General features: G+C 41.3%; 733 protein-coding genes, 23 tRNA genes, 9 rRNA genes, 12 pseudogenes and 2 riboswitches (2 of these 779 only partly in view). Of the genes and pseudogenes, 475 read left to right on the forward strand and 302 right to left on the reverse strand.

Features of this window, described 5'->3' with window-relative positions; all coding sequences use genetic code 11:
* Positions 1–770, forward strand: the 3' portion of a protein-coding gene (locus tag ACKPCE_RS03940) for a hypothetical protein (RefSeq protein WP_319504269.1). It extends 1,396 nt beyond the left edge of the window; the window shows 770 of its 2,166 coding nt (coding positions 1,397–2,166); the start codon falls outside the window, past its left edge; the stop codon is at positions 768–770.
* Between the two features lie 130 nt (positions 771–900).
* On the forward strand, positions 901–3,492 hold the full coding sequence (xyl3A, locus tag ACKPCE_RS03945; RefSeq protein WP_407654950.1) for a xylan 1,4-beta-xylosidase: 2,592 nt from the start codon (positions 901–903) through the stop codon (positions 3,490–3,492).
* Positions 3,493–3,541: 49 nt separating this feature from the next.
* Here the strand turns inward: xyl3A and ACKPCE_RS03950 are convergent, their stop codons facing one another.
* Together ACKPCE_RS03950 and ACKPCE_RS03955 are read right to left on the reverse strand one after the other, a co-directional pair.
* A complete protein-coding gene (locus ACKPCE_RS03950) occupies positions 3,542–7,897 on the reverse strand; it encodes a two-component regulator propeller domain-containing protein (RefSeq protein WP_319504270.1) in 4,356 nt (1,451 codons plus the stop codon).
* A 117-nt stretch (positions 7,898–8,014) separates the two neighbouring features.
* The gene (locus ACKPCE_RS03955; protein WP_407654951.1) at positions 8,015–8,545 is read right to left on the reverse strand and encodes an outer membrane beta-barrel protein; all 531 of its coding nucleotides are present in this window, start codon (positions 8,543–8,545) and stop codon (positions 8,015–8,017) included.
* A 408-nt stretch (positions 8,546–8,953) separates the two neighbouring features.
* On the opposite strand from ACKPCE_RS03955, the gene ACKPCE_RS03960 reads away from it, so the two are divergent.
* Together ACKPCE_RS03960 and ACKPCE_RS03965 are read left to right on the forward strand one after the other, a co-directional pair.
* Positions 8,954–10,030, forward strand: coding sequence for a tyrosine-protein phosphatase (locus tag ACKPCE_RS03960; protein WP_319504272.1), 1,077 nt, complete (start codon positions 8,954–8,956; stop codon positions 10,028–10,030).
* 125 nt (positions 10,031–10,155) lie between these two features.
* Positions 10,156–12,006, forward strand: a complete 1,851-nt coding sequence (locus ACKPCE_RS03965) for a DEAD/DEAH box helicase (RefSeq protein WP_319504273.1) — start codon at positions 10,156–10,158, stop codon at positions 12,004–12,006.
* Between the two features lie 88 nt (positions 12,007–12,094).
* Here ACKPCE_RS03965 and sucD read toward each other — a convergent pair whose 3' ends face one another.
* The 6 genes from sucD to ruvB form a co-directional block, all read right to left on the reverse strand.
* The gene (sucD, locus tag ACKPCE_RS03970; protein ID WP_319504274.1) at positions 12,095–12,970 is read right to left on the reverse strand and encodes a succinate--CoA ligase subunit alpha; all 876 of its coding nucleotides are present in this window, start codon (positions 12,968–12,970) and stop codon (positions 12,095–12,097) included.
* Positions 12,971–12,982: 12 nt separating this feature from the next.
* On the reverse strand, positions 12,983–14,125 hold the full coding sequence (sucC, locus tag ACKPCE_RS03975) for an ADP-forming succinate--CoA ligase subunit beta (protein ID WP_319504275.1): 1,143 nt from the start codon (positions 14,123–14,125) through the stop codon (positions 12,983–12,985).
* An 86-nt stretch (positions 14,126–14,211) separates the two neighbouring features.
* Positions 14,212–16,281 (reverse strand): S46 family peptidase, encoded by a 2,070-nt coding sequence (locus tag ACKPCE_RS03980; RefSeq protein ID WP_407655026.1) that lies wholly within the window; start codon positions 16,279–16,281, stop codon positions 14,212–14,214.
* A gap of 112 nt (positions 16,282–16,393) precedes the next feature.
* Positions 16,394–17,755, reverse strand: coding sequence for a TIGR00341 family protein (locus tag ACKPCE_RS03985; RefSeq protein ID WP_319504277.1), 1,362 nt, complete (start codon positions 17,753–17,755; stop codon positions 16,394–16,396).
* A 6-nt stretch (positions 17,756–17,761) separates the two neighbouring features.
* Complete coding sequence (locus tag ACKPCE_RS03990; RefSeq protein WP_319504278.1) at positions 17,762–19,252, reverse strand: oligosaccharide flippase family protein; 1,491 nt, start codon at positions 19,250–19,252, stop codon at positions 17,762–17,764.
* Between the two features lie 14 nt (positions 19,253–19,266).
* The gene (gene ruvB / locus ACKPCE_RS03995) at positions 19,267–20,295 is read right to left on the reverse strand and encodes a Holliday junction branch migration DNA helicase RuvB (RefSeq protein ID WP_277639830.1); all 1,029 of its coding nucleotides are present in this window, start codon (positions 20,293–20,295) and stop codon (positions 19,267–19,269) included.
* A 94-nt stretch (positions 20,296–20,389) separates the two neighbouring features.
* On the opposite strand from ruvB, the gene ACKPCE_RS04000 reads away from it, so the two are divergent.
* Positions 20,390–21,622 carry a spore maturation protein gene (locus ACKPCE_RS04000; protein WP_319504279.1) on the forward strand — a complete coding sequence of 411 codons (1,233 nt, stop codon included), beginning with the start codon at positions 20,390–20,392 and terminating at the stop codon, positions 21,620–21,622.
* Between the two features lie 17 nt (positions 21,623–21,639).
* A complete protein-coding gene (gene ybeY / locus ACKPCE_RS04005) occupies positions 21,640–22,077 on the forward strand; it encodes an rRNA maturation RNase YbeY (protein ID WP_319504280.1) in 438 nt (145 codons plus the stop codon).
* Positions 22,078–22,405: 328 nt separating this feature from the next.
* On the opposite strand, the gene ACKPCE_RS04010 is transcribed toward ybeY, so the two are convergent.
* On the reverse strand, positions 22,406–24,082 hold the full coding sequence (locus ACKPCE_RS04010; RefSeq protein WP_319504281.1) for a hypothetical protein: 1,677 nt from the start codon (positions 24,080–24,082) through the stop codon (positions 22,406–22,408).
* Positions 24,083–24,375: 293 nt separating this feature from the next.
* On the opposite strand from ACKPCE_RS04010, the gene mnmG reads away from it, so the two are divergent.
* From mnmG to deoC, 6 genes are all read left to right on the forward strand, one after another.
* Positions 24,376–26,253 carry a tRNA uridine-5-carboxymethylaminomethyl(34) synthesis enzyme MnmG gene (gene mnmG, locus ACKPCE_RS04015; protein ID WP_319504282.1) on the forward strand — a complete coding sequence of 626 codons (1,878 nt, stop codon included), beginning with the start codon at positions 24,376–24,378 and terminating at the stop codon, positions 26,251–26,253.
* Between the two features lie 55 nt (positions 26,254–26,308).
* Positions 26,309–26,833, forward strand: a complete 525-nt coding sequence (locus ACKPCE_RS04020; protein ID WP_277639827.1) for an adenine phosphoribosyltransferase — start codon at positions 26,309–26,311, stop codon at positions 26,831–26,833.
* Positions 26,834–26,899: 66 nt separating this feature from the next.
* Positions 26,900–28,720, forward strand: coding sequence for an excinuclease ABC subunit UvrC (uvrC, locus tag ACKPCE_RS04025; protein WP_319504283.1), 1,821 nt, complete (start codon positions 26,900–26,902; stop codon positions 28,718–28,720).
* An 87-nt stretch (positions 28,721–28,807) separates the two neighbouring features.
* Positions 28,808–29,260, forward strand: a complete 453-nt coding sequence (gene dtd / locus ACKPCE_RS04030) for a D-aminoacyl-tRNA deacylase (protein WP_319504284.1) — start codon at positions 28,808–28,810, stop codon at positions 29,258–29,260.
* Positions 29,260–29,601 carry a nucleotide pyrophosphohydrolase gene (locus tag ACKPCE_RS04035; RefSeq protein WP_319504285.1) on the forward strand — a complete coding sequence of 114 codons (342 nt, stop codon included), beginning with the start codon at positions 29,260–29,262 and terminating at the stop codon, positions 29,599–29,601. The genes dtd and ACKPCE_RS04035 overlap by 1 nt, the downstream gene beginning before the upstream one ends.
* The gene (deoC, locus tag ACKPCE_RS04040) at positions 29,591–30,481 is read left to right on the forward strand and encodes a deoxyribose-phosphate aldolase (protein WP_277639824.1); all 891 of its coding nucleotides are present in this window, start codon (positions 29,591–29,593) and stop codon (positions 30,479–30,481) included. The genes ACKPCE_RS04035 and deoC overlap by 11 nt, the downstream gene beginning before the upstream one ends.
* A 59-nt stretch (positions 30,482–30,540) precedes the next feature.
* Here deoC and ACKPCE_RS04045 read toward each other — a convergent pair whose 3' ends face one another.
* Entirely contained in the window at positions 30,541–31,515 is a 975-nt protein-coding gene (locus ACKPCE_RS04045; protein ID WP_308764811.1) for a polyprenyl synthetase family protein, read from the reverse strand.
* Between the two features lie 85 nt (positions 31,516–31,600).
* Here ACKPCE_RS04045 and polA point away from each other — a divergent pair, with 85 nt between their 5' ends.
* From polA to lgt, 6 genes are all read left to right on the forward strand, one after another.
* On the forward strand, positions 31,601–34,420 hold the full coding sequence (gene polA, locus ACKPCE_RS04050; protein ID WP_319504286.1) for a DNA polymerase I: 2,820 nt from the start codon (positions 31,601–31,603) through the stop codon (positions 34,418–34,420).
* A 358-nt stretch (positions 34,421–34,778) separates the two neighbouring features.
* Positions 34,779–35,171 (forward strand): DUF3836 domain-containing protein, encoded by a 393-nt coding sequence (locus tag ACKPCE_RS04055; protein WP_319504287.1) that lies wholly within the window; start codon positions 34,779–34,781, stop codon positions 35,169–35,171.
* Between the two features lie 309 nt (positions 35,172–35,480).
* Complete coding sequence (ychF, locus tag ACKPCE_RS04060) at positions 35,481–36,584, forward strand: redox-regulated ATPase YchF (RefSeq protein WP_319504288.1); 1,104 nt, start codon at positions 35,481–35,483, stop codon at positions 36,582–36,584.
* Positions 36,585–36,732: 148 nt separating this feature from the next.
* Entirely contained in the window at positions 36,733–37,698 is a 966-nt protein-coding gene (locus tag ACKPCE_RS04065) for a ketopantoate reductase family protein (RefSeq protein WP_319504289.1), read from the forward strand.
* Between the two features lie 10 nt (positions 37,699–37,708).
* Entirely contained in the window at positions 37,709–38,284 is a 576-nt protein-coding gene (locus ACKPCE_RS04070; RefSeq protein ID WP_319504290.1) for a sugar O-acetyltransferase, read from the forward strand.
* Between the two features lie 2 nt (positions 38,285–38,286).
* Positions 38,287–39,141 (forward strand): prolipoprotein diacylglyceryl transferase, encoded by an 855-nt coding sequence (gene lgt, locus ACKPCE_RS04075; RefSeq protein ID WP_308764807.1) that lies wholly within the window; start codon positions 38,287–38,289, stop codon positions 39,139–39,141.
* Positions 39,142–39,184: 43 nt separating this feature from the next.
* On the opposite strand, the gene mutS is transcribed toward lgt, so the two are convergent.
* Positions 39,185–41,773: a DNA mismatch repair protein MutS gene (gene mutS / locus ACKPCE_RS04080; protein WP_407654952.1), complete on the reverse strand. Its 2,589-nt coding sequence runs from the start codon at positions 41,771–41,773 to the stop codon at positions 39,185–39,187.
* A 228-nt stretch (positions 41,774–42,001) separates the two neighbouring features.
* On the opposite strand from mutS, the gene leuS reads away from it, so the two are divergent.
* The 14 genes from leuS to ACKPCE_RS04150 all read left to right on the forward strand — a co-directional run bounded on the left by leuS (position 42,002) and on the right by ACKPCE_RS04150 (position 68,057).
* On the forward strand, positions 42,002–44,833 hold the full coding sequence (leuS, locus tag ACKPCE_RS04085; protein ID WP_319504292.1) for a leucine--tRNA ligase: 2,832 nt from the start codon (positions 42,002–42,004) through the stop codon (positions 44,831–44,833).
* A gap of 23 nt (positions 44,834–44,856) precedes the next feature.
* Positions 44,857–45,738, forward strand: coding sequence for a YitT family protein (locus ACKPCE_RS04090; RefSeq protein WP_024995494.1), 882 nt, complete (start codon positions 44,857–44,859; stop codon positions 45,736–45,738).
* Positions 45,739–45,740: 2 nt separating this feature from the next.
* Positions 45,741–46,337, forward strand: coding sequence for a non-canonical purine NTP diphosphatase (locus tag ACKPCE_RS04095; RefSeq protein WP_319504293.1), 597 nt, complete (start codon positions 45,741–45,743; stop codon positions 46,335–46,337).
* A gap of 336 nt (positions 46,338–46,673) precedes the next feature.
* Positions 46,674–47,267, forward strand: coding sequence for a hypothetical protein (locus ACKPCE_RS04100; protein WP_319504294.1), 594 nt, complete (start codon positions 46,674–46,676; stop codon positions 47,265–47,267).
* A gap of 139 nt (positions 47,268–47,406) precedes the next feature.
* Entirely contained in the window at positions 47,407–49,572 is a 2,166-nt protein-coding gene (locus ACKPCE_RS04105) for an alpha-N-acetylglucosaminidase (protein WP_319504295.1), read from the forward strand.
* An 18-nt stretch (positions 49,573–49,590) separates the two neighbouring features.
* Positions 49,591–50,688, forward strand: a complete 1,098-nt coding sequence (locus tag ACKPCE_RS04110; protein WP_319504296.1) for an acyltransferase family protein — start codon at positions 49,591–49,593, stop codon at positions 50,686–50,688.
* A gap of 18 nt (positions 50,689–50,706) precedes the next feature.
* Positions 50,707–52,986, forward strand: a complete 2,280-nt coding sequence (locus tag ACKPCE_RS04115; protein WP_319504297.1) for a GH92 family glycosyl hydrolase — start codon at positions 50,707–50,709, stop codon at positions 52,984–52,986.
* A 7-nt stretch (positions 52,987–52,993) separates the two neighbouring features.
* The gene (locus tag ACKPCE_RS04120) at positions 52,994–53,536 is read left to right on the forward strand and encodes a hypothetical protein (protein WP_319504298.1); all 543 of its coding nucleotides are present in this window, start codon (positions 52,994–52,996) and stop codon (positions 53,534–53,536) included.
* A gap of 111 nt (positions 53,537–53,647) precedes the next feature.
* A complete protein-coding gene (locus ACKPCE_RS04125; RefSeq protein WP_319504299.1) occupies positions 53,648–57,910 on the forward strand; it encodes a hybrid sensor histidine kinase/response regulator transcription factor in 4,263 nt (1,420 codons plus the stop codon).
* 188 nt (positions 57,911–58,098) lie between these two features.
* Positions 58,099–61,080, forward strand: a complete 2,982-nt coding sequence (locus tag ACKPCE_RS04130) for a SusC/RagA family TonB-linked outer membrane protein (protein ID WP_319504300.1) — start codon at positions 58,099–58,101, stop codon at positions 61,078–61,080.
* A gap of 21 nt (positions 61,081–61,101) precedes the next feature.
* Positions 61,102–62,739, forward strand: a complete 1,638-nt coding sequence (locus tag ACKPCE_RS04135) for a RagB/SusD family nutrient uptake outer membrane protein (RefSeq protein WP_319504301.1) — start codon at positions 61,102–61,104, stop codon at positions 62,737–62,739.
* A gap of 114 nt (positions 62,740–62,853) precedes the next feature.
* On the forward strand, positions 62,854–65,157 hold the full coding sequence (locus ACKPCE_RS04140; protein WP_319504302.1) for a GH92 family glycosyl hydrolase: 2,304 nt from the start codon (positions 62,854–62,856) through the stop codon (positions 65,155–65,157).
* Positions 65,157–66,641 (forward strand): glycoside hydrolase family 28 protein, encoded by a 1,485-nt coding sequence (locus ACKPCE_RS04145; RefSeq protein ID WP_319504303.1) that lies wholly within the window; start codon positions 65,157–65,159, stop codon positions 66,639–66,641. Before ACKPCE_RS04140 ends, ACKPCE_RS04145 begins: the two co-directional genes overlap by 1 nt.
* Before the next feature lie 12 nt (positions 66,642–66,653).
* Positions 66,654–68,057: a glycoside hydrolase family 28 protein gene (locus tag ACKPCE_RS04150; protein ID WP_277639805.1), complete on the forward strand. Its 1,404-nt coding sequence runs from the start codon at positions 66,654–66,656 to the stop codon at positions 68,055–68,057.
* A gap of 28 nt (positions 68,058–68,085) precedes the next feature.
* Here ACKPCE_RS04150 and nadA read toward each other — a convergent pair whose 3' ends face one another.
* On the reverse strand, positions 68,086–69,078 hold the full coding sequence (nadA, locus tag ACKPCE_RS04155) for a quinolinate synthase NadA (protein WP_319504304.1): 993 nt from the start codon (positions 69,076–69,078) through the stop codon (positions 68,086–68,088).
* A gap of 487 nt (positions 69,079–69,565) precedes the next feature.
* On the opposite strand from nadA, the gene ACKPCE_RS04160 reads away from it, so the two are divergent.
* Positions 69,566–70,099, forward strand: a complete 534-nt coding sequence (locus ACKPCE_RS04160) for an RNA methyltransferase (protein WP_319504305.1) — start codon at positions 69,566–69,568, stop codon at positions 70,097–70,099.
* A gap of 21 nt (positions 70,100–70,120) precedes the next feature.
* Here the strand turns inward: ACKPCE_RS04160 and ACKPCE_RS04165 are convergent, their stop codons facing one another.
* A complete protein-coding gene (locus ACKPCE_RS04165; RefSeq protein WP_024995503.1) occupies positions 70,121–70,723 on the reverse strand; it encodes a DUF4294 domain-containing protein in 603 nt (200 codons plus the stop codon).
* Positions 70,724–70,823: 100 nt separating this feature from the next.
* Between ACKPCE_RS04165 and ACKPCE_RS04170 the strand changes: the two genes are divergently transcribed.
* Together ACKPCE_RS04170 and ACKPCE_RS04175 are read left to right on the forward strand one after the other, a co-directional pair.
* The gene (locus ACKPCE_RS04170) at positions 70,824–72,848 is read left to right on the forward strand and encodes a helix-hairpin-helix domain-containing protein (RefSeq protein WP_319504306.1); all 2,025 of its coding nucleotides are present in this window, start codon (positions 70,824–70,826) and stop codon (positions 72,846–72,848) included.
* Positions 72,849–72,904: 56 nt separating this feature from the next.
* Complete coding sequence (locus ACKPCE_RS04175; protein WP_319504307.1) at positions 72,905–73,681, forward strand: radical SAM protein; 777 nt, start codon at positions 72,905–72,907, stop codon at positions 73,679–73,681.
* Between the two features lie 53 nt (positions 73,682–73,734).
* Here ACKPCE_RS04175 and ACKPCE_RS04180 read toward each other — a convergent pair whose 3' ends face one another.
* Positions 73,735–75,417, reverse strand: coding sequence for a SulP family inorganic anion transporter (locus ACKPCE_RS04180; RefSeq protein WP_319504308.1), 1,683 nt, complete (start codon positions 75,415–75,417; stop codon positions 73,735–73,737).
* 250 nt (positions 75,418–75,667) lie between these two features.
* On the opposite strand from ACKPCE_RS04180, the gene rbr reads away from it, so the two are divergent.
* The 7 genes from rbr to ACKPCE_RS04215 all read left to right on the forward strand — a co-directional run bounded on the left by rbr (position 75,668) and on the right by ACKPCE_RS04215 (position 86,950).
* On the forward strand, positions 75,668–76,246 hold the full coding sequence (gene rbr, locus ACKPCE_RS04185; protein ID WP_024995507.1) for a rubrerythrin: 579 nt from the start codon (positions 75,668–75,670) through the stop codon (positions 76,244–76,246).
* Positions 76,247–76,513: 267 nt separating this feature from the next.
* On the forward strand, positions 76,514–79,684 hold the full coding sequence (locus tag ACKPCE_RS04190; protein ID WP_319504309.1) for a SusC/RagA family TonB-linked outer membrane protein: 3,171 nt from the start codon (positions 76,514–76,516) through the stop codon (positions 79,682–79,684).
* 25 nt (positions 79,685–79,709) lie between these two features.
* Entirely contained in the window at positions 79,710–81,341 is a 1,632-nt protein-coding gene (locus ACKPCE_RS04195; RefSeq protein ID WP_319504310.1) for a RagB/SusD family nutrient uptake outer membrane protein, read from the forward strand.
* 20 nt (positions 81,342–81,361) lie between these two features.
* Positions 81,362–83,386 carry a hypothetical protein gene (locus ACKPCE_RS04200; protein ID WP_319504311.1) on the forward strand — a complete coding sequence of 675 codons (2,025 nt, stop codon included), beginning with the start codon at positions 81,362–81,364 and terminating at the stop codon, positions 83,384–83,386.
* 16 nt (positions 83,387–83,402) lie between these two features.
* Positions 83,403–83,852 carry a hypothetical protein gene (locus tag ACKPCE_RS04205; RefSeq protein ID WP_319504312.1) on the forward strand — a complete coding sequence of 150 codons (450 nt, stop codon included), beginning with the start codon at positions 83,403–83,405 and terminating at the stop codon, positions 83,850–83,852.
* A 14-nt stretch (positions 83,853–83,866) separates the two neighbouring features.
* Complete coding sequence (locus tag ACKPCE_RS04210) at positions 83,867–85,588, forward strand: cellulase family glycosylhydrolase (RefSeq protein WP_319504313.1); 1,722 nt, start codon at positions 83,867–83,869, stop codon at positions 85,586–85,588.
* 186 nt (positions 85,589–85,774) lie between these two features.
* A complete protein-coding gene (locus tag ACKPCE_RS04215; protein ID WP_319504314.1) occupies positions 85,775–86,950 on the forward strand; it encodes a dicarboxylate/amino acid:cation symporter in 1,176 nt (391 codons plus the stop codon).
* A gap of 39 nt (positions 86,951–86,989) precedes the next feature.
* Here the strand turns inward: ACKPCE_RS04215 and ACKPCE_RS04220 are convergent, their stop codons facing one another.
* From ACKPCE_RS04220 to ACKPCE_RS04235, 4 genes are all read right to left on the reverse strand, one after another.
* Positions 86,990–88,120 (reverse strand): TlpA family protein disulfide reductase, encoded by a 1,131-nt coding sequence (locus ACKPCE_RS04220; RefSeq protein ID WP_319504315.1) that lies wholly within the window; start codon positions 88,118–88,120, stop codon positions 86,990–86,992.
* Positions 88,121–88,293: 173 nt separating this feature from the next.
* The gene (locus ACKPCE_RS04225) at positions 88,294–88,737 is read right to left on the reverse strand and encodes an N-acetylmuramoyl-L-alanine amidase (protein WP_319504316.1); all 444 of its coding nucleotides are present in this window, start codon (positions 88,735–88,737) and stop codon (positions 88,294–88,296) included.
* 5 nt (positions 88,738–88,742) lie between these two features.
* Entirely contained in the window at positions 88,743–89,015 is a 273-nt protein-coding gene (locus tag ACKPCE_RS04230) for a hypothetical protein (RefSeq protein WP_034783392.1), read from the reverse strand.
* A gap of 98 nt (positions 89,016–89,113) precedes the next feature.
* Positions 89,114–89,602, reverse strand: coding sequence for an HU family DNA-binding protein (locus ACKPCE_RS04235; RefSeq protein ID WP_319504317.1), 489 nt, complete (start codon positions 89,600–89,602; stop codon positions 89,114–89,116).
* Between the two features lie 241 nt (positions 89,603–89,843).
* Here ACKPCE_RS04235 and ACKPCE_RS04240 point away from each other — a divergent pair, with 241 nt between their 5' ends.
* On the forward strand, positions 89,844–90,071 hold the full coding sequence (locus ACKPCE_RS04240) for a DUF4248 domain-containing protein (protein ID WP_027317654.1): 228 nt from the start codon (positions 89,844–89,846) through the stop codon (positions 90,069–90,071).
* Positions 90,072–90,152: 81 nt separating this feature from the next.
* On the opposite strand, the gene dnaB (ACKPCE_RS04245) is transcribed toward ACKPCE_RS04240, so the two are convergent.
* Positions 90,153–91,535, reverse strand: coding sequence for a replicative DNA helicase (dnaB, locus tag ACKPCE_RS04245; protein ID WP_319504318.1), 1,383 nt, complete (start codon positions 91,533–91,535; stop codon positions 90,153–90,155).
* 66 nt (positions 91,536–91,601) lie between these two features.
* A complete protein-coding gene (locus ACKPCE_RS04250) occupies positions 91,602–92,204 on the reverse strand; it encodes an LvrA C-terminal domain-related protein (RefSeq protein ID WP_319504319.1) in 603 nt (200 codons plus the stop codon).
* A 1,325-nt stretch (positions 92,205–93,529) separates the two neighbouring features.
* On the opposite strand from ACKPCE_RS04250, the gene ACKPCE_RS04255 reads away from it, so the two are divergent.
* From ACKPCE_RS04255 to ACKPCE_RS04275, 5 genes are all read left to right on the forward strand, one after another.
* Positions 93,530–94,999, forward strand: coding sequence for a radical SAM/SPASM domain-containing protein (locus ACKPCE_RS04255; RefSeq protein ID WP_319504320.1), 1,470 nt, complete (start codon positions 93,530–93,532; stop codon positions 94,997–94,999).
* Positions 95,000–95,201: 202 nt separating this feature from the next.
* Positions 95,202–95,456 (forward strand): hypothetical protein, encoded by a 255-nt coding sequence (locus ACKPCE_RS04260; RefSeq protein ID WP_319504321.1) that lies wholly within the window; start codon positions 95,202–95,204, stop codon positions 95,454–95,456.
* Positions 95,457–95,848: 392 nt separating this feature from the next.
* Positions 95,849–96,211 (forward strand): hypothetical protein, encoded by a 363-nt coding sequence (locus ACKPCE_RS04265; RefSeq protein WP_319504322.1) that lies wholly within the window; start codon positions 95,849–95,851, stop codon positions 96,209–96,211.
* Positions 96,212–96,442: 231 nt separating this feature from the next.
* On the forward strand, positions 96,443–97,729 hold the full coding sequence (locus ACKPCE_RS04270; protein WP_319504323.1) for an AAA family ATPase: 1,287 nt from the start codon (positions 96,443–96,445) through the stop codon (positions 97,727–97,729).
* Positions 97,730–97,741: 12 nt separating this feature from the next.
* Positions 97,742–98,347: an RloB domain-containing protein gene (locus tag ACKPCE_RS04275; RefSeq protein WP_319504324.1), complete on the forward strand. Its 606-nt coding sequence runs from the start codon at positions 97,742–97,744 to the stop codon at positions 98,345–98,347.
* A 125-nt stretch (positions 98,348–98,472) separates the two neighbouring features.
* On the opposite strand, the gene nadB is transcribed toward ACKPCE_RS04275, so the two are convergent.
* The gene (gene nadB, locus ACKPCE_RS04280; RefSeq protein ID WP_276991489.1) at positions 98,473–100,044 is read right to left on the reverse strand and encodes an L-aspartate oxidase; all 1,572 of its coding nucleotides are present in this window, start codon (positions 100,042–100,044) and stop codon (positions 98,473–98,475) included.
* Positions 100,045–100,229: 185 nt separating this feature from the next.
* Here nadB and ACKPCE_RS04285 point away from each other — a divergent pair, with 185 nt between their 5' ends.
* Genes ACKPCE_RS04285 through dacB form a run of 3 tightly spaced genes read left to right on the forward strand, consistent with a single transcriptional unit; the run spans position 100,230 to position 103,416 of the window.
* The gene (locus ACKPCE_RS04285) at positions 100,230–100,628 is read left to right on the forward strand and encodes a PH domain-containing protein (RefSeq protein WP_027317652.1); all 399 of its coding nucleotides are present in this window, start codon (positions 100,230–100,232) and stop codon (positions 100,626–100,628) included.
* Positions 100,629–100,640: 12 nt separating this feature from the next.
* Entirely contained in the window at positions 100,641–101,984 is a 1,344-nt protein-coding gene (gene lpdA / locus ACKPCE_RS04290) for a dihydrolipoyl dehydrogenase (protein ID WP_319504325.1), read from the forward strand.
* A gap of 25 nt (positions 101,985–102,009) precedes the next feature.
* A complete protein-coding gene (gene dacB / locus ACKPCE_RS04295; protein ID WP_319504326.1) occupies positions 102,010–103,416 on the forward strand; it encodes a D-alanyl-D-alanine carboxypeptidase/D-alanyl-D-alanine endopeptidase in 1,407 nt (468 codons plus the stop codon).
* Positions 103,417–103,486: 70 nt separating this feature from the next.
* Here dacB and ACKPCE_RS04300 read toward each other — a convergent pair whose 3' ends face one another.
* Together ACKPCE_RS04300 and ACKPCE_RS04305 are read right to left on the reverse strand one after the other, a co-directional pair.
* Positions 103,487–104,983 (reverse strand): butyryl-CoA:acetate CoA transferase, encoded by a 1,497-nt coding sequence (locus ACKPCE_RS04300; RefSeq protein ID WP_024995957.1) that lies wholly within the window; start codon positions 104,981–104,983, stop codon positions 103,487–103,489.
* Positions 104,984–105,018: 35 nt separating this feature from the next.
* Positions 105,019–105,432 (reverse strand): hypothetical protein, encoded by a 414-nt coding sequence (locus ACKPCE_RS04305; RefSeq protein WP_319504327.1) that lies wholly within the window; start codon positions 105,430–105,432, stop codon positions 105,019–105,021.
* Positions 105,433–105,787: 355 nt separating this feature from the next.
* Between ACKPCE_RS04305 and miaB the strand changes: the two genes are divergently transcribed.
* Positions 105,788–107,158, forward strand: coding sequence for a tRNA (N6-isopentenyl adenosine(37)-C2)-methylthiotransferase MiaB (gene miaB, locus ACKPCE_RS04310; RefSeq protein ID WP_319504328.1), 1,371 nt, complete (start codon positions 105,788–105,790; stop codon positions 107,156–107,158).
* A gap of 70 nt (positions 107,159–107,228) precedes the next feature.
* Here the strand turns inward: miaB and ACKPCE_RS04315 are convergent, their stop codons facing one another.
* Complete coding sequence (locus ACKPCE_RS04315) at positions 107,229–107,420, reverse strand: PspC domain-containing protein (RefSeq protein WP_034781116.1); 192 nt, start codon at positions 107,418–107,420, stop codon at positions 107,229–107,231.
* A gap of 188 nt (positions 107,421–107,608) precedes the next feature.
* Here ACKPCE_RS04315 and ACKPCE_RS04320 point away from each other — a divergent pair, with 188 nt between their 5' ends.
* The 19 genes from ACKPCE_RS04320 to ACKPCE_RS04410 all read left to right on the forward strand — a co-directional run bounded on the left by ACKPCE_RS04320 (position 107,609) and on the right by ACKPCE_RS04410 (position 122,767).
* On the forward strand, positions 107,609–108,508 hold the full coding sequence (locus ACKPCE_RS04320) for a class I SAM-dependent methyltransferase (protein WP_308764773.1): 900 nt from the start codon (positions 107,609–107,611) through the stop codon (positions 108,506–108,508).
* Positions 108,508–109,389 (forward strand): cell division protein FtsX, encoded by an 882-nt coding sequence (locus ACKPCE_RS04325; protein WP_024995962.1) that lies wholly within the window; start codon positions 108,508–108,510, stop codon positions 109,387–109,389. Before ACKPCE_RS04320 ends, ACKPCE_RS04325 begins: the two co-directional genes overlap by 1 nt.
* 15 nt (positions 109,390–109,404) lie before the next feature.
* Positions 109,405–109,638: a DUF3098 domain-containing protein gene (locus ACKPCE_RS04330; protein ID WP_024995963.1), complete on the forward strand. Its 234-nt coding sequence runs from the start codon at positions 109,405–109,407 to the stop codon at positions 109,636–109,638.
* Between the two features lie 3 nt (positions 109,639–109,641).
* Positions 109,642–110,532, forward strand: coding sequence for an undecaprenyl-diphosphate phosphatase (locus ACKPCE_RS04335; protein ID WP_319504329.1), 891 nt, complete (start codon positions 109,642–109,644; stop codon positions 110,530–110,532).
* Positions 110,532–111,242, forward strand: coding sequence for a tRNA pseudouridine(55) synthase TruB (truB, locus tag ACKPCE_RS04340; RefSeq protein ID WP_276991505.1), 711 nt, complete (start codon positions 110,532–110,534; stop codon positions 111,240–111,242). Before ACKPCE_RS04335 ends, truB begins: the two co-directional genes overlap by 1 nt.
* 11 nt (positions 111,243–111,253) lie before the next feature.
* On the forward strand, positions 111,254–112,309 hold the full coding sequence (gene queA, locus ACKPCE_RS04345) for a tRNA preQ1(34) S-adenosylmethionine ribosyltransferase-isomerase QueA (protein WP_276991508.1): 1,056 nt from the start codon (positions 111,254–111,256) through the stop codon (positions 112,307–112,309).
* Between the two features lie 12 nt (positions 112,310–112,321).
* Positions 112,322–112,786: a 2-amino-4-hydroxy-6-hydroxymethyldihydropteridine diphosphokinase gene (gene folK, locus ACKPCE_RS04350; protein WP_319504330.1), complete on the forward strand. Its 465-nt coding sequence runs from the start codon at positions 112,322–112,324 to the stop codon at positions 112,784–112,786.
* Positions 112,787–113,011: 225 nt separating this feature from the next.
* Positions 113,012–114,304 (forward strand): methionine adenosyltransferase, encoded by a 1,293-nt coding sequence (gene metK / locus ACKPCE_RS04355; protein ID WP_276963908.1) that lies wholly within the window; start codon positions 113,012–113,014, stop codon positions 114,302–114,304.
* Positions 114,305–114,453: 149 nt separating this feature from the next.
* On the forward strand, positions 114,454–115,041 hold the full coding sequence (locus tag ACKPCE_RS04360; protein ID WP_319504331.1) for an LOG family protein: 588 nt from the start codon (positions 114,454–114,456) through the stop codon (positions 115,039–115,041).
* Positions 115,038–115,946 carry a DUF4271 domain-containing protein gene (locus tag ACKPCE_RS04365; protein ID WP_319504332.1) on the forward strand — a complete coding sequence of 303 codons (909 nt, stop codon included), beginning with the start codon at positions 115,038–115,040 and terminating at the stop codon, positions 115,944–115,946. Before ACKPCE_RS04360 ends, ACKPCE_RS04365 begins: the two co-directional genes overlap by 4 nt.
* Positions 115,947–115,950: 4 nt before the next feature.
* A complete protein-coding gene (locus tag ACKPCE_RS04370; protein ID WP_027317649.1) occupies positions 115,951–116,703 on the forward strand; it encodes a uroporphyrinogen-III synthase in 753 nt (250 codons plus the stop codon).
* Positions 116,704–116,805: 102 nt separating this feature from the next.
* Complete coding sequence (rnpA, locus tag ACKPCE_RS04375) at positions 116,806–117,195, forward strand: ribonuclease P protein component (RefSeq protein ID WP_276963916.1); 390 nt, start codon at positions 116,806–116,808, stop codon at positions 117,193–117,195.
* Positions 117,192–117,413 (forward strand): membrane protein insertion efficiency factor YidD, encoded by a 222-nt coding sequence (yidD, locus tag ACKPCE_RS04380; RefSeq protein ID WP_081698245.1) that lies wholly within the window; start codon positions 117,192–117,194, stop codon positions 117,411–117,413. Before rnpA ends, yidD begins: the two co-directional genes overlap by 4 nt.
* 11 nt (positions 117,414–117,424) lie before the next feature.
* The gene (locus ACKPCE_RS04385) at positions 117,425–118,060 is read left to right on the forward strand and encodes a TatD family hydrolase (RefSeq protein ID WP_319504333.1); all 636 of its coding nucleotides are present in this window, start codon (positions 117,425–117,427) and stop codon (positions 118,058–118,060) included.
* A 105-nt stretch (positions 118,061–118,165) separates the two neighbouring features.
* Positions 118,166–119,458: a tyrosine--tRNA ligase gene (gene tyrS, locus ACKPCE_RS04390; RefSeq protein ID WP_319504334.1), complete on the forward strand. Its 1,293-nt coding sequence runs from the start codon at positions 118,166–118,168 to the stop codon at positions 119,456–119,458.
* Positions 119,459–119,536: 78 nt separating this feature from the next.
* Positions 119,537–119,610 (forward strand) — tRNA-Gln (locus ACKPCE_RS04395).
* Positions 119,611–119,839: 229 nt separating this feature from the next.
* A complete protein-coding gene (kduI, locus tag ACKPCE_RS04400) occupies positions 119,840–120,682 on the forward strand; it encodes a 5-dehydro-4-deoxy-D-glucuronate isomerase (protein ID WP_024995975.1) in 843 nt (280 codons plus the stop codon).
* A 35-nt stretch (positions 120,683–120,717) separates the two neighbouring features.
* Positions 120,718–121,512 carry a gluconate 5-dehydrogenase gene (locus tag ACKPCE_RS04405; RefSeq protein WP_027317648.1) on the forward strand — a complete coding sequence of 265 codons (795 nt, stop codon included), beginning with the start codon at positions 120,718–120,720 and terminating at the stop codon, positions 121,510–121,512.
* A 16-nt stretch (positions 121,513–121,528) separates the two neighbouring features.
* Positions 121,529–122,767 carry a BT3233 family polysaccharide utilization protein gene (locus tag ACKPCE_RS04410; RefSeq protein ID WP_276991521.1) on the forward strand — a complete coding sequence of 413 codons (1,239 nt, stop codon included), beginning with the start codon at positions 121,529–121,531 and terminating at the stop codon, positions 122,765–122,767.
* A gap of 98 nt (positions 122,768–122,865) precedes the next feature.
* On the opposite strand, the gene ACKPCE_RS04415 is transcribed toward ACKPCE_RS04410, so the two are convergent.
* The 15 genes from ACKPCE_RS04415 to epsC form a co-directional block, all read right to left on the reverse strand.
* Positions 122,866–125,343, reverse strand: coding sequence for a glycoside hydrolase family 95 protein (locus tag ACKPCE_RS04415; RefSeq protein WP_319504335.1), 2,478 nt, complete (start codon positions 125,341–125,343; stop codon positions 122,866–122,868).
* Positions 125,344–125,512: 169 nt separating this feature from the next.
* On the reverse strand, positions 125,513–126,112 hold the full coding sequence (locus ACKPCE_RS04420; protein ID WP_319504336.1) for a thioredoxin family protein: 600 nt from the start codon (positions 126,110–126,112) through the stop codon (positions 125,513–125,515).
* On the reverse strand, positions 126,109–126,636 hold the full coding sequence (locus ACKPCE_RS04425) for a TlpA disulfide reductase family protein (protein ID WP_319504337.1): 528 nt from the start codon (positions 126,634–126,636) through the stop codon (positions 126,109–126,111). The genes ACKPCE_RS04420 and ACKPCE_RS04425 overlap by 4 nt, the downstream gene beginning before the upstream one ends.
* 87 nt (positions 126,637–126,723) lie before the next feature.
* Positions 126,724–127,716: a tRNA epoxyqueuosine(34) reductase QueG gene (gene queG, locus ACKPCE_RS04430; RefSeq protein ID WP_319504338.1), complete on the reverse strand. Its 993-nt coding sequence runs from the start codon at positions 127,714–127,716 to the stop codon at positions 126,724–126,726.
* Positions 127,713–128,321, reverse strand: coding sequence for a polysaccharide deacetylase family protein (locus ACKPCE_RS04435; RefSeq protein WP_319504339.1), 609 nt, complete (start codon positions 128,319–128,321; stop codon positions 127,713–127,715). The genes queG and ACKPCE_RS04435 overlap by 4 nt, the downstream gene beginning before the upstream one ends.
* 1 nt (position 128,322) lies before the next feature.
* Positions 128,323–131,664 (reverse strand): glycosyltransferase family 117 protein, encoded by a 3,342-nt coding sequence (locus tag ACKPCE_RS04440; RefSeq protein WP_319504340.1) that lies wholly within the window; start codon positions 131,662–131,664, stop codon positions 128,323–128,325.
* 123 nt (positions 131,665–131,787) lie between these two features.
* Positions 131,788–132,558, reverse strand: a complete 771-nt coding sequence (locus tag ACKPCE_RS04445) for a metal ABC transporter ATP-binding protein (RefSeq protein ID WP_319504341.1) — start codon at positions 132,556–132,558, stop codon at positions 131,788–131,790.
* Positions 132,555–133,430 (reverse strand): metal ABC transporter solute-binding protein, Zn/Mn family, encoded by an 876-nt coding sequence (locus ACKPCE_RS04450; protein WP_319504342.1) that lies wholly within the window; start codon positions 133,428–133,430, stop codon positions 132,555–132,557. The genes ACKPCE_RS04445 and ACKPCE_RS04450 overlap by 4 nt, the downstream gene beginning before the upstream one ends.
* A gap of 28 nt (positions 133,431–133,458) precedes the next feature.
* A complete protein-coding gene (gene mnmC2 / locus ACKPCE_RS04455; RefSeq protein ID WP_319504343.1) occupies positions 133,459–134,064 on the reverse strand; it encodes a tRNA (5-methylaminomethyl-2-thiouridine)(34)-methyltransferase MnmC2 in 606 nt (201 codons plus the stop codon).
* 92 nt (positions 134,065–134,156) lie between these two features.
* Entirely contained in the window at positions 134,157–134,633 is a 477-nt protein-coding gene (locus ACKPCE_RS04460; RefSeq protein WP_319504344.1) for a YqaA family protein, read from the reverse strand.
* A complete protein-coding gene (locus tag ACKPCE_RS04465) occupies positions 134,618–135,616 on the reverse strand; it encodes a hypothetical protein (RefSeq protein ID WP_319504345.1) in 999 nt (332 codons plus the stop codon). Before ACKPCE_RS04465 ends, ACKPCE_RS04460 begins: the two co-directional genes overlap by 16 nt.
* On the reverse strand, positions 135,616–136,890 hold the full coding sequence (purD, locus tag ACKPCE_RS04470; protein ID WP_319504346.1) for a phosphoribosylamine--glycine ligase: 1,275 nt from the start codon (positions 136,888–136,890) through the stop codon (positions 135,616–135,618). Before purD ends, ACKPCE_RS04465 begins: the two co-directional genes overlap by 1 nt.
* Before the next feature lie 26 nt (positions 136,891–136,916).
* Entirely contained in the window at positions 136,917–139,100 is a 2,184-nt protein-coding gene (locus ACKPCE_RS04475; protein ID WP_319504347.1) for a S9 family peptidase, read from the reverse strand.
* Positions 139,101–139,106: 6 nt separating this feature from the next.
* Positions 139,107–140,309, reverse strand: coding sequence for a THUMP domain-containing class I SAM-dependent RNA methyltransferase (locus tag ACKPCE_RS04480; protein WP_081698244.1), 1,203 nt, complete (start codon positions 140,307–140,309; stop codon positions 139,107–139,109).
* Positions 140,310–140,368: 59 nt separating this feature from the next.
* Positions 140,369–141,268, reverse strand: coding sequence for a serine O-acetyltransferase EpsC (gene epsC, locus ACKPCE_RS04485; RefSeq protein WP_319504348.1), 900 nt, complete (start codon positions 141,266–141,268; stop codon positions 140,369–140,371).
* A 204-nt stretch (positions 141,269–141,472) separates the two neighbouring features.
* On the opposite strand from epsC, the gene cysK reads away from it, so the two are divergent.
* Positions 141,473–142,420, forward strand: a complete 948-nt coding sequence (gene cysK / locus ACKPCE_RS04490) for a cysteine synthase A (protein WP_276991548.1) — start codon at positions 141,473–141,475, stop codon at positions 142,418–142,420.
* Between the two features lie 685 nt (positions 142,421–143,105).
* Here the strand turns inward: cysK and ACKPCE_RS04495 are convergent.
* Genes ACKPCE_RS04495 through rnr form a run of 4 tightly spaced genes read right to left on the reverse strand, consistent with a single transcriptional unit; the run spans position 143,106 to position 147,063 of the window.
* Positions 143,106–143,984, reverse strand: coding sequence for an IS3 family transposase (locus ACKPCE_RS04495; protein ID WP_319503937.1), 879 nt, complete (start codon positions 143,982–143,984; stop codon positions 143,106–143,108).
* Positions 143,985–144,016: 32 nt separating this feature from the next.
* Positions 144,017–144,382, reverse strand: coding sequence for a transposase (locus tag ACKPCE_RS04500; RefSeq protein ID WP_319503938.1), 366 nt, complete (start codon positions 144,380–144,382; stop codon positions 144,017–144,019).
* A gap of 51 nt (positions 144,383–144,433) precedes the next feature.
* On the reverse strand, positions 144,434–144,910 hold the full coding sequence (locus tag ACKPCE_RS04505; RefSeq protein WP_319504349.1) for a pyridoxamine 5'-phosphate oxidase family protein: 477 nt from the start codon (positions 144,908–144,910) through the stop codon (positions 144,434–144,436).
* Positions 144,910–147,063: a ribonuclease R gene (gene rnr / locus ACKPCE_RS04510; protein WP_319504350.1), complete on the reverse strand. Its 2,154-nt coding sequence runs from the start codon at positions 147,061–147,063 to the stop codon at positions 144,910–144,912. Before rnr ends, ACKPCE_RS04505 begins: the two co-directional genes overlap by 1 nt.
* Positions 147,064–147,230: 167 nt before the next feature.
* Between rnr and ACKPCE_RS04515 the strand changes: the two genes are divergently transcribed.
* Both ACKPCE_RS04515 and ACKPCE_RS04520 read left to right on the forward strand, forming a co-directional pair.
* Entirely contained in the window at positions 147,231–148,238 is a 1,008-nt protein-coding gene (locus tag ACKPCE_RS04515) for an NAD-dependent epimerase/dehydratase family protein (RefSeq protein WP_319504351.1), read from the forward strand.
* Positions 148,229–149,227, forward strand: coding sequence for a phosphatase PAP2 family protein (locus ACKPCE_RS04520; protein WP_319504352.1), 999 nt, complete (start codon positions 148,229–148,231; stop codon positions 149,225–149,227). Before ACKPCE_RS04515 ends, ACKPCE_RS04520 begins: the two co-directional genes overlap by 10 nt.
* Before the next feature lie 75 nt (positions 149,228–149,302).
* Here the strand turns inward: ACKPCE_RS04520 and dusB are convergent, their stop codons facing one another.
* Positions 149,303–150,289, reverse strand: a complete 987-nt coding sequence (gene dusB, locus ACKPCE_RS04525; protein ID WP_276991561.1) for a tRNA dihydrouridine synthase DusB — start codon at positions 150,287–150,289, stop codon at positions 149,303–149,305.
* 158 nt (positions 150,290–150,447) lie between these two features.
* Between dusB and ACKPCE_RS04530 the strand changes: the two genes are divergently transcribed.
* From ACKPCE_RS04530 to dprA, 3 genes are read left to right on the forward strand one after another with little or no spacing between them, the layout of a single operon-like run.
* Positions 150,448–151,719, forward strand: coding sequence for a peptidase U32 family protein (locus ACKPCE_RS04530; RefSeq protein WP_319504353.1), 1,272 nt, complete (start codon positions 150,448–150,450; stop codon positions 151,717–151,719).
* Positions 151,720–151,745: 26 nt separating this feature from the next.
* Complete coding sequence (locus tag ACKPCE_RS04535) at positions 151,746–152,159, forward strand: acyl-CoA thioesterase (RefSeq protein ID WP_319504354.1); 414 nt, start codon at positions 151,746–151,748, stop codon at positions 152,157–152,159.
* Positions 152,152–153,267, forward strand: a complete 1,116-nt coding sequence (gene dprA / locus ACKPCE_RS04540; protein WP_319504355.1) for a DNA-processing protein DprA — start codon at positions 152,152–152,154, stop codon at positions 153,265–153,267. The genes ACKPCE_RS04535 and dprA overlap by 8 nt, the downstream gene beginning before the upstream one ends.
* Positions 153,268–153,336: 69 nt before the next feature.
* Here dprA and ACKPCE_RS04545 read toward each other — a convergent pair whose 3' ends face one another.
* From ACKPCE_RS04545 to ACKPCE_RS04560, 4 genes are all read right to left on the reverse strand, one after another.
* Positions 153,337–154,092 carry a succinate dehydrogenase/fumarate reductase iron-sulfur subunit gene (locus ACKPCE_RS04545; RefSeq protein WP_024995995.1) on the reverse strand — a complete coding sequence of 252 codons (756 nt, stop codon included), beginning with the start codon at positions 154,090–154,092 and terminating at the stop codon, positions 153,337–153,339.
* A 6-nt stretch (positions 154,093–154,098) separates the two neighbouring features.
* Complete coding sequence (locus ACKPCE_RS04550) at positions 154,099–156,042, reverse strand: fumarate reductase/succinate dehydrogenase flavoprotein subunit (RefSeq protein ID WP_319504356.1); 1,944 nt, start codon at positions 156,040–156,042, stop codon at positions 154,099–154,101.
* A 37-nt stretch (positions 156,043–156,079) separates the two neighbouring features.
* Entirely contained in the window at positions 156,080–156,760 is a 681-nt protein-coding gene (locus tag ACKPCE_RS04555) for a fumarate reductase (RefSeq protein WP_024995996.1), read from the reverse strand.
* Positions 156,761–156,896: 136 nt separating this feature from the next.
* Complete coding sequence (locus ACKPCE_RS04560) at positions 156,897–157,763, reverse strand: helix-turn-helix transcriptional regulator (RefSeq protein ID WP_024995997.1); 867 nt, start codon at positions 157,761–157,763, stop codon at positions 156,897–156,899.
* A 106-nt stretch (positions 157,764–157,869) separates the two neighbouring features.
* On the opposite strand from ACKPCE_RS04560, the gene ACKPCE_RS04565 reads away from it, so the two are divergent.
* Complete coding sequence (locus tag ACKPCE_RS04565) at positions 157,870–158,496, forward strand: phosphatase PAP2 family protein (RefSeq protein ID WP_319504357.1); 627 nt, start codon at positions 157,870–157,872, stop codon at positions 158,494–158,496.
* Positions 158,497–158,517: 21 nt separating this feature from the next.
* Here the strand turns inward: ACKPCE_RS04565 and ACKPCE_RS04570 are convergent, their stop codons facing one another.
* From ACKPCE_RS04570 to ACKPCE_RS04610, 9 genes are all read right to left on the reverse strand, one after another.
* The gene (locus tag ACKPCE_RS04570; RefSeq protein WP_319505920.1) at positions 158,518–160,116 is read right to left on the reverse strand and encodes a S41 family peptidase; all 1,599 of its coding nucleotides are present in this window, start codon (positions 160,114–160,116) and stop codon (positions 158,518–158,520) included.
* A 73-nt stretch (positions 160,117–160,189) separates the two neighbouring features.
* Positions 160,190–160,642 carry a pantetheine-phosphate adenylyltransferase gene (gene coaD, locus ACKPCE_RS04575; RefSeq protein ID WP_276991572.1) on the reverse strand — a complete coding sequence of 151 codons (453 nt, stop codon included), beginning with the start codon at positions 160,640–160,642 and terminating at the stop codon, positions 160,190–160,192.
* 2 nt (positions 160,643–160,644) lie between these two features.
* On the reverse strand, positions 160,645–162,507 hold the full coding sequence (locus ACKPCE_RS04580) for a DNA topoisomerase IV subunit B (RefSeq protein ID WP_319504358.1): 1,863 nt from the start codon (positions 162,505–162,507) through the stop codon (positions 160,645–160,647).
* Between the two features lie 8 nt (positions 162,508–162,515).
* A complete protein-coding gene (locus ACKPCE_RS04585; RefSeq protein ID WP_319504359.1) occupies positions 162,516–163,652 on the reverse strand; it encodes an N-acetyltransferase in 1,137 nt (378 codons plus the stop codon).
* 46 nt (positions 163,653–163,698) lie between these two features.
* Complete coding sequence (locus tag ACKPCE_RS04590; protein WP_024996003.1) at positions 163,699–164,661, reverse strand: calcium/sodium antiporter; 963 nt, start codon at positions 164,659–164,661, stop codon at positions 163,699–163,701.
* A gap of 136 nt (positions 164,662–164,797) precedes the next feature.
* Positions 164,798–165,730 carry a metallophosphoesterase gene (locus tag ACKPCE_RS04595; protein ID WP_319504360.1) on the reverse strand — a complete coding sequence of 311 codons (933 nt, stop codon included), beginning with the start codon at positions 165,728–165,730 and terminating at the stop codon, positions 164,798–164,800.
* Positions 165,731–165,744: 14 nt separating this feature from the next.
* Positions 165,745–168,522 carry a TonB-dependent receptor gene (locus ACKPCE_RS04600; RefSeq protein WP_319504361.1) on the reverse strand — a complete coding sequence of 926 codons (2,778 nt, stop codon included), beginning with the start codon at positions 168,520–168,522 and terminating at the stop codon, positions 165,745–165,747.
* A 109-nt stretch (positions 168,523–168,631) separates the two neighbouring features.
* On the reverse strand, positions 168,632–169,813 hold the full coding sequence (locus ACKPCE_RS04605) for a THUMP-like domain-containing protein (protein WP_319504362.1): 1,182 nt from the start codon (positions 169,811–169,813) through the stop codon (positions 168,632–168,634).
* A gap of 4 nt (positions 169,814–169,817) precedes the next feature.
* Positions 169,818–170,528, reverse strand: coding sequence for a M15 family metallopeptidase (locus tag ACKPCE_RS04610; RefSeq protein ID WP_407654953.1), 711 nt, complete (start codon positions 170,526–170,528; stop codon positions 169,818–169,820).
* Positions 170,529–171,552: 1,024 nt separating this feature from the next.
* Between ACKPCE_RS04610 and ACKPCE_RS04615 the strand changes: the two genes are divergently transcribed.
* The 3 genes from ACKPCE_RS04615 to istB all read left to right on the forward strand — a co-directional run bounded on the left by ACKPCE_RS04615 (position 171,553) and on the right by istB (position 175,658).
* Complete coding sequence (locus ACKPCE_RS04615) at positions 171,553–172,998, forward strand: S41 family peptidase (protein ID WP_319504363.1); 1,446 nt, start codon at positions 171,553–171,555, stop codon at positions 172,996–172,998.
* A 365-nt stretch (positions 172,999–173,363) separates the two neighbouring features.
* Positions 173,364–174,923, forward strand: coding sequence for an IS21 family transposase (gene istA / locus ACKPCE_RS04620; protein ID WP_319503750.1), 1,560 nt, complete (start codon positions 173,364–173,366; stop codon positions 174,921–174,923).
* A gap of 18 nt (positions 174,924–174,941) precedes the next feature.
* Positions 174,942–175,658, forward strand: coding sequence for an IS21-like element helper ATPase IstB (istB, locus tag ACKPCE_RS04625; protein ID WP_319504364.1), 717 nt, complete (start codon positions 174,942–174,944; stop codon positions 175,656–175,658).
* 451 nt (positions 175,659–176,109) lie between these two features.
* On the opposite strand, the gene ACKPCE_RS04630 is transcribed toward istB, so the two are convergent.
* Positions 176,110–176,682: a DUF4738 domain-containing protein gene (locus ACKPCE_RS04630; RefSeq protein WP_319504365.1), complete on the reverse strand. Its 573-nt coding sequence runs from the start codon at positions 176,680–176,682 to the stop codon at positions 176,110–176,112.
* Between the two features lie 111 nt (positions 176,683–176,793).
* Here ACKPCE_RS04630 and ACKPCE_RS04635 point away from each other — a divergent pair, with 111 nt between their 5' ends.
* Together ACKPCE_RS04635 and ACKPCE_RS04640 are read left to right on the forward strand one after the other, a co-directional pair.
* The gene (locus tag ACKPCE_RS04635; RefSeq protein ID WP_319504366.1) at positions 176,794–176,988 is read left to right on the forward strand and encodes a hypothetical protein; all 195 of its coding nucleotides are present in this window, start codon (positions 176,794–176,796) and stop codon (positions 176,986–176,988) included.
* Positions 176,989–177,697: 709 nt separating this feature from the next.
* The gene (locus tag ACKPCE_RS04640; protein ID WP_319504367.1) at positions 177,698–178,150 is read left to right on the forward strand and encodes a hypothetical protein; all 453 of its coding nucleotides are present in this window, start codon (positions 177,698–177,700) and stop codon (positions 178,148–178,150) included.
* Positions 178,151–178,365: 215 nt separating this feature from the next.
* Here the strand turns inward: ACKPCE_RS04640 and ACKPCE_RS04645 are convergent.
* The 5 genes from ACKPCE_RS04645 to ACKPCE_RS04665 all read right to left on the reverse strand — a co-directional run bounded on the left by ACKPCE_RS04645 (position 178,366) and on the right by ACKPCE_RS04665 (position 180,980).
* Positions 178,366–178,439: transfer RNA gene (locus ACKPCE_RS04645), tRNA-Ile, on the reverse strand.
* Positions 178,440–178,530: 91 nt separating this feature from the next.
* Complete coding sequence (locus ACKPCE_RS04650) at positions 178,531–178,842, reverse strand: DUF4491 family protein (protein WP_276966182.1); 312 nt, start codon at positions 178,840–178,842, stop codon at positions 178,531–178,533.
* Between the two features lie 6 nt (positions 178,843–178,848).
* Positions 178,849–179,313, reverse strand: a complete 465-nt coding sequence (locus ACKPCE_RS04655; RefSeq protein WP_024996014.1) for an Lrp/AsnC family transcriptional regulator — start codon at positions 179,311–179,313, stop codon at positions 178,849–178,851.
* 199 nt (positions 179,314–179,512) lie between these two features.
* The gene (locus tag ACKPCE_RS04660) at positions 179,513–180,379 is read right to left on the reverse strand and encodes a BamJ family beta-barrel-assembly machinery protein (RefSeq protein ID WP_319504368.1); all 867 of its coding nucleotides are present in this window, start codon (positions 180,377–180,379) and stop codon (positions 179,513–179,515) included.
* Positions 180,380–180,395: 16 nt separating this feature from the next.
* Positions 180,396–180,980 carry a BamJ family beta-barrel-assembly machinery protein gene (locus tag ACKPCE_RS04665; protein ID WP_024996016.1) on the reverse strand — a complete coding sequence of 195 codons (585 nt, stop codon included), beginning with the start codon at positions 180,978–180,980 and terminating at the stop codon, positions 180,396–180,398.
* A gap of 216 nt (positions 180,981–181,196) precedes the next feature.
* On the opposite strand from ACKPCE_RS04665, the gene ACKPCE_RS04670 reads away from it, so the two are divergent.
* Positions 181,197–181,901, forward strand: a complete 705-nt coding sequence (locus tag ACKPCE_RS04670) for an SIR2 family NAD-dependent protein deacylase (protein ID WP_276966176.1) — start codon at positions 181,197–181,199, stop codon at positions 181,899–181,901.
* Here the strand turns inward: ACKPCE_RS04670 and ACKPCE_RS04675 are convergent.
* Both ACKPCE_RS04675 and ACKPCE_RS04680 read right to left on the reverse strand, forming a co-directional pair.
* A complete protein-coding gene (locus ACKPCE_RS04675) occupies positions 181,872–182,627 on the reverse strand; it encodes a glycosyltransferase family 2 protein (RefSeq protein WP_319504369.1) in 756 nt (251 codons plus the stop codon). The two genes, ACKPCE_RS04670 and ACKPCE_RS04675, sit on opposite strands and share 30 nt — an antisense overlap.
* Positions 182,620–183,888, reverse strand: a complete 1,269-nt coding sequence (locus ACKPCE_RS04680; RefSeq protein ID WP_319504370.1) for a glycosyltransferase family 4 protein — start codon at positions 183,886–183,888, stop codon at positions 182,620–182,622. The genes ACKPCE_RS04675 and ACKPCE_RS04680 overlap by 8 nt, the downstream gene beginning before the upstream one ends.
* A gap of 118 nt (positions 183,889–184,006) precedes the next feature.
* Between ACKPCE_RS04680 and ACKPCE_RS04685 the strand changes: the two genes are divergently transcribed.
* The 4 genes from ACKPCE_RS04685 to ACKPCE_RS04700 are packed head-to-tail and all read left to right on the forward strand — an operon-like array spanning position 184,007 to position 187,160.
* Positions 184,007–184,858: a hypothetical protein gene (locus ACKPCE_RS04685; protein ID WP_319504371.1), complete on the forward strand. Its 852-nt coding sequence runs from the start codon at positions 184,007–184,009 to the stop codon at positions 184,856–184,858.
* A complete protein-coding gene (locus ACKPCE_RS04690; protein ID WP_319504372.1) occupies positions 184,855–185,607 on the forward strand; it encodes a cytidylyltransferase domain-containing protein in 753 nt (250 codons plus the stop codon). The genes ACKPCE_RS04685 and ACKPCE_RS04690 overlap by 4 nt, the downstream gene beginning before the upstream one ends.
* Positions 185,608–185,613: 6 nt before the next feature.
* Entirely contained in the window at positions 185,614–186,654 is a 1,041-nt protein-coding gene (locus tag ACKPCE_RS04695) for an N-acetylneuraminate synthase family protein (protein ID WP_319504373.1), read from the forward strand.
* A gap of 5 nt (positions 186,655–186,659) precedes the next feature.
* Positions 186,660–187,160: a 3-deoxy-D-glycero-D-galacto-nonulopyranosonate 9-phosphatase gene (locus ACKPCE_RS04700; RefSeq protein WP_024996022.1), complete on the forward strand. Its 501-nt coding sequence runs from the start codon at positions 186,660–186,662 to the stop codon at positions 187,158–187,160.
* A 3-nt stretch (positions 187,161–187,163) separates the two neighbouring features.
* Here ACKPCE_RS04700 and ACKPCE_RS04705 read toward each other — a convergent pair whose 3' ends face one another.
* The 9 genes from ACKPCE_RS04705 to ACKPCE_RS04745 all read right to left on the reverse strand — a co-directional run bounded on the left by ACKPCE_RS04705 (position 187,164) and on the right by ACKPCE_RS04745 (position 200,406).
* Positions 187,164–188,162 (reverse strand): glycosyltransferase, encoded by a 999-nt coding sequence (locus ACKPCE_RS04705; protein ID WP_319504374.1) that lies wholly within the window; start codon positions 188,160–188,162, stop codon positions 187,164–187,166.
* Position 188,163: 1 nt separating this feature from the next.
* Positions 188,164–189,609 carry a lipopolysaccharide biosynthesis protein gene (locus tag ACKPCE_RS04710; protein WP_319504375.1) on the reverse strand — a complete coding sequence of 482 codons (1,446 nt, stop codon included), beginning with the start codon at positions 189,607–189,609 and terminating at the stop codon, positions 188,164–188,166.
* Positions 189,610–189,635: 26 nt separating this feature from the next.
* Positions 189,636–191,675 (reverse strand): methionine--tRNA ligase, encoded by a 2,040-nt coding sequence (gene metG / locus ACKPCE_RS04715; RefSeq protein WP_319504376.1) that lies wholly within the window; start codon positions 191,673–191,675, stop codon positions 189,636–189,638.
* Positions 191,676–191,770: 95 nt separating this feature from the next.
* Positions 191,771–193,159 (reverse strand): rhamnogalacturonidase, encoded by a 1,389-nt coding sequence (locus tag ACKPCE_RS04720; RefSeq protein ID WP_319504377.1) that lies wholly within the window; start codon positions 193,157–193,159, stop codon positions 191,771–191,773.
* Positions 193,156–193,986, reverse strand: coding sequence for a hypothetical protein (locus tag ACKPCE_RS04725; protein WP_319504378.1), 831 nt, complete (start codon positions 193,984–193,986; stop codon positions 193,156–193,158). Before ACKPCE_RS04725 ends, ACKPCE_RS04720 begins: the two co-directional genes overlap by 4 nt.
* An 8-nt stretch (positions 193,987–193,994) precedes the next feature.
* Positions 193,995–194,726, reverse strand: a complete 732-nt coding sequence (locus ACKPCE_RS04730; RefSeq protein ID WP_319504379.1) for a DUF4450 domain-containing protein — start codon at positions 194,724–194,726, stop codon at positions 193,995–193,997.
* Complete coding sequence (locus ACKPCE_RS04735) at positions 194,719–196,203, reverse strand: glycoside hydrolase family 28 protein (protein WP_276991620.1); 1,485 nt, start codon at positions 196,201–196,203, stop codon at positions 194,719–194,721. The genes ACKPCE_RS04730 and ACKPCE_RS04735 overlap by 8 nt, the downstream gene beginning before the upstream one ends.
* 28 nt (positions 196,204–196,231) lie before the next feature.
* Positions 196,232–197,506: a rhamnogalacturonan acetylesterase gene (locus tag ACKPCE_RS04740; RefSeq protein ID WP_319504380.1), complete on the reverse strand. Its 1,275-nt coding sequence runs from the start codon at positions 197,504–197,506 to the stop codon at positions 196,232–196,234.
* Between the two features lie 14 nt (positions 197,507–197,520).
* Entirely contained in the window at positions 197,521–200,406 is a 2,886-nt protein-coding gene (locus ACKPCE_RS04745) for an exo-beta-1,4-galactosidase (protein WP_319504381.1), read from the reverse strand.
* A gap of 291 nt (positions 200,407–200,697) precedes the next feature.
* On the opposite strand from ACKPCE_RS04745, the pseudogene ACKPCE_RS04750 reads away from it, so the two are divergent.
* Together ACKPCE_RS04750 and ACKPCE_RS04755 are read left to right on the forward strand one after the other, a co-directional pair.
* Positions 200,698–201,573: pseudogene (locus ACKPCE_RS04750) on the forward strand (glycoside hydrolase family 43 protein); the annotation flags it as partial.
* A gap of 42 nt (positions 201,574–201,615) precedes the next feature.
* Positions 201,616–203,709: a beta-galactosidase gene (locus ACKPCE_RS04755; protein WP_319504382.1), complete on the forward strand. Its 2,094-nt coding sequence runs from the start codon at positions 201,616–201,618 to the stop codon at positions 203,707–203,709.
* Positions 203,710–203,780: 71 nt separating this feature from the next.
* On the opposite strand, the gene ACKPCE_RS04760 is transcribed toward ACKPCE_RS04755, so the two are convergent.
* Positions 203,781–204,869: a glycoside hydrolase family 88/105 protein gene (locus tag ACKPCE_RS04760; RefSeq protein ID WP_407655028.1), complete on the reverse strand. Its 1,089-nt coding sequence runs from the start codon at positions 204,867–204,869 to the stop codon at positions 203,781–203,783.
* Between the two features lie 1,018 nt (positions 204,870–205,887).
* Here ACKPCE_RS04760 and ACKPCE_RS04765 point away from each other — a divergent pair.
* From ACKPCE_RS04765 to ACKPCE_RS04800, 8 genes are all read left to right on the forward strand, one after another.
* Entirely contained in the window at positions 205,888–209,082 is a 3,195-nt protein-coding gene (locus tag ACKPCE_RS04765) for a SusC/RagA family TonB-linked outer membrane protein (RefSeq protein WP_319504384.1), read from the forward strand.
* 20 nt (positions 209,083–209,102) lie between these two features.
* Entirely contained in the window at positions 209,103–211,403 is a 2,301-nt protein-coding gene (locus ACKPCE_RS04770; RefSeq protein ID WP_319504385.1) for a RagB/SusD family nutrient uptake outer membrane protein, read from the forward strand.
* Positions 211,404–211,811: 408 nt separating this feature from the next.
* A complete protein-coding gene (locus ACKPCE_RS04775) occupies positions 211,812–215,003 on the forward strand; it encodes a SusC/RagA family TonB-linked outer membrane protein (RefSeq protein ID WP_319504386.1) in 3,192 nt (1,063 codons plus the stop codon).
* Between the two features lie 17 nt (positions 215,004–215,020).
* Complete coding sequence (locus ACKPCE_RS04780) at positions 215,021–216,991, forward strand: RagB/SusD family nutrient uptake outer membrane protein (protein ID WP_319504387.1); 1,971 nt, start codon at positions 215,021–215,023, stop codon at positions 216,989–216,991.
* 38 nt (positions 216,992–217,029) lie between these two features.
* Positions 217,030–219,885, forward strand: coding sequence for a SusC/RagA family TonB-linked outer membrane protein (locus tag ACKPCE_RS04785; RefSeq protein ID WP_319504388.1), 2,856 nt, complete (start codon positions 217,030–217,032; stop codon positions 219,883–219,885).
* A gap of 29 nt (positions 219,886–219,914) precedes the next feature.
* Positions 219,915–221,621 (forward strand): RagB/SusD family nutrient uptake outer membrane protein, encoded by a 1,707-nt coding sequence (locus ACKPCE_RS04790; RefSeq protein ID WP_319504389.1) that lies wholly within the window; start codon positions 219,915–219,917, stop codon positions 221,619–221,621.
* A 78-nt stretch (positions 221,622–221,699) separates the two neighbouring features.
* Complete coding sequence (locus tag ACKPCE_RS04795) at positions 221,700–223,094, forward strand: sulfatase-like hydrolase/transferase (protein WP_319504390.1); 1,395 nt, start codon at positions 221,700–221,702, stop codon at positions 223,092–223,094.
* An 84-nt stretch (positions 223,095–223,178) separates the two neighbouring features.
* On the forward strand, positions 223,179–224,507 hold the full coding sequence (locus ACKPCE_RS04800) for a GDSL-type esterase/lipase family protein (protein ID WP_319504391.1): 1,329 nt from the start codon (positions 223,179–223,181) through the stop codon (positions 224,505–224,507).
* Positions 224,508–224,580: 73 nt separating this feature from the next.
* Here ACKPCE_RS04800 and ACKPCE_RS04805 read toward each other — a convergent pair whose 3' ends face one another.
* Positions 224,581–225,879 (reverse strand): rhamnogalacturonidase, encoded by a 1,299-nt coding sequence (locus ACKPCE_RS04805; RefSeq protein WP_319504392.1) that lies wholly within the window; start codon positions 225,877–225,879, stop codon positions 224,581–224,583.
* A 200-nt stretch (positions 225,880–226,079) separates the two neighbouring features.
* Here ACKPCE_RS04805 and ACKPCE_RS04810 point away from each other — a divergent pair.
* The 8 genes and pseudogenes from ACKPCE_RS04810 to ACKPCE_RS04845 form a co-directional block, all read left to right on the forward strand.
* Positions 226,080–227,933 (forward strand): annotated as a pseudogene (locus tag ACKPCE_RS04810) (rhamnogalacturonan lyase); the annotation flags it as partial.
* Positions 227,925–229,256, forward strand: a pseudogene (locus tag ACKPCE_RS04815) (glycoside hydrolase family 88/105 protein); the annotation flags it as partial. The pseudogenes ACKPCE_RS04810 and ACKPCE_RS04815, both read left to right, overlap by 9 nt.
* Positions 229,257–229,310: 54 nt before the next feature.
* Positions 229,311–229,625: an L-rhamnose mutarotase gene (rhaM, locus tag ACKPCE_RS04820; protein ID WP_024996038.1), complete on the forward strand. Its 315-nt coding sequence runs from the start codon at positions 229,311–229,313 to the stop codon at positions 229,623–229,625.
* 106 nt (positions 229,626–229,731) lie between these two features.
* Positions 229,732–233,988, forward strand: a complete 4,257-nt coding sequence (locus ACKPCE_RS04825; protein WP_319504393.1) for a hybrid sensor histidine kinase/response regulator — start codon at positions 229,732–229,734, stop codon at positions 233,986–233,988.
* A gap of 17 nt (positions 233,989–234,005) precedes the next feature.
* Entirely contained in the window at positions 234,006–236,066 is a 2,061-nt protein-coding gene (locus ACKPCE_RS04830) for an acetate--CoA ligase family protein (RefSeq protein ID WP_319504394.1), read from the forward strand.
* A 71-nt stretch (positions 236,067–236,137) separates the two neighbouring features.
* Positions 236,138–236,617, forward strand: a complete 480-nt coding sequence (locus ACKPCE_RS04835; RefSeq protein ID WP_319504395.1) for a radical SAM-associated putative lipoprotein — start codon at positions 236,138–236,140, stop codon at positions 236,615–236,617.
* 27 nt (positions 236,618–236,644) lie between these two features.
* A complete protein-coding gene (locus ACKPCE_RS04840; protein WP_319504396.1) occupies positions 236,645–237,106 on the forward strand; it encodes a radical SAM-associated putative lipoprotein in 462 nt (153 codons plus the stop codon).
* Positions 237,103–238,179, forward strand: a complete 1,077-nt coding sequence (locus ACKPCE_RS04845) for a TIGR04133 family radical SAM/SPASM protein (protein ID WP_319504397.1) — start codon at positions 237,103–237,105, stop codon at positions 238,177–238,179. The genes ACKPCE_RS04840 and ACKPCE_RS04845 overlap by 4 nt, the downstream gene beginning before the upstream one ends.
* Before the next feature lie 410 nt (positions 238,180–238,589).
* On the opposite strand, the gene ACKPCE_RS04850 is transcribed toward ACKPCE_RS04845, so the two are convergent.
* The 8 genes from ACKPCE_RS04850 to xerD all read right to left on the reverse strand — a co-directional run bounded on the left by ACKPCE_RS04850 (position 238,590) and on the right by xerD (position 249,076).
* Positions 238,590–239,678, reverse strand: coding sequence for a triose-phosphate isomerase (locus tag ACKPCE_RS04850; RefSeq protein ID WP_319504398.1), 1,089 nt, complete (start codon positions 239,676–239,678; stop codon positions 238,590–238,592).
* Between the two features lie 13 nt (positions 239,679–239,691).
* Positions 239,692–240,747, reverse strand: a complete 1,056-nt coding sequence (locus ACKPCE_RS04855) for a DNA adenine methylase (protein ID WP_319504399.1) — start codon at positions 240,745–240,747, stop codon at positions 239,692–239,694.
* Between the two features lie 1,224 nt (positions 240,748–241,971).
* Positions 241,972–242,574, reverse strand: a complete 603-nt coding sequence (locus ACKPCE_RS04860) for an HU family DNA-binding protein (RefSeq protein ID WP_024996042.1) — start codon at positions 242,572–242,574, stop codon at positions 241,972–241,974.
* A gap of 3 nt (positions 242,575–242,577) precedes the next feature.
* Complete coding sequence (locus ACKPCE_RS04865; protein ID WP_319504400.1) at positions 242,578–243,288, reverse strand: DUF5687 family protein; 711 nt, start codon at positions 243,286–243,288, stop codon at positions 242,578–242,580.
* A 240-nt stretch (positions 243,289–243,528) separates the two neighbouring features.
* The gene (locus ACKPCE_RS04870; RefSeq protein ID WP_319504401.1) at positions 243,529–245,067 is read right to left on the reverse strand and encodes a YifB family Mg chelatase-like AAA ATPase; all 1,539 of its coding nucleotides are present in this window, start codon (positions 245,065–245,067) and stop codon (positions 243,529–243,531) included.
* 43 nt (positions 245,068–245,110) lie between these two features.
* On the reverse strand, positions 245,111–246,121 hold the full coding sequence (locus tag ACKPCE_RS04875) for a redoxin domain-containing protein (protein WP_319504402.1): 1,011 nt from the start codon (positions 246,119–246,121) through the stop codon (positions 245,111–245,113).
* Positions 246,122–246,222: 101 nt separating this feature from the next.
* On the reverse strand, positions 246,223–247,920 hold the full coding sequence (locus ACKPCE_RS04880; protein WP_276962831.1) for a tetratricopeptide repeat protein: 1,698 nt from the start codon (positions 247,918–247,920) through the stop codon (positions 246,223–246,225).
* A gap of 205 nt (positions 247,921–248,125) precedes the next feature.
* Complete coding sequence (xerD, locus tag ACKPCE_RS04885; RefSeq protein ID WP_319504403.1) at positions 248,126–249,076, reverse strand: site-specific tyrosine recombinase XerD; 951 nt, start codon at positions 249,074–249,076, stop codon at positions 248,126–248,128.
* A 74-nt stretch (positions 249,077–249,150) separates the two neighbouring features.
* Between xerD and aroQ the strand changes: the two genes are divergently transcribed.
* The 6 genes from aroQ (at position 249,151) to ACKPCE_RS04915 (ending at position 253,893) form a co-directional block, all read left to right on the forward strand.
* Entirely contained in the window at positions 249,151–249,570 is a 420-nt protein-coding gene (aroQ, locus tag ACKPCE_RS04890) for a type II 3-dehydroquinate dehydratase (protein ID WP_024996046.1), read from the forward strand.
* Between the two features lie 27 nt (positions 249,571–249,597).
* A complete protein-coding gene (gene pyk / locus ACKPCE_RS04895; RefSeq protein ID WP_276994928.1) occupies positions 249,598–251,052 on the forward strand; it encodes a pyruvate kinase in 1,455 nt (484 codons plus the stop codon).
* Positions 251,052–251,696 (forward strand): O-methyltransferase, encoded by a 645-nt coding sequence (locus ACKPCE_RS04900; RefSeq protein ID WP_276994930.1) that lies wholly within the window; start codon positions 251,052–251,054, stop codon positions 251,694–251,696. Before pyk ends, ACKPCE_RS04900 begins: the two co-directional genes overlap by 1 nt.
* A 25-nt stretch (positions 251,697–251,721) precedes the next feature.
* Complete coding sequence (rbfA, locus tag ACKPCE_RS04905) at positions 251,722–252,054, forward strand: 30S ribosome-binding factor RbfA (protein ID WP_024996048.1); 333 nt, start codon at positions 251,722–251,724, stop codon at positions 252,052–252,054.
* Positions 252,051–253,283, forward strand: a complete 1,233-nt coding sequence (locus ACKPCE_RS04910; RefSeq protein WP_024996049.1) for an FtsX-like permease family protein — start codon at positions 252,051–252,053, stop codon at positions 253,281–253,283. The genes rbfA and ACKPCE_RS04910 overlap by 4 nt, the downstream gene beginning before the upstream one ends.
* Before the next feature lie 94 nt (positions 253,284–253,377).
* The gene (locus ACKPCE_RS04915; RefSeq protein ID WP_319504404.1) at positions 253,378–253,893 is read left to right on the forward strand and encodes a DUF4890 domain-containing protein; all 516 of its coding nucleotides are present in this window, start codon (positions 253,378–253,380) and stop codon (positions 253,891–253,893) included.
* A gap of 147 nt (positions 253,894–254,040) precedes the next feature.
* On the opposite strand, the gene ACKPCE_RS04920 is transcribed toward ACKPCE_RS04915, so the two are convergent.
* Together ACKPCE_RS04920 and ahcY are read right to left on the reverse strand one after the other, a co-directional pair.
* Positions 254,041–256,539: a YfhO family protein gene (locus tag ACKPCE_RS04920; RefSeq protein ID WP_319504405.1), complete on the reverse strand. Its 2,499-nt coding sequence runs from the start codon at positions 256,537–256,539 to the stop codon at positions 254,041–254,043.
* A 69-nt stretch (positions 256,540–256,608) separates the two neighbouring features.
* Complete coding sequence (gene ahcY / locus ACKPCE_RS04925) at positions 256,609–258,027, reverse strand: adenosylhomocysteinase (protein ID WP_276962843.1); 1,419 nt, start codon at positions 258,025–258,027, stop codon at positions 256,609–256,611.
* Positions 258,028–258,213: 186 nt separating this feature from the next.
* Here ahcY and ACKPCE_RS04930 point away from each other — a divergent pair, with 186 nt between their 5' ends.
* Complete coding sequence (locus tag ACKPCE_RS04930) at positions 258,214–259,464, forward strand: PAS domain-containing sensor histidine kinase (RefSeq protein WP_319504406.1); 1,251 nt, start codon at positions 258,214–258,216, stop codon at positions 259,462–259,464.
* Positions 259,465–259,507: 43 nt separating this feature from the next.
* Here ACKPCE_RS04930 and ACKPCE_RS04935 read toward each other — a convergent pair whose 3' ends face one another.
* Positions 259,508–261,157 carry an AMP-binding protein gene (locus tag ACKPCE_RS04935; protein ID WP_319504407.1) on the reverse strand — a complete coding sequence of 550 codons (1,650 nt, stop codon included), beginning with the start codon at positions 261,155–261,157 and terminating at the stop codon, positions 259,508–259,510.
* Positions 261,158–261,173: 16 nt separating this feature from the next.
* Positions 261,174–261,749, reverse strand: coding sequence for a helix-turn-helix domain-containing protein (locus ACKPCE_RS04940; RefSeq protein ID WP_024996053.1), 576 nt, complete (start codon positions 261,747–261,749; stop codon positions 261,174–261,176).
* A 245-nt stretch (positions 261,750–261,994) separates the two neighbouring features.
* Between ACKPCE_RS04940 and ACKPCE_RS04945 the strand changes: the two genes are divergently transcribed.
* The 14 genes from ACKPCE_RS04945 (at position 261,995) to ACKPCE_RS05010 (ending at position 271,605) form a co-directional block, all read left to right on the forward strand.
* Complete coding sequence (locus tag ACKPCE_RS04945; RefSeq protein ID WP_051260416.1) at positions 261,995–262,516, forward strand: DUF134 domain-containing protein; 522 nt, start codon at positions 261,995–261,997, stop codon at positions 262,514–262,516.
* Between the two features lie 13 nt (positions 262,517–262,529).
* Positions 262,530–262,850 carry a NifB/NifX family molybdenum-iron cluster-binding protein gene (locus tag ACKPCE_RS04950; RefSeq protein WP_002562099.1) on the forward strand — a complete coding sequence of 107 codons (321 nt, stop codon included), beginning with the start codon at positions 262,530–262,532 and terminating at the stop codon, positions 262,848–262,850.
* Between the two features lie 25 nt (positions 262,851–262,875).
* Complete coding sequence (locus ACKPCE_RS04955; RefSeq protein ID WP_002562098.1) at positions 262,876–263,220, forward strand: NifB/NifX family molybdenum-iron cluster-binding protein; 345 nt, start codon at positions 262,876–262,878, stop codon at positions 263,218–263,220.
* On the forward strand, positions 263,220–264,089 hold the full coding sequence (locus ACKPCE_RS04960) for a nucleotide-binding protein (protein WP_319504408.1): 870 nt from the start codon (positions 263,220–263,222) through the stop codon (positions 264,087–264,089). Before ACKPCE_RS04955 ends, ACKPCE_RS04960 begins: the two co-directional genes overlap by 1 nt.
* Positions 264,070–264,930 carry an ATP-binding protein gene (locus ACKPCE_RS04965; RefSeq protein WP_319504409.1) on the forward strand — a complete coding sequence of 287 codons (861 nt, stop codon included), beginning with the start codon at positions 264,070–264,072 and terminating at the stop codon, positions 264,928–264,930. Before ACKPCE_RS04960 ends, ACKPCE_RS04965 begins: the two co-directional genes overlap by 20 nt.
* A 109-nt stretch (positions 264,931–265,039) precedes the next feature.
* On the forward strand, positions 265,040–265,786 hold the full coding sequence (locus tag ACKPCE_RS04970; RefSeq protein WP_319504410.1) for an acyl-[acyl-carrier-protein] thioesterase: 747 nt from the start codon (positions 265,040–265,042) through the stop codon (positions 265,784–265,786).
* A 19-nt stretch (positions 265,787–265,805) separates the two neighbouring features.
* Positions 265,806–267,242 carry a Fe-S cluster assembly protein SufB gene (gene sufB, locus ACKPCE_RS04975; protein WP_319504411.1) on the forward strand — a complete coding sequence of 479 codons (1,437 nt, stop codon included), beginning with the start codon at positions 265,806–265,808 and terminating at the stop codon, positions 267,240–267,242.
* Between the two features lie 23 nt (positions 267,243–267,265).
* Entirely contained in the window at positions 267,266–267,685 is a 420-nt protein-coding gene (locus ACKPCE_RS04980; RefSeq protein WP_034781085.1) for a 4Fe-4S binding protein, read from the forward strand.
* Positions 267,686–267,705: 20 nt separating this feature from the next.
* A complete protein-coding gene (locus ACKPCE_RS04985) occupies positions 267,706–268,515 on the forward strand; it encodes an Mrp/NBP35 family ATP-binding protein (protein ID WP_024996057.1) in 810 nt (269 codons plus the stop codon).
* A 12-nt stretch (positions 268,516–268,527) separates the two neighbouring features.
* Positions 268,528–268,818, forward strand: coding sequence for a hypothetical protein (locus ACKPCE_RS04990; protein ID WP_024996058.1), 291 nt, complete (start codon positions 268,528–268,530; stop codon positions 268,816–268,818).
* A 26-nt stretch (positions 268,819–268,844) separates the two neighbouring features.
* A complete protein-coding gene (locus tag ACKPCE_RS04995; RefSeq protein ID WP_319504412.1) occupies positions 268,845–269,312 on the forward strand; it encodes a C-GCAxxG-C-C family protein in 468 nt (155 codons plus the stop codon).
* Positions 269,305–270,144 (forward strand): MBL fold metallo-hydrolase, encoded by an 840-nt coding sequence (locus tag ACKPCE_RS05000; RefSeq protein ID WP_319504413.1) that lies wholly within the window; start codon positions 269,305–269,307, stop codon positions 270,142–270,144. Before ACKPCE_RS04995 ends, ACKPCE_RS05000 begins: the two co-directional genes overlap by 8 nt.
* 130 nt (positions 270,145–270,274) lie before the next feature.
* Positions 270,275–270,979 carry a peroxiredoxin gene (locus ACKPCE_RS05005; RefSeq protein ID WP_034541458.1) on the forward strand — a complete coding sequence of 235 codons (705 nt, stop codon included), beginning with the start codon at positions 270,275–270,277 and terminating at the stop codon, positions 270,977–270,979.
* Positions 270,980–271,128: 149 nt separating this feature from the next.
* Positions 271,129–271,605: a Dps family protein gene (locus ACKPCE_RS05010; protein WP_024996061.1), complete on the forward strand. Its 477-nt coding sequence runs from the start codon at positions 271,129–271,131 to the stop codon at positions 271,603–271,605.
* A 70-nt stretch (positions 271,606–271,675) separates the two neighbouring features.
* Here ACKPCE_RS05010 and rpsO read toward each other — a convergent pair whose 3' ends face one another.
* Entirely contained in the window at positions 271,676–271,945 is a 270-nt protein-coding gene (gene rpsO, locus ACKPCE_RS05015; protein ID WP_319504414.1) for a 30S ribosomal protein S15, read from the reverse strand.
* A 122-nt stretch (positions 271,946–272,067) separates the two neighbouring features.
* On the opposite strand from rpsO, the gene typA reads away from it, so the two are divergent.
* Positions 272,068–273,867 carry a translational GTPase TypA gene (gene typA / locus ACKPCE_RS05020; protein WP_319504415.1) on the forward strand — a complete coding sequence of 600 codons (1,800 nt, stop codon included), beginning with the start codon at positions 272,068–272,070 and terminating at the stop codon, positions 273,865–273,867.
* 149 nt (positions 273,868–274,016) lie between these two features.
* On the opposite strand, the gene pckA is transcribed toward typA, so the two are convergent.
* Positions 274,017–275,624 (reverse strand): phosphoenolpyruvate carboxykinase (ATP), encoded by a 1,608-nt coding sequence (gene pckA, locus ACKPCE_RS05025; RefSeq protein ID WP_319504416.1) that lies wholly within the window; start codon positions 275,622–275,624, stop codon positions 274,017–274,019.
* A gap of 266 nt (positions 275,625–275,890) precedes the next feature.
* On the opposite strand from pckA, the gene upp reads away from it, so the two are divergent.
* Positions 275,891–276,544 (forward strand): uracil phosphoribosyltransferase, encoded by a 654-nt coding sequence (gene upp, locus ACKPCE_RS05030; protein WP_276992956.1) that lies wholly within the window; start codon positions 275,891–275,893, stop codon positions 276,542–276,544.
* A 489-nt stretch (positions 276,545–277,033) separates the two neighbouring features.
* Here upp and ACKPCE_RS05035 read toward each other — a convergent pair whose 3' ends face one another.
* Both ACKPCE_RS05035 and ACKPCE_RS05040 read right to left on the reverse strand, forming a co-directional pair.
* Positions 277,034–278,047: a 2-oxoacid:ferredoxin oxidoreductase subunit beta gene (locus ACKPCE_RS05035; RefSeq protein ID WP_319504417.1), complete on the reverse strand. Its 1,014-nt coding sequence runs from the start codon at positions 278,045–278,047 to the stop codon at positions 277,034–277,036.
* Position 278,048: 1 nt separating this feature from the next.
* Positions 278,049–279,905, reverse strand: coding sequence for a 2-oxoacid:acceptor oxidoreductase subunit alpha (locus ACKPCE_RS05040; RefSeq protein WP_319504418.1), 1,857 nt, complete (start codon positions 279,903–279,905; stop codon positions 278,049–278,051).
* 321 nt (positions 279,906–280,226) lie between these two features.
* Here ACKPCE_RS05040 and ACKPCE_RS05045 point away from each other — a divergent pair.
* Positions 280,227–280,298 (forward strand) — tRNA-Arg (locus ACKPCE_RS05045).
* Positions 280,299–280,415: 117 nt separating this feature from the next.
* Here the strand turns inward: ACKPCE_RS05045 and secDF are convergent.
* The 5 genes from secDF to ACKPCE_RS05070 all read right to left on the reverse strand — a co-directional run bounded on the left by secDF (position 280,416) and on the right by ACKPCE_RS05070 (position 288,458).
* Positions 280,416–283,439: a protein translocase subunit SecDF gene (gene secDF / locus ACKPCE_RS05050; protein WP_319504419.1), complete on the reverse strand. Its 3,024-nt coding sequence runs from the start codon at positions 283,437–283,439 to the stop codon at positions 280,416–280,418.
* Positions 283,440–283,720: 281 nt separating this feature from the next.
* The gene (locus ACKPCE_RS05055) at positions 283,721–285,808 is read right to left on the reverse strand and encodes a M3 family metallopeptidase (RefSeq protein WP_319504420.1); all 2,088 of its coding nucleotides are present in this window, start codon (positions 285,806–285,808) and stop codon (positions 283,721–283,723) included.
* Positions 285,809–285,826: 18 nt separating this feature from the next.
* Positions 285,827–286,918 carry an endonuclease/exonuclease/phosphatase family protein gene (locus ACKPCE_RS05060; protein WP_308764700.1) on the reverse strand — a complete coding sequence of 364 codons (1,092 nt, stop codon included), beginning with the start codon at positions 286,916–286,918 and terminating at the stop codon, positions 285,827–285,829.
* A 3-nt stretch (positions 286,919–286,921) separates the two neighbouring features.
* A complete protein-coding gene (locus ACKPCE_RS05065) occupies positions 286,922–287,806 on the reverse strand; it encodes a rhomboid family intramembrane serine protease (RefSeq protein ID WP_024996070.1) in 885 nt (294 codons plus the stop codon).
* The gene (locus ACKPCE_RS05070; protein WP_308764838.1) at positions 287,787–288,458 is read right to left on the reverse strand and encodes a rhomboid family intramembrane serine protease; all 672 of its coding nucleotides are present in this window, start codon (positions 288,456–288,458) and stop codon (positions 287,787–287,789) included. The genes ACKPCE_RS05065 and ACKPCE_RS05070 overlap by 20 nt, the downstream gene beginning before the upstream one ends.
* Before the next feature lie 220 nt (positions 288,459–288,678).
* Here ACKPCE_RS05070 and ACKPCE_RS05075 point away from each other — a divergent pair, with 220 nt between their 5' ends.
* Both ACKPCE_RS05075 and argS read left to right on the forward strand, forming a co-directional pair.
* A complete protein-coding gene (locus ACKPCE_RS05075) occupies positions 288,679–288,951 on the forward strand; it encodes an HU family DNA-binding protein (protein ID WP_024996072.1) in 273 nt (90 codons plus the stop codon).
* An 80-nt stretch (positions 288,952–289,031) separates the two neighbouring features.
* A complete protein-coding gene (gene argS / locus ACKPCE_RS05080) occupies positions 289,032–290,825 on the forward strand; it encodes an arginine--tRNA ligase (protein ID WP_319504421.1) in 1,794 nt (597 codons plus the stop codon).
* A 335-nt stretch (positions 290,826–291,160) separates the two neighbouring features.
* Here argS and topA read toward each other — a convergent pair.
* The 4 genes and pseudogenes from topA to ACKPCE_RS05100 form a co-directional block, all read right to left on the reverse strand.
* A pseudogene (gene topA, locus ACKPCE_RS05085) lies at positions 291,161–293,473 on the reverse strand (type I DNA topoisomerase); the annotation flags it as partial.
* A gap of 134 nt (positions 293,474–293,607) precedes the next feature.
* On the reverse strand, positions 293,608–295,287 hold the full coding sequence (locus ACKPCE_RS05090) for a TonB-dependent receptor (RefSeq protein WP_319504422.1): 1,680 nt from the start codon (positions 295,285–295,287) through the stop codon (positions 293,608–293,610).
* Between the two features lie 10 nt (positions 295,288–295,297).
* Positions 295,298–298,300, reverse strand: a complete 3,003-nt coding sequence (locus tag ACKPCE_RS05095; RefSeq protein WP_319504423.1) for a tetratricopeptide repeat protein — start codon at positions 298,298–298,300, stop codon at positions 295,298–295,300.
* 89 nt (positions 298,301–298,389) lie between these two features.
* Positions 298,390–298,944: an NUDIX hydrolase gene (locus ACKPCE_RS05100; protein ID WP_319504424.1), complete on the reverse strand. Its 555-nt coding sequence runs from the start codon at positions 298,942–298,944 to the stop codon at positions 298,390–298,392.
* Positions 298,945–299,042: 98 nt separating this feature from the next.
* On the opposite strand from ACKPCE_RS05100, the gene ACKPCE_RS05105 reads away from it, so the two are divergent.
* Complete coding sequence (locus tag ACKPCE_RS05105; protein WP_319504425.1) at positions 299,043–299,732, forward strand: ComF family protein; 690 nt, start codon at positions 299,043–299,045, stop codon at positions 299,730–299,732.
* A gap of 241 nt (positions 299,733–299,973) precedes the next feature.
* On the opposite strand, the gene ACKPCE_RS05110 is transcribed toward ACKPCE_RS05105, so the two are convergent.
* Positions 299,974–300,047: transfer RNA gene (locus ACKPCE_RS05110), tRNA-Asn, on the reverse strand.
* 23 nt (positions 300,048–300,070) lie between these two features.
* Positions 300,071–300,144, reverse strand: a tRNA-Asn gene (locus ACKPCE_RS05115).
* Between the two features lie 76 nt (positions 300,145–300,220).
* Between ACKPCE_RS05115 and ACKPCE_RS05120 the strand changes: the two genes are divergently transcribed.
* On the forward strand, positions 300,221–301,198 hold the full coding sequence (locus ACKPCE_RS05120) for an adenosine kinase (RefSeq protein ID WP_319504426.1): 978 nt from the start codon (positions 300,221–300,223) through the stop codon (positions 301,196–301,198).
* A gap of 63 nt (positions 301,199–301,261) precedes the next feature.
* A complete protein-coding gene (locus ACKPCE_RS05125; protein ID WP_027317616.1) occupies positions 301,262–302,938 on the forward strand; it encodes a S41 family peptidase in 1,677 nt (558 codons plus the stop codon).
* A 95-nt stretch (positions 302,939–303,033) separates the two neighbouring features.
* Here ACKPCE_RS05125 and ACKPCE_RS05130 read toward each other — a convergent pair whose 3' ends face one another.
* From ACKPCE_RS05130 to rpoN, 5 genes are read right to left on the reverse strand one after another with little or no spacing between them, the layout of a single operon-like run.
* Complete coding sequence (locus tag ACKPCE_RS05130; RefSeq protein ID WP_319504427.1) at positions 303,034–304,905, reverse strand: 4-hydroxy-3-methylbut-2-en-1-yl diphosphate synthase; 1,872 nt, start codon at positions 304,903–304,905, stop codon at positions 303,034–303,036.
* Positions 304,906–305,412, reverse strand: coding sequence for a 5-(carboxyamino)imidazole ribonucleotide mutase (gene purE / locus ACKPCE_RS05135; RefSeq protein ID WP_276962897.1), 507 nt, complete (start codon positions 305,410–305,412; stop codon positions 304,906–304,908).
* Between the two features lie 9 nt (positions 305,413–305,421).
* Positions 305,422–305,802, reverse strand: coding sequence for a glycine cleavage system protein GcvH (gene gcvH / locus ACKPCE_RS05140; RefSeq protein WP_276991843.1), 381 nt, complete (start codon positions 305,800–305,802; stop codon positions 305,422–305,424).
* A gap of 24 nt (positions 305,803–305,826) precedes the next feature.
* On the reverse strand, positions 305,827–306,489 hold the full coding sequence (locus tag ACKPCE_RS05145; RefSeq protein WP_024996947.1) for a membrane protein: 663 nt from the start codon (positions 306,487–306,489) through the stop codon (positions 305,827–305,829).
* A gap of 12 nt (positions 306,490–306,501) precedes the next feature.
* On the reverse strand, positions 306,502–307,959 hold the full coding sequence (gene rpoN / locus ACKPCE_RS05150; protein WP_277639462.1) for an RNA polymerase factor sigma-54: 1,458 nt from the start codon (positions 307,957–307,959) through the stop codon (positions 306,502–306,504).
* A 129-nt stretch (positions 307,960–308,088) separates the two neighbouring features.
* Between rpoN and ACKPCE_RS05155 the strand changes: the two genes are divergently transcribed.
* The gene (locus ACKPCE_RS05155) at positions 308,089–309,462 is read left to right on the forward strand and encodes an aminopeptidase P family protein (protein ID WP_319504428.1); all 1,374 of its coding nucleotides are present in this window, start codon (positions 308,089–308,091) and stop codon (positions 309,460–309,462) included.
* A gap of 3 nt (positions 309,463–309,465) precedes the next feature.
* Complete coding sequence (locus ACKPCE_RS05160; RefSeq protein ID WP_319504429.1) at positions 309,466–310,356, forward strand: DMT family transporter; 891 nt, start codon at positions 309,466–309,468, stop codon at positions 310,354–310,356.
* A gap of 63 nt (positions 310,357–310,419) precedes the next feature.
* On the opposite strand, the gene ACKPCE_RS05165 is transcribed toward ACKPCE_RS05160, so the two are convergent.
* Positions 310,420–312,093, reverse strand: a complete 1,674-nt coding sequence (locus ACKPCE_RS05165; RefSeq protein ID WP_319504430.1) for a nucleoside kinase — start codon at positions 312,091–312,093, stop codon at positions 310,420–310,422.
* Positions 312,094–312,179: 86 nt separating this feature from the next.
* Between ACKPCE_RS05165 and ACKPCE_RS05170 the strand changes: the two genes are divergently transcribed.
* On the forward strand, positions 312,180–313,874 hold the full coding sequence (locus ACKPCE_RS05170) for a Na/Pi cotransporter family protein (protein WP_024996942.1): 1,695 nt from the start codon (positions 312,180–312,182) through the stop codon (positions 313,872–313,874).
* 49 nt (positions 313,875–313,923) lie between these two features.
* On the opposite strand, the gene rd is transcribed toward ACKPCE_RS05170, so the two are convergent.
* On the reverse strand, positions 313,924–314,085 hold the full coding sequence (gene rd / locus ACKPCE_RS05175; protein ID WP_024996941.1) for a rubredoxin: 162 nt from the start codon (positions 314,083–314,085) through the stop codon (positions 313,924–313,926).
* A 149-nt stretch (positions 314,086–314,234) separates the two neighbouring features.
* Between rd and ACKPCE_RS05180 the strand changes: the two genes are divergently transcribed.
* The 6 genes from ACKPCE_RS05180 to ACKPCE_RS05205 all read left to right on the forward strand — a co-directional run bounded on the left by ACKPCE_RS05180 (position 314,235) and on the right by ACKPCE_RS05205 (position 320,509).
* Entirely contained in the window at positions 314,235–316,919 is a 2,685-nt protein-coding gene (locus ACKPCE_RS05180; protein ID WP_319504431.1) for a calcium-translocating P-type ATPase, PMCA-type, read from the forward strand.
* A 6-nt stretch (positions 316,920–316,925) separates the two neighbouring features.
* Positions 316,926–317,543, forward strand: coding sequence for an HAD family hydrolase (locus ACKPCE_RS05185; RefSeq protein ID WP_319504432.1), 618 nt, complete (start codon positions 316,926–316,928; stop codon positions 317,541–317,543).
* 12 nt (positions 317,544–317,555) lie between these two features.
* On the forward strand, positions 317,556–318,482 hold the full coding sequence (locus ACKPCE_RS05190; protein WP_277639469.1) for a bifunctional riboflavin kinase/FAD synthetase: 927 nt from the start codon (positions 317,556–317,558) through the stop codon (positions 318,480–318,482).
* A 337-nt stretch (positions 318,483–318,819) separates the two neighbouring features.
* Complete coding sequence (locus ACKPCE_RS05195; RefSeq protein WP_319504433.1) at positions 318,820–319,608, forward strand: CPBP family intramembrane glutamic endopeptidase; 789 nt, start codon at positions 318,820–318,822, stop codon at positions 319,606–319,608.
* A 12-nt stretch (positions 319,609–319,620) separates the two neighbouring features.
* Positions 319,621–320,277 (forward strand): DUF2975 domain-containing protein, encoded by a 657-nt coding sequence (locus ACKPCE_RS05200; protein WP_319504434.1) that lies wholly within the window; start codon positions 319,621–319,623, stop codon positions 320,275–320,277.
* A gap of 16 nt (positions 320,278–320,293) precedes the next feature.
* Positions 320,294–320,509 (forward strand): helix-turn-helix domain-containing protein, encoded by a 216-nt coding sequence (locus tag ACKPCE_RS05205; RefSeq protein ID WP_024996936.1) that lies wholly within the window; start codon positions 320,294–320,296, stop codon positions 320,507–320,509.
* A 38-nt stretch (positions 320,510–320,547) separates the two neighbouring features.
* On the opposite strand, the gene ACKPCE_RS05210 is transcribed toward ACKPCE_RS05205, so the two are convergent.
* From ACKPCE_RS05210 to ACKPCE_RS05220, 3 genes are all read right to left on the reverse strand, one after another.
* A complete protein-coding gene (locus ACKPCE_RS05210; protein WP_024996935.1) occupies positions 320,548–320,976 on the reverse strand; it encodes a SufE family protein in 429 nt (142 codons plus the stop codon).
* A gap of 7 nt (positions 320,977–320,983) precedes the next feature.
* Entirely contained in the window at positions 320,984–321,982 is a 999-nt protein-coding gene (locus ACKPCE_RS05215) for a M20 family metallopeptidase (RefSeq protein WP_319504435.1), read from the reverse strand.
* A gap of 62 nt (positions 321,983–322,044) precedes the next feature.
* Positions 322,045–322,950, reverse strand: coding sequence for a S66 peptidase family protein (locus ACKPCE_RS05220; RefSeq protein WP_319504436.1), 906 nt, complete (start codon positions 322,948–322,950; stop codon positions 322,045–322,047).
* A gap of 185 nt (positions 322,951–323,135) precedes the next feature.
* Here ACKPCE_RS05220 and ACKPCE_RS05225 point away from each other — a divergent pair, with 185 nt between their 5' ends.
* Positions 323,136–324,050: a phosphate acyltransferase gene (locus tag ACKPCE_RS05225; RefSeq protein WP_319504437.1), complete on the forward strand. Its 915-nt coding sequence runs from the start codon at positions 323,136–323,138 to the stop codon at positions 324,048–324,050.
* A gap of 2 nt (positions 324,051–324,052) precedes the next feature.
* On the forward strand, positions 324,053–325,114 hold the full coding sequence (gene buk, locus ACKPCE_RS05230; protein WP_319504438.1) for a butyrate kinase: 1,062 nt from the start codon (positions 324,053–324,055) through the stop codon (positions 325,112–325,114).
* A 307-nt stretch (positions 325,115–325,421) separates the two neighbouring features.
* Here buk and pnp read toward each other — a convergent pair whose 3' ends face one another.
* The gene (pnp, locus tag ACKPCE_RS05235) at positions 325,422–327,548 is read right to left on the reverse strand and encodes a polyribonucleotide nucleotidyltransferase (protein ID WP_319504439.1); all 2,127 of its coding nucleotides are present in this window, start codon (positions 327,546–327,548) and stop codon (positions 325,422–325,424) included.
* A gap of 192 nt (positions 327,549–327,740) precedes the next feature.
* On the opposite strand from pnp, the gene ACKPCE_RS05240 reads away from it, so the two are divergent.
* From ACKPCE_RS05240 to ACKPCE_RS05250, 3 genes are all read left to right on the forward strand, one after another.
* A complete protein-coding gene (locus tag ACKPCE_RS05240) occupies positions 327,741–328,892 on the forward strand; it encodes a thioredoxin-like domain-containing protein (RefSeq protein ID WP_319504440.1) in 1,152 nt (383 codons plus the stop codon).
* Positions 328,893–329,077: 185 nt separating this feature from the next.
* A complete protein-coding gene (gene greA / locus ACKPCE_RS05245) occupies positions 329,078–329,542 on the forward strand; it encodes a transcription elongation factor GreA (RefSeq protein ID WP_319504441.1) in 465 nt (154 codons plus the stop codon).
* 84 nt (positions 329,543–329,626) lie between these two features.
* Complete coding sequence (locus ACKPCE_RS05250) at positions 329,627–330,025, forward strand: HIT family protein (protein WP_276991885.1); 399 nt, start codon at positions 329,627–329,629, stop codon at positions 330,023–330,025.
* A gap of 55 nt (positions 330,026–330,080) precedes the next feature.
* Here the strand turns inward: ACKPCE_RS05250 and ACKPCE_RS05255 are convergent, their stop codons facing one another.
* Positions 330,081–331,163 (reverse strand): mannose-1-phosphate guanylyltransferase, encoded by a 1,083-nt coding sequence (locus ACKPCE_RS05255; protein ID WP_319504442.1) that lies wholly within the window; start codon positions 331,161–331,163, stop codon positions 330,081–330,083.
* Between the two features lie 147 nt (positions 331,164–331,310).
* Between ACKPCE_RS05255 and ACKPCE_RS05260 the strand changes: the two genes are divergently transcribed.
* Positions 331,311–331,397 (forward strand) — tRNA-Leu (locus ACKPCE_RS05260).
* 138 nt (positions 331,398–331,535) lie between these two features.
* A complete protein-coding gene (locus ACKPCE_RS05265; RefSeq protein WP_319504443.1) occupies positions 331,536–332,345 on the forward strand; it encodes a Fic family protein in 810 nt (269 codons plus the stop codon).
* Positions 332,346–332,509: 164 nt separating this feature from the next.
* Here ACKPCE_RS05265 and ACKPCE_RS05270 read toward each other — a convergent pair whose 3' ends face one another.
* The 3 genes and pseudogenes from ACKPCE_RS05270 to ACKPCE_RS05280 all read right to left on the reverse strand — a co-directional run bounded on the left by ACKPCE_RS05270 (position 332,510) and on the right by ACKPCE_RS05280 (position 334,993).
* Positions 332,510–333,769, reverse strand: a complete 1,260-nt coding sequence (locus ACKPCE_RS05270) for a hypothetical protein (RefSeq protein WP_319504444.1) — start codon at positions 333,767–333,769, stop codon at positions 332,510–332,512.
* A gap of 20 nt (positions 333,770–333,789) precedes the next feature.
* Positions 333,790–333,900, reverse strand: a pseudogene (locus tag ACKPCE_RS05275) (cytochrome C biogenesis protein CycH); the annotation flags it as partial.
* Positions 333,901–333,916: 16 nt separating this feature from the next.
* Positions 333,917–334,993 carry a GNAT family N-acetyltransferase gene (locus tag ACKPCE_RS05280; protein WP_319504445.1) on the reverse strand — a complete coding sequence of 359 codons (1,077 nt, stop codon included), beginning with the start codon at positions 334,991–334,993 and terminating at the stop codon, positions 333,917–333,919.
* Positions 334,994–335,217: 224 nt separating this feature from the next.
* On the opposite strand from ACKPCE_RS05280, the gene ACKPCE_RS05285 reads away from it, so the two are divergent.
* The 7 genes from ACKPCE_RS05285 to ACKPCE_RS05315 all read left to right on the forward strand — a co-directional run bounded on the left by ACKPCE_RS05285 (position 335,218) and on the right by ACKPCE_RS05315 (position 342,024).
* The gene (locus ACKPCE_RS05285) at positions 335,218–335,895 is read left to right on the forward strand and encodes a hypothetical protein (RefSeq protein WP_319504446.1); all 678 of its coding nucleotides are present in this window, start codon (positions 335,218–335,220) and stop codon (positions 335,893–335,895) included.
* A gap of 750 nt (positions 335,896–336,645) precedes the next feature.
* Positions 336,646–337,275, forward strand: a complete 630-nt coding sequence (locus ACKPCE_RS05290) for a hypothetical protein (RefSeq protein WP_319504447.1) — start codon at positions 336,646–336,648, stop codon at positions 337,273–337,275.
* Positions 337,276–337,314: 39 nt separating this feature from the next.
* Positions 337,315–337,878: a cob(I)yrinic acid a,c-diamide adenosyltransferase gene (locus ACKPCE_RS05295; protein WP_024996921.1), complete on the forward strand. Its 564-nt coding sequence runs from the start codon at positions 337,315–337,317 to the stop codon at positions 337,876–337,878.
* Between the two features lie 73 nt (positions 337,879–337,951).
* A complete protein-coding gene (locus tag ACKPCE_RS05300; protein WP_002558131.1) occupies positions 337,952–338,173 on the forward strand; it encodes a DUF2795 domain-containing protein in 222 nt (73 codons plus the stop codon).
* Between the two features lie 144 nt (positions 338,174–338,317).
* Entirely contained in the window at positions 338,318–338,965 is a 648-nt protein-coding gene (locus ACKPCE_RS05305; protein WP_319504448.1) for a porin family protein, read from the forward strand.
* Between the two features lie 111 nt (positions 338,966–339,076).
* A complete protein-coding gene (gene priA / locus ACKPCE_RS05310) occupies positions 339,077–341,536 on the forward strand; it encodes a replication restart helicase PriA (RefSeq protein WP_319504449.1) in 2,460 nt (819 codons plus the stop codon).
* Positions 341,537–341,550: 14 nt separating this feature from the next.
* Positions 341,551–342,024 carry a low molecular weight protein-tyrosine-phosphatase gene (locus tag ACKPCE_RS05315; protein WP_319504450.1) on the forward strand — a complete coding sequence of 158 codons (474 nt, stop codon included), beginning with the start codon at positions 341,551–341,553 and terminating at the stop codon, positions 342,022–342,024.
* Here the strand turns inward: ACKPCE_RS05315 and ACKPCE_RS05320 are convergent.
* Positions 341,999–344,059, reverse strand: a complete 2,061-nt coding sequence (locus tag ACKPCE_RS05320; protein ID WP_319504451.1) for an HD family phosphohydrolase — start codon at positions 344,057–344,059, stop codon at positions 341,999–342,001. The two genes, ACKPCE_RS05315 and ACKPCE_RS05320, sit on opposite strands and share 26 nt — an antisense overlap.
* A gap of 94 nt (positions 344,060–344,153) precedes the next feature.
* Here ACKPCE_RS05320 and gltX point away from each other — a divergent pair, with 94 nt between their 5' ends.
* Positions 344,154–345,671 carry a glutamate--tRNA ligase gene (gene gltX, locus ACKPCE_RS05325; RefSeq protein ID WP_319504452.1) on the forward strand — a complete coding sequence of 506 codons (1,518 nt, stop codon included), beginning with the start codon at positions 344,154–344,156 and terminating at the stop codon, positions 345,669–345,671.
* Positions 345,672–345,676: 5 nt separating this feature from the next.
* On the forward strand, positions 345,677–346,897 hold the full coding sequence (locus ACKPCE_RS05330; RefSeq protein WP_276966462.1) for a 3-deoxy-D-manno-octulosonic acid transferase: 1,221 nt from the start codon (positions 345,677–345,679) through the stop codon (positions 346,895–346,897).
* Between the two features lie 81 nt (positions 346,898–346,978).
* Here the strand turns inward: ACKPCE_RS05330 and ACKPCE_RS05335 are convergent, their stop codons facing one another.
* The gene (locus tag ACKPCE_RS05335; RefSeq protein ID WP_277639488.1) at positions 346,979–347,491 is read right to left on the reverse strand and encodes a gamma carbonic anhydrase family protein; all 513 of its coding nucleotides are present in this window, start codon (positions 347,489–347,491) and stop codon (positions 346,979–346,981) included.
* 10 nt (positions 347,492–347,501) lie between these two features.
* The gene (locus tag ACKPCE_RS05340) at positions 347,502–349,277 is read right to left on the reverse strand and encodes an aminopeptidase P family protein (RefSeq protein WP_319504453.1); all 1,776 of its coding nucleotides are present in this window, start codon (positions 349,275–349,277) and stop codon (positions 347,502–347,504) included.
* Between the two features lie 229 nt (positions 349,278–349,506).
* On the opposite strand from ACKPCE_RS05340, the gene rpsU reads away from it, so the two are divergent.
* From rpsU to rrf (ACKPCE_RS05660), 64 genes are all read left to right on the forward strand, one after another.
* Positions 349,507–349,698, forward strand: coding sequence for a 30S ribosomal protein S21 (rpsU, locus tag ACKPCE_RS05345; RefSeq protein WP_024996914.1), 192 nt, complete (start codon positions 349,507–349,509; stop codon positions 349,696–349,698).
* 70 nt (positions 349,699–349,768) lie between these two features.
* A complete protein-coding gene (locus ACKPCE_RS05350; protein WP_319504454.1) occupies positions 349,769–350,653 on the forward strand; it encodes a tyrosine-type recombinase/integrase in 885 nt (294 codons plus the stop codon).
* A gap of 15 nt (positions 350,654–350,668) precedes the next feature.
* Positions 350,669–350,968: a ribosome hibernation-promoting factor, HPF/YfiA family gene (gene hpf, locus ACKPCE_RS05355; protein ID WP_276966473.1), complete on the forward strand. Its 300-nt coding sequence runs from the start codon at positions 350,669–350,671 to the stop codon at positions 350,966–350,968.
* Positions 350,969–351,061: 93 nt separating this feature from the next.
* Positions 351,062–351,135, forward strand: a tRNA-Thr gene (locus tag ACKPCE_RS05360).
* Positions 351,136–351,143: 8 nt separating this feature from the next.
* Positions 351,144–351,226: transfer RNA gene (locus ACKPCE_RS05365), tRNA-Tyr, on the forward strand.
* Positions 351,227–351,258: 32 nt separating this feature from the next.
* Positions 351,259–351,331: transfer RNA gene (locus ACKPCE_RS05370), tRNA-Gly, on the forward strand.
* Positions 351,332–351,341: 10 nt separating this feature from the next.
* Positions 351,342–351,413, forward strand: a tRNA-Thr gene (locus ACKPCE_RS05375).
* A 50-nt stretch (positions 351,414–351,463) separates the two neighbouring features.
* Positions 351,464–352,648 (forward strand): elongation factor Tu, encoded by a 1,185-nt coding sequence (tuf, locus tag ACKPCE_RS05380; RefSeq protein WP_319504455.1) that lies wholly within the window; start codon positions 351,464–351,466, stop codon positions 352,646–352,648.
* 53 nt (positions 352,649–352,701) lie between these two features.
* Positions 352,702–352,774, forward strand: a tRNA-Trp gene (locus ACKPCE_RS05385).
* Positions 352,775–352,788: 14 nt separating this feature from the next.
* Entirely contained in the window at positions 352,789–352,980 is a 192-nt protein-coding gene (secE, locus tag ACKPCE_RS05390) for a preprotein translocase subunit SecE (protein WP_024996912.1), read from the forward strand.
* Between the two features lie 13 nt (positions 352,981–352,993).
* Positions 352,994–353,536 (forward strand): transcription termination/antitermination protein NusG, encoded by a 543-nt coding sequence (gene nusG, locus ACKPCE_RS05395; RefSeq protein WP_024996911.1) that lies wholly within the window; start codon positions 352,994–352,996, stop codon positions 353,534–353,536.
* 57 nt (positions 353,537–353,593) lie between these two features.
* On the forward strand, positions 353,594–354,037 hold the full coding sequence (rplK, locus tag ACKPCE_RS05400; protein WP_024996910.1) for a 50S ribosomal protein L11: 444 nt from the start codon (positions 353,594–353,596) through the stop codon (positions 354,035–354,037).
* 15 nt (positions 354,038–354,052) lie between these two features.
* Positions 354,053–354,751 carry a 50S ribosomal protein L1 gene (gene rplA, locus ACKPCE_RS05405; protein WP_024996909.1) on the forward strand — a complete coding sequence of 233 codons (699 nt, stop codon included), beginning with the start codon at positions 354,053–354,055 and terminating at the stop codon, positions 354,749–354,751.
* A gap of 14 nt (positions 354,752–354,765) precedes the next feature.
* On the forward strand, positions 354,766–355,278 hold the full coding sequence (gene rplJ, locus ACKPCE_RS05410) for a 50S ribosomal protein L10 (RefSeq protein ID WP_024996908.1): 513 nt from the start codon (positions 354,766–354,768) through the stop codon (positions 355,276–355,278).
* Between the two features lie 41 nt (positions 355,279–355,319).
* Entirely contained in the window at positions 355,320–355,694 is a 375-nt protein-coding gene (rplL, locus tag ACKPCE_RS05415) for a 50S ribosomal protein L7/L12 (RefSeq protein ID WP_024996907.1), read from the forward strand.
* 104 nt (positions 355,695–355,798) lie between these two features.
* Positions 355,799–359,611 (forward strand): DNA-directed RNA polymerase subunit beta, encoded by a 3,813-nt coding sequence (rpoB, locus tag ACKPCE_RS05420; RefSeq protein ID WP_027318091.1) that lies wholly within the window; start codon positions 355,799–355,801, stop codon positions 359,609–359,611.
* Positions 359,612–359,644: 33 nt separating this feature from the next.
* Entirely contained in the window at positions 359,645–363,925 is a 4,281-nt protein-coding gene (gene rpoC / locus ACKPCE_RS05425; protein ID WP_319504456.1) for a DNA-directed RNA polymerase subunit beta', read from the forward strand.
* 313 nt (positions 363,926–364,238) lie between these two features.
* Positions 364,239–364,643 carry a 30S ribosomal protein S12 gene (rpsL, locus tag ACKPCE_RS05430; RefSeq protein WP_319504457.1) on the forward strand — a complete coding sequence of 135 codons (405 nt, stop codon included), beginning with the start codon at positions 364,239–364,241 and terminating at the stop codon, positions 364,641–364,643.
* A 113-nt stretch (positions 364,644–364,756) separates the two neighbouring features.
* A complete protein-coding gene (rpsG, locus tag ACKPCE_RS05435) occupies positions 364,757–365,233 on the forward strand; it encodes a 30S ribosomal protein S7 (RefSeq protein WP_024997602.1) in 477 nt (158 codons plus the stop codon).
* 20 nt (positions 365,234–365,253) lie between these two features.
* Complete coding sequence (gene fusA, locus ACKPCE_RS05440) at positions 365,254–367,371, forward strand: elongation factor G (protein ID WP_024997601.1); 2,118 nt, start codon at positions 365,254–365,256, stop codon at positions 367,369–367,371.
* Positions 367,372–367,443: 72 nt separating this feature from the next.
* Positions 367,444–367,749: a 30S ribosomal protein S10 gene (rpsJ, locus tag ACKPCE_RS05445; RefSeq protein ID WP_024997600.1), complete on the forward strand. Its 306-nt coding sequence runs from the start codon at positions 367,444–367,446 to the stop codon at positions 367,747–367,749.
* A gap of 20 nt (positions 367,750–367,769) precedes the next feature.
* Positions 367,770–368,387: a 50S ribosomal protein L3 gene (rplC, locus tag ACKPCE_RS05450; protein WP_024997599.1), complete on the forward strand. Its 618-nt coding sequence runs from the start codon at positions 367,770–367,772 to the stop codon at positions 368,385–368,387.
* Positions 368,387–369,013, forward strand: coding sequence for a 50S ribosomal protein L4 (gene rplD / locus ACKPCE_RS05455; protein WP_024997598.1), 627 nt, complete (start codon positions 368,387–368,389; stop codon positions 369,011–369,013). Before rplC ends, rplD begins: the two co-directional genes overlap by 1 nt.
* 12 nt (positions 369,014–369,025) lie before the next feature.
* Positions 369,026–369,316: a 50S ribosomal protein L23 gene (gene rplW, locus ACKPCE_RS05460; RefSeq protein WP_024997597.1), complete on the forward strand. Its 291-nt coding sequence runs from the start codon at positions 369,026–369,028 to the stop codon at positions 369,314–369,316.
* Between the two features lies 1 nt (position 369,317).
* On the forward strand, positions 369,318–370,142 hold the full coding sequence (gene rplB / locus ACKPCE_RS05465; protein ID WP_024997596.1) for a 50S ribosomal protein L2: 825 nt from the start codon (positions 369,318–369,320) through the stop codon (positions 370,140–370,142).
* A gap of 19 nt (positions 370,143–370,161) precedes the next feature.
* The gene (gene rpsS / locus ACKPCE_RS05470) at positions 370,162–370,431 is read left to right on the forward strand and encodes a 30S ribosomal protein S19 (RefSeq protein ID WP_024997595.1); all 270 of its coding nucleotides are present in this window, start codon (positions 370,162–370,164) and stop codon (positions 370,429–370,431) included.
* Positions 370,432–370,457: 26 nt separating this feature from the next.
* Positions 370,458–370,862: a 50S ribosomal protein L22 gene (rplV, locus tag ACKPCE_RS05475; protein WP_024997594.1), complete on the forward strand. Its 405-nt coding sequence runs from the start codon at positions 370,458–370,460 to the stop codon at positions 370,860–370,862.
* 11 nt (positions 370,863–370,873) lie between these two features.
* Positions 370,874–371,599, forward strand: a complete 726-nt coding sequence (gene rpsC, locus ACKPCE_RS05480; RefSeq protein WP_024997593.1) for a 30S ribosomal protein S3 — start codon at positions 370,874–370,876, stop codon at positions 371,597–371,599.
* A gap of 22 nt (positions 371,600–371,621) precedes the next feature.
* On the forward strand, positions 371,622–372,056 hold the full coding sequence (rplP, locus tag ACKPCE_RS05485) for a 50S ribosomal protein L16 (protein WP_024997592.1): 435 nt from the start codon (positions 371,622–371,624) through the stop codon (positions 372,054–372,056).
* A 5-nt stretch (positions 372,057–372,061) separates the two neighbouring features.
* Positions 372,062–372,256, forward strand: a complete 195-nt coding sequence (rpmC, locus tag ACKPCE_RS05490; protein WP_034782149.1) for a 50S ribosomal protein L29 — start codon at positions 372,062–372,064, stop codon at positions 372,254–372,256.
* Positions 372,257–372,269: 13 nt separating this feature from the next.
* Positions 372,270–372,527, forward strand: coding sequence for a 30S ribosomal protein S17 (gene rpsQ / locus ACKPCE_RS05495; RefSeq protein WP_024997591.1), 258 nt, complete (start codon positions 372,270–372,272; stop codon positions 372,525–372,527).
* Positions 372,528–372,529: 2 nt separating this feature from the next.
* Entirely contained in the window at positions 372,530–372,895 is a 366-nt protein-coding gene (gene rplN, locus ACKPCE_RS05500) for a 50S ribosomal protein L14 (protein ID WP_024997590.1), read from the forward strand.
* A 19-nt stretch (positions 372,896–372,914) separates the two neighbouring features.
* Positions 372,915–373,232, forward strand: a complete 318-nt coding sequence (gene rplX / locus ACKPCE_RS05505; protein ID WP_024997589.1) for a 50S ribosomal protein L24 — start codon at positions 372,915–372,917, stop codon at positions 373,230–373,232.
* Positions 373,233–373,234: 2 nt separating this feature from the next.
* Positions 373,235–373,792 (forward strand): 50S ribosomal protein L5, encoded by a 558-nt coding sequence (gene rplE, locus ACKPCE_RS05510; protein WP_024997588.1) that lies wholly within the window; start codon positions 373,235–373,237, stop codon positions 373,790–373,792.
* 4 nt (positions 373,793–373,796) lie between these two features.
* Positions 373,797–374,066 carry a 30S ribosomal protein S14 gene (gene rpsN, locus ACKPCE_RS05515; protein ID WP_276991943.1) on the forward strand — a complete coding sequence of 90 codons (270 nt, stop codon included), beginning with the start codon at positions 373,797–373,799 and terminating at the stop codon, positions 374,064–374,066.
* Positions 374,067–374,118: 52 nt separating this feature from the next.
* Positions 374,119–374,514, forward strand: coding sequence for a 30S ribosomal protein S8 (rpsH, locus tag ACKPCE_RS05520; RefSeq protein WP_024997586.1), 396 nt, complete (start codon positions 374,119–374,121; stop codon positions 374,512–374,514).
* A 17-nt stretch (positions 374,515–374,531) separates the two neighbouring features.
* Positions 374,532–375,086: a 50S ribosomal protein L6 gene (gene rplF / locus ACKPCE_RS05525; protein WP_024997585.1), complete on the forward strand. Its 555-nt coding sequence runs from the start codon at positions 374,532–374,534 to the stop codon at positions 375,084–375,086.
* 22 nt (positions 375,087–375,108) lie between these two features.
* On the forward strand, positions 375,109–375,453 hold the full coding sequence (gene rplR, locus ACKPCE_RS05530) for a 50S ribosomal protein L18 (protein WP_319504458.1): 345 nt from the start codon (positions 375,109–375,111) through the stop codon (positions 375,451–375,453).
* A 5-nt stretch (positions 375,454–375,458) separates the two neighbouring features.
* Positions 375,459–375,974 (forward strand): 30S ribosomal protein S5, encoded by a 516-nt coding sequence (rpsE, locus tag ACKPCE_RS05535; protein WP_024997583.1) that lies wholly within the window; start codon positions 375,459–375,461, stop codon positions 375,972–375,974.
* 11 nt (positions 375,975–375,985) lie between these two features.
* Positions 375,986–376,162, forward strand: a complete 177-nt coding sequence (gene rpmD / locus ACKPCE_RS05540; RefSeq protein WP_024997582.1) for a 50S ribosomal protein L30 — start codon at positions 375,986–375,988, stop codon at positions 376,160–376,162.
* 27 nt (positions 376,163–376,189) lie between these two features.
* Positions 376,190–376,636, forward strand: a complete 447-nt coding sequence (rplO, locus tag ACKPCE_RS05545) for a 50S ribosomal protein L15 (RefSeq protein WP_024997581.1) — start codon at positions 376,190–376,192, stop codon at positions 376,634–376,636.
* 4 nt (positions 376,637–376,640) lie between these two features.
* Positions 376,641–377,990, forward strand: coding sequence for a preprotein translocase subunit SecY (gene secY / locus ACKPCE_RS05550; protein ID WP_319504459.1), 1,350 nt, complete (start codon positions 376,641–376,643; stop codon positions 377,988–377,990).
* A gap of 8 nt (positions 377,991–377,998) precedes the next feature.
* Positions 377,999–378,790: a type I methionyl aminopeptidase gene (gene map / locus ACKPCE_RS05555; protein ID WP_319504460.1), complete on the forward strand. Its 792-nt coding sequence runs from the start codon at positions 377,999–378,001 to the stop codon at positions 378,788–378,790.
* A 14-nt stretch (positions 378,791–378,804) separates the two neighbouring features.
* The gene (gene infA / locus ACKPCE_RS05560) at positions 378,805–379,023 is read left to right on the forward strand and encodes a translation initiation factor IF-1 (RefSeq protein ID WP_024997578.1); all 219 of its coding nucleotides are present in this window, start codon (positions 378,805–378,807) and stop codon (positions 379,021–379,023) included.
* Between the two features lie 8 nt (positions 379,024–379,031).
* A complete protein-coding gene (gene ykgO, locus ACKPCE_RS05565; protein ID WP_081698298.1) occupies positions 379,032–379,148 on the forward strand; it encodes a type B 50S ribosomal protein L36 in 117 nt (38 codons plus the stop codon).
* Between the two features lie 33 nt (positions 379,149–379,181).
* Positions 379,182–379,562: a 30S ribosomal protein S13 gene (rpsM, locus tag ACKPCE_RS05570; protein ID WP_024997577.1), complete on the forward strand. Its 381-nt coding sequence runs from the start codon at positions 379,182–379,184 to the stop codon at positions 379,560–379,562.
* 11 nt (positions 379,563–379,573) lie between these two features.
* The gene (rpsK, locus tag ACKPCE_RS05575) at positions 379,574–379,963 is read left to right on the forward strand and encodes a 30S ribosomal protein S11 (protein ID WP_007212088.1); all 390 of its coding nucleotides are present in this window, start codon (positions 379,574–379,576) and stop codon (positions 379,961–379,963) included.
* 107 nt (positions 379,964–380,070) lie between these two features.
* A complete protein-coding gene (gene rpsD / locus ACKPCE_RS05580; RefSeq protein ID WP_319504461.1) occupies positions 380,071–380,676 on the forward strand; it encodes a 30S ribosomal protein S4 in 606 nt (201 codons plus the stop codon).
* An 11-nt stretch (positions 380,677–380,687) separates the two neighbouring features.
* On the forward strand, positions 380,688–381,680 hold the full coding sequence (locus ACKPCE_RS05585) for a DNA-directed RNA polymerase subunit alpha (RefSeq protein ID WP_319504462.1): 993 nt from the start codon (positions 380,688–380,690) through the stop codon (positions 381,678–381,680).
* A 3-nt stretch (positions 381,681–381,683) separates the two neighbouring features.
* Positions 381,684–382,175, forward strand: a complete 492-nt coding sequence (gene rplQ, locus ACKPCE_RS05590; RefSeq protein ID WP_024997574.1) for a 50S ribosomal protein L17 — start codon at positions 381,684–381,686, stop codon at positions 382,173–382,175.
* 534 nt (positions 382,176–382,709) lie between these two features.
* Positions 382,710–383,336 (forward strand): DUF6563 family protein, encoded by a 627-nt coding sequence (locus tag ACKPCE_RS05595; protein WP_319504463.1) that lies wholly within the window; start codon positions 382,710–382,712, stop codon positions 383,334–383,336.
* Between the two features lie 122 nt (positions 383,337–383,458).
* A complete protein-coding gene (locus ACKPCE_RS05600; protein ID WP_319505923.1) occupies positions 383,459–384,097 on the forward strand; it encodes a TetR/AcrR family transcriptional regulator in 639 nt (212 codons plus the stop codon).
* Between the two features lie 19 nt (positions 384,098–384,116).
* A complete protein-coding gene (locus ACKPCE_RS05605) occupies positions 384,117–385,469 on the forward strand; it encodes a TolC family protein (RefSeq protein WP_319504464.1) in 1,353 nt (450 codons plus the stop codon).
* Positions 385,470–385,503: 34 nt separating this feature from the next.
* Positions 385,504–386,520: an efflux RND transporter periplasmic adaptor subunit gene (locus tag ACKPCE_RS05610; protein ID WP_319504465.1), complete on the forward strand. Its 1,017-nt coding sequence runs from the start codon at positions 385,504–385,506 to the stop codon at positions 386,518–386,520.
* 12 nt (positions 386,521–386,532) lie between these two features.
* Positions 386,533–389,691 carry an efflux RND transporter permease subunit gene (locus ACKPCE_RS05615; RefSeq protein WP_319504466.1) on the forward strand — a complete coding sequence of 1,053 codons (3,159 nt, stop codon included), beginning with the start codon at positions 386,533–386,535 and terminating at the stop codon, positions 389,689–389,691.
* Positions 389,688–389,981: a PG0541 family transporter-associated protein gene (locus tag ACKPCE_RS05620; protein ID WP_024997569.1), complete on the forward strand. Its 294-nt coding sequence runs from the start codon at positions 389,688–389,690 to the stop codon at positions 389,979–389,981. The genes ACKPCE_RS05615 and ACKPCE_RS05620 overlap by 4 nt, the downstream gene beginning before the upstream one ends.
* Before the next feature lie 64 nt (positions 389,982–390,045).
* Positions 390,046–391,419 carry an SGNH/GDSL hydrolase family protein gene (locus ACKPCE_RS05625; RefSeq protein ID WP_319504467.1) on the forward strand — a complete coding sequence of 458 codons (1,374 nt, stop codon included), beginning with the start codon at positions 390,046–390,048 and terminating at the stop codon, positions 391,417–391,419.
* The gene (locus ACKPCE_RS05630) at positions 391,376–392,311 is read left to right on the forward strand and encodes an SGNH/GDSL hydrolase family protein (protein ID WP_319504468.1); all 936 of its coding nucleotides are present in this window, start codon (positions 391,376–391,378) and stop codon (positions 392,309–392,311) included. Before ACKPCE_RS05625 ends, ACKPCE_RS05630 begins: the two co-directional genes overlap by 44 nt.
* The gene (locus tag ACKPCE_RS05635) at positions 392,286–393,767 is read left to right on the forward strand and encodes an MBOAT family O-acyltransferase (RefSeq protein ID WP_319505924.1); all 1,482 of its coding nucleotides are present in this window, start codon (positions 392,286–392,288) and stop codon (positions 393,765–393,767) included. Before ACKPCE_RS05630 ends, ACKPCE_RS05635 begins: the two co-directional genes overlap by 26 nt.
* A gap of 1,235 nt (positions 393,768–395,002) precedes the next feature.
* Positions 395,003–396,527 (forward strand): 16S ribosomal RNA (locus ACKPCE_RS05640).
* 159 nt (positions 396,528–396,686) lie between these two features.
* A tRNA-Ile gene (locus tag ACKPCE_RS05645) sits at positions 396,687–396,760 on the forward strand.
* 15 nt (positions 396,761–396,775) lie between these two features.
* Positions 396,776–396,849, forward strand: a tRNA-Ala gene (locus ACKPCE_RS05650).
* A 141-nt stretch (positions 396,850–396,990) separates the two neighbouring features.
* Positions 396,991–399,874, forward strand: a 23S ribosomal RNA gene (locus ACKPCE_RS05655).
* A 72-nt stretch (positions 399,875–399,946) separates the two neighbouring features.
* Positions 399,947–400,057 (forward strand): 5S ribosomal RNA (rrf, locus tag ACKPCE_RS05660).
* The 16S, 23S and 5S rRNA genes sit together here with 2 tRNA genes alongside, the layout of an rRNA operon.
* Positions 400,058–400,267: 210 nt before the next feature.
* Here rrf (ACKPCE_RS05660) and ACKPCE_RS15715 read toward each other — a convergent pair.
* Both ACKPCE_RS15715 and ACKPCE_RS05670 read right to left on the reverse strand, forming a co-directional pair.
* Positions 400,268–400,383: pseudogene (locus tag ACKPCE_RS15715) on the reverse strand (ISAon1 family transposase); the annotation flags it as partial.
* A 164-nt stretch (positions 400,384–400,547) separates the two neighbouring features.
* Entirely contained in the window at positions 400,548–400,715 is a 168-nt protein-coding gene (locus ACKPCE_RS05670) for a hypothetical protein (RefSeq protein ID WP_319504469.1), read from the reverse strand.
* A gap of 126 nt (positions 400,716–400,841) precedes the next feature.
* Here ACKPCE_RS05670 and ACKPCE_RS05675 point away from each other — a divergent pair, with 126 nt between their 5' ends.
* A complete protein-coding gene (locus ACKPCE_RS05675) occupies positions 400,842–401,021 on the forward strand; it encodes a hypothetical protein (RefSeq protein ID WP_319504470.1) in 180 nt (59 codons plus the stop codon).
* A gap of 185 nt (positions 401,022–401,206) precedes the next feature.
* Positions 401,207–401,635 (forward strand): transposase, encoded by a 429-nt coding sequence (locus tag ACKPCE_RS05680; RefSeq protein WP_319504471.1) that lies wholly within the window; start codon positions 401,207–401,209, stop codon positions 401,633–401,635.
* An 87-nt stretch (positions 401,636–401,722) separates the two neighbouring features.
* Here ACKPCE_RS05680 and ACKPCE_RS05685 read toward each other — a convergent pair.
* Positions 401,723–401,795: transfer RNA gene (locus tag ACKPCE_RS05685), tRNA-Met, on the reverse strand.
* Positions 401,796–402,060: 265 nt separating this feature from the next.
* On the opposite strand from ACKPCE_RS05685, the gene ACKPCE_RS05690 reads away from it, so the two are divergent.
* Genes ACKPCE_RS05690 through ACKPCE_RS05700 form a run of 3 tightly spaced genes read left to right on the forward strand, consistent with a single transcriptional unit; the run spans position 402,061 to position 404,088 of the window.
* A complete protein-coding gene (locus tag ACKPCE_RS05690; RefSeq protein ID WP_027318162.1) occupies positions 402,061–402,657 on the forward strand; it encodes a TetR/AcrR family transcriptional regulator in 597 nt (198 codons plus the stop codon).
* Between the two features lie 9 nt (positions 402,658–402,666).
* Entirely contained in the window at positions 402,667–403,413 is a 747-nt protein-coding gene (gene fabG / locus ACKPCE_RS05695) for a 3-oxoacyl-[acyl-carrier-protein] reductase (RefSeq protein WP_024997304.1), read from the forward strand.
* Between the two features lie 3 nt (positions 403,414–403,416).
* On the forward strand, positions 403,417–404,088 hold the full coding sequence (locus ACKPCE_RS05700; RefSeq protein WP_024997303.1) for an RluA family pseudouridine synthase: 672 nt from the start codon (positions 403,417–403,419) through the stop codon (positions 404,086–404,088).
* Positions 404,089–404,168: 80 nt separating this feature from the next.
* Here ACKPCE_RS05700 and ACKPCE_RS05705 read toward each other — a convergent pair whose 3' ends face one another.
* Together ACKPCE_RS05705 and ACKPCE_RS05710 are read right to left on the reverse strand one after the other, a co-directional pair.
* On the reverse strand, positions 404,169–404,405 hold the full coding sequence (locus ACKPCE_RS05705) for a hypothetical protein (RefSeq protein WP_024997302.1): 237 nt from the start codon (positions 404,403–404,405) through the stop codon (positions 404,169–404,171).
* 278 nt (positions 404,406–404,683) lie between these two features.
* Positions 404,684–406,030, reverse strand: coding sequence for a sigma-54-dependent transcriptional regulator (locus tag ACKPCE_RS05710; RefSeq protein ID WP_319504472.1), 1,347 nt, complete (start codon positions 406,028–406,030; stop codon positions 404,684–404,686).
* Between the two features lie 146 nt (positions 406,031–406,176).
* On the opposite strand from ACKPCE_RS05710, the gene ACKPCE_RS05715 reads away from it, so the two are divergent.
* From ACKPCE_RS05715 to rodA, 15 genes are all read left to right on the forward strand, one after another.
* Positions 406,177–407,022, forward strand: a complete 846-nt coding sequence (locus ACKPCE_RS05715; protein ID WP_319504473.1) for a peptidylprolyl isomerase — start codon at positions 406,177–406,179, stop codon at positions 407,020–407,022.
* A gap of 3 nt (positions 407,023–407,025) precedes the next feature.
* Complete coding sequence (locus ACKPCE_RS05720; RefSeq protein ID WP_319504474.1) at positions 407,026–408,267, forward strand: M16 family metallopeptidase; 1,242 nt, start codon at positions 407,026–407,028, stop codon at positions 408,265–408,267.
* A gap of 5 nt (positions 408,268–408,272) precedes the next feature.
* The gene (locus tag ACKPCE_RS05725; RefSeq protein WP_319505925.1) at positions 408,273–409,622 is read left to right on the forward strand and encodes an MATE family efflux transporter; all 1,350 of its coding nucleotides are present in this window, start codon (positions 408,273–408,275) and stop codon (positions 409,620–409,622) included.
* Positions 409,603–411,921: an ATP-binding response regulator gene (locus ACKPCE_RS05730; RefSeq protein ID WP_319504475.1), complete on the forward strand. Its 2,319-nt coding sequence runs from the start codon at positions 409,603–409,605 to the stop codon at positions 411,919–411,921. The genes ACKPCE_RS05725 and ACKPCE_RS05730 overlap by 20 nt, the downstream gene beginning before the upstream one ends.
* Before the next feature lie 382 nt (positions 411,922–412,303).
* A complete protein-coding gene (locus ACKPCE_RS05735) occupies positions 412,304–416,761 on the forward strand; it encodes a translocation/assembly module TamB domain-containing protein (RefSeq protein WP_319504476.1) in 4,458 nt (1,485 codons plus the stop codon).
* Between the two features lie 4 nt (positions 416,762–416,765).
* Complete coding sequence (gene tamL, locus ACKPCE_RS05740; protein ID WP_319505926.1) at positions 416,766–419,114, forward strand: translocation and assembly module lipoprotein TamL; 2,349 nt, start codon at positions 416,766–416,768, stop codon at positions 419,112–419,114.
* A 116-nt stretch (positions 419,115–419,230) separates the two neighbouring features.
* Positions 419,231–420,133, forward strand: coding sequence for a glycosyltransferase family protein (locus ACKPCE_RS05745; protein WP_319504477.1), 903 nt, complete (start codon positions 419,231–419,233; stop codon positions 420,131–420,133).
* A gap of 190 nt (positions 420,134–420,323) precedes the next feature.
* A complete protein-coding gene (gene abc-f, locus ACKPCE_RS05750) occupies positions 420,324–422,276 on the forward strand; it encodes a ribosomal protection-like ABC-F family protein (RefSeq protein ID WP_319504478.1) in 1,953 nt (650 codons plus the stop codon).
* A gap of 101 nt (positions 422,277–422,377) precedes the next feature.
* Positions 422,378–424,411, forward strand: coding sequence for a M13 family metallopeptidase (locus ACKPCE_RS05755; RefSeq protein WP_319505927.1), 2,034 nt, complete (start codon positions 422,378–422,380; stop codon positions 424,409–424,411).
* Positions 424,412–424,558: 147 nt separating this feature from the next.
* Positions 424,559–426,082: a bifunctional phosphoribosylaminoimidazolecarboxamide formyltransferase/IMP cyclohydrolase gene (gene purH / locus ACKPCE_RS05760; protein ID WP_319504479.1), complete on the forward strand. Its 1,524-nt coding sequence runs from the start codon at positions 424,559–424,561 to the stop codon at positions 426,080–426,082.
* 14 nt (positions 426,083–426,096) lie between these two features.
* A complete protein-coding gene (locus ACKPCE_RS05765) occupies positions 426,097–427,119 on the forward strand; it encodes a rod shape-determining protein (RefSeq protein ID WP_024997294.1) in 1,023 nt (340 codons plus the stop codon).
* 90 nt (positions 427,120–427,209) lie between these two features.
* Entirely contained in the window at positions 427,210–428,055 is an 846-nt protein-coding gene (gene mreC, locus ACKPCE_RS05770; RefSeq protein ID WP_276993593.1) for a rod shape-determining protein MreC, read from the forward strand.
* Positions 428,052–428,549, forward strand: a complete 498-nt coding sequence (gene mreD / locus ACKPCE_RS05775; RefSeq protein WP_024997292.1) for a rod shape-determining protein MreD — start codon at positions 428,052–428,054, stop codon at positions 428,547–428,549. Before mreC ends, mreD begins: the two co-directional genes overlap by 4 nt.
* 2 nt (positions 428,550–428,551) lie before the next feature.
* On the forward strand, positions 428,552–430,417 hold the full coding sequence (mrdA, locus tag ACKPCE_RS05780; RefSeq protein ID WP_319504480.1) for a penicillin-binding protein 2: 1,866 nt from the start codon (positions 428,552–428,554) through the stop codon (positions 430,415–430,417).
* Positions 430,398–431,852: a rod shape-determining protein RodA gene (rodA, locus tag ACKPCE_RS05785; protein WP_024997291.1), complete on the forward strand. Its 1,455-nt coding sequence runs from the start codon at positions 430,398–430,400 to the stop codon at positions 431,850–431,852. Before mrdA ends, rodA begins: the two co-directional genes overlap by 20 nt.
* Positions 431,853–431,860: 8 nt before the next feature.
* Here the strand turns inward: rodA and ACKPCE_RS05790 are convergent, their stop codons facing one another.
* From ACKPCE_RS05790 to metF, 4 genes are read right to left on the reverse strand one after another with little or no spacing between them, the layout of a single operon-like run.
* On the reverse strand, positions 431,861–432,325 hold the full coding sequence (locus ACKPCE_RS05790) for a gliding motility lipoprotein GldH (protein WP_319504481.1): 465 nt from the start codon (positions 432,323–432,325) through the stop codon (positions 431,861–431,863).
* On the reverse strand, positions 432,303–433,622 hold the full coding sequence (locus ACKPCE_RS05795) for a PSP1 domain-containing protein (RefSeq protein ID WP_319504482.1): 1,320 nt from the start codon (positions 433,620–433,622) through the stop codon (positions 432,303–432,305). Before ACKPCE_RS05795 ends, ACKPCE_RS05790 begins: the two co-directional genes overlap by 23 nt.
* A 49-nt stretch (positions 433,623–433,671) precedes the next feature.
* Positions 433,672–434,796 carry a DNA polymerase III subunit gene (locus ACKPCE_RS05800; RefSeq protein WP_027318170.1) on the reverse strand — a complete coding sequence of 375 codons (1,125 nt, stop codon included), beginning with the start codon at positions 434,794–434,796 and terminating at the stop codon, positions 433,672–433,674.
* Positions 434,797–434,798: 2 nt separating this feature from the next.
* Complete coding sequence (gene metF / locus ACKPCE_RS05805) at positions 434,799–435,752, reverse strand: methylenetetrahydrofolate reductase [NAD(P)H] (RefSeq protein ID WP_319504483.1); 954 nt, start codon at positions 435,750–435,752, stop codon at positions 434,799–434,801.
* A gap of 1,240 nt (positions 435,753–436,992) precedes the next feature.
* Between metF and ACKPCE_RS05810 the strand changes: the two genes are divergently transcribed.
* The 10 genes from ACKPCE_RS05810 (at position 436,993) to der (ending at position 446,548) form a co-directional block, all read left to right on the forward strand.
* Positions 436,993–438,517 (forward strand): 16S ribosomal RNA (locus ACKPCE_RS05810).
* A gap of 159 nt (positions 438,518–438,676) precedes the next feature.
* Positions 438,677–438,750 (forward strand) — tRNA-Ile (locus ACKPCE_RS05815).
* Positions 438,751–438,765: 15 nt separating this feature from the next.
* Positions 438,766–438,839 (forward strand) — tRNA-Ala (locus ACKPCE_RS05820).
* A 141-nt stretch (positions 438,840–438,980) separates the two neighbouring features.
* A 23S ribosomal RNA gene (locus ACKPCE_RS05825) occupies positions 438,981–441,864 on the forward strand.
* Between the two features lie 72 nt (positions 441,865–441,936).
* Positions 441,937–442,047, forward strand: a 5S ribosomal RNA gene (gene rrf, locus ACKPCE_RS05830).
* A gap of 293 nt (positions 442,048–442,340) precedes the next feature.
* Positions 442,341–442,922, forward strand: coding sequence for a YceD family protein (locus ACKPCE_RS05835; RefSeq protein ID WP_308765209.1), 582 nt, complete (start codon positions 442,341–442,343; stop codon positions 442,920–442,922).
* Between the two features lie 11 nt (positions 442,923–442,933).
* On the forward strand, positions 442,934–443,119 hold the full coding sequence (gene rpmF / locus ACKPCE_RS05840) for a 50S ribosomal protein L32 (protein WP_081698296.1): 186 nt from the start codon (positions 442,934–442,936) through the stop codon (positions 443,117–443,119).
* A gap of 99 nt (positions 443,120–443,218) precedes the next feature.
* Complete coding sequence (locus ACKPCE_RS05845) at positions 443,219–444,223, forward strand: beta-ketoacyl-ACP synthase III (RefSeq protein WP_024997564.1); 1,005 nt, start codon at positions 443,219–443,221, stop codon at positions 444,221–444,223.
* Between the two features lie 82 nt (positions 444,224–444,305).
* Positions 444,306–445,187 (forward strand): GTPase Era, encoded by an 882-nt coding sequence (gene era / locus ACKPCE_RS05850; protein WP_024997563.1) that lies wholly within the window; start codon positions 444,306–444,308, stop codon positions 445,185–445,187.
* 47 nt (positions 445,188–445,234) lie between these two features.
* Entirely contained in the window at positions 445,235–446,548 is a 1,314-nt protein-coding gene (der, locus tag ACKPCE_RS05855; RefSeq protein ID WP_277639684.1) for a ribosome biogenesis GTPase Der, read from the forward strand.
* Between the two features lie 46 nt (positions 446,549–446,594).
* Here der and ACKPCE_RS05860 read toward each other — a convergent pair whose 3' ends face one another.
* Both ACKPCE_RS05860 and ACKPCE_RS05865 read right to left on the reverse strand, forming a co-directional pair.
* Positions 446,595–447,365 carry an ABC transporter ATP-binding protein gene (locus ACKPCE_RS05860; protein WP_024997561.1) on the reverse strand — a complete coding sequence of 257 codons (771 nt, stop codon included), beginning with the start codon at positions 447,363–447,365 and terminating at the stop codon, positions 446,595–446,597.
* Positions 447,362–448,105, reverse strand: a complete 744-nt coding sequence (locus ACKPCE_RS05865; protein WP_024997560.1) for an MlaE family ABC transporter permease — start codon at positions 448,103–448,105, stop codon at positions 447,362–447,364. Before ACKPCE_RS05865 ends, ACKPCE_RS05860 begins: the two co-directional genes overlap by 4 nt.
* A 75-nt stretch (positions 448,106–448,180) precedes the next feature.
* Between ACKPCE_RS05865 and lptB the strand changes: the two genes are divergently transcribed.
* From lptB to ACKPCE_RS05960, 19 genes are all read left to right on the forward strand, one after another.
* The gene (lptB, locus tag ACKPCE_RS05870; protein WP_024997559.1) at positions 448,181–448,942 is read left to right on the forward strand and encodes an LPS export ABC transporter ATP-binding protein; all 762 of its coding nucleotides are present in this window, start codon (positions 448,181–448,183) and stop codon (positions 448,940–448,942) included.
* 207 nt (positions 448,943–449,149) lie between these two features.
* On the forward strand, positions 449,150–450,469 hold the full coding sequence (locus tag ACKPCE_RS05875; protein WP_319504484.1) for a TolC family protein: 1,320 nt from the start codon (positions 449,150–449,152) through the stop codon (positions 450,467–450,469).
* 12 nt (positions 450,470–450,481) lie between these two features.
* Complete coding sequence (locus ACKPCE_RS05880; protein WP_319504485.1) at positions 450,482–451,576, forward strand: efflux RND transporter periplasmic adaptor subunit; 1,095 nt, start codon at positions 450,482–450,484, stop codon at positions 451,574–451,576.
* Between the two features lie 8 nt (positions 451,577–451,584).
* Entirely contained in the window at positions 451,585–454,803 is a 3,219-nt protein-coding gene (locus ACKPCE_RS05885; protein WP_319504486.1) for an efflux RND transporter permease subunit, read from the forward strand.
* Positions 454,804–454,807: 4 nt separating this feature from the next.
* The gene (locus ACKPCE_RS05890) at positions 454,808–455,116 is read left to right on the forward strand and encodes a hypothetical protein (protein WP_226992586.1); all 309 of its coding nucleotides are present in this window, start codon (positions 454,808–454,810) and stop codon (positions 455,114–455,116) included.
* 19 nt (positions 455,117–455,135) lie between these two features.
* Complete coding sequence (locus tag ACKPCE_RS05895; RefSeq protein ID WP_319504487.1) at positions 455,136–455,333, forward strand: YgaP family membrane protein; 198 nt, start codon at positions 455,136–455,138, stop codon at positions 455,331–455,333.
* A gap of 172 nt (positions 455,334–455,505) precedes the next feature.
* On the forward strand, positions 455,506–456,201 hold the full coding sequence (locus ACKPCE_RS05900) for a Crp/Fnr family transcriptional regulator (protein WP_158332570.1): 696 nt from the start codon (positions 455,506–455,508) through the stop codon (positions 456,199–456,201).
* Between the two features lie 109 nt (positions 456,202–456,310).
* Entirely contained in the window at positions 456,311–457,666 is a 1,356-nt protein-coding gene (gene tig, locus ACKPCE_RS05905) for a trigger factor (RefSeq protein WP_319504488.1), read from the forward strand.
* Between the two features lie 144 nt (positions 457,667–457,810).
* The gene (gene clpP / locus ACKPCE_RS05910) at positions 457,811–458,485 is read left to right on the forward strand and encodes an ATP-dependent Clp endopeptidase proteolytic subunit ClpP (protein ID WP_024997551.1); all 675 of its coding nucleotides are present in this window, start codon (positions 457,811–457,813) and stop codon (positions 458,483–458,485) included.
* A gap of 2 nt (positions 458,486–458,487) precedes the next feature.
* Positions 458,488–459,741, forward strand: coding sequence for an ATP-dependent Clp protease ATP-binding subunit ClpX (clpX, locus tag ACKPCE_RS05915; protein WP_319504489.1), 1,254 nt, complete (start codon positions 458,488–458,490; stop codon positions 459,739–459,741).
* Positions 459,742–459,910: 169 nt separating this feature from the next.
* Positions 459,911–462,091: a DNA helicase RecQ gene (gene recQ, locus ACKPCE_RS05920; RefSeq protein WP_319504490.1), complete on the forward strand. Its 2,181-nt coding sequence runs from the start codon at positions 459,911–459,913 to the stop codon at positions 462,089–462,091.
* 172 nt (positions 462,092–462,263) lie between these two features.
* Complete coding sequence (gene guaB / locus ACKPCE_RS05925) at positions 462,264–463,739, forward strand: IMP dehydrogenase (protein WP_027318080.1); 1,476 nt, start codon at positions 462,264–462,266, stop codon at positions 463,737–463,739.
* Between the two features lie 124 nt (positions 463,740–463,863).
* The gene (locus tag ACKPCE_RS05930) at positions 463,864–465,414 is read left to right on the forward strand and encodes a peptidylprolyl isomerase (protein ID WP_319504491.1); all 1,551 of its coding nucleotides are present in this window, start codon (positions 463,864–463,866) and stop codon (positions 465,412–465,414) included.
* 55 nt (positions 465,415–465,469) lie between these two features.
* Positions 465,470–466,294 carry a peptidyl-prolyl cis-trans isomerase gene (locus ACKPCE_RS05935; protein ID WP_319504492.1) on the forward strand — a complete coding sequence of 275 codons (825 nt, stop codon included), beginning with the start codon at positions 465,470–465,472 and terminating at the stop codon, positions 466,292–466,294.
* 9 nt (positions 466,295–466,303) lie between these two features.
* Positions 466,304–467,671, forward strand: a complete 1,368-nt coding sequence (locus tag ACKPCE_RS05940; protein WP_319504493.1) for a peptidylprolyl isomerase — start codon at positions 466,304–466,306, stop codon at positions 467,669–467,671.
* Between the two features lie 27 nt (positions 467,672–467,698).
* Positions 467,699–469,420, forward strand: coding sequence for an OstA-like protein (locus tag ACKPCE_RS05945; protein WP_407654954.1), 1,722 nt, complete (start codon positions 467,699–467,701; stop codon positions 469,418–469,420).
* A 1-nt stretch (position 469,421) separates the two neighbouring features.
* A complete protein-coding gene (locus tag ACKPCE_RS05950) occupies positions 469,422–469,718 on the forward strand; it encodes a hypothetical protein (RefSeq protein ID WP_276965771.1) in 297 nt (98 codons plus the stop codon).
* A 64-nt stretch (positions 469,719–469,782) separates the two neighbouring features.
* Complete coding sequence (gene mutL / locus ACKPCE_RS05955; RefSeq protein WP_319504495.1) at positions 469,783–471,636, forward strand: DNA mismatch repair endonuclease MutL; 1,854 nt, start codon at positions 469,783–469,785, stop codon at positions 471,634–471,636.
* 111 nt (positions 471,637–471,747) lie between these two features.
* A complete protein-coding gene (locus ACKPCE_RS05960; RefSeq protein WP_319504496.1) occupies positions 471,748–472,926 on the forward strand; it encodes a transposase in 1,179 nt (392 codons plus the stop codon).
* A 551-nt stretch (positions 472,927–473,477) separates the two neighbouring features.
* Here the strand turns inward: ACKPCE_RS05960 and trpS are convergent.
* Positions 473,478–474,464, reverse strand: coding sequence for a tryptophan--tRNA ligase (gene trpS, locus ACKPCE_RS05965; protein ID WP_319504497.1), 987 nt, complete (start codon positions 474,462–474,464; stop codon positions 473,478–473,480).
* Between the two features lie 1,107 nt (positions 474,465–475,571).
* Between trpS and yaaA the strand changes: the two genes are divergently transcribed.
* The 3 genes from yaaA to ACKPCE_RS05980 all read left to right on the forward strand — a co-directional run bounded on the left by yaaA (position 475,572) and on the right by ACKPCE_RS05980 (position 476,666).
* Complete coding sequence (gene yaaA, locus ACKPCE_RS05970) at positions 475,572–476,342, forward strand: peroxide stress protein YaaA (protein ID WP_319504498.1); 771 nt, start codon at positions 475,572–475,574, stop codon at positions 476,340–476,342.
* Positions 476,343–476,487: 145 nt separating this feature from the next.
* A tRNA-Val gene (locus tag ACKPCE_RS05975) sits at positions 476,488–476,562 on the forward strand.
* 29 nt (positions 476,563–476,591) lie between these two features.
* Positions 476,592–476,666: transfer RNA gene (locus tag ACKPCE_RS05980), tRNA-Val, on the forward strand.
* Positions 476,667–476,779: 113 nt separating this feature from the next.
* Here the strand turns inward: ACKPCE_RS05980 and ACKPCE_RS05985 are convergent.
* The gene (locus tag ACKPCE_RS05985; protein ID WP_319504499.1) at positions 476,780–477,169 is read right to left on the reverse strand and encodes a winged helix-turn-helix transcriptional regulator; all 390 of its coding nucleotides are present in this window, start codon (positions 477,167–477,169) and stop codon (positions 476,780–476,782) included.
* 108 nt (positions 477,170–477,277) lie between these two features.
* Here ACKPCE_RS05985 and ACKPCE_RS05990 point away from each other — a divergent pair, with 108 nt between their 5' ends.
* From ACKPCE_RS05990 to tsf, 9 genes are all read left to right on the forward strand, one after another.
* The gene (locus ACKPCE_RS05990; RefSeq protein ID WP_319504500.1) at positions 477,278–478,072 is read left to right on the forward strand and encodes an SDR family oxidoreductase; all 795 of its coding nucleotides are present in this window, start codon (positions 477,278–477,280) and stop codon (positions 478,070–478,072) included.
* Between the two features lie 19 nt (positions 478,073–478,091).
* The gene (locus ACKPCE_RS05995; RefSeq protein ID WP_319504501.1) at positions 478,092–478,433 is read left to right on the forward strand and encodes a nuclear transport factor 2 family protein; all 342 of its coding nucleotides are present in this window, start codon (positions 478,092–478,094) and stop codon (positions 478,431–478,433) included.
* A gap of 250 nt (positions 478,434–478,683) precedes the next feature.
* Entirely contained in the window at positions 478,684–480,030 is a 1,347-nt protein-coding gene (gene purB / locus ACKPCE_RS06000; protein WP_319504502.1) for an adenylosuccinate lyase, read from the forward strand.
* A gap of 81 nt (positions 480,031–480,111) precedes the next feature.
* Positions 480,112–481,566 carry a pseudouridine synthase gene (locus ACKPCE_RS06005; protein ID WP_319504503.1) on the forward strand — a complete coding sequence of 485 codons (1,455 nt, stop codon included), beginning with the start codon at positions 480,112–480,114 and terminating at the stop codon, positions 481,564–481,566.
* Between the two features lie 72 nt (positions 481,567–481,638).
* On the forward strand, positions 481,639–483,042 hold the full coding sequence (gene asnS, locus ACKPCE_RS06010) for an asparagine--tRNA ligase (protein WP_319504504.1): 1,404 nt from the start codon (positions 481,639–481,641) through the stop codon (positions 483,040–483,042).
* A gap of 352 nt (positions 483,043–483,394) precedes the next feature.
* The gene (rplM, locus tag ACKPCE_RS06015; RefSeq protein WP_277639700.1) at positions 483,395–483,856 is read left to right on the forward strand and encodes a 50S ribosomal protein L13; all 462 of its coding nucleotides are present in this window, start codon (positions 483,395–483,397) and stop codon (positions 483,854–483,856) included.
* 6 nt (positions 483,857–483,862) lie between these two features.
* On the forward strand, positions 483,863–484,249 hold the full coding sequence (gene rpsI, locus ACKPCE_RS06020; RefSeq protein ID WP_319504505.1) for a 30S ribosomal protein S9: 387 nt from the start codon (positions 483,863–483,865) through the stop codon (positions 484,247–484,249).
* A 118-nt stretch (positions 484,250–484,367) separates the two neighbouring features.
* Positions 484,368–485,204 (forward strand): 30S ribosomal protein S2, encoded by an 837-nt coding sequence (rpsB, locus tag ACKPCE_RS06025; protein WP_024997144.1) that lies wholly within the window; start codon positions 484,368–484,370, stop codon positions 485,202–485,204.
* A gap of 87 nt (positions 485,205–485,291) precedes the next feature.
* On the forward strand, positions 485,292–486,116 hold the full coding sequence (gene tsf / locus ACKPCE_RS06030) for a translation elongation factor Ts (protein WP_319504506.1): 825 nt from the start codon (positions 485,292–485,294) through the stop codon (positions 486,114–486,116).
* Positions 486,117–486,173: 57 nt separating this feature from the next.
* On the opposite strand, the gene ACKPCE_RS06035 is transcribed toward tsf, so the two are convergent.
* Positions 486,174–486,521 (reverse strand): translation initiation factor, encoded by a 348-nt coding sequence (locus ACKPCE_RS06035; RefSeq protein WP_319504507.1) that lies wholly within the window; start codon positions 486,519–486,521, stop codon positions 486,174–486,176.
* 116 nt (positions 486,522–486,637) lie between these two features.
* Here ACKPCE_RS06035 and ACKPCE_RS06040 point away from each other — a divergent pair, with 116 nt between their 5' ends.
* The 4 genes from ACKPCE_RS06040 (at position 486,638) to ispF (ending at position 491,165) form a co-directional block, all read left to right on the forward strand.
* Positions 486,638–489,271: a DUF5686 and carboxypeptidase regulatory-like domain-containing protein gene (locus tag ACKPCE_RS06040; protein WP_319504508.1), complete on the forward strand. Its 2,634-nt coding sequence runs from the start codon at positions 486,638–486,640 to the stop codon at positions 489,269–489,271.
* A 123-nt stretch (positions 489,272–489,394) separates the two neighbouring features.
* A complete protein-coding gene (locus ACKPCE_RS06045; RefSeq protein ID WP_319505928.1) occupies positions 489,395–490,048 on the forward strand; it encodes a redox-sensing transcriptional repressor Rex in 654 nt (217 codons plus the stop codon).
* A gap of 2 nt (positions 490,049–490,050) precedes the next feature.
* The gene (locus tag ACKPCE_RS06050) at positions 490,051–490,665 is read left to right on the forward strand and encodes a fumarylacetoacetate hydrolase family protein (protein ID WP_276966384.1); all 615 of its coding nucleotides are present in this window, start codon (positions 490,051–490,053) and stop codon (positions 490,663–490,665) included.
* 23 nt (positions 490,666–490,688) lie between these two features.
* On the forward strand, positions 490,689–491,165 hold the full coding sequence (gene ispF, locus ACKPCE_RS06055; RefSeq protein WP_024997149.1) for a 2-C-methyl-D-erythritol 2,4-cyclodiphosphate synthase: 477 nt from the start codon (positions 490,689–490,691) through the stop codon (positions 491,163–491,165).
* A gap of 33 nt (positions 491,166–491,198) precedes the next feature.
* Here ispF and ACKPCE_RS06060 read toward each other — a convergent pair whose 3' ends face one another.
* Positions 491,199–495,251 (reverse strand): two-component regulator propeller domain-containing protein, encoded by a 4,053-nt coding sequence (locus ACKPCE_RS06060; protein WP_319504509.1) that lies wholly within the window; start codon positions 495,249–495,251, stop codon positions 491,199–491,201.
* A 223-nt stretch (positions 495,252–495,474) separates the two neighbouring features.
* Between ACKPCE_RS06060 and ACKPCE_RS06065 the strand changes: the two genes are divergently transcribed.
* From ACKPCE_RS06065 to ACKPCE_RS06100, 8 genes are all read left to right on the forward strand, one after another.
* Positions 495,475–497,124 (forward strand): carboxylesterase/lipase family protein, encoded by a 1,650-nt coding sequence (locus tag ACKPCE_RS06065; RefSeq protein WP_319504510.1) that lies wholly within the window; start codon positions 495,475–495,477, stop codon positions 497,122–497,124.
* 56 nt (positions 497,125–497,180) lie between these two features.
* On the forward strand, positions 497,181–500,261 hold the full coding sequence (locus tag ACKPCE_RS06070) for a SusC/RagA family TonB-linked outer membrane protein (protein ID WP_319504511.1): 3,081 nt from the start codon (positions 497,181–497,183) through the stop codon (positions 500,259–500,261).
* A 23-nt stretch (positions 500,262–500,284) separates the two neighbouring features.
* Positions 500,285–501,850 (forward strand): RagB/SusD family nutrient uptake outer membrane protein, encoded by a 1,566-nt coding sequence (locus ACKPCE_RS06075; RefSeq protein WP_319504512.1) that lies wholly within the window; start codon positions 500,285–500,287, stop codon positions 501,848–501,850.
* A gap of 35 nt (positions 501,851–501,885) precedes the next feature.
* A complete protein-coding gene (locus tag ACKPCE_RS06080) occupies positions 501,886–503,076 on the forward strand; it encodes an esterase (protein ID WP_319504513.1) in 1,191 nt (396 codons plus the stop codon).
* A 14-nt stretch (positions 503,077–503,090) separates the two neighbouring features.
* Positions 503,091–505,427, forward strand: coding sequence for a glycoside hydrolase family 3 C-terminal domain-containing protein (locus ACKPCE_RS06085; RefSeq protein ID WP_319504514.1), 2,337 nt, complete (start codon positions 503,091–503,093; stop codon positions 505,425–505,427).
* An 88-nt stretch (positions 505,428–505,515) separates the two neighbouring features.
* Positions 505,516–508,005: a glycoside hydrolase family 3 N-terminal domain-containing protein gene (locus tag ACKPCE_RS06090; RefSeq protein ID WP_319504515.1), complete on the forward strand. Its 2,490-nt coding sequence runs from the start codon at positions 505,516–505,518 to the stop codon at positions 508,003–508,005.
* Positions 508,006–508,089: 84 nt separating this feature from the next.
* Positions 508,090–509,781, forward strand: coding sequence for a S41 family peptidase (locus tag ACKPCE_RS06095; protein WP_319504516.1), 1,692 nt, complete (start codon positions 508,090–508,092; stop codon positions 509,779–509,781).
* A gap of 102 nt (positions 509,782–509,883) precedes the next feature.
* Complete coding sequence (locus tag ACKPCE_RS06100) at positions 509,884–510,369, forward strand: hypothetical protein (RefSeq protein ID WP_319504517.1); 486 nt, start codon at positions 509,884–509,886, stop codon at positions 510,367–510,369.
* 125 nt (positions 510,370–510,494) lie between these two features.
* Here the strand turns inward: ACKPCE_RS06100 and ACKPCE_RS06105 are convergent, their stop codons facing one another.
* The gene (locus ACKPCE_RS06105; RefSeq protein ID WP_319504518.1) at positions 510,495–511,121 is read right to left on the reverse strand and encodes a tetratricopeptide repeat protein; all 627 of its coding nucleotides are present in this window, start codon (positions 511,119–511,121) and stop codon (positions 510,495–510,497) included.
* Between the two features lie 511 nt (positions 511,122–511,632).
* Between ACKPCE_RS06105 and mnmA the strand changes: the two genes are divergently transcribed.
* The 8 genes from mnmA to ACKPCE_RS06145 all read left to right on the forward strand — a co-directional run bounded on the left by mnmA (position 511,633) and on the right by ACKPCE_RS06145 (position 519,436).
* On the forward strand, positions 511,633–512,727 hold the full coding sequence (gene mnmA, locus ACKPCE_RS06110; RefSeq protein ID WP_319504519.1) for a tRNA 2-thiouridine(34) synthase MnmA: 1,095 nt from the start codon (positions 511,633–511,635) through the stop codon (positions 512,725–512,727).
* Between the two features lie 25 nt (positions 512,728–512,752).
* Entirely contained in the window at positions 512,753–514,117 is a 1,365-nt protein-coding gene (locus ACKPCE_RS06115; protein ID WP_319504520.1) for a S8 family peptidase, read from the forward strand.
* Positions 514,118–515,359 (forward strand): exodeoxyribonuclease VII large subunit, encoded by a 1,242-nt coding sequence (gene xseA, locus ACKPCE_RS06120; protein WP_319504521.1) that lies wholly within the window; start codon positions 514,118–514,120, stop codon positions 515,357–515,359.
* Positions 515,360–515,369: 10 nt separating this feature from the next.
* Positions 515,370–515,576, forward strand: coding sequence for an exodeoxyribonuclease VII small subunit (gene xseB / locus ACKPCE_RS06125; protein WP_024996671.1), 207 nt, complete (start codon positions 515,370–515,372; stop codon positions 515,574–515,576).
* Positions 515,577–515,626: 50 nt separating this feature from the next.
* Positions 515,627–516,646, forward strand: a complete 1,020-nt coding sequence (locus tag ACKPCE_RS06130; RefSeq protein ID WP_319504522.1) for a branched-chain amino acid aminotransferase — start codon at positions 515,627–515,629, stop codon at positions 516,644–516,646.
* Between the two features lie 10 nt (positions 516,647–516,656).
* Complete coding sequence (locus ACKPCE_RS06135; protein ID WP_319504523.1) at positions 516,657–517,463, forward strand: MBL fold metallo-hydrolase; 807 nt, start codon at positions 516,657–516,659, stop codon at positions 517,461–517,463.
* Positions 517,464–517,474: 11 nt separating this feature from the next.
* Positions 517,475–518,233, forward strand: coding sequence for a tRNA (guanosine(46)-N7)-methyltransferase TrmB (gene trmB, locus ACKPCE_RS06140; RefSeq protein WP_319504524.1), 759 nt, complete (start codon positions 517,475–517,477; stop codon positions 518,231–518,233).
* A 96-nt stretch (positions 518,234–518,329) separates the two neighbouring features.
* Positions 518,330–519,436 (forward strand): Mrp/NBP35 family ATP-binding protein, encoded by a 1,107-nt coding sequence (locus ACKPCE_RS06145; protein ID WP_024996667.1) that lies wholly within the window; start codon positions 518,330–518,332, stop codon positions 519,434–519,436.
* An 82-nt stretch (positions 519,437–519,518) separates the two neighbouring features.
* Here the strand turns inward: ACKPCE_RS06145 and ACKPCE_RS06150 are convergent, their stop codons facing one another.
* From ACKPCE_RS06150 to ACKPCE_RS06175, 6 genes are all read right to left on the reverse strand, one after another.
* Positions 519,519–521,351 (reverse strand): ABC transporter ATP-binding protein, encoded by a 1,833-nt coding sequence (locus tag ACKPCE_RS06150; RefSeq protein ID WP_319504525.1) that lies wholly within the window; start codon positions 521,349–521,351, stop codon positions 519,519–519,521.
* 99 nt (positions 521,352–521,450) lie between these two features.
* Complete coding sequence (locus ACKPCE_RS06155) at positions 521,451–522,698, reverse strand: ABC transporter permease (RefSeq protein WP_319504526.1); 1,248 nt, start codon at positions 522,696–522,698, stop codon at positions 521,451–521,453.
* On the reverse strand, positions 522,698–523,864 hold the full coding sequence (locus ACKPCE_RS06160; protein WP_319504527.1) for an ABC transporter permease: 1,167 nt from the start codon (positions 523,862–523,864) through the stop codon (positions 522,698–522,700). Before ACKPCE_RS06160 ends, ACKPCE_RS06155 begins: the two co-directional genes overlap by 1 nt.
* Positions 523,861–524,856 (reverse strand): HlyD family secretion protein, encoded by a 996-nt coding sequence (locus ACKPCE_RS06165; RefSeq protein ID WP_276965848.1) that lies wholly within the window; start codon positions 524,854–524,856, stop codon positions 523,861–523,863. The genes ACKPCE_RS06160 and ACKPCE_RS06165 overlap by 4 nt, the downstream gene beginning before the upstream one ends.
* Positions 524,857–524,898: 42 nt before the next feature.
* A complete protein-coding gene (locus ACKPCE_RS06170) occupies positions 524,899–526,359 on the reverse strand; it encodes a TolC family protein (RefSeq protein ID WP_319504528.1) in 1,461 nt (486 codons plus the stop codon).
* Positions 526,360–526,664: 305 nt separating this feature from the next.
* Positions 526,665–527,540, reverse strand: a complete 876-nt coding sequence (locus ACKPCE_RS06175; protein ID WP_319504529.1) for a DUF8429 coiled-coil domain-containing protein — start codon at positions 527,538–527,540, stop codon at positions 526,665–526,667.
* A 164-nt stretch (positions 527,541–527,704) separates the two neighbouring features.
* On the opposite strand from ACKPCE_RS06175, the gene mdh reads away from it, so the two are divergent.
* Positions 527,705–528,646: a malate dehydrogenase gene (mdh, locus tag ACKPCE_RS06180; RefSeq protein WP_319504530.1), complete on the forward strand. Its 942-nt coding sequence runs from the start codon at positions 527,705–527,707 to the stop codon at positions 528,644–528,646.
* Between the two features lie 106 nt (positions 528,647–528,752).
* Here the strand turns inward: mdh and ACKPCE_RS06185 are convergent, their stop codons facing one another.
* Complete coding sequence (locus tag ACKPCE_RS06185; RefSeq protein ID WP_277639724.1) at positions 528,753–529,625, reverse strand: NAD kinase; 873 nt, start codon at positions 529,623–529,625, stop codon at positions 528,753–528,755.
* A gap of 209 nt (positions 529,626–529,834) precedes the next feature.
* Here ACKPCE_RS06185 and ACKPCE_RS06190 point away from each other — a divergent pair, with 209 nt between their 5' ends.
* The 13 genes from ACKPCE_RS06190 to folE all read left to right on the forward strand — a co-directional run bounded on the left by ACKPCE_RS06190 (position 529,835) and on the right by folE (position 541,305).
* A complete protein-coding gene (locus ACKPCE_RS06190) occupies positions 529,835–530,548 on the forward strand; it encodes a pyridoxine 5'-phosphate synthase (RefSeq protein ID WP_276965838.1) in 714 nt (237 codons plus the stop codon).
* The gene (locus ACKPCE_RS06195; protein WP_276992401.1) at positions 530,548–531,267 is read left to right on the forward strand and encodes a MotA/TolQ/ExbB proton channel family protein; all 720 of its coding nucleotides are present in this window, start codon (positions 530,548–530,550) and stop codon (positions 531,265–531,267) included. Before ACKPCE_RS06190 ends, ACKPCE_RS06195 begins: the two co-directional genes overlap by 1 nt.
* Before the next feature lie 17 nt (positions 531,268–531,284).
* On the forward strand, positions 531,285–531,698 hold the full coding sequence (locus ACKPCE_RS06200; protein WP_276965833.1) for an ExbD/TolR family protein: 414 nt from the start codon (positions 531,285–531,287) through the stop codon (positions 531,696–531,698).
* Between the two features lie 5 nt (positions 531,699–531,703).
* Complete coding sequence (locus ACKPCE_RS06205) at positions 531,704–532,537, forward strand: TonB family protein (RefSeq protein ID WP_319504531.1); 834 nt, start codon at positions 531,704–531,706, stop codon at positions 532,535–532,537.
* Between the two features lie 20 nt (positions 532,538–532,557).
* Complete coding sequence (locus ACKPCE_RS06210) at positions 532,558–533,109, forward strand: DJ-1 family glyoxalase III (protein WP_319504532.1); 552 nt, start codon at positions 532,558–532,560, stop codon at positions 533,107–533,109.
* Positions 533,110–533,112: 3 nt separating this feature from the next.
* Positions 533,113–533,772 carry a 2-C-methyl-D-erythritol 4-phosphate cytidylyltransferase gene (locus tag ACKPCE_RS06215; protein ID WP_319504533.1) on the forward strand — a complete coding sequence of 220 codons (660 nt, stop codon included), beginning with the start codon at positions 533,113–533,115 and terminating at the stop codon, positions 533,770–533,772.
* A complete protein-coding gene (gene recG / locus ACKPCE_RS06220; protein WP_319504534.1) occupies positions 533,772–535,868 on the forward strand; it encodes an ATP-dependent DNA helicase RecG in 2,097 nt (698 codons plus the stop codon). Before ACKPCE_RS06215 ends, recG begins: the two co-directional genes overlap by 1 nt.
* A 223-nt stretch (positions 535,869–536,091) precedes the next feature.
* Positions 536,092–536,556 (forward strand): nucleoside-diphosphate kinase, encoded by a 465-nt coding sequence (ndk, locus tag ACKPCE_RS06225; protein ID WP_024996656.1) that lies wholly within the window; start codon positions 536,092–536,094, stop codon positions 536,554–536,556.
* 16 nt (positions 536,557–536,572) lie between these two features.
* Positions 536,573–537,448, forward strand: coding sequence for a peptidoglycan DD-metalloendopeptidase family protein (locus ACKPCE_RS06230; RefSeq protein WP_276965880.1), 876 nt, complete (start codon positions 536,573–536,575; stop codon positions 537,446–537,448).
* A gap of 108 nt (positions 537,449–537,556) precedes the next feature.
* Complete coding sequence (locus tag ACKPCE_RS06235; protein ID WP_024996654.1) at positions 537,557–538,099, forward strand: DUF1599 domain-containing protein; 543 nt, start codon at positions 537,557–537,559, stop codon at positions 538,097–538,099.
* Positions 538,089–540,173: a BT_3928 family protein gene (locus tag ACKPCE_RS06240; RefSeq protein WP_319504535.1), complete on the forward strand. Its 2,085-nt coding sequence runs from the start codon at positions 538,089–538,091 to the stop codon at positions 540,171–540,173. The genes ACKPCE_RS06235 and ACKPCE_RS06240 overlap by 11 nt, the downstream gene beginning before the upstream one ends.
* A gap of 71 nt (positions 540,174–540,244) precedes the next feature.
* Positions 540,245–540,715, forward strand: coding sequence for an SPOR domain-containing protein (locus ACKPCE_RS06245; RefSeq protein WP_319505929.1), 471 nt, complete (start codon positions 540,245–540,247; stop codon positions 540,713–540,715).
* A gap of 5 nt (positions 540,716–540,720) precedes the next feature.
* Entirely contained in the window at positions 540,721–541,305 is a 585-nt protein-coding gene (gene folE / locus ACKPCE_RS06250; RefSeq protein WP_319504536.1) for a GTP cyclohydrolase I FolE, read from the forward strand.
* A 1-nt stretch (position 541,306) separates the two neighbouring features.
* Here folE and dnaG read toward each other — a convergent pair whose 3' ends face one another.
* The 6 genes from dnaG to ACKPCE_RS06280 all read right to left on the reverse strand — a co-directional run bounded on the left by dnaG (position 541,307) and on the right by ACKPCE_RS06280 (position 547,840).
* Positions 541,307–543,304 (reverse strand): DNA primase, encoded by a 1,998-nt coding sequence (gene dnaG, locus ACKPCE_RS06255; RefSeq protein ID WP_319504537.1) that lies wholly within the window; start codon positions 543,302–543,304, stop codon positions 541,307–541,309.
* A gap of 195 nt (positions 543,305–543,499) precedes the next feature.
* Positions 543,500–543,634 (reverse strand): hypothetical protein, encoded by a 135-nt coding sequence (locus ACKPCE_RS06260; protein WP_319504538.1) that lies wholly within the window; start codon positions 543,632–543,634, stop codon positions 543,500–543,502.
* A 323-nt stretch (positions 543,635–543,957) separates the two neighbouring features.
* The gene (locus tag ACKPCE_RS06265; protein ID WP_319504539.1) at positions 543,958–544,731 is read right to left on the reverse strand and encodes a prephenate dehydrogenase/arogenate dehydrogenase family protein; all 774 of its coding nucleotides are present in this window, start codon (positions 544,729–544,731) and stop codon (positions 543,958–543,960) included.
* Positions 544,732–544,750: 19 nt separating this feature from the next.
* Complete coding sequence (locus tag ACKPCE_RS06270) at positions 544,751–545,812, reverse strand: chorismate mutase (RefSeq protein WP_319504540.1); 1,062 nt, start codon at positions 545,810–545,812, stop codon at positions 544,751–544,753.
* A gap of 17 nt (positions 545,813–545,829) precedes the next feature.
* A complete protein-coding gene (locus tag ACKPCE_RS06275; protein ID WP_276966756.1) occupies positions 545,830–547,020 on the reverse strand; it encodes a pyridoxal phosphate-dependent aminotransferase in 1,191 nt (396 codons plus the stop codon).
* Positions 546,995–547,840 (reverse strand): prephenate dehydratase, encoded by an 846-nt coding sequence (locus tag ACKPCE_RS06280; RefSeq protein WP_319504541.1) that lies wholly within the window; start codon positions 547,838–547,840, stop codon positions 546,995–546,997. Before ACKPCE_RS06280 ends, ACKPCE_RS06275 begins: the two co-directional genes overlap by 26 nt.
* A 354-nt stretch (positions 547,841–548,194) precedes the next feature.
* Here ACKPCE_RS06280 and ACKPCE_RS06285 point away from each other — a divergent pair, with 354 nt between their 5' ends.
* Positions 548,195–549,004, forward strand: a complete 810-nt coding sequence (locus ACKPCE_RS06285) for an alpha/beta hydrolase (RefSeq protein ID WP_319504542.1) — start codon at positions 548,195–548,197, stop codon at positions 549,002–549,004.
* On the opposite strand, the gene ACKPCE_RS06290 is transcribed toward ACKPCE_RS06285, so the two are convergent.
* The 6 genes from ACKPCE_RS06290 to ACKPCE_RS06315 all read right to left on the reverse strand — a co-directional run bounded on the left by ACKPCE_RS06290 (position 549,001) and on the right by ACKPCE_RS06315 (position 557,390).
* Positions 549,001–549,765: a LytR/AlgR family response regulator transcription factor gene (locus ACKPCE_RS06290; RefSeq protein WP_319504543.1), complete on the reverse strand. Its 765-nt coding sequence runs from the start codon at positions 549,763–549,765 to the stop codon at positions 549,001–549,003. The two genes, ACKPCE_RS06285 and ACKPCE_RS06290, sit on opposite strands and share 4 nt — an antisense overlap.
* Positions 549,762–551,747 (reverse strand): tetratricopeptide repeat-containing sensor histidine kinase, encoded by a 1,986-nt coding sequence (locus tag ACKPCE_RS06295; protein WP_319504544.1) that lies wholly within the window; start codon positions 551,745–551,747, stop codon positions 549,762–549,764. The genes ACKPCE_RS06290 and ACKPCE_RS06295 overlap by 4 nt, the downstream gene beginning before the upstream one ends.
* Positions 551,748–552,227: 480 nt before the next feature.
* Positions 552,228–553,193: a tetratricopeptide repeat protein gene (locus tag ACKPCE_RS06300; RefSeq protein ID WP_319504545.1), complete on the reverse strand. Its 966-nt coding sequence runs from the start codon at positions 553,191–553,193 to the stop codon at positions 552,228–552,230.
* Between the two features lie 13 nt (positions 553,194–553,206).
* Positions 553,207–555,129 carry a RecQ family ATP-dependent DNA helicase gene (locus tag ACKPCE_RS06305; protein WP_319504546.1) on the reverse strand — a complete coding sequence of 641 codons (1,923 nt, stop codon included), beginning with the start codon at positions 555,127–555,129 and terminating at the stop codon, positions 553,207–553,209.
* Positions 555,126–556,844: a single-stranded-DNA-specific exonuclease RecJ gene (gene recJ / locus ACKPCE_RS06310; protein WP_319504547.1), complete on the reverse strand. Its 1,719-nt coding sequence runs from the start codon at positions 556,842–556,844 to the stop codon at positions 555,126–555,128. The genes ACKPCE_RS06305 and recJ overlap by 4 nt, the downstream gene beginning before the upstream one ends.
* Positions 556,845–556,958: 114 nt before the next feature.
* Positions 556,959–557,390, reverse strand: coding sequence for an acyl-CoA thioesterase (locus tag ACKPCE_RS06315; RefSeq protein ID WP_276966626.1), 432 nt, complete (start codon positions 557,388–557,390; stop codon positions 556,959–556,961).
* A 78-nt stretch (positions 557,391–557,468) separates the two neighbouring features.
* On the opposite strand from ACKPCE_RS06315, the gene ACKPCE_RS06320 reads away from it, so the two are divergent.
* From ACKPCE_RS06320 to glmM, 8 genes are all read left to right on the forward strand, one after another.
* Complete coding sequence (locus tag ACKPCE_RS06320) at positions 557,469–558,032, forward strand: L-threonylcarbamoyladenylate synthase (RefSeq protein WP_276966625.1); 564 nt, start codon at positions 557,469–557,471, stop codon at positions 558,030–558,032.
* Between the two features lie 35 nt (positions 558,033–558,067).
* A complete protein-coding gene (locus ACKPCE_RS06325; RefSeq protein ID WP_319504548.1) occupies positions 558,068–559,858 on the forward strand; it encodes a chloride channel protein in 1,791 nt (596 codons plus the stop codon).
* A gap of 22 nt (positions 559,859–559,880) precedes the next feature.
* Complete coding sequence (gene fmt / locus ACKPCE_RS06330; protein ID WP_319505930.1) at positions 559,881–560,855, forward strand: methionyl-tRNA formyltransferase; 975 nt, start codon at positions 559,881–559,883, stop codon at positions 560,853–560,855.
* A gap of 943 nt (positions 560,856–561,798) precedes the next feature.
* Positions 561,799–562,449 (forward strand): ribulose-phosphate 3-epimerase, encoded by a 651-nt coding sequence (rpe, locus tag ACKPCE_RS06335; protein WP_319504549.1) that lies wholly within the window; start codon positions 561,799–561,801, stop codon positions 562,447–562,449.
* A gap of 84 nt (positions 562,450–562,533) precedes the next feature.
* Positions 562,534–564,534 carry a ComEC/Rec2 family competence protein gene (locus ACKPCE_RS06340; RefSeq protein ID WP_319504550.1) on the forward strand — a complete coding sequence of 667 codons (2,001 nt, stop codon included), beginning with the start codon at positions 562,534–562,536 and terminating at the stop codon, positions 564,532–564,534.
* A gap of 46 nt (positions 564,535–564,580) precedes the next feature.
* Entirely contained in the window at positions 564,581–565,612 is a 1,032-nt protein-coding gene (locus tag ACKPCE_RS06345; RefSeq protein WP_024996634.1) for a DHH family phosphoesterase, read from the forward strand.
* A 127-nt stretch (positions 565,613–565,739) separates the two neighbouring features.
* Positions 565,740–566,333 carry a BamK family beta-barrel-assembly machinery protein gene (locus ACKPCE_RS06350; protein ID WP_319504551.1) on the forward strand — a complete coding sequence of 198 codons (594 nt, stop codon included), beginning with the start codon at positions 565,740–565,742 and terminating at the stop codon, positions 566,331–566,333.
* 27 nt (positions 566,334–566,360) lie between these two features.
* Positions 566,361–567,749 (forward strand): phosphoglucosamine mutase, encoded by a 1,389-nt coding sequence (glmM, locus tag ACKPCE_RS06355; protein WP_319504552.1) that lies wholly within the window; start codon positions 566,361–566,363, stop codon positions 567,747–567,749.
* Positions 567,750–567,807: 58 nt separating this feature from the next.
* Here glmM and ACKPCE_RS06360 read toward each other — a convergent pair whose 3' ends face one another.
* Genes ACKPCE_RS06360 through ACKPCE_RS06375 form a run of 4 tightly spaced genes read right to left on the reverse strand, consistent with a single transcriptional unit; the run spans position 567,808 to position 571,150 of the window.
* The gene (locus ACKPCE_RS06360) at positions 567,808–568,431 is read right to left on the reverse strand and encodes an aminotransferase class IV family protein (protein ID WP_319504553.1); all 624 of its coding nucleotides are present in this window, start codon (positions 568,429–568,431) and stop codon (positions 567,808–567,810) included.
* Positions 568,415–569,401: an aminodeoxychorismate synthase component I gene (locus ACKPCE_RS06365; RefSeq protein ID WP_319504554.1), complete on the reverse strand. Its 987-nt coding sequence runs from the start codon at positions 569,399–569,401 to the stop codon at positions 568,415–568,417. The genes ACKPCE_RS06360 and ACKPCE_RS06365 overlap by 17 nt, the downstream gene beginning before the upstream one ends.
* Positions 569,402–569,412: 11 nt before the next feature.
* A complete protein-coding gene (locus tag ACKPCE_RS06370) occupies positions 569,413–569,916 on the reverse strand; it encodes an NUDIX hydrolase (protein WP_319504555.1) in 504 nt (167 codons plus the stop codon).
* A 7-nt stretch (positions 569,917–569,923) separates the two neighbouring features.
* Positions 569,924–571,150: an S-adenosylmethionine:tRNA ribosyltransferase-isomerase gene (locus ACKPCE_RS06375; RefSeq protein ID WP_319504556.1), complete on the reverse strand. Its 1,227-nt coding sequence runs from the start codon at positions 571,148–571,150 to the stop codon at positions 569,924–569,926.
* 69 nt (positions 571,151–571,219) lie between these two features.
* Here ACKPCE_RS06375 and ACKPCE_RS06380 point away from each other — a divergent pair, with 69 nt between their 5' ends.
* Positions 571,220–572,263, forward strand: coding sequence for a DUF2027 domain-containing protein (locus ACKPCE_RS06380; protein ID WP_276994093.1), 1,044 nt, complete (start codon positions 571,220–571,222; stop codon positions 572,261–572,263).
* Positions 572,264–572,332: 69 nt separating this feature from the next.
* Here ACKPCE_RS06380 and ACKPCE_RS06385 read toward each other — a convergent pair whose 3' ends face one another.
* The 4 genes from ACKPCE_RS06385 to hemW form a co-directional block, all read right to left on the reverse strand.
* Entirely contained in the window at positions 572,333–572,686 is a 354-nt protein-coding gene (locus ACKPCE_RS06385; protein WP_024996627.1) for a hypothetical protein, read from the reverse strand.
* 351 nt (positions 572,687–573,037) lie between these two features.
* Complete coding sequence (locus ACKPCE_RS06390) at positions 573,038–573,391, reverse strand: hypothetical protein (RefSeq protein WP_276964553.1); 354 nt, start codon at positions 573,389–573,391, stop codon at positions 573,038–573,040.
* Positions 573,392–573,728: 337 nt separating this feature from the next.
* On the reverse strand, positions 573,729–574,499 hold the full coding sequence (locus tag ACKPCE_RS06395) for a hypothetical protein (protein ID WP_319504557.1): 771 nt from the start codon (positions 574,497–574,499) through the stop codon (positions 573,729–573,731).
* Positions 574,500–574,538: 39 nt separating this feature from the next.
* Positions 574,539–575,672: a radical SAM family heme chaperone HemW gene (gene hemW, locus ACKPCE_RS06400; protein WP_319504558.1), complete on the reverse strand. Its 1,134-nt coding sequence runs from the start codon at positions 575,670–575,672 to the stop codon at positions 574,539–574,541.
* A 224-nt stretch (positions 575,673–575,896) separates the two neighbouring features.
* Here hemW and ACKPCE_RS06405 point away from each other — a divergent pair, with 224 nt between their 5' ends.
* The 3 genes from ACKPCE_RS06405 (at position 575,897) to rprY (ending at position 580,565) form a co-directional block, all read left to right on the forward strand.
* Positions 575,897–578,053 carry an elongation factor G2 gene (locus ACKPCE_RS06405; protein WP_319504559.1) on the forward strand — a complete coding sequence of 719 codons (2,157 nt, stop codon included), beginning with the start codon at positions 575,897–575,899 and terminating at the stop codon, positions 578,051–578,053.
* Positions 578,054–578,305: 252 nt separating this feature from the next.
* A complete protein-coding gene (locus ACKPCE_RS06410) occupies positions 578,306–579,862 on the forward strand; it encodes a sensor histidine kinase (RefSeq protein ID WP_024996622.1) in 1,557 nt (518 codons plus the stop codon).
* A 1-nt stretch (position 579,863) separates the two neighbouring features.
* Entirely contained in the window at positions 579,864–580,565 is a 702-nt protein-coding gene (rprY, locus tag ACKPCE_RS06415) for a response regulator transcription factor RprY (RefSeq protein ID WP_024996621.1), read from the forward strand.
* A gap of 385 nt (positions 580,566–580,950) precedes the next feature.
* On the opposite strand, the gene ACKPCE_RS06420 is transcribed toward rprY, so the two are convergent.
* Positions 580,951–581,397, reverse strand: coding sequence for a MarR family winged helix-turn-helix transcriptional regulator (locus ACKPCE_RS06420; protein ID WP_277640013.1), 447 nt, complete (start codon positions 581,395–581,397; stop codon positions 580,951–580,953).
* 159 nt (positions 581,398–581,556) lie between these two features.
* Here ACKPCE_RS06420 and rpsF point away from each other — a divergent pair, with 159 nt between their 5' ends.
* Genes rpsF through rplI form a run of 3 tightly spaced genes read left to right on the forward strand, consistent with a single transcriptional unit; the run spans position 581,557 to position 582,640 of the window.
* Complete coding sequence (gene rpsF / locus ACKPCE_RS06425) at positions 581,557–581,904, forward strand: 30S ribosomal protein S6 (protein WP_024996618.1); 348 nt, start codon at positions 581,557–581,559, stop codon at positions 581,902–581,904.
* Positions 581,905–581,906: 2 nt separating this feature from the next.
* Positions 581,907–582,179 carry a 30S ribosomal protein S18 gene (gene rpsR / locus ACKPCE_RS06430; RefSeq protein ID WP_024996617.1) on the forward strand — a complete coding sequence of 91 codons (273 nt, stop codon included), beginning with the start codon at positions 581,907–581,909 and terminating at the stop codon, positions 582,177–582,179.
* Between the two features lie 17 nt (positions 582,180–582,196).
* Positions 582,197–582,640 (forward strand): 50S ribosomal protein L9, encoded by a 444-nt coding sequence (rplI, locus tag ACKPCE_RS06435; protein ID WP_024996616.1) that lies wholly within the window; start codon positions 582,197–582,199, stop codon positions 582,638–582,640.
* A gap of 179 nt (positions 582,641–582,819) precedes the next feature.
* Here rplI and ACKPCE_RS06440 read toward each other — a convergent pair whose 3' ends face one another.
* On the reverse strand, positions 582,820–583,026 hold the full coding sequence (locus ACKPCE_RS06440; protein WP_024996615.1) for a hypothetical protein: 207 nt from the start codon (positions 583,024–583,026) through the stop codon (positions 582,820–582,822).
* A 163-nt stretch (positions 583,027–583,189) separates the two neighbouring features.
* Complete coding sequence (locus tag ACKPCE_RS06445) at positions 583,190–584,860, reverse strand: long-chain fatty acid--CoA ligase (protein WP_319504560.1); 1,671 nt, start codon at positions 584,858–584,860, stop codon at positions 583,190–583,192.
* 141 nt (positions 584,861–585,001) lie between these two features.
* Here ACKPCE_RS06445 and mtaB point away from each other — a divergent pair, with 141 nt between their 5' ends.
* The 5 genes from mtaB to ACKPCE_RS06470 all read left to right on the forward strand — a co-directional run bounded on the left by mtaB (position 585,002) and on the right by ACKPCE_RS06470 (position 589,306).
* Positions 585,002–586,324 (forward strand): tRNA (N(6)-L-threonylcarbamoyladenosine(37)-C(2))-methylthiotransferase MtaB, encoded by a 1,323-nt coding sequence (gene mtaB, locus ACKPCE_RS06450; protein WP_319504561.1) that lies wholly within the window; start codon positions 585,002–585,004, stop codon positions 586,322–586,324.
* Between the two features lie 5 nt (positions 586,325–586,329).
* Positions 586,330–587,214, forward strand: a complete 885-nt coding sequence (locus ACKPCE_RS06455) for a lysophospholipid acyltransferase family protein (protein WP_319504562.1) — start codon at positions 586,330–586,332, stop codon at positions 587,212–587,214.
* Positions 587,215–587,218: 4 nt separating this feature from the next.
* On the forward strand, positions 587,219–588,244 hold the full coding sequence (locus ACKPCE_RS06460; protein WP_319504563.1) for a glycosyltransferase family 2 protein: 1,026 nt from the start codon (positions 587,219–587,221) through the stop codon (positions 588,242–588,244).
* Positions 588,245–588,291: 47 nt separating this feature from the next.
* Positions 588,292–588,813, forward strand: coding sequence for a methylglyoxal synthase (locus ACKPCE_RS06465; RefSeq protein WP_024996610.1), 522 nt, complete (start codon positions 588,292–588,294; stop codon positions 588,811–588,813).
* Between the two features lie 112 nt (positions 588,814–588,925).
* Complete coding sequence (locus tag ACKPCE_RS06470; RefSeq protein WP_319504564.1) at positions 588,926–589,306, forward strand: hypothetical protein; 381 nt, start codon at positions 588,926–588,928, stop codon at positions 589,304–589,306.
* Positions 589,307–589,418: 112 nt separating this feature from the next.
* Here the strand turns inward: ACKPCE_RS06470 and folB are convergent, their stop codons facing one another.
* The 3 genes from folB to ACKPCE_RS06485 form a co-directional block, all read right to left on the reverse strand.
* Entirely contained in the window at positions 589,419–589,784 is a 366-nt protein-coding gene (gene folB / locus ACKPCE_RS06475; RefSeq protein WP_319504565.1) for a dihydroneopterin aldolase, read from the reverse strand.
* A 90-nt stretch (positions 589,785–589,874) separates the two neighbouring features.
* A complete protein-coding gene (locus tag ACKPCE_RS06480) occupies positions 589,875–592,586 on the reverse strand; it encodes a 4-alpha-glucanotransferase (RefSeq protein WP_319504566.1) in 2,712 nt (903 codons plus the stop codon).
* Positions 592,587–592,763: 177 nt separating this feature from the next.
* Positions 592,764–595,307: an adenosylcobalamin-dependent ribonucleoside-diphosphate reductase gene (locus ACKPCE_RS06485; protein ID WP_319504567.1), complete on the reverse strand. Its 2,544-nt coding sequence runs from the start codon at positions 595,305–595,307 to the stop codon at positions 592,764–592,766.
* A 328-nt stretch (positions 595,308–595,635) separates the two neighbouring features.
* Between ACKPCE_RS06485 and ACKPCE_RS06490 the strand changes: the two genes are divergently transcribed.
* On the forward strand, positions 595,636–596,376 hold the full coding sequence (locus tag ACKPCE_RS06490; protein ID WP_319504568.1) for an NADPH-dependent oxidoreductase: 741 nt from the start codon (positions 595,636–595,638) through the stop codon (positions 596,374–596,376).
* A gap of 65 nt (positions 596,377–596,441) precedes the next feature.
* Here ACKPCE_RS06490 and dnaA read toward each other — a convergent pair whose 3' ends face one another.
* The 4 genes from dnaA to ACKPCE_RS06510 form a co-directional block, all read right to left on the reverse strand.
* The gene (gene dnaA, locus ACKPCE_RS06495) at positions 596,442–597,854 is read right to left on the reverse strand and encodes a chromosomal replication initiator protein DnaA (RefSeq protein ID WP_319504569.1); all 1,413 of its coding nucleotides are present in this window, start codon (positions 597,852–597,854) and stop codon (positions 596,442–596,444) included.
* Positions 597,855–598,191: 337 nt separating this feature from the next.
* Positions 598,192–599,091: an MlaD family protein gene (locus ACKPCE_RS06500; protein ID WP_319504570.1), complete on the reverse strand. Its 900-nt coding sequence runs from the start codon at positions 599,089–599,091 to the stop codon at positions 598,192–598,194.
* A gap of 14 nt (positions 599,092–599,105) precedes the next feature.
* Positions 599,106–600,350, reverse strand: a complete 1,245-nt coding sequence (locus tag ACKPCE_RS06505) for an N-acetylmuramoyl-L-alanine amidase family protein (RefSeq protein WP_319504571.1) — start codon at positions 600,348–600,350, stop codon at positions 599,106–599,108.
* 166 nt (positions 600,351–600,516) lie between these two features.
* Positions 600,517–602,562 carry a TonB-dependent receptor plug domain-containing protein gene (locus ACKPCE_RS06510; RefSeq protein ID WP_319504572.1) on the reverse strand — a complete coding sequence of 682 codons (2,046 nt, stop codon included), beginning with the start codon at positions 602,560–602,562 and terminating at the stop codon, positions 600,517–600,519.
* A 93-nt stretch (positions 602,563–602,655) separates the two neighbouring features.
* On the opposite strand from ACKPCE_RS06510, the gene ACKPCE_RS06515 reads away from it, so the two are divergent.
* Positions 602,656–603,552: a bile acid:sodium symporter family protein gene (locus tag ACKPCE_RS06515; protein ID WP_319504573.1), complete on the forward strand. Its 897-nt coding sequence runs from the start codon at positions 602,656–602,658 to the stop codon at positions 603,550–603,552.
* Between the two features lie 414 nt (positions 603,553–603,966).
* Here ACKPCE_RS06515 and ACKPCE_RS06520 read toward each other — a convergent pair whose 3' ends face one another.
* The gene (locus ACKPCE_RS06520; protein WP_051260471.1) at positions 603,967–604,851 is read right to left on the reverse strand and encodes a mechanosensitive ion channel family protein; all 885 of its coding nucleotides are present in this window, start codon (positions 604,849–604,851) and stop codon (positions 603,967–603,969) included.
* A 79-nt stretch (positions 604,852–604,930) separates the two neighbouring features.
* Between ACKPCE_RS06520 and ACKPCE_RS06525 the strand changes: the two genes are divergently transcribed.
* Positions 604,931–605,467: an HD domain-containing protein gene (locus ACKPCE_RS06525; protein ID WP_319505931.1), complete on the forward strand. Its 537-nt coding sequence runs from the start codon at positions 604,931–604,933 to the stop codon at positions 605,465–605,467.
* A 91-nt stretch (positions 605,468–605,558) separates the two neighbouring features.
* On the forward strand, positions 605,559–608,270 hold the full coding sequence (locus tag ACKPCE_RS06530; protein ID WP_319504574.1) for a putative LPS assembly protein LptD: 2,712 nt from the start codon (positions 605,559–605,561) through the stop codon (positions 608,268–608,270).
* A gap of 89 nt (positions 608,271–608,359) precedes the next feature.
* On the opposite strand, the gene ACKPCE_RS06535 is transcribed toward ACKPCE_RS06530, so the two are convergent.
* The gene (locus ACKPCE_RS06535) at positions 608,360–609,022 is read right to left on the reverse strand and encodes a uracil-DNA glycosylase (RefSeq protein WP_024996597.1); all 663 of its coding nucleotides are present in this window, start codon (positions 609,020–609,022) and stop codon (positions 608,360–608,362) included.
* Positions 609,023–609,033: 11 nt separating this feature from the next.
* Positions 609,034–610,071, reverse strand: a complete 1,038-nt coding sequence (gene asnA / locus ACKPCE_RS06540) for an aspartate--ammonia ligase (protein WP_319504575.1) — start codon at positions 610,069–610,071, stop codon at positions 609,034–609,036.
* A gap of 212 nt (positions 610,072–610,283) precedes the next feature.
* Between asnA and ACKPCE_RS06545 the strand changes: the two genes are divergently transcribed.
* Positions 610,284–610,356 (forward strand) — tRNA-Arg (locus tag ACKPCE_RS06545).
* A 61-nt stretch (positions 610,357–610,417) separates the two neighbouring features.
* Here the strand turns inward: ACKPCE_RS06545 and ACKPCE_RS06550 are convergent.
* The 4 genes from ACKPCE_RS06550 to lysS form a co-directional block, all read right to left on the reverse strand.
* A complete protein-coding gene (locus ACKPCE_RS06550; RefSeq protein ID WP_319504576.1) occupies positions 610,418–611,158 on the reverse strand; it encodes an inorganic diphosphatase in 741 nt (246 codons plus the stop codon).
* Between the two features lie 126 nt (positions 611,159–611,284).
* Positions 611,285–612,622, reverse strand: coding sequence for a glucose-6-phosphate isomerase (locus ACKPCE_RS06555; protein ID WP_319504577.1), 1,338 nt, complete (start codon positions 612,620–612,622; stop codon positions 611,285–611,287).
* A gap of 82 nt (positions 612,623–612,704) precedes the next feature.
* Positions 612,705–613,700: an NAD(P)H-dependent glycerol-3-phosphate dehydrogenase gene (locus tag ACKPCE_RS06560; protein WP_024996593.1), complete on the reverse strand. Its 996-nt coding sequence runs from the start codon at positions 613,698–613,700 to the stop codon at positions 612,705–612,707.
* Positions 613,701–613,705: 5 nt separating this feature from the next.
* Entirely contained in the window at positions 613,706–615,442 is a 1,737-nt protein-coding gene (gene lysS, locus ACKPCE_RS06565) for a lysine--tRNA ligase (protein WP_276991792.1), read from the reverse strand.
* Positions 615,443–615,638: 196 nt separating this feature from the next.
* On the opposite strand from lysS, the gene ACKPCE_RS06570 reads away from it, so the two are divergent.
* Positions 615,639–616,988: an MATE family efflux transporter gene (locus ACKPCE_RS06570; RefSeq protein WP_319504578.1), complete on the forward strand. Its 1,350-nt coding sequence runs from the start codon at positions 615,639–615,641 to the stop codon at positions 616,986–616,988.
* A 5-nt stretch (positions 616,989–616,993) separates the two neighbouring features.
* On the opposite strand, the gene ACKPCE_RS06575 is transcribed toward ACKPCE_RS06570, so the two are convergent.
* From ACKPCE_RS06575 to accC, 3 genes are read right to left on the reverse strand one after another with little or no spacing between them, the layout of a single operon-like run.
* Entirely contained in the window at positions 616,994–618,523 is a 1,530-nt protein-coding gene (locus ACKPCE_RS06575) for an acyl-CoA carboxylase subunit beta (RefSeq protein ID WP_319504579.1), read from the reverse strand.
* Between the two features lie 4 nt (positions 618,524–618,527).
* A complete protein-coding gene (locus ACKPCE_RS06580) occupies positions 618,528–619,040 on the reverse strand; it encodes an acyl-CoA carboxylase biotin carboxyl carrier protein subunit (protein ID WP_024996589.1) in 513 nt (170 codons plus the stop codon).
* Between the two features lie 10 nt (positions 619,041–619,050).
* Entirely contained in the window at positions 619,051–620,562 is a 1,512-nt protein-coding gene (gene accC, locus ACKPCE_RS06585; protein WP_319504580.1) for an acetyl-CoA carboxylase biotin carboxylase subunit, read from the reverse strand.
* 165 nt (positions 620,563–620,727) lie between these two features.
* Positions 620,728–620,905: riboswitch (cobalamin riboswitch) on the reverse strand.
* An 80-nt stretch (positions 620,906–620,985) separates the two neighbouring features.
* On the opposite strand from accC, the gene ACKPCE_RS06590 reads away from it, so the two are divergent.
* Positions 620,986–621,615: a cytidylate kinase-like family protein gene (locus tag ACKPCE_RS06590; RefSeq protein ID WP_319504581.1), complete on the forward strand. Its 630-nt coding sequence runs from the start codon at positions 620,986–620,988 to the stop codon at positions 621,613–621,615.
* Between the two features lie 463 nt (positions 621,616–622,078).
* On the opposite strand, the gene ACKPCE_RS06595 is transcribed toward ACKPCE_RS06590, so the two are convergent.
* Positions 622,079–622,252, reverse strand: coding sequence for a hypothetical protein (locus ACKPCE_RS06595; RefSeq protein WP_319504582.1), 174 nt, complete (start codon positions 622,250–622,252; stop codon positions 622,079–622,081).
* A 501-nt stretch (positions 622,253–622,753) separates the two neighbouring features.
* Between ACKPCE_RS06595 and mutA the strand changes: the two genes are divergently transcribed.
* The 3 genes from mutA (at position 622,754) to ACKPCE_RS06610 (ending at position 629,198) form a co-directional block, all read left to right on the forward strand.
* A complete protein-coding gene (gene mutA / locus ACKPCE_RS06600; RefSeq protein WP_319504583.1) occupies positions 622,754–624,640 on the forward strand; it encodes a methylmalonyl-CoA mutase small subunit in 1,887 nt (628 codons plus the stop codon).
* 15 nt (positions 624,641–624,655) lie between these two features.
* Positions 624,656–626,800 (forward strand): methylmalonyl-CoA mutase, encoded by a 2,145-nt coding sequence (gene scpA / locus ACKPCE_RS06605; protein WP_276966647.1) that lies wholly within the window; start codon positions 624,656–624,658, stop codon positions 626,798–626,800.
* A gap of 301 nt (positions 626,801–627,101) precedes the next feature.
* A complete protein-coding gene (locus tag ACKPCE_RS06610) occupies positions 627,102–629,198 on the forward strand; it encodes a DNA topoisomerase 3 (protein WP_319504584.1) in 2,097 nt (698 codons plus the stop codon).
* A gap of 91 nt (positions 629,199–629,289) precedes the next feature.
* On the opposite strand, the gene ACKPCE_RS06615 is transcribed toward ACKPCE_RS06610, so the two are convergent.
* Entirely contained in the window at positions 629,290–629,646 is a 357-nt protein-coding gene (locus ACKPCE_RS06615; RefSeq protein WP_319504585.1) for a winged helix-turn-helix transcriptional regulator, read from the reverse strand.
* Between the two features lie 103 nt (positions 629,647–629,749).
* Between ACKPCE_RS06615 and ACKPCE_RS06620 the strand changes: the two genes are divergently transcribed.
* On the forward strand, positions 629,750–630,382 hold the full coding sequence (locus ACKPCE_RS06620; RefSeq protein WP_319504586.1) for a flavodoxin family protein: 633 nt from the start codon (positions 629,750–629,752) through the stop codon (positions 630,380–630,382).
* A gap of 49 nt (positions 630,383–630,431) precedes the next feature.
* On the opposite strand, the gene ACKPCE_RS06625 is transcribed toward ACKPCE_RS06620, so the two are convergent.
* Positions 630,432–631,259 (reverse strand): hypothetical protein, encoded by an 828-nt coding sequence (locus tag ACKPCE_RS06625; protein ID WP_319504587.1) that lies wholly within the window; start codon positions 631,257–631,259, stop codon positions 630,432–630,434.
* A 55-nt stretch (positions 631,260–631,314) separates the two neighbouring features.
* Positions 631,315–631,713, reverse strand: coding sequence for a hypothetical protein (locus tag ACKPCE_RS06630; RefSeq protein ID WP_319504588.1), 399 nt, complete (start codon positions 631,711–631,713; stop codon positions 631,315–631,317).
* 385 nt (positions 631,714–632,098) lie between these two features.
* Between ACKPCE_RS06630 and ACKPCE_RS06635 the strand changes: the two genes are divergently transcribed.
* From ACKPCE_RS06635 to ACKPCE_RS06655, 5 genes are all read left to right on the forward strand, one after another.
* On the forward strand, positions 632,099–633,067 hold the full coding sequence (locus ACKPCE_RS06635; protein WP_319504589.1) for a thiamine pyrophosphate-dependent dehydrogenase E1 component subunit alpha: 969 nt from the start codon (positions 632,099–632,101) through the stop codon (positions 633,065–633,067).
* 59 nt (positions 633,068–633,126) lie between these two features.
* Positions 633,127–634,128, forward strand: coding sequence for an alpha-ketoacid dehydrogenase subunit beta (locus ACKPCE_RS06640; RefSeq protein WP_319504590.1), 1,002 nt, complete (start codon positions 633,127–633,129; stop codon positions 634,126–634,128).
* A 12-nt stretch (positions 634,129–634,140) separates the two neighbouring features.
* Complete coding sequence (locus tag ACKPCE_RS06645) at positions 634,141–635,241, forward strand: dihydrolipoamide acetyltransferase (RefSeq protein WP_319504591.1); 1,101 nt, start codon at positions 634,141–634,143, stop codon at positions 635,239–635,241.
* A gap of 40 nt (positions 635,242–635,281) precedes the next feature.
* Positions 635,282–636,985 carry a dihydrolipoyl dehydrogenase gene (gene lpdA, locus ACKPCE_RS06650; protein WP_319504592.1) on the forward strand — a complete coding sequence of 568 codons (1,704 nt, stop codon included), beginning with the start codon at positions 635,282–635,284 and terminating at the stop codon, positions 636,983–636,985.
* 90 nt (positions 636,986–637,075) lie between these two features.
* Positions 637,076–638,068 (forward strand): lipoate--protein ligase, encoded by a 993-nt coding sequence (locus tag ACKPCE_RS06655; protein ID WP_319504593.1) that lies wholly within the window; start codon positions 637,076–637,078, stop codon positions 638,066–638,068.
* A 12-nt stretch (positions 638,069–638,080) separates the two neighbouring features.
* On the opposite strand, the gene ACKPCE_RS06660 is transcribed toward ACKPCE_RS06655, so the two are convergent.
* Genes ACKPCE_RS06660 through aroC form a run of 3 tightly spaced genes read right to left on the reverse strand, consistent with a single transcriptional unit; the run spans position 638,081 to position 641,631 of the window.
* Positions 638,081–639,151, reverse strand: a complete 1,071-nt coding sequence (locus ACKPCE_RS06660) for an anhydro-N-acetylmuramic acid kinase (protein WP_319504594.1) — start codon at positions 639,149–639,151, stop codon at positions 638,081–638,083.
* 15 nt (positions 639,152–639,166) lie between these two features.
* Positions 639,167–640,528, reverse strand: coding sequence for a dipeptidase (locus tag ACKPCE_RS06665; protein ID WP_319504595.1), 1,362 nt, complete (start codon positions 640,526–640,528; stop codon positions 639,167–639,169).
* Positions 640,529–640,554: 26 nt separating this feature from the next.
* Positions 640,555–641,631, reverse strand: coding sequence for a chorismate synthase (gene aroC, locus ACKPCE_RS06670; RefSeq protein WP_319504596.1), 1,077 nt, complete (start codon positions 641,629–641,631; stop codon positions 640,555–640,557).
* A 156-nt stretch (positions 641,632–641,787) separates the two neighbouring features.
* On the opposite strand from aroC, the gene ACKPCE_RS06675 reads away from it, so the two are divergent.
* Together ACKPCE_RS06675 and ACKPCE_RS06680 are read left to right on the forward strand one after the other, a co-directional pair.
* Complete coding sequence (locus ACKPCE_RS06675; RefSeq protein ID WP_319504597.1) at positions 641,788–644,175, forward strand: glycoside hydrolase family 31 protein; 2,388 nt, start codon at positions 641,788–641,790, stop codon at positions 644,173–644,175.
* Between the two features lie 359 nt (positions 644,176–644,534).
* Positions 644,535–645,614, forward strand: coding sequence for an L-cysteine desulfidase family protein (locus ACKPCE_RS06680; RefSeq protein ID WP_407655029.1), 1,080 nt, complete (start codon positions 644,535–644,537; stop codon positions 645,612–645,614).
* A 91-nt stretch (positions 645,615–645,705) separates the two neighbouring features.
* Here the strand turns inward: ACKPCE_RS06680 and ACKPCE_RS06685 are convergent, their stop codons facing one another.
* On the reverse strand, positions 645,706–646,332 hold the full coding sequence (locus tag ACKPCE_RS06685) for an FKBP-type peptidyl-prolyl cis-trans isomerase (protein WP_319504599.1): 627 nt from the start codon (positions 646,330–646,332) through the stop codon (positions 645,706–645,708).
* 476 nt (positions 646,333–646,808) lie between these two features.
* On the opposite strand from ACKPCE_RS06685, the gene ilvD reads away from it, so the two are divergent.
* From ilvD to ilvC, 5 genes are all read left to right on the forward strand, one after another.
* Positions 646,809–648,611 (forward strand): dihydroxy-acid dehydratase, encoded by a 1,803-nt coding sequence (gene ilvD / locus ACKPCE_RS06690; protein WP_319504600.1) that lies wholly within the window; start codon positions 646,809–646,811, stop codon positions 648,609–648,611.
* A 34-nt stretch (positions 648,612–648,645) separates the two neighbouring features.
* Entirely contained in the window at positions 648,646–650,340 is a 1,695-nt protein-coding gene (gene ilvB, locus ACKPCE_RS06695; protein ID WP_319504601.1) for a biosynthetic-type acetolactate synthase large subunit, read from the forward strand.
* A 13-nt stretch (positions 650,341–650,353) separates the two neighbouring features.
* Positions 650,354–650,914 (forward strand): acetolactate synthase small subunit, encoded by a 561-nt coding sequence (ilvN, locus tag ACKPCE_RS06700; RefSeq protein WP_024997473.1) that lies wholly within the window; start codon positions 650,354–650,356, stop codon positions 650,912–650,914.
* Positions 650,911–651,660 (forward strand): acyl-[acyl-carrier-protein] thioesterase, encoded by a 750-nt coding sequence (locus tag ACKPCE_RS06705; protein ID WP_276964721.1) that lies wholly within the window; start codon positions 650,911–650,913, stop codon positions 651,658–651,660. The genes ilvN and ACKPCE_RS06705 overlap by 4 nt, the downstream gene beginning before the upstream one ends.
* A gap of 88 nt (positions 651,661–651,748) precedes the next feature.
* Positions 651,749–652,795, forward strand: a complete 1,047-nt coding sequence (ilvC, locus tag ACKPCE_RS06710; protein ID WP_276991736.1) for a ketol-acid reductoisomerase — start codon at positions 651,749–651,751, stop codon at positions 652,793–652,795.
* Positions 652,796–653,358: 563 nt separating this feature from the next.
* On the opposite strand, the gene ACKPCE_RS06715 is transcribed toward ilvC, so the two are convergent.
* Positions 653,359–655,224: an AAA domain-containing protein gene (locus ACKPCE_RS06715; protein WP_319505932.1), complete on the reverse strand. Its 1,866-nt coding sequence runs from the start codon at positions 655,222–655,224 to the stop codon at positions 653,359–653,361.
* A gap of 123 nt (positions 655,225–655,347) precedes the next feature.
* On the opposite strand from ACKPCE_RS06715, the gene ACKPCE_RS06720 reads away from it, so the two are divergent.
* Genes ACKPCE_RS06720 through ACKPCE_RS06730 form a run of 3 tightly spaced genes read left to right on the forward strand, consistent with a single transcriptional unit; the run spans position 655,348 to position 660,152 of the window.
* Positions 655,348–657,591 (forward strand): aconitate hydratase, encoded by a 2,244-nt coding sequence (locus ACKPCE_RS06720; protein WP_319504602.1) that lies wholly within the window; start codon positions 655,348–655,350, stop codon positions 657,589–657,591.
* A gap of 1 nt (position 657,592) precedes the next feature.
* A complete protein-coding gene (gene icd / locus ACKPCE_RS06725) occupies positions 657,593–658,786 on the forward strand; it encodes an NADP-dependent isocitrate dehydrogenase (RefSeq protein WP_319504603.1) in 1,194 nt (397 codons plus the stop codon).
* 22 nt (positions 658,787–658,808) lie between these two features.
* A complete protein-coding gene (locus ACKPCE_RS06730) occupies positions 658,809–660,152 on the forward strand; it encodes a citrate/2-methylcitrate synthase (RefSeq protein WP_024997469.1) in 1,344 nt (447 codons plus the stop codon).
* Between the two features lie 60 nt (positions 660,153–660,212).
* Here the strand turns inward: ACKPCE_RS06730 and pfkA are convergent, their stop codons facing one another.
* The 3 genes from pfkA to cmk all read right to left on the reverse strand — a co-directional run bounded on the left by pfkA (position 660,213) and on the right by cmk (position 662,916).
* Complete coding sequence (gene pfkA, locus ACKPCE_RS06735; protein ID WP_276964734.1) at positions 660,213–661,193, reverse strand: 6-phosphofructokinase; 981 nt, start codon at positions 661,191–661,193, stop codon at positions 660,213–660,215.
* 100 nt (positions 661,194–661,293) lie between these two features.
* Complete coding sequence (locus tag ACKPCE_RS06740) at positions 661,294–662,196, reverse strand: 4-hydroxy-3-methylbut-2-enyl diphosphate reductase (protein ID WP_276964736.1); 903 nt, start codon at positions 662,194–662,196, stop codon at positions 661,294–661,296.
* Positions 662,197–662,226: 30 nt separating this feature from the next.
* Positions 662,227–662,916 (reverse strand): (d)CMP kinase, encoded by a 690-nt coding sequence (gene cmk / locus ACKPCE_RS06745; RefSeq protein WP_308765344.1) that lies wholly within the window; start codon positions 662,914–662,916, stop codon positions 662,227–662,229.
* Between the two features lie 216 nt (positions 662,917–663,132).
* On the opposite strand from cmk, the gene ACKPCE_RS06750 reads away from it, so the two are divergent.
* The 9 genes from ACKPCE_RS06750 to ACKPCE_RS06790 all read left to right on the forward strand — a co-directional run bounded on the left by ACKPCE_RS06750 (position 663,133) and on the right by ACKPCE_RS06790 (position 669,084).
* Entirely contained in the window at positions 663,133–663,816 is a 684-nt protein-coding gene (locus ACKPCE_RS06750; protein ID WP_319504604.1) for an energy transducer TonB, read from the forward strand.
* Positions 663,817–663,898: 82 nt separating this feature from the next.
* Positions 663,899–664,873: a polyprenyl synthetase family protein gene (locus tag ACKPCE_RS06755; protein WP_319505933.1), complete on the forward strand. Its 975-nt coding sequence runs from the start codon at positions 663,899–663,901 to the stop codon at positions 664,871–664,873.
* 17 nt (positions 664,874–664,890) lie between these two features.
* Positions 664,891–665,589, forward strand: a complete 699-nt coding sequence (locus tag ACKPCE_RS06760) for a hypothetical protein (protein WP_319504605.1) — start codon at positions 664,891–664,893, stop codon at positions 665,587–665,589.
* Positions 665,589–666,368, forward strand: a complete 780-nt coding sequence (locus ACKPCE_RS06765) for a TatD family hydrolase (protein ID WP_319504606.1) — start codon at positions 665,589–665,591, stop codon at positions 666,366–666,368. Before ACKPCE_RS06760 ends, ACKPCE_RS06765 begins: the two co-directional genes overlap by 1 nt.
* Positions 666,369–666,531: 163 nt before the next feature.
* Positions 666,532–666,619, forward strand: a tRNA-Ser gene (locus tag ACKPCE_RS06770).
* Between the two features lie 76 nt (positions 666,620–666,695).
* Positions 666,696–667,526: a MotA/TolQ/ExbB proton channel family protein gene (locus ACKPCE_RS06775; protein WP_024997619.1), complete on the forward strand. Its 831-nt coding sequence runs from the start codon at positions 666,696–666,698 to the stop codon at positions 667,524–667,526.
* Between the two features lie 12 nt (positions 667,527–667,538).
* Positions 667,539–668,009, forward strand: a complete 471-nt coding sequence (locus tag ACKPCE_RS06780; RefSeq protein ID WP_319504607.1) for a hypothetical protein — start codon at positions 667,539–667,541, stop codon at positions 668,007–668,009.
* Positions 668,010–668,026: 17 nt separating this feature from the next.
* On the forward strand, positions 668,027–668,620 hold the full coding sequence (locus ACKPCE_RS06785) for an ExbD/TolR family protein (protein WP_319504608.1): 594 nt from the start codon (positions 668,027–668,029) through the stop codon (positions 668,618–668,620).
* Complete coding sequence (locus ACKPCE_RS06790; protein ID WP_024997616.1) at positions 668,620–669,084, forward strand: ExbD/TolR family protein; 465 nt, start codon at positions 668,620–668,622, stop codon at positions 669,082–669,084. The genes ACKPCE_RS06785 and ACKPCE_RS06790 overlap by 1 nt, the downstream gene beginning before the upstream one ends.
* Positions 669,085–669,150: 66 nt before the next feature.
* Here the strand turns inward: ACKPCE_RS06790 and ACKPCE_RS06795 are convergent, their stop codons facing one another.
* On the reverse strand, positions 669,151–669,681 hold the full coding sequence (locus tag ACKPCE_RS06795) for a GNAT family N-acetyltransferase (protein ID WP_319504609.1): 531 nt from the start codon (positions 669,679–669,681) through the stop codon (positions 669,151–669,153).
* 1 nt (position 669,682) lies between these two features.
* Positions 669,683–670,960: an IgA Peptidase M64 gene (locus ACKPCE_RS06800; protein WP_319504610.1), complete on the reverse strand. Its 1,278-nt coding sequence runs from the start codon at positions 670,958–670,960 to the stop codon at positions 669,683–669,685.
* Between the two features lie 207 nt (positions 670,961–671,167).
* Here ACKPCE_RS06800 and ACKPCE_RS06805 point away from each other — a divergent pair, with 207 nt between their 5' ends.
* Positions 671,168–671,644, forward strand: a complete 477-nt coding sequence (locus ACKPCE_RS06805; protein ID WP_027317952.1) for an Lrp/AsnC family transcriptional regulator — start codon at positions 671,168–671,170, stop codon at positions 671,642–671,644.
* Here the strand turns inward: ACKPCE_RS06805 and ACKPCE_RS06810 are convergent.
* From ACKPCE_RS06810 to ACKPCE_RS06835, 6 genes are all read right to left on the reverse strand, one after another.
* On the reverse strand, positions 671,641–672,135 hold the full coding sequence (locus ACKPCE_RS06810; RefSeq protein ID WP_319504611.1) for a dihydrofolate reductase: 495 nt from the start codon (positions 672,133–672,135) through the stop codon (positions 671,641–671,643). The genes ACKPCE_RS06805 and ACKPCE_RS06810 overlap by 4 nt on opposite strands.
* A gap of 4 nt (positions 672,136–672,139) precedes the next feature.
* Positions 672,140–672,934: a thymidylate synthase gene (locus ACKPCE_RS06815; RefSeq protein ID WP_024997612.1), complete on the reverse strand. Its 795-nt coding sequence runs from the start codon at positions 672,932–672,934 to the stop codon at positions 672,140–672,142.
* A gap of 65 nt (positions 672,935–672,999) precedes the next feature.
* Positions 673,000–674,232, reverse strand: a complete 1,233-nt coding sequence (gene cls / locus ACKPCE_RS06820; RefSeq protein ID WP_407654956.1) for a cardiolipin synthase — start codon at positions 674,230–674,232, stop codon at positions 673,000–673,002.
* A gap of 84 nt (positions 674,233–674,316) precedes the next feature.
* Positions 674,317–674,643 (reverse strand): DUF5056 domain-containing protein, encoded by a 327-nt coding sequence (locus ACKPCE_RS06825; protein ID WP_024997610.1) that lies wholly within the window; start codon positions 674,641–674,643, stop codon positions 674,317–674,319.
* Positions 674,630–675,175, reverse strand: a complete 546-nt coding sequence (locus ACKPCE_RS06830; protein ID WP_024997609.1) for an RNA polymerase sigma factor — start codon at positions 675,173–675,175, stop codon at positions 674,630–674,632. The genes ACKPCE_RS06825 and ACKPCE_RS06830 overlap by 14 nt, the downstream gene beginning before the upstream one ends.
* A complete protein-coding gene (locus tag ACKPCE_RS06835; protein ID WP_308765339.1) occupies positions 675,172–675,864 on the reverse strand; it encodes a DUF6249 domain-containing protein in 693 nt (230 codons plus the stop codon). Before ACKPCE_RS06835 ends, ACKPCE_RS06830 begins: the two co-directional genes overlap by 4 nt.
* 115 nt (positions 675,865–675,979) lie before the next feature.
* On the opposite strand from ACKPCE_RS06835, the gene ACKPCE_RS06840 reads away from it, so the two are divergent.
* Positions 675,980–677,404, forward strand: a complete 1,425-nt coding sequence (locus ACKPCE_RS06840; RefSeq protein WP_319504612.1) for a methyltransferase RsmF C-terminal domain-like protein — start codon at positions 675,980–675,982, stop codon at positions 677,402–677,404.
* Here ACKPCE_RS06840 and ACKPCE_RS06845 read toward each other — a convergent pair.
* From ACKPCE_RS06845 to ACKPCE_RS06870, 6 genes are all read right to left on the reverse strand, one after another.
* Entirely contained in the window at positions 677,399–678,598 is a 1,200-nt protein-coding gene (locus ACKPCE_RS06845) for a TolC family protein (protein ID WP_319504613.1), read from the reverse strand. The genes ACKPCE_RS06840 and ACKPCE_RS06845 overlap by 6 nt on opposite strands.
* Before the next feature lie 12 nt (positions 678,599–678,610).
* Positions 678,611–681,706 (reverse strand): efflux RND transporter permease subunit, encoded by a 3,096-nt coding sequence (locus tag ACKPCE_RS06850; RefSeq protein ID WP_319504614.1) that lies wholly within the window; start codon positions 681,704–681,706, stop codon positions 678,611–678,613.
* A 12-nt stretch (positions 681,707–681,718) separates the two neighbouring features.
* Positions 681,719–682,870 (reverse strand): efflux RND transporter periplasmic adaptor subunit, encoded by a 1,152-nt coding sequence (locus ACKPCE_RS06855; RefSeq protein WP_319504615.1) that lies wholly within the window; start codon positions 682,868–682,870, stop codon positions 681,719–681,721.
* Positions 682,871–682,957: 87 nt separating this feature from the next.
* A complete protein-coding gene (locus ACKPCE_RS06860; RefSeq protein ID WP_319504616.1) occupies positions 682,958–683,362 on the reverse strand; it encodes a DUF6769 family protein in 405 nt (134 codons plus the stop codon).
* A 149-nt stretch (positions 683,363–683,511) separates the two neighbouring features.
* Complete coding sequence (locus ACKPCE_RS06865) at positions 683,512–683,742, reverse strand: hypothetical protein (RefSeq protein ID WP_034782185.1); 231 nt, start codon at positions 683,740–683,742, stop codon at positions 683,512–683,514.
* Positions 683,743–683,858: 116 nt separating this feature from the next.
* Positions 683,859–685,493, reverse strand: a complete 1,635-nt coding sequence (locus ACKPCE_RS06870) for an ABC-F family ATP-binding cassette domain-containing protein (RefSeq protein ID WP_319504617.1) — start codon at positions 685,491–685,493, stop codon at positions 683,859–683,861.
* A 929-nt stretch (positions 685,494–686,422) separates the two neighbouring features.
* Here ACKPCE_RS06870 and ACKPCE_RS06875 point away from each other — a divergent pair.
* The gene (locus tag ACKPCE_RS06875) at positions 686,423–686,821 is read left to right on the forward strand and encodes a response regulator (RefSeq protein WP_024996809.1); all 399 of its coding nucleotides are present in this window, start codon (positions 686,423–686,425) and stop codon (positions 686,819–686,821) included.
* A 69-nt stretch (positions 686,822–686,890) separates the two neighbouring features.
* Here ACKPCE_RS06875 and ACKPCE_RS06880 read toward each other — a convergent pair whose 3' ends face one another.
* The gene (locus ACKPCE_RS06880; RefSeq protein WP_319504618.1) at positions 686,891–689,140 is read right to left on the reverse strand and encodes an inorganic phosphate transporter; all 2,250 of its coding nucleotides are present in this window, start codon (positions 689,138–689,140) and stop codon (positions 686,891–686,893) included.
* Between the two features lie 67 nt (positions 689,141–689,207).
* Positions 689,208–691,280, reverse strand: coding sequence for an RNA degradosome polyphosphate kinase (locus ACKPCE_RS06885; RefSeq protein ID WP_319504619.1), 2,073 nt, complete (start codon positions 691,278–691,280; stop codon positions 689,208–689,210).
* Positions 691,281–691,332: 52 nt separating this feature from the next.
* On the opposite strand from ACKPCE_RS06885, the gene ACKPCE_RS06890 reads away from it, so the two are divergent.
* The 3 genes from ACKPCE_RS06890 (at position 691,333) to rfbB (ending at position 694,055) form a co-directional block, all read left to right on the forward strand.
* The gene (locus tag ACKPCE_RS06890) at positions 691,333–691,824 is read left to right on the forward strand and encodes a metallophosphoesterase family protein (RefSeq protein ID WP_024996812.1); all 492 of its coding nucleotides are present in this window, start codon (positions 691,333–691,335) and stop codon (positions 691,822–691,824) included.
* A 186-nt stretch (positions 691,825–692,010) separates the two neighbouring features.
* Positions 692,011–692,886 carry a glucose-1-phosphate thymidylyltransferase RfbA gene (gene rfbA, locus ACKPCE_RS06895; protein WP_319504620.1) on the forward strand — a complete coding sequence of 292 codons (876 nt, stop codon included), beginning with the start codon at positions 692,011–692,013 and terminating at the stop codon, positions 692,884–692,886.
* A gap of 29 nt (positions 692,887–692,915) precedes the next feature.
* Positions 692,916–694,055 (forward strand): dTDP-glucose 4,6-dehydratase, encoded by a 1,140-nt coding sequence (gene rfbB / locus ACKPCE_RS06900; RefSeq protein ID WP_308765628.1) that lies wholly within the window; start codon positions 692,916–692,918, stop codon positions 694,053–694,055.
* Here rfbB and ACKPCE_RS06905 read toward each other — a convergent pair.
* Positions 694,047–694,943 carry a 1,4-dihydroxy-2-naphthoate polyprenyltransferase gene (locus ACKPCE_RS06905; RefSeq protein ID WP_319504621.1) on the reverse strand — a complete coding sequence of 299 codons (897 nt, stop codon included), beginning with the start codon at positions 694,941–694,943 and terminating at the stop codon, positions 694,047–694,049. The genes rfbB and ACKPCE_RS06905 overlap by 9 nt on opposite strands.
* 88 nt (positions 694,944–695,031) lie before the next feature.
* Here ACKPCE_RS06905 and ACKPCE_RS06910 point away from each other — a divergent pair, with 88 nt between their 5' ends.
* From ACKPCE_RS06910 to ACKPCE_RS06925, 4 genes are all read left to right on the forward strand, one after another.
* Complete coding sequence (locus ACKPCE_RS06910; RefSeq protein WP_319504622.1) at positions 695,032–695,853, forward strand: metallophosphoesterase; 822 nt, start codon at positions 695,032–695,034, stop codon at positions 695,851–695,853.
* A gap of 85 nt (positions 695,854–695,938) precedes the next feature.
* A complete protein-coding gene (locus tag ACKPCE_RS06915) occupies positions 695,939–696,808 on the forward strand; it encodes an ATP-binding protein (protein ID WP_319504623.1) in 870 nt (289 codons plus the stop codon).
* A 27-nt stretch (positions 696,809–696,835) separates the two neighbouring features.
* On the forward strand, positions 696,836–698,068 hold the full coding sequence (locus tag ACKPCE_RS06920; RefSeq protein WP_319504624.1) for a DUF438 domain-containing protein: 1,233 nt from the start codon (positions 696,836–696,838) through the stop codon (positions 698,066–698,068).
* Between the two features lie 4 nt (positions 698,069–698,072).
* The gene (locus ACKPCE_RS06925; protein WP_319504625.1) at positions 698,073–698,585 is read left to right on the forward strand and encodes a DUF1858 domain-containing protein; all 513 of its coding nucleotides are present in this window, start codon (positions 698,073–698,075) and stop codon (positions 698,583–698,585) included.
* A 41-nt stretch (positions 698,586–698,626) separates the two neighbouring features.
* Here ACKPCE_RS06925 and nadD read toward each other — a convergent pair whose 3' ends face one another.
* Genes nadD through ACKPCE_RS06940 form a run of 3 tightly spaced genes read right to left on the reverse strand, consistent with a single transcriptional unit; the run spans position 698,627 to position 700,661 of the window.
* The gene (gene nadD / locus ACKPCE_RS06930; RefSeq protein WP_276964129.1) at positions 698,627–699,208 is read right to left on the reverse strand and encodes a nicotinate (nicotinamide) nucleotide adenylyltransferase; all 582 of its coding nucleotides are present in this window, start codon (positions 699,206–699,208) and stop codon (positions 698,627–698,629) included.
* 1 nt (position 699,209) lies between these two features.
* Positions 699,210–699,776: a guanylate kinase gene (gmk, locus tag ACKPCE_RS06935; RefSeq protein WP_319505935.1), complete on the reverse strand. Its 567-nt coding sequence runs from the start codon at positions 699,774–699,776 to the stop codon at positions 699,210–699,212.
* Positions 699,777–699,782: 6 nt separating this feature from the next.
* On the reverse strand, positions 699,783–700,661 hold the full coding sequence (locus ACKPCE_RS06940; RefSeq protein ID WP_024996821.1) for a YicC/YloC family endoribonuclease: 879 nt from the start codon (positions 700,659–700,661) through the stop codon (positions 699,783–699,785).
* Between the two features lie 77 nt (positions 700,662–700,738).
* Between ACKPCE_RS06940 and tsaB the strand changes: the two genes are divergently transcribed.
* From tsaB to rseP, 7 genes are all read left to right on the forward strand, one after another.
* Positions 700,739–701,428, forward strand: a complete 690-nt coding sequence (gene tsaB, locus ACKPCE_RS06945; RefSeq protein WP_319504626.1) for a tRNA (adenosine(37)-N6)-threonylcarbamoyltransferase complex dimerization subunit type 1 TsaB — start codon at positions 700,739–700,741, stop codon at positions 701,426–701,428.
* A 12-nt stretch (positions 701,429–701,440) separates the two neighbouring features.
* Positions 701,441–702,046, forward strand: a complete 606-nt coding sequence (locus ACKPCE_RS06950) for a DUF4290 domain-containing protein (RefSeq protein WP_319504627.1) — start codon at positions 701,441–701,443, stop codon at positions 702,044–702,046.
* Between the two features lie 50 nt (positions 702,047–702,096).
* A complete protein-coding gene (murA, locus tag ACKPCE_RS06955) occupies positions 702,097–703,401 on the forward strand; it encodes a UDP-N-acetylglucosamine 1-carboxyvinyltransferase (RefSeq protein ID WP_319504628.1) in 1,305 nt (434 codons plus the stop codon).
* 9 nt (positions 703,402–703,410) lie between these two features.
* Positions 703,411–703,959 (forward strand): ribosome maturation factor RimM, encoded by a 549-nt coding sequence (gene rimM, locus ACKPCE_RS06960; RefSeq protein WP_276964116.1) that lies wholly within the window; start codon positions 703,411–703,413, stop codon positions 703,957–703,959.
* Positions 703,960–704,042: 83 nt separating this feature from the next.
* Positions 704,043–704,903, forward strand: coding sequence for a murein hydrolase activator EnvC family protein (locus tag ACKPCE_RS06965; protein WP_027318103.1), 861 nt, complete (start codon positions 704,043–704,045; stop codon positions 704,901–704,903).
* A gap of 18 nt (positions 704,904–704,921) precedes the next feature.
* Positions 704,922–706,085, forward strand: coding sequence for a 1-deoxy-D-xylulose-5-phosphate reductoisomerase (locus tag ACKPCE_RS06970; RefSeq protein WP_319504629.1), 1,164 nt, complete (start codon positions 704,922–704,924; stop codon positions 706,083–706,085).
* A gap of 92 nt (positions 706,086–706,177) precedes the next feature.
* A complete protein-coding gene (gene rseP / locus ACKPCE_RS06975; RefSeq protein ID WP_276964109.1) occupies positions 706,178–707,533 on the forward strand; it encodes an RIP metalloprotease RseP in 1,356 nt (451 codons plus the stop codon).
* Positions 707,534–707,600: 67 nt separating this feature from the next.
* Here the strand turns inward: rseP and nrdG are convergent, their stop codons facing one another.
* The 11 genes and pseudogenes from nrdG to ACKPCE_RS07030 all read right to left on the reverse strand — a co-directional run bounded on the left by nrdG (position 707,601) and on the right by ACKPCE_RS07030 (position 722,731).
* Complete coding sequence (nrdG, locus tag ACKPCE_RS06980; RefSeq protein WP_276964175.1) at positions 707,601–708,059, reverse strand: anaerobic ribonucleoside-triphosphate reductase activating protein; 459 nt, start codon at positions 708,057–708,059, stop codon at positions 707,601–707,603.
* A 17-nt stretch (positions 708,060–708,076) separates the two neighbouring features.
* On the reverse strand, positions 708,077–710,464 hold the full coding sequence (locus tag ACKPCE_RS06985) for an anaerobic ribonucleoside triphosphate reductase (RefSeq protein WP_319504630.1): 2,388 nt from the start codon (positions 710,462–710,464) through the stop codon (positions 708,077–708,079).
* Positions 710,465–710,654: 190 nt separating this feature from the next.
* A riboswitch (cobalamin riboswitch) is annotated at positions 710,655–710,842 on the reverse strand.
* 121 nt (positions 710,843–710,963) lie between these two features.
* Positions 710,964–711,614, reverse strand: coding sequence for a PAQR family membrane homeostasis protein TrhA (gene trhA, locus ACKPCE_RS06990; RefSeq protein WP_024996829.1), 651 nt, complete (start codon positions 711,612–711,614; stop codon positions 710,964–710,966).
* Positions 711,615–711,632: 18 nt separating this feature from the next.
* Complete coding sequence (locus tag ACKPCE_RS06995; RefSeq protein WP_319504631.1) at positions 711,633–713,516, reverse strand: DUF3858 domain-containing protein; 1,884 nt, start codon at positions 713,514–713,516, stop codon at positions 711,633–711,635.
* Positions 713,517–714,902: 1,386 nt separating this feature from the next.
* Positions 714,903–715,541 (reverse strand): annotated as a pseudogene (locus ACKPCE_RS07000) (DUF3857 domain-containing protein); the annotation flags it as partial.
* A 198-nt stretch (positions 715,542–715,739) separates the two neighbouring features.
* The gene (locus ACKPCE_RS07005; RefSeq protein ID WP_319504633.1) at positions 715,740–717,887 is read right to left on the reverse strand and encodes a DUF4906 domain-containing protein; all 2,148 of its coding nucleotides are present in this window, start codon (positions 717,885–717,887) and stop codon (positions 715,740–715,742) included.
* Between the two features lie 81 nt (positions 717,888–717,968).
* The gene (locus ACKPCE_RS07010; protein ID WP_319504634.1) at positions 717,969–718,889 is read right to left on the reverse strand and encodes a FimB/Mfa2 family fimbrial subunit; all 921 of its coding nucleotides are present in this window, start codon (positions 718,887–718,889) and stop codon (positions 717,969–717,971) included.
* Positions 718,890–718,949: 60 nt separating this feature from the next.
* Complete coding sequence (locus ACKPCE_RS07015) at positions 718,950–720,137, reverse strand: fimbrial protein (protein ID WP_319504635.1); 1,188 nt, start codon at positions 720,135–720,137, stop codon at positions 718,950–718,952.
* 62 nt (positions 720,138–720,199) lie between these two features.
* On the reverse strand, positions 720,200–721,675 hold the full coding sequence (locus tag ACKPCE_RS07020; protein ID WP_319504636.1) for a DUF3868 domain-containing protein: 1,476 nt from the start codon (positions 721,673–721,675) through the stop codon (positions 720,200–720,202).
* 52 nt (positions 721,676–721,727) lie between these two features.
* Entirely contained in the window at positions 721,728–722,303 is a 576-nt protein-coding gene (locus tag ACKPCE_RS07025) for a DUF3575 domain-containing protein (protein ID WP_319504637.1), read from the reverse strand.
* A gap of 8 nt (positions 722,304–722,311) precedes the next feature.
* The gene (locus ACKPCE_RS07030) at positions 722,312–722,731 is read right to left on the reverse strand and encodes a hypothetical protein (protein ID WP_319504638.1); all 420 of its coding nucleotides are present in this window, start codon (positions 722,729–722,731) and stop codon (positions 722,312–722,314) included.
* A 247-nt stretch (positions 722,732–722,978) separates the two neighbouring features.
* On the opposite strand from ACKPCE_RS07030, the gene ACKPCE_RS07035 reads away from it, so the two are divergent.
* Positions 722,979–723,119 (forward strand): hypothetical protein, encoded by a 141-nt coding sequence (locus ACKPCE_RS07035; RefSeq protein ID WP_319504639.1) that lies wholly within the window; start codon positions 722,979–722,981, stop codon positions 723,117–723,119.
* Positions 723,120–723,411: 292 nt separating this feature from the next.
* Here ACKPCE_RS07035 and ACKPCE_RS07040 read toward each other — a convergent pair whose 3' ends face one another.
* Positions 723,412–724,431, reverse strand: a complete 1,020-nt coding sequence (locus tag ACKPCE_RS07040; RefSeq protein ID WP_319504640.1) for a tyrosine-type recombinase/integrase — start codon at positions 724,429–724,431, stop codon at positions 723,412–723,414.
* 1,102 nt (positions 724,432–725,533) lie between these two features.
* Positions 725,534–726,433, reverse strand: coding sequence for a diaminopimelate dehydrogenase (locus tag ACKPCE_RS07045; protein WP_308765649.1), 900 nt, complete (start codon positions 726,431–726,433; stop codon positions 725,534–725,536).
* A 119-nt stretch (positions 726,434–726,552) separates the two neighbouring features.
* Between ACKPCE_RS07045 and ruvA the strand changes: the two genes are divergently transcribed.
* Positions 726,553–727,143, forward strand: coding sequence for a Holliday junction branch migration protein RuvA (gene ruvA, locus ACKPCE_RS07050; protein WP_276964095.1), 591 nt, complete (start codon positions 726,553–726,555; stop codon positions 727,141–727,143).
* Here ruvA and ACKPCE_RS07055 read toward each other — a convergent pair whose 3' ends face one another.
* Positions 727,144–727,977 (reverse strand): hypothetical protein, encoded by an 834-nt coding sequence (locus tag ACKPCE_RS07055; RefSeq protein WP_319504641.1) that lies wholly within the window; start codon positions 727,975–727,977, stop codon positions 727,144–727,146.
* 83 nt (positions 727,978–728,060) lie between these two features.
* On the opposite strand from ACKPCE_RS07055, the gene ACKPCE_RS07060 reads away from it, so the two are divergent.
* Positions 728,061–729,497 carry a CCA tRNA nucleotidyltransferase gene (locus ACKPCE_RS07060; RefSeq protein WP_319504642.1) on the forward strand — a complete coding sequence of 479 codons (1,437 nt, stop codon included), beginning with the start codon at positions 728,061–728,063 and terminating at the stop codon, positions 729,495–729,497.
* A 99-nt stretch (positions 729,498–729,596) separates the two neighbouring features.
* On the opposite strand, the gene ACKPCE_RS07065 is transcribed toward ACKPCE_RS07060, so the two are convergent.
* The 4 genes from ACKPCE_RS07065 to ACKPCE_RS07080 all read right to left on the reverse strand — a co-directional run bounded on the left by ACKPCE_RS07065 (position 729,597) and on the right by ACKPCE_RS07080 (position 734,843).
* Positions 729,597–730,757 carry a M24 family metallopeptidase gene (locus ACKPCE_RS07065; protein WP_319504643.1) on the reverse strand — a complete coding sequence of 387 codons (1,161 nt, stop codon included), beginning with the start codon at positions 730,755–730,757 and terminating at the stop codon, positions 729,597–729,599.
* Positions 730,758–730,829: 72 nt separating this feature from the next.
* On the reverse strand, positions 730,830–731,276 hold the full coding sequence (locus ACKPCE_RS07070) for a septal ring lytic transglycosylase RlpA family protein (protein ID WP_277639557.1): 447 nt from the start codon (positions 731,274–731,276) through the stop codon (positions 730,830–730,832).
* Positions 731,273–732,610 carry an NADP-specific glutamate dehydrogenase gene (gene gdhA, locus ACKPCE_RS07075; protein ID WP_319504644.1) on the reverse strand — a complete coding sequence of 446 codons (1,338 nt, stop codon included), beginning with the start codon at positions 732,608–732,610 and terminating at the stop codon, positions 731,273–731,275. The genes ACKPCE_RS07070 and gdhA overlap by 4 nt, the downstream gene beginning before the upstream one ends.
* Positions 732,611–732,734: 124 nt before the next feature.
* Positions 732,735–734,843, reverse strand: coding sequence for a prolyl oligopeptidase family serine peptidase (locus ACKPCE_RS07080; protein WP_024996837.1), 2,109 nt, complete (start codon positions 734,841–734,843; stop codon positions 732,735–732,737).
* Positions 734,844–735,061: 218 nt separating this feature from the next.
* Between ACKPCE_RS07080 and ACKPCE_RS07085 the strand changes: the two genes are divergently transcribed.
* The gene (locus ACKPCE_RS07085; RefSeq protein WP_319504645.1) at positions 735,062–738,022 is read left to right on the forward strand and encodes a PEP/pyruvate-binding domain-containing protein; all 2,961 of its coding nucleotides are present in this window, start codon (positions 735,062–735,064) and stop codon (positions 738,020–738,022) included.
* Positions 738,023–738,107: 85 nt separating this feature from the next.
* Here ACKPCE_RS07085 and ACKPCE_RS07090 read toward each other — a convergent pair whose 3' ends face one another.
* From ACKPCE_RS07090 to ACKPCE_RS07105, 4 genes are all read right to left on the reverse strand, one after another.
* A complete protein-coding gene (locus ACKPCE_RS07090) occupies positions 738,108–739,442 on the reverse strand; it encodes an NADP-specific glutamate dehydrogenase (RefSeq protein WP_277639561.1) in 1,335 nt (444 codons plus the stop codon).
* A 151-nt stretch (positions 739,443–739,593) separates the two neighbouring features.
* Positions 739,594–739,767, reverse strand: coding sequence for a hypothetical protein (locus ACKPCE_RS07095; protein WP_148297737.1), 174 nt, complete (start codon positions 739,765–739,767; stop codon positions 739,594–739,596).
* Positions 739,764–742,052 carry an NADP-dependent malic enzyme gene (locus ACKPCE_RS07100; RefSeq protein WP_319504646.1) on the reverse strand — a complete coding sequence of 763 codons (2,289 nt, stop codon included), beginning with the start codon at positions 742,050–742,052 and terminating at the stop codon, positions 739,764–739,766. The genes ACKPCE_RS07095 and ACKPCE_RS07100 overlap by 4 nt, the downstream gene beginning before the upstream one ends.
* A gap of 169 nt (positions 742,053–742,221) precedes the next feature.
* Positions 742,222–743,505: an O-acetylhomoserine aminocarboxypropyltransferase/cysteine synthase family protein gene (locus tag ACKPCE_RS07105; protein ID WP_276964065.1), complete on the reverse strand. Its 1,284-nt coding sequence runs from the start codon at positions 743,503–743,505 to the stop codon at positions 742,222–742,224.
* Positions 743,506–743,674: 169 nt separating this feature from the next.
* Here ACKPCE_RS07105 and ACKPCE_RS07110 point away from each other — a divergent pair, with 169 nt between their 5' ends.
* Positions 743,675–744,172: a glutathione peroxidase gene (locus ACKPCE_RS07110; protein ID WP_319504647.1), complete on the forward strand. Its 498-nt coding sequence runs from the start codon at positions 743,675–743,677 to the stop codon at positions 744,170–744,172.
* An 8-nt stretch (positions 744,173–744,180) separates the two neighbouring features.
* Positions 744,181–744,624 (forward strand): MarR family winged helix-turn-helix transcriptional regulator, encoded by a 444-nt coding sequence (locus ACKPCE_RS07115; protein WP_276964059.1) that lies wholly within the window; start codon positions 744,181–744,183, stop codon positions 744,622–744,624.
* On the opposite strand, the gene ACKPCE_RS07120 is transcribed toward ACKPCE_RS07115, so the two are convergent.
* From ACKPCE_RS07120 to ACKPCE_RS07150, 7 genes are all read right to left on the reverse strand, one after another.
* Positions 744,606–745,409 carry a tRNA threonylcarbamoyladenosine dehydratase gene (locus ACKPCE_RS07120; protein ID WP_276994524.1) on the reverse strand — a complete coding sequence of 268 codons (804 nt, stop codon included), beginning with the start codon at positions 745,407–745,409 and terminating at the stop codon, positions 744,606–744,608. The genes ACKPCE_RS07115 and ACKPCE_RS07120 overlap by 19 nt on opposite strands.
* Before the next feature lie 136 nt (positions 745,410–745,545).
* On the reverse strand, positions 745,546–746,319 hold the full coding sequence (gene lpxA / locus ACKPCE_RS07125; RefSeq protein WP_319504648.1) for an acyl-ACP--UDP-N-acetylglucosamine O-acyltransferase: 774 nt from the start codon (positions 746,317–746,319) through the stop codon (positions 745,546–745,548).
* 28 nt (positions 746,320–746,347) lie between these two features.
* Entirely contained in the window at positions 746,348–747,727 is a 1,380-nt protein-coding gene (locus ACKPCE_RS07130) for an efflux transporter outer membrane subunit (protein WP_319504649.1), read from the reverse strand.
* Positions 747,724–750,918 (reverse strand): efflux RND transporter permease subunit, encoded by a 3,195-nt coding sequence (locus ACKPCE_RS07135; RefSeq protein ID WP_308765639.1) that lies wholly within the window; start codon positions 750,916–750,918, stop codon positions 747,724–747,726. Before ACKPCE_RS07135 ends, ACKPCE_RS07130 begins: the two co-directional genes overlap by 4 nt.
* Positions 750,919–750,963: 45 nt before the next feature.
* Positions 750,964–752,163, reverse strand: coding sequence for an efflux RND transporter periplasmic adaptor subunit (locus ACKPCE_RS07140; protein WP_319504650.1), 1,200 nt, complete (start codon positions 752,161–752,163; stop codon positions 750,964–750,966).
* 354 nt (positions 752,164–752,517) lie between these two features.
* Positions 752,518–752,883, reverse strand: a complete 366-nt coding sequence (locus ACKPCE_RS07145) for a VOC family protein (protein WP_319504651.1) — start codon at positions 752,881–752,883, stop codon at positions 752,518–752,520.
* Between the two features lie 98 nt (positions 752,884–752,981).
* Entirely contained in the window at positions 752,982–753,791 is an 810-nt protein-coding gene (locus ACKPCE_RS07150) for an AraC family transcriptional regulator (RefSeq protein ID WP_319504652.1), read from the reverse strand.
* 744 nt (positions 753,792–754,535) lie between these two features.
* Between ACKPCE_RS07150 and ACKPCE_RS07155 the strand changes: the two genes are divergently transcribed.
* Positions 754,536–756,617: a BT4734/BF3469 family protein gene (locus tag ACKPCE_RS07155; RefSeq protein WP_319504653.1), complete on the forward strand. Its 2,082-nt coding sequence runs from the start codon at positions 754,536–754,538 to the stop codon at positions 756,615–756,617.
* Between the two features lie 78 nt (positions 756,618–756,695).
* Here the strand turns inward: ACKPCE_RS07155 and ACKPCE_RS07160 are convergent, their stop codons facing one another.
* The 5 genes from ACKPCE_RS07160 to ACKPCE_RS07180 all read right to left on the reverse strand — a co-directional run bounded on the left by ACKPCE_RS07160 (position 756,696) and on the right by ACKPCE_RS07180 (position 762,062).
* Positions 756,696–757,757, reverse strand: a complete 1,062-nt coding sequence (locus ACKPCE_RS07160; RefSeq protein ID WP_319505936.1) for an NAD(P)H-dependent flavin oxidoreductase — start codon at positions 757,755–757,757, stop codon at positions 756,696–756,698.
* 23 nt (positions 757,758–757,780) lie between these two features.
* Positions 757,781–759,967, reverse strand: coding sequence for a glycosyltransferase (locus tag ACKPCE_RS07165; protein WP_319504654.1), 2,187 nt, complete (start codon positions 759,965–759,967; stop codon positions 757,781–757,783).
* A complete protein-coding gene (locus tag ACKPCE_RS07170; RefSeq protein ID WP_319504655.1) occupies positions 759,964–760,995 on the reverse strand; it encodes a glycoside hydrolase family 130 protein in 1,032 nt (343 codons plus the stop codon). The genes ACKPCE_RS07165 and ACKPCE_RS07170 overlap by 4 nt, the downstream gene beginning before the upstream one ends.
* Positions 760,992–761,117 (reverse strand): hypothetical protein, encoded by a 126-nt coding sequence (locus ACKPCE_RS07175; protein ID WP_276964825.1) that lies wholly within the window; start codon positions 761,115–761,117, stop codon positions 760,992–760,994. Before ACKPCE_RS07175 ends, ACKPCE_RS07170 begins: the two co-directional genes overlap by 4 nt.
* Before the next feature lie 144 nt (positions 761,118–761,261).
* Positions 761,262–762,062 (reverse strand): AraC family transcriptional regulator, encoded by an 801-nt coding sequence (locus tag ACKPCE_RS07180; protein ID WP_319504656.1) that lies wholly within the window; start codon positions 762,060–762,062, stop codon positions 761,262–761,264.
* Between the two features lie 190 nt (positions 762,063–762,252).
* Between ACKPCE_RS07180 and ACKPCE_RS07185 the strand changes: the two genes are divergently transcribed.
* A complete protein-coding gene (locus ACKPCE_RS07185) occupies positions 762,253–762,636 on the forward strand; it encodes a DUF2147 domain-containing protein (RefSeq protein WP_319504657.1) in 384 nt (127 codons plus the stop codon).
* 584 nt (positions 762,637–763,220) lie between these two features.
* Here the strand turns inward: ACKPCE_RS07185 and ACKPCE_RS07190 are convergent.
* From ACKPCE_RS07190 to ACKPCE_RS07215, 6 genes are all read right to left on the reverse strand, one after another.
* Positions 763,221–764,192 (reverse strand): hypothetical protein, encoded by a 972-nt coding sequence (locus ACKPCE_RS07190; protein ID WP_319504658.1) that lies wholly within the window; start codon positions 764,190–764,192, stop codon positions 763,221–763,223.
* Positions 764,185–767,283, reverse strand: coding sequence for an efflux RND transporter permease subunit (locus ACKPCE_RS07195; RefSeq protein ID WP_319504659.1), 3,099 nt, complete (start codon positions 767,281–767,283; stop codon positions 764,185–764,187). The genes ACKPCE_RS07190 and ACKPCE_RS07195 overlap by 8 nt, the downstream gene beginning before the upstream one ends.
* Positions 767,284–767,296: 13 nt before the next feature.
* Positions 767,297–768,358, reverse strand: a complete 1,062-nt coding sequence (locus ACKPCE_RS07200; protein ID WP_319504660.1) for an efflux RND transporter periplasmic adaptor subunit — start codon at positions 768,356–768,358, stop codon at positions 767,297–767,299.
* 15 nt (positions 768,359–768,373) lie between these two features.
* The gene (locus tag ACKPCE_RS07205; protein ID WP_319504661.1) at positions 768,374–769,708 is read right to left on the reverse strand and encodes a TolC family protein; all 1,335 of its coding nucleotides are present in this window, start codon (positions 769,706–769,708) and stop codon (positions 768,374–768,376) included.
* A 123-nt stretch (positions 769,709–769,831) separates the two neighbouring features.
* Entirely contained in the window at positions 769,832–770,596 is a 765-nt protein-coding gene (locus ACKPCE_RS07210; protein WP_319504662.1) for a LytR/AlgR family response regulator transcription factor, read from the reverse strand.
* Positions 770,593–771,612, reverse strand: coding sequence for a sensor histidine kinase (locus ACKPCE_RS07215; RefSeq protein ID WP_319504663.1), 1,020 nt, complete (start codon positions 771,610–771,612; stop codon positions 770,593–770,595). Before ACKPCE_RS07215 ends, ACKPCE_RS07210 begins: the two co-directional genes overlap by 4 nt.
* Positions 771,613–771,722: 110 nt before the next feature.
* Here ACKPCE_RS07215 and bla point away from each other — a divergent pair, with 110 nt between their 5' ends.
* The 4 genes from bla (at position 771,723) to ACKPCE_RS07235 (ending at position 780,971) form a co-directional block, all read left to right on the forward strand.
* Entirely contained in the window at positions 771,723–772,490 is a 768-nt protein-coding gene (gene bla / locus ACKPCE_RS07220) for a subclass B1 metallo-beta-lactamase (protein WP_407654957.1), read from the forward strand.
* Positions 772,491–772,818: 328 nt separating this feature from the next.
* Positions 772,819–775,848, forward strand: a complete 3,030-nt coding sequence (locus ACKPCE_RS07225) for a SusC/RagA family TonB-linked outer membrane protein (RefSeq protein WP_319505937.1) — start codon at positions 772,819–772,821, stop codon at positions 775,846–775,848.
* A gap of 23 nt (positions 775,849–775,871) precedes the next feature.
* A complete protein-coding gene (locus tag ACKPCE_RS07230; protein ID WP_319504664.1) occupies positions 775,872–777,827 on the forward strand; it encodes a RagB/SusD family nutrient uptake outer membrane protein in 1,956 nt (651 codons plus the stop codon).
* A 153-nt stretch (positions 777,828–777,980) separates the two neighbouring features.
* Positions 777,981–780,971, forward strand: a complete 2,991-nt coding sequence (locus ACKPCE_RS07235) for a DUF4982 domain-containing protein (RefSeq protein WP_319504665.1) — start codon at positions 777,981–777,983, stop codon at positions 780,969–780,971.
* 2 nt (positions 780,972–780,973) lie between these two features.
* Here ACKPCE_RS07235 and thiD read toward each other — a convergent pair whose 3' ends face one another.
* The gene (gene thiD, locus ACKPCE_RS07240; RefSeq protein ID WP_319504666.1) at positions 780,974–781,783 is read right to left on the reverse strand and encodes a bifunctional hydroxymethylpyrimidine kinase/phosphomethylpyrimidine kinase; all 810 of its coding nucleotides are present in this window, start codon (positions 781,781–781,783) and stop codon (positions 780,974–780,976) included.
* Between the two features lie 71 nt (positions 781,784–781,854).
* Between thiD and ACKPCE_RS07245 the strand changes: the two genes are divergently transcribed.
* The 4 genes from ACKPCE_RS07245 to ACKPCE_RS07260 all read left to right on the forward strand — a co-directional run bounded on the left by ACKPCE_RS07245 (position 781,855) and on the right by ACKPCE_RS07260 (position 785,484).
* Positions 781,855–783,144 carry a uracil-xanthine permease family protein gene (locus ACKPCE_RS07245; protein ID WP_319504667.1) on the forward strand — a complete coding sequence of 430 codons (1,290 nt, stop codon included), beginning with the start codon at positions 781,855–781,857 and terminating at the stop codon, positions 783,142–783,144.
* A 20-nt stretch (positions 783,145–783,164) separates the two neighbouring features.
* A complete protein-coding gene (locus ACKPCE_RS07250; protein WP_319504668.1) occupies positions 783,165–783,650 on the forward strand; it encodes a GNAT family N-acetyltransferase in 486 nt (161 codons plus the stop codon).
* Between the two features lie 66 nt (positions 783,651–783,716).
* On the forward strand, positions 783,717–785,114 hold the full coding sequence (locus ACKPCE_RS07255) for an MFS transporter (RefSeq protein WP_319504669.1): 1,398 nt from the start codon (positions 783,717–783,719) through the stop codon (positions 785,112–785,114).
* Between the two features lie 25 nt (positions 785,115–785,139).
* Entirely contained in the window at positions 785,140–785,484 is a 345-nt protein-coding gene (locus tag ACKPCE_RS07260; protein WP_276964844.1) for a DUF3795 domain-containing protein, read from the forward strand.
* 117 nt (positions 785,485–785,601) lie between these two features.
* Here the strand turns inward: ACKPCE_RS07260 and ACKPCE_RS07265 are convergent, their stop codons facing one another.
* Together ACKPCE_RS07265 and ACKPCE_RS07270 are read right to left on the reverse strand one after the other, a co-directional pair.
* Complete coding sequence (locus tag ACKPCE_RS07265) at positions 785,602–786,135, reverse strand: nitroreductase family protein (protein WP_319504670.1); 534 nt, start codon at positions 786,133–786,135, stop codon at positions 785,602–785,604.
* Positions 786,136–786,259: 124 nt separating this feature from the next.
* Positions 786,260–787,072 (reverse strand): DUF6597 domain-containing transcriptional factor, encoded by an 813-nt coding sequence (locus ACKPCE_RS07270; RefSeq protein WP_319504671.1) that lies wholly within the window; start codon positions 787,070–787,072, stop codon positions 786,260–786,262.
* A gap of 265 nt (positions 787,073–787,337) precedes the next feature.
* On the opposite strand from ACKPCE_RS07270, the gene ACKPCE_RS07275 reads away from it, so the two are divergent.
* The 3 genes and pseudogenes from ACKPCE_RS07275 to ACKPCE_RS07285 all read left to right on the forward strand — a co-directional run.
* Positions 787,338–787,556 (forward strand): helix-turn-helix domain-containing protein, encoded by a 219-nt coding sequence (locus tag ACKPCE_RS07275; RefSeq protein WP_276964847.1) that lies wholly within the window; start codon positions 787,338–787,340, stop codon positions 787,554–787,556.
* A gap of 2 nt (positions 787,557–787,558) precedes the next feature.
* Entirely contained in the window at positions 787,559–787,870 is a 312-nt protein-coding gene (locus ACKPCE_RS07280) for a HipA N-terminal domain-containing protein (RefSeq protein ID WP_319504672.1), read from the forward strand.
* Positions 787,855–788,571 (forward strand): annotated as a pseudogene (locus tag ACKPCE_RS07285) (HipA domain-containing protein); the annotation flags it as partial. The gene ACKPCE_RS07280 and the pseudogene ACKPCE_RS07285, both read left to right, overlap by 16 nt.
* A 118-nt stretch (positions 788,572–788,689) precedes the next feature.
* Here the strand turns inward: ACKPCE_RS07285 and ACKPCE_RS07290 are convergent.
* The 11 genes and pseudogenes from ACKPCE_RS07290 to sppA all read right to left on the reverse strand — a co-directional run bounded on the left by ACKPCE_RS07290 (position 788,690) and on the right by sppA (position 800,630).
* Positions 788,690–789,361, reverse strand: coding sequence for a carbonic anhydrase family protein (locus tag ACKPCE_RS07290; RefSeq protein WP_319504673.1), 672 nt, complete (start codon positions 789,359–789,361; stop codon positions 788,690–788,692).
* Between the two features lie 523 nt (positions 789,362–789,884).
* Positions 789,885–790,850 carry a hypothetical protein gene (locus ACKPCE_RS07295; RefSeq protein WP_319504674.1) on the reverse strand — a complete coding sequence of 322 codons (966 nt, stop codon included), beginning with the start codon at positions 790,848–790,850 and terminating at the stop codon, positions 789,885–789,887.
* Positions 790,851–790,865: 15 nt separating this feature from the next.
* Positions 790,866–792,641 carry an ORC-CDC6 family AAA ATPase gene (locus tag ACKPCE_RS07300; protein ID WP_319504675.1) on the reverse strand — a complete coding sequence of 592 codons (1,776 nt, stop codon included), beginning with the start codon at positions 792,639–792,641 and terminating at the stop codon, positions 790,866–790,868.
* Positions 792,638–793,678 (reverse strand): HD domain-containing protein, encoded by a 1,041-nt coding sequence (locus ACKPCE_RS07305; RefSeq protein ID WP_319504676.1) that lies wholly within the window; start codon positions 793,676–793,678, stop codon positions 792,638–792,640. The genes ACKPCE_RS07300 and ACKPCE_RS07305 overlap by 4 nt, the downstream gene beginning before the upstream one ends.
* Before the next feature lie 7 nt (positions 793,679–793,685).
* A complete protein-coding gene (locus tag ACKPCE_RS07310; protein ID WP_319504677.1) occupies positions 793,686–794,753 on the reverse strand; it encodes a DNA cytosine methyltransferase in 1,068 nt (355 codons plus the stop codon).
* A 108-nt stretch (positions 794,754–794,861) separates the two neighbouring features.
* Positions 794,862–795,602, reverse strand: a pseudogene (locus tag ACKPCE_RS07315) (DUF5712 family protein); the annotation flags it as partial.
* A 138-nt stretch (positions 795,603–795,740) separates the two neighbouring features.
* Positions 795,741–795,813, reverse strand: a tRNA-Phe gene (locus ACKPCE_RS07320).
* 121 nt (positions 795,814–795,934) lie between these two features.
* The gene (gene thiL / locus ACKPCE_RS07325) at positions 795,935–796,975 is read right to left on the reverse strand and encodes a thiamine-phosphate kinase (RefSeq protein WP_319504678.1); all 1,041 of its coding nucleotides are present in this window, start codon (positions 796,973–796,975) and stop codon (positions 795,935–795,937) included.
* Complete coding sequence (locus ACKPCE_RS07330) at positions 796,976–797,782, reverse strand: purine-nucleoside phosphorylase (RefSeq protein WP_319504679.1); 807 nt, start codon at positions 797,780–797,782, stop codon at positions 796,976–796,978.
* Positions 797,754–798,848, reverse strand: a complete 1,095-nt coding sequence (gene lpxK / locus ACKPCE_RS07335) for a tetraacyldisaccharide 4'-kinase (protein ID WP_319504680.1) — start codon at positions 798,846–798,848, stop codon at positions 797,754–797,756. The genes ACKPCE_RS07330 and lpxK overlap by 29 nt, the downstream gene beginning before the upstream one ends.
* Positions 798,849–798,863: 15 nt before the next feature.
* Entirely contained in the window at positions 798,864–800,630 is a 1,767-nt protein-coding gene (sppA, locus tag ACKPCE_RS07340) for a signal peptide peptidase SppA (RefSeq protein WP_319504681.1), read from the reverse strand.
* Positions 800,631–802,485: 1,855 nt separating this feature from the next.
* On the opposite strand from sppA, the gene ACKPCE_RS07345 reads away from it, so the two are divergent.
* The 13 genes and pseudogenes from ACKPCE_RS07345 to ACKPCE_RS07405 all read left to right on the forward strand — a co-directional run bounded on the left by ACKPCE_RS07345 (position 802,486) and on the right by ACKPCE_RS07405 (position 815,428).
* Positions 802,486–804,010, forward strand: a 16S ribosomal RNA gene (locus ACKPCE_RS07345).
* 159 nt (positions 804,011–804,169) lie between these two features.
* Positions 804,170–804,243: transfer RNA gene (locus ACKPCE_RS07350), tRNA-Ile, on the forward strand.
* A gap of 15 nt (positions 804,244–804,258) precedes the next feature.
* Positions 804,259–804,332, forward strand: a tRNA-Ala gene (locus ACKPCE_RS07355).
* 141 nt (positions 804,333–804,473) lie between these two features.
* Positions 804,474–807,357, forward strand: a 23S ribosomal RNA gene (locus ACKPCE_RS07360).
* A gap of 72 nt (positions 807,358–807,429) precedes the next feature.
* Positions 807,430–807,540 (forward strand): 5S ribosomal RNA (gene rrf, locus ACKPCE_RS07365).
* Between the two features lie 431 nt (positions 807,541–807,971).
* Positions 807,972–809,471, forward strand: a complete 1,500-nt coding sequence (locus ACKPCE_RS07370; protein WP_024997254.1) for a 2-isopropylmalate synthase — start codon at positions 807,972–807,974, stop codon at positions 809,469–809,471.
* 46 nt (positions 809,472–809,517) lie between these two features.
* A complete protein-coding gene (leuC, locus tag ACKPCE_RS07375) occupies positions 809,518–810,912 on the forward strand; it encodes a 3-isopropylmalate dehydratase large subunit (protein WP_319504682.1) in 1,395 nt (464 codons plus the stop codon).
* Between the two features lie 31 nt (positions 810,913–810,943).
* Positions 810,944–811,528, forward strand: coding sequence for a 3-isopropylmalate dehydratase small subunit (gene leuD / locus ACKPCE_RS07380; protein ID WP_276964301.1), 585 nt, complete (start codon positions 810,944–810,946; stop codon positions 811,526–811,528).
* Positions 811,513–813,042 carry a hydroxymethylglutaryl-CoA lyase-like TIM-barrel protein gene (locus tag ACKPCE_RS07385; protein WP_319504683.1) on the forward strand — a complete coding sequence of 510 codons (1,530 nt, stop codon included), beginning with the start codon at positions 811,513–811,515 and terminating at the stop codon, positions 813,040–813,042. The genes leuD and ACKPCE_RS07385 overlap by 16 nt, the downstream gene beginning before the upstream one ends.
* A 31-nt stretch (positions 813,043–813,073) precedes the next feature.
* A complete protein-coding gene (gene leuB, locus ACKPCE_RS07390; RefSeq protein ID WP_024997251.1) occupies positions 813,074–814,147 on the forward strand; it encodes a 3-isopropylmalate dehydrogenase in 1,074 nt (357 codons plus the stop codon).
* Between the two features lie 116 nt (positions 814,148–814,263).
* A pseudogene (locus tag ACKPCE_RS07395) lies at positions 814,264–814,416 on the forward strand (pyridoxal-phosphate dependent enzyme); the annotation flags it as partial.
* Positions 814,417–814,596: pseudogene (locus tag ACKPCE_RS07400) on the forward strand (cysteine synthase A); the annotation flags it as partial.
* 10 nt (positions 814,597–814,606) lie between these two features.
* A complete protein-coding gene (locus ACKPCE_RS07405; RefSeq protein ID WP_319504685.1) occupies positions 814,607–815,428 on the forward strand; it encodes a tetratricopeptide repeat protein in 822 nt (273 codons plus the stop codon).
* A 3-nt stretch (positions 815,429–815,431) separates the two neighbouring features.
* Here the strand turns inward: ACKPCE_RS07405 and recQ (ACKPCE_RS07410) are convergent, their stop codons facing one another.
* Entirely contained in the window at positions 815,432–817,237 is a 1,806-nt protein-coding gene (gene recQ / locus ACKPCE_RS07410) for a DNA helicase RecQ (protein ID WP_319504686.1), read from the reverse strand.
* Positions 817,238–817,512: 275 nt separating this feature from the next.
* On the opposite strand from recQ (ACKPCE_RS07410), the gene ACKPCE_RS07415 reads away from it, so the two are divergent.
* From ACKPCE_RS07415 to ACKPCE_RS07475, 13 genes are all read left to right on the forward strand, one after another.
* Positions 817,513–817,977 (forward strand): helix-turn-helix domain-containing protein, encoded by a 465-nt coding sequence (locus ACKPCE_RS07415; RefSeq protein ID WP_024997248.1) that lies wholly within the window; start codon positions 817,513–817,515, stop codon positions 817,975–817,977.
* Positions 817,978–818,072: 95 nt separating this feature from the next.
* Entirely contained in the window at positions 818,073–820,118 is a 2,046-nt protein-coding gene (locus ACKPCE_RS07420; protein ID WP_319504687.1) for a dipeptidyl-peptidase 3 family protein, read from the forward strand.
* Between the two features lie 4 nt (positions 820,119–820,122).
* Complete coding sequence (locus tag ACKPCE_RS07425; RefSeq protein WP_319504688.1) at positions 820,123–820,788, forward strand: DNA alkylation repair protein; 666 nt, start codon at positions 820,123–820,125, stop codon at positions 820,786–820,788.
* Between the two features lie 72 nt (positions 820,789–820,860).
* Positions 820,861–821,346, forward strand: a complete 486-nt coding sequence (locus ACKPCE_RS07430; protein ID WP_024997245.1) for a Fur family transcriptional regulator — start codon at positions 820,861–820,863, stop codon at positions 821,344–821,346.
* Complete coding sequence (locus tag ACKPCE_RS07435; protein ID WP_024997244.1) at positions 821,343–822,614, forward strand: adenylosuccinate synthase; 1,272 nt, start codon at positions 821,343–821,345, stop codon at positions 822,612–822,614. The genes ACKPCE_RS07430 and ACKPCE_RS07435 overlap by 4 nt, the downstream gene beginning before the upstream one ends.
* Positions 822,615–822,735: 121 nt before the next feature.
* Positions 822,736–823,419, forward strand: a complete 684-nt coding sequence (locus ACKPCE_RS07440) for a zinc metallopeptidase (protein ID WP_277639135.1) — start codon at positions 822,736–822,738, stop codon at positions 823,417–823,419.
* 130 nt (positions 823,420–823,549) lie between these two features.
* Positions 823,550–824,944 carry a histidine--tRNA ligase gene (gene hisS, locus ACKPCE_RS07445; protein WP_024997243.1) on the forward strand — a complete coding sequence of 465 codons (1,395 nt, stop codon included), beginning with the start codon at positions 823,550–823,552 and terminating at the stop codon, positions 824,942–824,944.
* 86 nt (positions 824,945–825,030) lie between these two features.
* A complete protein-coding gene (locus ACKPCE_RS07450) occupies positions 825,031–826,224 on the forward strand; it encodes a glycosyltransferase (RefSeq protein ID WP_319504689.1) in 1,194 nt (397 codons plus the stop codon).
* Positions 826,211–827,227, forward strand: a complete 1,017-nt coding sequence (locus ACKPCE_RS07455) for a lysylphosphatidylglycerol synthase transmembrane domain-containing protein (RefSeq protein ID WP_276964323.1) — start codon at positions 826,211–826,213, stop codon at positions 827,225–827,227. The genes ACKPCE_RS07450 and ACKPCE_RS07455 overlap by 14 nt, the downstream gene beginning before the upstream one ends.
* A 215-nt stretch (positions 827,228–827,442) precedes the next feature.
* A complete protein-coding gene (locus ACKPCE_RS07460) occupies positions 827,443–827,715 on the forward strand; it encodes a co-chaperone GroES (RefSeq protein ID WP_024997240.1) in 273 nt (90 codons plus the stop codon).
* Positions 827,716–827,752: 37 nt separating this feature from the next.
* A complete protein-coding gene (gene groL / locus ACKPCE_RS07465) occupies positions 827,753–829,390 on the forward strand; it encodes a chaperonin GroEL (protein WP_319504690.1) in 1,638 nt (545 codons plus the stop codon).
* Between the two features lie 196 nt (positions 829,391–829,586).
* Positions 829,587–829,805 carry a winged helix-turn-helix domain-containing protein gene (locus tag ACKPCE_RS07470; RefSeq protein ID WP_319504691.1) on the forward strand — a complete coding sequence of 73 codons (219 nt, stop codon included), beginning with the start codon at positions 829,587–829,589 and terminating at the stop codon, positions 829,803–829,805.
* Positions 829,806–829,861: 56 nt separating this feature from the next.
* Positions 829,862–830,875, forward strand: coding sequence for a threonine aldolase family protein (locus ACKPCE_RS07475; RefSeq protein ID WP_319504692.1), 1,014 nt, complete (start codon positions 829,862–829,864; stop codon positions 830,873–830,875).
* 124 nt (positions 830,876–830,999) lie between these two features.
* Here ACKPCE_RS07475 and ACKPCE_RS07480 read toward each other — a convergent pair whose 3' ends face one another.
* The 4 genes from ACKPCE_RS07480 to ACKPCE_RS07495 all read right to left on the reverse strand — a co-directional run bounded on the left by ACKPCE_RS07480 (position 831,000) and on the right by ACKPCE_RS07495 (position 837,302).
* Entirely contained in the window at positions 831,000–833,492 is a 2,493-nt protein-coding gene (locus tag ACKPCE_RS07480; RefSeq protein WP_319504693.1) for a bifunctional glycoside hydrolase family 9 protein/polysaccharide deacetylase, read from the reverse strand.
* Between the two features lie 191 nt (positions 833,493–833,683).
* The gene (locus ACKPCE_RS07485) at positions 833,684–835,387 is read right to left on the reverse strand and encodes an acyl-CoA dehydrogenase family protein (protein ID WP_319504694.1); all 1,704 of its coding nucleotides are present in this window, start codon (positions 835,385–835,387) and stop codon (positions 833,684–833,686) included.
* A gap of 2 nt (positions 835,388–835,389) precedes the next feature.
* Positions 835,390–836,409, reverse strand: a complete 1,020-nt coding sequence (locus tag ACKPCE_RS07490; protein WP_276964331.1) for an electron transfer flavoprotein subunit alpha/FixB family protein — start codon at positions 836,407–836,409, stop codon at positions 835,390–835,392.
* A gap of 20 nt (positions 836,410–836,429) precedes the next feature.
* Positions 836,430–837,302, reverse strand: a complete 873-nt coding sequence (locus tag ACKPCE_RS07495; RefSeq protein WP_319504695.1) for an electron transfer flavoprotein subunit beta/FixA family protein — start codon at positions 837,300–837,302, stop codon at positions 836,430–836,432.
* Between the two features lie 253 nt (positions 837,303–837,555).
* Here ACKPCE_RS07495 and ACKPCE_RS07500 point away from each other — a divergent pair, with 253 nt between their 5' ends.
* The 6 genes from ACKPCE_RS07500 to ACKPCE_RS07525 all read left to right on the forward strand — a co-directional run bounded on the left by ACKPCE_RS07500 (position 837,556) and on the right by ACKPCE_RS07525 (position 843,240).
* Positions 837,556–838,326: a polyphosphate polymerase domain-containing protein gene (locus tag ACKPCE_RS07500; protein WP_319504696.1), complete on the forward strand. Its 771-nt coding sequence runs from the start codon at positions 837,556–837,558 to the stop codon at positions 838,324–838,326.
* 3 nt (positions 838,327–838,329) lie between these two features.
* Positions 838,330–839,001: a DUF4956 domain-containing protein gene (locus ACKPCE_RS07505; protein ID WP_024997232.1), complete on the forward strand. Its 672-nt coding sequence runs from the start codon at positions 838,330–838,332 to the stop codon at positions 838,999–839,001.
* Positions 838,994–839,668 carry a DUF2490 domain-containing protein gene (locus ACKPCE_RS07510; protein ID WP_319504697.1) on the forward strand — a complete coding sequence of 225 codons (675 nt, stop codon included), beginning with the start codon at positions 838,994–838,996 and terminating at the stop codon, positions 839,666–839,668. The genes ACKPCE_RS07505 and ACKPCE_RS07510 overlap by 8 nt, the downstream gene beginning before the upstream one ends.
* Before the next feature lie 8 nt (positions 839,669–839,676).
* Positions 839,677–841,179 (forward strand): carbohydrate-binding domain-containing protein, encoded by a 1,503-nt coding sequence (locus ACKPCE_RS07515; RefSeq protein WP_319504698.1) that lies wholly within the window; start codon positions 839,677–839,679, stop codon positions 841,177–841,179.
* Positions 841,180–841,420: 241 nt separating this feature from the next.
* Complete coding sequence (locus ACKPCE_RS07520) at positions 841,421–842,506, forward strand: sensor histidine kinase (RefSeq protein WP_407654958.1); 1,086 nt, start codon at positions 841,421–841,423, stop codon at positions 842,504–842,506.
* Complete coding sequence (locus ACKPCE_RS07525) at positions 842,503–843,240, forward strand: LytR/AlgR family response regulator transcription factor (protein ID WP_319504700.1); 738 nt, start codon at positions 842,503–842,505, stop codon at positions 843,238–843,240. The genes ACKPCE_RS07520 and ACKPCE_RS07525 overlap by 4 nt, the downstream gene beginning before the upstream one ends.
* An 82-nt stretch (positions 843,241–843,322) precedes the next feature.
* Here the strand turns inward: ACKPCE_RS07525 and ACKPCE_RS07530 are convergent, their stop codons facing one another.
* The 3 genes from ACKPCE_RS07530 to ACKPCE_RS07540 form a co-directional block, all read right to left on the reverse strand.
* Positions 843,323–844,504 (reverse strand): C1 family peptidase, encoded by a 1,182-nt coding sequence (locus tag ACKPCE_RS07530; RefSeq protein WP_319504701.1) that lies wholly within the window; start codon positions 844,502–844,504, stop codon positions 843,323–843,325.
* Positions 844,505–844,602: 98 nt separating this feature from the next.
* The gene (locus ACKPCE_RS07535) at positions 844,603–845,802 is read right to left on the reverse strand and encodes a BamG family beta-barrel-assembly machinery protein (protein ID WP_319504702.1); all 1,200 of its coding nucleotides are present in this window, start codon (positions 845,800–845,802) and stop codon (positions 844,603–844,605) included.
* Positions 845,802–847,121: a DUF4270 family protein gene (locus tag ACKPCE_RS07540; RefSeq protein ID WP_319504703.1), complete on the reverse strand. Its 1,320-nt coding sequence runs from the start codon at positions 847,119–847,121 to the stop codon at positions 845,802–845,804. Before ACKPCE_RS07540 ends, ACKPCE_RS07535 begins: the two co-directional genes overlap by 1 nt.
* 201 nt (positions 847,122–847,322) lie before the next feature.
* On the opposite strand from ACKPCE_RS07540, the gene ACKPCE_RS07545 reads away from it, so the two are divergent.
* The 4 genes from ACKPCE_RS07545 to ACKPCE_RS07560 all read left to right on the forward strand — a co-directional run bounded on the left by ACKPCE_RS07545 (position 847,323) and on the right by ACKPCE_RS07560 (position 851,938).
* Positions 847,323–848,411, forward strand: coding sequence for a Kelch repeat-containing protein (locus ACKPCE_RS07545; RefSeq protein WP_319504704.1), 1,089 nt, complete (start codon positions 847,323–847,325; stop codon positions 848,409–848,411).
* The gene (locus ACKPCE_RS07550; RefSeq protein ID WP_319504705.1) at positions 848,392–848,739 is read left to right on the forward strand and encodes a DUF4907 domain-containing protein; all 348 of its coding nucleotides are present in this window, start codon (positions 848,392–848,394) and stop codon (positions 848,737–848,739) included. The genes ACKPCE_RS07545 and ACKPCE_RS07550 overlap by 20 nt, the downstream gene beginning before the upstream one ends.
* 168 nt (positions 848,740–848,907) lie before the next feature.
* On the forward strand, positions 848,908–851,091 hold the full coding sequence (locus ACKPCE_RS07555; RefSeq protein WP_319504706.1) for a cation:proton antiporter: 2,184 nt from the start codon (positions 848,908–848,910) through the stop codon (positions 851,089–851,091).
* A gap of 4 nt (positions 851,092–851,095) precedes the next feature.
* Complete coding sequence (locus tag ACKPCE_RS07560; protein ID WP_319504707.1) at positions 851,096–851,938, forward strand: patatin-like phospholipase family protein; 843 nt, start codon at positions 851,096–851,098, stop codon at positions 851,936–851,938.
* A gap of 25 nt (positions 851,939–851,963) precedes the next feature.
* Here the strand turns inward: ACKPCE_RS07560 and ACKPCE_RS07565 are convergent, their stop codons facing one another.
* Genes ACKPCE_RS07565 through ACKPCE_RS07575 form a run of 3 tightly spaced genes read right to left on the reverse strand, consistent with a single transcriptional unit; the run spans position 851,964 to position 853,614 of the window.
* On the reverse strand, positions 851,964–852,446 hold the full coding sequence (locus ACKPCE_RS07565) for a DUF7689 domain-containing protein (protein ID WP_319504708.1): 483 nt from the start codon (positions 852,444–852,446) through the stop codon (positions 851,964–851,966).
* Positions 852,419–852,877, reverse strand: coding sequence for a hypothetical protein (locus ACKPCE_RS07570; protein ID WP_319504709.1), 459 nt, complete (start codon positions 852,875–852,877; stop codon positions 852,419–852,421). Before ACKPCE_RS07570 ends, ACKPCE_RS07565 begins: the two co-directional genes overlap by 28 nt.
* The gene (locus tag ACKPCE_RS07575; protein WP_319504710.1) at positions 852,868–853,614 is read right to left on the reverse strand and encodes a TIGR04255 family protein; all 747 of its coding nucleotides are present in this window, start codon (positions 853,612–853,614) and stop codon (positions 852,868–852,870) included. Before ACKPCE_RS07575 ends, ACKPCE_RS07570 begins: the two co-directional genes overlap by 10 nt.
* 258 nt (positions 853,615–853,872) lie before the next feature.
* On the opposite strand from ACKPCE_RS07575, the gene ACKPCE_RS07580 reads away from it, so the two are divergent.
* The gene (locus tag ACKPCE_RS07580; protein ID WP_319504711.1) at positions 853,873–854,100 is read left to right on the forward strand and encodes a DUF4248 domain-containing protein; all 228 of its coding nucleotides are present in this window, start codon (positions 853,873–853,875) and stop codon (positions 854,098–854,100) included.
* A gap of 18 nt (positions 854,101–854,118) precedes the next feature.
* Here ACKPCE_RS07580 and dnaB (ACKPCE_RS07585) read toward each other — a convergent pair whose 3' ends face one another.
* Positions 854,119–855,480, reverse strand: coding sequence for a replicative DNA helicase (dnaB, locus tag ACKPCE_RS07585; protein ID WP_319505938.1), 1,362 nt, complete (start codon positions 855,478–855,480; stop codon positions 854,119–854,121).
* 39 nt (positions 855,481–855,519) lie between these two features.
* Entirely contained in the window at positions 855,520–856,134 is a 615-nt protein-coding gene (locus tag ACKPCE_RS07590; RefSeq protein ID WP_319504712.1) for an LvrA C-terminal domain-related protein, read from the reverse strand.
* A 503-nt stretch (positions 856,135–856,637) separates the two neighbouring features.
* On the opposite strand from ACKPCE_RS07590, the gene ACKPCE_RS07595 reads away from it, so the two are divergent.
* The 9 genes from ACKPCE_RS07595 to ACKPCE_RS07635 all read left to right on the forward strand — a co-directional run bounded on the left by ACKPCE_RS07595 (position 856,638) and on the right by ACKPCE_RS07635 (position 868,517).
* A complete protein-coding gene (locus ACKPCE_RS07595) occupies positions 856,638–857,648 on the forward strand; it encodes a tyrosine-type recombinase/integrase (RefSeq protein ID WP_319504713.1) in 1,011 nt (336 codons plus the stop codon).
* A gap of 573 nt (positions 857,649–858,221) precedes the next feature.
* On the forward strand, positions 858,222–859,775 hold the full coding sequence (locus ACKPCE_RS07600) for a DUF3575 domain-containing protein (protein ID WP_319504714.1): 1,554 nt from the start codon (positions 858,222–858,224) through the stop codon (positions 859,773–859,775).
* Between the two features lie 11 nt (positions 859,776–859,786).
* Complete coding sequence (locus tag ACKPCE_RS07605; RefSeq protein WP_319504715.1) at positions 859,787–860,713, forward strand: DUF5119 domain-containing protein; 927 nt, start codon at positions 859,787–859,789, stop codon at positions 860,711–860,713.
* Entirely contained in the window at positions 860,713–861,768 is a 1,056-nt protein-coding gene (locus tag ACKPCE_RS07610; protein WP_319504716.1) for a fimbrillin family protein, read from the forward strand. Before ACKPCE_RS07605 ends, ACKPCE_RS07610 begins: the two co-directional genes overlap by 1 nt.
* Positions 861,769–861,865: 97 nt before the next feature.
* Entirely contained in the window at positions 861,866–862,918 is a 1,053-nt protein-coding gene (locus ACKPCE_RS07615) for a fimbrillin family protein (protein ID WP_319504717.1), read from the forward strand.
* A 33-nt stretch (positions 862,919–862,951) separates the two neighbouring features.
* Positions 862,952–863,932: a fimbrillin family protein gene (locus ACKPCE_RS07620; RefSeq protein ID WP_319504718.1), complete on the forward strand. Its 981-nt coding sequence runs from the start codon at positions 862,952–862,954 to the stop codon at positions 863,930–863,932.
* Positions 863,933–863,963: 31 nt separating this feature from the next.
* Complete coding sequence (locus ACKPCE_RS07625) at positions 863,964–865,106, forward strand: fimbrillin family protein (protein ID WP_319504719.1); 1,143 nt, start codon at positions 863,964–863,966, stop codon at positions 865,104–865,106.
* 28 nt (positions 865,107–865,134) lie between these two features.
* Positions 865,135–867,360, forward strand: coding sequence for a DUF4906 domain-containing protein (locus ACKPCE_RS07630; RefSeq protein WP_319504720.1), 2,226 nt, complete (start codon positions 865,135–865,137; stop codon positions 867,358–867,360).
* Between the two features lie 380 nt (positions 867,361–867,740).
* The gene (locus ACKPCE_RS07635) at positions 867,741–868,517 is read left to right on the forward strand and encodes a hypothetical protein (RefSeq protein WP_319504721.1); all 777 of its coding nucleotides are present in this window, start codon (positions 867,741–867,743) and stop codon (positions 868,515–868,517) included.
* A 61-nt stretch (positions 868,518–868,578) separates the two neighbouring features.
* On the opposite strand, the gene nifJ is transcribed toward ACKPCE_RS07635, so the two are convergent.
* Complete coding sequence (nifJ, locus tag ACKPCE_RS07640) at positions 868,579–872,124, reverse strand: pyruvate:ferredoxin (flavodoxin) oxidoreductase (RefSeq protein ID WP_319504722.1); 3,546 nt, start codon at positions 872,122–872,124, stop codon at positions 868,579–868,581.
* Positions 872,125–872,155: 31 nt separating this feature from the next.
* On the reverse strand, positions 872,156–873,334 hold the full coding sequence (locus ACKPCE_RS07645) for an ATP-binding protein (protein WP_024997108.1): 1,179 nt from the start codon (positions 873,332–873,334) through the stop codon (positions 872,156–872,158).
* Between the two features lie 368 nt (positions 873,335–873,702).
* On the opposite strand from ACKPCE_RS07645, the gene ACKPCE_RS07650 reads away from it, so the two are divergent.
* On the forward strand, positions 873,703–874,896 hold the full coding sequence (locus ACKPCE_RS07650; RefSeq protein WP_319504723.1) for a hypothetical protein: 1,194 nt from the start codon (positions 873,703–873,705) through the stop codon (positions 874,894–874,896).
* A gap of 27 nt (positions 874,897–874,923) precedes the next feature.
* On the opposite strand, the gene ACKPCE_RS07655 is transcribed toward ACKPCE_RS07650, so the two are convergent.
* Positions 874,924–876,384 (reverse strand): glycoside hydrolase family 10-like protein, encoded by a 1,461-nt coding sequence (locus ACKPCE_RS07655; RefSeq protein WP_319504724.1) that lies wholly within the window; start codon positions 876,382–876,384, stop codon positions 874,924–874,926.
* Positions 876,385–876,489: 105 nt separating this feature from the next.
* Here ACKPCE_RS07655 and ACKPCE_RS07660 point away from each other — a divergent pair, with 105 nt between their 5' ends.
* From ACKPCE_RS07660 to ACKPCE_RS07670, 3 genes are read left to right on the forward strand one after another with little or no spacing between them, the layout of a single operon-like run.
* Complete coding sequence (locus ACKPCE_RS07660; RefSeq protein ID WP_319504725.1) at positions 876,490–877,917, forward strand: carbon starvation CstA family protein; 1,428 nt, start codon at positions 876,490–876,492, stop codon at positions 877,915–877,917.
* Position 877,918: 1 nt separating this feature from the next.
* Positions 877,919–878,149, forward strand: a complete 231-nt coding sequence (locus ACKPCE_RS07665; protein WP_276964364.1) for a hypothetical protein — start codon at positions 877,919–877,921, stop codon at positions 878,147–878,149.
* Positions 878,150–878,153: 4 nt separating this feature from the next.
* Entirely contained in the window at positions 878,154–878,639 is a 486-nt protein-coding gene (locus ACKPCE_RS07670; protein WP_319504726.1) for a hypothetical protein, read from the forward strand.
* An 85-nt stretch (positions 878,640–878,724) separates the two neighbouring features.
* On the opposite strand, the gene uvrA is transcribed toward ACKPCE_RS07670, so the two are convergent.
* Positions 878,725–881,505, reverse strand: coding sequence for an excinuclease ABC subunit UvrA (gene uvrA, locus ACKPCE_RS07675; protein WP_319504727.1), 2,781 nt, complete (start codon positions 881,503–881,505; stop codon positions 878,725–878,727).
* An 86-nt stretch (positions 881,506–881,591) separates the two neighbouring features.
* Here uvrA and ACKPCE_RS07680 point away from each other — a divergent pair, with 86 nt between their 5' ends.
* Positions 881,592–883,139: a glycoside hydrolase family 10-like protein gene (locus ACKPCE_RS07680; RefSeq protein ID WP_319504728.1), complete on the forward strand. Its 1,548-nt coding sequence runs from the start codon at positions 881,592–881,594 to the stop codon at positions 883,137–883,139.
* An 18-nt stretch (positions 883,140–883,157) separates the two neighbouring features.
* On the opposite strand, the gene ACKPCE_RS07685 is transcribed toward ACKPCE_RS07680, so the two are convergent.
* The 5 genes and pseudogenes from ACKPCE_RS07685 to ACKPCE_RS07705 form a co-directional block, all read right to left on the reverse strand.
* Positions 883,158–883,706: a chromate transporter gene (locus ACKPCE_RS07685; RefSeq protein ID WP_319504729.1), complete on the reverse strand. Its 549-nt coding sequence runs from the start codon at positions 883,704–883,706 to the stop codon at positions 883,158–883,160.
* A gap of 4 nt (positions 883,707–883,710) precedes the next feature.
* Positions 883,711–884,253, reverse strand: a complete 543-nt coding sequence (locus ACKPCE_RS07690) for a chromate transporter (RefSeq protein ID WP_319504730.1) — start codon at positions 884,251–884,253, stop codon at positions 883,711–883,713.
* Between the two features lie 18 nt (positions 884,254–884,271).
* Positions 884,272–885,027: pseudogene (locus ACKPCE_RS07695) on the reverse strand (helix-turn-helix domain-containing protein); the annotation flags it as partial.
* Between the two features lie 619 nt (positions 885,028–885,646).
* Entirely contained in the window at positions 885,647–889,351 is a 3,705-nt protein-coding gene (gene purL / locus ACKPCE_RS07700; RefSeq protein ID WP_319504731.1) for a phosphoribosylformylglycinamidine synthase, read from the reverse strand.
* A gap of 82 nt (positions 889,352–889,433) precedes the next feature.
* Positions 889,434–889,928, reverse strand: coding sequence for an energy transducer TonB (locus ACKPCE_RS07705; RefSeq protein WP_276964376.1), 495 nt, complete (start codon positions 889,926–889,928; stop codon positions 889,434–889,436).
* Positions 889,929–890,580: 652 nt separating this feature from the next.
* Here ACKPCE_RS07705 and ACKPCE_RS07710 point away from each other — a divergent pair.
* The 4 genes from ACKPCE_RS07710 to ACKPCE_RS07725 are packed head-to-tail and all read left to right on the forward strand — an operon-like array spanning position 890,581 to position 894,254.
* Positions 890,581–891,237 carry a LysE family translocator gene (locus ACKPCE_RS07710; RefSeq protein WP_319504732.1) on the forward strand — a complete coding sequence of 219 codons (657 nt, stop codon included), beginning with the start codon at positions 890,581–890,583 and terminating at the stop codon, positions 891,235–891,237.
* Positions 891,238–891,241: 4 nt separating this feature from the next.
* A complete protein-coding gene (locus ACKPCE_RS07715; protein ID WP_024997100.1) occupies positions 891,242–891,787 on the forward strand; it encodes a DUF4924 family protein in 546 nt (181 codons plus the stop codon).
* A gap of 1 nt (position 891,788) precedes the next feature.
* The gene (gene rfbD / locus ACKPCE_RS07720) at positions 891,789–892,655 is read left to right on the forward strand and encodes a dTDP-4-dehydrorhamnose reductase (RefSeq protein ID WP_319504733.1); all 867 of its coding nucleotides are present in this window, start codon (positions 891,789–891,791) and stop codon (positions 892,653–892,655) included.
* A gap of 33 nt (positions 892,656–892,688) precedes the next feature.
* Positions 892,689–894,254 (forward strand): peptide chain release factor 3, encoded by a 1,566-nt coding sequence (locus tag ACKPCE_RS07725; RefSeq protein ID WP_319504734.1) that lies wholly within the window; start codon positions 892,689–892,691, stop codon positions 894,252–894,254.
* Positions 894,255–894,513: 259 nt separating this feature from the next.
* Here ACKPCE_RS07725 and ACKPCE_RS07730 read toward each other — a convergent pair whose 3' ends face one another.
* Positions 894,514–896,103 carry a tetratricopeptide repeat protein gene (locus ACKPCE_RS07730; RefSeq protein WP_319504735.1) on the reverse strand — a complete coding sequence of 530 codons (1,590 nt, stop codon included), beginning with the start codon at positions 896,101–896,103 and terminating at the stop codon, positions 894,514–894,516.
* A gap of 231 nt (positions 896,104–896,334) precedes the next feature.
* On the opposite strand from ACKPCE_RS07730, the gene ACKPCE_RS07735 reads away from it, so the two are divergent.
* The 4 genes from ACKPCE_RS07735 (at position 896,335) to ACKPCE_RS07750 (ending at position 900,043) form a co-directional block, all read left to right on the forward strand.
* Positions 896,335–896,586: a hypothetical protein gene (locus ACKPCE_RS07735; RefSeq protein ID WP_319504736.1), complete on the forward strand. Its 252-nt coding sequence runs from the start codon at positions 896,335–896,337 to the stop codon at positions 896,584–896,586.
* A 109-nt stretch (positions 896,587–896,695) separates the two neighbouring features.
* Positions 896,696–896,959, forward strand: coding sequence for an OadG family protein (locus ACKPCE_RS07740; RefSeq protein ID WP_024997096.1), 264 nt, complete (start codon positions 896,696–896,698; stop codon positions 896,957–896,959).
* 16 nt (positions 896,960–896,975) lie between these two features.
* Positions 896,976–898,808: a biotin/lipoyl-containing protein gene (locus ACKPCE_RS07745; RefSeq protein WP_319504737.1), complete on the forward strand. Its 1,833-nt coding sequence runs from the start codon at positions 896,976–896,978 to the stop codon at positions 898,806–898,808.
* Positions 898,808–900,043 (forward strand): sodium ion-translocating decarboxylase subunit beta, encoded by a 1,236-nt coding sequence (locus ACKPCE_RS07750; protein ID WP_276962943.1) that lies wholly within the window; start codon positions 898,808–898,810, stop codon positions 900,041–900,043. Before ACKPCE_RS07745 ends, ACKPCE_RS07750 begins: the two co-directional genes overlap by 1 nt.
* A 65-nt stretch (positions 900,044–900,108) precedes the next feature.
* Here the strand turns inward: ACKPCE_RS07750 and ACKPCE_RS07755 are convergent, their stop codons facing one another.
* The 4 genes from ACKPCE_RS07755 to ACKPCE_RS07770 form a co-directional block, all read right to left on the reverse strand.
* The gene (locus tag ACKPCE_RS07755) at positions 900,109–901,617 is read right to left on the reverse strand and encodes a sensor histidine kinase (RefSeq protein ID WP_319504738.1); all 1,509 of its coding nucleotides are present in this window, start codon (positions 901,615–901,617) and stop codon (positions 900,109–900,111) included.
* 3 nt (positions 901,618–901,620) lie between these two features.
* On the reverse strand, positions 901,621–903,942 hold the full coding sequence (locus ACKPCE_RS07760) for a family 65 glycosyl hydrolase domain-containing protein (protein ID WP_319504739.1): 2,322 nt from the start codon (positions 903,940–903,942) through the stop codon (positions 901,621–901,623).
* Positions 903,943–904,040: 98 nt separating this feature from the next.
* On the reverse strand, positions 904,041–905,360 hold the full coding sequence (locus ACKPCE_RS07765; protein ID WP_319504740.1) for an MFS transporter: 1,320 nt from the start codon (positions 905,358–905,360) through the stop codon (positions 904,041–904,043).
* Between the two features lie 21 nt (positions 905,361–905,381).
* Positions 905,382–906,395, reverse strand: coding sequence for a LacI family DNA-binding transcriptional regulator (locus ACKPCE_RS07770; RefSeq protein ID WP_024997091.1), 1,014 nt, complete (start codon positions 906,393–906,395; stop codon positions 905,382–905,384).
* Positions 906,396–906,704: 309 nt separating this feature from the next.
* Between ACKPCE_RS07770 and ACKPCE_RS07775 the strand changes: the two genes are divergently transcribed.
* The 5 genes from ACKPCE_RS07775 (at position 906,705) to ACKPCE_RS07795 (ending at position 916,296) form a co-directional block, all read left to right on the forward strand.
* Positions 906,705–909,740, forward strand: coding sequence for a SusC/RagA family TonB-linked outer membrane protein (locus ACKPCE_RS07775; RefSeq protein ID WP_319504741.1), 3,036 nt, complete (start codon positions 906,705–906,707; stop codon positions 909,738–909,740).
* A gap of 26 nt (positions 909,741–909,766) precedes the next feature.
* Positions 909,767–911,341, forward strand: a complete 1,575-nt coding sequence (locus ACKPCE_RS07780; RefSeq protein ID WP_319504742.1) for a RagB/SusD family nutrient uptake outer membrane protein — start codon at positions 909,767–909,769, stop codon at positions 911,339–911,341.
* Positions 911,342–911,384: 43 nt separating this feature from the next.
* A complete protein-coding gene (locus ACKPCE_RS07785; protein ID WP_319504743.1) occupies positions 911,385–912,506 on the forward strand; it encodes a SusF/SusE family carbohydrate-binding protein in 1,122 nt (373 codons plus the stop codon).
* A gap of 23 nt (positions 912,507–912,529) precedes the next feature.
* Complete coding sequence (locus ACKPCE_RS07790; RefSeq protein WP_319504744.1) at positions 912,530–913,912, forward strand: Outer membrane protein SusF domain-containing protein; 1,383 nt, start codon at positions 912,530–912,532, stop codon at positions 913,910–913,912.
* Between the two features lie 77 nt (positions 913,913–913,989).
* Complete coding sequence (locus tag ACKPCE_RS07795) at positions 913,990–916,296, forward strand: alpha-amylase family glycosyl hydrolase (RefSeq protein ID WP_319504745.1); 2,307 nt, start codon at positions 913,990–913,992, stop codon at positions 916,294–916,296.
* A gap of 124 nt (positions 916,297–916,420) precedes the next feature.
* On the opposite strand, the gene ACKPCE_RS07800 is transcribed toward ACKPCE_RS07795, so the two are convergent.
* From ACKPCE_RS07800 to ACKPCE_RS07820, 5 genes are all read right to left on the reverse strand, one after another.
* Positions 916,421–916,840: an META domain-containing protein gene (locus tag ACKPCE_RS07800; protein WP_319504746.1), complete on the reverse strand. Its 420-nt coding sequence runs from the start codon at positions 916,838–916,840 to the stop codon at positions 916,421–916,423.
* Between the two features lie 164 nt (positions 916,841–917,004).
* Positions 917,005–917,619, reverse strand: a complete 615-nt coding sequence (locus ACKPCE_RS07805; RefSeq protein WP_319504747.1) for a porin family protein — start codon at positions 917,617–917,619, stop codon at positions 917,005–917,007.
* A gap of 76 nt (positions 917,620–917,695) precedes the next feature.
* On the reverse strand, positions 917,696–918,859 hold the full coding sequence (locus ACKPCE_RS07810) for a PepSY-associated TM helix domain-containing protein (protein ID WP_319504748.1): 1,164 nt from the start codon (positions 918,857–918,859) through the stop codon (positions 917,696–917,698).
* 13 nt (positions 918,860–918,872) lie between these two features.
* Positions 918,873–921,242, reverse strand: coding sequence for a TonB-dependent siderophore receptor (locus ACKPCE_RS07815; RefSeq protein ID WP_319504749.1), 2,370 nt, complete (start codon positions 921,240–921,242; stop codon positions 918,873–918,875).
* Between the two features lie 235 nt (positions 921,243–921,477).
* Positions 921,478–922,746, reverse strand: the 3' portion of a protein-coding gene (locus ACKPCE_RS07820) for a transglycosylase domain-containing protein (protein ID WP_319505939.1). It continues 1,140 nt past the right edge of the window; the window shows 1,269 of its 2,409 coding nt (coding positions 1,141–2,409); its start codon lies off the right edge, out of view; its stop codon occupies positions 921,478–921,480.

Genomic DNA, 922,746 nt, shown 5'->3' on the forward strand with positions numbered 1-922,746 from the left:
TTGAGAAATTTATCGTAGAAAACTGCTTGTTCTACAATTGCGGTTACTATGATAATAACGGACGCGGTTATGCATGGATTGCCGGTGACGGTACCCCAGGTACAGGTAAGTCTAACATTTACGCTAATATGATATTCCGTAACAATACATTCTATGACTCACCCCGTACTTGCTTCTTCACAGACAATGGTAAAAATTTGCCGTGGCCAAGTAATATCCAATATAATATTACATTAGAGAACAATACGTTTGTCAATTACAGTACCCGTTCATCCGGCCGTAAGATATTTGACCTACGATACTTACCAGGTGGAAGTAAGATTACGGTGAAGAAAAACCTCTTTATCCTGACAAAGAAAGATGGAGATGCCCGTAATTTATACATGGAAGGTATGGATATTCGTCAAGTTAATGGCTCTGGTGAAATCACATTTGATGTGGCACAGAATTATTCAACCAATACAAATCTGACCAGCGGAAACATATTCTCTGCATCAGCATTTAGCGCTAGTAAAAATAGTGCAGGATTCTGGTCAGACTATAACCTCTCCGGTAAGGCAGAACTGGAAGTTCATTTAGGCCAGAATGGAATTTCGCCAACAGACCTGATGACAAATCCTAACCCACCTTATGCAAGTCCGGATGCGAATATGCACGAAGTAGATAACCTTGATGGTCTTTACTACAAGAACACCGATGCAGTTCGTAACCACGAAATTTACAAATTGGGTATCGGTGACCCGAGATGGGCTAAAACCGTCATGCCTTAAAAGATAAGGCAATAGGAAGTCGGGAGACTTCATCAGACATTTTTTGCAAAAGGGTGTATTGTACACAAATACGATACACCCTTTTTATTTCAGAATTACATTAATGACTATCATACAAACTAAAGGAACCATGATTAAACAGAAATTAATCTACTTGCTGCCTCTTTTTCTATTGTCAAGTTGCAACCATCAAACTTACAAGAGCACATCTCTATCTCCTGATGAAAGAGCTAAGCTTTTGTTGCAGGAACTAACATTGGAGGAAAAAGTAATGTTAATGATGGATAGTTCAAAACCCATAGAACGATTAGGCATCAAACCTTACAACTGGTGGAATGAAGCTTTACACGGAGTAGCCCGTGCCGGTTTAGCTACAGTGTTTCCTCAACCCATAGGTATGGCAGCTTCGTTTGCACCTAACGATGTGTTTGAAGTATTCACCGCAGTATCCGACGAAGCTCGTGCCAAAAATACATATTACACATCAAAAGGAAGTTATGAGCGATATCAAGGACTAACCATGTGGACACCAACAGTTAACATCTATCGGGATCCTCGTTGGGGCAGAGGGATTGAAACATATGGAGAAGATCCCTATCTTACCAGTCAAATGGGTGTTATGGTAGTTAAGGGACTGCAAGGTGAAAGCAATGGAAAATATGACAAACTCCACGCTTGCGCCAAACATTTCGCTGTTCACTCCGGACCAGAATGGAATCGGCACGATTTTAATGCAGACAACATCAAACCACGCGATTTATATGAAACCTACCTGCCTCCTTTCGAGGCATTGGTGAAAGAAGCAAAAGTAAAAGAAGTAATGTGTGCTTATAATCGTTTCGAAGGAGAACCATGCTGTGGCAGTGATCGTCTACTCATGCAGATACTGCGCAAAGAATGGGGATACAAAGGTATTGTCCTTTCTGACTGCGGTGCAATAGCAGATTTTTACAACGATCGCGGCCATAAAACCCATTCGGATGCCGAGTCGGCTTCAGCCTCAGCAGTACTTAGTGGAACAGATTTAGAATGTGGTTCCAGCTACCAAGCACTAGTCAACGCCGTTAAGCAAGGAAAGATTAACGAAAGTGCCATTGATGAAGCCGTTCAACGTTTGTTGGCCGCCCGTTTTTCCTTAGGCGAGATGGACAATCCAGAAAATGTATCGTGGACAAAAATCCCTCTTTCAGTGGTTGCCTCTGCTAAGCATGATTCCTTGTCACTTGACATTGCTCTCAAGTCAATGACCTTACTTTTGAATAAAAATAATATACTACCATTAAAACGTGGCGAACTTACCCTTGCCGTTATGGGACCTAACGCCAATGATTCTGTTATGCAATGGGGAAATTATAACGGTATGCCTTCACAAACAGTTACCATATTGGAGGGCATACGGAGAACGTTAGGACATACGGACAAACTAATTTATGAACAAGGTTGTGGGCTAGTAGAGCGAACACTGATACACAGCGCCTTTAACCTATGCAAATCTTCAACCGGAAACGGATTTAGCGCCCGTTATTGGAACAATACCACCCGCAAAGGAGAACCTGTTACACGTAATCAGGTTACTACCCCCTTTCAATTCTGCACATCGGGTGCAACAGTATTTGCCCCCGGAGTTAATCTGACCGATTTTTCGGCAACCTACAACAGTATATTTACTCCAAAGCAATCCGGCGAAGTACTATTTGAAATTTACGCCTATGGCTCAGGACGTTTGCGTATAAACCAAGAAGAAGTAAAAAGCTTCTCCAACAAACATGGTGCACGAAAAGCAACTTACGCACTACAAGTACAGGCAGGAAAACCTTACCATATTGAACTTGATTTTGAATATCTTAGAAGCGATGCACAACTCAATTTTGATCTGGGATTCAAAAAAGAAGTTGATATAATGCAATCAGTAGACAAAGTGAAAGATGCGGATATTGTTGTTTTTGCAGGTGGCATCTCACCCAGTCTTGAAGGAGAAGAGATGGGAATAAACTTGCCCGGATTCAAAAAGGGTGATCGTACCGACATAGAACTACCTGCCGTTCAGAGAGAACTCATTGCGGCATTACATAAAGCTGGTAAAAAAGTTATTCTAGTAAACTGTTCCGGATCGCCAATTGGTTTAGAACCCGAAACAAAAGAGTGTGAAGCCATATTACAAGCATGGTACCCCGGTCAATCGGGCGGAACTGCTGTAGCCCAAGTCTTGTTCGGCGATTATAACCCCGCAGGCAGATTGCCGGTAACCTTTTATAAAAGCGTCTCACAGTTGCCCGATTTTGAAGATTACAATATGACAGGGAGAACCTATCGTTACATGAAGCAGACTCCCCTCTTCCATTTCGGTTACGGATTAAGCTATACCACTTTTGAATACGGTCAAATGGCTTTGGACAAAAGTAAAATTAAAGCAGGAGAATCATTAAATTTCTCCGTACCGATAACCAATACAGGCAAAGTTAACGGAGAAGAAGTTGTTCAGGTATATTTGAGAAAGCACCATGATTCGGAAGGGCCAAACAAAACATTGCGCGCTTTTAAACGTGTAAATATACCTACTGGAAAAACCATAAATGTTGATTTTAGTTTAACCGATAAGCAATTGGAATGGTGGGACACAGGCTCCAACACCATGAAAGTTTGCACCGGCAACTACGACATCATGATAGGTAGCAGCTCACAAACAGAAGACCTGCTACAACACTCTTTTACCATCGAATAAATTAGCTTTTTATCATACGGAAATCAAATGATTTCCGTATGATAAAAAGCTAATCATTTTGCTTTCTCTCTTTTCCATATTCGGATGGAGACATTCCAAACTGTTTTTTAAAGCACTTACTAAAGTATTTAGGATCATTAAAACCAGTCATATAGGCTACTGAAGAAACATTATATTCGCCACTTTCCATCAATTGCTTGGCCCGTTTAATGCGCATCTCGCGAATAAAGTCAACTGGCGAAAGACCTATAATTGCTTTCAGCTTTTGATAAAAAACAGTTCGCCCCATAGCCAGCTCTTGCGCAAACCGATCTACTGTCAGCTCCGAATTATCCATTTGCTTTTCCATCACCTCCATAACCTGTTGCATAAATAGCTCATCGAAACAAACAATTTCCGGTTGAGGAGGTTCAATAGGTACAACCGGTATCGAATGCCCCAGTTTCCTTTCCGACCATTGTTTTAAATAAAGTTCCTGCAACTGCTTACGTTGATTTAGTAATGACTTAATACGAGCCTTCAAATAAGTAGAGCTAAAGGGTTTAGTCACATAATCATCAATACCTTGCTCTAATCCACTGATACGATCATCCAGAGAAGACTTTGCAGAAAGCAAAATAATGGGAATATGACATATATCGCGATTGCATTTTATCGCTTTAACCATGTCGAGACCATCCATCATAGGCATCATTACGTCACTGATGATAAAATCGGGCATATACTGTACGGCCTGTTGTAACCCCTCTTGCCCATTGGTAGCTTCAATAACTTTATAAGTTTCCGATAAGATATCATAAAGAAAAGTTCTTAATTCAGAGTTGTCTTCCACAATTAATACAGACACGAGCTCTTTTTCCTGATCATCAACTTCTGTACACGTATCGGGACAAGCTTCAGCTGCTTCCTGTTGCTCAGTTGACAGAGAGTCATTAACAATAAATTCCGTATTCTCCTTCCCCTCATAAGCCCTATGACTCAATGGTAGAGTAACAAGGAATTCACTACCAACGTCCGGTTGGCTGTTCACTTCAATACTCCCTTGATGCAACTCAACCAATTCCCTCACAAGAGATAAACCAATGCCCGATGAAGGCTGTAGAATATTATAACGTACCAATGTTTCAAACCGCTGGAATAAACTCTGTTGTTTCTTAAGATCGATACCAATACCCTCATCTTTAACCGAAAGTACCAACGTCTCATCCTTTACGCTGACCCAAACTGCAATCGATTTATGATCGGGCGTATATTTAAATGCATTCGATATCAGGTTAAACATCACCTTTTCAAACTTATCCTGATCAATCCATCCTGAGATATTATCCGTTTGAGAATGCAAACGAAAATCAATATGCTTCTCTTCGGCTATCAGTCGAAAGTTATCCATAACTCGTTCCAATAGAATAATAACATCCGTTCTCTCCAGTAATAGCTTCATCTTTCGGTTTTCAATTTTGCGGAAATCTAGAATCTGATTAACAAGGCGCAGCATTCGCTCTGTGTTTTTGTGTACCAATGTAAGATGCTTACGCGCTGTTGGTGAAAGAGATTCATGCTCCAGCACCTCAGTCACCGGACTACTTATAAGAGTAAGTGGTGTACGAAGTTCATGTGATATATCCGTAAAAAATCTTAGTTTAATGTTTGAAAGCTGATGTTCAAGATTAATTTGATTGTGTAATCTATAAATATAAAGAATGGTATATACAATAGTTGTTGTAAACAAGATAAACAAAAAAACATACAATGCCCATGCCCAATAAGTTTCCCAAAAGGTAGGAAGAACAACTACCGAAAGCGTACGCATATTATCCGTCCACACTCCATCACTATTTGTTGACCGTATTTGTAATTCATACTCCCCGGGAGGGAGATTTATGTAGTTGGCAGAACGATTATTATCAACCTCATTCCATTGTTCTTCTAACCCTTTAAGCCTGTATGCATACTGAATGGTACTAGGATCAATGTAATCCAGAGCTGCAAACTGAAATGTCACATTACGCTGAGAAGGCTGTAACTCCAACTCTTTGAGATCATCAATATCCAGCGATTCCTGAACACCCTGTATTTTCAAACCAGTAAAAGCTATTCGAGGAATATACTTACTTTTGCTCAATAAGGCAGGATTCATCTCCATTACCCCTCCTTCAGTTCCCAACATTAAATGACCGTGCCACACAACCGGTATAGCCTCACTAAAATAAACCTCCTTTTGCAAATATCGCTTATCATAATTATCAAAGGTTCCATTCGCAGCATTAAACTTTGAGAGAGCATCCTCGGAAATAACCCATAAGTTTCTTTGAGGATCTTCAACCATAGACAACACCAAATCCGAGAACAAACCATTTTGCCTGGTATATGTTTTAAATTGAATATTATTGGTCAATAAATTTCGAGACACAATCTGATTAACTCCGCCGGTAAAAGTCAAAACAAACGTCTGACCTCTGCTATCAGTATATATGGAAGTAACATCATTACTACAAAGGCTAGAAGTTATATTCTGCCGGCGAATATTCTGATAAAAATTAATCTTTTGAGCATCTTTGAATTCAGTGCACATACTGAGTAATCCTTCTGTTGTGCCTACTAGTAGAGCCTTATCAACCTCTTTAATAATCCGCACTTTAGTATATTTGTTTTGAGGATAGTTTTTCAATAAATTGCCGCTATGTATAAATCTCACCTCACCATCTTTGTTTTCCTCCAACAAATTGAGTCCTCCACCATACGTTCCAATCCAAATACGCTGATTGCTATCTTGGAATATGGAATAAACACTATTATTACTTAAGCTAAACGGGTTATCGGCCTTGTGTGAAAACTGTTGTACTATAAATCGATTATTTCCTGTTTTTTTGAGTCTAAAAACACCATCCCATTTGGTTCCCATCCAGATTCCTCCTTGTTTATCCTCCATGAAGCAATAAATATTCCTGGCAAAAGAGACCGTTTGTTCAGTGATGCTACCAGATGGAGTCAAATATCCCTTAAAACTCCCATCTTCATTAAAGATTCGTATAAACCCCTTTTTATTGGCCATCCAAAAATTATTATTGCTATCTTTCAGGAAAGCTCGTGTTTCATATCCCGAATCTAAAGGTCTTACAACACAAGCACTGGGAAAGAAAGAAATCTTGCCCATTTCATAATTATTAGTATACCAGAAATTCTTCTGATTGTCTAATAAATACCTCAATACAATGGGAGTAAATTTAGATTTCGGATCATTATAATCAGTATAATAAGGTTTTAATTGTTTGCTTTTTCGGTCATAATAGCTCAAACAACCCATTTGAGGAATTACCCATAATCTGCCTTGAGCGTCCTCAAATACACTTTCATTGCTTTGTCGTTCAGCATTTGGCATATCCTCAGCAGGAGTTTGGTAATATTCAATTTCGCCGGTACGAAGATTATATCGGTTAACACCAGCTGCATCCGAAAATATCCACAATTCTCCATGACTGTCTCTAAATATGTTTTGTACGTTGGAGTTTTCTGCTGCAAAGTGAACAGCTACATACTTAAAATTCTTCTTCCTTACATCAAATAAAATAATGCCATTCTCGGCCCCTAGTCCGATAGTATCTTTTCCCAGATTCTGTATGCAATTTAAGCGGATATCATCATAAGGTATTTTCAAAAACTTCAATTGTTCAGTACGCAAATCATAAACAGCCAACCGGTTATTGGCAGACAACAAATACATATTATTGCCATTTTCGCAAGCGTTTTTAAACGAAGTGTTACCCGGCATCGTTTTCTTTCCAACTATCTGAATGCCTTTATCAGTAAAAATCCATTCATCACCATCTTTATCCTGAAGCACTCTCACAACATCCTTTCCGGGTAAATTTCCGGCTTTGCTACTGTAAAGTATAACACCTTTACTTTCGCCTTTTTTATACTCCCCTTCGTTTACCCGAAAAGCTCCGTGATCGAACACAATCCAAGTCACACCTTTAGCTAAAGCATAGATTTGACGAATACTATAGTTTACATTATTTTGAGTTTCAAATGGTTTTAAAACATCAATAAACTTCTCGCGCCGGCTATCGAATAAATAGATACGACTATCATAAGTTTGGCACCAAATATCACCATGTTGATTGGCGGTAATAGAATACAATCGATTAGAAGTAAGGGTACATCCATCTCCCGGATAGGCCTTGTAGTTTTTGAATGAATAGCCATCAAACTTGCTTAATCCGTTCCATGTAGAAAGCCAGATAAACCCTTTACCATCTTGCACAATATTAACCACAGTACGTTGAGGCAATCCGCTATAGGTTGAATAATGCTGTATTTGACATACTGGTTGCGCCTGAGCTATCTCAGATAAAAAAAAGAAGATACAAGCATAAAATAAGGTGTACTTGAAAAGTGTTTTCATGGCATCAGACTTTTATTCTGCAAACTTACATAAAAAATGCACTTTTCAAGCAAGAAAGTACAATAAGAATACAATATTCAAAAGAAGCTTTACATATAAGTTGCCAAATGATCACCCCTAATTACCACCTTCCATTCGGGCACCTTTCACAGTTTCTTCTTCAATGCCTTTATGAACAGATTTTGTTGATGCCGATTTTCCAAAAGAATATGAGAGAGACAAGCCTATATTCATAGCACGGCAGTGCAGATCCGTCTTCCTTCTATAAAACTTATTTTTTTCGCGAAGCTTATACTTTTTATAGTCCCAAAAAGCATTATCTAGATTCAAAGAAACAGCCAAGTTATCATCTAAAAAGCTTTTGCTGAGCCTCATCTTGCACGAATAAAAATTGAACGATTCCCCTTGCAAGGTTATATCGGGCAACTTATACAAACCGGCAACAGATAAGGAGAAATTACAAGGCAAATTAATAAAAAGGTTAGAAGAAATATTACCAGCCACCCCATCGTTTGCTTCTTCACTGGATCTTAAAGCCGAATAACTTCCCGATGCATTCAATACCAAACGGGCAAAAGAAGCCAAGGGAAGCTTCATATAGCTGGTTGCAAAACTTTTTGTAGACCCGGGTGTAGGGCATTTGTACACCCGGATCTACAGACCGTGTACATGGGGGTGTACAAACTGTGTACATCCGGGTGGATACGAAAATTGCTCACCTGCAAAATAAATCGCAGAAGCATGCTGATTATAAAGCTTATATATAAGAGTTAAATAGAGACATGTTCGTAAGGAATCACTACCAAAAAAGTTGGTGACACTTGGTGATACTTGGTGAGGCTTTTTTTTAGCAAAGTATCACACATAAGAATCTGATAATCAGAGCATTGAAAGGTTGGTGATACTTGGTGATACTTTTTTTCATGCATTTTATGAGGAGCGGGGTGGCATTTCGTTAAAAGAATAATACTTTGGCTAATTTTCGCTAAGTTATTATGTCGAATAAGCAGATTATTTATCTTTGCACTAAAGCAAACTCTCAAAAGTTCATTTTTAATGGTTCAAAGCAAGTATACATATCTGTTAGGTTGGCTAAATTTTATATTGGTCTGCACCTCCTGTTCAGACAATTCACCCAGCATATCTGTTGTCTGCGAAGAAAACAGCGTGGGAAATTGCATCATCAAATGGGAAACAGCACCTGTTATGGAAGGGAAAGTGAAAATATACTCTTCAACCAATCCCGACTCCATTGCCGAAAACTTACCGATAGCCATGGCCGACATATCGGCTCAAAGAATAACGATAGTAACCGATAACCCCAAGAAGCGATATTATTATATGATGGTCTTTAACGATCGCTACCGGGTGAAGGTTGCCACACGGAACATTAACGTTCCGGGCATTCAGAATTTCCGTGATTTAGGCGGCTACAAAGTAGCGCAGGGAAAGAGCGTACGTTGGGGAATGATTTATCGATCGGCTGAAATCGACAGTCTCGAGAAGTGCTCTTGCAAGGAGTTGCAAAACATCGGTGTGAAAACAATCATCGACCTGAGAACTGCACAGGAAAAAGGAGGATCGTGTTCTCTGAAAAACAACTTCAACGTGATTAACATCCCCATTGCCACCGGCAATATGGAGGGCGTGCTCAAGGCACTGCAAAAAAATGAAATCAAAACAGATACGATTTACCGCATGGTTGAACAAATGAATCGGGACCTGATTATCAAAAACCGGGTAGAATTCAAACTGTTATTTCATGCATTGCTGAACAAAGAAAACTACCCGGTGGTGATTCACTGTTCCTCGGGCAAAGGACGAACCGGTATTTCTGTAGCCTTGATATTAACGGCTTTAGGGGTCAATTCAGATGATATTATGCAAGACTATCGTTTGAGCAACGTGTACTTCAATATTCCCAAAGCAACAAGGTATGCTTATAAATTACCGGTGCAATCGCAAGAGGCCATTACAACGCTTTTCTCGGCTCAGGAAGGTTTCTTAAATGCTGCGTTCAACGAAATTGAACGAAATTACGGTGATGCAAAGACCTATCTGAAGCAAGGTGTGGGACTTTCAAAGGAAGACATGCAGCAGCTAAAGAACATTTTGCTGGAACCCGGAAATTAATTCGATGCTAACCTGCTTTATATCAAATATTTAGGGCTTCACATTCTTTATTATATACTTTGAGTGTAAAAACCAATAATTATAATTAACTTTGCGCCCGAATATAAAGATATACTAAAGAATTAATGAAGAATTTTGAAGAGTTAGGCGTTTCCCCGGAAATACTTAAAGCAATTAAAGAAATGGGATATGAGAATCCCATGCCCGTTCAGGAAGAAGTAATACCGTATTTGTTGGGAGAAGGCAATGATGTAGTAGCTCTTGCACAGACAGGCACAGGAAAGACCGCTGCTTTCGGTCTGCCAATCATACAAAAAATTGACGTTAACAAACGTGTTCCACAATCGCTGGTTCTATGCCCTACCCGCGAACTCTGCCTCCAGATTGCAGGAGATTTAAATGATTATTCTAAATACATTGACGGACTTAAGGTACTGCCGGTTTATGGCGGTTCGTCCATCGACAGCCAAATAAGAAGCTTAAAGAAGGGCGTGCACATTATTGTAGCCACTCCGGGACGTTTGCTGGACCTCATGGAACGCAAAACGGTATCGCTTGCCACCATTGGCAATGTGATTATGGATGAAGCTGACGAGATGCTGAATATGGGTTTCACCGATAGCATCAACGCCATTCTGGCCGATGTTCCTGAAGAAAGAAACACGCTGCTGTTCTCGGCTACCATGTCGCCCGAAATTGCAAGAATATCCAAAAACTATCTTCGCAATGCCAAGGAAATAACCATCGGACGCAAGAACGAAAGTAACAACAACGTAAAGCATGTGGTGTATACCGTACATGCCAAAGATAAATATGCTGCGCTTAAACGCGTCGTTGACTATAACCCGCAAATATACGGTATCATTTTCTGCCGCACACGTAAAGAAACACAGGAGATTGCCGATAAACTGATGCAAGAGGGTTACAACGCCGATTCTCTGCACGGTGAGTTGTCTCAGGTGCAACGCGATACGGTCATGCAAAAGTTCCGCATCAGAAACATACAGATTCTGGTAGCTACCGATGTGGCTGCTCGCGGATTGGATGTAGATGACCTGACTCACGTAATTAACTATGGTTTGCCCGATGACACGGAAAGCTATACGCACCGTAGCGGAAGAACTGGTCGTGCCGGAAAAACAGGTACTTCCATCGCCATCATTAACATGCGCGAAAAAGGTAAACTACGTGAAATAGAGCGTATCATTGCCAAAAAATTCGTTGCCGGTGAAATGCCTACCGGAAAGCAAATCTGCGAGAAGCAGCTCATCAAGGTTATTGATGACATCGAGAAGATAAAGGTTAACGAGGAAGAGATTGAGGACTTTATGCCCGCTATTTACCGTAAACTGGAATGGTTGAGCAAGGAAGATGTCATTAAACGCATGGTTTCCATTGAGTTTAATCGCTTCCTGGAGTATTACCGTGACAGAGAGGAAATTGAAGCACCTACTACCGATGGCAGGGATACCGACAGAAGAGAAGGCGGCAGAAGCCGTACCGCTACTTCGGGCTATACTCGTCTGTTCATCAATTTGGGTAAAACAGATAATTTCTTTGCCGGTCAATTGATTGAATTGGTTAACAAGAATACGCACAAAAGAGTTGAGATAGGACGAATTGACTTGATGAAGAACTTTTCTTTCTTCGAGGTTGAGAATAGTTTGGCAGAATCGGTTATCGGCTCTCTGAATAAATCAACTTACAACGGACGCAAGGTATCTGTAGAAATCGCAGGTGATGAAAAACCGGCCGGTAACACTGGCGGTGGCGGAGGATACGCTAAGAAGAAGTATGGCAATTCGTCAAACTATTCCGGTGCTCCCAGAGATCAGAAGAAGAGCGCTAAAAGTCGTGAAGAAAGAGGTTATGCTACTGCTCGTGGTCCTAAAAAGAAAGACGATTGGCAGCAGCTTATCACAGGCGACTCAAACGACGAGGGATGGGCACGCAGAAAAGGCAAAAAAAGTAAATAAGCAGATCATTCTGCCTTAAACGCATAAAAAGCCATGCAGTTTTCAGGATTATTCCTGTAACTGCATGGCTTTATTTATTTTGTTCGCCTTACTGCTTGAAGAATTGCTCCTTTAAAATTAAAGGTACTTCAGAAGGTTCTTGCGCCACCCTAACTCCGGCAGATATAAGTGCCTGCACCTTTTCCTGGGCAGTTCCGGAACCGCTGGATATAATGGCACCGGCATGCCCCATTTGCTTGCCCGGAGGAGCCGATTGTCCGGCGATGAATGCTATCACCGGTTTGGTAATGTGCTTACTGATGTGTAGGGCCGCGAGTTCTTCGGCATTGCCTCCTATCTCACCAATCATCACAATGGCATCTGTTTGCGGATCGTTTTGGAACATGTCCAGCAAGTCAATGTAGTAAAGTCCCACAACAGGATCGCCACCCATACCCACAGCGGTGGACTGGCCGAATCCGGCAGTCGTAAGCTGGTACACAATTTCGTAGGTTAAGGTGCCGCTCCGACTAATGACGCCTATGTTACCCGGACGGAAAATACTTCCGGGAAGTATGCCCACCAATGATTCCTCAGGGGTAATCAACCCGGGGCAATTGGGACCTATCAACCGGGCACCCTTGAGTTTAGCATAATGGTAGGCTTTGATAACATCTTGGGTAGGAATGCCTTCGGTTATGCAAATAATAAGAGAAATGCCTGCATCGGCAGCCTCCATGATACAGTCGGCCGCAAAACGAGCCGGAACGAAAATGATGGAGGTATTCGCCTTTGTCTGCTGAACAGCTTTGTGCACGGTATTGAAAACCGGAACACCCTGAACGTTCGTGCCTCCTTTACCGGGAGAAACGCCTCCCACAACCTGAGTGCCGTAAGCAATCATCTTACGGGTATGAAATTCACCGTCTCTACCGGTTATACCTTGTACAATGACCCGGGTAGTTTTATCTATCAATATACTCATAGTCTGCTGATTTTAATAAGATTTTGAAGCAATATCCACGGCTTTACGAGTGGCTTCGCACATGGTTTGCGCAACCAGAAAACGACTGCCTTTCAACAGTTCTCGCCCTTCATTTTCATTGGTTCCGGTTAGTCTTACAATCACAGGAATATCGGATTCTATCTCGTTGAATGCAGCCAATAATCCGGTAGCCACGTCATCACATCGGGTAATTCCGCCGAAGATATTAATCAGTACAACCTTTACGCGGGAATCACTAAGCAGCAGTTTCATCGCTTCTATCACTTTCCGCGGATTGGAGCTACCGCCTATATCGAGGAAGTTAGCAGGGGTACCCCCTTGGAGCTTAATCATATCCATAGTAGCCATTGCTAGTCCTGCCCCATTGACCATGCAGCCTATTTCACCGTTTAAGGAGACGTAACTGAATCCTTTTGCCTTAGCCGAGGTTTCTACCTGTTCTTCTTCCGAAAGTTCCGCCAAGGACTCTATTTCCGGTTGCCTAAACATAGCGTTGTCATCGAATGTCATTTTAGCATCAATAGCCACCAATTTTCCGGTCGGTGTAAGTACCAACGGGTTTACTTCAACCAGAGAAGCATCTTTTTCGACAAAGAGTTTATAGAGTTTTTGGAGAATGACAGCCAACTGATTGGCTTCATCAATCTGCGAGAAGAGACAGAAGGCGTACCGGCGGGCAAGAAAATCGGGTAAACCGATTAAAGGGTCGATGGAATGGCGGTGTATCTTCTCTGGGGCTTCCCAAGCAACAGACTCAATTTCCACTCCTCCTTCGGTACTCATGATAAGCACAACGGATTTTTGATTGCGGTCAACGACAAAGCTGACATAAAATTCGGCAGAAATATCTTCCGCTTCACAAAGCAAAATCTTTTGAACGGGATAATCTTTGATAGTCATGCCCAAAATTTGTCGTGCTTTGTTTTCTACTTCTTCAGCTGTATTGGCAAGCTTGATTCCACCTGCCTTTCCGCGGCCTCCGGTAAGCACCTGCGCCTTTAGAACTACTTCTTCGGCACCCATGCTACGATAGGCTTCTACGGCTTCATGAGCAGTTTGGCAGAGTCTGTGGCTCTTCACGGGTATGCCATAAGCTGCAAAAAGTTCTTTTGCCTGATATTCATGAACTTTCATAGATAGCATTATTAAAGGATTAAACATCATTATAACAACCGAAATGAACTTTCAATTGTTGCAACAAAGGGCATGTTTTTAATCACTTATTTTAGGGAAGGCTGCAATTCCTGAATCAAATTGGATGCATTAGCGTATTTGTCGATAACAAAAAGGATATATCTGATATCTACTCCCACACAGCGTTGTAGCTTGGGTTCGAACAGAATATCACCACTCATGGCTTCCCAGTTTCCATCAAAAGCCAATCCCAACAGTTCTCCTTTAGCATTGAACATAGCACTGCCCGAGCTACCACCAGTAATATCGTTATCGGAGATGAAGCAGACTTTCATTTCTCCCTTTTCATCGGCATATTTACCGTAGTTTTGTTCTTTGAGCAACGAAATCAAATTAGCTCCTAATGCAAAGTCAGGATCGGGATGGTGTGTGCGTGCCTTTTCAAGTATGCCTTTGGCTGTGGTATAATAGGAATAATCAACCCCATCCATGGGTGAATAGCCTTTCACGGTACCAAAGCTTAAACGCATGGTTGAATTGGCATCCGGATAGAAGTTGCGATCAGCATACATGCGCCTGATAGCAGCATTGTACAGCCGTTCGCCTTTCTCTATGTTCTGTGAGGCTTCGTTTATGGATTGATTCATCTCAAAATACTTCACGATAAGATCTATTCCCAAGGAGATGGCTGGATCTTCCATCAGGTTATAAGTGGTATCTCGCTCGAAAAATCGCTGCAGGCCACGTGGAGAGGTAATTTCAGAGCGGGCATAAAGTGAATCAACGTATACTTTATAATCACCACCGTACTCTTTGGCAATGGTGTTATACATTTCGGGCAAATAAACGGAGTCAACGTGTTGAGGGTATTCCCGAAGCATGGCAGTAAAGACTTCTTTATCAATATCCAAATCCAGATTGGCATATTTCTCCATGATGTCTTTAATCTTGGATACAACCACTTTTTCTTCGGCTTCAAAATCAAAATTCAAGATTTCAAGAGCTAGTTGTACCAGCTCGGGACCGTTCATAAACGATTCTCCCAAATAGGCCATAGCCCGGTTGGTTTGTTTCCTGTTTTTATAGTTTAACTCAAGCGTTGAAAGCAATTGAATGGACAGTGAATCTACGCTGGATACCTGCTGAATCCATTGCTTCAGACTGCTTTCCATGTCTCGCTTCTTTTCAAGCACTTTAAGGTCCTTTATCGCTTTGTTCGTACCAATACTGTTTTTCCAATAATTAGTGCTTTCATCGTATTTGGAAGCGTACTTAATACGAATATCTTGTCTCTTATTCATTTCTCGTTTCCAAATGGCTTGCTTCACTCCTCTTACATCAATCATGGCTTGATTCATGCCTTCCACCATTTCCTGTACTCCAAACGAGGAAAGGTATCTTTCGGTACTTCCGGGGTAGCCTAATGTCATGCAAAAGGAGCCTTCCTGATATCCCTGCGTGGAAATAGGCGCCACATATTGAGGTTTGTAAGGCACATTATCGGGCGAATAATCGGCCGGTTGGTTGTTTTTATCAGCATAAATGCGAAAGACTGAAAAGTCTCCCGTGTGCCTGGGCCACATCCAGTTATCTGTATCCCAACCAAATTTTCCGATGAAGGATGGAGGTGAGAAAACCAGGCGTACGTCATTAAAATCTCTGTAAACAGACAGCCAAAACTCGTTTCCACCGTAATAGGCATCAACTGCACCCACTACTGAAGAATCTTTGGTATGTACCTCTTCTTGTATAGCTAACATCACAGAATCAATCACCGAACGCCTGTCGGCCTCCGACATATTCGGTGAAACGGAGCCTAAAACGCGCTGGGTTACATCTTCCGTGCGAATAAGAAAGCGTACATATAATTCAGGGTTGGGCAATTCCTCTTCTTTGGAACGAGCCACAAAGCCATCCTTTAAATAGTCTTTCTGCACAGTACTATGCTGTTGTATTGCCCCAAAACCACAATGATGGTTCGTAAACACTAGCCCATCCGTTGAAACAACCACTCCCGAACAGAATCCGCCAAAACTGACCACGGCATCTTTTAACGTGGCTTTGTTGGGATGATAGAGTTTATCTGCCGGTAGTTTGAGTCCCAGTTCTTTCATGGATTGAGTTGTTTGCTTATTTAAGCGACCTAACATCCACATACCCTCATGAGCACAAACGGTTAGATTGACACTTAACAGCAACAAAATGGCTAATTGTTTTCTTATTTTTTTTAGGCTCATGGTATTGTGATTTTATCAGTTAAGGAGGTTATTATTCTACAATCAATCGAAGTTCTTTTGCTTTAATACGGGCCTTAAGCCATTGTCGTATCTTGTTCTGTTCTGCACTACCGGGCTTAGGCGAAAACTTGGCTACAGCAAAGGTTACGGTGTCTGAACGCAGCGAATCTACACGCGTCTCAACCGCTCTGTTTAATGACAGTGTTTGAATAGAAGGATAAAGCACCTTCAATTCTTGAACTATATTTCGGCCCGTTTCATCGAATGTTTTATAGGAAGTTAATGCTTTTTCCAGCTGAACAATCTTTTTTTGTTGCTCTTTAATTTGTTCTTCGCTGCTTTTATAAAAATCTTCCATAACCATGGCGCGGATGGAGGTTACATCCACTCCAGAATTATTCATTCCTTGCACAACCGTTAAGCGGGTGTTATTCAGTTTATAATCTTTTAGCTTGCGCTGCGCTATTTCCAAAGAAGCAACCGGAACATCTTCTCCAATCAGAACCACTCTAATTTCCGTGCTGTCTCCTTTGTGAATAACCTTTTTATCGAGTATCTGAGTTTTATCAAAGCTGAGTTCTTCAGTTACGAAACGGTTTACTGTTCTTTCATAGAAACTATCTTTAATAATATGATAAGTCAGATAAATAGCCGGACACATGGTAGCTACGACCAAAAACACAATTGTTCTGCGAACAGTTCTCTCTCGAGCAACATCAACAAACTCTTTTTTATGAAAGTGCATTACTCGTACACCAATAAATGTGGCCACACTAATAAAAACGGAGTTAATAAAATACAGGTAAAATGCTCCTAGAAAGTAAACCAGATTACCTGTAGCCAATCCAAACCCGGCCGTGCACAGGGGTGGCATCAGTGCTGTAGCAATAGCAACACCCGGTATAACGTTCCCTTTTTCTTTGGTAGAGAACGCTACAACGCCCGCTAAACCACCGAACAAGGCAATCAGTACATCATAGATAGTTGGCGAAGTACGTGCCAGCAGTTCCGATTGGGCTTCGTCAATAGGCGATATCAAAAAGAAAAAGGTGGAAGTTGCTACGCTGAATGCTGTAGTAATAAGAAAGCTCTTAAAAGAACGTTTCATCAATTCAAAATCATTCAAACCGACCGATAAACCAATGCCCATAATAGGACCCATGAGAGGTGATATCAACATAGCACCGATAATAACGGCGGTAGAATTGACATTGAGTCCCAAAGAAGCCATGAAAATAGCGAAAATAAGAATCCATAAATTGGCTCCTTTGAACTCTACTCCTTTTCGGATGGACTCAACGGTTGCCAGTTCGTTGTCTTTGTCTTTTCTCAAATCAAGGTATTCCTTTAGAAATTCCTTGAAAGCAAATAGATTTCGGTTCGGTGTTTTCATGATCGTTTATTTTATAAAATGATTTAGCAACGGAATTTGTTTTAATGGCAGGTCTTTTTTCACAATAAATGCAATAAAAACAAATAACAAGCCCGTGCGGAACAACAAACGGAACACCACATTCTCGGGTACAATGAATACGGATGCAACATACAGAACTGCTGCTAATAACACGTACAGCCCTATTCTCTTGAGATCATAATTAATAGGGTATTTCTTTTGGCCCACGAAATATGAAAGAAGGGTTACCGTGAAGTAACCGGCTAAACCGGCCCACGCACAAGCTATATAACCATATATAGGAACGAAAATAATATTTAGAAGCACAATAATAACGCAACCTATCAAAGAAAAATAGGCTCCCCAACGGGTTTCATCAATCAACTTGTACCAAAATGAAAGGTTGAAATAAACTCCCATTAACATTTCGGCAGCCATAACAATAGGTACTACCTTTAAACCCGGCCAGTAATCGGGGGTAATGATGTAACGCAGTATATCCATATAAAACATCACCGCCAGAAAGGCTAGCAATGTAAAGATAACAAAGAATTTCATAGCCGATGCGTAAGTCTGCCGGCTGTCTCCATCCTTTTCTTTTCCGAAGACAAAGGGTTCATACGCATACCTGAAGGCCTGCGTAAACATTGCCATAACCATGGCGATCTTACTGGCTGCTCCGTATATGCCTAATTGTACGCGTGCCTCATTAGCATTATCAAGTAAGAAAGGAAAGATAATCTTATCTACCGTTTGATTCAGAATACCTGCCAAACCCAATATAAGAATAGGAAATGAATAGGAAAACATCCGTTTAATCAGGGCTTTATCGAGTACATATTGAAAACCTCTCAATTCATTCACGAAGAAAAGCATTTGCAAGGAAGTGCAGATTAAATTGGCCAGAAAGACGTAACCGACTCCGTAACCAGGGTCATAGAACCAAGAAATAGTTTCAGGTGAATGCGCATTTAACCAAGGACAAAGAACCAAGAAGAAAAGGTTTAATAGAATGTTGGAGACTACAAACAACATCTTTATTCCAGCAAACTTAATGGGTCTTTTGCGGTATCTCAAATAAGCAAAAGGAATGCACTGGAAAGCATCTAAAGCCACAACTATAGCCATCATGGCAATATATTCCGGATGGTCTGCATATCCAAGGAAGCCAGCTATGGGTTCTATGAATACTAGACAAAAGAGAACGAATAAAACAGAGGAACCTCCAACTGTAATGAGCGTACTCGAATAGACTTTGAGCGGATCTTCATCTTTTTTATTGGCAAACCTGAAGAAGCCTGTTTCCATTCCATAAGTCAGAACGACCAAAAGAAGGGCTGTCATGGCATATATGTTCGTAACAACCCCATAACCACCCGATGCCGCAGACAATTTAATTGTGTACAGGGGTACAAGCAAATAATTCAAGAAACGGCCTATTATACTACTCAATCCATATATTGCAGTATCTTTTGCCAACGATTTTAATCCAGCCATATGTTGTATGTCAATTAATCAAATAATGTTTTACTCTTACCCCCATAAAGGCTTCGACCTAAATGTTTGTAAGCTAATTCTGTGACTTCACGTCCTCGTGGTGTCCGCTTTAAAAAGCCTTCTTTTATGAGGAAAGGCTCATATACCTCCTCAATGGTGCCCGCATCTTCACCCAAAGCAGTTGCTATTGTTGTAATACCAACGGGGCCTCCATTAAACTTATCAATGATGGTGCAAAGTATCTTGTTGTCAATTTCATCAAGACCATACTTATCAATATTAAGTGCTTCGAGTGCAAAATTGGCTATTTCTGTATCTATTTGCCCCGAACCTTTTACTTGAGCAAAATCACGAACACGGCGTAGTAAGGCATTCGCAATACGAGGTGTGCCTCGACTTCTGGATGCAATCTCTCCTGAAGCCGGAAAAGAACATGGCACATCCAAAATACCGGCTGAACGCCTAATTATATTGGAAAGAATATCATCATCATAGTACTCCAAATGAAGGTTGATGCCAAAGCGAGCACGTAAAGGAGCAGTCAACAATCCACTTCGGGTAGTTGCTCCCACCAAAGTAAATGGGCTCAAATCAATCTGAATGCTTCTGGCCGATGGTCCTTTATCAATCATGATATCAATTCGGTAATCTTCCATAGCCGAATAAAGATACTCCTCCACAACTGGAGATAAGCGATGAATTTCATCAATGAAAAGCACATCATTGGGTTCGAGGCTGGTAAGCACACCTGCCAAATCTCCAGGCTTGTCGAGCACCGGCCCTGATGTGACTTTAAACCCCACTCCCAGCTCATTAGCAATAATATTCGACAAGGTGGTTTTACCCAATCCGGGAGGGCCATGCAACAAAACATGGTCCAATGCTTCACCCCTTAAACGGGCGGCCTTTACAAATATTCGTAAATTATCTACGACCTTGTCTTGTCCGCTAAAATCATTAAAGCTAAGTGGTCTGAGCGCATTTTCATACTCACGTTCTTTATTCGTAAGCTGATTGTCGCGTATATCAAAATCTTCTTCCATATTCCTATTCATGAATGGAAAGCAAAAATACATGTTTATTTTCAGATAAATGAAAACATATTCCTACTTTTGTGCAATTTTGAATAAGCTAGCTATGGTTTTAAATTACATTTGGGTTGCTTTCTTTGTAATCGCTTTTATTGTTGCTTTAGGTAAACTGTTTTTTTTAGGAGACACGGAGATTTTTACGGAAATTATTAACTCCACTTTTGACTCTTCCAAAACAGCTTTTGAGATATCTTTGGGACTCACTGGCATTCTGTCTTTGTGGCTGGGGATTATGAAGATTGGAGAAAATAGTGGCCTAATCAATGCCTTATCGCGCTTTTTGAGTCCCGTGTTTTGCAAATTGTTTCCTGAAATACCCAAAGGACATCCTGTTATGGGTTCCATCTTCATGAATTTATCCGCTAACATGCTGGGACTTGATAATGCTGCCACTCCCATGGGGCTAAAGGCTATGAAAGAGCTTCAAGATCTAAATCCACGAAAAGACACTGCCACCAACTCCATGATCATGTTTCTTGTACTTAATACTTCTGGATTAATGCTTATTCCAATCAGTATTATGGTTTACAGAGCACAAATGGGAGCCAGCCAGCCAACTGATATTTTTATCCCCATCCTGCTTAGCACCTTTATATCTACATTAACCGGAGTTATAGTAGTAAGTATCTCACAACGCATTAACTTGATAAACAAAGCGATGCTAATTTTCTTGGGAGGATTAAGTTGTATATTCGGCCTTATTATCTACAGTTTTGCAACTTTAACTCGAGATGACATGGGTACTTATTCTACTTTAACAGCTAATATAATTCTTTTTGGAGTGATTGTATTATTTATTGCCAACGGAATAAGAAAGAAGATTAATGTATACGATTCTTTTGTAGAAGGAGCAAAAGAAGGATTCAATACGGCCGTTAGAATAATACCCTATCTAGTAGCCTTTCTAGTAGGAATCGCCGTTTTTCGAACCTCGGGAGCAATGGATATTCTAGTTGATAGCATTGGATATATATTCAATGCTGCGGGAGTGGATACAAGTTTTGTAGGTGCTTTACCAACAGCATTAATGAAATCTCTAAGTGGTAGTGGGGCCAATGGATTAATGATTGACACCATGAAGCAATTCGGTGCTGACTCATTTGTTGCCAGAACCAGCTGTGTAGTACGCGGAGCTTCGGATACCACATTTTATATCTTAGCGGTTTATTTTGGTAGCGTAGGCATTAGCAAAACAAGAAATGCTGTTACTTGTGGCTTGATCGCTGACTTCGCGGGTATTATTGCCGCCATTTTATTTAGCTACTTATTCTTTTTTTAATTTAAATACATATTTTTATGAGCATAACATATCATACAGAGGGCGTTAACATGCCTAATATTAAGAGACAAGCTACTTCACAGTGGATTAAATCAGTTGCTTCTTCATATGGAAAAAGAGTCGGTGAAATCGCTTATATTTTCTGTTCTGACGAAAAAATACTTGAAGTTAACCGACAATATCTAGAACATGATTATTATACGGATATTATTACCTTTGATTATACAGAGGAGAATAAAATAGCCGGGGATATATTTATTAGCCTAGATACAGTAAAAACTAATTCTGATCAATTTAATACCAATTATATCGAAGAGTTACATCGAACCATTATACATGGCATTCTTCATCTATGTGGAATCAATGACAAAGGTCCGGGCGAACGTGAAATAATGGAAGCCGCCGAAAACAAAGCTTTGAGCTGTATTAAAATTGATGAGTCACAAAAAGAATAAAGGAACTGACTTTTAGACAGCTCCTTTATCTAGCAAATAGTATTATCATAGAGATTTATGAAGGTCAGAAGGTATGCTAAGAGTCTAGGTCAGTAATAAAACAAACATAACCAAATGCAATTCAATGATATACAAAGATATATATTATCCATGTAAGCAAGAAAATTTTCTGATAACAATAAGAATGAAATAATGACTGATTATCAGCACTTTACAACATAACACAATAACATCTGCAGTTTTGCTTGTGAATTTAGAAGGGAATTTATATCGCTTGAAGAATACATCTGATTATGTATTTCTAGAAGTAGAAAGACTTATAGTTGGGCTATTCCTCAATAATCATTTTGGCCTTTAGTCTATATCGACGTTGATTAACAATCTGTTTACTGGCATTTCCAAAACAAAGTGCAATAGCAAAAGTATCAAGCCCTGTCTGCTCCAAACAAGAATAAAGCAAGTCATCCTCGGTTAGTTTCGGAAACCTCTCCTGTAATTCTGCTACCGATTCTTCATATATCTGAAATATTATTTCCCTTAATTCAATCTGCTCCGCCTGCGTTAGTACCTTTATTGATTTGTTATCTGACCTATCCTGTTTGGATAGTTTCTGAATTTTATTGTAAGACGAAGTCTGCTGAAATAGAGCATTTCGTAACTTGTTTTTTTGTTTTGCTAATTCTTGAACTTCACGCATCTTTTCCTCAATTTTAGAATCCCAATCCAATTGCTCCTTTTCTAAACATTGAATTTGAAGATTGTTCTGATTAATACGTGTTTGTAAACTGGCTATCTCCATTAACATTCTCTCACTGTGCTGTTTATATAACAATTTAGCAATGGTCTTCTTCTTATTTAGACGTTGCAAAACCAAAAGCAACATAAGAACAATTATAATTGAAACAAAAACAACTGCAATAATGGTTAGCCTCATGGAAGCCTTATGGCTAGCGACCTTCGCCTCTATTTCATATTTATAGCCCATTTGTTCTATCTGCGAAGACTTATCAACCATATAGAGAGAATCTATTACCTCTGAAAAAACAGTTAAGTGTTCAAAAGCTTCTTGGAAATTTCCTTGGCTCTTTTCCAAATCAGACAAATAACCGTGAGTTAAGGCATGGTCCTTCACTGTTCCATCCTCAAAACTTTTATTTAAATAATATCTAGCTGAATCAATCTCACTATTCAACAGTTTCAAGTTACCTATAGATAAATAAATAGGAGATTTCTTGACCTTAAATGGTCGATAAGATAGAGCTAAAAAGGCATAGTGTAAAGCAGAATCAATTTTATTTAAAGACTCATAAGTCATACTGTAATTATTACAAGTATTACTTATCACAAGGGAGTCTTTTGTTTCAAAAGCAAGCTTAATTGCTTGACTCATCACTCTTATTTCATCTTTATTTTTGTTTTGAATAGCATATACCCGACTGATAAAGCCCAGAGCATTAACGATCGCTTTTTTATCATTTATAGACATGTAATCATTACATGCCAAATTAAACTTATCCAATGCTTCATTATAAAGCGATTGGCTATAGTATACCCTGCCTAAATCTTCATAAATCATACCTCTAATCCTTATTTCGGATTTACCGTTCTTTAACTCGGGTAATGCTTTATAGAAAAAGTCAATTGCCTCTCTTTCCATGCCCATTTCAACTAACAATCTGCCTTTATAAAGATATGATTTTCCTTTGTTTAGACCGCTATAAAAATATTCTGTACAAACATTAATAAGAGAATCGCAAGGTAGTAATGAGAGGTAATTTTTATCTGTAGCCTGCACCAATAAAAGGCTGTAATATGCCTTTTCATAATTTGAATGAAGCTTAGATATATCAATCTGCTTGAGCTTTTGAAGTGCTTTTTCCGGTGAAATAGTCAATAAAGAATCAGCTTCGACCAATAATGGCGAAGACGTACTCTCCTGACAACATGAAAGTATCACCAAACAAGATATATAGACGAAGGCTAAAAAGGTCTTCCTTAATCTCATACTAAACTAATTAGTTCGATGCAAATATAGCATTTACAAAATTAATTATTGCATTAAAAACCATTTTGAAGAATTTTAAAGAATAGAGCCTATATATTTAGAGTGTAAAAAATGCAAAAATCCTATCGAAATCAGATTAAGCCATCGTCAACAGAGAATGAATGTCAAAAGGATAGCATAAAATTCGTGAAAAACAAACAATTAGATTTAGAGAATTGTTTCGTTTTTACTTTTCGTTATAGTTATACTAAAATAAACATGTAAATTTGCACCTATAAATAAATTTTAAATTGATGGAATTTAAATATGACGTAATAGTGATTGGCGCAGGCCATGCTGGCTGTGAAGCTGCTGCTGCCGCTGCAAACATGGGTTCAAAAACCTGTCTGATCACAATGGATATGAATAAAGTAGCTCAAATGAGTTGCAATCCGGCCGTTGGAGGTATCGCCAAAGGTCAAATAGTTCGAGAGATAGACGCTCTAGGAGGATACATGGGGCTTGTTACAGATAAAACTGCAATTCAGTTTCGAATTCTAAATCGTTCTAAAGGACCAGCCATGTGGAGTCCTAGAGCACAGTGTGACCGAAATAAGTTTATTTGGACGTGGAGAGAAATTTTAGAAAACATTCCGAATCTAAGTATTTGGCAAGATACTGTCAAAGAAATAATCGTTGAAAACGGAGAAATTACAGGATTAAAAACATTTTGGGATGTTACCTTTCATGCGAAGTGTGTTGTTATAACTGCCGGTACATTTCTTAACGGAATGATGCATGTAGGAAAAACACAACTAGCAGGAGGAAGAATGGCTGAACCACCTTCACTACAATTAACCGAATCAATTACTAAATTCGGCATACGATCCGGTAGAATGAAAACAGGGACTCCGGTGAGAATTGACGGTAGAAGCGTTAATTTTCAACTTATGGCAACACAAGATGGAGAAAATGATCATCATAAATTTTCATTTATGAATACCAGCCTTAGACATTTGAAACAGCTTCAATGCTGGACATGCTATACAAACGAAGAGGTACATCGTGTTTTGAGAGAAGGTCTAAATGAATCGCCATTATATAATGGTCAGATCCAAAGTATTGGACCTCGCTATTGTCCTAGTATTGAAACTAAAATAGTAACATTCCCCGATAAAAACCAGCATCAATTATTCTTAGAGCCTGAAGGAGAAACGACTCAAGAGCTATATTTAAATGGATTTTCATCTTCTTTACCTATGGACATTCAGATACAAGCACTAAGAAAAATTCCGGCTTTTAGTAATATAGAGATATATCGTCCCGGATATGCCATTGAGTATGATTATTTTGACCCAACACAATTAAAACATTCTCTAGAGTCGAAAATAATTAAAAATCTATTTTTTGCAGGACAAGTAAACGGTACTACCGGATATGAAGAAGCAGGAGGGCAAGGCCTAATAGCTGGAATCAATGCGCACATTAATTGTCATGGCGGAGAGCCATTTACTCTTGCTAGAGATGAAGCATATATTGGCGTTTTAATCGATGATTTAGTAACGAAGGGAGTTGATGAACCCTATCGTATGTTCACATCTAGAGCAGAATATAGAATATTACTCAGAATGGATGACGCGGATATGCGACTAACTGAAAAAGGTTGGAAGTTAGGTTTAGTGAAAGCCGATCGCTATGAGTTATATAGAAATAAAAAGAATATCGTTAATGAAATCATTAATTTCACCCGAACTTATTCAATCAAGCCATCATTAATTAATGAAACGCTTGAGTCCTATAACACCGCACCTCTTAAACATGGTTGCAAATTAATTGATTTAATCAACAGACCTCAAATAACAATTGAGAACATAACATTGCATATTCCTTCATTCAAGAGAGTATTGGATGAAATAAAAGATTCAAGAAAAGAAGAAATTATTGAGGCTGCAGAAATCCAAATAAAATATGAAGGATATATTGCAAGAGAAAGAATGATAGCAGCCAAACTTTCTAGGCTTGAAAGTATTAAAATCAAAGGTAAATTTAATTATACCGATATTCAGTCACTTTCAACAGAAGCAAGACAGAAGTTGATTAAGATTGATCCAGAGACAATTGCCCAAGCAAGTAGAATACCAGGTGTTTCACCAAGCGATATCAACGTTCTTCTGGTTCTATCAGGGCGTTAGACACTCCGTTTCACGTGAAACAAAACATTTAAATAAAAAAGATAAAAGATTGATTATGAGGAGAGAAAAGCTAATCAGCAACATTAGAAATGTACCAGACTTCCCAATTCCAGGGATTCAATTCAAAGATGTGACCACTCTATTTAAGGACCCTGAGTGCTTACAAATTCTTTCAGATATCATGTATGAAATGTACAAAGATAAAGGAATAACAAAAGTAGTAGGAATAGAATCGAGAGGTTTTATTATGGGGCCAATATTAGCAACTCGTTTGAATGCAGGATTTATACCAATAAGAAAGCCAGGAAAATTACCCGCCGAGACAATTGAGGAGACTTACGACAAAGAATATGGTACGGACACAGTTCAAATCCACAAAGATGCACTAGATGCCAACGATATAATCCTCCTTCATGATGATCTTTTGGCTACTGGTGGAACCATGAAAGCCGCATGCGATTTAGTGAAGAGGCTTCACCCAAAAGCAATCTATGTTAATTTCATAATTGAGCTAAAAGATTTAAATGGGAAAGACATATTCGATCCGAACATTGAAATACAATCAGTACTGAGTCTTTAAGGCTATCTGCTCTTTGCTTGTTCAAAGAGCAGATTTTTTGGGGACTTCTAAATTAATTAAAGATATATGGATAATTCTGATTTGAACGCAAATGAATACCTCAGAGGTATTGTTTTGAATTTACCAGAGAAGCCCGGTATCTATCAATATCTAAACTCTGAAGGAACAATTATATATGTTGGCAAAGCAAAAAACTTAAAGAAGAGAGTTTATTCTTATTTCAATAAAAACCATGAACCAGGAAAAACAAGAGTGCTTGTCAGCAAAATTGTCGATATAAGATATATTGTGGTTAATTCAGAAGAAGATGCTTTACTCCTTGAAAATAATCTAATCAAGAAATACAAACCCCGGTATAACGTTCTATTAAAAGACGACAAGACATACCCCTCCATCTGTGTTCAAAACGAATATTTTCCTAGGGTATTTAAAACTAGAAAAATAATTCGAAATGGCTCCTCATATTATGGTCCGTATAGCCATTTACCATCAATGTACGCATTGCTTGACCTGATAAAACACCTATATCCTATTCGAACATGTAGCCTTAATCTTAGCCCTGAAAACATTAAAGCAGGAAAATATAATGTTTGTTTGGAATACCATATAAAAAATTGTGCAGGACCTTGTATTGAACTACAAACGCATGATGAATATATGAGAAACATAGCAGAAATAAAAGAAATACTAAAAGGAAATACAAGTGAGATCAGCAAAGCAATCTTTCAGAAAATGAATGAGCTAGCAACTGAACTTAAATTTGAAGAAGCTCAAATTCTCAAAAGGAAATATGATTTAATTGAGAATTACCGATCCAAATCAGAAGTTGTAAGCTCAACATTACACAATGTTGATGTATTTTCTATTGAAGAAGATGGAGAGCGAGCTGCATTCATGAATTATCTACACATTACAAACGGTGCTATAAATCAGGCATTTACTTTTGAATACAAGAAAAGGTTAGGAGAAACAAAAGAAGAACTTTTAGAGCTTGGAATTGTAGAAATGAGAGAAAGATACAAAAGTTTGTCTCCGGAAATAATAATACCATTCAAGATTGACATGAATTTAAATAATGTACTTTTCACCATACCGCAACGTGGAGATAAGAAAAAACTATTGGACTTATCAATTTTAAACGTAAAACAATACAAAGTAGATAGGATGAAGCAGGCTGAAAAATTAAATCCAGAACAAAGAAGCTTGAAACTTATGAAAGAAATTCAGTTATTACTTAAATTAGACAGGCCTCCTCTTCATATCGAGTGCTTTGACAACTCAAACATCCAAGGTTCAGACGCAGTTGCGGCATGTGTTGTATTTAAGAGAATTAAGCCATCAAAAAAGGAATATAGAAAATATATAATTAAAACAGTTGAGGGAGCAGATGATTATGCATCAATGAAAGAGGTTGTGAAAAGAAGATACGAACGCCTCAGAGAAGAAAACGCTTCACTACCTGACCTCATAATCACTGATGGAGGGAAAGGACAAATGGAGGCTGTGAGGAAGGCTCTAGAAGAAATAAATATTATGATACCTATTGCAGGATTAGCAAAAGATAAAAAACACAGAACATCAGAATTTTTATATGGATTTCCAGCGCAAACTATAGGATTAAAACAAGGCACTCCATTATTTAAATTATTTGAACAAATTCAAGATGAAGTACATAGGTTTGCGATTACTTTTCATCGTCAAAAACGTAGTAAAAGACAGTTGGCATCTACCCTTGACGATATAAAGGGAATAGGACAGAAAACAAAACAACTTTTACTTGTGAATTTAAAAAGTGTTAAACGAATAAAAGATTCAACACTAGAAGAATTAATACCCATTATAGGTAAAGCAAAAGCTGAAATAGTATTCAACTACTTTAATCAATAAACTCTAGCGAATAAATAATTATAAACTTTAGCAAATTCAATCTATATTATTTCGTAAATTTGTCTTTTGAGTTAATATAATATTAAAATGAGGGTAATAATACAACGCGTCTTGAGTGCTTCAGTAACTGCAAATGGCAACTATAAATCAATTATAGAAAAAGGTTTGCTTATATTAGTAGGGATTGAAAATCTTGATGACAAGCAAGATGTAGAATGGCTATGTAATAAAATACTAAATTTGCGCATATTTGATGATGAAAAAGGAATTATGAACAAGTCAGTCCTAGATATTGAAGGAAATATAATGGTTGTAAGTCAATTTACTTTGCATGCATCAACAAAAAAAGGAAATAGGCCATCTTATATCAAAGCGGCCAAACATGAAGTCGCTATACCACTCTATCATTGTTTCTGCGAGAAGTTAAGTCAATTATTAGGTAAATCAGTAGCCACAGGTGAATTTGGAGCAGATATGAAAGTGCAACTAATAAATGACGGACCTGTTACTATATATATGGATACGAAAAACAAAGAATAATGACAATAGAAGAAGCTCAAAAAGAAGTAGACCAGTGGATTAACGCATATGGAGTTCGTTATTTTAGCGAACTAACAAATATGACCATACTAACTGAGGAGGTAGGTGAGTTAGCACGTGTAATGGCTAGAAAATATGGTGACCAATCTTTCAAGGAGGGCGAGAAAGATAATATTGCTGACGAATTGACTGATATATTATGGGTGTTACTTTGTATAGCAAATCAAACAGGGGTTGATTTAACGAAATCTTTTAAGGACAATCTAGTAAAGAAGACCCAAAGAGACAATAAAAGACATATTAATAACCACAAATTAAATAGTAATAAAGATGAGCAATAGTAGTAAATACAAATCGGCATTAGAGAAGTACAATATCAATCTTGATGACGCTGAAATAAAGAAAGAAGTTGATTTACTAATAAAAACAAAGTTAGTAGAAAATGACACAACAGACGTTAAAAAGGCTCTTTTTAATTTCATCGATTTAACGACTTTAAATAGTACCGATAACGATGAAAGTGTGATGAAATTCACTGAAAAAGTAAATAGATTCGACTCTGAATTTGCAGATTTGAAAAATGTTGCTGCTATTTGTGTATATCCAAACTTCGCACAAGTAGTTAAAGATACTTTAGAAGTAGAAAGTGTAAATATAGCCTGTGTATCAGGTGGATTTCCTTCATCACAAACTTTTATAGAAGTTAAGATTGCTGAAACTGCTATGGCTATTATGGAAGGAGCTGATGAGATTGACATTGTCATTTCAGTTGGTCAGTTCTTGAATGAAAATTATGAAGAAATGTGTGATGAGATAGAAGAACTCAAAAATACATGCAAGGACAAACACTTGAAAGTAATACTAGAAACAGGTGCTTTACAGACTTCTTCAAACATAAAGAAAGCCTCCATCCTATCCATGTATTCAGGAGCTGATTTTATTAAAACATCAACAGGGAAACAGCAACCCGCAGCTACTCCTGAAGCAGCATTGGTAATGTGTCAAGCAATAAAAGAATACTATGATATAACAGGTAATAAAATTGGATTCAAGCCAGCAGGCGGAATCAACACTGTAAATGACGCACTTATATACTATACGATTGTAAAAGAAATATTAGGAGAAGAATGGTTAACTAACAAATTATTCCGTATTGGGACAAGTAGACTAGCCAACCTATTATTATCAGAAATAAGAGGAGAAGAAGTTAAGTTCTTCTAGATATGTTATACTACAATTTAATATCGTGCTCTTTGGAAAACAACGCCATTAGCACGATATTATTTATGCCTATCAACAACATAATCTAAATATAACCTCAAGGACTCTTTTACTTCAGAGTCAGGCATTAATGACAATAAGCCTAATGCTTTTTGTTTATATTTAGTCATTTCTTTCTGGGCATAAAGAATACCACCGTTATCTTTAGTAAATGAAACAAGGTCTGATATCTCCTGATGCGAAGCCAACCTTTGTTTTACTTTAATTGCAAGCCGCTTAATCTCCTCTCCGGCTCCATTATTTAGAACAAAAAGAACAGGAAGAGTTAATTTGCCTTCAAACATATCATTGCCTGTTGGTTTCCCTATATCTGCATTATCAAAATAGTCAAATATATCATCTTTTATCTGAAAACAAATGCCGATATATTCACCAAAAAGTCTTGCAAGTTCTACCTTTTCATTATCTACTTGAGCCGACAAAGCAGCAGCTTTAGTGCAGGAAGCAAACAATGCCGCTGTTTTTTTATTAATAACATCAAAATATACAGACTCAGAAAATTCAGTATTATTAATATTAGATAATTGAAGCAGTTCACCTTCAGCTAAATCCTGCCCTAACTTAGATACAACATCAATTATACCATGATTTTTAGTTTTAGAAGCCTGTACCAAGCAAGTTGCCAATAAAAAATCTCCTGTAAGCACTGCAACCTTATTATTAAAAATAGCATTGACAGAAAGTTGCCCACGCCGTTCGGCACTCTCATCGACTACATCATCGTGAACTAAACTAGCAGTATGTAGTAATTCGAGAGAAACAGCAGCATGTAGCGTTTGCGTGCTTACTTTGCCGTATAATTTAGCTATTAACAAGACAAGAATCGGACGCATCATCTTGCCATTCCTTTGCTGTAAATGCCCAATTACATCGGTAAGTAAAGGATTAGAGCTGGAAAGGGAGTGATCAAAAAGATTTTTGAAATCTTCCAGTTCATCAATTATGGGAGACTTTATAAGAGATAAAACATCCATATGAACATGATTTGTCTACAAAAGTAATAATAAAACGATTAATACCGTATTTTTTTGTATTTTTACCATTAAAAAAATAATAAAAATGGAACCAAATAATAAATTGATCCTTCTTGACGCATACGCACTCATATACAGAGCATACTATGCATTCATTAAGAATCCCAGAATTAACTCAAAAGGATTTAATACATCTGCAATATTAGGCTTTGTAAATACATTGGAGGAAGTCCTCAAAAATCAAGCACCAACACACATCGGTATAGCATTTGATCCGGCCGGACCAACATTCAGACATGAAATATATGAAAAGTATAAAGCACAAAGAGAAGAAACCCCTGAAGCCATACGTTTATCAATACCCATAATAAAGGAAATTATTTGCGCCTACAATATTCCGATTTTAGAAGTCGCGGGATATGAGGCAGATGATGTTATTGGAACATTAGCAACAAAAGCATCTCTAAAGAGTATTGAAACCTATATGATGACTCCTGATAAAGATTATGGGCAATTAGTAAATGATAATGTGTTCATTTACAAACCTAAATACGGAGATAAGGAGTTTGAGATAATGGGTATTGAAGCTGTCAAAGCAAAATTCAATATTGAATCGCCAACTCAAGTTATTGACATATTAGGCTTAATGGGAGACGCTTCGGATAACATTCCCGGCTGTCCGGGTGTAGGAGAGAAAACTGCCCAAAAACTTATTTCAGAATTTGGTAGTATAGAAAACCTTTTGGAAAATACTGAAAAATTAAAAGGAGCAGTCAAAACTAAGATTGAAGCCAATAAAGAACTAATCGTCTTTTCTAAGTTTTTAGCAACCATAAAAACAGATGTTCCCATTGAACTCGATATGGATTCTTTAAAAAGACAAGAACCGGACGAGAATAAATTACGAACTATTTTTGAAGAGATGGAATTCAGGACACTGATTGAAAGAATCTTCAAAAGCGATAAAACAAAAAATGATAGCAAGAAGGAAGCTTTAAACTTACCCTTTGAAGAAAAGAGAAGTCCAATCCAAGGCGATCTCTTTGCAGAATTTACGACCACAACATCAGGCACAGAATTTAAAACGAATCTAACGCGTTTAGATATTTCAATTCAGTGTTACCAACTAACTGATAATCAAGACAAAAGAGGTGCATTAATTCAAAAATTAATTACATCAGAAGCAATCTCAATAGATACGGAGACAACAGGTACTGATCCAATAGAGGCAGAAATAGTAGGAATGAGCTTTTCAATCAAAGAGAATGAAGCCTATTATGTTCCCGTACCGGCAGAAAAAATCGAAGCGTTAAAAATACTAAATGAGTTCAAATATATATTTGAAAGCGAAGAAATCATCAAGATCGGGCAAAATATCAAGTATGACATGCTCATACTAAAAAAATACGGAATCAATGTCAAAGGAAAGATATTCGATACAATGGTGGCACACTATGTACTACAGCCCGAACTAAGACATGGCATGGATTATTTAGCCGAGATCTATTTAAACTATCAAACCATTCATATAGATGAGCTGATTGGCCCAAAAGGAAAAAGCCAGAAAAGTATGAGAGAGCTACCCCCCGAAGACGTGTATCTTTATGCGTGCGAGGATGCAGATATAACTCTAAAACTCAAAAACATTCTCGAGAAAAAATTGAAAGAGAATGACGCTGAAAAACTTTTTTATGAAATAGAAATGCCTCTTATTCCTGTATTAGTTGAGATTGAGAGTAATGGAGTGCGCCTTGATACAAATGCCTTAAAACAATCGTCATTGCAATTTACCGAACAATTAATAGCTATTGAAAAGGAAATATATGAATTAGCTGAAGGAATAGAATTTAATATTGCATCCCCTAAACAAGTGGGAGAGATTTTATTTGATAAACTAAAAATCATACAGAAAGCTAAGAAAACCAAGACTGGGCAATATGTGACCTCTGAAGATGTTTTGGAGAGTCTGCGTCATAAACATCAGATTGTCGAGAAAATATTAGAGTACAGAGGCTTGAAGAAACTGCTCAATACTTATATAGATGCATTGCCATTATTAATAAATCCGCAAACCGGAAAGGTTCATACGTCCTTTAATCAAACTATAACTGCCACAGGAAGATTGAGTTCCAGCAATCCCAATTTGCAAAACATCCCCATACGGGATGAAAATGGCAAAGAGATTAGAAAAGCATTTATCCCTGATGATGGTTGCCTTTTCTTCTCGGCAGACTACTCGCAAATCGAGTTAAGAATAATGGCTCATTTGAGCGAAGACAAAAATATGATTGATGCTTTCTTAAGCGGACATGACATTCATGCTGCAACTGCTGCCAAAATTTATAAAGTAGATATTAACGAAGTTGACAGCAACATGCGCAGAAAAGCAAAAACCGCTAATTTTGGAATTATATATGGGATATCTGTATTTGGGCTAGCAGAAAGATTGAGTATAGACCGTAAAGAGGCAAAAGAACTTATTGATGGGTATTTTGAAACATATCCACAGGTGAAAATATATATGGAAAAGAGCATAGAATCTGCTAGAGAAAAAGGCTATGTAGAAACGATTTTTAATCGAAAAAGATTTCTACCAGATATTAATTCCAGAAATGCTGTGGTAAGAGGATACGCAGAAAGGAATGCCATTAACGCACCCATACAAGGTAGTGCTGCCGATATAATAAAAGTAGCCATGGCACGGATTTACAACCGATTTGAAAAAGAAAAAATCAGTGCTAAAATGATTCTTCAAGTACACGATGAATTAAATTTCAGCGTACCTAGGGAGGAAAAAGAAATTGTTCAGCAAATAGTAATTGAGGAGATGGAAAATGCTTATAAGATGCATGTTCCCCTTAAAGCTGACTGTGGCTGGGGGAACAATTGGTTAGAAGCACACTAAGTACTACAAACTGAACTTTACCTGATCAAGAATGAGCCAATGCATATATAATATATGCTTTGGCTCATTCTTTTTTATTCCCCACATTCATATAACTATATTTAACTATAATTCAATTTGATACAAAAGAAAAGAAACAAATTAATAAGTGTTGTTTTAAAGTCCAATAAACTCCAAATTTGAATATAAAATGCATTAATATTATCAATTTGAATAAGGGGCAAAAAAGGTTCAATTATCATATAGATATTTTTTATATTTGAAAAAGGAATAATGTCAGATATATCTCTATATTTGCAGTGTATTTCAATATAAATAATAGAAATATGATATTATCAACCTTAACAGCAAGAACATCATGAAAACAAAATTATTTTTTAAAACCATTGCATTGTTTGTATTTGCATTTATTGGAACAATGAACATAAATGCTAAGAGTGACAACAATTTAGTATATAATTATGAGCAAAAAGACGGTATGATGGTAGCACAAACCGTGTATAAGCAAGAAGGAGGCAGTTTATCGAACTACCTTAAGTACAATTACAAGTACGACGACCAGAAAAGAATGGTTGAAAGCGAAACTGTGAAATGGAATAGCATAAAAAACAGATGGGATAATGATATGTGCATTCGCTATACATACGAAGGCAAAACAGTCACCACTGAATATTATAAATGGAATGGCAAAAAAGCACAATATGTTTTAGTTCCCGAAATGACTGTAACAGTTGATGCACCTGTCATGTAACAACATTACCTACAAATAAATTCTCTCTAATATCTAACAAACAAATCTCAATCATAGCTCTGGGGGAGCAGCGACTGCTCCCCTATCCTATTGCAGAAAACTTTAGCATAAGGCTGTCTTTTAAAAAGATAGCCTTATTTTATATAAACCCGTATTCTTTTCTGAAAGAAAGAGAATACTATTTTCTATCTTTTTGCTGTCTCACGTGGAACAATCAACAATGAAGTTATCCACATTCTTTGTAATGCAGTGAATAATTAGTACTTTTGCCCAATTAATTGCTTAATACAAAAGAATAATAATAGAATAATGGCTTTACAATGTGGTATAGTTGGGCTTCCTAATGTAGGTAAGTCAACACTTTTCAATTGTTTGTCGAATGCCAAAGCGCAGGCAGCAAACTTTCCTTTTTGCACTATTGAACCTAATGTAGGAGTAATTACAGTTCCTGATGAACGTTTAAACAAGCTCTCAGAATTGGTTAATCCGCAGCGAATAGTGCCTACTACCGTTGAGATTGTTGATATAGCCGGCCTGGTAAAAGGAGCAAGCAAAGGTGAAGGTCTTGGAAATAAGTTCTTGGCAAATATTCGTGAAACAGATGCAATTCTTCATGTTCTTCGTTGCTTTGATGATGAAAACGTTACCCATGTTGACGGTAGTGTAAATCCTGTAAGAGACAAAGAGATAATTGATTACGAATTGCAATTAAAGGATTTAGAGACAATTGAGAGCAGGATACAAAAGGTACAGAAGCAAGCCCAGACAGGGGGCGACAAACTGGCTAAAATGACATACGACATATTGCTTAAATATAAAGATGCATTGGAGCAAGGCAAATCTGCGCGTTCAGTTCAGTTTGAGACCAAAGATGAGCAGAAGATAGCCAAAGAATTATTCCTGCTTACCAGCAAACCCGTTCTTTATGTATGTAATGTTGACGAGAAGAGTGCAGTAAAGGGCAATAAATATGTAGAAATGGTTCGCGAAGCTGTTAAAGATGAGAGTGCAGATATACTTATTGTAGCAGCTAAAATTGAATCGGAAATAGCAGAATTTGAAACCTACGAAGAACGTCAGATGTTTTTGAATGAGATAGGCTTAACAGAATCGGGTGTGGCCCGTCTTATAAAATCGGCCTACCAATTGCTTAATCTGGAAACTTATTTCACAGCAGGTGTACAAGAAGTACGCGCCTGGACTTACCTGAAAGGAAGTAAAGCGCCTCAATGTGCCGGTGTTATTCACACTGATTTTGAGAAAGGCTTCATCCGTGCCGAGGTTATAAAATATGCTGATTTTATTAAATACGGTTCAGAAGCCGCAGTACGCGATGCCGGGAAACTAAATGTTGAAGGAAAAGAGTACATTGCTGAAGACGGTGATATAATGCATTTCCGTTTCAATGTATAAAATGCAATGCTAAGAAACATCTCCTGCCGATAATTTTCATTCAATTTTATCCTTTACTATTTGTTATGCAGATTAATAATCCATAGATTTGTAACACTTGCAATAAAATGCAAGCGAATGATAGTAACGACAAAATAAAAAAGGAAAAATGGAAAAGGCGAATAATAATAAACCTTGTTCAGAATGTGGAAGCACACAAAAACAAGGATTAGAATATCTCGTAGTAGGTACAGGAGGTGTAGGTGGAAATATAGCAGCTTTTCTATGGCTAGCCGACAAGAAAGTTACTTGTATTGCCAGAGGGGAACATCTAAATGCCATAATCAATGAAGGGTTAAAATTAAAGTCAACCTTGAAAGGGCAACATAATATCCCCATCCATGCTTGTAATGCAGAAGATTATTCAGGGAAAGCCGATGTCATTTTTGTGTGCGTAAAAGGGTACTCCATTGATTCTATTACTGAATTAATAAAGAAAGCCGCACACAAAAACACCATCGTTATTCCCATTTTGAACGTGTACGGGACAGGTCCAAAATTACAAAAAATGATTCCTGACGTAACCGTACTTGACGGATGCATTTACATCGTAGGGTTTGTTTCCGACTTAGGCGAAATAACCCAAATGGGTAAAATCTTCCGTTTGGTATTCGGGACTCATCAGGGTACGGAGGTTTCACAAGAACTTTTGGCAAACGTACAAACCGATTTATTGGAAAGCGGCATCAAAGCCGATCTATCTGATGACATCAATCGGGATACCTTCATAAAATGGTCATTCATCTCTGCAATGGCGTGTACAGGAGCCTACTACAATGTCCCAATGGGTGAAGTACAAAAAGCCGGTCCAATCAGAAATACATTTATAGGTTTATCGCAAGAAACGGCCGAACTCGGTAAGAAACTCGGCATCATATTTAAAGAAGATTTAGTGCAATATAACCTCAAAGTGCTTGATAAACTAGCACCAGAAAGTACCGCATCTTTGCAAAAAGATTTGGAAAAAGGACACAACTCCGAAGTCCAGGGATTGCTTTTCGATGTAATTCAATTAGGAGAAGAAAAGGGCATCGATATGCAAACATACCAAACCGTCGCTGCCAAATTTAAATAATTCAATGCAGATGAATAAAGTAGAAACAGAGAAAGAAAGGATGTTTGCCGGAAAGCCATACAACGCTCATTCCGATGAGATGGTTGCCATTCGCATCCGTACCAAACGAATATTACACAAGCTTAACGTAACAGAGTATTATACAGATAAATTTCAAGATGTTATTCGTGAACTCTGTCCAAACGCTGCAAAAAACTTCCATGTAGAACCTCCTTTCCATTGTGACTACGGCGACCACATCTATGCTGGAGATAACGTTTTCATTAATTTCGGAGCTGTTATCCTCGATGGAGCCAAAGTAACCATCGGTGCTCATACCATGATTGCACCGGGCGTACATATATACACCGCTCAACATCCGCTTGATGCTGATGAAAGAGACAAATGGGAAGACTGCAAACCAGTCACCATCGGCGAACGATGCTGGATAGGCGGTCATGCAACGATCTGTCCGGGAGTAACCATAGGCGACCGAACAGTTATTGGAGCCGGTTCGGTAGTTACCAAAGATATCCCGGCCGATTGCCTTGCTGTAGGAAATCCGGCTCGAGTTATCAGAAAACTAAATCAACAGAAAGAGAAATAATTATGAATCATCTTCTCGCAACCATTCACTGGAACCCCAATCCAGAGCTATTTAATTTATTGGGCATATCCATAAGATATTACGGATTGCTTTGGGCAGTAGGCATTTTATTTGCATACCTTGTGGTACATTATCAGTACCGTGATAAGAAAATTGGTGAAGACAAATTTGAGCCTCTTTTCTTTTACTGTTTTTTTGGTATTGTGCTAGGAGCACGACTGGGGCATTGCTTGTTCTACCAGCCGGAGTACTACCTCACTCGTCCGGTTGAGATGTTGCTTCCCATCAAAATGCTTCCGGGCGGCGGATGGAAATTTACAGGTTACGAAGGTTTGGCAAGCCACGGAGGAACCTTAGGACTTATGATCGCCCTGTGGCTCTATGTCCGCAAAACAAAGCTCAATTACATTGACGTAGTCGACATGATAGCTGTAGCAACCCCCATCACAGCCTGCTTTATCCGTTTGGCCAACCTGATGAATTCCGAAATCATAGGTAAAGTGACTGATGTGCCTTGGGCATTTGTATTTGAACGTGAAGACATGCAGCCCCGACATCCGGCTCAGCTGTACGAAGCCATAGCTTATTTTATATTCTTCCTTATACACATTTATCTGTATAAGAAATATAGCAAAACGCTTCACCGAGGCTTCTTCTTCGGTCTCTGCCTGACGTTGATATTCACTTTCCGCTTCTTTATTGAATTCCTGAAAGAGAATCAGGTGAGCTTTGAAGACGGTATGTCATTGAATATGGGACAATGGTTAAGCATACCATTTGTCATCATAGGACTTGCCGTTATCTTCAACGGAAAGAAGCTGGATCAGATAGGTAAAAGCTATACTTTAAAGAAATAAAGCTCTTCTTTCTGCTTATAATATTCAAATCGTAAGAGGTAAATCACTTACCTCTTACGATTTTTTTAATGTCACTCAACTTATTCAACGCCTCAAGTGGAGTGAGGTTGTTGACGTCGATATTCAGTATTTCATCTCGTATCTGACACAGCACCGGATCATCAAGCTGGAAGAAATTAAGCTGCACCCCTTCCCTTTTCTCACTGACCTCAGCCAACGGCTTGCCCGAAATACCCTGTTTACGGTTATCGCTCTCCAGCTGATGCAAAATATCATCGGCCCGCTTCACAATACTCTTGGGCATTCCGGCCATTTTGGCCACGTGGATACCAAAAGAGTGCTCACTCCCACCCCGCTCCAGCTTGCGCAGAAAAATCACTCTGTTATCAACTTCCTTCACGGAAACATTGTAATTCTTAATTCGTTTGAATGATTTTTCCATCTCATTCAATTCGTGATAATGGGTGGCAAAAAGCGTGCGAGCCTTAGCCTTAGGGTGTTCATGAATATACTCCACAATAGCCCAGGCAATGGAAATACCGTCGTAGGTAGAAGTTCCCCTACCCAACTCATCAAATAAAACCAAACTGCGTGACGACACATTATTCAATATATCGGCCGCTTCATTCATTTCAACCATGAACGTAGACTCTCCCACCGAGATATTATCGCTAGCCCCCACACGCGTGAATATTTTATCAACCAGACCAATGTGAGCACTTTCCGCCGGAACAAAAGAACCTATCTGAGCCAACAACGTAATCAGCGCCGTCTGCCTCAGTAAGGCCGATTTACCAGCCATGTTAGGACCGGTGATAATAATGATCTGCTGCGATTGCGAATCAAGCATCACATCATTGGCTATGTATTTCTCACCCAGAGGAAGCTGCTTTTCAATAACGGGATGCCTTCCTTGGTGTATGTCAAGCACATCATTGTCTTCAATCACCGGACGAATATAGTTATTCATCTTCGCCACATTAGCAAATGAGAGCAAACAATCCAGCCGCGCAATCTGATTGGCATTGATTTGTATAGCCGGAATAAACTCCGCCAAAGCCAAAACCAGTTCATTGTACAACTTAGTTTCCAATACAAGAATCTTGTCTTCGGCACCCAATATCTTCTCTTCGTACTCTTTCAACTCTTGCGTGATGTAGCGTTCAGCATTAACCAAGGTTTGCTTTCTGATCCACTCCTGTGGCACCTTATCTTTGTGAATGTTACGTACCTCAATGTAGTAACCAAATACACTATTAAAGGCTATCTTCAAGCTAGGTATGCCCGTCAGCTCACTCTCACGCTGCTGAATTTGCAGCAGGTAATCCTTGCCCGAATAAGCTATTTTACGCAGCTCATCCAGTTGAGGGTCAACACCTTCTTTCACCACACCACCTTTATTGATTAACAAAGGAGGATCATTATTTATTTCCTTATCAATTCTGCTACGAATAGACAAACACAAATTCAGTTGCTCGCCAATGCTGTTCAAGCTGGCATTGTCGGCTTCCAGACAAGCCTTTTTAATGGGTTCAATGGCCTGAAGAGCAATTTTTAACTGCACTACTTCACGAGGAGAAACACGCCCCACGGCCACTTTAGAAATAATACGTTCCAAATCGCCCACCAAGTGAAGCTGCTCCTCAACCAATTCTTTGAATTCCGGCTGCCGGAAGAAATATTCAACCACATTCAGACGGTCGTTTATGGGCTTCTCGTCTTTTAAAGGAAAAACCAACCACCGTTTCAGCAAGCGCGCTCCCATGGGACTGATTGTTTTATCAATCACATGAAGCAAACTGCTTCCGCCGTCGTTCATACTTGAAATAAGCTCCAGGCTACGCACCGTGAACTTATCCAAGCGAACATATTTATCTTCTTCAATTCTGGCAAGCGAAGTGATGTGCCCTATTTGCGTATGCTGCGTCATCTCCAGATACTGCAAAATAGCACCTGCGGCTATAATGCCGTTCTTGAGATGTTCCACACCAAAACCTTTCAGATTCTTGGTTTCGAAATGCTTTAAAAGCTTTTCACGCGCGGCAGTATCTGTAAACACCCAGTCGTCTAGCTCAAACGTAAAAAACCGGCTACCGAAATTACCTTCAAACATCGGTCGTTTGCCTCGTTCAAATAGAATTTCCTTGGGTCCGAAGTTATTCAATAATTTATCAATGTAATCAAACGGACCTTCTGCCGTCAGAAATTCGCCGGTCGATATATCCAAGAAAGCCACTCCGCAAGAAGGTTTTCCGAAATGCACAGCCGCCAAGAAGTTATTCTCTTTGTAATTCAGTATGTTATCATTGATGGAAACACCGGGAGTCACCAGCTCTGTGATACCTCTTTTCACCAACTTCTTGGTCGTCTTAGGATCTTCCAGCTGATCGCAAATTGCCACCCTCTTCCCTGCCCTGATCAACTTAGGCAAATAAGTATCCAGCGCATGATGGGGGAAGCCTGCCATTTCAATGGTTTTGCCTTTTCCGTTGGCACGTTTTGTCAGGGTAATGCCCAGAATATCAGATGCAATAACCGCATCTGTCGAATAAGTTTCATAAAAGTCACCGCACCTGAATAACATCACAGCATCCGGATGTTTGGCTTTTAAATCCAGAAACTGTTTCATCATGGGGGTCAATTCAATATCTTGATTCACAATTGTCCTCCTTTACGTAATTAGTAATCACTAACAAAGTTAGGTATTTATCTTTGTATTCTTTCAACCTCTTATCATCTTTTAAAAAAAAACTAAATAAGCGAGCAACCTTGTTATCTGAAAATAAACGTGTAAATTTGCCACCTACAATAAGAAACATTGAAAATATAAATCAATATCACACTATAAAGTTAGATAGCTATGGACTATAATTTCAGGGAGATTGAAAAGAAGTGGCAGAAAAGATGGGTAGAACAAAAAACCTATCAAGTAACAGAAGATGAATCGAAGAAGAAATTTTATGTATTGAACATGTTCCCCTACCCTTCCGGTGCAGGATTACATGTGGGACACCCGCTGGGGTACATTGCTTCGGATATTTACGCTCGTTACAAACGACTGCAGGGCTTCAACGTTCTCAATCCCATGGGATACGATGCTTACGGTTTGCCCGCCGAACAATACGCCATACAAACCGGTCAGCATCCGGCTATCACAACCGTCAACAACATCAACCGATACAGAGAACAGCTTGATAAAATAGGATTCTCGTTCGATTGGAACCGTGAAATACGCACCTGTGACCCTGAATATTACCAGTGGACGCAATGGGCTTTTATTCGTATGTTCAACAGTTTCTATTGCAACGACGAGAAGAAAGCCATGCCCATAGGGGAACTGGTGAAAGCTTTTGAAGCAAACGGAAGCCAAGGCTTAAACGTGGCTTGCAGCGAAGAGCTCCACTTTACCGCCGATGAATGGAAACAGATGGGCGAAAAAGAGCAGCAAGAAGTACTCATGAACTACCGCATTGCTTACCTGGGCAATACCATGGTTAACTGGTGCCCGGCATTGGGAACCGTATTGGCCAATGACGAGGTGGTTGATGGCGTTTCGGAACGTGGCGGACACCCTGTTATTCAGAAGGTTATGCGTCAATGGTGTTTGCGCGTATCTGCCTATGCGCAACGGTTACTCGACGGACTGGACGGCATTGACTGGACCGACTCGCTCAAAGAGACTCAGCGTAACTGGATAGGTCGCTCTGAAGGTGCTGAGATGCGCTTCAAGGTGAAAGACAGCGAGCTTGAATTTACCATATTCACTACCCGTGCCGACACCGTGTTTGGTGTCACCTTCATGGTACTTGCTCCCGAAAGCGAGTTAGTAGCTCAACTCACTACGCCAGAGCAAAAGGCTGAAGTAGATGCATACTTGGAACGTACCAAAAAACGTACGGAACGCGAGCGCATTGCCGACCGCAGCGTTAGCGGTGTCTTCTCGGGAAGTTATGCCATTAATCCGTTAACAAACGAAGCCATCCCCGTATGGATCAGTGATTATGTATTGGCCGGTTACGGTACGGGAGCCATCATGGCGGTACCTGCGCATGATAGCCGCGACTACGCCTTTGCCAAACATTTCAATTTAGAAATTCGCCCGCTTATTGAGGGCTGTGATATCAGCGAAGAGAGCTTTGATGCCAAGGAAGGAATCATGATCAATTCACCGAAAGAAGGCGCTGCGGCAGGCGGACTCGTTTTAAACGGGCTCACGGTGAAAGAGGCTATTGCCAAGACCAAAGAATATATCCGGTCAACCGGCTTGGGAAGAGTCAAGGTAAACTTCCGCTTACGCGATGCCATCTTCTCTCGTCAACGCTATTGGGGCGAGCCTTTCCCTGTTTACTACAAGAACAACATGCCTTACATGATCGATGAAAGTAAACTGCCGTTGGAATTACCCGAGGTATCTAAGTTCCTCCCTACCGAAACAGGTGAACCACCGTTGGGTAACGCTACTCAATGGGCTTGGGATGAGGTTAACCAGACTGTAGTCGGAGTTGACAAGATAGATCACATCACCATTTTCCCGCTGGAGTTAAATACCATGCCGGGCTTTGCCGGATCATCGGCATACTATTTGCGTTACATGGATCCGCGCAACCATTCTTGTTTGGTCGATCCTCAGGTAAATGGTTATTGGCAGAATGTAGACTTATACGTGGGCGGAACGGAACATGCCACCGGGCACCTCATCTACTCTCGTTTCTGGAATAAGTTCTTGTTCGACTTGGGCGTAACGGTAAAGGAAGAGCCTTTCCAAAAGCTGGTTAACCAAGGTATGATACAAGGCCGCAGCAACTTTGTGTATCGCATTAAAGACACCAATACGTTTGTTTCATTGAATTTGAAGAACCAGTATGACACCACTCCTATTCACGTTGATGTGAATATTGTGTCGAATGACGTACTTGATCTGGAAGCATTCAAAGCCTGGCGTCCGGAATTTGCCACAGCCGAGTTTATTCTTGAAGACGGCAAATACGTTTGCGGATGGGCGGTTGAAAAGATGAGTAAATCAATGTTCAACGTGGTAAACCCTGACATGATTGTGGAGAAATACGGTGCCGATACGCTTCGTATGTACGAAATGTTCCTCGGTCCGGTTGAACAGTCAAAGCCATGGGATACAAACGGTATTGACGGTGTTTACCGTTTCCTGAAGAAGTTCTGGACATTATTCTACAACAGAGACGGTGAATTTATTGTGAACCAGGAAGCAGCAACCAAAGAAGAACTTAAATCGTTGCACAAGCTCATCAAGAAAGTGACATCGGATATAGAGCAATTCTCTTATAATACTTCCGTTAGTGCTTTCATGATCTGCATCAATGAACTATATACTTTAAAATGCAACAAAAAAGAGGTGCTTTCTCCCCTACTCGTTGTTCTGGCTCCCTTCGCACCACACGTTTGCGAAGAGCTATGGGAAGCCGTAGGCAACCAAAGTTCTGTTTGTGATGCACAATGGCCTTCATGGAACGAAGATTACCTGAAAGAAGACGTCGTTAATTACACCATTTCTTTCAATGGTAAAGCACGTTTCAATATGGAATTTGCTGCTGACGCTACCAGTGAATCCATTCAGGAAGCTGTATTGGCCGATGAACGCTCTTTGAAGTGGACGGAAGGAAAAACGCCTAAAAAGGTGATTGTTGTTCCGAAGAAAATAGTTAATATTGTTGTTTAATATCATCTTTAATAATTTATAGAATGATCAAGCTCTCCAAATCAGACGTACTGATAGAGTTAAGAGATTATTTTCTTATTACCATCGGGCTTATTTGCTACGCATTCGGGTGGTCGGCCTTCTTACTCCCCTATCAAATAACCACAGGTGGAGTAACCGGTGTATCGGCCATCATCTACTATGCCAGCGGTGTGCCCATTCAGTATAGCTATTTCATTATAAATGCTATACTGATGACTGCCGCCATTAAGATTCTGGGTCCCAAGTTCAGCATTAAAACGACATACGCCATCTTTATGCTGACTTTCTTGCTGTGGTTTTTCCAACAATTAATTGGGAATACACAAATCATAGGAGTGGGACAAGATTTTATGGCCTGCATTATCGGCGCAACCATGTGCGGTGCCGGACTAGGCATTGTCTTTATCAATAACGGAAGCACGGGTGGCACCGACATCATTGCCGCAGTGGTAAACAAATACCGTGATGTAACGTTTGGCCGCATGATACTGTATTGCGACATCGTTATTATATCATCCTGCTATTTTGTATTCAACGACTGGCGAAGAGTGGTATTCGGGTTCGTAACACTGGTTGTCATCAGCTATGTGCTCGATTTGATAGTGAATAGTGCCCGTCAGTCGGTTCAATTCCTTATCTTTTCGAAAGAATACCAGCAAATAGCCGATCGCATCATTGCCGATACGCATCGTGGAGTAACCGTTTTAAATGGTACCGGATGGTACAGCAAAAATGATGTAAAAGTACTCGTTGTACTGGCTAAGAAAAGTCAGTCGATAGAAATATTCCGTTTGGTGAAAGACATTGATCCCAATGCCTTTATTTCGCAAAGCTCCGTTATTGGTGTATATGGTGAAGGCTTTGATCGTATTAAAGTAAAGTAAACATGAAGAGAAAACTGGTTTTTGCAACCAACAACGCACATAAACTCGAAGAAGTATCACACATACTAAGTCATAAAATAGAGCTTCTAAGCCTGAAAGACATAGCGTGTGACACAGATATACCCGAGACAGCCGATACGCTCGAAGGCAACGCTCATTTAAAGTCTGAGTACATTTACAACCATTACCACATGGATTGTTTTGCCGATGATACCGGACTTGAAATAGCTGCTCTTAACAATGAACCGGGTGTATACTCGGCTCGTTACGCAGGAGAAGATAAGAATTCGCAGGCCAATATGGAAAAAGTACTTCGCCTGATGAAAGACAAGGAAGATCGTAGTGCACAATTTCGTACTGCCATATCGCTTATTTTAGACGGTAAGAAATACCTCTTTGAAGGAATCATCCGCGGCCAAATAACGACCGAGAAGAGGGGAGAAGCAGGCTTCGGCTACGATCCTATCTTTATGCCCGAAGGTTACCACCAAACCTTCGCAGAATTGGGCAGCGAAGTGAAAAACAAAATAAGCCACCGTGCTCTGGCGGTCGACAAGCTTTGTGAATTCTTGGCTAGCCTAACCGATACCAACGTCTAAAATAGTAATCACATACTTTATTACCCTTTACTCTCTACGTTATAGCTGTATATTCTTATAGCTACAACGTAGTGTGCTTTTTAGCGTCCAACCATGGTCAGCCGACTTGCTAACCATGGTTATTCAACTTACCAACCTTGGTTGGCCGATCGGCTAACCAAGGTTAGCCGCCTTTTTTTCTTAAACAGAAATGTAATGCCTCCACGTCGTTATGCCTCATTAAGCAGTATGGATTCAATGTGCAGCAACTAAATCACATCTTTCCCTCAACAAATATTATTTTTCATGGCATTGTTTACATTGAAATAAATATATTTGCAAAAAACTTTTTAAATTATGAATACTAGAAAAACTGCAACAGCAATCTTATTGCTATTCGTCACAATCGCTCTCTCTGCTCAAGAAGCAAAGTATGAAATGAAATCGGCTATCATTAAAAAGAAGACCGACTTTTCCGGACAAGTACTTGAATCGACTACTTTCATTGATGATTACGGTAAGAAGGAAGCAACGGAAATTATTTTTAAAAACGGTATGGGCCCCGGTGTCGATAAGTCTATGATGACCATCATGGATAGCACTTCTGTTATTACGGTCGATATGGATACCAAAGTGGCTAACCGTGTCAAACTACCCACAAAACCGATTAATTATCTTCAGATTAGTGACGAAATACGAGATCAATATAAATTAAAAGAGGCCGGAGAAGAGGCGATAGGAGATAAGACCTGTAAAATTTACACGCTCGAAATATCACAAATGGGACAAACCTTGCAATTAAAGGTCTGGGTGTGGAAAGGAATTGCTTTGAAGTCGGAAACATCGGCTGGTGGCACGCTACTTGCCACAGAAACAACCACAGATATACAAGAAAATGCGGCCGTGCTGCAAGACAAATTCAGCCTTCCTGCGGGAGTTACTATTCAATAAATAATTGATTCGCACATTATAATTCTTACGGGGTGGGTACTTTAATACCCGCCCCGTAATCGTTTTTCCTCCTTTATTTTTCGTTTTTCACCCCCTGTCAACAAGGAAAGCCTTATATTTGGCCTCAAATGTTAACACTATGAAGAAGTTACTAAGTATATGTATGATGTGCTGGCTTACAGGTCAGCTACTTGCTAATCCTGTAGCAGGAATGTTGGAACGAATCGACAAAGGAGCTTCCAAGAAATTTTCCATTGAAATAAAAAGTATAGGCAACGAAGATTATTTCGAACTCGATCAGAAAGGTAATCGGGTAGTGGTTCGTGCCAACAATTACGCAAGCGCCGCTTCGGGAGTAAACTGGTATCTTAAATATTATGCGGGAGTGCATTTGTCGTGGAATGGCATGACGGCCAAACTACCGGATGTTTTGCCTCAAGTAACAAAGAAGGAGCGTCATCAAACCACTCTGAAACTCCGTTATAACTTCAATTATTGTACATTCTCTTACTCCATGGCTTTCTGGGACTGGAAACGTTGGGAACAAGAGATTGACTGGATGGCATTGCATGGCATTAATTTGCCGCTGGCTGTGGTAGGCGAGGAGTGTGTATGGTTTAATATGCTCAAAAAGCTGGGCTACTCCAAAGAAGAAATAAATAAGTTCATATCCGGACCGGCTTTCATGGCCTGGTGGGAAATGAATAACCTGGAAGGTTGGGGAGGCCCGAATCCTGATTCATGGTATGAGCAGCAAACTGCATTGCAGAAAAAAATTCTGAAACGCATGAGGGAATATGGCATTGAGCCGGTATTTCCGGGTTACTCGGGAATGGTACCTCATGATGCCAAAGAGAAACTGGGTTTGAACGTAACTGAACCCGAATTGTGGAACGGATATCTTCGCCCTGCATTTTTACAACCAACCGACAGTCGCTTCAAAGAAATTGCTGCTTTGTACTACAAGGAGCAGGAAGCTCTTTTCGGCAAAGCCAATTACTATTCCATGGATCCTTTCCACGAAGCCAAAGGCATTGAGAAGGTAGACTTGGATGCTGCCGGAAAAGCGGTAATGGATGCCATGAAAAAAGTAAATCCGAAAGCTGTATGGGTGGTTCAGGGATGGACAGAAAACCCGCGGGAAGATATGATCAAAAACATGAAGAACGGAGATTTGCTTGTACTCGATCTATTCAGCGAATGCCGCCCCATGTGGGGAATGCAGCCATCTCTGTGGTACAGGGAAGGCGGATACAAGCAACACGACTGGCTCTTCTGCCTGCTCCAGAATTTCGGTGGAAATGTGGGACTGCACGGCCGTTTGGATCAGTTGCTGCATAACTTCTACGAAACAAGGAATAACCCGCTGGCGAAGCATCTCAAAGGCATCGGACTTACCATGGAAGGCATTGAAAATAATCCGATGATGTTTGAACTGATGACAGAATTGCCATGGCGCTCTGAAAAGGTTAGTAAGGAGGAATGGGTGAAAGAGTATCTCACAGCCAGATATGGCACCCAAGACAATGCCATAGAAGAAGCATGGACTATATTGGCTAACGGCATACTGAATTGTCCGCAAGGAAACAATCAACAAGGCGCCCATGAATCTATTTTCTGCGGACGTCCGTCGTTGAATAATTTTCAGGTATCGAGCTGGTCAAAGATGGAGAATTATTACGATCCCACCTCAACAGAAGAGGCTGCCCGCCTGATGGTGCAGGTGGCAGATAAGTACAGAGGAAATAACAATTTTGAATATGATTTGGTGGATGTGGTACGCCAGTCTTTGGCCGACCGCGGACGCATCGTGTATAACCGCGCCGTAGCCGACTTCAAAAGCTTCGATAAAAAAGCGTTCAAGAAGCATTCCGAAGAGTTTCTTCACTTATTGCTCTTGCAAGATAAATTATTGGGCACACGCAGCGAGTTCCGTGTAGGTACGTGGATTGAGAAAGCGCGTAACCTAGGCAATAATGATGAAGAAAAGAACCTTTATGAATGGAATGCACGTGTACAAATTACCACTTGGGGCAATCGTTATTCGGCCAATGAGGGTGGCTTGCGCGACTATGCCCACAAGGAATGGAATGGCATTCTGAAAGATTTCTATTACAAGCGTTGGGAGGCTTACTGGAAAACTTTGTGTGATGTACTCGATGGAAAACCCTTGGTGGAATTGGATTATTATTCCATGGAAGAGCCTTGGACAAAAGCGACTAATCCGTATACTTCTGCTCCTGAAAATGATTGCGTCACTGTAGCAAAAGAAGTCTTTGCCAAAGCTTTTGGTGGAAACAATTAAAGAATAAAACGCTGAAGCATGGAAAATACACCCAACAATATACCCTCCAAACAACGTTTGCTTTCGCTCGACGTATTGCGCGGTCTTACCGTTGCAGGCATGATCCTGGTGAATAACGGAGGAGGAAAGGTTTCATACGAACCTTTGCGGCATTCTGCCTGGAATGGCTTATCGCTGGCTGATCTGGTATTTCCTTTCTTTCTATTTATGGTAGGAGTGTCAACCTATATATCTCTGCGAAAATTTGAGTTTAAGTGGTCAAATGCATTGGCTCTGAAAATAGTGAAACGCACCTGCCTTATCTTGTTAATCGGGTGGGCTATTTATTGGTTTGAAGGCTGTTGTAAAGGCGACTTTCTGCCTTTCGACCACATGCGTATACCGGGAGTATTGCAGCGCATTGCATTGTGTTACGGCGTGGTTTCGCTACTGGCTGTAACGGTTAGTCACCGATGGCTTCCGTGGTTGGCTGGTTTACTATTGGCAGGATATGCCTTTTTGCTGCTACTGGCCAACGGATATGTATGTGATGAAACAAACGTTTTGTGTATGGTAGATCGTGCAGTGTTTGGAACGGCACATCTGTATCACAAGAGCCCCATTGATCCCGAAGGGCTGCTTGGCGTTATCCCGTCTATAGCACACACCATTCTGGGTTTCTGGGGAGGTAAAATTCTAATGGAACATGCTGAACTGAGAAATAAAATGCTTCACCTGTTCATCTTTGGCTTTGTATTGATGGGCGTAGGTTTACTTTTTGCGTACGGGCTACCTATCAACAAGCGTATATGGTCGCCCACGCTCGTATTGTTTACTTGCGGACTAGCCACCAGCTTGCTGGCTTGGTTTCTTTATGTTATCGATTACAAAGGCAATAAAAGTTGGACTCCTTTCTTTGTTTCGTTTGGAGTCAATCCGCTTTTTATATACGTTGTCAGTGAACTGATGAATATTGCTTTTGCAGAATTCGGAGTCAGCCAAACGTTGTTTGCCGGCATCTATTCTGTAGTTCCCGATGCGTATGTAGCTTCGCTGGTTTATGCCATTGTTTTTGTATTGCTAAATTGGGCTATAGGTTATCCGCTTTACAAGAAGAAGATATACATCAAAATTTAAAAGAAGATGCATTCAGCCATGAATAAACGTACATTAATAAAGGTTTCTCTTTCCGTATGGTGTCTATGCATAACATTCACAGCATACGCTCAATATGGTAAGTATGTTGATCCTAAAATCGGCTCAGAAGGTTTAGGACGGGTATTCATTGGGCCGTCGGCACCATTTGGAATGGTGAAACCCGGTCCGGATTGCACCTGTAAACCCAACAGCGGCTGGTTGCCTATGCCCGAAGTAGTTACCGGTTTTGCTCAGGTACACGTAAGTGGTACGGGCGGCGGACCGAAATATGGCAATATTCTGGTACAGCCTTATGCCGGAGAACCCGATATGGAAAGCCATGAAGCAAAGCGGGAATCAGAACAGATCGAATTAGGATATTACCGTACACGCTTTCAGGAAAATAGCATTCAAACAGAGCTGACTACTTCGGACCGATGTTCCTTTTATCAATTCACTTATCCCAAAGAAAGCAAGCGCTCACTGCGAGTAGATGCCGGCTTCTTTTTGGGAGAGAATGCAATTCCCGATGCCCGCGAAGCACAACAGTTTGTGGGCTCGGAAATAGAGATAATATCGGATACCGAAATTCGCGGTTATAGCCGCATCCGCGGAGGGTGGAACAACGGACGGGCCTATACGGTTTACTTCTATGCAGTAGCCGACAAGCCTTTTACAAAGACACTTACCTGGAAAGATAAACAGTTCTCTTTCAGTGAAAAGGCACAGTTTGACGAAGGAAAGAAAACCGGTGCAGCTGTTTCATGGGGAGAAGAAAATAAAGAGAGCACCATTAAATTTAAAATAGGCATTTCTTTTCTGAGCTCACTGAAGGCACAGGAAAATGTGCGCAGGGACATTCCGCATTGGGATTTCAGTCAGCAACTGCAGAAAGTACGCTCGCAATGGGAAAGGATATTGGAACGCATAGAGTTAGGAAAAAGTGCTACCGAAGCACAAAAACGAATGTTTTACACGGCTCTTTATCACACATGTCTCATGCCTGTAGACCGTACCGGAGAGAATCCTCTGTGGACGGATAATGCGCCTTATTACGATGACTTTTATGCAATATGGGACACTTATCGCACCTCTAGCCCCCTGATTACCATTCTCTCACCCGAAAGAGAAATTGATATAGTGAATGCCCTCATTAATATTTATCAGCGAGATGGCTATATGCCCGACGCTCGTAGCGGCAATGCTAATGGTCGTACTCAAGGTGGTTCAAATGCCGAGGTTGTCATTGCCGATGCATTGGTAAAAGGACTGAAAGGCATTGATTATGAATTAGCTTTGAAGGCGATGCTGAAAGATGCCACTGTGCCTCCCGGAGGTAATGAAGAGCAAGAGGGGCGTGGCGGGTTAGTAGAATATAACAGACTGGGTTACGTACCCTTCGGCATTGATCGGGCAGGGAATCGTACGGTTGAATATGCTTATAACGATTATAATATAGCTACCGTTGCCAAGATACTGGGAAAAGAAGATATTTACGAAGAATACATTCGCAAGGCTGATAACTGGAAAAACTTATGGCGTGATGATTATGAGCACGACGGGGTCAAAGGGTTTATCATGCCTCGTTCCGCTTCCGGAGAATGGCTGGATGATGTGCCTTTCGGGCATTCCAAAATACAACATCCTACCTTTCGTTATACGCCCGTAACCAACGAATCTCCGTGGTATACGCCTTGGTGGGGAGCTTTCTTCTATGAAGGTATTTCATGGGAGTATTCGCTCAGCATACCTCACGATGTGCCCGCTCTGATTGAAAAAAGCGGTGGGAAAGAAGCGTTCCGTGGTAGACTCGATACTTTCTTTGATAAAGGATATTATAACGTAAACAATGAACCGTCTTTTTTGACTCCATGTCTCTATCATTGGATTGGGCGTCCTGATTTAAGTAGTGCAAGAATCAAACAGATTATTACGCACAATTATAATGATACACCCGGCGGCTTACCCGGAAACGATGATTCGGGAGCCATGTCTTCCTGGCTAGCTTTTCACATGATGGGTCTTTATCCTAATGCCGGACAACCATATTATTTAATGAATGCGCCTTTGTTAAGTGAATATACCATCCGTTTAGCCAATGGTAAAACGTTGCATGTTTGTGCCAAAAAGCTATCAGAGAAGAATGGCATTATTCAACGTGTTATCTTCAACGGAAAAGAACTTCAGCGTGCATGGATTAATCATGATGAATTGTTGCAAGGCGGCGAGCTGGTGATAGAGATGGGAAATAAACTTTCTGACTGGGGCACAGAGGAATTGCCTCCTCTTAAAATGTAGGAATGCGATGATGAAGAGAATAATCAGTTTAGGATTGTTGGCTGTATTACTTACCTTAGTTGCCAACGCACAGATAAACGAAAAGTATAAGTTCGTTTATAAATTGCATGGACAAACTCGTAATTATGAGGTCTGCATCACTGAACAACAAGATACAATCCGTTTTGAATGGAGCATATTACGCAACTTCAAGTGGCAAAAGGGATGTTATAAAATGGGGAAACAGAATGTGGAAAATGGCAATAGCCTGAGCTGGCTGCAACCTGTTGACGGATGCGAAGTGGCATTACCTGCCAATGAAACGTTTGGTTTTATTTCGCGCAAAGCATGGAAATCGTTGAAGGAAAATGGTTGGTTTATCTATAATGGAACAACTTACCGGAAAGTGGTTGAAGAGCCAACAGAGAAACAAGAATGTAACGGGAAAAAAGTGATTCATGTATCAGCCGATGTGGACCTGACGAACATGTGGATCATTGATAATGAGGACTTACCACTTATTTGCAAAACAAGTAATAACCCTTTGGAGATAGATTGGACGGTGGAATAGAAGTTGCTTAGCTGAAGCAATTTATGCCCGATTAGTTGTTTCTCAAAGAAAAGAAATCTATTTTTGTTCTTTGAACCTGAAATGCATTGAGAAACCAGTACTGGTCCCTAAATGAAAAGAAAAGCAAATAGAACCATTAATAGAAGTATAAACTACTGGCTGCTGGCTTGTTTTTTAGCTATTGCAATTCCGTGCCGGGCACAAGTATCTCTTCGCAAAATTCTGGATCAGTATAACTTTTCAGCTATTACCATTAACGATGGGTTACCACACAATTTTATAGACGATATTTATAAAGATAGCCAGGGCTTTTTGTGGCTTTCTACGCATAACGGACTCGCACGTTATGACGGATATTCTTTTGTAAACTACAATATTACGTCTACTACCGTACGCCTACGCTCTAACTTCGTTAACCAAGTGTGCGAAGACGGTTTCAACCGCTTGTGGGTTGCTTCCGAAGCAGGACTCGATTTATTGAATTTGAAGACTAACAAACTGGAACCTATTGATTTTTCGTTTTTTAAAAGCGAAGATCTCTCAAAAGAACCGGTTTACTTTATTGTTTGTGATAGAGATAAATCAATGTGGTTAGCCACTCAAACAAATCTTTATCACCTCTTTTTTACTCCGGAAGGTAAGATTGAACGTTGTGTGGCGTTAACTTCAAAATATGAGCGGCACTCAGCATCTACAACGGCTTTAAGCTTGGTTAATGGAGAAATATGGATTGGTTATGGGCCCAATGTATTTAAAGTAACGTCCTCAAAAGATGGCCCAATGAAATTAGTAAAGCTCATGCCCTCTTTTTCTTTTGATCAGCAAACCATGATTCATTGCTTCTGCCTATACCGAGGGGATATCTGGGTGGGCACAGATAGAGGACTCTTTCGCTATGATATACGAAGCAAAAAGTGTAAACTGTATTCTTCTCAAGACGGGAATATCAATTCACTAACTCAAAATTACATCACGGACTTAGCAATAACACAAAATCAGGAACTGGTTGTTGCCACGCTTAAAGGATTAAACTTTTACAATCCTGCTACGGATGATTTTGTGCGATTGGAGAAATCTGTCTATACCTCTGAATACCCCAATAGATCTAGCTTTATTAACTGCCTTTTGGTTGATGGCCCCATACTGTGGATTGGGACTGAAATTAGTGGTATGGATAAAATGGAAAGTCGTAATTTGAAACTTCGTTTATACACCAACAACAGATATGATCCTAATAGCTTGGCTGAAAATCCGGTTAATAGTATTTTCGAAGATTCTTATGGTAACCTATGGGTAGGTAATGTGGAACAGGGACTCGGTTTGCGTAAAAAAGACACAGACGAATTTATACATTACCGTCACCAGTCGGGAAATGCCAATAGCCTGAGCCATAATTCGGTATGCGATATTGCAGAAGATAATCGTAATCAGCTTTGGATAGCTACATCAGGAGGCGGCGTGAACCGAACCGGCCTGAATAATTTGCCCAACCTTTCTTTCACCAACTTTAATACCAACAATACGCCTCTTCGAAGCAACTTTGTAGGATCACTTTGTTTTGATAAGTTGAATAATGGCATGTGGATTGGTACTGCCGAGGGATTGTCTTTCTACGATCAGGACAAGGATCAATTTACGAATGTTGTATTACCAACTGACCGTCTGCCGAAAAACTCGTTGGTTACTATGCTCATTGACCGAAAACAAAGATTATGGGTAGGTACTCATCATGGTTTGATAATCATTGATTTATACTCTTTTGCCAAGAACCGGAAGAATGTTCATTTTTATTATATGGAATATAAACTGGATAATCCTCAAAGTAAACTGATAGAAAAAATTTGTTGTATTTTTGAAGCATCAGACGGCACTATTTGGTTAGGCAGCAACGGTTATGGGGTATACCGCTTAGAAGACAGCAAGGAGTATCCTTATAAGTTTTCTAATTACACGACCAAAAACGGCTTATGTGATAACACCATTTTTGGCATTTTAGAAGACGATCAGCATCGTCTTTGGTTTAGCACGAATGATGGTCTTTCATGTTATACACCTCAAACAGGAAACTTTGCAAACTATTATCAAAAGGACGGACTACTTTCGGGCCAATTTTATTGGAACGCCTATTGCCGTGCCAGTGATGGAACTCTTTACTTTGGAGGAATTGACGGCATGATAGGGCTGAACGGAGTAGGGGTTAATCATAGCAAGAAGCATGTGCAAAAAGTTATTTTTACCCGCCTCACCGTCCTGGATAACGATATAACACAAGGAGGGAACAATTATCTGAAAAAAAGCATCTCATGGGCCAATGAAGTACATTTGCACGAACGCGACAAATCATTTTCGTTGGAATTCTCAGCCTTAGATTATGAAAATGCCGGAAAGCTGAAGTATTATTATCGCTTGAAAGGTTTCGATAATAAATGGATTGAATGTGATCCGAAAAGACATTATGCAAGCTACACCAACTTAAAATCGGGTGATTATGTATTCCAAGTAAAAGTACAGAACCCCCTGAACATGAGCGATAGCCAAATAACGGAACTTGCCATAACTGTTTCGCCTTTCTTTTATAAAACCTGGTGGTTTTTCATCCTGATAATATTTATTGCAGCAATAATTGTATTTTATTGGTATCAGTGGCGAATATCTGCTTATAAAGAACAAAGGAAGATCTTGACGGAAAAAGTAAAAGAACGCACACTGGAACTCGAAGAAAAAATGAATGTTCTTTCGAACCAGAATGATTTGTTGATACAACAAAAGAAACAATTAATAGAATTATCCAAACGAATACAAGAAATTACTGCTGATAAAATTTCATTTTTCACCAATATAACACATGAATTCAGAACACCCATCTCTTTAATTCTGGGACCGATAGATCGTGCATTAAAGATAAGTAGCAGTCCGGAGGTAAGGGAACAGTTAAACCTGGCACAACGAAATTCAAAGTCGTTGCTCTCTTTAGTCAATCAGCTGTTGGATTTCCGTAAGGTGGAATCCGGCCGAATTATGATAACCAAGAAACAAAATAACCTGCCGGCTTTTATTTTCAATACCATCATACCGTTTGAAGCCTTTGCAAAAGACAGGCAGATTGAAGTTCGCTGCATGGTTCGTACAAAGGATACTTTTTATCTATACGATGAAGAGTGGATGCGGAAAGTATTGGTGAACTTACTATCCAACGCCATTAAGTTTACCCCCAATGGAGGAAAAGTGAATCTTTATGTGTATTCATATTTGAATGAAAAAGGACAAAGTAGAATGTATATATCCATCACTGATAGCGGTGTTGGGGTTCTGCAAGAAGACATGGATAAGATTTTCGATCGTTTCTATCAATCTCGGAAGAATGTGAAATTTCAGATGTATGGGCAGAGTGGCACAGGTATAGGTTTGTATCTGTGTAAACGAATTATAAATGAACACGGCGGACGAATCTATGCACGGAATAATAAAAAAGCGGGATTGGGCATCCGAATTTTAATGCCTATGGATGTTAGTGCAGATCAGACCGAACTACAGAAAGTTCCGGAAAATATAAGTGAAGAACAAGATGAAATGGAAAACGAATATCCGGTAGGAGAGAGCGTTGCCACCATAAAAGAGAAGACCATTTTAATTGTTGATGACAATTTGGATATGAGAGTCTATGTTCGTTCTATTCTGCAATCACAATACAAGGTATTGGAAGCTGAAGACGGTGAGCATGCTTTGGAAGTACTTCATAAGGAAAATATAGATTTTATTGTCAGTGACTTGATGATGCCTGTTATGGATGGGCTCGAATTGTCTCGGAGAGTTAAGGAAGATTTATCCATATCGCACATACCTATTTTAATACTTACGGCAAAAGTTTCGGATGAAGCCCGTCTCGACAGTTTTAGGATTGGGGTAGATGAATACCTGCAAAAACCTTTTAGTGAAGAACTGCTTTTGGTTCGTATTCAGAACATTTTCAATGTTCGCAGGCAGAGCCAGCAACAGTTTGATCAACAAATGACACCTTCTTCCCTGAATATAGACAAGGATTCACGCGATAGCAAATTTCTGAATAGTGTAATGGAAGTTATTGAATGCAATTACGGTAATCCTGATTTTGACGTAGAAAGTTTTGCTACTGCCATGAATATGAGTAAAACCTTACTGAATCAAAAGTTACAGAGTTTAGTGGGACAATCCATTGCCAAGTTCGTTAGTAACTATCGTTTAAAAAAGGCTCAAGCACTCATTCAGGTAAACAAGAATAGCAAGAATATGAATGTTTCCGAAATTGCTTATGAAGTAGGTTTCAATGACCCGAAATATTTCAGTCGTTGCTATCTAAAGAAATACGGAGTATTGCCAAGTACTTCTTTGGAATGATTAAAGTGCTCTTTTCAAGAGATTCACATTGTTTATATATGAATAACGTGGAGGAAAAATGGCCTAATCGTTAAAAAGGGATTGGACGTTCAAATTTCATCCTTTATTTTTCAAAATTCACCCTCGAGAGGTTAGGTATTACGCTACATTTGGACAAAATGATTTTTATTAACCTAAGTTATCAAGTTATGCGTAAAACACATTTAGTATGTTTTTTCATCTTTTTGATGAGCAGCATTTCGGTTTTTGCTCAAAAAAGTATAACCGGAAAAGTGGTTGATGCCAGTGGCGAACCGCTGATTGGTGTCAACGTTCTAGTAAAGGGCACTACTGTAGGTACTATTACTGATGTTGACGGTCAGTACCAGATCCAGACCTCTAACGGTAATTCATTAACATTTACTTATATTGGTTATGTTAGTCAGGAGGTAAAGGTTACCAACCAAAATGTTATTAACCTAACAATGAAGGAAGATGCTAAAACTCTGGACGAAGTAGTAGTTGTAGGTTATGGTAGTATGACCCGTAAGGATGTAACCAGTTCTATCACTACAGTGAAAGCTGACAAACTGAATACCGGTGTATATACCGACCCAGGTCAGTTGTTGCAAGGCAAAGTTCCCGGATTAACGATTGTTCAAAGCAGTGATCCTACATCAGGAACAACTTCTATCTCTCTTCGTGGTGCATCTTCTCTGCGTTCAGGTAAAGCAATGGAACCTTATTATGTTGTTGACGGTATTCCTGGTATGTCTTTGAACCTTATAGCTCCGGAGGACATTGAGTCAATTGATGTACTTCGCGACGCCTCTGCAACTGCTATTTACGGTTCTAAAGCGGCCAATGGCGTGATTGTTATCACCACAAAAAAAGGAAGCAAAACAGATCGTTCATATGTTTCTTATAGTGGTTATGTAGGATTTGATAACATAGCCAAACGCCTTGATATGATGTCGGCCAGTGATTTACGGTCTTATGCATCAGCCAACAACATAACACTTCCTAATGATAAAGGCTACAATACGAATTGGAATGATGAAGTGCTTCGTACGGCAGTAAGCCACAGTCACAATGTTTCTATTAACGGAGGCAGCGAACGTTCCAGCTACAATGCCAGCCTGAGTTATCTGAATAAGGAAGGTATTGTGCTCGGTACTGAATTTGAACGTATTTCGGGTCGTGCTTATGCACAGACAAAATGTTTAAATGATCGTTTGACTTTGGCTTTAAATGTTAATGCTGCACAAAGTAAAGGTAAGAGTGTTTCATCAAACAAAGACGGTCAAAGTGTATTTGATGCCATGAACTATTATTCACCCTTACTTCCTACAAAAAATGAAGACGGTACCTGGTATAATTACACATCAGTAAATCAATACCATAATCCGCTATCTATGATCTATGAAGATTCTTACGAAACGATTAAGAAAGTTCTTCAGGGAACGGGCAAGGCTTCTTTGCAAATCACCAAGGATTTAGTTTGGAACTTAAACCTTTCTTATGAAAATGAACAAATAAATTATAATAATTACAATACCACAGAATCTCAGATTGTTACTGCCAACGGACAGGCTTTTCGTGGAACTCTTGAGAATAAAAAGAAAGTACTGGAAACCTATTTCAATTATGACCATACATTTGCCGATGTTCATAAATTAGGTTTAATGACGGGTTATTCTTATGAGCAAACCGACAATAACGATGGCTTTGGTCTGACCGTTTACGATTTCTATAGCGATGCTACTTCATACTACAACCTTGGTTTTGCAAATAAAATGGATATGACTGGCATAACAGCTTATCCATTGGAAACTCTTCGTATGATTTCTTTCTATGGTCGTTTAAACTATTCATACAATAGTAAATACATGTTTCAGGCCACTATCCGTCGTGATGGTTCATCGGCTTTCGGTAAAAATAATCGTTGGGGAACATTCCCATCCGCATCTCTTGCATGGCGCATGAGCGAAGAGAAATTCATCAAGGACTTGAATCTATTTGATGATTTAAAATTCCGTGTTGGTTACGGTGTAAGCGGTAACTCTTTGGGCTTTGGGGCTTTCCAAGCCATTCAGACGTACGGTCCTTCCGGATGGTTTACCTATACAGATGCCAACGGAAATTCCAGTCTTTATCGTACAATAGCTGCTCAATCAAATGCAAATCCTGATTTAAAATGGGAACGCACCGCAATGCTTAATGTAGGTCTTGATTTTAGTTTCTTTGGAGGTCGTTTAGGTGGTACAATTGAATACTATGATAAACGCACAAGCGATTTGATTTATTCGTATAATGTATCTACTAACCGCTATCCTTATGGTACGATGTATGCTAATGTGGGTGATATTACCAATAGAGGTATTGAATTTACAATCAATGCAACGCCTATCAGCATGAAAGACTTCACTTGGGATACAAGCTTAAACCTTTCACACAATAAGAATAACGTAAAAAGCATTTCGAACAGTGATTATTCGGTAGACTATATTGCAACTGGTGATCCGGAAATTGCCGGTTACTCTTCAAACGCACAAGTAGAGCGTATTATGGAAGGTCATCCACTTGGAACATTCTATACTTATGAATGGGCAGGTTATAACGCAGAAGGTATATCAGTGTTCTACAAACATGATCCTGAAACTGGCGAACGTACTGGTGAAACGACTAAAGACCCTGTTGATACAGACCGCACCATTACAGGCTCTGCACAACCTAAGCTGAATTTGGGTTGGACAAACAATTTCAAATATAAGAATTGGAGTTTAGATCTCTTCTTTACGGGAGTTTTTGGCAATAAGATTTATAACGCTACTAAAGAACAATATAGCAATGTAGCTTTCGTTACCGAAGGTAGAAATGTATTGAAATCAGTAGCAACAGAACAAAAGGCAACAGATGTTCAGTCACAAGCTCCTTCGGATCGTTGGTTGGAAAATGGTGATTATTTCCGTTTGTCAACTCTTTCTTTAGGTTATTCATTTGGTAAGTTGGGTAATTGGGTTAATTCACTCAAGGTATATGCAACCTGCAATAACTTGTTTACTATTACCGGCTATTCCGGACGTGATCCTGAAATTAATCTGGGAGGCTTGGAACCGGGAATAGACAGACGTACTAATTATTATCCTCGTACTCGTACATTTATGCTGGGTGTAAATGTTAATTTCTAATCATCTAAAATTGAACTTACAATGAAAAGCTATATTAAAAATACCTTATTTACAGGTTTACTGTTATCATCAGTAACAGCCTGTACCGATTTGGATGTAGATATCAAGTCTACCTATACTTCTTATCCGACTACCGAAATTGCAACAGAGGCAAAGATGGCGGATTTATACTATGGATTCCGTGGCCCATTGGGACGTCGTTACACGGAGGCAGCTTGGTTGTCTTCCGATGAATTTTCTGCAGTTACTTTTGGTGGTAACTGGTATGACGGCGGTAATTATGTTCACGCCACACTTCACACGAGTAATCCGGACGATGCTCACATTGATTGGCTTGGTGATATTACCGGAACCATTACCAAATGTAATCAGGCTATTGTGGACCTCGGAGGCGACAAGGCAACCGACGAATCAATTGCAAAGGCCTTAACAATGCGTGCTTTCTATCATTTCATTTTTATGGATATGTTTGGAGATACGCCCATTTTAGATCATGTTATTGGGGCTGATGAAGCAGTTGTCCGTTCTCCGCGTGCTGAGGTAGCAGCTTTTATAGAAAGTGACTTACTTCGTGCCATTAATTCCGGCGGCTTATCCGAAAATGTGAATGCATCGACGTATGGAAAACCTACTAAATGGATGGCTGAAGCTCTTCTTGTAAAACTGTATCTTAATTGGGCTGTTTATACTAGCAGTGATGTTGCTAATTATGAGCCCACTTTAACAAACGCCAAACTGAATGATGCAGTGGCCTACTGTGATGAGATTATTAAAAGCGGTAAGTTTGATCTGAGCGATAGTTATCGCAAGAAATTCATGCCGGATAATGGTTATCAGATTAAAGATTTCATCTATGCAATGCCTTATGATAATGCAACCGCACAAGGTATGACATACGCCCGATTCCAATACTGGCCTAAATTCAATAATAACGGATCAGGTGGTGCCGGTTTATTCGGTGTAACACTTTCAAAAAATGCCGGTGGAATTTTCACCATCACGCCCGAAGCGGCCGATCGCTTCTCTCTGGCAGGGGACGAACGTAATGAAATCATTTTAAAGGATGAGCTTTTTACTTATAATATATCAACCTTTGCTAAAACAACAACACCTTACCTGTATAATGGGCAACGTGTAGTGCTTACCAAAAATATTACTTTATTGACACCAGGCGATGCCTCTATGAATGTAGGTGATAATTTTAATGGTTGGAATCAGGGTTATCGTTGTATCAAATGGGGTCTTCAGGCAGCTGATTATGATACTTATAACCGTAACCAAAGTAATGACGTACCTATCTTCCGTTACGCAGATATTTTGCTGATGAAAGCTGAAGCTATTCTTCGGGGTGCAACAGCTACCAATGGTGATACTCCTATGAGTTTATTCAATCAGATTCGCAGTTATGTTAAAGCTCCTACGTTAACAACAGCTCCTACGTTACAAGATATTCTTGATGAACGCGGACGTGAGTTCTTTAGTGAGATGTGGCGTCGCAATGACTTGATTCGTTTTGGTCAATTTGAAAATGATTGGGGATTGAAACATGTTATAAACTCGGCTGCCAAAACTCAGAAATGGCGTCGTATATTCCCAATTCCTACCAATGTTATGAACTCCAATACTAACTGGACTCAAAACACCGGATACAACAAGTAAAAACCATAGGGTTAATCTTATGGGGAGAAGGCATACAATAAATTTCTTATTGGGTTATTATTTAAAGATATGATGTCTTCTCCCCTTTTTTATTTCTTTTACCTTTAATCAACTATGAGGAGTATATACATTCTTTTACTGTGTTTTTTATGTAGTTTCAGCGTAGCCGAAGCTCAAATTCTGCTGCAACAATATATAGATACACGTGTGGGTACTGCCGCTAATACAACAGCATCTGCCGGAACCTTCGGAAAACATACCGAAGAATACGGGCAAACCTTACCTGCTGTACTCATGCCACACGGAATGAACTTTTGGACCCCGCAAACACAGGACACAGAAAATAAATGCATTGCTCCTTATTATTATAAAGATTCAAAGATACAAGGTTTTCGAAACTCACATTGGATTGTTGGTGGCTGTACACAAGATTATGGTTCAATGACACTGATGACTGTGACCGGAAACCTCAAAACGCAACCCGAACAAAGGGCTAGTATTTTCTCTCATACAAACGAAATGGCTACCCCTTCCTATTATTCCGTATATCTTGACGATTATCAAGCTCGAGCAGAGATGACTGCTCAATCACGTTCAGCCATATTCCGCTTTACGTATGATAAAGAAGGAATGGCGTATCTGATTGTTAATCCCAACAGTGATTACGGACAAGGATCTATAGAAATAGATTTAGCAAAAAAAGAGATAAGAGGTTATAATCCGGTACATCGCATCTATCAAGGATGGGGAGAGCCGGCAGGTTTTAACGGGTATTTCATTATTCGTTATGAAATGAACCCTGAAACATACGGTGTTTATCAAGATTCATTGGTATTTTCCGGTAATACATCCATTGGAAAATCAAATAAAATAGGAGCTTACATAGGGTTTAAAGTAAAAAACAGAGAAGCAATTTTGGTGAAAGCTGCTTCTTCCTTCGTTAGTTTAGAAGGAGCTGAAAAGAATTTGAACGCTGAAATTCCGGATTGGAATTTTGACGGTGTAAAAAACAGATTAGAACAAAGTTGGGAAAAGCATTTGGCTAAAATAGAAGTACAAGGTAATCACAAAGAGAAGGAAAAATTCTACGGAGCTTTGTATAGAACTTCCTTCCTTCCTCGTGTATTTAACGATGTAGATGGTGCTTATCCTGCTTTTTCAAAAGGAACTCCTATTTGTTATACTCAGAAAGGTGATTACTATGAAGATTTCAGCATATGGGATACGTATCGGGCCCTTCATCCCTTGCTTACAATTATTGATACTCAACGTGAGGCGGATATGGTTCGGTCGCTTATTGATAAATATAGTCAGGGAGGTTGGCTACCTATATTCCCATGTTGGAACAGTTATACAGCAGCAATGATAGGAGATCACTGTATTTCGGTCATAGGTGATGCAATCAGGAAGGATATTAAAGGATTTGATGTTCAAAAGGCCTATGCAGCTATGAGAAAAAATGCATTCCATGAACCTGAATCATTTGAAGAATACAAGAATGGAAAAGGTCGAAGGGCTTTGAATTCATATCTGAAGTATGGTTATATTCCATTGGAAGATTCGGTAAAGGAAGCCTTTCATACTTGCGAACAAGTCTCCAGAACTCTCGAATATGCTTATGATGACTATGTTTTGGCACAAGTAGCCGATAAATTAAATAAAAAAGAGGATTACAACATACTTATGAAACGGGCGATGAACTATAGAAATGTGATTGATCCTCGAACAGGATATGCTCAGGGAAGACACGCCGACGGTTCATTTCTAAAAGATGATAATGCATTCCGTTTTGTCCGATTCATTACGGAAGGTGTACCCGCCCATTATACTTGGTATGTGCCTCAAGATGTGAGAGGTTTGATAAATTTGATGGGAGGAAAGGATAAATTTATTTCCAAACTAGATTCCATGTTTAGTGAACATCGTTACTGGCACGGCAATGAACCTTGTCATCAAGTTCCATATCTTTTTAATTACGCCGCACAACCTTGGAAAACACAACGACAGGTAAGTTATATCCGCCATACAGAATATGATAATACACCCGGAGGACTATCGGGCAATGATGACGCAGGTCAAATGTCTGCTTGGTATGTGTTTTCAGCAATGGGTTTCTATCCGGTATGTCCAGGAGATCCATATTACGTAATTGGTTCTCCGGCTTTTGAAAAAATGACTATCCACCTTGAAAATGGGAAAGATTTTATAGTAAAAGCTCACGGCGTTTCAGAAGACAACATTTATATCCAGTCAGCTACGCTTGACGGAAGAAAATTTGAAAATAGTTATATAACACATAAACAGATTCTCGAAGGAGGCATTCTAGAATTTGTAATGGGAAATATTCCAAATAAAAACTGGGCAACAAAAAAAGAAAATTGTCCTCCATCAATTTTAAAACAAACAGTATATAACTAATGAAGAAATCTATAAGCATAATCATATCTTTGTTACTTGCCATCCCTATATGGTCCCGAGATTACAACATAGTAACTCAGGGAAAAGCCATTGATGATGGTAAAACACTGAATACAAAAATTATTCAGTCGGCCATCGACCAACTGAGTAAAGAAGGAGGAGGAAGGATCATTTTTCCAAAAGGTTCTTATCTCACTGGTTGCATACAAATCAAATCGGGTATTGAATTATATTTGGAGAAAGAAGCAGTGATATTGGGTAGTACCAATCCTGATGATTATTATCCATTAAATAAATTAGACAATACTACAGCGGAAAGTGATAATTCAAAACTTGCTTTAATTCTTGGATACAAGGCAAAAAACATTGCTTTAAGTGGTGAAGGCACAATAGATGGTCAAGGATTGGCTTTGGCTTTGAATATAGACAGTTTACATCATGCCGGATTACGTATAGACCCGAATTACAATGTTCGAAGAATGCGCCCTAATGAAACAGCTCGTCCAAAATTGTTTTTTCTGTCAGAATGCACAAATATATCAATCACAGGACTACATCTCATGAATAGTGCTTGTTGGGGTGTTACGTTTGATCTTTGTTCCGGTTTATCAATAGATCAAGTTTCCATGACCAATAGAGCCTATTGGAATAATGATGGTTTTGATATAATTGATTGTCATAATGTAAAGATTACCCGATGTAATATCAATTCTGCAGACGATGGCATTTGCTTGAAGTCTTATCATCCCGATGCCTATAACGATAGCATTTACATTGCTGACTGCGAAGTACGTAGTAGTGCAAGCGCTATAAAATTCGGAACTGCTTCATGGGGAGGCTTTAAAAATATAACGATTGATGATATTCGTGTATTTGATACTTTTCGTTCGGCCATAGCCATTGAATCTGTTGATGGAGGCCATATTGAAAATATCAATATAAATAACATTATAGCAAAAAATACAGGTAATGCCCTATTTATTCGTTTGGGACACAGAGCAGGTGAACACCCGGGAACAATAAAAAATATATCCATAAGAAACATGACCGTAGAAATTCCGTTTGAAAGGCCAGATATTAACTATGATTTAAGAGGACCGGAAGTCGATTTTTTCCATAATCCGTTTCCTTCATCTATAACAGGTATACCGGGATATTATATAGAAGATATTCATCTTGAAAATATAGAAATAACCTATCCGGGAAGAGCAACCAAAGGAATGGCTTATATACCTTTCAATCGTTTAAACCAAGTACAGGAACAGATTGATAAATATCCAGAATTCAGTATGTTTGGTGAACTGCCCTCGTGGGGATTTTATATTCGTCACGCTAAGAATATAAAATTGAAAAATGTAAAATTGAAGTTGACAGAACCAGACTATCGTCCGGCAATTATAATGGACGATGTGAAAGGAGAATCACTTGAACAACTGTTTTTTCCATTAGATAAAAGAGAACAAATTATAATAGTTAATAACTAATAAGAGAATATGATGAGACTAAAATTTTTATTAGCCCTTCTTGGATTAGGATTTATGATGTCCTGCCATACAAAAAAAACAGATTTTGATATCCGTGATTATGGAGCAAAAGGAGACAGTGTTACCGATAATGCCAAAGCCATTCAGGAAGCCATTGATGATTGCAACAAAGCAGGAGGAGGACGAGTTATTATTCCGGGAGACGGAGTGTATATGACCGGTCCCTTTACAGTAGCATCTTACGTAGACCTGCACCTGGAAGCAAATGCTAAGTTATTGGCTAATCCGGATGAGAAGGTGTATAATAAAAGTGCTTTTCGCGATAATAAAGGTGAAGGTATGATGTGGATTAGTGGTACTAACATTGTGCAATTTTCCATTAGTGGAAAAGGTAAAATTGATGGCAATGGCGTTTCGTTTATGGGTAAAGAATTAGAAGATTCTTATGAATTAAAACCTGTACACGAATTTGATCCCCGTCCGCATGTACTTACTTTAATTAATGGTAAAGAAATCCGTATCAAAGATGTTATTATAGGCAATTCGGCTTACTGGACAGTACACCTCGTAGGTTGTAATGATGTTGTTATTGATGGAATAAGTATTCTAAATAACCTGAAAATTCGTAATGGAGACGGTATCGATGTGGATCATTCAAAAAATGTGCGTATCAGCAACTGTTTCATTGAATCAGGAGACGATTGTATCTGTTTGAAAAATCGTCGTGAATATCAAGATTTAGGACCCTGTGAAAACATTCTGGTAACTAATTGTACCATGACTTCTCGTTCATGCGCTATTAAAATAGGTTCCGAAAATATGGACCGTATCAGTCACGTCGTTGTAAACAACTGTATTATCAGAGACAGTAACCGCGGCATTGGTATTCAAAACCGTGACGAAGGCACAGTAGAAAATATTATCTTTTCTAACATTGTAATTGATTGTAAGTTCTTCTCTAACGTTTGGTGGGGAAAAGCCGAACCTATTTATGTAACAGCCTACACCCGTAAAGCAGGTGATCATAAAGATGCAGGCTGGCGCTTTCCAAAAGGAATGGCCGATTATGAAGTTGGAACAGTTACTGATATCAGTTTCAATAACATAAAGTGCGAAAGTGAAAATGGAGTATTCCTCAGTGCAGAATCAAAAGACAAAATTCAAAATATATATTTTGATGAAGTAGATCTGATGATTTGTAAACGCACCAATTACGAAGGCGGTATATATGATAAACGTCCAAGTAAAGGTGATGATTTTGTTAAAGGGAAAACATACGGATTTTATCTTGATAATGCATCAAATGTAAATATCCGAAATTCTACCGTACGTTGGGGAGATACCCGTCCGTCTTATTTTGCCGACACCATGTTTAGTCAGAACATTGACGGGTTACAAACGTTTAATCTAAAATAATTTAGCATAGAAAGAAAAAGCTAGGGTTTTATAACCCTAACTTTTCTGATATATCAAGCATTCGTTTAATGGGAAGAACTGCTTTCTTAGCTACTTCACTATCAACTTCAATCTCCGGAAACTCATACTTCAAACAGTTATAGAGCTTCTCCATTGTATTTAAACGCATAAAGCTACACTCATTACATGCACAGGTGCTATCATTGGGTGGAGCGGGAATAAATGTCTTCTGTGGGCATTTTTTTTGCATCTCATGTAAGATACCCGATTCTGTTGCCACAATAAAACGTTGCGCATCACTTTGAACCGCATGTTTCAGCAAGGCTGCTGTTGAACCTACAAAATCAGCCAGTTTTAAAACCACACTTTTACATTCAGGATGTGCCAACACCACTGCATCAGGGTATTGTGCTTTTAACTCCACAATCTTTTCAACAGAGAATTGTTCATGAACATGACATGCACCATCCCAAAGCAACATATTGCGATTGGTAATTGAATTAATGTAATTACCCAGATTCCTATCGGGACCGAAGATGATCTTTTCATCTTTAGGGAAGCTTTCAACAATCTGTTTGGCATTGGTTGAAGTAACCACTACATCAGTAACAGCTTTCACAGCAGCAGTAGTGTTTACGTAAGATATAACCGTGTAACCAGGATGCTCATTGACAAAACGTGCAAAGTCATCGGCCGGACAACTGTCGGCCAGCGAACAACCGGCATTCAAATCGGGTACCAATACTTTCTTATCAGGACAAAGAATCTTGGCTGTTTCACCCATGAAATGAACTCCACACAACACAATGATGTCGGCTGTTATTTTAGCAGCCCATTGAGCGAGTGCCAGACTATCGCCTACAAAGTCGGCTATATCCTGTATCTCACCCTGCTGATAGTAGTGTCCCAATATCACAGCATTCTTTTCTTTCTTAAGTTTGTTGATTGCTTTTTTAAGATCAATGCTTTTATCCACAGGTTCATCAGCAAAACCCTTTATTAACCATTTCTCTTTATTCATTATAATCTAATTATTTAATCTCTAATCTTTTAAAAATATATGTTAGTGATAATAGGTTGTTAATAGTGTTAGCAAATAGTTTACTTTCTATTTGGATAATAAGTTATTAGTCTTTGACCTTGACTTATTACATCCTTATTAACAACTAAAACAGGCTTTAAGTCTTGATAATAAGTGATATATATATTTAATTAACAACCTGTTGAAAGGTTGCAAAGTTAAAAACTAAAAGAGAAAAATTGAAGAAACACGGTTTAAAAATGTGTTTATGTAAGCTTTGAAAGTTTTTATTAACTTATTTGGATTGTTTATTTATGGGTATTCATATATGTTTTAATGAATAAAGCAACTTATTTTTTGAAAAAGTATTTATGAGGTATTGACAACTTATAAACGAGTATTAACCGATTAGTTAACTGATAAATGGGAGCATAAAATAGAAATGATTAATTTTGCAGCATTATATTTAGAAGAGATCATTATGAGCATGAGAAAGTTAAAAATCACCGAGTTAAATAGAATCAGTACGGAAGAATTCAAAGAAGCGAAGAAATTGCCTTTGGTGGTAGTACTTGATGATATACGTAGTTTGCACAACATAGGTTCTGTGTTCAGAACTTCGGATGCTTTCCGTATTGAGCATATTTATCTGTGTGGTATCACGGCTGTCCCTCCACATGCTGAAATACATAAAACGGCTTTAGGTGCTGAGTTTTCAGTAGAGTGGACGTATGTTCATAACGCTGTTGAAGCTGTTGATAACTTAAAAAGCAATGGGTATATAGTCTATTCTATTGAGCAGGCTGAAGGAAGTATTATGCTTGATGACCTTCAACTGGACAAGCAGCAGAAATATGCCGTAGTACTGGGTAATGAAGTAAAAGGAGTAGGGCAGGAGGTAATAAACTATTCTCACGGTTGCATAGAGATTCCGCAATACGGAACGAAACATTCACTCAATGTATCGGTTACAGCAGGTATAGTGATCTGGGATCTCTTTAAAAAACTCACTGCATTTTGAAGTTAATAACTTGCTGATAACTTATAACTGACCGTTTTGTACTTGTAGAACAATTCGTTCAATCATTCTATCTTCGCCTTCGGGATCATATTGTTTTTTAAGACTGGCACCGAATAAACCGGCAAATGTTTGGTATAAACCGGCTTTAAAAGGTCCCATAAAAGCTTTAACCAGCTCATAAGAAGTCTGGTTTGACTGCCTGTCAACCAGCTTAATTAACAGCTTGCCTTGGGCAAAAGAAAGTTTTTTCATGCGTGCGGTATATTGTTCTTTCAACCCTTTTTCTACTCTCTTAATGTGTTTCTGTCGGATTTTCTCATTAGGTAGTGTTTCTAGATACTCGTATGTTTCTATAATGGTTCGGTTAATTTCCTGTGAAATAGGAAAGGTTTTTTTTACGTTATAAACCAACCGATAATACTCTTTCCTCTCTTTGTCATTCCTGAACTTTAGCGGTTTGAATATGTACACATCCGGAAGTGTTATTGAAGGAATCGTATCTCCTTTGTAAATACATACAGGCACAAGATATCCTCCGGCTGACTTATTTTCTTGCGCATTGCTTTGTATGGCAATCAAAGAAAGCAGCAAGAACCCGGTTAATATATTGAACCTTTTTTTCATGCAGCAAAAATACTATTATTTCCGGTTAATGTGTTGCTGTTTATCTAATTTAAATTATCTTCGCAAACCGATAATTATTTATACTTAATCTGAAATCTCAATGAACAAACACACAGCTATTCTATTCGTTCTTTTTATGCTCTTTTTTAATGTGACTGTTTTTTCTCAAGATCCCATAGTGAATGAATGGGAAAGTGTCATGGAACAAATTGCCGTTACCGACGAATATACTGATGTTAATTGGGATCATGAACTGGAAGAATTAACTAACCGCCTCGATCAACCCCTTAATTTAAATGAAGTAACTAAAGAAAAACTGCTTATCTTTCCTTTCCTCACTGAATTGCAAATTGAAGATTTATTGGCTTACCTTTACATCAACGGTCCCATGCAGTCTGTTTATGAGTTACAATTGGTTGAATCAATGGACAAGCAGAGCATTGAATTGTTAATACCTTATGTTTGTGTTAAACCGGTTGAGAAGTCGCCAACATTTCCTTCTCTAAAGAACGTCTTGACCAAGGGAAGACACGAGTTAATAACCCGTATTGATATTCCGTTTTATAAAAGAAAAGGATACGAAGATTCGTATTTGGGTCCTCCTGTTTATCACTCAACCAGGTATGGTTTTCGATACAAAGACCATGTTTACGCCGGTATCACTGCCGAAAAAGATGCCGGTGAACCTTTTCTGGCATTACATAATACAAAAGGGTATGATCATTATTCATTTTATTTTTTGCTTAAAGACATTCGTCGCATTAAAACATTGGCATTAGGAAATTATCGTCTTAGTTTTGGACAAGGACTGGTTATGAGCAATGATTTTATTATGGGGAAAAGCACATCGCTTTATACGCTCGGAAACCGTGCCGAAGGAATTAAAAAACACGCTTCCACAGATGAATTTAATTACCAACAAGGGGCAGCGGTTGCTGTTAATTGGAAAAAGATATGTTTATCGGCCTTTTACTCACACCGGTCGCTTGATGGTATTGTCAAAGAAGAACAAATAACTTCTATTAATAAGAGCGGACTGCATCGTACTCAAAAGGAGGCGGAACGAAGTAATTTGTTTGCCTTACAACTCATGGGAGGTAATGTGGCTTATACAACCAATCGTTTAAAAATGGGCGTTACAGGTATTTATTATTTTTTCGACAAACCTTATGAACCTGCACTCAGAGAGTACGCTAAATATAACATCAGAGGCAATCATTTTTATAATTTGGGTGTTGACTATAAATACAGATGGAATCGTTTCTTGCTCTCGGGGGAGGCAGCCATTGGCAAGTCGGGTGGCTATGCTTTGTTGAATACTCTCTCTTATTCCAAGGCCAATAATTATACGGTTTCGTTGGTCCACAGATTGTATACCCATAATTATTGGGCCATGTATGCCAGTTCCTTTTCTGAAGGCGGACATGTTCAGAATGAAAACGGATGGTATTTGGCTGTTGAGGCGAATCCGTTTCGGTATTGGAAATATTTTGTTTCTCTTGATTTCTTTTCATTTCCATGGTTAAAGTACGGTATCGACAGAGCTTCATCGGGCGTAGATGTGCAGTTTCAATCAACCTATACGCCTTCTTCCCGGCTTTCCATGTTTATGAGATACAGATACAAAAAGAAAGATAAAAATTACACGAATGAAGAGAAAATAAAGTCGGTACTTCCTTTGCATCAACATCGATTGAAATACCAGTTCAACTACAAAGCAAATGCGTTTTTGGCCTTTAAATCCGTTGCAGATTACACACATCTTCATCAACCCGGTGTTCAAGGGAGTGAAGGCTATCAATTGGCACAAGTTTGCACGTATGCTTTTCGCAAATGGCCTTTGAAATGTGAGTTGCAAGGTTCGTGGTTTCATACTGACGATTACTTTTCAAGAGTGTATTCGTATGAAAAGGGTATGATGTATTCTTTTTCCGTGCCTTCATATTACGGTATTGGAACGCGAATCGCTTTCCACATGAAATATGATGTGTCTCAAAAATTGATGATTATGGCTAAAGTGGGTCAGACACGCTACCATGACCGTGATGAAATAGGATCCGGACTTGATTTGATAAGAGGGAATAAAAAGGCAGACGCTCAATTGCAAGTAAGGTATAAGTTATAACCTATTCATCTTTTATGTAACTTTGCGAACCAAAACGGAAAATAAATAAAAAAGAAATGTCGACTATACTCTATCCATCACCTATATTTGGTCCGGTTCATTCTCGCAGACTGGGAGTCTCTTTGGGTATTAACCTTCTGCCTGCCGACGGAAAAGTTTGTTCTTTTGATTGTGTTTATTGTGAATGCGGACTGAATGCCGATTATAGAGCCAAAACCCCGATGCCTACTTATGAAAAGGTAATCAAAGCTCTTGAGAATAAATTGATTGATATGAAAGCCAACGGGCCGCAACCCGATGTGCTTACTTTTGCCGGTAACGGTGAGCCTACTTGTCATCCTGATTTTGCCCGGATTATTCATGATACGCTGCTTCTTCGCAATCGTTATTTCCCCCATGCCAAGGTTAGCGTACTGAGTAATTCTACCTTTATTAAACGCCCCGATGTATTCGAAGCACTGAAGAAGGTCGACAATAACATTATGAAACTGGATACGGTTGATGAAGCGTATATCCGCATGCTTGACCGTCCTGTGGGGAATTATTCGGTTGCCGATATTGTCGATACGCTGAAAGAGTTTAAGGGCGACTGCATTATTCAAACCATGTTCCTTAAAGGCAGTTACAAAGGGAAAAGCATGGACAATACCACCGATGAGTATGTTCTGCCGTGGATTGAAGCTGTGAAAAGCATTGCACCCCGACAGGTCATGATCTATACGATCGACAGAGATACACCGGGACACGAATTGCAGAAAGCTACACCCGATGAACTTGACCGGATTGTTGACTTGCTATCTAAAGAGCATATTTTCGCAACAGCATCTTACTAACTAATAAGGTTCGGGAATTTCCCGAACCTTATTAGTTAGATATGTGGTGGCATTTATTTCTGTATAATCTGATTAGCCCTGTCAATTGCTACATTGATATTCTCACAAATATTCTCTTCGCCCAGTAATTCGTAAAAGCCCGATTTCTCCAACACATGATGTACTTTTTCGTTCACTCCGGAAAGCACAATGGTAATGCGTTCTTTTTTAGACATCTTACACAAGTTGGTCAGGTTATGAATACCGGTTGAATCAATGAAAGGAACTTTTCTCATGCGTATGATACGCACTTTGGGACGGTCGCCCAGCTGTACCATCTGCTCTTCAAATTTGTTGGCAATACCAAAGAAATACGGACCGTTAATTTCATAAACTTCCACCCCTTTGGGAACCATCAAACTTTCTTCATTAACAGCTATGTCAAGCTCTTCGTTGGGGTTTATCTCATCAGTGATAACAGATATTTCTGTTGTCTCGGCTACCCGTCGCATAAAAAGCAGACAAGCAATAACCAGTCCTACTTCAATGGCTACGGTTAAATCAAAAATAACGGTGAGGAAGAAGGTTATCAGCAGCACGGTAATATCCGATTTCGGATTCCTGAGTAAGGCACGGAACGTTCTCCATTCACTCATGTTATAAGACACAACGACCAATACACCGGCCAAGCAAGCCATGGGGATGTATTGTGCCAGCGGCATTAGAAACAAAAGAATCAGAAACAATACCACGGCATGAATGAGCCCGGCTACCGGAGTCTTTCCCCCGTTATTGATGTTGGTCATTGTACGTGCTATAGCTCCCGTTGCCGGAATACCTCCGAACAGCGGCGTAATGATATTAGCCGTTCCCTGTGCAATCAATTCCGTGTTTGAATCGTGTTTGTCGCCTATCACACCATCGGCAACAGTGGCAGATAAAAGAGATTCTATTGCACCCAGTACGGCAATGGTAATAGCGGCAGGCAGCAAACCTTTCATTGCTTCCCAATTCAGTGTGGGCACCTCTGCACCCGGCAATTGCGCTTTTATACTGAAACGATCACCAATAGTATCAATGGAGTCAACCCCTACATACGTTTTAAGCACATACACCAATAAGGTGATGGCGATGATTGCTATAAGTGATCCCGGAATCTTTTTGGAGAACTTAGGAGTCATTGCAATGATAATGATACTGGCAATGCTGATTATCGTATTCCACCAGTTAATGGTATCAAAATGATTGAAATACATGATCCATTTGCCGATAAAGTCGCCCGGAATTTTTTCTCCTCCAAAAGAAAGTCCGAATATGTCGGCAATCTGCGTGGTGAATATCGTAACGGCAATACCACTGGTAAATCCTACGATGATAGGGTAGGGAATAAATTTAATGATAGCACCCAATTTGAATACCCCTAATAAGATAAGCAATACACCGGCCATGAGAGTGGCAACGATGAGTCCGGCTTCACCGTATTGTTGTATAATTCCATATACGATAACGATAAAAGCACCTGTAGGCCCTCCAATTTGTACTTTACTACCTCCCATCATTGAAATGATGAATCCTGCTATGATAGCTGTAATAATACCTTTCTCCGGAGAAACACCCGAAGCAATACCAAATGCAATGGCCAGTGGTAAAGCAACGATACCCACAATGATACCGGCCATCAAATCGGCCATGAACAATTCTTTTGAATAATTCTTCAAAGCAAGGAACAGCTTTGGCTTGAATTCAAATGCTTTCATTTAATCTTACTTTTTGAGTTGATTATATAATAAATATTTTATAGTAGTCTGTTACAGACTGCAAAATTACATAAAATAATGGTTGAAACATGTTATAGAACACATTATTTATATTTGCGTGGCATTTCCTAGTATATTTCACTTTCAAAAAGACACTTTCTATTCTTTATTAATCCATATTTTTATTATTTTTGTGCAGAATCAATGTGCCGTAATTTATAATTTACTCAATTAAAATATAAGTAATATGATGACTAAAAGTATTAAAGGTACGCAAACCGAAAAGAATTTAATGCATTCATTTGCCGGCGAATCTCAAGCCAGAATGCGTTATACTTATTTTGCCAGTGCGGCTAAAAAAGAAGGTTATGAACAAATTGCGGCTATTTTTACCGAAACAGCCGATCAGGAAAAAGAGCATGCGAAAAGAATGTTCAAGTATCTGGAAGGCGGAATGGTTGAAATTACAGCCAGTTTCCCGGCCGGCGTAATTGGTACAACTTTAGAAAATCTTCAGGCAGCCGCAGCCGGCGAACATGAAGAATGGTCGTTAGATTATCCTCATTTTGCCGATGTTGCAGAACAAGAAGGCTTCCGTGAAATAGCTAATATGTATCGCAACATTGCTAAGGCTGAAAAAGCACACGAAGAAAGATACCTAGCCTTCGTTAAAAACATCGAATCTGCTTCGGTATTCGCTAAAGAAGGAGAGGTTCTTTGGCAATGTCGTAATTGCGGATTTATTCACTCAGGCAAGAATGCTCCTAAGTCTTGTCCTGCTTGCTTGCATCCTCAGTCATACTTCGAGGTGATGAAGCAGAATTATTAAATTCGGCAAATTCATAGAAAAGGCTCTTTACTCTCATTTTGTTGAGGAGTAAAGAGCTTTTTTTATGTCGTTTAACATAAGGAAACATTCCATACTCTTTCAGATAACATTCTTACCCCTTTGGTTAACGTTCTATCCCTATAGCATTAACATCCTTGTGTACATTGGTAGGTGGTAAAAACTAATTTTGTATTGATTCACTATGCTCTATAAATATGAGGAAGGTGAGTCAACATCAATATATAATTAACCATTAAACAATGTACCATGAGAAAACCATTTTATGAAAAATGCGTATCCGTGCATTTATTCAGTATTCTGCTGGCTCTTTTACTCATCTTGCCGGCAACTAACAGCCTCAGGGCTAATCCCAATCAGGATCGATCCCTATCGGGAATGGTCACCTCCGCTTCGGACGGAGAGCCGCTCATCGGAGTAAGTGTTATCGTTAAGGGCACTACCAATGGTACCGTGACTGATTTCGATGGAAAGTATTCGTTGAAAGTAAATCAGGGTCAGACTCTTATTTTCTCTTACATAGGTTATGTAAGTCAGGAAATAAAATATGCCGGACAGGCCACTATTAATATCGTATTAAAAGAAGACACAGAACTTCTTGATGAGGTAGTGGTGATTGGTTACGGCGTTCAGAAAAAGAAGCTGGTTACGGGTGCGACGGTTCAGGTGAAGGGTGACAATCTTCAGAAGATGAACACCACGAATGCACTGCAGGCACTTCAGGGACAAACGCCCGGTGTTAGTATTGCTTCTACTTCCGGACAGCCCGGCGCTGAAATGAAAGTTACCGTTCGTGGTTTAGGAACGGTAGGTAAATCGGGTCCGCTCTATATCATTGACGGTGTTGAAGGAGATATTACTGCGGTAAGTCCATCCGATATCGAATCAATTGACGTGTTGAAAGATGCGGCATCTGCTGCAATTTACGGAGCTCAATCGGCCAACGGTGTGGTTCTTGTCACTACTAAATCAGGAAAAGAAGGAAAAGCGCAGGTTACTTTTGATGGTTATTACGGCATTCAGAATGTAGCCAGAAAAGCCGATATGCTTAATGCCCAGGAATATATGTCAATCATGAATGAGCAGGCATTGAATTCGGGCTCTTCTGCATATGACTTCTCCAAAACAGCCCGCCCCGGTATTTATAATGCAGACGGAACCGTTATTGACACCGACTGGATAGACCAAATGTTCAAAGACAATGCCAAAACACAGAGTTACAGTTTAGGTATCAACGGAGGTTCTGCTACTTCAAACTACTCTATTTCTTTGGGTTATCTTTCACAGGAAGGTATTGTAGGCGGAAAGGACGTGTCGAACTATGAGCGCTATAATTTCAGAATAAACACTGAACATAAGTTATATAAAGACGTCCTTAAAGTAGGTCAGCATGCCAGCTTTGTGTATGTTAAGAATACAGGAATAGGTGTTGGAAACCAATATAACAACACCCTTCGCGGGGCTTTTTCCACTTCTCCGTTGTCACCGGTTTACAGCGATAACAACCTGTATGATAGTCCTTATAACGACACCACAAACTCTGACTGGTTTAATGTGGACAGTAACCCTTACGGCGTTATGATGACAAACAACAATAACTTAAGTGACAATCAGAAATGGATTGCAGATGTGTATGCTGAGTTTCAACCCATTAAAAACTTAAAAATCAAGTCTGTTTTTGGTTTTAACTATTATGCGTCAGAGTATAGAAGCTACACTCCGTTGTATCGTTTCTCTGTTTACTCGTATAACGAAGCCCACACTGCCGTTTCTCAAAACATGAGTAAAGGACATACCATGACGTGGACCAATACAGCAAGTTACGATTTTAATATTAATCAACATGCCATTAGTGCCATGATTGGTATGGAAGCAGTCCGCTTTCAGGGAACTTACCTCAGTGCAGGCAACTGGGATTTAAAATCCGTATTCAATGATTGGCAACATGCTTATATTGATAATACGGAAAACACCGACTCAGACGGTAAAACACTGTCGGGTAAGCCGGAAGACAATTACCGAAGAGTGTCTTACTTCGGTCGTGTGGGATACAATTATAAAGAAAAATACTTGTTTAATGCTACTTTGCGTGCCGATGCTTCATCGAAATTTTCAAAAGGTAATCGTTGGGGATATTTCCCATCGGTATCTGCCGGATGGCTTGTTTCGGGTGAAGATTTTATGAAGCCCGTAGCTAATGTAATGGATTATTTGAAGGTACGTGCCAGCTGGGGTCAAGTGGGTAACCAGAATATTGATAACTTCCAGTATGCTGCACCTATACAGACCTCCACAACCAATTATATCTTTGGTAACGAAGGACTGGGAGCCGATTACAACCAATGGGGAGCGTATCCGAGCCGTTTGGCAAATGCCAACGTTAAATGGGAAACATCAGAACAGGTTAATATCGGTTTCGATGCCCGTTTCTTCAGTAAGCTGAATGCCAACTTTGATTTTTACGTTAAAACGACCAAAGATTGGTTGGTGAAAGCTCCTATATTGGGAACAGCCGGTACAGGTGCTCCTTTTATTAATGGTGGTGATGTGAAAAATACCGGTGTGGAATTGGCTCTTACCTGGAATGATCGCATTGGCAAACTGAATTACAACATCGGTATCAACGGTGCTTATAATAAAAATAAAGTAGGTGCCATACCCAATGCGGATGGAATAATTCATGGCTTGACCAATATGCTTTATGATAACTCTGAAGAGTTTTACAGAGCAGAGAACGGTCATGCTATCGGATACTTCTGGGGTTACGAAACAGCAGGCTTGTTCCAAAACACTCAGGAAATAGCCGATTGGAAAGCAACAAAGGATGGTATCTTGCAGACCAACGTGAAACCCGGTGATGTGAGGTATGTTGATCAGGATCACAACGGTGTGATTGATGAAAACGATAAAGTTGACCTCGGCAACGGTATGCCCGACTTTACTTTTGGCTTTAATCTGGGATTCGATTATAAGGGATTTGATTTTTCAGTGAATGCCAACGGAATGGCAGGAAATAAGATCGTTCAATCTTATCGAAATAACGGTGGAAATTCTAAATCCAATTATACAACTGCTATACTTGCCCGTTGGACAGGTGAAGGAACTTCCAACCACATTCCTCGTGTTACGGAAACAAATATAAATTGGCAATTTTCCGATTTATACGTTCACGATGGCGATTTCCTCAGAATCAGCAACATTACTTTGGGATATGATTTCTCTAAATTGATCAATTGGAAATACATCAGCCAGTTGAGAATCTATGCTCAGGTTCAAAATGCTTTCACCTTTACCAAATATAATGGAATGGATCCTGAAATTGGTTATGGTACTGAAGCTGATGGTTGGGTATCAGGAATTGATTTGGGTTATTATCCACGACCCAGAACTTTCTTGGTAGGTGCTAACATTAAATTTTAAACTCACCCGCAAATAATAAGAATCTATGAATAAGTTAAAACTAAATATATTATCTCTCGGACTGTTATGTTTCGGAATAACGGGATGTTCGGAGAGCTATCTGGACGTAGAATCTACGACCAATGTGACCACCGAAAATTATTATAAAACAATTGATGATGCCGATAGAGCACTTATCGGTTGCTATGACGGTTGGCAATGCACTACCTCGAATGGAAGTCTTAGCATATACGTGGCTTCGCAAGTCATGTCCGACGAATGTTTTGGAGGAACCGGAAATACCGATGGTAAAGGCTATCAGGCTATCGACCGCTTTGATATATCAATTTCTTCTTCCGATGCTAATTTATTTAATGGCACCTGGAATGATTATTATGCAGGCATTTTCCGCTGCAATACACTGCTGCAGAAGCTCGACCAGATTGACTGGAAAGGTGATGATGAGATTCGTAAAAGGGTAGAAGGTGAAACACGTGCGCTACGTGCCATCATGTACTTTGACCTGGCTCGTCTGTTTGGTTCCGTTCCTCTTTTGACCGGTCCTACTGCCGAGAATCTGCCACAGGCAGAACCCGCTGAGATATACAAACTCATTGCGGAAGATTTAAAGTTCGCTGCAGATAATATACCGACAAATGCTTATCCTAAAGCCAATGCTTCAACAAATGACGGCCGCATAACCTGCTACGCTGCCAAAGCATTATTGGCAAGGGTCTATCTGTTTTACACAGGTTACTATGGCGCTTCTGACTTGGTTGGTGTTGTTACAAAAGAACAGGCCTTGGCAGGGTTGGAAGATGTTATTTCCAGCAAAGAATACGATTTGGTGCCCGAGTTCAAGAATCTGTGGCCGGCAGCTTCCTCAACACCGGTTCAGGGTAAGTTTGAGTTCGTCTCTACTTACGCCGGCGACGGAAACATCGAAACCGTGCTCTCCATGAAGTTTAATACGACTCAAGATTACAACGGTAATCAGGACGGTAATCGCTGGTTGGTGATGATGGGTATGCGTAGTACCAATTGGTCGCCCTACGGCAAAGGTTGGGGAGCTTGTACCGTACATCCTAAAGTGTGGAACGCTTTCGAATCGGGTGATAAACGTAAAACAGCTTCTATTATTGATCTGGTAGGCGAAGGCATTGAATCGTCATTCGACCTCAAAGACCAGCGTGAATATACCGGCTACACGGTTAAAAAATACACTCCGATGGCTTTCTATGACGGAACTTCTGCTTCGAAAGCCGACGGTTCGGGCGATTTCCAAACATCTCAGCACCAAGACTTTGTTGTAGTGAGATACGCAGACGTGCTGTTGATGGCAGCTGAACTGGGCAGCAGCAACGCACAACTCTATTTCGATAAAGTTAGAAGTCGTGCCGGTTTAACCACCAAAGAACCCTCACAAGAAAATATCATGAAAGAACGTTTTGTTGAATTCGCTTTTGAAGGACAACGCTACTGGGATTTGCTTCGCCAAGGCATAGATGTTGCTTCATCGACCATTGCCGAAAGCGGCATTGAGCTTAAAAGCGGTGGCAATCCTGATGTGATAACCATAACAGCCGATAAAATCAAAACAACAAAGGGGTTCTGTCAGATTCCTTCTACGCAGATTACATTATCAGACAATGTACTTAAACAAAATGCAGGATGGTAAAAACTATTAATTTGATTATTATGAATTATTTAAATAAAATATTTTTGTTTTTATTCATCGGAACAATGATGTTGCTTGCTTCTTGTTCACCGGATGAATATGGTCTGGGTAATACGGATGTAAAACCGGCTGATCTAGTTGAAGGCATCGCTTATAAGATTGAGCACGATGCTGCGAATCCTAATATTGTTTACCTGAAGAGTTTAATGGGTAGCAAATATACCCCGTTGTGGAGTCACCCGCAAGGAAGAAGCCAGGAGCAAACCGTGACGTTAAAGATGCCTTTTGCCGGTACTTATAACGTTGTTTTCGGAGTTGAAACCCGTGGCGGTGTTGTGTATGGCGATACGGCAACGTTCAAGATTGATGACATGTATGCCGAATTTGTGAGCGATCCGATGTGGATCAAGGTAGCCGGTGGAGCCGGTAAATCAAAGACTTGGTACCTTGACCTCGACGCCGATGCCACCAGTCGTTATTTCCTCGGTCCTATTTACTTCTTCACCAATACCTATACCTGGGATAACCTTCACAATGCAGCCGGTGACAACTACCTGGATGCTGATGCCTGGGATGCCACAAAAGCCATTACTCCCAACTTGTCTGAGACAGGAACTGCTACCTGGTACTGGCTGGCCGATTATCCGGGTAACTCATGGATGTGTGATGCGGCCGACTTTGGAAGCATGACCTTTGATCTAATCGGAGGAGCCAACATAACCGTAGATCAGGAGGCTTATGGCTTAGGTAAAAGTACCGGTTCGTATATGCTCGATGTAGACAAACATACAATCACCTTCTCTGATGCTTATCCGGTGCATGATAGCAACCGGGATGCCGAAATGAAAGCAGCAACCGAGTTCCGCATTCTGTATCTGACCGATGATGCCATGCAAATCATGGTAGTACCTTCCGGTGCATGTTATAACTTCATTTCTAAAGAGTATAAAGACAACTGGGTACCGGGCGAAGTTGCCGATCCGGAACCTGCTTTACCAGACGGTTGGCAAGATGACATTTCACAAACGGTGAACAAATCGATCACATGGAAGCTTTCGGAAACTAATCCGCTCGACTGGTGCAACCTGGATGGTTCACGTATGAACGGATGGAGTTCGCCGGCTGATTATCCTAGCTGGTTGGGTACTTTGGATGCTTCGGTTTACAAAAACTTCAGCATGACGCTGAATTCAGATGATTTGACTGCTAATTTTGTGGCTCCCGATGGAACCAAAACCGCTTGTACCTATACGCTGGATGAAAAAGGTATCTATACATTCAGTACTGAAATTCCTTCTTTCGCTGTAATTGGTTGGGCTAATTTCAGTGCCGATAGTAACAAACAGCTCCGAATCATGAGCATTGAAAAAGATGCAAGCGGAGCGGTTACGGGAATGTGGCTCGGAGCCAAAGATGCTGTTAAACCCGAATATACGGGTTATCATTTAGTACCTTCCGCAAGCGGCAGTGCCACTGCAGACCCGCTGAAAGCGTGGAAAACGGCTCTGATAGGTAAAACATTCACCCCGGATACGGGCTGGTTTATTGATTGGTTGAACTTTGATTTAACCGGCGGATGGACAAGCGCATCGACCTTTGGTACTGATTTCACCTCTAATAGCTGGGTTTGGGATGAAGCAACAAGTAACATCGCTAAAAGCGCCACCTTGAAGTTTGAGGCCGACGGAGACGACATTAAGGTGACGTTGATTCAGAACCTCACCGATGCCGAAGGTAACGTAACCAATGGCTATACCGTAACGGGTAAAGTAACGATCAATCCGGATGCACCATCCATGAAGTTTGAGTTCCCTCTTGTTAACTATACCGGAGGTGCCGGCGCATGGTTAAACTCTGCAAACCCCAAAGGGGCACATTGGACAACGGCTTTGTCTGAATACGAATGGATTTTCATCTCACACGGAGGATCTAACCTGAGCAATATCAACACCAATGGATTCTGGTTGGGAGCTGTAGTAAATGCAACAGCTGCGGGTGATGCAAAAGATGAGGTGCTTGCTTTCCATTATGTACTGAAGCAATAAGCCAACAGCGTCATTTATGAGAGTACCTATTTATTGCATCGTATTCTTTTCGTGCTTACTTTGGGCTTGTAACAGTCCTTCTTCCAAGGAAGAAGGACTGAAAAAGGAGTGCGAAGAAGCTTACGATGCCATGGATCGTATTCAGGAGAAAGCATTGGAAGACAGTGATTTTATGCACAGTGATCAATATAGAAAAGAGATGGAGCGGGCTGCTATTGAGGCTTCTAAAAGAACAAACGGCCTGCGCGCAAATGAAAAATTACTCTTAGAATATGAAACTGCCGTCAAATTACTAAAAGAATATGCAGAAAAAGCAGCAAAGGACGCATCGCTTTACCAAGATGCGTCCTTCTCCGAAAAACTGAAAGTGCGGTCCGACCGAGTACGAGAGATATATGTAAAACTGAAAAAAGCAAATCTTAATCCGTTGGAAAAACGTAAATTTGATTTGTTATCTAAAAACTGATTATAAATGTTGATATGATGAATAACCTGAGATTATTATCTATTGTTGTATGCTTTCTCGGCATCAGTCTTTTTTCCTGTTCCAGTGATGATAGTAAAGTGGAGGCCGAACTCGTTGTTGCCAAAGAATCTATGTCATTTGGAAACGGAGCCGAGATGCAGAAGCTGGCCATTAAATCGAATGTCGATTGGCAGATGTCCTCTTCTGAATCCTGGTGCGTTCTTTCTGCCTCTTCGGGAAAATCGGGTACTCATCAGATAGAAGTGAATGTAACAGCCAATGCGACCAATGATACCCGGCAGGCTGTTGTGACTATCCTGGCAGGGAGCATAACCAAAGCAATAACGGTAACGCAGGCAAAAACGCCGTTGCTTATCGTCAAACAAAGCGCTTACAATGTGACTGCTCAAGGCGGACAGATCACGGTTGAGATGCAAGTCACCGACCCGCACACGGTCAAAATCAATAACGATTGGATTACCCAAGTCTCTTCTCGTGCCGTTTCCAGCGTCAGCGAAGTGTTTACCATACAATCCAATGCGGGGATACTTAGCCGCACGGGCACCATCACCTTTACGATGAATGGTCTTACCGAAACGGTAACTATTGTTCAGGAAGCAGCCGATGCGCATATTCCGGCCGACCAAACCGGCATGTCGAGTGACGCCAAGACGTTGGCTGCCAAAATGAAATTAGGATGGAACCTGGGCAACACCCTGGAAGTGCCTTTCACCAGTGGCGGTGAAACCGGTTGGGGAAATGAGAAAACCACCGAGGCGTTGATTAAAGCGGTGAAAGCTGCCGGTTTCAATGCCATTCGCATACCTTGTGCGTGGGACAGTTACATTGAAGATCCATCTAACTATACCATCAAAGCCTCTTGGCTGGCTCGTGTCAAAGAGGTGGTTGATTATTGTGTATCGAATGATGTGTACGCTATTCTGAACATCCATTGGGACGGTGGCTGGCTTGAAACCAATCCGACTTATGCTAAGCAGGAAGAGGTAAACAAGAAGCAGGCTGCTCTCTGGACACAAATAGCGGTACAGTTCCGCAATTACGACGAACATCTGTTGTTTGCCGGAACCAATGAAGTTCACGTGGAGAATGTCTATACTGAACCAACTACCGAGAACAATACGGTGCAACAGTCCTACAACCAGACATTTGTTGATGCGGTACGTGCCACGGGCGGTAAAAATGCCTATCGAAACCTGATTGTTCAAACGTACAACACCAATATCGGTTACGGTGTGAAATTCATGAAGATGCCAACCGATAACGTGTCCAACCGGATGTTTGTTGAAGTGCATTATTATGATCCGTATGATTTTACACTCAAAGAAGAAGGCGGACTCAATTATTGGGGCGAACCGTATAAGCAGTATGGTGCAGTGGGCAGTTGGGGACAAGAAGCCGATTTGGACGCAGCATTCGCATCGGTAAAGACCAATTTTGTTGATAAAGGCTACCCCGCTATCTTAGGCGAGTTTGGTGCCATAAAACGTGCTACCCTCACAGGTGATGCCTTAACGCATCATTTGGAGTCACGCGCTTATTATGTCAAACAAGTAGTTTCTACTGCCAAGAAATATGGTGTAGTACCTTTCTATTGGGACAATGGGCCGAGTGGAAATAACGCCATGGGCATCTTTAACCGTGCTACGGGCGCTGTTTCCGATCAACAGATACTCAATGGCCTTGTTGAAGGTTCGGCGGTGAACTACCCGTTTTAGTTGCAGACTTCTTTTTAATAGGTTGATATTATAGGTTTGAAAAGAGAGAAGGCTGTCTCCGTGTGGAGACGGCCTTCTCTTCTTTATGCATTCACACATTTGTGGTATGCAAATCACTTAAACGTGTCATGTTGAGGTTCATTCAAAAAGATTACTTTTGTACCCACATATTACACCATAAAACTTATGATAAAGAAAATACTTTCCAGCCTTATTTTTCAACTGCTATTGGCAGTTGTGGCGGGTCTCGTCATCGGTTCATTTGCCGATGTATCGGTTATGAAGATTGCTTTGGCCGTGAAGCAAGTGGGCGGACAAGTCATATTCTTCCTTGTACCCCTTATTATATTCGGTTTTGTGTCACTCTCCATTGCCCGTTTAAACAGCAATGCCTCCAAAGTACTGCTGTTTACCTTCGCGCTGGCCTACATCTCCTCCATCGGAGCGGCATTCTTTGGTATGGCGGTAGGGTACGAGTTTCTGCCCCAGTTGAGCATAACCTCCCAACTTCAAAACCTGCGTGAACTACCCGAGCTTCCGTTTACCTTGAAGATTCCCCCTGTGATGGACGTGATGACTGCCCTGGTCTTGTCAATCTTTGTGGGCTTGTCGGCCGCTTGGGTTAAAAGCAAGGAAATTGTCAACCTGCTCGACTCCTTTCAGCAGATGGTTATTTTGTTGGTACAACGCATTCTGTTGCCCGTTCTTCCATTCTTCATTGCCGCCAACTTCAGCGTATTGAGCTACGAGGGAGCAATTACCACTCAGTTGCCCGTATTCGCAGCCGTTATTCTCATTGCGATAGTCTGTCACTACGTGTGGCTCTTTGTTCTGTACACCGCCGCCTCCCTATACGCCCGTAAAAATGGTTGGGACGTGTTGAAACACTACGGTCCGGCATACGTAACGGCACTGGGAACCATGTCATCGGCTGCTACATTGGGCGTTGCCCTTCAGTGCGTGCGTAAAAACTCCATTGTCAGGAAAGAAATCAGCGACTTCTCCATTCCGTTGTTTGCCAACATACACCTGTGCGGTTCCGTGCTCACCGAAGTTTTTCTGGTGATGACCGTTTCCCAGATCCTTTACGGCACGCTACCCGATCTTTCGAGTATGATTCTGTTTATTTTGCTTTTGGGCATCTTTGCCATAGGAGCGCCCGGTGTACCCGGAGGCACGGTGCTGGCCTCATTGGGCATTGTTATTTCCGTTCTGGGATTCGATGAAGCGGGCACCGCCTTGCTGATAACCATTTTTGCTTTGCAAGATAGCTTTGGTACCGCCTGCAACGTAACCGGTGATGGCGCATTGGCACTCATTGTCAACCGGTTTGTAAAGGGAGAGGCTCCTGAAACTCCGTAATGTTGTCATGCTGGAGAGAGTCTCTTTTTCGCAATCGGATTATTTTGCAAGAACTGTTTGAATAAGCGCAGCCCGTTCTTTGGCATTTTGCAAGTGTACTTCTTTAAAGCTACCGCTTTTAGACACATGATAGGCCAATGGTATTCCTTGTATTGTATATGTTTTCATGACTTCGTCTAATTTGTCGGATGCAGTCAGGCACCGCCAGGCAATTTGGTTTTCTTGTATGACTTTAGGCCAATTTTTCACGGTTTTGGAATCGTCTATTGATATATACGTAAATACTAGTTTATCTTTTAGCTCAGCATAAAGCTCCTTTAATACCGGAATAAGCTTATGACAAGGCTGGCACCAAGAAGCCGTGAAGATGATCAAGTTCTCTTTTTCTTTATTGATTATGATAGGCTCCATACGATCTTCGCCCAATACTTTTAGTTGCATGTTCGGAAATACTTCAGGATATAAATAAGCTTGAATTAATTTCCCATAATAAGAACTTTTCTGTGCAATCGAAAAGTGAGAAAATATATTTTCAACATCATTTTTAGATTTGTATCTGTTAAGCGTTAGGTATAGCCCACTTATCAACGAATGAGAATCCGTATATTTCTTTACTAGTGTAATATATTTCTTCAAGTTCTCTTCATAAGAAGAAGTCTTACTGAAAAAGCCAAATAAATTTTGTAATTTTAATATGCTTGATTCAAACTCAAAATCATTTGCCGATACATAAAAATAATCATAGATTCCATCTTTCTTATTGAGGTAAGGAACGTTTTCTTTTCTCTCGCTTTTTTGGTATGTAAGAACTAACTCAGCAACCCCTTTTTTTGTGAAAAACTGCATTGTTTCTATCGTATCATTTGCCGCCATAGCATGAGATAAAACGAGTTGATGCATAATTGTGTCATTATTAGTGGGTACCACTATTGACATATTTATGCTACTGTCGTAGATGCTATCAGGTATTTGAAACTTCCAGATGTCAACAGAACATTTTTTTCCTTTCAGATATGTAGAATTTGCATAATTCCTAGTCATCTTGAGTTCTAATTGTTCGTACTGCTTGCCTTTAATGGTTAGTTGTAAAACATTATCTCCAAAAGATGAATTGGATATGGATAGCAAGATTAAAAACAGAATGAATTTATTCACAATAACATATCTCATACTAATTAAGTATTAGGGCTTGTTTAATAATGATTGAAATTAAAACAGTGGAAATGTATGGATAAAATCTAACTCATGCAAGTTCCTGAGGAAATATTGTGTAGTGCTGTGTGAAGCTGGAAAACGAATGTAGGAGGAAGACAATTAGTTTGTTTTCCTCCTACTCGATTATCTTAGACCATCACCTCGCTCCCCTCAAAACAAGGGCATTGCTTCACCCACTCCTCCGGTTCAACTTCACCGTTGTGGTTTAGGTCCGGACTTAAATCCCGATGCCCGCATACCCGGCTGAGCGGATAATCAATCAACAACGTGCGCACCAACACCCGCAGCGAATGCTTCTGGTGACAGGTTCGCGTGTCTTTGGGCATGCCTCGGCTGTCGAGCCCGCCCTCGTAACAGATGCCGATGCTGTTGGCGTTGTAGCCCCGCGCATGCGCACCAACCTGCTCCAGCGGACGAGTGGTGACTATCTTACCGTCCTTGCGAACGTAAAAGTGATAACCCGCACCCTTGAAACCCCGGCGACGGTGATCCGTATCCAAATCATGCTCGGAATAGGTGCGGTCTTCCCGCGTGGCCGAACAGTGAATCACAATCAGGTCAATGTGTCTCATACCGCCTACATTCTGGATGAACACTCCTTGGCCGCACACTGCTGCGCCAGCGCTGCCGCCAGCTGCGTTTTCAAGGCAAATAGCTCGGTGTGCATCTCACGAACCTTTTCACTGGTCTCAAAGTAATCTTTGAGCACCTTCTCCAGCTGAGCCACCAGGAACTCGTACTGTCCCTTGATGAGGTCGCTAAACTCTTTGCTGTCCTTTTTATTCGTTTTTACGAAAAATGGAAGAATCACCTTGGCAAACTCCAAAACTTTCAAAACAATGGTTTTCATATTCAATTATCCTTATAGATTAAACAAAATACATATATTCTTAAATACAGATAAGTAAGTAACGGACGTTTGCATATCCGTTACTACTAGTTAACAGATTATCCATTAGGATCATCTTCATCCCCCGTATTGCCTCCGGTGCTCCCTCCGGTATTGCCACCCGTATTCTCACCCGGCAACTCATTCTCGGCTACCACCTTGCCCACTGTCTTCTTCTTGAAGGTCAGCGTCTTGATCATCTCCGTGAGGTCAATGCCCGGGCGGAAAATGATGTGTGCGCCCTTCACCTGATTGGCACTGAAATCATCCTTCTTTTCCACTCCCGTGCTGCTTACCCCTACCTGGAAGCTGCCGAAATCGCCGAAACGCACAATCTCCCCTTTGGCCAGACTCTTCATCATGCTATCGATCAGCGCATAGAGCACCGCCGCGATATCGGAACGCATCACTGTGCAGCCTTCAGAGGCATCTTTGCACAAACTGCGGAAATTCATTTCGCCCGCCGCCTGGGCCATGGCATAAAACTTTTCGGGCTCGTTCTGCTTGGCAGGATTTTTTCGCGCCACTACTGTAACTGGTACACTCATGTTGTAATAAATTAAATGATTAATACACTTTTCCGAAATGCGGATCCGGGCTGCTCACCAACCCTGTTTCCCGCTCCGGTACAACAAAGATACAACCTGATAAAAAGCCTTTGTACCGTACTTTACCACCGCATCCGTGCATTGTTTTTATTTCATTAAACGCCCTTGTTTTTCCTTAAAAAACTTGCTTTTATACTCGTAAATATGTAAATTTACAAGAGTAAACAAATAAGATAAACTGATGAAAGAAGACGAACCGTTCAGGGTGCGAGCCTACCACAAAGGCATCTTGGCCCACTTGTACAATCCGGGGTTGCCCGTGGAGTCGGCCATGCGCAAACTGCGTAACTGGATACGCAAAAACGAAGACTTGTATGATGCGCTTTACAGCGGCAGAGAAGGGAAAAACGACCACTATTTCACCCGTCGCCAGGTGGAGCTGATTGTGGAACATTTAGGGGAACCGTAAACGGCTCCCCTTTTTTGCGATGCAATACATCCCTTTTCTTTAAACGCTCGCTAAAGCTATTTTAAGTCCCGCTGCGCTACTTTACTCCTTTTTCGCGATCTGCTTACTGTTTCTCTGCATCCATTCAATAGGCGGCACGTAATCACCGATACACGTCATGCTGGGGTTGTGACCGAAATATACGTTGCCCGTTTGCCCGTTACGGTGCTTGGCAACGATGACAATGCCCAACCCGTCGGACGGATAACCGCTCTCTTTATCGGTTGGTAACTGCGCCATAGCCGGGCGAAACAACAACATCACCAAATCCGCATCCTGTTCAATGGCACCACTCTCCCGAAGATCCGATAACATCGGCTTGCGCCCCGGGCGATTCTCCGATTCCCGGTTTAGCTGACTGAGCAAAACCACCGGAATGTTCAACTCACGCGCTAGCATCTTGGCCTTGTGAGCCGCCTGCGCCACCTCCTGTTCACGGTTGCGGGTGTACTTGTCGGCCTTCATCTGGCACAACTGCAAATAATCGATGAACACAATGTCGCACAAGCCCTTGCTGTGCAGCATGCGCGCACTGGCCCGGATGTAATCCATGCCCGCCGAACCGGTATCGTCCACCCGCATGGGTAACTGTGATAGGTTGCTGACCGCCGCTTGCGCCACACCCAGTTCCTGCTCGTTGAGCTGTCCCGTTTTCCACTGGTCGGCCCCGATCTGCGCATGCGAGAGAATCAATCGGTCGCCCAATCGTTCGCCTGCCATCTCGATGCTGTACACCACCGTTTGCGAACCCGAAAGCGCTGCCGCCTTGGCCATGTGCAGGGCAACGGCTGTTTTTCCTACCGACGGACGGGCAGCTATGATGTTCAGATCACCCTTTTGCCACCCGGCAGTTATCTTGTCGAGCTCCGACAAGCCGGTGGGGATTCCCGTAATGCCGTTCCGGTTGTTGCTGATACGCCCTTGCGCCTCCCGCATGGTGTCGGACATCAGTACATCTATCTCTCTCAAATGCGACTTGCATCCGAACTCACTCTCGATGCTGTCGAGCAGTTCATGCGCTTCCCGCATGGTTTCGTCCAGATCCATCGTGTCGTCGGCCGCCAGGGCAAAGAGCTTGTTGAAGCCCAGAATCATCTGCCGCCTCACAAACTTCTCGTGCACCACGTTGACGTGGTAGCTCAAGTGAGCTGAACTGGCCACGTGCGAACTGAGCTGCACCACGAAGTATGCGCCGCCTATTTCGTCAATCTGCCCCCTTTTGCGAAGCTCTTCGGTTACGGTGAGAATGTCTATGGCCGTGCCGGCGGCGTACATGTGCTGCAATGCCTCGAACACCTTCTGGTGCTTGGGATCGTAGAACATCTCTGCACGTAGTTTGTTACTGACCATCGACATAGCCGTGGTTTCAATGAGGCATGCGCTTAGCACAGCCTCTTCCATTTCAATGGATTGAGGTTGATTCATGATACTAAATTTTAGATTGAAAATGAATATTGATTCAGAGGAAGTCATCGGGTCTTGCCCGTTTGTTTAGTCTTCGTCTAAAAACGTTTTGTCTTTGAGATAATTGACCGCCTGCTTGCAATAGCGGGTGTCGGTGAGGTAGTAGAAGTACGTGTCGATCTCCTCCACTGCCAGCTCCTTCTCCTGCGGGGTGAGCAACGCCCATTCCCGCTTTGCCCGTGCCACATTGGTCTTGCGCATCTGCGTGGTTTCGTGGTACTTGTCCCAGAACTCCTGAAACTGCGCATCGTCTTGTTCGGCACTTATCCCCGCGGGCTTGTTCCACTGGGGATAATACAGCAGGCGGATGTGAAACAGGTTGCGATGGGGCACAATGGCAATTAACTGCAATTCTTCCAACTTCTTGAAGAAGTAGCGGGTTTTGCCCAGAGGCCAGTTGAATACTTTGGCCCAACTGCTTTTGCTCAGGACCGATTCGCCCCTTCTGCAGAGCACCTTTTGACGATTGATCTCGAGGATCTCGTCTTTGTAGTTGGCCTTGAAAAACATGACGAAGGAGGCCTCCCGCTCGGTGAGCGGTTTGTCGCTGAGCTTTCTAAGCACTTCGAGCAACTCTTTTTGAAAAAGCAGGTAGCCCTTGGCGGGCTCTTTGCTGTCGATAGAATCCATAGATAGAGATTTTAAATGTGTTAAGGGCTGAATCAGGCTGTACAAGCGGGTTTCCGCACGTCTGGTTTTGTTGAGATAAATAACCAAAAATTATTCACCTTACTTTTCACCCCTAGAAATATGCTTTTAACTAATTGAAAATCAGCCGATTACAGATGTAACGAAAAATCGTTTTCACCTTACTTTTCACCCCAATATATTAATATTATATTAAAAATATAGATAAGAAGATTCGGGTTGAGTTTTGGTTGAGTCGACAAATCACGCTGTAATGATTTCTCTTACGAATCAATGTACCGCCAATCGCTGATGGCAATCAGGGTGTTTTTGAGATATAGGTGAGATGCTTTTTGAAGCTTAACAGATGGACGGTCTGAAATAGTTTTAGAGTCCGTTTTTCTTAGAGTCATGCACAGTATTTTAAGAGATTAACAATAACGCTTTTCATTTGTTAATGCAAATGTAGATATAATAATTGACATAAATGCTATAAATGCAATTTATTTTAGCAAGAAAAATATTACTATACTGATATTTTATCAAAAAACGATGATTTTACACATTATATATGCAACGTGTTATTTATGTGTTATATAATTACCATAAATATTTTATTGTTCGCCTACGATTTTTATTTCTACGCCTAGAATTTTAAAAAGTTGGCGTAGGATTTTTAATTGTTGGGGAGGAAATTTAGCCTTTAGAATAAGGTAAATGACTCTTTTGTTTATTTCGTGGAAACAAGTCTACTATATAGTTTGAGTTAACTTAACGCTTAATTATTGGCTCGTCGAATCGTCAGTAATGAAGCATGCATTATAATTGTCATTTATACCTTATCATTTGTGTTTAGTATCAAATGAAAATTAGAATAGAGTTAATAGTATTGCTTAAAAAAGAAGAAGGATCTAGGCTTAAATGGTAAATGATATTTTTAATCATAACGATTGATAGTAATGTAGAGGATCATTATTATCTAAACATAAAATTGAATCTTCTTGTTTGTATTTGAAAAATATAAATTTATATATAATCTGCAAATAAATTATATGACAAAATTTTGAGAAGTAATATTGATTCTGTATTTTTGTGTTGAGTTAAATAGTGAAAGTAATAATCTTAAAAAAAAAGGAGGTTCTATGAACTACAAAAAACCAAAAGTTTTGGCAGAGAGTACTACTCAGATGGCAGAGTGTCGTCCTAATAGTAAGCCTAGTGGAAGACCCTGTAATCCGCCAAAACCAGGTGGACGTTAATTTTCAATTTAATCAGGCGGCAATGTTGTTCTTTTATATTTGTCGCCTGATTAATAAAAAGAAGATATTATGTATTTCAAACAAAAATCAAATGTTATATTCAGAAACTATGGCTCCTTTGGATACATAACTGATAATAGAAATTTTGGATATAAATTAACGAATAGCAATGAAGATTATATAGGAGATAAAATCTTATCTGAAACTGGATCTGCTTTTTTTTCAGTTTTAGATAGAAACCCACAACCTTTTGATGAACTAGTAACTAAGATAAATAAAATATTCACGGAAGTAGACATTTCTACAATCCAAAATGATGCTAGAGAGTTTTATTTGGCACTTGAAAAAGATGGATTTATTGTATCTGGAGAAACGTCTAGAGAATGCGAAAATAATGATACTAGATTTTTATATAATAATTTGGTAAATAACACAGTAAAAAAAAGTTTAAATAAGGTTGTGAAAAGCTCGGAAAGAGATACACAGGACTTTTTTGAAGAATATTTCAAAGGTAAACCTCAGCTTACAAATTTACACATGGAGATCACGAGTAAGTGCAATGAAAGATGTTTGCACTGTTATATTCCGCATGAAAAAAAGGTTAATGCTATGGAGCCCTCCTTATTCTATAATATATTAGAGCAATGTAAAGAAATGAATGTTCTTCATTTGACATTAAGCGGTGGTGAACCAATGCTACATAAAGATTTATGTGATTTTTTGCAAAAATGTAGAGAGTATAACTTTTCGGTAAATATTCTTACTAATTTGACATTACTTGATAATAAAATTCTCCAAGAAATGAAAGCTAATCCTCTTTTGGGCATTCAGGTCTCATTATACTCTATGGATTCAAATATACATGACGGCATAACTCAAGTGAAGGGAAGTTTTGAAAAAACAAAAAATGGAATTTTAAGATTGATTGAAAACGATATTCCTTTGCAAATAAGTTGTCCGATAATGAAGCAAAATAAAGATTGTTATGATGACGTTGTGAAATGGGCGGAAAAGTATAAAATTCATGTTGCAGATGATTTTGTAATTATAGCAAGATACAATAATACCACTCAAAATTTAGATTGCCGTTTATCACTAGATGAAGTTAAAAATATAATTAAGAATAAATCCTTGAATGATATTAACTATTTAGATGCAATAAAGATTGCTGCAGAAAAGAAAAGGTATACTACTCCAAATGATTATGTTTGCAGTGTTTGTCATTCTTCTATTTGTATTGCAGAAAATGGTAATGTATATCCATGTGCTGGTTGGCAAGGTTATATTGTTGGTAATGTGAAAGAGAATTTACTCAATGATATATGGAACAATTCTGGAAAAGTGAATTACTTAAGAGAACTCCGTAATCATGATTTTCCTAAATGCATCCAATGTAAAGATAAAAATTTTTGCACCATGTGCATGGTTCGAAATGCAAATGAAAGTCCTACGGGAGATCCTTTAGCTGTTAATAAGTATTTTTGTGATATTGGAAAGTTTAATAAAAAAGCTGTTCTTAAGTTCAAAGAAAAGGCTTAATAAATAATTAATAGTTGACAATAGCTAATTTAGGATTTCCGAAGGTAACTTTATGAACGACCTTTATGAAGGTGATGTCTTTTTCAATCTTATACAATATACTTCTAAAGGTTGTGCCAAAGATCAAGTTTTTCACCTAAACATTTTATTAGGATCTTTGTTAATATATCTAAATGTGAGAACCTGAATATGTGGCGGTTTTATGGAAAAGCATGTTGATCATGAGAGTAAGCGAGATCTGTTGTACGTAATCGTAATCATCGTATTAGCAATTATGTATGCATTGCTATTTACGCTGGATCCGCTAGAGAAAAATTATAGCCAGGTTATGGTAATGGCTATATTAACCGGGCTATTGATTATCGGTCAATTGCCATTTATCAAACGAAGAATAAAGCGTGCTTTGTACTTGTCATTGATTCTTGCCATACAGATTGTAATATACCTTATCATTTGAATGGAACGATCATGTTTCCAAATCAAACTTGTCTCTTTGGGGTCTATAGTTGAATATAATCCGGTTTTGCATCATATTGCATGGCCTTGTATTCAAATTGTTATCGGGCAAAAACTTAGTCTCTTGATAGTCAATGTTTTGTAGAATCTACCTGTTATCGCAAAAAAACAGCTAATTCTTTTTTTTACTTTATTTTTGTAGCAGAAAAAAGAAATGTAGAATGATATTCATTTATTAAATTGACACAACGTTATGGAACAAAACTCAAAAGAACAATTAGAGAAGAAGATTAAGAGCCAAAAGAAAACCATTATTATTCTTTCAATTTATGTGATTATGTCACTCATAATCCAATTGTATAATACTTTAGCATAAAACAGCATAGGTTACTTATGAATAAGAAAATTTATCGCGTTTTAATTGGATTGCTATTCCTTTTCATTCTCTTTGTTTTAAACCATACCTATCGCCCGTATATTTATATGCATGGCATTAATGATTTCCATGTAGCTGATACTTTGGGAAGCCTTTTGGCTGTTCCGGCTCTATTGTTTATTCTATCAGGAATAAGGCGTGAAAATGTTAAAACAATAGAGATGATTCCAGTTGCTGTACTTGCATTGGTTATTATGGAATCTTCAGATAGATTCTCTCTGTTTAATAAAACTTATGACCTTAACGATATAATCGCTTCAATAATAAGTGGGTTGATAACTTACGTTGTGTTGCGCTGCCTGTCAATTAAAGAACTTTGAGTATACGCGCTGTTGGCGACCTTATTTTTTAGCATGAGGATAGTCGATGGTGTTGTGCAATCCCCTGCTTTCTTTGTGTACAATGGTCTGTCTCATAATCAGATAGCCTACAATGATAACGTTTTATAGTTTATTAAGGCTCCCATTATGCATTTTACAAATAAAATAATTGTTTTATGATTTTTATTTGCTTATTTTGTAGGATAGTTACGAATTTAATCTTAGAAATGTATGATAAGAGAATTTGGAGTCGAAAATTTCATGTCTATCAGTGATCGGCAAACCATATCTTTTGAATCGACAAAAGATGATACGGCAATAGAATTACTAACTCGTGAAGTAAAAAGCAATTTGAGGTTAAATAAGTTTGTGATTCTATATGGAGCTAATGCATCCGGTAAAACCAATTTGTTATATGCTATAAATACAATTTGGCTAAGGTTATTTCAACCCGCATTTGAGAGAAAAGAAAAGATACCATTCTATCCTTTTGCATTAAGCAAAGACAAGCCAACAGAATTATATATTTCGTTTTATGTAGGTGGAATCAGATATGATTATTCCATAAAGTATGATCAACAACGAATTCTTGCTGAGAAATTAGAATATGCTCCTAATGGTGTTTTATCTTTGTTTTATAACCGTACTTATGTTGGAGAAGAGGTAAAGCCTAACATTGAATTTGGAAGAACGCTTGGGCTTCTTGCAAAAACAAAAAACACATTTTCTTCAAATACATTAAACAACCATTCAGTATTATCTACTTACGCCAAAGTTTCTGTTGACGAAGATGCGCTTCAAATAGGGCTGTTATACAATTGGATAAAGGAACATGTACACAATGTTAATGGTGATGGAGATGATTTCATGGACATAACCAAACTTGTGCTGAAAGAAGAAAAGAGACATAAGTTTATTATGCAGTCTTTAAAAGATGCCGATTTCAATATTGCTAAAATATCTATTGAAGAAATTAATAACGAGATTCCCGAAAATATCAGGAAACAATTAGCTACGGATAATGATTTACCTGATGTTGTTAAAAAGAAACTATTGGCCGAAAAGAAAGAGGAGGTTGTTTTTACGCATCAATCTTCAGCTGGGAATTTTTCTTTGGACAAAAGAGCTCAATCTGCGGGCACATTGCAGTATTTTGAATTGTTAAACTATCTGTATGATATGGTTTCCGATGATCATATTTATATGTTTGATGAAATAGAAAGAGGGTTGCATTATGACTTGCTGCTGCATCTGCTAACAGTATTCATCATGAATACCAACAAGTCACAGATTATTATTACAACACAAGATCAGCAATTGTTGAATGAAGATTTTATACGTAGAGATATGATTTGGTTCGCAGAGAAGGTTAAAGAGACCGCTGCAACGATTGTCAACAGGGCTTCTGATTTTGGCATACATAAAAATGCGTCACTATACAATGCATATAGGACCGGAAAATTAGGAGCCAAACCCGAGCTCGGGAATGTTTTTATCAATGACTCTTGTTGCGATTAATTCTATATCGATATGACAAAACTAAAGAAAACCATAGCTGTTATAGGAGAGGGTATAACAGAAAAATATTATCTAAAATCTCTTCAAGGTATTATCAAAGCTGATATCAAACCAATTATTCCTAATCATGCAACAAGCATGTTCGATTTGGAAAAGCAAATTAAAAAAGCCATTGAAGAAGGATATAATAATATTTTCTGTTTAATTGATATGGACAATAAAAAACAAGGAAGAAACAGAGATAATTATTTAAAACTAAAAAAAAGTTATCACGATAAAAGAATTTATAGGCCCAAGAAAGGTTTAGATACTTACATTCACTTCTTTGAAAATGAACGGTGCTTGGAGATCTGGTTTTATTTCTATTTTAAAATTACTACCAAAGAATATTTATCGTCCGATGAATTATGCAAAGAGCTGGAGGTTTATGGATATAAAAAAACGGAAGATTTTTTTAAATCATGCCAAGGCCTGCATCGCTTTCTTGAATCTCAAGGTGGCAACCTAGATTTTGCTATCAAGAATGCCGAAGATTCCATCAAATTAAAAGATAGAGATGGACGTGATTACACCTATAGTGAAATGGCTGATTTTTTTAAATCTATTGAAAGAAAATAACGCTGTACTTTATATGATTCTTGCTATAGGGATTATAATATATCTTATCATTTGAATAGAATAAGGTATTGAAGCCGTGATCAGTCGTCACGGCTTCAATATGCTTGTGGTTGATGGGTTAACCCTTATTTTTTAGCATGAGGATAATCGATGGTGTAGTGCAATCCCCTGCTTTCCTTGCGTTCAATGGCCTGTCTCATAATCAGATAGCCTACATTGATTACATTTCTTAGCTCGCAAATTTCTTTAGATACCAAGCTGCGTTTAAAAAGGCTTTCGGTTTCCTCGTAAATAATATCCAGTCGGTCCCATGCTCGTTTTAAACGTAAATCAGACCGCACAATGCCCACGTAGGCGCTCATTATTTGATTCACCTCTTTCATGCTTTGGGTGATCAGCACCATCTCTTCGGGCGAACGGGTACCTTCGTCGTTCCATTCGGGAATCCGGGTGTTGTAGGTGTATTCGTCTATCGTGTCTAGGCTATGCTGTGCTGCTGCATCTGCATAGACTACGGCTTCAATCAGTGAGTTGGATGCCAAACGATTGCCTCCGTGCAGGCCGGTGCAGGCGCATTCGCCTACGGCATAAAGTCTCTCGATGGATGACTGGCTGTTGAGGTCTACCTGAATACCTCCGCAAAGGTAATGGGCGGCAGGGGCTACGGGAATAAATTCTTTCGTTATATCGATGCCCAGGCTCATGCACTTTTCATAGATGTTGGGGAAGTGCTTCCGGGTTTCTTCTGCATCCTTGTGTGTCACGTCCAGATACACGTGATCGTCTCCCCGGTTCTTCATCTCATTGTCTATGGCGCGGGCCACAATGTCGCGAGGAGCCAACGATAAACGAGAGTCGTACTTCTGCATGAATTCTTTGCCGTCTTTGGTACGTAGTATGCCTCCGTAACCGCGCATGGCTTCTGTAATCAGGAACGACGGACGGTCGCCCGGGTGGAAGAGGGCGGTAGGGTGGAACTGTACGAATTCCATGTCTTTAACGGTACCTTTGGCGCGATACACCATGGCAATTCCGTCTCCCGTGGCAACAAGCGGGTTGGTGGTTGTTTGGTAAACAGCTCCCACGCCTCCGGTGGCCATGAGGGTTATTTTGGATAAATAGGTATCTACTTTGCCGCTCTTCAAATCGAGTATGTAGGCACCGTAGCATTTAATATCGGGTGTTTGCCGGGTTACTTCAATGCCCAGATGGTGCTGGGTTAATATTTCAATGGCGAAATGATTTTCAAACACCGTGATGTTGGGATGGTTTTTAATGGCATTGATCAAACTATCTTGTATCTCGGCACCGGTATTGTCTTTGTGATGGAGTATTCTGAATTCGGAGTGGCCGCCTTCTCGGTGTAAGTCGAACTCTCCTTTATCATTTTTATCAAAGTTAACGCCCCAGTTTATGAGCTCGTTGATTTGAGCAGGCGCTTCACGAACTACTTTCTCAACGGCGGCACGATCACTGATCCAGTCGCCCGCGATCATCGTGTCTTCAATATGTTTCTCAAAATTATCTACTAACGTATTGGTAACCGAAGCGACTCCTCCTTGAGCGTAGTACGTGTTAGCTTCTTCCAGCTCGGTTTTGCAAATAAGCGCTACTTTACCCTTATGCGCCACTTTCAGCGCAAAACTCATACCGGCAATTCCGGAACCGATTACCAGAAAATCGAATTTCTTAATCATGATCTTACAAGTTGTTGGTTGAAGGTTATTGTATCAGAAGCAGACAGACGGAGCATCTGCCTTTGCCCGGCATTAGCCATCAACAATTGTTTATTGTGTTGCAAAACTACTAAAATAGTCTATTCATTGTGCTTTTCGTTGGCATTAATTCATAATTTGGTTAACTTGCCGGCAAAAATAAGCTTATGAATCGTGTTTTTCATGCCCGCATTACCTGGTATCATCTGCTTTTTCTGGTTTTGGTATCTGTTTGTACGGTTTATCTGGTTTGGCATAAACAGGCGCTTGGGGCGTTGCTCTTTTCGCTTGTGCTGCTGGTATTGATTGAATGTGTGATACACACTACTTATACCGTTACGGCGGAGGGGCTGTTGGTGATAGCAAAGGGGCGGTTCTACAAAAAAAGAACCATTCCTATCGAGGAGATTCTTTCCATAGAGCGCAAACGTTCCATGACTGTGTTCAACTGTTCGGTGACTCATTTTGTGCTCATTCGTTGGGGGTATGATAAGTATGTGGCGCTGATTCCGGTGAAGGAGAAGGAGTTTATTCAACTGATACGCGAACGAATTGTTCAATCATAAATCTTATAATCTATGAAGTATGATGTGATTATTATAGGCGGCGGACCGGCAGGGTATACTGCCGCGGAGAAACTGGCTGCGGGTGGTTTGCAGGTTCTTTTATTTGAGAAGCGTAATTTGGGCGGGGTATGCTTGAATGAGGGGTGTATTCCGACGAAAACATTGTTATATTCGGCAAAGCTGTATGACTCGGGGCGACAGGCGTCCAAGTATGGAGTGGAGTTCGGCACGGCTTCTTTTGATTTAGGGAAGATGGTGGCGCGTAAGTCGAAAGTGGTTCGTAAATTGGTGCTGGGCATCAAGTCGAGGTTGGCACAGGCGGGTGTTGAGGTGATAAACGGTGAGGCATTCATTATTGATAAAAACAGGGTGCGGTGCGGGGAAGTGGTGTACGAATCGGAGCATCTGCTTGTTTGCACGGGGTCCGAAACGTTTGTTCCTCCCATTCCGGGTGTCGACCGGGTTCCTTACTGGACGCATAAGGAGGCGCTGGAGGTGAAAGAGTTACCCCGCTCGCTGACTATTTTAGGCGGTGGGGTCATTGGCGTGGAGTTTGCTTCTTATTTCAACTCGCTGGGCGTGAAGGTTACCGTGGTTGAAATGATGGATGAAATATTGGGCGGCATGGATCGCGAACTGGCGGCTTTGTTGAGGGAAGAGTACTCCAAGAAAGGGGTTTCTTTCTTGCTGAACCGTAAAGTTGCAGCGGTGAAAGAGGCCGACGGGGAAGTGGTGGTTGAGTTCGAAGAGGACGGTGTTCAGCCGGTTGCTTCGGAAAAGCTGTTGCTGAGCGTGGGCAGGCGGCCTGTTGTTAAGGGGTTCGGTTTGGAGAATCTGAATCTGGAGGTGACGAAGCAAGGGTATCCGCTGGTGAATCCTTGCATGCAGACGAGCATTCCTTCTGTGTATGTTTGTGGCGACTTAACCGGCTTTTCTCTTTTGGCGCATACGGCTGTTTGCGAAGCGGAGGTGGCTGCTCATACCCTATTGGGGAAGTCGCACAGCATGTCGTACCGGGCCATACCGGGAGTGGTGTATTCGAATCCTGAATTTGCGGGTGTGGGTTACACGGAAGAGGCTGCCATGAAAGCGGGGATTGATTATGTGGTCAGGAAGATGCCCATGACGTATTCCGGCCGGTTTGTTGCTGAGAACGAGGCGGTAAGTGGTTTGTGTAAACTGATTCTGTCCTCCGACGGTAGTGTGTTGGGAGCGCACTTGTTGGGAAACCCTGCTTCGGAGCTGATTACGTTGGCTGCAATGGCTATTCAAATGGGGTTGAAAGCCGATGAATGGAAGAGGGTGGTGTTTCCTCACCCTACGGTGAGTGAAATTTTTAAGGAGGTTTTAATGTAGGTATTGTTTGGTTGATTGATAGGGAATGAAAAGAAAAAGGTCTTTTTTGGTGTTTGTTTTCTGGCTATGCCTTTCTTCGTTGGGTGCGCAGCAAACGCTGACCGCGCAGATGGAGCAGTTGCTCCAAGATGATTTGTTGAAGGTATCTGATGTTGGAATTGCGGTGTTTGATTTGACTGACAGTGTGTCGCTCTACACGTATAGGGAACAGAAAACGGCTCGTCCGGCTTCCACGCTGAAGCTGATTACGTCCATCACGCACCTGGCACGCATGAATACGTCTGCCCGCTTTGCCACGTCTGTCTACGGACAGGGGGAGCTTGATGACGATGGTGTTTTACACGGCAATATGTTTGTGAAGGGGCGCTTTGATTCTGAATTCATGGATGCGGATATGGATGAGCTGGTTGCATCGCTCAAAGCCAAGGGATTGAGAAAGGTGAAGGGGAAACTCTATGGGGATGTTTCTTTCTCGGACTCGTTGTTCTATGGTGAGGGTTGGTGCTGGGACGATGCTCCTTATGACTTTCAGCCGATGCTTTCTCCGATTATGTTTCACAAGGGATGTGTGGATGTGTCTGTTGTTCCTTATAAGAAAGGTGTGAATCATGTTACTGTGGTTCCTCGTTCTTCTTTCTACACGGTGGAGAACCTGACAACTAATTCGGGGACCGGCAAGTTCTCTGTCGGCCGCGATTGGATGAATGGAAAAAATGACTTGGTCATACAGGGGGGCTCGCTGAATGCTTTGAACGAGAGAATGACGATATCTCGCCCGGCCGACTTTTTTATGCACACGTTTCGTGAGCGGGCTCATGATCAGGATATAACTATAAAGCGGTTGGGTGGCTTTAGAGTGACTCCACCGGATGCTTTTTTGCTGGTTGAGAAAGCACATGCTACCACTGATGTGCTGCACCGGGCTCTCAAGGAGAGTGACAACTTAGCGGCTGAGGCTTTGTTTTATCATCTGGGTGCTTGGCAGAAGGGGTGTGACACGTGCCGTACCACGGCGAAAGAGTCGGTGCAGGTTATCCGTGATTTGATCAGGGAATTGGGGTATCGGCCCGAACAATATGAAATTCACGATGGATCGGGTGTGTCTTTGTATAATTATGTGAGCCCTGAGTTAATGCTGGCGTTTTTGAAATATACTCATTCCAAACCGGAGATATATAAGGAGATCTTTGATGCGCTGCCCATTGCCGGGGTGGATGGCACGCTGAAATACAGAATGAAAGGTGGGAAGGCTTACGGTAATGTTCATGCTAAAACGGGAACGGTGTCGGGCGTAAGTACGCTGGCCGGCTATTTGAAAGCTGATAACGGTCATGAAATAGCTTTCGTGATTATGAATCAGCAGGTTTTGGATGGAAAGGCTGCGCGGAGCTTCCAGGATAAGCTGTGTGAGCTGCTCTGTTCGTTCAAATAAATTCGGGCGGCTCTTACTTTGCAGAAACAAAGCAAGGAGCCGCCCGAAGTGTGTGTGCTTAACTTTTTATTTATTTGGCAAAGTCTGCCCAATTTACATTTTTCATATCGCCCGTGCGATTGAGTGCTGCATGCATGCCCAAAGCGGCTTGTACGCAGTGAGGAGTTTGTCCTTTGCCCGATAGCTTCATGTAATCCCAAAGAATTTCTTTGTAATCGGGGTGAGCACAGTTCTCAATGATGGCTTGAGCTCTTTCAACAGGGCTCTTACCGCGGAGGTCGGCAACTCCTTGTTCGGTAATTAAGATGTTTACCGAGTGCTCGCTGTGGTCTTGGTGAGAAACCATAGGAACAATGGAGCTGATCTTTCCGTCTTTTGCAACAGAAGGGCATGTGAAGATGGAAATGAAGGCGTTACGAGTGAAATCGCCCGAACCGCCAATTCCGTTCATCATCTTGGTTCCACCGATGTGGGTAGAATTGATATTGCCATATATGTCGGCTTCGATAGCTGTGTTGATTGAGATAAGTCCCAAACGTCTTACGACTTCCGGATTGTTTGATATTTCAGACGGACGAAGAATCAGTTTGTCGCGGAAGAAGTCGATATCATCATAAATGCCTTGCAGACAATCATTGGTTACTGTCAATGAGCAGGTACTTCCAAATTTGATGCGGCCTTCTCTCATCAGTGCGATCACTGAATCTTGAATAACTTCTGTGTACATTTCGAATGCAGGGATGGTTTTGTCTCTTCCCAATGCACCTAAAACAGCGTTTGCGATGTTGCCTACACCCGACTGTAAAGGAAGGAATGTAGAAGGGATTACTCCGCGTTTCATGTCGGCTGCCAGGAAGTCGGCTACATTCTGGCCGATTTTGTCCGTCAAAGGATCGGCTGCCGCGAATGATCTGGCTTCGTCGGGTTTGTTCACTTCAACCACGCCGATAATCTTTTTCGGATCAACCTGAATGTATGGCAGTCCGATTCGATCGCTGGGTTTATAAATAGGGATTTCACGACGGTAAGGAGGATCAAGTGGCTCGTAAACGTCGTGCATGCCCATCATGTTTTTGCTGTGGGCGCTGTTTAATTCAACAATAATTTGATCGGCCAGGCGACAAACTGTAGGAGCAATACCTCCGGCAGCTGTAAGGTAGATCTTTCCGTCGGCAGTCACTTCGCAAGCTTCAATGATAGCCACGTTGACTTTTCCCATGAAGCCGTAACGTACTTCTTGTGCCATCTGCGACAAGTGAATGTCGTTGTAGGCTATCTCACCGTTGTTGACCGCAGTTCTAAAATCTTTATTTGTTGTGTAAGGGGCACGGTAACGAATTGCCTTAACTCGAGAAAGTACTCCGTCACAAGAATCACCGGTAGATGCTCCTGTGAAAATCCCAATCTGAAAGGGATTGCCTTTTGCGTGTTCCTCTTCTGCTATTTTTGCTATTTCTGCCGTAACGGCTTTGGGCGTACCAGCGGGAGTAAATCCGCTTAGCCCGATATTGTAGCCATGTTTTACAAGGCTTGCAGCTTCAGCTGCGCTAATAAAGTTAAATGACATAAATAATAGTATATTTTCTTTGTTTAAATTATTTTTTAATATTTCCTTCGAAGTATTTCTGACCAGATAATAGCTTTTCTCGCATCTTCTGCGGAATTAAGGCTAAAATCATTCTCCCTTATTTCTTCTTGCCGGGAGACTTCTTGAATTTCATCAATTCTTTTTTCAGGAGGTGGTGAAGTGGATTGCTTAAAAGTTTTTTGCTTTTTCATTTTGCTCACTTTTATTTCTGATGATTCTGTTCTGTGAGCAGGAAATGTTTGCGTGGGGAACCACTGTTCTCCATTAGTGGGGAATATAGGACGAGTTTCCATTGTCTCTTTTTCTTGGCCCGAAGGGATACGTGGAGTCGCATCAGGTTGTTTGCCAGCCTTGTTTTTGTTGGCCTGCCTGATGATTCCAATAACGATAACGCCTATGATCACTAGAAATTGTAGGAAATCTTCCATAATGATTTTTCTAAATACGCGCCAAAGGTAGGCATTTAATCTGATTATTACCAATGTTTTAGCATGAAAAAAGGGCAGCTTCACAGCTCCCCTTAGTTTTTTTAACCTAAACCTTAACTATGAAAAAATCTAATGTTTCTTTCATCTCACAAAAATGTAAATTTGAATTATAAAAAGCAAGTATTTTAATGAAAAGATAGTATTTGATTAACATTAATTATAATCTGTAACAAGAAATAGGGCTTTTACTATTCGTTAGACAAATAGATCATGCGAATTTTTGTAGGCTTGCGCATGTCTGTTTCGTTCAAAAAATATGTTATCTTTGCAGCCTCACATTAAAATACATAAAATTATGAACGAATTGACGGGAGCAGACTTTAAATCTGCAACTGTAGAAGACAACAAAAAGTTGTTTATTGAGACTTATGGCTGTCAAATGAATGTGGCCGATAGCGAGGTGATTGCTTCTGTAATGCAGATGGCGGGTTATTCGGTTGCCGAATCGCTCGATGAGGCCGATGCGGTGTTTATGAACACGTGCTCGATTCGCGATAATGCAGAGCAGAAAATTTTAAATCGCCTGGAACACTTCTATGCTTTGAAAAAGAAAAAAAAGCACTTGATAGTAGGTGTTTTGGGTTGTATGGCGGAACGTGTGAAGGATGAACTGATTGAAAAACATCATGTTGATTTGGTGGTGGGTCCTGATGCGTATTTAACCCTGCCCGATTTAGTGGCTGCTGTTGAAACGGGTGAGAAGGCTATCAATGTTGAGCTTTCTACTACGGAGACTTATCGGGAGGTTATTCCTTCGCGTATTTGTGGTAATCACATCTCCGGTTTTGTTTCTATTATGAGGGGCTGCAATAATTTTTGTACGTATTGCATTGTTCCTTACACAAGAGGTCGCGAACGAAGCAGGGACGTTTCCAGTATCTTGAATGAGGTTCGGGATTTAATAACAAAAGGGTATAAAGAAATTACACTGCTGGGCCAGAATGTGAATTCTTATCAGTTTGAGGACGGTGAGCGCACCGTGACATTCCCCATGTTATTACGTATCGTAGCAGAAGCTGCTCCCGGTGCGCGCATTCGCTTCACGACTTCGCATCCCAAAGATATGAGTGACGAAACGTTACAGGTGATAGCCGAAGTACCCAACGTATGCAAGCACATTCATTTGCCTGTGCAAAGCGGTAGTTCACGCATCCTGAAACTGATGAATCGTAAATATACGCGCGAGTGGTACATGGAACGTGTTCAGGCCATTAAAAGAATCATTCCGGATTGCGGACTGACTACCGATATTTTCTCCGGTTTCCATTCTGAAACGGATGAAGATCACCAGCTTTCTCTTTCACTGATGGAAGAATGCGGGTACGATTCTGCTTTCATGTTTAAATATTCCGAACGACCCGGAACGTATGCTTCGAAGAAGTTGGTCGATGATGTACCTGAGGAAATCAAGGTGGCCCGGTTGAATGAGATCATTGCTCTGCAAAACCGTTTGTCGCTCGAAGCCAATCAAAAGTGCGTAGGCAAAACGTATGAAGTACTGGTTGAAGGGGTTTCAAAGCGTTCGCGCGAACAGTTGTTTGGCCGTACGGAACAAAACAAGGTGGTTGTGTTCGACAGAGCCAATTATAAAATAGGCGATTTTGTTCAAGTCGTTATAACAGAAGCCAGTTCAGCCACGCTCAAAGGTAAGCCTTTGGCTGTGTAATACTCGGTTGGATAACATAAAACGGGGCTATCTCATTTGTTGTAAGTGAGATAGCCCTCGTTGTAATGTCTTATTTCCGGTAATTTTCAGGCATTATAATCCACAAGATGATGTAAATAATTCCTCCTGCAAAGGCTGTAAAAATAGTAAGCAGAGCATAGATGAGCCGTGTCACGGTATAATCCATTCCAAAATATTCAGCTAATCCTCCGCACACGCCGGCAATAACCTTGTTGCTCGATTTTGTTAGTGACTTGTTCATGATATATTTGTATGTTAGGTGATGTTAATTTCCAAATGTATAGATAAAATGTCTTTTTTAAAGGCTTTATAATATTAAAAGACCTTAACGAATGCCGATAAGGTCATATTTTATTTGTTTATTTGCACCAAATTAGGGTGTATTGTAGCTTATAGTCAAGGCTTACTTTCAAATTTGATATAAAACTAATGAATAAAGTCAGAATAAATGCTTGTCCGCTGTGCGGAAGCACAAACATAAATCACTTCAAGAATTGTACTGATTTTTATGCCTCTTCTGAATCGTTCGATTTAGGCAGGTGTGAACAGTGCGGTTTTATTTTTACTCATGAATTTCCCGATGAGAAAGAGATTGGGAGATATTATGAAGCTCCGGATTATATTTCGCATACAGATACCCGAAAAGGATTTATGAATCGTATATATCATTATGTACGTTCTTATATGCTTTCTAAGAAAGCGCAACTGGTGATGAAAGAATCGCACCGACGCTCGGGACGAATCTTAGATATCGGTACGGGTACCGGTTATTTTGCCAATGCCATGTATCTGCGTGGCTGGCAAGTGGAAGCCGTTGAAAAAAGTCCGTCGGCTCGTTCATTTGCCAAAGAGCATTTTAATCTGGATGTAAAAAGCGAAGAGGCTTTACTCGATTTTCCGGATGCGAGTTTTGATGTGATTACACTTTGGCACGTCATGGAGCATTTGCAGAATTTACAAAATACGTGGGAGCGCTTGTCTGATTTGCTTTCTGAGCGTGGCATACTTGTGGTCGCGGTTCCCAATTGTGATTCTTATGATGCGAAGAAGTATGGCGAACATTGGGCGGCGTATGATGTTCCGCGTCATTTATGGCATTTTACACCAGCCACTATGCAGCAATGGGGTGCGAAAAACGGCTTTATTCTGGCTGCCCGCCACCCGATGCCTTTCGATGCTTTCTATGTGTCCATGCTTAGTGAAAAGAACAAAGGCAATTCGATGCCTTTTGTAAGAGGATTGCTGACGGGTACCATGGCTTGGTTTAGTTCGTTGGCGAAAAAAGAGAGAAGTAGTTCCATGATATATATTTTCAGGAAGAAAAGATAATGAAGAGTAAAAGCAAAAATAATTCGATTCCATTTTTCGATATGCAGTTTGTAACATCCAGCATCAGTACTATGTTGGTGTTGTTATTGTTAGGGTTAGTTGTTTTCTTTGTACTGGCTGCCAATAATTTATCGGTTTATGTTCGTGAAAACATAAACTTTTCTGTGTTGGTAAGCGATGAGATGAAGGAGTCGGATATATTGAAACTGCAGAAGCGTTTGAATGAGGAGCCTTTTGTGAAGGAGTCTGTTTATATATCAAAGAAGCAGGCTTTGAAGGAGCAGTCCGAAGCGATGGGAACCAATCCGGAAGAGTTTCTGGGCTATAATCCTTTTACTGCTTCTATCGAGATTAAGTTGCACTCGGATTATGCCAATTCCGACAGTATTGCAAAGATTGAAAAGGTGATAAAGAAAAATACGAATATTCAGGAAGTGCTTTACCAGAAAGATCTGATAGATGCGGTGAATGAAAACATCAAAAACATAAGTCTGGTTCTTCTTGCGTTGGCTGTTGTGCTTACCTTTATATCTTTTGCATTAATCAATAACACCATACGTCTGGCTATCTATTCCAAACGATTCCTTATTCACACGATGAAGCTGGTAGGAGCAAGCTGGGCATTTATACGTAAACCCTTTTTGCTTCGAAACATTTGGAGCGGGATACTTGCGGCAATCATTGCCGATTCTATTTTAATGGGAACAGCGTATTGGTTAGTTTCTTATGAGCCCGAATTGATACGGGTTATAACTCCCAATGTGATGGTATTGGTGGCTCTTTCTGTGTTGGTTTTTGGGGTGCTTATCACTTTCTTTTGTGCTTATTTGTCTATTAATAAGTACCTTAGAATGAAAGCCGGTTCATTGTACTACATTTAATAAAACGATAATAAAATGGCGGATAAACAAAAATTTGCTTTCGACAAAACCAATTTCATTCTGTTGGCTGTCGGCATGGTGGTTGTTATTCTTGGATTTCTGTTGATGACAGGTCCTTCTTCCACAGAATCGGCTTTTGAGCCTGATATTTTTAGTGTTAGAAGAATTAAGGTAGCACCCGTTGTCTGCTTCCTGGGTTTTATTTTTATGATCTACGCTGTGCTGCGTAAGCCTAAAATAAAAGAATAAGGAATGGGTGATTTGACTATTCTACAGACTATTATTATAGCTATTGTAGAAGGATTGACTGAATTTTTGCCGGTTTCGTCGACCGGTCACATGATTATAGCCCAAAATATGCTGGGGGTACAAAGCACTGAATTTGTGAAGGCATTTACTGTAATTATTCAGTTTGGTGCTATTTTATCAGTGGTGTGTCTTTATTGGAAGCGTTTTTTCAAACTGAATACATGTACTGTCTTCGGTAATGAGGGAGTAAGCGGACTGTCGACAACGCAAAAAATGCTGGTTTACGGAAAGCGCATATTGTATAAATTTGATTTCTACTGGAAGCTGCTGGTTGCTTTTCTTCCTGCTGCCTTTTTCGGCTTGCTTTTCAGTGATAAGATTGACGAGATGTTGGAGAGTGTGGCTGTTGTTGCGGTAATGCTTGTCCTGGGTGGAATATTCATGCTTTTCTGTGATCAAATTTTTGTGAATCAGGAAGAGCAGACAGAACTAACAGAGAAACGAGCTTTCAAAATCGGTTTGTTTCAATGTGTTGCCATGATACCGGGAGTGTCTCGTTCCATGGCTACCATAGTGGGAGGGATGACACAAAAAATGACGCGCAAAGCGGCAGCAGAGTTCTCTTTCTTTCTGGCCGTTCCTACGATGTTTGCCGCCACTGCTTACAAGGTCTATAAGTTATTTACTACAGGAGGTATGCAGATTCTGGCTGATAATATGGGAGCATTGATTATTGGGAACATCGTGGCATTTGTTGTGGCATTGTTGGCCATCAAGTTTTTTATCAGCTTTGTAACCAAATATGGATTCAAAGCTTTTGGCTACTATCGTATTATAGTGGGAGGAATTATTTTAGTGATGTTGATGTTTGGTTATAATTTAGAAATTGTTTGATGAATTTTACAGAAGGAGAAGTACTTTATTTTAATAAGCCATTAAGGTGGACGTCATTCAATCTGGTTGCGAGAGTACGCACTCAGTTGAGTAGAAAAATAAAAGTGAAGAAATTAAAAGTGGGGCACGCCGGTACTCTTGATCCGTTGGCAACGGGTGTGATGATTATCTGTACCGGGAAGGCGACCAAAAGAATAGAGGAGTTTCAATATCAGACTAAAGAGTATATTGCAACGATATGCTTGGGAGCAACAACGCCTTCGTATGATTTAGAGAAAGAAATTGATGCTACTTACCCAACGGAACACATAACTCCGGAGATGGTTGCAGAAACTCTTTCTCGGTTTTTGGGTGAGATTCAACAGATACCACCGGCCTTCTCGGCTTGTAAAGTTGATGGGACCAGAGCTTACGAACTGGCGCGAAAAGGGAAGGAAGTGGAGCTCAAGCCCAAAACATTGGTTATTGATGAAATAGAGTTGCTGGAGTGTAATTTGCCCGAAATTAAAATCAGGGTTGTATGTAGCAAAGGTACTTACATTCGTGCTTTGGCCAGGGATATAGGAGAAGCGCTTCAAAGCGGTGCGCATCTTACCGGTCTTATTCGTACCCGGGTAGGTGAGGTCACGCTAGAACATTGTTTGGACCCTGAGTGTTTTGTAGAATGGCTTGAGCAACAGAGTATTGATGAAGAAAATAAAAATGACTAAAAAGCGTATATATGAAACTGTCACAATTTAAATTTAAGCTGCCTGAGGAGAAGATTGCTTTGTATCCTGCAAAGTATAGAGATGAGTCACGCCTGATGGTGTTACATAAAACTACAGGTGAGATTGAGCACAAAGTGTTTAAAGATATTTTGGGCTATTTTGATGATAAAGATGTGTTCATCTTTAATGATACCAAAGTGTTCCCGGCCCGGTTGTACGGAAACAAGGAGAAGACGGGAGCTCGCATTGAAGTGTTCTTATTGCGTGAACTAAACGAAGAGCTTAGATTGTGGGATGTATTGGTTGATCCGGCACGTAAAATACGCATCGGTAACAAACTTTATTTCGGTGAAGATGATTCAATGGTAGCTGAGGTGATAGATAATACAACGTCACGCGGACGTACGCTTCGCTTTTTGTATGACGGTCCTCACGAGGAGTTCAAAAAGGCGCTTTATGCATTAGGAGAAACTCCGCTTCCGCACACCATTATCAAACGTCCCGTTGAAGAAGAAGATGCGGAACGTTTTCAGTCTATATTTGCACGTAAAGAAGGGGCCGTGACTGCTCCAACCGCTAACTTGCACTTTAGTCGTGAGTTGATGAAACGTCTTGAAATCAAGGGGATTGATTTTGCATTCGTTACGATGCATGCCGGACTGGGTAACTTCCGTGACATTGACGTGGAAGATCTTACCAAGCATAAGATGGATTCTGAACAGATGCAGGTTGGCGAGGATGCCGTTAGCCGGGTGAATCGTGCTAAAGATGAAGGTCGAAGAGTTTGTGCTGTCGGTACTACTGTGATGCGTGCAGTTGAAAGTGCTGTTAGTACGGATGGACACTTGAAGGCTTTTGAAGGCTGGACCAATAAATTCATCTTCCCTCCTTATGATTTTACTGTGGCCAATAGTATGGTCTCTAATTTTCATATGCCGCTTTCTACTTTGCTGATGATTGTAGCTGCATTTGGAGGTTATGATCAGGTAATGGAGGCTTATCACGTAGCATTGAAAGAAGATTATCGTTTTGGTACGTATGGAGATGCCATGCTTATCATTGATTGATATGAGCATATTATGGCGAAAGTATATTTGGGCTTGGGCACTAATTTAGGCGACAAAGAACAAAATCTTCATTCCGCCATACTGTACATTGAAAAGCAGATAGGGACCGTTGTGTCCTTGTCTGCTTTTTATAATTCTGAACCTTGGGGGTTTGAGTCGGCCAATAGTTTCCTGAATGCGGTGTTGTGTGTGGAGACTGATTTGCAGCCACTCGATTTACTTCACCAAACTAAACAGATTGAGGTATGTATGGGGCGAACTGCTAAGTCTTCAGACGGCATATACAGTGATCGTATTATGGATATTGATTTATTGCTCTATGACGCTTTAATAATGGAAACCCCTCAGCTTGTACTTCCGCATCCACTTATGAATCAGCGTGTTTTTGTAATGGAACCTTTGGCTCAAATTGCTCCCGACTTGAAGCATCCTGTTCTGCATACTACCATGGCGGAATTACTCAAACAGATATCCTGACGCCTATCTCTCTGTTATTTATTCTTCTTTTTTGGATTTATTATAAATAAGATATATGATTGTTTAGTTATAATCTTTATCTTTGCAAACTGAAATGAAATGTGGAAAGATTTGAGTAGCTTGCAACCACAGAAAAAAATGCTAAACAACATTCCTCTGCTTTTGCACTTCTACTCTTCCTTGTCGCCATTTCAAAGATTATCATTATCAATTCATAAATTTGTTATGGGATATTTATTCACATCCGAATCGGTGTCTGAAGGGCACCCCGACAAAGTGGCCGATCAAATATCGGACGCTGTACTTGATGAGCTGTTGGCTTATGACGCCAGTTCAAAAGTAGCTTGCGAAACCTTGGTTACTACCGGACAGGTAGTGCTGGCGGGAGAAGTGAAATCTGAAGCATATGTGGATCTGCAGGAAGTGGCCAGAAATGTGATCAATCGCATTGGTTACACCAAAGGAGAATATATGTTTGAAGGAAACTCATGTGGTGTATTCTCTGCTATTCATGAGCAGAGCGCAGATATAAATCGTGGCGTAGAACGCGAAGACCCAATGAATCAGGGGGCGGGTGACCAAGGAATGATGTTTGGTTACGCAACAAACGAAACTGAGAATTACATGCCTTTGTCGCTTGATTTGGCTCATCGCATACTTCAAGTATTGGCTGAGGTACGTCGTGAGGGTAAGGAAATGACTTATCTTCGTCCGGATTCTAAGAGCCAGGTTACGATTGAATATAATGACAACGGACAACCTGTTAGGATTGATACCATTGTTGTTTCAACTCAGCATGACGACTTTGTACAGCCTGCTGATGCTTCTGCTGAAGCTCAGTTGAAAGCTGATGAAGAGATGCTTGCTGTGATACGTAAAGATGTGATTGAGGTGCTGATGCCTCGTGTTATTGCTTCTATCAACAACGAAAAGATATTAGCCTTATTCAATGAGGATATTACGTATCATGTGAACCCTACCGGTAAATTTGTTATTGGTGGCCCTCACGGTGATACGGGATTGACAGGTAGAAAAATCATCGTTGATACGTATGGTGGTAAAGGTGCTCATGGTGGTGGTGCTTTTTCTGGTAAAGACCCTAGTAAGGTGGATCGCAGTGCTGCTTATGCTGCCCGTCACATTGCTAAGAATCTAGTGGCTGCCGGTGTTTCCGATGAGGTACTTGTTCAGGTTTCTTATGCCATTGGTGTGGCTCGCCCAATCAATATCTATGTCAATACATACGGACGCAGTAATGTAAAAATGACCGATGGTGATATCGCTAGAAAAGTTGACGAGTTATTTGACCTCCGTCCTAAGGCTATTGAAGATCGTTTGAAACTTCGTAACCCTATCTACAGTGAAACTGCTGCTTATGGGCACATGGGACGCGAACCGCAAATGGTTACCAAACATTTCCATTCCCGCTATCTGTCAGATAAAGTAATGGAAGTTGAATTGTTTACGTGGGAGAAACTCGATTACGTAGATAAAATCAAAGCCGCTTTCGGATTGTAATCAGCGTAGCTTTACAGCTATTTATTTATAGGAAGGTTGTTCAACCTGTTGTTTTATATAACAGTGTGGATGACCTTCCGTCTTTTTAATGATGGAAATAAATAAAGTTTCTCTATTTTTGTAGTCGATTTAGCTTAATATCTCTTTTGATGAATAAGATACATTCCGTTTGTGTGTATAGCGCCTCAAGTACTCAGATTGATCCTGTTTACTTTGAAGCGGCTCAAGAACTTGGTCGCTTATTGGCCAAGGAAGAAATCCGTTTGGTTAATGGTGCAGGAAGCATTGGACTGATGCGCTCGGTAGCCGATGCGGTGCTTTCGGCCGGAGGGGCTGTAACGGGTGTTATCCCTAATTTTATGGTTGAGCAGGGGTGGCATCACACCGGACTCACAGAGTTGATCAAGGTTGATAGCATGCATGAACGTAAACAGTTGATGGCGGACTTAAGTGATGCTGTTATAGCTTTACCCGGAGGATGCGGAACGCTGGAGGAGCTCCTTGAGATTATTACTTGGAAACAGCTGGGGCTTTACTTAAATCCGATTGTTATATTGAATATAAATGGCTTTTATGACCCGTTGTTGACAATGCTGCAAAAAGCCATTGAAGAGCGATTTATGCGTTCTCGTCATGGTGATATATGGACTATGGTCAATACGCCTCAGATGGCGCTGGAAAAGATACATAGTGTGCCTGTTTGGGATTCTTCTATTCGGAAATTTGCGGCCATATGAACGTGAGGGATACAATAACGACCCCATTGCCGGTTGATACTGTTCATGCGGAGAAGGCTCTGCCGTGTTTTGTGTTGAAACCAGATACGGCTCGTATTTCGGAGGCTGAAAAGGCGGATACATTAACTCTTTATTATCAAGAACAATTTGTATCGGCCGACTCAACGTGTCTTACCACCTATCATTCGGAGCGTGAATTTGCCAGTGGCATTGAAGGAGAACGTGTTTCTTATAACACCCGTTCCGACGATGTAATTGTTGGGGTTATATTGGCTTGTTTCTTTGCTTCTGCTTATGTGCTCTCAAGGAGTAAGAAGTTTCTGATACAACAGCTAAAAGAGTTTATGGCTCACAGGGATCGTTCTAGTCTTTTTGATACTTCAACGGCTGCAGATGTACGCCATCTGGTGATGCTGGGCATACAAACCTGTGTGTTGTCTGGGGTGTGTTTGTTCGATTATTTTAGTGCGGATATACCATTGCTCACGGAAAAAATAAATCCTCATTTGTTACTTGCCGGATATGTAGGATTATGTGTGTCATATCTGATTTTTAAATGGATGATTTATGCTTTTATAGGTTGGGTGTTCTTTGATAAAAAAAAGACAAGCATTTGGCTGGAGTCGTATTTTACCATTATATATTATGCCGGATTTACACTTTTCCTTTATGCTCTTTTCTTTATTTATTTCGATCTTAGCCTGGTTTACATGACAGCAATAAGTTTACTTTTGATAATTTCAGCTAAAATATTGATATTGTATAAGTGGATAAAGCTTTTTTTTAATAATGTTTATGGTCTTCTGCTTTTAATTTTGTACTTTTGTGCGCTCGAAATTCTCCCCTGTTTTATTGCTTATGAGGGGTTGGTTCAGATTAATAACTTATTGCTAATAAAATTTTAGGACGTTGAAAATAAAAAAAGTACTTGTGTCGCAGCCGAAACCTGCTTCAGAGAAATCTCCTTATTACGATATTGCAGAGAAGTATGGAGTGAAAATAGACTTCCGCCCGTTCATTAAAGTAGAAAGCCTTTCTGCCAAGGAATTCAGGCTACAAAAAGTGTCTATATTAGATCATACTGCTGTGATTTTTACCTCTCGTCATGCAATAGACCATTTCTTCGGACTTTGCACTGAGATGCGTATTGCAATTCCTGAAACAATGAAATATTTCTGTGTTACCGAAGCAGTAGCTCTTTATATACAGAAATATATTCAATATCGTAAAAGAAAGATTTTCTTTGGTAATACGGGAAAAATAGAAGACTTGGTGCCTTCTATTGTGAAGCATAATAGTGAGAAATACTTCGTTCCGATGTCTGACGTGCATACTGACGAAATCAAAAATCTGCTTGATAAAAATAAAATTACTCATACTGAGGCGGTTATGTATCGTACAGTGAGCAATGATTTTCAAGAAGGAGAGGCTTTTGATTACGATATGCTTTTGTTCTTTAGTCCGGCAGGAGTTTCTTCATTGAAGAAAAACTTTCCTAACTTTGATCAGAAAGAGATCAAGATAGGAACTTTTGGTTCAACAACAGCACAGGCCGTTCGTGATGCCGGCCTGCGTCTTGATTTGGAAGCTCCCACTGTGCAGGCGCCTTCTATGACTGCTGCATTGGAGATGTTTATCAAAGAGACGAATAAGGGAAAATAAAAACAAAAAATTGCGGTCGGCAGATTGGTTGCCTGAGAGTTGTTGCCCTGTTGGCAGAGTTTCACTCTCCGGAAGTCAATTGTCGACCGTTTATTGTATACAATGGGTACACATACATTCTCAAAACCGGAGCGATTAAGTAGTAAAATTGCAATTGATGAGTTGTTTGCAGGAGGTGCCAAATCCTTTTCTGCATTTCCGCTTCGTGTGGTTTATTTGCCTATTGCAAAGCGTGAGGGAATGGCTGCTGTGTCTTTGCTTATTAGCGTTCCCAAAAAAAGATTTAAACGGGCGGTTAAGCGCAATCGGGTGAAGAGGCAAATACGCGAAGCCTATCGCAAGCACAAAGAGCTTTTGTTGAACGTGTACCAAAATGAAGAACAAAATTTAATGCTCGCTGTTATCTATTTGTCGGATCGCTTGGTTGACTCCTCTGAAATAGAAGAGAAACTTGCCTCGCTGTTGGTTCGTATATTAGATAACAAAGAATGAAACGACTGTTGTCATACATATTACTTATCCCTATTTACTTCTATCGGGCGTGTATCTCTCCGCTAAAACCTCCTTCATGCAGGTTTACTCCTACTTGCTCTCAATATGCTATTGAGGCCATCAAGAAGCATGGACCATTTTATGGTTTGTATCTGTCTGTTCGTCGCATATTGCGTTGTCACCCATGGGGTGGATCTGGTTATGATCCTGTTCCTTGATATTTTATCTGATGGAATTGCTCGATGTACATACGCATCATTTGTCCACGTATCCCGGTCGGAGTATTCTTAATCTTATGCCAGGTGATTTGTGTCCGACAGGAGAAGTGTATTGTTCTGTGGGTATTCATCCATGGCAGGTTGACGAGTATGAAGAAGATGTGATATGGGAGCAACTCTTACTGTCTTTGAAAGATCCCTGTGTTATAGCTATAGGTGAGGCTGGCATTGATAAATTGATTTCAGTTTCTCTTGTCAAACAGCTTGCTGTTTTTGAAAAGCAGATAGTACTTTCTGAAGAAAAACAGCTTCCGCTTATTATACATTGCGTTCACGCTGTGAATGAAATTATTCAGCTTAAAAAGAAATATGCTCCGCGTATGCCTTGGGTGATGCATGGCTTTCGGGGAAAGAAAGAGTTGGCTTTGCAATGTGTTAATCACCATATATTTCTCTCTTTTGGTGAGAAATATAACGAAGAAGCATTAAAAGGTATTCCATTATCTTCTATCCTGATGGAGACAGATGAAAGTAAGGCAGATATCACTTGTTTATACGATAAGGCAGCTAAGCTACTTTCCCTATCTGCAGATGATCTCAAGCTACAGATACAACAAAATATAAACCGTGTTTTTTTCGATCACTAATCCTTCCGTTTACTTCTGGAAGGCTCTTTTTTAGATAAGAAGAGTTGTTTCTTCAAATAAAGAGTCGTACTTTTGTAGGCATAATCATTAACATACTATCATTCGATGAATTTTGTAGAAGAATTAAAATGGCGTGGAATGGTGCACGATATGATGCCCGGCACGGAAGAGTTATTGGCTAAAGAGCAGGTTACTGCGTACTTGGGAATTGACCCAACAGCCGATTCGTTACACATTGGACACTTATGCGGCGTGATGATGTTACGACACTTCCAACGTTGCGGTCATAAGCCGTTAGCTCTCATTGGAGGCGCAACCGGGATGATTGGTGATCCATCGGGTAAATCGGCAGAAAGAAATTTGCTGGATGAAGAGACCTTGCGTCACAATCAGGCATGCATTAAAAAGCAGTTGGCTAAGTTTCTCGATTTTGAGTCGGATGCTACCAATAAAGCCGAGTTGGTGAATAACTACGATTGGATGAAAGATTTTACATTTCTTGATTTTGCCAGAGAAGTAGGTAAGCATATTACGGTAAACTACATGATGGCTAAAGATTCTGTTAAGAAAAGACTAAACGGTGAATCAAGAGACGGACTTTCATTCACTGAATTTACTTATCAACTGTTGCAAGGGTATGATTTTCTTCATTTGAATGAAACCAAAGGTTGTAAGTTGCAGATGGGTGGCTCTGATCAATGGGGTAACATTACTACGGGGACTGAATTGATTCGTCGTACAAATGGTGGTGAGGCTTATGCGCTGACCTGTCCGCTTATAACTAAAGCAGATGGAGGAAAGTTTGGTAAAACAGAATTGGGTAATGTGTGGCTCGATGCACGATATACATCTCCTTATAAATTTTATCAGTTCTGGCTCAATGTAAGTGATGATGATGCGGCGCGGTACATCAAGATTTTCACTTCGCTTAGTAAAGATGAAATAGACCAATTGATTACTGAACATGCTGAAGCTCCCCATTTACGTACATTGCAAAAACGCTTGGCTAAAGAAGTAACCATCATGGTTCATTCTGAAGAAGACTACAATGCAGCCGTGGAAGCTTCGGATATTTTATTTGGCAATGCAACCTCAGTTGCTTTGAAGAAACTTGATGAGGATACTTTATTGGCTGTGTTTGAAGGTGTACCCCGTTTTGAAGTTGCCAAATCAGTATTAGACGAAGGTGTTAAAGCGGTTGACCTTTTTGTTGACAATGCAGCCGTGTTTGCGTCGAAAGGAGAAATGAGAAAGCTGGTGCAAGGTGGTGGAGTATCTTTGAATAAAGAAAAACTGTCAGCTTTCGATCAGGTAATTACTTCTGCAGACCTGTTGGATAGCAAATACTTACTAGTGCAACGTGGTAAGAAAAACTATTTCCTTATCATAGCAAAATAAAAAAATGCGGCTGAATATTTGCATATTTAGCCGCATTGTCTTATCTTTGCATCGCTTTTTGAAAGAAAGCCCATTGCTTGTCCTATGGTGTAATGGTAGCACAACAGTTTTTGGTTCTGTTTGTCTAAGTTCGAATCTTGGTAGGACAACCAAATAAGCCTTGAAAGAGAAATCTTTCGAGGCTTATTTGGTTTTAGTTAGTTTCTTAATGTCTCGGAACTTGCGATTCCTTATCATGAGTTTGTTAAACAAATCAAATCCTACCCCATTACAGTCAAAAAAGACACATAATAGGAATTAGATTATTCTTTTTTGATGGTTCCTTTTGTTATCTTTGCATTGTGTGCGCAAACGATATAACAATTAATAATATAAAGTAGTATGAAAACGAACTATGAGATCCGTTATGCCGCGCATCCAGAGGATGCAAAAAGCTATGACACCAAGAGAATTCGCAGAGACTTTCTCATTGAAACAGTCTTTTCAGTTAATGAAGTAAATATGGTTTATTCCATGTACGACCGTATGGTAGTAGGTGGTGCTATGCCCGTTGGAGAAGTGCTGATGCTTGAAGCTATTGATCCTTTGAAAGCTCCGTTTTTTCTTACTCGCCGTGAAATCGGTATATTTAATGTCGGAGGCCCCGGTGTAGTAAAAGTGGGAGACGCGGTTTTTGAACTTGATTATAAAGAAGCACTTTACATTGGATCGGGTAATAGAGAGGTTACTTTTGAAAGTAAAAACGCACAAAATCCAGCTAAATTTTACTTCAACTCAACAACTGCACATAGAAATTACCCAGATAAGAAAGTCACTAAAAAAGATGCAGTAGTAGCTGAAATGGGTTCATTAGAGGGCTCTAATCATCGCAATATCAATAAAATGTTGGTGAATCAGGTATTGCCTACCTGCCAGTTACAGATGGGAATGACCGAACTGGCTCCCGGTAGCGTGTGGAATACAATGCCAGCCCATGTACATTCTCGCAGAATGGAAGCCTATTTTTATTTTGAAGTGCCTGCTGACCACTCCGTTTGTCACTTCATGGGAGAAGTTGATGAAACTCGTCACCTATGGATGAAAGGTGATCAGGCGGTACTATCACCAGAATGGTCAATCCACTCTGCTGCAGCAACTCATAACTATACTTTCATTTGGGGTATGGGCGGTGAGAATCTCGATTACGGTGATCAGGACTTCTCTTTGATTACTGATTTGAAATAACATTGGGTCTTAAATAAGTAAACAGATAAAACGAAATGGTAAATTTTTCATTAGAAGGTAAGATCGCACTTGTAACAGGTGCTTCTTACGGCATTGGTTTTTCTATTGCAACCGGATTTGCTAAAGCAGGGGCAACAATTGTGTTTAATGATATTAAACAAGAATTGGTAGACAAAGGTGTTGCGGCTTATGCGGCAGAAGGAATCAAAGCACACGGTTACGTTTGTGACGTAACTGATGAAGCCGGAGTTAACACCATGGTAGCTCAAATTGAGAAGGAAGTTGGTGTTATTGATATCTTAGTTAATAACGCAGGTATTATCAAACGTATTCCAATGATTGAAATGAGTGCGGCCGATTTCCGTCAGGTAATTGATATTGATCTTAATGGTCCTTTCATCGTATCAAAAGCAGTACTTCCTTCAATGATCAAAAAAGGCCATGGCAAGATTATCAATATTTGCTCAATGATGAGTGAACTTGGTCGTGAAACTGTTTCTGCCTATGCTGCGGCTAAAGGTGGTTTGAAAATGTTAACACGTAATATTGCGTCAGAATATGGTGAATATAATATTCAGTGTAACGGTATTGGCCCGGGTTATATTGCTACACCACAAACGGCTCCTTTGAGGGAGGTACAGGCTGATGGTTCTCGTCATCCGTTCGATTCGTTTATTATTGCCAAAACGCCGGCTGCCCGTTGGGGTACTCCTGAAGATTTGATGGGACCAGCTGTGTTCCTTGCATCAGACGCTTCAAACTTTGTAAACGGTCATGTGCTCTATGTTGACGGTGGTATTTTAGCTTATATTGGTAAACAGCCTAAATAATCACAACAAGTTGAGCATGAAAAAACTTATATATTTACTAGTTGCAGGATTTCTTATTGCATCGTGTGCCGAGAGTAAAACGGTAACGGTGACGGTAACAAATTCAACTTCTTCCGATCGCATGAACGAGATGGTTGAAGTAGCTATGAATGAGGTAGCAAGTAAGTTGAAACTGGCAGATACGGCTCAAATTGTAGTACTTGATGCGGATGGACAACAAGTACCGTATCAAATTACTTATGATGAGAAAATTATTTTTCAAGTCAGCGTAAAGGGCAATGGGACGGCTGCCTACACCATACAATCTGGTACTCCCGATGTGTTTAATGTTAAGGCTTGCGGTAAATATTATCCTGAACGTTTGGATGATGTAGCTTGGGAAAATGATTTAGTGGCGTTTCGTACTTATGGACCCGCACTGCAAGCGAAAGGTGAACAAGCATTTGGCTATGATGTGTGGACTAAACGCGATACAACTGATCCGGTTGTAGAAGCTCGTTATGCTATGGAGTTAAATCCGGAGACTCTTGCAAAGATTGATAGCCTTACCAAAACGAATCCTGAAGCTGCTAAGGAGCTTCGTGCTGCGACTTCTTATCACGTAGATCATGGTAACGGTCTTGATTGTTATAAAGTAGGTCCTACTTTAGGTGGTGGAACTGCCGCTTTAATGGTAGGAGATACTATTATTTACCCGTATTGCTATAGAACACAAGAAATCCTTGACAATGGCCCCTTGCGTTTTGCTGTGAAATTAGTTTATAATCCGCTTACAGTAAAAGGTGATGCATCTGTTGTTGAAACGCGTGTTATTACTTTGGATTCAGGTTCTCATATGAATAAAACAGTTGTTTCTTATTCAAATCTGAAAGAATCAATTTCGGTAGCAGTAGGTATCGTGTTGCACGAACCAAATGGTGAAGTGTTAGCTAATGCACAAAAAGGATACATCACTTATGTTGATCCTACTGATAATATAAATAATAACAACGGTAAGATATTTGTGGGTGCTGCTTTTCCTGCTAATGTAAAAGAAGCTAAATCAGTTCTTTTTTCTGCTAAAGAAAAAGAGCAGAGAGGCGGAGCCGATGGTCATGTACTTGCTATTAGTGATTACATCCCTGGTTCAGATTATACTTACTACTGGGGAGCTGCATGGAGTAAGGCAAACATCAAAGATGCTGCTCAATGGAATGAATATGTAGCAAACTTTACTGTAAAAATACGTAATCCGTTAACTGTTACTATTAAATAATTTTGAATGTAATTAGAATCTACATTTATATGGTAATGCAGGCACATTTCTTTTATGGAAAGTGCCTGCATTTTTTATGCCTTATTCTGACTAGATGATTATTTAGCTGTAAAAAAGTACCTTTCTCCTGCTTTTGTTTCTATATCGTAAACGTATAGCTTTTTAGTTTCTGGCCGACCTATACAATTTTCTTTGTTTGCAAGAGGCTCTTTTATTGTTTGTGGCTTAAGCAAGATATTCTCCGATGTAGTATGGGTTACTTGATTTAGCTCCCTTCCATTCAATAATAAGGGTACTGCAGTTCTTAAATGGAGTATGCCTCCTATGGAAGAATATATTTCTGCTTTGTGCAGACTACCATTTTTCCAATTCAGCTCGTTCAAAATAAACCCTCCTCTGCATCGTAACCCTTTGACTATCCCTTTGTCCCAAGCATCGGGTAAAGCAGGTAATAAGTGTACAGCACCAGCATGACTTTGTACCAACATTTCAGCTATACCTGCTGTACATCCAAAATTACCGTCAATTTGAAAGGGTGGGTGTGCATCGAAAAGATTGGGATAAGTACCACCGTTTTGACCCGATTCCTCTGTTGTTTGATGTAATTGTTCGGTAATCAATTTATAGGCGTGATTACCATCTTCCAATCGTGCCCAGAAACATACTTTCCATCCCATAGACCATCCTGTTGAATGATCTCCACGGGCCTTTAGCGTCTCTTTAGCTGCATTAATCAACTCTGGATACTGATAATAAGTGATTTGTCTGCCTGGATATAATCCCCATAAATGTGACGTATGCCGATGTTTGTCGGATGGGCTATCCCAATCGTCCATCCATTCTTGTAATTGTCCCCAGCGTCCAATTTGCATGGGAGCAAGATTAGTTAGTATGTTTTTTAGACTATCTGTAAAAGTTGTTGTTTCTTTGAGTAAGTTGGCGGCTTCTAGTGTGTTACTGAATAGGTCATGTATCATTTGATTGTCCATAGTAGCCCCTGCTACAATAACGAAATCCCTTTTCCCATTTACAGTAGGTTTGTTTTCGGGTGAATATGAAGGCGCTACTACAAGCCAATTATTTCGTGGTTCTCTGATAAGAAAATCGAGGAAAAATTCACATGCTCCTTTCATTATGGGATATGCTTCTTTGAGGTAGTCGCTATCTCCTGAGAATAAATATCGGTCCCATAGATGCTGGCAAAACCAAGCATTACAGGTTGGCCATATTCCGTATGCTGGACCATCGACAGCCCCTGTTGAACGCCAGATATCAGTGTTATGATGTAATGTCCATCCTCTACAGCCATACATGGCTGCACTCTCTTTTCCTTTATCAGCTGTTTCTTTGATTAGCTTTATAAATGGCTCATGCATTTCTGATAAATTGGTTACCTCAGCTGGCCAATAGTTCATTTCAACATTGATATCAGTAGTGTATTTTCCATCCCATGGTGCTCTGAGTTTATAGTTCCAAATTCCTTGTAAATTAGCAGCTTGCCCTCCTAGTTGTGAGCTGCAAATCAGCAGATAACGTCCAAATTGGAAATACAGTGCGCTCATTTGAGGATCAAATTGAGTACTGAACTCTTTCACTCTCACATCGGTGGGCTTCAATGCTTGTTCATTTTTCCCTAAATCAAAAGATACTCTGTTGAACAAATTAGAGTAAAAGCGAGTATGTTCTTTTTTCGCTTTTTCAAATGGCTTGTACGAATTTTGCATATATTTTCGGGCGGAAATAAGTGAATTACCCGATACATCTTTGTAATTAACAAAGTTTGTTCCGATTGAAACATATAAGATTACGCTATTAGCATTTTTGATGGTAACTAACGAATCTCCAACCATTGTTTTCTTTCCTCCATCGTGTTCTATTCGAGTGAGAGCAGTGAATCGCACTTTACCTTCTATGCCTTCGTGGTCATTTGCTTTTCCGTCAAGTTGTAACTCTTGATTTGATGAAATACTTTTCTTTATGTCCATTGGTTTATATGGACTTGTATATCGTGCCGAAAAAGAGATTTTTCCTTTTTGAGAGGCGTTTAACTTGATGACAAGCAGTTGATCAGTGAAAGAAGTAAAAGCTTCGCGGGTATATGTCACATGATTTACTGTGAAGCGAGTAGTAGCTATTGCCTGTTCAATATCAATATCGCGGTAATAATTTGTAGCGTTTTCCATGCCTTCAAAGTCTAAGTGTAATGACCCTACTGTTTGATAAGGCATTCCGTTAGCTGATTGGGAACAAATGGTTGGTCCACACAATTCTTGGGCTTCTTTATTCTTTCCTTCAAATATAAGTTGACGTATTTTTGGCAAAGCCTCTTTGGCTTTTGGATTCGTATTGTTGTGTGGTGATCCTCCCCAAATTGTTTCTTCGTTTAGTTGAAATTCTTCCCTTGAAGGATCTCCAAATACCATGGCACCTAGGCGACCATTACCTAGTGGTAATGCCTCTACCCAACGGGTAGCGGGCTGATTATACCATAATTTCCATTCGTTCTCATTTTTTTGTGCTTGTATGAATGTACATACTAGCAGTAGTAATCCTGCGAAATTCCATTTTTTATTCATATTCTTTTTGTGGTATTGATTTAAAGTGCAAGGTACACTTTTTAATTTTACCAAAGAATACCATCCTGTTACAGACAAAAAAATGCCACTATTTCTAATAAATAATCCTCCTTTTAGCTATAGTATTATATCCAAAAGGAGGAATGATGCTGCGTCGGTAAATCTGATTTTATTTAACTTTGATGCTACAGCCAATGGCCTTGGTGAAATCAACAGGTACTTTTTGCCCTGATAGCAAAGCCTCAACAACATTAGCGACATAATGGGTTTTAACAGCTGAAGAATCCTCGTAGTTGTCATCAATAGCACCTATGTATTTAACAATGTTGCCTTTTGCTGTTTTTTGAAGGACATAAACGTGAGGTGTGCGTGTCGCTCCATAAAGTGGGTATATTTTCTGTCCCTCGTCAAGTAAATATGGGAAAGTAAAGCCGGCTTCTTGGGCACGCTTTTGCATCTCTTCGAAGCCATCAGCAGGAACTGCAACTGGATCATTGGGATTAATTGCTATAACTGGGTAGCCTTTGGTTTTATACTTTTTGTCAAGTGCAACTAACCTTTCCTCATAGGCTTTCGCATAAGGGCAATGATTGCAGGTAAACACAATGATAAATCCTTTTGCATTTGAAAAATCAGATAAAGATACATATTTGTTATCTACATTCTTTAGTTTGAAATCAGTGGCAGAATCACCAACCTTATATCCTTGTGCCTGCAAACCTGCTAAAGTACACAATATGAATACGATAAAAAGAATATTACGTTTCATGGGGTTAAAAATTTAGTTGTTAATAATTCAAGTTCATTGTAAGTAAATGTTTTTTCGTTGAATTCCCTTTTATTGCCCTTAACAATAAGTGTAGCCGGCAAGGAGCCGCTCCATTGAGGATTTATTTTGTTTATCCAGCTATTTGCATCAGGGTCGCTTAGTAGAATGACTGATGATTTTAACTGATGTTTTTTTATGAATGGTACAACTTGTGTGGCTATTTTCGATTTAAAGTCCATGCTGATAAGTATCACTTTTACTTTTTGATCAGCAAAATCTTTCCCAATTTGTTCAAAGTGGGGGAGTTCCTTAATACAGGGTACGCAGTATGTAGCCCAAAAATTAAAAATGTAAGTTGTATCATTTGACTCTGCAGGATGAAGCATTGGCTCTAGCTGAGTATAGTTGTAAACGGGAATGCTTATATCATCGTGATGAACAACCTGCTGAGCTTGTGCTGATATAGGAATTAAGAAGATACAGTATATTAATACCCTCAAATAAAAAGTAATGCATTTATTCATATTTCTATCTGCTAGTTATTACTAATAACAAAGTAGATCATTGAAATTGTTGTGCTATACTACTTAAAAGAAATTAATTTTTCTAGATTAATCAGGATTAGCTCCTGAATTATTAGGATATCCAACTGCTTCAATATTCCTAACTAGTCCACTATATTTGGCTCTTTTAACTGCACTTCCTTTGAATAATTTGCGGTATGTTTCTTCACTTAGGTTGTGCCATTTTTCTCTAGTCATTTGCATGAACTCTAGTGCTGGTTGTAATTCGGTTGTTTGACAAGGAATTGCGAAACGTGTCCATGGACAAACACGCTGACATTCATCGCAACCATAGATTCGATTTCCCATCTTTTTACGGAATTCAATAGGGATGTCTTCTCGACTTTCAATAGTAACATAGGAAAGACATTTTCTTGCATCTAGTTTATGAGGAGCTATAAAAGCCTGAGTCGGACAAGCTTGTTGGCAGCGGTTGCAGTTTCCGCAACGATCTTTCTGAGGAGTATCATATGCCAATTCAATATCGATGAAAAGTTCTCCCAAAAAAAATGATGATCCGGCTTTAGGAATAATAAGTTGAGTATTCTTTCCGATCCATCCTAGTCCGGCGCGCCATGCCCAGTAGCGGTCTAAAACCGGCGCAGTGTCACAGAATACTCTTCCGTTGACAATGGCTATTTCTCGGTTAATGTACTCCATTAATTCATTCATCTTTTTACGCATGATATCGTGGTAGTCTTTACCGTAGGCATACCATGCAAACTGATACTGAGAGTCAGCAAGTAGTTGTTGCGGATAATAATTCAGTGCTACCGAAACAATGCTTTTTGTACCTTCAACGAGTAAGTTAGGATCACTGCGCTTTTCAAGGTTATTAGCCATATAATCCATACTACCTTGATAACCGTTAACTAGCCATTCTTTGAGGAACATTTTGTTTTCTGCATTGATTTCTTCAGCGGGGGCAATGCCGCAAGCAGAAAAGCCGAGGCGCAAGGCTTCGGCTTTTATCATGTTGCTGTAACTGATCTTTGCTTCTACAGAAAATGATTGTTTTTGATTGAAATTATCATGCGTCATAAAAGCTTGAATTCATAGCCTTCTTCTAACAAAAACTCTATAGACTTGGGTAATGCATACTGTATGTTTTCCCAAGACTTAATTGAATCGTGGAATGTAATAATGGAGCCATTACGTGCGTATCGCATTACATTAGCTAGTACTTGCGGACCGCGTAATTTCTTACTATAATCACGTGTAACCAAATCCCACATTACTATTTTATAACGATGCTTCAGAGCCATGTATTGCATCCAGCGCATGTGACCATGAGGAGGACGAAACAAATCTGTCTTCAATAATTCGTTTGCTTTCTCAGCATTAGCCATATAATTTGGAGTCAGAAATTCGAATCCACGGATATGGTTAAATGTGTGATTTCCAATACGATGGCCTCTTTCAACTACCAGTTTATATTCTTCCGGATGTTTTCGTACGTTATCGCCCACCATAAAAAAGGTTGCTTTTATCTGGTATTTATCCAGCAAGTCTAGTACCCAAGGAGTTATTCCGGGAATGGGCCCGTCGTCGAAGGTCAGATATACAGCCTTCTCGTTTGGGTCCATTCGCCATAATGCCTGAGGATACAATGCCCGGATAAATCGGGGTGGTTGTTCTATAAACATTTTATTGTTGTGCTTTTGTTCTGGAAGCGTACATACTATACAGCTCTTCAAGCTTGCCAGCGTAGTGAGACGCTTGTTTTGACTTATATTTCTCCATTATCTTAATTTCCTCATCAAGCAAATAAATATGATACATAAACTCTTGACCTGATATAGTCAGTTGCTGATTACTCATACTTAGATACCATATGAGATATTCCATTGACTTATTTGCCAATGCATCCATAATCTTATCTCCTTTTGCTTTTTGCCCCAACAAATAATAGGCTTCAGCCATGCTTTGAGCACTGTTTTGGTAATCATAAGGAACATTAGATGCAGGAATCATTTTTTCGCAATATTCTAATGCTTTGAGTGCTTTGTCTTTTTTACCTTCTTTCAGCAATTGTGTTATTAACTGAGTAAAGATACGACGGTGTGTGTAACACATACGCATGGTGTTCTCATCAATATAAATACCTGCTTTGTTTATTCCACCGAATTTAAACTTATTCATTAGGTTGTCGTACATCTTTTCACTGTTAATAGTTGCTCCCAATGCTTGTGCATCAAAGGGGGTGAAACGATATGCCAAACCTTCTTGAACAAAATGATTATCCATATTCAAGCGATTTTCTCCTCCAACAGTGATAGCCATATATATAGGACGTTCCCAATTGGCGTTGGCAAGCATTTCAAGCATCATTAATTCACTTTTATAAAGTGCGCGTTTACCTTTTAAAGAGATGTGCATGTATTCGGGTATTGAATCTCCCAATGCTTCAGGTATTTTCATTCCTGAACGTTTTACTGCTTCTTTGTCAATTTTAACAACAATACTATCAGTTGGTATAACACGCAGTCCTTCTTTATCAGAACGCACCCAATATTTAAGGATGTTTTTTAGTTCGTAAGGGTTGTCACCAAACTCTTTGCGGACGTCTATTTTTGATTCAGGATTACTGCTGGAATCAGCTTGAGCGTACAATGCGTCAATCTGATTTTTTATTTCCGGACGAATAGAAATGTATTCGTTGGTTCCTTCTACATATTCAACTCGATCCCAGGTAATTGGTAAAGACGGAGAATCATAAGCGGGTCGTTTCATTTGGTCAATATACCAATCTGTTTGCAAGTAACTCAAATTACATGTTCGTGCATCTGTACGGAATCCTTCCGTTTCTTGATTGTACCATAACGGGAATGTATCGTTATCTCCATTGGTAAATATGATAGGATTACCGCTTTCCTGTAATGACATCAAATAGTTTTGCCCAAAATCGCGACAAACGTATCTGTCTGACCGATCGTGATCATCCCATGTTTGTCCTGCCATCTGAATGGGAACCATTAAACATGCAACAGAAGTTATAATGGCTGCCGGAAGCTCCTTCATCTTTCCATATTCTTGTAGTAGACGCACTATACCGGCAACTCCCATACCTACCCAAATAGCGAAGGCATAGAAGGAGGCGGCATATGCATAGTCGCGTTCACGAGGCTGACTGGGCGTTTGGTTCAGGTAAAGAACAATAGCAATACCTGTCATAAAGAATAAGAAAAATACAACCCAGAATTGCTGAACGCCTCTCTGGCCGCGATACGCCTGCCACAAAAGACCAATGATACCTAGTAGAAGAGGAAGACAATAAAATACATTGTGCCCTTTGTTATTTTTCAAATCTTGTGGCATTAAGTCCTGGTTGCCAACAAGCAAGTTGTCTATAAATTTAAAACCTGTAATCCAGTTACCATGCTCAATCTCGCCACTTCCCTGAATGTCATTTTGTCTACCGGCAAAATTCCACATGAAATAGCGCCAATACATGAAATTAAGTTGATAGGAGAAGAAGAACTTTATATTTTCCCACTGATTGGGCATATTGACCATCACCATTTCGCCACATTGATCATAGGCTACATCATAACCCTTGATATCCATCCATTGTTTGTACTGGTTGGCGTGTTGGCTGCTATACATACGTGGAAATATCATGTTCTGTGCATACTCATATTCCACGCGGCCGGGAATCTCAACGTACGAGTCTTTTTCTTCAGCAGATTTCTTTTCTTTTCGTACATATTTGGTTGTGCTTTCAGCTTCGCGGGGAACACAATAACCATCCTCTTTGTCAAGAGCTACGCGTGAAGAGAAAGCTGGTCCGTAAAATAATGGCCGGGTACCGTATTGCTCACGTCCCAGGTATTCTCCTAATGTAAAAATGTCTTCAGGAGAATTCTGATCCATCGGCGTGTTGGCTGTAGAACGTATAACAATCAGTGCATACGATGAATATCCAATCATGATCATCATGATACTTAGCAAAGCGGTATTCATGGTTCGTGAGCTAATCTGATATTTTGTATTGAGTTTGCCGGCAAACAAATAGGCTGCCAATGCTGCAAGAACTACCAATCCAATGAGAATACTACTGATTCCATGTCCGTAAAAAGGCATACCAAGCAGAGCCACAGTTAGGAGAAAAGAAAGATTCATGCGTTTACGGTTTCTCTCAGTGTAGCTTTCGTAAACACCCCATATAATGGCTGCGGCAAGAATTATGATATAGAAAATAACGCCTGTGTTAAATGGCATTCCCATGCTATTGACAAACAGCAATTCAAACCATCCACTCACTTTTACCACTCCAGGTACAATTCCATAAAGAACAGCAGCTACCAATATGCCAGATCCGAGTAATGCTAAAAGGCTTCCTTTGGCATCGGCCTGAGGATTCTTTTTGTAGTAATATACCAGAACAATGGCAGGTAAGCAAAGTAAATTAAGTAAGTGTACACCGATGCTTAAACCGGTGAGATAAGCTATTAATATAATCCAACGATCAGAATGAGGTTGGTCGGCCACATCTTCCCATTTCAAAATAAGCCAGAAGACCAGGGCTGTGAATAGAGATGAAAAAGCATACACTTCACCTTCTACGGCACTAAACCAAAACGTGTCGCTGAATGTGTATACCAATGCTCCTACTAACCCTGAACCTATGATTGTTATTAATTGGCTGGTAGTAATATTTTCTTCGTCTTTAACTACTAGTTTACGAACCAGATGGGTAATACTCCAAAAAAGGAAAAGTATACAGGCAGCGCTCATAAGAGCACTCATGTAATTAACCATCTTGGCTACTTGGGCAGGATCACTGACAAACTGAGTGAATAAGTTGGCTGTGAGCATGAAAAAGGGGGCGCCGGGCGGGTGTCCCACTTCAAGCTTGTAGCCTGTAGTAATAAACTCGGGACAATCCCAAAAACTTGCAGTTGGCTCTATTGTTAGGCAATAGACAGTTGCAGCGATCAAGAATGTAATCCATCCCGCTAGGTTATTGACGGTTTTGTACTGTTTCATTAAACTGAAGATGTTTGTTAATTAACATGTTACAAGTGGCAAAGATAGTGATTTAAGTGAACAATGAACAATGATGCGTAAAGAATTAGGTGTTTCATTGTCTAATTAAGAAACTCTAACTTCTCAGTGTTCGTGTTTTCCAAGCACTCGGTGCGGTAATGTGCCATGTCCCACAATCTCTATCGGACAATGAAAATTACGTTCCAGCCACTCGGTTGTAATTCCGGTATCGGGATGATAATCTACTGTTTCATTCACACAAGCAATAGACTTTACATTCTGAAGAACGGTACCAATATCATGGCTTACCAGAATGATAGCACATTCTTGATTAATTTCATTGAGCAATTCATATAGACGGGCTTCAAACTGTTTATCAATATATGTACTGGGCTCATCTAAGATAACTAACTGGGGATCTGAGACAATGGCTCTGCCTAATAATGCACGTTGCAATTGTCCACCACTTAATTGACCGATGGCTCTTTTTTCAAGACCTTGTAATCCCATTCGTCTAACAACAGTGTGTACTTTGGCGTGGTGTTCACGGCTAAATTTACCGATAAGTGCTTTTTTCCCACTTAAACCTGATAATATAACCTCTTCTACGGAAATGGGGAACTTTCGGTCAATGCTGTTATACTGAGGCAGATATCCCATGGTAATTGATTCTGCAGGCTGGTCATTTCTGTAAAACTGTATATTTCCCATAACAGGTTTGATCAGTCCCAATATGGTTTTTATTAAAGTTGTTTTACCGCCACCATTGGGGCCAATGATACCCAAAAAATCTTTCTCGTAGATTGATAGATTGACATTGCGTAATACTGTCCGATTCTCGTAAGCAGCAGACAACGACTCAATCTGAATCATGATTGGCTGATTTTCGTTCATTTGCATAATGAATTAGCAATGTGAATCATTTCTTTTTCCCAATTGTAGGACAAAGGATTAACATCTACGATGTTGGTATTTGTCTGTTTGGCTATTATTTCAGCATTGCGACGGTCAAACTCTGGCTGTACAAATATAATTCGCACCTCTTCTTCCTTGCAGATTTCTATTAAATCACTCAGGTGTGCAGGTGAGGGTTCTTTACCTTCTTCTTCGATGCAGATTTGATGTAGCCCGTAGTCACGTGCAAAGTAGGAAAGAGCCGGATGATAAATCATGAAAGCGTGATCGGCTTTACTTGTTTGGAAGGTGTTATTAATAACACTGTCAATATGGTTGATTACTTTGCATAATGAGTCATAACGATGCAAGTAGTAATTTTCATTTGTCTTATCGAGTGTTATTAGCGCTTGAAAAGTATTCTTTGCAATAATGCGGGCATTTGAAATAGAATTCCAAATATGAGGATCTACTCCTCCTGCATGGAAATGATCACCGTGATTATGACCTTCTCCATGAATCAGTTCTACTCCTTTCGAAGTATCAAAAATTTGCATGTGTGGCGCATTGTCGGTAAGTCTATCCATCCACGATTGCTCGAATCCGATATGCCCTATCCTTAGGTAAGCTTCACTTTTACTCAACCGGGTAAGCTGCTGTGGAGTAGGGTCGTAAGTTTCCGGGCTACTTCCTTTGGGCACCATACTCTCTACTAGAAATTTATCTCCGGCTATGGCTTCTGTGAAGTAACGTTGAGGCTCCATTGTTACCATGATTAAACGTTTATTTTCTTCTTTTTGTGAAGACTTACCGTTGCATGCCGATAAAATAACCAGCAACAATACATAAAGAAGTGTTAGATATCTTTTCATCACTTTAGTTGTTATTATTCTGAAGCTACTAAAATTTTGTAGCTCTTAATATTTCTCGTTTTCCCCCGGGGGGGCCAGGCAGACGCTCAACTATAAAACCAACCGACTGTAACATACGACGCACCATCCCTTTTGCACAATACGTAGTTAGAACTCCCCCTTTGTTCATATTAACATATAAAAGCTTGAATAGTTGATCGTTCCACATTTCAGGTTGTTTTTCGGGAGCAAATGCATCAAAATAAATTAAGTCGAACGGACCCTTTTCTTCAAGTCCAATAACGAAATCTTCCTTGGTAAAATCAACCTCCCATTTATATAAGTGGAATTTTTCTTTGATAGCAATTTGTTTGTTCCACTCACAGATATGCAAAGCTCGAAAATCGGCCTCTTCGCTGTAATTAAGTGCTTTTACCGTTTCCCACGAAAGAGGGTAAAACTCAATGCTATAATAGTTTACCTTTTTTTGTTTTTCTTCAGCCGTACGCAGTGTAAGGTAAGCATTCAATCCTGTGCCAAATCCTATTTCCAAGACTTTAATAGTATCTTGTTTGCATTGATTGAATCCCATTTCAAGGAAAATGTGCCGGGATTCAGTCTCCGCACCTTTGATGGAGTGATAATGTTCATCCATCTCGGGTATATATAAAGTGTTACTTCCGTCGGCAGTAACTTCGGTTTTTCTTTGATATGTTATTTGATCTTTGCACATTACTGTTCACCAAGCTAACTAAGCATTTCGTATGCACTATTCAGGATATATAATATAACGAGGTAACGTACAAGTTTTCCAATAAACATTGAAATAACAGTCAGCCATACATTGCTTCGCATATAGCCCAACGCAATTGATATAACTTCTCCGAAAAAGGGTAAAAAGGCAAAGAATGCCATCAGTGCACCTTTTCCATGAAGGAATTGCTGCATCTTGTCAATCTTTTCTTTTTTAACTTTCATATATTTCTCTATCCATTCAATTTTACCTAAATGGCCTAACAGATAACACGTCATTCCACCGACTGTATTTCCTGTTGTTGCGGCAATGATACAGCCTATAGGGTTAAGACCAGCGTGAATTACTGCAAAAAGAACAAGCTCAGAACTGAATGGTAAAACACTACCGGCTAACAGAGCAGATATAAATAAGCCGCTGTACCCCCAATCGATAAGTATTTGTGTAACACTGTCTATAATAGCATCCATGTATTCAAAATGTATAGTGCAACCATTGCTATTGATGTAAAGATGAAAAACAGATTTGAAAGTCTGTTGTTTGTCAATGCGAACAAATGTCCGGCTAATATGCTAGACCCCGTAAGTAACAAGGACAATAGGCACAAGAAATGCGATGGCTGGAGAAGAATAAATATGAAAATAAAAAAATTCAGAAGAATAAAGAAACGCAAATATGATCGGGTGCGTATTTTATCTTGGTAACTAGTGACAAAACTATTAATGGAACTTACCACATAAAGCAGAAACATAAAACCTGTAACAATCACGTTGGTAAGTGGAACTTCTTTATAATTTACCGACTGAAAAGTAATCATGTCATGAAATGGTTTGTAAAACAGGCTCATTTCATTATGGTAGTAAGCATGCCCTAATAGAAACCAGAAAGGAAGACTCCAGCCAATGATAGCGGCAAAAAAACTTCTTATATTCAAAGACTGAAAGTTGTATGCACTAATGAACCAAACGGGAATAAAGAATGTGAGTTGCGGGAAAGCAAGACTTCCTATTCCAAGAAATGCGAATGAATGAAAGAGTTGTGCCGATGAATAGTGATTCTGGTAGCTCTTAAACAAAAAATAAATAGAAATGAGTGTTGCAAGAGCTGCTATATCGCCGGCATGAAATTGATGTAAGCCGGGTATAACCGCTGTAAATAAGAAATAAAATGAAGTTTGCACAGAGGCCCGCATGCGTATAATACCAAATGTATTATTAAGAATAATCAGCGAATATCCTATAAATGCAAAAATAAATAAGCTTAAAGCCAAAGCTATGTTCTCAGAAAGGTGGTTGACCTTCAGATAACTTAATAAGGAATATTCAGCTTCTGGTTTTGGCAAATCAGGCAACAGAATAGATGTCATTGTCCAGCAGACAATGGATATAATAATGGCGACGGGTAAGGTGAACTTTCCCGCCGTCACTCTTTTTTGTAGATAGTTTTTTCTCACTATAAATCGAATCCGATGTCGCGTCGGTAGTTTTTCTTTTCAAAACTAATCATATCAGCTACTCTGTAGCATTTTTCCAGAGCTTCTTCTTTTGAGTCACCATAAGAAGAAATAGCGATAACACGACCACCATCGGTTACTATGCGTCCCTCTTTTACAGTTGTTCCGGCATGGAAGAGTATGCTATCGGTTGTTTCGGCCAAGTTGAATCCAGTTATCGGGTATTCTTTGCGATATTCTTCAGGATATCCACCACTTACCAGCATAACACAAGCCGCTGTGCGAGGGTCAATAATCAGTTCTTTCGTATCAAGATTTACTCGGTACACGCCTTCGAACAAGTCAATGATGTCACTTTGTATTCTTAACATGACACTCTCTGTTTCAGGGTCACCCATACGAACATTATATTCTATCACCATGGGTTCACCTTCCACGTTGATCAGACCGATAAAGATGAAGCCTTTATAAAGAATGCCTTCTTCCCTCAGACCATCAATAGTAGGTTCGATGATGCGTTCGCGAACTTTCTCCATGAAGACTTCATCGGCAAATGGTACAGGAGAAACACTGCCCATGCCTCCGGTATTAAGGCCTTTGTCTCCTTCGCCAATTCGTTTATAGTCTTTAGCTACGGGTAATATTTTATAATGTTCACTATCAGTAAGAACAAATACAGAACACTCGATGCCACTTAAAAATTCCTCAATAACAACGGTATTGCTTGCTTGTCCAAACATGCCACTTAACATGTTTTGTAGTTCATTTTTGGCTTCCTCCAGTGTTGGCAGGATAAGTACCCCCTTGCCGGCGCAAAGTCCGTCTGCTTTGAGTACATAAGGAGCAGTCAATGTTTCCAGAAACTCGAATCCTTCTTCAAGCGTTTCTGTAGTAATACTTTTATAACGGGCCGTAGGGATGTTATGACGTTCCATGAATCCTTTGGCAAACTCTTTGCTACCTTCTAGTTGTGCTCCCTTCATAGAAGGACCTATTATCGCAATGTGTTGCAAGGCTATGTCTCCTTTAAAGAAATCAAATATTCCTTGTACCAACGGATCTTCAGGACCCACTACAATCATATTGACCTCCCTTTCAAGGGCAAAAACCTTCAATGCTTCGAAGTCGGTTGCTTTAATGTTAACGTTTTCTCCAACCGTTGCTGTTCCGGCGTTTCCGGGTGCAATGTAGAGCTTCTTCACTCTGGGGCTTTGGGCTATTTTCCATGCCATCGCATGTTCCCTACCTCCTGAACCTAATAATAACACTTTCATAATTAGCTGTTTATTTGTTGTTAATTTTACAGGTTGTCTTCAAAATATCGCGTAATTTTCTCATGTAAATGAACGCGATCTCTACCGGCAACATTATGTTTGTGGCCGGGATAAATAAACAAATCCGGATAAGTACGTGCGTCGATGCATGCTTTCATGAATGAAAGGGTATGCTGCGGCACGCAAGTATCATCATGGTCATCGTGTATAATCAATAAATGTCCTTTCAGATTGCCTGCCAGATTCTTCAAATTGCAAGCTTGGTAACCCTCAGGATTGCTGTCGGGCGTATCCATATATCTTTCACCGTACATTACTTCGTAATACGACCAATCAATAACGGGACCACCGGCCACGCCTGTTTTGAATATGTCTGGGTAACGAAGGAGTAGAGCAGTAGTCATATGTCCTCCGAAACTCCATCCATGCACTCCAACGCGGTTGCTGTCTATATAGGGCAGGCTTTTCAAGAATTGAACTCCTTTCACCTGATCTTTTCCCTCTTCAATGCTTAAGTGGCGGAATGTACAATTTTCAAATTCCAGTCCCCGGTTATCACTGCCTCGGTTATCAAGCGTGAACACAATGTAGCCTTTGTTTGCCATATAAATATCCCACCCCCTGGCACTGTTTTGCCAAGCATTAGTGATCATTTGCGCATGCGGCCCTCCGTACACATATACTATTACCGGATATTTTAACGACGGGTCAAAATTACTTGGTTTGACCATGCGGTAATACAAATCAGTCTGCTCGTCAGCTGCTTTAATAGTACCGACTTCAATGGTTGGCATCACAAATCCTTCGAATGGATTGGCCGCTGTAAGCAGGTTGATGCTTTTATTGGTTTTGATATCGATCAGGTTGATACTTCTTGGAACCGATGTTGATGAATAGCGGTCAATCAAGTACTTGCCCGAGCGACTGAGTATGGCAGCATGCACTCCTTCTTTATTGCCAATAAGTATGCGCTTTCCGCTTTTGACGTCCAAACGATAAATATTTTCTTGTAGCGGAGACAGTTCAGTACTGGTGAAGAATACGTATTTATTTTTTTCATCAAATCCTATCAGTTCTTTAACCAGCCATTTACCGGAAGTGAGTTGTTTTAGCTGTTTCCCTTGTCTGTTGTACAAATACAAGTGGTTAAAGCCATCTTTTTGACTTTGATAAATAAACTCGTTGCTATTCCAAGGCAGAAAAACAATGGGATGCTGAGGCTCAACGTACTTAGGATGTCTCTCTTCGAAAAGCGTTTGAATGAGCGCGCCCGTTTGTGCGTTGTACTCGCAAAGTTTGGCGTGGTTTTGATCCCGGTTAAGCTCAATTAAATAAAGACTTTTTTCGTCGGGCGACCAACTGATGTTTGTGAAATATCGATTAGTAGGGTCGCCTGTCTGGAGGTAAATACTTTTATCCGTTTGAGGATTGTAAATACCAACGGTTACCTGATGACTGGTCATTCCTGCCATGGGATAACGTACGTTGTTGACTGTACCCACTCGTGCAGTAATGTCAACCAGCGGATACTCTGTCACCATGCGTTCATTCATGCGGTAAAATGCCAGCAGACTACCTTTAGGACTCCAAAACGTTCCTTTGCTGATGCCAAACTCATTGCGGTGTACAGACTGTCCGCAAACTATTCCTTTTTCTTCTTTAGTCACAGCTCTGGTGCTGCCATCGGCAGTAGTAACGTACAGATTGTTGTCTAAAGTATAGGCAAGTGACCTGCTTTGTTTCTCCCAATCCTCGTTGCTTGCATTTTCCTTTCGTGGCTGGCTCCATTTAATTTCCTTGCTATTTATGTCTACTAAAACACGATAACCGGAGGTTGTAACCAGCATATAGGAACTCAACTCTTTATGATCGGAATAAGGAAATTCAATGTTATAAAAATGTTGAATCTTTCCCAACTGCATTGATTCAAGCAGTTGGTTGACTTCTGTTTTAGTAGCAATTACAACTTCCTTTCCGTTATTGGGTGAAACCACTTTCAGGTTTTCAATATCCGGTAGAACACAAAGATCACCCTTCCATTGCACACCGTAAATATTTTCCGGATAGCGGTAAGTTGCTCCTCCCGGAATTAAATCCTCTAAAGTAGGTTTCGGATTATTTTGTGCCGTCATGAAAGAAGTAAAAAATAAAGTTTGCAAAACCAGTAGTAACCTTACATACGTACCGGCATTTTTCAATAAACAGGCCATATAATCTTATCTTTCTTTGTTTCTACGGAAAGTATGCGAGCCTTGTTTCTCATTGCTTTCCTTCTTGAACTCCTTGTATTTACCTCCAAATATCTGGTATTTTCTGAATTCGCATTCTAATGCTCCATTGAAAAGAGGCACTTTACGACTGGGTTTTAACCCGATTTGGTCGAAACACTCTTCACGGTAACTTAATATCCATGCATCGTTGTCACAGAAAGCATGTTTCAGACGTTCGCCAATCATTTGATACAACCCTAATAAATCCTTGGTTGAGATACGTTCACCATAAGGAGGGTTCATTATGATCATCGACTTCTCTTTCGGTTGCTCAAACTGCTGAAAAGGCTGTAGCTTTAATACCACGTCTTTCGAAACTCCCGCAGCTTTTACATTGTGTATCGCTATGTCATGAGCATTCGGATTGTTATCATATCCATATATCTTATGGTTGAACTCACGCTCCTGACTGTCATCGTTGTATATTGAGTCAAACAAATCCTGATCGAAATCCACCCATTTTTCAAAGGCAAATTCTTTTCTAAAAACGCCCGGTGCAATGTTACGGGCTATTAGTGCAGCTTCAATGGGAATGGTGCCCGAGCCGCACATAGGGTCTATTAAATCGCATTCCCCTTTCCAACCACTCATCAATACCATTCCGGCAGCCAACACCTCATTCAACGGAGCTTCAACAGCCTCTTGGCGGTATCCTCTTCTGTGAAGCGATTCGCCCGATGAGTCAAGAGAAAGCGTGCAATGTGATTGTGCAATATGAATGTTAATCAATACGTCGGGTTTGTTAATACGTACAGAAGGTCTCTTTCCGTTTAAGTCACGGAAATAATCTACTATTGCATCTTTTACCTTATAGGAAACGAATTTAGAATGGCGAAACTCGTCGCTGAAGACTACTGCATCAACAGCAAAGGTTTTGTTTTCATCTAAAATATCTTTCCAAGGGAAGCCCTTAACCTGTTCGTACACCTCGTCTGCATTCTTGGCGGTGAAGCTTTTGATAGGTTTTAAAATTCGGATGGCTGTACGTAAGCAAAAATTAGCTTTATAAAGCATTTCTTTGTTACCGCTGAAGGACACCATACGTCGTCCGATTGCTACGTCGTTTGCTCCCAGTGCTGTTAACTCTTCTGCCAGTACCTCTTCCAGACCCTGGAAAGTTTTAGCAATCATTTCAAAGGATTCGCTCATTAGTGATATTTACGTTGTTACTAAAATTATAAATATAAGAACTGTTCGTCAGCGAACAATTACTTTTTTGCTTTTGTTTGTACGATTCTTGATCCGGGAGGTACATCTTCCGTTACCCATATATTTCCTCCCACGGTAGCATCACGTCCCACGGTAATACGCCCTAATATTGTTGCGTTGGAATAAACAATAACATTGTCTTCCAGAATCGGATGGCGGGGGATTCCTTTGATGGGCTTTCCCTCTTCATCCAGCGGAAAGCTTTTGGCACCTAAAGTCACCCCTTGGTATAGTTTTACATTGTTTCCGATGATACTGGTTGCCCCTATCACAACACCGGTACCGTGATCTATGGCAAAATGGTCACCAATTTCGGCAGCCGGATGAATATCTATTCCGGTTTCACTATGAGCCATTTCAGTTATGATTCGGGGAATTAAAGGAACCCCTAAAAGCAACAGTTCATGAGCAATGCGGTAATTGCTGATTGCTTTAATGGCCGGATAGCAGAAAATAACTTCACCAAAACTATGAGCAGCAGGGTCGCCGTTGTACGCCGCTTCAACATCCGTTGCCAGTTTCTTCCTCAAGTAAGGTAGTCTGCTTATGAATTTGGCCGCCATGCGCGATGCGTCTTCACGTTGTTTAGTTGTGCATCCATGACAATCATCTCCTCCCTCAAAGCATAATCCAGCCAGAATTTGCTCCGATAGAAGATCAAAAAGCTTTTCTGTGTTTACCCCGATGTGGTACTTTAAAGTGCGGCTATTTACTGTAGAATTTCCATAATAACCCGGAAAAAGGATGGAACGGGCCAATTCAATGATATCACACAATACGCGTGCTGAAGGCAATGGCTCGCCGTCCTTGTGCTGGTGAAACAGTCCTTGGTATGATTCGCTTTCCGAAAGCTCATCGACTGCCTGTGTCAGGATGTGGGTGAAGTTTAATGGACTCATTATGATATCCTCGGTTAATGTTATCGGCAAAGGTAAGAATTATTGGGGATATTACAATTAAACTATGTGCATATATTTATAGCGAGCTGTTTCTTATCGCATTTTTATAGTATAAATTTACCATACTTGTGGTATTTATGATGTATTAAATAACTCATATCTTTGTATCAACATTAAAAGATAAAAATTTAAATAATGATAGATATGGGAAAGATTGCGAAAAAATTGACTGACTTAGTAGGAAATACTCCTTTGTTAGAGATTGGAAATTACAGTGCCAGTAAAGGTCTGAAGGCCAAATTGGTAGTGAAACTCGAGAGCTTCAATCCGGTAGGCTGTGTGAAAGAACGTATTGCTTTGGCCATGATTGAAGATGCTGAAGCCAAAGGTATTTTAAAACCCGGCGTGACAATCATTGAACCTACCAGTGGCAATACCGGAATCGGACTGGCTTTTGCATCGGCTGCAAAAGGATACAAGCTTATCTTGACGATGCCCGATACCATGAGCGTAGAGCGACGTAATCTTCTAAAAGCATTTGGCGCCCATTTAGTGCTCACGCCCGGTGCCAATGGTATGAAAGGTGCTATTGCCAGAGCAGAAGAACTTCGTGAGGAAACTCCCGATTCAATTATTCTGCAACAGTTTGAGAACCCTGCCAACCCTGCCATTCATGAAAAAACAACCGGTGAAGAGATATGGAATGATACCGACGGTCTGGTTGATGTGTTTGTGGCTGGTGTAGGTACAGGAGGTACTGTTAGCGGGGTAGGAGCAGCTTTGAAACGACACAACCCGGCTGTGCAGATTGTTGCTGTTGAACCGGCCGACTCTCCTGTGCTTTCAGGAGGAAATCCCGGACCGCATAAAATACAGGGAATAGGTGCGGGATTTATTCCCAAGACTTATAACCCGGCAGTGGTTGATTTAATCAAACAAGTTCAGAATGATGATGCCATTCGTACCAGTCGCGAGCTAGCTGCAAAAGAAGGATTGTTAGTTGGAATCTCTTCCGGAGCTGCCGTATGGGCGGCAGCCGAGTTGGCTAAACTGCCTGAATATGAAGGTAAAACGATTGTTGCTTTATTGCCTGATACTGGCGAACGTTACTTATCAACTATTCTTTACGCATTCGAGGAATATCCATTATAGTATTTAGTTCTTTTTTCCTCTTTATTTGTTTGTTGGTTTTACGAGCCCCTCTGTTTGAAGAGAGGCTCGTATTTTAATTTGAGCGGGGTACGTCTACATAAAATGCATGAAAAAAAGTATCACCAAGTATCACCAACGCCTTAACTGGTTGATATACAACTCTTTCTGTGTGATACTTGCCTAAAAAAAAGCCTCACCAAGTATCACCAAGTATCACCAACTTTTTTGCAGTGATTCCTTTTAGTACAACACTAATTAAATCTTTCACATAAAGGATTTCAACCAGCCTGCTTATGCGATTTATTTTGCTGGTGAGCAAATTTCGTCTCCACCCGGGTGTACACACTTTGTACACCCCCATGTACAGATACTATACACCCGGGTGTACAACATCTGTACACCCGGGTGTATATGAAGTTTTGCAACGAGCAAAATAAAGCCTGTAATAACCTAATATAGGTTGACTAAACGTCTCTTATCCCTATCTGAAGTTGACAGGTTATAATTTAAATCTCTAACTCAGGTTGACTAGCTTCTTTCTAGTCCCTAACTTGGATTGACAGCTCTCTTCTAGGCTTAAAATATTTAAACGTGAGGAGCTGTTTGCATCCATCCGGGTTTGTTTCATTCAAGTGCTAAACAGAACCCGGTTCACTCTTTTGAAAGCAAAGATAGTTTTTTCTTCTTATTGCGGGCAAGGATCTCTGTATTTATCCTTATAACTTCTCCACCGCTTCTTGATGAGCCCCGTCTTACCATAAGCTTGTTCAGGAGTCAGCATATCCAAACTTCTATGAGGTCGTTTAGTATTGTAGAATGTGACAGCTTCCTGTACCGCTTGCCTGACTTGCTCTATCGTTTGAAAGGAATATTGATTAAGGAATTCCTTTTTGAGAATGCCATTTACCCTTTCTGCTATGGCATTCTCTTTAGGATCTCCATTCTGGGTCATACTAATCCTTATTCCTTTTTGCCTCAATTCATTTATATACCCAAAGCTTGCGTACTGCACCCCTCGATCTGAGTGATGAATCAATGAATCTCCCTGTTGTATACTTCTGTTTTTATAAGATTGCTTAAGAGCCTCTATGGTGTGAATAGCAGCCAGCGTAGGGCCTACGTAAGCACCTACAATCTCATGGTCGTAGGCATCTGTTATAAGGGAGAGAAAACAAAATTCATCTTCCCGTAAACGAATATAGGTTATGTCGCTCACCCAGACTTGATTGGACCTGTTGATAGTCAGATCCTTGATTAGGTTAGGGTAAGTCGGTAAACCGTGAGTCGAATCGGTGGTACGGCAACTTCTCTTGGGCGCTTTGAGCATCAGGTTGTGTTGCTTGAGTACTTTCAAAAAAACATCACGGCCGATGCTGTAATCTTTACCGAAGTATTGGTTGTACATCACCCAGAGTTTCTCACCACCTATGGCAGCGGCTTTTCCCCGAATATCTTGAGCGAACTCAATAATGAAACGGCAGAGGGCAAGAGATTTGATGTTATCATCTACGTGTTGGTAATAAGCTTGCTTAGAAGCACCAAACAGTCCGCAAAGAGCTCCCACATGATAAGAGGGATTCTTTGCGTGAAGCTGTTTTACCGTTTGGTGCCAGCTTTTTTTCGAATAGGAAGCTGAAACTTTTCTTCGGCTACATTAATCATTTCATCTAAGAAATCAGCACGCATCTTTTCACGCTTCAAGCACAATTCTTTTTCTTGAAGAAGACGACGCAAGGCTAAGATTTCTTCGTTCTCACTCTGAGGTTTCTTTGGCATGGGCGTATCATGTAGTTCATTATCCGGAGCAAAGATACGAATCCAACTCCGTAATGTACTTGTACTGGGAATGGAATATTTATTACACAAAGAACGTTTGCTATGTGTACCCTGAAGAAACTCTGCAACTACCGACATTTTAAATGCGGTATCAAAAACACGACGACTCTTAGATATATCACTCATCTTTTAAGGAATTTCAGAGTCAACTTTTTCTAGGGTAAGACAGCCGGTTTGTTATTGTTTATAATGCGGAACCGCATATTCTTTAGCACTGACCCGATCAATAGGAATCTCCCATATTTTGACGTTTTTAACGGCAGGATCGGAGTAGATGAACTCACGGTCTATGTAATGCTTCATGATGATATCCAACGCCTGTCGCTTTTCATCTAGGTCTTCAATAAAGCCCACCTTTCCTCTGCATATCACACTCTTTGCTTTCATCCGGTAGCTACAAGCTACTTGCGGATGTTGAAATACCAATTCGTGATCAATGCTGAAAGTAATACATACCTTATTATTTTTGTTGAGCATATCAATGGAGCTGCCGGTAGGCCCCGAATGGAGATAGATAACCCCATCCTGATACCCGAAATTCATCGGGATAACGTACGGATCACCTTCCAGGTCGGTAATACCCACATAGCAAATGTCACAGCGTGAAATAATCTCTTCAACTCTTTCTTTGTCTTCAATAATAATTGTCTTCATTATCTCTTTTCTTCTACCAATGCAAAATCCAACTGCTTTTTCTCCAAATTGGCACGGGCAACTTTCACTGTTATGGCATCGCCCAAACTGTACATACGGTTCTTCCTTCTTCCTCGCAGACAGTAGTTCTTTTCATCAAACTCATAGTAATCATCGTCCAGATCGCGCATAGGGATCATTCCTTCGCATTTGTTTTCGTTGAGTTCCACGTAGAGTCCCCATTCGGTAACTCCCGAAATAACTCCGTCGAAGATTTGTCCCAAACGCTCACTCATGAACTCTACTTGTTTGTATTTAATAGATGCTCGTTCGGCATTGGCAGCAATTTGTTCCATGTTTGAACTATGTTCACACAAATCTTCGTATTTGCTTTCTAATACGCTTCTTCCACCTTCTGCATATTTCGTTAACAGGCGGTGCACCATCATATCCGGAAAACGACGGATGGGAGAGGTGAAATGAGTATAGTATTCAAATGCCAGTCCGTAATGCCCAATGTTATGGGTAGAATAGCGAGCCTTCTGCATCGCTCTGATAGAAACTGTCTCTATTAAGTTCTCCTCCTTTTTTCCTTGAATGTCATCCAACAGATGATTAATTGATTTCGACACATCGCTTTTGGTTCCTGATGTGCGTAGTTTGTAGCCAAAACGGGCGATGAACTGTGCTAGGTTGTCCAACTTTTCAGGGTCGGGAAGATCATGAATTCGATAGGGAAAGACTTTTGCTTTTTTATTTCTGGGTACTTTTCCTATTTCTTCTGCTACGGTTTTGTTGGCAAGCAACATGAATTCCTCAACCAGTTTATTGGCATCTTTTGACTCTTTGAAGTAAACGCTTACCGGTTTTCCTTTATCATCTATTTCGAATTTAACCTCATAACGGTCAAAATTAATAGCTCCCGATGAGAATCGTTTATCCCTCAGCGCTTTGGCAATCTTGTCGAGCATCAGCACTTCTTCTTTAAAATCGCCCTCTTTGGTTTCGATAATTTGCTGTGCCTCTTCGTACGTAAAGCGGCGGTCAGAGTTAATAACGGTGTGAACGATTCTGGAGTTCTTCACCTCGCCTTTTTCGGTGATATCGAATATAACAGAATACGATAACTTTTCTTCGTTAGGTCTCAACGAGCAGATGAAGTTACAAAGACGCTCCGGTAACATGGGAATTGTGCGGTCAACCAAATACACCGAAGTGGCTCTTTTTTCTGCTTCTTTGTCGATGATGCTTCCTTCTTGCACATAATGGCTTACGTCGGCAATGTGCACTCCCACTTCCCATAATCCCTCTTTGATGGAACGTATGGATAGCGCATCGTCAAAGTCTTTGGCGTCTTTGGGGTCTATGGTGAAGGTCGTTACCTTTCTGAAATCTTCTCTTCGGGCAATTTCTTCTTCCGAGATTTCGGCAGGAATTTTGTCTGCTGCTTTTTCAACAGCCTCCGGATATACGTATGGCAGTCCGAATTCAGCTAAGATGGCGTGCATCTCGGTGGTATTATCACCGGCTTTTCCCAGGATGTCAATGACTTGTCCTATGGGGTTCTTGGCCTTATCGGGCCACTCTACTATCTTAACAACAGCTTTGTCGCCGGTCTTTCCGCCTTTCAACTTTTCTTTCGGAATGAAAATATCGTTGGCTAATGTGCGGTTTTCGGTAACAAGGAATGCATAAGAGTTGGCAACCTCCAATGTTCCTACAAATGTATCGTTGGCACGTTCGAGTATTTCAACCACCTCACCCTCTGCATCATGGTTTTTGCGCTTTGCATAAAAAACGATTCTTACTTTGTCTTTATTCATCGCATGGGCCGAATTTCGTTCGGCAATGAATATCGGATCGCCTCCTTCATCGGGAATGAACGAGTTCTTACCATTGCTTTTGCGTTGAAAAGTACCGGTCAGTTCTTTGCCGTGGTCATTTAGCCGGAATTTGTTTTTATCAACTTCGGTTATGTAGTCGCCGTCTTTCAGCTCGTTTAATATATCAATGCAGAGCATTTTAAGGGGATGAGTAGTCATTCTAAGCTCTGAGAAAATAAATTTCAGACTCAGTGCTTCCGTCGGTTTGCTATGAAAAAAGTTCATCAGTATGTTCACCAGATCTTTTTTCTTCATTCGTTTACCGGCTTTTTTCTCTTTATTTTTTGCCATGTGTAAATCTTTTAAATAACTTGCTTGTACAAAGTAAACAAAATATTGTTTTCGATGGTTCTGAATTGAACTAAAACTTGCCGTTTTCTCTCAAAATAGAGGGAAAACGGCTCAATAATTTGATTAATGTTTATCTTTGTAAGCGTTTTTATTAAAAAAATCGGTTGATGAAGAATATTTTGATTACAGGAGCGAGCGGTTTCATCGGTAGTTTTATTGTGGAAGAAGCTCTGAAAAAAGGCTTGTCTGTATGGGCAGGTGTGAGACCCACAAGCAGTAAGGCCTATTTGAAACAGGAGGAATTGCATTTTATCTCGTTTGATTTTGATGATTCTGACAAGCTCAGAGAACAGCTTCTTTTGTTTAAGCAACAGGAAGGCGGATTTGATTATATTGTTCATTGTGCCGGTGTAACCAAATGTGTTCATCAGTCTGACTTTGACCGGGTGAATTATTGGCAAACCAAGCGGTTTGTTGATTTGCTTTGTGAGCTGCAAATGGTTCCTACACAGTTTATACATATCAGTACGCTGAGTGTATTTGGCCCTATTCACGAAGAAACGTACCAGCCTATTGTGGAACAAGATAAGCCCCAACCCAATACGGCTTACGGAATCAGTAAGCTGAAGGCGGAACAACATTTGCAGCAATTACCCGATTTTCCTTACGTCATTTTACGCCCAACGGGTGTGTACGGTCCGCGTGAGAGAGATTATTTCATGATGGCCCAATCCATTAAAAAACATCTTGACTTTTCAGTGGGCTATAAGAAGCAGGATCTGACTTTTATATATGTGAAAGACATAGTGCAGGCTGTTTTTCTGGCTATTGAGAAGGGTGTTAAGCAACGAAGCTATTTTTTATCGGACGGCAAGGTGTACAGTAGTCGCACTTTTTCCGAATTAATTCAGAAAGAATTATGTATTTCTTTTGTAATACGTATTAAATGTCCATTAATAATTTTAAAAGTTATATCTTTGCTCGCTGAATTTTTTGCAGGCATCTCTGGCAAGAGTAGTACGCTTAATTCGGACAAATTTAAAATAATGAAACAAAGGAACTGGCAATGTGATATTACTCCGCTGGTTAATGAACTGGGTTACAAACCTGAGTTCGATTTACAGAAAGGTGTCAAAGAGACAATTGCTTGGTATAAGAAAGAAGGATGGCTTTAAACTTATTTACTAGGGTAGACTCCCGCAAAGGGTTGTTTGCTGTTGAGAAGGTTACACTGATCTATAATCTGCTAACCTCCGTTTTGATACTTTTCATCTTCCAAAGAATGGACCACCCGCTTGTTATGTTAGCCGAAAGAGCTGTCATAGCGGGAGTCACCTTTTTGCTGATGTATCTTTACAGGCTGGCTCCTTGTAAGATGACAGCTTTCATCCGAATGGCTGTACAAATGGGCTTGCTGTCTTATTGGTATCCTGATACCTTTGAGTTCAACAGGGTGTTTCCTAACCTAGATCACCTGTTTGCCTCTGCAGAGCAGTGGTTGTTTGGTTGTCAGCCGGCTGTGATGTTTAATTATTACCTGCCCCAGATGTGGGTGAGCGAACCTTTTAATATGGGATACTTTGCTTATTATCCCATGATTTTAATTGTAGCGATGTACTATTTTGTTTTTCGTTTTGAGTTATTCGAAAAGCTTTCGTTTGTTCTGGTGACATCGTTTTTTGTCTATTACCTTATTTATATATTTGTGCCGGTGGCCGGTCCGCAATTTTATTTCCCGGCTATTGGTGCCGACAATGTAGCTAAAGGCATTTTTCCTTCCATTGGCGACTATTTTAATCATCACGTAGAGTTGCTTCCGGGACCGGGCTATGAACACGGCTTTTTCTATAATCTGGTTGAAGCTTCTCAGCAAGTAGGCGAGCGTCCAACAGCGGCCTTTCCCAGTTCGCATGTGGGAATTTCTACCATCCTGATGATTATGTCCTGGCGTGCCAGCAAGAAACTATTTGGCTTCCTGTTGCCTTTCTATGTATTACTTTGCGGAGCTACGGTGTATATTCAGGCTCATTATCTCATCGATTCTATAGCAGGCTTCGTTTCTGCCTTTATGCTATATATATTGGTAACCAAGATGTTTAAGAAGTGGTTTGCCGTTCCAATGTTCAAGTATCAGCCGCGCCACATAGCACCTGAACTCAAATAACAATATATGTAAAGCCCCATAACCTATATTCTATCTTGCATAAGAATATAGGTTATGGGGACTTCAATACATCGTTTACTCGCTTACTTCGGCGGGTTTTATCGTTTCAAAGATCTCGAAAAGTTCTTTTACCGATTCGGTGCGTAGCATGGCAATGCGTGTTTCCCTGAAGTTGGGTATGCCTTTAAATAAAGGAGTCGCTGCCAGGTGTCGGCGAATGTGAACAATGCCTCTTCTTTCATCCAAACGTTCCACGCTGTTTAATACTTCTTCACGCAAAACCTGCATTTTCCATTCGAAAGATAAAGACGTGAGCTCTTCGCCGGTCTCCAGGTAATGCTTTATTTCCTTGAATATCCACGGACGGCCAATGCTGCCACGACCAATCATGACGGCATCTACTCCATATTTATCGAAGCATTCCTTGGCACGTTGCGGCGTGGTTACGTCACCATTTCCTATAATGGGAATGTGCATACGAGGGTTGTTCTTCACGTCACCTATCAAGGTCCAGTCGGCCTCACCCGTATACATCTGTGCCCGCGTGCGTCCGTGAATGGTTAAGGCTGCAATGCCACAATCTTGAAGTCTTTCGGCAAGGTCAACAATGATCTTACTGTTGGCATCCCATCCCAAACGCGTTTTTACGGTAACAGGAACCTTAACGGCTTCGACTACAGCGCGGGTTATTTCCAACATTTTAGGTACGTTTTGCAACATACCCGATCCGGCTCCCTTTCCGGCTACTTTTTTGACCGGACAGCCAAAGTTAATATCCAGAATATCGGGACAAGCCGCTTCGGCAATTTGGGCTGCGCCAACCATTGCGTCCGTTTCTCTACCGTATATTTGTATAGCCACCGGTCTTTCTTCATCACAAATGGAGAGCTTTTGAGTGGTTTTGTTGACTAATCGTATCAATGCATCGCTTGATATGAACTCGGTATACACCATATCTGCACCAAATTTTTTGCACATCAAACGGAAGGCCGGATCGGTAACATCTTCCATCGGAGCAAGAAATATGGGACGGTTGCCTAGTTCTATGTTTCCAATTTTCATAATCTACTATTGTTTAGGCTGCAAAAATAAGGAAAAAAAGGCTACCTTTGTGCCCTTAACCTTTAAGTTTTATATGAGTGAGGGGCTGTTTAACTACCTCTAACAAGCTGCAAACGGCTTAATAGGACTTGGGTGCATAGTAATTTAATGATATTAAAATGATAAAAGACTTCGAAATAATGGCTCCTGTAGGATCACGGGAGTCTCTTGCCGCTGCCATTCAGGCAGGAGCAGATTCTATTTACTTTGGTATAGAGAACCTGAATATGCGTTCGCGCTCGGCCAGCGCTTTTACGATTGATGATTTGCGTGAAATAGCCGGTGTGTGCAACGATCATGGCATGAAGAGTTACCTGACGGTGAACGTGATTATTTATGATAATGATATGGAGCAGATGCGCATCATTGTGCGGGCGGCCAAAGAAGCAGGCATTTCTGCTGTCATTGCCAGTGATGTATCTGTCATGAACTTTGCCAGAAGCATCGGTCAGGAGGTGCATTTATCTACTCAGCTTAACATTACGAATATTGAGTCGCTGAAATTCTATGCTTTATTTGCAGATGTTGTTGTCTTGGCTCGTGAGTTGAATCTGGATCAGGTTGCCGAAATTTATCGTCAGATAAAGGAGGAGAATATATGTGGTCCCAACGGGGAGTTGATTCGTATTGAAATGTTCTGTCACGGTGCTTTGTGCATGGCAGTGTCTGGTAAATGTTATCTTTCTTTGCATGAGATGAATAGCTCTGCCAATCGGGGTGCTTGCATGCAGGTGTGTCGCAGAGGCTACACGGTGCGCGACAAAGATACTGATGTAGAGCTGGAAATAGATAACGAATACATCATGTCGCCCAAAGATCTTAAAACGATTCATTTCATGAACAAGATGATGGACGCGGGGGTGAAGGTGTTTAAAATTGAAGGCAGAGCGCGCGGTCCCGAATACGTTAAAACGGTAGTTGAATGTTATAAAGAGGCCATTCAGGCATGTGTTGACGGGCAATTTACCGACGAGAAAATCGCGGCTTGGGACGAACGTTTACGCACAGTGTTTAACCGTGGGTTCTGGGACGGATACTACTTGGGGCAACGGTTAGGCGAATGGAGCAAAAATTATGGTTCCGAAGCTACCGAGAAGAAAGTCTACGTAGGTAAGGGCATTAAATATTTTAGTAACATAGGCGTTGCTGAGTTTCAGGTTGAAGCTGCCGAACTGAAAGTGGGAGATAAAATCTTGATTACCGGTCCAACAACCGGTGCGGTTTATGCTACGCTTGATGAGGCCAGAGTGGATTTGAAACCTGTTGATACGGTGAAGCAGGGCGAGCGTTTCTCATTTAAGATTGCCGATAAAATAAGACCGAGTGATAAGCTTTTCAAATTAATTCCGACGGAGGAGCTGAAGGCTGCTAAGAAAAGAAAGGAACAATAATTCTCATCAATCAGAATCTCAATACTATGAATAAATACATTTATGAACTGATTTTGAAGGTGCGTGATTACGAGTGCGATTTACAAGGTATTGTGAATAATGCAAATTATCAGCATTACTTAGAGCATACCCGTCATGAGTTTCTCTTGTCGGCTGGTGTGTCATTTGCCGATTTGCATACTCAAGGCATCGATCCGGTTGTAGCGCGCATTACGATTTCTTTTAAAACTCCATTGAAGAGTGGCGATCAGTTTGTTTCTAAACTCTATCTGAAGAAAGAAGGAATCAAATACGTCTTTTATCAGGATATATTTCGAAAAGAAGATAACAAAATAGTCGTAAAAGCCGTAGTCGATACGGTTTGTGTGGTGAATGGTCGTCTCACACAGAGTGAGGTGTTCGATAAGTTATTTGCTCCTTATTTGAGGAACGATGACTGATCAGGAACGAATCTGTAGCATCGCTTTGACTCAGATAGCAGGCATCGGACCTGTTTGGGCGCGTAACCTGATTCAGGCAATGGGAAGTGCGGTTGATGTTTTTGACCGTCGCAAAGAGGTTCCCGAAGTCATGAAAGGGGTTGCAGGTGCCCGGGTGGTTGAAGCCTTGAATTGTCCGCAAGCGCTGACTAGGGCTGAAGCGGAATATGAGTTCGTGGTGAAAAATCACTTGAAATGTATAACAATGGGTGAAGAAGAGTATCCGTCTCGCTTGCGTGAGTGCGATGATGCTCCTATTGTGCTTTATTACAAAGGAAATGCCTCGTTGAATCCGCCACATGCTGTTAGCTTGGTTGGTACCCGGCATGCAACAGATTATGGTAAAAATTTATGTTTGCGTTTCATGCGTGATTTGGTGGAGATGGTTCCCGATGTACTGATTGTAAGCGGATTGGCTTATGGCATTGATATTCATGCTCACCGGGCAGCGCTGGAATACAACTTGTCTACCATTGGGGTCTTGGCTCACGGATTAGATCGTATCTATCCGTCGGTGCACCGCAAAACAGCTGTCGATATGATTGCTCGTGGCGGACTGCTCACTGAGTTTATGAGTGGAACGACTCCCGACAGATATAATTTTGTTAGTCGCAACCGAATTGTTGCAGGGCTTTGTGATGCAACCATCGTGGTTGAGTCGGCTGCAAAAGGTGGTTCGTTGATTACGGCAGACATAGCCGAGAGTTATCACCGTGATTGTTTTGCTTTTCCGGGAAGAAGTGAAGATGAATATTCAAAAGGTTGTAATCAACTGATTCGCGATAATAAGGCTACTTTGATACAATCTGCCGAGGACTTTGTACGTGCCATGTGTTGGGATGTGAAAGCCACTCCCAGTCCGGAAGCTATTCAGCGTACTTTGTTTCCCGATCTTTCCGATGATGAATGTGCTGTTGTGTCTAAGCTTGAAGAGGGAAGCCAGCAAATCAACTCGCTTGTTGTAGCCACTGATATTCCGGTTAACCGAATGAATTCTCTTTTATTTGAAATGGAAATGAAAGGGATTATCTCGCTCCAGGCCGGTGGAATATATAAACTGCTCACATGATTATAAAAAAATAGGAAGAGAACATTCAAGCTCTCTTCCTATTATCATTTATGATTTCGCTACTAGAGCTTAATCCTTAAGTTTGGCAGAAATAAATTCACGATTCAAGCGTGCAATATTACTGATAGAGATGTTTTTTGGACATTCAGCTTCACAAGCACGTGTGTTTGTGCAGTTACCAAATCCTAATTCATCCATTTTAGAAACCATGGCTTTTGCACGGCGAGCTGCTTCTACTTTTCCTTGAGGAAGTAAAGCCAGCTGACTTACCTTAGCCGAAAGGAACAGCATAGCCGAACCGTTCTTACAAGCAGCAACGCAAGCACCACAACCTATACATGAAGCAGAATCCATCGCTTCGTCGGCTATTTCCTTTGATATAAGTATAGCATTGGCATCTTGAGGAGCACCGGTATTGATATTCACATATCCTCCGGCTTGCATAATTTTGTCGAACGCTGTGCGGTCAACCATCAAATCACGGATAACAGGGAATCCTGCAGAACGCCAAGGTTCAACAGTGATTGTGTCACCGTCTTCGAAACGACGCATGTACATCTGACAAGTGGTAGCACCGGTTGCAGGACCGTGAGGATGTCCGTTGATGTATAAAGAACACATACCGCAAATTCCTTCGCGACAGTCGTGATCAAATACAATCGGTTCTTTTCCCTCGTTAATCAGGTCTTCATTTAAGATATCTAGCATTTCAAGAAATGAAGTATCTCCCGGGATATCTTTCATTTGATATGTTTCAAAAGCACCTTTTGCTTTAGGGCCTTTCTGACGCCATACCTTGAGCGTAAATGATATATTTTTTTCCATTGTATGTTATGCTTTATAGTTACGGGTTTGTACCTTCACAAACTGATAGTTAAGATCTTCCTTGATTAATTCAGGAGCAGAATCTTCGCCGGTGTATTTCCAGCAAGATACATAAGAGAAGTTTGCGTCATCACGAAGAGCCTCACCTTCGGGTGTTTGGAATTCTTCACGGAAGTGACCACCGCAAGATTCTTCACGATTCAAGGCGTCTGTAGCCATCAGCATTCCAACTTCTATAAAGTCTGACAGGCGGAGAGCTTTTTCAAGTTCAATGTTTAACTCATTTACATCTCCGGGTATGCGTACGTTAGCCCAGAAGTCTTTTTTAACCTCTTTGATTCCGTCCAATGCTTTCTGCAAAGATTCTTTTGTACGAGCCATACCTACGAAATCCCACATAATGTGACCTAGTTTCTTGTGGATTGAGTCAACAGAATGCTTGCCGTTAACAGCTTTAATCTTATTGATTTTCTCAACAACAGCTTTTTCTGTTTCAACAAACTCAGGAAGATCAGTAGAGAAACGTGGAACCTGAATCTGATCTGCCAAATAGTTCTGTATAGTATATGGAAGTACAAAATAACCATCAGCCAAACCTTGCATTAATGCAGAAGCTCCCAAACGGTTTGCACCGTGATCTGAGAAGTTACATTCACCGATAGCGAAAAGTCCGGGAATAGAAGTCATTAATTCGTAATCAACCCAGATACCACCCATTGTATAGTGAATAGCAGGGAAAATCATCATCGGAGTTTTGTATGGGTTCTCGTCAGTGATTTCTTCATACATATCGAAAAGGTTACCATAACGGGCACGAACTACGTCTTCACCCAAACGGTCAATAGCATACTTGAAGTCAAGGTATACAGCCAGGCCTGTATTGTTTACACCGAAACCAGCGTCACAACGTTCTTTGGCAGCACGAGAAGCTACGTCACGCGGAACCAAGTTTCCGAATGCGGGATAACGACGTTCCAAATAGAAATCGCGGTCTTCGTCAGGAATATCTGTTGCTTTTTTGGTTCCAGCCTGAAGAGCTTTGGCATCTTCCAGCTTTTTGGGAACCCAGATACGTCCGTCGTTACGAAGTGATTCTGACATTAACGTCAACTTTGATTGTTTGTCGCCGTGTACGGGGATACAAGTAGGGTGAATCTGTGCGTAACAAGGGTTAGCAAAGTAAGCGCCCTTTTTGTAGCACTGAATAACAACCGAACCGTTAGATCCCATCGCATTTGTTGAAAGGAAGAAAGCGTTTCCATACCCCCCGGTGCCTATAACAACAGCGTGAGCAGAGAATCTCTCAATCTCTCCCGTAACCAAGTTACGAGCTATGATTCCGCGGGCACGACCCTCGATAACTACCAAATCAAGCATTTCATAGCGGGTGAAAAGCTTCACGTTGCCTTTGTGTACCTGACGGCTTAATGCAGAATAAGCACCTAACAACAACTGTTGTCCGGTCTGACCTTTTGCATAAAACGTACGTGAAACCTGAGCTCCACCGAAAGAGCGGTTGTCGAGTGTGCCACCGTAATCACGTGCAAAGGGAACTCCTTGAGCCACACATTGGTCAATGATGGCATTCGAAACCTCTGCCAGACGGTAAACGTTAGCTTCGCGAGCGCGGTAATCACCTCCTTTTATCGTATCGTAAAATAAACGGTAAACAGAGTCACCGTCGTTCTGATAATTCTTAGCAGCATTGATACCACCTTGCGCTGCAATTGAGTGAGCACGACGTGGTGAATCTTGAATGCAAAAGTTGAAAACCTTGAATCCCATTTCGCCCAAAGAAGCTGCTGCCGATGCACCTGCAAGTCCTGTACCAACAACGATAATGTCCAGACGACGCTTGTTAGCCGGGTTTACAAGTTTTTGATGAGCTTTATAGTTACTCCATTTCTCAGCCAATTGGCCTTCAGGAATTTTTGAATCTATCTTAGTCATAATGCTTTAACAATTTAATGATTTACAATTTGTATTACTAACAAGCTCCGCACATCAGCGATTTCAAGAAAAACACCACAACAACAAGTGCGAATCCGCCAACAATGATAGTTGAATAGATGTTTGAAACAAGCTTCCAGCGTTCAAACCAAACTTTGTTGTTCCAACCCATTGTTTGAAGTGAGCTCCAGAAACCATGAGTCAGATGGAACCACAATGCGCCTAACCACAACAAATAAAGAACTACAAACACAGGAGAACTGAATGTCTCTTTGATAAGCGCAGCTCCGTCGTGAGGATCAACTCCGGGTAGTACACCTGTGATTTCATTAAATTGCATTTTGTACCAGAAGTTAGCCAAGTGAAGTGCTAAGCCCAAAATGACAATAATACCCAGAACAAGCATGTTTTGAGAAGCCCATTCTACTGATTTTGGCTTTTCAACAACAGCATAGCGTTCACTTCCACGTGCATTGCGATTCTGAATGGTTAACCAGAATGCATAGACAATGTGGATTACGAAAAGAGCAGCCAGTCCCATAGTAGCTACTAATGCGTACCAATTAGCTCCCAGGAACTTACAAACCACGTTGTAAGCATCACCACTGATGATTGCAACGAGATTCATCGCCATGTGAAATGTCAGAAACAGGATAAGGGCGAGCCCAGTGATACTCATCACCACTTTCCTTCCTACAGATGAATTACTTAACCACATAAATGATTGATTTTAAATTATTTAATTGTTAGAACTATATATTCATAATTACCTGTCTGTTTGAACCGCAAAAGTACGTGAAATACCTTGATTTAGCAAGCAATTAAAGAAATAATTCCTTAATAATGAGGGCTTGTTACCTGATTTGTATCTTTTCTCCCTGAGCCGTACGGGTTCTTAGTTCGCGAGGTGAATAACCAAAGGAAGATTTACAGAAATGAGCGAAATGCGACAAGCTATCGAAACCGTAGTTTTTGCTTACTTCGCCAACCTTTTGATTGGTGTTCTGTAGTTCATCTAAAATGGCTTTTTTCTTTTGGTTCAGTATCCATTCATAAACCGGTTCGCCGTACATATTCTTAAATAATCGTCTGAACGTGGTAGTAGAATATCCACCCAAATGTGCAAATTCTTCCACGGTTTTAACTTTGTGGTAGTTTTGCATGACGAAAACATGAAAATGCTCAATGTATTTGCTGATGGGGTAGAAAAAAGCTTTCAATTGATGAATAGGGTAGTAGCAAGTAATGACAAATACCAGTTCCTGACTTTTCAAATTGATAATCTGATCGCAGGGATTGTGTTCTTCCAAGTACTCGGTTATTTGGGTCAACAAACGAGTTAACTTGTCGTTAATCTTTAATGCAGAATATGTTATGGGTGCTTCAGAATTGGTTATTATTTCATGGTAACGCTCTTCGCAAACTACCGGAAGTTTATTGAACCAGAAAACAATATATTCAACATCAGTGAGCGCTAATAATTCTATTTTTGAGTTGATGGCCTGAAGTATAAAGTCTCCCTTTTTAAGATTTGTTCCCGGATACTCGTCGCTGTTGACAAGTAGTTCGCCTTTTAAAATGAAAATCATACAATTCTGAACGCACTTCTCTGCAGGGAAATGTTTTCCTCTGATAAAGCTCCGATGAACAAGTATATCATTGGTTGCCTTTTTACACGCAGAGCAATTAGATAATCGTGCGCAGATCGAATTTGTCGGCATAAATCGCTGATGTTTCTTTTACTTTCTAAACAAAGATACATTTTTTGCGTGGTTCAATTCATAATTTTAGCATATCTTTGCCAAAAACGTATATTATAGAATAAAAATGAAAGCTTTTTTTGTATTTCTATTCTGCTTTGTATGTGTAGAAAACAGTTATTCTCAGAACTGGGATATCAACACTTTACATAAGATAAATAGCTTGGATAGCAAATTTATCCGTCATTCATCAAAATTTATTGCCGGTTCAACTCCTTATATTGTGGTTGGATTACCCACTTGTATGGCTATATATGCGGGTCTTAACAAAGATTGCGGTCTGTTTGAAGATGCCGTGTATATCGGGACAAGTGTTATAGAGGCTTTCGCTGTTTCTTATGGCAGTAAAATATTAATTAACAGGATGCGTCCGTTTGAAAAATATCCTGATAGGGTGGATGAACAAGAACGCCCGGGTGATCCTTCATTTCCTTCCATACATACAGCTTCGGCTTTCTCACTGGCCACCTCGTTGAGTATAAAATACCCGAAATGGTACGTTATTGCACCTTCTGCCTTATGGGCTTGTTCTGTGGGTTTTTCCCGGATGAATCAAGGAGTACATTATCCGTCGGACGTATTAGCGGGGGCAGTATTGGGTACGGGTTGCGCTTTTGCAAATGTGTATATCAATAAGTGGCTAAAAAAATGGTTACTTCCGTCGGTGAAGAAGGAAATAACCATTTGTTATTAAAGCCGCAGATGACTAAGGAAATCAGAGTCTCTTTCCGGATTTTAATATATTCTCATATTCTGTTGAGCTCAGAATTTCCAGCGCACGCTGAACACTTGGGTTGCTTTTGTTGATGACCCTGAAATACTCAGTCATATCCCATAAGTCACGGGCAATAAGTGCTTTGAGCTGTGCCTTGATTAATGGGAGTGATTGCTGATATTGTTTCTCATCAAATGTTATCTTCTCTTTATCGGCCATTTCCCTCATTTCCTTCAGCATATCCTCACTGATTGTGAAATCCTTCTCATAGGTTTCAAATTTGTTGTATTTAGCTAAAAGAGATTTCCTATTGTTCTCAATGAATTTCATTGTTGTCTTAAGGATCACCCCTTTCGCTGCTATGTTTTGATGATACACCGTGTACTGAGTGGTATCAACAGGTACAAAGTAATCGGGCATGATTCCGCCGCCTGCGTAAACTACTCTTTTCAGTTTCTTAGTCAGGCACTTCAATGAATCGGGGAAATGAATGCTATCTGCACTAGTCATTTCTCCATTGTTATACCGATGGATCAGGTCTTGGTTGTAAGACGTGAAACTTCCGTCTTCACTTTCTTTCTCACCGGCTTTGTATGGCTTTTGAATACAACGTCCGGCCGGAGTGTAATACCGTGCAACGGTCAGGCGTATCATCGAACCATCGGGTAAGTCAATGGGGCGTTGCACCAATCCTTTTCCGAATGACCTGCGTCCCACCACAACACCACGATCCCAATCTTGGATTGCCCCGGTTACAATCTCACTGGCTGAGGCTGAGAACTCATCAACTAGGACAATCAGTTTTCCTTTCTTGAAATCTCCGGTACCTTTAGCAAAGAACTCACTCCGTTGGGAGTTACGCCCTTCAGTATACACTATTAATTCTTTTTGTTCCAAGAATTCATTAGCTAAATCAATGGCTGCGTTCAGATAACCACCGCCATTACCTTGTAAATCAAGAATCAAATCTTTCATCCCTTTCTTCTGAAGTTCTTTGAGCGATTTATTGAATTCTTCCGTTGTAGTAGCTCCAAAACGATTGATGCGTATATAACCTGTTTTAGGTTGTATCATGTAACTTGCATCCAAACTGTAAATAGGAATTTTATCTCGTACTACCTTGAAATGCAAGGGATCTTTGATGCCTCTTCTAACAATGGTCAGGTTTACTTTGGAATCTTTAGGACCACGCAAACGACTCATAATATCCTCCGTACTCATTTTAACTCCTGCTATAGCCGTATCATTTACAGCAACAATACGGTCTCCGGCTAAGATACCGACTTTCTCGGACGGTCCATTACTCACCGGTTGAATGACGAATAACGTATCTTCTACCATGTTAAACTGAACGCCTATTCCTTCAAAGTTACCAATGAGCGGTTCGTTCATTTTCTTCACCTCTTGCGCGTCGGAATAGGTTGAATGCGGATCTAGTTGCGCCAGCATTTTAATAATTGCCTCTTCAACCAGCTTGTTTTCATCAACTTTATCTACATAAAGATTGGTGATGGCAAATTGCGCCATTTGCAATTTGCGCGATGCATCCGTCCCAAAGTTCTGGCCACTGGCCGTTTGAGCAGAGATAACTCCCCCCATGATAGCAATAAAAAAAAGAGCCTTATCAAGCGCAAGGCTCTTTATGATGTTTTTCTGTTTCATGTCCTACAATTTACAATTCCAGTCCTTCGGGAATGAAGGCGCTTATATCTTTGTCAAAACTTAATAATTCGCGTACAATAGTTGAGCTTATACAGGTCAGTTCCGGTTCGGTAAATAATAAGATCGTTTCAATGCCCGCCAGTTTTCTGTTGATGTCGGCTATGGTCTCTTCGTATTCGAAATCCTTTACCGTTCGTATCCCTCTCACAATAAATTTAGCTTCCACCTTTTGGGCGAAGTCAATGGTCAGACAGTCGTATGTCATTACTTTGATTCGAGGTTCTGCTTTATAGAATTTCTGAATCATGTCTAACCTTTTTTGTATGGGGAAATAAGTGTTTTTATTTTCATTGATACCAATGCCAATAACCACTTCATCCATAAAAGTAAGCGCTCTTCTCACAACGGAATAATGTCCGATAGTAAAGGGATCAAATGTTCCCGGAAATATGGCTCTGTTCATTCTTATGCTATATCTTCTTCAATAACCAGATTATCGATGATAAAGTTTTGCCTTTCCATCGTATTCTTACCCATATAAAACTCCAGCAGTTCTTTTACCAGGTCATTTTTACGCAACGAAACCTGCTCCAAACGAATGTCTTTGCCGATAAAATGCTGAAACTCGTCGGGCGAAATTTCACCAAGTCCCTTAAAACGAGTAATTTCAGGATTGGGACCTAATTCATTGACCGCATTCAGTCGTTCTTCTTCGTTGTAGCAATAAATGGTTTTCTTCTTGTTTCTTACTCTGAACAAAGGAGTTTGCAGAATGTACACATGTCCCTTTTTAATTAAATCAGGGAAGAACTGCAAAAAGAAAGTGATGAGTAATAAGCGGATATGCATGCCATCCACATCGGCATCGGTGGCAACAATTACTTTGTTGTAACGGAGTCCTTCTATACCATCCTCTATGTTTAGTGCTGCCTGAAGCAGGTTGAACTCTTCGTTCTCGTATACAATTTTTTTAGTCAATCCGTAAGAGTTAAGCGGCTTGCCGCGTAAACTGAATACCGCTTGCGTATTTACATCCCGACTTTTGGTGATAGACCCGCTGGCAGAATCACCCTCGGTAATGAAAATGCTCGATTCTTCCAGGTCTTTTCCTTTGGTATCGTTTAAATGCACTCTGCAATCGCGCAGTTTACGGTTATGCAGATTGGCTTTTTTGGCTCTTTCTCGTGCCAGTTTGGTTACTCCGGCTATTGCCTTGCGTTCTTTCTCGGAATCCTGAATCTTTTGAAGCATGATTTCGGAAGTTTCGTGATTGATGTGCAGGAAGTTATCCAGCTCCTTTTTCACAAAATCGCCGATGAATTTACTAACAGAAGGACCATCCGGACCCATGTCTTTGGAGCCTAGCTTGGTCTTTGTTTGTGATTCGAAAACAGGTTCTTCAACTTTTATGCTGATCGCTCCAATCATTCCGCTTCTTATATCGGCATAGTCAAAGTTCTTGTTATAATACTCCTTGATGGTTCTTCCCAGCGCTTCACGAAAAGCAGTGAGGTGCGTACCCCCCTGAGTGGTATGCTGACCGTTTACAAAAGAATAATACTCTTCGCCGTATTGGTTACTATGCGTAATAACTACTTCAATATCCTCCCCTTTGAGATGAATGATGGGGTAAAGAGGATCCGTAGTCATGTTTTCATTCAGCAAATCAACCAGTCCGTTGCGAGAATGAAACTTCTTTCCGTTGAATACAATGATAAGTCCTGAGTTAAGGAACACGTAGTTCTTTAACAAAGGTTCTATATGTTCTTTAAGATATTGATAGTCCTTGAAAATGCTTTTATCCGGAATGAACTCGGTCAACGTACCATTATCCTCATTTGTTTTTGTAATGGGACAATCAACTACGATATTGCCTTGTTCAAACTCGGCACATTTCATCTCTCCATCACGGAAACTGCATACTTTAAAGTAACTGGATAGAGCGTTGACAGCTTTAATACCCACACCGTTTAAGCCCACTGACTTTTTAAACGCTTTGGAATCATATTTTCCGCCGGTGTTCATTTTAGAAGAAACATCCACTACTTTTCCTAACGGAATACCTCGTCCGTGGTCTCGTACAGATACTTTTCCGTCAACAACAGTAACCTCTATGGTTTTGCCGTATCCCATCATGTATTCATCGATGGAGTTATCCATCGCTTCTTTCAGGAGAACATAAATACCATCATCGGAATGCGAACCGTCACCCAACTTACCAATGTACATACCGGGACGGCGACGGATGTGTTCTTTCCAGTCGAGCGTTCTGATATTGTCCTCGGTATAAGAAATTTCTTGTTGCTTTTCTTCGTAGATTTCTTCCATATTCAAAATTAATCAATCTTTTTCACGAACGCGCGTCGGCGTTTGTGTTGTTCTGTTTTGAAGTATTCCCATTGAGCCTGTACCTTTCCGTTCATCTCAAGTTCGGGGTTGCTTTCTGCAAATATAAAACCTAATTTCTGATAAATGGGAATTAAATCAGAAAATAACAAGGCGTTAACACCTTTATTTTGATATTCAGGTTTCACGGCTACCAGCAACAGATCGAGCATTTTGGCACGTCTCTTCATGAAAAGAGCCTTCAGCAAATAGTACCATCCAAAGGGGAGCATTCTTCCTTTTGCTTTTTGCAAAGCCTCTGATAATGAGGGCATAGAAATACCTACGGCAATCAACTTATCGTCGGCATCTGTAATCAATGTCACCATTCTTAAATCAACAATGGGCAAATACATTTTTACGTATTGGTCAATCTGTCCTTGCGACAAAGGTGAGTAACCGTATAACTGACTGTAAGCCTCGTTCATCAATTCAAAAATAGCCTGTCCGTAATCTCGTGCTATTTTCTTGGCAGACGTATATTTCTTAACCTTCAGATTGTATTTGCGCTGTATCAGTTCCGAAATACGTTGATGCTTCTCGGGAATGGCATCGGGTATGTATATCTTGAATTCAACCCAGTCGGCATCCTTCCCAAAACCTAACCGCTCCATGTGTTCTGGATAATACGGATAGTTGTAAGTGGTAGCCATGGTACTAAGCTGATCAAAGCCTTCAACCAACATCCCTTCCGCATCGAAATCAGTAAACCCCAGCGGTCCCTGAATATATTCCATGCCTCTTTCTTTTCCCCACTCTTCTACAGCCTTTATTAAAGCGCCAGAAACCTCCTGATCGTCAATAAAGTCAATCCATCCGAAACGCACCTCCTTCTTGTTCCACACACTGTTCGCTTTGTGGTTGATGATGGCGGCTACTCTGCCAACCAGTTCGTTGTCTTTGTACGCAAGGAAATAATCGGCATCACAGAACTCGAATGCTGCATTTTTCTTCTTGTTGAAGGTATTCAACATATCGTCATACAGGTCGGGTACGGAGTATGGGTTGTTTTTATAAAGCTCGTAATTTAAACGGATGAATTTCTTTAATTCACTTTTATTCGTTACTTTCTTGATTGTTATTGCCATAATTGTATTCTATTGTAGTAGGGGCGCAAAGTTACGCTTTTTTTGTTTACGCCATGTAAATGAGTACCGACGTGTATGCGATGTAGCATAAAATAAGTATGCTTCCCTCGATACGTGTTATGGTTCGTTTGGCAAAGAACAAGCCAAAAAGCCAAAGCAATATTCCCGAGGCAACCATTACTGCCAGGTCAAAGTTCGTGATTCCACTCATGCGTAAAGGCGTAATGCTTGCACTACAACCCAATACGAAGAATATGTTGAAGAGATTGCTGCCTATTACATTTCCGATGGCTATTTCGGGATTTTTTTTCAATGCCGCAACAACAGAAGTCGCTAACTCGGGCAACGAAGTTCCGCCTGCCACCAAAGTCAATCCGATAATTGATTCGCTTACGCCCAGATTTCGTGCTATGCCACTGGCACCTTCAACAAACCACTGTCCGCCGAATATGAGTCCGCACAATCCGCCAACAATGTATAACACCGATTTCCATACCGGTAATGTTTTAATCTCTTCTGTTTCCTCACTGTTTTCTCCGCTTTTGTTGGAAGCAATGGCAAACGTATAGCCCAAGAAAATAACAAAGAAGCAGAGTAATAACAAACCATCGGTTATGCTTAGCGTATTTGCGTCTGCTTTATCAAACAACATATCATTGGCACAAATAAATAGTGCTACAGATGCCAAAACACACAATGGTATTTCCTTTCTCAGTGTATTTCGGGTGATTACTATCGGAGCAAACAAGGCAGTGCAGCCTACTATCATCAGCGTGTTGAATATGTTGCTACCCACCACATTACCGATTGATATATCGGCACTTCCCTTTAAAGCCGAAGAAACGCTGACGGTAAGTTCGGGTGTTGAAGTCCCGAAAGCCACTATTGTGAGCCCGATAACAATTGAGGGAATGTTAAACCGTTTGGCAATTGACGAAGCACCATCCGTTAATCCGTTGGCACCCAATAAAATGAGTACCAGTCCTCCAATAAGAAGTAGTATGTTCATAGTTTCTTTATTTTGTGTGCAAATATAATGATTCTTAAAAACAAAAGCGGCAAATTACAATTTGTTTTAAAAAGACAAGGGCACCCCTTCCGTCTCGAAGAGATGCCCCTTTATTGAGTTAAATTCAAGAGTTGAGTTATTTTTGTCGGCTTACCGTGTGAAGTATGTTGCCTTTTTTATCAATCATTCGAAGATCCAATGTGTTTTTGGTTGCAGTGCATACGGCAAAACCCGGTTCCGGACTGCAGAAAAGCGTACCTTCCACAGGTTTAACTTTGCGGGCCAGAGAACCGGCCGAATTCACCACATAATCGATGTTGCTTCCATTCATTCGTATGTGCTGAAAGTTATGGATGTGTCCGCATACATACATGTCAACTTTATGTTTCCTGAGAATCGGGTCCAAACGGTTTTGCAGGTCACTCCGCTCCGAATCATCTTTGGATGTTTCAGCGTAGATGGGATGATGCCCCACAACAATAACCCAATCCTCTTTCGCTTTAGTCAGCACGTCATCTATCCAGGCCAGTTGCTTCTTCATGTCTTGTTTGCAAGCATCCGGATACGTTTGCGTGTCGTTACGGTACTTGTCGATGAGCGGAGCCGTATCTATCCACACAATACGTACCGTAACTCCTTCTTCGTTGAAGCTTTTGGTGTAGTATTGCGCCGGCATACTCCAGCGTCGGCTCACGTTTGTATAATCTAACACAGCTTGTGTATTACCGCGGTATTCGTGGTTACCCAGAATAGGATACCAGTCAATCATTAATTCGGGGTGACTATAAATTAATTCATAGTTTGTCATCCACAAAGGGTCGTTCACGCTGCGTACACCCTCAAAATGATGGATGTCACCGGCTGCAACCACAAACTCCGGTCCTATTTCTTCACCCATCTTCCCCATTAACTCTGCTATGGGCTTTTGGTCGTAATAACCGTTTCGCCCCAAATCATTGGCAATGTAGAAGTTGAATTTATCTTCAAATATGGAATAGTCTGTAATCTGCGCTCTTGCGCTAGAGAGCGCCAGTGTCAGAAACAGCAGTAGAAAATTTATCTTTCTCATTTGTACTTACTTTGTTAGAAGTTTATTTTAAATCCGGCGTTCATCTTAACCCCGTAGTATTCAACCTGGGCAGTCAAGTCCTTGGAACCCTGATAATAGCGTAACGGCTGATTCAATAAATTGTTTGCTTCAACATAGAAAGTATAATGCTTGGCAAACGTATAGCTCGCATTCAGGTCGAGGTAATTAACAGCATCATAGTAACGATCTTCAAACTTTGTTTTACCCATTTCATCAATAAAGGCAGAAGCATAATTGTAAGACAACCTCACGTTTAGTCCGCTACGTTCATAATAAAGAGAAGCGTTGGCCGTATTTTTAGGCGAGCCGGGCAGTCTGAGGCCGCTTTCGTTTTCGCGTCCTTCAAAATTGAAATCACTTACGCGAGTGTACGTATAAGTATAGTTACCATAAAAACCAAAGTGCTTAAGAGCCGGAGCAATAAACCCAAAATCACGTTGATAGCCTAACTCTACGCCTAACAAGTCGGCGTTACCCGCATTTTTAGGCTGTGTGAATTTCTGGTACGTTTCACCGTTGTATACATAATCGCTGATGCGCTGGTCAACAATAAAATCATTGATTCTTTTGTAAAACACACCTGCACTTACTAAACCGATGCTTTTGAAGTAATAATCAGCGCTTAAGTCGAGGTTGTAAGAGATGGTAGCATCCAGGTCGGGGTTACCCATTGAAATTTCATCGTCTTTGGTGATGTTCACATTGGGAATCAATGCCGAGTATTTAGGACGTGAAATGGTATTGGTGAAAGAAGCACGAACTTTCAATTCATCGTTGGCATCATACTTAACGAGTAAAGAAGGAAGCACATTCAGGTATGACTTCTTTGATTCTGCCGTGTGAGTCAGCTCATCTTTATTGGCATCATAATTCATTCCCGAATACTTAATGTGCGTGTTTTCCAAACGAACACCCGCCATCATCTTCCATTTCTTGCCCAAGTTTTGATCAAAACGCAAGTATCCCGCTGTTACTGTTTCTTTGGCGTTGAAGCTGACGGCTATTTCCTCTAAGGTCTGCGTCTTCTTAAATAGCGAACTATTGTTCAGATCTAAGTTTCCTAAATAATCCTTGCTGATGAAACTACCCGCTTTGTACTTATCGCCGGGCATGAACCCATCACGGTTCTGGCTCACAATATTCGTAAAAGAACTGATGTCAAAACCGTCTTCATTAAGCGGTTCGTATTCGTAGTAGTCTTTGTCTTTATCTTTGCTTTTGGCCACTAATTTTCCGCCAAACTTCAATTTGTTGCCGAATTCTCCTTTTCTGAGCGGAAGTTCCAAATTCAAGTTCAGTTTGAAATCCTTCTCTTGAATGTCCTCTTGTTCCTCAGTTACTTCTTTGAGGCTGAAGGTGTTGTCAAGCGTCATGCTGTATCCGCTTTGAGGCGAATAATAAGGCTTGCGTAAGTCGCTCAAATCAGGGGTAAACTTTTGTTTCTTCAAAACATAGTCAATGTAGCGTTCGTTGGGTCTTTCCTCGCTGGCTTTGGCATAAGAAACATTCCAGTCGACCGACACTCTTCCCAAAAGATGCTCACCACCTAAGGTAAAGTCCATGGTACGCTGTTGTTCCAAACGCGCATTCTTGTTGTCGGGCGTACCTCCTTTGGTTTGTATGCGCACGTCGGCCGTGTTATTAACAGATTCTTCATTCAAATCCTTTAAAGTTGTGCGGTACCTGTTTTCCCAGTCGTTGCGGTTATTAAATATGCCTTTGAAAAATAACTTATGGTTAGAAGTAATATCCCAGTTCAGTGCCGCTGAATAACTCTGTCGTTCGCGAGTTACGTAGTACTGCCTTATTTCGTAATTCTTAAGATACAGCTCGCCTGCATCCGTTTGTCCCCATTCAAATTCCGTGTTATCAGAACCCGAAGGCGCATATTGATAAGAAGCAGAGACAATCAGTCCCAGCTTGTCGTTGAAAAACTTGTCGCCATACGTAAAGCCTAGGTTTGTTTGTGCCTTTTCGCTGACCTTGTTCCAACCCGAACCTGCCGTGGCCGATATGATGCGTTTGTAAGGAGAGTTTTTGGTTACTAAATTGATGGAACCGCCTATGGCATCGGCATCCATATCAGGAGTGATTACCTTGTTGACCTCAATGGTTTGAACCATATCGGCCGGAATCAAATCGAGCTGCACATTACGCGTATCTCCTTCCGCTGAAGGTACACGGTTCCCGTTGATGGTTACCGAACTCAAATCGGCCGAAGTACCACGCACCTGTCCGAAACGCGCTTCACCCTGATCGTATTGTACGTTAATGCCCGATATGCGTTTCAACGCATCACCTATGTTTGAATCGGGAAATTTACCTACCTGATCGGCAGAGACAATGTTGGTAATTCCCAGATTACTCTTTTGTGCATTGATAGCGCGGTTTTGTCCTTGCAAAGCGCCACCTATAACAACCTCCTGCAACTCAACCCCCTCTTTCATGACAACGTCTTTTTCCAACGTTTTCCCTTCGGGAATGGTGATGTTAATCAGAACCGGATCATAGCCCACATAACTTACTTTCAGCGTATATGTGCCCGGATCCAGATTGGGTAATGTATAGAACCCGTTAATGTCACTGGTCACCCCGGTGTGCAACTTGTCAATGTAGATAGAAGCTCCGGGAAGAATCTGTTTGGAGCCGTCGACTATACGTCCGCGAACGGTTCCTTGTTTGTTGATAACCACTTTTTGTTCGGCCAAGATGCTGCCTGTGGCACTTGAAAATAAAAGGATAAATGACACCAGTCTGATTACTCGTTTCATATTTTTTATCTTGCGTTAATAATAATTGCAAAAGTAGACACGCTTCGTTGCGGTCACTTTACAATTGTTTTAACGTTGAATGACAAATATGATACGATTCTGTTACGGCTTACACTTTGTAACACTCCAGCAGAACCTTATCGCCCGAGTTTAGTGTGGTGGCAAACAGGTACACATCGCCCCCGTCTTTTAGTTTGGTACGTTTCCTTAACTCATCAACCGTCGACGGGAAATTGCGTATGCTGATGTTGGCCTTGCTTATGTTGCCGAGCAAGTCCTTCATCTCCTTCTTGTTAAAGGAGTAAGACTTTTCGATGCGGAACACCCGTCCGGGGAAATCAGCTACCAGCTCGTCCGACGTGTACAGGTGACTATTGGGGTGCAACTTCTTCATGCAGTAGGCAGCAGAAAGCACTTTAAACCCGCCGGCTTTTAAGATGGAAGCATTGGGTTCATACAAATACAACGCTGTGTCATCGGCGTAGGTACATGTAGCCTCCTGCTCTTGTGAACGGGTAAAGGAGAAACATTGTTTCCCGTTATGGGTAAGGTTCACGCAATGAATTTCAGGTTCCGCAATTTGTACCCCTGCGGCAAGAATGAGTAGCAACTCCTTGCATTCGTTGTTGACAGACACAATATGCACTTCACAAGTACTGTGCATGGTTTGCAAAGTGAGCGCCAAGTCGAGCATGGGCGACAGCTTAATCATTACACGCTGAGCTTTGTGGGTCAATAAACACTGCAAAGCCCCTACGTCCGGTGTGCAGTCGGCAATAGCAACCGTCTTACCGCCGTGTTCATTACGCCTGGCAGGATCCATGAAAATACAATCAACCGGCTCCATCTTTTCCAGATAAGCAACCCCGTCTTCATTGACCACCTTAATGTGATTCAACCCCAGCACCCGATAATTGTTTGCCGCCAGTTCACACAACGAAGACTGTTGTTCCACGTATGTAACCTGCTTGAAACCGGCCGAGAGAAAAGCACAGTCTACACCAAACCCACCGGTCAAGTCGCACAACGTGTCTCCACTCACTAATTCCGCCTTGTAGCGAGCGGTTACCTCCGATGAACACTGCTCCATAGACAAATGTTGCGGATAGAGAATCTCCTTGACCAACTGCCACGACGGTATCTTGACGGCTGCTATTTGTCTGCCTGCAATTTGCGTCAGAGCCGCCGTAAGATCAACTTGCGGCAACTTTCCGGCTTTTAAAGCAAGTGCTCGTACATCATCATGCAGATGTTCTTCTATAAATGCGATGGTTTCCTTGTTGAGTTGCATACGCCTATTTAATCAATTTATATTTTTGTTTGGCCACTTGTCGGCTGCAGAAATTGAAGTGCCACCATTCAGTGGGCAAGGTTCTGAATCCCGCATGCTTCATCACGGTGCGCAGCAATACCCTGTTGGCTCTCTGCTGAGCTGTTATCACCCCTTTTTGAATCAAAGCATCTTCGCCATTGATGTGTGCGGCATAACCCAGATGGTCAACCTCAGTTCCCATCGGCAAAGGCTTTCCGGTAGGATCAACCAGACTGACATCGACTGCCAGACCGTAATTGTGCAGTCCGCCGCCACGTGCCGGATTAGAAACATAGATGTTCTTGGCTGTACCCTTCACCACGTCCCACATTTTTTGCTGAACCGACATCGGTCTTGCTGCATCGTAAACGATGAGGCTATAGCCCGGCTTTCTTTTCCGTAACTCCTTCTGTGCCGCAGCCAGCGCTTTAGCCGCATCCGGATGCAGATAGCCCTCTTTGAGATTATCGTATAATACCCGACCCGTAAAGTTGTGAGGCGAGGCATACATTAAATCTACCTGTATGGTAGAGTCAACATCCGCAATATTAGTCAGCCCCAACGAATCGAAGTACATGGCCGTGGCGCTCTTAGCCGGAAGAGTATCAATCTGCAATACCGGCAGAGAGCGAGTAGGAGGCTCTGTGAGACTTGGCAAAAGAAATACGTATATTAAAAACAACTTGTACATCATATATCCATTTAGCGTTTACAAATATAGTCCATTAGACTTGTATTTTGGTTGTTCCTCACTCTCCCAGAGAAAAAAAAGTGTGGTTTACCATCACTTACCCTCACTAACTTGTTAAAACCATTTGCTGAAAGGCGTTTCGGGGTAGTGATGGTAAAAGATGTCTACCACTAAAACGACTGTTTTACCCTCACTATCTATCACTTTTAACTAAGACTATAGATTCATTAACTCCAATTTAACTAAAAAGAAGACGACGTTTAGGCTATTTTGAGTGCTTTTTGATGAAAAACGGCAAAAAACCGTTCGGTCTCTGTTGGTTTGAATAGCATGGATTGTATAACAGATAATTGTGTGATTGTTACAAACAAATAATAGGTCGAATTACTTGGAGCTGACAGTATAATGTATTATCTTTGTACCTATAATCTTATAGTATATTCAAATTATTATAGGCGCAAAGGCAGGAGCTCAAACTCCTGCCTTTTTTCGTTATGTGCCGTTCATTTTTTCGCTGAGACGGTTGCTTATTGCCATTTGCACGGTAGCAAAAGGTCCGCGACAAACCGTCTTACGGCCAAGAGACGGTTTGTCATGACCCAAAAGACGGTTTATCTTTTCAAATTGCTCGTTATCTTTTTAAAATCGGCGGTTATGTTTTTCAAAAAGTTGGTTATGTTTTGCCCAAGTCTTGCTGATGATTGTTGCTCCCTGCTTTATTGGTTAATAATGCATAAATCTGCTCTTGACAAGATTTGGCTAATTAAAGAGGTAAAGGGTGTAATTTGTAAAGTTAGTTCTGCTATATGGTTAACTGTAATAACCTAATATAGGTTCACTAAACGCTTTACTCAATTGATCGTTTCCTATCACAAAAATGTAAAGCGTTATGGTGAATGACCGATTGTTTTAATTGTTTCGTTTTTACATCATACTCTTATAATCGTTATTCTAATTTGTGCTTTTAGGAAAATATATTATATTTGTAAATGTAAATATGTAATTACAATGAATTAACTTGTTGACGATGATGATGCGAAAATTTATATTATTGTTTGTTCATATAGTAGCTTTTAATGTATTGCCATCTAATGCTCAGATGGCACAAAAATATGAAAATAGTGCCATCATGAATTCAAGTGATTATCAAGATGGCAACAACTATCAAAAAGATTTTCTTTTAATGACTGAACTGTTAAGAGAGGTGCATCCGGTTTTCTCGTCTGGCCTACCAGCTCCGTTTAATATGGATAGTTTAAGGACAGTAGGATATAGAGAAATGCGAACGTGTACCTCAATTACAGCGTTTAGAAGTTATTTACAGGCCATTTTAAGTCGATTAAATGATGGGCATACAGCGCTGTTGCCCGTTGTAAATGAATCCTTGATCTACCCATTCATGCTTTATATAGATACTGATAAAGTGTACTTGAGAGGCATTAATAAAGAATACGAAGGAGCTTTGGGCAATGAAATCTTAGAAATAAATAATCAACCAGCATTTAAAGTTATTGATAGTTTTAAAGCGTCTATCAGTTCAGATAATGAAATCTATTTTTACGATAAGGTGGGTGGCTTTATGCAATTATATTCTGTTTGGGAAAATAATGTGTACTGCTTGCCCGATTCAATGCTGAAGTTTAAGTTTTCTGACGGAACAGCCATTTCTCTTCGTCCTACTTCTAAACAAAAAATCAATATGGCTTTTATGCCTTATAACCTTACAACTAATTCAGTCAGGAAAAACAGTAAGTCTCCTTTTCTTTATAAGATATTGCCTGAAAAAAGTATTTGTTATCTTCAATTTAATACTTGTGTTGATCAATGTTCTTTGCGTTCTCAATACGACATGACGAAATCTAGTGCTGGATTATCTCCTGAATCGTTGGAGAAGCGACTGTCTCAGATTCCAAGATTTGATGAGTTTTTAGAACTAATGTTTCAAGAAATGAGAAATGCCAAGATACAGACGCTAGTTGTTGATGTTAGGAATAATTCAGGAGGAAATAGTAGGCTTTGCGATGTCTTACTTTCTTGGATAAAGCCATATCAACAGATTAAAAGATATAGCTCTGCTATTCGTTTTTCAAAATTGTGGGAAGCTACTTATCCCTTATTGGCAGATAAATATAAGCAGGCCTTTTTAGACAACCATCAATCGTTTGAATGGGGGAAACTATATCAAAGCTCCTCTCTGCCTTCATTAAATAAAAGAACTCAGAGGGATGAAAAAACGAAAGGGTATTTCCGGTTAAACAAAGATGCCGCTTTGGTCTTTAATGGCAACTTGATTGTTATTCAAAACGCGAAGACCTACAGTAGCGCCGGACTATTGGTCTCGACTATTGTTGATAATAACTTGGGCATTGTTATAGGAGGAAAAAGTTCGTATAAGCCTTGTCACTACTGCATAATTCGGAGCATTGCCACCCAGTATTTCTCCCCAAATAGCTTGCTTACAACTCGTAACTAGTTGTTTTTTGAAAGCCATTTTTGAGTCATATTTACCTTGTTTATGAATAAACTGGGATAAAAATGATAAAAAACAGTAATCATACGCCTTTATTTTGGAGCAAATGTTTCCATTTGTGGGTATGCTCCAAGGGCATTTCGGAGCATTACCCCCCACTTAGATGGTTCTGTTCAAAAATGTCCTCTTTTTCGGAGCATTGCCACCCAAAATTACGATGTATTAGTCTGTTTATCTTCATGTTTCGGAGCATTACCACCCACTATGCACCTTCGTTTGCATTTCGGAGCATTGCCACCCAGTCATATTCACATCTGTTTTACTTTTGTGCTCTAGTTTTAATTGATAATAAATTAATGCACAATTATATGGCGGGTAAAATAACAGAAATGAGTAAACTAAAACAAGTACTTCAATTACACCATAGTGGAGTTTCCAACCGATCTATCGCTTCACAACTTGGACTCTACAAAGAAACGGTAAATAAATACATCCGTCAGTTTAAAGGCTTGTCCATTGATCTTCAAGAGGTATTGCAAAAAGATAATCCTGAGTTGGAGCATCTATTTAACGGTGGTTCTCCTGCTTATGTGGACAAGCGGTTTGAAGATTTTTCTAAGCGATTACCTTATTTGGAGAAAGAGCTTACCCGTAAACACGTAACCCGTTTACGGCTTTGGGAGGAGTATATCACTGAGTATCCCTGCGGTTACGGGTACACCCAATTCTGTTTCCACCTGAACCAACACGCTGCTATCCAAACACCTTCCACTGTCTTAGTGAATACTTATATGGCTGGGGAGAAGTGCTACATTGATTTTGCCGGTGATCCAATGCAATATACAGATATGGATACGGGGGAAATCATTAAAGTGCAGACCTTTGTGGGCTGCTTGCCTTATACGGATTATGCATTTGCCCTTTGCGTGCCTTCACAAAAGAGTGAAGATTTTATTTATGCCATTACCCAGATGTTCTGCTTCTTTGGCGGAGTAACTAAGATTGTCGTTCCGGACAACCTAAAGTCAGCTGTTACCAAAAGTGACCGCTACGAGCCTGAGATAAATCGTTTGATGGAGCATTTGGGTAACCATTATGGTTTTGTGGTTTTGCCTGCAAGACCAGGCAAGCCTAAAGACAAATGCTTAGTTGAGAATCAAGTTAAACTGTTATATCAACGGGTGTACGCTCCTTTGCGTAATCGTATGTTTTTCTCTTTGGAAGACCTTAATAAAGCTGTGTTCGAGCAGACACGGTTACATAACCGCAAACGGATGCAACAACGTCCCTATAGTCGTGAGGAGCACTTTATCAGTGATGAAAAGAGAACTCTTAAGCCACTGCCTGAATCCCGCTTTGAAGTGCAATATGATACTGAGCTGACCGTTAGCGCTAATTGTTGTATATACCTAGGACGAGACAAGCATTATTACTCGGTTCCTTATCAATACATCGGGCAGAAAGTCAAAGTAATCTATACTCGTACGCTGGTCAAGGTGTATCTCAAAGGTAAGCGTATTGCTACTCACCCACGCGTGGAAGGCTTTGGTTACAGCATGTTGGAAGAACATACTGCTTCACATTCTAATGCATACAACAAACGCTCTGTAGCCTACTATACAGAGAGAGCAGGAGAAAAGTCTGCTGTATTAAGAGAGTTCTTCACCTTAATGTTCGCTTCCCAAAATGTGCCACCGGAGTTCTTTTACAATCGCTGTGACGGCTTACTGCGTCTTCAAAGAATAACCCCCGCAGCGGAAATGGAAAAAGCCTGCCGGATAGCCATGGAACATAAACAATACACCTACAAGTTTGTGGAACGTGTACTGCGCAACATACAGGCTTTTATCGAAGAGGAAAATGCAATTAAAAAGAATCCCGAACCGGATAATCATGAGAATATCCGGGGAGCGGCTTATTATCAATAATTTATAAAATAATGTATCATGGAAGAAATTATTAAAGAACTTCACTCGCTCAAGCTATCAGGCATGGCTCGCCTATGGGCTTCACTTGGCGAAACCAAACGTTTAGATAAGCTTACTCTTGTTGACGGAATCATGCTACTTTTGCAGGCAGAGAGAGATACCCGTACAACGAATCGGAATAACCGCCTTGTAAAAGAGGCAGACTTCCGTTACAGTGCAACCTTGGAACAACTTCAAGCCGGTAGTCATCGTGGGGTAGATTCAAACATGTTGGCAGCGTTGGGTACCGGAAGTTATATAGATAAAGGAGAGGCGATCCTGATAACTGGTGCTGCAGGAGTAGGCAAGAGTTATCTGGCTACCGCACTAGGAAACAAAGCTTGTCATCAAGGTTATAAAGTGTGTTACTTCAATATGCAGAAATTGCTCGGTAAACTCAAGTTGGCAAGGGTAGATGGAACAATCATCAAGTTGGTTGCCAAGATATCCAGAGTGGATTTACTCATTATCGATGACTTTGGAATGAAAGCATTAGAGGGGCAACAACAAAACGATTTTATGGAAATCATAGAGGACAGACATGGGAGAAAGGCTACAATTATTGCAAGTCAGCTGCCGGTTAGTAAATGGTATGATGTGATAGGCAATGAGGTTATTGCTGATGCGATACTGGATAGAATTGTACATTCGTCACATCGTTTTGATATTAAAGGAGAGAGTTTGAGAAAGAAATAATAAATTTGCAAAAGAAAGCCATGTATCAGTAAAAACACTGGGTGGATATGACCGAAATCGCTGGGTGGGTATCACCGAAATATGCATCACTACGGTGATTTGTTATACTGGATGTTGCCTAATACCAATGTAAAAGGCTGCATTAGTCATAAAATATTTATTCGCCCGGATGCTGCTAAATGTGGGGAAACGACTTTACTCCCTACTGTACAGTTAGAGTCAACTTGGAAGGATGTAGTAAGCGGTGCAGATATTTGTTGGGAGTGGGTTTTGTCTCATTATTGAAAATAATGGATAATTTCTCTTGTGCGCAGAATATGAGAGGCAACCTAAATAGAGCTTATCTATACATCTTTAAAAGCTATTATATTTATACTAGTTGCCTGTCTTTAAAATCATTGAAAAGATACTTGCTGTCAAAGAAACAAATATTTTTCTGTTTATTACGTGGTCACATATCGCTTTCTTGTTCTATTATTTCATTGATTTTTATGCTGCCATTATCTGATACAACTAATTCAAACGGATAATATATATCTGTGTCAGGAATACAAAAACTAATATCAAAGGTTATTTCATTATCTCTCACTTCTCTTATTGAAAAATTGGATAAACTATACTTCGCAATCTCTTTTTCAGGTATAAAAGCCCTAAAATCATCTCGTTGTATTTTTCTATTTAAAAGAATGTCTTTTCCATCTTTATTTATGGTTAATATTACATCCCCACAGGCATAGTATACAGTATCCTGCCCTTTTCCATCTGTAATTGGATAGGTAGTAACAACTTGCCCATTATCTTGTGTTTTGTATAAAACATGATAGCTACCGATAATAGAATCTACATTTTCAGTTTCAAAAGGTATAACCCTAAGTTCTTTTCCTACTTGGGCCGGTTTGATAGATAGATCTACACCCATTGAGTCTCTTGTATTTTCATCATTGATTTTATTTTTTGTCCCACTGCATGATGATACTAAATATACTACTACGAATATTGATGTTAATAAGAATTTTCTATTCATGTCTTTTAGTATTAGTTTGGTATTTCGGCAAATTTAAATAATTATACTGAATGGCGGTTATGCTTTTATTTAAATATTCGGAGGATGGCTCTAAAGACATATTAACCAATTATGAATCTGGTAGGACTTTTCTTATTAGGTGTCTATTTACTTCAAGAAAGCTGGAGCACATACATTAGCATTGCTGTATGCTTCCACTTACTACGATGGAAGTTAAATATTTCTTTTATTGTGCGAAAAGCGGTAGTACCTCGAAATGAAATACTTTCTAAAATATGGGGAACAAAAGAAGGCGATGATTCTTAAGTATCAAGATTTTATTGCAAAGTTTAGAAAGAAAATGTCTATAGACAGCAGTATTGTAATTAAAACAATTTAAAAAGTATCGTTTTTAATTACGATTATTTTATAGCAATAAAAAAAATAACAATCCGTTCTGGCCTGTTCGTATGCCTATAATATCCGTTCTTGGATAAAGTCCGTTGCTTCCCCTCTTTTTAGTCGAACTCTTTACTATAATGATACTTGTGCTGGCAATCAACTGGTGAAGATAGAAGACGCAGCTTCCGGGGTTACTCTCTCTCAATCGATGGATTTTAAGAACAATGCCAATCTTGCAACAGAATATCTTTATGATAAAAATGGCAACCTGACAAAATATTATAATAAAGGTATAATCGAAATCTCATATAATGTCTTAAATTTGCCGCAGACGCTTAAGATTTTTTCTGCCACGGATACATACACCTATGCGGCCGACGGACGGAAATTGAGAATAGTGTCATTGGTCGATTGAGTTGAGACATACTGGTGGATTGCTGTATCTGGTAGACTAAGAGAATGTAAATAATTTAATGACGCAAGCAGTTGAAGTTAATAAACAGGGTGGAGATTATAGCAAATCTACTCAGCTTAACCAAACCCAGGCAATGTCAATAAAAGACAACTATATAAACAATAAATTGAACTTTAATAATCCGATACGTAGTGGCTGGTTTAGAAAATGTGTAGTAAAATGAAAAGACTATTATTTATATTGATAGGAAGTTCTCTCTTATTATTATTATCTTGTTCTAAGAAAGAGGGAGAATCAAATAAGAATTCTTTTTTTATACTTGTGAATTTATCTGACAATAGTCGGAGTGGCAAAGATTATGTAAAATTATGGGTTAATGATAGTTTATTGTTTAGTGGTTCTTATTTTACTGATTTTTCCGAAGTGAATGTTGATGATATTTGGGGGATGAAAGTAGCTTCGTTTAATAAGCAAGATAAAGATAGTATTAAAATTAAATTGCGTTTAATTTCCTTAGATACTGTTCTTTTTTCGCAAAGAAAAATAGTAGATACCACTTTTTACTATAAAATAATTGATATTCCAGGAATATCAATTACTGACCCTCGAGAAACCGGCCACTTTTCTGTTTTTGACACACTCAATGCACCTACATATTGGAGGATAGAATGAATTGCAAGTTTGTTTTTTGGTCTTCCAAAAACTCTTGAATAATAAAATCCCGTAGGATTCATTTATCATCACTCCACGCATGCTGATGTGGCATTCTTCTTATTTAGATTATCTAAAATTTATGCTTAACATGACAATCCCTCAGGATTTCAGTATGATCCGCTAAAAAAAAAGTAGGAGAAAGCCATTACGGTTTTCTCCTACTTTCATTGCGGTGGGCCATCTAGGGCTTGAACCTAGGACCTCCAGATTATGAGTCTGTTGCTCTAACCAACTGAGCTAAAAGCCCGCACTAGTACAATTCTCTTGAATTGTGGGGCAAAATTAATGCATTTTGCCGATATATGCAAGAGTTACACGAAGTAAGTTTATCGGGAACCTTAAAATTTGTAAGTACGCTTGGGGTTTTTAGGGAACCAACCCTTCTTCACCCGATCTTCCTGCTCGAATACTTCTTTGATTGTCCAGAACGAAGAAAAGGCAAATACCCCCAATAAAGAAGATATAAGAATGTTCTCTACGTATAATGAGGCAATAGTGCCTGCAATTCCCAGCACTAGAAATATCCACCAGGATTTGGTACCCCAATAATATTCTGCCTTTACTACCACCGGATGAAACAAGCCGATGATAAGAAAGGTACAGATACCTATAAAAAGTCCCGCAAGATGATATTCATTTAGAAACTCCATATTTCATTATTTATCTATGCGGATAGGAATCTCTTTCTTGATGCTTTGTTCCAGAGAAATCAAAGTTTCGGTAGCAGTTACTCCCGGAATTTCCTGCATTCTGTTATTGAGCAATTCCATTAAATGTTCATTGTCACAAGCATATACTTTGGTTAACATGGTATACGGACCGGTGGTAAAGTGACATTCCACTATTTCAGGGATCTTTTGAAGTTCGGCCACTACGGTTTTATACATTGAACCTCTTTCCAGTTTAATACCGACATAGGTGCATGTTCTGTAACCTAAGCTTTTAGGGTTTACATGATAGCCCGAGCCTACAATTACTCCCATATCAATGAGTCTTTGCACACGCTGATGAATGGCTGCTCTTGAAACACCACATTGGGCGGCAACGTCTTTGAATGGAATACGCGCATTCTGCGAAATGATCTCCAGAATCTGCTTGTCTAAATTGTCGATTTTCTCCATAATTATGAGTTATTAATTCCACTTCTTATCAAAAAGTAAGCAAATATAGAGAATTATTTTTATTTCAATGGAAAAAAGGATGTAAAATCATTCATTTAGTGTACTTTTTGCTCTTCGTTTCTGTATATACAAATAAAAAGAGAGGTGAAATATTATATTTCACCTCTCTTTTTATTATACATTGAGAAAAAGTAATTCTTTATTTTTCAATGCCAAGAAGTTCAACCTCGAAAATCAATGTTGAGTAAGGTTTGATTTGTCCGGCTTCTCTTGCACCGTAAGCAAGTTCTTGAGGAACATAGATTTCCCATTTTGAACCTACAGGCATCATAGTAAGAGCTTCTGTCCAACCTTTAATTACTTGGTTAGCGCGGAAAGTAGTAGGCTCGTTACGTTTGTATGAGCTATCAAACTCTGTTCCGTCAATCAAAGTACCTTTGTAGTTAACCTTCACGCTGCTTGTATCAGCAGGAATAGCACCGGTTCCTTTAGTGATAACTTTGTATTGCAATCCGCTAGGAGTAGTAACTACACCTGCTTTTTTCTTGTTTTCTTCAAGGAATTTAACTCCGGCAGCTTTGTTTTCAGCGAATTTAGATTCCATCAATTTAGCTTTGATAGCTTCCATTCTGGTTTGAGTAAATTGCTGTGCTTGCTCCATAGTCATCACACCGCCTTTTTGAAGAGTTCCTGAAACGAAACCTGCTAAGAAGTTTTCTTTGCTGATGGTTTTAGTTGAGTCTTCACCGAAAAGTTCCTTGTTGATGCCCTTCACCATTTGGTTGCTGATTTGCTGACCAATCTGAAGACCTGCTAAGTAAGCGATATCTTTTTTGCTGGTTTTAGTTGCACCTTCGTTCAAACCTTTGATGAATTCATCCATGTATGCAGTATCAACATCCATTCTTCCTACTAAATAGTCTTTCAAACCTTGAGTTTGAGCCATACCGATAGAGTATGATAAAGAATCGATGTCTGTTTTAAGATCTGCCTTTGGGCTTTGTGCTGTACAAGAAGCAAGGCTGGTTGCGGCTGCAATAGCCATAAATAAACTAACTTTTTTCATTTTACTTTGTTTTTTGTTATAGTACTTGAATTAATTCAACTTCAAAGATAAGAGCGCTGTGAGGAGGAATCAGTTCTCCTGCTCCTTGTGCACCGTATGCCAAGTCAGAAGGAATATATAGTTTCCATTTGGCTCCTTCGGACATTAGCTGAAGCGCTTCTACCCATCCCGGAATAACTTGGTTTACACCGAAAACGGCGGGCTGTCCGCGCTTAACAGAGCTGTCAAAAAGCGTTCCGTCAATCAATGTGCCTTCGTAGTGACATTTAACTTGATCCGTAGCCTGTGCTTTCTTGCCTGTACCTTCGGTTATTACTTCATATTGTAGTCCGCTAGGAAGAGTGATAACTCCTTCTTTCTTCTTATTCTCTTCCAAAAAGCTATTTCCTTGTTCTATGCTGGCAGCGTTCATTTTAGCCTCTAATTCAGCAAAATAGGTATTCACTATATCGCGTGCTTCATTGTGACTAATTGCTGTTTCGTTACCTTCGAGCACGTCTTTGATGGCTTGTGCGAAATCTTCTACTGAGATGCTTTTGGCACCCATTCCCAATAAGTTTTGACCAATTCCCAGGCCAATTGCATAGCTAAATTTATCCATAATTTTTTTGTTGTTAGCCGTCAGTGTCTTTTCTTTATAACATCTTTGGGCTGTTAAGCAAATAATGGAGGCAAAAGTACGTGTTTTATTTGAATCATTATGTTTTTGAGTATTTAATTTTTCTTATTCTTATATCTTTATGATTAATTATTTAGCCAATTGTTGCTACCTTTGTTAGATCATTGACAGATTTAAACAAATATCGGGAGATTACTTATGAAGAAATTGGTTGTATTGTCGGGTGCGGGAATGAGTGCCGAAAGTGGCTTAAGCACTTTTCGTGATGCCGGTGGTTTATGGGATAAATACCCGGTTGAACAAGTCGCTACACCGGAGGGTTATCGCGAAAATCCGGCTCTGGTGACTCAATTCTACAATGAAAGAAGAAAGCAACTGCTAACTGTAGCGCCCAACAGGGGGCATGAGTTATTGGCAGAAATGGAGAAAGAGTTTGATGTGACAATCGTTACACAGAATGTGGATAACTTGCACGAACGGGCAGGTAGCAATCGGGTTATTCATCTGCACGGTGAGCTTACAAAGGTTTGTTCCAGTTATGCGCCTTACGATTTACGTTATGTGAAAGAGCTCCAACCGGATGAGTACGAAGTTAAACTGGGTGACTTGGCAGGCGACGGCTCGCAATTACGCCCCTTTATCGTTTGGTTTGGTGAAGCGGTTCCTCAAATTGAAACAGCGGTAACATTTGTGGAACAGGCTGATGTGTTTGTGATTATAGGCACTTCGATGAATGTCTATCCGGCGGCGGGCTTGCTCAACTATGTGCCGAAACAGGCTGCTGTTTACCTGATTGACCCTCATGAGGTACAGGTTAATTCGTACAGACACATTGAAGTGATCCGAAAAGGCGCTTCTGAAGGGGTTGTCGAATTATTGTCCCGGCTTAAGCAAAAGGCGTAGAACAAACCATATATGATGAAGAACGGTGCTTATGTATCCGTAATGTTTGGCCATAATCCGGAAACGTTCTTTTAAGGATGCTTTCCGGTTTTTAGTTGTCATGCCTTCATCCAGATAATCAATCAGGGTGAGGCGTGTGTTGTGCAGGAGAGATGCTTTTTTCATTACCCGAATGCACCAGTCGAAGTCTGCCGAAAACCGATAATTCAAGTCGTAAGTTTCGGTAAGGGCGCGTTTGGCAATAAACGCCTGATGGCACACCAGCATTCCTTGACGGAAACTTTTCCAGTTTAATGTATCGGGTGTCTGCAGGCGGCGCATCCGAACAAAGTGTCTTTGTACATCGACCAATGCGGTTTCACCATATATGACATCGGGCAGTACGTTGCTTTTGTTCAGCTGATGAACAATGAGCTGCAGGGTATCATCTTCGTGAAAAGTGTCGCCGGCATTGAGAAAACATACATACTCTCCTTTTGCCATTTTTAATCCTTTGTTCATGGCATCGTATAACCCTTTGTCGGGCTCACTCACTACTGCTTGAATTTTATCTCTGTATTTGTTCACAATAGAAAGAGTGCGATCTTTGGATGCTCCGTCAACAATAATATATTCTAGGTTGTGGTAGGTTTGCGACACAACACTCAATATCGTTTCTTCCAACACGCTTTCTGCATGGTAGGTAACGGTTATTATTGAAAACAAAGGGGTGATATGGCTATGCATTTTTTCCTGTTATCTTGTTATATAAATCAATGTATTTCTTGGCAATAATACTTTCTGAGTAATTAGCAACAACTTTTCGGCAAGCTTCTTCCGATAATCTGTGATATTCCGCCGGATCGCTCAGCACCCAATGGATACCGTTGGCAAAATCGGCCGACGATTTATATTGTGCCACATAACCATTGTGTAAATGATCTATCATTTCGGGTATTCCACCCACGTGAAAGCCTACACAGGGTGTTCCGCAAGCCATGGCTTCCATGATGGTGTTGGGCAGATTTTCTTCTAAGGAAGGGGTCACAAATAAATCAACTGCATTGTATATATCTACTAAGCGATGTTCATCTCTGACATAATTGAGCGGATATACTTTAAAAGGCAACAGGTTTTCAAGGTGGCCCGACTGGTTACCAAATACGACCACGCCCAGCTTGTCAACATAATCAGGATGTTTTTCGGCAAGTATTTTGCATGCTTCAATCAGGTAGTCAATGCCTTTTCTTTTATCGGTTATTTTAACCGAACCGAATAGAATCAACTGTTTGTCTTGCGGTAGCATGCACCGTTCTCTTGCTTCTTCCTTATCAGCGGGTTTGAATAGATTGGTGTTAATGGGGTTGGGTATGCTTAAAATCTTTTTGCCTGTCAACAAGTTGCTTTTTCGTGCTCTTTCTTCCAGCCAATGGCTGCAAGTCACAAATGCCATGGAATGGTCTTTGTATATCTTTTGTTTTTTGCGATAGGTGCGGTACGAAAGGTCTTTCTTGCTTCCACCTCCGTAGATGAACGGACAATCGTGGCAACCTTCTTCATAATTGGTGCATTCACGTGCGTGGTGGCAAATGCCAGTGCATGGCCACATGTCATGCATAGTCCACACAACCGGTTTGCCTGATCTTAGAATTTTATCAATTCCTTTTAATGAAAGCATTCCTTGATTGATCCAATGCAGGTGAATGACATCTGCTTCATTGAATTCGGGCAGTGAAGTAATGTCTGTCCCGGTGTTGGCTATGTCGACCGCGAACAGATTGTGTTTCTTAAAATGATTGGCTCGCCAAATGGTGATGCGCTCCCGTACAAATTTCCAAATATGCAGCCAGGAACGTTCCAGCCCTACCACACTGATTTGTTCGGTTTGCTTATCGCGTACCAATAGTTTGGCTTTTATGCCGTTATTCTTCAATGATTCCATGAGGCGGCTTGCGGCAACGGCGGCCCCGCCAATTCGTTCGGAAGTGTTGATTAATAGTACTCTCATAAGCTGAATGTTTTGACAAAAGTAGTGCTTTTACCGCTTTCTATCTATAAATTCGTTTATTTTTTAGTGTAAAAAACGGTAAAGTATCTATCTTTGCCGGATATAAGCAAAATAGTATATGGGAGATAAATGGATGAAACGGATGGAACAAGGTTGGCAAAGCTTGTTAAGCGTAGTGAAAATAGTACTTCAGTCGCGCTTAAACACTACGTTGCCTACCTCTTTCCGTAATGCAGATGAGTTACTGATTCTGGCTAACGGACCTTCACTTAACAAAACGGTGCAAGAAGCGGCAGGGTTTATAAAAGGAAAAACATTGTTGGCAGTGAACTTTTGTGTCTCTTCTCCTATGTTTGAGGAATTGAAACCGGAGTTGTATCTGATTGCAGATCCTCTTTTCTGGATAGTGCCCGAGAAACGTGTTCAACTTTTTGAAACAATGGCTCGGAAAACAGTGTGGCCCATGTGTCTCTTTATTCCTGTAAGGGCTTACAAAAACAAAGATTGGCAACCCATGCTTGCTGCAAATCCCCATATTAAAGTGTATGCATATAACACAACGCCGATAGAGGGATTTCAGAATATATGTGACTTTATTTTTGATAGGGGATGGGGAGTGCCGCGTCCTCACAATGTATTGATTCCTTCTATTGCAGTGGGGTTGCGACTTCCTTTTAAGAAGATATATCTGGCGGGAGCCGATCATTCGTGGTTGCCCGAGATTACGGTGACCGATGACAATGAAGTATTAATGCATCAAAAGCATTTTTATGATGAGAATCAGTCTCAGGCGGCCAAAGTACAGAAAGAAGATTTGAACTCGGCTCATCTTTATACGATTCTGTATCACATGTATGTGGCTTTCAAGTCTTATTTTGTATTGGATGCTTATGCTCGTAAAAAAGGGAAGGAAGTGATTAACGTCACGCCCGGATCATACATTGATGCTTTCAGGAGGATGAAAATATGAAAGATGGAATAGTTATTCAGGCTCGTACGGGCTCTACTCGGTTGCATAACAAGATTTTGCTGCCGTTTGATGGAGAAAGGTGCATTCTCGATATTTTGATAGGAAATATAAAGGCGGCTTTCCCGGAAATGTGTATTGTACTGGCTACTACGGTAAGAAAGCAGGATGATGTGCTGGAAGAGACTGCCCGTAAACTGGGCATTCATTGTTTTCGTGGCGATGAGGATAATGTGTTAGATCGCTTTATTAAAGCGGGAGAAGCTTTTGGACTGGACAGAATGGTGCGTGTGTGTTCGGATAATCCGTTTCTGCAGCCGGACAGCTTTAAAACATTGCTAAATGCGCATGATGAATTGCCGGCTGATTACGTGGCGTTTGGCTTTGAAGACGGAAGGCCTACCATTAAATCGCATCTGGGATTGTTTGCGGAAGTCACTACGCTGGATGCCTTGAAACGAATAGTAAAGGTTACGCAGGAGAAACTCTATGTGGAGCATGTCACAATTTACATGTACACTCATCCCGAAGAGTTTTCCGTTCGTTTGTTGCCGTTACCCGATTATCTGGAAGGAAGGTTTGACCTGCGTTTCACGCTCGATACAATGGACGATTTTACGTTGCTCCAGAGTTTGTATGCTGATTTTAAGGCTATCAATGGAGGCGGAGTGAGTGAATTGCTACAGTTAGTAAAGCAGCATCCGGACTATCGTGCGAAGATGCTGGAGAATATTGCAAAAAATGAAAAATAATAGGTGATGAAGAGTACTTATATAATAGGTGAAATAGGACAGAATCATAATGGATCGGTTGACATCGCTAAACTTATTGTTGATTTAGTATCACGTCCTGTAAAGGAGGAGGTCTTTGGTTTGGACTTGTGTCCTATGGATGCGGTGAAAATGACTAAACGTGATTTGAATGAGGAACTTACTGATTCTCAGATGAATAGGTTGTATGACTCTCCGCATTCTTTTGGACGGACTTATGGAGAGCACCGTGCTTTCTTAGAGCTTACCGATGAAGAACACTTTGAAGTATATAAACACGCTAAGTCTTTAGGACTTGATTTTGTGGAGACTCTTTGTTCAAGAGGTTGCATGTCTTTGCTCAAACTGTTTACTCCTGATTTCTTAAAGGTGGCGAGCCGTGACTTGACGAACCTGCCTTTGTTGGAAATTATGGCGGAAACGAAAATACCCATCATCTTGTCAACGGGTATGGCGGGTAAAAAAGAGTTGGATGAGGCACTGGCTGTGATCACGAGATATCATTCTGAGATATCCATTTTGCACTGTGTTTCTCAATATCCTACTTATCCGGATAACCTGAATCTGAAAACCATTACTTATCTGAAAAAGCATTACGGACAATATCGTATTGGTTTCTCGGATCATACCATTGGCATTTCTGCGCCGGTGGTCGCTGTAGGTATGGGTGCTGAAATCATTGAAAAGCACATCACGATTGATCGGCACATGAAAGGAACCGATCAATTGGGTTCTTTAGGGCCTGAGGGTGTAAACCGCATGATCAGAGATATACGAATAGCCGAGAGGTGGTTAGGCGAAGAGGAACTTTATATTGATGAGAGTGTGGCAGGTTCCAAAGTAAAGCTTGAACGCTCAATAGCTACCAGGCAGGAATTGTTGCCCGGTCATGTTATCACGGAAGATGATATTCATTTGTTAAGTCCGGGTGATGGCTACAAATGGGTGGACAGAGATAGCGTTGTCGGTAAAAAAGTGAAGGCAACCATTAAACGTAACGAAATAATTTATCCCAAAGATATAGAATAGAAGATATGGCTTTACCCAAATTGGTGATTACAGATATTGATGGTGTGTGGACAGACGGTGGCATGTATTATACGGCCGATGGTGATGTCATGAAACGTTTTTCGGTGAAAGATGGCTGGGGTGTACTTTTCCTCCGTGAATTTGGTATTCCGGTTGCCATTATGACCGGTGAGAATACGCAGATTGTACAGAAACGTGCGGCTAAATTGAAGATAGAGCGTTGCTATCTGGGAGTTAATGATAAATTGGCTAAGGCGCGTGAATTATGCGAGGAAATGGGTATTACTCTCGCCGATGTGGCTTTTATTGGTGATGATATCAATGACATCCGTCTTCTCAGAGAGGTTGGCTTTAGTGCCTCTCCGGCTAATACTCCAGTTTATATCAAAAAGGAAGTTCATTATGTCACGTCTGCTCACGGTGGCTTTGGTGCCTTTAGGGAATTTGTAGAGAAGATATTGGTCAATAATGGCATGCTGGAAGAGGCCTTACGTCGTGTCATGTAGCTTTTATCGAACTCCGGGCAGAGGCATTAATCGTGATACCAAAACTCTGCCCTGTTTCATGCAGTGCATAACCGACTGTCGCAAGCGTTGTTTCAGAGTTAATGAGGTATCTGCGGCTTCTTTTTGCAGTTGTTGTCTCTCTATTCCAGGGTTGTATGTGAGAATTCTGTCTTCTACAACTGTTACCATGTTGGTATCTCCTTTCTGCATATAATACCTGATCAGGTTTAATGAGATGGATTTATGGGACTGTCTGAGCCCTTGAAGAACTTCTGCTTGATCTTTGAAGTAATCCATTAAGAGCTCTCTGACATGCAACGTGATGGCTAGCTTTTTATCGGTATCTCTCTCGCTCCATATTCCTTTGCTGTGTTTGCGGTATACTGCCATGGGACGTTTGAAATAGTATATCTTTCCATGTTGTGCGTTCAGCATGTGCATGGCATAATCGCATAGGTTAATCTGACCAAACCATTCGGGCACTTGTGGGTAGTAACTCCGTCTGAAAAGTGAAGATGAGTTGGTTATGTAATTCCCTCTGGCAAGGTCTCTGATATCTGTAATTTGTTTCTGCCCACCGTTTGATAAACTTTTACTTCCGTCTTCTTCGTAGTAATTAATGACACGATGGAAACAGATGGCGAAATCAGGATGTTTGTCCATGAAATCGGTCATGCGTTGTAGTTTCTTCCGGTCTATCCAATAATCATCTCCATCACAAATTGCGATGTATTCACCGGTGCAATGTTCGTGTGCCGACATGAAATTCCGTTGTAATCCCCTGTTTTTTTCGTGTGCTACCAATGTAATTATATCAGGATACAATTCTTTGTAACGGGTACATATTTCCAATGTGTTGTCTGTGCTGCAATCTTCGGCAATTACGAGTTGTATCTGGTAATTGGTTTTTTGTTGGATAACTCCTTTTATGGCAGTTTCAATATACCGACCTATGTTGTATGCCAACATAATGATACTTACTTTTACTGATGGAGAATTCATGTTATTTGGATTTTTGTTTAAAGAGTATTTCAACGGCTTCCCGAAGTATTTGTGATCCTAAGTACTTATTGGTTATGTAATAGAAAAGGATGCCAATCGTCATTTTAGTCAGAAGCAACGCGTAATAGGAACCTATGTAATATTCAGGTATCACTAGCAGTCCCCACATCAAAACTGAAATCACTGTATAGGGAAGTATGTCCTTGAGTTGTTTCGTCCATGAATATTCAATAGAGTGGCCAATATAGATTATGCTGATCAGGTAGATAATTGCCTGAATGAGTGTTTGAATGCCAATCATGACTAAGGCGCTTTCTTTTAATGAAACCAAGAGGCCAAGAATAATAAGAACGGTACGGACTATTTCTAATTTGAATATAACGTCAGACCGGCCATATACTTTAATGAAATTTTGGTTGATGGATGTTAGTATGGTAAAGATACCGGCTATACAAGTGAGCTGAAAGAAGGGTATACAGCCTGCCCATTCCTTTTTCAGAAGAATAGAAATCAACGGTTCGGCTATGGAAACAAGTCCAATCATTAACGGAAAGGTAAGGAATGCAGTAAAACGTATGGTTTTTCTGTAAGACCGGATGCTTCTTTCTTTGTCGTCTTGAATGCTCGAAAAAATAGGATATGTGGCAGCTTGCAGACTGGAATAGATGGAACTGATAACCATCAGGCTGATCTTGTTACCCTGAGAATAATAGCCCAGATCTTTGGTAGGATACAACTTACCGATGGCTACTGAATAGATGTTTGTAAAAATAGAATTGATGAGGCTGGCAAGCAACAGAGATGAAGCAAAACCAAACAAACTCTGGATGTTAGAGAGTTTAAAGATCAGCTTCGGTCGCCATTTGTTTGACATCCAAAGCAGGGCAGATTTGCTAAACGACAAGATAACCGGCTGCCATGCCAATGTCCATACACCCAGTCCGTTATAGGCCATAGCCAGTGAGCAGCCACCCGATATCAACAAGGATATAAAGTTTATCTTTGCAAGCCTTTTGAACTCTATCTTCTTGTTCAGAAGAGTGTTTTGTATTAAGCTTAGCGAGTTGAACGGCAGGCTTAGAAAGATGATCCGGGTAAGACCTGTCAATAACGGTTGATTATAGAACTGAGCAATGTAAGGAGCGGCAAAGAAAAGGATGACATATAGTACTACGCTAATAGAAAGATTGAAGTAAAAAACGGAACTATAATCTTCTTCGGTAGCGTCTTGCTTCCGAATTAAAGCGGAGCTAAAACCACTGTCGAGTACAATATTGGCAATAGCGGTAAAGATAGCAAGCATCCCCACCAATGCGTAATCCTCTACGGAGAGGATGTTGGCAACGATGATGCCTACAATAAACAACAGAACTTGTTGTCCCATACGGTCCAACAAGTTCCAGAGCAGAGCTCCGACTGTTTTTTGTTTTAGCGATTGCTCTTTCATTATGCTAATAGCTTAAAAAAAAGCGTCTATTTAACTTCGCTTCCCGGCTTAACCTCTTTTTGGGGCATGATAACAGCCAAGCTTCCATCATTGTTTTCCGCAGAAAGAATCATTCCTTCACTAACAATCCCTTTGAGCTTACGTGGAGCTAAGTTGGCTATGAAGCAAACTTGTTTCCCTACCAATTCTTCGGGTTGGTAATGCTGGGCGATGCCCGATACAATGGTTCTTTGTTCCAAGCCGTCGTCAATACGGAATTGCAGCAGTTTATCTGCTTTGGGTACTTTCTGGCATTCCAAAACAGTACCAACGCGTATGTCGAGCTTCATGAAATCGTCGAATTCAATATTAGCACGAATGGGGTTGGCCTTGTAGTTGGCTTCTTCGTTTGCTTTTTTGGTATCGAGTAATTTTTGCACCTGAGCTTCAATGGTGCTGTCTTCAATCTTCTCGAATAGTAATTCGGGCGTATTGAGTGTATGACCGGCTTGTAATAGGTCTGTTTGTCCCAGGTTGGCCCAGTCAAAACTCTCCATGTTGAGCATTCTACGTAACTTTTCAGAACTGAACGGCAAGAAAGGCTCAAAGGCTATAGCTAAGTTGGCCACTAACTGCAAGCTGATGTTCAGGATGGTAGCGACTCTGTCCATATTAGTTTTAGCCAGTTTCCATGGCTCAGTGTCGGCCAGGTATTTGTTTCCGATACGTGCCAGATTCATTGCTTCTTTTTGTGCATCGCGGAATTTGAATACATTGAGTAGTTTTTCAACTTCCGTTTTAACATCAGCAAATTCCTTCAATGTTTCTTTGTCGTATTCAGTCAGTTCGCCTGCTTGCGGAACCTTTCCTTCAAAATACTTTTGAGTAAGTACCAGAGCACGGTTAACAAAATTGCCGTAAACAGCTACTAATTCATTGTTATTGCGCGCCTGAAAATCTTTCCATGTGAAATCATTGTCTTTCGTTTCCGGAGCATTGGCGGTCAACACATAGCGAAGAACGTCTTGTTTTCCGGGGAATTCTTCCAGATATTCATGCAACCATACTGCCCAGTTGCGCGAAGTTGATATTTTATCACCTTCCAAATTCAGGAATTCATTACTGGGTACATTATCGGGCAATATATAGCTTCCTTCTGCTTTCAACATAGCAGGGAATACGATGCAATGGAATACAATGTTGTCTTTTCCGATGAAGTGTACCAAACGGGTTTCTTCATCCTTCCACCAGGTTTCCCACGTATCAGGCAGTAGCTCTTTGGTATTTGAAATATATCCGATGGGTGCATCGAACCATACATAAAGTACTTTTCCTTCCGCACCTTCAACCGGTACAGGGATTCCCCAATCAAGGTCACGGCTCACCGCGCGAGGCTGTAAGCCCATGTCGAGCCAGCTTTTACACTGTCCGTACACATTGGGACGCCACTCTTTATGATCCTCCAGAATCCATTGGCGCAACCACCCTTCATGCTTGTCCAAAGGCAAGTACCAATGCTTTGTCTCTTTCATCACGGGTTTGCTTCCGCTGATAGCGCTTTTGGGGTTAATCAGATCAGTGGGAGAAAGTGAGGTTCCGCACTTTTCACATTGATCGCCGTAAGCTCCTTCGGAGTGGCAATGCGGACATTCACCGGTAATGTAACGGTCGGCCAGAAACTGATGTGCCGTTTCGTCGTAATATTGTTCGGACGTTTTTTCTACAAACTCTCCTTTGTCGTACAAGGTACGGAAAAAGTCTGAAGCCAGTTTGTGGTGTGTCTCAGATGATGTACGCGAATAAATATCAAATGAAATACCAAAGTCTTCAAATGATTTTTTAATGATTGAGTGATAACGATCAACTACGTCTTGAGGGGTGATTCCTTCTTTTTTAGCACGGATGGTAATGGGTACTCCGTGTTCATCAGATCCACCGATAAACAAAACGTCTTGTTTTTTCAATCTTAAATAGCGCACGTAAATATCTGCGGGTACATAAACACCTGCCAAGTGGCCAATATGAACCGGACCATTTGCGTAAGGAAGTGCTGAGGTCACGGTTGTTCTTTTGAACTTTTTATCCATATCTTGAGTTTTTATTATCTTTTTGCAACGTGCAAAGATAATGGTTTTATACCGTTATTTTATTGCAAAAAGACAATAAAAACATCTGTGTGGACTTATTTTCTGGTTATCTCGGCATCATCGGTTACATAAAGGGGTCTGCCGTCGGGCTTTTCAAAATGGAAGTTGACATTCTCAAAATGAATGTTCCTAGCGTGTCTAACGTAAAAACCTGAAGCGGGAATCGTGCCAAACATCCAAGGCTCCGGATACGCTTTTTCCTGTTCGGGCGGCGTTTTCTTGGCGTCTTCTTCTGCATAACCTCCTTGAAAATAGATATGAATGTCTTGAAAAGAGACATCCTCTATCCGTGCGCCTGGAATGCCGCTTATGATACACGAGTACCTCGAATCGGCATTAAATACATTCACATGGCTTATCCGTATGCGCTTCATCGTTCCTATAGCCGTTCCTTCCGGACTACGCATACGGGCTCCTAATCTTAAGAAAATAGGGGCATTCACTATATCGCGCATGGTAATGTTGGATATTACAACATCTTCCAGATGACCACCGTCAACGGTCTCCAATGCCAGTCCCCTACAACGTTCAAAAATACAATTACTGATGGCTATATTCTTAAAGCCTCCACTTGATTCGGTTCCCAACTTAATTCTTCCGGTTACAAATCCATGGTCGGGTGCCTGCGGATGCAGCCGTTCGTATGTACCCGATAACATGGTGCCTTTATCAAATCCGGATACGTAACAACCGTTAATGGTAACGTTCTCGGTGTCACGAAAGAAGCCTAATGCGTACGATGCTTTGAGCACGATGGCATCGTCCCAGGGAGAGTTCACACTACAATCGGATATTCGTACGTTCCGACAGCAATCAATATCAAATCCGTCGCGATTGGTATCTACTTTAAGATTATGAATGGTCAGATTATCTACACCGGTAGCCAACAAAGCGAAATGCCCGCAGTGTAACATGGAGAAATCTTTTAGAATAACATTCTTACATAATTTGAGACTGATGGCTTTATTGCCCACACCGGGTAATCTGCTTTCTTCACGGGTTAATCCTTTCCCGTTGATAAGCCCCGGTCCACAGATGGTGACGTCTTCCAGACCGATGCCCCACATCAGTGAATTCTTCCAATGACTATGTCCGAAATCCTGATATAGGTTATGAGGGTTCTCCTCTGCTTCGTCATAACCGGCTGTCTGCGTAGGGAATGCTGCTATAATTTCAGCACCTGCTTCCAGATAAATGGTCAGGTGGCTTTTTAACCGAATGGAGTAGCAAGCGTATTTTCCTGTTGGAATATAGACGGTGCCTCCGCCGTTTTGAGCTGCTGCTTCAATAGCAGCATTTATGGCCGGAGAATCGATGTGCTTGCCATCTCCTATAGCGCCATATTCTTTGATATTGTGTGTGGCTGCAGCAAGATCGACAGTTGTCAGGCTAAGAAAAAACAGCAAACAGAGGATGTGTTTCATGGCTTTTTATTTTTAATGAGAGGCATTAAACGCATTTTCAAAAGATAATCGGCATTGCCATACATGGTATGCTCCGACGAGAGGTTCCAGAACCCGTCTTTATTTTGCCGATCGGCATCATAATCAATGACGGCCCAGCACAAACCTACGTGTTTGTTCTCTTGTAGAATCGCGGGCTTTGACTTTTGCGGACCGGCAGCATCTGCATGATCAAAGGGGGTAAGGTAAAACTCCAGTGTCAACTTTCCCGGTTTGCCCTCTTTGAAATGATATTTATATGCGTAATCTGCGTAAGGTTTTTCTTTGAGCCAAACTTGTGGTCCCCACAACATACACCAGTCTTCTTTGTGCGGTGGGGTGAAAATGTGGTAGTTTTGTGCATGACAACCGTGAAAATTAAACCAACTTTGCCATACGTCAGTCTTTTTGCCGGGAAAGAATCGGTCTATAAAAGGGCCGCCTGAGCAGTTGCCATCTACTACCACCTCAAATATGTCAGTATTTAAACTGTTCTCGCTAAATCGCCAATAATTATCATAGGCTTCGTAAAGAAAATACAACCGATTGATTCCGGCGCACCAAGCCACCTTGACCCGAATATCTAAAGTTGATTTCTTGGCGCTGGTGTATCTCCCTTCATCTTCTTTCATCCGATCAATGCTAATCACGAATGAGTCGGGAACCGCTTCCCAATCTGTTGCGTTGCCGTCTATTTTAGGCAATTGTTCGGGGGTAAACTGCCATATCTTATATTCTTGAGCCATGCTGTTAACCGGCATAGCCAGAATCAGAATGAACAACCACCATTTTTTTAAATAAGCCTTCATTGGTATTGCTATTTATTGTATTCGTATTCAAAGAGATCTCGCAGCATGTAATAATTATAATCGGCTTGCTTGTTCTGTTTGTAAATACAGAGATAAAGTTTCTCTCCGTTTTTCAGAGGCGTGCGTCCCGATAAGGCCGGCGCACCTTGCCGGTATGTCTCTGATAGCTTTAGTTCAGAACTGAGAGGAGTTATTCCCTGAATAACTCGTAGCTTCATGCTTTCTCCGTAGTAGCAGGTAAATGCATTCCCTTCTATGCTGAACACATTGTCTTTGCAATACGAGGGTTTTAAATGACTGTCTGTTTTATCGGCCAGTTCTATGCCGTAACACCCTCCAAAAGACCAAGTTAAATATGTTTCCGCAGGTAAGTTAACAATTTCCGCTTCTAATATAATTCCATCTGTGTAAGATAAGTTTGTGACACGAATAATCAGTTCTGCCTTTGCTATAAACTCATCTTTGATCTTATAAATAATCTTCTGCTTGCTCTCTTTCGTCTTTATTTGAGTAAAATCTTTCAGCCATTTATTTTTACCTTGGTTTTCTATGCCGAAATGAAGATTTCCGGCCATTTCAGGTAAGTGAAATGAAAACTCAGGATGATCACAAGCTAAAATTCTGGGGCTCTTAACATCACCACCTATTACTCTTTGAAAATCCTTCTTGTCTTGAGCAAAAACCGATACGGAAATTAAGAATACGCCCAGTAAATAACTGATAGTAAGCAATTTACTCATAACGAATGTTCTTTTTTAGCTGACTGTTCTTGTTAAATTCAATTTGGCTATTGTCGCTAATCTTTAGCTTGATATCTGTTAACCTGAATTTCTTTGTATGAGCTACGATACCGGCCTTTTCTGCCTCAACATCGAGGTTGTATAACGTAAAATCATTCAACGTGAGTGAATCATTCCATCCCGATGCAGAAATAAACTGTTTGGCATTGGTGGCTTTTACATTGGCCAAATATACATGATTAAAATGAGGATACCCTTTTTCAACGGGCTCAACTTTTTGCAGCATTACATTCCAATGCTCAGGTACTTCCTTTCCTTCATATTCTGCCGGCAGTTCGGAGTAACTGTAGCTGGGGTTCCAGTTCAAATCAGCAGCCAGTACATTTTGTACGCCATCGGCAATCACGTCGGTCATGTATATGTATTCAACAGTTCCTCCCCGATTCAAAGCCGATTTTAGCCTGAGTGTAGAAGAAGTACCGTATGCCTGAAGATTATACCCCAATACATACCTGATATCTCCGGATGTTTCGCTTCCGCAAGTAATCAGTCCGGCTCCTTTTCGTGCAATGCAATTACGAACCACTACATATTCGGTGGGGCGGTTAACCCGTAATCCGTCGGCATCCCTTCCTGCCTTCAGACAGATGTTATCGTCATTACAGTCAATGTCACAACCATCAATAAGCACGTAAGTAGAAGAATCGATATCAATACCGTCGGTACTGGGCCCGTGCCCGCCAATGTTGTTGTTTACAGTAAGTTTGTGCAATGTGCAATGGTTGGAGTACAATATTTGTATTCCCCAAAAACCTGTTCGCATCAGTGTGAAATCCTTTAACGTAATATCAGAACATCCTGAAACAAGAATGCCCCGAACCCGTTTGCAGTCATAGTCAACAATCCACCTAAGACCTTTTTGGACGTACTCTTTCCGCATCTCCCAATACTTGTCCCAAAATACTTTACCTCTGCAGTCAATTGTACCTGCTCCCGTTATACCAGCATGCTGCGTATCAATGATATTGATTACAGCCGATGGCCATACCATTTCGATACCTGCAATTCTAGACCTGAATTCGGGATACTGATTGATGTCTGTGCTTGCCAGTAGAGTGGTTCCGGCGCCAATGTGTAAGTAAACACCTTTTTTGACGAACAAAGCTCCGGTCTGATAATATCCCGGCTCAAAAAGCACTTTACCTCCTCCTGCATTGCTACAGGCATCAATTGCTTTCTGTATAGCCTGCGTACTCAGGTAATTGCTGTCGTTCTGTGCTCCGAAATCTTTTACCTTAAATGTGTTTGTACTTTGGTTATCCTCTACTCTGCTACCCACTTCCGCTGCCCACGACAGATCTATTTGTTTGCCCGTGGTTCCCCATTGAAATGTGGGTACTTCACCTCTTTTCTGGGCATGTGTGTGTAGGCTTATTGTGACAAAGATCGCAAGAGTATTTATAATAATTTTCCTCATAAATTTAATCGTTATGCTTTATATTTACTTAGTTGCCGTCAGGTTTCTCTATTTCAGCAAAAGGACTCAGGTTCCAGTGAAATAAATGGATGTCGTCGGGATGATGAGGGTCGTACCTTTTAAAATCCTTTCTTATGTATTTCTGCAAAGGCATTTTCTGATCAATTATACCCTGCAAGATGCATTGTGCGATTTGATATGCTCCGTAAGGATTAAAGTGTGTATTGTCTTCCAATGCTTTTGTTTGCCCCGGATACGTATTGGCAGGATAATGAACGAATGCTTTCTTGGAATTTTCAACACCCATTGCTTCATAAAGTACACGGGTCATTGAATTGAGATCAATGAGAGGCACGTTTTCTTTGTGTGCCAGCCACTTCATGGCTTCGGGATAATCTTCGTGTGTATCTTTAATCTTTCCTCTCTCATCGAAACTTCTCCTTTGGGTTGGGGTTACCAGAATGGGGTGTGCACCACGTGCTCTAGCTTCGTCAATAAAGGTTTTCAGACTGGTCATAAAGGAATAGTACGCACCTTTTCCGGGCCCTTTTTGTTTTTGATCATTGTGTCCGAATTCCATAAAAAGGTAATCACCTGCTTTCATTTGGCTGAGTGCTTTCTTCAATCGTCCGGCAGCAATAAATGTATTGGCCGATTCACCCGATTCGGCGTAATTGGCAACACAAACCTGGTCGTCAAAGAAACGAGTGATCATTTGTCCCCAGCTAGCCCAAGGCTCGTTGTCCTGATCTACTACAGTAGAGTTGCCACACAAAAAGATAGTGGGTACATCACTGACTCTCTCAATGGTAAGAGCGGAAAGCAGGGGAGCATCTCCGTTGAACTCCAGCGTTAGTTTATTATCCCAATTCAACTTGCTCTTTTCGCGAATTTTTATTTTCACGTATTCACCCGGAGCAATTTCTGTATTGTGTTTATTGACTACAAATGACTGTTGCACGAATTCGCCTTTTCGTGTAGGCAGATTTTCAATGAATAACCTGCGTGATTCTGCTCGCACTGTGGTTACTCCGGCCGACTTCTTTGAACCTAACGTAACTGTTACACGGTAATTGCCATCGGGAACCGCCACGGAAAAATAAAAAGGCTTGTTTGCTTTCAAATCAGGTGCCGACTGTAAGTCGTATCCGTATCCCGTTTGTTCACTAAACACTTGTTGTTTAGTAATTTGCAATGCCTTTTCATCTTTCTTGTTTCCATCAAAACAAAATGAAAAACTTGTTTGCTGGGCGTAGCCGGTAACACTAAGCCATAATGCAGCCAGTAATGTGTATCTGTTCATAATTAGTAGATTATTTATATGCCTTTGTTGCCTTTCACCGGTTTCAACTCATCGGGTGAATCTTTTGTAAAAGAGTCAATTTTAGGCGCTTTTTTTATGAATAAATTCCGAATGATTTCGATGTCGACTTGTTCTGCCGGACGGAAACTATCTGAGTTCATGTAATCCAGAATAGACTTGTACATCTGTCGGGCAACCACTCTTTGGTCAAGTTGACTGGTCAGATCCATACTTGTCATTATCAACTTCCCTTTCAGAACGTTAGCTTCGAACAACATTCCTATTTTTCGGCTCACAAACCAGGTGTCAATGCTTTGTATCAATGGCTGGAAATGATCCGGAAATTCTGTAAACTGCATTACCTGAGCTTTATTGAGTAATTCCCACCATTGTAAGTTGCTGTGAAACTCAGTGGGGAAGTTCCTGAATAACGGATGTTTGTCGTTTACCAATATACCGGTGGTATGCGGAGGACGCATCTTAAACCAAGAAGTATTCCAGAACACAGGAGTGAAGTATTGAACCACCTCTTTACCGTATGAAATTTTTCCCGCTGCTGTTATCAATACATTGCCGCCCTGTTCGAGTATCTGTTGTGCTTTACTATCTAGAGAGTCGGTTACATAAACCTCTCCCTGGTTCATTTCTACCTTCTCGGGGTATACCCAGAAGTCCCAGTCATTAACAGCATCTGTACCTTCTATCCTTACCTCCAGATTTAGTTGTACAGGCTCAGTAATGTCTTTTAAATCGCAGCTAACTAGTCCCAGTTCAAAGCAATTCCCAACTGGGATGTCTTTGGTACATACGGTTCCGTTGCTAAATAATTTGCCCCACTTATCTTTGATTGTATACGTAACCAGCGCATTTTTGAGGGGATTCTTATGAAAATGAGCCACTTCTATGTTAGCCTTGAAAATTTCATTGTTGGTGTAAACGAATTTATCGATTCGAGCCAATGGAACAGTGGAACTGCAAAAACGACGAACCTCTTCGGATGTTACGTAGCCCTTCTCTTCAAAGAAAACATCCAGTAGTCCTACCAAAGCAGTACCTTGTCCGGAATAATCATTCAGGGCTAATAACTGAAAACCGGCATAATCGGGTGTACGGAGCGTCTTTTCAATCTCGTGTTTATAACACAACGCTTGCAACTTTCCGGATGCCATCATAAAGTCATGTGCTTTATCACCCATTTTGCCGTCATTCAACAGATCACGAAATATTTCAAAGTTTTTGGCTTTGTTGACTCCCGTATATTTCTTTATTTCATTGAAATTGGGGAAAGCACACCACTGCCCCGTTTCATGAGAAACATAAGGCTGTTTCACGGAGTCAATTCGCTGCCTGTAATCCGAATTCGATTCAGGCATGGAAGCCACCCAGCTTAACCCCCTGGCTCCTGCTTTTACATGGTATTCGTTACGCGGTTGCCATTGCCAGCTTCCGCCTACAGAAGCACCTGTATAAACTCTTCTTGAATCTGCTTTTTTCCAGTAATCAACAAAGTTACTAACCCAGGCTACCCATCTTCCCGAAGGTTCGTTTCCACATGCCAGCATGCAATATGAGGCATAATTACCGTATTCTTTGGTGAGTCTGATCGTCTCTTCCATCAGATATTTATCAATGGGTTGTCCTAGTCCCAGCTTCGGACCGTGATTGGGCCAGCTAGGTCCTTCCGGTTGTAGGTAAAACCCTACCAGATCGGCAGCAATGAATGCTGCTTCCGGAGGACAGAATGAGTGGAATCTCATGTGGTTTAAACCGTATTTGCGACAGATCCTGAATACCCGTTCCCATTCTTTGATACTCATTGGTGCGTAGCCGGTTAGTGGGAAATCACAGTTTTCTACAGTGCCCCGAAGCATTGTTTTATTACCGTTTACATAAAACCATTTACCTTCAATCTTAAACTCACGCATACCAAACTGTACTGTTTTACTCTCTTTTCCGTGCTTGCTGATCAATTCGGCCTGTAATTTATATAACGCCGGATCGAACTCATCCCAAGTTAGCATATTCTCGCCCATGGGCAGATCCATCTGGCATTCAAGAACTCCTTCTTTGATGATGAAATCCTTTGATACGGACGGAACAACATGCTGTTTTCCTGTATTGAAACTTTTAGCCGAGAGCCTTATTTGAACGTTATCCTGATTAAATCTAGTTACCAGTTTTATCTTTACGTTTGCTTTTTTGTTTTGGAGGTCGGGGTATATTTGAATATCATCAAAGTGAGTCACTGGGGTAGCTTGTAGCTCCATTCTCCCCACAATTCCATTCCAGTTGCCTTGTGTCTGGTCAGTTATACTGTGAGAATCCGGTCCCACATTGATTTCTTTAATGCGGTTGTCAATCCTGATGGAAACGCGACATTTCTTTTTAGACACCCATTGGGTGATGTCATAAACATGAGGCACGCAAAGACTGTTTTGTGTGCCCACTTCCTTATTATTGATCCATAAGGTGGTTTCAATATGCGGACGCTCCAAGAACAAGAGTATTCGTTTGTTTTTCCAGTTTGAAGGAATGGTCACTTCTTTCTGATACCAAGCTACGCCCACATAGTGCTTATCGGGCGTTAGAAAGAAAGGCAGCTTTACGTTTCCTTCAACACGGTATTTTTCCATGTAAGGGTTGTAGTAGTATGAGCTATCATACAAACTACCTGTCCACTTGGTGTGAACGGTCACATCGTCTCCTTTTAATTTTTCGGGCATAGAGCCGGGCAGGTTGATTTCATCCTGCAACGTTTTTGCAAACCACTTTTCTCTTATCCCCATATCATTTCTGTCTATTTGGAACTTCCATTTGCCACTAATATCGGTGGCATTTTGGGCAACGATGTTTGTTATGATTGCGAAAAACAATAAAGCTGTAAAAAAGATTTTTTGCATAATAAGCGCATTTGAAATTAACGGAATGCTAAAATATGCAGTTTTACTCTTTGCGCTAATAGAAAGATGTACATAATGATAGAAATTCGTATGAAAAGGGATGTTATTATATTCATTTGTACGATATTACAGTATTTTCAATCAATATGAATGGCTTTTAAGGAGTTCGTATTTTTGCTTTCTAACAGATTAAACTATATTTGTATGGTTGATGTATGTATAAATTTTAATGATCATATTATGAAAAGGAAGAGTGTTTTATTGTGTTTTTTGTTTTTATGCGGGATCTCTATGTGGGGACAGAAGAATGCTTATTTGTTTTCCTATTTTATTAATGATAGTAAAGATGGACTGCATTTGGCTTATAGCAATGACGGGTTGAAGTGGACAGCCTTGAATAACGGGAAGTCTTTTTTGACACCTCAGGTGGGAAAAGATAAACTGATGAGAGACCCGAGTATCTGTGAAGCACCCGATGGAACCTTCCACATGGTTTGGACTTCGAGCTGGACAGATCGTATCATTGGATATGCTTCTTCCAAAGACCTGATACATTGGTCTGAACAGCGAGCAATACCCGTTATGATGCATGAGCCGGATGCTCACAATTGCTGGGCTCCCGAACTGTTTTACGATAAGCCTTCCAAAACCTTTTATATATTCTGGGCAACCACCTTGCCGAGAAGACACAAGGAAATACCTACCAGTGAAAGTGAGAAGGGACTGAATCACCGTATCTATTATGTTACAACGAAAGACTTCAGGGAGTTTTCCGAAACCAAAATGTTTTTCAATCCCGATTTCAGTGTTATTGATGCTGCTATTCTTAAAGATAAGAACGGTGAACTACTTATGGTTGTGAAGAATGAAAACTCCAATCCTCCGGAAAAGAATTTGCGTATTACTACTTGTAGTAAAATAGAAGATGGTTTCCCAATAGAAGTGTCCGCACCCATTACTGGTAAATACTGGGCTGAAGGTCCGGCTCCTCTACTTGTTGGCAACGATGTGTATGTGTATTTTGATAAGTACCGTGATCATAAGTATGGAGCGGTACGCTCAAAAGACCGTCAAAATTGGGAAGACATTTCAGACTTGGTTACCTTTCCCAAAGGTACCCGACACGGAACAGCTTTCAAGGTAAAGAAGAGCGTTTTAAAGAAATTGAAGAGCTACCAAAGTGAATAAATAATCTCAAAAATAATACGTATGAAACATTTTTTATTGTCATCCTTCGTAGCGCTACTCGTTGGCACTTCCCTGTGCCAAGCAGCGAGGCAGGCAGGGGATAAATGGTTCAAAGAGAAAGATCTTACTTTGACCGGCGTGTATTATTACCCGGAGCATTGGAACCCGGAACAATGGGAACGTGACTTCAAACAAATGCACGAACTGGGGTTTGAATTTACTCATTTTGCTGAATTTGCTTGGGCCCAGTTAGAACCTGAAGAAGGTAAGTATGACTTTGCCTGGTTGGATAAAGCTGTGGCTTTGGCAGCCAAATATGACTTGAAGGTTATTATGTGTACCTCAACCGCTACTCCTCCGGTATGGCTGAGCCGTAAGTACCCGGAAATTCTGTTAAAGCAGGAAAACGGAACGATACTCGATCATGGTGCTCGTCAACACGCCTCTTTTGCTTCTCCCATATACAGAGAGTTAGCCTATAAAATGATTGAGCAATTGGCTAAGCATTACGGAAACGACTCTCGGATAGTAGGTTGGCAACTCGATAACGAGCCTGCGGTGCAGTTTGATTATAACCTGAAAGCTGAAATTGCTTTTCGTGATTTCCTTCGACAAAAGTATCAGAACTCCGTCCGAAGACTGAACGAGGCCTGGGGTACTTCATTCTGGAGTCAGAATTATAAATCTTTTGATGAAATAACACTGCCTAAAATGAGCCAAATGTTTATGAATCACCATCAGATTTTGGATTACAGACGTTTTGCAGCTTTCCAAACCAACGATTTCCTTAATCAACAATGTCGGTTGATTAAGAAATATGCTCAAAACCAGTGGGTAACCACCAACTACATTCCCAATTACGATGAAGGGCATATTGGCGGCAGCAAAGATCTGGATTTTGTTTCATACACCCGATACATGGTTTATGGAGATAATGAAGGCATCGGCCGCAGAGGCTATCGGGTGGGTAATCCGTTGAGAATAGCTTGGGCAAATGACTTTTTCCGTCCGCTTAATGGTACCTATGGAGTAATGGAACTTCAACCCGGACAAGTGAACTGGGGAAGTATTAACCCGCAACCTCTACCCGGAGCTGTGCGGCTTTGGTTGTGGAGTGTTTTTGCCGGTGGCAGTGACTTTGTGTGCACCTATCGTTACCGTCAGCCGTTGTATGGAACGGAGCAATATCATTATGGCATAGTAGGTACAGATGGGGTAACGGTGACTCCCGGTGGAAGAGAATACGAGCAATTTATCAATGAAATCAGGTTGCTTCGTAAAGAAGCTACAGCGTACAATAATAAACCGTCGGATTATGTGGCACGTAGCACAGCTATCTTGTTCAATCACGAAAATGCATGGAGTATTGAAAGGCAAAAGCAGAACGCCACATGGAATACCATGGCTCACATTGAAAAGTACTACCGTACATTGAAATCGTTTGGTGCACCGGTTGATTTTATAACAGAAGAGAAAGACTTTAACCGCTATCCGGTCATGATTGTACCGGCCTATCAGTTGGCCGACGAGCCACTCGTTAGTCGCTGGGTAGACTATGTTCGTAAGGGCGGAAATTTAGTGGTGACATGTCGCACAGCCCAGAAAGACCGCTACGGTCGTTTGCCGGAAGCTGCGTTTGGCTCTTTGATTAATGGTCTGACGGGAAACAAGATGGACTTTTATGATTTGCTGCTTCCCGGTGACCCCGGTCTGGTAAAGATGGACGGTAAAGAATACCAATGGAATACATGGGGTGAGATACTCATTCCCGGAGAAACATCAGAAGTATGGGCTACCTACCAGAAAGAATTCTACGATGGCAAACCGGCTGTAACACACTATAAATTAGGAAAAGGTTCAGTCACCTATGTAGGGGTCGATTCTTTTGATGGTAAATTGGAAGCCGAGATACTTAAGAAATTATACGCCCGTTTGGGAATTGGCGTTCAGAGTTTACCTTACGGAGTAACGATGGAATATAGAAATGGCTTGGGGATAGTGCTTAATTATTCAGACCAGCCTTATCAGTTTACTCTGCCTAAAGGGGCCAAAGTCTTGATTGGCAATACCTTGATATCAACCGCAGGTGTTTTGGTTTTTAAACTAAACAATTAAAAAAGTACGCAGGTGAACTGATGGACCAATGCCATAGCTCACCTGCGTTTCTTTAACCAGTTAAAACATAACTATTTGAGCTTGTATATCTCTGTTCCTGCCAGCAGGAAACAACCTATACCGTAATCTTCAAAATCGGGAATGTTTGTATAGGTAACAGGCTGGCCGTCTTTAGGCTCCTTTCCTGTTCCTTGAACGTATCCCAAAAAGCCGTTTTCGTGAACTGCTTCTTTCACCATCGCATCCCATGCCTTTAGTGCGATCGGCAGATATTCTGCCTTATTTAATATACCGTTGTTGATGCCCCAAGCCATTCCATACACAAACAAGGCCGTTCCGCTTGTCTCTTTCCCTCCAAAGTTGGAAGGATCGTGCAAACTAACGTTCCAGAAACCATCTGAGCGCTGGCAAGCTTTTAATGCTTTGCTCATGGTAATGAAATCCTTGATGTAATCTGCCCGGTGCTTTTCATTCTTTGGAATCTCATTTACTACCCTGACTAAAGCAGCATATACCCAACCGTTTCCTCTTGACCAATAACAATCTTCACCGTTTGGCTCTTTGTAAGGTGCCACAAAATCGGCATCCCTCCACCACAAACCATCTTTCAGGTTAAAAAGTCCGCCTCCGTGTGTATTACGACTGTAGGCGTACATATCCCACATCTTGTCGAAATAGGCTGTATTACCGGTTAGCTTTCCTAGTTTGGCAAGTACAGGCATTCCCATCTGTATGGCATCAATCCATGTCCAGTCATCTACCTGAGGTGTATTTACCAGCATATCCATACAAGCCTTGATGTCTTTCAACATAGCAGGTGAAGTTGGGCAAATGTTATAAAGATCAATATACGTTTGTCCGCAACATTGGTCATCTGCATTGCGGGTTGTAGTTCCGTTGCGCATGCCCCATTTATGAAAATCAGACCATCCGTAGGCATACTGGTAGTACTCCTCTTTGGGGAATATTTTATATAGTTCCATCAATCCTTCGTAATACACTCCTCTGGTCCATATATTACTGGGGCGTACTCTGTCTGTTTTAGAAGGCAAGGTGTAATCAGCGTATTTCTTCATAAAATAGCCATTTACAAGCGTGAGCGTTTTTAAAGTCTCCTGTTTGCCTGGCAATACCTGAGCCATTGCGCTCGATACAGCCATGCCTGCCAATACGATGAATGAAAATAGAATTTTGTTCTTCATGATTTTATTGTTTACTAGTTACATTTTGAGGCTTTATTCGTTTATCAATGTCCTTGAGGGCAAAGATAATGTTTTGCGGGCGATAGGGAGAATGGAAAATCATACGTTTGCATTCAATTTGGTTCAAATAGAGCTGTAGGTCCTTCATAAAAAGTATGAAAAAAAGTATCACCAAGTATCACCAACGCCTTAATCGGTTGATATACAGTATCTTCTGTGTGATACTTGCCTCAAAAAAAGCCTCACCAAGTATCACCAAGTATCACCAACTTTTTTGCAGTGATTCCTTACAAGTTTATAGCTGTTTATTACTTATATATGGGGATTCTCATCAGTACCCTTATGCGATTTATTTTGCAGGTGAACAAATTTCATCTCCACCCGGATGTACACAGTTTGTACACCCACATGTACACGACCTGTAGATCCGGGTGTACGAATACCCTACACCCGGGTCTACGAAAAGTTTCGCAACCAGCAATTCACATAGGTTATGTATACCTAATGTATGTTTAGTTACCCACGCAAGAAAAAATAAAAACTTCATGATTTAGTTTTTTATGAAACAAACAAGATATGCTCTTCGAGATAATGTAAAGCTCAATTACATCTATTGATACGCCAATATGAATAAAGGTAATGCCTCATAACATGTATTGTCATTTACCGCTTACTTATGTGATGGATCCTCAATACACCTTTGCTGTTTTTAACATAAAATCATATTAATTAGTCTACCATCAAATTCAGCAGTAAAATTTGGCTTTTGAATCGGAAATTCTAGGTGTTCGTACATTTTTCCATTTGCTTTTATTTAGAAAAGAGTGAAATTTGTATTGGTTGATTGAATGAAAACAAAAGATATTGAATGTAACCTAAGCTGATGAATTCATTTAAAAACCACATCTCCGGGCTCGTCTCATGATGTAAAACTTATAGCTGTAATTATTTATTTTATATTGTTAAACTTAGTCTTATGGAAAACAAGGAAAAGAAGGAAAAATCCTTAAAACTATCTAATTTCTTTCCTAGATTTTTGTTGGTTGCTTTATTTTTGATTGGAGCAACAATGGCATTTGCTCAAGGCAAATCAATCAAAGGAGTTGTTCTTGATCAGAACTCGGAGCCTATTATTGGAGCCAATGTTTTAGTCGAAGGAACAACCAATGGTGCTATAACTGACCTTGATGGGAATTTCTCATTGACGAATGTAGCTTCGACTGCAAAATTGAGAGTAAGCTATATCGGTTACATTACTCAAGTAGTTCCTGTAGCCGGTAATTCTACCTTTAAAATTCAACTTAAAGAAGACGCAAAAGCTTTAGATGAAGTGGTAGTAGTAGGTTATGGTGTTCAGAAAAAGAGTGATGTGACAGGAGCCATAACTTCTGTAAACGAAAAAACGCTTAAAGAACGTCCAGTTCAGAATGCCATTTCAGCGATGCAAGGTAAGGCTGCCGGAGTAGATATTCAGTCGAATGTTCGTCCGGGTGAAACTTCAGCCGTTGTGATTCGTGGTAATCGTTCAATTAAGGCCTCTAACGCTCCACTTTATGTAGTAGATGGCGTAGTGCTAATGGGAGATGTAAACGACATAAACCCCGGCGACATTGAATCAATTGAAATCTTGAAAGATGCTTCGTCAACAGCTATTTATGGTTCTCGCGGAGCTAATGGTGTAGTACTTGTTACTACAAAGAGTGGTAAATCTGGTAAGGTTCAGGTTGATTACAACATGACAATCTCTGCTGATGTTGCTAATTCTATTACTGATTGGGCATCTGCAGGCGAAATGCTAGACCGTATTCGTACTGCTGAAATTAACGGAGGTACTTATAAGTTAGGAACTACCGTGTTGACTGAACCCAATTTAGAAGCTGATATTTCTAAATTTGGTCATGGTGATGCTGCAAGTATTGCGGCACTTCAAAAAGCTTATGAGGGTGGTACCTATGATTCTTCTAAAATACCAACAACTGACTGGATTGGGATGATGACACGTACAGGAATTACCCAAAACCATCAATTATCTATCTCTGCAGGTAATGAGAAGAGCAAGTTATTTACTTCATTAGGCTATTATAATGCAAAGGGCGTTCAGCTTAATCAAGGATTTTACAGATATACAGCACGTATCAACGGTGAAATAAAAGTTACCAATTGGTTGAACGTAGGTACATCTATCAGCGCTTCTTACAGTGAACAGGAATACGGAACAATGAACTATTCAGGCTCGGCTACTGGCGCCAGAGACTTGTACGGACGCGCTTTATCACAGTATTTGATAGCAAAACCTTATGACGAAGATGGCAACTTGGTTGACTATCCGGGTGGTAATGCTTCGGCTCCTGTTTGGAACCCGTATATTGACATTGATAATACGTCAGACAATACACGTCGTGTAAACTTACAAGCAAATGCTTTTGCAGAAATAACATTTACCCCTTGGCTTAAGTATCGTTTCAACTTAGGAACAAACTACAATAACGTTAAAGAAGGCTCTTGGGTAGGTTCTCAATCTACTATTAACCGTAAAGGAAATCCGGCTTATTCAAGTGCTTCAAATGAATCTAAGGATCGTAAGAACTGGTTGATAGAAAACATTCTTTATTTCAATAAAGAAGTAGGTATTCATTCTTTTGGAGCTACCCTTGTACAATCGGCTCAAAAAAGTATGTACGAAAACCTATCAGCTTCTGCAAATAAGATTCTTTATGATTCATCTAAATGGTGGAATCTGGCATCTAACTTAAACGGTAAACCTTCTTCATACGGTTCGGGCTTTTCAGAAAACTCATTAATGTCATACATGGGTCGTGTAAATTATGGTTTGATGAACCGTTATTTAGTTACTGCTTCCTTACGTTATGACGGTGCTTCTGTACTTGCAACAGGTAATAAGTGGGACTACTTCCCATCGGTAGCTTTAGCATGGAAAATGCAGGAAGAAAAATTCATTAAATCGATTCAATGGATTGATGAGTTAAAACTTCGTTTAGGCTATGGTGTAACTGGCAACTCTGCTGTAAGTGCATACACAACTTCAGGTCCTTTGTCGCAATATAATTATGTATACGGCACGACACCTGCTATTGGTATGATTCCCAAAGATATGGCTAACAAAAAGCTAGGATGGGAAAAAACTCGTCAGATCAATATCGGACTCGACTTTGCTGTCCTTAACAGACGGTTAAGTGGTACACTTGAATGGTACCAATCTAATACATTTGATTTGTTGATGGACCGTTCTATCCCGGGCATTACCGGATTCTCAAATGTTCTCGATAACATTGGAGAAATGAAAAACTCCGGAATTGAATTATCTTTATCCTCTGTGAATATCGACAAAAGAGATTTTACATGGAGAACTGATTTGAATATTTCACATAACAAAGAAGAAATTGTCTCTTTGGTAAACGGTAAACAAGATATGCCTAGCAATGGCTGGTTTATAGGGCAACCTTTAAGCGTGTACCGTTATTATATTGTTGACGGGTTATGGCAAAATACTCCTGAAGATTTAGCAGAAATAGCTGAATGGAAAAAGAACGGTTATAACTTTGCACCGGGTCAATATAAACCTAAAGAAGTGAATAAAAACTATAAACTTGAAGATGACGACAAGCAAATTGTTGGTAACAGAAGCCCTAAAGTAGTAATTGGTTTGACAAATACATTCAACTATAAAAACTGGGAACTGAGCTTCTTCCTTTATGGACGATTGGGCCAAAAATACTATTACAATATAGATCCTAACGCCTCCGGTGATTATGTGGTTTATGGTCGCAAAGCTAGTCTGAATGATTTCTGGAGTGAAGAAAATCCCAATGCTAAATATCCTAAATTGACTTCTGCATCAAATGTATCGGACGCAAACGTTAACCGTTCTGCCAATGTACATAATGGCTCTTTTGTCTCTGTAAGAAATATCTCTTTGGGTTATACCTTTAAAGACAAGTTGTTATCGAAATATAGCATCCGTAGCTTGAATGTATTTGCTCAGGTTATCAATCCTTTCTTGTTTGGTGGTGAGGTTGTAAAAGCAGGTGTCAATCCTGAAGATACTAATAACTTGAATTCATTTAACTCTGTAGGCGATTTACAAGGTGCCACAAATAATAATACAATGATGACAACCAGCTTTGTCTTTGGTTTACGTCTCGGATTTTAACTCTTAAATTATAGTATAATATGAATAAATATATAAGCCTCTTAGTATGTGCCGGCGCATTGACTTTTGCCGGTTGTCAGGATTTCCTTGAAGAAAAGCAGGTTACTACTTTAACTCAGGACTTTTATAAAAGTGCCGAAGGATTAGAGACTCTGGTAAAAGGAACATATCAAATATTACGTTACAAGCCAGATTATAATCCGGGTAATTATGTGTTTGGTATCAACTCGGACGTTGAAGTCTTTGCATGGTCTGATGCCAACCGTGTAGCCAACGGTGGATATGCGCCCGGAGCTTGGAATGCACAAGCCGGTACCAGCACTAACATGAATTCTCAGTTGATGGCACTTATCGGACAAGTTTCCGGTGGTGTATCCGAAGGTTGTTACCCTGTGATTAATCGTTGTAATATTTTCTTGGAGAACTACGCAACTTTGAGTGATGCCGATAAGAAAAAAATGGAAGGACGTAGAGGTGAGATATTATTCCTGCGTACCTATGCTTACTTTATCTTGTCAAACACGTTTGGTGCAGTACCTATCATGACAAAGAGCGTATCGGGCATGCCGGAAAATTTCTACTACCCCAAAGGAACGCTTGAAGAGCTTTATTCCATGTTAATCAATGATATGAAAGAAGCGGTTGAAATACTTCCTGCAACTACAGGTGACTTAGGACGTATCACAAAACCGGCTGCCGCAACTTTCCTAGCAAAGTTATTTTTGGTAAGGGCTCAAGGTGCTGAATTTCAAAATAGCTCCGAACCCACGTTGAAAGCACTTTATAAAGGTACTGATTCGGAAGATCTGGATAATGCTATTAAATACGCAACTGTAGCTATTAGCCAAAAACAGAATGAAACTGCTTATGGTGGACTAGCTCCTGATTTTGGTAGCTTGTGGACAAACATAAAAGGATCTGATCCTTATGCTCGTGATAAAGTTTCTGAGCTTTTGCTGACTGCTCAGTATGAGTCAACTCAAACCTATAACGGACGTTATGGTAGCAATACCTCTTTTATTCATTTGTATAACAGTAACCACACTAATTTCCGTGCTTCTGTAGGACGTACTATGGAATACGGAAGACCTTTTGCCACAGCAGGATCTTCGGATTGGGGATATGATATGTATACTGATCGTGCCAACGATTCTCGATATTACAAAACATACCTGACTGATTATGTAACGACTCAGATGGGTAATGGTGGGTACAAAGATTGGACTGCGACTACAGCCTATGTCTACAATAACTTTATAAAAGGCGCTAATGATGCTACAGTAAAAGCCGGAGAACATTTAATGAAATCACTTGGTCAACGTGCTATTGTGTATATAGAGAATTCAAAAGACGAACCACTAGATTCTTTATGGGTGGCAAGTCAGCCATTTATTATGAATGTGCGTTGGACTGTAGGTGCACCTAATGGTAATTACGGTACAGCGGGATCTTACTCTTCAGAAGTGGAAGAAGGGCTCAGGAATCCGGTTGTTAAAAACAAAGGAACTCGTAAACTGTATTACAGGGTTGATGGCGACAAAGGTGATAACTATGGCTTAGACTATGGTTTGACACAGGCAGGTCATTACATGGGTCCTCGTAAGTGGTTGGATATTAACCGTGGATTAGGAACCAGTGCCAATGGCGGTCAGGCAATCGATATTTGTATCTTCCGTTTGGCAGAAACTTATTTGATACGCGCTGAGGCTTATGGTCGCAAGGGTGATATGGCTAATGCAATTGCTGATTTGAATGTATTACGTAAAAGAGCTGCATACCATTCCGGAGAAACTCGTAATGAAGTACTGGTGAAATATGAGCCTTCAGTATTAACCGGTAAATTAGATGTTCCTTCTGCCGAAAAACAATCTCCTTATAAAGTCACTGCAGATTCTTATGAGAAGATTAAGGTTACAGGAGAGGAATGGACAGCAGGAACCGATAAATTTAAAAAAGAAAATTATCCGGATAACGTAAATAACTATTTTGTTCAGTTTATCTATAACGAACGTGCTCGCGAGCTGATATTTGAGTTGAACATTCGTGAGGATTTACATAATGCGGGTATCCTTTATGAACGTGTTGTAGCTCGCGACCAATTAGGCGCACCTGCTACATCAAAAGGTACTCAGAATTTCCCATTTCCTAAAGATGATGTATCTACCGGGTCAAAAGGGGCCACAGGAGTTGGAAAAGGAGTATTTGAAAGAAAGCATACCTTCTTCCCATGGCCACAAGCATTCTTGGATTTGTTGACAGATGAAAAGGGTAATGCATTAGATGATGCAGCTAAGAAAGCTTATCAGAATTATGGATATTAATTTGAATTCTTATTTAATAAATAAAGTAAGTTAATTCTCAATAGGTTAAGCTAATAGTTTGAATCGGTATGGATCTGATAATATGAAGATCCGTACCGATTGTTTTTTTATCAGACTTAGATTTTTTTTGAATGACTTATTGTATTAAGTAATATGGTTGATTATCCGGACTATTGTATCTGATTCAATCAAATTAAACAGTGCTCAGTCAAATTGAATAGTATTATTTGATGTGCAAATAGGAATTTCTATGCATCTGTACATTTCTCCATTTGCTTTTCTTTAGAAATAAGAGACTTTTGCAACACTATTTAATATGGCGTTACATACAAGGATGTGTGAACAAACCGACAAATAAATATTTGCATAAATCATATTAAAAACATTGTTTAACTTAATAACTATGGTATGAAAGACAGAAGAAAACTAAGTCTGTTGTGTTACCCCGGGATGCCTCGGTGGCTATTAAAAGGAATGCATAAATTTCCAGCTTCCTTATTCTGCTTTATTCTTTTCTTTTCGCTGTTTGGGTTTCCTCAAGTGGTGAAGGCTTCAGTAGATGCTGTTCAGCAACAAAGAAATATTAGCATTAGTGGTGTTGTTGAGGACTCAAAAGGAGAGCCTATCATCGGAGCTAACGTAAAGGTGAGCGGTGGAACCATTGGTACGATAACTGATTTGGATGGAGTCTTTAAACTAACAGTTCCTGCCGGAAGCAAATTAGTAATCTCTTTTATCGGTTACGACACAAAGACGGTTGAGGCAAAGAACAACATGAAAGTTATTCTGGAAGAAAGTGCTCTAGCATTAGGCGAAGTAGAAATCGTTGCTTACGGTGCTCAGAAAAAGGTTACTGTAACGGGAGCCATTTCCAGTGTAAAAGGAGGCGAACTAACAAAGACACCTACCGGCTCCGTATCAAATATGCTGTCGGGTCAGTTGACTGGGCTTACTACAGTACAGTACTCTGGTGAACCGGGTAAAGATGCTGCTACTATTTTTGTACGTGGGCAAGCAACATGGAGAGATTCAGGGCCTTTAATTCAGGTTGACGGAGTGGAAAGAAGCTTTAATGAAATTGACCCTAATGAAATTGAGAGTATCACTGTATTGAAAGATGCCTCGGCTACAGCCGTTTTTGGTGTACGTGGAGCTAATGGGGTTGTTTTAATTACAACCAAACGCGGTCAGGAAGGGAAAGCAAAAATATCAATTACAACTTCAGCTAGTATTATAACTCCTACCGAGACTATTGATAAAGCAAATGCTTATGATTATGCGTTATTCTACAATAAAATGCAGAAGAATGATGATCCCAATGCAGCTCCTATGTTTTCTGATGAGGTGATTCAGAAATTCAAAGATCATTCGGACCCGATTCGTTTCCCTGATACTGATTGGGTAGAATACTGTTTGAAAGATGCTGCTATTCAAACACAACACAATATTAATATAACTGGTGGAACACAGTCTGTGCGTTATTTTATCTCGGCTGGCGCATACACTCAGAATGGTTTGTTTAAGCAATTTGATCTGCCATACGACTTAAGTTACCAGTATAATAGGTTTAACTACCGTTCAAACTTAGATATTGATGTTACTAAGTCGACTACTATCTCTTTGAACTTAGGAGGTAGTGTTGATAACTCTTATAAACCTTATACCGGACAAGGTTCCGAAGGTATGCTGAAAAATATGTATTGGGCTACTCCTTTCTCTAGTCCGGGGTTAGTGGACGGAAAGATGGTTTATACTACTACAGAATATGGTTTGCCTTTCGTAGGAGGATCGGGTATGACTTATTACGGTGGCGGCTTTATGAGTACAAGCGTAAACAAGTTGACTTCGGATATTATTCTGAACCAAAAACTTGATTTTGTAACCAAAGGCCTTTCATTTAAAGTGAAAGGCTCTTATAACGGTAGCTTTACAAATTATAAAAATGGTGTAGCAAGTATTGCTACTTATACTCCTGTTTTGAGAAGTGACGGCTCTATTGCTTATAAAAAAAGTGGAGAAAACTCTCAGGTTAGTTACAAAGAAGAGGAGAGTGGCAAAGCCCGTAACTGGTACATGGAAACCGGATTTAATTACGATCGTACGTTTGGTGAACACCATGTTTCCGGGCTTGTACTGTATAACCAATCAAAAATATATTATCCTAGTACATACTCAGATATTCCCGCAGGATATGTAGGTTTAGTAGGCCGTGCTACCTATGATTGGAAAAGCCGTTATATGGTTGAATTCAACATTGGATATAACGGATCTGAAAATTTTGCACCCGATAAACGTTTTGGTACGTTCCCCGCTGGCTCTATTGGATGGGTTATCAGTGAAGAAGATTTTTGGAAACCAATAAAACCCATTATTAACTATATGAAGTTCCGTGTATCAATGGGACTTGTTGGTAATGATAAAATAGGTGGTTCTCGATTTATGTATCAACCGGATCCCTATGGTATAAACAATGAAACAGCTCCTAACCGATTGGGATATGGCTATTTCTTTGGTATTAATAACGGAACTATTAGCAAAGGTGCCTATGAACAAGCAAGAAACAATGCCGATGTTACCTGGGAGAAAGCCTTCAAGCAGAACTATGGTGTTGATTTTAGCCTTTTGAATGACCGCCTAAAAACAGGATTCGATTATTATAAAGAACATCGTAAAGACATCTTGTTGTCAGATGGTACAGCTCCAAGCGTATTAGGATTCACTTTACCTCCTGCAAATCTTGGTATTGTTGACAGTTGGGGATGGGAAGTGTCTTTGAAATGGAACGATAATATAGGGAAAGATTTTAGATATTATTTGGGATTAAACCTTTCTTATAACCAAAACGAAATTGTGGAACAAAAAGAGGCTCCACTGAATAACGCATATCAATATGCAAAAGGACATCGCATCGGCGCGCGTTCGTTGTATAAATTCTTTGAGTATTATAATGAGAATACGCCTCAGCGTTATAAAGAGGTCTTTGGACAAGAATTCCCAACTCAGCTGCAAACATTGCAAAATGGAGATTGCGTGTATGTGGATCTTGATAACAACGGAAAGATTGATACGAATGATATGTCAAGAGAGTTTGGTTATACCGATGACCCTGAATATCTTGCCGGTATCAATATGGGATTCAGCTGGAAGAACTTTGATGTATCACTTCAATGGACGGGTGCATGGAATGTATCTCGAGTGATTGATGATTTGTTCCGTCGTCCGTTTGTAAGTGGCAGCACAAATAACCAAGGAGGTTTGTTGCAGTATCATGTGGACAATACGTGGAATGCTGAGAATCCTTCTCAAAGTGCAGCTTATCCTAGGGCAACTTGGGTTAATGCCACAAACAATTATGCAGCATCAACTTTATATGAAAAAGATGCTAGTTATCTTCGCTTGAAGAGCTTGCAAGTTGCCTATAACTTCAACTTCCCTTTCATGAAGAAAATGAAACTAAATACTTGCCAGTTGGCACTTAGTGGTTATAATCTTCTTACTATCTCAGATTATATGTGGGGCGATCCGGAGTCGAGAGCTACAGGCTCACCTACTTATCCGTTGACCAAGACCTATTCTTTAAGTCTGAAGCTTGGTTTTTAATTTAAAATGCTATGACGATGAAAATAAGAAATAAATCGATACTCGTAATGGCTACCTGCATGTCAATAAGCGCTTTGTTTTCATGCGTGGATGATGTGAAATTTGGTGATGCTTTCCTTGAGAAAGCTCCCGGAGGTAGCGTAACAAAAGATACTGTGTTCAATAATGCAGAATATACTCGTCAATTCTTAACGAGTTTGTATTCTTACCAATATTATGGACTACCATATTATAATGGTTCGGGAGATTTTCCGGAAGCAAATAACCCTTATGTGGGAAAATGTGAAATTTTATCTGATTGTTGGCATGCCAATTGGTCGGGTTCAGCTATGTATAACCGTTATTATTCAGGTTCTCACACAGCAGGTTATGGTCGTCTTGCCGACAAATGGCATTATATAACCAATAGGGTTTGGCAGGCAGTTCGTGCAGGATGGTTATTGATAGAGAACGTTGACGGGGTTCCCGGATTAAGCGACGAAGAAAAGCTATCAATTAAAGCTGAAGCGAAATGCATTATTGCAGCCCGCTATTTTGATACGTTCAGGCATTACGGTGGAATACCTATTATTAAAGCTTCTTTCAGTGGGACAGATGCTTCTTACGCTATGCCGCGAGGAAGCGTGGAGGAAACTGTTAATTTTATGGTAGGTTTACTTGATGAAGCAGCAGCTTCTTTACCTTGGAATGTAGATGAGAGTGAAGCATCTAATGAAGAAGGTCACTGGACCAAGGCAGCAGCAATGGCTCTGAAATGTAGAATATTACTGTTTGCTGCTTCTCCACTTTTTAATGATACAGAACCCTATCATACAGATGGAACCAATAATTCGGCAGTGTGGTATGGTGCTTATAAGCCTGAGCTTTGGACGCGCTGTAAGGATGCGTGTGCCGAGTTCTTTACTGAACTGAACAAGAATGGACGCTATGAGTTAGTTCAGGCTACGGGAGTTCGTCCGCAAGATTACAGATTGGCATATCGTAAAGGGTATGCGACTATGGGTAGTAGCGAGATTTTATTGAGAGTTAGTGTCACAACTACTGATGCTTTCAAATCGGGTTATTATAGCTGGCACCAATGGAGTGATCCTTTGATGAGTGTACAGCGAACTTCTTATTGTCCAACTCAGGAATACGTTGAAATGTTCCCGTGGGCTGATGGTACTCCTTTTGATTGGGATAAAACGGCAGCTGATGGCAAATTGGACCAAATGTTTCTTACTGGTACCGTTGCAAAAGGAAACATAACACTTACTCGCGACCCTCGTTTGTATGAAGAAGCCATTGTTAATGGACAACAGAAAACACTCGATTGGACAACTGGTAACATGAGTGGTCAAAGTTTTGAAATGTGGGTTGGCGGTACAGATGCTCAGTTGAGACCTGAAACTCAATCGGGAGCTTATGGAACAGGTTATGCACCTATTAAGTTCCTGATGGGAGATGATATGCTCCGTCAATATACGGAATGGCCTTATTTGAGACTCTCGGAAATGTATCTTACTTATGCTGAAGCTCTTTTGCAGACTGGTGATTTGGCTGGTGCAATCAAACAAGTAGATGTTGTACGTTCGCGTGTTGGCTTAGGCGGGCTTGCAGAATGCAACCCTACCAAGAATCTGAAGTCAGATAAGAGTGCATTACTTCAGGAAATACTTCGGGAGCGTGTTTGTGAATTAGGCATGGAGGACTGTCGTTTCTTTGATATGATTCGCTATAAAATGAAGGATCGTTTTGAAAAGCAATTGCATGGACTTCGCATTTACCGTTTGGATGCATCTGGCAACAGAGTTAAAACAGCTTGGTATAATGGAGATAGGAAAAATGGTGCTGAAATGCCTACTACGTTTGAATACGAAAGATTTGAAATTTCAGCTCCAACACGTTATTGGTGGACCAACGGATTTGATCCGAAGTGGTATCTGTCACCATTCCCTCAGACAGAAGTAAATAAAGGATACGGGTTGATACAAAATCCCGGATGGTGATGAGAAAACTGTATTCAATTTGTAAATTGAAAGTTATTATGAAAAAAAAGAATATAATTATTCCAGCATTTCTTGCTGTTGTTAGTTTGCAAGGATTTGCACAGGAGGCTAATGATAGTATTTTGGGGAAATCAACATCTTTTTCCAATCAACCTGTTCACGTTGGTTATAATAGTACCCAAAGATTAGAAGAATCAACTTCATCTGCTTCCATCATTTATGGAGATCAGATTAATAAAAGAGGGGCCAAAAACGTGACCACTTCTCTGTATGGCCAAGGCTTGGGGCTTACTGCTTTGCAAGAGTCGGGTTCATACACCAAGCAAAGTTCGGCATTGTATATTAGAGGCCTTCAAAGCTTGTCGGGTAGCAATCCTCTTATTTTGGTTGATGGTATTGAACGTGACCTTGATTTTATTACCCCTGAGGAGGTTGAATCAGTTACTATATTGAAAGATGCGGCAGCAGTTGCTCTGTATGGTTACAAAGGTATCAATGGTGTTTTGCATGTAGTTACAAAACGTGGAAAATACAATTCAAAAGAAATAAATGTTTCTTATGATCATGTAATCAACTGGCAAGCCAGACGCCCCAAATTTGCTGACGCATACACGTATGGGAATGCAATAAATGAGGCTTTGAAGAATGATGGACAGGCTATTCGTTATTCTGATGATGAATTAAACGCCTTTCGTTCAGGTAAATATCCTTATCTGTATCCTAATGTTGATTGGGTAAAGGAGACTTTTAAAGATACCGGCGCTTCTAACATCTACAATGTAAGCTTTCGTGGGGGAGGTAGTAAATTCCGTTACTATGCTTTGGCAAATCTCACTAATAACAGCGGTTTTATTGCTAATCCTAATATGAATGATGGATACTCTACCCAAGATATGTACTCAAAAGCTAATTTGAGAACAAATTTGGATATTGATTTGACCCCTAAAACGAAGCTGATTGTTAATCTGTTGGGTACTTTAAGCGAATCAAGAGTTCCTGGGCATAACGAGGATAGCGATTCGAAAAAAAATACAGACTTATGGAATATGATCTATTCCTTACCTTCAGCGGCAATACCTGCTAGATTGGAAGATGGAACATGGGGCGGTAGCTCTATCTGGCCTGGAACTAGTAATCCGGTAGCGATGTCGCAAGCTGCTGCTTACTCAAAAGGGCATAACTATTCTTTGTTTGCTGATATGAAACTGTCTCAAGATTTATCTTCTATTACTCCAGGCTTGAGAGCACATGTTCTTATGGCTTATGATAATATTTCCAATTATTGGGAAAATCATTCAAAAACTTTTGTCTATGGCAGTAATGCGGTAACAGGTTGGGCGAACGGTGAACCCACTACTACTCAATACTATAAAGGTGGAGCAGATACGGGTATGGGAACAGAATCTAACATCATTGGATGGAATAGAGCTCTTAATTTGGCCGGTAGCGTGGATTACACAAATAATTTTGGTGATCACAGTCTTTACTCTCAACTGAAATGGGATTACGAATATAGAAACACCAAAGGATTAAATCACACTTGGTATCGTCAGAATGCATCTTTGTATGCCCATTATGGATACAAAGCTCGTTATTATGCTGACGTGACTTTGGTTGCTTCGCAGTCCAACAAATTGGCTCCGGGACATAAATGGGCTTACTCTCCCACCATATCTGCGGCATGGGTAATGAGCAAGGAAGATTTTATGAAGGATATTTCTTTCATTGATTTCTTGAAAGTTAGGGCATCATTTGGAATTATCAATGTTGACAAACTTCCTATTAGCGATGATACAGAACAGGAAGGTTATTGGGAACAAGTTTATACAGGAGGATCATACTACCCCTTTGATACCGGTTATTCTGTAGGAACAAGCAGTTGGACTCTAGGCCGTTTAGCCTCATTAAATTCTACGCATGAAAAGGCCTATAAATATAACTTTGGTGTTGATGCTAGCCTCTTTAATGGATTAAATCTGATGATTGATGGTTATTACCAACGTCGTAGTGATATTTGGGTATCTTCAAGTGGACAATATTCTTCTGTATTAGGGTTTACTGCTCCTTTTGAAAATGGAGGAATTGTTGATAGCTGGGGAGTTGAAGTGGGTGCCGATTATACTAAAAATATTGGTGAAGTAGCTTTTAATATAGGTGCAAATTTTACATATAACAAAAACAAGGTAATAGAAATGATGGAGGAACCTCGTCTGTATTCAAACTTGAAGCAAACGGGTAACGCTCTAAATCAAATTTATGGATTGAAAGCTATTGGTTTCTTTAAAGATCAGGCCGATATTGATGCCAGTCCGGTTCAACAGTTTGGAACGGTTAAACCCGGAGATATTAAATACCAAGATATTAATGGAGACCAAAAGATTGATGAAAATGATAAATGTGATTTAGCTTACAGTAATGTGGTTCCTGAAATTTATTATTCATTCCGATTGGGCGCTGAGTGGAAAGGTGTTGGCTTTAACGCTTTGTTCCAAGGAACAGGTAATTATTCTGCTATCCTGAACACAAAAAGTGTCTATTGGCCCTTGATTAATAATACAACTATTTCTCAGCATTATTATGATAACAGATGGACGGAGAATAATATGAACGCAAAATATCCTCGTCTGACATCTCAGAGCAACGAGAATAACTACCAAAATAACAGTGTTTGGGTAGAAGATCGTTCTTTTCTGAAACTACGTACGGTTGAACTTTATTATAAATTGCCAGCGTCATTGTTGAGTAAGACAAAGATTATGAAAGGTGCAAAAGTATATGTGAGAGGTACTGATTTACTTTGCTTTGATCACATAAAAATTGCCGATCCTGAATCTTATGGAGCTACTAGCCCTTTAACAAGAAGTGTGTTGGCTGGACTGGCCGTGGAGTTTTAATTTGTAGAACAAATTAATTTGAATGAATTATGAAATTTAAAACGATAATTAGCTGTGCCGTTTGTGTGTTAACAGTAGCCTCTTGTGATAAAATGGATTATCGCGAATACACAAATTATGGCAAAGATTATATGGAACTTTCCTATGATAATGTTAGTGGGCTGATAACGAACATTTATACCAAATTAGATTATGATTTTGGCCAAAGCTACTCAGGAGGAATGCTAGCATCTGCTTGTGATGAGGCCGAATACGCATACAATTCAAATGCAGTGTGTGATTTTTACAATGGTTCATGGAGTCCTGCAAATGCCAAAGAAAGCACTTGGACAAACAGTTATGCCGCCATTCAAATGTGTAATCATTATCTTGATGGATTCCAAGGGCTGACTTTCCCTGAGTTGGAATTGAATCAAGATTATGATGCTAAAATGAATAGCTATAATAACTATGCTCATGAAGCAAGGTTTTTAAGAGCCTATTTCTATTTTAATCTGGTACGTCAATATGGAGGTGTTCCTCTGGTTACTCATGTACCGACTACTCAGGAAGTGAATAAACTAACTCGTGCTTCTTCTGAAGATATTTTTAAATTTATTGAATCGGAATGTGATGATATAACAAATAAAATTATTGCTGACTATACGGCATTGGGATCATTGGCATTGAGTACTCCTGAAACAGCCAGAGCAAATCGATTAACCGTTTTAGCATTGAAAGCTCGTGCAGCTCTTTATGCTGCCAGCCCCCTATTTAATACAACTGATTCTAAAGAACTATGGAAAAAAGCTGCGTTGGCAAATAAAGCAGTCTTGGACTCTGCCGTAGTTTATAAAAAATATCTTGTTAAATATTCAGAGCTGTGGGGTGAAACAAACTGGACAAAAGATGAAATGATCTTTATGCGTAGAATGTATCCGGATGCAACAAATACATTGGAAGGATATAACTTTCCAATTGGTGTTGAAGGAGGAAAATCAGGAAATTGCCCTACTCAAACTTTAGTTGACGCTTATGAAATGAAAGCGACAGGCAAATTGTGGAACGAAACAGGTAGCGGTTATGATCCCACCAAACCATACGTAGGGCGTGATCCTCGTTTTGAATTGACTATTGCTAAAAATGGTGATACCAAATGGCCTACTTATAATACACTGGCACTACAAACTTACTATGGAGGATCCAATGGTGAGCCTATTACTGGAGCAACTCCTACAGGATATTACTTGAAGAAATATTGTGATGCTTCTGTTAACTTAACAGCTGGTAAAACTAATACCAAACGTCACACTTGGATCACTTATCGTTTAGGAGAATTTTATTTAAATTATGCGGAGGCTGTATTCAAATATTTGGGTTCGGCAGATGCTACATCTCCAGAGTTTCCTCTGTCTGCCCGTGAGGCGGTAAATATGATTCGTAATCGTGCTGATGTGAAAATGCCGTTACTATCAGCAGGTCTTAGTAGTGAGGACTTTTGGAAAAAATATGAAAATGAACGCATGGTAGAGCTTGCATTCGAAGGACATCGCTTTTGGGATATTAGAAGATGGAAAGAAGGTGATAAGCTGAAGAGTATCGTTCAAATGAAGATTACAAAGAACGATGATGGGACGTTTACTTATACTCGTAAAATTGTAAACAGGAGCTGGGATGATAAGATGTACTTATTCCCAATTCCACAATCAGAGAGAATGAAGAATCCCAATTTAACTCAAAACCCTGGCTGGGAGTAGTTAGATTTATTTAAATGAATAAAAGGAGTTAAAATGAATCTGTTTTAACTCCTTTTTATATAAACACTAAGTAATAATATGAAACATAGTTATATATGGAGCGCTTTTTCATTTACATTATTAGGCTCTGCCTCTGTAAATGCTGAGGCACATGATGCAAATGAGAAGAAAGAAGCTGAGCGTCCTAATATTATTTTTATTTTGGCAGACGACATGGGTTATGGGGATTTATCATGCTATGGCAATAAAGACATTAAAACGCCCCATATTGACAAGTTGGCTCAGACAGGAACTCGTTTTACACAGTGCTATGCCGGTTCAGCTATTAGCTCTCCTTCCCGATGTGCATTGATGACCGGTAAGAATACGGGTAATACAACTATCCGTGATAATTTTTGTGAAGCAGGCGGCATAGAAGGTTTAAAGGGACAAAATATGATTCGCAGAATGCATCTGTTGCCCAATGACACTACCATCGCTACCGTGCTTAGCGCGGCAGGATATAAAACCTGTTTAGTGAACAAATGGCATCTGGATGGCTTTAACCCCGAAGCGACTCCTCTAAACAGAGGCTTTCAAGAGTTTTACGGGTGGTTGATAAGTACACCTTACTCGAACGATCCTTATTATTATCCTTATTGGCGCTTCAATAATTCGCAATTGGAGAATATTGAGGAAAATAAAAATGATCAGCATATTAAGCACAATACTGATATATCTACAGAAGATGCTATTCATTTTATTCGCCGGAATAAAGAAAACCCTTTCTTTCTGTATCTTGCCTATGATGCACCTCACGAACCTTATGTGATTGATGAGACAAGCTGGTATGATGACAAAGCATGGGAAGGCAATACCAAACGTTACGCTTCACTTATTACACACATGGATAGAGCCATTGGCAGGTTAATTAATGAACTGGAGCAATTGGGAATACGCGATAATACGCTAATTGTTTTTGCATCCGACAATGGCGCAGCTGTACAAGCTCCTCTGGCAGAACTCAAATGCAACGGTTCATTAAGAGGAAGAAAAGGACAGCTGTACGAGGGAGGCATTAGAGTTCCCTTTATTGTGAATCAACCCGGTAAGGTAAAAGTGCAGGAACTTAATAACCTGATTTATTTTCCGGATGTGATGCCTACATTGGCTAATTTAGCCCGGGCAACGGATAAGCTTCCTCAAAGAATAAATGGAATGAACATACTTCCTTTATTTTATGGGCATCAGGTTGAAACTAATAATAGGTTGTTGTATTGGGAGTTTACCGGAAAGCAACGGGCGGCAAGAAGAGGTGACTGGAAGGTTGTCTCCGTCAAGAAAGACGCACCTTTGGAGCTTTATCATATAAGCAAGGATATGACAGAATCAATGAATTTAGCTCAGGATCATCCTGAAATAGTAAAGGAGTTTGAACAAGAAATGAATAAAATGCGTACTCCTTCACCAAACTGGCCTCTGCCGAATGAATAGTACGCTGAATTAAAATATTTAATAATGAGGTAAAGCTAATCTGCTTCTTTTGTATTTTTGCAAAATCACTAAAGTTATTATACTATGAAAAAGGTTTTATCGCTTTTATTATTTTTATTGTTTGTCCTAACGAGGCTATCGGCGCAGGAAACGAAGATTAAAGTTGCTTGTATAGGCAATAGCATTACTTTCGGGGCTGGTATTAAAGATCGGGCCAACCATAGTTATCCCAGTATTTTAGGAAGAATGTTGGGCAAGGATTATGAAATACAAAATTTTGGTGTCAGCGCTCGAACGCTTTTAAACAAGGGTGACCATCCCTATATGAAAGAAGTGCAGTTTCAAGATGCCCTGAATTATCAACCCGATATAGTGGTCATAAAACTGGGAACGAATGACACCAAACCTCAGAATTGGAAATATAAAAATGAGTATCAATCTGATATGGAGCAGATGGTAAACGCTTTCCACTCTCTTCCTTCTCATCCGCGAGTGTATCTGTGTTACCCGGCCACTGCTTATTCAATTAAATGGGGTATAAATGACAGTATAATAGTGCATGATGTGATACCTATGATTGATGCTGTAGCTCGCAAATTAAGTCTGGAAGTGATTGATTTGCATTCGCCTACGGCTAATAAAAAAGAGTTATTTCCTGATGATATACATCCTAATCCCGAAGGTGCAGCTATCTTGGCCAATGAAGTTTATAAGACTATCACAAAGAAAAAAAGTGGTAGTCGTATCCTCTTTATAGGTGACTCTATTACTGACGGGAATTGGGGTGGTGGCGGAGCAAAACCTTCGTCAGAACGTAATCATTGGGATCAGAACCATATTTTTGGAAGTGGTTACATGTATCTCTGTGCAGCGCATTATCAGGGACTATATCCCGAAAGAGAGTATCGCTTTTTGAATCGTGGTATTAGTGGGCATAAGCTGGAAGACCTGAAGGGACGTTGGGAAGTAGATGTTTTGAAAGAATCGCCCGATGTGTTATCTGTTCTAATTGGGACGAATGATATTGATCAGTTTATGAGGAGTAAGGAGAAAACTTTTGATTTTGAACGCTGGGGGAACAATTACAAGGCGTTGATTGATGCCTCACTGAAGCAGAACCCACATTTAAAATTGATTCTTTGTTCTCCTTTTGTTGTTAACTCGGGCGGCATGAAGTCAAAGGCCGATTTTGCACTACGTGATAGTTTGATACGGGAGGCAGGTCAGGTGGTTGAAAAAATAGCGGCTGATTGCGGAGCGGTATTTATTAATTATCAGCAGTTATTTGATGAACTTTATTATAAATATCCTGCATTGCCGAACACGTATTGGTTGTGGGATGGTATTCATCCGACTCCTGCAGGTCATCAAAAAATGGCTGAACGTTGGGTTGAGCAGGCTGGTGATTTTTAATTACCACAAAGTTTAGTATAGCTTTAAAGAAAAGAGCTGTCTGTACTTTCGCTATCAGACAGCTCTTTTTTTGTTATTTGTTTATCTTCACATTCTTACATGTAAAAGGCTTGATAAAGTGGGCGTCATAGTTGCCTTTTCGGGCTTTGATCGTTAAGTTTTCAAAAGTGAAGTTTGTAAGCACATATTGATCGGATGGACTGACATTAAAGAATGTTTCGCATTCAAAATCAATGTTACGCATAGTTAGGTGATCAGAATATGAAAGAGGAATATCCTTACGATCCTTCAAGTCGAAGAATTGTGTCCAAGGCTTGATGTATAAGAAATGGTTGGCATTGCCGGTAATGTCTTCCACTAAAATGTATTCATATTTTTGTGGCGTATCAGGACGCATCTTAAGCCAGAGCAAACGATTCGCTTCGTTCACTTTGCAACGACGAAGAATAATGTTACGGTCGTATATTGATTCGCTACCAAATGTTAGTGCACTGTGACAGAAACCATAATTGCAATCTTCGATGATGATGTTATAATTGCCTCCGTTGCTTTCATCTTTATCCGCCCAAGGTCCTTTGCCACCTTTTAATGCTACAGCGTCATCATTTACTGAGATGTAACAGTTCTTAATGAGCACATTGGCGCATACGTCGATGTCAACGCCGTCTGTGCTAGGAGCCTTTACCGGTGCTTCGGGTGAAGTGATTCGCAGGTTTAGTAATTTTACATGATTGCTTTTATATAAATGCGTTGTCCAAAATGGAGAATTCATTAAGTGTACCCCTTCAATTTGTACATTGTCGCAATTGGAAATGTAAACCAGTCGGGGGCGCAGTTCATCCATATTGGTACATTTTGGGTTTACAGCCCGGCGTAACCAGAATGATTTCCAATAACGTAAACCGTTACCGTTGATTGTACCTTTGCCCGATATGGTAAATCCCTTCAAGTTATCAGCATTGATTAATGCAGTGAAATATTTCAATGTCTGACCCTCCATCCGGGTCATTTGAATTGGGAAATTGTTTATGTCATCACTTCCTTTAAGAACTCCTCCTTCTTCCAGGTAAAGGTGTGTTTGAGGTTTAAAGAAGAGTGCTCCGCTTAGAAAGGTACCTTTGGGAACCACTACCACTCCGCCGCCATTTTGATGAGCCAGATCGATAACTGCTTGGATTCTCTCAGTTTGAAGCAAGGTACTGTCGTTCAATACACGATAATCGGTAAGAACATACTTTTTTCCTAATGCATCTATTCTGACTGTTTCATTTTTACGAAACCATTCCGGTATCGGTGTTCCGTCGGGGAATTTTTCTTGGCCGAAGAGTTGAACGCATAGAAGCGCAGTGAGCAATAACGTAAAGATTCTCATGGTTTAATGATATTAGTATATAAATAATTGTTTTTCACTGAATGGTACGTTGACCAAAAGTAGATAAAATTAATCTTTAAGCCAACTTGTAACCCTTCTCTTGCACGTTTTTACATGCAATTGTACAGACGTATAGGTAGAAGTACAACTGAAAAGGCTAATTTTGTTGAGCAAATTAATCTTACTGATAATATATAAGAATGAAAAAACTAATAGGAACTACTTTGGCTTTGTTTGTTTGCTGGCTTGGATTTGCACAGCCGGCTTACGACTTCAGTAAAATGCAACGTGAAAAATTGGGTAGAGGCGTAGTGGCGCTTCGACAAGATGCTAAAACGGTTTTTATAAGCTGGCGTTATCTGTCGGCCGATCCGCTCGATGTTTCTTTTAATGTTTATCGCAACGGCAAGAAAATTAATCAAAAACCGGTGACTGAAAGCACTTGCTTTTATGATCATCGAGAAGAAACTACAGAGGCTGTTTACACGATTAAAGCTGTTTCTCAAAGTACTAAAACGGCATTGCCCGAAGGACGTTACAAGTTGCCCACCAATGCACCGGCAGGCTACCTGAATATTCCTCTGAATCGTCCTCAAGGCGGGGTTACTCCTTTCGGAGAAACCTATACGTATATACCTAATGATGCAAGCATAGGTGACGTTGATGGCGATGGCGAATACGAAATTATTTTGAAGTGGGACCCTTCCAATGCACATGATAATGCTCACAACGGCTATACAGGTCCGGTATTGTTCGACTGTTATCGTTTGGACGGCAAACATTTGTGGCGTATAAACCTGGGACGAAACATACGGGCGGGAGCACATTACACACAATTTATGGTATTTGACTTCGACGGTGATCATCGTGCTGAAGTAGTAATGAAAACATCAGACGGTACCGTTGATGGAAAAGGAAAGGTTATTGGAGATGCTGCGGCCGATTATCGGGCAGAAAGCGGTAGAATATTAACGGGTAATGAGTATCTTACTGTGTTCAGTGGGGCGACTGGCGAGGCGCTTTATACCACAAACTATGTTCCTGAAAGAGGCGATTTGATGGGTTGGGGCGATGATCATGCCAACCGAAGCGATCGTTATCTGGCTTGTGTGGCTTACCTAGATGGTGTTCATCCCAGTGTTGTAATGTGCAGAGGATACTACACCAGAACGGTGCTGGCTGCATTCGACTGGAATGGAAAGGAACTTAAGCAACGATGGGTGTTCGACAGCAATCAACCCGAATGGAGTAACTACGCGGGCCAAGGAAACCACAATTTGCGTGTGGGCGATGTGGATGGAGATGGTTGTGATGAAATTATGTATGGCTCGTGTGCCATTGACCATAACGGTAAAGGGCTTTATTCTACAGGCATGGGACACGGCGACGCTATGCACCTTACTCAGTTTGATCCGTCCAATCCTAAATTACAGGTGTGGGATTGTCACGAGAACAAACGGGATGGGTCTTCTTTCCGTGACGCAGCTACTGGAAAAGTTTTGTGGCAAGTGAAGAGTTCTATTGATGTGGGACGTGCCATGGCAGCCGATATTGATCCAACCAATCCGGGAGTGGAGATGTGGTCTCTTGCTTCGGGCGGTATCCGTAACTTGAAAGGTGAGGTCATAAATCCCGATATTCGTACGCTTCCGGTTAATATGGCTGTGTGGTGGGACGGTGATTTACTTCGTGAGATGCTGAATAAAAATGTAGTGAGTAAGTATGATTGGAAAACTAAAAAGTGTTCTCCTTTGGTTGTTTTCGAGGGAGCGATGTCAAACAACGGAACCAAATCGACCCCTTGTCTTCAAGGCGACTTGGTGGGCGACTGGCGTGAGGAGGTATTACTCAGAACAGAAGATAATTCGGCGTTACGCCTCTACGTGTCAACCTTGCCAACCGATTACCGGTTCCATACTTTCCTCGAAGATCCTGTTTACCGCATCAGCATAGCGACACAGAATGTGGCTTACAACCAGCCCACACAACCCGGATTTTATTTCGGTCCCGACATAAAGAAAGGGCTGTTTCGCGGGTATCAGTTTAAAGAGAAAGAAGCAGCCAATGACATGAACTCTCCGTTGCATTTATTAGCACCTGAATACAAAGTGCCTTACGGAGAACTCTCTATTCAGGAGGTTAAGTCTGATATGGATCGCGTATTGCAGTTTTTAGAAGAGTCAACACCGGCCAAAGTCATTAACAAACAAACGGGTAAGCAGATAACCGATTACAAAGAAATGGATGGTGATGCTACCTTGGAAAGAGGACTGTTCCGACTGGCCAGCTATGAATGGGGAGTAACCTATGCAGCGATGTTGGCTGCCGGTGATGCAACGGGAGATGCCCGTTACAAAGCCTATACATTGAGCCGTTTTCGTTTCTTTACTGAAATTGTGCCCCAATTCAAACGGTTGATGAGTAACTACGGAGTGATTGATGCACAAATGAAACAGATGCTAACTCCACATGCGTTGGACGATGCGGGTGCCATGTGTGCAGCTATGATTAAGGCAGAACTTACCGATGAAAAGTTGAATCTTCGTCCCATGATTGATAATTACATGGACTATATCATGAATAAGGAATACCGCCTTTCCGATGGAACTTTTGCAAGAAACCGTCCACAACATAACACACTTTGGCTCGACGACATGTTTATGTCTGTTCCCGCTATTGCCCAAATGGGGAAGTTAACGGGAGACAGTAAGTATTACGATGAGGCTGTTCGCCAAATTCTTCAATTCTCTAAAAGAATGTTTGCACCCGAAAAGGGTCTCTATCGCCACGGCTGGGTTGAAGGGATGAGTGATCATCCTGCCTTTCACTGGGGTAGAGCCAATGGCTGGGCGATACTCACCATGACGGAAGTATTGGATGTATTGCCCCTTAACCACCCCGGTTATGAACAAGTGATGAATCAATACAAGGCACACATACGCGGACTGGCGGCCTGCCAGGGCGGTGATGGTTTTTGGCATCAGCTGCTCGATCGCAATGACTCTTATGAAGAGACATCGGCTACCGCTATTTATGTTTACTGTCTGGCACACGCCATCAACAAAGGTTGGATTGATGCGTTGGCGTATGGCCCGGTTGTACAGCTAGGCTGGCATGCTGTTTCTACAAAGATCAACACCAAAGGAGAAGTAGAAGGTACTTGTGTGGGAACAGGCATGGGATTCGATCCGGCTTTCTATTATTACCGTCCGGTGAATGTGTACGCTGCGCACGGTTATGGTCCGGTACTCTGGGCAGGCGCCGAAATGATAAACTTATTAAGAACGCAGCATCCTAAAATGAACGATAGTGCCGTTCAATATTATCATACGGAGCAAACCACGAACGAACCGATTTTCAGTGTGCCGGTTGAATAGGATCCAGATTATATTATCAAGTTAAATAAATTACTTAACAAAAAGAAAAACACAATGAAAAGAGAAGCATTTAAAATGTTCTTGAAACCGGGTTGTGAAGCCGAATACGAAAAAAGGCACAACGCCATCTGGCCGGAACTGAAAAAACTTTTGTCGGAAAATGGAGTTTGCGATTATTCCATCTATTGGGATAAAGACACTAATATCTTATTTGCCAGTCAAAAGGTACAAGGTGAAGAGTCCTCGCAAGATATGGGAAGTAACCCCATCGTGCAAAAATGGTGGGCTTACATGGCAGACATCATGGAGACAAATCCCGATAATTCCCCCGTCTCAATTCCGCTAAAAGAAGTTTTTAGGATGGAGTAGACTGTTTTTAGGGCTTGTTTACGGAAAAATTCCCCTTACGAGGCAAGAATAAGCATACTTTCTGCTATTTTTGCCTCGTAATTGTAATCTGTAAACCCTGGAGAACATGAGAAAAAGTCTGATAACTCTTCTCTTCTTATCACTTTTCGCGGCTACTATTTCCGCATCTATTGAAATTCGATCTAAGCAATTGACTATTGCCGATGGATTACCTAATAATTCCGTTCGATATTTATTACAAGATAGCAAGGGCTTTATGTGGTTGGGCACACTCAACGGACTAAGTCGTTACGACGGAAATTCTTTTCTTTCTTTTTATCCTTCCTCCTCTTTCAATACGGTCTCTTTATTAGACAGGCGGGTTTTCGATATGGCTGAAGATAATAAAGGCTTTCTTTGGATTTCTTTTTCCTCGGAGCAGTTTAGTTGCTACGACTTGAAAAGAGCTTGTTTCGTAGACTTTACCGGAAACGGGGAATATAAACAGCAGTACTCCAAAAGAATGTTTGCAAGCAATGGTGATGTGTGGCTGTGGCATGAAGGTAACGGCTGCAGGCATATTACCTACAACAATGGTTTTTCTTCCGTGACTTTTACGAAGGCAAACGGCAAATTACCCGATGATGATGTTCAATTTGTAAATGAAGCAGAGCCGGGAACTTTATGGATAGGTAGCAAGAAAGGGCTGACGCGTGTAACGGGTAATCGTGCTACAATCGTGAATAGGGATATTGCTTTTTATCAAATGATTTATGCGGGTGGACAACCTTACTTCCTGACTTCGGATAATAAGGTGTATACTGTTCAGAAAAATGGCGCAGGGCTTAAACTTCTGGCTAATGGAACGATTCCCGGTATAGTTATTTCGGGCACCTTCCAACTCAATAACCAATGGATCATCCTGACTTCGGCCGGTTGTTTCTCGTTCCATTTCCAAAACAAAAAGATGGAGTCGGCGGCTGCACTTTTCGGTGAAGACATTCAGTCAGGTAATGTGCTACTCGATAATAAAAACAACTTTTGGGTTTACAACCACAGTGGCCGGGTTTGGTATATCCGGGCAGAAAACGGGGCAATAAAAGAGTTCCGTCTTATTCCAGCCGAGAAGATGGGATACATCGACTTTGAAAGATATCACGTGGTGCATGACTCCCGTAACATTATTTGGATTTCAACTTACGGCAACGGACTGTACGCTTATGACACGACCAAAGATGAGTTGAATCATTTCACGGCAGGTATGGGTGGGCTTAGCCACATTGCTTCTGACTATCTGCTTAATATTACCGAAGATCGTTCGGGCGAGGTTTGGGTGAGTTCCGAGTTTTCGGGCATATCGCGTATATCGGTTATCAATGAAGGCTCTTACCGTTATTTCCCCGAAGACAAGTCGTTACTCGATCGCTCTAATACGATCCGCATGGTTTCGCGGCTCGACGATGGGACTATTTGGATGGGTACCCGTAAAGGTGGACTCTATTTATACGATGAAAACTTTCAGTTGAAATACGTGAAGAAAGATTTTCACTCAAACATTTACGCCATGCGCAAAGATGCCGAAGGTAAGATATGGATGGGAACCCGCGGCGACGGACTGATGATTGACAATGTGTGGTACAAACATCAGGATGGTGATGCTTCTTCTTTGGCTAATGACAATATATTCTGTATCTACAGGGACAAAAAAGACCGTATGTGGATAGGAACTTTCGGCGGCGGACTTGATTTGGCTATCAAAACAGATAAGGGTTATCGGTTTAAACACTTCTTAAACGGTTCGTACGGACAGCGGCAGATACGTGTGATTTGCGAAGATAAGAACGGAATGATGTGGGTGGGCACCAGTGAGGGTGTGTATGTGTTTAACCCCGATTCATTAATCCAAAATCCAGGAAAATATTATTTGTATAATTACGTAAACGGAAAGCTGAAGAGTAACGAAGTAAGGTGTATCCTTCCGGGTTCAAAAGGTCGTATGTGGATCGGTACAGCCGGTGCCGGTTTCAGCATGTGTGAGGTCAAAGGTGATTATCGTTCGTTAAACTTTAAGTGCTACTCAACACATGACGGACTGTCGAACGACATGGTACAGTCCATGGCAGAAGATAAAAAAGGAAATATATGGTTGGCTACGGAGTATGGAGTATCTAAGTTTGTAACAGAATCGGGCACATTCGAAAATTATTTCTTCTCTGCTTATTCGCAGGGAAACGTGTATACGGAGAATTCAAGTTGTGTGTGTCGCAACGGGAACATACTCTTTGGGTCTAATCACGGCTTTGTTATTATTGATCCCAACGTGGTGAAACGCAATAATGCCTCGTTCCCTCCGGTGTTTACCAACCTGAGTGTGAATGGTATTAACATGATGCCTAGTGATAAAGACTCTCCGTTGACTGTTTCCATGCCTTATTCTAAGGAGATAAGACTGAGTCACAGCCAGAATTCCTTTGTCGTTGAATTTTCATCTTTCAACTATTCGGATGCCGGACAAACCAAATATTCCTATCGCTTGGTGAATTATGATAAAGATTGGAGCGCACCCTCTTCACTGAATTTTGCTGCTTATAAACAACTGCCTTACGGCGAGTACGAACTTCAGGTGAGAGCGTGCAACAGTTCGGGTATCTGGGATGAAGATATAGCTACTTTGCACATAGTGGTTGATCCGCCTTTTTATCTTTCCGCATGGGCTTTTCTTATTTATGCCATTTTGCTGATTACCATTGCCTACTTTGCTTTCCGCATTGCTCGTAACTTCAACCGTTTGCACAATAAAATAGAAATTGAAAAACAGCTGACTGAATACAAGCTGGTGTTTTTTACCAATATTTCGCATGAGTTTCGTACCCCGCTTACGCTTATTCAGGGTGCGTTGGAGCGTGTTCAACGGCTGGATGTGAATACCAAAGAGTTGGCGCATCCGTTGCAAACCATGCAAAAAAGTACCAACCGCTTGTTGAGGCTTATTGACCAACTACTTGAATTCAGGAAGATGCAGAATGATAAGTTGGCACTTTCGTTGGAAGAGACAGATGTGGTTGCCATGATTTATGAGATATTTCTGAGCTTTGGAGATATGGCAGAGTCGAAGAACATGGACTTTCAATTTGCGCCCTCGGTGAGCCGATACAAAATGTTTGTCGACAAAGGAAAACTGGATAAGATGGTGTACAACCTCTTGTCGAATGCATTTAAATATACTCCTCAAGGGGGCAAGGTTACGTTGCATGTGATGGCTGACGAAGAGAGCGGACTACTTCGTATTAAAGTAAGTGATACGGGCGTCGGCATTCCGAAAGAGAAGCGGAATCAGCTGTTTAACCGGTTTATGCAAAGCAACTTCTCGGGAGACAGTGTGGGCATAGGGCTTCATCTGACTCATGAATTGGTACAAGTGCACAAGGGTAGCATTTTGTATGAAGAGAATGAAGGAGGTGGTTCGGTGTTTGTGATCAGTCTGCCCCTGAAGACGGATTCTTACGAGGGGAAAGACTTCTTGATTCCCAATAATGCTCTGATGCGTGAACAGCACACGGCTGTTTTACCCGACGATGGTGAGCAGGCAGTTGCCGAAGCCGTTGCATCGACTACGTTGCCATTGAACCAACAAAAAATATTGGTGATTGAAGACGATGTGGATGTGCGCAAATACCTGAAAGAGGAGCTGGGCGCTTATTTCCAAGTTGTAACGGCCGACAACGGAGTGACGGGATTTGAGATGGCGAGCAGCGAAGATCCTTGCCTGATAGTGTGCGACGTACTGATGCCCGGCATGAACGGCTTTGAAGTAACCCGCAAATTGAAGTCTGAGTTTGACACGAGTCACATTCCGGTGATTTTGCTTACAGCGCTTACGCTTCCCGAAAATCATTTAGAAGGAATTGAGAGCGGAGCAGATGCGTATCTGTCCAAACCATTCAGCATTAAACTGCTGCTGGCTCGTATTATTAAATTGCTGGAGCAGCGTGAGAAGTTGAAAGCCAAGTTCTCAGAAGAACCGGGAATTGTCCGCTCAGCTATTTATGCGTCGGAGCGCGACAAGGAGTTTGTGGACGAACTTCACCGCGTGCTTGAAGACAATCTGTGTCACGCTCGCTTTTCGGTCGATGATTTTGCCGCACAGATGAATGTAGGCCGCACTGTTTTTTATAAAAAGGTGAAAGGAGTTACGGGCTACTCTCCCAATGAATATATACGTATTATGCGCATGAAAAAGGCAGCCGAGTTACTATTAGGTGGTAAATTCACTGTGGCCGAAGTGTCATATAAAGTGGGGATTGATGATCCTTTTTACTTCAGTAAGTGTTTTAAATCACAGTTTGGCGTTGCACCTTCCGTTTACCAGAAAGGCAAAGCCTAAGACCAAAAAGTTGAAGTATGATAACAAAACAATTGATCTGTCCGAAGAGTATCGTAGTTGTCGGTGCGTCGAACAATGTACATAAACCGGGTGGGGCTATTCTGCGCAACCTCATTGAAGGAGGTTTCAAAGGAGAATTACGTGCAGTGAACCCCAAAGAAAAAGAAGTATTGGGCGTTGCTTGTTTCGCATCAGTAGCCGATGTCCCGCCAACCGACCTGGCTGTTCTGGCCATCCCGGCCAATTTATGTCCCGAAGCGGTTGAGATATTGGCTTCTCAGAAAGAAACCCGTGCATTCATCATTCTTTCTGCAGGTTTTGGTGAGGAAACACACGAAGGCGCTTTACTCGAAAATAAAATATTAGAAACAGTGAATCAATACGGTGCTTCACTGATTGGGCCTAACTGCATCGGCTTGCTCAACACTTGTCACCACAGTGTTTTCACTCAACCTATTCCGAATTTGAATCCCCAAGGAGTAGACCTTATTTCTAGTTCGGGAGCTACGGCGGTCTTCATCATGGAGTCTGCCTTGGTAAAAGGGTTGCAGTTCAACTCGGCTTGGTCGGTAGGTAATGCCAAACAGATAGGGGTAGAAGATGTGTTGCAATATATGGATGAGAACTTTGATCCGGACAGAGATTCCTGCATCAAGCTCCTTTACATGGAAAGCATCAAGGACCCCGATCGTTTGTTGCTTCATGCTTCTTCGTTAATAGAAAAGGGGTGCCGCATTGCCGCCATTAAAGCAGGAAGTTCCGAGAGCGGCAGTCGCGCTGCCTCTTCGCATACAGGAGCCATGGCCAGTCCCGATTCCGCTGTCGAAGCTCTTTTTAGAAAAGCAGGCATCGTGCGATGTTATTCCCGTGAAGAGCTCACCACAGTAGGTTGTGTCTTTACGCTTCCCGAACTGAAAGGACGTAATTTCGCCATTGTAACCCATGCCGGCGGTCCCGGAGTTATGTTGACAGATGCTCTTTGTAAAGGCGGATTGAATGTCCCGAAACTGGAAGGTCCGAAGTTGGATGAGTTGAAAGAAAAGCTACTTCCCGGCGCTTCTGTTGCCAATCCTATTGATGTATTGGCCACCGGCACACCGGAGCACTTGGATATTGCCATTGATTATTGCGAAAAAGAATTTGAAAACATTGATGCTATTATGGCTATTTTCGGAACACCCGGACTGGTTACCATGTTCGATATGTACGAAATGCTGCATCAAAAGATAAAACATTGCCGTAAACCCCTGTTCCCTGTGTTACCTTCCATACATACCGCAGGAAAAGAAGTGGAACAGTTCCTGGCGAAAGGTCACGTAAACTTCTCCGATGAAGTAACGCTGGGAACGGCTCTTTCACGGATCATGAATGCTCCCCGTCCCGCGGGCAATAAGGTGGAACTTTATGGGGTCGACGTACCGGCTATCCGCCGGATTATTGATTCCATTCCCCACGATGGTTACATTGCACCTCACTTTGTGCAAGCACTTTTGCATGCGGCAGGCATTTCTGTGGTCGACGAATTTGTGTCCGGCAATAAAGAGGAAGTTCTTGCATTTGCACGCCGAACAAGTTTTCCGGTGGTGGCCAAAGTAGTGGGACCGGTGCATAAGTCGGATGTAGGCGGTGTTACGCTTAACATCAAAGGAGAACAACACCTGGCTTTGGAATTTGAACGAATGATGCGCCTTCCCGATGCGACAGCCGTGATGGTGCAGCCCATGTTGAAAGGTACTGAACTTTTTATCGGAGCCAAATACGAAGAGAAATTCGGCCATGTGGTGCTTTGCGGACTGGGCGGTATCTTTGTGGAAGTGTTGAAGGATGTGTCGTCCGGACTGGCGCCGTTATCTTACGAAGAGGCATACTCTATGATTCATTCGCTTCGGGCATATAGAATTATACAAGGCACACGCGGACAAAAAGGAGTGAACGAAGACAAGTTTGCTGAAATCATTGTCCGTCTTTCTACCTTGTTACGTTTCGCTACCGAGATTAAAGAAATGGACATCAACCCTTTGTTGGCCACGGAAAAGTCGGTTATTGCAGTTGATGCCCGTATACGGATAAAAAAATAAATAAAAACGTGCAATATTCTGAGGGATGTTGTATTTATTAAAGTATATAACTGAACTCTAATCTTTTTAGTATGAAAAAAGTGAAAAATGTATGGCTTCGTTGTTCGGCTTGGCTGCTGAATTCTATCCTTTTGTTGCTGGGGTTTTCTTCTTGTGATGGTGATGACAATGGCAACGTAGGCGAGCAGTTGTTGATGTACGGCATGCCTTACGCTACTTACAGCCTGAAAGGAAAGGTGGTTGATGCACAAAAACAACCTATTCCCGATATAGAAGTGAAAATAAAGATAGGTAACGGTGGCGTTTACTATAGTCCAATTGCCCCATTGAAAACCAATTCTTCAGGAGAGTTTGTTTTTAAAGAGAACCTTACCGCTGAAGGAAAGTTCAGACTAGTAGCCCGTGATGCAGACGGTGCCGCAAATGGTTCTTTCAAATCAGACTCGATAGATATAACAATGGACAAGCCGTCGGGTGGAGACGGATGGTTTCGAGGTACCACTTCGAAAGAAGATATTGTAATCACTCTTCAAAAAGATGAGGCTAAATGAGTAACTGACGTCTAGATATCTTTTAGTATGAAAAAAATAAATAATTTTTGGTTTCGCTCTTCAGCTTGGTTGCTGAATTCTATCCTTTTGTTGCTGGGCTTTTCTTCTTGTGATAGCAATGGATCGGAGATGTACGGCACGCCTTATGCTACTTACAGCCTGAAAGGAAAGGTGGTTGATGCACAAAAACAACCTATTCCCGATATAGAAGTGAAAATAAAGATTGGATATGGTGGCGATTATCACAGTCCAATTGCCCCATTGAAAACCAATGCTTCAGGAGAGTTTGCTTTTAAAGAAAACCTTACTATTGACGGAAAGTTCAGATTGGTAGCCCGTGATGTGGACGGCACTGCAAATGGTTCTTTTAAATCAGATTCGATAGATATAACAATGGACAAGCCATCGGGTGGAGATGGAAGTTGGTTTCAAGGTTCCGCTTCGAAAGAAGACATTGTAATCACTCTTCAAAAGGATGAGGCTAAATGAGTGGGGTTTCTATATCACTAAGAAAACGCATCGGGCTGGAACTCGCCCGAAAGATCAGAGAAAATCGTAAGAAACAGCATGCATTGCGACAATTGTTCTGGGAGTGTACGCACCGTTGCAATTTGTCGTGCAAGCATTGCGGAAGCGACTGCAAACAAAGTGCTGTTCACAAAGATATGCCGGCGGAAGATTTCCTTGCTGTCATTGATTCCATCGCTCCGTTTGTAGAGAAGCACAAAGTCAGTATCATTATTACCGGCGGCGAACCATTGGTTCGTCAAGATTTGGAGACTGTGGGGATGGAACTTTACAAACGTGAGTTCCCGTGGGGCATTGTGTCTAACGGACTACTTCTCACTCGCCGTCGGCTAGACTCTCTGTTGGCTGCGGGCATGCACGCCATCACGATTAGTTTGGACGGCTTTGAAGAGGCGCACAATTGGCTTCGCGGACATCCGCAAAGTTTCACTCGCGCCAGTGAAGCCATCCGTATGTTGTCCGGAGAAAAGGAATTGCGTTGGGATGTGGTGACTTGTGTGAACGGGCGTAACTTCAAAGACTTGCCTCGCTTTAAAGAATACCTCATAGAGTTGGGCGTGAAAGAATGGCGAATATTCACCATATTCCCTGTTGGACGGGCGGCCGAGCACCCGGAACTTCAATTGAGCGATGCCGACTTTACAGCTTTGCTGGAATTTATAAAACAAACACGTCAGGAGAAAACCATTCGACTGAACTTTGCCTGCGAAGGATTTCTGGGCGGTTACGAAGCCGAAGTACGCGATTCTTTTTATAGCTGCAATGCCGGTATTAGCGTGGCCTCGGTATTGGTTGACGGCTCTATCAGCGCTTGTCCCAGTATTCGCAGTAACTTTTCGCAAGGAAACATCTACAAAGATAATTTCATGGATGTATGGGAAAACGGTTATCAGACGTTTAGAAAACGTGAGTGGCTGCGTTCGGGACAGTGCGCGCAATGCTCTCTCTTCCGTTATTGTGAGGGCAACGGCATGCATCTGCACGATGAAACAGGCAAGTTACTGGTTTGCCATTATCAGCGGATAGTGAAATAGAATTAGACCGAAAAGAGATTGTTACTTTACTCAATATCGGTATATGGAGTTGGATTGTATAATAATTGAGATTATCCCATAGAGTTTATACCAAGCAATCTGATAGAAAGTCTTGATGATTACCAACAGAATATTATTAATGGTAACGAACAATCATTATTTAGAATCAGATGATAAATGTTAATTTTATAATGCAAAATTTGGAAGAGATTCAAGTATCCTATGGCTTGTAGAGAAAAGATTATGTGCAAAAATTGAAAATATTTATGTGGAAATCGCTCTACAAGTTGAGAAGAGTGGAAGTACACTTGTGAACAATCCGAGAAATCACAGCAATAAATTATGGCGTGTTGCCAATGACTATTGATGGCCAATTAACTAAAACAAGTATTCACATATTTAATACATTTTCACTCTTTAACCACAAATATCACATCGGCGAGACTCTTATAATTGTTTCCTTTAAATGTAAAATTAATCTCTTTCAAAGAGTCTGCTTTAAAATCATCTAAATAAAGTTTTACTTTAGGTTCTATCAAAGAAAATGCACGTTTCATTTTCCATGACTGGCTCATATCAGCCGTATCTACAAGAATTACAAAGATTCTATTTTCTGCACCAAAACGCATTTCACCTTGATTGGAGTATAACCATGTCATCAGTTCCATTGTATTTGTTTGAGCCTCGGTTATAACTTCTTTGCGCTTTTCGTTCAATTCATTAATAATTTCGGAGTGTCCTATCTCTGACAGCTTTTCTGAAAGTGTATACATTTGTTGAGATTCCGTTTGTGTCGTATCAGCCGTGACATTGAACTTCTTTGCTTTTTGTTTCAACCATGTAAGTTCTCTGCTCCCTAGTTTTGCTTTTAACTTGTCATTCATGTATTGCTGCGGAAAGAATGTAACCTTCAAATCAATAGGATTATTATCTAGAAAGAAATCAACGCTTTTTATTTCACCCACAGCAGAAATTACCTTTTTATGATTTTTAAATAATGATTCAATAAGGTATGACGTCCAGTTGTTGTACCAGCTTGTTTGTACATACTTCCATGCGTTATCAGCAATTTCACTTTGTTTGCTCACTAACTCATCATAATTGCTAATCACTTTTACATACCTGCTTACTAAATGCTTGTCTAATGAATTGTTTTGATCGCCGCCCCAAACATAATGTTGCACTTTATATAAATCTTCTTTCAGTCTATCTTCATTAACACCTATTGCATCATACCATTCATGGCTTTTTTTGTTTAAATAATTATCAAGTTGTTGCATTGCATCAGGTATACTCTCGAGTTTCTTAAACAACTCTACATTTTGGTCTGCAATTTTAGTCGTAGTGAGTGTTATCGTATTCTCTTCAAGGAATTGTTGAATCTGTTTGCATCTACACACAGCACGCACTTTGAGCCATAATAATCCGTTCTCATTATGATTAAATGCATTTAGATTTTGAGCTCTAAATTCCTTATCCCATTTATCAAAGTTATTCATAGTATATTAATATTTATTTTCTTGTACATACTAAAAGAATCTCGCTACTACCTGCAACGCTACCTTTGCCTCCGCGTCCGGCTCTATATGTTTTTCTTTCTATTCTGACATTACGGTAAGGCTCAATCATGCCTACCATAGTTTCAATATCAGGATAACTGCGATTATTGTAGCTTACGAGCCAAGTAGGGATATGGTTGGCGCGATCAAACATCAGTTGGAGATTTGTAAGTGCTTCGCTATTTTTGTCAAATCCGCTATACTTTTTAGGTTCATAACGCTTGGTTCCGTTTACAAATTGTTTGTCTTTCCAGTATTCAACATATGTTTCTAACAAATGATAGAAAGACTGATAATCGGCATGGCTATTACAATATGGAGGATCAAAATATACCAAGTCTATGTTATTCAGTTGAACTAATAAATCTAGAATATTTTTATTATAACTTTCATTTTCTTTTTGGTTGTCGAATACAGCAGCATTATATTCTGGAAGTAAATCCATAAATAAGTCTTTCAATGGACGTATCAAGCTACGGTTGCGTTTGATACGAGTTGGATCAGCAGCATACACCAATGCTTGTGTGTGAGCAAAATGTCCCATTGTTACTTTTCGGGTCATGCTTCGACACATTACAGCTAGAGCCAGAGCCTCTTTATAAGGGTTGTTCAAGAATCTCACATTACTTCGAAAGCTATCTGCAAAAGCAGCCTCTTTGGGTAGGAAAAACAAATCTGTATACAATTTCTCCATTAAATTAAATTCTTTTGGGTTGCTATTATCAGAGAAAAGTATATCTATATCATGCTTTTCGAGGATGTATCCTGGATTTTCAATCAATGCCTTTCCGATCAAATTATTAAAATTTAGAAAATCGTTTGTTACTACTTTCTTGCCTAATTGTTTGAGCATATATGCTATAGATTGAGAGCCAGAGAATGCATCCAAGACTGTATTCGTATCATCAGGGATGAATTGAGCAATCCATCCTCTGTGAATATACTTTGCTCCTAAGTACTGCGGCTCAGGAAATTTATAACCCAAATATTTTGTATTGTCAAAAAGCATGCCTTTTTAAGTTTAGGTGCAAAATTACTTGTTTTTTGCTAAATCAGAGAATGATTCTTCAAGTTTATTTTCTTCTCTCAAATTTCTTCCGATTTACCAAGAGGATTGTTAAGCCTCTCTTATAGTTAACTATGTAGGTTCTCCATTATGCCGATTGGTCTACTTATATAATTGAATAGTGCAATTTATCTATTATTGATGGAGTAACTCTTTATGCTGTTGTCATTAGGTCTATTTATGCATTTTTTGACCTTAAAGTCCTTTAAGATTACACTTTAGATATAAGATTCTGATTGTTGCTTTTGAGGTTCTTCTTCATTCAAATTACAACCGGATTAGACAATCTTTGCGCGAACTGCAGTAAAAGTAATCATTGATGGAGCTTGTTCTTCTTTAGTTTGTTAAGCTTGAGATTAAATAAGATTCAGAAAATAGTCAAATAATCATAGTGATAAGAAATGAAATAACTATGACATAGTAACAATATTCGGTTTCAACTAGTTCTTCTGTATTTCTTCATTAATACTATTCTTGAACTCTGAATTTCTCTGCTATTCTTTATTGATTTTAGGTTGTAAATAGTGTTACCTAATGTTCACTATAGCAGTTCTCTGTTGTTGATACTATTGATAAATCCAGATACGGTTGCTTTTTTTATTGTCATAATATTTGTCTATTAGTTTCGCTATATTGAAATAAAGGTAGTATAGTGTTTTTATAAAATGACTTTTTATGCAGATATGCTTGGTAGTAATAAATATAGTTTGGCCATTGCCATCCGATTCAAATTCACCTGTCCAATGTCCCGTGAATAGCTCTTCTTCTATATTGAACGAGTAAAAAGAAAATGGACGTTGATATCGGATACTTGTTTATCTTTACTGACTTCATCCCAAACATTTGCATCGTCTCTATTATGGATAACGAAATCATTTAAATTCAGACGGTACTTCCAATTGTTATTATTGGTTACTGCTTTATATTAAGTATCGGGCAAAACGTTGTAATGCACTTTTCTTCTTGCGACTCTTTTTTGGGGTAGTAGCAACCCGATAATGAAAATGAGAATAGCAGCGATGACTATTCCCGCAATTACATAGATGATTACTTTATTTATGTATAGTGATTTTCGATTTCCTGCTTTATATGTGTAAAAATATAATCTTCAAAATGATGTATCTATTTCTTGATGAGATATTAGGAGGTTCTTATCAGAAACTCTTCTTATAAAGAAGAGTTTCTGATAAACACAAGCCGGTTACCGGTTCCTTTTATTTCCAGCAAGCCATCGGTTACAAACTTACGCAACTCTGCCAATGCTCTATTTTTTAATAAGCCGGTGAGATGTGTGTATTGCACTCGGGTAATGAAGAAGTTGGCTTCCAGATAATGAAGTAAGCGGCGAAGACGTTCTTCTTCACCTACTTGTGCCGACTGCCGGAAGCCGTTGGTGCTGCGTTGCAGGTCTCCCCGCAGGTTTCTCCTCAACTTCTTGTTGGCACGGAAGTTGACGCTTTTAAAAGTAATAGACGTAGAACGAATGTCTTTCTTGTTTTTAACTCCTCGTCCCTTGATGGAAGGTGAGAAATATCCTATTTCTCCCAGCTCAACCGTATAACCGTCTTTCAGGTATTCGGTCAACGAATGAGTAAACTCCTGCAAAGCCCCTTTCAGGTCGCCCGGCGTGAATGTGGACGATTGCGATATGCGTTCAATAAGTGTTTCTGTGTCGATGGTTCCGCTCGACACGATGCGGGGGTAAAGTAACTCTTCTTTTTCTTCATTGCTCCCTGTAGGAACTTTTACTAGATCGTACTGTGCTGACATAATTTATATATTGGTTTCTTGATTTATATTCGTGTCATCTATTAGATGGTACTTGTTCTTCATGTAATAGTCGGCTAGTTGAGGCAACCATAGTCGGTGAGTGATAACAAAAGCAAGCGAGAAAAGCAGCACGCAAAGGTGCAGCTCGTCTGATTCAAGAAAGAAACTTGCTGCTAACACTAGCAGTATAAATAAGGTGTAGTAAGCCAAACCTATCAGGAGTTGCTTTGTATTGTTCATTCCGTTATCTGGGAAAAACCCCTCGTTCAAATTCATTCTTTTATTATCCCATCGTGACATTTGGAAAGATAGGAAGAGAACCGGACCGATGCCGGTGAAGTAATATGTTACGAGGTCAAAAAGACTCACCCCTCTTGCTAATATGGGCAGTAATAGTACCATCACGATGAGTGATAAAAAGCAATACAAATAGTACTTTTTATTTATAATGGTACGTAACGACAAAGAATTATTTCCCTGCCGACTGATGTATTGGGCATGAATACGTGAAATGTATTGAATGCATGCGCCTCCGGGTGCAGCAATTAATAAGGGGAAATAGATTATTCTACACATGTCCGAGTGAATGATGACTCCCCGAATAATTATATAGCTGAGCAAAATTTGATAGGCACAGAAGATCATTGTCTGTCTCAGCTTTTTAGCTTTAAAAAGGAGAGTCAGTTCGAATTTGAAATAATTATTTTTATCCATATATAAGAGAGAGATTAAGGGTTTTACTTGTACTTTCTAAAACGTTTTATGCTACAAACTAAGCCATTTCTTCTTTAATTACAGTTCGTCCCGGGTAGCGGTGACGAATGGCCCCGCATGCTGTGCCATCAGTCTCCGCATGCGGGGACGAATGGCATCGTATGCTGTGACGAACTGTTTCTGCTTACAAAAGTGCTTAGTCTCCATTGGTAAATGAGTTAATGAGTGCGCTACGTGCAATTAGCCTGCCCAGTTCTCTCTGTCGAGGTTACGGTAACCGATGGCTTCGGCCAGGTGAGGCGACTGTATGGTTGGGCTTCCTTCCAAATCGGCAATGGTACGGGCTACTTTGAGTATGCGGTCGTAGGCGCGGGCCGACAGGTTCAGCCGGTGCATGGCGTGCTTGAGTAATTCCAATCCTTTGTCGTCGGGACGGGCGTATCGGGCTAGTAGCCGACTGTTCATCTGGGCATTGCAATGCACGCCCGGGTGTTCTTTGAACCGATCTTCCTGAATTTTGCGGGCGCTTTTTACGCGCTGGCGAATAACGTGGCTGGGCTCGGCTGCCTGACTGCTTGATATTTTATCAAAAGGTACGGGGACTATTTCTATTTGAATGTCAATGCGATCGAGCAACGGGCCGGAAATGCGGTTCAAGTACTTTTGTACTTGTCCGGGATTACAGACGCACGCTTTCGTGGGGTGGTTATAGTAGCCGCAAGGGCAGGGGTTCATCGAGGCAATCAGCATGAAACTTGCCGGATATTCTACACTCCATTTGATGCGTGAGATGCTGATCTTCCTGTCTTCCAGCGGTTGTCGGAGTACCTCAAGTGCGTTCCTGCTGAATTCAGGAAGCTCGTCGAGGAACAAAATTCCGTGGTGCGCCAAGCTGATTTCTCCCGGTTGTGGGGTGCTTCCACCGCCTACGAGGGCTACCTGCGAAATGGTGTGGTGAGGCGCACGAAACGGTCTGCACGAAATGAGCGACGAGTTTTTGCTTAACTTCCCGGCTACCGAATGTATTTTGGTTGTTTCTAAACTTTCTTTTAGCGTGAGGGCGGGCAGTATGGATGGCAAACATTTGGCCATCATGGACTTGCCACTGCCCGGCGCACCGATCATAATAGCATTGTGACCGCCCGCCGATGCTACTTCGAGGGCGCGTTTTACGTTCTCTTGTCCTTTCACATCGGCAAAATCGGCTTCGTAAATCTCCTGCTGGTTGTAGAACTCGGTGCGGGTATCTACCACGGTAGGCGTGAGTTCTCGTTTTCCGCTGAAGAATTCAATGACTTCTTTGATATGCGTTACGCCGTACACGTTGAGGTTGTTCACCACTGCCGCTTCGCGGGCGTTTTGTGCCGGAACAATAAGTCCTTCGAAAGATTCCTCGCGTGCTTTGATGGCAATGGGCAATGCTCCTTTCATGGGCTGGATGCTTCCGTCCAGACTGAGCTCGCCCATGATGAGAAAACGAGAAAGTTTCTCGTCCGAAATGGTTTCACTAGCTGCAAGCATGCCCACGGCCAAGGGCAAATCGTAAGCAGAACCCTCCTTGCGGATGTCGGCCGGTGCCATGTTGATAACAATATTGCTGGTGGGCATTTTGTAACCACTTACCTGCAAAGCGGAGATGATGCGCTGGTGACTCTCCTTCACTGCCGAGTCGGGCAGTCCCACTAAATAGAACATGCAGCCTCGGCTACTGTTCACTTCGATGGTTATGATGGTGGCATCTATCCCTTGAACAGCGGCCCCGAATAGTTTTACTAGCATGATTTGTCGTTTTTGATGATTAGATTCAAGTGTTTTGAAATAATTACTTGGTAAGTAGCTCTTTCAGTTTGGCCTCTACCGCACTGCTTTTGTTGCTTTGCAGCACAATCTTGCCATCGGGAGCAAGGAGGTAGTAAGTGGGTAGTGCCCGTACCATGAATTGTTTAACCGTGGGCGACTCCCATCCGCCCAAGTCGCACAGTTGTTGCCAATTGAGCGTGTCGGCTTTCACGGCCATTTTCCAGGTTTCTTTATCTACATCGACTGAGATTCCTATTTGTGTAAAGTTGCTTTTGGAGCCGTATGTTTTGTGCAGCTTTCTGAGAGAAGCATATTCTTTGCGGCTGTGAGCACTCCACGATGCCCAGAAATTAAGCAGAATGTATTTGTCCTTAATGTCCGATCTCGCTACTCTTTTTCCGTTTACATCGGGCAGACTGAAGTAAGGTGCCACGTTGCCTACGGCCAGCTGACTTTGTTTGTCGATCTGTTCGGACAATGAATAGATGTACGGATCGTCTCTCATTGGACCGGTCAGTACGTTAATCAGCTCTTTTATCTTTTTGTAATCAGGATTTTCTGCTTTTAAGAAATAATTTTTGATGATATAAACACATACTTTGGAGTCGGTGTTGGAACGAATGAAGGCTTCGGCCTGCTTTAACTGTTCACTTTGCGGTGCCGAACCGTAACGGATGGATTGCAGGAAAGCTGTGAGCTGTTCGTTTGGAACATTTCCCTGAATGACAGGATGCTCCAAATCGCCCGACAGGGTAACCTTGTCGCCTTTATTGAAATAGAAAGGAATCTTTTTATTACTTTTCGTGAAAAGAAGTACCCCCGAAGCAAGCGTATCTGTTTCCAGTGAGTGCGAAAACTCATTGTTGGTTACGTAAACCGTATCCATCAGGTTGGTTAGCTCATCGGTTCCATAAAGGTAGATGGTGTCGTTACCTGCGTTTGTCAGCTCGCCGCTGATTTTTGCTTTGCCCGATTTGGATTGGCAGCCCCACAATGCAGCAAGTAATATAATAAGTAAAGATAGCTTGTTCATTCTTTTTTTTGCGAATGTAAGCCTTTTACGGGAAATAAAAAAGAGTTGCCCGCATTTAATGTAGCAGGCAACTCTTATCTATGTTAGAAAAGAATCTCTTCTTATTTGATAATGCTTAAGAAATCAGCATTAGTTACATATTTAGCGAATTCAAGATCCTTAGCTGCTTTCTTAGCTAAAGAGCTATCTTTTTGAATTGCGCTCTTCAAGCTGCTTGTAAGCATAGATACATTGTTGGTTCTGGCGCCCAGAATAGCCATCAAATAATCTGTGTAAGCATCGGGTTTAGCAACGTTAGCCAATGTGCTCTTTGCTTTGTTGTAATCCTTAGCAAGGATTTGTGCCAAAGCAGCACTGTTTGTTTTGCTGTCGCCAAAAGCATTTACAGCTCTGTCATACTGACCTTGAGCTACATACAAGTTACCAAGTGTTTCATTGATTTGTTTTGCACCGGCAGCTTTGCCCAAGTAAGTTTCAGCAGCAGTCTTGTCGCCTTTTGCCAAAGCAAGAAGACCTTGGTTCATGCTCACTTCAGGAGCAGCTTTCAAGCTGGCAGCTTTGCTCAGGAATGATTCAGCTTTAGTAACATCACCGGCTTGGAATGCTAATGCACCAAGGTTGTTGTATGCACGGTAATCGTTAGGGAATTGTTGAGTAGCTTTCGTATAGATAGCTGCTTTCTTAGCGTTGTCATTTGTCAATGTTGCAGCGTAAAGAATCTCTTCAATATTCAATTTGCTTGCATCAGCGTCAGCCAATTTAGCGATCTCTTCATCAGATTTTCCGATGATTTCGTAGTTCAAAGTCAAACGTGAACGTCTCAACTGAGGAAGGATATCGTCAGCCAGGTTCTTGTAAACTGAAGAGATGTTTTTGATTTCTCTTTCTCTTTGTTCAGGATCTTGGTACATTGAAAGTACGCGAAGAATCAACTCTTTATCTTGGATGTTTGATTTAGAAACCAATTCTTGGAAACCTTCCCAGTCTTCAGCAGTGTATTTTGCATCAACAACTGCATCAACTTTGGCTTTCTTCAATTCTTTGCTAAGGTATTTGTTGGTGTTAGCTTCACGCTTTTCAGCCAAACCGGTATTCAAATCTGTAGCTCCATCAGGAGAAGCGTAAGCTGAGATTTCGATGTTGCTGATCTTTTTGTTTTCAGCAGCGTTCACTTCTGCCACTTGATTGTGGAAATCCTTCATGCCAGCTGACTTCAATTCGCTTGCACGAAGATTAGCTTGTTGGATAAGGAACATGATGTTAGCTTGGTGAGCGTCTTTGATGATGCGTTGGAAAGCATCTTCTCCCAATGCAGTGTTTGCATTGTTCAATGTGTTGTTGATCAGTTCTGAAGTAGAAATAACACCATCGGCAATCTTCACAGCAGGAATAGCTACTGTTTTGTCACCAATCTTAGCGTTGAATTCCAGGTAAAGTTCAGACTTAGCCATTTCAGGAACATAGTCAAAAGAAGTTTTCATTGTGTAGTTACCACCCATCTTATAAGAAATGGTCTGGTCGTTGCCTTCTACTTTTTCGCCCTGGAACACAGCAGGCTGACCTTTTACTTGTCCGCCATCCCATTTCAGAACCGGAGTAACTTCTACTACAGCCTTCTTATTAAAATACTTTTCTGGGAACTTTCCGTTAATAGTAACAGGAACTTTACCTCCTACGGCTTCAAGAACCTGAGGAGTCGTTGTGAAATAGTCCGATGACAATTCACCCATCTTTTTGCTGCACGATGACAGTGCAACAATCATAGCCATTAATAACGGCAAATACAACTTCTTAATCATTTTAGGTATAAATTAAATGTTTGTAATTGAAATTTCGTCTATTCGTTTGCTCTCAATGAAACAGTTATGAAAGCTACGCAAAGATATTAAAATATGTCTATTTTGGCAATTACCATTTTGTTTTTATCAAAATTTAATATAATAAATGCTTGATTGATTCGCATAGTGGTTAACTACTAATAAACGTCTTACTGCTTCTGTTTGTTTATATGTTCTCTTTTTTCTCTCTTGCTTTGATGTTTCTGGGGTGATGTTCTATGATTTCACTCCTCAAACGACTGCGATCTATGTGTGTGTAAATTTCGGTTGTCGTTATGGATTCGTGTCCCAGCATCATTTGAATGGCACGAAGATTGGCGCCGCCTTCAAGCAAGTGTGTGGCAAAAGAATGCCTGAAAGTGTGCGGACTGATTATTTTTATAATACCAACCTCATCTGCAAGCTCTTTAATAATATGAAAGATCATGATGCGTGATAGGTGTGTGCCTCTTCTGCTGAGGAACAGAAAATCTTCGTGTCCTTTCTTGGCGGTAACCAAATGACGGTCTGCCATATAAAACTGAATTTCCTTGATTGCTTTTTTTGAAATAGGAACTAGTCTTTGTTTCTGTCCTTTTCCTTCTACCCGAATAAATTCATCATCTAAATACAAGTCCGATAATTTCAGTGTGATCAGTTCCGACACCCGCAATCCGCAGCTATAAAGGGTTTCGAGCAGAGCCCGATTACGTTGTCCTTCTTTCTTGCTGAGGTCAACAGCGGCAATAATGCTGTCAATTTCTTGAATGCTCAGGACTTCGGGTATTTTAAAACCTATTTTCGGATTGTCAATCAACTCGGACGGATCTTTTTCTATGATCTTTTCTAACATCAGAAAGCCGAAAAGCGATTTAATTCCCGACATGATGCGAGCTTGGGAACGAGCTGTAATCCCGATGTCATGTAGTCCGGCGATAAATTGTTCCAGATCTTCGGGCGTAGTGTTCAGAAGCTCTATGTTTTCACCCTCTAAAAACGCCAGTAATTTGGTTATATCGGCGTTGTAAGCCTCCAACGTGTTAAGCGAAAGACCCTTTTCGAGTTTCAGGTATTGGTTATACTTCTTAATTATATCTACCCGACTCTGCTTATTGCCTGTTTTTTCATTTAATATCATTTCTTTTTCGTATCTTTGCACCTTGAAATATTGTTCTTGAACAACAAAGGTATTAAAAACATTATGATTGTGTTATGAGGATACAAATTATTAACGGGCCTAATATCAATCTGCTTGGAAAACGTGAACCTTCTATCTACGGAAGCGTTACTTTTGAGGACTTTTTGATAGAACTCCGGGCCAATTATCCGGATGTGGAGATCTCTTATTATCAATCTAACACAGAGGGTGAGCTGATTGATAAGATACAGGAGACAGGTTTTGATGTGGACGGCATCATTCTGAATGCCGGCGCTTATACTCATACTTCTATTGCATTGCAAGATGCCATACGGGCAGTAACATCTCCGGTGGTGGAAGTACACATATCTAATGTTCATGCAAGGGAATCTTTCAGACACAAGTCCATGATTGCAGCGGCCTGCAAAGGTGTAATCTGTGGTTTCGGACTTAAATCTTATCAATTAGCATTAGAAGCACTAACGGGAAAATAATATTAACTATTACATTTTTTTGAATTTATGAAAAAGCATACTAAAATAGTTGCGTCTATTTCAGATCGTCGCTGCGACGTTGATTTTATAGCCAAGCTGTATGAAGCCGGCATGAATGTGGTTCGTATGAACACAGCTCATGCCGACAAAGAAGGCTCGGAACGTATTATCAATAACGTGCGTACCGTATCTAATAAGATAGCGATTCTTATGGATACCAAAGGTCCTGAGGTTAGAACTACAGCATGCGCAGAACCCATCCCTTATTCAATCGGCGATAAAGTGAAAGTGGTAGGAAATCCGGATCAGGAAACTACTCGCGATTGCATCTCTGTTTCTTATACGGGTTTTGTAAATGATGTGCGCGTAGGCGGTGATGTTCTGATAGACGATGGAGACCTTGCCTTGAAAGTAATAGATAAAACTGATTGCGAACTTTTATGTGAAGTGCAAAACGAAGCTACACTGGGAAGTCGCAAGAGCGTGAATGTTCCGGGGGTTCGTATAAACTTGCCTTCGCTGACTGAAAAAGACAGAAACAACATTCTGTTCGCTATTGAAAAGGATATAGATTTCATTGCTCACTCTTTTGTTCGTAACAAACAGGATGTTCTTGATATTCAGGAGATTCTTGATGCGCACAACAGTGAGATTAAGATTATTGCCAAAATAGAAAACCAGGAAGGTGTTGATAACATCGACGAAATTCTGGAAGTAGCTTACGGAGTGATGGTAGCTCGTGGCGACTTGGGTATTGAGGTGGCACAGGAAAAGATTCCGGGAATTCAGCGCATGATTATTCGTAAATGTGTATTGGCTAAGAAACCGGTAATCGTTGCTACGCAAATGTTGCACACCATGATTAATAATCCGCGCCCTACTCGTGCCGAAGTGACGGATATTGCCAATGCAATTTATTATCGTACGGATGCTTTGATGCTCAGCGGTGAAACGGCTTACGGTAAATATCCTGTTGAAGCTGTGCAAACAATGGCTAAAATTGCAGAGCAGGCCGAAAAGGATAAGATAGAAGAAAATGATATTCGCATTCCTTTGAGTTCAGATAATATCGACGTAACGGCTTTCTTGGCAAAACAAGCAGTGAAGGCTACTTCAAAGATGCATATCCGCGCTATCATTACAGATAGTTATACCGGACGCACTGCTCGTTATCTGGCTGCTTTCAGAGGTAAATATCCTGTTTTAGCTATGTGCTACAAGGAGAAAACGATGAGACTTCTTGCTCTTTCTTACGGTGTATTGCCTATTTACCTGGAAGAAAAAGACAACGCTCAGGCTTATTTCTTTTCAGCACTCGATTTGTTGTTGAAAGAGGGTCGCTTGGTGGAAGAAGATATGGTAGCTTACCTCAGTGGTAGCTTCGGAGAAGGTGGCGGAACATCTTTCTTGGAAATTAATAAGGTGAGAACAATTCTTTTGAAAGCGAAAGATTATCTGTTGCCTACATTTATTGAAAGATAATGCTGAATTCGGACGTATTGGAGGAGTATATTCTCAGGCATATTGATGAGGAAGACGACTATTTAAAGGCTCTTTATCGAGATACGCATGTGAAATTGTTACGTCCGCGGATGGCTTCGGGACATCTGCAAGGGCGGATGCTCAAAATGTTTGTCCGCATGATACGTCCGAAACAGATTCTTGAGATAGGAACATACAGTGGCTATTCGGCCCTTTGTATGGCGGAAGGCCTGGATGAAGGATCTCTTTTGCATACTTTTGAAATAAATGATGAACAGGAAGATTTTACCCGCCCTTGGTTGGAACAATCACCTTATGCGGATAAAATAAAGTTCTATATTGGTGATGCCCTGGAGCGCGTGCCGCAATTGGGCATTACTTTTGATTTGGTCTTCGTTGACGGAGACAAAAGAAAGTATATGGAATACTACGAGATGTCTTTGGCACATCTGTCGCCGGGAGGCTACATTATTGCTGATAACACGTTGTGGGACGGGCATGTTACTGAAACTCCCAATCCCAATGATGCGCAGACAATCGGTATTCAGGCTTTTAATGAATTCGTGGCAAAAGATAACAGGGTTGAGAAAGTTATTCTTCCGTTGAGAGACGGATTAACGATTATTCGAAAGAAGAATGAATAAGCAAGAACAATTAAAATAGTAGAAAATGGAAACGACCAGACAAAATAAGATTTCACGCCTGTTACAAAAGGAATTAAGTGAAATTTTCCTGCTGCAGACGAAGGCAATGCAAGGAACATTGGTATCGGTGAGTGTAGTAAGGATCAGCCCTGATATGAGTATTGCCAGAGTTTATCTGAGTATCTTCCCTTCGGAAAAAGGAGAGGAGTTGGTGAAGAACATCAATGAGAATATGAAATCGATTCGTTTTGAACTAGGTACGCGCGTAAGACATCAGTTGCGCATCATACCGGAGTTGAAGTTCTTTATTGATGATTCACTAGATTATCTTCAAAAGATAGATTCGTTGTTGAAGTGAACTTTCCCTTTTACATAGCAAAACGTTACCTTTTCTCGAAAAAGAAGCATAACGCTATCAATATCATCTCGGGTGTATCGGTGTGTGGAGTTGCCTTGGCTACTTTAGCGCTGGTTTGTACCCTGTCGGTCTTCAACGGTTTTCAGGATATGGTAGCCAGCTTTTTTACGGCATTCGATCCCGAACTGAAGATTACTGTTACCGAAGGAAAGGTCTTCGATTCAAAAAACAAAAACATACAGCAACTTCGTGCGATGCCTGAAGTTGCTGTTTTTACAGAAACCCTCGAAGAGAGCGCTATGGTGCAGTACAAGGATCGTCAGGTCATGGCTGTTATCAAAGGGGTGCAGGATAATTTCGAGGAACTTACCTCGATAGACAGTATTTTGTATGGTACGGGTGAGTTTGTGCTGCATGACTCGATTGTTGATTATGGTGTGATGGGAGTGGAACTTGTGTCGAACTTGGGCACGGGCATTCAGTTTGTGGACCCGCTTCAGGTGTATGCACCCAAACGCAACATGAAAGTGAACATGGCCAACCCGGCTTCTTCTTTTAACATGGAGTATCTTTATTCACCGGGAGCGGTGTTTGTTGTTAATCAACAGAAGTACGACGGGCATTATATTCTTACCTCACTGGCCTTTGCCAGAAAATTGTTTGATTATGACTCGGAGGTTTCTGCCATTGAGTTGAAGCTAAAACCGGGTGTTGATGTTTCTTCTGCAAAAAAGAAAATAGAAAGACTGTTGGGAGAACGCTTCCGTGTGCAGGACAGATATGAACAACAAGCCGATGTGTTTCGAATCATGGAGATTGAAAAGTTAATCTCTTATCTGTTTCTTACCTTTATTTTAATGATTGCCTGTTTCAATGTAATAGGCTCTCTTTCTATGCTGATTCTCGATAAAAAGGAGGATGTGCAAACGTTGCGTTCTCTTGGGGCAGATGATCAGTTAATTGGTCGTATCTTTCTTTTTGAAGGGCGTCTTATATCAGCTTTTGGAGCTTTCGTTGGCATTATTCTGGGCTTGGGTCTCTGCTACATACAGCAACGATTCGGACTCATTTCCCTGGGTGGGGCGAGTGGCAGTTTTGTAATTGATGCTTATCCGGTGAGCGTTCATGCTACCGATGTGATTCTTATTTTCTTTACTGTTATTACGGTAGGTTTCCTTTCTGTGTGGTACCCCGTCCGCTATCTGAGCAAACGTTTGTTGAAAAAGTAGCAATTTGTAGAGACAAAAAGTCTTTTTGTCGATTCCTTTTTTTTATCTCGTTCAAAGCCGGCATATTTGAATTGTTTTTAAATAAATATGCCTTATGAATAGATTGCTTAAAACAAGTTTGATTCTTTTGTTTTCATGCTTTGCATGGAATGTTTCGGTGATGGCTCAACAAAAAACAGACGCCAAATTGCCGCGTGAAGTTCCTTCTCCTGAGAAGATTGCTAAAAAGATGTGTGACGAACTGCAAAGTGAGTTGCAACTGACTGACAAACAGTATAAGAAGGTCTATAAACTTTATCTGAAAGAACAAAAAGCGCGCTTCTCCAGCCAGCAAGCTGATGGAGCATCTGGAATGCGTCCTCCGATGAAGGAGGGTAATGCCGACTTTGAAGGAGGTGATGGTTTTCCCCCGGCTATGGGAGGTGAAAGACCTGATTTTGGACAACGACCTGGTAACGGTAACGTTTCTAAAGAAGAGATGATGGCTGCTCAGAAAAAGAAGGAGCAGAGTATGAAGAAAATCTTAAATCCGGAACAGTATGAGAAATGGCTGAAGCTGGATAAGAAAAAGGATAAACCCAAAAATGGTAAAATAAAGGCCAATCAATAAATAATGCTTAGATAGTGAGTTTTTTTATAGACGACAAGATTACTTGCAGTTTATCTGTATTCTGATTTGATTTAAACGACCGAACGGGAAGTGGCTTTAGTGGCCGACTTCCCGTTCGTGTATAGTTACTGTTTTAGTCTATTCTTTCTACTTTTTACTACTAGTCGGTAAGGACTTGCGGCAGTTGTACAACAAGATTATAATTCCTAAAAGTAATACGATTAGTCCACCATAAGCAATCCGTTCCGTGATATGTAAACTTTCAGGGTCGAAAGTCATTGTTATGGTGTGTTTCCCGGCAGGAACACTGATGGCTCTCAATATGTAATTGGCACGGGCAATCTCTACCGGCTGACCGTCAATGGTGGCTTTCCATCCCGGGTAATAGACTTCAGAAAATACGACGATTCCAGCTTGTGGCGATTGACTTTGATACACCAGCTTGTTAGGTGCATAACTGGTAAGCATAATGCTTGATGTTGAATCTTTAAATGCTGTTTGAACGCCATTTAAAGATTGTTTAAATCGTGAATCAACTACGGCTGTCTGCGTAGGTTGTATGGAATCCAAAGCGTTCATTTCTTCGTTGGCGTTAGCTACATACCGTATTTCGTTTACAAACCAGGCATTGCCATAGGCGTAAGGATTCAGCAACGGTGCTGTCTTGCCTTGTGAAACGGGGAATATGAAATATTTAGTATTGAGCATGTTCAACACACGGAATGCATTGGCATTTACGCTATCCATATTTCCTTGTGCATTGGCTATCGCACTGTAAGTGGCTTGCATCTCTTTGCCAATGTGATGATCAATCATTTCTTGGTAGCGTCTCAGTTTGGCTGCATGGTACCCGCCAACACTCTTATGCCAATAAGCTGTATTATTCTCGTTGAATGTGTTGGTTGCAAAATTAAGTACACGATAATTCAAGGCACTATCTTGCAGAATGATTTTGTCTGTTTCTGTCTGCTGGAAACTTTCTGTTTGCTGACTGGCGGGAACAAACTGTTCGTCGTTCAGGTAACGCTTGTTCACAATCCACATATCTCCCAAGCAGAGAACCGCTATTGCCAATATAGTCATAGTGGGTTTGAGCTTTTTGGCATTGTATGCCAAGAGTAAAGCCGTACCTATTATAATGATGAAGAAACTTCTCCATGCGTCGGATGTCAGTAAGTAAACGCGTATTTCTTCCAAGTTTGCTAGGATGGGTGAAAGCTGATCTCCGGGAATGCCTTGTTTCAGGGCTTCCATTTCCTGTGTCGGGATAAAGTTGCTGAAGAACAATCGGGGAGCCAGAGCGAACAGCAGGCTGAACCCGGCTGTGATACCAAAGCTGATATATAGGTATTTGATTTTTTCTTTTAGTAACTCAGGCTTATCAAATAGTTGCTTTAAAGCCAAGATGGCTAGTAAAGGAATGGTGAATTCGGCAATAACCAGAGCGGAAGAAACAGCTCTGAATTTGCTGTACATAGGCACATAGTCAATAAAGAAGTCTGTAAAGCCCATGAAATTATGTCCCCACGAGAGTAAAATTGATAAAAGAGTAGCACCTCCCAATGCCCATTTAAGCGGACCGTCAACGATAAATAGTCCTAGAATAAATAAGAGCACAACAAAGGAGCCTACGTAAACCGGACCGGCAGTCATGGGCTGATCGCCAAAATATTGAGTAAGCTGTGAGTAAATGCTGCCATACATCGGATTAGCCTTTTCCATTGCTTTTTCATTTTGAGCAATGGGAACAGACGCTCCTCCTTTAATATTGGGAATCATTAATGAAAAAGTCTCTCCAATTCCGTAGCTCCATTGTGTGATGTAATTACGGTCTAATCCACTACTGGTTTGTTGGGCACTGTTTGTTTCGCTCTTTAGTTCACTTTTTCCACGCATGGTCTCCTTACTATACTCATAAGTATGGTATAAATTAGAGAGATTGACAGAGATGCCCACAATTGCAGCTACAATGAGAATGCCGCTGGCCTTGAAGAAATGAGGAAGTTCTTTGTTCCTCCAAGCATCTTCAAAAAAGGCACCGGCTATGAGCAATATGACAAACAGGAAGTAATAGCTCATCTGCACATGGTTTGAAAGGACCTGAAGAGCTAGGAATAAAGCTGTAAGTACTCCTCCCAGTAGATATTTCTTTCTGTATGTAAGTACGATTCCTGCAATTGTTGGCGGAATGTATGCCAAAGTGATAAACTTCCAGATATGTCCGGCCGATATCAGTATAAAGAAATAGGAAGAAAAAGCCCAGATAATGCCTCCTAATGCCGAAAGCCATGCCGAAACACCCATGCATCTAAGCAGAATGTAGAATCCCAGCATCATAATAAAGGTAAGCCATACGTAGCTCGGCAAGAATAAATGGTATGCTTTTTCGGCTACTTTCAGTGTGTCTGTTGAGTCGTAACTGGGAGCCATCTGATAGGTTGGCATGCCACCGAATATAGAGTTTGTCCAACGAGTACGCTCACCGGTACGTTCGTAATACTCTTTGGCTTCCTGTCCGGCTCCGGCTCCGGCGGCAGTATCATGTTGAAACAAGATACGATCTTCCGTTACTGCCGGGAAGAAGTAAACAAACGAAATGACTACAAAAGCTAAGATGGCGATTAAATCAGGGAGGAACTTTTTCATTTGTGTTCAGTATTATAAAGAGCGGTTTGTTACCTCTGCAAAGGCAACAAACCGCTCTTCGGTTTCAGATTAATATCTGTAATGATCGGCTTTGAAAGGTCCTTCGGCCGATACTCCGATGTAAGCAGCTTGCTCTGGTGTAAGCTTAGTTAGCTTCACTCCAATCTTTTCAAGGTGTAAACGAGCTACTTCCTCATCCAGATGTTTTGGCAATCTGTATACATCAATGGCATATTCTTTATTGAATAACTCGATTTGGGCCAAAGTTTGGTTAGTGAAAGAGTTGCTCATTACGAATGAGGGGTGTCCGGTGGCACAACCTAAGTTTACCAAACGGCCATCGGCCAGCAGAATAATGCTGTGTCCGTCGGGGAAGAAGTAACGGTCAACTTGAGGTTTGATGTTTACCTGTTTGATGCCGTTGTACTTTTTCAAGGCGTCAACCTGAATTTCGTTATCGAAATGTCCAATGTTACAAACGATTGACTGATCTTTCATCTGCTCCATGTGGTCAATACGTATAATGTCAATATTACCGGTTGTGGTCACAAAAATATTGCCTTCTTTGCATGCCTCTTCCATGGTTACCACTTCAAAACCTTCCATTGCAGCCTGTAAAGCACAAATCGGATCTATCTCTGTTACAAGAACACGAGCACCGTATGAACGCATAGAGTGTGCGCAGCCTTTTCCTACGTCACCATATCCGCAAACCACCACTACTTTACCGGCAATCATTACGTCTGTTGCCCGTTTAATACCGTCGGCCAATGATTCACGACAACCATAGAGATTATCGAATTTTGATTTGGTAACCGAATCATTTACGTTGAAAGCAGGGAAAAGCAATTTGCCTTCCTCTTTCATCTGATATAGGCGGTGAACTCCGGTCGTGGTTTCTTCTGAAACGCCTTTAACCTCTTTTGCTACGCGATGCCAGCGATCGTTGTCCTGAGCCAATACTTGCTTTAAGATGGCATTCAGTTCAATTTCATCCTCGGCATGAACTTCTTTGTCAAGAATGGCAGCATTGCTTTCAGCTTCGTATCCCACATGAATCATCATGGTTGCGTCGCCTCCATCGTCAACAATTGCATTGGGCCCCTTGCCACCTTCGAAGCTCAAAGCCTGAAGTGTGCACCACCAATAGTCGGCTAGTGTTTCACCTTTCCAAGCGAAAACAGGAACTCCGGCAGCAGCTATGGCAGCCGCAGCGTGGTCTTGTGTAGAATATATATTACATGAACACCAACGTACCTCTGCTCCTAATGATACTAATGTTTCGATGAGCACAGCCGTTTGTATGGTCATGTGAAGTGATCCCATAATACGGGCACCTTTTAATGGTTTTGATTCTCCATACTTTTCGCGAAGAGCCATCAGGCCGGGCATTTCCTTTTCTGCCAAATCGATTTCCTTGCGACCGAAGTCAGCAAGCGTTATGTCTGCCACTTTGTAGGGCAGGGTAGAGAATAATTCTAAAGACATAATTAAAAATTGTTTTAATAATAACTGGTACAAAGATAGAACATTCTAGTCGTCTCAACAAAAAGCCACAATACTTTTTATAATTTATAACTTCCGGAGATAGTTGATAAATCTGTATGAAAGTTGTATATTTGTGATGGTGTGATTGAATTAGTTCACTTGTAACAAAGAAAAAAATAAATAGGAATGGAAGTGTGCCCCGATGTCAGGGAGAAAGAACTTGTTGATAAAGTTACATTTCTTCAAAATAAGGTAGAAAGCCTGAACGAGGAACTGTCTCATCTCAAGAAGAAGCTGTTATGCTCTCATTTTCAGTGCCAGTTTCATGCAAATGATGTCTTTTCGACTTCTGTTGAAACCGTGGTTGAGCAAAATAAAACGATGTTTAGTTTGCTCAATAATATTCCCTTTAGCTGTTTCGTTAAGGATCCGGCAAATAATTTCAAATATATATATTGCAACGAAGCTTTTAGTGTACTGGCAAAAGTTAAGGTTAATGATATTATTGGTAAAAATGACTATGAAATATTCCTTGGTAAAACGGATATAGACCGATTTCGCGAAGATGACTATTATGTTTTGCAACACAATCTGCTGGAGTATCAGGAAGAATGTAAAATGCCCGACGGTTCCATAAAACTGATCAAAACATTAAAAAAAACACTACCATCGGGTACTGGTAGTGTTTTAATAATGGGTATGAGTTGGGATGTTACTGATGCGTATAAAACACAAAAAGAGTTGGAGGAGGCACGATGCAAGGCTCAGGTTGCCGACAAATTGAAGAATTCTTTTTTAGCAAATATGAATCATGAAATTCGTACGCCACTGAATGCGATTGTTGGCTTTTCCAAATTGATTGCCGATGCTTCGGAGAAGTCCGACCGAGATGAGTATGCACGTATCATTGAATTTAATTCGGGGTTATTGCTTTCTATGTTTGATGAGGTGCTCGACTTATCAGCACTTGAATCCGGAACGCTTACCTTGCAATGCCAGGCGGTTAAGCTCAGTGACTTATGCCGGCATTTATTTGAAAAGTATGTATTGATGACTAATTCCGGTGTGAAGCTTGTGCTAGATAACGTTGATGAGTCATTGATTGTGATGAATGATTGGAGTCGTATATCTCAGGTTTTAGCCAGTTTGTTAAACAATGCTGTTAAATTTACCTCTGCCGGATCTATTCATTTTGGTTTCACGACGCATCACAATATCATTAAGTTTTATGTGAAAGACACCGGAATTGGTATTCCTACTCATTTGGTGGCTACCATTTTTAAAAGTTTTGGGAAAGTGGATCCTTTTATTCAAGGCTCCGGACTTGGTTTAACTCTTTGTAGATTGTTAGTCGAAAAGATGGGAGGACAGATATGGGTACGTTCCAAAGAGAACGAAGGTTCTATCTTCTATTTTACTTTGCCTGTTACTGAATAGATAAAAAATGGGGCTCATTCTTTACGATAGCCCCATTTGCACGTTATATAATCTCAATGCCTTGCTTTTTACAAAGTTCCACGCCTAACTCTTTTAGTTTGAACTTTTGTATTTTTCCACTACCCGTCATCGGGAAGCTGTTTACAAAGAAGATGTATTTAGGGATTTTATATCTCGAAATTTTGTTTCTGCAAAAATCGCGAACGTCGGCATCTGTAATCTGAGCCCCTTCTTGCAGAATGATGAATGCCCCAACGGCTTCACCGTATTTGGGTGAAGGAATGCCGGCTACCTGAACATCCTTTATGCCTTTCAACTTATAAAGGAATTCCTCAATTTCTCTTGGATAGATGTTTTCTCCTCCTCGAATAATCATGTCTTTGATTCTTCCCGTGATGCGGAAATTTCCGTTTTCATCTTTTGTTCCAAGGTCTCCGGAATGCAGAAAGCCGTTCTTGTCGATAACCGAAGCTGTAGCTTCCGGGTTTTTATAATAACCTTTCATATTGTTATATCCGCGGTTGCACATTTCACCTTGTACGCCTACAGGACATTCTTGGCCTGTTTCGGGATCTAGCACTTTGACCTCAGTGAATTCAAAGTCGCGACCTACCGTGTGGCATCTGACTTCAAAGTCATCATCAATACGTGTTGCCGTCATTCCCGGCGAAGTTTCTGTGAGTCCATAAACGCTGGTTACTCTCATAAACATCTTTTCCTGCACCTGTTTCATTAATTCAACTGGGCAAAGAGACCCGGCCATGATTCCAGTTCGCAGACTTGATAAGTCGAATAAGTCAAACATGGGGTGGTGTAGCTCGGCTATAAACATGGTAGGTACGCCATAGACTGCGGTACACCTTTCTTTGTGAATAGAAGCTAGTACCAAGAGCGGATCGAATCGTTCCACCATAACCTGTGTGCACCCGTGTGTGAGGCAGTTCATGGTGGCCAATACCACTCCGAAACAATGGAAAAGAGGAACACAGCAGCAGAGCTTGTCTTCAGAAGTGAACTCCATGTGCTCTCCTGTAAGATAGCCGTTGTTTGCAATGTTATGGTGCGATAACATAACCCCTTTAGGAAAACCTGTGGTACCCGACGTGTACTGCATATTGACCACATCGTGACAGTCGACCTGTTCTTTGAGCTTGGTTAGTTCGCTGTTGTCGACCATGCTGCCCAACAATAATAATTCCGGCGTGTTGTACATGCCTCTGTGTTTTTCCTGCCCAATGAATACAACGTTTTTCATGAAAGGAAAACGGCTGCTGCTGAGATGTCCTCTTTCGCAGGTTTTCAGTTCGGGCAACATCTGATAGGTCATTTGCACGAAATCACTGTCTTTTTCTCCGTTTACAATACAAAGCGTGTGCATATCCGAGTTCTCGCACAGATATTCCAGCTCGGCTTGCTTGTAGTTGGTGTTAACAGTAACATAAACCGCACCGATTTTGGCGCATGCATATAATAAGGTGAGCCAGTCGGGCACATTAGCCGCCCATATGCCTACGTGACTATTTCGTTCCACTCCAATGGCTATGAGTCCTTTGGCCATATCATCTACACGCTTGTTAAACTCTCGCCACGTAAAGCGTAAGTTTCTGTCAGAGTACACGACGTACTCTTTGTCAGGGGTCGTTTCTGCCCAATGTTCCAGCCATTGCCCCAAAGTTCTATTTGATAATTGCATACTAGCTTTCTGTTTTTTATACCGGGGTATAGATGACTGCGAGGATTCGGGCTGCCTGGCCTTCAAAGGCATGAACGTGGTGAGGTACGATGGAGTCGTAGTAGATGCTGTCACCTTCCTCGAGTATATACGTATATTTTCCGTAACTTATTTCCAGAGTGCCTTCCATGACCATGATGAACTCCTCACCTTCGTGTGAGGAAAGAATAAAATCGCTGTCTTTTGTCGGCGCAATATCTATCATGAAAGGTTCCATGTGTCTATCCGCTTTTGATTTTGACAACGAACGGTACTCCATGTGTCTGCGCGAATGTATGGCGTTGTTTGAAAAGCTAATGGTTTCTTTCGCTTCTTTCTTCCGGCAGATAACAGGACCCGTTTCGTCCTGATCATCCAGGAAAGTACCTAGTCGCACTCCTAACACGCGGGCCAATTTGATAAGGGGAGCCAATGAAGGAATATCTACATTATTTTCAATACGTTCTATTTGTTCCACTGCCAGTCCGGAACGTTCGGCCAGTTCTTCCATGCTGATTGAAAGACTTTCACGAAGAGTTCTGATTTTTTCTCCTACAATTTTCGTTGTATCCATGTTGACTGTATTTTCCATGTCTTGATTCCTTCCTTATTATAATTGATTTGCGGCAAAAATAACTAATTATTTATTGCACCGCAATTTTTGATGAATAAAATGCATTTTGATGCGCGTTTTACTTTCTAACTGTTACTTCATGTATATGCCTCACTTTTCTCTTTATAAATGTTAAAGATGATATTTTGCTTTTAGTTATGAACTATAGTTCATTATATTTGCTGAAAATTCTTAATTAAATAAATATGCCAAGACCAAAGTCGGTTAGGAAGATTGCAGGTGTACCTACCATTTCGGGTTTTAAACCCTACGGGCTATCAGGCTCAGTGAAAAGGAGTGAAGCTGTCTTTTTGTTGTATGAAGAGTATGAAGCATTGCGACTTTGTGATTACGAAAAATATAATCAGCAAGATGCTGCACTTTTTATGGGAGTTTCAAGACCTACATTAACTCGTATCTGCATGTCGGCTCGTGAGAAGATTGCGATGGCGATGGTCGAAGGGAGAAAGATTATCATTGAGGGGGGGAAAGTTGAACTAGATAATGAATGGATGTACTGCTCTTCTTGTGGTTGTTATTTTGTGCGTAATGAAGGTACTGAAACGATATTGGGTTGCGCGTTATGCGGATCACCAAATATAAAGCCGTTCTCGAGTGAAGAGATGACTCTACAGGTAGAAGGCGGAACAAGGCATTTGTATTGTGGAAGAGGTAAATGCAGAGGGAGAAGACGACAGAGATGTGGTGGTAATGAAGATATTTTTTAAATAATATATAATTATGAAAGTAGCTATAACTAGTACAGGTGATTCATTAGACAGTGCGATGGATCCTCGCTTTGGAAGATGTGCTTTTTTTGCATTGTATGATACGGAGACTAAGAAAGTGGAGTTTATATTGAACACGGCCAAGACGGCAGAAGAAGGAGCTGGTCCGGCTGCCGTGCAAATAGTAGCTCCTCACCAAGTCGTGAAGATTATATCGGGTGATTTTGGAGTTAAGATTAAGTCGCTCTTGACTGATCTTAAGATTCAGATGATAGTGATGAAGCAGGAAAAAACGATTAAAGAGATTATTGATTTGCTGAATCAACAAGTATAGTACTGATATATAATTGAATAGAAAAATGAATAAAAAAATTGCGATCCCCACAGAAGGGGGGAAATTATGTGCTCACTTTGGTCATTGTGAATCATTTTATATGGCAACCATTCAAGAAGGTTTAATTGTTGAAGAAACAATGGTTACACCACCGGCGCATGAACCCGGATTGTATCCGGCATGGGTTGGTCAACAGGGCGTTGGAACTGTAATAGCAGGAGGTATGGGTGAAAAAGCTAAAGAACTGTTTCGTCAAGAGAATATTCAGGTTTTTGTAGGTGCAGATGCTAAAACTCCTAGGGAATTGGTTGAAGACTTTTTAAAGAATTCGCTAGTTACGGGAGAGAATAGCTGTAATCACGATCATTAATGAAGATTGCAGTTGCTAGTGGTAAGGGTGGAACAGGAAAAACGTTTGTTGCGGTTAACTTGTTTCATTCTTTAAAAAATAAAGGTAAGTGTGTAGCGTTGGCTGACTGTGATGTTGAGGTCCCTAATGCTTTGGCTTTCTTTGAAGCTGATTTGTGTAATGAAATAGAAGTTACTGAATTCAGGCCTATTATTCATAACGATCAATGTGTCTTTTGTGGAAAATGTGTGGAATATTGTGAATATCATGCTATTTTTTATATGCCTTCTTCTCGCTACATCAGGTTGCTCAATGATTTATGTCATGGATGTGCTGCGTGCAGCGCTGCTTGTGAGTCGGGTGCAATTGAAAATTCAAGTACTGTAGTCGGGACAGTTTCTTCTTATAAGTATCAGAATAGTGTTTGTTTAGCAGAAGGAAGAATGACAACCGGGCATCCTTCACCGGTTCCGCTCATTAAAGCAACCATGAAGAATGCATTTCAAGATCAATCTGAATATGAACTTTATGATTCGCCTCCCGGTACATCTTGTCCTTTTATTCAAACGGTTGCAAAATCTGATTTTGTTATTTTGGTAACAGAACCAACTCCTTTTGGACTGAGCGATTTGAAACAAGCTATTGATACTCTTCTGACAATGGGTAAAGCCTTTGGAGTTGTTATTAATCGAGCTGGTTTGGGCGATAGGGAGGTTTATGATTATTTAGAAAGGAATGGTTATACTTTGTTGGCTGAGATTCCTTTTGAGGAAGAGATAGCCCGTTTGTATTCCGAAGGAAAAGTTGTATCTGAACATCACGAAGGTGCTAATAGAGTATTTCACAGTCTTGCCGATAAATTGATAGCATATGGAAATAGCAGTAATTAGTGGAAAAGGAGGGACCGGAAAGTCAAGTATAAGTGCAGCATTTATGTCATTGGTGTCAAATGTGATGGCGGTGGATTGTGATGTTGATGCCTCAAACTTGTATTTACTGTTTCATCCTTTTCATGATAAGGAACTTGTGTTTGTTTCCGGTAAGCATGCAAAAGTCGATAATGAAGTCTGCATTGGCTGTGGGCGATGTGAAGAGTTATGTCGTTTTGATGCTATAGAAATGACACAGGGTAAAGCCGTTATTGATGAAATTAGTTGTGATGGTTGTGCGTTATGTTACCGGATTTGCCCCGTAGACGCGATAACTATGATTCCTGTTGATAAAAGCCGAATGTATATAGGTACTTTTCGTCATGGAAATATGGTATACGGTCGTTTGGCTCCCGGCGAGGAAAATTCCGGTAAAATGGTGAATCAAATTCGGGAGATCAGTAAGAATATAGCGAAGGAGAAACTTTGTCCCGTAACAATACTAGATGGACCTCCAGGAATTGGTTGCCCTGTTCTGTCAACAATAACAGGAGTTGATAAGGTTGTTATTGTAACCGAACCCACTTTGTCGGGATTCTCAGACTTAAAGCGCGCGGTAGAGTTAGTTCGGCAGTATTCACTTCCTACGTATGTGATTATTAATAAGTGTACTCTGAATCAAACAGTTGCACGACAAGTGGAAGATTGGTGTGCACAAAAAAATGTACCGGTAGTTGCACTATTGCCTTTTTCCCCTGAAATGGTTGAGGCTTTGGTTGAGGGAAAAACAATTGTGGAGTATCGTCCTCAGTCTGATATGACAAACTTGCTTAAGAAGGCTCTTTCGGAGATACTTTTTTAAAATATAATTTGTGTTTTAGTGTTTTTTGCTTGTTTCTTTTGAATATCCTCCAGACTGAAAAATGATTTTTTTCGTCTGGAGGATTTATCTCCAGTATTGATTAATATTTATGAATGAGAATATAAAAATAGGTAGCTATCCTTTTATTGTAGAGGATTTTCACGCGGATTATACGGGCAAGCTGTCTTTTAGTGTGTTAGGTAATCACCTTCTGAACTGCTCTAATTTGCATGCCCGACAGTTTGGATTCGGCATGGGGCACTACAATCAGGAGGCATATACATGGGTTATTTCAAGATTAGTGATTCAATTAGAGGAACCCCTTTATAAAAACGAGCCTTTTACTTTGCACACATGGGTTAGTAAGGTTTACCATTATTTTATTAATAGGGAGTATACTTTGATTAATAGCGATAACCGATTGGTTGGAAAAGCCCATGCCGTTTGGGCTTTAATTCATGAAGCCGATCGTACTCCGGTTAATCTGAATCGTTTTTTTGATCGAATTATTATTGATTCTGTTTGCGATGAAACCCATGCGCTTTCTACATCGAAAGAACGTTTTAAATTAAAAGAAACGATTCCTTGTTTTGAACATAAAGTGACCTATGGCGACTTAGACATCAATGGTCATGTTAATAGCATAAAGTATATAGAATGTATACTTAACTCTTTTTCGTTGGATGTTTATAATCACGGCGGATTATATAAGCTGGAAATTGCTTACGTTGAAGAAACTTCTTATGGAGATCGTCTTCTCTTATATAAGGAAGACATGGGCTGTAATTCTTTTTATGTTGAAATAAGGAAAGATACAGATGAAATAGTTTGCCGGTGCAAGCTATTCTTTAAATGATTCTGTTTTATAGTTTATCATGTTTGATAATTTATTTAAGAAAAATAGATCTCAGGAATATAAATACGGATTTCAAACGGATGTAGACACTTCTGTTTTAAAGGAGGGTTTGAGCGAAGAAACCCTATATTATATCTCTTCACGCAAGCAGGAGCCTTCGTGGATGCTTGAATTTAGACTGGAAGCATATCGATATTGGAAAACGTTGTCAATGCCTCAATGGGGAAATTTGCACATTCCTGATATTGATTTTCAGTCAATAAGCTATTATGCAGAACCTTGCCCTTCATCCGCTAATGATAACCAGAGTGCTTTTGATGCTCAACTGATTGATACATTTGATAAATTGGGTGTACCGCTTTCTGCCGGCCAATCTACCGGAGTGGCAGTGGAAGCAATTATGGATTCTGTATCAGTGAAAACCACTTTTAGTGAAGTCTTAAAAAGTAAAGGAATTCTTTTTTGCTCCATTAGCGAAGCGGTGAAGCTTTATCCTGAGCTGGTGAGGCAATACCTTGGAAGTGTGATTTCTTATAAAGATCATTTTTTTGCTGCGCTTAATACTGCCGTTTTTACTGAAGGATCTTTTGTTTTTATTCCTCGTGGAGTGAGGTGTCCGATGGAGCTTTCTGCTTATTTCCGTATCAACAGCGGTGAAACCGGACAGTTCTCAAGGACCTTGATCATAGCAGAAGATGATAGTTATCTTTCTTATTTGGAAGGATGTACTGCACCCGTACGAACCAAGTGCCAACTGAATGCCGCTGTAGTTGAAGTTGTGGTGATGAATCGTGCAGAGGTAAAATTCAGTACCATTCAGAATTGGTATCCCGGTGATAAAAATGGAATAGGCGGGATATATAATCTGGTGACTAAAAGAGGTCTTTGCTTGGGTGAGCATAGTCGTTTGTCATGGACTCAGGTGGAAACTGGCTCTGCTATTACTTCGAAATACCCTTCTTGCTTGCTAATGGGCGATTATTCTTCGGCTGAGTTTTATTCAGTAGCAGTGACGAATAATCATCAGCAGGCTGATACCGGAGCTAAAATGTTGCACTATGGTAAACATACCAGTAGCCGTGTAGTCAGTAAGGGTATCTCATCAGGTGAGAGTCAGAATACATATCGCGGATTAATTTATGTCGACGCAAAGGCCGATTACTCGCGTAACTATAGTCAGTGTGACAGCTTGCTAATTGGCTCTTCTTGTGGAGCACATACTTTTCCTTGTATTGAGAATAGAAATGACTCTTCAACCGTTGAACATGAAGCTACTACTTCAAAAATCAGTGAGGAGCAGATTTTTTATTGTAATCAACGAAGCATACCTACAGAGACGGCTGTTGGACTTATTGTGAACGGGTATGTGCGTGACGTAATAGAAAAACTACCTCTGGAATATGCGGTTGAGGCTCAAAAGCTTTTGGAATTATCTTTAGACAGTAGTGTTGGATGAAAAAACAATAAATTTTAAATAGGATGTTTGGAAGAAGATTACGTATGTTTAGAAATTTGGGTGCCGGTCGTGGCCGTAACCAAATGAATCATGTTCAATCATGTGTTTGTCCGGTATGTGGTTATAGTGTTCAACATGAAAGAGGAGTTCCTTGTCGTTCGCTATTATGCCCAAAATGCAATGTGCCTTTAGTGCCTGATGATTTAGTGGAAGCTACCATTTTAGGTTCGGGTTATAGCAAAGATTCTTCTGTTTTACCGCGTAGAGGGGTGTCGGCTTTTCCGGTTGTGAACAAAGATTTGTGCACGGGTTGTGGCACTTGTGTAGATATTTGTCCCAAAGGTGCTATTGATATAATTGATGGAGTTGCAGTTATTGATAACAGTAAGTGCAAGAAATGCAGACTATGTATTCAGGCTTGTCCCATGGATGCAATTTCATAACTAGGTAATTTATATTATATATGAAAGTTTTTGATAAAACCCCTTTAGAAGGGGTGAAACATACAATTGTTGTTGCTTCCGGTAAAGGAGGCGTAGGAAAATCTACTGTTTCTGCTAATTTGGCAATGACTTTGGCCGATAAAGGCTATAAAGTCGCTTTGGTTGATGCTGATATCTATGGACCGTCTATTCCCAAAATCTTTGATGTAGAGAACGAACGTCCTTGTTTATCTGTCAAAGCAGATAAAGATGGGATGATGGACCCCATACAAAAATATGGAGTGAAGATTAATTCTTTAGGTTTTTTTGCTGATAAGGGAAAATCAATTGTCTGGCGAGGTCCTATGGCCTCTAATGCAATTACTCAGTTGTTTACTCAGACCTATTGGGACGATATTGATTATATGATTATCGATTTTCCTCCGGGTACGGGTGATATTCAGATTACTGCTGTGCAAAAATTTGAAATTGATGGTGCTATAGTGGTAACTACCCCTCAGGAGTTATCGTTAAATGACGCACGTAAAGGAACCGAGATGTTAACTAACGAAAATATCCATATTCCACTGATAGGAGTTGTTGAGAATATGTCTTGGTTTACCCCGTTACAACATCCTGATGAGAAGTATTTTATTTTTGGAAAGAACGGTGGGCAAACTTTAGCTGATGAATTCAGTGTTCCTTTGTTGGCCCAGATTCCTTTAATAAAAGAAGTTGGAGAGTTGGCTGAACAAGGGAAGGCTTTTTCTGCTCTTGATAATAAAGATTTAAAACTTGTTTTTGAACAATTGGCTGAGGTGGTAGTAGCTTTTTGTGAGGAGAAAAAATAATATAGGAAGGTTATGATGAAACGAATTATAATTGGTGTATTGTTTTTAGGGGCGGTAGGACTTGCTTATTCTTTGGCCCGGAATGATAACAATAATATTGAAAATACGACGATTAGAAAAAGAGGTTGTTTCTTTGATTCTAATCATAATGGTATTTGTGATAATTACGAAAAACGCACTTGCAGGAAAGCTGATTTTAATGAAAAAGATCCTAAAAGGAAAGCTGATCGTTGCGATGGTTCAGGCTATTCTTTAAATCAAAAGAGGCAGCTTAGAAGAGACAAAAGTTCTAATAATGATTAAAGGAATAGTTTTTTAGGATAGTTTTTATGGAAGAAAGAATTGATAGGGCTGTTGAATTGTTTAAAAGCGGATACAACTGTTCGCAGTCTGTTGTAACAGCTTTTGCTGACTTATATGATTTGACAGAAGAGCAAGCATTGCGAATTTCAGCTTCTTTTGGTGCCGGAATTGGGCGTATGCGTGAAACATGCGGTGCAGCCTGCGGAATGTTTATACTGGCGGGTTTGCAAACGGGAAGTGTAGTCCCCGATGCAAAAGCGAAAGGAGCCAATTATAAACTAGTGCAGGACCTGGCGCAAGTTTTTGTAGCGAGAAATGGCTCCTTGAATTGTGGTGAATTATTGGGCCTGAAGAAAAATCACCCCATATCTTTAATGCCTGAAGAACGTACTGCAACGTATTATAAAAAAAGACCTTGTGTCAAAATGGTTGAGGAGGCAGCTCGTATTTGGGTGGAATATTTAGAAGAACAAAAATTAATTGATCATGCTTGATCTTACGGTTTTGATTGATAATAATGCAGCCTTTCTTGATAAAGAATTGCTGACGGAACATGGACTGTCTTTTTATTTTAAAGTTGACGGTTTAGCCTGTTTATATGATTTGGGGGCTTCTGACAAATGGCTCAATAATGCTAATAAATTGGGTATTCATGCCGAAGAGGTTGATCACCTGATTTTATCTCACGGACATAAAGATCATACTGGTGGATTAAGCACTTTCTTGCAAGTAAATAAATCTGCAAAGATTTTTGTCTCTGATAAGGCCTTTAAGTATAAGTATCTGACTTACAGGCATGAGAAGCCCAGAGATATTAGCTCGGACAGTTCTTTATTTGCAAAATATGCCGATCGCTTTGTACTGCTAACAGAAGATTGTCTTTTGTCGCCCCACGTTTATTTAATACATAATCGTGTTTTTGAACATCGCTTGCCTGTTGGCAATCAATTCCTGAGAATTGTAGCCGATGGACAGGAAAAGCCTTATATACCTAATGATGAAGTAGCTTTAGTTATCCGTATAGATGATGGTATCGTAATACTTTCTGCATGTTCGCACAGCGATGTGCTGAATATTATTCAGTCGAGTGTTGAAATAACCGGTTGTTCTAAGGTTCTGGCATTTGTTGGCGGTACTCATTTAGTAGATACTGATATGGAGGAGAAAGATGATGTTGCATCCATCGCCCGTGTCTTGGCGGATAAATATCCCGAAATGTGCCTTTATACAGGTCATTGCACCGGAAGTGCTGCTGTTGATGTTTTTTCAGAGGTCTTGCAGAACCGTTTTGCTTTGTTTCACAGCGGAATGCAGTTGAAGTTTTAAGTAATTGATAACTGCTTAATGACTATATATAAATAAAATCTATTTAGTGATAGATTTTATCTGTTTGACAACCAACCTTTTAAGCGTAGATTTGTTCCGATTTTATAACCAACTAATAATAAAGAAATAAATGATGGAAGAAATGAATGTCATGCCAAGAATTGGCGAACAAGCTCCCTCTTTTGAGGCAGTAACTACACAGGGTAAAATTAATTTCCCGGTAGATTATAGAGGTAAATGGGTCATTTTATTTAGTCATCCGGCGGATTTTACACCGGTTTGCACCACAGAGTTTATGACTTTTGGTAAAATGGCAGCTGAGTATGAAGCTTTGAATTGCCAGCTTGTGGGTTTATCTATTGATGGTTTATATAGCCACATTGCATGGCTAAGAACAATCAAAGATAAAATAGATTATAAGGGAATGAAAGATATTGAAATTAAATTTCCTTTGATTGAAGATGTTTCCATGCATGTGGCTAAACTATATGGAATGGTTCAGCCGGGCGAAAGTGAAACGCAAGCCGTACGTGCTGTTTTCTTTATTGACCCTAAAGGAATTATTAGAACTATTTTGTACTATCCGCTTTCATTGGGTCGTAACTTTGATGAGATAAAGCGTGTATTGATGGGATTGCAAACAGCAGACAACTTTGGAGTAGCGTTGCCGGCTGACTGGCGTCCGGGCGATGACGTGATTGTACCTACTGCCGGTTCTTGTGGTGTTGCCAAAGAGAGGATGGATAACAAAACCGGTGAGTTGACTTGTTATGACTGGTTCTTCTGTACTCGTAAACTTTCTAAAGAAGAGGTTGAAAGTAAATTAGGCAAGTAGTCTTTAGTTAGTGATTTTCAGTTGAAGTACTGATAGATGCTGTCTATGGCCAGATAGAAATTTTGAGTTGGTAACTACCTTTTGAAGCTCTATCTTTGTAGCACAGAAAAGAAATAAAAACAGTATAACAATATAAAAAACAAAAGATTATGAAGACTTTAAATTACATCAAATTAAACGAGAAAGAAGTAAGTAGTGTAGTTGCTTCATTGCAACAGTTGTTGGCCGATTTCCAGGTGTATTATACTAACCTGAGAGGATTCCACTGGAATATCAAAGGACATGGATTCTTTGTACTTCACAGCAAGTTCGAAGAGCTGTATAACGATGCTGCCGAAAAGGTTGACGAGCTGGCCGAACGCGTGTTGATGTTGGGTGGTACTCCTGCCAATAAATTTAGCGAATATCTTAAAGTAGCCAAGGTAAAAGAGGTTGATGGAGTAAGCAATGCAGATGACGCTTTGAATAACATTTTGGAAACTTATTCTTACCTGATTGCTGAAGAAAGAAAACTGCTTTCTCTGGCTTCTGAAGTGAATGATGAGGTAACAGTTGCGTTGATGAGCGATTACCTCAAAGAACAAGAAAAGATGGTTTGGATGCTTGTTGCTTACAACAGCAAATAAGTATTGAACCCCCTGAAATAGAAAAGGCTGCCCGAAAAGGCAGCCTTTCATTTTTTTGCAGAAGCAAAAATTACTTTCTCAAACCGAGAGTTTTGATGATGGCACGATATCTTTCGATCTCTTTATCCATCAGGTAGTTAAGAAGTCTACGACGTTTACCTACCAACATTGTCAAAGCTCTTTCAGTGCTATAATCTTTTCTGTTGAGCTTAAGGTGCTCAGTCAGGTGAGAAATACGGTATGAAAACAAAGCTATCTGCGCCTCAGCTGAGCCAGTATCAGAGTTAGACTTTCCGTACTTTTCAAAGATTTCCTTTTTTTTAGCGGGATCTAAATACATAATTTTTTAGATTTTTGATATATAAATTATTCTTTGAGGCTGCAAAGATAGATATTATTTTTTATATCACAATGTTTTATAATTCAAATTTCGTAACTTTGCACCCAAATAATAGGTATTATATGCAAAATATTAGAAACATTGCAATTATTGCCCATGTCGATCATGGGAAAACAACGCTCGTTGACAAAATGCTTTTGGCCGGACACCTGTTCCGCGATAACCAAGCAAGCGGCGAATTAATTCTGGATAACAATGACCTGGAACGTGAAAGAGGTATTACGATTCTTTCTAAAAACGTTTCTATCAACTACAATGGGACAAAAATTAATATTATCGATACTCCGGGGCACAGCGATTTTGGTGGCGAAGTAGAGCGTGTGTTAAATATGGCCGATGGTTGCATTCTACTGGTTGACGCTTTTGAAGGTCCTATGCCTCAAACGCGTTTCGTACTCCAAAAAGCTTTGCAAATAGGGTTGAAACCAATTGTTGTTATTAATAAGGTGGACAAACCCAATTGTCGTCCCGACGAAGTACATGAAATGGTGTTCGACCTCATGTTTAGCCTTGACGCTACTGAAGAACAGCTTGATTTTCCTACCATATACGGTTCTGCTAAGAATGGCTGGATGAGCACCGACTGGAACCAACCTACCGAAACAATTGTTCCTCTTCTTGATTGTATTATTGAAAACATACCGGCTCCGGTTCAATTGGAGGGAACTCCTCAAATGCTTATTACTTCTTTGGATTACTCTTCTTATACCGGTCGTATTGCGGTTGGACGTGTGCACAGAGGTGTGCTGAAAGAGGGTATGAATGTATCTTTGGCAAAAAGAAATGGAAGTTTCGTTAAGTCGAAGATCAAAGAGGTTCATGTGTTCGAAGGTTTGGGCCGTGTGAAGACTACGGAAGTTCATTCGGGTGATATCTGTGCATTGATTGGTATTGAAGGATTCGACATTGGTGATACCATTTGTGATTTTGAAAATCCCGAAGCTTTGCCACCAATTGCAATTGATGAACCAACCATGAGTATGTTGTTCAGTATCAATGATTCTCCTTTCTTCGGTAAAGACGGTAAGTTTGTTACTTCACGTCACATTAACGACCGTTTGGAAAAAGAGTTGGATAAGAACTTGGCATTGCGTGTAACCAAGAGTGAGGAAGATGGAAAATGGGTCGTTTTTGGTCGTGGTGTACTTCACTTGTCGGTATTGATAGAAACCATGCGTCGTGAAGGTTACGAATTGCAAGTAGGACAGCCTCAGGTGCTTTATAAAACCATTGATGGCAAAAAGTGCGAACCTATTGAGGAGCTGACTATCAATGTACCCGAAGAGTATTCGAGCAAGATTATCGACATGGTTACCCGCCGTAAAGGTGAGATGGTATCTATGGAAAATACAGGTGAGCGAATTAACTTGGAATTCAATATGCCTTCAAGAGGTATCATCGGTCTTCGTACCAATGTATTGACTGCTTCTGCCGGTGAGGCTATTATGGCGCACCGCTTCAAAGAATATCAACCTTATAAAGGGGAAATTGAAAGACGTCTTAACGGTTCTATTGTTTCTATGGAAGCAGGAACAGCGTTTGCGTATGCTCTTGATAAATTGCAGGATCGCGGTCGTTTCTTTATTTTCCCGCAGGATGATGTGTATGCTGGACAGGTAGTGGGTGAGCATGCCAAAGATAATGACTTGGTAGTTAATGTAACTAAGTCAAAGAAGCTGACTAACATGCGTGCGTCGGGTTCTGATGATAAAGCTCGTATTATTCCTCCCGTGCAGTTCTCTTTAGAGGAAGCTTTGGAATATATCAAGGAAGATGAATATGTAGAGGTTACTCCGAAATCAATGCGTATGCGTAAAATCATTTTGGACGAAAATGAACGTAAGCGTTCTAATAAATCTTAGTATTTGTTTTTTGTTTTAGTATAGAAGTCCGGCAGGGTGAAAGCTTTGCCGGACTTTTTTGTGTTCAATTCCCAGCAACGCGCGGTTACGTGCAATAAAAAAAGCGGCCCCCGAAGGAACCGCTTTTGTATATGAATCTAATAAGAATATTAGAGTTGAGGACCAGCAGCAACTAATGCTTTACCAGCATCGTTTCCTGTGAACTTAGCAAAGTTCTTGATGAAACGTCCTGCCAAGTCTTTTGCTTTTTCTTCCCATTGAGCTGCGTCAGCATACGTGTCGCGAGGATCAAGGATTTCAGTGTGAACACCAGGAAGTTCTGTTGGAACAACAAAGCTGAAGTAAGGCAGAGTCTTAGTAGGAGCTTTGTCAATAGAACCATCAAGGATAGCGTCAATGATACCACGTGTATCTTTGATAGAAATACGTTTTCCGCTACCGTTCCATCCTGTGTTAACCAAGTATGCGTGAGCACCTGATTTTTCCATCTTCTTCACTAACTCTTCAGCATATTTAGTTGGGTGCAATGATAAGAATGCAGCACCGAAGCAAGCAGAGAATGTAGGAGTTGGTTCAGTAATACCACGTTCTGTTCCAGCCAATTTAGCTGTGAAACCAGAAAGGAAGTAATACTTAGTTTGCTCTGCGCTCAAAATTGAAACCGGAGGCAATACACCGAATGCGTCAGCAGAAAGGAAGATCACTTTCTTAGCAGCAGGAGCTTTAGAAACCGGTTTAACAATGTTAGTGATGTGGTTAATTGGGTAAGAAACACGAGTGTTTTCTGTTGCGCTCTTATCGTTGAAGTCAATTTTGCCTTCAGCGTCAACAATTACGTTTTCAAGAAGAGCATCACGCTTGATAGCAGCGTAAATATCTGGTTCAGCTTCTTGGCTCAAGTTGATAACCTTAGCGTAGCAACCACCTTCGAAGTTGAATACACCTTCGTCATCCCATCCGTGCTCGTCGTCACCGATCAATAAACGTTTTGGGTCTGTTGACAAGGTTGTTTTACCTGTTCCTGACAAACCAAAGAAGATAGCAGTGTTTTCACCGTTAAGGTCAGTGTTTGCAGAGCAGTGCATAGAAGCCATACCTTGTAATGGAAGCAAGTAGTTCATGTAAGAGAACATACCTTTCTTCATTTCACCACCGTACCAAGTGTTCAGGATTACCTGAATCTTCTCAGTTAAGTTGAATACAACAGCAGTTTCTGAGTTCAAGCCCAGTTCTTTGTAGTTTTCAACTTTTGTTTTAGAAGCGTTCATGATAATGAAGTCGGGTTCACCAAAGTTTGCTAATTCCTCAGCAGTAGGGCGTATGAACATGTTGGTTACGAAATGTGCTTGCCATGCTACTTCCATGATGAAGCGAAGTTTCAGGCGAGAGTTTTCGTTTGCGCCACAGAATGCGTCAACAACGAAAAGTCTTTTGTCAGAAAGTTGCTTAACAGCTAAATCCTTAACAACCGACCAGCATTTTGCATCTACAGGTTTGTTATCGTTTTTGTATTCCTCTGAAGTCCACCAAACAGTATTTTCACTGGTTTCGTCTTTCACAAAGAATTTATCTTTAGGAGAACGACCTGTGTAAACGCCAGTCATAACGTTTACTGCACCCAGTTCGGTTACTTGTCCTTTTTCGTAACCCTGAAGACTTTCTTTGGTTTCTTCAGCGAATAATGTTTCGTAAGACGGGTTGTGCACGATTTCAACTGCACCTGTAATACCGTACTTGCTTAAATCTAAATTTGCCATTTTCTTTTGAATTAGTTAAATTGGTATTTTAATTATTGTCTCTTTTTACCTTTGCCTTACAAAAAGAAACGAATTCCGTCTCTTCCTTGTTAACCGACTACAAAAGTAATACTTTATTTGGAATAAAATAACTTATTAAAGAAATTTTTCTTTAATTGTTCTAGTTTTATATATCGATAACAAAATATGCTAACTGAATGTTGCAGTTTGAAAATATATCAGTTACTTTGCACCGTATAAATACCGAATAAATAAAGCGAGGATATATGAAGATTATTAATTTTAATGAGTCAAATTCAATTTTAAACCAATATGTGGCAGAGATTCGCAATGTGGAAGTACAGAACGATCGCTTGCGTTTTCGCCGGAACATTCAGCGCATAGGCGAAATAATGGCCTATGAAATAAGCAAAACGTTTTCTTATTCGGTGAAAGATATAAAGACTCCATTGGGAATTGCTCCGGTTAGTACGCCCGATAATCAATTGGTGATTAGTACCATATTACGTGCAGGTTTGCCTTTTCACCAGGGCTTTCTGAGCTATTTTGACGATGCCGAGAATGCATTTGTATCGGCATACAGAAAGTACAAGGATACACTTAAGTTTGATATTCACATTGAGTACATTGCTTCTCCGCGTATTGATGGCAAAACGTTGATCATAACAGATCCGATGTTGGCTACGGGCGGGTCCATGGAATTGAGCTATCAGGCCATGTTGACTAAGGGGCATCCGGCAGAGATTCATGTGGCTTCGGTTATTGCCAGCCAAAAAGCGGTTGATTATATTGCTAGTGTGTTCCCCGAAGATAAAACAACGATATGGTGTGCAGCTATTGATCCTGAACTCAACGACCATTCTTATATTGTACCCGGCCTGGGCGATGCGGGCGACTTAGCTTATGGTGAGAAGGAGTAGTCGTTGAACTTCTCATTTCTTATTCTTTTGTATTCAGCATTGCCTGTTTCTATTTTATAAGCGAAACTACCTTACACCTGCTGCATAATCTCCGATTTTTGTCAAGAGCAGGTTTATATATTATTAACTGTTAGAAAGGTTTTGCGAATTGCCGTGAACGGTTTGGTAAAACATAACCAGCTTTATGAAAAAGATAACGGCCGATTTGAAAAAGATAACGAGCAATTTTAAATCATAAACCGTCTTTTGGTTCGGGAGAAACCGTCTCTTCGCCATCAGACGGTTTCTTATTGACCATTTGCTACCGTGCAAACCGGCGTAAGCAACCGTCTCTTCCTAAAAATGAACCCAGATAAAACAAAAAAGGCAGAAGTTTGAGCTTCTGCCTTTACGCCTATATTAAATGGAATGTACTATAGGATTATGTTGACAAAGATAATACATTATATTGCCAAAGTCAAGCATTTCACCTATTTATTTCGGACTTTCTTATTTAACTTCCCAGATTTCGCCTTTCATCAAAAGCTCTTCCAGTGTGCGATCCTTTTTCTTTGATTTTACTTCTTCTATTTGTGCGTGAACGCATGCATCGTAGCTGGGTGCTTCCACATCACGAATAACGCCCAATGCTATCGGGAAATCGGGACCTTCCATCAAGGCTAGTTTCAGGTGCAGGGTGTTATCTTGGCAATGTGCGTCGTGCACCAAGATATCTTTCTCTGTTATTCCGTTCTCGCCAAGTTTCACAACTTTCAGTCCGAAACCTTCTTGTATGAGTCCCAATTCGTTGTTCTCTCCGAAAATCATCGGCTGACCGTGTTTTAAATAGATTGCATTTTTAGCACGATCGGCTTTTGTGGCTACCAATGATTGTGAACCGTCATTGAAAATAACGCAGTTTTGCAGCACTTCAACAACCGATGCGCCTTGGTGCTTGGCCGAGGCTACGAGTACTTCTACCGAAGCCGAGCTGTCAACATCTACACAACGGCCGAAAAAGCGTCCGCGTGCTCCGAATGTTAGTTCGGCCGGACAGAAAGGATCTTCTACCGTTCCGTAGGGTGATGATTTAGAAACAAAACCACGCGGTGAAGTAGGGGAGTATTGTCCTTTGGTAAGTCCGTAAATCTGGTTATTGAGCAATACGATGTTAACGTTTACGTTACGACGAATGGCGTGAATGAAGTGGTTACCACCAATGGCCAATGCATCACCATCGCCCGATATTTGCCATACGCTCAGGTTAGGGTTTCCTACTTTTACGCCGGTAGCAATTGCTGCTGCACGTCCGTGAATGGTGTGAAACCCGTACGTATTCATATAATAAGGTAGGCGAGAGGAGCAACCGATGCCCGAAATCACTGCCACATTATGGGGAGTAATATTCAGTTCTGCCATTGCTTTGTGAAGTGAGTTCAGTAAGGCGTGGTCTCCACATCCGGGGCACCAACGTACGTACTGGTCACTTTTAAAATCTTTGGGAGTAAATGTTTGGTCACTCATATTATTTTTCCTCCATAATTTTAGTGAATTCTTCTACTAGTCTTAATACATTGAAAGGCTGACCTTTCACCCGGTTGAATTGATAAACATTCAGTCCGGGAACTTTAGCGCGCAGCAGTGTGGCAAACTGTCCCATGTTTTGTTCGGCCACAACCACTTTCTTGTATTTCTTAAGAATCTCTACTGTGTTCTTGGGCAGCGGATTGATGTACTGGAAGTGTGCCAAAGCAACTTTTTTGCCTTGTTTCTGCATGGTTTCCAAAGCAGAGTAAAGGTGTCCGTACGTACCTCCCCATCCTACAATGAGCAGTTCGGCATCATCTTTATCGCCTAGCACCTCTTGTTCGGGAATGCAATTGGCAATGTAGTCAATCTTTGCCTGACGGGTTAAGGTCATTTTCTGGTGATTGCTTGCATCAGTCGATATGGCGCTGGTGTCGTAATCCTTTTCCAGTCCGCCCAAACGATGCTGGAATCCTTCTGTTCCCGGTATGGCCCAAGAGCGTACCATGGTTTCCAAGTCACGTTGGTAAGGTTTCCATCCTTCCTGCATTTCAGGAGTAACGTATGGAGGGTTGATTGCCGGATAGTCTTTTAAGGAAGGAATCTTCCAAGCTGCCGAACCGTTAGCAATAAAACCGTCGGTCAGCAAAATAACGGGCGTCATGTGTTCCAACGCTATTTTTGAGGCCATGTAGGCTGAGTCAAAACAGTTTGTAGGCGAAGTAGCTGCTATAACAACCAGCGGACTTTCTCCGTTTCTTCCGTAAACAGCTTGCATCAAGTCGGTCTGCTCGCTCTTGGTTGGCAGTCCGGTTGAAGGGCCTCCGCGTTGCACATTCACAACAACAAGCGGAAGTTCTGCAATAACGGCCAGGTTAATGGCTTCACTCTTGAGACAAACGCCCGGACCCGATGTGCTTGTGGCGGCAAGGCAACCTGCAAATGAGGCACCAATGGCACTGCAACAGCCCGAAATTTCGTCTTCGCATTGTACCGTGATCACACCCAGCTCTTTTAATTTTGAAAGATTGTGCAGAATATCGGTAGCGGGCGTAATGGGGTATGAACCCAAGAAAAGTGGTAAACCAGCTTTTTCGGCTGCTGCTACCAATCCGTATGATGTGGCAAGGTTTCCGTTTACGTCCGTGTAGAATCCTTTGGCCTTATTCTCTTTGGGTTCCACTCGGTAGGTTGATACGGATGCATGCGTGTTATGCCCGTAATTATAACCGTCGGTCAGTACCTTTATATTGGCTTCTGCAATACTTGGCTTCTTGGAGAATTTATTTTGAAGCATGTGCATGGCATGTTCCAGTGGTCTGTTGAAGAGCCAGCATACCAAACCTAGGGCAAACATGTTCTTGCAGCGAAGAGCAGCTTTGTTATCAAGTCCGCTGTCTTTCAGACTCTCTTTGCAGATAGATGAAATGGGAGCTTCAATAACCTGATTGTGAATATTGAGTTCGGCAAAGGGATTTTCAGTTGTATATTGAGCTTTTTCCAAATCCTTCTTTGCGAACGTATCGGTGTCAATGATAATAACTGATTGCGGGGTTAGGAATTTCACATTGGTTTTAAGCGCTGCGGGATTCATTGCGACTAATACATCACATTTATCACCCGGGGTGAATACCTTTTTTGCGCCAATGTGTACCTGGAAGCCTGAGACTCCGCTTAAAGTCCCTTGCGGGGCACGAATTTCCGCCGGGAAATCAGGAAACGTGGAGATGTCATTTCCCAAAACGGCTGATAGATTAGAGAAAATGCTACCTGCTAACTGCATTCCGTCGCCGGAGTCACCGGAGAAACGAACTACAACTCTCTCTAAGTCCTTGATCGTCATTTCGTCTGCCATAATTATATAATTAGTTTTAGGGTTGTTTCTTGTTACCTTTGTGAAGTTATGTAGTAACAACAAGCTTATTTCTTTCCGCAAAGTTCGGAAAGTTATGTGACTTAACAAAATCTTTTGCTTTGAAACTGATATTTCGTGTTAAATAGCAGTGCTTTTCTTATAATTTTGTCTTTATAGGGTGCCAATTAAGGGTAGATTGTTTTAGAAATCTTTTCTTAAGCCTACATATTGATAGGTAAAAGGGCGACTTTATCGCATACAATTACGTGGTCATGTTTGGCTAAATCAGTAAATAAGCTTATCTTTGCAGCCGATTATTGGGGCCTTGTAGTTCAACGGATAGAATAGAAGTTTCCTAAACTTTAGATAGGGGTTCGATTCCCCTCGAGGCTACATTCGTTTTTGTGTTTATCAGGTAGGGTTTTAACCTTACCTTTTTTTGTACCCAAACAAATAAAGAAGGCGTCCTTTTGAGGACGCCTTCTTTATATATAGGACAATAGTCAGTTCTTATTCAACTGTTTTATCAGCCTTCTTGTTCATCATCATATAAGCAATTGGCGAAGCAATGAATAATGACGAAAGAGTACCGATCACAACTCCCAGAATCATTGCGAACGCAAAGCTTCTGATAGAATCGCCACCCAGAACAAAGATACATACCAATACAATCAAAGTAGTTAATGATGTATTGATGGTACGAGCCAGCGTAGTGTTCAATGAGTCGTTAAACAAAACTGTTTTATTTCGTTTGGGGTACAGACCGAAGAACTCGCGCACACGGTCAAAGATTACCACCTTATCATTGATTGAGTAACCAATTGCAGTAAGGATTGCACCGATAAAGGTCTGGTCAATTTCCAGAGAGAACGGAACAATGCCCCACAATAACGAGTAGGCTCCGATAATCATAATGGTATCACTCGTCAAAGCAACAACAGAACCCACACTGTAGGCAATGTTACGGAAACGCAGCAAGATGTACAGACCGATTGCTACAAGTGATAATAATACAGACCAGAAGGCTGATGTCTTGATGTCGTCAGCAATACTTGGACCTACTTTCTGAGAACTTACGATACTTCCACCTGTGTGGTTATCACGGTCGATGAATGTTTCAAGCGTAATGTTCTGGGTAAGTACCGGCTTCAATGCTTCATACAAGTAAGCTTCGATTTCAGTATCTACAGAATTTGAATCATCATCAATGCGGTAGTTGGTACTGATACGCACTGTTTTCTTATCTGTTCCAATGGCAATGACACTTACAGTTGCATCTCCAAATTTCTGTGAAATCAAACTACGAATCTGTTCGGGTTCTACTTGTTTTTCGAACTGAACTTTAAAGTTTCGTCCACCCGTGAAGTCAATACTCTGGCTCAATCCTCTGATAGCGAACGAACCGATACAGATAAGAAGAATTACGCCTGTGATGGTTAATGACTTCTTATTGTTACCCATGAAGTTGAAGCGGGTAGCCACCAACAACTTCTTAGAAATATTGGATGTAAAGGTAAGGTTCAACAGTTTGTCTTTGTTCATGTAGTGTTCGTAAACTATGCGAGTCATGAACACAGCTGTAAAGAATGAAACCAAGATACCTATAATTAAGGTAGTAGCAAAACCACGAATAGGTCCGGTACCGAAATTAAACAGGATTACACCGGTAATAATAGATGTTAGGTTTGAGTCGAAGATAGCAGAGAACGCATTTGAATATCCATCGGCCAACGCTTTTTTCACTCCCTTGCCGTTCTTTAATTCTTCTTTTGTTCTTTCATAAATAAGCACGTTCGCATCAACCGCCATACCTAGTGAGAGTACCATACCCGCAATTCCTGACATGGTAAGTGCAGCCTGGAAGGACGAGAGTATACCCAGTGTAAAGAAGAAGTTTAGAATCAGTGCTCCGTTGGCAATCATTCCGGGAATGAATCCATAAATAATGCACATGAAGACCATCAGCAATACAAGTGCTACTGCAAATGAGAAGATACCTGCATTGATAGACTCTTGTCCCAATGACGGACCGATAATGTCTTCTTGTACAATGTGTGCGGGTGCCGGCATCTTACCAGACTTCAACACGTTAGCAAGGTCTTTTGCTTGTTCAGGAGTGAAGTGACCGGTAATTTGTGAACGTCCGCCAGTGATTTCAGAGTTAACGTTTGGAGCAGAATATACGTATCCGTCAAGAACAATGGCAATTGATTTACCAATGTTTTGTTTAGTCAACAAAGCCCATCTTCTGGCACCGTCTGTATTCATTTCCATGCTTACAGCAGGTTTTCCCCATTGGTCATATTCATCTTTAGCATCATTCACAACATCACCTTCCAAAGGTGCTTTGCCGTTTCTTTCAGTTGACTTGATTGCATATAACTCAAAAGTCTGTGCTTTAGGATCAAACTCAGCGGCAGACACACCCCATTTCAAGCGTAGCTCTTTAGGGAAGTCGTTAAGCACGGCTTGCATAGCAAAATATTTGTTGATTTCGGCTGTATCTTTGTAGTGTGCATAACCAACAATCGGGCCTTGGCCTGAAGTATTAAACTGAAGAATAGCTGCTAACGGATGTTCTTTCTTAATTTGCTCTAGGTTCGCATTAGCCGTTGCATCTGTTGCTTTGTCGGTTCCTTTCAGGGCTGCGGCTAAACTGTCGGCAGCACTTTTGGTTTTTTGTGCAGCTACAGCCTCTACTTTAGGAGCTTGTTCTGTAATTGCAGAATCTGTTGCAAGCGTATCATTGGGCATAGGTTCGTTAGAAAGTATGCTTTTGATTTTGGCATCGGCAGTTTGCAAATAAGGAATGATTTCTTTGGCATCATACGTTTCCCAGAACTCCAGGTTGGCAGAACCTTGAAGAAGTTTTCTCACACGTTCGGGCTCTTTAATACCGGGAAGCTCAACCATGATGCGTCCCATCTTGTCTTCCAGACTCTGGATGTTAGGCTGAACAACACCAAAACGGTCAATACGGGTACGAAGTACGTTGTATGAGTTATCAACTGCGGCTTTAACTTCTTCTCTTAATACTTTTTCAACTTCAGCATCAGAAGATTTTTGGTTAACCTTGTCTTTTAATTGCTGTGTAGCAAATAATTCTGCGAGTTTTGCGTTTGGTGCCAGTTTGCGATACTCCTTAACAAACGAAGTAATGAAGTCATCTTGACTGGTTGCCTGTAACTTTGTAGCTGATGCCAACGCTTTGTTGAAAGCTTCGTCTTGTTTGTTATCAGCCAACGCTTTAACTACATCGGCTACAGAAACTTCCAATATCACGTTCATACCACCTTTCAAGTCAAGCCCTAAGCTGATCTCCATTTCACGACACTGTTTCAGCGTGTAGTTTTTCAACCATACTTTCTCATTTGATAGCGAGTCAAGGTAGTTTTGCTCCAGCTTCACGTCTCCTTTCGCATACTCCTTTGCCTTATTGGTGTAGTAGCGGGTAACGAAGGAGAAAGAGAGATAGAACACACATACCAATGTGAGTAAAATCGCAAAAACCTTAACAAATCCTTTGTTTTGCATTGTACTTTTAATTTATAGATTACTTTTTATATTAATTTCCATTGTATATAAGGCTGCAAATATAGCTTTTTTTTCACATTAAGGTATATCTGGGGGTAAATATTTGGTCTAGGAAGGCTAATTTACCGCTTTTTTTTCTTCTTCTGATAGCGTTCTGATTGTCTTTATCACTTATTTTAAATAGAAAATTGTGTCGGTTTAATAGTTGGCTGGTATATAAAATAAGCCTCCGGAATGCAATTGATTCCGGAGGCTTAATCTCTTAATGATATATTCTTTGATTATTTCATTCCGCGGTTTTTCAGCATCGCATCGAGCTTAGGCTCTGCTCCTCTGAAGTTTTTATAAAGAGTCATTGGGTCTTCGCTATTGCCTTTTTCCAGTACGTTACTTCTGAATAAGGAAGCCGTCTTCTGATCGAATATGCCGTGTTCTTTAAAAGCTTCAAAGGCATCTGAATCTAATACATTTGCCCATAGGTAGCTATAATATCCGGCTGCATATCCTCCTATTATATGATTGAAATAGGTAGTGCGGTAGCGGGGAGCAATTTCGGTAATTAAACCTAACTTGTTCATTGCTTCTTTTTCATAAGCCACTACGTCGAGTCCTTTTACATCCTTTAGGTTATGCAGGTTCATGTCTAGAATAGCCGCCGCTAAAAGCTCGGTGGTCATGAAACCTTGGTTAAATGTTTTTTGCTTTAAAAGTTTGTTGATCAAAGAATCGGGCATGCTTTCGCCTGTTTTATAATGCTTAGCATACATCTTCAACACTTCGGGTTCTGTAGCCCAATGTTCCATGATTTGGGAAGGAAGCTCAACGAAGTCTCTTACAACATTAGTTCCTGATATCCCGGCATAGTTACATTTGGTGAGAAGACCGTGTAGACCGTGTCCAAATTCATGGAAAAGGGTTTCCACTTCGTCAAGTGTTAGCAAAGAGGGCGTATCACCTACCGGTTTGGTAAAGCTACCTACGTTGCATACCAGCGGGCGGATGTTGCCGTGTTGTTCTCTGTAGTTGCTCATCCATGCACCCCCACTCTTGCCTGGGCGTGGGAAATAATCAACGTAAAATACACCCAAGTGTGAACCGTCAGCGTCTTTTACCTCAAATACTTCCACATCGGGGTGGTATACAGGGATGTTTTTCAACGGTGTTAACGTGATGCCATAAAGTTTATGGGCTACATCGAAGGCACCTTGACGAACATTTTCCAGTTTAAAATAAGGTTTGGTTTCTTCTTCATCCAGGTTGTATTTCTCTTTACGCAGTTTCTCTGTGTAGTACCACCAATCCCATGCTTCCAGTTTTTCATTCTTTCCTTCTTTGTCCATCAGCTTTTGCAGCTCGGCTGCTTCTTCTTTTGCTTTAGGAAGTGAATATTGCCACAAATTATTCAGGAAAGCCATTACTGTTTCTGAGTTTTTGGCCATGGTATTGTCGAGCACAAAGTTTGAATAGCAGTCGAAACCAAGCAATTGTGCTTTCTCCAAACGCAGACTTACAATTTGAGTGATAATCTTTTTGTTATCGTTTTTGTCATTGTTATTTCCTCTGTTTATATAAGCTTTATACATCTTCTCACGCAAAGCTCTGTTTTCCGCGTATTGTAAGAAAGGCAGGCGACTGGCGTTATGTAAAGTGAAAAGCCATTTTCCTTCTTTGCCATCTGCTTTAGCCTCTTGAGCAGCACTTTCACAAAACCAATCGGGCAAACCAGCCAGATCTTCTTTCTTATCGACAACGAGTTTGAATGAGTTGTTTTCGTTCAAAATATTATTGCTGAAAGTAATGCCAAGGGTTGATAGTTCTTTGTTTATCTCTCTTAAGCGTGCCTGTTTCTGGTTGTCGAGGTTAGCTCCGGATCTCACGAAACTTTTGTATGTTTCATCCAGAAGTCGACTTTGCTCTGTAGTGAGTTTAGCAGTTTCTTTTTTCTGATATACTGCATTTACTTTCTTGAAGAGAGCCTGATTCAGGTAAATATTGTCATTGTGATCAGAAAGAACAGGTGCAATCTTTATGGATAATTGAGTTAGTTCATCAGTGGTTTCTGCATCGGTCATGTTGAAGAAGATGGCACTGACTCTCGATAGGATCGGATCGCTGTTATCGAGTGCTACAATTGTATTCTCAAAATCGGGCTCTTGCTTGTTATCAATAATAGCCTGAATGTTTTGGTTTTGTTCTTCAATACCTTTTTTGAAGGCAGGTTCATAGTGCTCAATCTTTATTTTGTCAAAAGGCGGAGCACCAAACTCGGTTTTGAATTCCGAGAAGAAAGGATTGCTATCTGTTGAGGTAGCGCATGAGTACATCATAAAACATGTTGTTAAAATGAATACTGTTTTCTTAATTGTCATAGTTATTGCTTTTTATAGTTATTCTTTAGATATATAGCACCAAATGGGGTAGTGATCGGATTCTTTTATGGACCGATCTACAGTACAATTATATGCTTTCAAATTCTTACTTAGCAATATGTTGTCAATGCGAAAAAAGAATTTGTTTTGGTTGTAAGACACACCGAAGCCTCTTCCCGACTCAGTAAAGGCATCGTTTAAATTACGCGCAATGATTCTGTGGACGTAAGAAATAGGAGTGTCATTGAAGTCACCACAAACAATAACATATTTATGCTGCGAACTGTTTATCTCCTCTTCAATGGCTCTTGCCTGCGGAGCACGTATAGCAGATGCTTCTGCTAATTTCTTGATTAATTGTCGCAGTCCGTTTTTTACTTTGTCTGCTTCGGGTGATTTAATCATCTCTTCGTAGATAACTTTGTCTTCTTTGGTCAGCTTATTTGACTCCAGATGGTTGTTGATCAGTGTGACTGTGTCTTGGTCTATTTTTATCTCATAGTTTACCGACCCGTTGTATGAGCTTTCGTAATGAAGGACTCTTGAACTCAATATAGGATATTTCGAATAACAGGCTATTTTGTTGGAGCTGCTTTTTTCTCCGACGTTTAGTATATTCTTATATTTATATTCTTTCAGTGCTCTATCAATCATTCGTTGCGTAAGCAAACTCCGATCTGTTGTTGCGTTATACTCCTGCAAACAAATAATGTCGGCCTCGCTGTCTTTTAAGTAATTGAGTATCTTGTTTTCTCCTTCTTCCAGTCTCAATCCGTTGAACCCCATGACATTATAAGATAACAGTTTAATGCTTTTAGGAGGGATGGAGTCCGACTGAAAATTAATAGGCATGTAGGTTCTTATTTGGGGGTAACAGAATAGAAAGCCCACTAAAGGAAGAATTGCAAATTTGTATTTCACAATAAGCCAAAAGAATAAGAAGCAACAGTTCACTAAGATGAATATGGGGAAAGTAAGTCCTAAACAAGATTCAATAGGATGTACATCGGGCGTAATATGCGGACTATATGCCGAGAGCCATAAAAGAGCAATGAAGAGCAAGTTTATGGCTAGAATAAGATAGGATACGTATTTTCCTATGTGCTTCATCCTTTATCTTTTACTGGCATCAAATAATTTTTTCTTTTCTTCCGTAGTCAGACTATCGTAGCCCGACTTTTTGAGCTTATCCAAAATCTGATCTACTTCATCTGATTGTGCTTTCTTATTTGCGTTGTAATCGTAATCTTGTTTACGTCCGTAATGCACTTTCATTTTAGGTTTTCGTTTACTTGCACTGAAAGGCTGCTGAATTTTGTCGATAAGAAAGTTGATCCAGAAAGAAATATCTGTCCCTCTTTTTAAGGAAGCTGCAAACCATATACCGGCCAATGCTCCTCCTAAATGTGCGAGATGTCCCCCTCCATTATCAGATGTAATAAAGAGAAGGTCTGTCAATACAACAAATAAAGCGATGTATTTTAAGCGGACGGTTCCAATAAAAAGTAAGTTTATCGGGTAGTTGGGCTCTCTGTAAGCGGTAGCAAGAACAATGGCTAATACAGAAGCCGATGCTCCTACCATGTTTGAAAAAGGTATCAGTTCACGAAAATAGGGGAAGATGTTGTATGATGCGATATAAAAAAGTCCTCCCAGAAGCCCTCCCAATATATAAAGTCCTCTTAAGTGCTTGGATGAAAAGAAAATCAGAAAGAGTTTGCCAAACCAGTAAAGCCATAACATGTTGAACAAAATGTGAAAAAAATCAGCATGCATGAACATATAAGTAAGTATAGACCATGGTTTTACCAGCAGATTATCCAAAGAAGCCGGCAGAGCTAAAGCGTCAAATATACCACTAATCTCAACCTTGAATAAACGGAAAACGACAGTCAAGAGCGTTATTGCTACAAATAATGCAACATTAATAAAGATAAGTTTGGCAGTAACGTCTCCTCTTTTATAGAAATCTTTTATTTCAGAAATAAGTTGTCCCATTGCGATCTTTTTTCTTCCAGTACAAAATAAATAATAATCCAAACAACATTCCTCCCAAATGAGCAAAATGTGCTACATTATCATTGGGGTTGTTTGCAAATCCTGAATATAGCTCAATTAACGCATATCCTGCAACAAAGAATTTTGCTTTAATGGGGAAGGGCAATGGAAAAATAAACAAAGACTGATTGGGATAGGTCATTCCAAATGCCAGCAAAATAGCGTATACGGCACCAGAGGCTCCTACCGTTCTCATCAAATTCAAGTATTGATCCATCGGGATAATAGCCGTGCCAATGTTAACACTGTTGTAGGCAGAGAGTGTCATTTCATATTCTATGAATTGAACCACTTCTTGAATAAGTCCGGCACCAACACCGCATGCTATATAGTAAAAAAGAAATCTTTTAGGTCCCCAGGTCTCTTCAAGTATTCGTCCGAACATCCAGACTGCAAACATGTTAAAGAAAAGATGGCTGAAGCCTCCGTGGAGAAACATATAACTGAATAGTTGTACCACGTTAAAGTGATCGGCCATAAAGAAATGCAGTCCCAGGTAGTCACTCAAATCTATTCCATAACTTTCGGCAACAATTCCTCCAAAGAAGAATAACAGGTTGATTATTATAATGTTTTTGGTTATTGTAGGCATCATTTAGCTCTTTAAATAGGGTTCTTACTATTACATTCGGCAACAAAAATACGAATTAATTCTGTTCTATAGCAGTTTTTTAAAATCCTATTCACTATTTTTCAATCTTTTCTGCGTTTTTTCTAAGTTTTTATTTGATAATTTAATTTGTTACTCTATATTTGTGAGGTATTTACGGATATCTTTTGTGTAATATATATTAATTAATCATTTACGTATTATGAATAAGGCTGAACTTATTAGCGCTATTGCTGCAGAATCTGGGTTAAGTAAAGCAGATTCTAAGAAAGCTCTCGAGGCTTTCGTTTCTTGTGTGTCTCAATCTTTGAAAGACGGTGACAAAGTTTCATTGATTGGTTTTGGAACTTTTTCTGTAAGTGAAAGAAGCGAAAGAACCGGAATTAACCCTTCTACTAAGGCTACAATTACTATCCCGGCAAAGAAAGTTGCTAAATTTAAAGCAGGAGCTGAATTGTCAGACGCCATTAAATAAATAGCGTGTAGGAAGAAATGGAAGGAGGCGCATATTACGTCTCCTTTTTTTTGTATCTTTGTGCCAGAAATAAAATGGATATGAATATAGAGAATAAACTTTTAACAGCTGTAGTGCACGGTATAAAGGCTTTATATGGTCAGGAAGTGCCTCCCTCACAAGTACAATTGCAAAAAACAAAAAAGGAGTTTCAGGGCCACTTAACTTTAGTCGTTTTTCCGTTCCTGAAACTTTCAAAGAAAGGACCGGAACAGACGGCGACTGAAATAGGTGAGTATTTGAAGACAAACGAACCTGCAATTGCTTCTTATAATGTTATTAAAGGATTCTTAAATTTAACGATTGAGTCGGCTGAATGGATTGCTTTGTTGAATGCCATTCATGCGGAACCAGCATACGGTATTGTTGAACCGACTTCGGATTCGCCCCTTGTGATGATTGAATATTCATCTCCAAACACAAATAAACCCCTGCATTTAGGACACGTACGTAATAATTTGTTAGGTAACGCTTTAGCTAATGTAATGCAAGCCAATGGGAATCGGGTCGTTAAAACAAATATAGTAAACGACAGAGGTATCCATATCTGTAAGTCCATGCTTGCCTGGCAAAAATACGGCAACGGTGAAACTCCCGAAAGCTCAGGGAAAAAAGGTGATCACCTAGTGGGTGATTATTACGTGGCTTTTGATAAACATTATAAGCAGGAAGTTGCTACTTTAATGGAACAAGGTATGTCCAAAGAAGAAGCTGAAGCGGCATCTCCACTCATGAATGAAGCGCGTGAAATGCTTGTGAAATGGGAAGCAGGTGACCGCGAAGTGCGTGACTTGTGGACTCGGATGAATCAGTGGGTGTACGAAGGATTCGATGAAACGTATAAGAAACTGGGCGTTTCATTTGATAAAATATATTATGAGTCAGAAACTTATCTGGAAGGAAAAGATAAAGTACTGGAAGGTTTGGAGAAGGGCTTTTTCTACCGAAAGGAAGATGGTTCTGTTTGGGCTGACTTAACGGCTGAAGGACTCGACCACAAGTTGCTGCTCAGATCCGACGGTACTTCTGTTTATATGACTCAGGACATTGGAACGGCTAAATTACGTTTTGCTGATTATCCTATCAATAAGATGATTTATGTAGTTGGCAATGAACAGAATTACCATTTTCAGGTCCTTTCTATTCTGCTTGATAAACTAGGTTTTGAATGGGGTAAGGATCTTGTTCACTTCTCATACGGAATGGTAGAATTACCTGAAGGTAAGATGAAATCACGCGAAGGAACAGTTGTTGATGCCGATGATTTGGTTCAAGAAATGGTTCTCACTGCCAAAGAAACTTCGCTTGAATTGGGTAAACTAGAAGGTTGTACTGAAGAAGAAGCCAATAATATTGCTCGCATTGTAGGAATGGGTGCATTGAAGTACTTTATACTTAAAGTTGATGCGCGCAAAAATATGACCTTTAATCCGAAAGAGTCTATAGACTTCAACGGTAATACAGGACCTTTTATTCAATATACTTACGCTCGCATTCAATCAGTGCTTCGTAAAGCGAATGAAGCAGGTATTGTTTTACCGGCCAACTTCACGGCTTCTATCTCTTTGTCGGAAAAAGAAGAGGGACTTGTTCAGATGGTGGCCGACTTTGCCAGTGTGGTAAAAGAGGCGGGTAATGATTATAGCCCTTCAATCATAGCGAACTATACGTATGATCTGGTCAAAGAGTACAATCAGTTCTACCATGATTATAGCATTCTTAGAGAAGAAAATGCAGACGTTAAACTGTTTAGACTTGTACTTTCTGCCAATGTGGCTAAAGTAATACGTCTGGGTATGGGATTGCTTGGTATTGATGTTCCTAACAGAATGTAATTTTACCTGATACAATAAGAAAGCCCGGCTCAAACCATAAGTGAGCCGGGCTTTTATTATATAATAGTATACTGCCGTTATTTCTTTTTAGAGGCAACAGCTTTTTGGGTTGCAGTCTTTTTGGTCGCTACTTTCTTAGTTGCTGCTTTTTTCTTAGCGGCCTCTTTCTTAGCAGCTTCCTTCTTCTTGGCAGCTTCCTCAGCCTTTTTCTTTTTAGCTTCTGCTTTCTTCTTATCAGCTAGTGCTTTTTTAGCTAGCTTTTCCTCTTCTTTGGCTTTCCTAGCCGCTTCAGCTTTGCTCGCTTTGGTTTCTTTTTCAGTGCCGGCCAATTCGGTTTTTGATATCTGTAACTGAATGATATCCAAACAAGTCTGGTAGTTCAGGTCCTTTGGTTCTACACCTTTAGGGATTTTGTAATTGTTTCCTTTCTGTGCAATATAGGGTCCGTAACGTCCGTTTAATACTTCCAACACAATTTCATCGCTTCCATCTTCTTTGAATTGCTTGATGATTCTTTCTGCCTCGGCCTTGCGCTTTTTCTCAACCAAATCAATTGCTTCCTCTAAGGTCAGTTCCATAGGGTCTATTGTCTTCGGAATAGATACGAATTTGCCATCGTGTTTAACGTAAGGACCAAATCGTCCTTCGCCAACAACAAGTGTTTTTTCTTCGTATTCCCCTAGCGTTTTGGGCAATTTGAATAACTCAAGGGCTTCTGCCAATGTGATGGTTTCAATGGACATGCCCTTTTTAAGTTGTGCAAACTTAGGTTTATCATCAGATTCAGTCGCTCCAATTTGAACAATAGGACCGAAACGACCTATTTTTACGGCTACCGGAAGACCTGTACCCGGTTCTTCTCCCAAGATGCGTTCACCAATTCTGTATTCAGTTTTGGCAGCCAATGTTGACTCAACTGATGTGTGGAAACCTTTATAAAAGTTCTTCATAATGTCTGTCCACTTCTTTTCTCCTTCTGCCACTTCGTCGAATTCTTTTTCGACAGTAGCGGTAAAGTTGAAGTCCATGATTTCAGGGAAGAATTCCGTAAGGAAGTCGTTAACCACAATGCCTATATCGGTGGGGAATAGCTTGTTCTTTTCGGTACCTGTTACCTCTTTTTCTTTTCTTTCAGCGACTTTACCGTCTTTCAATGTAAGAATGTTATATATTCTATCCTCACCCTGACGGTCTGTTTTTTCCACGTACCCTCTTTGCTGTATGGTAGAGATAGTAGGTGCGTAAGTTGATGGTCGGCCAATACCCAATTCCTCTAGCTTCCTGACCAAACTGGCTTCGGTGTATCTGGGAGGACGTTGAGTGAAACGTTCCGTAGCAAGTATTTCTTGAGATTGCAAGGTTTGTCCTACGGTTAATGGAGGCAGCAAACCGCTTTCGTCTTCTCCCTCGTTCTCATCATCACGAGATTCTTTGTAGATTCGTAAGAAACCATCGAACTTAATGATCTCACCTGTGGCGATGAATGATTCGGATGAGTTGCTTATGCTAATGCTAGCCGTTGTTTTTTCCACTTCGGCATCGGCCATCTGTGAAGCGAGCGTACGCTTCCAGATCAAGGCATATAGTTTTTTCTCCTGAGCTGTTCCGTCTACCTTTTGGTTTTCCATGTAGGTGGGACGAATGGCCTCGTGGGCTTCCTGCGCTCCTTTACTCTTGGTGGTGAAGTGTCTCGTTTTGACATAACGTTCGCCCATCATTTGCGTAATGGCAGCTTTACTACCCTCAATGGCATATTCAGATAGATTTACCGAGTCGGTACGCATGTAGGTTATCTTACCCGATTCGTACAGCTTCTGTGCCACACTCATGGTTTGCTTTACCGAGAATCCCAACTTTCTGGCTGCTTCTTGTTGCAGAGTAGAGGTGGTGAACGGTGCCGCCGGACTTTTTCTTAAAGGTCGCGTATTGATGTCGTCAATTGAAAAAGATGCATTCTGGCATTCCTGCAAGAATTTGCGTGCTTCCTCTTTCGTTTTGAGTCTTTTACTTAGTTCCGCTTTCATTTCAACCAGTTTCCCATCGGCATCGGGCACTAGGAAAGTGCCCACTATGCGGTAAGACGCTTCTGCATTGAAATTTTGTATCTCACGTTCACGTTCCACAACCAATCGCACGGTAACCGATTGTACTCTACCGGCAGAAAGACTTGGTTTTACTTTTCTCCATAAGATAGGAGAAAGTTCAAAACCCACTATTCTGTCGAGCACCCTGCGCGCCTGCTGTGCATTCACCAAGTCAATATTGATGTCGCGCGGGTTCTGAATAGCATTTAAAATGGCTGTTTTAGTAATCTCATGAAATACAATTCGTTTGGCTTTTTGTGGCGTTAGTTTAAGTACTTCATACAAATGCCATGAGATGGCTTCCCCCTCACGGTCCTCATCGGATGCCAACCATACAATCTCTGCATTTTTGGCTTCTTCTTTCAATTCATTGACGAGTTCTTTCTTCTCGGCAGGTATTTCATAATTAGGTTCGAAGTCTTTTTTGATGTCTACACCAAAGTGCTTTTTCTTTAGATCTCTGATGTGTCCATAACTAGAAAGGACTTTATAATCTTTTCCTAGAAATTTTTCTATCGTCTTCGCTTTGGCCGGTGACTCAACTATGACAAGGTTTTTCTGCATGCTACTTTTCTTTAAGAGTGGACTAACGTCTTGGTATTTGCCCGCAAAAGTAGAAAAAACATCTTTGTTTCACCTTATAATAAGGTGATAATCTGATTTTTTTTGCAAAAAAAGACTTTTTTTACCGTTCGTAACTAGAATTTGAAATTAAATCCGCCTATAAAGCTGAATGTCTCGGCCGGGTAGCAACAGTAATACTGGTTATCTGAATTCAAGATGTTATCAAACTGCGCATACAAAGAAATCCCTTTATATAAGTTATATGCAACACCCGCGTGCAGGTTGCTGATGTTTGGCATACTATACTCTAAGCTATTGATGGATGCAGTTGCTCTGTGCATATAATGATAGCCGGCGTTCAGACTGAGTTTTTTAGTGACCTTCACACTACCATCTGCCGAGAATTGGAATCTTGGCTTCTGGTTGATAAACTCTTTGCTGCTATCGCTCCACTTATAGAATTCTGCAAGGGTACTAAAGCTAAAGATGTCTTTGTAGTCGTATGTCAATGCAGCACCTACTGTCATTGCTTTGGTTTCTCCCTGAGCAAATGTGATGGTGCTATCGGGCTGGCAAATGGGTGAGATGTCATTCGCTACAATGTTATACCCTCCAAATAAGTTGAACCATAAACCTTCCGTGGGGCTTGCTTTGAAACCCACTTTGGCGTTTAACAAGTTGTATGAGTCGAACACGCGGGCAACATTCTCCGGAGTCGAATAAAGATGAATCTTTTCAGTAGTACGGAAATCATTTAAAGTCTTACCACCTTTGGCTTGCGCATAGAGTATATACGAATCCGTAATCAGATAATTAACCTCTAAGTCGGGTGACATGCGCACTCCTTTATCGAATCCGAAAGAAAGATCTACGTTTGCACCAACTCTTAACTTCCAGCTATCGTTGGCATATTCATAGAAAGGATTCATCTGCAAGGAAGTATAATCTTCGGCTTGGCTGTTATAGAAAAAGTTATCCATTTGCATGGCTATGCTGATGCTCTGAAGATCATCTATTTGTCCTTTTACCATTGCTTTAGTACGTGCAATGGTTTCTTTTACGGCTTCTCCGTTCACACTGTATTTCTTTCCGAAGGTGAGCAGATTGGTTTCTGCAGCGAAACTGAACGGCCACGTTTCATCCGTTGATTTCACTCCGATGTGAAGTTCACCTGCTGTGTGCTTCTGTTTATCGGTCGACAAGTTATTCATCAGCGGGTACAGGTAGTTAAAGTTTGCCTGCTGCAAGCGTCCCGATAAATCAAAATCAACCTTATTGAATTGATGCAGGTAATCAAAACCTCCTCCGGCACGGTAATAGCGTGCCTTCCAGTCACCGTCTTCTGCCCGGTAGAGATTGGCGGGGCGGGTGAGTGTTTCTTCGAATCCGTCCATACCGCCATGCACAGTGAGTCGGTCCTTGGGCGACAGATAAAAAAGATAATTCACCTGTGCATCCACTTTATTGTTATTGCCTAATCCTAACCGTGCATAACCTTGCGAAGGCTTTTCTTTTTCCTCTTTACCGACATAAATGCCCATGCTGGGTTTAGGAATGGCCGGATTGCTCACTGCCGACTTATCATATTGAATCTGCTTTTTGGTAACCGTAGGTTCCTCAATGGCAGGTAAGATATTTATTTTAATGGCATCGTTGATGTCGGGGTTATACTCTTGCTCCACCACAACAGTTCTGTTTAGGGTCGTGTCTTTCTTTGCAACATTCTGAGCAGTTGCCACGCTTGCCATCCAAACGAGTGAGCCGGCTATACCAACCTTAATGAGCGCTCTTGATACACATATATTATTAGTCATATTTCCAGTATTATTTTAGTTTGTTCAAACGAGATTCAATCATCCCCTTAATGTCATCATTTGCTTGATAGTTCTGTTGAAGGCTCAACAGATACTGACGGGCATCCAGCTTTTTGTTTGTAGCCATGTAGATGTCCGAGAGCAACACAAAACCTCTTGCCAGCCAATAGGTGTGCGGAGTGCTTTGGTCAATGAAGTCGAGTATCTCCTTTTCGGCAGCTGCATAGTCTTTTTGGTCGAACAAGATCTGTCCTACCAGGTATTTGGCTTCAGCTCCGTAAACGTTACGCGTATCTTTTGCCAGCGTTTTCAAATCATTCATTGCATTACCGTCGGCCTTTTGATTCAAATATGCCTTGGCTCTGTAGTAAGTCACCTCGTTCTTCACCTCGGGTGTTATCTTTTCTTCAACAAGTAACGAAGTGGCGGCATGAATTACGTCGGCATCGTTCTTTGTCTTATACGCCGAGCGGATGATTCCGATCTGTGCCGTGAGGCGATGGCCTGCTGAGCCTGCATGCGCTTTCAGCTGCTTGTACAATGGCAATGCTTCGGCATACTGTTGACGTTTGTATAGCAATTCGGCACGCATAACAAGAGCCTCTTCCGTAAAACGGCTACCGTTCAGCTCCAAGATGCGAGCTGTATGTGTCAACACCGCCTCTTCATCATTTTGTTCTTGTCCGATTTGGGCCAAGTAATAATGAGCATACTCCCGGTAAGCTCCTGCGGGGAATGATTGAAGGTACTTCGTGAAACTCTCTTTGGCCTGAGGAATTTGTTTCCTAGTGAAAATCCTTTCGGCGGCAATGTAAGTCAGTGAATCTTGCTCGTTCACATCAAAGTGAATGTCGCCGGGCAGGGAAGATACCACTGCTGCAAACTCATCTACTTTGTTAATGTCCGTATAGATAGACTTCAAATCACGCAAGGCTAGTTTTGCTTCTTCACTGCCCGGATATTGAGTTGCCACCAGCTTGTAAGCCTCAATGGCCTGACTGTATTCCTCGTTTTGATAATGAAGGAGTCCTATTTCGGCAGCAGCTTTTCGGCTCAGCGCATTTTCGGGGAACTTGTTGGTCAGTTCACGGAATGCATTGATGGCTTGCTTGTTGTTGCCCAATTGAACATAAGAACGCCCTTTCTCATACAACCCGTTAATGACGTATGGTGACTCGGGGTATTGTTCCGTTAATTGGTTGAGCAATGTAATTTTGCCATTGTAATCCTTTTGCAGTCCGGATACCAGTGCCAGTTGGTAATAAGAATAGTCGGCCGAAGCGCCACCCATGCTTCTGGCCTTGGCGTAATATTGTTTGGCCGCATTGAAGTTACGAACATGAAAGTTGCAGTCGCCCAAGCGGTTGTTGGCGTCGGCCAATGTGCTTCTGTTCGTTGCCTTCTCCAGTTGCATATACTTGGTGAACCAGCTCTCGGCTTGCTGATAGTTTTTCAGATTAAAAGCAATGTACCCCAGATTATAATGAGCCAGCGTGTACATTTCACTTTGTCGGTTGGCAGTTAAGTCAAGGAAACTACGGAAATTGTCCGATGCACTCTGGTAACGTTGCGTGCGGTAATCAATTTCGCCTTTCCAATACAAAGCCTCCGCTTTTGTTTGCGCGTTATACTGTCCTATTTGAATAGACCTGTTGAGGTAAGCCGAAGCCTCATCGTACTGAGAATTGGCAAAAGCCTGCGTACCCAGCTGGAACAAGATTCTTTGTTTGGCTTCCATGATTCGTCCGCCGGGTGCACTGATTCGTTCTATGGATTTCAGCGCAGCTTCATAGCTTCGGGTACTCATGTACACATCAATGAGGTACTCGCTGACCTTCTCGGCATAAGTTGATTGAGGGAACTGATTCAGGAAATTTTCAAAAGCGGTAACCGATTCGCCGAATCCCGAGAAAGATGTTTCATGAATGGTTAAGGCATAGTTGTAAGCAGCTTGCTCCTTCGTTTTCAGGTCGGCATTAGAACGCGCCGCTTGTTCAAAAGCCATGCGCGCCTTGTTCTTATCGGCCAGTTGCAGATAAGCAAAGCCCATGTGCAGGTAAGCGTTCTGAGTCAGGGCATCATCGGCAGTGGTTACCTCGCCCAAAGTAGAAGCCGCTTTGGAATACACATTGGTGTGGAAATAAGAGAGCCCCAGCATGTACAAGGCATCCCTGCGAGGTGCACTGACGCTGCCGGTGTATTTCTCGAATGCCTGAATGGCCCGATGATAATCGCCCGTTTGATAGTATGTCTCTCCCAAAATGCGCTGCATCTCCTCACTGTAACGGCTGGTTGGATAGCTGCTCAGGTAATTCAGTGCTATCTCCTGCGCCGATGCATATTGTTTTTGCAACAAATAAATTTCGGCAGTATAATAAGGAGCAAGCTCTTTGTACTTCAGGTTGTTGCGAAGCGAAAGGAATCCTTCGAGTGCCTCGTCATATCTTTGTTGTGTATACCTTATATAAGATATATAATAGGTGCAGTCGGCCTCATACTTGCTGCTTGTTTCTTTGAGCGTTGCAAACCAGATGGCTGCCTCTTTACTGTTTCCTGTTTTCATGTAAGCAATTGCCATGCGGTACAGCATGTCGGCCCTTTCCGTATCGGCCAGCTTCTCCAGATTTGATGAGTTATAGAGTGCAAGCGCTTCATCATACTTTTCTTCAAAGAAGTAGTTCGATGCAATCAGCGCGTAAACTCTGTATGCGTATGGTGAATCGGGATTACTTTCCAGGTAATTTCTCAAGATAGCCGTACTGTTTTTGTCTTTCAGTTCGTAGGCCGAGCAGGCAATCATATATTCAACTTCCGGAGTAAAGGTTGATTCGGGATACAACCGGAGGCAGTCTTTTAAAGGAATCATGGCAGCGGCATAATTACCTTCGGAATAGAGGTATTTGCCTTCTTTGTATGGTGGTGAAAACGTAATACTTTCGTTACTTTGACCCATTACAGTTACGGGAACCGTACAAGCCACCAGAGATATAATCTTGATAATATTCTTTTTCATAATCAGGTATTTGTACAAATATACTTTTTTCTGCCAACTTACGGGACTAAGTGACTTTGTTTTGCAGTCTTTTAACTAGTTTTTAAATGTTATTTTATACTTGGAGAAGGAATTCCCTTTGCGTACTTATCCATGAAGAAGGTCAGTCCTTGCCTAACAGAGTTCAATCCGAAATCGGCAGGATTAAGCTTATCCATGGGAATAAAGAATGACTCCTCCACATCATCCATGGCCAGGTAGTGACTCATATCGCTTACCCGGCAGTAGTAAAAAGCATCGAGTGTGTGTACCTCAAAGCCCGAATACAAATAGATATTGGGTAATGAGAATAAATAGGTAGCCTCTTTCACGATGAGGCCGGTTTCTTCTTTCACCTCTCTGATAACGCCTTCTTCTCCGCTCTCGAACATATCGACGAATCCGCCCGGCAAATCGAGCGTTCCTTTGGCCGGCTCTTTGGCTCTTCTGCAAACAAGTAGCTCGTTTCGTTCATTGACTATGAACGCAACAGTTGCCGACGATGGATTAAAATAATAGGTGAAACCACACTGCCCGCATTTTTTTGACTTGGAGTTGTTGACTCTGAACTCACTTGACCCGCACTTAGGGCAATAGTTGAATAGAGAAAGAGGATGCTTATTCATGTTGTTTTTATGTTCTGATTTTGAGCAAAGTTATTAATTATTATTTGTTTGCTCCTAATTTATATCTGTATATTCGCAACTTTAATAACTTGTTTGCTATGAAAAAATGGATTGTCTCCTTCTGGTCTCTTTTCTTTCCCCCGTGCTGTGTGGTTTGCGGGCGCGTACTGCTTGACGGCGAAGTGCATCTCTGCACAAGTTGTAACATGGATATGCCCCGCACTTATTTTCATTTACAAGAAAGCAATGTGGCCGAGCAACTGTTTTGGGGGCGCATTCCCATTGTGCGGGCGGCTTCTTATTTCTTTTATACCAAAGGAAGCCGTTTTAAGAATCTGCTGTACGATTTAAAATATCACGATAACAAGGAACTGGGTTATTTCATGGGCCGTAACATGGCTAAAGAGCTGCAACCTACTGCTTTCTTTGAGGGGATTGATGTGATTCTGCCCGTTCCTCTTCATCCTGCCCGCAAACGAAAGCGGGGTTACAACCAGAGTGAGCTGATTGCCCGTGGCATTTCTCATGTGTCCGGGGTGCCGGTTGATGTGTTGTCGCTCTATCGTGAAGTGAACTCTTCTACGCAGACGCGGAAATCTACTTTCGAACGCTGGGAGAATGTTGAAAAAGTCTTTGCGCTTCATCCATCCTGTGACTTTTCAAACAAACACATCCTGCTTGTGGATGATGTGCTGACTACCGGTTCTACGCTTGTGGCGTGTGCATCGTTGTTTGCTTCATATCAGAATGTGCGCATCAGCGTGCTGACACTGGCTATGGCCGCATAGGCTCTTGGTGGTTTATCTGCTTGTTCTCTGTGATTTTTGTGGTTTTGTTTTTATCGGCTAACCATGGTTAGCCGACTTGTTGACCTTGGTTGGCCGACTTGCTGACCATGGTTAGCCGACTTCCCAACCATGGTTGGACGCTAAACGTATAACGAGGACTTTAGGAAAATTCCGGTGAAAGGGTAGGGGTATAAAACAAGAAAACCGCGTAGGAAGCAATGCTTCTAACGCGGTTTCTCTGCTCTTCGAGTAGGACTTGAACCTACGACCCTCTGATTAACAGTCAGATGCTCTAACCGACTGAGCTATCGAAGAATGTTGCAATTGAGAAGGTTTTGCTCTTCGAGTAGGACTTGAACCTACGACCCTCTGATTAACAGTCAGATGCTCTAACCGACTGAGCTATCGAAGAATGTTTTTCTCAATTGCGATGCAAAAGTAATAGGATATTTTGAAATATGCAATATCTTTGCAAAAAAAAGATTGAAATGGATAAAATAATAGGTTTAGGCAATGCTCTTGTAGACGTGCTTGCCACTCTAAATGATGATAGCATACTCACCGAAATGGAATTGCCCAAGGGTAGCATGCAGTTGATAGATAACGCTAAGCTTCAGGTTATTAACCAACATTTTAGTCGCATGAAAACTCACCTTGCAACCGGTGGATCAACCGGAAATGCCATACTTGGACTGGCTTGCCTGGGAGCACGCACTGGTTTTATCGGAAAAGTGGGCGATGATGAATATGGGAGCTTTTACAGAGAGAATTTAATTAAAAATGGCATCGACGAGAAGTTACTGATCTGTGACTTGCCTTCGGGAGTTGCCTCTACATTTATATCTCCGGACGGAGAACGGACTTTTGGAACTTACCTGGGAGCTGCTTCGACTTTGAAAGCGGAAGACCTGACTCTCGCCATGTTTCAAGGCTATACGTATTTCTTGGTTGAAGGTTATCTGGTGCAGGATCATGATATGATTCTTCGGGCCATTGAACTGGCTAAGCAGGCCGGATTGCAAATCTGCATTGACCTGGCAAGCTATAACATTGTGGAGAATGACTTGGAGTTCTTTACCATGCTGGTTCGCGATTATGTAGATATTGTTTTTGCTAACGAAGAAGAGGCACGTGCCTTTACAGGAAAAGATGCCGCTGAGGCTTTGAAACAAATTGGCCAAATGTGTAGCATTGCCATTGTAAAAGTGGGTGCTCGCGGATCGCATATTCTGAAAGGAGAAGATGACATCATGGTGTCTGCTTTGCCCGTAAGTCGTGTGGTTGACACAACCGGTGCGGGAGATTATTTTGCGGCCGGTTTCTTATACGGACTAACTTGTGGTTATTCACTCGAGAAATGCGGAAAGATAGGTTCCATGCTATCGGCAAATGTCATTCAAGTGGTGGGTACCACACTTCCTCAGCATAAATGGAATGAAATAAAGTTAAATATCAACACATTGTAATCAGCGCTTTATTCTATTTTGTTATCTTGCGCCGATGTTATCAATCGTTATTATACACAGATTATGAAAAAGTTCTTCAATAGACGTGCAGTTATTCTGTTGACTGCTATCCTTGCAGTGGTGGCGTTTTTTAGTTTTAAAAGCAGTGATAGCCGCACTTTTCAGTTAGCTAAGAATATGGAGATATTTAATGCCATCGTGAAGGAGTTGGATATGTTCTATGTAGATACGATTGATCCTAATAAAACTTTGCGCGAGGGCATTGATGCCATGCTGATGTCTCTTGATCCGTATACTAATTATTTTCCCGAGGAAGATCAGAGTGAACTGGAACAAATGATTAAAGGGTCGTACGGTGGTATCGGTTCTATGATTACGTATGATGTAAAACGGAAACGTTCGGTTATTGCCGAGCCTTATGAAGGCATGCCGGCTGCCCAGGTAGGACTGCGGGCGGGCGATATTCTGTTGACACTCGACGGTAAAGATCTGGAAGGGAAAACCAATGCCGAAGTGAGTGAAATGCTCAGAGGACAGGTGGGTACTACTTTCTCTTTGCGGGTTGAAAGACCGGGGGTAAGTAAACCCATTGATTTTAAAATTGTGCGCAAGTCTATACAGTTGCCTACTGTTCCTTATGCCGGGGTTGTGAGCGGTAAAACCGGATACATCAACCTGAACAGTTTCTCGGGCAACCCTTCGAAAGAGTTTAAGCAGGCCTTTTTAGACCTGAAATCAAAAGGAATCACTTCACTGGTTATTGATTTAAGAGGAAACGGTGGAGGATTACTCGATGAGGCTGTAGAAATTGTGAATTTCTTTGTACCTAGAGGCAAAACCATTGTGGTGACAAAGGGTAAAACCAAACAAGCTGCCAGTGTGTATAAAACGCTGCGCGAACCCATTGATACCGAGATACCGCTTGTGGTACTGGTCAACAGCGGCACGGCTTCTTCGTCTGAAATATTGGCAGGTGCTTTGCAAGATCTCGACAGGGCTGTTATTGTGGGTAACCGTACTTTTGGAAAGGGACTGGTTCAGATACCTCGTTCACTTCCTTATGGCGGGACGCTGAAAGTTACCACCTCAAAATATTACATACCCAGTGGACGATGTGTGCAGGCCATCGACTATAAACATAGAAACGAAGATGGCAGCGTAGGACGCATACCCGATAGTTTGACGAATGTATTCCACACAGCTGCCGGTCGCATAGTACGTGATGGCGGAGGTGTAACGCCCGATATTGTGGTGGAGCAAGAGAAATTGCCCAACATCCTGTTTTATCTGGCTAACGATAACCTCATCTTTAACTACGCAACAAACTATTGTCGTAAGCATGCAACTATTGCACCTGCCGAGCAGTTTAAGCTGACTGATGCTGATTATGCTGATTTCAAGGCCATGGTGAAAGCGGCCGACTTTAAATATGATCAACAAAGCGAGAAGATACTAAAGACCTTAAAAGAGGCTGCTGAGTTTGAAGGTTATATGGATGGGGCTTCTGCCGAGTTTAAAGCATTGGAAAGTAAACTGGCTCACAATCTGGATAAGGACTTGAATCATTTTTCTAAGGATATCAAGAACATGATTTCCATTGAAATAATTAAGCGTTATTACTATCAGCGTGGTGCTATTATAGAGCAGTTGAAAGATGACAATGGTTTGCAGGAGGCTGTGAAGGTACTGGCTAATCAAGGCAAATATAAGGAGATGCTTACTGTTGCTGCGAAGAAATAAAAAAGCTATATAACTAAAACGAGCCGGAAGAAAACTTTCGGCTCGTTTTAGTTTATAATAAGATGTACTGTTTGGCGTGTACTGCTTATCGCAGTTTACTTTTCTTCTTCGTGGTAGTCTCCGTTGGCTTTGATCAATGCAATCAATTTGTCGACCGCTTCTTCTTCGGGAATGTTCTTCTCAATGCATTCTTTTTGCTTGTAGAGACTTATTTTCCCTCTTCCGGCGCCCACATATCCGTAATCAGCGTCGGCCATTTCTCCCGGTCCGTTAACGATGCATCCCATGATGCCTATCTTCAGTCCTTTGAGGTGAGAGGTAGCGGCTTTGACCCTGGCTATGGTACTTTGCAAGCTGAAAAGCGTTCGTCCGCATCCCGGACAAGAGATGTATTCGGTTTTGCTGGTTCTGACACGACCGGCCTGCAAGATGCCAAATGCAGTTGCATCTACTTGCGCATGGGTTAATGTTCCTTGGTTGTAGAGGAAAATACCGTCGCACAATCCGTCGAGTATCAAAGCACCCATATCAATAGCCGATTTAACCTGCAAGTTTTCCACATCGTTTTCGCTGTAATGCTGGAAGAATATCACCGGATTCTTTAAACCTTCATTCATTAACTGATGAACCAGCGCACGGTGTTCCCCGATGCGGTTGGGGTGATTGCTCTGAGACAAAATAACGATTTCCGGATGTGCTTTGAGGCAGGCTACTGCTTCATCGGTCAGAGCCATAAACGGGATAAACAAAAACTTAAGTTCCGCTTGGCAAGCCCCTACTGCATATAGCTGGTTGTGACTGAATGCAGGCCAGCATTTCTTTCCGGCTGCTTCAAACTTCTCCTTTTCTTCTGCCCACACATCGGCATCCACAATATAGTCGGGACCGTTTTCCAGTGTGGCGGGAATACTTTTGGCAGCATAGATGTAATCGGGCATGAATTGATCATTCGTCTCAAACTTCCCGTCAAGCCTTTCGGCTACTACCACCGGCACGTTGTCGCCACCGATGTTGCGTATGGAAGTTGTTTCCCTTTTTACGGGCGACAAGAAATTAAACGAATCGTTGGCTACTCCCGGAATATACGGATGGTCAGCGCGCTGAGCAATGTAATCAACAATTTTGCGGGCAACCGGTATCTCTAACTCCGGCTCTTCACTTAACGATACACGAATGGTATCTCCGTATCCGTCGGCCAGCAGAGTTCCTGTTCCCAAAGCCGACTTGATGCGGCCGTCCTCACCGTCACCTGCTTCGGTTACGCCCAGATGAATGGGAAATTTCATTCCTTCCTTCTCCATCACATCGACCAGCAACCGTACAGTGCGCACCATGATGACTGTGTTCGATGCCTTTATCGAAATAACGACATCAGAAAAGTCTTGCGCTACGCACACACGAAGAAACTCCATGCAAGATTCAACCATCCCTTCGGGCGTATCGCCGTAGCGGGTCATGATGCGGTCTGACAAGGAACCGTGGTTTACACCGATACGAATGGCCGTGTGGTTTTCCTTGCAAATAGCTAAGAACTCGACCAAACGTTCACGTATCTTTTGTAATTCAACGGCATACTCTTCGTCAGTATAATCAACTTGCTTGAATGTTCGCGGAGCATCCAGGTAATTACCCGGATTGATGCGCACCTTCTCGGCATACAAAGCAGCCACATCGGCCACCTTAGGCGTGAAGTGCACATCGGCCACCAGCGGATTCAGGTACCCTTGTTTTCTGAGTTCAGCGTTGATGTTCCTGAGGTTTTCGGCCTCCTTGACTCCTTGCGTGGTAAGCCGCACATAGTCGGCTCCCGCATCAATAATTCTTTTTGCTTGTTCTACACAGGCTTCTGTGTCCTGCGTAGCTGTATTGGTCATTGACTGAACGCGAACGGGGTTACTTCCCCCTACTTCTACGTTTCCCACATGAACCACAGACGTTTCCCTACGGGAATAGTTGAATAAATCCATTTAATTAGTTTTAAACTCAAACTTAACCTCTTTCAGCTCCTCGTTGGCCTTAACGATCTTCCTTTTAAGTCCTTCTTTGTAAGCAATGAATTTGGCTTCTAATTCTTTGTTTTCCAGAGATAACATCTGGACCGCAAGAATTGCCGCATTGAGTGCACCGTTTATTCCTACCGTAGCCACGGGAATGCCCGGAGGCATTTGTACAATGGCCAATAAGGCATCCATGCCATCGAGGGATGATTTTATAGGAACGCCAATAACTGGCAGTGGTGTCGATGCTGCGATTACTCCCGGCAAATGAGCAGCCATCCCGGCAGCTGCAATGATAACCTTTATACCTCTGAGATGTGCATTCTTGGCAAACTCTTCTACAGCTTCCGGTGTGCGGTGAGCCGAAAGAGCATTCATTTCAAACGGTACATGCAAATCATTGAGTAATTGCGCCGCCTTTTCCATTACGGGAAGATCAGACGTACTGCCCATGATAATACTAACAATTGGTGTCATACGATTGGTTTATTCATTAATGGTTTTTTTATATTCTTTAGCGTCAAGTAAAACACTGAAGTCGGCATCAGCCGATGGCTCGATCTTAATAAGCCATCCGGCACCGTAGGGATCCTGATTAACCAGTTCAGGTTTGTCCTCAAGCGCTTCATTCTGTTCCAAGATGGTTCCGCTTACCGGCATGAACAAGTCGGATATGGTTTTCACTACTTCAATGGTTCCGAAAACGTCACCGGCGTTCAGTTCTTCACCTACCGTTGGTATATCTACAAACACAATATCGCCCAATTGGTTCTGTGCATGTTCTGTTATACCAATGTAAGCAACTTCACCTTCCACACGAATCCATTCGTGCTCAGAGGTATACTTTAGTTCTTCCGGAAAATTCATAATACTTAGTTTTAGGGTTTATAATTATAATAAGAAAATTCGAAATAAGATATTGGCAATGGGGTGCAACACGAGCAGTGAACAGATAAATCCTACCACAAAACCGGTTAGTACCTCGCTCAGTGTGTGGTGTTGCAATATGATTCTGGCTGTGCCCAGCACTCCTGCAATAAGTATAAACAGGGATAACCACCACACCGGGTTGTATCCGAAAAGGGCGCTGAAAGAAACGACCCCTCCCACAATGCCACCCATGCCCAGCATGTGTTCACTCAGTTTCCATTTCAAGTTCAGTATAATAGAGATAAGCATCATCAGTAAAGCAGTCAGTATGATGCCCGACATGTACCAGGGTATATTCAGCTTTCTCATCATCAGCATACAGAACACGTAAGAGATGATGGTAAGCAGATAGGGTACATAGCGCTTTTTCCTGTCGGTAAGATCTTTCGCCTCAAAACCATTGATCTTCCGGAAAAGGAAAATGGTTAGCGTGGGCATTAAGATGGTGAAGCAATACACCACGCCCAGTACGATGAGCTTATATGCCAAAGGCATAATGTTTAGGTACGAGAACAGAAATAAAATAAGGAAAGCAACAAACGGGATTGAAAACGGCGTGAAAACGGCCGAAACAATCCGCGCTGTTTTAATCAATGTTCTGTCTGCAATAATATGTTCTTCCATAAGTTGAATTGTTTATTTTCTTAGCCGGGCTACCGGTATGTTTAATTGCTGACGATATTTGGCTACTGTTCGGCGGGCTATAGGATAGCCCTTCTCCTTCAATATATCGGCCAATTCATCATCGGTCAATGGTTTCTTCTTGTTTTCGTTGTCAATGCATTCTTTCAGGATGCGACGTATCTCACGTACCGACATTTCTTCTCCGTCTTCTGTGGTATAACCGTCACTAAAGAAATATTTCAGCGAGTAAATACCAAAATTGGTTTGTACATACTTGCTGTTGCTAACACGTGAAATGGTGGAGATGTCGAGCCCTGTCCGTTCTGCCACGTCTTTCAGAATCATGGGGCGAAGCAGCGATTCATCTCCTTCCTGAAAAAAAGGACGTTGTAAGTCTATAATTGCCTCCATGGTAGTTTGCAACGTGTTTTGTCTTTGCTTGATGGCATCAATAAAACCTTGAGCGGCATCCATTTTCTGCTTCAAAAAGAGCATGGCTTCTTTGGATTCTTTTGTCTGGTTGGCCTTATTATAAGTATGTTCCTGAAGCATATCGTTGAATTCACGACTCATGCGGAGTTCGGGCATGTTTTTATTATTCAGGCTAAGCACTATGCTTCCGTCATCGAACGTTTCAACAATGAAGTCAGGTACAATTTGTTGCATATTACGGCCAATCACCTCTCCAAGAGAACTTCCCGGTCTGGGGTTTAGCTTGGTGATTTCATTGATGGCGGCTTCAAACTCTTCTTCGCTGAGGTTGAGCCGCTGAATGATCTTATCCCAATGCTTACGGGTAAACTCCTCATAACATTTCTCGATGATGTTTAATTCCGTTTGCTGTAAGGATGACGGTTCCTTGCGCTTTATCTGGATAAGCAAGCACTCTTGCAAACTTCGTGCTCCCAATCCGGGAGGATCGAAATCTTGTATGATGCTTAACACCTCTTCCAATTCCTGCTCTTTGGCATCAACACCTGCATAAATGGCTAACTCATCGCTAATGCTATCTAATGTTTTGCGCAACAGTCCGTCATCATCAAGGGAGCCGATAAGATATTCGGCCAACGCTTGCTGATGCTCGGTGAGGTTTCGTTCACGGAGTTGTTCTTGCAGTGTTTCGTAAAAAGAAGTAGTGTCCGAGAAAGGTATTTCCTCGGCCTGCTCTCCTTTTGATTTATTTCTTTCCTGTAATTTATAATCGGGAATATCGTCTTCGGTAAGGTAATCGCCTAATGAATCATATTCATTGTCCGACTGATCATTGTCTGCATTTTCAGAGAGATCGTCGACAGCTGTTTCCTCTTTCCCTTCTTCAAGAGCGGGGTTTTCCAGAAGCTCGGCACGCACACGATCTTCTAGTTCCACAGCCGGAAGCTCGAGCAGCTTCACTACTAAGATTTGCTGTGGCGAAAGAGTTTGAACCTGTTGTTGTACTTGCGATTGTACCTGACGGGAACCTTGTGCCATAATGTTACTTTTTCAATCTTTGATCTTGCTACAAAAGTAATTAATTTAATTGAGAATCGTCAAGGGGTAATTATCTAATTTTGATTTAAAACGGTTATCTTTGTTGCACTAACTTAAAAACGGAACATTATGTTTTCTAAAGAGACGTATGTGCAACGCAGAGCGTTGCTCAAGAAGAGTTTAGGCTCTGGAATACTTTTATTTCTAGGTAACGATGATATGGGCTTGAATTATGAAGATAACACTTTCCGTTATCGTCAGGACTCCAGCTTTCTCTATTACTTCGGTCTTTCTTTTGCCGGTTTATCTGCTGTGATTGATATTGATAATGATAAAGATATTGTTTTTGGAGATGAACTGACCATTGACCATATTGTATGGATGGGCACTCAGCCTACGTTGAAGGAAAAAAGCGAGCGGGTGGGCATAACATGTACTTTGCCTTCTGATTCTTTAACCGAATATTTGCATAAAGCTGTTCAGAAGGGTCAGACAATTCATTACCTCCCTCCTTACAGAACAGAACATAAATTGAAACTTCAGGAATGGCTGGGCATTCCGCTGGGTCGTCAGGAAGGATCGGTCGATTTTATTCGTGCCATTGTGAAACAAAGAAGCTACAAGTCTGAAGAAGAAATTGCAGAAATAGAAAGAGCTTGTAATATAACGGCCGACATGCACATCGCTGCCATGAAAATGCTTCGCCCGGGAATGAAAGAGTATGAAGTAGCATCGGCCATACAAGCAGTTGCCTTTGCGGCAGGAGGTGATTTATCTTTTCCTACCATTGCAACGGTTAACGGACAGACACTCCACAATCATTACCATGGCAATACGGTTCAAAGCGGCGATCTGTTTCTAATTGATGCCGGAGCAGAAACCGCTATGGGATATGCCGGTGATATGTCGTCCACGATTCCTGCTGATAAGAAATTTACTACGCGTCAGCGCGAGATATATGATTTGCAGGTTGCGATGCATCTGGAATCAGTGAAAGCGCTAAGACCGGGAATTCCTTTTGTTGACGTCTATGATCTTTCTGCGCGTGTGATGGTAGAAGGTTTGAAACAGTTGGGACTCATGAAGGGAAATGCCGATGATGCTGTTCGTGAAGGAGCGCATGCTTTGTTCTATCCTCACGGATTGGGACACATGATGGGACTCGACGTGCATGATATGGAAAACTTAGGTGAAACTTGGGTAGGTTATGACGGAAAGCCAAAGAGCACTTTGTTCGGTCGCAAATCCCTTCGTCTGGCAAGAGAACTAGAATGTGGTTTTGTTCATACCATTGAACCGGGAATCTATTTTATTCCTGAACTTATTGACCTTTGGAAAGGACAGAAGAAATTTAATGATTTCATTCATTACGATGCAGTAGAAGCTTATAAAGACTTTGGAGGTATTCGTAATGAAGAAGATTATTTGATTACAGAAACAGGAGCTCGCAGGTTAGGTAAGAAGATTCCGTTGACAGCCGATGAGGTGGAAGAATTAAGATAATATATGACTCAAGATAATAAGGCAATCGTTTATGCAGCAATAGCAGTTCTCAGCTGGTCAACGGTTGCCTCTGCTTTTAAAATAGCTTTAAGGTACTTAAGCTCGTTTGAACTTTTATTGGTAGCTTCTTGTACTGCTTTCCTTATTTTTTTATTTACCTTGCTTGCCCGAAAGAAATGGAAAGAGGTAAAGAACCTGTCAGCTTCGCAGTGGAGATGGTTTGCTCTGCTGGGCCTCCTTAATCCCGTGACCTATTACTTGGTGCTGTTTCGTGCCTATGATTTACTTCCGGCACAGGTGGCGCAACCTGTCAATTATTCATGGCCCATATTGCTGTTAATCTTGCTTTCATTATTTGGGGGGCAATCCATTCCCAAAATTAAGTATGTGGGGATGCTGCTTTCTTTGGGAGGTGTAGTCCTTATCTCAGCCGGCACGGGCTTATCTGATAAACTAGAGTTCTCTGTTACAGGTTTTCTTTTGGCTTTTTTAAGTGCATTCTTGTGGGCCGGTTATTGGATGGTTTCCAATAAAAGAAAAGAGGTAGATGCTATTATCGCTTTGACGGCTACTTTCTTTTTTGGCAGTGCATATCTTCTTATTGCCTCACTATGGATGGAACCGGTTGTATTACCTGTTCAAGCGTTGCTGTCGGGTATGTATGTCGGTGCTTTCGAAATCGGTATTCCTTTTGTGTGTTTTGGAATGGCTATTCAGTTGACCTCCAATGCCACATTGGTAAACCAGATGTGCTATTTATCCCCTTTCTTGTCTTTGTTTCTTATTCATCTCGTTCTTGGAGAACAGATCGTGTGGACTACTTATGCAGGGTTGTTGCTGATTGTCGTGGGCATTATTTTCAACCAGTACCTGGCTCCCAGATTGAAACACTAAGGTGTGTTGTTTGTATTCCGAAGTGACTATTGACCTCAGAATACAAACAATCTTCATTACTAGTTAATATTTAAAGCTACTTCCTCCGAGGAATTCCCTTAATAATGAAGTAGGAGGAATTTCTTTGTCTTGTACAGTGGCGAAGTATTTGATAAATTTAAGCAAGCGATAGGCTTCACAATATTCTTCGCTATTGCGCGGAACATTCATTAATATAGGTTCAGCGTAACTTCTTAGTACTGCAAATTCAAACAACAAAGCCGAGTTAAACATGACATCGGCATTTTCCTGAAACGGAAAGATCCATTTATCTTCACCTGCTCTTACACTGGGCCATCGGGATATAGTCTCTTGTGCTGAATACCCTCTGTAATTGAAATCACGTATGATGCGGCGCAGCAAGCGATTGTCAGTTGTTGGAATCCAATTATGATCGTCAAGTGATATGGTCGTTAATGCCGAAACATATATTTTAAACTTCTTTGCATCCGGAATATGCGATGTGAGTTCAGGATTTAATGCATGTATGCCTTCCAATATAAGAATGGTATTGTTATCTATTTTAAGTTTATCACCGGGATATTCTTTCTTTCCTAACGAAAAGTTGAAACGTGGCAAGTCAACCTCTTCACCCTTCAATAAGGCTTCCAGTTGATTATTGAAAAGATCGAGATCGAGTGCATATAGAGACTCATAATCATAATTACCATGCTCATCACGAGGAGTTTGTTCACGGTCCACAAAGTAATTATCCAGGGAGATGGGGTACGGACGAAGTCCATTGGTCATCAGCTGGATGGATAATCTCTTACTAAAAGTGGTTTTCCCTGAAGAGGAAGGCCCTGCAATCAGAACCAGGCGCACTCTGTTGCCGTTTTCTCCTTTATGAAAAATGGTATCGGCTATCTGGGCTATTTTCTTTTCTTGAAGAGCTTCGGCGACATTAATCATGTCTGTTGCGTATCCTTTCTCGCATGCAAGATTAAAATCACCGGCATTGTTCATGTCCATGATTTTGCTCCATTGAAGGTACTCCTTGAATACATCGAGCATTTTTTCCTGCTTGATTACCTTCTCCAGTTCATTGGGATTGTCTTTGTTGGGGATACGCAGCAATAATCCGTCGTAATATTCTACTAAATCGAAAAGCTGTATATAACTGGTTCTTGGAACTAAATTACCGTAATAATAATCAACTGTATCTCCCAAGGTATAGTAATAAGTATAAATAGAGTCGGATGTTTCAAGTAACCTCACCTTATCATCCATACCCTTCTCATTGAATATTTTTACGGCTTCTGTGGTATGACATTCTGTGCGTTTGAAAGGAATATCTGCTTTTATTATTTCACGCATTTTATCCTTGATGCGTTCAACATCATCGGGAAGGATATCACGTCCTAATTTCAGATTGCAAAAATATCCTTTCGACACAGGGTGCTCCATGTATACCTTTGCATGGGGATATAACTCGCTTACTGCCTTAAATAGGATGAAACAAAGGGAACGTACGTACGTGCGCATACCCGACGGGTCGGTTATGTCAAGGAATTCGATGTCTTTATTATTGTATACTCTAAAGTTTAATCCTTCGGATCGGTTGTTGACTTTGGCACTTACAACAGGGTAGGGTAATCTGAAATCCAGACTATTGTATATCTCTAAAAGTGAGCTTCCTATAGGTACTTCTTTAGTAATTTTGTTATTTTTGCAATGTATTTGTATTTTCTGTTTCATGCTTATTACATTTTAATGAGTAAATTAGACGGATAAATATATTGCGAAATTGTTTATAAGGCAAATAACCATCAATCGAATTAAAGATGCAATATTCTTTTTATGATTTTTTAATGCTCATAGGCTCTTTGGGTCTGTTCCTATACGGAATGAAAATTATGAGCGAAGGATTACAAAAAGTAGCCGGTGACAGGTTGCGTAGTATATTAACGGCGATGACAACGAATCGTGTTACCGGGGTACTTACCGGATTGATGATTACGGCACTGATACAGTCATCCTCTGCCACAACGGTCATGGTAGTAAGCTTTGTGAATGCAGGTTTGCTTACGCTGACGCAATCCATCAGTGTGATAATGGGGGCAAACATCGGGACAACCGTTACGGCGTGGATTATTTCATTGTTTGGTTTTAAAGTCGATGTTTCATCTTTTGCACTTCCTTTATTAGGCATAGCTATTCCGCTTATTTTCTCGAGCAAGAGTACCCGAAAATCTCTGGGTGAGTTTATCTTTGGGTTCTCTTTTTTGTTTATGGGGCTTGCTTATCTGAAAGACAATGTACCGAACTTAGCAGAAAATCCCGAAATGCTTGCTTTCATACAGAATTATACGGGCATGGGGTATCTGTCGATCTTATTATTCCTCTTGCTGGGTAGTATACTAACCATAGTCGTTCAGTCGTCTAGTGCTACTATGGCAATTACTTTAGTGATGTGCTCCATGAACTGGATTCCTTTCGAACTGGCAGCAGCATTAGTTTTGGGAGAAAATATAGGAACTACCATTACAGCTAATCTAGCTGCATTAACGGCTAATACTTCTGCCCGGCGAGCTGCGTTGGCTCATTTCATGTTTAATGTGTTTGGTGTTCTGTGGATGCTGGTTCTTTTCTATCCGTTTACCGGAATGATATCTTATTTTGTAGATACTTACATGGCAAGTGATCCTCAAGTGGCAGTTTCATTTAAACTTTCTGCATTTCATACGGCATTCAATATTTGTAATGTGTGCATCATGATTTGGTTTGTTAAGCTGATAGAGAAGACGGTGTGCCTGATCATACGCAAAAAGGAAGACGATGAAGAATACCGACTGCGATTTATTTCGAGTGGCATGTTGTCGACTGCCGAACTTTCTATCTTGCAGGCACGCAAAGAGATTCATCTGTATTCAGAGCGTACTTTCCGTATGTTCCGTATGGTGCAAGACTTGCTTCACACAGAAAAGGATGATGATTTCAATAAGCTTTTTAGTCGTATAGAGAAATACGAGAATATAAGTGATAACATGGAACTGGAAATTGCGAATTATTTAAATCAGGTGTCTGAGGGGCGCTTAAGCTCTGAAAGTAAGCTGCAGATTCGTTCCATGCTACGTGAAGTTACTGAAATTGAAAGCATTGGCGACAGCTGTTACAACTTGGCCAGAACAATTAACCGCAAGCGTCAAACGAATCAAGACTTCACAGAAAAGCAATATGAGCACATTCATTTTATGATGAATATGACGGCTGAGGCTCTTTCGCAAATGATATTGGTTATTGAAAAGCCCGAACAACACAGCATTGATGTGAATAAGTCATTTAACATTGAGAATGAGATAAATAATTATCGAAATCAGTTGAAGAATCAGAACATCCTTGATGTGAATAATAAAGAGTATGATTACCAGATGGGAGTTTACTATATGGATATCATTGGCGAGTGCGAAAAACTGGGCGACTATGTTGTGAATGTGGTTGAGGCTAGTAGCGATATGAAAGAAAAGAAAGCTTCCTAAATAGAGTATTTCCCCTATGCAAAATAACTAGCATAGGGGAAATCATTCTTTACTCGTCTAAAGGCTCAAAATCTTCTTTTCCTACCCCACAAAGCGGACAAACCCAATCTTCAGGTATGTCTTCGAATGGAGTACCCGGTTCAATTCCACTGTCCGGATCGCCTAGTTCCGAATCATAAACGTAGTCACAAGCTGTACAAAGGTATTTCATAATTTTATCGTTTGGTTTATCAGTTAAACAGATAATAGCTGGTTTTGTTTAATGGTAATCGGCCTCTTTCTGATTTTATAAAAAGCATTAATCTGCACGAATTACCGATTTTATGTTGTATTTTTGTGCTTTTAATTATGTGATCTGGTATGACTACAACAAATGAAACTTATTATCATTCAGGCCTAAGCGAGGATGAAGTTCAAATAAACAGAGCAAAGTATGGTGATAATTTGCTAACACCTCCCAAAAGACCCTCTTTGTGGAAGCTTTATCTTGAGAAGTTCCAAGATCCGGTTGTGAAAGTACTTCTTGTTGCAGCTATCTTCTCTTTAATCATCTCTTTTATTGAACAGGAATTTGCAGAAACGATTGGTATCATCTTTGCGATATTGCTTGCTACCGGTATCGGATTCTTTTTTGAATATGATGCAAATAAAAAGTTCGATTTGCTTAATGCTGTTAACGAAGAAACGCTTGTTAAAGTAATCCGTGCAGGAAAAGTACGCGAGATTCCCCGCAAAGATGTTGTGGTTGGCGATATCATTATTCTTGAGACAGGAGAAGAGATTCCGGCAGACGGAGAACTGATTGAGGCATTATCCTTGCAAGTCAATGAGTCAAACCTAACAGGAGAGCCTGTTGTAGAAAAAACAACGAATGAAGCCGAGTTTGATCTTGAAGCAACCTATTCATCAAACTTGGTTATGAGAGGAACGACAGTTGTTGATGGTCACGGCATGATGAAAGTGATTAAAGTGGGTGATGCAACTGAAATAGGTAAGGTTGCACGTCAGAGTACGGAACAAAGCACTGAACCCACTCCTTTGAATATACAATTAACCAAGTTGGCTAATCTGATTGGTAAAGTTGGTTTTACTATTGCTATTGCTACTTTCCTGATTTTTGTAACCAAAGATTTATATCATTACATAGGCGCAAACGAAATTAACGGATGGCACTCTTATGTTGATATCGCCCAAATCGTACTTAAGTATTTTATGATGGCGGTTACCTTAATCGTTGTAGCGGTACCCGAAGGCTTACCAATGAGTGTCACTTTGAGCCTTGCATTAAATATGCGACGTATGTTGGCTACGAATAATTTAGTTCGTAAAATGCATGCTTGCGAAACAATGGGAGCTATTACAGTTATCTGTACTGATAAGACGGGAACGCTTACCCAGAATCTGATGCAAGTTCACGAACCCAAATTTTATGCTTTAAAAGAAGCCAAAGTATTGGGAGATGATTTTACAAGCAAACTTGTATCAGAAGGTATTAGTGTAAACTCAACGGCTTTTTTGGAGGATTCTGAAGAACAAGGAAAACTAAAAGGAGTAGGTAATCCTACTGAAGTAGCCTTACTTCTGTGGTTGAATAGCTTAGGAAGAGACTATCTTGCTATAAGAGAAAAATCCAAAGTGATTGATCAGCTAACTTTCTCAACGGAAAGAAAATACATGGCCACTTTAGTGCACTCCGGTCAGACTGGCAAAAAAGTGCTTTATATAAAAGGTGCTCCGGAAATTGTGTTGAGTAAATGCAAGGAAGTTGTGTTGTCGGATGGACAAGCCAGTGCGCAGGACTATAAAAAGACCATTGATGAGCAACTTATGACTTATCAAAACATGGCAATGCGTACGCTGGGCTTTGCCTATAAAATAGTTGACGACAATGAAGACGCTGATTGTGTTGCCTTAGTTTCAGCCAATGATTTAAATTTTCTTGGAGTTGTAGCTATCTCTGACCCTATTCGTGAGGATGTGCCTGCTGCGGTTGCTAAATGCCAGTCGGCCGGTATCGGGATTAAAATTGTAACAGGCGATACTCCCGGAACAGCTACAGAGATTGCTCGTCAAATTGGCTTGTGGACCGCTGAAGATACAGAACGGAATAGAATTACGGGAGTTGCTTTCGCTGAGCTGACTGATGAGGAAGCGCTGGAAAGAGTAAGAGATTTGAAGATCATGTCTCGTGCACGTCCAACTGATAAGCAAAGACTTGTGCAATTGCTTCAGCAGAAGGGCGAAGTGGTGGCCGTGACAGGTGACGGAACAAATGACGCACCGGCGTTGAATCACGCACAAGTGGGACTTTCTATGGGTACAGGAACCTCTGTTGCCAAAGAAGCGAGCGATATCACATTGCTTGATGATTCTTTTAATAGTATTGGCACCGCTGTGATGTGGGGACGTTCGCTCTATAAAAATATCCAGCGTTTTATTGTGTTTCAGTTAACCATCAATTTTGTGGCCCTCCTGATTGTTTTGATTGGTGCCTTTATGGGAACCGAACTGCCACTTACTGTGACGCAAATGCTATGGGTTAATTTAATAATGGATACTTTTGCAGCCCTTGCTCTGGCTTCTATACCGCCTAGTGAAAAAGTGATGAATGATAAACCACGCAAAAGTGATGACTTTATCATCACTAAACCAATGCGATATAACATTATTGGAGTAGGAACTATCTTCTTGGCTGTTTTAATGGGGTTAATCTTCTATTTTACAGATGCTGCAGGTGCAATGTCTGTTCACGACCTAACCATCTTCTTTACGTTTTTTGTTATGTTGCAGTTTTGGAACCTGTTTAATGCTCGTGTGTTTGGAACAACTGATTCTGCATTCAAGGGATTGAGCAAATCGTATGGAATGGAATTGGTTGTACTTGCTATATTAGGAGGACAGTTCTGTATTGTTCAGTTTGGTGGTGATATATTCCGCACAGAACCGTTGAACTTCCATACATGGGTTGTTATTATAGCAACCTCTTCTTTAGTACTTTGGATTGGTGAAATAATCCGACTGGTTAGACGTTTGATATATAAATAAAAACAGATGAAAAGAAAAGGCATTAAAAACCTTATAATTGATTTTGGTGGTGTATTGATAGATCTGGATAGAGATCGTTGTATCAGGAACTTCGAACAATTGGGCGTAGCGGACTTTGGAGATTTGATTGACCCGTATCGCCAACAAGGTTTTTTTATGGAGTTGGAGAAAGGTTTGATTACTGCTTCGGAATTCAGAAATATAATTCGCGAACGTTCAAATAAGCTTTTTACCGATAAGCAAATCGATGCTGCCTGGAACAGTTTTTTGGTTGGCATCCCTACTTATAAGCTCGATTTGTTACTGAAACTTCGTGAACACTATGTGGTTTACTTGTTAAGTAACACCAATATAATTCATTGGAAATGGTCATGTGCCAATACCTTCCCGCATAAGGGATTTCGTGTGGAAGACTATTTTGAGAAGATGTTTCTTTCGTTTGAATTACATCAAGCAAAACCTGAAAAGGATATGTTCGAGACTCTACTTGCTGAGACAGGTATAGTTCCTGAAGAAACTTTCTTTATTGATGATGCCCCCGCAAACTGTCAGACAGCCCAATCTCTAGGAATATCTACTTATACTCCTGAGGCAGGCGAGGATTGGGGACACTTGTTTAAATAAGACTAAAATAACATGCAGATTATCGATAATATTCCAGATCTTCCTTTGGAACCATGTGTTGCTACCATCGGTTTTTTTGATGGCGTGCATCTGGGACACCGCTTTCTTATAGAGCAGGTGAAAGAACTTGCAAAGGATCAGGGGTTACGTTCTGCATTAATCACTTTTCCGGTCCATCCACGCCAAGTGATGAAGTCTGATTACCGTCCGGAGTTGCTTACTACCCCTGAAGAGAAGATAGAACTGCTGAAAGCTCAAGGTGTTGATTATTGTATTATGCTTGACTTCACGGTTGAATTATCTCAATTATCAGCTCTCTCTTTCATGAAAGATATACTTCAACAAAGGTACAATGTAAGCACCTTGATTATAGGATATGATCACCGTTTTGGGCATAATAGAAGTGAAGGCTTTGAGGACTACGTACGCTATGGCCAACAGATAGGAATGAATGTGTATAGAGCCCAAGCCTGCATGATTGATGATTTGAATATCAGCTCATCTTTGGTCAGAACACATCTGCTAGAAGGCAAAATTGATTTGTCAACTCGTTATCTCGGGTATAATTATTCAATTGAAGGTGTTGTTGTGGGGGGGTATCGCGTTGGGCGAACTATTGGATTCCCCACGGCAAACCTAGATCTACGTGAATCCAATAAGTTGATTCCCTCAGATGGTGTTTACGCAGTACGTGTGGAGGTTAAGGGGTGTTTATATGCTGGTATGCTTAATATCGGTTACCGGCCAACTCTCGATAACGGGTCGAAAAAAAGTATTGAGGTTCACATCCTTCGTTTTGACGAAGATATTTATGATGAAAAGATACGCCTTTATTTCGTAAGCCGTATTCGTTCTGAGATGAAGTTCTCCGGACTTGATGAACTGATAGCACAATTGAAACGTGATGCTGCATTCGTTGATTCGGTTCTACCCCGTTGATTCCCTTTCTATTTATTGCTGTTTCACATTACTTTCCATTCTTCCTTTTTTAAGGCTTATTTTCGTATAAAAGACTTTTTGTTATTGAAATACATATTTTTTTTATTGTTTTTCAATAAAATATTTGCGTATGTGATAAATACTGTTTTTCTTTGCATATCGAAAAACAATATATTATTATTGAATAACAAATTTACGTCTTATGAAAAGTTCATTACTAAGCATTACTATGTTGATTGTATCCATCTCGGTTATGGTCATGTTTATTTGCGGTACAGCCGCTTGTGCATAATCAATTTAAAATAAAAGTTTATCTTTGCATCCTGAATAACGAAAAATGAAAGAAGCTATCAAATTAGTATTGGTGTATTTCGCCTGCCAGATTGTTGGGGCTATATTGGCTATGATACCTTGCGCCATTATTGCTCTTGTGTTGTACAAGGACTTTTCCTTGGTACAAGACATGATGTTAGCCCCATCTATGCTAGTCGGGTTTGGCTTAATGACATTTTATCTCTTTCGGAAAAAGTACATTCCCTTTGACCTGCAATCGTGGAGTGCTATCTCTGCTTCTTATCTGTCTTCGGTTATTCTGCTTACATTTTCCGTCATGTTTTTGATTGATTGGCTGATGTCACATCTTACCTTTCTTCCCAATTGGTTAGATGCTTCGTTTGATGTGCTATCTTCCAATTGGCTGGGGATTCTTTGCGTAAGCGTGCTTGGTCCCATTTTGGAAGAGCTTCTTTTTCGGGGTGCTATCACAAAAATCCTATTGAAGAAATACAAACCGGCAAAAGCGATTATTCTTTCCGGATTGATTTTCGGGATTTTTCACTTAAACCCTGTTCAGGTTGTAGGTGCTGCTCTGGTCGGTTTTGTTTTTGCTTGGATGTACTACAAAACCAAAAGCCTCCTGCCAGGAATTGTTATGCATATAGTGAATAACAGTACTTCTGTTTATCTTGCAGCCAAATACCCTGATGTTGACTATCTCAATGAACTCTCGGGCGATAAATATACCTTATATTTGGGAATAGCAATGGCTTTGATGATTTTGCTTGTTCTTTATATGGAGAAATTAATGGCACACAAGAAACGGGAAAACGCAAACATTATAAATTAATAATATAACCGAATGAAAAGACGATTGAATTTACTTTGTTTATTTGTTATGCTTGTTCTGAGCTACTCTGTGTTTTCGACTTTGTATGATTTTGGCCGTGGAGTGAGCGCCGGGCTTAAGATGGCTAAAAACATTAAAGCAGATAAGGCTGCAAAGAATGACAATCCTGCTTTGCATTTAAAATTGGCTGCTTTTACTCCGGATAATTTTACATGTTTTACTGATTCCGTATATAATGAAAAAACATCCTCTTATGTACCCGCCATGTATAGTCAGTTAATAGTTAGTGTAAAGACCAACCCGAGTATGTGTACTCTGCTGATTTCAGGAATTTTGTCTTTGCTTGAATTTATATCAATCGCTCTCTCTGTAGTCTTCTTTATACGTATTATCATCTCTATTAATAAATCGGATATTTTTAATTGGAAAAACGTATCCCGGTTGAGGTGGCTTGGAGGTGCATTGACATTTAGTTTCACGTGCTCGCTTGTTGCTTTGATTATTAGTAATTATGAATTGGCGGATGCCTTTGCGTTAAAAGGTTATTCGATGCATTTGTCTGAACTGTTGTCAATTACAACCTTGGTTCTTGGTATTATATCATTTATCATTGCGGAAGTATTTGCAATTGGTTTACGTTTGCAGGAAGAACAAGAACTTACTATTTAAAAAGGAAGGAAAGAATATGTCTATTATAGTAAATCTGGATATAATGATGGCCCGCAGGAAGATTTCTTTGGGAGAGTTGGCTGAGAAAGTTGATATTACTCCTGCCAATCTTTCCATTCTTAAAACCGGTAAGGCCAGAGCCATTCGTTTTTCTACTTTAGAGGCAATATGTAAAATACTTGATTGTCAACCGGGAGATATATTAGAATTCCGCGATGATGGCAAAGAATAGCTTCTTATCTGCACATGAATATAAAAAAGAAAGGAAGCTTAAAGCTTCCTTTCTTTGGCTTTGTAGGCCAAGGCATACATTCTTATTTGTTTGACCATCGACAGCAGACCGTTACTTCGTGTTGGTGACAGATGCTCTTTCAAACCTATCTTTTCAATAAAATAAAGATCAGAACTTAGTATCTCATCGGGAGTATGTCCTGAAACAACTTTGATGAGCAGTGCTATGATTCCTTTCACGATGAGGGCATCGCTTTCTGCTTTGAAAATAAGCTTTCCATCCACTTCATCAGCTTGCAACCAGACCCTGCTTTGGCAGCCTTCAATCAAATTCTGTTCCGTTTTATATTTTTCTTCGAGCGGTTCTTGTTCATTTCCTAAATCAATAAGTAGTTGATAGCGATCCATCCAATCGCTAAAGTCATTGAACTCAGCAACAACTTCGTCTTGTAATTCGTTGATAGACATTCTTTTTTTATTTTTCGTTATATATTACTTCCAATACAGTTTGCCCCACAGCCTTAAGAGTTGATCTGTCAATAATATCCATGTTGTCATTGACTGTATGCCAGAAAGAGCCAAAGCCTGATAACTCGCTTCCTTCGTCGGTTGGAATGATATCAATGCTGGGTATTCCGGCCAATCTATTTATAAATAAGTGGTCATCTGTAACCGGACCTCCTTCTTTATTGATAAAGAAACGTCCGTATCCCATCTCGTTAGCCTTCTTCCATACCTTATCATTTACATCTTTGGCATACTTTTCAGAATAACCTTCTTTATAGAAAGTGGCATTCTTGCCTCCTACCATATCGAGTAAAATGCCAAATCTAGCATTGTAGCCCTGCACGTGCGGATTCCTCGCCCAATACTGTGTGCCAAGACACCAATACTCTTCTTTGTGTTCGCCATTATAAAATTGAGGGGCACCGTAATCTTCAGCGTCAAAGAAGATAATATCCACACCTAACTCCGGTTGTTGTTGTCCTAGCAGACGCGCAATTTCCAGCAATACACCTACACCGCTTGCACCATCGTTTGCTCCTAAAATAGGAGTGTGGTGGTTCTGTTCATTGGGGTCATTATCCGCCCAGGGACGAGTATCCCAATGCGCAAATAGCAATACGCGTTTTTTATTTTCAGGCTTATACGAACCAATAATATTTCGAGCTTTTAGTATCACTCCATCGTAACGAAGCAGATCGGCATATTGATTGGTAACCTTAGCACCAAACTTCTCTAGTTTCGCTGCCAGATAATTACCGCAAGCAACATGTTGGGGAGTATTTAGCACTCGCGGTCCGAATGCAACTTGCGCATTGACATATTGATATGCGCTGTCCGCATCAAAGTCAGGCGCCTTGACAGTTTGTATATTCTCAGTAACAGTCGTGCTTTTTTTTGAATTAGCTCCACACGAGGTTGCTATAATCAATGATAAAGCACAAGCTAAATACATAAGTTTGATTTTCATTTAAAGAGTTATTTTAGATTTTCAAAAATACAAATATATTATTTTAGTTCACTATCCGATAGTCAGAATTTGAGTTCAACGACCTTGGATGCTACCGTTAATTCAACCGGCGCGCCGTTCACAATAGCCATGTTTTGAGCCACATGCCCCACCGGAAAATCAAAACAAACAGGGTATTTATACTCCTTAACAATATCTGCTATAGCCTCGTATAGAGGTTTACCAAGAGATAAATCTTCGTCATATTCTGTGAACTGCCCTATGATTAATCCCGACAAACGTTCCAGTATACCACCTAATTTCAAATTATACATCATTCGTTCAATGGCATGCGGCCTTTCGCCAACATCTTCTATGTATAGAATGGTGTTTTCCGGAATAATATCATACTTTGTTCCCCTTAATCCATAAAAAACGGCTAAATTTCCGCCTTTTATGATACCTTTTGCCTCTCCTGTTTTGTTTAATTTGTGAGGAGCACAGTTGTAAGTCGGTAGCTGGCCTAAAAGAATGTTTCTTAAACTCAGTGTGCCGGCGTTATCTTCAGGTTCAACACTGAGGTGACGGGCCATAGGAGCATGTATGGAGGCAAAACCATGATATTGGAAAAGATTGTGAAGAGCTGTAATATCACTGAAGCCAATCAACCATTTGGGCGATTTACAAAACTGTTCAAACCGAAGTTGCTCTATGATGTGAACAGCCCCATAGCCACCCCGACTGCAAAAGATTGCTTTTACATCCGGTGCGTCCATTGCATGTTGAAAATCATCAAGCCTCTGGTTTATGCTTCCGGCATATTTACCCGATGCAGCAGCGGCATGTTTGCCCAATATTGATTGGAGCCCCCAAGAAGCTAAACGTTCTTGTGAACCTTTTAAAAGATTCTTGTCTATTTTGCCTGAAGGAGACACGATTGCCACCTTATCTCCCTCTTGCAAATAAGATGGAAATATGAAGTTGTCCATATTTATTGCTTTGATGATTGAATGCCACAAAAGTACATAAAAAAATATGATTATCTTATTAGTTAGAGTTATGTGTAGTGAAACAATTATAATATGTCAAAAGGATAGTAGTCATTCCTACTTTTTTGTTGTTTAATGGTGTATGGTTCACTCTTTTTTCTCATATTTGCTAAAAATCGAACTTTATGAAACCGATTACCACTTTTAGTCAGCTTACGGAACATCTCACAACCCTTTGCAAGCGAAAACGTGTTGTGGCAGTTTGCCCTAACGATGCTCATTCCGAGTATGCCATAAAACGTGCTGTTGAGGAAGGCTTTGCTAGTTTTCTTTTAGTGGGAGACGCCCGTTTGCTGCATTCATATACCGAATTAAGTATCTACTCTGATAACATAGAGATTATTGATATTCCCGATTCCAATGAGGCAGCACGCGAAGCAGTCCGCTTAGTCAGATCGGGTAAAGCCGATATACTCATGAAGGGGATTATCAATACAGATAATTTGCTCCGCGCCATACTCGATAAAGAGCACGGTTTGTTGCCGGCAGGTAAAGTGTTAACCCATTTGGCTGTTATGCAAATCCCTACTTACCATAAATTGTTGTTTTTCTCGGATGCGGCTGTCATTCCCAGACCAACGTTACAGCAACGCATTGAAATGATATGGTACGCTATTCGTACTTGTCATCATTTTGGGATTGAACAACCCCGCATCTCTTTAATACATTGTACGGAGAAGGTTAGCTCTAAATTTCCTCATTCACTTGATTATGTGAATATCGTTGAATTGGCTGAAGCCGGAGAGTTTGGCAATGTGATCATAGATGGTCCGCTGGATGTGCTTACCTCCTGCGAACGTGAAAGCGGAAACATAAAAGGCATTGCCTCACCCATTAACGGAGATGCTGATGTGCTTATTTTCCCTAATATAGAATCTGGGAATACCTTCTATAAATCGGTTAGCTTGTTTGCCCAGGCAGAGATGGCAGGTGTTTTGCAGGGACCAATTTGTCCGGTTGTGCTAACTTCAAGAAGCGACTCCGGTTTATCAAAATATTATAGTTTGGCAATGGCCTGTTTATCCTCTAATGATATTTAATTATGAAAATTCTGGTCGTCAATCCCGGTTCAACTTCCACGAAAGTTGCTGTTTATCTAAATAAAACCGCTTTGTTTGTAACAAACTTACGCCATTCAGTCGAAGAACTATCGGCATTTCCTACTATAATGGATCAGTTTGATTTTCGCAAACAGCTCGTTCTGAATGAATTGAACCGCAATGGAATTGCACTGCAATTTGATGTTGTGATCGGTCGCGGCGGACTTGTAAAGCCTATTCCCGGGGGCGTCTATGAAGTTAACGAAGCCATGAAGAGAGATACACTAAACGCTATGCGAACCCATGCCTGTAATTTGGGAGGTTTAATTGCTCGTGATCTGGCCTCCTCTATTCCCGGTTGCCATGCATTGATTGCCGATCCCGGAGTTGTTGACGAGCTCGATGATGTGGCCAGAGTTACAGGTTCTCCTCTCTTGCCGCGTATTTCAATCTTTCATGCCCTCAACCATAAGGCCGTTGGCCGGCGATATGCCGCCGATTGCGATACAAATTACAAAGATTTGAATCTGATTATTTGTCATTTAGGCGGAGGAATCTCCGTGGCTGCACATAGAAAAGGAAGAGCGGTTGATGTGAATAACGCATTAGATGGCGAAGGTCCCTTCTCGCCTGAGCGTGCGGGTACATTGCCCGCCGGTTCCTTAATTGACCTTTGTTACAGCGGTCGTTTTAGCCGTGAAGAATTGAAAAACAGGATTTCCGGACAAGCCGGTTTAGCAGCTCACCTGGGAACTACAGATGTCCCTGAGGTGATTTCCATGATTGAAGCGGGTGATAAACATGCCGAACTGGTGTTGAATGCCATGGTTTATAACGTTATTAAATCCATTGGTGCTCAAAGCGCAGTGTTGAAGGGTCAAGTTGATGCGATCATCCTGACAGGCGGTATTGCGCATGCCGATTATGTAGTGTCAAGAATCAAGGAATCGGTATCTTATATAGCTCCCGTTATCGTTTATCCCGGTGAAGATGAAATGGAAGCTTTAGCCATGAGCGCCTATGAAGCACTAAACGGAATACTGCCTATTAATGATTACAAATAAGCTCCTGCAAAGCTTTATCATTTATTTTTAAAAAGAACCGAATGTTACTTTTTTCAGCTCCAGATTACTTCTTTAATGTTAAATAGTAAATTTTTGGAGCATAAAATTCATTGGAAAGAAATTTTCTTTTATCTTTGCGCTTGTGTTAAGTTAATAAATTGATTAAGGTCGATTTTTGACTGTTTCGAATCGGAAAGTATGGGGGTACTTTCCGATTCTCTTTTTTAGTACCAGTTTGATTTATGGATATAAAAAAGCCCGGTCACATGTTTGCAACCGGGCCATATTATTTAGTCAAAAAGACTGCTTACTTTTTCTCGGGACGAGGGAATAAAACCTTTCTGGAAAGTTTGAATTTACCAGTTTTCTGATCCACATCGATCAATTTAACTTCAATCTCGTCGCCCTCTTTGATACCAGTTTCCTCCACTGTTTCAAGACGTTTCCAGTCCATCTCAGAGATGTGCAACAAACCGTCTTTTCCAGGTAAGAATTCAATGAAAGCGCCATAAGGCATGATAGAACGTACTTTTCCTTTGTAAACCTCGCCTACTTCAGGAACGGCTACAATACCTTTGATGATACGCATAGCGCTATCGATAGATTGCTTGTTGGTTCCGGCAATTTCAATTCTGCCCACGCCATCAACTTCTTCGATAGTAATGGTAGCACCTGTTTCCTCTTGCATTCCCTGAATGATTTTTCCACCAGGGCCAATGATTGCACCAATAAATTCTTTAGGAATAGTCAGTGTTTCAATACGAGGAGCATGATCCTTCAAGTCGGCACGAGGCTCTTGAATAGTCTCGGTGATTTTACCCAGAATATGCATACGTCCTTCTTTTGCTTGGTTCAAAGCACGTTCCAGAATTTCGAATGATAAACCGTCAACCTTGATATCCATCTGAGTGGCAGTAATACCATCTTTCGTTCCGGTTACCTTGAAGTCCATATCACCCAAGTGATCTTCGTCGCCTAAGATATCAGAAAGTACGGCATATTTTTCTTCGCCGGCATTTTTGATCAATCCCATAGCGATACCCGAAACCGGTTTTTTGATTTTCACACCGGCATCCATCAACGCAAGTGTTCCGGCACAAACAGTTGCCATTGACGACGAACCGTTTGATTCAAGAATATCAGAAACTACACGTATTACATAAGGATAGTTTGCAGGAATCATTTTCTTCAAAGCTCTGTGAGCCAAGTTTCCGTGACCAATCTCACGGCGACCTACGCCACGTTGAGCCTTCGCTTCACCGGTTGAGAAAGGAGGGAAGTTGTAGTGAAGAAGGAAACGTTCTTTTCCATGCACCAATACATCATCAATCATCTTCTCATCGAGTTTGGTTCCCAATGTAACAGAAGTCAAAGACTGCGTTTCACCACGAGTGAAGACTGCTGATCCGTGAGGTCCGGGCAAATAACTAATTTCGCTCCAGATAGGACGAATCTCAGTTGTTTGACGACCATCGAGACGCTTGCCTTCGTCAAGAATGCAACGACGCATAGCCTCTTTTTCAACATCGTGATAATATTTATTAATTAAACCAACCTTTGCAGCCAGTTCTTCTTCGCTGAAAGTTGCTTTGAATTCCTCGCGAATAGCATCGAAAGCATCCTGACGTTCGTGCTTGTTCTTATTGCCCGATGCTGCAACAGCATAAGCTTTTTCGTAGCAAGCATTGTGAACAGCCTGGCGAAGCTCCTCATCATTAACCTCGTGGCAATATTCACGTTTCACAGTTTTGCCAACCGCTTCGGTCAATTCCATTTGAGCTTTGCAATGAACCTTGATTGCTTCGTGAGCCACTTTCATTGCTTCGAGCAGTTCAGCTTCAGAAACTTCGTTCATTTCACCTTCAACCATCATGATGTTCTCATACGTTGCTGCAACCATGATATCCATGTCTGCTTGCTCCAGTTGGTCAAAAGTAGGGTTGATTATATATTTTCCGTCGATACGTGCAACACGCACTTCGGAGATAGGTCCGTTAAAAGGAATGTCCGATACGGCTAGGGCTGCAGAAGCAGCAAGTCCGGCTAATGCATCGGGCATGTCTACACCATCTGCAGAGAACAGAATAATGTTAACATAAACTTCAGCATGATAGTTGTCAGGAAACAAAGGACGTAGAGCGCGGTCTACTAGTCGGCAAGTAAGGATTTCATAATCAGAAGCTCTTCCTTCTCTCTTGGTGAAACCGCCAGGGAATCGACCGTAAGCGGCGAATTTTTCTTTATACTCTACCTGAAGAGGCATGAAATCTGTTCCGGGAACTGCATCTTTAGCGGCACAAACAGTAGCTAGTAACATGGTGTTTCCCATGCGTAGCATGACAGAACCATCTGCCTGTTTTGCCAATTTTCCCGTTTCGAGTGTGATGGCTCTTCCATCACCCAGCTCGATCGTCTTAACAATTGGGTTAATCATAAAAATTGTTTTATCTATATCTTCTTTCAAAATTCGTGCAAAGATATACAATTATCGTGCTAATATTGTGTAAATGAGATAAAAAGTTATTCCATCACTGTTTTTTTTCGTTCAAAAAGCGAAGATGAGCGCAAAATGTTTTGACTAATCTTTAAAAGAACTATATTTGCAAGCAAAAACATAATCATTATTATGAAGAAAATATCACTCATGGCACTTACTGTGCTAGTACTTAGTTCGTGTAACTCTGACCCGAAATTTAATATCAAAGGAGAAGTTTCCGATGCCGATGGCAAAATGCTTTATTTTGAATCATCCGGTCTGGAAGGTGTTGTGGCGATTGATTCAGTAGAACTGGGTAAAAACGGTTCATTTAGTTTTAAACAGTTGAGGCCGGAGTCTCCGGAGTTTTACAGGCTAAGAATTGAGGATAAAGTCGTTAATCTTTCGGTCGATTCTACTGAAACCATAGAAGTGAAAGCCCCATACGCAAAGTTCTCGACCGATTATGACGTTGTGGGCAGTGAAAACTGCGTGAAAATTAAAGAGCTTACTTTAAAACAGATTAAACTTCAATCGGATGTAGATGCCCTGTTTAAATCATTACAAGACAATGTAATCACTCACGATGTTTTTGAAGACAGTTTATCGGCTGTGATAACCAAATACAAAGATGATGTGAAAGTCAATTATATATTCTCGGCACCCAATAAGGCAGCAGCCTATTTTGCCTTGTTCCAGAAATTGAATAATTACATGATTTTTGATCCGTTGAACAACAAAGATGATGTGAAATGTTTTGGTGCTGTGGCTACAAGTCTGAATAATGATTATCCTCATGCAATCAGATCCAAGAACCTATATAATATTGTTATAAAGGGAATGAAGAATACCCGTACTCCGGTGCAAAAGACGGTAGAAATACCTCGTGAAAAGATTACTGAAGCAGGAGTTATTGATATTGCTTTAAGAGACATAAAAGGAAATGTGCGCAAGCTCACCGAGCTGAAAGGTAAAGTCGTATTACTAGATTTTACGATCTATCAAAGTGCAGTATCTGCCCCACATAATTTTACGTTGCGTGATTTGTATAATAAATATGCAGCTCAGGGACTCGAAATCTATCAGGTATCACTGGATGCAGATGAGCATTTCTGGAAAACAGCAGTTGACAATTTGCCTTGGGTATGCGTGAGAGATGCCAATGGAATTTACTCACAAATTGCAGCTATATATAATGTAAAACAAGTACCTGCCTACTTCCTGGTTAACAAAAATAATGAGCTTAGCAAGCGTGGAGAAGACATTAAAGACCTGGATGCAGCTATTAAAGCCTTATTGTAATTTGGCAAATTACGTTTTATTTTGTGTAAACATGTTACAAAGCATCCGTTTTCGCTTGACACGTATTGTTTAAAGCCTTATCTTTGTAGCAGAAAAATAGAGGGAGGGTTCCAGCATGGCTCATGTTGGAATTCTTTTTTGTTTATATGACCATTTGAAAACTAAAAAATATAGGAGAAAAAAACATGGCTTATATGTCTGAAGAAGGCTACAAGAAACTTGTAGAAGAGCTTAGGGTATTGGAAACTGTGAACCGCCCTGAGATATCGCGTCAAATTGCTGAGGCTAGAGATAAAGGAGATTTATCAGAGAATGCCGAGTATGATGCCGCAAAAGAAGCACAAGGCATGCTGGAAATGAAGATAAACAAGCTAAAAGCTATTATCGTTGATGCCAAAATCATTGATGAATCAAAACTGAAAACCGATTCGGTGCAGATTTTGAATAAAGTAGAGCTTAAGAACGTAAAGAATGGCATGAAGATGACTTATACCATTGTTTCTGAAAGCGAAGCTAACCTGAAAGAAGGCAAAATCTCTGTAAGTACACCTATTGCACAAGGTTTGTTGGGCAAGAAGGTAGGTGATGTTGCAGACATCCAGGTACCTCAGGGCAAAATCAGTTTAGAGATCATGAACATTTCGTTTTAAAGTATTAAAAGGTTGAAATAGTATATATTTCAGCCTTTCTTTCTATTAACCCAATCGTATTTAAAAAAAAGAAAGGAGCCCCTTATGGCAAGTATTTTTAGTAAGATTATTGCTGGCGACATTCCTTGTTACAAAGTAGCTGAGGATGAACACTTTTTTGCTTTTCTTGATATCAATCCTTTGGTGAAAGGACATACGTTGGTTGTTCCCAAAAGAGAGGTCGATTATATTTTCGATCTGCAAGATGAAGAGCTGGCTGCGTTTCATGTGTTTGCAAAGAGCGTAGCTCGTGCCATTGAACAAGCCATTCCTTGTAAGCGGGTAGGAGTTGCCGTCATGGGACTTGAAGTTCCTCATGCGCATATTCATTTAATTCCCATCAATAAAGAGTCTGATATGATTATTTCCAATCCTAAAATGAAATTGTCGGATTCTGAATTTGCTTTGATAGCAGAATCAATCAGAAAGGCCTGGGAAAAATAAAACAGATATATAAGCTATGTTTTCAAATGAAAAAGGGAGCGAAAGCTCCCTTTTTTTATACATAATCTTCTCCGAGTTTTATTTGCGCATCATTCACGTATTTTCTGATGGCATGCTCCTCGTCTTTCTTGCAAATGAGCAGCACATTGTCTGATTCCGCAATGAGATAACCTTCTAATCCTTCAATTACAGCCAACTTATCGGGCGGCAATGCAATAATATTGTCTTTGCTGTCATACAAAAGCGACTGGCATTTCAAAACAACATTCTTGTTGATATCCTTTGGTGAAAGATCGTACAGAGAGCCCCATGTGCCCAAGTCGGACCAACCGAAATCGCCCAAAGCCACATGCACATTGTCGGCTTTCTCCATGATACCAATATCAATAGATACGTTGGGGCAAGTTGGGAAATTCGTATTTATATAAGCTTTCTCTTGTGGTGTGCCATAAATTTCGGCACCGGCACCTAAGTTTGCTGCAACTTCCGGCAAGAAATCTTCTATTGCTTTAATGATGGTGCTGGCACTCCACAAGAAAATACCTGAATTCCAATAAAACTCGCCACTGTCAACAAACACCTTAGCCAGTTCCAGTTCCGGTTTTTCTGTGAATGTTTTCACTTTATAGAAATTATCTGCTTCCTTTTCGGCAACTTGAATGTATCCGTAACCTGTTTCTGGCCTGTTGGGCTTAATTCCCAAGGTCAGTAAACGTCCAAATTCACCAACAAACTCCAAACCTTTATTTATGGCTTCGAGAAATTCGCCCTCTTTCAGAATGAGGTGATCGGACGGTGCCACCACAATTTTTGCATTTGCGTTGATTGCTTTTATATGATAGGCGGCCCATGCTATGCAAGGAGCCGTGTTCCTTCTGGTTGGTTCCAGTAAAATTTGCTTCGGGTTTAGGCTTGGCAGCTGTTCCTTTACTAAATCAGCATATATATCATTCGTTACAATAAAGATGTTTTCAGTGGGAATCACCTTGCTGAATCTATCGAATGTTTGCTGTAGCAGAGAGCGTCCTGTGCCGAAGAAATCAAGAAATTGTTTGGGAAGTGTTTTGCGGCTGAAAGGCCAGAACCGGCTTCCGATTCCTCCTCCCATTATCACACAATAGTTATCCTTATTCGTCATGATATTGACTGTTTTTAAAGTTTCCGCTAATGTAGGATTTATTTCGTTAAAAGGAATGCTTTGTTAGTTATTTATTGTTTTTCTGCGGATTTTTAAGGGAAACTCTTGCAGGTTTAGAAAAAAGCCGTATCTTTGCACCGCAATTAAGCCCAGATGGCGGAATCGGTAGACGCGCTGGTCTCAAACACCAGTGGATTCACTTCCATCCCGGTTCGACCCCGGGTCTGGGTACCACTAAGAAAGCTAAGTATTGATTATTCAGTACTTAGCTTTTTTGCTTTAATATAAGACACAGAAGTGTCAACTTTGTTTGGTGAAACAAAATAAAAACAGTACTTTTGAAAATAGATACAGTCACTTAAGTAGCAATTCATGGAACAAGGAATTTGGCAAGAGATTGAAGCACTGCAGCGTAAGTTCGTAAAACTAGGTATCAGTGAAGCGGTGGACTATGAGAAGTACTACCTCTATTCGCTCATTGCCCATTCTACTGCCATCGAAGGCTCTACCCTGACTGAATCAGAAGCGCAACTGCTTTTTGACGAAGGTGTTGTAGCCGGTGGTAAACCTCTTCTTCATCACTTGATGAACGGGGACTTGAAGAACGCCTACGAGTTGGCGATAAGAGAAGCCAAAGAGAAAACACCTATTACTTCTGCATTCCTACAAACCCTCAATGCTACATTGATGCATTCCACAGGAGGCATTCACAGCGTAATGGGTGGCTCTTTTGATTCTTCGAAAGGTGAGTACCGTCTCTGTGGAGTTACAGCTGGCATCGGTGGTCGCTCCTATATGAACTATCAGAAAGTCCCTTCAATGGTTACTGAACTGTGTAACTATCTGCAAAAGCGTATCGCCAAAGCATCCACTATTCAAGAACAATACGAGCTCAGTTTTAATGCTCATCTAAATCTGGTAACCATTCATCCGTGGGTAGATGGAAACGGACGCGCTTCTCGTCTGTTGATGAACTATATCCAATTCCTCTATAACCTTTTTCCAACGAAACTCTTCAAAGAAGATAGAGATGAATATATTCTTGCCTTGCGCCAGTCGCAAGATGAAGACAGTAACCAATCTTTCTTGGCATTTATGGCAGGGCAATTAAGAAAGTCCCTTTCCTTAGAAATTGAGCGTTTTGATGCTTCGCAGAAGAAAGGATTCAGTTTTATGTTTTGAGTACGGAGTAGATTGAGGATGTTATTGGTGAAATGCAGTACCTGAAGTATTTTGATTATCTGTTCTTTGTTTATGCCAAATGGTTTTTGTGATTCTCACGAATATTTATAAAATTTTATACATTGTTCAAAAGGTTGTTTATTATCAAAGTTTTGTTATAACAATTACAACCAGATACTTGCTCCAATCCTGAACCCGATGTAGCGTTTCAGGTTCATCTCTTCAGGTAGAAAGCCTTCGGTCTTAGCAGTCATTCCTAAATTTAGAGATAATCTTTTAACTCCTTTTGTTCCTGAATAGACCCTGTATTTACCTGTTAAATCAATGGCAGTTCCAAGTTTCCCCGAGTTTTCAGCAAAAGCCAATGCTCTAGGTTGTATCCAGCCGTGCAAAGCAGCATCAATAGCGATGTTTTGTGCTACTGATATATTGTATAAATCAGCTCCCAATGCGGGAAACCATGTATTTTTGTTTTCATATTGTCTCAAATAAAAATGGGCATTGACGGACTTTGTTGTCAGCCAGAAATGTTCGTCAATGTAATCTCCAAAGGGAACCATGCCATAGCCCAAAGCGAAATTCCCGTTGCATTTGCTATTCAACTTAAAGCCGGTTTTTCCAAGAAGTAGTGGGTCTACTAAATTTAAAAGCGAACGCCAGCCTACTCTTTTTACGAATCTCTTCTCTTTATTTGTTAAATCGTTGTAGTCTGTATATCGTTTAAATTCCATGTTCGGACGATGTAGGTGCCGTATTGCTCCATAGACATCATGGCCCACGATATCTCGCTTCAATTCATCATTCTCTTCTTCTATACCTGCGTCTATTTTCAGTAACCCCATAGCATAATAAGTTACTAATGAAACTTTGCGTATAAAATATTCAGTCCACAGAATGCTCATGCTCTCCTGTCCCCAATTCATTTGTGAGGATTCGCGTAGCAACATGGCGTAATCTGACTCTAATCCTGCTGTGTGTAAACGTATATAATTCGGTAAATCAGTATCTCGTAACGTTTTCAAGTCTATGTCTTTTACACCTGTCACATAAACTGCTCCGTCTTTATTAATAAATGGTTGTGAAATACTTCCTATTCCTTTGTAGGTAAGTATGGAACGATGCCCTTCTTCATGCGTTAAAGGAATAAATATCAAGGAGGCTACCGATTGCAAAAGTAGATTGCTGAGGTAAATAGGCTTGTTTTTGAAGATTACAATTTTATTTAATTGACGCATGCTTAGTCTATACAGACTTAAACAATTTTCGTTGGCCTGGCGCATGGTAAAGAGCTTGGCAGGAGAGCCGATTAGAAGAAAAGAATACTCTTTCACTGCCAATGAATCTTTACTTCTGTTTTGTGAAGCAGCATTCACTACTAAAACACAAAATAGAAGTAATGTAATATATGATCTTTTTTTAATCATGAGCAATTTCGAATCTAAAGTTAGTCATGGTTCTTATTGTTTATGAGGTTTACTACCACTTTTACCATGGTGTCTTTCTCTTCAGTACGGCTTTCAGCAATCATTAGAGTCGGGGCAACTAGTGCTCCGTCCTACCCATCACTTGCCTTATGTATTAAATGTTCCAACACTCCCCGTTTGCTCTGATCTAAACTTATCCTTGTCATACTCTTCTTTCAGCATTGAATAATACAATCGATCAACATATTTACCATCTGTATAAAAGAAATCACGTAGAGTTCCTTCATACGTAAAATTACATTTTCTTATAACGCCCTGCGAAGCTATATTCCCTTCTTTGTGGCAGACTTGTACTTTGTGGAAATTGACATGGTTAAAACAAAAATCCAGAATGGCCTTTACCGCTTCTGTTGCATAGCCCTTGCGATGAAATTTGCTTCCTAAAGCATATTCTATCTCACAAAAATGGTTTTTGTTGTCGATAAGAAAAATGGCAACTTGTCCGATGCATATACCGGACTCCTTTTGAATAATTGCCCAACGATAGTAATCTGGGTTTTTGTATGAGTTAATGTATTTATCTAATAGTGCTCTGACTTCTTCTTTTGTTACGTATACCGGTTCGCTGTACAAGGACTGAATTTTTGGATCGCTAATCCAGTAGGCCAGCATATCGTTATCGTCTGCGTACTGAAAGGGTCTTAGTGTAAGCCTCTCTGTATTGATGACTTTTGTTCCGCAGTGTTTTAGTGTATCATCCAAAGTATAATAGTTCGCTTTCGGGTCAAAAATAAAACCGTTACCTAGTAATGCTTTGCAAGAAGCGATGTTGTCACTATCCGGCTGAACTATGATCTTAGCATGTGGATATTGTGTTTTTATGCGTTCAACCAGCAATCTGATTATTTGCTTGCCATAGCCTTTTCGCAGATAATCTTCTTCCCCGATAAAGTAGTCGATGCTGAATAATTCATGTGGCCGGTCTACAGTGTACCAATCTTCCTTAGCGGCAAAGCAGTCGTAGTATTGTCCAAAACCAATAGGGTGGTTTCCTTCTTGTGCAATGAAATGGTTGAGAAAGCTAAAGTAGCCTTTTCTTTCTTTGATCTCATTTAGCCATTCATCGGCATCGTTATACCACTTCAACACGTGTTCTTTGTTTAACCAGCAGGTTAGTTGCCGGATGTGGCTATCTTGAACGGGAACTAATTTTAATTTTTCCATATCGATATTGTTTTATTCTGAATATGAGCTGTTTACAAATGTAGTAATTTGATTTCACTTAAAGATCATTCCTTTCAATATACTTGTATGGTAAAATATATTTTGTACCTTTACCTCATAATTAATCAGTTGATGGCTAACCAATGAATTCAGTTCAACTTTCTAGTAATCAAATTCAGAGAATAGAGTCTTTCCTACGGAGAAAAGGGATTGAGGTAACTAATATGGAGAGTTTTACTTTTATGACCAGATATGATTTGAGCACGTCGATAAAGTGTAAACCTCAATTCCGAAATCTGGCCGGACCGGGAGTCTTTACTTTCAGGCTAAAGTCGGGTACTCTTCGTGCTTTTAAATTATATCCGTATCGTTTACGCTACAGCTACCTGATTCAGTATCTTATAGAAAAAAAGATTCCGTTTATAAACTATGTTCCTCAAGAAAAAAGGGATATGGATTTCTGTTACCTAGAGTTTCCCGGTTTTTCTATGCGATTAGCTTATTTTACTGTATTGGCTTTAATTTTGACTTTTTCTTCTATTTTTCTTTTCCTGCACCAACCGCTCTCTGTAGCGATATTTGGTGTTGCATATTTGTTGTTGGGTGTTTGCCTATTATACCATGGCGTTTTGAAGCAACATTCACTTGTTTTTGATGCTCATAATCTCATTTTGCGTAATTATTTTCAAAAGAAAGTAATACCGTATCATGAGCTGAAGAAAGTAAACTTCGGTGGTAGAAGCCATTATAAAAATGTTCATCCGTTTTTCATGGAGATACTTGATGCTCAAAACAACTATCATGTATTTTTTCTGGGTAACGTTAATAAAAAAAATATGATAAGTGCGGTTGAATGTCTCAAAGCGCATGGTATTGATGCTACTTCAGAAGCTATTATATAAACAAAAATTATCTGCTACTTACAAAACCTTGTGCACACCCGGGTGTACAACTATCATACACCCGGGTGTACGGGACTTGTACATGGGGGTGTACAAACTGTGTACATCCGGGTGGAGACGAAAATTGCTAACCTGCAAAATAAATTGCAGAAGCATGCTAACTAAAGATTCTATATATAAACAATAAGTGACTATAAACTTGTAAGAAATTAGTGCCAAAAAAGTTGGTGATACTTGGTGATACTTGGTGAGGCTTTTTTTAAGGCAAGTATCACACACAATAGTTTGGTTATCAACTAGTTATGGCGTTGGTGATACTTGGTGATACTTTTTTTCATACTTTTTATGTAGCAAAGTGTCTTGCGGAACAAAGCACTGCTATTCTTTAAAAGAAGTCAAACTTTTATTTTTAATATTAATTCATATTTACATAGTTTGCATATCATTTATTTTATTCGTATCTTTATTCCGTTGAATTACAGAGGGTAACATGATGTTGATTACATTAATATATATGCGTTTATCATGCATTTATTAAGACTTAGTTTACGACGTTTATCCTATATGTATCGACAAAAAGCTTAATTTGGCGGTTTTTATTGTTTTCAATAACAATCGATATGTTCTCTCTTAAAGTTTGTTTTAGATGGATATTAGTTTCAGGTCTCGCAGTTGCGGGACCTGTTTTTTTATATCCGCTCCTCGTTATTACTTAAAAATAGTATCTTTGTGCTCCTATTTTTTATGTATATGAGTATCATACGTAAATTGAAGCATCCGTTTATCTGGCTTTCGCGTTTCCGTAACCGTTGTGGTTATGGAGTGCACTCGCCTTTTGCCTTTAACTTTATTACGAATGTAATTTATGAAAGGCTTCCTTATTATGCATACCGCACATTGCCCATGCAAGAAAGGGAGCTGGCTCGTCATAACAAAGGGAAAATGTTTTTCCGGGAAAGCCGAAAGGTGAGCCGGCTTTTGTTTCGATTGGTTAACATGGCTCAGCCCCATGTGATCGTGCATGTGGGGAGGCGGTCATCGGCTGCTGTGTATTTGCAAGCTGCCAAAACGACTGCTACTTATTTATATGCCGAATCGTTTTCGGAAGTTTCTTTGAATGATGGAATGCCTATTGATTTTTTGTTTGTCGATGCCGAGGCTGCTTTGCTTACTCCTCAGGTTCTTGACAATCTGCTGAATCGTCATTCTTCTCAATCAATCTATGTTTTTCGGGGCATTGGTTACGGCAAGGAGATAAAGGCTTGCTGGAAAAAATTGCAGGATGATGAGCGGACGGGCATTACGTTTGATCTTTATGACCTGGGTATTGTTTTCTTTGATAAAAAGAAGATAAAACAACACTATACGGTCAACTTTTAGTAGGTGGCTGCTGTTAATCTTTTACTAATAAGCAATGATATGAAGAAAAGTTTAGTATATACGAAGACGGGTGACAAAGGACGTACCGGACTGATTGGGGGTACGCGGGTGTTGAAAACGGATGCACGGCTCGAGGCTTATGGCACGGTAGATGAGCTCAATGCTCATTTAGGGGTGCTCATTACTTATCTGACTGAAGAGGGTGATGCCGAATTTCTGCGCGTGGTGCAGGACAAGCTTTTTGGTGTGGGGTCTTATCTGGCAACGGATCAGGAGAAGACCGACTTGCATGCCGTAAGTATCATCAAGCCCGAGGATGTGGAAAAAATAGAACTGGCTATTGATGAAGCCGATAACGGATTGCCGGCTATTAATAATTTTGTACTTCCCGGTGGTGCAAGGGCTTCGGCTTTCTGCCATGTGTGCCGAACGGTTTGCCGCCGTGCCGAAAGGCGTATCTTGGCTTTGACGGATCATTTGACTATTGATCAGAATTTATTGGCTTATATCAACCGTCTGTCCGATTATCTTTTCGTTTTATCACGTAGGATTAATTTTCTGGAGAAAAAAGACGAAATATTTTGGAATAATCGTTGCAAATGAAGTATTTTATTATACTTTTGCCGAAAATATAAAAAAAGAGGAATAATATTCACATTTTAAATACTGTAAAACTATGTATTGGACGTTGGAATTAGCATCAAAATTGGAAGATGCACCTTGGCCTGCTACCAAGGATGAGCTTATCGATTATGCAATGCGGTCGGGAGCCCCTCTTGAAGTAATTGAAAACCTTCAGGAAATGGAGGATGAGGGTGAAATCTATGAAAGCATTGAAGATATTTGGCCCGATTATCCGAGTAAAGAAGATTTCTTTTTTAACGAAGAGGAGTATTAAAACTACAATAGATAGAAAGAATACGAAGCCTGGTGATTTGTTACCGGGCTTTTTTTGTGTTTCACATTGTAAACAAAAGGGGCTCGCAGGGCGTTCCTTAAAAAGAATTTCTTACTTTTGCAGAAATATTAAACTTTATGACTTATGAAAAAATGGATTACTCTTTTTACTGTGACTGTTTGTTTGGCTATGGCTATGCCGGCTAAAGCACAAATTAAGTTTGGTGTGAAAGGCGGTTTGAATTTGGCTTCGGCTTCACTTTCTGATGCATGGGATGCTAAAGGCAATGCAGATAATTATACCGGCTTTTTTATTGGCCCGATGGTAGACATTACAATACCTATTATAGGATTAGGTGTTGATGGTGCTTTGATGTATGCTCAAAAAGGAACGAAGTTCTCTTATGAGGAAGGTAATATTTCAAAAGAAAAGACTTTCAAACAACAGGGTGTTGAGATTCCTATCAATCTGAAGTATTCTATTGGATTAGGTAGTCTGGCCAGTCTTTATTTCGCTGCCGGTCCCAGTTTCTTTTTTAATATGAACTCTGACGATGACTTGACTTTTGATTCGGTGAAAGGTTCGCTGGATTATGATAAGTCCGAAGTGTCACTAAACCTGGGTGCCGGTGTGAAGTTACTCAAACATCTTCAGTTGGGTGTTAACTACAACATGGGGTTAACTGATTCGGCAAAGGCGAAGATTGATAGTCCTTCTAGTGCATGGGATGCCATTAATGGTGAATCTTATAAATCGAAGATGTGGCAGGTTTCTGTGGCTTACTTGTTCTAGAATTCTTAGAATTTACAAATATGCGAAGATAGAGGGGTTTAGGCTCCTCTATTTTTTTGCGCTGACGCTACCCTGCTTTACATAAGAACTTTTTTGTACCTTTGCTCTACGATGAAAAAATATGTAGATGTTATATTGCCTTTGCCACTGAACGGAACTTATACGTATGCCGTTCCCGATGACTTGTCTCTGTCTGTTGAGGCGGGCTGCCGGGTGGTGGTTCCTTTTGGGAGAAAGAAGTATTACACGGCAATTATCAGCAATGTGCATTATTGTCCGCCTTCGGAGTATGAAGTAAAGGAGTTGTTTGCTGTGCTGGATGATTCGCCTGTGTTGTTGCCTCTTCAATATCGGTTCTGGCAATGGCTTTCGGGATATTATTTGTGTCCCCTGGGTGATGTCTATAAGGCAGCCATGCCTTCGGGACTGAAGCTCGAAAGTGAAACGATGGTGGAATATAATCCCGATTTTGAATCGTTGCAGCCTTTGTCGGCCAAGGAGCAATTGGTTCTCGATTTGCTGTCTGCCGAACATGAGCAGTGCGTAAGCAAACTGGAGAAAGACAGCGGAATAAAAAATATACTGACCGTCATTAAATCTTTGCTCGATAAAGGGGCGCTTTTTGTGAAGGAGGAGTTACGCCGAAACTATAAACCACGCACGGAAGTGCGGGTTCGCCTGTGCAGCGAAGTGGCTCACGAGGAGAAGTTGCAGGCTCTGTTTACTGAGCTGGGAAGGGCGCCTAAGCAATTGGCCTTGCTGATGAAATACCTTGAACTGTCTGCCTTTATGGGAACGGGAACGTTGAAAGAGGTTTCCAAGAAGGAGCTTTTAAAGCAAGCCGATGTTTCGGCCAATGTGTTTGCTGCATTGGTTGACAAGCGGTTGTTTGAGGTGTATGATTTTGAGGTGGGACGCTTAACAAATGCTTTGGCCAATGTGTTGCCTTTAAATCCGCTGAATGAGTTTCAACGCAAAGGGTATGCCGAGGTGGTGGAGTCTTTCAAACAAAAGAATGTTTGTTTGCTGCACGGGGTTACGTCAAGCGGTAAAACGGAAATTTACATTCACTTAATTGCCGATGCACTGGCGCAGGGAAAGCAGGTGTTGTACTTGCTTCCCGAAATAGCGTTGACGACTCAGATCACAGAGCGCTTGCAGCGTGTGTTTGGCTCCAAACTGGGTGTGTATCATTCTAAATTTCCCGATGCCGAGCGGGTGGAGATTTGGCAGAAGCAGTTGAGCAATGAGCCGTATGATGTGATTCTGGGTGTGCGCTCGTCGGTCTTTTTGCCGTTCAGCAGGTTGGGACTGGTCATTGTCGACGAGGAGCATGAAAATACGTATAAACAGCAGGATCCGGCTCCGCGTTATCATGCACGCAACGCAGCCATTGTATTGGCTTCTATGTGTGGTGCCAAAACGCTGCTAGGCACGGCAACGCCGTCTATCGAGAGTTATTTCAACGCGCAAACGGGTAAGTATGGTTTGGTGGAGATAAAAGAGAGGTTTCAGGAGATTCAGCTTCCCGAAATTGTGCCGGTTGACATCAAGGAGTTGTACCGAAAGAAGCGAATGACGGGTCCGTTTTCTCCGCTTTTGCTCAAGGAGATTACCGATGCATTGGAACGGAGTGAACAGGTTATTCTGTTTCAAAACCGACGCGGATTTGCTCCGATGATTGAGTGCCGCACGTGCGGATGGGTACCCAAGTGCAAGAATTGTGATGTGAGTTTAACGTATCACAAGGGTATGAATCAGCTGACTTGTCACTATTGCGGATACACGTATCAAGTGCCCACGGTTTGTCCGGCATGCGGGGGTGTGGAGTTGTTGCATAGGGGTTTTGGCACGGAGAAAATTGAGGATGACATCAAGTTGTTGTTCCCCGATGTTGCTGTGGCGAGAATGGACTTGGACACTACACGCACGCGAACGGCTTACGAAAAGATTATTGCTGATTTTACGGAAGGAAGAACGCGCATTCTTATTGGTACGCAGATGGTGTCTAAAGGTCTCGACTTTGACCGGGTGAGTGTGGTGGGAATACTCAATGCGGATACGATGTTGAATTATCCTGATTTTCGTTCTTACGAACGGGCTTTTCAGTTAATGGCGCAGGTGGCGGGCCGGGCCGGGAGAAAGCATAAAAGGGGAAAGGTTATTTTGCAGACGAAGAGCATGGATCATGAGGTGATTGCTCAGGTCATTGATAACCGGTACGAGGAGATGGCGCAAGGGCAGTTGGCCGAGAGGCAGATGTTTCAGTATCCTCCTTTCTTTAGGCTTATTTATGTGTATATGAAACACAAAAATAGTGAGTTGCTCGATAAGATGGCGGATGAGATGGCAGGTAAGTTAAAAACGGTTTTGGGTACCAGGGTGCTTGGTCCGGATAAACCGCCGGTGGCAAGGATACAGACTTTGTACATCAAGAAGCTGGTGGTGAAGATTGAGAATGATGTTTCCATGAATAAGGTACGGGAGATTTTGTATGATGCGCGACTGGCGATGTTGCAAAATGAACTTTTTAAATCGGCTATCATTTATTATGATGTGGATCCGATGTAATATAGTAAATGTGTATGAAGAAAAAGATATTGTTTGTCTGCTTGGGTAATATTTGCCGCTCTCCGGCAGCAGAGGGGGTGATGCGTCACTTAATAGAGGAGAGGGAGTTGAATGATTTGTTCGAGATTGATTCGGCCGGTATATTGAGTTATCATCAGGGGGAATTGCCCGATTCCCGAATGCGTGCGCATGCCGCTCGCCGGGGGTATAACCTGATACATCGGTCTCGCCCGGTGAAAACGGACGACTTTGAGGTGTTCGATCTCATCATCGGCATGGATGATCGCAACATTGATGATTTGCGTGAACGGGCTTCTTCTCTGGAGGCTTGTGACAAAATACACCGGATGACCGACTTCTGCACTCGTATGCAAGCCGATCATGTTCCCGATCCGTATTATGGCGGTACGCAGGGTTTTGAGTATGTGCTCGACATACTGGAGGATGCTTGCGACGGCTTACTTACTTTTTTAACTCCGGATAACTGATGCGGGTGTGGTAGATGGTTTTGAGCTTTTCTTTGAACACTCCTTTGATGATGGCTATGTCTTTGAATGTAATGGGGCATTCTTTGAAATAGCCTTCTTCTACCTGCGAATCGATTATCTTTTCAACCAGGTTGCCAATGCTTTCTTCGGTGTACTCGGGCAGACTGCGTGAAGCGGCTTCTACTCCGTCGGCCATCATCAGGATGGCGGTTTCACGGGTGAAGGGGTTGGGACCGGGGTAGGTGAAGAGTTTTTCATCGGGTTCTTCGTCGGGGTGCTCGTTTTTCCATGAAATGTAGAAGAACTTGGTTTTTCCCTTGCCATGGTGGGTGGTGATGAAGTCTTTAATGACTTTGGGCAGGTTGTGTTTCTCGGCCAGCTTAACGCCATCGGTTACGTGGCTGATTACAATTTGTGCACTCTGTTCGTAACTGAGTTTTTCGTGCGGGTTGATGCCGCCCGATTGGTTCTCGGTAAAGAAAACGGGGTTCTCCATCTTTCCGATATCGTGGTAGAGGGCTCCGGTACGTACCAACTGGCTTTTGGCACCGATGCGTATGGCTGCTTCTGCCGCAAGATTGGCTACTTGCAGTGAATGTTGGAAGGTTCCCGGTACTGTTTCGGACAGTTGTCTGAGTAGGTTGTTGTTGATGTTTGAGAGTTCTACCAAGGTTACGTTGGAGGTAAAGCTGAATATCTTTTCGAGCAGGAACAACAAGGGGTAGGTGAACAGTAGCAATATGCCGTTGATCACGAAATAGATGTACATGCTGCGGTTTAACTTAGACAGGTCGTTCTCTGTTATCAGTTCGAATGAGAAGTAGAGTACGATGTAAGTCACGATAACTAGTATGGCTGTACGGAAGAGTTGTGAGCGTTGTGACAGTTCTCGCAGACTGTATATGGCTACCAACCCGGCTGTGAGTTGAAGCAGTATAAACTCGTGTGGATAACGAAGTGTAATGGAGCATGCCAGTATGGTGATAACGTGCGTAATGAAGGCTGTTCGTGAATCAAGAAATATACGCGTGATAATGGGCAGCATGGCATAGGGTATGATGTAGATGCTAAAGAGGTTGTTGCTGATCATAAGCGCCGTAACGATGCAATAGAACATGATGAGGGAGAACAATAAGGGCATACTGCCTTTTCGCTCATAATAGTCTTTGCGGAACAGTTCCATGTAGAGCATGAAACAAAGCATCAGGATTCCGATGAAGAGTATTTGTCCTCCCAGAATTAATTGCTTTTGTCCGATGGACTCACTTCGTTTGATGGATTCTTTTTTCAGTGATTCCAGAATGTTATATGTACGTTGATCTATGATTTCTCCGCGATCAATAATTTTCTGCCCGCTTTGTACCACTCCGTTTGCCCAGGAGTAGTTATCTAAAAGTTCTTTTTTGGCTGCCTCAGTTTTCTCACTGTCATAAGTCAGATTGGGCAGAACGTATTCGTTCAGAGAACCACGACGAAGAATTTCTTTCTTATAATGAATGGTGTCGGCAGACAAAAGGTATTCGTAGGCTTCCTTTACGCTGTACACATTGTCTGCCAGTTGTTGGTTGGCCAGTTTGTCTTCCACCACCATGATGAAGGTGACGCTGTCTTTTTTTATTTGACTGATGTCTTCCGTTGATGCGATACCTTTGGCATAGATTTCTTTCAATGTTTTTTCTAGGTGATGCAGGTATCCCACAGAGGGAATAATTTGATTGAGGTGTTTCTTGTAATTCTCTTTCAACTTTCTTACAGCGTCCTTCTCAACTGTTTTGTTTAAACGATAGTAGGGCTGGAAGGAAGCCAATAGGCTGTCTTGCTCTTTTTTCACTACGGCTTCGTCTTTGTAAATAGGGAAGTCGAAGGTTGCCATCAGTTGGCCGTATTTCCAGGGCTTATTAAGGTCGAACTGATAACTGAACTTCCCTTCACGAGGAAGAAAATAGACAATAAGTGCTACTGTGCCTGCAAAGACAAGTACTTTATATAGTAAATCTCTGTATGAAAAGCTTTTCTTTATCTTCAAATAACTCATATTCGTTGAAATTTTTGCGAAAAGTACAAAAAAAAACATTAGTATCGGAAAAAAAGGCTTAATTTTGCCGCGATTTACCTATACAAAAGCAATTATGTCAGAAAGAAAAGTAAGAGTTCGTTTTGCTCCCAGCCCCACAGGGGCATTGCACATTGGTGGTGTGCGTACTGCATTGTATAATTATCTTTTTGCCCGTCAACAGGGTGGTGATTTGATTTTCCGTATAGAAGATACGGACTCAAACCGCTTTGTACCAGGGGCTGAAGAATACATTTTGGAATCATTTGCCTGGCTGGGAATTCAATTTGACGAAGGGGTAAGCTTTGGAGGAAATCACGGTCCGTATCGTCAGTCGGAGCGTCGGGATATATACAAGAAGTATGTACAAATCTTGTTGGATAACGGCAAAGCGTACATTGCTTTCGATACACCCGAAGAACTCGAAGCTAAAAGAAATGAAGTGTCTAATTTCCAATATGACGCGTCTACACGTTTGTCAATGACAAATTCGCTGACTTTGTCGGCCGATCGCGTGCAGGAGCTCATTAGTGAAGGAAAACAATATGTTGTTCGTTTTAAGATTGAGCCGAACGAGGATGTATGTGTACACGATTTGATTCGTGGTGATGTGGTGATCAATTCTTCCATTCTTGATGATAAGGTGTTGTACAAATCAGCGGATGAATTGCCTACTTATCACTTGGCTAATATTGTGGACGATCATTTGATGGAAGTGTCTCACGTGATTCGTGGTGAGGAATGGTTGCCGTCGGCTCCGTTGCATGTATTGTTATACCGTGCCTTCGGATGGGAAGATACCATGCCGGAGTTTGCGCATTTGCCGCTGTTGCTTAAACCGGAAGGAAATGGAAAGTTGAGCAAAAGAGACGGTGATCGTCTGGGCTTTCCTGTGTTCCCGCTGGAATGGAAAGATCCTAAAACGGGTGATGTATCTTCGGGATATCGGGAAGCAGGCTATCTGCCCGAAGCTTTAATCAATTTCTTGGCTTTGTTGGGATGGAATCCTGGCAACGATCAGGAACTGATGTCGATGCAGGAGCTGGTTGAGTTGTTTGACCTCAACAGATGCAGCAAGGCGGGAGCTAAGTTCGATTATAAAAAGGGCATCTGGTTTAATCATCAATATATTCAGAAGAAGAGCAACGAGGATGTTGCTGCACTTTTCCTTCCTGTATTGAAAGCACACGGGGTTGAGGCTCCTTTTGAAAAAGTTGCAACGATTGTGGGAATGATGAAAGAACGTGTGAGTTTTGTCAGTGAACTGTGGGATGTGTGCGATTTCTTTTTTGTGGCTCCGACAGAATATGACGAGAAAACGGTCAAAAAGCGTTGGAAAGAGGATTCGGCTAAATGTATGCTCGAGCTGGCCGATGTGCTGGAAGCTATCGAGGATTTTAGCATCGAGGGACAGGAGAAGGTTGTTATGGACTGGATTGCTGCCAAAGGGTATCACACGGGAAACATTATGAATGCGTTCCGACTAACTTTAGTAGGAGAGGGCAAAGGCCCTCACATGTTTGATATATCTTGGGTTTTAGGCAAGGAAGAAACTCTTTCTCGTATGAAACGGGCTGTTGAAATTTTGAAATAAGATCTATGTTATATAATCTTGCAATTGGCATTTACGACCTGATTGTTCATATCATGGCTCCCTTTAGCCGGAAGCCTCGCAAAATGATGAAGGGACATTGGGTTGTTTATGAATTGCTTCGCCAACAAATAGAAAAGGATGCCCGTTATATCTGGTTTCATGCTGCTTCGTTAGGGGAGTTTGAGCAGGGACGGCCGCTAATTGAGAAAATCAGAGCAAAATATCCTGATTATAAGATATTGCTTACCTTTTTTTCGCCTTCGGGTTATGAGGTGCGTAAGAATTACAGGGGAGCGGATGTGGTTTGTTATCTGCCTTTTGATAAACCGCGTAACGTGAAGAAGTTCTTAGATATTTCAAATCCGGTAATGGCTTTTTTTATTAAGTATGAGTTCTGGAAGAATTATCTGGATGAACTCAATAAAAGAAGAATTCCGGTGTATAGTGTATCGTCTATTTTTCGTAAGGATCAGATTTTCTTTAAGTGGTATGGCGGTACTTACCGGAATGTGCTGAAGAATTTTGATTATTTGTTTGTGCAAAACGAAGCTTCTAGGCGTTTCTTGTCTAAGATCGGCATTAACAAGGTAACGGTCGTGGGTGATACTCGCTTTGACCGGGTTTTGCAGATTAGGGAGGAGGCAAAGGAATTGCCTTTGGTTGAGAAGTTCAAAGGTGATTCGTTTACTCTGGTTGCCGGTAGTTCGTGGGGACCCGATGAGGATTTGTTTTTGGAGTATTTCAATACGCATCCTGAAATGAAACTGATCATTGCACCGCACGTTATTGATGAAAATCATCTGGTGGAGATTATTTCAAAACTTAAACGTCCTTATGTAAGGTATACGAGAGCTGACGAACGGAATGTTCAGAAGGCCGACTGTTTGATCATTGATTGCTTTGGCTTATTGTCTTCTATATATAGGTATGGTGAAGTGGCTTACATTGGTGGTGGCTTTGGCGTTGGCATTCATAATACTCTGGAAGCTGCGGTTTATGGCATACCGGTTGTATTTGGACCGAAATACCATAAATTTATGGAGGCTAAGCAGTTGATAGAGGCGCAGGGGGCTTTTTCTATTAGTAACTATGAAGAGCTCGGTTCTTTATTTGATCGGTTTCTGACAGATGAACATTTTCACAGAGAAACCGGTTCTAATGCGGGTTTTTATGTAACAAACAATGCCGGAGCAACGGATAAGGTGTTGTCGATGATTAATTTCTAAAGATAGCTAAATACAGAATTAAATAGCCTCCAAGTTATGTGCTGAACTTGGAGGCTATTCTTTTTATTTGGCTGTGATCAGTTATTTGTACCAGTCCGAATACATTAAATAATTGTGGGCTATCTTTTCATTTAGCTCTTTGGATTGTTCGGGGTCGACTTTCTTAATGAATTTGGCGGGCACGCCTCCCCAAATGCTTCCCGGTTCAATTACGGTGTTGCTGAGTACCAAGGAGCCGGCCGCTACTATGGCTCCTTCGCCAACAACAACATGGTCGAGAACGGTTGATCCCATACCAATTAGTGCGTAATCTTTGATCTTGGCTCCATGTATGGTTACGTTGTGTCCTACCGATACATAGTTGCCAATTTCAATCGTTGATTTTTGGTACAAGGTATGCAGTACACTTCCATCTTGAATGTTTACGCCATTTCCTATGCTGATTGAATTTACATCTCCTCTGATAACGGTGCTAAACCAGAAACTGCAATCTTTTCCGGTTTTTACATCTCCTATAATCACAGCGTTATCGGCCAGAAAACAATTCTCTCCAAATTCAGGGGTAAACCCTCTTACTGATTTTATTATTGCCATATCTTTAATTTTAAATCTCGTGAGTTTTATCTTTTAACCACAATACTTCTTTTTCATCGAGGTAGGGTGATAGGGTGGAATATACGGTTTGATGGTATTGGTTGAGCCATATTATCTCTTCTCTTGTAAGTAGTTCTTTGATAATTCCTTGGGTGCATATTGGGCACAAGGTGAGGGTTTCAAATTTTAAATAGGTTCCAAAAAGACCTTCAGCGTCTTCAACTACTAGCATTAAGTTTTCCGTGCGAATGCCGTGACTGTCCTTTTTATATACTCCGGGTTCATTTGACAGAATCATTCCAGGAAGTAGAACGACCGGGTTTTCATTCATTCTGATGCTTTGCGGACCTTCGTGTACACTTAGGAAGTGTCCTACGCCATGCCCAGTTCCGTGCAAAAAGTTCATGTTGTTTTGCCACAAAGGCATTCTGGCAAGTACATCGAGTTGTGCTCCTCTTGTTCCTGAGGGGAACTTGGCCAATGACAGTGCAATATGTCCTTTGAGTACTAGGGTATAGTCTCTTTTTTCTTCGTCGGTGAGTTCTCCTAGAGCAATCGTTCGGGTTATATCTGTGGTTCCATCAAAATACTGTGCTCCCGAATCAAGTAATAGAAATCCTTTGGATTGCAATAATGTGTCGCTCTCCTGGGTAGCCGAGTAGTGCACAATGGCGGCATTTTCTTTGTACCCGGCTATCGTATCAAAACTTCTGTCTATAAACAATTCTTGGCTGGCTCTGTATTCGTATAGCTTCTGATCAATGCTGACCTCTGTCTCTTTGCCCGTTGGAACAGCTTGTTCCAGCCAATGAAGAAACTTAACTAGTGCAATGCCATCTTTAATCATGGCGTGGTGTATGCCTTTGATCTCTTCCGTATTGCGAACAGCTTTCAACAATGCAATTGGACTTTCTTTCTCATTGGTTTGGCACGATGATGGCAAATGAGAATAAAGATTGTAGTTGGTTTTTGAAGGATCAAATTGTAAATTGTCAGCCTGAAGGGTGTTCAGGAAGTTGTGAATGGAGTCGTAATCATGTATATGAATCTGGCTCTCTATTAAATAATCATCCACTTCTTTCGATCTTTTGGCCAGGTCAATGAAAAGGTGGCCGCTTTGTTGTGTGATGATAAGGTTGCAAATGAACACAGGTGTGTGTTTTACATCGCTTCCTCGTAAATTTAATGTCCAGCATATCTCATCCAATGCGCTGGTTAACAAAGCATCCACCTCATTTCTCCTAAGCTCTTCTCGTATGAGTAGAAGCTTCTCGGAACAGCTTTTACCTGCATATTTCGTGGGGTAAATATAGGCTTTGTTGGTTGGCGCGCCCGGACGATCCTTCCATATTTCTTTAAATGGATCGTGGTTGGTTTGAAGCTTAATACCATACTTGCTCAGGGCTGTTTGCATGGATCTGACTGCATTCACTGAAAACAAGGAACCATCTATGCCTGCTATTTCATTTGGTTGAAGTTCTCTGATAAGATACTCTGGTATAGTAGGTGTTGCAGGGAGCCCTTCTTTGTGCAATTCAATTCCGGAACCTTGGATCTGCTTTTCAGCTTGTATATAATACCTGGAGTCAGTCCATAAGCCTGCTTTATGGCTTGTTATTACAATGGTACCTGCAGATCCTGTAAAACCGGAAAGCCATTCGCGGCTTTTCCAATGAGGAGCTACATATTCACTTAAGTGAGGATCGCTGCTTGGGATAATAAATGCTGCCAGATTCAGACGTTTCATCTGTTCCCTAAGTCTGGCTATTTTTTCTATTGTAATCATACTGCGTAATACTGTATAATTTAGGTAATTACATGTTTTGCAAAGATAAGAATTTAATTAATCCCATATAATATATGGATTATAGACTGCCAATATTCTATCTATATACATAATATTCTGTTAGTTAGAAAGAAATATTTGCAGAAAGTTTTGTGAATAAGGAAAGTATGTGTAATTTTGCCCCGCAATTTAACAGCGAATTATAAACCATAACATTAATAATATTAAAATGATTGTAGTACCTGTAAAAGAAGGCGAAAACATTGAAAAAGCGCTGAAGAAATTTAAAAGAAAATTTGAGAAAACTGGAATAGTTAAAGAATTAAGAAGCAGACAGCAGTTTGATAAACCCTCTGTGGTTAAAAGACTTAAGAAAGAACATGCTGTTTACGTACAGAAACTTCAGCAGGTTGAAGATTAATATTTCAGGTTTCCTTTTGAATTATTGATTTTCTTTCTTATATTCGTTGCGTAATTATAGATGCAATGATATGGAATTGATTAATCTTTTTCTTGACTACCTCAGACTGGAAAAATGTTACTCTGATAAGACGATTCAAAGTTATCAATGTGATATTCTTCAGTTTGGAGTTTTTGTCGAGGAAAAGGGGACTTCTTTTAGTCCTTGTTTGGTTGATTCTTTGCTGATCAGGGAATGGATTGTTGTTCTGATGGACAAAGGATATTCTGCTGCCTCTGTGAAAAGGAAGCTGAGTTCTTTGAGATCTTTTTATAAGTATCTTCTTCGTCTGAAGAAAATAGATCGAAATCCTCTTAGTGGTTTGAACTCTCCCAAATTGGAGAAAAAACTACCGATGTTTCTGAAGCCAGTTGATGTGGACCGACTTTTAGATGAAGTGGATTTTGGTGACGGTTTTGCGCCTGTGAGAGATCGTTTGATTATTGAGGTGTTTTATTGCACCGGAATCAGAAGATCTGAATTGATAAATTTGAATCTGAGAGATGTTGATTTGGGTTTGTCTCTTCTTAAGGTGACCGGTAAGAGGAATAAGCAACGTCTTGTTCCTTTTGCGGGAGAACTGAAAAAAGACATAGAAGAGTATCTCTTAAAAAGAAGTCAGTTGGATGATTTACAAACTGATGCTTTCTTTGTAACTGTCGATGGAAAGCGTATGTATGCTACTTTGGTCTATAATATAGTTAAAAGAGCTCTTTCTAAAGTGGTTTGCATGAAGAAAAGAAGTCCCCATGTCTTGCGGCATACTTTTGCAACTTCGATGCTAAATAATGAAGCAGAACTTAATGTTGTTAAAGAATTGCTTGGACATGCAAGTCTGGCGGCGACTGAAGTTTACACGCATTCTACTTTTGAGGAACTAAAAAAGGTGTATAAACAGGCCCATCCGAGGTCATAAAAAAAGGAGGTTATTATGGAAGTAAGAATTCAATCAATTCATTTTGATGCTTCGGAACAATTGCAGTCATTTATTCAGAAGAAGGCGTTGAAATTGGAACGGTTTCATGATGATATAAAAGTAGTTGAAGTTCAACTAAAGGTTGTTAAGCCTGAATCCGCAGAAAACAAAGAAGCTGGAATTAAAATGATAGTTCCTAATGGCGAATTTTATGCAAGTAAAGTATGTGATTCTTTTGAACAATCTGTTGACGAAGCGCTTGAGGCTTTGGAGAAGCAATTGGTTAAGCACAAGGAAAAGCTTAGAAATAAATAAAAACTCCGCAAATGTTTTGCGATAAAGAAATAAATATCTAAATTTGCAGCCGTTTCGCTCGCAATAGAACGTAACGGTTGCTTTTTAGTGTATGCCTCTTTAGCTCAGTTGGCCAGAGCACGTGATTTGTAATCTCGGGGTCGTTGGTTCGAATCCGACAAGAGGCTCAAATGTAGGGCAAATACCAGAGTGGCCAAATGGGGCAGACTGTAAATCTGCTGGCTTACGCCTACGGTGGTTCGAATCCATCTTTGCCCACATTGCGATGAGTGTAATCTCTGGCAAGAATTGCGGAAGTAGCTCAGTTGATAGAGCATTAGCCTTCCAAGCTGAGGGTCGCGGGTTTGAGCCCCGTCTTCCGCTCTTATTTCTTGCTGTTATAGCTCAGTGGTAGAGCACTTCCTTGGTAAGGAAGAGGTCCCGGGTTCAAGTCCCGGTAACAGCTCAGTAAAATGTAAGTGCTGATTATTAATCAAATAAATAACAAGTAAAGCTATGGCTAAAGAGAAATTTGAACGTACCAAACCGCACGTTAACATTGGTACTATTGGTCACGTAGACCACGGTAAGACCACATTGACCGCTGCTATTACTACTGTATTAGCAAAAAAAGGTCTTTCAGAAGTTAAGTCTTTCGATCAGATCGATAACGCTCCTGAAGAAAAAGAAAGAGGTATTACTATTAATACTTCACATGTTGAGTATCAAACAGCTAACCGTCACTACGCTCACGTAGACTGTCCGGGTCACGCTGACTACGTTAAGAACATGGTTACTGGTGCTGCTCAGATGGACGGTGCTATCATTGTAGTTGCTGCTACTGATGGTCCTATGCCTCAGACTCGCGAACATATCCTTTTGGCTCGTCAGGTAAACGTTCCTAAATTGGTCGTTTTCATGAACAAATGTGATATGGTTGATGATGAAGAAATGTTGGAACTTGTTGAAATGGAAATGAGAGAATTGCTTTCTTTCTATAATTTCGATGGTGACAATACTCCTGTTGTCCGTGGTTCTGCACTTGGTGCATTGAATGGCGTTGAAAAATGGGAAGAGAAGGTTATGGAGTTGATGGATGCTGTTGACACATGGATCCCACTTCCTCCTCGTGATGTTGATAAACCATTCTTGATGCCTGTTGAGGATGTATTCTCAATCACAGGTCGTGGAACAGTTGCTACTGGTCGTATCGAAGCTGGTATCGTTAAAGTAGGAGACGAAATTCAGATTATCGGTTTGGGGTCAGAAAACAAAAAATCAGTTGTTACTGGTGTGGAAATGTTCCGTAAACTTCTTGATCAAGGTGAAGCTGGTGATAACGTTGGTCTTTTGCTTCGTGGCGTTGACAAAAACGAAATCAGACGTGGTATGGTAATGTGCCACCCGGGCAAAATTACTCCTCATACTTCTTTCAAAGCTGAGGTTTATATCTTGAAGAAAGAAGAAGGTGGTCGTCACACTCCATTCCATAACAAATATCGTCCTCAATTCTACTTGCGTACTATGGACTGTACTGGCGAAATCACTTTGCCAGAAGGAACTGAAATGGTAATGCCAGGTGATAACGTAACTATCACTGTAGAATTGATCTATCCAGTTGCTCTTAACATCGGTTTGCGTTTCGCTATCCGCGAAGGTGGACGTACAGTTGGTGCAGGTCAGATTACTGAAATTCTGTAATTAATATATGGATCAGTTCTTGAGCTAATAAGCTTGAGAACTGATTTTTATCCACGGGAGTAGCTCAGTTGGTAGAGCACCGGTCTCCAAAACCGGGTGTCGGGAGTTCGAGCCTCTCCTCCCGTGCTAATATTTTTGAAATGAAAAAAGTAGTTGCTTATATTAAAGAGTCTTACGACGAACTTGTTCATAAAGTATCGTGGCCGACGTATTCTGAATTAACTAGCAGTGCAGTAGTTGTTTTATATGCTTCCCTACTTATTGCATTGGTAGTTTTTGCGATGGACTCCTGTTTCCAGACTTTAATGGAAAAACTTATTTACCCACATTAAAAATTAGAATTAAATGTCTGAGATTGAAAAGAAATGGTACGTATTACGTGCCATAAGCGGAAAAGAAGCTAAGGTTAAAGAGTATCTTGAAGCTGATATTAAAAACAGCGACCTTGGTGAGTATGTGTCTCAGGTATTGATTCCTACTGAAAAAGTATATCAGGTTCGTAATGGAAAAAAAATAGTGAAAGAAAGAAGCTATTTGCCTGGTTATGTTTTAGTGGAGGCTGCTTTGGTTGGTGAGGTTTCTCATCACTTAAGAAATACTCCTAATGTGATCGGTTTTTTAGGAGGGTCGGAGAAACCTGTCCCTTTGAGACAATCAGAAGTGAATCGTATACTTGGTACAGTTGATGAACTACAAGATTCAAATGAGGAATTAAATATTCCTTATGTTGTAGGGGAAACTGTAAAAGTAACTTTTGGACCTTTTAGCGGATTTAGTGGTATCATTGAGGAAGTTAATAGTGAAAAGAAGAAACTTAAGGTCATGGTTAAGATCTTTGGACGTAAAACTCCATTGGAATTAGGCTTTATGCAAGTTGAAAAAGAATAGTACAGGTGTTACGCTGTATTTGTTCTTAATTAATAAATATATAAATTCAATAAAGAAATGGCTAAAGAAGTTGCTGGACTAATCAAATTACAGATTAAAGGAGGCGCGGCAAATCCATCTCCCCCTGTTGGACCTGCTTTGGGTTCTAAGGGTATTAACATAATGGAATTTTGCAAGCAATTCAACGCCAGAACCCAAGATAAAGCAGGTAAGATTTTACCTGTTATTATCACTTACTACGCAGACAAGTCTTTTGATTTTGTAATCAAAACTCCTCCTGTAGCAATTCAATTGCTTGAAGTTGCTAAAGTTAAGAGTGGTTCTGCTGAGCCTAATCGTAAAAAAGTTGCTGAATTAACTTGGGAACAGATTCGTACGATTGCTCAAGACAAAATGGTTGACTTGAATTGCTTTACCATTGAAGCGGCTATGAAGATGGTTGCTGGTACTGCTAGAAGTATGGGTATCGCAGTAAAAGGAGATTTCCCTAATAATAACTAATTAACTTCAATTCGAATGGGTAAACTTACAAAAAATCAAAAGTTGGCTGCAGAAAAAATTGAAGCAGGGAAAGCATATTCACTGAAAGAGGCTGCATCTTTGGTAAAAGAGATTACTTTTACTAAATTTGATGCATCTTTAGATATTGATGTGCGGTTAGGTGTTGATCCTCGCAAGGCAAACCAAATGGTGAGAGGTGTTGTTTCACTTCCTCATGGAACAGGTAAAGAAGTACGTGTTTTGGTATTGTGTACACCTGATGCTGAAGCTGCTGCAAAAGAAGCTGGTGCTGACTATGTTGGTCTTGATGAATATATTGAGAAGATCAAAGGAGGATGGACTGATATTGATGTTATCATTACTATGCCTTCTATTATGGGAAAAATTGGTGCTCTTGGTCGTGTTTTAGGACCTCGTGGCTTAATGCCAAATCCCAAAAGTGGTACTGTAACTATGGATGTTGCTAAAGCTGTTAAAGAAGTTAAGCAAGGTAAAATTGATTTTAAGGTTGATAAGAGCGGTATTGTTCATACTTCAATTGGAAAAGTTTCATTTGAAGTTGATAAGATCCGCGATAATGCCAAAGAATTTATTGCTACTTTAAATAAGCTTAAACCTACTGCAGCCAAAGGTACATATATTAAGAGTATTTATCTTTCAAGTACTATGAGTGCTGGAATTAAGATAGATCCGAAGTCAATTGAGGAAATCTAATTAATGGAGGAACAATGAGAAAGGAAGATAAAAATACAATTATTGAGCAGTTAACTGCTACTATTAGCGAGTATGGTCATTTCTATTTAGTTGATATGACTGCTATGAATGCTGCATCTACAAGTGCACTCAGAAGAGCTTGTTATAAAGCAGATATTAAGCTTGTTGTAGTAAAGAATACCTTGTTGCATAAAGCTCTTGAGTCTTTGGATTTGGATTATTCTCCATTGTACAACTCTTTGAAAGGTGCTACGTCTGTGATGTTTTGCAATACTGCAAACGCTCCGGCAAAACTTTTAAAAGAGGTTGCTAAAGATGGAATACCTGGATTAAAGGCTGCTTATGCTGAAGAAGGTTTCTATATCGGTGCAGATCAATTAGATGCATTGATTAGTATCAAGAGCAAGAATGAAGTTATTGCAGACGTTATTGCTTTGTTGCAATCACCTGCGAAAAGCGTTATTTCCGCTCTTCAATCTGGTGGAAACACCATTCACGGGGTACTCAAAACTCTTGGTGATAGATAATTCATAACAAAATCGTATTTAAACATTAAAATCATACAAAAATGGCAGATTTGAAAGCTTTTGCAGAACAATTAGTTAACTTGACAGTAAAGGAAGTTAATGAACTTGCAACTATCCTTAAAGAAGAATATGGTATTGAACCAGCTGCTGCAGCTGTTGCAGTTGCTGCTGGCCCAGCTGCTGCTGGTCCTGCCGTAGAAGAAAAGACTTCTTTTGACGTAGTATTAAAGAGCGCTGGTGCAGCTAAACTTCAAGTAGTTAAAGCTGTTAAAGAAACTTGTGGACTTGGTTTGAAAGAAGCTAAGGATATGGTTGACGGAGCTCCTAGCGTAGTTAAAGAGGGTTTGGCTAAAGACGAAGCAGAATCATTGAAGAAAGCATTGGAAGAAGCTGGAGCTGAGGTTGAACTTAAATAACATTTGCCTGTTTATCAGGTAGTTCGGTTAAGAATCCTTTACAAGAGGATTCTTAACCTTTTTGTGTATATATTTAAAATTAAGTTCTACAAATTCATTGACAGATGTCTTCAAATACAGTAAATCAACGAGTTAATTTTGCTTCCATAAAGAATCCTTTAGAATATCCGGATTTCTTAGAGGTGCAATTGAAGTCATTCAAAGACTTTTTACAGTTAGATACTCCTCCCGAAAAACGTAAGAATGAGGGATTATATAAGGTGTTTGCTGAGAATTTCCCTATAGCTGACACAAGGAATAACTTTGTTCTTGAGTTCTTGGATTACTATATTGATCCGCCGCGTTATACAATTGATGATTGTATAGAGCGAGGGCTTACATATAGCGTGCCATTAAAAGCTAAGCTTAAATTATACTGTACAGATCCTGATCATGAGGATTTTGATACTGTTATTCAAGATGTGTTTTTAGGTCCAATACCTTACATGACTGATAAAGCTACATTTGTTATAAATGGAGCTGAGCGTGTTGTTGTCTCTCAATTGCATAGATCTCCTGGAGTGTTTTTCGGTCAAAGTGTGCATGCAAATGGTACCAAGCTATATTCAGCACGTATCATTCCTTTTAAAGGATCATGGATTGAATTCGCAACTGACATTAATAATGTTATGTATGCTTATATCGATCGTAAGAAGAAGCTTCCAGTTACGACTCTTTTACGTGCTATAGGATTTGAAAATGATAAAGATATTCTAGAAATCTTTAATCTTGCTGAAGATGTAAAGGTTAATAAGTCTAACTTAAAGAAAGTCATTGGACGAAAGTTGGCCGCTAGGGTGTTGAAGACTTGGATTGAAGATTTTGTAGATGAGGACACCGGTGAGGTAGTTTCTATTGAGCGTAACGAAGTTATCATTGATCGCGAAACGATTTTGTCAGCTGAACATGTAGACGAAATTATAGAATCAGGCGTGCAGAATATCCTTTTACATAAGGATGAGCCCAATCAATCTGATTATTCTATTATATATAATACACTCCAAAAAGATCCTAGTAACTCTGAGAAAGAGGCTGTTTTGTATATCTATCGGCAGTTGCGTAATGCAGATCCAGCTGATGATGCAAGTGCTAGAGAAGTTATTAATAATTTATTCTTCTCAGAAAAAAGATATGATCTTGGCGATGTTGGAAGATATAGGATCAACAAAAAGTTGAATCTTTCAACTGCTATGGACGTCAAAGTGTTGACGAAAGAAGATATTATTGAAATAATAAAATATCTGATAGAATTGATTAACTCTAAGGCTGATGTTGATGACATTGACCATTTGAGTAATCGCCGTGTAAGGACTGTTGGGGAGCAGTTGTCTAATCAATTTGCTGTAGGTCTTGCGAGAATGTCTAGAACTATTCGTGAACGTATGAATGTTAGAGATAATGAGGTGTTTACGCCTATAGATCTAATTAATGCGAAGACGATTTCTTCTGTTATAAATTCGTTTTTCGGGACAAATGCTTTGTCTCAATTTATGGACCAAACGAATCCTCTTGCTGAAATTACTCATAAGAGACGTATGTCAGCTTTAGGCCCTGGTGGTTTGTCTAGAGAGAGGGCCGGATTTGAGGTTCGTGACGTGCATTATACCCATTATGGTCGTCTCTGCCCTATCGAGACTCCTGAAGGCCCGAATATTGGTTTGATATCATCTTTGTGTGTTTACGCAAAGATCAACGAACTTGGTTTTATTGAAACACCGTATCGTAAAGTCAAGGATAGTAAGGTAGATATCTCACCTGAAGGAATTATTTATCTAACTGCTGAAGAAGAGGAAGCCAAAATTATTGCTCAAGGAAATGCTCCACTAAACGATGAAGGTGCTTTTATTCGTAATAGAGTCAAATCAAGACAAGATGCTGATTATCCTGTTGTTGATCCTTCTGAAGTAGAACTAATGGATGTTGCACCACAACAAATAGCATCAATTGCTGCATCTCTAATTCCTTTCTTGGAACATGATGATGCTAACCGAGCTTTGATGGGCTCTAATATGATGCGACAGGCTGTTCCGCTTCTTAAAAGTGAAGCGCCTATTGTGGGTACTGGTATTGAAAAGCAATTAGTTAAGGATTCGAGAACTCAAATAGCTGCTGAAGGTGATGGTATGGTTGAATTTGTTGATGCTACAACAATAAGTATATTATATGATAGAACACCCGAGGCGGAATTTGTAAGTTTTGAGCCAGCTCTGAAGGAATACAAAATTCCTAAATTTAGGAAAACTAACCAGAACATGACTATAGACCTTAGACCTATTTGTGAGAAAGGTCAAAGAGTAACTAAAGGTCAAATCCTAACGGAAGGATATTCTACAGAAAAGGGAGAATTAGCTCTTGGAAAGAATCTATTAGTGGCCTATATGCCTTGGAAAGGATACAACTACGAGGATGCTATTGTTCTAAACGAACGTGTTGTGCGTGAAGACCTTTTGACTTCTGTCCATGTAGAGGAATATTCTCTTGAAGTAAGGGAAACGAAAAGAGGTATGGAAGAATTAACTTCTGATATACCTAATGTTAGTGAGGAAGCAACTAAAGACCTAGATGAAAATGGTATAGTTCGTGTTGGTGCAAATATACAACCTGGTGATATTCTTATCGGTAAAATTACTCCTAAAGGAGAATCAGATCCTTCGCCTGAGGAAAAACTGTTACGTGCCATTTTTGGTGATAAGGCTGGTGATGTTAAAGATGCATCGCTGAAAGCTTCTCCTTCTTTGAAGGGAGTTGTTATTGATAAGAAATTATTCTCACGCGTAATTAAGAGTAGAAGCTCTAAACTTGCTGATAAAGCTCTATTACCCAAAATAGATGATGAGTTTGAATCAAAGGTGGCAAATCTTAAGACTATATTGGTAAAGAAACTATCAACTCTGACAGAAGGTAAAGTGTCACTTGGTGTTAAGGATTATTTGGGAGCTGAAGTTATTGCTAAAGGTTCTAAGTTTAGTCCTATTGATTTCGAAACACTAGACTTTAATTCGATCCAATTAAGCAACTGGACTTCGGATTTGCATACAAATGAATTAATTAGAGATTTAGTTCTAAATTATTTGAAAAAATATAAAGAATTAGATGCTGATTTAAAACGTAAGAAATTTAGTATAACAATTGGTGATGAATTACCAGCTGGTATAATTCAGATGGCTAAAGTATATGTTGCTAAAAAGCGCAAAATTGGTGTTGGTGATAAGATGGCTGGTCGTCACGGGAATAAAGGTATTGTCTCTCGTGTAGTTCGCCAAGAAGATATGCCATTCTTATCAGATGGTACTCCTGTAGATATTGTGCTTAATCCGCTTGGTGTGCCTTCGCGTATGAACTTAGGACAGATTTTTGAAGCTGTCTTAGGCTCTGCAGGTAAAAAACTAGGTATTAAATTTGCTACTCCTATTTTTGATGGTGCTTCTCTAGAAGATATAACACAGTGGACAGATAAAGCCGGTTTACCTCGTTTTGGTAAAACATATCTTTGTGATGGAGGTACTGGAGAGATGTTTGATCAGCCTGCTACAGTTGGTGTGACTTACATGTTGAAGTTAGGACACATGGTAGAAGATAAAATGCATGCTCGTTCTATTGGTCCTTATTCTCTAATTACTCAGCAGCCTCTCGGTGGTAAAGCACAATTTGGTGGTCAACGTTTTGGAGAAATGGAAGTGTGGGCTCTTGAAGCATTTGGTGCATCTCATATTTTACAGGAAATTCTAACGATTAAATCGGATGATGTTGTTGGCCGTTCTAAAGCGTACGAAGCTATTGTAAAAGGCGAACCAATGCCTCAGCCTGGGATACCAGAGTCTTTAAATGTGTTGTTGCATGAATTAAGGGGTCTAGGGTTAAGTATTAATTTAGAATAGTGAATCTTTAGCACATTTTAAAATAAATGTTATATGGCTTTTAGAAAAGAAAATAAGATAAAGAGTAATTTCTCGAAGATTTCAATTGGTTTGGCTTCCCCTGAAGAAATTCTTGAAAATTCGAGTGGTGAGGTTTTAAAACCTGAAACTATAAATTACCGTACATATAAGCCTGAACGCGATGGACTGTTCTGCGAAAGAATCTTTGGACCAATCAAAGATTACGAGTGTCATTGCGGAAAATATAAGCGTATTCGTTACAAAGGTATCGTTTGTGATCGTTGTGGCGTTGAAGTTACGGAAAAGAAAGTAAGACGTGAACGAATGGGACACATACAATTGGTCGTGCCCGTTGCTCATATATGGTATTTCCGTTCTTTACCTAATAAAATAGGTTATTTGTTAGGCTTGCCAACCAAAAAACTTGATTCAATAATTTATTATGAAAGATACGTAGTTATACAGCCTGGTGTGAAATCAGAAGACGGTATTGCTGCATATGATTTGCTTTCAGAAGAAGAATATTTGGATATTCTAGACACTCTTCCTAAAGAAAATCAGTATTTGGAAGATAATGATCCGAATAAGTTTATTGCTAAGATGGGTGCGGATGCTATCTATGACTTACTTTCTCGTCTTGACTTAGATGCTTTATCATATGAGTTGAGACATCGCGCGGGGAATGACGCCTCTCAGCAACGTAAGAATGAAGCATTAAAACGTTTACAAGTTGTTGAATCATTCCGTATTTCAAGAGGGCGTAATAAACCTGAATGGATGGTTGTGAGGATTGTTCCTGTTATTCCTCCTGAATTACGTCCATTAGTTCCTCTTGATGGGGGAAGGTTTGCTACTTCTGACTTGAATGATCTTTATAGAAGAGTTATAATTAGAAATAATCGTCTTAAGAGACTTATTGAGATAAAGGCTCCTGAAGTAATTTTGCGTAATGAAAAACGTATGTTACAAGAATCAGTTGATTCCTTATTTGATAATTCTCGCAAATCAAGTGCCGTAAAGACGGATGCAAATAGACCATTAAAATCTTTGTCAGATAGCCTTAAGGGTAAACAAGGGCGTTTTCGTCAGAACTTGCTTGGTAAGCGTGTTGATTATTCTGCCCGTTCTGTTATTGTAGTGGGACCAGAATTAAAAATGCACGAGTGTGGAATCCCTAAATTAATGGCAGCAGAACTTTATAAACCTTTTGTTATTAGAAAGCTAATAGAAAGAGGTATTGTTAAAACAGTAAAGTCTGCGAAGAAAATTGTTGATCGCAAAGAACCTGTTATTTGGGATATTTTGGAACATGTTATGAAAGGACATCCAGTGCTGTTAAACCGTGCACCAACTTTGCATAGACTGGGTATTCAGGCATTTCAACCTAAGATGATTGAAGGCAAAGCAATTCAGTTGCATCCGCTCGCTTGTACTGCTTTTAATGCAGACTTTGATGGTGACCAGATGGCTGTTCATTTACCTTTAAGTAATGAAGCCATATTGGAAGCGCAGATGTTGATGCTTGCTTCACATAATATCTTAAATCCCGCCAATGGAGCTCCAATTACTGTTCCTTCTCAAGACATGGTTCTTGGATTATACTATATCACTAAACTTCGTAAAGGGGCAAAAGGTGAAGGACTCATCTTTTATGGACCTGAAGAGGCGATGATTGCTTACAATGAAGGGAAAGTCGATATTCATTCTCCAATCAAAGTTATTGTAAAGGACTTAGACGAGAATGGCAACATTGTGGATGTTTTGCGTGAAACGTCTGTTGGACGTGTTATTGTTAATGAAATTGTACCTGCAGAGGTTGGTTATATCAATACCATTATTTCTAAAAAATCCTTAAGAGAAATCATTGGTGATGTTATAAAAAAATGCGGAGTTGCAAAAACTGCAGATTTTCTAGATGGTATAAAAGATTTAGGGTATCGAATGGCATTTAAGGGTGGCCTTTCATTTAACTTAGATGATATTATTATTCCTGAGGAAAAGGAAACACTTGTACAAAGAGGGTATGATGAAGTTGAGCAAGTAATTAGTAACTATAATATGGGGTTCATTACAAATAACGAACGTTATAATCAGGTTATTGATATATGGACACACGTGAACTCTGAACTTTCAAATATACTAATGAAAACGATCTCATCTGATGATCAAGGTTTTAATTCAGTGTATATGATGCTTGATTCTGGTGCTCGTGGATCAAAAGAGCAGATTAGACAGCTTTCTGGTATGCGTGGTCTTATGGCTAAGCCTCAGAAAGCAGGTGCCGAGGGCGGACAGATTATTGAAAATCCTATCTTGTCAAACTTTAAAGAGGGATTATCTGTATTGGAGTATTTTATTTCTACTCACGGTGCCCGTAAAGGTCTTGCTGATACAGCTCTCAAAACAGCGGATGCAGGGTATCTAACTCGTCGTTTAGTTGACGTTTCGCACGATGTTATTATTAATGAAGAAGACTGTGGCACACTTCGTGGTCTTGTATGCATGGACTTGAAGAATAATGATGATATTATTGCTACTTTGTATGAACGTATTTTAGGAAGAGTATCTGTACATGATATTATTCATCCTACTACTGGAGAGTTGTTAGTTGCTGGTGGAGAAGAAATTACAGAAGATATCGCGAAAAAAATTCAAGAATCTCCAATAGAGAGTGTCGAAATACGTTCGGTATTAACTTGTGAATCTAAAAAGGGAGTTTGCGCCAAATGTTACGGAAGAAATTTAGCGGCTAACCGTATGGTTCAGAAAGGTGAGGCGGTTGGTGTTATTGCCGCACAATCAATTGGTGAGCCGGGTACACAGTTAACATTGAGAACTTTCCACGCTGGAGGAACTGCAGCTAATATAGCTGCAAATGCAAGTATAGTGGCTAAGAATGATTCGCGCCTAGAGTTTGAAGAACTTAGAACGGTTGATGTTGTTGATGAGAGTGGTGAGGCTGCTAAAGTCGTTGTTGGACGTTTAGCTGAGGTTCGCTTCATAGATGTAAATACGAATATTGTTTTATCAACTCATAATGTTCCTTATGGTTCAAAACTTTACGCCGCAGACGGTGATATAGTAAATAAAGGTAAGGTTATTGCTAAATGGGATCCTTTTAATGCTGTTATCATTACTGAAGCTACAGGTAGAATTGATTTTGAAGGGGTGATTGAGAATATTACTTATAAAGTTGAATCAGACGAAGCAACTGGTCTTAGAGAAATAATCATAATTGAATCTAAAGATAAAACTAAAGTCCCATCTGCTCATGTAATATCTGAGAGTGGTGATTTGATTAGAACATATAATCTTCCTGTGGGTGGACACGTTGTTATTGAAAATGGACAAAAGGTCAAGGCAGGTGAGGTAATAGTTAAGATCCCTCGCGCTGTAGGTAAGGCTGGTGATATTACTGGAGGATTGCCCCGTGTAACAGAGCTCTTTGAAGCCCGTAATCCATCAAATCCGGCAGTGGTCTCAGAAATTGACGGAGAGATTAGTATGGGGAAAATTAAAAGAGGAAATCGTGAAATTATTGTCACCTCAAAAACTGGAGAGGTTAAGAAATATTTAGTTGCTCTTTCTAAACAAATTCTAGTTCAGGAAAATGATTATGTTCGGGCAGGAACTCCATTATCTGATGGTGCCACAACTCCATCTGATATTTTGGCTATTAAGGGCCCTACTGCAGTTCAAGAATACATAGTTAACGAGGTTCAGGATGTATACAGGCTTCAGGGTGTGAAAATTAACGACAAGCATTTTGAGATAATTGTGCGTCAGATGATGCGAAAAGTACAGATTGATGAATCTGGTGATACTCGCTTCTTGGAACAACAAGTGGTTGATAAGCTTGACTTTATGGAAGAAAACGACCGAATTTGGGGTAAAAAGGTTGTAGTTGAATCTGGTGATTCTCAAACTTTACAAGCTGGACAAATTGTTACTGCACGTAAGTTGAGAGATGAAAACAGTATGTTAAAACGTCGTGACTTGAAACTTGTCGAAGTTCGTGATGCTATACCAGCAACATCTACCCAAATATTACAAGGTATCACTCGTGCTGCTTTACAAACATCTAGCTTTATGTCGGCAGCATCATTCCAAGAGACAACTAAAGTCTTAAATGAAGCTGCGATAAATGGTAAAGTTGATCGTTTAGAGGGTATGAAAGAAAATGTAATATGTGGTCATTTAATTCCTGCAGGAACTGGGCAACGTGAATTTGAAAAAATCATTGTTGGCTCTAAAGAGGAATACGATAGGGCTTTGGCTAATAAGAGGACGGTAATTGATTATACGGAATCATAGTTCCTTTCATGGAATGATCGCCTGTTAAATATTATTATGAACACCTGAGTTGATATCTAATATTATATATTAATATCATCTTGGGTGTTCTTGTATTTTTTATCATTTTAATGGTTTGCAATATATAATCTTTGTTTAAATCAATCTTACTGAATTATTATATCTTTAATTCCTTGATTTGCCCCACAAATAGAGAACAAAAAATAAAAAAAGATATTGGTTTGATATATTGGATTATTATTTGTATTTTTGCAGCCCGAATTATACTGTATTGAAATTAATAATAAATAATATATAATTAAAAACAATTAAAATGCCTACAATTCAACAATTAGTAAGAAAAGGGCGCTCAGTGTTGGTAGAGAAAAGTAAATCTCCTGCGCTGGATTCTTGCCCTCAAAGACGCGGCGTTTGTGTTAGGGTGTATACAACAACACCTAAAAAGCCGAATTCAGCAATGCGTAAAGTGGCACGTGTTCGCCTTACAAATCAAAAAGAGGTAAACTCTTATATACCAGGTGAAGGACACAACCTTCAGGAACACTCCATCGTTTTAGTTCGTGGTGGACGTGTGAAAGACCTTCCTGGTGTTCGCTATCACATTGTACGTGGTACCTTGGATACAGCAGGAGTAGCTGGTCGTACTCAAAGAAGATCTAAGTATGGTGCAAAAAGACCAAAGCCAGGTCAACCAGCAGTTCCTGCAAAGAAAAAATAATTAACAAATTATAACTCGTTTTCGTTATTGGAAAAGTATAAGGTTGAGTAAATGTCCTAGTGAGGGTGTTGAAGACAAAATGCAACCAAAAACAAAACATTATTTATTGTAAAATGAGAAAAGCTAAACCCAAAAAACGTGTGATCTTACCAGATCCGGTGTTTAATGATCAAAAAGTATCGAAATTTGTGAATCATCTCATGTATGATGGCAAAAAAAACACTTCGTATGAAATTTTTTATGCAGCATTAGAGGTTGTTAAGAATAAGCTTCCTAATGAAGAAAAAAGTGCTTTGGAGGTGTGGAAGAAGGCTCTAGATAATATTACGCCTTTAGTGGAAGTGAAATCTAGACGTGTAGGTGGCGCGACTTTCCAGGTTCCGACTGAAATCAGACCCGATCGTAAAGAATCAATTTCGATGAAGAATCTAATTTTATATGCTCGTAAGAGAGGCGGAAAGTCTATGGCTGATAAACTTGCTGCTGAGATTATAGATGCTTTCAACGAACAAGGAGGGTCATTTAAACGTAAAGAGGATATGCATAGAATGGCTGAAGCTAATCGTGCTTTTGCGCATTTTAGATTCTAAATATATAAAAGTACTAGAAGATGGCAAAACATGATTTACATTTAACTCGTAATATCGGTATCATGGCTCATATTGATGCTGGTAAGACTACAACTTCGGAGCGTATCTTGTTTTATACCGGATTGACACACAAAATTGGTGAGGTTCATGATGGAGCAGCTACAATGGACTGGATGGAACAAGAGCAGGAGCGTGGAATTACTATTACATCTGCTGCTACTACTACGAGGTGGAAATATGCAAACGAAACCTATAAAATAAATTTAATAGATACACCTGGACACGTTGACTTTACAGCGGAAGTGGAACGTTCTCTTCGTGTTTTGGATGGGGCAGTTGCTACTTACTGTGCTGTGGGTGGTGTCGAGCCTCAGTCCGAAACTGTATGGCGTCAAGCTGATAAGTATAATGTTCCCAGAATTGGTTACGTAAATAAAATGGACCGATCAGGCGCTGACTTTTTTGAAGTAGTCCGTCAGATGAAAGATATTTTAGGAGCAAATCCGTGTCCTGTTGTTGTTCCCATTGGTGCGGAAGAAACTTTTAAGGGACTTGTGGACTTGATTAAGATGAAGGCTATTTATTGGCATGATGAGACAATGGGTGCTGACTATACTGTTGACGAGATTCCTGCTGATTTAGTTGATGAGAGCAATGAATGGAGAGATAAGATGCTTGAAAAAGTTGCTGAGTATGATGATGCATTAATGGAGAAATATTTTGATGATCCATCTACTATCACAGAAGAAGAAGTTTTGAGAGCGTTGCGTAATGCCACTGTTCAAATGGCTATTGTTCCTATGCTTTGTGGTTCTTCTTTTAAAAATAAGGGCGTACAGACATTATTGGATTACGTATGTGCTTTTTTACCATCTCCTTTAGATACAGAAAATGTTGTTGGTACAAATCCCAATACAGGGATTGAAGAAGATCGTAAGCCTGATGAGGAAGACAAAACTGCTGCTTTAGCCTTCAAAATTGCGACAGACCCCTATGTAGGTCGTCTAACTTTTTTCCGTGTTTATTCAGGTAAAGTTGATGCAGGTTCTTATGTTTACAATTCTCGCTCAGGGAAGAAGGAGCGTATTTCTCGTTTATTTCAGATGCACTCAAATAAACAAAATCCAGTTGAGGTTATCGGTGCTGGGGATATTGGTGCTGCTGTTGGTTTAAAGGATATTCGTACAGGCGATACATTATGTGATGAATCGGCTCCTATTGTATTGGAATCTATGGATTTTCCTGAACCAGTTATCGGTGTTGCAATTGAACCTAAAACTCAAAAGGATATGGATAAGTTGTCTAACGGCTTAGCTAAGTTGGCAGAAGAAGATCCTACTTTTACAGTGAAGACTGATGAGCAAACCGGACAAACTGTTATTTCTGGAATGGGTGAATTGCACTTGGAAATTATTATTGATCGTCTTAAACGAGAATTTAAAGTTGAATGTAACCAAGGTCGTCCCCAAGTTAATTACAAAGAGGCAATCACGAAGACTGTCAATTTAAGAGAAGTATATAAAAAACAATCTGGAGGTCGTGGTAAGTTTGCTGATATTATTGTCAATATTGGTCCTGTTGATGCGGATTTCGTACAAGGAGGTCTACAGTTTATTGATGAAGTAAAGGGAGGTAATATTCCTAAAGAGTTTATTCCATCTGTTCAAAAAGGCTTTCAGTCGGCAATGAAGAATGGTGTTCTTGCTGGTTATCCTCTTGATTCTTTGAAGGTTACATTGGTTGACGGTTCATTTCACCCTGTTGATTCGGATCAATTATCTTTTGAAATTTGTGCAATACAAGCATACAAAAATGCATGTGCGAAAGCTGGCCCTGTTTTAATGGAACCTATGATGAAACTTGAGGTTGTTACCCCTGAAGAAAATATGGGTGATGTAATTGGTGACTTGAATAAGCGTCGCGGTCAAGTAGAAGGAATGGAGTCCAGTCGATCTGGCGCGAGAATTGTTAAAGCTACTGTGCCTCTTGCTGAAATGTTTGGCTATGTTACTTCACTCAGAACAATTACTTCTGGACGTGCAACTTCTTCTATGACGTATTCACATCATTCTCAGGTTTCTACGTCTATTGCTAAGACTGTGCTTGATGAAGTGAAAGGAAGGACAGATTTATTATAATCAATTAATGTAGTGACTTAGTGAATGACTCTTAAGTCACTACTATTTATTAATATTTAATTAAAACTGAAGATGAGTCAAAAAATTAGAATTAAATTAAAATCATACGATCATAATTTGGTTGATAAGTCGGCTGAAAAGATTGTAAAAACTGTAAAAAGTACTGGCGCTATTGTTAGTGGGCCTATACCGTTGCCCACTCATAAACGTATTTTTACGGTAAATAGATCTACTTTTGTAAACAAGAAGTCTAGGGAGCAATTTGAACTTTCTTCGTACAAAAGGTTGATAGATATTTATAGTTCGACTGCTAAAACAGTTGATGCATTAATGAAGCTTGAGTTGCCAAGTGGAGTTGAGGTTGAAATTAAAGTTTGATAATTTAATAAGTTAGTGAAATGCCAGGATTATTAGGAAAGAAAATCGGAATGACATCCGTTTTCAGTGCCGATGGTAAAAATGTACCATGCACTGTTATCGAAGCAGGTCCTTGTGTAGTTACTCAGGTGAAAACGTCTAAAGTAGATGGTTATGAAGCTTTGCAGTTAGGTTTTCAAGAAAAAAAAGAGAAACATACTACGAAGCCCTTGATGGGCCATTTTAAGAGAGCTGGAGTTACGCCCAAGAGACACTTGGCTGAGTTTAAGGATTTCGATCAGGTCTTTAATTTAGGAGACACGATTAATGTTTCCTTATTTAGTGATGAGGATTTTGTAGATGTAATTGGAACATCTAAAGGTAAAGGTTTTCAAGGTGTTGTAAAGCGCCATGGTTTTGGAGGTGTTGGGCAATCGACACATGGACAGCATAATCGTGCTCGTAAACCGGGTTCTATTGGCGCTTGCTCGTATCCTGCAAAGGTTTTTAAAGGAATGCGAATGGGAGGCCAACTTGGAGGAGACAGAGTTACAGTGCAAAATCTTAAAGTTTTAAAAGTGATTGAGGAACACAATCTTTTGTTGATTAAAGGTTCTGTCCCTGGTTGTAAAGGTTCAATCGTAATAATTGAAAAGTAATGGAAGTTAACGTATATAATATAAATGGTGAAGCCACTGGAAGAAAGGTTACGTTAAACGAATCTATCTTCGGTATTGAACCCAATGATCATGCTATTTATCTGGACGTAAAGCAATTTATGGCAAATCAGCGTCAAGGTACACATAAATCTAAGGAAAGAAGTGAAATTAGCGGTTCTACCCGCAAAATTGGTCGTCAAAAGGGCGGTGGGGGAGCTCGACGAGGCGATATGAATTCTCCTGTTTTAGTTGGTGGTGGTAGAGTTTTCGGTCCAAGACCTCGCGACTATTTCTTTAAGCTCAATAAAAAAGTGAAAGCGTTGGCTCGTAAATCAGCCCTTTCTTATAAGGCTAAGTATGATGCGATCATAGTGCTTGAAGATTTCACTTTTGAGGTTCCTAAGACTAGAGAATTTGTAAGTTTGACAAAAAAACTTAATATTTCCAATAAAAAGCTGTTAATGATTCTATTGGAAACGAATAAAAACGTATATTTGTCGGCTCGTAACATTGCTGGTGCTTCTGTGCAAACTACATCTGGGCTCAATACTTATAGAGTGTTGAATTCTGATGTTGTTGTGTTTACTGAAAGTTCGCTATCATATTTTGATAAAGTTTCAATTTAAAGGAGTAGTATAATGGGAATTATAATTAAACCATTGGTGACGGAGAAAATGACTGCAATAACTGATAAACTTAATCGTTTCGGTTTTATTGTACGTCCTGAAGCTAATAAATTAGAAATAAAGAGAGAAGTTGAAATGCATTACAATGTTACTGTTGTGGATGTTAATACAACAAGATATGCTGGCAAAACTAAAAGTCGTTACACGCGCGCTGGTATTATCAAAGGTCGTACTAATGCTTTTAAGAAAGCAATAGTAACTTTAAAAGATGGTGATTCTATAGATTTTTATAGCAATATTTAAAATGGCAGTACGTAAATTTAAGCCCACAACACCAGGGCAAAGACATAAGATTATTGGTACTTTTGATGATATAACTGCTCAAGTACCAGAAAAATCTCTTGTATATGGTAAGAAGTCTTCTGGAGGCCGTAATAATGTCGGTAAAATGACAATGCGTTACATTGGAGGCGGTCATAAGAAGGTTATTCGTGTTGTTGACTTCAAGAGAAATAAGGATGGTGTTCCTGCGGTAGTTAAGACAATTGAGTATGACCCAAATCGTTCAGCTCGCATTGCGTTGTTGTACTATGCTGATGGTGAGAAACGTTATATCATTGCGCCTAATGGTTTGCAAGTAGGTGTTACATTATTGTCAGGTGCGGATGCTGCACCTGAAATAGGGAATACTTTACCTCTTCAAAATATTCCTGTTGGTACTGTGATTCATAATATAGAGTTACGCCCCGGTCAAGGAGCAGCTTTTGTTCGTTCTGCTGGTAATTTTGCCCAATTAACATCAAGAGAAGGCAAGTATTGCGTTATTAAATTGCCTTCTGGGGAAGTTAGGCAGATTTTGAGTACTTGTAAAGCGACTATAGGTAGTGTTGGTAATTCAGATCATGCACTTGAGAGTTCTGGTAAAGCAGGCCGATCAAGATGGATGGGACGCCGTCCTCGAAATCGTGGAGTTGTAATGAACCCTGTTGATCACCCAATGGGTGGTGGTGAAGGACGTGCTTCTGGAGGTCACCCAAGATCTCGTAAAGGTCTATATGCAAAAGGACTTAAAACGAGAGCTCCTAAAAAGCAATCTTCTAAGTATATTATTGAGAGAAGGAAAAAGTAATCTGATTAATTAGTAAGTTATGAGTCGTTCATTAAAAAAAGGTCCCTATATTAATGTTAAGCTTGAAGGAAAAGTTCTTGCAATGAATGAATCTGGGAAAAAGGCTGTTGTTAAAACATGGGCTAGGGCTTCAATGATATCGCCAGACTTTGTTGGCCACACTGTTGCAGTACATAATGGGAATAAATTTATACCTGTATATGTTACCGAGAATATGGTAGGTCATAAACTTGGAGAATTTGCCCCAACACGTACCTTCAGAGGACATGCAGGTAATAAGAAAAAGTAATGATTATAAGGAAAAATTAAGTTATAATGGGAACAAGAAAAAAAATATCGGCAGATAAAAGAAAAGAAGCCCTTAAAGCTACATATTTTGCAAAGCTGCAAAATGTTCCTACTTCTCCTCGGAAAATGCGTCTTGTTGTTGACATGATTCGTGGAATGGAAGTAAATAAAGCACTTGGTGTGTTACGATTTTCATCTAAGGAAGCATCTTCGAGAGTAGAGAAACTATTACGCTCAGCGATTGCCAATTGGGAACAGAAAAACGAACGTAAAGCTGAAGGTGGAGAACTGTTTGTTACAAAAGTTTTTGTTGATTGTGGTTCAACATTAAAGAGAATGAGACCAGCTCCTCAAGGGAGAGGTTACAGAATTCGCAAACGTTCAAATCACGTAACTTTGTTCGTTGATGCTAAGAGTAATAATGAAGATTAAATAAATGCTACATGGGACAAAAAGTTAATCCAATTAGTAATCGTTTGGGAATCATTAGAGGTTGGGATTCTAACTGGTATGGTGGAAATGATTATGGTGATTCTTTGCTTGAAGATAGCAAGATTCGTAAATATTTAAATGCTAGGTTAGCAAAAGCGAGCATATCTCGTATTATAATTGAAAGGACGCTAAAATTGGTTACTATTACAGTATGCACAGCTCGTCCTGGTATTATTATTGGTAAGGGAGGACAAGAGGTTGATAAACTTAAGGAAGAGCTTAAGAAAATAACCGACAAAGATGTTCAAATCAATATTTTTGAGGTTAAAAGGCCTGAGTTAGATGCTGTTATTGTTGCGAATAATATCGCAAGACAGGTTGAAGGTAAAATAGCCTATAGGCGTGCTATTAAGATGGCAATAGCAAATACGATGCGAATGGGAGCTGAAGGAATAAAAGTGCAAATTTCAGGACGTCTTAATGGTGCTGAAATGGCTCGTTCCGAGATGTATAAAGAAGGAAGGACTCCGTTACACACTTTTAGAGCTGATATAGATTATTGTCATGCTGAGGCTTTGACAAAAGTTGGGCTGCTTGGAATTAAGGTCTGGATTTGTAGAGGAGAAGTATTTGGAAAAAGAGATTTGGCTCCAAATTTTACTCAAACTAAAGAAAGTGCACGTTCTACAAATAACAGTGGCGGAAAAAACTTCAAAAGAAAGAAAAATAATCGCTAAACGAATTTGAATTTTAGGAATTATGTTACAACCGAAAAAGACAAAATTCAGAAGACAACAAAAGGGACGCATGAAGGGCAATGCCCAGCGCGGCAATCAGCTTGCTTTTGGATCTTTTGGAATTAAAGCACTCCAGAATAAATGGATTACTGGTAGGCAAATAGAAGCTGCGCGTATTGCTGTGACTAGATATATGCAACGTCAAGGACAAATCTGGATAAGAATTTTCCCTGATAAGCCTATTACTAAGAAACCTGCAGAAGTACGTATGGGTAAAGGAAAAGGTTCTCCAGAAGGTTTTGTTGCGCCTATTACTCCTGGTAGAATTATAATTGAAGTTGAAGGAGTTTCATATGAGATTGCAAAAGAAGCTTTAAGGTTAGCTGCTCAGAAACTTCCTGTTACTACAAAATTTATTGTTAGGCGTGATTATGATGTTCAAAATCAAAATGCGTAAGACATATGAAGAATTCTGAAATAAAAGAGTTGTCTACAGTTGACCTAGTAGAAAGGATCGAAGCTGAGAAAATTAGTTATAGCCAATTGGTTTTGAATCATTCAATCTCTCCTTTAGATAATCCAGCAAAAATTAAAGTTTTGCGTAGAACGATTGCTAGGATGAAAACTGAGCTTCGTGACAGAAAATTAAATAAATAAATGATTGCCTTAAATGGAAGCAAGAAATTTAAGAAAAGAAAGAACTGGGATTGTGCTAGGTAACAAGATGGATAAGACCATTACTGTGGCCGCTAAGTTTAAAGAGAAACATCCCATATATGGTAAGTTTGTTAGTAAGACAAAAAAATACCATGCACATGATGAAAAGAATGAATGCAATGTTGGTGATACAGTTTGCATTATGGAGACTCGTCCCTTAAGTAAAACTAAGAGATGGAGATTAGTAGAAATAATCGAAAGAGCTAAGTAGTTATGATACAGGCAGAATCTAGATTAGTAGTGTGTGATAATAGTGGAGCTAGGGAGGCTTTGTGTATCCGCGTTCTTGGCGGTACAGGTCGTCGTTATGCTTCGGTTGGGGATATTATTGTTGTTTCAGTAAAAAATGTTATCCCCTCTAGTGATGTAAAAAAAGGTGCAGTTTCTAAGGCTTTAATTGTTAGGACAAAGAAAGAAATTCGTCGTGCTGATGGTTCTTATATACGCTTTGATGACAATGCATGTGTGCTGTTGAATAATGCTGGGGAGATACGTGGAAGCCGTATTTTTGGTCCAGTTGCTAGAGAACTACGTTCTACAAATATGAAAGTTGTTTCGCTTGCACCTGAAGTTTTATAATTTAGAAAAGACTTTAGTCATGAATAAGTTACATATAAAAAAAGGTGATACTGTTTATGTCAATTCAGGTGATGATAAAGGCAAAACAGGTAAGGTTTTAAAAGTTTTAGTTAAAGAGGGGCGAGCAATCGTTGATGGCATTAACTTAGTTTCCAAAAGTGCTAAGCCTAGTGCAAAGTATCCTCAAGGTGGTATAATTAAGCAAGAGGCGTCTGTACACATCTCTAACTTAAATGTTGTTGATGCTAAGACAAACAAGCCTACTCGTATTGGTAGAAGAAAGAGTTCTGAAGGGACTTTAGTACGTTATTCTAAAAAAAGTGGAGAGGAGATTTAATAATGAGTAATACTGCTAGTTTAAAAAAAGAATATGTTGAGCGTATAGCTCCTGAATTGAAGTCTCAATTTCAATATTCTTCTACCATGCAAATACCTATGTTAAAAAAGATTGTCATTAATCAAGGATTAGGTATGGCTGTGGCTGATAAAAAAATTATTGAGGTTGCAATTAATGAAATGACTACTATTACAGGTCAAAAGGCTGTTGCAACAATTTCTCGTAAAGATATTGCCAATTTCAAATTGAGAAAGAAAATGCCAATTGGTGTTATGGTTACTTTACGCAGAGAGAGGATGTACGAATTTCTTGAGCGCTTAGTGAAAGTTGCTTTACCTCGTATTAGAGACTTTAAAGGGATTGAAAGTAAATTTGATGGTAAGGGAAACTATACTTTAGGCATTCAAGAACAAATTATTTTTCCTGAAATAAATATTGATAGTATAACAAGAATTTTAGGGATGAATATAACTTTTGTAACAACGGCTAAGACTGATGAAGAAGGTTATGCACTCCTGAAGGAATTTGGATTACCTTTTAAAAACGCTAAAAAGGATTGATATTATGGCAAAAGAATCAATGAAAGCTCGTGAGGTAAAACGTGCTAAGTTAGTGGAAAAGTATGCAGAAAAACGTGCATTATTGAAGAAAGAAGGTAATTTTGAAGCTTTACAAGCTTTGCCTAAAAATTCTTCACCTGTTCGTTTGCATAATCGTTGCAAACTTACAGGGCGTCCCAAAGGTTATATACGTCAGTTTGGTGTATCAAGAATCCAGTTTAGAGAAATGGCTTCTAATGGGCTTATCCCTGGCGTAAAGAAAGCAAGCTGGTAATTATTGTTAAATTTTAAATATTGTCAGGATAGACCTGATTAATTTATTTCATATGACAGATCCGATAGCTGATTATTTGACGAGGCTAAGAAATGCGATTAGTGCAAATCATAGAACAGTAGAAGTTCCAGCCTCTAATTTGAAAAAAGAGATTACTAAAATACTCTTTGAAAAAGGTTACATTCTTAATTATAAGTTTGTAAGTGATGGACCTCAAGGTACAATTAAGATTGCCTTGAAGTATGATTCTGTTAATAAAGTTAACGCAATCAAGAAACTTATTAGGGTATCTTCCCCTGGTATGAGGAAGTACACAGGTTATAAAGATATGCCTAGAGTAATTAATGGTTTAGGTATTGCTATAATATCTACTTCTAGGGGAGTGATGACAAACAAAGAAGCTTCTGACCTGAAAGTTGGTGGTGAGGTATTGTGTTATGTATATTAATAAGGGAGGATTAAGCAATGTCTAGAATTGGAAAATTACCTATTACTGTGCCAGCAGGTGTTACATTAGAGTTTAAAGATAATGTTATTACTGTTAAGGGTCCTAAAGGAGAGTTACGTCAGTATGTAAATCCAGTTATATCTGTTAACTTAGATAATAATGAGATTACTCTTACTCGTTCGACTGATGACAAACAAGAACGTGCATATCATGGATTGTATCGTTCCTTGATAAACAATATGATTATTGGAGTTTCTGTTGGCTACAAAAAGGAACTTGAACTTGTGGGTGTCGGTTATAGAGCTTCAAATAATGGTAATATAATTGATTTATCTTTAGGTTATACGCATAATATATTTATTCAGTTGCCACCTGAGATAAAAGTTGAAACTAAATCTGAAAGGAATAAAAATCCGCTTATTATTTTGGAATCTTGCGATAAACAACTTTTAGGGCAGGTTTGTTCTAAAATTCGTTCTTTCCGTAAGCCTGAGCCTTACAAAGGTAAAGGTATTAAATTTGTGGGAGAAATTATTCGTAGAAAATCAGGAAAATCAGCTGGTGCTAAATAAGTTTTAAATAATAGATAATATTATGACAACAAAAGTAGAAAGACGTACCAAAATCAAATATAGAGTCCGTAGTAAAATATCTGGAACAGCGGATTGCCCTCGTATGAGTGTGTTTAGAAGTAATAAACAAATCTATGTACAGATAATTGATGATCTATCGGGAAAGACTTTAGCTTCTGCTTCTTCTTTATCTTTTGATGAAAAAGTAACTAAGAAAGAACAGGCTGCGAAAGTTGGTGAGGTTATTGCTAAAAGAGCTCAAGAAGCAGGAATTATGACCGTTGTTTTTGATCGCAATGGTTATTTGTATCACGGACGTATTAAAGAGGTTGCTGATGCAGCACGTAATGGTGGACTTAATTTTTAATGATTATGGCAGGAATTAATAAAGTTAAAGTTACTAACGATTTAGAACTAAAAGATAGATTAGTTGCCATTAATCGTGTAACAAAGGTGACTAAAGGTGGTAGAACTTTTAGTTTTTCAGCGATAGTAGTTGTTGGTAATGAAGAAGGTGTAATTGGCTGGGGACTTGGTAAAGCAGGTGAAGTTACTGCAGCAATTGCTAAAGGCGTAGAAGCTGCAAAAAAGAATCTTACTAAGGTGCCTCTTTTAAAAGGAACAGTTCCTCACGAGCAAGTTGCAAAATTTGGTGGTGCCGAAGTTTTTATTAAACCTGCGTCGCATGGTACCGGAGTAGTTGCTGGTGGTGCTATGCGTGCTGTTTTAGAAAGTGTTGGAATTACCGACGTTTTAGCAAAATCTAAGGGATCTTCGAATCCTCATAATTTGGTTAAGGCTACAATCTTAGCGTTATCGGAGATGAGAGATGCGCGTATGGTTGCACAGAACAGAGGTATTAGTGTTGAAAAAGTTTTCAGAGGTTAGGAGGATATAATATGTCAACTATAAAGATTAAACAAATAAAAAGTAGAATTGGTGCTCCAATTGACCAAAAGCGTACCTTAGATGCTCTTGGTCTCCGAAAACTAAATAGAGTGGTAGAACATGAGTCTACACCTTCTATCTTAGGAATGGTGAGTAAGGTAAAGCACTTGGTTGCTATTGTTAAATAAACATTGTGAAATTTAAAATTTTACCATATGGATTTAAGTAATTTAAAACCAGCTTTTGGCTCAACCAAAACAAGGAAAAGAGTAGGACGTGGTTCTGGTTCTGGTTTAGGTGGTACTTCGACTAGAGGACATAAAGGTGCTAAGTCAAGATCTGGATATTCAAAAAAAATAGGTTTTGAAGGAGGTCAGATGCCTCTTCAACGTAGAGTGCCTAAATTTGGATTTAAAAATATTAGCCGAGTAGAGTACAAAGCTATTAATATTGATGTCGTACAAAAACTTGCTGAAAAGAAAAATTTAACGGTTGTCGGTTTTTCTGATTTAGTTGATGCGGGATTTGTTTCGGCTAATCAATTAGTTAAGATTTTGGGTAACGGTACCATCTCTATTAAATTGGAGGTACAAGCTCATGCTTTTTCCAAATCTGCAATTAGTGCCATTGAAGCGTTGGACGGAAATGTTGTAAAACTCTAGATCAATGAGAAAAGCTATTGAAACATTAAAGAATATATGGAAAATTGAGGATCTTAGACAAAGGATCCTCATAACCATATTGTTTGTTGCGATATATCGCTTTGGATCATATGTTGTTTTACCAGGAATTAATCCTGGTATGTTAACTCAACTGCATCAGCAAACTAGTGAGGGTCTTCTTGCGCTGTTAAATATGTTTTCTGGCGGTGCGTTTTCAAATGCATCAATTTTTGCTTTGGGAATTATGCCATATATTTCAGCATCGATTGTAATTCAATTATTGGGTATTGCTGTCCCCTATTTTCAGAAAATGCAGCGTGAAGGTGAGAGTGGTAGAAGGAAAATGAATCAATATACTCGTTATTTGACGATTTTAATACTTTTAGTACAAGCACCTTCCTATTTACTTAATTTGAAAATGCAAGCAGGTCCTTCTTTAAATGCTTCATTAGATTGGACCTTGTTCATGTTTACCTCTACGATTATATTGGCTGCAGGAAGCATGTTTATACTTTGGTTAGGTGAGAGAATTACTGATAAAGGTATTGGCAATGGTATTTCTTTTATTATATTAGTGGGAATTATCGCAAGGCTGCCGCAATCTTTATTTCAGGAGTTAATTTCTCGTATGAGTGATAAGACTGGTGGCTTGATTATGTTTTTAATAGAAATTGTTTTCCTACTGTTGGTTATTGCTGCTGCTATTTTATTGGTTCAAGGAACAAGAAAAATTCCTGTTCAGTATGCTAAGAAAATTGTTGGTAATAAGCAATATGGAGGTGCACGTCAATATATTCCATTAAAAGTTAATGCTGCCGGTGTTATGCCAATCATATTTGCTCAGGCAATTATGTTCATACCTATAACTTTCATCGGTTTTTCAAATGCTAACACTTCTAATAGTGTTATTCAGGCTTTTACAGATCATACGAGTCTTTGGTATAATTTAGTTTTTGCTGTGATGATTATTTTGTTTACTTATTTTTATACAGCAATAACTATTAATCCGACTCAAATGGCTGAAGATATGAAAAGGAATAATGGTTTCATTCCAGGTATTAAACCGGGTAAGAGTACTGCGGAGTATATAGATGATATTATGTCACGCATTACCTTTCCAGGCTCTTTCTTTCTGGCAATTGTGGCTATCATGCCAGCTTTTGCTGGCTTATTGGGGGTTAAAGCTGAATTTGCTCAATTTTTTGGTGGTACATCGCTTTTAATCTTAGTTGGTGTCGTTTTAGATACTTTACAGCAGATTGAAAGCCATTTGTTAATGAGGCATTATGATGGATTGTTGAAGTCTGGTCGTATTAAAGGTCGGAGTGCTAGCTCAACCGTTAATGCTTATTGATTGTTAAAATGATTTTTCTTAAAACTGAAGAAGAAATTGAGTTTCTTAGGGAGAGTAATCTATTGGTTAGTAAAACTTTAGGTTATGTTGCTTCACTTATTAAACCTGGTGTAACTACTTTAGAGTTAGATAAATCAGCAGAAACGTATATAAGAGATCACGGAGGAGTACCAACTTTTAAAGGTTATCCAAATAATTTTGGTACTCCTTTTCCAGCAACACTTTGTACATCTATTAATGACCAAATAGTTCACGGTATTCCAAGTGGTGCTGTAACTTTAAAAGAAGGTGATATTATTTCTGTTGATTGTGGAGTTCGCCTCAATGGTTTCTGTGGCGATTCTGCATATACGTTTGGTGTGGGTGAAATTAACAGCAATGTGAAACATTTGCTGAAAGTTACAAAACAAGCGTTGCTAGAAGGTATAGATAATGCTGTCGTAGGTAAACGCATTGGTGATATTGGTTTCGCAATACAGAGTTTGTGTGAAAATAGTGGGTACGGAGTTGTTCGTGAGTTTGTAGGTCATGGTATTGGTCGAAATATGCACGAAGATCCTCAGGTTCCAAATTATGGGAGAAAAGGTTATGGACCTTTACTAAAAACAGGAATGTGCATCGCAATTGAACCCATGATAACTTTAGGCAGTAGACTTATTATTATGGAGCGTGATGGTTGGACTGTGAGAACCAAAGATTGTTCCTATTCTGCACATTTTGAACATACTGTAGCTATAACGAACAAAGAAGCTGATGTTTTATCTACTTTTGATTACATTGATGAGGTTTTAAGAATTTGAGTATTTTAATATTTATGGCAAAGCAATCTGCAATAGAACAAGATGGAATAATAGTTGAGGCGTTGTCTAATGCAATGTTTCGAGTTGAGTTAGATAATGGACATGAGATTACGGCTCATATTTCAGGTAAGATGAGAATGCATTATATAAAGATTTTACCTGGAGATAAAGTTAGAGTTGAAATGTCTCCCTATGATTTATCCAAAGGAAGAATAGTGTTTAGATATAAATAAATTTAGATATGAAAGTAAGAGCATCATTAAAAAAACGCACGTCAGAATGTAAAATTGTTAGACGTAACGGTCGTTTGTATGTTATTAACAAGAAAAATCCTAAGTTTAAACAACGTCAAGGATAATTTCTTATTTTTGCAAGATAAATATTTTATTTTATGGCTATAAGAATAGTTGGTGTAGATTTACCTCAAAATAAGAGAGGAGAAATAGCGTTAACCTATGTATATGGTATAGGACGCAGTAGTTCAGCTAAAATTCTAGAGAAAGCTGGTGTAGATAAAAACCTTAAAGTCAAAGATTGGTCAGATGATCAAGCGGCATCAATTCGTGAGATTATTGGTGCAGAATTTAAGGTTGAAGGTGATCTTCGTTCTGAAGTTCAATTAAATATTAAAAGATTAATGGACATTGGTTGCTATCGTGGTGTCCGTCATCGTATTGGCTTACCTGTTCGTGGTCAAAGTACTAAGAATAATGCACGAACTCGTAAAGGGAGAAAGAAAACCGTTGCTAATAAGAAAAAAGCTACTAAATAATAATTCTTGATATGGCAAAAAAAACTGTTGCAGCAAAAAAAAGGAATGTTAAAGTTGATGCTAATGGACAATTACATGTTCATTCCTCATTCAATAACATAATTGTTTCACTTGCTAATAGTGAAGGGCAGATAATTTCGTGGTCTTCTGCTGGAAAAATGGGCTTCAGAGGCTCTAAAAAGAACACCCCTTACGCAGCTCAAATGGCTGCACAAGATTGTGCAAAAATTGCTTTTGATCTTGGACTTAGAAAAGTCAAGGCATATGTTAAAGGACCCGGTAATGGTAGAGAGTCAGCAATTCGTACTATTCATGGTGCTGGTATTGAGGTTACAGAGATTGTCGATGTAACTCCATTGCCACATAATGGATGTCGTCCTCCTAAAAGACGTAGAGTTTAATTAATAAAATGAGACTTAATTTTGTTTATGGATTGCACTCTTTCTTCTCTGTAATCGCGGCTGCAACAAATTAAGTTGATGATTACTATAATTTAATAAAAATAATAATGGCTAGATATACAGGACCAAAATCTAGAATTGCGCGTAAATTTGGTGAAGGCATTTTTGGGGCCGATAAGGTGTTGTCAAAGAAAAACTATCCTCCAGGACAACATGGTAATTCTAGAAAAAGAAAAACTTCTGAATACGGAATCCAACTTCGTGAGAAGCAAAAGGCAAAATATACTTATGGCGTTTTGGAAAAACAATTTCGTAATTTGTTTGAAAAGGCTGAGACCGCTAAAGGTATTACAGGTGAGATCTTGCTTCAATTACTAGAAGGGCGTTTGGATAATGTAGTGTTCCGTCTTGGAATTGCTCCATCGCGTGCCGCAGCTCGTCAGTTAGTAAGTCATAAACACATAACTGTTGACGGTAGTGTTGTTAATATTCCTTCATATGCGGTGAAACCTGGGCAAGTTATTGGTGTAAGAGAGCGTTCAAAGTCTTTAGAAGTAATTGGTAATTCTCTTGCAGGTTTTAATCATAGTAAATATCCATGGTTAGAATGGGATGACAATGCTAAAGTAGGTAAATTGCTTCATATTCCTGAGCGTACAGATATTCCTGAGAATATTAAAGAGCATTTGATTGTTGAGTTGTATTCTAAATAATAATTAGTTCCATGGCGATATTAGCATTTCAAAAACCTGATAAAGTATTAATGTTGGAGTCGGATCCGAAATTTGGAAAATTCGAATTTCGTCCCTTAGAGCCGGGTTTTGGTATTACAGTAGGTAATGCATTGCGCCGAATTCTTCTTTCTTCGTTGGAAGGTTTTGCTATAACAACAATTAGGATTGAAGGTGTAGAGCATGAATTTTCTAGTGTTCCTGGTGTCAAGGAAGATGTTACCAACATAATCTTAAATCTTAAACAAGTAAGATTTAAGCAAGTAGTTGAAGAGTTCGAAACAGAAAAGGTAACTATTACAGTTGAAAACTCTAGTGAATTTAAGGCTGGTGACATAGGTAAGTATTTGACTGGATTTGAAGTGTTAAATCCTGAATTGGTTATTTGTCATTTAGATTCTAAGGCAACTATGCAAATTGATATAACAATTAATAAAGGTAGAGGTTATGTCCCTGCTGATGAAAACAGGGAGTTCTGTACAGATGTTAATGTTATACCAATTGATTCAATTTATACTCCTATTCGTAATGTCAAGTATTTAGTAGAAAATTTCCGTGTTGAGCAAAAAACTGACTATGAGAAATTAATACTTGAGATTACTACAGATGGTTCCATTAATCCAAAAGATGCTTTAAAAGAAGCTGCCAAAATTCTAATTTATCATTTTATGCTTTTTTCTGATGAAAAGATTACGTTGGAAAATACAGATATAGATGGTAATGAGGAATTTGATGAGGAAGTTTTGCACATGAGACAATTGCTTAAGACTAAGTTAGTTGATATGGATTTGTCTGTTCGTGCCCTTAACTGCTTAAAAGCAGCTGATGTTGAAACTTTAGGAGATCTTGTACAATTTAATAAGACTGATTTACTGAAGTTTAGAAATTTTGGAAAGAAATCGCTTACCGAGCTTGATGATTTGCTGGAAAGTCTGAATCTAACATTTGGGACTGACATCTCGAAATACAAATTAGAAAAAGAATAAAAAATGAGACATAATAAAAAATTCAATCATTTAGGCCGTACTGCTTCTCATAGAGCTGCTATGTTATCTAATATGGCATCTTCTTTGATAAAGCACAAAAGAATCACTACGACCGTTGCTAAGGCTAAAGCATTAAAGAAATTTGTTGAACCATTGATAACTAAATCAAAAAATGATACAACAAATTCTCGTCGTGTAGTTTTTAGCAATTTACAAGATAAAATTGCAGTTACTGAATTATTTAAAGAAATTGCGACTAAAATTGCAGATCGACCAGGTGGCTATACGAGAATTATTAAGACAGGGAATCGATTGGGTGATAATGCTGAAATGTGTTTTATAGAATTGGTTGATTATAACGATAACATGTCGAAAGATATTGTTGCTAAAAAATCACCTCGAACACGCCGTTCAAAGAAAGTAGTTAATGCTGATTCTACAGATTTAGCCCAAGACGCTCAATCTACAGAGGAAAATAATGCTTCCGTTGAATAGTAGAGATTTTCTTATAAGGGTCACATGAGATATGTTGACCATGCTAAAAAAATAACTCGAGTTTGTGACTCGAGTTATTTTTTTATTAATGACTAATGTTTAGGGTTGACTATGCTTGTAATTTTAGTATTAGCCTACAAATCTTTTAGATGAAATGTTTTATATCGATTGATTCGATATCCTAGATGCGGCGGTTAATGTATTTTTTTGATTCACTAGTTGTTAGACTTATATTGATCTTGATTGCCAGCCAAAATTAGATGATTATTATTTTATTATAGCAAAAATTGCTTCATCAAAATAGATTTCTCTGTTTAAAAATCAACTAGATAATGCTTTTCTTGAATGGATTTATAATACTCACCTTCCTATTTCAGAATCTAAAGTTGTTTTTTCCTTTAAGTGTATGTTAGCTCTAATTTATGCCTGAACATCATATTTAATATACACCTTGATTTATTATATTCATTTATTGTCATTTCACCTTTAATTCGTATCTTTCCAAAGTTTTTAATATGCTGATTGTTTATGTCTATGAAAAGGGTTTTAATATTATTGGGATTTGCACTTTTTTCAGTGCTTATATTTGCTCAAAATAAGTTTTATTTGAGTGTTAAAGATGTCTACATACATCGTGGTGATTCTCTCTCCAAAGTTGTTTTAGAGAAAAGAATAAAGAATCAGCTTATGCTTACACCTGGCGGGGATTATAAAATTAGTGCCTCTTCTCCTTCAACTTGCAAGAGAATCAAAGGACGGTATTTTGCGATTGAGATAGATGGAAATTTATATTTGAATTGCAGAAAATTGCGCTTTAACCGTTTTAGGTTTGGTACTTGTTATGCCCCTGCTATGTGGGTGAAAGATAAAATTTATTTCTCGGCTTTGCCGATAGGACCTGCAGCAGTTAGTATAACATCAGCGACAAATTATAATATGGGAGATGTTGGAAGGGCAATTGCTTCTTCCTCGCTACTAACTGAACGTGTCTACTATTTTATTGATCCTATAACTTATAAGGTTGAATTTGTTAGTCGTGATATTATGAGCGAATTATTGATTGATCAACCTGATTTGCTAGCAGAATATTTATCTTCCAATTCAGAATTAGCTAATGTGACAGGTAAGTATCTTAAAATATTAGCAGGAGTTGATCAATAATCATTCTTCAATTAATACTTTCCTATTTTTAAATAATATCTTTATACTACATATTTTAGTGTGTTACTCATGCGATTTTTTAATTTAGAAATCAGATATAACTATATAAAAATAAACAGTATATAATTATGTATGAAAAAGAAAACAACAGAACAGAGTTGAAGCATAAAACCGTCACTTTAGCGATGAACGCTTTTGCGACTAAAGGTATAAAAGGAGTGACAATGGATGACATTGCTATGGGGTTGGGTATATCAAAAAGAACTTTATATGAAATGTTCGAAGATAAAGAGGAGCTCTTGATAGCATGTATGCTGGAGCATCAAAGAGAAAAAAATGTATTTGTTAATGAAGTGATATCTAGTTCAGTGAATGTGCTAGAGGTTATTCTAAAATGCTATAAAAAGAGTGTTGAGGAGTACCATAAAATGAATATACGTTTTTTAGAGGAAATAAAGAAATATCCAAGAGTTTGTGAGCTGATGGATGACCATAAAAAGAAAAATAGTAACTATGCTATTTCATTTTTCAGGAAAGGCGTTGAGCAGGGACTTTTTAGAGCAGATATTAAGTTTGATATTGTTCATGATTTGTTGCATGAGCAGATTGATATGTTAATTCACAGTGAGACTTTTAAAAAATATTCTTTTCTAGAGGTTTATGAATCAATAGTTTTGATATTCGTACGAGGCATATCAACTGATAAGGGAATTGAAATACTGGAAAACTTCTTGATAGAATATAATGCTAAATCTGTATAATGCAATATCCTATGAGTATATGATGATTAAGAAAATGGTTTTGAATAAAATTTTATTATTGATTTTCTTGCTAGCTTTATTTACTAATTCAGTGGAAGCGCAAGATTCGAGTCTTTCACAAGATAAGGATACATTGGTTTTAACTCTCGAATCTGCTATGAAAATTGCACTTTCTGAAAATCCTATCGTAAAGATGTCCGAGAAAGAAGTTGTTTTGAAGAAAGAAATTAACAAAGAAGCATGCGCTGCCTTATTTCCTGATATAAACTTGAGTGGTACTTATTCAAGAACAATCAAAAAACAAACAATGGCAATGCAATTCGGTGAGGAAACTACAACTATACAAGTTGGACGTGACAATACTTATAATGGTGGTATGATAATTAGTTTACCAATTTTTGCTCCCGCATTATACAAAACTATTAATCTTACGAAAACAGATATTAATCTTGCTACTGAGAAAGCTCGATTCTCAAAATTGGATCTTATAAATCAAATTAAAAAAGCATTTTATCAGTTGCTTCTAGCTCAGGACAGTTATAACGTTTTGACTAGAAGCTACCGTCAGGCTGAGGCTAATTTTAACATTGTTAATGCAAAGTTTAATCATGGCGCTGTTAGTGAGTTTGATAAAATTCGTGCAGAAGTCCAGATGCGCAATTTAAAACCTTCTGTTGTGTCAGCTCATAATGGAGTTAATTTAGCAAAACTGCAACTCAAAGTTTTAATGGGGATTGATGCAAATTATGAACTAGTTATCAATGGAGGTCTAAAAGAATACGAAATGGAGATGTTCATAACTAAACAGAATAATGTCTACTATAACCTTAGTAATAATTCAGACCTAAAGCAATTAGACCTTAGTAATAAGTTGCTTCAGAATACTCTTAAACTACAACAAACTAATTTTATGCCTACCTTATCGGCTTCTTTCAATTATTTATATATGTCGATGAATGATAATTTCAGAATATCTAGTTACGATTGGTATCCATACTCTACGTTTGGATTAAGTCTGACTATACCGTTATATAAAGCTAGCAATTTTAATAAACTGAAGCAAACAAAAATTCAAATCCAGCAACTGGCGCTGAATAGACTCAATTTGGAACGTCAGCTGAATATGAAAATTAGTAGTTATTTAGATAATATGAATGCTAGTTCCGAGCAAGTAATGAGTAACAAAGAAAGTGTGGCTCAGGCGGAAAAAGGTCGTCAAATTGCATCAAAGCGATATGATGTTGGTAAAGGAACTATTTTAGAATTAAATGATTCTGAATTGGCTTTAACGCAAGCTCAATTGGTATATAACCAATCTATATATGATTTCTTAGTTGCCAAAGCCGATTTAGAGCTAGTGCTAGGTGAATAACAACAGATAGAGTAATTTCAATTAAAAGTATTATATGAGAAAGTATATTCAGTTAGTATCCTTCATGTTTATTTTGCTAATGAGTGCGTGCACAGAAAGCAAAGATAAGAAAGGAGTAGATGTAATTAGTGAAAAGCCGAGGGTAAAACTTGCAACTGTTACAGCCCGACAAGTTGATCAAATTTTGGAATATACAGCAACTGTACAGGCAGAAGTAAAAAATAATATTGCTCCTGCTTCTCCTGTTAGAATTGATCATATCTATGTTGAAGTAGGAGACAAGGTCAGTAAAGGTCAAAAACTTGTTCAAATGGATGCAGCAAGTTTAAAACAATTAAAACTTCAGTTGGATAACCAAGAGATAGAATTTAAACGCCTTGATGAATTATATAAGGTTGGAGGAGTCTCGAAGTCAGAATGGGACGCTTCGAAAATGTCTTTAGACGTAAAAAAGACTTCCTATCGGAATTTATTGGAAAATACATCTTTACTTAGTCCCATAAGCGGAATAATAACGGCTCGTAATTATGATAATGGAGATATGTATAATGGTAATACTCCTGTTTTAGTAGTAGAACAAATTGTTCCTGTAAAGCTACTAATTAATATATCAGAAAACTATTTTTCTAAAATAAAGAAAGGATCTCCAGTTAAAGTTAAGTTTGATGTTTTTGAAGGAGAAGTCTTTAATGGCAAAATTAGTTTAATCTATCCAACCATTAACGCAGCAACACGCACTTTTCCTGTTGAGCTTGTGCTAGATAATAAAGATATGAAAGTGCGCCCCGGTATGTTTGCGCGTGTTGAAGTAAATTTCGGTTCGGAAAATCATGTGGTAGTTCCTGATCTAGCAGTTGTTAAACAAGCTGGCTCTGGCGACCGTTATGTATTTGTCTATGAGAAGGGAAAGGTTCGTTACCAAAAGGTAGAATTGGGTAGCAGAATGGGAAGTGAGTATGAGTTGATCTCAGGAGTAGACAACAACTCTCAGGTGGTTGTTGCCGGACATGCACGTTTGGTTAATGGTACTGAAGTAATTATTGAAAAATAATAAAACCCAGTTATGAGTTTATATGAAGGAGCTGTAAAAAAGCCAATTATGACCTCGCTCTGCTTCTTGGCAGTAGTGATTTTTGGTCTGTTTTCATTGTCTAAATTACCTGTCGATTTGTATCCTGATATTGATACAAATACTATAATGGTAATGACAACGTACCAAGGAGCCAGTGCTTCTGATATTGAGAACAATGTTACACGTCCTCTTGAAAATGTTCTTAATTCAGTTAGTAACTTAAAGCATATAACGTCAAAATCATCAGAGAACATTTCAGTCATCACACTAGAATTTGAGTATGGTTATGATATTGATGTCTTAACTAATGATGTGCGTGACAAGCTAGATATGGTTAGTTCTGCTTTGCCGGAAGAAGTTGAGACACCAATCATATTTAAATTTAGCACCGATATGATTCCTATTGTACTGCTTTCAGTACAGGCTGAAGAAAGCCAATCTGCTTTGTATAAAATATTAGATGATAATGTTGTTAATCCTTTAGCCCGAATCCCAGGTGTTGGAACTGTATCAATTAGTGGTGCTCCTAAGAGAGAAATACAGGTTTATTGTGACCCCAATAAACTGGAAGCGTATAATCTCAGTATTGAAACTATTAGCTCTATAATAGGGGCAGAAAACAAAAATATCCCCGGAGGCAATTTTGATATTGGAAATGAAACCTATGCTTTACGTGTTGAAGGAGAGTTTAATGATACCAAACAGTTAGAGAATATTGTAGTTGGCACGCGTAATGAAGCGAATATTTTTCTTCGTGATGTAGCAAAAGTGGTTGACACTGTTGAAGAGCGAGCTCAAGAGACGTATAATAATGGGCAAAAAGGTGCTATGATTATTGTACAAAAGCAATCTGGAGCAAATTCAGTCAATATATCAAAAGAAGTACTTAAAGCTTTACCCAAACTACAGAAATCACTGCCGAGTGACGTGAAACTTGGTATCATTGTTAATACGTCCGATAACATATTAAATACGATAGACAGTTTAACAGAAACGGTGGCATATGCGTTATTATTTGTAGTAGTTGTTGTATTTCTCTTTTTAGGAAGATGGAGGGCAACACTTATTATATCAATTACGATTCCCCTTTCACTGATTGCATCATTTATATATCTTGCTATTACTAATAATACAATTAACATTATATCGTTATCTTCTTTATCCATTGCAATTGGTATGGTTGTTGATGATGCGATTGTTGTCCTTGAGAATGTCACTACCCACATCGAAAGAGGTTCTGCCCCTAAGCAAGCAGCTGTTCATGGTACTAATGAAGTTGCCATATCAGTAATTGCTTCTACACTAACCATGATTGCTGTGTTTTTTCCGCTTACAATGATTACTGGTATGACAGGAGTTATGTTTAGGCAACTTGGTTGGATGATGTGTACAATCATGTTTATATCAACTGTTGCAGCGCTTTCATTGACGCCAATGCTTTGTTCGCAGTTACTGAAATTAGAGAAGAAGCAGACCAAATCTTTTCAGAAATTCTATGCTCCGATTGAACGCATTCTTAATGGTTTTGACAATTGGTATGCGCATGTTTTAAACAAAGCTGTGCGCCATAGAATGTTGGTTCTCATTTCTTGTATCGGCTTATTTTTATTGAGCCTTCTTTGCGCAAATGGTATAAGTACGGAATTCTTTCCGACACAAGACAATGCACGCATATCCGTTGCACTAGAGTTGCCTATCGGATCTCGAAAAGAGTTAGCGCAAAATTTGGCAGATCGATTAACTAAGCAGTGGCAATCAAAATATAAGGATGAAATATTGGTGTGTAATTATACGGTTGGCCAAGCCGATACAGATAATGCGTGGGCAGTAATGCAGAATAATGGTTCGCATATTATTTCATTTAATATCCGATTATCAGATCCGGGAGATAGAAAGAAGACGTTGGAACAGGTTTGCGATGACATGCGTCAAGACTTAAAGTCTTATCCCGAATTAAGTAAAGCTCAAGTGATATTAGGTGGCAGTAATACAGGCTTAACCGGCCAATCTACTGCTGACTTTGAAATTTACGGTTATGATATGTCTGTCACAGATAGTGTTGCCGCTAATCTGAAACGTCAGCTTTACCAGATAAAAGGTGTTTCAGAGGTTAATATTAGTAGGAGTGATTATCAACCAGAATATCAGGTTGATTTTGACCGAGAAAAGCTAGCCATGCATGGGCTAAATCTATCTACCGCAGGAACTTATTTAAGGAATAGAGTTAATGGCGCAATTGCATCGCAGTATCGTGAAGATGGTGATGAATATGATATTAAGGTGCGTTATGCCCCTGAATTTAGGACTAGTTTGGAAAGCCTTGAGAACATTATCATATATAATAGTAAAGGTGAGGCAGTGCGAGTTAAAGAACTTGGTAAAGTCGTTGAGCGATTTACGCCGCCAACAATCGAGCGAAAAGACAGGGAGCGTATAATAACAGTCTCTGCCGTGATTTCAGGAGAGGCTTTGGGAGATGTTGTTGCAGCTGGCAATGACGTTATTGACAATATGGATATTCCTGCGGGGGTAACAGTACAAGTTGCTGGTTCTTTTGAAGATCAACAAGAGTCGTTCCAAGATTTAGGAGTGCTGGGGGTGCTTATTGTTATTCTTGTTTTTATTGTGATGGCTGCCCAATTTGAATCGCTTACCTATCCGTTTATCATCATGTTTTCATTGCCATTTGCATTTAGTGGTGTATTGATTGCTTTGTTTACCAGCCAAAACACGCTGAATGTGATGAGTATGTTGGGAGGCATTATGCTTATTGGTATCGTTGTTAAGAATGGTATTGTATTGATTGATTATATTAGTTTATGTCGAGAAAGGGGGCAGGCGGTAATAAATTCTGTTGTTACGGCAGGCCGTAGCCGTCTTCGCCCGGTTATAATGACAACGGCTACAACCGTGTTAGGTATGGTACCTATGGCAATCTCAACGGGGCAAGGTTCAGAAATGTGGCGACCAATGGCTATTGCTGTTATCGGTGGATTAAGTATCTCTACTATTCTTACTTTGATATTAATCCCAGTTCTCTACTGTGTGTTTGCAGGTACAGGAATTAAGAGGCAACGTAAAGTGATGAAGCGCAGGCGTGCTCTATCTGATTATTTTCAAGAACATAAAAGTGAAATTGTTAAAAAATGAAGTCTGTATTTATAACCTTTGACCAAGCCTATTATGAACAGATAATAGGAACCCTAGATCGTTTGAATTGTCGTGGGTTTAGCTATTTTGAACAAGTAAAAGGGCGTGGGAGCAAAACCGGCGAACCGCATTTCGGGAGTCATGCATGGCCTTCTATGTGTTCGGCCATTATAACAATGGTAGATGATAATAAAGTTGATCCATTGCTTGATGCGTTGCATAAGTTGGATACGAGAACTGAAAAATTAGGTCTGCGTGCGTTCGTTTGGAATATTGAAAAAACGATTTGATTGTAAATCGATCTTTCTCTTCCTTTTATATATCTTTGCAGCCTTAAAATCGTAACATGGCTGTATGAATCATATTAAAGATACGTTTTGGCTGACAGTAATTGTTCTGTCAGCACTTCTTTTGCTACATTATTTGCCTTCTACAATAATCTGTGGTCACACTTTACGGAAGGTTGATATGTTGAGTGATATACGTAGTAGCAAAACGGATCCGTCTGTACCTGACACGCTACCTCTTGTTGCTCCCAAATCAAAGATTTTAGTAGATACATGTAAGAGCGGCATCACTTGTGTTGAAGATTTCACTGATTCTATAGGACAGGGAATGGCACTGTTTTATCATGCGTTGTCGAAGCTTGATGCCGGAGAAAAACGTATAGTGAGAATTGCTGTTTTTGGAGATTCTTTTATAGAGGGAGATATATTCACTGCCGATTTAAGAGAAATGCTTCAACGAAAATTTGGAGGATGCGGAGTGGGCTTTATTCCTATAACCTCTATGACCAGTGGCTATCGGCCTACGGTGAAACATTCGTATGGAGGCTGGAATAGTCATGCTGCAACTGATACTACTTATTTTAATAAAAAGAAACAGGGGATATCCGGCCATTATTTTATTGCCGATTCAGCAGCATTTGTAGAACTCAGGGGGCAGGCTCAATATGCCTCTTTACTAGATTCTTGTACATGTGCTTACCTTTTGTTTGCAAATAAGGCTCCCGTCAAAGTGGGGGTCAGACTTAATCGGGAAATAGAAAAACTTGTTGATGTTCCATCTTCTCCCTCAAATGGATCATTGCGACAGATTACTCTAAAGGGACACATCGGCTCTGTGAGGTGGAACATTTATAAGGCAGATTCTACCGTGTTTTATGGAGCGGCGTTAGAAGGGGCAAAGGGTATTGTCCTTGATAATTTTTCTTTGAGAGGCAGTTCGGGGGTATCGCTGCGATATATACCGGAGCAAACATTGAAAGCTTTTAGTTCTAAGAGACCTTATGATTTAATAATTCTGCAATACGGACTAAATGTTGCTACCGAAAAAGGACGTAACTATGACTACTACCGCATAGGTATGAACAAAAGCATTGCTCATTTAAAAAAATGCTTTCCCGAAGCGGCTATTCTAATGTTGGGCGTGGGTGATAGAAGCTATAAGACAGAGGAAGGGGAGTTGAAAACTATGCCGGGTGTAAAGAACCTCATTCAATATCAAAAGGTGATAGCCTCAGAGTCTTCGGTTGCTTTTTGGAATATGTTTCAGGCCATGGGTGGGGAAGGTGCTATGGTCAAAATGGTACATGCTAAACCTTCTTTGGCCAATTATGATTATACGCACATCAATTTTCGAGGCGGCAAATATTTGGCAGGTTTACTATATGAATCCTTAATGTATGGATACGAGCAACATAAACGGAGGGAAGATTATGCTAAGTAACTTTAGACTGAAGAGCCTCCTTTGTCTGCTGCTCTATGCATCGGGCATGTCGTCTCAAGATAGACTGCCGCAGAAAGCGGCACGGAATTTAATAAGTAGAATACCCAAACCTGCGCTGAAAGTAAAATGGCCGGCTGATACGATTCCGTATACTCAATTACTGCCTGAAATTTTTAGGAACGTTAAGTCGAATGAAATTGTAGATTCTACAGATGTATTGGAGCCTGTCATGAAACAGCTGCAAGAGATGAGGCTGGACATGGGAGTCGATACATTCCGAATTCTTCATATCGGTGATAGTCACGTTCGTGGCCATATTTATCCTCAATCGGCAGGTTTAGTACTTACTCAAGAATTTCATTCTCTTCTTTATTATGACATGGGAGTCAACGGAGCTACCTGTCTTACTTTTACGCATCCGGCGCGAATATCGGCTATTGTTGAAGCTAAGCCGTCGTTGTTAATCTTATCGTTTGGTACCAATGAGAGCCATGGAAAAGGTTATAAAACAAATGTGCACTATAATCAGATGCATGAGTTAATAGAGTTGTTGAAGGATAGTTTACCGGGTGTTCCCATGTTGCTTACTTCTCCTCCGGGGTCATTTGAAAGACGTCGGTTAAGTCGCAGGCGCAGCACTTATTCTCCTAATCCGCGTACTATTATGGCAGCAAAGACAATCAGAGAATATGCATCTCGTAATGGACTTGCGTTTTGGGATCTATATGCTGTGGTAGGAGGAGAGCAATGGGCTTGTAAAAACTGGGCTGGGGCAAAACTTATGCGTCCCGACCATGTGCATTATTTGCCTGAAGGATATACTTTGCAAGGAAAACTTTTGGCTCAAGCCATTATAAAAGCTTATAATAATTATGTTGTCAATAGACATTAGTCGACTAATAGGGGTGTTTAGCTATGATTCGCAGGCACCGATGATTTTTAGTAGCGGTTTTTTTCTCTGGCTATTTACCGCATTTATCTCTGTATACGTTTTACTAACACAGAAGAATACAGCCAGAATTTTGTTCGTAACTGCATTTTCTTATTTCTTCTATTATAAAAGTAGTGGCGTTTATTTTCTGCTTTTGGCGTTGGTAACCGTTAGTGATTTCTTTTTGGCTCGAAGAATGAATATTACTGCATCTGCTGTTCAAAGAAAGCTTTTGGTGTTTTTTAGCTTGTTAATAAACCTAGGACTTCTTTGCTATTTTAAATATAGTAACTTCTTTGGAACCATTTTGGCTGATATTACGGGAGGATCTTTTAGTCCGATTGACGTGTTTCTACCGGTTGGGATTTCTTTTTTTACGTTTCAATCCTTAAGCTATACCATAGATGTTTATCGCAAACAGATAGAACCTTTAAATCATTTGATGGATTATGCTTTCTACGTGTCTTTTTTCCCGCAGTTAGTAGCTGGCCCTATTGTACGCGCGCGCGATTTTATTCCGCAGATAAGAAAGCCTTTGATGGTGACTTCTGAAATGTTTGGCAGAGGCGTGTTCCTTATTCTTTGCGGACTATTTAAGAAATCAGTCATCTCAGATTATATAAGCGTGAATTTTGTAGAACGTGTGTTTGATGCTCCTTCGCTTTATTCCGGTGTTGAAAATTTAATTGCTGTATATGGATATGCACTTCAAATTTATTGTGATTTCTCGGGTTATAGCGACATGGCTATAGGTATAGCTCTTTTGTTGGGGTTTCATTTTAATCTCAATTTTGATTCACCCTATAAATCATTGTCTATTACAGAGTTCTGGCGCCGCTGGCACATATCGCTTTCAAGTTGGTTGAAAGATTATTTATACATATCGTTGGGAGGTAACCGCAAGGGCAAATTACGTCAATATGTAAACTTGATTGTTACCATGTTTCTTGGTGGCTTATGGCATGGTGCTTCTTGGAACTTTGTTTTGTGGGGAGTGCTACATGGCCTGGCCTTAGCGGTTCACAAAATATGGTTGGAGCTATTGGTCGTTTCTCGACTTAGTATTAAGATTCCAAATTTTGTTGGAGCCTTTTTCACTTTCCACTTTGTGTGCTTCTGCTGGATATTTTTTAGAAATACCAGCTTTGAAAATTCGCTTAACATGATTCGACAGATATTTGTGAACTTTCATGTAGATGTGTTACCTCAAATGATAATTGGCTATTGGCCCGTTTTTGTGTTAATGGTGATTGGGTTCTTATTGCATTTTGCACCTGATAATTGGGAAAAAGCTTGTTGCTCATTTATTACACGAATACCCTTATGGGCTAAGGCCCTCATTATTATTCTAGTCGTATTCGTTATTATTCAGGTTAAGAGTGCAGATATTCAGCCCTTTATTTATTTTCAATTCTGACACTTAAACATCAAAGATGATCTTTTTACTTTAGGCGAATCAACAGATTCGCCTAGCTGTTTATGTGCTTTGTTATTAAACAATGGTTCTCCAAAATCTAGAATCTTTCGTATTTCCCTATCTATTTTTGCGCTTCATCTGCTTTCTCTTCTCTCTTTTCTTCTCTTTTCTTTCGAGTATCTTCCTTTTGCATTTGCCGGCTCACCATGGTTGTTAAGTCGTCCAACCAAGGTTAGCCAGTCGACCAACGATGGTTAGCCAGTCGTCCAACCAAGGTTAGCCGCTCTTTTTTCTTTGGGTTCTTTTCGCTTGAGCTATTGAATAGTCTATCCTGTCCTTCCTTCTTCTTTCTTCTTCGCTAATGTCTGCCTTTCGCCTTTCAACTACCACCTTCCTACTTTGTTTTCTTGATACCCCCACTTTGTTTCGAGTCTTTTTCTTCCATCCTTGCCTTCCTTCTTACTATTGCAATAACCCTTTTTTTTCTCTGATTACATTTCCCCCTATATAGTATAAGGTATCCCCATTCTTCGTATTTCTCCGGTTCCCCCTTTCTTTGTATTTATTTTCATGGTGTTACCTCCTGATGTCTAGCGCTTTAAGCCTTTTCGCTCCTTTCTTCTTAAAAAAAAGAGTATGATCTTCTTGTTTTGTATGGCAAAAGCTTCTACTTTTGCACCCGCTTTGCAAGAGAGACAAAGTGTTTTCTTGAAATGTTGATAAAGCGCCTGTAGGGTTTGACTCATGCGGTTTTACTTTTAAAAAAAAACTTCTCTGAAAGTTTGGAAGTGAAGCTAAAAAGTCTTTATCTTTGCAGTCCGGTTCGCAAAAAAGGATCTTTTTTTGTTTAGGCCTTCGCTCTTGCTAAAAGAGTTTTAGAAGGTAGCTTAACGAAAAAAAACTTTTAAAAAAAACTTCCGAAAACATTTGGTTGTTACTTTTAAACTCCTTACCTTTGCACCCGCTTTAGAAAACAAAGCAAAAATAAAAGAAGCGTTCTTTGATAGAATTACATAAACAATACAAGTAGTACAATAGCAAAATGCTTTTCTTCTTGTTTGGTTTCTTCGGAAACAGATCATTTAAGAGAAGTAATTTTGGGTAAAATTTAGAACCGTCAATATCCTGCTTTTAGCAGGGTGTGAACTTAAATAAATTTACGAAATCCTGAACAGAGCTAAAAACTGCTTATGATTGATACTTTCGGGTATTTTTCATAGGTACACAATACTTTTACAATGAAGAGTTTGATCCTGGCTCAGGATGAACGCTAGCTACAGGCTTAACACATGCAAGTCGAGGGGCAGCATTGGAGTAGCAATACTTCAGATGGCGACCGGCGCACGGGTGAGTAACACGTATCCAACCTGCCGCTTACTCGGGGATAGCCTTTCGAAAGAAAGATTAATACCCGATGGTATAAAGAGTTCGCATGTTCTCTTTATTAAAGAATTTCGGTAAGCGATGGGGATGCGTTCCATTAGATAGTTGGCGGGGTAACGGCCCACCAAGTCTACGATGGATAGGGGTTCTGAGAGGAAGGTCCCCCACATTGGAACTGAGACACGGTCCAAACTCCTACGGGAGGCAGCAGTGAGGAATATTGGTCAATGGACGAGAGTCTGAACCAGCCAAGTAGCGTGAAGGATGACTGCCCTATGGGTTGTAAACTTCTTTTATAAGGGAATAAAGTGAGGGACGTGTCCCTTTTTGTATGTACCTTATGAATAAGGATCGGCTAACTCCGTGCCAGCAGCCGCGGTAATACGGAGGATCCAAGCGTTATCCGGATTTATTGGGTTTAAAGGGAGCGTAGGTTGACATATAAGTCAGCTGTGAAAGTTTACGGCTCAACCGTGAAATTGCAGTTGATACTGTATGTCTTGAGTGTACAAGAGGTGGGCGGAATTCGTGGTGTAGCGGTGAAATGCTTAGATATCACGAAGAACTCCAATTGCGAAGGCAGCTCACTGGGGTACAACTGACACTGAGGCTCGAAAGTGTGGGTATCAAACAGGATTAGATACCCTGGTAGTCCACACAGTAAACGATGAATACTCGCTGTTTGCGATATACAGTAAGCGGCCAAGCGAAAGCATTAAGTATTCCACCTGGGGAGTACGCCGGCAACGGTGAAACTCAAAGGAATTGACGGGGGCCCGCACAAGCGGAGGAACATGTGGTTTAATTCGATGATACGCGAGGAACCTTACCCGGGCTTGAATTGCAGAGGAATATAGTTGAAAGATTATCGCCGCAAGGTCTCTGTGAAGGTGCTGCATGGTTGTCGTCAGCTCGTGCCGTGAGGTGTCGGCTTAAGTGCCATAACGAGCGCAACCCTTATCATTAGTTACTAACAGGTCATGCTGAGGACTCTAGTGAGACTGCCGTCGTAAGATGTGAGGAAGGTGGGGATGACGTCAAATCAGCACGGCCCTTACGTCCGGGGCTACACACGTGTTACAATGGGGGGTACAGAGGGCAGCTACCGGGCGACCGGATGCCAATCCCAAAAACCTCTCTCAGTTCGGATCGAAGTCTGCAACCCGACTTCGTGAAGCTGGATTCGCTAGTAATCGCGCATCAGCCACGGCGCGGTGAATACGTTCCCGGGCCTTGTACACACCGCCCGTCAAGCCATGGGAGCCGGGGGTACCTGAAGTACGTAACCGCAAGGAGCGTCCTAGGGTAAAACTGGTGACTGGGGCTAAGTCGTAACAAGGTAGCCGTACCGGAAGGTGCGGCTGGAACACCTCCTTTCTGGAGTGATTTCGTAAAAGGTTTTATGATTATTACTTTAAGTCTGATTAAGGTTAGATTTATCTGTTGTACTACTGGTACTTGTTTATTTAATATATAGTTGTTAGATAACACAAGAGAAAAAAAAGAAGCCGAGCCGAAAGGCAAGGGTTTGAACACAGTCCTATAGCTCAGTTGGTTAGAGCGCTACACTGATAATGTAGAGGTCGGCAGTTCAACTCTGCCTGGGACTACGAATCTCTTGATTCGGGGGATTAGCTCAGCTGGCTAGAGCATCTGCCTTGCACGCAGAGGGTCAACGGTTCGAATCCGTTATTCTCCACTTCAGGTTCTTTAGAACCGACAACGATCTTTGACATAATGTACAAAAGCAAAAAGTAAATTTTTTAGTAAGAGCTAAAAGTATATATCAACCATACGTTTTGATTCGATATTTATATTGGATTAAGAAGTGTTTGATAAGAAGAAAGTAAGCAAGGGCACATGGTGGATGCCTTGGCTCTCAGAGGCGATGAAGGACGTGATAAGCTGCGATAAGCTTCGGGTAGGTGCAAATGACCTTTGATCCGAAGATTTCCGAATGGGACAACCCAGTATCTTGAAGAGATATTATACTGCTATGCAGTAGGCTAACGCAGGGAACTGAAACATCTTAGTACCTGCAGGAAAAGAAAATAATAATGATTCCGCTAGTAGTGGCGAGCGAACGCGGAATAGCCCAAACCATATATGTTACGGCATATATGGGGTTGTAGGACCACGATGTGGGATCTCAACAGTAGAGAAGAAGTAACTGGAAAGTTATGCCATAGCGGGTGATAGCCCCTTATTCGAATACTGTTTGACCCTAGTGGTATCCTGAGTAGCGCGGAACACGTGAAATTCTGTGTGAATCTGCCGGGACCATCCGGTAAGGCTAAATACTCCTGAGAGACCGATAGTGAACCAGTACTGTGAAGGAAAGGTGAAAAGCACTTCGAATAGAAGAGTGAAATAGTTCCTGAAACCATGTGCCTACAAGCGGTCGGAGCAGCCTTGTGCTGTGACGGCGTGCCTTTTGCATAATGAACCTACGAGTTACTTTTTCCGGCAAGGTTAAGGGTCTTGAGACCTGCAGCCGAAGCGAAAGCGAGTCTTAACAGGGCGATTTAGTCGGAAGGAGTAGACGCGAAACCAAGTGATCTACCCTTGGCCAGGTTGAAGGTTAGGTAACACTAACTGGAGGACCGAACCGATAAGCGTTGAAAAGCTTCCGGATGAGTTGAGGGTAGGGGTGAAAGGCTAATCAAACTTGGAGATAGCTCGTACTCCCCGAAATGCATTTAGGTGCAGCCTTGTTTATTACTAATGTGAGGTAGAGCGACTGATAAGATGCGAGGGCTTCACCGCCTATCAAGTCTTGATAAACTCCGAATGCGCATTAGTTTGAGAACAGGAGTGAGGGCGCGGGTGCTAAGGTCCGCGTCCGAGAGGAGAAGAATCCAGACCATCAGCTAAGGTCCCCAAATAACCGCTGAGTTGAACTAACGAAGTCAGATTGCTAAGACAGCTAGGATGTTGGCTTGGAAGCAGCCATTCATTTAAAGAGTGCGTAACAGCTCACTAGTCGAGGAATTTGGCGTGGATAATAATCGGGCATAAGCGGTTTACCGAAGCTATGGAACCATATAATGGTTGGTAGGGGAGCATTCCACTCTGCGTTGAAGGCGAAGCGTGAGCTTCTCTGGAGCGTGTGGAAACGCAAATGTAGGTATAAGTAACGATAAAGGGGGTGAGAAACCCCCTCGCCGAAAGACTAAGGTTTCCTGATCAACGCTAATCGGATCAGGGTTAGTCGGGTCCTAAGGCTCCGCCGAAAGGCAATGCCGATGGCTGAAATGGTTAATATTCCATTACTACCTTTAAGAGTGATGTGGGGACGGAGTAGTGATAGTGCCGCGAACTGACGGAATAGTTCGTTAAAGGGTGTAGAAGTTGAGGAATGCAGGCAAATCCACATTCCGATTCGAACCTGATAGTATGGAGCGTCTTCGGACAATCCAATAGTGCATGTAAGCAGACTTCCAAGAAAATCCGCTAAACTTAATCTTATAGGTACCCGTACCGTAAACGGACACACGTAGTCGGGTTGAATATACTAAGGCGCTTGAGTGAATCACGGTTAAGGAACTAGGCAAATTGACCCTGTAACTTCGGGATAAAGGGTCCCTCCTCGCAAGAGAGGGCGCAGAGAATAGGTCCAGGCAACTGTTTAACAAAAACACAGGGCTGTGCAAAATCGAAAGATTCCGTATACAGCCTGACACCTGCCCGGTGCTGGAAGGTTAAGAGGAGATGTTATCGCAAGAGACGCATTGAATTGAAGCCCCAGTAAACGGCGGCCGTAACTATAACGGTCCTAAGGTAGCGAAATTCCTTGTCGGGTAAGTTCCGACCTGCACGAATGGTGTAATGATCTGGACACTGTCTCAACCGTGAGCTCAGTGAAATTGTAGTATCGGTGAAGATGCCGATTACCCGCGATGGGACGAAAAGACCCCGTGAACCTTTACTATAGCTTAACATTGAATTTGGGCCATTGATGTGTAGGATAGGTCGGAGACTATGAAGCGGGTACGCTAGTATTCGTGGAGTCGCTGTTGAAATACGACCCTTTGATTGTTTGAATTCTAACCCGTTTGTAATGGGGACACTGTTTGGTGGGTAGTTTGACTGGGGTGGTCGCCTCCAAAAGTGTAACGGAGGCTTCTAAAGGTACCCTCAGGACGATTGGTAACCGTCCGTAGAGTGTAATGGCATAAGGGTGCTTGACTGGGAGACCGACAAGTCGATCAGGTAGGAAACTAGAGCATAGTGATCCGGTGTTTCTGTATGGAAAGGACATCGCTCAAAGGATAAAAGGTACTCCGGGGATAACAGGCTGATCCCTCCCAAGAGCTCATATCGACGGAGGGGTTTGGCACCTCGATGTCGGCTCGTCACATCCTGGGGCTGGAGAAGGTCCCAAGGGTTGGGCTGTTCGCCCATTAAAGTGGCACGCGAGCTGGGTTCAGAACGTCGTGAGACAGTTCGGTCTCTATCTATCGTGGGCGTATGAAATTTGCGTGGCTCTGACACTAGTACGAGAGGACCGTGTTGGACTGACCTCTGGTTTACCGGTTGTGCCGCCAGGTGCATCGCCGGGTATCTAAGTCGGGATTGGATAAGTGCTGAAAGCATCTAAGTACGAAGCCAGCCACAAGATTAGATTTCTTAGGGTCGTCAAAGACGATGACGTTGATAGGTTGCAGGTGTATAGATAGAAATATCACAGCCGAGCAATACTAATTGCCCGTTCACTTTCTTCTTGTCAGTATGGTTTTTATATACGTTTAGCTGATTGATTGATTTATTTTTTGTGTACATTATGTCTACCTTATTAAGGTGACTATAGCACAAGGGTTCCACCTCTTCCCATTCCGAACAGAGAAGTTAAGCCTTGTCACGCCGATGGTACTGCGTAACAGTGGGAGAGTAGGTAGTCGCCGTTTTTTAGAGAAGTCCTGCAGCTATACAAAGCTGTGGGACTTCTTGCGTTTAGGAAGGCTATAAGAAGTGTTATAGCTCATCCTTTATGTAGACTTGTTAGCGGATTAGATGAGTATGACTTGGTTGGTGTTTACTCTCGTATGTTTGCTAAAGCAGAGGCCTTGTCAAGTAGGATGAATGGGATGATACCGAAATCCTGAGGAATTACCATGTTAAGCATACATTTTAGATAATCTGAATAAGAAGAATGCCACATCCCTGACTCCTCTGAGCTGTGCCCTAGACTGCTTGATTTTTGCATAAAAGATTCGTTGGCCGCATTAGTTACATGTTTCTTGAGTAAAGCCACGATTCTTAGGTAATCCTTTTTGATATCTGGGTATTCTCTAAACAAAATAGCTGCACGCTTCCTTCATTCAGCACTACATGAGCAGATGATTCTTATACTGTGATTTAAGTTGCTTGGTCTCAAACTAGTGATCGGCTAATGAACTAGAGTCCTTCATTCTCAAGCTTATCCTGCTGATATTCTTCAGGAGGATTATTTTTCTCCTCAAAATAGATTTCAACTTTGTCGGAAAGCTCATTAAAACGAGCCATGTCGTAGTAATCAAACATGCTATCGAGAAAGATAAAATGAAGGAAACTATCGTAATTCATAAGTTTTTAGGGCAAAGAGAAAGATTATCAATCAAACCCCCTTAGGATTTAGGGGGCAGTCCGTAAAGTTGGGAATTTAACATTTTGTCTTTTTCTACTTAATCTATAAAATATTACTTTTGCTTCATGGAAAAGAAACCAATCGATTATAAAGCTATATTGTCCATGTTCCTTCCCAAAGGGATGCTTGACTATTTTGATTTTATCGACTATTCAGATATGGGTGAGTATTATATATTCTCTTCTTCCACTAGTTTCAAAAGGTTTCTATCCAGAGATAACTGTTACAGATTTCCCTGTTCGTGACCGCACCGTATATTAAAATGTTAAACGGCGCAGATGGGAAGATAAGCAAACTGGAAAGACATACAGCAGGAACTGGCAGTTGGTTGCAGACGGAACTATGATAACAGCCGAGTTCGGTTCCTTTTTAAAAGAGTTATCTTGATAATCATGAAGTTAGCATAAAGATCGTAGCCGACTTCTGTCATATGAAGTCGAAGACACTTAACGATTACTACAAGGAACATCTAAGCAGCTATCGTTCCTGGAACCAGCTCTCACAAGCTGACGATGTATGCAGATACCTGATGAAGTTACCAGAGGGAAAACGTAGGATGGTCAAGAACGTGACACTTGATATGGCCGGCAGTATGAGACAGATAGCCAAAAGATGTTTTCCTTACGCCACACAGATCATAGACCGCTTTCATGTGCAAATGCAGATGCAAGAAGCACTGCAGGAACTACGTGTACAATATCGCTGGCAGGCTATAGAGCAGGAGAATTCAGATGTAAAAAGAGCAAGAGCAGAAAGAAGAAAATATATACCTCAATGTTTTGAGAACGGAGATACTTTGAGACAGCTTCTTGTACGTAGTAGATCTCTACTATTCAAGAGTCCTGATGTTTATGCGTAATTGTTAAATCCCCAAGAATAATGACTGAGCCGATTCTTTTGAGAATAGTATAAATAAAAAAAGGCACCCGAAAAAGGGTGCCTTAAGTTGCGGAGGCCTGACTCGAACAGACGACCTTTGGGTTATGAGCCCAACGAGCTACCAACTGCTCCACTCCGCGATATTTTGATGATGCAAAGGTACTACAATCTATTTAAATAGCAAACTTTTCTATGGATATTTTTTGCATTTATTTTATAAATCATCTCAATGGTCTGATTCCTAGGCGTATATGGATTCGTTTGATAATTATTTATTTTATATAAAATCTATGTATATTGATTTGAATCGTGTTTTAAAGCGAATAAATACTTTATTTCTTGTAAGATTTAACTAAAAGGAGTATTTTTGCTCACATTATTCAGCAATGTGCAATTTATCAATCTATGACAGTATCAAAAACCAAAGCTAAGTTGGTTGACGTAGCTCGTCAACTGTTTGCTAAAATGGGAGTGGAGAATACGACCATGAATGATATTGCTGTGGCCTCTAAGAAAGGTAGAAGAACTCTTTATACTTATTTTAAAAGTAAAGATGAGATCTATTTAGCCGTAGTAGAATCAGAATTGGATATTCTTTCTGATGTGATGAAGCGTGTTGCCGAAAAGAATATATCGCCCGACGAAAAGATAATAGAAATGATTTATACCCGCTTGGATGCTGTAAAGGAAGTCGTTTTCCGTAATGGTACGCTTCGGGCAAATTTCTTTCGCGACATTTGGAAAGTGGAGAAAGTGCGTAAGCGCTTTGATGCAAAAGAAATCCAGCTATTCAGAGCTGTGTTACAGGAAGGAAAAGATAAAGGAGTCTTTCTTATTGACAATGTTGAAATGACTGCTTTATTGGTTCATTATTGTGTGAAGGGCATTGAGGTACCATATATCCGTGGACAGATTGGTGCCAATCTTGATGTGGCTACGCGAAAAAAATATGTTTCCAACATTGTGTTTGGAGCACTACATAAAACTGAAATTAATAAATAATAAATTAGTATGGGATTATTAAGTGGAAAAACAGCCATTGTGACTGGTGCTGCAAGAGGTATTGGTAAGGCTATCGCTTTAAAGTTTGCGTCTGAAGGTGCTAATGTTGCATTCACCGATTTGGTTATTGACGAAAACGCTCAAAATACTGAAAAAGAACTTGCAGCCTTAGGTGTTAAAGTAAAAGGATATGCTTCTAATGCAGCCAATTTTGAAGATACTGCAAAAGTTGTTGCCGAGATACACAAAGATTTCGGAAGCATTGATATTTTGGTTAATAATGCCGGAATTACTCGTGATGGCTTGATGATGCGTATGACTGAACAACAGTGGGATATGGTTATCAACGTGAACTTGAAATCTGCTTTTAACTTTATTCATGCATGTACACCTATAATGATGCGTCAAAAAACTGGTAGTATCATTAATATGGCTTCTGTGGTTGGCGTATCGGGAAATGCCGGTCAAAGCAATTATTCAGCATCAAAAGCTGGTATGATAGGTTTGGCAAAATCTGTTGCTAAAGAATTAGGTTCACGTGGTGTACGCGCCAATGCTATTGCTCCAGGTTTCATTATTACTGAGATGACAGCTGTTCTTTCAGAAGAGGTGAAGGCTGAATGGGCAAAACAAATTCCTTTGCGTCGTGGAGGAACTCCTGAAGATGTAGCAAATGTGGCTACATTCTTAGCTTCTGATCTTTCTTCTTATGTAACCGGTCAGGTTATTCACTGTTGTGGTGGAATGAATATGTAGTAAATGACTGTTGTTTACGAAGATAATCATATTATAGTAGTTAATAAGACCAGCTCCGAGATTGTGCAGGGTGACAAGACCGGTGATATACCTCTTTCTGAAACGGTAAAGCAGTATCTGAAGGAAAAGTATCAGAAGCCCGGTAATGTTTTTGTTGGGGTTACCCATCGCTTGGATCGTCCGGTGAGTGGTCTTGTTGTTTTTGCTAAAACCAGCAAAGCTCTTTCACGTTTGAATGAAATGTTCAAGAACAGTGAGGTGAAGAAAACCTATTGGGCCATTGTGAAAGAGTGCCCGCGAGAGCTGGAAGGTGAGTTGGTGCATTATTTGGTGCGTAATGAAAAGCAGAATAAGAGTTACGCATACGATAAAGAAGTGCCTGACTCGAAGAAAGCCATTTTGCATTATCGTTTGATTGCCCGTTCACAGAATTATAACTTGTTAGAGGTTGACCTGAAGACAGGCAGACATCATCAAATACGATGCCAGTTGGCAAAAATGGGATGTCCTATTAAAGGGGATTTAAAGTATGGTTTTGCCCGTTCTAATCCCGATGGAAGTATTTGCTTGCATGCTCGTAGAATATCTTTTATTCATCCGGTATCAAAAGAGCAGATAGACCTTGAAGCTCCGGTTCCGCCCGGTAGTCTTTGGAATGGATTCAGCTTTCTATAAAGTGAATAAGTAACACATAAAAAAACCGTCCCCTGAATAGACAAAGTAGGGACGGTTTTTTTATATAAGTATGCTTACTGTTATTCGGCAGACTGAGCAGGAGTTTCACCTGTTGCAGGAGCGTCTTTAGCAGGCTCTTCTGACTTAGGTTCCTCTTTTACAGTATCTTCCTGAGCAGGCTCTTCAGTTACTGTACTGTCAGTTTTGTTCTCGTTTTGCTCTGTTACCGGTTGGTTCTTCTTTACCGGATCTTGTGCAAGAGCAAAGATGGAAGTTCCACATAGGAACATGGCCACCAATAATACTAACTTTTTCATAATCATTTGCTTTAAAAATTGTTTATACTTAATTTACATTCTGTTTATCGAATAACTTCTGTAAAAGTATAACCAAATGCTGTGCCATAAATAAGCGTGCAGCTTTAAATGCTTGAAAACCAGCCTGTAATAGGCTTCGTGGTGACATTTAGGAGAGTGTGGCACTCTGTAGAATCCTGTGGAAGTTGAGGAGTATTTGTGGAATAGTTCCACAAATAGAGGCGCATCGCTAACATTGTTGGCTGTTTGCTGAGCGTTGAGTTTAATGATCCATCTTATTAAAGACCTATTTCGTATAGTTTGAGCTTATTATATAATGTCTTTCTATCAATGCCCAAAAGCTGTGCAGCCTTGCTTTTGTTATTTGCAGTTTGTCTTAAAGCTTCGAGTATTTGTTGTTTCTCAGTATCTTCATTCTTAAGTGCTAGCGTAGGAGCAGCAGGAGTCAGCAACTCAGTTCCCAGTTCAGTTAATGAAATATACTCTTGTTCCGCCAGCAAGGTAGCTCTTTTAATGATGTTTTTCATCTGACGCAGATTGCCGGGCCAGTGATACCCTTGCAAAGCAGCCGAAGCTTTCATATCAAATCCGGTAACATGTTTCCCCAGTTCCCTGTTTGCCTGATCTAAGAAAAAGTTGGCAAAGAGCAAAATGTCTTCTTTTCGTTCTTTTAATTCCGGAATAGGCAGCATAAATTCATTGATGCGATGAAACAAATCTTCTCTGAAGTTCCCTTTTTCAATGGCCTCTTCCAAGTTCTCGTTTGTGGCTGCTACGAGACGAATGTCAACCGGTATCTCTTCGTTAGATCCAACAGGCCGCACTCTTCTTTCCTGCAAAGCCCTCAGCAACTGTACTTGTACCTCATAACTCAGGTTTCCAATCTCATCAAGAAAAAGAGTTCCGCCATTGGCCGAAACAAAAGCGCCGGTTTTATCTGTCAACGCTCCGGTAAAGGCTCCTTTTTTGTGCCCGAAAAATTCGGAGGCAGCCAGCTCTTTAGGCATGGCGCCACAATCTATTGCCATAAAAGGCGCATCATTGCGATGACTTAACTGATGAATGAGATGTGCGATGTGTTCTTTCCCTGTTCCACTGGCACCAATCAGCAAAACAGACATGTTGGTAGGTGCTACCAGTTCCACATAACGATATAATTGTTTGGCGGCGTCACTTTCTCCTTTTAGATAACCCGCTGCAAGTTCCGCTTTCACTGTGCCGGTTGATGAGGACGCTGGCTGGTTTAGCGTTGCTTTCACTTCAACCGGTTCAAGAGCCTCTTTCATTTTCTTCAATAACTCATCCGGATTAACAGGCTTGGCTACGTAATCTTTCGCACCTAGTTTAATGGCTTGCACGGCCGATTGAATGTCAGCGTAGCCGGTCATTATAATCAGCGGAACCGGCGTTGCTTTAGCTGTGAGCCATTTGAGCAGATCAATCCCGTCGCGGTCGGGCAGCCGTAGGTCAGACAAAATCAGATCAACTTTTTCCGCAGCAATTACTTTTTGTGCATTGGCTACGCTACTAGCAGAAAAAACAAGGAACCCCTTCTTGGTTAACCAGGTTTTCAACATCATTCCGAAGGTGATGTCATCTTCAACTATGAGTACCGACTTTGTCATTTTGTTGTTTTTAGTGCATTAAACGAACTACAAAGTTAAAAAGTTTTAGTCTAACTTCTATATCACATAGGTATTATTAAGAAGTTTTGTTGGAAGTGAACGTACTAAAGTAGTACTTTTGCAGTAATTTTTAATCTTGAAACAGTATGAAAAAGAATACTATACTTTTATTAATCATTCTGGCGGGCGGGCTTATGGCGTGTCAGTCGGGCAATAAGAAACAAACCAATATGGATCAAAACAAAGAAACGCTGTTGAAAATAGAGACAAGCATGGGAGATGTTACGGTGAAGTTATATAACGAGACACCCCGTCATCGCGACAACTTCATTAAGCTGGCCGAAGAAGGTACTTATGAAGGAACCCTTTTCCATCGTGTTATTAAAGATTTTATGATTCAAGCCGGCGATCCCGAATCTAAAAACGCTCCCAAAGGAAAGATGCTGGGCTCAGGAGATGTTGGTTACACTCTTCCGGCCGAGTTTGTGTATCCTAAATATTTTCATAAGAAAGGCGTATTGAGTGCTGCCCGTCAGGGAGATAATGTAAACCCGGAAAAAGCTTCATCGGGCTGTCAGTTTTATATTGTTACCGGTCAAGTATACAGCGACTCCACTTTGTTGAGCATGGAGCAAAAGCTGAACGAAAACAAACTGGCTACAGTCTTTAATGCGTTGGCCCAGAAGCACATGAAAGATATATATAAGATGCGTAAGGCAAACGACGAGGAAGGTTTGTATGACTTGCAAGAAAAACTCTACGCTCAGGCAGAAGCTGAAGTAGCCAAACAGCCACAGTTCCACTTTACTCCGGAACAAGTGAAGGCATATACAACGGTAGGCGGAACCCCCCATCTAGATAATGAATATACCGTCTTTGGAGAAGTTGTTGAAGGAATGGACGTGGTAGATAAAATTCAGCAGGTAAAAACAGATCGCAGCGACCGTCCTCAAGAAGATGTGAAGATCATTAAAGTATCTGTAATTGATTAATTGATGTTGCAGATAAACAAACATACTTTGGCTAACGGTCTGAAGCTCGTTCACAATCGAGACGTGAGCACGCAGATGGTGGCACTAAACGTACTTTATCAGGTAGGTGCAAGAGATGAGCATCCGGATCATACCGGGTTTGCTCATCTCTTTGAGCATCTTATGTTTGGCGGTTCGCAAAACATTCCCGATTATGATACGCCTCTGCAACTGGCCGGTGGAGAAAACAATGCCTGGACTAACAATGACATCACCAACTATTACCTTACAGTACCTAAACAAAATGTAGAAATAGGCTTTTGGCTTGAGTCCGACAGGATGCTTTGCCTTGACTTTAGCTCTAAAAGTCTGGAGGTGCAGCGTGGCGTAGTGATGGAAGAGTTCAAGCAGCGATGCCTCAACCGCCCTTACGGTGATACAGGCCACCTGCTTCGTCCGCTCGTTTACAAGGAACATCCTTACCAATGGCCTACTATTGGCAAAGAACTGAACCACATTGCGCAAGCAACGCTCCAAGAAGTTGAAGATTTCTTCTTTAGCTTTTATGCGCCCAACAATGCCATACTTGCCGTGACCGGCAACATCACTTTTGAAGAAGCTGTGCGGTTAGCGGAGAAATGGTTCGGCCCTATTCCCCGAAGAGAGCTGAAAAAGCGCAACCTTCCTGCTGAACCTCAGCAGACAGAAGAAAGGCGTCTGACGGTAGAGCGTAACGTGCCCATTGAATCTCTGTACATGGCTTTTCGGATGTGTGACCGTATGCACCCGGATTACTATGCTTACGATATTTTATCGGACATACTCAGTAACGGAAGATCAAGCCGACTCATTCAGCATTTGGTGCACGACCGGCAGATCTTCTCCAGCATTGACGCCCACATCTCCGGTAGTATTGACGCTGGTTTGTTTCATATCACCGGCAAGCCCGCCGACGGAGTTAGCCTGGAAGATGCCGAGAAAGCTGTTTGGGAAGAACTACAGATAATAAGTAACGAGCTGATTGACGAGGAAGAACTCGAGAAGGTGAAAAACAAATTTGAGTCCACACAAATATTCGGCAACCTCAACTACCTTAACGTGGCTACTAATTTAGCTTGGTTTGAGATGTTGAGTCGTGCGGAAGACATGGATAAAGAAGTGGAAAATTACCGTGCCGTGACCTCACAGCAACTGATGGATGTAGCCCGTAAGGCTTTTACACGAACTAATTATTCCGTACTTATATATAAAAAAATAGAGTCGTAATGACAATGAACCAACCAAAGAACATGATTTCGAACGCCGGACATTACAAAGCGCTTATTTATCTGGGATGGCCTATCATCATCGGACAGGTAGGTGTTATCGTATTAAGCTTTGCCGATACCCTAATGATAGGGCATCACAGCACAGCCGAACTGGGAGCCGCGTCGTTTGTAAATAACATGTTTAACTTGGGAATCATTTTCTGCACCGGTTTCTCGTACGGATTAACACCGGTAATCGGAGAATTCTATGGCAGCAAGAAGTTTCACGAAGCAGGTGCGGCATTGAAATCAAGCCTGCTGGCCAACACACTGGTTGGTTTATTGCTTACTTTATTCTTTTATATTCTTTATCTCAACGTGGGGAACCTGGGGCAACCGGCGGAACTCATTCCACTCATTAAGCCCTATTACCTCACCTTGTTGGCCTCGCTGGTATTCATTATGCTGTTTAACGGTTTCAAACAGTTTGCCGACGGCATAACCGATACCAAAACAGCCATGTGGATTTTGCTGGCGGGCAATACCATGAACATCATCGGCAATTACCTGCTCATCTACGGAAAGTTCGGATTCCCCGAGATGGGTTTGCTGGGTGCCGGCATCAGTACCCTGTTTTCGCGCATAGCCATGCTGGCTGCTTTCGTGTGGATCTTTTTTCTAAGCAAACGTTACACCCGTTACAAAATAGGTTTCTTCCGTTCCGTTCGGCTATCGGGAACGTTTCGCCGACTCAATGCCCTTGGCTGGCCCATCGGTTTACAAATGGGCATGGAAACAGCCTCGTTTAACCTGAGTGCCGTGATGATTGGCTGGCTGGGAACGTTTCCGCTGGCGGCGCACCAAATTATGTGCACCATCTCCACCGTGGCATTCTTGGTGTACTATGGCATGGGAGCGGCTGTAGCAGTTAGGGTGAGCCACTTTAGCGGGCAGAACGATTGGGCGAATGTGCGTCGGGTGGCTTATTCCGGTTTGCGAATCATCCTTGTGTTGGCCGTCTCCATCTCGTCCGTGCTCTTCCTTTTGCGTAATGTCATGGGCGGTTGGTTTACAGAAAGCACAGAAGTCTCCGCGCTGGTGGCAACCCTGATGATACCGATGCTGCTGTTTCAGTTTGGCGATGGCCTGCAGATTACCTTTGCCAATGCTCTTCGCGGGGTGGCCGATGTGAAACCGATGATGTTTATTGCCTTTATTTCTTATTTTATTATATCTTTGCCTCTGGGGTATTTCTTCGGTTTTGTGCTTCACTGGGGCACCGTGGGCGTGTGGATGGCACTTCCGTTCGGCTTAACTAGTGCAGGCGTCATGTTCTGGTTACGATTTAGAAAGCATGCAAAAGGTAAAGAATGACATAGTTACTAAAATGAAAGTTGCAGCCGGTTATTTGTTTTTGCTGGCCGCACTGTTCTTTTCTTTGTTGTTTATCTATAACGAAATGCAGAGTCTGGTTGCTTCGGATACGGAAGAAAGCTCAAAAACCGACAGTCTGCTGCTCCTCTTGCGCAAGAAAGACAACAATACCATTGCCATGCTGCAAGAACTGAGTAATGCCAACAGTTCCTTATTGTCTACACAAGATTTAGAGCGCATCATCTCCGAGCAAGACAGAGACATCAATCGGCAGCGCGTGCAGCATCGTGTAATCACCAAGCGCGACTCGGTGATAAGACCCGTTAAGAAGAAAGGATTCTTTAAGCGCCTGGCCGAAGCGTTTGTGCCTTCCAAAGATACTGCCGTTGTGCTTAATACCTCCCTCGAATTCAGAACAGATACGGTGCTGCAACCTTATAATGCGGCCGATTCTTTGCACCAGAAAATACGTCGCATCAGTCAGATAAAACAAAAGGCGCGCAAGGCACAAGCCGCCAATAACTCACTGCTCCAACAAACAGACAGCATACTGAGCATGCGGATAGACAGCCTGATCAAAGGACTGGAACAGGAAGTCAGCGAACGAAGTCTGCAACAGGCACAGCTGGGGCGCGAGGTGCGGCAACGCTCCATACAAACCATCGGTTTTATAGCGCTGGGAGCCGTATTGTTGTCGGTCATCTTCCTCACACTCATTTGGCGCGACATTACCCGCAGTAACCGTTACCGAAAAGAGTTGGAGAAAGCCAATAAACGGGCGGGCGAACTGCTCGAAGCGCGCGAGAAGATGATGCTGACCATTACACATGATTTCAAAGCACCGTTGGGTTCCATTATGGGATACACCGATTTGCTTGCCCGACTTGTTGCCGACGATCGGCAGGCGTTCTATTTGGAAAACATGAAAAGCTCGTCGGAACACCTGCTAAAGCTGGTGACAGATTTGCTCGATTTCCACCGTCTGGACCTCAACAAGACCGAGGTGAATAACATCACGTTTAATCCCGCTCACCTGTTTGACGAAATTAAAGTCAGCTTCACACCACTTGCCCGCGCTAAACAGCTGCAACTGATTTGTGAGACAGACCCTGCACTCAACGGTTATTTTAAAGGCGACCCGTTGCGCATACGGCAAATAGCCAACAACCTTCTGTCCAACGCGGTAAAGTTTACCGCCAGCGGCAGTGTTACTCTGCATACGGATTACCACGACGGCTGCTTGCACCTCACCGTAACCGATACGGGTAAAGGCATGGAAGAAGCCGATAAACAGCGCATCTTTCAAGAATTCACCCGCCTACCCGGTGCGCAGGGAGAAGAAGGTTTCGGCCTGGGACTTTCCATCGTGCACAAGCTGGTGCATCTGCTCAAAGGGAACATCGAAGTGGAATCGCAGCTCGGGCAGGGAAGTTCGTTTCGCGTTACGCTGCCACTCCCAACGGTGGATAAGGGCGACAAAGAAGATGCACTTTCCGAAGGATCACGTGAACCGCAGTGGGCAACCCCCACCGTTCCCTGTATGAACCTCCGCGTTCTGCTGATTGACGATGACAAAATACAACTCAACCTCACGGCTTCCATGCTGGAAGCCTACGGCATATCGGCTACCTGTTGCGAGCAGCTGGAAGAACTTACGAACCAATTGCGCGAAAACACATTCGATGTGTTGCTGACCGACGTACAGATGCCCGCCATCAACGGATTCGATTTGCTAAAACTCCTTCGTGCATCGAATATTGCTCAGGCAAAGAACATACCCATGGTGGCGGTCACCGCCCGAAGTGATATGAGTGAAGAATCTTTCCGCGAGCACGGTTTCGCGGGCCGTCTGCATAAACCTTTCACCGTACAGGAACTGCTTGAAGTATTGAAGTGCACCAGTCGGGAAGTGCCTGCATTTGTTACACCCGCTGAGGCTGTAGAAAACCGTGGCGGGCGGTTTGACTTTGACGCTTTGCTGGCCTTCTCGGCCGATGATGCCGAGGCAGCGCTGAGCATCATAGACAGCTTTATTACTGAAACCCGTAAGAATCAGGCGTTGCTGACCGAAGCCGGGCAGACTGCCGATGCCGACAAGGTAGCTGCCTTGGCACACAAAATGCTTCCGTTGTTCACCCTGTTGCGAGCCGCTGAGGCCGCTGCTTTGCTTGCTTGGCTGGAACAACAAAGAGGAACCGCTTATTGCGAGGAAATAAACACCAAGATTGCTGCTGCGTTGCGTGCCACTGAAGAGGTGGTTGAACAGGCATTACTCATCAAAAGTCAATATACGCTGTAACCGGAGGTGTAACAACCCGCACGAAACACAGGCAGCCGTTTTTTGAAATGCCGGTTGCAATGATCCGATTTGCTCGTTTACAATTTCTTTCTACACCCGGGTGTACAGCAGCTGTACACCCCCATGTACAGACCTTGTACACCCGGGTCTACAAAGGTTGTACACCCGGGTGTATACGCAATTTGTTCACCGGCAATTCAAGTGGGGTGTGCTTTGTCATTCAATGATTCCTTCTTTCAACAAAAAGTTTCCCGGTTCACCACAATAAAACGGCTTGTTTGGCAGGTTAGCATACTTTATTTTGTTTTTTATTGTAGGAAGTTTTTCTTTTCTGATTTTAATTATTTAATTTGTGTAGTAAACGATACCAATATAGATTCTTATGAAACGGAAATGGATTAAAAGAACGGCTATCATCATCTTGGCACCGATACTGTTGTTTGTTGTGCTGATGCTGTCACTCTACATTCCGCCTGTACAGAATTTATTACGCAAGGAACTCACCCGGTACGCTTCTCAAGCCACAGGAATGCAAATAAGCATGAGGCGCATCGATCTTCGCTTTCCGTTTAATTTGCAGCTGAGTGACGTGGGTGTTATTCAGCACAAAGACACTCTGTTGTCCATGGGCAGTTTAAATGTTCGCATACAGGTGTTGCCGTTGTTTCGCGGTGAAGTGGAGGTGGACGACTTAACGTTGCGCAGCACCAGCTTTAATTCGGCGCATCTCATAAAAGGCATGCAGTTGCAAGGTGTTCTTGGTACGTTTTCTCTTCGAAGCCACGGAGTAGACCTGTCGCACGAGACGGCTATTGTCAACGCCCTCGAACTGAGCGACACGCACGTTCGACTGAAAATGTTGAAGGACACGGTTCCTGAACCCAAAGATACTACTGCCGCCAAGATTCCCTGGAAGATTATTTTGCAGCAAATGGAGGTGAAAAATGTATCTTTCTCTATGCAGCTCGACGATGATTCGACGCAAATCGGCGCGCACTTGGGCAGGGCAAACTTGCAGAAGCTCCATGTGGATCTTCACAAAGAAGCCTATGCGTTGAGGCAGTTGGCTGTCAATGGCTCGTCGGTTCGTTATTTAGTTGGGCAAAGAAAAGCACACCCGGGCTTCGACCCCTCACACATTCAGTTGCGTGATGTCAACTTCCGGTTGGATTCTTTATCGGCACAGGGGCACAACATTCAGGCGGTTATTCGCTCGTTCTCCATGAATGAGAGGTCGGGGCTGAATGTTCAGTCGCTCAGCGGTCGGCTTCTTGCCAACCAAAAAACCATTCGTTTGCCGCAGTTAGCCCTGAAAACACCCCACTCGCAATTGGAATTAACGGCAAATACCACGTGGAGTTTTGTGGAAAACCCCGATAAGGGCGATGTAGACATGCTGTTCGATGCCCGCATTGGCAAGCAAGATGTGTTGCTTTTTGCCGGAGCTTTGCCCGAGGCTTTTAGAAAAGAATACCCGTTTCGCCCGCTGATGGTGCGAGCGGCACTGAAAGGAAATTTGTCGGGCATGCAATTGTCGCAGTTGAAGGCTGAATTGCCAGGGGCATTTTCTGCCAGCGGCGGCGGAGAATTGATTAACTTCTCGGACTCTGTGAAGCGATACGCTCAGTTCCATCTGCAAATGCTGGGACAGAACCTAGACTTCCTTACCACGCTGGCTTCGTCGGCCAAAGGTCGTTTCGCCATACCCGCCAACATGACATTCATTACCCGTGCCGAACTGCGGGGCGACCGTCTGACTGCACTTCTGCGGGCAAAAGACGGTGAAAGCTCGCTTTCGCTTACGGGTTCATATCATACGGTGACGGAAGCTTATTCCGCGCAACTGATGGCAGAAGGTGTGCAGGTGAAACACTTCTTGTCTCGCGACTCCATTTATTCTTTGTCGGCCCGGGCCGAAGCAAGCGGTAAGGGCATTGATTTTATGTCGCCCAAAGCTGTTGCCCGCTTTGACTTTCATTTGCAAGAGTTGGTTTACAGCAGGTTTCACATAGCCGATGTGGCATTGAAAGGTGCGCTGAAAAACACACTGCTTACGGCGAACCTCACGAGTAACAACGAGTTGGTGAAACTGACCGCAGATGCCGGTTATCATTTCAGGCGCTCTTATACGGATGCCTCGTTGCTGCTCAATGTGGAAGAGATTAACTGGTACAAACTGGGCTATTTCCCCAGACCGATGAAAAAGCCGTTCGCCTTTCAGCTGGAGGGTCAAACGCGTAAAGACTCTGTGCGAATGACATTGCAGTCGGGCGACTTGAAACTTAACTTCCGCAGTCGCACCACGCTCGAGAAGTTGATGAAGCAATCGGTACTTTTCTCCGAAGTATTAATGAAGCAGGTGGGCAACAAACGGTTGGATCACGCAGCGCTTCGCAAAGTATTGCCTTCGGCCGGACTGCGTCTGACGGCAGGTCCCGACAATCCTTTCAGTCGGTACCTGGCCATGAAAGACATTACGTATAATCAAGTGAATGTTCTTTTTGGGACAACGCCCGCCCGAGGCATCAACGGAAGAGCTACGGTTAGCGGACTTTCGGTCGACTCCACCCGGCTCGACACGGTGTTTCTGAATATTCGCCAAGACACGACACGCCTCAATATTCGGGGTGGCGTTATTAACATGCCCGGTAATCCGCAGTTTGTCTTCAAGGCATTCCTGACCGGTGAGATCAGAAACGAAGATGCTGAGCTGATGGTTGAATACCTTAATGAGAAAGGAGAAACCGGTGTTTTGCTGGGCGTCAATGCTCGTCCCAAAGACAGAGGAATTTTGCTGAAGTTTATTCCCGAAGAGCCTATTGTTGCGTTCAGAAAGTTTCGTTTCAATGAAGACAACGGGGTGTATCTCCGTCACGATAAGCATGTATTGGCTAATGTAGAGATGCTCGATAAAGACGGCATGGGAGTGCGTATTCATTCGTTGCCCGACACTACGTTTCTGCAAAACATGGATATAGAGTTGCGCCGCATTCGTTTGGCGGAAATAAGTGAGGCATTGCCTTATCTTCCCCAGTTTGCCGGGGTGTTATCGGCTGAGGCTCATTTGGTGCAGACGGCCACCTCCTTACAGATTTCGACAGAATCGGTTATTGATGAACTGGTTTATGAACATCAACGTGTAGGCGATGTGGGGTTGGGCGCAACTTGGCTGCCCGGCCGCGACGGAATGCATTATGTGAACAGCTACCTTACGCACGAGGGCAAGGAGGTGATGACGCTTAACGGCAATTACTTCTCCCGGAACGACAGTCTGGACGTGGAGTCGGCACTGGAACATTTCCCGCTTCAGATTGCCAATGTGTTTATTCCTGACCAGGTCGTTACCCTCTCGGGCGATCTCGACGGGAGTCTTCAGCTGAGAGGTTCAACCTCTAAACCTTTGGCCAACGGAGAGTTGATGCTCGATAGCGTGTCGGTGTATGCCAGTCAGGCCGGCGCCCGCTATTGGTTTGATAACCGTCCGGTAAAGATTGAGAATAGCCGCATGTTGTTTAACCAATTTTCTATCTATACTACCAGCAAGAATCCGTTTGCGATAAACGGTCTGGTAGACTTCCGCAACTTGTCGCGCCCTACTGCCGATTTAACGTTGAAGGCTTCCAACTATACGCTGCTTGATGCTCCCCGCACCAAAGAAAGCCTGGTTTACGGAAAAGTGTTTGTCGATATGAATACCACTGTGCGCGGACCGCTTGATGCGCTGGTGATGCGCGGAAATATGAATGTATTGGGCAATACGGACGTTACGTATGTGTTGAAAGACTCTCCGCTTACCGTGCAGGATCGTTTGGGCGATTTGGTTACTTTCACTTCGTTTGCCGATACGCTGTCGCAGAAAAAACAAGATGAACGGGTTGTCTCTTTGGGAGGACTGGATATGTTGATGACGGTACACATTGATCCTGCTGTGCGACTGAAAGCTGATTTGAGTCCCGACAGGAACAGTCGCGTGGAACTGGAGGGCGGCGGTGATCTCTCGCTGCAATATTCTCCCCGTGGTGATTTAAGACTTTCGGGAAGATACACCTTATCGGGAGGCATTTTAAAGTATGCGCTTCCGGTTATTCCGCTTAAAGAGTTTGAGATTAACGACGGTAGTTATGTGGAGTGGAGTGGCAATCCCATGGATCCTTCGCTGAACTTTAAGGCTACCGAAAGGGTGCGTGCTTCTGTTTCTCAGGAGGGAGGATCGCCACGCATGGTTAACTTTGATGTCAGTGTGGGGGTTAAAAACCGCATGGAAAACCTGGAACTTCTGTTTAACCTGGAAGCTCCCGAAGACATGAGCGTACAGAATGAACTGGCGGCTATGTCGGTCGAAGAGCGCAGCAAGCAAGCCATCGCTTTGTTGGCCACAGGTGTTTACATGGCAGGCGCAGGAAACAAAAGCGGCGGACTGGATATGGGTGCTGCATTGAACTCCGTATTGCAGAAGCAGATTGCTAATGTGGCGGGTTCGGCACTGAAGACAGTCAACATTTCCTTCGGAATGGAAAATTATGATGGAGCTGATGCGGGTGGGAAACGTACGGATTACAATTTCCGTTATGCCCAGCGGTTCTTCAATAACCGTGTGCAGGTTGTGATCGGAGGAACGATCTCAACCGGAAATGAAACGCAGCAAGACGAATCGTTCATTGATAATGTGTCGCTTGAGTATCGGTTGGATAATTCGGGCACACGCTATGTCAGACTGTTCCACAACAAGGACAACGAAAGTATTTTGGAAGGAGAGATTACCGAGACCGGAGTGGGTATTGTGCTCCGCAAGAAAATGAGCCGGTTAAGCGAACTCTTTATCTTTAAACGGAAGAAGTAACATGATGAAAAAGAATAGAATCACCATTCAACAGTTGCAGGTAAGAAATACTCTTTATCTGGCTGCGATAACCACCTGTTTCCTGCTTTTGCTTGCCGGTTGCTCTACTACGCGCAACCTGCCCGAAGGCGAAGTTTTGTATACGGGACAGAAAAAGATGGTGGTCAGGAACGAGGCGAAAGACAGAGCAGGGGCAGAGACTATGACCGAGCTGACGGCCGCATTGGCTACGGCTCCCAACAATTCTATTTTAGGAAGTTCGGTGCATCGGTTTCCGTTTCCTTATGGGCTGTGGATTTATAATAGCTTTGTCAACAGACAAAAGGGACTGGGGAAGTTCATTTTCAATAAACTGGCGGCCAAGCCTGTACTTATTTCTACTGTCAATCCTGATATTCGTGCCAAGGTAGGTACCAACTTGCTTCATGATTATGGTTTCTTTAACGGAACAGTGGGGTATCAGATCATACCCGATGAAAAGAATCCACGGAAGGCAAAGGTGCAATATTTGGTAGATATGAAGAACCCGTATCTGATAGACACGGTAACATACGAACGGTTTACTCCCGATTTATTGAATACTTTGCAAGCCGGACAGCAGAGAACGTTGTTGCACGTTGGGAAACAATTTAATGTTATCACCCTCGACGAAGAACGTACCCGGCTGAGTAGTTTGCTGCGTAATCGCGGGTATTATTATTATCGGCCCGATTATTTTTCTTTTCTGGCCGATACGACTTTGGTTCCCGGTAAAATTTCAATGAAGATAGTGCCCAAGGCGGGCGTGCCTAAAGAGGCGCTGAGAAAATGGAATGTGGGCGATATGGCCGTGCACTTGAACGGTGTGTATGGCGAAGCGCCCAATGATTCGATGATGTACAAGGACTTGAAGATTTATTATTACGACAAGCTGAAGGTGCGACCGGATGTTTTGTACAAGCAGTTGCGTTTCCATCCGAGCCAGACTTATTCTTATTTTAGAGATACGCGTACGCAAGAGCGTATCACGCAGTTGGGTATGTTCCGCTATGTGGAGATGAATTACACGCCACGCGACTCGACGGATGCTTGCAATGTGCTGAACGTGAATATCCGCACGGCGTATGACTTGCCTCTCGACGGTGAACTCGATCTCAACATTACAACAAAAAGTAATGACCAAACAGGTCCGGGAGCTTCTTTCAGTGTGACAAGAAAGAATCTGTTTGGAGGTGGAGAGAATCTGACTCTTGGACTGAAGGGTTCGTATGAATGGCAAACAGGAGCGCAGAACACCGATAATGGTTCGTTAATGAACTCTTATGAATACGGGGTGTCGGCTTCCTTGTTTATTCCCCGGGTTCTCTTTCCCCGACTGGGCAAAAAAGATTATGATTTCCCGGCAAGTACTACTTTTAATCTGTATGCCGACCAATTGAACCGGGCTCGCTTCTTCAAGATATTGGCTTTTGGGGGCGATGCAACGTATGTGTTTAACCCTACGCGTACGAGCAAGCATACTATCATTCCGTTTAAACTGAAATTCAATGTACTGCAAAGTACCACGCATTTGTTTGATTCCATAGCCAATGAGAACAAATCGCTCTACTTGAGCTTGAATAATCAGTTTATTCCTTCCATGAGTTATACGTACACGTATGATACCAGCGGAAGAAGAAATGCGCGAAATCGGTTGTGGTGGGAAACAACCCTGACTTCGGCCGGTAATATTACTTCGTGTATTTATAGGGCTTTCGGGAAGAGTTTCAGCGAGCAGAAAGACTTGCTGGGTGCGCCTTTTGCACAATTCCTGAAGATAAATTCGGAGCTGCGCTACACGTGGAATATTGATAAGAATCAATCGCTTGCAACGCGGGTGGCAGGCGGACTCATTTATTCTTATGGAAACTCGGATGTAGCTCCGTATAGTGAGCAGTTTTATGTAGGTGGAGCCAATAGTATACGTGCTTTTACAATACGTAGCTTAGGACCGGGAAGTTATCACCCGGCAGCGGATAATAAATATGCGTACATTGATCAGACAGGTGACATTCGTTTGGAAGCGAACATGGAATATCGTTTTCGTATTATACAAGATTTGCATGGAGCGGTGTTTATGGATGCAGGTAATGTATGGCTTTTGCGAGACGACACAACACGACCCGGTGGTAAGTTTCAATGGAAAGGGCTGGCCGATGAAATTGCAGTTGGAACCGGTGCCGGACTCCGTTACGATCTTTCTTTCCTTGTAATAAGGGTGGATTGCGGAGTGGCTTTGCACTTGCCTTATACTACATCACGTAAAGGGTATTATAACATTCCGAAGTTCAAAGACGGACTGGGCTGGCACTTGGCTATAGGCTATCCGTTTTAATTAAATACGTTATATTAGAAAGAAATGAATCATAATTTGACCCGCGTAGAAGGTAAATTTTGTATTTTTGCAAGCAGTTACAAATCGTACTATTAATCTTTAATATTCAGGTACATATGAAACCAACTTTATTTGTGTTGGCTGCTGGTATGGGCAGCCGTTATGGGGGACTCAAACAGCTTGACGGACTAGGTCCTAATGGTGAAACCATTATGGATTATTCTATTTTCGACGCTATTCGCGGCGGATTTGGTAAAGTCGTTTTTGTTATTCGTAAAGACTTTGAACAAGATTTTAGAGATAAGATCTTAAGCAAATATGAAAATCACATCCCGGTAGAATTGGTGTTTCAATCACTCGATTCATTGCCGGCAGGCTTCACTTGCCCGGCCGACCGTGTGAAACCTTGGGGTACCAATCATGCCGTACTGATGGGTAAAGAGGTTATTAATGAGCCGTTTGCCGTTATCAATGCCGACGACTTTTATGGTCGCGACAGTTTTGCTGTATTGGGAAAAGAATTATCAGCAATGGCCGGTAAGAAGAATGATTACTGCATGGTGGGCTATCGTGTAGGTAATACATTGTCGGAAAGTGGTTCTGTGGCACGTGGGGTATGCGAAACAAACGCGGAAGGCTACCTTACAACGGTTGTTGAACGTACTGCTATTGAGCGTATCGATGGAAAAGTTTCTTTTACTGATGAGAATGGTCAATTGGTGTCGATTGCAGACAACACACCGGTCTCTATGAATATGTGGGGATTTACTCCTGATTATTTTCAGTATTCGGAAGATTATTTCGTTGAATTCCTCAAAGAGAACATGGGTAACCTGAAAGCTGAATACTTCATTCCGCTGATGGTCAACAAGCTGATTAATGAAAATACAGCCCGCGTGAAAGTGTTGGATACTACATCTAAATGGTTCGGCGTGACTTATGCTGAAGATCGCCAGGGAGTAGTTGATAAGATACAGGCTTTGGTTGATGCGGGTGAATACCCTGCCAAGCTGTTCTAAATAGGCACATCGATTTCACAAAGGATTAGTTGAGGCTGCTTCGCATAGAGGCAGCCTCTTTCTATATAATAAGGTGTGTTGCTTTGAAATTTGTTTTTTGATTGGTGACTCAGGCTTTATAGATGCTTGATAGTTAAATAAATATTCAAGAATTCATTATCTTTGCCGTTCGTACAAAAAGGATAAATGAATGATTTCAGTTGAAGGTTTAAAAGTAGAATTTAACGCCACTCCGCTATTTGAAGACGTTACCTATGTTATAAATAAGAAAGATAGAATTGCATTGGTCGGCAAGAATGGTGCCGGTAAGTCGACTATGCTTAAAATATTGGCAGGTTTGCAACAACCTACTTCCGGTGTTGTAGCTTTACCTAAAGACACGACCATTGGATACTTGCCCCAGGTCATGGTACTTGCCGATAAAAATACGGTGATGCAAGAAGCTGAGAAAGCTTTCGAACATATTTTTGATATGCAGAAAGAGCTGGAGCGCATGAATCAGGAGCTGGCTGAACGTACCGACTATGAATCAGAAGATTACCATAAACTCATTGACCGGTTTACACATGAGAATGAACGCTTCTTGATGATGGGCGGCACCAATTTCCATGCAGAAATAGAACGGACTCTAGTGGGCTTGGGATTTAAAAGAGAAGACTTTGATCGTCCCACTTCCGAATTTAGTGGCGGTTGGCGTATGCGTATTGAATTAGCTAAATTATTGCTTCGTCAGCCCGACGTTTTGTTATTGGATGAACCGACCAACCATTTGGATATAGAATCAATTCAGTGGTTGGAGACATTTCTTTCTACCCGTGCCAATGCGGTTGTGCTGGTGAGTCACGACCGGGCCTTTATTAATAATGTGACGACTCGTACCATTGAGATTTCGTGCGGACACATTTATGATTATAAGGTGTCTTATGATCAATATGTTATTCTACGTAAGGAGCGTCGCGAGCAACAACTGCGTGCGTACGAAAACCAACAAAAACAAATACAGGATACGGAAGATTTCATTGAGCGCTTCCGTTATAAGGCTACGAAGGCTGTGCAGGTGCAAAGCCGCATCAAGCAACTGGAGAAGATAGAGCGAATTGAAGTGGATGAAGAAGATAATTCGGCTCTGCGTCTCAAATTCCCTCCTGCTTCGCGTTCAGGAAGCTATCCGATTATCTGCGAAGATGTACAGAAGAAGTATGGCAATCATGTTGTTTTCCACGATGTCAATCTTACCATCAATAGGGGCGATAAGGTGGCCTTTGTCGGTAAAAATGGTGAAGGAAAATCGACCTTGGTAAAGTGCATTATGAATGAAATTGATTTCGATGGTAAATTAGTCATCGGACACAATGTCCAAATAGGCTACTTTGCCCAAAATCAGGCACAAATGCTTGAAGGTGAACTTACTGTGTTCGATACGATAGACCGTGTCGCTGTGGGTGATATTCGTAATAAAATTCGCGATATACTCGGTGCTTTCATGTTTGGAGGTGAAGCCTCTGATAAGAAAGTAAAGGTATTGTCGGGTGGCGAACGTAGCCGATTAGCTATGATTAAGTTACTTTTACAGCCGGTGAATCTGTTGATACTTGACGAGCCGACCAACCATTTGGATATGCGTTCCAAGGATGTATTGAAAGAAGCAATTCGTGAATTTGAGGGGACGGTAATTTTAGTTAGCCATGACCGTGACTTTTTAGATGGACTGGCGACTAAAGTATATGAGTTCGGTAGCGGATTGGTAAAAGAACATCTGGGAGGAATCTATGAATTCCTGCAAAGGAAAAAATTGGAAGACTTGAATGAACTTCAGAAAAGTATTCCTTCCGGAGGTAGTGCAACTTCAACAATTGCAGATTCACAAGGTGCTGTTTCCGATAACAAACTTTCTTATGAGGCACAAAAAGAACTGAATAAGAAGATAAAGAAAATGGAGAAGCAAGTTGCTGATTGCGAGAAAGCAATTGAAGAACTGGAATCAGCTATAGCGATTGTTGAAACTAAAATGGGCACTGTAGAAGGAGCATCGGATATGTCTCTTTATGAGCAGCATCAAAAACTGAAAATGCAACTTGATAGAACCGTTGAGGAGTGGGAACAATCTTCAATCGAACTGGATGAAATAAAAACAAATGGATGATTAAAAACGTTTTTTTGATTATCTATAGATATAAACCCCTATTTATTAACTAAACAGATTTGAGTCTCTTGAAGGCTCGGTATGTATATTGTTATTTTATGATGAAAGTGAGAAATTATTTACCAATTTTGGCGCTGTGCCTGATGGGCACAAGCTGTGGTAGCAATAAAGATGCTACACTATCCTCGGGTATTGATGTGGCAAACTTGGATACAACTGCTGTTCCCGGAACAAGTTTCTATCAGTTTGCTAATGGTGGTTGGATGCAGAAACATCCTCTAACAAATGAGTATTCACGCTTTGGCTCTTTCGATATGTTGGCCGAAAACAATCGTAAGCAGTTACGTGAATTAATAGAAGAACTGGCAGCTGCAAAGCATGAAAACGGTAGCGTAGCGCAAAAAGTAGGTGATTTATATAATATAGCACTAGATAGTGTGAAATTAAATAAGGAGGGAGCAGCACCTATTAAGGCTGAGTTAGATAAAATTGCGTCGCTCAAAGACAAAGCTCAAATTGTCTCAATGATAGCAGAGATGCAACAAAAAGGTATGTTCCCTTATTTTGTCTTGTATGTCAGTGCCGATGATATGAATAGTACAGTTAATCTGGTACAAACATATCAAGGTGGTATCGGTATGGGTGAACGTGATTATTATCTGGAGAATGATGATAAAACAAAAGAAATACGCGAAAAGTATAAAGAACATGTTGCAAAGATGTTCCGCTTGGCAGGACGCGATGAAGCATCGGCTCAGAAAGCGGTTGAATCAGTAATGAATATTGAAACACGTTTGGCGAAAGCTGCACGTTCCAGAGTGGAACTTCGTAATCCGCGAGCAAATTACAATAAGAAAAGCATAGAGGTGCTGAACAAGGAATATCCGGTACTCGGGTGGAATAGTCTTTTAAAATCTGTAGGACTCTCGGCTGTTAAGGAAATTAATGTAGGACAGCCAAATGCAATGAAAGAGGTGAATGACGTGATCAATTCAGTATCAATGGATCAACAGATTGACTACTTGCAATGGAATGTGATCAATTCAGCTGCTTCTTATTTGAGTGATGATTTTGAACAACAGAACTTCGATTTTTTCGAGAAGACGATGTCTGGCAAACAAGAGCAGCAACCTCGTTGGAAACGTGCCGTAAGTACGGTAAACGGTTCGCTGGGAGAAGCTGTTGGACAAATGTATGTAGAAAAGTATTTTCCTGCCGCAGCCAAAGAGCGCATGGTGACTTTGGTGAAAAATTTGCAAACTTCTTTGGGCGAACGTATTAAGGGTCTTGAATGGATGAGTGAGGCTACCAAGGAAAAGGCTTTGGAAAAACTAGCTACTTTTCATGTGAAGATTGGCTATCCTGACAAATGGAAAGATTATTCTTCTTTAGAAGTGAAGAACGACTCTTATTGGGCAAATATAGAACGTGCCAGTGCATGGCAATATGCCGAAATGGTTGCAAAGGCAGGCAAACCTGTCGATAAGGATGAATGGCTGATGACTCCTCAAACTGTAAATGCCTATTATAACCCTACTACAAACGAAATATGTTTCCCTGCTGGTATATTGCAATATCCTTTCTTTGATATGAATGCAGATGATGCATTTAACTATGGAGCCATTGGGGTTGTGATTGGTCACGAAATGACACACGGCTTTGATGATCAGGGACGCCAGTACGATAAGGATGGAAACCTGAAGGATTGGTGGACTGCCGAAGATGCCAAGAATTTTGAAAAAAGAGCTGCGGTTATGATTAACCATTTTGATAGTATAGAAGTAGCACCAGGAGTACATGCTAATGGTCAGTTTACCTTAGGTGAGAATATTGCCGATCATGGTGGTTTGCAGGTTTCTTTTCAAGCTTTTAAAAAGGCAACATCAGATAAGCCGCTGAATACCGTACAAGGCTTTACTCCTGAACAAAGATTCTTCTTAGCATATGCTAATGTTTGGGCTGGGAATATCCGTCCGGAAGAGATTCTGCGACTGACGAAAATTGATCCGCACTCGTTAGGGAAATGGCGTGTTGACGGAGCTCTTCCTCATATTGCTGCTTGGTATGATGCCTTTGGCGTAACCGAAAAAGATAAGTTGTTTTTGCCTGCTGAGCAACGAGCATCTATCTGGTAAGAATTTGCTTTTTCCACACAAATAGATTAAGCTCCGCTCCTCACACTGAGGAGCGGAGCTTTTTTAGTATTAATTTACACCTTATTTATAACGTTTGATGGAACATATTTTGTAACTTTGCACATCAATTACATAACTCTTAGTAAAATGTCTGGATTGAAGAAAATAAAAACCGCTCTTGTTTCAGTCTATCATAAAGAAGGATTAGACGAAATCATTACAAAACTCCATGAAGACGGAGTTGAATTCCTCTCTACCGGAGGTACACGACAGTTTATTGAATCATTGGGTTACCCTTGTAAAGCTGTGGAAGACCTGACTTCTTATCCTTCAATCTTGGGGGGAAGAGTGAAAACACTTCATCCGAAAGTTTTCGGCGGAATTTTATGTCGTCGTGAACTGGAACAAGACAGACAACAAATAGAGGAATATGAAATCCCCGAAATAGATTTGGTTATTGTTGATTTGTATCCGTTTGAAGCAACAGTGGCTTCGGGGGCTGATGAGGCTACCGTCATAGAAAAGATTGATATCGGCGGGATTTCTTTGATTCGAGCTGCTGCTAAGAATTACAATGATGTGGTGATTGTTGCTTCACAATTGCAATATAAGCCCTTGTTGGATATGTTGATGGAGCATGGTGCAACATCTTCGTTGGAAGAGCGTCGCTGGATGGCGAAAGAGGCTTTTGCTGTTTCTTCACATTACGATTCTGCTATTTTTAATTATTTTGATGGAGCAGAAAATTCAGCATTTCGTTGTTCTGCAAATGATCAAAAGGCTCTTCGCTATGGAGAAAATCCTCATCAGAAAGGCTTCTTCTACGGTAATCTAGATGCTATCTTTGATCAGATTCACGGAAAAGAAATTTCTTACAATAACTTGTTGGATATCAATGCAGCTGTTGAGTTGATTGATGAATTTGAAGATCTGACTTTTGCTGTATTGAAGCATAATAATGCATGTGGTTTAGCTTCTCGACCCACTGTATTGGAGGCTTGGAAAGATGCGTTGGCAGGTGATCCAGTGTCGGCTTATGGTGGCGTATTGATTACCAATGCTGTTATTGATAGGGAAGCTGCGGCAGAAATAGATAAAATTTTCTTTGAAGTAATTATTGCGCCCGATTATGATGTCGATGCGCTTGAAATATTGGGTCAGAAAAAAAATAGAATTATTTTAGTCCGTAAAGAACAAAAATTGCCTAAGACTCAATTCCGTTCTTTGTTGAACGGGGTCTTGGTACAAGAAAGAGACTTAAATATAGAAACAACTGCCGATTTAAAGACAGTAACAAATACTATCCCTACAGAACAAGAAATTTCAGACATGCTTTTTGCCAATAAGATTGTAAAAAACAGTAAGTCGAATGCGATTGTTTTAGCAAAGGGAAAGCAATTGTTAGCTAGCGGAGTTGGACAAACTTCGCGTGTTGACGCATTGAAGCAGGCGATAGAGAAAGCGAAAGCTTTTGGATTTGAACTTGAAGGTGCTGTTATGGCATCTGATGCGTTTTTCCCTTTCCCCGATTGTGTTGAAATTGCACACAAGGAAGGTGTAAAGGCGGTAATTCAACCTGGTGGTTCAGTGAGAGACCAACAGACTTTTGATTATTGTAATGAACATGGTGTTGCAATGGTTACCACCGGTATTCGTCATTTTAAACACTAACAAAGAAAATAAAAATGGGATTATTCTCTTTTACTCAGGAAATAGCAATGGACCTTGGGACAGCCAATACAATTATTATCTCAAATGGTAAGATTGTAGTGGATGAACCTTCTGTTGTGGCTTTAGATCGCAGAACCGATAAAATGATTGCGGTTGGCGACAAAGCAAAGATGATGCATGAAAAAACCCACGAGAATATAAAAACAATCCGTCCTTTAAGAGATGGAGTTATTGCAGATTTTTATGCTTGTGAGCAAATGATGCGTGGATTAATAAAAATGGTTAATACCCGTAATCATCTATTTTCTCCTTCATTACGAATGGTGATAGGGGTTCCTTCGGGAAGTACTGAAGTTGAATTGCGTGCTGTACGTGATTCTGCTGAACATGCTGGTGGACGAGATGTGTATTTGCTTTTTGAACCCATGGCGGCAGCTATAGGAATTGGTATTGATGTGGAAGCGCCTGAAGGAAATATGATTGTTGATATAGGTGGTGGATCTACTGAAATTGCAGTTATTTCCTTGGGGGGTATTGTTTCTAATAACTCAATTCGCATAGCAGGTGATGACTTGACTGCGGATATCCAGGAATACATGAGCAGACAGCATAATGTGAAGGTTAGTGAGAGAATGGCCGAACGTATAAAAATAAATGTTGGAGCTGCTTTAACTGAGTTGGGTGATGACGCCCCAGAGGACTATATTGTACATGGGCCTAACCGTATTACGGCTTTGCCTATGGAGGTACCTGTATGTTATCAAGAGGTTGCTCATTGTCTTGAGAAATCTATTTCAAAAATAGAAACGGCCATTTTGAGTGCATTGGAGAAGACTCCGCCAGAACTTTATGCGGATATTGTTCATAACGGTATCTATTTAGCCGGTGGAGGCGCATTGTTAAGAGGTCTTGACAAACGATTAACTGATAAAATCAACATTCCTTTTCATATTGCAGAGGATCCTTTGCATGCAGTAGCAAAAGGAACAGGTGTTGCTTTAAAAAATGTGGATCGTTTTTCATTCTTGATGAGATAAATAAGGCTATTGATAGTGAAAATATGAACGTGCCAATGTATTACGGATGAATGTATCTGTTAATACATTGGCTCTTGACGTCTTAGTGTTATGCGGAATTTACTGAATTTTCTCATTAAATATAACTACTGGTTTGTGTTTCTTTTATTGGAGATAGCTAGTCTGGTTATGTTGTTTCGCTTTAATAATTATCAGCAAAGTGTCTATTTCACCTCTGCGAATGCGATATCAGGCAAGGTATATGCGATCTCGGGAGGGATTACGTCTTATTTTTACTTGAAATCGGCAAATGAAACTCTTCTTGAACGTAATACGATTCTAGAACGTCAACTCACTTTTCTGCGTAATGCATTGAAAGATAGAAATGTAGATTCTCTTGAAATTAATCGTTTAGCAGAACTAAGCAGTAATCAATATAAAACAATTCCGGCGCATGTTATTAACAATAGTTTGAATTTGGTTAATAACTATTTGACACTCGATAAAGGGAAATCAGATGGAATTTTACCTGAGATGGGGGTGATAGGAGAAGAAGGGGTTGTAGGTATTGTTTATATGGCGTCAGAACATTATTCGGTTGTGATTTCTGTGCTCAATAGTAAATCAAACATTAGTTGTAAGATAAAGAACAGCGACTATTTTGGCTATTTGAAGTGGGAGCATGGTGATTCTAGATACGCTTATCTGAAAGATCTTCCTCGACATGCAGAATTTAATTTGGGGGATACAATCATAACGAGTGGATATTCCACTGTCTTTCCCGAAGGGGTGATGGTAGGCACAGTTGATGATATGGCCGATTCTAATGATGGACTTTCTTATTTATTAAAAGTGAAGTTAGCCACTAATTTTGGTAAAATCAGTAATGTGAGGGTTATAACAGATGTTCAGAGGATAGAGCAGGAAGAACTTGAATTAAAAACAAAGGCGCAATGATAATAAATTACATATATCGTATATTATGGTTTGTGGGGTTGGTGCTTTTGCAGGTGCTCATTCTCAATAACATTCATCTCGCAGGATACGCAACCCCTTTTCTTTATACTTACTTTATTTTGAAGTTCCCGTCTTCTGTTTCTCGTAATGAATTATTGTTATGGGCATTCTTTTTAGGCTTAATAATTGATGTCTTTTCAAATACGCCAGGTATTAATGCATCGGCTACTGTCTTGATGGCTTTTGTCAGGCCTCCTTTATTAACTCTGTTTACACCACGTGATAGCTTTGATAATATAGTTCCATCATTTAAAACGATAGGAAATTTCTCTTTTATAAAGTATTTATTAATTTGTTTGTTGATTCACCATGGAGCCTTGTTGACAATTGAATTCTTTTCTTTTGCAGATATAGGATCTCTAATATTGCGAATTGCGTCTAGTACGTTGCTAACGTTGAGTTGTATTTTGGCTTTTGAAGGGGTGAAGAAATAAAAATGGCAAAAGATTATCTTTTAGAAAAACGTAAGTTTGTAATTGGTGGCATAGCTGTATTTATTGTGCTAACCTATATTCTGCGACTTCTTGTTTTGCAGGTAATGACTGATGATTACAAGAAAAATGCAGATAGCAATGCGTTTCTTAAAAAGACTCAATATCCATCTAGAGGAGCTATCTACGACCGAAACGGTAAATTGTTGGTTTTTAACCAGCCAGCATATGATATAACTATTGTTCCTAACGAAATAACGCAGCTGGATACAACTGATTTGTGTAAGACTCTGAACATAACATCTGCATTTTTCTTGAAAAGGATGCTTGATATTCGTGATAGGAAGCAGAACCCAGGTTATTCTAAATATACACATCAGGTTTTTATGACTCAGCTATCGGCAGCGGAGTGTGGTGTGTTTCAAGAAAAACTATTTCGTTTTCCGGGATTTTATATACAGCGTAGAACCATTCGTCAATATGCATATAATGTTGCTGCACATGCTTTGGGAGATATTGGTGAGGTCTCAATGAGAGATATTGAAGAAGATGACTATTATGTGAGGGGGGATTATATAGGAAAACAAGGTGTTGAAAAATCATATGAAAAGTATTTAAGAGGAGAAAAAGGGGTTGAAATTCTTTTAAGAGACGCCCATGGTCGTATTCAAGGGCATTATAAAAACGGCATTTACGATAAAGTACCTATTCCAGGAAAGGATATAACACTAAGTTTAGATGTGGAGCTGCAAACGTTAGGGGAGAAGCTGATGCATGGTAAAATGGGAAGTATAGTGGCTATTGAACCTGAAACGGGCGAGATTCTCTGTTTTGTATCTGCGCCTTCTTATGATCCTATGGTTATGGTAGGACGCCAACGAGGAAAAAATCATCTGGAGTTAGAGAAAGATCCTTTGAAACCATTGTTTAATCGGCCACTTATGGCTGCATACCCCCCCGGATCAACTTTTAAGACTGCTCAAGGAATGATTTTTTTGCAGGAGGGAATTGTAAATGAAAACACCACATTCCCATGTTATCATGGCTTTGTTGTACCTGGCTTGCGTGTTGGCTGTCATGCACATCCTTCGCCTATTCCTTTTATGCCAGCTCTATCTACTTCCTGTAATTCTTATTTTTGTTGGGGATTATATCGAATGATAGATAATAAAAAATACGGTTCTTCTGCTAAAGCGTTAACCGTTTGGAAAGATCATATGGTTTCTATGGGATTTGGATATAAGCTTGGGGTTGACTTACCTGGTGAGAAGCGCGGCTTAATCCCTAATGCACAATTCTATGATAAAATATATGGTAAAGGGAGATGGGGAGGACTTAGAATCATTCATACCTCTATCGGCCAAGGTGAGATATTGCTTACGCCTGTCCAAATGGCAAATTTGGCTGCAACAATAGCGAATAGGGGACATTTTATAACTCCTCATATTGTGAAAAAGATACAGCATGATCAATTAGACAGTTTGTATCGCTTCCCAAGATATACAACAATCTCGCCTCAATACTACGATTTAGTAGTAAAAGGAATGCGCGGAGCGGTTGTAGGAACGGCATATGGCGCAACATGTCGTGGAGCCAATTTACCTGACATTGAGGTGTGCGGCAAAACAGGAACAGCACAAAATAAAGGTAAGGACCACTCTATATTTATGGGATTTGCTCCGATGAATAAACCTAAAATAGCCATTGCCGTTTATGTGGAGAATGCTGGCTTTGGGGCTACGTGGGCCGTTCCTATTGCTTCAGTGTTAATGGAGAAATATTTAAAAGGAACTCTTTCACCCGAACGTATGAAAACTGTTGATGAAATCAGTAACACTAATTTAATTCAGTATGGCTTCAAGGAGTATTAGTCTATGGAAATCAATTGATTGGGTTGCCATTATCATTTATCTTTTGTTGATTACTTGTGGATGGTTTAGTGTTTGTGGTGCGAGTTATGATTACGGCAATCCTGACTTCCTTGATTTTTCAACTCGTGCAGGTAAGCAACTTGTTTGGATTGTATGTTCTTTTGGAATAGGCTTTGTTTTGCTTATGCTTGAAGACAAGTTGTTTGATATGTTTTCTTATTTTATATATATAGGAATGCTGTTACTATTACTGGTAACTATATTCATTGCTCCAGATGTGAAAGGCTCCCGCTCGTGGTTGCAATTAGGACCAGTTAGTTTGCAACCGGCTGAGTTCGCTAAGTTTGCAACTGCGCTTGCCTTGGCAAAATATATGAACTCATATTCGTTTAGTATAAATAAATTGAGGCATTTTGTAGGCTTGCTCGCTATCATTATGGTACCAATGATACTTATCATCATGCAGAGAGAAACAGGCTCAGCTTTGGTTTATTTGGCTTTCTTTCTTGTATTATATAGAGAAGGCATGTCTGGTACGGTCCTTTTTTTAGGACTTTGTGCTGTTTTATATTTTATCATTGGTATTCGCTTTAGCGAATTGTTTATTGCAGAAACGCCTACACCGCTGGGCGAGTTCGTTGTGTTGTGCCTTATTCTTCTGTTTACGGCGAGCATGTTATGGGTTTATCAAAGAAAATGGTTATTGGTAAGAAATATCTTAGGAGTAAGTGTTTTAACTTTGGGATTGTCTTTTTTAGTTTCTGAATACGTTTACGAATTTAATCTGGTTTGGATACTGTGGGCGTTGTGTATTGGTGCAGCGTGTTACTTGTTTTATTTGTACCTAAGCCAACGCTTTCTTTCTTATGCACTTATTGGTTTGTTTACAATTACGTCTATCGGTTTCTTATATTCATGCGATTATGTTTTCAATAAAGTATTGGAACCTCATCAACAAATAAGAATTAAGGTTGTATTAGGCATGGAGGAAGATTTATCAGGAGCCGGTTATAACGTAAATCAATCCAAAATAGCCATTGGCTCTGGAGGATTAACAGGCAAGGGTTTTCTGAATGGAACTCAGACAAAACTGAAGTATGTACCCGAACAAGATACCGATTTTATTTTTTGTACGGTAGGGGAGGAACAGGGTTTTGTTGGCGCTTCAATTGTTCTTCTCCTGTTTTTGATCCTTATTTTAAGATTGATTGCACTCTCTGAAAGGCAACATGGAACCTTCGGGCGTGTGTATGGCTATTCGGTAGTAAGTATATTCCTCTTTCACTTGTTTATTAATATAGGTATGGTATTAGGTCTTACACCCGTAATTGGTATACCTTTACCTTTTTTTAGCTATGGAGGTTCTTCACTTTGGGGATTTAGCATTTTACTGTTCATCTTTTTAAGAATTGATGCGGGTAGAAGTCGCCGTTAGATAAGCCCTTATTCTACTTTAATCCCCACATCATTAATCCCTTTCAGGTAATTATCCTTCATTTCATGAGAAATCTTTATCGTATATTTGCCTGGTTTTACTAGTATATTTTCTCTATATGGAACTGATAGCTCATATAAATCTCCCCATCCTTTACCAATAATTTCTCCTTCTTTATTAATCAGTTGAAACTTAATAGTATCAGTTTGCCAGATGGTAGAATCAGGAATATTGCTTTTTATGCACAAATATAAATCCTGATATGCATACGAGCTCAAATTTCTTATTTGTGCTCGTATGTTATATCGGTAAGCAGTTTCTTTTAGCCCAATTTCAAACGAAAGAGTATCATGTTTGCTCCATCCTTTCGGATTAACATGCTTAAAGCTATGATACACAGAGCCATTTTCACAACTGAATAAAAACAGTGTAGAAAGAGTAATTATAATACTATTCCTTAACTTGCTGATCATCTTTTTTGTTTCTCTCTTGAGGACGAGGAAAATTTCTTCTTCCGTTACGGTCTCTGTTATTTCTATTGGGTTTATTGTGCGAACCTTGTTCTTCTTTTACTTGTTGAGCGTCATTGGGCGCTTGGGCCTGGACTCTAGAATTTTCTTTTTCGTTACGCATTTGCGCCTGCTGAGGCCTGTTATTACTTTTTTTCTTTTTTCTGTTTTGGGAATTATTTGATGTGTTATCACCACTTCCATGACGTTTATCAAAGCGGGTAAGGCTTTCCTGTTCCAGTAAATCGATTGGTTTTTTAGGCTCAGGTTTGCGTTCAGATTCGATTAATGTATCTGGCTTAACCCCTTTTCGATTCATACTTATAATTTCAAAAGCTCTTCTACCACTAATAGTTATCAGATTAGCTGGGAAATTTTTATCTGTTGAATAGCTTATCTGATTTGCCATAATATCTGCCTTGAAGAAATAATAGGTGCCATCTTTAGTTTCTAATTCAATTTCTCTAGATGGCAGTTTCTTTTGGGCTTCGACGTAACTGTCGACTTCATAATTCATGCAACATTTTAATTTGGCGCACTGACCAGCCAACTTCTGTGGATTAAGAGATATGTCCTGGAATCTAGCTGCGCTGGTTGATACAGAGACAAAACTTGTCATCCAGGTTGCGCAACAGAGTTCTCTGCCACAAGGCCCAATACCTCCTATACGGCCAGCTTCCTGACGTGCCCCTATCTGCTTCATCTCGATGCGCACTCTAAATGCTTCGGCAAGTACCTTGATTAATTGACGAAAGTCAACACGCTCATCAGCGATATAGTAAAAAATAGCTTTATTACCGTCGCCTTGATATTCAACATCTCCTATTTTCATGTTAAGATTGAGATTGGCTGCAATCTGTCTAGCCTTAATCATGGTTGCATGTTCTTTGGCTTTGGCTTCATTATATTTTTCCATATCTACAGGCTTTGCTTTGCGGTAGATACGTTTTATTTCAGCATCAGGGCGGTTATTCGCCTTTTTCATTTGCAAAGGTACTAGCTTACCTGTAAGTGTTACTACCCCGATGTCGTGCCCGGGCGTAGCTTCAACGGCGACTGTATCACCTTTCTCAAGCTTTATTTTATTGCTATTTTTATAATACCCCTTACGAGTATTTTTAAATTGAACTTCAACCATATCTGATTCTTCGGCATTATTGGGGACATCTGCCAACCAATCATAAGTATTAAGTTTCTTATCTTGTCGGGAACAACCTTTGCAACAAAGTTTTCCGCTACCGTTATTTAATTTATAATCCATATTGTTTCTTATATTTATAGGGCCTTAGTTTTGATTTTACAATGATACATTATTGTTTTAATAACACAATCATTTTCAAGGAAAAATCAAAAAAAACCATTTTGGCATTTACATTTTGTTCTATATCTCTTTGAGCTTGGCTCAATTCATTCATAATTCCTATAACATTCTTCTCATTAACGAAAGGAGAAAAGCGTTTGGCAAAATTTTCTTCATCGATTGTTAAGTAAGTAAGATCTTTTTGCTTCAGATTAAAGATGAAATTTTCTCGAATCATTTGCTGGCAATAATCAAGCATGTTTTTTTGTTTCTCTCTTCCCATAGCGGCTACGCTTTCGCTCCATATTTTCATTTCCTTTATCTTCCGTTGGTAAGAAAGACGCATTAGGCTAACAAATAAATCAAAAAAAAGCCTTTTTTCTTCATTTAAATGGATGGCATCAAGAGCCTTAACAAAACTTCCATTAGCTGTGTGAGCAATGTTTTGCGCATCTGCTGAAGCAATTGCATATTTGGTCTGTAGTGTATTGGCAATACAACTCTCTTCTATTCGAGGAATATTTAAACGTTGTGTTCTGCTCAATATGGTAGGTAAAATCATCTCTGGATTTTCGGAAACAAGGATGAATATTGTTTTCTGGGGTGGTTCTTCCAGAAGTTTAAGCAATTTATTTGCGCACACTACATGCATCCTTTCAGGTAACCAGATAATTGAAACCTTATGTCCTCCTTCACTTGATTTAAGGCTAAGCTTTCTTATGATCTCATCGCTCTCCCTAGCATAAATTATGGCTTGTGAGTTTTCTGCCTGAAGTTCATTCAGCCAATTGTTTATGCTCATATAGGGCATCTTTTCTAAAAAATGGCGCCAATCGGAAATGTAATCATCGCAAATTTCTTTTTTTGCTTTTGCATTTTTCACGATGGGAAACATGAAATGCAAATCGGGATGTATTAGTTTCTTGAACTTGATGCACGACGGACAAGTTCCGCATGAGTCGGTTGATTGCTTGTTAGTGCAGCAAATGTATTGTGCGTAAGCTATCGCCAATGGAAGTTTTCCAACCCCTTCATTACCACATAAAAGTAGCGCATGAGGAATGCGACCTTCATTTACTTCCTCAATAAGTTTTTGCTTAATGTGGTCTTGTCCTATGACATCTCCGAATTGCATATCTAATATATTTTTTGAGCTACCTCTCTAATGCTGTCCACAGCTGAGATTGTGTAGAAGTGTAAGCTAGGTACTCCGTATTCAATGAGTTCTTTGCATTGAGCAATGCACCATTCAATTCCCACTTGTTGAGCTTCGTTGTCATTCTTACATTTAAGAATCTCTTTAGTCAAATCTTCGGGAAGATCAACTTTAAAAGTTTTTGGAATCATTGTTAACTGTGACAGTTTTTTAAAAGGCTTGATGCCCGGAATAATGGGAACAGTGATTCCTGCTTGACGTGCTCTATCTACGAAATCAAAATATTTCTTGTTATCATAAAATAGCTGTGTGACCGCATATTCAGCTCCGGTTTCAACCTTTTTCTTTAACCAGTAAATATCGTCTTCTATATTTGGTGATTCTTCATGTTTCTCAGGATAGCAAGCCACTCCATAAGAAAAAGGCTGTTCCATGTTTTGCATTGAAGTGCCATCGACAAAGATTCCTTTATTGAAGTTATTGATTTGTTTTTGCAACTGTATGGCGTGGTAATAACCATCTCCTTCAGGTGTAAATACGGATTCATGCTTTGCTTTGTCTCCACGAAGAACCAGTAAATCTGTAACTCCTAAGAATTGCAGATCAATAAGAACATATTCTGTTTCTTCTCTAGTGAACCCGCTACATAAAATGTGGGGAACTGTTTTGATGTTATATTTATTTTGAATAGCGGCTGCAACAGCAACAGTGCCTGGTCTTCGACGCTGCCTGTCTCGTTTATATAATCCTTCACCCAAGTCCTTATAAATATATTCGCTTCTGTGAGTCGTTATATTGATGTATTTGGGATCAAATTCTTTTAATGTATCAATTGTAGTATACAGTTTTTCGATACCCGTACCTTTTAGTGGGGGTAAAATTTCGAATGAAAAAGCTGTTTTTTCGTTGGAGTTTATTAAATCAATGATCTTCATTTTTTCTATGTAATTTTTGTAGTCGACTGTATCTTGTGACAAAAGTATAAAAAAAAGCCGATATTCTTTTTATGTAGCATCTTTTTATAGTAACTAAGTATACTGTTTATACTTATATATAATTACGCATTAGCGGTGTCTAGTAATCTTGTCTTCTCTCTTTTCTTCTCTTTTCTTTCGAGTATCTTCCTTTTGCATTTGCCGGCTCACCATGGTTGTTAAGTCGTCCAACCAAGGTTAGCCAGTCGACCAACGATGGTTAGCCAGTCGTCCAACCAAGGTTAGCCGCTCTTTTTTCTTTGGGTTCTTTTCGCTTGAGCTATTGAATAGTCTATCCTGTCCTTCCTTCTTCTTTCTTCTTCGCTAATGTCTGCCTTTCGCCTTTCAACTACCACCTTCCTACTTTGTTTTCTTGATACCCCCACTTTGTTTCGAGTCTTTTTCTTCCATCCTTGCCTTCCTTCTTACTATTGCAATAACCCTTTTTTTTCTCTGATTACATTTCCCCCTATATAATATAAGGTATCCCCATTCTTCGTATTTCTCCGGTTCCCCCTTTCTTTGTATTTATTTTCATGGTGTTACCTCCTGATGTCTAGCGCTTTAAGCCTTTTCGCTCCTTTCTTCTTAAAAAAAAGAGTATGATCTTCTTGTTTTGTATGGCAAAAGCTTCTACTTTTGCACCCGCTTTGCAAGAGAGACAAAGTGTTTTCTTGAAATGTTGATAAAGCGCCTGTAGGGTTTGACTCATGCGGTTTTACTTTTAAAAAAAAACTTCTCTGAAAGTTTGGAAGTGAAGCTAAAAAGTCTTTATCTTTGCAGTCCGGTTCGCAAAAAAGGATCTTTTTTTGTTTAGGCCTTCGCTCTTGCTAAAAGAGTTTTAGAAGGTAGCTTAACGAAAAAAAAACTTTTAAAAAAACTTCCGAAAACATTTGGTTGTTACTTTTAAACTCCTTACCTTTGCACCCGCTTTAGAAAACAAAGCGAAAATAAAAGAAGCGTTCTTTGATAGAATTACATAAACAATACAAGTAGTACAATAGCAAAATGCTTTTCTTCTTGTTTGGTTTCTTCGGAAACGGATCATTTAAGAGAAGTTATTTTGGGTAAAATTTAGAACCGTCAATATCCTGCTTTCAGCAGGGTGTGAACTTAAATAAATTTACGAAATCCTGAACAGAGCTAAAAACTGCTTATGAGAGATACTTTCGGGTATTTTTTATAAGTACACAATACTTTTACAATGAAGAGTTTGATCCTGGCTCAGGATGAACGCTAGCTACAGGCTTAACACATGCAAGTCGAGGGGCAGCATTGGGGTAGCAATACTTCAGATGGCGACCGGCGCACGGGTGAGTAACACGTATCCAACCTGCCGCTTACTCGGGGATAGCCTTTCGAAAGAAAGATTAATACCCGATGGTATAAAGAGTTCGCATGTTCTCTTTATTAAAGAATTTCGGTAAGCGATGGGGATGCGTTCCATTAGATAGTTGGCGGGGTAACGGCCCACCAAGTCTACGATGGATAGGGGTTCTGAGAGGAAGGTCCCCCACATTGGAACTGAGACACGGTCCAAACTCCTACGGGAGGCAGCAGTGAGGAATATTGGTCAATGGACGAGAGTCTGAACCAGCCAAGTAGCGTGAAGGATGACTGCCCTATGGGTTGTAAACTTCTTTTATAAGGGAATAAAGTGAGGGACGTGTCCCTTTTTGTATGTACCTTATGAATAAGGATCGGCTAACTCCGTGCCAGCAGCCGCGGTAATACGGAGGATCCAAGCGTTATCCGGATTTATTGGGTTTAAAGGGAGCGTAGGTTGACATATAAGTCAGCTGTGAAAGTTTACGGCTCAACCGTGAAATTGCAGTTGATACTGTATGTCTTGAGTGTACAAGAGGTGGGCGGAATTCGTGGTGTAGCGGTGAAATGCTTAGATATCACGAAGAACTCCAATTGCGAAGGCAGCTCACTGGGGTACAACTGACACTGAGGCTCGAAAGTGTGGGTATCAAACAGGATTAGATACCCTGGTAGTCCACACAGTAAACGATGAATACTCGCTGTTTGCGATATACAGTAAGCGGCCAAGCGAAAGCATTAAGTATTCCACCTGGGGAGTACGCCGGCAACGGTGAAACTCAAAGGAATTGACGGGGGCCCGCACAAGCGGAGGAACATGTGGTTTAATTCGATGATACGCGAGGAACCTTACCCGGGCTTGAATTGCAGAGGAATATAGTTGAAAGATTATCGCCGCAAGGTCTCTGTGAAGGTGCTGCATGGTTGTCGTCAGCTCGTGCCGTGAGGTGTCGGCTTAAGTGCCATAACGAGCGCAACCCTTATCATTAGTTACTAACAGGTCATGCTGAGGACTCTAGTGAGACTGCCGTCGTAAGATGTGAGGAAGGTGGGGATGACGTCAAATCAGCACGGCCCTTACGTCCGGGGCTACACACGTGTTACAATGGGGGGTACAGAGGGCAGCTACCGGGCGACCGGATGCCAATCCCAAAAACCTCTCTCAGTTCGGATCGAAGTCTGCAACCCGACTTCGTGAAGCTGGATTCGCTAGTAATCGCGCATCAGCCACGGCGCGGTGAATACGTTCCCGGGCCTTGTACACACCGCCCGTCAAGCCATGGGAGCCGGGGGTACCTGAAGTACGTAACCGCAAGGAGCGTCCTAGGGTAAAACTGGTGACTGGGGCTAAGTCGTAACAAGGTAGCCGTACCGGAAGGTGCGGCTGGAACACCTCCTTTCTGGAGTGATTTCGTAAAAGGTTTTATGATTATTACTTTAAGTCTGATTAAGGTTAGATTTATCTGTTGTACTACTGGTACTTGTTTATTTAATATATAGTTGTTAGATAACACAAGAGAAAAAAAAGAAGCCGAGCCGAAAGGCAAGGGTTTGAACACAGTCCTATAGCTCAGTTGGTTAGAGCGCTACACTGATAATGTAGAGGTCGGCAGTTCAACTCTGCCTGGGACTACGAATCTCTTGATTCGGGGGATTAGCTCAGCTGGCTAGAGCATCTGCCTTGCACGCAGAGGGTCAACGGTTCGAATCCGTTATTCTCCACTTCAGGTTCTTTAGAACCGACAACGATCTTTGACATAATGTACAAAAGCAAAAAGTAAATTTTTTAGTAAGAGCTAAAAGTATATATCAACCATACGTTTTGATTCGATATTTATATTGGATTAAGAAGTGTTTGATAAGAAGAAAGTAAGCAAGGGCACATGGTGGATGCCTTGGCTCTCAGAGGCGATGAAGGACGTGATAAGCTGCGATAAGCTTCGGGTAGGTGCAAATGACCTTTGATCCGAAGATTTCCGAATGGGACAACCCAGTATCTTGAAGAGATATTATACTGCTATGCAGTAGGCTAACGCAGGGAACTGAAACATCTTAGTACCTGCAGGAAAAGAAAATAATAATGATTCCGCTAGTAGTGGCGAGCGAACGCGGAATAGCCCAAACCATATATGTTACGGCATATATGGGGTTGTAGGACCACGATGTGGGATCTCAACAGTAGAGAAGAAGTAACTGGAAAGTTATGCCATAGCGGGTGATAGCCCCTTATTCGAATACTGTTTGACCCTAGTGGTATCCTGAGTAGCGCGGAACACGTGAAATTCTGTGTGAATCTGCCGGGACCATCCGGTAAGGCTAAATACTCCTGAGAGACCGATAGTGAACCAGTACTGTGAAGGAAAGGTGAAAAGCACTTCGAATAGAAGAGTGAAATAGTTCCTGAAACCATGTGCCTACAAGCGGTCGGAGCAGCCTTGTGCTGTGACGGCGTGCCTTTTGCATAATGAACCTACGAGTTACTTTTTCCGGCAAGGTTAAGGGTCTTGAGACCTGCAGCCGAAGCGAAAGCGAGTCTTAACAGGGCGATTTAGTCGGAAGGAGTAGACGCGAAACCAAGTGATCTACCCTTGGCCAGGTTGAAGGTTAGGTAACACTAACTGGAGGACCGAACCGATAAGCGTTGAAAAGCTTCCGGATGAGTTGAGGGTAGGGGTGAAAGGCTAATCAAACTTGGAGATAGCTCGTACTCCCCGAAATGCATTTAGGTGCAGCCTTGTTTATTACTAATGTGAGGTAGAGCGACTGATAAGATGCGAGGGCTTCACCGCCTATCAAGTCTTGATAAACTCCGAATGCGCATTAGTTTGAGAACAGGAGTGAGGGCGCGGGTGCTAAGGTCCGCGTCCGAGAGGAGAAGAATCCAGACCATCAGCTAAGGTCCCCAAATAACCGCTGAGTTGAACTAACGAAGTCAGATTGCTAAGACAGCTAGGATGTTGGCTTGGAAGCAGCCATTCATTTAAAGAGTGCGTAACAGCTCACTAGTCGAGGAATTTGGCGTGGATAATAATCGGGCATAAGCGGTTTACCGAAGCTATGGAACCATATAATGGTTGGTAGGGGAGCATTCCACTCTGCGTTGAAGGCGAAGCGTGAGCTTCTCTGGAGCGTGTGGAAACGCAAATGTAGGTATAAGTAACGATAAAGGGGGTGAGAAACCCCCTCGCCGAAAGACTAAGGTTTCCTGATCAACGCTAATCGGATCAGGGTTAGTCGGGTCCTAAGGCTCCGCCGAAAGGCAATGCCGATGGCTGAAATGGTTAATATTCCATTACTACCTTTAAGAGTGATGTGGGGACGGAGTAGTGATAGTGCCGCGAACTGACGGAATAGTTCGTTAAAGGGTGTAGAAGTTGAGGAATGCAGGCAAATCCACATTCCGATTCGAACCTGATAGTATGGAGCGTCTTCGGACAATCCAATAGTGCATGTAAGCAGACTTCCAAGAAAATCCGCTAAACTTAATCTTATAGGTACCCGTACCGTAAACGGACACACGTAGTCGGGTTGAATATACTAAGGCGCTTGAGTGAATCACGGTTAAGGAACTAGGCAAATTGACCCTGTAACTTCGGGATAAAGGGTCCCTCCTCGCAAGAGAGGGCGCAGAGAATAGGTCCAGGCAACTGTTTAACAAAAACACAGGGCTGTGCAAAATCGAAAGATTCCGTATACAGCCTGACACCTGCCCGGTGCTGGAAGGTTAAGAGGAGATGTTATCGCAAGAGACGCATTGAATTGAAGCCCCAGTAAACGGCGGCCGTAACTATAACGGTCCTAAGGTAGCGAAATTCCTTGTCGGGTAAGTTCCGACCTGCACGAATGGTGTAATGATCTGGACACTGTCTCAACCGTGAGCTCAGTGAAATTGTAGTATCGGTGAAGATGCCGATTACCCGCGATGGGACGAAAAGACCCCGTGAACCTTTACTATAGCTTAACATTGAATTTGGGCCATTGATGTGTAGGATAGGTCGGAGACTATGAAGCGGGTACGCTAGTATTCGTGGAGTCGCTGTTGAAATACGACCCTTTGATTGTTTGAATTCTAACCCGTTTGTAATGGGGACACTGTTTGGTGGGTAGTTTGACTGGGGTGGTCGCCTCCAAAAGTGTAACGGAGGCTTCTAAAGGTACCCTCAGGACGATTGGTAACCGTCCGTAGAGTGTAATGGCATAAGGGTGCTTGACTGGGAGACCGACAAGTCGATCAGGTAGGAAACTAGAGCATAGTGATCCGGTGTTTCTGTATGGAAAGGACATCGCTCAAAGGATAAAAGGTACTCCGGGGATAACAGGCTGATCCCTCCCAAGAGCTCATATCGACGGAGGGGTTTGGCACCTCGATGTCGGCTCGTCACATCCTGGGGCTGGAGAAGGTCCCAAGGGTTGGGCTGTTCGCCCATTAAAGTGGCACGCGAGCTGGGTTCAGAACGTCGTGAGACAGTTCGGTCTCTATCTATCGTGGGCGTATGAAATTTGCGTGGCTCTGACACTAGTACGAGAGGACCGTGTTGGACTGACCTCTGGTTTACCGGTTGTGCCGCCAGGTGCATCGCCGGGTATCTAAGTCGGGATTGGATAAGTGCTGAAAGCATCTAAGTACGAAGCCAGCCACAAGATTAGATTTCTTAGGGTCGTCAAAGACGATGACGTTGATAGGTTGCAGGTGTATAGATAGAAATATCACAGCCGAGCAATACTAATTGCCCGTTCACTTTCTTCTTGTCAGTATGGTTTTTATATACGTTTAGCTGATTGATTGATTTATTTTTTGTGTACATTATGTCTACCTTATTAAGGTGACTATAGCACAAGGGTTCCACCTCTTCCCATTCCGAACAGAGAAGTTAAGCCTTGTCACGCCGATGGTACTGCGTAACAGTGGGAGAGTAGGTAGTCGCCGTTTTTAGAGAAGTCCTGCAGCTCAACGCTGTGGGACTTTTTGCGTTTAGCGAGGATATAAGATGTGCTATAGCTCATACTTTATATAGCCTTAAGTCATAAATGGAGCAGCGGTCAATTTGTTAATTGGACTTTATTCATAAAGTTTTAACGCAATTACTACGTTTTGACTATTATTATTTGTATCTTTGTCGCCCGAATTCATTTCTTCGTTTGAGCAAAATGCCAAAACAAACGGATTGATCTTGAGTTTCAGGCTTTTTTTATAACTTTGTATTGATTATAAAAGTAAGGGCTTTGGGAAAGTTTGATAAATATAAAATTGATTTAAAGGGAATGCAGGCGGAATCATCTAGTTATGAATTCTTGCTTGATAATGTTTTCTTTGCTAACATTGACGGACCTGATATTCAGAAAGGTAAAGTCAATGCAATTGTTAAGGTAAAACGGCTTTCTCACGCTTTCGAGTTTAATTTTGATTGCGAAGGTGTGGTGTGGATTCCTTGCGATAGATGCTTGGATGATATGGAGCAGTCTGTTTCAACAACCAATAGGCTGTTTGTGAAGTTTGGAACTGAGTACGCAGAGGAGGGAGATGACTTGATTGTTATCCCTGAAAATGAAGGCGAAATAAATATAGCTTGGTTTCTTTATGAATTTATTGAATTATCTATTCCAATGAAGCATGTGCATGCACCTGGAAAATGCAATAAGGCTATGACTAGCAAATTGAGTAAGCATTTAAGAGGTAGTGCTAATGATGAGTCAGATGATAATGATGTAGAAGGATTTGAGGGACCTGTTATTGATAACGTAGAGGAAGAAGAAAATATAGATCCTCGTTGGAATGAATTAAAAAAAATATTAGATAATAATTAAAGTTTAGAAAAATGGCACATCCTAAGAGAAGACAATCAAAAACAAGAACTGCGAAGAGAAGAACTCATGATAAAGCAGTAGCTCCTACATTGGCTGTATGCCCTAATTGTGGTGAGTGGCATGTTTACCATACTGTATGTGGCGCTTGCGGATACTACAGAGGCAAACTTGCTATTGTTAAAGAAGCAGCTGTATAATATACAGTTTAGTTGATGTATACTTAAGAATTAGCAGCCGGGGTTTAAAACTTACGGCTGTATTTTAAGTATATCATTTTGCAAATTCAAAGTAGGATAATGGAAAAAATTAACGCTGTAATCACAGGAGTTGGTGGATATGTTCCCGATTATGTATTGACAAATGAGGAGATATCCAAGATGGTTGATACCAACGACGAATGGATTATGACTCGAATAGGAGTCAAAGAAAGAAGAATTTTGAATGAAGAAGGCCTTGGGACTTCTTACATGGCTAGAAAAGCCGCCAAGCAATTAATGCAACGTACGGGAGCAAATCCTGATGATATTGATTTGGTAATTGTTGCTACAAGCACAGCCGACTATCACTTTCCCTCAACAGCATCAATCTTATGCGATAAATTAGGCTTGAAAAATGCATTTGCATTTGACCTTCAAGCTGCTTGCAGTGGCTTTCTTTACCTTATGGAAACCGCTGCTTCTTTTATTCGCTCTGGCAGATATAAAAAAGTCATAATAGTAGGAGCTGATAAAATGTCTTCAGTGACAGATTATACGGACCGTTCTACTTGTCCAATATTTGGTGATGGTGCAGCTGCTTTTATGGTGGAACCCACAACGGAAGATTATGGTATTATGGATTCGCTGTTGAAAACAGATGGTAAAGGACTTCCTTTCTTGCACATGAAAGCGGGCGGTTCAGTTTGTCCTTCTTCTTATTTCACCATTGATAATCACATGCACTATGTTTACCAAGAAGGTAGAACTGTTTTTAAGTATGCAGTTTCTAACATGTCCGATGCAACAGCTGCTGTTGCTGAGAGAAATTCTTTGGATAAAGATAACATAGCTTGGGTTATTCCTCATCAGGCTAATATGCGTATTATTGATGCAGTGGCACATAGAATGGAATTGCCAATTGAAAAGGTGATGGTTAACATTCATCGTTACGGTAATACAAGTGCTGCTACATTACCTCTTTGCATTTGGGATTTTGAAGAAAAACTAAAGAAAGGTGACAATTTAATTTTCACAGCTTTTGGAGCAGGATTTACCTGGGGAGCTGTTTATGTTAAATGGGGTTATGACGGAAGTAAAAAGTAACCGATAGTTGCTGATATATATAAAAACGCATCCTATTTTTTATTCGATGCGTTTTTTTTTCTAATTTATAATAAGTGATAATATGCATAAAGCTGGTTTTGTTAATATTGTAGGTAATCCTAACGTTGGAAAATCTACTTTGATGAATGCTTTGGTCGGAGAGAGAATTTCAATCGCTACTTTCAAAGCACAAACTACCCGTCATCGTATCATGGGAATATATAATACGGAAGAAATGCAGATTGTATTTTCTGATACTCCGGGTGTTGTTAAACCAGCTTATAAGCTTCAAGAGTCAATGCTTAATTTCTCTACTTCAGCCTTAATAGATGCTGATGTTCTGCTTTATGTAACTGATACTATAGAATCTCCTGATAAGAACAGTGATTTTCTTGCTAAAGTGAGTAAGCTGGAGTTGCCTGTTTTATTGTTGATTAATAAGATTGATCAAACTAATCAAGAGAAATTAATAGAATTGGTTGAGACTTGGAAAGAACTTATTCCTAAAGCTGAGATTATACCTATTTCAGCATTATCGAAGTTTAATGTTGATTATGTATTGAAGCGAATAAAAGAATTATTGCCTGATTCTCCTCCTTATTTTGATAAGGATCAATTAACAGACAAACCCGCTCGATTCTTTGTGAATGAAATTATTCGCGAGAAGATTTTGCTGTATTATGATAAAGAAATTCCTTATTCTGTTGAAGTAGTTGTTGAACAATTCAAAGAAGAGGCTAAACTAATAAGAATACATGCTGTTATTTATGTAGAACGTGATTCTCAAAAGGGAATTATTATCGGGAAGCAAGGCAAAGCATTGAAGAAAATATCGACTGAAGCACGTCGTGATCTTGAGAGATTTTTTGGAAAATCTATTTATTTGGAGACCTTTGTTAAGGTTGATAAAGATTGGCGTAGTTCGGATAAGGAGCTACGGAATTTTGGTTATCAACTTGATTAAGTTTAGATTTATAAGACTGTGAGAGTCGAAAATAGACAGTTATAATTATGGGAAATTTGGTAGCAATAGTAGGTCGTCCTAATGTGGGAAAATCTACTCTTTTTAATCGTTTGACGAAGACTCGTCAGGCAATAGTAAATGAGGAAGCGGGTACTACCCGTGACAGACAATATGGCAAATCTGAATGGTTAGGACGCGAATTTTCCGTCGTTGATACAGGTGGATGGGTCGTTAATTCAGATGATATTTTTGAAGAAGAGATACGTAAGCAGGTACTATTGGCAGTTGAAGAAGCTGATGTGATTCTGTTTGTAGTTGATGTTATTAACGGATTGACTGACTTGGATTTGCAAGTAGCTTCTATTTTGAGAAGAGCTGATAGCCCGGTCATAGTTGTGGCAAATAAAACGGATAATCATGAATTACAATATAATGCGCCGGAATTCTATTCACTAGGATTAGGTGATCCCTATTGTATTTCAGCCATGACAGGTAGTGGAACGGGTGATTTAATGGATTTGATTGTTAGTAAGTTTAAGAAAGAAACATCTGAAATCCTAGATGATGAGATTCCTCGTTTTGCAGTTGTTGGACGTCCTAATGCCGGAAAATCATCTATTGTTAATGCTTTCATCGGTGAAGAACGTAACATCGTAACAGAGATTGCGGGAACTACTCGTGATTCTATCTATACACGTTATAACAAGTTTGGATTTGACTTTTATTTGGTAGACACTGCTGGAATCAGAAAGAAGAATAAGGTCAATGAAGATTTAGAATATTATTCAGTCATTCGCTCCATTCGTTCTATTGAAGGAGCTGATGTTTGTGTTTTAATGGTGGACGCAACGAGGGGTATTGAAAGTCAGGACTTGAATATCTTCTCTTTAATACAAAAGAACTCAAAAGGGCTTGTTGTTGTTGTTAATAAATGGGATTTAGTAGAAGATAAGACCGTGAAGGTAATGAAGGAGTTTGAAAACGCTATTCGTTCTCGTTTTGCTCCTTTTGTGGACTTTCCTATCGTATTTGCCTCAGCGTTAACCAAACAACGTATTTTGAAAGTGCTGGAAGAAGCTCGTGATGTTTATGAGAATAGAAAGGTGAAAATTTCTACGGCTCGTCTTAACGAAGAGTTGTTGCCTTTGATTGAAGCATATCCGCCTCCATCAAATAAAGGTAAATACATTAAGATCAAGTACATTACTCAATTACCTAATACTCAAATACCCTCTTTTGTGTTTTTTGCAAACTTGCCTCAATACGTAAAAGAGCCATATCGTCGTTTCTTGGAAAATAAGATTCGCGAGAAGTGGAATTTGAAAGGAACCCCTATTAATGTATATATTCGTCAGAAGTAAGTAATACAATAATAAAAAAGCCAATCGTTTGCGATTGGCTTTTTTATTATCCTTCAAGATTCTGAACTTCCGCTTCTTTGACCTTTTGAAATAAATCCGATGCGAAAACAAAATTGTTTAGCTTGGAATTGGGAGAAGTGAATATATCATCCTTACTACCTTCCCATTCTTTATGTCCTTCATATATAAAAATAATTTTCTCTCCTATACCCATAACAGAATTCATATCGTGGGTATTAATGATAGTGGTCATATTATATTCTCTTGTAATATCCTGAATTAGTTCATCGATTACCAGAGACGTTTTAGGATCTAGTCCGGAGTTGGGTTCGTCACAAAATAAATACTGCGGTTGTAGTGCTATTGCCCTTGCTATTGCAACACGCTTTTGCATTCCTCCACTAATTTCACCGGGAAATTTATTGCTTGCATCCGATAATTTTACTCTATCCAGACAAAACAAAGCTCTTCTCTGACGATCCCGAAGAGTGTCTTTGCTGAACATATTTAGTGGAAACATTACGTTTTCGAGTACACTCATGGAGTCAAACAAAGCAGCACTTTGAAAAATCATTCCCATTTCACGCCGAAGAAGCTTCTTCTCGTTCTTGCCCATATTCAGGAAATTGCGTTCATCATATAATATTTCCCCTTTTGTAGGCTGCAATAACCCTACAATACATTTCATGAATACGGTTTTTCCAGAACCGCTTTGCCCGATTATTAAATTTGTTTTTCCGTTTTCAAATGTGGCATTAATACCTTTGAGTACTTCTTTATCATCAAAGGATTTATATAGATTCTTAATTTCAATCATCCCATTAATAGTTGAGTTAATATAAGATCAGCGAAAAGGATCAGTACACTACTTGACACAACCGCGTCAGTAGAGGCTTTACCTACTTCGATAGAACCGCCTTCAACACTATAACCGAAAAAGGCAGATACGCTTGCAATGATAAAAGCGAAAAATAAAGATTTGATTATACCGCACCACACAAACCATTCAACAAAGGTGAACTGCAAACCGTATTCTAAATCGGTGGCCGTCATAATGCCGCCAAACCAACAGGTGGCAAAGGCCCCAATTATTCCGGCAAATATACTAAACGTTACTAGAACAGGAATTGCAGTTACTAGCGCTGTGATTTTAGGCAATATAAGATAGTTTGCAGAATTAACGCCCATGATTTCTAAAGCGTCAATTTGTTGAGTAACTCTCATGGTGCCCAGTTCTGAGGCAATGTTAGAACCAACTTTTCCAGCCAGAATTAAACACATGATTGAAGATGAGAACTCTAAAAGTAAGATTTCACGAGTTACATATCCTACAGTCCACCGGGGCATCCAGGGACTTTCAATGTTAAGCTTGATTTGTATGGTAATAACTGCGCCGATAAAGAAAGATATCAGGAGTACAATACCAATCGAATTTATGCCTAATTGCTCTATTTCTTTGATGTATTGTTTGAAGAACATGTGCATTCTTTCAGGGCGGGCAAACGCTCTTTTCATAAGAACCACATAACAACCAACAGTTCGGAGTGCTTTTATCATATCTTGTATATTTGTTTGCAAATGTACATTTTTTCAGCTTATTTTTACTACATTTGCCGCTAAATAACAATGGATATGGAAGATAACAGAATGGTTCTTCGTACCGAGGATTTAGTGAAGAAATACGGTAAACGTACGGTAGTTAGTCATGTTTCTATTGATGTTAAGCAGGGCGAAATTGTTGGCTTACTTGGTCCCAATGGTGCCGGTAAGACGACTTCTTTCTATATGACGGTAGGACTAATCACTCCCAACGAAGGACGTATTTTTCTGGATGATTTGGAAATAACTAATTATCCGGTTTATAAGCGTGCCCAAACCGGTATCGGTTATTTGGCTCAAGAGGCTTCTGTTTTTCGGCAGATGACTGTGGAAGACAACATCGCTTCAGTTTTGGAAATGACCAACAAACCCAAAGAATATCAAAAGGAGAAACTAGAAAGTCTGATTGCAGAGTTTCGTTTGCAAAAAGTTCGCAAAAATCTTGGAAATCAGCTTTCGGGAGGAGAACGTAGAAGAACAGAGATTGCACGTTGCTTGGCCATTGACCCTAAGTTTATTATGCTAGATGAGCCTTTTGCCGGGGTTGACCCCATTGCGGTGGAAGATATACAGCAGATTGTCTGGAAGTTAAAAGACAAAAACATCGGTATTTTGATAACAGACCATAATGTACAAGAAACCTTAAGCATAACAGACCGCGCATATCTTCTTTTTGAAGGCAAAATATTATTTCAGGGTACCCCTGAAGAATTGGCTGAGAATAAGATTGTACGTGAAAAATATTTGAGTAACAGCTTTGTTTTACGGAGAAAAGATTTTCAATTAAAAGACTGATATAGTATATCATATATGTTTAAAGCCTTCTTGCATGTTTTGTAAGAAGGCTTTTCTGTAGAATAACGTGTCATTATTACTCAATGTAAAAAGAATCTGTTATTTAATACTCCTGTTGCACAACAGTTTATCCCCTGATGCATAGCAGGTTAAAACTAAACTAAATGATTCTCTTACTTGTTATCTTTGCAGAAAAAAGAACAAGATATGAGAAAGACAAAAAACATTCGTTTACAGATCCTTTTACTGCTTTTAATACCTTTGACAGTAAAAGCACAGATTGATGAGGTACACATCTCTTTGACGCAAGCCATTGATTCTGCTATTTTACATAACGAATCATTGAAGCAGGCTACCTATTCGGCCAGGATTGCAAAAGAAAACAGTCGCGGTGCCGATGCTGTTTTCATGCCTCAGGTAGGGTTGTCTTATACCGGCTATTTTACTAATAATCCATTAAATGCTTTCGGGTTTAAGTTACAACAACAGAGTGTGGAAGCTACAGATTTTGATCCTGCCAGATTGAATAACCCCGGGTTTAATAAGGATTTTGTGGGACAAATAGAAGTAACTCAGCCCATCTTTAATTTAGATGCTATTTATCAGCGGAGTGCAGCCCGAAACTACTCTCAAATGCAGGAGTGGTCCAAGAGAAGGCAAGAGGAGTTCTTGCTCTTTCAAGTGAAAAAGGCTTATCTTGAAATTCAATTGTCTTATAAGAACAAAGAGGTGCTTGCCAGTGCCTTGAAAACGGCCGATGCTTTTGTGACACGTGCTGAAGATATGTATGAACACGGCTTAATACAGAAAGCCGACCTTTTGGAAGCCAAAGTCTTTCAGAATAAAATGCAAACAGATTATCAGACTGCACTAAGCAATATAATGAACGCTTCTGATCAACTGGGTTTCCTGATGGGGAAAAAGCCCGGACTGATGTACCACGTTGATGCTGTGCAATTTGATGAGACACGCGTTCAGCCTTTATCTGTGAATTTGCGTTCTGATGTCGCGGCGTATGAAGCCGGTTTATCGGCCGCAACAAATCAATTGAAATCAGACAAAATGTCCCTCATACCTAGAATTAATGCATTTGGAAATTATCAGTTCAATGACGTGAAACCCTTCCGTTTCAACTCTGACAGCTATTTTGCCGGCATACGGTTGTCGTGGAAAATCTTCTCAGGAACGCAAGACTGGCATAAAATAAAAGCTTCCAAGCTGGAACAGCAAAAAATGATTAGTCGTTTGAACGAAACCAAGTCGCAGGCCGAAGTTGAATACCAAAAAACAAGGAGACAATTGGCCGACCTTACTTTTGAAGTAGAACAAGCCGAGTCTATGGTGAAACAGGCCGAAGAAGCCTTGTTTATTCAAACAGACAGATATTCCCAAGGGTTATCAACAACCCCTGATTTATTAAGGATTCAAACTCAGCTGGCCCAATCGGGCTTAATGAGAGAGATGGTGCATTTCAAAAAGAATCTGACTATTGCCTATTTGGCATTCCTAACATCTACAAACGAATAAAAAAATACAAATATGAAAAAGATTACATTCATAACTTTTGCTGTGCTTACGCTTACTGCCACTCTTTTTGTTGCATGTTCGGGCAATAAAGATAACAATGAAGCTCAAGGTGCACCCGTCAAAGTAGCCATTGTATATCCTATATATCAGAGTCAGACAGGTGTTGTTGGCAACGGACAAGTTCAGTCTAAAGAAATTGCTCGTTTAGGTACTCGTATGATGGGTACAGTTACCTCCATCAAGGTGAAGAAAGGTGATACCGTGTCGAAAGGCCAGTTATTGTTAACGATTTCCGACGAAGAATTAGGAGCCAAAAAGGCTCAAGCTGAAGCGATGATTCGCGAGGCTCAGGCGGCTTATGATTTAGCCAAAAAAGATGAAGAAAGATTTGCGGCTATGCTGTCTCGCAAAACAGTTTCTACTAAAGAATATGAGAATGTGCATTTGCAAATGCAATCAATGAAATCCAAACTGGATATGGCCAGACAGATGAAAAAAGAAGTACAGGCCAACCAGGCTTATACTCAGATTACTGCACCATTTAGTGGGGTGATTTCGCAAATCAATATTGATTTGGGCGCATTAGCTAACCCCGGAATGCCCTTAATTGTGGTTGAAAAAGGAAGCGATTGGGTAGTAGAAAGTTCCATAACGGAATCGGATATCGCTAAGATAAAGAAAGGTATGAAAGCCATAGTGCGTGTGAAATCTGTCGATGTATCATTTGAAGCACCCATTACGGAGATAAGTCGCTCTTCAGTTGAAACCGGTGGTCAATATAAACTGACTGTTGAAGTCCCCGCAGAGCAAAAGGTCAAACTCTATTCGGGTATGTATGCTAATATTTTGGTTCCGATAGAAACAAGCCAGTCGGCTGTTCAGCAGCATAACTTATTAATTCCTTCCCAAACTGTTATTGATAAGGATGGCTTAACTGGTGTTTATGTGGTTTCTTCTTCAGAAACAGCCTTATTAAGGTGGGTGCGTTTAGGACAGACGGTAGGCGATCAGACAGAAGTTCTTTCGGGTTTAAAGAAAGACGATCGGGTTATTCTACCGGAGGGCAAACGACTTGAGAATGGAATGAAAGTGCAAACCAGCAAATGAAATAGAACATGAAAGAAGGAATTGCCGGAAAAATTGCAGGAGGCTTCTTACAAAGTAAGTTGTCGCTACTATTGATGGTAGCCTTTGTCCTGGTTGGGGCGTATAGCGTATACCTTATTCCCCGAGAAGAAGAACCTCAGATAAACTTACCCGTGGCCGATATCTTTATTGGCATGCCGGGTGCTACGCCCACTGAAATGGAAACGAAAGTGGTAGCTCCTTTGGAGAAAACCCTTTCCAATATAAACGGTGTAGAACATGTTGTTTCTACCTCAATGGCAGATCAGGCCATGCTTACCGTACAGTTCTATGTCGGACAGGATTTTGAAAAATCGCTGGTCAACCTCTACAACGAGTTGATGAAGAACATGGATAAAATGCCCCAGGGTGTGAGCATGCCGTTAATAAAAACACGCTCTATTAACGATGTGCCGGTTCTGGCGTTAACGTTGTGGAGTAAAGACAACAGCGACTATACCTTGCGCCAGCAAGCCGAACTGATTCGTAACGAAGTAAAGAAGATACAATATGTTACCAATGTTGATATAATAGGTGGACGTTCTCGTCAGGTTACGGTAAAAATAGATAAGGAGAAACTGGCCGGTGTCAATCTGGATATGGCTTCCATAGGGCAATATATGCAGGCAGCCAATTTTCAGATGCAGGCGGGTAATATTTATTCAGGTAATGAAACTTTCGCTGTGACTTCGGGCAACTTTCTTCAAACACGTGAAGATGTTGAGAAGCTGGTAGTGGGCATGAACAAAGGCTACCCGGTTTACTTGTCTTCTATTGCTACAATCACCGAAGGACCTGCTACTTCTCCCACTCAATACGTATCGTTTGCTTATGGAAAGGAAGCAGATAATGAACTGAAAAAGGCCAGCCCGTCAGACTATCCGGCGGTTACTTTAGCTATTTCCAAACAAGAAGGCACAGATGCCATGCATTTGTCTGAGAAGATATTGAGTAAAGTGGAACACCTGAAAAAAGAATCCATCTCACCGGACATACAGATCACGGTGACACGTAACTATGGAGAATCGGCTTCTGAAAAGGTGTCCGAACTACTAATCCACTTGGTTGGAGCCATTGTTGCCGTTACTCTTTTTGTGATGCTGGCTATGGGCTGGCGAGGTGGTTTGGTTGTGTTCCTCTCGGTTCCTATCACATTTGCCCTGACCCTGTTTGCGTATTATTTCATGGATTATACGCTGAACCGCATTACGCTGTTTGCCTTGGTTTTTGTGACCGGTATCGTGGTCGACGATTCCATTATCATAGCCGAAAACATGCACCGGCATTTTAAAATGAAGTATTTGTCATTCCGCCAAGCAGCGCTTTATGCCATTAATGAAGTGGGTAACCCAACCATTCTTGCCACATTCACCGTCGTAGCGTCAGTGCTGCCTATGGCTTTTGTCTCCGGTCTTATGGGACCTTACATGAGCCCGATGCCTATTGGTGCTTCCATTGCCATGATGTTTTCACTCATCGTTGCCTTGACACTGACCCCTTATTTGGGATACATATTCCTCAAGCATAAGGATGATAAACAACAGGAAAGCAAGAAGGAAACAGAACCGGAAGATTACGATATCACCCAAACCCGTCTGTATAAGTTTTATTCATGGAGCATGCGCCCAATGCTTGCTTCACGCAGAAAGCGCTGGGTGTTTATGCTGACAACCTTGGTTTTGCTTATTGCATCGGTTTCTTTATTCTTTCTCAAGGTAGTGCCAGTGAAAATGTTACCTTTTGATAACAAGAATGAGTTTCAGGTGGTTATTGACATGCCCGAAACGGCTACACTGGAAGAAACGGCTGCTGTCACAAAAGAGATTGCTGCTTTTGTGAGCACACAAGACGAAGTACTTAACTGTCAGACTTATGTGGGCACGTCGGCCCCGATTAGTTTTAACGGCCTCATGCGTCATTATGATTTGAGAAAAGGCGAGAATGTGGCCGATATACAGGTGAACTTAACTGACAAAGGCGATAGAAGTGCTCAAAGCCATGATATTGCAAAAAAAATGCGGCAGCCGATTCAGGAAATTGCCAAACGCTGGGGAGCCAATGCTAAAGTAGTTGAAGTGCCCCCCGGACCTCCGGTGCTTTCAACCATCGTGGCCGAGGTTTACGGTCCCGATTATCAGGAACAAATTCATGTGGCTCGCCAAATAAAAGCCATATTTGATCAGACAGAAGGCATGGTTGACACCGATGTGTTCATTGAAGACGATCAGACAGAAATTCGTTTTGATGTGGATAAAGAAAAGGCCATGCTACGTGGAGTAGCCCCTGCGAAAATTACAGAAAACCTTAGAGCGGCTGTCTCCGGCAAAAACGTGGGCGTATTGCACAAGGAAAATACGTTATCGCCCATACCTATTCAATTGGAATTGAACAATGCCGATAAATTCTCCGTGGAAGCGTTAAAGAGTCTTCCGGTGCAGAACATGCAAGGCCAAGTTGTTTCCTTGGGTGATGTCACTCAGGTGAAAGAAGTTATTAAGGAAAAAAGCATTTGGAGAAAAGACCAGAAAAGAGTCGTTATGGTAGCAGCCGACTTAGCTGGTTCACTGGAGAGTCCTATTTATGCCATGATGGATGTCAATAAGAAGTTGGAAGAGATCAAACTTCCTTCGGGCTATGATCTCACTGTGCTTAATAGTTCGCAACCCGAGACCGAAGATAATTATTCCATGAAATGGGATGGTGAGTGGCAAATTACGTATGAAGTCTTTCGTGACTTAGGTATTGCGTTTGCGGTAGCTCTAATCATAATTTACCTCTTAATAGTAGGGTGGTTCCAAAGTTTTATGGTGCCTGTTGTGATGCTCACTGCTATTCCTCTTTCATTAATTGGTATTGTTGTGGGGCATTGGGTCATGGGAGCGTATTTCAGTGCCACATCAATGATCGGGTTTATTGCCTTGGCGGGAGTGATGGTGCGTAATTCAGTTCTGCTGATTGACTTTATTGATATCAGACTCAAAGAGGGTATACCACTGACCGAAGCTGTTATTGAAGCCGGTGCAGTGCGTACACTTCCCATTGTTCTAACGGCAGGAACCGTTGTACTGGGTGCAATTGTTATTTTGTTCGACCCGCTATTTCAAGGTCTGGCCATCTCTTTAATGGGAGGTACAATTACATCTACCGTGCTTACCTTGGTCGTTGTGCCTTTGCTCTATTATAAAATGTTGAGAAATAAAATTAAATAAGCGTATGATGAAGTTATTGGTTGTTTTAAGTATCCGCGAAATTCAAGATAAAGTAGCCAAGATGCTGGAGAAAGCCGGTGTGGAGATATTCAGCGTAGGTGATATTACCGGATACAAAAAAAGAGGATACAATGTAGGTTGGTTTGGATCTGATAACGGAAAGACCAATTCCATTGTCATGTTCAGCTTTACGAGTGCCGAATCGGCACACCGTGCTATCGAGATTATTGAGGAATGTAACGAATGCAATCAGTCGCGCTTCCCGGTGCGTGCATACATTCTCAATGTGGATGAGTTTTTGAAAGTTGAGTAACGATAAATATTGAAGAAAGATGAAAGAACGAATAGTACGTTTCGTAGCAGGAACAATGATTCTTGTTAGTGTGGCGCTGGCCTATTTTGTCGCTTTGAAATGGCTGTTTCTGACCTTGTTTGTCGGAGCCAACTTACTACAGTCGTCCATTACAAAGTTTTGCCCCCTGGAGCTGATCATTGACTATTTTACATCACGCTCACAGCGCGCCAAATAAACGCTTAATAGTTTGCCTTAAAACCTCTTTATGTTTTTAAAAAACGCCTTTATCTTTTTAAAAAACATAAAGAGGTTTTTTGCATAGCATCTCGTTGCTGTTTCGGGCAGATTTTTATATTTTTGTGCGACCAGTGCATTTTTGCCTGGATAATGAGTTAATGCATGAAAATATGAATAAAGTTGAGTTGGCAGCCAGATTTCCCGTTATCAAGTTAGGAGCAAGCTGTTTTGCTAATCTTTCCGAGGAAAGGTTGAAGGACCTGGAAGCTCACAAACGACAAATCACTTTTCAGAAAGGAGACATCATCAGTAAGCAAGGGACATTTGCTCCTTCGGTGATGTTTGTGCTCGATGGTTTCATTAAAGAATACATAGAAGGCAACGGCGGGAAGAATACGAATTTAAGACTGGTAGGTAAAGGCGATTTTGTGGCCCTGTCGGGACTGTTTAATAACAAAGTCAGCAATTATTCCGTAATGGCCCTTAGTCAGGTAACCCTTTGCCTGTTCGACCGCGAATATCTGTTGCAAGTCATACAAGAAAACCCCGATATGAGTTTTCAACTGATTCATCGCTATAGTGAACTTGAAAATAGTTTCTTTTCAATGCTTCACAGCCATTTGTATAAGCAAATGCATGGCAAGATGGCCCGGACTCTTCTCTACCTAAACTCATTCAATACCGCCGATTGCAATGTTTTTGAATTTATGAATAGAAAAGACATTGCCGAGTTTGCATCCGTAAGCACGGAGAACGCTATTCGGGTTTTGAAGAGTTTCGAAACCGACGGTTTAATTGAAATCAGAGACAAAGAGATTCATATTTTAAATGAAAATGCCCTTGAGAATATCTTCCAAAGGGGTTGATACACAAATAATTCATAAATGTTATTTGATAATTGAAAGATTAGCACTAATTTTGCACGCTCTTTATAAGATATAGAATAAAGTATAAATCAAATAAATAATTGTCGGAATGAACGTTTCATTACAAAACATTGACAAAGTAAGTGCATTACTTACAATCAAGCTTGAGAAAGCAGACTTTCAGGAACAAGTTGAGAAATCGCTTAAGAACATTCGTCAGAAAGCGCAAGTTCCGGGCTTCCGTCAAGGAATGGTCCCTATGAGCCTTGTAAAGAAGATGTACGCTAAATCCGTTATGGCAGAAGAAGTAAACAAATTACTTTCTGAAAGAGTATACGGTTATATTAAAGAAAACAACTTGAATATTCTGGGCGAACCACTTCCTAATGTAGACAAACAACCCCAAATTGATTTCGATACAATGGAAGAATTCGATTTCTTGTTTGATATTGCATTGGCTCCTGAATTTAAAGCAGAAGTTGCTGCTACCGATAAGGTTGATTACTATACTGTCGATGTAACGGATGAAATGGTTAATAACCAAATTAAATCTTATACTCAACGTAACGGCAAGTATGACCAGGTAGACGCTTACCAGGAAAATGATATGTTGAAAGGTCTTTTGGCTGAACTCGATGAGGCCGGAAACACCAAAGAAGGTGGAATTCAGGTTGAAGGAGCTGTTATGATGCCTTCTTATATGAAGAACGAAGCACAGAAAGCCATTTTTGCAGCAGCAAAAGTGAATGATGTCTTGACTTTCAATCCCAACGAAGCTTATGAAGGCCACGATGCTGAAATGGCTTCTTTGCTGAAAATAGATAAAGAAGCAGCAGCCGAAGTTAAATCGAACTTCAGTTTCCAGGTAGAAGAAATTACCCGCTTCGTTGAGGGTGACCTGAATCAGGAATTGTTTGATTTGGTTTTCGGAAAAGATGTTGTTACAACAGAAGAAGAATTCCGTGCTAAAGTAAAAGAAAGCATTGCTTCGCAGTTTGTTGCCGACAGCGATTACAAATTCCTCTTAGACGCACGTAAGGTGATAGAAGCTAAAGTTGGTAAGTTAGAGTATCCGGATGCTTTGCTTAAAAGAATCATGTTACTGAACAATACCGATAAAGGCGAAGAGTTTGTGAACGAAAACTACGATAAAAGTGTTGAAGAATTAACTTGGCACCTTATTAAAGAACAGTTGGTTCAGCAAGCTGAAATCAAAGTGGAACAAGAAGATGTTCTCAACATGGCTAAAGATGCTACAAGAGCTCAGTTCGCTCAATATGGCATGCTAAGCGTACCCGAAGACATTCTTGAAAACTATGCCAAAGAAATGTTGAAGAAGAAAGAAAGCATTGATGGTTTGGTGAACCGCGTGGTTGAAGCTAAACTAGCTGCAGTATTGAAGGGAAAAGTGACACTTGAAAACAAAGTGGTCTCTGTAGAAGAATTCAACGCTTTATTTAAATAAAATTAGATATTACGAAGGATAAAGAACACAGAGGTACAAGGCTGCAGAGATTTCCTATGAAATTTTACTCTGTGCTTTTGTGTCTCTGTGTTCTTTTTTGTTTCTTTGCTCTCTGATCAATAACTATTATATAAAAGAAGAACTATGGATGATTTTAGAAAATATGCGACCAAACATTTAGGAATAAATAGTATGGTTTTAGATGGTGTGATACAGTCACAGGCCAATTATTTGAATCCCTATATTCTTGAAGAGAGACAGCTTAATGTGACGCAACTGGATGTATTCTCACGTTTGATGATGGATCGTATCATCTTTTTGGGAACTCAGATTGATGATTATACAGCCAATACATTACAGGCGCAGCTGCTTTACCTGGATTCGGTAGATCCCGGTAAAGATATCTCAATCTATATTAATTCACCCGGTGGCTCGGTGTATGCCGGCTTAGGTATTTATGATACAATGCAGTTTATTTCAAGTGATGTTGCTACCATTTGCACCGGTATGGCTGCTTCTATGGCTGCCGTATTGCTTGTGGCAGGAGCAGAGAAAAAACGTTCGGCCCTTACTCACTCCAGGGTGATGATTCACCAACCTATGGGTGGCGCACAGGGACAAGCGTCTGACATTGAAATCACAGCACGGGAAATCATGAAGATGAAGAAAGAACTTTATACCATCATATCAGAACATGCACATACTGACTTTGATAAAGTATGGGCCGACTCTGACCGTGATTACTGGATGACAGCCGTTGAGGCCAAAGAATATGGAATGATAGACGAGGTGTTGTCTAGAAAACCATCAAAAGAGTAAACATGAGTAATTCCAAATCAAACAAAACAGTGAAACAGAAGTGTAGTTTTTGTGGTCGAGATGAAAGTCAGGTAGGTTTCCTTATAACCGGAATCAACGGGTGCATTTGTGATTTGTGTACGCAACAAGCATACGATATCACCAAAGAAGCCATGTCGGGTAAAAATAAAGGTGAAGCTACGGAACTCAACCTCAAAGAACTTCCTAAACCTACAGATATCAAAGCCTTCCTTGATCAATACGTAATTGGTCAGTACGAGGCTAAAAGATCGCTTTCGGTAGCGGTTTATAATCACTACAAGCGTTTGTTGCAGGAAACCACCAATGATGATGTTGAAATTGAAAAATCAAATATCATTATGGTTGGAACCACAGGAACGGGCAAAACTCTTCTGGCCAGAACCATTGCCAAACTACTGCATGTGCCTTTTACTATTGTTGACGCTACGGTGTTGACAGAGGCAGGCTATGTGGGTGAGGACATTGAAAGCATTTTGACCAGACTGCTTCAAGTGGCCGATTATAACGTAGCAGAAGCCGAAAAGGGTATCGTGTTTATTGATGAGATTGATAAAATTGCCCGTAAAAGTGACAATCCTTCCATCACGCGTGACGTAAGCGGCGAGGGTGTACAACAGGGACTCTTGAAACTTTTGGAAGGTTCGGTAGTGAATGTTCCTCCTCAGGGAGGCAGAAAGCACCCGGATCAAAAGATGATTGCTGTTAATACCAAAAATATATTGTTTATTTGTGGTGGCGCTTTTGACGGGATAGAGAAAAAAATCGCTCAGCGTCTCAATACGCACGTGGTAGGTTATGGGGCAACTCAGAAAAACACGTTGATAGACAAGAGCAACCTGATGCAATACATCGCGCCTCAAGACTTGAAATCATTTGGACTTATTCCCGAAATCATAGGGCGTTTACCCATACTGACATCGCTTCAGCCGCTTGACCGTGAGGCATTACGGGCCATCCTGACTGAACCCAAAAATTCTATCATCAAGCAATACGTGAAATTGTTTGAGATGGATAAGGTGAAGCTTACTTTTCAAGATGAAGTATTGGAGTACATTGTTGACAAGGCTGTGGAGTATAAACTGGGTGCACGCGGGTTACGCTCTATCGTTGAAGCTATAATGATCGATGCAATGTTTGAATTGCCTTCGCAAAACAAAAAGAAATATGAAGTGACTCTGGAGTACGCTAAGGCTCAGCTGGAAAAAGCCAATATGGCTCGCTTGCAAACAGCCTGATGTTTACAAATCCGTTACAACAAAAAAATCAATGTTTAAAAGCGGAAGCTCTGAAATATTAATTGCGATTTGCTTGATTTTTAATAAGTAGTTTATAACTTTGTTAGCCTTCCCTTTTAAGGAAGGCGGGCAATAGTTAACGTAGGAATTGAACAAATAACCTTATGCAATGGCTGAAAAGATTAATTTAACGGAACAACTGAAACAGTATTTCGGATTTGACAAATTCAAAGGGAACCAAGAGGAAATTATGATTAATTTGCTTGATGGTAACGACACCTTTGTACTGATGCCAACCGGCGGTGGCAAATCGTTGTGTTATCAGTTACCTTCATTAATAATGGAGGGCACGGCAATTGTTATCTCTCCGTTAATCGCGTTAATGAAGAATCAGGTTGATGCGATGCGTAACTTCAGTGAAGAAGACGGCATTGCTCATTTTATTAATTCTTCCTTAAATAAAGCAGCTATTGATCAAGTCAAATCAGATATCTTATCGGGAAAAACGAAGTTGTTGTATGTAGCACCGGAATCGTTGACTAAAGATGAATACGTCGATTTTCTACGTTCAGTAAAGATTTCATTCTATGCCGTGGACGAAGCGCATTGTATTTCGGAATGGGGGCACGACTTCCGGCCCGAGTACCGTCGTATTCGTCCCATTATAAACGAAATAGGCAAGGCTCCGGTAATCGCATTAACGGCAACGGCCACCCCCAAAGTTCAACACGACATTCAGAAGAACCTGGGAATGGTTAATGCAAAGGTCTATAAATCATCATTTAACCGGCCCAATCTATATTACGAAGTACGTTCCAAAACAGTCAATGTTGATAAGGAAATTATCAAATTTATCAAAAATAATCAGGAAAAGTCGGGCATCATTTACTGCCTTAGTCGCAAAAAGGTAGAAGAGCTGGCCGAGATCCTTCAGGCAAACGGCATCAATGCAAGAGCTTATCATGCCGGAATGGACTCTGCAACAAGAACGCAGAATCAGGATGATTTTTTGATGGAGAAGATTGATGTAATCGTTGCAACGATTGCTTTTGGAATGGGTATTGACAAACCCGATGTTCGCTATGTGATTCATTATGACATTCCGAAAAGTCTGGAAGGTTATTACCAGGAAACCGGTCGCGCCGGACGAGATGGTGGTGAAGGACAGTGCATAACTTTTTATACAAACAAAGACCTGCAGAAACTGGAAAAGTTTATGCAAGGAAAGCCTGTTGCAGAGCAGGAAATAGGCAAGCAGCTTCTGCTCGAAACCGCTGCATACGCCGAATCATCTGTATGTAGAAGAAAATCACTATTACATTATTTTGGTGAAGAATATACAGAAGAGAATTGTGGAAATTGTGACAACTGTTTAAACCCTAAAAAGCAAGTGGAGGCTCAAGATTCGTTGTGTGCTGTGATTGAAACGATCATAGCGGTAAAAGAAAATTTTAAAGCAGATTATATTATTGACATATTGCAAGGTCGTGAAACTTCTGAAGTGCAGGCTCACCTGCATGAAGACCTTGAGGTTTTCGGCTCAGGAATGGGTGAAGACGACAAACTGTGGAATGCTGTAATCAGACAAGCGTTGATCGCTGGTTATTTAAGTAAGGATGTAGAGAACTATGGTACTTTGAAGGTAACTGATGAAGGACACAAATTCTTGAAACATCCTAAATCTTTCAAGATAACCGAAGATAACGATTTTGAAGAAGTTGAAGATGAAGCACCGGCAAGAGGAGGAGGTTCATGTGCTGTGGATCCGGCTTTATATTCTATGTTGAAAGACTTGAGGAAGAAACTTTCTAAGAAATTGAATGTACCTCCTTATGTTATCTTTCAAGATCCTTCTTTGGAGGCGATGGCTACTATCTATCCTGTTACGCTGGATGAATTGCAAAATATTCCGGGTGTGGGTGCGGGTAAAGCCAAACGTTATGGCGAAGAATTCTGTGTGCTTATTAAAAAGCATTGCGAAGAAAATGAAATTGAAAGACCTGAGGACCTTAGGGTACGTACGGTTGCTAACAAATCCAAACTAAAGGTTTCAATCATTCAGGCGATTGATCGTAAAGTGGCTTTGGATGATATTGCGTTGTCTAAAGGTATTGAATTTAGTGACCTTCTCGATGAGGTTGAGGCTATTGTTTATTCGGGTACGAAATTAAATATAGACTACTTCCTCGATGAAATTATGGACGAAGATCACTTGCTTGACATTTACGATTACTTTAAAGAATCGACAACCGATGGTGTGGAGGATGCCTTGGCAGAACTAGGTGACGAGTTTACGGAAGAAGAAGTCCGTTTGGTTCGTATCAAGTTCTTCTCTGAAATGGCGAATTAATAGTTTAATAAAGTGGGCGGTGCTCAATCTGATCAGGATTTAAAAAATCATACTGAAAAGATTGAGCACCGTTTATTTTTGTCTTTTTAATAAAAAAAAGTACGGTCGTAGTCTATAAGGCTGGAATAAAAAGCGTATATTTGCACGCAATAAATTTTAAACGCATACTTTTATGTCATTTATTGCTGATAAGATTGTTATGGACGGATTAACCTTTGACGATGTCTTGTTAATCCCCGCTTATTCTGAAGTTTTACCGCGCACTGTCGATTTAACGACAAAGTTTTCCAAAAACATTGAACTCAAAATTCCCTTTGTAACAGCTGCAATGGACACTGTTACCGAGGCCAAAATGGCTATTGCCATTGCCCGCGAGGGAGGAATTGGTGTAATCCATAAAAACATGTCGATAAAGGACCAGGCGAAGCAAGTTGCTATCGTGAAGCGCGCTGAGAATGGCATGATTTATGATCCTGTTACCATCATGCAAGGCTCTACCGTTTATGACGCGTTGGCGTTGATGGCGGAATATAAAATCGGTGGAATTCCGGTTGTGGATAATGATAAGAAACTGGTGGGAATTGTTACTAATCGTGACCTTCGTTTCGAACGCAATATGGACAAACGTATCGACGAGGTTATGACGAAGGAGAACCTGGTGACTACCAATCAATCTACCGACTTGGAATCGGCTGCTCAAATACTACAACAATACAAAATTGAGAAACTTCCTGTAGTCGATAAAGACGGAAAGCTTATCGGACTGGTTACCTATAAAGATATTACCAAAGCAAAAGACAAGCCCATGGCTTGCAAAGACTCGAAAGGACGTTTGAGAGTTGCGGCAGGCGTTGGCGTAACGGCCGATACGTTTGAGCGCATGCATGCTTTAGTGACAGCAGGTGCCGATGCCATTGTTATCGATACGGCTCATGGACACTCCAAAGGAGTTATTGACGTATTAAAAGAGGCGAAACAAAAATACCCCGAAATAGATATTGTGGTGGGTAACATTGCAACGGGTGATGCCGCCAGGATGTTGGTGGAAGCTGGTGCGGACGGTGTGAAAGTTGGTATTGGCCCGGGTTCTATTTGTACCACTCGTGTTGTGGCAGGAGTAGGGGTACCTCAACTTTCGGCTGTATATGAAGTTTCCAAAGCATTGCAGGGAACCGGCGTACCGTTAATTGCCGATGGTGGTTTGCGCTACTCGGGTGATGTGGTGAAGGCATTGGCTGCCGGTGGTAACTGTGTGATGATAGGATCATTGGTTGCCGGAACAGAAGAAAGTCCGGGCGAAACGATTATCTTTAACGGAAGAAAATTCAAATCATACAGAGGCATGGGCTCTTTGGAAGCAATGGAAAACGGATCAAAAGACCGTTATTTCCAAAGTGGAGAGACTGATGTTAAAAAGCTGGTACCCGAAGGTATTGCGGCTCGTGTTCCTTACAAAGGTTCGCTTTTTGAAGTTATTTATCAGCTTACCGGTGGACTCCGTGCAGGGATGGGATATTGCGGTGCTCAAGATATTCATAAATTGCATGATGCCAAGTTTACACGCATTACCAATGCAGGAGTAATGGAAAGTCATCCTCATGACGTTACCATTACGAGTGAATCTCCTAACTATAGCCGTCCGGAGTAAGGTATAACTATCTTTAAAAATATAAAAGAGCACAAAGACGCAGGTCGCTTACGGACTAATGTGTTTTTGTGCTTTTTGTCTGATATATACATCGTTTTAATGTTTAGAGAAAATCTTCTATAATATGAAAAAGCTTGTTTTGTTGTTTCTGGTATGGCTTGGCTGCGGTGTGAATGCTTTCTCTCAATCGGATCCTGTTCTTCTGCGGGTGAATGGTGAAGTCGTAACACGTTCTGAGTTTGAGTATAGCTTTCATAAAAACAATAGCATGGCTATGCTTGAGAAAAAAACACCGGAAGAGTTTTTAGATCTTTATATCGATTACAAATTGAAAGTCAGTGCGGCCAGGTCTGCCGGCATGGACACCACTCAATCATTTAAAGAAGAACTGGCAAGTTACAGAAGATTTCTGGCAAAGTCCTATTTGAAAGATACTGCTGCCGAAGAAGAGCAAGCCCGTAAACTATACGATGACATGAAAAACAGCGTGTCGGTGAGTCAGGTTCAGGTGATGCACATTTTTAAATACCTTCCACAAAATGCATCGGCTACCGCAATCAGAAATGCTTCAAGTAAAATGGACTCTATATACAGACTGTTGAGGAATCATTCCACTGCCGACTTCAGTCAATATGTTGCTCAGTATTCCGACGATAAAAATAAGTTTTGGGTTAGTTGGCTGCAAATGCCCGAAGAATTTGAAAAGGTAGCTTTTGCCTTGAATAAAAATGAATTTTCAGAGCCCTTCTTTTCTCCCCAAGGAATTCACATCGTGAAAGTGCTTGATTCCAAATCAATCCCCCCTTTCAGAGAAATGCGCGGTGAGTTGATCCGCCGTCTTACTAACCGATATAAAACGGCCTCCATTAGTGACCCGGTTGTAGTGAAGCTAAAGAAAGAATATCAATTTGTGTCATACGAAGAAAATGTAAGCGAATTGATTCGCCAGGGGCAGACTGATCGTGTTCTTTTTAAAATTGGAGAGAAAAGTTACTCCGGTCAGGACTTCCTGTTATTTTCAAAGAATCATCCGCGTGAATTGAATTTGCAATACCATGATTTCGTTGTTAAGTCCTTGCTCGATTATGAGGATGAGCGTTTAGAACAAAAATACCCCGACTTTAAATACCTGATGACGGAATACCGAGACGGTATTTTAATCTCTGAAATATCCAATCGCGAAGTTTGGGGCGATCATCTTGATGACGAGGCAGAACTGGAAGAGTTCTTCCGGACGCATAAGAAAGATTACTATTGGCCCACACCTAAATTCCGGGGCATTGTGGTAATGTCTCAACAAAAGAAACCGCTCAAACTAATCAAGAAAGCGATTAAGAAAAGAGACTTTGACGAATGGGAAACGTCGCTCAAGGAAAAGCTGACTCCCGAGCAGCTGTTAAATGTACAATATGAACTCGGTCTTTTTGCTGCCGAAGAAAATAAATATGTTGACTATTTTATTTTTAAGAAAGAAAAAGATGTACCTTTGGGCCCATTCCCCTATGTGAACGTATGGGGCGAAAAGATCAAAGGACCCGAGAAATATGAGGATATGCGCGGACCTGTAATGTTTGATTATCAATTGTTTTTAGAGCAGGAATGGGTAAAGAAACTACGTTCCAAAGGCAAAGTTGAAATAAACCAAGAGGTTTTAAAAACAGTTAATAATCACTGATATAAATATTATTGCGTTATCTTCGTATATTGAAATTTGACAAACGGCAGTTGCAATGAGATTTTTTTTATTTGCGATCATTCTCTTTTCTTTTTTTTCCTGCTCAGAGAAGCAGGAACATAAAGGAAAAACCCCTTTGGTAGAAGTCAACGGCATGTTCTTATATAAGGAAGATGTTGTGAAATCTACTCCTGTTGGTTTGAGTGCAGCTGATAGTTTGCGTTTCGTGAAAGATTATATCCGAAAGTGGTCGGAGTCTGTTTTGTTATATGAAAAAGCGAAGAATAACATACCGGACAACGAAGAAATAGAACGAATGGTCAATAACTATAAACGAGACCTGATTGTGAACGCTTACCAGTCTGAATTGCTGAATCAGAAACTGAATGCAGATACCACCAATCAGGCTTTGGTTGACTATTACGAAATCAATAAAGGACTATTTGTTCTTGAAGAACCTGTGCTGAAGGGACTTTTTATCAAAGTACCGTTGCACGCTCCTCAATTGGTCAAGGTCCGCCAATGGTACCAGAAGGATACACCCGAGACGGTTGACCATTTGGAAAAGTATAGCTTACAGAACGCTGTCAGTTACGAGTATTTTTATGATAAATGGGTCTCGGCTTCAGAGGTTTTGGAGAAATTGCCGCAGCATATCTCTTTGACCGGTAAACGCAAAATGGAGTTGAAGGATACGGCTTACCATTATTTTTTAAATGTAATTGACTTTTTGGATAAAGGAGAATTGGCTCCGTTTGACTTTGTGCAAGTAAAGGTGAAAGAGATGTTGATGAATCACAGCAAACAAACTTTTATCAAAGAGTTGAAAGAGAACCTTTATCAGAAGGCTGTTGATAACGGTGAAATAATAAATTATTAAATACACAGAATGAAGAAGTTGGTTAACTTTAAGTTTGTCGTTTTATTTGCCCTGTTAATGCTGACAGGATCAGTAATGTATGGGCAAGATCATGTTATAGATGAGGTTGTTTGGGTTGTTGGCGACGAAGCAATCCTGAAATCGGATGTTGAAGAGGCAAGAATGAATGCGCAGTACGAAGGGCGTAAGTTTGAGGGCGATCCTTATTGTGTTATTCCCGAAGAACTGGCCATACAGAAATTGTATTTGCATCAGGCGGTGCTCGATAGTATTGAAGTGTCGGAAAGTGAAGTTCTTCAGCGCGTGGAAATGATGACCAATCAGTACATTCAAATGATTGGTTCCAAAGAAAAGATGGAGGAATATTTTAATAAAACTGCTACGCAAATCAGAGAAGCGATGCGTGAGAATGTCAAGAACGGATTGACAGTTCAGAAGATGCAGCAGAAACTGATCGGTGATATTAAGATTACTCCGGCTGAGGTTCGCCGTTATTTCAAAGACCTTCCGCAAGATAGTGTGCCGTATATACCTACCCAGGTTGAAGTTCAAATTATTACTTCGCAACCTAAAATTCCATTGGACGAAATAGAAGATGTGAAGAGACGATTAAGAGAATATACCGATCGTGTAAACAAAGGTGAGATGGATTTCTCAACTCTTGCTCTTTTATATTCTGAAGACAAAGGTTCTGCCATGCGCGGTGGTGAAATCGGGTTCAAAGGTCGCGGAGAACTTGTTCCTGAATACGCCAATGTGGCATTTAACTTACAAGACCCCAAAAAAGTATCGAAGATCGTTGAGTCGGAGTTTGGCTTTCACATCATTCAGTTGATTGAAAAAAGAGGTGACCGTATCAATACCCGTCACATCCTTTTGAAACCGAAAGTGAATGAGAAAGATTTAACGTCGGCCAGAGTTCGTCTGGATTCTATTGCCGATGACATCAGAAAGAATAAGTTCAGTTTTGATGAAGCGGCTTCTATTATTTCGCATGACAAAGATACCCGTAATAACCACGGATTGATGCCTAACCCTCAGACCAACACTTCTAAATTCGAGATGCAACAGTTGCCTCAGGAAATTGCAAAAGTAGTTGACGGCATGAACGTAGGTGAGATATCTAAGGCTTTCACGATGGTGAATGAGAAAGATGGTAAAGAAGTATGTGCCATTGTGAAACTGAAAAGCAGAATCAACGGACACAAGGCTACTATTACGGATGATTATCAGAATCTAAAAGAAATAGTGATGGATAAACGCCGTGAGGAGATGCTCGAAAAGTGGATCGTTGAAAAACAAAAACATACGTACGTTCGTATCAATGATAATTGGAAGAATTGCTCGTTTAAGTATCCGGGTTGGATAAAAGACTAAATATGAGATGTAAGCAATCTTTTTAGTATGCTAATGAATAAAAAAAAATCTTTTATAATCAGGCATAGATTTCTCTTGGTGAGTCTTCTATGCCTGTTTGGCGTAAGTGTCGTGGCACAAGTGAAACCGGCTGCCGGTCAGCAGAAAAAGGTGGAGAAGAAAAGCGACGATTCTGCCAAGAACAAGAAGGGAACTGCCAAAAAGAAGCCTGTCGACAAAAGGAAACGGGTGGACTTGCTTCATGCCGATGAGGCGCAGGCCGATAAGTTGCTGCGACCGGATGTTCAGGTGCTCATCGGTTCGGTGAAGTTGCGCCACGACAGTATGTATATGTATTGCGACAGTGCCCTCATTTACGAAAAAACAAATTCGGTGGAAGCGTTTAGCAATGTCCGCATGGAACAGGGTGACACGCTGTTTATATACGGAGACTATTTGAATTATAATGGCGAAACTCAGTTGGCCATGCTCCGCGAAAATGTGAAGTTGATCAACAGAAAGACTATCCTCACCACGGACAGTTTGAATTACGACCGTTTGTACAACCTGGGCTACTACTTTGAAGGAGGAACGCTGACGGATGAAGAGAATATTCTGACATCCGACTGGGGGGAATACAGTCCGGCAAGCAAAATAGCGGTTTTCAATCACGAGGTAAAGCTCGCCAATCCAAGATTCACCTTGTACTCAGATACGTTGAAGTATAGTACGGATAGCAAAATAGCTACTATATTGGGTCCGTCGAACATCGTAAATGAAAAGAATCACATCTATTCCGAAAGAGGTTTTTATAATACGGCTAAAGACCAGGCACAACTCCTAGATCGTTCCGTGCTGACCAATGAAGGGAAAAAGCTGGTGGCCGATAGCTTGTTTTATGATCGCAAAACAGGATACGGTGAAGCCTTTTACAATGTAGTGATGAACGATACCATCAACAAAAACATGTTGACGGGCGACTATTGCTTTTACAATGAACTCACCGAATCGGCTCTGGCTACCCAAAAAGCAGTGGCTATTGACTATTCGCAAGGCGATAGCCTGTTTATGCACGCCGATACACTCAAAATGAATTCTTATTTTGTGAAAACAGACTCGGCTTATCGTGAAATGAAAGCTTACCACAAAGTCAGAATTTTCCGAAAAGACATTCAGGGCGTGTGCGACTCTTTGTTGTTCAGCTCCAAGGACTCTTGCCTGAGAATGTATCACGATCCGATTATCTGGAACGAGAAACAGCAACTGCTGGGCGAAGAGATAAACGTTTACATGAACGACAGTACAATCGATTGGGCACATATCATCAACCAGGCGTTGACGGTTGAACAGAAAGATTCGATACATTATAATCAGATATCCGGCAAGGAAATAAAGGCTTACTTCCAAGGTGGAGAAGCCCGGAAGATTGACGTGATAGGGAATGTACTGGTGATTTATTATCCGGAAGAAAAAGACAGTACCATGATTGGAATGAATACATCGGAAACCAGCTTGCTCAATTTGCACCTGATGAATCGTAAGATGGAGAAGATGGTGATGAGTCCCAAGTCGAACGGAACGCTTTATCCGATGGATCAAATTCCGGTAGATAAAATGAAACTGCCCACTTTTGTGTGGTTTGATTACATCCGGCCGCAAAATAAAGAAGATATATTTAACTGGAGAGGCAAAAAAAGTGGGGAAACGTTACGAAAAACAACTCGAAAACCTGTAACTTCACCCAAGAGAGAACTAAATAAATTGAATTGATATGGGAATGTTCGGCATTAGGAAACCGCGTGGTTTCAATCATCAGTATATATATGTTGATGAACGCAAAGAGAAACTGACTAAAATGGAGGAGGATGCGAAGCGTGATTTAGGAATGTTGCCCGAAAAAGAATTCTCGCCAGAAGACATCAAAGGTAAGTTTGTTGAGGCCACTACTCATTTAAAACGTAGAAAGCAGAGTGGGCGCAAACCCATTCATGTAGGTATTGTTGTAATCATCATCGCCTTGTTGATTTATCTTTGGCATTATTTGATGACAGGGAGCTGGAGTTTCTAATTCCCCGATGTTGGCTTTTATTGATCCACTTTTCATTTCAAACAAATAGAAGGAATTTTAGCATATGAGTGACGTAATTCGTCTTTTGCCGGATTCTGTAGCCAATCAGATCGCAGCAGGAGAAGTTATTCAACGTCCCGCATCCATTGTGAAGGAGCTGGTCGAAAATGCAATTGATGCGGAGGCAAGTAATATATATGTGTTGGTAACCGATGCAGGGAAAACCTGCATTCAGGTTATTGATGATGGGAAAGGTATGTCGGAAACCGATGCCCGCCTTTCTTTTGAGCGCCATGCAACTTCTAAGATTCGGGAAGCATCGGATCTTTTTGCTTTGCGTACCATGGGCTTCCGCGGGGAGGCATTAGCCTCTATTGCTGCCGTTGCACAGGTGGAGCTCAAAACCCGTCCCGCATCCGAGGAAGTTGGAACTAAAATAGTCATTGCAGGCTCCAAGTTCGAGAGTCAGGAAGTTGTTTCTTGTCCCAAAGGGAGTAACTTCTCAGTGAAAAACCTCTTCTTCAACATCCCGGCACGGCGTAAGTTTTTAAAGGCAAACTCTACGGAGTTAAGCAATATACTGGCCGAGTTTGAACGCATTGCGCTGGTCAATCCCGACGTGTCTTTGTCGTTGTACAGCAATGATGCAGAAGTATTCAATCTGCCTGCCTCTTCGTTGCGCCAACGAATATTGTCTGTTTTCGGGAAGAAATTGAACCAGCAATTGCTGACGGTCGACGTAGATACTACGATGATAAAAGTTTCCGGTTTCGTTGCGAAGCCCGAGACTTCACGCAAGAAAGGAATGCATCAATATTTCTTTGTGAACGGACGCTACATGCGGCATCCTTATTTTCACAAAGCCGTAATGGATGCCTATGAACAGTTGATACCCGCGGGCGATCAGATTACTTATTTCTTATATTTTGAGGTTGATCCCGCTAATATTGATGTGAACATACACCCCACGAAAACAGAAATAAAGTTCGAGAATGAGCAAGCCATCTGGCAGATTCTAGCTGCAGCGGTTAAAGAGTCATTGGGAAAGTTCAGTGCGGTTCCTTCCATTGACTTTGATACGGTCGACATGCCCGATATTCCGGCTTTCGAACAAGCGGCACCTGTTGAATCTCCCAAGGTACATTACAATTCAGATTATAATCCGTTTAAGTCGTCGGTTTCATATTCTCGTCCCAGCGTGAATTGGGAAAACCTTTATGGCGGACTTCAGAAGGCGGACACGCATATAGAGCCCGATACGACCGATCATTTTTCCGATGTTGCACACACCGAAAGTGCAGAAACAGGCTCCGTGTTCTCGTCGGCCTTTAACAATACAGACCATGCGGTTGAGAAAGCCAATCAGCACTTGCAGATTAAAGGGCGCTACATTCTAACATCGGTGAAGTCGGGCCTGATGATCATTGATCAGCACAGAGCCCACGTGCGTATTCTTTTTGATCGTTACATTACACAGATCACCAACCGGCAAGGTGAAGGACAGCGGGTGTTGTTCCCGGAAATCATTCAGTTGCCGGCATCCGAAGTCGTCGTTTTGGAAGGCATCATGGACGATTTGTCGGCTGTAGGTTTCGAACTGACCAATCTGGGGGGAGGAAGTTTTGCGGTCAACAGCATCCCGTCGGGTGTAGAAGGTCTCGATCCTGTGCAGCTGGTTCGTAACATGGTTCACACTGCCATGGAAAAAGGCAACGACGTGAAAGAAGAAATACAAAACGTATTGGCACTGACTTTGGCCAAAGCCGCCGCTATAGTCTACGGCCAAGTGCTGACACCCGATGAGATTACCGGTTTGGTGGATAATTTGTTTGCGTGCGAAACCCCTAATTATACGCCGGATGGCAGCGTGGTTATTTCAACCATCAAAGACGATGATATAAACAAGCTCTTTAAATAGTCGTCCCTTAAAAAGTCATTTATATACTGATTACCAGTAATATAATATCATCATTCCTTTTATAAATCTGCAAGTTTTTGTATCTTTAGAGGCATGAACTTGCAGATTTATATGATAAATACAACTCCATCCTCCCCATCTCTGTTCTCATCTTTGGGTGATTTACTGAACCGGCAGTACCCTTTGCATAAACTCTCGCACAAGATTAACTGGTCAGTGTTTGAAGAATCATTCATTTCTCTTTATTGCCCGGATAATGGTCGTCCAGCTAAACCAATCCGTCTGATGTGCGGGTTACTGATTCTCAAACATCTGCGCAATCTCTCTGATGAGTCTGTGGTCGAACAATGGAGTGAGAATGCTTACTTTCAATATTTCTGTGGTATGCATGAATTTGTGCCTTCTTTTCCCTTTAATTCATCCGAACAAAACAATATAACTTATCCCACAGATGCAAAACTGCACAAAAAGATAGTTGGTAAGGTGTTTAAAATTGTAAAAGAGTTGAATCTGCCCATACGTCAGTCATACACGTTTGTTTTGAAAAGTATTTATCGGGATCAACGTTTTCGTAATCATCCCAAGAATCGGACGAAAGCCCTAAAAGCCGATAAGCGTTTACGCACAATTGCCGGGCGTCCGGTCAGAGAACTCAAACGTAATTTAGGGGATAATAGCCCATATGATGAATTGCTATCCATCTTTGAAAAGATACTTTTACAACGTCGTAATTCTTCCCATAAGATTTATTCGATCCATGAACCTGATGTTCAATGTATCAGTAAAGGTAAAGAGCACAAAAAGTACGAATTTGGTAACAAAGTCTCTATTATACGCTCTGCCACAAGTGTCATTCTTGGCGCCAGCTCTTTCCGAAATGAATACGATGGGCATACCATTGAGAAGAACTTGGAACAGGTGCATCGGCTGAGGGGAAAAAGTATCAGGCGATTAGCAGGTGATAGAGGATATCGTGGCAGGAAAGAGATAAACGGGACACAAATACTCATTCCTGATGCACCAAAAACCAAAGATACCTACTATCAACGCAAGAAGAAACATAAGCTATTTTGCAAGCGTGCAGGAATAGAACCAACCATCGGACATCTGAAGACTGATTATCGTTTAGGGCGAAACTTTTATAAAGGAGTATTAGGGGATGCTATCAACCTCATGTTAGCCGCAGCTGCATATAACTTCAAAAGAGCCATGAGGGTTCTTTGGTTACTCCTAAAAAAGATCAGCGAAACACTGGTCATAAGAAATGTTTCGCTGAAATATATTTTTTAAGGGACGACTAATTAGTAATTCATACAAAACCTAATCCATAGCTAGTCGCCTGCTATTAGTCTATTTCATTTATATTCTCTCTAATGTCAGATGTCTACGATTAGTAAATTTTATATGTTTGCGTAGTAGCTATGCTGGCTGCTGTTCACACGATAGTGACTCTTAAGTGATTTTATTTCTATAAAATCACTTAAGAGTCGATTTGTTAATTCATCGCTCTGATCAAGAGTCGCAGGGGATATCTTAATTGCAGTCTAAAGGATTAAAGGTTAGTATAATCCAAAATGAGAGTCTGAAGAAGATGCCATAACTGAATAAGCTTCGTCCTATTTATAAAACATAGGTCTCTCAATCAATCCTCTTTCTATTTATTACTGATATAGTAATCCTAACTGCTTAAGAGTGGCATAATATCCTTTAGACACACCTTTATATGGTTGTTTGGAGGACGGTGTACTGCTCGACTATGAATTGAAAAATCCCCTTATTTTAGCTCTGTTTCAGGAATTGAAAAGAGAAAAATAAGGGGATTTCCTTGTATGTAGCGACGATTAAATTCTGAATCCAATCGTCTTCCTAACCTCTTCTAATGTTTTCGAAGCACTTTCTCCGGCTTTCTCGGCACCAATCTTTGCTACCCGATCCAAGAACTCAATGTCCTGAGAATATTCATTGATCCGTTCGCGTATCGGAGCATTGAATTTGGCAATGTCTTCCGCCAATTGCTTTTTCAGATCACCATACCTGATAGAACAATCGTTCCATTTCTCGTCAAAGTATTGATAAGTATCTTTGGTCGACACAATATCAAGAAAGGTGAAAAGGTTTTTAATAACCTCGGGCTTTTCGCTGTTGGGCGTAGTAGGACCCGAATCGGTCACCGCTTTCATTACCTTTTTGCGAATAGTCTCCGCATCATCCATCAGATAAATGCAATTACCTTCCGATTTTCCCATTTTGCCGGAACCATCAAGACCCGGTATCTTCACCGCCTGACTGGCAAGAGAGAACGATTGAGGTTCGGGAAACAATTCCGTTTCATACATGGTGTTGAAGCGGCGGGCAAATTTGCGAGCCATTTCCATGTTCTGCTCCTGATCCTTACCAACGGGCACCTTAACAGCTTTGTGTATCAAAATGTCGGCAGCCATTAACGTCGGATACGTTAATAATCCGGCATTCACATTATCGGGTTGCTTCCTTGCTTTCTCTTTGAACGTGGTACACCTTTCCATCTCACCCAGGTAAGCATTCATGTTGAGGTAAAGATATAATTCAAGTACCTCCTTCACGTCACTTTGCACATATATAGTCGCTTTTTCCAGGTCGATGCCACATGCCAAATATTCAGCCAGAATGGTTCTCGAACTTTTAATGATATCTTCGGGTCTGGGGCGAGTGGTTAACGAGTGCCAATCTGCTATAAAGAAAAAACAATTATATTCATTCTGCATTTGCAGAAAACTCTTCACTGCTCCAAAATAGTTACCCAAATGTAGATTACCGGTAGGGCGAATTCCGCTAACAACTGTTTCCATAAATATCTTTAATTCAAATTTGACTGCAAAATTACACAAAAAGATTGAGATGAGGGCTCATTTTAGTGAAATTGCGCAAGTATTTGCGGCTAAACTGTTCGCTCTTGCGCATGCTAAAGCGGTGCCCCCACGGTGCTATGTTGTGAGGTAAACCGGTTGCTCCTTTAATTTTTGGTATTAATAGTTGACTTTGGTGATTGTGATAGTCTTTATATTTTAATAAATGGTTGTTGGCGTTGGTAAGTGTAGTGAGAAAGAACCACAATCGGGTGATGCTTCTTGTATTATTGATTTATTCGGTCAAATGGCTGTAGATTGCTCTTTTGGTTGACATGTTTTGAAGAGAATTTATCGGTAGCAAATTGTTAGTTTCGTCGTTAGAAACTCTGAGTTTCCTACAGATGAAACTTGGGGTTTTCCACGATGAAACTCAGAGTTTTTACCAATAAAACTCTGATTGCAAGCCATTTGTGATGATAAACATACTGTGTGCAATTAATCAGGCAATGATAAGGACAAAAAGAAAGCCAATACTTTCATCGTTCATAAAACGAGAGTAGTAAAATAAATGGTCTTTTATTGTTTAAGGCAAGTCGCTTTCACCTAAAAACAACCACCCAGTATTGAAGCACAAAAAGGGACTTATCAATGCGCAATGAGTGTTTTTTGATGATTTACTAAGCCGTTTTTTTGCTGTTTTGCATCCAAAAGCATTCAAAACAGCTCAAACGTCGGCTCTTTTTGGGTTAATTGTAGTTAATGAATCTATATAACTAGCTAAAAGTGATAGATAGTGATAGTGAAATAGCTGTTTTAGTGGTAGACATCTTTTACTATCACTCTTCTGTATACCCTATAAAAAGGGCATTTTGGATAAGTTAGTGAGGGTAAGTGATGGTAAACCGCGCTTTTTATTTGCTGGGAAGAGAGTCGTGAAAACAAGCCAAGGAAAAATGTACGGTTTTTAAAATGCTTTTGATGGTCAATATTTTGTATTTATTCTAAAAAGTAATGCATGATGAACGAAACATCTGTTGAGGGCTCTTTGTTTTTTATGCAGGAAAAAGTTTATATTTGCTTTTATAACCCCTAAACGATACCATAGTTATGCTGATACTTCTATCTTGTGCCAAAACGATGACGGCTGTTTCCAAAACAAAAGTTCCTTTTTGTACCACGCCGTTGTTTCAGTTGAATGCAACTGAGATTGCTTTGCAGATGACTCAGTATTCTGTAGAAGAACTGGAAGCGTTGCTCCGTGTGAACGGAAAAATCGCATTGGAAAATTACAAGCGATATCGGGTTTTTCACGATCATGAAGAAACAGCTTTGCCGGCTATACTAGCATATACGGGAATTGTTTTTAAACGGCTTAATCCCGCAGGCTTCGACCTGGATGATTTTGCCTATGCACAAAAAGCATTACGGTTTACCTCGTTTTGTTACGGTTTGCTGCGTCCGCTCGATCAGATTAAGAATTATCGGTTGGAGGGAGATGTGAAATTGCCGGTGGCGGCCGACCGCACGCTCTTTTCATATTGGAAAGACTTGCTGACCGATCTGTTTATTGACCAGATCAGGCAAAATGGCGGAACGCTTGCCTATTTGGCCAGTGATGAAATGCGCGGACTGTTTCATTGGGATAAAGTGTTGAGTGCCGTAAAAGTCATCACCCCCGAATTTCATATCTGGAAAGGAGGGAAGCTTTCTACTGTGGTGGTGTACACCAAAATGGCTAGGGGAGAGATGGCTCGTTATATTATAAAGAACCGAATGACGGATCCTGAAACTTTAAAAGCCTTTTCGTGGGAAGGTTTTGAGTACAACGTCTCTTTATCCGATGATAAGAAGTTGGTGTTTACCTTAGGCGTTGGTTGAACCCTAAAAAATAGAATCTATATTTGTCTGATAATCAGCCTATTTTTCGTTGGAAGAGAAATAAGTTATAAAAATAATGGGATTATATTTTGGAGTTTTCAGCAAAAGCTATATCTTTGCATCGCTTTTGAAACGAGAATGTATCGGGCGTTTAGCTCAGCTGGTTCAGAGCATCTGCCTTACAAGCAGAGGGTCGGCGGTTCGAACCCGTCAACGCCCACACTGATTTCTCGTTTTTAAATACAAAAAGGGCGTTTAGCTCAGCTGGTTCAGAGCATCTGCCTTACAAGCAGAGGGTCGGCGGTTCGAACCCGTCAACGCCCACGGAATGGTAAGATCCGAATAAAACGGGAGAAGCCAATAAAAAACAAAAAAGGTCTGTTAGTCAGTAGATTAACAGACCTTTTTTTATTCTAACCTCAGATAATCAAAGCCCCTCAGGATTTAGGTATGATCCCTAATTGTTTTAATATTAAATGCCGTAGGCGTTCCTGATGTTCATCTCCCCATTGTCCTAATGCAGAAATAACGGGAATTAATGTTTCTCCAAATTCAGTTAAACTGTATTCAACTTTTGGTGGAACTACCGGATAAATCTTTTTTGAAATTAATTCGTGTCCTTCTAACTCATTCAACTGTATATTTAGAACTCTACGGGAAGCATTCGGGATTTTCTTCTGTAATTCGCTTGGACGTTTATATCCCTCATGGATAAACCATAATAAACGGATTTTCCATTTTCCATAAAGGACTTCGCCTATCAGGTCGAGCCCGCAATTTAATCTTAATGGTATCTTTCTTTCGTACATAGATGCAAATATACTCATATATTTAAATTGCACAATAGGGGAATAATTTATCCGTATCTGAATCGTTATTCCGTACTTGTATAAACTTGGTGTATAGCTTAACTTTGCATCAAAAAAGATTGGGATATGAAAGAAGAATTTGGTTTTGATAATGAGCTATCAGGTAAAATAGCATTAGTTACAGGTGGAACAAGAGGTGTCGGAAAAGCCGTTGCAGTGCGACTGCTAAAAGCGGGGGCTACTGTTGTTATTACGGCGAGAAATGAACCGGAAGATAAAAATTTAAATCTGCATTTTATTTCGGCTGATTTAAGTGAAGAGGAAGGTACTCAAAAAGTAGTAGATGAGATATTAAAGAAATTTGGCAAGCTAGATATTTTAGTAAATAATCTTGGTGCATCCGATACTCCTGGAGGAGGATTTGCAGTACTGACGGATCAAGATTGGGAAACGACAATTAGAACCAATTTACTTGCACCCATCCGTTTGGATAGAGGGTTTTTACCGCAAATGATAGAGCGGGGAAATGGTGTGATCATTCATGTTGCTTCTATTCAGGCTAAATTGCCTTTGTTTGATTCAACCTTGCCTTATGCAGCAGCTAAAGCGGGGTTGATTAATTATAGCAAAGGGTTGTCTAAGGAGGTTTCCCCCAAAGGGGTTCGCGTGTTGGCTGTTTCACCCGGCTGGATTATGACTGATTCCGCTACCCGGATGATGCAAAGAATTGCTGAAAGTTCAAATGCTACGATAGAGCAAGCCACACAAAGCGTGATGAATGCATTGGGTGGAATTCCTATCGGAAGACCTGCCCAACCAGAAGAGGTTGCGGAACTTATAGGTTTCTTAGTCTCGCCACGAGCCGGATACTTGACGGGAACAGAATATGTAATTGATGGCGGGACTATTCCCACTGTATAACAACTTAAAAATGAAAACAATGGATTTAAAATTACCGAAAGTCGTTCTAGACTTGTTAACTGCGCAGAGAAATTATGATAGTGAGTCCTATGCTAACTGTTTTTCTGACACAGCGTTTGTTATCGACGAACAAAAAGAGTATAAGGGTAAAAGGGCAATAAAAGATTGGATTGAAGATGCTAACCGGCAATTCAAAATAACAATGGAGGCAACTAAATATTCAGAAACTGGTGCAAATGCAATTCTTACTGCTATCGTGTCAGGCGATTTTGATGGAAGTCCTGTTGCGTTGGATTACCAAATGGAAATGAAAGATAGTAAGATTACTCGCTTAGAAATTACTCTTAGCAATGCTGAATAGATTAATTCGAGTGTAATCGTTACTTATACTTTACAAGGTCTGATTTTTATGAGGCCTTGTTTTTTTATAGGCGCCACACATGTCGCTTCTCAATATATTGTGCTTTATATTTACTACATAATTTAAGAATAGCATGGCTTAGCATAAGATTACTTCTTTATTTTCACATATTCACAAACTTTCTGATTACTTTTTTTATAATACTCCGAAAAAGAACTATTTTTGCAGTCTGATAATTATCTGGAAATTTATGAAACTTGATTTGCTTACGGCTATCTCTCCTATTGATGGTCGCTACAGGGGTAAAGCTGAGGCTTTAGCTGATTTTTTCTCGGAATATGCGTTGATAAAGTATAGGGTTCAGGTTGAAGTGGAATATTTTATAGCACTTTGTGAATTGCCTCTCCCGCAACTCAAAGGGATTGATCCTGTTGTATTTGATTCTTTGCGCAGCATCTACCTTGATTTCTCAGAACAAGATGCTCAACGTATTAAAGATATAGAGAGTGTTACAAATCACGATGTGAAGGCTGTAGAGTATTTCATTAAAGAGAAATTTGACCAGCTGGGCGGATTGGAAGCGTATAAGGAATTTATCCATTTCGGACTGACTTCACAAGATATTAATAATACATCGATTCCTTTATCAATTAAAGAGTCGCTAGAACAAATCTATTTTCCACTTGTTGAAGAGTTGATAGCACAGCTGAAAACGTATGCCGATGAGTGGGCAGCTATTCCGATGTTGGCTAAAACTCACGGACAGCCGGCTTCTCCTACGCGTTTAGGAAAGGAGATAATGGTGTTTGTGTATCGCTTGGAACGTCAGCTGAGCACCCTGAAGGCATGCAGCATAACTGCTAAATTTGGTGGTGCTACAGGTAATTATAATGCACATTGTGTTGCATATCCTTCTTATGACTGGAAGGCTTTCGGTAACAAGTTTGTTGCCGAGAAACTAGGTTTGGAACGAGAAGAATATACCACTCAAATTTCAAATTATGATAATTTGGCTGCTGTATTCGATGCCATGAAGAGAATGAATACAATCATGATTGATATGAATCGTGATTTCTGGCAATACATATCGATGGAGTACTTCAAGCAGAAGATCAAAGCCGGTGAAGTGGGCTCAAGTGCCATGCCACACAAGGTGAACCCCATTGATTTTGAAAATGCTGAAGGAAACCTAGGTATGGCAAATGCTATCTTGGAACATCTGGCTGTTAAGTTGCCTATCTCACGTTTGCAAAGAGATTTGACCGACTCAACGGTATTGCGTAATGTGGGCGTGCCTTTTGGACATACGGTCATTGCTATACAGAGTTCCTTGAAAGGTCTTCGTAAGTTGTTACTTAATGAGAAGGCATTATATAATGATTTAGATAACTGTTGGAGCGTAGTTGCCGAAGCAATACAAACCATATTAAGAAGGGAAGCTTACCCTAATCCGTACGAAGCATTAAAGGCTTTGACCAGAACAAATCAAGCAATTACTGAAAGCTCAATTAAAACTTTTATTGAAGAGTTAGAGGTCAGTGAAGTCATAAAAGAAGAATTAAGAAAAATAACTCCTCATACATATACGGGGATTTAATTATTAATAACCAAAGAACAATAAGTGTTAGAGATTAGGCCGTGATGGCCAGTAAAAGTTTAATTTTATTTTGAAGAGAAAATGAGCACAGAAAATGAAAATTGGCGTGATGATTCTTACGCAGAGGGTAACAATACCGGCCGGGATGGTGAAAACACGTATGAGAGAGACGGATATAACCGTCGGGATGACAATCGTTCATCTTTTAATAGAGTAGGATACAATAACAATCGTGACGGCCAACCAAATCGTCCTTATCGTCCATCTTACAATCGTGATAACTCGGATCGCCCTGCGCGCCCTTCATATGGTGATGATCGTCCTTATCGTCCGTCATACAATCGTGATAGTTCGGACCGTCCTTATCGTCCATCTTACAATCGTGATAACTCGGATCGCCCTGCGCGCCCGTCTTACAACCGCGAAGATGGTGGTGATCGTCCTTATCGTCCGTCGTACAATCGTGAAGAAGGCGGTGATCGTCCTTACCGTCCACGCATTAATCGTGAGGGAGGTGATCGTCCGGCGTATAATCGTCCGCAACGTCCTTATAATAATAATAGAGAGGAAGGTTCTTGGAGAGGAGGAGACTCTGAGTCTCGCAGACCTTGGCAGGGAAATCGTCCCTCTTACGGGCAATCGTCTTATGGAGATGATGACCGTCAACGTCGCCCCCGAATTTCTTCAGGAGGTTCTTCATACGGACGTCCGCAAGGAGGAATGAACAGGCCCATTCGTCGTTCGGCCGATTACGATCCCAATGCTAAGTATAGCCATAAAAAACAAATTGAATACAGAGATCAGTTTGTTGATCCCAACGAACCGATTCGTTTGAATAAGTTTCTGGCTAATGCGGGGGTTTGCTCTCGTCGTGAAGCCGATGAATTCATCACAGCAGGTGTTGTTTCTGTAAACGGAGAAGTGGTAACTGAATTGGGAACAAAAGTAAAACGCAACGACCTCGTGAAATTTCACGAAGAGCCGGTTAACATTGAACGTAAAGTTTATGTTTTGCTGAATAAGCCTAAAGATTTTGTAACGACAGTAGATGATCCTCAGGCTAGAAGAACTGTTATGGATTTGGTAAAGAATGCATGTAACGAACGCATTTATCCGGTTGGTCGTCTGGACCGCAATACTACCGGCGTTCTGTTGTTTACCAATGACGGTGATTTGGCTTCCAAGCTAACTCATCCTAAGTTCCTGAAGAAAAAGATCTATTATGTACAGACAGATAAGAATGTTACCAAAAGCGATATGGATCAGATAGCTTCAGGTATTCAGTTGGAAGATGGTGAAATTCACGCAGATTCAATTGAATATACAGATGAAGTAAGAAGAAACCTGATTGGTATTGAAATTCATTCGGGTAAGAATCGCATCGTTCGCCGTATATTTGAGTCTTTAGGCTATAAGGTGATTAAGCTGGATAGAGTACTCTTTGCCGGACTGACCAAGAAGGGACTTCGCCGTGGTGAATGGCGTTACCTCACTGAGCAGGAGGTTTCGTTCCTTAGAATGGGATCATTCGAATAAAAATAAATAGATAATGAAGAGTGAGTCAAATCACTCTTCATTGTTATATAATAATGAATTATAAGATCGTTTATGGAGAAGATTAGTAGAACAAAGATTGTTGATTTGCTCAAAAGAACAGATTTTGGAGCGACTGTCAACGTGAAAGGATGGGTTCGCACCCGCAGAGGAAGCAAACAGGTTAATTTCATTGCGTTAAATGACGGTTCTACGATTAATAATGTTCAGATAGTTGTCGACTTGGCTAACTTCGACGAAGAGATGCTCAAGCTGATTACTACGGGAGCTTGTCTGAGCGTTAATGGAAACTTGGCCGAATCTGTAGGTTCCGGGCAGGCTGTTGAGGTTTTGGCAACGGGTATTGAAGTTCTTGGAGCGTGTGACAATACGTATCCTTTACAGAAAAAAGGGCATTCGTTGGAGTTCTTGCGTGAGGTGGCTCATTTGCGTCCGCGTACCAATACTTTTGGAGCAGTGTTCCGCATCCGCCATCACATGGCGATTGCCATTCACCAGTTCTTTCACGACAGAGGATTTTTCTATTTCCATACTCCCATAATTACGGCTTCGGACTGTGAAGGAGCCGGACAGATGTTTCAGGTCACTACTATGAATCTGTATGATCTGAAGAAAGATGAAAACGGAACCATCGATTATGATAATGATTTCTTTGGAAAACAGGCTAGTTTGACTGTATCCGGTCAGCTGGAAGGTGAGCTTGCTGCCATGTCTTTAGGCTCTATCTATACCTTCGGACCTACTTTCCGTGCAGAAAATTCAAATACTCCTCGTCACTTAGCAGAATTCTGGATGATTGAACCCGAAGTGGCCTTCAATGAAATTGAAGATAATATGCAGCTGGCGGAAGATTTCATCAAATACTGCATTCAATGGGCGTTGGACAATTGCATGGATGACATTAAATTCCTGAACGATATGTTTGATAAGGAATTGATTGAAAGACTTAAGTTCGTTTTGTCTAATGGTTTCGTCAGACTTCCTTATACTGAAGGCGTAAATATACTTGAGGAGGCTGTAGCCAACGGTCGTAAGTTCGAATTCCCTGTTTACTGGGGTGCCGACCTTGCTTCCGAACATGAACGCTATTTGGTTGAAGAACATTTCAAATCTCCTGTTATATTGACTGACTATCCCAAAGAGATCAAGTCTTTCTATATGAAACAGAACGAAGACGGTAAAACGGTGAGAGCGATGGATGTTCTCTTCCCCAAAATCGGAGAAATTATTGGAGGTTCACAGCGCGAGGAAGATTACGAGAAGCTGACTCGTCGTGCCAAAGAGATGGGAGTACCTGAAAAAGATATTTGGTGGTATTTGGATACGCGCAGGTTTGGTACGGCACCGCACGCTGGTTTCGGACTTGGCTTTGAACGTCTTTTGCTCTTTGTAACGGGTATGTCGAACATCCGTGACGTAATTCCGTTCCCCAGAACTCCGCGAAATGCTGATTTCTAGGTCGCTGATAAGATATTAAAAGAATGTCCGGTTGGTACTGCTGCTATGTTGCAGATGCCGGCCGGACGTTCTTTTTTGCCTTCGATTCTGAAAAATATTGTCTTATGATTGCTTCTTCTGTTCTTTATTGCTTTATTATAGCTTGTTAAGGGCTTGTCTGGCAAGGGCTTAAAAACCAAAAAATAACAGAAATAGTTTGCCAATTAAAAGAAAAGCAGTAATTTTGCAAGCCGATTATTATCACAAAAAGGATAAGAGATTCATTTAGAGCGGGTTAGCCATCCTTTGTCCGGGGAAAACTACCGCGCAATGAATATTTTTTTAGTAGTAACAATTAAAAAACAAATTAAGAGTGGATACTTTAAGTTACAAGACCATTTCTGCAAACAAAGCAACAGTAACTAAAGAATGGGTTATTGTTGATGCTACAGATCAGTCTCTTGGACGTCTGGGAGCGAAAGTTGCGAAACTGTTGAGAGGTAAGTATAAACCAAACTTTACTCCTCACGTAGACTGCGGTGATAACGTTATCATCATCAATGCAGACAAAGTTAATTTAACCGGAAATAAATGGAATGACAGAATCTATTTGTCATATACTGGCTATCCCGGTGGTCAGAGAGAAATTACTCCTGCCCGTTTGAAAGCAAGACCTAATGGCGATGACAAATTGCTTAGAAAAGTCGTAAAAGGAATGCTTCCTAAGAATAAACTAGGTGCTAAACTACTTGGAAATATGTATGTTTACTCTGGTAGTGAGCACAAACATGCGGCACAGAGCCCCAAATTAATTGATATAAACTCACTTAAATAATAGATAATGGAAGTAGTAAATGCATTAGGCAGACGTAAGCGCGCAATTGCACGTATATTCGTAAGCGAAGGTACAGGAAAGATTACTATTAACAAGAGAGACCTTGCACAGTACTTTCCATCAACTATTCTTCAGTACGTTGTGAAACAGCCGTTGAACAAACTAGGTGCTGCTGAAAAATATGATATTAAAGTTAATCTTGGCGGTGGCGGTTTCACTGGTCAATCTCAAGCTTTGCGTTTGGCTATCGCTCGCGCATTGGTGAAGATTAATCCGGAAGATAAATCAGCTCTTCGCGCAGAAGGCTTTATGACTCGTGATCCTCGTTCTGTTGAACGTAAGAAACCGGGTCGTCCTAAAGCTCGTAAAAGATTCCAGTTCAGTAAACGTTAATGGAATCTGTCGGGTTATAATCCGTTTAGTATCTAAACTACCGGGACTCTTTTTGACTACCCGGCGGTTGGTTTAGAAAAAAACAAAAAAGAAAGTAAACGATTTAAAGAATAAAACAATGTCAAGAACAAATTTTGATACATTATTGGAAGCTGGTTGCCACTTCGGACACCTTAAAAGAAAGTGGAATCCATCAATGGCTCCTTATATTTTCATGGAACGCAATGGTATTCATATCATTGACCTCCACAAAACCGTTGCAAAGGTTGACGAAGCTGCTGAAGCTTTGAAGCAAATTGCAAAATCAGGCAAGAAAATCCTTTTTGTTGCTACTAAAAAACAAGCTAAACAGGTTGTTGCTGAGAAAGCATTATCTGTTAATATGCCATACGTTATCGAACGCTGGCCGGGTGGTATGCTTACTAACTTCCCTACAATCCGTAAGGCAGTTAAGAAGATGGCTACTATCGATAAGCTAACTAACGATGGTACTTATTCAAACCTTTCTAAAAGAGAAATTCTTCAGATTTCACGTCAACGTGCTAAACTTGACAAGACTTTAGGTTCAATCGCTGACCTGACTCGTCTTCCTTCAGCACTTTTCATTGTTGATGTGATGAAAGAAAACATTGCAGTACGTGAGGCTAACCGTTTGGGTATTCCTGTATTTGCTATTGTTGATACAAACTCTGATCCTTCTGACATCGATTTCGTTATTCCTGCAAATGATGATGCAACAAAATCTGTAGAAATAATTATTGATGCGTGTTGCGCTGCAATTCAGGAAGGTCTTGAAGAAAGAAAAGCTGAGAAAGTTGACATGGAAGCTGCGGGTGAAACTGCTGCTGCTAAAGGCAAGAAGAGAACAGCTAAAGCAAGACTAGATAAGTCTGATGAAGAAGCAATCAACGCTGCTAAAGCTGCTGCTTTCCTTAAAGAAGACGAAGAAGCTTAATATAATCAGAACTTAGTAAGTACCCTTCGATGGTTTTACTAAGTTCTGTTTTTCAATTCAAACTACTAACTACCAAAATTTAATAGTATGGCTGTAACAATGGCAGATATTACCCACCTTCGTAAAATGACAGGTGCCGGTATGATGGATTGCAAGAATGCTTTGACTGAGGCTGAAAACGATTTCGACAAAGCAGTAGAGATTATTCGTAAGAAAGGACAAGCAGTTGCTGCAAAACGTTCTGATCGCGATGCATCTGAAGGTTGTGTATTAGCAAAATCAGCAGGTGACTACGCAGTGATGATCGCTTTGAAATGCGAAACTGACTTCGTTGCTAAAAATGCTGATTTCGTAGCTCTTACAACTCAGATTCTTGATTTAGCAATTGCAAACAAGTGTGCAGATGTTGAGGCTGTTAAAGCTCTTCCTATGGGTAACGGAACAGTAGCTGATGCTATTGTTGACCGTAGCGGTATTACCGGTGAAAAGATGGAACTTGATGGTTATGGCATCGTTAGCGGAGCTGCAACTTCAGTTTACATTCACCCGGGAAATAAACTAGCTACTATTGTTGCTTTCAACCAAGCTGGTTTCGATGCACAGGTTGCTCACGAAGTAGCTATGCAGATCGCTGCAATGAACCCGATCTCAGTTGATGCTGACAGCGTACCTGCTGACGTTCTTCAACGTGAAAAAGATATCGCTGCTGACAAAGCTCGTGAAGAAGGTAAACCTGAGAACATGATTGAGAGGATCGCTGCAGGTCGTATCGGCAAGTTCTACAAAGAAGTATGTTTACTAGAACAAGAGTTTATAAAAGATCCTAAGCTTACTATCGCTCAATTCCTTGATGGTGCAAGCAAAGGTCTTACAGTGACTGAATTCAAACGCTTTACATTAAACGCTGATTAAATCAATCAATTAGTCGCTTATATAAAAAGCTGCATAGGTTCGCTATGCAGCTTTTTTTTATCCTACGGGTTTGGTTTTGGTATAACCCTCTTTCTTCAATAGTTCGAGCACTTTTTGTTTAAAATCGCCTTGTACAATAATCTCCCCATCTTTGGCAGAGCCTCCTACACCGCATTTTGTTTTCAGGAGTTTACCCAGTTCTTTCAACTCATCTTCCGTACCGATAAATCCGGTGACGAGTGTCACAACTTTACCGCCCCGGTTTTTCTTGTCTAACTGCACTCTCAGATTCTGTTTGGCTGGTTCTACTGTCTCAGTATGCTCATCATCATCTGTTTCGTACCTATAATCGGGGTTGGTTGAATAGACTACATTCAACCGCTCTTTCCAGTCATTACTTTTCATATTGCTGCAATTACATTTATGCATCAAAAATAATATTTAGTTCGGTAGCTTGCAATTTTTTGCTCTTATTATCGTCTAATGGTATATATGTTTTAAATTTAATGATTCTTTGTAATATGATATATTCTAAACTAGTATGGCTATTTGCCTATTTTTGTATACTGCCTGCATTCTTATTCGGCCAGTCGTTGAAAGGTAGAGTGACTGATGAGGCGGGTTCTCCCATTCCCTACGCTTCTCTTTACTTGGTAGAATTGCAAACAGGCGTAACAACAGATGATAATGGTCATTTCCAAACCACACTTAAAAAAGGACGCTACACGTTGGAGGTTTCATCTATCGGTTATTCAAAAGAGAGGTTACAAGTCGATGTGGTTGGTGATGTGCAAGAACGAAATATTGTGTTGCATGAACGTATCTACCAATTGGGGGAAGTGGTGATTGGACGTAACACAGAAGACCCGGCTTATTCCATTATGCGGCAAGTAATAGCCAAAGCTCCTTTTTATAGAAATCAGCTGGTTAGTTTTCATGCCGGTACTTACCTGAAAGGAACCGGTAAATTAAAATCGATTCCCGCTATTCTTAAACTATCCAAAGAAGTACGCAAGCAATCGAAAGAAATGTTGGGTAAACTCTTTGTGCTCGAAGAGCAGCGGGAGGTGACGTATGCCGCACCCAATAAATGGACTAGTCGGGTAAAAGCCTTTGCCAATTCATTTCCCGAAAATATGAGAGTTGATATTGGAATAACCACGGTCAACTTATACACTCCCAATCTATTCGATAAGGTATCTCCTTTATCTGCCGGTGCTTTTTCGTACTATCGCTTTAAATTAGAGGGTAGTTATACCGAGGGAGATCATGTTGTAGATAAGATTCGCATTATTCCGCGCAATAAGAATCCTCGCCTTTTGTCGGGTTATCTGTATGTGGTGGATGATCTTTCGTGCCTTTCTTCTGCTGAATTGGTGGTTGAAGAAGGTGGCTTGAAAGCAAACATCAGGGTGGTGTGTAGTGAAGTAAGTGCAGGTGCCTTTCTTCCCACCTCTACCAGTATGGCTTGTGTGATCGATGTGATGGGTATAGAGGCTGAAGCGTCGTATCTGTGTGCAACGCATTATGCCCGTGTTCAGGCGAAGAAGCTTCCTGCAAATGGACAAGTTTTTCCTGTAGAAACAAATCATTCTCAACTCACTGTTTCAAAGACGCAAGTCAGGAAGCAGCGTAAGATTGAAGAGCAGATCAGGAAGCTGACCGATAAGCCTGATCTGACTAATGCAGAGGCCTATAAGTTGTATAAGTTGACTGCTAAATCCATTGAGCTGGCAGATACGCTCAAATCACCGCGTAAGTATGAAAGACCCAATCGGGAATTGCAGAATGATGTAAAGACCGACTCATTGGCCGGTAAGAAAGATTCTTTGTATTGGGCCGATGTGCGCAGTGTACCTCTTCGTCCCGATGAATTAGAAAGTTATGCGCGGAAACAGCAGAAGCTTATGCAAAAAGATTCTCTGAATAAGAGTGGGGATTCGCTTCATGCTAAGAAAAAAACGATAGCCGGCAAGATTTTAAATACTTGGCTGACAGGCCAAACGTTTATTACGAAGGACAAAGATGCCTGGCTTAAACTTTATGATTTGACTGCTTATGTGCCCGAGTATAATTTTGTTGACGGCCTTTGGGTAGGTGCCAAGCTTACCGGAGGGTTGAAGCTTTCCGAAAAGGCGGATTTGAACTTTACTCCCCGCTTGTATTATGCTACAGCGCGTAAGAAACTGATCTCTGATTTTTCACTGGCGCTGAATTATGCTCCTCGAAGAGCCGGAAACCTGTGGTTGAAGGGTGGCCGACTAACCGATGATTACAACGGTGAAAGTGGTGAGTCGCGTCTCTATAACTCAGCAACAACTTTTCTTTTCTCGAGGAGTGATGTGAAGTTCTATGAGAAAAGCTATTTGGCCCTTGGTAATCGCATTGAAATAGCCAATGGCTTGCAGTTTTCTGCTTCGCTAGAGTGGCAGAGACGAAACTCTTTGCAAAACTATGTGAGCAAAGCACCACTGGGTGGGCATGTAGAACCCAATGTTCCCGAGAATGCCAACTATCAGTTTATGCCGGTCAATAATCTATTGAAATCATCCTTTGAACTAAACTATACTCCGGCGCAATATTACCGCATTGTTAAAGGTCGCAAGTTTTATGAAGATCCGCTTTTTCCTACGTTTAGCCTGCGGTACGAAAGAGCTTTTCCAATGAGTAGTGAAAAATATGTAACTTCTTACCACCGACTGGAGTTTGCTGCCCGGCAGACTGTTGACTTCGGCATGTTCAATAGCTTTTTGTGGAATGTTAATGTGGGTATGTTCCGAAATGCAAAGCAACTCCAATTCTCCGACTTAAAACATTTTGCAAGTACGCGCATGCCTTTAACGGAAAGGAATTTCGATACCGGCTTTTTCTTGATTGATAATTACCGTTACGCCACGGCTGATCGTTGGGCGCAGGCACACATGAGCTGGCACATGCCGTATTTATTAGTTAAACAATTGCCTTTCCTGCGTAAAAAGTCATTCGATGAGGCTTTACACTTGCATACGTTGGTAACCTACAAAAACAGCCCCTACTCAGAACTGGGCTATTCCGTCGGATTTCGTAACGTGGCCCGTGTGGGAGTTTTTGCTGGTTTCGACAGGTTGAAATATTCTACAACAGGCGTTTCGGTGAGTTTGCCCTTTCCCAAATGAAACACTGTGCTTTGTTCATTAGCTAATATTTAGAAATAATGTTAAGCTTTTGTCGGATTGAATTTGCATTATCGAAAAAAAATGTACTTTTGTATTTCCATAATGATAAAGCAAGAAGTAACTATGAGCAATCAGCCACAGAAAAAAGATATCGCTAAAGTGCCGGAACCTACATTACGCAGGCTTCCGTGGTATCTTTCTAATGTCAAATTGCTAAAGCAGAAAGGAGAACAATACGTTTCGTCTACACAAATATCCAAAGAGATAAATGTTGATGCTTCGCAAATTGCGAAAGATTTGTCGTATGTCAATATCTCGGGTCGTACCCGTGTGGGCTACGAAGTGGACGCGTTAATTGAGGTTCTCGAAGATTTTCTGGGCTTTACCGACATGCATAAAGCTTTTCTTTTTGGGGTGGGTAGCTTGGGAGGAGCGCTATTACGCGACTCAGGTTTGAAACATTTCGGCTTGGAAATTGTGGCAGCATTTGATGTCAACCCCAATCTGATTGGAACCCATATTAACGGTATTCCCATCTTTCACTCTTCCGAGTTTGTGAATAAGATGAAAGAGTATGATGTTCATATCGGTGTACTGACTGTTCCCATTGAAATTGCTCAGCAGATAACAGATACCATGATTGCCGGAGGTATTAAGGCTGTGTGGAACTTCACACCCTTTCGTATCCGCGTGCCCGAAGATATTGTGGTACAAAACACCTCACTTTATGCACATTTGGCAGTTATGTTCAACCGATTGAATTTTAATGAACACTAAGCATGAAGATTATAGCTATTGGAATGAATTATGCCGCTCATAATGAAGAGATGCGGCATACACGCGTTAATACGGACCCTGTTATCTTCATGAAACCAGACTCGGCTATACTAAAAGACGGTAAGCCTTTTTTTATACCCGATTTTTCAGAAGAGATACATTATGAAACCGAAGTGGTTGTACGCATCAACCGTTTGGGTAAAAACATTGCTCCTCGTTTCGCTCATCGTTATTATGATGCGCTAACAGTGGGAATCGACTTTACCGCACGTGATTTGCAGCGAAAGTTTCGCGAAGCAGGTAATCCGTGGGAGCTCTGCAAAGGTTTTGATAATTCGGCTGCTATCGGTACTTTTGTTCCGGTAACACAGTTTGCCGATGTGCAACAACTCCAATTCAGTTTGCAAATTGACGGTCAGACTGTTCAACAGGGCTGTACGGCCAACATGCTTTTCGGGATTGATGAAATCATTGCCTACGTAAGCAAATTTGTTACCCTGAAGATAGGCGACCTGCTGTTTACCGGTACTCCTTCGGGCGTTGGTCCGGTTAGCGTTGGTCAGCACCTTCAAGGTTTTCTGGAAGGAGAGAAGTTGCTCGATTTCCACATTCGGTAAGCAATCAATAAACATTCGTTATCATGAAAATAAGAGTAGGATTTGGCTTTGACGTTCACCAACTGGTTGCCGGACGGGATCTGTGGCTGGGAGGCATACGCCTGGAACATGAAAAAGGATTGTTGGGCCATTCGGATGCCGACGTGCTGGTTCACGCCATTTGCGATGCTTTACTAGGGGCGGCAAATATGCGCGATATCGGTTATCATTTCCCTGATACAGCCGGAGAATACAAGGACGTTGACAGCAAATTACTTCTTGCCCAAACCATTGAAATTATTGCCACTAAAGGATATAAGGTAGGCAATATTGATGCCACGATCTGTGCTGAGCGTCCCAAGCTTAAAGCACATATTCCGGCTATGCAGGAAACGTTGGCTCGTGTCATGGGTATTGATACGGATGATGTTTCGATCAAAGCCACTACAACTGAAAAACTAGGATTCACCGGCCGTGAAGAAGGTATTTCGGCTTATGTCACAGTACTTATTACGGATTGATAATTGGCTTTTTCTCTTTCAAAGATAAAGTATCTAGGTTTTGTTGTACTCGCTAGGGGTTACTCCAAATTGTTTCTTGAAGCTTTTGGAGAAATGTGAAAGTGTGCTGAATCCTGTAAGATCAGCAATTTCAGAAACCGTATATTTCCCTTCTACTAATAGCTCAGCTGCACGGTTTAATTTATAAGTTTTAAAGAAGAAACTCGGATTCTCACCGGTAAGTCCTTTAACCTTATAATAAAATTTGGTTCGTGAAATCTTGAGCATTTCCGTCATTCGGGCAACATCCAGTTCCGGATTCGACAATTCGTTTTCCATTAATTGATAAAGGTTGGTCATAAAAGACTTATCTTGAGGAGAAAGAATGTTATCATCAAGTTTGTCTGTTTGTGTAGCTCTACCTAGTAAGTTGCGTACTTTTTCTCGGTTTCTGAGCAAAGAACTGATCAGAGCCAACAAGTAACTGGGGTCAAACGGTTTGGTTACGTATGCATCGGCTCCTGTATTTAGCCCTTCTATCTGGTTCTGTACCGTAGCTTTTGCGGTGACCAGAATTACCGGAATGTGGCAAAGTTGCAAGTCTTCTTTGATCTCCCTGCAAAATTCATATCCATTTTTGCCTGGCATTACTACATCACTTAAAATTAAATCAGGTGCATCCTCTTTCAATGCCTGCAGTGCGCTGTTGGCATCAAATCGGTAGATAATCTTGTAATAAGGAGATAATAGCGTTTTTAAATAATGAACCACTTCCGTGTCGTCATCAATGACTAATATGCTATTTTGTTTTTCAGTATTTTCGCTATCTTCATTCTTCATATAAACAGTTTTTTCCTGAATCAACGGAAAAGCATCCGTTTGAGATTTTTGTCTCTTGCTTCGTTCGTTTTCTTCATAAGATATGTCATTGATAGGAAGTATAAAAGTGAATACGACTCCTTGTCCATTATCAGATTTTCCGGCTTTTATATATCCGTGATGGATTTGAGTGAGGCTACGGGCATAGTATAAACCAATGCCGGTTCCCCAATTGTATGTACCTTCATTCTGATTAGTCATTTGGTAGTACCGTTCAAAGATTTTATCTAGTTTGTCGTCAGGTATTGTTTGACCGGTGTTGCTTACCGAGATTTGAATGAATTGCACATCCTTATCTTTTTCTGTTAGTGCAAAACAAAGACCGGCTTCTTCTCTGTTTACGAGATCCAAATGCACTTCAATGCATCCTCCTATAGGAGTAAACTTGAGTGCATTCGACATTAAGTTACCAAATATTTTATCCATTTTATCTTCATCCACCCATGCTAATAAAGAATCCTCCAGTCCGAATGTGTTCAGAGTGATACCTTTTTCTTTTGCGTTTGTTCGGTATACGTCAACTAATTGTTGCAAGAAAGAGATAATGTCAATTTTGCTAACTTTCAGTTTGATCGTATCATTTTCCAGTTTGTGGAAATCCATCAGTTGATTTACGAGTCTGAGCATGCGTTCTACGCTGCGTTGTACGATGAAGAGTAATGCTTTGTTATCGCCTGTAATCTCGGGATTATTACACAGTTGGGTAACAGGACCGGCTATCATTGTCAGCGGAGTACGAAATTCGTGAGAAACATTAGCAAAGAAACTCATATTCATCTTATTGACGCGTTGCTCTTGCTCTTTTTCCTGTTCCGCTTTTTGTGCGAGTTTTTTTTCAGAGCGAATGCGTAAATAAATGCTAATAAATGAACCGATGATGCCTGCAGCAATTATAAAGTAGATGGAATATGCCCACCAAGTTGCCCATGGGGCCGGTTTCACCGTTACTTGAATAGCATCTTCGGCTTCAATAATACTCTTATCGTTGTTTGTGATTTTAACCTTGAAAGAATATTTCCCTGATGGCAGATTAGCATAATAGGCTTCGTGATTATTTCCGGCGTCAATCCAGTCTTTGTCAAAGTTTTCTAGCATGTAATGGTAGTGCACACGCCCATGCTCGCAATAATCGGGTGCTGCAAATGAAATGCTGAAACTGTTTTGATAATGTTTTAGCTGTATGTTTGGTTTATAAGATAAATGTTTGTCGATACATTCTCCTTTAGCAGGACGTATTAGGAGGTTATCAATTTTAAGGTCTTGAAACAAAATCGGAATATTTCGTTTGATGGGAATATCCGCCGGATTGAAGAATGTAAGTCCGTGAGTTCCCCCAAATAATAAGGTTCCGTCCGGTAAAGGGCACGACGAACGGTCATAGAACTGATTGCCGCCAATTCCATCAGCAGCATAATAATTTGAGAATTTATCAGCTATTCTGTCATATTTACTCAACCCATATTGAGTGCTTACCCATAAAAGGCCTTGTTTGTCTTCCTCAATGCCCGAGATATCTAGACATGCAGTGCCCGGCACCGGTCTTATTTTACCTGTTTGAGGAGAATAACATAACAAGCCGTTACTTACAGTTCCTATCCATATTTCACCCTGCGTGTCTTCATAAATGGCTGTTGGAATAAATACGGATCGACGGATGCTTGTTTTCATATCTTGAGGGGATACAGCCAGCTCTTTTATCTGCAAACTTTTTGAATCAATTAATTTCATCGGCTGATTGAATGCTGCTATTAGTACACTTCCGCTTTTTAACGGAAGTAAACTGGGAATAAAAGTAAACCGCGTATCATACATTTTAATAGGACGAAATTCAGTATCACCTTGTTTCAATGCATAAAGATACACGCTGGCCGTTCCTATCCACATGGTTCCGTAATGGTCTTGTGTAATTGACATGGGATAAAAAACGTTATATTGAGCCTTTATTTTTAAGTTTCCATTGATATAGCTACATTTTAAAACGGTGCTATTGGTTGCGGTCATCCAAATATCGTTTGCGTTATCTACAAAAATCTGATTTACATAAATAGCTCTTTGTTTTTCCTGAGGAAATAGTTTTTCAATAGCTATATTCTCCATTTTTTGATTCTGAATGTCATATACATATAATCCGTTCATTAGTGTGGAGATCCATATATTGTGATTCTTTTCAGCCGCTATAGAGACAACTGATTTATTTTCTAAAGCAGAGCGTAAGTAGTTGTTGTTGTTAAAGCGCTCTTTATAGTAATAAGAGACACTAATTCCTTGGTCGAGCGAACCAAACCAAAGGTTCTTTTGTGAATCCGTAAACATCTTACTAATTTTAAAATGAGGAACCTCAAATGGGAATCCGTCCTCTTCCTGATGTGTTACTGTATTATCAATGAAATTATAATAAAACATTCCGTGCTTGGAGGTATTTATCAGTAAGCTATTATCGCCATACGGGTGTATGTATTCTATATTTGCATTTGAAAGTAACGGATGCTGCTTAATCACCGGAGGCAGTTCCTTGAATTGATGAGTCTGTGTGTCAAAGATTGCAATTGTATGATTACCTGTAAGCCACAACTCCTTTTTATTGTGCATAAAAGAATAAGAAGGAGTCCCTTTTAATGAAATAGAATCTTTTAATACCAAGGTTGATGAATCATAACACACCAATGCACGGGGACTTACAACCCATAGTTTATCATTATCATCTACATAACACCTAACGTTAAAAGTGTGGTTTGGGTCCAGATTGGGAATTACACAATCAATGCTTTTTGTTAGCGGATTATAAGCATAAAGTTGTAATACAGCGTTGAAAAACATTCGCCCTTCTTTGTTTTCGATCAGTTGAACCATGTTTTTATTGCTCGCATTTATCGGAATATGCACAAAATTATCTTGGTCGGTATATTGGCATACACCGTTTACCGTAGCTATCCATAATTGTTTTTTTGAGTCGAGCAAGATGTCTTGAATCTGATTGTCTGGTAATCCGAGTGAGTCATCTGCGCAAAAATACTGGTGATACTCATTTGCATTGAATTTGTTCAGCCCCCGAAATGTTCCTATCCATATATGGCCTTGCGCATCTTCGGCAATGGATTTTATCTGTTGATTTGAAAGGTCACCTGCAATAACCAAACTCTGTAGTTCGGATTCTTGTTCTTTGCTCTTATCAACAGCGTGACAAGATACCAATATATATAATAACAGAATGAACCAAGGTGCTTTCATGCCAAAAGAGTATAAAGTGTTTTTCTTGTTTTCGGTGCTAAAATAAAAAGAAAAATTGTCTTTTATACTATCATTAAAGGCGATTTGAACTTATAGACAAACATTTGAACATACAGAACAGCCTCTTTGAACCAATAGACAAATCTTTCGGATAAATGAAGAAATGCTTCAACTAAAAGAAGACTAATATTGTAGCCGAGTTAATTATAAAACTAATACGTTTATGAAAAACCTATTTTTATCAGTTGTACTGATTATTTCTTTTTGTGTATTCCTGCACGCTGCAGCGGCTGCTCCCGAAAAGAAAAGTCCTCAGTCGGGAGAAATTATAGCTTCTTCAGACAGAGCCGTAGCGCAGACCGAATTCGGTCAAGTGGCCGGATATGTAAAAGACGGCGTGTATATATACAAGGGAATTCCTTATGCTAAAGCCGAACGTTTTATGCCGCCCACTGCTCCCGACAAATGGGAGGGAATTCGTAGTTCGCGTGCCTATGGTCCTACCTGTCCACAAGGAAAACGCACGGGTTGGTATAGTGACGAACATGCATTTGCTTTTCATTGGGACGACGGTTTTCCTGACGAAAATTGTTTGAGAGTGAACATTTGGACTTGCGGTGTGAATGACGGTCGCAAACGGCCGGTAATGGTCTGGTTACACGGTGGTGGATATTCGGCCGGTTCGGGGCAGGAGTTGCCTTCTTATGATGGAACGAATTTAGCTCAAAAAGGTGATGTAGTTGTTGTTACACTGAATCATCGTTTGAATGTACTGGGTTTTCTGGATCTTTCTTCTTTTGGAGATAAGTATGCACAATCCGGCAATGCCGGTTTGCTTGATATCGTAGCAGCACTTCAATGGATTCATAAAAATATCGCAGCTTTTGGAGGAGACGCGTCTAATGTAACAATCTTTGGTCAATCGGGTGGCGGAGGAAAGGTTTCTACACTTCTGGCAACCCCATCGGCAAAGGGTTTGTTTCATAAAGCCATTGTGCAAAGCGGCTCCATGTTGCGTACAATGGAGTCCCGATACTCTCGTCGCATAGCTCAAATCACAGTTGAAGAGTTGGGCTTAACCGCTTCTCAGGTTGACGAGCTAAAAAATATTCCTTATGAGCGACTGCTTGCAGCGGGAGAAAAAGCAATTGTGAAAGCCCGTGCTGAGGCTGATAAAGACGGAGTGCCTTCCTTTATATTTGGCTGGGCACCAACTGTAGATGGCCATGTTCTGCCTGCCCAACCTTTTGAGCCCTCTTCTCTTGAGCTATCAAAAGATATACCCTTAATTATAGGAACAACTTTGCATGAATTCACAATGAGTACGTATGTACCGGCTTTTCGTTCGGCCACAAAAGAAATGGCTGTCGATTTCGTACGAAATAAATATGGCAACCGTACGGATGAATTTTTAAAGGCTTTTGAGAAAGCTTATCCCGGTTATCAACCTAACGATTTGGTTGATGTTGACTTTACTTTTCGTCCGGGTGCCATAGAACAGGCCAAATTAAAATCCCTTCAAAAAGGAGCCCCTGTATACATGTATTTGTTTGCTTGGGAATCTCCGGTTTTAGATGGAATGTTACGCAGTACACATTGCATGGAAATTCCTTTTGTTTTTAACAACGTAACACGTCATGCCAGTATGACCGGCGGCGGAACAGCTGCTTGCCAACTGGGTGAAAAGATGAGCGATGCATGGCTAAACTTTGCTAAAACGGGAAATCCAAATGCGAAAAACCTGCCCCAATGGAATCCTTATACGGTAGATCAGGGCGCTACCATGTTGTTTAAAGATAATTCAGAGATAAAATACAATCACGATAAAGAACTGATAGAACTGGTGAAAACCTTTCCAACTCGGGGTTTTTAAGCAAAAGCACAATTTATATTATACCTTAAGTTATACATATTAATCTAGTAAAAAGAATGAAAAAAGTTATGAAGCACAATTCATTGAGAAGACTAACATCATTAGTCCTTTTCACCATTCTGACTATGCATTTCGCATTGGCACAGAATCTGGTTAAGATTTCCGGAAAAGTAGTTGACGAGCTTAATGAACCGATCATTGGCGTTAGCGTATTCGAAAAAGGAACCTCAAACGGTACCATCACCGATCTTGACGGTAGCTATGCATTATCCGTTAAAGAAGGAACCGTTATTGTTTATTCATATATTGGCTACGTTACTCAGGAGAAAAAAGCAGTAACGCCTGTAATGAATATTAGCTTGAAAGAAGATTCCAAAACGTTGGAAGAAGTAGTGGTAGTAGGTTATGGCGTTCAAAAGAAAAGCTCAGTAACCGGTGCTATCTCCCAAGTGAAAGCAGAAGACATGCAGAATCGTACCATCAGTAACGCTCCGGCAGCTTTGCAGGGAAAAACAGCAGGTGTTCAAGTTATTCAAACCTCAGCTGCACCGGGAGCATCACCTACGGTTCGTGTGCGCGGTTATTCATCTAACGTTTCTTCTGACCCTTTATATGTAGTCGATGGTATTCGTTTGTCTGATATCAGTGGTTTAGATCCTAATGACATCGCTTCGATGGAAGTATTGAAGGATGCGGCATCTGCTGCTATTTATGGTGCCGAAGCAGGAAATGGCGTCATATTGATTACTACAAAGAAAGGAAAAGCCGGCCAGGGAAAGATTACTTATGATTTTCAATGGTCCACGCAGTCTTTAGCGCGTGTTCCTAAAATGCTGAACGCTGAGCAGTACATCGATTATATGGTTGAATCGAACACGTTCACGGAAAGCTATTTGCTCAATAATTGGGATGGAGTGACTAATACGTCTTGGACAGATGTAGCATTTGAGAACAGTCAGATGCAGAAACACAATGTTTCGTTTACCAATGGCGGTGACAAAGGAAACTATTATCTCTCTCTTACTTACCTTGATAATGACGGTATTGTAAAAGGCGATGCGGATGTTTATAAGCGACTAACTGCCACCATTAATTCCGAATACGACATTAAATCGTGGCTGAAAGTGGGAACAACCAACCAAATAGAAAAATACAACGTACGTAATGTATCCACCAACAACGAATATGGTAGCTTATTGACTTCTATCCTTCAGCTCGATCCGCTTACCCCGGATACATATACGTATGAAGACCTTCCTTCACACATGTTGAACGCTCTCAACAGCGGTAAGCATTTGTTGCAAGATGAAAACGGCAACTACTATGCTGTGTCCAAGTTTTATTCGGGTGAACAATATCACCCCATGATTATGCGCGACAATAATATATCTAAAAACAGTGGCTTCAATGTGACCGGATCGGTTTATGCCGATTTCAAACCGTTTAAAGGTCTTACTTTTACTTCCCGTCTGGGTTACCGCTTGTCAGGTACCCGTAGTTCTACTACTTCTCTTCCTTTTTACGGCAATTCCGTGCAAAGCAGGGATTATGTGAGTCAGAGTTCTACATCTTCTACCAGCATTTATTATCAGTGGGAAAATTTTGCCAACTACATGAAAAGTTTTGGCCAGCATACGGTAACCGGTATGGTAGGTCTGTCTTATCAGGAATCGACTTATGATTACGTTACGGGCGGACTCTCTGCCAATGAAGAAGATGCTTTGCAGAAAAATGATCCGTTGTTTTATTATTTGAATTATGCCTCGGCATCAGCGATTAAAAGTGTTGAAGGGGAAAAAACGCGTAAAGCTAAGCTGTCATATTTTGCCCGTGCAGGTTATGAATTTGCAGGCAGGTATATGCTTCAGGCTTCTCTTCGTGCAGATGCAGCTGACCTTTCACAACTTCCTTCAACTAACAGATGGGGATACTTCCCTGCTGCTTCTGTAGGATGGACCATGTCTGAAGAACCATTCTTTACTCCCTTGAAAAGTTATGTGAACAACCTGAAAGTTCGTCTCAGTTGGGGGCAAAATGGTAGTTTGGCTGCGTTAAGCGGGTATCCCTACAGTACGGATATGGCGTCCGGCTCCATATATCCTTTTGTATTAGGCAATACGTATGTGAGAGGAGCTGCACCTTCAACCATGGGAAATGATGACTTAAAATGGGAAACCTCAGAACAAATAAACATAGGTTTTGATGCCCGCTTTCTGAAAGACCGGTTGACATTCAGCTTGGACTACTTTGATAAAAAGACCAAAGACTTATTGGTTTCCGGAACTACTCCTTCTTTAATTATTGGTGGTACAACTTCTCCTATGAATGCTGGAGATGTAAGTAATAAAGGATGGGAATTAGAGTTGGGATGGAGAGATCGGATCGGCGATTTTAGTTACGGAATTCGTGGTAACTTAGCCACTCTGAAAAATAAAGTGACCTACATAGATCCTTCTATCACCCGCCTCTCGGGAGTTAATTTCCATACGAGTACCATCACTTATTTTGAAGAAGGCTATCCGGTGTATTACTTCAGAGGATATAAGTTCAAAGGAGTTGACCCCGAAACGGGTAATCCTACATTCTATGACCTGGACGAAAGTGGTGACTTGAATGATGGTGATTTGGATTATATAGGCGATGCGATTCCTGATTTTACCTATGGTATTACCTTAACTGCTGCATGGAAAGGCTTTGATCTTACCATTTTCGGAACCGGTTCACAGGGAAATGACATTTTCAATTGTATTAACCGACCGGATTATGCAGCCTCTAACAAACTAAAAGAAGTATTCTATGATAACAGATGGACGGCAGATAATAAGACCGGAACTGTACCTCGTGCCGGTGCCGAAAATATGGATAAATACCAAATATCGGATGCCTTAGTGTACGACGGTTCATTCTTTAAAATCAAGCAAATTCAATTAGGCTATACATTCCCTAAAAATTGGATGAAGAAAGCTTTCATGAACAATTTCCGCATTTATGCTTCTCTCGATGACTTCTTCACTTTTACCAAATATCCTGGATTTGATCCTGAAGCGGCAGCGAATTCTACTTCAGGCATGGGTATCGACAAAGGTTCTTATCCAAGTTCCAAAAAAGTAGTATTGGGCTTTAATATTGAATTTTAATTAATATAAAAAAGATACAGATAATGAAAACAAAATATATTTCCCTGTTGGTAGCAGGTTTCTTGTCGCTATTTAATACGGCATGTGAAGATCGCTTGGATATTGCGAAACACGGTAATTTGGGAGGTCAGGACGAGTTTTATAAAACAGATGAAGATGCTTCTCAGGCTCTGGCTTCGTTGTATACTAGTTGGGGTAGTAACTATTTTAATTGGTTTTATACGAAAAACCTGTTAGCCGATGATGTTTGGTGCGGAGGTGGATCACGCGGTGATAATTCAAGTATGGAACAGCTTAACGAATATACTTTTGATACGGATCATGGAATGGTTCAAAGCTTATATTCGGGTATGTACGGTGTTATTTACAAAGCCAATCTTATCATTGATTTACTGGATTCAGATACCGATGCAAAGAAACGAGCTATCGCAGAAGCTCGATTTTTCAGAGCATGGTCACATTTTGAATTGGTAACACTCTATGGAACAGCTCCTATCGTTGACCATTTGCTCCAGCCCAGTGAATACCGTTTGGCTAATAGTAGTCCCGAAGATACCTGGACTTTTATTGAAAAAGATTTAAATGATGCCATCAATTCCGGAGCATTGCCTTCAAAAGCCAATGTGAATGATAGTGAGACGGGCATTCGCGTTACCAAAGAAGTTGCGCAAGCTATGCTCGGTAAGGCTTATCTCTTCCAAGGCAAATATAGTGAGGCGGTTGCTATACTCGATAAAGTAATCGAATCGGGAAAATATGCACTTTACAGTGGCGAATACGATATGTTACTCCATGTTGCAGCCAATGGATGCAGCGAATCAATGCTGGAGGTGCAGAAACGAAATGATACAGAACAGGCCTGGAATCAGATGACAATGACTTTTCTTATGCAAGGTTGGCGTACCGATAAACTGACAATGAGCGCACCTGCTTCCACTTACATTGCAACAGGAACTTATGGATTTATGAATCCCCGCGCATCTTTGTATAATGCCTTTGTTGAGGAAGAAGGCACGGATGGTTATCGCTTGAAAGGAACGATGCGTACGTCTCAACAGATGAAGGAGATTGGCGTATCAGTGCAGTCGGGTGCTTACATGGTGGGACACGAAGGCTACTTTATGTGGAAGAATCGTGCGTTAAAAGAAGATTGCATATACGATGCCTCTTATTTTCAGGCGTTGCAATACATCAATCTGCGTGTGATGCGTTATGCGGAGGTACTCTTGCTGGCAGCAGAAGCACATGTTATGGGCGGCAGTATGGATAAAGCTTTGAAATATATTAATGAAGTGCGTACTCGTGCCCGTTTGCAGGGTTTGTCTTCTGTAACATTGGATGATGTGAAGAAAGAAAAACGTTTGGAACTTTGTCTGGAAAGCGTTCGTTATCAGGATCTTGTTCGCTGGGGAGATGCTGAAACCATAATGAAAGATCAGGGAAAAGAGATTCCGACTTTCTCTAACTCAGGCGTTGAATTCCAGTTTAAAAACTCAACGTATGGTTTCAAGACTAAACATAAATTATTACCCATTCCGCGTAAAGAGATTGAGCTGAATCCCAATATGGTTCAGAATGAAAATTGGTAATTCTATTGTATATTATATTAATAAATTAAAGTTGTATGAAAAGATCTTTTGGCTTAGCATTTGCCTTGTTTGTGTGTACTTTTACTTTTGCACAACAAGCTCTCTGGGGAGGAACATCCATTGTTTCACCCGAAATTCATGAAAATAATACGGTTACCTTTCGATTAAAAGCGCCTAAGGCCGTCAAAGTTCAAGTTACGGGTGATTTCTTGCCTACGCAAAAAATAAAGACTCCCTTTGGTGATTTCGACGGGCCCGGAGCAGCCGACCTGATTGAAAAGGATGGCACATGGGAATATACTACCCCACAACCGTTGAAACCTGAACTATATAGTTATACTTTCTTGGTAGACGGCTTAAAAATGAATGATCCGAATAATGTGTATATGATTCGTGACGTAGTGAGTGTGACCAACGTTTTTATCATTGGTGGCGGACGGGCCGATTTGTATAAAGTGAACAAAGTTCCTCACGGTACGGTAAGCAGGGTATGGTATAACAGTCCCACGTTGGGAATGGATCGCCGTCTCACGGTTTACACTCCTGCCGGTTATGAAACAAGTGGAAAGAATTACCCCGTTTTTTATCTGTTGCACGGCATGGGTGGAGATGAAGAAGCCTGGATTGCATTGGGACGTACCGCTCAGATTCTCGATAATTTAATTGCCCAAGGTAAAGCAAAACCCATGATTGTGGTAATGACGAACGGAAACGCTTCTCAGGAAGCGGCTCCCGGGGAATCTTCTTTAGGGTTTGTTTCCCCCAATATGCAATTACCCAAGACGATGGAAGGCTCTTTTGAAATGGCTTTCCCCGATGTTGTGAAGTTTATAGACAAGAACTATCGTACCATTAGAAGAAAACAGGCACGTGCCATTGCAGGTTTGTCAATGGGAGGCTTTCACTCCATGCACATATCCAAGCAATTTCCCGATATGTTTAACTACGTAGGTCTTTTTTCTGCTGCCATTATGCCCGATAATAATGTGAAGTCTCCTGTGTACGCAGATCTTGAAGGTAAACTTAAGGCTCAATTTGCTCAAAAGCCCGCTCTCTATTGGATTGCTATCGGAAAGACTGACTTCTTATATAAAGCCAATGAAGATTTTCGTAAGTTGATGGACGATAAAGGCTATAAATACACGTACTATGAGACAGATGAAGGACATATTTGGAAAAATTGGCGGATTTATCTGACCGAATTCTCTCCTTTATTGTTTAAATAAATAAAGAGTATACCATGAAAAAACAGTATCTACCAGTCTGCCTGCTATCATTGATGATTGTTTCCTGTGCTCCTCGCGAGCCAAAACTCGGTAAATCATCATTGAAAGATGTAATAGCGGCCATGACTTTAGAGGAAAAAGCGCATTTAGTGATAGGAACCGGCATGGCCGGTTTCACGGGCGATAGTGCCGTAATCGGTGAGACAAAAGCCTTGGTTCCGGGAGCAGCAGGGACTACATATCCCATTGAACGTCTCGGTATTCCGGCAGTCGTTTTGGCGGACGGTCCGGCCGGATTGCGTATTAATCCCAAACGTGAGGGAGATTCTGCAACCTACTATTGCACACATTTTCCCATCGGAACGCTGCTGGCTTCAACTTGGAATCAGGAGTTGGTTGAAAGCGTAGGCAAAGCTATCGGAAATGAAGTGTTAGAATATGGTGCGGACGTGCTGTTGGCACCTGCTCTGAACACGCATCGAAACCCGCTTTGTGGTCGAAACTTTGAGTATTATTCAGAAGATCCTGTTGTAAGTGGCAAAATTGCAGCCGCCTACGTGAATGGAGTGCAGAGTAATGGAGTGGGAACTTCTATCAAGCATTTTGCTGTTAATAATCAGGAAACAAATCGCATGGCAAATGATGCCCGCGTTTCTCCTCGTGCATTAAGAGAAATCTATTTGAAAGGGTTCGAAATAGCAGTCAAAGAATCACAACCGTGGACGGTTATGTCTTCCTATAATTACTTAAATGGAACTTATACGTCTGAAAGCAAAGAACTGCTCAGCACTCTTTTGCGTGACGAATGGGGCTTCAAGGGAATGGTTATGACCGACTGGTTTGGCGGCAAGGATGCTGTGGCACAGATGATTGCGGGAAATGACATGCTACAACCGGGGCAAGACAAGCAATACGAGGCTATTGTGAAAGGTGTGAAAGAAGGCAAACTAGATGAAGCTGTTTTAAACAGAAATGTGAAGCGCATTCTTGAGATGATTTTACGTACTCCCCGATTTAAAGGATACGAATTTTCAAATAAACCCGATTTGAAAGCCCATGCAGCCATAACCCGCCAGTCGGCTACAGAAGGAATGGTTTTACTCAAGAATGAGAAAGAAGCTTTGCCTTTTACTTCCCAGGTAAAGAACATTGCCCTGTTTGGTTGTACTTCGTATGATTTTATTGCCGGCGGAACAGGCTCCGGTAACGTGAATCGTGCCTATACTGTTTCTTTATTAGACGGGCTTACCCGTGCAGGCTATCAGGTAAATGAAAATTTGAAGAGTCAGTACGAACAGCACATCATTTCTGAAAATAAGAGGAATGAACCAAAAGAAAAAAATCAGATGAGTGCTTTCCTTCCTAAACCTCGTCCCACTGAAATGGTTCCTTCAAAAGCTTTGTTGAAAGAAATGGCGGCCGGATCAGATGTAGCCCTGATTACAATAGGACGCACTTCCGGTGAATTCTTGGATCGCACCGTGGCGGACTTTAATTTAACAAAAGAAGAATCCTCTTTGATACAAAGCATAACCAACGAGTTTCACTCAGCTGGGAAAAAGGTTGTCGTGGTGCTCAACATTGGCGGAGTTATTGAAACTTCTACCTGGAAAAATCTGCCGGATGCCATTTTATGCGCCTGGCAGGCAGGTCAGGAAGGTGGTAACAGCGTGGTAGATGTGCTGAGCGGCAAGGTTTCTCCAAGTGGTAAATTAACCATGACTTTCCCGGTAAAGTTTGAAGATGCTGCGTCATCCAAAAACTTCCCCACAGAAGGTGCCATGGGAGATATGGACTTTATGAACCCTAAAAAGAAAACCAATAAACCATTGTGGGACTATACCAATTACGAAGAAGACATCTATGTGGGTTACCGTTATTTTGATACTTTTGGAAAGCAGGTGTCGTATCCGTTTGGTTACGGACTTTCGTATACCTCTTTTTCTTATGAAAATCCACGTATCAAAGAAGATAAAGACAAATATGTTATTACTGTTACTGTTAAAAACACAGGAAAGTATTCGGGGAAAGAAGTTGTTCAACTGTATGCTTCAGCTCCCGACCGCGTGAATGCCAATAAACCCGAGAAAGAATTGAAGGCTTTTATGAAAACCAAGAATCTGAAACCGGGTGAATCTGCTACGGTGGTTTTAACTGTCGGCACTTCCGAATTGGCCTCTTTCGATGAGCAATCATCGTCTTGGATAGTAACTCCAGGGGTGTATCAATTTCAAATAGCCTCTTCATCTCGTGACATCAAGATGGTACTTGACGCAAATGTTACTTCAACTTCGGCAAAGGCAACTGATATTTTAAAGCTAAAAGAGCCGATTGATCTCTTGAAGAGATAATTATTTATTTTAAAATACATCTTGTTATATTTTGCAGATATAGCAAGATGTATTTATCTTTATATCCGAATAAATTAAAATGAATACTATGAACAAGAAGTTGTTATTATTTCTGGCCTTGTCTGGTACCTTGTGTACGGCAATGGCGCAAAAATCTGCTAAACCAGCTATCCCCAGAGACGAGAAGATAGAGCAGCAGGTGGAAGCGCTGCTTGGCAAAATGAGTCTTGATGAGAAAGTGGGGCAGATGTGCGAGCTTTCTATTGACGTGATCAGCAAGCGGGTCAACCCTTTCGGCAACATCAACCCCGCTGAGTTTACCGTAAAAGATTTACGTAAAATCCTCCAAAAATATAAACTCGAAAAAGAATACGACCTTTCAAAAGGCATGCCTTCGCAGGATGTAATCATGCAAATATACATGCGCATTCAGGATATTGAAGGGAAAAAAGGTTTCCAGATTGACGAGGCCAAGTTGGATAGTGCCATTACGAAATATAAAGTAGGCTCTATCTTGAATGTGCCCGGGGGAGTGGCACAAAGCACCGCTAAATGGCAAGAAATCATCAAGCGTATTCAGGACAAATCCATGAAAGAGATAGGTATTCCTTGTATTTACGGGGTTGACCAAATACATGGAACAACTTATACGGCAGGCGGAACCTTCTTCCCACAAGGTATTAACATGGGAGCAGCGTTCAACCGTCAGCTTACTCGTGAGGGCTCTCGCATATCGGCCTATGAAACAAAGGCAGGTAGTATTCCGTGGACTTACGCGCCGGTGGTTGACTTGGGGCGCGACCCTCGTTGGGCTCGCCAGTGGGAGAACTACGGTGAAGATGCCTACCTGAATGCCGAAATGGGACGCGAGTCTGTTCTTGGTTTCCAAGGTGAAAACCCTAACCAGATTGGTTCTAACCATGTAGCAGCTTGTCTGAAACATTACATGGGATACGGCGTGCCGGTGAGCGGCAAAGACCGTACTCCTTCGTCCATTACAGTGCAGGATATGCGCGAGAAGCATTTTGCTCCATTTCTTGAAGCGGTAAAAGCGGGTGCGCTTTCGGTTATGGTAAACTCTGCCATGAACAATGGGCTGCCTTTCCATGCAAACTATGAATTACTTACTAAATGGCTGAAAGAAGACCTGAACTGGGATGGAATGATTGTGACCGACTGGGCGGATATTAATAACCTATACAGTCGCGACCACATTGCAGTCAACAAAAAAGAGGCGATAAAACTTGCTATCAATGCAGGCATCGATATGTCGATGGACCCGTACGACTGGCATTTTTGCACACTTTTAAAAGAGCTTGTTCAGGAAGGTGAAGTTCCCATGAGTCGTATTGATGACGCCGTGCGCCGAGTTCTGCGTCTGAAGTATCGTCTGGGATTGTTTGATAAACCCTACTATGACTTAAAAGATTATCCACTTTTCGGCAGCAAAGAGCATGCTGCAGCTGCCTTACAAGCAGCGGAAGAATCGTTGGTGCTTTTGAAGAATACCAATAACTTGCTTCCTTTGAGTAAGGGTAAGAAAATCTTATTGACGGGCCCCAACGCAAACTCCATGCGTACCCTTAACGGAGGCTGGTCATACACTTGGCAAGGTAGCAATGCTGAGGCCTTGTCCGACAGTTACAACACTATTTTAGAAGCCTTTACAAATAAATTTGGTCAAGAGAATGTTGTTTACGAGCCGGGAGTTACTTATAATGACAAAGGCAACTGGTGGGAAGAAAACCAGCCCGAAATAGAGAAGGCCGTAGCCGCTGCTGCCGGTGTGGATTATATTGTTGCTTGTATTGGTGAAAATTCATACTGCGAAACACCGGGTAACCTTACTAATTTATTCCTTACTGAGAATCAGCGAAATCTGGTTAAGGCCCTAGCGAAGACAGCTAAACCCGTTGTGTTGATTCTGAACGAAGGTCGCCCCCGCTTGATTGCCGATATCGAACCCCTTTCGGGAGCAGTGGTAAACATCATGTTGCCGGGAAATTATGGCGGTGACGCATTGGCTAATCTGGTTGCCGGTGATGCCAACTTTAGCGGAAAGTTACCTTATACATATCCTAAAGAGATCAATTCATTGGTTACCTATGATTACAAACCCAGCGAACATATAGGGAAACAAATGGAGGGTGCCTACAACTATGATGCCGTGGTTAACGTGCAGTGGGCGTTTGGATACGGATTGAGTTACACTACGTTTGCATACAGTAACTTCCGCGTTGACAAGTCTCAGTTTACTGCCGATGACGTGCTTACTTTTACGGTTGATGTAAAGAACACAGGCAGCAAGATAGGAAAAGAAAGTGTTTTGTTATTCAGCAGTGACCTGGTGGCTTCACTGACTCCCGACAATAGACGTTTGCGCGCTTTCGAGAAAGTAGAGTTACAACCCGGTGAAACGAAAACCGTTACGCTCAAGGTGAAGGCTTCTGACCTTGCTTTCGTGGGTTACGATGGCAAATGGGTATTGGAGAAAGGAGATTTCCGTGTTCAAGCCGGTAACCAGTTGGTTAACATTACTTGTTCGGAAACCAAAAAATGGGAGACTCCTAACAGATAACGGATTGTTATAGTATTTATAGAGACAACCTCTCAAGCCCGACATGTATGGTGGTGTGGTTTGAGAGGTTTTTATAATTTACGTATGAAAATAAAATCAATATTGTGTGTTTTCCTTTTTTCTATCATAACACTCTCTTGTAAGGGAGTATTGATAAATAATAAACTTACATCACAGGTTGAAGTTAACTCTCTGAATGTTAAATATCTTTCTGTTATCTGTAAGACATGGGGGCTGATGAAATATTATCATCCTAATGTGATATCTGGAGAATATGATTGGGACAAAGAACTATTCAATGCCATAAACAAAATCTCAGAAAGTAAATCAGATTGTGAATTCAAAGCCAATTTGTTAAGTTGGATAAAATCTTATGGTCCAATTCAAATAGATGAAAAGGTAAATAGAAAAGACAATCTACCAGCTACCAAAGTAAAAATGACTAACGACTTTGATTGGATTGAATCTGCATTAATTCCGGAAGAAGCCCGATTAATACTAAAATCTATCGTTTCTCATCAAAATGACGGAATTTCATTCTACGTGAAAAAGACAGTAGCCGGTGAGGCGCAGTTTACAAATGAAAATGTATATAATGATTTGACTAATCCAGACTTAGGTTTTCGATTGTTGACACTATTTAGATATTGGAATTATATAGAGTATTTCTACCCATATAAATATTTGGCTTCGGATTGGAATTTAGTTTTGGAAGACTTTATTCCCATGATGTATAAATCGTATGATGAGATTGAATATAGAAAGATACTGTGGGAATTATTTTCTAAAATAAACGATTCACATGCAAATCTAATCACTGATTCTATCTGGAGCGACTTTAAAGGTGTCAATAATCTGCCGATTAAACTTTCTAGAATCAATAATAAATTTATTATTGTAGACAGTTACAGTGAAAATCAAATGCCAGATGAATGTTTTTTGCCTGGCGATGAATTGATTATGATAGATGGAATAGCTGTAGATTCGTTATTCCATCTATCGTCAGATTATATTCCATCTTCAAATCTAAAAACAAAATATAGAGATTTTTTGCTAGATCTACCAAGGAGTAATAAGAAAAGATTGGAGATTACGTTTATTAGAGATGGAATATTACATTCAAAGAAATGTATATTGCGAAAAAACAACGAAAGCTACTTTTTTGATCGCCTTCCTGTTCCTAAGATCAGTTTTATGGATTTTGATTCGATTGCTTATGTTAACTTGTGCGCTAGTCAGCAGGTGGATTTAATAAACCTTATCGATAAAAAAATCATAATTGCGGATTTAAGAGGTTCTATATCTAATGATGTCGAAAATTTCTTAGAGATATCAGATCTCATTCCGTATTATACCAAATTTGCTATATCCTCAGAGATAGATAATTATAAACCTGGAAGATTTATAATTAATGAAAATGCTGCAACTCTTTCTACAGGTAAAGACCGTCGATTCAAGGGTGAACTGATTCTTCTTGTGAATGAATTTACGCAAAGTAATTCGGAATTTATGGCTATGCTTTATCAATCCTTACCAAATACCTTAACCGTAGGGAGCCAGACTGCTGGGACCGATGGTAATATGACTTTTGTTGATTTGCCTGGAGGAATTAAAACCGCATTTACAGGAGTTGGCATTTATTATCCCGATGGAAGTGAAACACAAAAAGTAGGCATAAAAATCAATAAATATGTAGAGCAATCGCTTGAGGATGTTATCAAAGGTCGAGATACACAACTAGAAACCGTATTTCAAATGTTAAATATTAAGATGTGATTATATATGACCCATTATAACAAAGAATCGACTGCCTGCACCAGCACATTACGAGGTTGGATTCGTATCTTTGCTTCGTAGTATGAATTAAATGTTGCTTTGATGAAAAGATTAATGTTGTTAGTAGGGATTGTCTTACTCTCTATTGGAGTAAATGCTCAGCAAGATTCGCTGTTTGTAATTAAGAATATGGGTAACAGAGTGTTGTTAACTCCTAAAAGTGTTCAAAATCCATTCATTGGCATGAAACGAAGTGTCTATACTCCAAAGTCTGAATGGTTAACCATAGGAATAAATAAAATAGTAAGGTCTTGCTTCGATGCAAAACATCGAAAATCATTATTGGATGCGAGAATATTTGTTAATGTGTATGGCGATTGGTCAGGAGAGATAAAATATGTGGATTTTTTAGTGTCTAAAAGCGAAGCAGCCAAGGTTTCATTTGAAGATTTAAATAACCTTCAGCAAAGAGTAAAACTTCTAAAAATCCCGCAAAGTGAGAACTTATCCGTTCATAAAATGACAGCAGACTATTTTAAATTAACCTATTTGCTTAGATGTGAATCTGAATATTCCCCTGATAAATAACAGTCATTACGGAGCTGATTTTAATGTTCATTGTCTATTGAAATAGATGTAATTTTCAAATATACCACACATTATATTTCTATGAGAATTAATATTAGTAAGATAGCTCCTTTATATTCTTTTTTCTATAATTTTATATCATCAAAAAAAATATTTGAAATTTCGTAATATTGGTCAAGATCTTCTTTGAAGGTTTTCAAAACGATGTTTTTAGGGCTTTTTACTAATGCCTGATTTATTATTCTTAATGCCTCTTTCTTTTTTTTCTGATACATATATATTTCTGCTTTTTTGATTATTACATCAATATTGAGAGTGTCTTCTAATAATTTATCGCATTGTATTAATGCAGCGTTAAAATATATTTCAGATGAATCCATCCGCCCTATTAACCTGTTTTTTTGTCCATAATATATCAATCTGTCAACATTGAATTTATCCTTACTCAGTGTTCTCTCTTTTAGCAAGAAAGCCTCTTTTTTCTTATTTAGTAATGCTAATATCTGAGCTCTAACGTTTAAATTGTATAACAAATTGCTATTACTGGAATCTAAAGCCATTGCTTTATTATTTAAGACTAAAGCATGATTTAGGAGTATAGAGTCTTGGTTACTCTGGAAAGTTAAAATTAATTCAATAACAGAGTCGTTCAGAATCTTTAAATCCTTATTGTTCTCATGTTTTTTATCAATACCTGATTGATTACATGCACATATTAATATTGCAATGTAACATAATATTGTATTCTTCATCGTTTGTACCTTTTACTTTATACATATTCTCATAAAGTCAAATCTATCTATACCGCTCAAATATTGCAATGAACTCACTATCTGCAAAGATATAAGTTATTTTGTCTTTTTAATCTTATCATTGCAAAACTTTTCATACACCCGGGTGTACAGATGTTATACACCCGGATCTACAGACCATGTACATGGGGGTGTACAAACTGTGTACACCGAGGTGTAGACGAAAATTGCTAACCTGCAAAATAAATCGCAGAAGCATGCTAACTAAAAATCTTATATAGAAAGAATAAATAGCAGCAAACATGTAAGGAATTACTGCCAAAAAAGTTGGTGATACTTGGTGATACTTGGTGAGGCTTTTTTTAAGGCAAGTATCACACGCAACAGTTTGGTTATCAGCTGGCTATGGCGTTGGTGACACTTGGTGATACTTTTTTTTATGCATTTTATGTAGCGAAGCTGGTAATCTCCTCAAAATCATGTAAATTTGCAGTATCCATTTATTTGTTGCATGAAAGAAGGGAAAAAGAAAGTTTTAGTTGGGATGAGCGGTGGGATAGACAGTTCGGCTACCTGCTTGATGCTACAGGAACAAGGATACGAGGTGGTAGGACTTACCATGCGCGTTTGGGAGAAAGATGATTTTATTGCCGATGCCAAGGAACTGGCGCAAAAAATAGGGGTGGAGCATTATGTGGTCGATGAACGTGTGCCCTTCAAGGAAGTCGTCGTGAAAAACTTCATGGATGAATACAGGCACGGTCGTACGCCTAACCCTTGTGTGTTATGCAATCCGCTGTTTAAATTTCGCATATTGCTGGAGTGGGCTGATAAATTAGGATGTCAGTACATTGCAACCGGGCACTATTCTAAATTGGAGGAACGGAACGGGCAGATGTACATCGTGCGCGGCGAGGATGAAGGTAAAGATCAGTCGTACTTCTTGTGGAGACTGGGACAGGCGGTGTTGAGGCGTTGTCTTTTTCCGTTAGGGGGTTACAATAAATTGCAAGTTCGCGAATATCTCAATAGCAAAGGCTTTGTTGCAAAATCACGTGAGGGTGAAAGCATGGAGGTGTGTTTCATTGAGGGTGATTATCGCGATTTTCTCCGGAAGTATGACCCTCAGATTGATGAGGAGATTGGCGAAGGATGGTTTGTTAGTCACGATGGGGTGAAGTTGGGACGCCATAAAGGGTTTCCTTATTACACGGTTGGGCAGCGAAAAGGACTGGAAATTGCTTTGGGAAAGCCCATGTATGTGCTCAAACTCAACCCGGAAAAGAATACAGTGATGTTGGGTGAGGCCGAACAACTGAAAACGGAGTATATGTTGCTTGAACAGGCGCAGATAACGGATGAGACTGAATTGCTTTCGTGCAGCAATCTGGCAGTACGCATTCGTTACCGGAGTCAGGCTATTCCCTGCCGGGTATTGAACGTGGGCGACGGGCGGTGGCTAGTTCGCTTTCTGGCGGTAGCGTCGGCGGTAACACCCGGACAATCGGCTGTCTTTTACGACGGAAACCGGGTTTTAGGAGGAGCATACATCGCTTCGCAAAGAGGAATCAACTTAATTATTAATGATAAGAAAGATGGCTGGTAATGCTGGCCGGCCAACAAGAGTTTTTATGAGAATATTTGCTATGGCACTGCTTGCGTTTGTATCGATTACAGTCGCAGCACAGAAAGATACATTAAAATTTAGGGTGAGTTTAACCGATAAGGCAGCAACGACTTACTCGCTCAGCAAGCCGCAGGAGTTTTTATCGGCAAAGGCATTGGCACGTCGTGCCCGCCAGCAGTTATCGGTAGACTCGACCGACTTGCCTGTATGCGCCAAGTATGTTGAGGCTATTCGGAAACAAGGGGTGAGGATTGTAGTAACCGGTAAATGGGATAATTTTGTGACGGTTTCTTGCAACGACAGTTCGCGCATGGCCCGTATCAGTAGGCTGCCTTTTGTTCGATCGGTGGAGAAGGTGTGGCAACAGCCTACCCGCAAGAACAAAGACAAGGCGTTGAAAAGAGATTCTATAACGGATAAGGTGGTGCGTGTTGACAGCCTTTACTATGGGAAATCTTATCGTCAGATACAAATGAGTAAGGCCGATAAGTTGCATGAGGCCGGGTTCAGGGGCAAGGGAATGACCATTGCAGTCATTGATGCGGGCTTTCATAATGCCGATCGTATCAAGGCGATGCAGAATATACATATTGTAGGTGTGAAGGATTTTGTAAACTCTTCGTGCGATATTTATGCTGAGAGCAGCCACGGCATGAAGGTGCTTTCGTGCATGGGCATGAATCAGCCTTATGTAATGGTGGGTACGGCTCCCGAAGCTGATTACTGGTTGCTTCGGAGCGAAGACGAATATTCTGAAAATCTGGTGGAACAAGATTATTGGGCAGCGGCTATTGAATTTGCCGATAGTGTTGGCGTTGATTTGGTCAATACGTCGCTGGGGTATTATGCTTTCGATGATCAATCAAAGAATTACGAATACCGCAACCTCAACGGGCAATATGCCTTGATGTCTCGTCAGGCTTCCAAATCGGCCGATAAGGGTATGGTGGTTGTGTGTAGTGCCGGAAATTCGGGAAGTGGTTCTTGGAAAAAGATAACTCCTCCGGGTGACGCTGAACATGTTATTACGGTGGGGGCTATTGCTAAAACGGGCATTCTGGCTCCGTTCTCTTCCATAGGCAATACGGCCGATAATCGCATTAAGCCCGATGTGGTGGCGGTAGGTATGGCTGCCGATGTAATGGGAACCGACGGTGTTGCGGGAAATGCAAACGGTACTTCGTTTGCCTCACCCATCATGTGCGGCATGGTGGCTTGCCTGTGGCAGGCTTGTCCGCAACTTACGGCTCATCAGTTGATCGATTTGGTGAGGACTTCGGGCGACAGGGCATCTTTCCCGGATAATATTTACGGTTACGGTGTGCCTGATCTTTGGAAGGCGTATCAATGGACCAATAAACAAAAATAAATGGAAAGTCTCTCTCTTTTTGAGCTGAACGCATTGGTAAAACGCAGTTTGTCGCAATGCCTGCCCGACGAATATTGGGTGCAGGCAGAGTTGAGTGATGTGCGCTCAAACAGCACGGGGCATTGTTACCTGGAGTTTATTCAGAAAGATCCGCGTAGCAATAATCTGGTGGCCAAAGCGCGAGGTACTATTTGGGCAACCATTTATCGCATACTGAGACCTTATTTTGAAGAGGCTACCGGTCAGGCATTTACATCGGGCATCAAGGTGCTGGTAAAGGTATCGGTAGAGTTTCATGAGTTATACGGATACAGCCTTACTGTGCATGATATTGATCCCACGTATACGTTGGGCGATATGGCGCGGCGCCGTCGTGAGATACTCAAACAACTGGAGGAGGAGGGTGTGCTAACGCTCAACAAGGAGTTAGACATGCCTTTGTTACCTCAATGCATTGCTGTAATCTCGTCGCCCACCGCTGCCGGTTACGGTGATTTTTGTCACCAATTACAGAGTAACTCTTTCGGCTTTTATTTTTATACGGAGCTGTTTCCGGCCCTGATGCAGGGCAATCAGGTTGAAGATTCTGTTTTACAGGCGCTCGATAAGATACATGCCCGGATAGATGAGTTCGATGTGGTGGTTATTATTCGGGGAGGTGGAGCCACATCCGATTTGTCGGGCTTTGATACGTATCTTCTGGCGGCTTCTTGTGCTCAGTTTCCGTTGCCTGTGATAACGGGTATCGGTCATGAAAGAGACGATACCGTACTCGATTCTGTGGCGCATACCCGTGTGAAAACGCCTACGGCAGCAGCGGAATATTTGGTGGCGCGGATGAGTGATGCTGCGGCGCAACTTCTTCATTGGGCCGAACAGCTCAGGGATGTGGCTTTGAACCGGATGGAAGAGGAAAAGCAAAGATTGATGTACTTGCAACGGCGCATTCCTTCGGCAGTGGTTTCCCGTTTGTCGGCTGCAAAAATGCAACTGCTTACCGCACGCAAGGATATGCATCGTGCCGTGCAGGTGTTGCTTACCGCGCAGAAACATCGGCTGGAGCTGGTGGCGCAACGGGTAGAAGGTGCTTCGCCGGAGCGTTTGTTGCAACGGGGCTACAGCTTAACGCTCAAAGAGGGTAAGGTGGTTACAGATGCAACGAGCTTGCGTGAGGGCGACCGGCTGACTACGCGTCTGGCAAAAGGGGAGGTAGATTCTGTCATTAGTAAAGTTAACAGTTAAATAAAAGAATATGGCTGCAAAAAAGGAAACGTATACGGAGGCAATGGCCCGTTTGGAGGAGATAGTGAGACAAATTGATGCCAACGAACTGGAGCTGGATGTTTTGGCTGATAAAATAAAGGAAGCAAACAAAATTATAGCTTTTTGTTCCGACAAGCTAACGAAAGCGGATGCGGAAATAGAAAAATTACTGCAAGAAAAGCGGCAATCTGAATAATAAAGGTTATTTTTGTTCGTTGAAAGGAAAATGACTAATTACTGAATAAAATGAAAGAAATAGACTGGTCGAATTTGTCTTTTGGTTACATGAAGACAGATTACAATGTGAGAATCAATTTTCGTGAAGGAGCCTGGGGCGAGCTGGAGGTAAGCAGCAGCGAGTACATTAACATGCACATGGCAGCTACTTGTTTACATTATGGTCAGGAGGCTTTCGAAGGGTTAAAGGCTTTTCGTGGTAAGGATGGTAAGATTCGTGTGTTTCGTTTGGAAGATAATGCAGCACGTATGCAGGATACTTGTCGCGGTATCTTGATGGCCGAACTTCCTACGGATCGTTTTCGTGAGGCTGTTCTTAAAGTGATTAAGCTGAACGAACGTTTTGTGCCTCCTTATGAAAGTGGAGCATCGCTTTACATTCGTCCGCTGTTAATTGGGACGGGTGCGCAGGTTGGTGTTCATCCGGCCGATGAATATTTGTTTCTGGTATTGGTCACTCCGGTTGGTCCTTATTTTAAAGGTGGTTTCTCTACTAATCCATATGTAATTTTCCGTCAGTTTGATCGTTCGGCACCGTTGGGTACCGGTATTTACAAAGTGGGCGGTAATTATGCAGCCAGCTTACGTGCCAATAAAATGGCGCACGATTTGGGTTATACCAGTGAGTTTTATCTCGATGCGAAAGAGAAAAAATACATTGATGAATGTGGCGCCGCCAATTTCTTTGGTATCAAAGACAATACATATATTACTCCTTTGTCAACTTCTATTTTGCCTTCTATCACCAACAAGAGCTTAATGCAATTGGCCGAGGATATGGGCATGAAAGTAGAAAGACGCCCTGTTCCTGAAGAGGAACTAAGCACGTTTGAGGAGGCAGGTGCTTGCGGTACGGCAGCAGTTATCAGTCCGATACAACGCATTGATGACGTTGAAAATAATAAATCGTATGTCTTTTCTAAAGACGGAAAACCGGGTCCGGTGTGCACCAAATTGTACAATAAGCTTAGAGCTATTCAGTACGGCGACGAACCGGATGCGCACGGTTGGGTAACTATTGTTGAATAATAAATTCAGAATGAATTATAAAATAACGACTCTTGCCGAGAACTGTGTTTATGGTAAGGGGCTACAGGGAGAGCATGGGCTTTCCCTGCTTGTTGAAACAGCGGAGCATAAGGTTCTTTTTGATACCGGTGCTTCGGATCTATTTATTCGTAATGCCCGTTTGATGGGAATTGATTTGGCTGAAGTCGACTTGGTGGTGCTGTCTCACGGGCATCGCGACCACACAGGCGGACTCCATCATTTCCTTAAGTTGAATAGCCGGGCGCGGATTGTGTGCAAAAAGGATATTTTTGCACCAAAATACAAGGAGGAAAGAGAAAACGGTATGATGCATGCCGATGTACATGATGACAAACGCTTTTGGTTTGTTGATACATGCACGGAAATCGTACCGGGTGTTTTTGTGTTTCCGGAAATTAAAATAACCGATAAGGTAGATACTCATTTTGAACGTTTCTTTGTGGAAGTGGATGGTGAGAAGGTGGATGATTCTTTTAACGATGAACTGGCTTTGGTTCTGAAGGAGGAGAAGTCTGTTTCTTTATTAAGTGCTTGTTCGCACAGAGGAATTACTAACATGATGCGAACAGTTCAGGAAGTTTTTCCGGGCATGTCTTTTAAACTGGTGCTGGGAGGTTTCCACATTCATAATGCTGAGAACGATAAGTTCAATGCTATTTCTGCTTTTCTAGGTGTGAATTTGCCTAAACGATTGGGTGTTTGTCATTGCACCGGGGTAGATAAATATGCTTTGTTCCGTCAACAATTCAATGACCGTGTATTCTATAATTACACCGGTTGGGTAGAAACTATTTAAAAGGAATCCCGATGGGAAAAAATAAACTACAGAAGTTTGCCGACATGGCAGCTTATCCGCACGTATTCGAATATCCTTATTCTGTAGCGGAAAATGTTCCTTTTGAGATGAAAGGAAAATGGCACGAGAGTTTCTTTAAGAACAATAACCCCATTGTGCTGGAGCTGGGATGTGGCCGGGGAGAGTATACCGTTGGACTGGGACGCATGTTTCCCGATAAGAACTTCATTGCTGTTGATATTAAAGGAGCACGCATGTGGAGCGGTGCTACGGAATCTATCAGTGAGGGGCTTACGAATGTGGCTTTTCTGCGCACGAACATTGAAATCATTGAGCGTTTCTTCGCTGAAGGTGAGGTGAGCGAAATATGGCTTACGTTCTCGGATCCGCAGATGAAGAAGGCTACCAAGCGACTTACTTCTACATATTTCATGAATCGTTACCGACAGTTCCTGAAGCCGGATGGTATCATTCACGTGAAGACCGACAGTCATTTCATGTTCACGTATACCCGATACATGATTGAAGAAAATAAATTGCCGGTTTTGTTTATTACCGAGGATCTGTATCACTCGAATTTGGTTGATGATATTTTGGGAATTAAGACTTACTATGAACAACAATGGTTGGATCGTGGTTTAAGTATTAAATATATTAAGTTTGCATTGCCGCAGGATGGTGTTTTAAAAGAGCCCGATGTGGAAATCGAACTGGACTCGTATCGCAGCTACAACCGCAGCAAGCGTAGTGGTCTGCAATCAAGCAAGTAGTACCTCTCTCCCGTTCTCCTCCCGGAGAGGGAGAGGTTATTATTCATTTAAATCATTCTTCTTTGTGGGAGGCGAAGAGGATAAATCAATAAAAGGATGACACTATATCCGAAACTAATATTGGATGCACTGACCAATGTGCGTTATCCCGGTACCGGTAAAAACCTTGTGGAGGCCGGTATGGTAGAGGATAACATTCGTATTGAGGGAATGAAGGTTTCTTTTTCACTGGTTTTTGAGAAGCCTACTGATCCGTTTATGAAATCGGTTGTCAAAGCGGCCGAAACTGCTATATTGACTTATGTAAGCAGGGATGTTGAGATTCAGGGGAATATCAGTGTGAAGACTATGCAAACTCCTCGTCCCGAAGTCACTCAGCTATTGCCTCAGGTGAAGAACATCGTTGGTATTTCGTCGGGAAAAGGCGGTGTAGGGAAGTCGACTGTTTCTGCTAACCTGGCCGTTGCTTTGGCTAAACTGGGTTATAAGGTGGGCTTGCTGGATGCTGATGTGTTCGGACCGTCTATGCCTAAGATGTTTCAGGTAGAGGATGCCCGTCCTTATGCAGAGAAGGTTGATGGCCGTGAAATGATTGTTCCGGTTGAGAAATATGGTGTGAAGTTGTTGTCAATCGGCTTTTTTGTTGACCCCGATCAGGCTACTTTATGGCGTGGTGGTATGGCCAGCAATGCGTTGAAACAACTCATAGGTGATGCGTTATGGGGAGAGCTGGATTATTTCTTGATTGATTTGCCTCCCGGAACAAGTGATATTCATCTTACCGTGGTGCAAACATTGGCAATGACGGGTGCGGTTGTGGTAAGTACGCCGCAAGATGTGGCATTGGCTGATGCACGCAAAGGTATCAATATGTTCACCAACGAAAAGGTCAATGTGCCTATTCTGGGGTTAGTTGAAAACATGGCGTGGTTTACGCCTGCCGAATTGCCCGAAAATAAATATTATATCTTCGGAAAAGAGGGTGCCAAGAGATTGGCTGAGGAAATGAATGTGCCGCTTTTGGGACAGATTCCTATTGTTCAAAGTATCAGGGAAGGTGGTGATAATGGTCGTCCGGTGGCTCTCGATGAGGATTCTATTACCGGTCGTGCATTTTTATCATTAGCAGCTAGTTTGGTACGCCAGGTCGATAAGCGCAATGTGGAAATGGCGCCTACTCAAATAGTGGAAATGCATAAGTAATTGAAAGATCACTTTATATAAGAAGCAGGCTGTTAAAAACGGGTGATTCCGTCCTAACAGCCTGCTTGTTTTTTGTTTGTTCTTAGAAGCTTTGCATGTCGCACAAGCGTTTGTAGTATCCGTTTAGCGCAAATAGTTCTTCATGTTTACCTCTTTCAACAATTTCTCCTTCGTGAAGAACGCAGATTTCGTCGGCATTGCGTATGGTCGACAGTCTGTGGGCAATAGCAATGGTGGTGCGGTTCTTCATCAAGTTTTCGAGGGCTTCTTGTACCATACGTTCCGATTCGGTATCGAGTGCGGAAGTCGCTTCGTCCAGAATCAGTATGGGTGGATTCTTTAATATGGCACGAGCAATGCTGATACGTTGACGCTGTCCGCCCGATAGTTTTCCGCCGCGGTCGCCGATATTGGTGTCATATCCTTGCTCGCTGGCCATGATAAAGTCATGTGCATTCGCTATCTTGGCAGCTTCAATAACCTGTTCTTTCGTTGCTCCCTTCACACCAAAAGCGATGTTGTTGAAGAAGGTGTCGTTAAAGAGTATGGCTTCTTGGTTGACATTACCCATGATGCTGCGCAGGTCAGTCAGTGTGCTGTCTTTCACATTGATTCCGTCAATTAAAACTTCTCCTTCGGTTGCTTCGTAAAAACGAGGTAACAAGTCGACTAATGTAGATTTCCCTGAGCCCGATTGGCCTACTAACGCTACTGTTTTCCCTTTGGGGATGACCAGATTGATATGTTTCAACACGGGAGTTGCTTCGTATTGGAAAGAAACATCACGAAACTCTATCTGTTCTTTTAATTCGTGAATGGGAACCGGCTTTTCGCTAATCTTCATGGTGTTTTCGGCCAGCAATATTTTGTCAACACGTTCCATGGAAGCGAGTCCTTTGGGGATGGCATAACTTGCTTTTGAAAATTCTTTTAGCGGATTGATAAGGCTGTAAAGCATTACCAGATAGAAGATGAACGAAGGAGCATCAATGGTTGAGTTGTGGTTTAAGATGAGGGTGCCGCCAAACCATAATACAATGACAATCAGTATGGTTCCCAGGAATTCGCTCAGTGGATGCGCCAGTTGTTGACGTGTGTTAACCCGGCTGATGGTATCTCGGTAATCATCATTGGCCTGAGTAAAACGCTTATCCATTTTGATTTCTGCATTGAATGCTTTCACAATGCGCAAACCTCCTAATGTCTCTTCTACCTGAGACATCAGATCACTCCATTGCCCTTGGGCTACCAATGACTTTCTCTTCAACTTTTTTCCTACGCTTCCCATGGCCCATCCCATAATAGGTAATACGACCAGCGTAAATAAAGTCAGTTTCCAGCTAATAGCGATTAAGGTTCCGAAATAAACCAAAATCAATATGGGATTTTTGAAAAGCATATCGAGCGAACTCATGATGGACGTTTCTATTTCTTGTACATCACCACTCATACGGGCAATGATATCGCCTTTCCTTTCCTCGGAAAAGAAGCCGAGTGGTAAGGACAGAATCTTGCGGTACAACTTATTGCGTATGTCGCGCACTATACCGGTCCGGATGGGTATCATTGTGGCCGACGAAAGAAAGTAGCAACCTGTTTTCAGAAATGTCATTATTGCCAGGAAGATTCCCAGAATGAGCAACGTGGTACTTTGTCCGTATTGATTTATTAGATCGGTTATGTAATAGTAAAAGTTATTAATCGCAATATCTTTCAAGCCAACGGCCGGGTCGGTCCAGGCAATATAGCTATAGTGAGCTTCCGTCATTTTGAAAAGTATCTGAAGGATAGGGATAATCAGCGTGAAGGAGAAAACATTCAATATGGCCGACAGGATATTGAATAAGATACTAAGGAATAAGAATTTCTTGTAAGGGGGGACAAAACGTCTGAGTACTTGAATAAATTCTTTCATTGGATTTTCTAAATTATTTTAAGCTACAAATGTACATGATAATCTGTTAATAACCACATGGCCATTAAAAAAACTGCTTTTAAGATCAATTCTTGTGGATTATAGAACAGTTGTTCGCTTGGCTTTCAACTCTTTGTACTTTTCAATGACATGTTTCCTGCTTGTAATGATTTGCCAACGGTATACCCAGCAAGTCGTCAGGAAATAAACACCGGCTTGTATCCAAAGTGCTTTATATTCGAAAGCTACATCGCTCAATGTGGCTCCCATATTGTTAATCCGTATAAAACCGTTTATGCCAAAGGTAGAAGGGAATAAGTACGAAAAATACTTCCAAAAGGCAGGAACCGCAGTTCCCGGCCATGATACTCCCGATATGAAGAGCAACGGAACAGAAGTAAATACAAAAATCAACATACAAGTTTCCCGATTGCGGATGGCTATAGATGCGGTCATGGCAAAGAAGATGCAAGCTGCCAGATAAGGCAGTATAAATGGAATCAAGTCGTCAGCATGTCCTATTTGGTTGAGGCTGAATAAGCGGGGGACTACAAACAATACGTAGGTGGACATAAAAGCGTAAACCATGAAGTAGCTGAGTCCTTTCCCTAGTACGATACGTAATGTGCCGTTGTAGTGTTTGTTGATAGGAACCAGGTCTCTGAAACGGTTGTGTTCGCGCGCTGTACCCGCTGCCAAACCGATACCTAGCAACAAGGTTTGCTGTATTAAAAGCACCAGTACGGCAGGGATAAGAAATGCTGCAAAGCCGTTGGTGGGGTTAAACATGGCAACATCTCTATATTCAATGGGATAGGCCGTAATCTCATCTTGGCGTTGCGTGGTGTTTCCGGCCCGGGCTACTTTGATGTTTTTATTCATATCCAGTGATACCGCCGTGTTAGCCATCAGCAAACCTTTGTAATAGAGTAGTCCGCTCATGTCACAGTAAAGGCTTACTTTGCTTTGCATGCCTTTGGCTATGTTGTCGCTAAATTCCGACGGGATATAGATGATGCCGTAAGCTTCTCTCTCTTTTAATTTTTGTTTGGCTTCTTCGAGATTACTGCAACAGGATACTATTTTCACGTCGGGTGTTGCATCTACTTTTCGCAAATACTCTCTGCTTAGCGAGGTGTGCGAATGATCTACTGCTAATGCAGGTATCTCACGTACCACTTCATTCGTGTAAATGAATCCGTATAGGAGCGGATAGAGTATGGGTACTAATATAAAGAATATCAATACCCCCTGATCACGAAAAGTGGTTTTAAACTCTTGTTTCCAAATATAAAACAAGTCGTCTGTTCCTTCGGATAAGATGTTTTTAAGTTTTATATTTTTCATCAGGGCATGTATTTATAGTAAATTAAAGCTTTCTTCAACCGATGGATAACCAGGAAAGGCAACATCATGAAGATAAGCAAAGCCATGTAATTGATCCAGGAGTAAGCCATGCTATAACCATTCAGCGCCTGATCAACGTAAATAAGGAAATAGTGCCTCAATGGGAAGAGGTTGCTTAACGCTTGTAAAACCGGGTGCATAGCCATCACGGGAAATGTAAATCCGGAAATGGAGAACGAGATGACTCCCCATAGTGAGGCAAAACTTAATCCCAATCGTAGAGATGGGAAGGTACCTATCATAACTACCCCTAATGATTGCGAAGCCAGCACCAAGAAAAGCGTTGCAAAAATCATGGAGAATATGCCACTGTTACATGGAAAATGAAGATATCCATACAGGTATACATTATAGAATATTCCCATTATGGTAAAAATAACAGTGTGCGGTAGTAATTTGCCTACTAATGAAATATAAATGGAGTTATTTCCTGTACGAAGCCATTCACGAGCTGTACGGTCTTTGATTTCCACGCCTATGGAATAAACTGTAATCATGAATATCATCAGCATCAATATTCCGGGTAACAGTGTGTTGCATAGATAAACGGAGTAGTTTAGCCACGGGTTATTGAGCGGATGGGTGTCAATAACGATAGGTTGCAAAAAGGCCATGGCTTGTGATTCTGTAGCTCCTTTGGCATAAAGAACAGAGCGTGCCGCAGAGCCTGATGCTAATTCGCCCATCATTTTCATGTCTTTAAATAAAAGTGACCCGGCAATGAGGTATGAATTGTTGGTGTAGAAGGACAAGGTAGGCTGGCGCTGACTCTGGGCTTCAGCCGATAAGTGAGCGGGTATGTAGAAGAAACCGTAAATCTTGCCTTGTTGCATGGCATGGCGTGCTTCGTTTACACTATTGTACTGTTCTACAATTCCTGTCTGGCTAAAAGCGTCCAGGTTTCTAAGAAGTTTCCTTGATGTGTTACTATTGTCTAAGTCGACTGCCCCTACCGGCAGGTCAGTTGGTAGTCCGGATGCCATTAGTGTGGTAAAGAATACATAGCAAAAAAGCGGCGCTATTACCATGCAAAACAGGTAAAGCGGTCTTGACACCAAACGGTGGCACTCTCTTTTGGCTACGTGATATAAGGCAGTGTATTTCATTTCTTTTTAAGAATAACAGTCATTCCCGGACGAAGATTTTCTATTGTTTCAAGTGGAGTTGCTTTTACTTCAAATGTTTTCAAATCGAACTGTCCGGTTGTTTTAGTTGCTTTCCAAGCTGCATAAGTACCTACGTCTTTGAGATAATACACTTTGAGTTTGACGGTTTTGTTGTTTAATGCAGGAATGCTTGCTTCAAATTCACTGCCCATGGTAAGTCCTTGCAATAAATCTTCCCTTACGTTGAAAGTAACCCAAAGGTTATCGAGCATGGCTATGTTCATAATCGGAGCACCTGTACCAACCAGTTCACCTACTTTAGGAAATATCTCTGAAACTTCTCCCTTACTTTGAGCAATCAGATAAGTCTCTTTTACGTATGATTCCACTTCGGCAACAGCACCTTTAGCGCGGTTTACCAGAGCGGCAGCAGCCATTTTATCTTCTCTTTCTGCACCGTTCTTAGCCATTGTATATTGAGCTTTCGCAGCTTTTTCAGTTGCAATTGCTGCATTCCTTTGCGCACTGATTTCATCTAACTTCTGTGCAGGCATAACTCCTTGTTCAAAAAGGTTTTTGACGCGCTTGTATGACTTTTCCGCAATCTCTACTCCGGCACGCGCTTTTTGCCACATCTCGTATGCTGTTTGAATTTGCTCTTGGCGTGCTCCTTTTATGGCTTTTTCATTTTGAGCCTGAGCCGCCTCTTCAGCAGCTTGTGCCTGAGCCATCTTAGCCTGAACTTCCGGAGCTTCAAGAATGGCCAATGTATCGCCTGCATTTACAGATTGTCCTTCCTTTACTCTGAATTCCAGAATGCGTCCGGGAACTTTACTCGAAACCCTATATTCATCGACCTCAGCCTGCCCTTGAATTATTTCCGGACCTTTTCTTAACATGAAAAAACCGGCGATTGCTACAACAACGATGATTCCTGTCATCGTTAAAAATGCAAGCAGCATGTTACTGTTTTGTGATTTTATAGAAGCCATATTTTTATTTTTTTGTTTTAGTGAATGGTTTATGTATCCTTATTATTTTAATGTACCTAAAGATTTTTGCAGATAGATTTCCGTTAGTTTAATATCAATCTGTGCATCGATTTTCTCCGATTGTGCAGATAGCCAGGCTGTATGTGCTTCGAGTACATTTGACGGTGCAATGACACCTTCTTCAAAGCCAAGGGTTGCATATCGTAAATTCTCGTTGGCCTTTTCCAGATTCTTGCTGGCCATTATCAGTTTCTTTTTTGCTTCAGTAACTTTGAAAGCGGCTTGATTTACTTGTAGTTCTACTTTCTCACGAGCATCTTGTAACTGGAATTTGGCTATTTGCGCCTCTGCTTTAGCCGCTTTAGTTTTGTATACGCCTTCTCCCCAGTTCCAGATAGGAACCTGTACCATAACACCGACGTTCCACATCCCTTTGAATTTATTTTCGAAACCATTGTATACAGATGGGTTGGAGACCAGGTAGTTACCCAATAACGCCACAGTGGGGAGATGTTCAGCGCGAGTTACGTTAACTTTCTGTTTATATATTAAAGAGGCTAGCTCCAGACTTTTTAATTCGGGTCGGCTGGCATATGCTGTTTCCATATTGATTTCGCTATTTTCCTTTAAGAGTATAGGAAGATCGTTCATGTTCTCATCGGCAAGTACGACATTGGTACTCAAATCAAGTCCGCATAGTTGACAAAGCAACATCTTCGACAGACTTAATCCATCTTCTACTTTGGTGAGAGTCATTTCAGCTTCATTCACCTTGACTTTCACTGAAAGTCCGTCGGCTTTGGTTGCAACTCCTTCGGCAATCATGTGATCAACATCACTTTCAAGTTTTTGCAGCAATTTCAAGTATCCTTCGGCCAGTTTCTTCTTATTCACCAAAGAAATAACCTGCCAATATGCTTGGTCCGTACTGAGTATTACTTCCTGCATTCCTGTGTGGTGTTGCTGGCGGGCCAGTTCTTCGGCATATTGTGTTATTTTGTTGTATGCTCTGATTTTACCGCCCATGTATAGTGGTTGGGTAAGTGTTATGACTCCGGCATACATGTTTCGGGTATCTGTTCGGAAAGCATCTACAATTGAATTACCTGCAGCATTCAGCGGAGTTGCTATGTCGAAGTTACCCAATGAAGCAATTAAGGGAGCCAGTTCCGGATGGGCAACAGCAAGTTGTTGAGCAAAACCTTTCACTTGTGTACCCACTGTTGTTCCCAGTTGGCTAAGCCCTGCCTTTTGTTCGTCGTTAAGGATAGAAATCTCTTTTTGATTACGGATGTAAGTACCTGTTGCTGATAATTTAGGTAAATAGTTGGTGAATGCTGCTTTATTTTGATAATGAGCAGCCTTAATTTTCTCTTGACCGATGAGTAACTCCTTATTATTTTCCATAGCCAGCGCCCTACAACTGTCGAGTGTTAAGGCTATTTGTGCCTGAAGTGAAAAAGTAATGCCGGCAAAAAGCGTGATGCTTACTAATCTTTTCATTGTATTCACTGCATTAATATAATTAAGGTCGTATATAGTTTAGCCAACAACCTTGGTTTGTACATTGTTCATCTTAACAAGCTGATATGCAATTAAAAAGCCTTTATTTATAATTGCATAAACAACGAGGCAAAAGTAGCGACTTTGGGTGATAAGGCAAAATGTTTTAATATTTTTTTAAAGCTTTGGTCTTTTCAAGAAAGAGTAGTCTGTTTTACTATAAAAAAATCAGTGGTTTATAACCGTAATCCCGTTATAAACCACTGATTTTCTTAAAACAGCGAAACTACTTTTTATATCATTTCTTATTCAAGTGCGAATCTTTGTGACCCAATCAATGTACCATCAGCAAAGATGTCAACTCTGTAGTTACCTGCATACAGGAATTCTTCTACATTCCAATAAACCACGATTTGCTGTTCTTCTCCGTTGTATTCTATGTATTTTTTGATCGAATAATTCAGCGTACGGTTCTCGTACGTAAATGTGTTTGAGGAACTTTTTGTAAGGACATCATTATCTGGTTTGGTGATACGTATATATAAGGTACGTTCGCCAGCTTCAGCAGTGATATTTTTAACGACTGTAAATCCAATATTAAATTTAACCACATCTTTTACTTTCTTTGCTCGTTTGTCGCGTTTGTTTTTCGGCTCAACCCAAATGTTGGTTGCATCAAGTTGTGCAGCGAGTGTTACTTTTTTGTTTAGCTGACTTTTCTCCTCAGATAAATTAGATATCTGACGAGATGCATCGTTGTATTTCTGAGTAACCTCGGCAATAACCTGCTTCTGTTGGGCTGTTAAGCGGTTGAGCGAATCAATTTGATTGATGTAGCTAATCATTACTTTACGGAGAGAGGCCAATTCATTTTTTAACCTGCGTATCTCTGTTGCGTTACTGCTTTTTACGGTACGTAGTTCATCCAGTAAACGCTGCACCTTCACTTGTTCCTGATCAAGCAGTCCGGCTAGTGAATCGTTGGAGACAGTTAGTTTTAATTCATCGTATTGCGTGGCAAAACGTGTATATTCATTTTCAAGATCTTCCTTCTCAAGGCTAAACTCTTGAACAAGCTCTTTATTGGTTTGTTTCTCTGTGTATAATAGGTATGCTACAGATAATATAGCTACTACCAATACGCCAAAAGCGACAATGATCCCGATAGATTTTTTATTCATAATTAAAGTAAAGTTATTAACTGCTGCAAAAATAATGTTTTCAGATGGATTGAGCAGAACTCTTTAACTAAAATTATTATGGAAATATTTCTTTAATTGTTATTTAGGTTGTATTTTTGTGCTCGTTATAACGATATTCATTATCAATTTAAAAATATAGTAATATGTCAAAAGTAACCGTAGTAGGCGCAGGTAACGTAGGTGCTACATGTGCAAATGTACTTGCTTTTAATGAAGTAGCCGATGAGGTAGTAATGCTGGACGTTAAAGAAGGCGTTTCAGAAGGTAAGGCAATGGATATGATGCAAACAGCTCAGTTGTTAGGCTTTGATACCACACTGGTTGGTTGCACAAACGATTATGCCCAGACTGCTGATTCTGACGTAGTAGTTATTACTTCTGGAATTCCTCGTAAACCGGGTATGACTCGTGAAGAATTAATCGGTGTGAACGCCGGCATCGTTAAATCTGTAGCTGAGAATCTTTTGAAGTATTCTCCCAATGCAATTATTGTGGTTATCTCTAACCCTATGGATACAATGACTTATTTGGCATTGAAATCTTTGGGATTGCCTAAAAACCGTATCATTGGTATGGGTGGCGCACTTGATAGCTCACGCTTTAAATACTTCTTGTCTCAGGCTTTGGGTTGCAATGCCAATGAAGTTGAGGGCATGGTAATTGGCGGACACGGCGATACAACTATGATTCCTTTAACTCGTTTTGCTACATACAAGGGACTTCCTGTAAGCAACTTCCTTTCTGCTGAGAAAATAGAAGAAGTGGCTAAGTCTACCATGGTAGGTGGTGCTACTCTGACTGGCTTGCTAGGTACTTCTGCTTGGTATGCACCCGGAGCTGCCGGAGCATTTGTTGTTGAAGCTATTCTTCATAACCAAATGAAGTTGGTGCCTTCTTCTGTTTCTTTGGAAGGTGAATATGGTGAAACTGATATTTGCTGTGGAGTACCTGTAATCTTAGGTAAGAACGGTATTGAGAAGATCGTGGAACTTCCTTTGAACGAGGCTGAAAAAGCTGCTTTCAAAGCTAGTGCAGATGCAGTTCGTAAAGTGAACGGTGCATTAAAAGAAGTTGGTGCTCTTTAATTGAGTAAACTTAATTTTTAAATATATATCCTTTAGAGTAAAGAAGATCGGTTCGTTTGAACCGGTCTTTTTTTTATTCTATCTCCAGAGTCGAAATTCTTGTTTGTTATTTACGGCTGTCTATTCCCCACATCATTTTGCTTCTTAATGTATCGAAAAATACGTGATTAAGACGTTTTACTACCTTTATTGTATAATCTGCACGATTAATCGTAATACGATCATTTTCTGTGAATGACTCACTGCTGCCATCTATGGAAACAAGGAAGTTGTGACTTCGGCTTTCAACATCAAGTGTAATTTTCCAGTCGTCGCGGATAACAATGGGACGGATATTCAGGCTATGGGGGGCTACCGGTGTTATGGCTATTGTATTGGAATGAGGCACAATGATAGGCCCTCCTACACTTAATGAATAAGCAGTAGAACCTGTTGGAGTAGCAATGATTAATCCGTCGGCTTGGTAAGTAGCCAGATATGCATCGTTTATAGAAGTATGAATGGTAATCATGGAAGAACTGTCACGTTTCAATATGGCAATATCATTGAGTGCATAGGGGAGTATTTCCATCTTCTTTTTGTTACTGCTAAGCTGCAATACACTTCTTTCTTCCACGTTGTACTGACCTTTATGTATTTCATTGAAAGTCTCTTCCATTTCTTCCGGGGATACATCTGCCAGAAAGCCCAGTCGCCCGGTATTGATGCCCAAAATGGGAATGTTTTTCCTTCCTACTCTGCCAGCTGCTTTTAGGAAGGTGCCGTCGCCACCGATACTGATAATCATGTCGGCTTCGAAATGATCTCCATCAAAAAGGGTGGCATCTTTTATTTCCAATTTTAAATCATTGGTTAGAAAATGGTAAAAGTCTCGACATATATAAAGCTCTGCCCGGTGTTTTTCTAGTAACCTGAACAACTCTTTGGCATGCGATGATTTTTTTGCCTGATATGTATTTCCGAAGATAGCAAATTTCATAATTAATACGAATTAGTCTGTTCCTGCAACTCTTTTTAGGAATCTTTTATGTGCAAAAGTCGGCTGTTTACTTAATAAATATTACATTTGCACAATAGATACCTTTGCAAAAATGGGATTTTTTTCTCAGATCACTATTATTTTTTTCTTATTATTTTATTTATTGAGTTAACGACTGCGGTATCTTATTCCGCAATAATTATAGAAATATGACTAAATTGAGTGTGAACATAAATAAGGTCGCTACACTGCGCAATGCGCGGGGTGGCAATGTTCCGGATGTTGTTAAAGTGGCTTTGGATTGTGAGAAGTTTGGTGCTGAAGGTATTACTGTTCATCCCCGGCCGGATGAACGGCACATCACAAGAGCAGATGTATATGCCCTGAGACCTTTATTGAAAACAGAGTTTAATATGGAAGGCTATCCTTCGCCTGATTTTATAGATTTGGTTTTGCGGGTAAAGCCACATCAGGTGACTTTGGTACCTGATAGTCCTGATCAGATAACCTCCAATTCAGGTTGGGATACTAAAACGAATTTTGATTTCCTCTCGGAAGTGCTTGATGAATTTAACAATGCAGGTATTCGCACTTCTGTTTTTGTTTCAGCAGATATTGAGATGGTTGAATATGCAGCTAAAGCAGGGGCCGACAGAGTTGAATTATACACTGAACCGTATGCTACGGAATACATACACAACCCCGAAAAGGCCGTATTGCCATTTGTAGAAGCAGCCAAGGTAGCTCGTAGTATGGGCATGGGACTCAATGCCGGTCATGACTTGAGTTTAGTAAATCTTAACTTCCTTTATAAAAACATTCCTTGGATGGACGAAGTTTCTATAGGACATGCACTTATTAGTGATGCATTATATCTGGGACTAGAAAAAACGATTCATGAATATAAAAACTGTCTTCGCTGATGGATACAATGAATTTACTGGCACAAGCGGCCACCAATCTTACAGACTCACTTGCCACGTCAAATCCGGTATTAACTCCTGTTGCAGCACCGGCCGAGATGAACATGCTGGATATGGCTATCAAGGGAGGTTGGATCATGATTATATTGGGAATATTTTCTGTTGTTTGTTTTTATATCCTGTTTGAAAGGATGTATGCTATTCGTAAAGCAGGCAAAGAAGACCCTATGTTTATGGAGAAAATCAAAGACTACATTCTGAGTGGCGAGATAAAATCGGCACTGAGTTATTGTCGTTCTATGAATACGCCTTCGGCCCGAATGATTGAAAAAGGAATCAGTCGCTTGGGACGCCCGGTTAACGATGTACAAGTTGCGATCGAAAACGTGGGTAATCTGGAAGTGGCCAAATTGGAGAAAGGACTTACTATTATGGCAACCATATCAGGAGGTGCTCCCATGCTTGGATTCTTAGGAACGGTTACCGGTATGGTACGAGCTTTTTATGAAATGGCCAATGCCGGCAATAATATTGATATCACCTTGTTGTCGGGTGGTATTTATGAAGCAATGATTACCACAGTAGGTGGTTTGATTGTGGGTATCATAGCCATGTTTGCTTACAATTATTTAGTTACGTTGGTAGATGGAGTAGTGAATAAGATGGAATCCCGTACAATGGAATTCATGGATTTGCTAAACGAACCCGCAAAGAAATAATCTAATAATAGAACGGCATGTTAAAGCGTAGAGCAAAAATATCACCTAATTTTAGTATGGCTTCCATGACGGACCTTATTTTCTTGTTGCTTATCTTTTTTATGATAACTTCAACCGTTGTGTCGCCCAATGCAATCAAAGTGCTGTTACCGCAAGGGAAACAGCAAACTTCTGCCAAACCGCTTACCCGGGTCATTATTGATAAAGACTTAAACTTTTATGCCGGTTTTGGAAACGAAAAGGAGCAACCTTTACAGTTGGCAGAACTAACATCCTTTTTACAGGCTTGTGCTGATAAGGAACCCGAGATGTATGTGGCGCTTTATGCAGATGAATCAGTTCCTTACCGTGAAATTGTAAGAATATTAAATATTGCCAATGAAAACCATTTTAAGATGGTGTTGGCTACACGCCCCCCTGAGGAGAAGTGATTGGAATGAATAAAGAGGAAAAAGGAAAATACATAGCTGCACTTGGTGCTTTTCTGGTTCATCTGGTTCTTATCATTCTGTTGGTATTGCTAGGCATCTCAGTGCCTGTTCCCACAGAAGAGAGCGGTGTACCGGTTATGCTGGGTGAAATGGCTGATGCTCAAGGTGAATTCGACCCGTCAACTTTGGTTGATGTCGACATTATGCCGGAGGAAGTAGCAGCGCCTTCTAAACCAGCCGAATCAGCAGATGTACCGGATTTGATAACCCAAGCCGACGAGCAGACCGTGGCAGTAGAGCGCAAAACAGAAAGTAAGAAAAAAGAAGTGAAGCGCACTGAAAAAACTGCGGCTGAAAAAGCGGCAGAGGCTCGCAAACTTGCTGAAGCAGAAGCTGAACGCGAACGAAAGGCTGCAGCAGAGTTAGCAAGTAAACGTGTGGCCGGTGCATTTGGTAAAGGGGTTGGCATGGGTAGCCGGGGAACTACATCAGGCGAAGGAACACAGGGAAGTAAATCCGGTAACTCTTCTACCGGAGCTCTTACCGGAACAGGAGGTTATGGAGTCGTTGATTTGGGCGGACGCTCTATTGGTGCAGGTGGACTTCCACGTCCTCAATACAATGTGCAAGATGATGGAAAGGTGAGTGTTAACATTACTGTAAACCCTGCCGGTGTTGTGATTAATACGAGTATTAACCTTAACAAAAATATGACCAATACGATTAATCCGGTTTTGAGAAAAGCGGCCGAAGATGCTGCAAAGAAAGCCCGCTTCAACGCCGTTGACGGGGTTAATAATCAAACCGGCACCATTACCTATTACTTCAATTTGAGATAAATCACTATTAATGATAGATTATGGAAACTGTTTATGTTTTTTTTGCCAATGGATTTGAAGAAATCGAAGCGCTGACGCCGGTAGATGTATTGAGACGTGCCGGACTGAAAGTGGAGATGGTAAGCATTACATCGGAAGATGTTGTAATTGGTGCTCACGGAGTTTCATTGACCTGTGACAGTTTGTTTGAAGATTGTGATTTTAGTGATGCGTTGCTTTTACTGTTGCCCGGAGGCATGCCCGGTGCAGACAATTTGTCCAAACACGAAGGTTTGAATGAATTGTTGTTGAAGCAAGATGCTAATAAGAAAAAAATAGCAGCAATTTGTGCTGCCCCTATGGTCTTAGGGAAATTGGGTTTACTCAAAGGTCGAAAAGCCACTTGTTACCCCGGCTTTGAAAGCTTTTTGGCGGGTGCTCAGCTGGTGAATGCACCGGTTGTTGAAGATGCTCACATTACTACCGGTAATGGGCCGGGAGCAGCAATGGCATTCTCGCTTGCATTAGTTCATGAGCTGGTCGGCGAAGCCAAAATGCAAGAATTAATTAAAGGAATGGGAGTGAAACTCTAGTTGATGAAGAAGTACGTTTTGATTGTTGCCGGTGGCAAAGGGTTGCGTATGGGTGGAGAACAACCCAAACAATTTCTGCCTTTGAAAGGTAGGCCGGTCTTGATGCACACCCTTGAACAGTTTTATCGCAGTGATGTTGCGATGGAAATTATTCTTGTGCTGCCGCACGAACAACAAAACTATTGGAAGCAGCTGTGTGAAGAATACCATTTTACTATCAAACATCGTGTTGCCGATGGAGGTGAAAGCCGTTTTCATTCAGTGAAAAACGGTCTGAGCTTAATTGAAACCCCTTCCATCGTAGGCGTTCACGATGGCGTACGTCCTTTTGTCTCTGTTGATGTGATAAGCCGTTGCTATGAGTTGGCATTAACAAAAGAAGCCGTTGTTCCGGTTGTGGATGTGGTTGACACAGTGCGTCATATAACTAAGAACGGTAGTGAAACGGTCGATCGGTCTGCTTATAAATTAGTGCAAACGCCCCAGGTCTTCAACGCCGATTTATTGCTCAAAGGATATGAACAACCTTATTCTTCAGCGTTTACAGATGACGCTTCCGTAGTCGAAGCAATGGGTGTGAAAGTGGCGCTGACGCCTGGGAACCGTGAAAATATAAAACTAACTACTCCTTTCGATTTGAAGGTAGCCGAAGCATTGTTGTAATGTACGATTTAACCACACGTGATATTAAGTATTTAGCGGGCGTAGGGCCGCAACGTGCCTCGTTGATGAACAAGGAACTGAATATCTTTTCGCTTCAAGACCTCCTATATTACTTTCCTTATAAATACGTTGACCGTAGTAAAGTTTACCAGATACGCGAAATTGATGGGAACATGCCTTACATTCAGTTGAAGGGCCGTATCCTGAGCTTTGAAACAATTGGCGAAGGGCGTCAAAGGCGCCTTATTGCTCACTTTTCAGATGGAACGGGAGTGGTTGATCTGGTTTGGTTTCAAGGTATTAAGTTTATCGTCGGAAAGTATAAAGTCCAGCAAGAATATATCGTTTTTGGGAAACCAACCGTTTTCAATGGACGAATCAACTTGGCTCATCCCGATGTTGATCCCGTTTCGGAATTAGTAATTTCTTCCATGGGCATGCAGCCTTATTATAATACAACGGAGAAAATGAAACGTGGGTTCTTAAATTCACGTGCTATTGAGAAGATGATGGCTACCGTGATGCAGCAATTGCAAGAACCGTTAGCCGAAACATTATCACCCGGCATTGTTTCTGCCTACCACCTGATGTCACTGACGGAGGCTTTGAGAAACATCCATTTTCCACAAAGTCCCGAGTTACTTCGCAAAGCCCAATATCGCCTTAAGTTTGAGGAACTTTTCTACGTTCAGCTCAATATATTGAGGTATTCAAAAGACAGGCAGCGGAAATATCGCGGCTACGTGTTTGAGAATGTGGGTACGGTGTTTCATACGTTTTATGAAAAGAACCTACCCTTTGAACTGACCGGTGCCCAGAAGAGAGTGTTGAAAGAAATCAGACAAGACGTAGGCTGCGGCAAACAAATGAACCGATTGTTGCAGGGTGATGTGGGAAGCGGTAAAACACTGGTGGCCCTTATGAGCATGTTATTGGCTCTTGACAATGGTTATCAGGCATGCATGATGGCACCGACGGAGATTTTGGCCAATCAGCATTTTGAAACCATCAAAGAGATGCTGTACGGAATGAACCTCCGCGTGGAACTTCTTACCGGAAGAGTGAAAGGGAAAAAACGGGAAGAGATTTTGTCGGCTTTGCTAACGGGCGACATTCATATTCTGATAGGAACGCATGCTGTGATTGAAGACTCCGTTCGCTTTTCTTCACTGGGGTTGGTTGTTATCGACGAGCAGCACCGGTTTGGAGTAGCCCAGCGCGCCCGTTTGTGGACAAAGAACGAACGCCCTCCGCACATATTGGTGATGACGGCCACACCTATTCCACGAACACTTGCCATGACTCTTTACGGAGACTTGGATGTTTCCGTGATTGATGAGTTGCCACCGGGCAGAAAACCCATTTCAACAATTCATCAATTTGATAATCGTAGAGAAAGTCTATACAAATTCATCGGTAAGCAGATTGAAGAGGGTAGACAGATCTACATCGTTTACCCACTGATTGAGGAAAGTGAAAAGATTGACCTGAAAAACCTGGAAGAAGGATTTATGCACATACGCGAAGAGTTTCCTCAATACCAAGTATGTAAGGTGCACGGTAAAATGAAAGCTGCTGAAAAGGATGCGCAAATGCAACTTTTTGTATCGGGACAGGCACAGATCATGGTTGCTACCACTGTCATTGAAGTAGGTGTTAATGTGCCTAATGCTTCGGTAATGGTGATTGAGAATGCCGAACGATTCGGGTTGTCGCAGCTGCATCAGTTGCGAGGAAGGGTAGGGCGTGGCGCCGATCAGTCATACTGTGTTTTGGTTACGGGTTATAAACTGGCCGAAGATACGCGCAAGCGTCTTGAAATCATGGTGCGTACCAATGACGGATTTGAGATTGCAGAGGCCGACTTAAAACTCCGGGGCCCCGGCGATCTGGAAGGTACGCAACAAAGTGGTATGGCATTCGATTTAAAAATAGCCGATTTGGCGCGCGACGGACAATTGTTGCAGTACGTTCGCGAAATAGCAACTTCTATTGTTGATAGCGACCCGAATGCCAATTTACCGGAAAACGAAGTTCTCTGGAAACAACTCAAAGCGCTACGCAAAACAAACGTTAACTGGGCTTCTATAAGCTAAAAATCGGTTAAACATGCAGTTTGTTTGCAGAAATATGCTCAAAAACATATTTTGCCGCTATCTTCCCTATTTATAGTGGTTTAGGGCGCAAAAAGTCTCATCTATAACCAACTTTGTACGAAAAAAAGTTAAGCAGGTGGTTGGTTTTTAAATCGTAAATACTATCTTTGGGAGAATTTTGAAAGAAATGATTGCTTAAAACCTTTGAAACCGTACTATTTTTATGATCGAAAAAACGTTAGTCATATTAAAACCCTGCACTTTGCAAAGGGGACTTGTTGGCGAGATAATAAATCGTTTTGAACGTAAGGGTTTACACCTTACAGGAATGAAAATGGTACAGTTGACGGATGAAATTTTAAGCGAGCATTATTCGCATTTAAGCAGCAAGCCGTTTTTTCAGCGCGTGAAAAATTCAATGATGGCGGCTCCCGTTATCGTTTGCTGTTTGGAAGGTGTCGATGCAATTCAGGTTGTACATGCTTTGGCTGGTCCTACAAACGGACGTGCAGCAACGCCCGGTACAATACGTGGAGACTACAGTATGAGTTATCAGGAAAACATAGTTCATACATCGGATTCTCCTGAAACTGCTGCCACCGAATTAAATAGATTTTTTAAACCAGAAGAAATATTCGAATATAAGCAGGCTTCTTTTGATTTTATTTATGCCTGTGATGAGTATTAACGAATTGACGAAACGAATGAATTTTAATTGTATTAAAACAGTATTGATTGCCGCAACTGCTATGATCAGCCTGAATTCTTTTTCTCAGGACCTGATTGCGCGCCAAGCCCCAATTGATCGAAAACTTAAAAGCGTAGATTCGCTGGCCCTTCAAAAGCAGATTCGTGCAGAGCAAGCTGCATATCCTGCATTGAGCCTTTATCCTAATTGGGATAACCGATACGTACACGCTTATGGCAAAGACGCCATTGTTCCGGAATCTTTCACTATTGATCTGACCGGTTTCCGCATGCCGACTACTAACACACGTATTACCTCACCTTTTGGTCCTCGTTGGAGAAGAATGCACAACGGACTTGATATCAAGGTTAACATTGGAGACACAATTGTATCTGCCTTCGACGGCAAAGTGCGCATTGTTAATTTTGAACGCCGTGGTTATGGTAAGTATGTTGTTATTCGTCACGCAAACGGTTTGGAAACAGTATACGGCCATTTGTCCAAACAACTGGTTGATGAAAACCAAACGGTAAAAGCCGGTGAACCTATTGGTTTGGGTGGAAATACAGGACGCTCTACCGGTTCGCACCTACACTTCGAAACCCGTTTATTAGGAATCGCTATCAATCCTGCTTACATGTTTGACTTTCCCAAGCAAGACGTAGTAGCCGATACGTATACATTCAGAAAGATCAGAGGGCATGAAAGCGTTGGTTCTTCGAACAGCGAACTGGCCAGCGAAGGTGCTATCAGATACCACAAGGTTAAAAGAGGAGATACATTGTCGAGGATTGCTGCTAAAAGAGGCGTGTCAATCGACAGACTTTGCAAGCTGAACAGAATAAGCAGAAGAACGGTACTCAGACCGGGACAGGTTCTTCGTTGTTCTTAAAGAATATACAAACAATTTGCTTGGAGAGGGCACTTTAAATATAATTTAGAGTGCCCTCTTTTCTTTTTTCTTTATTTATTGCTACCTTTGCGATCTATTCGTAAACAAATGAAAGATACTAAGCAACAATTTGAACATGTCATAGCCTTGTGCCGCGACTTGTTCGCCAAAAAGTTACATGACTACGGTGCTGCATGGCGTATTCTTCGTCCGGCTTCGGTTACCGATCAGATATTCATTAAAGCCAATCGCATCAGGAGCATTGAAACCAAAGGAGTTACTTTGGTGGATGAAGGCATACGCTCTGAGTTTATTGCGATTGTTAATTACGGAATCATCGGTTTAATTCAGCTGGAGCTGGGTTATTCGGAGTCGACAGATATTACCAACGAACAAGCTTTGGCTTTGTATGACAAGTATGCCACCGAGGCACTTGAACTGATGCAGGCAAAGAATCATGATTACGATGAGGCTTGGCGAAGCATGCGCGTAACTTCGTATACGGATTTGATTTTGATGAAGATACATCGTACCAAGCAGATAGAGAGTTTATCGGGACAAACACTCGTTTCCGAAGGAATTGATGCCAATTACATGGATATGATTAATTATTCTGTATTCGGATTAATTAAACTTGAGTTTGAAAAATAACAGAATACATATTGCAAAGCACATTTGGGTAAATCTGTGCAGGTTTCTGCTGGCCGGGCTCTTTATATTCTCCGGTTTTGTGAAAGCTGTTGACCCGCTTGGCACCCAATATAAGATTGAAGACTACCTGAGCGCGTTCGGCATGACCGACTGGTTTCCGGCATTCTTCCCCTTATTATTTTCCGTCATTCTTTCCACTCTTGAGTTTTCTGTTGGCGTACTTCTACTTTTCGGTGTGCGCAAAAGGGCTTCTACTACGCTGGCATTTCTGATGATGCTGGTTATGACTCCCCTTACCCTTTACCTTGCAGTTACAAACCCTGTGAGCGATTGCGGCTGTTTTGGCGATGCTTGGGTGCTGACCAACTGGCAAACATTTTGGAAGAATGTGGTTTTACTCGTGGCTGCCGCTTCCGTTTTTGCAGGACGAGCCCGTATTATCAGGTTTGTGACCGCTCAGACCGAATGGCTGGTCTCTCTTTATACGGTTCTGTATATATTGGTATTTTCGTCCTATTGCATCAGAAACCTTCCGGTTATTGACTTCCGTCCGTATAAGATCGGGAAGAGCATTACCGAGGGAATGAGTATTCCTCCCGGAGCGAAGCCCAGTGTTTTTGAAACTCGTTTTATACTTGAGAAGAACGGAGAACGAAAGGAATTTACGTTGGAAAACTATCCGGATAGTACCTGGACGTTCATTGACTCGCGCAGCATACTCAAAGAGAAAGGATACGAGCCTGCCATTCATGATTTCTCCATGCAAGAAATACAAAGCGGAAATGACATTACCGATGAGGTATTGCAAGATTCCGGTTACACCTTCTTATTGGTGGCGCATCGCATGGAGGAAGCCGACGACAGCAACATTGATCTGATCAACGAACTATATGACTACTCCAAAGAGTATGGCTATAGGTTTTATTGCCTCACCTCATCCGAAGAGAAACAGATTGACGTGTGGCGCGATCAGACAGGAGCGGAATATCCGTTCTGCCTGATGGACAACATAACACTCAAAACCATGATTCGCTCCAATCCCGGGGTGATCTTGATTAAAAACGGAGTGATACTGAATAAATGGAGCGATAATAATTTGCCCGACGAATATGAACTAACCGGATCGTTGGACACGTTGGAGCTGGGCAAGCAGAAGGTGGAAAATGACAACCGAACCATGCAGCTTACTTTCGGGTGGTACATACTGCCTTTGTTGCTGGTGCTGGGCCTCGACATCTTGATTATCCGCCGTAGTGAACGTAAAAGAAAGAATCGAAATAAAAATTTAATTAACCCTTTAACAAATAACAAAATGAGAAAAAACATTGTTGCAGGAAACTGGAAGATGAACAAAACCCTTCAGGAGGGTATTGCTTTGGCTAAAGAATTAAACGAAGCTTTGGCTGCTGAAAAACAAAACTGTGATGTAGTTATCTGCACACCGTTTATTCACTTGGCATCGGTTACTCCGATTGTTGACGCTGCTAAGATTGGTGTTGGTGCAGAAAACTGTGCCGATAAAGAATCGGGTGCTTACACCGGTGAAGTTTCAGCTTCTATGGTAGCATCAACAGGTGCTCAATACGTAATCTTGGGTCACTCTGAACGTCGTGCTTACTACGGTGAAACACCTGCTATCTTGAAAGATAAAGTACAATTGGCTTTGGCTAACGGATTGACTCCTATCTTCTGCATCGGCGAAGTGTTGGAAGAACGTGAAGCTAACAAGCAAAACGAAGTAGTTTACGCTCAGTTGGCCGGCTCATTGTTCGACCTTTCTGCTGAAGACTTTTCGAAGATCGTCTTGGCTTACGAACCAGTTTGGGCTATCGGTACAGGTAAGACTGCTACTGCTGAGCAAGCTCAGGAAATTCATGCTTACATCCGTTCAACAATCGTTGAAAAATACGGAAAAGAAGTGGCCGACAATACGTCTATCCTTTACGGAGGAAGCTGTAAACCGTCGAATGCTAAAGAACTGTTCGCCAACCCTGACGTTGACGGTGGTTTGATTGGTGGTGCTGCTTTGAGCGTTGCCGATTTCAAAGGTATTATCGATGCATTTAATGCATAATAAAAACATGCTGATTTGTGAACCGGTTACCCCCGGTTCGCAAATCTTTTTTTATTTATCAACCTGTGCGTATGAAGACTTATTCGTTTTACTTTAGTTTGTTACTTCTGTTGTTTGCCGTCACTACGGCGAATGCTCAAAGCATTGTCAAGAGCCTGGAGCGCGATGTGCCCGGCCAAGGTAAGGTAACCATTCATCAGGACGAACGATTGGATGCAGCTATCGGAAAAGAAAAACTACCCGCCTCGGCAGGGATGCCCGATGAACAGCAATTCATTAAAGTAGCCGGTTACAGGGTTCAGGTATATGCCGGAAACAATTCGCGCGCTGCCCGCACCGAAGCACAGAACATTGGCTACAAGGTAAAAGAATACTTTCCCGATTTGAAGGTTTACACCACCTTTACTTCACCCCGATGGTTGTGCCGTGTAGGTGATTTCCGCACTATCGAAGAAGCCGATGCTACCATGCGTCAGCTGAGATCAACAGGTGTTTTCAAAGAAGTTTCCATTGTCAAAGAACAAGTTAATATTCCATTATAAAGATCATGTTAGAAAAAGAAGAAGTAAACTCACCTCATCTGGAGGAGTTAATGGGCCACTACCGCAGTATTATCAGTCTGCTGGGCGAAGATGTGCAACGTGAAGGATTATTGAAGACGCCCGAGCGTGTTGCCAAAGCCATGCTTACCTTAACAAAAGGTTACACCATGGACCCGCACGAAGTACTGCGCTCTGCCAAGTTCAAAGAAGAATACAGCCAGATGGTGATTGTGAAAGACATAGACTTCTTCTCGCTTTGCGAACACCACATGTTGCCTTTCTACGGCAAAGTGCATGTGGCTTATATTCCTAACGGATACATTACGGGATTGAGCAAGATTGCCCGTGTGGTCGACATCTTTTCTCACCGTTTGCAGGTGCAGGAACGCATGACTCTTCAAATCAAAGAATGTATTCAGCAAACACTAAACCCGCTAGGAGTGATGGTCGTTGTTGAAGCCAAGCACATGTGCATGCAGATGCGCGGTGTTGAGAAACAAAATGCCATCACAACCACTTCAGATTTTACAGGAGCATTCAATCAGGCTAAAACGCGTGAGGAGTTTATGAACCTCATCATGCACAAATAAGTCAGCGCACCAGCACCACGCGGTCGCCCAGACGTTTAGCCATGACGCTCTGAATTTGTTTCATATCCTTGTAGCGCTCCATCAACTCGTTGCACTTGTCAACGTTGTTGGCATTTTCGGGGTTCTGCAGGGCAAACATAATGTGCTTCAATTCCTCTTCAACAATGGCATTCTTGAAGTTAATCATTAAATTAGGCACCACCTCAAGCAACCGTTCTTCCTCGGTAGGCAGCTTCTGTCCCTTGGTGTGGTATTTGCTCAGCTGGTAGCGATTGTTGAGCAACTCGGCCGATAACCTGCTGATTTCCTGATCGGGATGCGCCAGGAAATAACGACGGCTCTTGAAATCTTTATCGTGCATGTGCGCAGCAGCTTCCGACAAAATGCGGCGGTGTAGCGGGTTGTGAAACGATAGATCATCTTCTTTCAAATCGCCCACAATATACTCAATAACACTTACCGGCACAGGATTCTCATTCTCATCGGCCACCTCACACAAAATTTGTTCCCCGTAGCGGATAACAGTTCGTATGATGAGCCGTTCGAGCTGGTAAAATTCCTGTCCCTCTTTGCCCTCCTGCGGAATGAGCGATTCATACGGAGGAGGTATTTCGCCGGGAAGCGGTATGCCGTTCTCGGCCGGAGGCGGTGTGGAGGCGTTATAACTTCCGGACTTGCCATCCTTTTCGGCCATCTTTTCCTTCAGCTTCGCCACTTCGGCCACCAATAACTTTTCTTCCACTTTGAGCAGCTGACTGCATTCCTTCATGTACACCGAGCGCACAATGGCCTCGGGAATAACCGAAATGCTTCGCACAATGTCACCAATGAGTCCGGCGCGCTTGATGGGATCCTTGCCCGCATCGTCGAGAAGCAGATTGGTCTTGAACCGAATGAAGTCCACCTCATGAGCCGAAATATACGCCTGAAAGTCGGTTGCATTGTGTTTGCGGGCAAACGAGTCGGGGTCGTCGCCATCGGGCAACAGCACCACCTTGATGTTCATACCCTCTTCGAGCAACATGTCGATACCGCGGATGGAAGCCTTGATGCCCGCCATATCACCGTCATACAGTACCGTAATGTTGTTGGTGAAACGATGAATGAGACGAATTTGTCCCGGCGTAAGAGAAGTTCCCGACGAAGAAACTACGTTTTCAATGCCCGACTGGTGCATGGAAATCACGTCGGTGTAACCTTCCACCAAGAAACAACGGTCCTGTTTAACAATGGCTTGTTTGGCAAAGTAAATGCCGTACAGCTCACTGCTCTTGTGGTAAATTTCAGATTCGGGCGAGTTTACGTACTTGGCCAGCTTTTTGTTTTCGGTGCTCATCACACGTCCGCCGAAAGCCACCACCTTGCCCGAGAGCGAGTGCACCGGGAACATCACACGTCCCCAAAAGCGGTCGCGCACCTTTCCCTCGTCGGTTTCGTAGCACAAGCCCGTTTTTACCAGAAACTCCTTCTGGTATCCTTTTCGCACGGCCTCTTGTGCCAGCGCATCGTGCTGCTCCAAGCTGAAACCCAGTTGAAACTTCTCGATCGTATCATCACGAAAACCACGCTGACGGAAGTAAGCCATACCAATGCTTCGGCCGTCGATGTGGTTTTTCAGTATGTTCTGAAAATAGTCGCGCGCAAAACCGTTGACGATAAACATACTTTCGCGCGCACTCTGAGCCTCTTTCTCTTCGTTGCTCAGCTCGCGCTCCTTCACTTCAATGCTATACTTGCGTGCCAGGAACTTGAGCGCTTCGTAATAAGACATCTGCTCGTGCTCCATGATAAAGTGCACTGCGTTGCCTCCCTTGCCGCAACTGAAACATTTGCAAAGACCTTTGGAGGGCGACACGCTGAAAGAAGGCGTTTTCTCGTTATGAAAGGGACACAGCCCCACATAGTTTACCCCGCGTTTGCGCAGCGTAACAAAGTCCGATACCACATCAACAATCTGTGCTGCATCGAGTATTCTGTCTATGGTTGCCTGATCTATCATGTACGAATGGTTTTAAGCATCACAAATGTACACCTAATTTGTTATTCCACAAAGCGAGCCCCGGGTTGTTTGCAAGCGGCAGGTGAATAGAGCCTTTCTGCCTGAATATCATTTGATTGCCTGCCTTTTGCCTGAATATAACGGACAAAAAACGACCATTCAACCCGTTTTTGTCAAGTGCTGATTTATATATTATTAACGCTTGCGGGCGGTGCCCCACTTACCACCAGTTTTTGAGGGAGCAACGACCACGTTTTTGGAAAGCCGGGCCGACTTTTCCGAATAGCTGCCCAACGATTTAAAATCCCTGCCCAACTTTTTGAAAAACATAAAGAGGAATTTTAAAAAGTCCTTGATGTTTTTTGAAAAGATAACGAGCTTTTTCGCCAAAGCCACGAGCAATTGGGGGAATTGCCACGACCAATGGAGGTGATTGCCACGAGCAATGGGGTGCATTGCAGGTAGCAATTGGCAAAAATGAAAGAAACAAAGAGTCGGAACAAGGCATTTGGGGGAAGAGCAGACGGGCGCGGAAACAAAAAAAGGAGAAGCGCCGGCTTCTCCTTTTACGTGCAGTATAAATAGAATATAGTTTAACTTTACGCTTACAAATATACAACATTACAAACACAAAGTCAAGCTTTTATTCGTTTTTATTTGATGTTTTCCCTGATTTTGGTCAGGTACTTTTTCATGGCCTCGGCATCTTTATTGCTAATGATTTCCAGAACATTCTTCAGCTCACGGCGAATGTTTTCCACTTGTGCCGGGGTGCGCGGATTGAATAGTATTTCCTGCAAGAGGTAATCATCTTCACTCATCAAACCCTTGGCAATGGCCATGTGCTTTTTAAAGGTAGTTCCCGGTGCTTCCTGGTGTTTCATGACCGCCGCAAAAACGAAGGTCGACACAAACGGAATAGACAACGAGTAGGCCACCGTTTCATCGTGCTCGTCGAACGTATATTCAAAAATGTTTAGGTTGAGGCTGTTGTACAAGTCTTTAAAGAACACCTTTCCCAAATGATCACTTTCACTGATAATAATGGCGCTTTCGCTGCTCAGGTTGCTGAGGCTGGCAAAGGTAGGGCCAAACATCGGATGAGTGGACACATAGCGGAAACCGCTTTCATCGTAAAACTTCTTCAGTCCGGTTTTCACCGAAGCAATGTCGCTGATGATGCAATCTTTAGGCAAGGCGGGAAGCACTTGCTTGAAGGCATCGAGCGTGTACTTCACCGTTGCTGCGTTAATCACCAGCTCCGGCTCGAAGTCTTTAATCTCCTCGAGCGTGGTGAAACGATACGTGTTATACACAAAACGCAATTGATGCGGGTTGACATCGTACACAGCCGTTTCGTGCTGAAAGCTCAATATATCCGTAAAGAAGGAGCCCATTTTACCGGCTCCAAGAATTAATATCCTCATGATTTACCGTCCTGTCCTTTTATTTGTTGATGATTTCCATCTGCTGGCGAACACTCTCTTCGTGAATCGCTTCGAATATCTTCATGACAAACTCCGCATCGAGTCCGCACAAAGCACCCTGTGATCCTCTTTTCTCCAAAATTTCGCTGTAACGGCTGGTTTGAAGAATGGGCATGTCGTGCTCCTTTTTATACGTACCAATTTCGCGGGCAATACGCATACGTTTGGAAAGTTCCTCCATCAGGTTATTATCGCACTCGTCAATTTGGCGGCGCAATGCAGCAAGGTTTTCGGTAGTCTGCGTTTCCTTGCGGATAACCAGCAGGTTGAGGATGTAATCCAACACGTCGGGTGTAACCTGTTGTGAGGCATCGCTCCATGCACAATCGGGGTTGCAGTGACTTTCCACAATGAGTCCGTCGAAATTGAGGTCCATCGCTTGCTGACAAAGCGGTGCAATCAGCTCGCGTTTGCCGCCGATGTGACTCGGATCACAGAAGATGGGCAAGTTAGGAATGCGGCGGTGCAGCTCAATAGGAATGTGCCATTGCGGCAAGTTGCGGTAAATCTTCTTATCGTAACTGCTGAACCCGCGGTGAATAACTCCCAGACGTTTCAGCCCCGAGTTGTTGATACGCTCCAAGGCGCCAATCCACAAATCAAGATCCGGATTCACAGGATTCTTCACCAAAACAGGAATGTCGACCCCTTTCAGCGCATCGGCAATCTCCTGAACGGCAAACGGATTGGCGGTTGTTCGCGCGCCTACCCATAAAATATCTATTCCGGCTTTCAATGATTCGTACACATGTTTGGCAGTAGCCACTTCGGTCGAAACATACATGCCCGTTTCCTTCTTAACCTCTTTCAACCATGAAAGACCTTCAACACCAACACCTTCGAAGCCGCCCGGCTTGGTACGCGGTTTCCAAATGCCTGCGCGGAATATTTTGATGCCTCGCTCGGACAGTTGCTTGGCCGTGCTCATTACTTGTTCTTCTGTTTCGGCACTGCAAGGACCGGCAATAACGATGGGTCTTTTTGCCTCAACACCCGGTAATAAAATTGATTCTAGTTCCATAATTTCAATATGTATTTTTATTTGTTTTTATTCATTTCTTTAATTCTTTCCAGCGCTTCGGCCAGTTTCTCGTCTTTGCAGCAAAGAGAGATGCGTATGTAGCGCGCACCGTTGCTGCCGAAAATAAATCCGGGCGTGATGAACACGCGTGCCTGGTGCAACACCTTTTCGGTGAGTTCCTCCACGTCCGTGCACGAGGCCGGTATTTTCCCCCAGAGGAACATGCCCACCTGATGATCGTCGTACGTGCATTGCAAAGCCTCCATAATCTCTCCGGCCAGCTGGCGGCGGTTACGATAGTTTTGGTTGTTGCTTGCGTACCAGTCCTCACCGGCTTCCAGCGCTTTGGCTGCCGCCAGTTGCATGGCGCGGAACATGCCGCTGTCGATGTTGCTTTTCACTTTCAAAATCCACTGCACAAAGTCGGCATTCGATGCCAGCATGCCGATGCGCCATCCGGGCATGTTGTGGCTTTTGCTCATGGAGTTAAACTCGATGCAGCACTCCTTGGCACCCGGAACGGAGAGAATGCTCAGCGGTTTATCGTTCAATATAAAGCTGTACGGGTTGTCATTGACAATGATAATGCCCTTCCTGCGGGCAAAGTCGACCAGCTTTTCATATAGTTCCGGTGTTGCATTGGCACCCGTGGGCATGTTGGGGTAGTTCGTCCACATCAACTTCACGCGGGTTAAATCCATAGCTTCGAGCTCCTCAAAGTCGGGCATCCATCCGTTTTCCTCTTTCAGATTATACGTCACCACCTCCGCACCGAGAATGTTGCTCAGCGACGTGTAAGTGGGGTAGCCCGGATTGGGAACCAAAACCTGTTCGCCCGGGTTGACAAACGCCAGCGTTACGTGCAGAATTCCTTCTTTCGACCCGATAAGCGGTTGTATTTCCGTATTCGGATTCAGCTCCACGTTATACCATTGCTTGTACCATCCGGCAAACGCCTTGCGAAGTTCCGGAATACCTACGTAAGGTTGGTATCCGTGTCCGTCGGCATTTTGCGCTTCCTGGCACAGCGTGCTCACCGTCTGCTCCGAAGGAGGCATATCCGGACTGCCTATTCCCAAGCTGATCACGTTCTTTCCCTCGGCATTCATTTGCGCTACCTCTTTCAGCTTCTTTGAAAAGTAGTATTCGCTTACGCCGGTCAGCCGGTTGGCCGGAGCATATTTAGATGCTTGATTTTCCTTCTGCATATTCACCTAATGTTTTGAGTTCTTTGGTTAATGGAGTGATGGCTGCAACAGCCTGTTTGTATCTCAGGTAATCGCCAAAAGCCACGTCAACGTAAAACCGGTATTCCCATTCACGGCCTATGATGGGGAGCGATTGTATTTTGGTTAGATTGATGTTGTAGAACGAAAGAATAGATAGAACTTGAGAAAGACTGCCTTCGGTGTGGGGGAGAGTGAAAACCATGCTTGCTTTGTTGATTTCGGCTTGTTGCTGCTGTAGTTCGTCGGCTTTCCAGGGATCGGTTACTACAAGGAAACGGGTGAAGTTGTGTTTGTTTGTCTCGATGCCTTCTTGCAGCACCTTCAATCCGTAGCGTTCGGCAGCAGCTTTGGAGCAGATGGCGGCCCTTCCTTTTAGGTTTTGGGTTTGAATCATCTCCGCGCTCAATGCCGTATCTTCCGTTTCCACTACTTTTATTTGCGGGTGGTGATTGAGGAAATCGCGGCACTGCATCAGCGCAATGGGGTGGGAGTTTACCTCGTTAATATCTGCCCAGTCCTCATCGGGCAGGCAGGCGAAACTATGCGAGATGCGCAACTTGTATTCACCGATGATGCGCGCACCGCTCTGACGAAGCAGTTCGTTGTTTTGTAACAAACTACCCGCAATGGTATTTTCAATGGCCAGCATGGCAATGGTATCACTGTCTTTTTTAACGGCTGCAAAAACATCTTCGAAAGTGGCGCAGCAGATTAGTTGAATCTCTTCTCCTTCGAAGTACTTGTGAGCGGCTATGTCGTGATACGAGCCTAATGTTCCTTGAATTGCTATCTTTCTCATATTCTTTTATTGTCTGATACAAAAAAATCCCGCCTCCATGTGGGAGCGGGATTCTTGTTATTTATTCGTCTTAATGTCTTCGCTTTATCATTACTTGACACATACAAATTCCCGCTCTACTTTCTGGCTAAAGTAAAAGTAAAAAAAGAAGGAAAATGTATAAGTAAATGATTTCATATAATCGTTCTTTGTTTTTTGATTACGGGGCAAAAGTAATACATTTCTCTTAAATGCAAACGAAAAATGATATTTTTTTTGTTTTTAGTCACCAAATAATATGATTTTAGTGTAATTTGCACTCCGTTATTTCAATCAGGTAACGAAATTACGCTTACGCTTATTTATATATAGACAATGAGAAAATACTATTTACTTTTGCTTTTATTGCATGCGGCACTGGTTTTGCATGCTCAGGTTTCTTATAAAACAGTGACTGATGTGTCTTATGTGTCGCCCGATGAGAGTGATGCTTACCGTCGTGAACGCTGCAAACTCGATGTGTATTACCCCGAGGGAGCAACGAATTGCCCTACCATTGTTTGGTTGCATGGTGGCGGACTGGAAGGGGGACATAAATATATTCCTCAGGAGTTTAAGGAAAAAGGTTTTGCGGTGGTGGCGGTTAATTACCGTTTAAGTCCGCGCGCCAAGAATCCGTCGTACACGGAAGATGCAGCGGCTGCAGTGGCATGGGTGTTTCAGCACATTGAAAAGTATGGTGGCAACAAAGAACGCATCTTTGTTTCGGGTCATTCGGCCGGTGGATACCTGACGTTGATGCTGGCTCTGGATAAAAAGTATCTCAGTTCTTATGGGGTCGATGCCGATAAAGTAGCGGCTTATCTTCCCGTGAGCGGGCAAACGGTGACGCATTTTACTATTCGAAAGGAGCGGGGCTTGCCTGCGGGTATTCCCGTGGTCGACGAGTTTGCTCCCGTTAACAAGGCGCGCAAAGATACGGCTCCTATTGCTCTCATCACGGGCGACCGCCAATTGGAAATGGCCGACAGATACGAGGAGAATGCTTTGCTGGCATCTGTCTTAAAAAATACCGGTAACAAACGAATCACGCTGTACGAGCTGCAAGGATTTGATCATGGTGAGGTAGCAGCTCCCGCTTGCTATTTAATTGCGAACTATATTAAGAAATCTTTGCCGCGTTAAAGCATAAAGAAACGGTCTTGTACCGAATTGAAAAAGTTGCGTGATATCAACAGACTTTCAGTTTCGTCAAAGGGAGGAAGCATCAGGCACTTCTTCCCTTCAATGGCTCGTAAATAGGATATGTTGATAATCTGCTGCTGGTTTATCTGTACGAAAGAGGCGGCAAGTCTCACAATGTCATCGGCCGTTGTGTTTCGTTTCAGCTGAATGCGTTGTTTCTCAAGTATCACGCACCAGTGCTTGCTCTCCTTTGCATATTCAAAATAACCTATTTCGTCAAAGCGGAGTGATTGATATCCCCTTACGGTGGTGATCAGTACGTGTGAATTGTCTTTGCCGTTCAACGTTGAAAGTGATTCTTGCAGAGAGTTTTTCTTCTTTTCGGAACGCATGTAGGTTAAAAGCCGGTTAATAACAAGTAGAAATTCTGTTTCGGTGTATGGCTTCAACAGATAGTCGAACGCCGATTCACGCAAGGCTTCCAGCAAATATTTATCATAAGCCGTATAAAAAACCACTTGCATAGGCCAGTTAACGGCATCTTTTATCTCTCGCAACAGCTCCAGTCCGCTAGTTTCTGGCATCTCAACGTCCAGAAACAGCACATCGGGTTTGTGCTTTAAGATCAGTTCTTTTCCTTTTGCTGCGTTTGGTGCAGTCTGCACCAACTCCATTTCGTTGATTCCTTGCAATGAAGTCTGCAAATTGGAAATACCACACGGTTCGTCGTCAATAACAATGGCTGTATATTTGTCTTTCATTTGTATTCGTATTTATAATGGTGAGGAATGAATATTTCGACTTTGGTACCCGTCTCTCCTTGCGTTCCGATGTTTTGTATGAGGAAAACGGCCTTTTGGCGGTTTTGGGCATTTAATAGTTGTAGAGTCTGGTTCAAGACCCTGAGTCCGGTGCCTGTACTTGTTGGTGAAGATACTCCGTTGGGGTGATATCCTTTGCCGTTGTCTGTTACGAAGATGCGGATGCCTTCCTCTTCACGAAGTATTTTTATAGAAAGTTTTTTCTCACCTTCCACGCTGGGGAAACCGTGTTTCAACGCATTCTCAATAGGTATTTGTAACATCATGGGGATGATGCGGGCATTGTTCAGATCGACATGCTCACTAATGTCCCAGCTGACAGTCAGATTATCGCCTACTTTTTGTTTGTTCAACTCAATATAAGCCTTGGCAAAATCAATTTCATCTATGAGCATGATGCTGGTTTCTTCAGTCATCTCCAGACTCTTTCGTAATAAATGTATCAGGGTGAACAACCGTTGCTTCTTTTCTTCATCCACACCTTGCATTTCGTTGTTTAGCACGTTAAACATAAAATGAGGCGATATGCGGTTGCGGATGTTACCAATTCTGAGGTTACTTATCTGTTCAATGAATTTCATCCGTTGCATGTTATTCCTCTTTTTGATGATATAATAACCGAAAATGGCCGATATTAAACCGACTAAAGAGATGAGTATCCAAAGATAAGTGCTCAATTTGAAGGTTTGTGCTTCTGCGCTTTTCTTTTGTATGATTAAATCCTTCTTCATCAACGTGCTATCTTGCTTGTATTGCATGTCCAAATCAGCAATTCGTTGCTGCGTTGCATCGTCGCGTAGCGAGTCGTTCACGGTCATTCTCTTTTTCAAATACTGATAAGCACTTTTGTAATCGTTGGTTTTCAGTGCTAGTTTTTCCAGATATTCCGTGCGGACGGATAAGATATTGGGCTCAATTCCCTTATCGCTCTTAATCTCTTGTTGCAGTTTACGTGCCAAAGCAAAATTGTTTTCAGCAACGGCGACTCCTATTTTTGTTGCGTTAATATAATAAAGAGCTGTTTTGCTATCAATACCTTTAAAATAAGGTTCGGCTTTCTCATAATAATACTTAGAAGAGTCAGGTTGGTTAAGATTTAGATATACATCTGCCAGATTAGTGTATATTAGATTTCTAAAAAAAACAAATTCAGTATTTTCTAAATCTTTCTTTGCCCGTTTAAAATAGGTAAGAGCTTTCTTGTATTCTTTTTTGTAGTAATAGTAATTGCCCCGATTATTGCAAAAGATAATTTTTTCGTCAAACCTTCTGTTCTTATAATCTTTTTCTGCACGCAGGTAATATTCATCTGCACGTTTGAAATCTCTAAGAGCTAAGTATATGTCTGCTAAACCTTGATAAATAGGGAATTTAAACTTGTCAAGGTGTAAAGAGTCGCTTACAGATAAGCCCAGTCTCAAATAATAAGTTGCTGTTGGAAGATCTCCCTTGAACTTGTATTGGTCAGATAGGTTGATATAAATATCAGGTTTGCTCTCAGCCTTCGGCGGACATTGAAGAGCTCGGGTTATATAAATAATGGCAGAGTCGGGTTTGTTCATTTGGGCGTAATAGACTCCAAATGAATTGTATACGGAGGCCAATAGCTCTTTTTTTCTTGCGCTTTCAGGCTGTTGCTTAAACGCAGTGATTATTTGGCGTTTTATAATAAGTCCCGAATCATACTTGTTCTCTAAGAAATATAAAGTAGCGTATGCCTCGAAAGCATCGTAGTACTTCATGCTGTCTTTGGTGCATTTCATTGCCTCAGTCAGATCCTTTCTTGAGGTAGGAATGTCTGTGAAGAGTTTTTTTCTTCCTGCGTTGAGTAGAGAATCTGCCCGTTGCTCTTGCTTGTATTCAAGCGAATTCTTATCAGTGCATGAACCTAATACAAGGAGTATTAGTGAGATTAATGTCATGCAAAAAGAATATATGAAGTTTCTTTTGAAGCATCTTATTCGCATTGTTTGTCTTTCCATGATTAATTAAATGCTTTTTATTATCAGGTGAGCTTTTGCAAAAGTATAATATTTTTTAGATTATAATGAACTAATATGATTTTTTTTATATTACAAATTATTATTTCTTCATAAATAATTATTTCCGTATTGGGATGCAAAGGAAACACCCTTGAAGTATTTCTTCAAAGGTGTTGCAAAAGAGAGAACAAACTGTATGATAGAACTCAAACCTATCTTGATAATTGAGGCGTATATTGAATCTTAATTGTGGGGGAAATCTAGAAATTTATCAATCCTTCTTAAAGGATTGAGCAGCCTCGCATCAAAGGTATGAATTGATTTTTATAGAAAAAAACACAAGTTATGCAGAAAGCGGTTATCTGGCAGAAAAGCTGGTTATTGGGTAAATATTAGGATGTAAACTGCAATTTTATTTGCTCAATGCACAAAACCCAGTATGTTGTCGAATTTTTCTCCTTGGTTATCGAATTGACCGCTTAGGGCAGCCTCTTCGCGAGGGTTAAGTTCCAATGACTTTTTCATATCTTCTACAGAACCTTCTTTATCTCCATTTAATAATTTGGCGCGACCACGTTCGTGATACGCTGCGGCAAAGTTGGGGTTTAGTTCTATGGCTTCATCGAATGTGGCTATAGCTTCCACCAGCTTTTTCTGCGAAATGTATAGTTTGCCTAGGAGAAGGTACGCTTGTTCATTGAATGGGTTTAATTCCGAAACCTGTTTATAGCTTTCTTCTGCCGCTGCAACCTGATGGGTTGCCTCAGCCCATCTTCCTTTTAAAAGTAAAGCGGCTTCATCATCGGGTGATTGTTGCAATATCGTTTCTATATCCTCGGACGCTTCTTTATATACTTGCATGGATAGCAGTTCTTCTGCCCGCAGAAGCAAAGCCTCGGTATAATCTTCTTTTAAAGTAATGGCTTGGGTGAGATGGGCAATCGTGTTCATTTGATCCTTCAATCCGTGCTCCGCTTTGGCTAGCCATAAGTAGGCGGTCGCATTTTCTTTCTCCAGCTCAACGGCTTTCTGTGCATTCGTTTTCATGGCAGCGTAATCTTCCTGCATGTAACATACATGAGTCAGCTGAAAGAAGGTACTGATGATTTCAGGTTCCATTTGAGCCATTTCCTCGAGTATTTCGCGTGCTTTTTCTAATTCGGAAAGTTGCGTATACAGTTGGGCAAGATAACTCATGGTCTCAAACTCTTTTTCAATGGCTAATGCCTGCGTGAAGCATGACAATGCATAATCGATGCGTCCCATACGTTGAGCACGTAGTCCGTCAAACTTTAATATATCGAAGTTTTTCTTCTCGTTTTTTGCTTTAGCTTCCTCGGGAGTCTCTGTCTTTCCCAAAAAGAATGATTTAAAGAAACTGGCCATGTTTGATTATTTTTTAGTTATTTGCAAAAGTAGTATTTTTTGTTTGAAGCATACCATCCTCCATTTGAATTTCTCCTTTGTCAAGCAGAAAGCGAATAACGGCGGCAATCTCTTCTTTATCGGCCTCAATGAGTCGGGCTAGATCGGCAGGTGTGCGTTGTTGCACACTGAGCATTTCCAGAATCTGCCTGCGTAACGCATTATAGGACGAATCGGTCACCCCATTGTTTTTCTTTCGATTGATGCAAGTGTCGCATTGCTCGCAGTTGTGTTCGTTCTTCTCTCCGAAGTAATGCAGCAACATCCTGCTGCGGCAAGCCGTTTCTGATGTTACATATTCCAGCATGGCTTTGATACGGGCTTCGTAACGCTCTTTGCGTTCTTCGTATACGGTTTGGCTGATTTGAAGATGCCGCAATTCTACTCGCTCTCTTTTATATATAATATAAGGTGTCTTTTTGTGTGGAACATAATCGAGGATTCTTCGTTTGGCCAATACGATGAGTAAATCGTATATCTGTTGGCGGGTAAGACCTGTGCGTATAGCCAACGAATCTTCGTGTATATAAGCATAATCGGTAAACACGCCTGTGTATGAACGAAGGATGGTTTGTATCAATAAGTCTGCCTGTTCACCCATTTCACGAAGTTTATAAAGTTCTTCGCGGCGTATGGTGAAGAGTAGTCGTGACGCATTGTCTTGTTCGTCGGTGTATTCAATGTAACCAGCCTGGGTCAGGATCTTTAGGGCGCTGTCGGCAGGCACAGGGAAGTGTTTGTATTTTCGGCAGAAGTCCTCGAGGTTAAAATCGAACATACACCCCAATCCGTCGCCCATTGCCATTTGGTAATAGTAATTCAGTTGCTCGTAAACCTGCTTTATATAGTCTTTTTCGGGAAAGGTATCTGATATTCGTTTTTTAAGAGCGGCCTTATCCGAATTAGCATACAAGATAATGGCGTATGCCTTTTCACCATCTCTTCCTGCTCTTCCCGCTTCTTGAAAGTAGGCTTCGGGAGAGTCGGGCAAATCTAAGTGAATAACGGTCCTTACATCGGGTTTGTCTATTCCCATACCAAAGGCATTGGTGGCAACCATCACCCGGCATTCACCGGATTGCCATCGTTTCTGGCGAAGGTCTTTCACGTCATTGTTCAGGCCGGCATGATAGAAGTCGGCTGTGATACCTTCACGTTGAAGGAAAAGTGTGGTTTCTTTGGTTCGTTTTCTATTTCGTACGTAGATGATGGAACTTCCGGGCATTCGGTTCAATATGTGCAGAATTTCGCCGGTCTTATTGTCAGTGTTGCGCACAATATAAGCCAGATTCTTGCGCTCAAAACTCATTCGAAATACATTCTCCTTTTTGAAATGAAGACGTTGTTGAATGTCTTTCACAACTTCGGGAGTAGCTGTTGCTGTGAGTGCAAGTACCGGAATGTCTGGTAGAAGTTCTCTGATTTCGGCAATCTTCAGGTAAGCCGGTCTAAAGTCATAACCCCATTGCGAGATGCAATGACTTTCGTCAACGGTAATCATGCTGATGTTCATGGAGCGGAGCTTGACACGGAATATTTCCGTGTCAAGTCGTTCCGGTGAGATGTATAAGAATTTATAGTTTCCGAAGATGCAGTTTTCCAATGCAACTATAATTTCTTGACGGGTCATGCCCGAATAAATGGCTATGGCCTTTATGTCCCTGCTCTTTAGGTTTTCTACCTGATCTTTCATCAATGCAATGAGCGGGGTAATAACGAGGCACATTCCTTCCTTTGCCAATGCCGGTACCTGAAAGGTGATAGACTTTCCTCCACCGGTAGGCATTAGCCCGAGGGTATCTTTTCCTTCTCCAATGCTGGTGATAATTTCTTCCTGCAAATCGCGAAAAGCGTCATACCCCCAATAGCGTTTGAGTATTTCGTGATAAAGGCTCACTCTGCGGGTTTGATATCTTCAATTTGTAATTGCACTTCGCCCTTTCTATGGGAGTTCTCTTCAATGGAGTAGCAGATATCAAAAGAACGTTTGGTTTTGATATAGCGTACATGAGAACTTTGTCCGAATGCAATGCCGTTCATAACGTTATTCGATTTATTGTCGACCAGCTCCAGCTTGATGTGTTCTTGATCGCGCCCTACCACTTTACTAGTACCATAATCATAAACGTGATGCGTACAAAATATGGGTTTGTTATTTCCTGGTCCAAAAGGGTTGAACTTCTTCAGATCACTGGAGAACTTGGCGTTGATGTCTTTGAAGTCAATTTCAGCATCAATATCAATCACCGCAAAGGTCTGTTCGGGCAGAATATGTTTCGATACGAATTCTTCAAATCGTCTGGTAAACTCGGGTACTTGTTCAATTTTCATTGATAGGCCGGCAGCATACGTATGGCCGCCAAAGCTGGTAAGCAAGTCGCGACAATGTTCAATGGCTTTATATACATCGAATCCGGAAACAGAACGAGCCGATCCTGTTGCCATGTCATCAGTACGTGTAAGTACTACGGCGGGACGGTAATAAACTTCGGTCAGTCGTGAGGCCACAATTCCGATAACTCCTTTGTGCCAGTCTTCGTTGTAGAGTACAATGGAGCGACGGTCCGCCAGTCCTTTAAGCTCTGTTACGATGTGATTGGCTTCTTCTGTCATTGTTTTATCCAGGTCCTTTCGGGTTTCATTGTACTGGTTGATTTGGTTACCCTTTTCTAAGGCGGCTAACAAATCCTTCTCTGTCAGCAGGTCAACCGCCTCTTTCCCGTTTTGTATGCGTCCCGATGCATTGATGCGCGGTCCGATTTTGAAAACAATATCACTGACGGTAATTTCCTTCTCAGTTAGTCCGCATACATCGATAATGGCTTTCAATCCTACACTGGGGTTACTGTTTATTTGCCTAAGTCCATGGTAGGTCAGAATGCGGTTTTCGCCCATAATCGGAACGATGTCCGACGCGACACTCACGGCAACTAAATCGAGTAACGGAATCAGGTGGTGAAATTCTATACCGTTGTTGAGGGCAAATGCTTGCATGAATTTAAATCCTACGCCGCATCCCGAAAGATGTGTGTAAGGATAAGTGTTGTCGGCTCGTTTGGCATTAAGGATGGCTACGGCGGGTGGCAGTATGTCGTCGGGCACATGGTGATCACAGACAATGAAATCGATCCCTTTCTCTTTTGCATAAGTGATTTCATTGACAGCTTTGATACCGCAATCGAGTACGATGATTAATCCTACGCCGGTTTCTGCAGCATAATCAATCCCCCGGTAAGAAACTCCGTAGCCTTCATTGTACCGGTCGGGTACGTAGTAATCAATGTTAGAATAGAATTGTTGGATGAACTTGTAAACAAGAGCCACGGCTGTGGTTCCGTCAACATCGTAATCTCCGTAAATCAGTATACGTTCTTTCTTTCCCATCGCCTTGTTCAGGCGTTCCACTGCAATATCCATATCGTTCATCAAGAATGGATCGTGCAAATCAAGCAGTTGCGGACGGAAAAAACTCTTAGCTTCAATTGCTGTTGTTATTCCCCGTTGTATTAATAGACGACCCAGGATAGGACTGATTCCCAGTTCCCGGGCCAATTGCTCACTCGCTTGTTCTTCTTCTGGTGTTATGGGTCGATAATTCCATTTGTGATTCATTTTATATATTGTTTTTTTTCTTTCTTTGCTTCAAAGGAATGGCGGCTTGTTGTGCTTCGCCATTGATTGGTAAAAGTACGAAAAAAAACGAAAGCCCACGTAGAAATTTAACGATTATTTTTTTCGCAGGTCACGACCTTCGAACTGACAGATGGCATCTTTCCATTCTTCTTCCAGTTCTTTAGATTCGTTCTTCTCGAGATCAAAAGCTACCATAACCGATTTACAGATGCATTTTACTTCGTCCGTATCAACGTCGACCACACGTTGAATAAGATGGAAACTTTTTTTGCCGATTTCATATACGGCAGTCTGCACAGCCACATTATCAGATGAAAATACGGGCGAGAGGAAATTGGCTTCGATGTTGACAACTACAATTCCATCTTTACTCCAGTCGACATGCGGACATACAAAGGCGAAGTATTCTGTCTTTCCCAAATCATAAAAGGTAAAATAAACAGCATTGTTCACATGCCCAAACTTGTCTACATCGTTGAAACGAAGCTGTATGGGCAGTGTGTGGTGAAATTCAATTTCTTCCATTATGTTCTCTCTTAAACTTTTTATTGTCGGGCAAAAGTACTATTTTTGCGTGTTATTCATTATACAATAGGCAAAGAAATGATTGAAGATATTAAAAAAGCCTGCCAGGTAATGGCCGAAGGCGGTGTTATTCTTTATCCTACTGATACCATTTGGGGACTTGGTTGCGATGCCACAAACCCTGATGCGGTACGTAAAGTTTATGAAATCAAACAACGGGCTGATAGTAAAGCGATGCTCGTATTAGTTGATTCTGCAGTGAAAGTTGATTTCTATGTGGATGAAGTCCCATCTGTAGCGTGGGATTTAATAGAATTGGCAGATAAACCGATGACTATTATTTATTCAGGTGCTCGGAACTTGGCTCAAAACTTATTGGCGGAAGACGGTAGTGTAGGTATACGTGTTACTTCCGAAGATTTTTCGCGTCAGTTGTGTCAACGCTTTCGCAAAGCTATTGTGTCAACTTCAGCTAATATAAGCGGACAGCCTTCGCCGGCTAACTTCAGTGAAATCAGTGAAGAAATTAAATCGTTGGTGGATTATGTGGTTACGTATCGTCAAAATGAGATGAGTCGCCCCAAACCTTCGAGTATTATTAAACTTGACAAGGGTGGCGTAATTAAAATTATTAGAGAATAGATTCCGAACCAAGGGCTTGGGAATAAACAGTTATCATGGAAAAAATAAACATAGGTATCATTCAGCGTTTTATCATTTGGCGGGAAAACGAAATTCAGGAGAAGCATTTTATCTTGATGTTAAGTTTTCTGGTAGGCTTGTTTACAGCTTTTGCTGCTTTAATATTAAAGTATCTTATTCATTTTATTCAGAACTTCCTTACCGACAATTTCGATTCAACTGAAGCTAACTATTTGTATTTGGTTTATCCGGTAGTGGGAATCTTTTTGGCTGGTTTGTTTGTCCGTAATATTGTGAAAGATGACATTAGTCATGGAGTTACAAAGATTCTTTATGCCATCTCGCGTAGGCAGGGACGCATCAAACGACATAATATCTGGTCGTCAACAATTGCCAGTGCTATTACTATTGGTTTTGGTGGTTCAGTAGGAGCGGAGGCACCTATTGTTTTGACGGGGTCTGCTATAGGTTCTAACTTGGGAAGTCTTTTTAAAATGGAGCAACGCACGTTGATGTTGCTTGTGGGATGCGGTGCTGCCGGAGCGATATCGGGCATCTTCAAGGCACCAATCGCGGGACTCGTTTTCACCATCGAGGTATTGATGATTGATCTAACCATGAGTTCTTTGCTGCCATTGCTTATTACCTCGGTTACTGCTGCGACGGTTTCTTATGTTGTTACCGGACAAGAGGCTATGTTCAAGTTCCACATGGATCAACCGTTTTTATTGGAACGTATTCCGTATGTTATTTTGTTAGGCATTTTTTGCGGACTGGTTTCTTTGTATTTCACCCGAGCCATGAATGTGGTCGAGAATTTCTATGCCCGTTTCAAGGGGGTGTACAGCAAATTAGTTTTGGGAGGTGTCATGCTGAGTATACTAATCTTCCTTTTTCCTCCGCTTTACGGTGAAGGTTATGATACCATAGAATTATTGCTCAACGGGATAAGCAATATGGAATGGGATACCGTTATGAATAATTCTCTGTTTTACGGATACGGTAACTTACTCCTTGTTTACTTGTTGCTTATTGTCCTTTTTAAGGTATTCGCATCGGCTGCTACAAATGGAGGCGGGGGATGCGGAGGTATTTTTGCCCCTTCACTTTTTCTGGGCTGTATTGCTGGCTTTATATTTTCTCACTTCAGTAACGAACTAGGCATTTTTCCCGGATTGCCCGAGAAAAACTTTGCTCTTATGGGAATGGCAGGCGTAATGAGTGGGGTGATGCATGCACCGTTGACGGGTGTGTTTCTGATTGCTGAACTGACCGGAGGATATGATTTATTCCTTCCATTGATGATTGTGGCCGTAAGTTCTTATCTTACCATCATTGTGTTTGAGCCTCATAGTATTTACTCCATGCGTTTAGCCAAAAAAGGAGAACTACTTACCCATCATAAAGATAAAGCAGTGCTCACGTTGATGAAAATGGAAAATGTGGTAGAGAAAGATTTTGTGACGGTTCATCCTGAAATGGATTTGGGTGAACTGGTTAAAGCCATTTCAACCTCTCACCGCAATGTATTTCCTGTAACTGATAAGAATGGAGTGTTGTTGGGTATTGTATTGTTAGATGACATCCGTAATATTATGTTTCGTCAAGAATTGTATCACCGGTTTACGGTTAATAAGCTGATGACTTCTGTGCCAGCCCGTTTATTTGACACAGATAGCATGGAGCAGGTGATGAAAACTTTCGATGACACAAAGGCGTGGAACTTACCGGTTGTGGATAGAGATAGTCGGTACTTAGGGTTTGTTTCGAAATCGAAAATATTTAATTCGTATCGACAGGTATTGGTTCATTTCTCGGAAGATTAATCTTTTTAGTTAAGTTAGTATGATGGATAAAAAGGATTTAAGAATAGTATATATGGGCACTCCGGAGTTTGCTGTTGAGCCTCTGCGTTGCCTGATTAAAGGAGGGTACAACGTAGTAGGGGTGATTACCATGCCCGATAAACCCGCAGGAAGAGGGCACAAAATACAGTATTCTCCTGTCAAAGAGTTTGCTCTGGAGAATAATTTACCTTTATTACAACCCGAAAAACTGAAGGAGGAGACATTTATTGAAGCTTTGCGCGAATGGAAAGCTGATTTGCAAATAGTGGTTGCATTTCGTATGTTGCCTGAGGTGGTGTGGAATATGCCTCGTTTGGGCACGTTTAATTTGCATGCTTCTTTGCTGCCTCAATATCGTGGAGCAGCTCCTATTAACTGGGCGGTGATAAATGGAGATACAGAAACAGGTATAACTACATTCTTTTTGCAACAAGAAATTGATACGGGAGAGGTAATTCAGCAGGTAAGTGTGCCTATTGAGGAAACCGATAATGTAGGAACGGTACATGATAAGTTGATGGTGTTAGGCGGTAAGTTGGTTATTGAAACGGTTGATGCTATTCTGCAAGGAACAGTTAAAGCTATGCCTCAAGATAAAATGGCCGTACAAGGCGAACTGCGTCCGGCTCCCAAAATCTTTAAAGATACTTGCCGGATAAATTGGAGGCAGTCGGTTAAATCGGTGTATAACTTCATCAGAGGACTCTCGCCTTATCCGGCCGCGTGGGCGGAATGGGTATCTCCTGCCGACGAATCAATGGTCGTGAAGATATTTGATTCGGAAAAGATAATAGAAGAGCATCGTTTTGAGCCGGGTACAATCCGCACAGATGGCAAATCATTTATTCATGTTGCTGTGGTTGATGGTTTCCTTGCTATCAAAGAATTGCAATTGCCCGGGAAGAAACGTTTGAAAACGGATGAACTATTGAGAGGATTCAAGCTGACCAATCATTTTTATATGAAGGTGGATTGATCCATATATTAACCACATGAATGAAAAACCAATTGATAGAGTTAAACACGCGTTAAGTTAATTCTGCTGATTGGTGGAACTAATTTTACAAATTCTCCCATTTACATCATGAATCAAAGGAATCTTGTCAAGAGCAGTTTTATGTATTATTAACTAATAAAGCAGGGAGCAACAATCATCAGCAAGACTTTGGTAAAACATAACCAACTTTTTGAAAAACATAACCGACTTTTTTTAAAAGATAACGAGCAATTTTAAATCGTAAACCGTCTTTTGGCCCCTGAGCAACCGTCTTACGACTGTAACACGGTTGCTCAGGGGTCTTTTGCTACCGTGCGAACCGGCGCGAGACACCGTGTTAATGCAATCATAAACCGTTAAGACATAAAAAAAGGCAGGAGTACGAACTCCTGCCTTTGCGCCTATAATAATTTGAATATACTATAAGCTTATAAGTACAAAGATAATACATTATACTGTCAATTCCAAATCATTGTGGTTCTTTTATCAGGTTATTATTAGGGCACAAACCGTGGTGTTTCGAATGTAACGAAAACAGCCAATCCGCAAAATAAATACATAAAGGAACCAACGAAAATCCCTATATACAAACAATAAACAGATAGATGCTTATAAGGAATCATCGCCAAAAAAGTTGGTGATACTTGGTGATACTTGGTGAGGCTTTTTTTTAGCCAAGTGTCACCTATAATTATCTGATTATCAATTTGTTATAAGGTTGGTGATACTTGGTGATACTTCTTTTCTATCATTTTATGAGCAACAACACTTGTGCAAGTATCCGTTGGCGGAGTTACATGTGCGCTAAGTTAGCTAAGTTCATTCTTTTTGAGGTTTACTATGTGTTTTTGTCTTACTTCATGTCGTAATCTAAAAACAATCATGTATTTTTGTATTTATAAAATTAAAAACAACTGCAATTATGAAACCAATTATAGCCCCATCTATTTTATCGGCGAATTTCGCATACCTGGCAAAAGATATTGAAATGATTAATAACAGTGAAGCAGAGTGGGTACATATTGATATAATGGACGGAGTTTTTGTTCCTAATATTTCTTTTGGCTTTCCTGTGTTGAAGTTTGTTGCCGAATTGAGCGAGAAACCGCTTGATGTGCATTTGATGATTGTGAATCCCGAAAAATTTGTCAATGAGGTAAAGGCACTGGGTGCACATGTAATGAATGTGCATTACGAGGCATGTCCCCACATCCATCGGGTGATACAGCAGATTCGTGAAGCGGGTATGGAGCCTGCGGTAACAATCAATCCGGGCACACCGGTTTCTTTGCTGAAAGATATTATTCGTGATGTATATATGGTACTCATTATGAGCGTAAATCCGGGCTTTGGCGGACAGAAATTCATTGAGCACTCAGTTGATAAAGTGAAAGAATTACGTGCATTGATTGAAGAAACTGGCTCAAAAGCGTTGATTGAAGTGGATGGTGGAGTCAACAAAGAAACGGGTGCTCTGTTAGTTGAGGCAGGAGCAGATGTACTGGTTGCCGGAAGTGCCATTTTTAGTGCACCCGATCCCAAAAGGATGATTGTTGATTTAAAGAATCTATAATATAAGCCTGTGGTTCCTCAGCTGGCTTTTTTGCATCAACATGTTTTTTTGCGTTTGTTTATTCCGCTAGCTAGTGGGATAGCTATGGCCGATTATCTCTTTGAGGCTCACCGTTCTGTGTTGTTGGGGTTTCTTTTCTGTTTGTTTCTTCTATCTTTCTTCTTGTTACTATCAGGCTTCTTTTGCCGGAAGTACACTTTTCGTTGGTTGTTTGGTGCAGGCGTTTATGTTTTTTTCCTGACGTTAGGAATGGCAGTCTGTAGTTTTCATTTAGAGAAGGTAGTTGCTGTATTTCCTATAGAAGAAGCTACTTCTCGTGTTGTGTTAACGAATCACGTACAGGAAAAGGAAAAAAGCCTTTTGTTTTCGGCCTCTTTACAGCCGACCGGCGAAAAAATACTTTTGTATTTTTCAAAAGATTCACTTAGCAAAACGCTAAAGCGTGGTGATGAGCTACTTATTCGCAGCAAAATTTCACTACCGAAAAATAATGGGAATCCTGATGAATTCAACTATTCTCGTTATCTCTTGCATCAAGGTATTAGCGGTACAGCATTTATTGCATCAGGCAGTTGGAAGAAAAACGGGCATACGGATAGCAGAACATTGCGACAGATCGCTTCCGATTGGCAACATGGCTTATTGAACCTTTATCACCAACAGAATTTTTTATCAGATCAGTATGCTGTTCTTTCAGCACTAACCATTGGTTACAAAGATGATTTGAGTGATAGTATTCGTGAGAGTTTCTCTATTTCTGGAGCCAGTCACGTGCTTGCGCTCTCAGGCTTGCATGTGGGATTCTTGTATGGCTTGCTATTGTTTTTAATGCGGGGATTCTCACGTTCATTTAAATTGAAAATAGTACGTGCTGTAGTTGTCATTGCTGTGTTATGGCTATTTGCATTTATAGCTGGCTTGTCTCCCTCAGTGGTTCGATCGGCTGTCATGTTTTCCTTCTTTGCTCTCTCTACTTTGGCCAACGGACGCCTGTTTTCGCTAAATAGCCTATCGGCAGCGGCTTTTATGATGTTACTGGTTTCTCCTTGCTGGCTTTTCGATGTTGGCTTTCAACTCTCATTCGTAGCAGTTACTGCTATTTTGTTTATTCACCCATTAATATATAATAGAATTACCCCCAAACATAAATTGCTACGCTATGTATGGGGTATACTATCGATCTCTCTAGCTGCTCAGATAGGTACCGCCCCTTTGGTACTTTATTATTTTTCACGCTTCTCTACCCATTTCTTATTGACTAACTTGCTGGTGATACCTCTAGCCTCCGTTATAATGTACTTGTCAATTGCCTTTTTCCTTTTTATTCCACTACCTTTCATCCAACAATGGATTGTTTGGCTGTTGAAACAAGCACTTGACTTTCTCAATAGTTCGGTGCGCTGGGTGGAACATTTGCCTTACTCCTCACTAGAGTCGGTATGGGTTTACACATTGGAAGTTCCTCTTATTTATCTTTTACTTTTTTTCGGAGTACGTTTCTTTTATAAGAAAGAGGCTAAAACATTGATTTGCGCATTAACTTTGCTGCTTTCTTTGTGTAGTTATCATCTAGTGATGCGTTTGCATGATCGCCCTCAAAACAGTATTGCTTTTTACAACATACCGGGTTGTGCCGCTGCACACTTTATCAGGTCCGATGGTAGTTCACTGCTTGCTTATGCAGATACTGTGCCAACTAACAAGCGAGTGCATCAAGTTATGAACCGTCATTGGAGCCGGTTGCAACTGGAAACGCCTGTTGTGATGCGTGGGGCACCTATCAATCAAAACGTTTTTTTTCCAAATCGAATGTACAATTTTTGCGGGAAGAGGATTTGCTTCATGCGCACTAGAGGTTGGACGCTTTCATCGGCTGATAGCCGACTTAGAATTGATTATCTATATGTTTGTAAAGGTTATAAAGGGACAATAAAAGAACTAACAGAACTATTTAAGGTTAGCGTTGTATTGATTGATGGTTCTTTTGCTGGTTCTCGTCAAAAGACTCTCACTGATGAATGTACCGCATTGGGAATTCACTTTATTTCCTTGGCTGAGAAAGGTTCTGTTACCTTTTTGATCTGATTGAGGAAATATTTTGTTACTTTTGCCAATCATTTATAAGAATAGTATGCTAAGCAAAATTATAGATCAAACTAAAATAGATCATTTTACCAAGTGGTTTGAACGCTCAGAGAGTATTGTCATTGTATCACATGTTTCACCGGATGGCGATGCTATTGGTTCTTCATTGGGATTGATGCATTTTCTTGAGTCACAAGAGAAAACGGTGCATGTTGTTGTCCCTAATGCCTTTCCTGATTTTTTGAAATGGATGCCCGGGGCCAAGGAGGTTGTGCTTTATGATCGTTATAAAGACTTTGCTGATCGCCTTATAACGGAGGCTGATGTCATTGTTTGTTTGGATTTTAATGCTATCAAACGAATAGAAGAGTTAGGTGATGTTGTGTTGGCTTCCAAAGCACGGAAAATAATGGTTGATCATCATTTACATCCCGAATCATTTTGCGAGATCGTTATTTCTCATCCTGAGATATCTTCTACTTCCGAACTTGTATTCCGTCTGATTTGTCGCATGGGATACTTTGAAGATATCACTCTGGAAGGAGCAGAATGTATTTATACGGGAATGATGACAGACACGGGAGGATTCACTTACAATTCTAATAACAGAGAAATCTATTTTATTATAAGTGAATTGCTATCAAAGGGGATAGACAAGGATGATATTTACCGTAAAGTGTACAATACGTACTCCGAAAGTCGGCTTCGACTGATGGGATATATTCTTTCTAATATGCATGTGTATAAAGAACATCATGCAGCTCTTATTTCTTTATCAAAAGAAGAACAAGGCAAATTTGACTATATAAAGGGTGATAGCGAAGGTTTCGTTAATATTCCTTTGTCGATTAAAGATGTTTGCTTCACTTGTTTCTTGCGTGAAGATACTGAGAAGCAGATGATTAAGATATCTTTGCGCTCTGTAGGTACCTTTCCTTGCAATAAATTTGCGGCCGATTTCTTTAATGGGGGCGGTCATTTGAACGCTTCGGGAGGAGAGTTCTGCGGAACATTGGAAGAGGCGAGAGCTGTCTTTGAAGATGGATTGGAAAGATACAAGGAGTTGCTCAACGCTTAAACTGCATATTTAGCAATGCAACGGTTAAAAGTATTGCTTTAAAGGTTAATATTTCAGAAGTTTACGCCGATATTTTTAACTTTCAATAAAAATAGAATATTTTTGCCTTACTTATTATATAGAGAAAATGAAAAAACTTACTTTGTTATTTGTTACCTTATTGTGTTTGGGATTTATGTTTCAGGCGTGCGATGATACCAAAACTTACGCAGAGCAGCTTGAAGATGAGGATAATGCCATCAAGGATTTTATTTCCAAAAACAATATTAAAGTGCTTTCGCTGGTTGATTTCGAGGCTAAAGGCAATACAACGGATTTGAAAACGAACGAGTATGTGGCTCTTTCAGGTGGTGTGTACATGCAAATTGTTGATAAAGGAACCGGAGATTCCATTAAAAATAATGATATAGTACTGGTTCGTTTCATGGAATATGATATCATGTCTCAGGATACAACATCTGTGTCTAACTATGATGCTGACGGATGGGTAGATGAATTCCGATATTCTCTTTCGGGTACGACAGCTTCAGGTCTGTTTACTGCCGGCAGCATGTTGTATTCGTATGGGACTGCTGTTCCTTCAGGATGGTTATTGGCTTTGAAGTACGTGACCGATCGTGCTCATGTGAAACTAATTGTTCCTTCCAAAATGGGGCATGACTCCTCTTTAAGGTATGTATATCCTTATTTCTATGACATCAGAAGATTCCAAATTTACTAAGAACCTAATTTTTTTAACCGATAAACTATGACATTAATAAAATCGATTTCCGGTATTCGAGGTACCATTGGCGGGGTGACAGGTGAAGGACTTAATCCGCTTGATATAGTTAAATTTACTTCGGCTTATGCTACTTTAATTCGAAGAACTTGTAAGGGTAGCAGTAATAAAATAGTTGTAGGACGTGACGCCCGTATCTCGGGGGAAATGGTGAAGAATGTGGTTGTAGGGACACTCATGGGAATGGGTTGGGATGTTGTTGATATTGATTTGGCTTCCACTCCAACGACCGAGTTAGCTGTAACCATGGAAGGAGCTTGTGGCGGTATTATTCTTACTGCATCGCATAATCCCAAACAATGGAATGCCTTGAAATTACTCAATGAAGATGGCGAATTCTTAAATTCGGAGGAGGGAAGCGAGGTTTTGCGTATGGCTGAGGCTGAAGATTTTTGTTATGCAGAAGTTGATAAACTGGGAACTTACAGACAGGATCTCACTTATAACCAAAAACATATTGATAGTGTGTTGGCGTTGAAGTTAGTAGACGTTGATGCCATTAGAAATGCTGGATTCCGGGTGGCAATAGACTGTGTAAACTCAGTTGGGGGTATCATCCTACCTCAGTTGCTTGAGCAGTTGGGAGTCAAGTCAATTGAAAAATTATATTGCGATCCTACTGGACACTTTGCACATAACCCTGAACCGCTAGAAAAAAATCTGGGCGACATAATGAATCTGATGAAAGAAGGAAAAGCGGATGTGGCTTTTGTCGTTGACCCTGATGTTGACAGATTAGCTATGATTTCTGAAGATGGCACTATGTATGGAGAAGAATATACGTTAGTTACTGTGGCGGATTATGTATTGAGACATACTCCCGGTAATACGGTCTCAAATTTGAGTTCAACTCGAGCGTTACGTGATGTAACCCGCAAATATGGAATGGAATATTATGCATCTGCAGTGGGTGAAGTGAATGTGGTAACCAAGATGAAGGAAACGCATGCTATAATAGGAGGTGAAGGCAACGGCGGAGTTATTTATCCGGAAAGTCATTATGGACGTGATGCTTTGGTAGGAATTGCGTTGTTCCTTAGTCATCTGGCCCATGAAGGGAAAAAAGTTAGTGAACTACGCGCCACGTATCCTCCTTACTTTATTGCTAAAAATAGGGTAGACCTTACTCCGGAAATTGATGTAGATGCTATTCTGGCTAAAGTAAAAGAGATATATCGAGACGAGGAGATAAACGATATTGATGGTGTGAAAATTGATTTTGCAGATAAGTGGGTGCATTTGCGCAAAAGCAATACGGAACCGATTATTCGAGTGTATAGTGAAGGCTCTACGATGGAAGCAGCCGAAGAAATTGGGCAGAAAATCATGAATGTCATAAACGAATTAGCTAAATAATCTGTATACGTACAATTGATTGAATAGAAAGGTGCCATATAATGGGCACCTTTTTTATTTATTCAGATAGCTTATTGTTTTCTGAACAACGGATGATAGTCTGAGGAGTAATAGGGATGATTAATTCTCCGAAGGGGATTAGGGCATTGAACAGGGCTATCTTTTTATAACAAAAAATATCTTCGACAATAATATCTTTTGGAATAACTATTCCTTTATTAATAAGAAACGCCCTTTGTGTTCCTTCTAATAGAGGTTTAGCGGGGGTAAACCATTGAGATCCATTACCGACTGCTATATTGGCAATGGAGGTGTCAGTTAGCATACCATTTTTTACAATTAACACATCGTCACAGCTATTACGCTGAGCAAATAAAGCGCTTAATTCATCTCGAGAAGAACTTTTATATCGATAATTCAGACTATTACAATGGATTATTTGTAATGAATGTATGGGTCGTAATGTATAAGGGGTATATGTAATTTCACGTATTTCTTCGTTGTATAGAATACGACATTTTATTCTTCCTCCTTCAGAAGGTACTTTAATAGAAGTACCTAAATCAAGATCGATAGCATGCGGAAAAAACTGTCGACGTGTGGAGTTAAATCGTCGATTATGATATTCAAGATTATGAATAACTCCATTTTCAATTCGTATGGTTTCAATAAATTGGCACATATATTTTCTGAATCATTTCTTGATATTCACTTATAGCATTACTTTGACAAGTAATCCCACCTCCGCTTTTAAAATAAAGTTTGCCGTTTTGCAATTCAACAAAGCGAATCATAACTGTTGAATCTAAAGAAAAACCGTCAAAATAACCGGCTATTCCGGTGTAAAATCCCCGATCATAGTTCTCGGCTTCTTTTATAATTTCGGTTGTTTTCTTTTTGGGTGCACCAGTAATAGAACCAGCAGGGAGTAGTTTGAATAATATGTTTCCTAAATTTTGATGATAGTTATCAGGTAATCTACCTGTTATTTCCGTGCTGGTTTGTAGGATCTTTCCGCTGTTGGTTGTGAGTTTGTCAATATAGCGGTAGCGGGTAACTGAAACTTTGTGAGCAACCATGCTGAGGTCATTACGGATGAGATCAGTAATTGTGGCATGTTCGGCCATCTCTTTCTCATCTTCCAATAGCTTTTCGGCTGCGCGGGGAAGGTCAGCTCGAATCGTTCCTTTCATGGGGTAGCTACTAATAATGCCGTTATTGATTTTAATGAAAGTTTCTGGTGAGAAACATACAAAATGGTTAGCTAACCTGATTTTATAGGTTGCCTCAGAATGAACAAAAATATCATCTAAGCTTAAGTTAGATTCCACTGGTGTTATACAAGTAAGGTTTGCCAAAAAGCTATTTCCTTTTAAGATGTTGTTTTTCACTTGATGGAATGCTTTTTGATATTCTTCGAAAGGTATTGGACTAGGACTCCATACAATAGGATGAGGTTTAACTGGTGTATTTGTATGCTGGTAATTCGTTTTAGTACCAAACTGATACAACAGTTCGTCGGTATCTATTGCGTTTGTTTCTTCAATGTATGAACAATTATGTTCAAAGTTGATGAGAAAAACAAACGGAACACTTTTCCCGGCAAGTTGATTGATACGTTTTATAGCATTGATCCTATTGTACAATCGCATGGTTGTCTTGTTTAGAAAAGTTTTATTCGCTGAAGCTCGCTTTCAAAGTTGGGAGTAAATACGCCTTTTCCTAAATGTTCTCTGATTTCATCAATACTCCAGAAACGACCACCGTCAAGTTCTTCACTGGGATTTATAAGTCCGTCATATATGGTTTTGTGCGCAAAAACCAATTCTCGTTCTCGTTCTGATTCGAATATGTAATGCGCTAGAATTTCAGGTTTGAAATCGCTGATACCCAATTCTTCCTGCGCTTCTCTCTTAAGCGCTATTTCAACACTTTCACCAAGATCGACATGTCCGCCTACGGAAGTATCCCACTTGCCGGGCTGAATATCTTTCCATTCGGGACGTTTTTGCAAGTAAAGTTCTCCTTTTGAGTTAAAAACGTGCAAATGAATAACCGGATGTAGTTTCTTGCTTCCATCGTGGCATTCACCACGTGTGGCAGCACCGATTATGTTGCCTTCTTCGTCGACTAAAGGAAATAGTTCCTCATTATTATCTTTGTTCATTTTTATTTTAAGGAATTAGTAGTGAAGAATCTCCGTAGCTTAAGAAACGGAATTCATTTTTCAATGCATAATTGTATATGGCTTTCCAATTACCTTTCACAAACGCTGAAACAAGAAGTAATAAAGTGCTTTGTGGTTGGTGAAAATTAGTCACCATAGCTTTTACAATGCGATAGTCATAACCTGGAGCAATAATAATCTGGGTGCTGCTATGTAATGCTTCCATCTGATGTTTATCCAAGTAGTCTACAATGCATTGCAATGCTTCAGTGGCAGAAATATTTTCTTCTGAATTTTTATTGTATGGCTGCCATTGTTGTACATGTAGTTCCTCTTCTTGTGCATTCGAATTATTATATAATTTCACGCCAATATGATACAAACTTTCCAATGTGCGCACTGAGGTAGTTCCTACTGCAATTGCTTTTCCATGATGTTCTATAAGTTTCTTCAAGGTGGTTCGTGATACAGAAATATATTCTGTATGCATCTCATGCCCTTCTATCTCTTCACTCTTTACAGGCTTAAATGTTCCTGCTCCCACATGAAGGGTCAATTCCTCGCATTCTATTTTTTTACTAGCTAAGGCCTCAAATACACGTGGCGTAAAATGTAGTCCTGCAGTAGGTGCCGCAACGGATCCTTTTATTTTTGAGTAAACTGTTTGATATGTTTCTTTATCCTTTTCTTCTGTTTCACGGTTAAGATAAGGAGGAATGGGTAATTCTCCGAACTCTTCCAGTATATCCGCAAAAGTTATCCCTGGATTGTTCCACTTGAAATCAACCCAATGACTTGTTCCGTGATTTGCACCGCGTGTAGCGGTCAGCATAATTTCTGTCTCTTTTACAATAATTGTTTTATGTAAAGCTCCTTCTTTCCATTTCTTGAGATTTCCAATCATGCACAACCAAGCTGCATGTTCCGTTTGTTGGAAGTTGAGTACATAGTCGTTAGGTGATATTGGTTCTAAGCAGAATATTTCAATTAATGCGCCTGTTTCTTTACGAAAATGAAGTCTGGCCTGAATCACTTTCGTGTTATTGAAAATCATTAAATCGTTTGAATCAATATAATTCGGTAGAGACAAAAAGTGATCCTGAGTAATTTCGCCTCGGTTGTAAATGAGTAGTTTTGACTCATCCCTTACTGTCAGCGGATATTTAGCGATGCGTTCCTCTGGAAGAGAATAGTTGTATTCGCTTATTTTGATATGTTTTGGGTTTTCTTGCATGATTTCTTTCTTTCTTGCGCAAAAGTAGCGATATTTGCTGAAATAAAGAATTAATTTGTATATGTGCTTATGAAAATAGGAGATAGAGTCAGATTCCTTAATGAAGTGGGTGGGGGAATTGTGACAGGTTTTAAGGGAAAAGACATCGTTTTGGTAGAAGATGCAGACGGTTTTGATTTCCCTATGCTAATTCGCGAATGCGTCGTAATTGAAACGGATGATTACAATATAAAACGTAAATCTTCGTCAGGCCCAGTTTCTGTTCAGCCTGAAAAGAAAATCATTAAACCCGAAATAACACTACGTCCGGTTGAACTGAGTGGGGGGGATAAATTGAATGTCTTTTTGGCTTTTGTGCCCGATGATATCAAAGTTATCAGCAACACTTCTTTTGCTAGTTATTTAGTGAATGATAGTAACTACTTTATGTATTACCAATATTTAAGTGCGGAGGGTAAGGCGTGGAAGAGTCGTTCACACGGTTTATTAGAGCCTAATACTAAATTGCTGCTTGAAGAATTTGGTCGTGAAGTTCTTAATGAAATAGAGCATGTGGCCATTCAACTAATTGCTTTTAAGGATGGAAAAACTTTTGCTCAGAAGCCAGCTGTTTCTGTAGAGTTCCGTATTGATACAGTCAAATTTTACAAGCTACATACATTTAGTGAGTCTGTCTTTTTTGAAGAACCGGTTCTCATTTATGATATAGTTAAAGCTGATGTGCCGGGCCGACAAGTTTTGGTTTCTGCTGATGATATTAAATCGGCGTTGCTGCAGAAGAAAGATTTGGAAGAACCTAAAAACAAAGCCGGTCGCCGAGAAGTTATTAAAAATAATGTGGTGGAGGTTGATTTGCATATTAATGAGTTGCTCGATTCTACTGCTGGCATGTCAAATAGTGAGATGCTGAATTATCAGCTAGATAAATTTAGGGAAGTAATGGAGTCTTATAAAAGTAAATCGGGACAAAAAATAGTATTTATTCATGGTAAAGGTGATGGCGTGTTGCGTAAAGCATTACTAGATGAACTTAGAAAGAAATATAATAAGTGTCGCTATCAAGATGCATCTTTTCAGGAATATGGTTTTGGAGCTACGATGATTACAATTTAATGGCTGAAACAAAAAAAAGGTATTGCAGGTTAAAACTGCAATACCTTTTTTTTATATAGTTGAAACTTTTTATTTCAATTCAATCCCTTTATTTTGCAAAGTAATATTTAGAAGGGTGTTGTACTTTGCATACTGCTCAGGTGATAAAGTCTTTTTCATCAACTTTAGGTTACCGTATACAGCATTTTTAATTAATTCATCTTGTTTCTTTGAAGAGTTAGACACTTTGTCCATTTGTTCAGAGAAATAATTGCATATATTGGCTACTTCTTCTGTTTGATTAGAAGTGAGCTTTAAATATTTACTCAACTTATTAACGTTGATGTTTCCTTCCCATTTTGCAGTTGTAGGTTGATTTCCTGCTGCAAAAGAACTGGCAGCCAAGCAGAATACTGCCACTAATGTTAATCCTAAACGTTTCATAATACCTACTTTTTTAATTTGTTATACCTAAAAACTTTAATAATCTAATATCTATTGAATCTTGTCTAAGCGCTTAGCTTTTTCTTTTTACTGATGCAAAGATAATTATATGTTCTACAACATAAAAATTAAAATGCATCTATTTTATAGTTTAGCGTTCTTTTTTGATTTAGATCAACTATTTATGAGGTTTTATGATCATAAATGGATTGATGTGTCACCAAATTGTAATCTTATTAAAGGTTTTACCTATCATGATGTTTTTGTGCTATAAAAAATAAAACACCGGAGAGCCATTTCTTTTCGGCTTTTCGGTGCATCTATTAATAAGGAAGATCTTATTTGAGATCTTTATTTCAGCTCAATACCTTTATTCTGCAAAGTGATGTTCAAAACTGTATTGTACTTGCTGTACTGTTCTGGAGACAGCGTTTGTTTCATCAGTTTGAGATTGCCGTAAACAGCGTTCTTCAATAATTCATCTTGTTTCTTTGATGAGTTAGCCGCTTTATCCATTTGATTAGAGAAATAATCGCAGATGTTAGCAACTTCTTCAGTTTGATTTGAATTTAATTTCAAATATTTACTCAACTTGTTTACGTTGATGTTACCTTCCCAATTTGCAGTTGTAGGTTGGTTTCCTGCTGCAAAAGAACTGGCAGCCAAGCAGAATACTGCTACTAATGTTAATCCTAAACGTTTCATAATACCTACTTTTTTAATTTGTTATACCTAAAAACTTTTGTTATCCTTGAAAACTATAAAAAAACTAATACCTGTTGAATCAGGTCTAAGCGCTTAGCTTTTTCTTTTTACCGATACAAAGATAAGAGTATGTTTTATAACATAAAAGAGAAATTTCTAAAAATATGTTTTTTAGCATGTTTTCTTGATGTAGGTCAATTGCTTGCTGTGTATTTGTTCTGTTTTAGTATGTAAATGAAATGAATTTGTAATATAAGTATGCTATAAATGCCCTCTTGTGATTGTGTAGAGGGCATTTTGCCTGCAATCATCCAACGATTGCTCTTGTTTGCTTGGCTTATCTTACCACTAAAAAGAGGTTTATCTCATTGCTTATTTGTTCGACCATCTCTTTCGTTGCTAATGAAAGGCATTCTGCCATGTTGTCAAGGCTTGCCTGATTGGCGTCAATCGTTTGTTCAAAGCTACAGTCTTTGCATTTAAAACTCTTGTTCACATTGTATATATTGGTCGTGAGGCAGTTATCACCTTTAAATAGTCTTACCCAAAATGAGAGGTTTGTAGTTGCTTTTTTGGCAGCTCGGTTTGAGTACTCGCCGTAATAGCTTTCTTCATCATTTCCTCCATATACGTAGTAATTTCCTTGTTCAATCTTAACTTGACTTGTGGTTTCATTTTGCACAATCTCAACTTTAAGTACGTAATCAGAGTCGCTATACATTTCATGCATGGAATCAGTCAGATAAAAACAACTGCTACCGTTACATTCTGCCAACAATGCATCTGTTAGAAACTTGCAATAGTTTTCTTTTAAACAGCTCTCTCCCATTGTTATTGCGTAGTCTTGCGAACTATAATTAACAAACAGAAGAGGCAGAAATAGGCTGCCGTCCTTTTTGACTTTAGTAAAGACTGGCATTTTGGATTTATCAATACGATCCAAGTAGACCTTAGTGTTTTTTGTCCCTTTGTACTCTGGAGTAGTTAATTCGTAGAACAGACTTGTTTCTAATTGTCTGAAATCAGCTTGCATACTTTTGCTGCTCCTGCATGAACTGAGGCAGCATGCAAAAATGAATAGATAGAATAGTTTTTTACTTGTTTTCATATTAGTTTCTATTGTAGTTAATTAATATTGTATATAGTGCTAGTTCTCTACTTTTAATAAAGTGCTCATGATTCCATCGGAAATAAAAAGGCCCTTTTCCGTTAGTCTTAAATAGCCTGATTCTATTATTAACGACTCCTGTTCAATGTATTTTGTTCCCATTTTCAGGCAATAATCAGTATATGCACCTCCAAATATTTGTGTAATTTGATCTAGGCATATCCCTTTTGATGTTCGCAACGATGTAATTATCAGTTCGTTGTATCGGGTGTCTGCATTGAGTTCCTCTGTTTCAAAATCTCTTTCCCCCTTCTCTATCCCTTTTATATAGTCAATAAGTGAAGATACATTCCATTCTCTGCTTTTTCCGTTAAACGAATGGGCAGAAGGACCACACCCCAAATAGTTCACCCCTTTCCAATACGATGTGTTGTGCCTGGATTCCTTACCAGGCCGACAGAAGTTTGATATTTCGTAATGCTCGTATCCGGATGTGAGTAATTCCTCTCGGAGGATATTAAAGAAAGTCACGCTGAGCTCTTCGGTGACTTCTCTTATCTTATGCTGTTGCAACATATTATATATAGGTGTACCTTGTTCATATGTAAGATGGTAGGCAGATATGTGTTCAGGACTTAGTGATATAGCCTTGTTAATATCCTCTTTCCAAGTCTGGATACTTTCACCTGGTAGTCCATACATTAAATCAATACTGATATTATTAAAGCCTGCAACTCTGCTTTTTTTGAACGCTTCAAATGCTTGTAATGCGCTGTGACGTCGCTTAAGAAGTTTAAGTGTGCCATCGTGAAACGTCTGAATACCCATACTGATACGGTTAAACGGTAATTTACGAAGTAAATCTAAGTAAGTTGACGATAAATCATCCGGGTTAGCTTCCATAGTGACTTCTGCATTTTCGGTAACCCTGTAGTTCTCTGTAATCGTTTGGAAGATTGCGGTGAGCTCTTCGTAATTAAGTTGTGAAGGTGTGCCTCCTCCAAAATAAATTGTCTCTACCGATTCTGAATCTAAATATTCTTTTCGTTGAACCAGTTCCTTACATAAGGCTGAAACGTACTTTGGTTGCAGCGAACTTTGTGTCGTTGAATAGAAATCGCAATAAATGCAACGCGTCTTGCAGAAAGGTACATGTATGTAAATGCCCGCCATCAGTTTTTGAATTAAAGGAAGTGCTTGTTTGACACTCCTGTATTTTTTGATTGATTTGGCTGTAAATATACAAAATTTTAGAAATACTGAATATAAATGTTGCATAACATTGTTTAGAAACAGAGGTATAATATTGTTTTTATATTTATTTATTTATAATTTGCGCCTTAGTTAAATGAATTTGTGAAGAACATAATTAGTTAATCACTTAAATCTTAGATGTCATGAAAGTATATCAGACTAATGAAATTAAGAACATCTCATTATTGGGAAGTTCCGGCTCTGGGAAAACCACTCTCGTTGAAGCAATGCTCTTCGAGAGTGGAGTTATAAAACGCCGCGGCTCTGTCGCAGCAAAAAATACGGTGAGTGACTATTTTCCTGTTGAACAGGAATATGGTTACTCTGTTTTTTCTACAGTATTTCATGTGGAGTGGAATAACAGGAAGCTGAATATAATTGACTGTCCGGGTGCAGATGATTTTGTTGGCGGAGCTGTTACTGCACTTAATGTGACTGATACGGCCATCCTACTTATTAACGGTCAATACGGCGTTGAAGTAGGAACGCAAAATCATTTCAGGTATACTGAAAAATTCAATAAACCGGTTATATTTTTAGTGAATCAGCTTGATAATGAAAAATGTGATTACGATAACATTTTGGAGCAGCTCAAAGAAGCCTATGGAAATAAAGTAATTCCTGTTCAATATCCCATAGCAACAGGCCCTAATTTCAATGCGTTGATCGATGTGTTGTTGATGAAGAAGTATTCTTGGAAGCCCGAAGGAGGGGCTCCTATCATTGAAGATATACCTGCCGAAGAAATGGACAAAGCCATGGAAATGCATAAGGCTTTAGTGGAGGCGGCTGCTGAAAATGAAGAAGAGCTGATGGAAAAGTTCTTTGAGCAAGAATCTCTTAGTGAAGATGAAATGCGTGAAGGTATTCGCATGGGATTGGCTAATAGGGGAATGTTTCCAGTGTTCTGTGTTTGTGCCGGAAAAGACATGGGAGTTCGGCGACTGATGGAGTTTTTGGGAAATGTGGTTCCGTTTGTTTCAGATATGCCCAAAGTTGTGAATACGGAAGGGAAAGAAGTCGCTCCCGATTCAAATGGTCCTTCGTCTCTCTATTTCTTTAAAACAAGTGTAGAGCCTCACATAGGTGAAGTCTCTTATTTTAAAGTAATGAGTGGCAAAGTAAAAGAGGGGGATGATCTGACAAATGCCAATAGAGGGTCAAAAGAACGCATTGCTCAGATTTATGTAATGGCTGGTCCCAATCGTATTAAAGTAGAAGAATTACAAGCTGGCGATATTGGTGCTGCCGTTAAATTAAAGGATGTAAAGACAGGGAATACCTTGAATGGTAAGGATTGTAGCTATAAGTTTGATTTTATTAAATATCCCAATTCTAAATATTCCAGAGCCATTAAACCAGTCAACGAAGCTGACGTAGAAAAGATGATGAGTGTTCTAAATCGCATGCGCGAAGAAGATCCTACTTGGGTGATAGAGCAATCGAAAGAATTGAGACAGACATTGGTACACGGTCAGGGAGAATTTCATCTTCGTACACTGAAGTGGAGATTGGAACATAATGAAAAAATAGCGATTAAATTTGAAGAACCCAGGATTCCTTACAGGGAGACAATCACCAAAGCTGCCCGAGCTGATTACAGGCACAAAAAACAATCGGGTGGTGCGGGTCAGTTTGGTGAAGTACATCTTATCGTTGAACCTTATAAAGATGGAATGCCAGTACCTGATACTTATAAATTTAATGGTCAGGAATTTAAAATCAGTGTGAAAGGAGTGGAAGAGATCTCTTTGGATTGGGGTGGCAAACTTGTCTTTATCAACAGTATCGTTGGCGGTTCTATCGATTCTAGGTTTATGCCTGCTATTTTGAAAGGTATCATGGCTCGTATGGAACAGGGCCCTTTAACTGGATCTTATGCCCGAGATGTAAGAGTTATTGTTTATGAAGGTAAAATGCACCCGGTAGATTCTAACGAAATTTCTTTTATGCTGGCGGGAAGAAATGCATTCAGTGAGGCCTTTAAAAATGCAGGCCCCAAAATTCTGGAACCAATTTATGATGTGGAAGTTTTTGTTCCGTCGGATAAGATGGGAGATGTAATGGGAGATCTTCAGGGAAGACGCGCCATTATCATGGGTATGAGCAGTGAAAAAGGATTTGAAAAGCTTGTGGCGAAGATTCCTTTAAAAGAAATGTCGTCTTATTCAACAGCCTTAAGCTCGTTGACAGGAGGCCGTGCGTCCTTTATAATGAAATTTGCTAATTATGAATTAGTACCTGTAGATGTACAAGATAAATTGATAAAAGAGTTTGAAGCAAAACATGCTGAAGAGTAGTTCTTTTTGACTGATATATATAAAAAGTCGCTGTTGCTGGTAAACTCTAGCGATAGTGACTTTTTTATTTATTCTCTTTGATTAAGGAATTCTTTAATTTTTTATTAAATTTGCAAACCAAACAGGCGAAAGCTTTGTTATAATGATCAGAATACCATTTAACGAGCCGTTTTGAGTTAATTAACAACAACTTGCGGTTAAATCAGGTTAATTGATTAGGAGTGTTAATTAGCAGTTGTTAATTTTGTTGCTATGAAAAAGTCAACAATCTGGATATTAGGTGTAATTATGGGCCTCTCTTTTCTTAGCTTACTTTACTTACAAGTAAGTTATATAGAGGAAATGGTTAAAATGCGCAATGAGCAATTTGATGAATCAGTGAAGCGCAGTTTGTACCAAGTCTCTAAGAATGTGGAATATGATGAGACGCAACGCTGGCTCGAAAAGGATGTCACGGCTACTGAAAGAGAGGCTTTGTCGCAAAGTTCCTCTTCTCCTCAAAAAGGCGATATCATACAGCAGACTCAACGCTACAACGTTTCTTCTCAGGACGGTACCATGTATTCGGCATTTGAGTTGAAAACAATAACAACCAAACCATCGGCACTTCCGAAAGCAATGATTTCTAGAAGACACGGTACTAATACGATACCGCAGACTTCCAGAACTTTGCAGGAGGCCATCAAGAACCGTTACTTGTATCAGCGCTTCTTGCTTGATGAGGTCGTTTGGCAAATGCTTTACAGAGCTAGTGATAAATCGTTGGAAGAGAGGGTTAATTTTAAAAACCTGGACCAATATTTAAAATCTGAATTAATTAATAATGGAATTGATATACCTTATCATTTTATTGTGATTGATAAAGACGGCCGTGAGGTTTACAGATGTTCTGACTATGAAGATAAAGGTAGTGAGAGCTCGTATAGTCAGATTCTTTTTCCGAATGACCCTCCCGCAAAGATGAGTGTAGTTAAGGTTCATTTTCCGGCAAAAAGAGATTATATTTTTGATTCAGTGAGCTTTATGATCCCGTCATTGGTCTTTACGCTGGTTTTGCTGATTACATTTATCTTCACGATTTATATTATTTTCAGGCAGAAGAAATTGACGGAAATGAAAAATGACTTCATCAATAACATGACTCATGAATTCAAAACTCCGATTTCGACTATTTCTCTGGCAGCGCAGATGTTGAAAGACCCGGCTGTGGGTAAGTCGCCGCAAATGTTTCAACATATATCCGGGGTGATAAACGATGAAACCAAAAGGTTGAGATTTCAAGTTGAAAAGGTTCTGCAGATGTCTATGTTTGACAAGCAAAAAGCAACCTTGAAGATGAAAGAAATAGATGCCAACGAAATGATAGCTGGGGTTATTAATACATTTACTTTGAAAGTAGAACGTTATAACGGTAAGATTACCTCTAGCCTGGATGCTGAAGATTCGGTGATTTTTGCTGATGAGATGCATATAACCAATGTGATATTCAATCTGATGGACAACGCTGTTAAGTATAAAAGGCCGGACGAAGATTTGTTGCTAGACATTAGAACCTGGAATGAAGCAGGTAAGCTGATGATTTCGGTACAAGACAATGGCATTGGTATTAAAAAAGAAAATTTAAAGAAAGTCTTTGAGAAGTTCTATCGTGTTCATACAGGTAATTTACACGATGTGAAGGGCTTCGGATTAGGACTTGCTTATGTGAAGAAAATAATTCAGGATCATAAAGGTTCTATAAGAGCGGAGAGTGAACTGAATGTGGGAACTAAATTTATTATTGCATTACCTTTATTAAAAAATGAATGATATGGACGAGAAACTGCGAATTTTACTATGCGAGGATGATGAAAATCTTGGCATGCTTTTGAGAGAGTATTTACAGGCAAAGGGTTATTCCGCTGAACTGTATCCTGATGGTGAGGCTGGTTTTAAAGCTTTTCTGAAAAACAAATACGACCTGTGTGTGTTCGACGTGATGATGCCTAAAAAAGATGGTTTCACGTTAGCTCAAGAAGTCCGTGCAGCAAATGCTGAAATACCTATTATATTTTTAACGGCTAAAACCCTTAAAGAAGATATATTAGAAGGCTTTAAGATAGGAGCTGATGACTATATTACCAAACCTTTCAGTATGGAAGAGCTTACTTTTAGAATTGAAGCTATTCTGAGAAGGGTTCGCGGAAAGAAAAACAAAGAAAATAATGTGTATAAGATTGGTAAGTTCACTTTCGATACTCAGAAACAAATTCTGTCTAGCGAAGGTAAACAGACTAAGCTTACTACTAAGGAATCAGAACTCTTAGGTTTATTGTGCGCTCATGCCAATGAAATTCTTCAGCGTGATTTTGCCTTGAAGACCATTTGGATTGACGATAATTATTTCAATGCACGTAGTATGGATGTGTATATCACTAAGCTACGTAAACATTTGAAAGAAGATGAATCAATTGAGATTATTAATATCCACGGCAAGGGATATAAGCTTATTACTCCCGATGGTGAAGTATAAAGCAATCAGGAATAAAAAAAGCCGGAACATGTTCCGGCTTTTTTTATTCCTGATTGCTTTATGAGCTTAGTCAGTTATTCTTTTATTGATAACAATATAAGAGATAACTCCAACTACAACCAATGCGGCTGCAGTAAGCAAGATAGCATTGTTATTAACATTTCCTGTAACAGAACAAGCTATAAGTATAACTGTTCCTAGTATAATCAGGATTAGTCCCAAATTTTTCAAAAAAGCCTTCATTACGTGTGTCTTTTAATCGATTATTATTTTCTAGTCGCAAAGAAAAGCATTATTATTTAACGCATGAAATTATTTATGCAAAAAAAACATTAAACATCTCAAATTGTTAGCTTCTTTGCTTTCAATTCCTTTCTCGGTTTGATTAGTCTTTGATGTTTAAAAAGATCTTTTTCAGCACATCTTGACTTATCTGCAAATCCTTAACCTCAATTCCTTGTAAAGCTTCCTTTAAGGTTTTACTTACAACTATGCGAGCTTGTGGCTCGATGTCTTTCCCCGTTTTAGTGAGGTGGATTAAATTGTTCCTCCGGTCCTTTTTGTCGCTTATGCGAACCACAAGATGTTGCCGTTCCATATTGTCAATAAGTCGGGTCATGCTAGGTTTATCTTTAAAAGTCGCATTGCATAACTCTTGCTGAGTTACCCCGTCTTTCTCCCAAAGGTATATCATTACAGTCCACTGCTCCGGAGTCATCTCCAAGCCGTTTAGCCGGAAGTTTCGGTATAACTTTCGGTTAATAGCTGCTGATACTTTGCCATTTAAAATGGCGAAGATCAAATTAATATCAAAATTAAACTGTTCTGTCATTAAATTATTGTTTAAGCAACCTCACAAAGATAGTTTTCTTCTTTTAGAATTCCTAGTGGGAAAGATACAAAAAAAGATTAATTATTTGTGGTTCAGAATAAAATGGCTAACTTTGCGCACTGATTTTAAAAACAAAATTATTTTTTTAATTAAATGAGTATGAATCAATACGAAACCGTTTTCATTTTGACTCCCGTTTTGTCTGATGTACAGATGAAGGAAGCGGTAGAGAAATTCAAGGCTCTTCTTGTTGAAGAAGGTGCTGAGATTATTAATGAAGAGAACTGGGGACTTAAGAAATTGGCTTATCCCATTCAAAAGAAGTCAACTGGTTTTTATCAACTGATTGAGTTTAATGCTGAGCCTTCTGTTATTGAGAAGCTGGAGATTAACTTCCGTCGTGATGAACGCATTATCCGTTTCTTAACTTTCAGAATGGATAAGTATGCTGCAGAATATGCTGCTAAGAGAAGAAGTGTAAAATCAACTAAAAAGGAGGAAAATTAATCATGGCACAACAAAATCAATCTGAAATAAGATATTTAACTCCGCCCTCAGTAGATGTTAAGAAGAAAAAGTACTGTCGTTTCAAAAAGAGCGGTATTAGGTACATTGACTACAAAGATCCTGAATTCTTGAAGAAGTTCCTTAACGAACAAGGAAAGATTCTTCCACGTCGCATCACAGGTACTTCTTTGAAGTTCCAGCGTAGAATTGCCCAGGCTGTTAAAAGAGCTCGTCACTTGGCGTTGTTGCCATATGTAACTGATATGATGAAATAATTGTAAGGAGGAAAAGTATGGAAATTATATTAAAAGAAGATGTAGCAAACTTGGGTTATAAGAATGACATCGTTACAGTTAAGTCTGGATACGGTCGTAATTACTTAATCCCTACTGGAAAAGCTGTTATTGCTTCTCCTTCTGCAAAGAAAATGCTTGCTGAAGACCTTAAGCAGCGTGCACACAAGCTTGAAAAGATTAAAAAAGATGCTGAAGAACTGGCTGCAAAATTGGAAGGTGTTTCATTGACCATTGCAACTAAAGTAAGTTCTACCGGTACAATCTTTGGCTCTGTAGGTAATATTCAAATTGCTGAGCAGTTGTCTAAGCTTGGATTCGAAATCGATAGAAAAACTATTGTTGTTAAGGACGCTGTTAAAGAAGTTGGTTCTTACAAAGCAGTAGTTAAGCTTCACAAGGAAGTTTCAGTAGAAGTTGCTTTTGAAGTAGTTGCTGAGTAATTATACTCCGACATATAATATAAATGGGTATCCTTTTTGGGTGCCCATTTTTTTTATGCTTAAGCTTGAAGTGCTTCTTTGTTTACTGATTATTCTTTTGCATGAGTGCATAATGCATAAAAAAAAAGTCTGTAGTGCTAAGCACCACAGACTTTTAAAATTTTTGAGTTGTTCTGAGATTACTCAGCTACAACTGCTGCGCTATCAGTAGCTGTAGTATCAGCTGCAGCTGCAGCTGCTTCAGCTGCAGCTGCTTCTACTGCTGCGATTGAATCAGCGATACGGATTGAATCAGCTTTAGCTTTTTCAGCTTCTGCTTGTTTGTTACCACATGATGCGAAAGATACTGCTGCGATAGCTGCGAACATTAAAATTAATTTTTTCATTTTCTTTGCTTTTTTAAATCTGTAATACAATCAATTGCTTATTAAAACGTTGCAAATGTATAGACTTTTTTGATACGTTGTACTCTTTTGGCCGATTTTTTTTTATTTTTTTTTGTTCCGGGTGCTTATCCCCTGATTTTCAGGCATGTTTAACAACATATTATTATTCGATAATGCTATTATAAAGATACCTTTTTATACTCTTTTTAGGTGTTTTCTCAAATTCGGTGGGATAAAGTTGTATCTCACTTACCTTTTCGTAGGCCGCCACTGAATTATTTAAACTCTTGAGATTTTCATCCATAATGGTTTTTAAGTGCTCAGCGTGGTTCAGTCCCAGAGATTCCAGACTTTCATAATCGGCATAAACCAGAGCAACGAGTTTCTTGTGGCGCTCAATAACCAGACTTTCAAGAATGAATGGCATATTATTAAGGCGTGCCTCAATTTCTTCGGGGAAAATGTTCTGTCCGCTAGAGCTTAAAATCATAGTTTTGCTTCTTCCACGGATAAATATATTGCCGTTGCCGTCCATCGTTCCCAAATCGCCGGTGCGCAACCATCCGTCTTCGGTGAAGACTTCGGCGGTAGCTTCGGGGTTTTTGTAGTAGCCGGCCATTACGTTTTCGCCCCTTACCTGTATCTCACCTGTTTCCGATTCGGGATTCTCCTTATATATACGTGCTTCCATGATATCGAGAATTTTACCCGACGAAGTGCGCACAAATTCATTCCACGGTGCGTAACTGATAAGCGGTCCGCATTCCGTCATTCCATATCCGATGGTGAAAGGGAATTTAATTTTCTGGAAAAACTCTTCTACTTCGGGGTTCATGGCTGCTCCGCCAATAATAATTTCTTTGAAGCGACCACCCAGCGCCTCAATGAGTTTTTTGCGTATCTGACCGTAAATCTGGTTATCCAGCAATGGAATGCTGAGTGCCCATTTCATTCCCTTTTTGCTGATGAGAGGTTGAATGACATTCTTATAGATCTTCTCAATAACCAGCGGCACGGTAATGATGAGATTGGGCTTGACCTCCTCAAAAGCCTTCATGATGATTTTCGGTGAGGGAACTTTGCCCAAAAGAGTGACGTGCGTTCCCACGGCAGTGGCAGTGAGGAAGTCGAACGCACAGCCGTAAGCATGTGCCAAAGGCAGAAAAGAAAGCACTTTGTCGCCCTTTTTAAGTAATTCCGTTCGGATACCGAAAGTAACATTACCCGCCAGGTTGTTGGCCGTAAGCATTACTCCTTTACTGAAACCGGTGGTTCCCGAAGTGTAGTTGAGCAACATAACCTTTTCATTGCCCAATGTGGTGTATTGAATATCTTCTTTTTGAAAGCCGTTGGGGTACGTTTGCTGCATTTCCTCGTTGATGTGCTTAAGGAATTTCTGCACCGTTTCTCCGTCGCGCTGATGCAGGCAGCGAAAATCTGTTAATGAAAAGACGGCACGCAACCCGCTCAATCGTTCCTCCTCCAATGTTTCCCAAATGGTATCACTGGTAAAAAGAAAAATAGATTCGGAATGATTCACAATGTGATGCACATCATTGGGATTGAAATCTTGCAGAATAGGAACCACAATCGCTCCGTAAGTGATGGTTGCCATGTAGGCAATGCACCAGCGCGAATTATTCTTTCCTATGATAGCGATCTTCTCGCCGCGCCTGATGCTGCAATGTTTAAACAACAAATGCAGTTGGGCTATTTCACGGGCTACTTCACCATACGTATAATTTACATCTTCACCGTAGTCAGTGTAACAAGGAAGGTCCCAATTCTCACGAAAACTATTCTCGTAGAGTTTGATAAAATTCTCTTTAATCATTGCACGAATTTTGGTATATTGTGCAAAAATAGCAATAAAGTTCCACATTTGGTGGCCCTGAGTGGTTAACTCTTAGGCTGTATAACAAATTTTAATTATAATAATGTGTACCTTTGCGCCATATTTTTTGTTTATTAATGTATGATTGATACAACTGTATTTCAGGATAAAAAGGCAGTTTATTATACTTTAGGCTGCAAATTGAACTTCTCAGAGACATCTACAATAGGTAAAATACTTCGTGAAGCAGGCGTACGTACTGCGCGAAAAGGTGAAAAGGCTGATATTTGTGTAGTGAATACTTGTTCGGTTACGGAGATGGCCGACAAGAAGTGCCGGCAGGTTATTCATAAGTTGGTGAAAGAAAACCCGGGCGCTTTCGTGGTGGTTACGGGTTGTTACGCCCAGTTGAAGCCCGATAACGTGGCAAAGATTGAAGGAGTTGACTTGGTGTTGGGTGCCGAACAAAAGGCAGATATTATGCAATATCTGGGCGATTTGAAGAAAAACGAGTCGGGTGAGGCGCACACTTCCGTGCTGAAAGATATCCGTTCGTTTGCTCCTTCTTGTTCGCGGGGCGACCGTACGCGTTATTTCCTTAAGGTGCAAGACGGATGCGATTACTATTGCACGTACTGCACCATACCGTTTGCCCGCGGACGAAGCCGTAATGGAACCATTGAGTCGTTAGTGAAACAAGCGGCTCAGGCGGCTGCCGAAGGTGGAAAAGAGATTGTGCTTACGGGCGTAAACATAGGTGATTTCGGAAAAACAACCGGAGAAAATTTCTTTGAGCTGGTGAAGGCATTGGATGAAGTGGAGGGTATTGAACGCTACCGCATCTCTTCCATCGAGCCCAACTTGCTGACGGATGAGATCATTGAGTTCGTGTCGCGGTCGAAAAGGTTTATGCCGCATTTCCACATTCCCCTGCAATCGGGAAGTGACGAAGTATTGAAGCTGATGCACCGTAAATACGATACGGCGTTGTTTGCCTCAAAAGTGAAGAAAATAAAAGCGTTGATGCCGCATGCATTCATTGGAGTCGACGTGATTGTGGGCACAAGAGGGGAGACCGATGCGTGTTTTGAGCAGGCGTATGCCTTCATCAAATCGCTAGATGTGTCGCAACTGCACGTGTTCAGTTACTCGGAACGCCCCGGAACGCAGGCATTGAAAATTGACCACGTGGTTACGAGCGAAGAAAAACACAAGCGCAGTCAGCTGTTGCTTGAACTGTCGGACGAAAAGACCCGGGAATTCTATGCGCGCTTTATCGGTCAGGAATGGCCCGTGCTGCTCGAGAAACCCAAAGCCGGAAGTCCGATGCACGGTTTTACCACGAACTACATTCGCATAGAGCTGCAAGACACTGAGGCGAAAGATAACGAAGTAGTGCAGGTACGTCTGGGTGATTTTAATGAAGATGGTACGGCTTTGCAGGCCACCATAGTAAATAAATAATTGGAATGTCTAGATTAGTCTATTTTTTTATTTACCTGGGCATGTGGCTACTGGCCTCATTGCCCATGAAAGCCCTTTACGTGTTGTCGGATGTGCTCTATGTGCTCATGTATAAGCTGGCACGTTACAGGCGTAGGGTGGTGTGGCGTAACCTGAAGAACTCCTTCCCCGAGAAGACGGAAAAGGAACTGCTGGCTATTGAACGCAAGTTCTACCACTACATCTGCGACTACATGCTCGAAAGCCTGAAGATGCTCAAGATGCCCGTCGACGAGCTGCACCAACGCATGAAGTTCCATAACACGGAGCAATACCTTGAAATGATCGACAAGTACGGCGGCATTGTGGTGATGATGCCGCATTACGCCAATTTCGAGTGGACAATCGGCATGGGAATGTACATGAAACCCGAAGACATACCCATGCAGGTTTACAAAACACTCCGCAACCCGTATGTAGACAAGCTCTTTCAGAACATACGTTCCCGCTTCGGAGGCTATAATGTGCCCAAGCACGATACAGCACGCGAAGTCATCAGAGCCAGGCATGCAGGCAAGAAACTTGCCTTGGGACTGGTGGCCGATCAATCGCCCAACCTCCAGAGTTTGCACTTCTGGACTACCTTTCTCAACCAAGAGACTTCGTTCATGGATGGTGGCGAACGCATTGCCCGCATGATGAACTACCCGGTTTTTTATTGTGAGTTGCAGAAAGAAAAACGCGGATACTGTGAGGCTACGTTCGTATTAATGATCGAACATCCCAAACAAACCGCCGATGGTGAAATAACCGAAATGTTTGTACGCCACGTTGAACAAACCATTTTACGCGAACCGGCCTACTGGTTTTGGTCGCACAAACGCTGGAAACACAAACAACCCTTAAAATAAACGCATGAATAAAATAGCAGTTGTCATTCTGAACTGGAACGGAAGTGAAATGCTCCGCACCTTTCTGCCTTCGGTCATTGAGCACTCTGCAGCCGATGGCGACGTGGAAATTTGTGTGGCCGATAATGCGTCGACCGACGACTCGGTTGCTTTGCTGGAAACGGATTTTCCGTCTGTGCGCATCATCCGTCTGGAAAAAAATTATGGTTTTGCCGATGGGTACAATTTCGCCTTGCAACAGGTGGAAGCCGAGTACGTGGTGCTGCTCAACTCTGATGTGGCGGTGGAGCCTCGCTGGTTGCAACCGCTGGCTGCCTACATGGATGTGCACCCCGAAGTGGCTGCTTGTCAGCCCAAAATACGTAGCTGGCGAGACAAAGCCTACTTTGAATATGCCGGCGCTTCCGGCGGATTCTTAGATGCTTATGGCTATCCGTTTTGCCGCGGACGCATTTTCTCATCGGTGGAAAAGGACGACGGACAATATGATGCACCGATACCGGTTTTCTGGGCTACGGGTGCGGCACTTTTTATTCGCCTGAAAGATTACCGCGATGCAGGCGGACTCGACGGACGTTTCTTTGCGCACATGGAGGAAATTGACTTGTGCTGGCGCTTGCGTGCCCGCGGTCGCGGCATTGTTTGTGTGCCGCAAAGCACGGTCTTTCATGTGGGGGGGGCTACGTTGAAAAAGGAAAATCCGCGCAAAACGTTTCTCAACTTCCGCAACAACCTCATCATGCTGTACAAGAACTTGCCGGCCGATCAACTGGTGCCGGTGATGCGCGCCAGAATGGTGCTCGATTATGTGGCGGCACTTGCTTTTGTGTTGAAGGGACAGTTGCCCAACGCTCGTGCTGTATTGGCGGCAAGACGTGAATATGCTGCTATCAGGAAAGATTTTAAAGCCTCACGGGATGAAAATATGCAAAAAACAATTCTTCATTCCATTCCCGAACAAATAAAAAGCAGTATCTTGGTGCAGTTCTATGCAAAGGGACGAAAGAGCTTTTCTTCCCTGAAATTATAATATAAACATAGGCAACGAAACATTTATCAGTAAACAGACAAATTATTATGGAAAAACTAATCAGAAAAATCGGCTTGGTGGCTCACGATGCCATGAAGAAGGATCTTATTGAATGGGCGGTATGGAACTCCGAATTGCTCGTGGGACATAAATTTTACTGTACGGGAACTACAGGAACTCTTATACTTGCTGCGCTGAAAGAAAAGCATCCGGAGGTGGAGTGGGACTTTACCATTCTGAAATCGGGTCCGCTTGGGGGCGACCAGCAAATGGGCTCGCGCATTGTTGACGGCGAGATTGATTATCTTTTCTTCTTTACCGATCCGATGACGCTTCAGCCGCATGACACGGACGTGAAAGCGTTGACCCGACTGGCGGGTGTGGAGAACATTGTGTTTTGCTGCAATCGTTCAACGGCAGATCATATCATATCTAGTCCGCTGTTCCTCGATGCCGAATACGAACGTACCCGTCCGGATTATACAGGTTACGCCAAACGCTTTGAGAACCAGACGGTGGTTACCGAAATTGTTGAGGCTGTAAGCAAGAAAAAGAAGACGTTAAAGTAAAACGTTCACGGTTGTTTGTCGACTCATCAACTAAAAGTGAGTAAAACACTTGACTTTGTGTTTGTAATGTTGTATATTTGTAAACGTAAAGTTAAAGTGTATTCAATTTATAATGCACGTAAAAGGAGAAGCCGGCGCTTCTCCTTTTTTCGTTTCTGTGCCCTGCAATTCTTCCCCCAAACCCGCTGTTCCGGCTCTTTGTTCCTTTTATTTTTGTAAATTGTTACCAGCCATTCACCCCATTGCTCGTGGCAATTACCTCCATTGGTCGTTGCAATCGGTCCAACTGCTCGTGGCTTTGGAGAAAAAGCTCGTTATCTTTTCAAAAAACATCAAGGACTTTTTTAAATTCCTCTTTATGTTTTCAAAAAAGTTGGGCGGGGATTTTAAAAAGTTGGCCAACTATTCTGAAAAGTCCGCCAGCCATTCCAAAAAGGTAGTGGTTGTTCCCGAAAACACAGGCGGTGCTTCCTGCATTTCCTGCAATGGTTAATAATATATAAAACTGCACTTGACAAGAAATGCTCCCTTGTATGATAAAAAGAAAAGCGGTTTGAGAGCATTGCAGTGAAGCCCCTTACCATTGCCTCGTTAATATCGGTCATTTACCTGATGCAGTGAACCTCTACGCCGGCGGCATCAATATCGGCTCCCATGGGCGGATTGGTTTTTGCCAGCTTCAAATTGATTTCTTCAATAAGAGGAAAGTCGCGGAAAAGCCTTTGCACAATGCGTCCGCAAACATGCTCCAATAGTTTCGACGGGGTACTCATCTCTTCTTTCACCGCCAGAAACACATCGGCATAGCTTACCGTGTCTTCCACGCAATCGCTTTGCATGGCTTGCCCGAAGTCGCCTTTCAGGCTCAGGTTGATGATGAAGGTGTTGCCCACTGCGGTTTCCTGAGGCGCTACACCGTGGTAAGCGTAGAAAACCAAGTTCTGTAGAAAGATGGTTGATGTTGTTTTCATGACAAACGGACTTAAATAAGAAATGCAAATATAGAGATAATTTGCTGTTTTGCTCTCTCTATATTTGCATTCTTATGCTGAAGATGCGACTTACCAATAAAGGTTGCGGGCCGATTGCTCTATGAGATGGGTTATTTTCTTGTTCAAGCTTTCGGCTCCCAGCAGCTGCTCCAGTGTGAGGTGCATGCGGTAACGCCAGTAATGACGGGGGTTAGCGGGTATGTTGATGCGCTCTTCGTCGGCCACAGTCCGGCGCCAGTTTCCATCCATCGACAACCAGTCTTGCAACGATAGGATGCAGAATATGGACTGACTGTACAGGTGGTTGCGAACCACCTCTTCGCAAACTTCAGGTGTGGCCGTCTGCGGTGCTTCTCCGTAATGCCCCAGCATGTAATTGTAGTACCGTTGTGTTTGCTGGCGGTCTTCTTCCCACCAGCCACGAAGGGTGGACATGTCGTGGGTGGAGATGGTGCAAACCGAGCGGTACGGATAATGGTGCAGGTTGCCGAACTCTTCTGTCGGATTCTTGGGCATGCGCTGAATTTCCAGACTCAGAATGCGCAAATCGTTCATCACCCAAGCCACACAATCGGGTATCATACCCAAATCTTCTCCGCACACCAGCATGCGGGTCGACTGTGTTAACTGTGGCAACTTCTTCATGGCTTGCTGATGCCAAAACTCATTGTGGCGATGGTAGTAGTACTGATCATATAAACGGTTGAACGCCTCTTTCTCTCCATCGCTTAGTGCCCGGTAAATGAAGTCGTGCTGCACGCCGATGCGCGGATGGTATTTATGTGGTTCTTTGTGATCGGGCACAAAAAGTACGTCACTAATAAGCGAGTACAGACCGTCGCGCACCCGAATGCTGTCGGCATCCGTTTTTCCGGCAAAGAACGTTTCCACTTTTCGCTGCGTGTCAAACTCTTCGCGCATGCGGTACACCTCCCACGTGTTGGTTGGCTCAATGAAGTGTTGCTTCACATAATCTGTTTGCTCGCCAAACACTTGCTGCAAGAAGTACTCGTGAATGTAAGGGGGGAGATAGAACTCTTCGCGGAAAGGCAGGCCGTAGCTCTCAATCTCCTCGCGCGACATGGGCAGGGAAGGAACGAACTGTCCCAGCAATCCGTGCACGGCGTGCATCGGAATCTCCCAAATACGGAAGAAACCCAGAATGTGATCTATGCGGTAAGCGTCGAAGTATTCCGACATTTTCCGGAAACGCTTCATCCACCAACTGTAATCATCCTGTTCCATCACCTCCCAGTTGTAAGTGGGGAAGCCCCAGTTCTGCCCGTTTACCGAGAAGTCATCGGGTGGGGCACCGGCTTGTCCGTTCAGATTGAAGTAGTGCGGCTCTGTCCATGCTTCCACACTGTTGCGGCTGATGCCGATGGGAATATCACCTTTCAGCACCACGCCGTTGGCGCGTGCGTAGTTGGTTGCCTCCAAGAGTTGGAGGTGCAAATGAAACTGAATGAAATAATAGATGGAGATGTGCGGATAATCGGCTGTTCCCGGGCGGCACATCTGCTCAATTTCCTTAGACTTATACGTGTTGTACTTGGGCCATAACCGGAAGTCGGGTGTTTTGTAAGCGTCTCTGAGGTAGCTGAATGCCGCGTACGGCCGCAGCCATTCCTGATTGGCCTCGAAGAACTCCTTGAACGCCTCGGATGCCAATACCTTTTCTCCTTCTTGTTGAAAGATCAGGCGGAAATATTCCCACTTCACTTGGTTTACCGCCTCGTAATCGATAACGGACAAACTGTTCAGCTCGGCTTGTTTCTCGTTGAAACGTTTGGCGTCGGCTGCTTTTTTGAGCTTGCCCATCCGGCTAAGGTCGGCATACATGGGGTGAAATGCGTAAATGGAAATGCTGTTGTACGGGTAAGAATCCGTCCAGCTATGCGTCATGGTGGTGTCATTCACCGGCAAAACCTGCACCACCTTTTGGCGCGTCTCAACCGCCCAGTCAATCAGTAACTTCAGGTCGCCGAAGTCGCCCACACCGAAACTCTTTTCCGATTTCAGTGAAAAGACAGGCACAGCCACACCGGCACCCTTCCAGGCTGGCGTGTCGAAGTACACGTATCGGTCAGACAGTACCCGTGTTTCATTGGCTTTGATGCCCGGGTCGGCCAGGTAACGGTTCGGGTTATTCTCCCAAGCTTCTGCTTTTTTCTCCTTTTTGTTATAGAGAACAAATTTATATTCCAGCGGGAATGTTAGTTTGGAGGCATCTACCTCGGTCAGCCATTCAGGGAAACAAGCATCGCTCATGGGCAAGGCTTTATCGGCTTCCCAGTTGCCCAAAATGGTTTGGTTGCCCGAGATAGCCAGGCAATAATCCTCGCTGATACGGGGTGCATAAGCCCTTATCATCAATCCTTTTTTGTGACTTTTAGGCAGTGCTCCGCGTTTGCGGTGTGCCAGCAACGATTCGGTAAAGGCCGAGCTATAAAAATATTGTTCCTCCGGCAGATTCTTCCAGCTGTCATACACCGTGATTTTCTTCGCGGCATCAGTCGTTTGAGGCAAAAGCAAACAGCGCTGAATGCCGTGCCACTCTTCTCTGATAACTTGGTTCTCTTTGTAAATGAGGTATATATAGTTTGCAATTCCTGCTTCAGGATATGATAACTCCACTTCGGCGCCCCAATGTGTACCGTCCGTAGTACGGAGGGGAATAGCTTGCTTATGGTCATTGTTCCCCAGCTCTGTTGTTGAACCCAGAACTCTGACATCCTCACCCCAGTTGGTGCGATATTCGATGTTAAATGATACTATCATATTATTAGATTTAATTTGATCCATTCATGATAGTGCAATGATAGAAATATTCTGTAGATATTAGAAATCTGTCCTTGCTGAACTCGTTCAAAATAGTCCGCAAACGTTTGTGCTGCATGCGTAAAAAGAAAAGGAACCCGACTAGAGATTCCTTTTCTTTGTTATCTATTTCCATTTCTAACCGCATCTGGATGCTCCGCAACTAGTACATATCAGGCATCCTTCCTGATAGATGAGCGTTTCATTACCGCAGTTGGGACATTTCTTTCCGTGAGCTTCGGTACCGTCTTGAATATATTTCTTCAGTGCACGTTCCACACCGTTTTTCCATGTGTTAATATTCTCACTGTCGAGCTGTAAAGAGCCAACCAACTTGATGACCTGTTCAATAGGCATTCTCCAGCGGAGCACTCCCGAGATCAGTTTGGCGTAGTTCCAGTATTCTTTGTTGAACTTCTCGGACAAGCCTTCGATGGTGGTTTTGTATCCGCGTTTGTTCTCAAACTGGAAGTCATAACGCTTGTTGCCATGCTCGTCTACACTCTTGATAATTCGTCCGCTGGTCACACTCTTGGGAAGAAGGATACCTTCGTCGTCATCTTGTAAACCGGTGAATATTTCGTAAGGTCTGCCATCGAGCAAGCCCACAAAGGCTACCCACTTTTCTTTGTTGTTCTGGAACTTCACCACATCGGCTTCCAGAACAGTGGGGCGTACTTCCACTACCGTAGGCGGTTTGCAAGGAGGCAGTTCCTCTTTCTTGTCCTTATCTGCTGTGGCGGCAATGAGCACTCCCGAACGTGAACCGTCTCTGTAAACGGTACATCCTTTGCAACCCGATTTCCATGCCTCTACATAAAGACGATTAACCAAGTCTTCGTCTACATCGTTAGGCAGGTTAATGGTTACGCTGATTGAGTGGTCAACCCATTTTTGAATGCGTCCCTGCATCTTCACCTTCATCAACCAATCCACATCATTCGATGTCGCTTTATAATAAGGTGATTTGGCAACCAGTTCATCAATCTCTTCCTGAGTGTATCTCTTTGCCGGATCGTATCCGTTGGCTTCCATCCAAGTAACAAACTTGTGGTGGAATACAATATATTCTTCGAATGCATCGCCTGTTTCGTCCACAAAGTCAACTCGTACTTGCGTATCGTTGGGGTTCACCTTCCTTCTGCGTTTGTAAACGGGTAAGAAGACCGGTTCAATGCCCGATGTGGTTTGTGTCATCAAACTGGTTGTTCCGGTGGGAGCAATAGTCAAACAGGCAATGTTACGGCGACCGTACTTCTTCATGTCTTCGTAAAGTTCCGGATCGGCCTCACGCAAACGGTTGATGAATGGATTGTTGGCCTCACGCTCTGTGCTGTATATTTCAAATGCTCCGCGCTCTTTGGCCATTTGTACCGATGAACGGTAGGCATGCAAAGCTACTATTTTATGTACCTCTTCGGAGAACTCGGTTGCTTCTTCGGTTCCGTAACGCAAGTTCAATGCGGCCAGCATATCGCCCTCGGCTGTGATACCCACACCGGTACGTCTTCCTTGTCCGCTCTTCTTGTATATCTTCTCCCAAAGCACGTGCTCGGCACGTTTTACTTCCTCGCCTTCGGGATCATCTTCTATCTTCTTGATGATCTGTTCTATCTTTTCAAGTTCCAGATCAATAATGTCATCCATGATGCGCTGCGCCAGCTCTACGTGTTTCTTAAACAATTCGAAGTCGAAATAAGCATCGGCTTTGAATGGGTTCACAACGTATGAGTAAAGGTTGATGGCCAGCAGACGACATGAGTCATACGGGCAAAGCGGAATTTCCCCGCAAGGATTGGTCGACACGGTTTGATAACCCAGGTCGGCATAGCAGTCGGGCACTGACTCTTTGATAATGGTATCCCAGAAAAGTACACCGGGTTCTGCCGATCTCCATGCATTGTGAACAATCTTTTTCCACAATGCCGAGGCATCAATCTCTTTTACGGTAGTGGGGTTGGCCGAGTTGATAGGGTATTGCTGAACGTATTTTTTGCCCTCTGTTGCGGCAGTCATGAACGCATCGTCCAGTTTCACCGATACGTTGGCCCCGGTAACTTTGCCTTCTGTCATTTTAGCATCGATAAACGACTCCGAGTCGGGGTGCTTAATGGAAACGCTAAGCATCAAGGCTCCTCGTCGTCCGTCTTGCGCTACTTCACGGGTAGAGTTCGAATATCTCTCCATGAAAGGCACGATGCCGGTCGATGTGAGTGCAGAGTTCTTTACCGGTGAACCTTTAGGACGGATGTGTGAAAGGTCATGTCCCACACCACCGCGTCTTTTCATCAGTTGAACCTGTTCTTCGTCAATCTTGATGATGGCACCGTATGAGTCGGCTGCCCCGTCAATACCTATTACAAAGCAGTTGGAAAGAGAGGCAACCTGATAATTATTGCCTATGCCCGTCATCGGACTACCCTGAGGAACAATGTATTTGAATTGATCAAGCAAAGTGAAAAGTTCTTCTGCTTTCAAACCGTTTTTATATTTGGCTTCAACCCTGGCTATCTCGTTAGCGATTCTCCAGTGCATATCTTCCGGCGACTTCTCGTAGATGTTTCCGAAAGAGTCTTTTACTGCGTATTTGTTTACCCAAACCCTTGCAGCTAGCTCGTCGCCTTGGAAGTATCGTAAAGATTCTTTGAAGGCTTCTTCATAAGAATAAATTTCTTTTTTCACGTTGCTATTTTCTTAGATGATTAAAAATAATAAGTAAGGTGTAGAAGTAATACTTATCGTTAACAAATGTATTTGCAAATCTAGGAATGTTTTTTGTTATTCCCAAATTTATAGATAGGTTTTTAATATTAAAAATAAAGTTTTCCAAATTGAATATTTAAATGGTTGATTATCAATGTTTTATATTTTTATATTTTCTTTGAAGTTATCCAAAATATATAATTTACTTGTTTCAAACAGATGAATAGTTTTTCTTTTTTGGTATTTTTAATCATTCAATATCCGTTTATGAAGTGAAATTGGTATATATTTGCTGAAAACTAAAACAATGGAATCAATAAAGAATAGAAGAACCATTCGCAAGTATCAGACGACCGATGTGGCTGATGAATTGTTAAATGATTTGCTTGAGACTTCTTTTCGGGCCTCTACGGTTGGTAATATGCAGGTTTACAGCGTTATTGTTACCCGGGAGGTTGAAATGAAAGAGAAACTCTCTCCTGCGCATTATAATCAGCCCATGGTGAAGCAGGCTCCGGTAGTGTTAACCTTTTGCGCTGATTTCAGACGTTTCAGCCAATGGTGTGTTCAAAGAAATGCGGAACCCGGATACGAAAACTTTCAGTCGTTCATGAATGCTGCTGTAGATACCTTGCTGGTTGCGCAAACTTTTTGCACGCTGGCCGAAGACAAAGGTTTGGGTATTTGTTACCTAGGCACCACGACGTACAATCCTCAGCCCATCATTGATGCTCTTCAGTTGCCGCGGCTGGTATTCCCGGTTACGACCATTACGCTTGGCTACCCGGCTGAGATACCTGACCAGGTAGATCGGTTGCCTTTTCTGGGTCTTATTCATCAAGAGCACTATCATGATTATACGTCCGATGAACTGGATCAGCTGTATGCGTATAAAGAGTCTTTGCCTCAAAATCTGAAGTTTATTCAAGAGAATAATAAGGAAACATTGGCTCAGGTGTTTACGGATGTGAGGTACACCAAGAAAGACAATGAAGCAACCTCAGTGAATTTACTCAATGCATTGCGTGCTCAAGGTTTTCTTGACTAGCATATAATATAAATGCCGGTATAAAACATGATTTTATACCGGCATTTACTCAACAAGTATTTTTCTTAGTTTCTTTTCTTCAAGGTATTTTCTATTGTTTCCAAATCAGAGTGGAAGCTTTTATCTACTTCACAAAGTTCTTTCACTATTTTACAAGCATGAAGTACGGTTGCATGGTCTTTGTTGCCAATGAGCTGTCCTATTCTTGATGAAGAATAATCAGTGTGCTTCTTAGCCAGGAACATGGCTACTTGTCTGACCTGTACTACTTCTCTTTTTCTTGATTTAGTATAAATTGCCGCAGGTTCAATTTCGTAATGCTTGCACGTTGTACCGATGATATCATCAATCGTTATGGCTTTGGTCTCGTACTTAACAACCTTCTTAACGATGCGTTGAGCCAATTCCAGATCAATGTCTTTGTTATAAATCGTTGAGTGTGCCATGATTGATATCACAATGCCTTCCAGGTCTCGAACGCTCTCGTTTACGTTCTCGGCAATATACTCAATCACTTCCGGTGGAAACTCCAATCCGTCTCTATGAATCTTATTTCTAAGAATATTCTTTCTTAACTCCACAGTCGGCTTTTCGAGCTCGGCTACCATACCCCACTTAAAACGGGTAAGCAATCGCTCTTCAACGCCTTGTAATAGAACAGGAGCGCGGTCTGAAGTCAATATCAGCTGCTTACCGTTCTGATGTAAGTGATTGAAGATGTGGAAAAAAGTATTCTGGGTTTTGGTTACTCCTGCAAACTCTTGAATATCATCAATGATCAATACATCAATGGTTTGATAGAAATTGATGAAATCGTTTGTCGTGTTATTACGAACTGAGTCCGTATATTGTACCTGAAACAAGTGTGCAGATACATATAACACTCTTTTCTCGGGATAAATCTCTTTTATCTTTGTTCCGATTGCATTGGCCAAGTGAGTTTTTCCTACTCCGGAGGCTCCGTGGATAAAAAGAGGGTTGAATACTGTTTTAGCCGGACTTTGAGCCACGGCTTCGGCTACGCTTCTCGATAGTTTGTTGCTGTACCCTTCAATAAAGTTATCGAAATTATAATCCGGGTTCAATTGAGGATCAAGATCCTGCACAGCCGGTGCCTTGAGAATGTTCGGAGCTTTGTTGCCTCCGCTTCTTATCGTGCTTTTATTGGGGATGGCGGTAGAACGATTACTTGCTTCAAGGTTAACAGTAGTCTTTGAACTCTTGTCAACCATGACATTGTACATCAGCTTTGTACCATCTCCAATAACCTTATATAAAGTAGCACGAAGCAAATCCACGAACTTATCTTCTATGAATTCATAAAAGAACTGACTCGGAACTTGTACAGTCAATGTATTGTCCTCGTATTTCAGGGGGACAATAGGGACAAACCAGGTGTTAAACGTCGTCTCGGGAACATTGTCTCTAATAACTTGAAGACAGCGGTTCCATAAGCCGACATGATTTGTTTCAATCATAACGACATCAATACATTTATTAATTAAGTAAAACTTCTACAATTGCAAATTTGGGAATCTTATTCGAGAAAAACAAATGCTTTTTTTCTTGTGTTTTTCAATGAAAGAATAAATCCTTTTGTTTCAGCCACTTATAGAATGACACTGTTCTGTTTCTTCTTGTAGATACTTGATTTTGTTTAACTCCTTGATAATCAGTCTATTTAATCATTGTATTATTCGTTTGTGTTTTATAACATAAACTCTTAAAATACGTTTATAAAGGGAGATTGACTACTTTTAAGGCTATGTATAACTGTAGCCTATTATTTAGATGAAATCTATATAATATAAAATCTTATTTTTGTTTTCTTCCAAAAATAGAGAAGTGAACATACCTTTTCGGATTGGCTTTCAGGTCCTCTAAAAGGCTTGCTGCATTGGCACTGGTGGTGCTTAGGTTGTTATACAGAGCGGGGTCATTCAGTAGTAGTCCTACACTATTGTCTTTGCTGTTAAGCTTCTGAGTGATTAGCTGCACGTTATGAATGGTAGAATCAATCTTGTTAAACGTGGCTGCGTAATCAATCTCTTTTAAATTGCTGCTGATTACAACAAAGTTATCACTGATTGTATTGAGCTTGCCTGTTAACTGAGGAATGTCTTTATTCATGAGCTTTCTCATTTGTCCGCTTGCAGCCTCCAGGTTAGCCGTGCTGTTTCTGACCGATTTCAGTGTAGCCGGAATATCGGGATTACTAAGAATCGTATTTAAAGATATTAAAATAGAATCGAGTTTGGGAAGCATTTTCTCTATTTGGGGCATCAGTTCGGCCGCACCGGCCATGATGCCGTTGTTAAGTGTTCCGGGAATAGTGTCGCCAATAGAGTAGCTTTCGCGAGGGTTGTTGGCCAGTAATATGTTCATTCTGACTCCTCCCATCATCTCTGTTACCAGCTCGCCGGTACTACCTTTGGGAATTCTCATGTCTTTGTCGAGTTCCACTTCAACCACAACTTTGCCACGCTGGTTGTAGTCGTATGATATATCGCTTACAATACCTACGCGAAAGCCATCGGCAAATACCGGACTCGATTTAGCCAACGCATTCACATCCTCGTATTTAAAATAAAAGTAACTGCTTGGTTTGAACATTCTGATCCCTTTCAGATAATTAATGCCATACACAACTACTCCTAATGCGATAATACTTGCTATGCCTATTTTAACTTCCTTCGTAATATATTTAGCAATCATATTTTTTCTTTTTATTATTTCCTGTTCTTTTTAAATTCACTGATAGCGGCGTTTACGTCCATCTTCTTTCCTTCTTTGAAGGCTATAATGAACGCATCTTTAAAGTCGGTCGAGATGGAGCGCTTTGTTCTGAGTACTTTATTGTAATCTGCAGAAGCGCCATAAGTGTATTTGTACAATCCTCCTTCTTGGTAGTACTCTACCTCTTTCAAGCCTTTGAAACGTTTATCGGTACTTTTCAATGAGCTGGAGGAGGTTAGTATTTGTATCTTGAATATAATTTCATCTTTCGTTGCTGCGTTTGGCTCCACAAGTGGAACTACGGTTTTCTCCACTTTCTGTTCCTGTTTCACTTCCTGACTTTGAGAAGTTCTCGATGAACTGTCTTTTTTAGAAGAATCCGGTGTTGCTGTTATTGCTTTGGTTGTATCGTCTTCTATATTTTGGGGAATCACAGTACGGCTGGAACCGTTGATTCTAATTTCATGCTCTCGCTTGTATCTGAGAAATGCTCTGTATATGCCTTTGGATAGCGATGAGAGACCTTCTTCCGTGTTGAGATACGCTTCCTCTTCGGGGGTGGAAATAAAGCCCAGCTCAACCAAAATGCTAGGCATAGCACTTGCTTTGAGCACCAAAAAACCGGCTTGATGCACACCCCGGTCAATGCGGTTGCAGGTATTGCGGAATTCTTTTTGTACTAACGAAGCCAGGTGCACGCTTTGCGACATGTATTTGTCTTGCATGAACTCAAAAATGATATATGATTCGGCTGAGTTAGGATTGAAGCCAGCATACCTTGTCTTGTAATCGCTTTCATATAGAATAACGGAGTTCTCTCGTTTGGCAACAGCCAGGTTTGCTTCTGATTTGGCCAAACCCAGCGTCCATGTCGATGCGCCTTTTACAGTTCTTGAGCCGGCTACGGAATTAGTATGTATTGAGATAAAGAGATCGGCTTTGGCATCATTGGCAATTTCTGCTCGTCGGTCGAGTGGAATAAAAACATCCGTGCTTCGGGTGAAAATCACTTTGACATCATCATTGTTGTTCTTGATGAGTCTGCCTAACTTAAGAGCCACATTCAGGTTGATGTTCTTCTCCTTAGATATTCTACCTACAGCACCCGGATCGTGTCCGCCGTGCCCCGGATCAATAACGACAACAAAATCTTTGGCCCAAGCAGTGGAACAGTCGGGCAGCCATGGCAACCAGAGGCCAATACAAAATAACAATATGTATTTATATACTTGCTTCATAGGGTAATTAATTGCAAATGTAGTAGAAATTTGCCGAAACTAAACCTTTTACCCTTAACTTTTGGACTTTTTGCGCTAATCTTCAAAGAATATGTTACTAATAGACTATAAATAAAGGCGAGGTGTATGGATGAGATAACACCTCGCCTTTGGTATTTGTTAATGATTACAGATTGATTTGATAACTGATGCCTGCTTTCAGCCATATTCCGGGTTGAGGCAGGTTGCCGAAATCATAGTAAGTCCGGTTGAGCAGGTTATTTGCCTCGGCAAAGAGTTTATACTTGGGTGCATTCCACGACAACCTCAGGTCGAGCACGCAGTACGAAGCATAGGGAACCAACTGATTGGTTGATTGGTTCATCTCGTTGTATTTGATGTAACTGCCTGTGCGGTCTTGCCACCGGAACGCCCAATTGGCAGCTAGTTTATTCCACACACGATGATTGAGGCGTGCCACCAGTTTGTGTCGCAAATACTCCAGCCCGTAACTCGATTTATAGATTTCCTCATTGTCTTTACGATGCTGATAGATGTACGCATAATTAATGCTTAAATCTTGCAGCCAACTCTTTCCGTTTGTCAGTCGCCGGAAGTCGATGGACGAAGAAAGTTCCACTCCCATGTTATCCAGTTCAAAATTGGCAGAATGGTATATGTCGTCGGCCGAGTACATCACCCAATAAATCATGTCTTTTCCTTTGTTGTAGAAAGAACTCAATGACGATTGGAAATAGTAGGTCCGGTAGTTGGCACCGATACTGAAAGCCTGAGTCTTTTCGGGTTTTAATCCTACATTTCCCTGTATGGTTGGGCTCTTGTAATACAAATCCGTAAAAGTAGGCATTCGCAGCGCCATGTTCCATGAGGTAAACAATTTGATGTTATCGTTTGGTCTGTACGATACGTCTACTCCCGGATAGAAGCGAAACTTATGATCCAGTGCCGTATTCATATTCGCCAAGGCACCCATGGAAACGGTAACCCGAGAGAATAAGATGTTGTGTTCCAAATAGTATCCTACATTGGTTCTGTTATCTTTCCGGGTATATTGCTGGTCCTCTCCGGGAATGTTCACGTACTGATCTTCGTCAAGAGGCTTGCCTAAGTTAGTACTCAATATTCCCTCGTTACGAATCTCGGCACCCAAGGAAGTTTTGCCCCATGAAGAATCGAACGAAGCGTTCAGACTGGCACCAAAAACATCGGTCTGGTGAAAGTTTTCTCCGGTATGAGTGTTCCTGATCAGTTGAAAATGATCGAGGGAACGATTCCAGTAGAAAGCCGGAGTGAATTTAATTGTTCCTTTGGTTTGTGCCTGTACGGAAGCAATGTATTTGCGAGTCTCTTCGTATTGGTTATCGTAAGCGGCAGAATAAAAGGTGTTTGCTCCAAATTTCTGATCGCTTAACCCAAGCTGCCACTTCATATTTACATCCTTATGGTTGAATGAGCCCGCATAATACCCTCGCCGGGTATTGAAATCACTGTTTTTGGTAGCTCCGTCACTTCGGCTGTAATTGGTTGAAAGCTGATGCCCGAACCTTTTGTTGGTGTAGCTGACCCCTGCACCGGTTCCCAGCAGTCCGTATCCGCCTCCTGTTAAATGGGCGGTGATTTGATTCTCTGTAGCTTTCTTGGTTACCATGTTGATTGCTCCCGTAAAGGCTGAGGTTCCGAATACTCTGGCAGCTGGGCCTTGAAGTATCTCTATTCGTTCAATGTCATGGATGGATACCGGGAAATTTCCGGTGTTGTGTCCGGTTTGAGGATCGCAGATGTTGATCCCGTTGAGAAGAATGGTGGTTTGGTCAAAAGTACCTCCCCGTACTGAGATGTCTGTTTGTATACCGAATTCGCTTCGCTGGCGGACATCAACGCCTGCGGCATATTCTAAAAGATCGTTGATACTGTGTACCGCTGCCGCTTGAATTTCATCACGGGAGAGTACAGTGACCATTTTGGCCGATTGCATCTCGGTTAGGGGAACGCGCGTGCCGGTAACCTCAACCTCTTCCAGCTCCATGTTCTTCAGTTGTCCGATCGTGTCATTCTGTGCCGATGCAATTTTTACGTTGGCAAAAGCCAATGTTGCAATTGTTAAGACACCGATGTTGACTTCTTTCTTCAAACTACAGAAGACAGAGTAAGTTTTGTGGTTGAACTGTTTCCAACGGATGGCTGTTCGCCCGGTTAACTTGTTTTCTTTCATTTTTAAACTGTTTTAAATTAAAAAATCGCCGCAAAGATAGTATTATTCCTTATTAAGGTCTTACTTTGCAACTGAATTTTAAAATGTTTCCCGATGCTTAAGTTTTTTAAGGACTGGACCTTACCCATTGCCATGTTGGTGGGAGCCATTGGTTATCAGGTTTTTATATTGTTTTCATTTGTTACTCCGTTGCTCATCTTTGTTATGTTGCTACTGACCTTCAGTAAGGTGCAACCCAAGGATTTAAAGATTAGTCCACTTCATTTTTGGTTACTTGGTATTCAGATTCTTGGTGCTCTGGCAATATATTTATTACTATATCGTTTCAATAAGTTGGTGGCCGAGGGCATTATCGTTTGTATAATTTGTCCCACTGCAACGGCTGCGGCAGTGATTACTTCTAAATTAGGAGGAAGTGCAGCGAGCGTAACCACTTATACTCTTTTAGCCAATATCGGTGCAGCTATTGCGGTGCCACTTATCTTTCCGGTCATTGAACCCCGTGCGGGAGCCGATTTTTATGAATCTTTTTTCCTGATTCTAAGCAAAGTGGTTCCGTTGCTTATCTTCCCGTTCTTGCTGGCTTGGGCTTTGCAACATTTGTTACCTAAAGTGCATCTGAAATTAATGAGTTATCACGAATTAGCTTTCTATCTGTGGGCATTCTCTCTGGCCATTGTTACAGCACAAACAGTCAACTCGTTGATTCATAATCCGGCTGATGGTGTGACCGAAATTTTAATTGCCGTTGGTGCCTTAGTGGCTTGTTGCTTGCAATTTTTCTTAGGCAAAACAATAGGAAGTGTGTATCATGACAGAATAAGCGGGGGACAGTCATTGGGACAGAAGAATACTATTCTTGCCATTTGGATGGCGCATACGTACCTCAATCCGTTGGCGTCAGTAGGCCCGGGCTCTTATGTGCTGTGGCAAAATGTGATTAATTCCTGGCAGCTGTGGAAGAAGAGAAAGCGTGAGGAAAAGGGCTGAAGATTAGCAACAAGCATGTGCTTGGTGCGCTACGGTTGAATTATTTTTTTTCTCGTTGCCAAATTCGTTGTAGACCCGGGTGTAGGACATTTGTACACCGGGGTGTACAGGTATCCTACATGGGGGTGTACAAACTGTGTACATCCGGGTGGAGACGAAATTTACTCACCTGCAAAATAAATCATCTAACCGTGCTTGTTAAAAAGCTTATATATACAAGCTAAATAGTGATGTACTTGTAAATAATAACTATTAAAAAAGTTGGTGACACTTGGTGATACTTGGTGAGGCTTTTTTTTAGCCAAGTGTCACACGAAAAAGTCTGATTATCAATCTATTACCGGGTTGGTGATACTTGGTGATACTTTTTTTCACGCATTTTATGTAGCAATGGTTGCATAAAATGTATGAAATCTATCCTTTCACCTGATTTTTTATGATCAAATTGCTGTATGGGAATGGAATTTCAATATTCTCCCTGTCAAAACGTTCTTTGACGGATTTGAGCAGATCACATTTCATGGCAAAGGCTTCTCCGCTGTTGTTTGCCCAAGCCCACGCCCGGAGTGTGATGGCCGAATCACCCAGATTGATCACCCTGACTGTTACCACGGGAGCATTCTTCTTTTTTTCTTCATCACTTCGGTGGTCTTTTAACGAAGGGTGCTTCATCACTTCTTCACGCATAATTCCCATGGCCTTGTCTAAGTCGGTATCATAAGAAACCCCCACCTCGATAAAGCTACAGATGTCTTCCGCACTAAGCGTAGAGTTAATAATCGTACTCGAATTAATCTTGCTGTTGGGTATGATAATGGTACGGTTTTCCAAACTTTTAATAACGGTGTGCCGCAGTGTGATTTCGGCAACGGTTCCCGTTACAATGTCGTCCAGTTTAATGATGTCACCAATCCTGAAAGGTTTGCCGAAAACAATGAAGAGTCCGCTGATAAAGTTTGAAAGAGCTTCTTGAGAAGCGAAACCCACAGCCATAGCCATGATACCGGCACCGGCCAAAATAGAGTTTCCAACTTTTTCCATTCCCGGAATTAACGAAAGAAAAATGGCACCTCCTATGATGTACAGTGCATAAACGCTTATGCGCTGCAGGAAGCTGGCCGTCGTTTTATCAAGAAAAGTGGAGTTGTGTTTTCTTTGCGATCTTCGGAAAAGAAACTTAATAAGTGAAACCGCACCTTGTGTAACCAGGTAAATTAATAAAGCTTTTACTAAAAAAGTAACGGGTTGCTTAATGGCTATGCCGAAGATAGTAAGGTTTAAGAATTCTTGAATATCCATTTCTTTATAGTTATTTTTGATTTATATCTGTGCAAATGTATTCAATAATATTTATTTTTGCAATAAAAACAGAGTAATGATACGTCCCATCGATTTGATAAACAAGCTCTATCCTGTAGAGGATGAGCTGAAAAATATATTGTTAGTACACAGCCGGTCGGTAACCCGTAAGGCTCTTGATATAGCAGAGAAGCATCCTGAGTTACAACTCAATACTCAGTTCATTGCCGAGGCTGCTATGTTGCACGACATCGGAATCGGGTTGACGAATGCACCGGGCATTCATTGTCACGGTGATTATCCTTATATCTGTCACGGTTATCTGGGAGCCGATTTTCTTCGTGAAGCCGGATACCCCGAGCATGCTCTGGTTTGCGAACGACATACCGGAGCGGGACTGTCTTTGCAAGATATTATCAAACAAAATCTTCCGCTTCCACATCGTGATATGTTACCGGTTAGTATGGAGGAACAGGTTATTTGTTTTGCCGACAAGTTTTTTTCTAAGACGAAGCTCGACAAAGAAAAGGGTGTGGAAGGAGCGCGTAAGAGTTTGCTGAAGCATGGCACTGAGGGACTTGTACGTTTTGATCGTTGGTGTGAGTTGTTTTTGTAGGAACTAAAAAAATAATTAAAAAGAGGCAATCACATTTATAATTGGCAGAGAATGCGTACTTTTGCCTCTCCAAGCGTAAACAATTTAGTTAATGACGCCATTGAAAGCAAATACAATTATATCATTCATACTACTGTGTGTCATGTTGACATTGTCTGACGGTGCAATGTCTCAGCGTAGAAGGAGGCCCATTGCTCCCGGAAGCGTTTCTGATTCTCTGAAAAAGGATACGTTGCAAAAAGATTCATCCGTTTTGCAGGGTCCGGCTAAAAAGAAACAACCGTTGAGTGCTCCCGTTGTTTATGAGGCCAATGATTCTATTGTCTTTACCCAAGGCGGTTATGCGCATCTGTACGGCAAAGGCAAGGTGAACTATGAAAAGATAGAGCTCGGTGCTCAGGTTATTTCCATGAACATGGATAGCAGCACGGTGTATGCTCACGGTGTGGCCGATACTTTAGGCAACATGCAGGGAACTCCGGTTTTCAAAGACGGAGAAACTCCTTATGAAACCAAGACAATAAGATATAATTTCAAAAGCAAAAAAGGTCTTATCAGTAATATCGTCACTCAACAGGGTGAAGGGTATGTGGTTGGTAATAATGCCAAAAAAGGTGCCGACGATGAACTTTTTATGGTAGGTGGTAAGTACACAACCTGCGATCACCACGATCATCCTCACTTTTACTTGCAGCTGACTCGTGCCAAAGTAAAACCGAAAAAGAATGTGGTAACTGGTCCGGCTTACCTGGTGGTTGAAGATGTTCCGCTTCCTATTGCGGTACCTTTCTTCTTCTTCCCGTTTTCAAGTAGTTATTCGTCGGGTTTTATCATGCCTACCTATATGGATGACTCAAGCCGTGGGTTTGGTCTGACCGATGGGGGGTATTATTTTGCCATCAGTGATAAGATGGATATGAAAGTGACTGCCGATATTTTCACCAAAGGTTCTTGGGCGCTTGGAGTTCAGTCTAATTACAACAGAAGATATAAATATTCGGGTAGCTTTCAGGCAGATTATCAGGTAACCAAAACGGGCGATAAAGGACTCGATGATTATTTGGTAGCCAAAGACTTTAAGGTGGTTTGGTCGCATCGTCAAGACGCTAAGGCCAGTCCCAACTCCACGTTTTCTGCTAGCGTAAACTTCTCGACCAGCAGTTATGAACGCACAAATATCAATAACCTTTATAATTCACAGTTGATGTCGCAAGGCACCAAAACGTCTAGTGTTAGTTATTCAAGAAGTTTCCCGGATCAGAACCTGACTATTTCAAGCACTTTTAATATTGCACAGACCTTGCGCGATTCTTCTGTAGCCATTACCTTACCCGACTTAAACATTGCTTTAAGTCGTATTTATCCTTTTAAACGTAAGAAAGCGGTAGGTGACGAACGTTGGTATGAGAAGATTTCAATGAGTTACACCGGACGATTAACGAATAGTATTACGACTAAAGATGATAAGTTGTTCAAATCAAATCTGGTGAATGACTGGAACAATGGTATGAGTCACACCATACCCGTTAGTGCTACCTTTACTCTTTTCAAATATTTCAATGTGACTCCTTCTTTTAATTATACGGAAAGATGGTATACTAAAAAGGTGATGCGCGACTGGGATTCTGATGCCGGTAAGGAGGTGCTAACGGATACGATTCATGGTTTTCACCGGGTGTACAACTACAATACCAGCTTGGGCGTGAGTACCAAACTGTACGGTATGTATAAACCTTTGTTCGCCAAGAAGAAAGAGATTCAAATTCGTCACGTTATCACTCCGCAAATCAGTTTAAGTGCGGCTCCCGATTTTGGCTCTTCTCATTATGGATATTATAAGTCTTATGTGTACCGCAATTCAAATAACGAACTTGATACGGTGACGTATTCGCCTTACAGTAATCAACCCTTTGGTGTTCCCGGACGAGGAAAGCAGGGTTCGGTGAGTTTTGATTTATCCAATAACATTGAAGCCAAGTACAAAACGAAGAACGATTCGATACGCAAGATTAGTATCATTGATGAACTGGGTGCCAGCATCTCTTACAATATGGCTGCCGAAACTCGTCCGTGGAGTGATCTTTCCATGCGTTTGCGCTTAAAGCTTTCTAAGAATTACACGCTGAACTTGAATTCGTCTTTTGCTACGTATGCTTATGAGTTCGATAAAAATGGTAAAGTGGTAGTGGGTGATCGCACGGAGTGGTCATACGGGCGCTTCGGACGCTTCCAGGGATGGGGCTCTTCTTTTAACTATAGTTTCAATAATGATACGTGGAAGAAGTGGTTTGGCCCTAAAGACGAAAAAGGAGCTAACGACAAGAAAGACGAGAAAAAGCCGGGAGAAGGTGCGGATGAAATGACGGATGGTAACGGGCAGACTGAGAAGAAAGTTGAAAAGGCGAAGGTCGATGCTGATGGTTATCAGGTATTTAAAATGCCTTGGAACTTGAACTTCAACTATTCGTTTAACATTCGTGAGGATACTTCTAAACCTATTAATGAAAAAAGTATGCGTTATCCGTATCGGTATACGCATAATCTGAGTGCGTCCGGCAACATTAAAATTTCTAATCGTTGGAACATGAGCTTTAACTCCGGTTATGATTTTGAAGCTAAAGAGATTACGCAAACGGCATTTACCATTTCACGTGACTTGCACTGTTGGAACATGTCTGCTAGTCTGTCTCCGTTTGGCGTTTATAAATACTATAACTTTACCATACGTGCCAATGCCAGCGTGCTTCAGGATTTGAAATGGGAACAGAGAAGCCAGACGCAAAGCAATATTCAATGGTATTAACCCTGAGTTGCTATGGATGGTCTGAGTGGTTAACTGCCCTGTCTTTAAACAAAAAGACAGGGCAGTTATGCTATTATATGGTATGGAAACTACCAGTTGATTTCTTCTTTACCGTTGGCTTTTAAGTAAGCATTGGTTTTGCTGAAATGTTTGTTGCCAAAGAATCCGTTGTAAGCTGATAAGGGCGATGGGTGAGCCGAAGCCAGAACGAGATGTTTGTTGCGGTCAATAAAAGCACCCTTCTTTTGTGCGTATGCTCCCCATAAAATAAAAACCAGATGTTCTTTTTCTTCGGCAAGCAGTTTTATGGCTGCATCTGTAAACTCCTCCCATCCTTTTTTCTGGTGTGATCCGGCCTGATGTGCTCTGACTGTCAGCGTGGCATTTAGTAGCAGCACTCCTTGTTCTGCCCATCTGGTCAGATTACCGCTAGTGGGGGCATCGTGTCCGATGTCTGCTTTGATTTCTTTGAATATATTCATCAGAGAAGGCGGAAATTGTATTCCGTCATTGACCGAGAAGCAGAGTCCGTGAGCTTGCCCGGGTCCGTGGTAAGGGTCTTGTCCGATGATGACAACTTTAACCTTGTCAAACGGACAGAGGTTAAAAGCGTTGAAAATCAGCTTCCCCGGAGGATAGATGGTATAATGAGTATACTCACTGCGCACAAAGTCAGTGAGTACACGAAAATAATCTTTTTCAAATTCAGGAGCCAGACGATTTTTCCAGCTCTCTTCTATTTGTACTTGCATGGTTTACCTATTTAAATCAGCGGCATATTAAGTGCTTCGCACTCTTTGCGCATGCTTTCGGGCCAGATGCTAGCCTGAATTTCACCGATGTGTGCTTTGCGCAAATAATACATACAAAGGCGAGACTGTCCGATACCGCCTCCTATTGATAATGGAAGTGTGTCATTCATCAATCGTTTGTGGAAGTAAAGATCAAGTCTTTTCTCTTCTCCTTCTTCCTTGAGCTGGCGTACTAAAGCCTCTTTGTCGACACGAATCCCCATGGACGATAATTCGATAGCTCTTTGCAATACATCGTTCCACAATAATAAATCACCATTCAGTCCGGGATAACCGTTTAATCCTTTACTGGAATAGTCATCGTAATCAGGAGCTCTGCCGTCATGTTTCTTACCGTCGCCCAGTTGACCGCCTATACCGATAATAAATACCGCGCCATATTGTTTAGTGATGGCATTTTCTCTGTCTTTTGCTTCCATGTCGGGATACAACTGTCTGAGTTCTTCCGAGTGAATAAAGAATAACTCCTTGGGCAGGCAAGGCTTGATAACCGGATACATTTCATAAACCATGTATTCAGTGCGGATCATAGCAGCATAGATACGGTTGACAATCTCTTTGAGAAAGTCAATGTTTCTGTCTTCTTTGGTAATTACGCGTTCCCAATCCCACTGATCAACGTATAAAGAGTGAATATTACCAAGTTCTTCGTCAGATCTGATAGCATTCATGTCTGTGTATATTCCGTATCCCGATTCAATGTGATAATCGGCTAATGTTATTCTTTTCCACTTCGCTAATGAATGTACCACTTCTGCCTGAGCGTCCTGAAGATCTTTAATCGGGAATGAAACAGCTCTTTCCACTCCGTTCAAATCATCATTAATCCCCATTCCTTTCAACACGAAAAGCGGTGCTGTAACCCTGCGCAAACGAAGTTCCGAAGATAGATTCAGTTGGAAAAACTCTTTGATTTGCTTTATTCCCAATTCGGTTTGCTTCAGGTCAAGCAAAGGCATGTAATTTGTTGGTTTTATTAGGTAACTCATAATATTTTAGTATCTTTAATTGTCGGCAAAGATAGAAATAATATTTATATCTGTTTGACTATTTGTTTAAAATACATTCTATTTGACTAAGATTAAGTCTATATGGTGTCAAAATAACATTTTGAAAGCAGTGAAATTCAGTCTGCTTGGTATAAAAACAAGTTTTTTACTAGGAAGAAGCGTATTTTTTTATAATTTTGCACTGCAATTAAGGCTTGGTAGCTTAGTGAATAGAGCGTCAGATTCCGGTTCTGAAGGTCGTGGGTTTGAGTCCCACCCAGGTCACATTAACTTTAATATCATGAAAATGAGGTGTTTACTTGTTACTAGGTAAACACCTCTTTCTTTATAACTGTGTGGCTTGTAAAGCGCTGAACAGATCTTCCCACGCATCGCATAAGCTTTCCATAGATGGAAAGAGAAGATGTGCACCCGAATTCAACAGCACACTGGCATCGAGCGGACCTGTATTGACTGCAATGGTAAAGATGCCCGCTGCTACTCCGGCTTCCACTCCCAACGGTGCGTTTTCTATGACAATTGCTTCGTTCGGCTTTAATCCTCCTTTTTTCAAAGCCATCAGATAGGGCTCGGGATGCGGCTTGCCGTATTGTACATCAAAAGCTGTTACCATCAGTTTTTCCTGAAACGTATCGGGAAAGTTTTCTTCCAGTCGGTTAAGCAGAGAGGCTTGACCCGAACCGGTTACTACTGTCGGCACCAGTTTATCTTCTTTTACTTTCCGGATGATTTCAGCCGCTCCATCCATACGCTTTGCTAACGGATGTTTGTTGAATTCAATGGTCTTATCTTTATAGATCTCTTGTATTTCTTCTTCTGTAGCATCACGTCCTAGTTGCCGTTGATATACCAAATTAATAGTTCCTGCACCGGTGCGTCCTTCGTGCATGTAAGCCTCTGTGTGACTCAATTCAAGTCCGCGGCTTGCCATCACTTTATGCCAGGCATCAGCATGATACGGCATGGAATTAAACAACACCCCGTCCATATCGAATAACACCGACTTCAACTGAATGCGTGCGTGTTGGTTTTCGGCTAAATATTTCTTTATTTCTTCTTTAAACATACGGCTTCTATAATTTTCTGCAAAGGTACGAATTATGTCAGTGGCTTCTGACGCTTTGAAAAAGAAAATCCTCTTGTGCTCGCTATCAGTTAACACAAGAGGATTATTTAATTAATGCTGTATCAATTACAGTCTTGACTGAATGGCTTTTGACTCTTCTTCATAACCCGGCTTGTTGAGTAGGGCAAACATATTCTTTTTGTATGCCTCAACACCTGGTTGGTTGAAAGGATTCACGCCAAGAAGATAGCCGCTTATGCCGCATGCAACCTCGAAGAAGTATAGCAACTCTCCGATGGTTTGTTCGCTAAGGTCGGCTATGCAAAGTCGCATGTTAGGAACACCACCGTCAACATGTGCCAACTGAGTGCCTAGCTCTGCCATTTTATTCACCTCGTCAACACGTTTTCCGGCAAGGAAGTTTAGACCGTCTAAGTTAGCTTCGTCAGAAGGAACCAATACCGTATGGTTTGTCTTTTCTACTGAAATAACAGTTTCAAAGATGGTTCTTTCACCTTCCTGAATCCATTGACCCATGGAATGAAGATCAGTAGAAAAGTCTACTGCAGCAGGGAAAATACCTTTGTTTTCTTTTCCTTCAGATTCTCCGTAAAGCTGTTTCCACCATTCACTTACGTAGTGAAGTTTGGGGTTGAAGTTAACGAGAATCTCAATTTTCTTTCCGTTTTTATATAATTCGTTGCGGGTTGCAGCGTAAATAGCGGCGGGGTTCTCAGCAAACGGCACGTCTGCTCCACATGCTTTCTCAGCTTCGCGAGCACCGGCTACCAATTTGTCGATGTTGAAACCTGCTACGGCAATAGGCAATAAACCTACCGGAGTAAGCACTGAAAAACGACCACCTACATTATCAGGGATGATGAATGATTTGTATCCTTCTTTGTCGGCTGTAATACGTGCAGCACCTTTTGATGCGTCAGTAATGGCAACGATAACTTTCTGTGCCATCTCTTTTCCGCGTTGATCTTCACATTGTTTTTTCAATATACGGAAAGCAAGAGCCGTTTCAGTAGTCGTTCCTGATTTAGAGATGTTGATGACACCAAACTTCTTGTCTTGCAGGAAGTGAGTCAGCTCATACAAATAATCTTCGCCGATGTTGTGACCGGCATAGATAATGCTAGGCGCACTTTTCTTGTCCTGCAACCAGGTGAAGCTGTTTGATAAAGCCTCAATTACTGCACGAGCGCCCAGATAACTGCCGCCGATACCTGCCACAATAACTACTTCGCAGTTCTCTCTCAAGATTTGAGCTGTAGCTTTGATATCTTCCAGATGCTCTTGTGTAATAGAAGAGGGGAGGTGCAACCATCCCAGGAAATCATTTCCTTTTCCGGTTCCTTTCTCTAATGCATTTTGCGCTTCTTTAACAAGAGGCTCGTATGCAAAAACTTTTTCTCTGGATATGAATCCTAAAGTTTTTTCAATGTTCAAACTAATCATACTTTCTATTTTGTTTAAAGGTTGGTAATAAATAAAATAATACGGTTGAACCTGCTCCAGTTGATGCAACGAAAGGAGTACATTACCTGAACGAGTCTGTCAGTAATTTGATCTCTATCATCGGAGAAATACGTTCGTAAAGAATGTTGTAAACAGCATCAAGAATGGGCATATTCACATGGTGATGCTTGTTAATCTCTTTGATACACTTTGTTCCGTAATACCCTTCAGCTATCATTTCCATTTCTATTTGCGCACTTTTTACCGAATACCCTTTCCCAATCATGGTTCCGAAAGTCCGGTTGCGGCTAAAATTAGAGTAGCTGGTTACCAGTAGGTCTCCTAAATAAACAGAATCATCAACGTTTCTGTTCAGCGGATAAACAGTATTCAGGAAACGATTCATCTCTTGTACGGCGTTCGACATCAGAACCGCCTGAAAGTTATCACCGTATTTCAGTCCGCTACAAATGCCGGCCGCAATAGCATACACGTTTTTGAGTACCGAACTGTATTCAACACCAATAACATCATCGCTGACAGATGTTTTGATAAAACTACTCGCCAATTTACGTGCAAAAAGTCGGGCTTTGTCCATATCGGGACAGGCTATAGTCAGGTAAGAAAGACGCTCAAGAGCAACCTCTTCCGCATGACACGGTCCGCCAAGAACGGCAATGTTTTCTTCGGGTACACCATATTCTTTGGTGAAGTATTCCGATACAATTAAATTGTCATCGGGAACAATACCTTTGATGGCGGTAATAATGAATTTATCTCTGATGCGAGTTTTAAGTTTCTTCAGATGAGCTTTCAGATAAGGAGAGGGGGTGACAAATACCAATGTATCAGACTCCCTTACGATGTCGTTGATATTCGAACTGAAATTAATCCGTTTCATATCGAATTTTACACCGGTTAGGTAGGCCGGGTTATGTCCCAGCCTTTTGAAATCGGCAATGCGGTCGTCTCGCCGCATATACCAATTGATTGAATCTTCCTGAGCCAATACCATTTTTGCAATGGCTGTAGCCCAGCTTCCTCCTCCCATTATAGCTATCTTGCCGGGTAGTTTCATTACAATTACGAATTAAGTCTTTGAATCCATTCGGCAACATCATTGACCGATGGGCTTGCTAACTCTAATTTGTATTTTTTGTTAATACCACAAATGTCCTGATGCAACTTCTGCGGATTTACTTCTTTCAAATCATCAACTAAATTGTAGCCGGCTTTCTGAATAACCGGAACCCAATCTTCACTGATACCCAGTTCCGCATATTTGGATGCAGGATCTTTCTTGATAGTCTTCTCCGGACGCATTTGCGGGAAGAATAAAACTTCCTGTATGGTGGTTTGTCCGGTCATAAGCATGACAAGACGGTCCATCCCAATTCCCATTCCCGATGTGGGAGGCATTCCATACTCAAGTGCACGCACAAAGTCCATATCAATAAACATAGCTTCATCGTCACCCTTTTCGCTCAACTTAAGCTGATCTTGGAAACGTTCCAGCTGATCGATTGGATCATTCAATTCAGAGTATGCATTACATAATTCTTTTCCGTTCACCATCAACTCGAAACGTTCCGTTAATTCAGGATTGTTACGATGCTTTTTGGTCAGCGGTGACATTTCAACCGGATAGTCAGTGATAAAGGTAGGCTGAATGTAATTACCTTCGCAGAACTCTCCGAATATTTCATCAATGAGTTTACCTTTACCCATTGTGTCATCAATCTCCATATTCAGTTTTTTGCAAACCTCACGAATCTCTTCCTCGCCCTTACCCGATAAATCGTATCCGGTAAATTCTTTGATAGAGTCGAGCATGGTAACTCGTTTAAACGGAGTTTTGAAACTGATATCCTTATCACCTACTTTTAGTTCAGTGGTGCCGTTAACATCCATACATATCTTCTCGAGCATCTGTTCGGTGAACTCCATCATCCAGTTGTAGTCCTTGTAAGCCACGTAAATTTCCATACAAGTAAACTCCGGATTGTGTGTGCGGTCCATTCCTTCGTTACGGAAGTTCTTGGAGAATTCATATACCCCTTCAAAACCACCTACGATCAGTCTTTTGAGATACAACTCATCTGCAATACGCAGATACAAAGGAATGTCGAGAGCGTTGTGGTGAGTAATGAACGGACGAGCAGCCGCTCCACCCGGGATTGCCTGAAGTATAGGAGTTTCCACTTCCATGTAGCCTCTTACATTGAAGAACTCACGCATGGAAGAGTAAACCTTTGTTCTTTTGATGAAGATATCTTTAACACCCTCATTCACAACCAAGTCAACATAACGTTGGCGGTAGCGCATTTCAGGATCCTCAAACGAATCGAATGCAACACCGTCTTTGTATTTAACGGTAGGAAGAGGTTTAATTGATTTGCCTAATACGGTTATTTTCTGCGCGTGGATGCTGATTTCACCCATTTGCGTTTTGAATACGAAACCTTCAATGCCGATGAAGTCACCCAAGTCGAGCAAGCGCTTGAATACAGTTGTATATAAGTCTTTGTTCTCTCCCGGACAAATATCGTCTCGGGTGATATATACCTGAATACGTCCTTTGGAATCTTGTAGCTCAATAAACGAAGCCTTACCCATCACACGACGACTCATCATACGTCCGGCAACCGACACCTTGCGCGGTTCACCTTCCTCATTTTCATTGAATTCTTGTTTTATATCGGTAGAGTAAGCATTCGTTATATACTCGTCAGCAGGGTAGGGTTCAATACCCATTGCACGGAGCTCTTCCAGACTTTTTCGTCTGATAATCTCCTGTTCACTTAATTCTAATATGTTCATTTCGTTACTTATTAACTCAATTTCGCATGCAAAAATACGAAACATTTCTTATTTACGGCATTATTTTCGTGCTTAATTGATAAAACGAGCTATTTCCTGCTAACCTCTCATGAGCTTTCTGCAATGTGAAAGAATGTTTTTCTTTTTTAGTCCTTATTTAAATTCCGTACTTTTGCAGTCACAAAATTATTTATTTATGACTACTCAAAGAACTCCAACAGCGCTTGGTACAGAGAAAATCGGAACATTGCTCATGCAATATTCAGTTCCGGCTATTATTGCCATGACGGCTTCTTCACTATACAATATGGTTGATAGCATCTTTATAGGACACGGGGTGGGAGCTATGGCTATATCCGGACTGGCTATTTCGTTTCCTTTAATGAATTTGGCGGCCGCTTTCGGCTCTTTGGTTGGTGCTGGTGCCGCCACTTTAATATCAGTCAAACTGGGGCAAAAAGACTATGATACCGCTCAAAGAGTATTGGGTAATGTGGTGGTGCTCAATATCATAATAGGTATCTTCTTTACTTTACTTACGTTGCTGTTTCTAGATCCCATACTTTACTTCTTTGGTGCCAGCGAGCAAACCATAGGGTATGCAAGAGATTTTATGCAGATTATATTGGCGGGTAATATTGTGACCCATCTATACATGGGGTTGAACGCTACGTTGCGTGCTGCCGGACATCCTAAGAAAGCCATGATGGCTACCGTTTCAACAGTTGTTATTAACGTGTTGCTGGCACCGCTGTTTATTTTTGTTTTAGGATGGGGTATCCGCGGAGCCGCCACTGCTACAGTCCTAGCACAATTTTTTGCTTTGCTTTGGCAATTGAAAGTATTCAGTAACCCAAACGAACTGTTGCATTTTCACAAAGGAATTTTTAGGCTACGTAAGAAGATCGTTCTTAATTCCTTAGCCATCGGTATGTCGCCTTTCATGATGAACTTAGCCTCCTGCTTAATCGTTATCTTAATCAATCATGGTTTAAAAGAACATGGTGGAGACTTAGCTATCGGTGCATACGGAATTGTTAACCGGCTGGTCTTTCTTTTTGCCATGATTGTGATGGGGCTTAACCAGGGTATGCAACCTATTGCAGGATATAATTACGGTGCTAAGTTGTATCCGCGGGTAACCGAAGTGCTTAAACTCACCATTTATGGAGCTACATTCGTTACCACAACCGGCTTCTTAATCGGTATGTTCATTCCTCATTTGGCCACTTCGATCTTTACCGGAGATGAAGAGCTGATTGCGTTAGCTTCACAAGGTTTAAGTATTGTGGTGACCTTCTTTCCTATCGTAGGATTTCAGATGGTTACTGCCAACTTCTTCCAAAGCATAGGAATGGCGGGTAAAGCGATTTTTCTGTCACTCACCCGCCAATTATTGTTTTTAGTTCCTTGCCTAATCATCCTTCCTCAACACTTTGGAGCTATCGGTGTATGGTCTAGTATGCCAACGGCCGATTTAGCGGCAAGTCTTGTTTCCGGCTTCATGCTTTGGCGACAGTTCCGAAAATTCAAGAAGATGGCCTGACATGCTTATAAAGGCATGTTGCCATGTTTCTTATGCGGATTGGTCACCACTTTGTTCTGAGTCATCTCAAGAGCCTGAATAAGTCTGATGCGAGTTTGCCGGGGCAGAATGATTTCATCAATGCTTCCTAGTTCGGCTGCCTGATAGGGCGTTGCGAACTTATTTTTGTAAGCATCCAACTCCTTTTGTCTGGTTACTTCGTCGGCATTCCTGAACAGAATATTGATAGCTCCTTCTGCACCCATGACCGCAATCTCGGCTGTGGGGTAGGCAAAGTTCACGTCAGATCCGGTTAGCTTACTGTTCATCACAATGTAAGCACCGCCGTAAGCCTTACGAGTAATCACAGAGATTTTAGGAACAGTCGCTTCAGCGTAAGCATAAACCATCTTTGCTCCGTGACGGATAATACCGTTACTTTCTTGTGAGTAACCGGGAAGAAAACCGGGAACATCAACGAACGTAACAATCGGAATATTGAAAGAGTCGCAGAAACGGATGAAACGAGCTGCTTTATCAGACGCATTGATGTCGAGCACCCCTGCCAGATAGTTGGGTTGATTGGCTACAATGCCAACTGATTGTCCGCCCAAACGTGCAAAACCGATTACGATGTTGCGGGCAAAGTCGGGCATGATTTCAAAAAAGTAACGCTCATCAACAACACATTCGATGATTTGCTTGATGTCATACGGTTGATCGGGGTCATCGGGGATGATGTCTTGCAACTCTTCATTCTCTCTTTTGGGATCGTCAGTGCTATGCTTAACGGGAGCATCCTCCATATTATTTGCCGGCAGAAAGCTGATTAATTCACGGATGGACATCAACAACTCCTCTTCGGTATCACACACAAAATGAGTTACTCCGCTTTGCGAACCGTGCGTACTTGTTCCGCCAAGCTTTTCCTTATCAATCTCCTCATGAGTTACCGCCTTTACCACATCGGGACCGGTAATAAACATGTGGCTTTTCTCTTTTACCATAAAGATGAAATCGGTCAGAGCAGGAGAGTAGCACGCTCCGCCGGCACAAGGACCTAAGATGGCCGAGATTTGCGGAACCACCCCGCTTGCCATAATGTTCTGATAGAAAATCTCCGAATAACCGTTTAAGCTTTCTATTCCCTCCTGTATACGTGCACCGCCGGAATCATTGAGAGCGATAACCGGTGCACCGTTTTTTAATGCAAGCTTTTGCACTTTAACAATCTTCTGAGCCGTTACTGCTCCGAGTGATCCGCCGTAAGCAGTAAAGTCATACGCATAAACAAACACCAGGCGTCCGTCTATTTTTCCGTACCCGCTAACCATGGCATCACCGGCCAGTTTGTTTTTCTCCATGCCGAAGTTGGTGCAATGATGCGTAACCAGCTTATCCAGTTCCACAAAAGAATCTTTGTCAACCAACAAGTTAATGCGTTCACGAGCCGTCATCTTACCGGCTGCATGCTGTTTCTCAATTTTATCGGCACCGCCGCCCAGTTCGGCTTTCCGGTTCTTCTCCTCAAAATCGTTATATTTCGTTGTATTCATCTTGTTATTCTTTAAATAAATCGAGTGTAATTAATACCTGGTTACTGTTGATTGTATCTCCTTCTTGCACCAAGATTTCTTTCACGGTTCCATTCGAGGAAGCCTTATAACTATTCTGCATTTTCATGGCTTCCACAATGATCAACACATCACCCGCCTTCACTTCCTGTCCTTTCGTAACAGGAATGCTGATCACTTTTCCGGCCATTGGCGAAGCAATTTTATCTTCGGGCGTTTCCGAAGTCTTTTTTCTCATTTGCAGATACTTGGCCTGACTGTCTACAATATTGACTTTAAACGAAGACATGTGTGTATCCACCTGATACGTTTTGCCGTCTTCCTGACGAATGAGTTGTGCGTTGAACGACTTTCCGTCGTGCAATATGGAGCAAGAACCGTTTTCGGCCATTACTACATCTATTTCAAACTCTTTTCCGTCAATGCTTAGCACTACATTATTGCCATCTTTGCTGATTAATTGAATATCGGCTATTCTGTTTCCAATGTGTATTTCCATCTTTCACTGTTTAAATTCTTAATATACCTTTGTGCAAGCCGAATTCCCTCCACCTGCTTATGGGACGATTATCTGCCGACTGAGTAGAGTTCTCGTCCAGATTCATCAAATAATCGATGTAGGCTGCAATCATGGCTACATTTTCTTCTTCCTCGGTGTGTGTCGTAATACCGATGTGTAAATGATCACTGTGTTTGGGAATAAAGCCGGTATCGTACTTCCCGTCGATAAAGTCCTCCGTTTCCACAATGCACCTCAGGTAGTTGATGTTTGTTTTGATACCGGTAATTTTATATTCATACAAAACACGTCGCATCCGTTCGATGGCATACTCCCGAGTAGTAGCCCAAACAATGAGCTTGCCAATCATCGGGTCATAGTAAACGGGGATCTCATACCCCTCGTATGCATAACTGTCAATGCGCACCCCGATGCCGTTGGGCTCAATTAACTGTTTGATAATACCGGGCGACGGACGGAAATTCTGTTCGGTGTCTTCGGCACATATCCGGCATTCAATGGCATGTCCGCGCTGTTTGATGTTGTTTTGCGAAAGACGCATCACCTGTCCGTCGGCAATGCGAATCTGTTCTTTCACCAAATCGACCCCTAAAACTTCTTCCGTAATAGGATGCTCCACCTGCAGGCGGGTATTCATTTCCAAGAAATAATACTGATGATGTTTGTCGACCAAAAACTCAATGGTGCCGGCTCCTTCGTAGTTGACAGCCTTTGCAGCGGCAACCGCTTTCATTCCCATCTCCTGACGAATAGTCTCGTTGATGAATGGCGACGGACTTTCTTCTATTACTTTTTGATTTCTTCGTTGAATAGAACACTCCCGTTCACAAAGATGAATAACGTTTCCGTGCTTGTCACCCAAAATCTGGAATTCAATGTGGTGCGGCTCTTCCACGAACTTCTCAAGATAAACCGTGTCGTCACCAAAAGAGGCCATTGCTTCTGACTTGGCCATGGTATAAGCCTCTTCCACTTCGCTTTCCGAATGAATCAGCCTCATGCCTTTTCCGCCTCCACCCATGGAAGCCTTCAGCATCACCGGAAACCCGATCTGCTTGCAGAGAGATATTGCCTCGTCTACACTTTTAAGATTATCTTGTGTGCCGGGCACAACAGGAACCCCCGCTTCTATCATTTTGATACGGGCAGCAATCTTGTCTCCCATCGCCTCCATTGTTTCCGGTTGCGGACCTATAAATACAATGTTCTCTTCCCTGCATCTTCTGGCAAAATCTGCATTTTCTGATAAAAAGCCATATCCCGGATGTATGGCATCCGCCTGACAAGCTTTGGCTACCTGAATGATTTTCTCTATATTCAGATAACTATCTTTTGCTGATGCACTGCCAATGCAATATGCCTCGTCGGCATACAAAGTATGTCTTGCTGTTCTGTCGGCCTCGGAAAATACTGCAACCGATTGAATGCCCATTTCATAACAGGAGCGCATCACTCTGACTGCAATCTCACCTCTGTTGGCGATTAAGATTTTTCTAATCATATTTATTTGTTTGAGTTAATAAATATCTTTCTCACGTATCTAATAACACATTACGGGCTTCTTTGGATGTTTCTTGAGAAGTTTTTTTGAGAGGAAATAACATAATGACACCATTTGGCGGGAGATACCATTGGATTTCCAGACATTAGCTTTATTCGCGAAGCATGTCAAAGCTCAATTAAGGCAGGTCTCCTGGCTAGCATAATTTACCATCCTTCCCGTTTGCACAGTGGATATTGAGCGGTAAACAGTGATCAGCTTACAGTTGCGCGTCAGCCCATGATTTTCACATGGTTCCCTATTCTCCCCGTTTTACCGGGGCACCTTAATGATAATGATGAGAAAGAACTTTGTCGGTGCAAAGATATGTATTTTTAGAAATTATCAGTAAGTTTGTAGCTGAACATGATAAAATTAAGTGCTATGGGAGATAATTTTGTAATTAACATAGGCAGGCAACTGGGAAGTGGCGGCCGCGAGATAGGAGAGAAGTTGGCTGCTGCTATGGAGATTTCTTTTTATGATAAAGAACTTATAAACTTGGCTTCCGAAGAAAGCGGCCTCTGCCGTGATTTCTTTGAAAAGGCAGACGAGAAGCCTTCTCAACCGTTGATGAACGGATTGTTTGGTATGCGTTTCCCTTTTCCGAATGACAGCATTATGGCATGCAACAGCTGCCTGAGCAATGATGCCTTGTTTAAGGTTCAAAGCGATGTGATTCGCAAACTGGCTGCTGAGAAGTCGTGTTTGTTTGTGGGGCGATGTGCCGATTATATTTTGAGAGATCACCCTCGACACGTCAATGTGTTTGTTTCGGCTTCGCTAGACGACCGCATAGAGCGTTTATGTCAAACCATGCACGTGGGTAAGGCCGAGGCCGAAGAACTGATTGAACGTACAGATAAAAAAAGATCGGAATATTATAATTACTATAGCTACAAAACCTGGGGAGCCGCTGCTACCTACCATCTATGCATAGACTCTTCGGCTTTAGGAGTAGATGATACGGTTCTGTTCGTAGCCGAATTTGTGAAGAAGAAATTGCAGCTGTAATTAGAACGTTCCGCTAGCTTGTTTTACAACTCTTCTCCCAGAGAAAAAAAAGTGTGGTTTACCATCACTTACCCTCACTAACTTGCTAAAACTACTTGCTGAAAGGCGTTTCAGGGTAGTGATGGTAAAATATGTCTACCACTAAAACGACTGTTTTACCCTCACTATCTATCACTTTTAACTAATACTATAGATTATTTAACTCCGATTTAACCAAAAAGACGACAACGTTTAGGCTATTTCGAGTGCTTTTTGATGAAAAACGGCAAAAACACGTTCAGTCTCTGTTGGTTTGAATAGCATGGATCGGATAACAGATAATTGTGTGATTGTTACACACAAATAAAAGATCGAATTACTTGGAGTTGACAGTATAATGTATTATCTTTGTACCTATAATCTTATAGTATATTCAAATTATTATAGGCGCAAAGGCAGGAGCTCAAACTCCTGCCTTTTTTCGTTATGTGCCGTTCATTTTTTCGCTGAGACGGTTGCTTATTGCCATTTGCACGGTAGCAAAAGGTCCGCGAGAAACCGTCTCTTGGCCGGGAGACGGTTTCTCATGACCCAAAAAGACGGTTTCTCTTTTCAAATTGCTCGTTATCTTTTTCAAATCGGCGGTTATGTTTTTCAAAAAGTTGGTTATGTTTTGCCAAAGTCTTGCTGATGATTGTTGCTCCCTGCTTTATTAGTTAATAATGTATAAACCTGCTCTTGACAAAAATCGGCCGAAAAGGGGTGGAAAATGGTGTTTTGGTAAAAGTATTTCAATGAATTGCATTTGTGTTAGAAATATATTACCTATATTCGCAGCATAAATCTTCTTTGAATCCATATCAATATGAAAAAGAAAGCATTAAAGAGAAACCAATAATTTCTGATTCTTTTTTGACCTTATCATTTAACTTACAGCCATATTGTTCTGACCCGTCAAGCAGGCCAGCGCTAAATTACGTCAATTTGCAATCTACAAATGCCAAAAGAGCCTCACAGATAGCTTCTCATTATCAATTTTCTATAAAATAAGTACCTCGTTTTAAGTTATTCAGTATATTTGCAAGCCTTATTCGTTTCATTCAATAAGCAGATTAAAGAATAAATATACTATTATTATATTTAAATATTTAAATAAACTATGGCAGACAGTAAAGAAAAACTCTTCTCGGACTTCGCTCCCGTAACCACTGAGCAGTGGATGGAGAAAGTAACAGCCGACCTTAAAGGGGCTGATTATGAGAAGAAACTCGTTTGGAAAACAAACGAAGGCTTTAAAGTGAAACCTTTCTACCGCATGGAAGACCTCGAGGGCTTGAAAACCGTTGATGCACTTCCGGGTGAATTTCCTTACCTGAGAGGTACCAAGAAAAGCAATGTATGGTTGGTGCGTCAGGATATCAATGTGGTTGATCCGGTAGAGGCTAACAAAAAAGCGCTGGACATTCTGATGAAAGGAATCGATTCTCTTTCTTTCCGTATCGACTCCAAAGATCTGAAAGCAGAAGTGATTGAAACTCTGTTGAAGGATATTTGCGCAGAGAGCGTAGAACTGAACTTCTCAACTTGCCAACGACATGTGGTAGAGCTGGCTCAACTTCTGGTGGCTTATTTCGAGAAGAAAGACTATGACTTGAAGAAGCTGCAAGGATCTATTAACTATGATTATTTTAATAAGATGCTTGTTGACGGTAAAGAAAAGGGTGATTTGATTCAAACAGCCAAATCTCTTATCGAAGCCGTTCAACCTCTTCCTTTCTACCGAGTGCTCAATGTGAATGCACTTACCTTGAACAATGCCGGTGCTTATATTTCTCAGGAACTGGGTTATGCGCTCGCTTGGGGAAATGAATATCTTCGTCAGCTTACTGATGCCGGTTTACCTGCAACTGTGGTAGCTAAGAAAATCAAATTCAACTTCGGTATCAGTTCTAATTATTTCCTTGAAATAGCAAAGTTCCGTGCTGCTCGTATGTTGTGGGCCAATATCGTTGCTTCTTATGAACCAACTTGCCTGCGCGACTGCGATAATAAAGGTGAAAACGATGAATGCCGCTGTGCTGCTAAAATGAAAGTACATGCTGAAACAAGTACATTCAATATGACTTTGTTTGATGCGCATGTAAACTTGTTGCGTACTCAGACTGAAGCGATGAGTGCTGCGTTGGCAGGTGTAGATTCAATCACGGTAACTCCGTTTGATAAGGTTTACCAAAACCCCGATGAGTTCTCTGAACGTTTGGCACGTAACCAACAGCTGCTTCTTAAAGAAGAATCTCACCTCGACAAGGTGGTTGACCCCGCAGCCGGTTCTTATTATGTTGAGAACCTAACTGTTGCCATTGCACAGCAGGCTTGGGATCTTTTCCTTGAAGTAGAAGATAAAGGCGGTTTCTACATGGCATTAACTGCCGGAACTGTTCAGGCTGCTGTTAACGCAAGTTGCGCAGCTCGCCAGAAAGCAGTAGCACAACGCAAGGAAGTGTTGCTCGGAACCAATCAATTCCCTAACTTCTCTGAAAAAGCAGGCGAAAAGAAACCGGCTGATGCCGATTGTTCTTGCGGATGCGAGCATAAGGAAATTGCCACGGTGAAATTGCAACGTGCAGCAAGTGAATTCGAAGCTTTACGTCTGGAAACAGAAGCAGCTGCCAAACGTCCGAAAGCATTTATGCTTACCATCGGTAACTTGGCTATGCGTCAGGCTCGTGCTCAGTTCTCTTGCAACTTCTTGGGATGTGCCGGATACGAGGTGGTTGATAACCTCGGCTTTGAATCAGTTGAAGCTGGTGTTGAAGCGGCTATGGCTGCCAATGCAGACATTGTGGTTCTTTGTTCAAGCGATGACGAATATGTTGAATATGCAGTCCCTGCCTTTAAGGCACTCAACGGCCGTGCCATGTTTATCGTAGCCGGAGCACCTGCCAACATGGACGAGCTCAAGGCTGCCGGAATCGAGAACTTTATTCACGTACGTGTTAATGTGCTTGAAACACTGAGAGAGTATAACGCAAAGCTGTTGAAATAAAAAGGAAATAAGAACATGCGACCAAATTTTAAAAACTTAGATATATATGCTGCTTTTCAGCCTGTGAACGGTGCTGAATGGCAAAAGGCAAACGGTATTCAGGCCGACTGGAAAACTCCGGAGCACATCAATGTGAAGCCTGTTTATACAAAAGAAGACCTCGAAGGAATGGAACACCTGGGCTATGCTGCTGGTCTTCCTCCTTATTTACGTGGTCCTTACTCGGTGATGTACACGTTGCGTCCCTGGACCATCCGTCAGTATGCCGGATTCTCTACTGCAGAAGAATCAAATGCTTTCTATCGCCGTAACCTGGCCTCTGGTCAGAAGGGTCTTTCTGTTGCGTTCGACCTTGCTACACACCGTGGCTACGACCCCGATCACGAACGTGTGGTTGGCGATGTAGGTAAGGCAGGTGTTTCTATCTGTTCATTGGAAAACATGAAGGTTTTGTTCGATGGTATTCCTTTGAACAAGATGTCTGTTTCAATGACAATGAACGGTGCCGTGCTTCCTATCATGGCGTTTTATATCAATGCCGGACTGGAACAGGGTGCTAAATTGGAAGAAATGGCCGGAACTATTCAGAATGATATCTTGAAAGAGTTTATGGTGCGTAACACTTATATTTACCCGCCTGCATTCTCTATGAAGATTATCTCTGACATCTTTGAGTATACTTCTCAAAAGATGCCTAAGTTCAACTCTATTTCTATCTCGGGTTATCACATGCAGGAAGCAGGTGCTACTGCCGATATCGAGCTGGCTTACACGTTGGCCGACGGTTTGGAGTATCTTCGTGCCGGTGTGGCTGCGGGTATCGATATCGATGCTTTCGCTCCCCGTCTTTCTTTCTTCTGGGCTATCGGTATGAACCACTTTATGGAAATTGCCAAGATGCGTGCTGCACGTATGCTTTGGGCAAGAATCGTAAAACAGTTCAACCCGAAAAACTCTAAATCACTGGCGTTGCGTACGCACTCGCAAACTTCGGGTTGGTCACTTACTGAGCAAGATCCGTTCAACAACATTGGCCGTACTTGTATCGAGGCTATGGCTGCTGCTTTGGGACATACTCAGTCTTTGCACACCAATGCGCTCGATGAGGCTATTGCTTTGCCTACTGATTTCTCTGCTCGTATTGCCCGTAACACTCAGATCTATATTCAGGAAGAAACTTACATTTGCAAGAACGTTGACCCATGGGGTGGTTCTTACTATGTAGAGAGCCTGACAAACGAGTTGGCACACAAGGCTTGGGAATTGATTGAGGAAGTTGAGAAGCTGGGCGGTATGGCTAAGGCTATCGAAACAGGTATCCCCAAGATGCGTATCGAAGAGGCTGCTGCTCGTGCACAGGCTCGTATCGACTCTGGTTCGCAAACCATTGTAGGTGTTAACAAATATCGTCTCGAAAAAGAGGCTCCTATTGATATTCTTGAGATTGATAACACGGCTGTTCGTAAAGAACAGATTGAACGTTTGGCAGAACTCAAGGAAGGTCGTGACGAAGCAAAAGTTCAGGCTGCTCTCGATGCCATCACCAAATGTGTGGAAACAAAAGAGGGTAACTTACTTGAACTGGCTGTTGAAGCAGCTCGTGTACGTGCTACTTTAGGTGAGATCTCTTATGCGTGCGAAAAGATTGTAGGACGTTATAAAGCAGTAATCAGAACTATATCAGGCGTGTATTCATCAGAAAGTAAAAACGATGCAGACTTCAAGCGTGCTTGTGAACTAGCCGATAAGTTTGCCAAGAAAGAGGGACGTCAACCTCGTATCATGATTGCAAAAATGGGACAAGACGGTCACGACCGTGGTGCCAAGGTTGTTGCAACAGGTTATGCTGATTGCGGATTCGATGTGGATATGGGACCGTTGTTCCAAACTCCGGCCGAAGCTGCACGCGAAGCCGTTGAAAATGACGTGCATGTAGTAGGTGTTTCTTCACTGGCTGCGGGACACAAAACTCTTATTCCTCAAATTATTGAAGAACTTAAGAAGCTGGGTCGCGAAGATATTATAGTTATTGCCGGTGGTGTAATTCCGGCGCAGGACTATGATTTCCTTTACAAATCGGGTGTAGCAGCTATCTTTGGTCCCGGTTCTCCGGTTGCTAAGGCTGCTTGTCAGATTCTGGAGATACTCATGGAAGACTAAAAACTCTTTCGGGTTTTAGATAAATAAGAGAGGTAGCAGGGTAAACTTGCTACCTCTTTTTTGTTCTTTGCTATAAAATTAATTAAATAGGGCGTAACTCTTAAACTATGTTATAAAGCATGCGTTTTCGCACACGAAGCTTGCAAATGCCAAAAAAGTGCGTACCTTTGCAATGTGTTTTTCATAGTATTAGATTTAAGGTTAACAAAGGTTGGAGTCAGGCGTGACTCCTTTTTTTTTGTCCATCCCTTTCAACTATCCCCTATTTTCCATACCTTTGCTTCTACAATAAAAAGACAAAATGATAGTTTGCATTGCCGAAAAGCCTTCAGTGGCGCGTGATATTGCCGATGTACTCGGAGCTAAAATCAAAAAAGACGGATACATAGAAGGAAACGGATACCAGGTTACCTGGACGTTTGGTCATTTGTGCACATTAAAAGAGCCGCACGAATACACTCCTTCCTGGAAATCATGGAACTTAAGCAGTTTACCCATGATTCCGCCTCGCTTTGGTATAAAGCTGATCAGTAATCCTACTTATGAGAAGCAGTTTCACACCATCGAGAAATTGATGCAGCAGGCCGATGAAATTATCAACTGCGGTGATGCCGGACAAGAAGGGGAACTTATTCAACGTTGGGTCATGCAAAAGGCGGGAGCTCGGTGTCCGGTGAAACGTTTGTGGATTTCTTCACTGACGGAGGAGGCTATTCGCGAAGGCTTTTCTAAACTAAAGGATCAATCGGAGTTCCAGCCGCTTTATGAAGCCGGACTGTCACGCGCTATCGGTGACTGGACGCTGGGCATGAATGCTACTCGTTTATATACCATCAAATATGGGCAAGGCAAACAGGTGCTTTCCATCGGACGGGTGCAGACTCCTACGTTGGCGCTGATAGTGAACCGCCAACTTGAAATAGAGAATTTTACTCCTAAGCAATACTGGGAACTCAAAACGGTGTATCGGGATACTACTTTCTCGGCTATCATTAAGAAGAGTGAGGAGGAGGTATTGCTTGAGGAAGAGAAGAAGGGTGATGCAGCCAATAAGAAAGTGGAACCCAATCCGGGTATCGATCCTATTGAGAACCGGGAGCAGGGCATGGCACTGTTGGAACAAATCAAAGAGGCTCCTTTTGAAGTAACCGGCGTAAACAGGAAAGAGGGAAAAGAGTTTCCTCCCCGTTTGTTTGACCTTACTTCTTTGCAGGTGGAATGCAATAAGAAGTTTGGCTACTCGGCAGACGAAACATTGAAGTTGATTCAGGCTCTGTACGAGAAGAAGGTGGCTACTTATCCGCGCGTGGATACTACTTTTCTGAGCGATGATATGTATCCCAAGTGCCCCGGTATTTTAAAGGGTTTGCGTGATTATACTGTCTACACGGCTCCTTTGGAGGGAAAACCGTTGACTAAATCAAAAAAAGTATTCGACAATGCGAAGGTGACCGATCACCACGCTATTATTCCTACAGGGGTTCATCCGCAGGCATTAACGGATATGGAACGACGCGTGTTCGACTTGATTGCCCGCCGTTTCATCGCTGTGTTCTATCCTGACTGTAAGGTGGCTACCACTACCGTATTGGGCGAGGTGGATCAGATTGAATTCAAAGTTACAGGAAAGCAGATTCTGGATCCGGGGTGGCGCGTGGTTTTTGCCAAGGAAACTTCTGAAGAAAAAGAGCTTGAGGAGGAGGAAAATGTATTGCCTGCCTTTGTGAAAGGAGAGAGCGGACCGCATGTACCCGACTTGTACGAGAAATGGACTCAACCTCCGCGTCCGTATACCGAAGCAACGTTATTGCGTGCCATGGAAACAGCAGGTAAGTTGGTCGATAATGATGAATTACGCGATGCCTTAAAGGAAAATGGTATAGGTCGCCCGTCTACTCGTGCAGCTATAATAGAAACGTTGTTTAAACGCAATTATATTCGTAAAGAACGAAAGAACCTCATTGCCACTCCAACGGGTGTGGAACTGATTCAGCTTATTCGCGAAGAGCTATTAAAATCGGCTGAGTTAACTGGCTTGTGGGAGAAGAAACTGCGGGAAATAGAGAAGCGCACGTATGATGCGCACCAGTTTTTAGAGGAGCTGAAGCAAATGGTTACGGAAGTGGTGATGACGGTGTTGGCAGATAATACCAACCGTCGCATTACGATTCAGGAAGCCGTTACTCTGCAAGAAAAGGAACCCAAGAAGCGTGAGCGCAAGGCCACAACTCCGAAACCGAAGAAAGAGAAAGGTGCCGCATCATTGCCAACCTCTATGTCCGTATCGGTGGGACAAGTGTGTCCGCTTTGTGGTAAGGGAACTATCATTCGGGGCAAAACAGCTTACGGTTGCTCGGAATGGAGGAACGGCTGTAGTTTCCGTCATCCGCTAGATTAGTTTTGTATAGGGCATTCAAACTTCCTAAAGGGAAATGAGTATCAACATAGGAGCTTCTTCGGCTGACATCAGGTTGAAAGGAAGCGTACGTCTACAATAGTTTGGGAGTTGTAAGTGATTTACCCCAAGTGTTAAGGGTATCAATAACCGGAATGACAGATTCACCCATAGGACTGAGTTTATATTCTACCTTGGGCGGAACGGTTGGATAAACAATCCGCTCAAGCAACCCTGTTTGCTCCAACTCTCTTACCGTTTGGGTAAACATTTTGTTAGATATGCCTTTCAGGCTTCGTTGTAAATCGCCCGAACGCATCGTTCCTTGTTTCAGATGATACAATACGATGGGTTTCCATTTGCCACCAATCATCTCCATAACCAATTCCAAAGAACAAAAATATTCCTTGCCTTTGAAAATATATTTGTTGATACTTCCCTTATTATCCATAATTCACTCCTTTTGGTAACTATACAACCTTTTGGTAGGTACTTGTGTAATTGATACAAATATATCAATTTTGCAGTAACAAAATAATTAAAAAGATAAAGAAATGAAAGTTGTGGCTATTAATGGAAGTCCCCATAAGAAAGGGAACACCTATCATGCGTTGATGGAAGTAGGCAAACAGTTGCAGACTGAGGGCATAGAATTCGAAGTGATTCACATTGGTAATCAAGCAATCAGGGGGTGCTTGGCTTGTGGTGGCTGTGCCCGTAACAAAGATGAGAGATGTACTATAGCAACAGATATTGTTAATGATGCGATTCAGCAAATGAAAGCTGCTGATGGTATTATTTTGGGTTCACCGGTTTATTATGCCGGCATTCCGGGAACTATGAAAAGTTTCTTAGACCGTGCTTTTTATGTCTCGGGAAGTAATGGAAATCTTCTTCGTCACAAGGTAGGTGCTGCCGTTGTAGCTGTTCGTCGTACGGGTGGATCTGCTACTTTCGATAGTTTAAATCATTACCTTAGTTATTCGGAAATGATACTTGCAACTTCTAATTATTGGAATATTATACACGGCCGTACAGCTGGTGAAGTTTTACAAGATGCTGAAGGTGTTCAAATAATGCAAGTTTTGGGTAGTAATATGGCTTGGTTGTTGCAGATGCGTAAACAAGCCAAGGGTTCTATTGAGCCTCAAAGAGTTGATAAAGTTTTCACGCACTTTGTAAGATAGCTGATCATTCTTTTTACTCCATCAGAAATGATGGAGTAAAAAGAATGATCTATTTTAATTTCTCACTATGTTTTATGTAGTTCAAATATTCTTCTTCTATTTCATTAAAATTGGTTCCTGTTATGTTATAAAAATCGGTTTTGAAATGTTCTCTTTTTGAAGTAAACAATTGATTTATTTTTGTGGAACCGAATTTATTAAGTAACCAATTGACGAAATACCCTGATTGAGGATAAAAAACTTCTTCAGGAAAATTATCAGGGTTGAGTAGTAGTTCGGACGGAGAATATACTTTATTCGCTTTAACAGAAGCATCTATCCATTCAGTGATCAGATATCGAATCATGTTTCCATCTTTGTCTTTATAGGCGGCATAGGAACCATCAATGGCTACAGCATAACCTTCGGTCATCAATCTGGTCCCGCCTTTACCGAGTTGCGAAATAGAAACAATATGAACCATTTCGTGTAATCCCATAAAATCAGATATTTTCCAATTGGAATAATACATCAGCTTTCCATCAAATGCGTAACAAATTACTTGTTTATCAGTCAGTGCACGCCCACCACCGTTTATTCCGATTTTCTCAAGTGCTTCATCATAGTTATAAAGGTAAATAGACACTTTTCCGTTGTAATTTAACCCAAGTGTATCATTAATGACTTTGATAAAGTTGTTTTGATTTTGTAGAATCAGTTGAATCTGTTCTTCATTGGGAGATCCAGATACACTGTAATCGGATGGGCGAGTATATAGAGTTACTTGGGCTGATTCATTTTTGATCCATGGTCCGTCAAAATCAACTAACTCTTCTTTGTTGCAAGAATATAGAAACGATAAACACCATACTAGTGTTATTAACTTAACATTTTTCATTGTTATTTTTTGTTTTTCAAGATGTTAACTACTTTTGGGACTAACGTCTTTAAATTCATATTTTGGTATTATTCCTTAATAATAAAATAACCATAAATAAAATCCATAAAATCGTTTCTATACCAATCGCTATGAAAATCGAGCTATTGACTGTTCCACGAGTAAATTCGTACCAACCCATACACGATAAACCGAACAATGTAATTCCGGTAGCGAAGCATATTACATCTCGTGCTTTTGACTGTGCTAGATTCCTTGCGCCAAACATGAGCACAGATATTCCCAACATAAACATAGCAACCCGATGAGATAAGACAGAGGTGGCTTCGGATGGTTGTTGACCTAAATCAGAAACAAAAGCATCTGACATGAATAATAGCTGAAATGTTAAGTAAATAAACAATATTGAAGTTGTTACACTCGTGACCTTGAATAAATTTATATATTTCTTCATAACATATTTATTATAGTGTAGTTTTAAATTATAGTTCTCTAAATCTTACTCAACTATCAACTGTCTCGTATCATATATATTGGGGCTTTTTAGTTTTTGCACTTTGGTATATTTTGCATCGTGTTTGTGAGTTATTCTTTGTTGTTTTTGATTGCACAAATATAACTAAGATTTGTCATTACCATTTTAGTTTTGCTAACTATTATTATGTATTGGCTCTTTATATAGGTGCTAGTGGGAGATTTATTCATCAAAATGTAACATCTTCATTTCCCCAAAAATACCTGTACCACTGTTAAAATGATAAAAGGCCTGAACAATCTGTATCGTTTATCGTTCGTTATGTAGAATGATTCTATATAATCTATTGTAAAACAATTAGTTTATGGCAAAAATACCAAAGGAAAAGTTACTGCACATGCACAGGCTGATGCTTGACATCCGTAACTTTGATAATAAAGTGAACCAAATGGTTAAAAAGGGGCAGGTACCCGGAATGACTCACTTCTCTGTGGGGGAGGAAGCTGCCAATGTGGGTGCTATTGCGGCAATCGGACAGCAAGATTTCATCACTTCCAATCACCGTGGACATGGACAGAGTATAGCCATGGAGATTGACCTGAACGGAATGATGGCCGAAATTATGGGAAAAGCTACCGGAACTTGTAAAGGTAAAGGCGGCTCCATGCATATTGCTGATCTAGACAATGGAAATCTTGGAGCCAATGGCATTGTAGGCGGAGGCATGGGAATGGCTATTGGTGCTGCGTTAACTCAAAAAATGAAAAATACAGGGAAAATTGTTCTCTGTTGTTTTGGCGACGGGGCTTGTAATGAAGGTACTTTTCATGAAACACTCAACCTTGCTTCTATCTGGAAGCTTCCCATTATCTTCTATTCCATTAACAACTTCTATGGTATCAGTACTCCGATAAAGAACGTTATTAATGTTGACTATAATTATCAAAGAGCATCTGCTTACGGTATTCCCGGGCATTTTATTGAGGACGGTAACGATGTAGTTGCTGTGTACGAGAAAGTGCAAGAGGCTGTGGAGTATGTGCGCAATGGTAATGGGCCTGTATTGGTTGAAAGTCTTACCTATCGTTGGTTTGGGCACTCTACTTCGGATCCTGGTAAATATCGTACCAAGGAGGAGGTTGATAGTTGGAAAAAGAAAGATCCTATCGTGAAATTCAGGAATTATCTTGTTGATAATAACCTCGCTACCGTACAAGAACTTGATGAGCTGGATGTGCAGTCGAAAACGGCTGTGGAAGATGCTGTTAAGTTTGCATTGAGTAGCCCGGAACCATCTTATGAATCGGCTTTTGAAGATGTTTTTGCCGATTGATTTTCAGCATCATATTTAAGGTTGCAAGTTGTATAAATAATAAAAAGAATACGATATAAATGAATAACGAAACCAAATTAATGTCTGTCAGAGATGCCATTATTATGGCTATGTCTGAGGAAATGCGTAGCGATGAAAACGTATTTCTCATGGGTGAGGACGTCGGTATTTTCGGTGGAGATTTCGGTACTTCGGTAGGGATGCTCGAAGAGTTCGGTGCGGAACGTATACGCGACACACCTATTTCAGAAAATGCCATCTCGGGTTGTGCTATCGGTGCAGCGATGACCGGTATGCGTCCCATTGTTGATGTTACTTTCATGGATTTTGTAGTTTACATGATGGATAACATTGTTAATCAGGCGGCTAAAACGCGTTATATGTTTGGAGGAAAAGGGCAGGTACCTGTTGTGTTTCGCTGTGCAGCTGGCTCTGGTGTAGGGTCTGCGGCGCAACATTCGCAGTCGCTTGAGTCGTGGTTTTGCCACATTCCCGGATTAAAAGTCGTTGCTCCGGGTACTCCCGCTGATGTTAAAGGGCTTCTGAAAGCTTCTATTCGTGACAACAATCCGGTTATTTTTATTGAATACAAAGCCCAATACAACATGAAAGGTGAGGTTCCTCTTGATCCCGATTTTGTGCTTCCTTTAGGAAAGGCTGATCTGAAAAGGGAAGGAAAGGATGTGACGGTGATTACTTACGGACGTATGCTCGACCGGGTGTTACAAGCGGCCGATCAGGTTCGTGATACTGAAGGGGTAAGTGTTGAAGTGGTTGATTTGCGTACGCTGATTCCTCTGGATAAAGAAACGGTTCTTAATTCCGTAAAGAAAACCGGACGAGTTTTATTGGTGAATGATGCCCACAAAACAAACGGGTTTATCGGTGAGGTGTCTGCTATTATTTCAGAAAGTGAAGCGTTTGATTATCTGGATGGCCCTATTTTACGGCTGGCAGCAGAAGATATTCCGGTTCCATATAATCAGGCTCTTGAAACGGCCATGATTCCGAGTGTTGAACGTATAAAGAAATATATCCTCAAATTAGTGAACAATAGGTAAAGGAGGAGGAAGATGGAAGAAATAAAATTTAGAGCAACCCCTGCGGCACGTGTCTTGGCCAAACGTTTGGGAGTAAATCTTTCAAAGGTAGAGGGTACGGGGCCGAAAGGGCGTATACATAAAAATGATGTGGCTGGGTTTAACTACGTAAAAAAGATACATGTTTCTCCCTTGGCGCGTCACATTGCAGAGGAGCAACATATTGATTTGAACGGTATTAGCGGGTCTGGTCACAACGGTAAAATCATGAAGGATGATGTGCTTGCGTTGGTGTCTGATCCGCAAGTGAAAGCCTTCTTTACCCGTGATGAGTTGTATGGAACACCTCCTGCCGGGATAAAAGTCGCTGTTGCAGCGAAAGCTGCTACTAATGCACAAGCTTCTCAGCAAGTTGCTGCTGTAAGTTACTCTACTGATGAAACGGAAATGGTTCCGATGAGTATGATGAGAAAGGTGATAGCACGGCGTATGTCTGAAAGTTATTTTGGTGCACCTACTTTCATGCAGACTTGGGAGGTGGACATGACGGAGATGAATGCTTTACGTGCCAAACTGATTGAACCCATTATGGAGAAGACGGGAAAGAAAATCACAGTCACTGATTTGCTTTCATTGGCACTGGTACGTATGCTGTTGAAACATAAGTATATCAATTCAAGTCTCTCGGAAGACGGCAATCAAATTATTTTTCACAATTACGTGAACTTGGCTGTTGCTGTTGGCTTGGAAGAAGGATTGATTGTTCCCGTTGTAAAACATGCTGAAAAAATGTCACTCAGCGAATTGGTGGTCGCTATCAAAGATTTGACTGCACGTACTGTCTCTAAAAAATTGTTACCCGACGAACAAATGGGAAGTACATTTACAATCAGTAATTTAGGTATGTATGGTGTGAGTCATTTTTCTGCTATTATCAATCAACCCAATGCGGCGATTCTTAGTGTAGCGGCAACTGTGAAAAAACCGGTCGTTATCAATAATGAAATCGTTATTCGTCCGATGATGAACATGAGTCTGACAAGTGATCACCGACTGATTGACGGTTTAGTGGCGGCTAAATTTATGACGGATTTAAAGGCTTTGATTGAAAATCCGTTCTCGTTATTGATTTGATGGGTAACTAGTTCATGATAATATAAAAAAACAAAAAGATATGGCTTTTGAAGTAATTATGCCTAAAGCGGGAATTGACATGACCGAAGGGCAAATCGTAAAATGGCTGAAGGAAGAGGGTGATACGGTCACAGAAGGGGAGATTATTCTTGAGATTATGACCGACAAAACGAGTATGGAAATTGAAGCTGAAGTTTCCGGAGTTTTGTTGAAAATACTTCATCATGCAGGTGACATGGTACCTGTAACTGAAGTGATTGGTTATATTGGACAACCGGGTGAATCATTGGAGAATTTATCGGAAGAAGAGGTTCCCGCACCCAAACCTGTGGCTGAACAAGAACCTTTGGCCTCGGTGGCCGATGACGAGTATCACGTGGCTGTGATTGGAGGTGGCCCTGCCGGATATTTTGCTGCTATTCGTGCTGCGCAGTTGGGAGCCAAGGTGGCTATCATTGAAAAGAGATGGTACGGAGGTACTTGTTTAAATGTGGGTTGTATACCTACCAAAACGTATTTGAAGAACGCTGAGATTATTGAGGCTATCGAGATGGGAGCAGCTCGCGGTATTAATTTTGCCAGCACAAAATACTCCATCGATATGAATCAGGTGGTGAAATTCAAAGACGGTGTGGTGAAGAGGCTTACCATGGGTGTTGAAGCGTTGCTGAAAAGTAATGGTGTGGATGTTTTCCGTGGGGTGGCCAAAATTAATAAGAACAAAGATGTGGTGGTTGACGGTAACCGAATCATTAAGGCTGATAAAATCATTTTAGCAGGTGGTTCTAAGGTTTCTCGAATCAATATTCCCGGCATTGACAATCCTCGTATTCTGTCAAGTGATGAACTTCTTTCATTGAAGGAAGTACCCGAAACGCTAACTGTAATTGGTGGTGGTGTGATTGGTGTGGAGATGGCTTTGGCCATGCATGCCATTGGCAGTAAAGTGACCATTGTCGAAATGATGGACCGAATAGTTCCGGCAATTGATTCCGAAGCGTCTAAAGTACTGGCGGATACGTTGAAAAAGAAAGGTATTAAGATTCTGAACTCCGTTTCTATTGTTGGTATTGAAGAAGCAAAAAATAAGCTTCAGGTAAAATTGGCTAACGGTGAGGTGATTGAATCTGATAAAGCTCTTCTCTCTATCGGACGTGTTCCTGATTTAGAAGGTGTAGGCGAAATTGAGTTCGAAACCGAGCGTGGAAAGATTAAGGTTGATTCGTTTATGGAAACTAGCGTAAAAGGTATTTATGCACCGGGTGACGTGAACGGTATTAAGATGTTGGCACATGTTGCTTTCCGTATGGGTGAGGTGGCTGCCGAAAACGCTGTGAAAGGTAATCATCGTGAAGTGAAATTGGCTTCTGCTCCTTCTGTAGTTTATACTATTCCGGAAGTTGCCATGGTTGGATTGACCGAAGAACAAGCTCGTGAAAAGTATGATGTAAGGGTTGGACGTTTTGATTTTGCAGCTAACGGACGTGCCATGGCTTCCGGTGATAATCTGGGCTTTGTAAAAGTAATAGCCGATGCCAAATACGGTGAGATTCTGGGGGTTCATATCGTTGGACCTACAGCTGCTGAAATGATCAATCAAGCTGCTGCATTGATGGAATTGGAGATAACAGTCGATGAGGTTGTGAAGGTTATTTACGGACACCCTACGTATTCAGAAGCTTTATATGAGGCTTTTGCCGATGTGTTGGGTGAGTCTATACATATCCCGAAAAAGAAATCTTAACCGGAATTTTACTATACATGATAAAGAAAATCAATTTCTGCTTATCTTTGGATGCAGTAAGTTGATTTTCTTTTTTCTAAATAATACAGTATGATCTATATTATCAGTAAATCAAATAAGCCTCAGTATAACATTGCGCTTGAGGAGTATTGTTTCAAAAAGTTGCTGAATCACGAAAAGGTGTTCATGTTGTGGATCAACGAACCAACTATTGTAGTTGGCAAACATCAGAATACACTGGAAGAGATTAACGCAGAATATGTGCGTGAGAATCACATCAATGTGGTGAGACGAATTTCGGGCGGCGGGGCTGTTTATCATGATCACAACAACCTCAATTATACCATCATATCTAATGAGGAAAAAGGAAGTCAATTTGACTTTAAAACTTTCTCGGAACCGGTTATTGAAACGTTGAGAGAGTTGGGCGTTGAGGCTAGCTTCACCGGAAGAAACGATTTGGTGATTGGGGGACAAAAAATTTGTGGTAATGCTCAAGCTTATATTAATGGGCGCATCATGCATCATGGTTGCATTTTGTTTGATACGAATTTGAGTGTTTTATCTAAGGCGCTGGAGGTTCCTAAGGATCTGATTGACTCGAAGAGTGTCAAATCAGTTCGTAGTGCGGTAACAAATATATTGCCTCACTTGCCCCGGAAAATTACGGTTGAGGAATTCTCGGAGACTATTTTGCAACACATGAAGCGTAAATTCCCGGATATGCAGGAGTATGTCTTCAGTGATGCGGAATTGGCTGAAATAGAACGGGTCAGTCAGGATAAATTTTCTTCTTGGGAATGGAATTACGGTCATTCGCCTCAGTTTAATATTACACTCACCACTCGTTTTACTGCCGGTAAAATTCAGGTCTTTGCTACGGTAAAGAATTCTGTGATTGAAAATATTAAATTTTACGGAACGTTCTTTGGCAATAACGGTGATCTCTCGCCTGTAGAGAATGCCTTAAAGGGAGTGAGGTATACGGTTGAGGACGTACACAGTGCTCTTGAAAGCATTAATACAGCTGAGTTCTTTGCCGGTTTCTCCGTGGAGGAGTTGACTGAGGCCATTATTCGATGAATGAGACGCGTTTTAACGTGAATGGTTCATTTTAAATAACATTCCTCCAATATTATCAAAAGGGGCACCGGTAACGGAAGCCAAGCAATTGGGCTCATTGTTCCAATATAGTGCTCCTAAAAAAGCAAAAATAAGAGCTTCTTTGTATTCTATAATCTGCCTGTCGGGAATTACAATGCGGCAGGCAGTTAACTTTTGTATTCGTTCTACAAGGAATAAGTTGAATGCGCCTCCTCCGGTAATCAGTAAATTTCCGCCTTTAGCAATACGGGAAATTTGATAAGCTGCATGCTCATAAAAAGTACGAAGTGTATCTTTGAGTGGTAGATTGTACTTTTCTAATACGGGATAAATAAATGTTTCCACCCATTCTCTCCCCAGTGATTTAGGTCCCGGTTGCTGATAAAACTTGATAGAGTTAAGCTCGTCTAAAAGAGGTTGGTGGATATTACCCGAACGAGCAATTTCTCCGTCTTTATCAAATTCCAAACCAATTTGCCGGCAATAATGGTTTATAACATAATTTACCGGGCTGATGTCAAATGCGATGCGCTTCCCTTGGCTCTCGAACGAAATGTTTGAGAAACCTCCCAGGTTCAAACAATAATCATAAGCCCCAAACAAAAGACGGTCGCCTATAGGAACGAGCGGTGCTCCTTGTCCGCCAAGCATGATGTCTAATCTTCTAAAGTCAGAGACTGTGGGGATGTGAGTTTCCGCAGCAATTGCAGCTCCATCTCCAATCTGAAACATAATTTGTTTTTCCGGCTTATGAAAAATGGTGTGTCCGTGTGAGGCAATAATATTGGGCTTTACGTGAAATTCTTTCATGAAGTCATTCACTTTCTGGCCCAAGAACTTTCCGTATTCACTATGAAAGGTCACAAATTCAATAGCTGACATTTGTTGCGCTTTGTTTCCAAGCTTTTCTTTAAGCTCATCCGAATAAGAATACGCTTTGGAACAATCTATTTTAAATGCCCACTGGTTGTTGCTTTTTTGAAAGGTGGCGCAACAAATGTCCAGCCCATCTAGTGATGTGCCGGACATGAGGCCTATTGCTTGAATTGTTAAGCTTTCCATTTTCAAAATAATATATTATTCCTGATACGCCAAGTGAAATTCGGCTACGGCTTCTATGCCTTTTCTGAAAATATCTAGTGAGCAGTTTTCGTTTGGAGAATGAATGGCGTTAGACTCCAGACCGAATCCCATTAAAATGGTTTTAATTCCCAGTACCTGTTCAAAAGTAGAGATGATAGGAATACTTCCTCCTCGGCGAACGGCCAATGGCTTTTTTCCGAACGCTATCTCGAATCCTTTTTGAGCTGCTTGATAGGCTGGGAGTGTGATGGGGCATACATATCCTTGACCGCCATGCATAGGTGTGACCTTTACTTGTACACTTTGGGGAGCAATACGAGTGATGTATTCGGCAAACAGCTTGGATATTTTGTGATGGTCTTGATGAGGAACTAATCGACAAGAAACTTTTGCATAAGCTTTTGAAGGTAATACAGTTTTGGAGCCTTCACCGGTATAACCACCCCAAATGCCACAAACGTCAAAAGACGGACGGCAACTGTTGCGCTCCAATGTGGAATACCCTTTTTCACCAAACAATTCTTTGACACCGATAGAGGCTTTGTATTTCTCTTCGTCAAACGGAATTTGCGCAATCATCTCTCTTTCTGCTTGCGGTACTTCTTCCACATCATCGTAAAAGCCGGGGATGGTAATGCGTCCGTCGTGATCAACAATACGGCTGATCATGGTGCAGAGAGTGTTGATAGGGTTGGCCACGGCACCTCCAAAGTGACCTGAATGAAGATCACGGTTAGGTCCGGTCACTTCAATTTCCCAATAGGCAAGGCCTCGCAGGCCGGTAGTCAGTGAGGGTAGATCAGCTCCGAGCATACTGGTGTCACTTACCAAAATGATGTCGGCTCTGAGCATTTCCTTATGTTCTTCGCAAAATGCTTCTAAACTAGGTGATCCAATTTCTTCCTCTCCTTCGAAGATAAATTTGATGTTATTCTTTAGCAGGTTATTTTTTACCAAATATTCAAATGCCTTAACCTGAATGAATGACTGTCCTTTGTCATCATCGGCTCCTCTTGCCCAGATGTATCCGTCTCTGATTTCCGGTTCGAAAGGTTGGCTTTTCCATAATTCTAATGGTTCGGCGGGCATCACATCGTAGTGTGCATACACTAATACGGTTTTGGCCTGTGGGTTTACCAGCTTTTGTGCATAAACAATAGGATTGCCGGCTGAAGGCATCACCATTGCCTCGTCGGCACCGGCTTCGAGCAAAAGTTGTTTCCACCTTTGTGCACAAGCCATCATATCGTCTTTGTGCTCGGGTAGAGCACTAATACTGGGAATGCGGATTAGGCTGAACAAATCGTTCATCATGCCTTCTTCATTCTTTTTGATGTATTCTTGAATTCTGTTCATGATTGTTTCTTTATTTATGGCTCTGATTATAATCTGGTAGCCTTATCGAGCAGATAATAATCTAGTATGGTCAGAGCAGACATGGCTTCAACAATGGGTACTGCACGTGGTAATACACAAGGGTCGTGACGGCCGCGTGCTTTGATAGTGGTATCCGTACCATCGGCATTCACTGTGGGTTGTTCCATCAATACGGTGGCAACGGGTTTGAACAATACGTTAAAGTAGATGTCCTGACCATTGCTGATACCGCCTTGTATACCTCCTGAATTGTTGGTATGAGTATTTATGGTACCGTTGTCGTTGAAGAAGATGTCATTTTGTTGAGAGCCTTTTTGGTGTATGCCTTTGTAGCCTATTCCATATTCAAAGGCTTTGGCTGCGTTGATGCTCATCATGGCATTGGCTAATGCTGCATGCAATTTGTTATATACAGGTTGTCCCAACCCAACCGGGCAACCTTTGATTACACACGTAACTATACCTCCGATGGTGTCACCTTCACCTTTTGTTTGGTAAATAAGCTCCTGCATCTCTTTTGCCTTTTCCTGATCCGGGCATCTAACAGGATTTTCTTCTATTGTACTTAAATCGTATGCTGTATAATCTTTCTCAAGTTTGATTTCACCAACTTGGGCTGTATAGGCGGTAATGTTGATCCCTAATTGTTTCAGCGCCAGCTTGGCTAAAGCGCCTGCTACTACCCGCGAAGTTGTTTCGCGTGCCGAAGAACGACCTCCTCCGCGGTGATCGCGAACTCCGTATTTAACTGCATACGTATAGTCGGCATGCGATGGGCGATAAATATCTTTGAGATTGTTATAGTCGTTAGAGTGTTGGTTTTGGTTCCAAACGATAAACCCGATGGGACATCCGGTCGTTTTTCCCTCAAATACTCCCGAAAGAAGCTCTACTTCATCGGGCTCTTTACGGGCGGTGGTAATGGCCGATTGTCCGGGACGGCGGCGATTTAGTTCTTGCTGAATAAATTCCATGTCGATTTCCACACCGGCCGGGAAGCCGTCAATGACTCCACCTACACCTTTACCGTGCGACTCGCCGAAACTTGTGAGTCTGAGAATATTGCCGAATGAATTAAACATATAGTTGTGGTTTTAATGTTACGTTATCTTGCAAATATAACAAACTTTTCTCAATGCAACATTTCATTCCCCATAATAAAACAAAGGACTACTATCCGAGCCGTTTATTTATTCTACTTTTACGCATTCTTGTTAATAACCTTAAATGCAATAAATATGAATAGGAAAATAATAACTGTCTTGATTTTTATCTTCTCGCTCTCATTACCACTCTTTGCTCAGTTATCTACTAATGGGGGAACACCCTATTTGCTAAGTCAGGCCAAAGATATGAGTGCCGACTTTGCCGATTTTACCAATCTGTTTTTCTTTGCCGACAAGCTATCGGCTTTTGATACTGAAAGAGCTCAGGGAATCATTGAGTGGAAACGTCATTCATTATATACCCGGCAAGCTTTTAATGTGAATACTGTGTTGCCGCAAACTTTAAAGATGCTTGATTTTCCTGAAGCTGCTTATGATAACAATCCCCGACTGAATTTTTCTGTTGATTTTGTTACACCGCGTACATTGCGTATTCGCATGATGACATCATCTATTGCACCCGCAGATGCGCCTTCTCTTATGCTGGCAGGAGCCCCTAGTAAGGATACTAGCTGGAAATATACGGCGTTAAAGGGTGCACACCAATATAAAAGTGCTTTTGGTTGCATCGTTATTGAGGAGAACCCTTGGAGAATTAGTTTCTACGATGCTGCCGGTCGCCGACTGACAGACACTTGGCGGTGGTGCGACAATGATTCTACCCAAGTGAAAAGCCTGCCGTTCAACTTTATCAAAAGAGGGGTTGATAATTCACGCAGCATCAATCCCGTATTTACTTTGTCACCGGGTGAAAAGATTGTGGGTTGTGGAGAGTCCTTTACTTCCATTAATAAAGTGGGGCAGAAAGTGAATTTGTTTGTGACTGATCCGCAAGGCCCGGAAACGGATCAAATGTATAAACCAATACCTTTCTTTATGAGTAATCGGGGTTATGGTATGTTCATGCATACTTCGGCACCCGTGACTTGCGACTTTGGGTCTACTTACATCGGTATCAATAAACTGTTTATGGCTGATGAAGCGCTCGACTTATTTGTTTTCTTCGGAGAACCCAAAGAGGTTCTTAATGAATATACCTGCCTGACCGGTAAGTCACCCATGCCTCCGTTGTGGAGCTTTGGTACTTGGATGAGTCGTATTACCTATTTCAGTGAAGCCGAAGGATACGATGTGGCGCGGAACCTAAGGAAATATAATATACCTGCCGACGTCATTCACTTTGATACCGGTTGGTTTGAAACGGACTGGCAATGTGATTATGTCTTTTCACCCAGTCGTTTTTCGAACCCCCGGAAGATGATAAAAGACCTACTGTCCGATGGTTTTCATATTTCGTTGTGGCAGCTTCCTTATTTCACTCCTAAAAATCGCTATTTCAATGAAATAATAGAGAAAGGATTACAAGTGAAGAATGCTGCAGGTACGTTGCCTTATGAAGATGCTGTACTCGACCTTTCAAATCCACAGACCGTTAGTTGGTACCAGGAAAAGTTGTCAGGGTTGCTTTCTATGGGTGTTGGTGCCATAAAGGTTGATTTTGGCGAAGCAGCACCGCTTAACGGTTTTTATGCATCGGGCAAAGGAGGGTTGTATGAACATAACCTATATCCGCTGCGATACAATAAAGCGGTAGCCGAGATAACCAAGCAAGTAAAAGGTGAAAACATTATTTGGGCACGAAGTGCATGGTCGGGTTCTCAACGTTATCCGCTTCATTGGGGAGGAGATGCTGCTAATACGGATATTGGTATGCTAGGTACAATTCGGGGCGGACTTTCTCTTGGTTTAAGCGGTTTCAGTTTTTGGAGTCATGATATTGGTGGTTTTGTACAGAAGGCCCCTGAGGAACTTTATCGACGTTGGCTGCCATTCGGATTCCTAACCTCACATAGTCGTGCGCACGGTGCACCTCCTAAAGAACCGTGGTTATATAACGATTCTTTTGTGCGCGCTTTCCGTGAGAGCGCCGAAATGAAATACCGTTTGATGCCTTATATTTATGCGCAAGCTAAAGAATGTACGGAGAAAGGATTGCCTATGTTGCGTGCTCTTTGCATTGAATTTCCGACCGATCCTGCTGTGTGGACTATCGAAGACCAATATCTGTTTGGCAGCGATTTGTTGGTGGCTCCTTTGATGGAAGTAGGAAACAAACGAAATGTTTACCTGCCCGGTGGTAAATGGATTGATTACCAATCGGGCAAAGTATACCAATCGGGTTGGAATGAAATTGAAGCCGGACAGATTCCTGCGGTTATTTTAGTACGTGATGGTGTAGCTTTGCCGCATATTGCTTTGGCGCAGAGTACAGATAAAATGGATTGGAGTAACATTGAACTTCGTCTTTTTACTGCCGATAGTTCTGTTGCTGAGGGAAGTGTTTGTCTCCCATCGGATAATCGTTTGCACCACTTGAATATAAAAAAGCAGCAAGATAAATGGCTCTTAACAGAGAACCCATTAAAAGGTCAGGTAACTTTTAAAATCACTCATAAATAATATTTCGAATTAGTTTTTCATAATATTTTTTCATTAAGGTTAATTGATTTCTACGGTTCGAGTCTTTGAGAGAAAGATTCGGACCGTATTTCTATGCCTTTATTTTGCACCCTCTTTATTATTGCCTACTTTTGCACCGTATAGTAATATTCCCTATGACACAAGAAGAGAGACAACAAATTATAAACCTGGTGAAACAGGAGGTTATTCCTGCTATTGGATGTACAGAGCCCATTGCCGTTGCTTTGTGTGTGGCGAAAGCAACTGAGGTATTGGGGTGTCGCCCCGAAAAGATTAGTGTGTTTTTAAGTGCCAACATACTTAAAAATGCAATGGGAGTAGGTATTCCTGGAACAGGCATGATCGGTTTGCCTATTGCAGTTGCTCTAGGAGCCTTGATTGGTAAATCAAGCTATCAGCTGGAAGTTCTTAAAGACAGCACTCCTCAAGCAGTGGAAGAAGGAAAGGCTTACTTAAACGAAAAGCGTATATCCATTGCTTTGAAAGACGATTGCACGGAGAAGCTATATGTTGAGGTTGTGTGTGAGGCTGGTTCATCACACTCATGCGCAATTATATCGGGTGAACACACCCGTTTTGTATTTGTTTCTAAAGATGCCGATGTGCTCTTGAAAGAAGATGTTGTGGCAGATGCTTCCGCCCAAGAAAAAACATTGAATCTGACCTTACACAAGGTGTATGATTTTGCATTAACGGCCCCACTCGCTGAAATAGCCTTTATTTTAGATACGGCAAAGTTAAATAAAGCAGCTGCCGAGAGTTCCTTTAAAGGAAGCTACGGTCATTCTTTAGGCAGAATGCTGAAAGGTGATTCTGAGAAACGAATGATGGGAAACGGTACGCTTTCGCGTATTCTTTCGTATACATCCGGTGCATGTGATGCTCGTATGGCAGGAGCCATGATTCCTGTTATGAGTAACTCCGGCAGTGGTAATCAGGGTATTTCGGCTACGCTGCCGGTTGTGATTTATGCCGAGGAAAACGAAAAGACAGAAGAAGAACTGATACGTGCACTGATGATGAGCCATCTTACGGTTATCTACATTAAGCAAAGTTTAGGTCGGTTATCGGCTTTGTGTGGTTGCGTGGTGGCAGCGACCGGTTCCAGTTGCGGTATAACCTGGCTCATGGGAGGAGGCTTTCCGCAAGTTGCCTCTGCAGTTCAGAACATGATAGCCAACCTGACGGGAATGATTTGTGACGGTGCCAAGCCCAGTTGCGCATTGAAAGTCGCTAGTGGCGTATCAACAGCTGTTTTGTCGGCTATGATGGCCATGGAGAATCGATGCGTTACTTCTGTAGAGGGTATTATTGATCAGGATGTTGATCGCAGCATTCGCAACCTCACCCTTATTGGTTCACAAGGAATGAATGAAACAGATAAACTAGTTCTTGATATTATGACGCACAAAGAGTAGCGTTCGGCTATTTGATAAACACCTATATATATAAATAAAAGCCGCGAAACTACTTTCACGGCTTTTATTATAATAAGTATAGCTTATCCGATTAGTGACAGCCACCGCCGCATCCGCAGCTTTCATCTTCTTCTTTGCCTTCTTTGCTTCCGCAGCCACAGCCACCGCCTTCTTCATCACCACTACCGCATCCGCAATTGCCACCGCATCCGCAGCCACCTTCACCACTCATCATGTTTACCATGCCTTGCAGTTCTTCGTTAGTTGCTAAACGGCTTTCGATTACCTGACCGATAAAAGTCAAATCGGCACCGGCTAACGGGTGATTCATGTCGACAATAACAACTTCGTCTTTTACTTCAACTACAGTACCGTTTAGACGGTTACCTTCTGCGTCCATCAAAGGAATAGGGTTACCGGCAAATATTCTTTCCGAATCAAATTTGCCGTCTATTTCAAAGACATGCTTAGGCAATTCAATAACATGTTCGTCAACGTATTCGCCGTATGCCTCTTCGGCAGTTAATGTAAATTCAAACTTATCTCCTGTGGCAAGTCCTGCAATTTGGCTCTCGAAAGAATCCAAAGTTGTTCCGAGTCCAGAGATAAACTGGAATGGACGCTCTGCAGTTGCCTGTTCTACCAAGTCTTTTTCTCCATCTTCTGTAGTGTACAAATCATACGCTACAGTGATATACTTGTTTCCTAATGTTTCCATTTTCAAATTTTAATAGCTGGTTAATAATACCTCCATAACAGAGTTTGCAAATATACTAATTATTTAGTTCGATTCTGGTATCTTGACGCGTAAATTTCAGATTATTAAGCACTTCCGTGGTTCTGAAACTTCTTTTATAATACCCTCCTAAAAGGTTTCTTCTGAAACTAATTGTAATAGAATAAGGTTTTGAGACCTATTTTTCTTACGATTATGAATTAATAAACGTTTTTTTTCTTCGATTTGTTTGGAGTTTATAAAAAAGCCGCTACCTTTGCAACATGATTTAAGAAATAAGAAGAATATGATTACAAGTACATCTATTAACCTGTCTCTGCTGGATATTATTAGCGTCGTGGTGGTCCCATCAAGAGCGTGAGGAAGGTTATATATGTATGTCAGTATAGTATAGATATTAATTTGGAGCCTTTCTCACTGTGTGAGAGAGGCTCTTTAATTATAAAATGATTTGAATTATGAAAAAGCAGTTACGCAGTTCGTTTAGTACACAAGGACGCCGTATGGCAGGAGCTCGTGCATTGTGGGCAGCCAATGGTATGAAGAAAGAACAATTGGGTAAACCAATTATTGCTATAGTGAATTCATTTACCCAGTTTGTGCCGGGGCATGTGCATCTGCACGAAATAGGCCAAAAGGTGAAAGCTGAAATTGAGAAACTGGGCTGTTTTGCTGCCGAATTCAACACCATTGCCATTGATGATGGTATTGCTATGGGACATGACGGGATGCTTTATTCGCTTCCTTCACGAGATATAATTGCCGATAGTGTAGAGTATATGGTTAATGCGCACAAAGCCGATGCGATGGTTTGCATTAGTAACTGCGACAAAATAACTCCGGGCATGTTGATGGCAGCGATGAGGCTGAACATTCCCACCGTTTTTGTATCGGGCGGTCCGATGGAGGCCGGAGAGTTGAACGGTCAGCACCTTGATTTGGTTGATGCGATGATTAAATCGGCCGATTCCAGCGTGAGCGATGAAGAAGTGGAGAAGATAGAACGTAGTGCTTGTCCTACTTGCGGAAGCTGTTCGGGCATGTTTACGGCTAACTCCATGAACTGTTTGAACGAAGCCATCGGATTGGCTTTACCCGGCAACGGAACCATCGTGGCAACGCATGCCAACCGTGCTGCCTTATTTCAGGATGCAGCCGAATTGATTGTAGAAAATACCTATAAATATTACGGTGAAGGAGACGAAACCGTATTACCCCGCAGCATTGCTACGCGTGCGGCCTTCCTCAACGCCATGACACTTGATATCGCCATGGGTGGATCAACCAATACCGTGTTGCATTTATTGGCAATTGCTCACGAAGCGGAAGTTGATTTTACGATGGATGACATCGACATGCTTTCGCGCAAAAGCCCTTGCTTGTGTAAGGTTGCTCCCAATACACAAAAATATCATATTCAGGATGTAAATAGGGCAGGTGGAATTATGGCCATTATGCACGAACTGGCTAACGCCGGATTGGTTGAAACCAACGTACATCGTGTTGATGGTATGACTCTTGCCCAAGCCATTGATAAATATAGTATTACCAGTCCCCATGTGTGCGATGAAGCTTTGAAAAAGTACAAGAGCGCACCTGCCGGCAAGTTTAACTTGGTAATGGGATCGCAGGAATGCTATTACAAAGAGTTGGATGCCGACCGTGCTTCGGGATGTATCCGTGACATGGAACATGCTTATTCTAAAGATGGTGGATTGGCCATTTTGAAAGGAAACATTGCGCAAGACGGTTGTGTTGTTAAAACAGCCGGTGTGGATGAAAGCATCTGGAAGTTTACCGGTCCTGCTAAAGTATTCGATTCTCAAGACGCTGCTTGCGAAGGCATCCTGAAAGGCAAAGTCGTCAGTGGCGATGTCGTCGTCATCACCCACGAAGGCCCTAAAGGCGGTCCCGGAATGCAAGAAATGCTCTACCCTACATCCTACATCAAATCACGTCACTTAGGTAAAGAGTGTGCCTTGATAACCGATGGCCGATTCAGCGGAGGTACTTCGGGGTTAAGCATCGGACACGTTTCACCCGAGGCTGCTGCCGGAGGTAATATCGGAAAGATTAAAGACGGTGACATCATAGAAATAAACATACCCGAGAGAACAATCAACGTGAAACTGACCGACGAAGAACTGGCTGCACGGCCTATGGCACCCGTCACCCGTCAGCGCAACGTCTCAAAGAGCCTGAGAGCATACGCCAGCATGGTGAGCTCGGCCGATAAGGGAGCCGTTCGGTTGATTGATTAAAACTAGTAAAAACAAAAAAGAAATAGATAAAACAATGGAAAAACAACTCATCACCGGATCGGAAGCTTTAGTTCGCTCATTGATCCATGAGGGAGTACATACCCTCTTCGGCTACCCCGGAGGAGCGATTATGCCGGTTTACGATTGTTTGTACGATTATAAAGAGAAGTTGCAGCATGTTCTTGTTCGCCACGAGCAAGGAGCCGCACATGCTGCTCAAGGATATGCCAGAGTATCGGGCGAAGTTGGTGTTTGCGTTGTGACTAGCGGTCCGGGTGCCACCAATGCCATTACCGGAATAGGCGATGCCATGCTTGACAGTACGCCGATAGTGGTGATTGCCGGACAGGTAGTAAGCTCATTGCTCGGCTCGGATGCTTTTCAGGAAATAGATTTAGTTAGCTTAACGCAGCCCATTACCAAATGGAGCTATCAGATACGTAGAGCTGAAGATATACCGTGGGCGGTAGCGCGTGCCTTTTACGTAGCACGCAGCGGTAGGCCCGGTCCGGTAGTGCTCGACTTTGCCAAGAATGCACAAATAGAAAAGGTTGCTTACGAGCCGTGTACTATTGACTACATCCGTAGTTATGTTCCGGTTCCCGAAATGGACCCGAAAGCCATTGCCGAAGCAGCTGCTATCATCAATTCAGCTAAAAAGCCATGGGCGTTGGTTGGCCAGGGCGTTGAACTAGGTGAAGCACAAAACGAGCTGATGGAGTTCCTTGAAAAGGCTGATATTCCCGCTGGATGCACATTGCTCGGCCTCTCGGCTTTACCGTCGGCCCATCCGCTTAACAAAGGCATGTTGGGTATGCATGGTAACTTGGGCCCCAACTTAAAGACCAATGAATGTGATGTACTGATTGCTATCGGCATGCGTTTTGATGACCGGGTAACCGGTAACCTCAAAACATACGCCAAACAAGCCAAGATTATTCATTTCGATATTGACCCCGCGGAGGTCGACAAGAACGTGAAGACTACCGTAGCCGTATTGGGCGATTGCAAGGAAACACTGGCAGCGGTAACGGAACTTCTTGAGAAAAACAACCACCGTGAATGGAGAGATAGCTTCTTGCCTTGCGAAGAAAAAGAGTACGAGGCAGTTGTGGAAAAGGAAATTCACCCTAAAGAAGGACAAATTACCATGGGTGAGGTTGTTCATGCCGTTTCGGAGGCGACCAACCACCAGGCAGTGCTTGTTACTGACGTGGGACAGAATCAGATGTTTGCTGCCCGTTACTTTAAATTCTCGCAGAAGCGCAGCATGGTTACATCGGGCGGACTCGGAACGATGGGCTTCGGCTTACCGGCTGCTATTGGCGCTGCTTTCGGAGCACCGAACAGAACCGTTTGTTTCTTTTGTGGTGACGGTGGGTTGCAGATGACCATTCAGGAACTGGGAACCATCATGGAAACCGGTACCAACGTGAAGATCATCTTGCTGAACAACAGTTTCTTAGGCATGGTTCGTCAGTGGCAAGAGCTTTTCTTTAAGGAAAGATACTCTAACACCCCTATGATAAATCCTGATTTTGTGAAAATAGCTTCGGCTTACGGCATCAAAGGACGTAAGGTGCAGCAGCGCGAAGAACTGGCCGGTGCTATTGAAGAAATGCTTGCTACCGACGGCTCTTATCTGCTTGAAGTAGAAGTAGAGCAGGTAGGCATGGTTTATCCCATGGTACCAGCAGGAGATACGGTAACCAATGTGATGTTAGGCTAATCATTAAAACATTATGGATAAAACATTATACACCCTCAACGTTTATTCGGAGAACATAGCTGGTATTCTTAATCAGATTACTACTATATTTACCCGCAGACAGTTGAACATAGAGAGCCTCAATGTGTCGGCTTCTTCCATCAAGGGTATTCATAAATATACCATCACTACTTGTACGGATGAAGATACGATTCAGAAAGTAACCAAACAGATTGAAAAACGAATTGATGTGGTTCAGGCTCATTACTTTACGGATGATGAAATCTTCTTTCGCGAGATAGCACTTTATAAGATCCCTACGCAGGAGTTGCTTGACAGTAACCGTGTGGAGTACATCGTGAGCCGTCACAATGCCCGTATCATTGAAATCAATCCTACTTACATGGTGATTCAGAAATCGGGAACAACGGAGGAAACGCAGGAATTGTACGATGATCTGAAGGAAATAGGCATACTGCAATTCGTTCGTTCGGGCCGCATTGCCATTACGAAGAGTTGCGTGGAAAAGCTGAGTGAGTATCTGACCGAAAGAGAACAGAAGCATATCCGCAGTAAAAAGAATTGCGAAGAATGAGTGAACCGGAGAATAAAATAGGAACCTATCGTTTTGTTGCCGAACCGTTTCATGTTGACTTCAACGGAAGGCTTACCATGGGCGTGCTGGGCAATCATTTACTGAACTGTGCCGGCTTCCATGCTACCGACCGTGGCTTTGGAATTGCCACGCTCAATGAAGACAATTACACGTGGGTTCTTTCACGTTTGGCCGTTGAACTCGACGAAATGCCTTATCAATACGAAGAGTTCAGCATACAAACCTGGGTTGAGAATGTGTATCGCCTTTTTACAGACCGTAACTTTGCCATCATTAACAAAGACGGCAAGAAGATTGGCTATGCCCGTTCTATCTGGGCTATGATTAACCTTTCAACCCGCAAGCCTGCCGACTTGCTTACTTTGCACGGTGGCGGCATTGTTGATTATGTGTGCCAGGAACCTTGCCCTATTGAGAAGCCTTCGCGCATTAAAGTCGATGCCGATGTGCCGCCTGCCGGTACGCTGGAGGCACGTTACAGTGACATTGACATCAACGGACACGTTAATAGCATTCGTTACATAGAGCACATACTCGACTTATTTCCTATTGAAATGTATCAAACGAAGCGTATCCGCCGCTTTGAAATGGCTTATGTAGCCGAGAGCTACTACGGAGATAAGCTGGCATTTGCCATGCAGCAGGCCGGGCCCGATGAATATCATGTGGAGGTGAAGAAGAACGATGACGAAGTGGTTTGTCGTTCGAAAGTGATATTCGTATAACAGTAATAAAGAGAATTATATAATTAATAACCGCCTTTCGCCACGTAAAACAGAATGCGTAAGAGAGGCATAAAAAACTAAAAACAAAATGGCACAGATGAATTTTGGTGGCGTTACTGAAAATGTAGTAACCCGTGAAGAATTTCCTTTGGAGAAAGCACGTGAAGTATTGAAAGACGAAGTGATTGCCGTAATTGGTTATGGTGTACAAGGCCCCGGTCAGTCATTGAACCTGCGCGATAATGGCTTCAACGTAATTGTTGGTCAACGTAAAGGTGGAAAGACTTGGGAAAAAGCAGTTGCCGACGGATGGGTACCTGGCGAAACTCTTTTCGATATTGAGGAAGCTTGTCAACGCGGAACAATTATTCAGTACCTGCTTTCAGATGCAGCACAGATTGAAGTGTGGCCTACAGTGAAGAAAAACCTGACTGCCGGTAAGGCTCTTTATTTCTCACACGGTTTTGGTATCACTTACAAAGAACGTACAGGCATTGTTCCTCCGGCAGATGTTGATGTTATTTTGGTGGCTCCTAAAGGTTCGGGTACGTCACTTCGTACCATGTTCCTCGAAGGTCGCGGCTTGAACTCTTCATACGCTATTTTCCAAGATGCAACGGGTCGTGCATTTGAGCGCGTGGTTGCTTTGGGTATCGGCGTAGGTTCGGGTTATCTTTTTGAAACAACTTTCTTACGCGAAGTTTACTCTGACCTTACCGGTGAGCGTGGTACTTTGATGGGTGCTATTCAGGGAATCTTGTTGGCTCAGTACGAAACTTTGCGTGAAAACGGTCACACTCCTTCGGAGGCTTTCAATGAAACAGTAGAAGAGTTGACTCAGTCATTGATGCCTTTGTTTGCAAAGAACGGTATGGACTGGATGTATGCTAACTGCTCAACTACTGCTCAACGCGGTGCGCTCGACTGGATGGGTCCGTTCCACGATGCAACAAAGCCCGTATTCGAGAAATTGTATCACGAAGTAAAAGTAGGTAATGAGGCTCAACGTTCTATTGATTCGAACTCACAACCCGACTATCGTGAGAAACTGAATGAAGAACTTCGTCAGCTTCGCGAAAGTGAAATGTGGCAAGCCGGTGCAGTGGTTCGTAAACTTCGCCCTGAAAACAACTAACATAAATCAATCCATTCGTTGATGGATAGAAACCGCTCCCGGCTTGGGGGCGGTTTTTTTGTTGGTAATGGAAGCCAATGCTTGTTTTGAAGGTCCATTTTATTCATGCTATTCCGACTTGACATACAAAATAATTGCTTTAATACTTGACTTTGATCATATAATGTATTATCTTTGTCATCATAATCCTATAGTATATTCAAATTAATATAGGCGCAAAGGCAGGAGCTCAAACTCCTGCCTTTTTTCGTTTTGTACGGTTCAATTTTTCACTGAGACGGTTGCTTATTCTTATTTGCACGGTAGCAAATGGTCCATGAGAAACCGTCTCTTGGCCGTAAGACGGTTTCTCATGGACCAAAAGACGGTTTCTCTTTTCAAATTGCTCGTTATCTTTTTCAAATCGGCCGTTATGTTTTTCAAAAAGTTGGTTATGTTTTGCCCAACTCCTCCCAATGGTCGGTACGAACCTGACCATTAGTTAATAATACATAAACTTGCTCTTGACAAGATTAGCACGGAAAGGGGTGCTGGAGTAAAGGTATTTTGATGAAAACGCCCAATCAAAGCAACTTAATGTACTCAAATAACTCCCGGTAGAACTTATGTTTGGTTAGGGTAGAGGCATCGCCTAAAATAACCAACTTCATCCGTGCGCGGGTAATGGCCACGTTCATGCGGCGGAGATCACTCAGAAAACCAATTTGTCCATCGTCATTGGCGCGTACCAAGCTGATGAAAATAACATCGCGTTCTTGTCCCTGAAAGCCGTCAACGGTGTGAACGGTGATGGCCGCTTTGAATGGCCGCAGGAAACGGCTGCGTTTTATTTCATTTCGCAAGTACTGCACCTGTGCTTTGTATGGCGATATGATGCCGAAGTCAATACGCTCGTCGAGCATGCGCTTGGGCCCGATGCGTTTGATGTAGTTCTCCAGTTCGGTGAGCAAAAGGTTCGCCTCGGATTTGTTAATTCGTCCGTAACTGTCGCCCACGAACTCCTCTTGAAAGTCCTGTCCCGACGTGTCCAGCCATACCAGCGGAGTATCATAATCCAGAATACTTCGGTTGTGCACTTGAGGAGCGGCATAAACTTCGCCGCTGTAAAACCAATGCGAAGGAAAGTGCATAATGGCTTGATGCATGCGATACTGCACTTTGAGCAGAGAAACACTTTGAGGTTTACCGGTCACGATCTTTTCCATCAACGTGTTCGACAGTCCGCCGCGGGCCGCATCTATGCATTTAATGGTGGGTGGCAGCTGACAATGGTCGCCCGCCAACACTACCCGTTCGGCTTTTCGGATGGCAATCCAGCAAGCGGCTTCCAAAGCCTGGGCTGCTTCGTCAATAAACAACGTGCTGAATTTGCGTCCGCTCAGCACACGATGATTGGAGCTGACCAGCGTTGAGGCTACGACACGTGCTTGCGAAAACAAATCTTCGTTGATCTGTATCTCAATTTGTGTGGCCCGATCTTTCAGTTCGCTTATGCGTTCATGCCTTTTGCGGCTCGTTTCACGAATAGCCTTGCGGATGCTCCACAATTCACTGTACAACGGATGACTTTCAAAACGACGCTCGTAGGTAAAAGACAACATCTTGTCGTTCACTCGGCTGGGGTTTCCAATGCGCAGCACAGCCACACCACGGTCAACCAGCTTCTCGGCAATCCAGTCTACCGCCGCGTTGCTTTGCGCACAGACCAACACCTGATTCTCCCGATGCAATGTTTCGTATATGGCCTCCACGAGCGTGGTTGTTTTACCAGTGCCCGGAGGCCCGTGCACCACCGCCACATCTTTGGCTCGTAACACCTTGTTGACAGCTTCTTCTTGTGTACTGTTGAGCCAGGGAAAGCGTTGAGGGAAAATTTGTCGCTCGGCAGGCAACTGATTGTCGAGCATGATGTCTCGCAAAGCAGCCAGCCTGTTGCCCTTTGCCCTGATCACATCGGCCAATGCCTCGAACATGGTTCGGTAACTGGTCTCATCAAAATAAAGCTGAACACCCAGTTGATGTGCTCCTTCCAGCTCAATGCGTGCCGAAGCTCCGGGCAGGATCACTACCATTCGTTCGTCATCGGCATAGCTTACCTGGGCGGTAAATGGCAAATATTTTATCTGATTACCGGCATCTTGTGTGAAGAAACAAACCGGCTTACCGTATTCAAAAGCATGTTCAATGTCTTTATCCTCTTTGCGCTCTATTTCTATAACGAACTGATTCAGAGAGTTGTAATAACTTCTTCCCGTAGAAACAGGATACCAGCATTGCCCGCGTTTTATCTTTCTTCCAATGCCCATGGTCTGGGTCAAACGTTGGAATTCTTCTTTTTCGTATTCATATTCCATGCGTAACAACAGTTGTTGTTGCTGCAAAGAGGTTTGTGCGCACAAAGTGCTTGTATTTATCTTGTTCACCTGTATTTTTATTCGAATTCGTTGCAAAGGTACGTCTTTTGTTGAAAGATAATCGCAAAAAACAGCCTATTTCTTAAACATTACTGCTTTTTGGCTCGTTATAATGTAGATTTATAAATATAAGAGACAATGGTATACGACGAGGAAATGTTAGAGAGCTTTTATGGCTCTTATCTGGAGAAAATAAAACGGGCAAAGATGGCTTTGGGGCGCCCGCTCACACTAGCCGAAAAAATTCTGTATGCTCACATTTACGATGAAAACAAGCTGAAATCATTTCAAAGGGGAGAGGACTACGTCGACTTTCGTCCCGATCGTGTGGCGATGCAGGATGCTACTGCTCAGATGGCGTTACTGCAATTTATGAATGCGGGGAAAGAAACCGTGGCGGTGCCGTCTACCGTTCATTGCGATCACCTTATTCAAGCCTATAAAGGGGCAAAGGAAGATATTGCCACGGCTACGGAAACGAACCGTGAGGTGTATGATTTCTTACGTGATGTTTCTTCCCGATTTGGTATCGGGTTCTGGAAACCCGGTGCGGGAATTATTCATCAGGTGGTACTGGAAAACTATGCTTTTCCGGGTGGCATGATGGTAGGAACAGACTCGCACACGCCCAATGCCGGCGGACTGGGCATGGTTGCCATCGGTGTGGGTGGTGCCGATGCAGTTGATGTGATGACCGGCATGGAGTGGGAACTCAAAATGCCGAAGCTCATTGGCGTGAAGCTTACCGGCACACTCAACGGTTGGGCTTCGCCGAAAGATGTCATTTTGAAGTTGGCAGGTATTTTGACCGTAAAGGGGGGTACCAATGCTATTATAGAATATTTTGGTCCCGGCGCGGAAAGTTTGTCGGCAACGGGCAAGGGCACCATTTGTAACATGGGGGCCGAAGTAGGAGCTACTACTTCTTTGTTTCCTTATGATGAACGCATGGCTGTTTACCTCAAAGCAACAGGTCGAACCTGTGTAGCCGAAATGGCAAGCAGCGTGGCGCATGAACTGTGTGCCGATGCTGAAGTTATGGCTGCCCCCGAACAATATTATGACCGGGTGATTGAGATTGATCTTTCAACTCTCGAACCTTACATTAACGGTCCGTTTACGCCCGATGCGGCTACGCCTATCTCTGAATTTGCCGCTAAAGTAAAGGCCAATGATTATCCGCGGAAGATGGAAGTGGGACTGATTGGTTCGTGTACCAACTCTTCGTATCAGGATATAAGTCGTGCCGCCTCCATAGCGAAAGAGGCTGTGGCGTTGAACTTAAAAGTGGCTTCACCGCTGATCGTGAACCCCGGCTCTGAACAAATACGGGCTACTGTGGAGCGCGATGGTATGATTGATACATTCAAACAAGTAGGGGCGGTTATTATGGCCAATGCCTGCGGTCCGTGTATCGGACAGTGGAAACGTCATACCGATGACCCTACACGTAAAAATTCCATCGTAACTTCGTTCAACCGTAACTTTGCCAAACGTGCCGACGGTAATCCCAATACGTTTGCCTTTGTCGCTTCTCCGGAGCTGACTATGGCGCTGACCATTGCAGGCGACTTGGGCTTTAATCCGCTTACTGATACGTTAGTAAATGAAAAAGGTGAAGCAGTGAAACTGACCGAGCCCAAAGGTGATGAACTTCCGTTGCAGGGTTTTGCGTCAGGCGAAAGCGGTTACCTGGCTCCCAAAGGAGGTCATGTGCAGGTGGCTATCAGTCCCGAGTCACAGCGTTTGCAACGATTGGAACCTTTCTCTGCCTGGAACGGTGAGGATGCGCTTTCAATGAAATTACTCATCAAGACTGCGGGTAAGTGTACTACTGATCATATTTCCATGGCTGGTCCGTGGTTACGTTTCAGAGGGCATCTCGAAAACATTTCCGATAACATGCTGATGGGAGCGGTCAATGCCTTCAACGGTGAAACGAACAAGGTCCTCAATCAGCTCACACAGACTTATGAAACCGTTTCGGGCACGGCCAAACAATACAAGCAGGCGGGTATCTCGTCCATCGTAGTAGCCGAGGAAAATTACGGCGAAGGATCCAGTCGGGAACATGCAGCTATGGAACCTCGATTCTTGAATGTGAAAGTGATTTTGGCAAAGAGTTTTGCGCGTATTCATGAAACGAACCTCAAGAAACAAGGCATGTTGGCACTTACTTTCGTGAATAAAGATGATTACGATCGCATTCGTGAGGCGGATGTTATCACGTTATCGGGATTGACAGCGTTTGCTCCCGGCAAAAACTTCATCATCATACTTCTGCATGCAGATGGTACGGTGGAGAGTTTTGAAGTGCAACATACATACAATGAACAGCAGATTGCCTGGTTTAAGGCAGGATCTGCTTTAAATACAAAATAAAATGAGCAAGATTGTTAAGCAAAAAGATGGTAAATTACTGGTTCCCGATACCCCAACCGTACCTTATATTACGGGTGATGGAGTAGGAGCCGAGATAACTCCGGCCATGCAGTTGATAGTTGATGCGGCTGTTGAAAAGGTGTACGGAGGTAAACGTAAGATTGACTGGGTGGAGGTGTTGGCCGGCGAAAAGGCTTTTAACCAAACCGGTTCATGGCTGCCCGACGAAACGATGCTGGCTTTTGAAGAATACCTGGTAGGTATTAAAGGCCCACTCACTACTCCAGTTGGGGGTGGCATCCGCTCTTTGAATGTGGCTTTGCGACAAACGTTGGACTTATATGTCTGTCTTCGTCCGGTTCGCTGGTTCCGAGGGGTCGTTTCTCCGGTGAAAGAGCCCGAGAAGGTCAACATGCACATCTTCCGCGAGAATACGGAAGATATATATGCCGGCATAGAGTGGGAGGCAGGTTCGCCCGAAGCAAATAAATTCTACGAGTTTCTGCACAAGGAGATGGGCGTAACAAAAGTACGCTTCCCGGAAACTTCTTCTTTTGGTGTGAAACCCGTCTCGCGTGAAGGCACTGAGCGTTTGGTGCGTGCGGCATGTAAGTATGCCATTGAGCACCATTTACCTTCGGTAACGTTGGTGCACAAAGGAAATATTATGAAGTACACGGAAGGCGGCTTCAAGAAATGGGGCTACGAGCTGGCGGAAAAAGAATTTGGTGAATACATCAGCACAGGCCAGTTGGTTATGAAAGATTGCATAGCCGATGCTTTTCTGCAAAACACCTTGTTAGTTCCCGAAGAATATTCTGTTATTGCTACTTTAAATCTCAACGGCGATTACATATCCGATCAGTTGGCCGCTATGGTAGGTGGTATTGGCATTGCACCGGGGGCAAACATTAATTATGACTCCGGTCACGCCATTTTTGAAGCGACACACGGCACGGCTCCCAATATTGCGGGAAAAGATGTGGTCAATCCTTGCTCGCTGATTTTATCGGCAGTCATGATGTTGGAGTACTTCGGCTGGCAAGAAGCAGCAGACGTTATCGAAAAGGCATTGGAAGAAAGCTTTGCCGATGGCAGGGCTACCAATGATCTGGCTCGTTTCATGCCCGGAGGAAAGGCGTTGCCTACCTCGGTTTTTGCGAAAGAAATAACGGAAAAAATACAAAAGAAATAATAACCCTAAAACAATGAACCATATGAAAAAGGAGTATATTATATACAAACTTTCTGAAGAGATGAAGAGTTGCACCAAAATTGATAATGAACTCTTCCAAAAATACGATGTGAAGCGTGGCTTGCGCAACGAAGACGGCACCGGAGTGCTGGTGGGTCTTACAAAGATTGGCAACGTAGTGGGCTATGAGCGAATTCCCGGTGGGGGCTTGCAGCCTATTCCCGGTAAATTGTTTTATAGGGGCTATGATGTAGAGGACCTTGTTCACTCTACCATCAAGGAAAAACGTTTTGGATTCGAAGAGGTGGCTTTCTTGTTACTGTCGGGACGTTTGCCCGATAAAGAGGAGTTGGCCGGTTTTCTGGAGCTGTTGAATGATAATATGCCGCTTGAACAGAAAACTAAAATGAATATTCTGGAACTGGAGGGTTCTGATATTATGAATATTCTGGCAAGAAGTGTACTTGAACTTTACACCTTTGACCCAAAGCCCGATGATAACTCCCGCGATAATCTGATGAGGCAGAGCATTGAATTGATTTCTAAATTCCCTACCATCATAGCTTATGCCTATAATATGTTGAGGCATGCTACTTTTGGACGGTCTCTGCACATTCGTCACCCGCAGGAGAATCTTTCCATTGCCGAGAACTTCTTGTTCATGTTGAAGAAAGATTATACGGAACTGGAAGCTCGCACGCTCGATTTATTACTTGTGTTGCAGGCAGAACACGGTGGCGGTAACAACTCTACGTTTACTGTTCGCGTTACTTCGTCAACGGGTACAGATACTTATTCTGCTATCGCAGCGGGTATCGGCTCATTGAAAGGACCGCTCCACGGTGGTGCTAATTTACAGGTTATTGATATGGTTCATCACCTGAAAGAAAAGATCAAGGACTGGACCAATGTTGATGAGATTGATACCTATTTTACTCGTATGCTTAACAAGGAAGCTTACGATAAAACCGGACTGATTTATGGTATCGGTCATGCGGTGTACACCATCTCTGACCCCCGCGCTTTGCTGTTGAAAGAATTGGCTCGCGACTTGGCCAAAGAGAAAGGTCGTGACAAGGAATTTGCTTTCCTTGAATTGCTCGAAGATCGTGCCATTACGATGTTTGCTAAAGTAAAGAATAACGGTAAAACAGTGTCTAGTAACGTGGACTTCTATTCGGGATTTGTATATGAGATGATAGGTTTGCCCCAGGAAATATATACTCCCCTGTTTGCCATGGCTCGTATCGTTGGATGGTGTGCACACAGAAACGAAGAACTAAACTTCGACGGTAAGCGCATTATTCGTCCGGCGTACAAGAATGTACTTGATGTAGCCGAATATGTTCCGCTAAAGAAGCGATAGGCATATACTAAAAAAGGCAACCGGTTAGGTTGCCTTTTTTAGTATATATTCCTGATCAATTTAGATGGAAAGTTCTCTAAGAACATTCACTAACTCTTTCTTAATCGGCTTATCATTCTTGATTGCTTTGGTAAAGGGAACGTAAACAATTTCATCGTTCTCAATTCCAATCATCACGTTTCGCTGGTCTTCCATTAATGCGTCAATAGCAGCAGCACCTAAACGACTGGCCAAAATGCGGTCGTGCGCCGTAGGACTTCCACCTCTTTGTAAGTGACCCAGAATGGTTACTCTTACATCGTATTCGGGATACTCATTCTTTACGCGTTCGGCATAATGCATGGCACCTCCGGTTAGTTCACTCTCGGCTACAATAACGATACTACTGTTTTTTGACTTGCGGAAACCGTTCTTGATGAATTCTTCCAGTTGGTCAACTTCCGTACTGAACTCAGGTATGATGGCTGCCTCGGCACCCGAAGCAATGGCTCCGTTTAATGCAAGGAAACCGGCATCTCTTCCCATTACTTCAACAAAGAACAAACGTTCGTGTGAAGTTGCAGTGTCACGTATCTTATCAACAGCATCCAAAATAGTATTCAACGCAGTATCGTAACCAATGGTGGTATCGGTTCCGTAAAGGTCGTTGTCAATGGTTCCGGGTAACCCGATGCATGGAACATTGTGCTCTTGCGCGAAGATTCTGGCTCCTGTGAGTGAACCGTCTCCTCCAATAATGACAAGCGCGTCAATACCTTCTCGTTGCATCGTTTCGTATGCGGTTTGTCGACCTTCGGGCGTAGTAAACTCTTTGCAACGGGCGGTTTTCAAGATCGTTCCTCCCAGTTGAATGATATTACTTACATTCTGACTTTTGAATTCAGCAATTTCACCAGTGATGAGTCCCTTATAGCCTCTGTAAACACCCTTGACTTGAAGTCCGTTGTAGATAGCAGCTCGTGTTACTGCGCGGATAGCCGCGTTCATGCCCGGAGCATCTCCTCCGGATGTTAAAATACCTATGCATTTAATCGTTCCCATAACAACCTTTTTAAGATATAAATGTGTTGCAAAGATAGCAAAAAGCCAGATTATTTAGGGCGCTTTGCACTCAAAGTAAACTATCTACTAATAAATAACGTTAATTTTCAAGTTCTTTGACCTTTTCTTTGATAAACATGCTAATATCTTCCATCAGCCATTTTGGAGTAGATGTGGCACCGCAAATACCAATGGACCGGATGTCTTTCGTTAGAACCGAAAGGTCAATTTCATCAGCACTTTCAATAAAATAAGTGTTCTCATTCATCTTTTTGCATTCGTTGAATAACACTTTGCCGTTGGAACTTTTCTTACCGCTAACAAAGAAAACAAGATCGTGCGAGGCCGCAAATGTTCTGATATTGGGCATCCTGTTGGCTACCTGCCTGCAGATAGTGTCGTAATACTCAAAAGTAACTTCGGGGGATATGTGCTCTTGTATGTATTCCACTACTCGTTTAAAGCCATCCAGTGACTTCGTGGTTTGCGAGTACAGCCTAATGCTTTTATTGAAATTCAACTCTTTGACTTCGTCAAAATGCTCTATAACAATGGCTTCTCCGGCTGTTTGTCCGACCAATCCCAACACTTCGGCATGTCCGTTTTTACCGTAAATAACAATTTGTATATCTTCATTTGGCGCAGGAGTAGTCACTTCTTGTTTACCGTCATGCTCTTGCTTGATTCTCTTTTGGAGCCTCAAAACTACCGGACAGGTGGCGTCAATGATTTCGATGTTATTTTTTCTGGCTATTTCGTAGGTTTCAGGTGGTTCTCCGTGAGCTCTTAGCAGTACTTTTACGTTTTTAAGTTGGCTGAATTCTTCGTGATTAATGGTAATTAATCCTTTCGTGTTCAGTCGGTTCACTTCGCGTCCGTTGTGAACAATGTCTCCCAAACAATACAGTGTCTCTCCTGTTGAAAGCTCCTCTTCTGCTTTTTTGATGGCATTGACCACTCCGAAGCAGAAGCCGGATCCTGAGTCTATTTCTACTTTAATCATAATACCTGTGCTTTGTGGCAGCTAATCTGTTTATGGATTAACCACCCGGTTAAACTGATTGATAAGCCAGGCTTTTTGTTCTTCTATGGTTAGGGTGCTGTTGTCTAATAAAATGGCATCACTGGCTTGGCGTAGCGGACTTACTTCTCTGTTTTGATCCAAGTAATCGCGCTGCTTCACGTTATGCAATATCTCATCATAACTGGCTTCCTGACCTTTTGATTTGAGCTCGTCAAATCTGCGTTGCGCACGTACTTCAGCCGATGCCGTAACAAATATTTTAAGTTCTGCATCGGGGAAAACAGTGGTCCCAATGTCGCGGCCATCCATGACAATACCTTTTTCTTTACCCATTTTTTGTTGCTGTTCAACCATGGCCGAACGAACAAAATCAAGAGCGCTAACCTGACTTACCATGGAAGAAACAAGCATTGTGCGAATTTTGTTTTCTACGTTCTCAGCGTTCAGGTATGTGTCGGGCTGTCCGGTTTCTGCATTAATCTTAAACGATATGTTTATTCTTTTTAGGTCTTCTTTGAGCGTTTCTGTACGTATCTCACCGTCTTCTATCAGCCCGTTTTCTATGCAATATAGGGTTACGGCACGATACATGGCACCACTGTCGATGTAGATATATCCGATTTCTTTGGCAAGGCTTTTGGCCATTGTACTTTTACCGCAGGAAGAGAAGCCGTCTATGGCAATTGTAATCTTTTTCATTGTTTTTTAATATGATATAACAGATCGGTTTTCGGCGTCAAATATACTTCATTTTATAGATATCAACGCCATGTTTGCATCGAGAACTTCTGATTACCTTAAAAAAACGAAAAATATGGGGCAAGCAGTAAAAAAAGGAATTTAAGGAGTTATTGTATCATTGAAAATGTACTATATTTGCCCCAAAGAAGACACACGTTTATTAATAATTATATTATGGAAGTTAAAAAATCGCCTAAAGCGGACCTGGAGAATAAAAAGTCTACCTGGTTGCTCGTCGGTTACGTGGTAGTTTTAGCCTTTATGTTCGTAGCGTTCGAATGGACCAAACGTGACATAAAGATTGATACCAGCCAGGCTTTGACCGATCTCAATTTTGAAGAGGAAATTATTCCTATCACTCAACAAGAAGAGAAAGTAGCGCCGCCACCACCCGATGCGCCTGCTGTAGCTGAAGTGCTTAGTATTGTTGATGATAAGACAGACATTAAGGAAACTGCGATTGCATCTACTGAAGATACAGGTGCTAAAGTTGAAGTGAAGTATGTACCTGTTAAGGTGGTGGAAGAAGAACCTGAGGAACAAACCATTTTCCAAGTAGTGGAAGTGATGCCGGATTTTCCGGGCGGACAGGCTGCATTGATGCAGTTCCTTGCTAAAAACATCAAGTATCCTACTATTGCTCAGGAAAACGGAACTCAAGGACGTGTAATCGTTCAGTTCGTTGTGAACAAAGACGGTTCTGTTGTTGACCCGGTGGTTGTTCGTAGTGTTGACCCTTACTTGGATAAGGAAGCTTTGCGTGTGATTGGTACCATGCCTAAATGGAAACCCGGTATGCAAAGAGGAAAGGCAGTACGTGTTAAGTACACGGTGCCTGTAATGTTTAGACTGCAATAATTTTTATATTGTTAAAGTGTAAGGGCTGCCAAAAGCAGCCCTTTTACATAAATAACCGTTTTATTAACTTTTCCCGAAAATGATGTATTCGCAATCTCAACTGCTTGATTTATTTAATGAGTATTTGTCGGCCTACTCTTTCGACAGATCGCCGAGAAGTTTATATGATCCTGTAAAATATGTACTTTCTTTGGGTGGAAAACGCATCAGGCCCGTTTTGATGATGATGGCGCATAATATATATAAGGAGGAGGTTGCAAGCATATTGCCCGTGGCGATGGGCATTGAAATGTATCACAATTATACGTTGCTGCACGATGATTTGATGGATAGGGCCGATAAACGACGTGGAAAAGACACTGTGCATCGGGTCTGGAATGATAATGCTGCTATTCTTTCGGGCGATGCCATGTTGGTATTGTCTTATCAACTGGTAGGAAGTTGTGACTCTTCTCAATTGCAAGAGGTTATTACACTTTTTAGTCGCACGGCATTGGAGATTTGTGAAGGCCAACAGTTTGATATGGAGTTTGAAAACCGTAATGATGTCTCTGAAAGGGAATATCTTGATATGATACGGTTGAAAACGGCTGTTTTACTGGCTTGTAGCTTAAAACTGGGGGCTATTCTCGCAGGAGCTTCTATTAAAGATGCTGATTTATTATATGAAGTAGGTATAAATATTGGTTTGGCCTTTCAGCTGAAAGATGACTTGCTTGATGTATATGGTGATCCTAAAGTTTTTGGCAAAAATATAGGCGGAGATATTTTGTGCAACAAAAAGACTTTCTTACTCATCAATTCTTTGGTAAAGAGTAATAATGAGCAAAAAATAATCTTGCAAAAATGGTTGAGTGCTACCGAATATGTTCCTCAAGAGAAGATTGCTGCAGTCAAGTCTGTTTATGATGAGCTGGGGATTAGAATGTATTGTGAGCAGCAAATAGAAATGTATTGTGAACGGGCCGAAAATTGTTTGATGCAATTGAATGTGCCCGACGAACGCAAATTGCAATTAAAAGATATTATTTATAATTTAAGAGAAAGAGAAGTGTGACCTAAATTTATAGTTTCATGCCCTACAGACGTTTACCAAATACCGATCAAGCCAGAATTAGAGCCATGGAAAAGCTTCTGGAAAAAGTTGGAATGATCTCTGTTTCCGAAATGGCGGTGTCTTTGAATACCATATCAAAGATCAGAGGTTTGCTCAACCGTTTCAGACGGTTGAGTGAGTACTATAAAGATTGTTTTGATAATCAGTCTAAAGCTAGTAGAAAGCATCAGGAAAATACGAAACTGGCACGCTTGTACATCTCTCATTTTATTCAGGTACTTAATTTGGCTGCATTGCGTATGGAAATTAAACCTGCACAAAAAAACTATTATGGATTACAGCCCAATGTACATAATGTCCCAGACTTGATCAGCGAAGCTGCGTTAATGGAGTGGGGAGAAAAAATTATTGTAGGCGAAATGAAACGTACATCCGAAGGCGGGATACCTATTTATAATCCCACAATAGCCAAAGTGAAGGTCCGTTATGATATCTTTGTTGAAAGCAACGAGAGGCAAAAGAATTTGCAGCGGCTGACGGCAGAAAGTCTGGAAGATGTGACTTTGATGAGGCCACAGGTCGATGAATTGATTTTGGACGCGTGGAATCAAATTGAAGATTATTATAAAGACATGCCCGATGTCGATAAGAGATTAGATTTATGCCGTGAATACGGTATTGTATATTATTATAGAGCAGGAGAAAAGAAAGATTAATGACTGTCATCGATTCACATTCACATCTGTTTTTGGAGGAATTCTCCTCAGACCTGCCTCAAGTGATTGAAAGAGCCCGTATGGCAGGTGTTTCACATATATTTATGCCCAATATTGACAGTAGTACGGTAACTCCTTTATTAGAGGTCTGTAACCAATACAAAGGTTATTGCTTTCCTATGATCGGATTACATCCTACTAGTGTGAATAGTACGTACAAACATGAGCTAGAAGAGATCAGCTGGCAGCTGAAGGAAAATGAAACGTATGTTGCTGTGGGTGAAGTGGGCATGGATTTGTATTGGGATCAAACTTTTCTTGATGAGCAGATTGAGGCTTTCAAATTTCAAATAGAATTGGCTTTGCAATATAACTTGCCGATTGTTATTCACTGTAGAGATGCTTTTAGTTATATATATAAGGTACTGAAAGAGTACGAAGGCAGTTCACTGAAAGGCATATTTCATAGTTTTATGGGTACACTTGAAGAATTGAATCAGGCTATGGAATTTGCCGGGTTTATGTTTGGGATTAATGGAACCGTAACGTTCAAGAAATCTGTTTTGCCTCAGATATTACCTCTTATTCCGCTCGATAGGCTTGTCTTAGAAACAGATTCTCCCTATCTGGCCCCTGTGCCGCACAGGGGTAAACGCAATGAAAGTGCCTTTATAAAGGATACTTTGGCGAAAGTGGCCGAGGTGTGTAAAGTAAGTCCAGAACACCTTTCCCAACTTACGTCTGAGAATGCATTAAAAGTGTTTGGAATGCTCAAATAACTCCATTCAGATTTTAAAGTTTATTAATTTTGTGGGAAACTTAAATATAAAAAAGCGATAATGCTGGGGAAAAAGAAAAAAAAGAATACATTTGTGCCTGAAATCCTCAAAAGGCATTCGGATGCATCACCAAGCCATCTGTTTTTTTGATGGATGTATCGTTGGAGAGATGCTCGAGTGGTTGAAGAGGCACGCCTGGAAAGCGTGTATACGCCAAAAGTGTATCGCGGGTTCGAATCCCGCTCTCTCCGCTGTTATTAAATGATAGAACGTGAGTAAATATAATAATAATAATTCAATTAATTAATCTTAAAAATTAGACACACAATGAAAAAGTTATTTGCAATTGTTGCTGTGATGGGAGTCCTTACATTTGGCTCAACTCAACTTGCTCAGGCTCAAGATGCACCTGCGGCTGAACAAACTGAACAAGCTGTTGCTACTGATTCTGCTGCTACTCAGGAAGTTGCTGCTCCAGCTGACGAAGCTGCTGCTGCACCTGTTAGTGCTGAAGAAGGTGGTATTCACAAAGAACTTAAAGTTAAGTTCATCGAGGGTTCTGCATTCTTCATGAGTTTCGTAGCTATCGCTTTAGTTATTGGTTTGGCTTTCTGTATTGAAAGAGTTATCTACTTGAGCTTGGCTGAAGTTAACTCAAAGAAACTGATTGCTGCTGTTGAAGCTGCCTTGGAAAAAGGTGATGTTGAAGCTGCTAAAGACGTATGTCGCAACACAAGAGGTCCTATTGCTTCAATTTTCTATCAAGGTTTGATGAGAGTTGATCAAGGTATCGACGTGGTTGAGAAATCAGTAGTTTCTTATGGTGGTGTACAAGCTGGTTACCTTGAAAAAGGTTGTTCTTGGATCACACTGTTCATCGCAATGGCTCCTTCTTTGGGATTCTTGGGAACAGTTATCGGTATGGTTCAGGCATTCGACAAAATCCAACAAGTTGGTGATATTTCTCCTACAGTTGTTGCTGGTGGTATGAAAGTGGCTTTGATTACAACTATCTTCGGTTTGATCGTTGCTTTGATTCTTCAATTATTCTACAACTACATCCTTTCTAAAATTGAAGCCTTGACAAGTGATATGGAAGATTCTTCTATTACATTGCTTGATATGGTAATTAAATACAATTTGAAATACAAAAAATAATTAGTCAGGGATATGAAAATGAAAATTCAGAAAGTTTCAGGTTCGGTACTTTACGTAATACTAGCTATTACGATTATTGTGGCAGGCCTCTTCTTCTTTGGCGGGGAAGATCCCAATCCACTTGTACCGGATATGTCACAGCCAGTATATACGGATTCTCTGATCTATTTGATGTATGTTCTATTAGGTATAACAATTGTTATAACTTTGGCTGCGGCTGTTTACCAGTTTGTGATGAACTTTATTGATTCACCAAAAGCTGCTATTAAATCGTTAGCTAGTATTATAGTTCTTGTAGGTCTTTTAATCGTTGCTTGGGCTGCAGGTAGTGAGCAGGCGTTGGTAATGCCGGGTTATGATGGTGCTGAAAATGTACCCTTCTGGTTGAAACTGACAGATATGTTCTTATATACTATTTACATAATGATGGCTGTTCTGATCCTATTGATTTTAGGATTCGGGATTTCTAAGAAATTTAAATAATTAGGAGATAGCATAAAATGGCAAAAGGAAAAAGAAGTGTACCTGAGATTAACTCAAGTTCTACGGCGGATATTGCTTTCTTGTTGCTTATCTTCTTCCTTATTACAACATCTATGGATACTGACCGTGGTTTGGCCAGACGCTTGCCGCCTCCACCCGAAAAGGATCAGAAACAAGATGATGTGATAGTTAAAGAACGAAATGTTCTTGTTGTTTATCTGAACTTCCAAGACCAACTTATGTGTGGTAAGGATTATATCAGCATTAAGCAATTAAGACAAAGAGCAAAAGATTTCATTGCGAATCCGTACAATGACGAATCATTGCCTGAAAAATACAATAAAGATATTCCTTTCTTTGGTAATGTTCAGGTAACGGAGAAACACGTGATCTCTTTACAAAATGACCGTAATTCAACTTATCAGGCATATATTGATGTTCAAAATGAACTAGTTGCTGCATACAATGAGTTAAGAAATGAACTTGCTCAGGAAAAGTGGCAGAAAAATTATCTTGATTTGGATGAAGAGCAGCAAAAAGCGATTCGTGAAATTTATCCTCAGAAGATTTCTGAGGCTGAACCTAAAAACTACGGAGGAGGAAAGAAGTAATGGGAAAATTTAATAAAACCGGTAAGCGTGGAATGCCTGCGCTGAATACTTCTTCTCTACCTGACCTTATTTTCACCTTGTTGTTCTTCTTTATGATTGTAACAACAATGCGTGAAGTTACATTAAAGGTTGAGTTCAAGGTTCCTACGGGTACTGAATTGGAAAAATTAGAGAAGAAGTCTCTTGTAACTTTCATCTATGTGGGTAAGCCTACCGCTGAATTTCGTAAGAAACTCGGTTCTGAAAGCCGTATCCAGTTAAATGATAGTTATGCTGAAATTAGTCAGATTCAAGACTATATTACGCAAGAGAGATCAAGTATGAAAGAAGAGGACCAACCCTTTATGACCGTATCTTTGAAAATTGACAAAGAAACTAAGATGGGTGTTGTAACTGATATTAAACAGGCTCTTCGTCAAGCTTACGCTCTTAAGATTAACTATTCTGCGCAGCCGCGTCAGTAATCAGTTAGCTAATTATATAAAAAAGAGATAGTCAAACGGCTATCTCTTTTTTTATAGTCTTATCACTTACTTGATGCAGTGGTATGCTTTCTGATGTATTTCTTTCACAATTTGTGGGATCTGTTCACTCGATGAAACACTGTTTGTCATCAGTCTCATGGGAATCCATCTGCCTCCTTTTCTATATGGAGGCTGCTGATAATCATAGTCCAAAAGATGGAAACCATTCCTTTGGTAGAATTTGATTCTTTTCATGGATGTTTCGTCGTTTGGAAGCTCCACTTCTAATATAATCTGTTGTAGCCTCTCTTTCAGTAGACTTAGAATCAGTCCTCCGTAATTTTTCCCTCTTTTATTGGTGTGGACAGCAAGATGTTCCACGTAGTAATAGTTGCTTAGTTGCCAAAATGAAACCAAACCAATGGGTTCTTCGTCATGCAAAATAATGTGATAGTAAAAATCTTTTTCCTTCTCTACATATTTTCTCAGCATAGCTAACTCCCGGTATTCTTCTTCGGGAAAGCTCGCGGTTAATAATTCTTCTGTAAACTGATATTCTTGGGTAGAACAATCTGTGATACGGACAATCTCAATCATTTTATTTTTCAGTGTAAAAAAGGATTAGTTTACGCAATGCGTCTTGGCATGCCGGACAAAATTCTGCGCAATCATTGGTACGCATTCTGCAGTCGTATGCAGGACGATATATCCCTTTGGAAGAATAGCCACCCCCTTCATAAACGCCAATGCGGTACTTGTCTTTTTTATCTACCGGCGTAGGTATCGGAGTGGAGGTAGTCAGTAGACTTTTCCACTTCGTGCTAAAGTTTACTAGAGTGGTAATATTGGGCTCCCAAGGCTCTACGCTTTTAGGATACGTATCATTCATAACATCATCTTCATAGAAATATTCATCTCCTAATCCACCGAAGCTATGGCCGAATTCGTGCACAACAACGGGGCGGAAGAGAGGATGATGTGCTGTTGTAAGTGTAAAGGCATTAAATATTCCTCCACCTCCATATTGTTTGGTATTAGCTAGAATGATGATATGCTCGTAAGGTATGCCTGCCAGCACGTTGTGAATTTGTTTCACTCTGCTGGTAGTCAGGTATCTCTCTGAGTAAAAAGTATCAAAATGTGATGAAAAAACAGTTTTCTTCCATAAACGATCTTTGGGAATGCTTACCCCGCTATCAGCCGAAGGTGATGCAACAGCTACCACGTTGAATTTACTTTTCATTGATTTGAAAGGTTCATGCTCAAAAAGGCTTTGACAGGCAATTTCTGCATCAGCATAGAATTGTTGCATCTCTTTTTCCGTGTAGCCTTCTGCAAGAATAGCAATGTCAATGCATTGGCTATAGTCACCGTTTTGTATGATGTATTTGTATGGGATGTGCGCAGATTCTTTTTGGTGTATCAATATGTCTTTCGGATCAATGATGTGTTTTAGTTTACTAGTTTCTTTTCCGTAGCTATCGAACAATAATGCTTCGACTTCCACACTATCTTTAGGATACGGCAGAACAAAACTGTTTTCAAAGGATTTAGCTATTTGTTTAGCTTCGTCTGTCGTTATCCATTCCTGGAAAAGAGAAGAAAAGGATGTTTTGTAAATTACTTGCTGGGTTTTAATATCTTTCATAATGATTTGCCCGTTCCCTTTCAGAGGCACTTCATTTAGATGTGTTTTTCTACCGGCCCATTGAGGCAAGGCCGATAGTTCATCCAGATAGATTTGTTGAACCGAACTGTTTCCGGCAAATATGTAATCAACTCTGATACTTTTGTTGACGAAATAATCTTCGAATTTCTGTGCGTAGGCATTATCAATGCACAAAATAGCTACAAGGATACTTAATAGTAATTTCATAATATAACAATTTGAATATTGCAAAGGTATGCATTATTCTTGTTAATACATAGACAGTGTTTTTGTTTTCTGTTTCTTTTGATTTATCTTTATTTTGCAAATAAAAGTAATAAATTGAATGATTATTTGTGAAATAAATGATTAACTTTGCATATTCATTGCGAAAAAATGCAATGTGTAATTTTATACTTATATAATTTGATTTAAATGGGACATCATCAATTGGATTCATTAGACGAACAAATTCTGAAACTTATAGCTGGCAATGCCCGGATTCCTTTTTTAGAGGTTGCCAGAGCTTGTAACGTTTCCGGTGCTGCCATACATCAACGAATTCAGAAACTTACAAACTTAGGAATACTAAAAGGTTCTGAATATGTTCTTGATCCGGAAAAGATAGGTTATGAAACTTGTGCCTATATTGGTTTATATTTGAAGGATCCTGAATCTTTTGATTCTGTAGCGAAAGCATTGGAGCATATTCCTGAAGTGGTTGAATGTCATTTTACTACCGGCCAATATGATATGTTTATTAAAATATATGCCAAGAATAACCATCATTTATTGAGCATTATTCATGATAAATTACAACCATTGGGCTTGGCTAGAACTGAAACGCTGATTTCTTTCCATGAAGCAATTAAAAGGCAGATGCCCATCATGGTAGATATTGATGAGGATTAATTTCGTCTTACGTAATTGACAAACGAATAAGAGCAGGGATGTTTATCATCAGCAGGATGATCGTCTCTGCTTTCCTCTTTCCAATAATCAGGTTTTATAGTGGGGAAATAGGCATCTGCATCTTCTGCCTCTGCATGTATTTCTGTCATACACAAGCGATCGGCCCAATCAATAGCTTGTTTATAAATGCTCTCACCGCCAATTATAAATACTTTCTCATCCTGACAGCTCCCTATGGCCTCTTCCAAATTTGAAAATATTTCAGCATTTGCGTAGCTTAAATCCCGATTGGAAGAAATTACGATATTTCTCCTGTTTGGAAGCGCTCCGTTGGGAAGTGACTCAAACGTTTTTCTTCCCATAACGAGTGTATTGCCTGTTGTTAGCGTCTTAAAACGTTTCAAATCGTTGGGCAACCAATAAAGGAGCTTATTTTGGAAACCAATGGCATTCCTTTTGTCAATAGCAGCTATTATAATAATTTCATTCATCAGGTTATATAGATACTTCTCCCTTAATATGTGGGTGCGGGTTATAGTTTTCCAGACTAAAATCTTCGAATTCGAATTTAAAGATATCATTCACATCCGGGTTTATTTTCATTTGGGGGAGTGGACGCGGATCACGTGATAGTTGTAGTTTAACTTGGTCCAGATGATTGAGATAAATATGTGCATCACCTAATGTGTGCACAAAATCTCCTGCCTGTAAACCTGTGACTTGCGCTACCATCTGTAAAAGCAAGGCGTAAGAAGCAATATTAAAAGGTACACCTAGAAAAATGTCGGCACTTCGTTGATACAGTTGCATGCTCAAACGATTATTGGCTACATAGAACTGAAAAAGGATGTGGCAGGGCGGCAGATTCATATGGGGAATATCTGCAACATTCCATGCGCTTACAATGATTCTGCGTGAATCGGGATTGGTTTTCAAGGTATGAATAGCTTCGCTGATTTGGTCAATAAACCCTCCTTCGTAATTGGGCCACGAACGCCATTGGTATCCATAAATATGTCCCAAATCACCGTTTGCATCTGCCCACTCGTTCCAAATACGAACATTGTTTTCCTGAAGATACTTGATGTTGGTATCTCCTTTGAGAAACCATAAAAGCTCATAGATAATTGATTTCAAGTGAAGCTTTTTGGTTGTAAGGCATGGGAAACCTTCTTCGAGGTTAAACCGCATCTGGTGTCCGAATACGCTAATCGTTCCGGTTCCAGTTCGGTCTTCCTTTCTGATTCCTTCTTTTAGTACTCTGTCGAGAAGTTCCAAATATTGTTTCATGTTTCAGTGAATATTGCTTATGTATGCAAATGTACGCAGAATGTTTCTTTTTTGCTATACGAATTTTAAATAAATGGAGTGAGCAAGTTAGCAAACCATCCGAGAATTTTTTTCCAGTTTGAGCGTTCTTTCCATCTTTGAGGAGTAAGTAAGATGCTTCCCTTTTTATCTTTTTCAAATAAATCGCTTAACTCCTTGGTGGTTTGTTTGCTGAAAATGAAAGCATTGGTTTCGTAATCATAGCGTAAACTCCGACTATTGAGGTTAGCCGAACCTACTGTACAATATAAACTATCCACCATCATAATTTTGGAATGATGGAAACCTTTATTAAATAAGTATATGTTAGCTCCTCGTTTCATTAGTTTATGAGCGAGGTAGAATGTAGCTTCCGGAGTGAAAGGTATGTCCGATTTGGATGAAATCATGATTTCTACTTTTACACCTCTGGCAAGTGCATCTTTCAGGGCTTCACGAATAGAATGTGTAGGAACAAAGTAAGGATTTACAATCTGTATGCAGTGTTGGGCCGACCGTATGGATGCTGCATAAGTCTTCCGCATTTCTTTGGAACGGATGCGCGGTGCGCGGTCAACAATAGCGATGCTTTTATCAAATATGGCTGTGTCTCCAGAAAATTGGGGATAATAAGCAGCTCCTTCAACCTGCTGTTTAGTTGTTTCATTCCACATTTCCAGAAAAATATCTTGTAAGTATTTCACGGCTTTTCCTTGTATACGGATGTGCATATCTCGCCAACTGCCTATCTTGGGTAGTCCCTTTATGTAGTAATCGGCCACATTCATTCCACCTGTGTATGCAATAGTTCCGTCAATGATGGCTATCTTTCGATGGTCTCTGTGAAAAGCATGGTTTAGGTAAGGAAATCTGAACGGATCAAATTTAGTAATCTCTATCCCATAGCTACTTATGGAATCCAAGTGTTTTTGCTTTAACGGTTTATCATTAGACCAGTTGCCGAATGCATCAAAAATCAAACGTATTTCAACGCCTTCTTTGGCTTTGACTTTTAAAAGCTCAAAAAGAGCATTGGCTATAGAGTCGTTGCGAAAATTAAAGTACTCTAGGTGAATGTGATGCTTAGCTTTTTTTATTTCAGAAAAGAGACAGAGAAATTTTTCTTCTCCACTCTTTAAAAGTTTCACTTCGTTGGTATCAGTTATTGGTATTTGTATTTTCTGTAGAAAGTGAACCAGAATCGAATCGCTTCTTTGGTTATTCAGTATCGAATCGGTCGTATAAATAGAATCATTTCTCTCTTGTGCATAACCTTGCATGCACAAGAGAGAAATAAATAAAAAAAGCAATAGTTTTATATTTCTTTTTGTATACGTCAAAACAATAAGATATATATCATTCAATCAGGCAATGGAACATGCTTTGCGTATACCTATTACCACGAGTACAATTAATGCAATGAGAAGTGATTTGGGATCTACATTCTCGGCTCCATTTTGTACAAGAGAAACAAATACATTTCTCAAAATACCCGCAATAATTTGAAAACCGTCAAGTATCACAAATAAAGTAATTGCTAAAAGGAAAGAAATCAATGTCCACAGTTTAGCCAAGCGTTGGGCTCTTCCCGGTAAATGTGACATTACCCTTTCGCTGAATCCGTTATCTTCAACCTCATTCTTATTGTCATTGAAGAATTGTTTTAGCATTTTATCATCAATTTCTGTCATAACCGTTTTTGTTTAAGTAATTAGCTAACTTTTCTTTTCCCCTTGATAAGTGTGACTTTACAGTACCAACAGGGCATCCGGTAATTCCTGCTATCTTCTCTATGCTTACATCTTCCATGTAAAATAGTGTTATGCAAGTCCGTTCTATTTCCTTGAGAGTTTTAAGCGACTGATAAACGTCCATCTTCTGGCCCAGATTATCTTGCTCTACGCTGCTAATAGCATCTACCTCCCTGGCATCTAAATCGTTAGTCTCTTTCCGGCTGCGAATATAGTCATAAAAAATATTATATGCAATTCTGTACAGCCAAGTTGAGAAACTCGATAAATTTTTGAAAGATGCAATGTTTGTGTATGCCTTTATAAATGTGTCTTGTGCCAAGTCATCGCTTAATTCGCTATCACCACACGTCAGATTTAAAAAGAAGCGCCTGATGGGCGACTGATACTTTTTAACCAACTCGTCGAAGGCCTTGGTGTTTTTAAACACCACGACCTGCGCTACTAATGATATGTCGTTAAGCTGACTCATTCTTCAACTGACTGCTTGGCTTCTTTTTCTTCCGCTTTCTCTTCACATTGTCTGGGAGCTGTCGGTCTGTTAGCCGTGCTTCCCTTAAATGACGATTCTTGTGTGTAGTGAATAACCAGCTGTCCCAACCCGGTAAACATAATTAGTAAACCTATACACCCTAGTCCGAATTCGTCGGTTAGTGCCCACAAGAAGATAAAAAGTCCCAGTCCTAAAAAGGTATTCTTAATTCCCTTTACCCGAATGTCGCTATCCAAATTCTGCTTGAACATGCTTTCCGGGATAGGCTGTCCGGCGGCTAAAGCCTGTTCTACAAGTCTGTATTGCGCTTTCTTGTTTTTATACCTGAAGTAAAAAGCTATAAAGACAATAAACATTGGAAGACCTATGCCCATTACAATAGCAATGATGGGTATTAATAAAGCTGCTTCCCAGCCTTTTCCATTTGTTTGAAAAGGAAAATCATCATCAAAAGACATTGTTGCATTGTTTGAAGAGGTATCGGGAGTGTCCGTATACTCAGCTGCGGAAGTTGCATCCGAGTTTTCTTCATCAGCAGAATTGTCATTTTGAGTAACTGTGACTTTGGTTTTTTCTACGCTGTCTTTTGCTGCGATTGTTTTGTTCTGAGCCAGAGTCAGCGAACACAAGGCCATACTGGCCATTAATACAAAAATGATTCGTTTCATATGCTTCTTATTTTTTAATTTAAATTTCTTCTTTGTGTTTTAGACGGATTATGTGCGACTGAAAGTTGCAAAGAGACGAAATATTTTTGATATTTGCATTCTTTAAAAGAACAAAATGAACTTACCTGCCGACTTTATAGCATATACGCGCCATTTATTGGGCGAAGAGGAGTATGATAAACTTTACACAGCCTTGCAACAGGAAACTCCTGTTAGTATTCGGTTCAATCCCCTAAAATCAATGGCAGGGTATAGGAATGATCCTCGTCTGGAGAGTGTTCCATGGTGTTCTACCGGTTATTACTTGGATGAACGTTTTACCTTTACCTTTGACCCGTTGTTTCATGCCGGTTGCTACTATGTGCAGGAAGCTTCTTCCATGTTTTTGGAGCAAGCTCTGAAACAATATGTAAATGTTCCGTCTGTGATGCTGGATCTGTGTGCAGCACCCGGAGGAAAATCAACGCATTGCTTGGGAGTTTTACCCGAAGGTAGTTTGCTTGTTGCCAATGAAGTGATTCGTTCACGCTCAAATATATTAGCTGAGAATATCATAAAGTGGGGCAACCCGTGTGTTGTGGTAACTAATAATGATCCGGCTGATTTCACTTGTTTGGAGCATTTCTTTGATGTGATTCTCACTGATGTACCTTGTTCGGGTGAAGGTATGTTCCGTAAAGATGCAACGGCAGTAACTGAATGGAGCCAAGAAAACGTGGATGTGTGCTGGAAAAGACAACGACGGATACTTGCTGATATCTGGTCTTCACTTAAGCCGGGTGGACTACTTATTTACAGTACCTGCACTTATAATACACACGAAGATGAAGAAAATCTGTTGTGGATGCAACATGAATTGGGTGCGGAGGTATTGCCTGTTGATACCCATGAAGAATGGGGTATTAAAGGATGTCTTATCGATGCGAGATTACCAGTTTACCGTTTTATGCCCCATATAACCAAAGGAGAAGGATTCTTTTTAGCTGTTTTACGTAAACCATACGGAAAAGAAGAAAACCAGCGGACTCTCTCTGCTGGTGGACCCAAGTCCGGTAAAAGCAAAAACAAAGGAGGAGTTGCACCTTTGAAGGAGTTTTTTGAAAAGGCCAAAACATGGGTTGATAAGAATGAGGAATACCAATTGTTGTCTCTTAATCCCTCAACGATATATGCTTTTCCAATGCAGTACCAAAATGAGTTACAGCTCATCCAGAAATATCTGCATGTTATTTTTGCAGGTGTTGTTATCGGAGAAGTGAAAGGCAAGGACCTGATTCCCGATCACTCTCTAGCTATGAGCTCCGTTCTTCGTTCCGACATTTTTCCTCGGGTAGAAGTCGCTTATGAACAGGCCATTGCCTACCTGAGGAAAGAGGCTGTCACATTAGATGTAACAGCCCCTCGCGGATATGTATTGCTCACTTACAAACAATTGCCATTAGGATTTGTGAAAAATATCGGGAACAGAGCTAATAATTTGTATCCCCAAGAATGGAGGATAAGAAGCGGTTATTTACCCGAGGTAGTACGCACCCTATAATTTGTTTTTAAACAAGCTGGCTACTGTTTTATGATATTTGTTCTCTAGCTGGAGATAGTTTAGTTGACTTTGGTAGATAATTGCTGCTTCGGAGAAATATTCTATCAATGATATCTGACCACTTTTTAATGCTTCCTTTAGAATAAGTAAGTCGGAGTGTTCCTTGAATAGCGAAGCATATTCATCCATGAGTAGTTTTGTTTTTTGTGCTTCGCGAAAGTTCTGCAATGCGTTGTAGGAAGTTTCGCTTTTAACCTGCTCTTTACTCAACTCAGTGCTGAGCAATTGCTGCCGGGCCATTTTTACTTTGCCTTTGTTTTCAAACAATGGAACGCTGAATCCTACTACGAACCCGTTAAACGGGGCACCCGATTCTGTATTTCTGCGGTATCCTATTTCCAGTTTAGGTAACCAGCTTTCTTGGGCTACTTTCAGCAAGTTGTGCCCAACCCGGCTTTCCTGTTCTAAAGCTGCCAGTGCCAATTCTCCGTTCAGTACATCATCTTTTATTTCGGCATAATCAGTAGGCAAAACAATCGCTGGGTAAGTCAGCTGCTCTGTCTGAAAGGGAGTGTTTCCGTTTAATATAATCAGTTCCTCTTCTTTCTTCTTAAGATTCGTTTCGTTTATACTTGCTTCAGTTTTAGCATTGAGTAATTCCAGTTTAACTTTATTAAGTTCAATGACATTGGCATCGCCACTTTCAATCCGCTGTTGATACAAAATAGCTAGTTCAGAAGCATTTTGATGGCGTTCCTTTAATAGAAGTTGTTCCTCGCGGAGCAGAATAATGTCAAAGCAGATTTCCTGTGCCTTGAGCAGAATCTCTCTTCTTTTTAATTGATATTCGTGATCGGCCATTACATTTTTCTGCCTGTTAAGTTGCCGCCGGGTATGGTACAATGTAGGAAAGTCCATACTTTGCGACACAATCAATTCACCAATTGTTTCACTACTGTTATCAGCTCCCCACAGATGTGAATAGCTCACCGTAGGATCTGGCAGGTTATTACTCAGTTTGTTTTCCGTTTTCTGGGCCTGCATGCGTTGAGAAAAGGCCTTCAGTTCAGTATTGTGAGTTTCCACGCTACGAAGTAATTCGTTTATGGAACCCGTCTCACGAGTTATTTGTCCGCTGGCTGAAATATTACCGAAACAAATAACGAGGTAGAGGACTATTTTTATTTTTCTCATCTTTAATACGTATTAATGATTAGATTTCTTTTTAGCTGCGGTGAACCGGTATACAATGGGCACAATGAATCCGTTGAGGAAAGTGGATGTCAGCAACCCTCCTAAAATAACTTTTGCCATGGGACTCTGTATCTCGTTGCCTGCCAGATCACCATTAATGGCTAACGGGATTAGCGCCAAGGCCGATGAAAGTGCCGTCATCAATATCGGATTAAGTCGGTCGAGCGAACCTTTAATGATACTTTCCTGCAAAGAATAGCCTTCTACGTCTTGAAGATGCTGGTAATGACTCACCAACAACATACCGTTTCTCGTTGCAATTCCGAATAGTGATATAAAACCGATGATAGCCGGAATACTTAGTTCACCGGCTGTTACGGCTAGCATAAATACCCCACCAATCAATGCAAGTGGCAGGTTAAGCAGGATGACTCCCGCTTGAGTGCTACTTTTGAATTGATGATAGAGTAGTAAAAAGATGACGATCACGGACAAGAAGGAGGTTAATGCCAACGTTCTGCTAGCCGCCTCTTCGCTTTCAAATTGACCACCGTACTCAATGTGATAACCTTCGGGTAGGGTAATGGTTTCGTCAATCTGCTTCTGTATATCGTTTACCACACTACGAAGATCTCTGTTTTCCACGTTGGCTGAAATAACAATCTTCCTCTTTACATTTTCCCGGTTAATGGTGTTGGGGCCAGCGGTGGAAGAAATGTCGGCCACATAACTAAGAGGAACCTTTTTGCCGTCGGATGTATCAATAGTCAAAGCTGCTATTTTGGCCATTTCATCCTTGCTATTCTCTTTCACTTTCACCGTTAAGTCGAACGCTTGTCCTCCCTCGTATACCTGAGAAACGGTTTCTCCGGCCAATGCAATCCGGATGTATTCCGAGAACTCGGGCAGAGTGATACCATATTTGGCCAATATCTCTCTGCGAGGCACAATGGTTAATTGTGGGCGTTCTATCTGTTGTTCTACATTCAAGTCGGCTATTCCCTCTATCTGCGCAATAGCTTGTTTGATGCGATTTCCCATAACAAACATCTTATTCAAATCATCACCAAAAAGTTTAATGGCGATATTTGCTCTGGTTCCCGATAACATAGCGTCAATACGATGACTGATGGGCTGACCTATTTCAATATTTGCTCCTGAAATAATTGATAGTTTCTTGCGTACATCGGCAATCAGTTCGTTACGCGACCTGTCTTTCAGAATAAAAGGGGCTTCGATTTCGGATACATTGACTCCCAATGCATGTTCGTCAAGTTCTGCTCTACCGGTTTTACGGGCCACAGTTTGTATTTCCGGAATAGAGAGCAAGGCTTGTTCGGCCTGTAATCCTAAACGATTGCTTTCTTCGAGCGAAATTCCCGGCAGCGAACTCACGTTGATAGTAAATGAGCCTTCGTTAAAAGAGGGGAGGAAACTTCTTCCCAGATTCAGGAATGTCACTAGCGCTGCAATAAATAAAACAGCCGTACCTGCCAGCACGATGCGTTTATTGGCTAATGCCCACATCAAACTTCTACGGTAAATTTTCTGCATCCATAAAGCAACGAAAGCTTCTTTAGGTAGTTTGTCTCCTTTTTCTCGGCCCAACAAGTAACTACATAGCACGGGGGTGAGAGTGAGCGCCACTATGGTCGATGCAAATAAAGATACGATGAAGGAAACGCCTAGCGGAACCAACATACGCCCTTCCATCCCTGTTAGAAAAAAAAGAGGCACAAAGCTCACAACAATAATTAGCGTTGAGTTCAAAATGGGCATTCGCACTTCTTTGGATGCCTCAAAAACTATCTTAATAACGGAATCTTGTTCGGCTACAGGCTTTAATTTATTTTCGCGTAGCCTTTTAAATACATTTTCCACATCGACAATGGCGTCGTCGACTAACGAACCAATAGCGATGGCCATTCCTCCCAAACTCATGGTATTAATACTCATTCCCATATAATGTAGTACCAATATGGATACAAGCAATGACAGAGGAAGGGTTACTAAAGAAATAAGTGTCGTTCGCACATTGGCTAGAAACAAGAACAGAACAATAACTACAAAAATACCGCCTTCCAACAAAGAACGTTGTACATTGTGGATAGATGATTCTATGAATTGACTTTGTCTGAATATATCAGTAGACACTTTAACATCACGTGGCAGGTTTTTTTGTATATCATTCAAGGCTTCTTCTAACTTCTCGGTTAGTTCAATCGTACTTGTGTTAGGCTGTTTGGTTACGGTTAATAACACAGCTTCGTGACCACGTAAAGACGCACAACCCAGCTTGGGTGCTTTGCCGTTTATTTTAATTTCGGCCACATCGCCTAGGTATATTGGCATTTCGTTGGTTTTTCGAATCAGAGCTTTCTTTAAACGCTCTACGTTGTTGGTTGACAATACACCCCTTACAATGTATTCATTGCCATATTCGTATACCACACCGCCATTCGCATTTAGGTTCATATCCTTGGTAGCTGCAACCACCTCATCAACACTAACACCGTAGTGTTTCATTAATCCCGGATCTAGTTGAATCTGAAACTCTTTGATGTCACCACCTAAAACAGAAACCTGAGCTACACCACCGGTCGAAAGAAGACGCGGTCTTATACTCCAGTCGGCTATTGTGCGCAAATCAAGCAAGGAAGTTGAGTCGGCTGTAAGTCCTACAATAAGCATTTCACCCAAGATAGACGATTGTGGCCCTAGCGTAGGCCTACCCACGGTAGGAGGTAATGATTCGCTGACCTCAGCTAATTTTTCGGATACAATTTGCCTGTCGAGGTAAATATCAGTGTTCCAGTTGAATTCCACCCAGACTACCGAGAAGCCATTGGTAGAGGAAGAACGTACTCTTCTTACGCCGATTGAACCATTCACGGCCGTTTCAATGGGAAAAGTAACCAGTTGTTCAACTTCTTCGGCCGCCATACCACTTGCTTCGGTCATAATTACCACCGTGGGCGCATTTAAATCGGGAAAGACATCAACTTCTGTATGAACAGCCGTGTATAGCCCCGCTATCAGTAAAATAAACGAGGCGGCAAGCACAACTAACCTATTGTGCAATGCGTAATGAATAATTTTATTTAGCATGACCGTTCTCTCTTAATGTTCGTGTGAATGAGCAGGGATCGCATTACTTGCGGAGGCTAGTTTAATGTGCATGGCACCTTTGGTAACCAGACGGTCGTCATTTTTAAGTCCGTTCGTTATTTGAACAAATTCGCCGTTATCGGTTCCCAGCGTCACTTCTTGTTTGGCGTATCCTTCTTCGTCGAGTTGCAGGTAAACGTAGTAAATACCCTGTTCTTCTGTCAACGCACTTCGAGGAATGGCAATTGTATTTTCTATCGGAGACGATTGCAGATAAACTTCCACGTAACTGCCAGGAACTACATCGCCTCTGTTGTCAAATTCAAATGTTACCGGTATAAAATAAGAACTACCGTTAGTGCTCTTGCCGAATGAAAGCAGTTTGCCGTTCAACTCATTCAAGGAGTAGACCTTTGGGTTGTAGGCTGTTTTGAAACGGGCTGTGGTAATATGAGGCAGATGTGCATAATCCTTTTCAGAGATCTCAGCTTTGAGGAAGAGTCGACGGTTCTGACTGATTTGCATGAGTGGCTGTCCGGTTGATACGTAATCACCCTCTTTCACTAAAATGTTTTTAATATAACCACTTATGGGTGCCTGAATGGCTTGTCCGTACCTGGAGTGCCCGGAAGCCAGAGATTCGTAACTGATCTTAGCTGTTTCATAGTTCTGACGAGCAGTGTTAAACTCCTTCTCGGATACAATTTTGCTTTTTACCAGCACCTGCATCCGGTTAAACTCCTTTTGTGATGTTTCGTAAGCAACTTTGGCCTTCTGCACCGGATCACCGTCGGCAATGTTGTTTGATGAAAGTCTCAACAGTATACTACCTGCACCTACTTTCATACCTTCCACTATCTTTGTTTGAAAAGATACAATGCCTGACACTGATGCTACTAACGTTTTTTCGTCCCCCTGAGCAGCCATAATTTCACCACTCGTTTGAAGAACCTGATAGAATGTTCCGCTTTTTACGGTGCTGACCTCAATCCCGGCTGCTTCTGCTTTTTCTTTGTGGAAAATAATCTCGTCGCCATGACCTTCATGTTCATGCTCACCTTCTGTTTCGTGCTCGTGACGGTGATCGCTTTCGCTATTTGAACGGCATCCGCCCAATGCCAGCAGGCACAGCAATAAGCCGCCTGTATATATAACTTTATTCATCGTTTATTTATCTATAATATTAAGTATACGTATAAACGAGTATTTCGATCTGAAATACCCCAGCTAACTGATAAGAAAATCTGTATTTTACAGAATTGCAGAAAGCACAGGAGGGGCGCGAAGTTGATTAAGCGAAGTGACCGGAGAGCTGTGAAGCCTCTCTAAGTAATGATATGCTTGGTTTTTTAGTACCCTTTGTTGTGGTTGTAGCAGCCACTCAATAAGTGGCACGGTAAAGAGTGTAAGGATGAGAAAATAATCCGGCGAGACAATCTTTTCAGCGCCTGAAGGGTGAAGAGGTTGTATTTGTGCGATGCACTGATCATTGCAACACGTATCATCAGCATGATGATGAATAGGGTGTTCGGCCAGATCTTTCTTAAAGCAAATACCGCCTTCATCATGGTGGTGGTGAGGTAAAGAAGAAATAACCAGCAAGAACAAGCTGATCATACATAGAAACAAAGATATATATTTCCTCTTTTTTTGCATGTACATTTCTTATGAAGGCAAAGATAGGAACTCTGTTGCTTTCAAACAACTAATGTTCATAAAAAATGGTTGTGGTAATTCGTCTATGAACAAGAAAAGCCGACCTGTAAAAGGTCGGCTTTTCATTTAGTTACGCATTGGTAACGTTTTTATTTCTTTTCTGCTTTTTCTTTGCTGCAGCAAGATTTCTTAGCAGCATCTTTTTTGCAGCAAGATTTGTCTGCATCGGCTTTACTACAAGCTTTACCGTCTTTCTTGTCACATTTCTTATCGCATTGCTCTTTCTTTACTTCTTTTTTCTGAGCGGTATTCTGAGCATTAGCAGTTGTGAATAAGCCCATTGCTGCAACAAATGCAGCGCAATAAAACAGTTTTTTCATTTTTCTTTTCGTTTTAAAATGGATAATCATTGTTTTTAAATCACATTAGCAAAGAAAACATATTTACTGCAAATAAAGTTCTATATAAACCTTATCAATATATAAAAAAGATTATTCTATTTTTTCTCTAGTTCGTTGAGCGATAACATTTTCTTTTTCTCAAGAAACTCATAAATACCACACAAGTGTTCGGTTACTTTCTTGTTTCCAAATTCGTATACCTTGGTTACCAACCCATCGAGGAAATCACGATCATGTGAAACTACAATCAATGTGCCGTCAAAGTCGGCTAGTGCTTGTTTCAAAATATCTTTGGTCTTCATGTCGAGGTGGTTAGTGGGCTCATCCAGAATAAGCAGATTGACGGGTTCCAACAATAGTTTGATCATGGCCAGACGGGTTCTTTCACCTCCGGAAAGAACTTTAACCTTTTTAGTCGACTCTTCACCGCCAAACATGAAAGCGCCAAGCAAATCGCGTATCTTGTTTCGTATATCACCTTTAGCTACGTCATCTATCGTTTGAAAAACAGTGAGGTTCTCATCGAGCATGGATGCCTGATTCTGTGCAAAATATCCTATTTGAATATTATGTCCCAAGGTAAGAGTACCGTTGTGCTCAATTTCCTTCATGATGCATTTTACCAAGGTTGATTTACCCTCTCCGTTTCGTCCTACAAAGGCTACTTTATCACCGCGTTCAATAGTCAGACTGGCATTTTTAAATACCACATGGTCACCGTATTGTTTGCCAACATTCTCCATGATAACAGGATAGTTTCCGGAGCGGGGAGAAGGCGGGAACTTCAGGCGCAGAGCCGAACTGTCTTCCTCGTCCACTTCAAGAATCTCAAGTTTCTCAAGCATCTTTACACGACTTTGTACCTGTAGCGTTTTTGAATAAGTTCCTTTGAATCGTTCAATAAACTCTTTGGTTTCGGCAATGAACTTCTGTTGCTCTTCGAACGCTTTTTGTTGCTGTTCACGTCGTTCTTTGCGCAGTTCAAGATATTTAGAGTAGTTCACCTTGTAATCGTAAATACGCCCCATGGTTACTTCAATGGTACGTGTGGTGATGTTATCAACAAACTTACGGTCGTGGCTGATTACAATTACGGCTTTGGCACTGTTAATAAGAAAGTCTTCCAACCATTGAATGGATTCAATATCAAGATGGTTGGTCGGCTCATCGAGTAGCAATACATCGGGCTTTTGCAAAAGTAGTTTCGCCAGTTCAATACGCATGCGCCAGCCGCCGCTAAAGTCTTTGGTAGGACGTCCGAAATCTTCTCTATCAAATCCTAATCCCAGCAATGCTTTTTCAACATCCTCTTCGTAATTGGTCAGGTCAATCGCATAGAATTTTTCGCTCAGGGCAGATACTTCTTCAATCAGATTCATGTAGCTGTCCGATTCGTAATCAGTACGTGTTTCCAGCTCTTTATTCAAACGTTCAATCTGAGCCTCCATATCGTGTATATGTGAGAAAGCCAATGCTGTTTCTTCAAAAACAGTTCGTCCGTCCTCGGTCATCAGGTGCTGAGGCAGGTAAGCAATTACGCTTTCTTTGGGAGCTGATATCTTGCCCCGCGTAGCGGGACGCGCGCCGGCCAAAATCTTAAGTAAAGTACTCTTTCCTGCACCGTTTTTACCCATCAGGGCAATGCGGTCTTTTTCGTTGATAACGAATGAAATATCGCTGAATAAGGTGGACCCGCCAAACTCTACGGTCAGTCCGTCTACTGAAATCATGTATTGCTTTTTAAAATTGAGCGGCAAAGATACATATAATAACCCGTTTGCGGAATTAACTTAGCGCATATTTAACTCCGGCTACATGGGTTGTTGCGTTCCTCATAAAATGATAGAAAAAAAGTATCACCAAGTATCACCAACCTTGCAATGCTTTGATTATCAGTTTTTTATGTGTGACACTTGGCTAAAAAAAAGCCTCACCAAGTATCACCAAGTATCACCAACTTTTTTGGTGATTATTCCTTATATGCATCTATCTATTTATTGTTTGTATATAAGGCTTTTCGTCGGTTCCTTTATGTATTTATTTTGCGGATTGGCTGTTTTCGTTACGTTCGAAACACCGCGGTTTGTGCCCTAATAATAACCTGATAAAAGAACCACAATGATTTGGTATTGACAGTATAATGTATTATCTTTGTACTTATAATCTTATAGTATATTCAAATTATTATAGGCGCAAAGGCAGGAGTTCGTACTCTTGCCTTTTTTTATGTCTTAACGGTTTATGATTGCATTAACACGGTGTCTTGCGCCGGTTTGCACGGTAGCAAAAGGCTCCTGAGCAACCGTGTTATGGTCGTAAGACGGTTGCTCAGGACCCAAAAGACGGTTTATGATTTAAAATTGCTCGTTATGTTTTTGGAAAAGTCGGTTATGTTTTTCAAAAAGTTGGTTATGTTTTACCAAAGTCTTGCCGCTCTTTGTTGCTTCCCTGTTTACTCGTTAATAATATATAAATCTGCTCTTGACAAGATTCGTCTGATTCATGATGTCAAAGGGTGAATTTGTAAAATTGGTTCTACCCGGCATAAATCTCTTCACTTTTTAATCGCGCCAACAGGTATATGATAATTTATTTTTGTTACCTTCGCTTTATCAAGGAGAATAATATAAATGACTTATCATGAAATAAATCCGGATATATGGAAAGCAAAATACCTAATAAAGAACGTCCGTTAATTCTTGTAGCAGAGGATGATGAAAGTAATTTCAAACTGATTAAGGCGATAATCAATAATCGGTGCGATGTTTTATGGGCGCGTAACGGACAGGAAATGTTGAATTTGTATGAACAGCACGGTGAACAGGCCGATGTCTTGTTAATGGATCTCAAGATGCCACTGATGGATGGACTGGAAGCTACACGTATCATTCGGCAATCTTCTCCGGACATTCCTATTATTGTGCAGACTGCGTATGCCTTTTATGAAGATCAGCAGCAAGCCATGGTGGCAGGTGCCACCGAGGTGTTAGTTAAACCCATCACTCTGATGGCTTTGCGCAACAGCCTGAAAAAATATGTTCCGGGGTTAACTTGGTAGGAGATGTTAAAGTATAATGGGTCGAGCTAACAACTAGCCCGACCCATTATTATCATGTCTGTTAAAGTCTTATATCTCAAAATCCATTTGGAATTTACGATTTACCTTCATCAAATTAATGGTATAAGTTACCACATTTTGTGCTTCTTGTATCATGGTAAGATAAACCATGCTTACCTTAATACTGCCCGTTTGAGTCTGAATACGTTTTAGTTCTTCGCGTTTCAGATGAGCCAATTGCGCGTTAAGAGCATTTGCTGTGGCCAAATCCGTTTCAAAGTCCTCGTAAGCATTGTTATTCAGCTTCTCGCGGCATGAACTGATCAGTGCCGTGATTTTGGCAGATGCTTCGCTAAACTCATTCTTCTGAGCCACATCCAGCGGGTTGAAGTTATTATCAATGTGTTCCAGGCAGGGCTCGCACAATCTGTTGATGCTATACACCAGTTCGCTGGCGAAGTCATTTCCCTGATAGTAATACAAACCTTTTTCGAGAACGGTATTGTTGTCGAGTCGGCACATGGCTAACGTACCGGTACGCTTCATCTGTTTCAGCAGTTGCTTCTCAAATTTACTGGCACCCATTGCTTTTCTTAGTCCTCTGAGATTTTCATTGATGAAAGAGTTTACGGTACGGTCAAAGTTCTCTTCTGCATAGAGTAATACTTTGTTCAATTCTTCACGAGTGAGTACACGCATCAAATTGAGAGCTTGATTGCTGTCGGTACTACGCATAATTTCTTTGAATGTTTCGTTCTCTTTTCCTTTGAGATTTTTCTTCTTGAAAAGAACCTGACTACGAATCAGTGTGAAGGCTGCTAAACCAATAAGTAGCACAATGGCAACAGTTCCTCCGAAATGGATGATAAGAGCTACAAAGAAACAGATGGTAAATGCAGCACCTGCGGTGAGAAACCAGCCTCCGATAACGGACAACACACCGGTAATACGGAATACGGCCGAATCACGTCCCCAGGCTCTGTCGGCCAGTGAGCTACCCATTGCCACCATGAACGTTACGTATGTGGTTGACAAGGGGAGCTTTAATGAGGTACCAATGGCGATAAGTAATCCTGCCAATACCAGATTCACGGCTGCACGGACAAGGTCAAACGCTCCTCCGTCGGCAATAATCGCTTCGTCTTTGCGAAAACGTGAGTCAATCCAGTTTTTGGTACCTTCGGGTATGATGCGTGACAGGCTGTTCGACATGTTCAGGCTGATGCGTACTAGTGTACGGGCAATGGGGGTACTTCCGAATGTTTCTTCACCTTCATCCTGCCGAGAGAGGTCTACCGATGTTTTGATAACTGCATGAGCTTTCTTAGAGGTGAATAGGGCGTATACCATGATGGCTCCGGCGCCAACTAAGAAATACCATGGAGTGCTTGCCGGGCCCAGCAGTGAAGTCATCAGGAAACTGTCTGGGGCATATCCGGCACCGTTGGCTGTATAATCCAGGAAAGAAGAATAACCGGCCAAAGGTACTCCGATGAAGTTAACCAAGTCATTGCCGGCAAATGCAAGTGCCAAAGCAAAGGTTCCCAGCAAAACTATAATCTTGAATACGTTTATTTTTAACCAATGCAGAATTTGCATCAAAACGGTGAAGAATACAAAGCAGGTAAGAACCAACTGAGCCGTATGGTCTTTTACCCATGCCAAGTTTTCTTTGGTCATAAATGAACTGTCTTTCAATCCTTTAATTAGCATGAAATAGATGATGGCAGTAGCGGCAATTCCTCCGAAAAGGCCGATGCTGTACTTCATCTTGTTTTGGTAATTAAAGGAAAAGATAACGCGGGCTATGTATTGCACCAACATACCGAAAAAGAAAGCGATAGCCACTGACACGAAAATAGCCATGATGACCGACAGCGCTTTGTCTGTGTTAATGAGGTCACCCAATTCCAGTGAGCTGTCGCCGTACACCTTAATCAAAGCCAGAGCGAATGTACCTCCCAGCAATTCAAACACCATCGATACGGTGGTTGAGGTTGGCATTCCCATGGAGTTGAACACATCGAGCAGAACTACATCCGTGAGCATCACTGCCAGTAGAATGCACATAATTTCTTCAAAGTAGAAGTGCTCCGGTTGATAAATTCCGTGTCGGGCAATGTCCATCATACCATTTGATAACGAGGCTCCGATAAAGATACCGATTGCCGAGATAATCATGATCGTTTTAAAGGAAGCGGCTTTGGCGCCGATAGCGGAATTTAGAAAGTTGACTGCGTCATTACTAACACCGACCATCAAGTCGAATACAGCCAAAACGAATAAGAAAATAATAATACCCAGGTAAATTGTTTCCATAAATATGTTTTCTGTTTCTGGTTTGCAAAGATAATGAGTTTTTTATTGCAAATAAGTTGCATACATGTTACAGAAATGTTTCATTTTTGTCTTTCAAATATGCATAAAAGGCATATTGAGCCCGTATAGGAGGTTGCAATATGTCATTCTTGAATACGTTTTTTAAGTTTTCATCTACAAAACAAGCCTTTTGATTGTCATTAAGCTGAATGTTTAGCAGGTTTATTATTTCATTTCGTAAGTCGATGTCAAGAACCGGCGTTACGGCTTCAATGCGACGATATAAATTTCTTCTCATCCAATCGGGCGATCCCAAAAAGACTTTAGGACTATTGTTGTTTCCGAAATACCAAATACGGGCATGTTCCAGAAAACTATCCACGATACGGGTTATTTTAATGTTTTTGCTGTATGGCTGTCCGGGTATCAGGCAGCAGATTCCTCTTACAATCAAGTCTATCTCCACTCCCCGGCTCGAAGCTTCGTAAAGCTTGGCAATCATAGCCGAATCTTGAAGAGCGTTCATTTTGAGTATGATTCTTCCTTTCTGACCGCTTTCTGCTAAGTGAATTTCATGTTCAATCAGCTTGTGAAGTTCGGGTATGAGGTTAAATCGTGCTACCAGCAGGCGTTTAAAAATAGGGTTTTGTTTTCCGCCTAACGTTGAAAAGAGTGTATGCAAATCATTTACGAGGGTTTTATTACAGGTAAATAAGCCGCAATCGGCATACACATCGGCTGTTTGTTCGTTGAAATTGCCGGTGCTGATATACGCATAACTTCTGATGGGATTGCCTTTTTTGTTTTTTCTGAGTATGAGCGCCACCTTAGCGTGTACTTTGAGGCCTGGTATGCTATAGATGATGTTGATCCCTGCATCTTTCATCATTTCGGCAGTTGTCAGGTTATTCTCTTCATCGAATCGGGCTTTTAGTTCAACAAATACAGTTACTTTCTTTCCGTTTTGAGCAGCCGAAATCAATGTGTTGATCACTGCCGAATTTTCGGCCACGCGATATTGTGTGACCATGATTTCGGTTGTGCGTGCATCGTGCACGGCTTCATACAGGAAATGGATGAAGTGTCCGAACGAATGATAAGGATAATGCAATAACAGGTCTTTCTTAGCTACGTATCTGAAAATGGATTCCTTATTGTCCAGGCAGTTGAGCCTCATGGGTTTGGGCTTGGGGTTTTCTTCTATTCCTTTCAATGGATTGGGCAAATGAATCAAATCTTCTAAGTTAAGATGTTTGTCGCCAGGAACCAGCTCATTTTTATCAATGTGAAAAACATCCGTCAGGTAGTTCAAAAAATCGTCAGGCATTTTCCTGTCGTATACGAAACGACAAACGGCTCCTATCTTACGCTTCTTGACTTTTTTCTTTACTTGTTCAACAATGTCTCCTTCGGATGCATCGTCTATCAGAATATCGGCATCTCTGGATATTTTGATGCAATAGCTGCTGTCTACCTGGTAGCCCGGGAAAATGGAATTTATGTTGGCCTTGATAATATCTTCTATGTATATAATATAATGCTCTTCACCATGCCGGGGCAGTTCAATAAAGCGTGGAACTTTGGAGTAGGGCAGTTTCATCACGAAATATTGCGTATGGCTGGGATCTTCGGGCGCAGTTCCTTTCAGATAGAGCCGTACGGCCAGATATAGGCGGTTGTCTCGCAGGAATGAGGTTACTTTATCTTTCCACAAAGGAACGGGTTGCAAGTAGGGGAAAATTTCTTCTTTAAAGAAACTTTTGATGTATTCTTCGTGAAAGGCTTCCACACGGTGGCTTTGATAGAACACAATGTGTTTGCGACGAAGGGCCGGAAGAATTTTGTTTTCGTATATCTCAACGCGTTTTTCCAGTTGTCTGTTTACTTCGGCACTGATTTCTTCGAGTAATTGAAGGGAACTTTCTACTGATTCTTCCGAATTGCGTGCACCTCCATTGGCAATTGCTTTATGATCGGCCACCCTTATCTTATAGAACTCTTCCAAATTTGACGAATAGATGGCAATAAAGTTAATGCGTTCATAAAGCGGAAGATTTTCATCCTCTGCCTCCAGCAACACCCGATAGTTGAACGATAGCCAACTGATATCTCGCTTGAAGTAATTATAGCTGTTTTCCATCAACTTAATTTGCCTCAAATATAATATCTTTGCAGATATAAACAAAGGAATTATGACAAGAATTGGATTGTTGTCGGATACACATGCCTATTGGGATGATAAGTACCTGACTTATTTTGAGCATTGTGATGAAATATGGCATGCCGGTGATATAGGTTCGCTGGAGATAGCCCGAAAACTGGCTGCTTTTCGTCCGCTCCGTGCGGTGTATGGCAATATTGATGGCCAAGACATTCGGAAGGAGTTTCCTCTCATAAACCGTTTTACCATTGATGGAGCCGATGTGATGATGAAGCACATAGGAGGTTATCCGGGAAATTATGACGCTTCCGTTAGGGGAAGCATTTTGGTGCGTCCGCCTCAGTTGTTTATTAGCGGACATTCTCATATCTTGAAGGTGAAATATGACAAAACACTCAATTTGTTGCACATTAATCCGGGTGCTGCCGGTATATCCGGTTTTCACAAAGTTCGTACCATGGTTCGTTTTGTGATAGATAACGGCGTGTTTAAGGATTTGGAAGTTATAGAAATAGCCGGTTAACAAACCGGTATGTATACTTGCCGGAACTCTTTAATGTGTGTCGCATACTTAAGAATAAAATTACTGATAGAGTTTACCTCTTAAAATAAAATATTTCAGTAACTTCGTGTGCGGTTTGTGTAAAAATGATGTTTTAACCCATAAATTGGTTTGATGACTGATTTGTATGAATAACAATAGCTGATTATGAAAGGTATTATTTTGGCGGGAGGAAGCGCAACGCGTCTTTATCCTTTATCAAAAGCCATCTCCAAACAAGTCATGCCGGTTTATGATAAACCGATGATTTACTATCCTCTTTCCACATTAATGCTTGCCGGTATCCGTGAAGTATTGATTATTTCTACTCCTCGTGATCTCCCTGTATTTCGCAATCTGTTGGGTACCGGTGAAGAACTTGGTATGACGTTTGAATACCAAATGCAAGAGCAGCCTAATGGCTTGGCCCAGGCATTTGTGTTGGGAGCCGATTTTTTGCAGGGGGAGGCTGGTTGTTTGATTTTAGGTGATAACCTTTTTTATGGGCAGAACTTTTCGGCTATGTTGAAGCAGGCTGCGGGTTTAACTCAAGGAGCTTGTATTTTTGGATACTACGTAAAAGATCCTCGTGCGTATGGGGTTGTTGAGTTTGATGAAACAGGCAAAGTGGTCTCTTTAGAAGAAAAACCGGATATGCCTAAAAGTGATTATGCTGTACCGGGCCTGTATTTTTATGATTCAACAGTTACTCAAAAAGCTGCCTCACTTAAGCCTTCGGCAAGAGGCGAATATGAAATCACGGATTTGAATAAATTGTATTTGGACGAAGGTACGCTTAATGTGCAACTCTTTGGACGAGGATTTGCCTGGCTGGATACCGGAAATTGCAATAGTTTATTGGAAGCATCGAATTTTGTTGCAACCATTCAAAACCGACAAGGGTTTTATGTGAGCTGTATTGAAGAAATTGCTTGGAGAAATGGTTGGATATCGACTGAGGAGCTTCAGACTTTAGGTCGCCGACTCGAGAAAACGGAGTACGGCTGTTACTTGTTGGAACTTGCTGCCAATGATAACAAATAAGAGATTGAATAAACAAACGTCATAGATCAATGAAAACTTATCTTGTAACCGGGGCTGCCGGTTTTATCGGTGCCAATTATATAAAATACATTCTAGGCAAACACAGTGATTTGCGTGTAGTGGTGCTTGATGCACTTACTTATGCAGGCAATTTGGGAACGATAGTCTCAGATATTGATAACGACCGCTGCATTTTTGTAAAGGGGGATGTTTGTGATCGTTCGATGGCCGAAGAACTTTTTGCCAAATATAAATTTGATTATGTGGTCAATTTTGCTGCAGAAAGTCATGTTGACAGAAGCATTGAGAATCCTCAACTGTTTCTGACGACTAACATTCTGGGCACGCAGAATCTGTTGGATGCCGCGCGTCGTGCGTGGGTTGCCGGGAAAGATACGCAAGGTTATCCTTTGTGGCGTAAAGGCGTACGATTCCACCAGGTATCTACCGATGAAGTGTATGGCTCATTGGGAACCGATGGCTATTTTACGGAAGAGACCCCTCTTTGCCCTCACAGTCCGTATAGTGCTTCGAAAGCAAGTGCTGATATGGTGGTTATGGCATATCATGACACGTACAAGATGCCGGTCACGGTTTCACGCTGTTCTAATAATTATGGTCCTTTTCATTTCCCCGAGAAACTGATACCGCTCATCATTAAAAATATCTTGGAAGGGAAAAAGTTACCTGTTTACGGTGATGGAAGTAATGTGCGCGACTGGCTTTATGTGGAGGATCATTGCAAGGCTATTGATTTGATAGTAAGGCAAGGTACCGATGGAGAGGTATATAATGTGGGTGGTCATAACGAAAAAACAAACCTTGATATTGTTAAGTTAACGATAGCAACGATTCGTCAGTTGATGACTGAGAAACCGGAGTATCGTACCGTTCTTAAGAAGAAAGAAAAGGATGCGCAAGGTGCAATTTCCATTGACTGGATCAACGAAGGTCTTATTACATTTGTAAAAGATCGCTTGGGGCATGATCTGCGCTATGCTATTGATCCTACAAAGATTACCCGGGAGTTGGGGTGGTATCCGGAAACCAAATTTGAAAACGGAATTGTTAAGACCATTGAATGGTACTTAAATAATCAATCGTGGGTAGAGGAGGTAACAAGTGGTGATTATCAACATTATTACGATAAGATGTACGGCTCACGATAAAATCATTCCTAACGATAAAAGAATTGCGAATAACAGCATGTTACGAGATGTTTCTCCTAATATGCTGTTTAATTTTTTACCGCTGTGTATTTTAACCATTTTGCGCCATGTCAGTACGTGAGGAATTACATACAGTAAAGGGAGCAAAGCTGCATAATAACGTTGATCACGAAGAAACCACAAACAGCCTAATGTTGCTGAAATACCTAGCCATAAATAGAGATAACTGCCAAATTTTTCGCCGAAACGAACAATGACGGTTCGTTTACCACTTTTCTTATCTGCTTCGCGGTCACGGTAATTGTTAACCACCAACAAGGTGTCGACTACCAAACCGCAAAGTAGCGATGCAACTGTTACATCGTTATTCCAGTTCAAAGATTGCACGTAATAGGTACCACCAACCGGTACAAAGCCGAAGAAGACAAGCACCAATATGTCGCCCCACCCGTTGTAAGAGAGCGGGTAAGGACCTGTAGTATATAAAAAAGCAAAGAGCACACACACCAGTCCCACTCCAATGAGTTGCATTCCTCCATAATAAAGTAATGTACTGCCTGTGAGGCAAGCTACGATAAGGATAGTCAGTATACCCCAACGCATGGCTCGGGGAGAAATCCATCCCTGCGAACAGGCTCTTTCAGGCCCCAGGCGATCTTCTCGGTCGCTTCCTTTTAGGTAGTCAAACAGGTCGTTGATGAAGTTGGCTGCTATTTGCATGAACCCGGCAAAAAGAAAACAGATGAATACAGGTAGCCAATGAAAAGAACCGTGCATGAAGGCAAGGGCCGAACCGATAAGGACCGGTGTCAATGCACCGGCAAGAGTTTTGGGACGGGCAGCCAATATCCAGGCTTTTATGGAATTAGGTTGAATGGAGTCTGACATGTTATTCTATTGTAAATACACGAAAAAAATATCGAATTTAAACTGATGCAAAGATACAATCTTATCTTTGCAAACAAAGAATGGTTACATGAAAAGGATTGTTTGGCTTTGTAGTTGTGTTTTGCTTTTGTTCTCGTCGTGTGCAACGTTGAATGTAACGCACCCCGGATTGGGGCGTGTGAAGAAATATGATTTTGTGCATAAAGATGTTCCGGCTAGTTTCAATGGTTTTACTATTGCATTTATCTCTGATTTACATTACAAGAGTAAGTTCACAGAAAAACGATTGCGTGGTTTGGTGAAGACAATTAATAAACTACATCCCGATTTGTTATTAATGGGAGGTGATTATCAGGAAGGTTGTCAATTCGTTAACGAGTTATGTGCGTGCCTTTCTGAAATAAAGACTCCGTATGGAACTCTTGGAGTAATGGGTAACAATGACTATGAACGTTGTTATGATGATATTGTGAACGGAATGCGTACGCACGGAATCAGAATATTGGAACATGAACTCGATACGGTTCGCAAAGAGAATAGTCGTATTATAATTGCCGGCGTTCGCAATCCGTTTGATCTGCCGGCAAATGGCGTGTCGCCTTCTACCAATCTTTCTCCGGATGATTTTGTGATATTACTGACTCATACCCCCGATTATGCAGAACAAGTACCGATACCCAACAGTGATTTGGTACTTGCCGGACATACTCATGGAGGACAGGTTACTCTTTTCGGACTTTATGCTCCTGTGATTCCTTCGGCGTACGGTCAGCGATTTCGTTCCGGTCTGCGTCATACAACAGCGGGCATTCCAGTAATAATAACCAATGGTATTGGTACATCTCGTAAGTCGGTGCGACTTTTTGCTCCCAGTGAGGTGGTTCTTATACGACTGGTTGCCTTGCAATAAAAAAGTTTTTTGCTCATTGTTGCATTTGTTACAAACATAATCAAATTAAAATGCTGAATTTTGTACCAAATTAAAGAAATAAGGTATGAAGAGAACAATTATAAAGATTGATGAAGAACTCTGCAATGGTTGTGGTGTATGTGTAAAAGGTTGTCATGAGGGAGCTTTGCAACTCATCAATGGAAAAGCAATGTTGGTTAGTGAGTTGTATTGCGATGGTCTGGGTGCTTGTTTGGGCGATTGTCCGGTAGGCGCCATTACATTAGAAGAAAGAGAATCAGAACCATATGATGAAACTGCGGTGATGACAAGGTTGATGAAAAAGGGTGATTCTGTTATCCTGGCCCATCTCAAACACTTGTTTGAGCATGATCAGCATCATTTTCTGGCAGAGGCTGAGAGTGTGTTGAAAGCTAATAATGTATCTGTTCCGCTTTATAAACAATCGAAGAAAAAAGTTGTTCCAAATATAACGGGCCTTGTTGGTCACCAACATTCGGGTTGCCCCGGAAGTCGAGAGATGAGTTTTACTCCTTCTTCTGTTCAGCCAGTTGTAGCAACTGGTTCGCAACCGAGTGAATTACAACAGTGGCCGGTGCAATTACATTTGGTATCTCCCGGAGCTACTTTTCTTAAAGGTGCCGATTTGTTGGTTGCTGCCGATTGTTGTGCATTTAGTGTGGGTGATTTTCACCAGACTTATCTGAAAGGAAAACGTTTGGTGATTGCATGTCCTAAATTGGATCATGGAAAAGATGTATACATCAATAAATTGGCAGATATGATTGATCACGGGGGTATTAATACGTTGACAGTCATGATTATGGAAGTTCCTTGTTGTGGAGGCTTACTCTCTATTTGCCAAGAGGCTCGGAAACTGGCGTCTCGCCATGTGCCTTTGAAATTAATACGAATTAGTCTTAAAGGAGAGAAGCTCGAAGACAGGTGGGTTTGATTTAATAACTTTTAAACAGATATTTGTATGAGTGAAATTATTAACAATTCTGCACAGAGAAAAGAGATGCTGAAGCATTTGATTCTTCAGCTACATCATAACGAGGCTCCCGAGATAGTACGGAAACGAATTACCGAACTGTTACAGTCTATTCCATATAATGAAGTAGTAGAAGTGGAGCAGGAACTCATTGCCGAAGGGTTACCCGAAGCGGAAGTTCTTCGTCTGTGTGACATTCACACGGATGTATTGGAAGGCAATATTGATACCTCTACGGCTAAACAGGTTCCTCAAGGGCATCCTGTTGATACGTTTAAACGTGAGAACCGCGCTCTCGAGAACTTCATAGAAGCAGCCAACGTATTATTTGATCATGTGGCTTTGGTTGACGACCAGGCTGTACGTAATTATCTGCTGGAGTTGAAAGGTGTTTTCAATGCTTTATCTGATGTGGACAAACATTATAAACGCAAAGAGTATTTATTGTTTCCTTTCTTAGAGAAGAATGGAATTACTGGTCCTCCTACTGTGATGTGGGGTAAGCATGATGAAACCAGAGAGATGCTTAAAAATGCTCATGAAGTGTTGATGACACAAGGGGTTAAAGCTTCTGAACTGATTACATTGATCAATATGGTTTTGCGCCCTGCTGTTGAGGCTGTGGCAGGTATGATCATGAAAGAAGAAGAGATCTTGTTGCCTATGGCACTTGATGTACTGAGTGATGAAAATTGGTATCAAATTTATCAGGAAACAGGTGAATACGGCTATTGTTTGTATGACCCTGAGGTGGAATGGAAGCCCGAAAATGTAGTGGCGCAACAGCCTGTTTATCAACCTTCGGGAGCGATACGCTTGTCGTCCGGTAGTTTTGCTGTCGAAGAGCTGGAAGCATTATTTGTGACTCTGCCTGTTGATCTTACTTTTGTAGATAAGAATGATAAAGTGCGTTTCTTCTCGCACAGTCCCAAACGTGTTTTTGAACGTAATCGTTCCATCATCGGTAGAGACGTGCGTTTATGTCATCCTCCTCACAGTGTACACATTGTAGAACAAATCATTAGTGACTTTAAAGCAGGAAAGGAAAATAAAGCTGCTTTTTGGATATCTTCCTTTAAAGGTCGTTTCATATACATTGAATATACTGCTTTACGTGGAGTAGACAATGAGTATCTGGGGGTGATTGAAGTGACGCAGGACATTACCGATTTGCGTAATCTGGAAGGAGATCAGCGGTTACTCTCTTATTCGAAAGAATAAAGTTATGGATATCACGCTTGATGTGAAGGTTGGTGCTTTGCTGGAGGCCTATCCGCAACTGGAGCAAACTCTTTATGAAATATCTCCCATGTTTAAGAAACTGAGTAACCCGATATTGAGAAAGACAGTGGCACGGGTCACTTCGCTTAAGCAGGTTGCGGAAGTTGGTGGAATTCCTCCGGTAGATTTAATTAATCGTTTGCGTGAAGCTGCGGGGTTTTCTCCATTCGAAACAGATGAAGCAGAGATGGATGCCGAAGGTATGCCTCAACCCGCGTGGTTTGACGAAGCCTTCGTTGTGAAGCACTTTGATGCGGATGCGGTGATTGCCAAGGGGCAAAATCCGATGGATGATATATTGAAACAGTGCGACTGTTTGCAACCGGGTGAAATCTTGCAACTGGCAGTCTCGTTTAGACCTGTTCCTATTATTAAACTGCTACATTCAAGAGGATATGTGGTTTGGTCGTCCGGTTCCAGCAATTACATAACCCGAAATTCTTCGACAACTGATTAGTAATTGAATAGACTTGAGATTTGCAGTTCTATGTAACCGTTTTAGTAACGGTTTACATAGAGCTGTTTTTCTTTGATATACTGATACACTTCACGGGGAAGGAAAAATGAGATGTCTTTTCCCGTTTGAAGTGATTGCCGGATGAATGTAGAACTGATGTCGAGCAGGGGAGCTTTGACTACTTTAATTGTATGGGGAAGTTTATTTTCTTGTACTTCGTAGCCGGGACGAGGATAAACAAGTATCGGAGTTGTGTTTATAATCGTTTCATACTCTTTCCACAAATGAAATTGCTGCCAATTGTCTGCCCCGATGATCAGGTGAAACTCTCGATCGGGAAATTGATCTTTGAGTAACCGCAAAGTTTGAACCGTATAGCTCGGGCGGGGAAGTGTGAACTCAAAATCGGAAGCTTTGAATTTGGGATAGTTTCCAATAGCCAAAGATACCATTTCCAGCCGCAGGTCATTATCCAGCAAATCGGCTTCATCTTTCAGCGGATTGAGCGGGCTTACCACAAACCATACTTCATCTAGTCCGGCAAACTCACACAAGTAATTTGCCAGAGCCAGATGGCCTATATGTATGGGGTTAAATGAACCGCTGAAAATCCCGGTTTTCATTTTATCTCGTTAAAAAATGACGAATTAATTCCAATGCTTCCGCTTTGGCTTTTTCGAGGTTATCGTTTACAATAACAGAATCAAATTGATTGGCAAAGCCAAGCTCATACTCAGCTTTTGCGACCCGGCTATCAATTACTTCTGCAGAGTCGGTGCCCCGATTAATCAAACGTTGCTTTAGTTCTTCGATAGACGGTGGCTGAATAAAGACAGACAGTGCTCTCTCTCCATAGAACTTTTTGATGTTACAACCACCTACCACGTCTACGTCGAAAATAACATTTTGTCCGGCTTGCAATTGTTTCTCTACTTGCTCTTTCAGGGTTCCGTAATAACGGTCTTTGTATACCTCCTCATACTCCAGAAATTCATGATTTTCTATGCGTTTCCTGAATTCCTCCGGAGAGATGAAAAAATATTCCACACCATTTTGCTCTGTACCTCTTGGCATTCTGCTGGTAGCCGAAATAGAAAAGGCCAGATTTAAATTTTGGGTAAGTAGAAAGTTTATAATTGTTGATTTACCAGAACCCGATGGAGCTGAAAATATGATTAGTTTTCCGTTCATCATCAATTAAAGCACATTTAAAACCTGTTCTTTGATTTGTTCCAGTTCATCTTTCATCTGAACAACAATCTTCTGCATTTCCGCATGGTTGGATTTGCTGCCCAATGTGTTGATTTCACGTCCCATTTCCTGAGCAATGAAACCCAATTTCTTTCCTTGTCCGCTTGCACTCTCAAGAGTTGTTACAAAGTATTTGAGGTGATTGTTTAAACGTTGCTTCTCTTCGTTTATATCTAGCTTTTCTATGTAATAGATAAGCTCTTGCTCCAATCGGTTCTTGTCATAATCAACACTAATGGTTTTTTCGAGTGCATCGCTGATTCGTTCTTTTATTTTGTCTACTCTTTCTTTTTCAAAAGGCTCAACAGAATCAAGCAGTGAGTGTAGGTTTTGAATTTTCTCACGGAACTTCTTCTCGAGTGCAGCTCCTTCTTGTTTGCGGAAATCAATCAGGTGTCCGATTGCTTCTTCTATAACCTGGCGTGCTAGAGCCCATTCCTCATCGGTTAACTCCTGAACTTCTGTTTTGCTCATCACATCGGGCATGCGGAGTAGTGTTTGAAACCAATCGGTTGGTAAAGGAATTCCCACACTTTTAGAAATCTGGTTTATCTGATTATAGTAGCTTTCTACAAGGGTTTGATTAATGGGAGTAGCTCCTTCGGTACACTCTTTTTTCTCAATCCAAAGACTGAAATCCACTTTTCCGCGTTCAAGGATTTTGGTAATCTCATTGCGTAGTTCCATCTCCTTTTCTCTGTAAAGAGGAGCGATGCGAACTGACAAGTCAAGTGCCTTACTGTTGAGCGATTTAATCTCTACATTAATTTTTTTATCGGGAAGTTCGGCTGTAGCCTTTCCGTATCCCGTCATGGATTGTATCATATCACATTAGTTTTGTGCAAAAGTAGGTGTTTTTTCGTAATTATACGTATCTTTGCATGAATTATAACCCGAAAATTATGTCATGTATCTTACATATTGAAACTTCTACAACTGTTTGTTCGGTTGCGTTAAGTGAAGACGGACAAAATATTTTTGTAAAGGAAGATTTTCAGAGCTGTTCTCATGGAGTATCTCTGGGCGTTTTTGTTGATGAAGCATTGTCTTTTGCCGATAGCCATGCCATTCCGCTTGATGCAGTGGCGGTAAGTTGCGGCCCGGGATCATACACCGGTTTACGTATCGGAGTTTCTATGGCAAAAGGTGTTAGTTATGGTCGTGACATTCCACTTATTGGCATTCCTACGGTGGAAATTCTCTGTGTACCGATTTTGTTATATCATGAATTACCCGACAACGCATTGCTTTGTCCCATGATTGATGCTCGCAGAATGGAAGTGTACGCTGCCGTTTATGATCGGGCTTTAGTAATGAAACGCGAAATAACGGCTGAGGTCATTGATGAAAATAGTTTTCTTGAATTTTTAGAGAAACAGCCCGTTTACTTCTTTGGTAATGGAGCCGCCAAATGCCGCGATAAAATAGTGCATCCTAATGCGCACTTTATAGATGACATTCACCCGCTGGCTAAAATGATGTTTCCTTTAGCAGAAAAAGCCGTAGCCTTGAAAGATTATAAGGATGTAGCTTACTTTGAACCCTTCTACCTGAAAGAATTTATAGCTTCACAGCCCAAAAAACTTCTGTAAACAAATAAATATATGATATACAATACCCAACAAAAAAGAATGCCGTTGCCGGAGTACGGAAGAAGTATTCAGAATATGGTTGACCATGCGTTGACCATTCAGGACAGAGCGGAACGTCAGCGTTGTGCAAATACGATAATCAACATCATGGGAGGTCTGTTTCCTCACTTGCGTGATGTACCCGATTTTAAGCATAAATTATGGGATCATTTGGCTATTATGTCTGACTTTAAGTTAGATATTGACTACCCGTATACGGTGATTCAGAAAGATAACCTGATTACCAAACCCGATTCGGTTTTGTATCCCAAGACCCGTATTCGCTACCGACACTATGGTCGCACCATTGAAGTGCTTATTCAGAAGGCATGCGAATTCCCCGAAGGTGATGAAAAGCTAAACCTGGTAGCCATGATTGCCAATCACATGAGAAAAGATTATCTGGCTTGGAATAAAGACGGTATAGATGACCGAAAAATTGCCGATGATTTGTACGAACTGTCAGAAGGGAAGCTACAGTTAACAACAGATATTTTCCGACTAATGGAGAATCGCCAGGTTATCAACCGTCGCCCTCGTCAGAACACCAATACCAATCAGAGGAGGGGGCATAAATAATATCTTGTTGATTTATTCTAATTCGTTGTATTTCCTAAAAAATAATATCTATGGCTTCATTTGTAATTGAAGGTGGTCACCGACTTAGTGGTGATATTTATCCGCAAGGTGCAAAAAACGAGGTTTTACAAATTATTTGTGCCACTCTGCTAACGGCAGAAGAGGTAATAGTAAATAACATTCCTGATATTCTGGATGTCAATAACCTGATTCAACTGATGAGGGATATGGGAGTTACCGTAGCCAAGAAAGGCATTGATTCGTATAGTTTCAAAGCAGAGGCGGTTGATTTGGCTTATCTGGAAAGTGACGAATTTTTGAAGAAGTGCTCTAGCTTACGAGGCTCTGTTATGCTAATTGGCCCTATGGTAGCTCGATTTGGCAAAGCACTAATATCCAAGCCGGGTGGCGATAAGATTGGACGCCGCCGTTTGGACACTCACTTTGTTGGCATTCAAAATCTGGGTGCCGATTTCAACTATAATAGTGAAAGAGAAATATACGAAATATCGGCTTCGGAATTAAAAGGGACGTACATGCTACTCGATGAAGCGTCTGTTACCGGAACTGCCAATATTGTGATGGCTGCTGTTCTCGCAAAAGGAACTACCACTATATATAATGCCGCTTGTGAACCATACCTGCAACAACTGTGTAAGATGCTCAACCGCATGGGAGCTAAGATTAGTGGAATTGCCTCTAACTTATTGACCATCGAAGGAGTAGAAAGCCTTTCGGGTACGGAACATACGGTGTTGCCCGATATGATTGAAGTGGGTAGCTTTATTGGTATGGCGGCGATGACCGGAAGCGAACTGTGTATTAAGAATGTATCTTATGAGAATCTGGGTATTATTCCGGAAAGCTTCCGACGTCTGGGTATCAAGCTCGAACAGCGTGGTGATGATATATTTATTCCTGCTCAAGACTCTTATCAGATAGAATCCTTTATTGACGGATCTATTATGACTATAGCCGATGCACCCTGGCCGGGATTGACACCCGACTTATTGAGTGTGCTGCTTGTTGTGGCTACTCAGGCTAAAGGCAGTGTACTTATTCATCAAAAAATGTTTGAAAGCAGACTCTTCTTTGTTGATAAACTTATTGACATGGGAGCACAGATTATTCTTTGTGATCCGCACAGAGCGGTTGTAATTGGGCATAATCATGCCTTTAAATTGCGTGGAGGGAATATGATCTCTCCCGATATTCGTGCCGGTATTGCTTTGCTTATTGCTGCCATGAGTGCAGAAGGCATTAGCCGCATTCACAACATTGAGCAGATTGACAGAGGTTATCAGAATATAGAAGGTCGTTTGAATGCTCTGGGAGCAAGAATTACCCGTATTTAAAATAGTTGTATGATAAAACAAGACGAGGTATATAAAATAGGTATTTTCAATAAGCCTCACGGTATTCACGGGGAATTGTCTTTTACCTTTACTGATGATATATTTGACAGGGTAGAATGCGATTACTTGGTATGCATGCTCGACGGAATACTTGTGCCTTTCTATGTGGAAGAATACCGTTTCCGGTCAGATTCAACAGCGTTGGTGAAATTAGAAGGTGTTGATTCTTCCGAACGAGCACGCATGTTTACTAACGTGCCCGTTTATTTTCCCTTGAAGTTTGCTCAAGATGCAGCCGTAGACGGGGATGTGTCGTGGGATTTCTTTGTAGGTTTTCGTGTGGAGGATGTCAATAACGGATACATAGGCGATATTGTGGATGTTGATACGACTACCATCAATACGCTTTTTATCATCGAAAACGACGGAGAAGAAACTCTTTTGCCGGCTCAGGAAGAATTCATTCGGGGCGTTGATCCGGAAAAGAAGCTGATTACGGTTGAACTGCCCGATGGTTTGCTTGATCTGGATCATGCAGCTCCCGACGAAGACGAATAACTCGTATATAAAGTTAAATTGAATGAAGAAACTACCGGTGAATTAGTTGAAATTCCTACATTTGCCGTATATAGTTTATAAAGATGCCGAAAAAAAAACGCAGTAAAGCTTTTTGGAACAATATTAAGTTCAAATACAAGTTGACCATCATCAATGAGAATACACTCGAAGAGGTGGTGGGGCTTCGTGTTTCAAAGCTGAATGGTTTTTCGGTTCTTCTTTCTACCGTGATTGTTATATTTGTGATTACCGCAACTATTATCACATTTACTCCTCTACGTAACTATCTGCCGGGCTATATGAATAGTGAAGTCCGCCAGCAAGTAGTTCGTAACGCTTTGTCACTCGACTCTCTTGAACAGTTGGTTCATCGCCAGAATAGCTATATTCTTAATCTGCAGGATATCTTTAGCGGAAAAATAAAAGCAGAGCAGACCGAATCTTTTGATTCGTTGCTGGCCATCCGCGAAGATTCATTGATGCAGGCGTCTCTGCGCGAGGAGGAATTCAGGAAGGAATATGAAGACGCCGAGAAATACAATCTGACGACCATCGGAGAAACTGTAAACCTTCATGGACTCACGTTCTCGTCTCCGGTAAGCGGCATTTTGCTTTCACGCTTTAACAGTGCTTTGGGGCATCTGGGCGTAGAACTTGTTGCGGGAACAAATGCAAGTATTGTTTCCGTGCTCGATGGCACCGTTGTACTCAGTACTTATACGGCTGAGGCTGGTTATGTAATAGCGGTTCAACACACACATGATTTTATGTCTATTTATAAAAACTGCGGGTCATTATTGAAACCGGTTGGTGAATCTGTGAAGAGCGGAGAAGTGATTGGCCTGGCGAAAAAAAACACGGGAGAAAAGAAAGATATACCTGTTCGCTTTGAGCTTTGGCTGAAAGGCCGACCGGTAAATCCCGAAAATTACATTGTTTTTTAATGGTTATTAAGAGAAACGATGACAAAAGAGATAAAGAAGAAACAAATAGCTATACTAGGCTCTACGGGCTCTATTGGTTCACAAGCTTTGCAAGTTGTGGCCGAGCATCCTGATTTGTATGAGGTCTATGCGTTAACCGCAAATAATAGTGTTGAACAATTGATTCAACAAGCCCGTCAATTCATGCCCGAAGCTGTTGTGATAGCAAACGAGAATAAATATGAAGAGTTAAAGCAGGCTTTGTCTGGTTTACCCATTAAAGTGTATGCCGGTGTGGAAGCACTTTGCCAGGTCGTTGAGTCGGGTCCGATAGACATTGTACTTAGTGCCATGGTGGGCTATGCCGGATTGAAACCAACCATCAATGCGATCAAAGCCCGCAAGCAAATTGCATTGGCTAATAAAGAAACATTGGTTGTAGCTGGTGAGCTAATCAATTCACTGGCAAACACATACAAAGCGCCTATTCTACCGGTTGATTCTGAACACTCGGCAATCTTCCAATGCCTGGCAGGCGAGTTCGACAATCCGATTGAGAAAATAATATTGACTGCTTCCGGAGGTCCTTTTCGTACGTGTTCTTTAGAACAGCTAAGTCTGGTAAAGAAGGAACAAGCTTTGAAACACCCTAATTGGGAGATGGGAGCCAAAATTACAATTGACTCGGCTTCAATGATGAATAAAGGCTTTGAGGTTATTGAAGCTAAATGGCTTTTTGGTGTACGCCCGGACCAGATAGAAGTGGTAGTGCATCCTCAGTCGGTTATTCATTCCATGGTGCAATTTGAAGATGGCTCGGTGAAAGCGCAATTGGGTATGCCCGATATGAGGCTGCCCATACAGTATGCTTTCTCCTATCCTTATCGCATCCAGTCTTCCTTTGAGAGGATTGACTTTACCAAATGCACCAACTTAACTTTTGAGCAGCCTGATACGAAGCGATTCCGCAATCTGGCTTTAGCCTATGAGGCTATGAATAAAGGTGGAAATATGCCTTGTATTGTCAATGCGGCCAATGAGGTAGTGGTGGCTGCTTTCTTACGTGATGAAATAGGCTTTTTGCAAATGAGTGATGTAATTGAACAAACCATGTGCAAAGTCTCTTATATTAATCAGCCCGACTATGATGATTATGTGGCTACGGATGCCGAAGCCCGTCGTATTGCTGCCGGACTTATATAAATAATGAATAGAGTATAAACAAAAAATCGCTGTTAAGGTATTTGTAGCAGATTACAAGGACTTGGCGGCGGATAAAAACAATCATTTAGAAAATGGAAACATTCTTGATTCGTGCCCTGCAACTGATTATGAGCTTGTCTTTGCTTGTTATTATCCATGAAGGAGGGCATTTCCTTTTTGCACGTCTTTTTAAGGTAAGAGTTGAAAAGTTCAGCTTATTCTTTGACCCTTGGTTCTCTTTGTTTAAGTATAAGCCCAAGAACAGTGACACAGAATACAGCATTGGATGGTTGCCTTTGGGGGGCTATGTGAAAATATCCGGTATGATTGACGAGTCAATGGATACGGAACAGATGAAGCAACCCGAACAACCTTGGGAATTTCGCTCTAAGCCGGCTCATCAACGTTTGCTTATCATGGTGGGTGGAGTTTTGTTTAATTTTATACTGGCTCTGTTCATCTATTCCATGATTCTTTTTACCTGGGGTGATTCTTATATCCCCGTTCAGAAAGCAACAATGGGTATGCAGTTTAACGAAACAGCCAAGTCCATAGGATTCCGTGACGGTGATATATTGCTTTCTGCCGACGGTGAGGAACTGGTTCGTTATGACGGTGACATGCTCCGCAAAGTAGTCGATGCGCGTGAAGTAACGGTACTTCGTGGAAACGAAAAAGTATCGGTTTACATTCCTGAAGAGATGATGCAGAAGTTAATGACCGACTCTGTGAAGTTTGCCTATTACCGTTTCCCTTTTGTAATTGATTCAATTGTAGCTGCCTCACCGGCTCAATTAGCCGGCTTGCAGAAAGGCGACAGCATTGTTGCCCTGAACGGTAGTCCCGTTGCTTACTATGATTTCATGAACCAGATGGATTCGCTGAGAAAGAATAAGGCAAGCTTACAAGCAGACAGCCTGGATCCTCATCAATTGACCATTGCTTATTATCGGGCAGGTGTTGCGGATACTATTTCATTAAAAGCTGATGCTTCTTATAAGATAGGAGTGACGGCTCAAAGTGATTTAGCGAAGTTACTGCCGTCTGTAGAAGTGAAATACGGTTTCTTCGAGTCGTTCCCCGCCGGTGTAGCTCTTGGAGTAAAAACACTGAAGGGATATGTTGGCGATATGAAATATTTGTTCTCCAAAGAAGGAGCTAAGCAATTGGGAGGGTTCGGTACGATTGGAAGCATTTTCCCGGCTACGTGGGACTGGCATCAATTTTGGTACATGACGGCTTTCCTTTCAATCATACTGGCATTTATGAACATTCTTCCTATTCCAGCTTTGGATGGCGGACACGTGCTTTTCTTGCTGTATGAAATCATTGCCCGACGTAAACCTAGCGATAAATTTATGGAGTATGCACAAATGGTGGGTATGGTCTTATTGTTTGGCTTGCTTATCTGGGCTAACTTTAATGATATACTGCGGTTCTTCTTTTAATAGAGCCTGACAGAATAAAAAGAACCGTGCATGGAGGTGTTGAAACACTCTCGATGCACGGTTCTTTTTATTTTAAGCAGATGATGCGCTGATTGCTGCTTCCTCTGAAATTCAGATGCGGGGAATATAATGCCTCTTCAAAACGACCATCTATCAATACATCAATATACGGTAATAGGGCTGAGAGACTTTCTTTTGCCTCAATTTCCTCTATCCGGTAACCGGTGTAACACCAAATGTTCTGTTGCGTTTCTTGTTTGACTCTTTGTATAAGGGATAGAAATGCAGCCGGATTGTAAAAAGGGTCTCCTCCCGAAAAGGTAACCCCGTCTAATAAAGGATTGCCGTTGATTTCCCGAATGATATTTGCTGTCAACTCCTCCGTCAACGGTTGTCCGGCTTGCGGATTCCAACTATCCGGATTGTGACAGCCACGGCAACGGTGAGCGCACCCGGCCAGATAAATAGCATAACGGATGCCCTCGCCATCAACAATGGTTTCAGGATAAGTCTGCAATAAATACAACATAAAAGATATGCAGCTTAATGATGTTTAACCCTGTCTTTCTCTTCCGCACGCTTGGCCGAATTCCATGAATTCAAATCTCCGGTCAGGTAGCCCGTAATGCGCCGCATACGCAGAATGTTCTCACTTTGGCAGACAGGACATTTATCGTATATAACGCCTTTGTATCCGCACGCATGACAGGTATCTACCGGATGATTGATGGAACCGTAACCAATGCCTTCATCGTGCATTACTTTTACGATTTTGGCTACGGCTTTTATATTTTTCTGTGCTTCACCGTCCAGCTCCACATAGGTTATGTGTCCTCCCTTGGTGATGGCGTGGAAAGGCGCCTCGCACTTTACCTTATCCATGATGCTGATAGGCTCCTTAACATCTACATGGAAAGAGTTTACATAATAATCCTTATCGGTTACCCCCGGAATAATTCCGTATTTTCGTCGGTCAATTCGGGTAAACCGGCCCGATAAGCCTTCGGCCGGAGTGGCTAATACAGAGTAATTGAGTTGATACTTGGCTTTGTATTCCTCAGCAACTTTATTGATTTCTTGTACCGCTTCATACAGCGTATTCCATGCTTGGGTGTTGTGTCCGTGTCCTGCACCGTAAAGCGCCATCATGGCATTGTGTCCGCCAATGAAACCAATTCCCAGTGTTCCGCTACGCAGCACGTCGCCCACTTCTTCATTAGGTTCCAATGCAGCTCCGCCTTTCCATACATCATTGCCCATCATGAACGGAAACTGACGAGACAGGGCGGTGCGTTGATATTGGTAACGCGTGTAGAGCTGGTCGGCAACCAAGCAACTCATTTGACGCACCGATTCGATAAAGTATTCTTTTGCTTTTTGCTCGATCGCATCTTTGTTGCCGCTCTCTTCCATGTTTTCGGCTTTGATCCGTGCCTCCATAGCAAGTCTGGGCATGTTGATGGTTGTAAACGATAAGTTTCCACGTCCGAGAGAAGACTTTTCTCCTGCTATATTTTCATAAACGCGCGTGCGACATCCCATAGTGGCTAGTTCATAACGGTAGCGTTTGGGATCGTTGGCTTGCCACTTATCGTTTGTGTTATAAGGAGTATCCAGGAACATGAAATTAGGGAAAAGAGCTTTAGCCGTTGTGCGGCATGCTTTCAAGAACAAGTCAAAGTTACGCGCATTAAACTGCATGTTACCGTCGATAGCTTCTTCAAAATTCTCCATGGCTCGTTTGTAATCCTGCTCTGAGTAAGAAACTCCGTCTTTTACTTTGAATATCTGTATCGGGAATACAGGCACTTCGCCTCGTGCCCCCAACCCTTCTGTTGTTGCTTTCAATAGTTCTTCAATAACCATGCGACCTTCGGCCGATGTATCTGTGCCGTAATTGATAGAGCTAAATACTACCTGATTACCCCCACGTGAATGCATGGTATTGAGGTTATGAATAAATCCCTCCATTGCCTGATGCGTGTCCTTGCGTGTTTGGGCGTATGCTTTTTCAAAAATCATATTCATGGCCGGTAACTCAATGGTGACTCCTGCGTCGGCCAATGCCTGGCACAGCTTGAGGCGTCCTGCCGAATCAGTATCTATTGAAGATGCATGTTGCGATACACATTCTTTTATCTCAGCATGCTGCGTATGGTTGGTTAGCAGACTGATGTAAAAGTCTATACCCGACATTAAATGCTTAATGAAAGACTTGTAAACCCCTTTGGCCATAAAGAAGTCAAAAGCCGGAATGGCTTGTCCGCCGTGTTGCTCGTTTTGATTTGTCTGGAAGATGATGGTTGCCAGTGTGGCGTAACTCTGTATGCTTTGTGGAGTTCGTATGCTTCCGTTTTTAGTGCGGAAACCCCGTTCAAACAAATCATCCATATCATACTGTATGCAAGTGGTGGTCTTGGTTGGATAGTAGTCGAGGTCATGAATGTGTATGTCGCCCAACTGATGTGCTTCAGCAAAACGTTTGGGCAATAGGTAGCGGTACGTATAATCTTTGGTCACCTCCGAGGCAAACGTCATCATTTGTCCGGCGGGAGTGTGGCTCGACATGTTGGCATTGCTCAGGTTGATATCGTTTTTGTCGATGGCCACAATGCCATCCATGATATGCTTCATCTGAGTTTTCTTGTCACGTTCTGTGTTTCGCCATTCTCTGTAAATAATATACTTCTTGGCAACTTCGGGGCGAACTTTCATGAGCTCCTTTTCTACCAGATCCTGAATAGCTTCGACAGAGATTGTGGAAGATGTAAAATGGGCAATTACCTGCATGGTAATATCAGCAATCAGTTTGTCTTCGTTCGTTATGCCCGTGGCATTGAACGCTTTGGTGATTGCATTTTTAATCTTGCTGATGGAAAAATCTTCTTTTTTCCCATCTCTTTTAACGATAGAAATCTCAGCGTAATTCATAACTTATGCTTTAATAAATAAGTAATCTTTTTACTCTCAGGAGTATGATTACGCTGCGGGGTAGTGAGGCAGTAAGGTGATGCTTGTGCATACCAAACAGGATGAGTTGTGACACATCATTCTCTTGTTTGTTCAATGTGCATGAGCATTGACGAAGAACTTCACTGGCTTTAACTCCCGAAAGCGTAAATATTCCATGATTGTTTTGGCAGGTCTTCTGACTTATCTCTCCTCTGAAACGCCTTCCCATATTTAATAGATACAGTGGCATGTATGTCTCAGATTCACAGAGAATTACAGCAGCGGGCACTGTTGCCGATTTACACGGCATTCCCTTTTACTAAACCTCTTTTTAGTACCAGAACTGTTACAAAGGTAATGCTTATTGCAATATCTTGTAGCGTAGTGAGTGTTAAAATTGAAACCGGAAACGGATAATTTTTCTTTGGCCCTGATTATCAAAGTTTTCCGTTTTGGAAAACTTTGATAAAGTTTTGGCTTATAAAATTTTCCAAATAGCTAAGATGTGGCATACACTTCCCAGCAAAATAAAGAGGTGAAAAACAAAATGCATGTACTTCACTTTGCGGAGTGAATAAAACAAGGCTCCTATGATATAAGAAACCCCGCCGCCGATGAGCCACCAGAGTGCCGCCATGGAGTGAATGGTTTCCAGTGAATCCGACAGGGGTTTGAGTGCCACTAATATGGCGGATCCCATTGTTACGAAACAGATCGTTTCCAGGTGACTGTGTTCTTTTAATTTTCTGAAGCTAAGCAGGGTACCGGCCAAGCAAGCCAACCACACGAATGTGAAAACTCCCCAGCCCCAATAACCGGCATCGCGTAGTACCAGTAAAGTGAAAGGCGTGTACGTGCCGGCAATGTGCCAGTAAATGGCCGCATGATCTGCCTTGCGAAGCAAATCTCTTCGTTTTCCCGGATCACTGCTGTGGTACAGGGTGGAGGTAATATAAGAAGCCAGCATTCCGAATAAATAGGTGGTGACACAAGCGGAGGCCCAAGAGTCAGAGCTGTTCTCCGCTTTGTGTAATAAGAAATAACCAGCAATCAGTCCCATGAATATGCCTACTCCATGGGAGATGCTGTTGGCCAGCTCTTCGCCGGCAGTATATCTTTTTGTTGTCATTTGAAGAGTTTGAACGTTTTATTCCTTCTTTAAAACAATCTTTCCTCCATAAAGGTCGGATATTGTTTGGGCAAAGTTAGCGAACTCTTCGTATGTATTGGCCGGGAATTTCCCTTTTTTTAGAAACAATCTTTGTCGTACGCATATCTGTGTACCTTTGTTTTCGATAGATGATTCGAAAGAGCCGAATCGGCAACTGACGGATGTGGGTTTGGGCATTGCCTCCAGTACGAAACCTTCGGGTAGTGTAATAAGCACACTGTCGGTGTCAGCATATCCGTATTTGATGTATATGTCACTGGTGCGTTTTTCTTGTTTGGGAACAGTGAAATAGTTTCGGAAAAGGTTGGCCGGAATGAATAACCTGTTGCCCGTTTTATTCCCAAATTGCTGGCATTCGGTTTGAAACTGAACATCTATTTGCGGATTAGCCTGCTTGCTTTCCTGAATGGATATGTTGTTGACACTGGCTTGCGTCAGTCTGATTTGCGAACGTAACAAATCTTTCTGTTCATCGGGTTGCATGTGCGTAATGGCCGACAGGTGCTCATACTGAAACAAGTCGCACTTCTGTGTAGTCTGGATGTGCGCTTTTCCATTATTATCGAGCGTAATTTGTGCGGTACGTATTTGCGTATTCACAGAGTCGGGATAGGAAGGTAAAGTGCATAACTCACCTCCGTTCTCTTTGATCAGAATGGCATCATGCCCGGCAATATCACTATGGATGTATCCCAAGGGCAGTTGGGCATTGGTGCACTCCAGCCAAAGGGTTTCTTCTTTCAGAGGTACTTGCAGGATGACGTGATTCATTTGTCCCACACTTGCAAAATCCTTCAAAAGCTTTACCCTATCAGTACTTATTACAGTGTAATTAGAGTTAATGCCCACTTCTTGGAGCATGGCTTTGAGGTAGTTGGATAGTGCTTTGCAGTCGCCAAATCCGGTTTTGTAAACGTTGGTTGCCGGAGTTGGCTGCAAACCGCCAATTCCCAACTGTATGCTTACATATCGGGTGTTGGCCGCCAGGTAATCATAAAGCACTTTGACTTTTTCCTTTTCACTGTTGCAGCCGGATGTTAACTGGTGAATTTTTTCTTTCAGCTCGGGAGGCAGTATGTCTCTGTCTTTCAGCAAAGCATATTGCCAGTTGCCGTATGACTTCCAAGTGCTCATGTCACCTTGGCTACCGTCGAATATAAAGTTGTCGGGACCGAGGTAAACAATGGGAATCAATGCTTCCAGTGGTGCTCCGTATAATTCTTTCTCGATAGCTTTGAGGTTCTTAAAAGAAATTTCGCTGTATGTAGCCCCTTTAGGAGTTGTTTTGGATTGAAACTTATTGCCTGAATTCAATATTTTGGTACGGTATGTAACCTCAGCTGGCACGTGCAGGCGGTAGTTGGCCTCCACGACCGATAGGTTAAACCGACTCTGCGGTACAAATGACGGAAAGCTAATTAGTCCGTTTTTATACTTTATTTCCCATTCATACTTTACGGTATAGGGATACTGACCTATATTACATTCAAAGAAATACATGTAATCATCGGTGGTAAGTCCCGATGAATATTCAGACATCTTTAACTCGGACTTTTTGATTTTCCGTATCAGATTGCCTGCCCGGTCGTAAACCTCTCCGGAGAATTTATTCAGTGAACTAAACTGATCGCACATACACAGAAAATGCGCAGCCTCTTTTCCTTTCTCGTCAAGAACGGTAACGGTATAGCTCTCTTTTTTGAGAGCGTTTGTTGCCGATTCACATATAAAATCAATTTCATTACTCTGTATAACGGCATAGGCTTTTTCGGTTATTTCGGCCGGAAAAGATGTTTTTATTTGAGCTTTTACGGAAAAACAAATCCATAAAAGCCCAAAGATGGCAAGGTATTTATTCATACTCTTTCTTTACAGTGTTTTTTTCTTTAAAACGATCATCTCATTGTTCTTATTGACTATTGTAGCCCAGAATTCTTTCAGGAGGTCGTACTCCTCAACTCCGAAGAATATTCTGTTCATGTTGAAAATATAAGTCATCAGAATACGGTTGTCGACTACCTGCACCAGATAACGACAGGCACCTCCTTCATTATCCATGCTGAATTGCACTTGCTTAGGCAACTCTTCTACCTGATAGCCTTCGGGAATAGTTAGTGAATTTGAGATTCTTAAAGAGTATGGATAGGGCATTTCCACCGGTAGCTTTCGGTTTTCTTGCATATAAGGGTTGGTGCTGATGTGCTTAAATACCATTGGGTTTATGTAGATATACTCATCGGTTGCGGACGCCTGTTTGGTGAATGAAATTTTTTCTCTGATCTGCGAATTGAAATCTTCCTTACTGTCTTGTTGGTATTGGAGAATCTTGAAGTCATCTTCGGTTTCCAAATTGGTTATGAAGGCGGTGCTGTCTTTGGCGGCATTCATCCGTTTGCGGTGCCGACCGGCAAATTGTCCGCTGTAAACGGTGTTGCGTTCGCCTACAATGCTTCCGTCGGGCATGATTGTGGCGCTGATCAGGGCGCGTACCTGACTTTCGCAAACTCTGTTTAGTGCAAACCACTTTGTTTGGTTATTGGTTGCACTAACCAAACGTGCCCTGTCGACCAACAATATGGGCGGTAACACATTGAGATAGCCGCAAGTGATGGAGCCGTCGAGGAAAACTTTGGTGCTATCAGTCTCTTGCGCGGCCACAACAAAGGTGTTTAGTTTCTGAATAGAGGGGTGTGTATACGGCAAAACACCTCTGTCTCGGGCGCTCATCACAAGAGGATCGCATGCAACGCCTGCTTCGCGAAGCATACTCATCAGAATGAAATTGATATCGGCATTACTGCCTGATCCGGTTTTGATAACCTTAGAGATGTCCTTTCCATACAAGGCGTAATTTTCGTTCCAAGCAATCTTCTTCTTTAGCAGGCAGAAGATGGCTGCAATTTTGTCTTTGGTGCTCATTTGTGCGAGATTCATACTTCTCATCTCTTCCCTGAAGGGGTTTTTGAGTTTCAATAAACCACCAAATTCCTCGTCTTCCAGCAACAGTTCATCAATCTTCTCCCAAGTAGTGGTGAAGGGCTGGTAAACAGATCCCGGGAAGTCGAGCCCCAACAGTTCAAAGATAATTTGAGCTTTGTAATCGTCTGCGCACCAAACTTGTGAGTCGTCTTTTATAGCGGGCAGATTTTTGCCTACAAATATAATGTTGCGGGCGGTAGCGTGTACGGGTTCGGCTTGATAAGCGGCTCCACCCTGAACGGTATACGTTACCGGCACAGATTCGTCGGTGGTTTCAATCCGGTCGGAACCACGCATCTCCATGTTGAATTTAAAGTACTGCGGAATGGTAATGTCGTACTCATTGTAAACAACCGGCAGTTCGCCTTGCATAACCCATGTGGGTAACTGGTAATAAAAGTCCGACAGTACCTTGTATTTATATTCAATGACGCTACCTACTTTCACGTTGGGAATTGAGAACTTTACCTGCATGTACTTATCGCTGACCCTTTCTTTGAATATGTACTCTTTCTTCATCTTGGTTTTAACCTCTTTGCCGTTTTCCAGATTATAGGAAAAAGCATCAATGTCAATCACCACCTCTTTCATGGTGTTTTTACTGCTATCATAATAAGGTATGGTTACGTTGGCGTAGCTCGTTCCGTCACTCTTTAAAATCTTTGTTTTGTTTTCAATGTTATAACAGATGCGAAACTTGTTGCCGATGTACTCGTAGAGCGTCCTTCCTTTTTTGTACAATACAACGGCACTGGCTGTGCTGTCATTGCTATAAGAACTCATGAGCAGTTCGTCGTTAGTTACTTTACCAAATTTGGTACTTAGTTCTTGTGCGGCTATTGCTGTGCAGCATTGAATGAGGACTAGCAGCGCAATAGCCTTTTGTAAACAGATTGTTTTGTTCATAAAATCAGTCTTCTTAAGATTAGAAGGTCTAAATGTAAGTATTAATATTTGAAAACAAAGCTTTCAAAGGATAAATTTTTCAGTTATGCTCTTTTTTTATAAAAAGTTCCCCGCACACTCGTGCAGGGAACTTACAAACAAAACAAACAAATACCGTGATTCACATCATGAGTTTATCTTTGGTTAACCAGTTTTTATCTATTCTTGGACGCACCGCACCGAAAAACCGTAAGCACGATAGTTGCCGTATGCGGGGCTCACGCCGCCACTCGAACCGAAGCTCAGGCTGTATCCGTACGTAGAACTCGGCGAAGCCGACCAATAGTAACCGTTAGTACCTACGGTGCTGAACGCACCCGTACTGTAGTCCCGGTAGCCGGAGGCAGGATAATAAGTTTCTACCCCAGCGCGCGTAAATTTATATCCTTTATAAGTTGTATTATAGATACCGCCGTAAGTAACACTACTACCTGACAAATCCGTATAAGAATTAGAAAACGTAGTCCCACTAGGATTATTCCAATACCGCCAAGGTGAGTAATCGGTTGAAGAAGGAGTACCTGCAGCACCGTAATAAGCAGGTACACGCCAGCCTGCGGGGCAAGGATCAAAAACCGTTTTTGCAGCGGTTGACTGAGCATTCCATAAATACAAAGTAGCATCACCGCCACCGGACCAATTACTACTACCTTTTATAAAATGGGCTGGATATCGTATTGACTGTGTAAGCCCCGTAGTGGTTGCAAATTGTATAGTCTCACCGGAAAGAGTTGGTTCTGCGGTTGTCCATGCAGAACTATTAGGAAATGGATCTTTCCTGCCCCATTGGTAAAGTAAACCTTTAGAACCGGCATCGGTAGCATTATAATCGTTTCTGGTAGCCCCTAGGTTTCTGTCCATAAAGACATAATTACGGTAACCGTTGTTTATAGTGTAGGTATTACTTGAAGGATTATAATCTGTAACCCAAATATGCCATGACCAAAGTACGTTGGAGCCATTCTTTATCTGTACCACTGCATTACCACCAGTACCCACAGGAGTATTGGCCGTGACCGTAAAACGCCCCGCAGGGCCTGTACCGGTTTGGTTGCTGACACTGACCAATCCTGCGGTACTTTCCCAAAGTACACTGGCAGTCCATGTGGTACCGGAGAGAATCTGGTAATATGTACCATTGGTTAGCGTGGCTCCCGTAATGGCAATGGGGCTTTCATTGGCACGCTCCACGGGAATGGTAACTGCTGTGCCCGGAGCAACCATATAACAATTGGCATTACCCCCCACTATAACAGGCGTAGTTTGCTCAACCGTAACCCGTGAATCCGTGTCATTCCGCTTTAACGTAATGGTATATGTATAACTGCAATTACGCTTCATATTAAAGTTTGCGGTATTATCAGCACCTAAGTAAACCTTCCAAGTAGCTTTGAATCCTGAGCCTTCACCGTTTATCACCACATAGGTGGCACTATCCGGTGCATTAGCCTTTATCTTTTGATTTTGTGCCGCAATACTGCTGTTTACCCCCCGGCGATTCTCAAACATATAAAAAGTTGTGTTCACGCTGCTGGCACCACCTGCATCAATCAGCCCACTATTAGTCCAGTGGGACTCAGTACTTGTATTATTTGGTTCTGTACCTGTTTCGCCGGCAGTGTCAATTTTTGAACCTTCGGTTGTGAGCGGACGATTGATATAGTAAGAATTAACAGGCAGGCTACATATCTTATAATTGGTGATGGTTATGCCGCTGGCGTCTGCCACACCAATAGCTAGTTTTACCTTAGCGGCCAGGCGGCTTACTGTCATACCGCCTGTAAGCGTACTTTCGCCCGGATCAATATCAAACGGCTTACTACCCGTCATGAGCAAGTAGTTAGATGTCCCCATACTGTTCCAGGAAGCGATGTTAGTCGTTAAGTCTTTTAATTTTGGTTCTGTAGAAACAACTGTTCCGTCAAAAAGAGCCGAATTGCCTGTATTGGCAATGGCATAGATGGTGCAATCTGTGCCACTGCGGGCAGTCACGGTGTAAGGCGCTTCCGTTTGATAACTTTTGCCCGTTAGTTCCCCTGCACTGTTGTATACTAGTATGTGCAGGTCATGGATGGTGCTGTCGTTTATAGCACGGGTAGAGATCTGATCGGTAGTGTTTGCTCGCACGTTCAGTCGGATAACGGCAAGTTCACCTTCGGAGACTTCCGGTTCACCGCCCGGCACAACTTCCTGTGAGCAACCGTTCAGACAAAGCAATACCCAACCGATGCAAAAGAACGGGTAGAACAAACCGTATAGTGTGCCTGCTATTCTTTTACTTCGATATCTCCAAACAGTTCTTTGCATAATTCATTTATTCTCCCGAATCCAAGCATCGGGTGTTTTGTTTGCTACTTGCTTCTGATTGTTTCTCTTTCTTCTTATGCGTTACATCTCCGTTTCCTGACCGGTGCTGCCCCAGGGAAGCACACTAACACTGACAAACATTCGCGCGTAACGGAAATCCACACTGATGTAGGTTTCCTTGCCCGGATTGGCTCGGAGCAGATTTCCTTCATCATCCGTGGTAATGGTGAACCGTTTTTCACCCTTGCTATACAGATCTACAAATATACGGCCGTCATCCTGTGTAGGAAACACCCTGAAAAGCGGTGCCACCCATTCATCTTTGCCGCTTACCGCAGTCATGGTCGGGGCATAACCCGCCTCCTGCCCCAACGGTTCACCCAGAAAGCTGAGTGCGGTACCTATGCCACGCACCACAAGATGGAGGGGTTCATCCGAACCGAAGTACTCGCGGGCATGACCGATTTTGACGGCTAGTGCGGCAGAAAGTCGCTCCATTACCAGTTTTACGGTATCACTCTGCATAGCCCGGGTGCTTGTTTCACCGGTCAACACCCGACGGGCATAAAACAGATCGGTAACAGGCAGGTTATAACCTGTACTGCTTTGCAACAACTCGACTTTTGCGTCTTCCAACGATGTGCCCACTGCCGGTGAAGGCAGTTTCAGACTGTCACCCTTTAAATTGCCCCAAGCCACGAGCGTAAGGGCTTTACTCTTTTCGGTACCGAAAAGGAAGTCAGAAGAACTTCCTTTGGGAACCATACGGAGAAAGCCGTTCTGGTCAAAGAGATAGATGGCCATGGAGGTAATGATTCCCGAAGAGGTCACATCCTCACCCGAAGGAGTGACCGCCCGGAGTGTCAGTTCATACTGCACGCAGGCATCCGTCTCTTCACTGATGCAACTGTAAAGCAGTGAAGCAAAGCAAAAGAGCAAAAGGATGCGTACCGGTCGGGCAGCACGTATCTTGAGCCAAAGCACTGTCAAAAGACATCTCATGGGGTCTTCATTGGGTTAGCGTAATTTTATTCTTTATCTATGTCTGTAAACCTGAGAATATCAATCAAAAGCAACAGTCTGTGTATAAGGGGTCCAGCTCGTTACAGTAACTGTTACGGCTAAAGAAGCCGGGTTAATGTTGTCTGCGGGAGAGGCCACTCCCTTGCTGCGAATTGTTATTTCCAATTGGTATTTCATGCTTCGGGCAATGGTTCCTGTTTGACCGGTAATATTAGTCGTACCGTCATTTATCGTAGTACCTGTCTGATTTTTATTAATAACAACGGGATAAAACACGTTTCCACTGTTAGTTTCGTCATTAAGATCACCGTCACCATCCGTATCAAAAGTTCCCTGAAGAACCAGCGTAGTAGGATATGAAGAGTTTTCGTTGGGAAAAACGTAAAAATAATAATAATTGACTGCATCACTGTAATTATGGGTACCGGTCACAAGTGCATCCCAACCGCTTGCAGCAGTGCTGTTCAACGAAGCCAATGTGGTAAGTCCGGCATCCCAGGTAGCGCCGCCACCTGTCAGGTAGTTTGTTGCACCGAGCACACCGTCGGGCTTGGTATCAGCATAGCCTCCCGTTGCAGGTTTGACAGTACTTAACGCATTGCGTACAAACACATTGGTTAACTTGAAAACTGATGCGGAATAAGCACCCGTACTACTGAAATCAGTCGCAATTTTCTTCACTATCACACGAGAGACCAAACGACTCAGGGCAACCGAAAGGGTATTTGCGGAAGAAGCCCCCCCCGGGGTGAGTGTGAAAGTAGAGGCACTGGCATCTTTTAATACAGCTCCTGACATCGGCAAATTGGCTGAAGTCTGAGCATCGCCCAACGAGAAAGTTTGAAGAAGGAAGTCATCTCTCGTGGTGACACCTGCAAAATGTCCCGATGGGGCATTGGCTACAACAATAGCCGAACAAACGGTTTCGGCACTCAAAGGACAGTCAAAAGATAATGTTGTAGGATTTTCCTCTTCCTTCTCTTGAATGGTAAGCACGGCTCCGCTGGCATTATTGAAAACAGCTACCGTCAGTCGGTTAATCTTCCGCTCAACAGTAGTATTGTCATCTGGTTCTGTGGTGCCTGTGGCACGGGTGGCAGGATTCACGCTTAATACCACTTTGGCAATGTCGGATTCTTCCGTACTCGGAATAGGATCCGTATTGCCGGAACAAGCAGAAAGAATGATTGCGCAAAAGGCAGTCATCAGATAAAAGTTCTTTTTCATAACAATCTGGTTTTCTGATTTAATTTTAATACTATGGAATTATCTATTTTTATCGTTCTTAATTATTCTTTCTTACGCAGTAGTTCCAATGCCTCTTTCGCCTGAGGGACTCCTGCAGCTGCGGACATCTGAAGATATACCTCCGCCTTGTCGCGGTTGCCCTCCAGTAGATACAAGATACCCATGTTGTTGTAAGCAATCGGTAGGGTGGCATGTTTCTCCAAATAAGCACGGGCTTTCACCGCATCGCGTTTGCTCAGTGCCACGGCAGCTGCATTGATAGCAGCCTCGGGTGAGTCGGGGAATAAACGGGTAGCCAGATCGAATGCATCGTTGTATTCGTTGCTGCCTTTGGGATAGCTCTGTGCCACGGCAAAAAATTCGGAGAGCTTCAAACTGCGCGAACCCATCTCGAACAGGCGGCGACCCTCGGCTGTTTCCATGTTGCGCTCGGTGTAGCTGATGGCATATTCCACCCGGCGAACCTGTGGAAAGATGCGATCACACAGGTAGCGGTACGAGGTTCCGTCGGCCAGCTGCATCAGCATGCGTTCGCGGCCTTTAGTCAGTTCCACCGTATTAATAATGTCTGACACAGCATGTCCCAAAGGCATATCAGACCCGGCAACGAGTGTACGAATGGAGTCCCAGTCTTCCGCTACCCAACTGACGCGGATGGGTAAGTTACCGGCAAGGTAGTTCTCACGCAAATAGTCTTTGAGTGCCAAAGCCCGCAGAGAAGCAGCCTTTTCGTTCTTGCGGTAGTTACCTCTGGGGGTACCGTAACCCGTAACGTTAAGTTCCGTAACAGTGACTCCGTTACGTTTCTGAAGTGCCGCTACCGCCTCACGAAGACGGAAGTATATTTCGTAGTCCAGTTTTTCATCCGAAAGGTTTCTCAGCTTCTGATCGCCGTAAAAGGAGATAGTACCCCGGCTTACATTTAGAGTATCCGGGCTTTGCGATAAAGTGATGATGTTTCCCAATGCCAGGTAGCGTTCATCAATGTCTTTGCCCATGGCGGAAGTACGGGCTTTGGGTGCGGGGATGGCATCGGCGATCTTATCTTCGGTAGTTAAAGCGGGTTTGCCATTGCAACCGCACTCCTGGGTGCGAAGAACCAGTACGGCATCTTTCATCCAATCGCTGTAGGGTACTTGTACCTTATAAGAGAAATGACGAACCGAACCGTGATCATCTTTGATTACCACCGAGGGAGCGTTTGTGCGTTGGATGTTTTTCCCTTTGGAAAGCACCCGGCTGCGGTTATAAACTTTCTGCTTCAGGGGACCGTTGAGCAGGATGGAAGGCAGTTCCAGACTCTGCCCGGAGGCTTGCAAGACAGGGGTTAGAGTCAGGGACTCGTCCGAAGGCAGTTTCAGGTCACGGTAACTGATCCCCATGCTCACATGAAGTTTACCCGAAGAGACGGACAGTTCCTTATCGGTAATCCGCAGCTGTCCCTTATAGGCCGGCTGGCAGTAGGCGCTCCCGCAAACAAGCAGGAAGAGCAGCAACGCAATTGCATTCTTTTTCATTGTCGTCAGATATATCGTTCTTATTTATTTTGTTTATCACTCTTTGTTTTCCTTATTTTAATAGGTAAACCACCGAAACAGCTGCTTTGGTGGGACCCAGATAATATTTATAACCCGAGCCGGTCTGCTCCCCGCAATGGGCGCAGCGATAACGCGTGTAACTCGCGCGCACCCAGCCCGCACCAATCTGGGCTTCGATGCCCCAGCGGGGAGAAAGCACCCACTGGTAACCGTAAGATAACCCCGCACCGACAGCTCTTCCCTCGTAACGCCACGAACGGGTGCCTTTATAAAGGGCCAGACCCAGCGGCAGATCCGTATCACCCACATTATATTCACCAAGGAGTGCATGCAATCCCACAAAGTGACCGCTGAAAGGTTCGCAACGCCAAAACCGGAGTTCGGGCTGTACCAGCCAGTGTTTGAAACGACGTGTACCGCCCGAGGAAAACGGGTTGTAATGGGTCGTCACATCCAGGCTGATTCGTCTGCCCAACTTGAGCTCCGCTCCCAGGTTAGGGGAAGCCACCGCATCGGCGGCCAGGTTGCTTTTGAAAGCCAGAACCTGGCCGCAGGCAGGCATCATGCAAGCAAGAGAGAATACGAACCCTATTATTGTTTTTTTCATTTATTCTTTTATTCCTCATTCTTTTCGCCCAAGGGTGAATCGGGCAAAACTATTTCCGTCAGATTGATATCCGACAAAAAATGACAGGTTACATAATTGGCTACACCTAAACGCCTGCCGGCAGATCCGTAACGATCATAAATATCCTTTCCCCCTTCAAAGTAAAGATGAATTTCACCATTCGTTAATCGCAAAACGTCACATAGCGTAATCTGCCTAAGAGGTCTTGTGAGTTCGTAGCGTCCACAAAATACTCCTTGCTCATTCTCAGTAGCAGCACGAATCAAACCGGCACTGCACAACCTATCAAGCAAAATTGCATTACCGGATTCATCATCTGCACTATCTTCAGCATCAAAAATAATTTCTGAGCCGTTGCTGATCTGCTTTAATAGGGTAATAACCCTGATCATCTTGTAGGTTAGCATAGAGACTGTTATTTAGTCATATATAATCTTAATAATTAACACATGAACCACACTGAGACCTTTTAGTCTGTTACTTCCAAGGTAACGGAAAAGTAAGGCAACAATACATGGAAGGTTGTCTGAAGATGTGTTCGATATACGAGACATTACCCCGATGAACAGAGAACGAGTGCATCGGGGAGGGGGATTTGTATTTATCAAGGAAAGAAAAGACTATTTTTCATCATTGAAAAATTCATCCATGCACATGAAAGCCTGTTTAGAGAGTAAAAAGAAGGAGAATATAGAAACGGAAGCACTGGATGTGTTATTCTTTTTTAAAAAAACAAAAAGATCAGCAGCAGGCAAATGTCATTTGTCTGCAATTCATAAACAGATTGTTTTATAGATAATTAAACACCATAAAACACAGAATAAACCATCAAAAAACAGATTAAAGGAATTATTTGGGGAATTTTCAAGGTATATGATTTAAATTTATCGTGATTTTGTTTGGTTGATAATGAAAATATTTCAATATTTGCACCGAGAGTCCTTTCCGTTACCTTGGAAGTAACAGTTCTTACGAACCAATCATAACACACCTAATTATCAACTACATAAACTCTTATAGTTATCACTGCCCGCTCAATTCTTTCCAAAAGAATGCCATCTTTGCTCTGAAAGTCCGTCGACTTTTTTTAATCGTAGCCCAACTTTTGAAAATCGCAGGCCGACTTTTGAAAATAGTTCGCCTGCGATTGCGGGTGTTTACCCGATAATATCAGATCAATGATTTTACGGTTGGCACGACTAAGCGTGCGGTTATCAAAGGAAGCCAGATAGGTATAGGTTACTTTCTCCGAAGAGTGCCCCAGCGATTCGCTGATTACAGCCACCGGTATGCCCTGACGATATGCCGCCGTAGCCCACGAGTGACGCGCCACATAAGAGGTCAGGTTGACTTTTAAGCCCAATAATACCGAAAGTTTGTGCAGGTGTAGGTTGTAGCGCCGCAAGGCGTTTTGGTACTGGCGGTAGCCTCCTCTACCCTCTTTGGTAAGAACGGGAAGCAAGTAAATGCTGCCTGAAGCTTTGGTTGCGTATTTGCGCAGTATTTCCTGTGCGCAGGGTTCTACCTCCACAGTCAATAGACGCCCTGTCTTGCTGCGCCGGTAGCGAAGCATCCCCCGGCTAAGGTCGCTCTTGCGCAGACGGATAAGGTCTACAAAAGGAATGCCACGCAGGTAGAACGATAGCAAAAACAGGTCGCGGGCGGTTTCGAGTGTGGAGGTTTCACTTAAATCCAGCTCCCGTAGGCGACGGATAACCGAGGGGTTAACGGCCCGTTTCTCCGAACTGTCAGTACCAGTAAAGACTTCATCGAACAGGCCTGAAGCAAGGCGAGTGATTTTACGGCTTACAGCCTGGTTACAAACAGAGCGCAACATGCGCATGTAAAGCGAAACGGTGTTGCGCTTACACCCTTGAGTTAAAAGCTGCTGTTCGTAATGTTTCAATAGGCCGGGGGTCAGATCGGTAAAAGTCAAACCGTCGTTACCTGTAAATTCCAAAAGGCGGTTCAGCGAACTACGGTAAGCACGTGCCGTACCGTGACGACCGCTTTGCTCAAGCTCTCCGGTCAATAAGGAGACAAAGTAGGTGAGTGTTTTCATTTGTTTGTTTTGTTTGTTTGATGCCAATACATTCTTTTCCATCATAATTGGGTTGCCATTAAACATTGATTATACAATAGTAACAACCAGACATACAAAGGCAAAAACAGACCTGTCAGGGTATTAACACCAAATAATTGAATAATGAGAAAAGAATAGTTCGTTTTTTTTATTCATTGCACCTCTTGTCTTTGCAAGTGCAACCAAATAAAAAGAACCAGCGAAGATAGAAAAAAAACGGCAGAACTATTCAAGAATCAAAGAGGCTGAAAAAGTTCAGTTAACCATATAGCAGAACTAACTTTACAAATTCCTCCCTTTACCTCTTTAATTAGCCAAATCTTGTCAAGAGCAGGTTTATGCATTATTAACTAATAAAGCAGGGAGCAACAATCATCAGCAAGACTTTGGCAAAACATAACCAACTTTTTGAAAAACATAACCGCCGATTTTAAAAAGATAACGAGCAATTTGAAAAGATAAACCGTCTTTTGGGTCATGAGAAACCGTCTCCCGACCAAGAGACGGTTTCTCGCGGACCTTTTGCTACCGTGCAAATGGCAATAAGCAACCGTCTCCGCGAAAAAATGAACGGCACATAACGAAAAAAGGCAGGAGTTTGAGCTCCTGCCTTTGCGCCTATAATAATTTGAATATACTATAAGATTATAGGTACAAAGATAATACATTATACTGTCAATTCCAAGTCATTCGATCTTTTATTTGTTAGCAACAATCACACAATTATCTGTTGTACAATCCATGCTATTCAAACTAACAGAGACAGAACGATTTTTTGCCGTTTTTCATCAAAAAGCACTCGAAATAGCCTAAACGTCGTCGTCTTTTTAGTTAAATTGGAGTTAATGAATCTATACTCTTAGTTAAAAGTGATAGATAGTGAGGGTAAAACAGTCGTTTTAGTGGTAGACATCTTTTACCATCACTACCCTGAAATGCCTTTCAGCAAGTGGTTTCAGCAAATGAGTGAGGGTAAGTGATGGTAAACCACACTTTTTTTCTCTGGGAGAGTGAGAGGAATTCCACTCTTTTATCAGGGTAAAGAAGAAGCGTTGCCACTAACAAAAAAAGGCATCCTTTTGAGGGGATACCTTCTTCCTTTTGAATGATAGGCTGACTCAGTTGCTTATACGAGATGAGCAATGAGGTCTTCACGATCTCCTTCGAGCAGGTCGATAACCGGAACTTCAATTAGGGTGTAGCAACCCGGTTGCTGCTTCATTGATGCACGAGCAACACAAATTAATACCTGTGCCGTAAGGGCAGGGTTGTTAATCTTCATGTTGAACTCGAACAATTGGTTCTGTGTTTTACCCGATACCCCTTTGCGGGTAAGGTTTACACCGTGGCCCATATCGAGCAGTTCGTCTACACAAGGAACCTGTATCACGTGAGTTTCGTCATTGACAAAGTATGCATCCGATTTGATGGCAGCTGCTACTTCCTCGTATTTATAACCGTCTTTGAGTTCAATGTATACCATGCGGCGATGAATTCCCGTACCGGTAGGAATGGTCATTGATAAAGCCGCTTTTACACCGTCGATAGCCTTAACAGCTACCGTGTGTCCCATACTCATACCCGGACCGAAGTTGGTGTAGGTAATGCCTTTGGGAGCAATAGCCTGCAACAGTGCGCGAACTACCGAATCACTTCCCGGATCCCAGCCTGCCGAAATGATAGAAACGGCATTGTTTGCTTTGGCACAAGCCGACAGTTCGCGGCGAAGGTCAACAATTCCTGTGTGAATATCGAAACTGTCAACCGTATTGATTCCCAACGCAAGAATTTCTTTTGCATATTTTTCAACGCTGCGTGTAGGTGTGCAGAGAATAGCAACCTGCACATCTGTCAGTTCCCTGATGTCTTTCACAACAGGATAGTCATTTAACTCAGCAGGTTTATTGTCTGCTCCGTTGCGACGCACCACGCCGGCTACCTCAAAATCGGGGGCAGCTTGCAATGCTTCCAATACATATTTACCAATATTGCCATATCCGATAATGGCAGCTCTGAATTTTTTCATAAATTTGTTGGTTGCTATTAATATTTTTGCTTTTTTGCAGATGCAAAAGTAAATAAAAAAATCAGTGATACAATTATCGAAAAGCATAAAGCTACATTTTTTAAAATAAAACAGTAATTATGATAGAATACATCAAAGGTGAGCTTACAGAATTAACACCCGCTAACGCGGTGATTGAATGCAACGGGGTAGGCTATATGGCAGGTATTTCATTAAATACTTATTCGGCCATACAGGGAAAGAAACTCTGTAAGTTATATATTTATGAGGCGATTCGTGAAGATGCGTATGTGCTTTATGGCTTTGCCGATAAGCAGGAGAGGGAGCTGTTTTTGTTGCTTATTTCCGTGTCGGGCATCGGTGGCAATACCGCACGTATGATTTTGTCGGCTTTGTCGCCGGCCGAACTGTGCAATGTGATCAGTTCGGAGAATGTTAATATGCTGAAAACCGTTAAAGGTATCGGACTGAAAACGGCTCAGCGTGTTATTGTTGACCTCAAAGATAAGATTAAAACAGGGGGCGCTGCTGCCGGTATGGCGGGAGGCATGCCCGCCATGAACACGGAAGTGAACGACGAAGCGGTTGCTGCTTTGTCCATGTTGGGCTTTGCTGCCAATGCTTCGCAAAAGGTGGTTACGGCCATTTTACAGGAACAGCCGTCTATCCCGGTTGAACAAGTCATTAAACTTGCTTTGAAAAGGCTTTGATTATTGAGCCTTTTCTTTTTCGGCGGTGTGTTGCATCTTGCGCGTTACAAACTCTATCTTCAGCTTGGCCTCTTCTATTTCCTTTTTGATTTGTTCGATAGAGGAAAGAGTTTTGGATAACTCGTACGTTTCGACCAAAGCCTTCCGGTCGGCTGCTGATAGAGCAAAGGCGTAGCTGCGTTCTCCTTTGTACTCCACTCGCAGTGTCTGGTCTTTGTTGAGGTAGATGAAGTCCATTACGCTGCCGTCTTCTCCCTGTTTATAGTCGGCCATTTCTATCTTTTCTCCCAGATTAGTTGTCTCGTAACTGTCTCTGGAGGGAGGTGTTTCGGCAAAGCTTTTATCGGCGGCAATTACTTTCACTGCGTTGTGGTGAATGTTGTTCTTGCCGCAATAAATGGAAGTCATCACCAATACACCTTTTTCGTTTACCTGAAAACGAAGGTATGAACGGTGCAGGTTCTTCTCAACTACCTGTGTTGGCCAGAGGTAATTACCAATGGCTTGATATTCGGCATCTTTCTCAAAAGTGAACCGGGGCTTGATGGTTTCAAATTCCTTTTGCTTTACCAGCAACATGCTGTCGAGGTAAACCATACTTCTTTCTTGTTCCTTCAACTCGGCTTGCTGTATTAACTTTAAACCTTCTCTACGCACTTCATAAGCTTTGGGGTAGAGAATCTTAATGCTGTCGACCAGCAGTTTGGTTGCACTATAATCTCCTTTTTGAAAAGCAGCGCGAGCTTCTTCCAATTTCTCGGTAGCTTTCTTTTCTACATCGTTTCCGCAAGCAAAAAGGGCGGCAAGGCAGAGGTATATTACCAGTTTCTTCATACTTATACTTTCTTTATGGACAACAAAAATACAAATAATATCAGTTTTTTGTATTTTTGCAGTTCAAAACTTAATAAAGAAGCATGATAGAGTTGACTAATGAGGAGTTGAAAGCGCATTTCAGTGATAAGATATTCGGGCAGATTTCAGAAACGGCCGACGAACTGGGGCTGGAATGTTATGCGGTAGGAGGATATGTACGTGATATTTTCTTGCAGCGTCCCTCAAAAGATATAGATGTTGTGGTAGTGGGTAGCGGAATTGAAATGGCCGAGGCATTGGGCCGGCGCTTAGGAAAAGGAGCTTATGTTTCGGTTTTTAAGAATTTTGGTACGGCACAACTTAAATATCACCAGATAGAAATAGAATTCGTGGGGGCACGAAAAGAATCTTATCAGCGCGATTCGAGAAAGCCTATCGTTGAAGACGGTACGCTGGAGGATGATCAAAACCGAAGGGATTTTACCATCAACGCCATGGCGGTGTGTCTTAACAAAGCACGCTTCGGGGAGTTGGTTGATCCGTTTGGTGGCATGGCCGATCTGAAGGAGAAAACCATTCGTACTCCGCTCAACCCCGACATTACTTTCAGTGATGATCCCTTGCGCATGATGCGTTGCATCCGCTTTGCCACTCAATTGAACTTTTATATAGACGATGAAACATTCGAATCTCTTTGTCGCAACAAAGACCGAATTGAGATCATATCGAAGGAGCGCATAGCCGACGAGTTGAATAAGATTATTCTTTCGCCTGTTCCCTCCAAAGGTTTTATTGATTTGGAACGATCGGGTTTGCTACCGCTTATTTTTCCTGAACTGGCAGCCATGCAGGGCGTGGAGAGCAGAGGTGGAAGGGCGCACAAAGATAATTTTTATCATACGCTGGAGGTGCTCGATAACATCAGTCGGGTAACTGATAATCTATGGCTGCGTTGGTCTGCTTTGTTGCATGACATTGCCAAACCGCTGACCAAGCGTTGGGAACCGAAGGTGGGCTGGACGTTTCATAATCATAACTTCATTGGCGAACGAATGATTCCTAATCTTTTTCGGAAGATGAAGTTACCGATGAATGAGAAAATGAAGTATGTGCAAAAGATGGTTAGTCTGCACATGCGCCCCATTGTCATAGCCGATGATGTGGTGACCGACTCGGCCGTTCGCCGGTTGCTCTTTGAGGCAGGTGACGATATTGATGATTTGATGACGCTCTGTGAAGCGGATATCACATCGAAGAACATGGAGCGTAAGCAACGGTTCCTTAATAATTTCCAACTAGTAAGACAGAAACTGAAAGATATTGAGGAGAAAGACAGGGTGCGTAACTTTCAACCGCCTATCAGCGGTGAGGAAATTATGCAGATATTCAATCTTCAACCTTGTCAGCAGGTAGGAACCTTGAAGAGTGCCATCAAGGATGCCATTCTCGACGGACTGATAGCCAACGATTACGATGAGGCGTATGCATTCATGTTGGAACGTGCCCGGAAGATGGGGTTGAAACCTGTAAAATCCTGAGTGATGTTTTGACGGCTCTTTTTCCTTATGTATATGCTGAACCCCGGAAATCTGATTAAAGATTTCCGGGGTTCAGCATATATAGTCGTATTCGGGTTCTTAAAACTCGATAATCTCTTCGTTACATAGCGTGAGCTTTTCTATTCCTTCGGCAGTAACCGCCCATGAGTTCTCTATACCCACAGGTCCCACACCCGGAAGAACAATCTTGGGCTCGAGCGCAAATACCATGCCCGGTTCCAGTTCTTGTTTAACACGAGGAGCCAACACCGGAGCTTCGTTGATTTCCAATCCTATTCCGTGACCGATGAATTTGGCTTTCTGGTCAATTCCCATGAAGTTGTCGGCAAAACCGGCTTTGGTTACCATGTCAATGGCTTTGTTATACAAGTCTTCGCAAACAACTCCCGGCTTGGCCATGTTGGCAACTTCTTCCTGAATATCCAAACACACCTGATGCGCTGCATAAGCCTCATCGGTTAACTTACCAACTGAAAAGACACGGCTCATGTCACACATATATCCGTTGAAATTTCCTCCCAGGTCAACCATTACGCTTTGCCCTTTGCTTAGCAAGGTGCCGTTTACCCCACCGGGAAGTGCCGGGTCGATACCTTGACCACCCAATGCAAAATCATAAGGAGAAGGAGTTGCGGCATTGTCGCCCGTCAGTACACTACCCATAAATATCTCCATGCTTTGACCGAATACACGGAATATGCCTAGGCATCCTTGCAAACGCATCAAACGTTCTATTTCAATAGACAGTTCCATGTCTGTCATCCCCTCACGGTAAACTGAAGGAATCTGTTGGTACGCTTTGGCATGCGCTGCGGCGGCACGTCGGAACATGATGACTTCCATCTCAGTTTTTACACTTCTGGCCTGACGAATCAACGGGGTTCCGTTTACTACAGTAGCTTCGGGAAACATTCCGGCCAAACGCATGTATTCTGTGTAAGGCAATTCATCACCTTCCAACATAATGGTTTGCGGCATGGGCAATCCGTTTTCTTTCAGCAGTTCGATGATCTGTTCCGGTTTGCGGACGGCATGTACATGTTCGCCTATCAGTGTATTGGGACGTTTTACGAATAAACGGGCCGGTGCGTGCAGGGGTAGGTAAAGATAACCACTAACAACCTGGCCGTAAGTATAGAGGAGGTTTACATTACAAGTGATAATGGCGGCATCAATATTTTGCTGAGCCATGAGCGAGCGAATTTTATCGCGGCGTACTATAAGTTCTGGTAATAGCATCTCGTATTATTTTTAGTTCGGGATGCAAAGTTAAACGTTTTTATATAATATGATGTTTTTTAGCCTGAATAATTACCTATGCAGGGGTAGGGGATGGGTGCTTTCATCTATGATAAGATGCAGAAATTCGGCAGGGTTAAACTCGTCGTCGGGTTTATAAGGAATGCGTATCTGTTTGATGGGAGTCACTACTACCGGAGCAATTCCGTAGCGTATAATGTCAAGTTCCTTGGCTGCTTTATAAGATAAATCAATCATCAGGCGTTTGCTGTAGGGTCCCCGGTCAGTGACCTTTACCACTACTTCTTTTTCGTTTCGGGGGTTTTTTACATGAAGTAAAGTGCCTAACGGATAGGTGCGATGCGCGCAAGTCATGCTGTCTTTGTGGTAAACGCCTCCGTCTGAAGTTCTTGATCCGTGAAAGCGTTTGTGATAATATGTAGCATTACCTGTCTCTTGTGAAAAGAGGCAGGTAACGCACATTAAAAACAAAAGTGTTATAATTGATTTTATTCTCATACAATACCTTGACCCATCATGGCATGCGCAACTTTCATGAAACCGGCTATGTTTGCCCCTTTCACGTAGTTGATGTAGCCATCTTTTTCAGTGCCGTATTTCACACACTGGGCATGGATGTTATGCATAATCATGTGCAGCTTTTGGTCAACTTCATCTGCATTCCAGCTCAGGTGCATGGCATTCTGAGACATTTCCAATCCGGAAGTGGCAACACCGCCGGCATTCACTGCTTTGCCCGGTGCATACATCACTTTCTTTTCCAAGAATAAATCGATGGCTTCCGGTGTGCAGCCCATATTAGAAATTTCTCCGATGCAAATAACGTTATTTTTTATGAGATTTGCAGCATCTTCACCGTTTAATTCGTTCTGTGTAGCGCAAGGCAGTGCTATGTCTGCTTTTACTTCCCACGGGCGTTTGTCGGCTACAAAGGTTGCTCCGGGGAATTCTTCGGCATAAGGTGCCACAATGTCGTTTCCGGTAGCTCTGAGTTCCAACATATAATCTATTTTTTCACCACTTATACCGTCGGGGTCATAAACATATCCATCCGGTCCGGAAATAGTGATTACCTTAGCACCCAGTTGAGTTGCTTTGATTGCTGCGCCCCAAGCTACGTTGCCAAAACCGGAGATAGCTACGGTCTTTCCTTTCATATCAATGCCTTTGGTTTGAAGCATTTGATTGACAAAATATAAACCTCCGAATCCGGTTGCTTCCGGACGTATTAATGAACCGCCAAACTCAAGTCCTTTGCCGGTAAAGGTTCCCGTAAATTCACGGGTTAGCTTTTTGTACATGCCAAACATGTAGCCCACTTCACGTCCGCCAACACCAATATCTCCGGCGGGTACATCCATGTCAGGACCGATGTGTCTCCAAAGTTCCAATATGAACGCTTGGCAGAAACGCATAATCTCGGCATCACTTTTGCCTCGCGGCGAGAAATCAGAACCTCCTTTTCCACCTCCCATAGGCAGGGTAGTCAGTGCATTCTTAAACGTTTGTTCAAAACCAAGGAATTTCAAGATAGATAAATTCACCGAGGCGTGAAATCTGATTCCCCCTTTATACGGGCCTATTGCATTGTTGAACTGTACACGATACCCCAGATTGGTTTGCACCTCTCCGCGGTCATCTACCCAGGTAACTCTGAAAGTGAAAATACGGTCGGGCTCAACGAGTCGTTCTATGATCTTGGCTTTCTCAAATTCAGGATGTTGATTATATATATCTTCGATAGAGATAAGAACCTCTTTTACGGCTTGAAGATATTCAGACTCGCCGGGATGTTTAGCCTCCAGAGAGGTCATGATTCGTTCAATATTCATATTGTATTTTTTAAAGGTTGATTTTGATAAAATGTAAACTACTTATGTTGCAAATATAGTTATTATTTTATTTCAATCTCTTTTTAAAAGTTAAATATTTGGTTTTATGTGATAAAATGATATTTTAGAATTTGGGTTTCATGTTCAGGTTATACATGATAAAGCCATAAACGTCTGCTTGTTCTTCTAAAATCTTACTCATCGGCTTACCAGCGCCATGCCCGGCTTTGCTGTCAATGCGTATCAACGTCGGGTTGCTGCCTTCATTACAAGCTTGCAGGGTTGCGGCAAACTTAAACGAATGTGCCGGCACTACGCGGTCGTCGTGGTCGGCCGTGGTGACCAGTGTGGCAGGGTATTTCGTTCCTTTTTTCAGGTTGTGTAAGGGGGAATATCCTTTTAGGTATTCAAACATTTCTTTGCTGTCTTCGCTGGTACCGTAATCACTCGCCCAATTCCATCCGATGGTGAATTTGTGATAACGCAACATGTCCATTACGCCGACTTGTGGAATGGCAACACGGAACAGATCGGGACGTTGAGTCATACAGGCACCTACCAGCAAACCACCGTTTGAACCGCCTACGATAGCTATCTTTTGCGAATTCGTGTACTTATTATCAATCAGATATTCGGCTGCCGCTATGAAGTCGTTAAATACATTTTGTTTCTGCATTTTGGTTCCGGCAACATGCCAGTCTTCCCCGTATTCGCTACCGCCGCGAAGATTGACTTGTACGTATATGCCTCCATTTTCAAGGAAGGGGATGCGGTTGATGCTGAATGAGGGATACAGACTGATGTTGAAACCTCCGTAACCGTATAGGAATACCGGATTCTTACCATTCTTCTTGAGCCCTTTTTTGTAAGTCAGGAACATGGGTATTTTAGCACCGTCTTTGCTCGTGAAAAAAACTTGTTCGGTAACAAAATCATCTGAATTGAACTTTACTTTCGGAGCACGGAACAATTCATAACTGTTTTTTTGCACGTCATATTTATAGGTAGCTCCCGGAATAGTAAACGAAGTAAAGCTGAAGAAACATTCTTCATCGTCTTTATCACCGTTGAAGCTAACCGATCCCAAAGATGGAAGTTCTATTTCCTGTAACTCTTTTCCTTGTAAATCATATACATAAGCATGGTTGGAGGCATCCTTATCGTATGTGAGAAATAACTTGCCGCCAATTACCCGAACATCGGATAGTACTTGTTCTTTCTCGGGAACGACCTCTTTCCAATTGGCCAATTCAGGACTTTGCAGTTCGGCAGCCATGATTTTATTCTTGGCCGCTTGATAGTTGGTAAAGAAATAGATGCGGTTACCAATGACTTCGATTGGAGTATATTGGTAATCAAAATCTGAGGCAAGCTGAACAACGGGTGCGCTCTTTTGTGTGAGGTCTTGCATAAACAGAGCATTTCCCCTTCCTTCACCAGATTCATAAATGAACAAGACTCTTTCGTCTTCACTAACTTGAGCCGTGTAGAAACGTTTGGGATATGCTTTGTTTTCATACACCAAACGATCATTCTGTTGAGGCTCTCCCAGTTTGTGATAATATATTTTGTGATGTTCGTTCACATTCGAAAATTCTTTTCCTTTGCTGGGAGCGTCATAGGCACTATAGTAAAACCCGTCGCCCTGCCAGGCTGCATCTGTAAATTTAGCCCAAGTGATGTGGTCATCGAGTAAGGAACCGGTTGCTACATCCATTACATAAATCTCCCTCCAGTCCGATCCGCTTCTTGAAATAGTATAAGCGGCATATTTTCCATTGTTAGAAAACGAGAGACTGGTTAAAGCTACGGTGCCGTCGTCCGACAGTTTATTCGGATCCAAGAAGACTCTGGCTTCACTGTTGAGTGCATCTTGTACATAAAGTACGCTCTGATTCTGCAACCCGTCATTTTTATAAAAATAGTATTTACCATGCTTCTTGAAAGGAGCACTGATTCTTTCATAATTAGCCAGTTCGGTGAGCCGCTTCAACAAGTCCTGTCTGAACGGAATGTGTTCCAGGTAATTGTTTGTAATTTCGTTTTGAGCCTTTACCCATGAGGCGGTGGCTGCCGATGTGTCGTTTTCGAGCCAGCGATAAGGGTCGGGTACGGATACACCGAAATAAGTATCGACTGTATCTACGGTCGCTGTTTGCGGATAAGAGATTGCTTTTTGTTGTGCACACGATGTTGCCATGATTCCTGTCAATAAAAAGGTTGCCTTTTTCATGTTGCGCTATGATTTTAATAAATGATTATACAACAATATTCGGTATTATTTATAATATATGCAACTATTATGCATGTTAACTGATTGAAACTTTCTACAACTGTTTCGAAAAGTAATAAAAAGGACTTGGTAGAGGATAAAATGACGTATTTTATTGTTGGTTCGGATTAAAAAACCGAATTTTGTGAGTATAACCCATTTTCATAAATGAAGGAATTATGCTCAGCAAACTTAAACTGAATCAGCTTTACTTTAAAGATACGCAGTTTGTTAACTTGATGACCCGGCGTATTTTTAACGTACTTCTCATTGCCAACCCTTACGATGCTTTCATGTTGGAAGATGACGGTCGGGTTGACGAAAAAATATTCAATGAGTATACGTCGTTGTCATTACGTTACCCTCCGCGCTTCTCGCAAGTATCTACAGAGGAGGAGGCGTTGATGCTATTGGCCAACATTCCTTTTGACTTGGTTATCTGTATGCCGGGTATTGGCGACAATGATGCTTTCAGTATAGGCCGCCACATAAAAGCTTGTTATTCTCATCTTCCTATTGTGGTGCTGACTCCTTTTAGCCACGGCATTACCAAACGAATAGCCAACGAGGATCTTAGTGCGTTTGATTATATATTCTGTTGGCTCGGTAACACGGACTTACTCCTTTCCATTATCAAACTGATTGAGGATAAAATGAATCTGGAACACGACGTAGCCGAAGTGGGAGTTCAGCTTATTCTTTTGGTGGAAGACGGTATTCGTTTTTATTCTTCCGTATTGCCTAATTTATATAAATTCGTGTTAAAGCAGAGCCAGGAATTTTCTACCGAAGCTCTCAATGCTCACCAACGTACGTTGCGCATGCGTGGACGTCCGAAGATCGTATTGGCCCGTACTTACGAGGAGGCAACGGAAATATATTACCGATATAAGAATAATGTATTGGGAGTGATTACGGATGTGCGCTTTCCTCGACAAGGGAAAAAGGATGCATTGGCGGGAATTAAGCTATGTGATGAAATCCGTAGAGAAGATCCCTTTATTCCACTTATTATTCAATCGTCCGAAGCCGACAATGCGGCATACGCATCTAAGTACGGAGCTAGTTTTATTGATAAAAACTCCAAAAAGATGGATGTGGACCTGAGGCAGACGGTAGCCGATAATTTTGGTTTCGGTGATTTTGTGTTTCGCAATCCGGATACGTTGGAAAAGATAGCGAAAGTACAAAACCTCAAAGAACTTCAAAATATCATTTTTGCTGTTCCTGCCGAATCTTTTTTGTATCACATCAGCCGCAATCACATCTCTAAATGGTTGTACTCGCGTGCCATGTTTCCCATAGCGGAGTTTTTGAAGCCTATTACGTGGGATAGTTTACAAGATCTCGACGCTCACCGTAGAATTATTTTTGAGGCGATAGTGAAATACCGTAAGATGAAGAATCAGGGTGTGGTGGCTATTTTTAAGCGCGACCGTTTTGACCGCTACTCTAATTTTGCTCGTATCGGCGAAGGCTCTCTTGGAGGTAAGGGGCGTGGATTGGCATTTATTGACAACATGGTGAAACGTCATCCTGAATTCGAAGAGTTTGAAAATGCACGTGTGGTGATCCCCAAAACAGTAGTGCTTTGCACCGATGTGTTCGATGAATTTATGGAGTCAAATAACCTGTATCAGGTAGCGCTTTCTGATATGGATGATGATATGATATTGAGGTATTTTCTGAAAGCAAAGTTACCCGACGGATTGGTTGATGACTTCCTTACGTTTATGGATGTAGTGAAATCTCCTATCGCCATTCGTTCGTCGAGTCTGTTGGAAGATTCTCATTACCAGCCTTTTGCCGGGATTTATAATACCTACATGATTCCTTACCTGGACGATAAGTACGAGATGTTACGCATGTTATCAGACTCTATCAAAGGGGTATACGCTTCTGTCTACTTCAAAGACAGTAAAGCTTATATGCAGGCTACTTCCAATGTTATTGATCAGGAGAAGATGGCCGTTATTCTTCAGGAAGTAGTGGGTACTCAGTATGGCGACAAATATTATCCTTCCATGTCGGGAGTGGCACGTTCGTTGAATTACTATCCTATCGGAAACGAGAAACCCGAGGAAGGAACGGTTAATTTGGCGTTGGGGTTGGGTAAATATATTGTAGATGGCGGAATGACTCTTCGTTTTTCTCCTTATCACCCTAACCAGGTGTTGCAAACTAGTGAACTGGATATTGCGTTGAAAGAAACACAGACTCGTTTTTATGCACTCGATTTGAAGAATGCAGGACAAGACTTCTCTATTGACGACGGATTCAACTTGCTGAAGTGTCATGTGAAGGAGGCTGAAAGTGACGGCTCTTTGCAATACATCGCTTCTACGTTTGATCCGTATGATCAAGTGATACGTGACGGACTCTATCCCGGTGGACGTAAAGTGATTACGTTTGCGAATATATTGCAGCATGACGTCTTTCCGCTGGCACGTATTTTACGATTGGTACTTAAATACGGTGAAATGGAGATGCGCCGCCCTGTAGAGATTGAATTTGCAGCTAACATGGATCATGATAGTCGTTCGGGCGCTTTTTATCTGTTGCAGATTCGTCCCATTGTAGATTGCAAGGAAGTAATTGATGAAGATTTATCGGCCATACCCGACGAAGAAACTCTTTTCCGTTCCGAAAACTCGCTTGGTAACGGCATCATGAATGATGTATATGATGTGGTATACGTTAAGACAGATAACTATTCGGCTTCTAACAATCAATTCATCGCTTATGAAATTGAAAAGTTGAATAAACAGTTTCTTGCCGAGGGACGCAATTATGTGCTGGTAGGACCCGGAAGATGGGGTAGTAGTGATACTTGGTTGGGCATTCCGGTGAAATGGCCGCATATTTCGGCTGCTAAGGTTATTATTGAAGCCGGACTCACCAATTATAGGGTTGATCCGAGTCAAGGCACTCATTTCTTTCAGAATCTCACTTCGTTTGGTGTGGGTTATTTTACGATTAATGCCTTCATTAATGAGGGAGTATACGATCAGGAATTTCTAAATATCCAACCTGCTGTTACGGAGACTAAGTTTCTCAGACATGTGCGTTTTGCTAACCCTCTGGTTATCAAAATGGATGGAAGAAAAAAACAAGGAGTTGTCCTGAAACCCCTTTTGTGATCATGTGATACAGAATATATGAGAAAGAGACCGGTAATCCCTAAAGGGCCGGCCTCTTTCGCTTTTATAGAAGAGAGAGAGAAGATTATAAAATACCTTGTGCCATCATAGCTTTCGCTACTTTCATAAAGCCTGCTACGTTAGCGCCTTTTACGTAGTTAACGTATCCGTCGGCTTCAGTACCATATTGAACACAAGCTTCGTGAATGCTTTTCATGATATCTTTCAGTTTGTCATCCACTTCTTTTTCGCTCCAGCTAAGTTTGATGGAGTTCTGAGTCATTTCAAGACCAGAAACCGATACTCCACCAGCATTGGCTGCTTTACCCGGAGCATATAATATCTTAGCATCTTGGAATACTTTGATCGCTTCAGGAGTAGAAGGCATGTTGGCACCTTCACTTACAGCCATACATCCGTTGGCTACCAGTTCGCGTGCATGATCGCCGTTTAACTCATTCTGAGTTGCCGAAGGAAGAGCGATATCGCACTTTTCACCCCAAGGTTTAGCTCCTTCCACATATTTACAACCATATTTGTCGGCATACTCGCGGATACGTCCACGGTATACATTCTTTAATTCCATGATGTAGTCCAGTTTTTCTTTGTCAATTCCGGCGGGATCATAGATGTATCCGTCAGAGTCAGACATAGTGACTACCTTACCACCCAGTTCCAATACTTTTTCAGCAGTATACTGAGCTACGTTACCTGAACCCGAAATAGTACAAACTTTACCTTTCAAATCAGTTCCTTTCATTTTCAGCATTTCCATCAGGAAGTAGATGTTACCGTATCCGGTAGCTTCGGGACGGATCAATGAACCACCGAACTCACGACCTTTACCAGTGAAAGTACCTGTAAATTCACGAGTGAGTTTTTTATACATACCGAACATGAAACCAACTTCGCGTCCGCCAACACCGATGTCACCAGCAGGTACGTCAGTTTCAGGACCAATGTGGCGCCAAAGTTCAAGCATGAACGATTGTACGAAACGCATCACTTCACCGTTCGATTTGCCACGTGGAGAGAAATCAGATCCACCTTTACCACCACCCATAGGTAGAGTAGTCAACGAGTTTTTGAACGTTTGTTCAAAAGCCAGGAACTTCAAGATTGACAAGTTAACAGAGCTATGGAAGCGGATTCCGCCTTTGTACGGACCAATCGCATTGTTGTGCTGCACACGGTAACCCATGTTTGTTTGCACGTTACCTTTGTCGTCTACCCAAGTAACTCTGAACTGGTATACTCTGTCGGGTATGCACAAACGCTCAATCAGATTCGCTTTGTCAAACTCAGGGTGCTTGTTGTACTCTTCTTCGATGGTAGCCAGAACTTCTTCTACTGCCTGGTGGTACTCTGGCTCGTTCGGAAAACGAAGCTTCAGAGTGTCTAAAACTTTAGCTGCATTCATTAGAATAAATCTTTTGTTGGTTGTTGTAAATTAGTTAGCGGTTGCAAAAATAGATATAAAAATTGTTTTCTCAAACAATTTATAAATAAAATAGGCGATTAAATGTCAATTAGTACATTTAATCGCCTTTAAGTTATAAAATAGATACTATTTATCCTTTCTTTAGAGACTTGTAAACCGGAATAAAGACGAATCCACCCGATATGAGTAACATAACAATCGTTGGTCCATCAATTTGCTTTGCATTGACCAAAACAAGGTAACACAATGCCACCCATAAAAGGATAATGCATACTATTTGTGTTTTCGACAATTTACGTTTCATTTGATACTGGCTTTTTTCTTATCAACTAAAGCATCAATCACTGCAACTGCGGTGATGTTGACTATATCACGAACCGAGCTTTCAATATCTGTGAAATGAATCGGTTTATTCAATCCCATCTGAATAGGGCCAATGAGTTCGGTGTCCGTCATTGCCTGAATGAGTTTATAACCGGAATTCGCAGAACTCAGGTTCGGGAATATCAGCGTATTTACATCCTTACCTTTCAAACGGGTAAACGGGTATTTAGCGTCTCTTAATTCCGTGTTCATGGCAAAGTTAACCTGCATCTCCCCATCTATAGCCAATTCAGGATAATTCCTATGCATAAAGGCAACCGCTTCGTGTACTTTAGCCGGACTGCCCGCCTGGTCGGAACCAAAGTTCGAATAAGAAAGCATAGCCATTACCGGAGTATGGTTGAAGAACCGCACGGTGTGCTCCGCCAGTTTGGCTACATCAATGAGAGTCTCCGTGTCGGGATGGCGGTTAATCAGCGTGTCGGCCAAGAAGTACGTTCCCTTTTTTGAGTTTAGGATGTGCATGGTGCCGAAGTGTTTATATTCAGACCTGATTCCGATTACTTCTTTTGCCACCTTTATCGTGTTGGTATACTTGGTATACAAGCCGGTTATCATAGCATCGGCATCACCCGTTTCCACCATCATCATACCGAAATAGTTTCGCTCAAACATCTTATCGTTAGCTTCATCGTAAGTAGCACCTTCGCGAGCGCGCTTCTCGGCTAATATGTGGGCGTACCGTTCGCGGCGTTCCGTTTCACGGTCGTGTCGTAAATTCACAATTTCAATACCTTCCAGGTTCAAATCAAGTTCTTTGGCCAGCTTCTCTATCTTTTCATCGTTACCTAACAAAACGGGATGACAAATACCTTCCGCCTTGGCTTCAACGGCAGCTTTCAACATGTTCGGGTGGCCACCTTCTGCGAATACCACCCTTTGTGGGTTTTGGCGTGCTGTTTCGTATAGCTGGCGGGTTAGCTTTGATTCATAACCCATCAACTCGCGTAAACGCAGTTTGTAAGCATCCCAGTCTTCAATCTGTTTGCGTGCTACACCCGATTGCATAGCAGCTTTAGCCACAGCCATAGACACTTCCGTTATCAGTCGGGGATCAACCGGTTTGGGAATGAAGTACTCCGGACCGAAGGTCAGGTTGTTCACATGATAAACAGCATTTACCACATCGGGTACCGGCTGTTTGGCCAGATTAGCAATGGCGTGAACGGCAGCAATTTTCATCTCCTCATTGATTGCGGAAGCTTGAGTATCCAGAGCACCACGGAAAATATAAGGGAATCCAATTACATTGTTAATCTGATTAGGATAGTCGGAACGGCCGGTTGACATCAGCACGTCGGGACGTGATGCCATGGCATCTTCGTAAGATATTTCGGGAACCGGATTGGCCAGTGCAAACACAATGGGAGATGCAGCCATGCTTCTTACCATATCCTGAGACAACACATTGCCTCTTGAAAGGCCCAAAAACACATCGGCACCTTTTATAGCCTCTTCCAGCGTGTGTATATCTGTTCTGTCTGTAGCAAAATACCGTTTTTGCTCATTCAGATCGGTGCGATTCTTGCTTATTACACCTTTGCTATCCACCATGACGATATTTTCCAGACGAGCTCCGAGTGAAACATAAAGTTTGGTGCAGGAAACAGCCGAAGCACCCGCACCATTCACTACGATCTTCACATCCTCAATCTTTTTGTTGGCTACTTGCAGAGCGTTGATCAGTCCGGCACTCGATATAATAGCCGTGCCATGCTGGTCATCGTGCATGACCGGTATGTCCAGCTCCTCTTTAAGTCTTCTTTCAATTTCGAAACATTCCGGTGCTTTTATATCTTCCAGATTGATACCACCAAAGGTGGGAGCGATGGCTTTAACAGCCTCAATGAATTTATCGGGATCTTTTTCTTCTATTTCAATGTCGAATACATCAATACCAGCATAAATTTTAAAAAGCAATCCTTTTCCTTCCATTACAGGCTTACCGCTCAGTGCACCAATATCGCCCAAACCCAGTACGGCTGTACCATTAGAGATAACCGCGACCAGATTTCCTTTAGCTGTATATTTGTACGCATCCTGAGGATTCTTTTCTATTTCCAGACAAGGTTCAGCCACACCCGGAGAGTAAGCCAGTGATAAGTCTGTTTGTGTACTGTAAGGTTTGGTAGGTACAACCTCAATCTTTCCGGGTTTGCCTTGAGCGTGGTAAAGCAAGGCTGCTTCTTTTGTAATTTTTGCCATATTCCAATATAATTGCTTAAATTAGTATCTACCCGCAAATTTAGCAAATAATGCGATGAATTGTTTTTATTTCGCCTTATTTCGCTTTAATTTAAATGTAAACAGGGCTAAATTTTATTAAATTATTTAGCCCTGCCTTATATACTATGTATCTATCCTTTCGAAGAATTTAAATCTGTTCTAATGCTTGTTCAATATCTGCTATGATATCACCGGCATTCTCTATACCTACCGACAAGCGGATGAGGTCAGGTCGTACTCCGGCTTCCAATAACTGTTCATCAGTGAGTTGGCGGTGCGTGTGACTGGCCGGATGCAGCACGCAGGTTCGTGCGTCGGCCACATGTGTGACGATGGCTACCAGCTGTAGAGCATCCATAAAACGGATAGATACTTCCCGACCACCTTTTAAGCCGAAAGAAATCACCCCGCATGAACCATTGGGCATGTATTTTTGTGCTAGTTCGTAATACTTGTTATCGGGCAGGCCGCAATAATTAACCCAGGCTACCTTATCATTGTTATGCAGATAGGTAGCAACGGCCAGTGCATTTTTACAATGTTGAGGCATACGAAGATGCAACGTTTCCAATCCGATGTTCAGTAGAAACGCATTTTGCGGACTCTGAGTACTTCCCAAATCACGCATTAATTGTGCGGTAGCTTTGGTTATGTAAGCCATCTTACCGAAAGCTTTTGAATAAGTTAATCCGTGATAAGATTCGTCCGGAGTACAAAGGCCGGGGAATTTATCGGCATGCGCATCCCAGTCAAAGTTACCACTATCTACTATGCAGCCGCCCACCGAGGTGGCATGTCCGTCCATGTATTTGGTGGTTGAATGCACCACGATATCTGCTCCCCATTCAAACGGACGACAGTTGATGGGAGTAGGGAAGGTATTGTCAACAATGAGCGGCACTCCTTGCTTGTGTGCAATGCGGGCAAACTTTTCAATATCAAGTACCTCTAAAGAAGGGTTAGAGATGCTTTCGCCGAACAACGCTTTCGTGTTAGCCTGAAAAGCTTTCTCAATCTCCTCATCGGGAGCATCGGGACTCACAAACGTAACCTCAATACCCAGTTTCTTGAGTGTAACGGCAAACAAATTAAACGTGCCTCCGTAAATGGATGACGAACAAACAAAATGATCGCCCGCCTGACAGATGTTAAAGATAGCATAGAAGTTGGCTGCTTGTCCGCTCGACGTAAGCATGGCCGCCACACCACCTTCCAGAGCTGCTATTTTAGCAGCAACAGCATCGTTTGTAGGGTTCTGTAAGCGAGTATAAAAATAGCCGCTCTCCTCCAAGTCGAAAAGTCGGGCCATTTGCTCGCTGGTGTCATATTTGAATGTCGTACTCTGATAGATGGGCAACACACGCGGCTCACCTTTTTTAGGCGTCCATCCCGCCTGAACACACAAGGTCTCCGGATTGAATTTCTTACTCATAATGATTTGGTATCTATGTCAAACTGTAATACGTTTTACTTTGTGTGGCAAATGTACCCGATTTTTTTTTATTACCCGCTTTCTTTCAGATTAGATTTATTAACCATAAAAAATTGTTTTTGTATTGCGTACAATATAATTTTGCACCATTAATTATAAAACAACTTATATGGAAGCAACAATTTTCGATTTAAAAGCAACCGATAACAAAGGTGGAGAAGTCGATTTCTCTCAATACAAGAATCAGGTGATGCTGATTGTCAACACAGCCAGCAAGTGTGGTTTCACTCCCCAATACAAAGCGTTGGAGGCGTTGCATCAAAAGTATAAAGACAAAGGACTGGTGGTAATTGGCTTTCCCTGCAATCAGTTTGCCAAACAAGAGGCAGGGAATGACAGCGAGATAGCTTCATTTTGTGAATTGAATTACGGAGTCACTTTTCCTCTGATGGCAAAGAGTGATGTGAACGGTAAGGATGCCAATCCTGTTTTTCGTTTTCTGAAGAAGAAAGCACCCGGTTTTATCTTTTCGGCTGTGAAGTGGAATTTTACGAAATTCCTAGTTGACCGCAGTGGTAAACGAGTTCTCCGCTTTTCACCGACAACAGATCCAGCCTCATTAGAGGCAGATATTGAACGATTTCTGGCTTCATCTGTTGCTAAATAAAAAGACTTATGGCATACGAAGAACTACTCCTATCCAATCAACTCTGCTTTTTGGTTTACCGATTGGACAGAGAAATAAATGCCCGGTATCGCCCTTTGCTGGCTGAACTGGGACTTACTTATCCGCAATACCTGGTTATGCTGGTTTTGTGGGAGGAAGACAACCTTAGTATCTCTGCTGTTTGCGAACGGCTAAAGCTGGATACCGGCACCATTTCTCCTCTTATTAAAAGACTGGAAGGATTAAAACTGGTCAAACGCAAACGCTCTAAAGAAGATGAGCGTTCCGTTCGTGTGAAACTCACCCAGACAGGCAGCGAACTCCGAGAGAAAGCCAGACCGATACCGGCTAAACTCGGTTCTTGTGTATCGCTTACGCTGGAAGAGTATCAGGAATTTAAGACCACTCTCGAGAATATGCTGACTAAAATGGATCAGCAGAAGGAAGCATAAATATCCTCCATGATGAGGCCGGCCAGTGTAAAACCAAAAATGGCGGTGGTGTGAGCCACCGTTCCGTTGATGCGTGCCTTTTTGCTGCACCATTCGTGATTGACCAGCTCCGGATCACCGGGACCGTTTTTTGTCTTCGGACAGAGGCAGGCTGCTGTTCCGCAGGCACTGTTGCCTCCTTTGTTTTCGAGCAATTCCTCGCTGTACACGCACAAGAACTTTTTGGCTGGCTTTTCCCCCTTTTTCAGTCGCCTGCGCAACGCAGCCGCTAGCGGACAACCTTTCACTTTCCAGAATTCAGCTACATTTATCTTGGTCGGATCCATTTTCAATGCAGCCCCCATCGAAGAGACAAACCGCGCCGGTGTACGAGTCGCCGTACGAATGAGATGAACTTTGTTTTCCAGACTGTCAATGGCATCTACAATGTAATCATACGTATCCAGTTCAAACGAGTCTGCCGTTTCTTCGCTGTAAATCTGCTGCAAAGCACGAATCTCCGCTCGAGGGTTTATGTCGAGTAACCGTTCTTTTAACGCCTCCACTTTGACCTGCCCCACTGTTTTGGTGGTAGCCATGAGCTGACGGTTTACGTTGGTAACACATATCCGGTCGGAATCCACCAGTGTCAGTTTGCTTACTCCCGATCTGACAAGGCTTTCCGCACACCAGCTTCCAACCCCACCCACACCGAAAATAATCACTTTCACGTTGGCGATGCGATTCATTACCTCGTCGCCCAATAACAATTCCGTTCTCTTGAAGATACCTTTTTCCAATCCCATTTTAATCCTTTTCCAAATTCAGAGCGCAAAAATACAATAAATATTCCACTTACACAGAGCCCACATAAAAAAAGCAGTGCCAACAGCTGCCTCAGTAGAAGCATCAGTCGGCACCGCCTTGAAGTCCGGTTCTTCTTTAAATCAAGATACCGTTGTTATTTTCTTCCGATTCACGCACGAAGTTGATGATGTTTTCTATCTCCGGGCTCATGGGAACCTGATCATGAATACGCATCAATGCATCGAAAGTACTTGTATTTCCGTGATAAATCAAGCGATAAGCCGTGGCTATGTGCTTTTGAATTTTCTCAGGGAAATTGTTTTTGGTCAGCACAATGCTGTTGATGTCATAATAATGCGTGGGGTTACCCGATACGATGATGTAAGGAGGAATATCCTTGTCGAAACGGCAACCGCCTCTGATCATACTCCACTGAGCCACGTGTGCTCCCTGCACCACCGCCGAGCTGCCGATGATAGCATGGGAATCAATCACACTGTTGCCCGATACCTTCACACCGTAACCAAACACACAATGATCGGCAATCTTGCTGTCGTGCGAAATGTGCACCCCTTCGAACAGCGTGTTCTTGTTACCCAGTACCGTGGCATCACCCTTGAACGTGGCACGGTTAATGACCACATTTTCGCGGATGGTGTTGTCGTTGCCTATAATCAGCTCCGACTCATCACCGGTGAAGTTAAAATCTTGCGGCAAAGCGCCCAGCACCGTGTTTTGAAACACACGGTTGCCCGATCCCATCTTCGTACCTTTGAGCACGCTCACGAATGGCATGATCACACAATTATCGCCTATCTCCACATCTTTTTCAATGTAGGCAAACGGATATATCTCTACGTTCTTCCCGATCTTTGCGCTCGGGTCAACGAATGCTTGCGGACTAATCATAATCTATCCTTGTTTAAACGGTTCAACATTATCTTCCTCCTCCCAGTGCATAGTAAAGGTTCACTACCGCCTGCATGCGGTAGAAATCATCCGATACCTTTGACAGCTGAGCACCCAGTAACGACTTCTGTGCGGTAAGCACCTCCAGGTAGCTGGCCGAACCTAAGTTGAACAACTGTTGCGTATAGCTTACCACTCTTTCCAACGAGCGAACCTGATCAGCTTCCAATCGGCTTTTCTCGGTCGACGAGTTGTAGAGTACCAGCGCATTGCTTACCTCACTACCCGCGTTGAGCAACGAATACTGGAATGCCAGTAACGCCTCTTCCTGCTGAGCCTTTGCCACTTTCAGGTTAGCTATGAGCTGACCCTTGTTGAACAGCGGTTGCGTAAGCGAACCTACGGCAGAGGCAATCATCTTTCCCGGGTTTAGAATAGCCGCCCCTGCACTGTTAGTCCAACCCAACGCACCTGTAATGGTGAGGCTGGGGTAGAAGGCTGAATAAGCCTGGTTGGTTACGTAGTAGGCCGAAGCCAGAGACATCTCGCTCTGCTTCACATCCGGACGGTTAGCCAATAGCTGCACCGGTACACCTGTTGCCAGATGAGCGGGTAACTCCTGCTCGTCAATACGGCCGCGGTCAACCGTTTGCGGAACCTGACCCAGTAAGAGCGACAATGAATTTTCCGTTTCACGAATCTGTCGGCGCAGTTCCGCCAGCGAAGCCTGCACACTCAGATAGTTTGCTTCAGTGGAAGACACGGCCGATTCGTTGGCACTACCAATCGTCATCAGCTTACGGGTTGTTTCCACGCTCTGCTTCCACGCTTCCGCCGTTTCCAAGCTGATCTCCAATTGCTTGTCGAGCATCAGCAACGTATAATACGTATTGGCAATGCTGGCAATAACACGCGTTTTTACCGCTTGTTGATAAGCCTTACTTTGCAACAACAATGCCTTCTTACTTCTTTCAGCGTTCAGCAATTTGCCGAATAAGTCAACCTCCCAGCTGGCACTTACAGGCAGTTGGTACGTCTGTGTTGCTTTGGCATGATCAAAGCTACTTACCGTACCCTGCGGAGTGAGTGCGAACGAAGGCAGGAATGACAACCGTGCCGAAGTTAACATCGCTTCTGCCTGTTTCACCTTCAGTGAAGCCGACAACAGATCGGTGTTATTCTCCAAACCCTTCTGAATGAGCGCTTGCAGCTTCGGGTCGGTGAATACCTCCGTCCACGGCAGGTTGCCCATGTTGGTCGTGTCGGTCACCGCCAGCGTGTCATTCACCGACACTGTATCGCGGTACAACCCGCTTGTGGTAACATCCGGACGATCATACGATGAGTAGATGCGGCAGCTGCTCAGCAGAGCAGTTGCACACACCATTAATAATATCTGTTTTTTCATTTCTTTTTATCCTTATGTAGATTAGTATACTGCTCAAGCTCTGCCTTGATCACCTGTTGGTTGGCACCTTCCCAATGCAACGGCTTAATCTTCTCCTGAATAGACTGGAAGATGACAAAGAGTGCGGGAACGATGAAAATCTGGCAAATCATACCAATTAACATACCGCCTACAGCACCTGTACCGAGCGAGCTGTTACCGTTAGCACCAACCCCCGATGCAAACATCAGCGGCAGCAAACCGATAATCATGGCGAACGAAGTCATCAAGATGGGTCGCAAACGAGCAGCCGCCGCCAGAATAGCACTCCAGGTGATGGCCATACCCGTTTTCCTTCGTTCCAGAGCGAACTCGGTAATTAGAATGGCATTCTTGGCAAGCAACCCGATCAGCATGATCAACGCAATCTGCAAATAGATATTGTTCTCCACACCCATCATGTTGGCAAAGATAAACGTACCGGCCAAACCGAAGGGCAGTGACAAGATCACCGTCAGCGGCAGAATGTAACTTTCGTACTGCGCACTCAAGATGAAGTATACGAACATGATACACAATAAGAAGATCACAGCCGTAGAGTTGCTTGAACTCTGTTCCGAACGAGTCAATCCGGCAAACTCATAACCATATCCGGCAGGCAACGTTTCGGCAGCCACCTCTTGAATCGCCTTGATGGCGTCACCCGAACTGTATCCGGGAGCCGGAGCACCATTCACACCCATCGAGGTAAACATGTTGAAACGGCTGATGTTTTGCGGACCGTATATTTTCTTCATGGTGATGTACTCGCTGACGGGAGCCATTTCACTACCGTTGCGCAAATAAATATTGTTCAGTGACTCGGGACTTATACGATAGTTGGCATCCGCCTGAATCATGACACGATACAACTTACCGAAACGGTTGAAGTTCGATGCATACAATCCACCGTAATATCCCTGCAAAGTAGTCAGCACATCGGCCGGACTGATACCCGCCCGTTTACACTTAGCCACATCCACATCAATCATGTATTGAGGGAAGCGAGGGTCAAACGTACTTTGAGCAGCAGCAATTTCAGGCCTTTCGGTCAGCTTGGCCAGGAATCCCTGCGCAATGCCGAAGAACTTATTGATATCACCACCGGTTTTATCCTGTAAGTTGAACTCGAATCCGTTCGTCATACTGAATCCCGGAATCATAGGCGGAGCAAAGATCAGAATCTGAGCATCTTTGATGGTGCTCACCTGTGCATACATCAGTCCGATGACCGAGTTTACATCCTGTCCTTTCTCTTCACGCTCTTCCCACGGTTTGAGACGACAAATGATGGTACCGTATGAACTACCTTGTCCGGCCAAGAAGCTGTAACCCGATATCTGAGAGCGGAACTTCACTAGCGGATTCATTTCCAGCATCTTATCAACCTGATTCATGACCACCTGAGTTTTCTCCAGCGAAGTTCCGGGAGGCAAACTGACAGTGATAAAGAACGTACCTGTATCCTCGTTAGGAACCAGTCCGGTACGCGTTTTCATCATCAGGAATCCCAGCAGCAATGTAGCTACCACGAATGTACCCAGTGAAAGCCATTTGCGTTTGATAAAGAACTGAACCCCGTTTTTATATTTATTCAACGTTACATCGTATGCCGCGTTGAATGCTTTGTGGAAACGATCTATGCGGCTAAGTTTCTTCTCGCCGTGACCTTCCTGGTGCGGTTTCAGTAAGATGGCACAAAGAGCCGGACTCAACGTCAAGGCGTTGACAGCCGAAATCACGATGGCGATAGCCAACGTCACACCAAACTGCGTGTAGAACACACCCGAAGTACCACCCATGAACGTAACCGGAATAAACACGGCCGCCATAACCAGCGTAATAGAAACAATAGCACCGCCAATTTCACTCATGGCATCGATAGACGCCAGTCGGGCCGACTTATACCCCTCGTCGAGCTTGGCATGCACGGCTTCCACCACTACGATGGCATCATCCACCACAATGGCTATGGCCAGCACCAGAGCGAAGAGCGTCAGCAAGTTGATACTGAAACCGAATATCGAAAGGAAGAAGAACGTACCCACCAATGATACCGGAACGGCAATAGCCGGAACCAGCGTAGATCTGAAGTCCTGCAAGAAAATATATACCACGATGAACACCAAGATAAATGCCTCGATCAACGTCTTGATTACCTCGTGAATAGAAGCGTACAAGAAGTCGTTACTGTTCATCATCTCATCATACGTTACACCCGGAGGGAAACTCTTCGAAGCCTCCTCAAGCGTTTGCTGTACATCTTTTACAATCTGAGTAGCGTTTGATCCTGCTGTTTGATACACGGCACAAACCACACCCGGCGTACCTTGCGAGAATGTTTCTACCGAGTAGCTAAGACCACCCAGCTCCACACGCGCCACATCTTTCAGACGTAACACCTCACCGTTTTCGGTAGCCCGGATAACAATATTCTCAAATTCGCTTGTTTCCTGCAAGCGACCTTTGTAACGCATTACATATTGAAACGACTGTTTGCCGTTTTCACCAAACTGTCCCGGAGCCGCCTCAATGTTCTGTTCGGCCAATGCGGCTGTTACGTCGCCCGGAACCAGCTTATACTGCTTCATCACATCCGGCTTCAACCAAATACGCATCGAATACGTCTTGGCACCGAAAGCCTGCGCACTACCCACACCCGAGATACGTTTAATCTGGGGTAAGATGTTGATGTTCGTGTAGTTTTGCAGGAACTCCTCACTGTAGCGGCCGTCTGTGCCGTGAACAGAGAAGATCACCAACATACTGCTCTGGCGTTTTTCGGTCGTTACACCCACCTGCACAACCTCGGCCGGTAACAAGTTGGTAGCCGACGATACACGGTTCTGCACATTGACGGCAGCCATGTCGGGGTCCGAACCCTGCTTAAAGTAAATGGTAATGGTAGCACTACCACTATTTGTTGCACTGGAAGTCATGTACGTCATGTTTTCCACACCGTTTATGGCCTCTTCCAGCGGAGCAATCACACTATTGAGCACAGTCTGTGCATCGGCGCCCGGGTAACTGGTACTTACCTGAATGGTAGGCGGTGCAATATCCGGATATTGTGTTACGGGCAGGGAAAACAATCCCAAGACACCCAGTATCACTATCAGGATAGAGATAACCGTGGAAAGCACCGGGCGGTTAATAAATTTATCTAATTTCATGATTCTGTCTTAACTAATTAATTCGTTTACTAGCAGTAACGCTTATTACTTCTTTCCGGCCAGTCCGGCACTCATGTGAACTGCCTGTTCCTGTTTGGCCGCCGATTCAGCTTCTGTAATCGGTTTAATCTGCATACCGTCTTGCAACGAAGCAATACCTTCCACCACAATGCGATCACCGGCTTTCAGTCCGGCAGTCACCAAGTAGTCGGCTCCGTTATCGAGCTGAGCTACCTCAATCATCGTGCTGGTTACCTTGTTATCGGCTCCTACTACATAAACATACTTCTTATCTTGCACCTCAACGGTTGCCGCCTGCGGAATTAAGATCACATTGTCTGATTTATAAGGAATAACCACAGAACCCGATCCACCGCTTTTCAGCAAGTGATTAGGGTTTTTGAACGTAGCACGTAAGCGTACCGATCCGGTTGACTGATCGATCACACCACTAACTGTTTCAATTTTACCGGTTTCAGTGTACACCGATCCGTCGGCCAATTTGAGTTGTACCGCCGGGAAACTCTTTAGTACATTGGCAGTCGTTCCGTTTTGGCGAGACATCTCCAGCAATTGTTTTTCCGTCATGGAGAAGTACACAAACATCTCATCGATGTTAGATACCGTTGTGAGCGGAGTCGTAATGCTTGAACTAACCAAACTACCTACACGATAAGGGATAGTACCCACCACCCCGTTCGACGGACTGGTTACGTTGGTGTATGATAAGTTTTGACGTGCTGTGATGAGTTGAGCTTTCGCCTGACTCAAGTTCGCTTCTGCCGTGATTCGATTATTCTCTGCCATTTGCAGTTCATAGCTTCCTATGATTTTCTGATCAAACAAATCTTTCTTATTCTTAGCGGTGAGTACTGCTGTAGCCACAGCCGCCTGTGCTACCTTCACAGAAGCCTCGGCCTGCTGAACAGCCGCTTTGTATTGTACGGGATCAATCACAAAGAGAGTTTGTCCTTTGCGGACCACATCACCTTCGTCAACGCCAAGTTTCGTAATGAAACCGCCAACTTGCGGTCTGATTTCGATGTCCTGTTTACCTTCGATGGCAGCCGGATACGAACTTTGCAGTTCAGTATTGGTGGTTTGCAGTGTGCGCACTGCATACTCCAGCTGCCCTTCCATGCCACCCTGCTGTTTGTTTCCGCAGGAAGCGAGTGAGATACTAAGAGCAAAAACGGCTAGTTGCCATGCTCTGCTAGTAAGGGAACGGTTAATTTTCGTTTTCATACTTTCTTAAGTGTATTGTATAATTCTGGACTAATATTAATAACGTATGTTTTTGTTTTTGTGTTCTCAAAATACCTCATAAAGTTAACATGCTATCCTATTCATGATTTAATAATTTAAAGAAAACTTTTTCATATATACTAGTTTTTGCGTGCAAATGTAGCATAATAAAGTATAACTTGTAACCCTTTAACGGGTAATATTAATTATTTTTTGCCTTGGTTAACGGCTTTCTGTTTCTCTTTGTTCCGTTTGTCGTATTTAACTTCTGATAAATCACACTCCACCCTCTTCTTTTATGATTTATTTACATTACCCGGCGGCTCGTCACTGAAAGCCGCCGGGAACAATTAATTACCTGTCGGCGTACAGTCCGATGCTGTTTCCTTCGCTGTCGATAACCACCGAGAAGAACCCTTTTCCTTCAGCCTCAATTTTAGTCTTGGGAATGACAATTCGTCCGCCCCATTCCAACACTTTGCAATGAGTTTGTTCTATATCTTCACAGTTGAAACTGATGAGCACGCCCTTTTCAGACGGAGGAAATGTTTCCGACCAGGAAACCGCCCCCACGCATTCGTTGCCCTCTTTGAAGAAAGCCATCTTTTCGTGTTCGCACTCCATAATGGGAAGCTGCGTGTTAAATACCGTTTCGTAAAAGCCGACAGCCCGCTTGAAGTCGGCCGCCGGAATCTCAAAAAATGCAATAAACTTTTTCATACGTCGTAACTTTTAAATGAATAAAAACGATTGCCTTTGCAAAGACACGACAAAAGTAAGACAGCGTAACTTCCTGAGATAGGAAAAACAAGACAAGTTTATAATGTGGAAAAATAATCGGAATACGGATCACACTGCCTCAAGTATTCGGCCGGCGTATAACCCGAGTAAAGTTTGAATTCCCTGATTAAGTGCGACTGATCGTAGAACCCGCAGCTGCAAGCCAGTCTGGCAAAATCTTCCTGCGGATTTTGTTGTAACAGAAACAAAGCCCTTTGCATGCGTATGATGCGAATAAATTCTTTGGGAGTGGTGCCAATGTAATCACTAAATACCCGGTTAAACTGCCTCTTGCTCAGGCAAGCCGTGTCCGACAAAGCCAGTGAGTTAACCTCCGGATCAGCATTTACCTTATCAATGGTAGCTATTATTCGCTTCATGCCATACTCCGGTAATACCCGAAGCTGTTTCAGTAGAAAGTCCTCAATCAGACTGATGCAAAGAGAGAGGTTGGCTGCATCGGTTATCCTCTTCTGAAGTTCACAGAGATCCTTTAATCCGGCCTCTTCGGGCGACACGTTTCTCTCCCGAAATTCCGTAAGTGGCAGGTTGAAAAATAACCTTGGTGCGGCAGGTTGAAAAACAACGGTAATCATTTCAATATCACCGGTAGACCGAACATCATCAAACGAAAACCCTTGTCCGCTGATAAAAGTTGTCGGCTGCAATCCGTCGGTCTCTTTCGAAAAAAGGCGATACCCCCTGTGGAAAGTCAGGCTGACGCACCCCACCGGCAATACCCGTTCCGTTACGAGTTGATTGCCTACGGCATCTATTCGTAATACCCAGTAATACCTGATGTAAGGAGCCAGCAGCATTGAAGGCTTTATCAACTGAAAGAATTCCATACCACAAATATAAAACATTGATTGTTTGTGCCATTGTAAAAACGAGACATTTCCTGCTTGCTAGTTTATACTACCTTCCTCCCAGAGAAAAAAAAGTGTGGTTTACCCTCACTTACCCTCACTAACCTACTTAAAACCCTTTGCCAGTAGGCTATATAGAAGAGTGATAGTAAAAAATGTCTACCACTAAATTAACAGTTTTACCCTCACTATCTATCACTTTTAACTAAGTCTATAGATTTATTAACTCCAATTTAACTAAAAAAGCGACGATGTTTCGGCTATTTCGAGTGTTTTTGATGAAAAAAGTCCTTGTTATGGCCTCATAGTTCTTCGTTTAAGGCACATACTTGGTTACTTCTATGTATTTTTGCGTTGATTCGTTTTTGAATAAAGTTGTTCTAAACTTACCGGATACTAAGCTCTTTTCTGCCGACAACTAGTTCGTCATGCATACCCGTTCCATTCGTCCCCGCATGCGGTGACTCATAGCCCCGTATGCGGGGACATTCGTCACAGGTAGCGGGGACGAACTGTATATAAAAAGGAAATGGCTTAGTTTGCCTAGCCAATTTGCTTAGCGTAGAGCTTCTTAACCAAATTCGGTAATGGAAGTCAGCCAAACTAAGGAATAAAAATCGGCCAAACTAGAGAATATTAAAATATTTGTTTGGTTTTTGTGAAGAGAAATGTGTATCTTTATAGCCGGAAAAATCACGTTGATTGACCTTAAAAATATACCGTTTGAAGATAACACATATAAAAGACAACGGCAAAACTAAGACTTGTCGTGTACTGATGCTGGACGAACTCGTTCAGCTTCTCTGTGAAAAGAAATCCAAGGACTTGATAAATGACATGCGATACGAACTGAAGTACGCCCGAAAAGGTGAACAAGCGTTTTGCGTGCAAAAGATTCCACAAATAATTCCTGCCGCCACTTATCGAAAAGTCAAGGGCGTTATTCAACAAACCGGTTACAACGGAGTGGTGCAGCTCGAAGTTAATGACCTGGCGGGCGAGCACGAAGCACGCATGGTGAAACAAACCGTAGCCGATTTGCCTCAGACATTGCTGGCCTTTACCGGGTCGAGCGGACGAAGTGTGAAGATATGGGTGCGTTTTCAACGGCCCGACGGCAGTTTGCCCGATACCCGGCGTGACATGGAACTGTTTCACGCCCACGCTTACCGACAGGCATACCGCATCTATCAGCCTATGCTGAGCTTCCCCATCGAAATGAAAGAGCCGGTCATTGACAGAGCCTGCCGCTTCACGTTCGATGCCGAACCGTTCTACTCGCCTCAGGCTCAGCCGTTGGTGTTACAGCAACCGCTGGAAATGCCTGCCGAATTGAGTTACAAAGAAGCCGTGACCTCGGAACCGGAGCCGATGAAGCGCATGCTGCCGGGCTACAGCAGTTATCACACCCTTTCGCTGTTGTTTGACAACGCACTGAGTGATGCGCTGAAAGGACAGAGCAGTGGGGAAGGAGAGGAGGAGTTCAAAGCTTTGCTGGTTCGCCTGGGCACCAACTGTTATAACTCGGGCATACCCGAAGACGATGCTGTGCGGTGGACTTACTACCATTACAGAGAGGAAGAAAAAGAATTGCTGATACGCACCACGCTGCACAATACGTATGAAATTGCCCGTACCCCTTTTGGCGGCAAGCCCTGCATCAATCCCGAGATGGCGCTGGCCATAGCCACGGAAGAGTTTATGAAAAGACGGTACGAATTGCGTTACAACAACCAGATGGGCGAAGTGGAGTATCGCGAACGAAACACTTTTTGTTTCAGTTTCAAGCCTATAACGGAGCGTGTGCTCAATAGCATTGCTTTTAATGCGATGAAAGAAGGACTCAAAGTGTGGGACAGGGATGTAAAACGCTACGTGTACTCGGATGCCGTGCCTGTGTTCAAGCCCATAGAAGAATACCTTTGCGACCTGCCCCGGTGGGACGGGCGCGACCGCATTCGCGAGCTTGCCGATGCTGTTCCCTGCAACAACCCTTTCTGGCGCGACTTGTTTTACCGTTGGTTTCTCAGCATGGTAGCCCATTGGAGAGGGTATAGCAATACTCACGCAAACAGCACATCGCCCTTGTTGGTTGGTCCGCAAGGGTCCAAGAAGTCGACTTTTTGCTTGTCCATCATGCCTCCCGAATTGAGACAATATTACACAGACAGCATTGATTTCGGGCGTAAGCGAGATGCCGAACTGTTTTTGAATCGTTTTGCCTTGATTAATATTGACGAATTCGATCAGATTACCACCAACCAACAAGCCTTTTTGAAGCACATACTTCAGGCGCCGGTGGTGAAAACCCGTCGCCCCCACGGTCGCAGCGTGCAGGAACTTCGTCGCTACGCCTCTTTTATTGGTACCAGCAACCACAAAGACCTGCTGACCGACACATCGGGTAGCCGTCGTTTCATCTGCATCGAAGTGACGGATGTGATTGATTTGAGCCGCCCCATACACTACGAACAGCTCTATTCACAGGCCCTTGCCGCCATTTATAGTGGTGAACGTTATTGGTTTGACCGCGAAGAAGAGCAACTTGTTACCACACACAACCAAGATTTTCAGGAAGTATCACCTCTGGAAGAATTGTTTCATCAATATTTCCGCCCCGCCAAAAAGAACGAAGAAGGCGAGTGGTTGCTTGCCGTGGGCATATTGGAACACATTCGCCGCAAGAGCGCTTTGCGCCTCAGCACCGGTAAGATTGTGCACTTTGGCCGTTTGCTTACCCGCATTGGTGTTATTTCACGACGATGTAGTGAGGGAAAAGTTTATTTTGTGGTGAAAAAAGAGTAGCTTTTCATAGAATAAGGATTTAAGATTATAAAATGTATAAAAAAATACGGGCTAATTTATTAGCCCGTATTTTTTTATTTATGCATTTGCTACATCAAACTCTGCTTTTAAAATTGACACAATCTCTTTGACACTACTTATCTTTTTCGCTAAATAAGCGTTTGCGCCGGCAAAAGTATATCCTTTTTGCATGTCGCCCTTGTAGGCGTTGTACAATGCTCGTATAATGCAGTAAGGACTTTTGGTGTAATCGCAGGTCTTAATGCAGTGCACAGGGCAATTTTTGGGAGTTTCCAATCCTGCACATACTCTTTCCATAAACGCACTGTTAATGGCGCGGCCCGGCATACCTACAGGGCTGTTTATAATTTGTATGTCTTCTTTCTTGGCCGAAATGTATGCTTGTTTGAACGCATCGTCAGCATCACATTCGTAAGTGGTAACAAAGATGGATCCCATTTGTACGCCCGAAACTCCAAGGTTGATCAGGCGAGAGATGTCACTTCCGGTTGATATGCCTCCGGCTGCAATAACGGGTATCTGTTTGATTTCTTTGTATGAATTTGCTATTTCAATGACTCCGGGTAGGATTTCTTCCAGCGAAAATGATTCGTTAAAGATTTGATCTTTTTTAAACCCGAGGTGGCCGCCGGCTTTAGGACCTTCTACCACTATGGCATCGGGCAGGTAGTTATAATTCAGGTACCATTTTTCGCAGATTACTTTGGCGGCACGAGCCGACGATACGATGGGTACTAATTTGGTTTCACTGTCGGCGGTTTTATAAAGGGGCAAGTCTAGTGGCAGCCCGGCGCCGGCAAAGATTATATCTGCTTTCTCGGCTATGGCAGTGCGTGCCATATCTGCAAAGTTTGATAGGGCTACCATGATGTTGACTCCTATTATACCTTTGGTCTTTTCTCGGGCTATGCGCAACTCTTCTTGCAAACCCCAAATGCAATTTTGGAGAAAATCACCGTGTCCTTTGTGGATTAATCCTAATCCGGCACACGATATAACTCCTACTCCTCCTTCATTTGCAACGGCCGATGCCAGCCCCGAAAGAGATACTCCAACTCCCATTCCACCTTGTACTATGGGGAGTTTAACTTCTAAATTTCCAATAAAAAACGATTTCATCATACTTGAAAAATGTGTCACTATTATTTAATGATGAGCCTGGCCAACAGATAACATACGGTTGACTCGGCTCCTTGGTTTAAATTTATATTGTGCTCTTCCAGTCCGTCATAACATCCTCCGGTAGCCGGATTATAAATAATCTGCCGTAGGTGGTTGTTCCCTAAAAACCAACTGAAAGCTATTTGCTGTTTTATCAGATACTGCTCTTCACCGAATACGGAATAGAAGGTTGATAGTGCCATGACTGTACCTGCTATTTCTATGGGTTGCTCTCCGTAACAATTTCTGTTACCCTCTTTTTGAAACCAGCCTTGGTTGGAGACTACTTTTATCTGTTCCTTGGTAAAGATGTGATGGAGCAGGAAGTGAAACGATTCGCGGGCTGTTTCTTTGTAGGTTTCATTTTTGATTACCTGATAGGCATAGAGCAGACTTTCCGGAATAATACTATTGTCATACGTAAGATAGGCTTCGAACCAGTGCCAGTTATTTTCGGCGTTTTGATGATAGTAATGCACCAATTGATCGGCTAAATGCATTGTCATCTCGCGAACTTCTTTACTTGGATACGCTTGCTCGAAATGGTATAGTCCTTTAATAATATAGGCTATGCTTCTGGGTGATTTCATCTTCATAATCATGTCAAATGTTTGTTCAATGATTTCTGTTGCATCTTCTGTCCAAACATCGGGGAATTTTCCTCTGAGTGAAATGAAATATCCTAATGCATAGATGGCCCGGGCATTGCTGTCTTCCAGATTTATTTCAGCATTCTGCGTGGTAAATGCAAGTTGTTTGTCCACGTAGTTAAGGAAGGAACCATCGGGCTGTTGGCAATACCGGATAAATGTGAGATATTTTTTAATGTATTTTTCACACGATGGATCTTTTGTTTTTACATACACATGGCACAAAGCCATTAAAGCGCGTACGTTATCATCTAAAGTATAACCTGTTTTAATGTCGGGTCGATTGCCTTTGGAAAATTGAATCATACCGAAAGAACGGCTCATCCTCTTTATATGCGCTATGGATATGGGCGGCAAGGAATAAATAAGCGATTGTTCTTTTTGTAGCACTTTATTGAACAAATGGGCGTAGGCAATAGCGGTGTTCTCCCATGCTGTAGCGGCAGTCTTTTGCAACCCGGCAATTCTCATTTTGGATCTTAATTTTTCATTTCCAAGCAATCTGTTTGTGGCTTCTGCCAATTGAGTGGAGTTATTAAAATCAAATATTAATCCTGAATTGTCTTTTAGTAGCTCTAGCGCATGGGGTATTGGGGTGGCAATAATGGGGCATCCGCAACTTAAGGCGTACACGAAGGTGCCACTTACTGCTTGGTTGGGGTCGTCAGAGGTAAACAGGTAAACGTCTGTTAGTTGTAAATATTCCAATAATATAGGAAGCTCGAGGTATAGATTGACGAATCTTACCGAATGGGTGATGCCTAACTCAATGATTTTATTCTGTAACATGTTACGGTATGTTTCGCCTACTTGCTTAATGATGGTTGGGTGAGTTTTACCTATGATGAGGAATAATACATTGGGATTTTTCTTTATGATAGCCGGCAAAGCTTCCAAAGTGGTTTCTATGCTTTTTCCTGGGCTTAACAGTCCGAAAGTAGAAAGGATGCGACGCCCTGTAACGTTGTATTTGGCTTTCAGCCTTTTTTTATCTTTGTGTGATACCAAATGGGTACCGTGTGGAATGATATTTATTTTTTCTTTTTCAATGCCATAATCTCCTTCCAGTATTCCGGCGGATGTTTGTGTCATCACAATGACGGCAGAACAACCGTCAATGAGCCGGATGAGATATTTTTTCTGCGTGAGCGGCGGATGAGGCAAAACTGTGTGAAAAACAATAAGGACAGGCTTTTTAATGCAATGCACGAATGCTAAAAACGCTTCTTTATGTTCTGCATATAGTCCAAATTCATGTTGAATAAGAACCATCTTTACTTCGGAGTCTTCATTAATCCGGTCGGCTATATTGTTGTATTCGTTTGCTTTTGAAGTATCTAATATGTATTTAACTTGATCATTGTATATGTGTTGTTCGCTTGATGAGGCTAGAGCACATACTTTTATGGTGAATGAACAGGCGAATTTTGTTTCAATAGCATGTATTAAGTCGTCCGAGAAGGTGGCAATTCCACATTCCCGGGGCGGGTAAGTTGTTATGCATATTATTTCGGTCATTTTTTATGAAACATTAATTCCTGAACTAACTCATCTAATTGAACGGATACGCATGCAATACATTTGTCGGCAGCTCCATAATAAATGTATAGCCTGCCTTCGAAGATTGCTGTGCCGGTAGGAAAGCAAACTTTATTTACAACTCCATTCAGCTCATAATGTGTTTCAGGACTGAATAGGGGATAGGGAAGTCTGGCGATTTCTATATGGGGATTGTCTAAATTCAATAATGCTGCCGATGCAGTGTAAATGTAACCATCGGGTGTATCGTGTACGCTGTGATAAATCATTAACCAACCTTCGGGAACTTCTATCGGAGGACATCCGGCACCAATGTAACTGGACTCATGATTGTATTTTGGTTCAAACATGATGTGGTGGGTGAAATCCATAAAGTAATCTATCCAGAAGTCTGGTGTGAGTTCGTCTAAACTGTTTATGCTTACAAACTGAATATCTGGTTTGATTCGGTGCATGAAACAAAGTTTACCGTTTATCTTACGAGGGAAAAAAACAAGGTTTTTGTCTGTCAGGTAAACGGGTTGTCCCGACTCTGTTTGAGGGGCTCTTTTATTGTATGTTCTGAAATATTTGCTGGTATACTTTACTTCCGAACAAATGAGTTCTTTGAATTGGGCATAGGTGAATTGAGAAGTGATGATGCCTTGCTTAGTGAAATGTTTTAAATCAGAAGATACGGCCAATGCGCCTGAAGCATTAATACCATTATAGGCTGTGTAAGTCATATAGTATGTATCTTCTATTTTCACAATGCGAGGATCTTCAACTCCTTGACTCTCGTATTCAAATTCTGGAACCATAAAAGGTACTTCATCACGCTGCACTACTTTTAGTGGCCCATCAAGGCGACAATACCCGATAGTTGAATGATTACCTTTGCGCACAGCGCGATAAAAAAGATGAACTGTCTGTCCTTCAGCAATGACAGCCGGATTCATTACTCCATCATTTTCAAAACTCAAGTCTGTTATTTCAATAATAACACCTTCACGTCTTATGTTTATCATTTTACGTTTAGGTTGCTTTCTTGCTTACTCTGTTTGCCTTGCTGGTATTCCGTTAAAACTTTTGTTTTCCCGTTTGTTACCTTTTCTTTTTTCTTTTCTTTTTTAGTCTCTTTACCTTTCATGGCTTTGCTTTGTTAAATTCATATTAGATAAAGGTAGTGGTATGAAAGGGTCTCTGAGTAGGACTTTTGTTCTTATTCTCGGTACTTTTTCTTTAGAGTCCATGAATTAAAGGTTTTTATCAGGTGGTATTAAGAGTTTGATGTTTATCTGCGGAATCTTTCCAAGAAAACAGAAGGAGAAAGGATGGCTTTTTTCTTAAAGATACGTGCAAAATAGGACGCATCTTCAAAACCAAGGTGGTAAGCAATATTGCTAATGCTTAACTGACTATAAACTAGCAGGCGTTTGGCTTCGGCTATTTTAAGTTCCAGAAGAAATTGTTTGGCGGAACTTCCAACGAGTTTCTGACATAAGTCGTTTAAGGATGAAAGTGATATGTGCAGGCTGTTGGCGTATTGATCCATTGACTGAAACTTGATGTTTTTAGAAAGGATCAACTCTTTAAACTGGCTCAGAAGGGTGCTCTTTTCTTTATGATCAGGTTCGCCTTCATGCATTTCTTCTGAAATAAGGGAATAAAAATAGGATAGATCAATCTCTATACCCGAAGTTACGTTTTTATTAATCATATTTTCAATGACTAATTTTAATAACGGGGTTTTCTCTGAACTGAGATCTACGTATGGAGAATTGATTGTTATTCCCAGTTGTGTGGCAACTGCATTGTCGAACATCAGTACATAGCCTTTTGTGCTATTGTTATACTGCTGGTTATGTATTTGCTCGGGTGAGGTAAGAAATACTCTATTGGGAACAATAGGATATTCCGTGAAGTCAATTATGTTTTGCCCATTCCCTTCCGTGAACCAAGTGATAGAATGAAAATTTCGTTTATGGGGCCAATATAAACGGAGTTGATCTATTTTTTCAAGTGGACAAACATGATATAAAACCTGCATAGATAGCGCAGGACATATATCTTTAATGGTGTACTCCTTTAACATGGCTCAAAGATACGAATAAAGTGATAGTTGCAGTTTAAATTAATGTTTTTAACTAAGAATTTTAGTTAGGATAGCAAATAGGGATGAGTAGGGCAGTTGAACTGCCAATATGTCCATTTCACACAGAAATGACTTTTTTGAACCGTTTTTTCATTCTATATTTGTTTTCAAACAAGTAAACATAGAAAATATGAAAAGATTATTTTTTGCTTTGGTCATAATACTAATAGGCGTAAAAGTCTCTGCCCAAGTTTCCGGTGATAAGATTTTAGGCAAATGGATTAACGAGGACAAAACTCGCATCATTGAATTTGTGAAGAATGGTTCAGCGTATGATGCTATTATTCGGAAAGCTGAGAATCCGGATGTAATTGGTCGGAAGCAAATTACGCAACTAGTTTCTGCTGGTGAGGGAGCTTATAATAATGGTATTATACACATTATAAAAGGAAATAAAACGGTGAATTGTAAGGCCAACCTCCTTACAAATGGAAAACTGGAAATAAAGGGAAGTAAAGGACTTATAAGTAAATCACAGGTCTGGGGCAGATATAATGAGGTGATAAAGAACTAAATAGTATTACCTATTTAAGTTAATTGCTCATATTTTATTCGGGTACGTATGTGCCATGAAATGTCAATGTTATTTTTATAAGATATAACTAACAAACATATAATTGTGTTTCTTATTTTTTCTTGTAGACTTTCTGATTTGCATAAAAAGATATTTAATGCGTAATCTAATTCTTGCGAGAAGGATGATTTTTGCATGTAACTCTGTGTCTCAAGGGCTATAGAACTATTTAAAAACAGTGGATTTAAATTAATTAAGTTGAGGTGTTTGTTTCCGGCCCAATGTAGCAAGCAAATAATAGCACATGCCAAATGGTCTTCCATACTGTTTTTTATGAATAGGTCGAAACTAAGTATAAATGATTTTTTATTAAAATGATGCTCGTTCTCAAATTCTTTAAAATTACTTTTACTGCTAAATTTCTGTTTTTTATTAGCTTTAATTGCCTTATGTATAGAATTTATGAGAAACATCTTATATCGAAATTGTACAAAAAAGTGGCTTTTAAGATTTAATATGTTTTCTCTGTGTATTTGGTGGCTCAGGGTATGTAAGTCTACGACGTTATTCATGTTATGATGGTTTTAAGGATTAAGTGATATACCAACGCTAAGAAAAAATGCAGGGTTTTGATTAAAAGACAATATGTGTTCACTCATTTTCTTCCCGGTTTCAACTATTTTGGAATTTATCATTTGAGTTATGCCGGTTTTTATATATACAATAACGGGTTGGAAATTGTGTTCATAGGTTATTCCCGACTGGATAAGTATTTCTCTGTAGTTATAACTGTCTTTGTATTTTTCTTTTTCGGGGTAAAGATAAAATTGATTTGTTCTGAGTTCGCTTGATAATGAGATTCTACCGTTTTTGCCCGTGTCATTTAATAAAGAAATTCGTTGCGGTAATATAGCTATCAAACTCCATTTTCTGCTTAATTTTTGTTGCCAGCTTAATATAGGGATTACGGGCGCTAATGCGGTTGCATCATAATTTAATGATAAACCGGCAGATAAAGTGGTAGTGGTAGTTTTTTTGAGAATTAGTAATGCACTACATGTTGCCTTCCACGATTCGATCTGTTTTTCACTACCGTCAACTATCAATGAAATGTTATACATAGCTGGCTTTCCGAATAGTGTGGATGAATAGGCAAAACTGGCGCCTCCCCCGAAATAGTGTAAGTCATTATGACTTTCTATATTTGGCATGCTCTGAGATTCTGAAGTCACATTGTCAACACTAAAATGGCCGTATTGATATCTTAAAGATCCAATTATAGCCCAATTGGACTTCATTACAATTGGAGCATTGAATGATGCTTTTATATTTTTTCTGTCACTAACAGTCCCTCTATTGTATTCTTCCTTGAGAAGTTTGGATGTAAAGTCGTATGACATGACTTGTTGTACTTCAACATCAATCATTCGCGTGGCAGGGAACTTTTGAGTTACCCTGCCTGCGAATGGTTGTAGTTTAGGCTGTTCTGTATTGTTTTGCCCATGTAGCAATTGTGTATAGAAGCTCAGATATATGAGATAAATTAATTTATTCATGTTGTTTGTTGTGTGAAAATTTAGTTTTTAGGTTGTCAACGACCATATAAACGCAAGGCACTATTAGCAGAGTTAAAAAGAATGAGCTGGTCAAACCTCCAATAATTATCCATGCCATGCCATTTTTAAGTTCAGAACCTGGGCTTTGAGAAAGGGCTAGTGGAAGCATTCCCAAAATCATAGCAAAGGTAGTCATGATAATAGGACGTAAACGTTCTTTCCCGGCTTCGACCAAAACTTGAGTCAAGGGTAAACCTTTGCTCTTGAGGTGATTTGCAAAATCAACTATAAGAATTCCATTTTTAGCGACGAGCCCTAGTAGCATGATGAGTCCGCATAAACTAAATGTGGTAAGATTGTTCATTGTCAGGGCAAGCGCCAACAAAGCACCGATAATGGCCACGGGTATGGAGAATAGTACAACAAAGGGATATACTAGGCTTTCATAAAGGGCTACCATTATTAAATAAATTAAAAGTATGCCGATGCCCAGAGCGAAAATTAAGCTGCTAAAAGCTTCTTCTTGTCTTTTCTGATCACCCATGTATTCAATGGACACACCGGTAGGCAGCGAGGATTGAATCAGCTTTTCTTTTATCTCTTTGACGATGGTTCCGGATGCACGTCCTACTGCTGCAGAATTAATGGTGATAGATGGCAGTCGGTTGGTTCTTTCAAGGATGGAAGAGACCATTGTTTCTTCTATTGAAGCTACTTGGCTAAGGCGAATGGTACGACCTTCTTTATTGGTTAATATCATATCGCGCAAGTTCTCAACAGTTAATTTGTTAGTGTCATCCATCTGAATATTTATAGCGTATTCATTGTCATTCTCTTTCAAGTCTATGTTATCATTTCCTTTAAATGCTATATTAATCATTTGTGAGACTTCCTGAATGGTTAATTTCATGCTGCTTATTTTCACTCTGTCTGGTATTATTTGTATTTGTTTTCGTTCGGATTGTGTGCTGTATTTTACATAATCTGTTCCTGGGGTACTTTCAACGATCTTTTTTACTATTTCAGCTGCTTCTTTTACATTCTCCAACGAAGCTCCTTTTATGGCAATTTGTATGGGTGAGTTGCTGCTGCCGGTGATGTTCATGGGCAATGCTGTTACTTTAACGCCGGGAATGGAGCTTTCTATTTCATTGCGTACTAATACGCCAAACTCATCTGTTGTTATTTCTCTTTTCGTTTTATCTTTTAAAACAATGTCCATTTGTCCCCAATGTGCGTTAGTCGAAGTTGTTCCTCCGCCACCAGTTTGGGTACCGACCAAAGTATATAGGGTTTCAACGTCTTTATTTTTTAGAATAATTGATTCAGCTTGTTTGAGCATCTGGTTCGTCTGGTATAGGGACATATCTGTTGACATTTCCACTTTGATGCTTATCTCACCTCTGTCACCTGAATCGAGAAAGGAACTTCCAATAAAACCTCCGGGGATCAACCAGATGGAGCCTGCCATTAATGTGAAAATACAGGCAAACAAAATTCGTTTATGTCTTAATACCCACAATAATATGTGGCCGTAAATCATTTTTATGGCTTCCAGAAAGTTTTCGAATTGTATATTAATGCGACCCCACCATGTGTTTTTGTTCAGGTGGTCAACTTTTCCGAAAAGTGATGCCAATAAGGGAGTCAGGGTAAATGAGACGAAGAGGCTAAGTAAAGTGGAGAATACAACAACTAATGAGAACTGTCGGACGAGGTTTCCTACTAATCCGGATGTAAGAGCCATAGGGATGAATACGACCAAATCGACCATGGTGATGGCTACTGCTGTGAAACCAATTTCCTGCCTGCCGTCAATGGCAGCGCGAACTTTGTTTTTCCCCATTTCAAGGTGGCGAAATATGTTTTCCAGTACTACAATACTGTCATCAACCAAAATTCCGACAACAAGAGATAGGGCCATGAGGGTCATCAGATTGAGTGAAAAACCGAAGATACTCATCATCATAAAGGTCGGAATCATGGCAGAAGGAATCGCTACTAGTACAAACATGGAGCTGCGTAAACTATGTAGAAAGAACAACATAACTAAACCGACAATGAATATTGCTAGGATAAGATCGTGCACTACCGCGTCAGCAGATGCTAATGTGTATAATGACTGGTCGGATGCAATCGTATATGCAAATTCTTCTTTTGAATATTCATTAACTAGTTGATTAAGTTTTTCTTTTATTTTTTTGCTTACTTCAACCGTATTGGCGTCATTTGTTTTAAATATTTGAAGTCCGATTCCATTCACTCCGTTGATTCGATTGATGGTTTTTGGGGTAGCATCCGTATCGACTACTTTGGCGATGTCTTTGATTAACACCTTACTTCCGTTCTTATTTTCACGAATGATTATATTACGAATCATATCGGTAGTTGTAAGATCTGCATTCAAGCGAAGAGATAGTTCTTGTTGCTGTGATGATAATTTTCCGGCCGGATAGACTAGAGATGCTGCATGAAGTGCTTGATATACCTGACTGATAGGTATGTTATAGAAATTTAATTTGTGATTATTGATTTCTACTTTGATTTCACGCGGACTACCTCCGATTATGGAGACTTGTCCAACTCCTGTAACATTGGTTAATCCGGGTAGAATGTTGTCTTCAACCAACTGATAAAGACGAGTGTCTGATAAGTTTGCTGATACAGAAAGGTTTAATACGGGAAACTGATCGGAACTGAATCTGTTAATGACCGGATCTTCAATATCTTCAGGAAGAGTTGATTTTATTTGATTGATCTTGCGCTCTATGTCTTGCTGAACTACTACATCATCAACTTCGGGCTTGAGCTGAATAGTAATGGTTGAGACGTTTTCCATGGAACGAGAGGTTACAATATCTAACCCTTCCACTGTGGATACTGCGTCTTCAATTGGCTTGGTCACAGCAGATTCGATATCTTGGGGTGAAGCACCTACATAGGTCGTATTGATAGAGATTACACCCGCATCAAATTTAGGCAGTAACTCATAATTCAAATTTTTATAGCCTAATATTCCAAAAAGAATTAATACAGTGAAGATAACCGTAATGAGAAGAGGCCTTTTTATGGATAGTTCTGTTATTGACATACTAATATGTTACTTATTTGTTAATGACTTTCGTGACGCTGCCTTCTTTCAGATTTATTTGGCCCGAAAGAACGACTTCATCACCCAATGACAATCCGCCGATTATTTCAATATTTTGGTCAGAGGAAATTCCTGTCTTTACTTTCTTTGCGTGAGCAACCCCATGACTTATAATGTATACATAATTTTCTTTTCGGTCCGAAACAATTGCTTGTTGAGGGATCAATATTGCATTCTCCTCTTGTTTGAGTGTGATTTTGACAGCAACATTAGTCCCGGCTTTTAGCCATTCGTCGGGATTATCAATCAATACATCTACTTGGTAATTATGATTTTCATCTCCATTGGGACTAATATATATTATATGGCCGGATATTGTCTTTTGGGGAAAGCTGAGTAGCTCTATTCCCACCTTTTGGTTAATCTTGGCGTAATATACTTCTGTTTCATCCAGATAAACGGTTGCTTTGAGTTTTGATATGTTAACTATTTCAGCAATAGAAGAACCGGAATTGGCAAACTCTCCTGTTTTGAAATCATTGGTTATAACTGTTCCGCTTATAGGAGCGATTATTTTAGCATTTTCAATTTGTTGCTTTATTTGCTTGCGTTGTACAGCCGTATTTTCAAAATTGTATTTGGCAGAGAGAAGTTCAATTTCACTACTGGCATTTCCTTTATACAAGTCTTGAATCCGTTGGTAATCTTTTTTTAATTTTTCATGAGACAATGTGGCTGATTGCAAACTTAACTCTGTGAGTTTAGTGTCAATATGTCCAATAACTTCTCCTTTGCGGACTCTACTGCCCAAATCAATACGTAGATAGCTGATCGTGCCTGCTACTTGTGTACTGGCAGTAGCTCTTTCAACTGGATTTAATCTGGCAGGAAGTGTTTTTTGAATTTCTAATTTGCCGGAGTTTACAATTTTTGTGGTCACTGCAACCGGAACATTAGAACGATCAACAAGTTGATTAGCTTTGTTGATGGAATTCTTGTTGAGAACTAGCGTTACTATTATTGCAGTTATAGCGATACAGGTAATGATTATAAAGAGGATTTTTGCTCGTTTCATTCTATTCGTTATTTATTAATTATTTTTCAACTGATTATAAAAAGAAAAAAGAGTGCCTTTGTTTTTTTCGTAATCTAGTCTTCTGCTCATGTAGGAGAATAGATTATTGACATATTGTAATTGGGCATTTTTATATGCGTTATCGTCATTGAGGAATACACTGATAGGCGAAGCCCCTTTTTGATAATTTAGGCTTGATGTATCAAGTATTTTTTTTGCTAATTCAAGATTGTCTTTGCTCCCATTTAGATTGTTGTATGCATTGAGAAGATTTTTTTCTGAGTTTTGGAAGGTTAATTGATAGCCTGTCTCTGCCAAATGCAGATTGGTGTAGCTGTTTTTTAATACCAATTTACTCTCTTTGATTTTGCTTGATTTTCTTAAACCGGAGAATAAATTCATACTTACGGATACTCCGATGTAAGAGTAATCCTTCCAGGAATTAAAAATGCCTGACATGTCTTCAGAATAACCTTGTTTGCCAGCACGACTAAAGAGGTTTATTGTAGGTAATAATTCTGCTTTCTGTGATTTATAATTGTATTCTAATAACTTTTGCTGTGTTTTGTTGATTTCATATTCGGTAAGATTATTAATATTAAGCGAAGCTATTTCAGGAAAGGATACGTACTGCTCATAATTGGTCGAGTCACTGATGTGAAGTTCGGATTCCAGACTTAATCCCATGGTAAATTTTAGATTGTCAAGTGCGTTCTTAATTTGTGTTTCCACTTCATTCAGTTGATATTCTGCTGATTTAAGACTTACACTAACACGCTCCACATCAGTTTCAATAATGATCCCTTTCTGATGTTTTAGTTTTAATATATCTAATAGTTGAATGTACGATTGTATAATTTCTTGTAACTTTGCTTTGTATTCTTTGTATACAAGTACCTGAAAATAAGCTTGAGCAGTATTAAATATGATGGATTCGCTGTTTTGTATCTGTTGCAGATCGGCTATTTTGATATTCACTTGGCTGCTTTTGATGTTATATATAGCCGGTTGATTATAAATGGTTTGCGTTACTTCTCCATAGATATTTGAGTTGTATTTCTTACCGAACTGCATTGAAATGTCTTCATCACTTAATACTCCGGCCGGTATAATGTTAGTTTGTAATTTTAGATTGTCCGTAACGGTACTATTTACATTAATTTGAGGTAAATAATAGCTAATGGCTTGTTTTTTTCGTTCTTTGGCTATTATGATATTGTTTTGGTATACTTCTGTGGATGAATGATTTTGTAAGCTATACTCTATGCACTGAACCAATGAATAATTACCTTGTGCGTAGCCTTGGTATGTTATGCAAAAAAATAAAATAGAGAAAAGTTTAATTTTCATATTGTAGCATGAATTTTGAATTGAGTAATTTCGAAATTTATGCGACAAAATTAGTGCTTCGATTAACGGGTTACAAGATGATAAAGGTTGAAGCGGACATAATAGGAGTAGAAACGGGCATTATCAACGCTCTGATAGCCAAGCTTGGAATTCTGTTTTTTTGAGTTTACTAACAATTATGCTTGTATTGCATTGGACAGATAACTTGATGAGAAGTTTCCTATTAAAGTAGGGCTCCACTTCTTTAATCGCTTCAAAATTAACTAGAAACTGTCTGTTCGCCCGATAGAACTTATTAGGGTCAATCATTTTTTCTAATTCTTCTAAGGAATGGTCAATTATATACTTTTGTTCATTGAACGTAAAAATAAAAGAGAGCTCGTCTGCAATGAAAAAGTAAGCAATGTCCGTAACTGATACGGGAAACATTTTGCCTTTATGATGAACTAGAAAGGAAGATCTATTTATTTGAGGGAGGGTTTTGAATAATGTGTTGTTTGGTTCATTGTTTGAATTGTTCATCTGGTAATGTGACTTCAAAAACTCAACTTTGGCCAAACTACTCCCAACCGATTCCATGTCAAATGGCTTTAAAATAAAATAGATACCATTCATTTTAAAAGCTTCTACAGCATATTCATCATAAGCTGTACAAAATATAACCGGACATGTGATGTTGACTTCTTTGAATACGTCGAATGAAGGGCCGTCAGATAATTGGATATCCATATAAATCAAATCGGGCATACTATTTGTCTTAAGGTATGTCACAGTTGAACTGATGCTGTCCAATATATTGAGAATCATTATTTGGGGATTGATCTTTTTTAAAGTTTGAGCCAGATCAACAGCCGTACGTGCTTCGTCTTCAATGATTAGTATTTTCATATATTTGGAATAATAGGTATCGTTACTGTATAATATTTATCGTCTCTGTCTATTTTTATATGCTGATTGCAGAGATACTGATATCTTTTGTCAATGTTAGCTAAACCAATACACGTGGATGGTTCAAATACTTTTTTAGGTTGTAATGTATTAGAGATTATCAACTGATAATCTTCGGTACTATGTATCTTTATTTCTAAAGGGTGTTCGGCGGATATTATATTGTGTTTTACACAGTTCTCTACAATGGTTTGTAATGAAAATGGTGGTATATAATATGAATGATATTTTGAATTAATATCTATATGTACCACCAATTTGTTTTCGAATCGACATTTTAGCATGAATAGGTATGCCTCTAGGATAGTGAGTTCTTCTCCTAGAGGGACCTTTTCGCTAGATGAAAGTTTCAAAGAATATCGAAGCATATCCGATAAACGCATAATAAAGGTCTCTGCATTTTCTTTGTCGTCGCGAAGCATCACTTTTAATGTCGCTAATGAATTAAAAAGAAAATGAGGGTTGATTTGTTGACGTAATATTTCAAAACGAACTTGAAGGTTTTCGCGGAGTAATCGTTCGTTTTCAATATCTATTTTTTGTTTCTCAGATAATAGATTAAAAGTATACTTAGTAAGTAATATAATGCTGCACAATAGGAAACTAAGAAAGAATTTTCTATAAGCTGTGTTGTTGGCATATATCTGATTCTGTACAACGTGATTTGTGAGATAAATGGTGAAGTGTGTAGCAGGAATGCCAATTAAATAATAGGTGAATATAGTGACGGCTTTTATTCTTTTTTTTATTGCGGAAATATTTTCAGTTAGATAAGTCGTTAATATTAATAGGCTCCAGTTTACAATGCACACGGCAAAAATACGGAGAAGAATAAAAGAGTAGGTATTATACGAATTTTTGGGATCAACAATTGTGTTTATAGCACCTATAATACTAATGATTATAGATGAATAAACGGCAATCTTGATGTTGTATTTGTATTCGGATGTTCTCATTGCAACAAAAATACGATAAAAAATATATTTCTTGTATTTAGTCTTCTATTTTAAGACTGATTTACTATTAAAAATAAATTCATATCTTTGAGGTGCTAATAATGTATTTTATGAAACGTATTTACTTACTATTCATTTTCTTTTCTGCGTTTTTCCTAAATGTTAATGCTCAGAAAGGTATTTCTGAAACAGAACTTTCGCCCAAAATAAAGGTTGGGCCGGGTATGGAGGCTGTGAAATTGTGCGACAGGGCTTACTTTTATGTCTCTTATGATGATATGGGTAGCTTTGGTGTGGTGCCGTGCAATGGTTTGATTTTGGTAAATAACGGTGAAGCGGCTTTGCTCGATACGCCTGCCAACGATGAGCGTACTGCTATGTTGGTGAAGTGGATTGAAGAGGGACTGAAGGCAAAGCTTACTACTTTTATTCCCAATCATTGGCACGGTGATTGCTTGGGTGGACTTGCTTATCTGCAAACCAAAGGGGTGAAATCGTATGCCAACCAAATGACTATTGATATAGCCCGGAAAGAGAAGTTGCCGGTACCCGATTATGGGTTCACTGATTCGCTGACAGTGAAGTTGGGCGATATGGATTTGTGTTGTTACTACCCCAGCGGAGGGCACTCTACTGATAATATTGTGGTATGGATTCCTTCTGAGAAGATTCTTTTTGGAGGATGTATGGTTAAGGAGCTTAAAGCTACAGGATTGGGCAACTTATCTGATGCTGCAGTGGCAGAGTGGCCTTTGACTATAGATAAGGTTACGCGTAAATATCCCGATGCGCGCATTGTTATACCGGGACACGGTGCTTATGGTGACAGGGAGCTGTTGTTGCATACGCGTGAGTTATTGCAAAAAGCTGAGAAGTAGCAGGTTGTTAAATAACGGATAGAAATGAGCCGTTCATTGGAGTAAATGCTTCATTGAACGGTTTTTTATGCTTTCCACTGATTACAAAATGATACTCTGCTCGTCATGTTAAATATATCTACTAACCAAATTATCTGAGTCCTCTATCTCAAAAGAACACTGAAATAACAGCGATATAATTTCAATTAGTAATCTTTTTAATATTATGAAGAGAAGAAGATTTTTATCTTGGGAGTCCAAAGGAATTTGGGTATTCTTACTCCCGCTTTTTGCTTTGTTTTTTATTTCTACGCATGCAAATGCTACTGTTGACGAAGTATCGACGGTGATGCAGCAGCGAGTTGTTAATGGAACGATCATTGACGAACTGGGTGAGCCTATGATTGGTGTTTCTGTTCTGATAAAGGGCACCAGTGTAGGAACAATTACTGATTTTGACGGTAAGTTTTCATTGAAAGTGCCGGCAAATAATAGTGTGCTGGTGGTTTCTTACATTGGATACCAAACTCAAAATCTGGAGATCGGAAACAAAAGCAGTTTGAATATTCAAATGAAGCCGGATACCAAAACGCTCGAAGAGGTAGTGGTTATTGGTTACGGTACTGTGAAGAAAAGGGACTTGACGGGTGCCGTTACGTCTATTAAAAGTTCGGATGTAACGTTGAATCCGGGATCAAACCCGATGGAAGCGTTGCAGGGTAAAGTGGCCGGTTTGGATATTACAAAGTCATCTGGTCAGGCCGGTTCTGGTGTGAGCATGCAGTTAAGGGGCACGCGCTCTTTTACAGCAAGCGGAAACCCTACTTTTATAATCGATGGCATGCCGGGTGATTATTCTACATTGAACCCGAATGATATTGAGTCTATTGAGGTGTTGAAAGACGCTTCTTCTACTGCTGTTTATGGTTCGGCAGGTGCCAATGGGGTTATTATTGTTACCACCAAAAGTGGTAAAGAGGGTAAGACTGCCGTTAACTTCAATGTGTTTGGTGGCTTTAATGGTTGGTCAAAAACACCCGAAATGCGTAGCGGTGATAGTTACATCAATGTGTTGAGAGATGCTAATGCGGCTACGGGTAACTGGACTTCTACGGCTGACGACAGTCGTTTATTTACGTCAGACGCTGCGTATCAGGCACATTTGGCCGGACAATATATTGACTGGGCCGATTTGTTGATGCAAACGGGTTACACTCAGAATTACAGTTTGTCTGTGTCGGGTGGAACGGAAAAAACAAAGGCTTATATGTCTCTTAACTTCTCGGATGAGAACGGACAATATAAGGGTGATGATTATAAGGTTTATTCAACGAATATCCGTATAGATCATAAAGTGAACAACTGGCTTTCGGCCGGTGTGAATATGCAGGCGTCTTATGTACATCAGAATAAGGCGTATGCCAGTTTGGAAAGTGCACTGTGTGCTGTGCCTTTGGGTAGAGCTTACGATGATAATGGTAATATAAACGTGAATCCGGTTGTTGATGACGGTAACGAAATAAACTTGCTGCTTAACACGGCTGGCGGTGTGTATAAGAATCAAAATCAGAACTTGAAATTGTACATGAATCCGTATGTTCAGATTACACCGATGAAGGGGCTGACGCTGATTTCACGTATTAATGGTACGTTGGCGTATTCGCGTACTAATTATTTCCAGGGACAGGGTTCGTATCAGTATTATGTAGCTTCGGGAGCCGATGCTGTGGGTACAAACTCTTCTGTTTATGCAGCTGTTACTCAAAATAGAAACTATAATTATAAGTGGGAGAATGTGCTGACTTATGATTTTACGATCAATAAAGATCATGCTTTCACTGTAACGGGTGTTACAACATGGAACCACAATCAAACGGATAACAGTTACCTGAAACAAGATAATATCACGGATAATAAGTTTTTGTGGCATGGCATTTCTTCAAACTCTGCTGCTGTTGCTCAAACTTCATACAACATGTCGAAAGGTTTGGGACTGGTAGGGCGACTTAATTATTCGTATCTGGGACGTTATTTATTCTCGGCTTCGGTTAGACATGATGGTTCTTCTCGTTTGGCCGATGGTAACAGATGGGATACGTTCCCTGCGGTTTCTGCCGGATGGAGAATTTCCGACGAACAGTTTATGGAAGGCACAAGAGAATGGCTCGATAACCTGAAATTACGCGTGGGATATGGTGTGACGGGTACGGCGTCTATAGATCCTTATACGTCAACATCACACCTCGATCAGAGTTATTTTAGCTTGGGCGGACAGAAGGAGCTTGTTTACATGTTCTCTGAAAACTATACGAATGCCAACCTGGGATGGGAGAAATCATATAATACGAACATCGGGGTTGATATGGCTGTGCTGAAAAACCGTATTGACTTGGCTGCCGACTTTTATTATACGAAAACGAAAGGCGTGATATGGCAAAGATATCTGCCTATTACAAATGGCGGATACAACGCTTCTACTCAGTATTATACTAACATGAATATTTGTTCTACTGATAATAAAGGGGTTGAGGTAACTTTAAATACGCGCAACATTCAAACCAAAGATTTTAAATGGAGCTCAACTTTGACGTATTCATTCAATAAGGAAAAAGTTACTTCGCTAGCCGATGGTACTTCTAATTATGTAACCAACGGTAATTATACGTTGGCTAAAGGATCTCCTGTTAATTCATTCTATAAGTATAAAATTACCGGAATATGGCAAAAAGGAGAAGAAAGTGATGCGGCTGTATTCGGACAGAAACCGGGCGATATCAAAATTGATATTCCTGGACTTAAGAAATCAGAGATCGGTAAGTATGTAGATGAAGAGGGTGTGGAGTATACGGCCGACAATAAGTATACCATCAGCGAAAATGATTATCAAATCATTGGACATAACTCTCCCGACTGGACACTGGGATTGCAAAATACGCTTAACTGGAAGAACTTTGATTTAAGTGTCTTTATGTTTATGCGTTGGGGACAAATGATTAATTATTCCATGTTGACTCGTTATGATCCGACCGGAGCTAATAATTTCCCGGAATATTTCAATTACTGGACTGAATCGAATCCGTCGAATGATTTCCCTGCTGCGAATGCCAATATGGCTTTAAAAGATTATACGGGATATTATTCTCTGTCTTATGTAGATGGTTCTTTCTTTAAAATAAAGAATATTACTTTGGGATATAACTTGCCTAAAGATTTGCTAAAGAAATTCGGCTTCGAGAAATTGAGAGTTTATGGAACCATTACCAATCCTTTTGTTGTGGCTAAAAGTCACTTGTTGAAGGATTATGATCCTGAAATGAACGGAAGCCTGAACTATCCGCTTACTAAACAATTGGTATTTGGTTTAAATTTATCATTCTAATTCATAATTAACGAAATATGACGATGAAAAAATATACATTGAGAGCTTTCTCTCTCTTATTAATTGTCTTATCAATGTATTCTTGTTCTTTAGATGAATACAATCCTACTGAAGTGACCGGTGATGAGACACTGGCTACATTTGATGGCTGGAAGGGGATGCAGACGTATTGTTATTCTCCTTTGTATGATCAGATGTTTTCTGCATCTGACTATCTGGCGGTTGCTGAGGCCGGAACAGATATATGGCTTACTTCAAAGAATGCAACGAATACGCAACAGCTGTTTTATTATGAGGGGCTTACTACCAGTACCAATGCTACAAACAAGCTTTTCAAACAAGCGTATTCTATTATCAATACGTGTAACGCTATCATAAATAGAGCGGGTAATGTAACAGATGGCAGTGCCGATGATGTTACGGTGTTGACTGCCGAAACTCATTGCTTGAGGGCTTTTTATTACTTGGTATTGGTTACGAACTATGGAAATGTAACATTGAGCCTTGATGAATCGACTACAAATGCGGTTTTGAATCCCAAAAGAAACTCTGTGGAAGAGATTTATGCGCAAATTGTAAGTGATTTGACTTACGCTGCCGAGCATTTGAAGACTACACCTTATGAAAACAACAGTGCACGTGTGACTAAGAAAACAGCTCTTGGACTTTTAGCGAGAGCGTATGCTCAGGGTGCGGGCGAAGGACTGAAAGAGAATGGGGTTTCTTATTGGCAGCGTGCTAAAGAAGTGGCCGAGGATATGATTGCGAACATGAATACGTATGGGGCTTACCTTTACGATGATGTAGCTGATGTATGGGCTCATGCGAATAATCGTACAAATAAGGAAGCGCTATTTGTGGCTTCGGGACCAAGAGCAGGAGAAAGTGATGCTTTTAGCTCGGGTTCGCTAAACAATAAGTTGTTTACTTACACAATGGCCGATCCCAATAAATTGAGTGAGGTGTATAAGACTGCTAGCAAGGGTAACTATTATTATGGTCGTGTGAACAATAACTTGTATGCTCCGTCTAAGTATTTAGTAGATTGTTTCTCTGAATACGATAAACGTTGGGAAAACTCTTTCGTAACTGCTTTCTCGGACTTTTCAATGTCTAAAGTGGGATGGGTTTCTTATAGCAGCAAAACATTAACGTTGACAACTGATATGTGTACCAAGTATGGTATTAATACCGCATTTGTGGGACGTAAGATTTATCCGTATGCCGACGTAAATGCTATTACGCGCACGTATGGTGGTAATCAGTATGTAGCATCTATATGGCCTAAAGGTGATCATTCTGGCAACGTTGCCAATCTTGTAACTCCCAAGAATGCTTATGTTCACCCTTATCCGCTGGATGAGGATGAGGATCGTTTTGCAATTTATCTGTCAAAAGAGTCTTTGTCTGCCGAGGAAAAAGCAAAACGTGCTTATGTTTGTATTAATATTGATGACTTGTTTGATGCAGAAGGTAAGTATCGTGAGGCTTCATTCGATGGGACTAATTCTTATCAACTGTATCCTTCTTTGTCAAAATTCAACTGGTCGTATGATGGGTTGAATTATGGAAGTAATTTGCAGATTAAAACCGGTGATATGTTTATCATGCGTATGGCTGAGGTATACTTGATTGCTGCTGAGGCTAATGTGGCACTTGGCAATGGTGAGAAAGCAGCCGAATATATTAATGTGCTTCGCAAACGTGCATGTCGCAATGCGGATGATTATGAAAATCACATGAAGCTAACGACTGTTGATGAAGAAGGCATTTTTGATGAATATGCTCGTGAGTTGTGCGGTGAGTTTAGTCGTTGGGCATTGCTGAAACGCCACAAAGCTTTTGAAGATCGCTTGGCTAAATACAACGTGCGTGCAGCAGCTAGCTTTAATGGCAGCAAAAATTATCTTCGTCCTATTTCTTATGATTTCTTGTCGCAAATTGACAATGCTGATGAATATGGAACAAACGGATACTAGTACTATCTGTTGGAAATAACTAACTGAGCGTCCCCTCATTCTACAATCAAATAGAATGGGGGGATGTTTGTTTTTCTAGGTTTATGTACAATTTTGCCTTGTATGGTATGTACTGTTTACCTAGTTTTGTGACTTAATCATAATGAATGTACCATGAAAAAACTTCTTTTACTTTTTGCGCTTATTGGTTGTGTGACGTGGAGTAATGCCAAAGGCCAACGCGTGAAGTACAATTTCAATTCAGACTGGGAAATACACGTTGGAGATATTTCTTTGCAACAGGTTATGGGCGTATCTGCCAAGAGTTGGAAACGGGTTACTTTACCACATGCTTTTAATGAAGATGAGGCGTTTAGGGTTCAGATATATGAACATACAGATACTGTTGTATGGTATAGAAAGTCTTTTCGTTTGCCCCGGAATGCCGCAGGTAACAAAATATTTCTGGAATTTGAGGGTATACGCTTCGGTGGAGAGTTTTTTGTGAATGGTAAATCGGTGGGGATACATGAGAATGGAGCCATGGCATTTGGCTTTGATATCACCGATTATATTGATTATGGTAAGGTGAACGTTATTTCTGCAAGGATTGATAACTCATGGAAATATAAGGAACGTGCCACGGGTTCGGGGTATCAGTGGAATGATAAGAATTTTAATGCCAATTACGGGGGCATTCCTAAAAATGTTTATCTGCATGTTGCTCCCAGATTGTATCAAACATTGCCTTTGTTCTCGAATTTGAAAACAACGGGTACGTACGTTTATGCTCGTGAAATGGATGTGACGAAACGAAGGGCTATGGTTTTTGCTGAATCTGAGGTCAGAAATGAGTTTCCGGTGGCAAAGGAGTTTTCTATGGAGATGTCTGTTGAAGATGCTGATGGCCGAATTGTTAAAACAATAAGCTCGGGTATCTTAAAATTAGCGGCGGGTGAAACCACTACGGTGAAGGTGGGTGCCAGGGTAGAGGATATGCACTTTTGGTCTTGGGGCTATGGTTATTTATATAATGTATACACGGTTTTAAAGGTTGATGGCAAGCCTATAGATGTGGTGAAAACGCGTACGGGCTTTCGTAAAACACGATTTGCAGATGGAAAGGTATGGTTGAATGACAGAGTGATTCAGATTAAAGGGTATGCAGAACGTACAAGTAATGAGTGGCCTGCCGTGGGACTTTCTGTGCCTGCCTGGTTAAGTGATTTTAGCAATAAGATGATGGTGGAAAGTAATGCCAATACGGTGAGATGGATGCACGTTACGCCTTGGAAGCAGGATGTGGAAAGTTGTGACCGTGTAGGCTTAATGCAACTCATGCCGGCTGGTGATGCCGAAAAGGATGTGTCCGACAGAAGGTGGGGGCAGCGTGTGGAGCTGATGCGCGATGCTATTATTTATAATAGAAATAATCCTTCGGTGGTTTTTTATGAAAGTGGTAACGAGAGCATTTCGGAAGAGCACATGGAGGAAATGAAGGCTGTGCGTGATAGGTATGATCCTTACGGAGGAAGGGCTATCGGGTCCAGGGAGATGCTTGATAGTAAAGTGGCTGAGTATGGGGGTGAAATGTTGTATATTAATAAGAGTGCTCATATACCGATGTTCGCTACGGAATATTGTCGTGATGAGGCTTTGAGGAAATATTGGGATGATTATTCTTTTCCTTTCCATCAAGATGGTGAGGGCTCAAAATATTACCGGTCAACAGTTACCAATACGAGTAAACCGCTGGCTGATGCATCGGCTTATAATCGTAATCAGGATTCATTTTTCAAAGAGTTGATAATAAGGTGGAATGATTATTACAGGGTGCGTCCGGGTACAGGCGATAGGGTGAGCTCGGGTGGATTGAAAATTCATTTTCATGATTCGAATACGCACTTTCGTGGTGCCGAAAATTATAGAAGAAGTGGGGTGACTGATGCCATGCGCATTCCAAAAGATGGCTTTTTTGCACATCAGGTGATGTGGGACGGATGGGTTGATACGGAAAAGGAAAGGACTTATATTTGTGGGCATTGGAATTATTCTGATACGATAGTGAAGCCGGTTTATGTCGTTTCTACTGCTGATAAAGTGGAATTGTTTGTTAACGGAAGGTCTCTGGGTTGGGGGACAAGAAGTAATCATTTTCTCTTTACTTTCCCTCGTGTGAAATGGGAAAAGGGAGTGGTTGAAGCGGTAGGATGTAATGAAAAAGGTGAGGTGCTGAGCAGGTCTAGTAAAGAAACGGCGGGTGAAGCTGCAATGATTCGTCTCAAAGCGATAACGGCTCCCGATGGGTTCAAGGCGGATGGTGCCGATATGGCCTTGATTGAGGTTGAGGTGACTGATAACGAAGGCAGACGGTGTCCGCTGGCTAATCAGACAATTCGCTTTGAGTTGCAGGGTGAGGCTGATTGGCTGGGAGGTATTGCCAAAGGTGAAGAGGGGAATTATGTTCTTTCGCAGGAATTGCCGGTGGAGTGCGGGGTGAACAGGGTGTTGATTCGTTCTACCAAAAAAGCCGGAAAGATTAAGCTGGTTGCATCTGCTGAGGGATTGACCGGTGCTGATGTGAATTTGCAAACTTCGGCTTTTGAAACAAAAAATGGATTGTCTGCTTATATTTCGGGGGAGCATTTGCCGGTAAATTTATCACGCGGAGAAACTCCCAAGGGTGATTCTTTCCGAATGTCTCGCCGGGCTGTAAAGATAGTCGGGGCAACTGCCGGCTGTAATGAGGGGTTGGCTCGTAATAGCTTTGACGACAATGAGTTGTCTGAATGGGGCAACGACGGAAGGAAACAAACGGCTTGGATAAAATATGAGCTGGAGGAAGATGCATTGCTTAACGAAGTGGAATTAAAACTTACGGGTTGGAGAATGCGTAGTTATCCCATTCGTATTTGGATGGATGATGAGTTGGTTTATGAGGGCGAAACACCTAAGTCTCTCGGTTATATAACTCTTCCTCTGAAACCGGTAAAGGGTCGTTTCGTCAAGATTGAGTTAACGGGCATGAATAATGAGCAGGATGCCTTTGGAGGTATTATTGAGGTTACCGGAAAGAAGGAACTGGATTTGTTTAAAGACCCCAATGCGACTGATTCAAAAGGACAGTTGCGAATTGTGGAGGTGGAGTTTTACAAATCTCTTTGATTTTATTCCCAATATTTGTAGAAATGATGTACCGGGCCGTGGCCTTGACCTATTTGATAGGGGGCTCCATTGGCTATGGCTTGGTTTATATATTCTTTGGCCCTGATTACGGATTCAGTAAGGGTGAGCCCGTGGGCTAGAAAGGAGGCGATGGCCGACGAAAGTGTGCAACCGGTTCCGTGGGTATTAATGCTGTCAATTCTTGGAGTTGGTAACTCAAGTGTTTCGTCTGTCTCGGCGTTATAAAAAACATCAACCAACTGGTCTGTACTGAGGTGTCCGCCTTTAAGGAGTACGGAGGTTTGTTGGTTGTATGATAAGGCTTTAGCAGCCGGAAACAAATCGGCTATACTATTTATTGTTTGGTTGAGCAAGATTTCTGCTTCGGGAATGTTAGGGGTAATGACGCGACTGTAAGGAATAAGCTCTTTTTTAAGTGCATATATGGCTTCTTGTTGTAACAGGTCGGTGCCGGCAGTGGCTACCATGACCGGATCGAGTACAATGTTGGTTATTAAGTAAGGTGCGAGCGCTTCTTTCACTCCGTAAATATGTTCGGCAGAGTGAAGCATTCCTATTTTAATGGCATCGGCTCCGATGTCGTCAAGCACTGATTGAATTTGTCCTTTTACAAAGGCGGTTGGAATGGGGTGTATGCCGTTTACGTGTACGGTATTCTCGTCGACAACGGCGGTGATTGCTGTCATGGCGTAACAACCGCAAGCGGATATGGTCTTTATATCGGCTTGGATTCCGGCTCCTCCGCTGGAGTCGCTGCCGGCTATACTTAATACTCTTTTATACTGTTTCATGATGCTTTCTTTGGCAAAGATAACAAATTATCGCTACTTTTACGTTCTGTAAACTTTAAATGGATGAGATTATGAGCTTTAATCCAATACCTCTAAAATATAAAAATGACGATAAACCGGGTGCATGGCCTATGTTGATGTATGGCCTGCAATGGTTTCTGATAACGATTCCTATCGTATTGATTATTAGTGCTGTAGTAGGTGAATTTCAGTTGAACACATTGGCTGAACGTACTTTTTACACGCAAAAACTGTTTGCATTGACGGGTGCGGGACTGGTTATTCAGGTTCTTTTCGGGCATCGCATGCCTGTAGTTATTGGTCCGGCTTCGGTGCTGCTTATTGGCATCATCACTACGCAGGCTTCTCAGGTTGCGGAAGTGTATACTGCCATTGTTTGTGGCGGTGTTTTGTTGTTTTTGCTATCTTTTAGTGGTTGGATAGAGTTTCTGCAACGTGTTTTTACAGTGAGAATTGTCATCGTTATTTTAGCATTGATAGCGTTTACACTGGCTCCGACTATACTTAATTTGCTGTTTTCAGATAAGGCGAATGCTTTCTTCTCATTGTATTTTTCTTTGGCAATGGTCTTTTTGATGCTCTTAGGAAGTAATTTGCTTCGCGGCATTTGGAAGTCGAGCATTGTTCTTTGGGGACTTCTCTTTGGTTCAATTTGCTATTATTTGTTAGCAGGAAATGCTGTTCCTCAGTTAAATAGTCAAGTTACTGGTACTGAATTATCTTTTTTTCTGCCTCAATTATCTTTTGATCCGGGCATATTACTCTCTTTCTTATTTTGTTTTATCGCCTTATTTATCAATGAGCTAGGGTCTGTTCAGTCTGTTGGCACGGCTATTGAGGCGCCCGGCATGGCGCATCGTACTAAACGGGGGTTGCGTTTTACGGGTTTGATGAATATATTTTCCGGTGGAGTTGGGGTCATTGGACCGGTTGACTTTTCACTTAGTCCCGGAGTAATTATGAGCACGGGATGCGCTTCTCGGTATACGCTGTTGCCTGCGGGCGCAGCATTAATATTTTGTGCTTTTTTCCCGGATGTTATTGTATTTTTGTCGTCTATTCCTAAACCGGTAATGGGAGTTATTTTGCTCTATTTAATGACGACTCAGCTTTCATCGGCCTTTCAATTGGTGGTTCAAGATGATGCGCTACCTAATTTTAACAGCTGCATGACGGTTGCATTTCCGCTTATGATTGCCTTGATAATCTCTTTTATGCCGGTAGCTGTTGCCGAATCAATGCCTCCCGTACTTAGGCCGTTGCTGGCCAACGGTTTTGTAATGGGGGTAATAGCTGTATTATTAATGGAGCATGTGATTTATAGAAATAATCGTCGTTAATTAATAGGTTATAGTTGTATATGGAAATAAGAAAGGCCACGATGGCCGATGTGCAGAGACAATTGGAATTGTTTGATATGGCTCGCTCTGTGATGCGAAATACAGGAAATATGGAACAATGGACAAACGGATATCCATCTCAGGAAGTGATTGAAGACGATATTGTTGCCGGTAATAGTTATGTTTGTATGGATGATGAGGGGGAGATGGTAGCAACCTTTTGTTTCTGGCAGGGTAAGGATGATACGTACGATTACATTGAAAATGGTAAATGGTTAAATGATAAACCTTACGGAGTGGTACATCGCTTGGCGGGAAGTGGTAAGATAAAGGGCATCGGCTCTTATTGTTTGCAATGGTGCTTTGATCGTTGCTTCAACATTAGGGTGGATACGCATCGAGATAATTGGGTGATGCAATCTGTTCTCAGGAAAAATGGTTTCACAGAGTGTGGAATTATTTATTTGAAGAATGGAGCACCCAGAGTGGCTTTTCAGAAGTTATAGCAAGATTGGACAATTTTATTGATGAATGCTTCGCTACTTTTGTGCCCGAATTGAAAAATGAATATCATGCAAACGGAAAATCTTTCAATAAAAAATGTTTCTGTAATAATGGCAGGGCTTATGCTTTGCTTGTTTCTCTCTGCTTTAGATAATGCAATTGTTGCAACGGCAATGCCTCGTATCATAGACGATCTAAAGGGGATGACTTACTATTCGCTTCCCTTTACTACTTATTTGTTATTTTCCACGGTGGCAATTCCCGTTGCCGGAAAGCTGTCGGACGTTTTCGGTCGTAAACGAATTGTTTTATGGGGTATAGTAAGCTTCCTAATCAGTTCGGCTCTATGTGCTCTTTCTGTTGATATGTTGATGCTGATAGTTGCCCGAGGATTGCAAGGCGCGTGTGGTGGAGTGATCGCATCAAGTGCTTTTATTATTACAGCGGAACTTTTTCCTGTAAAGGAAAGGGCTAAATATATTGGTATTTTAGCTTCTATGCATGGGTTGGCGAGCTTGCTGGGGCCCGTGATGGGAGGAGTTATAACGGAATATGTGTCTTGGCATTGGATATTCTTGGTTAATATACCGATTGGCATGATTGCCATCTGGTTACTAAATAAATATCTGCCTGTATTAAAACATGCCAGTCAAACGAACAAGCTGGATGTAAGAGGAATTTTGGTATTTCTTGCATCGATACTACCTTTCTTATTCTGTATTGTAGAAGGCGGACGGCTTTTACCGTGGACTTCGCCCTTATTAATATCTCTGCTTATAGTGTCTGTCTTTTTGATGATTTGTTTTATCAGGCTCGAACGAATATCTGTATCGCCTATGTTGCCCGCCGGTTTGCTTAAAAACAGTATCTTCCGTAAATCGGCTTTTATCGGAGCTATGGGCTATGTGGCTTTGTTTGGACTGATATTGTACGTACCGTATCTTCTACAGGTTATTTTAAAAAAGGATGCTGCTTTTTCCGGTGTAATGATGTTGCCTATGACTTTGTCTATGGTGGTAGGAGGGATGCTGGGAGGTGCTTTAATTTCTCGCTATCAGCATTATAGAAGATCGGGAATTGTGAATTTGTCCATTGCTATCGTTGGTTTATTATTACTATTTGTTTTTGGGCAGGGGATTTCGATGTTACAGATGACAGTAGGATTGTTGCTTACCGGTATTGGTATCGGAATGAACTTTCCACTTGTTAACATAGCGCCTCAGTCTGTTATTTCCGTTACGCAGATGGGTATTCTGGTTTCTAGTATTGAATTCTTTCAGGTAATGGGAGGTGTTACTGCTACTTCGTTGTTCGGCAAATTGCTGGGAACTTCTATGTCGTTGATCTTATTGCTTTGTATTGGGGCATTAGCTGCCGGATTGGTGGTGTCGTGTCTTCTCGACGATAAGAAAATTAAAGAAGGTTTTGCGCGCCAGCACTCGGAAGTACATACTATAAAGGAATGACTAGATTAATAAATATGATAAAATTATGACTGAAAAAGGATTTAATGTTGCGGCTTGTGGTCTTTATTGTGGAACTTGCCGACGCTTTTTGAATGGTAAATGCCCGGGATGTGCCAATAATGATAAGGCCTCTTGGTGTTCTGTACGCAACTGCTGCAAAGAGCATGGATGGATGAGTTGTGCCGAGTGCAACTTAATGCCTATAGAGCGTTGTCCTAAATTTAATGCATTTATAAGTAAGGTCTTTGGATTTGTGTTCCGCTCTGACCGTGGTGCATGCATTCGTAGAATCCGTGAAATAGGAGTTGAGAACTTTGCTAAAGAAATGACAGAATCAGGCAATTATAATCGTCCTGTTAAAAAGCATTAGCGAGAAAGCGTACTTCTCAAATTTTCAAAATTAGAATCGGAAAGTTGATAACTGCTGCCATGAATTTTAATGGCAGCAGTTATTGCTGGTTTAATAACAGAGATTTTCAACATTTCATTATCTCAATGGTTCTGAATACCCCTCTATCATTATTGTTTCATTGAGGGCTTTGCGTTCCCTTGTATGACGATTTGCATCTAAAAAACCATTTTTAGGATAACCTAAAATAAGCAAAGCCGTGGGCTCAATATAATCGGGAATGGCAAACTCTCTTCTTATAATGTGCGGGTCAAACAATCCTACCATGACACTGCCTATGCCGACTTCTCTTGCGGCTAACATCATGTGGTCGGTAATAATTCCGATATCCAAATCACCTGAACATTTATTATCAAACGGTCTTATCAAAGCGTCCCTTGTATCTCGGCAAATAATCATCACGCATTGGGTGCCAAATGTCTTATATGCTTTTTCAACTTTTCTTATGTTTTCGGACTTTTGAACTACGATAATCCGTTGAGGTTGTTTGTTGCACGCGGTGGGGGCTACACGTCCGGCTTCCAATATGTAATCCAGTTTTTCTTTTTCAATAGGTTGTTCTATAAACGACCTGATTGTACAACGATGCTTTGCTAACTCTAAAAAATTCATACTTCAATTTTATTTATTACATCAATAGAACTAACACAGTTTGGCCAATGGTTTACCATTAGTCAAATGTATCGTTGCAAATTTACGTTGGAAGAGATATAGGAATACTGTATAAAAACGACTTTTATGATTCCAAGTAGATGCGGGTATCTATTTTTGAAGGTAACATTAAGAAAGAAGAAGGGGTATTTCCCGACAGTCGTTTTACTTCTCTTGAAAGATGGGGAACGTCATAGTACCCTGCTAACACGGCGGTTGACAACAAATTATCATAGGATGTATTTCTTAGTAAATCAATAGCATTCCAGAATTTAACTATCCGACTGTATTCTTTAGGCGAGTATCCTGTATATATCTTAAACTTCCGCTCGAAATGGCGCTGGCATAAGCAAACATCTGCCATCAATGAGCGCATGGAGAGCATTCCTTTGTCTAGATTTATCTTATCTACTGCAAAAAGAATTTTTCTATCTATTTTGGAATCGTGTTTGCTTAGATATCTAATTAAGAATTCGTCAATTACTCCAATCAAGTCTTCGGTATCATGCTGATTGCATAACCTTTCGATAAAGGATTCATCAAAAACATTTGTTAAATCGCTGGCTTTACATTTATGATTGACAAGTTCGTCCAAAGGTAACCCCATAAGATGATATAAACCGCAAGGCAAAAAACGAATACCAAACACATGTACATTGTCTGCAAATGCAACCAATTCGGTATGTGTATTCATCGGCCCAACAAAATAGGAACGGTACGGCTGCATTTCCAAATTATTGTTTACGTCATTAACCGCTTTTCCGAGAGTGAAAACAAAATCAGTACATCCATACGGCGGTATACTGATTCTTGTTCCGTATTTCGGTTGTCCTTTATATTCCCAATACTTGTCAATATAAGGGGATAATATGTTGCATGGCGAATATTCCTTGTACATGTTACTAAAACGAAATGGACTACAAAGATACGGATTTCAAAATATTTTATAGTCTTACAAAAGAGTTATTTGAAACGATATAAACCAAAGAACTTCGCTCTGTTCTAAAGCGTTCCCATCAATATTTTGACTTTCCCAGTTAAAAATTTCCTTGCTATTTCCTATACCCTTTCGGGTGTTACCTCAGAGCATTTATAAAAAAGACACCCGAAAAGGTGTTGTTTTAAAAGCAATTGTTATATTTGTACCCGAAAAGGTATTGAATATGGAAAATCTACCATTAAACGAATATGTGAAGGCTAAGCGCAAAGCGCTTGGATTTTCGCGTGAAGAGTTTGCACAGAAAGCAGGCGTAGGACTGCGCTTCCTGCGTGAACTGGAACAGGGTAAGGAAACCCTGAAAATGGACAAGGTAAATCAAGTATTAAAATTGTTCGGAGTGCAATTGGGTGTCGTTCCAATGGACAGAAATAATCTGATATAGCAATGAAACAGGCTAAAATCTTTATGTACAACCATCCGGCGGGTACACTCACCGAAGATGAAAACGGTTACACTTTTGTGTACGACCCTGCTTATTTGGCGAATAAAAATGCCGAACCGGTAAGCCTCACATTACCTTTGACCGATAAACCATTTGTCAGCAATGTACTGCATCCTTTCTTCGACGGGCTTATTCCCGAAGGCTGGTTGTTGGATATTGCCGAAAAGAACTGGAAAATCAACAATCGCGACCGTATGTCTTTGCTGCTTGCCTGCTGCAAAGATTGTATAGGGGCGAGAAACGCTTTACGATAGTTGGTTTATGGGGTGAATATATCCTCAAACCACAAACGGAACAATATCCGTCGCTTCCTGAAAACGAAGATTTAACCATGCATCTGGCATCACTTGCCCGTATAAAAACAGTTCCCCATTCCCTGATACGATTTCAAGATGGTTCATTGGCGTACATTACCAAACGAATAGACCGTGACAAGAAAGGCGTTAAAATCCCGATGGAAGATATGTGCCAACTGACAGAGAAACTTACCGAACAAAAATACAAAGTCTCTCATGAGCAAATTGCTAAAAAGATAGTGGAGTTCTCGGCTTATCCGGTGTTGGATTTAATCAACTATTTCGAGGTGCTTTTGTTCTGCTACCTGATCGGAAATGCAGACATGCACCTGAAAAACTTTTCGCTTTACAAAAAGGTCGGTGAATGCGTTTTGGCTCCGGCTTATGACCTTCTATCTACCAAGCTGGTTATTCCACAAGACAGCGAAGAACTGGCATTGACATTGAACGGCAAAAAACGTAAACTGAAAAAAGTCGATTTTGATAGCCTTTTAAAAACGATGAAAGTCGATGATAAGGCAATCGAAAATGTGTATGACAAATTCAGGAAGGTAATACCGGAATGGCTTTTATTTATAGACTCTTCATTCTTACCGGATGAAATGAAAGAACAATATAAGACAGTGATACAAGAGAAATGCAAAAATATTATCCTATAAATTATTCCACGAATAGAATATAGCAGAAATTATACCTAAAATAGCACCTTTGTTTGAAGACTTGAAAAGGCTCAAATTGGGACAGCTTTGACAGAATCAGGCAACTATAATCGTCCTGTTAAAAAGCATTAGCGAGGAAGCGTACTTCTCCGGTTTTCATGTTGTAAATACCTCCTACGATCATGATTTCTCCTTGCTCTTCCATTTCTTTCAGGATGGGACTGCCTTGCCGTATCTGTGTTAGGGACTGAATAACATTGAATTTACAAACCAAATCTTCAAAATTAGAATCGGAAAGTTGATAACTGCTGCCATGAATTTTAATGGCATCAGTTATTGCTGGTTTAATTTTGGTGAGTAAGGAAGTGATGTTACCTAATTTAATATCTTTTATGGCAGATTGGATGGCTCCGCAATATTCATGACCAAGCACCAAAATGAGTTTGGCTCCGGATATTTTGCATGCATACTCTAAACTGCCTAGTATGTCGTCGTTGACGATATTTCCCGCAACTCTGGCAACAAACAAATCGCCTAAACCTCGATGGAAAATATCTTCAACCGGAACTCTTGAGTCCAGACAGGATAAAACGACAGCTAACGGGTATTGGCCGATTGCTGCATCCCGAACTCTTTGAGTATTGTTTCTTATCGTAAGATTATCTTCGGTGAAATCTTTGTTCCCGCTTTTTAATAATTCAAGTATATCTTGTGGCGACAATTTAGCCCGTTGTTCTTCTGTCAGTACGGAGCTTCCCAGTGTATTTGGATGATGGCTTTCTGATTGCATATATCGTTCCTTTTTGAGTGATAAAACAACCGACCGGGAAAAAATGTTTGGAGGAAGAATATACAAAAAAAACAGTTACTTGTTGTAACTGCTTGATTTGTAAGGTGGTGCCACCAGCAAGAGAACTATTATTTTCTCTTTGTTGATTATCACCGTTTTATAGTTTCTTCTATTTGGAAATCCACATGATTTAGCACACGATTTATTTTCATCGTTCTGCTCGCTATTGGAACGATTCTATTTTCAAATATCTCATTGTTTATATATCGCTTGGGATTCTCCTTGCAGAGTTGCCACGCTGATATTTAGAACTTTATATTTCTAGTTTCAAGCATATCCCATGAATTATCCCACTAATTTTCTACGTGCTTTTGCGGTAGTTTGTTCATGGAGAATACTAGAGGTAAAGATAATGACTTTCTACAAATTGTCGAAATTATAGAAATCTTGTTATTCATGCTTTCCCAAAGTATTCAGATTCTCTCCTTTTTATTTTTCTGGATTTATGTTTATCACATTAATACTAATAATAGTTATTCAGTTTTAATAAATATACATAATCACAAGGAGAATAGGCAATTTCTATATTATATTGATTCGTTGATGCATAACATATTTGAATATCTGAATGTTTTAATGCAGTTATAGCACAAGATATCGTTGATATCTTATTACTCATAGGACTAATCACGATATTGTATTTTTCGTTATTCTCAATTATAATATCTTCCAGACTCTTTTTTGTTGTTTCAATATCAATACAGGAAAACGAGAAAGGTATACAGTGAGGGTTTATCATTTTAAGTTTTTGAAAATGACAGTCATTGATTTGAGCCAATTCACTATTGATAGAAGTGCTATCAGAAGCTTGTCCGATATAAAGTTTTGAGGGCTCAAAAACTTCAATAAGTGTTTCAGCTCTTTCATATTCAAATCCGACAAGAACTATTAGTAGTAATTCTTTCATTGCCGAAAAATCACCTGAATAACCCAATACAGTTCTAATATCTCTAACGCCTTTAGAAAGCCATATGTCTTCAGGCTTTATATTTTGCTCATAATATGCTGATGAAGGCGTGTACGAGAAGTAAGATTGAATATTTTGGAATTTGTCAGATAATATTTGAGATAGAATCAATAAATTCTCACGCGTCAATGTGGTAGTGTCAACGATTATTGTTGAATCCGAAGGAATAGAAGACAAAAGAGAATAAAACATATCATATACTGCAATAGGATTATGCTTTTTCAAGGTTAGTGTTTCCACTTTCTTTTGAGAGATAGCTTTCATTTTTTCCAAATTATTTTCGGAAACAATATAATTATTCTCAAAATGACAAATTCTTATTCTTTCTATCAAGTCTAAATCAAGTGTATTTATCAAGATAAGAGACCTTTCATCAAAACTTGAGCTGCAAATGAATAAATCAATTTTAGAAGTTAAAACTGATTTTAGTTCATTAAGTCGTACTTTTCTTAATTTGTCCATGATAATTTAATTTAACTATTCATCTATCTCAAAATCTAATTCTTTCTGAATCACTTTCTCACCATCTATCAATTTCTTGGAAAAGATATTGAGAAATTTCCTTGTGCTATAAAGAGCCACTTTAAGATCATCACTTGACATAAATTGATATCCAGCAAAGCTTGTTGGATCCAATTTAAAATGTGGTGCTAAGAGTCGGCTTAATACATATAATTTGTTGCGTCCTCCTCCAAGTTTATTCCCAATAGTACTTTCGTGTAGATAACCTAATTGGATACCCATATCGAGGATTTCTTTTAACTCATAATCGGGTCTCGTTGTTAATGCAACCGAAAAGACTCTTCTTTCAGAACAATTTGATACTAATATTTTATGATATAATTCTCCTAAAGAGGTAATTAAATTATATAATTTGTCCGCTTTCTTTAGTTTTTTTTCATCTTCAAGGCAATCCTTGAAAATCTTAGAGAATTCATCTTCTAAGAATGAAGTTGAATACTTCTTTATAATTTCGTTCTGTATAGAATCTGATATAAATCCTTCAAATATACTATTGTTTCTTGATAATGATTCAGCATACATATCTTGTGCTGGAGCTAAAAAGTTTCTTATTATGCCTGAAGAAATTGCTACTAATTGGTTGAATCCAGCGTAGCTATATGTGCTACCTGATTTCGTTTCTTGTAACTTCTTTATATATTCTGGGCGAGAATATCTTCGCGCCGCATCACCTCCCGCATATTCTTTCTTATCATCAATATTTTTCTCCAATATCTCATCATATAGTATTTTAATCTTTTCTTCCTGTACTTTATCATTTGGGAAAAAGTCTTCTGCTGAAGTTTCCTTATTGAGATAAACATTTATTCTCCTCTCTACAATTGCTTTAACTCTCTTATAATAATCTCTATTTGAAGAAGTATAAATAGTAGCAATATTCACTTCTGAGTAATCATGTGGAGAATCAATCCTTTTTCCTGTTGTTGTTAGATAATTTTTATAGTCTAATTGAGTCGAAATCTTGATGCAAATATCTTTAGTAGACCTGTATGAAACCCATGTGTTCAAAACCTTCGTTTGAGATTCATTTAAATATCCAGCATCATCTATTAAAAAGAAAAATGGCTTTTCTTGAGGAAAGCAAGGTATTCTCTTTAACGAAGAAATTATAGGGCTAAAAAAGTCTATAAAATCCATTAGTGGTCCTGAATATGGAAGTAACTCTCCTGATAAGCCTACTTTTTTACAATATTGCGTGCACTCTCTATTTAGTTTATCCATGAATACTGCAATATCTTTCATTATGCAGAAGCCATTCTTGTTTTCACTGGGAAGTGTTTCGATACCTAACAGCTCAATGTTCCATAAAAAATCTTTTTTGAAAAAAGAAAGAATTTCATTAGTATATTTATTTAATTCTTCATTGTATGTCTCGTATATAAATTTGAAGGTTTTAGATAAGACATACGTAACGAGTAAATGTTCATTGATAAAGCTACTGGCATGGTTTTCAAATCTTTCTAGCTCCGAAATATTAATGTTTGTAAGCTTTATGGGAACGTATATAGAGAAAAAATCAAGCTCATTAAAATTTTTACCTGTTACAATTTTTTGGCAATCGGGCAAGAGATACCTAAACATCATGCTTTTTCCAGAGCCTCTAGGTCCGTTTAAAAAAGTATGACCAAGTTCTGGAACCTGATGAAAATCGGAAAAAACATCAACGAAAAGTTTTACAATTTCTTCTGCGGTGTTTTGTTCTGGAGTTTTTATTTCAAATGGATTTTTCATACTTTTGCCACATTAGGAGTTGCTAACTTCTTATTTAAATATTCACCAGTCATTTGACACCCTTCATCTATCAAATCTTTCTCGCAAAAAGAAAAAATATTAAATTCTTTTGGGAATATAGGGTAATCTTGCTCTTCTATTCTATAAGAAACTTTTTTAAAAAAGTCTTCACCGTCTTTGTCGCAAAAATTGATTTCAACAGAAACCATATTTATTCTTGCAGATTCTGGCAAAAAACGATTACAATACAAACACTCTGTAAATGTTTTTAATGTACGCTCATAGATTTCATCAATTAAAAATGTATCTATTCCATTTTTATTTATTGGATTAGATATGTGTTTTGATTCAAGATAGAATATCATTTTAATTTCTTTACTTTTCGTTAAAGCTTTGCAAGAATCCAAACATGCGGAAAATTCATGAAATATTTGGCTCTCTTCTTTAATCAGTTTTTTTTCTCTTAAAAAGACAGAAGTTCTAGTAAAATCATCTGCAAGTTCATCGGCTAGCCTTAATATAGAAGCAATTAGTTTTATTCTTACATTAGTTGAAAATATATAAACAATGTCTTCACCATGAAGGTTCCCAATCGGATTGTTTTTTCCTGAATGGGCGCAAGCTATTGCTGATATATACTTTCTTTCAGGTGTACTAATTAAAGCATTATCAAACTTGGAGATTATTTTTCTTGCATTTTTCTCATGTTCTTTTCTTCCATTAATAACATGACCTGCGTCATGAATTTGAATTGATAGAAGCAAAAAAAATGTTTCATATGGTGAGAGCTCAACTGAGTTATCTCTTAAAAGATCAGTAGCTCTATCTATAACTTTGGCTATATGTCTTTCTCCATGGTCATTTAACAATGAATCCGGAAGATACTCTTTTACAATTGCTTTTATTTCTGGATGTATATATAGTCTGATATAATCTCTTATTGTGCGATATTTAGCTACATAATCATGACCGTCAGGAAAATCACTTTCCTTTCTTTGTAGAAACCATGCTTCAATATTATTATTATCTAAATTCATAGTAGTTCTATTTGTAACTCAAAATTTTACAAAATATTGATTCTGCCAAAAGAGGGGGCACTGCATTCCCTATTTGTTGTTGAATATAATGTATTGTTCCTTCAAAAATAAAATCATCTGGAAAACTTTGCAATCTTGCTGCCTCTCTCACTGACAAGCCTCTATCTTGTAATGGATGTATCAGCATATTTTTTCTATAATTAGAAATAACAACAGATGGTTCATGTTCTTTTAATCGCCTATATATGCCACTATGGCAATTATTTTTATCTTTATAATTACTCATTAATTCTTCTGGAATTGCTTTCCAATTTTGACCTGGCTTAATATATTTATATCGTTCTATTATATAATCAGCATTCCTTGAAACAAAATTCTGAGTAGCATCCTTTGATCTCTTACGCATGATTGATGCATATTCACTTAATTCAGTATTTTCCCGATAGGGTAGTGATTGATGGTGCGCCCCGTTTTCTAATATTGGTAAATCATTAATGGCTTCACCAACAGTAACATGTTTGTCTATCGGATTAGGAAATTCAAAATTTATTCCGAGACGATTCCCTACGATGAAGAACCGATTTCGATGCTGTGGAACTCCATAATCAGAAGCATATAAGATGGCTTCAGAAGTTGTATATCCAATTCTTTTAAACTGATTCAATATGTAGCGCAAAGTTTTTCCTTTCTCAAAATTGACTAACCCTTCTACATTCTCAAAAAGAAACCATTCAGGATTAAGATCGTAAACAAAGCGAAGAAACTCTTTAAATAAACCATTATTTTCATTTTCAAGATTGCGAGTTTTTCTATTAGAAACAGAAAAACCTTGGCATGGTGGACCTCCAAAGAGTATAAAGAAATTCTCATGAGAAAAATCAGCCGTATTTATAGTTGAAATATCTTGTTTTATAATTTGGGTGTAAGGATGGTTTCTGGCATATGTTTTAGCAGAGTTCTGATCAAGCTCAACCGCATAACGCACCGTTATACCAGCCCATTCAGCTCCTAAACTGAGCCCTCCTGCGCCAGAAAATATATCAATGCCTATCTTACTAGTTTTATTATTTTTCATAAGAAATCGAAAATTAGCCACAAAGATATAAAATATCCCGTTGTGTTTCTACTTTTTGTTGATTATATGACTGTTAGTGTTATAAAACAGCTATATGTAACAGAAATATTACATCCAGTACCTTTTCTTTTTTCTTCTTAGGCTTTGATGTTTTTTCTTCTTGTGGTCGGATGGAAGTTTTATTTCTATTGAAGTAAGAGAAATAAATGAACTAGATGATTGACTGTTTCCTTGATTAAAAAAGAACTTGCTTTCTTGCTTAATACTTGTGTTGAGTACTTGACTATTTGCTTCCTTGTTCTCAAGATTGGTAGAAAACAAGTTTTCTTGATTGATTTCTGTCTTTCTTTCACTGGATTGAAATACTTCCTCTTGCGACTTAGGCTTTTCAGGAATAAAACCATTCTTCATCGTGTTATGGTAATTAAATGATTCTGTTTGCCGACGATTGTTATTAAGCAGTTTATCAAATCCTTGTTCGGTTCGCTAGAACAGATTCACACGTTCAAACCCACCTCTGATTACTCCGCTCTTGGTATTCTTATGATTGGTAAGCGGTGATAACTTCTTTTTATTATTTTGCTCTTTCCGGCTGACAATCAAATGACAGTGCATATTTAGTTCGTTATCGGAACGGTCACGGTCAAAATGAATCTTACCGTAAAATTCTATATCCGAAGCGGATAGTCCTTTATTAAAATTATTGGCATATTCAGGAATGAATACTTCTCGGATATAGTGTTTCATTGCTTCGGCTTGTTCTTATTCTGTGCTTCCCATTATCCTAAGTTTGTTTTCCGATGGACTGACATGGATAGCGAAGAACTTAACGTCTGTTTTCGATAGCTTCTCCGTCCATTTATCGAAGTTTTCATTGTCTATATACATTTTGCTTCATTTTGCTCGAAATATGCGGATTAGGGGAAAAAGAAAATCCCTGAAACGTTTAGTTTTCAGGGATTTACCAAATTTGCAGTCTTTTAAAGGTGGTGCCACCAGGAATCGAACCGGGGACACAAGGATTTTCAGTCCTTTGCTCTACCAACTGAGCTATGGCACCTTGCGTGATTGCGCTGCAAAGGTAACCAAACTTTTGATATTTACAAGGCTTGCGGAGATAAAAAAACGTTGATATTGAGCTATAATCCTCATTATCAACGTTTAATGAATTGAAAATAATCTTATTTTTTTTCTTCCTGAAGTGGATTCCAGCCTTGTGCTTTCAGTTCGAATTCTTGTCCGTCTCTGCTGATTAACGCACAGCCCATTTCTGGTTTAGTTATGTGGCCAATAAGCTTGATGCCTTCCATCTCAGATATTTTTTCGTGATCTGCAATAGGTACGGTGAAGAGGAGTTCGTAATCTTCTCCACCGTTTAATGCACAGGTGGTAAGATTCATGTTGAACTCTTCTGCCATTACGGCAGTTTGGTAGTCAATGGGAATATGCTCTTCGTAAATGCGACAACCAACATGACTCTGTGTGCAAATGTGCAGCAGTTCGGATGAAAGCCCGTCTGATATATCCATCATCGCTGTTGGTTTGATTGAGGCTTCCGCTAGTTTTTTTATAATATCAGCACGAGCTTCTGGCTTAAGCTGGCGTTCCAACAAGTATTCTTTTCCCGAGAAATCCGGTTGAACCTCTTTTTCTCCTTTAAAGACGGACTTTTCTCTTTCAAGTAATTGAAGCCCCATGTAAGCAGCCCCTAAGTCGCCACTTACACAGATAAGGTCTGTTTCCTTGGCGCCGTTACGATAGATAATGCTGTCTTTGTCGGCCTCACCAATGCACGTAATGCTAATAGCTAATCCTGTAAGCGATGAAGTAGTATCGCCTCCAACAATATCAACGTGGTATTGCTCGCACGCCAAGCGTAAACCTGTATAAAATTCCTCAATATCTTCAATACTAAAACGCTTAGATATAGCCAATGAAACGGTTATTTGTTTAGGTGATCCGTTCATGGCATATATATCCGAGAAATTGACCACTGCGGCTTTGTATCCTAAGTGTTTAAGGGGAACATAAACAAGATCAAAATGAACTCCTTCCATGAGAAGGTCGGTAGTAACTAACACTTGCTTCTCTGAAGGATAAGTAAGTACTGCCGCATCGTCTCCTACGCCGTATTTGCTCGATTCATTGATTAATTTTATATCTTCTGTTAGCCGGCGGATCAATCCAAATTCTCCAATAGTTGCTATTTCTGTTCTGCTCATTTATGCACGATTTATTAGTTCTCGCATGATAGTCGTCATTTTGGGTTGGGCTGCATCTGCAGCTATTTGGACTTCTTCATGTGAAACTTCAACGATTTTACCTTCGACTCCTAGATCGGTGATGACTGATATTCCGAAAACTTTTATTTTGCAATGGTTGGCAACGATAACTTCGGGCACGGTTGACATGCCTACTGCATCTGCGCCAAATATGCGGAATAGTTTGTATTCAGCCGGAGTTTCGAATGTAGGTCCTTGTGTTCCTACGTAAACTCCCTGCTGGACCTTTATCCCTTTTTCTTTTGCTATTAGGAGCGCTTTTTGGATCAATTCCTTGGAATAGGCCTCACTCATGTCGGGGAAACGATCGCCGTATAAGTTCTTTCCGCGTAATGGGTGTTCAGGGAAGTAGTTGATGTGATCAGTGATTATCATTAAATCTCCAATTTCAAAGGCTGGATTGGTACCTCCACTTGCATTTGACACGAAAAGGGTTTTGATTCCCAATTCTTTCATAACGCGCACCGGAAAGGTAACTTCCTGCATGGAATAACCTTCATAATAATGAAAGCGCCCTTGCATGGCCATGATATCTTTGTTCCCTAATTTACCAAATATTAATTTACCGCTGTGTCCTTCAACAGTTGATACCGGGAAATTTGGAATCTCTTCGTATTTGATTTCGTATTTTTCTGTAATTTCGTTAGCCAAGCTACCTAGGCCTGTACCCAGAATGATTGCCGTTTCTGGTTGGGTGTGCATTCTTTCTTTAAGAAAGTCAGCTGTTTTTTTTATTTTCTCTAACATAGCCGATAATGTTTTGATTAAACTTTTTTTCTTGGTTCTGTAATATCTTCACTTCGATAGGAAGTGCGTAAAGATACGACTTTAATTCGTTTTTCAATGCAGGGTAATGAAGAAGTCTGGCTGCATCTTTTTCGGTTGTTACAATTATTTTCTTTTCTGCTTTAATCTGGTTGAATCGCTCGTGAAGTAACTCCATGTCTTTTGCACTGAAATCATGATGATCATCAAATGCAAGGTAATCAACATGCGAAGTATAGTTGTGCAACTCATTGACTAAAGTGAGAGGAGATGCAATTCCTGTAAGTAAAAGAATCTGTTCGTCTGCTTGGATGGAGGATAATGCTCTTTCAGTTTGCTCTAAATTCTTAAATACAGGCGTGAGCTTTCCGTATTGAAAAGTAGAGAAGTATAATTTTTGAAAAGGAAAGAGGTCAAGCTGTTTACTTATAATCTTAAAATCAATAGGCTTTATATCTGCGGGGCATTTGGTCACAATTACAATTTGTGCTCTGTTTTTGCCTTTCCTAGATTCGCGCAAGCGACCGGCAGGAAGAAGTTTGTCTTCACAAAACAAGCGATTATAATCTGTGAGAAGAATGTTTATTCCGGCCTTTACGTAACGGTGTTGAAAGGCGTCATCCAACAAAATGACGTCTACTTCCGGGTCTTTCAGTTTGAGCAATTGTTCAATGCCGTGGCAACGATTTTCATCAACGGCCACACGTATGTCCGAAAATTTGTTTTTTATTTGAAAAGGTTCGTCGCCTATTACACGTGCTTGGCTGTCTTCATTGGCTAAAAAGTAGCCCCGACTGTGCCTTTTATAACCTCTGCTGAGTACGGCTACTTTGTATTGATTGCGAAGCAAATTGACTAAATATTCTGTGTGTGGTGTTTTGCCTGTGCCTCCCACAGATATATTACCTATACAAATGGTTGGAATATTAAAACTCTTTGACTGGAGTATGCCCCAGTCAAAGAGTTTGTTTCTAAAGTAAGTTGCAGCCCCGTATATATGTGAGAGGGGTAATAACCATTTGTTGATTTTGATTTGCTTTTCCTCCATTTAATCCAATGACATTTATTTTATATTTAACTCGAACGGTACGCGGGCTTGCATAAAGTCTGCCTTTTCTAGATTCTTTAGCATGCTAAATCCGTTGTAATAATCTCCGAGTTGACTTTTCAACATACGGCTTTCAATATAATTGCCCGGTTTTGAATTAAGTAACTCTTGCAATACATTTTTTCGGTCAGGATATCCAACGACCGTATAACCTTCAACTTTAGCCTTTTTTACTGCTATTTCCAGCGCTTTATCAATGCCTCCGAGTAGGTCAACCAAACCGATCTTTTTGGCTGCTTCTCCTGTCCAGACTCTTCCTTCTGCTATTTTCTCAATTTCATTTTTGCTCATCTTACGTCCTTCGGCACAGCGACTTACAAACAAATCATATCCTTGATTTATATACATTTGAAGTAAGGTTTGCTCGTCTGTATTCATTCCACGCATGATGTTTCCGAAATCTGCAAACTTGTGAGTTTTTACAACATCAAAGCTTAATCCTAATTTGTCTGTTAGTCCTTTGGCGTTAGGTATCAATCCAAAAATACCAATAGATCCGGTTAGGGTGGTGGGCTCGGCAACGATAGTGTCTGCGGCACATGAAATATAGTAACCTCCTGATGCTGCATAATCTCCCATGGATACAATTACCGGTTTTTCTTTTTTCAATTGGCAAACGGCTTCCCATATTTGTTCAGAACCGAAGGCACTGCCACCTGGTGAATTAACACGAAGTACTACAGCTTTAACATCTTTGTCTTCTTTCAACTTGCGTAGATCTTTGATGACTTCATTTGAAATAATCCCATCTTCATCGGTACTGCTTGATCCACCGTCTATTTCTCCGAAGGCATAGTAAACGGCTATGATGTTTCCGCTTTTGTCTTTGGGTGTGTTTTTCTTCACATTGATCATTTCATCAAGTCCCAACACGGCAAGGTTGTCATCTTTATCTATTTTAACTAGCTGCTTGAGGTAATCACGTACGTCATTTTTATAAATTAATGTATCCGCCATACCACTCTTTACAGTTTGTTCGGCAGGGTAGAACATTAACATACGATTAGCGTAATTATTAAGAGAGTCAACTGATATCTTACGTGATGTAGCAACATCAGTTATGATTTCATTCCAAATAGAAGTTATGTAGGCTGTTACTTGTTCTCGGTTAGCCGGGCTCATCTCGGTTGCCGAAAAGGTTTCTACGGCAGCTTTATATGTACCTACACGAAAAACTTGCATCTCAATGCCTAATTTCTCTAGCAATCCTTTTAAGAATAGAGGTTGAGATGCCAATCCTCTCCATTCAATAGCACCTTTAGGGTTGAGCAATACTTTATTGGCAACGCTCGACAGATAAAACATTCCTTGAGTATAGTTATCACTATATGCAACAATGAATTTACCGCTTTTTTTAAAATCGTCCAATGCGTCACGTATTTCTTGTAATGATGCAAAATTAGCGTTTAATGATGCTGCTTGAATATATATTCCTTTAATGTCATCATTCTCTTTCGCTTTCTTTATGGATGCTAAAATATCATCTAATCCATAAGTCGAATTCTCTTTGTCAAACAACTCTTTAAATATGTTGTCTGATGTACGTTCAACCAAGCTTCCATTCAAATCAAGCATCATAATGGAGTTCTTTTTAACAACTGTCTCGGTCTCAGTGCTTGATAGCATACTAAACACGACAATAATGCTAATAACAAACATAACAATACTTGTTAGTATTATTCCTGTTATTGTGGCAAGTGTGAATTTAAAAAAATCTTTCATTGTACTTATTCTTTTTGTATGTTAGCTTTTTAATGCTAACAAAGATAGATAATAGGGTTTACTTTTCCATATATGTCGCAGCTTTTTTTCTTTAGTCACATTTTACTTGTCTTTAATTCTCTGAGCTCTCTTGTTTCCCTTCTTGCCATTGTAATAACGTAGTTTCTTATAGTCGGTTATTTCTGATCACGTTTTTGCGCATTGCCTTCTTTCCACATATTAACCCCATGAATGAAAATCCAATTGGCAGAGTTAAACACGCGTTAAGTAAATTCCGCCAACTGGTAGAACTAATTTTACAAATTCACCCCTTGATATCCTGAATCATACAAATCTTGTCAAGAGCAGGTTTATATATTATTAACGGGTAAACCGGTAAGCAACAAGGAGCAGCAAGACTTTGGTAAAACATAACCGACTTTTTAAAAAACATAACCAACTTTTTGAAAAAGATAACCGACTTTTTCAAAAAGATAACCAGCAATTTTAAATCATAAACCGTCTTTTGGTTCCTGAGCAACCGTCTTACGACCGTAACACGGTTGCTCAGGAACCTTTTGCTACCGTGCGAACGGGCGCGAGACACCGTGTGAATGTTATCATAAACCGTCAAGACATAAAAAAAGGCAAGAGTACGAACTCCTGCCTTTGCGCCTATAATAATTGGAATATACTATAAGCTTATAAGTACAAAGATAATACATTATCCTGTCAATTCCAAATCCTTGTGGTCGTTTTATCAGGTTATTATTAGGGCACAAACCGTGGTGTTTCGAATGTAACGAAAACAGCCAATCCGCAAAATAAATACATAAAGTAACCAACGAAAATCCCTATATAAAAACAATAAACAGCTGTATGCTTATAAGGAATCATCACCAAAAAAGTTGGTGATACTTGGTGATACTTGGTGAGGCTTTTTTTTAGCCAAGTGTCACACATACAAAACTGATAATCAAGGCATTGCAAGTTTGGTGATACTTGGTGATACTTTATTTCATACTTTTTATGAGGAAAAACGACACCTGTGCGAGTATTCGTTGGCAGAATTCATGAAGTTAAAAGGGTGATGTCAGGAATGGAAAGTCCATTGCCGGAGTTACATTTGCGCTAAGTTAATTCCGCTAACGGGTTCCCTTTATATAATATAAGGTATGCCATTTCTTCGTATTTCTCCGGTTCCCCCTTTCTTTGCATTTATTTTCCTGCTGTTACCTCCTGATGTCTAGCGCTTTAAGCCTTTTCGTTCCTTTCTTCTTAAAAAAAAAGAGTATGATCTTCTTGCTTTGTATGGCAAAAGCTTCTACTTTTGCACCCGCTTTGCAAGAGAGACAAAGTGTTTTCTTGAAATGTTGATAAAGCGCCTGTGAGGTTTGACTTATGCGGTTTTACTTTTAAAAAAAAACTTCTCTGAAAGTTTGGAAGTGAAGCTAAAAAGTCTTTATCTTTGCAGTCCGGTTCGCAAAAAAAGGATCTTTTTTTGTTTAGGCCTTCGCTCTTGCCAAAAGAGTTTTGAAGGAGAAAGCGAAAAAAACTTCCGAAAACATTTGGTTGTTACTTTTAAACTCCTTACCTTTGCACCCGCTTTAGAAAACAAAGCGAAAATAAAAGAAGCGTTCTTTGATAGAATTACATAAACAATACAAGTAGTACAATAGCAAAATGCTTTTCTTCTTGTTTGGTTTCTTCGGAAACGGATCATTTAAGAGAAGTTATTTTGGGTAAAATTTAGAACCGTCAATATCCTGCTTTCAGCAGGGTGTGAACTTAAATAAATTTACGAAATCCTGAACAGAGCTAAAAACTGCTTATGAGAGATACTTTCGGGTATTTTTTATAAGTACACAATACTTTTACAATGAAGAGTTTGATCCTGGCTCAGGATGAACGCTAGCTACAGGCTTAACACATGCAAGTCGAGGGGCAGCATTGGGGTAGCAATACTTCAGATGGCGACCGGCGCACGGGTGAGTAACACGTATCCAACCTGCCGCTTACTCGGGGATAGCCTTTCGAAAGAAAGATTAATACCCGATGGTATAAAGAGTTCGCATGTTCTCTTTATTAAAGAATTTCGGTAAGCGATGGGGATGCGTTCCATTAGATAGTTGGCGGGGTAACGGCCCACCAAGTCTACGATGGATAGGGGTTCTGAGAGGAAGGTCCCCCACATTGGAACTGAGACACGGTCCAAACTCCTACGGGAGGCAGCAGTGAGGAATATTGGTCAATGGACGAGAGTCTGAACCAGCCAAGTAGCGTGAAGGATGACTGCCCTATGGGTTGTAAACTTCTTTTATAAGGGAATAAAGTGAGGGACGTGTCCCTTTTTGTATGTACCTTATGAATAAGGATCGGCTAACTCCGTGCCAGCAGCCGCGGTAATACGGAGGATCCAAGCGTTATCCGGATTTATTGGGTTTAAAGGGAGCGTAGGTTGACATATAAGTCAGCTGTGAAAGTTTACGGCTCAACCGTGAAATTGCAGTTGATACTGTATGTCTTGAGTGTACAAGAGGTGGGCGGAATTCGTGGTGTAGCGGTGAAATGCTTAGATATCACGAAGAACTCCAATTGCGAAGGCAGCTCACTGGGGTACAACTGACACTGAGGCTCGAAAGTGTGGGTATCAAACAGGATTAGATACCCTGGTAGTCCACACAGTAAACGATGAATACTCGCTGTTTGCGATATACAGTAAGCGGCCAAGCGAAAGCATTAAGTATTCCACCTGGGGAGTACGCCGGCAACGGTGAAACTCAAAGGAATTGACGGGGGCCCGCACAAGCGGAGGAACATGTGGTTTAATTCGATGATACGCGAGGAACCTTACCCGGGCTTGAATTGCAGAGGAATATAGTTGAAAGATTATCGCCGCAAGGTCTCTGTGAAGGTGCTGCATGGTTGTCGTCAGCTCGTGCCGTGAGGTGTCGGCTTAAGTGCCATAACGAGCGCAACCCTTATCATTAGTTACTAACAGGTCATGCTGAGGACTCTAGTGAGACTGCCGTCGTAAGATGTGAGGAAGGTGGGGATGACGTCAAATCAGCACGGCCCTTACGTCCGGGGCTACACACGTGTTACAATGGGGGGTACAGAGGGCAGCTACCGGGCGACCGGATGCCAATCCCAAAAACCTCTCTCAGTTCGGATCGAAGTCTGCAACCCGACTTCGTGAAGCTGGATTCGCTAGTAATCGCGCATCAGCCACGGCGCGGTGAATACGTTCCCGGGCCTTGTACACACCGCCCGTCAAGCCATGGGAGCCGGGGGTACCTGAAGTACGTAACCGCAAGGAGCGTCCTAGGGTAAAACTGGTGACTGGGGCTAAGTCGTAACAAGGTAGCCGTACCGGAAGGTGCGGCTGGAACACCTCCTTTCTGGAGTGATTTCGTAAAAGGTTTTATGATTATTACTTTAAGTCTGATTAAGGTTAGATTTATCTGTTGTACTACTGGTACTTGTTTATTTAATATATAGTTGTTAGATAACACAAGAGAAAAAAAAGAAGCCGAGCCGAAAGGCAAGGGTTTGAACACAGTCCTATAGCTCAGTTGGTTAGAGCGCTACACTGATAATGTAGAGGTCGGCAGTTCAACTCTGCCTGGGACTACGAATCTCTTGATTCGGGGGATTAGCTCAGCTGGCTAGAGCATCTGCCTTGCACGCAGAGGGTCAACGGTTCGAATCCGTTATTCTCCACTTCAGGTTCTTTAGAACCGACAACGATCTTTGACATAATGTACAAAAGCAAAAAGTAAATTTTTTAGTAAGAGCTAAAAGTATATATCAACCATACGTTTTGATTCGATATTTATATTGGATTAAGAAGTGTTTGATAAGAAGAAAGTAAGCAAGGGCACATGGTGGATGCCTTGGCTCTCAGAGGCGATGAAGGACGTGATAAGCTGCGATAAGCTTCGGGTAGGTGCAAATGACCTTTGATCCGAAGATTTCCGAATGGGACAACCCAGTATCTTGAAGAGATATTATACTGCTATGCAGTAGGCTAACGCAGGGAACTGAAACATCTTAGTACCTGCAGGAAAAGAAAATAATAATGATTCCGCTAGTAGTGGCGAGCGAACGCGGAATAGCCCAAACCATATATGTTACGGCATATATGGGGTTGTAGGACCACGATGTGGGATCTCAACAGTAGAGAAGAAGTAACTGGAAAGTTATGCCATAGCGGGTGATAGCCCCTTATTCGAATACTGTTTGACCCTAGTGGTATCCTGAGTAGCGCGGAACACGTGAAATTCTGTGTGAATCTGCCGGGACCATCCGGTAAGGCTAAATACTCCTGAGAGACCGATAGTGAACCAGTACTGTGAAGGAAAGGTGAAAAGCACTTCGAATAGAAGAGTGAAATAGTTCCTGAAACCATGTGCCTACAAGCGGTCGGAGCAGCCTTGTGCTGTGACGGCGTGCCTTTTGCATAATGAACCTACGAGTTACTTTTTCCGGCAAGGTTAAGGGTCTTGAGACCTGCAGCCGAAGCGAAAGCGAGTCTTAACAGGGCGATTTAGTCGGAAGGAGTAGACGCGAAACCAAGTGATCTACCCTTGGCCAGGTTGAAGGTTAGGTAACACTAACTGGAGGACCGAACCGATAAGCGTTGAAAAGCTTCCGGATGAGTTGAGGGTAGGGGTGAAAGGCTAATCAAACTTGGAGATAGCTCGTACTCCCCGAAATGCATTTAGGTGCAGCCTTGTTTATTACTAATGTGAGGTAGAGCGACTGATAAGATGCGAGGGCTTCACCGCCTATCAAGTCTTGATAAACTCCGAATGCGCATTAGTTTGAGAACAGGAGTGAGGGCGCGGGTGCTAAGGTCCGCGTCCGAGAGGAGAAGAATCCAGACCATCAGCTAAGGTCCCCAAATAACCGCTGAGTTGAACTAACGAAGTCAGATTGCTAAGACAGCTAGGATGTTGGCTTGGAAGCAGCCATTCATTTAAAGAGTGCGTAACAGCTCACTAGTCGAGGAATTTGGCGTGGATAATAATCGGGCATAAGCGGTTTACCGAAGCTATGGAACCATATAATGGTTGGTAGGGGAGCATTCCACTCTGCGTTGAAGGCGAAGCGTGAGCTTCTCTGGAGCGTGTGGAAACGCAAATGTAGGTATAAGTAACGATAAAGGGGGTGAGAAACCCCCTCGCCGAAAGACTAAGGTTTCCTGATCAACGCTAATCGGATCAGGGTTAGTCGGGTCCTAAGGCTCCGCCGAAAGGCAATGCCGATGGCTGAAATGGTTAATATTCCATTACTACCTTTAAGAGTGATGTGGGGACGGAGTAGTGATAGTGCCGCGAACTGACGGAATAGTTCGTTAAAGGGTGTAGAAGTTGAGGAATGCAGGCAAATCCACATTCCGATTCGAACCTGATAGTATGGAGCGTCTTCGGACAATCCAATAGTGCATGTAAGCAGACTTCCAAGAAAATCCGCTAAACTTAATCTTATAGGTACCCGTACCGTAAACGGACACACGTAGTCGGGTTGAATATACTAAGGCGCTTGAGTGAATCACGGTTAAGGAACTAGGCAAATTGACCCTGTAACTTCGGGATAAAGGGTCCCTCCTCGCAAGAGAGGGCGCAGAGAATAGGTCCAGGCAACTGTTTAACAAAAACACAGGGCTGTGCAAAATCGAAAGATTCCGTATACAGCCTGACACCTGCCCGGTGCTGGAAGGTTAAGAGGAGATGTTATCGCAAGAGACGCATTGAATTGAAGCCCCAGTAAACGGCGGCCGTAACTATAACGGTCCTAAGGTAGCGAAATTCCTTGTCGGGTAAGTTCCGACCTGCACGAATGGTGTAATGATCTGGACACTGTCTCAACCGTGAGCTCAGTGAAATTGTAGTATCGGTGAAGATGCCGATTACCCGCGATGGGACGAAAAGACCCCGTGAACCTTTACTATAGCTTAACATTGAATTTGGGCCATTGATGTGTAGGATAGGTCGGAGACTATGAAGCGGGTACGCTAGTATTCGTGGAGTCGCTGTTGAAATACGACCCTTTGATTGTTTGAATTCTAACCCGTTTGTAATGGGGACACTGTTTGGTGGGTAGTTTGACTGGGGTGGTCGCCTCCAAAAGTGTAACGGAGGCTTCTAAAGGTACCCTCAGGACGATTGGTAACCGTCCGTAGAGTGTAATGGCATAAGGGTGCTTGACTGGGAGACCGACAAGTCGATCAGGTAGGAAACTAGAGCATAGTGATCCGGTGTTTCTGTATGGAAAGGACATCGCTCAAAGGATAAAAGGTACTCCGGGGATAACAGGCTGATCCCTCCCAAGAGCTCATATCGACGGAGGGGTTTGGCACCTCGATGTCGGCTCGTCACATCCTGGGGCTGGAGAAGGTCCCAAGGGTTGGGCTGTTCGCCCATTAAAGTGGCACGCGAGCTGGGTTCAGAACGTCGTGAGACAGTTCGGTCTCTATCTATCGTGGGCGTATGAAATTTGCGTGGCTCTGACACTAGTACGAGAGGACCGTGTTGGACTGACCTCTGGTTTACCGGTTGTGCCGCCAGGTGCATCGCCGGGTATCTAAGTCGGGATTGGATAAGTGCTGAAAGCATCTAAGTACGAAGCCAGCCACAAGATTAGATTTCTTAGGGTCGTCAAAGACGATGACGTTGATAGGTTGCAGGTGTATAGATAGAAATATCACAGCCGAGCAATACTAATTGCCCGTTCACTTTCTTCTTGTCAGTATGGTTTTTATATACGTTTAGCTGATTGATTGATTTATTTTTTGTGTACATTATGTCTACCTTATTAAGGTGACTATAGCACAAGGGTTCCACCTCTTCCCATTCCGAACAGAGAAGTTAAGCCTTGTCACGCCGATGGTACTGCGTAACAGTGGGAGAGTAGGTAGTCGCCGTTTTTAGAGAAGTCCTGCAGCTATAAAAGCTGTGGGACTTCTTGCGTTTAAAGCCTACCGGAGATATCTAATTTGAAACACAGGATAGCCTATAATAATGAAATATATTCCATTATTAAAACCGTCTATTTTAGTTATATATTAGCTGTTTTATGATTTAATCTCTTATGAAATGATGTTTTTTTAGATAAAAAAGTAACGTTTCATTTGCTATATACGGAATTATATCTATCTTTGTGCCATTAATAGAAATGAAGATTACAATGAACCAATCATTTATATATATTCTACTGTGTGGTATTATTATTCTGCTGGCGAAGTTTAGTGGAAGTGAGTGCTATGCGTGAATATATTAAATTAGAAATATAAAAGCCTTTCTCACTTCCTTGTGTGAAAGGCTTTTTTTATAATATAGAAAATAAAAATAGAAATATATGAGTGATAGATTATTTATTTTTGATACGACTCTTCGTGATGGAGAACAGGTTCCTGGTTGCCAATTAAATACAGTTGAAAAAATCCAGGTAGCCAGAGCTTTAGAAGCATTGGGAGTCGATGTTATTGAAGCGGGTTTCCCCGTTTCTAGCCCAGGTGATTTTAATTCCGTTATTGAAATCTCTAAAGCAGTTACTTGGCCTACAATTTGTGCGCTAACTAGGGCTGTAGAAAAAGATATTGATGTAGCTGTTGAAGCTTTGAAATATGCAAAGCGGAAACGTATTCATACAGGTATAGGAACTTCTGACTCTCATATAAAATATAAGTTCAACTCTAATAGAGAAGAGATTATTGAGCGTGCAGTTGCTGCAGTGAAATATGCTCGTCGTTTTGTTGATGATGTGGAATTCTATGCTGAGGATGCTGGTAGAACTGATAATGAGTATCTAGCTAAAGTGATTGAAGCAGTAATTAAGGCAGGAGCAACAGTTGTTAATATCCCCGATACGACAGGATATTGTCTTCCTTCTGAATACGGTGCTAAAATTAAATATTTAGTTGATCATGTTGATGGAATTGATAAGGCTATTATTTCGACTCATTGCCATAATGATTTAGGTATGGCTACAGCTAATACTATAAGTGGAGTGATTAATGGTGCTAGACAAGTGGAAGTCACAATTAATGGTATTGGTGAGCGTGCCGGTAATACTGCATTAGAAGAAATTACTATGATTTTAAAAAGCCATCATGAAATCAATATTGATACAAATATAAATACTCAAAAAATATATCCAACGAGTAGAATGGTTTCTAGTTTGATGAACATGCCGGTTCAGCCTAATAAAGCAATTGTTGGTAGAAATGCATTCGCTCATTCATCAGGCATACATCAAGATGGAGTACTAAAGAATATGCAAACTTATGAAATAATTAATCCACGTGATGTTGGTATTGATGATAATTCTATTGTATTGACTGCACGTAGCGGACGAGCTGCATTAAAGCATCGATTATCTTCTTTAGGAGTTGATTTAACTCAGGAAAAATTAGATAAGGTATATGATGAATTTCTAAAATTGGCGGATCGTAAGAAGGATATTCATGATGATGATATTTTAGTTTTAGCTGGCGCTGATCGCAGTGTAAACCACCGTATAAAATTAGAATATCTTCAAGTGACTAGTGGGGTTGGAGTGCGAGCTGTTGCGAGTGTAGGACTGAATATTGCCGGAGAGAAATTTGAAGGTGCTGCCAGTGGTAACGGACCTGTTGATGCTGCAATTAAGGCCTTGAAAAAGATTATTGATCGTAAAATGATTTTAAAAGAGTTTACGATTCAGGCAATTAGTAAAGGCAGTGATGATGTAGGGAAAGTACATATGCAGGTAGAATATGATGGAAATGTGTATTATGGCTTTGGTGCGAATACAGATATTGTTGCAGCATCAGTTGAAGCTTACATAGATTGCATTAATAAATTTGTAACAAAGTAGTTATAATAAGAGTAAGATAATCATTAGTTAAAGTAAAAAGATAGAGATGAATACATTATTTGATAAAATTTGGGATGCTCATTTAGTTACGAAGGTAGAAGATGGTCCCACTCAGCTTTATATAGATAGATTATTTTGTCATGAAGTAACAAGTCCACAAGCGTTTTCGGGATTGCGCGCCCGTGGTATTAAAGTTATGCGTCCTGAAAAGGTGTTTTGTATGCCTGATCATAATACTCCTACTCATGACCAAGATAAGCCGATTGAAGATCCTATTTCAAAAACTCAGGTCGATACACTAGCAAAGAATGCATCTGATTTTGGTTTAGAACATTTTGGAATGATGAGTCCCAAAAATGGCATTATTCATGTTGTTGGTCCTGAAAGGGGATTGACGTTACCAGGAATGACAATCGTGTGTGGAGATTCTCATACTTCTACGCATGGTGCATTAGGGGCTGTTGCTTTTGGTATTGGTACAAGTGAGGTTGAAATGGTACTTGCATCTCAATGTATTTTGCAGTCTAGGCCTAAAACGATGCGTATTTCAGTTGATGGTAAATTAGCAAAAGGTGTTACTGCAAAAGATATTGCATTGTATATTATATCAAAAATGACTACTGGTGGTGCCACAGGCTATTTTGTTGAATATGCCGGTGAAGCTATTACTGGTTTGAGTATGGAAGGGCGTCTTACTTTATGTAATTTGAGTATTGAAATGGGGGCACGTGGAGGAATGATAGCTCCGGACGAAGTTACTATTGATTATATTCGTAATAGAGAGTATGCCCCAAAAGGTGAAGAATGGGATCATGCTGTTGCTTATTGGAAAACTTTGAAGAGTGCTGATGATGCTGTTTTTGATAAGGAAGTTTCTTATCGTGCTGAAGATATTGAACCAATGATTACCTATGGTACCAATCCTGGCATGGGTATGGGAATAACTCACCAGATTCCTTCGCTTGATAGTGTACCAGAAGCAGGGAGAACTTCTTTTTCTAAATCGCTTGAATACATGGGCTTGAAACCTGAAGAGAATTTGATAGGGAAGAAGATTGACTATGTTTTTATTGGCTCATGCACAAACGGTCGTATAGAAGATTTCCGCGATTTTGCGTCTATTGTAAAAGGTAGAAAAAAAGCTGATAATGTTATAGCATGGTTGGTTCCTGGTTCTTGGGAAGTTGATAAGCAAATGCGTAAGGAGGGATTAGATAAAATCTTTGAAGAGGCAGGCTTTGCTATTCGTCAACCAGGGTGTTCTGCATGTCTGGCTATGAATGATGATAAGGTTCCTGCAGGAAAATATGCGGTATCTACTTCAAATAGAAATTTTGAAGGACGCCAAGGACCTGGTGCTCGAACATTATTAGCAAGTCCGTTAGTTGCTGCAGCTGCAGCTGTAACTGGCGTAATTACTGATCCTAGAACTTTATTATAATTTAATCTCTGTTTCCAAAAATATAATTGTGATGAAAGAAAAATTTAATATACTAACTTCTACTTGTGTTCCTCTCCCTTTGGAGAATGTGGATACTGATCAAATTATTCCTGCTCGTTTTTTGAAAGCCACTACGAAAGAAGGTTTTGGTGATAACTTATTTTGTGATTGGCGCTATGACAAGCAAGGCAATAAAATAGAGTCTTTTGTTTTAAATGATCCCACTTATAACGGGAAAATTTTAGTAGCAGGAAAGAATTTTGGTTCAGGATCAAGTCGTGAGCATGCAGCATGGGCTATTGCTGGATATGGATTTCGTGTTGTTGTTTCAAGTTTTTTTGCTGATATATTCAGGAATAATGCTTTGAATAATTTTGTTTTGCCAGTAGTTGTAAGTGAATCTTTTTTGGCCGAGCTATTCGAGTCAATAAATAAAGATCCTAATACGGTATTAGAGGTTAACTTGCCGGATCAGACTATAAAAAATGTAGCGACTGGTTCGTTTGAATACTTTGAAATAAATTCATATAAGAAGCATTGCTTAGAAAATGGCTTAGATGATATAGACTTCTTGCTGTCCAATAAGGATAAGATTGAAGCATGGGAAAACAAGTGAAAATAGAAATCATGGATACAACACTCCGCGACGGTGAACAAACTAGCGGAGTGTCTTTTGTACCTCATGAAAAGTTAATGATAGCTCGTCTGCTCTTGGAGGAACTCAAGGTTGATAGAGTAGAAGTTGCTTCAGCAAGAGTTTCTGATGGTGAATTCGATGCTGTTAAGATGATATGTGATTGGGCAGCCCGTAGAAGTTTGCTTCATAAGGTAGAAGTATTGGGTTTTGTTGATGGACACACTTCAGTGGATTGGATCAAAAATACTGGATGTAGAGTGTTGAACCTTCTTTGCAAAGGCTCTTTAAAGCATTGTACCCATCAATTGAAAAAAAGTCCAGATGAGCACATTCAAGAAATATCAGATGTGGTTGCGTATGCTTCAGAACAAGGTATTGAGGTGAATGCTTATTTAGAAGACTGGAGCAATGGAATGAAGGATTCTCCAGATTATGTCTTTGCTTTAGTTGATGCCTTACAGCATACTACAATAAAGAGATTTATGCTTCCTGATACGCTGGGTGTTCTAAATCCTCTTCAGGTCATTGAGTTTATGCGTAAAATGGTGAAGCGTTATCCTAATCTTCATTTTGATTTTCACGCCCATAATGATTATGATTTGGCTGTAAGTAATGTTTTAGCAGCAGTTTTAAGTGGTGCTAAAGGACTGCATACCACCATTAATGGCTTAGGGGAAAGGGCGGGAAATGCGCCGTTGGCAAGTGTTCAAGCTATTTTAAAAGATCATTTTAATGCGATAACGAATATTGATGAAAGCCGACTGAATGATGTTAGTCGTGTTGTAGAATCGTATTCTGGCGTGATTATTCCTGCAAATAAGCCGATTGTTGGTGAAAATGTTTTTACTCAGGTTGCTGGCGTACATGCTGACGGGGATAATAAGAATAATTTGTATTGTAATGACCTATTGCCTGAACGATTTGGACGTGAAAGAGAATATGCATTAGGTAAAACATCAGGAAAAGCTAATATAAGAAAGAATTTAGAATCTTTAGGCTTAGAACTTGATGAAGACTCTATGCGTAAGGTGACTGAAAGAATTATTGAACTAGGAGATAAAAAGGAGTTGGTTACCAAAGAGGATTTGCCTTATATTATCTCGGATGTACTAAAACATGAAGGAGCTAGTAACAAAGTAAAACTTAAAACCTATTTTGTGACCTTGGCTCATGGATTGAAACCAATGGCAAGCTTGAGTGTTGAAATTGAAGGTAAGACTTATGAAGAAAGTTCTTCTGGAGATGGTCAATATGATGCTTTTGTGAGAGCATTGCGAAAGATTTATAAAATTACTTTGGGGCGTAAATTCCCAATGTTGCTGAATTATGCAGTAAGCATTCCACCAGGAGGAAGAACAGATGCGTTTGTGCAAACTGTCATAACATGGAATTACAATGACAAGGTATTCCGTACACGTGGGCTTGATGCAGATCAAACGGAAGCTGCTATTAAAGCTACAATTAAAATGCTCAATATTATAGAAGAATATTAATAATAGAAACTACTAAAATATTTTAATAATTATGAAACTGAATATAGCGGTTTTGCCCGGTGATGGAATTGGTCCTGAAATTATAAGTGTGGCTTTGGATGTAACGAAAGCAATATGTGATAAATTTAAGCATAACTTAAGCTTCGAGTATGGAATTTGTGGAGCTGATGCTATTGATAAAGTAGGAAATCCTTATCCAGACGAAACTCATGAATTATGCATGAGGAGTGATGCTGTACTCTTTGGTGCAGTAGGTCACCCTAGGTTTGATAATGATCCATCGGCTAAGGTTCGTCCTGAGCAGGGGCTCTTAGCTATGCGTAAGAAATTAGGATTATATGCAAACATTCGTCCGGTAGTAACTTTTGAAACTTTAATTCATAAATCACCATTACGTGCAGATTTAGTAAAAGGTGCAGATTTTATGTGTATTCGTGAATTAACGGGAGGACTTTATTTTGGCCGTCCTCAAGGTCGGTCGGAAGATGGTAACGTGGCATATGATACTTGTGTATATAGTCGTGATGAGGTTGTCCGAATTGTGACTCTGGCATATGAATATGCTATGAAAAGGCGTAAAAAGTTAACTATTGTTGATAAAGCGAATGTTTTAGCTACTTCTCGTTTATGGCGTGAAGTCTCTAAAGAAATAGCGCCTAAGTTTCCAGAGGTTGAAACTGAATTTATGTTTGTAGATAATGCTGCTATGAGGATGATTCAATGGCCCACTTCTTTTGATGTTATTGTTACTGAAAATATGTTTGGTGATATTCTAACTGACGAAGGTTCTGTTATAACAGGCTCAATGGGATTACTACCTTCTGCTTCAATTGGTACTTATACTTCTGTATTTGAACCGATACATGGTTCATGGCCACAAGCAGCGGGGCAAAATATTGCAAATCCTCTTGCTACTGTTTTGTCTGCAGCTATGATGTTTGAATATGCTTTTAATTTGAAAGATGAAGCATCCTTAATTAGAGGGGCTGTTGATGCATCAATGAATGCGAATGTTAGAACTGCTGATATTCAGATTGATGGTGAAAAATCTTTTTCTACTTCAGAAGTTGGCAATTGGATTGTTGATTTTATTAATAAAGCATAACTGTTTTCTGAATTAACTTTAGGTTTGTTAAACGCAGGATTAAACATTTAATGTTTTTTCCTGCGTTTTTATTATATCGGTTTTATTTCTATATCTTTGTCATAAAAAGATGTGATATGCCAAAAATAGCCAAACAAATTTTAGATCTTATAGGTAATACTCCGTTGATGGAACTTTCTGCATATTCCCTCAAATATGGACTTTCTTCGAAAATTGTTGCTAAATTAGAATCCTTTAATCCCGGAGGTAGTGCTAAAGATCGCATTGCATTGTCTACTTTAGAAGGTTTGCTTGTTGGTACATCATCTGGTGCTGCTGTTTATGCAGCAAAGCAATTGGCCTCTCGTCCAGAGTTTGCTGATAAAATGATTGTCGTTCTTCTGCCAGACACCGGAGAGCGTTATATGTCGACAGAATTATTTGCTTTTGAGGCTTATCCACTTGATTAATTTGATTCAAATGAGAACTGTTTTTTTCTGTATTTTGACTATTGTCGGCATACTAAATGCTAATGGACAATCGTATTATGATTTATCTGAAAAAGGAGTGAGCTGTTTTGAAAAAGATAGTTTGGAGCAGGCTGAAAACTATTTTCGTCAGGCTCTTAAGTTAGATCCAACAAATGCTCATAATGCACTTTTGTTTTCTAATTTAGGTATGGTTCAACAAAAAATGAACAAGCATGCAGAGGCTGTAGAATCATATTCATATGCATTGAATTTTGCGCCAATAGCAGTACCAATTCTGCTTAATAGAGGTTCTGCTTACATGAATATAGGGCAAAATGATAATGCTTACCTAGATTATTGTCAGGTCTTAGATGTTGATAAAGATAACATTGAGGCATTATTAATGAGAGCTTACATTTATACTCAACGCAAGGACTTTAAAGCTGGTCGTGCTGATTATGAGAAATTATTAAAGATAGAGCCTACAAATTATACTGCTCGTTTAGGCCTTATCACGTTGAATCAGAAAGATGGCAAACTCAATGAGGCTTTAGAAGGTATAACGATGATGATAACAGAAAACCCTAAAGATGCAACTTTGTATATAGCTCGTGCAGATATCGAATGTGATTTGGATAAAAAAGATATGGCATTAATTGATCTTGATGAAGCTTTACGGCTAAATGATTCTGCTAGTGAAGCCTATTTGCTCCGAGGGCAAATCTTTTTATCTCAGAAGAAGAAATATTTGGCGAAACTAAGCTTTGATAAAGCTATATCATTAGGAATATCAGCCTCTGATTTACAGGATTTAATCAAAGAATGTAAATAGGACTTATTCCATAAACTGTTTAATGGCATTAATAAAATCATTTCCGTATCTTTCCTTTTTGTATTCTCCAATTCCGTTAATAGCTCCAAATGATTCTAATGTAGTAGGTTTTATTTGGCAGATATTATTGAGAACTTTGTCTGAAACAACGATATAGGGAGGTATGGCTTGTTGGTCGGCTAATTTTTTGCGTAATATCCGTAAAGTCTCGAATAAAGATGAGTCCTCTGTCTCTCTATTATAGCTAATTTCTTTTTTATTTATTACTTCTTTTTTCCTTTTTGCTGTATGTTCGTTGCTACGATTGTTAATCACTATCAAGCTTGCCTTTTCTTTCCCATATACCACATTGCATCCACTCTGTGTTATCTTTAATACATTGTTTTGATTATATGCTATTTCATAATATCCTAAATGTAACATTTGAAGTAGATAATCTTGCCAATCTCTTGCAGGCACATCTCTTCCTGCAGCGAATGTTTTTAGCTCATTATATTTGTTCTCAACGATTTCTGTAGTGTAGTTTCCTCTCAAAATATCAACTAAAGTTTTAATTCTTATTTTTTGGTCTGTTCGTATGATGGCACTTAATGCTTTTTGTACTATGATAGTTCCATCGAATTTTTCAGGGCGATTTTTGCAAACATCACAATTCCCACAATCTTTCTGTGTTGTTTCTCCAAAATAACTTAGTAAAATTCTTCTGCGACAAACGTCAGATTCTGCATATTGTTGCATTCGTACAAGCTTCTCCTGATTAATCTGTTGTTGTCCACTCTCATTTGCAAATTTGCTTAGCAAAATAAGATCACCCAATGCGTAAAATAACAATGTGTCTCCGGGAAGTCCGTCTCTTCCGGCTCTACCAATTTCCTGGTAAAAGCTCTCTATGCTTTTAGGCATATTATAATGTATTATCCACCTGACGTTAGATTTATCTATTCCCATACCAAAGGCAATTGTTGCACAGATTATCTGCGTTTTATCTGTTATAAAGTCTTCTTGCGCTTTGTTTCGCTGTTCAGCAGATAGTCCGGCGTGATATACTCCGCAGTTAAGACCTTGTTTGATTAATAATTGTGCAACAGATTCAGTTTTACTCCTACTCATGCAATAAATAATGCCACTTTCTTTTGGGTGTTCATTAATAAATTCCAGGATGCACTTATTTTTCTCTTTTTGCTGATATCCTCTTTTAACTGTTAAGCTAAGGTTAGGTCGATCAAAAGATGAAATAAATATTTTCGGATGATTTAAATTCAATTGTCGAGTAATGTCTTCTTGAGTTATTTTATCAGCTGTGGCTGTAAGTGCTATTATAGGTATATTGGGATAATTCTTTTTTAAAAGATCTAATTGAGTGTATTCAGGGCGAAAGTCATGTCCCCATTGTGATATACAGTGAGCTTCATCTATTGCAAAAAGAGAAATTTGTATGTCTCTTAATAATGAGTCTAATTCATAAATTAACCTTTCGGGCGATATATATAAGAGTTTTAATTCTCCGGTAATACATGCTCTTCGGATTTGGACGTTTTCGGTTTCATTGTTACTGCTATTTAATGCACCTGCTTTTATTCCATTGGCTTGTAAGGCTCTGACCTGGTCTTTCATTAAAGAGATAAGTGGAGATACCACAACGGCAGTTCCATCCATCATTAATGCCGGTATTTGATAGCATATCGATTTTCCGCCGCCTGTAGGCATAAGAACAAGAACATCCTTTTTCGAAACGATGTTTTGAATAATTTCTTTTTGTAGCGGACGGAAGTTGTCATATCCGAAATATGTCTTTAAAATAGAGTTCATGTATAATTTGTATGTTTTATGTGCCAAAGTTACGTTTATTCCCTGATAATCAGAAATGGTTCCTGATATTCTTCAGACTGTGAAATTTTAATGGTAAAAGTTAATTTGTATTATTATTTATCGAATAAAGATATAAATCAAGGTTTTTGACCTTTTTTTTAGAAAAAATATATACGATAAAGTTGTGTATTTAAAATAATTGTATGAAATTTGTGACAGCAAATAGATGCATTAGATAATGTATTATTTAGAAACAAACCTAACCAGTTAATTCAATGAGTGATTTAGAAAACAAAAAACAGGAGCAATCTCCTAAAAAGCGCCCTTATAACTTAAGGGAGAAAAAAGAAAAAAAAGCTGCTTACAGATCTTTGATCAGACCTGAATTGGCAGATGAATTGTACGACAAGATATTGAATATCGTGGTAGTACAGAAAAAGTATAAAGATCCGGATTTCTCTGCAAAGGATTTAGCAAAAGAATTGCAGACAAACACTCGTTATCTTTCGGCGGTTGTAAATTCTCGTTTTGGCATGAACTATTCTTGTTTGCTTAACGAGTATAGAGTAAAAGATGCTATGCATCTACTGACTGATAAAAGATATGCTGATAAAAACGTAGAAGAAATCAGTGCGTTGGTTGGCTTCGCAAATCGTCAGTCTTTTTATGCTGCATTCTACAAGAATGTAGGTGAAACGCCTAATGGTTACCGTAGAAAATTTATGGAAAAGAATAAATAGAAGCGGATCTTAAAAAACTTAATGAAAAGGAATTATCTCAATAAATTTGAGATATTTCCTTTTTCGTGTTTAATAACCCTAGTTTAATTTTGGAAATGAAGAATTATCTGATCTCTGTGGCAACTGTCGCAATGTTGGCTTTTTGTGGCGGTTCAAAGAGTACTATTAGTGAAGCTGATAAAATAGAATATACTGTGGAACAATTTGCTGATTTACAAATATTGAGGTACGATGTACCTGGCTTTGAAAAATTATCGTTGAAACAAAAAGAGTTGGTGTATTATCTTACTCAAGCTGCACTTCAAGGGCGAGATATACTTTTTGACCAAAATGGAAAGTATAATCTGACTATTCGTAAAACACTTGAGGCCATATATGTGAATTATAAAGGTGATAAGTCAGATAAGAACTTTAAGAACATGGAAGTTTATCTGAAAAGAGTTTGGTTCTCAAATGGAATACATCATCATTATGGTTCAGAAAAATTTTCCCCTGAATTTTCTGAAGACTTCTTGAAAAAGGAGATGTTGAGTTTGGAACCTGACAAATTGCCTTTAGCTATCGGACAAACTGCAGAAGATTTATTTGCCATGCTACGCCCTGTTATATTTGATCCAAATGTAATGTCGAAACGTGTAAATCAGTCAGATGGAGAAGACCTCATTTTAACATCGGCATGTAACTACTATGAAGGAGTTACCCAGACGGAAGCGGAAGAATTTTATGCAAAGATGAAAGATCCAAAAGAAGAGTGCCCTGTAGCTTATGGTTTGAATAGTCGTTTGGTTAAGAATAACGGTGTAATAACTGAAAAAGTCTGGAAGTTGGGTGGTTTGTATCATGGAGCTATTGAAAAAATCATATTCTGGTTGGATAAAGCAAAATCTGTAACTGAGAATGAAGAGCAAAGAGCTGTTATCTCAAAACTAATAGAGTTTTATCATTCGGGTGATTTAAAGACTTTTGATGAGTATGCCATATTATGGGTCAAAGATTTAAAATCACACATTGATTTTGTTAACGGTTTTACTGAAACTTACGGTGATCCTCTTGGTATGAAAGCAAGTTGGGAGTCTCTTGTTAATTTCAAAGATTTAGAGGCTACCCGTAGGACAGAACTTATCAGCAATAATGCACAGTGGTTTGAAGATCACTCTCCTGTCAATCAAGAATATAAGAAGAAGGAAGTAAAAGGAGTAAGTGCTAAGGTTATCACAGCTGCCATTTTAGCGGGTGACTTATATCCGTCGACTGCGATTGGCATTAATTTGCCTAATTCTAACTGGATTAGAAATCACCATGGTTCCAAATCTGTTACTATTGGTAATATTACAGATGCTTATAATAAGGCTGCACACGGTAATGGTTTTAATGAAGAGTTTGTTTTCAGTAATTTAGAGAAGGAGTTGATTGATAAGTATGGCGATTTGACGGGTAATCTGCATACTGATTTGCATGAATGTTTAGGACATGGGTCTGGTAAATTATTGCCAGGGGTGGATCCTGATGCGCTGAAAGCCTATGGTTCAACAATAGAAGAGGCCCGTGCCGATCTGTTTGGCCTTTATTACATGGCTGATAAAAAATTGGTTGAGCTCGGTTTACTTCCTGATGAAGAAGCATATAAAGCCGAATACTATACTTACTTAATGAATGGTTTGATGACTCAATTGGTACGGATAGTACCCGGAAAAGATATTGAAGAGTCTCATATGAGAAATAGGCAATTAATAGCACGTTGGGTGTTTGATAAAGGGGCTTCTAATAAAGTTGTTGAATTGGTAAACAAGAGTGGTAAGGCGTATGTTGTAATCAACGACTATGCTAAGTTGCGTGATCTTTTTGGGGCATTACTCAAAGAAATACAGAGGATAAAATCTACTGGCGACTTTGAAGCGGCCAGAGTTTTGGTTGAAAATTATGCTGTTAAAGTTGACCCAGTACTTCATAATGAGGTTCTTAAAAGGTATAAAGCGTTAAACTTAGCACCTTATAAAGGATTCGTAAATCCGGAGTATTTACCCGTATATGATAAAGAAGGTAAAATAAAGGATGTGCAGGTCTCTTATAATGAAGGATATACAGAACAAATGTTGCGCTACAGCAGAGATTATTCTACTTTGCCGGCGATAAATGAATAAATACATGGAATTAGCAGAAGAACTGAAAAATATAAAGACACAACTCCGTTTATCAATGAACGGAGTTGCGTCTGCAAGCATGCGTGAAAAAGGTTTGAGTTATAAATTGAACTTTGGTGTGGAACTTCCTCGTTTGAAATCTATAGCTTCAAACTATACCAAAGATCACGAACTAGCGCAAGCTTTATGGAAAGAAAATATTCGGGAGTGTAAAATCCTTGCCGGCTTATTACAACCGGTCGATACTTTCTTCCCTGAAATTGCAGACATCTGGATTGATGATATTAATAATATTGAAATAGCCGAGCACACATGCATGAATTTATTTCAGCATTTACCCTACGCCCCTGCTAAATCTATGAACTGGATTGCGAGTGAGGATGAATTTACGCAGATATGCGGTTACTTAACTATCGCTCGTTTGCTTATGAAGAAAGGAGCTATGGATGATTCTGCTGCAAATGAATTGTTAGACCAGGCGGTGACGGCCGTCCTTGCCGGAAGTTACAATGTGCGTAACGCTGCCGGACTGGCAATCAGAAAGTTTATGGAACATAGTGAAGAACAATGTTTCCAGGTTTGCCGTTTAGTCGAAGAGCTTGAAAATTCAAAGGATGAAAGGGAACAGTATCTTTATACATTAGTAAGAGATGTCGCATCGACTTTCTAAAAAACTTCTTTTTATAACTTACTTTCTATAAAAAACAATTAACTTTGTTGGCATTAAGTTTGTGTCTATTATATGGAGAATCAAAATGTAAAGGATACTGTAAAGCAGATATTTACCGAATATCTGAATGCGAACGGACATCGTAAGACCCCCGAACGTTATGCAATTCTAGAAACCATTTATTCCATAGATGGGCATTTTGATATTGATTCTTTGTATTCACAAATGATGAATCAAGAGAATTTCCGTGTTAGCAGGGCTACACTGTATAATACGATTATACTTTTGATAAATGCTCGCTTAGTTATTAAGCATCAGTTCGGTACCTCTTCGCAATATGAAAAGTCTTATAATCGTGAAACACATCATCATTTGATATGTACTCAGTGTGGAAAAGTTTCAGAAATGAAAAACGATACGCTTCAAAATGCGATTGAGAGTACTAAAATGAACCGTTTTCACCTGTCACATTATTCCTTATATATATATGGTCTTTGTGCCAATTGTGACAGGCGTAATAAAAGAAAAAAAACAAGTAATAATAAGAAAGAGAAATGAAAGTAGATGTTCTATTAGGTTTGCAGTGGGGTGACGAAGGAAAAGGGAAGGTTGTAGATGTCTTAACTCCCAAGTATGATGTAGTAGCGCGTTTTCAGGGTGGTCCGAATGCCGGTCACACGCTTGAGTTCGAAGGCCAGAAATACGTGCTCCGTTCAATCCCTTCCGGAATTTTTCAAGGTGATAAAGTCAATATCATAGGCAATGGAGTTGTGCTTGATCCTGCTTTATTCAAAGCAGAAGCAGAAGCTTTGGAAGCTTCCGGTCATAATTTAAAAGACAGATTGCACATTTCTAAAAAAGCACATTTAATATTGCCCACACATCGTATTCTTGATCAGGCTTATGAGGCTGCTAAAGGTGATGCTAAAGTTGGAACTACCGGAAAAGGTATAGGCCCTACTTACACCGACAAGGTTAGTCGTAATGGCGTTCGCGTAGGAGACATTTTATGTGACTTTAAACAAAAATATGAATCAGCGAAAGCTAAACACGAACGAACCTTAGAAAGCTTAAATTATAAATATGACCTCACCGAGTTGGAACAAGCCTGGCTCGAAGGAATTGAATATCTGAAGCAATTTAAGTTTGTGGATAGCGAACACGAAATCAACAATTTACTGATTCAAGGCAAAAGTATATTGTGCGAAGGAGCACAAGGAACCATGTTGGATATTGATTTTGGTTCTTATCCTTTTGTTACTTCCTCAAATACGGTTTGCGCGGGTGCTTGTACAGGTCTGGGAGTTGCTCCTAATAAGATCGGTGAAGTATATGGTATCTTTAAAGCCTATTGCACGCGCGTTGGTTCCGGTCCTTTCCCGACTGAATTATTTGATAAGACAGGAGATGAAATTTGTACTTTAGGGCACGAATTCGGATCAGTAACCGGACGTAAGCGTCGTTGTGGATGGATTGATTTGGTTGCTTTAAAATATTCCATTATGATTAATGGAGTTACCAAACTAATTATGATGAAAAGCGATGTGCTCGACGGATTTGAAACAATCAGAGCCTGCGTTGCCTACAACGTGAATGGTGAGGAGATTGATTATTTCCCATACGACATTAATGAGAAAGTGGAACCGGTTTACGTAGATATTCCCGGTTGGCAAACCGATATGACGAAAATGCAGAGCGAAGACGAATTCCCTGAAGAATTCAATGCATATTTATCATTTCTGGAAGAGCAGCTCGGCGTTGAAATTAAGATTGTTTCAGTTGGTCCTGACAGAGAACAAACCATTGAACGATATACTGAAGAATAAGTAAAATACTAATTCTCATTAAAAAAACAAGAGGCTGCGTACAGTCTCTTGTTTTTTTATATAGTTTTGGCAAACTATTTGCTTCTTCTTTTTGTAGTAACTAAAAAGAAATAAAGATATTATGATATCAAGTTCGTGGATTATATTTATTGGAATTGCTTTAGTGAGCTATTTGGTTCAGTTGAACCTTAAAAGCAAGTTTAAAAAGTATTCCAAGATGGCTTTGCCCTCTGGAATGACGGGACGTGATGTAGCCATTAAAATGCTGCAAGATAATGGCATCTATGATGTGCAGGTTACTAGTACCCAAGGTATGTTGACCGACCATTATAACCCTGCCAATAAGACAGTTAACTTAAGTGAAGGAGTATATGCCAGCAACAGTGTTATGGCAGCAGCAGTTGCCGCACATGAATGTGGTCATGCAGTGCAACATGCACGGGCTTATGCACCGTTAACTATGCGTAGCAAACTGGTTCCCGTTGTTACATTCGCTTCTCAATGGGTTAGCTGGCTCATACTTGGAGGAATCCTTCTATTAAATTCTTTCCCCCAATTATTGCTAGGTGGTATTATCTTGTTTGCTATGACAACTCTATTCAGCTTTATTACGCTTCCTGTAGAAATTGATGCAAGTAAGCGTGCGTTGGTATGGTTAAGTAGTGCGGGCATTACCAATTCTTATAACCACGCGCAAGCGGAAGACGCTCTGAAATCAGCAGCTTATACTTATGTTGTTGCAGCGCTTGGTTCTTTGGCGACATTAATTTATTATATTATGATTTATATGGGTAGACGGGATTAAATCTTGTTTTAAAATACGAAACGCACATCAGGAAATTCCGGGTGTGCGTTTTTTTTTTATAATTCACTCTGCTTAACTCATTAATTTCGTGTAACTTTGCCATTCAATTAAAAAATAAATAGTTTAAGTTATGGCAGCTAAACCGGGAATACCCAAAGGAACACGTGATTTTTCGCCAGTAGAAATGGCAAAAAGAAACTATATATTTAATACTATTCGCGACGTTTATCATCTTTATGGTTTCCAACAGATTGAAACTCCTTCCATGGAAATGCTTTCCACATTAATGGGGAAGTATGGTGATGAGGGTGATAAACTCCTTTTTAAGATACAAAACTCAGGAGATTACTTCTCGGGCTTGACAGATGAAGAACTGTTGAGCAGAGATGCTGCAAAGCTGGCAAGCAAGTTTTGTGAGAAAGGGCTGCGATATGACTTAACCGTTCCTTTTGCCCGTTACGTAGTGATGCATCGTGACGAAATATCCTTTCCTTTTAAGAGATACCAAATTCAGCCGGTATGGCGTGCCGACCGTCCTCAGAAAGGGCGTTACCGTGAATTTTACCAGTGCGATGCCGATGTGGTAGGAAGTGACTCGCTTCTTAACGAGGTGGAGCTTATGCAAATTGTAGATGAAGTATTCACCCGTTTCGGAATTCGGGTTTGTATTAAGATAAACAACCGAAAGATTCTAACCGGTATTGCCGAGATTATCAATGAAGCCGATAAGATTGTAGACATTACCGTTGCAATTGACAAGCTGGACAAAATTGGTCTGGAGAATGTGAATAAAGAATTGGCAGAGAAAGGCATCAGCGCAGAAGCCATTGACAAGTTGCAGCCTATTATTTTGTTGCAGGGAAGCAACTCTGAGAAGCTTGAAACGTTGAAACAAGTTTTAGCTTCAAGTGAAACAGGCTTAAAAGGAGTAGAAGAATGTGAGTTCATTCTGAAGAAGTTTGCCTCGTTGCGTAAAACAGAAATGCCCGATCTTTTCGATGATAAGACCAATCAGATAGAGTTGGATTTAACCCTGGCTCGCGGATTGAACTATTACACCGGTGCCATCTTTGAAGTGAAAGCGCTGGATGTGCAGATTGGAAGTATTACCGGAGGAGGTCGTTATGACAATCTGACAGGTGTATTTGGTATGCCCGGCGTATCCGGAGTGGGTATTTCATTTGGAGCCGATCGTATTTTTGATGTACTCAATCAATTAGAACTTTATCCAAAGGAAGCAGTGAACGGCACCGAATTGCTGTTTGTTAACTTTGGCGAAGATGAGGCCGATTACTCTTTATCCGTATTAACTAAAGTACGTGCTGCCGGTATCCGTGCCGAAATGTATCCTGATTCTGCAAAAATGAAAAAGCAGATGACGTATGCAAACGCCAAGAACATACCTTTCGTTGCCATTGTTGGCGAGAATGAGATGAAAGAAAACAAAGTCTTATTGAAGAATATGTTATCAGGCGAGCAGACCCTTCTTGGCTCGGACGAGCTAATTGCTGCCATTCGTCCTTGAAGCATGTGATATTTTCTATTCCTGTCATCGTTTCTTAAACGCATTGTAATATCGTTTGTATTTCTTTGCGCTAAACAAAGAAAAGGATGATAGGATTATTTAATGATTGCTTTCCCCCGATCATGGACGGGGTATCTTTAACCATGCAGAACTATGCATTTTGGTTGCACAAGAAAACTCAGAATGTATGTGTTGTTACTCCCAAAAATCCAGAGGCGGAAGATTGTACAGGCTATCCCGTATTTAGATATTCATCAGCACCAATCCCTATGCGGAAGCCCTATCGTTTGGGCTTCCCGGGCATTGACTGGCCCTTTCAGCTCAAATTGTCTCGTCTCTCTTTTGAGTTGGCTCATGCACACTGCCCTTTCTCTTCGGGTAAACTGGCTGTGCAAATAGCCCGTTCACAAAATATACCGTTGATTGCCACCTTTCACTCCAAATATCGTACGGATATAGAGCGTATCATTTCCAATAAATATCTGGTCGATTTACTGATAAAGAAAATTGTGCGATTTTATGAGATGGCCGATGAGGTCTGGATACCACAAGCCTCCGTAGAAGAAACCTTGCGCGAATACGGTTATAAAGGAAAGGTTGAAGTGGTTAACAATGGAAGTGACTTGACGTTGGATGCTTCGTCGGCTCTATTAAGAATAGAAACGCGCCGCCGGTTGGGTATTCGTGAAGGAGAATCGATGTTTCTATTTGTTGGGCAGCACATTTGGGAGAAAAATATAGGGTTCATTCTCGACTCTTTGGCCTTGATTCGTGATCTTCCTTTTCAGATGTTTTTTGTGGGTTCGGGTTATGCCTATCAAGAGATGGTAGATAGGGTGGCAGAGCGTAACCTGTCGCATAAGATTCATTTTCTGGGAAATGTGGCCGACAGAAATGTGCTGAAAAGCTACTACACCGCTGCCGATCTTTTCCTCTTTCCGTCATTGTATGACAATGCACCGCTGGTTGTTCGTGAGGCAGCGGGCCTGCACACCCCTTCGTTGTTGTTGCGAGGAGCTACTTGTGCCGACGAGATTGTGGATAATTATAACGGATTTTTGAGCGATCATTCTGTTGACTTTTTTGCCGACCGCTTGCAGGAACTGATGATGAATCCGAAGCTAGTTGGCGATGTAGGCTTACGCGCTTCTTCCACCATCGTACGTTCTTGGGAGGACATTGCCGACGAAGTATACGACAGATACCAGAGGCTGATTCATAAGAGTCGCTACAACTCACCACGTTGTTTTACCGGTGGAGTGATGTATGAAAGGGTTTAGTCGATATTCAATCGGACTACCTGTGGTTATAGGTCTGGCCGTTTTCTTTGCAATCTTTTATAAAGAGTATGATTCCTCACTTTTCAGGGGACTGACGGTCGATGCCAAAATGATTGCAGGTGTTGTGCTGGCGGTTATACTCATCCTGATGCGCGATGCGGGCTTGATGTTAAGGTTCAGACAGATGAGCGCTTATGCCCTTTCGTGGCGGCAGGTTTTTAATGTGAATGTACTTTGTGAGTTTACCTCTGCGGTTACCCCTTCTTCCGTTGGCGGAAGTAGTTTGATTGTTCTCTTCCTGAAAAAAGAAGGTGTTGAAATGGGGCGAGCTTCGGCCATAATGGTTGCCTGTTTGTTCCTCGATGAGCTTTTTTTAGTTCTTCTCTGTCCGCTAATACTTCTTTTCTTCTCGGCCGACGAGCTTTTTGGAGCGTCCAACTTGTTCTCGTCGAGCATTAAATTACTTTTTATTGCCACTTATTCCGTGGTTTTCTTGTGGACAGTCGTTCTGTTCGTGGCCCTGTTTAAGCGTCCTAATTACGTGAAGTCCCTCTTGCAGCTTATTGCTAAACTGCCTGTTTTGCGCAGGTGGAAAGACAAAATAGAAGTGTTTGCCACTGACTTAGCTTTAAGTTCAGGCGAATTGAGCAATCAATCAATGCGCTTTTGGTTCAAAGCAATGGGCAGCACTTGTTTGGCATGGATTTGCCGGTTTGCGGTGGTCAATGCTCTTTTATTTGCCTTTAGTGAGCAAAACGGACATCTGCTTGCGTTTGCCCGTCAATTGATACTCTGGATTGTGATGACCGTTGCGCCCACTCCCGGCGGAAGCGGCGTGAGCGAATACATGTTTAAAGAATACTATGAAAGTTTCTTTCCTATTGCGGGAGTTGCCCTGATTGTGGCTTTTGTATGGAGAATCATCACTTACTATTTGTATCTTTTGCTGGGATTTTTAGTTATTCCGTCTTGGATTACCAAAAGCAAAGATAAAGAGGAGTAAGTCAAGTTCCAATAGTTTCATCGTTGCAAACTCTGAGTTTCTTCGTGCGAAACAAATTGTTTCCTACCATCATACCGTCAAATTGTCAGTTTAATACCCCAAAACGGACTGACATTCGCCTCTGGCATAGTTTTCGCTTAATATGTTTTGTCTGTCTCACACGGCAGAAATTATAAATAATAGTAGTTTTAATTTTAATATAAAAAGGTACAACTATGAACATTAAACCATTAGCAGACAGAGTGCTTATACTTCCTGCACCTGCAGAAGAAAAAACAATTGGTGGTATCATTATTCCTGATACAGCAAAAGAGAAACCTTTGAAAGGTGAAGTAGTGGCGGTAGGTCACGGTACAAAAGATGAAGAAATGGTCTTAAAAGAAGGTAACACTGTTCTTTATGGTAAATACGCCGGAACAGAACTTGAAGTTGATGGCACAAAATACCTCATTATGCGTCAAAGCGATGTACTCGCGGTTTTGGGTTAATCATCAGAAATGTAAATTATAAAAGTATAAAGATATTATGGCAAAAGAAATATTATTCAATCTGGAAGCTCGTGATCACTTGAAAAAAGGAGTTGATGAACTAGCAAACGCAGTAAAAGTAACTTTAGGCCCTAAGGGACGTAACGTTATCATTGAGAAAAAGTTTGGTGCACCACACATTACCAAAGATGGTGTTACAGTAGCCAAAGAAATTGAATTATCTGACGCATTCCAAAATACAGGTGCTCAGTTGGTGAAAGAAGTTGCTTCAAAAACCGGTGACGATGCCGGCGACGGAACAACAACGGCAACAGTACTTGCTCAGTCAATTGTAGCCGAAGGCTTGAAGAACGTTACTGCCGGTGCAAACCCAATGGACTTGAAACGCGGTATCGACAAGGCTGTAGCTAAAGTGGTTGAATCTATCAAATCTCAATCAGAAAAGGTTGGTGACAATTATGATAAGATAGAGCAAGTAGCAACTGTATCGGCCAACAATGATCCTACTATTGGAAAGCTCATTGCCGATGCGATGCGCAAGGTTTCAAAAGACGGTGTTATCACGATTGAAGAAGCTAAAGGTACTGATACTACAATTGGTGTAGTAGAAGGTATGCAGTTTGATCGCGGTTATCTGTCTGCTTACTTTGTTACCAATACAGAGAAAATGGAGTGTGAGATGGAGAAGCCGTATATTCTTATATACGACAAGAAGATCTCTAACTTGAAAGACATGCTTCCTATCTTGGAACCGGCAGTACAAACTGGCCGTCCTCTTTTAATTATTGCTGAAGATGTTGACAGCGAAGCTCTTACTACATTGGTAGTTAACCGTTTGCGCTCTCAATTGAAAATCTGTGCAGTGAAAGCTCCCGGATTTGGTGATCGCAGAAAAGAAATGCTTGAAGACATTGCAGTGCTTACCGGCGGATTGGTAATTAGCGAAGAAAAAGGCTTGAAGCTTGAACAAGCTACGCTTGAAATGTTGGGAACTTGTGATAAGATCACTGTTTCTAAAGACAATACCACTATTGTAAACGGTGCAGGTGCTAAAGAAAACATCGAAACACGCATCAACCAAATCAAAGCTCAGATCAAAACAACAACTTCTGATTATGATAAAGAGAAACTGCAAGAGCGTTTGGCTAAATTGTCGGGCGGTGTAGCGGTACTTTATGTCGGAGCTGCTTCTGAAGTTGAGATGAAAGAAAAGAAAGACCGTGTTGACGATGCTTTGTGTGCTACTCGTGCAGCTATTGAAGAAGGTATTGTTCCCGGTGGTGGTGTAACTTACATCCGTGCTATTGATGTTTTGGAAGGTTTTACAGGTGACAACGCCGACGAAACAACCGGAATTGAAATCATTAAGCGTGCCATCGAAGAACCTCTTCGTCAGATTGTGGCTAATGCCGGTAAAGAAGGTGCTGTAGTGGTACAGAAAGTACGCGAAGGCAAAGGCGATTTCGGTTACAATGCTCGTACAGATGTTTATGAAAATATGCATGCTGCCGGTGTAGTTGATCCAGCGAAAGTGACTCGTGTTGCTTTGGAAAATGCGGCTTCAATTGCCGGAATGTTCTTAACTACCGAATGCGTCATTGTTGAAAAGAAAGAAGATAAAGCAGATATGCCTATGGGTGCTCCCGGTATGGGAGGCATGGGCGGTATGATGTAATCTTCCCGACCATATTTAATAAAAAGCCGCTCCTTGATTTCAGGGAGCGGCTTTTTATTAAATGTGTTATACTGTTAATCTTTTCTATTGAAATGCTTTTTTAGCTTTATTGTAATAACATTTCTGATCTATTATTGTTATTTTTACAGTGCGAGAATTAACTAACTACATGTTTAACCTAATAATTATCTCGGATATGAATAAGAATGATATTGGTCATAATGCAGGCAAAATCTGGAAACTGCTCAGTGATAACACGTGTTGGAGTTGTGCTGCCTTACAAGAAAAATCAGGTTTAAGTGATAAAGAACTGGGAGCTGCAATCGGTTGGCTGGCCCGTGAAAATAAGATCGAATTCAAAGAAGAGGGAGAAGAGTCATGTGTTTACTTATGTGTTAACGTATATATCGGTTAAAGTTTTCCTTTTCTGAGAACAAATCTCTTTCTTTGCACTAAATTTAAAGAAAGAGTATGAGAAGTTTCGCATCTGATAATAATTCGGGAGTGCATCCTTTGGTGATGGATGCTTTGCAACATGCCAATGAGGACCATGCGTTGGGATACGGTAGTGACAAGTGGACCGATCAGGCGGTTGCCATGCTAAAAGAGTCATTCACTCCAGTGTGTGAACCCCTGTTTGTTTTTAACGGTACGGGTAGCAATATTGTTGCTTTACAGCTTATGGTTAGACCGTTTCACTCCATTATATGTGCCGAAACGGCGCATATTTATGTTGATGAATGCGGGTCACCGGTAAAAAACACAGGCGCACAAATTCGTCCGGTGCTCACACCCGACGGTAAGCTTACCCCCGAATTAATACGTCCTTATTTGCATGGTTTTGGCGATCAGCATCATTCGCAACCCGGTGCTATTTACTTGTCTCAGTGTACTGAGTTAGGTACTGTATATACGCCCGTCGAATTGAAGGCGCTTACGTCTCTTGCCCATGAACATGGAATGTATGTTCACATGGATGGTGCCCGCATTGCCAATGCATGTGCTTATTTAAAGACTTCGCTAAAGGAAATCACAGCCGACTGCGGCATTGATGTACTGAGTTTCGGTGGTACCAAAAATGGCTTGATGATGGGTGAGTGCGTTGTGATCTTCAACGAAGAGCTAAAAGCTAGTGCTGCGTTCGTTCGTAAGCAATCAGCTCAGCTGGCATCGAAAATGCGCTATTTATCCTGTCAGTTTACGGCTTACTTAACGGACCACCTGTGGTTGAAGAACGCAGAGCATGCCAATGCAATGGCTCAGCGGTTGTGCGATGCATTGAAGCAATACCCGGGTGTGTGCTTTACGCAAAAGGTTGAAAGCAACCAGCTATTTCTTACCATGCCTCGTGCAACGATTGACCGGTTATTGCAAAGCTATTATTTCTATTTCTGGAATGAAGCGAACAATGAAATCCGACTGGTTACTTCTTTTGATACGACGGACGAGGATATTGATAACTTCATCAGTTTGCTCCATCAATAACTTCCTCGTACACTATATAATAAAGGTAAATGCAATGAGGTTCGGACTTTCACAAGCCCGAACCTCTTCTATTATCTGTATTTTTGGGGGAATAAATACAGACTAGTATCTTGGTGAACAAACATTATCTGTTTAAAGCTTCTGCTAGTCCGGTAAAAACATACCCTTCTTTTCTTAGCTTCGAAATCATTTTCCTCATGCCGTTTTTATAGAACTTGTCGGTACGTTTGTCATCGGTTCCTAAATGAATCAGTATGATGTAACCGTTCAGTCCCTTTTCTTTTTCTTTAGATAGTACTTGTTTATAGATGCTTTCACTGCTTTTGTAGTTCTTCATTTCCGGAGTGGTATAGTCGGCATTTGTTCCGCTGCCCGGTGTGAAGTTAATCAGTTGTATACCCATACTCTTGGCCCACGACGCAATTTCTGCATTATAGTGTTCGTAAGGAGGAACAAAATAAGGAGCGTCCGTGTATGCAATGCCTGCCTGATTCATTAATTCGTAGTTAGCCAATAAGTCCTTTTCAAACTCCTCCCTGCTGATTAATGTGGAGTCTCTTTTTTCCCAAGAGCAATAAAGAGGGTGTGCGTTGCTGTGAGCGCCCAGATAGTGACCGTCGTTTCTTAAAAGAGAGACAACCTCCGGAAATGTTCTGTAAAACCTTCCGGTGAAGAAAAAGCTTCCTTTTATTTTCTCTTTGCGAAGAATCTCTCTGATATCAGCCGCTCCGTCTGCTTTGTCGTCTGCGGTAAAGATCAATGTGATTTGTTTGCGGGTTGTATCCGTACGAATGATTCCTCCGTTGATGAACGTATTCTTATTGCTTAACGTATGACCGCTCTTCATGCCGTCTTTCTGCAAGGCCGACAAGTAATAGGTTAACGAAGCAGTACCGTCCATGGTGGGTTCATTGGTTGAATAGTCGTGCGTGTCATCGTGGTAAACTAAATTTTCGGGCTGAAATCGTTCGTATGATTCTCCGCCATCCAAATGTACCCCTCTTAAACCTTTGAATATAGTTGCGTACACCGGACCATCAACCAGTCCTCCCGACGTGTTCGCTAGCCGGGCCGTATAGTACGACGAGTGCGGTTGGCTGGGGTAATCACCCCAAAGAGGCAAGTCGGCTATCATACTTGTGCCCCACGGATTACAGCCAAACAGCCAGTCGCGCAGGGAGGCTTCCATCTCCTCATAGGTTAAATCACCTGTTAACTCCCTGTACAACCGGCACTGAGTAAGCATGGCGGCGGTCAGGTTATTGGAACACCATACGCCGGGAATGCCAAACAGGAAAGGATCTTCTTTGGCTTTTTCGAACACACGCTGTATGCCCGAGCGCATGTTCCTGATAAATTCGTTGCTTACACGCTGGTTTCCTGTGCTCGCCAATCTGTAATGTCCCATATTCATAAAAGGATACCATTGGTAATGCCGGGCACTGTCTGCACCCATCCACGGCGTAACAGGCTCTCTTCTTCCGTACTCAATGGCCTGTTCCAGAAATTGATTGTTTTTTGTAGTCAGGAACAACTCGGCAGCAGCCAGTTCCATGTCGTCCGTCCAGTTGTCTTCTTCGTAAATATAAGGAGATAGCACGGAAGCAGTTTGGCAGGCGCCCGGCTTTTCCATTCCACTTTGATATGCATCGTGAGCTTTGGTAGCCAATACGTCGGCAAAGGCAGGGTCATACTTCCGCATAATGGTTGCTCCTAACGCAAAACAAGAGGCAAACTTCCCGGTTGTGCTTGCAATACCGGTCGTTGCGTTGGTGAATTTACCCCGAACTTGTTTCTCTCCGCTGCAATAGTACACAGGACGTCCTTTTCCCGGGCCATAACCGTAATCAACCAAGTCTTTGTTGGGTAAACGCATGCCGGTATGATCTCTATCGTCGGCAATCTGATTATAAAATTCCCCCTTTTCAGGATTCATTCTGTTTAACCAGTCGAGCCCCCACCTGATTTCGTCTACAATATCCGGTATACCGTTGCTCCCTTTTAGTCCCGCTTCATTATATGCATCAGCAAATGCCTCGGGGTTTTGTTGGTACGCAAACATCATTTGATAAATAGCGTTTGCAGAAGTGGTGGTGTATTGCAGATAGTCGGTTGCATCATGCCAACCCCCGCGTACATCAATGTGTTGCCCGGTCTTCGTTGGGTGATGAACAATGTAGCCGTCATGTACATGACAACTGTCTTTTAGAAACGGATTATAGCCGCATCTTTGCTGACGCATATAGTTCAGCAAAAAATCGGCAGTTCCATTGTAAACGCCCGGATCTATACTGAAGCGGGGAGATTGAGTTGTCCCTGCTTTCAGATAATAGGTTCCGGTTTGATTAAAGTCGCTGAAATCCAATCGGTACGTGCTCTCCATCTTTCCGTTTTTTCCTTTTGCCAGGGGGGTGGCAAATGTTCTTGCAACTTTTCCGGTGAATGCATCAATTAAAGCATACTCTTTAATTTCAATTTTCTCTTCACTCATAAAGACTGCAACTTTTCTGGATTGAGGCAAGTAGCCGAGTTGGTTAATTCTTATCCACTGCTCTGCGCATACGTTTAACGACATAACAGAGAGTGAAATGGCAAATAGCCAACCTTTACTCTTCATAATTGCGTAATGTTTAAGGTTCAACTTGTGTTAAGTTGTATGCAAATAAAGCGTATTAAATTCAGTATTGATATATGTGCGACTATAAATTAACTGTTATTATGGGTTGTTTGTATATGTTTAATTATAAAAGAAAGGGCACCCTCTTCAAAAACAGAAGAGAGTGCCCTTATATAGCGGTGATTAGAAGCTTACTTTCTATAGTAAGCTAAATCATCTTTGTCGAATTTGCTAAGGAAAGTAACATGCTTGTCTATTTCAGATTCAGCGAATCTTACGTAAACATGAGCCGATTCAGTAAACAAATCGTTCTTGCTTGCATCTTGAACCATTAGGTGAGACATGATAAGATGGGCCGACATTTCTACTAAACGGCGAGCGGCGAAATCAATCAGTTCCTGATCTTTCTCTTCAGTGATTTTAGTCACAATAGCCTCGTATTTGTTTGCCAGCTCTTTCAATCTGTTCTTTAATCCTTCAAACTCAGGAGCTACCTGTGCCGTTTCATATTCGCGGATTTTAGATAAATAAGCACCGGTCGTAACGTATCTGATGGCTGCAACCACCTGCAATTGCGTAGTACCTTCGTAAATGGAAGTGATGCGTGAGTCACGGTAAATTCTCTCACAAGCATAATCTTTCATGAAACCCGAACCACCATGAATCTGAATACAGTCGTATGCATTTTGGTTTGCAAACTCACTGCCTATTCCTTTGGCAAGAGGAGTAAAGCTATCGGCTAACTTAGAGAATGTTTTCTGTTCCTGACGTTCTTCCGGAGTTAGTTTGCGTTCTTTGGCAATATCGTCGAGAGCTTTATAAACATCTACATAACGAGCTGTTTCATATAATAAGGTGCGTGACGCATCGAGTTTAGCTTTCATCAAAGACAATATTTCAGCAACAGCCGGGAATTCAATAATTGCTTTTCCAAACTGTTTGCGGTCTTTGGCATAAGCCAATGCTTCGTTGTAAGCGGCCTGCGATAATCCCACCGATTGAGCGGCAATACCCAGACGGGCACCGTTCATCAGCGCCATAACGTATTTAATAAGACCCAGTTTACGATCACCGCAAAGTTCAGCTTTTGCGTTTTTGTAAACCAACTCGCAAGTAGGTGATCCTTTGATACCCATCTTGTTTTCAATTCTACGCACGTTCACTCCGCCGTTTCGTTTGTCGTAAATGAACATAGACAAGCCGCGGCCGTCATGAGTACCTTCTTCCGAGCGTGCCAATACCAAGTGAATGTCGGCGTCACCGTTGGTAATGAAACGTTTCACTCCGTTCAGATACCAGCATTCGTCCTTCTCACTGTAAGTAGCTTTGAGCATAACCGATTGCAGGTCGGAACCGGCATCGGGTTCCGTCAGGTCCATTGACATGGTTTCTCCCTGACAAACACGGGTTATATAGCGTTTCTTCTGATCTTCGTTAGCGAATTCATAAATTGTTTCGGCACAATCCTGAAGTCCCCACAAGTTTTCGAAACCTGCGTCACTGCGGCTCACAATATCTGCCGCCATGATGTAAGGCACAACAGCGAAGTTAAGTCCGCCAAAACGTCGGGGCATAGCCATACCCATTAAACCGGCCTTGCGGCAAGCTTCCAGGTTAGCAAAAGTTCCGTTGGCATACGTCACCCGGCCGTCGGCAACGGAAGGGCCTTCGTGGTCAACGCTTTCGGCGTTGGGCGCAATGATATCACCACAAATCTCACCCACAATTTCGAGAACCTTATCATAGCTGTCCATTGCATCTTCGAAGTCAACAGGAGCGTATTCGTAATTTTCTCTGTCTGCGTAGTTTCTTTCTTTCAGATCTACGATTCTTTTCATTAACGGATGATTCAAGTGGTGCTTGAGTTCCGGTGTATCGATATAAAAATTAGCCATGATTACTTAGAATTTTGTTTGTAAAACTTGATCATCTTCGGTATAACTTCTTCCACCGTACCATTGATTACGTAATCGGCTATGGTATTGATCGGTGCATCTTCATCGTTATTAATGGAGATAATCATTGAACTTTCCTGCATACCGGCAATGTGTTGAATCTGTCCCGAAATGCCACAGGCAATATATAACTTAGGACGAACAGTGACTCCGGTTTGTCCAATCTGCCTGTCGTGTTCGGCAAAACCCGCATCCACAGCAGCACGGCTGGCACCAACTTCTGCATTCAGCACTTTGGCCAATTCAAACAGTAAGTCAAAATTCTCTTTAGAACCAACGCCGTATCCGCCCGAAATGATGATAGGTGATCCTTTCAAGTTATTTTTTGCTTTTTCTACGTGGCGTTCTATCACTTCAACGATGAAGTCGGTCGGAGCAACATACTTACTCACGTCGTGTTTGATTACTTCTCCTTTGTAAGTGTCAGAAAGGATTTGTTTTTTCATCACACCTTCGCGAACAGTAGCCATTTGCGGACGATGTTCGGGGTTGACGATGGTTGCTACAATGTTGCCGCCAAATGCGGGACGAATTTGATAAAGTAGGTTCTTATAAGTTTTTCCTTCTTTTTTATCTTCGTGATCACCAATTTCCAGAGCGGTACAGTCGGCTGTCAATCCGCTGGTTAGGGCTGAAGAAACACGAGGGCCTAAGTCACGACCGATAACCGTAGCACCCATCAAACAAACTTGAGGTTGTTCTTCCTTAAATAAGTTGACCAATATAGAGGTATGGGGCAATGAAGTATAAGGGTACAAACCTTTGGCGTCAAAAACATGTAGTTTGTCAACACCATAAGGAATGATTTGCTTTTCAATGTTTTTTAAATCAGTTCCGGCTACAACAGCTTCCAGCTGACATTTCAATTCGTTAGCCAGTGAACGGCCTTTGGTAAGGAGTTCCAAGCTTACATCGGCTACATTTCCGTCTTCTATTTCGCAATATACAAATAAGTTATTCATATTTCTCAGTAATTAGGAGTTTAGCCAATGGTATGGTTAGCTAACAGTTCAACAATTAGTTCTTCAATTTCGCGGTCATTGCTACCAATCGTTTTATTCTCTTTGGCCTGGAATACAATGTTCTGAATAGCTTTCACCTTGGTGGGTGAACCGGATAGTCCGCATTGTGCCAAATCACCTTGTACATCGGCAACGCTCCACTCAACCAAGTTCAGATAGTCGCGTTTGTCATACAATTCTGTGTAGTCCAAATTACCTTGTTGTTTCTCGGTAATTGTTTTGGCATGTTTATACTTTTGCACGAGTCTGGCATTTCGGGGGCGGCAAGAAGCTGCCGATCCTGTTACGGTTATAACCATCGGCAGAGGGCCTGTAACGGTTTCTACTCCACCATCAATGTGTCGTTTTACTGTGATTGCTTTGTCGGTCACTTTTAAAATCTCTTCCGCATAAGTTATTTGGGGCATTCCCAGCTTCTCAGCTACTTGGGGCCCAACTTGTGCCGTGTCACCATCAATCGCCTGGCGTCCACCGATGATAATGTCACAGGTACCGATCTTCTTGATAGCAGTAGCCAATGCATAAGATGTGGCTAAGGTATCGGCACCGGCAAATGCCCTGTCGGTTAGCAAGTAACCATTATCTGCTCCTCTGAATAATCCTTCACGAATTATATCGGCGGCCCGGCCCGGACCCATGGTGAGGATAGTAACAGTTGACCCCGGATGGGCATCTTTTAAACGGAGAGCCTGCTCTAATGCATTGAGATCTTCCGGATTGAAGATAGCAGGAAGTGCCGCGCGATTAATAGTTCCGTCGGCTTTCATGGCATCCTTCCCTACATTTCGTGTGTCGGGAACTTGTTTTGCCAGTACAACAATTTTCAAACTCATGTTATAAGTATTAGTATTATCCTGCAAATTTACGCAATCAGTTGATTCTGCAAAGAAATATGCTTTAAAAATGCACAAATGGGTCTGTTATGAGCAAGAACCATGTTCCTCAACATCTTTTTATTCTGCTGCTGTCGGGACATTTAGCGGATAAAACAACCAACTCGTTTATAAAATAGAGCAGTTGATTGATTCGTTTTTTTAATCAGAACTATTCTCCATAGCTTCGTAACACGATTGTAATATGTAACTTATGCATTTAGAATACTTAAATCCTTTGCTTACTCACTTTGAACCGGTGTCACTCGAAGAGATGAATGCCGTTCGCTTAATGAACCGCATTGATACGAAGTACACTACTTCCATTGATTTGTTGCCTGCAATCCTTCTTTCATTGCAGAAAGATTATAGGATTCAGGAAATTACGTGCCGGCGGAACATGCCTTATGAAACCACATACTTGGATACCGAGGGGAGAGACATGTTTATGGCCCATCAAAATGGAAGAACCGTTCGTGAAAAGATACGGGTACGCACTTATAAAGATTCCGGACTGACTTTCCTCGAAGTGAAAAATAAGAATAACAAAGGACGCACGGACAAGAAACGAATACTTGTAAGTAACTTGCTTAACTTGCAGGAAGAGGGCGCCGAGGATTTCCTGCAGAAATATGCTTGGTACAGCTTATCGCAACTCTCTGGCAAATTACAAAATTCATTCAACCGCATAACGCTGGTTAACAAACAAATGACTGAGCGTTTAACCATTGACACGAACGTGTGCTTTCAAGACTTGCTTACCGGACAACAGGCCGCGATGGATCAGGTAGCTATCATTGAGTTAAAAAGAGATGGCAATCATTTCTCTCCGGTAAAAGAGATTCTGCATCAAATGCATGTGCTGCCGGTGAGCATCAGTAAGTATTGTTTGGGGTCTGTACTCACTAACCCGGCTTTGAAGTATAATCGCTTTAAACCCAGAATAAGGAAAATAGAACAAATACAAAATCAAATAACAATTTAGACCATGGAAGATTTTACAGATATAACTTTGTTGGAGGCACCGCTGCTCGATGGCGCCGGATTCATGCAACTGCTGTTGAGGTTTGCCTTTAATATGCTGGTGATATTTGGTATCATTCAGTTCTTTTATTACTCAAAAAGCAAAAGACGCGACTATTACTTCACTTTTACACTCATAAGCATCAGCGTATTCTTTTTAATTTTTTTGCTTGGCAGCGTTAAACTGAAAATAGGCTTTGCACTAGGACTGTTTGCCATTTTCGGCATCATCAGATACCGCACAGAATCGGTTCCCATCAGGGAGATGACTTACTTATTTGTGATTATTGCCATTTCAGTCATCAACGCTTTGGCTGTGGAAATAAGTTATACCGAGTTGGTTGCTACGAATTTAATTTTTATTCTCAGCATTTGGGTGAGTGAAAGCAATCGATGGCTGAAACACATTTCCTGCAAACTGATTCAATATGACCGCATTGAACTTATTAAACCGGAGAATGCAGCTTTGTTGTTAGATGACTTAAAGCAACGAACGGGACTCCCGATCCTGAAAGTTGAAGTGGGGCATATTGATTTCTTGCGTGACAGTGCCATGGTGAAAATATACTATGAACCGCTTTGTGATGAGATAAATACCATTGATACAGTAACTAGAATACCACGTGAAAATGAATAAGTTTCTTTTGATTTTATCGGGCTTGCTTTGGTTCGTTGCTCCCATGGTAAGTGCTCAGGATAGTGACTTTGGTATATGGACAAGTCTGGAGGTGAAAAAGAAAATATTTCCGGGCTTCGACGCTTCTTTTGAAGGGGAGTTCAGAACGCGAAACGATGTAGGAACCATTGATCGATGGTCGGCAGGCGTTGATCTTTCATATTCAGTTAACTCTTATTTGAAGCTGGGCGGTGCTTATAACTTGATTAACTATAATCATCCGAAAAGAGAATGGGAGGTAGGACATCGGTATAGCTTCTATGCAACCGGCAGTTATGTATGGAATAGAATAGAACTTTCTTTGCGCGAAAAATACCAGCAAACCTATCGGGTGGGGGTGTCTGAAACCGCCTCTCGGGCAAATCCCAAAAAGATTATGCGATCACGGTTACAGCTTGCTTATAATCTGCCCAAATCAAAACTGACTCCATATACTTCGGTGGAGTTTTATCACACCTTGAATAATCCAAAGGGTAATGATCTGGAGAAAACAAGGTATACGTTGGGTACTGAATATAAGATTAATAAACGTAGTAAGCTCGATTTGTTTTACCGATACCAGTCGGAAACGGATGATGAGGAAGATGACGGACATGTTTTGGGACTAGGTTATTCATTAAAATTTTAAAGCTCTGTATGATGAAAAGATATTTAATTGCGTGTTACATGATGGCCCTGGCAGGAGCTCTTTGCTTAGGCTGTACCAGTGATACCGATGAGGTGACGGATGAAAACGGCGACACTTCGGGTGAAGTGATAACAGAGCCTTCGGGTGATGATTTGGTTGAGAATGCTACATTCAGTACGGTGGTTGGTATTGTTTATTCGGGCACCACTGCCAGCGTAACGAATGCTGCGAGTGGGGTCACGGTATCACAATCGGGTGCCAATGTGGTGATAACTTCGACTATTGAAGGGGTTGAATACGTATTGAGTGGTACCACAACGGCCGGTTCTTTGAAAATTTATAGTGATTATAAGTTTAAGTTGAACTTTAACGGTGTGGATATAACCTCTACTTCGGGCCCGGCTATAAACATTCAATCGCACAAGAGGGTTTTTGCCGTACTTACGGAAGGAACGGTTAATAAGTTGACCGACAGCTCGTCTTACCCTACCAGCACGGAAGACCAGAAAGGGTGTTTATTTAGTGAAGGGCAGCTTATCTTTAGTGGCAGCGGTAGCCTCACCGTATCCGGCAAATACAAACACGCTGTGTGCAGCGATGATTATATATTGATTCGTCCGGGTGTGCAATTAACGGTTGCCGCAGCCGCAACCGATGGCATCCATACCAACGAGGCTATATTAATTGAGGGTGGCACGGTTCAGGTTACGTCTACTGACGAAGGTATTAACTGCGACGAAGGTGCTGTGGTTATTAACGACGGTACGGTTACTGTAACGACCAAAGCGGCATCGGCCAAAGGTATTAAGGGATACGGTAATGTGACTATTAATGGTGGTACTATCAATGTTACAGCCAAAGGAGGAGATTCCAGCGAAGGCATTGAGAGTAAAAGTGTATTGACTATTAACGGCGGAACGGTGGAGGTTACTGCTTATGACGATTGCATCAATGCGGCAAGTGGTATTGTTATAACGGGTGGCTCGGTTTATTGCTATAGTTCCAATAATGACGGTATTGACTCTAACGGGCCATTAACCATATCGGGCGGATTGATTGTGTCTTCGGGTACTACTAGTCCGGAAGAAGGCATTGATTGCGATCAAAACACATTTAAAATAACCGGAGGAACTTTGGTGGGGTTCGGTGGAGCAACTAGTACGCCTACTTCGTCGGCCAGCACGCAGCGTTCCTTAATATATGGAGATTCCGGCACTTCGAACCAATATTTCAGCGTGGTTTCTTCAACAGGCGAGACTGTTTTAGTGTGCAAAATTCCCAGAACTTATTCACAAATGACTTTGCTGTTTAGCAGTCCTTCTCTCACTGCCGGTACTAGTTATACCATTTATTCGGGAGGTACAGTTTCCGGCGGAACAGATTTTCACGGACTTTACACTGCCGGAACTTACACCGCGGGAACTCAATTGTCTACTTTTACCAGCAGCTCTGTGGTAACGCAGGTGGGCAATGTGAGCACAGGTGGTGGCGGACAGCCGGGTTGGCGATAGTTATTCTGAGATATGTTTAATCAGTCTGACGATAAAAATATTCGATTTGTCGATTCCTTTTGTGAGCTTCACGGGGTAGAATTACTTTTGTACATTGGTTTATGTAGTTATGAAGTTTAGGAAAAGGCTTTTTTTAGAGAACCTGATCTATGCGGTGATTTGGTTTTTGATTTTTCTTTTGCCCATTATCGGGAATTATTTTTCCCTTTATTCGGGCAAGGAATCATCACTAAATTGGCGCATGATTTCTTCCATATGGCTGGGAATCTTACCGTTATTTGGCGTGTTTGTCATCAATAACTGGTTTCTGGCGCGTTATCTGTTACGAAAAAAATACGTAACATATACCGTGTTAGTCGTAGCGGTAATTGTTGTCATGCTGGGATTGAACTTTGTAGGCAGAAGGTTTATAGAGACACCCGAAGACAGATTTCATCCTCGTGCCGAGCGAAGTTGGCAACGTATGGGGGGCGAAAAGGCTACGCAAATGCCCATGCCCGATAAGATGGACGAGCCTGCACCGGATGAAATGAAAGGCCAACCCCCTGAAGGACCTCGTAAGCTTTTACCCGGACCAGACCGTAAAGGTGAGAAAGACTTGAGAAAGAAGTTTTTCATTTTGCCTTTCTTTCCGGGGCCTTTCTACAGTCATTTTATTCTTTCCATTTTAATTGTAGGGTTTAATATAGCCGTAAAGCTTATGTTTAAATCTCTGCGTGACGAGGAAATGATGAAAGAGTTGGAAAGACATAATCTACAGTCGGAACTGGAGTATCTGAAGTACCAAATCAATCCTCATTTTTTTATGAATACGCTGAATAATATTCATGCATTGGTTGATCTTGATTCAGAGAAGGCTAAGACTAGTATTCTGGAACTCTCTAAAATGATGCGTTACGTGCTTTATGAATCCAGCAATAAAACAGTCAGCCTTTCCAGGGAAATTAAATTTCTGATAAATTACATAGAACTGATGCGGCTTCGGTATACTGACAAAGTGAGCATTGAAGTAAGTATGCCGGGTGAGCTGCCCAATATTGAAGTGCCTCCTTTGCTTTTCATCTCTTTTATTGAAAATGCGTTTAAACATGGAGTGAGTTACCAAAAAGATTCCTTTATTCATGTTTGCATGCAAGTGGAAGATCAGCAACTCTTGTTTCAATGTTCAAACAGCAACTGGAAGAAGGGCGACGGGAAGCACTGTGGCATTGGACTTGAGAATATCAGAAAACGGTTACGCCTGCTTTATGGTGAAGATTATGTTTTGTCTATCGAAGAAGTAGCCGATTGTTATAATGTACTATTGATAATACCTATCACAGCATGATAAAATGTATTGCCATTGATGATGAACCGCTGGCATTGGCACAAATAGCCGGCTATATATCTAATGTTCCGTTTCTGCACCAGGTAGGTGCCTGTCAGGATGCTTTTGAAGCCATGCAATTAATTGCATCGGAAGATGTGGATCTTATTTTTGTCGATATCAACATGCCCGATTTAAACGGGCTTGATTTTGTGCGTTCTTTAGTAAGCAGTCCTTTGGTGGTGTTTACTACGGCATACTCTGAATATGCAGTTGAAGGATTCAAACTTGATGCGGTTGATTACCTCTTAAAACCTTTCAGTTTTCAGGATCTCCTGAAGTCGGTCGACAAGGCTCGTAAACAGTTGGAATACCGTTCGGGTGGAGGAGCAGCCGATAATGATTCAAACGTGATTAATCCTGACGGTACGTTGTTTGTAAAGTCTGATTATAAGATTATCAGAATCAACGTCAACCAAATAAAATACATTGAGTGCATGAGTGAGTATGTACGCATCTATCTGGAAGGCGAGGATAAACCGGTGATGACCTTACTCAGCATGCGCAAACTGGAAGAACGATTACCTGCCAGCATGTTTATGAGGGTGCATCGTTCTTATATTGTTAACTTACACAAGATTCAGGAAATATCACGATTAAGGATTATTTTTGAGGGGAATGTTTATATTCCGGTGGGCGATAACTACAAAGAAAAGTTCAACGATTACATTAATAAAATGTGCTTAGGCAAATAAGAAAAAACCTCTTTATGTTTTTCAAAAACATAAAGAGGTTTTTTTAAAAGATAACGAGGTTTTCCAGAAAGGTGGTTGTGCCTTATTTGAAACCTAATTTCTTTGCAATTTCTTTGGGTAAAGCATCTTTGTGAACTAATATATTCATTGTTTTATACTTTACGAATGATTTGGAAGCATACCAAGTTCCTTTGTATTTGTTATTGGTTCCCCAAGAGTTTTTAACCATATAGTATTCTTTTCCGTTTTGATCTTTGGCAGTACCATAAATGAGCATGCCGTGATCATCTGTTGTTTCCCAGTTGTTGAATGCTTTTTGACGCATTTCCTGAGTGATTTCCATTTCAGGCATGGGCTTAGAGGTTAACTCCTTACGTTTGTCGGCCATGGTAAGTCCTGTCCAGCGAGCCATGTCAGAACCGGTGAGGTCTGTGCGGTTCATCTGAGGAACAACCGCAATGCCGTCACGTGTAAAACCATCTTCGCTCACATCACTTCCCCAAGCTACCGTATAACCATTGTTTACCGCATTATCAATAACCGTCATAAACTCATCGATGGGCAAGTTCCACGATTCTCCGTTTCTCCAGTTGTCCTGAATTTCAATGGCGAACTTTTTATAGAAAGGATGATGGGTATACGAAGTCAGGGATACATAATCATCAGCATTCAATCCCAATGATTTAGCGAAAGTAAGCGGTGTGTATTCTTTTCCTTTATAAGAGAACTTCTCGGGACATTTGCCCAAATAAGTATCATAAATAGCATTCAAACCATTCATCCATACCGGAGTAAGCTTGGTGAGTTTGCCTTTGGCAATAGCATTAACGTAAGCTTCGGCAACAGCATCAAGTTCATTGTGCACGGGAAGAGTGTCTCCATACATAATTCCGTTCATGGCTTCCTGAGGAACCAGTCCGTAGTTATTCATGCAATAAACAACATCATAAAAGCTACCGCCCGGAGAGAAAGAGTTGTCACCGTGAAGACGCACATATCGTTCTGCGCGATCGGCCATGGTGTGATGTACAACGAACATTTCTGATAAATCATACTCACCTTTACCTTGTCTTAGAAGCTCTGATTCCAAGAATGCAAGGCTCGAGAAACTCCAGCAAGTACTCGATCTGTTCTGGTTTTTTATGGATGTAATTGGATTCTCTTTTACTGTGCTGAAAACAAAACCTTCTTCTTTTTTAGGCTCTTGTGCAACTGTGTTGAGGCTTAACAAGCCCAGTGTTGCAATTAATACTATATTCTTCATTCTCTCTTGATATATTATGTTTATTTATGCGACAAAGATACACGGAAATTCTTTTAATCCTGTCTTTTTTACATAAAAATGAAGAGAAAACTACATTTTTATTGCAGTTTACCACGGTATGCACGTTCGCTAAAAGAGATGTTCAGGTAGAATGATAAACTCTGTTCGCGCGGCATGCCTGTATTGACTTTGCTTTGGTCGCTGTATTTGGCCCCAAAGGAAAAGATGTTTTTGTTTTTAAGCGTAAAAGCCGCTCCTGTACTGATGTAATAATTCTGCGGTTCGTTTTTCTTTATAACAACGTACGAGTTACTGGTGCCTGCTCCTAGCATCAACTTAATGGGAGTTCGGTAAGGATTTCCCAATGTGTATGCTAAACCAAGCTTAAGGAGGTTTTGGTTGGCATAGCTTACAATGCTTTGCGATGATTCCATTTTATTCCATTGTATCCATTTGTAGTCTCCCGAGAAACTCCACTTGGGTGTGTTATAACTCAAACCGATCCCGATGAATTGAGGCATGTACTGCTTAACGGAATGCTCGGACTTATCAATCGTTGTATCGTCACTGGTACTGCTAACCGACAGTTCATTCTTTTGAGATAATTGTTGCTTAAATCCGTAGGTAGCACCCAATATAAATGCATTGTTCTTATTCAGGTTGTATTTATACTGCATCCCTAAATCGGCATAACAGGCTGTTTTCCGCGAAGTCTCTTCCCGGGTAGCGCTCCCTTGAGTTTCTGTCTGGGTAATGGTACCGGTTATATACGACAGGTTAGCTCCCAACGAAAGATTCTTGCCGATCAAGAAAGCATTGCTCAGGTTTATTCTGGATAGTCCGCCGTCACCTTCAAAGTAAGAAGAGATAATGCCACCGTTGGTTCCTTCCACTTGTTGATCCAATGTAATAGCATAACCCACACTGCTAATAGGCGATATGGATAATGCTCCGTACCAACGGGGTAAAATCCGAAAGCCTACAGCCAGATTATTGAGGTTACCTACTGTTGAATTATTGCCTATTCCTGATTGAGTATATTTTTTGTATGCTCCCATTACGCCGGCTTCAATGGTGAATTTCAAGCTGTCGATTTCTGTCAGGGCAGCCGGATTGGTTAAGTTGAGAAAGCTGTTGCCCCGAAGTGCAATGCCTACTCCCCCCATACCGGCATATTGTCCGCCATCACCGGTGGTTACCTCGCCGATACCAAACATCGATGTAGGCGAATTAGTTGTATTTTGGGCTACCATTAGTGTGGGAACACACCAAGTCAATAAAAATAATATGTACTTCATTATTCGTTGTATATTTTATATAATACCACTAATTTCAGCTTATTGTGCTCACGGTTTTGGTCGCCAAAAGTTACGCCGCTTAGTGTGGTACTGAATTCACTGTTGGGAAGCATCAGCATCAGGTTTTGCCGGTTCATACCGAATGTTCCCAGGTTATCTTGCAGGAATGAGGTGATGTCAAATGTATAATAGGTTCCGTTGGCAACACTTTTGTCGGAAACCAGACTTCCGTCTTGCACACTTGTTCCATACGAATCGGTTATCGCTTCTTGTGCCACGTTGCTATCATCAAGGGTGTACATGCTGAGCGAGGAAGGCAGAGGCATGTCAGTATCATACGTCCCGTCAATGGGATACAGGTACAGCATGGCACTTTCTATCGTCACCATATCACCTTGCAATAACAGATTGTTGAGGTGAGGAAATTCTATTTTAATATAATTACCTACCAAGCCTTGAACAACAGCCTGATGCTCGGTTTTATTGGATGATAAAGCATTGTTGGATCCCGGCACGATGTCTGCCAAGATACTGTTGCTGCGATCTTGTACGGTCTTATTGTATTTCAATGTTGAGCTGGGAGTGAACACCGTACTCATGTTTGTTATCGAAGAAGCTATTTGGCTGTAATACAATTTAATATACATGCTCGAATCGCTTACACCAAATCCGCTGATGCACTTGTCGGCTTTATCGGGAACAAATGCAATTCCTTTCAAGTAACTTCTGAAGTAATCTTGTGACCTGAAGTAGATGGACTGGTCTTTCATTAAGTCCAGCAATTCCTGCCCAAATTCATCGGGAAGTCGCAGCTCCAGTTTTTTCTTCTTCACCGGTTGGTTTTTGAAGGTGAGAGTAGCAAAAGGAGTTGCTTCGTACGGATAGCTGGTTGTGTTGTATAGGTATCCGTCTTTATCAAGCGCCATGTTTGACGTTAACTTGTGCATGTATATGTGTTGTGGCGTACTGATTGTGTCGCCCAGATAGCTTCCGCTCGGACTCATGATGATGGTGATGGAGTCAAACCGATAAGTACTTTCTTCGTTGAGGCTGACCGAAGGTACGTTGTATTCAGCATAAAATGATGCTTGAATATCACCCCATGTTGTACCGCTGTAATGACCTATCTGACAAATAGAGTCGCCCGATGTGGCAACCGAATCGGCTAGAATGGTGCTGAGCAACACGGTACACGTGTCAGTCTGTATATTATAAAAAGAACTTTCTACCCATTTTCCTCCTGCAGAAGACGCTTCATCTCTGCAGGAGGCTAATAGTAAACAAAACAAATATGTAATAATCCAAATTCCTGGCTTCATTCTAATTTTAGTTGAGGTTTTAGTGCGGCAAAAGAAGCTATTTGTTGTATGGTGACAAAATACTATCGACAAATCACCCTATTTTATCGACTGTATTTTTTTAGTAGATGAAAAAACACTGTTCGTCGATTCTTTTTTTTATATGAACCTTTGACTCTTACATTTGCCGCTCAATAATTAACTATTAAACCGCATTAAAAGATGAATGTAAGTATTTGGAATGCAACTTCAAAAACGATACTTTTTGTGCTCTTCGCTTGTATCGGCACTTCTTTGGTTAGCTCATGTACAGAAGATGATGAGTATACGGTAGGTGTTTGGTACCGCCGTTCGGCATTAGACGGTCCGGCTCGTACGGAGGCTGCCAGTTTTGTTATTAACAATGAAGGCTATATTTGTTGTGGATATAAAGGAGGGTCGAGTCCTACCAAATTAAGGGACTTATGGAAATATACACCTGTTGAGGGCGGCAATGGTTATTGGACACAGTGTGCCGATATGCCAACTGAAGCAGGTTACAGAAGTGCAGCTGTTGGTTTTGCCGTAAACGGAAAAGGGTATGTTTCTACGGGAATTGATATTGACTCCAGGCCCTTGGCAGATACATGGGAATATAATCCGGATTCAGACTCGTGGACTCAAAAAGATGACTTCATTAAAGAAGCACGTTACGGTGCATTGGGATTTGCTTTAGGTAATTATGGATACTTAGGCACCGGTTATGACACAAGCAACTGGTACAAAGATTTTTATAAGTTTGATCCGAATGCAGCTAGTGGCTCGCAATGGACGGTTGTGACGGGATTTGGCGGTGATAAGCGCCAGTACGGTACGGCTTTTGTCATCAACAATAAAGTATACTTCGGCTTTGGTACTAATAATGGGAGTTATCCCGACGATTTTTGGTCTTTTGACGGCTCTACTTTTACTCGCTTGAGAGATATTGCCGATACCAATACGGATGAAGATTATGATGATGATTACGCTATAGTCAGATCGGGGGCAGTGGCTTTTGTTATTGATGGCAAAGGATATGTCACTACAGGAACCACAGGAAGCTTGAAGAGTGATTATTGGGTTTATGATCCCGATACGGATCTTTGGTCGGGTGATAGTGATGATGATTATACTCCTTTCGCCTTACTAAATTCCGGTTCTCAAGGTTCCTCACGCTCAGGTGCTACCGCTTTCACGCTAAATAACAGAGGGTTTGTAGTTGCCGGAGCATCGGGTAGCTATCGGTTAGATGATGTGTATGAACTTTCACCTTATGAAAATCGTGAAGACTAAAAAAGGATTGGCTTTTACCCTCGTCTTGCTCACTATGGTTGTAGGCATGTTTTGTTGGTGGAAGTTTAGTAAGAACGGTCCGGATCACTATTATACAATTGAAGTGGTTGAACTTCATGAAGGTGGATTCGGTTATAAGATTCTTCATCAAGATGAGATGCTTATTTATCAACCTTTTGTTCCGGCTGTTGGTCACAACAAACCTTTTGCAAACAAGGAGGATGCAATAAAAGTGGCTCAGCTGGTTAGAAATAAACTAGAGAGCGGATATGGTTTTTCAGTCTCTGCGAAAGAGATTCAGGAACTTAATTTATCCGTGAGTTATTAATAGATTTCATTTTCGTATGTTAGCCATATCTTTCTTTGGGGGAAAGATATGGCTTCTTCATTATTGGTAAACTTGTTTTTTTATGAAATATTTATTGCATTATTAGGTGAAAGCAAACTAATTATTTAGTTATTTTGTTACCAAAAGTAAACTTAAAAGGTTATTCGTATGCAAAAGGCCCAAAGGAATTATATTATATACGCTTTGATGTTACTGCTTTTCGGTACTTTAATTTATCTTTCTGTTGAAGAAGGAATGGCATTTGCCAGTCATTCGTCCCATCATGTTCCTGATAGAACGGATTCCCCTTTTGACCTTTTTCTGCAATTTATGCAAGAGAACTTGCATCATCCGCTGGCAGTTTTACTTTTACAGATCATTGTGGTGTTACTAGCCGTGCGCTTCTTTAGTTACTTGTTTAAACACATTCATCAACCGGGTGTAATAGGCGAAATTGTTGCGGGTATCGTATTGGGCCCTTCTTTATTAGGTTATTTCTTTCCCGAAGCGTATCAATTTCTTTTTCCAAGTGAATCTTTAACTAATCTGGAGTTGCTGAGCCAGATTGGGTTGATTCTATTCATGTTTGTTATAGGCTTGGAACTTGATTTCTCTATATTAAAGAATAAGATTAATGAAACCCTTGTGATAAGCCATGCCGGTATTTTGGTTCCTTTCTTTTTAGGGACTGTTGCCTCTTTCTGGATTTATGAAGAATATGCAGCCAATCAAACGGCTTTTCTGCCCTTTTCATTATTTATAGGTATATCTATGAGCATAACAGCTTTTCCTGTTATGGCAAGAATACTACAAGAGAGGAACATGACGAAAACACCTGTGGGCATTTTATCTATCGCCTCGGCTGCAAACGATGATGTAACGGCTTGGTGTTTGCTGGCTGTAGTCATTGCCATTGCAAAAGCCGGAACATTTGTTGGTGCTCTTTACACGGTGGGTCTTACCCTTTTGTATATTGTCATTATGTTCTTTGTAGTCCGACCGTTTTTGAGGAAGTTGGGAGTTGCCTATGCCAGTCAGGAAGTTATAACTAAGCCTTTCGTGAGCTTTATATTATTGGTACTTATCATCTCGGCAACGTTGACAGAAATCTTGGGTATTCATGCTTTGTTCGGTGCTTTTATGGCAGGCGTGGTTATGCCTCCCAATATGGGTTTCCGTAAAGTGATGATGGAAAAGGTGGAAGATATTGCATTGGTCTTTTTCTTACCTTTGTTTTTTGCATTTACAGGTTTGCGTACGGAAATCGGTTTGATTAATAGTCCGGCTTTGTGGGGCGTATGTATTATGTTAATTGCCGTGGCTATAGCGGGTAAACTAGGAGGTTGTGCTATTGCTTCGCGTCTGGTGGGCGAATCATGGAAGAATAGTCTTACAATCGGTACGCTGATGAACACACGCGGATTGATGGAATTAGTAGCTCTCAATATTGGTTATGAAATGGGAGTGTTGCCGCCCTCTATTTTTGTTATTTTGGTTATTATGGCATTGGTAACTACATTTATGACCACTCCTCTGTTGCATTTGGTAGAGAATTATTTCTCGCGCAGAGAAGAAAAACTCATTCAAAAACGGAAGCTTATTTTTTGCTTTGGGCATCCCGAATCAGGTCGGAATCTGTTGTCTGTTTTTGCTCTTTTGTTTGGTGACAGACTTCAAAAACATCAGATTATAGCCGCGCATTATACGGTGGGTACTGATGTAAATCCCTTAAATGCCGAGCAATATGAAAAAGATAGCTTTGCTTTGGTTAACGTCAGGGCAGAAGAGTTGAATCTGAATATTGATAACCGCTACAGGGTAACCGATAAATTAGTGCAGGAAATCACTCAGTTTGTAAAAGATGAAAATCCCGATATGTTGCTATTGGGTGCCGGAACGCGCTATCGGGCAGATTCTCCAACAGGGAGAGGAGTTTATTGGTTCTCCCTCTTTCGAGATAAGATAGAAGATGTATTAGGCAGTGTGGATTGTCCGGTGGCCATCTTTATTAATAAGGATAAAACAGACGGTCCTGTTTCGTTCATTCTGGGAGGAACAATGGATTTGTTTATGCTGCCTTTTGTGAAAACAGTTGCGCAACGTGGCATTCCTATTCATTTATATCTTTTCAATACCCATGATGACAGCTTTATTGAGCAAACAAAGACGCTTACTTCTTCATACACCGAAACCATTGTTGAACATAAATTTAGCAGTACTAATGAATTGTTGTTCAACGATGAAGGCTTATTGGTGGTAAGCCATGAAGTATATAATAAACTGGTTGAGGAGGAGAATTCACTTAGAGAAACTCCTTCAATGCTTATCATAAGAGATAAAATAGACAAATAACACTATGACAATAAACAATGAGACTGCTCTGGTTCTTGAGGGCGGTGGTATGCGTGGAGTATTTACATGCGGCGTTCTGGATTGTTTCATGGATCATCAGATTCGTTTCCCATACACGATAGGTGTGTCTGCCGGAGCATGTAACGGGTTATCGTATATGTCTCGCCAAAGGGGTAGAGCCAAATATAGTAACATCGATTTGCTTGATAAATACAATTACATCGGTTTGCGACATTTATTAAGGAAACGTAATATAATGGATTTTGATTTGTTGTTTACTGAGTTTCCCGAACACATTTTACCGTATGACTACGATGCTTATTTTTCATCGCCCGAACGTTATGAGATGGTTACTACGAATTGCCTGACAGGTGAGGCCAATTATTTTGAGGAAAAAAGTGACAAGAAGAGATTGATAGACATTGTTCGTGCGTCAAGCAGTCTGCCTTTTGTTTGCCCCATTACGTATGTTGATGAAATTCCCATGCTGGATGGAGGAATTGTAGATTCAATCCCTTTGCAACGCGCCATGGATGAAGGGTATGCATCTCATGTTGTGGTTTTAACACGTAATAAAGGGTACCGTAAAGAAACCAAAGACATAAGGGTGCCTTCGTTTATTTATCGAAAATATCCAAGAATTCGCGAGGCTCTCAATAATCGTTCGCTTTGTTATAATAAGCAACTTGAGATGGTTGAAGCCTTAGAGAAAGAAGGTCGCGTTCAAGTAATTCGTCCTCTCGAACCGGTGACTGTTGATCGCATAGAACGGAACGTAAACAAGTTGACGACTTTTTATGAAGAAGGCTATCGCTGTGCTGAGGCTTTCTTGAACTTGAATAAATAAAGAACGAGATAGAATCCGCCACGGGTTAAAAAAGACGTCTCATAATACAATGTACCTCACCGTAACCGGTTCCTTCAATAGTATATGGTGTTCCATGTTGAATATCAAACGCTTGTCCAAGTTTACTTGTCCAAAATCCGTTTCTAAGCTGTCTTGAAGCATGTGTGCATTCTGTTGTACCGGGAACAACATATAACGCAATTTTTTGGTATTTAGGCTCAAAATCGGGATTATCGCAAACCTCGTATCCTTTTAGCTGAAATGCTTCCTTGAAAGCCTGAACATCGGGTTCTTTTAAAATGCCATCCGGCCAATAGCAAACTCCATCTAAATCAGATGTAGATTTGTCATGTGGCCACATCCATCTATCTTTGTAATTATAGGCCCATGCTATGCAGTTATAATTAGAATCGACTGGACTGGTTAATTTAAAGTTTTCGTCATCTGCTAATCCCGGAAAGCCAGTTATAATGTGAGACTTTATTGATTCTTCAGTTCTTTTATCCATAACTTACATGCCTCTCCAATAGTAACATTAGGTTTATCTGTTATCTTCTTTCTGTAAATCATATTAAGTGCCCACACTATATTAGAAGGCCCTTTTTCTAATTCTTCCAGAATAAACGGAGCAACCTTAGTGCCCATAGAGACAATGGCTTTAAAATCGTCTTGATCAACAATCGATTTTACAGATGAGAAAAACATCGTTTTATTTTGCCATGAGTTAAAATGGTCATAGAATTTTCTTTTAGCAATAAAAATAGAAGTTTCTTGATTATCTACTTCTTGAATATACTTCGCTGCCTTAGGATTGGCTATCACAGCTGTTATTTCACTAAATTGATCCAAATCAGCATACATAAGCGTTGGACTACCAACTAATAGCCCTGTCGCAATTGTCAGAGGTTTAAATCCTTTTTTTAGGCTTATTAATTGCATATTTCTATTGTTTTTTCCGTAATATTACTAAAGAAAATATTATTTTTTACTTCTCTAAGTTCTCGAAGCACTCCTTGAATAAAGCTAATGTCAAATATTAGATTGCTCTCGTTTAATACATCAATATCAAATATGTATAAGTACTTATCCGGAGTCTTATCCAAGTTCTGATTAACAATCGAATAAATTCCCTCCTTTACATTTAACATAAGCTTAAATCCATATTTTATTAGCGGATATGGAACCCCCTTTTCAGCTGAAGATATAAGCGTTTTAAAGTAAGTTGTAGGATCTTCAAATTCATCTAAATCGAATTGATTGATAAAACGAATTGAGGTCCTGGTTACAACATGTTTTTCTAATATAGACGAAAATATGCCAAGATATTGAAGAACTACGTTCTCAAAGTCTTCCCATCCGTTATATTCACGCTCATCCGTATACGTTATGCTTCCCTCTGTTATAGTTAATTTACATTTTTGGTCGGCAGCATAGTAAATGTAGTTGGCCATTTTGGCATTAGAAGTACCCGTAACTTTTGAGGTGCCCAACGGAATAGACGAGGAAGGCACATTTATGCTTGCTTCAATAGTATCATTTCTATTAGGAAGATATTTGCGCAACTCGTTATCGCATTTTAAGAAATCGCTAAGCTTTGTAGCTCCCATTTCAAATTTCAATTGAAATAAAGCAATCTTCACGGGAGGTTTATTTAATACAGGCCATTCTTTTGCCATAATTATCCTTTGTTTATCTAGCCTTTAAAAGGAGAAAAATTATTTGCCACAAATATAATAATATTATAAATACGGCACTACTGTTGCGTGATGTTTTTTAGACTTAATAAAGAGTGAAAAAATGTATCACCATTATGATAATAACATAATTACAGAAGATATTGTTTGATTGTTTTTAGCTATTATTCAACCTTCATATTCTTGTTATTCTGAGAATAATTTCGTACTTTTATAGGAGTAAAAACCAATAAAAACAGTATGGAAACAGAAGAACCTTTTCGTATCAAAGCCTATTACAAGGCCGACCTGGCAATGCTTTACAATCCCGACATGCTTTTAGCTTCCTCCATGCGCAAACTGCGCAACTGGATTCAAAAAAACGAAGACCTTTACCGGCAGATGTATGAAGGCAATGAGGGCAAGAATGACCACTGCTACACCCGCCGTCAGGTGGAGCTGATTGTATCCTATTTAGGGGAACCGTAACGGCTCCCCTTTTTTTATCTATTTCGCATTCTTCTGCATCCACTGCATGGAGGGCACATAATCCCCCATTCGTGTCATGGAAGGGTTGTGTCCGAAGTACACGTTTCCCGTCTCCCCGTTGCGGTGCTTGGCCACAATGGCTACCCCCAGACCCTCGGATGGGAATCCGCTCTCCTTGTCGGTATGCAGCCCCGCCAGCGCCGGACGATACAAGAGCAGCACCACGTCGGAATCCTGCTCGATGCCCCCGCTCTCGCGCAGGTCGGCCAGCACGGGCCTCTTGTTGGGTCTGTTCTCCGACTCCCTGTTCAGCTGACTGAGCAGAATCACCGGAATGTTCAGCTCCCGTGCCAGCATCTTGGCCTTGTGAGCCGCCTGCGCCACCTCCTGCTCACGGTTGCGGTTCTTCTCGTGCTTCATCTGGCTGAGCTGCAGGTAATCAATGATCACCAGACTGCACTTACCCTTGCTGTGCAACATGCGCGCCCCGGCACAGATGTAATCCATGCTGATGCTTCCGCTGTCGTCCACCCGTATGGGAACGTTTGACAGCTCACCCGCCGCGGCGGCTGCCAGCACCAGCTCGTTCTCCTTCATCTGCCCGTTTCGCCAGCGCCCGGCATCCACTCCGCTCTGTGCCAGGATCAGCCGGTCGCCCAGCCGTTCACCCGCCATCTCGATGCTGTAAATCACCGTCTGATGCCCCGCTAGAGCCGCCTCGCGTGCCAAATGCAAGGCAAAGGCCGTTTTCCCTACCGAGGGACGAGCCGCCACGGTAATCAGATCCCCGTTTTGCCAACCCCCGGTGATGCGGTCCAGCTCCGTAAAGCCCGTGGGGATGCCCGTCACTCCGTCCTTGCCCACCTCCCGGCGGATCTCCGCCTGTGCCAGCGTATCCCTCATCAGCTGCTCCATGTCCCTTAAACGGACACACCGGCCAAACTCGTTCTCTATCTCATCCAGCAACCGGTAAGCATCCCCCAGGGTGTCTGCCGGATCGGTGGTGTCATCGGCCGAGAGAGCAAAGAGCTTGTTGAATCCCAGTATCATGCGCCGGCGAATGTACTTTTCGTGCACTACCTGCGCGTGGTATATCAGGTGAGCGGAGCCGGCCACCGTGGCGCTGAGCGAGGTCACGAAATAAGGCCCTCCCAGGTTGTCCAGCTCCCCCCGGCGACGCAGCTCCTCGCATACGGTGAGTATGTCGATCTGTCTGCCTGCTACATACATGGCCTGCATGGCGGCGTAAACCAGTTTGTGTCTGTGGTCGTAAAACATCTCTTCCCGTAACCGGGGACTTACAGCCGCCATGGCGGTGGTTTCTACCAGGCAGGCACCCAGTACGGCCTGCTCTATTTCTATGGCTTGAGGTTGAATCATGGTATTTTTTTTAGTTTTTATGGTCATTCATTTGTTTTTTTAGTCCTCGTCCAGGTACGTTTTGTCTTTGAGATACGTGGCCGCCTGCTTGCAGTAGCGCACGTCCTTGAGGTTGTAATAGTAGTTATCTACATAGTCGTAAGCCTGTTTGCGTTCCTCGGCGCTCATGCGGTTCCACTCGCGCCGGGCCCTGCCCACGTTGACCTTGCGGGTGCCGGTGGTCAGGTGGTAGTGTTCCCAGAAGTCGTCGAACTCCTTCTCAGCGGAGTAAGCTCCTTTTCGGGATTGTTTGATAAAGCCCGTCCACGCCTCATAATGAGGCACGCGCAGGTGGGTGGTGTGACTGTGGGGCAGCAGCTCGATGATGCCCTGCTGCGCCAGCTTGCTCAGGAACCGGCGGGTGCGGCTTCTGTTCCAGCGAAACAGCTCCGCCCAGGTGTTCACGCTTTGCAGGGATTCGCCCCGGGGGCATAGCTGTGATTTGCCCGCCACCACACAGGTGGCATCGCGGTAGTTCACCCGGCAGATGAGCAGCAGGGTGGCCTCGAACTCGCTCAGGGGCTGCGTGCCCTGAGTGAGTGAGTTTTCCAACATCGCCTTGGGCAGCAGTATGTACCCTTTGGCCAACAGATTCTTTAAGAAGTCTTCTTCCATGTTTTTCTGGTTTTTTGTTAAGTATTATACCCGTTTATCCGGGCTGTTAAGGGCGACCCTTCAGGCGACCACCCCCTCTTTTTGCTATCTACTTGTTTTTCAATTCCTTAAGCAACCCGCCGGGTAAAAAAACGACCACCCAACCGGCCACAACATAACTAAATATAAATTTTAAAGATAATAGTTCATTTTTGAAGAATTGCTTCCTCAAACCTTGCATCCGACGCAATCTATTGCGGCAGATTCTTTTACCATTCATGTTTTCGGAAATTGTTTCAAATGAAAATATCGCTAATATTTATGCAGATATTCTATTTTTTCTATCTTTGTTATTCGGTCAAACACGACTCTGCAAATATAGACAAAACAATCAACAAAAAACAAACATTTCAGTGATTTTAATTAAATTATTTTGTGTTAAATGCTAATTTGTAATGATTTTGCCACCCCGATATTAGTTGCTATCATTGTGTAATTAATATTCAATGGCAAATAAAATTACAATGAAAACTTTGACACGTCAAACAAGCAAACGAAACAAACAAATGAGAACACTCACCCCCTTTGTATCCTTATTAACGGGGGAGCTGGAGGTCAGCGGCCGTCACGGCACGGCGCGTGCTTACCGTAGCTCCCTGAATCGTCTGCTGGAGTTTACGGGCAACCGGCAGCTCACCTTTTCCGATCTGACTCCCGGCCTTTTAAAGCGCTACGAGCAAACCCTTTTGGTTCAAGGGTGCAAGCGCAACACTGTTTCCCTTTATATGCGCATGCTACGCTCGGTGTGTAATCAGGCTGTGAGCCGGGGCATCACCCGCATTCCCGCGGGACTGTTCGATGAGGTCTTTACCGGCACGGACAGTTCGGAGAAGCGGGCTGTGAACCCTGCCGTTATCCGCCGGTTAAGAGAACTGGAGCTTGCTTCCAGCCCGGTGTTGGAAACCGCCCGCGATCTGTTTCTGCTCTCCTTTTACCTGCGGGGCATCCCCTTTGTGGACCTGATCCGCCTGCGCAAGAGCGACCTGAGCCGGGGTATGCTGCGCTACCGCCGCAGCAAGACCGGTCGCCTGCTGACCGTAGCCGTAGAGCCTTGCGCACAGGAGATCCTGCGCAAGTATGCAGTTAAAAACGGAGTTTATTTGCTTCCTGTTCTTACCAAAGAGGGCAAAGCAGGCTACCGGCAGTACCAGAACGCCCTGCGGCGCTACAACCTGCACCTGCACCGGCTGTCGGCCCTGCTGGGGTTAAAAACCCACCTGACCTCTTACGTGGCGCGTCACTCGTGGGCTACGGCGGCTTACCGGCAGGGCGTACCCGTGGCGGTGATCAGCGAGTCGCTGGGGCATTCCTCGGAGAAGGTGACCTACACCTACCTGGCCTCCTTCGACAACCGCACACTCAGCCGGGCCAACCGTAAAATCATCGACCTGGTATTACCGGGCAGGAATCCCCAATCGCAGGCGAACAAATTTAAAAAGTCGGCCTGCAATTTTCAAAAGTCGGGCTACGATTAAAAAAAGTCGGCGGGCTTTCAGGGCAGAGATGGCGTTCTTTGGAAAGACCGCAAAGGCAGGAATAAAAACGAATGAAAGCGAATAGAACCGGATGTAACCGGCTGAAAATAAAAGGATTATGTAGCTGTTTTCGAGGCTGTTACTTTGAAGGTAACAGAAATGATTTAACGGCACAAATATTGAAATATTTTCATTATAAACAAAATAAATTCATTAAAAAATCAAATTATAACCTAAATTTATTTTGAGATATTCAGTTTTCAGGTGTTTTTAATCTGTTAAATACCTGTTTTATAATGTACTATAATATATAAAACATGCGTTTTTTTGATATATAAACAATCAACGTTTATATAGCACTATTTGTTTTGCTTTTTTTTAAAAGAATAACTTTTCTATCTGCCCGTTTTGGTCTATTTCTTCATTCGCAGCACTTTTCATTACGCAAAAAGGGGCCCTTTGTTCCTTGGTCAGTTCTATTTTAGATCCTTTCATCCCCTGCCTCAGGGGTCTCTATCCGACAAATACTGTTACCTTCAAAGTAACAGTCAGAGAGAACAAATAATGGATAGAATGAACGAAACCTACGATAAAAGGATTATGAAACAAAAGACCCAACGCCTGCTCGAAGCACTTGCCGCCCTTATTATATCGGCTATCATAGCGCTGCTTTTCTCCTTTCTGGTGTCCGTACTTTCCACCTCCCAGGTCTATGCCCAGAGGGTGCCGGGGCGTGAGGGTCTGTACCGCGATTCGGTTTATCGCCGGGTGATCGGTCAGGGAAGCACCAGTTTAAGCTGCTACCTCTCTTATCCTCAGGGCGGTTCTTCTGTTCTGCGGGGTTACGGCAATAACGCCTACGAGCTGGGCAAGCTGGGCGAGTTTATCCGTGCCGCCCTTTCGGACACGCTGATTTACGTTCGCAGCGTGCGGGTATGCGGTTACTGCTCGGTGGACGGCAATTATGCCTCCAACGAACAGCTGGCACGCAAACGCTCCCTGGGTTTCATGCAGTTTATACTCTCGGAATACCCTTTTCTCAGGCGTTACGGCATTCGTGCCGACTGGGTGGGCGAAGACTGGGACCAGCTTCGCTCCCTGGTGGCCTCCTCCACGCTGAACGAACGGGACGAGATTCTTCAGATCATCGATCAGGTCGATATCTTCTCGGGACGTGAAAAGCTGTTGATGGATTTGAACGGCGGCGCCCCGTACCGGATGATGGAGCAACTCTTTTTCCCGCTTCTGCGGCGGGTGGAGCTGACGGTGGAGTACGATCTTCACCGGATCATTGAAGAGCGTTACCGCCGCAAGCTCAATGACCGGGAGTTTGCCCTGCTGCTGGAGCAGGAGCGTGAGAAAGCGCGCCGGGAAGAGGAGCGCCTGCTCGCTGAGCAGCGTGCCCTGAAAGAGAAGTGGCAGGCCGACAGCCTGGCGGTGGAAGAGACCGCCCGTGCTCAGCAAGCGAGTGCACAGGAATCGGCCCGCCGGGCGGATGAAGCTGCCGCCGCTGCCTATCGTCGCAGGCGGGAAGCCGCCCGGGAAGCTTCGGCTACCCGTACCGAGCATCGCAAGCTCTATCCGTTATGGGGCGTGAAGACCAACCTCTACGCGCTTGCCGGGCTGACTCCGCAGGGAGAACGCACCACCTTCATGCCGAACCTGGAGATTGAATATTTTGCTTTCGGGCGTTGGTCCCTGTCCGCTTCGGCACTTTATGCCTATTGGGATTTCGCACAGGGTGAGTTCTGGGGCGTTACTTCCTATACCCTGGAGCCGCGCTTCTGGTTCAGCCCCACGGGCCTGTGCCGGGGTCTTTACACGGGTCTGTATGCCCGGACGGGAGATTTTGACATCCGGCGCAGCGTGGTGGAGTCGGTTCCCACCGACAACCGCACGGGCACCTATTACGAGGCGGGGGCTTCACTGGGCTATGTCCTGCCCCTGTCACGTCACTGGTATCTGGAGGCGGGTGTGAGCGGAGGATACCGCCGTGTGAGAGACAAGGTGTATGATGTGGAGCAGGACAAGCACTACCTGGTGCGTAATCAAAGCCAAAGCCGCCTGCGGCTGACGGATATTCGGTTGAACATAGGCTACCGTCTGGGTAAGAAGACTATTAAATAAAACAGACCATTATGAAGATACGGAAACCAAATAAGAAGAGAAACTCACGGTTCAGCTTTGTTTCTGCTCTCCTGCTGCCGGCGGCCCTGGCTTTTTGCACGGTCGCCTGCACGGAGGGTACCCTTGATAACCCGCCCACAGAGGGTCGCGTTGTCATTCACGCTTCCTGGAACAGCGCCTCGCCCCCCGCAACGGGTTTGCGTTTCTACTTTTATCCCCTGGGCGGGGGCAGTGCGCTCACGTATGATGCTGCTTCCACAGGCTTTGAAGGTAATCTGCCCGCGGGCAGCTACCGGGTCATCGCCTGCAGCACGGATGCCCTGGGGGCGGTGTATGAAGGCATGGAGAGCTACTCCACGGCTTCGGTAACCGCCGTTACCACCACAGACAGCCGCTCGCTGAGTTACTACGCCCAGCCTTCGGGGGTTTATGCGTTGCACATCAGTGAACTGAGGGTTCCCCTGCAGGATGTGGTGGAAACCTCCTCGGTTCCCGATACGCTCTCGCGCAGGGTGAACCTGAGCTTTCTGCTGCTGGGAGGGGAATCCCTCTCTTCCCTGAGCGGACTCATGCGAGGCATACAACCCACTGTGCTGATTGCCACTAAAACCTATCGGGGTGAAGCGGGTGTCACCTCCTTTACCGCTTCGGTATCGGGCAACCGGGCCACCGCGCGGGTGGGCGTGCTGGGCCTGCTCGATCCGCTGGGAAACCTTCCTTACCGCAACCTGATGGACCTGACACTGACCCTGAAGGACGGCAGCGTACAGACCACAGAGGTTGACCTGACCCGGCTGCTGAGTGAGGTGCTGAAAGCCAACGGCGGTACCATTCCCCTGGAATTGCCCGTTGAGGTGGAGCTGCGGCTGATCGATGCCCAGCTGGTGGCCAGCGTGAAACCCTGGCAGAGCGGGTCGGGGGAAGGCGGCGTTAAATAATGAAATCTAAATCAATCAAGGATGTATATATGGAAAAGAAAAGATTTATGCAGGTCATGAACCTGTTTTTGAGCGGAACACTTCTGGTAAGCGGCGCTCTGTTTCTAAGCGGTTGCACCTCCGGGGAGGATGCGGATGCCTCTTTGCGTATCCGCCTGGGGGCTGCCACACGCCTGCAAAGCCGGGCAGCGATCAATGACCTGGCGGGACTCTCTGCCGTGGGAGGTAACGTGGGTCTCTACGGCATGGTAACCACGCAATCCTCGTCCACCACACCGCTGGGGGAAGGGTGGTCTCTGGTTCCCCTGATGGACAATGTGCGTACCACCTCCATCGACGGGGCAACAGGCGCCATCGGCTGGGCGGGAAGCTACACCTATCCGGTGGAAGAGAACAGCTACGTGCGGTTCTGTGCCTACCACCCCTATGCCCCGGTAGGACTCAGCGGCAGCAACTACGTGGTGGCTCCGGCCGCCGGCCGGGCTCCGGAACTTTACTTCACCCTGACAGGGAGCGAGGATGTGATGCATGCCACCCCCGTTACGGGCAGTAAGTCGGTGACCCCGGGCACGCTGGTCTTTAACCACGTGCTCACACAGATCCGTTTCCGCATCGTGGACGAAACGGGTCATTTCTCGGGCGAAACGTTGCATGCCATCACCTTCAACGGAGTGAACACCACCTCTTCCCTAAACCTAGAGAGCGGTGCCCTGGGCAGCTGGGGTACCCCTTCGGATGCCATCTCAGCCGGGTTGAGCACCCCTGTGACTATGACGGGCACTCCCGCGGCTGCTCAGGAGGTGGGTTCACCGGTGATGCTGCAACCGGGGCAGGCCTCTTTCAGTGTGAAGGTGGTTACCTCTAAAGGTACGTTCGGTGCGGTCAGCATCCGTCCCACCTCGAGCACGGACGGGGGCAGCACCACCGAAAGCAGCTTTGCCGCCGGGCGCTCTTACCTGGTAACGCTCCTGTTCCGGGGGCTCACAGAGCTGGCCGTAACAGCCGCCGTGACTCCGTGGATCATGGACGGCACGGGCGAGGGCGTGGTACAATAACACATTGAATTCACTATATACCGATGACATGGTTCATGCATCACTCAATGAGATTAGAAATCCGATTTAAAAGCAATTTTTTTTAAAAAACAAAAGTATGAAAAAGATTTATTTACCGCTCCTGGCCACCCTGGCGCTGGCCGGATGCACGCAAAGCGAACTGTCTGAGAGTCCTGTTAATGCAGGCGTGGAACTCAAGTTAAAATCAACCGCACTGGCTGTGGATGCAGGCACCCGCGCGCCTTTTGAAGGAACCGCAGGCACCGTGCCGCTACCGCTGGAAGCCAAGGTACTGGTGAAAAAACAAGCCGATACGTACCTGAGTCTGTATAACACGGCCGATGATAAGATTACCTTCACAGACGGTAATGAAAAGGGATTTGCTACTACTAAGTATTATTATCCTTCGGATGGTACGGGGCTTCATATCTGCGGATTGTATCCGTATGCGGCAACGGGAACGGCTGCCGGTGAATGGGATTTAACAGGAACACAGGCCGGTTTTACCTTTAACGGCAGCCACGATGTGATGGCAGCGGCTCAAACAGCTACCACCAAAGCACAGGCTCAGGCATTGACCTATCCCACACTGGCCTTTTCGCACCTGCTGACCAAGCTGGTGATCAAGGTCAAGGCGGAAGATGCGGCAGCCATAGCAGCCTGGGGTAATGTAACCAAAATAGAACTGGTCAAAGCCAAGGGAAGCGCACCCAACTCCAAAGCCACTGTTACACTGGCTACCGGAACGGCTCCCCGTGCTTCGGCATTTTCCATTTCGCTCAATCCTTTCCCTTTTTATGCGGTAACGGGAGGAACAACCTATACCAATACGGCATTTACCGGACAGACACTGGCTTTGACAACCACTTCCACAGTGGCTGCCTACTCCCTGGTGGCTCCGATCCTGGCTGACGGCAACAGTACGGCGGGCAGCGCGGATTTTGAACTCAAGGTGTATACCGACAAGGCACCGGCCGCAGGTATGGATGTGCCGGTGGGATTATTGAACACTTTATCGGCAGCTTACGCAGGTGAAACTCAGGGCAAAGCTTTTGAGGTAACACTCACCTTCAAGGCAACCGAGATAAAGGCCAAAGCAACTGTCAGCCCGTGGGTACTGGACGGAACCTCCAGCCCGGAAATCAAGTAATCTGCTTCATTTGATACATAAACTGATTCAACAATGAAAAATAACTCTTTGTGGTTTGTGTTCCTGCTGCTTGTGTGCTCCTGCACACAGGCAGACCTGGATAACCCTTCGGCGCAAGGCCCCCGGATCCGTTTGTCGGCCGGTATGTCCGTACAGTCCGAAACCCGCGGGGTTATTGATGCCGGCTATACGGCCGACCTACCGCTGAACTTCCTGCTCTGTGAGCAAAACGCTTCCACGGGCGCCTATCCGCCGTACACCTCTTTTTCGGGGGGCATGCAATTGCCCGCCGTGCGAACAGGGGGTGCGGGTTATACGGGGGTGAGCTTTGAAGCGGGCAGCGAGCAGTACTATCCGGTCAGAGACACCCACAACAAGGTGAGGCTGGTGGGATGGTATCCGCGGGTGAACGGGGGTACGGTCACTCTCTCCTCGGGGGTACTCTCCTTTGGTATTGACGGCTCCACCGATGTGATGCTCACCCCGGAGGTGGAAGGCTCCAAAGTAGCGGGTGACCAGTTCAGTGATGCCGGCAAGGAGTTTACCTTCAACCACCTGCTCACCCAGCTGCGCGTCAAAGCGTATGCCGCTGATGCGGCGGCCGCCACGGCATGGGGCACCCTCTCATCCGTCCGGGTGAAGAACCGCCTGCCTGTGTGCCGGGTGACCCTGCCTGCCACGGTGAGCTTTGAAGGAACGGCGGCCGATTTGCCGCTGGTAGAACGTACGGTGGCCACCGATGCCGCCATTGCCTATCCGCTGAGCCTGCCCGCGGGCGAAAGCAATGCACTGGAATGCGGGTATGCCATGACCGACCCCGTGGAACTGCCTGCGGTGCTGGAACTGGATGTAACCACCCAGTACGGAGGCACCCGCACGGTGAGGCTGGATGCACAGAATTACCAAAGCGGGAAGGCGTATGCCATTAACCTGAAGTTTACCGCAACCGGTATTACCGCCCGGGCGCAGATCGGTCAGTGGACAGTCATACCCCTGCCCGATATAGAATTGTAGCCCATAAAAAGTGATAGAAACAGACGAAAGTATGAGAAAAGGAATAAAAACATACGCCGCCATACCGGGCAGGCGCTGTGCCTTGGCACTGCCGTTGCTGTTGTTGCTGTTAGGGGGCTGTTCGTACCGGGAACTGCCCGACCTGCCGGGGGATGCGTATGCGGTACATTTCAGCACCCCCGGCATGCTGGGGGCTACCACCTCGCAGGCGGATACCCGGGCCCTTATTCCTGAAAACATGGCGGCGGGAACCACGGTGCGTGTGCTGGCTTACAAACGGTTGGGAGCAAGCCCGGATATCACCGTGGATACCTATGCGGGTGAGAACACCTACGTGGTGGATGCCGCCGGGGAGCTGTCCCCCTGTGTGACCGATGCCGACGGAGTGCTGACGGCCGGTACGCCCGGGGAGCTGTACCTGCGGGAAGATACCTATGATTTTTATGCCGTGACTCCTGCTTTGGCAGTGGACAGAGCCTCGGGCACGGTGGTCAGGGTGCCGCACCGCACGGATTATGCTACCGGCAGAACCGAGGCCGTGGTTGTTCAGAAGCCTGCCACGCTGGGTACCGATAAGCAGGTGGTCACCCTGGCCACACTGGAACGCAGGTGTGCCCGGGTATCTTTTGCCGTGACCCGCAAATTCGGTAACGTGACACGGGTACAGGTGCAACAGGTGCAGCTCACCCGGATGGCGGATGCGCCCCTGCAAGGGGTGCCGGCAGGAGATCTGGCACCGGCAGCCAACGGGACGACCCTCACCCTGACAGCCGCAGCGTTTACCCCTGGAGCCAACCCGTGGGAGACCTCGGCAGGGGTGAACGTGCTGCCCAAAACAGAGGAGGCGTATGCGTTGGAGATGCAGGTGCGTTTCAATGAGGAAACGGATGTGACCGAGCTCACGGCACCGGTTGGTGCCATGATGTTCCAAAAGGGGTATCACTATGCCTTTAACCTGGTACTCAAAGGAAATACCATCGGATTGACGCTCACGGTAGCACCCTGGGGGGAGACAAGCTGGAACGATGATACGGGGCAACACCAACAAACGGAGTTTCTCGTTGCCACCTGGGTGGTTACGGATTGGAGCGATAATGCGGGTGGATTTGTCTTCAATAATATGAGCTACGCGGAATGGACGGCTTTAAGCTGGAGCGATGATGCGGGGAATTGAGATTAAAAACTAACGGAAGGATATGATTATGAAAAAATATGCAATACTAACCTGGGTGACAGTCTTTTTACTGGCTTCGTGCGAGCAACAGGAAGAGCCGGTGCAAACAGGCACTCTGACGGGGCAGGTGAAGGAGGTCAGCTTCGGTTTTAACACCGCGGCCATGGAGCTGCCCGATGGAGCTGCTACCAACACCCGGGCTCTTGCCTGCGGGGAAGCGGTAGAGGTTCACACGGCCACAACAGCAAACCAAAAGGAACAGGTCACCGACACACGTGCCGCTCTGACCATCGCACAGGAGCAAACGGTCAATGAGGTGTGCTTGTACCAGTTCAACGGTACGGGTGACGCGGCGCTGCTGGTCTATAAAAACTATACGACCGCCATAAGCGGCAACAGCGCGGCTCTTTCTTTACTCATGGGTACCGACCAGACGGTCTATGTGGTGGCCAACGCGGGTGACCGCACGGCCGATTTTACGGTGAACACCACCACACTGGCAGCCTTCAGGGCATCGGTGCTTACCTTTACCGAAAGCACGCTGGTGGCGGGAAGTGATGTGCCGGCCATCGGTTACTACACCGGTTCAACGGCCGTGGCATCCATTCCCGTAACGCTGACCCGGCTGGCGGCCCGGCTGGATTTCACCTGCAACCTGAGCCTGCCCGCGGGAGACACCTTTGTATTTACCTCCATCGCCTTGAAAAGCGTGCCCAACGTGACGCAGCTCGCTGCGCCCGCAGGCAATTATCCCGCCAACACGGCGGGGGATGCTTCCAAATATACCGACTATACGGAAATAACAAGTTATACCGCGGGAACCACCCTGACCTGGTATGTACCCGAAAACCTCAGGGGAACCGTAGGCACTATAACCGGCTCCTGGCAAAAAACAACTGCCAACGCACCGGCTTACAGTACTTGTCTGGTCATATCGGGAACTTACACCCCCAATGGGGGGACGGCAAAGGAAATGAGTTATTACATTTACCCGGGTGCCAATAGTACCACGGACTTTAACCTGATGCGCAATCGGAAATACGGTATAACCGTTACATTGAAGGGGTTTAATATCGGTGACGGACGCGTGGTGATGCAGAATGAAGTGTTAAGCTCAATGGGCACGGCGAATTGCTATATCGTGAAAGAGGGTGGAAAGAGTTATAAGTTCAATGCCACGGTAATGGGTAACGGGGCGACCACGCCGGCATCCACCATCAGCGGGCAAGCCGCACCGGCTATTACACCCACTGCACTGGCGCCAACGGCTGCTTTTGTGGTGTGGGAAACAGGCGGCACCAAGGGTGGTGTGATTGAGGACGGAAGCGTAACCTTGGCTAACGGGTATGTTACTTTTAAGACAGCGAACAACAGCACCCCGGGCAATGCCGTGATAGCGGTGACGGACGGAACCAACATCCTTTGGAGCTGGCACATCTGGAAGGTGAATTACGACCCGGCAACCAGTTACGATACCTATTCCAGGTACCCGGCGGGCAGCTCTACTTTCAAAATGATGAAATACAACCTGGGGGCTACGGAAACCGGCAATTGGAGCAGCACAGCCACCAATGCGGGCGACATGGGATTGCTTTACCAATGGGGACGGAAAGACCCGTTTGTGGGGGCTTCCACCTGGACAGGTACCACACCCGTTACGGTTACTTATGCATCAGGTTACGCTTACTCCGCTGTAGCCAATGCCACGGCCGGTGCTGATGCCGCAGCATCCATAACCTATTCGGTTAAAAACCCGAGTAAGTTTATCATCAATAATATATCTACTGGTGACTGGTTAAATGCAACGGCTTATACTGACCAGCGGGATAATTTATGGGGCAACCCCAATGCAACAGGCGTACCACCCAATTCCACACGAGGAAACAAATCTATTTACGACCCCTGCCCGCCCGGCTGGCGGGTACCCTCGCAAGAGAGTTACCAGATTTTCACTCAAAACGGAGCCGCTAGTGGAGTCCCAAATGTATCGGGCAGTTATGCAAACGGCTGGACATTTTATACACAAGCCTATCTGTCCGGCACTACCGCTTACTGGCCGGCAGTGGGTTACCGGGATTACACAACGAGTGCTTTGACCGATGTGAATGCTTACGGTTTCTATTGGTCTTCATCCTCTTATGCCAGTGGTCGTGTAAATGCTGGTAGTCTCCTCTTTGTTAGTAACAAAGTGTACCCTCTATACGACTTTTACTTTCGGGGCCACGCATTCTCTGTGCGGTGCGCGCAAGAATAAAAAGGAAGAATCCAATAGATGAATAAGATAGAAAAAAGAGCATCAATACAAAGTAAAAGCAGAAACCCATGATGTGAATCAGCGGTTATGCAATTCTAATTTAATATAACGAACAAAAATAGCTATTGATGTGAATCAGCAGCTATTTTTATGATTTATTCATGGAATAACTGATGGTTATCCCGGCAGTACCCGTCTTGACGGAACCGGTCGCATCGGGAAGGAAAGTCTTAATAGTAATAGATATATAAGGAAAAAGCCCATGATGTGAATCACGGTGTTTGTTTGTTTTGTTTGTATGTTCCCCGCGCAAGTGTGTGCGGGGAACTATTTTAAAAACAGAATGGTAACTTTTGATTTTTACTAATGAAAATAGAACGATGGATAATCTGATTGTAATTTGGACACTGGGCATGGCTCACGAACCCGCAGAGGTGCATCGCCCGCTTACTGTAAGCGTTTGCGTAAAAGGAGAGGAGCGGAAAATAAGCACTCCCTGCCACCTGACGGAAGAAGAACTGAACAAGGTGATAACCGGGTGTGCAAGTAACGAAGCGCTTCAGGAAGTAGGGCTTTATGTGCAGCAAGAGGAAATGAACTTAAGGTACGTGGACAGCTTACTGGATACCTGCACAACGGATTATACGGTGCATGATGTGGTGAAGCTGTATGAAATGTACAAAGAAAGTCTTTTGCTGGCACCTGCCACTGCTATAAGTACAAAAGCTTTTTGCCCGTGCCGGGAGGTATGCTGTGAGTATGCCGTTGGGCCCGTGCCCAGATTGACGGACATGGAGCTAAACCGGTTGATTTATGCCGATTTTCAAAATGATTTATCAATGAATATAGGGAAGTATACATGGCTGTTCTTACAGTATGCACCCGGCATCAGCTTGCTCGATGTGATTGATTTAAAGAAGGAGGATGTGCACAAAACAAAAATATGGTATCGCAGCGGCACGCGCAACTCACTGCTTTTTATGAATAAAAATAAAAAGATGGAACGGGTAATCAGTGAACTGGAAGAGTTGCAACACGATGATGTGTTTGTGTTTCCTTTTAATGGAGCTCCAACAATCACCCGCGAGGCCATGTGCGAGAAGCTAAAATGGTATAACTCGTGCATGAGTAAGGTGGCACAGGTGATGGGGGTATAATTAAATAGCAAAAAAAGGGCATGCCGCTTTTGGCACACCCTTTTTATAATTTATAGAACTATTATGCTTCAGTTCCCCATGCTTGGTTAGCCAAACGCTTGTAGTTATTATATCTCCATTTTGCATTTTCCTGTGCAGCGTAGAATAATTCAGTAGCTTCAGCAGGATATTGTTTCAGTAAAGACATATAACGTACTTCACCTTTCAGGAAGTTTTGGAAATCATCCCAGTTTGGTTCTTTTGAATCAAGTAAGAATGGGTTTTTTCCTTCATTTTCCAAAGCAGGGTTGTAACGCCACAAGTGCCAGTAGCCGCATTTTACAGCATCTTCTTGTTCTTGTTGAGCTTTACCCATACCGGCTTTCAAACCATGACTGATACAAGGTGAATAAGCGATAATCAAAGATGGTCCGGGATATGCTTCTGCTTCACGGATTGCCTTCAGAGCTTGAGCTTGGTCAGCACCCATCGCAATCTGAGCAACATATACGTAACCGTATGTTGTAGCCATCATACCAAGATCTTTCTTGCGGATTCTCTTACCTGAAGCGGCAAACTTAGCAATAGCACCTACTGGTGTTGATTTTGAAGACTGTCCGCCGGTGTTAGAGTAAACCTCTGTATCGAGTACTAAAATGTTCACGTCTTTACCGCTGGCAATTACGTGGTCAAGACCACCAAAGCCGATATCGTAAGAAGCACCGTCACCACCAATAATCCATTGTGAACGTTTTACAAGGAAGTGTTTCAATGAAGCGATTTCTTTGCAGTATTTGCAATCACATCCTTCAACAAGAGGAGTAATCTTTTCTGCAAGTTCTTTAGTCTTATCAGCATCAAGCATATTCTCAATCCATTCTTTGAATAATGCTTTCAGCTCATCAGAACAGCAGTCAGAATCCTGAGCTTCAGTCATGATACGTGCAATACGTGCGCGCATTTTCTCGTTAGCTAATTCCATACCCATACCGAATTCACAGAAGTCTTCGAATAATGAGTTAGCCCATGCAGGACCTTGCCCTTTGTCGTTTGTTGTATAAGGAGTTGATGGAACTGAACCAGAGTAGATTGATGAACATCCGGTAGCATTAGCTACTATTTCACGGTCACCAAATAACTGAGTAATCAGTTTAACGTATGGAGTTTCACCGCAACCTGAACAAGCACCTGAGAACTCGAACAACGGAGTTGCAAACTGAGAGTTTTTCACGTTTGCCTTAACGTCTACCAAATGTTGTTTGGTTTTTACGCTGTCAACACAGTATTCCCAGTTTGGAGCTTCTGCCAATTGAGATTCCAAAGATTTCATAACAAGAGCTTTTCCACCCTTCTTAGGATTACCCGGACAAACATCGGCACAGTTACCGCAACCCAAACAGTCGAGTACACCTACTTGAATACGGAAAGTCATGTCGGCAAATTGCTTACCTACAGCTTTCAAAGTAGTGAAGCTAGCTTCTTTTTGTTCTTCCTGATCCAAAACGAACGGACGAATACAAGCGTGAGGACAAACGTATGCACATTTGTTACACTGTATACAATTTTCTGGCTCCCATTCAGGTACAAATGCTGCAACACCACGTTTTTCGTATTTAGCAGTGCTTTGTTGCCATGTTCCGTCTTCAATTCCTTTGAATGCTGAAACTGGTAGCAAGTCACCATCTTGAGCATTGATAGGACGAACAACTTGATTGATGAATGCCGGATCGTTATTTACTTCTGCATCTTCATCAGGAAGATTAGCCCATGACGGATCAACCGGAAGTTGTTTGTATTCGCCACCGCGATCTACTGCTGCGTAGTTCTTGTTAACAACATCTTCACCTTTCTTTCCGTAAGATTTCACTATGAATTTCTTCATTTGCTCAATAGCCAGATCAACAGGGATTACACCGGTGATACGGAAGAAAGCAGACTGAAGAATGGTGTTGGTACGGTTGCCCAAACCAATTTCTTGTGCAATCTGAGTGGCGTTGATATAGTAAACGGTTACATTGTTCTTGGCAAAGTTACGTTTTACTTTGTTAGGCAGATTCTTTGCTAACTCTTCCTCATTCCAGATGGTGTTCAGCAAGAATGTTCCGTTTTTCTGCAACCCGCGTGTTACATCATACATCCTGAGGTAAGCCTGTACGTGGCAAGCAACGAAATTAGGAGTGTTCACCAAATAAGTAGAACGAATAGGAGTGTCTCCAAAACGAAGGTGTGAGCAGGTGAAACCACCTGATTTTTTAGAGTCGTATGAGAAATATGCTTGGCAATGTTTGTTGGTGTTATCACCAATGATCTTAACAGAGTTCTTGTTGGCACCTACTGTACCGTCAGCACCCAAACCGTAGAATTTAGCTTCATACATACCGGCACCGCCCAATGCTATTTCTTCTTTTTGTGGAAGAGAAGTGAAAGTAACATCGTCAACAATACCAATTGTAAAATGATTTTTCGGCATGGCTAAAGCCAAGTTTTCGTAAACGGCAAGGATTTGTGCAGGAGTTGTGTCTTTTGATGACAGACCATAGCGACCACCAACAATAACGGGAGCATCTTCTTGTCCGTAGAAACAATCTTTTACGTCAAGATATAAAGGTTCTCCGTTAGCGCCTTGTTCTTTTGTTCTGTCAAGAACAGCAATACGTTTTGCAGTCTTAGGAACAGCAGCCATGAAATGTTTTGCAGAGAATGGACGGTACAAATGTACGGCAACCAAACCCACTTTTTCTCCTTGGCCATTCAAGTAATCAATTGATTCACGGATAGCTTCAGTTACCGAACCCATTGCGATGATAACGCGGTCAGCATCTTCTGCACCGTAGTAATCGAACAAACCATATTTACGTCCTGTAATAGCAGACAGCTCATTCATGTATTCTTCTACAATACCGGGAACTGCTTCATAATATGAGTTAGCAGCTTCTCTGTGCTGGAAGTATACATCCGGGTTCTCTGCCATACCACGTGCTACCGGAGCAGATGGATTCAACGCACGTTTACGGAATTCGGCCAATCCCTCTTGGTCAATTAGGTGAGCCAAGTCTTCGTTCTCTAATGATTCGATCTTCTGGATTTCGTGTGATGTACGGAATCCGTCGAAGAAGTTCATAAATGGAACGCGAGATTTAATTGTAGCAAGGTGTGCTACAGCTGCAAGATCCATCACTTCCTGTACAGAACCTTCAGCCAACATGGCAAAACCAGTCTGACGAGCAGCCATCACGTCTTGATGGTCACCGAAGATTGAAAGGGCATGAGTTGCAAGAGCACGTGCCGATACATGGAATACGCATGGCAACAATTCACCGGCAATCTTATACATGTTCGGGATCATCAAAAGAAGACCCTGTGAAGCGGTATAAGTAGTAGTCAGTGCACCGGCCTGTAATGAACCGTGAACAGCACCTGCAGCACCAGCTTCAGATTGCATTTCTTCTACCAATACTGTTTCGCCGAAGATGTTCTTGCGTCCTGCGGCAGCCCATTCGTCTACGTATTCAGCCATAGTCGAAGATGGGGTGATGGGATAAATCGCAGCCACTTCAGAGAACATATACGAGATATGCGCTGCGGCCTGATTACCATCACAAGTGATGAATTTCTTCTGTTTAGTCATAACTAAATTATTATTAAGTAAAAAATATTAATTAATACAAGAAGCCGAATATCCAGAGCGGTATCTGGTTAGCCCGGCCTATTTCTGCTTTATGCATGACATGTGTCACATGGGGCGTGTTTTTAACCTTGGAACCTTCACTGTAAATTCTGAAAGACATGTTCCCGTCAACTAAAAAGGAGATGTTTTTGTCTCCTTTGTGTAGTTTGTGATCCTTGTACATGGTATTCAGAAAGAATGTTTCCAAAACATCCTGTTCTTCTATTTTAAGAGGATAGATGGAGTACATCAAATTGGTATTGTGCAGCATTATTTTACAGGGCTTCTTGGGGAATTCTTCTCCCTCAGGATATACCATGTTTATTAAACGTGAATCTGCTAGATATTTGATATAATTCATCACAGTTGCCCTTGATGTTTGTATGTCACTGGCCAGTTGACTGACATTGGGCGCTTTGGGTCCGCCGACAGCCAGCAGGTATAATAATTTTTTTATCTTTGATAGATATTTTAATTCAATCTGCTTAATGAGTAGAATATCAACTTCTACCATCATATTCATAGTCTTTAGAAGATTCTCCGAGAAATTACGTTTTTCAAGAAAGAATGGGTAAAAACCATGGTGAAGATAATCCTGGAAATAATCTAAAGGCTTTACCTTAGATAAAACCCCTTTTGCAATTTGCTCATGGTTTCTAAGTATTTCATCAAGCGTGTATGCTTTGAATTTCATTCCCGTTTGTAAATTTAGAAACTCACGGAAGGAAAATCCTCTCAAATTGTAGCTTTTGACTATATCTCTTAGTTCCAAATTTTCTTCTTTCAATCTCATCACAGACGAACCGGTGAATACAATCTTAAGACCTGGAAAGCGATCATAACACATCCGAAGCTCTTTGCTCCAGCCATCGTATTTAAACACCTGGTCAATCAAAAGCACTTTTCCACCCCGACGTTGAAATTCATACGCGAAATCTACAATACTGTGCCCTGAAAAGTAGAAATTGTTCATATTTATAAAGAGACAAGAACGATCTGTTCCAAATTTCTCTTTAGCATACTGAAGCAAAAAAGTTGTTTTTCCTACTCCTCGAGTACCTTTAATACCTATCAGTCTGTCGCTCCAATCTATTTCATCCATCAGGTCGCGGCGGACAGGGGCATTAATGTGCTCAACAAGATAAGCGTGTGTGCGGTAAAATGCTTCCATCTGTTTATTGGTTTTTCGGGGCACAAATATAATCGTTTTTTCTATTATTTGCAAAGTAGAGATAGCAAAAACTCTTTTTTCTTTCATATTTTATATTTTATAACGTTGCCTCATGTCAGTCTTCCATACAGCATGTGATGCTTTAATTGACACCAGTTTGTTATTTCTTTGATTTATTTTGAAATCTGATGTTTGTTGCTTACTGTTTATACGTTGTAATCTGCTGATTTGTGATAATATGTTATAATAATGCGATTGCTTATTTAAATATGTTTTTTATTGTTTTATCTTCCGTGTTGAGTTACTTATTAACTTGAGATATGTATTCTTGCTTTTTTGTGTAATTTTGCACTTTCAATGATTAAATAATGGATGAAAAGAAACTTTATTTGTTTAATCCGGATAATGATCTGGCATTGGCAAACGGTAATGAGAATTACATGGCACCGTCCTCTGCAAGAAAGATGTCGGAAGATTTAGCGTGTCTACCTATATGGTATGCAGATGGTGATGGATTTGTGTTGGCTTCTTCTGCTTACAATAGCGATTATCTAAAGCTTGTAAAAAACAATTTTCCGTCCTTGCAGCTGGAATTGCTTACCGAACCTGAGGTACAAACACATTCCTCTTTATCCTTATCTCCATGGGGGTGGAATCATGCCATACGCAAAAGGATGTTGCAAATGGGCGTTGATGAATCCGTTTTATGCTGCTCTGAACTAATTAACCATATTAGGACCCTTTCTCATCGTTCTTCTTGGGTGGATGTACTGTCAATATTAAATCCAAATGCATTATATTGTGGTGATCCTCACTATTTTATCGAAGTAGAACAAGTTGTTGCTTTCTTGCAAAAGGAACAAAAAACCGTTCTGAAATCTCCTTTGTCGGGAAGTGGCAAAGGGTTAAACTGGTATAATGGTCTGTTAACAGGTTCACTTTCCGGTTGGATTAATCGTACTATAGATTTACAGGGTGGCATTATAGCAGAGCCTTATTACAACAAGGAGCTTGATTTTGCAATGGAGTTTTATGCAAGTGAGTGTGGAGTGATTTCATTTGTTGGTTATTCGTTGTTTCGAACTAATCCGGCAGGTTCTTACGAGGGTAATAACTTGCTTTCCGATCAAGCAATTGAAGAACAATTATCGGCTTTTATCTCCTTGGAGGATATTTATAAGCTACGTGATGAGTTAATTCAAGTATTCTCCACTCGTATTGCAGGATGTTATAATGGCTATTTGGGAGTTGACATGATGATTTGTCGTTTTGAATCCAGTCCCACGTATCGTATTCACCCTTGTGTGGAAGTTAATTTACGTATGAATATGGGTGTTGTGGCCCATTCTCTATATCAACGTTATGTATGTCCTCACAGTAAGGGTTTATTTGTTGTTGATTATGATGCAAAGGCTGGAGAATCCTTGCGCAAGCATCAGGACAGATTGAACGCTTTTCCGTTAAAGCTTAAAGACGGACGCATTCGGTCGGGTTACTTGGCTCTCACACCGGTTCATCAACGAACCCAATATACTGCTTGGGTATTGGTGGAAGAAGAATAAAAATCAGACATGAATTCTTTATTTTTCTTATAGTGGACTTTTCATCTGCACAGCCTTGCTTTCATTTCCATAGCGATCTACAGCTGAAATAGCGAAATATTCACGGGAGTCCCACGGCCGGACAGGTGCATATACATAATTAACTGATCTGATTCGTTGGGCAATGATATTATCAGGATTGTCCGTATCAACAGGGTAACTATTAGAAGCGTATATCACATAATAAGGTGCGTTTTGTTTATCATTGTCTTCAGAAGACTTCCAACTTAGTTCTGTGTATCCTCTTTGATACTTTACGGTCAGACTCTCGGGAGTTGTAGGCGCGATGGCATCCAACCAAGTCATGGCCGGCTGTAAAGCTGGGGCACTGTAATACCGATCGGCCAACTCATCGTATAGGTTTTGCGTGTTATCAATCAGGTATTTAACTCTGTAATGTCCTTGTCCCGCCAACTGGTGTGCTCTGACGAAATTAATTTGTCTTTCCACCTCATCACGTTTCCAGTTCCCTTCTGACGGGTGCAGAAAGTAAATACCTAAACCTGGAATAACCTGTCGGCCGTAACTGTTCTCCTGCCAATCGAGCGCAAATGGATAGAAACTGTTCCCGCGAAAATACATCATGGGATAAATCTGGTCTTGTATGCCTTCCTTCAACCAGGCCTGAGCATCTTGATACACCGTGAAATAAGCATTGAATCCGCGTGAAGAGTACCGTGAGGTGTCGCGAAATTTGCCTACAGGGCAAGTGCTTACTTTAACCCATGGCTTAACGGCCTTAACCCCTTTATATATGTATCTGACTATATCAGTGAGATTGTCTCTTCTCCATTGAGCGATGTTTCTGCCTTTTGCATATTGACGAAACTCTTTGTTGTCAGGGAAATGAGGCGCATTCTCCGGATAGCGAAGGTAGTCGAAATGAACACCATCTACGTCGTATCGGGTAATGACCTCGTTTACCAGCTTCATTAAATATTCTTTGGTTTCGGGGTGTCCCGGATTCAGGAACCATTCATTCTTGTAAGGAACACAGATCTTTCTGTTTTGCACAGTAACGGATTTACGGCCTAATGCAGCCACATGTTTTTTGTTGCCTAATGGGATGGTAACCATCCACGCATGACACTCCATTCCTCTTTTGTGACATTCTTCAACGGCAAAAGCCAGCGGATCGTAACCGGGATCTCTTCCTGTCTGCCCCGTGAGAATTGAATTGAACGGTTCAATGTTTGATGCATACAGTACGTCGCCACGGGTCCTGGCTTGAAACAATATGGTATTGAAATTGGCCGCTTTGAGTTTGTCGAGCATGGCTACCAATTCTGCTTGTTGTTTGCGGATGCCTGCCGGAGTTGTTGCTCTTGTTTTTGGCCAGTCGAGCCCGTAAACCGCTGTCACCCATGCAGCCCTGACTTCATACTTCGGTGCTGCTTGCATGCTCATAGTAAACACTATTGCCAGTAATGCAAATATATATCTAAACATGTATATTCTATTTATTTAAATTTCTGCAAAGGTAGTAAAAGAGTTGATATTGTTGTGTTGTTTCCTGATAATATGCTACATTTGCGCTATATAAACCAACACATCATGATTACATTTAGTATTTGCCTTGCTGCTCTTATAGCAGGCTACTTTATTTACGGGCGATTTATCGAAAGATTATTTAAACCCGACAACCGACAAACACCTGCCCTTACTCAGACAGATGGAGTTGACTTTATTCCTCTTCCTACTTGGAAGATCTTTATGATCCAGTTTCTTAACATTGCTGGATTGGGCCCCATCTTCGGCGCTATTATGGGAGCTAAATTCGGAACCTCTTCTTATCTATGGATTGTATTAGGAAGTATTTTTGCAGGTGCTACTCACGATTACCTGGCCGGTATGCTTTCCATTCGTCACAACGGTGAAAGTCTACCCGAAATCATAGGGCGTTATTTGGGGGTAACCACCAAACAGGTGATGCGAGGTTTTACCGTTATTCTGATGATATTAGTCGGAGCCGTGTTCGTTGCCGGTCCTGCTGGTTTATTAGCCAAACTTACACCCGATAATCTGGATACTACTTTTTGGATCATAGTTGTTTTTTTGTATTACATATTAGCTACTCTATTGCCTATTGATAAGATCATTGGTAAAATATATCCGCTTTTTGCAATCGCTTTGCTGTTTATGGCAGTGGGTATTTTGTTTATGTTGTATTATCATCATCCCGTTTTACCTGAATTTTGGGATGGTTTGAGCAACAAACATCCTCAGTCAGAGTCTTTACCAATTTTCCCGATTATGTTTGTCAGTATTGCTTGTGGAGCCATTTCTGGTTTTCACGCAACGCAGAGTCCACTCATGGCACGCTGTATGAAGAGTGAAATGTATGGTCGTCCCGTTTTCTACGGAGCAATGATTACCGAAGGAATTGTGGCTTTGATCTGGGCCGCGGCAGCAACCTGCTTCTTCGGAGAGAATGGCATGGAGGAAACAAATGCTTCGGTGATAGTTGATGCCATAACGAAAAACTGGCTGGGTACTATAGGCGGATTGTTAGCCGTTTTAGGTGTTATTGCAGCGCCAATTACATCGGGTGATACTGCTTTCCGTTCGGCCCGACTTATTGTTGCTGATTTTTTGGGAATGGAACAAAAAAGCATGCGTCGCCGTTTATACATAAGTGTACCGATGTTTCTAGTTGCAGTTGGACTGTTGTTATACAGTCTGCGTGACAAAAACGGTTTTGATATGATTTGGCGTTATTTTGCTTGGGCCAATCAAACACTGTCGGTCTTTACTCTTTGGGCAATCACGGTTTTCTTAGCAAAAGCGGGCAAGTTGTATTGGGTGACATTTATTCCGGCGCTCTTTATGACAGGCGTTTGCATTACTTACATCAGTATTGCTCCCGAAGGATTCGGATTGTCACAACAAGTTGCTTATGTAGTAGGTGCTGTGAGCGTTGTAACAGCTATGGTACTTTTTTACAGATGGAATAGACGAGAATGCGCATTAATGAAAAAATGATATGAAAAAGTTGAGAAAATCCAGTTGGATAGCTATTGCCTTTTTTATTTATGTAACGGCTACGGCAGCCTATTTGCTGCCAAGAAACACTGTTACTAGTGATACGGAAAAATATCTCACTCTTGCCGGAGGTTATGTTATAGTACTAGCCTTGTGGCTTGTGTTGAGAAAGAAAGAAAAGCTTCAGGAACAACGACGCCGTGAAGCTACTAATGATAACTTAAACAAATAAAAACATGAAGAAATCTTTAATGATCATTGCCTTTCTGTTTGCCGCATTGGCAGCAAAGGCGCAGTTTGAAAAAGGAACCTGGCTATTGAATCCATCGGTTACCGGACTTGATTTGTCGTACAGCAGTGCTGAGAAAACACAGTTTGGATTTCAGGCTCAGGGTGGAGCATTCCTGGAAGATAACATTGCTTTGTTAGTTCATATCGGAGCCGATTGGACTGATCCCATCGACGTTTATTCATTGGGTGTGGGTGGTCGTTACTATTTTGATCGCACAGGTGTATATATGGGAGCCGGATTAAAAATGAAGAAATGGGATTTGAAAGGTGGTGTTGAAGAAGATGATTATGCATTTGGTGTTGAAGCCGGTTATGCTTATTTTCTTTCAAAGACGGTTACTATAGAACCTGCTGTATATTATGATATGTCATTCAAAGATGGTGATTATTCCAAAATTGGTTTGAAAATAGGATTTGGCTTCTACTTTTGATAAAGAATGATAGCTTAACTGAAAGCCCCTGATTGAAAGAACATATTATCTTTTAATCAGGGGCTTTTTATGAGAGTGTATCTTGTCACTTGCCTATAGCCAGTTTTTCTTTAAGAAATTGTCCTGTGTAGCTGGCTCCACATTCGGCTACCTCTTCCGGTGTACCACAGGCAACCAAGTGTCCTCCCTTGTCGCCTCCTTCGGGGCCGAGGTCAATTACATAGTCGGCGCACTTAATCACATCCATGTTATGTTCAATGATGATAAGCGTGTGCCCCCGGCGAATCAGAGCATCGAATGCCTCAAGCAATTTTCGAATGTCGTGAAAATGTAGTCCGGTAGTTGGTTCGTCAAAGATAAACAAGGTAGGTTCAGCTTTTTCCTGACTTAAATAATAGGCCAGCTTCACACGCTGATTCTCACCACCCGAAAGAGTGGAAGACGACTGCCCCAGTTTCACGTAACCTAATCCTACTTCCTGCAACGGCAATAACTTCTTTACAACTTTCTTCTGTCCGTGAAGAGTGAAGAACTCAACGGCTTCATTCACCGTCATCTCTAATACATCATATATATTCTTTTCGTGAAAGCAAACCTCGAGTGTTTCGCTTTTGAAACGTTTGCCGTGGCAAGATTCACACTCCAACACCAAGTCGGCCATGAACTGCATTTCCACCGTAATGTTACCGTCTCCCTTACACTCTTCACAGCGCCCGCCTTCGCTATTGAAACTGAAATGCCCGGCCGTGTAGCCCATTTGCTTAGCTAAAGGTTGCTCTGCCCAAAGTTTTCTTATTTCATCATAAGCTTTGATGTAGGTTACCGGATTGCTGCGTGATGACTTACCAATAGGGTTTTGATCTATGAACTCAATGTTTTTGAGGCTTTTGACATCACCCTGTAGCAAAAGAAATTCACCCGGGCGGTCACTGCATTCATCCAGTTCCCTTTTTAAAGCTCGGTAAAAGATATCCCTTACCAGCGTGCTCTTTCCTGAACCTGAAACACCGGTCACAACCGTCATAACGTTAAGCGGAAAGCGTACATCTATTCCTTTCAGGTTATTTTCACGCGCGCCGGTTATCTCAATGTAATTATTCCACGGACGGCGATGCAATGGGAGAGGAATTTCTTCTTCGCCAAGCAGGTAGCGTACCGTATGGCTAATTGTTCCTTTGATCAGGTCTTTCATATCGCCCTCATACACTACCTCTCCGCCCAGACGGCCGGCATCCGGGCCAATGTCAATGATGTAATCGGCAGCTCGTATAATTTCTTCGTCGTGTTCAACCACTACAACCGTGTTTCCTAATTTTTGCAATTCGAGTAGCACGTGAATCAATTTGTCGGTATCCCGACTATGCAAACCAATACTCGGTTCATCGAGAATGTACAAACTACCCACCAAACTACTTCCCAACGAGGTAGCTAGGTTTATACGTTGACTTTCACCCCCCGATAGTGAATTTGAAAGGCGGTTTAATGTAAGATAGCCCAACCCAACATCAATTAAAAAACGAATGCGACTATTTATCTCAGTCAGAATGCGTCGCGCCACTTCTTCATCATGTTTGGTGAGTTGTAACGTGTCGAAAAACTTTTTTAACTCCGTGATTGGCAAGTCAACCAGCTCGCTGATGTTTTTGCCGCCTACCTTTACATAGCCGGCCTCCGGTTTGAGTCGTGTACCGTGACATTGAGGGCAAATTGTTTTGCCACGGTAACGGGCCAGCATAACCCGATATTGTATTTTGTACTGATTCTCTTCCAACATGCGGAAGAAATCATTGATCCCTTGAAAGAACTCGTTACCTTCCCACAGTACTCTGCGCTGCTCATCGGTCAATTGATAATAGGGAGTGAAAATAGGAAAATCGAACTTCACTGCATTGTGAATCAATGCATCCTTCCATTCCCCCATTTTTTCACCTCGCCAACAAACCACAGCACCGTCGTAAACTGATAATGCCCTGTTGGGTATCACCAGATGTTCGTCAATTCCTATTACTTTACCGAAACCTTCACATTTGGGGCAGGCTCCAATGGGAGAGTTAAACGAAAACATCTGGTCGTTCGGTTCCTCAAACTTGATGCCGTCGACTTCAAATTTGGTACTGAACGTATGCAAACGTGTCGTGCCGTCGGGCAGGTAAAAACGCAGCATGCACAAACCATCGCCTTCGTACATGGCAGTCTCCGCCGAGTCGGTTAACCTGCTTATGGCATCCTTACTACTTCCGGCCGTCATGCGGTCAACTAACAAATACACTTCATCGTTTTCTTTGGGTTCGTATTCTTCCATACGCACCGTCTCACCGTTTACCTCTACGCGGTTAAATCCTTGTTTGAGGTCTATTTCCAACTGCTGCTTCAAACTTCTGCCTTCGCGCAGCAATATACGGGTCAATACCATGTACCGTGTCCCTTCCGGGTATTGCAGCATACAGTTTACAATATCTTCCACACTGTGTTTCTTAACCTCTTCACCGCTCACAGGGCTGAAAGTCCGCCCGATACGGGCAAACAATAAACGCATGTATTCGTAAATCTCCGTACTGGTTCCAACGGTAGAACGTGGGTTCCGGCTGTTCACCTTTTGTTCAATGGCAATGGCGGGTGGAATGCCTTTGATGAAGTCACACTCCGGTTTGCTCATCCTTCCCAAAAACTGTCGGGCATAAGATGACAGACTTTCCACGTAGCGGCGTTGTCCTTCGGCATATAGGGTATCGAAAGCCAGAGATGACTTTCCCGAACCCGATAATCCGGTTATTACCACCAGTTTGTTGCGGGGAATATTCACATCAATGTTTTTCAGGTTGTTAACCCTTGCGCCCTTTATGCTTATATATTTGCTGTCCGACATATTGTTATCTCGTCTTAGTTTATGAATAATCAGCTTTTACCGTACAGTTTCCCGGTCCGATAATTAGCTCTGAATATGCAAAGTTAATGAATTATCTTTTATCTTTGCCCTGCATTATTATAATAAACAATGGCAATATGAAACTAAGAAAATTTTTCTTCCTTTTGGCAGCCTTGTCTTTTTCATTGGTAACACAGGCGCAAAATTATCCCAAAAGAGAATTTAGAGCTGCGTGGATTCAAACCGTGAACGGACAGTTTAAGGGAATGTCTGCCGAGAAACTCAAGCAAACGTTAACCAATCAGCTCAATTCCCTTCAGGAAGCAGGTATTAACGCCATCATCTTTCAGGTACGCCCTGAAGCCGATGCTCTTTATGCTTCCAAACTAGAACCTTGGAGCCGTTTCCTGACAGGAGTTCAAGGGCAAGCACCCGAACCTTTGTGGGACCCGATGCAATTTATGATTGAGGAATGTCACAAACGAAATATGGAGTTTCATGCATGGATAAATCCTTATCGTGTGAAAACAACTTTAAAGAGTCAGCTAGCACCTAGTCATGTGTATAATATCCATCCCGAATGGTTCGTTACTTACGGCGATCAACTCTTTTTCGATCCGGCACTTCCGGAAAGCAGACATCACATCAGCATGGTGGTAACCGATATTGTTTCCCGTTATGATGTAGATGCCATTCACATGGACGATTATTTTTATCCTTACCCCATTAAAGGATTGAATTTCCCCGACGACGCCAGCTTTGCACGTTACGGAGGTGGATTCGACAGCCGGGCCGATTGGCGCAGAAGTAATGTCAATCTGTTGATTAAAAAGATACACGAGACCATTCGTGAGCTCAAACCTTGGGTGAAATTCGGCGTTAGCCCGTTCGGTGTTTACCGTAACCAGAGCAGTGATCCGTTGGGAAGCAAGACTCAGGCATTGCAAAACTACGACGACCTGTATGCCGATGTGTTACTTTGGGCACGTGAAGGATGGATTGACTACAACATACCTCAGCTATATTGGGAGATTGGACACCCTCGTGCCGACTACCAAACACTGGTCGACTGGTGGGCAAGAAACACCTGCAACCGTCCTTTGTTTATCGGGCAATCTGTTATGAATACTGTTGAGAAAGCCGATCCTCAAAATCCGGCTATCAACCAACTACCTCGTAAAATGGCTTTGCAACGTGCTTATCAAACCATTGGTGGAAGCTGTCAGTGGCCTGCCAGTGCGGTGGTTGAGAATGCAGGCAATTACCGTGATGCCTTGATCAAGGAATACCATAAATATCCGGCGTTAATTCCTGTTTTCCATTTCATGGATAGTCAGGCACCCGATAAAGTACGAAAGGTAAAATCTGTTTGGACAGCAGATGGCTATATGCTGTTTTGGACTGCACCGAAAGCCAAGACAGAAATGGACCGTGCCGTTCAGTATGTAATTTACCGTTTTGAGAACAAGGAGAAAGTGAATCTTGAAGATCCTTCACATATTGTAGCTATCACGCGGAATACGTTCTATCAATTGCCTTATGAATCAGGTAAAACCAAATACCGTTATGTAGTGACGGCACTGGATCGCCTGCATAACGAATCAAAAAGCGTTTCTAAAAAGGTGAAGTTATAGTTCTCTCGTGAGCACCATTTAATAAAGGATGAACCCCATTACTCCGCAAATTACAATCAGGAGGATGGGGTTTACTTTATACACCTTGCTAGCAATAAACACCCCTACGAAAAGCGTGCTGCTTACCAAAAAGGTGTAGAGGTCCGTTTGAGGCGAACCAAAGTTTTCTGTAGTCATCAATACCAATACCGCAGAGGCCAATAACCCAACAATGCCCGGACGCAATCCTTTAAACACTGCTTCAATAACCGGGTGCTTCTGATATTTTAAAAAGAACTTACTGATGGCAAGCATCAGAATGAAAGAGGGGAGTACCACTGCAAAAGTGGCAATCACCGAACCCCAGAAACTACCCGTTGCCGTATATCCCACATAAGTAGCAGCATTGATACCTATGGGGCCGGGTGTCATCTGACTGACCGCTACAATATCTGTAAATTCGCCGGCGGTCATCCATTCGTGGTTGGTAACCACTTCGGCCTGTATCAAAGACAACATTCCGTATCCACCACCAAAGCCGAAAAGGCCGATCTTAAAGAAAGTATAAAACAGTTGTAAATATATCATAGCTTTAAATACTCTTTTTTACATATTTTCCCCACAAGAAACCACCTGTACTCGCAACCACAATAATCCATATCGGTGATACATCGAGCAGCCAGATAAGCAGAGCCGATGCCACCGGAATCCAAATGGTGTATCGGTTTATTCGTGCCATTTTGGCCATGTTAAAGGTAGGAGCAGCAATTAAAGCCACTACTCCCGGCCGTATTCCTTTAAATATCTTCTCAACCACCGGGTTCTCTTTAAAGCTATGGAAGAACATGGCGATAGTCAGAATGATGACAAACGAAGGCATCACCACACCTAATGTAGCGAAGAGGCTACCTTTCACCTTACGCAAACGATAACCTATGAAAATGGCAATGTTGATAGCCATCACACCCGGGGCTGTTTGTGATATGGCAAGCAGATCAAGAAACTCTTCTTTCTTAATCCATTGTCTTTTGGTTACGATTTCATTTTCTATTAGCGGAATCATGGCATAGCCTCCGCCGATGGTGAATAATCCTATTTTGAAGAAAATCCCGAATAATTTCAGGTAAATACTCATTTTATTTATTATTTAAATCTAATCTTCTCCCTTGCCGTATTTGCTGGGGCTAACTTTAAAATGTTTCTTAAATACCTCGCGGAAGTACTTGGCATCACTAAATCCGGTTAGCTCCGCTACTTCGGTTATGCTGTGCTGTTGATCCTTGAGCAACTGCGCTGCCCTCTTGAGACGGATAATCCGTACATAATCTGCCGGTGCCTGATCCGTAAGTGCCTTTAGTTTGTTGTAAAAGCTGGTGCGGCTCATATTGAGCAACGTGCAAAGCATGTCAACGTTGAACGATGGATTGGCCATGTGCTCTTCCACGTGCCTCTTAATTCCGTCTATAAACTTCCAGTCTATGTCTGTAGAACAATTCACACATTCGGCAGATGTATTGAAGTCTAAGTCGGCATATCTTTTTCGCATCAATGCTTTGTTGGTAAGCAAGTTGGTCAGCGTTGCTTTTAGAATATCAATATTGAAAGGCTTAATCACATATTCGTCGGCACTTGTTTTTAATCCTTTCATCAGTCCTTTTCTATCTTCCAGTTCAATGAGCAGTACGATGGGAATGTGAGACGTTTCGATGTTATTTTTCACTTTACTGCACAGCTCGTCGCCTCCCATGCCCGGCAAATTCATGCTGGCAATAATAAGATCCGGTTTTAGTTCTCTTACCTTATCAATAGCATCCAGTCCGTTGTGCACCACTTCCAGCTGATATTGGTCGGATAAATGTTGCACCAGAAAATCAGCAGCTTGCGCATCGGGTTCAAAGATAAGCATGCGGCTGGCTGTTACCGTGGGCACAACCACCTCTTCGGCAGTAAGCAGAGTCAAAGAACTACTTTCTGTGGGTGGCAACACCTCGGTATGAGTTATCTGATTGATGAGTCGAACAATGGTGTTGGCATTTCGGATGGCTGTGTTCAGGTTACCAACTCCTTCATTCGTAAGCGTATCATTGGTCAGTGTTTCTTCCAGTGGTTTTCGTATGAGTTCAACCGGTGTGCGCATGTTCTGCACCACATCGGTAAAAGACTGAAGTTGTTCTTCCGCTCTCTTTAGTTCTTGTTTCAAAGCAGAGTTTCTCATCATGAGATAGATACAGATTCCGATCAATACAATAAACAGCAAGATGGTTCCTGTTGCGTATTCAATTTGAGCATCATCCGGAGTGAAAGCATACGTTTTTTTCGTTGCTGCTGTAAAGATGAGAAGTAGCATCGTCATTCTTTTCATGGCTGTCTGCTTTTATAAAGTTGAACAAATTTTAGTCATCCCAATACAAACTTACTTATTATTTTTGAACAATCAAAATATGTGATTGGTAAAAATTACACAAATAAAAAGTCCCCGTTCATCTTTTAAGGTAAAAAGTTAACGGGGACTCTCATTTAATGTTTCATTATTTTTTCCTTGTTTCAATCCAGTTACGGGCATTGACAAATGCTTCTATCCACGGTGTAACCTGATCACCCATTACCCGGTTGGCCGGATAATAAGCATTTTGCCAAGGGAAGATGGCACGTTCCAGGTGAGGCATCATAGCCAGGTGGCGACCGTCGGCACTGGCAAGTGCTGCTACCGAATAATCGGATCCGTTAGGATTGCCCGGGTATTCATCGTAGCTGTATTTGGCTACCACATTGTATTTGTCTTCCTCATAAGGAAGAGAGAACTTTCCTTCTCCGTGAGCCACCCAGATGCCCAATTTACTGCCGCTCAACGAGCCAAACATGACACTGCGGTTTGTCGGAATAGTTACCCCAACGAAAGTCGATTCGAATTTGTGCGAATCATTGTGTAACAACTTACCCTTCTTTTCGTGTTCCGGGTTAATCAGTCCCAGCTCCATCATCAACTGACAGCCGTTGCAGATACCCAATGACAAGGTATCTTCGCGGGCATAGAAGTTATCCAGAGCCGCTTTGGCCTTTTCGTTGAACAAAAATCCGCCGGCCCATCCTTTGGCAGAGCCTAGTACGTCAGAGTTTGAGAACCCACCGCAGTAAACCACCATGCTTACGTCTTCTAAAGTTTCACGTCCGCTGATCAGGTCGGTCATGGTAACATCCTTTACATCGAATCCGGCCAGATAAAGCGAGTACGCCATTTCACGTTCGCCATTCGTTCCCTTTTCGCGGATGATGGCTGCACGTATGCCGTTTGGTGTGCGACGGTCGGGGTCAATGCCGTATTGAGAGAACTTACCCTTGAAAGAAGGTGCGAACACCGTTTCGATGGGTTGCATACGGAAGTTCTCGAAACGTTTCTTGGCACAACCGTTCATCGACTGTTTACGGTCGAGCAGGTAAGACGATGAATACCAAACATCGCGCATGTAATCAATGCCGAACTGGTAAGTAGCCTCCCCTTTGGTCACCAAAATATGGCGTTCGTCGGTAGGTTTACCTATTTTCACGAAACCTACTCCGGCATCTTCCAGCAATTTGCTGATCTCATCCTTATGCTTGTCTTTCACCTGAATCACGATACCCGGATTTTCGGCAAACAGAATCTTAACAATATCTTCTTCTTTCAGCTTGTTGAGGCTTATCTCCATACCCCCTTCTACGTTTGCAAAACACATTTCAAGTAACGTAGTAATCAAACCACCGGCTGAAATATCGTGTCCGGCCATGATGAGCCCCTTATTAATCAGCGCTTGTACGGCAAGGAATGCATCGCGGAAATACTCGGCCTCCTGCACAGTGGGAACATCATCGCCTACCTTGCCCAGCGACTGAGCGAAAGCAGAACCTCCCAGCTTGAACGTGTCAAAGCTGAAGTCAATGTGATAGAAAGACGATTTATCGTCGTTGACCATTACCGGTGAAACCACCTTCTTAACGTCGGACACCTCTCCACCTGCCGATACGATTACCGTACCCGGAGAAATAACCTTGCTGCCGTCGGGATACTTCTGAGTCATCGACAACGAGTCTTTTCCCGTTGGCACATTGATTTGCAGCGCGCAGCAGAAATCACTCAACGCTTTGACAGCAGTGTAAAGACGGGCATCTTCCCCTTCTTGCGAGCGGCAAGGCCACATCCAGTTGGCAGAAAGTGATACACTATCCAGACCTTCGGCCAGCGGAGCCCACACCAAGTTGGTCAGCGATTCGGCAACAGAAAGTACCGAACCCGCAGCCGGATCGGCCAGAGCCGCTTGCGGTGCATGCCCGATGGAAGTAGCAATACCCTTTTCTCCACGGTAATCGAGTGCTACTACTCCACAGTCACTCAGTGGAAGCTGAATCTCACCCTGACATTGCTGGCGCGCCACCTTACCCGTTACCGAGCGGTCTACCTTATTTGTTAACCAATCCTTGCAAGCCACTGCTTCCAGTTGCAAAACCTGAGTCAGATACTCGTGCAGGTTGGCCACATCATACGTCGGATTATCGTAATGTCTTTCAACCGTTTTATCAATCATGTAAGTTTTGGGCGATGAGCCGAACATCTGCTCTACTGCTAAGTCGAACGGACGAACCCCGTCTGCTTGCTGAAACGCAAAACGCTGATCGCCTGTTGTTTCACCCACCACATACATCGGCGCCCTTTCGCGTTCGGCAATCTTACGAACATGCTCAATGGCTTCCTCCTTAATAAGGAGTCCCATGCGCTCCTGCGATTCGTTGGCTATAATCTCCTTGGCCGACAATGTTTTGTCGCCAATGGGCAGTTTATCCATTTCGATAACCCCACCGCACTCTTCAACCAGTTCCGACAAGCAGTTAACGTGTCCTGCCGAACCGTGGTCGTGAATAGAAACAATGGGATTCTCCTCCTCTTCGCACAAAGCACGCACCACGTTATTGGCTCGTTTCTGCATTTCGGCGTTCGCCCTTTGCACCGCATTCAGCTCAATGCCGCTACTGTAACGACCCGTATCTACAGAAGAAACAGAACCGCCACCCAGTCCGATGCGATAGTTATCGCCACCAATTACTACCACCTTGTTGCCCGCTTCGGGGTGACCTTTCAGGCAGTCTCTTTGCGTGCCATAACCCACACCACCGGCAAGCATGATCACCTTATCGTAACCATACACCTCGTTGTTTTCGGTATGTTCAAAGGTCAGTACCGAACCACAGATAAGCGGCTGGCCAAACTTGTTTCCAAAGTCGGATGCTCCGTTAGATGCTTTGATGAGAATCTGTTCCGGTGTTTGGTACAACCATTTGCGAACTGGAAGAACTTCTTCCCACTCGCGGCCTTCCTCCGTACGCGGATACGAAGTCATGTACACCGCTGTTCCGGCAATAGGCCATGAACCTTTACCGCCACCCATACGGTCACGAATCTCACCACCGGTACCGGTTGATGCACCGTTGAACGGTTCAACCGTAGTAGGGAAGTTATGTGTTTCCGCCTTGAGTGAAATCACTGTTTTAATATCTTTGATGATAAAGTAGTCGGGTTTGGAGTGATCGGCAGGAGCAAACTGTTCCACAACCGGTCCTTCGGCAAACGCCACATTATCTTTGTAAGCAGATAAAATCTTGTTGGGGTTTTCCTGCGTTGTTTTCTTAATCATTTGGAAAAGCGAAGATTCCATCTCCACCCCATCGATAACGAATGTACCGCCAAATATTTTGTGACGGCAGTGTTCCGAGTTGATTTGGGCAAAGCCGAATACTTCCGAGTCGGTCAGCTTACGTCCCAGGTCGTTTTCCATCTTCTTGAGGTAATCCATTTCCTCTTTAGAAAGGGCCAGACCTTCTTTCTCGTTATAAGCCTCCAGATCTTCGATGTACACAATCGGTTCCGGTTGGCGGTTGGTTACGAATACATCCTGATTCAACCCTTTGTACAAGCGTTGCAACATGGGATCGAAATCGGCGTTTTCATCTTTCACGGGGAAGTATTCTTCTATGCGAAGAATGCCGTCAATCCCCATGTTTTGAGTGATTTCAACGGCATTCGTACTCCAGGGAGTAATCATCTCGCGTCGTGGCCCGATAAAACAGCCATGCAGGTTATCTTCACTTTCCGCAGCGGCATCTCCAAAGAGCCAGCAGAGTTTCTTACTATCATTCGTGGTAAGTTCGTGGTTGCAGTCAACGGCAATCACGCTTGTGGAAGGAGTTCTGAAAAAAAAGATCATATTGAATTACGAGTTATGAATTACGTATTGTAAATGATGCGGCAAAGATAACGAAAAAATGTTTGTGCTCCGAATATTTTAATTACTGTTTTTTAGAAGTTGCCGATGGATGTGCTTCACCTGTTAATGCTTTTTCTTTCGTTGAACCGTAGCCCCAAATAATAATGTCTCCGTCTTTAGGTTCAATATCTATTTGGGTATCGGCACCTCTCAGTTTAAAATAGATTATAACTGATTGTTTGGAGGCGACAGGTTTGCCATTCTCCATTTTGGGTAACCATGTCGGTGATGCCTTTAATGCTTTAATAGCATACTCTGTACATTGCTTATCGAACTGCTTTACCGGTATAAAATCTTTCAAGTTTCCATTCTGATCAACGATAAAATCAATAACAACTTGCCCCTGCAGATTGTCTTCCTGAGCAGATAAAGGATATTTAATTGTCTTGGAGAGAAATTCTTTAAATGAATACTCGCCTACGCAACATTCAGCCTCCCTGTTAGTCTTCTTTTCTTGTGCTGATGCTGGGTTGTGGAAGCTTAACAATAGAATGAAAAATAATAATTTAGCTTGCATAATTAATAAAGGAATAAATATTATAATACTTCGTTTAATAGAAACAGAGTGGCAATATATAGTAAAAGTGTTGAACTAGCAAATTGCGAAACTAAAATCTTTAGGACGGGCTACTCTACATAAAAAGTATGAAAAAAAGTATCACCAAGTATCACCAACCTTATAATTGGCTTATAATCAATCTTTTATGTGTGATACTTGCCTCAAAAAAAGCCTCACCAAGTATCACCAAGTATCACCAACTTTTTTGCAGTGATTCCTTACAAGTATGTAGCTGTTTATTGCTTGTATATAAGGCTTTTCATAAGCACGTTTCTGCGATTTATTTTGCAAGTGAGCAATTTTCGTCTCCACCCGGATGTACAGACTTTGTACACCCCCATGTACACGGTTTGTAGACCCGGGTGTACAATTGCTGTACACCCGGGTCTACACGAAGATTTGCAACGAGCAGTCAACCTGTATCAACAGAGTAAATGAATGTCAGATACATATAATTGACACATCCCTCGTTTTTGGCATTAACAAAAAGGATGGAAATTTTCGCTGATTAGACACACAAAAGGATGCTTTTTTCTTATTCTAAGCAATTTGTCACGAAAAAACGTTAACACATTGCTCTCTTTTCATATAAAAATACGATATTTGCGGCATGTTTGAAATTGAAGTTACCATATTGGACTTGCTGATCAAGGGTTTCATAGTGGGCATTGTGGTCTCAGCACCACTAGGGCCTGTTGGGGTTCTTTGTATACAGCGCACACTAAATAAAGGGCGGTGGTATGGCTTTATAACAGGCCTTGGAGCTTCGCTTAGCGATATTGCTTATGCCCTGCTCACAGGCTACGGAATGAGTTTTATATTCGATTTTATAAATGCCAACCTGTTTTATCTGCAGTTGTTGGGAAGCATCATGCTATTGGGCTTTGGGTTTTATACGTTTCGCAGTAACCCGGTGCAGTCTATTCGTCCTATATCGACAAACAAAGGATCTTATTTTCACAATTTTATAACGGCTTTTGCCGTGACACTATCTAATCCGCTTATCATTTTCTTATTTATCGGTTTGTTTGCTCGCTTCGCATTTGTGTTGCCCGGCATGCCCGTGTACGAGGAGGTGATTGGCTATCTGGCCATTCTGCTAGGTGCTTTGTCGTGGTGGTTTGGCATTACTTTTTTTGTGAGTAAGGTGAGAACACGCTTTAACTTGCGCGGCATCTGGCTGATAAACCGCATTATTGGCGGTGTAGTGATGGTGGTATCTTTATTGGGCTTCATTTTTACGCTTTTGGGCGCTTCATTCTATTAAAATTATGTACATAGCACAACATTTGAAAGCTAAAAACATAGCTGAGTACCTTCTGTATATGTGGCAGGTAGAAGATTTGATCCGCGCAAACGAATGCGATTTGGATAAAATTGAGCAACAAGTAATCCGGAATTATGATTTGCCTTCGGAGCAAAAACAGGAACTAAGGCAGTGGTATGCTGATTTGGTGAATATGATGCGCGAAGAGGGAGTGAAGGAAAAAGGACACCTGCAAATTAACAAAAATGTAATAATCGGATTAACCGATTTGCATATGCAACTGTTGCGTTCACCTAAATTTCCGTTTTATAGTTCAGCCTATTATAAGGCACTGCCCTTTATTGTTGAGCTCAGGTCCAAGGGAAATAAGACAGATGAACCGGAATTGGAAACATGTTTCGAAGCACTTTATGGTGTCATGTTGCTGAGACTACAGAAGAAAACGGTTAGTGATGGCACGGCTAAGGCTTTGGAGGCTATTACAAATCTGCTTTCCATGCTGGCTAACTATTATGATAAAGATAAAAAAGGAGAATTAGATTTAGATTGATATGAATATACTGATAACCGGAGCAAACGGACAATTGGGAAACGAGATGCGCAATTTGTCGGCAGACCATGCGCAGCACAACTATTTTTTCACTGATGTACAAGAATTGGATATCTGCAACAAAGAGGCTGTGGAAACATTCATCTCTTATAACCATATTGATGTGGTGGTCAATTGTGCAGCCTATACGGCCGTAGATAATGCCGAAGACAACAAGGAACTTTGTGATAAGCTTAATCACCTGGCACCGGGTTACCTGGCTGCTGCGGCACAGAGTAGGGGAGCTTCCGTTATTCATATATCAACAGATTATGTGTTCAATGGCACCAATCATATTCCTTATACGGAAAAGGAACCAACTTGTCCTACTTCCGTATATGGTTCCACTAAGCTGGCGGGTGAGCAAGTAGTGTTGCAGAACTGTGAAAAGGCGGCTGTGATTCGCACAGCGTGGCTATATTCTCCGTATGGTAACAACTTTGTGAAGACCATGATTCGTTTAGGACGCGAACGCGATACGCTGGGTGTGATCTTTGATCAGGTAGGCACACCTACCTATGCCCGCGATTTGGCTGTGGCCATTTTTGCGGTTATAGAAAAAGGAGTGGTAAAGGGTGTTTATCACTTTAGCAATGAAGGGGTGTGCTCGTGGTTTGATTTTACGTTGGCCATTCATAAGCTGGCCGGTATCAATAACTGTAAGGTGCGTCCGCTGCATACGGCCGATTACCCTACCAAAGCAGCCCGTCCGCATTATTCAGTGCTTGATAAGAGTCTTATCAAACAGACTTATGGCATTGAAATTCCTCATTGGGAAACTAGCTTGAACGAGTGTGTGCATTTGTTGCTTCAAGCAGAAAAAGAATAAAAACAATAAATATACAGCGAGTAATTTAGCAAGATGAATGAAATAGACAGGAGGCGTACGTTCGCCATTATCTCTCACCCCGATGCGGGTAAAACAACACTGACGGAAAAGTTGTTGCTCTTCGGAGGTCAGATTCAGGTAGCCGGTGCCGTTAAAAGTAATAAGATTAAGAAGACGGCAACGAGTGACTGGATGGAGATTGAAAAACAGCGTGGAATTTCGGTAACGACCTCTGTGATGGAGTTTGATTACGGAGACTACAAAGTGAATATTCTTGATACACCGGGCCACCAGGATTTTGCGGAAGATACTTTTCGCACATTGACCGCTGTTGATAGTGTAATTATTGTGGTTGACGGTGCCAAGGGTGTGGAAGCGCAGACTCGTAAACTCATGGAGGTGTGCCGCATGCGTAATACGCCGGTAATTATCTTCGTCAATAAAATGGACCGCGAAGGTCGTGATCCTTTCGATTTACTCGATGAACTGGAAGAGGAACTGCACATCAAAGTGCGCCCGCTCTCATGGCCTATCGAACAGGGTATCCGTTTCAAAGGGGTGTACAACATTTATGAAGGGAAGCTGGATCTTTACCAACCGTCTAAACAGGTAGTAACCGAGAAGGTGGAACTTGACTTGGAGAGCGATGAGCTCGATAAGCAAATTGGCACGGAACTGGCCGAAAGACTTCGTTCGGAATTGGAACTGGTAGACGGTGTCTATTCTGAATTTCAGGTAGATGATTACTTGAAAGCGGAGATTGCTCCTGTGTTCTTTGGATCTGCTTTGAATAATTTTGGTGTAAAAGAGTTGCTCGATTGTTTTGTGGAAATTGCTCCCAGTCCGCGTGCCGTGCAAGCGGAAGAACGTGAGGTAATACCCGAAGAACCTAAGTTTACCGGTTTTATTTTCAAAATAACAGCTAACATTGACCCCAACCACCGCTCTTGTGTGGCTTTCTGTAAAATCTGCTCGGGAAAATTTGTACGTAATGCACCTTACCTGCATGTTCGTCACGGTAAGAGCATGCGTTTTTCATCGCCCACGCAGTTCATGGCACAGCGTAAAACAACGATTGATGAGGCTTGGGCGGGTGATATCATTGGTTTACCCGACAATGGTACATTTAAGATAGGTGATACGCTTACGGAGGGAGAAATGCTTCATTTCCGTGGCTTGCCAAGTTTCTCGCCGGAGATGTTTAAATACATTGAAAATGCTGACCCTATGAAACAAAAACAATTGGCCAAGGGAATTGATCAGTTGATGGATGAGGGTGTGGCACAGCTTTTTGTGAATCAGTTTAACGGTCGTAAGATTATTGGTACGGTAGGACAGCTTCAGTTTGAAGTTATTCAGTATCGTTTGCTGAATGAGTATAACGCTTCTTGCCGTTGGGAGCCCGTGAGTTTGTATAAAGCTTGCTGGATTGAGAGTGACGATGCGGCTGAACTAGATGCTTTCAAGAAACGGAAGTATCAGTTTATGGCTAAAGACCGTGAAGGACGCGATGTATTCCTGGCGGATAGCAACTACGTGTTACAAATGGCTCAAATGGACTTTAAGAACATTAGATTCCACTTTACAAGTGAATTTTAAGTGTTTTATGATAAATTTCTTGGGATGCGCTTTCAAAAAGCGCATCCCAAGTTGTATAGTAAAGTTTGTCTAGCCAGCTAGCTATCTTAGTGAAAGCTGATATCTTAAATATTGTATATGCTATGCAATCTATTGATGCTACAAAGATAGGTAGTAAATAGACACTATGCGTTATAAATACTATAACACTTGAAAAACATAAGTACTTGATTATCAATGTACTATGTTTTTGTACTATAACACTTGCTACTTGCCGATGCTAATTGGTCATTCTTTCTTTGAGCCTGTAACGCCTTTGGTTGATAACTTGCGTATTGGTGCTTCCAAAGCAGTAGGCTATAATTGAGGAAGGCAAATTGTTCTTTTCGAGGCAGAGAAAAATAATATCTTCGTCAGTTAACCGGGGATGTCGAAGACGTAACTCTGTTATCGAATCATTGTAAATTGCAAAAATAGTATCTCTTAGTGATTCTTGATCGGATAGATTTAATACATTGATTTTCTTCTTGTCGGCTGTATCTTGTTTGGCTAGTTTATTAATTTTCTTGTAAATAGCACTTTGTCTGAAGAAGGCATGTTGCACTTCCTCTCTTTGTTGATACAAGTCTTTTATTTCTTGCTCTTTATTTTGTATCTCGGCAGTATAGCTCTCTTGCTCTTTTCTTAAATAAGTGAGCATTGTTTCATTTTGCGTGATGCGTGTTTGCAATATTTTCATATCTTGATTCATGCTATTTATTTTACGCTCATATCTTAGTTGGGCTGTTTTCTTACGTTTGCTTATTTGTTGCAGAATGACAATCAAAATGAGGATAGCTATTATGGCAGCGGTAATGATCAATGCATTACTTAGTTGCATCTCGCCTTTGTGTTTTGCTATTTTTACTTCGGCTTCATGTTGATAACCTAACTTCTGTATCTCCGATGATTTATCTGCTGCGGCTATAGAGTCAATTACGTCTGTGTATTGCTCCAAATGATTATAAGCACTTTTATAATTATGCCTGTCTTTTTCTATTTCTGCTAAACTGGCATGTGATATAGCGAGAGCTTCAACATCTTTGGTGTTTAGACTGGCTTCCAGATAATAGCGGGCAGAGTCTGTTTGTCCTTTTTCAAGGTATATGCGCCCAATTGAAGATAGCCACTTGGATGTGTTCGTCTTACCTGTCGTGAAACTCAAAGCCTTTTTTGCATAATATAAGGCGCTGTCGGGCTTATCTGTGCTTTCGTAGAAAACACTGGCATGTTGTAATGTATTGCTTATGTAACAAGAATCATTTATCTCTTTTGCCAACTGCATTTCCATGTTTAGAAAATGATGGGCTTTTTTATTATCAGAATCAACTAAACAGACGCTCGAAGCCATACTGGAAGCATATATCATTGCTTTTTTATCGTTGATAATAGAATAATATTTTAATGCAGTGGTGTATTTTTCGAGTGCTTCTTTGTAGATGGCCTGGTCAAAATAGATGTTGCCCAAGTCTTCATACACCATTCCTTTAAAACGAATTTCGCGAGGTGTATGACCGAATTCCTTCAACGAGCCGAAATAGTATCCCATGGCTTCGTCTTCCATACCCATTGCGGTTAGGAGTCGGGCTTTATAGAATAGCGACCTGCCTTTGTGGAACCCTTTGCGATAATAATCAATGGCAAGGTTGAGCAGGGAATCACAGGGAAGTAAATTACGTTCATTCCTATCGGAAGCATGCGATAACAAGAGTCCGTAATATGCATTTTCTTCTTTACTAGAAAGGGAATCAAGTGAGATTTGTTGTAAAAGAGTTAATGCTTGTTGTGGATCTGAATAAATTAGTGAATCAATTTGTCTTAGTTCACTCATGTATTTGTGATCAGTGTTGCATCCGTAAAACAAAAAGGACAGAATAGAATAATAAGTTATATATTGTATTAAGCACTTGATTTTCATAACTTTTGTAGTTTGCTTTGCGGCAAAGGTAATGTTATTATTGCATATTTACACCGTATTCATTGGTTTTGTAATTTAATAAACGAACCGAATTTTGCAAACTTTTTCTTGACTGCACTGTTTATTCTTATAAAAAACAATGCTATGATGAAAAAACGATTTATTTTTTTAGTGGCAGTTATTGTTGTGTTGGCTCACCAATGGTCTTTGTTGGCATGTACCGGAATTACTCTTCATTCTAAAGACAGTGCTTATGTGCTGGCTCGTACAATGTATAACAGTGCCATTCGTTGCATTGATTTGAATACAATTAATTTTGAGAAGATCAAGTATCGTGATGCTGCTCTTGATGGCTCAAAATTGCAACCGGTACATACTCTTAATTTATTTAATTAGCTTTTTTTATTCATTTATGCGTTTATTTTATAAGATTTAATTTCTATTTTGTGGCGTTTTAAAACAAAACGCCACTTTTTATTTATAAACTATAAAATCTGATTGTATTATGGAGAATATGGAAACAGCCTTGTTGCTGCTTGTTGTTGGGATGGGGACGGTCTTTGCCATCCTTTTACTATTAATTTATTTGGGTAAATTTCTGATTGCCTTGGTTAATAAATATGCCCCTGAAGAAGAGGTTGCTGCCAAACAAATTATGCCTAAAGGTCCGTTACCGATACCGGGTAATGTACTGGCTGCCATTACTGCTGCAGTTAACGTGGTAACTCACGGAAAAGGGAAGATAACCAAAGTCGAAAAAATTAATTAAATAATATAAAAGCTATATGAAAAAAGAAATTAAGTTCAGCTTGCTATTCAGAGACATGTGGCAATCGGCCGGAAAATATGTTCCCAGAGTAGATCAGCTGGTAAAAGTGGCACCTGCCATTATTGAAATGGGATGTTTTGCGCGTGTTGAAACCAATGGGGGAGGTTTTGAACAGGTTAATTTGTTATTTGGTGAGAATCCCAACAAGGCAGTACGCGACTGGACAAAACCTTTTCAGGAGGCAGGAATACAAACACATATGCTAGATCGTGCGCTCAATGGGCTTCGCATGAGTCCCGTACCGGCAGACGTACGCCAGCTATTCTATAAAGTAAAAAAAGCACAAGGAACAGATATTGCCCGTACCTTTTGCGGATTGAATGATATCAGAAACATTGCACCGTCTATAACTTATGCCAAGGAGGCTGGTATGATTTCTCAATGTTCGCTTTGTATCACGCATTCGCCCATCCACACGGTTGAGTATTATACCAACATGGCGTTGGAGCTCATTAAACTAGGGGCGGACGAGATTTGCATCAAGGATATGGCAGGCATCGGACGCCCCGTTTCTTTGGGGAAAATTGTCGCTAATATTAAAGAAGCTCATCCCGAGGTGCCGGTGCAGTATCACAGTCACGCCGGACCGGGTTTCAACATGGCGTCCATTCTGGAGGTTTGTAATGCCGGTTGTGATTATATTGATGTAGGCATGGAACCGCTTTCTTGGGGAACAGGGCATGCCGATTTACTTAGCGTGCAGGCTATGCTAAAAGATGCGGGCTTTCAAGTTCCTGAAATTAATATGGAGGCATATATGAAGGTGCGTAGTCTTGTACAAGAATTTATGGATGATTTTTTAGGCTTGTACATCAGCCCTAAAAATCGTTTGATGAATTCGTTACTTATCGGACCCGGACTGCCCGGTGGTATGATGGGGAGTTTGATGGCTGACCTGGAAGCCAATCTGGAATCAATCAACAAGTACAAAGCAAAACACAATCTTCCGTTTATGACGCAAGATGAGCTTTTAATCAAACTGTTCAATGAGGTGGCTTATGTGTGGCCGCGTGTAGGGTACCCTCCTTTGGTAACTCCATTTAGTCAGTATGTGAAGAATTTGGCAATGATGAATGTAATGGCCATGGAAAAAGGAAAAGAGCGTTGGGGAATGATTGCCGATGACATTTGGGATATGTTATTGGGTAAGGCCGGCCGCTTACCGGGTAAGCTGGCTCCTGAGATTATTGAGAAGGCTGAGCGTGAGGGACGTAAGTTTTTCGAAGGAAATCCGCAAGAAAACTATCCGGATGCACTTGACAAGTATCGCAAATTGATGAAAGAAAACAAGTGGGAATTAGGACAAGATGAGGAGGAACTTTTTGAATATGCCATGCATCCTGCTCAATATGAGGCTTACAAAAGTGGAAAGGCCAAAGAAGACTTTCTAGAAGATGTAGCCAAGCGAAGATCGGAAAGAGATAAGGCTCCGGAAGAGGAAGTAAAACCTAAAACACTTACGGTGCAGGTGGACGGACAGGCTTATCGGGTAACAGTGGCTTACGGTGAAGCTGAGTTAGCGGCATCCGGTGCACAGCCTGTTGCTCCTCTTGGAGAAGGAAAAGAGGTGCTTTCTCCGCTGGAAGGGAAGTTCTTCCTGACCAAGAATGCATCCGACATTCCTCTTAAAGTGGGTGATGCAGTGCAACAAGGGGACGTTATATGCTATGTTGAAGCCATGAAAACGTATAATGCCATTCGTGCCGAGTTTGCCGGAACAGTTACGGCCATTGGTTTTGCTCAGGGAGATGCGGTATCTGAAGACGATGTTTTAATGAAGATTGGATAATGAACGATATATTTGAGAATTTATATGAAATGACTGCTTTCAGCAATATCATTGCTGAACCGCAGTTTTTGATAATGTATGCCATCGCTTTTGTATTACTTTATTTGGGCATTAAAAAGCAATATGAACCTTTGCTGCTTGTGCCTATTGCTTTTGGTGTGTTGCTGGCCAACTTCCCCGGGGGTGATATGGGAGTCATACAAGCGGATGAGTACGGAATGGTGAATGTGCACGGGGCTATGAAGAATATCTGGGAAATGCCTTTGCATGATATTGCACATGAATTGGGGCTAATGAATTTTGTGTATTACATGTTAATCAAAACAGGTTTCTTACCCCCAATTATTTTTATGGGAGTAGGGGCATTAACTGATTTTGGACCGATGTTGAGAAACCTACGTCTTTCTATATTTGGTGCTGCTGCTCAATTAGGAATATTTACGGTTCTGCTGGTTGCCATTTTAATGGGATTTACTCCGCAAGAAGCTGCTTCATTGGGAATTATAGGTGGCGCTGATGGTCCTACGGCTATTTTTACAACCATTAAGTTGGCGCCTCATTTGCTGGGTCCTATTGCTATCGCGGCTTATTCTTACATGGCGCTGGTTCCTGTTATTATTCCGCTGGTGGTAAAACTGCTTTGCACAAAAAAAGAATTAAGTATCAATATGAAGGAACAGGAGAAGCTGTATCCGTCAAAAACACAAATCAAGAATTTGCGTGTGTTGAAGATATTATTTCCAATTGTAGTTACTACGGTGGTAGCATTATTTGTACCTAGTGCAGTTCCCTTGGTAGGGATGTTGATGTTTGGAAATCTGGTAAAGGAAATTGGTACTAATACGTTCCGCCTGTTTGATGCTGCATCAAACAGTATCATGAATGCTGCAACCATTTTTCTTGGTCTATCGGTGGGAGCGACTATGACTACGGAGGCTTTTCTTAACTGGACGACTATCGGTATCGTTGTTGGTGGCTTCTTGGCGTTTGCATTATCTATCTCGGGCGGTATTTTATTGGTAAAGGTAGTTAATTTGTTTAGTAAGAAAAAAATCAATCCGCTAATTGGCGCAACGGGTTTGAGTGCTGTACCTATGGCTAGTAGGGTGGCCAACGAAATTGCGTTGAAGTATGATTCTAAAAATCATGTGCTACAGTATTGCATGTCCAGCAATATATCCGGCGTTATCGGTTCGGCTGTTGCTGCCGGTGTGCTGATTTCATTTCTTGGGTAGCTGAAATAAAAGAAACGCCGGTTGATTACATAAGCAATGAACCGGCGTATTTTTTTTAATTTTAATTATGCATGTAATTCCAATATAAAACGAGATCCTTTGTGATAAGTGGCGTCCAAACTTAAATTACCGTTCATCTTAATAGCTATGAGTGAACAAATAGGTAATCCCATTCCATCTCCTTCTGTGAAATCTCTTATTTCAGAAAATGGTTTAAATAGATTCTCTTGCTTTTCTTCAGGAATACCACAACCAGTATCAGTAACAATAAATTGGTGCGTGTGTGCACCTCTCTTTTTGAAATCAAGCATGATTTTTCCACCTTCAGGAGTATAATTGGCTGCATTGCGTAATAAGTGCAACAATAAGCGCTCTAGTTGTTCCGGATTTACTTTTATTGTTAATTTGGGCGCATTAACGACACAAGAAACTTCAGTCTGAACTTGGTCTTTAATTCTTAGCATTATTTCTTCACAGAAGGTATTGATATTAATGTTTTTTGTTTCGTATAAATCTGATAATGCATTTTCTAGATTAGCAAGCTCTTTGATGTGCTCGCCAAAATCTTTCAATGCTTTGACCTCTGGCTGAGAGGAATTCATTCTGCCTAAAGTGGGTTCCATTTGTGCCGAGATGTTCTGAATGAATTTTGTTTTCATTTCATTATTCTCATTTGCCAGAGTAATTATTCTTTTTTGTTTTCGGTTGTTTACCATATAACGGAGCAAAATAACTCCACAAGCGATTAATAAACCAATGATGATAGCTATTACCACGGAAAGACCTACTATCATGTATTGTTTGTTGGAAAGAGAGTTTTCTTTCTCTTTTATGGTTCGTTGACTCTCATCATATTTTCGCTTTAAAACGCTAAGCTCATCTTGGGCACTGGCTGCTTTTACAGAGTCAGTCCAAGCTATTAGTTTCTCGTATGTACGGGCAACTAATGTTGCATTATTTGTTTTTTGAGCTAACACAATGAGCTGCTTGTATAGGGCTTCTGCCTTTTCGTTCTTTTTTTGTGCTTTGTATTCACTGATTAACTTCGAGAAATAAATATCTCCTTGAGCATATATACCGAATGCGTAATAATAATTTGCCTTGGTATACATAAAATCTTCTTTGATAGAATCATTTTCTACATTATTCGATAACTGTTCTATTTTGTTTAATAATTCTAGCGCTTGGGGAGCCCGTTTTAAAGAGACGTACATGTGCAGGCGCTCTTTATTGATGTAGAAACGAAGTTCAGGCATATATTTCCCTGTCTTTTGTTCATGCTTGGTTACTTCCTGTTCCATGCTGGTGCACAGGTTGAAGGCTTCTTTATAGTAGTTTTCACGATAATAAAGTGAAGTCGTTTGCACGCCACACTTTATTGCCGAAGCAGTATTGCCTTCTTTTATGTAAGCATTATAGGCTTGAAGGAATAGATAACGGGCTTGAGTGTATTCTTTACGACTCAAACAGGATTGTGCTTGCTGCATGTAGCTTTGACCACTATTGGCTGCTTGTACCGAATCTATTATGCCGAGGCATAAAATAAGAGAAAGGATTAAGGTAAATTTTCTCATGTGTTATTGATTTTTTATAATTGTAGATATGATTGCTGGGTTGTTTTCTTCTAAAATATATTCTTTTTCATACACTTTGATTTTCAGGCTTTGACCCTTAATCAGTCTGACTTCAATATTTCTTTTGTTGATGCATAGCTGAAGTGTTCGTTCCCGAAAATTAATCTTAAAAGTATAGCTGTTCCATTTTTGAGGAATTGTAGGACTGAAACTCATCAGCCCCTCGAGTACTTGCATGCCGGCAAATCCTCGTACTATAGCGAGCCACCCGCCTGCCATACTGGTTATGTGCAAACCTTGCTCTAATTCATTGTTGTAATCATCCAAGTCAAGACGAATAGCATGCAGAAACAGATTGTAGGCTTTGTCTACGTAACCTACTCGTGAAGCTAAAATGGAATGCAGATAGGGTGAAAGAGATGATTCATGTACTGTGCGAGGTTCGTAAAAGTCAAAATTGCGACGGATAAATTCTTTGTCGAAGTTGGTATAATATAAATACAAACCTAACAATACATCGCTTTGTTTGATGTAACAAGAACGCAAGATACGATCCCATGACCAATGTTGGTTGATAGGGCGCTCATTGTCCGGAATATCTTGTACCGTTTTTAATTCTTTGTCTAGGTAACCGTCATGTTGTACAAATATGCCCAGTTCTTTATCTTCAGGCATATACATATTGTCTATGATTTCTTTCCACCGGTATGTCTCTTCTTTATCAAAAGAAGTCTTTCTACGGATACGAGCATACTCATCAGGGTATTCTAACCCTATCATCTCCAAATACTCGAGGGTCACTTTTAAACATTGTATGCAAGAGTAGTTCGTGTACCAGTTATTGTCAACGTTGTTTTCATATTCGTTAGGACCGGTAACTCCTAATATCACATATTTTTGTTTGGGCTGCGAGAAAGAAACTCGTTGACTCCAAAAACGACTGATTGCGATGAGTACCTCCAATCCATAATGAACAACATATTCTTTGTTGCCGGTCATGGTGGTATACAACATGATGGCGTAGGCTATAATACTGTTGCGGTGTATTTCTTCGAAGGTGATTTCCCATTCGTTATGGCATTCGTCTCCATTGATGGTAACCATGGGGTAAAGAGCTGCGCCTCCGTTAAATCCAAGTTTTTTGGCGTTCTCAATGGCTTTAGGTAAGTGATTGTATCGATAAAGTAATAAATTACGCGCTACGTCTTTAGGATTAGACAATAAGAAGAAGGGTACGCAGCATAACTCTGTGTTCCAATAGGTATTTCCTCCGTATTTTTCGCCTGTAAATCCTTTGGATCCGATGTTTAGTCGTGGGTCGTCTCCCCGATAGGTTTGGTTCAATTGAAAAATGTTAAACCGAATTCCTTGTTGCGCTTCAGGGTCTCCGTCTATTATTACATCTGTTTCGTTCCAGATGTCTTCCCATACCTTTTTATGTTCGTTTACCAGTGCATCCCATCCTATTGCTTTTGCTTTTTTACTTTCAGATACAGCTTCATCAACCAATAGCTGACGATCGTAGTAAAGCGAACTTAGAACAGCGGTATATTTTATCAAAGTGACCCGCTCACCGGGTTTTACATCGGCTCCAATACTGAACCCGGTCATTTTTTCTTTCTCTATCTTAATGGGATTCCCGGTGATTTCTTTGCTGTTCTTAAAGAGCTGGTATGTCATGCAACTACACACTTGCGAGTCTTCATGTCGTGTCTGCGTCCATAAATAAGCATATTCGGAGGTTGTTTCAGCTCGTAAAATATTCCACATCTTTTCATTGAAATTAGACGTCTCATGCTTTACGTCACCATTTATGTAGGGAACCAGTGATATTTTCCCTTCGTAATTGACTGATGTTACACTGTATTTTATAATACATAGGTTTTGATTTGCCATGCTGGTTATATGCTCAACATGTACTTTCAGTTTATGACCTTTAGGTGAAGTCACCTGGAAATCACGATAAGAGATTCCCTCTTTCATATCGAGTCGTCTCTCAAATGAATCTACATCCCAGAGTGCCAGGTCAAGTTCTTCGTCAATTAATCTCACAATAATGCCGCTCCAATTGGGCGCATTCGGTATACGGGTGAAATAGTTGGGATATCCGTTTTTCCACCATCCCACACGAGTCTTGTCCAGAAATGAAATACCTGCCAGATATGAACCTTGTAACGTGTCACTGCTGTATGTTTCCTCAAAATTGCCACGCTGTCCCAACCTGCCGTTTCCCAAACTGAAAATACTTTCGAAAGCGCGCAGGTTGTCAGCGTGAAAACCCTCTTCAATAACATTCCATTCATCTGTTTTGAGGAATTTCTTCATGATATAGTGCTGTTTTAATAATAAATAACTGCTACAAGGTTTGTATCTTCTACAAAAATACTTTATAAAAACTACTATGCAAGTATTTCTCTTGTTTTTTATTTATCGTTTGTGTGTACCACTGTTTCTTTAACGAAATATACACAGCAGGCACCTATCATTAATAATGCACCGGCAAGAACTAACATATTTATTTGTTTGCCTCCCACTAAGTGTAAAATGCCGCCACCAACTACGGCTGCCACAATTTGCGGAATACAAATGGTTCCGTTGAATAATCCCAGATAAGCTCCCATGTTTTTACCGGATATGGAGTTGGTCAATATGGTGAATGGCATTGCCAACATCGCTGCCCAAGCGCAACCTATCAGTAAATAAGATATGAATAATAGATATTGATCGGTAAAAAACAGGGTGGATACAAAACCACAGCCACCTAACAGTAAACTTAACGAGTAAGCTAATTTGCGAGATTTGAATAATGGAAGTATCACTGCCCATACAACCGAGCCGATGGCTTGTACGGCAAATAGTATGCCTACCCAGTTTCCGGCTTCCTGGTAGCCGGCGTTTTGTACGTTAGTGGTATTCCAAACGGTATCGGCTATAGCTCCATTGGTATATGTCCACATGTACATAAAGGCGGCCCAGCTAAAGAATTGGACCAGGCCGACTGTCCAGAATACTTTGGGTGCATGTTTTAATAAGGATATAAAATCTGTTTTTTCTTGTCTCTCATCGGCCGTTATGCCATGAAATTCTTCAAATTCTTTAGGAGGCATTTCTTTCACTTTGACAGATGTGTATATTACGCAAAGCATCAGGATGGCCGATCCGATGTAGAATGAGTAAATAACAGAATCGGGAACCGTTCCTTTGGCTGCTACATTGTTAATGCCTATCCACGTAAATAGAAAAGGGAAAAGGTAACCCATCAGACTGCCGGCATTGCATAAGAAACTTTGAATGGAGTAGGCCAAGCCTTTTTGCTTTTCGTTAACCATGTCACCTACCAACATTTTAAATGGTTGCATCGCCATGTTGATTGAAGTATCCAGAAACATGAGAGAAATGAGTCCGAATATCATAGCTGTGCTTATAGCCATTCCGAAACTTCCGGCATTGGGGAGCAAACACATAACTAATACTGCAACGAGAGATCCTATAAATAAATAGGGAATGCGTCGGCCGAATCGGGTCCATGTTTTATCACTTGCCGATCCGATAATGGGTTGCACAATAATTCCGGCTAGTGGTGGTAGTATCCAAAAATAACTGAGGTTGTGCGGATCAGCACCTAAAGTGGCAAATATTCGACTGATGTTTGCACTTTGAAGTGCATAGGCTATTTGTACGCCGAAAAATCCAAAACTGATGTTCCACAGTTTCCAAAAACTTAAATCTGGTTTTACTTTCATGGTATTATTTCTTAGTAATTATTATTTTGTGGTTCCTCGAACTACCAGATTGGTTTTAACAATCCGGTTGTTGTTTTTTTGTTCTCCGCTTGTTCCCTCTAAGCGGCCTATTAAAATCTCAAAAGCACTTTCTCCAACTTCTTGTCCGTGTTGCTCTACGGTAGTTAGTTTCGGATCTGTACTTTGTGCAATGGCTCCATCGGTAAAACCACAGATCGAGACTTCATCGGGTACTTTAAGCCCTACTAGTTTACAAGCATACAAAATGCCTGAAGCTGTTTCGTCGTTAATAGCAAAAAAACCGTCGGGACGATTTTTCTTTTCCAGCAGGTCGGGTGTGATGGCTATGGCTTGTTCGCGGGTATCGCATAATTTAATCATGTTGTCGTCTACCGGAACTTTGTATTTTCTCATGGCATCTAAATAACCGTTTCTTCTATTTTTGGATATTTCCAAATGAGGTGGCCCGCTATAAAATAAAATACGTTTGCAGCCGGTCTGAATCATGTATTCAACGGCAGCAAAAGAACCGGCATAATCGTCAACAACCACTCGTTCGGTATTGATACCGGTACAAATGCGGTCATAAAAAACAATAGGTATGTTGTTGTTCAGGAGTTCTTGGTAGTGATCGTATTGAGAGGTGTCTTTAGCCAATGAAGTAATAACGCCGCATACTCTTGCAGCAAGAAAGGAGTGTACTATTTTAACTTCCTGTTCGTACTCTTCATTGCTCTGTGCCACTAAAATGTTATAGCCGGCTTTAGCCGCCTGCATTTCTATGCCGCTTAATACGCAAGAGAAAAAATGATGTACCAATTGCGGGATAATAACACCAATGGTGTTTGAACGACTGGTGCGAAGATTCAGGGCCAAAGCATTGGGCTTATAATTATGTTCGCGCGCGTATTTGTTGATGGCATCTCGAGTATCCTGACTAATGTCGGGGTTGTCTTTTAATGCCCTGGACACGGTTGAAGGAGAGACGTTCAACGCCTTGGCTATGTCTTTTATTGTTATCTGCGGTTTGTTCATGGTTCTCAATGTTTCAATCAAAGGTAAATAATACAAAGGAAATAACAAAACCATCGCATGTGGACTTTGTTTTAACTATATGCAAAAATAATGGAACGAACCGCAATTGTTTGATTATGCGGTGTGTTTGATTCCGCATCGGAGTGCAAACGATTGCACTGTGCTAAATGCAGATTTGACTAAATAAGTTGTATCGCTCATGTTAAGAAGTCCTATTTTTGTCGCAGTGACAAACGAACAGAATGAGAGGTTCTGTTAGTGATGTGAAATGTATATTCAATATATTGTTAACTTTAATTTTAAGAATGCATGAAGCAAGTTAATCTTAGAATCCTTCGAACGATTCTTCCCCTGCTATTAGGGATGTTCTTGTCAATTGGCGCTTTTGCTCAACAGATCTCCATTAGGGGACATGTGAAAGATGTAACAGGCGAACCAATTATTGGTGCTAACATATTGGTTAAAGGCACTTCGAACGGAACAATTACAGATTTTGACGGTAACTTTGTTCTGAATGCTCCTCAGAATTCTATTTTAGTATTCTCATTTGTAGGATACAAGTCGGCCGAGATTCCTGCAACCCGTAGCATGGTAGTTACGCTTCAGGATGATGCGGTGATGCTTGAGGAAGCCGTAGTTATCGGCTACGGTACAGTGAAGAAAAATGATGCAACAGGTTCGGTTACAGCTATAAAACCTGATAAATTGAATCGTGGACTAACAACCAATGCGCAAGATTTAATGGCCGGTAAAATAGCTGGTGTAAATGTTGTTTCTAATGGTGGTACGCCGGGTGGTGGAGCAACCATACGTATTCGTGGCGGTTCTTCTCTTTCGGCCAGTAATGATCCGTTGATTATCATTGATGGTTTGGCAATGGATAACGATGGCGTTAAAGGTTTGGCCAACCCTTTATCAATGGTAAACCCCAATGACATTGAAACTTTTACGGTATTAAAGGATGCCTCTGCAACTGCTATCTACGGTTCACGTGCATCAAACGGTGTGATTATCATCACTACTAAAAAAGGTTCTGCAGGTGCAGCACCTAGTGTGGCATACGACGGTAATGTTTCAATGAGTAATGTCAAAGAGACGCTTGATGTACTGAACGCAAGTGATTATCGTAAGTGGATTGTAGCACTCTATGGAGAAGATAGCGATGCTTACAGAGCTTTGGGAAACAGTAATACTGACTGGCAAGATGAGATCTATAGAACTGCATTGAGTACAGACCATAATCTTACCATATCGGGAGGCTTGAAGAATATGCCTTATCGTGTTTCTTTGGGATATACCAATCAGAATGGTATTATTGAAACTTCTAAATTTGAACGTTATACGGCATCTGTTAATGTAGCTCCTTCGTTCCTTGATGGTTATTTGAAACTGAACGGAAACTTGAAGGCGATGTTGGCTAAAAGTCGCTATGCCGATGGTGGGGTAGTGGGAGCAGCCGCTCGTTTTGATCCAACGCAGTCTGTTTATTCTTCTGATGATGTTTACAAAAACTATTTTGGTGGGTATTTCCAATGGACAACAAGCGGAACAGCTTTGAATGATCCGAATTGGACGCGCACATTCAACTCATTGGCACCTGCCAATCCGGTTTCTACTCTTGAGATGAAAGACGATAGAGCTACATCGAAATCTTTGGTAGGTAATCTGGAAGTTGATTATAAATTCCATTTCTTACCCGATCTTCGTCTTCACATGAATGGAGGTATGGACCTCTCAACGGGTAAACAAACTACGGATATTAATCCTTATTCAGCTTCTAATAACTATTACGGTAGTTATGGTTGGGAAAAGATTGATAAATATAATCTTTCTTTTAACTCTTATTTACAATATACTAAGCAGTTGAATATTCACAACTTTGATGTAATGGGTGGTTACGAGTGGCAACATTTTCACCGCGAAGGATCTTCACGGTACAATGGTTATTATCAGTCTACTCATACAGAAAAACCTGGCGAAGCATATAACCTGACAACAAAAGAATGGGCTTCAGAAAACTTCCTGGTTTCTTTCTTTGGTCGTTTGAATTATTCTTTATTGGATAGGTATTTGTTTACTGCTACAGTACGTCATGACGGTTCTTCTCGTTTCCACAAAGACAATCGTTGGGGAACATTCCCTTCATTCGCGTTGGGATGGAAAATAAAAGAAGAGGCTTTTATGAAAGATGTAGATCTTTTCTCTGATTTGAAACTCAGATTAGGATATGGTATAACAGGACAGCAAAACATTGGTAGTGATTATGCTTATTTTGCTTCTTACAATGCCAACAAAGATGGTGCTTATTATCCTATCGGTTACGGAAATGGTGAGACTTATAGACCGAATGCTTATAATAAAAACCTGAAGTGGGAAAAAACAACAACTTACAATGCCGGATTGGATTTTGGTTTCCTTAATGGTCGCATCACTGCTTCGGCTGATTACTATTTCCGCAAGACTGATGACTTGTTGAATTATGTATATGTTGCTGCCGGTACAAACTTTAAGAATCAGGTAAATGCGAATGTAGGTTCTTTGGAAAACAAAGGTTTTGAATTAACAATCAACGCAAAACCGATTGTTGAAAAGGATTTGACTTGGGATGTTGGTTTTAATCTCACATATAATAAGAATGAAATTACTAAATTAACCAGTGGTGACGGCGAAGGATACTATGTTACTACAGGTGGTATTTCTGCCGGAACAGGTAATACGGTTCAGGCGCATGCTGTTGGACACCCGGCTTCTTCTTTCTATGTATACCAACAAGTATATGATAAAAACGGTAAACCGATTGAAAACTTGTTTGTAGATCGCAATGGTGATGGCGTAGTCAATGAAAGTGATAAATACTTCTACAAAAAACCAACAGCAGATGTGTTGATGGGATTCACCTCTAAATTAATTTATAAAGCTTGGGATTTGAGTTTTTCACTGCGTGCCAGCTTCAATAATTATGTATATAATGATGTAGAGTCTAGCAATAGCGATATGGGTACACTCTATGCTCCTTCGAATTTTTTGGTTAACCGTCCTACCATGGTACTTGCCAATAACTTCCAGGGAACCGGTAACTACTATATGTCCGATTATTATGTACAGAATGCTTCTTTCCTGAAATGTGATAATATTACGTTGGGATATTCATTCAAGAAACTCTTTGGATTAGGTGTTAGTGGACGTGCTTATGCAGCAGTATCTAATGTCTTTACGATTACTGATTACAAAGGCCTTGATCCGGAGGTAAGTAGAACTGTTACCGGAGGTGTTGATATGGGTATTGACAGAGATATCTATCCACGTCCGTTGGTTTCACTTATCGGTTTAAGTCTTAACTTCTAATCACTTAACATTTAAAGAACATCATTATGAAATTAAGATATTTAAAATCAATTATACCGGCAGCAGCCTTGACATTGGCGCTCAGTATAACCTCTTGTGTGAGCGATTTGGATGTTAATCCGATTGATCCGAGCACAACAATGGAATTTAATCAAAACGAAGTTTTTACTAAAATTTATGCAACACTCGGCTTGACGGGACAGGAAGGTCCTGCCGGAAGTGGTGATGTAGATGGAATTGATGAAGGAACTTCTGATTTTGTACGCTTGATATGGAATCTGAACGAATTACCTACCGATGAGGCTCATTGCAACTGGGGTGATGTGGGAATTCCTGAATTGAACTATGGCGCATGGGGAGCTTCTCACAGCCAAATTACAGGTTTGTATTATCGTTTGTTTTTTGATGTGACTCTATGTAACTTCTTCTTGGAACAAACGGAAGGAAAAACGGATGCGGAGTCTGTTGCTCAGCGTGCGGAAGCCCGTTTTATTCGCGCATTGAATTATTACTACCTGATTGATATGTTTGGCAATGTTCCTTTGGTAACAAGTGTTTCAACAGAGAACCCTCAACAAGCAAAAAGAAGTGAACTGTTCAACTTTGTTGAAACGGAATTATTAGCTATTGAACCTGATATGAAGGACCCACGTACTAATACGTATGGCCGTGTTGACAAGGCAGCTGCATGGCTATTGTTGTCGCGCTTGTACTTGAATGCTGAAGTGTATACCGGTACTGCACGTTGGACAGATGCTGCTACTTATGCAGAAAAAGTGATGAACTCTGCTTATACATTGAGCACTACTTATAAATATTTGTTTATGGCTGATAATAATGGTAGTTCTGTTAATACAGCGAACACTGAAATTATCCTTCCTATTTTGCAAGATGGAGCTACAACCAAAAATTACGGTGGTAGTTTGTTCTTGATTGCATCAACACATAAGGATGATATGCCTTACTACGGCACTACCGAAGGATGGGCTGGAAATCGTTGCCGTCCTCAGCTGATGGCTAAATTCTTTCCAACATCCGATGCTCCTAATGTAGGAGTTACTGAAATGGTTACAGCTGCTAAAGATGATCGTGCTTTGTTTTACGGAACTGATCGTACGTTGTCCATAGATGATGAATCCAAATTTGTCAATGGCTTCTCTTGTGCTAAGTATTCAAACGTAAGAGCAGATGGTGCTTCATCTAATGATTCCAAATTCACCGATACGGATGTGCCTTTTATGCGGGCTGCCGAAGCTTATCTTACTTTTGCTGAAGCAACTCTCAGAGCAAACAATAGCATCAGTTCGGATCCCGTAAAAAATGCTATTAATGCTCTTCGTACACGTGCAAATGCAAAGACGGAGACTTCTTATACCTTGAGTATGATTTTGGATGAGTGGTCCAGAGAATTTGCATTCGAAGGCCGTCGTCGCTCTGATTTGATCCGTTTTGGCAAATTTGGTGGTAACTCTGATTATACTTGGCAATGGAAAGGTGGTACTCAGGCAGGAACCAGTTTTAGTGTAAACTATAACTTATATCCTATTCCTACCAACGACTTGAATTCTAACTCTAACCTGACACAGAATCCTGGTTATTAATGAGGCTGCAACAAGATTTAGTAATTAATAAAAAGTAATGATTATGAAAAAAATAACGATATGGGCATCCTTGTTCTTGGGATTATCTCTTTTCACAGCTTGTGAGGATGACAGAGATTCAAATCCGATATTACAGGATCCAACTGCTTTTGTATTGAATACGCCTGCCTATTCTACGGCAGTATATGACTTGTCGAAGTCTTCAAGCGTGGAACTGACTTGTTCGCAGCCTGATTACGGTTTTACTGCTGCAACAGTCTATACGGTTCAGGTTTCGCTAAACAACGATTTTACAACCGAAGGAGCCTATACTACTTTGGCTACTACTTATACAACTGCCAAAATGAATGTTGATGCATCGGAAATTGCGACAGCAGCAACTACAATGGCTTTAGCTAATGGCAAGACAGAAGATGAATTTCCCATTGTGACCAAGATGTATGTTCGTCTTAAGGCGGCATTAACAACCGGAACGGGAGAAATATATTCCAACGTAGTTGAATTACAGAATGTTCGCGTACATTTCGCATTAAGTCCGGTTGTGTTACCCAAAACAATGAATATCATCGGAAGCGGTGTTGGCGGATGGGATTGGGAGAAAAACGCTATTGCAATGATTCCTACCTATGACAATAACGGTACGTTCTGGAGAATGATTTATGTTCCCGCTAATGGCGAATTGAAGTTCAACATTGAAAAGGCTTGGGATGGCGTTGAGTTTGGAACCACTGCTACGTTGAAAGATAATGCAGAGGCTGGTTTAAGTGGTGACGGTAATATTGTTGTTGCGAAAGCCGGTTGGTATCTGGTGGTTGTAAAAGCTGAGATCGTTGGCCGTAACATTGTTTACACCGTTGAGTTTAATAAGCCTGAGGTTTATTTGATGGGTGTAACAGCCGGCGGTTGGGATGTGCTTGATAGCAATCTGTTTGATGTTCCTGCAGATGGAGAAGGATTCTTTATTTCCAAACCTTTTGCTGCTACTGACGAGGTACGCATGTGCGTTAAACTGAAAGATGTTGATTGGTGGAAAACTGAGTTTATCGTTTTGGCAGATGGCCTTATTTCTTATCGTGGTACCGGTGGTGATCAGGAAAGATTTACTGGTAGTGCAGGACAGAGAGCTTACCTGAACTTTATGACTGGTAAAGGAAAGTATGAGTAATAACATTTAATCAGGAAATGAATATGAAAAAGATAGCATTATATATGCTCATGCTGGCATCAGCATTGGTTGCTTGCGATGAGGACTTTAACGAAGATGTTGCTGCTCCGCAGAGTTGGGAACAGGAAGATGGTAAATCGGTTTCTTTCTCAGCTACGGCTGCTTCGGCAATTGATTTAGCAACGGTTACGGCCGATTCGGTTGCTGTTTGTTCATTCACCGCTCCGCCGGTGAGTGAAGGGCAAACGATTACCGGTTTCGATCTGAGCTTTGACCAAAAAATACTTTTGAGTCTAACGCCAACGGGTAAAGTTGCAACAGCCGATTTACAATCGGCTGTAACACAGCTTTTTGGTAAACGTCCTGAAGCGAGAACCATGAAAGGCGTTGTTCATGCGTACATGAAGACAAATGGTCAGGTGTTCCGCGCTTCTTCCGATACGATTGATATTATTGTTACCCCGGTGGCGCCCGTTATTGAAACGGCTTATTATTTAATCGGTAATATGAATGATTGGGACGGAACCAAATTAGTTCAATTCAATCACAGCGGTAAAGATGTGTATGAAGATCCTTATTTTACTGTTATCGTTAAGGTTCCTGCCAATTGTTACTGGAAAATCATTCCTCAATCGAATGTGGATGCAGGTAATGTATGGAATAACCCTGGTGTTCTTGGTCCGTCTGCCGATGGTGATACTTCTGCAACGGGTACATTAGTAAACGATAATGCTCAAGCCGGTAAAATAGCTGAAGAAGCAGGCTACGTTAAGTTTACATTGAATATGATGGAATCAACTTACACCATTGAATACATTGGTGATATGGTTCTTCAATTATATGTACCAGGGGCGCATCAAGATTGGAAGCCCGAGTTGGCACCTATTATTTATTGTCAGAACTATGACATGAAGTATGATGGATATGTTAACTTTACAGCTGCCGGTCAAGCGTTTAAGTTTACCGCTCAACCAAGCTGGGAAGGTACTAATTACGGTAACGGAGGAGACGGAACGCTAAGTACCGACGCTAACGCTGGAAACATGAGTGTAACCGAAGCCGGTTATTACCGCTTAACTGCTAATTTAGCAACAACTCCTATGACCTATACGGTGACCAAAACTGTTTGGGGAATTATTGGTGATGCAACACCGGGTAGCTGGGATGCTTCAACTGATATGACTTACAATGCAACGACCGGTGAATGGACTGTAACGGCTGAATTAACAGGAGGAAAGGCCATGAAGTTCAGAGCTAATAATGCATGGGATATTAACTTAGGAGGTAATGCAAGTAATCTGACTTATGGCGGCGACAATATGAGCATTGCTGAAAGTGGTACTTATTTAATTACCTTAAACTTAAGTGATCCTAAGGCTTATAAATGCACAATTGTAAAACAGTAATTACATACTGTTCAGTATAATGATCGGGGCTTCAACAGGTACACTGCTTGGAGCCCTGATTTTAAAATTTTAGTTTTATGAAGAGATATAAGTATTGGTTTTTATTATTGATTCCTTTTTTAATAGTTGCTTGCAGTGGCAGTGATGATCCTGTCATAGAACCACCGGTTGTTCTCAAAGAAGGTTTGAACTATTCTCCAACTGCTCCCGATGCGGATCAGGAGCTGACAATTACTTTTAAAGCAGGTAGTACTTCTGCTTTGTATAATTATGTTGGAGATGTTTATATTCACATAGGCGTAATTGTTGATGGAAGCTGGAAGTATGTTCCTGCCGAATGGACGGAAAATATCTCAAAATGTAAAATGACCAAAACGGCCGACAATGTGTGGAGTGTCAAGCTGTCTCCTACTGTTCGGCAATGGTTTGCCTCGGGTGAAACTTCCATTCAGAAACTGGGAATTGTGATTCGCAACGCCGATGGCAGCAAGAAGGGCTTAACTGATGATGCCTTTGTTTCTGTTACCGATTCAAAATACAAGCCATTTACGCCTGCGGCTATTAAATATGCTACCTTGCCTGCCGGAGTAAAGGAGGGAATTAATATTGTTAATAGTTCTACTGTTACGTTGGTGCTTTACGACAAGGATAAGAGTGGTAATCACAAAGATTATGCGCATGTGGTAGGTGATTTCAATAGCTGGAAGTTGACAAATGATGATAAATCTCAGATGAATCGCGACGACGCTGCCGGCTGTTGGTGGATTACATTAAGCGGCTTGACGGGTACTAAAGAGTATGCTTTTCAATATTATGTAGGAACGGCGGCAGAAGGCGCTACGCGTCTGGCTGATGCCTATAGCAGAAAAATACTTGATCCGGATAATGATTCTTATATATCTTCTACTACTTATAATGAAGACAAGACGTATCCTCAAGGGGCTGAAGGCATTGTTTCCGTGTTTAAAACAGAATCGGATACTTACACGTGGAAGAATACTGCTTTCAAAATGAAAGATAAGGATGATCTGGTGATTTACGAGATGTTGTTGCGTGACTTCACGGCTTCGGGCGACCTCAACGGGGCTAAGGCTAAATTGAGCTACCTCAAATCTTTAGGGGTAAATGCCATTGAGTTGATGCCCGTACAGGAATTCGACGGAAACGATAGTTGGGGCTATAATCCCTGTTTCTTCTTTGCGCTTGATAAAGCGTATGGAACAGACAAGATGTATAAGGAGTTCATTGATGCATGTCACGGAGAAGGTATTGCTGTTATTTTTGATGTGGTTTATAATCATGCCACCGGCTCACATCCGTTTGCTAAACTTTATTGGAACAGTACAACGAATAAAACGTCTGCTCAGAATCCATGGTTTAATGTGGATGCGCCTCACCCTTACAGTGTGTTTCATGACTTCAATCATGAATCTCCTTTGGTTCGTGCTTTTGTAAAACGGAACCTTGAATTCTTGCTAAAAGAGTATAAGATTGATGGTTTCCGCTTTGACCTGACGAAAGGATTTACACAAAAAAGTAGCACAGAGAGTACGGCTTCTGCTTACGATGCTACTCGTATTGCCATTCTTAAAGATTACAACAGTACGGTGAAAACAGCCAATCCTTCGGCCATGATGATATTGGAACATTTCTGTGATAACGCAGAAGAGAAGGAGTTAGCCAATGACGGCATGTATTTGTGGCGCAACATGAACTATGCTTATTGCGAATCGGCTATGGGATGGCCCGATAACTGTGATTTCTCGGGGTTGTATGACACTTCAATGCCTATGGGCTCTTTGGTTGGGTTCATGGAAAGCCACGACGAGGAACGCATGAGTTTTAAACAAATCACTTATGGCAATTATACGTTTAAAACGAGTCTGGCAGATCGCATGAAGCAACTGAAAGTGAATACGGCTTTCTTCCTTACTGTACCCGGCCCGAAAATGATTTGGCAATTTGGTGAATTGGGTTACGATTATTCCATCGAAGAGAACGGACGTACCGGCAAGAAACCTATTAAGTGGGAGTATTATGATGATGCAAGCCGCAAAGCGCTTTATGACACCTATGCCAAACTGATGACTTTGCGCAATGCAAATACTGAATTATTTGATACTTCAGCACTCTTTAGCTGGCAGGTAAAAGGAAATACCAACTGGTTGAACGGTCGCTTCCTGACTCTTGAAGGGGGAGGTAAGAAACTTGTTGTTGCAGGCAACTTTACGGATCAGGCAGGCAGCTATACCGTTACCTTCCCGCATACGGGCACGTGGTATAACTACATGACGGGAGAATCTGTTTCTGTGTCGGCTACTAATCAAACGATAAGCATACCTGCACACGAATTCAAATTGTTTGTAGATTTTCAGTCTAACTAAATTGTATTTGTATTCGTTGAAACGTAATATATCAAGTGGCAACTTTGTGCATACAAGCACAAAGTTGCCACTTTCTTTTTAAGACTATTTATTTCGTTTGCAATGCGCGTGTACGCGTGTTGCCTTAATTGGCTATAGCAAATGTAGCCAATGTTTGGGAACCTTTTCGAAGTTCGAGTTTATTGTCCTTAATTCTGTAATTATCCGTTTCGCTCAACGCTTTCAATACGGCATTTTCTATTTCCATACTTTCCATGCAGTACTTACGGGTTGACGCCAAATCGCCAAACTTGAGACTCTTTTCTTTCAACTCTACAGGTCCCGAGAAATAGTTGCAACCACTGTTGCCACTTGCCTGGTTGTTCTCTATTTTTAGTGTCACAGGGTTTTCTTCGCTCGGTTTAAGTTCCTTTGAAGAGGTGGCCACAGTTATCAATTTCCATTGTGTTGCTGTAATAGAAACGTCTTGTTGTGCTCTTTTTGATGTGGCACATGAACTTAAAATCATGCAAAATGTAAAAATAAGAATCGATACTTTTTTCATTACTTCATTATTTTGATTGGTTATTTATAGTCTAAATGAAGTAAAAGTGCATTGCTTGCTTCGTGAAAGATGTTATTTATATTTGTTTAACGGTCACAAAAAAAGGTATCTGTAATAGATACCTTTTCATGGTTTGTCTCATTAGCGTACAGATACTTCTCTTATTAGAATTTATATCCTATTGTCAATGCAGCGTTGGTGTTTTTTCCTTTCGGATCGCCTAATGCAGAGTCTTTCACATCAATCAGGTTTGTTAATCCCAAATCGCAGTTAAGACCTACGCATAGTTGTCCGAATTCGGCATCAATGCCCAATCCCAATCCCATGTCGAATCGTTTTAGTTTAAAACCTGAAGCTTCCTCAATATCATCGTCGAAGGCATCAATACTAACTCCACCCGATTTATATTTGCCATCTAGTGCGTATGCCAGATAAGGTCCTGCATGGAATACAATTTTGGTGTTGTTGTCAACGGGTAATTTATATCCAAAGTGAATAGGTAGCTTTAGGTAAGAAAGATTAATTTTAAGATCGTCTTCTTTGCTCCCTTCCAGTGAGTAGCTTAATCCGGTTAATAAATAGAAATTGTTTTGTAATGCATAATCCATTGTTACGCCTAAGTTAAAGCCTACTTTGGCATCTCCTTTTAAATCTTGTGTCATATTAGAAAGGTTAAGACCTCCCTTTACTCCAAAAGTTACCGGTTTCTCTTGGGCGCTTAGGTTAACGCAAAGTAGTAATGCAATAGCTGTCAAGCCAGTTTTAATAGTCATTTTCATAATCTTACTTTTAATAATTAGATAATAAAAAGTATCTGTACGTTTTTATGTGATGAGCAAAAGTAAAACTTTTATTCTAACAATCATGCAATTTGCGTCTTTTTTTCTTCTTTCGCCACCAAATTATGAATCCGGTTACAGGGAGTGAAGCAATGATGAGGCTCGCAAGAAATACTATAATTCTACCGGGGAGACCTAAAATGGAACCCGTATGTATGTCATAATTCATTCGGTATAATTTATCACCTGCGCTTGCCTCGGCCAGCTTGATGCCATACGTTCCTCCGGCTTTCAACTCTTTCAATGTATGTTGATCGAAGAAACGAAATTCACGAGCGTAATAACTGTGTTCGTGCGGATTAAAGCATACGGTAAAAGCATCTTGCGGTTTCTGCGGAAAATCAAAACGGAATGTACCGTGGTTGCCTACCGGATATTCTTTGAGCATCTGTTCCCACAGAATGGTTGAAGCATCGGTTCTGCCGCTAACCAACGTTGTGTCCGATTGTGCCGGTTCCCATTTACGAAACTCCTTTCCGCCTGTTATTACTCCGTAGTAACCTTTGGCAAACCAACTGAAGCTCCATGTCAATCCGGTTAAAGCAATTAAGAGTGCCACGAGGGCGGTATAGAACCCTAGTACGTTGTGTAAATCGTAATTGACACGTGAGAAAGGAGCTTTCCACTTTATTTTAAGTCCGGCTTTCAGTGCTTTTTTGTTCATTTTGGCAGGAATCCACAAAGCAATGCCCGATATAAGAACAACCACAAATACCAGAACACTCCAACCAACTATCTGTTTGCCTATGGGGTGGGGGAGCCACAAACTGCGGTGCCCCGCCAACATTACGCGGAAAAAGTCGTTCTTAAATGCCTCTTTGTGCAGTAACTCTCCGTTGTACGGATTAAGATAAAGCACGGTGTAGCCGTTGGGTTGCATGCTGCAAGCCACAGTTGCCGCTTTATCATAAGTGGCATACATTACTCCGAAGATAGCATTGCTGCTATCTGCCGGAGTAACGAATACATATCGCCCCGCTTTTTCTTTCAGTTCCTCGGGAGAAAGGAAGGCTTTGCCGTTCGATTCTACCTTCAGGGAAGGACGCATCATATCTTTTATTTCATCTTGAAATGCATAGATGCAACCGGTTATTGCAACGATGAATATAACGATTCCGGATGGTAAGCCTAACCAAAGGTGAAGCTTTTTGAAGAGATTGCGGGTTGAATATTTTTTCATTGTATCTTGTTTATCAGAAGCTGTAAGACATACTTAATCTGAAATTACGGGGAGCCTCGGACTGCCAGTAATAATAGTTGCCGTAGGGAGAACCGCTGTATAAATAACGATCAAATACGTTATAAATGTTCAATGCCAGATTTAAATTATTTTTTCTCCATCCCAAAGCTGCATCAAAACGGAAGTAATCGGGCAACGATTGGGTGTTATTTATTGTGCTTCCCCAATTCCATGAACTGCGATCCAATTGTGACGTTTGTCCGGCTGAAAGGCTGAATCCATCGAGCATGCCTTGCGTGAACTTGTACTTCAACCAGATGTTGAAATTCTGCTTGGCGTAACCGGGCAGACGAGTGCCTACGGGCTGACTTGCATCGACCGACTTGCTCACTTTGTAATCGGTGTAAGCATAGTTGGCAATAACGCTCAGGTTTTTCACGATTTCTCCCTGTACGTCGATTTCCACCCCTTTTGATTTGGATTGTCCCACCTGAATAAGATAAGATTCCTGAGGCGTGTTTTGAGGATCGCTTGAGGTTTCGTTATCTTTCAAAATCTGGTAAACGGTAAGACTGGTGCTCCAACGGTTGTTAAACCAGTTGCGTTTAATTCCGGCTTCCCAATTGTTACCGGTAATGGGCTTCACCTTTTTGCCGCTTCGCAGCATTCCCATCTGAGGAGAGAACGTTTGATCGTAAAGAGCATAAACCGATGTGTTCTCATCTATTGAGAAGTTTAAGCCTACACGAGGAGAGAAATGTCTCTCTTTGGTTTGGGTGGTTCCGTAAGAACTGTCTTTTACATACGTATATCTGCCGGCTAAAGTCAGAAGAAGACGGTCGTTGAAGAATCCCAGTACATCTTGCAAATAAAGACCCACATAAGATTGGGTTACTTGCGTGTTATTGGCCCTTTCTTTCAGACTCTTTGAACGGTCGAACGAAGGGTAGCCGTAATAGGGACTTCCACCGTTGTACTCGGTGTTGTAAATGTTGTAGGTACCAATGCTGTCGAGGGCAAATGATTTGCTCCAATCGTACCAGGCGTGTTTGTCACCCGCATCAAATCCGGCAAGAACGGTGTGGCTGACTTGTCCGGTCTGCGCCTTTCCATTCAGGTATAGCTGACCGAACTTCATTTCGTTGATCGCATCGCCGATGCTTACGTTTCTGATCATGTCACCGTTGGCCGACAAAGAGCCGGGCCACATGGAACTTCCCTGTCTGTTGTAGTTGAAATACGCCGTTTGTGCCGTCAATTTCCAATCTTTGTTGAATTGGTGCTGAAGGTTCAGTATAAGCGTATGGTCATTGACGGTTGTTGGCTCCAGTCCGGGTTCCAAGATTGAGTAATCTTGTGGGAGCGTGGCGTAGCCGTCGGGCGAGAAGGCGTAATAAGAGCCGATGTTTGACGACTGCATGTATTGGAAGTTGTATTCTGCCGTCAGCTTCGTTTTCGGGTCGAGCTGGTAACTGATCACCGGCGCAATGCTGTATCTTTTGGCAAACTCATGAGCCCGGTGAGAGTTGGTGGTTTGTCCCATCGCATTGAAGCGGTAAAGCAAACGTCCTGTTTGATCCAATTTGCCATCGAGGTCAATCGCTGCCCGGTAGAAGTCGTAGCTACCGTAAGTAAAAGTAGCTTCGCCTTTGGTTTGTCCGGTAGGCTTCTTTGTTACTACGTTATAAATACCACTCGGTTCACCGTTTGACATCATAAAGCCGGCCGGACCCTTAATGAACTCCACACGGTCCACATAACTCATGTCCTCGGTCAACGGTCCCCACGAAGAAGTTACGTTCATGCCTTCGCGGAAAGCGGCTGCACGAGAACCACGCATGTTGATGCGCGTATACGAGTCGCCCCAGTGTTCCAGTTTAGTAACCCCACTCACGTTGCGGGCAATACCGTCGCTCATGCTCACAATTTGTTGGTCGGCCATGATCTGGCTGCCCACCACTTGCACGTTCTGCGGAATTCTTAATAAAGGCTGTCCCAAACGAATGGAGTTCGATATATCGCGCGTGTTGTATTTGCTGGCATTGCCGGTTACAACAATTTCGCCTAATTCTTGTGTAGTAGGTTCCAGAATAACACTATCCATCACAACAACACCGTTGTCGGAAGGAAGTGCCACCTTTAATTCCTTGGTTTTATAGCTGACGGAAGATAATACCAGCGTATAATGTCCGTTGGTTAGTTTACGGAAGTTGAATCTTCCGCGGCTGTCGGTTGTTCCACCTGTGTTTGTACCCTTCAACTGAATGGTCACAAACTCCAGTCGTTCGCCTGATTTGCTGAAAACAACTCCTTTGATTTCTCCTGCAAATGTTGCAAAAAGATTACAGAACACCAATAAGATGCCCAAACTTAATTTTCTCATAAATACCTCTTAGTTTACCTTAAAAATTATTAGGCAAAGTAAAGGCCTCTTGCTAAGTTATGAAATCACTTGCAATAGGTATTCTGTGCGCCATAATACTTATATATGGGGATTTTATTTCATTGAAATGCGCTTTTGAGGCTCGTTGTGCATTGAATAAAGCCTTTTATCGGTTCGTTCGCTGAACCGGTAAAAGGCTTTTGTTTCCTTAAAAGGATAAAATGACGAGTTAATTTTAATTTACGGTAACTTCTTCCGTTATGTTAATCTCTTCGTTATTTAATTCCAGACTGTCCAGGTTGAGCATGTCTATTGAGTCCGTATCGGCTCGATGATAAACACTGCGGCATTGGTACGACCTCTCTATTTTCTGTTTCGGTTGAGGGAATTTTTCCCTGTACCTGCTCATGCCGGGATCTTTGAGTACTTTCTCCATGAAGTAGCCGAATATGGGGAGAGCCGTGCGACTTCCCTGACCCAATTCTCCGGTACGGAAGTGGATGCTTCTGTGCTCGCCGCCTACCCAGGCACCGCCTACCAATTTAGGAGTGACGCCAACAAACCAGGCATCGGAGTGATTGGATGATGTTCCTGTCTTACCGCCAAATTCGGTGTTGGAGTTAAACAAATCAAAAGCCCAGAGAGCCTGAGAAGTTCCCATCGGTTCGGTGAGCCCGGCCTTAAGCATCTCTGTCATGAGGAACGCTGTTTCGTATGGAACGCCTTGCACCGTTTTGGGCGTATGTTTGTAGAGCACATGGCCGTTCCGGTCTTCAATGCGTGTAACCAGTACCGGATCTTGCTCCATACCGTCGTTAATAGCTGTGCCGTACGCATTGACCAGTTCGAGCAGTGACACGTCGGATGCTCCCAAGCTCAGGGCAGGAGTCTCTTCGAGAGGAGTCTTGATTCCCATGGCTTTGGCTACCTCCGCCACACTGTGAATGCCAACTTCTTTGGCAATCTGCACGGCTACCGTATTGATGGAACGGGCAAAAGCTGCTTTCAGTGAGAGCGTATCGCCGGTAAATTCACCGTTTGCATTTCGGGGAATCCACTTCTTCCATTCACCTTTCTCCAATACATCCCAGGCGATATACTGATCCACCCGCTCGTCGCACGGTGCCATTCCTTTATTCATGGCTGCCGCGTAGACAAATAGTTTGAACGTGGAGCCCGGCTGACGCTTTGATAGCACTTTATCGTACTTCCAGGAACTAAAACTAATGTCGCCCACCCAAGCTTTTACGTGTCCGGTTTGCGGCTCCATGGCCACGAAACCGGCGTGCATAAAGCGTTCCATGTAACGAATGGAGTCCATTGTGCTGATTGTTGTGTCGCGAGCACCTTTATCATAGTCGAATACCTTCAGCCGATGAGGCTTGTTGAGGTAATAGTTAATGGAGTCGGGCTGATCGGGGAACTTTAATTCCAATTGTTTATAAGCAGCAGTCCGCTTTGCCAAGTCCTCAATGAAATGAGGGATTTCCTGTCCGGTCCGGTC

This window comes from Bacteroides graminisolvens, from assembly GCF_963666085.1.
Taxonomy (GTDB): Bacteria; Bacteroidota; Bacteroidia; order Bacteroidales; family Bacteroidaceae; genus Bacteroides; species Bacteroides graminisolvens.

Bases quoted from the DNA above. Each gene is read 5' to 3' on its own strand.
- xyl3A (WP_407654950.1), top strand. From the start codon at position 901: ATGATTAAACAGAAATTAATCTACTTGCTGCCTCTTTTTCTATTGTCA.
- ACKPCE_RS03950 (WP_319504270.1), bottom strand. From the start codon at position 7,897: ATGAAAACACTTTTCAAGTACACCTTATTTTATGCTTGTATCTTCTTT.
- ACKPCE_RS03960 (WP_319504272.1), top strand. From the start codon at position 8,954: ATGGTTCAAAGCAAGTATACATATCTGTTAGGTTGGCTAAATTTTATA.
- ACKPCE_RS03965 (WP_319504273.1), top strand. From the start codon at position 10,156: ATGAAGAATTTTGAAGAGTTAGGCGTTTCCCCGGAAATACTTAAAGCA.
- sucD (WP_319504274.1), bottom strand. From the start codon at position 12,970: ATGAGTATATTGATAGATAAAACTACCCGGGTCATTGTACAAGGTATA.
- sucC (WP_319504275.1), bottom strand. From the start codon at position 14,125: ATGAAAGTTCATGAATATCAGGCAAAAGAACTTTTTGCAGCTTATGGC.
- ACKPCE_RS03980 (WP_407655026.1), bottom strand. From the start codon at position 16,281: ATGTGGATGTTAGGTCGCTTAAATAAGCAAACAACTCAATCCATGAAA.
- ACKPCE_RS03985 (WP_319504277.1), bottom strand. From the start codon at position 17,755: ATGAAAACACCGAACCGAAATCTATTTGCTTTCAAGGAATTTCTAAAG.
- ACKPCE_RS03990 (WP_319504278.1), bottom strand. From the start codon at position 19,252: ATGGCTGGATTAAAATCGTTGGCAAAAGATACTGCAATATATGGATTG.
- ruvB (WP_277639830.1), bottom strand. From the start codon at position 20,295: ATGGAAGAAGATTTTGATATACGCGACAATCAGCTTACGAATAAAGAA.
- ACKPCE_RS04000 (WP_319504279.1), top strand. From the start codon at position 20,390: ATGGTTTTAAATTACATTTGGGTTGCTTTCTTTGTAATCGCTTTTATT.
- ybeY (WP_319504280.1), top strand. From the start codon at position 21,640: ATGAGCATAACATATCATACAGAGGGCGTTAACATGCCTAATATTAAG.
- ACKPCE_RS04010 (WP_319504281.1), bottom strand. From the start codon at position 24,082: ATGAGATTAAGGAAGACCTTTTTAGCCTTCGTCTATATATCTTGTTTG.
- mnmG (WP_319504282.1), top strand. From the start codon at position 24,376: ATGGAATTTAAATATGACGTAATAGTGATTGGCGCAGGCCATGCTGGC.
- ACKPCE_RS04020 (WP_277639827.1), top strand. From the start codon at position 26,309: ATGAGGAGAGAAAAGCTAATCAGCAACATTAGAAATGTACCAGACTTC.
- uvrC (WP_319504283.1), top strand. From the start codon at position 26,900: ATGGATAATTCTGATTTGAACGCAAATGAATACCTCAGAGGTATTGTT.
- dtd (WP_319504284.1), top strand. From the start codon at position 28,808: ATGAGGGTAATAATACAACGCGTCTTGAGTGCTTCAGTAACTGCAAAT.
- ACKPCE_RS04035 (WP_319504285.1), top strand. From the start codon at position 29,260: ATGACAATAGAAGAAGCTCAAAAAGAAGTAGACCAGTGGATTAACGCA.
- deoC (WP_277639824.1), top strand. From the start codon at position 29,591: ATGAGCAATAGTAGTAAATACAAATCGGCATTAGAGAAGTACAATATC.
- ACKPCE_RS04045 (WP_308764811.1), bottom strand. From the start codon at position 31,515: ATGGATGTTTTATCTCTTATAAAGTCTCCCATAATTGATGAACTGGAA.
- polA (WP_319504286.1), top strand. From the start codon at position 31,601: ATGGAACCAAATAATAAATTGATCCTTCTTGACGCATACGCACTCATA.
- ACKPCE_RS04055 (WP_319504287.1), top strand. From the start codon at position 34,779: ATGAAAACAAAATTATTTTTTAAAACCATTGCATTGTTTGTATTTGCA.
- ychF (WP_319504288.1), top strand. From the start codon at position 35,481: ATGGCTTTACAATGTGGTATAGTTGGGCTTCCTAATGTAGGTAAGTCA.
- ACKPCE_RS04065 (WP_319504289.1), top strand. From the start codon at position 36,733: ATGGAAAAGGCGAATAATAATAAACCTTGTTCAGAATGTGGAAGCACA.
- ACKPCE_RS04070 (WP_319504290.1), top strand. From the start codon at position 37,709: ATGAATAAAGTAGAAACAGAGAAAGAAAGGATGTTTGCCGGAAAGCCA.
- lgt (WP_308764807.1), top strand. From the start codon at position 38,287: ATGAATCATCTTCTCGCAACCATTCACTGGAACCCCAATCCAGAGCTA.
- mutS (WP_407654952.1), bottom strand. From the start codon at position 41,773: ATGATGAAACAGTTTCTGGATTTAAAAGCCAAACATCCGGATGCTGTG.
- leuS (WP_319504292.1), top strand. From the start codon at position 42,002: ATGGACTATAATTTCAGGGAGATTGAAAAGAAGTGGCAGAAAAGATGG.
- ACKPCE_RS04090 (WP_024995494.1), top strand. From the start codon at position 44,857: ATGATCAAGCTCTCCAAATCAGACGTACTGATAGAGTTAAGAGATTAT.
- ACKPCE_RS04095 (WP_319504293.1), top strand. From the start codon at position 45,741: ATGAAGAGAAAACTGGTTTTTGCAACCAACAACGCACATAAACTCGAA.
- ACKPCE_RS04100 (WP_319504294.1), top strand. From the start codon at position 46,674: ATGAATACTAGAAAAACTGCAACAGCAATCTTATTGCTATTCGTCACA.
- ACKPCE_RS04105 (WP_319504295.1), top strand. From the start codon at position 47,407: ATGAAGAAGTTACTAAGTATATGTATGATGTGCTGGCTTACAGGTCAG.
- ACKPCE_RS04110 (WP_319504296.1), top strand. From the start codon at position 49,591: ATGGAAAATACACCCAACAATATACCCTCCAAACAACGTTTGCTTTCG.
- ACKPCE_RS04115 (WP_319504297.1), top strand. From the start codon at position 50,707: ATGAATAAACGTACATTAATAAAGGTTTCTCTTTCCGTATGGTGTCTA.
- ACKPCE_RS04120 (WP_319504298.1), top strand. From the start codon at position 52,994: ATGATGAAGAGAATAATCAGTTTAGGATTGTTGGCTGTATTACTTACC.
- ACKPCE_RS04125 (WP_319504299.1), top strand. From the start codon at position 53,648: ATGAAAAGAAAAGCAAATAGAACCATTAATAGAAGTATAAACTACTGG.
- ACKPCE_RS04130 (WP_319504300.1), top strand. From the start codon at position 58,099: ATGCGTAAAACACATTTAGTATGTTTTTTCATCTTTTTGATGAGCAGC.
- ACKPCE_RS04135 (WP_319504301.1), top strand. From the start codon at position 61,102: ATGAAAAGCTATATTAAAAATACCTTATTTACAGGTTTACTGTTATCA.
- ACKPCE_RS04140 (WP_319504302.1), top strand. From the start codon at position 62,854: ATGAGGAGTATATACATTCTTTTACTGTGTTTTTTATGTAGTTTCAGC.
- ACKPCE_RS04145 (WP_319504303.1), top strand. From the start codon at position 65,157: ATGAAGAAATCTATAAGCATAATCATATCTTTGTTACTTGCCATCCCT.
- ACKPCE_RS04150 (WP_277639805.1), top strand. From the start codon at position 66,654: ATGAGACTAAAATTTTTATTAGCCCTTCTTGGATTAGGATTTATGATG.
- nadA (WP_319504304.1), bottom strand. From the start codon at position 69,078: ATGAATAAAGAGAAATGGTTAATAAAGGGTTTTGCTGATGAACCTGTG.
- ACKPCE_RS04160 (WP_319504305.1), top strand. From the start codon at position 69,566: ATGAGAAAGTTAAAAATCACCGAGTTAAATAGAATCAGTACGGAAGAA.
- ACKPCE_RS04165 (WP_024995503.1), bottom strand. From the start codon at position 70,723: ATGAAAAAAAGGTTCAATATATTAACCGGGTTCTTGCTGCTTTCTTTG.
- ACKPCE_RS04170 (WP_319504306.1), top strand. From the start codon at position 70,824: ATGAACAAACACACAGCTATTCTATTCGTTCTTTTTATGCTCTTTTTT.
- ACKPCE_RS04175 (WP_319504307.1), top strand. From the start codon at position 72,905: ATGTCGACTATACTCTATCCATCACCTATATTTGGTCCGGTTCATTCT.
- ACKPCE_RS04180 (WP_319504308.1), bottom strand. From the start codon at position 75,417: ATGAAAGCATTTGAATTCAAGCCAAAGCTGTTCCTTGCTTTGAAGAAT.
- rbr (WP_024995507.1), top strand. From the start codon at position 75,668: ATGACTAAAAGTATTAAAGGTACGCAAACCGAAAAGAATTTAATGCAT.
- ACKPCE_RS04190 (WP_319504309.1), top strand. From the start codon at position 76,514: ATGAGAAAACCATTTTATGAAAAATGCGTATCCGTGCATTTATTCAGT.
- ACKPCE_RS04195 (WP_319504310.1), top strand. From the start codon at position 79,710: ATGAATAAGTTAAAACTAAATATATTATCTCTCGGACTGTTATGTTTC.
- ACKPCE_RS04200 (WP_319504311.1), top strand. From the start codon at position 81,362: ATGAATTATTTAAATAAAATATTTTTGTTTTTATTCATCGGAACAATG.
- ACKPCE_RS04205 (WP_319504312.1), top strand. From the start codon at position 83,403: ATGAGAGTACCTATTTATTGCATCGTATTCTTTTCGTGCTTACTTTGG.
- ACKPCE_RS04210 (WP_319504313.1), top strand. From the start codon at position 83,867: ATGATGAATAACCTGAGATTATTATCTATTGTTGTATGCTTTCTCGGC.
- ACKPCE_RS04215 (WP_319504314.1), top strand. From the start codon at position 85,775: ATGATAAAGAAAATACTTTCCAGCCTTATTTTTCAACTGCTATTGGCA.
- ACKPCE_RS04220 (WP_319504315.1), bottom strand. From the start codon at position 88,120: ATGAGATATGTTATTGTGAATAAATTCATTCTGTTTTTAATCTTGCTA.
- ACKPCE_RS04225 (WP_319504316.1), bottom strand. From the start codon at position 88,737: ATGAGACACATTGACCTGATTGTGATTCACTGTTCGGCCACGCGGGAA.
- ACKPCE_RS04230 (WP_034783392.1), bottom strand. From the start codon at position 89,015: ATGAAAACCATTGTTTTGAAAGTTTTGGAGTTTGCCAAGGTGATTCTT.
- ACKPCE_RS04235 (WP_319504317.1), bottom strand. From the start codon at position 89,602: ATGAGTGTACCAGTTACAGTAGTGGCGCGAAAAAATCCTGCCAAGCAG.
- ACKPCE_RS04240 (WP_027317654.1), top strand. From the start codon at position 89,844: ATGAAAGAAGACGAACCGTTCAGGGTGCGAGCCTACCACAAAGGCATC.
- dnaB (WP_319504318.1), bottom strand. From the start codon at position 91,535: ATGAATCAACCTCAATCCATTGAAATGGAAGAGGCTGTGCTAAGCGCA.
- ACKPCE_RS04250 (WP_319504319.1), bottom strand. From the start codon at position 92,204: ATGGATTCTATCGACAGCAAAGAGCCCGCCAAGGGCTACCTGCTTTTT.
- ACKPCE_RS04255 (WP_319504320.1), top strand. From the start codon at position 93,530: ATGTATTTCAAACAAAAATCAAATGTTATATTCAGAAACTATGGCTCC.
- ACKPCE_RS04260 (WP_319504321.1), top strand. From the start codon at position 95,202: ATGGAAAAGCATGTTGATCATGAGAGTAAGCGAGATCTGTTGTACGTA.
- ACKPCE_RS04265 (WP_319504322.1), top strand. From the start codon at position 95,849: ATGAATAAGAAAATTTATCGCGTTTTAATTGGATTGCTATTCCTTTTC.
- ACKPCE_RS04270 (WP_319504323.1), top strand. From the start codon at position 96,443: ATGATAAGAGAATTTGGAGTCGAAAATTTCATGTCTATCAGTGATCGG.
- ACKPCE_RS04275 (WP_319504324.1), top strand. From the start codon at position 97,742: ATGACAAAACTAAAGAAAACCATAGCTGTTATAGGAGAGGGTATAACA.
- nadB (WP_276991489.1), bottom strand. From the start codon at position 100,044: ATGATTAAGAAATTCGATTTTCTGGTAATCGGTTCCGGAATTGCCGGT.
- ACKPCE_RS04285 (WP_027317652.1), top strand. From the start codon at position 100,230: ATGAATCGTGTTTTTCATGCCCGCATTACCTGGTATCATCTGCTTTTT.
- lpdA (WP_319504325.1), top strand. From the start codon at position 100,641: ATGAAGTATGATGTGATTATTATAGGCGGCGGACCGGCAGGGTATACT.
- dacB (WP_319504326.1), top strand. From the start codon at position 102,010: ATGAAAAGAAAAAGGTCTTTTTTGGTGTTTGTTTTCTGGCTATGCCTT.
- ACKPCE_RS04300 (WP_024995957.1), bottom strand. From the start codon at position 104,983: ATGTCATTTAACTTTATTAGCGCAGCTGAAGCTGCAAGCCTTGTAAAA.
- ACKPCE_RS04305 (WP_319504327.1), bottom strand. From the start codon at position 105,432: ATGGAAGATTTCCTACAATTTCTAGTGATCATAGGCGTTATCGTTATT.
- miaB (WP_319504328.1), top strand. From the start codon at position 105,788: ATGAACGAATTGACGGGAGCAGACTTTAAATCTGCAACTGTAGAAGAC.
- ACKPCE_RS04315 (WP_034781116.1), bottom strand. From the start codon at position 107,420: ATGAACAAGTCACTAACAAAATCGAGCAACAAGGTTATTGCCGGCGTG.
- ACKPCE_RS04320 (WP_308764773.1), top strand. From the start codon at position 107,609: ATGAATAAAGTCAGAATAAATGCTTGTCCGCTGTGCGGAAGCACAAAC.
- ACKPCE_RS04325 (WP_024995962.1), top strand. From the start codon at position 108,508: ATGAAGAGTAAAAGCAAAAATAATTCGATTCCATTTTTCGATATGCAG.
- ACKPCE_RS04330 (WP_024995963.1), top strand. From the start codon at position 109,405: ATGGCGGATAAACAAAAATTTGCTTTCGACAAAACCAATTTCATTCTG.
- ACKPCE_RS04335 (WP_319504329.1), top strand. From the start codon at position 109,642: ATGGGTGATTTGACTATTCTACAGACTATTATTATAGCTATTGTAGAA.
- truB (WP_276991505.1), top strand. From the start codon at position 110,532: ATGAATTTTACAGAAGGAGAAGTACTTTATTTTAATAAGCCATTAAGG.
- queA (WP_276991508.1), top strand. From the start codon at position 111,254: ATGAAACTGTCACAATTTAAATTTAAGCTGCCTGAGGAGAAGATTGCT.
- folK (WP_319504330.1), top strand. From the start codon at position 112,322: ATGGCGAAAGTATATTTGGGCTTGGGCACTAATTTAGGCGACAAAGAA.
- metK (WP_276963908.1), top strand. From the start codon at position 113,012: ATGGGATATTTATTCACATCCGAATCGGTGTCTGAAGGGCACCCCGAC.
- ACKPCE_RS04360 (WP_319504331.1), top strand. From the start codon at position 114,454: ATGAATAAGATACATTCCGTTTGTGTGTATAGCGCCTCAAGTACTCAG.
- ACKPCE_RS04365 (WP_319504332.1), top strand. From the start codon at position 115,038: ATGAACGTGAGGGATACAATAACGACCCCATTGCCGGTTGATACTGTT.
- rnpA (WP_276963916.1), top strand. From the start codon at position 116,806: ATGGGTACACATACATTCTCAAAACCGGAGCGATTAAGTAGTAAAATT.
- yidD (WP_081698245.1), top strand. From the start codon at position 117,192: ATGAAACGACTGTTGTCATACATATTACTTATCCCTATTTACTTCTAT.
- ACKPCE_RS04385 (WP_319504333.1), top strand. From the start codon at position 117,425: ATGGAATTGCTCGATGTACATACGCATCATTTGTCCACGTATCCCGGT.
- tyrS (WP_319504334.1), top strand. From the start codon at position 118,166: ATGAATTTTGTAGAAGAATTAAAATGGCGTGGAATGGTGCACGATATG.
- kduI (WP_024995975.1), top strand. From the start codon at position 119,840: ATGAAAACGAACTATGAGATCCGTTATGCCGCGCATCCAGAGGATGCA.
- ACKPCE_RS04405 (WP_027317648.1), top strand. From the start codon at position 120,718: ATGGTAAATTTTTCATTAGAAGGTAAGATCGCACTTGTAACAGGTGCT.
- ACKPCE_RS04410 (WP_276991521.1), top strand. From the start codon at position 121,529: ATGAAAAAACTTATATATTTACTAGTTGCAGGATTTCTTATTGCATCG.
- ACKPCE_RS04415 (WP_319504335.1), bottom strand. From the start codon at position 125,343: ATGAATAAAAAATGGAATTTCGCAGGATTACTACTGCTAGTATGTACA.
- ACKPCE_RS04420 (WP_319504336.1), bottom strand. From the start codon at position 126,112: ATGAAACGTAATATTCTTTTTATCGTATTCATATTGTGTACTTTAGCA.
- ACKPCE_RS04425 (WP_319504337.1), bottom strand. From the start codon at position 126,636: ATGAATAAATGCATTACTTTTTATTTGAGGGTATTAATATACTGTATC.
- queG (WP_319504338.1), bottom strand. From the start codon at position 127,716: ATGACGCATGATAATTTCAATCAAAAACAATCATTTTCTGTAGAAGCA.
- ACKPCE_RS04435 (WP_319504339.1), bottom strand. From the start codon at position 128,321: ATGTTTATAGAACAACCACCCCGATTTATCCGGGCATTGTATCCTCAG.
- ACKPCE_RS04440 (WP_319504340.1), bottom strand. From the start codon at position 131,664: ATGAAACAGTACAAAACCGTCAATAACCTAGCGGGATGGATTACATTC.
- ACKPCE_RS04445 (WP_319504341.1), bottom strand. From the start codon at position 132,558: ATGAACGAAAATCAGCCAATCATGATTCAGATTGAGTCGTTGTCTGCT.
- ACKPCE_RS04450 (WP_319504342.1), bottom strand. From the start codon at position 133,430: ATGAAAAGATATCTAACACTTCTTTATGTATTGTTGCTGGTTATTTTA.
- mnmC2 (WP_319504343.1), bottom strand. From the start codon at position 134,064: ATGGATGAACATTATCACTCCATCAAAGGTGCGGAGACTGAATCCCGG.
- ACKPCE_RS04460 (WP_319504344.1), bottom strand. From the start codon at position 134,633: ATGGATGCTATTATAGACAGTGTTACACAAATACTTATCGATTGGGGG.
- purD (WP_319504346.1), bottom strand. From the start codon at position 136,890: ATGAAAGTGTTATTATTAGGTTCAGGAGGTAGGGAACATGCGATGGCA.
- ACKPCE_RS04475 (WP_319504347.1), bottom strand. From the start codon at position 139,100: ATGGCCTGTTTATTGAAAAATGCCGGTACGTATGTAAGGTTACTACTG.
- ACKPCE_RS04480 (WP_081698244.1), bottom strand. From the start codon at position 140,309: ATGAGCGAATCCTTTGAAATGATTGCTAAAACTTTCCAGGGTCTGGAA.
- epsC (WP_319504348.1), bottom strand. From the start codon at position 141,268: ATGAGTCCATTAAACTTCACCCACATCCTGACACAGGCAGTCGATGAG.
- cysK (WP_276991548.1), top strand. From the start codon at position 141,473: ATGGGAAAGATTGCGAAAAAATTGACTGACTTAGTAGGAAATACTCCT.
- ACKPCE_RS04500 (WP_319503938.1), bottom strand. From the start codon at position 144,382: ATGAGTGATATATCTAAGAGTCGTCGTGTTTTTGATACCGCATTTAAA.
- ACKPCE_RS04505 (WP_319504349.1), bottom strand. From the start codon at position 144,910: ATGAAGACAATTATTATTGAAGACAAAGAAAGAGTTGAAGAGATTATT.
- rnr (WP_319504350.1), bottom strand. From the start codon at position 147,063: ATGGCAAAAAATAAAGAGAAAAAAGCCGGTAAACGAATGAAGAAAAAA.
- ACKPCE_RS04515 (WP_319504351.1), top strand. From the start codon at position 147,231: ATGAAGAATATTTTGATTACAGGAGCGAGCGGTTTCATCGGTAGTTTT.
- ACKPCE_RS04520 (WP_319504352.1), top strand. From the start codon at position 148,229: ATGGCTTTAAACTTATTTACTAGGGTAGACTCCCGCAAAGGGTTGTTT.
- dusB (WP_276991561.1), bottom strand. From the start codon at position 150,289: ATGAAAATTGGAAACATAGAACTAGGCAACCGTCCCATATTTCTTGCT.
- ACKPCE_RS04530 (WP_319504353.1), top strand. From the start codon at position 150,448: ATGATAAAAGACTTCGAAATAATGGCTCCTGTAGGATCACGGGAGTCT.
- ACKPCE_RS04535 (WP_319504354.1), top strand. From the start codon at position 151,746: ATGAATAAATACATTTATGAACTGATTTTGAAGGTGCGTGATTACGAG.
- dprA (WP_319504355.1), top strand. From the start codon at position 152,152: ATGACTGATCAGGAACGAATCTGTAGCATCGCTTTGACTCAGATAGCA.
- ACKPCE_RS04545 (WP_024995995.1), bottom strand. From the start codon at position 154,092: ATGGAAAAAAATATATCATTTACGCTCAAGGTATGGCGTCAGAAAGGC.
- ACKPCE_RS04550 (WP_319504356.1), bottom strand. From the start codon at position 156,042: ATGACTAAGATAGATTCAAAAATTCCTGAAGGCCAATTGGCTGAGAAA.
- ACKPCE_RS04555 (WP_024995996.1), bottom strand. From the start codon at position 156,760: ATGTGGTTAAGTAATTCATCTGTAGGAAGGAAAGTGGTGATGAGTATC.
- ACKPCE_RS04560 (WP_024995997.1), bottom strand. From the start codon at position 157,763: ATGCCGACAAATTCGATCTGCGCACGATTATCTAATTGCTCTGCGTGT.
- ACKPCE_RS04565 (WP_319504357.1), top strand. From the start codon at position 157,870: ATGAAAGCTTTTTTTGTATTTCTATTCTGCTTTGTATGTGTAGAAAAC.
- ACKPCE_RS04570 (WP_319505920.1), bottom strand. From the start codon at position 160,116: ATGGGGGGAGTTATCTCTGCTCAAACGGCCAGTGGCCAGAACTTTGGG.
- coaD (WP_276991572.1), bottom strand. From the start codon at position 160,642: ATGAACAGAGCCATATTTCCGGGAACATTTGATCCCTTTACTATCGGA.
- ACKPCE_RS04580 (WP_319504358.1), bottom strand. From the start codon at position 162,507: ATGGAAGAAATCTACGAAGAAAAGCAACAAGAAATTTCTTATACCGAG.
- ACKPCE_RS04585 (WP_319504359.1), bottom strand. From the start codon at position 163,652: ATGGCAATAACAATCAAGAAAGTAACGAATAAAAGTGAATTAAAGAAA.
- ACKPCE_RS04590 (WP_024996003.1), bottom strand. From the start codon at position 164,661: ATGAACATACTACTTCTTATTGGAGGACTGGTACTCATTTTATTGGGT.
- ACKPCE_RS04595 (WP_319504360.1), bottom strand. From the start codon at position 165,730: ATGAGAAAGATAAATTTTCTACTGCTGTTTCTGACACTGGCGCTCTCT.
- ACKPCE_RS04600 (WP_319504361.1), bottom strand. From the start codon at position 168,522: ATGAAACGAGTAATCAGACTGGTGTCATTTATCCTTTTATTTTCAAGT.
- ACKPCE_RS04605 (WP_319504362.1), bottom strand. From the start codon at position 169,813: ATGCAACTCAACAAGGAAACCATCGCATTTATAGAAGAACATCTGCAT.
- ACKPCE_RS04610 (WP_407654953.1), bottom strand. From the start codon at position 170,528: ATGATGTACAAGTTGTTTTTAATATACGTATTTCTTTTGCCAAGTCTC.
- ACKPCE_RS04615 (WP_319504363.1), top strand. From the start codon at position 171,553: ATGATGATGCGAAAATTTATATTATTGTTTGTTCATATAGTAGCTTTT.
- istA (WP_319503750.1), top strand. From the start codon at position 173,364: ATGGCGGGTAAAATAACAGAAATGAGTAAACTAAAACAAGTACTTCAA.
- istB (WP_319504364.1), top strand. From the start codon at position 174,942: ATGGAAGAAATTATTAAAGAACTTCACTCGCTCAAGCTATCAGGCATG.
- ACKPCE_RS04630 (WP_319504365.1), bottom strand. From the start codon at position 176,682: ATGAATAGAAAATTCTTATTAACATCAATATTCGTAGTAGTATATTTA.
- ACKPCE_RS04635 (WP_319504366.1), top strand. From the start codon at position 176,794: ATGAATCTGGTAGGACTTTTCTTATTAGGTGTCTATTTACTTCAAGAA.
- ACKPCE_RS04640 (WP_319504367.1), top strand. From the start codon at position 177,698: ATGAAAAGACTATTATTTATATTGATAGGAAGTTCTCTCTTATTATTA.
- ACKPCE_RS04650 (WP_276966182.1), bottom strand. From the start codon at position 178,842: ATGGAGTTTCTAAATGAATATCATCTTGCGGGACTTTTTATAGGTATC.
- ACKPCE_RS04655 (WP_024996014.1), bottom strand. From the start codon at position 179,313: ATGGAGAAAATCGACAATTTAGACAAGCAGATTCTGGAGATCATTTCG.
- ACKPCE_RS04660 (WP_319504368.1), bottom strand. From the start codon at position 180,379: ATGAAAAAAGTTAGTTTATTTATGGCTATTGCAGCCGCAACCAGCCTT.
- ACKPCE_RS04665 (WP_024996016.1), bottom strand. From the start codon at position 180,980: ATGGATAAATTTAGCTATGCAATTGGCCTGGGAATTGGTCAAAACTTA.
- ACKPCE_RS04670 (WP_276966176.1), top strand. From the start codon at position 181,197: ATGAAGAAATTGGTTGTATTGTCGGGTGCGGGAATGAGTGCCGAAAGT.
- ACKPCE_RS04675 (WP_319504369.1), bottom strand. From the start codon at position 182,627: ATGCATAGCCATATCACCCCTTTGTTTTCAATAATAACCGTTACCTAC.
- ACKPCE_RS04680 (WP_319504370.1), bottom strand. From the start codon at position 183,888: ATGAGAGTACTATTAATCAACACTTCCGAACGAATTGGCGGGGCCGCC.
- ACKPCE_RS04685 (WP_319504371.1), top strand. From the start codon at position 184,007: ATGGGAGATAAATGGATGAAACGGATGGAACAAGGTTGGCAAAGCTTG.
- ACKPCE_RS04690 (WP_319504372.1), top strand. From the start codon at position 184,855: ATGAAAGATGGAATAGTTATTCAGGCTCGTACGGGCTCTACTCGGTTG.
- ACKPCE_RS04695 (WP_319504373.1), top strand. From the start codon at position 185,614: ATGAAGAGTACTTATATAATAGGTGAAATAGGACAGAATCATAATGGA.
- ACKPCE_RS04700 (WP_024996022.1), top strand. From the start codon at position 186,660: ATGGCTTTACCCAAATTGGTGATTACAGATATTGATGGTGTGTGGACA.
- ACKPCE_RS04705 (WP_319504374.1), bottom strand. From the start codon at position 188,162: ATGAATTCTCCATCAGTAAAAGTAAGTATCATTATGTTGGCATACAAC.
- ACKPCE_RS04710 (WP_319504375.1), bottom strand. From the start codon at position 189,609: ATGAAAGAGCAATCGCTAAAACAAAAAACAGTCGGAGCTCTGCTCTGG.
- metG (WP_319504376.1), bottom strand. From the start codon at position 191,675: ATGGATAAAAAGTTCAAAAGAACAACCGTGACCTCAGCACTTCCTTAC.
- ACKPCE_RS04720 (WP_319504377.1), bottom strand. From the start codon at position 193,159: ATGAAACACATCCTCTGTTTGCTGTTTTTTCTTAGCCTGACAACTGTC.
- ACKPCE_RS04725 (WP_319504378.1), bottom strand. From the start codon at position 193,986: ATGAAGGCTTATTTAAAAAAATGGTGGTTGTTCATTCTGATTCTGGCT.
- ACKPCE_RS04730 (WP_319504379.1), bottom strand. From the start codon at position 194,726: ATGAGTAAATTGCTTACTATCAGTTATTTACTGGGCGTATTCTTAATT.
- ACKPCE_RS04735 (WP_276991620.1), bottom strand. From the start codon at position 196,203: ATGAGGAAAATTATTATAAATACTCTTGCGATCTTTGTCACAATAAGC.
- ACKPCE_RS04740 (WP_319504380.1), bottom strand. From the start codon at position 197,506: ATGAACAGATACACATTACTGGCTGCATTATGGCTTAGTGTTACCGGC.
- ACKPCE_RS04745 (WP_319504381.1), bottom strand. From the start codon at position 200,406: ATGCAAAAAATCTTTTTTACAGCTTTATTGTTTTTCGCAATCATAACA.
- ACKPCE_RS04755 (WP_319504382.1), top strand. From the start codon at position 201,616: ATGAAACATTTTTTATTGTCATCCTTCGTAGCGCTACTCGTTGGCACT.
- ACKPCE_RS04760 (WP_407655028.1), bottom strand. From the start codon at position 204,869: ATGGCTGTATCGAGCGCAATGGCTCAGGTATTGCCAGGCAAACAGGAG.
- ACKPCE_RS04765 (WP_319504384.1), top strand. From the start codon at position 205,888: ATGGAAAACAAGGAAAAGAAGGAAAAATCCTTAAAACTATCTAATTTC.
- ACKPCE_RS04770 (WP_319504385.1), top strand. From the start codon at position 209,103: ATGAATAAATATATAAGCCTCTTAGTATGTGCCGGCGCATTGACTTTT.
- ACKPCE_RS04775 (WP_319504386.1), top strand. From the start codon at position 211,812: ATGAAAGACAGAAGAAAACTAAGTCTGTTGTGTTACCCCGGGATGCCT.
- ACKPCE_RS04780 (WP_319504387.1), top strand. From the start codon at position 215,021: ATGAAAATAAGAAATAAATCGATACTCGTAATGGCTACCTGCATGTCA.
- ACKPCE_RS04785 (WP_319504388.1), top strand. From the start codon at position 217,030: ATGAAAAAAAAGAATATAATTATTCCAGCATTTCTTGCTGTTGTTAGT.
- ACKPCE_RS04790 (WP_319504389.1), top strand. From the start codon at position 219,915: ATGAAATTTAAAACGATAATTAGCTGTGCCGTTTGTGTGTTAACAGTA.
- ACKPCE_RS04795 (WP_319504390.1), top strand. From the start codon at position 221,700: ATGAAACATAGTTATATATGGAGCGCTTTTTCATTTACATTATTAGGC.
- ACKPCE_RS04800 (WP_319504391.1), top strand. From the start codon at position 223,179: ATGAAAAAGGTTTTATCGCTTTTATTATTTTTATTGTTTGTCCTAACG.
- ACKPCE_RS04805 (WP_319504392.1), bottom strand. From the start codon at position 225,879: ATGAGAATCTTTACGTTATTGCTCACTGCGCTTCTATGCGTTCAACTC.
- rhaM (WP_024996038.1), top strand. From the start codon at position 229,311: ATGAAAAGAGAAGCATTTAAAATGTTCTTGAAACCGGGTTGTGAAGCC.
- ACKPCE_RS04825 (WP_319504393.1), top strand. From the start codon at position 229,732: ATGAGAAAAAGTCTGATAACTCTTCTCTTCTTATCACTTTTCGCGGCT.
- ACKPCE_RS04830 (WP_319504394.1), top strand. From the start codon at position 234,006: ATGATAACAAAACAATTGATCTGTCCGAAGAGTATCGTAGTTGTCGGT.
- ACKPCE_RS04835 (WP_319504395.1), top strand. From the start codon at position 236,138: ATGAAAAAAGTGAAAAATGTATGGCTTCGTTGTTCGGCTTGGCTGCTG.
- ACKPCE_RS04840 (WP_319504396.1), top strand. From the start codon at position 236,645: ATGAAAAAAATAAATAATTTTTGGTTTCGCTCTTCAGCTTGGTTGCTG.
- ACKPCE_RS04845 (WP_319504397.1), top strand. From the start codon at position 237,103: ATGAGTGGGGTTTCTATATCACTAAGAAAACGCATCGGGCTGGAACTC.
- ACKPCE_RS04850 (WP_319504398.1), bottom strand. From the start codon at position 239,678: ATGAATAACTTTGATAAATGGGATAAGGAATTTAGAGCTCAAAATCTA.
- ACKPCE_RS04855 (WP_319504399.1), bottom strand. From the start codon at position 240,747: ATGCTTTTTGACAATACAAAATATTTGGGTTATAAATTTCCTGAGCCG.
- ACKPCE_RS04860 (WP_024996042.1), bottom strand. From the start codon at position 242,574: ATGTCAGCACAGTACGATCTAGTAAAAGTTCCTACAGGGAGCAATGAA.
- ACKPCE_RS04865 (WP_319504400.1), bottom strand. From the start codon at position 243,288: ATGGATAAAAATAATTATTTCAAATTCGAACTGACTCTCCTTTTTAAA.
- ACKPCE_RS04870 (WP_319504401.1), bottom strand. From the start codon at position 245,067: ATGCTAGTAAAACTATTCGGGGCCGCTGTTCAAGGGATAGATGCCACC.
- ACKPCE_RS04875 (WP_319504402.1), bottom strand. From the start codon at position 246,121: ATGAACAAGCTATCTTTACTTATTATATTACTTGCTGCATTGTGGGGC.
- ACKPCE_RS04880 (WP_276962831.1), bottom strand. From the start codon at position 247,920: ATGATTAAGAAGTTGTATTTGCCGTTATTAATGGCTATGATTGTTGCA.
- xerD (WP_319504403.1), bottom strand. From the start codon at position 249,076: ATGATATTAAATGAAAAAACAGGCAATAAGCAGAGTCGGGTAGATATA.
- aroQ (WP_024996046.1), top strand. From the start codon at position 249,151: ATGAGGATACAAATTATTAACGGGCCTAATATCAATCTGCTTGGAAAA.
- pyk (WP_276994928.1), top strand. From the start codon at position 249,598: ATGAAAAAGCATACTAAAATAGTTGCGTCTATTTCAGATCGTCGCTGC.
- ACKPCE_RS04900 (WP_276994930.1), top strand. From the start codon at position 251,052: ATGCTGAATTCGGACGTATTGGAGGAGTATATTCTCAGGCATATTGAT.
- rbfA (WP_024996048.1), top strand. From the start codon at position 251,722: ATGGAAACGACCAGACAAAATAAGATTTCACGCCTGTTACAAAAGGAA.
- ACKPCE_RS04915 (WP_319504404.1), top strand. From the start codon at position 253,378: ATGAATAGATTGCTTAAAACAAGTTTGATTCTTTTGTTTTCATGCTTT.
- ACKPCE_RS04920 (WP_319504405.1), bottom strand. From the start codon at position 256,539: ATGAAAAAGTTCCTCCCTGATTTAATCGCCATCTTAGCTTTTGTAGTC.
- ahcY (WP_276962843.1), bottom strand. From the start codon at position 258,027: ATGTCTTTAGAATTATTCTCTACCCTGCCCTACAAAGTGGCAGACATA.
- ACKPCE_RS04930 (WP_319504406.1), top strand. From the start codon at position 258,214: ATGGAAGTGTGCCCCGATGTCAGGGAGAAAGAACTTGTTGATAAAGTT.
- ACKPCE_RS04935 (WP_319504407.1), bottom strand. From the start codon at position 261,157: ATGCAATTATCAAATAGAACTTTGGGGCAATGGCTGGAACATTGGGCA.
- ACKPCE_RS04940 (WP_024996053.1), bottom strand. From the start codon at position 261,749: ATGGATACAACGAAAATTGTAGGAGAAAAAATCAGAACTCTTCGTGAA.
- ACKPCE_RS04945 (WP_051260416.1), top strand. From the start codon at position 261,995: ATGCCAAGACCAAAGTCGGTTAGGAAGATTGCAGGTGTACCTACCATT.
- ACKPCE_RS04950 (WP_002562099.1), top strand. From the start codon at position 262,530: ATGAAAGTAGCTATAACTAGTACAGGTGATTCATTAGACAGTGCGATG.
- ACKPCE_RS04955 (WP_002562098.1), top strand. From the start codon at position 262,876: ATGAATAAAAAAATTGCGATCCCCACAGAAGGGGGGAAATTATGTGCT.
- ACKPCE_RS04960 (WP_319504408.1), top strand. From the start codon at position 263,220: ATGAAGATTGCAGTTGCTAGTGGTAAGGGTGGAACAGGAAAAACGTTT.
- ACKPCE_RS04965 (WP_319504409.1), top strand. From the start codon at position 264,070: ATGGAAATAGCAGTAATTAGTGGAAAAGGAGGGACCGGAAAGTCAAGT.
- ACKPCE_RS04970 (WP_319504410.1), top strand. From the start codon at position 265,040: ATGAATGAGAATATAAAAATAGGTAGCTATCCTTTTATTGTAGAGGAT.
- sufB (WP_319504411.1), top strand. From the start codon at position 265,806: ATGTTTGATAATTTATTTAAGAAAAATAGATCTCAGGAATATAAATAC.
- ACKPCE_RS04980 (WP_034781085.1), top strand. From the start codon at position 267,266: ATGTTTGGAAGAAGATTACGTATGTTTAGAAATTTGGGTGCCGGTCGT.
- ACKPCE_RS04985 (WP_024996057.1), top strand. From the start codon at position 267,706: ATGAAAGTTTTTGATAAAACCCCTTTAGAAGGGGTGAAACATACAATT.
- ACKPCE_RS04990 (WP_024996058.1), top strand. From the start codon at position 268,528: ATGATGAAACGAATTATAATTGGTGTATTGTTTTTAGGGGCGGTAGGA.
- ACKPCE_RS04995 (WP_319504412.1), top strand. From the start codon at position 268,845: ATGGAAGAAAGAATTGATAGGGCTGTTGAATTGTTTAAAAGCGGATAC.
- ACKPCE_RS05000 (WP_319504413.1), top strand. From the start codon at position 269,305: ATGCTTGATCTTACGGTTTTGATTGATAATAATGCAGCCTTTCTTGAT.
- ACKPCE_RS05005 (WP_034541458.1), top strand. From the start codon at position 270,275: ATGATGGAAGAAATGAATGTCATGCCAAGAATTGGCGAACAAGCTCCC.
- ACKPCE_RS05010 (WP_024996061.1), top strand. From the start codon at position 271,129: ATGAAGACTTTAAATTACATCAAATTAAACGAGAAAGAAGTAAGTAGT.
- rpsO (WP_319504414.1), bottom strand. From the start codon at position 271,945: ATGTATTTAGATCCCGCTAAAAAAAAGGAAATCTTTGAAAAGTACGGA.
- typA (WP_319504415.1), top strand. From the start codon at position 272,068: ATGCAAAATATTAGAAACATTGCAATTATTGCCCATGTCGATCATGGG.
- pckA (WP_319504416.1), bottom strand. From the start codon at position 275,624: ATGGCAAATTTAGATTTAAGCAAGTACGGTATTACAGGTGCAGTTGAA.
- upp (WP_276992956.1), top strand. From the start codon at position 275,891: ATGAAGATTATTAATTTTAATGAGTCAAATTCAATTTTAAACCAATAT.
- ACKPCE_RS05035 (WP_319504417.1), bottom strand. From the start codon at position 278,047: ATGAGTGACCAAACATTTACTCCCAAAGATTTTAAAAGTGACCAGTAC.
- ACKPCE_RS05040 (WP_319504418.1), bottom strand. From the start codon at position 279,905: ATGGCAGACGAAATGACGATCAAGGACTTAGAGAGAGTTGTAGTTCGT.
- secDF (WP_319504419.1), bottom strand. From the start codon at position 283,439: ATGCAAAACAAAGGATTTGTTAAGGTTTTTGCGATTTTACTCACATTG.
- ACKPCE_RS05055 (WP_319504420.1), bottom strand. From the start codon at position 285,808: ATGACAATTAAGAAAACAGTATTCATTTTAACAACATGTTTTATGATG.
- ACKPCE_RS05060 (WP_308764700.1), bottom strand. From the start codon at position 286,918: ATGAAGCACATAGGAAAATACGTATCCTATCTTATTCTAGCCATAAAC.
- ACKPCE_RS05065 (WP_024996070.1), bottom strand. From the start codon at position 287,806: ATGGGACAACTTATTTCTGAAATAAAAGATTTCTATAAAAGAGGAGAC.
- ACKPCE_RS05070 (WP_308764838.1), bottom strand. From the start codon at position 288,458: ATGCCTACAATAACCAAAAACATTATAATAATCAACCTGTTATTCTTC.
- ACKPCE_RS05075 (WP_024996072.1), top strand. From the start codon at position 288,679: ATGAATAAGGCTGAACTTATTAGCGCTATTGCTGCAGAATCTGGGTTA.
- argS (WP_319504421.1), top strand. From the start codon at position 289,032: ATGAATATAGAGAATAAACTTTTAACAGCTGTAGTGCACGGTATAAAG.
- ACKPCE_RS05090 (WP_319504422.1), bottom strand. From the start codon at position 295,287: ATGACTAATAATATATGTGTATCAAGAGCGCTCATTAAGGTTGGTATA.
- ACKPCE_RS05095 (WP_319504423.1), bottom strand. From the start codon at position 298,300: ATGAAAAAGAATATTATCAAGATTATATCTCTGGTGGCTTGTACGGTT.
- ACKPCE_RS05100 (WP_319504424.1), bottom strand. From the start codon at position 298,944: ATGAATAAGCATCCTCTTTCTCTATTCAACTATTGCCCTAAGTGCGGG.
- ACKPCE_RS05105 (WP_319504425.1), top strand. From the start codon at position 299,043: ATGAAAAAATGGATTGTCTCCTTCTGGTCTCTTTTCTTTCCCCCGTGC.
- ACKPCE_RS05120 (WP_319504426.1), top strand. From the start codon at position 300,221: ATGGATAAAATAATAGGTTTAGGCAATGCTCTTGTAGACGTGCTTGCC.
- ACKPCE_RS05125 (WP_027317616.1), top strand. From the start codon at position 301,262: ATGAAAAAGTTCTTCAATAGACGTGCAGTTATTCTGTTGACTGCTATC.
- ACKPCE_RS05130 (WP_319504427.1), bottom strand. From the start codon at position 304,905: ATGGATTTATTCAACTATTCCCGTAGGGAAACGTCTGTGGTTCATGTG.
- purE (WP_276962897.1), bottom strand. From the start codon at position 305,412: ATGACACCAATTGTTAGTATTATCATGGGCAGTACGTCTGATCTTCCC.
- gcvH (WP_276991843.1), bottom strand. From the start codon at position 305,802: ATGAATTTTCCGGAAGAACTAAAGTATACCTCTGAGCACGAATGGATT.
- ACKPCE_RS05145 (WP_024996947.1), bottom strand. From the start codon at position 306,489: ATGGAAGAACATATTATTGCAGACAGAACATTGATTAAAACAGCGCGG.
- rpoN (WP_277639462.1), bottom strand. From the start codon at position 307,959: ATGGCACAAGGTTCCCGTCAGGTACAATCGCAAGTACAACAACAGGTT.
- ACKPCE_RS05155 (WP_319504428.1), top strand. From the start codon at position 308,089: ATGTTTTCTAAAGAGACGTATGTGCAACGCAGAGCGTTGCTCAAGAAG.
- ACKPCE_RS05160 (WP_319504429.1), top strand. From the start codon at position 309,466: ATGACTCAAGATAATAAGGCAATCGTTTATGCAGCAATAGCAGTTCTC.
- ACKPCE_RS05165 (WP_319504430.1), bottom strand. From the start codon at position 312,093: ATGAAACAGAAAATACAAATACATTGCAAAAATAACAAAATTACTAAA.
- ACKPCE_RS05170 (WP_024996942.1), top strand. From the start codon at position 312,180: ATGCAATATTCTTTTTATGATTTTTTAATGCTCATAGGCTCTTTGGGT.
- rd (WP_024996941.1), bottom strand. From the start codon at position 314,085: ATGAAATACCTTTGTACAGCTTGTGACTACGTTTATGATTCGGAACTA.
- ACKPCE_RS05180 (WP_319504431.1), top strand. From the start codon at position 314,235: ATGACTACAACAAATGAAACTTATTATCATTCAGGCCTAAGCGAGGAT.
- ACKPCE_RS05185 (WP_319504432.1), top strand. From the start codon at position 316,926: ATGAAAAGAAAAGGCATTAAAAACCTTATAATTGATTTTGGTGGTGTA.
- ACKPCE_RS05190 (WP_277639469.1), top strand. From the start codon at position 317,556: ATGCAGATTATCGATAATATTCCAGATCTTCCTTTGGAACCATGTGTT.
- ACKPCE_RS05195 (WP_319504433.1), top strand. From the start codon at position 318,820: ATGAAAGAAGCTATCAAATTAGTATTGGTGTATTTCGCCTGCCAGATT.
- ACKPCE_RS05200 (WP_319504434.1), top strand. From the start codon at position 319,621: ATGAAAAGACGATTGAATTTACTTTGTTTATTTGTTATGCTTGTTCTG.
- ACKPCE_RS05205 (WP_024996936.1), top strand. From the start codon at position 320,294: ATGTCTATTATAGTAAATCTGGATATAATGATGGCCCGCAGGAAGATT.
- ACKPCE_RS05210 (WP_024996935.1), bottom strand. From the start codon at position 320,976: ATGTCTATCAACGAATTACAAGACGAAGTTGTTGCTGAGTTCAATGAC.
- ACKPCE_RS05215 (WP_319504435.1), bottom strand. From the start codon at position 321,982: ATGAAAATCAAACTTATGTATTTAGCTTGTGCTTTATCATTGATTATA.
- ACKPCE_RS05220 (WP_319504436.1), bottom strand. From the start codon at position 322,950: ATGGACAACTTCATATTTCCATCTTATTTGCAAGAGGGAGATAAGGTG.
- ACKPCE_RS05225 (WP_319504437.1), top strand. From the start codon at position 323,136: ATGAAACCGATTACCACTTTTAGTCAGCTTACGGAACATCTCACAACC.
- buk (WP_319504438.1), top strand. From the start codon at position 324,053: ATGAAAATTCTGGTCGTCAATCCCGGTTCAACTTCCACGAAAGTTGCT.
- pnp (WP_319504439.1), bottom strand. From the start codon at position 327,548: ATGATTAACCCAATTGTTAAGACGATCGAGCTGGGTGATGGAAGAGCC.
- ACKPCE_RS05240 (WP_319504440.1), top strand. From the start codon at position 327,741: ATGAAGAAAATATCACTCATGGCACTTACTGTGCTAGTACTTAGTTCG.
- greA (WP_319504441.1), top strand. From the start codon at position 329,078: ATGGCTTATATGTCTGAAGAAGGCTACAAGAAACTTGTAGAAGAGCTT.
- ACKPCE_RS05250 (WP_276991885.1), top strand. From the start codon at position 329,627: ATGGCAAGTATTTTTAGTAAGATTATTGCTGGCGACATTCCTTGTTAC.
- ACKPCE_RS05255 (WP_319504442.1), bottom strand. From the start codon at position 331,163: ATGACGAATAAGGATAACTATTGTGTGATAATGGGAGGAGGAATCGGA.
- ACKPCE_RS05265 (WP_319504443.1), top strand. From the start codon at position 331,536: ATGGAACAAGGAATTTGGCAAGAGATTGAAGCACTGCAGCGTAAGTTC.
- ACKPCE_RS05270 (WP_319504444.1), bottom strand. From the start codon at position 333,769: ATGATTAAAAAAAGATCATATATTACATTACTTCTATTTTGTGTTTTA.
- ACKPCE_RS05280 (WP_319504445.1), bottom strand. From the start codon at position 334,993: ATGGAAAAATTAAAATTAGTTCCCGTTCAAGATAGCCACATCCGGCAA.
- ACKPCE_RS05285 (WP_319504446.1), top strand. From the start codon at position 335,218: ATGGAGAGTTTTACTTTTATGACCAGATATGATTTGAGCACGTCGATA.
- ACKPCE_RS05290 (WP_319504447.1), top strand. From the start codon at position 336,646: ATGAGTATCATACGTAAATTGAAGCATCCGTTTATCTGGCTTTCGCGT.
- ACKPCE_RS05295 (WP_024996921.1), top strand. From the start codon at position 337,315: ATGAAGAAAAGTTTAGTATATACGAAGACGGGTGACAAAGGACGTACC.
- ACKPCE_RS05300 (WP_002558131.1), top strand. From the start codon at position 337,952: ATGTATTGGACGTTGGAATTAGCATCAAAATTGGAAGATGCACCTTGG.
- ACKPCE_RS05305 (WP_319504448.1), top strand. From the start codon at position 338,318: ATGAAAAAATGGATTACTCTTTTTACTGTGACTGTTTGTTTGGCTATG.
- priA (WP_319504449.1), top strand. From the start codon at position 339,077: ATGAAAAAATATGTAGATGTTATATTGCCTTTGCCACTGAACGGAACT.
- ACKPCE_RS05315 (WP_319504450.1), top strand. From the start codon at position 341,551: ATGAAGAAAAAGATATTGTTTGTCTGCTTGGGTAATATTTGCCGCTCT.
- ACKPCE_RS05320 (WP_319504451.1), bottom strand. From the start codon at position 344,059: ATGAGTTATTTGAAGATAAAGAAAAGCTTTTCATACAGAGATTTACTA.
- gltX (WP_319504452.1), top strand. From the start codon at position 344,154: ATGTCAGAAAGAAAAGTAAGAGTTCGTTTTGCTCCCAGCCCCACAGGG.
- ACKPCE_RS05330 (WP_276966462.1), top strand. From the start codon at position 345,677: ATGTTATATAATCTTGCAATTGGCATTTACGACCTGATTGTTCATATC.
- ACKPCE_RS05335 (WP_277639488.1), bottom strand. From the start codon at position 347,491: ATGGCAATAATAAAATCAGTAAGAGGGTTTACCCCTGAATTTGGAGAG.
- ACKPCE_RS05340 (WP_319504453.1), bottom strand. From the start codon at position 349,277: ATGATTACAATAGAAAAAATAGCCAGACTTAGGGAACAGATGAAACGT.
- rpsU (WP_024996914.1), top strand. From the start codon at position 349,507: ATGATTGTAGTACCTGTAAAAGAAGGCGAAAACATTGAAAAAGCGCTG.
- ACKPCE_RS05350 (WP_319504454.1), top strand. From the start codon at position 349,769: ATGGAATTGATTAATCTTTTTCTTGACTACCTCAGACTGGAAAAATGT.
- hpf (WP_276966473.1), top strand. From the start codon at position 350,669: ATGGAAGTAAGAATTCAATCAATTCATTTTGATGCTTCGGAACAATTG.
- tuf (WP_319504455.1), top strand. From the start codon at position 351,464: ATGGCTAAAGAGAAATTTGAACGTACCAAACCGCACGTTAACATTGGT.
- secE (WP_024996912.1), top strand. From the start codon at position 352,789: ATGAAAAAAGTAGTTGCTTATATTAAAGAGTCTTACGACGAACTTGTT.
- nusG (WP_024996911.1), top strand. From the start codon at position 352,994: ATGTCTGAGATTGAAAAGAAATGGTACGTATTACGTGCCATAAGCGGA.
- rplK (WP_024996910.1), top strand. From the start codon at position 353,594: ATGGCTAAAGAAGTTGCTGGACTAATCAAATTACAGATTAAAGGAGGC.
- rplA (WP_024996909.1), top strand. From the start codon at position 354,053: ATGGGTAAACTTACAAAAAATCAAAAGTTGGCTGCAGAAAAAATTGAA.
- rplJ (WP_024996908.1), top strand. From the start codon at position 354,766: ATGAGAAAGGAAGATAAAAATACAATTATTGAGCAGTTAACTGCTACT.
- rplL (WP_024996907.1), top strand. From the start codon at position 355,320: ATGGCAGATTTGAAAGCTTTTGCAGAACAATTAGTTAACTTGACAGTA.
- rpoB (WP_027318091.1), top strand. From the start codon at position 355,799: ATGTCTTCAAATACAGTAAATCAACGAGTTAATTTTGCTTCCATAAAG.
- rpoC (WP_319504456.1), top strand. From the start codon at position 359,645: ATGGCTTTTAGAAAAGAAAATAAGATAAAGAGTAATTTCTCGAAGATT.
- rpsL (WP_319504457.1), top strand. From the start codon at position 364,239: ATGCCTACAATTCAACAATTAGTAAGAAAAGGGCGCTCAGTGTTGGTA.
- rpsG (WP_024997602.1), top strand. From the start codon at position 364,757: ATGAGAAAAGCTAAACCCAAAAAACGTGTGATCTTACCAGATCCGGTG.
- fusA (WP_024997601.1), top strand. From the start codon at position 365,254: ATGGCAAAACATGATTTACATTTAACTCGTAATATCGGTATCATGGCT.
- rpsJ (WP_024997600.1), top strand. From the start codon at position 367,444: ATGAGTCAAAAAATTAGAATTAAATTAAAATCATACGATCATAATTTG.
- rplC (WP_024997599.1), top strand. From the start codon at position 367,770: ATGCCAGGATTATTAGGAAAGAAAATCGGAATGACATCCGTTTTCAGT.
- rplD (WP_024997598.1), top strand. From the start codon at position 368,387: ATGGAAGTTAACGTATATAATATAAATGGTGAAGCCACTGGAAGAAAG.
- rplW (WP_024997597.1), top strand. From the start codon at position 369,026: ATGGGAATTATAATTAAACCATTGGTGACGGAGAAAATGACTGCAATA.
- rplB (WP_024997596.1), top strand. From the start codon at position 369,318: ATGGCAGTACGTAAATTTAAGCCCACAACACCAGGGCAAAGACATAAG.
- rpsS (WP_024997595.1), top strand. From the start codon at position 370,162: ATGAGTCGTTCATTAAAAAAAGGTCCCTATATTAATGTTAAGCTTGAA.
- rplV (WP_024997594.1), top strand. From the start codon at position 370,458: ATGGGAACAAGAAAAAAAATATCGGCAGATAAAAGAAAAGAAGCCCTT.
- rpsC (WP_024997593.1), top strand. From the start codon at position 370,874: ATGGGACAAAAAGTTAATCCAATTAGTAATCGTTTGGGAATCATTAGA.
- rplP (WP_024997592.1), top strand. From the start codon at position 371,622: ATGTTACAACCGAAAAAGACAAAATTCAGAAGACAACAAAAGGGACGC.
- rpmC (WP_034782149.1), top strand. From the start codon at position 372,062: ATGAAGAATTCTGAAATAAAAGAGTTGTCTACAGTTGACCTAGTAGAA.
- rpsQ (WP_024997591.1), top strand. From the start codon at position 372,270: ATGGAAGCAAGAAATTTAAGAAAAGAAAGAACTGGGATTGTGCTAGGT.
- rplN (WP_024997590.1), top strand. From the start codon at position 372,530: ATGATACAGGCAGAATCTAGATTAGTAGTGTGTGATAATAGTGGAGCT.
- rplX (WP_024997589.1), top strand. From the start codon at position 372,915: ATGAATAAGTTACATATAAAAAAAGGTGATACTGTTTATGTCAATTCA.
- rplE (WP_024997588.1), top strand. From the start codon at position 373,235: ATGAGTAATACTGCTAGTTTAAAAAAAGAATATGTTGAGCGTATAGCT.
- rpsN (WP_276991943.1), top strand. From the start codon at position 373,797: ATGGCAAAAGAATCAATGAAAGCTCGTGAGGTAAAACGTGCTAAGTTA.
- rpsH (WP_024997586.1), top strand. From the start codon at position 374,119: ATGACAGATCCGATAGCTGATTATTTGACGAGGCTAAGAAATGCGATT.
- rplF (WP_024997585.1), top strand. From the start codon at position 374,532: ATGTCTAGAATTGGAAAATTACCTATTACTGTGCCAGCAGGTGTTACA.
- rplR (WP_319504458.1), top strand. From the start codon at position 375,109: ATGACAACAAAAGTAGAAAGACGTACCAAAATCAAATATAGAGTCCGT.
- rpsE (WP_024997583.1), top strand. From the start codon at position 375,459: ATGGCAGGAATTAATAAAGTTAAAGTTACTAACGATTTAGAACTAAAA.
- rpmD (WP_024997582.1), top strand. From the start codon at position 375,986: ATGTCAACTATAAAGATTAAACAAATAAAAAGTAGAATTGGTGCTCCA.
- rplO (WP_024997581.1), top strand. From the start codon at position 376,190: ATGGATTTAAGTAATTTAAAACCAGCTTTTGGCTCAACCAAAACAAGG.
- secY (WP_319504459.1), top strand. From the start codon at position 376,641: ATGAGAAAAGCTATTGAAACATTAAAGAATATATGGAAAATTGAGGAT.
- map (WP_319504460.1), top strand. From the start codon at position 377,999: ATGATTTTTCTTAAAACTGAAGAAGAAATTGAGTTTCTTAGGGAGAGT.
- infA (WP_024997578.1), top strand. From the start codon at position 378,805: ATGGCAAAGCAATCTGCAATAGAACAAGATGGAATAATAGTTGAGGCG.
- ykgO (WP_081698298.1), top strand. From the start codon at position 379,032: ATGAAAGTAAGAGCATCATTAAAAAAACGCACGTCAGAATGTAAAATT.
- rpsM (WP_024997577.1), top strand. From the start codon at position 379,182: ATGGCTATAAGAATAGTTGGTGTAGATTTACCTCAAAATAAGAGAGGA.
- rpsK (WP_007212088.1), top strand. From the start codon at position 379,574: ATGGCAAAAAAAACTGTTGCAGCAAAAAAAAGGAATGTTAAAGTTGAT.
- rpsD (WP_319504461.1), top strand. From the start codon at position 380,071: ATGGCTAGATATACAGGACCAAAATCTAGAATTGCGCGTAAATTTGGT.
- ACKPCE_RS05585 (WP_319504462.1), top strand. From the start codon at position 380,688: ATGGCGATATTAGCATTTCAAAAACCTGATAAAGTATTAATGTTGGAG.
- rplQ (WP_024997574.1), top strand. From the start codon at position 381,684: ATGAGACATAATAAAAAATTCAATCATTTAGGCCGTACTGCTTCTCAT.
- ACKPCE_RS05595 (WP_319504463.1), top strand. From the start codon at position 382,710: ATGAAAAGGGTTTTAATATTATTGGGATTTGCACTTTTTTCAGTGCTT.
- ACKPCE_RS05605 (WP_319504464.1), top strand. From the start codon at position 384,117: ATGATGATTAAGAAAATGGTTTTGAATAAAATTTTATTATTGATTTTC.
- ACKPCE_RS05610 (WP_319504465.1), top strand. From the start codon at position 385,504: ATGAGAAAGTATATTCAGTTAGTATCCTTCATGTTTATTTTGCTAATG.
- ACKPCE_RS05615 (WP_319504466.1), top strand. From the start codon at position 386,533: ATGAGTTTATATGAAGGAGCTGTAAAAAAGCCAATTATGACCTCGCTC.
- ACKPCE_RS05620 (WP_024997569.1), top strand. From the start codon at position 389,688: ATGAAGTCTGTATTTATAACCTTTGACCAAGCCTATTATGAACAGATA.
- ACKPCE_RS05625 (WP_319504467.1), top strand. From the start codon at position 390,046: ATGAATCATATTAAAGATACGTTTTGGCTGACAGTAATTGTTCTGTCA.
- ACKPCE_RS05630 (WP_319504468.1), top strand. From the start codon at position 391,376: ATGGATACGAGCAACATAAACGGAGGGAAGATTATGCTAAGTAACTTT.
- ACKPCE_RS05670 (WP_319504469.1), bottom strand. From the start codon at position 400,715: ATGAATTACGATAGTTTCCTTCATTTTATCTTTCTCGATAGCATGTTT.
- ACKPCE_RS05675 (WP_319504470.1), top strand. From the start codon at position 400,842: ATGGAAAAGAAACCAATCGATTATAAAGCTATATTGTCCATGTTCCTT.
- ACKPCE_RS05680 (WP_319504471.1), top strand. From the start codon at position 401,207: ATGAAGTCGAAGACACTTAACGATTACTACAAGGAACATCTAAGCAGC.
- ACKPCE_RS05690 (WP_027318162.1), top strand. From the start codon at position 402,061: ATGACAGTATCAAAAACCAAAGCTAAGTTGGTTGACGTAGCTCGTCAA.
- fabG (WP_024997304.1), top strand. From the start codon at position 402,667: ATGGGATTATTAAGTGGAAAAACAGCCATTGTGACTGGTGCTGCAAGA.
- ACKPCE_RS05700 (WP_024997303.1), top strand. From the start codon at position 403,417: ATGACTGTTGTTTACGAAGATAATCATATTATAGTAGTTAATAAGACC.
- ACKPCE_RS05705 (WP_024997302.1), bottom strand. From the start codon at position 404,405: ATGAAAAAGTTAGTATTATTGGTGGCCATGTTCCTATGTGGAACTTCC.
- ACKPCE_RS05710 (WP_319504472.1), bottom strand. From the start codon at position 406,030: ATGACAAAGTCGGTACTCATAGTTGAAGATGACATCACCTTCGGAATG.
- ACKPCE_RS05715 (WP_319504473.1), top strand. From the start codon at position 406,177: ATGAAAAAGAATACTATACTTTTATTAATCATTCTGGCGGGCGGGCTT.
- ACKPCE_RS05720 (WP_319504474.1), top strand. From the start codon at position 407,026: ATGTTGCAGATAAACAAACATACTTTGGCTAACGGTCTGAAGCTCGTT.
- ACKPCE_RS05725 (WP_319505925.1), top strand. From the start codon at position 408,273: ATGAACCAACCAAAGAACATGATTTCGAACGCCGGACATTACAAAGCG.
- ACKPCE_RS05730 (WP_319504475.1), top strand. From the start codon at position 409,603: ATGCAAAAGGTAAAGAATGACATAGTTACTAAAATGAAAGTTGCAGCC.
- ACKPCE_RS05735 (WP_319504476.1), top strand. From the start codon at position 412,304: ATGAAACGGAAATGGATTAAAAGAACGGCTATCATCATCTTGGCACCG.
- tamL (WP_319505926.1), top strand. From the start codon at position 416,766: ATGAAAAAGAATAGAATCACCATTCAACAGTTGCAGGTAAGAAATACT.
- ACKPCE_RS05745 (WP_319504477.1), top strand. From the start codon at position 419,231: ATGAAACCAACTTTATTTGTGTTGGCTGCTGGTATGGGCAGCCGTTAT.
- abc-f (WP_319504478.1), top strand. From the start codon at position 420,324: ATGATTTCAGTTGAAGGTTTAAAAGTAGAATTTAACGCCACTCCGCTA.
- ACKPCE_RS05755 (WP_319505927.1), top strand. From the start codon at position 422,378: ATGAAAGTGAGAAATTATTTACCAATTTTGGCGCTGTGCCTGATGGGC.
- purH (WP_319504479.1), top strand. From the start codon at position 424,559: ATGTCTGGATTGAAGAAAATAAAAACCGCTCTTGTTTCAGTCTATCAT.
- ACKPCE_RS05765 (WP_024997294.1), top strand. From the start codon at position 426,097: ATGGGATTATTCTCTTTTACTCAGGAAATAGCAATGGACCTTGGGACA.
- mreC (WP_276993593.1), top strand. From the start codon at position 427,210: ATGCGGAATTTACTGAATTTTCTCATTAAATATAACTACTGGTTTGTG.
- mreD (WP_024997292.1), top strand. From the start codon at position 428,052: ATGATAATAAATTACATATATCGTATATTATGGTTTGTGGGGTTGGTG.
- mrdA (WP_319504480.1), top strand. From the start codon at position 428,552: ATGGCAAAAGATTATCTTTTAGAAAAACGTAAGTTTGTAATTGGTGGC.
- rodA (WP_024997291.1), top strand. From the start codon at position 430,398: ATGGCTTCAAGGAGTATTAGTCTATGGAAATCAATTGATTGGGTTGCC.
- ACKPCE_RS05790 (WP_319504481.1), bottom strand. From the start codon at position 432,325: ATGATCAGCAAGTTAAGGAATAGTATTATAATTACTCTTTCTACACTG.
- ACKPCE_RS05795 (WP_319504482.1), bottom strand. From the start codon at position 433,622: ATGGATTATAAATTAAATAACGGTAGCGGAAAACTTTGTTGCAAAGGT.
- ACKPCE_RS05800 (WP_027318170.1), bottom strand. From the start codon at position 434,796: ATGCAATTCGGAGATGTCATAGGACAAGACCACATTAAGCAAAAACTT.
- metF (WP_319504483.1), bottom strand. From the start codon at position 435,752: ATGAAGATCATTGATTTAATAAACTCCAACGAAAAAACAGCTTTTTCA.
- rpmF (WP_081698296.1), top strand. From the start codon at position 442,934: ATGGCACATCCTAAGAGAAGACAATCAAAAACAAGAACTGCGAAGAGA.
- ACKPCE_RS05845 (WP_024997564.1), top strand. From the start codon at position 443,219: ATGGAAAAAATTAACGCTGTAATCACAGGAGTTGGTGGATATGTTCCC.
- era (WP_024997563.1), top strand. From the start codon at position 444,306: ATGCATAAAGCTGGTTTTGTTAATATTGTAGGTAATCCTAACGTTGGA.
- der (WP_277639684.1), top strand. From the start codon at position 445,235: ATGGGAAATTTGGTAGCAATAGTAGGTCGTCCTAATGTGGGAAAATCT.
- ACKPCE_RS05860 (WP_024997561.1), bottom strand. From the start codon at position 447,365: ATGATTGAAATTAAGAATCTATATAAATCCTTTGATGATAAAGAAGTA.
- ACKPCE_RS05865 (WP_024997560.1), bottom strand. From the start codon at position 448,105: ATGATAAAAGCACTCCGAACTGTTGGTTGTTATGTGGTTCTTATGAAA.
- lptB (WP_024997559.1), top strand. From the start codon at position 448,181: ATGGAAGATAACAGAATGGTTCTTCGTACCGAGGATTTAGTGAAGAAA.
- ACKPCE_RS05875 (WP_319504484.1), top strand. From the start codon at position 449,150: ATGAGAAAGACAAAAAACATTCGTTTACAGATCCTTTTACTGCTTTTA.
- ACKPCE_RS05880 (WP_319504485.1), top strand. From the start codon at position 450,482: ATGAAAAAGATTACATTCATAACTTTTGCTGTGCTTACGCTTACTGCC.
- ACKPCE_RS05885 (WP_319504486.1), top strand. From the start codon at position 451,585: ATGAAAGAAGGAATTGCCGGAAAAATTGCAGGAGGCTTCTTACAAAGT.
- ACKPCE_RS05890 (WP_226992586.1), top strand. From the start codon at position 454,808: ATGATGAAGTTATTGGTTGTTTTAAGTATCCGCGAAATTCAAGATAAA.
- ACKPCE_RS05895 (WP_319504487.1), top strand. From the start codon at position 455,136: ATGAAAGAACGAATAGTACGTTTCGTAGCAGGAACAATGATTCTTGTT.
- ACKPCE_RS05900 (WP_158332570.1), top strand. From the start codon at position 455,506: ATGAATAAAGTTGAGTTGGCAGCCAGATTTCCCGTTATCAAGTTAGGA.
- tig (WP_319504488.1), top strand. From the start codon at position 456,311: ATGAACGTTTCATTACAAAACATTGACAAAGTAAGTGCATTACTTACA.
- clpP (WP_024997551.1), top strand. From the start codon at position 457,811: ATGGATGATTTTAGAAAATATGCGACCAAACATTTAGGAATAAATAGT.
- clpX (WP_319504489.1), top strand. From the start codon at position 458,488: ATGAGTAATTCCAAATCAAACAAAACAGTGAAACAGAAGTGTAGTTTT.
- recQ (WP_319504490.1), top strand. From the start codon at position 459,911: ATGGCTGAAAAGATTAATTTAACGGAACAACTGAAACAGTATTTCGGA.
- guaB (WP_027318080.1), top strand. From the start codon at position 462,264: ATGTCATTTATTGCTGATAAGATTGTTATGGACGGATTAACCTTTGAC.
- ACKPCE_RS05930 (WP_319504491.1), top strand. From the start codon at position 463,864: ATGAAAAAGCTTGTTTTGTTGTTTCTGGTATGGCTTGGCTGCGGTGTG.
- ACKPCE_RS05935 (WP_319504492.1), top strand. From the start codon at position 465,470: ATGAGATTTTTTTTATTTGCGATCATTCTCTTTTCTTTTTTTTCCTGC.
- ACKPCE_RS05940 (WP_319504493.1), top strand. From the start codon at position 466,304: ATGAAGAAGTTGGTTAACTTTAAGTTTGTCGTTTTATTTGCCCTGTTA.
- ACKPCE_RS05945 (WP_407654954.1), top strand. From the start codon at position 467,699: ATGCTAATGAATAAAAAAAAATCTTTTATAATCAGGCATAGATTTCTC.
- ACKPCE_RS05950 (WP_276965771.1), top strand. From the start codon at position 469,422: ATGGGAATGTTCGGCATTAGGAAACCGCGTGGTTTCAATCATCAGTAT.
- mutL (WP_319504495.1), top strand. From the start codon at position 469,783: ATGAGTGACGTAATTCGTCTTTTGCCGGATTCTGTAGCCAATCAGATC.
- ACKPCE_RS05960 (WP_319504496.1), top strand. From the start codon at position 471,748: ATGATAAATACAACTCCATCCTCCCCATCTCTGTTCTCATCTTTGGGT.
- trpS (WP_319504497.1), bottom strand. From the start codon at position 474,464: ATGGAAACAGTTGTTAGCGGAATTCGCCCTACCGGTAATCTACATTTG.
- yaaA (WP_319504498.1), top strand. From the start codon at position 475,572: ATGCTGATACTTCTATCTTGTGCCAAAACGATGACGGCTGTTTCCAAA.
- ACKPCE_RS05985 (WP_319504499.1), bottom strand. From the start codon at position 477,169: ATGAGTATATTTGCATCTATGTACGAAAGAAAGATACCATTAAGATTA.
- ACKPCE_RS05990 (WP_319504500.1), top strand. From the start codon at position 477,278: ATGAAAGAAGAATTTGGTTTTGATAATGAGCTATCAGGTAAAATAGCA.
- ACKPCE_RS05995 (WP_319504501.1), top strand. From the start codon at position 478,092: ATGGATTTAAAATTACCGAAAGTCGTTCTAGACTTGTTAACTGCGCAG.
- purB (WP_319504502.1), top strand. From the start codon at position 478,684: ATGAAACTTGATTTGCTTACGGCTATCTCTCCTATTGATGGTCGCTAC.
- ACKPCE_RS06005 (WP_319504503.1), top strand. From the start codon at position 480,112: ATGAGCACAGAAAATGAAAATTGGCGTGATGATTCTTACGCAGAGGGT.
- asnS (WP_319504504.1), top strand. From the start codon at position 481,639: ATGGAGAAGATTAGTAGAACAAAGATTGTTGATTTGCTCAAAAGAACA.
- rpsI (WP_319504505.1), top strand. From the start codon at position 483,863: ATGGAAGTAGTAAATGCATTAGGCAGACGTAAGCGCGCAATTGCACGT.
- rpsB (WP_024997144.1), top strand. From the start codon at position 484,368: ATGTCAAGAACAAATTTTGATACATTATTGGAAGCTGGTTGCCACTTC.
- tsf (WP_319504506.1), top strand. From the start codon at position 485,292: ATGGCTGTAACAATGGCAGATATTACCCACCTTCGTAAAATGACAGGT.
- ACKPCE_RS06035 (WP_319504507.1), bottom strand. From the start codon at position 486,521: ATGAAAAGTAATGACTGGAAAGAGCGGTTGAATGTAGTCTATTCAACC.
- ACKPCE_RS06040 (WP_319504508.1), top strand. From the start codon at position 486,638: ATGATATATTCTAAACTAGTATGGCTATTTGCCTATTTTTGTATACTG.
- ACKPCE_RS06045 (WP_319505928.1), top strand. From the start codon at position 489,395: ATGAGCAATCAGCCACAGAAAAAAGATATCGCTAAAGTGCCGGAACCT.
- ACKPCE_RS06050 (WP_276966384.1), top strand. From the start codon at position 490,051: ATGAAGATTATAGCTATTGGAATGAATTATGCCGCTCATAATGAAGAG.
- ispF (WP_024997149.1), top strand. From the start codon at position 490,689: ATGAAAATAAGAGTAGGATTTGGCTTTGACGTTCACCAACTGGTTGCC.
- ACKPCE_RS06060 (WP_319504509.1), bottom strand. From the start codon at position 495,251: ATGAAAGCACCTTGGTTCATTCTGTTATTATATATATTGGTATCTTGT.
- ACKPCE_RS06065 (WP_319504510.1), top strand. From the start codon at position 495,475: ATGAAAAACCTATTTTTATCAGTTGTACTGATTATTTCTTTTTGTGTA.
- ACKPCE_RS06070 (WP_319504511.1), top strand. From the start codon at position 497,181: ATGAAAAAAGTTATGAAGCACAATTCATTGAGAAGACTAACATCATTA.
- ACKPCE_RS06075 (WP_319504512.1), top strand. From the start codon at position 500,285: ATGAAAACAAAATATATTTCCCTGTTGGTAGCAGGTTTCTTGTCGCTA.
- ACKPCE_RS06080 (WP_319504513.1), top strand. From the start codon at position 501,886: ATGAAAAGATCTTTTGGCTTAGCATTTGCCTTGTTTGTGTGTACTTTT.
- ACKPCE_RS06085 (WP_319504514.1), top strand. From the start codon at position 503,091: ATGAAAAAACAGTATCTACCAGTCTGCCTGCTATCATTGATGATTGTT.
- ACKPCE_RS06090 (WP_319504515.1), top strand. From the start codon at position 505,516: ATGAACAAGAAGTTGTTATTATTTCTGGCCTTGTCTGGTACCTTGTGT.
- ACKPCE_RS06095 (WP_319504516.1), top strand. From the start codon at position 508,090: ATGAAAATAAAATCAATATTGTGTGTTTTCCTTTTTTCTATCATAACA.
- ACKPCE_RS06100 (WP_319504517.1), top strand. From the start codon at position 509,884: ATGAAAAGATTAATGTTGTTAGTAGGGATTGTCTTACTCTCTATTGGA.
- ACKPCE_RS06105 (WP_319504518.1), bottom strand. From the start codon at position 511,121: ATGAAGAATACAATATTATGTTACATTGCAATATTAATATGTGCATGT.
- mnmA (WP_319504519.1), top strand. From the start codon at position 511,633: ATGAAAGAAGGGAAAAAGAAAGTTTTAGTTGGGATGAGCGGTGGGATA.
- ACKPCE_RS06115 (WP_319504520.1), top strand. From the start codon at position 512,753: ATGAGAATATTTGCTATGGCACTGCTTGCGTTTGTATCGATTACAGTC.
- xseA (WP_319504521.1), top strand. From the start codon at position 514,118: ATGGAAAGTCTCTCTCTTTTTGAGCTGAACGCATTGGTAAAACGCAGT.
- xseB (WP_024996671.1), top strand. From the start codon at position 515,370: ATGGCTGCAAAAAAGGAAACGTATACGGAGGCAATGGCCCGTTTGGAG.
- ACKPCE_RS06130 (WP_319504522.1), top strand. From the start codon at position 515,627: ATGAAAGAAATAGACTGGTCGAATTTGTCTTTTGGTTACATGAAGACA.
- ACKPCE_RS06135 (WP_319504523.1), top strand. From the start codon at position 516,657: ATGAATTATAAAATAACGACTCTTGCCGAGAACTGTGTTTATGGTAAG.
- trmB (WP_319504524.1), top strand. From the start codon at position 517,475: ATGGGAAAAAATAAACTACAGAAGTTTGCCGACATGGCAGCTTATCCG.
- ACKPCE_RS06145 (WP_024996667.1), top strand. From the start codon at position 518,330: ATGACACTATATCCGAAACTAATATTGGATGCACTGACCAATGTGCGT.
- ACKPCE_RS06150 (WP_319504525.1), bottom strand. From the start codon at position 521,351: ATGAAAGAATTTATTCAAGTACTCAGACGTTTTGTCCCCCCTTACAAG.
- ACKPCE_RS06155 (WP_319504526.1), bottom strand. From the start codon at position 522,698: ATGAAAAATATAAAACTTAAAAACATCTTATCCGAAGGAACAGACGAC.
- ACKPCE_RS06160 (WP_319504527.1), bottom strand. From the start codon at position 523,864: ATGAAATACACTGCCTTATATCACGTAGCCAAAAGAGAGTGCCACCGT.
- ACKPCE_RS06165 (WP_276965848.1), bottom strand. From the start codon at position 524,856: ATGGCTTCTATAAAATCACAAAACAGTAACATGCTGCTTGCATTTTTA.
- ACKPCE_RS06170 (WP_319504528.1), bottom strand. From the start codon at position 526,359: ATGAAAAGATTAGTAAGCATCACGCTTTTTGCCGGCATTACTTTTTCA.
- ACKPCE_RS06175 (WP_319504529.1), bottom strand. From the start codon at position 527,540: ATGAATAAAAAATCTATCGGGATCATTGTCGCTTTTGGCGTATTGGTA.
- mdh (WP_319504530.1), top strand. From the start codon at position 527,705: ATGTCAAAAGTAACCGTAGTAGGCGCAGGTAACGTAGGTGCTACATGT.
- ACKPCE_RS06185 (WP_277639724.1), bottom strand. From the start codon at position 529,625: ATGAAATTTGCTATCTTCGGAAATACATATCAGGCAAAAAAATCATCG.
- ACKPCE_RS06190 (WP_276965838.1), top strand. From the start codon at position 529,835: ATGACTAAATTGAGTGTGAACATAAATAAGGTCGCTACACTGCGCAAT.
- ACKPCE_RS06195 (WP_276992401.1), top strand. From the start codon at position 530,548: ATGGATACAATGAATTTACTGGCACAAGCGGCCACCAATCTTACAGAC.
- ACKPCE_RS06200 (WP_276965833.1), top strand. From the start codon at position 531,285: ATGTTAAAGCGTAGAGCAAAAATATCACCTAATTTTAGTATGGCTTCC.
- ACKPCE_RS06205 (WP_319504531.1), top strand. From the start codon at position 531,704: ATGAATAAAGAGGAAAAAGGAAAATACATAGCTGCACTTGGTGCTTTT.
- ACKPCE_RS06210 (WP_319504532.1), top strand. From the start codon at position 532,558: ATGGAAACTGTTTATGTTTTTTTTGCCAATGGATTTGAAGAAATCGAA.
- ACKPCE_RS06215 (WP_319504533.1), top strand. From the start codon at position 533,113: ATGAAGAAGTACGTTTTGATTGTTGCCGGTGGCAAAGGGTTGCGTATG.
- recG (WP_319504534.1), top strand. From the start codon at position 533,772: ATGTACGATTTAACCACACGTGATATTAAGTATTTAGCGGGCGTAGGG.
- ndk (WP_024996656.1), top strand. From the start codon at position 536,092: ATGATCGAAAAAACGTTAGTCATATTAAAACCCTGCACTTTGCAAAGG.
- ACKPCE_RS06230 (WP_276965880.1), top strand. From the start codon at position 536,573: ATGAATTTTAATTGTATTAAAACAGTATTGATTGCCGCAACTGCTATG.
- ACKPCE_RS06235 (WP_024996654.1), top strand. From the start codon at position 537,557: ATGAAAGATACTAAGCAACAATTTGAACATGTCATAGCCTTGTGCCGC.
- ACKPCE_RS06245 (WP_319505929.1), top strand. From the start codon at position 540,245: ATGAAGACTTATTCGTTTTACTTTAGTTTGTTACTTCTGTTGTTTGCC.
- folE (WP_319504536.1), top strand. From the start codon at position 540,721: ATGTTAGAAAAAGAAGAAGTAAACTCACCTCATCTGGAGGAGTTAATG.
- dnaG (WP_319504537.1), bottom strand. From the start codon at position 543,304: ATGATAGATCAGGCAACCATAGACAGAATACTCGATGCAGCACAGATT.
- ACKPCE_RS06260 (WP_319504538.1), bottom strand. From the start codon at position 543,634: ATGTTTTTCAAAAAGTTGGGCAGGGATTTTAAATCGTTGGGCAGCTAT.
- ACKPCE_RS06265 (WP_319504539.1), bottom strand. From the start codon at position 544,731: ATGAGGATATTAATTCTTGGAGCCGGTAAAATGGGCTCCTTCTTTACG.
- ACKPCE_RS06270 (WP_319504540.1), bottom strand. From the start codon at position 545,812: ATGGAACTAGAATCAATTTTATTACCGGGTGTTGAGGCAAAAAGACCC.
- ACKPCE_RS06275 (WP_276966756.1), bottom strand. From the start codon at position 547,020: ATGCAGAAGGAAAATCAAGCATCTAAATATGCTCCGGCCAACCGGCTG.
- ACKPCE_RS06280 (WP_319504541.1), bottom strand. From the start codon at position 547,840: ATGAGAAAGATAGCAATTCAAGGAACATTAGGCTCGTATCACGACATA.
- ACKPCE_RS06285 (WP_319504542.1), top strand. From the start codon at position 548,195: ATGAGAAAATACTATTTACTTTTGCTTTTATTGCATGCGGCACTGGTT.
- ACKPCE_RS06290 (WP_319504543.1), bottom strand. From the start codon at position 549,765: ATGAAAGACAAATATACAGCCATTGTTATTGACGACGAACCGTGTGGT.
- ACKPCE_RS06295 (WP_319504544.1), bottom strand. From the start codon at position 551,747: ATGACATTAATCTCACTAATACTCCTTGTATTAGGTTCATGCACTGAT.
- ACKPCE_RS06300 (WP_319504545.1), bottom strand. From the start codon at position 553,193: ATGGCCAGTTTCTTTAAATCATTCTTTTTGGGAAAGACAGAGACTCCC.
- recJ (WP_319504547.1), bottom strand. From the start codon at position 556,844: ATGAATCACAAATGGAATTATCGACCCATAACACCAGAAGAAGAACAA.
- ACKPCE_RS06315 (WP_276966626.1), bottom strand. From the start codon at position 557,390: ATGGAAGAAATTGAATTTCACCACACACTGCCCATACAGCTTCGTTTC.
- ACKPCE_RS06320 (WP_276966625.1), top strand. From the start codon at position 557,469: ATGATTGAAGATATTAAAAAAGCCTGCCAGGTAATGGCCGAAGGCGGT.
- ACKPCE_RS06325 (WP_319504548.1), top strand. From the start codon at position 558,068: ATGGAAAAAATAAACATAGGTATCATTCAGCGTTTTATCATTTGGCGG.
- fmt (WP_319505930.1), top strand. From the start codon at position 559,881: ATGGATAAAAAGGATTTAAGAATAGTATATATGGGCACTCCGGAGTTT.
- rpe (WP_319504549.1), top strand. From the start codon at position 561,799: ATGAAACCAATTATAGCCCCATCTATTTTATCGGCGAATTTCGCATAC.
- ACKPCE_RS06340 (WP_319504550.1), top strand. From the start codon at position 562,534: ATGGCCGATTATCTCTTTGAGGCTCACCGTTCTGTGTTGTTGGGGTTT.
- ACKPCE_RS06345 (WP_024996634.1), top strand. From the start codon at position 564,581: ATGCTAAGCAAAATTATAGATCAAACTAAAATAGATCATTTTACCAAG.
- ACKPCE_RS06350 (WP_319504551.1), top strand. From the start codon at position 565,740: ATGAAAAAACTTACTTTGTTATTTGTTACCTTATTGTGTTTGGGATTT.
- glmM (WP_319504552.1), top strand. From the start codon at position 566,361: ATGACATTAATAAAATCGATTTCCGGTATTCGAGGTACCATTGGCGGG.
- ACKPCE_RS06360 (WP_319504553.1), bottom strand. From the start codon at position 568,431: ATGTGCCAATTTATTGAAACCATACGAATTGAAAATGGAGTTATTCAT.
- ACKPCE_RS06365 (WP_319504554.1), bottom strand. From the start codon at position 569,401: ATGCGATTGTACAATAGGATCAATGCTATAAAACGTATCAATCAACTT.
- ACKPCE_RS06370 (WP_319504555.1), bottom strand. From the start codon at position 569,916: ATGAACAAAGATAATAATGAGGAACTATTTCCTTTAGTCGACGAAGAA.
- ACKPCE_RS06375 (WP_319504556.1), bottom strand. From the start codon at position 571,150: ATGCAAGAAAACCCAAAACATATCAAAATAAGCGAATACAACTATTCT.
- ACKPCE_RS06380 (WP_276994093.1), top strand. From the start codon at position 571,220: ATGAAAATAGGAGATAGAGTCAGATTCCTTAATGAAGTGGGTGGGGGA.
- ACKPCE_RS06385 (WP_024996627.1), bottom strand. From the start codon at position 572,686: ATGAAACGTTTAGGATTAACATTAGTGGCAGTATTCTGCTTGGCTGCC.
- ACKPCE_RS06390 (WP_276964553.1), bottom strand. From the start codon at position 573,391: ATGAAACGTTTAGGATTAACATTAGTAGCAGTATTCTGCTTGGCTGCC.
- ACKPCE_RS06395 (WP_319504557.1), bottom strand. From the start codon at position 574,499: ATGAAAACAAGTAAAAAACTATTCTATCTATTCATTTTTGCATGCTGC.
- hemW (WP_319504558.1), bottom strand. From the start codon at position 575,672: ATGGCGGGCATTTACATACATGTACCTTTCTGCAAGACGCGTTGCATT.
- ACKPCE_RS06405 (WP_319504559.1), top strand. From the start codon at position 575,897: ATGAAAGTATATCAGACTAATGAAATTAAGAACATCTCATTATTGGGA.
- ACKPCE_RS06410 (WP_024996622.1), top strand. From the start codon at position 578,306: ATGAAAAAGTCAACAATCTGGATATTAGGTGTAATTATGGGCCTCTCT.
- rprY (WP_024996621.1), top strand. From the start codon at position 579,864: ATGGACGAGAAACTGCGAATTTTACTATGCGAGGATGATGAAAATCTT.
- ACKPCE_RS06420 (WP_277640013.1), bottom strand. From the start codon at position 581,397: ATGACAGAACAGTTTAATTTTGATATTAATTTGATCTTCGCCATTTTA.
- rpsF (WP_024996618.1), top strand. From the start codon at position 581,557: ATGAATCAATACGAAACCGTTTTCATTTTGACTCCCGTTTTGTCTGAT.
- rpsR (WP_024996617.1), top strand. From the start codon at position 581,907: ATGGCACAACAAAATCAATCTGAAATAAGATATTTAACTCCGCCCTCA.
- rplI (WP_024996616.1), top strand. From the start codon at position 582,197: ATGGAAATTATATTAAAAGAAGATGTAGCAAACTTGGGTTATAAGAAT.
- ACKPCE_RS06440 (WP_024996615.1), bottom strand. From the start codon at position 583,026: ATGAAAAAATTAATTTTAATGTTCGCAGCTATCGCAGCAGTATCTTTC.
- ACKPCE_RS06445 (WP_319504560.1), bottom strand. From the start codon at position 584,860: ATGATTAAAGAGAATTTTATCAAACTCTACGAGAATAGTTTTCGTGAG.
- mtaB (WP_319504561.1), top strand. From the start codon at position 585,002: ATGATTGATACAACTGTATTTCAGGATAAAAAGGCAGTTTATTATACT.
- ACKPCE_RS06455 (WP_319504562.1), top strand. From the start codon at position 586,330: ATGTCTAGATTAGTCTATTTTTTTATTTACCTGGGCATGTGGCTACTG.
- ACKPCE_RS06460 (WP_319504563.1), top strand. From the start codon at position 587,219: ATGAATAAAATAGCAGTTGTCATTCTGAACTGGAACGGAAGTGAAATG.
- ACKPCE_RS06465 (WP_024996610.1), top strand. From the start codon at position 588,292: ATGGAAAAACTAATCAGAAAAATCGGCTTGGTGGCTCACGATGCCATG.
- ACKPCE_RS06470 (WP_319504564.1), top strand. From the start codon at position 588,926: ATGCACGTAAAAGGAGAAGCCGGCGCTTCTCCTTTTTTCGTTTCTGTG.
- folB (WP_319504565.1), bottom strand. From the start codon at position 589,784: ATGAAAACAACATCAACCATCTTTCTACAGAACTTGGTTTTCTACGCT.
- ACKPCE_RS06480 (WP_319504566.1), bottom strand. From the start codon at position 592,586: ATGATAGTATCATTTAACATCGAATATCGCACCAACTGGGGTGAGGAT.
- ACKPCE_RS06490 (WP_319504568.1), top strand. From the start codon at position 595,636: ATGGAATCAATAAAGAATAGAAGAACCATTCGCAAGTATCAGACGACC.
- dnaA (WP_319504569.1), bottom strand. From the start codon at position 597,854: ATGATTGAAACAAATCATGTCGGCTTATGGAACCGCTGTCTTCAAGTT.
- ACKPCE_RS06500 (WP_319504570.1), bottom strand. From the start codon at position 599,091: ATGATTGCTAAATATATTACGAAGGAAGTTAAAATAGGCATAGCAAGT.
- ACKPCE_RS06505 (WP_319504571.1), bottom strand. From the start codon at position 600,350: ATGAAGCAAGTATATAAATACATATTGTTATTTTGTATTGGCCTCTGG.
- ACKPCE_RS06510 (WP_319504572.1), bottom strand. From the start codon at position 602,562: ATGAAAGAAAACAAGTTAACCGGGCGAACAGCCATCCGTTGGAAACAG.
- ACKPCE_RS06515 (WP_319504573.1), top strand. From the start codon at position 602,656: ATGCTTAAGTTTTTTAAGGACTGGACCTTACCCATTGCCATGTTGGTG.
- ACKPCE_RS06520 (WP_051260471.1), bottom strand. From the start codon at position 604,851: ATGGATATTCAAGAATTCTTAAACCTTACTATCTTCGGCATAGCCATT.
- ACKPCE_RS06530 (WP_319504574.1), top strand. From the start codon at position 605,559: ATGACGCCATTGAAAGCAAATACAATTATATCATTCATACTACTGTGT.
- ACKPCE_RS06535 (WP_024996597.1), bottom strand. From the start codon at position 609,022: ATGCAAGTACAAATAGAAGAGAGCTGGAAAAATCGTCTGGCTCCTGAA.
- asnA (WP_319504575.1), bottom strand. From the start codon at position 610,071: ATGAGTTACCTAATAAAACCAACAAATTACATGCCTTTGCTTGACCTG.
- ACKPCE_RS06550 (WP_319504576.1), bottom strand. From the start codon at position 611,158: ATGTTTAAAGAAGAAATAAAGAAATATTTAGCCGAAAACCAACACGCA.
- ACKPCE_RS06555 (WP_319504577.1), bottom strand. From the start codon at position 612,622: ATGATTAGTTTGAACATTGAAAAAACTTTAGGATTCATATCCAGAGAA.
- ACKPCE_RS06560 (WP_024996593.1), bottom strand. From the start codon at position 613,700: ATGAAACTACCCGGCAAGATAGCTATAATGGGAGGAGGAAGCTGGGCT.
- lysS (WP_276991792.1), bottom strand. From the start codon at position 615,442: ATGAACATATTAGAATTAAGTGAACAGGAGATTATCAGACGAAAAAGT.
- ACKPCE_RS06570 (WP_319504578.1), top strand. From the start codon at position 615,639: ATGACTACTCAAAGAACTCCAACAGCGCTTGGTACAGAGAAAATCGGA.
- ACKPCE_RS06575 (WP_319504579.1), bottom strand. From the start codon at position 618,523: ATGAATACAACGAAATATAACGATTTTGAGGAGAAGAACCGGAAAGCC.
- ACKPCE_RS06580 (WP_024996589.1), bottom strand. From the start codon at position 619,040: ATGGAAATACACATTGGAAACAGAATAGCCGATATTCAATTAATCAGC.
- accC (WP_319504580.1), bottom strand. From the start codon at position 620,562: ATGATTAGAAAAATCTTAATCGCCAACAGAGGTGAGATTGCAGTCAGA.
- ACKPCE_RS06590 (WP_319504581.1), top strand. From the start codon at position 620,986: ATGGGAGATAATTTTGTAATTAACATAGGCAGGCAACTGGGAAGTGGC.
- mutA (WP_319504583.1), top strand. From the start codon at position 622,754: ATGGCAGACAGTAAAGAAAAACTCTTCTCGGACTTCGCTCCCGTAACC.
- scpA (WP_276966647.1), top strand. From the start codon at position 624,656: ATGCGACCAAATTTTAAAAACTTAGATATATATGCTGCTTTTCAGCCT.
- ACKPCE_RS06610 (WP_319504584.1), top strand. From the start codon at position 627,102: ATGATAGTTTGCATTGCCGAAAAGCCTTCAGTGGCGCGTGATATTGCC.
- ACKPCE_RS06615 (WP_319504585.1), bottom strand. From the start codon at position 629,646: ATGGATAATAAGGGAAGTATCAACAAATATATTTTCAAAGGCAAGGAA.
- ACKPCE_RS06620 (WP_319504586.1), top strand. From the start codon at position 629,750: ATGAAAGTTGTGGCTATTAATGGAAGTCCCCATAAGAAAGGGAACACC.
- ACKPCE_RS06625 (WP_319504587.1), bottom strand. From the start codon at position 631,259: ATGAAAAATGTTAAGTTAATAACACTAGTATGGTGTTTATCGTTTCTA.
- ACKPCE_RS06630 (WP_319504588.1), bottom strand. From the start codon at position 631,713: ATGAAGAAATATATAAATTTATTCAAGGTCACGAGTGTAACAACTTCA.
- ACKPCE_RS06635 (WP_319504589.1), top strand. From the start codon at position 632,099: ATGGCAAAAATACCAAAGGAAAAGTTACTGCACATGCACAGGCTGATG.
- ACKPCE_RS06640 (WP_319504590.1), top strand. From the start codon at position 633,127: ATGAATAACGAAACCAAATTAATGTCTGTCAGAGATGCCATTATTATG.
- ACKPCE_RS06645 (WP_319504591.1), top strand. From the start codon at position 634,141: ATGGAAGAAATAAAATTTAGAGCAACCCCTGCGGCACGTGTCTTGGCC.
- lpdA (WP_319504592.1), top strand. From the start codon at position 635,282: ATGGCTTTTGAAGTAATTATGCCTAAAGCGGGAATTGACATGACCGAA.
- ACKPCE_RS06655 (WP_319504593.1), top strand. From the start codon at position 637,076: ATGATCTATATTATCAGTAAATCAAATAAGCCTCAGTATAACATTGCG.
- ACKPCE_RS06660 (WP_319504594.1), bottom strand. From the start codon at position 639,151: ATGGAAAGCTTAACAATTCAAGCAATAGGCCTCATGTCCGGCACATCA.
- ACKPCE_RS06665 (WP_319504595.1), bottom strand. From the start codon at position 640,528: ATGAACAGAATTCAAGAATACATCAAAAAGAATGAAGAAGGCATGATG.
- aroC (WP_319504596.1), bottom strand. From the start codon at position 641,631: ATGTTTAATTCATTCGGCAATATTCTCAGACTCACAAGTTTCGGCGAG.
- ACKPCE_RS06675 (WP_319504597.1), top strand. From the start codon at position 641,788: ATGAATAGGAAAATAATAACTGTCTTGATTTTTATCTTCTCGCTCTCA.
- ACKPCE_RS06680 (WP_407655029.1), top strand. From the start codon at position 644,535: ATGATCGGTTTGCCTATTGCAGTTGCTCTAGGAGCCTTGATTGGTAAA.
- ACKPCE_RS06685 (WP_319504599.1), bottom strand. From the start codon at position 646,332: ATGGAAACATTAGGAAACAAGTATATCACTGTAGCGTATGATTTGTAC.
- ilvD (WP_319504600.1), top strand. From the start codon at position 646,809: ATGAAAAAGCAGTTACGCAGTTCGTTTAGTACACAAGGACGCCGTATG.
- ilvB (WP_319504601.1), top strand. From the start codon at position 648,646: ATGGAAAAACAACTCATCACCGGATCGGAAGCTTTAGTTCGCTCATTG.
- ilvN (WP_024997473.1), top strand. From the start codon at position 650,354: ATGGATAAAACATTATACACCCTCAACGTTTATTCGGAGAACATAGCT.
- ACKPCE_RS06705 (WP_276964721.1), top strand. From the start codon at position 650,911: ATGAGTGAACCGGAGAATAAAATAGGAACCTATCGTTTTGTTGCCGAA.
- ilvC (WP_276991736.1), top strand. From the start codon at position 651,749: ATGGCACAGATGAATTTTGGTGGCGTTACTGAAAATGTAGTAACCCGT.
- ACKPCE_RS06720 (WP_319504602.1), top strand. From the start codon at position 655,348: ATGGTATACGACGAGGAAATGTTAGAGAGCTTTTATGGCTCTTATCTG.
- icd (WP_319504603.1), top strand. From the start codon at position 657,593: ATGAGCAAGATTGTTAAGCAAAAAGATGGTAAATTACTGGTTCCCGAT.
- ACKPCE_RS06730 (WP_024997469.1), top strand. From the start codon at position 658,809: ATGAAAAAGGAGTATATTATATACAAACTTTCTGAAGAGATGAAGAGT.
- pfkA (WP_276964734.1), bottom strand. From the start codon at position 661,193: ATGGGAACGATTAAATGCATAGGTATTTTAACATCCGGAGGAGATGCT.
- ACKPCE_RS06740 (WP_276964736.1), bottom strand. From the start codon at position 662,196: ATGATTAAAGTAGAAATAGACTCAGGATCCGGCTTCTGCTTCGGAGTG.
- cmk (WP_308765344.1), bottom strand. From the start codon at position 662,916: ATGAAAAAGATTACAATTGCCATAGACGGCTTCTCTTCCTGCGGTAAA.
- ACKPCE_RS06750 (WP_319504604.1), top strand. From the start codon at position 663,133: ATGGAAGTTAAAAAATCGCCTAAAGCGGACCTGGAGAATAAAAAGTCT.
- ACKPCE_RS06755 (WP_319505933.1), top strand. From the start codon at position 663,899: ATGTATTCGCAATCTCAACTGCTTGATTTATTTAATGAGTATTTGTCG.
- ACKPCE_RS06760 (WP_319504605.1), top strand. From the start codon at position 664,891: ATGCCCTACAGACGTTTACCAAATACCGATCAAGCCAGAATTAGAGCC.
- ACKPCE_RS06765 (WP_319504606.1), top strand. From the start codon at position 665,589: ATGACTGTCATCGATTCACATTCACATCTGTTTTTGGAGGAATTCTCC.
- ACKPCE_RS06775 (WP_024997619.1), top strand. From the start codon at position 666,696: ATGAAAAAGTTATTTGCAATTGTTGCTGTGATGGGAGTCCTTACATTT.
- ACKPCE_RS06780 (WP_319504607.1), top strand. From the start codon at position 667,539: ATGAAAATGAAAATTCAGAAAGTTTCAGGTTCGGTACTTTACGTAATA.
- ACKPCE_RS06785 (WP_319504608.1), top strand. From the start codon at position 668,027: ATGGCAAAAGGAAAAAGAAGTGTACCTGAGATTAACTCAAGTTCTACG.
- ACKPCE_RS06790 (WP_024997616.1), top strand. From the start codon at position 668,620: ATGGGAAAATTTAATAAAACCGGTAAGCGTGGAATGCCTGCGCTGAAT.
- ACKPCE_RS06795 (WP_319504609.1), bottom strand. From the start codon at position 669,681: ATGATTGAGATTGTCCGTATCACAGATTGTTCTACCCAAGAATATCAG.
- ACKPCE_RS06800 (WP_319504610.1), bottom strand. From the start codon at position 670,960: ATGAAATTACTATTAAGTATCCTTGTAGCTATTTTGTGCATTGATAAT.
- ACKPCE_RS06805 (WP_027317952.1), top strand. From the start codon at position 671,168: ATGGGACATCATCAATTGGATTCATTAGACGAACAAATTCTGAAACTT.
- ACKPCE_RS06810 (WP_319504611.1), bottom strand. From the start codon at position 672,135: ATGAATGAAATTATTATAATAGCTGCTATTGACAAAAGGAATGCCATT.
- ACKPCE_RS06815 (WP_024997612.1), bottom strand. From the start codon at position 672,934: ATGAAACAATATTTGGAACTTCTCGACAGAGTACTAAAAGAAGGAATC.
- cls (WP_407654956.1), bottom strand. From the start codon at position 674,232: ATGCAAGGTTATGCACAAGAGAGAAATGATTCTATTTATACGACCGAT.
- ACKPCE_RS06825 (WP_024997610.1), bottom strand. From the start codon at position 674,643: ATGACAGAAATTGATGATAAAATGCTAAAACAATTCTTCAATGACAAT.
- ACKPCE_RS06830 (WP_024997609.1), bottom strand. From the start codon at position 675,175: ATGAGTCAGCTTAACGACATATCATTAGTAGCGCAGGTCGTGGTGTTT.
- ACKPCE_RS06835 (WP_308765339.1), bottom strand. From the start codon at position 675,864: ATGAAACGAATCATTTTTGTATTAATGGCCAGTATGGCCTTGTGTTCG.
- ACKPCE_RS06840 (WP_319504612.1), top strand. From the start codon at position 675,980: ATGAACTTACCTGCCGACTTTATAGCATATACGCGCCATTTATTGGGC.
- ACKPCE_RS06845 (WP_319504613.1), bottom strand. From the start codon at position 678,598: ATGAGAAAAATAAAAATAGTCCTCTACCTCGTTATTTGTTTCGGTAAT.
- ACKPCE_RS06850 (WP_319504614.1), bottom strand. From the start codon at position 681,706: ATGCTAAATAAAATTATTCATTACGCATTGCACAATAGGTTAGTTGTG.
- ACKPCE_RS06855 (WP_319504615.1), bottom strand. From the start codon at position 682,870: ATGAATAAAGTTATATATACAGGCGGCTTATTGCTGTGCCTGCTGGCA.
- ACKPCE_RS06860 (WP_319504616.1), bottom strand. From the start codon at position 683,362: ATGCAAAAAAAGAGGAAATATATATCTTTGTTTCTATGTATGATCAGC.
- ACKPCE_RS06865 (WP_034782185.1), bottom strand. From the start codon at position 683,742: ATGAAAAAACTGTTTTATTGCGCTGCATTTGTTGCAGCAATGGGCTTA.
- ACKPCE_RS06870 (WP_319504617.1), bottom strand. From the start codon at position 685,493: ATGATTTCAGTAGACGGACTGACCGTAGAGTTTGGCGGGTCCACCTTA.
- ACKPCE_RS06875 (WP_024996809.1), top strand. From the start codon at position 686,423: ATGGAAAGCAAAATACCTAATAAAGAACGTCCGTTAATTCTTGTAGCA.
- ACKPCE_RS06880 (WP_319504618.1), bottom strand. From the start codon at position 689,140: ATGGAAACAATTTACCTGGGTATTATTATTTTCTTATTCGTTTTGGCT.
- ACKPCE_RS06885 (WP_319504619.1), bottom strand. From the start codon at position 691,280: ATGGAAAACAGCTATAATTACTTCAAGCGAGATATCAGTTGGCTATCG.
- ACKPCE_RS06890 (WP_024996812.1), top strand. From the start codon at position 691,333: ATGACAAGAATTGGATTGTTGTCGGATACACATGCCTATTGGGATGAT.
- rfbA (WP_319504620.1), top strand. From the start codon at position 692,011: ATGAAAGGTATTATTTTGGCGGGAGGAAGCGCAACGCGTCTTTATCCT.
- rfbB (WP_308765628.1), top strand. From the start codon at position 692,916: ATGAAAACTTATCTTGTAACCGGGGCTGCCGGTTTTATCGGTGCCAAT.
- ACKPCE_RS06905 (WP_319504621.1), bottom strand. From the start codon at position 694,943: ATGTCAGACTCCATTCAACCTAATTCCATAAAAGCCTGGATATTGGCT.
- ACKPCE_RS06910 (WP_319504622.1), top strand. From the start codon at position 695,032: ATGAAAAGGATTGTTTGGCTTTGTAGTTGTGTTTTGCTTTTGTTCTCG.
- ACKPCE_RS06915 (WP_319504623.1), top strand. From the start codon at position 695,939: ATGAAGAGAACAATTATAAAGATTGATGAAGAACTCTGCAATGGTTGT.
- ACKPCE_RS06920 (WP_319504624.1), top strand. From the start codon at position 696,836: ATGAGTGAAATTATTAACAATTCTGCACAGAGAAAAGAGATGCTGAAG.
- ACKPCE_RS06925 (WP_319504625.1), top strand. From the start codon at position 698,073: ATGGATATCACGCTTGATGTGAAGGTTGGTGCTTTGCTGGAGGCCTAT.
- nadD (WP_276964129.1), bottom strand. From the start codon at position 699,208: ATGAAAACCGGGATTTTCAGCGGTTCATTTAACCCCATACATATAGGC.
- gmk (WP_319505935.1), bottom strand. From the start codon at position 699,776: ATGAACGGAAAACTAATCATATTTTCAGCTCCATCGGGTTCTGGTAAA.
- ACKPCE_RS06940 (WP_024996821.1), bottom strand. From the start codon at position 700,661: ATGATACAATCCATGACGGGATACGGAAAGGCTACAGCCGAACTTCCC.
- tsaB (WP_319504626.1), top strand. From the start codon at position 700,739: ATGTCATGTATCTTACATATTGAAACTTCTACAACTGTTTGTTCGGTT.
- ACKPCE_RS06950 (WP_319504627.1), top strand. From the start codon at position 701,441: ATGATATACAATACCCAACAAAAAAGAATGCCGTTGCCGGAGTACGGA.
- murA (WP_319504628.1), top strand. From the start codon at position 702,097: ATGGCTTCATTTGTAATTGAAGGTGGTCACCGACTTAGTGGTGATATT.
- rimM (WP_276964116.1), top strand. From the start codon at position 703,411: ATGATAAAACAAGACGAGGTATATAAAATAGGTATTTTCAATAAGCCT.
- ACKPCE_RS06965 (WP_027318103.1), top strand. From the start codon at position 704,043: ATGCCGAAAAAAAAACGCAGTAAAGCTTTTTGGAACAATATTAAGTTC.
- ACKPCE_RS06970 (WP_319504629.1), top strand. From the start codon at position 704,922: ATGACAAAAGAGATAAAGAAGAAACAAATAGCTATACTAGGCTCTACG.
- rseP (WP_276964109.1), top strand. From the start codon at position 706,178: ATGGAAACATTCTTGATTCGTGCCCTGCAACTGATTATGAGCTTGTCT.
- ACKPCE_RS06985 (WP_319504630.1), bottom strand. From the start codon at position 710,464: ATGAATTACGCTGAGATTTCTATCGTTAAAAGAGATGGGAAAAAAGAA.
- trhA (WP_024996829.1), bottom strand. From the start codon at position 711,614: ATGACAACAAAAAGATATACTGCCGGCGAAGAGCTGGCCAACAGCATC.
- ACKPCE_RS06995 (WP_319504631.1), bottom strand. From the start codon at position 713,516: ATGAATAAATACCTTGCCATCTTTGGGCTTTTATGGATTTGTTTTTCC.
- ACKPCE_RS07005 (WP_319504633.1), bottom strand. From the start codon at position 717,887: ATGCAAAGAACTGTTTGGAGATATCGAAGTAAAAGAATAGCAGGCACA.
- ACKPCE_RS07010 (WP_319504634.1), bottom strand. From the start codon at position 718,889: ATGAGATGTCTTTTGACAGTGCTTTGGCTCAAGATACGTGCTGCCCGA.
- ACKPCE_RS07015 (WP_319504635.1), bottom strand. From the start codon at position 720,137: ATGAAAAAGAACTTTTATCTGATGACTGCCTTTTGCGCAATCATTCTT.
- ACKPCE_RS07020 (WP_319504636.1), bottom strand. From the start codon at position 721,675: ATGAAAAAGAATGCAATTGCGTTGCTGCTCTTCCTGCTTGTTTGCGGG.
- ACKPCE_RS07025 (WP_319504637.1), bottom strand. From the start codon at position 722,303: ATGAAAAAAACAATAATAGGGTTCGTATTCTCTCTTGCTTGCATGATG.
- ACKPCE_RS07030 (WP_319504638.1), bottom strand. From the start codon at position 722,731: ATGCTAACCTACAAGATGATCAGGGTTATTACCCTATTAAAGCAGATC.
- ACKPCE_RS07035 (WP_319504639.1), top strand. From the start codon at position 722,979: ATGAAAGCCTGTTTAGAGAGTAAAAAGAAGGAGAATATAGAAACGGAA.
- ACKPCE_RS07040 (WP_319504640.1), bottom strand. From the start codon at position 724,431: ATGATGGAAAAGAATGTATTGGCATCAAACAAACAAAACAAACAAATG.
- ACKPCE_RS07045 (WP_308765649.1), bottom strand. From the start codon at position 726,433: ATGAAAAAATTCAGAGCTGCCATTATCGGATATGGCAATATTGGTAAA.
- ruvA (WP_276964095.1), top strand. From the start codon at position 726,553: ATGATAGAATACATCAAAGGTGAGCTTACAGAATTAACACCCGCTAAC.
- ACKPCE_RS07055 (WP_319504641.1), bottom strand. From the start codon at position 727,977: ATGAAGAAACTGGTAATATACCTCTGCCTTGCCGCCCTTTTTGCTTGC.
- ACKPCE_RS07060 (WP_319504642.1), top strand. From the start codon at position 728,061: ATGATAGAGTTGACTAATGAGGAGTTGAAAGCGCATTTCAGTGATAAG.
- ACKPCE_RS07065 (WP_319504643.1), bottom strand. From the start codon at position 730,757: ATGCTATTACCAGAACTTATAGTACGCCGCGATAAAATTCGCTCGCTC.
- ACKPCE_RS07070 (WP_277639557.1), bottom strand. From the start codon at position 731,276: ATGAGAATAAAATCAATTATAACACTTTTGTTTTTAATGTGCGTTACC.
- gdhA (WP_319504644.1), bottom strand. From the start codon at position 732,610: ATGAATATTGAACGAATCATGACCTCTCTGGAGGCTAAACATCCCGGC.
- ACKPCE_RS07080 (WP_024996837.1), bottom strand. From the start codon at position 734,843: ATGAAAAAGGCAACCTTTTTATTGACAGGAATCATGGCAACATCGTGT.
- ACKPCE_RS07085 (WP_319504645.1), top strand. From the start codon at position 735,062: ATGCTCAGCAAACTTAAACTGAATCAGCTTTACTTTAAAGATACGCAG.
- ACKPCE_RS07090 (WP_277639561.1), bottom strand. From the start codon at position 739,442: ATGAATGCAGCTAAAGTTTTAGACACTCTGAAGCTTCGTTTTCCGAAC.
- ACKPCE_RS07095 (WP_148297737.1), bottom strand. From the start codon at position 739,767: ATGAAACGTAAATTGTCGAAAACACAAATAGTATGCATTATCCTTTTA.
- ACKPCE_RS07100 (WP_319504646.1), bottom strand. From the start codon at position 742,052: ATGGCAAAAATTACAAAAGAAGCAGCCTTGCTTTACCACGCTCAAGGC.
- ACKPCE_RS07105 (WP_276964065.1), bottom strand. From the start codon at position 743,505: ATGAGTAAGAAATTCAATCCGGAGACCTTGTGTGTTCAGGCGGGATGG.
- ACKPCE_RS07110 (WP_319504647.1), top strand. From the start codon at position 743,675: ATGGAAGCAACAATTTTCGATTTAAAAGCAACCGATAACAAAGGTGGA.
- ACKPCE_RS07115 (WP_276964059.1), top strand. From the start codon at position 744,181: ATGGCATACGAAGAACTACTCCTATCCAATCAACTCTGCTTTTTGGTT.
- ACKPCE_RS07120 (WP_276994524.1), bottom strand. From the start codon at position 745,409: ATGGGATTGGAAAAAGGTATCTTCAAGAGAACGGAATTGTTATTGGGC.
- lpxA (WP_319504648.1), bottom strand. From the start codon at position 746,319: ATGATTAGTCCGCAAGCATTCGTTGACCCGAGCGCAAAGATCGGGAAG.
- ACKPCE_RS07130 (WP_319504649.1), bottom strand. From the start codon at position 747,727: ATGAAAAAACAGATATTATTAATGGTGTGTGCAACTGCTCTGCTGAGC.
- ACKPCE_RS07135 (WP_308765639.1), bottom strand. From the start codon at position 750,918: ATGAAATTAGATAAATTTATTAACCGCCCGGTGCTTTCCACGGTTATC.
- ACKPCE_RS07140 (WP_319504650.1), bottom strand. From the start codon at position 752,163: ATGAAAACGAAAATTAACCGTTCCCTTACTAGCAGAGCATGGCAACTA.
- ACKPCE_RS07145 (WP_319504651.1), bottom strand. From the start codon at position 752,883: ATGAAAAAGTTTATTGCATTTTTTGAGATTCCGGCGGCCGACTTCAAG.
- ACKPCE_RS07150 (WP_319504652.1), bottom strand. From the start codon at position 753,791: ATGGAATTCTTTCAGTTGATAAAGCCTTCAATGCTGCTGGCTCCTTAC.
- ACKPCE_RS07160 (WP_319505936.1), bottom strand. From the start codon at position 757,757: ATGAAATCGTTTTTTATTGGAAATTTAGAAGTTAAACTCCCCATAGTA.
- ACKPCE_RS07165 (WP_319504654.1), bottom strand. From the start codon at position 759,967: ATGACCGAAATAATATGCATAACAACTTACCCGCCCCGGGAATGTGGA.
- ACKPCE_RS07170 (WP_319504655.1), bottom strand. From the start codon at position 760,995: ATGATAAACATAAGACGTGAAGGTGTTATTATTGAAATAACAGACTTG.
- ACKPCE_RS07175 (WP_276964825.1), bottom strand. From the start codon at position 761,117: ATGAAAGGTAAAGAGACTAAAAAAGAAAAGAAAAAAGAAAAGGTAACA.
- ACKPCE_RS07180 (WP_319504656.1), bottom strand. From the start codon at position 762,062: ATGTTAAAGGAGTACACCATTAAAGATATATGTCCTGCGCTATCTATG.
- ACKPCE_RS07185 (WP_319504657.1), top strand. From the start codon at position 762,253: ATGAAAAGATTATTTTTTGCTTTGGTCATAATACTAATAGGCGTAAAA.
- ACKPCE_RS07190 (WP_319504658.1), bottom strand. From the start codon at position 764,192: ATGAATAAATTAATTTATCTCATATATCTGAGCTTCTATACACAATTG.
- ACKPCE_RS07195 (WP_319504659.1), bottom strand. From the start codon at position 767,283: ATGTCAATAACAGAACTATCCATAAAAAGGCCTCTTCTCATTACGGTT.
- ACKPCE_RS07200 (WP_319504660.1), bottom strand. From the start codon at position 768,358: ATGAAACGAGCAAAAATCCTCTTTATAATCATTACCTGTATCGCTATA.
- ACKPCE_RS07205 (WP_319504661.1), bottom strand. From the start codon at position 769,708: ATGAAAATTAAACTTTTCTCTATTTTATTTTTTTGCATAACATACCAA.
- ACKPCE_RS07210 (WP_319504662.1), bottom strand. From the start codon at position 770,596: ATGAAAATACTAATCATTGAAGACGAAGCACGTACGGCTGTTGATCTG.
- ACKPCE_RS07215 (WP_319504663.1), bottom strand. From the start codon at position 771,612: ATGAGAACATCCGAATACAAATACAACATCAAGATTGCCGTTTATTCA.
- bla (WP_407654957.1), top strand. From the start codon at position 771,723: ATGAAACGTATTTACTTACTATTCATTTTCTTTTCTGCGTTTTTCCTA.
- ACKPCE_RS07225 (WP_319505937.1), top strand. From the start codon at position 772,819: ATGCAGCAGCGAGTTGTTAATGGAACGATCATTGACGAACTGGGTGAG.
- ACKPCE_RS07230 (WP_319504664.1), top strand. From the start codon at position 775,872: ATGAAAAAATATACATTGAGAGCTTTCTCTCTCTTATTAATTGTCTTA.
- ACKPCE_RS07235 (WP_319504665.1), top strand. From the start codon at position 777,981: ATGAAAAAACTTCTTTTACTTTTTGCGCTTATTGGTTGTGTGACGTGG.
- thiD (WP_319504666.1), bottom strand. From the start codon at position 781,783: ATGAAACAGTATAAAAGAGTATTAAGTATAGCCGGCAGCGACTCCAGC.
- ACKPCE_RS07245 (WP_319504667.1), top strand. From the start codon at position 781,855: ATGAGCTTTAATCCAATACCTCTAAAATATAAAAATGACGATAAACCG.
- ACKPCE_RS07250 (WP_319504668.1), top strand. From the start codon at position 783,165: ATGGAAATAAGAAAGGCCACGATGGCCGATGTGCAGAGACAATTGGAA.
- ACKPCE_RS07255 (WP_319504669.1), top strand. From the start codon at position 783,717: ATGCAAACGGAAAATCTTTCAATAAAAAATGTTTCTGTAATAATGGCA.
- ACKPCE_RS07260 (WP_276964844.1), top strand. From the start codon at position 785,140: ATGACTGAAAAAGGATTTAATGTTGCGGCTTGTGGTCTTTATTGTGGA.
- ACKPCE_RS07265 (WP_319504670.1), bottom strand. From the start codon at position 786,135: ATGAATTTTTTAGAGTTAGCAAAGCATCGTTGTACAATCAGGTCGTTT.
- ACKPCE_RS07270 (WP_319504671.1), bottom strand. From the start codon at position 787,072: ATGTACAAGGAATATTCGCCATGCAACATATTATCCCCTTATATTGAC.
- ACKPCE_RS07275 (WP_276964847.1), top strand. From the start codon at position 787,338: ATGGAAAATCTACCATTAAACGAATATGTGAAGGCTAAGCGCAAAGCG.
- ACKPCE_RS07280 (WP_319504672.1), top strand. From the start codon at position 787,559: ATGAAACAGGCTAAAATCTTTATGTACAACCATCCGGCGGGTACACTC.
- ACKPCE_RS07290 (WP_319504673.1), bottom strand. From the start codon at position 789,361: ATGCAATCAGAAAGCCATCATCCAAATACACTGGGAAGCTCCGTACTG.
- ACKPCE_RS07295 (WP_319504674.1), bottom strand. From the start codon at position 790,850: ATGGACAAATTAAGAAAAGTACGACTTAATGAACTAAAATCAGTTTTA.
- ACKPCE_RS07300 (WP_319504675.1), bottom strand. From the start codon at position 792,641: ATGAAAAATCCATTTGAAATAAAAACTCCAGAACAAAACACCGCAGAA.
- ACKPCE_RS07305 (WP_319504676.1), bottom strand. From the start codon at position 793,678: ATGAATTTAGATAATAATAATATTGAAGCATGGTTTCTACAAAGAAAG.
- ACKPCE_RS07310 (WP_319504677.1), bottom strand. From the start codon at position 794,753: ATGAAAAATAATAAAACTAGTAAGATAGGCATTGATATATTTTCTGGC.
- thiL (WP_319504678.1), bottom strand. From the start codon at position 796,975: ATGAGCAGAACAGAAATAGCAACTATTGGAGAATTTGGATTGATCCGC.
- ACKPCE_RS07330 (WP_319504679.1), bottom strand. From the start codon at position 797,782: ATGTTAGAGAAAATAAAAAAAACAGCTGACTTTCTTAAAGAAAGAATG.
- lpxK (WP_319504680.1), bottom strand. From the start codon at position 798,848: ATGGAGGAAAAGCAAATCAAAATCAACAAATGGTTATTACCCCTCTCA.
- sppA (WP_319504681.1), bottom strand. From the start codon at position 800,630: ATGAAAGATTTTTTTAAATTCACACTTGCCACAATAACAGGAATAATA.
- ACKPCE_RS07370 (WP_024997254.1), top strand. From the start codon at position 807,972: ATGAGTGATAGATTATTTATTTTTGATACGACTCTTCGTGATGGAGAA.
- leuC (WP_319504682.1), top strand. From the start codon at position 809,518: ATGAATACATTATTTGATAAAATTTGGGATGCTCATTTAGTTACGAAG.
- leuD (WP_276964301.1), top strand. From the start codon at position 810,944: ATGAAAGAAAAATTTAATATACTAACTTCTACTTGTGTTCCTCTCCCT.
- ACKPCE_RS07385 (WP_319504683.1), top strand. From the start codon at position 811,513: ATGGGAAAACAAGTGAAAATAGAAATCATGGATACAACACTCCGCGAC.
- leuB (WP_024997251.1), top strand. From the start codon at position 813,074: ATGAAACTGAATATAGCGGTTTTGCCCGGTGATGGAATTGGTCCTGAA.
- ACKPCE_RS07405 (WP_319504685.1), top strand. From the start codon at position 814,607: ATGAGAACTGTTTTTTTCTGTATTTTGACTATTGTCGGCATACTAAAT.
- recQ (WP_319504686.1), bottom strand. From the start codon at position 817,237: ATGAACTCTATTTTAAAGACATATTTCGGATATGACAACTTCCGTCCG.
- ACKPCE_RS07415 (WP_024997248.1), top strand. From the start codon at position 817,513: ATGAGTGATTTAGAAAACAAAAAACAGGAGCAATCTCCTAAAAAGCGC.
- ACKPCE_RS07420 (WP_319504687.1), top strand. From the start codon at position 818,073: ATGAAGAATTATCTGATCTCTGTGGCAACTGTCGCAATGTTGGCTTTT.
- ACKPCE_RS07425 (WP_319504688.1), top strand. From the start codon at position 820,123: ATGGAATTAGCAGAAGAACTGAAAAATATAAAGACACAACTCCGTTTA.
- ACKPCE_RS07430 (WP_024997245.1), top strand. From the start codon at position 820,861: ATGGAGAATCAAAATGTAAAGGATACTGTAAAGCAGATATTTACCGAA.
- ACKPCE_RS07435 (WP_024997244.1), top strand. From the start codon at position 821,343: ATGAAAGTAGATGTTCTATTAGGTTTGCAGTGGGGTGACGAAGGAAAA.
- ACKPCE_RS07440 (WP_277639135.1), top strand. From the start codon at position 822,736: ATGATATCAAGTTCGTGGATTATATTTATTGGAATTGCTTTAGTGAGC.
- hisS (WP_024997243.1), top strand. From the start codon at position 823,550: ATGGCAGCTAAACCGGGAATACCCAAAGGAACACGTGATTTTTCGCCA.
- ACKPCE_RS07450 (WP_319504689.1), top strand. From the start codon at position 825,031: ATGATAGGATTATTTAATGATTGCTTTCCCCCGATCATGGACGGGGTA.
- ACKPCE_RS07455 (WP_276964323.1), top strand. From the start codon at position 826,211: ATGAAAGGGTTTAGTCGATATTCAATCGGACTACCTGTGGTTATAGGT.
- ACKPCE_RS07460 (WP_024997240.1), top strand. From the start codon at position 827,443: ATGAACATTAAACCATTAGCAGACAGAGTGCTTATACTTCCTGCACCT.
- groL (WP_319504690.1), top strand. From the start codon at position 827,753: ATGGCAAAAGAAATATTATTCAATCTGGAAGCTCGTGATCACTTGAAA.
- ACKPCE_RS07470 (WP_319504691.1), top strand. From the start codon at position 829,587: ATGAATAAGAATGATATTGGTCATAATGCAGGCAAAATCTGGAAACTG.
- ACKPCE_RS07475 (WP_319504692.1), top strand. From the start codon at position 829,862: ATGAGAAGTTTCGCATCTGATAATAATTCGGGAGTGCATCCTTTGGTG.
- ACKPCE_RS07480 (WP_319504693.1), bottom strand. From the start codon at position 833,492: ATGAAGAGTAAAGGTTGGCTATTTGCCATTTCACTCTCTGTTATGTCG.
- ACKPCE_RS07485 (WP_319504694.1), bottom strand. From the start codon at position 835,387: ATGGCTAATTTTTATATCGATACACCGGAACTCAAGCACCACTTGAAT.
- ACKPCE_RS07490 (WP_276964331.1), bottom strand. From the start codon at position 836,409: ATGAATAACTTATTTGTATATTGCGAAATAGAAGACGGAAATGTAGCC.
- ACKPCE_RS07495 (WP_319504695.1), bottom strand. From the start codon at position 837,302: ATGAGTTTGAAAATTGTTGTACTGGCAAAACAAGTTCCCGACACACGA.
- ACKPCE_RS07500 (WP_319504696.1), top strand. From the start codon at position 837,556: ATGCATTTAGAATACTTAAATCCTTTGCTTACTCACTTTGAACCGGTG.
- ACKPCE_RS07505 (WP_024997232.1), top strand. From the start codon at position 838,330: ATGGAAGATTTTACAGATATAACTTTGTTGGAGGCACCGCTGCTCGAT.
- ACKPCE_RS07510 (WP_319504697.1), top strand. From the start codon at position 838,994: ATGAATAAGTTTCTTTTGATTTTATCGGGCTTGCTTTGGTTCGTTGCT.
- ACKPCE_RS07515 (WP_319504698.1), top strand. From the start codon at position 839,677: ATGATGAAAAGATATTTAATTGCGTGTTACATGATGGCCCTGGCAGGA.
- ACKPCE_RS07520 (WP_407654958.1), top strand. From the start codon at position 841,421: ATGATTTCTTCCATATGGCTGGGAATCTTACCGTTATTTGGCGTGTTT.
- ACKPCE_RS07525 (WP_319504700.1), top strand. From the start codon at position 842,503: ATGATAAAATGTATTGCCATTGATGATGAACCGCTGGCATTGGCACAA.
- ACKPCE_RS07530 (WP_319504701.1), bottom strand. From the start codon at position 844,504: ATGAAGAATATAGTATTAATTGCAACACTGGGCTTGTTAAGCCTCAAC.
- ACKPCE_RS07535 (WP_319504702.1), bottom strand. From the start codon at position 845,802: ATGAAGTACATATTATTTTTATTGACTTGGTGTGTTCCCACACTAATG.
- ACKPCE_RS07540 (WP_319504703.1), bottom strand. From the start codon at position 847,121: ATGAAGCCAGGAATTTGGATTATTACATATTTGTTTTGTTTACTATTA.
- ACKPCE_RS07545 (WP_319504704.1), top strand. From the start codon at position 847,323: ATGAATGTAAGTATTTGGAATGCAACTTCAAAAACGATACTTTTTGTG.
- ACKPCE_RS07550 (WP_319504705.1), top strand. From the start codon at position 848,392: ATGAAAATCGTGAAGACTAAAAAAGGATTGGCTTTTACCCTCGTCTTG.
- ACKPCE_RS07555 (WP_319504706.1), top strand. From the start codon at position 848,908: ATGCAAAAGGCCCAAAGGAATTATATTATATACGCTTTGATGTTACTG.
- ACKPCE_RS07560 (WP_319504707.1), top strand. From the start codon at position 851,096: ATGACAATAAACAATGAGACTGCTCTGGTTCTTGAGGGCGGTGGTATG.
- ACKPCE_RS07565 (WP_319504708.1), bottom strand. From the start codon at position 852,446: ATGGATAAAAGAACTGAAGAATCAATAAAGTCTCACATTATAACTGGC.
- ACKPCE_RS07570 (WP_319504709.1), bottom strand. From the start codon at position 852,877: ATGCAATTAATAAGCCTAAAAAAAGGATTTAAACCTCTGACAATTGCG.
- ACKPCE_RS07575 (WP_319504710.1), bottom strand. From the start codon at position 853,614: ATGGCAAAAGAATGGCCTGTATTAAATAAACCTCCCGTGAAGATTGCT.
- ACKPCE_RS07580 (WP_319504711.1), top strand. From the start codon at position 853,873: ATGGAAACAGAAGAACCTTTTCGTATCAAAGCCTATTACAAGGCCGAC.
- dnaB (WP_319505938.1), bottom strand. From the start codon at position 855,480: ATGATTCAACCTCAAGCCATAGAAATAGAGCAGGCCGTACTGGGTGCC.
- ACKPCE_RS07590 (WP_319504712.1), bottom strand. From the start codon at position 856,134: ATGGAAGAAGACTTCTTAAAGAATCTGTTGGCCAAAGGGTACATACTG.
- ACKPCE_RS07595 (WP_319504713.1), top strand. From the start codon at position 856,638: ATGAAAACTTTGACACGTCAAACAAGCAAACGAAACAAACAAATGAGA.
- ACKPCE_RS07600 (WP_319504714.1), top strand. From the start codon at position 858,222: ATGAACGAAACCTACGATAAAAGGATTATGAAACAAAAGACCCAACGC.
- ACKPCE_RS07605 (WP_319504715.1), top strand. From the start codon at position 859,787: ATGAAGATACGGAAACCAAATAAGAAGAGAAACTCACGGTTCAGCTTT.
- ACKPCE_RS07610 (WP_319504716.1), top strand. From the start codon at position 860,713: ATGAAATCTAAATCAATCAAGGATGTATATATGGAAAAGAAAAGATTT.
- ACKPCE_RS07615 (WP_319504717.1), top strand. From the start codon at position 861,866: ATGAAAAAGATTTATTTACCGCTCCTGGCCACCCTGGCGCTGGCCGGA.
- ACKPCE_RS07620 (WP_319504718.1), top strand. From the start codon at position 862,952: ATGAAAAATAACTCTTTGTGGTTTGTGTTCCTGCTGCTTGTGTGCTCC.
- ACKPCE_RS07625 (WP_319504719.1), top strand. From the start codon at position 863,964: ATGAGAAAAGGAATAAAAACATACGCCGCCATACCGGGCAGGCGCTGT.
- ACKPCE_RS07630 (WP_319504720.1), top strand. From the start codon at position 865,135: ATGAAAAAATATGCAATACTAACCTGGGTGACAGTCTTTTTACTGGCT.
- ACKPCE_RS07635 (WP_319504721.1), top strand. From the start codon at position 867,741: ATGGATAATCTGATTGTAATTTGGACACTGGGCATGGCTCACGAACCC.
- nifJ (WP_319504722.1), bottom strand. From the start codon at position 872,124: ATGACTAAACAGAAGAAATTCATCACTTGTGATGGTAATCAGGCCGCA.
- ACKPCE_RS07645 (WP_024997108.1), bottom strand. From the start codon at position 873,334: ATGGAAGCATTTTACCGCACACACGCTTATCTTGTTGAGCACATTAAT.
- ACKPCE_RS07650 (WP_319504723.1), top strand. From the start codon at position 873,703: ATGGATGAAAAGAAACTTTATTTGTTTAATCCGGATAATGATCTGGCA.
- ACKPCE_RS07655 (WP_319504724.1), bottom strand. From the start codon at position 876,384: ATGTTTAGATATATATTTGCATTACTGGCAATAGTGTTTACTATGAGC.
- ACKPCE_RS07660 (WP_319504725.1), top strand. From the start codon at position 876,490: ATGATTACATTTAGTATTTGCCTTGCTGCTCTTATAGCAGGCTACTTT.
- ACKPCE_RS07665 (WP_276964364.1), top strand. From the start codon at position 877,919: ATGAAAAAGTTGAGAAAATCCAGTTGGATAGCTATTGCCTTTTTTATT.
- ACKPCE_RS07670 (WP_319504726.1), top strand. From the start codon at position 878,154: ATGAAGAAATCTTTAATGATCATTGCCTTTCTGTTTGCCGCATTGGCA.
- uvrA (WP_319504727.1), bottom strand. From the start codon at position 881,505: ATGTCGGACAGCAAATATATAAGCATAAAGGGCGCAAGGGTTAACAAC.
- ACKPCE_RS07680 (WP_319504728.1), top strand. From the start codon at position 881,592: ATGAATTATCTTTTATCTTTGCCCTGCATTATTATAATAAACAATGGC.
- ACKPCE_RS07685 (WP_319504729.1), bottom strand. From the start codon at position 883,706: ATGATATATTTACAACTGTTTTATACTTTCTTTAAGATCGGCCTTTTC.
- ACKPCE_RS07690 (WP_319504730.1), bottom strand. From the start codon at position 884,253: ATGAGTATTTACCTGAAATTATTCGGGATTTTCTTCAAAATAGGATTA.
- purL (WP_319504731.1), bottom strand. From the start codon at position 889,351: ATGATCTTTTTTTTCAGAACTCCTTCCACAAGCGTGATTGCCGTTGAC.
- ACKPCE_RS07705 (WP_276964376.1), bottom strand. From the start codon at position 889,928: ATGCAAGCTAAATTATTATTTTTCATTCTATTGTTAAGCTTCCACAAC.
- ACKPCE_RS07710 (WP_319504732.1), top strand. From the start codon at position 890,581: ATGTTTGAAATTGAAGTTACCATATTGGACTTGCTGATCAAGGGTTTC.
- ACKPCE_RS07715 (WP_024997100.1), top strand. From the start codon at position 891,242: ATGTACATAGCACAACATTTGAAAGCTAAAAACATAGCTGAGTACCTT.
- rfbD (WP_319504733.1), top strand. From the start codon at position 891,789: ATGAATATACTGATAACCGGAGCAAACGGACAATTGGGAAACGAGATG.
- ACKPCE_RS07725 (WP_319504734.1), top strand. From the start codon at position 892,689: ATGAATGAAATAGACAGGAGGCGTACGTTCGCCATTATCTCTCACCCC.
- ACKPCE_RS07730 (WP_319504735.1), bottom strand. From the start codon at position 896,103: ATGAGTGAACTAAGACAAATTGATTCACTAATTTATTCAGATCCACAA.
- ACKPCE_RS07735 (WP_319504736.1), top strand. From the start codon at position 896,335: ATGATGAAAAAACGATTTATTTTTTTAGTGGCAGTTATTGTTGTGTTG.
- ACKPCE_RS07740 (WP_024997096.1), top strand. From the start codon at position 896,696: ATGGAGAATATGGAAACAGCCTTGTTGCTGCTTGTTGTTGGGATGGGG.
- ACKPCE_RS07745 (WP_319504737.1), top strand. From the start codon at position 896,976: ATGAAAAAAGAAATTAAGTTCAGCTTGCTATTCAGAGACATGTGGCAA.
- ACKPCE_RS07750 (WP_276962943.1), top strand. From the start codon at position 898,808: ATGAACGATATATTTGAGAATTTATATGAAATGACTGCTTTCAGCAAT.
- ACKPCE_RS07755 (WP_319504738.1), bottom strand. From the start codon at position 901,617: ATGAGAAAATTTACCTTAATCCTTTCTCTTATTTTATGCCTCGGCATA.
- ACKPCE_RS07760 (WP_319504739.1), bottom strand. From the start codon at position 903,942: ATGAAGAAATTCCTCAAAACAGATGAATGGAATGTTATTGAAGAGGGT.
- ACKPCE_RS07765 (WP_319504740.1), bottom strand. From the start codon at position 905,360: ATGAAAGTAAAACCAGATTTAAGTTTTTGGAAACTGTGGAACATCAGT.
- ACKPCE_RS07770 (WP_024997091.1), bottom strand. From the start codon at position 906,395: ATGAACAAACCGCAGATAACAATAAAAGACATAGCCAAGGCGTTGAAC.
- ACKPCE_RS07775 (WP_319504741.1), top strand. From the start codon at position 906,705: ATGAAGCAAGTTAATCTTAGAATCCTTCGAACGATTCTTCCCCTGCTA.
- ACKPCE_RS07780 (WP_319504742.1), top strand. From the start codon at position 909,767: ATGAAATTAAGATATTTAAAATCAATTATACCGGCAGCAGCCTTGACA.
- ACKPCE_RS07785 (WP_319504743.1), top strand. From the start codon at position 911,385: ATGAAAAAAATAACGATATGGGCATCCTTGTTCTTGGGATTATCTCTT.
- ACKPCE_RS07790 (WP_319504744.1), top strand. From the start codon at position 912,530: ATGAAAAAGATAGCATTATATATGCTCATGCTGGCATCAGCATTGGTT.
- ACKPCE_RS07795 (WP_319504745.1), top strand. From the start codon at position 913,990: ATGAAGAGATATAAGTATTGGTTTTTATTATTGATTCCTTTTTTAATA.
- ACKPCE_RS07800 (WP_319504746.1), bottom strand. From the start codon at position 916,840: ATGAAAAAAGTATCGATTCTTATTTTTACATTTTGCATGATTTTAAGT.
- ACKPCE_RS07805 (WP_319504747.1), bottom strand. From the start codon at position 917,619: ATGAAAATGACTATTAAAACTGGCTTGACAGCTATTGCATTACTACTT.
- ACKPCE_RS07810 (WP_319504748.1), bottom strand. From the start codon at position 918,859: ATGAAAAAATATTCAACCCGCAATCTCTTCAAAAAGCTTCACCTTTGG.
- ACKPCE_RS07815 (WP_319504749.1), bottom strand. From the start codon at position 921,242: ATGAGAAAATTAAGTTTGGGCATCTTATTGGTGTTCTGTAATCTTTTT.